Annotated in this window: 812 protein-coding genes, 13 tRNA genes, 1 other RNA gene and 6 pseudogenes (1 of these 832 only partly in view); 386 read left to right on the top strand and 446 right to left on the bottom strand. The window is 65.8% G+C overall.

All coding sequences use genetic code 11. The annotated features are described in order from the left end of the window. From F7R26_RS07690 to F7R26_RS07675, 4 genes are all read right to left on the bottom strand, one after another. Nucleotides 1-130, bottom strand: partial view of an MFS transporter gene (locus tag F7R26_RS07690; protein ID WP_416351325.1) — the start only. Its footprint begins 1190 nt before the window's first position; only the first 130 of its 1320 coding nucleotides appear in the window; it begins with the start codon at nucleotides 128-130; its stop codon lies beyond the left edge, outside the window. 93 nt (nucleotides 131-223) lie between these two features. Continuing rightward, on the bottom strand, nucleotides 224-1558 hold the full coding sequence (locus F7R26_RS07685; RefSeq protein WP_150990588.1) for an amidase: 1335 nt from the start codon (nucleotides 1556-1558) through the stop codon (nucleotides 224-226). Then, nucleotides 1555-2232, bottom strand: a complete 678-nt coding sequence (locus tag F7R26_RS07680; protein WP_150990590.1) for a DUF2848 domain-containing protein — start codon at nucleotides 2230-2232, stop codon at nucleotides 1555-1557. The genes F7R26_RS07685 and F7R26_RS07680 overlap by 4 nt, the downstream gene beginning before the upstream one ends. Before the next feature lie 38 nt (nucleotides 2233-2270). Further along, nucleotides 2271-2969 (bottom strand): GntR family transcriptional regulator, encoded by a 699-nt coding sequence (locus tag F7R26_RS07675; protein ID WP_150990592.1) that lies wholly within the window; start codon nucleotides 2967-2969, stop codon nucleotides 2271-2273. A gap of 399 nt (nucleotides 2970-3368) precedes the next feature. On the opposite strand from F7R26_RS07675, the gene F7R26_RS07670 reads away from it, so the two are divergent. Beyond that, nucleotides 3369-4220, top strand: a complete 852-nt coding sequence (locus F7R26_RS07670; RefSeq protein ID WP_277820355.1) for an IclR family transcriptional regulator — start codon at nucleotides 3369-3371, stop codon at nucleotides 4218-4220. 14 nt (nucleotides 4221-4234) lie between these two features. On the opposite strand, the gene F7R26_RS07665 is transcribed toward F7R26_RS07670, so the two are convergent. Beyond that, on the bottom strand, nucleotides 4235-5482 hold the full coding sequence (locus F7R26_RS07665; protein ID WP_150990594.1) for a Zn-dependent hydrolase: 1248 nt from the start codon (nucleotides 5480-5482) through the stop codon (nucleotides 4235-4237). Between the two features lie 290 nt (nucleotides 5483-5772). Here F7R26_RS07665 and F7R26_RS07660 point away from each other — a divergent pair, with 290 nt between their 5' ends. The 7 genes from F7R26_RS07660 (at nucleotide 5773) to F7R26_RS07630 (ending at nucleotide 13266) form a co-directional block, all read left to right on the top strand. Next, a complete protein-coding gene (locus tag F7R26_RS07660) occupies nucleotides 5773-7350 on the top strand; it encodes an ABC transporter substrate-binding protein (protein WP_241754505.1) in 1578 nt (525 codons plus the stop codon). Nucleotides 7351-7497: 147 nt separating this feature from the next. Further along, on the top strand, nucleotides 7498-8448 hold the full coding sequence (locus F7R26_RS07655) for an ABC transporter permease (RefSeq protein WP_150990598.1): 951 nt from the start codon (nucleotides 7498-7500) through the stop codon (nucleotides 8446-8448). Nucleotides 8449-8475: 27 nt separating this feature from the next. Next, nucleotides 8476-9363 (top strand): ABC transporter permease, encoded by an 888-nt coding sequence (locus tag F7R26_RS07650; RefSeq protein WP_150990600.1) that lies wholly within the window; start codon nucleotides 8476-8478, stop codon nucleotides 9361-9363. A 7-nt stretch (nucleotides 9364-9370) separates the two neighbouring features. After that, nucleotides 9371-10453, top strand: a complete 1083-nt coding sequence (locus F7R26_RS07645) for an ABC transporter ATP-binding protein (RefSeq protein ID WP_416351324.1) — start codon at nucleotides 9371-9373, stop codon at nucleotides 10451-10453. 46 nt (nucleotides 10454-10499) lie between these two features. Next, nucleotides 10500-11528, top strand: a complete 1029-nt coding sequence (locus tag F7R26_RS07640; protein WP_150990604.1) for an ABC transporter ATP-binding protein — start codon at nucleotides 10500-10502, stop codon at nucleotides 11526-11528. 104 nt (nucleotides 11529-11632) lie between these two features. Beyond that, entirely contained in the window at nucleotides 11633-12823 is a 1191-nt protein-coding gene (locus F7R26_RS07635) for an amidase (protein WP_150990606.1), read from the top strand. A 32-nt stretch (nucleotides 12824-12855) separates the two neighbouring features. Further along, the gene (locus F7R26_RS07630; RefSeq protein WP_150990608.1) at nucleotides 12856-13266 is read left to right on the top strand and encodes a DUF3830 family protein; all 411 of its coding nucleotides are present in this window, start codon (nucleotides 12856-12858) and stop codon (nucleotides 13264-13266) included. A 52-nt stretch (nucleotides 13267-13318) separates the two neighbouring features. Here F7R26_RS07630 and F7R26_RS07625 read toward each other — a convergent pair whose 3' ends face one another. Together F7R26_RS07625 and F7R26_RS07620 are read right to left on the bottom strand one after the other, a co-directional pair. Further along, nucleotides 13319-16426, bottom strand: a complete 3108-nt coding sequence (locus F7R26_RS07625; RefSeq protein WP_150990610.1) for an efflux RND transporter permease subunit — start codon at nucleotides 16424-16426, stop codon at nucleotides 13319-13321. A gap of 8 nt (nucleotides 16427-16434) precedes the next feature. After that, the gene (locus tag F7R26_RS07620; RefSeq protein ID WP_241754504.1) at nucleotides 16435-17538 is read right to left on the bottom strand and encodes an efflux RND transporter periplasmic adaptor subunit; all 1104 of its coding nucleotides are present in this window, start codon (nucleotides 17536-17538) and stop codon (nucleotides 16435-16437) included. Between the two features lie 615 nt (nucleotides 17539-18153). Between F7R26_RS07620 and hpnD the strand changes: the two genes are divergently transcribed. The 3 genes from hpnD to F7R26_RS07605 all read left to right on the top strand — a co-directional run bounded on the left by hpnD (nucleotide 18154) and on the right by F7R26_RS07605 (nucleotide 21334). After that, complete coding sequence (hpnD, locus tag F7R26_RS07615) at nucleotides 18154-18990, top strand: presqualene diphosphate synthase HpnD (RefSeq protein ID WP_150990614.1); 837 nt, start codon at nucleotides 18154-18156, stop codon at nucleotides 18988-18990. 79 nt (nucleotides 18991-19069) lie between these two features. Further along, nucleotides 19070-20344: a Zn-dependent hydrolase gene (locus F7R26_RS07610; RefSeq protein ID WP_150990616.1), complete on the top strand. Its 1275-nt coding sequence runs from the start codon at nucleotides 19070-19072 to the stop codon at nucleotides 20342-20344. Nucleotides 20345-20437: 93 nt separating this feature from the next. Next, nucleotides 20438-21334, top strand: coding sequence for an SMP-30/gluconolactonase/LRE family protein (locus tag F7R26_RS07605; RefSeq protein WP_150990618.1), 897 nt, complete (start codon nucleotides 20438-20440; stop codon nucleotides 21332-21334). A 118-nt stretch (nucleotides 21335-21452) separates the two neighbouring features. Here F7R26_RS07605 and F7R26_RS07600 read toward each other — a convergent pair whose 3' ends face one another. Next, nucleotides 21453-21794 carry a hypothetical protein gene (locus tag F7R26_RS07600; protein ID WP_241754449.1) on the bottom strand — a complete coding sequence of 114 codons (342 nt, stop codon included), beginning with the start codon at nucleotides 21792-21794 and terminating at the stop codon, nucleotides 21453-21455. 255 nt (nucleotides 21795-22049) lie between these two features. Between F7R26_RS07600 and ompR the strand changes: the two genes are divergently transcribed. The 7 genes from ompR to F7R26_RS07565 all read left to right on the top strand — a co-directional run bounded on the left by ompR (nucleotide 22050) and on the right by F7R26_RS07565 (nucleotide 30427). Beyond that, a complete protein-coding gene (gene ompR, locus F7R26_RS07595) occupies nucleotides 22050-22772 on the top strand; it encodes an osmolarity response regulator transcription factor OmpR (RefSeq protein WP_006576352.1) in 723 nt (240 codons plus the stop codon). A 13-nt stretch (nucleotides 22773-22785) separates the two neighbouring features. Beyond that, nucleotides 22786-24135 carry a sensor histidine kinase gene (locus F7R26_RS07590; RefSeq protein ID WP_150990620.1) on the top strand — a complete coding sequence of 450 codons (1350 nt, stop codon included), beginning with the start codon at nucleotides 22786-22788 and terminating at the stop codon, nucleotides 24133-24135. A gap of 184 nt (nucleotides 24136-24319) precedes the next feature. After that, a protein-coding gene (locus tag F7R26_RS07585) for an IS3 family transposase (RefSeq protein ID WP_241754329.1) occupies nucleotides 24320-25869 on the top strand; the annotation gives its coding sequence in 2 pieces (ribosomal slippage) (nucleotides 24320-24806 and nucleotides 24806-25869; 1551 coding nt in all). A 925-nt stretch (nucleotides 25870-26794) separates the two neighbouring features. Next, nucleotides 26795-28096, top strand: a complete 1302-nt coding sequence (gene tcuC, locus F7R26_RS07580; RefSeq protein ID WP_150987629.1) for an MFS transporter — start codon at nucleotides 26795-26797, stop codon at nucleotides 28094-28096. A gap of 299 nt (nucleotides 28097-28395) precedes the next feature. Then, nucleotides 28396-28944: a peroxiredoxin gene (locus F7R26_RS07575; RefSeq protein ID WP_150987631.1), complete on the top strand. Its 549-nt coding sequence runs from the start codon at nucleotides 28396-28398 to the stop codon at nucleotides 28942-28944. Nucleotides 28945-29085: 141 nt separating this feature from the next. Beyond that, entirely contained in the window at nucleotides 29086-29607 is a 522-nt protein-coding gene (locus F7R26_RS07570; RefSeq protein WP_006155913.1) for a carboxymuconolactone decarboxylase family protein, read from the top strand. Nucleotides 29608-29845: 238 nt separating this feature from the next. Then, nucleotides 29846-30427 carry a GNAT family N-acetyltransferase gene (locus F7R26_RS07565; RefSeq protein WP_150987633.1) on the top strand — a complete coding sequence of 194 codons (582 nt, stop codon included), beginning with the start codon at nucleotides 29846-29848 and terminating at the stop codon, nucleotides 30425-30427. 27 nt (nucleotides 30428-30454) lie between these two features. Here F7R26_RS07565 and ispF read toward each other — a convergent pair whose 3' ends face one another. Beyond that, nucleotides 30455-30964: a 2-C-methyl-D-erythritol 2,4-cyclodiphosphate synthase gene (ispF, locus tag F7R26_RS07560; RefSeq protein WP_150987634.1), complete on the bottom strand. Its 510-nt coding sequence runs from the start codon at nucleotides 30962-30964 to the stop codon at nucleotides 30455-30457. 80 nt (nucleotides 30965-31044) lie between these two features. Further along, complete coding sequence (gene ispD / locus F7R26_RS07555) at nucleotides 31045-31845, bottom strand: 2-C-methyl-D-erythritol 4-phosphate cytidylyltransferase (protein WP_170301926.1); 801 nt, start codon at nucleotides 31843-31845, stop codon at nucleotides 31045-31047. Between the two features lie 264 nt (nucleotides 31846-32109). On the opposite strand from ispD, the gene mfd reads away from it, so the two are divergent. The 4 genes from mfd to F7R26_RS07535 all read left to right on the top strand — a co-directional run bounded on the left by mfd (nucleotide 32110) and on the right by F7R26_RS07535 (nucleotide 39791). Then, nucleotides 32110-35571: a transcription-repair coupling factor gene (gene mfd / locus F7R26_RS07550; RefSeq protein WP_150987636.1), complete on the top strand. Its 3462-nt coding sequence runs from the start codon at nucleotides 32110-32112 to the stop codon at nucleotides 35569-35571. A gap of 166 nt (nucleotides 35572-35737) precedes the next feature. After that, nucleotides 35738-36943, top strand: coding sequence for an acetylornithine deacetylase (argE, locus tag F7R26_RS07545; protein WP_150987638.1), 1206 nt, complete (start codon nucleotides 35738-35740; stop codon nucleotides 36941-36943). Nucleotides 36944-37048: 105 nt separating this feature from the next. Continuing rightward, nucleotides 37049-38353: an MFS transporter gene (locus tag F7R26_RS07540; protein WP_241754448.1), complete on the top strand. Its 1305-nt coding sequence runs from the start codon at nucleotides 37049-37051 to the stop codon at nucleotides 38351-38353. Between the two features lie 61 nt (nucleotides 38354-38414). Beyond that, a complete protein-coding gene (locus F7R26_RS07535) occupies nucleotides 38415-39791 on the top strand; it encodes an amidohydrolase (RefSeq protein ID WP_150987640.1) in 1377 nt (458 codons plus the stop codon). Nucleotides 39792-40078: 287 nt separating this feature from the next. Here F7R26_RS07535 and F7R26_RS07530 read toward each other — a convergent pair whose 3' ends face one another. Beyond that, the gene (locus F7R26_RS07530) at nucleotides 40079-40900 is read right to left on the bottom strand and encodes an IclR family transcriptional regulator (protein WP_150987641.1); all 822 of its coding nucleotides are present in this window, start codon (nucleotides 40898-40900) and stop codon (nucleotides 40079-40081) included. Between the two features lie 188 nt (nucleotides 40901-41088). Here F7R26_RS07530 and F7R26_RS07525 point away from each other — a divergent pair, with 188 nt between their 5' ends. From F7R26_RS07525 to F7R26_RS07515, 3 genes are all read left to right on the top strand, one after another. Further along, nucleotides 41089-41934 (top strand): sugar phosphate isomerase/epimerase family protein, encoded by an 846-nt coding sequence (locus F7R26_RS07525; protein WP_150987643.1) that lies wholly within the window; start codon nucleotides 41089-41091, stop codon nucleotides 41932-41934. A 58-nt stretch (nucleotides 41935-41992) separates the two neighbouring features. Then, nucleotides 41993-43342: an MFS transporter gene (locus F7R26_RS07520; protein WP_150987645.1), complete on the top strand. Its 1350-nt coding sequence runs from the start codon at nucleotides 41993-41995 to the stop codon at nucleotides 43340-43342. A 93-nt stretch (nucleotides 43343-43435) separates the two neighbouring features. Beyond that, nucleotides 43436-44269, top strand: a complete 834-nt coding sequence (locus tag F7R26_RS07515) for a shikimate dehydrogenase family protein (protein ID WP_150987646.1) — start codon at nucleotides 43436-43438, stop codon at nucleotides 44267-44269. A gap of 619 nt (nucleotides 44270-44888) precedes the next feature. Here F7R26_RS07515 and F7R26_RS07510 read toward each other — a convergent pair. Continuing rightward, nucleotides 44889-45797, bottom strand: coding sequence for a LysR family transcriptional regulator (locus tag F7R26_RS07510; RefSeq protein WP_150987647.1), 909 nt, complete (start codon nucleotides 45795-45797; stop codon nucleotides 44889-44891). Nucleotides 45798-45936: 139 nt separating this feature from the next. On the opposite strand from F7R26_RS07510, the gene F7R26_RS07505 reads away from it, so the two are divergent. Both F7R26_RS07505 and F7R26_RS07500 read left to right on the top strand, forming a co-directional pair. Beyond that, nucleotides 45937-47127, top strand: coding sequence for a M20 aminoacylase family protein (locus F7R26_RS07505; RefSeq protein WP_150987649.1), 1191 nt, complete (start codon nucleotides 45937-45939; stop codon nucleotides 47125-47127). A 24-nt stretch (nucleotides 47128-47151) separates the two neighbouring features. After that, entirely contained in the window at nucleotides 47152-48159 is a 1008-nt protein-coding gene (locus F7R26_RS07500) for a Bug family tripartite tricarboxylate transporter substrate binding protein (RefSeq protein ID WP_150987651.1), read from the top strand. A gap of 187 nt (nucleotides 48160-48346) precedes the next feature. Here F7R26_RS07500 and pdxR (F7R26_RS07495) read toward each other — a convergent pair whose 3' ends face one another. Further along, nucleotides 48347-49873 carry a MocR-like pyridoxine biosynthesis transcription factor PdxR gene (gene pdxR, locus F7R26_RS07495; protein ID WP_150987654.1) on the bottom strand — a complete coding sequence of 509 codons (1527 nt, stop codon included), beginning with the start codon at nucleotides 49871-49873 and terminating at the stop codon, nucleotides 48347-48349. A gap of 136 nt (nucleotides 49874-50009) precedes the next feature. Between pdxR (F7R26_RS07495) and F7R26_RS07490 the strand changes: the two genes are divergently transcribed. Together F7R26_RS07490 and F7R26_RS07485 are read left to right on the top strand one after the other, a co-directional pair. After that, on the top strand, nucleotides 50010-50747 hold the full coding sequence (locus F7R26_RS07490) for an NAD-dependent epimerase/dehydratase family protein (RefSeq protein ID WP_150987656.1): 738 nt from the start codon (nucleotides 50010-50012) through the stop codon (nucleotides 50745-50747). Further along, nucleotides 50744-51280, top strand: a complete 537-nt coding sequence (locus F7R26_RS07485; protein WP_241754447.1) for a cupin domain-containing protein — start codon at nucleotides 50744-50746, stop codon at nucleotides 51278-51280. Before F7R26_RS07490 ends, F7R26_RS07485 begins: the two co-directional genes overlap by 4 nt. A gap of 170 nt (nucleotides 51281-51450) precedes the next feature. Here the strand turns inward: F7R26_RS07485 and F7R26_RS07480 are convergent, their stop codons facing one another. The 5 genes from F7R26_RS07480 to F7R26_RS07460 form a co-directional block, all read right to left on the bottom strand. After that, entirely contained in the window at nucleotides 51451-52053 is a 603-nt protein-coding gene (locus F7R26_RS07480) for an antibiotic biosynthesis monooxygenase (RefSeq protein ID WP_241754446.1), read from the bottom strand. Next, nucleotides 52050-52676, bottom strand: coding sequence for a hydrolase (locus F7R26_RS07475; protein WP_150987658.1), 627 nt, complete (start codon nucleotides 52674-52676; stop codon nucleotides 52050-52052). The genes F7R26_RS07480 and F7R26_RS07475 overlap by 4 nt, the downstream gene beginning before the upstream one ends. A 41-nt stretch (nucleotides 52677-52717) precedes the next feature. Next, complete coding sequence (locus F7R26_RS07470) at nucleotides 52718-53020, bottom strand: UBP-type zinc finger domain-containing protein (protein WP_150987660.1); 303 nt, start codon at nucleotides 53018-53020, stop codon at nucleotides 52718-52720. Then, nucleotides 53017-54675, bottom strand: coding sequence for an FAD-dependent oxidoreductase (locus tag F7R26_RS07465; RefSeq protein ID WP_150987662.1), 1659 nt, complete (start codon nucleotides 54673-54675; stop codon nucleotides 53017-53019). Before F7R26_RS07465 ends, F7R26_RS07470 begins: the two co-directional genes overlap by 4 nt. A gap of 79 nt (nucleotides 54676-54754) precedes the next feature. Then, complete coding sequence (locus F7R26_RS07460; RefSeq protein ID WP_150987664.1) at nucleotides 54755-55135, bottom strand: OsmC family protein; 381 nt, start codon at nucleotides 55133-55135, stop codon at nucleotides 54755-54757. A gap of 198 nt (nucleotides 55136-55333) precedes the next feature. On the opposite strand from F7R26_RS07460, the gene F7R26_RS07455 reads away from it, so the two are divergent. The 3 genes from F7R26_RS07455 to F7R26_RS07445 are packed head-to-tail and all read left to right on the top strand — an operon-like array spanning nucleotide 55334 to nucleotide 57694. Beyond that, nucleotides 55334-56455, top strand: coding sequence for an alcohol dehydrogenase catalytic domain-containing protein (locus F7R26_RS07455; protein ID WP_150987666.1), 1122 nt, complete (start codon nucleotides 55334-55336; stop codon nucleotides 56453-56455). Nucleotides 56456-56465: 10 nt separating this feature from the next. Then, the gene (locus F7R26_RS07450; RefSeq protein WP_150987668.1) at nucleotides 56466-56762 is read left to right on the top strand and encodes a YciI family protein; all 297 of its coding nucleotides are present in this window, start codon (nucleotides 56466-56468) and stop codon (nucleotides 56760-56762) included. 20 nt (nucleotides 56763-56782) lie between these two features. Next, nucleotides 56783-57694, top strand: a complete 912-nt coding sequence (locus F7R26_RS07445; RefSeq protein WP_150987670.1) for a LysR family transcriptional regulator — start codon at nucleotides 56783-56785, stop codon at nucleotides 57692-57694. Nucleotides 57695-57940: 246 nt separating this feature from the next. Here the strand turns inward: F7R26_RS07445 and F7R26_RS40840 are convergent. Beyond that, a pseudogene (locus tag F7R26_RS40840) lies at nucleotides 57941-58087 on the bottom strand (serine hydrolase); the annotation flags it as partial. 39 nt (nucleotides 58088-58126) lie between these two features. Here F7R26_RS40840 and F7R26_RS07440 point away from each other — a divergent pair. Next, a complete protein-coding gene (locus F7R26_RS07440) occupies nucleotides 58127-58486 on the top strand; it encodes a hypothetical protein (protein WP_170301925.1) in 360 nt (119 codons plus the stop codon). A gap of 208 nt (nucleotides 58487-58694) precedes the next feature. Here the strand turns inward: F7R26_RS07440 and F7R26_RS07435 are convergent, their stop codons facing one another. Further along, nucleotides 58695-59600, bottom strand: coding sequence for a LysR family transcriptional regulator (locus F7R26_RS07435; RefSeq protein WP_170301927.1), 906 nt, complete (start codon nucleotides 59598-59600; stop codon nucleotides 58695-58697). A 125-nt stretch (nucleotides 59601-59725) separates the two neighbouring features. On the opposite strand from F7R26_RS07435, the gene F7R26_RS07430 reads away from it, so the two are divergent. Continuing rightward, nucleotides 59726-60742: a DMT family transporter gene (locus F7R26_RS07430; RefSeq protein WP_241754445.1), complete on the top strand. Its 1017-nt coding sequence runs from the start codon at nucleotides 59726-59728 to the stop codon at nucleotides 60740-60742. A gap of 304 nt (nucleotides 60743-61046) precedes the next feature. On the opposite strand, the gene F7R26_RS07425 is transcribed toward F7R26_RS07430, so the two are convergent. Next, nucleotides 61047-62555: an aminotransferase class V-fold PLP-dependent enzyme gene (locus F7R26_RS07425; protein ID WP_150987676.1), complete on the bottom strand. Its 1509-nt coding sequence runs from the start codon at nucleotides 62553-62555 to the stop codon at nucleotides 61047-61049. 350 nt (nucleotides 62556-62905) lie between these two features. Between F7R26_RS07425 and F7R26_RS07420 the strand changes: the two are divergent. Next, nucleotides 62906-64321, top strand: a pseudogene (locus F7R26_RS07420) (IS1182 family transposase). A gap of 220 nt (nucleotides 64322-64541) precedes the next feature. Here F7R26_RS07420 and F7R26_RS07415 read toward each other — a convergent pair. Then, nucleotides 64542-65441 carry a LysR family transcriptional regulator gene (locus tag F7R26_RS07415; RefSeq protein WP_150987678.1) on the bottom strand — a complete coding sequence of 300 codons (900 nt, stop codon included), beginning with the start codon at nucleotides 65439-65441 and terminating at the stop codon, nucleotides 64542-64544. Nucleotides 65442-65621: 180 nt separating this feature from the next. On the opposite strand from F7R26_RS07415, the gene F7R26_RS07410 reads away from it, so the two are divergent. The 5 genes from F7R26_RS07410 (at nucleotide 65622) to F7R26_RS07390 (ending at nucleotide 70587) form a co-directional block, all read left to right on the top strand. Further along, on the top strand, nucleotides 65622-66458 hold the full coding sequence (locus F7R26_RS07410; RefSeq protein ID WP_150987680.1) for an alpha/beta fold hydrolase: 837 nt from the start codon (nucleotides 65622-65624) through the stop codon (nucleotides 66456-66458). Between the two features lie 56 nt (nucleotides 66459-66514). Then, nucleotides 66515-67861, top strand: a complete 1347-nt coding sequence (locus tag F7R26_RS07405) for an LLM class flavin-dependent oxidoreductase (RefSeq protein WP_150987682.1) — start codon at nucleotides 66515-66517, stop codon at nucleotides 67859-67861. Between the two features lie 27 nt (nucleotides 67862-67888). Continuing rightward, nucleotides 67889-68878: a zinc-dependent alcohol dehydrogenase family protein gene (locus F7R26_RS07400; protein ID WP_150987684.1), complete on the top strand. Its 990-nt coding sequence runs from the start codon at nucleotides 67889-67891 to the stop codon at nucleotides 68876-68878. A 122-nt stretch (nucleotides 68879-69000) separates the two neighbouring features. Continuing rightward, the gene (locus F7R26_RS07395; RefSeq protein ID WP_150987686.1) at nucleotides 69001-69747 is read left to right on the top strand and encodes an SDR family NAD(P)-dependent oxidoreductase; all 747 of its coding nucleotides are present in this window, start codon (nucleotides 69001-69003) and stop codon (nucleotides 69745-69747) included. 90 nt (nucleotides 69748-69837) lie between these two features. After that, the gene (locus tag F7R26_RS07390; RefSeq protein WP_150987688.1) at nucleotides 69838-70587 is read left to right on the top strand and encodes an SDR family NAD(P)-dependent oxidoreductase; all 750 of its coding nucleotides are present in this window, start codon (nucleotides 69838-69840) and stop codon (nucleotides 70585-70587) included. 390 nt (nucleotides 70588-70977) lie between these two features. On the opposite strand, the gene F7R26_RS07385 is transcribed toward F7R26_RS07390, so the two are convergent. Further along, nucleotides 70978-71916 carry a LysR family transcriptional regulator gene (locus F7R26_RS07385; RefSeq protein ID WP_150987690.1) on the bottom strand — a complete coding sequence of 313 codons (939 nt, stop codon included), beginning with the start codon at nucleotides 71914-71916 and terminating at the stop codon, nucleotides 70978-70980. A 126-nt stretch (nucleotides 71917-72042) separates the two neighbouring features. Here F7R26_RS07385 and F7R26_RS07380 point away from each other — a divergent pair, with 126 nt between their 5' ends. From F7R26_RS07380 to serB, 5 genes are all read left to right on the top strand, one after another. Continuing rightward, the gene (locus F7R26_RS07380) at nucleotides 72043-72300 is read left to right on the top strand and encodes a Rossmann-fold NAD(P)-binding domain-containing protein (RefSeq protein WP_150987692.1); all 258 of its coding nucleotides are present in this window, start codon (nucleotides 72043-72045) and stop codon (nucleotides 72298-72300) included. After that, nucleotides 72297-72506: a hypothetical protein gene (locus F7R26_RS07375; RefSeq protein WP_150987694.1), complete on the top strand. Its 210-nt coding sequence runs from the start codon at nucleotides 72297-72299 to the stop codon at nucleotides 72504-72506. The genes F7R26_RS07380 and F7R26_RS07375 overlap by 4 nt, the downstream gene beginning before the upstream one ends. A 240-nt stretch (nucleotides 72507-72746) precedes the next feature. Beyond that, complete coding sequence (locus tag F7R26_RS07370; RefSeq protein WP_150987696.1) at nucleotides 72747-73214, top strand: hypothetical protein; 468 nt, start codon at nucleotides 72747-72749, stop codon at nucleotides 73212-73214. Nucleotides 73215-73476: 262 nt separating this feature from the next. Next, nucleotides 73477-73773, top strand: coding sequence for a hypothetical protein (locus tag F7R26_RS07365; RefSeq protein ID WP_150987698.1), 297 nt, complete (start codon nucleotides 73477-73479; stop codon nucleotides 73771-73773). A 226-nt stretch (nucleotides 73774-73999) separates the two neighbouring features. Continuing rightward, nucleotides 74000-74854, top strand: a complete 855-nt coding sequence (gene serB / locus F7R26_RS07360) for a phosphoserine phosphatase SerB (protein ID WP_150987700.1) — start codon at nucleotides 74000-74002, stop codon at nucleotides 74852-74854. Nucleotides 74855-74906: 52 nt separating this feature from the next. On the opposite strand, the gene F7R26_RS07355 is transcribed toward serB, so the two are convergent. The 9 genes from F7R26_RS07355 to phaC all read right to left on the bottom strand — a co-directional run bounded on the left by F7R26_RS07355 (nucleotide 74907) and on the right by phaC (nucleotide 85928). Beyond that, nucleotides 74907-76133, bottom strand: coding sequence for a cystathionine beta-lyase (locus F7R26_RS07355; protein WP_150987702.1), 1227 nt, complete (start codon nucleotides 76131-76133; stop codon nucleotides 74907-74909). 106 nt (nucleotides 76134-76239) lie between these two features. Further along, the gene (locus F7R26_RS07350; RefSeq protein WP_150987704.1) at nucleotides 76240-76881 is read right to left on the bottom strand and encodes a hypothetical protein; all 642 of its coding nucleotides are present in this window, start codon (nucleotides 76879-76881) and stop codon (nucleotides 76240-76242) included. Between the two features lie 49 nt (nucleotides 76882-76930). After that, a complete protein-coding gene (gene bktB / locus F7R26_RS07345; RefSeq protein ID WP_150987706.1) occupies nucleotides 76931-78115 on the bottom strand; it encodes a beta-ketothiolase BktB in 1185 nt (394 codons plus the stop codon). A gap of 103 nt (nucleotides 78116-78218) precedes the next feature. Then, nucleotides 78219-79598: a 30S ribosomal protein S12 methylthiotransferase RimO gene (gene rimO, locus F7R26_RS07340; RefSeq protein WP_150987708.1), complete on the bottom strand. Its 1380-nt coding sequence runs from the start codon at nucleotides 79596-79598 to the stop codon at nucleotides 78219-78221. A 132-nt stretch (nucleotides 79599-79730) separates the two neighbouring features. Further along, complete coding sequence (locus F7R26_RS07335; protein ID WP_150987710.1) at nucleotides 79731-80711, bottom strand: tRNA dihydrouridine synthase; 981 nt, start codon at nucleotides 80709-80711, stop codon at nucleotides 79731-79733. A 361-nt stretch (nucleotides 80712-81072) separates the two neighbouring features. Further along, the gene (gene phaR / locus F7R26_RS07330) at nucleotides 81073-81624 is read right to left on the bottom strand and encodes a polyhydroxyalkanoate synthesis repressor PhaR (RefSeq protein ID WP_006155938.1); all 552 of its coding nucleotides are present in this window, start codon (nucleotides 81622-81624) and stop codon (nucleotides 81073-81075) included. 399 nt (nucleotides 81625-82023) lie between these two features. After that, nucleotides 82024-82764 (bottom strand): 3-ketoacyl-ACP reductase, encoded by a 741-nt coding sequence (locus F7R26_RS07325; RefSeq protein WP_150987712.1) that lies wholly within the window; start codon nucleotides 82762-82764, stop codon nucleotides 82024-82026. 112 nt (nucleotides 82765-82876) lie between these two features. Beyond that, a complete protein-coding gene (locus F7R26_RS07320) occupies nucleotides 82877-84058 on the bottom strand; it encodes an acetyl-CoA C-acetyltransferase (protein ID WP_150987714.1) in 1182 nt (393 codons plus the stop codon). Nucleotides 84059-84134: 76 nt separating this feature from the next. Continuing rightward, nucleotides 84135-85928 carry a class I poly(R)-hydroxyalkanoic acid synthase gene (phaC, locus tag F7R26_RS07315; protein WP_150987716.1) on the bottom strand — a complete coding sequence of 598 codons (1794 nt, stop codon included), beginning with the start codon at nucleotides 85926-85928 and terminating at the stop codon, nucleotides 84135-84137. A 372-nt stretch (nucleotides 85929-86300) separates the two neighbouring features. On the opposite strand from phaC, the gene F7R26_RS07310 reads away from it, so the two are divergent. Then, the gene (locus tag F7R26_RS07310; RefSeq protein ID WP_150987718.1) at nucleotides 86301-86561 is read left to right on the top strand and encodes a hypothetical protein; all 261 of its coding nucleotides are present in this window, start codon (nucleotides 86301-86303) and stop codon (nucleotides 86559-86561) included. A gap of 13 nt (nucleotides 86562-86574) precedes the next feature. On the opposite strand, the gene pgeF is transcribed toward F7R26_RS07310, so the two are convergent. Further along, nucleotides 86575-87366, bottom strand: a complete 792-nt coding sequence (gene pgeF, locus F7R26_RS07305; protein WP_150987720.1) for a peptidoglycan editing factor PgeF — start codon at nucleotides 87364-87366, stop codon at nucleotides 86575-86577. Beyond that, the gene (locus F7R26_RS07300) at nucleotides 87356-88666 is read right to left on the bottom strand and encodes an RluA family pseudouridine synthase (protein ID WP_370563911.1); all 1311 of its coding nucleotides are present in this window, start codon (nucleotides 88664-88666) and stop codon (nucleotides 87356-87358) included. Before F7R26_RS07300 ends, pgeF begins: the two co-directional genes overlap by 11 nt. Here F7R26_RS07300 and F7R26_RS07295 point away from each other — a divergent pair. Further along, nucleotides 88590-89423: an outer membrane protein assembly factor BamD gene (locus F7R26_RS07295; protein WP_150987724.1), complete on the top strand. Its 834-nt coding sequence runs from the start codon at nucleotides 88590-88592 to the stop codon at nucleotides 89421-89423. The genes F7R26_RS07300 and F7R26_RS07295 overlap by 77 nt on opposite strands. Nucleotides 89424-89515: 92 nt before the next feature. Here F7R26_RS07295 and F7R26_RS07290 read toward each other — a convergent pair whose 3' ends face one another. The 3 genes from F7R26_RS07290 to F7R26_RS07280 all read right to left on the bottom strand — a co-directional run bounded on the left by F7R26_RS07290 (nucleotide 89516) and on the right by F7R26_RS07280 (nucleotide 92940). Then, on the bottom strand, nucleotides 89516-91702 hold the full coding sequence (locus tag F7R26_RS07290) for an ATP-dependent DNA helicase (protein ID WP_150987826.1): 2187 nt from the start codon (nucleotides 91700-91702) through the stop codon (nucleotides 89516-89518). Between the two features lie 76 nt (nucleotides 91703-91778). Beyond that, a complete protein-coding gene (locus tag F7R26_RS07285; protein ID WP_150987726.1) occupies nucleotides 91779-91982 on the bottom strand; it encodes a DUF465 domain-containing protein in 204 nt (67 codons plus the stop codon). Between the two features lie 145 nt (nucleotides 91983-92127). Beyond that, nucleotides 92128-92940: a hypothetical protein gene (locus F7R26_RS07280; protein ID WP_150987728.1), complete on the bottom strand. Its 813-nt coding sequence runs from the start codon at nucleotides 92938-92940 to the stop codon at nucleotides 92128-92130. A 199-nt stretch (nucleotides 92941-93139) separates the two neighbouring features. On the opposite strand from F7R26_RS07280, the gene F7R26_RS07275 reads away from it, so the two are divergent. Beyond that, entirely contained in the window at nucleotides 93140-95509 is a 2370-nt protein-coding gene (locus F7R26_RS07275; protein WP_150987730.1) for a Tex family protein, read from the top strand. A 120-nt stretch (nucleotides 95510-95629) separates the two neighbouring features. Here the strand turns inward: F7R26_RS07275 and F7R26_RS07270 are convergent, their stop codons facing one another. The 8 genes from F7R26_RS07270 to F7R26_RS07235 form a co-directional block, all read right to left on the bottom strand. After that, entirely contained in the window at nucleotides 95630-97528 is a 1899-nt protein-coding gene (locus tag F7R26_RS07270) for a potassium transporter Kup (protein ID WP_150987732.1), read from the bottom strand. Between the two features lie 330 nt (nucleotides 97529-97858). Continuing rightward, complete coding sequence (locus F7R26_RS07265) at nucleotides 97859-98578, bottom strand: ABC transporter ATP-binding protein (protein WP_150987733.1); 720 nt, start codon at nucleotides 98576-98578, stop codon at nucleotides 97859-97861. Next, nucleotides 98575-99405 (bottom strand): ABC transporter ATP-binding protein, encoded by an 831-nt coding sequence (locus tag F7R26_RS07260; protein ID WP_150987735.1) that lies wholly within the window; start codon nucleotides 99403-99405, stop codon nucleotides 98575-98577. Before F7R26_RS07260 ends, F7R26_RS07265 begins: the two co-directional genes overlap by 4 nt. Beyond that, the gene (locus F7R26_RS07255; RefSeq protein WP_241754502.1) at nucleotides 99402-100373 is read right to left on the bottom strand and encodes a branched-chain amino acid ABC transporter permease; all 972 of its coding nucleotides are present in this window, start codon (nucleotides 100371-100373) and stop codon (nucleotides 99402-99404) included. Before F7R26_RS07255 ends, F7R26_RS07260 begins: the two co-directional genes overlap by 4 nt. Before the next feature lie 58 nt (nucleotides 100374-100431). Next, nucleotides 100432-101298, bottom strand: coding sequence for a branched-chain amino acid ABC transporter permease (locus tag F7R26_RS07250; protein WP_150987739.1), 867 nt, complete (start codon nucleotides 101296-101298; stop codon nucleotides 100432-100434). A gap of 110 nt (nucleotides 101299-101408) precedes the next feature. Then, nucleotides 101409-102590, bottom strand: a complete 1182-nt coding sequence (locus F7R26_RS07245) for an ABC transporter substrate-binding protein (protein WP_150987741.1) — start codon at nucleotides 102588-102590, stop codon at nucleotides 101409-101411. 144 nt (nucleotides 102591-102734) lie between these two features. Beyond that, entirely contained in the window at nucleotides 102735-103550 is an 816-nt protein-coding gene (locus F7R26_RS07240; RefSeq protein WP_150987829.1) for an alpha/beta fold hydrolase, read from the bottom strand. Nucleotides 103551-103564: 14 nt separating this feature from the next. Further along, nucleotides 103565-105253 (bottom strand): benzoate-CoA ligase family protein, encoded by a 1689-nt coding sequence (locus F7R26_RS07235; protein WP_150987743.1) that lies wholly within the window; start codon nucleotides 105251-105253, stop codon nucleotides 103565-103567. A 233-nt stretch (nucleotides 105254-105486) separates the two neighbouring features. Here F7R26_RS07235 and F7R26_RS07230 point away from each other — a divergent pair, with 233 nt between their 5' ends. From F7R26_RS07230 to F7R26_RS07160, 15 genes are all read left to right on the top strand, one after another. Next, nucleotides 105487-106425 (top strand): helix-turn-helix transcriptional regulator, encoded by a 939-nt coding sequence (locus F7R26_RS07230; protein WP_150987744.1) that lies wholly within the window; start codon nucleotides 105487-105489, stop codon nucleotides 106423-106425. A gap of 111 nt (nucleotides 106426-106536) precedes the next feature. Further along, a complete protein-coding gene (boxC, locus tag F7R26_RS07225; protein WP_150987746.1) occupies nucleotides 106537-108231 on the top strand; it encodes a 2,3-epoxybenzoyl-CoA dihydrolase in 1695 nt (564 codons plus the stop codon). A gap of 62 nt (nucleotides 108232-108293) precedes the next feature. Next, entirely contained in the window at nucleotides 108294-109718 is a 1425-nt protein-coding gene (gene boxB, locus F7R26_RS07220; protein WP_150987748.1) for a benzoyl-CoA 2,3-epoxidase subunit BoxB, read from the top strand. An 84-nt stretch (nucleotides 109719-109802) separates the two neighbouring features. Continuing rightward, the gene (gene boxA / locus F7R26_RS07215) at nucleotides 109803-111038 is read left to right on the top strand and encodes a benzoyl-CoA 2,3-epoxidase subunit BoxA (RefSeq protein ID WP_150987751.1); all 1236 of its coding nucleotides are present in this window, start codon (nucleotides 109803-109805) and stop codon (nucleotides 111036-111038) included. A 246-nt stretch (nucleotides 111039-111284) separates the two neighbouring features. Next, nucleotides 111285-111674: an MbcA/ParS/Xre antitoxin family protein gene (locus F7R26_RS07210; RefSeq protein ID WP_043345277.1), complete on the top strand. Its 390-nt coding sequence runs from the start codon at nucleotides 111285-111287 to the stop codon at nucleotides 111672-111674. Further along, nucleotides 111634-112386, top strand: a complete 753-nt coding sequence (locus F7R26_RS07205; RefSeq protein WP_193692137.1) for an RES family NAD+ phosphorylase — start codon at nucleotides 111634-111636, stop codon at nucleotides 112384-112386. The genes F7R26_RS07210 and F7R26_RS07205 overlap by 41 nt, the downstream gene beginning before the upstream one ends. A gap of 123 nt (nucleotides 112387-112509) precedes the next feature. After that, a tRNA-Met gene (locus F7R26_RS07200) sits at nucleotides 112510-112585 on the top strand. A 203-nt stretch (nucleotides 112586-112788) separates the two neighbouring features. Next, complete coding sequence (locus F7R26_RS07195) at nucleotides 112789-113373, top strand: NUDIX hydrolase (protein ID WP_043345274.1); 585 nt, start codon at nucleotides 112789-112791, stop codon at nucleotides 113371-113373. A gap of 28 nt (nucleotides 113374-113401) precedes the next feature. Further along, nucleotides 113402-114142, top strand: a complete 741-nt coding sequence (aat, locus tag F7R26_RS07190) for a leucyl/phenylalanyl-tRNA--protein transferase (protein WP_150987752.1) — start codon at nucleotides 113402-113404, stop codon at nucleotides 114140-114142. A gap of 91 nt (nucleotides 114143-114233) precedes the next feature. After that, the gene (locus F7R26_RS07185; RefSeq protein WP_150987755.1) at nucleotides 114234-115079 is read left to right on the top strand and encodes an arginyltransferase; all 846 of its coding nucleotides are present in this window, start codon (nucleotides 114234-114236) and stop codon (nucleotides 115077-115079) included. A 101-nt stretch (nucleotides 115080-115180) separates the two neighbouring features. Continuing rightward, nucleotides 115181-116215, top strand: coding sequence for a quinone-dependent dihydroorotate dehydrogenase (locus F7R26_RS07180; RefSeq protein ID WP_150987758.1), 1035 nt, complete (start codon nucleotides 115181-115183; stop codon nucleotides 116213-116215). 58 nt (nucleotides 116216-116273) lie between these two features. Then, nucleotides 116274-117332 (top strand): aldo/keto reductase, encoded by a 1059-nt coding sequence (locus F7R26_RS07175; RefSeq protein ID WP_150987761.1) that lies wholly within the window; start codon nucleotides 116274-116276, stop codon nucleotides 117330-117332. Nucleotides 117333-117655: 323 nt separating this feature from the next. After that, on the top strand, nucleotides 117656-118627 hold the full coding sequence (locus F7R26_RS07170; RefSeq protein WP_043345265.1) for an ABC transporter substrate-binding protein: 972 nt from the start codon (nucleotides 117656-117658) through the stop codon (nucleotides 118625-118627). A gap of 153 nt (nucleotides 118628-118780) precedes the next feature. Further along, nucleotides 118781-119677 carry an ABC transporter permease gene (locus tag F7R26_RS07165; protein WP_150987764.1) on the top strand — a complete coding sequence of 299 codons (897 nt, stop codon included), beginning with the start codon at nucleotides 118781-118783 and terminating at the stop codon, nucleotides 119675-119677. A 1-nt stretch (nucleotide 119678) separates the two neighbouring features. Next, complete coding sequence (locus F7R26_RS07160; protein ID WP_150987767.1) at nucleotides 119679-120473, top strand: ABC transporter ATP-binding protein; 795 nt, start codon at nucleotides 119679-119681, stop codon at nucleotides 120471-120473. Nucleotides 120474-120564: 91 nt separating this feature from the next. Here F7R26_RS07160 and F7R26_RS07155 read toward each other — a convergent pair whose 3' ends face one another. The 3 genes from F7R26_RS07155 to F7R26_RS07145 are packed head-to-tail and all read right to left on the bottom strand — an operon-like array spanning nucleotide 120565 to nucleotide 123016. Next, on the bottom strand, nucleotides 120565-120840 hold the full coding sequence (locus F7R26_RS07155; protein ID WP_043345256.1) for a hypothetical protein: 276 nt from the start codon (nucleotides 120838-120840) through the stop codon (nucleotides 120565-120567). Beyond that, a complete protein-coding gene (locus F7R26_RS07150) occupies nucleotides 120840-122249 on the bottom strand; it encodes a LutB/LldF family L-lactate oxidation iron-sulfur protein (RefSeq protein WP_150987770.1) in 1410 nt (469 codons plus the stop codon). Before F7R26_RS07150 ends, F7R26_RS07155 begins: the two co-directional genes overlap by 1 nt. 41 nt (nucleotides 122250-122290) lie before the next feature. Then, the gene (locus F7R26_RS07145) at nucleotides 122291-123016 is read right to left on the bottom strand and encodes a (Fe-S)-binding protein (RefSeq protein WP_150987773.1); all 726 of its coding nucleotides are present in this window, start codon (nucleotides 123014-123016) and stop codon (nucleotides 122291-122293) included. Between the two features lie 237 nt (nucleotides 123017-123253). Here F7R26_RS07145 and F7R26_RS07140 point away from each other — a divergent pair, with 237 nt between their 5' ends. The 3 genes from F7R26_RS07140 (at nucleotide 123254) to F7R26_RS07130 (ending at nucleotide 126402) form a co-directional block, all read left to right on the top strand. Further along, complete coding sequence (locus F7R26_RS07140) at nucleotides 123254-124039, top strand: IclR family transcriptional regulator (RefSeq protein ID WP_150987776.1); 786 nt, start codon at nucleotides 123254-123256, stop codon at nucleotides 124037-124039. Nucleotides 124040-124212: 173 nt separating this feature from the next. Then, nucleotides 124213-124959, top strand: a complete 747-nt coding sequence (locus tag F7R26_RS07135) for a FadR/GntR family transcriptional regulator (protein WP_150987779.1) — start codon at nucleotides 124213-124215, stop codon at nucleotides 124957-124959. A 30-nt stretch (nucleotides 124960-124989) separates the two neighbouring features. After that, a complete protein-coding gene (locus F7R26_RS07130) occupies nucleotides 124990-126402 on the top strand; it encodes an FAD-binding oxidoreductase (RefSeq protein WP_150987782.1) in 1413 nt (470 codons plus the stop codon). A 94-nt stretch (nucleotides 126403-126496) separates the two neighbouring features. Here F7R26_RS07130 and pbpG read toward each other — a convergent pair whose 3' ends face one another. From pbpG to F7R26_RS07105, 5 genes are all read right to left on the bottom strand, one after another. Next, a complete protein-coding gene (gene pbpG, locus F7R26_RS07125) occupies nucleotides 126497-127642 on the bottom strand; it encodes a D-alanyl-D-alanine endopeptidase (protein ID WP_416351312.1) in 1146 nt (381 codons plus the stop codon). A gap of 361 nt (nucleotides 127643-128003) precedes the next feature. Further along, on the bottom strand, nucleotides 128004-128705 hold the full coding sequence (locus F7R26_RS07120; protein ID WP_150987789.1) for a nitroreductase: 702 nt from the start codon (nucleotides 128703-128705) through the stop codon (nucleotides 128004-128006). A 28-nt stretch (nucleotides 128706-128733) separates the two neighbouring features. Continuing rightward, nucleotides 128734-129186, bottom strand: coding sequence for an acyl-CoA thioesterase (locus F7R26_RS07115; protein WP_150987792.1), 453 nt, complete (start codon nucleotides 129184-129186; stop codon nucleotides 128734-128736). 21 nt (nucleotides 129187-129207) lie between these two features. Then, on the bottom strand, nucleotides 129208-130113 hold the full coding sequence (locus F7R26_RS07110) for a DMT family transporter (RefSeq protein WP_150987796.1): 906 nt from the start codon (nucleotides 130111-130113) through the stop codon (nucleotides 129208-129210). Beyond that, entirely contained in the window at nucleotides 130110-131084 is a 975-nt protein-coding gene (locus F7R26_RS07105) for a histone deacetylase family protein (protein WP_150987799.1), read from the bottom strand. The genes F7R26_RS07110 and F7R26_RS07105 overlap by 4 nt, the downstream gene beginning before the upstream one ends. A 468-nt stretch (nucleotides 131085-131552) precedes the next feature. Here F7R26_RS07105 and phaP1 point away from each other — a divergent pair, with 468 nt between their 5' ends. Then, nucleotides 131553-132131: a TIGR01841 family phasin PhaP1 gene (gene phaP1 / locus F7R26_RS07100; RefSeq protein WP_150987801.1), complete on the top strand. Its 579-nt coding sequence runs from the start codon at nucleotides 131553-131555 to the stop codon at nucleotides 132129-132131. A gap of 382 nt (nucleotides 132132-132513) precedes the next feature. Here phaP1 and lpdA read toward each other — a convergent pair whose 3' ends face one another. The 4 genes from lpdA to aceE all read right to left on the bottom strand — a co-directional run bounded on the left by lpdA (nucleotide 132514) and on the right by aceE (nucleotide 139556). Then, on the bottom strand, nucleotides 132514-134298 hold the full coding sequence (gene lpdA / locus F7R26_RS07095; protein ID WP_150987804.1) for a dihydrolipoyl dehydrogenase: 1785 nt from the start codon (nucleotides 134296-134298) through the stop codon (nucleotides 132514-132516). Nucleotides 134299-134326: 28 nt separating this feature from the next. Then, on the bottom strand, nucleotides 134327-134944 hold the full coding sequence (locus F7R26_RS07090) for an Ntn hydrolase family protein (RefSeq protein WP_150987807.1): 618 nt from the start codon (nucleotides 134942-134944) through the stop codon (nucleotides 134327-134329). An 88-nt stretch (nucleotides 134945-135032) separates the two neighbouring features. Beyond that, nucleotides 135033-136703: a dihydrolipoyllysine-residue acetyltransferase gene (gene aceF, locus F7R26_RS07085; RefSeq protein ID WP_193692136.1), complete on the bottom strand. Its 1671-nt coding sequence runs from the start codon at nucleotides 136701-136703 to the stop codon at nucleotides 135033-135035. A gap of 165 nt (nucleotides 136704-136868) precedes the next feature. Then, nucleotides 136869-139556 carry a pyruvate dehydrogenase (acetyl-transferring), homodimeric type gene (gene aceE, locus F7R26_RS07080; RefSeq protein ID WP_150993062.1) on the bottom strand — a complete coding sequence of 896 codons (2688 nt, stop codon included), beginning with the start codon at nucleotides 139554-139556 and terminating at the stop codon, nucleotides 136869-136871. Nucleotides 139557-139986: 430 nt separating this feature from the next. On the opposite strand from aceE, the gene F7R26_RS07075 reads away from it, so the two are divergent. Both F7R26_RS07075 and F7R26_RS07070 read left to right on the top strand, forming a co-directional pair. After that, nucleotides 139987-142575, top strand: coding sequence for a PAS domain S-box protein (locus tag F7R26_RS07075; protein ID WP_150993060.1), 2589 nt, complete (start codon nucleotides 139987-139989; stop codon nucleotides 142573-142575). Nucleotides 142576-142709: 134 nt separating this feature from the next. Then, a complete protein-coding gene (locus F7R26_RS07070; RefSeq protein ID WP_150993058.1) occupies nucleotides 142710-143342 on the top strand; it encodes a response regulator transcription factor in 633 nt (210 codons plus the stop codon). 61 nt (nucleotides 143343-143403) lie between these two features. On the opposite strand, the gene F7R26_RS07065 is transcribed toward F7R26_RS07070, so the two are convergent. Further along, nucleotides 143404-144096, bottom strand: coding sequence for a hypothetical protein (locus F7R26_RS07065; protein ID WP_150993056.1), 693 nt, complete (start codon nucleotides 144094-144096; stop codon nucleotides 143404-143406). A 98-nt stretch (nucleotides 144097-144194) separates the two neighbouring features. On the opposite strand from F7R26_RS07065, the gene folD reads away from it, so the two are divergent. Together folD and F7R26_RS07055 are read left to right on the top strand one after the other, a co-directional pair. After that, nucleotides 144195-145046 (top strand): bifunctional methylenetetrahydrofolate dehydrogenase/methenyltetrahydrofolate cyclohydrolase FolD, encoded by an 852-nt coding sequence (gene folD / locus F7R26_RS07060; RefSeq protein ID WP_150993054.1) that lies wholly within the window; start codon nucleotides 144195-144197, stop codon nucleotides 145044-145046. Nucleotides 145047-145174: 128 nt separating this feature from the next. Beyond that, a complete protein-coding gene (locus tag F7R26_RS07055; RefSeq protein ID WP_150993052.1) occupies nucleotides 145175-147289 on the top strand; it encodes a M3 family metallopeptidase in 2115 nt (704 codons plus the stop codon). A 33-nt stretch (nucleotides 147290-147322) separates the two neighbouring features. Here the strand turns inward: F7R26_RS07055 and F7R26_RS07050 are convergent, their stop codons facing one another. Continuing rightward, on the bottom strand, nucleotides 147323-148552 hold the full coding sequence (locus F7R26_RS07050; RefSeq protein WP_150993051.1) for an MFS transporter: 1230 nt from the start codon (nucleotides 148550-148552) through the stop codon (nucleotides 147323-147325). A gap of 276 nt (nucleotides 148553-148828) precedes the next feature. Here F7R26_RS07050 and hutC point away from each other — a divergent pair, with 276 nt between their 5' ends. The 4 genes from hutC to F7R26_RS07030 all read left to right on the top strand — a co-directional run bounded on the left by hutC (nucleotide 148829) and on the right by F7R26_RS07030 (nucleotide 152936). Next, complete coding sequence (gene hutC, locus F7R26_RS07045) at nucleotides 148829-149542, top strand: histidine utilization repressor (protein WP_150993049.1); 714 nt, start codon at nucleotides 148829-148831, stop codon at nucleotides 149540-149542. Between the two features lie 238 nt (nucleotides 149543-149780). Then, entirely contained in the window at nucleotides 149781-150578 is a 798-nt protein-coding gene (xth, locus tag F7R26_RS07040; RefSeq protein ID WP_150993047.1) for an exodeoxyribonuclease III, read from the top strand. Nucleotides 150579-150675: 97 nt separating this feature from the next. Next, nucleotides 150676-151125 carry a homoprotocatechuate degradation operon regulator HpaR gene (gene hpaR / locus F7R26_RS07035; protein WP_150993045.1) on the top strand — a complete coding sequence of 150 codons (450 nt, stop codon included), beginning with the start codon at nucleotides 150676-150678 and terminating at the stop codon, nucleotides 151123-151125. Continuing rightward, complete coding sequence (locus F7R26_RS07030; protein WP_416351311.1) at nucleotides 151122-152936, top strand: SulP family inorganic anion transporter; 1815 nt, start codon at nucleotides 151122-151124, stop codon at nucleotides 152934-152936. The genes hpaR and F7R26_RS07030 overlap by 4 nt, the downstream gene beginning before the upstream one ends. Before the next feature lie 172 nt (nucleotides 152937-153108). Here F7R26_RS07030 and F7R26_RS07025 read toward each other — a convergent pair whose 3' ends face one another. Next, on the bottom strand, nucleotides 153109-153372 hold the full coding sequence (locus F7R26_RS07025) for a DUF1488 family protein (RefSeq protein WP_006159541.1): 264 nt from the start codon (nucleotides 153370-153372) through the stop codon (nucleotides 153109-153111). 288 nt (nucleotides 153373-153660) lie between these two features. Between F7R26_RS07025 and F7R26_RS07020 the strand changes: the two genes are divergently transcribed. Continuing rightward, nucleotides 153661-153736 (top strand) — tRNA-Lys (locus F7R26_RS07020). Nucleotides 153737-153991: 255 nt separating this feature from the next. On the opposite strand, the gene F7R26_RS07015 is transcribed toward F7R26_RS07020, so the two are convergent. Both F7R26_RS07015 and F7R26_RS07010 read right to left on the bottom strand, forming a co-directional pair. After that, nucleotides 153992-155377 carry an 8-oxoguanine deaminase gene (locus tag F7R26_RS07015; RefSeq protein ID WP_150983944.1) on the bottom strand — a complete coding sequence of 462 codons (1386 nt, stop codon included), beginning with the start codon at nucleotides 155375-155377 and terminating at the stop codon, nucleotides 153992-153994. A gap of 143 nt (nucleotides 155378-155520) precedes the next feature. Beyond that, nucleotides 155521-156429 (bottom strand): LysR substrate-binding domain-containing protein, encoded by a 909-nt coding sequence (locus tag F7R26_RS07010; RefSeq protein WP_150983943.1) that lies wholly within the window; start codon nucleotides 156427-156429, stop codon nucleotides 155521-155523. Between the two features lie 210 nt (nucleotides 156430-156639). Here F7R26_RS07010 and F7R26_RS07005 point away from each other — a divergent pair, with 210 nt between their 5' ends. From F7R26_RS07005 to F7R26_RS06990, 4 genes are all read left to right on the top strand, one after another. Next, nucleotides 156640-157914: a DUF2252 family protein gene (locus F7R26_RS07005; protein WP_150983942.1), complete on the top strand. Its 1275-nt coding sequence runs from the start codon at nucleotides 156640-156642 to the stop codon at nucleotides 157912-157914. A 63-nt stretch (nucleotides 157915-157977) separates the two neighbouring features. Further along, nucleotides 157978-158053: transfer RNA gene (locus F7R26_RS07000), tRNA-Lys, on the top strand. Between the two features lie 305 nt (nucleotides 158054-158358). Continuing rightward, nucleotides 158359-159333 carry a Bug family tripartite tricarboxylate transporter substrate binding protein gene (locus tag F7R26_RS06995; protein ID WP_150983941.1) on the top strand — a complete coding sequence of 325 codons (975 nt, stop codon included), beginning with the start codon at nucleotides 158359-158361 and terminating at the stop codon, nucleotides 159331-159333. Between the two features lie 306 nt (nucleotides 159334-159639). Then, nucleotides 159640-160023, top strand: coding sequence for a hypothetical protein (locus F7R26_RS06990; protein ID WP_150983940.1), 384 nt, complete (start codon nucleotides 159640-159642; stop codon nucleotides 160021-160023). A 423-nt stretch (nucleotides 160024-160446) separates the two neighbouring features. Here the strand turns inward: F7R26_RS06990 and F7R26_RS06985 are convergent, their stop codons facing one another. After that, the gene (locus F7R26_RS06985) at nucleotides 160447-161961 is read right to left on the bottom strand and encodes an acetyl-CoA hydrolase/transferase family protein (RefSeq protein WP_150983939.1); all 1515 of its coding nucleotides are present in this window, start codon (nucleotides 161959-161961) and stop codon (nucleotides 160447-160449) included. A gap of 367 nt (nucleotides 161962-162328) precedes the next feature. On the opposite strand from F7R26_RS06985, the gene F7R26_RS06980 reads away from it, so the two are divergent. Both F7R26_RS06980 and F7R26_RS06975 read left to right on the top strand, forming a co-directional pair. Further along, nucleotides 162329-167209: an NAD-glutamate dehydrogenase gene (locus F7R26_RS06980; protein WP_150983938.1), complete on the top strand. Its 4881-nt coding sequence runs from the start codon at nucleotides 162329-162331 to the stop codon at nucleotides 167207-167209. A 63-nt stretch (nucleotides 167210-167272) separates the two neighbouring features. Next, nucleotides 167273-167863, top strand: a complete 591-nt coding sequence (locus F7R26_RS06975; RefSeq protein ID WP_150983937.1) for a DUF2939 domain-containing protein — start codon at nucleotides 167273-167275, stop codon at nucleotides 167861-167863. A 69-nt stretch (nucleotides 167864-167932) separates the two neighbouring features. On the opposite strand, the gene F7R26_RS06970 is transcribed toward F7R26_RS06975, so the two are convergent. From F7R26_RS06970 to F7R26_RS06875, 20 genes are all read right to left on the bottom strand, one after another. Continuing rightward, on the bottom strand, nucleotides 167933-168187 hold the full coding sequence (locus F7R26_RS06970; protein ID WP_150983936.1) for a hypothetical protein: 255 nt from the start codon (nucleotides 168185-168187) through the stop codon (nucleotides 167933-167935). Nucleotides 168188-168395: 208 nt separating this feature from the next. After that, nucleotides 168396-168764, bottom strand: coding sequence for a hypothetical protein (locus F7R26_RS06965; RefSeq protein WP_150983935.1), 369 nt, complete (start codon nucleotides 168762-168764; stop codon nucleotides 168396-168398). Between the two features lie 107 nt (nucleotides 168765-168871). Beyond that, nucleotides 168872-169123 (bottom strand): hypothetical protein, encoded by a 252-nt coding sequence (locus F7R26_RS06960; RefSeq protein ID WP_150983934.1) that lies wholly within the window; start codon nucleotides 169121-169123, stop codon nucleotides 168872-168874. Between the two features lie 75 nt (nucleotides 169124-169198). Beyond that, a complete protein-coding gene (locus tag F7R26_RS06955) occupies nucleotides 169199-169441 on the bottom strand; it encodes a hypothetical protein (protein WP_150983933.1) in 243 nt (80 codons plus the stop codon). Between the two features lie 20 nt (nucleotides 169442-169461). Next, nucleotides 169462-169752, bottom strand: coding sequence for a hypothetical protein (locus F7R26_RS06950; RefSeq protein WP_150983932.1), 291 nt, complete (start codon nucleotides 169750-169752; stop codon nucleotides 169462-169464). A gap of 188 nt (nucleotides 169753-169940) precedes the next feature. After that, nucleotides 169941-170195 (bottom strand): hypothetical protein, encoded by a 255-nt coding sequence (locus tag F7R26_RS06945; protein WP_150983931.1) that lies wholly within the window; start codon nucleotides 170193-170195, stop codon nucleotides 169941-169943. Between the two features lie 538 nt (nucleotides 170196-170733). Then, a tRNA-Pro gene (locus tag F7R26_RS06940) sits at nucleotides 170734-170810 on the bottom strand. Between the two features lie 56 nt (nucleotides 170811-170866). Continuing rightward, the gene (locus F7R26_RS06935; RefSeq protein ID WP_150983930.1) at nucleotides 170867-171298 is read right to left on the bottom strand and encodes a MerR family transcriptional regulator; all 432 of its coding nucleotides are present in this window, start codon (nucleotides 171296-171298) and stop codon (nucleotides 170867-170869) included. A 124-nt stretch (nucleotides 171299-171422) separates the two neighbouring features. Then, the gene (locus tag F7R26_RS06930; RefSeq protein ID WP_150983929.1) at nucleotides 171423-171839 is read right to left on the bottom strand and encodes an integration host factor subunit alpha; all 417 of its coding nucleotides are present in this window, start codon (nucleotides 171837-171839) and stop codon (nucleotides 171423-171425) included. 69 nt (nucleotides 171840-171908) lie between these two features. After that, nucleotides 171909-174356, bottom strand: a complete 2448-nt coding sequence (gene pheT / locus F7R26_RS06925; RefSeq protein ID WP_150983928.1) for a phenylalanine--tRNA ligase subunit beta — start codon at nucleotides 174354-174356, stop codon at nucleotides 171909-171911. Nucleotides 174357-174427: 71 nt separating this feature from the next. Then, nucleotides 174428-175459, bottom strand: a complete 1032-nt coding sequence (gene pheS, locus F7R26_RS06920) for a phenylalanine--tRNA ligase subunit alpha (protein ID WP_043345035.1) — start codon at nucleotides 175457-175459, stop codon at nucleotides 174428-174430. Between the two features lie 336 nt (nucleotides 175460-175795). Then, nucleotides 175796-176152 carry a 50S ribosomal protein L20 gene (gene rplT, locus F7R26_RS06915; RefSeq protein ID WP_006163216.1) on the bottom strand — a complete coding sequence of 119 codons (357 nt, stop codon included), beginning with the start codon at nucleotides 176150-176152 and terminating at the stop codon, nucleotides 175796-175798. Between the two features lie 27 nt (nucleotides 176153-176179). After that, entirely contained in the window at nucleotides 176180-176377 is a 198-nt protein-coding gene (gene rpmI, locus F7R26_RS06910) for a 50S ribosomal protein L35 (protein WP_006575466.1), read from the bottom strand. Nucleotides 176378-176547: 170 nt separating this feature from the next. Next, on the bottom strand, nucleotides 176548-177069 hold the full coding sequence (gene infC, locus F7R26_RS06905) for a translation initiation factor IF-3 (protein ID WP_081488948.1): 522 nt from the start codon (nucleotides 177067-177069) through the stop codon (nucleotides 176548-176550). Nucleotides 177070-177114: 45 nt separating this feature from the next. Further along, nucleotides 177115-179022: a threonine--tRNA ligase gene (gene thrS, locus F7R26_RS06900; protein ID WP_043345032.1), complete on the bottom strand. Its 1908-nt coding sequence runs from the start codon at nucleotides 179020-179022 to the stop codon at nucleotides 177115-177117. A gap of 367 nt (nucleotides 179023-179389) precedes the next feature. After that, nucleotides 179390-179466: transfer RNA gene (locus F7R26_RS06895), tRNA-Val, on the bottom strand. 69 nt (nucleotides 179467-179535) lie between these two features. Continuing rightward, a tRNA-Val gene (locus F7R26_RS06890) sits at nucleotides 179536-179612 on the bottom strand. Between the two features lie 21 nt (nucleotides 179613-179633). After that, a complete protein-coding gene (locus F7R26_RS06885; RefSeq protein WP_150983927.1) occupies nucleotides 179634-181856 on the bottom strand; it encodes a RelA/SpoT family protein in 2223 nt (740 codons plus the stop codon). 15 nt (nucleotides 181857-181871) lie between these two features. Then, nucleotides 181872-182234: a RidA family protein gene (locus tag F7R26_RS06880; protein ID WP_150983926.1), complete on the bottom strand. Its 363-nt coding sequence runs from the start codon at nucleotides 182232-182234 to the stop codon at nucleotides 181872-181874. Nucleotides 182235-182296: 62 nt separating this feature from the next. Continuing rightward, the gene (locus tag F7R26_RS06875) at nucleotides 182297-183184 is read right to left on the bottom strand and encodes an alpha/beta fold hydrolase (RefSeq protein WP_150983925.1); all 888 of its coding nucleotides are present in this window, start codon (nucleotides 183182-183184) and stop codon (nucleotides 182297-182299) included. Between the two features lie 202 nt (nucleotides 183185-183386). Between F7R26_RS06875 and F7R26_RS06870 the strand changes: the two genes are divergently transcribed. Together F7R26_RS06870 and F7R26_RS06865 are read left to right on the top strand one after the other, a co-directional pair. Then, entirely contained in the window at nucleotides 183387-184163 is a 777-nt protein-coding gene (locus F7R26_RS06870; protein WP_150983924.1) for a 3-hydroxybutyrate dehydrogenase, read from the top strand. A 35-nt stretch (nucleotides 184164-184198) separates the two neighbouring features. Next, entirely contained in the window at nucleotides 184199-184672 is a 474-nt protein-coding gene (locus F7R26_RS06865) for a DUF411 domain-containing protein (protein ID WP_150983923.1), read from the top strand. A gap of 73 nt (nucleotides 184673-184745) precedes the next feature. On the opposite strand, the gene F7R26_RS06860 is transcribed toward F7R26_RS06865, so the two are convergent. Further along, nucleotides 184746-185384 carry a CoA transferase subunit B gene (locus F7R26_RS06860; RefSeq protein ID WP_150983922.1) on the bottom strand — a complete coding sequence of 213 codons (639 nt, stop codon included), beginning with the start codon at nucleotides 185382-185384 and terminating at the stop codon, nucleotides 184746-184748. A gap of 11 nt (nucleotides 185385-185395) precedes the next feature. Next, nucleotides 185396-186097, bottom strand: a complete 702-nt coding sequence (locus tag F7R26_RS06855) for a CoA transferase subunit A (protein WP_043345022.1) — start codon at nucleotides 186095-186097, stop codon at nucleotides 185396-185398. Nucleotides 186098-186270: 173 nt separating this feature from the next. Here F7R26_RS06855 and F7R26_RS06850 point away from each other — a divergent pair, with 173 nt between their 5' ends. After that, on the top strand, nucleotides 186271-186816 hold the full coding sequence (locus F7R26_RS06850; protein ID WP_043345020.1) for a PAS and helix-turn-helix domain-containing protein: 546 nt from the start codon (nucleotides 186271-186273) through the stop codon (nucleotides 186814-186816). Nucleotides 186817-186826: 10 nt separating this feature from the next. Here the strand turns inward: F7R26_RS06850 and F7R26_RS06845 are convergent, their stop codons facing one another. The 6 genes from F7R26_RS06845 to F7R26_RS06820 all read right to left on the bottom strand — a co-directional run bounded on the left by F7R26_RS06845 (nucleotide 186827) and on the right by F7R26_RS06820 (nucleotide 192581). Then, a complete protein-coding gene (locus F7R26_RS06845) occupies nucleotides 186827-187225 on the bottom strand; it encodes an acyl-CoA thioesterase (RefSeq protein ID WP_150983921.1) in 399 nt (132 codons plus the stop codon). Between the two features lie 210 nt (nucleotides 187226-187435). Continuing rightward, nucleotides 187436-188140 carry a DUF2968 domain-containing protein gene (locus tag F7R26_RS06840; protein WP_150983920.1) on the bottom strand — a complete coding sequence of 235 codons (705 nt, stop codon included), beginning with the start codon at nucleotides 188138-188140 and terminating at the stop codon, nucleotides 187436-187438. 236 nt (nucleotides 188141-188376) lie between these two features. After that, a complete protein-coding gene (locus F7R26_RS06835) occupies nucleotides 188377-189405 on the bottom strand; it encodes a DctP family TRAP transporter solute-binding subunit (protein ID WP_150983919.1) in 1029 nt (342 codons plus the stop codon). A 114-nt stretch (nucleotides 189406-189519) separates the two neighbouring features. After that, entirely contained in the window at nucleotides 189520-190824 is a 1305-nt protein-coding gene (locus F7R26_RS06830) for a TRAP transporter large permease (protein WP_150983918.1), read from the bottom strand. Then, nucleotides 190821-191429 carry a TRAP transporter small permease gene (locus tag F7R26_RS06825; RefSeq protein ID WP_150983917.1) on the bottom strand — a complete coding sequence of 203 codons (609 nt, stop codon included), beginning with the start codon at nucleotides 191427-191429 and terminating at the stop codon, nucleotides 190821-190823. Before F7R26_RS06825 ends, F7R26_RS06830 begins: the two co-directional genes overlap by 4 nt. A 366-nt stretch (nucleotides 191430-191795) precedes the next feature. Further along, entirely contained in the window at nucleotides 191796-192581 is a 786-nt protein-coding gene (locus tag F7R26_RS06820; protein WP_043345010.1) for an SDR family oxidoreductase, read from the bottom strand. Between the two features lie 347 nt (nucleotides 192582-192928). Between F7R26_RS06820 and F7R26_RS06815 the strand changes: the two genes are divergently transcribed. Continuing rightward, the gene (locus tag F7R26_RS06815) at nucleotides 192929-194614 is read left to right on the top strand and encodes an electron transfer flavoprotein-ubiquinone oxidoreductase (RefSeq protein ID WP_150983916.1); all 1686 of its coding nucleotides are present in this window, start codon (nucleotides 192929-192931) and stop codon (nucleotides 194612-194614) included. A 55-nt stretch (nucleotides 194615-194669) separates the two neighbouring features. On the opposite strand, the gene F7R26_RS06810 is transcribed toward F7R26_RS06815, so the two are convergent. Next, complete coding sequence (locus tag F7R26_RS06810; protein ID WP_150983915.1) at nucleotides 194670-195125, bottom strand: hypothetical protein; 456 nt, start codon at nucleotides 195123-195125, stop codon at nucleotides 194670-194672. A gap of 148 nt (nucleotides 195126-195273) precedes the next feature. Beyond that, nucleotides 195274-196164 carry a flagellar brake protein gene (locus F7R26_RS06805; protein ID WP_150983914.1) on the bottom strand — a complete coding sequence of 297 codons (891 nt, stop codon included), beginning with the start codon at nucleotides 196162-196164 and terminating at the stop codon, nucleotides 195274-195276. Between the two features lie 266 nt (nucleotides 196165-196430). Here F7R26_RS06805 and F7R26_RS06800 point away from each other — a divergent pair, with 266 nt between their 5' ends. Together F7R26_RS06800 and F7R26_RS06795 are read left to right on the top strand one after the other, a co-directional pair. Continuing rightward, the gene (locus tag F7R26_RS06800; protein ID WP_150983913.1) at nucleotides 196431-197129 is read left to right on the top strand and encodes a FadR/GntR family transcriptional regulator; all 699 of its coding nucleotides are present in this window, start codon (nucleotides 196431-196433) and stop codon (nucleotides 197127-197129) included. 108 nt (nucleotides 197130-197237) lie between these two features. Then, nucleotides 197238-198344, top strand: a complete 1107-nt coding sequence (locus F7R26_RS06795; RefSeq protein WP_150983912.1) for an NAD(P)/FAD-dependent oxidoreductase — start codon at nucleotides 197238-197240, stop codon at nucleotides 198342-198344. Between the two features lie 30 nt (nucleotides 198345-198374). Here the strand turns inward: F7R26_RS06795 and F7R26_RS06790 are convergent, their stop codons facing one another. The 5 genes from F7R26_RS06790 to F7R26_RS06770 form a co-directional block, all read right to left on the bottom strand. Next, nucleotides 198375-199601 (bottom strand): MFS transporter, encoded by a 1227-nt coding sequence (locus F7R26_RS06790; protein ID WP_241754444.1) that lies wholly within the window; start codon nucleotides 199599-199601, stop codon nucleotides 198375-198377. A 1-nt stretch (nucleotide 199602) separates the two neighbouring features. After that, nucleotides 199603-200721 (bottom strand): chorismate synthase, encoded by a 1119-nt coding sequence (aroC, locus tag F7R26_RS06785; protein ID WP_150983911.1) that lies wholly within the window; start codon nucleotides 200719-200721, stop codon nucleotides 199603-199605. An 87-nt stretch (nucleotides 200722-200808) separates the two neighbouring features. Then, complete coding sequence (locus F7R26_RS06780; protein WP_150983910.1) at nucleotides 200809-201528, bottom strand: glutathione S-transferase C-terminal domain-containing protein; 720 nt, start codon at nucleotides 201526-201528, stop codon at nucleotides 200809-200811. Between the two features lie 22 nt (nucleotides 201529-201550). Then, nucleotides 201551-203449, bottom strand: a complete 1899-nt coding sequence (locus F7R26_RS06775) for an MFS transporter (protein ID WP_150983909.1) — start codon at nucleotides 203447-203449, stop codon at nucleotides 201551-201553. Between the two features lie 161 nt (nucleotides 203450-203610). Then, a complete protein-coding gene (locus tag F7R26_RS06770; RefSeq protein WP_006163173.1) occupies nucleotides 203611-204057 on the bottom strand; it encodes a CBS domain-containing protein in 447 nt (148 codons plus the stop codon). Nucleotides 204058-204259: 202 nt separating this feature from the next. Between F7R26_RS06770 and F7R26_RS06765 the strand changes: the two genes are divergently transcribed. The 3 genes from F7R26_RS06765 (at nucleotide 204260) to F7R26_RS06755 (ending at nucleotide 207050) form a co-directional block, all read left to right on the top strand. Then, nucleotides 204260-205570 carry an O-acetylhomoserine aminocarboxypropyltransferase gene (locus F7R26_RS06765; protein ID WP_150983908.1) on the top strand — a complete coding sequence of 437 codons (1311 nt, stop codon included), beginning with the start codon at nucleotides 204260-204262 and terminating at the stop codon, nucleotides 205568-205570. Next, nucleotides 205570-206394 carry an alpha/beta fold hydrolase gene (locus F7R26_RS06760; RefSeq protein WP_150983907.1) on the top strand — a complete coding sequence of 275 codons (825 nt, stop codon included), beginning with the start codon at nucleotides 205570-205572 and terminating at the stop codon, nucleotides 206392-206394. Before F7R26_RS06765 ends, F7R26_RS06760 begins: the two co-directional genes overlap by 1 nt. Before the next feature lie 338 nt (nucleotides 206395-206732). After that, nucleotides 206733-207050: an Mpo1-like protein gene (locus F7R26_RS06755; protein WP_150983906.1), complete on the top strand. Its 318-nt coding sequence runs from the start codon at nucleotides 206733-206735 to the stop codon at nucleotides 207048-207050. Nucleotides 207051-207063: 13 nt separating this feature from the next. Here F7R26_RS06755 and F7R26_RS06750 read toward each other — a convergent pair whose 3' ends face one another. Continuing rightward, entirely contained in the window at nucleotides 207064-208428 is a 1365-nt protein-coding gene (locus F7R26_RS06750) for a YihY family inner membrane protein (protein ID WP_150983905.1), read from the bottom strand. Between the two features lie 158 nt (nucleotides 208429-208586). Between F7R26_RS06750 and wrbA the strand changes: the two genes are divergently transcribed. From wrbA to F7R26_RS06735, 3 genes are all read left to right on the top strand, one after another. Beyond that, the gene (gene wrbA, locus F7R26_RS06745) at nucleotides 208587-209192 is read left to right on the top strand and encodes an NAD(P)H:quinone oxidoreductase (RefSeq protein ID WP_150983904.1); all 606 of its coding nucleotides are present in this window, start codon (nucleotides 208587-208589) and stop codon (nucleotides 209190-209192) included. Beyond that, nucleotides 209189-209614: a DUF2069 domain-containing protein gene (locus F7R26_RS06740; RefSeq protein ID WP_150983903.1), complete on the top strand. Its 426-nt coding sequence runs from the start codon at nucleotides 209189-209191 to the stop codon at nucleotides 209612-209614. The genes wrbA and F7R26_RS06740 overlap by 4 nt, the downstream gene beginning before the upstream one ends. 86 nt (nucleotides 209615-209700) lie before the next feature. Beyond that, the gene (locus tag F7R26_RS06735) at nucleotides 209701-211122 is read left to right on the top strand and encodes an FAD-binding oxidoreductase (protein WP_150983902.1); all 1422 of its coding nucleotides are present in this window, start codon (nucleotides 209701-209703) and stop codon (nucleotides 211120-211122) included. Between the two features lie 21 nt (nucleotides 211123-211143). Here the strand turns inward: F7R26_RS06735 and F7R26_RS06730 are convergent, their stop codons facing one another. From F7R26_RS06730 to F7R26_RS06715, 4 genes are all read right to left on the bottom strand, one after another. Next, on the bottom strand, nucleotides 211144-211959 hold the full coding sequence (locus tag F7R26_RS06730) for a DUF2145 domain-containing protein (RefSeq protein ID WP_150983901.1): 816 nt from the start codon (nucleotides 211957-211959) through the stop codon (nucleotides 211144-211146). An 11-nt stretch (nucleotides 211960-211970) separates the two neighbouring features. Beyond that, entirely contained in the window at nucleotides 211971-212471 is a 501-nt protein-coding gene (locus tag F7R26_RS06725) for a hypothetical protein (protein ID WP_150983900.1), read from the bottom strand. 62 nt (nucleotides 212472-212533) lie between these two features. Further along, the gene (locus tag F7R26_RS06720; protein WP_150983899.1) at nucleotides 212534-213076 is read right to left on the bottom strand and encodes a gamma carbonic anhydrase family protein; all 543 of its coding nucleotides are present in this window, start codon (nucleotides 213074-213076) and stop codon (nucleotides 212534-212536) included. 186 nt (nucleotides 213077-213262) lie between these two features. Further along, nucleotides 213263-213913, bottom strand: a complete 651-nt coding sequence (locus F7R26_RS06715) for a DsbA family oxidoreductase (protein ID WP_150983898.1) — start codon at nucleotides 213911-213913, stop codon at nucleotides 213263-213265. A gap of 227 nt (nucleotides 213914-214140) precedes the next feature. On the opposite strand from F7R26_RS06715, the gene F7R26_RS06710 reads away from it, so the two are divergent. The 12 genes from F7R26_RS06710 (at nucleotide 214141) to F7R26_RS06655 (ending at nucleotide 227818) form a co-directional block, all read left to right on the top strand. Next, on the top strand, nucleotides 214141-215298 hold the full coding sequence (locus F7R26_RS06710) for an FAD binding domain-containing protein (protein WP_150983897.1): 1158 nt from the start codon (nucleotides 214141-214143) through the stop codon (nucleotides 215296-215298). A 153-nt stretch (nucleotides 215299-215451) separates the two neighbouring features. Continuing rightward, nucleotides 215452-215940 carry a VOC family protein gene (locus F7R26_RS06705; protein ID WP_150983896.1) on the top strand — a complete coding sequence of 163 codons (489 nt, stop codon included), beginning with the start codon at nucleotides 215452-215454 and terminating at the stop codon, nucleotides 215938-215940. Between the two features lie 2 nt (nucleotides 215941-215942). Beyond that, entirely contained in the window at nucleotides 215943-217166 is a 1224-nt protein-coding gene (locus tag F7R26_RS06700; protein WP_150983895.1) for an FAD binding domain-containing protein, read from the top strand. Between the two features lie 52 nt (nucleotides 217167-217218). Then, nucleotides 217219-217581: a DUF485 domain-containing protein gene (locus tag F7R26_RS06695; RefSeq protein ID WP_150983894.1), complete on the top strand. Its 363-nt coding sequence runs from the start codon at nucleotides 217219-217221 to the stop codon at nucleotides 217579-217581. Beyond that, nucleotides 217578-219218 carry a cation/acetate symporter ActP gene (gene actP, locus F7R26_RS06690; protein ID WP_150983893.1) on the top strand — a complete coding sequence of 547 codons (1641 nt, stop codon included), beginning with the start codon at nucleotides 217578-217580 and terminating at the stop codon, nucleotides 219216-219218. Before F7R26_RS06695 ends, actP begins: the two co-directional genes overlap by 4 nt. Nucleotides 219219-219425: 207 nt before the next feature. Then, entirely contained in the window at nucleotides 219426-220022 is a 597-nt protein-coding gene (locus F7R26_RS06685) for a TetR/AcrR family transcriptional regulator (RefSeq protein ID WP_150983963.1), read from the top strand. Nucleotides 220023-220067: 45 nt separating this feature from the next. Further along, entirely contained in the window at nucleotides 220068-220991 is a 924-nt protein-coding gene (locus tag F7R26_RS06680; RefSeq protein ID WP_150983892.1) for a LysR family transcriptional regulator, read from the top strand. 194 nt (nucleotides 220992-221185) lie between these two features. Continuing rightward, complete coding sequence (locus tag F7R26_RS06675) at nucleotides 221186-222298, top strand: alkene reductase (RefSeq protein WP_150983891.1); 1113 nt, start codon at nucleotides 221186-221188, stop codon at nucleotides 222296-222298. A 247-nt stretch (nucleotides 222299-222545) separates the two neighbouring features. Next, the gene (locus F7R26_RS06670; RefSeq protein ID WP_150983890.1) at nucleotides 222546-223826 is read left to right on the top strand and encodes a cytochrome c; all 1281 of its coding nucleotides are present in this window, start codon (nucleotides 222546-222548) and stop codon (nucleotides 223824-223826) included. Then, a complete protein-coding gene (locus F7R26_RS06665; protein WP_150983889.1) occupies nucleotides 223823-224332 on the top strand; it encodes a (2Fe-2S)-binding protein in 510 nt (169 codons plus the stop codon). The genes F7R26_RS06670 and F7R26_RS06665 overlap by 4 nt, the downstream gene beginning before the upstream one ends. Next, nucleotides 224329-226593, top strand: a complete 2265-nt coding sequence (locus F7R26_RS06660; RefSeq protein ID WP_150983888.1) for a xanthine dehydrogenase family protein molybdopterin-binding subunit — start codon at nucleotides 224329-224331, stop codon at nucleotides 226591-226593. The genes F7R26_RS06665 and F7R26_RS06660 overlap by 4 nt, the downstream gene beginning before the upstream one ends. 79 nt (nucleotides 226594-226672) lie before the next feature. Continuing rightward, nucleotides 226673-227818: an FAD binding domain-containing protein gene (locus tag F7R26_RS06655; RefSeq protein WP_241754442.1), complete on the top strand. Its 1146-nt coding sequence runs from the start codon at nucleotides 226673-226675 to the stop codon at nucleotides 227816-227818. Between the two features lie 195 nt (nucleotides 227819-228013). Here F7R26_RS06655 and F7R26_RS06650 read toward each other — a convergent pair. The 6 genes from F7R26_RS06650 to cysS form a co-directional block, all read right to left on the bottom strand. Continuing rightward, nucleotides 228014-228107: transfer RNA gene (locus F7R26_RS06650), tRNA-Ser, on the bottom strand. 150 nt (nucleotides 228108-228257) lie between these two features. Beyond that, nucleotides 228258-229508 carry an aspartate kinase gene (locus F7R26_RS06645; RefSeq protein ID WP_150983886.1) on the bottom strand — a complete coding sequence of 417 codons (1251 nt, stop codon included), beginning with the start codon at nucleotides 229506-229508 and terminating at the stop codon, nucleotides 228258-228260. A 141-nt stretch (nucleotides 229509-229649) separates the two neighbouring features. Further along, complete coding sequence (gene tilS, locus F7R26_RS06640; RefSeq protein ID WP_416351310.1) at nucleotides 229650-231116, bottom strand: tRNA lysidine(34) synthetase TilS; 1467 nt, start codon at nucleotides 231114-231116, stop codon at nucleotides 229650-229652. Continuing rightward, a complete protein-coding gene (locus tag F7R26_RS06635) occupies nucleotides 231082-232053 on the bottom strand; it encodes an acetyl-CoA carboxylase carboxyltransferase subunit alpha (protein ID WP_150983885.1) in 972 nt (323 codons plus the stop codon). Before F7R26_RS06635 ends, tilS begins: the two co-directional genes overlap by 35 nt. A gap of 114 nt (nucleotides 232054-232167) precedes the next feature. Further along, complete coding sequence (locus F7R26_RS06630; RefSeq protein ID WP_170301736.1) at nucleotides 232168-233112, bottom strand: DNA-3-methyladenine glycosylase family protein; 945 nt, start codon at nucleotides 233110-233112, stop codon at nucleotides 232168-232170. Beyond that, nucleotides 233097-234485: a cysteine--tRNA ligase gene (gene cysS, locus F7R26_RS06625; RefSeq protein ID WP_150983884.1), complete on the bottom strand. Its 1389-nt coding sequence runs from the start codon at nucleotides 234483-234485 to the stop codon at nucleotides 233097-233099. The genes F7R26_RS06630 and cysS overlap by 16 nt, the downstream gene beginning before the upstream one ends. A 254-nt stretch (nucleotides 234486-234739) precedes the next feature. On the opposite strand from cysS, the gene F7R26_RS06620 reads away from it, so the two are divergent. The 4 genes from F7R26_RS06620 to F7R26_RS06605 all read left to right on the top strand — a co-directional run bounded on the left by F7R26_RS06620 (nucleotide 234740) and on the right by F7R26_RS06605 (nucleotide 237505). Then, nucleotides 234740-235438, top strand: a complete 699-nt coding sequence (locus F7R26_RS06620) for a tetratricopeptide repeat protein (RefSeq protein ID WP_150983883.1) — start codon at nucleotides 234740-234742, stop codon at nucleotides 235436-235438. Between the two features lie 77 nt (nucleotides 235439-235515). After that, nucleotides 235516-236100, top strand: coding sequence for a peptidylprolyl isomerase (locus F7R26_RS06615; protein WP_006163145.1), 585 nt, complete (start codon nucleotides 235516-235518; stop codon nucleotides 236098-236100). Nucleotides 236101-236132: 32 nt separating this feature from the next. After that, nucleotides 236133-236633 (top strand): peptidylprolyl isomerase, encoded by a 501-nt coding sequence (locus F7R26_RS06610; RefSeq protein ID WP_150983882.1) that lies wholly within the window; start codon nucleotides 236133-236135, stop codon nucleotides 236631-236633. An 83-nt stretch (nucleotides 236634-236716) separates the two neighbouring features. After that, nucleotides 236717-237505 carry a UDP-2,3-diacylglucosamine diphosphatase gene (locus F7R26_RS06605; RefSeq protein WP_150983881.1) on the top strand — a complete coding sequence of 263 codons (789 nt, stop codon included), beginning with the start codon at nucleotides 236717-236719 and terminating at the stop codon, nucleotides 237503-237505. A 69-nt stretch (nucleotides 237506-237574) separates the two neighbouring features. Here F7R26_RS06605 and cysE read toward each other — a convergent pair whose 3' ends face one another. From cysE to F7R26_RS06590, 3 genes are all read right to left on the bottom strand, one after another. Then, nucleotides 237575-238318: a serine O-acetyltransferase gene (cysE, locus tag F7R26_RS06600; RefSeq protein WP_006163142.1), complete on the bottom strand. Its 744-nt coding sequence runs from the start codon at nucleotides 238316-238318 to the stop codon at nucleotides 237575-237577. A 212-nt stretch (nucleotides 238319-238530) separates the two neighbouring features. Then, nucleotides 238531-239106 (bottom strand): PrpF domain-containing protein, encoded by a 576-nt coding sequence (locus F7R26_RS06595; RefSeq protein ID WP_206702503.1) that lies wholly within the window; start codon nucleotides 239104-239106, stop codon nucleotides 238531-238533. A gap of 4 nt (nucleotides 239107-239110) precedes the next feature. Continuing rightward, a complete protein-coding gene (locus F7R26_RS06590; RefSeq protein WP_150983959.1) occupies nucleotides 239111-239941 on the bottom strand; it encodes an RNA methyltransferase in 831 nt (276 codons plus the stop codon). A gap of 309 nt (nucleotides 239942-240250) precedes the next feature. On the opposite strand from F7R26_RS06590, the gene F7R26_RS06585 reads away from it, so the two are divergent. Continuing rightward, nucleotides 240251-241072 (top strand): inositol monophosphatase family protein, encoded by an 822-nt coding sequence (locus tag F7R26_RS06585; RefSeq protein WP_150983880.1) that lies wholly within the window; start codon nucleotides 240251-240253, stop codon nucleotides 241070-241072. Between the two features lie 39 nt (nucleotides 241073-241111). On the opposite strand, the gene F7R26_RS06580 is transcribed toward F7R26_RS06585, so the two are convergent. Further along, nucleotides 241112-241834, bottom strand: coding sequence for a pyridoxamine 5'-phosphate oxidase family protein (locus F7R26_RS06580; RefSeq protein ID WP_150983879.1), 723 nt, complete (start codon nucleotides 241832-241834; stop codon nucleotides 241112-241114). 175 nt (nucleotides 241835-242009) lie between these two features. On the opposite strand from F7R26_RS06580, the gene pdxR (F7R26_RS06575) reads away from it, so the two are divergent. After that, the gene (pdxR, locus tag F7R26_RS06575) at nucleotides 242010-243485 is read left to right on the top strand and encodes a MocR-like pyridoxine biosynthesis transcription factor PdxR (RefSeq protein WP_150983878.1); all 1476 of its coding nucleotides are present in this window, start codon (nucleotides 242010-242012) and stop codon (nucleotides 243483-243485) included. A 166-nt stretch (nucleotides 243486-243651) separates the two neighbouring features. After that, complete coding sequence (locus F7R26_RS06570; RefSeq protein ID WP_150983877.1) at nucleotides 243652-245619, top strand: APC family permease; 1968 nt, start codon at nucleotides 243652-243654, stop codon at nucleotides 245617-245619. Nucleotides 245620-245628: 9 nt separating this feature from the next. On the opposite strand, the gene F7R26_RS06565 is transcribed toward F7R26_RS06570, so the two are convergent. After that, nucleotides 245629-246054 (bottom strand): universal stress protein, encoded by a 426-nt coding sequence (locus F7R26_RS06565; RefSeq protein ID WP_150983876.1) that lies wholly within the window; start codon nucleotides 246052-246054, stop codon nucleotides 245629-245631. Between the two features lie 506 nt (nucleotides 246055-246560). Here F7R26_RS06565 and mutS point away from each other — a divergent pair. After that, nucleotides 246561-249194: a DNA mismatch repair protein MutS gene (gene mutS / locus F7R26_RS06560; RefSeq protein WP_193692161.1), complete on the top strand. Its 2634-nt coding sequence runs from the start codon at nucleotides 246561-246563 to the stop codon at nucleotides 249192-249194. Then, nucleotides 249191-250246, top strand: a complete 1056-nt coding sequence (locus F7R26_RS06555) for a hypothetical protein (protein ID WP_241754441.1) — start codon at nucleotides 249191-249193, stop codon at nucleotides 250244-250246. The genes mutS and F7R26_RS06555 overlap by 4 nt, the downstream gene beginning before the upstream one ends. Nucleotides 250247-250341: 95 nt before the next feature. Here the strand turns inward: F7R26_RS06555 and F7R26_RS06550 are convergent, their stop codons facing one another. Beyond that, nucleotides 250342-250875 carry an FKBP-type peptidyl-prolyl cis-trans isomerase gene (locus F7R26_RS06550; RefSeq protein WP_043344946.1) on the bottom strand — a complete coding sequence of 178 codons (534 nt, stop codon included), beginning with the start codon at nucleotides 250873-250875 and terminating at the stop codon, nucleotides 250342-250344. Between the two features lie 11 nt (nucleotides 250876-250886). Here F7R26_RS06550 and F7R26_RS06545 point away from each other — a divergent pair, with 11 nt between their 5' ends. Together F7R26_RS06545 and F7R26_RS40835 are read left to right on the top strand one after the other, a co-directional pair. Then, complete coding sequence (locus tag F7R26_RS06545; protein WP_193692135.1) at nucleotides 250887-252095, top strand: cupin domain-containing protein; 1209 nt, start codon at nucleotides 250887-250889, stop codon at nucleotides 252093-252095. Nucleotides 252096-252294: 199 nt separating this feature from the next. Further along, nucleotides 252295-252528, top strand: a complete 234-nt coding sequence (locus tag F7R26_RS40835) for a hypothetical protein (RefSeq protein WP_082054812.1) — start codon at nucleotides 252295-252297, stop codon at nucleotides 252526-252528. Between the two features lie 98 nt (nucleotides 252529-252626). On the opposite strand, the gene F7R26_RS06535 is transcribed toward F7R26_RS40835, so the two are convergent. The 8 genes from F7R26_RS06535 to F7R26_RS06500 form a co-directional block, all read right to left on the bottom strand. After that, nucleotides 252627-253415, bottom strand: a complete 789-nt coding sequence (locus F7R26_RS06535) for an MBL fold metallo-hydrolase (protein WP_150983872.1) — start codon at nucleotides 253413-253415, stop codon at nucleotides 252627-252629. Between the two features lie 79 nt (nucleotides 253416-253494). After that, nucleotides 253495-254703 (bottom strand): outer membrane protein assembly factor BamC, encoded by a 1209-nt coding sequence (gene bamC, locus F7R26_RS06530; RefSeq protein ID WP_150983871.1) that lies wholly within the window; start codon nucleotides 254701-254703, stop codon nucleotides 253495-253497. Between the two features lie 45 nt (nucleotides 254704-254748). Continuing rightward, nucleotides 254749-255633 carry a 4-hydroxy-tetrahydrodipicolinate synthase gene (gene dapA, locus F7R26_RS06525; protein ID WP_150983870.1) on the bottom strand — a complete coding sequence of 295 codons (885 nt, stop codon included), beginning with the start codon at nucleotides 255631-255633 and terminating at the stop codon, nucleotides 254749-254751. A gap of 150 nt (nucleotides 255634-255783) precedes the next feature. Then, complete coding sequence (locus F7R26_RS06520) at nucleotides 255784-256380, bottom strand: class I SAM-dependent methyltransferase (protein WP_150983869.1); 597 nt, start codon at nucleotides 256378-256380, stop codon at nucleotides 255784-255786. Beyond that, nucleotides 256377-257579 carry a tryptophan--tRNA ligase gene (locus F7R26_RS06515; RefSeq protein WP_150983868.1) on the bottom strand — a complete coding sequence of 401 codons (1203 nt, stop codon included), beginning with the start codon at nucleotides 257577-257579 and terminating at the stop codon, nucleotides 256377-256379. The genes F7R26_RS06520 and F7R26_RS06515 overlap by 4 nt, the downstream gene beginning before the upstream one ends. Before the next feature lie 83 nt (nucleotides 257580-257662). Further along, entirely contained in the window at nucleotides 257663-258328 is a 666-nt protein-coding gene (locus F7R26_RS06510; RefSeq protein ID WP_150983867.1) for a site-2 protease family protein, read from the bottom strand. 48 nt (nucleotides 258329-258376) lie between these two features. Then, nucleotides 258377-259000, bottom strand: coding sequence for an L-threonylcarbamoyladenylate synthase (locus tag F7R26_RS06505; protein WP_150983866.1), 624 nt, complete (start codon nucleotides 258998-259000; stop codon nucleotides 258377-258379). Nucleotides 259001-259141: 141 nt separating this feature from the next. After that, a complete protein-coding gene (locus F7R26_RS06500) occupies nucleotides 259142-259987 on the bottom strand; it encodes a 3',5'-nucleoside bisphosphate phosphatase (protein ID WP_150983865.1) in 846 nt (281 codons plus the stop codon). A gap of 214 nt (nucleotides 259988-260201) precedes the next feature. On the opposite strand from F7R26_RS06500, the gene F7R26_RS06495 reads away from it, so the two are divergent. After that, complete coding sequence (locus tag F7R26_RS06495; RefSeq protein ID WP_241754440.1) at nucleotides 260202-261314, top strand: NAD(P)/FAD-dependent oxidoreductase; 1113 nt, start codon at nucleotides 260202-260204, stop codon at nucleotides 261312-261314. Between the two features lie 27 nt (nucleotides 261315-261341). Here the strand turns inward: F7R26_RS06495 and F7R26_RS06490 are convergent, their stop codons facing one another. Next, nucleotides 261342-262235 carry an alpha/beta fold hydrolase gene (locus tag F7R26_RS06490; RefSeq protein WP_150983864.1) on the bottom strand — a complete coding sequence of 298 codons (894 nt, stop codon included), beginning with the start codon at nucleotides 262233-262235 and terminating at the stop codon, nucleotides 261342-261344. 150 nt (nucleotides 262236-262385) lie between these two features. Between F7R26_RS06490 and F7R26_RS06485 the strand changes: the two genes are divergently transcribed. Both F7R26_RS06485 and F7R26_RS06480 read left to right on the top strand, forming a co-directional pair. Continuing rightward, nucleotides 262386-264119, top strand: a complete 1734-nt coding sequence (locus F7R26_RS06485; RefSeq protein WP_150983863.1) for an acyl-CoA synthetase — start codon at nucleotides 262386-262388, stop codon at nucleotides 264117-264119. Between the two features lie 554 nt (nucleotides 264120-264673). After that, on the top strand, nucleotides 264674-265030 hold the full coding sequence (locus F7R26_RS06480) for a hypothetical protein (protein ID WP_150983862.1): 357 nt from the start codon (nucleotides 264674-264676) through the stop codon (nucleotides 265028-265030). Here F7R26_RS06480 and F7R26_RS06475 read toward each other — a convergent pair. Beyond that, the gene (locus tag F7R26_RS06475; RefSeq protein WP_241754439.1) at nucleotides 265003-265923 is read right to left on the bottom strand and encodes a ferritin-like domain-containing protein; all 921 of its coding nucleotides are present in this window, start codon (nucleotides 265921-265923) and stop codon (nucleotides 265003-265005) included. The genes F7R26_RS06480 and F7R26_RS06475 overlap by 28 nt on opposite strands. Nucleotides 265924-266054: 131 nt before the next feature. Here F7R26_RS06475 and F7R26_RS06470 point away from each other — a divergent pair, with 131 nt between their 5' ends. From F7R26_RS06470 to F7R26_RS06460, 3 genes are all read left to right on the top strand, one after another. Beyond that, complete coding sequence (locus F7R26_RS06470) at nucleotides 266055-266579, top strand: gamma carbonic anhydrase family protein (RefSeq protein WP_006160208.1); 525 nt, start codon at nucleotides 266055-266057, stop codon at nucleotides 266577-266579. A 47-nt stretch (nucleotides 266580-266626) separates the two neighbouring features. Continuing rightward, a complete protein-coding gene (gene hslO / locus F7R26_RS06465; RefSeq protein ID WP_150983861.1) occupies nucleotides 266627-267655 on the top strand; it encodes an Hsp33 family molecular chaperone HslO in 1029 nt (342 codons plus the stop codon). Nucleotides 267656-267781: 126 nt separating this feature from the next. Beyond that, nucleotides 267782-268183 (top strand): hypothetical protein, encoded by a 402-nt coding sequence (locus F7R26_RS06460; RefSeq protein ID WP_150983860.1) that lies wholly within the window; start codon nucleotides 267782-267784, stop codon nucleotides 268181-268183. 145 nt (nucleotides 268184-268328) lie between these two features. Here the strand turns inward: F7R26_RS06460 and ftsB are convergent, their stop codons facing one another. The 12 genes from ftsB to edd all read right to left on the bottom strand — a co-directional run bounded on the left by ftsB (nucleotide 268329) and on the right by edd (nucleotide 281271). Then, entirely contained in the window at nucleotides 268329-268667 is a 339-nt protein-coding gene (gene ftsB / locus F7R26_RS06455) for a cell division protein FtsB (protein WP_150983859.1), read from the bottom strand. An 83-nt stretch (nucleotides 268668-268750) separates the two neighbouring features. Then, the gene (eno, locus tag F7R26_RS06450) at nucleotides 268751-270040 is read right to left on the bottom strand and encodes a phosphopyruvate hydratase (RefSeq protein ID WP_150983858.1); all 1290 of its coding nucleotides are present in this window, start codon (nucleotides 270038-270040) and stop codon (nucleotides 268751-268753) included. 104 nt (nucleotides 270041-270144) lie between these two features. Then, nucleotides 270145-270435, bottom strand: coding sequence for a DUF1330 domain-containing protein (locus F7R26_RS06445; RefSeq protein WP_150983857.1), 291 nt, complete (start codon nucleotides 270433-270435; stop codon nucleotides 270145-270147). Between the two features lie 90 nt (nucleotides 270436-270525). After that, on the bottom strand, nucleotides 270526-271398 hold the full coding sequence (gene kdsA, locus F7R26_RS06440) for a 3-deoxy-8-phosphooctulonate synthase (protein WP_150983856.1): 873 nt from the start codon (nucleotides 271396-271398) through the stop codon (nucleotides 270526-270528). 29 nt (nucleotides 271399-271427) lie between these two features. Next, on the bottom strand, nucleotides 271428-273080 hold the full coding sequence (locus F7R26_RS06435; protein WP_043344927.1) for a CTP synthase: 1653 nt from the start codon (nucleotides 273078-273080) through the stop codon (nucleotides 271428-271430). Between the two features lie 149 nt (nucleotides 273081-273229). Continuing rightward, nucleotides 273230-274051 (bottom strand): alpha/beta fold hydrolase, encoded by an 822-nt coding sequence (locus tag F7R26_RS06430; protein WP_150983855.1) that lies wholly within the window; start codon nucleotides 274049-274051, stop codon nucleotides 273230-273232. Between the two features lie 21 nt (nucleotides 274052-274072). Continuing rightward, a complete protein-coding gene (locus F7R26_RS06425; protein ID WP_193692133.1) occupies nucleotides 274073-274894 on the bottom strand; it encodes a proteasome-type protease in 822 nt (273 codons plus the stop codon). 142 nt (nucleotides 274895-275036) lie between these two features. Next, the gene (locus F7R26_RS06420; RefSeq protein ID WP_150983854.1) at nucleotides 275037-275861 is read right to left on the bottom strand and encodes a transglutaminase family protein; all 825 of its coding nucleotides are present in this window, start codon (nucleotides 275859-275861) and stop codon (nucleotides 275037-275039) included. A gap of 40 nt (nucleotides 275862-275901) precedes the next feature. Continuing rightward, nucleotides 275902-276855 (bottom strand): alpha-E domain-containing protein, encoded by a 954-nt coding sequence (locus F7R26_RS06415; protein ID WP_150983853.1) that lies wholly within the window; start codon nucleotides 276853-276855, stop codon nucleotides 275902-275904. Nucleotides 276856-276950: 95 nt separating this feature from the next. Continuing rightward, the gene (locus tag F7R26_RS06410; protein ID WP_043344922.1) at nucleotides 276951-278423 is read right to left on the bottom strand and encodes a circularly permuted type 2 ATP-grasp protein; all 1473 of its coding nucleotides are present in this window, start codon (nucleotides 278421-278423) and stop codon (nucleotides 276951-276953) included. Between the two features lie 263 nt (nucleotides 278424-278686). Continuing rightward, the gene (locus F7R26_RS06405; protein ID WP_150983954.1) at nucleotides 278687-279196 is read right to left on the bottom strand and encodes a gluconokinase; all 510 of its coding nucleotides are present in this window, start codon (nucleotides 279194-279196) and stop codon (nucleotides 278687-278689) included. Nucleotides 279197-279384: 188 nt separating this feature from the next. Further along, nucleotides 279385-281271, bottom strand: a complete 1887-nt coding sequence (edd, locus tag F7R26_RS06400; RefSeq protein WP_150983852.1) for a phosphogluconate dehydratase — start codon at nucleotides 281269-281271, stop codon at nucleotides 279385-279387. Between the two features lie 326 nt (nucleotides 281272-281597). Between edd and F7R26_RS06395 the strand changes: the two genes are divergently transcribed. Continuing rightward, nucleotides 281598-282536, top strand: a complete 939-nt coding sequence (locus F7R26_RS06395; protein WP_150983851.1) for a MurR/RpiR family transcriptional regulator — start codon at nucleotides 281598-281600, stop codon at nucleotides 282534-282536. Here the strand turns inward: F7R26_RS06395 and F7R26_RS06390 are convergent. The 4 genes from F7R26_RS06390 to F7R26_RS06375 all read right to left on the bottom strand — a co-directional run bounded on the left by F7R26_RS06390 (nucleotide 282448) and on the right by F7R26_RS06375 (nucleotide 287862). Next, a complete protein-coding gene (locus F7R26_RS06390; protein ID WP_150983850.1) occupies nucleotides 282448-284886 on the bottom strand; it encodes a DNA internalization-related competence protein ComEC/Rec2 in 2439 nt (812 codons plus the stop codon). The two genes, F7R26_RS06395 and F7R26_RS06390, sit on opposite strands and share 89 nt — an antisense overlap. 73 nt (nucleotides 284887-284959) lie before the next feature. After that, entirely contained in the window at nucleotides 284960-285841 is an 882-nt protein-coding gene (locus tag F7R26_RS06385) for a TatD family hydrolase (RefSeq protein WP_150983849.1), read from the bottom strand. 28 nt (nucleotides 285842-285869) lie between these two features. Further along, entirely contained in the window at nucleotides 285870-286619 is a 750-nt protein-coding gene (gene lolD / locus F7R26_RS06380; protein WP_150983848.1) for a lipoprotein-releasing ABC transporter ATP-binding protein LolD, read from the bottom strand. After that, complete coding sequence (locus tag F7R26_RS06375; protein ID WP_150983847.1) at nucleotides 286612-287862, bottom strand: lipoprotein-releasing ABC transporter permease subunit; 1251 nt, start codon at nucleotides 287860-287862, stop codon at nucleotides 286612-286614. The genes lolD and F7R26_RS06375 overlap by 8 nt, the downstream gene beginning before the upstream one ends. Before the next feature lie 160 nt (nucleotides 287863-288022). Between F7R26_RS06375 and F7R26_RS06370 the strand changes: the two genes are divergently transcribed. Both F7R26_RS06370 and recJ read left to right on the top strand, forming a co-directional pair. Then, complete coding sequence (locus F7R26_RS06370) at nucleotides 288023-289147, top strand: hypothetical protein (protein WP_150983846.1); 1125 nt, start codon at nucleotides 288023-288025, stop codon at nucleotides 289145-289147. A 26-nt stretch (nucleotides 289148-289173) separates the two neighbouring features. Then, nucleotides 289174-290871 (top strand): single-stranded-DNA-specific exonuclease RecJ, encoded by a 1698-nt coding sequence (gene recJ, locus F7R26_RS06365; protein ID WP_150983845.1) that lies wholly within the window; start codon nucleotides 289174-289176, stop codon nucleotides 290869-290871. A 21-nt stretch (nucleotides 290872-290892) separates the two neighbouring features. Here recJ and F7R26_RS06360 read toward each other — a convergent pair whose 3' ends face one another. Further along, on the bottom strand, nucleotides 290893-291612 hold the full coding sequence (locus tag F7R26_RS06360; RefSeq protein WP_150983844.1) for a peptidoglycan DD-metalloendopeptidase family protein: 720 nt from the start codon (nucleotides 291610-291612) through the stop codon (nucleotides 290893-290895). Between the two features lie 211 nt (nucleotides 291613-291823). Here F7R26_RS06360 and prfB point away from each other — a divergent pair. The 4 genes from prfB (at nucleotide 291824) to F7R26_RS06340 (ending at nucleotide 296410) form a co-directional block, all read left to right on the top strand. Further along, nucleotides 291824-292928, top strand: a protein-coding gene (gene prfB, locus F7R26_RS06355; RefSeq protein ID WP_144409746.1) for a peptide chain release factor 2 whose coding sequence is annotated in 2 segments (ribosomal slippage) — nucleotides 291824-291904 and nucleotides 291906-292928 — 1104 coding nt in all. Because the reading frame shifts where the segments join, the coding sequence is not laid out codon by codon here. 98 nt (nucleotides 292929-293026) lie between these two features. After that, entirely contained in the window at nucleotides 293027-293797 is a 771-nt protein-coding gene (locus F7R26_RS06350) for an SDR family oxidoreductase (RefSeq protein WP_150983843.1), read from the top strand. 40 nt (nucleotides 293798-293837) lie between these two features. Then, entirely contained in the window at nucleotides 293838-295376 is a 1539-nt protein-coding gene (gene lysS, locus F7R26_RS06345; protein ID WP_150983842.1) for a lysine--tRNA ligase, read from the top strand. Between the two features lie 272 nt (nucleotides 295377-295648). Next, nucleotides 295649-296410 (top strand): glycine zipper 2TM domain-containing protein, encoded by a 762-nt coding sequence (locus F7R26_RS06340; protein WP_150983841.1) that lies wholly within the window; start codon nucleotides 295649-295651, stop codon nucleotides 296408-296410. A 60-nt stretch (nucleotides 296411-296470) separates the two neighbouring features. Here F7R26_RS06340 and iscX read toward each other — a convergent pair whose 3' ends face one another. The 11 genes from iscX to F7R26_RS06285 form a co-directional block, all read right to left on the bottom strand. Further along, complete coding sequence (gene iscX, locus F7R26_RS06335) at nucleotides 296471-296665, bottom strand: Fe-S cluster assembly protein IscX (protein ID WP_150983840.1); 195 nt, start codon at nucleotides 296663-296665, stop codon at nucleotides 296471-296473. Between the two features lie 66 nt (nucleotides 296666-296731). Next, nucleotides 296732-297070 (bottom strand): ISC system 2Fe-2S type ferredoxin, encoded by a 339-nt coding sequence (fdx, locus tag F7R26_RS06330; RefSeq protein WP_150983839.1) that lies wholly within the window; start codon nucleotides 297068-297070, stop codon nucleotides 296732-296734. Nucleotides 297071-297112: 42 nt separating this feature from the next. After that, nucleotides 297113-298975: a Fe-S protein assembly chaperone HscA gene (hscA, locus tag F7R26_RS06325; RefSeq protein ID WP_150983838.1), complete on the bottom strand. Its 1863-nt coding sequence runs from the start codon at nucleotides 298973-298975 to the stop codon at nucleotides 297113-297115. Nucleotides 298976-299098: 123 nt separating this feature from the next. Further along, nucleotides 299099-299617 carry a Fe-S protein assembly co-chaperone HscB gene (hscB, locus tag F7R26_RS06320; protein WP_150983837.1) on the bottom strand — a complete coding sequence of 173 codons (519 nt, stop codon included), beginning with the start codon at nucleotides 299615-299617 and terminating at the stop codon, nucleotides 299099-299101. Nucleotides 299618-299729: 112 nt separating this feature from the next. Next, complete coding sequence (locus tag F7R26_RS06315) at nucleotides 299730-299963, bottom strand: DUF3565 domain-containing protein (protein ID WP_150983836.1); 234 nt, start codon at nucleotides 299961-299963, stop codon at nucleotides 299730-299732. Nucleotides 299964-299991: 28 nt separating this feature from the next. Then, nucleotides 299992-300312, bottom strand: coding sequence for an iron-sulfur cluster assembly protein IscA (gene iscA, locus F7R26_RS06310; RefSeq protein ID WP_017229301.1), 321 nt, complete (start codon nucleotides 300310-300312; stop codon nucleotides 299992-299994). Between the two features lie 31 nt (nucleotides 300313-300343). Then, complete coding sequence (gene iscU, locus F7R26_RS06305; RefSeq protein ID WP_006160178.1) at nucleotides 300344-300745, bottom strand: Fe-S cluster assembly scaffold IscU; 402 nt, start codon at nucleotides 300743-300745, stop codon at nucleotides 300344-300346. A 62-nt stretch (nucleotides 300746-300807) separates the two neighbouring features. Next, nucleotides 300808-302031 carry an IscS subfamily cysteine desulfurase gene (locus F7R26_RS06300; protein WP_276288603.1) on the bottom strand — a complete coding sequence of 408 codons (1224 nt, stop codon included), beginning with the start codon at nucleotides 302029-302031 and terminating at the stop codon, nucleotides 300808-300810. Between the two features lie 62 nt (nucleotides 302032-302093). After that, nucleotides 302094-302648, bottom strand: coding sequence for a Fe-S cluster assembly transcriptional regulator IscR (gene iscR / locus F7R26_RS06295; protein WP_150983835.1), 555 nt, complete (start codon nucleotides 302646-302648; stop codon nucleotides 302094-302096). An 80-nt stretch (nucleotides 302649-302728) separates the two neighbouring features. Beyond that, nucleotides 302729-304819, bottom strand: coding sequence for a site-specific recombinase (locus F7R26_RS06290; protein WP_150983834.1), 2091 nt, complete (start codon nucleotides 304817-304819; stop codon nucleotides 302729-302731). A gap of 48 nt (nucleotides 304820-304867) precedes the next feature. Beyond that, nucleotides 304868-305359, bottom strand: a complete 492-nt coding sequence (locus tag F7R26_RS06285) for a low molecular weight protein-tyrosine-phosphatase (protein ID WP_150983833.1) — start codon at nucleotides 305357-305359, stop codon at nucleotides 304868-304870. A gap of 214 nt (nucleotides 305360-305573) precedes the next feature. Here F7R26_RS06285 and F7R26_RS06280 point away from each other — a divergent pair, with 214 nt between their 5' ends. Next, a complete protein-coding gene (locus tag F7R26_RS06280; RefSeq protein WP_150983832.1) occupies nucleotides 305574-305915 on the top strand; it encodes a hypothetical protein in 342 nt (113 codons plus the stop codon). A gap of 13 nt (nucleotides 305916-305928) precedes the next feature. Here F7R26_RS06280 and F7R26_RS06275 read toward each other — a convergent pair whose 3' ends face one another. Continuing rightward, nucleotides 305929-306228, bottom strand: a complete 300-nt coding sequence (locus F7R26_RS06275) for a putative quinol monooxygenase (protein ID WP_150983831.1) — start codon at nucleotides 306226-306228, stop codon at nucleotides 305929-305931. Between the two features lie 97 nt (nucleotides 306229-306325). Further along, entirely contained in the window at nucleotides 306326-308428 is a 2103-nt protein-coding gene (gene uvrB, locus F7R26_RS06270) for an excinuclease ABC subunit UvrB (RefSeq protein WP_150983830.1), read from the bottom strand. Between the two features lie 157 nt (nucleotides 308429-308585). On the opposite strand from uvrB, the gene F7R26_RS06265 reads away from it, so the two are divergent. Together F7R26_RS06265 and F7R26_RS06260 are read left to right on the top strand one after the other, a co-directional pair. Continuing rightward, a complete protein-coding gene (locus F7R26_RS06265; protein WP_043344875.1) occupies nucleotides 308586-309782 on the top strand; it encodes an amino acid aminotransferase in 1197 nt (398 codons plus the stop codon). Nucleotides 309783-310056: 274 nt separating this feature from the next. After that, on the top strand, nucleotides 310057-311298 hold the full coding sequence (locus F7R26_RS06260; RefSeq protein WP_150983829.1) for a polyhydroxyalkanoate depolymerase: 1242 nt from the start codon (nucleotides 310057-310059) through the stop codon (nucleotides 311296-311298). A gap of 82 nt (nucleotides 311299-311380) precedes the next feature. On the opposite strand, the gene F7R26_RS06255 is transcribed toward F7R26_RS06260, so the two are convergent. Then, a complete protein-coding gene (locus tag F7R26_RS06255) occupies nucleotides 311381-312016 on the bottom strand; it encodes a TetR/AcrR family transcriptional regulator (protein WP_043344870.1) in 636 nt (211 codons plus the stop codon). 189 nt (nucleotides 312017-312205) lie between these two features. Between F7R26_RS06255 and rsxB the strand changes: the two genes are divergently transcribed. After that, nucleotides 312206-313030: an electron transport complex subunit RsxB gene (gene rsxB, locus F7R26_RS06250; protein WP_150983828.1), complete on the top strand. Its 825-nt coding sequence runs from the start codon at nucleotides 312206-312208 to the stop codon at nucleotides 313028-313030. After that, complete coding sequence (gene nth, locus F7R26_RS06245; protein ID WP_150983827.1) at nucleotides 313027-313671, top strand: endonuclease III; 645 nt, start codon at nucleotides 313027-313029, stop codon at nucleotides 313669-313671. The genes rsxB and nth overlap by 4 nt, the downstream gene beginning before the upstream one ends. Before the next feature lie 72 nt (nucleotides 313672-313743). On the opposite strand, the gene F7R26_RS06240 is transcribed toward nth, so the two are convergent. Both F7R26_RS06240 and F7R26_RS06235 read right to left on the bottom strand, forming a co-directional pair. Next, on the bottom strand, nucleotides 313744-314331 hold the full coding sequence (locus F7R26_RS06240) for a malonic semialdehyde reductase (protein ID WP_150983826.1): 588 nt from the start codon (nucleotides 314329-314331) through the stop codon (nucleotides 313744-313746). Nucleotides 314332-314415: 84 nt separating this feature from the next. After that, on the bottom strand, nucleotides 314416-315360 hold the full coding sequence (locus F7R26_RS06235; RefSeq protein WP_150983825.1) for a DMT family transporter: 945 nt from the start codon (nucleotides 315358-315360) through the stop codon (nucleotides 314416-314418). Nucleotides 315361-315504: 144 nt separating this feature from the next. Between F7R26_RS06235 and F7R26_RS06230 the strand changes: the two genes are divergently transcribed. Further along, nucleotides 315505-315936, top strand: coding sequence for a DUF1841 family protein (locus tag F7R26_RS06230; RefSeq protein WP_150983824.1), 432 nt, complete (start codon nucleotides 315505-315507; stop codon nucleotides 315934-315936). A gap of 144 nt (nucleotides 315937-316080) precedes the next feature. After that, nucleotides 316081-317370 (top strand): phospholipase A, encoded by a 1290-nt coding sequence (locus tag F7R26_RS06225; RefSeq protein ID WP_150983823.1) that lies wholly within the window; start codon nucleotides 316081-316083, stop codon nucleotides 317368-317370. A gap of 14 nt (nucleotides 317371-317384) precedes the next feature. Here F7R26_RS06225 and F7R26_RS06220 read toward each other — a convergent pair whose 3' ends face one another. Beyond that, on the bottom strand, nucleotides 317385-317825 hold the full coding sequence (locus F7R26_RS06220; protein WP_150983822.1) for a thioredoxin family protein: 441 nt from the start codon (nucleotides 317823-317825) through the stop codon (nucleotides 317385-317387). Nucleotides 317826-317914: 89 nt separating this feature from the next. Next, nucleotides 317915-318472, bottom strand: a complete 558-nt coding sequence (gene grpE, locus F7R26_RS06215; RefSeq protein WP_150983821.1) for a nucleotide exchange factor GrpE — start codon at nucleotides 318470-318472, stop codon at nucleotides 317915-317917. Nucleotides 318473-318746: 274 nt separating this feature from the next. Here grpE and F7R26_RS06210 point away from each other — a divergent pair, with 274 nt between their 5' ends. Then, nucleotides 318747-318902: a hypothetical protein gene (locus F7R26_RS06210; RefSeq protein ID WP_006160162.1), complete on the top strand. Its 156-nt coding sequence runs from the start codon at nucleotides 318747-318749 to the stop codon at nucleotides 318900-318902. Nucleotides 318903-318943: 41 nt separating this feature from the next. Here F7R26_RS06210 and F7R26_RS06205 read toward each other — a convergent pair whose 3' ends face one another. The 3 genes from F7R26_RS06205 to hrcA form a co-directional block, all read right to left on the bottom strand. Then, complete coding sequence (locus F7R26_RS06205) at nucleotides 318944-319339, bottom strand: RNA-binding S4 domain-containing protein (protein ID WP_150983820.1); 396 nt, start codon at nucleotides 319337-319339, stop codon at nucleotides 318944-318946. 33 nt (nucleotides 319340-319372) lie between these two features. Beyond that, entirely contained in the window at nucleotides 319373-320488 is a 1116-nt protein-coding gene (gene hemH / locus F7R26_RS06200; RefSeq protein ID WP_150983819.1) for a ferrochelatase, read from the bottom strand. Nucleotides 320489-320600: 112 nt separating this feature from the next. Next, nucleotides 320601-321638: a heat-inducible transcriptional repressor HrcA gene (gene hrcA / locus F7R26_RS06195; RefSeq protein WP_150983818.1), complete on the bottom strand. Its 1038-nt coding sequence runs from the start codon at nucleotides 321636-321638 to the stop codon at nucleotides 320601-320603. Nucleotides 321639-321752: 114 nt separating this feature from the next. Here hrcA and F7R26_RS06190 point away from each other — a divergent pair, with 114 nt between their 5' ends. From F7R26_RS06190 to F7R26_RS06175, 4 genes are all read left to right on the top strand, one after another. After that, nucleotides 321753-322670, top strand: coding sequence for an NAD kinase (locus tag F7R26_RS06190; RefSeq protein ID WP_150983817.1), 918 nt, complete (start codon nucleotides 321753-321755; stop codon nucleotides 322668-322670). Between the two features lie 72 nt (nucleotides 322671-322742). Then, a complete protein-coding gene (recN, locus tag F7R26_RS06185) occupies nucleotides 322743-324467 on the top strand; it encodes a DNA repair protein RecN (protein WP_150983816.1) in 1725 nt (574 codons plus the stop codon). A 39-nt stretch (nucleotides 324468-324506) separates the two neighbouring features. Beyond that, nucleotides 324507-324944 (top strand): hypothetical protein, encoded by a 438-nt coding sequence (locus tag F7R26_RS06180; protein ID WP_193692132.1) that lies wholly within the window; start codon nucleotides 324507-324509, stop codon nucleotides 324942-324944. 129 nt (nucleotides 324945-325073) lie between these two features. After that, nucleotides 325074-326777, top strand: a complete 1704-nt coding sequence (locus F7R26_RS06175; protein WP_150983815.1) for a S8 family peptidase — start codon at nucleotides 325074-325076, stop codon at nucleotides 326775-326777. A gap of 76 nt (nucleotides 326778-326853) precedes the next feature. Here F7R26_RS06175 and rrtA read toward each other — a convergent pair whose 3' ends face one another. Together rrtA and glnE are read right to left on the bottom strand one after the other, a co-directional pair. Next, a complete protein-coding gene (rrtA, locus tag F7R26_RS06170) occupies nucleotides 326854-327489 on the bottom strand; it encodes a rhombosortase (RefSeq protein ID WP_150983814.1) in 636 nt (211 codons plus the stop codon). After that, nucleotides 327486-330326 (bottom strand): bifunctional [glutamate--ammonia ligase]-adenylyl-L-tyrosine phosphorylase/[glutamate--ammonia-ligase] adenylyltransferase, encoded by a 2841-nt coding sequence (gene glnE, locus F7R26_RS06165; protein WP_416351323.1) that lies wholly within the window; start codon nucleotides 330324-330326, stop codon nucleotides 327486-327488. Before glnE ends, rrtA begins: the two co-directional genes overlap by 4 nt. A 228-nt stretch (nucleotides 330327-330554) precedes the next feature. On the opposite strand from glnE, the gene F7R26_RS06160 reads away from it, so the two are divergent. The 3 genes from F7R26_RS06160 to tldD all read left to right on the top strand — a co-directional run bounded on the left by F7R26_RS06160 (nucleotide 330555) and on the right by tldD (nucleotide 337383). Further along, nucleotides 330555-334886, top strand: a complete 4332-nt coding sequence (locus F7R26_RS06160; RefSeq protein ID WP_150983812.1) for a YhdP family protein — start codon at nucleotides 330555-330557, stop codon at nucleotides 334884-334886. 66 nt (nucleotides 334887-334952) lie between these two features. After that, entirely contained in the window at nucleotides 334953-335810 is an 858-nt protein-coding gene (locus F7R26_RS06155) for a carbon-nitrogen hydrolase family protein (RefSeq protein WP_150983811.1), read from the top strand. A 112-nt stretch (nucleotides 335811-335922) separates the two neighbouring features. Beyond that, the gene (tldD, locus tag F7R26_RS06150) at nucleotides 335923-337383 is read left to right on the top strand and encodes a metalloprotease TldD (RefSeq protein ID WP_150983810.1); all 1461 of its coding nucleotides are present in this window, start codon (nucleotides 335923-335925) and stop codon (nucleotides 337381-337383) included. Between the two features lie 45 nt (nucleotides 337384-337428). On the opposite strand, the gene F7R26_RS06145 is transcribed toward tldD, so the two are convergent. Next, nucleotides 337429-338484, bottom strand: a complete 1056-nt coding sequence (locus F7R26_RS06145; protein WP_150983809.1) for a class I SAM-dependent methyltransferase — start codon at nucleotides 338482-338484, stop codon at nucleotides 337429-337431. Nucleotides 338485-338734: 250 nt separating this feature from the next. Here F7R26_RS06145 and F7R26_RS06140 point away from each other — a divergent pair, with 250 nt between their 5' ends. Both F7R26_RS06140 and aroG read left to right on the top strand, forming a co-directional pair. Continuing rightward, complete coding sequence (locus F7R26_RS06140) at nucleotides 338735-338992, top strand: helix-turn-helix domain-containing protein (protein WP_338404698.1); 258 nt, start codon at nucleotides 338735-338737, stop codon at nucleotides 338990-338992. 326 nt (nucleotides 338993-339318) lie between these two features. Further along, a complete protein-coding gene (gene aroG / locus F7R26_RS06135; RefSeq protein WP_150983807.1) occupies nucleotides 339319-340398 on the top strand; it encodes a 3-deoxy-7-phosphoheptulonate synthase AroG in 1080 nt (359 codons plus the stop codon). Nucleotides 340399-340518: 120 nt separating this feature from the next. Here aroG and F7R26_RS06130 read toward each other — a convergent pair whose 3' ends face one another. Together F7R26_RS06130 and F7R26_RS06125 are read right to left on the bottom strand one after the other, a co-directional pair. Continuing rightward, nucleotides 340519-340917: a c-type cytochrome gene (locus tag F7R26_RS06130; protein WP_150983806.1), complete on the bottom strand. Its 399-nt coding sequence runs from the start codon at nucleotides 340915-340917 to the stop codon at nucleotides 340519-340521. Between the two features lie 12 nt (nucleotides 340918-340929). Next, nucleotides 340930-341277 (bottom strand): c-type cytochrome, encoded by a 348-nt coding sequence (locus F7R26_RS06125; RefSeq protein ID WP_043344837.1) that lies wholly within the window; start codon nucleotides 341275-341277, stop codon nucleotides 340930-340932. Nucleotides 341278-341685: 408 nt separating this feature from the next. On the opposite strand from F7R26_RS06125, the gene F7R26_RS06120 reads away from it, so the two are divergent. From F7R26_RS06120 to F7R26_RS06110, 3 genes are read left to right on the top strand one after another with little or no spacing between them, the layout of a single operon-like run. Further along, nucleotides 341686-342564, top strand: a complete 879-nt coding sequence (locus F7R26_RS06120) for an AAA family ATPase (RefSeq protein ID WP_043344836.1) — start codon at nucleotides 341686-341688, stop codon at nucleotides 342562-342564. Nucleotides 342565-342574: 10 nt separating this feature from the next. Then, complete coding sequence (locus F7R26_RS06115; RefSeq protein ID WP_150983805.1) at nucleotides 342575-343189, top strand: GNAT family N-acetyltransferase; 615 nt, start codon at nucleotides 342575-342577, stop codon at nucleotides 343187-343189. Nucleotides 343190-343241: 52 nt separating this feature from the next. After that, a complete protein-coding gene (locus tag F7R26_RS06110) occupies nucleotides 343242-344417 on the top strand; it encodes a vWA domain-containing protein (RefSeq protein WP_006156773.1) in 1176 nt (391 codons plus the stop codon). A 32-nt stretch (nucleotides 344418-344449) separates the two neighbouring features. On the opposite strand, the gene F7R26_RS06105 is transcribed toward F7R26_RS06110, so the two are convergent. The 7 genes from F7R26_RS06105 to gcvA form a co-directional block, all read right to left on the bottom strand. Next, complete coding sequence (locus tag F7R26_RS06105) at nucleotides 344450-345622, bottom strand: DUF1501 domain-containing protein (protein ID WP_241754438.1); 1173 nt, start codon at nucleotides 345620-345622, stop codon at nucleotides 344450-344452. Between the two features lie 5 nt (nucleotides 345623-345627). Then, the gene (locus F7R26_RS06100; protein ID WP_150983804.1) at nucleotides 345628-347013 is read right to left on the bottom strand and encodes a DUF1800 domain-containing protein; all 1386 of its coding nucleotides are present in this window, start codon (nucleotides 347011-347013) and stop codon (nucleotides 345628-345630) included. A 96-nt stretch (nucleotides 347014-347109) separates the two neighbouring features. Beyond that, entirely contained in the window at nucleotides 347110-347595 is a 486-nt protein-coding gene (locus tag F7R26_RS06095) for a periplasmic heavy metal sensor (protein ID WP_150983803.1), read from the bottom strand. Continuing rightward, nucleotides 347592-347990, bottom strand: a complete 399-nt coding sequence (locus tag F7R26_RS06090; RefSeq protein ID WP_150983802.1) for a hypothetical protein — start codon at nucleotides 347988-347990, stop codon at nucleotides 347592-347594. The genes F7R26_RS06095 and F7R26_RS06090 overlap by 4 nt, the downstream gene beginning before the upstream one ends. Beyond that, complete coding sequence (locus tag F7R26_RS06085; RefSeq protein ID WP_241754437.1) at nucleotides 347987-348547, bottom strand: RNA polymerase sigma factor; 561 nt, start codon at nucleotides 348545-348547, stop codon at nucleotides 347987-347989. The genes F7R26_RS06090 and F7R26_RS06085 overlap by 4 nt, the downstream gene beginning before the upstream one ends. A 239-nt stretch (nucleotides 348548-348786) precedes the next feature. Beyond that, on the bottom strand, nucleotides 348787-349092 hold the full coding sequence (locus tag F7R26_RS06080) for a YXWGXW repeat-containing protein (RefSeq protein ID WP_150983800.1): 306 nt from the start codon (nucleotides 349090-349092) through the stop codon (nucleotides 348787-348789). Nucleotides 349093-349247: 155 nt separating this feature from the next. Beyond that, nucleotides 349248-350150, bottom strand: a complete 903-nt coding sequence (gene gcvA, locus F7R26_RS06075) for a transcriptional regulator GcvA (protein WP_150983799.1) — start codon at nucleotides 350148-350150, stop codon at nucleotides 349248-349250. Nucleotides 350151-350329: 179 nt separating this feature from the next. On the opposite strand from gcvA, the gene F7R26_RS06070 reads away from it, so the two are divergent. The 3 genes from F7R26_RS06070 (at nucleotide 350330) to F7R26_RS06060 (ending at nucleotide 353358) form a co-directional block, all read left to right on the top strand. After that, on the top strand, nucleotides 350330-351316 hold the full coding sequence (locus tag F7R26_RS06070; RefSeq protein ID WP_150983798.1) for a tripartite tricarboxylate transporter substrate binding protein BugE: 987 nt from the start codon (nucleotides 350330-350332) through the stop codon (nucleotides 351314-351316). A 12-nt stretch (nucleotides 351317-351328) separates the two neighbouring features. Beyond that, complete coding sequence (locus F7R26_RS06065) at nucleotides 351329-352201, top strand: N-formylglutamate amidohydrolase (RefSeq protein WP_150983797.1); 873 nt, start codon at nucleotides 351329-351331, stop codon at nucleotides 352199-352201. 323 nt (nucleotides 352202-352524) lie between these two features. Continuing rightward, nucleotides 352525-353358: a BspC domain-containing protein gene (locus F7R26_RS06060; RefSeq protein ID WP_416351309.1), complete on the top strand. Its 834-nt coding sequence runs from the start codon at nucleotides 352525-352527 to the stop codon at nucleotides 353356-353358. Nucleotides 353359-353427: 69 nt separating this feature from the next. Here the strand turns inward: F7R26_RS06060 and F7R26_RS06055 are convergent, their stop codons facing one another. Beyond that, nucleotides 353428-354570, bottom strand: a complete 1143-nt coding sequence (locus tag F7R26_RS06055) for a M14 family metallopeptidase (protein WP_150983796.1) — start codon at nucleotides 354568-354570, stop codon at nucleotides 353428-353430. Between the two features lie 91 nt (nucleotides 354571-354661). Then, nucleotides 354662-355447 carry a peroxide stress protein YaaA gene (gene yaaA / locus F7R26_RS06050; RefSeq protein WP_150983795.1) on the bottom strand — a complete coding sequence of 262 codons (786 nt, stop codon included), beginning with the start codon at nucleotides 355445-355447 and terminating at the stop codon, nucleotides 354662-354664. A 39-nt stretch (nucleotides 355448-355486) separates the two neighbouring features. Between yaaA and F7R26_RS06045 the strand changes: the two genes are divergently transcribed. Next, entirely contained in the window at nucleotides 355487-356041 is a 555-nt protein-coding gene (locus tag F7R26_RS06045; protein WP_416351308.1) for a putative toxin-antitoxin system toxin component, PIN family, read from the top strand. A 54-nt stretch (nucleotides 356042-356095) separates the two neighbouring features. Then, nucleotides 356096-357283 (top strand): pyridoxal phosphate-dependent aminotransferase, encoded by a 1188-nt coding sequence (locus F7R26_RS06040; RefSeq protein WP_150983794.1) that lies wholly within the window; start codon nucleotides 356096-356098, stop codon nucleotides 357281-357283. Nucleotides 357284-357602: 319 nt separating this feature from the next. On the opposite strand, the gene F7R26_RS06035 is transcribed toward F7R26_RS06040, so the two are convergent. Further along, nucleotides 357603-358244: a glutathione S-transferase gene (locus tag F7R26_RS06035; protein ID WP_150983793.1), complete on the bottom strand. Its 642-nt coding sequence runs from the start codon at nucleotides 358242-358244 to the stop codon at nucleotides 357603-357605. A 240-nt stretch (nucleotides 358245-358484) separates the two neighbouring features. On the opposite strand from F7R26_RS06035, the gene F7R26_RS06030 reads away from it, so the two are divergent. The 8 genes from F7R26_RS06030 (at nucleotide 358485) to F7R26_RS05995 (ending at nucleotide 368254) form a co-directional block, all read left to right on the top strand. Further along, nucleotides 358485-360008, top strand: coding sequence for a 3-hydroxyacyl-CoA dehydrogenase (locus F7R26_RS06030; protein WP_150983792.1), 1524 nt, complete (start codon nucleotides 358485-358487; stop codon nucleotides 360006-360008). Between the two features lie 91 nt (nucleotides 360009-360099). Further along, nucleotides 360100-360879: an oxepin-CoA hydrolase, alternative type gene (locus tag F7R26_RS06025; protein ID WP_150983791.1), complete on the top strand. Its 780-nt coding sequence runs from the start codon at nucleotides 360100-360102 to the stop codon at nucleotides 360877-360879. 105 nt (nucleotides 360880-360984) lie between these two features. Beyond that, a complete protein-coding gene (locus F7R26_RS06020; protein WP_150983790.1) occupies nucleotides 360985-361719 on the top strand; it encodes a histidine phosphatase family protein in 735 nt (244 codons plus the stop codon). 99 nt (nucleotides 361720-361818) lie between these two features. Next, nucleotides 361819-362895, top strand: a complete 1077-nt coding sequence (locus tag F7R26_RS06015; protein ID WP_150983789.1) for a phosphotransferase — start codon at nucleotides 361819-361821, stop codon at nucleotides 362893-362895. A gap of 259 nt (nucleotides 362896-363154) precedes the next feature. Beyond that, complete coding sequence (locus tag F7R26_RS06010) at nucleotides 363155-364162, top strand: Bug family tripartite tricarboxylate transporter substrate binding protein (protein ID WP_150983788.1); 1008 nt, start codon at nucleotides 363155-363157, stop codon at nucleotides 364160-364162. A 128-nt stretch (nucleotides 364163-364290) separates the two neighbouring features. Then, nucleotides 364291-366093, top strand: coding sequence for a vWA domain-containing protein (locus F7R26_RS06005; protein ID WP_150983787.1), 1803 nt, complete (start codon nucleotides 364291-364293; stop codon nucleotides 366091-366093). Between the two features lie 98 nt (nucleotides 366094-366191). Continuing rightward, nucleotides 366192-366812 (top strand): RNA polymerase sigma factor, encoded by a 621-nt coding sequence (locus F7R26_RS06000; protein ID WP_150983786.1) that lies wholly within the window; start codon nucleotides 366192-366194, stop codon nucleotides 366810-366812. Beyond that, nucleotides 366809-368254 (top strand): hypothetical protein, encoded by a 1446-nt coding sequence (locus F7R26_RS05995; RefSeq protein WP_150983785.1) that lies wholly within the window; start codon nucleotides 366809-366811, stop codon nucleotides 368252-368254. Before F7R26_RS06000 ends, F7R26_RS05995 begins: the two co-directional genes overlap by 4 nt. A 25-nt stretch (nucleotides 368255-368279) precedes the next feature. Here the strand turns inward: F7R26_RS05995 and F7R26_RS05990 are convergent, their stop codons facing one another. Beyond that, nucleotides 368280-369215, bottom strand: coding sequence for a LysR family transcriptional regulator (locus F7R26_RS05990; protein ID WP_150983784.1), 936 nt, complete (start codon nucleotides 369213-369215; stop codon nucleotides 368280-368282). A 193-nt stretch (nucleotides 369216-369408) separates the two neighbouring features. Between F7R26_RS05990 and F7R26_RS05985 the strand changes: the two genes are divergently transcribed. Both F7R26_RS05985 and F7R26_RS05980 read left to right on the top strand, forming a co-directional pair. Next, entirely contained in the window at nucleotides 369409-370671 is a 1263-nt protein-coding gene (locus tag F7R26_RS05985) for an acyl-CoA dehydrogenase family protein (protein ID WP_150983783.1), read from the top strand. A gap of 166 nt (nucleotides 370672-370837) precedes the next feature. Beyond that, nucleotides 370838-371530, top strand: a complete 693-nt coding sequence (locus tag F7R26_RS05980) for a glutathione binding-like protein (protein WP_150983782.1) — start codon at nucleotides 370838-370840, stop codon at nucleotides 371528-371530. Nucleotides 371531-371563: 33 nt separating this feature from the next. Here the strand turns inward: F7R26_RS05980 and F7R26_RS05975 are convergent, their stop codons facing one another. Continuing rightward, nucleotides 371564-372325 carry a hypothetical protein gene (locus F7R26_RS05975; RefSeq protein ID WP_150983781.1) on the bottom strand — a complete coding sequence of 254 codons (762 nt, stop codon included), beginning with the start codon at nucleotides 372323-372325 and terminating at the stop codon, nucleotides 371564-371566. A gap of 419 nt (nucleotides 372326-372744) precedes the next feature. Between F7R26_RS05975 and F7R26_RS05970 the strand changes: the two genes are divergently transcribed. Next, nucleotides 372745-373134: a helix-turn-helix domain-containing protein gene (locus tag F7R26_RS05970; RefSeq protein WP_150983780.1), complete on the top strand. Its 390-nt coding sequence runs from the start codon at nucleotides 372745-372747 to the stop codon at nucleotides 373132-373134. 11 nt (nucleotides 373135-373145) lie between these two features. On the opposite strand, the gene F7R26_RS05965 is transcribed toward F7R26_RS05970, so the two are convergent. From F7R26_RS05965 to urtA, 15 genes are all read right to left on the bottom strand, one after another. Then, on the bottom strand, nucleotides 373146-374165 hold the full coding sequence (locus F7R26_RS05965) for a threonine/serine dehydratase (RefSeq protein WP_150983779.1): 1020 nt from the start codon (nucleotides 374163-374165) through the stop codon (nucleotides 373146-373148). Between the two features lie 399 nt (nucleotides 374166-374564). After that, complete coding sequence (locus F7R26_RS05960) at nucleotides 374565-376232, bottom strand: histidine-type phosphatase (RefSeq protein ID WP_416351322.1); 1668 nt, start codon at nucleotides 376230-376232, stop codon at nucleotides 374565-374567. Nucleotides 376233-376841: 609 nt separating this feature from the next. Further along, nucleotides 376842-377471 (bottom strand): urease accessory protein UreG, encoded by a 630-nt coding sequence (ureG, locus tag F7R26_RS05955; protein WP_150983949.1) that lies wholly within the window; start codon nucleotides 377469-377471, stop codon nucleotides 376842-376844. A gap of 49 nt (nucleotides 377472-377520) precedes the next feature. Continuing rightward, nucleotides 377521-378213 (bottom strand): urease accessory protein UreF, encoded by a 693-nt coding sequence (locus F7R26_RS05950; RefSeq protein WP_150983778.1) that lies wholly within the window; start codon nucleotides 378211-378213, stop codon nucleotides 377521-377523. 22 nt (nucleotides 378214-378235) lie between these two features. Further along, on the bottom strand, nucleotides 378236-378859 hold the full coding sequence (ureE, locus tag F7R26_RS05945) for an urease accessory protein UreE (protein WP_150983777.1): 624 nt from the start codon (nucleotides 378857-378859) through the stop codon (nucleotides 378236-378238). A 9-nt stretch (nucleotides 378860-378868) separates the two neighbouring features. Next, nucleotides 378869-380587: an urease subunit alpha gene (ureC, locus tag F7R26_RS05940; RefSeq protein ID WP_150983776.1), complete on the bottom strand. Its 1719-nt coding sequence runs from the start codon at nucleotides 380585-380587 to the stop codon at nucleotides 378869-378871. Then, complete coding sequence (locus F7R26_RS05935; protein WP_150983775.1) at nucleotides 380587-380892, bottom strand: urease subunit beta; 306 nt, start codon at nucleotides 380890-380892, stop codon at nucleotides 380587-380589. The genes ureC and F7R26_RS05935 overlap by 1 nt, the downstream gene beginning before the upstream one ends. Before the next feature lie 28 nt (nucleotides 380893-380920). Beyond that, nucleotides 380921-381544 carry a HupE/UreJ family protein gene (locus F7R26_RS05930; protein WP_150983774.1) on the bottom strand — a complete coding sequence of 208 codons (624 nt, stop codon included), beginning with the start codon at nucleotides 381542-381544 and terminating at the stop codon, nucleotides 380921-380923. A 44-nt stretch (nucleotides 381545-381588) separates the two neighbouring features. Further along, nucleotides 381589-381891, bottom strand: coding sequence for an urease subunit gamma (locus tag F7R26_RS05925; RefSeq protein ID WP_043351444.1), 303 nt, complete (start codon nucleotides 381889-381891; stop codon nucleotides 381589-381591). A 67-nt stretch (nucleotides 381892-381958) separates the two neighbouring features. Next, nucleotides 381959-382831: an urease accessory protein UreD gene (locus tag F7R26_RS05920; RefSeq protein WP_150983773.1), complete on the bottom strand. Its 873-nt coding sequence runs from the start codon at nucleotides 382829-382831 to the stop codon at nucleotides 381959-381961. Nucleotides 382832-383060: 229 nt separating this feature from the next. Beyond that, nucleotides 383061-383753 carry an urea ABC transporter ATP-binding subunit UrtE gene (gene urtE, locus F7R26_RS05915; RefSeq protein WP_150983772.1) on the bottom strand — a complete coding sequence of 231 codons (693 nt, stop codon included), beginning with the start codon at nucleotides 383751-383753 and terminating at the stop codon, nucleotides 383061-383063. A 32-nt stretch (nucleotides 383754-383785) separates the two neighbouring features. After that, the gene (gene urtD / locus F7R26_RS05910) at nucleotides 383786-384634 is read right to left on the bottom strand and encodes an urea ABC transporter ATP-binding protein UrtD (RefSeq protein ID WP_150983771.1); all 849 of its coding nucleotides are present in this window, start codon (nucleotides 384632-384634) and stop codon (nucleotides 383786-383788) included. Beyond that, the gene (gene urtC / locus F7R26_RS05905; protein ID WP_150983770.1) at nucleotides 384631-385836 is read right to left on the bottom strand and encodes an urea ABC transporter permease subunit UrtC; all 1206 of its coding nucleotides are present in this window, start codon (nucleotides 385834-385836) and stop codon (nucleotides 384631-384633) included. Before urtC ends, urtD begins: the two co-directional genes overlap by 4 nt. Beyond that, complete coding sequence (gene urtB, locus F7R26_RS05900; protein WP_150983769.1) at nucleotides 385836-387473, bottom strand: urea ABC transporter permease subunit UrtB; 1638 nt, start codon at nucleotides 387471-387473, stop codon at nucleotides 385836-385838. Before urtB ends, urtC begins: the two co-directional genes overlap by 1 nt. 183 nt (nucleotides 387474-387656) lie before the next feature. After that, nucleotides 387657-388922 carry an urea ABC transporter substrate-binding protein gene (urtA, locus tag F7R26_RS05895; RefSeq protein WP_150983768.1) on the bottom strand — a complete coding sequence of 422 codons (1266 nt, stop codon included), beginning with the start codon at nucleotides 388920-388922 and terminating at the stop codon, nucleotides 387657-387659. A gap of 578 nt (nucleotides 388923-389500) precedes the next feature. Here urtA and F7R26_RS05890 point away from each other — a divergent pair. Together F7R26_RS05890 and F7R26_RS05885 are read left to right on the top strand one after the other, a co-directional pair. Further along, nucleotides 389501-390337, top strand: coding sequence for an alpha/beta fold hydrolase (locus F7R26_RS05890; protein WP_241754436.1), 837 nt, complete (start codon nucleotides 389501-389503; stop codon nucleotides 390335-390337). A 9-nt stretch (nucleotides 390338-390346) separates the two neighbouring features. Continuing rightward, entirely contained in the window at nucleotides 390347-391648 is a 1302-nt protein-coding gene (locus F7R26_RS05885) for an MFS transporter (RefSeq protein WP_150983767.1), read from the top strand. A gap of 59 nt (nucleotides 391649-391707) precedes the next feature. Here the strand turns inward: F7R26_RS05885 and F7R26_RS05880 are convergent, their stop codons facing one another. The 5 genes from F7R26_RS05880 to F7R26_RS05860 form a co-directional block, all read right to left on the bottom strand. Continuing rightward, the gene (locus F7R26_RS05880; protein ID WP_150983766.1) at nucleotides 391708-392187 is read right to left on the bottom strand and encodes a MaoC family dehydratase; all 480 of its coding nucleotides are present in this window, start codon (nucleotides 392185-392187) and stop codon (nucleotides 391708-391710) included. An 83-nt stretch (nucleotides 392188-392270) separates the two neighbouring features. Beyond that, nucleotides 392271-392720 carry a MaoC family dehydratase gene (locus F7R26_RS05875; protein WP_150983765.1) on the bottom strand — a complete coding sequence of 150 codons (450 nt, stop codon included), beginning with the start codon at nucleotides 392718-392720 and terminating at the stop codon, nucleotides 392271-392273. A gap of 181 nt (nucleotides 392721-392901) precedes the next feature. Beyond that, complete coding sequence (locus F7R26_RS05870) at nucleotides 392902-394020, bottom strand: acyl-CoA dehydrogenase family protein (protein WP_150983763.1); 1119 nt, start codon at nucleotides 394018-394020, stop codon at nucleotides 392902-392904. A 13-nt stretch (nucleotides 394021-394033) separates the two neighbouring features. After that, nucleotides 394034-395236: an acyl-CoA dehydrogenase family protein gene (locus tag F7R26_RS05865; protein WP_150983762.1), complete on the bottom strand. Its 1203-nt coding sequence runs from the start codon at nucleotides 395234-395236 to the stop codon at nucleotides 394034-394036. A 95-nt stretch (nucleotides 395237-395331) separates the two neighbouring features. Further along, nucleotides 395332-395781, bottom strand: a complete 450-nt coding sequence (locus F7R26_RS05860; protein WP_150983760.1) for a DUF1178 family protein — start codon at nucleotides 395779-395781, stop codon at nucleotides 395332-395334. A gap of 192 nt (nucleotides 395782-395973) precedes the next feature. Here F7R26_RS05860 and F7R26_RS05855 point away from each other — a divergent pair, with 192 nt between their 5' ends. Next, entirely contained in the window at nucleotides 395974-396159 is a 186-nt protein-coding gene (locus F7R26_RS05855; protein WP_150983758.1) for a hypothetical protein, read from the top strand. Between the two features lie 786 nt (nucleotides 396160-396945). On the opposite strand, the gene F7R26_RS05850 is transcribed toward F7R26_RS05855, so the two are convergent. From F7R26_RS05850 to F7R26_RS05740, 23 genes are all read right to left on the bottom strand, one after another. Further along, nucleotides 396946-397569: an NUDIX domain-containing protein gene (locus F7R26_RS05850; RefSeq protein ID WP_150983757.1), complete on the bottom strand. Its 624-nt coding sequence runs from the start codon at nucleotides 397567-397569 to the stop codon at nucleotides 396946-396948. A 52-nt stretch (nucleotides 397570-397621) separates the two neighbouring features. After that, nucleotides 397622-397930: a DUF2818 family protein gene (locus F7R26_RS05845; protein WP_043344755.1), complete on the bottom strand. Its 309-nt coding sequence runs from the start codon at nucleotides 397928-397930 to the stop codon at nucleotides 397622-397624. A 22-nt stretch (nucleotides 397931-397952) separates the two neighbouring features. Continuing rightward, on the bottom strand, nucleotides 397953-399428 hold the full coding sequence (gene nuoN, locus F7R26_RS05840; protein ID WP_150983756.1) for an NADH-quinone oxidoreductase subunit NuoN: 1476 nt from the start codon (nucleotides 399426-399428) through the stop codon (nucleotides 397953-397955). Between the two features lie 18 nt (nucleotides 399429-399446). Then, entirely contained in the window at nucleotides 399447-400913 is a 1467-nt protein-coding gene (locus F7R26_RS05835) for an NADH-quinone oxidoreductase subunit M (RefSeq protein WP_150983754.1), read from the bottom strand. Between the two features lie 13 nt (nucleotides 400914-400926). Then, on the bottom strand, nucleotides 400927-403026 hold the full coding sequence (gene nuoL, locus F7R26_RS05830; RefSeq protein WP_150983753.1) for an NADH-quinone oxidoreductase subunit L: 2100 nt from the start codon (nucleotides 403024-403026) through the stop codon (nucleotides 400927-400929). 59 nt (nucleotides 403027-403085) lie between these two features. Beyond that, a complete protein-coding gene (gene nuoK, locus F7R26_RS05825) occupies nucleotides 403086-403391 on the bottom strand; it encodes an NADH-quinone oxidoreductase subunit NuoK (RefSeq protein WP_006156828.1) in 306 nt (101 codons plus the stop codon). A gap of 16 nt (nucleotides 403392-403407) precedes the next feature. Further along, on the bottom strand, nucleotides 403408-404058 hold the full coding sequence (locus F7R26_RS05820) for an NADH-quinone oxidoreductase subunit J (RefSeq protein WP_150983751.1): 651 nt from the start codon (nucleotides 404056-404058) through the stop codon (nucleotides 403408-403410). A gap of 143 nt (nucleotides 404059-404201) precedes the next feature. Next, complete coding sequence (gene nuoI / locus F7R26_RS05815) at nucleotides 404202-404693, bottom strand: NADH-quinone oxidoreductase subunit NuoI (protein ID WP_006156830.1); 492 nt, start codon at nucleotides 404691-404693, stop codon at nucleotides 404202-404204. 65 nt (nucleotides 404694-404758) lie between these two features. Beyond that, nucleotides 404759-405823 (bottom strand): NADH-quinone oxidoreductase subunit NuoH, encoded by a 1065-nt coding sequence (nuoH, locus tag F7R26_RS05810; RefSeq protein WP_043344744.1) that lies wholly within the window; start codon nucleotides 405821-405823, stop codon nucleotides 404759-404761. A gap of 18 nt (nucleotides 405824-405841) precedes the next feature. Beyond that, nucleotides 405842-408220 carry an NADH-quinone oxidoreductase subunit NuoG gene (nuoG, locus tag F7R26_RS05805; RefSeq protein ID WP_150983749.1) on the bottom strand — a complete coding sequence of 793 codons (2379 nt, stop codon included), beginning with the start codon at nucleotides 408218-408220 and terminating at the stop codon, nucleotides 405842-405844. A 12-nt stretch (nucleotides 408221-408232) separates the two neighbouring features. Then, the gene (nuoF, locus tag F7R26_RS05800) at nucleotides 408233-409528 is read right to left on the bottom strand and encodes an NADH-quinone oxidoreductase subunit NuoF (RefSeq protein ID WP_150983748.1); all 1296 of its coding nucleotides are present in this window, start codon (nucleotides 409526-409528) and stop codon (nucleotides 408233-408235) included. A 1-nt stretch (nucleotide 409529) separates the two neighbouring features. Continuing rightward, a complete protein-coding gene (gene nuoE, locus F7R26_RS05795) occupies nucleotides 409530-410036 on the bottom strand; it encodes an NADH-quinone oxidoreductase subunit NuoE (RefSeq protein WP_150983747.1) in 507 nt (168 codons plus the stop codon). 212 nt (nucleotides 410037-410248) lie between these two features. Next, nucleotides 410249-411502 carry an NADH-quinone oxidoreductase subunit D gene (locus F7R26_RS05790; protein ID WP_006156835.1) on the bottom strand — a complete coding sequence of 418 codons (1254 nt, stop codon included), beginning with the start codon at nucleotides 411500-411502 and terminating at the stop codon, nucleotides 410249-410251. Nucleotides 411503-411511: 9 nt separating this feature from the next. After that, nucleotides 411512-412111 (bottom strand): NADH-quinone oxidoreductase subunit C, encoded by a 600-nt coding sequence (locus tag F7R26_RS05785; RefSeq protein ID WP_150983746.1) that lies wholly within the window; start codon nucleotides 412109-412111, stop codon nucleotides 411512-411514. A gap of 1 nt (nucleotide 412112) precedes the next feature. Beyond that, nucleotides 412113-412595, bottom strand: coding sequence for a NuoB/complex I 20 kDa subunit family protein (locus tag F7R26_RS05780; protein WP_006156837.1), 483 nt, complete (start codon nucleotides 412593-412595; stop codon nucleotides 412113-412115). Nucleotides 412596-412601: 6 nt separating this feature from the next. Then, nucleotides 412602-412961, bottom strand: a complete 360-nt coding sequence (locus tag F7R26_RS05775; RefSeq protein WP_006156838.1) for an NADH-quinone oxidoreductase subunit A — start codon at nucleotides 412959-412961, stop codon at nucleotides 412602-412604. A 164-nt stretch (nucleotides 412962-413125) separates the two neighbouring features. Beyond that, nucleotides 413126-413210: transfer RNA gene (locus tag F7R26_RS05770), tRNA-Leu, on the bottom strand. A 208-nt stretch (nucleotides 413211-413418) separates the two neighbouring features. Continuing rightward, nucleotides 413419-413787 (bottom strand): preprotein translocase subunit SecG, encoded by a 369-nt coding sequence (secG, locus tag F7R26_RS05765; RefSeq protein WP_150983745.1) that lies wholly within the window; start codon nucleotides 413785-413787, stop codon nucleotides 413419-413421. A 46-nt stretch (nucleotides 413788-413833) separates the two neighbouring features. Next, on the bottom strand, nucleotides 413834-414571 hold the full coding sequence (tpiA, locus tag F7R26_RS05760) for a triose-phosphate isomerase (RefSeq protein WP_150983744.1): 738 nt from the start codon (nucleotides 414569-414571) through the stop codon (nucleotides 413834-413836). Between the two features lie 140 nt (nucleotides 414572-414711). Next, complete coding sequence (locus F7R26_RS05755) at nucleotides 414712-415716, bottom strand: NAD(P)H-quinone oxidoreductase (protein ID WP_150983743.1); 1005 nt, start codon at nucleotides 415714-415716, stop codon at nucleotides 414712-414714. 209 nt (nucleotides 415717-415925) lie between these two features. Then, entirely contained in the window at nucleotides 415926-418121 is a 2196-nt protein-coding gene (gene pnp, locus F7R26_RS05750) for a polyribonucleotide nucleotidyltransferase (RefSeq protein WP_150983742.1), read from the bottom strand. Between the two features lie 503 nt (nucleotides 418122-418624). After that, entirely contained in the window at nucleotides 418625-418897 is a 273-nt protein-coding gene (gene rpsO / locus F7R26_RS05745) for a 30S ribosomal protein S15 (protein ID WP_006156843.1), read from the bottom strand. 190 nt (nucleotides 418898-419087) lie between these two features. Next, complete coding sequence (locus tag F7R26_RS05740) at nucleotides 419088-420332, bottom strand: branched-chain amino acid ABC transporter substrate-binding protein (RefSeq protein ID WP_150983741.1); 1245 nt, start codon at nucleotides 420330-420332, stop codon at nucleotides 419088-419090. A gap of 218 nt (nucleotides 420333-420550) precedes the next feature. Between F7R26_RS05740 and F7R26_RS05735 the strand changes: the two genes are divergently transcribed. After that, nucleotides 420551-421081: a hypothetical protein gene (locus F7R26_RS05735; protein ID WP_150983740.1), complete on the top strand. Its 531-nt coding sequence runs from the start codon at nucleotides 420551-420553 to the stop codon at nucleotides 421079-421081. 104 nt (nucleotides 421082-421185) lie between these two features. Here the strand turns inward: F7R26_RS05735 and F7R26_RS05730 are convergent, their stop codons facing one another. The 7 genes from F7R26_RS05730 to F7R26_RS05700 all read right to left on the bottom strand — a co-directional run bounded on the left by F7R26_RS05730 (nucleotide 421186) and on the right by F7R26_RS05700 (nucleotide 428880). Continuing rightward, nucleotides 421186-422724 carry a 2-isopropylmalate synthase gene (locus F7R26_RS05730; RefSeq protein ID WP_150983739.1) on the bottom strand — a complete coding sequence of 513 codons (1539 nt, stop codon included), beginning with the start codon at nucleotides 422722-422724 and terminating at the stop codon, nucleotides 421186-421188. A 391-nt stretch (nucleotides 422725-423115) separates the two neighbouring features. Continuing rightward, on the bottom strand, nucleotides 423116-423625 hold the full coding sequence (gene lysM / locus F7R26_RS05725) for a peptidoglycan-binding protein LysM (RefSeq protein WP_150983738.1): 510 nt from the start codon (nucleotides 423623-423625) through the stop codon (nucleotides 423116-423118). A 145-nt stretch (nucleotides 423626-423770) separates the two neighbouring features. Further along, nucleotides 423771-424673: a CDP-diacylglycerol--serine O-phosphatidyltransferase gene (gene pssA / locus F7R26_RS05720; RefSeq protein ID WP_150983737.1), complete on the bottom strand. Its 903-nt coding sequence runs from the start codon at nucleotides 424671-424673 to the stop codon at nucleotides 423771-423773. 42 nt (nucleotides 424674-424715) lie between these two features. After that, nucleotides 424716-425360 carry a phosphatidylserine decarboxylase gene (locus F7R26_RS05715; protein WP_150983736.1) on the bottom strand — a complete coding sequence of 215 codons (645 nt, stop codon included), beginning with the start codon at nucleotides 425358-425360 and terminating at the stop codon, nucleotides 424716-424718. A gap of 154 nt (nucleotides 425361-425514) precedes the next feature. Continuing rightward, nucleotides 425515-426531, bottom strand: a complete 1017-nt coding sequence (gene ilvC / locus F7R26_RS05710) for a ketol-acid reductoisomerase (protein ID WP_043344720.1) — start codon at nucleotides 426529-426531, stop codon at nucleotides 425515-425517. A gap of 97 nt (nucleotides 426532-426628) precedes the next feature. Next, nucleotides 426629-427120, bottom strand: coding sequence for an acetolactate synthase small subunit (gene ilvN / locus F7R26_RS05705; protein WP_006156850.1), 492 nt, complete (start codon nucleotides 427118-427120; stop codon nucleotides 426629-426631). Beyond that, on the bottom strand, nucleotides 427120-428880 hold the full coding sequence (locus F7R26_RS05700; RefSeq protein WP_150983735.1) for an acetolactate synthase 3 catalytic subunit: 1761 nt from the start codon (nucleotides 428878-428880) through the stop codon (nucleotides 427120-427122). The genes ilvN and F7R26_RS05700 overlap by 1 nt, the downstream gene beginning before the upstream one ends. A 368-nt stretch (nucleotides 428881-429248) precedes the next feature. On the opposite strand from F7R26_RS05700, the gene F7R26_RS05695 reads away from it, so the two are divergent. From F7R26_RS05695 to F7R26_RS05650, 10 genes are all read left to right on the top strand, one after another. Further along, nucleotides 429249-429815 carry an RNA polymerase sigma factor gene (locus tag F7R26_RS05695; RefSeq protein WP_006156852.1) on the top strand — a complete coding sequence of 189 codons (567 nt, stop codon included), beginning with the start codon at nucleotides 429249-429251 and terminating at the stop codon, nucleotides 429813-429815. Further along, complete coding sequence (locus F7R26_RS05690; protein ID WP_150983734.1) at nucleotides 429812-430246, top strand: DUF3619 family protein; 435 nt, start codon at nucleotides 429812-429814, stop codon at nucleotides 430244-430246. Before F7R26_RS05695 ends, F7R26_RS05690 begins: the two co-directional genes overlap by 4 nt. Nucleotides 430247-430248: 2 nt before the next feature. After that, on the top strand, nucleotides 430249-431028 hold the full coding sequence (locus F7R26_RS05685; protein ID WP_150983733.1) for a DUF3106 domain-containing protein: 780 nt from the start codon (nucleotides 430249-430251) through the stop codon (nucleotides 431026-431028). 206 nt (nucleotides 431029-431234) lie between these two features. Next, nucleotides 431235-431801, top strand: coding sequence for an RDD family protein (locus tag F7R26_RS05680; protein WP_150983732.1), 567 nt, complete (start codon nucleotides 431235-431237; stop codon nucleotides 431799-431801). Beyond that, entirely contained in the window at nucleotides 431798-432775 is a 978-nt protein-coding gene (locus tag F7R26_RS05675) for an esterase/lipase family protein (protein ID WP_150983731.1), read from the top strand. The genes F7R26_RS05680 and F7R26_RS05675 overlap by 4 nt, the downstream gene beginning before the upstream one ends. Nucleotides 432776-432852: 77 nt before the next feature. Beyond that, a complete protein-coding gene (locus F7R26_RS05670) occupies nucleotides 432853-433914 on the top strand; it encodes a UDP-2,3-diacylglucosamine diphosphatase (RefSeq protein ID WP_416351307.1) in 1062 nt (353 codons plus the stop codon). A 107-nt stretch (nucleotides 433915-434021) separates the two neighbouring features. Next, nucleotides 434022-435188: a glycosyltransferase family 4 protein gene (locus F7R26_RS05665; RefSeq protein ID WP_150983729.1), complete on the top strand. Its 1167-nt coding sequence runs from the start codon at nucleotides 434022-434024 to the stop codon at nucleotides 435186-435188. Further along, entirely contained in the window at nucleotides 435076-435588 is a 513-nt protein-coding gene (locus F7R26_RS05660) for a diacylglycerol kinase (protein ID WP_150983728.1), read from the top strand. Before F7R26_RS05665 ends, F7R26_RS05660 begins: the two co-directional genes overlap by 113 nt. 147 nt (nucleotides 435589-435735) lie before the next feature. After that, nucleotides 435736-436434 (top strand): TetR/AcrR family transcriptional regulator, encoded by a 699-nt coding sequence (locus tag F7R26_RS05655; protein WP_150983727.1) that lies wholly within the window; start codon nucleotides 435736-435738, stop codon nucleotides 436432-436434. Then, nucleotides 436431-437015, top strand: a complete 585-nt coding sequence (locus tag F7R26_RS05650) for an LOG family protein (protein WP_150983726.1) — start codon at nucleotides 436431-436433, stop codon at nucleotides 437013-437015. Before F7R26_RS05655 ends, F7R26_RS05650 begins: the two co-directional genes overlap by 4 nt. Nucleotides 437016-437079: 64 nt before the next feature. On the opposite strand, the gene F7R26_RS05645 is transcribed toward F7R26_RS05650, so the two are convergent. From F7R26_RS05645 to F7R26_RS05625, 5 genes are all read right to left on the bottom strand, one after another. Next, the gene (locus F7R26_RS05645) at nucleotides 437080-437697 is read right to left on the bottom strand and encodes a DUF924 family protein (protein WP_150983725.1); all 618 of its coding nucleotides are present in this window, start codon (nucleotides 437695-437697) and stop codon (nucleotides 437080-437082) included. A gap of 38 nt (nucleotides 437698-437735) precedes the next feature. Then, nucleotides 437736-438173 (bottom strand): group II truncated hemoglobin, encoded by a 438-nt coding sequence (locus F7R26_RS05640; protein WP_150983724.1) that lies wholly within the window; start codon nucleotides 438171-438173, stop codon nucleotides 437736-437738. 58 nt (nucleotides 438174-438231) lie between these two features. After that, on the bottom strand, nucleotides 438232-440892 hold the full coding sequence (locus F7R26_RS05635; protein ID WP_150983723.1) for an ABC transporter permease: 2661 nt from the start codon (nucleotides 440890-440892) through the stop codon (nucleotides 438232-438234). Between the two features lie 162 nt (nucleotides 440893-441054). After that, nucleotides 441055-441672: a DUF4126 domain-containing protein gene (locus tag F7R26_RS05630; protein ID WP_150983722.1), complete on the bottom strand. Its 618-nt coding sequence runs from the start codon at nucleotides 441670-441672 to the stop codon at nucleotides 441055-441057. Nucleotides 441673-441780: 108 nt separating this feature from the next. After that, nucleotides 441781-442878, bottom strand: coding sequence for a substrate-binding domain-containing protein (locus F7R26_RS05625; protein WP_150983721.1), 1098 nt, complete (start codon nucleotides 442876-442878; stop codon nucleotides 441781-441783). A gap of 193 nt (nucleotides 442879-443071) precedes the next feature. On the opposite strand from F7R26_RS05625, the gene F7R26_RS05620 reads away from it, so the two are divergent. After that, complete coding sequence (locus F7R26_RS05620) at nucleotides 443072-443884, top strand: ABC transporter substrate-binding protein (RefSeq protein WP_241754498.1); 813 nt, start codon at nucleotides 443072-443074, stop codon at nucleotides 443882-443884. 1058 nt (nucleotides 443885-444942) lie between these two features. On the opposite strand, the gene F7R26_RS05615 is transcribed toward F7R26_RS05620, so the two are convergent. Continuing rightward, nucleotides 444943-445893: a LysR substrate-binding domain-containing protein gene (locus F7R26_RS05615; protein WP_150983719.1), complete on the bottom strand. Its 951-nt coding sequence runs from the start codon at nucleotides 445891-445893 to the stop codon at nucleotides 444943-444945. Nucleotides 445894-446114: 221 nt separating this feature from the next. Here F7R26_RS05615 and xdhA point away from each other — a divergent pair, with 221 nt between their 5' ends. The 7 genes from xdhA (at nucleotide 446115) to F7R26_RS05580 (ending at nucleotide 455501) form a co-directional block, all read left to right on the top strand. Continuing rightward, nucleotides 446115-447635: a xanthine dehydrogenase small subunit gene (gene xdhA / locus F7R26_RS05610; RefSeq protein ID WP_150983718.1), complete on the top strand. Its 1521-nt coding sequence runs from the start codon at nucleotides 446115-446117 to the stop codon at nucleotides 447633-447635. A gap of 12 nt (nucleotides 447636-447647) precedes the next feature. Continuing rightward, nucleotides 447648-449999, top strand: coding sequence for a xanthine dehydrogenase molybdopterin binding subunit (xdhB, locus tag F7R26_RS05605; RefSeq protein WP_150983717.1), 2352 nt, complete (start codon nucleotides 447648-447650; stop codon nucleotides 449997-449999). Between the two features lie 97 nt (nucleotides 450000-450096). Then, nucleotides 450097-451131, top strand: coding sequence for a xanthine dehydrogenase accessory protein XdhC (gene xdhC / locus F7R26_RS05600; protein ID WP_150983716.1), 1035 nt, complete (start codon nucleotides 450097-450099; stop codon nucleotides 451129-451131). Further along, complete coding sequence (locus F7R26_RS05595) at nucleotides 451128-452174, top strand: adenosine deaminase (RefSeq protein ID WP_150983715.1); 1047 nt, start codon at nucleotides 451128-451130, stop codon at nucleotides 452172-452174. The genes xdhC and F7R26_RS05595 overlap by 4 nt, the downstream gene beginning before the upstream one ends. 63 nt (nucleotides 452175-452237) lie before the next feature. Further along, nucleotides 452238-453569 carry a guanine deaminase gene (guaD, locus tag F7R26_RS05590; protein WP_150983714.1) on the top strand — a complete coding sequence of 444 codons (1332 nt, stop codon included), beginning with the start codon at nucleotides 452238-452240 and terminating at the stop codon, nucleotides 453567-453569. Nucleotides 453570-453739: 170 nt separating this feature from the next. Further along, a complete protein-coding gene (locus F7R26_RS05585) occupies nucleotides 453740-454840 on the top strand; it encodes a fatty acid desaturase (protein WP_150983713.1) in 1101 nt (366 codons plus the stop codon). Nucleotides 454841-455072: 232 nt separating this feature from the next. Further along, complete coding sequence (locus F7R26_RS05580) at nucleotides 455073-455501, top strand: YXWGXW repeat-containing protein (protein ID WP_150983712.1); 429 nt, start codon at nucleotides 455073-455075, stop codon at nucleotides 455499-455501. A gap of 93 nt (nucleotides 455502-455594) precedes the next feature. Here the strand turns inward: F7R26_RS05580 and F7R26_RS05575 are convergent, their stop codons facing one another. Further along, nucleotides 455595-456386, bottom strand: coding sequence for an NADPH-dependent F420 reductase (locus F7R26_RS05575; RefSeq protein ID WP_150983711.1), 792 nt, complete (start codon nucleotides 456384-456386; stop codon nucleotides 455595-455597). A gap of 255 nt (nucleotides 456387-456641) precedes the next feature. On the opposite strand from F7R26_RS05575, the gene F7R26_RS05570 reads away from it, so the two are divergent. Both F7R26_RS05570 and F7R26_RS05565 read left to right on the top strand, forming a co-directional pair. Next, entirely contained in the window at nucleotides 456642-458996 is a 2355-nt protein-coding gene (locus F7R26_RS05570; RefSeq protein WP_150983710.1) for a TonB-dependent receptor, read from the top strand. Nucleotides 458997-459114: 118 nt separating this feature from the next. Beyond that, a complete protein-coding gene (locus F7R26_RS05565; RefSeq protein ID WP_241754435.1) occupies nucleotides 459115-460167 on the top strand; it encodes a beta-propeller fold lactonase family protein in 1053 nt (350 codons plus the stop codon). Between the two features lie 11 nt (nucleotides 460168-460178). Here F7R26_RS05565 and F7R26_RS05560 read toward each other — a convergent pair whose 3' ends face one another. Further along, a complete protein-coding gene (locus F7R26_RS05560; protein ID WP_241754434.1) occupies nucleotides 460179-461816 on the bottom strand; it encodes a tetratricopeptide repeat protein in 1638 nt (545 codons plus the stop codon). A 408-nt stretch (nucleotides 461817-462224) separates the two neighbouring features. Here F7R26_RS05560 and F7R26_RS05555 point away from each other — a divergent pair, with 408 nt between their 5' ends. Continuing rightward, complete coding sequence (locus tag F7R26_RS05555) at nucleotides 462225-463274, top strand: amino acid ABC transporter substrate-binding protein (protein WP_150983709.1); 1050 nt, start codon at nucleotides 462225-462227, stop codon at nucleotides 463272-463274. Nucleotides 463275-463335: 61 nt separating this feature from the next. Continuing rightward, nucleotides 463336-464676, top strand: coding sequence for an ArsB/NhaD family transporter (locus F7R26_RS05550; RefSeq protein ID WP_150983708.1), 1341 nt, complete (start codon nucleotides 463336-463338; stop codon nucleotides 464674-464676). 4 nt (nucleotides 464677-464680) lie between these two features. Here the strand turns inward: F7R26_RS05550 and F7R26_RS05545 are convergent, their stop codons facing one another. Further along, nucleotides 464681-465421, bottom strand: coding sequence for an acetoacetate decarboxylase (locus F7R26_RS05545; RefSeq protein ID WP_150983707.1), 741 nt, complete (start codon nucleotides 465419-465421; stop codon nucleotides 464681-464683). A gap of 36 nt (nucleotides 465422-465457) precedes the next feature. Beyond that, the gene (locus F7R26_RS05540; RefSeq protein WP_150983706.1) at nucleotides 465458-466603 is read right to left on the bottom strand and encodes a patatin-like phospholipase family protein; all 1146 of its coding nucleotides are present in this window, start codon (nucleotides 466601-466603) and stop codon (nucleotides 465458-465460) included. A gap of 555 nt (nucleotides 466604-467158) precedes the next feature. On the opposite strand from F7R26_RS05540, the gene F7R26_RS05535 reads away from it, so the two are divergent. Both F7R26_RS05535 and F7R26_RS05530 read left to right on the top strand, forming a co-directional pair. After that, a complete protein-coding gene (locus tag F7R26_RS05535) occupies nucleotides 467159-468583 on the top strand; it encodes a two-component system sensor histidine kinase NtrB (protein WP_241754433.1) in 1425 nt (474 codons plus the stop codon). Further along, nucleotides 468580-469245, top strand: coding sequence for a response regulator transcription factor (locus F7R26_RS05530; RefSeq protein WP_150983705.1), 666 nt, complete (start codon nucleotides 468580-468582; stop codon nucleotides 469243-469245). Before F7R26_RS05535 ends, F7R26_RS05530 begins: the two co-directional genes overlap by 4 nt. A 36-nt stretch (nucleotides 469246-469281) precedes the next feature. Here F7R26_RS05530 and F7R26_RS05525 read toward each other — a convergent pair whose 3' ends face one another. The 12 genes from F7R26_RS05525 to F7R26_RS05470 form a co-directional block, all read right to left on the bottom strand. Then, nucleotides 469282-469566 (bottom strand): hypothetical protein, encoded by a 285-nt coding sequence (locus tag F7R26_RS05525; protein ID WP_150983704.1) that lies wholly within the window; start codon nucleotides 469564-469566, stop codon nucleotides 469282-469284. A 96-nt stretch (nucleotides 469567-469662) separates the two neighbouring features. Next, a complete protein-coding gene (locus tag F7R26_RS05520) occupies nucleotides 469663-470424 on the bottom strand; it encodes a bestrophin-like domain (protein ID WP_150983703.1) in 762 nt (253 codons plus the stop codon). Nucleotides 470425-470485: 61 nt separating this feature from the next. After that, on the bottom strand, nucleotides 470486-471082 hold the full coding sequence (locus F7R26_RS05515; protein ID WP_150983702.1) for a PqiC family protein: 597 nt from the start codon (nucleotides 471080-471082) through the stop codon (nucleotides 470486-470488). Further along, complete coding sequence (locus F7R26_RS05510) at nucleotides 471082-472710, bottom strand: PqiB family protein (protein WP_150983701.1); 1629 nt, start codon at nucleotides 472708-472710, stop codon at nucleotides 471082-471084. Before F7R26_RS05510 ends, F7R26_RS05515 begins: the two co-directional genes overlap by 1 nt. Then, complete coding sequence (locus tag F7R26_RS05505; RefSeq protein WP_150983700.1) at nucleotides 472703-473965, bottom strand: paraquat-inducible protein A; 1263 nt, start codon at nucleotides 473963-473965, stop codon at nucleotides 472703-472705. The genes F7R26_RS05510 and F7R26_RS05505 overlap by 8 nt, the downstream gene beginning before the upstream one ends. Next, nucleotides 473962-475440 (bottom strand): efflux transporter outer membrane subunit, encoded by a 1479-nt coding sequence (locus tag F7R26_RS05500; protein WP_150983699.1) that lies wholly within the window; start codon nucleotides 475438-475440, stop codon nucleotides 473962-473964. Before F7R26_RS05500 ends, F7R26_RS05505 begins: the two co-directional genes overlap by 4 nt. A 1-nt stretch (nucleotide 475441) precedes the next feature. Further along, a complete protein-coding gene (locus tag F7R26_RS05495; RefSeq protein ID WP_150983698.1) occupies nucleotides 475442-478678 on the bottom strand; it encodes an efflux RND transporter permease subunit in 3237 nt (1078 codons plus the stop codon). A gap of 13 nt (nucleotides 478679-478691) precedes the next feature. Continuing rightward, on the bottom strand, nucleotides 478692-479948 hold the full coding sequence (locus F7R26_RS05490; RefSeq protein ID WP_150983697.1) for an efflux RND transporter periplasmic adaptor subunit: 1257 nt from the start codon (nucleotides 479946-479948) through the stop codon (nucleotides 478692-478694). A 49-nt stretch (nucleotides 479949-479997) separates the two neighbouring features. Continuing rightward, nucleotides 479998-480471: a YMGG-like glycine zipper-containing protein gene (locus F7R26_RS05485; protein ID WP_193692130.1), complete on the bottom strand. Its 474-nt coding sequence runs from the start codon at nucleotides 480469-480471 to the stop codon at nucleotides 479998-480000. A gap of 14 nt (nucleotides 480472-480485) precedes the next feature. Continuing rightward, nucleotides 480486-481046: a lipid-binding SYLF domain-containing protein gene (locus F7R26_RS05480; RefSeq protein WP_150986216.1), complete on the bottom strand. Its 561-nt coding sequence runs from the start codon at nucleotides 481044-481046 to the stop codon at nucleotides 480486-480488. Nucleotides 481047-481209: 163 nt separating this feature from the next. Further along, nucleotides 481210-481590, bottom strand: a complete 381-nt coding sequence (locus tag F7R26_RS05475; protein ID WP_150986217.1) for a response regulator transcription factor — start codon at nucleotides 481588-481590, stop codon at nucleotides 481210-481212. A 170-nt stretch (nucleotides 481591-481760) separates the two neighbouring features. Then, nucleotides 481761-482429, bottom strand: coding sequence for an ankyrin repeat domain-containing protein (locus tag F7R26_RS05470; RefSeq protein WP_150986218.1), 669 nt, complete (start codon nucleotides 482427-482429; stop codon nucleotides 481761-481763). Between the two features lie 287 nt (nucleotides 482430-482716). Between F7R26_RS05470 and F7R26_RS05465 the strand changes: the two genes are divergently transcribed. Together F7R26_RS05465 and F7R26_RS05460 are read left to right on the top strand one after the other, a co-directional pair. Further along, nucleotides 482717-484465 carry a pyrroloquinoline quinone-dependent dehydrogenase gene (locus F7R26_RS05465; protein ID WP_150986219.1) on the top strand — a complete coding sequence of 583 codons (1749 nt, stop codon included), beginning with the start codon at nucleotides 482717-482719 and terminating at the stop codon, nucleotides 484463-484465. A gap of 10 nt (nucleotides 484466-484475) precedes the next feature. Then, nucleotides 484476-485093: a c-type cytochrome gene (locus F7R26_RS05460; RefSeq protein WP_150986220.1), complete on the top strand. Its 618-nt coding sequence runs from the start codon at nucleotides 484476-484478 to the stop codon at nucleotides 485091-485093. Between the two features lie 1112 nt (nucleotides 485094-486205). Here the strand turns inward: F7R26_RS05460 and F7R26_RS05455 are convergent. Together F7R26_RS05455 and uraH are read right to left on the bottom strand one after the other, a co-directional pair. Beyond that, nucleotides 486206-487411 carry a urate hydroxylase PuuD gene (locus tag F7R26_RS05455; protein ID WP_150986221.1) on the bottom strand — a complete coding sequence of 402 codons (1206 nt, stop codon included), beginning with the start codon at nucleotides 487409-487411 and terminating at the stop codon, nucleotides 486206-486208. 31 nt (nucleotides 487412-487442) lie between these two features. Then, on the bottom strand, nucleotides 487443-487796 hold the full coding sequence (gene uraH / locus F7R26_RS05450) for a hydroxyisourate hydrolase (RefSeq protein WP_150986222.1): 354 nt from the start codon (nucleotides 487794-487796) through the stop codon (nucleotides 487443-487445). Nucleotides 487797-488109: 313 nt separating this feature from the next. On the opposite strand from uraH, the gene F7R26_RS05445 reads away from it, so the two are divergent. The 5 genes from F7R26_RS05445 to F7R26_RS05425 all read left to right on the top strand — a co-directional run bounded on the left by F7R26_RS05445 (nucleotide 488110) and on the right by F7R26_RS05425 (nucleotide 493289). Next, entirely contained in the window at nucleotides 488110-488853 is a 744-nt protein-coding gene (locus F7R26_RS05445; protein WP_150986223.1) for a GntR family transcriptional regulator, read from the top strand. Between the two features lie 150 nt (nucleotides 488854-489003). Next, nucleotides 489004-490410: a nucleobase:cation symporter-2 family protein gene (locus tag F7R26_RS05440; RefSeq protein ID WP_043344656.1), complete on the top strand. Its 1407-nt coding sequence runs from the start codon at nucleotides 489004-489006 to the stop codon at nucleotides 490408-490410. A 48-nt stretch (nucleotides 490411-490458) separates the two neighbouring features. Next, nucleotides 490459-491421 (top strand): allantoinase PuuE, encoded by a 963-nt coding sequence (puuE, locus tag F7R26_RS05435; protein ID WP_150986328.1) that lies wholly within the window; start codon nucleotides 490459-490461, stop codon nucleotides 491419-491421. Nucleotides 491422-491441: 20 nt separating this feature from the next. Further along, nucleotides 491442-491960 (top strand): 2-oxo-4-hydroxy-4-carboxy-5-ureidoimidazoline decarboxylase, encoded by a 519-nt coding sequence (uraD, locus tag F7R26_RS05430; protein ID WP_150986224.1) that lies wholly within the window; start codon nucleotides 491442-491444, stop codon nucleotides 491958-491960. Between the two features lie 243 nt (nucleotides 491961-492203). After that, nucleotides 492204-493289 carry a porin gene (locus tag F7R26_RS05425; RefSeq protein ID WP_150986225.1) on the top strand — a complete coding sequence of 362 codons (1086 nt, stop codon included), beginning with the start codon at nucleotides 492204-492206 and terminating at the stop codon, nucleotides 493287-493289. Between the two features lie 102 nt (nucleotides 493290-493391). Here the strand turns inward: F7R26_RS05425 and F7R26_RS05420 are convergent, their stop codons facing one another. Continuing rightward, nucleotides 493392-494285 carry a LysR family transcriptional regulator gene (locus F7R26_RS05420; protein WP_150986226.1) on the bottom strand — a complete coding sequence of 298 codons (894 nt, stop codon included), beginning with the start codon at nucleotides 494283-494285 and terminating at the stop codon, nucleotides 493392-493394. A gap of 178 nt (nucleotides 494286-494463) precedes the next feature. Here F7R26_RS05420 and F7R26_RS05415 point away from each other — a divergent pair, with 178 nt between their 5' ends. Further along, on the top strand, nucleotides 494464-495660 hold the full coding sequence (locus tag F7R26_RS05415; protein ID WP_241754432.1) for an MFS transporter: 1197 nt from the start codon (nucleotides 494464-494466) through the stop codon (nucleotides 495658-495660). 18 nt (nucleotides 495661-495678) lie between these two features. On the opposite strand, the gene F7R26_RS05410 is transcribed toward F7R26_RS05415, so the two are convergent. Then, entirely contained in the window at nucleotides 495679-496560 is an 882-nt protein-coding gene (locus F7R26_RS05410; protein ID WP_150986227.1) for a LysR family transcriptional regulator, read from the bottom strand. A 180-nt stretch (nucleotides 496561-496740) separates the two neighbouring features. On the opposite strand from F7R26_RS05410, the gene F7R26_RS05405 reads away from it, so the two are divergent. Next, nucleotides 496741-498270 (top strand): MFS transporter, encoded by a 1530-nt coding sequence (locus tag F7R26_RS05405; RefSeq protein ID WP_338404697.1) that lies wholly within the window; start codon nucleotides 496741-496743, stop codon nucleotides 498268-498270. Nucleotides 498271-498328: 58 nt separating this feature from the next. On the opposite strand, the gene F7R26_RS05400 is transcribed toward F7R26_RS05405, so the two are convergent. Further along, a complete protein-coding gene (locus F7R26_RS05400) occupies nucleotides 498329-499441 on the bottom strand; it encodes an aromatic ring-hydroxylating dioxygenase subunit alpha (RefSeq protein ID WP_150986229.1) in 1113 nt (370 codons plus the stop codon). Nucleotides 499442-499716: 275 nt separating this feature from the next. On the opposite strand from F7R26_RS05400, the gene F7R26_RS05395 reads away from it, so the two are divergent. Beyond that, the gene (locus tag F7R26_RS05395; RefSeq protein ID WP_043344643.1) at nucleotides 499717-499962 is read left to right on the top strand and encodes a hypothetical protein; all 246 of its coding nucleotides are present in this window, start codon (nucleotides 499717-499719) and stop codon (nucleotides 499960-499962) included. A gap of 150 nt (nucleotides 499963-500112) precedes the next feature. Here F7R26_RS05395 and F7R26_RS05390 read toward each other — a convergent pair whose 3' ends face one another. Beyond that, complete coding sequence (locus F7R26_RS05390; protein ID WP_150986230.1) at nucleotides 500113-502434, bottom strand: NADP-dependent malic enzyme; 2322 nt, start codon at nucleotides 502432-502434, stop codon at nucleotides 500113-500115. Nucleotides 502435-502719: 285 nt separating this feature from the next. Next, nucleotides 502720-503346, bottom strand: coding sequence for a DUF4136 domain-containing protein (locus F7R26_RS05385; protein WP_150986330.1), 627 nt, complete (start codon nucleotides 503344-503346; stop codon nucleotides 502720-502722). Between the two features lie 330 nt (nucleotides 503347-503676). On the opposite strand from F7R26_RS05385, the gene pepN reads away from it, so the two are divergent. Both pepN and F7R26_RS05375 read left to right on the top strand, forming a co-directional pair. Continuing rightward, nucleotides 503677-506376 (top strand): aminopeptidase N, encoded by a 2700-nt coding sequence (pepN, locus tag F7R26_RS05380; RefSeq protein ID WP_150986231.1) that lies wholly within the window; start codon nucleotides 503677-503679, stop codon nucleotides 506374-506376. Between the two features lie 135 nt (nucleotides 506377-506511). After that, a complete protein-coding gene (locus F7R26_RS05375; protein ID WP_150986232.1) occupies nucleotides 506512-507528 on the top strand; it encodes a class 1 fructose-bisphosphatase in 1017 nt (338 codons plus the stop codon). Between the two features lie 72 nt (nucleotides 507529-507600). Here the strand turns inward: F7R26_RS05375 and F7R26_RS05370 are convergent, their stop codons facing one another. Both F7R26_RS05370 and F7R26_RS05365 read right to left on the bottom strand, forming a co-directional pair. Next, nucleotides 507601-509442, bottom strand: a complete 1842-nt coding sequence (locus tag F7R26_RS05370) for an LVIVD repeat-containing protein (RefSeq protein WP_241754431.1) — start codon at nucleotides 509440-509442, stop codon at nucleotides 507601-507603. A gap of 89 nt (nucleotides 509443-509531) precedes the next feature. Further along, a complete protein-coding gene (locus tag F7R26_RS05365) occupies nucleotides 509532-510599 on the bottom strand; it encodes a porin (RefSeq protein ID WP_241754430.1) in 1068 nt (355 codons plus the stop codon). A 610-nt stretch (nucleotides 510600-511209) separates the two neighbouring features. Between F7R26_RS05365 and F7R26_RS05360 the strand changes: the two genes are divergently transcribed. Then, nucleotides 511210-512349: a porin gene (locus F7R26_RS05360; protein ID WP_150986233.1), complete on the top strand. Its 1140-nt coding sequence runs from the start codon at nucleotides 511210-511212 to the stop codon at nucleotides 512347-512349. Between the two features lie 90 nt (nucleotides 512350-512439). Here the strand turns inward: F7R26_RS05360 and F7R26_RS05355 are convergent, their stop codons facing one another. Beyond that, on the bottom strand, nucleotides 512440-513108 hold the full coding sequence (locus F7R26_RS05355) for a GntR family transcriptional regulator (protein ID WP_241754429.1): 669 nt from the start codon (nucleotides 513106-513108) through the stop codon (nucleotides 512440-512442). 248 nt (nucleotides 513109-513356) lie between these two features. On the opposite strand from F7R26_RS05355, the gene F7R26_RS05350 reads away from it, so the two are divergent. Continuing rightward, nucleotides 513357-513830, top strand: a complete 474-nt coding sequence (locus tag F7R26_RS05350) for a VOC family protein (RefSeq protein ID WP_150986235.1) — start codon at nucleotides 513357-513359, stop codon at nucleotides 513828-513830. A 51-nt stretch (nucleotides 513831-513881) separates the two neighbouring features. Here F7R26_RS05350 and F7R26_RS05345 read toward each other — a convergent pair whose 3' ends face one another. Continuing rightward, a complete protein-coding gene (locus tag F7R26_RS05345; RefSeq protein ID WP_150986236.1) occupies nucleotides 513882-514832 on the bottom strand; it encodes an NAD(P)-dependent oxidoreductase in 951 nt (316 codons plus the stop codon). A 180-nt stretch (nucleotides 514833-515012) separates the two neighbouring features. On the opposite strand from F7R26_RS05345, the gene F7R26_RS05340 reads away from it, so the two are divergent. From F7R26_RS05340 to F7R26_RS05240, 21 genes are all read left to right on the top strand, one after another. After that, entirely contained in the window at nucleotides 515013-515951 is a 939-nt protein-coding gene (locus tag F7R26_RS05340; protein WP_150986237.1) for a fumarylacetoacetate hydrolase family protein, read from the top strand. Between the two features lie 82 nt (nucleotides 515952-516033). Next, a complete protein-coding gene (locus F7R26_RS05335) occupies nucleotides 516034-516627 on the top strand; it encodes a VOC family protein (protein ID WP_150986238.1) in 594 nt (197 codons plus the stop codon). Next, the gene (locus F7R26_RS05330) at nucleotides 516624-517583 is read left to right on the top strand and encodes an alpha/beta hydrolase (RefSeq protein WP_150986239.1); all 960 of its coding nucleotides are present in this window, start codon (nucleotides 516624-516626) and stop codon (nucleotides 517581-517583) included. The genes F7R26_RS05335 and F7R26_RS05330 overlap by 4 nt, the downstream gene beginning before the upstream one ends. Nucleotides 517584-517609: 26 nt before the next feature. Further along, entirely contained in the window at nucleotides 517610-518524 is a 915-nt protein-coding gene (locus F7R26_RS05325; protein ID WP_150986240.1) for a dihydrodipicolinate synthase family protein, read from the top strand. Next, the gene (locus tag F7R26_RS05320) at nucleotides 518521-518934 is read left to right on the top strand and encodes a RidA family protein (protein WP_150986241.1); all 414 of its coding nucleotides are present in this window, start codon (nucleotides 518521-518523) and stop codon (nucleotides 518932-518934) included. Before F7R26_RS05325 ends, F7R26_RS05320 begins: the two co-directional genes overlap by 4 nt. Continuing rightward, a complete protein-coding gene (locus F7R26_RS05315) occupies nucleotides 518931-519515 on the top strand; it encodes a malonic semialdehyde reductase (RefSeq protein ID WP_150986242.1) in 585 nt (194 codons plus the stop codon). The genes F7R26_RS05320 and F7R26_RS05315 overlap by 4 nt, the downstream gene beginning before the upstream one ends. Nucleotides 519516-519584: 69 nt before the next feature. Continuing rightward, nucleotides 519585-520673, top strand: coding sequence for a Bug family tripartite tricarboxylate transporter substrate binding protein (locus F7R26_RS05310; protein ID WP_241754428.1), 1089 nt, complete (start codon nucleotides 519585-519587; stop codon nucleotides 520671-520673). A 137-nt stretch (nucleotides 520674-520810) separates the two neighbouring features. Then, nucleotides 520811-521779: a LysR substrate-binding domain-containing protein gene (locus F7R26_RS05305; RefSeq protein ID WP_150986243.1), complete on the top strand. Its 969-nt coding sequence runs from the start codon at nucleotides 520811-520813 to the stop codon at nucleotides 521777-521779. 153 nt (nucleotides 521780-521932) lie between these two features. Further along, a complete protein-coding gene (locus F7R26_RS05300; RefSeq protein WP_150986244.1) occupies nucleotides 521933-523402 on the top strand; it encodes a 2-hydroxymuconic semialdehyde dehydrogenase in 1470 nt (489 codons plus the stop codon). Nucleotides 523403-523405: 3 nt separating this feature from the next. Beyond that, nucleotides 523406-524239 carry a 2-keto-4-pentenoate hydratase gene (locus F7R26_RS05295; RefSeq protein ID WP_150986245.1) on the top strand — a complete coding sequence of 278 codons (834 nt, stop codon included), beginning with the start codon at nucleotides 523406-523408 and terminating at the stop codon, nucleotides 524237-524239. 2 nt (nucleotides 524240-524241) lie between these two features. Further along, a complete protein-coding gene (locus F7R26_RS05290) occupies nucleotides 524242-525207 on the top strand; it encodes an acetaldehyde dehydrogenase (acetylating) (RefSeq protein WP_150986246.1) in 966 nt (321 codons plus the stop codon). Continuing rightward, nucleotides 525204-526322, top strand: a complete 1119-nt coding sequence (gene dmpG, locus F7R26_RS05285) for a 4-hydroxy-2-oxovalerate aldolase (RefSeq protein WP_150986247.1) — start codon at nucleotides 525204-525206, stop codon at nucleotides 526320-526322. The genes F7R26_RS05290 and dmpG overlap by 4 nt, the downstream gene beginning before the upstream one ends. Beyond that, complete coding sequence (locus F7R26_RS05280; RefSeq protein ID WP_150986248.1) at nucleotides 526319-527089, top strand: 2-keto-4-pentenoate hydratase; 771 nt, start codon at nucleotides 526319-526321, stop codon at nucleotides 527087-527089. Before dmpG ends, F7R26_RS05280 begins: the two co-directional genes overlap by 4 nt. Before the next feature lie 16 nt (nucleotides 527090-527105). Further along, the gene (locus F7R26_RS05275) at nucleotides 527106-527528 is read left to right on the top strand and encodes a RidA family protein (protein WP_150986249.1); all 423 of its coding nucleotides are present in this window, start codon (nucleotides 527106-527108) and stop codon (nucleotides 527526-527528) included. 81 nt (nucleotides 527529-527609) lie between these two features. Next, nucleotides 527610-528158, top strand: a complete 549-nt coding sequence (locus F7R26_RS05270) for a 3-hydroxyanthranilate 3,4-dioxygenase (protein ID WP_150986250.1) — start codon at nucleotides 527610-527612, stop codon at nucleotides 528156-528158. Then, entirely contained in the window at nucleotides 528155-529168 is a 1014-nt protein-coding gene (locus tag F7R26_RS05265) for an amidohydrolase family protein (RefSeq protein WP_150986251.1), read from the top strand. Before F7R26_RS05270 ends, F7R26_RS05265 begins: the two co-directional genes overlap by 4 nt. Before the next feature lie 112 nt (nucleotides 529169-529280). Continuing rightward, entirely contained in the window at nucleotides 529281-530729 is a 1449-nt protein-coding gene (locus F7R26_RS05260) for an amino acid permease (RefSeq protein WP_150986252.1), read from the top strand. Nucleotides 530730-530855: 126 nt separating this feature from the next. Next, nucleotides 530856-530931, top strand: a tRNA-Thr gene (locus F7R26_RS05255). 452 nt (nucleotides 530932-531383) lie between these two features. Continuing rightward, nucleotides 531384-531818, top strand: a complete 435-nt coding sequence (locus tag F7R26_RS05250) for a hypothetical protein (protein ID WP_150986253.1) — start codon at nucleotides 531384-531386, stop codon at nucleotides 531816-531818. Between the two features lie 460 nt (nucleotides 531819-532278). Continuing rightward, nucleotides 532279-533148, top strand: coding sequence for a transcriptional regulator (locus tag F7R26_RS05245; protein WP_150986254.1), 870 nt, complete (start codon nucleotides 532279-532281; stop codon nucleotides 533146-533148). A gap of 468 nt (nucleotides 533149-533616) precedes the next feature. Beyond that, nucleotides 533617-534186: a hypothetical protein gene (locus F7R26_RS05240; protein ID WP_150986255.1), complete on the top strand. Its 570-nt coding sequence runs from the start codon at nucleotides 533617-533619 to the stop codon at nucleotides 534184-534186. A gap of 248 nt (nucleotides 534187-534434) precedes the next feature. Here the strand turns inward: F7R26_RS05240 and F7R26_RS05235 are convergent, their stop codons facing one another. From F7R26_RS05235 to F7R26_RS05225, 3 genes are all read right to left on the bottom strand, one after another. Then, on the bottom strand, nucleotides 534435-536498 hold the full coding sequence (locus F7R26_RS05235) for a gamma-glutamyltransferase family protein (protein ID WP_416351306.1): 2064 nt from the start codon (nucleotides 536496-536498) through the stop codon (nucleotides 534435-534437). Nucleotides 536499-536758: 260 nt separating this feature from the next. Continuing rightward, nucleotides 536759-537268 carry a response regulator gene (locus F7R26_RS05230; RefSeq protein ID WP_241754427.1) on the bottom strand — a complete coding sequence of 170 codons (510 nt, stop codon included), beginning with the start codon at nucleotides 537266-537268 and terminating at the stop codon, nucleotides 536759-536761. A gap of 291 nt (nucleotides 537269-537559) precedes the next feature. After that, nucleotides 537560-539251, bottom strand: a complete 1692-nt coding sequence (locus F7R26_RS05225; protein ID WP_241754426.1) for a DUF342 domain-containing protein — start codon at nucleotides 539249-539251, stop codon at nucleotides 537560-537562. A 299-nt stretch (nucleotides 539252-539550) separates the two neighbouring features. Here F7R26_RS05225 and F7R26_RS05220 point away from each other — a divergent pair, with 299 nt between their 5' ends. Beyond that, nucleotides 539551-540504: a bestrophin family protein gene (locus tag F7R26_RS05220; protein WP_150986256.1), complete on the top strand. Its 954-nt coding sequence runs from the start codon at nucleotides 539551-539553 to the stop codon at nucleotides 540502-540504. A 187-nt stretch (nucleotides 540505-540691) separates the two neighbouring features. Then, complete coding sequence (locus tag F7R26_RS05215) at nucleotides 540692-541579, top strand: class I SAM-dependent methyltransferase (RefSeq protein WP_150986257.1); 888 nt, start codon at nucleotides 540692-540694, stop codon at nucleotides 541577-541579. A 72-nt stretch (nucleotides 541580-541651) separates the two neighbouring features. Here the strand turns inward: F7R26_RS05215 and F7R26_RS05210 are convergent, their stop codons facing one another. Both F7R26_RS05210 and F7R26_RS05205 read right to left on the bottom strand, forming a co-directional pair. Then, on the bottom strand, nucleotides 541652-542218 hold the full coding sequence (locus tag F7R26_RS05210) for a DUF1415 domain-containing protein (protein WP_150986258.1): 567 nt from the start codon (nucleotides 542216-542218) through the stop codon (nucleotides 541652-541654). Nucleotides 542219-542297: 79 nt separating this feature from the next. Further along, on the bottom strand, nucleotides 542298-542699 hold the full coding sequence (locus tag F7R26_RS05205) for a hypothetical protein (RefSeq protein ID WP_150986259.1): 402 nt from the start codon (nucleotides 542697-542699) through the stop codon (nucleotides 542298-542300). A gap of 133 nt (nucleotides 542700-542832) precedes the next feature. On the opposite strand from F7R26_RS05205, the gene F7R26_RS05200 reads away from it, so the two are divergent. Beyond that, entirely contained in the window at nucleotides 542833-544101 is a 1269-nt protein-coding gene (locus tag F7R26_RS05200; protein ID WP_150986260.1) for a TIGR03862 family flavoprotein, read from the top strand. Between the two features lie 16 nt (nucleotides 544102-544117). Here the strand turns inward: F7R26_RS05200 and F7R26_RS05195 are convergent, their stop codons facing one another. Next, on the bottom strand, nucleotides 544118-545740 hold the full coding sequence (locus F7R26_RS05195) for an NAD(P)/FAD-dependent oxidoreductase (RefSeq protein ID WP_150986261.1): 1623 nt from the start codon (nucleotides 545738-545740) through the stop codon (nucleotides 544118-544120). Nucleotides 545741-545927: 187 nt separating this feature from the next. On the opposite strand from F7R26_RS05195, the gene F7R26_RS05190 reads away from it, so the two are divergent. Beyond that, nucleotides 545928-546233 carry a single-stranded DNA-binding protein gene (locus tag F7R26_RS05190; protein WP_150986262.1) on the top strand — a complete coding sequence of 102 codons (306 nt, stop codon included), beginning with the start codon at nucleotides 545928-545930 and terminating at the stop codon, nucleotides 546231-546233. Between the two features lie 34 nt (nucleotides 546234-546267). Here F7R26_RS05190 and F7R26_RS05185 read toward each other — a convergent pair whose 3' ends face one another. Beyond that, entirely contained in the window at nucleotides 546268-546624 is a 357-nt protein-coding gene (locus tag F7R26_RS05185) for a hypothetical protein (protein WP_150986263.1), read from the bottom strand. A gap of 174 nt (nucleotides 546625-546798) precedes the next feature. Here F7R26_RS05185 and F7R26_RS05180 point away from each other — a divergent pair, with 174 nt between their 5' ends. From F7R26_RS05180 to F7R26_RS05170, 3 genes are all read left to right on the top strand, one after another. Then, nucleotides 546799-548241: an aminotransferase-like domain-containing protein gene (locus F7R26_RS05180; RefSeq protein ID WP_150986264.1), complete on the top strand. Its 1443-nt coding sequence runs from the start codon at nucleotides 546799-546801 to the stop codon at nucleotides 548239-548241. A 174-nt stretch (nucleotides 548242-548415) separates the two neighbouring features. Then, nucleotides 548416-548817 carry a hypothetical protein gene (locus F7R26_RS05175; RefSeq protein ID WP_150986265.1) on the top strand — a complete coding sequence of 134 codons (402 nt, stop codon included), beginning with the start codon at nucleotides 548416-548418 and terminating at the stop codon, nucleotides 548815-548817. Between the two features lie 206 nt (nucleotides 548818-549023). Next, a complete protein-coding gene (locus F7R26_RS05170; protein WP_150986266.1) occupies nucleotides 549024-550499 on the top strand; it encodes a sensor domain-containing diguanylate cyclase in 1476 nt (491 codons plus the stop codon). A gap of 90 nt (nucleotides 550500-550589) precedes the next feature. On the opposite strand, the gene lpxO is transcribed toward F7R26_RS05170, so the two are convergent. Both lpxO and F7R26_RS05160 read right to left on the bottom strand, forming a co-directional pair. Next, nucleotides 550590-551492 carry a lipid A hydroxylase LpxO gene (gene lpxO / locus F7R26_RS05165; RefSeq protein WP_150986267.1) on the bottom strand — a complete coding sequence of 301 codons (903 nt, stop codon included), beginning with the start codon at nucleotides 551490-551492 and terminating at the stop codon, nucleotides 550590-550592. Between the two features lie 206 nt (nucleotides 551493-551698). Next, nucleotides 551699-552010, bottom strand: a complete 312-nt coding sequence (locus tag F7R26_RS05160) for a hypothetical protein (protein WP_150986268.1) — start codon at nucleotides 552008-552010, stop codon at nucleotides 551699-551701. Nucleotides 552011-552280: 270 nt separating this feature from the next. On the opposite strand from F7R26_RS05160, the gene F7R26_RS05155 reads away from it, so the two are divergent. After that, nucleotides 552281-552583 (top strand): hypothetical protein, encoded by a 303-nt coding sequence (locus tag F7R26_RS05155; RefSeq protein ID WP_082054800.1) that lies wholly within the window; start codon nucleotides 552281-552283, stop codon nucleotides 552581-552583. A gap of 158 nt (nucleotides 552584-552741) precedes the next feature. On the opposite strand, the gene F7R26_RS05150 is transcribed toward F7R26_RS05155, so the two are convergent. Further along, complete coding sequence (locus F7R26_RS05150) at nucleotides 552742-553425, bottom strand: Fe2+-dependent dioxygenase (protein ID WP_150986269.1); 684 nt, start codon at nucleotides 553423-553425, stop codon at nucleotides 552742-552744. 239 nt (nucleotides 553426-553664) lie between these two features. Here F7R26_RS05150 and F7R26_RS05145 point away from each other — a divergent pair, with 239 nt between their 5' ends. Next, entirely contained in the window at nucleotides 553665-553952 is a 288-nt protein-coding gene (locus tag F7R26_RS05145; protein WP_150986270.1) for a hypothetical protein, read from the top strand. Nucleotides 553953-554075: 123 nt separating this feature from the next. Next, entirely contained in the window at nucleotides 554076-554531 is a 456-nt protein-coding gene (locus F7R26_RS05140; RefSeq protein WP_241754425.1) for a hypothetical protein, read from the top strand. Nucleotides 554532-554660: 129 nt separating this feature from the next. On the opposite strand, the gene F7R26_RS05135 is transcribed toward F7R26_RS05140, so the two are convergent. From F7R26_RS05135 to F7R26_RS05115, 5 genes are all read right to left on the bottom strand, one after another. Continuing rightward, nucleotides 554661-554736: transfer RNA gene (locus tag F7R26_RS05135), tRNA-Met, on the bottom strand. A gap of 87 nt (nucleotides 554737-554823) precedes the next feature. Then, nucleotides 554824-555063, bottom strand: a complete 240-nt coding sequence (locus F7R26_RS05130; RefSeq protein ID WP_150986271.1) for a hypothetical protein — start codon at nucleotides 555061-555063, stop codon at nucleotides 554824-554826. Between the two features lie 238 nt (nucleotides 555064-555301). Next, entirely contained in the window at nucleotides 555302-555583 is a 282-nt protein-coding gene (locus tag F7R26_RS05125) for a hypothetical protein (RefSeq protein ID WP_150986272.1), read from the bottom strand. Nucleotides 555584-555697: 114 nt separating this feature from the next. Next, the gene (locus F7R26_RS05120; protein ID WP_150986273.1) at nucleotides 555698-556543 is read right to left on the bottom strand and encodes a DUF1266 domain-containing protein; all 846 of its coding nucleotides are present in this window, start codon (nucleotides 556541-556543) and stop codon (nucleotides 555698-555700) included. Between the two features lie 274 nt (nucleotides 556544-556817). Further along, nucleotides 556818-556894: transfer RNA gene (locus F7R26_RS05115), tRNA-Arg, on the bottom strand. A gap of 124 nt (nucleotides 556895-557018) precedes the next feature. On the opposite strand from F7R26_RS05115, the gene greB reads away from it, so the two are divergent. Beyond that, nucleotides 557019-557615, top strand: coding sequence for a transcription elongation factor GreB (gene greB, locus F7R26_RS05110; protein WP_150986274.1), 597 nt, complete (start codon nucleotides 557019-557021; stop codon nucleotides 557613-557615). A 44-nt stretch (nucleotides 557616-557659) separates the two neighbouring features. On the opposite strand, the gene F7R26_RS05105 is transcribed toward greB, so the two are convergent. From F7R26_RS05105 to F7R26_RS05090, 4 genes are all read right to left on the bottom strand, one after another. Next, nucleotides 557660-560077, bottom strand: a complete 2418-nt coding sequence (locus F7R26_RS05105; protein ID WP_150986338.1) for a RelA/SpoT family protein — start codon at nucleotides 560075-560077, stop codon at nucleotides 557660-557662. A 257-nt stretch (nucleotides 560078-560334) separates the two neighbouring features. Then, complete coding sequence (gene rpoZ / locus F7R26_RS05100; protein WP_006162413.1) at nucleotides 560335-560538, bottom strand: DNA-directed RNA polymerase subunit omega; 204 nt, start codon at nucleotides 560536-560538, stop codon at nucleotides 560335-560337. Nucleotides 560539-560622: 84 nt separating this feature from the next. Beyond that, entirely contained in the window at nucleotides 560623-561276 is a 654-nt protein-coding gene (gene gmk, locus F7R26_RS05095) for a guanylate kinase (RefSeq protein WP_043344606.1), read from the bottom strand. Between the two features lie 5 nt (nucleotides 561277-561281). Further along, nucleotides 561282-562223 carry a YicC/YloC family endoribonuclease gene (locus tag F7R26_RS05090; protein ID WP_150986275.1) on the bottom strand — a complete coding sequence of 314 codons (942 nt, stop codon included), beginning with the start codon at nucleotides 562221-562223 and terminating at the stop codon, nucleotides 561282-561284. A gap of 179 nt (nucleotides 562224-562402) precedes the next feature. Between F7R26_RS05090 and F7R26_RS05085 the strand changes: the two genes are divergently transcribed. The 5 genes from F7R26_RS05085 to hemW all read left to right on the top strand — a co-directional run bounded on the left by F7R26_RS05085 (nucleotide 562403) and on the right by hemW (nucleotide 567277). Beyond that, nucleotides 562403-563455, top strand: coding sequence for a serine/threonine protein kinase (locus F7R26_RS05085; protein WP_150986276.1), 1053 nt, complete (start codon nucleotides 562403-562405; stop codon nucleotides 563453-563455). Between the two features lie 169 nt (nucleotides 563456-563624). Beyond that, a complete protein-coding gene (locus F7R26_RS05080; protein WP_150986277.1) occupies nucleotides 563625-564539 on the top strand; it encodes a PP2C family protein-serine/threonine phosphatase in 915 nt (304 codons plus the stop codon). A 140-nt stretch (nucleotides 564540-564679) separates the two neighbouring features. Continuing rightward, nucleotides 564680-565399: a ribonuclease PH gene (gene rph, locus F7R26_RS05075; protein WP_150986278.1), complete on the top strand. Its 720-nt coding sequence runs from the start codon at nucleotides 564680-564682 to the stop codon at nucleotides 565397-565399. A gap of 13 nt (nucleotides 565400-565412) precedes the next feature. Further along, entirely contained in the window at nucleotides 565413-566030 is a 618-nt protein-coding gene (gene rdgB / locus F7R26_RS05070) for an RdgB/HAM1 family non-canonical purine NTP pyrophosphatase (protein ID WP_150986279.1), read from the top strand. Beyond that, complete coding sequence (gene hemW, locus F7R26_RS05065) at nucleotides 566027-567277, top strand: radical SAM family heme chaperone HemW (RefSeq protein WP_150986280.1); 1251 nt, start codon at nucleotides 566027-566029, stop codon at nucleotides 567275-567277. Before rdgB ends, hemW begins: the two co-directional genes overlap by 4 nt. Before the next feature lie 74 nt (nucleotides 567278-567351). On the opposite strand, the gene F7R26_RS05060 is transcribed toward hemW, so the two are convergent. Next, nucleotides 567352-567876, bottom strand: coding sequence for an outer membrane lipoprotein (locus F7R26_RS05060; RefSeq protein WP_150986281.1), 525 nt, complete (start codon nucleotides 567874-567876; stop codon nucleotides 567352-567354). 272 nt (nucleotides 567877-568148) lie between these two features. On the opposite strand from F7R26_RS05060, the gene F7R26_RS05055 reads away from it, so the two are divergent. Together F7R26_RS05055 and F7R26_RS05050 are read left to right on the top strand one after the other, a co-directional pair. Further along, nucleotides 568149-568238: transfer RNA gene (locus F7R26_RS05055), tRNA-Ser, on the top strand. 210 nt (nucleotides 568239-568448) lie between these two features. Then, a complete protein-coding gene (locus tag F7R26_RS05050; RefSeq protein ID WP_241754424.1) occupies nucleotides 568449-568730 on the top strand; it encodes a hypothetical protein in 282 nt (93 codons plus the stop codon). A 26-nt stretch (nucleotides 568731-568756) separates the two neighbouring features. On the opposite strand, the gene F7R26_RS05045 is transcribed toward F7R26_RS05050, so the two are convergent. The 4 genes from F7R26_RS05045 to gudD form a co-directional block, all read right to left on the bottom strand. Next, nucleotides 568757-571678, bottom strand: coding sequence for an HD domain-containing phosphohydrolase (locus F7R26_RS05045; protein WP_150986283.1), 2922 nt, complete (start codon nucleotides 571676-571678; stop codon nucleotides 568757-568759). Between the two features lie 266 nt (nucleotides 571679-571944). Further along, nucleotides 571945-572334 carry a hypothetical protein gene (locus tag F7R26_RS05040; protein ID WP_150986284.1) on the bottom strand — a complete coding sequence of 130 codons (390 nt, stop codon included), beginning with the start codon at nucleotides 572332-572334 and terminating at the stop codon, nucleotides 571945-571947. A gap of 147 nt (nucleotides 572335-572481) precedes the next feature. After that, entirely contained in the window at nucleotides 572482-573432 is a 951-nt protein-coding gene (locus tag F7R26_RS05035; protein ID WP_241754496.1) for a Bug family tripartite tricarboxylate transporter substrate binding protein, read from the bottom strand. 154 nt (nucleotides 573433-573586) lie between these two features. Continuing rightward, nucleotides 573587-574945 (bottom strand): glucarate dehydratase, encoded by a 1359-nt coding sequence (gene gudD / locus F7R26_RS05030; protein ID WP_150986285.1) that lies wholly within the window; start codon nucleotides 574943-574945, stop codon nucleotides 573587-573589. A gap of 228 nt (nucleotides 574946-575173) precedes the next feature. On the opposite strand from gudD, the gene F7R26_RS05025 reads away from it, so the two are divergent. Beyond that, the gene (locus tag F7R26_RS05025) at nucleotides 575174-575920 is read left to right on the top strand and encodes a FadR/GntR family transcriptional regulator (protein ID WP_150986286.1); all 747 of its coding nucleotides are present in this window, start codon (nucleotides 575174-575176) and stop codon (nucleotides 575918-575920) included. A gap of 211 nt (nucleotides 575921-576131) precedes the next feature. Next, nucleotides 576132-577709, top strand: a complete 1578-nt coding sequence (locus F7R26_RS05020; RefSeq protein ID WP_150986287.1) for an aldehyde dehydrogenase (NADP(+)) — start codon at nucleotides 576132-576134, stop codon at nucleotides 577707-577709. Nucleotides 577710-577774: 65 nt separating this feature from the next. Here the strand turns inward: F7R26_RS05020 and F7R26_RS05015 are convergent, their stop codons facing one another. The 4 genes from F7R26_RS05015 to F7R26_RS05000 are packed head-to-tail and all read right to left on the bottom strand — an operon-like array spanning nucleotide 577775 to nucleotide 581309. After that, complete coding sequence (locus F7R26_RS05015; RefSeq protein ID WP_150986288.1) at nucleotides 577775-578950, bottom strand: osmoprotectant ABC transporter ATP-binding protein OsmV; 1176 nt, start codon at nucleotides 578948-578950, stop codon at nucleotides 577775-577777. A gap of 2 nt (nucleotides 578951-578952) precedes the next feature. Then, the gene (locus F7R26_RS05010; RefSeq protein ID WP_006162433.1) at nucleotides 578953-579600 is read right to left on the bottom strand and encodes an ABC transporter permease; all 648 of its coding nucleotides are present in this window, start codon (nucleotides 579598-579600) and stop codon (nucleotides 578953-578955) included. A gap of 10 nt (nucleotides 579601-579610) precedes the next feature. Further along, nucleotides 579611-580555 (bottom strand): glycine betaine ABC transporter substrate-binding protein, encoded by a 945-nt coding sequence (locus tag F7R26_RS05005; RefSeq protein ID WP_150986289.1) that lies wholly within the window; start codon nucleotides 580553-580555, stop codon nucleotides 579611-579613. Nucleotides 580556-580592: 37 nt separating this feature from the next. After that, nucleotides 580593-581309 carry an ABC transporter permease gene (locus tag F7R26_RS05000; RefSeq protein WP_150986290.1) on the bottom strand — a complete coding sequence of 239 codons (717 nt, stop codon included), beginning with the start codon at nucleotides 581307-581309 and terminating at the stop codon, nucleotides 580593-580595. 695 nt (nucleotides 581310-582004) lie between these two features. On the opposite strand from F7R26_RS05000, the gene F7R26_RS04995 reads away from it, so the two are divergent. The 6 genes from F7R26_RS04995 (at nucleotide 582005) to F7R26_RS04970 (ending at nucleotide 588858) form a co-directional block, all read left to right on the top strand. Next, the gene (locus F7R26_RS04995; protein ID WP_150986291.1) at nucleotides 582005-582943 is read left to right on the top strand and encodes a pirin family protein; all 939 of its coding nucleotides are present in this window, start codon (nucleotides 582005-582007) and stop codon (nucleotides 582941-582943) included. A gap of 426 nt (nucleotides 582944-583369) precedes the next feature. Next, on the top strand, nucleotides 583370-584959 hold the full coding sequence (locus F7R26_RS04990) for an ABC transporter ATP-binding protein (protein ID WP_150986292.1): 1590 nt from the start codon (nucleotides 583370-583372) through the stop codon (nucleotides 584957-584959). Next, on the top strand, nucleotides 584952-586052 hold the full coding sequence (locus F7R26_RS04985) for an ABC transporter permease (protein WP_150986293.1): 1101 nt from the start codon (nucleotides 584952-584954) through the stop codon (nucleotides 586050-586052). Before F7R26_RS04990 ends, F7R26_RS04985 begins: the two co-directional genes overlap by 8 nt. Before the next feature lie 16 nt (nucleotides 586053-586068). After that, nucleotides 586069-586989, top strand: a complete 921-nt coding sequence (locus F7R26_RS04980) for an ABC transporter permease (protein WP_150986294.1) — start codon at nucleotides 586069-586071, stop codon at nucleotides 586987-586989. A gap of 172 nt (nucleotides 586990-587161) precedes the next feature. Next, a complete protein-coding gene (locus tag F7R26_RS04975) occupies nucleotides 587162-588307 on the top strand; it encodes a BMP family ABC transporter substrate-binding protein (RefSeq protein WP_150986295.1) in 1146 nt (381 codons plus the stop codon). A 257-nt stretch (nucleotides 588308-588564) separates the two neighbouring features. Further along, complete coding sequence (locus F7R26_RS04970) at nucleotides 588565-588858, top strand: YkvA family protein (protein WP_043344566.1); 294 nt, start codon at nucleotides 588565-588567, stop codon at nucleotides 588856-588858. 31 nt (nucleotides 588859-588889) lie between these two features. On the opposite strand, the gene F7R26_RS04965 is transcribed toward F7R26_RS04970, so the two are convergent. From F7R26_RS04965 to F7R26_RS04950, 4 genes are all read right to left on the bottom strand, one after another. Continuing rightward, nucleotides 588890-589864: a quinone oxidoreductase family protein gene (locus F7R26_RS04965; RefSeq protein ID WP_150986296.1), complete on the bottom strand. Its 975-nt coding sequence runs from the start codon at nucleotides 589862-589864 to the stop codon at nucleotides 588890-588892. 104 nt (nucleotides 589865-589968) lie between these two features. Beyond that, on the bottom strand, nucleotides 589969-590370 hold the full coding sequence (locus F7R26_RS04960; protein WP_150986297.1) for a methylglyoxal synthase: 402 nt from the start codon (nucleotides 590368-590370) through the stop codon (nucleotides 589969-589971). 72 nt (nucleotides 590371-590442) lie between these two features. Continuing rightward, complete coding sequence (locus F7R26_RS04955; RefSeq protein WP_150986298.1) at nucleotides 590443-591231, bottom strand: SDR family oxidoreductase; 789 nt, start codon at nucleotides 591229-591231, stop codon at nucleotides 590443-590445. Between the two features lies 1 nt (nucleotide 591232). Continuing rightward, on the bottom strand, nucleotides 591233-592243 hold the full coding sequence (locus F7R26_RS04950) for a DMT family transporter (protein ID WP_338404704.1): 1011 nt from the start codon (nucleotides 592241-592243) through the stop codon (nucleotides 591233-591235). Between the two features lie 185 nt (nucleotides 592244-592428). On the opposite strand from F7R26_RS04950, the gene F7R26_RS04945 reads away from it, so the two are divergent. From F7R26_RS04945 to F7R26_RS04925, 5 genes are all read left to right on the top strand, one after another. Beyond that, nucleotides 592429-592995 carry a DUF3455 domain-containing protein gene (locus F7R26_RS04945; RefSeq protein WP_150986299.1) on the top strand — a complete coding sequence of 189 codons (567 nt, stop codon included), beginning with the start codon at nucleotides 592429-592431 and terminating at the stop codon, nucleotides 592993-592995. Between the two features lie 179 nt (nucleotides 592996-593174). Next, nucleotides 593175-594329, top strand: coding sequence for an acyltransferase family protein (locus tag F7R26_RS04940; protein ID WP_170301876.1), 1155 nt, complete (start codon nucleotides 593175-593177; stop codon nucleotides 594327-594329). 225 nt (nucleotides 594330-594554) lie between these two features. Next, on the top strand, nucleotides 594555-595493 hold the full coding sequence (locus F7R26_RS04935) for a Bug family tripartite tricarboxylate transporter substrate binding protein (RefSeq protein WP_150986340.1): 939 nt from the start codon (nucleotides 594555-594557) through the stop codon (nucleotides 595491-595493). A 114-nt stretch (nucleotides 595494-595607) separates the two neighbouring features. After that, nucleotides 595608-596258: a uracil phosphoribosyltransferase gene (gene upp, locus F7R26_RS04930; RefSeq protein ID WP_043344561.1), complete on the top strand. Its 651-nt coding sequence runs from the start codon at nucleotides 595608-595610 to the stop codon at nucleotides 596256-596258. Nucleotides 596259-596429: 171 nt separating this feature from the next. Continuing rightward, nucleotides 596430-596576 carry a DUF3149 domain-containing protein gene (locus tag F7R26_RS04925; protein ID WP_006158366.1) on the top strand — a complete coding sequence of 49 codons (147 nt, stop codon included), beginning with the start codon at nucleotides 596430-596432 and terminating at the stop codon, nucleotides 596574-596576. Nucleotides 596577-596638: 62 nt separating this feature from the next. On the opposite strand, the gene F7R26_RS04920 is transcribed toward F7R26_RS04925, so the two are convergent. Beyond that, the gene (locus F7R26_RS04920) at nucleotides 596639-598192 is read right to left on the bottom strand and encodes a helicase HerA-like C-terminal domain-containing protein (RefSeq protein ID WP_150986301.1); all 1554 of its coding nucleotides are present in this window, start codon (nucleotides 598190-598192) and stop codon (nucleotides 596639-596641) included. Nucleotides 598193-598450: 258 nt separating this feature from the next. Between F7R26_RS04920 and F7R26_RS04915 the strand changes: the two genes are divergently transcribed. The 8 genes from F7R26_RS04915 (at nucleotide 598451) to rng (ending at nucleotide 606082) form a co-directional block, all read left to right on the top strand. Next, nucleotides 598451-599176 carry a YebC/PmpR family DNA-binding transcriptional regulator gene (locus F7R26_RS04915; RefSeq protein ID WP_150986302.1) on the top strand — a complete coding sequence of 242 codons (726 nt, stop codon included), beginning with the start codon at nucleotides 598451-598453 and terminating at the stop codon, nucleotides 599174-599176. A 105-nt stretch (nucleotides 599177-599281) separates the two neighbouring features. Beyond that, the gene (purD, locus tag F7R26_RS04910; protein ID WP_150986303.1) at nucleotides 599282-600550 is read left to right on the top strand and encodes a phosphoribosylamine--glycine ligase; all 1269 of its coding nucleotides are present in this window, start codon (nucleotides 599282-599284) and stop codon (nucleotides 600548-600550) included. A gap of 241 nt (nucleotides 600551-600791) precedes the next feature. Next, on the top strand, nucleotides 600792-601703 hold the full coding sequence (gene hemF / locus F7R26_RS04905; protein WP_150986304.1) for an oxygen-dependent coproporphyrinogen oxidase: 912 nt from the start codon (nucleotides 600792-600794) through the stop codon (nucleotides 601701-601703). 10 nt (nucleotides 601704-601713) lie between these two features. Further along, on the top strand, nucleotides 601714-602493 hold the full coding sequence (locus F7R26_RS04900) for a nicotinate-nucleotide adenylyltransferase (RefSeq protein WP_241754422.1): 780 nt from the start codon (nucleotides 601714-601716) through the stop codon (nucleotides 602491-602493). 16 nt (nucleotides 602494-602509) lie between these two features. Beyond that, on the top strand, nucleotides 602510-603268 hold the full coding sequence (gene rsfS / locus F7R26_RS04895; protein ID WP_150986305.1) for a ribosome silencing factor: 759 nt from the start codon (nucleotides 602510-602512) through the stop codon (nucleotides 603266-603268). A gap of 23 nt (nucleotides 603269-603291) precedes the next feature. Further along, nucleotides 603292-603762 (top strand): 23S rRNA (pseudouridine(1915)-N(3))-methyltransferase RlmH, encoded by a 471-nt coding sequence (gene rlmH, locus F7R26_RS04890; RefSeq protein ID WP_043344552.1) that lies wholly within the window; start codon nucleotides 603292-603294, stop codon nucleotides 603760-603762. Between the two features lie 115 nt (nucleotides 603763-603877). After that, nucleotides 603878-604483 carry a Maf family protein gene (locus F7R26_RS04885; protein ID WP_150986342.1) on the top strand — a complete coding sequence of 202 codons (606 nt, stop codon included), beginning with the start codon at nucleotides 603878-603880 and terminating at the stop codon, nucleotides 604481-604483. Between the two features lie 132 nt (nucleotides 604484-604615). Further along, nucleotides 604616-606082 carry a ribonuclease G gene (gene rng, locus F7R26_RS04880; RefSeq protein WP_150986306.1) on the top strand — a complete coding sequence of 489 codons (1467 nt, stop codon included), beginning with the start codon at nucleotides 604616-604618 and terminating at the stop codon, nucleotides 606080-606082. Between the two features lie 12 nt (nucleotides 606083-606094). Here rng and F7R26_RS04875 read toward each other — a convergent pair whose 3' ends face one another. Further along, entirely contained in the window at nucleotides 606095-606757 is a 663-nt protein-coding gene (locus tag F7R26_RS04875; protein ID WP_150986307.1) for a TetR/AcrR family transcriptional regulator, read from the bottom strand. An 89-nt stretch (nucleotides 606758-606846) separates the two neighbouring features. Here F7R26_RS04875 and F7R26_RS04870 point away from each other — a divergent pair, with 89 nt between their 5' ends. Beyond that, complete coding sequence (locus F7R26_RS04870) at nucleotides 606847-607767, top strand: sterol desaturase family protein (RefSeq protein WP_150986308.1); 921 nt, start codon at nucleotides 606847-606849, stop codon at nucleotides 607765-607767. A 118-nt stretch (nucleotides 607768-607885) separates the two neighbouring features. After that, complete coding sequence (locus F7R26_RS04865) at nucleotides 607886-608395, top strand: hypothetical protein (protein ID WP_150986309.1); 510 nt, start codon at nucleotides 607886-607888, stop codon at nucleotides 608393-608395. Between the two features lie 30 nt (nucleotides 608396-608425). Here the strand turns inward: F7R26_RS04865 and F7R26_RS04860 are convergent, their stop codons facing one another. The 4 genes from F7R26_RS04860 to F7R26_RS04845 all read right to left on the bottom strand — a co-directional run bounded on the left by F7R26_RS04860 (nucleotide 608426) and on the right by F7R26_RS04845 (nucleotide 613417). After that, nucleotides 608426-609640 (bottom strand): cation:proton antiporter, encoded by a 1215-nt coding sequence (locus tag F7R26_RS04860; protein WP_150986310.1) that lies wholly within the window; start codon nucleotides 609638-609640, stop codon nucleotides 608426-608428. A 76-nt stretch (nucleotides 609641-609716) separates the two neighbouring features. Continuing rightward, complete coding sequence (locus F7R26_RS04855; protein ID WP_150986311.1) at nucleotides 609717-610304, bottom strand: peroxidase-related enzyme; 588 nt, start codon at nucleotides 610302-610304, stop codon at nucleotides 609717-609719. A 96-nt stretch (nucleotides 610305-610400) separates the two neighbouring features. Beyond that, nucleotides 610401-612170, bottom strand: coding sequence for a lipid A export permease/ATP-binding protein MsbA (gene msbA, locus F7R26_RS04850; protein ID WP_150986312.1), 1770 nt, complete (start codon nucleotides 612168-612170; stop codon nucleotides 610401-610403). Continuing rightward, nucleotides 612167-613417 (bottom strand): O-antigen ligase family protein, encoded by a 1251-nt coding sequence (locus tag F7R26_RS04845; RefSeq protein WP_170301879.1) that lies wholly within the window; start codon nucleotides 613415-613417, stop codon nucleotides 612167-612169. Before F7R26_RS04845 ends, msbA begins: the two co-directional genes overlap by 4 nt. A gap of 11 nt (nucleotides 613418-613428) precedes the next feature. Here F7R26_RS04845 and F7R26_RS04840 point away from each other — a divergent pair, with 11 nt between their 5' ends. Next, on the top strand, nucleotides 613429-614196 hold the full coding sequence (locus tag F7R26_RS04840) for a glycosyltransferase family 2 protein (RefSeq protein WP_150986313.1): 768 nt from the start codon (nucleotides 613429-613431) through the stop codon (nucleotides 614194-614196). Here the strand turns inward: F7R26_RS04840 and F7R26_RS04835 are convergent. Together F7R26_RS04835 and dnaE are read right to left on the bottom strand one after the other, a co-directional pair. After that, a complete protein-coding gene (locus F7R26_RS04835) occupies nucleotides 614144-615400 on the bottom strand; it encodes a glycosyltransferase (protein WP_150986314.1) in 1257 nt (418 codons plus the stop codon). The two genes, F7R26_RS04840 and F7R26_RS04835, sit on opposite strands and share 53 nt — an antisense overlap. Before the next feature lie 94 nt (nucleotides 615401-615494). Next, nucleotides 615495-619007 (bottom strand): DNA polymerase III subunit alpha, encoded by a 3513-nt coding sequence (dnaE, locus tag F7R26_RS04830; RefSeq protein WP_150986315.1) that lies wholly within the window; start codon nucleotides 619005-619007, stop codon nucleotides 615495-615497. Between the two features lie 182 nt (nucleotides 619008-619189). Here dnaE and F7R26_RS04825 point away from each other — a divergent pair, with 182 nt between their 5' ends. Next, a complete protein-coding gene (locus F7R26_RS04825) occupies nucleotides 619190-620047 on the top strand; it encodes a sulfurtransferase (RefSeq protein WP_150986316.1) in 858 nt (285 codons plus the stop codon). Between the two features lie 21 nt (nucleotides 620048-620068). On the opposite strand, the gene F7R26_RS04820 is transcribed toward F7R26_RS04825, so the two are convergent. From F7R26_RS04820 to rpsP, 5 genes are all read right to left on the bottom strand, one after another. After that, entirely contained in the window at nucleotides 620069-620749 is a 681-nt protein-coding gene (locus F7R26_RS04820) for an NUDIX hydrolase (protein ID WP_150986344.1), read from the bottom strand. Between the two features lie 143 nt (nucleotides 620750-620892). Continuing rightward, nucleotides 620893-621300 (bottom strand): 50S ribosomal protein L19, encoded by a 408-nt coding sequence (gene rplS, locus F7R26_RS04815; RefSeq protein ID WP_150986317.1) that lies wholly within the window; start codon nucleotides 621298-621300, stop codon nucleotides 620893-620895. Between the two features lie 75 nt (nucleotides 621301-621375). After that, nucleotides 621376-622194, bottom strand: a complete 819-nt coding sequence (gene trmD, locus F7R26_RS04810; protein ID WP_150986318.1) for a tRNA (guanosine(37)-N1)-methyltransferase TrmD — start codon at nucleotides 622192-622194, stop codon at nucleotides 621376-621378. Nucleotides 622195-622275: 81 nt separating this feature from the next. Further along, complete coding sequence (rimM, locus tag F7R26_RS04805) at nucleotides 622276-622863, bottom strand: ribosome maturation factor RimM (RefSeq protein WP_241754494.1); 588 nt, start codon at nucleotides 622861-622863, stop codon at nucleotides 622276-622278. 160 nt (nucleotides 622864-623023) lie between these two features. After that, nucleotides 623024-623278 carry a 30S ribosomal protein S16 gene (gene rpsP / locus F7R26_RS04800; RefSeq protein ID WP_150986320.1) on the bottom strand — a complete coding sequence of 85 codons (255 nt, stop codon included), beginning with the start codon at nucleotides 623276-623278 and terminating at the stop codon, nucleotides 623024-623026. A gap of 145 nt (nucleotides 623279-623423) precedes the next feature. Here rpsP and F7R26_RS04795 point away from each other — a divergent pair, with 145 nt between their 5' ends. The 5 genes from F7R26_RS04795 to F7R26_RS04775 all read left to right on the top strand — a co-directional run bounded on the left by F7R26_RS04795 (nucleotide 623424) and on the right by F7R26_RS04775 (nucleotide 627999). Then, nucleotides 623424-624557: a PQQ-dependent sugar dehydrogenase gene (locus tag F7R26_RS04795; protein WP_150986321.1), complete on the top strand. Its 1134-nt coding sequence runs from the start codon at nucleotides 623424-623426 to the stop codon at nucleotides 624555-624557. A gap of 159 nt (nucleotides 624558-624716) precedes the next feature. Beyond that, entirely contained in the window at nucleotides 624717-625124 is a 408-nt protein-coding gene (locus tag F7R26_RS40830; protein WP_150986322.1) for a hypothetical protein, read from the top strand. A 272-nt stretch (nucleotides 625125-625396) separates the two neighbouring features. Further along, on the top strand, nucleotides 625397-625882 hold the full coding sequence (locus tag F7R26_RS04785) for a TM2 domain-containing protein (RefSeq protein ID WP_150986323.1): 486 nt from the start codon (nucleotides 625397-625399) through the stop codon (nucleotides 625880-625882). Nucleotides 625883-625907: 25 nt separating this feature from the next. Further along, complete coding sequence (locus tag F7R26_RS04780; protein WP_150986324.1) at nucleotides 625908-626831, top strand: LysR family transcriptional regulator; 924 nt, start codon at nucleotides 625908-625910, stop codon at nucleotides 626829-626831. 85 nt (nucleotides 626832-626916) lie between these two features. After that, on the top strand, nucleotides 626917-627999 hold the full coding sequence (locus F7R26_RS04775) for a PA0069 family radical SAM protein (RefSeq protein WP_150986325.1): 1083 nt from the start codon (nucleotides 626917-626919) through the stop codon (nucleotides 627997-627999). 25 nt (nucleotides 628000-628024) lie between these two features. On the opposite strand, the gene F7R26_RS04770 is transcribed toward F7R26_RS04775, so the two are convergent. Then, complete coding sequence (locus F7R26_RS04770; protein WP_006158394.1) at nucleotides 628025-628528, bottom strand: Lrp/AsnC ligand binding domain-containing protein; 504 nt, start codon at nucleotides 628526-628528, stop codon at nucleotides 628025-628027. Nucleotides 628529-628637: 109 nt separating this feature from the next. Between F7R26_RS04770 and F7R26_RS04765 the strand changes: the two genes are divergently transcribed. Continuing rightward, the gene (locus tag F7R26_RS04765; RefSeq protein WP_150986326.1) at nucleotides 628638-629942 is read left to right on the top strand and encodes a D-amino acid dehydrogenase; all 1305 of its coding nucleotides are present in this window, start codon (nucleotides 628638-628640) and stop codon (nucleotides 629940-629942) included. A 74-nt stretch (nucleotides 629943-630016) separates the two neighbouring features. Here F7R26_RS04765 and F7R26_RS04760 read toward each other — a convergent pair whose 3' ends face one another. The 8 genes from F7R26_RS04760 to F7R26_RS04725 all read right to left on the bottom strand — a co-directional run bounded on the left by F7R26_RS04760 (nucleotide 630017) and on the right by F7R26_RS04725 (nucleotide 638268). Next, nucleotides 630017-631801: an acyl-CoA dehydrogenase gene (locus F7R26_RS04760; protein WP_193692129.1), complete on the bottom strand. Its 1785-nt coding sequence runs from the start codon at nucleotides 631799-631801 to the stop codon at nucleotides 630017-630019. 105 nt (nucleotides 631802-631906) lie between these two features. After that, nucleotides 631907-632842 (bottom strand): electron transfer flavoprotein subunit alpha/FixB family protein, encoded by a 936-nt coding sequence (locus tag F7R26_RS04755; RefSeq protein ID WP_150992161.1) that lies wholly within the window; start codon nucleotides 632840-632842, stop codon nucleotides 631907-631909. Nucleotides 632843-632861: 19 nt separating this feature from the next. Next, nucleotides 632862-633611, bottom strand: a complete 750-nt coding sequence (locus F7R26_RS04750) for an electron transfer flavoprotein subunit beta/FixA family protein (protein WP_006158397.1) — start codon at nucleotides 633609-633611, stop codon at nucleotides 632862-632864. A 204-nt stretch (nucleotides 633612-633815) separates the two neighbouring features. Further along, a complete protein-coding gene (locus F7R26_RS04745; RefSeq protein WP_043344507.1) occupies nucleotides 633816-634613 on the bottom strand; it encodes a MetQ/NlpA family ABC transporter substrate-binding protein in 798 nt (265 codons plus the stop codon). A 68-nt stretch (nucleotides 634614-634681) separates the two neighbouring features. Further along, a complete protein-coding gene (locus F7R26_RS04740) occupies nucleotides 634682-635335 on the bottom strand; it encodes a methionine ABC transporter permease (RefSeq protein WP_043344505.1) in 654 nt (217 codons plus the stop codon). Next, complete coding sequence (locus F7R26_RS04735) at nucleotides 635325-636359, bottom strand: methionine ABC transporter ATP-binding protein (protein WP_150992163.1); 1035 nt, start codon at nucleotides 636357-636359, stop codon at nucleotides 635325-635327. The genes F7R26_RS04740 and F7R26_RS04735 overlap by 11 nt, the downstream gene beginning before the upstream one ends. A gap of 170 nt (nucleotides 636360-636529) precedes the next feature. After that, a complete protein-coding gene (locus F7R26_RS04730) occupies nucleotides 636530-637333 on the bottom strand; it encodes an enoyl-CoA hydratase (RefSeq protein WP_150992165.1) in 804 nt (267 codons plus the stop codon). Nucleotides 637334-637344: 11 nt separating this feature from the next. Beyond that, nucleotides 637345-638268 carry a histone deacetylase family protein gene (locus tag F7R26_RS04725; protein ID WP_150992167.1) on the bottom strand — a complete coding sequence of 308 codons (924 nt, stop codon included), beginning with the start codon at nucleotides 638266-638268 and terminating at the stop codon, nucleotides 637345-637347. Nucleotides 638269-638386: 118 nt separating this feature from the next. Here F7R26_RS04725 and mltB point away from each other — a divergent pair, with 118 nt between their 5' ends. Further along, nucleotides 638387-639493, top strand: a complete 1107-nt coding sequence (gene mltB, locus F7R26_RS04720) for a lytic murein transglycosylase B (RefSeq protein ID WP_150992168.1) — start codon at nucleotides 638387-638389, stop codon at nucleotides 639491-639493. A gap of 84 nt (nucleotides 639494-639577) precedes the next feature. Here mltB and cysM read toward each other — a convergent pair whose 3' ends face one another. The 11 genes from cysM to cmk form a co-directional block, all read right to left on the bottom strand. Further along, nucleotides 639578-640480 (bottom strand): cysteine synthase CysM, encoded by a 903-nt coding sequence (cysM, locus tag F7R26_RS04715; RefSeq protein WP_150992214.1) that lies wholly within the window; start codon nucleotides 640478-640480, stop codon nucleotides 639578-639580. 70 nt (nucleotides 640481-640550) lie between these two features. Further along, the gene (locus F7R26_RS04710; RefSeq protein WP_150992170.1) at nucleotides 640551-641867 is read right to left on the bottom strand and encodes a solute carrier family 23 protein; all 1317 of its coding nucleotides are present in this window, start codon (nucleotides 641865-641867) and stop codon (nucleotides 640551-640553) included. Nucleotides 641868-642145: 278 nt separating this feature from the next. After that, nucleotides 642146-642535: a ComEA family DNA-binding protein gene (locus F7R26_RS04705; RefSeq protein WP_150992172.1), complete on the bottom strand. Its 390-nt coding sequence runs from the start codon at nucleotides 642533-642535 to the stop codon at nucleotides 642146-642148. Nucleotides 642536-642720: 185 nt separating this feature from the next. Continuing rightward, nucleotides 642721-643716: an ADP-glyceromanno-heptose 6-epimerase gene (rfaD, locus tag F7R26_RS04700; protein ID WP_150992174.1), complete on the bottom strand. Its 996-nt coding sequence runs from the start codon at nucleotides 643714-643716 to the stop codon at nucleotides 642721-642723. A 40-nt stretch (nucleotides 643717-643756) separates the two neighbouring features. Further along, nucleotides 643757-644704 carry a D-glycero-beta-D-manno-heptose-7-phosphate kinase gene (gene rfaE1 / locus F7R26_RS04695; protein ID WP_150992176.1) on the bottom strand — a complete coding sequence of 316 codons (948 nt, stop codon included), beginning with the start codon at nucleotides 644702-644704 and terminating at the stop codon, nucleotides 643757-643759. Between the two features lie 70 nt (nucleotides 644705-644774). Continuing rightward, entirely contained in the window at nucleotides 644775-646148 is a 1374-nt protein-coding gene (locus F7R26_RS04690; RefSeq protein ID WP_150992178.1) for a UDP-glucose dehydrogenase family protein, read from the bottom strand. Between the two features lie 66 nt (nucleotides 646149-646214). Next, nucleotides 646215-647453, bottom strand: coding sequence for a lipopolysaccharide assembly protein LapB (lapB, locus tag F7R26_RS04685; protein WP_150992180.1), 1239 nt, complete (start codon nucleotides 647451-647453; stop codon nucleotides 646215-646217). A gap of 3 nt (nucleotides 647454-647456) precedes the next feature. Then, nucleotides 647457-647786: a lipopolysaccharide assembly protein LapA domain-containing protein gene (locus F7R26_RS04680; RefSeq protein WP_150992182.1), complete on the bottom strand. Its 330-nt coding sequence runs from the start codon at nucleotides 647784-647786 to the stop codon at nucleotides 647457-647459. A gap of 206 nt (nucleotides 647787-647992) precedes the next feature. Further along, a complete protein-coding gene (locus F7R26_RS04675; RefSeq protein ID WP_150992184.1) occupies nucleotides 647993-648490 on the bottom strand; it encodes an integration host factor subunit beta in 498 nt (165 codons plus the stop codon). A 32-nt stretch (nucleotides 648491-648522) separates the two neighbouring features. Continuing rightward, nucleotides 648523-650217, bottom strand: a complete 1695-nt coding sequence (gene rpsA / locus F7R26_RS04670) for a 30S ribosomal protein S1 (protein ID WP_006158411.1) — start codon at nucleotides 650215-650217, stop codon at nucleotides 648523-648525. 152 nt (nucleotides 650218-650369) lie between these two features. After that, nucleotides 650370-651032, bottom strand: a complete 663-nt coding sequence (gene cmk, locus F7R26_RS04665; protein WP_150992186.1) for a (d)CMP kinase — start codon at nucleotides 651030-651032, stop codon at nucleotides 650370-650372. A gap of 135 nt (nucleotides 651033-651167) precedes the next feature. Here cmk and F7R26_RS04660 point away from each other — a divergent pair, with 135 nt between their 5' ends. Beyond that, nucleotides 651168-651401, top strand: a complete 234-nt coding sequence (locus tag F7R26_RS04660; RefSeq protein ID WP_150992188.1) for a DUF2061 domain-containing protein — start codon at nucleotides 651168-651170, stop codon at nucleotides 651399-651401. Here the strand turns inward: F7R26_RS04660 and aroA are convergent, their stop codons facing one another. The 7 genes from aroA to gyrA all read right to left on the bottom strand — a co-directional run bounded on the left by aroA (nucleotide 651402) and on the right by gyrA (nucleotide 660913). Further along, entirely contained in the window at nucleotides 651402-652712 is a 1311-nt protein-coding gene (gene aroA / locus F7R26_RS04655; RefSeq protein WP_150992216.1) for a 3-phosphoshikimate 1-carboxyvinyltransferase, read from the bottom strand. Between the two features lie 93 nt (nucleotides 652713-652805). Next, nucleotides 652806-653714: a prephenate dehydrogenase gene (locus tag F7R26_RS04650; protein WP_150992190.1), complete on the bottom strand. Its 909-nt coding sequence runs from the start codon at nucleotides 653712-653714 to the stop codon at nucleotides 652806-652808. 140 nt (nucleotides 653715-653854) lie between these two features. Next, nucleotides 653855-654970, bottom strand: coding sequence for a histidinol-phosphate transaminase (gene hisC, locus F7R26_RS04645; RefSeq protein ID WP_150992218.1), 1116 nt, complete (start codon nucleotides 654968-654970; stop codon nucleotides 653855-653857). A gap of 44 nt (nucleotides 654971-655014) precedes the next feature. Continuing rightward, the gene (gene pheA / locus F7R26_RS04640; RefSeq protein WP_043344480.1) at nucleotides 655015-656154 is read right to left on the bottom strand and encodes a prephenate dehydratase; all 1140 of its coding nucleotides are present in this window, start codon (nucleotides 656152-656154) and stop codon (nucleotides 655015-655017) included. A gap of 117 nt (nucleotides 656155-656271) precedes the next feature. Beyond that, nucleotides 656272-657432 (bottom strand): 3-phosphoserine/phosphohydroxythreonine transaminase, encoded by a 1161-nt coding sequence (gene serC, locus F7R26_RS04635; protein ID WP_150992191.1) that lies wholly within the window; start codon nucleotides 657430-657432, stop codon nucleotides 656272-656274. A 121-nt stretch (nucleotides 657433-657553) separates the two neighbouring features. Continuing rightward, entirely contained in the window at nucleotides 657554-658117 is a 564-nt protein-coding gene (locus F7R26_RS04630) for a DUF2059 domain-containing protein (protein WP_150992193.1), read from the bottom strand. Nucleotides 658118-658198: 81 nt separating this feature from the next. Next, entirely contained in the window at nucleotides 658199-660913 is a 2715-nt protein-coding gene (gene gyrA, locus F7R26_RS04625) for a DNA gyrase subunit A (protein ID WP_150992196.1), read from the bottom strand. Nucleotides 660914-661371: 458 nt separating this feature from the next. On the opposite strand from gyrA, the gene ompA reads away from it, so the two are divergent. From ompA to ssrA, 4 genes are all read left to right on the top strand, one after another. Next, a complete protein-coding gene (gene ompA, locus F7R26_RS04620; protein WP_150992197.1) occupies nucleotides 661372-662031 on the top strand; it encodes an outer membrane protein OmpA in 660 nt (219 codons plus the stop codon). Between the two features lie 111 nt (nucleotides 662032-662142). Beyond that, the gene (gene ubiG / locus F7R26_RS04615) at nucleotides 662143-662892 is read left to right on the top strand and encodes a bifunctional 2-polyprenyl-6-hydroxyphenol methylase/3-demethylubiquinol 3-O-methyltransferase UbiG (RefSeq protein ID WP_150992199.1); all 750 of its coding nucleotides are present in this window, start codon (nucleotides 662143-662145) and stop codon (nucleotides 662890-662892) included. 2 nt (nucleotides 662893-662894) lie between these two features. Beyond that, complete coding sequence (gph, locus tag F7R26_RS04610) at nucleotides 662895-663566, top strand: phosphoglycolate phosphatase (protein WP_150992201.1); 672 nt, start codon at nucleotides 662895-662897, stop codon at nucleotides 663564-663566. Nucleotides 663567-663654: 88 nt separating this feature from the next. Next, nucleotides 663655-664013, top strand: a transfer-messenger RNA (tmRNA) gene (ssrA, locus tag F7R26_RS04605). 320 nt (nucleotides 664014-664333) lie between these two features. Here the strand turns inward: ssrA and F7R26_RS04600 are convergent. Beyond that, complete coding sequence (locus F7R26_RS04600; protein WP_170302007.1) at nucleotides 664334-664471, bottom strand: hypothetical protein; 138 nt, start codon at nucleotides 664469-664471, stop codon at nucleotides 664334-664336. Nucleotides 664472-664616: 145 nt separating this feature from the next. On the opposite strand from F7R26_RS04600, the gene F7R26_RS04595 reads away from it, so the two are divergent. Next, on the top strand, nucleotides 664617-665339 hold the full coding sequence (locus F7R26_RS04595; protein WP_241754421.1) for a hypothetical protein: 723 nt from the start codon (nucleotides 664617-664619) through the stop codon (nucleotides 665337-665339). Nucleotides 665340-665347: 8 nt separating this feature from the next. On the opposite strand, the gene F7R26_RS04590 is transcribed toward F7R26_RS04595, so the two are convergent. Next, entirely contained in the window at nucleotides 665348-665818 is a 471-nt protein-coding gene (locus F7R26_RS04590) for a cyanophycin metabolism-associated DUF1854 family protein (RefSeq protein WP_150992205.1), read from the bottom strand. Between the two features lie 17 nt (nucleotides 665819-665835). After that, on the bottom strand, nucleotides 665836-668121 hold the full coding sequence (locus tag F7R26_RS04585) for a cyanophycin metabolism-associated ABC transporter (RefSeq protein WP_150992207.1): 2286 nt from the start codon (nucleotides 668119-668121) through the stop codon (nucleotides 665836-665838). 240 nt (nucleotides 668122-668361) lie between these two features. On the opposite strand from F7R26_RS04585, the gene cphA (F7R26_RS04580) reads away from it, so the two are divergent. Together cphA (F7R26_RS04580) and cphA (F7R26_RS04575) are read left to right on the top strand one after the other, a co-directional pair. Then, nucleotides 668362-670998: a cyanophycin synthetase gene (gene cphA / locus F7R26_RS04580; RefSeq protein ID WP_150992209.1), complete on the top strand. Its 2637-nt coding sequence runs from the start codon at nucleotides 668362-668364 to the stop codon at nucleotides 670996-670998. Nucleotides 670999-671018: 20 nt separating this feature from the next. After that, nucleotides 671019-673589, top strand: coding sequence for a cyanophycin synthetase (gene cphA / locus F7R26_RS04575; protein WP_150992211.1), 2571 nt, complete (start codon nucleotides 671019-671021; stop codon nucleotides 673587-673589). Nucleotides 673590-674415: 826 nt separating this feature from the next. Here the strand turns inward: cphA (F7R26_RS04575) and F7R26_RS04570 are convergent. The 5 genes from F7R26_RS04570 to F7R26_RS04550 form a co-directional block, all read right to left on the bottom strand. Next, a complete protein-coding gene (locus tag F7R26_RS04570; protein ID WP_193692081.1) occupies nucleotides 674416-675561 on the bottom strand; it encodes an IS481 family transposase in 1146 nt (381 codons plus the stop codon). Nucleotides 675562-675808: 247 nt separating this feature from the next. Then, nucleotides 675809-676468: an amino acid ABC transporter permease gene (locus F7R26_RS04565; RefSeq protein WP_150992593.1), complete on the bottom strand. Its 660-nt coding sequence runs from the start codon at nucleotides 676466-676468 to the stop codon at nucleotides 675809-675811. 30 nt (nucleotides 676469-676498) lie between these two features. Beyond that, the gene (locus tag F7R26_RS04560; RefSeq protein ID WP_150992595.1) at nucleotides 676499-677296 is read right to left on the bottom strand and encodes a transporter substrate-binding domain-containing protein; all 798 of its coding nucleotides are present in this window, start codon (nucleotides 677294-677296) and stop codon (nucleotides 676499-676501) included. A 153-nt stretch (nucleotides 677297-677449) separates the two neighbouring features. Continuing rightward, nucleotides 677450-678370: a glutamate/aspartate ABC transporter substrate-binding protein gene (locus tag F7R26_RS04555; RefSeq protein WP_150992597.1), complete on the bottom strand. Its 921-nt coding sequence runs from the start codon at nucleotides 678368-678370 to the stop codon at nucleotides 677450-677452. A 104-nt stretch (nucleotides 678371-678474) separates the two neighbouring features. Continuing rightward, a complete protein-coding gene (locus tag F7R26_RS04550; protein WP_150992599.1) occupies nucleotides 678475-679737 on the bottom strand; it encodes a D-amino acid dehydrogenase in 1263 nt (420 codons plus the stop codon). 137 nt (nucleotides 679738-679874) lie between these two features. On the opposite strand from F7R26_RS04550, the gene F7R26_RS04545 reads away from it, so the two are divergent. Then, nucleotides 679875-680828 (top strand): LysR family transcriptional regulator, encoded by a 954-nt coding sequence (locus F7R26_RS04545; protein WP_150992601.1) that lies wholly within the window; start codon nucleotides 679875-679877, stop codon nucleotides 680826-680828. A gap of 85 nt (nucleotides 680829-680913) precedes the next feature. Continuing rightward, entirely contained in the window at nucleotides 680914-682227 is a 1314-nt protein-coding gene (paeA, locus tag F7R26_RS04540; protein ID WP_150992602.1) for a polyamine export protein PaeA, read from the top strand. Between the two features lie 157 nt (nucleotides 682228-682384). On the opposite strand, the pseudogene F7R26_RS41580 reads toward paeA, so the two are convergent. The 8 genes and pseudogenes from F7R26_RS41580 to F7R26_RS04500 form a co-directional block, all read right to left on the bottom strand. Then, nucleotides 682385-682798, bottom strand: a pseudogene (locus tag F7R26_RS41580) (phosphatase PAP2 family protein); the annotation flags it as partial. A gap of 430 nt (nucleotides 682799-683228) precedes the next feature. Next, on the bottom strand, nucleotides 683229-684098 hold the full coding sequence (locus F7R26_RS04530; RefSeq protein WP_150992604.1) for a DUF1653 domain-containing protein: 870 nt from the start codon (nucleotides 684096-684098) through the stop codon (nucleotides 683229-683231). A gap of 116 nt (nucleotides 684099-684214) precedes the next feature. Next, complete coding sequence (locus tag F7R26_RS04525) at nucleotides 684215-684370, bottom strand: hypothetical protein (RefSeq protein ID WP_174423244.1); 156 nt, start codon at nucleotides 684368-684370, stop codon at nucleotides 684215-684217. A 472-nt stretch (nucleotides 684371-684842) separates the two neighbouring features. Next, nucleotides 684843-684932, bottom strand: a tRNA-Ser gene (locus F7R26_RS04520). Nucleotides 684933-685010: 78 nt separating this feature from the next. Further along, nucleotides 685011-686324, bottom strand: coding sequence for a serine--tRNA ligase (gene serS, locus F7R26_RS04515; RefSeq protein ID WP_043351360.1), 1314 nt, complete (start codon nucleotides 686322-686324; stop codon nucleotides 685011-685013). A 157-nt stretch (nucleotides 686325-686481) separates the two neighbouring features. Next, nucleotides 686482-687849, bottom strand: coding sequence for a replication-associated recombination protein A (locus F7R26_RS04510; protein WP_150992606.1), 1368 nt, complete (start codon nucleotides 687847-687849; stop codon nucleotides 686482-686484). Nucleotides 687850-687966: 117 nt separating this feature from the next. Further along, nucleotides 687967-689013: a TRAP transporter substrate-binding protein gene (locus F7R26_RS04505; protein WP_150992608.1), complete on the bottom strand. Its 1047-nt coding sequence runs from the start codon at nucleotides 689011-689013 to the stop codon at nucleotides 687967-687969. A 109-nt stretch (nucleotides 689014-689122) separates the two neighbouring features. After that, nucleotides 689123-690184 (bottom strand): ABC transporter ATP-binding protein, encoded by a 1062-nt coding sequence (locus tag F7R26_RS04500; RefSeq protein WP_170302013.1) that lies wholly within the window; start codon nucleotides 690182-690184, stop codon nucleotides 689123-689125. A 198-nt stretch (nucleotides 690185-690382) separates the two neighbouring features. Here F7R26_RS04500 and F7R26_RS04495 point away from each other — a divergent pair, with 198 nt between their 5' ends. Further along, entirely contained in the window at nucleotides 690383-692035 is a 1653-nt protein-coding gene (locus tag F7R26_RS04495; protein WP_150992612.1) for an ABC transporter permease, read from the top strand. Nucleotides 692036-692241: 206 nt separating this feature from the next. Continuing rightward, nucleotides 692242-692922 carry a hypothetical protein gene (locus tag F7R26_RS04490; protein ID WP_150992614.1) on the top strand — a complete coding sequence of 227 codons (681 nt, stop codon included), beginning with the start codon at nucleotides 692242-692244 and terminating at the stop codon, nucleotides 692920-692922. Nucleotides 692923-693010: 88 nt separating this feature from the next. Here F7R26_RS04490 and F7R26_RS04485 read toward each other — a convergent pair whose 3' ends face one another. From F7R26_RS04485 to F7R26_RS04470, 4 genes are all read right to left on the bottom strand, one after another. Further along, nucleotides 693011-694054: a Fe(3+) ABC transporter substrate-binding protein gene (locus tag F7R26_RS04485; protein WP_150992616.1), complete on the bottom strand. Its 1044-nt coding sequence runs from the start codon at nucleotides 694052-694054 to the stop codon at nucleotides 693011-693013. A gap of 243 nt (nucleotides 694055-694297) precedes the next feature. Then, nucleotides 694298-694717, bottom strand: coding sequence for a hypothetical protein (locus F7R26_RS04480; RefSeq protein ID WP_150992618.1), 420 nt, complete (start codon nucleotides 694715-694717; stop codon nucleotides 694298-694300). An 8-nt stretch (nucleotides 694718-694725) separates the two neighbouring features. Next, on the bottom strand, nucleotides 694726-695364 hold the full coding sequence (lolA, locus tag F7R26_RS04475) for an outer membrane lipoprotein chaperone LolA (RefSeq protein ID WP_043351351.1): 639 nt from the start codon (nucleotides 695362-695364) through the stop codon (nucleotides 694726-694728). 133 nt (nucleotides 695365-695497) lie between these two features. Next, nucleotides 695498-697822: a DNA translocase FtsK gene (locus F7R26_RS04470; protein WP_150992619.1), complete on the bottom strand. Its 2325-nt coding sequence runs from the start codon at nucleotides 697820-697822 to the stop codon at nucleotides 695498-695500. Nucleotides 697823-697992: 170 nt separating this feature from the next. On the opposite strand from F7R26_RS04470, the gene trxB reads away from it, so the two are divergent. The 3 genes from trxB (at nucleotide 697993) to F7R26_RS04455 (ending at nucleotide 700406) form a co-directional block, all read left to right on the top strand. Beyond that, on the top strand, nucleotides 697993-698940 hold the full coding sequence (gene trxB / locus F7R26_RS04465) for a thioredoxin-disulfide reductase (protein WP_043344442.1): 948 nt from the start codon (nucleotides 697993-697995) through the stop codon (nucleotides 698938-698940). 115 nt (nucleotides 698941-699055) lie between these two features. Further along, entirely contained in the window at nucleotides 699056-699751 is a 696-nt protein-coding gene (locus F7R26_RS04460; RefSeq protein WP_150992621.1) for a Smr/MutS family protein, read from the top strand. Nucleotides 699752-699764: 13 nt separating this feature from the next. After that, a complete protein-coding gene (locus F7R26_RS04455) occupies nucleotides 699765-700406 on the top strand; it encodes a trimeric intracellular cation channel family protein (protein WP_150992623.1) in 642 nt (213 codons plus the stop codon). 98 nt (nucleotides 700407-700504) lie between these two features. Here F7R26_RS04455 and glnK read toward each other — a convergent pair whose 3' ends face one another. Beyond that, entirely contained in the window at nucleotides 700505-700843 is a 339-nt protein-coding gene (glnK, locus tag F7R26_RS04450) for a P-II family nitrogen regulator (protein ID WP_006162803.1), read from the bottom strand. Between the two features lie 239 nt (nucleotides 700844-701082). On the opposite strand from glnK, the gene F7R26_RS04445 reads away from it, so the two are divergent. Next, complete coding sequence (locus F7R26_RS04445; protein ID WP_150992625.1) at nucleotides 701083-702342, top strand: GNAT family N-acetyltransferase; 1260 nt, start codon at nucleotides 701083-701085, stop codon at nucleotides 702340-702342. A gap of 21 nt (nucleotides 702343-702363) precedes the next feature. On the opposite strand, the gene F7R26_RS04440 is transcribed toward F7R26_RS04445, so the two are convergent. Both F7R26_RS04440 and ppa read right to left on the bottom strand, forming a co-directional pair. After that, nucleotides 702364-702918, bottom strand: a complete 555-nt coding sequence (locus tag F7R26_RS04440; protein WP_150992627.1) for a cytochrome b — start codon at nucleotides 702916-702918, stop codon at nucleotides 702364-702366. Between the two features lie 179 nt (nucleotides 702919-703097). Further along, a complete protein-coding gene (gene ppa / locus F7R26_RS04435; protein ID WP_043344428.1) occupies nucleotides 703098-703625 on the bottom strand; it encodes an inorganic diphosphatase in 528 nt (175 codons plus the stop codon). 188 nt (nucleotides 703626-703813) lie between these two features. Between ppa and F7R26_RS04430 the strand changes: the two genes are divergently transcribed. The 4 genes from F7R26_RS04430 (at nucleotide 703814) to F7R26_RS04415 (ending at nucleotide 708091) form a co-directional block, all read left to right on the top strand. Then, complete coding sequence (locus F7R26_RS04430; RefSeq protein ID WP_150992629.1) at nucleotides 703814-705250, top strand: aldehyde dehydrogenase family protein; 1437 nt, start codon at nucleotides 703814-703816, stop codon at nucleotides 705248-705250. Next, nucleotides 705243-705485, top strand: a complete 243-nt coding sequence (locus F7R26_RS04425; protein WP_035859752.1) for a hypothetical protein — start codon at nucleotides 705243-705245, stop codon at nucleotides 705483-705485. The genes F7R26_RS04430 and F7R26_RS04425 overlap by 8 nt, the downstream gene beginning before the upstream one ends. Before the next feature lie 125 nt (nucleotides 705486-705610). Further along, complete coding sequence (locus F7R26_RS04420) at nucleotides 705611-706915, top strand: MFS transporter (protein ID WP_150992631.1); 1305 nt, start codon at nucleotides 705611-705613, stop codon at nucleotides 706913-706915. A gap of 225 nt (nucleotides 706916-707140) precedes the next feature. Further along, complete coding sequence (locus tag F7R26_RS04415; protein ID WP_193692084.1) at nucleotides 707141-708091, top strand: IS110 family transposase; 951 nt, start codon at nucleotides 707141-707143, stop codon at nucleotides 708089-708091. A 407-nt stretch (nucleotides 708092-708498) separates the two neighbouring features. Here the strand turns inward: F7R26_RS04415 and F7R26_RS04410 are convergent, their stop codons facing one another. The 6 genes from F7R26_RS04410 to F7R26_RS04385 form a co-directional block, all read right to left on the bottom strand. Then, on the bottom strand, nucleotides 708499-714516 hold the full coding sequence (locus F7R26_RS04410) for a hybrid sensor histidine kinase/response regulator (protein ID WP_150988557.1): 6018 nt from the start codon (nucleotides 714514-714516) through the stop codon (nucleotides 708499-708501). Between the two features lie 85 nt (nucleotides 714517-714601). After that, a complete protein-coding gene (locus F7R26_RS04405) occupies nucleotides 714602-716770 on the bottom strand; it encodes a methyl-accepting chemotaxis protein (protein WP_150988555.1) in 2169 nt (722 codons plus the stop codon). 86 nt (nucleotides 716771-716856) lie between these two features. Beyond that, on the bottom strand, nucleotides 716857-717426 hold the full coding sequence (locus tag F7R26_RS04400; protein ID WP_150988552.1) for a chemotaxis protein CheW: 570 nt from the start codon (nucleotides 717424-717426) through the stop codon (nucleotides 716857-716859). Nucleotides 717427-717492: 66 nt separating this feature from the next. Next, complete coding sequence (locus F7R26_RS04395; RefSeq protein WP_043344417.1) at nucleotides 717493-717861, bottom strand: response regulator; 369 nt, start codon at nucleotides 717859-717861, stop codon at nucleotides 717493-717495. A 26-nt stretch (nucleotides 717862-717887) separates the two neighbouring features. After that, a complete protein-coding gene (locus F7R26_RS04390) occupies nucleotides 717888-718382 on the bottom strand; it encodes a response regulator (protein WP_150988549.1) in 495 nt (164 codons plus the stop codon). A 446-nt stretch (nucleotides 718383-718828) separates the two neighbouring features. Further along, on the bottom strand, nucleotides 718829-718999 hold the full coding sequence (locus F7R26_RS04385; RefSeq protein ID WP_150988546.1) for a rubredoxin: 171 nt from the start codon (nucleotides 718997-718999) through the stop codon (nucleotides 718829-718831). Nucleotides 719000-719214: 215 nt separating this feature from the next. Between F7R26_RS04385 and hemL the strand changes: the two genes are divergently transcribed. Beyond that, nucleotides 719215-720504: a glutamate-1-semialdehyde 2,1-aminomutase gene (hemL, locus tag F7R26_RS04380; RefSeq protein WP_150988543.1), complete on the top strand. Its 1290-nt coding sequence runs from the start codon at nucleotides 719215-719217 to the stop codon at nucleotides 720502-720504. A 218-nt stretch (nucleotides 720505-720722) separates the two neighbouring features. On the opposite strand, the gene dapA (F7R26_RS04375) is transcribed toward hemL, so the two are convergent. Beyond that, on the bottom strand, nucleotides 720723-721673 hold the full coding sequence (dapA, locus tag F7R26_RS04375) for a 4-hydroxy-tetrahydrodipicolinate synthase (protein ID WP_150988540.1): 951 nt from the start codon (nucleotides 721671-721673) through the stop codon (nucleotides 720723-720725). Nucleotides 721674-722102: 429 nt separating this feature from the next. Here dapA (F7R26_RS04375) and F7R26_RS04370 point away from each other — a divergent pair, with 429 nt between their 5' ends. From F7R26_RS04370 to F7R26_RS04360, 3 genes are read left to right on the top strand one after another with little or no spacing between them, the layout of a single operon-like run. Further along, nucleotides 722103-722723 (top strand): LemA family protein, encoded by a 621-nt coding sequence (locus F7R26_RS04370; protein ID WP_150988537.1) that lies wholly within the window; start codon nucleotides 722103-722105, stop codon nucleotides 722721-722723. Nucleotides 722724-722737: 14 nt separating this feature from the next. Beyond that, nucleotides 722738-723598 carry a TPM domain-containing protein gene (locus F7R26_RS04365; protein ID WP_241754420.1) on the top strand — a complete coding sequence of 287 codons (861 nt, stop codon included), beginning with the start codon at nucleotides 722738-722740 and terminating at the stop codon, nucleotides 723596-723598. A 6-nt stretch (nucleotides 723599-723604) separates the two neighbouring features. Then, complete coding sequence (locus F7R26_RS04360; protein ID WP_150988534.1) at nucleotides 723605-724108, top strand: TPM domain-containing protein; 504 nt, start codon at nucleotides 723605-723607, stop codon at nucleotides 724106-724108. Here the strand turns inward: F7R26_RS04360 and F7R26_RS04355 are convergent. Continuing rightward, nucleotides 724098-725387, bottom strand: a complete 1290-nt coding sequence (locus F7R26_RS04355) for an MFS transporter (RefSeq protein ID WP_150988531.1) — start codon at nucleotides 725385-725387, stop codon at nucleotides 724098-724100. The genes F7R26_RS04360 and F7R26_RS04355 overlap by 11 nt on opposite strands. Nucleotides 725388-725464: 77 nt before the next feature. Here F7R26_RS04355 and F7R26_RS04350 point away from each other — a divergent pair, with 77 nt between their 5' ends. Then, nucleotides 725465-726514, top strand: coding sequence for a LysR substrate-binding domain-containing protein (locus F7R26_RS04350; RefSeq protein ID WP_241754419.1), 1050 nt, complete (start codon nucleotides 725465-725467; stop codon nucleotides 726512-726514). Between the two features lie 3 nt (nucleotides 726515-726517). On the opposite strand, the gene F7R26_RS04345 is transcribed toward F7R26_RS04350, so the two are convergent. The 3 genes from F7R26_RS04345 to F7R26_RS04335 all read right to left on the bottom strand — a co-directional run bounded on the left by F7R26_RS04345 (nucleotide 726518) and on the right by F7R26_RS04335 (nucleotide 730814). Beyond that, nucleotides 726518-727687: a M48 family metallopeptidase gene (locus tag F7R26_RS04345; RefSeq protein WP_150988528.1), complete on the bottom strand. Its 1170-nt coding sequence runs from the start codon at nucleotides 727685-727687 to the stop codon at nucleotides 726518-726520. A gap of 69 nt (nucleotides 727688-727756) precedes the next feature. Further along, nucleotides 727757-728854 (bottom strand): YjgN family protein, encoded by a 1098-nt coding sequence (locus tag F7R26_RS04340; protein ID WP_150988525.1) that lies wholly within the window; start codon nucleotides 728852-728854, stop codon nucleotides 727757-727759. 1000 nt (nucleotides 728855-729854) lie between these two features. After that, complete coding sequence (locus tag F7R26_RS04335; RefSeq protein WP_150988522.1) at nucleotides 729855-730814, bottom strand: phosphatase PAP2 family protein; 960 nt, start codon at nucleotides 730812-730814, stop codon at nucleotides 729855-729857. A gap of 1431 nt (nucleotides 730815-732245) precedes the next feature. Here F7R26_RS04335 and F7R26_RS04330 point away from each other — a divergent pair. Genes F7R26_RS04330 through F7R26_RS04320 form a run of 3 tightly spaced genes read left to right on the top strand, consistent with a single transcriptional unit; the run spans nucleotide 732246 to nucleotide 734778 of the window. Then, the gene (locus tag F7R26_RS04330) at nucleotides 732246-733622 is read left to right on the top strand and encodes a sigma-54 dependent transcriptional regulator (RefSeq protein WP_150988519.1); all 1377 of its coding nucleotides are present in this window, start codon (nucleotides 732246-732248) and stop codon (nucleotides 733620-733622) included. Between the two features lie 38 nt (nucleotides 733623-733660). Next, nucleotides 733661-734395 carry a class I SAM-dependent methyltransferase gene (locus tag F7R26_RS04325; RefSeq protein WP_150988516.1) on the top strand — a complete coding sequence of 245 codons (735 nt, stop codon included), beginning with the start codon at nucleotides 733661-733663 and terminating at the stop codon, nucleotides 734393-734395. A gap of 35 nt (nucleotides 734396-734430) precedes the next feature. Further along, the gene (locus F7R26_RS04320) at nucleotides 734431-734778 is read left to right on the top strand and encodes a GtrA family protein (RefSeq protein WP_150988513.1); all 348 of its coding nucleotides are present in this window, start codon (nucleotides 734431-734433) and stop codon (nucleotides 734776-734778) included. A 20-nt stretch (nucleotides 734779-734798) separates the two neighbouring features. Here the strand turns inward: F7R26_RS04320 and F7R26_RS04315 are convergent, their stop codons facing one another. Genes F7R26_RS04315 through F7R26_RS04305 form a run of 3 tightly spaced genes read right to left on the bottom strand, consistent with a single transcriptional unit; the run spans nucleotide 734799 to nucleotide 738356 of the window. Next, a complete protein-coding gene (locus F7R26_RS04315) occupies nucleotides 734799-735824 on the bottom strand; it encodes a glycosyltransferase family 2 protein (RefSeq protein ID WP_150988510.1) in 1026 nt (341 codons plus the stop codon). Next, entirely contained in the window at nucleotides 735817-737097 is a 1281-nt protein-coding gene (locus F7R26_RS04310; protein WP_241754418.1) for a glycosyltransferase family 87 protein, read from the bottom strand. The genes F7R26_RS04315 and F7R26_RS04310 overlap by 8 nt, the downstream gene beginning before the upstream one ends. Then, nucleotides 737088-738356, bottom strand: a complete 1269-nt coding sequence (locus F7R26_RS04305) for a glycosyltransferase family 87 protein (RefSeq protein ID WP_241754417.1) — start codon at nucleotides 738354-738356, stop codon at nucleotides 737088-737090. Before F7R26_RS04305 ends, F7R26_RS04310 begins: the two co-directional genes overlap by 10 nt. A 1070-nt stretch (nucleotides 738357-739426) precedes the next feature. Here F7R26_RS04305 and F7R26_RS04300 point away from each other — a divergent pair. The 15 genes from F7R26_RS04300 to F7R26_RS04230 all read left to right on the top strand — a co-directional run bounded on the left by F7R26_RS04300 (nucleotide 739427) and on the right by F7R26_RS04230 (nucleotide 753193). Next, a complete protein-coding gene (locus F7R26_RS04300) occupies nucleotides 739427-739612 on the top strand; it encodes a Flp family type IVb pilin (protein WP_043344388.1) in 186 nt (61 codons plus the stop codon). Nucleotides 739613-739672: 60 nt separating this feature from the next. After that, nucleotides 739673-739930: a Flp family type IVb pilin gene (locus F7R26_RS04295; protein ID WP_338404696.1), complete on the top strand. Its 258-nt coding sequence runs from the start codon at nucleotides 739673-739675 to the stop codon at nucleotides 739928-739930. A gap of 65 nt (nucleotides 739931-739995) precedes the next feature. Further along, complete coding sequence (locus F7R26_RS04290; protein ID WP_150988507.1) at nucleotides 739996-740544, top strand: A24 family peptidase; 549 nt, start codon at nucleotides 739996-739998, stop codon at nucleotides 740542-740544. Nucleotides 740545-740718: 174 nt separating this feature from the next. Continuing rightward, nucleotides 740719-742044 carry an ATP-binding protein gene (locus F7R26_RS04285; protein WP_150988571.1) on the top strand — a complete coding sequence of 442 codons (1326 nt, stop codon included), beginning with the start codon at nucleotides 740719-740721 and terminating at the stop codon, nucleotides 742042-742044. A 43-nt stretch (nucleotides 742045-742087) separates the two neighbouring features. After that, nucleotides 742088-742936: a Flp pilus assembly protein CpaB gene (cpaB, locus tag F7R26_RS04280; RefSeq protein WP_150988504.1), complete on the top strand. Its 849-nt coding sequence runs from the start codon at nucleotides 742088-742090 to the stop codon at nucleotides 742934-742936. Between the two features lie 79 nt (nucleotides 742937-743015). Then, nucleotides 743016-744863, top strand: a complete 1848-nt coding sequence (locus F7R26_RS04275) for a type II and III secretion system protein family protein (protein ID WP_150988501.1) — start codon at nucleotides 743016-743018, stop codon at nucleotides 744861-744863. Between the two features lie 34 nt (nucleotides 744864-744897). After that, a complete protein-coding gene (locus F7R26_RS04270) occupies nucleotides 744898-745239 on the top strand; it encodes a hypothetical protein (protein ID WP_150988498.1) in 342 nt (113 codons plus the stop codon). A 26-nt stretch (nucleotides 745240-745265) separates the two neighbouring features. Further along, the gene (locus F7R26_RS04265) at nucleotides 745266-746558 is read left to right on the top strand and encodes a pilus assembly protein TadG-related protein (RefSeq protein WP_150988494.1); all 1293 of its coding nucleotides are present in this window, start codon (nucleotides 745266-745268) and stop codon (nucleotides 746556-746558) included. A gap of 9 nt (nucleotides 746559-746567) precedes the next feature. Continuing rightward, complete coding sequence (locus tag F7R26_RS04260) at nucleotides 746568-747077, top strand: TadE/TadG family type IV pilus assembly protein (RefSeq protein WP_043344371.1); 510 nt, start codon at nucleotides 746568-746570, stop codon at nucleotides 747075-747077. Next, on the top strand, nucleotides 747074-747532 hold the full coding sequence (locus F7R26_RS04255; protein ID WP_150988492.1) for a TadE family protein: 459 nt from the start codon (nucleotides 747074-747076) through the stop codon (nucleotides 747530-747532). The genes F7R26_RS04260 and F7R26_RS04255 overlap by 4 nt, the downstream gene beginning before the upstream one ends. 25 nt (nucleotides 747533-747557) lie before the next feature. Further along, nucleotides 747558-748751: an AAA family ATPase gene (locus F7R26_RS04250; RefSeq protein WP_150988489.1), complete on the top strand. Its 1194-nt coding sequence runs from the start codon at nucleotides 747558-747560 to the stop codon at nucleotides 748749-748751. Between the two features lie 36 nt (nucleotides 748752-748787). Further along, nucleotides 748788-750149 carry a CpaF family protein gene (locus F7R26_RS04245; protein WP_150988486.1) on the top strand — a complete coding sequence of 454 codons (1362 nt, stop codon included), beginning with the start codon at nucleotides 748788-748790 and terminating at the stop codon, nucleotides 750147-750149. 36 nt (nucleotides 750150-750185) lie between these two features. Continuing rightward, nucleotides 750186-751163, top strand: coding sequence for a type II secretion system F family protein (locus F7R26_RS04240; RefSeq protein ID WP_193692128.1), 978 nt, complete (start codon nucleotides 750186-750188; stop codon nucleotides 751161-751163). 78 nt (nucleotides 751164-751241) lie between these two features. Beyond that, nucleotides 751242-752162: a type II secretion system F family protein gene (locus F7R26_RS04235; protein ID WP_416047788.1), complete on the top strand. Its 921-nt coding sequence runs from the start codon at nucleotides 751242-751244 to the stop codon at nucleotides 752160-752162. Between the two features lie 242 nt (nucleotides 752163-752404). Further along, complete coding sequence (locus tag F7R26_RS04230) at nucleotides 752405-753193, top strand: metallophosphoesterase (RefSeq protein WP_150988479.1); 789 nt, start codon at nucleotides 752405-752407, stop codon at nucleotides 753191-753193. Between the two features lie 138 nt (nucleotides 753194-753331). On the opposite strand, the gene groL is transcribed toward F7R26_RS04230, so the two are convergent. Both groL and F7R26_RS04220 read right to left on the bottom strand, forming a co-directional pair. Further along, complete coding sequence (gene groL, locus F7R26_RS04225) at nucleotides 753332-754975, bottom strand: chaperonin GroEL (RefSeq protein WP_150988476.1); 1644 nt, start codon at nucleotides 754973-754975, stop codon at nucleotides 753332-753334. Between the two features lie 40 nt (nucleotides 754976-755015). Next, nucleotides 755016-755306 (bottom strand): co-chaperone GroES, encoded by a 291-nt coding sequence (locus F7R26_RS04220; RefSeq protein ID WP_150988474.1) that lies wholly within the window; start codon nucleotides 755304-755306, stop codon nucleotides 755016-755018. Between the two features lie 529 nt (nucleotides 755307-755835). Between F7R26_RS04220 and F7R26_RS04215 the strand changes: the two genes are divergently transcribed. After that, nucleotides 755836-756840: a zinc-dependent alcohol dehydrogenase family protein gene (locus F7R26_RS04215; protein ID WP_150988471.1), complete on the top strand. Its 1005-nt coding sequence runs from the start codon at nucleotides 755836-755838 to the stop codon at nucleotides 756838-756840. On the opposite strand, the gene F7R26_RS04210 is transcribed toward F7R26_RS04215, so the two are convergent. The 6 genes from F7R26_RS04210 to F7R26_RS04185 all read right to left on the bottom strand — a co-directional run bounded on the left by F7R26_RS04210 (nucleotide 756837) and on the right by F7R26_RS04185 (nucleotide 761167). Further along, nucleotides 756837-757700 (bottom strand): LysR family transcriptional regulator, encoded by an 864-nt coding sequence (locus tag F7R26_RS04210; protein WP_150988468.1) that lies wholly within the window; start codon nucleotides 757698-757700, stop codon nucleotides 756837-756839. The two genes, F7R26_RS04215 and F7R26_RS04210, sit on opposite strands and share 4 nt — an antisense overlap. Nucleotides 757701-757852: 152 nt before the next feature. Then, nucleotides 757853-758068 (bottom strand): hypothetical protein, encoded by a 216-nt coding sequence (locus F7R26_RS04205; RefSeq protein ID WP_150988465.1) that lies wholly within the window; start codon nucleotides 758066-758068, stop codon nucleotides 757853-757855. A 582-nt stretch (nucleotides 758069-758650) separates the two neighbouring features. Then, nucleotides 758651-759103 (bottom strand): hypothetical protein, encoded by a 453-nt coding sequence (locus tag F7R26_RS04200; protein ID WP_150988462.1) that lies wholly within the window; start codon nucleotides 759101-759103, stop codon nucleotides 758651-758653. Nucleotides 759104-759358: 255 nt separating this feature from the next. Then, nucleotides 759359-760081 carry a Crp/Fnr family transcriptional regulator gene (locus F7R26_RS04195; RefSeq protein ID WP_150988459.1) on the bottom strand — a complete coding sequence of 241 codons (723 nt, stop codon included), beginning with the start codon at nucleotides 760079-760081 and terminating at the stop codon, nucleotides 759359-759361. Between the two features lie 66 nt (nucleotides 760082-760147). Next, nucleotides 760148-760756 (bottom strand): 2OG-Fe(II) oxygenase, encoded by a 609-nt coding sequence (locus F7R26_RS04190; RefSeq protein WP_150988456.1) that lies wholly within the window; start codon nucleotides 760754-760756, stop codon nucleotides 760148-760150. A 123-nt stretch (nucleotides 760757-760879) separates the two neighbouring features. Next, complete coding sequence (locus F7R26_RS04185; RefSeq protein ID WP_150988453.1) at nucleotides 760880-761167, bottom strand: winged helix-turn-helix domain-containing protein; 288 nt, start codon at nucleotides 761165-761167, stop codon at nucleotides 760880-760882. Nucleotides 761168-761753: 586 nt separating this feature from the next. On the opposite strand from F7R26_RS04185, the gene F7R26_RS04180 reads away from it, so the two are divergent. The 5 genes from F7R26_RS04180 to F7R26_RS04165 all read left to right on the top strand — a co-directional run bounded on the left by F7R26_RS04180 (nucleotide 761754) and on the right by F7R26_RS04165 (nucleotide 768668). Then, nucleotides 761754-763202, top strand: a complete 1449-nt coding sequence (locus F7R26_RS04180; protein ID WP_416351305.1) for an efflux transporter outer membrane subunit — start codon at nucleotides 761754-761756, stop codon at nucleotides 763200-763202. Between the two features lie 88 nt (nucleotides 763203-763290). Next, entirely contained in the window at nucleotides 763291-764523 is a 1233-nt protein-coding gene (locus F7R26_RS04175; RefSeq protein WP_150988451.1) for an efflux RND transporter periplasmic adaptor subunit, read from the top strand. Next, nucleotides 764520-767723 (top strand): efflux RND transporter permease subunit, encoded by a 3204-nt coding sequence (locus F7R26_RS04170; RefSeq protein WP_150988448.1) that lies wholly within the window; start codon nucleotides 764520-764522, stop codon nucleotides 767721-767723. The genes F7R26_RS04175 and F7R26_RS04170 overlap by 4 nt, the downstream gene beginning before the upstream one ends. A 445-nt stretch (nucleotides 767724-768168) precedes the next feature. After that, on the top strand, nucleotides 768169-768303 hold the full coding sequence (locus F7R26_RS41685; RefSeq protein WP_416351304.1) for a DUF6402 family protein: 135 nt from the start codon (nucleotides 768169-768171) through the stop codon (nucleotides 768301-768303). Next, entirely contained in the window at nucleotides 768300-768668 is a 369-nt protein-coding gene (locus F7R26_RS04165; protein ID WP_150988445.1) for a hypothetical protein, read from the top strand. The genes F7R26_RS41685 and F7R26_RS04165 overlap by 4 nt, the downstream gene beginning before the upstream one ends. 468 nt (nucleotides 768669-769136) lie before the next feature. Here F7R26_RS04165 and F7R26_RS04160 read toward each other — a convergent pair whose 3' ends face one another. Further along, nucleotides 769137-769511, bottom strand: coding sequence for a cupredoxin domain-containing protein (locus F7R26_RS04160; RefSeq protein WP_043344319.1), 375 nt, complete (start codon nucleotides 769509-769511; stop codon nucleotides 769137-769139). Nucleotides 769512-769576: 65 nt separating this feature from the next. Next, on the bottom strand, nucleotides 769577-770458 hold the full coding sequence (locus F7R26_RS04155) for a metallophosphoesterase family protein (RefSeq protein ID WP_150988440.1): 882 nt from the start codon (nucleotides 770456-770458) through the stop codon (nucleotides 769577-769579). Nucleotides 770459-770698: 240 nt separating this feature from the next. Here F7R26_RS04155 and F7R26_RS04150 point away from each other — a divergent pair, with 240 nt between their 5' ends. Together F7R26_RS04150 and F7R26_RS04145 are read left to right on the top strand one after the other, a co-directional pair. Beyond that, entirely contained in the window at nucleotides 770699-771397 is a 699-nt protein-coding gene (locus tag F7R26_RS04150; RefSeq protein WP_150988437.1) for an RNA polymerase sigma factor, read from the top strand. After that, nucleotides 771384-772265, top strand: coding sequence for an anti-sigma factor family protein (locus F7R26_RS04145; RefSeq protein WP_150988434.1), 882 nt, complete (start codon nucleotides 771384-771386; stop codon nucleotides 772263-772265). Before F7R26_RS04150 ends, F7R26_RS04145 begins: the two co-directional genes overlap by 14 nt. 15 nt (nucleotides 772266-772280) lie before the next feature. Here F7R26_RS04145 and F7R26_RS04140 read toward each other — a convergent pair whose 3' ends face one another. Both F7R26_RS04140 and F7R26_RS04135 read right to left on the bottom strand, forming a co-directional pair. Continuing rightward, nucleotides 772281-774524, bottom strand: coding sequence for a xanthine dehydrogenase family protein molybdopterin-binding subunit (locus tag F7R26_RS04140; protein ID WP_150988431.1), 2244 nt, complete (start codon nucleotides 774522-774524; stop codon nucleotides 772281-772283). 12 nt (nucleotides 774525-774536) lie between these two features. Beyond that, on the bottom strand, nucleotides 774537-774995 hold the full coding sequence (locus F7R26_RS04135; protein ID WP_150988428.1) for a (2Fe-2S)-binding protein: 459 nt from the start codon (nucleotides 774993-774995) through the stop codon (nucleotides 774537-774539). Between the two features lie 603 nt (nucleotides 774996-775598). Here F7R26_RS04135 and F7R26_RS04130 point away from each other — a divergent pair. From F7R26_RS04130 to F7R26_RS04100, 7 genes are all read left to right on the top strand, one after another. Continuing rightward, entirely contained in the window at nucleotides 775599-778982 is a 3384-nt protein-coding gene (locus F7R26_RS04130) for a diguanylate cyclase (protein WP_150988425.1), read from the top strand. Between the two features lie 570 nt (nucleotides 778983-779552). Further along, entirely contained in the window at nucleotides 779553-780863 is a 1311-nt protein-coding gene (locus F7R26_RS04125; RefSeq protein WP_150988422.1) for a dicarboxylate/amino acid:cation symporter, read from the top strand. A gap of 354 nt (nucleotides 780864-781217) precedes the next feature. Continuing rightward, a complete protein-coding gene (locus F7R26_RS04120) occupies nucleotides 781218-783041 on the top strand; it encodes a sensor histidine kinase (RefSeq protein WP_150988566.1) in 1824 nt (607 codons plus the stop codon). After that, on the top strand, nucleotides 783031-784392 hold the full coding sequence (locus tag F7R26_RS04115) for a sigma-54-dependent transcriptional regulator (protein WP_150988419.1): 1362 nt from the start codon (nucleotides 783031-783033) through the stop codon (nucleotides 784390-784392). Before F7R26_RS04120 ends, F7R26_RS04115 begins: the two co-directional genes overlap by 11 nt. 403 nt (nucleotides 784393-784795) lie before the next feature. Continuing rightward, the gene (locus F7R26_RS04110; protein WP_150988416.1) at nucleotides 784796-785362 is read left to right on the top strand and encodes an LbetaH domain-containing protein; all 567 of its coding nucleotides are present in this window, start codon (nucleotides 784796-784798) and stop codon (nucleotides 785360-785362) included. Further along, complete coding sequence (locus F7R26_RS04105) at nucleotides 785343-786365, top strand: glycosyltransferase family 2 protein (protein ID WP_241754416.1); 1023 nt, start codon at nucleotides 785343-785345, stop codon at nucleotides 786363-786365. Before F7R26_RS04110 ends, F7R26_RS04105 begins: the two co-directional genes overlap by 20 nt. Nucleotides 786366-786883: 518 nt before the next feature. Continuing rightward, complete coding sequence (locus tag F7R26_RS04100; RefSeq protein WP_006160260.1) at nucleotides 786884-787486, top strand: helix-turn-helix domain-containing protein; 603 nt, start codon at nucleotides 786884-786886, stop codon at nucleotides 787484-787486. Nucleotides 787487-787673: 187 nt separating this feature from the next. On the opposite strand, the gene F7R26_RS04095 is transcribed toward F7R26_RS04100, so the two are convergent. Together F7R26_RS04095 and F7R26_RS04090 are read right to left on the bottom strand one after the other, a co-directional pair. Further along, nucleotides 787674-788750, bottom strand: coding sequence for an ornithine cyclodeaminase (locus F7R26_RS04095; protein ID WP_150988413.1), 1077 nt, complete (start codon nucleotides 788748-788750; stop codon nucleotides 787674-787676). 49 nt (nucleotides 788751-788799) lie between these two features. Next, nucleotides 788800-789699, bottom strand: coding sequence for a dimethylarginine dimethylaminohydrolase family protein (locus F7R26_RS04090; RefSeq protein ID WP_150988410.1), 900 nt, complete (start codon nucleotides 789697-789699; stop codon nucleotides 788800-788802). 205 nt (nucleotides 789700-789904) lie between these two features. Between F7R26_RS04090 and F7R26_RS04085 the strand changes: the two genes are divergently transcribed. Both F7R26_RS04085 and F7R26_RS04080 read left to right on the top strand, forming a co-directional pair. Then, nucleotides 789905-790327: an Lrp/AsnC family transcriptional regulator gene (locus F7R26_RS04085; protein ID WP_006160263.1), complete on the top strand. Its 423-nt coding sequence runs from the start codon at nucleotides 789905-789907 to the stop codon at nucleotides 790325-790327. A gap of 262 nt (nucleotides 790328-790589) precedes the next feature. Next, complete coding sequence (locus F7R26_RS04080) at nucleotides 790590-791759, top strand: HPP family protein (RefSeq protein WP_150988407.1); 1170 nt, start codon at nucleotides 790590-790592, stop codon at nucleotides 791757-791759. Nucleotides 791760-791771: 12 nt separating this feature from the next. Here F7R26_RS04080 and F7R26_RS04075 read toward each other — a convergent pair whose 3' ends face one another. From F7R26_RS04075 to F7R26_RS04050, 6 genes are all read right to left on the bottom strand, one after another. After that, nucleotides 791772-793139, bottom strand: a complete 1368-nt coding sequence (locus F7R26_RS04075; RefSeq protein ID WP_150988404.1) for a nucleobase:cation symporter-2 family protein — start codon at nucleotides 793137-793139, stop codon at nucleotides 791772-791774. Between the two features lie 126 nt (nucleotides 793140-793265). Continuing rightward, complete coding sequence (locus F7R26_RS04070; protein WP_150988401.1) at nucleotides 793266-794282, bottom strand: aromatic ring-hydroxylating dioxygenase subunit alpha; 1017 nt, start codon at nucleotides 794280-794282, stop codon at nucleotides 793266-793268. Between the two features lie 83 nt (nucleotides 794283-794365). Beyond that, a complete protein-coding gene (locus F7R26_RS04065; protein ID WP_150988397.1) occupies nucleotides 794366-795580 on the bottom strand; it encodes an NAD(P)/FAD-dependent oxidoreductase in 1215 nt (404 codons plus the stop codon). Between the two features lie 3 nt (nucleotides 795581-795583). Next, on the bottom strand, nucleotides 795584-795760 hold the full coding sequence (locus tag F7R26_RS04060; RefSeq protein ID WP_170301936.1) for a rubredoxin: 177 nt from the start codon (nucleotides 795758-795760) through the stop codon (nucleotides 795584-795586). A gap of 60 nt (nucleotides 795761-795820) precedes the next feature. Next, nucleotides 795821-798103: a xanthine dehydrogenase family protein molybdopterin-binding subunit gene (locus F7R26_RS04055; protein WP_150988394.1), complete on the bottom strand. Its 2283-nt coding sequence runs from the start codon at nucleotides 798101-798103 to the stop codon at nucleotides 795821-795823. Further along, the gene (locus tag F7R26_RS04050; RefSeq protein ID WP_150988391.1) at nucleotides 798100-798573 is read right to left on the bottom strand and encodes a (2Fe-2S)-binding protein; all 474 of its coding nucleotides are present in this window, start codon (nucleotides 798571-798573) and stop codon (nucleotides 798100-798102) included. The genes F7R26_RS04055 and F7R26_RS04050 overlap by 4 nt, the downstream gene beginning before the upstream one ends. A 160-nt stretch (nucleotides 798574-798733) precedes the next feature. Here F7R26_RS04050 and F7R26_RS04045 point away from each other — a divergent pair, with 160 nt between their 5' ends. The 6 genes from F7R26_RS04045 to F7R26_RS04020 all read left to right on the top strand — a co-directional run bounded on the left by F7R26_RS04045 (nucleotide 798734) and on the right by F7R26_RS04020 (nucleotide 804555). Beyond that, nucleotides 798734-799651 carry a LysR substrate-binding domain-containing protein gene (locus F7R26_RS04045; protein WP_043344266.1) on the top strand — a complete coding sequence of 306 codons (918 nt, stop codon included), beginning with the start codon at nucleotides 798734-798736 and terminating at the stop codon, nucleotides 799649-799651. A gap of 124 nt (nucleotides 799652-799775) precedes the next feature. Then, nucleotides 799776-800900 (top strand): AI-2E family transporter, encoded by a 1125-nt coding sequence (locus F7R26_RS04040; RefSeq protein WP_150988388.1) that lies wholly within the window; start codon nucleotides 799776-799778, stop codon nucleotides 800898-800900. Next, nucleotides 800897-801562, top strand: a complete 666-nt coding sequence (locus F7R26_RS04035) for a paraquat-inducible protein A (protein ID WP_150988385.1) — start codon at nucleotides 800897-800899, stop codon at nucleotides 801560-801562. The genes F7R26_RS04040 and F7R26_RS04035 overlap by 4 nt, the downstream gene beginning before the upstream one ends. Next, nucleotides 801559-802293 carry a paraquat-inducible protein A gene (locus tag F7R26_RS04030; RefSeq protein WP_150988381.1) on the top strand — a complete coding sequence of 245 codons (735 nt, stop codon included), beginning with the start codon at nucleotides 801559-801561 and terminating at the stop codon, nucleotides 802291-802293. Before F7R26_RS04035 ends, F7R26_RS04030 begins: the two co-directional genes overlap by 4 nt. Continuing rightward, nucleotides 802286-803917: a PqiB family protein gene (locus F7R26_RS04025; RefSeq protein WP_150988378.1), complete on the top strand. Its 1632-nt coding sequence runs from the start codon at nucleotides 802286-802288 to the stop codon at nucleotides 803915-803917. The genes F7R26_RS04030 and F7R26_RS04025 overlap by 8 nt, the downstream gene beginning before the upstream one ends. Beyond that, nucleotides 803917-804555, top strand: coding sequence for a PqiC family protein (locus F7R26_RS04020; protein ID WP_150988375.1), 639 nt, complete (start codon nucleotides 803917-803919; stop codon nucleotides 804553-804555). The genes F7R26_RS04025 and F7R26_RS04020 overlap by 1 nt, the downstream gene beginning before the upstream one ends. Nucleotides 804556-804613: 58 nt before the next feature. Here the strand turns inward: F7R26_RS04020 and F7R26_RS04015 are convergent, their stop codons facing one another. The 4 genes from F7R26_RS04015 to F7R26_RS04000 form a co-directional block, all read right to left on the bottom strand. After that, nucleotides 804614-805162, bottom strand: a complete 549-nt coding sequence (locus F7R26_RS04015; RefSeq protein WP_150988372.1) for a nucleoside 2-deoxyribosyltransferase — start codon at nucleotides 805160-805162, stop codon at nucleotides 804614-804616. Between the two features lie 164 nt (nucleotides 805163-805326). Beyond that, nucleotides 805327-805521 carry a DUF1059 domain-containing protein gene (locus F7R26_RS04010; protein WP_006160277.1) on the bottom strand — a complete coding sequence of 65 codons (195 nt, stop codon included), beginning with the start codon at nucleotides 805519-805521 and terminating at the stop codon, nucleotides 805327-805329. A gap of 112 nt (nucleotides 805522-805633) precedes the next feature. After that, nucleotides 805634-806575 carry a 2-hydroxyacid dehydrogenase gene (locus F7R26_RS04005; RefSeq protein WP_150988369.1) on the bottom strand — a complete coding sequence of 314 codons (942 nt, stop codon included), beginning with the start codon at nucleotides 806573-806575 and terminating at the stop codon, nucleotides 805634-805636. 93 nt (nucleotides 806576-806668) lie between these two features. Continuing rightward, nucleotides 806669-807793: a LacI family DNA-binding transcriptional regulator gene (locus F7R26_RS04000; protein WP_241754415.1), complete on the bottom strand. Its 1125-nt coding sequence runs from the start codon at nucleotides 807791-807793 to the stop codon at nucleotides 806669-806671. 200 nt (nucleotides 807794-807993) lie between these two features. Here F7R26_RS04000 and araD point away from each other — a divergent pair, with 200 nt between their 5' ends. Together araD and F7R26_RS03990 are read left to right on the top strand one after the other, a co-directional pair. After that, on the top strand, nucleotides 807994-809760 hold the full coding sequence (gene araD / locus F7R26_RS03995) for an L-arabinonate dehydratase (protein WP_150988363.1): 1767 nt from the start codon (nucleotides 807994-807996) through the stop codon (nucleotides 809758-809760). 96 nt (nucleotides 809761-809856) lie between these two features. Further along, nucleotides 809857-810840, top strand: a complete 984-nt coding sequence (locus F7R26_RS03990; protein ID WP_150988360.1) for a Bug family tripartite tricarboxylate transporter substrate binding protein — start codon at nucleotides 809857-809859, stop codon at nucleotides 810838-810840. 173 nt (nucleotides 810841-811013) lie between these two features. Here F7R26_RS03990 and F7R26_RS03985 read toward each other — a convergent pair. The 3 genes and pseudogenes from F7R26_RS03985 to F7R26_RS03975 all read right to left on the bottom strand — a co-directional run bounded on the left by F7R26_RS03985 (nucleotide 811014) and on the right by F7R26_RS03975 (nucleotide 816354). After that, nucleotides 811014-812561, bottom strand: a pseudogene (locus F7R26_RS03985) (IS3 family transposase). Between the two features lie 795 nt (nucleotides 812562-813356). Then, entirely contained in the window at nucleotides 813357-814172 is an 816-nt protein-coding gene (locus F7R26_RS03980) for a tetratricopeptide repeat protein (protein ID WP_193692127.1), read from the bottom strand. 55 nt (nucleotides 814173-814227) lie between these two features. Further along, a complete protein-coding gene (locus F7R26_RS03975; RefSeq protein WP_241754414.1) occupies nucleotides 814228-816354 on the bottom strand; it encodes a bifunctional 2',3'-cyclic-nucleotide 2'-phosphodiesterase/3'-nucleotidase in 2127 nt (708 codons plus the stop codon). Between the two features lie 282 nt (nucleotides 816355-816636). Here F7R26_RS03975 and modA point away from each other — a divergent pair, with 282 nt between their 5' ends. The 3 genes from modA (at nucleotide 816637) to F7R26_RS03960 (ending at nucleotide 818970) form a co-directional block, all read left to right on the top strand. After that, nucleotides 816637-817449, top strand: a complete 813-nt coding sequence (gene modA / locus F7R26_RS03970; protein WP_416351321.1) for a molybdate ABC transporter substrate-binding protein — start codon at nucleotides 816637-816639, stop codon at nucleotides 817447-817449. Between the two features lie 120 nt (nucleotides 817450-817569). Next, complete coding sequence (modB, locus tag F7R26_RS03965; protein ID WP_150988813.1) at nucleotides 817570-818241, top strand: molybdate ABC transporter permease subunit; 672 nt, start codon at nucleotides 817570-817572, stop codon at nucleotides 818239-818241. Between the two features lie 6 nt (nucleotides 818242-818247). Next, on the top strand, nucleotides 818248-818970 hold the full coding sequence (locus F7R26_RS03960) for an ATP-binding cassette domain-containing protein (RefSeq protein WP_150988591.1): 723 nt from the start codon (nucleotides 818248-818250) through the stop codon (nucleotides 818968-818970). 35 nt (nucleotides 818971-819005) lie between these two features. Here F7R26_RS03960 and F7R26_RS41400 read toward each other — a convergent pair whose 3' ends face one another. From F7R26_RS41400 to F7R26_RS03940, 5 genes are all read right to left on the bottom strand, one after another. Continuing rightward, nucleotides 819006-819140 (bottom strand): hypothetical protein, encoded by a 135-nt coding sequence (locus F7R26_RS41400; RefSeq protein WP_277820353.1) that lies wholly within the window; start codon nucleotides 819138-819140, stop codon nucleotides 819006-819008. A gap of 100 nt (nucleotides 819141-819240) precedes the next feature. Further along, nucleotides 819241-820044 (bottom strand): TOBE domain-containing protein, encoded by an 804-nt coding sequence (locus F7R26_RS03955; RefSeq protein WP_150988594.1) that lies wholly within the window; start codon nucleotides 820042-820044, stop codon nucleotides 819241-819243. 110 nt (nucleotides 820045-820154) lie between these two features. Beyond that, nucleotides 820155-820397: an RNA recognition motif domain-containing protein gene (locus F7R26_RS03950; RefSeq protein ID WP_150988598.1), complete on the bottom strand. Its 243-nt coding sequence runs from the start codon at nucleotides 820395-820397 to the stop codon at nucleotides 820155-820157. Nucleotides 820398-820515: 118 nt separating this feature from the next. Continuing rightward, nucleotides 820516-821295: an enoyl-ACP reductase FabI gene (fabI, locus tag F7R26_RS03945; protein WP_150988601.1), complete on the bottom strand. Its 780-nt coding sequence runs from the start codon at nucleotides 821293-821295 to the stop codon at nucleotides 820516-820518. Nucleotides 821296-821346: 51 nt separating this feature from the next. Continuing rightward, the gene (locus F7R26_RS03940) at nucleotides 821347-823680 is read right to left on the bottom strand and encodes a DUF3141 domain-containing protein (protein WP_241754493.1); all 2334 of its coding nucleotides are present in this window, start codon (nucleotides 823678-823680) and stop codon (nucleotides 821347-821349) included. Nucleotides 823681-824000: 320 nt separating this feature from the next. Here F7R26_RS03940 and F7R26_RS03935 point away from each other — a divergent pair, with 320 nt between their 5' ends. Then, entirely contained in the window at nucleotides 824001-824942 is a 942-nt protein-coding gene (locus F7R26_RS03935) for a phosphate acetyltransferase (RefSeq protein WP_150988604.1), read from the top strand. An 85-nt stretch (nucleotides 824943-825027) separates the two neighbouring features. Next, entirely contained in the window at nucleotides 825028-826254 is a 1227-nt protein-coding gene (locus F7R26_RS03930) for an acetate/propionate family kinase (protein WP_150988607.1), read from the top strand. 269 nt (nucleotides 826255-826523) lie between these two features. On the opposite strand, the gene F7R26_RS03925 is transcribed toward F7R26_RS03930, so the two are convergent. The 4 genes from F7R26_RS03925 to F7R26_RS03910 all read right to left on the bottom strand — a co-directional run bounded on the left by F7R26_RS03925 (nucleotide 826524) and on the right by F7R26_RS03910 (nucleotide 836098). Then, the gene (locus tag F7R26_RS03925; RefSeq protein ID WP_193692126.1) at nucleotides 826524-832994 is read right to left on the bottom strand and encodes a filamentous hemagglutinin N-terminal domain-containing protein; all 6471 of its coding nucleotides are present in this window, start codon (nucleotides 832992-832994) and stop codon (nucleotides 826524-826526) included. A 19-nt stretch (nucleotides 832995-833013) separates the two neighbouring features. Next, nucleotides 833014-834741, bottom strand: coding sequence for a ShlB/FhaC/HecB family hemolysin secretion/activation protein (locus tag F7R26_RS03920; RefSeq protein ID WP_241754412.1), 1728 nt, complete (start codon nucleotides 834739-834741; stop codon nucleotides 833014-833016). Between the two features lie 246 nt (nucleotides 834742-834987). Further along, nucleotides 834988-835779: a tyrosine-protein phosphatase gene (locus F7R26_RS03915; protein WP_170301937.1), complete on the bottom strand. Its 792-nt coding sequence runs from the start codon at nucleotides 835777-835779 to the stop codon at nucleotides 834988-834990. A gap of 64 nt (nucleotides 835780-835843) precedes the next feature. After that, nucleotides 835844-836098 (bottom strand): RNA-binding protein, encoded by a 255-nt coding sequence (locus F7R26_RS03910; RefSeq protein WP_150988613.1) that lies wholly within the window; start codon nucleotides 836096-836098, stop codon nucleotides 835844-835846. Between the two features lie 401 nt (nucleotides 836099-836499). Here F7R26_RS03910 and F7R26_RS03905 point away from each other — a divergent pair, with 401 nt between their 5' ends. From F7R26_RS03905 to F7R26_RS03895, 3 genes are read left to right on the top strand one after another with little or no spacing between them, the layout of a single operon-like run. Further along, nucleotides 836500-838041 (top strand): DASS family sodium-coupled anion symporter, encoded by a 1542-nt coding sequence (locus F7R26_RS03905; RefSeq protein WP_150988616.1) that lies wholly within the window; start codon nucleotides 836500-836502, stop codon nucleotides 838039-838041. A 25-nt stretch (nucleotides 838042-838066) separates the two neighbouring features. Further along, a complete protein-coding gene (locus tag F7R26_RS03900; protein WP_150988619.1) occupies nucleotides 838067-839116 on the top strand; it encodes an Ldh family oxidoreductase in 1050 nt (349 codons plus the stop codon). Nucleotides 839117-839169: 53 nt separating this feature from the next. After that, the gene (locus F7R26_RS03895; protein ID WP_150988623.1) at nucleotides 839170-839865 is read left to right on the top strand and encodes a transglycosylase domain-containing protein; all 696 of its coding nucleotides are present in this window, start codon (nucleotides 839170-839172) and stop codon (nucleotides 839863-839865) included. Between the two features lie 905 nt (nucleotides 839866-840770). Here F7R26_RS03895 and F7R26_RS03890 read toward each other — a convergent pair. The 5 genes from F7R26_RS03890 to F7R26_RS03870 all read right to left on the bottom strand — a co-directional run bounded on the left by F7R26_RS03890 (nucleotide 840771) and on the right by F7R26_RS03870 (nucleotide 846843). Beyond that, nucleotides 840771-840995: a formate dehydrogenase subunit delta gene (locus tag F7R26_RS03890; protein ID WP_150988629.1), complete on the bottom strand. Its 225-nt coding sequence runs from the start codon at nucleotides 840993-840995 to the stop codon at nucleotides 840771-840773. Next, a complete protein-coding gene (fdhD, locus tag F7R26_RS03885) occupies nucleotides 840992-841837 on the bottom strand; it encodes a formate dehydrogenase accessory sulfurtransferase FdhD (protein ID WP_150988632.1) in 846 nt (281 codons plus the stop codon). Before fdhD ends, F7R26_RS03890 begins: the two co-directional genes overlap by 4 nt. Further along, on the bottom strand, nucleotides 841834-844689 hold the full coding sequence (gene fdhF / locus F7R26_RS03880; protein WP_150988635.1) for a formate dehydrogenase subunit alpha: 2856 nt from the start codon (nucleotides 844687-844689) through the stop codon (nucleotides 841834-841836). The genes fdhD and fdhF overlap by 4 nt, the downstream gene beginning before the upstream one ends. Nucleotides 844690-844777: 88 nt before the next feature. Beyond that, nucleotides 844778-846331, bottom strand: a complete 1554-nt coding sequence (locus F7R26_RS03875; protein WP_150988639.1) for a formate dehydrogenase beta subunit — start codon at nucleotides 846329-846331, stop codon at nucleotides 844778-844780. Then, nucleotides 846328-846843, bottom strand: a complete 516-nt coding sequence (locus F7R26_RS03870; RefSeq protein ID WP_150988642.1) for a formate dehydrogenase subunit gamma — start codon at nucleotides 846841-846843, stop codon at nucleotides 846328-846330. Before F7R26_RS03870 ends, F7R26_RS03875 begins: the two co-directional genes overlap by 4 nt. 288 nt (nucleotides 846844-847131) lie before the next feature. Between F7R26_RS03870 and F7R26_RS03865 the strand changes: the two genes are divergently transcribed. Next, a complete protein-coding gene (locus F7R26_RS03865) occupies nucleotides 847132-848229 on the top strand; it encodes a substrate-binding domain-containing protein (RefSeq protein ID WP_150988645.1) in 1098 nt (365 codons plus the stop codon). A 31-nt stretch (nucleotides 848230-848260) separates the two neighbouring features. Here the strand turns inward: F7R26_RS03865 and F7R26_RS03860 are convergent, their stop codons facing one another. Next, nucleotides 848261-848584 (bottom strand): hypothetical protein, encoded by a 324-nt coding sequence (locus F7R26_RS03860; protein WP_150988648.1) that lies wholly within the window; start codon nucleotides 848582-848584, stop codon nucleotides 848261-848263. A 98-nt stretch (nucleotides 848585-848682) separates the two neighbouring features. Further along, entirely contained in the window at nucleotides 848683-850332 is a 1650-nt protein-coding gene (locus F7R26_RS03855; RefSeq protein ID WP_338404695.1) for a M30 family zinc metallopeptidase, read from the bottom strand. A gap of 233 nt (nucleotides 850333-850565) precedes the next feature. On the opposite strand from F7R26_RS03855, the gene F7R26_RS03850 reads away from it, so the two are divergent. After that, nucleotides 850566-851450, top strand: coding sequence for an alpha/beta hydrolase (locus tag F7R26_RS03850; RefSeq protein ID WP_150988651.1), 885 nt, complete (start codon nucleotides 850566-850568; stop codon nucleotides 851448-851450). Nucleotides 851451-851546: 96 nt separating this feature from the next. Here the strand turns inward: F7R26_RS03850 and ppk2 are convergent, their stop codons facing one another. From ppk2 to hisN, 4 genes are all read right to left on the bottom strand, one after another. Next, a complete protein-coding gene (gene ppk2 / locus F7R26_RS03845; RefSeq protein WP_150988654.1) occupies nucleotides 851547-852464 on the bottom strand; it encodes a polyphosphate kinase 2 in 918 nt (305 codons plus the stop codon). Nucleotides 852465-852546: 82 nt separating this feature from the next. Next, a complete protein-coding gene (locus F7R26_RS03840; protein WP_150988657.1) occupies nucleotides 852547-853566 on the bottom strand; it encodes a transporter in 1020 nt (339 codons plus the stop codon). Between the two features lie 495 nt (nucleotides 853567-854061). Further along, entirely contained in the window at nucleotides 854062-855315 is a 1254-nt protein-coding gene (locus F7R26_RS03835; protein ID WP_043344176.1) for an Hsp70 family protein, read from the bottom strand. A 135-nt stretch (nucleotides 855316-855450) separates the two neighbouring features. After that, complete coding sequence (hisN, locus tag F7R26_RS03830; protein ID WP_150988660.1) at nucleotides 855451-856242, bottom strand: histidinol-phosphatase; 792 nt, start codon at nucleotides 856240-856242, stop codon at nucleotides 855451-855453. A gap of 393 nt (nucleotides 856243-856635) precedes the next feature. Between hisN and F7R26_RS03825 the strand changes: the two genes are divergently transcribed. From F7R26_RS03825 to F7R26_RS03810, 4 genes are all read left to right on the top strand, one after another. Then, nucleotides 856636-857274 carry a cytochrome b/b6 domain-containing protein gene (locus F7R26_RS03825; RefSeq protein WP_150988663.1) on the top strand — a complete coding sequence of 213 codons (639 nt, stop codon included), beginning with the start codon at nucleotides 856636-856638 and terminating at the stop codon, nucleotides 857272-857274. Nucleotides 857275-857343: 69 nt separating this feature from the next. Beyond that, on the top strand, nucleotides 857344-858117 hold the full coding sequence (locus tag F7R26_RS03820; protein WP_150988666.1) for a molybdopterin-dependent oxidoreductase: 774 nt from the start codon (nucleotides 857344-857346) through the stop codon (nucleotides 858115-858117). Nucleotides 858118-858178: 61 nt separating this feature from the next. Continuing rightward, complete coding sequence (locus F7R26_RS03815) at nucleotides 858179-858454, top strand: pentapeptide MXKDX repeat protein (protein ID WP_150988669.1); 276 nt, start codon at nucleotides 858179-858181, stop codon at nucleotides 858452-858454. Nucleotides 858455-858837: 383 nt separating this feature from the next. Continuing rightward, on the top strand, nucleotides 858838-860340 hold the full coding sequence (locus F7R26_RS03810; protein ID WP_150988672.1) for a tripartite tricarboxylate transporter permease: 1503 nt from the start codon (nucleotides 858838-858840) through the stop codon (nucleotides 860338-860340). Nucleotides 860341-860709: 369 nt separating this feature from the next. Here F7R26_RS03810 and F7R26_RS03805 read toward each other — a convergent pair whose 3' ends face one another. Both F7R26_RS03805 and F7R26_RS03800 read right to left on the bottom strand, forming a co-directional pair. Continuing rightward, the gene (locus tag F7R26_RS03805) at nucleotides 860710-860931 is read right to left on the bottom strand and encodes a hypothetical protein (protein ID WP_043344159.1); all 222 of its coding nucleotides are present in this window, start codon (nucleotides 860929-860931) and stop codon (nucleotides 860710-860712) included. A 56-nt stretch (nucleotides 860932-860987) separates the two neighbouring features. Beyond that, nucleotides 860988-861125 carry a hypothetical protein gene (locus F7R26_RS03800; protein WP_006157962.1) on the bottom strand — a complete coding sequence of 46 codons (138 nt, stop codon included), beginning with the start codon at nucleotides 861123-861125 and terminating at the stop codon, nucleotides 860988-860990. A 223-nt stretch (nucleotides 861126-861348) separates the two neighbouring features. Between F7R26_RS03800 and F7R26_RS03795 the strand changes: the two genes are divergently transcribed. Continuing rightward, a complete protein-coding gene (locus tag F7R26_RS03795) occupies nucleotides 861349-861618 on the top strand; it encodes a GTP cyclohydrolase (protein ID WP_150988675.1) in 270 nt (89 codons plus the stop codon). 110 nt (nucleotides 861619-861728) lie between these two features. Then, complete coding sequence (locus F7R26_RS03790; RefSeq protein WP_150988678.1) at nucleotides 861729-861971, top strand: hypothetical protein; 243 nt, start codon at nucleotides 861729-861731, stop codon at nucleotides 861969-861971. A 40-nt stretch (nucleotides 861972-862011) separates the two neighbouring features. Here the strand turns inward: F7R26_RS03790 and F7R26_RS03785 are convergent, their stop codons facing one another. Then, nucleotides 862012-862212: a hypothetical protein gene (locus tag F7R26_RS03785; RefSeq protein WP_150988681.1), complete on the bottom strand. Its 201-nt coding sequence runs from the start codon at nucleotides 862210-862212 to the stop codon at nucleotides 862012-862014. Nucleotides 862213-862744: 532 nt separating this feature from the next. On the opposite strand from F7R26_RS03785, the gene F7R26_RS03780 reads away from it, so the two are divergent. The 3 genes from F7R26_RS03780 (at nucleotide 862745) to F7R26_RS03770 (ending at nucleotide 863633) form a co-directional block, all read left to right on the top strand. After that, nucleotides 862745-863002, top strand: coding sequence for an isochorismatase (locus F7R26_RS03780; RefSeq protein ID WP_416351303.1), 258 nt, complete (start codon nucleotides 862745-862747; stop codon nucleotides 863000-863002). Between the two features lie 74 nt (nucleotides 863003-863076). Beyond that, the gene (infA, locus tag F7R26_RS03775) at nucleotides 863077-863298 is read left to right on the top strand and encodes a translation initiation factor IF-1 (protein WP_006157957.1); all 222 of its coding nucleotides are present in this window, start codon (nucleotides 863077-863079) and stop codon (nucleotides 863296-863298) included. 80 nt (nucleotides 863299-863378) lie between these two features. Further along, nucleotides 863379-863633, top strand: coding sequence for a translation initiation factor 1 (locus F7R26_RS03770; RefSeq protein WP_150988684.1), 255 nt, complete (start codon nucleotides 863379-863381; stop codon nucleotides 863631-863633). 72 nt (nucleotides 863634-863705) lie between these two features. Here the strand turns inward: F7R26_RS03770 and F7R26_RS03765 are convergent, their stop codons facing one another. The 6 genes from F7R26_RS03765 to F7R26_RS03740 all read right to left on the bottom strand — a co-directional run bounded on the left by F7R26_RS03765 (nucleotide 863706) and on the right by F7R26_RS03740 (nucleotide 866759). Then, nucleotides 863706-864080 carry a hypothetical protein gene (locus F7R26_RS03765; protein ID WP_150988687.1) on the bottom strand — a complete coding sequence of 125 codons (375 nt, stop codon included), beginning with the start codon at nucleotides 864078-864080 and terminating at the stop codon, nucleotides 863706-863708. A 212-nt stretch (nucleotides 864081-864292) separates the two neighbouring features. Further along, nucleotides 864293-864577, bottom strand: coding sequence for a hypothetical protein (locus tag F7R26_RS03760; RefSeq protein WP_150988690.1), 285 nt, complete (start codon nucleotides 864575-864577; stop codon nucleotides 864293-864295). Nucleotides 864578-864672: 95 nt separating this feature from the next. Then, nucleotides 864673-864996, bottom strand: a complete 324-nt coding sequence (locus F7R26_RS03755) for a hypothetical protein (protein ID WP_150988694.1) — start codon at nucleotides 864994-864996, stop codon at nucleotides 864673-864675. A gap of 192 nt (nucleotides 864997-865188) precedes the next feature. Then, on the bottom strand, nucleotides 865189-865473 hold the full coding sequence (locus F7R26_RS03750) for a hypothetical protein (protein WP_043344135.1): 285 nt from the start codon (nucleotides 865471-865473) through the stop codon (nucleotides 865189-865191). 61 nt (nucleotides 865474-865534) lie between these two features. Beyond that, a complete protein-coding gene (locus F7R26_RS03745; protein WP_338404694.1) occupies nucleotides 865535-866458 on the bottom strand; it encodes a S1 family peptidase in 924 nt (307 codons plus the stop codon). 97 nt (nucleotides 866459-866555) lie between these two features. After that, nucleotides 866556-866759 carry a cold-shock protein gene (locus F7R26_RS03740; RefSeq protein ID WP_006157950.1) on the bottom strand — a complete coding sequence of 68 codons (204 nt, stop codon included), beginning with the start codon at nucleotides 866757-866759 and terminating at the stop codon, nucleotides 866556-866558. Between the two features lie 345 nt (nucleotides 866760-867104). Between F7R26_RS03740 and F7R26_RS03735 the strand changes: the two genes are divergently transcribed. Both F7R26_RS03735 and F7R26_RS03730 read left to right on the top strand, forming a co-directional pair. Beyond that, nucleotides 867105-867332 carry a hypothetical protein gene (locus tag F7R26_RS03735; protein WP_150988697.1) on the top strand — a complete coding sequence of 76 codons (228 nt, stop codon included), beginning with the start codon at nucleotides 867105-867107 and terminating at the stop codon, nucleotides 867330-867332. A 175-nt stretch (nucleotides 867333-867507) separates the two neighbouring features. Next, nucleotides 867508-868386: a lipid A biosynthesis lauroyl acyltransferase gene (locus tag F7R26_RS03730; RefSeq protein WP_150988700.1), complete on the top strand. Its 879-nt coding sequence runs from the start codon at nucleotides 867508-867510 to the stop codon at nucleotides 868384-868386. 39 nt (nucleotides 868387-868425) lie between these two features. On the opposite strand, the gene F7R26_RS03725 is transcribed toward F7R26_RS03730, so the two are convergent. The 5 genes from F7R26_RS03725 to F7R26_RS03705 all read right to left on the bottom strand — a co-directional run bounded on the left by F7R26_RS03725 (nucleotide 868426) and on the right by F7R26_RS03705 (nucleotide 872374). Next, the gene (locus F7R26_RS03725) at nucleotides 868426-868620 is read right to left on the bottom strand and encodes a hypothetical protein (protein ID WP_043344120.1); all 195 of its coding nucleotides are present in this window, start codon (nucleotides 868618-868620) and stop codon (nucleotides 868426-868428) included. A gap of 90 nt (nucleotides 868621-868710) precedes the next feature. Further along, on the bottom strand, nucleotides 868711-869211 hold the full coding sequence (locus F7R26_RS03720; RefSeq protein WP_150988704.1) for a hypothetical protein: 501 nt from the start codon (nucleotides 869209-869211) through the stop codon (nucleotides 868711-868713). Nucleotides 869212-869307: 96 nt separating this feature from the next. Further along, entirely contained in the window at nucleotides 869308-870342 is a 1035-nt protein-coding gene (locus F7R26_RS03715) for an alpha/beta fold hydrolase (RefSeq protein WP_150988708.1), read from the bottom strand. A 43-nt stretch (nucleotides 870343-870385) separates the two neighbouring features. Beyond that, nucleotides 870386-871369 (bottom strand): glutathione S-transferase family protein, encoded by a 984-nt coding sequence (locus tag F7R26_RS03710; protein ID WP_150988711.1) that lies wholly within the window; start codon nucleotides 871367-871369, stop codon nucleotides 870386-870388. 39 nt (nucleotides 871370-871408) lie between these two features. Next, nucleotides 871409-872374, bottom strand: coding sequence for an alpha/beta fold hydrolase (locus tag F7R26_RS03705; RefSeq protein WP_150988714.1), 966 nt, complete (start codon nucleotides 872372-872374; stop codon nucleotides 871409-871411). A 166-nt stretch (nucleotides 872375-872540) separates the two neighbouring features. Here F7R26_RS03705 and F7R26_RS03700 point away from each other — a divergent pair. After that, nucleotides 872541-873137, top strand: a pseudogene (locus F7R26_RS03700) (LysR family transcriptional regulator); the annotation flags it as partial. A 527-nt stretch (nucleotides 873138-873664) separates the two neighbouring features. Here the strand turns inward: F7R26_RS03700 and F7R26_RS41930 are convergent. The 6 genes and pseudogenes from F7R26_RS41930 to tssH all read right to left on the bottom strand — a co-directional run. Next, a pseudogene (locus F7R26_RS41930) lies at nucleotides 873665-874573 on the bottom strand (T6SS effector phospholipase Tle3 domain-containing protein); the annotation flags it as partial. Between the two features lie 267 nt (nucleotides 874574-874840). Next, nucleotides 874841-877480: a type VI secretion system Vgr family protein gene (locus F7R26_RS03690; RefSeq protein ID WP_150988720.1), complete on the bottom strand. Its 2640-nt coding sequence runs from the start codon at nucleotides 877478-877480 to the stop codon at nucleotides 874841-874843. Nucleotides 877481-877538: 58 nt separating this feature from the next. Next, nucleotides 877539-878024, bottom strand: a complete 486-nt coding sequence (locus F7R26_RS03685) for an Hcp family type VI secretion system effector (protein ID WP_043344077.1) — start codon at nucleotides 878022-878024, stop codon at nucleotides 877539-877541. Between the two features lie 128 nt (nucleotides 878025-878152). Continuing rightward, complete coding sequence (tssC, locus tag F7R26_RS03680) at nucleotides 878153-879646, bottom strand: type VI secretion system contractile sheath large subunit (RefSeq protein ID WP_150988723.1); 1494 nt, start codon at nucleotides 879644-879646, stop codon at nucleotides 878153-878155. Nucleotides 879647-879695: 49 nt separating this feature from the next. Further along, the gene (gene tssB, locus F7R26_RS03675) at nucleotides 879696-880229 is read right to left on the bottom strand and encodes a type VI secretion system contractile sheath small subunit (RefSeq protein ID WP_150988725.1); all 534 of its coding nucleotides are present in this window, start codon (nucleotides 880227-880229) and stop codon (nucleotides 879696-879698) included. Nucleotides 880230-880280: 51 nt separating this feature from the next. Next, nucleotides 880281-883025: a type VI secretion system ATPase TssH gene (gene tssH, locus F7R26_RS03670; protein WP_150988728.1), complete on the bottom strand. Its 2745-nt coding sequence runs from the start codon at nucleotides 883023-883025 to the stop codon at nucleotides 880281-880283. A gap of 531 nt (nucleotides 883026-883556) precedes the next feature. Here tssH and F7R26_RS03665 point away from each other — a divergent pair. Genes F7R26_RS03665 through F7R26_RS03640 form a run of 6 tightly spaced genes read left to right on the top strand, consistent with a single transcriptional unit; the run spans nucleotide 883557 to nucleotide 889494 of the window. Next, nucleotides 883557-884177: a TagK domain-containing protein gene (locus F7R26_RS03665; protein WP_150988731.1), complete on the top strand. Its 621-nt coding sequence runs from the start codon at nucleotides 883557-883559 to the stop codon at nucleotides 884175-884177. Beyond that, nucleotides 884167-885003 (top strand): type VI secretion system accessory protein TagJ, encoded by an 837-nt coding sequence (locus tag F7R26_RS03660; RefSeq protein WP_150988734.1) that lies wholly within the window; start codon nucleotides 884167-884169, stop codon nucleotides 885001-885003. The genes F7R26_RS03665 and F7R26_RS03660 overlap by 11 nt, the downstream gene beginning before the upstream one ends. Beyond that, nucleotides 884996-885526, top strand: a complete 531-nt coding sequence (gene tssE, locus F7R26_RS03655; RefSeq protein WP_150988737.1) for a type VI secretion system baseplate subunit TssE — start codon at nucleotides 884996-884998, stop codon at nucleotides 885524-885526. Before F7R26_RS03660 ends, tssE begins: the two co-directional genes overlap by 8 nt. A gap of 4 nt (nucleotides 885527-885530) precedes the next feature. Further along, a complete protein-coding gene (tssF, locus tag F7R26_RS03650; RefSeq protein WP_150988740.1) occupies nucleotides 885531-887411 on the top strand; it encodes a type VI secretion system baseplate subunit TssF in 1881 nt (626 codons plus the stop codon). A gap of 2 nt (nucleotides 887412-887413) precedes the next feature. Next, the gene (gene tssG / locus F7R26_RS03645; RefSeq protein ID WP_150988743.1) at nucleotides 887414-888454 is read left to right on the top strand and encodes a type VI secretion system baseplate subunit TssG; all 1041 of its coding nucleotides are present in this window, start codon (nucleotides 887414-887416) and stop codon (nucleotides 888452-888454) included. 2 nt (nucleotides 888455-888456) lie between these two features. Next, on the top strand, nucleotides 888457-889494 hold the full coding sequence (locus F7R26_RS03640; protein WP_150988746.1) for a type VI secretion system protein TssA: 1038 nt from the start codon (nucleotides 888457-888459) through the stop codon (nucleotides 889492-889494). Nucleotides 889495-889699: 205 nt separating this feature from the next. Here F7R26_RS03640 and sodB read toward each other — a convergent pair whose 3' ends face one another. Together sodB and xseA are read right to left on the bottom strand one after the other, a co-directional pair. Further along, nucleotides 889700-890281 (bottom strand): superoxide dismutase [Fe], encoded by a 582-nt coding sequence (gene sodB, locus F7R26_RS03635; RefSeq protein WP_006157940.1) that lies wholly within the window; start codon nucleotides 890279-890281, stop codon nucleotides 889700-889702. Between the two features lie 153 nt (nucleotides 890282-890434). Next, nucleotides 890435-891820: an exodeoxyribonuclease VII large subunit gene (gene xseA, locus F7R26_RS03630; protein WP_150988749.1), complete on the bottom strand. Its 1386-nt coding sequence runs from the start codon at nucleotides 891818-891820 to the stop codon at nucleotides 890435-890437. 1064 nt (nucleotides 891821-892884) lie between these two features. On the opposite strand from xseA, the gene F7R26_RS03625 reads away from it, so the two are divergent. From F7R26_RS03625 to F7R26_RS03595, 7 genes are all read left to right on the top strand, one after another. After that, nucleotides 892885-893505: a MotA/TolQ/ExbB proton channel family protein gene (locus F7R26_RS03625; RefSeq protein WP_006157938.1), complete on the top strand. Its 621-nt coding sequence runs from the start codon at nucleotides 892885-892887 to the stop codon at nucleotides 893503-893505. A gap of 6 nt (nucleotides 893506-893511) precedes the next feature. Continuing rightward, on the top strand, nucleotides 893512-893940 hold the full coding sequence (locus tag F7R26_RS03620; protein WP_043344052.1) for an ExbD/TolR family protein: 429 nt from the start codon (nucleotides 893512-893514) through the stop codon (nucleotides 893938-893940). A gap of 224 nt (nucleotides 893941-894164) precedes the next feature. Then, nucleotides 894165-895274 carry a tetraacyldisaccharide 4'-kinase gene (gene lpxK / locus F7R26_RS03615; RefSeq protein ID WP_150988752.1) on the top strand — a complete coding sequence of 370 codons (1110 nt, stop codon included), beginning with the start codon at nucleotides 894165-894167 and terminating at the stop codon, nucleotides 895272-895274. Beyond that, nucleotides 895255-895443 (top strand): Trm112 family protein, encoded by a 189-nt coding sequence (locus F7R26_RS03610; RefSeq protein ID WP_150988755.1) that lies wholly within the window; start codon nucleotides 895255-895257, stop codon nucleotides 895441-895443. Before lpxK ends, F7R26_RS03610 begins: the two co-directional genes overlap by 20 nt. A gap of 12 nt (nucleotides 895444-895455) precedes the next feature. Then, on the top strand, nucleotides 895456-896265 hold the full coding sequence (gene kdsB, locus F7R26_RS03605; protein ID WP_150988758.1) for a 3-deoxy-manno-octulosonate cytidylyltransferase: 810 nt from the start codon (nucleotides 895456-895458) through the stop codon (nucleotides 896263-896265). Between the two features lie 359 nt (nucleotides 896266-896624). Further along, entirely contained in the window at nucleotides 896625-897290 is a 666-nt protein-coding gene (adk, locus tag F7R26_RS03600) for an adenylate kinase (protein ID WP_150988761.1), read from the top strand. 179 nt (nucleotides 897291-897469) lie between these two features. Continuing rightward, entirely contained in the window at nucleotides 897470-898228 is a 759-nt protein-coding gene (locus tag F7R26_RS03595; protein WP_150988764.1) for a 3-hydroxyacyl-CoA dehydrogenase, read from the top strand. A 27-nt stretch (nucleotides 898229-898255) separates the two neighbouring features. Here F7R26_RS03595 and F7R26_RS03590 read toward each other — a convergent pair whose 3' ends face one another. After that, the gene (locus F7R26_RS03590) at nucleotides 898256-899065 is read right to left on the bottom strand and encodes a helix-turn-helix transcriptional regulator (protein ID WP_150988767.1); all 810 of its coding nucleotides are present in this window, start codon (nucleotides 899063-899065) and stop codon (nucleotides 898256-898258) included. 210 nt (nucleotides 899066-899275) lie between these two features. On the opposite strand from F7R26_RS03590, the gene F7R26_RS03585 reads away from it, so the two are divergent. Continuing rightward, nucleotides 899276-900034: a class I SAM-dependent methyltransferase gene (locus F7R26_RS03585; RefSeq protein WP_150988770.1), complete on the top strand. Its 759-nt coding sequence runs from the start codon at nucleotides 899276-899278 to the stop codon at nucleotides 900032-900034. A gap of 40 nt (nucleotides 900035-900074) precedes the next feature. Here F7R26_RS03585 and F7R26_RS03580 read toward each other — a convergent pair whose 3' ends face one another. After that, nucleotides 900075-900983, bottom strand: a complete 909-nt coding sequence (locus F7R26_RS03580) for a LysR family transcriptional regulator (protein WP_150988773.1) — start codon at nucleotides 900981-900983, stop codon at nucleotides 900075-900077. Between the two features lie 95 nt (nucleotides 900984-901078). Here F7R26_RS03580 and F7R26_RS03575 point away from each other — a divergent pair, with 95 nt between their 5' ends. Continuing rightward, the gene (locus F7R26_RS03575; RefSeq protein WP_150988776.1) at nucleotides 901079-902101 is read left to right on the top strand and encodes a bile acid:sodium symporter family protein; all 1023 of its coding nucleotides are present in this window, start codon (nucleotides 901079-901081) and stop codon (nucleotides 902099-902101) included. Nucleotides 902102-902178: 77 nt separating this feature from the next. On the opposite strand, the gene F7R26_RS03570 is transcribed toward F7R26_RS03575, so the two are convergent. Next, complete coding sequence (locus F7R26_RS03570; RefSeq protein WP_150988779.1) at nucleotides 902179-903684, bottom strand: N-acetylmuramoyl-L-alanine amidase; 1506 nt, start codon at nucleotides 903682-903684, stop codon at nucleotides 902179-902181. Next, on the bottom strand, nucleotides 903678-904190 hold the full coding sequence (gene tsaE / locus F7R26_RS03565) for a tRNA (adenosine(37)-N6)-threonylcarbamoyltransferase complex ATPase subunit type 1 TsaE (protein ID WP_150988782.1): 513 nt from the start codon (nucleotides 904188-904190) through the stop codon (nucleotides 903678-903680). The genes F7R26_RS03570 and tsaE overlap by 7 nt, the downstream gene beginning before the upstream one ends. Nucleotides 904191-904206: 16 nt before the next feature. Here tsaE and queG point away from each other — a divergent pair, with 16 nt between their 5' ends. Further along, the gene (gene queG / locus F7R26_RS03560) at nucleotides 904207-905427 is read left to right on the top strand and encodes a tRNA epoxyqueuosine(34) reductase QueG (protein WP_150988785.1); all 1221 of its coding nucleotides are present in this window, start codon (nucleotides 904207-904209) and stop codon (nucleotides 905425-905427) included. Here queG and F7R26_RS03555 read toward each other — a convergent pair. Further along, entirely contained in the window at nucleotides 905420-906313 is an 894-nt protein-coding gene (locus tag F7R26_RS03555) for an AEC family transporter (RefSeq protein WP_150988788.1), read from the bottom strand. The genes queG and F7R26_RS03555 overlap by 8 nt on opposite strands. 122 nt (nucleotides 906314-906435) lie before the next feature. Here F7R26_RS03555 and F7R26_RS03550 point away from each other — a divergent pair, with 122 nt between their 5' ends. Further along, nucleotides 906436-907062 carry a chalcone isomerase family protein gene (locus F7R26_RS03550; RefSeq protein ID WP_373887627.1) on the top strand — a complete coding sequence of 209 codons (627 nt, stop codon included), beginning with the start codon at nucleotides 906436-906438 and terminating at the stop codon, nucleotides 907060-907062. The last annotated feature ends 15 nt before the right edge of the window (nucleotides 907063-907077 follow it).

The raw sequence follows: 907077 nt of genomic DNA, 5'->3' as shown, positions 1-907077 counted from the left end.
GGTCGATCCAGGCGAGCACGAACAGGAAAACCAGGAAGGGAATCAGCCGCACCGCGATCTTGCGATAGGCCTCATTGCGCTCTGCCGGGGTGTGGGCCGGGCTTTCCAGGGCGCCAGGGGCGCCGGTCATCACGGAAGACATCGGTGGTACTCCTTGGGTGTTGATTGACGGGGCCGCGCTGCCTGGTCGCGGCCCTTGGTCTTTTCTGCTGGCGACTACGCGTTACTGCAGCGCGGCTTCGATGGCGCCGGCCACCTGCAGCACGCGCGCATCGCGCCCGTTCAGGCCGCCGACGCTCAGCCCCATGCCCTGCTCCGCCGCCGGCATGGGCAGCGATACGGCGCAGCCGTCGAGGAAGTTGAGCACGCTGGGGTTGCGCAGCACGAGGCCGTTGGTGGCGAAGAAGGCTTCGTCGCTTTGCAGGGCATCGAGCCTTGGCGGGCGCACGGCAACCGTGGGCATCAGCCAGGCGTCGGCTTCGCGCAGCAGGTCGGCGGCGCGCGCCTGCATGGCGCGGCGCTCGGCCAGCAGTTCGATGTAGTCGGCGGCGCCGAGTTGCTCGCCGCGGCGGATGCGCATGGCAACGCGCTGGTCGTAGGCTTCGCCGTGTTTGGCCAGCAACTGCTTGTGCCAGTGCCAGGCTTCGGCTGCCGTGAGGCCGCCGGCGGCGTTGATCTGCGGCAGGCGCTTGAGCTCGGGAAAATCGAACGGGATGATCCGCGCGCCGAGCCGCGAGAGCGTGACGAGCGTGGCGTCAAAGGCCTGGGCGACTTCGGCGTCGAGGCCGTCGCACACGAAATCGCGGGTCACCAGCAGACGCAGCCCGGCCAGTGGCGCGGGGCGGCTGTCCAGCGTTTCGCCGCTGACGATGGCGTCGAACGCGGCGCAGCAGGCAACCGTGCGCGCCAGCGGGCCGGCGGAGTCGAGCGAGGTCGACAGTGGCACGGCGCCGGTCAGCGGCACGCGGCTTGCGGTGGGCTTGAAGCCGGTCAGGCCGCAGAACGCGCTGGGGATGCGGATGGAGCCGCCGGTGTCGGTGCCGAGCGCCGCGACGGCCATATCGAGCGCCACGCTCACCGCACCGCCGGAGGTGGAGCCACCCGCGATGCGTGCGTCGTCGAAGGGCGTGCGGGGCGTGCCGTAGTGCGGGTTCAGGCCGAGGCCGGAGAACGCGAACTCGCTCATGTTGGTGCGCCCGATCAGCACGGCGCCGGCGGCGCGCAGGCGCGCCACCACGGGCGCGTCGGCGCTGGCGGGCTCGCCCGTGAGCGCCTTCGACCCGGCGCGGGTCACCTGCCCTTTTACGTCGAACAGGTCCTTGATGGAGACCGGCAGCCCGGCCAGCGGCGATGCCACCAGCCCTGCAGCCCGTGCCTGGTCAGCGGCGCGGGCTGCGGCCAGCGCGCCGTCGCCGTCGACTTCCAGGAAGGCGGTGCCGCCAGCGTTACGGTGGCCGTCGATGCGATCCAGTGCCTGCTCGGTCAGCGCAACGCTGGTGGTGCGCCCGGTGGCCAGGTCGGCAGCGAGCGCGGCGATGGTGGGCAGCGCGGTGCTCATGGTGCGACCGCCAGGCATGCCACACGATAGGCATGGCGCAGCGTGCGCTTGCGCACCGGATCGTGGAGTTCGACTTCAAAGGCTTCGCCGCTGCCCAGTTCGCCAATCACGGCTTGCGTGCCGCAGAACATGGCGGTGCCCACCGGCAGCTTGTCTTCGCCGGTGAGGCGCTGGATCAGGTCGCGCGGGTCCAGCAGACGCGTGACAAGCCCTTCCTGATAGAGCTCGCGCTGACCGTTGCGGGTGCGCCAGCAGCGCATCTGCAACTGGTCCCAGTGCGCGGCCACATCGTCGAAGCGCCAGACTTCGGTGCCCAGGGGCTTGGCGCACATCTGCTTGGAGACGGTGACGTCATAGGCTTCGACCTTGCGGTCGGTGTGGTCGGAGCCCACGCCGATGTACATCGCCTCCTTGCCCGCCAGCAGCACGAACTCGATTTCGCCGGAGGAGTCTTCGCGCGGCACTTCGAGCAGCGTGTCGGTGGTCAGCAGCGAGGCGGCCAGCGGGTAGAAGCACGGCACGGTGGTCGGCGGCTTGACGCCGATTTCTTCGAGCTCGCGGATGTGGTGGTTGACGGCGTCGGCGTCGCGGCCGGTCCAGCCGGCGATGATGAGGCGCTGGATATCGAGGACGAGTTCACCCTCGCCGGCTACGTGGAATTGAAGTGTCGGCATTGCTCACTACCTGTTGCGGATGTTGCGGAGAAAAACGGTCAGATGGTCCGGATGATGTTCTTCCGGAATTCGTCAATGTGTTCGCGGATGGCCTCGCGCACCGCCGGCACGTCGCGCCGCTCCAGGGCATCGATGATCACCCTGTGCTCCTGGTAGACGTTCTCCAGGTGCTGCGGGTCGGACAGCGAGAGGAACCAGAAGCGCGCCTGCTTCTCGTGCAAGCCGCGCAGCAGGTCGGCCAGCACGCGATTGCGCGAGGCGGCCGACATGGCGGTATGGAACTTGAGGTCGAGCGCGGCCAGGCCGGTGATGTCGCGCCGCGCGATCAGGTCGGGCGAGCGGTCGACGATCTCGCGCATGGCCTTGAGATCGCTCTCGTGGGCGCGCTCGCAGGCCAGCGTGGCGCACAGCACTTCGTTGGTGGCGCGCACTTCGATCATGTCGAGCACTTCGTTGAGCGATAGCGGCGAGACCAGCACGCCCTTGCGCGGCAGGATCGACACCAGCCCTTCCACTTCCAGCCGGTGCAGCGCCTGGTGCACGGGGGTGCGGCCAATGCCGAGCAAGGCCGCGACCTGGGCTTCGTTGAGCGGCTCGCCAGGACGAAATTCGCAGGAAATGATGCGCCGCTTGATCTCGGCATAGGCCTGCTCGCGCAACGCGGCGCCAGTGGCAGCGCGCGAAGCTGGCTCGGGGGTGTGATCGGCGCCGCCGACCAGCCGGATCGGGTTCGACATGGTGATTCCCTCAACGTTGAAGTTGTTGTGATACTAGTCTGATATTTCACTGATCGTCAACAAATCAGGAATGCGGGTAAACACTGAAGAGGAACGCATCGACGGCATTGCACTGTCGCGCACGCGCTGCATTTCTCGCCGGCCTGCAGCCAGGAAAGCTCCCCGGAAGCCTTATAAAACAAGGCATTCAACCGACAAGAGAAGGATCGCACTGCAAAATCGGCGGGCCGGCTGCATGGCCGCTATTCCCAAAGATAGACGGCCCGAATATCATGGACGGAAACCAAACGAATCGATAATCGATTCAGTCGTATATTGGTGCAATATGCATTCATCGTGGTGCAGGTCTTCCCTGCGATGGTGCCCGTCACCTGTACGAAGACTCGGCGGAACGCGAACATGAACCGGCAGGACCAACACGAAAACGGCGGCGAAGCGCCGGTCAGCGGCACGGATAGCGACACGGAAAGCGACGAAAAATCCGCTCGCCCTGACCCGCTTTTCAATCAGTCGCTGGAGAAAGGGCTGGAAGTGCTGCGGGCTTTCAGCGCAGTCCATCGCACCCTCACGCTGGCCGAACTGGCGGGGCTGACCGGCATGACCAAAAGCTCCGCGCAACGCACCGTGCATACGCTGGAAACGCTGGGCTATATGGCCAAGCACCCGCAGACGCGGCGCTTCCGGCTGACGCCCAAGGTGATGGAGATCGGCTACAACTACCTGTCCGCCGACGCGCTGATCCAGGTCGCCAGCCCTTACCTGTCGCAGCTCGCCAATGCCAGCGGCGAGACCGCCAACCTGACCGAGCCGGTGGGGCTGGAAATGGTCTACGTGGCGCAGTTGATGACGTCGAAGTACATCCCGGTGCTGACGCCCGTTGGCATGCGCATCCCGATGTACTGCACCAGCAGCGGCCGCGCGTACCTGAGCACATTGCCCGACGATCAGGTGATGGCCATGCTCGAGGACTCGGCCCGGGTGGCGCGCACGCCGGCCACGCTGACCGATGTAGCGACGATCTTCGAGACGGTGCTGGCTTGCCGGAAGGTGGGCTACGCCTGCAACAACGAGGAGTTGTTCCTGGGCGATATGGGCGTGGGCGCGGCCATCGTCAACAGCCAGGGGCAGGCGGTGGGCGCGGTGCATGTGTCGCCTCCGGCCAGCCGCTGGAGCATGGCCGAGGCGCAGAAAAAGCTGGCGCCGATGGTGATCGAATGCGCGTGGGCGATCTCGCGCTCGATCGCCCACTGAGAAGTTAATTCGCCTTAGCGCGCGTGCTCCAGCATCGCTTGCAGCAGCACATTGGCGCCGGCCTCGATATGTTCGGGCAGCGCGTCTTCCAGCTCGTTGTGGCTGATGCCGTCCTTGCACGGCACGAAGATCATGCCGGTGGGCGCGCGCTGCGCCACGTACACGGCGTCGTGCCCGGCGCCGCTGACCACGTCCATGTGCGGCAGCCCCAGCGCGGCCGCGGCGCGGCGCACGCTGTCCACGCATGCCGGCGCGAACACGCAGGGCTCGAACTTCACCACCTGGCTGATCGACACTTCCACCGCGCCACGTTGCGCAATCTGCGCGAACGAGGCGCGCATGGCGGCGTCCATGCGGTCCAGCCCTGCCTGCGAGAGATTGCGCAGGTCCACGGAAAAGTCCACACGGCCCGGAATCACGTTGCGTGAGTTGGGCGTGACCTGCACGTAGCCTACCGTGCCGCGCCCGTGCGGGGCCTCATCCACGGCGATGCGATTGACTTCATCGATCATGCGGGCGGCCGCCAGCATGGCGTCGTGGCGCAGCGTCAGCGGCGTGGGGCCGGCGTGGGCGTCCATGCCGGTCACGGTCACGTCGTACCATTGCTGGCCGAGCGCGCCCGAGACCACGCCGATCGGCAGCCCGGCGGCTTCCAGCACCGGCCCCTGCTCGATATGCGCCTCGAAATAGGCCGCGAACATGCCGCCCGGCACTTCGCCCACGGGCTGCGCGCCGCGATAGCCGATCTGCTCCAGCGCCTCGCCCACGCTGATGCCGTCAAGGTCGCGCTGGGCGCGGATAAACTCCGCCTCGAACACACCGGCGAAGGCACCCGAGCCCATCATCACCGGCGTAAAGCGGGTGCCCTCCTCGTTGGTCCAGAACGCCAGCTCCAGCGGCGCGCGGGTGACGATGCCCAGGTCGTTGAGCGTGCGCATCACCTCCAGGCCAGCCAGCACGCCGAAATTGCCGTCGAACTTGCCGCCCGAGGGCTGGGTGTCGATGTGGCTGCCGGTGGCCACCGCAGCCGCATGGGGATCGCTGCCGGCACGGCGCGCGAACACGTTGCCTACCTCGTCGGTGCGCACATCGAGCCCGGCCGCGCGGCACCAGCCGACCACCAGGTCGCGGCCCTGGCGGTCCAGCTCGGTCAGCGCGATGCGGCACACGCCACCCTTGGGCGTGGCGCCGATCTGCGCGAGGTCCATCAGCGATTGCCACAGGCGTGCTGCGTTGATGCGGGGAAGGTGTTGCTGATCCATGTCGGGAAGCCGGTTGGTTGGGAGTCAGACGGGGAAGTCAGCAAAAAACAGGCCATGGCAGGAACGCCAGCGGAACAAAGCTGGGGCACAGGCTCGGGTACAGGCTCAGGCATAGGCACTGGCATATGACTTGCTTAACTGGTTCCGTCTCCCCTTCCCCCCACCCAGGAGCTTTGCCCGTGACCGTTTTCTCTTCCGACTCCGTAAGAAGCGTGAAACCCGGCCTGAAGTCCATCGCCGCCGCTGCCGCGATCACAGCCGTCTCGATCCTCGCCTTGCCGGGCACCGCGATGGCCGAGAAGGTACTGCGCATCGGCATGACCGCCGCCGACATCCCGCGCACGCTGGGCCAGCCCGACCAGGGTTTCGAAGGCAACCGCTTCACCGGTATCCCGATGTATGACGGGCTGACCCAGTGGGACCTGTCCAAGGCCAACGGCCCCAGCCTGCTGATTGCCGACCTGGCCACGGAGTGGAAGGTCGATGCCAAGGACAAGACCAGGTGGATCTTCAAGCTGCGCCCCGGCGTGAAATTCCACGACGGCTCGCCGTTCAACGCCGACGCCGTGGTGTGGAACGTGGGCAAGGTGCTCGACAAGACCGCCAGGCAGTTCGATCCCAGCCAGGTTGGCGTGACCGCCTCGCGCATGCCGACACTGCGCTCGGCCAAGAAGATCGACGACCTCACGGTGGAGCTGGTCACGTCGGAGCCAGACTCCTTCCTGCCCTACAACCTGAGCAACCTGTTCATGGCTTCGCCCACGCAGTGGGACAAGAAGCTGGCCGCCGTGCCGGCCTCGGTGACCGATCCGGCCGAGCGCTCCAAGCAAGCCTGGGTGGCCTTTGCCGCCGATGCTTCCGGCACCGGTCCCTTCAAGATGAGCCGCTTCGTGCCGCGCGAGCGCCTGGAGATGGTGAAGAACGCGCAGTACTGGGACGCCAAGCGCGTGCCCAAGATCGACAAGGTGGTGATGCAGCCGATGCCGGAGGCCAATGCCCGCACCGCCGCGCTGCTGTCGGGCCAGGTCGACTGGATCGAGGCACCGGCACCGGATGCCGTGGCGCAGATCAAGAGCCGCGGCTTTGAGGTCTACGCCAATGCCCAGCCGCATATGTGGCCGTGGCAGCTGTCGTTCGCGCCCGGGTCTCCCTGGCTCGACAAGCGCGTGCGCCAGGCGGCCAACCTGTGCGTGAACCGCGAGGGCCTGAAGACCTTGCTGGGCGGCTACATGGCCGAATCCAAGGGCATCGTCGAAAAGGGCAACCCGTGGTGGGGCAACCCCACGTTCGATATCAAGTACGACGCCAACGCCGCGCGCAAGCTGATGCAGGAAGCCGGCTACTCGGCCGCCAAGCCGATGAAGGTGAAGGTGCAGGTCTCCGCCTCGGGCTCCGGCCAGATGCAGCCGCTGCCGATGAACGAGTATGTGCAGCAGAACCTGAAGGCGTGCTTCATCGACGTCGACTTCGACGTGGTCGAGTGGAACACGCTGTTTACCAACTGGCGCATCGGCGCCAAGGACCCGAGCGCGCATGGCGCCAACGCCATCAACGTGAGCTTTGCGGCGATGGACCCGTTCTTCGCCATGGTCCGTTTTGTCAGCACCAAGACGCAGCCGCCGGTCTCGAACAACTGGGGCTACTTCGGCAACGCGGAGTTCGACAAGCTGATCGAAACGGCGCGCACGTCGTTCGACGAGAAGGCGCGCGACACGGCGCTGGCCAAGCTGCATGCCCGCATCGTGGAAGAAGCGCCTTTCGTGCTGATCGCGCATGACGTAGGCCCGCGCGCGATCTCCAGGAAGGTCAAGGGTGTGGTGCAGCCGCAGAGCTGGTTTATCGACATCGCCACCATGTCGATGGACTGAGCCGTGCACTAAGCGGCCAGCGCGCGTGGCCGGTCCCGGGCCGGCCACGCGCAGCGCAATCCAGAAGATGCCAGGCCGGCATGCATCGGCCGGGCTCCCCCGAGAAACCACGGCAGGCAACGCTCGCCTTCCTTCCCGGCTACGAACATGCTCTACCTGCTCCGCCGCATCGTCTACGCGATCCCCATCCTGCTCGGGGTCGCCCTGCTCTGCTTCTCGCTGGTCCATATCGCGCCGGGCGACCCGCTGGTGTCGGTACTGCCGCCCGACGCCTCCGAGGACCTTCGCCGCCAGCTCACCGCGCTCTACGGCTTCGATAAGCCCTTTATCGAACAATTCCTGCACTGGCTCACCCGCGCGCTGCACGGCGACCTGGGCACCTCCATCGCCACCAACCGCCCGGTGATGAGCGAGGTGATGACGGCGGTGATCAACTCGGTCCGGCTGGCCGCGGTGGCCACGCTGATCGGCTTTACCTTCGGCTGCCTGTTCGGCTTCGTGGCGGGTTACTTCCGCGATTCCGCGGCGGACCGCACGGCCTCCTTCCTGTCGGTCTTCGGCGTGAGCATGCCGCACTACTGGCTGGGCATGGTGCTGGTGATCGTGTTCTCCGTGTTCCTCGGCTGGCTGCCCGCCACCGGCGCCGGCCCCGGTGGCTCCGGCGACTGGACATGGGACTGGGAGCATATCCAGTACATGGTGCTGCCGGCGGTGACGATGTCGGTGATCCCGATGGGCATCGTGGCACGCACCATCCGCGCGCTCGTGGCCGAGATCCTCGCGAACGAATTCATCGTCGGCCTCAAGGCACGCGGCCTGTCGGAGCTGGCGGTGTTCCGCCATGTGCTGAAGAACGTGGCGCCCACCGCGCTGTCGGTGATGGGCCTGCAGCTCGGCTACCTGCTGGGCGGCTCGATCCTGATCGAGACGGTGTTCTCCTGGCCCGGCACGGGTTTCCTGCTCAACTCGGCGATCTTCCAGCGCGACTTTCCGCTGCTGCAGGGGACCATCCTTGTGCTTGCCGTGTTCTTCGTATTGCTGAACCTGCTGGTCGATGCGCTGCAGACCTTGTTCGACCCGCGCATCCAGCGCAACTGACGCCATCAAGGAAACCCGGGAGCCCCCATGGAAATGACTCTGAAAAAGCCCGCCCTTGTGCCCGTCGTGCAGCGCTCGCCCGGCTACTGGGCCACGGTGGGCAAACGCCTGCTGCGCAACAAGCTGGCCATGCTGGCCGCGCTGATCCTGCTGGCGCTGGTGCTGATGGCGATCTTCGCGCCCGTGCTGATGCCGGCCGATCCGTATGCGGCCTCGATCATGAAACGCCTCAAGCCGATCGGCACGGAGCACTACCTGCTTGGCACCGACGAGCTGGGGCGCGACCTGCTGTCGCGCCTGATGCTGGGCGCGCGGCTGTCGCTGTTCATGGGCATCACGCCGGTGCTGATCGCCTTTGTGATCGGCAGCGCGCTGGGCATCGTCGCGGGCTATGCCGGCGGCTGGACCAATACCGTGATCATGCGGCTGGTTGACATCCTGTACGCCTTCCCCTCGGTGCTGCTGGCCATCGCGCTGTCGGGCACGCTGGGCGCGGGCGTGGGCAATGCGCTGCTGTCGCTCACCATCGTGTTCGTGCCGCAGATCGTGCGCGTGGCGGAGAGCGTGACCACGCAGGTGCGCAACCGCGAGTTCGTCGATGCGGCGCGCGCCTCGGGTGCGTCATCGCTCACCATCGTGCGCGCCCACGTGCTCAACAATGTGCTGGGGCCGATCTTTGTCTACGCCACCAGCCTGATCTCGGTGTCGATGATCCTGGCCTCCGGCCTGTCGTTCCTCGGCCTCGGCGTCAAGCCGCCCGAGCCGGAATGGGGCCTGATGCTCAACACGCTGCGCACGGCGATCTATACGCAGCCGCTGGTTGCCGCCCTGCCCGGCGCCATGATCTTCCTGACCTCGATCTCCTTCAACCTGCTCGCCGATGGCATTCGCTCGGCGATGGAAATCAAGGACTGACGCCATGATGGAAACCTTGCAAGACACGGTACCTGATGCATTGGCCAACACCGACGTCGGCGGCCCCGCGCAACCGCTGGTGATCGCGCGCGACCTGATCAAGCACTTCCCGCTCAAGGCGAAACTGCCCTGGCGCAGCGGTGGCGAAGTCCGCGCCGTCGACGGCGTCAGCTTCGAAGTGAGAAAGGGCGAAACGCTGGGCGTGGTCGGCGAATCCGGCTGCGGCAAGTCCACCACCGCGCGGCTGCTGATGCAGTTGATCGAGCAAAACAGCGGCGAGCTGATTTTCGATGCGCTGGGCGTGGGATCGGCCCAGTTGCCGATGAAGCGCTACCGCAGCCAGGTGCAGATGGTGTTCCAGGACAGCTACTCCTCGCTCAATCCGCGCCTGACCATCGAGGAATCCATCGCCTTTACCGCGCGCGTGCACGGCATCGACGCGGCCGAAGCCAGCGCGCGCGCACGTGCCCTGCTGGATCGCGTGGGCCTGGAGCCAATGCGCTTTGCCGGGCGCTATCCGCACGAGCTCTCCGGCGGGCAGCGCCAGCGGGTGAATATCGCGCGGGCGCTGGTGCTGCGCCCGCGCCTGGTGATTCTCGATGAAGCGGTGTCGGCGCTGGACAAATCGGTGGAGGCGCAGGTGCTGAACCTGCTGCTCGACCTCAAGGCCGAGTTCGACCTTACCTACGTCTTCATCAGCCACGACCTGAACGTGATCCGCTACCTGTGCGACCGCGTGATGGTGATGTACCTGGGCAAGGTCGTGGAGGTGGGCGACACCGAAACGCTCTACGCCAACCCCGCGCACCCCTACACGCGTGCGCTGCTGGCCTCGATGCCGGCGATGGACCCGGATCACCGCACCCAGGTTGCGCCGCTGGCGGGAGACCCGCCCAACCCGATCAACCCGCCATCCGGCTGCAGCTTCCATCCGCGCTGCGCCATGGCGGAGGACGTTTGCGCGCGCCGTGCGCCGCAGTTGTCCGAAGCGCTGGCGGGGCATCCGGTGGCCTGCCTGATGGCGAACGCGGACGGCGGCCACAGCCGGCAGATGCCCGCGGCCGCAAGCCCGCTTGTTGCAGCACCTTGAGGGCCAACTCATGAATGCACCCGTGACCGTACCCGCGAACGTACCCATGACCGCACCCAAGCACAGCTCGGAACCCCAGGCAGCCGCCCCCATGGTGTCGGTGCGCGACCTGCGCGTGACCTTCTCCGGCGGCGGCAAGACCATTCGCGCCGTCAGCGGCGTGTCGCTTGCGGTGGCGCCTGGCGAGACGCTCGCCCTGATCGGCGAATCTGGCTCCGGCAAGAGCGTGACGCTGCGCGCGCTGATGCGCCTGCATCCGCCGCGCCGCACCCGCATGGAAGGCGAGATCCGCATCGATGGCACCGACGTCACCGCCCTCGATGGCCGTGGCCTCGCCCGCCTGCGCGGCGGCAAGGTGGCGATGGTGTTCCAGGAACCGTTGCTGGCGCTGGACCCGGTCTATACGATCGGCCAGCAGATCATCGAATGCATCCGCACCCACGCCCGCGTGTCTGCGGCCGAGGCGCGCCAGCGCGCGCTGCGCGCGCTGGAGTCCGTGCGCATTCCCAGCCCGGAGCGGCGCCTGGCGGCTTATCCGCACGAGATGTCCGGCGGCATGCGCCAGCGCGCCATGATCGCACTGGCGCTGTCGGCCAACCCCAAGGTCCTGCTGGCCGACGAGCCAACCACCGCGCTGGACGCCACCGTGCAGATCCAGGTGCTGATCCTGCTGCGCGAGCTGCAACGCGAGCTTGGCCTGTCGATCGTGTTCGTCACCCATGACATCGGCGCGGCCGTGGAAATCGCCGATCGCGTCGCCGTGATGTACGGCGGGCGCATCGTCGAGGAAGGCCCGATCCGCACCATCCTGCGCGCCGCGCGCCATCCTTATACGCAGGCGCTGCTGCAAAGCCGCCAGCACGGCATGGACCGCGGCCAGCGGCTGCAGACCATCGCCGGCTCGCCACCCGATCTGTCGGCCCTGCCGCCGGGCTGCAGCTTTGCCCCGCGCTGCCCGCACGCGCGCGCGCAATGCCTGGAGGCGGTGCCGCCGGCTACCGCGCTGGGTGATGGGCATAGCGTGAGCTGCGTGCTGGCCAGTGAGCCTGTCGCCCGTGCCGAGGCCCTGGCGTAGGCTCCGTCAATCGTTCGTGATAGCACGGCATGCCGTGCTATCTGTGCCAATATCGCCTTTACTGATTGCTACCCTAGCCTTCACTTTCACCGCTACCCGCATCCATGACCCTGGCCAGCCATCCCTCCCACGCCTTCCTCCCCTACCCTGACGCACCCGTCGCCAATGCGGCCAGCGGCCCCCTCGCCGGCCTGACCTTCGCCGCCAAGGACCTGTTCGACGTAGCCGGCTACCCAACCGGCGGCGGTAATCCCCATGTGCTGGCCATGTCAGGCATCAAGACCACCACCGCGCCCACCGTGCAGCGGCTGCTGGATGCCGGCGCGGCCTTCGTCGGCAAGACCCATACGGATGAGCTGGCGTTCTCGATGAACGGCAAGAATGCCCACTATGGCGCCCCGGTGAACGGCGCGGCGCCGGGGCGCATCACGGGCGGCTCGTCGTCCGGCTCGGCCTCGGCGGTGTCCAACAAGCTCTGCGACTTCGCGCTCGGCACCGACACCGGCGGCTCGGTGCGCGCGCCGGCCAGCCACTGCGGGCTGTTCGGCATCCGCCCCACCTTTGGCCGGATCTCGCTGGCGCAAACCCTGGCGCTGTGCGACAGCTTTGATACCTGCGGCTTCTTCGCGCGCGACGTCGGCACCTTCGCCCGCGTGGCCGACGTACTGCTCGGCAGCGACCCCCGGCCCCTGCCCGCCGGCCCGCGCCTGCTGCTGGCCGAAGACCTGTTCCGCATGCCCACCGCCCCCGCGCTGGACGCACTGCTGCCGGTGGTCGGCGGCATCGAGGCCGCCTTCGGCAAGGCCACGCCCGTCACCGTGGCGGACCGCCCGCTGGAAGACATCTGGTGGGCCTTCCGCTATGTGCAGGGCTGGGAAGCCTGGCAGACCGACGGCGCCATGATCGAGCAATACGGCCTGCAGCTCGGCCCCGACGTGGCCGCGCGCTTTGCATTCTCCAAGGGCGTCACCGAAGCCCGACTCGAAGCCTCCAGCGCGATTCGCCGCGCCTTTACCGCGCATCTGGCGGCGCTGCTTGGCGACGATGGCATCCTGATCCTGCCGACCATGCCCGACATCGCCCCGCTGTCCGACGCCGCCGGCGAGGAACTTGAGACCTACCGCAACCTGTCAGCACAAACGCTGTGCCTGGCACCGCTGTCCGGCTTCCCGCAACTGAGCCTGCCACTGGCCAGCCGCGCTGGCGCACCGCTGGGCATTTCGCTGATGGGCCCGGCCGGCAGCGACCGCAGCCTGATTGCATTTGCCGAAAAGCTGGTCGCCGCGCTAAGCTGAGCGACCACCCCGATTTCCCCAGGAGAGCCTGAATGGCCCAGATCCGCATTACCGCCGGCGGCTACCAGTTCGTCGCCGAAACCCATCCCGACGCCCCCCTCACCGTGGCGGCCTTCACCAAGCTGCTGCCCTACCGCCAAAAGCTGATCCATGTGCGCTGGAGCGGCGAAGGCTGCTGGATCCCGCTGGGCGAGTTCAAGCTGGGCGTGGATTTCGAGAACCACACCAGCCACCCCTCGGTCGGCGACATCCTGTTCTATCCCGGCGGCTACAGCGAGACCGAGATCATCCTGGCGTATGGCAGCTGCTGCTTCGCCAGCAAGATGGGCCAGCTGGCGGGCAACCATTTCCTGACGATCGTGGAGGGCAAGGAGAACCTGCGCGCGCTGGGCACCAAGGTGCTGTGGGAAGGCGCGCAGGACGTCAGCTTCGAGTTGATGTGAGATAGGGAGCGTGCTCGGCGGTTCTGCCGCCGGAGCACGCCCGGGCGCGCGCTCAGCGTGCCGGCACCGCCCCGCCCGGCGCCTTGACCCTGAACCACGCCGCATACAGCGCCGGCAGGAACAGCAGCGTCAACGCCGTGGCAATCACCAGCCCGCCCATGATGGCGACCGCCATCGGCCCCCAGAACACGGAGCGCGACAGCGGGATCATGGCCAGCACGGCCGCTGCCGCGGTCAGGATAATGGGGCGGCAGCGCCGCACGGCGGATTCGACGATGGCATCCCACACCGTCTCGCCGGCACGGATGTCCTGCTCGATCTGGTCGACCAGGATCACCGAGTTGCGGATGATCATGCCGAGCAGCGCGGTGATGCCAAGCTGCGCGACAAAGCCCATCGGTGCGTTGAGCAGCAGCAGCGTGGCGGCCGCGCCAATCAGGCCAAGCGGCCCGGTCAGGAACACCATCAGCGAGCGCGAGAAGCTGTGCAGCTGCAGCATCAGCAGCGTGAAGATCAGGAAGATGCACAGCGGCAGCTGCGCGGCAATCGACGCGCCGGCCTTGCCGCTTTCTTCTTCCGCTCCGGCCACCGTAATGCGGTAGCCCGCCGGCAGCTGCGCGCGCAGCGTATCCAGCTTGGGATTGATCTGCGCCGTCACGGTAGGGCCCTGGATGCCTTCGACCACGTCGGCCTGCACGGTCACGCCAAAGTCGCGGTTCTCGCGCCAGATCACGCCCGGCTCGGAGCGAAAGGCGATGCGCGCGACCTGGGTCAGCGGCACCACGCGGCCGCTGGCGGTGGGCACCTGCACGTTCTGCAGGTCGGACATGGCGTCGCGCTCGTTGCGCGGCGCGCGCATCAGGATATCGATCAGCTTGTCGCCATCACGGTATTGCCCCACCGCCACGCCGGTCAGCACCGTCTGGGTCACCCGCGCAATCGCGGTGGTGCTGACGCCGAGCGCGCGCGCGCGGTCCTGGTCGATGTCCAGGCGCAGCACCTTGACGCTCTCGTTCCAGTTGTCGTTGACCCCCACGGTGTTGGGGTTGGCGCTCATCACCGCCCTGACCTCGTCAGCCAGCTTGCGCACGCCGGCGGCGTCCGGCCCGATCACGCGAAACTGCACCGGATAGGGCACGGGCGGGCCATTCGGCAGCAGCTTGACGCGGCCGCGCAGCTGCGGGAAATCGCGCGCCAGCAGGTCCACCACGCGTTGGCGCACCCGGTCGCGCAGCGCGACTTCGGCCGGCATCACGATCACCTGCGCCACATTGGTCTGCGGGAAGATCTGGTCCAGCGGCAGGTAGAAGCGCGGCGCGCCGCTGCCGACGAACGTGGTCAGGCTGGCAATCTCGCGGTCCCCGCGCAGCGCGGCCTCGAAGCGCTTGGCCTCGGCCTCGGTCTGCGCAAAGCTGGTGCCCTCCGGCAGCCACAGCTCGACCATCAGCTCCGGCCGGCTTGAGTCCGGGAAGAACTGCTTCTCCACAAACTTGAAGGCGTAGAGGCCGAGGCCAAAGGCCACCAGCGTGATGGCGATCACCGTCTTGCGCCACGTCACGCACCAGTGCACCAGGCGGCGAAAGCGGTTGTAGAACGGCGTATCGAACACCTCGTGCTGCTCGCCCTCGCCGGCGGGCCGCGCCTTGAGCAGCAGGTAGCCCAGGTAGGGCGTGAAGTAGACCGCGGCCAGCCACGACAGCACCAGCGCCATCGCGGTCACGGCGAAAATGGCGAAGGTGTACTCGCCCACGGTGGAGCGCGCCAGCCCCACCGGCAGGAAGCCCGCGGCGGTGATCAGCGTGCCGGTCAGCATCGGCATGGCGGTGGAGCTGTAGGCGAAGGTGGCGGCTTCCATCTTGGAGAAGCCCTCCTCCAGCTTGCGCACCATCATCTCCACGGCGATGATGGCATCGTCGACCAGCAGCCCCAGCGCCACGATCAGCGCCCCGAGCGATATCTTGTGCAGGCCGATGCCAAAGATGTTCATGAACAGGAACGTGACGGCGAGCACCAGCGGAATGGTCAGCGCCACCACCAGGCCCGGGCGCACGTCGATGCGCAGCGGCTTGGTATGCAGCCCGAGCGAGACAAAGCTCACGCCCAGCACGATCACCACGGCCTCGATCAGCACGTGCACGAACTCGCCCACCGACCGCTCCACGGCCTCGGGCTGGTTTTGCACCTGGTCCAGCTCGATGCCGACCGGCAACTGCCCGCGCAAGCCGTCCATCGCGGCACGCAGGTTCTTGCCCATGGCGATGATGTCGCCGCCGCGCTCCATCGAGATGCCCAGCCCGATCACCTCCTTGCCCTGGAAGCGCATCTTGCTGGCCGGCGGGTCGACATAGCCGCGGTACACATGGGCGATATCGCCCAGGCGGATATTGGCAATGCCATTGGGGCCGCGCAGCACCAGGTTTTCCAGGTCGGCCACGTTGGCGAACTGGCCCGACAAGCGCACCTGCAGATTGTCCCCCGGGGTCACCAGCACGCCGCTGGCGGTCATGCTGTTTTGCTGCGAGATCTGGTCGGCGATCGCGTTGATGTCCAGCCCGAGCTGGGCAAAGCGCGCCTGGTTGAATTCGATGTAGACCTTCTCGTCCTGCAGCCCGATCAACGACACCTTGGCGACGGCCGGCACACGCAGCAGTTGCTGGCGCACGAGGTCGGCGTACTCGCGCAGCTCCTTGTAGTTGAAGCCGTCGGCCGAGAGCGCGTAGATGGAGCCATACACGTCGCCGAACTCGTCATTGAAGAACGGCCCGCGCACGCCCGGCGGCAGCGTCTGCGCGATGTCGCCGACCTTCTTGCGCACGGTGTACCAGATCTGCGCGGTATCCTTGGCCGGCGCGGTGTCCTTGAGCTGGAAGATCACCGTGGTCTCGCCGGGCTTGGAGAAGCTGCGGATCTTGTCGGCGTAGGGGACTTCCTGCAGCTGGCGCTCGATCTTGTCGGTGACCTGCACCGCGATCTGCTCGGCGGTGGCGCCGGGCCAGAAGGCCTGCACCACCATCACCCGGAAGGTGAACGGCGGGTCTTCGTCCTGACCGAGCTGGAAAAAAGCAAAGAGCCCGCCCAGCAACAGCACCACCAGCAGGTAACGGGTCAGCGGCTGGTGCTCCAGGGCCCAGCGGGACAGGTTGAAACGGGAATGATCCATGCCGCGCCCTAGTTGCGCACGGCCGGCGCGGGCACCACGGCCTGCAGCGGCTTGACCTTCTGCCCGGGCTTGAGCAGGTGCACGCCCGCGGTGACAATGGTCTGGCCGGGCGACAGCCCCTGCCTGACCTGGATCTCGTTGCCCTGAAGCTCGCCCAATGTCACGTTGACCGGCTGCACGGCGCCCGTTGCCGCGTCATACACCCAGACCTGGTTGCTGCCCTGCTTTTGCAGCAGCGCGGAGAGCGGCACCCGCAGCGCGGCGGCGTCGCCGGTACGGGTGAAGGTGACCACGGCGGTCATGCCGAACTTGAAGTCGGCCGGTGGATTGGGCACGCTGATGCGCGCCGCGTAAGTGCGCGTCACCGGGTCGGCCATTGGCGAAATCTCGCGCACGCGGCCCGGCAGCGGCCGGCCGGGCTCGGCCCACGTGCGCACGGTAACGTCGGAGATGCCGCGCAGGCGCTCGACCTGATCCTCCGGCAGGCCAACCGCGACCTCCTTCTCCGCGGTTTGCGCCACCCGCACGACCGACTGGCCGGCCGCCACCACCTGGCCGACTTCGGCCTCGATCAGCGTCACCACGCCATCGGCGTCGGCGGCGAGCACGCCGTAGCCGGTCTGATTGGATTGGTTGCGCAGCCCCGCCTCGGCCTGGCGCAGGCGGGAGGCGGCGGAGTCAAAGGTGGCCTGGCGGCGTTGTTGCTCGGCCGCGCTGATGAACTTCTTGGCGAACAGCTCGTTGTAGCGCTTCAGATCGGCCTCGGCGAGGTCGCGGTCAGTCTTGGCCGCGTCGTACTGGGCCCGCGAGCCGGCTTCCGCCAGGCTGAGGTCGGTGGGGTCGAGGCGGGCAAGCGGCTGGCCCTTGCGCACGGTGGCGCCCACGTCGACCAGGCGCGCGGCAATCTTGCCGCCCACGCGAAAGCCCAGCCGCGACTCGATCCGGGGCCGCACATCGCCCGAGAACTCGACCTCTGTCTTGCCCGCCCCCGGCTGCAACTGCATCAGGCGCACCGGGCGGATCTCTGGCGTCTTTTCTGCCTGACGGCTGCAACCCGCCAGCGCTACCCCGGCAAGCAGCAGCAGGCTCACCAACGCGCCACGACCGCGCATGCGCAAGCCGGCCGCGAATGCATTCGCGCCGGAAAGCGTGGAAAAAGACACTTCGATGGCCACAACTTCCGGCCCGGGACAAGGCACTGGCATGAGTTAAGCGTTAGATCGGTGGCACTGTTGGGGTGGCACTGCTGGCACTGTTGGCACTGCGGCAGGCACGGCGTGGAGCGGGGCGATTAATAACTCGCCGGTCAGTAATGTAACGGCGTGAAGCCGAAAGCGTCAAATGGCGCGCGCAGGGGAATGCCGGAAACGCACTTTTCAAACACGGGGCCCACCGTGAGTCCCAAGGCGGGCGCAGGAATCGCGCCGGGCGCGGCCAAATGCCGCAGCGCAGGATATCCGCGCGGGCCGAAGTGCACGACGGCGCCCTCGCCCCTGGCCGTTGCCGCCGGGAGGGCGATGCTACAATCCGGCCCGTCGCCCGCGCTGCCTTGCCCCCGTCGTGGAATGGCTTGACGACTGGAAATCGCGGCTCTTGGCACGGCCCCTTGGCTGGCGGCGCATCGCGCCAACTCGCCACACCGGCTGCCGCGCGCCGGCCAGGTTGCCGCGGCGACAGCGCAGGCATAAAGCCCCCATAGCCCCCCATTTCACCGACCCGAGCCCGGCGTGACGCCCGATCAGTATTGCCAAGAGAAAGCCGCGCAGAGCGGCTCCAGCTTCTATTACAGCTTCCTGTTCCTGGCGCCCGAGCGGCGGCAGGCCATTACCGCCCTCTATGCCTGGTGCCGGGAGGTCGACGATGTCGTGGACGACACGCAAGACGCCAGCGTGGCCTATCAAAAACTGGCCTGGTGGCGCAACGAGCTCGCCCAGATGTTCAATGGCGCGCCAACCCATCCCGTGACCAAGGCGCTGCAGCCGCACGCGCAAGCCTATGGGCTGACCCAGGCGATGTTCAACGAAGTGCTCGAAGGCATGGAGATGGACCTCAACCAGTCGCGCTACCTGGATGACATTGCGCTCGCGCGCTATTGCCATTGCGTGGCCGGCGTGGTCGGCACCATGAGCGCCCGGATCCTAGGCCACACGGATCCGCGCACGCTCGAATACGCCGAAAAGATGGGCTTGTCGCTGCAGATGGTCAATATCCTGCGCGATGTGGGCGAGGATGCCCGGCGCGGCCGGATCTACCTGCCGGTCAACACCCTGCAGCGCTTCCAGGTGCCGGTCTCCGAGGTCAACCAGGCCACGCACTCCGATCGCTTCGTCACGCTGATGCGCCACCAGGCCGAGCAGGCCCGCACGCTGTACCGCGAGGCGCTGGCGCTGCTGCCCGCTGCCGACCGCCGCGCCCAGCGCGCTGGCCTGGTCATGGGCGCGATCTACCAGACGCTGCTCGACGAGCTGGAGGCGAGCGAGTTCCAGGTGCTGAACCAGCGCATCTCGCTCACGCCCATGCGCAAGCTGTGGGTTGCGTGGAAAACGTGGATGCGCAACCGCTGAACGCCACGTCCTGCCTTTTGCACCGCTACCTGCTTTCACTGCCTTCACTGCCTTCGCTGCCTTCTCTGCCCGAGCTGCCATGACCCAATCCGCCTCCTCCCTCCTCCCGCTAGGCCAGACCATTCTCGACCAGGCCGCGGCGCTGGCCCGCTTCTCGGATATGGAAGGCGGCCTGACCTGCGCCTACCTGACCCCGGCCCACCGCGCCGCGCAGGCCCAGCTGGCGGCATGGATGGAGGCGGCGGGCATGCAGGTCCGCATCGACGCCATCGGCAACGTGATCGGCCGCTACGCCGCCGATCCTGCCGTGGGCGAAGGCGCGCGCGTGTTGATGACCGGCTCGCACTTCGACACCGTGCGCAACGGCGGGCGCTATGACGGCCGGCTTGGCATCCTGCTGCCCGTGGCGGTGGTTGGGGCGCTCAACGCGGCGGGCATCCGCCTGCCCTATCACTTCGAGGTCGTGGGCTTTGCCGAGGAAGAAGGCCTGCGCTTCAAGACCAGCTTCCTGGCCAGCAGCGTGCTGGCCGGCCGCTTCGACCCGGCCCTGCTGGACCGTGCGGACACCGACGGCGTGACGCTGCGCGAAGCCCTGGCCGCCTCCGGCCTGCCGGGCGCGGGCGGCGTCGATGCGCTGCGCGCCGCGGCGGTAGACCCCGCCACCCTGCATGGCTTTGTCGAAGTCCATATCGAGCAAGGCCCGGTCCTGCTGCACCACGGCCTGCCGCTTGGCGTGGTCACGCAGATTGCCGGCAGCAGCCGCTTCCAGGTCCGCGTCGAGGGCCTGGCCAGCCATGCCGGCACCACGCCCATGACCCTGCGCAAGGATGCCGCCGCGGCGGCGGCCGAGATGGTGCTGCTGGTGGAGCAGCGCTGCGGGCAAGTGCCGACGCTGGTAGGCACGGTGGGCCAGCTGCAGGTGCCCAACGGGTCGAGCAACGTCATCCCCGCCGAATGCGTGTTCTCGATGGACATCCGTGCCGGCGAAGACAGCATCCGCGAAGCCGCCATTGCCGACATCGTGGCCGGCATCCAGGCCATCGCCGAGCGTCGCGGCCTTAGCGCCGGCGTGGAACGGGTGACCCCGGTCAACAACGCGCCCTGCGCGCGCTGGCTGATGGACCAGTTCGGCGCGGTGCTCAAGAAGCGCGGGCTGGACGCGTTCGAGCTGCCCTCTGGCGCCGGCCACGACGCCATGATGATGCAGCGCATGACCGATGTGGCGATGCTGTTCGTGCGCTGCGGCAACGGCGGCATCAGCCACAACCCGCTGGAAACCATCACGGCCGACGACGCCCAGCTCGCGGCCGAGGTCTTCGTCGACTTCCTGCGGCATTTCCAGCCCCGCGCCTGACCCCCACCGCGGCGCGCTTGCGGTCCCGGCACAAATCGTATTGGATGTAGGCACACCAATCACAAGATCGAAAGATCACAACGGAGACACTGCATGGCGCACCGCGAACTATCGGTCCTGACCGAGGGGCACACCTTTCTGGAAGGACTGCGCTGGCACGATGGCCGGCTCTGGCTGTCGGATTTCTACACCCACCGGGTGATGGCGGTGAGCCTGGATGGCGCCGTCGAACAGATCGCCGAAGTGCCGCAGCAGCCATCCGGCATGGGATGGCTGCCGGACGGGCGCCTGCTGATCGTCTCCATGCGCGACCGCAAACTGCTGCGCCGCGAGCCGGACGGCAGCCTCGTGGTACATGCCGACCTGTCCGGCGTGGCCAGCGGGCACGTCAACGACATGGTGGTGGACCAGCACGGCCGCGCCTATGTGGGTAATTTCGGTTTCGACCTGATGGCCGGCGCCCCGATGCGCACCGCGAGCCTGGCGCGGGTCGACCCGGATGGCTCGGTGAGCGTGGTGGCCGATGGCCTGTTTTTCCCCAACGGCTCGGTCATCACGCCGGACGGCAAGTCCCTGGTGGTAGGCGAGACCCTGGGCAATCGCATCTCGGCCTTCGATCTGCACGCCGATGGCTCGCTGGGCCCGCGCCGTGACTGGGCCCTCTTCGGCAGCCAGCCCGCCGGATCGGATCTCGGCCAGGTGCTGGGCGGCGCGAAGGTGGCGCCGGACGGGTGCGCCCAGGATGCGCAAGGTGCGCTCTGGGTGGCTGATGCCATCGGCAATCGCGTATTGCGGGTGATGCCGGGCGGGCGCATCGATGAGGAGATTGCCTGCGGGACGGGCATTTTCGCCGCCGCCCTGGGTGGGCCGCGTGGCACCACGTTGTTCCTGGCCGCCGCGCCGAATTTCGACGAGGCGCAGCGGCGCGCTTCGCGCCTGGGCCATATCCTGATGACGGAAGTCGAAGTGCCACACGCCGGCCTGCCATGAGGCTATGCGGCTGCGAGGCTATAAGGCGATGGGGCTACGGCGCTGAAGTAGGACGGACGCCGATATCGCGCTCGCCGCGCCGCGTGTCAAGCTGCACGCATGTGCGCCTGCCTGGTCCCTAGCCGCCCTGGTACATCTCCCGCCCGAGTTCGTACAGGTTCTGGCGCAGCTTGCGCCGCTCGTCGGGTGAGAGCTTGTCGTTCGGGGAAGCGTGGGGCAGGCGCTCGTTCATGTCACGCTCGGCGCGGTACTTTCCGGCGCGCGCTCGCGCCTCGTCCTGGCTGTAGCGCTCGCGCTCGTTGCGCGGGGCAGCCTCGCGGGGTGCCGGCTTGCCAGCGCCCGGGAACAAGTGCGCCATGCCGGGTGATTGCGGGTACCCCGCACTAGCGGCAAGCAGCAGCGCAACCGTCGCGCCGGCGCGGGAAAGGGTATGCCCGGCGCGCTTGCAGGTGACTTTCATTGATAATGGCGGTTTGGGCTTCGGAAACGGTGGTTACAGGACCGCCGGAAGCCGGACATCCAGTAGCCCCGCCTCGCCACGTCATGGCAGTGAACTACACGGCGGACGCCCACGAAATCCCCGCGGGACTGGCTACGGAAACGGTATGCGGCAGTTTAAACGCAGGGTGGATGCGTGCCTTCATACCTCGGGGTAAAGTATGTAACCTTTTGTTAAGCCATTTTGACCGAAAGCGTTTGTCGCTAAGATACCGCCATGGAAAATACCAGTCACAAGATTCTCGTCGTAGACGACGACCCCCGTCTGCGCGACCTGCTGCGCCGTTACCTTGGCGAACAGGGCTTCACCGTACTGGTAGCTGAGAACGCCACCGCGATGAACAAGCTCTGGTTGCGCGAGCGTTTCGACCTGCTAGTGCTCGACCTGATGATGCCCGGTGAAGACGGCCTGTCGATCTGCCGGCGCCTGCGCGGCGCCAACGACCAGACGCCCATCATCATGCTCACCGCCAAGGGCGAGGACGTCGACCGCATCGTCGGCCTGGAAATGGGCGCCGACGACTACCTGCCGAAGCCCTTCAACCCGCGCGAACTGATCGCGCGGATCCACGCCGTGCTGCGCCGCAAGGGCCCCGCCGAAGTCCCCGGCGCGCCGTCGGAAACCCCGGAAACCTTCGCCTTTGGCGATTTCGTGCTGAACCTCGCTACCCGCACGCTGACCAAAAATGATGAGGAGATCACCCTGACCACCGGCGAATTCTCGGTGCTCAAGGTCTTCGCCCGGCATCCGCGCCAGCCGCTGTCGCGCGAGAAACTCATGGAAATGGCGCGCGGCCGCGAGTACGAGGTATTCGACCGCAGCCTGGACGTGCAGATCTCACGGCTGCGCAAGCTGATCGAGCCTGATCCGGGCAACCCGCGTTTCATCCAGACGGTCTGGGGTCTGGGCTACGTCTTCATCCCAGATGGCGTGAAGTAAGGCGCCGCGCATCGTGGCGACTGTCATCAGCCGCACGGCTACGCGCCTGTTCGGTTCGCTGTTCTGGCGAACCTTCATGCTGATCGCCCTGTTGCTGGCGATCTCGCTGGGTATCTGGTTCCAGAGCTATCGGCTCTTCGAACGCGCGCCGCGCGCCCAGCAGATCGCCATGCAAGTGGTCAGCGTGGTCAAGCTCACGCGCGCCGCCCTGCTCTATTCCGATCCCGCGCGGCGGCGTTTCCTGCTGCTCGACCTGGTGCAAAACGAGGGCATCAAGGTCTACCCGCGCGAGAAAGACGACGATTTCTCCGTGCCCACGACGAACCCCTTCCTGACCCAGCTGGTGCAGCAGGAGATTCGCAGCCGGCTCGGCGAAGGGACCGTGATCGCCACCACCGTGAACGACATTCCCGGCGTATGGGTGAGTTTCGAGATCGAGGGCGACGATTACTGGGTAGCGATCAGCCCCGAACGGTTCGAGCGCGTGCCCGGCATCCAGTGGCTCTGGTGGAGCATCGCCGCGCTATTGCTGTCGATCATCGGCGCAGCCTTTATCACGTCGCTGGTCAACCACCCGCTCAAGCGGCTGGCCAACGCGGCACGCGCCATCGGCGGCGGCGGCGACCCGCCCACCCTGCCTGAGCACGGCGCCAGCGAAGTGGCGCAGGCCAACCACAGCTTCAACCAGATGGTGCGCGACCTTCGCCAGCTCGACGACGACCGCGTCGTCATGCTGGCCGGCATCTCGCACGACCTGCGCACGCCGCTGACGCGCCTGCGGCTGGAAACCGAGATGTCCCCCGTGGATAACACCACGCGCGAAGCCATGATCGCCGACATCGAACAGATGGACGCCATCATCGGCCAGTTCCTCAACTACGCCCGCCCCGCGCTGGAAACGGTCGAACCCGTCGACCTGTCCGCACTTGTGCAAGACGCCGTCGGCGTCTATGGCGCGCACGACGACGTACGCGTCCATGTCCGCGCCGGCGACCCGGTCATGGCTGTCGCCAACCGCATGGAAGTCCAGCGGATCCTGGACAACCTGGTCGAAAACGCCCGCCGCTACGCCAAGGACGAAGACAACGGCGTAGCCGTGGTCGAGATCAGCACCCGCATCGAAGACAAGGAAGCCGTGCTGACCGTGGCCGACCATGGCAGCGGCGTGCCGGAAGCGCAATTGCCCTTGCTGACCCGGCCCTTCTACCGGCTCGATGGCGCACGCAGCGAAGCCAAGGGCGCCGGGCTGGGGATGTCGATCGTTAATCGGATCTTGCAGCGAAATGGGGGGAGGTTGATGTTGGCGAATCGGCCGCCGCCGGCGACGGGGTTGGTGGTTAGTGCGTTTTTCAGGCGGGCGTAGGTTGATGGGCTGGCTGCAATGGCTTAGCTGCTTAGCTGCTTAACTGCTTGACTGCAAAGTCAAAGGCAGTTTCACCGCCCCTGCGGGGCGGCGACCTACTTTTTTGTCTTGCCCTCCATGTCAGGATACTTGTCGTCTCCGTCTCCTTGGTGAAGCAAAATGGAGGGCGGTGTGCGAATAGGTGATGACACGATATGCAATCGAGCATCGGGAATGGGTGGTGGAGCAGATGATGCCGCCGCTGAACCGGTCGATAGTGGAGTTGGCCAAGGCCACAGGGATCACGACAGTGACCTTGCGGACTTGGCGCAGGATGGCGAGAGAAGCAGGAAGAATTGTGCCGGGTGACGGAAAGCAGAGTGATCAATGGTCCAGCGCGGACAAGTTTCGCGTTGTGTTGGAGACAGCGCCGCTAAGCGAAGCGGAGCTGTCGGAGTACTGCCGCGCAAAGGGCATCCGGGCGGAGCAGATTCAGCAATGGCGTGAGGCGTGCGAGCAGGCCAATGCGGCTACCCCCGTCAAGCGAACGTTGGCGCAGCGGCGGGAAGACGAAGCGGCGCGTGGGCGAGTGCGTGAGCTGGAACGCGAGCTCAAGCGCAAGAATGCGGCGCTGGCGGAGACGGCGGCACTGCTGGTCTTGCAAAAAAAAGCCGCAGCGATCTGGGGACGGGACGAGGAAGACTGATCAGCACCCCGGATCGCTTGGAAGCCATAGAGTTGATCGATGAAGCCGTAGGCGCCGGGGCCCGTCAGGCGAAGGCGTGCGAGGCGCTTGGTTTGACCGAGCGGACCATGCAGCGCTGGCGGCATGCCCCCGCCGACGGGCGGCTTGAAGCGCGTCGTGATGCACCGGCCAACAAGTTCAGCGAATCAGAACGGCAGGCGGTGCTGAGGGCGGCGAACCAGCCAGGTTATGCGAGCCTGACGCCGCACCAGATCGTGCCAAAGCTGGCGGATGAGGGCATCTACGTGGGATCGGTATCGACGATCTACCGGGTGCTGCATGAAGCGGGACAAAGCCGTCGGCGTGGCCGCAGCAAGGCCCCGTGCACGCGCCCGCTGACGACGCACCGGGCCACGGGTCCGAATCAGGTGTGGTGTTGGGACATCACCTGGCTGCCGACTACGGTCAAGGGCAAGTTCTTCTACTGGTACATGATGAAGGACATCTACAGCCGCAAGCTGGTAGCCAACGAGGTGCATGAGAGCCAGACGGCTGAGCACGCCAGCCGCCTGCTGATGCACGGCTGTTTGCGGGAGCAGACAGCGGGTCGTCCGCTGGTGCTGCACTCGGACAACGGCAAGGCCATGAAAGGGGCCACCATGCTGGCAGCAATGTATGACCTAGGGGTGGTGCCATCCTACAGCCGGCCCAGGGTGAGTAACGACAATGCCTATGCCGAAGCGCTGTTCCGCACGGCGAAGTACTGCCCGATGTGGCCGGAACGCCCGTTCGATAGCCTGGAACAAGCGCGTGACTGGGTGCTGCGCTTCGTGCGCTGGTACAACGACGAGCACCGACACAGCAGCCTGAAATACGTCACGCCCAACCAGCGGCATCAGGGCACAGCCACCGCTCTGTTGGCGCAGAGAACGGCACTGTATGAAGTTGTGCGCGCCCGGAATCCGCAGCGTTGGACCACGGGCATCCGCAACTGGGAACTACCAGATGCTGTGTACCTGAACCCGGAGCGAGCGCAGCAAAACGGACAGAATTACAAGCAAGCAGCGTAACGGCTGAGGCGACAACTACCTTGACACACGCCGCTTGCCAAAAAAGTAGGCAAAAAAGGCGCGCCGGATGGGGCGACACCCCCTCGGGATTTCACGAAAAGAGCGGCCGGGACCCAAACTCGCATCGCCTTAAGGCGATACTCAGACATGGGTCCCTCTTCTCCGCTCTTTTCGTGAAATCCCGAGGCGGCCCATACGGCCTTGGTACACCTCCACGGCTCGCTTCGCATCGCGCTCCTGTGTTTCCCGCCCCCAGGCGGGAAACACGGCAGAACCAGTGGTCGTGGGGATCAAATCACCATTCGGTGTAGCCGTGATTGCCGCCCCCCAGGCGGCAATCACCCGCCCGCGATGCGCAGCGAGCCGTCTGGGTTTTCATCTCCCGTTATGGGGCGCCTCGTCGGCAGGCAAAAAGAGCGGAAACGAGGGGGCCATGTCTGAGCATCGCCCTAAGGCGATGTGAGTTTGGCCCCCGGCCGCTCTTTTTGCCTGTCGACGAGGAGGTTTTCGCCCCATCCGGGTCGCTTCTTTGCCTACTTTCTTGGCGAGACAAGAAAGTAGGTCGCCTCCCCGCAGGGGAGGTGAAACGGCAGTTGAAGTTGACGTTAAGCCGTTGCACATAAAGTCGCACTCACAGCACCCCCAAGTTACCGCAAAATCACCCCACCCCCGTACTAACCCTAATCCCCCATCCCCCCTTCATCTCACTGACAGGCTTTCGACAGCGTTTGATATCAAACTGAAAGCCATTTGACAGCGTAATGACAGCCCCCCCGGCGCAAACTTGCCGCCGTTAGCAGCACCCCCAAAGACCAAGCCCAGACAAGGCCATTTCCCGGAAAAAGGGAAGCCGCCCCCCTCTGGCGCCCGATCAAAATCAAGCCACCGGAACCAACCGGCGGCAACTGCGAGAGACACCAGCAACATGTCAAGCTCCCCCTCCCAGCAACACGGGTTCCGCACCGTGTTCCGCGTTGTCAGCGGCAACTTCCTGGAAATGTACGACTTCATGGTGTACGGCTTCTACGCCGCCGCCATCGCCAAGACGTTCTTCCCCAGCGGCAACGAGTTCGCCTCGCTGATGCTCTCGCTCGCGACCTTCGGCGCGGGCTTCCTGATGCGTCCGCTTGGCGCCATCATCCTGGGCGCGTACATCGATCACCACGGCCGCCGCAAGGGCCTGATCATGACGCTGGTCCTGATGGCGCTCGGCACCCTCCTGATCGCCTGCGTGCCGGGCTATGCGTCGATCGGCGTGGCCGCACCGTTGCTGGTGCTGGCGGGCCGGCTGCTGCAGGGCTTCTCGGCCGGCGTTGAGCTGGGCGGTGTGTCGGTGTACCTGGCGGAAATCGCCAAGCCCGGCAAGAAGGGCTTCTACGTGGCGTGGCAATCGGCCAGCCAGCAGGTGGCGGTGATCTTTGCTGGCCTGCTCGGCGTGGTGCTGCACTCGATGCTGTCGCCCGAGGAAATGGGCGAATGGGGCTGGCGCATTCCGTTCCTGATCGGCTGCCTGATCGTGCCGTTCCTCTTCCTGATCCGCCGCTCGCTGGAAGAAACCGAAGAGTTCAAGACCCGCAAGCATCGCCCCAGCATCAGCGAGATCTATCGCTCGATGCTGGAGAACTGGCGCATCATCGTGGCCGGTTGCATGATGGTTGTGATGACTACGGTGTCGTTCTACATGATCACCGCGTACACGCCGACCTTCGGCAAGACCGTGCTCAAGCTCGATGACGTCGACAACCTGATCGTCACCATGTGCGTGGGGCTGTCCAACTTCATCTGGCTGCCGCTGATGGGCGCCTTGTCGGACCGCGTGGGGCGCAAGCCGCTGCTGGTGATCTTCACCATCCTCACATTGCTGACGGCCTATCCGGCGGTGTCCTGGCTGGTGGCGGAGCCGTCGTTCAGCCGCCTGCTGATGGTCGAGCTGTGGCTGTCTTTCCTGTACGGCAGCTACAACGGCGCGATGGTGGTGACCCTGACCGAAGTGATGCCGCCCGCGGTGCGCACGGCGGGCTTCTCGCTGGCGTATAGCCTGGCCACGGCCCTGTTCGGCGGCTTCACGCCGGCCATCTCGACGTACCTGATCCACAGCACCGGCAACAAGGCCGCGCCTGGCCTGTGGCTGATGTTTGCCGCAGCATGCGGGCTGATCGCCACGCTGGTGATCTTCCGCGGCGGACGGCAGCATGCCTACGTCGAGCCCGCGGCCAAAACCGCCTGAGGTTCACGAGGGCGGCCCTGCTGGGGTAGACTCGCAACTCCGGCAGGGCAGCTGCGAACACCGCGGCTGACATCGCGCGGCAATATGACGGCGCCAACATCACTAACCGGCGCCCGCGCGCCGCCGGCAACGCGGCTCCCCGCGCTTGGCTATCGGGCTCTTTGAGAATTTCAATTAGCCCCGCCCTCCGGGGATGACGCATAATCCATGTTCGTTGCGCGGCAGCCTGGCCTTATCCGCTGGTGATGGCCCGGCTTGCGGCGCGAGCGTCTCTCTTCAACCGTATCCAGGAGCAGTCTATGAAGACCGTTGGTGACAAGATCGAAGCCTTCCACGTCGTCGGTGTCAAGCCGGGTTTCAACAACCACGAAGAGAACGGCCAGTCGGCCTTTGAAGACATCACCGAAAAGTCGTTCGAAGGCAAGTGGAAGATCATTTACTTCTACCCGAAGGACTTCACCTTCGTGTGCCCGACCGAAATCGTTGCTTTCGCCAAGCTCAACGGCGACTTCGCCGACCGCGACGCGATCGTGCTGGGCGGCTCGACCGACAACGAATTCGTGAAGCTGGCATGGCGCCGTGAGCACAAGGACCTGAACAAGCTGGACCAATGGCAATTCGCCGACGTGACCGGCTCGCTGATCGACCAGCTGGGCGTGCGTGACCAGGTTGCCGGCGTCGCACTGCGCGCCACCTTCGTCGTCGATCCGGACAATGTCATCCAGCACGTGTCGGTAAACAACCTGAACGTCGGCCGTAACCCGGACGAAGTGCTGCGTATCCTCGACGGCCTGCAAACCGACGAGCTGTGCCCGTGCAACCGCGCTGTTGGCGGTGCCACGCTGTAAGCTGTCGACCAGCTGACATGCTGCACAAACTGCCGGTGAGAGATTGCCGGCGCTTTGTGACGATCTGCGCGCCGGGCTTTGGCCCGCGCCTCAAAACCCGCCATGGCGGGTTTTTTGAGACCTTACCGATAGGAGATTTGTATGGAATTCCTCAGCACGATTAAAGGCCTTATTCCTGACTACGCCAAGGATATCCGCCTGAACCTCGACGGCACCATCGCGCGCTCCTCGCTCGAGGGCAACGATGCGGTGGCCGTGGCGCTGGCCGCGGCGTTTGCCGCCAAGAGCCGCGTGATCGTCGACGCGATCCGCAACGCGGGCGTGCTCTCGCCCGAGGAAACCAATGCCGTGCTCACCGCCTCCGCACTGATGGGCATGAACAACGTCTGGTATCCGTTCGTGGAAATGGCAGACGACCAGGATCTCGCGACGCAGCCGGCCGGCCTGCGCATGAATGCGTACGCCACGCACGGCGGCGTGGACAAGCGCCGCTTCGAGATGTACGCGCTGGCCGCGTCCATCGTCGGCAAATGCCATTTCTGCATCAAGTCGCACTATGCGCTGCTCAAGAACGAGCAAGGCATGACCGCGCAGCAACTGCGCGACGTGGGCCGCATTGCCGCCGTGGTCGTGGCGGCTGCCAACGTCATCGCGGCGGAATAAGGCAGTATCAGGCCGTATCGAGGGCTTGCAGGCGGCATGCGCCGGCCCGGCACGGCCTGCATGGTGCTTCCGGTACTTCCCCGAAAGCCCCGCCGCGCAAGGCCGGCGGGGCTTGCCCAGCATGCCGCGAGCGTCAGCGCAAGCCTGTTGCCAACGCGCCAAGTCGGTAATTCACTGACTGCATTTGTGCACCGAAGGGCCTACAATCCAGCAAGGTCACAGCCTTCGCCCCCCTGCCATGAGCACCCTTCCTTCGCATACCTCCCCCCGCTTTCACTACCGCCTCGCCACCGTGCAGGACTGGGGTGACATTGCCGCCGTGACCCAGCAAGCCTATGGCCAATATGAGCTGGAGATCATGGAGGACTGCCGCGAGTCCTTCCAGCAAGGCATGAAAGCCGTGCTGGCCGCGTCGACTTCGGAAATGGAATGGTGGGTGGCGGAAACCGATCACGGCATCAGCGGCGCGGTGTTGTTCTGCCATCCCGGCGCCACGTTGCAGGCGCTGGACGGCAGCACCATCACGCTCGCCTTGCCGGAAGCCCGCTTGCTGGCCGTCAGCCCGCAGGCACGCGGACTGGGGCTTGGCCGCACGCTGATGCAGGTCTGCATACAGCGCGCGCGCGATATCGGCGCCAGCGCGCTGCTGGTGCGCACCATGCCGGAAATGAAATCCGCCAACCAGTTGTGCCAGCAGATGGGTTTTGTCAAACGCACCGAAGCCGGTGCGCGCTCGGGCCCGATGGCCCGGCTGATCGACTACCTCTACGCGCTCCCGCCCGAACACGCTGGCACAACCGGAACGGCCGCCAGGAGCTGAGCGCCTGCCGCGCCCAGCTCCCCCGCATCAATCCTGAGGGGAGACGATCGTGCCGCGCCAGATCAGCACCACGGCTTGCGCAACGATACCTTCCTGACGCCCCTCGAAGCCCAGCTTCTCATTGGTCTTGGCCTTGACGTTGCAACTGGCGGCGGCCAAGCCCAGGTCCTCCGCCAGGTTCGCCACCATGGCGCCGATATGCGGCGCCAGCTTCGGCGCCTGCGCGATCACGGTCGCATCCACGTTACCGATTTCATAGCCTGCCTCGCGCACACGCCGCGCGGCCTCGCGCAGCAGGACGCGGCTGTCCGCGCCGGCGAAGCGCGGATCGGTGTCAGGAAAGTGACGGCCAATGTCGCCCAGGCCAGCCGCGCCGAACAGCGCATCGGTGATGGCGTGGAGCAGCGCGTCCGCATCGGAATGGCCCAGCAGGCCGCGGTCGTGGGGAATGTCCACGCCGCCCAGGATGAGCTTGCGGCCCGGCACCAGCGCGTGCACGTCATAGCCTTGGCCGACGCGGATATCGAATGGGGTCATGGGAGCAATTCTCCTTCAGGATCGGAACGGGGGATGAATAGGGATGGGCGGGGATCGCTGGTCATGCGCGAGGATGACGCTCAGGGCTTGCCAGCACCCTCGCCCAGCAGCAACTCGGCCAGCGCGAAATCCTCGGGGTAGGTCACTTTGAAATTGCGCAGCGAGCCATTGACCAGGCGCGGATGCAGGCCCAGCCGCTCGATCGCGCTGGCCTCATCGGTCACCACGGCGCCCGCAGCGAGCGCTTCCTGCAGCGCCTGGCGCAAAACACCCAGGCGAAACATCTGCGGAGTCTGCGCCTGCCACAAGCCCTCGCGCGAGACCGTGGCGCCGATGCGCACCGCCGCAGCCGGCTGCCCGCCGGGGGGCGCATCGGCGCGCTTGAGCGTATCGGGCACCGGCACCGCCAGGATGCCGCCGATGGCTGCGTCGGGGCCGTCTTCGTCCGCGCCGTCGCCCTCCACCGCGCGCACCAGCGCGTGGATCATGGCGGGCGTCAGGCCCGGGCGGGCCGCATCATGCACCAGCACCCAGTCGCGGTCCGTGGCGCCAAGTTGCGCCAGGTGATGCAGGCCAGCCAGCACCGAGGCATGGCGCGTATCGCCGCCCACGAAGGCAGTATCAAAGCGCAGGCCGGCAAATGCCGCCGCGCCGAAGCGGGACTCCAGCGGCATATCGTCGGGCGCCAGCACCAGCGCGGTGGCGCTGATGGCATCGCAGGCGGCAAAAGCGGCAAGCGCGTACCAAATCATCGGCCGGCCGGCCACGGTCTGGTATTGCTTGGGCAGGCTGCCGCCCGCGCGGCTGCCGGTACCGGCACAGGGAATCAGGGCAAATCGGCGATCAGACACGGATAGCGTGAGGGACAAGGTGAGCGCCATGCCAGGAGCATGGCGCAAGGCTTCGGGGCCCCTGCCATGGCAGGGGAGCGGGAAGCGCGGCATTGAAAACGCGGATTCGGAGCGCATTCTATAATACGGCCTTCGCTCGCGGACATGCGGGCGTCGATCAGCGCGAGCGCCCGCCGGGCGCCGCATGCTTCGCCCACTCCCCGCCCGCGATGCCGGCGGGGTGTCGCTGTTGCATCGCCGCGCTCTTTTAGCCCCGCAACGCCTGAAAGCCGTCAACAAGCCAGCCCGTACCCGATGCCTGAAGCCAATCGCCCCGCCCCCTTCGCCAACCTCCCCTTGGTCAAGGCCGGCCAGCGCTATACCGTGTCCGGCCTGCCCGGCTCCGCCGACGCCCTGGCGCTGGCCGCCTACGCCAGCCAGCACCGCGAGCGTGTGCCGATGCTGGCAGTGGTGTGCGCCAACGCGGTCGACGCGCAGCGGCTGGCCGAGGAAATCCCCTGGTTCGCGCCGGGCCTGCGGGTGCGCTTGCTGCCCGACTGGGAAACCTTGCCCTACGACAGCTTCTCGCCGCACCAGGATCTGGTCTCGGAGCGGCTCGCCACGCTGCACGACATCCAGGGCGGCCAGTGCGACATCATGCTGGTGCCGGCGCAGACTGCGCTCTACCGGCTGGCGCCGCCCGCCTTCCTCGCGGCCTACACCTTCTTCTTCAAGCAGGGCGAGAAGCTGGACGAAGCCGCGCTCAAGGCGCAGTTCACGCTGGCCGGCTATGAGCATGTCAGCGCCGTGATGCGGCCCGGCGAGTACAGCGTGCGTGGCGGCCTGATCGACCTGTTCCCGATGGGCTCGCCGCTGCCGTACCGGATCGACCTGTTCGGCGACGAGATCGAAACCATCCGCGCCTTCGATCCCGACACGCAGCGCAGCCTGTACCCGGTGAAGGAAGTGCGCTTGCTGCCGGGCCGCGAGTTCCCGCTCGACGACGCCGCGCGCACCGCGTTTCGCGGCCGCTGGCGCGAACTGTTCGAGGGCGACCCGAGCAAATCGACGATCTACAAGGACATCGGCAATGGCGTGCCGTCGGCCGGCATCGAGTACTACCTGCCATTGTTCTTTGAAAGCTCGGCCACCGTCTTCGATTACCTGCCCGCCAACAGCCAGCTCGCCTTTGCCGGCGATGTGCCTGACGCCATCCGCCGCTTCTGGGCCGACACCACGCAGCGCTACAACTTCATGCGCCATGACCGCGAGCGGCCGCTGCTGCCGCCCGCCGCGCTGTTCCTGTCGGAAGAGCAGTTCTTCACTAGCGCAAAGCCGCTGGCGCGGCTCGTGCTGCAAGGCACCGCCACCGGCGACACCGTGCCGCTGGCTGAGTCCCTGCCCGATGTCTCGGTCAACCGGCGCGCGGAAGATCCGCTAGTCAACCTGGAAGCGTTGCTGCTGAAAAAAGACCGGCGCGTGCTGATGTGCGCGGATTCCGCCGGCCGGCGCGAAACGCTGCTGCAACTGTTCGGCGAAAGCGGGCTGCGCCCGCAGCCGATCGATGATTACGCCGCCTTCCTGGCGGGAGATTCGCATTTCTCCATCGTGGTGGCGCCGCTGCAAAGCGGCTTTGCCGTGCCCGGCGCGCAAGGCATCGAGCCGCTGGCCTTTGTCACCGAGGCCGAGCTGTATGCCGGCACCGCGCGCCGTACGGGCCGGCGCAAGCAGGAACAGGCCAGCGCCGTGGACTCGATGGTGCGCGACCTGGCCGAGCTCAAGATCGGCGATCCGGTCGTGCACAGCGAGCACGGTATTGGCCGCTACCAGGGCCTGGTCTCGCTGGACCTGGGCCAGGGCGAGGAGGAATTCCTGCACCTGGACTACGAGAAAGGCAGCAAGCTGTATGTGCCGGTGCATCAGTTGCACGTGATCTCGCGCTACTCCGGCGCCGATCCGGACACCGCGCCGCTGCACTCGCTGGGCTCCGGCCAATGGGACCGCGCGAAACGCAAAGCTGCGCAGCAGATCCGCGATACGGCCGCCGAACTGCTCAACCTGTACGCGCGCCGCGCCTTGCGCCAGGGCCATGCTTTCGAGCTCACGCCCAGGGACTACGAGAAGTTTGCCGAGAGCTTCGGCTTCGAGGAAACGCCGGACCAGGCCGCGGCCATCGCCGCCGTGATCGCCGACATGACCTCGGGCAAGCCGATGGACCGGCTGGTGTGCGGCGATGTGGGCTTCGGCAAGACCGAAGTCGCATTGCGCGCTGCCTTCGTCGCGGTCATGGGCGGCAAACAGGTGGCCATCCTGGCGCCCACCACGCTGCTGGCCGAGCAGCATTTCCAGAATCTGTCCGACCGCTTCGCCGAATGGCCGGTGCGCATCGTGGAGCTGTCGCGCTTCAAGACCAAGAAGGAGATCGACGGCGCCATCAAGCAGATCAACGACGGCACCGCCGACATCGTGATCGGCACCCACAAGATGCTATCGGACGACGTCAAGTTCCAGCGCCTGGGGCTGGTCGTCATCGATGAGGAACACCGCTTTGGCGTGCGCCAGAAGGAAATGCTCAAGACCCTGCGCGCCGAGGTCGACGTGCTCACGCTGACCGCCACGCCGATTCCCCGCACGCTGGGCATGGCGCTCGAAGGCCTGCGCGACTTCTCCGTGATTGCCACCGCGCCGCAAAAGCGCCTGGCCATCAAGACCTTCGTGCGCCGCGAGGAAGACGGCGTGGTGCGCGAAGCCATCCTGCGCGAGCTCAAGCGCGGCGGACAGGTCTACTTCCTGCACAACGAGGTCGACACCATCGAGAACAAGCGCGCCAAGCTGGCCGAGCTGGTGCCCGAAGCGCGCATTGCGGTGGCGCACGGGCAGATGCACGAGCGCGAGCTGGAGCGCGTGATGCGTGACTTCGTGGCACGCCGCGACAACATCCTGCTGTGCACCACCATCATCGAGACCGGCATCGACGTGCCGACCGCCAACACCATCCTGATCCACCGCTCCGACAAATTCGGCCTGGCGCAGCTGCACCAGCTGCGCGGCCGCGTCGGGCGCTCGCACCACCAGGCCTATGCCTACATGCTGGTGCACGATGTCGAAGGCCTGAGCAAGCTGGCGCAGCGCCGGCTCGAAGCCATCCAGCAGATGGAAGAACTGGGCTCGGGCTTCTACCTGGCCATGCACGACCTGGAAATCCGCGGCGCGGGCGAAGTGCTGGGCGACAAGCAATCGGGCGAGATCCATGAGATCGGCTTCCAGCTCTACACCGACATGCTCAATGCCGCCGTCAAGTCGCTCAAGGCCGGCAAGGAACCGGACCTGATGGCGCCGCTGGCCGTGACCACCGAAATCAACCTGGGCACCCCGGCCCTGCTGCCCAGCGACTATTGCACCGACGTGCACGAGCGCCTCTCGCTGTACAAGCGCCTGGCCAATTGCGAGACGGCCGAGCGCGTGGACGATATCCAGGAAGAGCTGATCGACCGCTTCGGCCGCCTGCCGCCGCAGGCGCAAGCGCTGATAGAGACGCACCGCCTGCGCATTGCCGCGGTGCCGCTGGGCGTGCGCAAGATCGACGCCAGCGACGCAGCCATCAGCATGCAGTTCCTGCCCAACCCGCCGATCGACGCCATGAAGATCATCGAGCTGGTGCAGAAGAACCGCCATATCAAGCTGGCAGGGCAGGACAAGCTGCGCATCGAGGCCAAGATGCCGGATGTGGCAGTGCGCGCGCAGACCATCAAGCACACCCTGCGCCAACTGGCCTGAATGACCTGAATGACCTGAATGACCTGACTGGCCTGATCATTGCTCCACAGTACCCGTTCGCGGCGCGCCGCCGCCGCGGCGGGCCACGATGGTGCACCGTGCATGGACCGACGAGCCAGCACGGTGTAGCATCATTTGCTTAACACGTTACCCAAAGCCAACCGCCATGCAAGCCGATACCCTCAGCAAGCCTGCCGATGCCGCAAGCCGCGGCAGCGCGCTCGACTGGACCCAGCGCCTGGTCAGCTACGACACCACCAGCCGCCACTCCAACCTCGGCCTGATCGAAGCCGTGCGCGATCATTTCCTGGCCAAGGGCCTGCGCCCCCACCTGAGCTACAACCCGCAGGGCGACAAGGCCAACCTGTTCGTCACCGTGCCCGCCGCCGATGGCAGCACCGATGGCGGCATCGTGCTGTCGGGCCATACCGACGTGGTGCCGGTGGACGGCCAGAACTGGACCACCGACCCGTTCAAGCCGGTGATCCGCGATGGCCGCCTGTACGGGCGCGGCACCTGCGACATGAAGGGCTTCATCGGCACCAGCCTGGCGCTGCTGCCCACGCTGCTTGAGGCCCGGCTGCGTGAGCCGGTGCACTATGCGCTGTCCTTCGACGAAGAGATCGGCTGCATGGGCGCCCCCTACCTGCTGGCGGAACTGCGCGAACGCGGCGTGACCCCGGGTGGCTGCATCGTCGGCGAGCCCACCAGCATGCGCGTGATCGTCGCGCACAAGGGCATCAACGCCTACCGCTGCTGCGTCAAGGGCCAGGCCGCGCATTCGTCGCTCACGCCCAAGGGCGTCAACGCCATCGAGTACGCCGCCCGCCTGATCTGCCATATCCGCGACATCGCCGACGAGTTCAAGGCCAACGGCCCTTACGACCGCGACTTCGACGTGCCCTTCACCACGGCCCAGACCGGCACCATCCACGGCGGCATCGCGCTCAACACCATTCCGGCGCTGTGCGAGTTCGTGTTCGAATTCCGCAACCTGCCGGGCGTCGATCCGGAGGCCATCTTTGCCCGCATCCAGGGCTACGCCAACGACGTGCTGCTGCCGAAAATGCGCGCCGAGCATGCCGACGCGGGCCTGACCATCAGCAAGATCGCCGCCGCGCCCTCGCTGGACGTGGCCGAGCAGGCCGCCATCACGCAACTGGTGCGCGCGCTGACCGCCGACCGCGACGTCAACAAGGTCGCCTACGGCACCGAGGCCGGCCTGTTCCAGCGCGCCGGCATCCCGGCCGTGGTGTGTGGCCCCGGCGATATCGAGCAGGCCCACAAGCCCGACGAGTTCGTCGCGCTGGACCAGCTAGCCGCCTGCGAGGCCTTCCTGCACAAGGTGGTCGACAGCCTGCGCGTGAACTAAACCGTTTTTCTCGTTTTCCTCGTTTTTCTCGTTTTCCGTTGTAGCCGGCCCGCCAAAGCTGCGGGCCGGTGGTTGCGTCATGTCCAAAAATAACCCGGAGACACCATGACAGCAGTATCGGCAAGCGGCAGCAGCAACAGCGGCGCGGCAGCATCGGCAGCGCCCGCCTCGCGCCATCCCTGGCGCGCGGTGATCTCAGCCTCGATCGGCAACGCGCTGGAGTGGTTCGACCTGGTCGTCTACGGTTTTTTTGCCGTCACCATCTCCGCGCTGTTCTTTCCCAACCACGATGAGAACACCTCGCTGCTGCTGACGCTCGGCACCTTCGGCGTGTCGTTCTTCATGCGGCCGCTGGGCGCGGTCGTGATCGGCGTCTATGCCGACCGCAAAGGCCGGCGCGCCGCGCTGACGCTCTCCATCCTGCTGATGATGGTGGGCACGCTGATCATCGCGCTGCTGCCCACCTATGCCGCGATCGGCGTCATGGCGCCCATCGGCATCGTGGCAGCGCGCATGATCCAGGGCTTCTCGGCTGGCGGCGAATTCGGCAGCGCCACCGCCTTCCTGGCCGAGCACGCACCCAGCCGGCGCGGTTTCTACTCCAGCTTCCAGGTCGCCAGCCAAGGCCTGACCACCCTGCTTGCCGCGGGCTTTGGCGCGGTGCTCACCACCACGCTCACGCCCGACCAGATGCAATCCTGGGGCTGGCGCGTGCCCTTCCTCTTTGGCCTGCTGATCGGCCCGGTGGCGTACTACATCCGCCGCCACGTCGATGAAACCCCCGAGTTCCTCCAGGCCGAGACCACCGAGACGCCGCTGCGCGACACGCTCAGCCACCAGAAGGAGCGCCTGCTGCTGGCCATGGGCGTGGTCATCGTCGCCACAGTATCGACCTACCTGGTGCTGTACATGCCCACCTATGCGGTCAAGCAGCTCGGCCTGCCGCCCTCGGCGGCGTTTGCCGCCACGCTGGCCACGGGCGTGGTGCAGATGCTGTTCGCCCCGCTGGTCGGGCACTGGTCGGATCGCTATGGCCGCATCCCGCCCATGCGCCTCGCCGCGCTGCTGTTGCTGCTGTCGATCTGGCCGCTGTTCTGGCTGCTCAGCCACTATCCCGGCTTCGGCGTGATGCTGGCGGTGCAGGTGGTGCTGGGACTGATGATGACGCTGTACTTCGGCGCGCTGCCCGCGCTGGCGTCGGAGATCTTCCCGGTCAAGACACGCACCACGGGACTCTCGCTCTCGTACAACATCGCGGTGACGCTGTTCGGCGGGTTCGCGCCCTTCATCCTGACCTGGCTGATCGGTGCCACCGGCAGCAAGCTGGCGCCGAGCTTCTACCTGATGGCCTGCGCGGCGATCAGTCTGGTGGCGCTGGCCCAGACGCGCACGCGCCTGGGCATCCGCTAGCCGCGCTTGCTTTAGTTTCTGCATCCTGTTCCATCACGAAGAAATAAAAAAAGGAGTCTTCATGGCAGCACGCCAAGCCCGTTCCCCTGCCGCGCTACGCGCCGGCGTTTCCGCCCTCACGCTGGCCGCCGGCCTGCTGTGCCTGGCACCCGCCGCCGCGCAGGCGCAAGCCACCGGCAGCGAAAGCCTGCAGGCGCAGATCGAGACGCGCGCCAAGGCCGTCGAAGCCCAGCTGATCGCCTGGCGCCGCGACATCCACCAGCATCCAGAGCTTGGCAACTATGAAGTCCGTACCGCCAAGCTGGTGGCGGACCATCTGCGCAAGCTCGGCATGGAAGTAACGACGGGAGTCGCCAAGACTGGCGTGGTGGGCGTGCTCAAGGGCGGCAAGCCGGGCCCCGTGGTAGCGCTGCGCGCTGACATGGATGCGTTGCCGGTGAAGGAGCGCGTGGACGTGCCCTTCGCCTCCAAGGCCAAAGGACAATATCTGGGCAAGGAAGTGGACGTGATGCACGCCTGCGGGCACGACACCCACGTCGCGATCCTGATGGCCACGGCCGAGGTGCTGGCCGGCATGAAGGACCAGTTGCCCGGCACGGTCAAGTTCATCTTCCAGCCGGCCGAGGAAAGCCCGGCGGATTTCGAGCCCAATGGCAGCAATATGTGGGGCGCCAAGCAGATGGTGGCTGAGGGCGTGCTGGACAATCCCAAGGTGGATGCCATCTTCGGCCTGCATGTGAGCAGCGGCATCGAGTCGGGCAAGCTGGCCTGGCGCAGCGGCCCGTCGATGGCCGCCGCCGACCAGTTCTGGATCGACGTCAAGGGCCGCCAGACCCATGGCGCGCGCCCCTGGGGCGGCATCGACCCGATCGTGGTGGCCTCGCAGATCGTCATGGGCCTGCAGACCATCCAGAGCCGCCAGGTCAATGCCATGCTGGAGCCTTCGGTGATCACGGTCGGCACCATCCACGGCGGCAACCGCATGAACATCGTGCCGGAGAAAGTCGAAATGATGGGCACGGTGCGCACCTATGACGAAGGCATGAAAAAGGACATCCATGCCCGCATGAAGCGCACCACCGAAGCCATCGCCAGCAGCGCCGGCGCCGAGGCCACCTTCAAGGTCGTGGAGCTTTACAACGCCACCGTCAACCAGCCCGCGCTGACCGACAAGATGGCGCCCACGCTCAAGCGTGTGGCCGGCGATGGCAACTGGATGATCGCGCCCAAGGCCACGGCGTCGGAGGATTTCTCCTTCTATCAGGAGAAGGTGCCGGGGTTGTTCTTCAACCTGGGCGTCACGCCCAAGGGCGTGGACGTGGCCAAGGCGGCATCCAACCACTCGCCGGAGTTCTATGTGGATGAGGCCGCGCTGGTGAATGGAGTCAGGGCGCTAGCTGGCCTGACGGTCGACTATATGACGATGGCGCAGCGATAAGAAGAATGCCGGGCAGACGATGATCGGAGGTGATCTCGTCTGTCTGGACCGCAGTTATGGGACATGACGGCCTCGGCCAGTCATGGCCATCCAGCGATGCATGGCTGGATGGCTGAACTGGCGGCCTCTCCGGCCATCCACGCTTGCATGGGCGAACTGCCGAAGCGGCCCGACAACGGTCATCCTGTGCCAACAATCGGCAAGCAGTTGCGGAAATCGTCCTGAAGCCGGCGGCCGGGATCCCCATCTTCTCCGGCATCTTCTCCGGCATATGCCGAACTGCAGCTCTAGTGGGAACCTGGTTGGGTATGGCCTCCCTGCTTAGCGTCGTGCCGAGCAAACATGGGTGAACTGACGCTTGCCAGTGCCAATGCACTGGCGCACTCCTGAACAAGGGGAGCCAGTGCCTCCATGCGCTCCTTGGTCATTCGCACCGATGGGCCGGCAATGCTAACGGTGCCGATAGCCTCGCCACCGTTCTGTCTCCGGACTACCGCCGCCAAAGCGCTGGTGCCAGCTTCGTAGGCGTCGAAGACGACCGCATAACCTCGTTGGCGCGTCTGCTCCACCTGCTCCATGAGCGCGCGCAAGGTCTGCGGTGCGCTCGGACCCATCTCTCGAGCGCGCTCCATACCCTGTAGGGCAACCAACTCCAGTGCGCGCTCCTCACTCACGGCCGCAAGCCACGCCAATCCGTTCGCGGTAGCAGGCAGATACACGTCCAGACCAGCATCCGGGTCGTAACGAAGACCGGAATGCGAGCCTTGGGCCTTCGCGACCCAAATCAGCTGACTGTCTTCGATAACGGCGAGCCGCGCCAACTCCCCGCTGGCTTCGGCGAGATCGTCCAGCAGGGGCTGCGCGACATCGGCAATGCCGGTGGCAGCCAGATAGCCGAGGCCCAGCGACGCGAGCTTGACCGTCAGCATGTATTGAGACTTGCTCTGGTCGTGTTTCACGTAACCCATCTCCTTGAGCTCACCCAGCAGACGGTGCGTCGCCGTCCGCGGGATGCCCAGGCGGTCGGCAATCTCAAACATCGGCAGCCCGTGCACATGGCGGGCGAGTAGTTCGAGGATGGATAGAGCGCGGTCGCGGACTGAGGCCATAAGCGTTTCCTTGGGGGATGGACGAATTGGTGAAATGCTAACCCAACTGGGATCCAACTCCATCCCGCACCATCGCGCACCATCCGAAGAGTAAGGGTAAACACCTTTTTTGGAACAAACATCCATTTGGTATCCTATTCCAAATAAGACCGCTGCGGTACTGCCGTCGAATCTTCCAGGGATACGCCATGAAACTTGCCATCGACTCCTATTGCTTTCACCGATACTTCGGCGAGGTTTACCCTGGCATCGAAGAGGATCCCGGTTCACGCATGACCATGCGGGGCTTTCTTGCGCGGGCAAGCAGCCTCGGCGTGGACGGCGTATCGCTTGAATCCTGCTTCCTGCCAAGCCCGACTCCCGAGGCCGTGAGCCAGTTGCGCGAGGACCTGGACGAGCGCGGACTGGAGCGGGTGTGGGCTTGGGGCCACCCGAGTGGGCTCCAATCGGGCGATGCGCCGGAAGAAGTTGAGGATCTCAAGCGTCACACCGAGATCGCTGCGGCGATCGGTGCCAAGGTGATGCGTATCTGCTGTGGCGGCCGTCGCACGCGACCGGCCGAATGGGGCACGCACAAGGGCAAATTGGTCCCATTGCTGCGCAACGCGATAGCGCATGCCGAGCAGCACGGTGTCGTGCTCGCCATCGAGAACCACATCGACTTTCTGGCCGACGAACTGGTCGAGTTGATCCAAACCATCGACTCCCCCTGGCTGGGCGTTTGCCTGGACACCGCCAACAACCTGCGCATGTTGGAAGACCCGATGGTCGCGATTGAGAAACTGGCCCCCTATGCACGCGCCACGCATGTGAAAGATGTCGCTGCCAGAAGTGGCAATCCCCGAGAGTTCGCCTTTTGGCCGAGCGTTCCCGTCGGCAAGGGCCTCATCGACATTCCGAGAACTTTCGACGTGCTGCGCAAGCACGGATACACCGGCCTGCTCGCGCTGGAAATCGACTATCTGCATCCCGCCTTTGGCGGCGACGAACAGGCCATCGCCGACAGCCTCGACTACATGCGCGGCTTGCTCTAGACGTCGCCCCGCCGGGCGCATTGGAAACGTTGCCCTCTACAAAATAACGGAGATATTCATGAAAGCGCCCAGTCAGATCAACGTCCAGGAGTTTTTGGACTCCAGGCCATTCGGCTCTTTTCACTGGAAGATCCTTCTGCTGTGCTTAACCATCCTGATCCTCGACGGATTCGACATCGTGGCAATGGGCTTTATTGCGCCCGCCCTCGTCGCGGACTGGAAGATTCCGCGCGAGGCGCTTGGACCGGTACTGAGCATGGGGCTGTTCGGGCTGGCGATTGGCGCGCTGACGGGGGGCCCGCTAGCGGACCGCTTCGGCCGGCGCAAGGTCATTATTGGCGCGGTCTTCTTCTTCGGCCTCATGAGCCTGGCATCTGCGTGGTCCCCAAACATCGCGGTGCTGTCGGTCCTGCGATTCCTGACCGGTCTGGGCCTCGGCGCATCGCAACCAAATGCTGCGACGCTGGTCTCCGAATACGCCCCGAAGAAGTACCGTTCACTGATGGTGACAGTCGTCTACTGCGGCTTCACGCTTGGCGCCGCAGGTGGTGGCTTCCTTGCCAACTATCTGATCACGACACATGGCTGGGCGTCGATCCTCGTCGTAGGTGGTGTGGTGCCGATCGCCTTCGCGCTGTTGCTCTGCTTCCTTCTGCCCGAGTCCGTGAAGTTTTTGGCTGTCAAGCATGGCGGTCATGGCGAACTGCTGCACATTGTCAACGCGATTGCTCCTGAGACGGCCGACCCGGCGACCGAGTTCGTGACGCCTGAACGTGAACATGCGGGCAAGAGTGCAATCAAGCTCATCGTCTCCAAACCGCATGCGGCAGTGACCCTCGCCCTGTGGGCCGGGCTATTCATGAATCTCTTGACCGTCTACTTCCTCAACAGTTGGCTGCCGATCATGGTCAAGGACGACGGCTTCACGCTGGCCGACGCGGCCCTTGTCGGCGCCATGCTCCAAGTCGGCGGCACGCTCGGCAACATTGTCATAGGCTGGGAAATGGATCGATTCAACCCGCACAAGGTCATGATCGGGACGCTGCTCGGCGCAGCATTGTTCACGGTGGCGATTGGCTCTCAGCATCATAGTGTCGATATGCTGATGGGGCTGGTCTTCCTGCTTGGCTTTTGCATCAACTCGGCCAACACGGGCTGGACTGCAATGGCTGCGGGCTACTACCCGACGGAAATGCGTGCGACGGGGACCAGTTGGATGACGGGCATCGGCCGGTTCGGTGCGATCTCCGGCGCGTCCCTCGGCGCAGTACTACTGGCCCTGAGATGGGACTTCGGCCAACTCTTCATGGCCCTGACCTTTCCGATTGGTATCGCGATTGCGGCGGCCTACATCAAGGGGCGGCACAACGCCACGAACAGGATCGCACGCAAAGCGCCTGCAATGTGAGCCGGCACTTGCCTCGCCCGCCAGGGTCTTCGACCGAGGCTTCTCACATGTCAGCCAAATCTTCTACACGGCCCGATCGCCGGAGACTGAGTCATGACGCAATCTCTTTTGATTCCCAGCCCACAAGGCTCAACACGCCTATTCGCGGTGTTGGGCGATCCCGTTGGGCAGGTCCAGGCCCCCGTGCTACTGAACCGCCTCTTCCTGGAACTTGACGCGGACGCGGTCACGATTCCCGTGCACGTCAGAACGGGACAGTTGAAGACCGTGGTCGAAGGGCTCAAGCGCATGGAGAACCTCGACGGGATTGTGGTCACTATCCCGCACAAGTTCGCCATCTGCTCGCACGCCGATCGGGTCAGTACGACGGTCGGGTTGGCAGGCTCCGCCAACGTCCTGCGGCGCGATCCCGACGGCAGTTGGTTCGCTGAGAACTTGGATGGCTTGGGATTCGTGCAGGGCCTGCGCGCGCAGGCGCACGAACCAGCCGGCAAACTCGTCGCACTTTTCGGCGCTGGAGGGGCGGGGGCAGCAATTGCCACAGCGCTCGTTCAAGCGGGCGTCAGACGCGTGATGCTGACCGACACATTGGCGAGCAGGGCCGACGATCTGGCCGACCGCTTGAATGCATACAAGCCAGAGGTAGCGATTTCTTTGGCGAACCCGACTTTGAATGACGTGGACATGGCGATCAATGCGAGTCCGGTCGGACTGAATGCGCACGATCCCATTCCGTTCCCTATCGATGATCTGCCGCAGCATGCGATCGTTACCGACATCATCATGAAACCGGCCGAAACCCGACTGCTCAAGTGTGCGGTCAAACGCGGGCTCAAGACGCACCCCGGCATTCACATGCTAACGCCGCAAATCCAACTGTATGCCGAGTTCTTCGGTGTCACGAGACCCGTTCACGGCAATTGTTGATTCGAATGGCGGCCCGTCGCGGTACTTCGCGGCCTTCCTGAAGCGGGTGCGGCGCATCGGTACCGATGCCAGCGGAAACGCGTTGCCCTCCACGCGGATGAGACACAGATAAGCATTCCCAGGTCTGAAGACACCGTCATCAGGGTTGCCATACAGCCTGAAGTGAAGGTCTGTTAGCTGTCCGGAGTCTCCCTTGACTATCTCTATCACCTCGTACTTAAGGTGCACGACGCCGATCGGATACGCCAACGCTTCACGATACCCAGGCCACGCGTCCCCGAAAGACAACAACGCAACCCGGCCCTGCTCCGCGCACGCATGACGACACGCGCAAACGCGCGATGCGCAGCCTGGGCGCCGCCGCTGCGCGCCAGGTACGCACTGATCGACCGGACGTATCACATCGGTGCTCAGGTAGCCGGAAAACCTGGAACATGCCGCCGCCCGGTCCGCGCCACACATGGCCTTCCCGCGCGGTAAGCCATGCACCGTGACCACAATCACCCTGGCTCGCGGTGGCGGATCGAACGCGGCGCGCAATGGCGGGGCGTTGTCTGCCTTCTCTGCAATTCGCAGGCGGACTGTGGCTTGCCGCCGCCGCGCTTGCCAGCTTGGTTAGTCAGAGTTTCGGAAACGCCTTGACCACGTGCCGCAACAGGCTGGTGGCGACTGGCGAGAGCGGCCGTCCGGCTCGCGAGACGACGTGGATCCGGCTGTTGTTCAGGATTGGATTGGCAAGCGGCAGCGATACCAGGTCGGCGAACTGCGCGCCCTTCAGCGGAATCGAGCGCGGCGTCATGATGTAGCCCAGCCCCATCGCTGCAAATTCCCACAGCACCTTGAACGAGTTGGTGACGAGCATCGGCTTCAGGGTGATGTGCTCGTCCAGTTCCGCTGCCTGCACATGCTTGCGCACGCCGAACGACTCGACCAGCGCCGCGCCCTGGTGCGGCGCCAGTTCCGCCAAGGTCAGCGCGCGGCGGTGGTGCGCCAGGGGGTGGTCCTTGCTCACGTGAACGCGGATCGGGGCCAGCCGCGAATAGTGCGAGCGCAGGCGCGCGTCGTTGGGTGGCTGGAACACCAGGCCAATGTGCGCCATGTCTTCCACGATGCAGCGGACCGTTTCCTCGGTCCCGGCCACCCGGACGTTGTAGGTCACGTCGGGATGCCCGACCAGGAAGTCGCGCAGCACCGGCTCGAGCACCATGTCGATGAAGCCCTCGCCTAATATCAGCTCGATGTGCCCGCGCTGGGCGTTCTTCAGGCTGTTGACCTCGGCGAGGAATGTGTCGTGCAGGTCCTGCTGGCGACGGGCGAACAGGGCGAGCATGTGCCCGGCGTCGGTGACGACGACGCCCCGCCCGCGCCGCTCCAGCAGTGTCAGGCCCGTGTCCTGCTCCAGTTTGGCCACGGCGCGACTCACCATCGACGGGTCCACCGAGAGCACATCCGCCGCGCCACGCACCGACCCCGTCTCGATGATCTGGAGCAGGCACAGCGCCCGCTTCCGATCCAGCACGTCTTCCATCCGTTCTTCCATTGCGCCGACATCTCAAAGTGGTGGTTCGAATGTTGTCATTTATACAACAATTCATCCCTTCAGCTGTCATGGATGCGATGGACACATCTGCCGATAATGGCGTGAATCACCTTGATCGACGACAACCATGACCGAATCCGCCCGCGCCCACCTGAGACGATCCATCGAGGCCATCGAGGCCATCGCGCCAGAGTTCGTCGCGATCCGCCGCCAGATCCACGCGCATCCCGAGCTGGCGTTCGAAGAGCGACGCACCAGTGACCTCGTCGCGGAACTGTTGACAGCCTGGGGCTACGAGGTCCATCGCGGCCTGGGTACGACCGGCGTGGTAGGCAGGCTAAGCAAGGGCCAGGGAACGCGGACGTTGGGCATCCGCGCCGATATGGATGCGCTGCCTATCCAGGAGAAGACGGGGCTGGACTATGCCAGCACCCAGCCCGGAAAAATGCACGCCTGCGGGCACGACGGCCACACGGCCATCCTGCTGTGCGCCGCGCGGTATCTGGCCGAGTCCGTCGACTTCAACGGGACGCTGAACCTGATCTTCCAGCCTGCCGAGGAAAACGAAGGCGGCGCGCTGCGCATGCTGGAGGACGGTCTGTTCGAGCGCTTCCCCTGCGATGAGATCTACGCCCTGCACAATGCCCCCGGCCTGCCGGTCGGTCAGATCGGCCTCATCGCCGGTCCGGCCATGGCCTCGTTCGACCGTGCCACGGTGACGTTGACCGGCCGCTCGGCCCATGGTGCCATGCCACACCATGGCATCGACGTGATGCAGGGCGTGGCCAGCATGGTGCTCGGGCTGCAGTCCATCGTCAGCCGCGAGATCGACGCGCTGAAGTCGGCGGTCATCACCGTGGGTTCCATCCAGGCGGGCGCAACCTACAACGTGGTGCCTGAGAGCGCGACGATCAAGATCGGGGTGAGAGCGCTCGACCCCAAGGTGCGCACCCACCTCGAAACGCGCCTGCGGGACTTCGTGGCGGCTCAGGCCCAAAGCTTCCAGCTTCAGGCCGAGGTCGTCTATGAACGCAAGTATCCGGTGCTGGTCAATCACGACCGCCAGACGGAGCGCGCGCGGGAAGTGGCGGTCCGGCTGCTGGGCGAGGACAACGTCGTGTCCCGCGGACCCGTGATGGGCAGCGAGGATTTTGCCTACATGCTGGAGCAGCGCCCCGGCGCCTACATCCGGCTCGGCAACGGCCTCGGCCAGGATGGCGGCTGCATGGTCCACAACCCCTTGTACGACTTCAACGACAGGGCCCTGCCGGTCGGCGCAGCGTTCTGGACCAGCCTGACGCAAAGCTACCTCGCCTGACAAATTCAATAACGGGAGACAACCATGACCACACAGACGCGCCGCTGCTTCCTCCAATACGCTGGCCTGACCGCAGGCTCGACGGTACTCGCCGGCCTGCCCGCCTTAGCGGAGCAAACCTACCCCAGCCGGCCGCTGTCGCTGGTGGTTCCCTACCCCGCTGGTGGTGCCAGCGATACGTCCGCGCGCATCTTCGGGGAATCCATCAGCAAGAGCGTGAGGCAGCAGGTGGTTGTCGAGAACTACGGAGGCGGCACCGGGCTGATCGGTGCCAATAAGGTGCTGGCCGCGCCGGCTGACGGGTACACCTTCTTCCACGGCTCGATCAACGAAGTGTTCCTTTCCCCGCTGCTGAATCCGGCGGCCCGCTACAAGCCTCAGGACTTCATGCTTGCCGCCCCGATTAGCGACGCCAGCATCGTGCTCCTCATCCGCAGCGGCATCCCGGCCGACTCGCTGGACAAATTCCTGGACGTGGCAAGACAGAACAAAAGCAAGCCGCTGACCTACGCGACCGTCGGCATCGACTCGATCTATCACCTGATGGGCGACGCACTTGGCGCCCGCATCGGCGCGCCCTTCCTGCACGTGCCCTACAAGGGCGCGGCCCCAGCACTGCAGGGCCTTGCCGGCGGTGAGGTGGACTTTGCCATCCTGCCCTACCAATCGAGCTTTGACAGCATGCAGGAACAGGGCCGGCTCAAGGTGCTGACAAGCTTCTCCAGGTCGCTGCCCGCGCCGCTCAAGCATATTCCGCTGATCTCGCAAAGCCGGCAGGTCCCCGACTTCGAATACGCGATCAGCGGGGGCTACTTCGTCAAGCAGGGCACACCGGCCGACCGGGTCGCCGTACTGCGCAAAGCGATCGGCGACGCGCTGGCCAAGCCTGAGATCCGGTCCAAGCTGGAAGCCGAGGGCCGCACCGTCGCGCAGCCCATCGACAATCAGGCGCAGGCGAACCAGCTCTTCGACCAGTACATGGGTCGTGTTTCGCAGCTCATCCGCAACGTGGGGCGCAAGACTGCCGCCTGAATTCCGGCTGAGTGGCACCGGCGCTCTTGCCGCACATGGGGCAATCCCTCGAAGGCGGCAACAACCGACTGATCGACGAAATCCCAAACGCGAAACGCATCGTGCCGAAGCGGATGCGTCGTGATCCTCTCGAAGGCAACCGATCCGGCCCGGCCCACTTCCCAAAGACGACAACGGTGCGGAACAACTAACGCGCCAGCACACGCGCGAGAGCAATCATCCCCGACTCAATTGCGTCGCTGCCGACAGATGCAAAACCCAACACCAGCCCCGACGGCGCCGCACGGTCAATCGCGTAGAGCGACAACGGTCGTGTCTCGATGCCCTCGCGCGCCAAGCGGTGCGCCACGTCGGCATCATCGATGCCGGGTGGCAAGAAGGCCGGCGCGTCGAGTCCCGCAACGATTCGAGGCACATGCAGCAGTCCGGAAAGACGCCGGTCGGCAATGCTTTTCAGCGCTTCGGCACGCTCGCCGTACAGCATGCGCATGCGCCGGATGTGGCGCCCGAAATGGCCGTCCGCGATGAATGCATGCAGTACCGACTGCTGATCCAGTGGGACATGCCGCGCTGTCAACGACAACGCGGCCACGAACGGATCGACAAACCGGTCAGGCAAGATCGCATACGCGGTCCGTAACCCAGGAAACAGCAATTTGCTGAATGTGCCGCAGTAGATCACGTGTCCGTGGTGGTCAAGGCTCTTCAATGCGGCCAGCGGATTGCCTTCGAAGCGGTATTCGCTGTCGTAGTCGTCTTCGATGATGACGGCGTCTCGATCCCGAGCCCATTCGAGCAGCGACAATCGCCGCTCAAGCACGAGCGGCGGTCCGAGCGGCGCTTGCCGCCCTGCCGTGACGTAGGCTAGACGCGCGTCGGGCGCGTGCTGTCGTGCCCATTCCACGTCGATGCCCCCCGCATCGACAGGCACACCGACAACCCGGGCGCCCGCGGCCTCGAGCACGAAGCGCGCGCCCGGATAGCCTGGATCTTCGATCCACGCGGCGTCGCCCGGATCGAGCAGCAGACGCGCGCTCAAATCGATAGCCTGCTGGACGCTGCCGAGCACCACGACGTTATCTGCCGTGCAAGTCATACCTCGCGACATGCCCACGTACTCGGCAATCGCTGCGCGCAGCGGCCGATATCCTTGCGCCTCACCGTCGCCAAGCAGATCTCGTTGAGTCCGGCGCGTGCGTTTCGCTGCCAGACGCGCCCACAGGTCGAACGGAAACGCATCGAGATCGGGCTGGCTGGCACGAAAAGCCCGAGCGGGACTCGTGCGGCCGCTCACCTGAAAGGCGGTTCGCGCAAGCAGACGGCCGCGGGCCGAGAGCGCAATGGCGCGTGGTCGCGCGTCGTCAACGTGATCGCCATGGCGGTCATGCGCGCCTGACCGTCCGCCGCGCGTCCTGATCGACGGCCGATCGCTGCTGTCGATACGTCGATCGGGCAATTCGGACGTGACGAAACTGCCTCGTCCGACAGCACCCGTCAGATACCCCTCGGCCGTGAGTTGTGAATACACGCCTAGTACCGTGCCGCGAGATAACGCAAAACGTGCCGCGAGATCGCGCGACGAAGGTAGACGCGCCCCTGACGACAGCCGGCCCATCAGAATGGCAGTGCGCAGTTCGTCATATAGCCAGCGTTGCAATGGCATCCCGTCGGGTCGCGGCGCAAGTGCAAGTTCGATCTGTTCGGCTCGGCGCATCGTTGCCTTTCCATATTGGCTCAGTCAAATTCTCAATAATGGACCTTTTTTTCGACCATTAACAACCCTATCCTGCTCTTCATCAAAAATGCGACATACCGTTGCATCGTTCGCAATCGCAAACAGGAGAAGAGAGATGACGCACAGGGTTTTGGTGGCCGGAGCCAGCGGCGCCATTGGCACCGCACTGGTGCCCCAGCTAATCGCGGCGGGCTATACGGTGTTCGGCAGCACCCGGCGCCCCGACCGGGCGAAAAACCTCGAAGACGCTGGTGTCACGCCGGTCGTCGTGGACGTATTCGATGTGGTCGCGCTACGCGACGCGTTGGGTCGCATCGCGCCACATAGCGTGATTCACCAATTGACTGATTTGCCCTACGGGCTGGACCCCGCCCGCATGGCTCAGGCGGTGACCACCAACGCCCGGATTCGCGACGAAGGAACGCGTAACCTGGTTGCAGCGGCCATTTCAGCCGGTAGCAAGCGGATGATTGCGCAAAGCATCGCCTGGGCGTATCGACCAGGCGGGACGCCCTACGATGAAAGCTGCGCACTCGATATCGATGCGCATGGCCCGCGCGGCACTAGCGTGCGGGGCGTCGCGGCACTGGAGCGCCATGTGTTGGAAACGGCGCCGCTGACTGGGACCGTACTCAGGTATGGACAGATTTACGGGCCCGGCACGGGTTGCGATGTCCCCGCCGGCTCAAGCCCGCTGCACGTCGAAGCCGCTGCGTTTGCGGCTTTGCTAGCGCTCGAACGGGGCACATCGGGGATATACAACATTGCGCAGGACGACGCCGAGGTCACCAGTGCAAAGGCGAAGCGCGAGCTGGGATGGTCGCAGGACCTGCGATCGGGGGCGCATGTATGAACCCGCGTGCTCTGCCGCTTCTCGCGCACTTGCCGCGGCTGCCGGGCAATCCCACGATGCTTGCGGCAATAGCAGTGGCATTGCTGCTGCCGGGTCCGGCGACGCCCCGCTCGGCGATCGACTGGTTCGCCGTCATTTGTGGCAGCGGTGGCGATCCGCTGCTGTCCAGCGCATCGCCGGCTGCCAGCGCGACGGGCCGTCCCGCTTCGACCGTAAAAATTCTGTCGTGCGAAGCCCTGCCTGACGCGCCGGGCAAGTCGGTGACGACAGCCATCGTCGACTTTCCGCCGCTCGGCTTTACGCCCGCGCATCGTCACCCGGGTTCGGTGACGGCAGTCGTGCTCGAAGGGACGATCCGCTCTCAATTGGCGGGAGGACCACCCATCGATTATGTCAGTGGACAAACATGGTTCGAGCCGCCACGCACACTTCACCTGTTCGCCGAGAACCCCGATCCGACGCACCCGGCGAGATTTCTTGCGACCTTCGTCGCCGATACCGGTTGCGGGGCATTGGTGCTACCGCCTGACTAGATTTCACGGCAAGGCCGCAATGCGGCCGTCTGCTTCGAAGAAAAATGAGTGGCTGTTGTGGGTCGTGGATTCAACGGTCGACTACCGAAGTTCGGAGCTGGGTCGGAGCGATCGCGTGCTGCCCCGCAAGCATACGTTGACGCCAATCCATGCAGAAAGGTACGCAATGATCATTTGAACAGCCAGTGTGCAACGAGCCGCGTATAGCGCGGCATCACCACGTAGACCATCAGGAACACCATTGCCGCCGTCACGGCTGCCTTGCCGATCAACGAGTCATGGGCGAAGCCAAGGCGCGCAAGCACCGGCACGACACCCCATGGCACCACGATGCTGAGCGGCAGGATGGCGCTCCACGTGATGAGCCACTGCTTCCACGCGGTTGGGATCTTGACCTTTGCGTTCTTTGGCGTGAACCAGAAATCGAGGCCAGTCCTGATCTCGTATCGGTCACCTTGCCGCAGCGATGACCGCATTCTCTCGATATGCTGGCGGCGCACATCGGATTCCATCCAGGCGTTGAGGCTTTTGAAGTCGGCGAAGCGGACGATGGTCGCATACTCGCGGCTCGTGCCGACCGGACGTATCACATCGGTGCTTAGGTAGCCGGAAAACCTGGAACAGGCGGCGCGGATGTCCGCGAGCCACGTTTCGTACTGCTCAGCGGCATCTGGCTCGACCTCGTGAACAATGATGCTCGTCACGATTTCCTGCGGATTGAAGGTAGTCGGGTTCATCGCGCTCCCGGTGGCGCCCGCATCGAGGACGTTCATGTCGGCTTGATCATGTCACGCGCATAGGCCAGGCCCGTGCCATACCCGCCACCATGCTCGACCACGATCGAGCGAGCCTTCTCATAGGTGTCATGACGGGTCCAATCTCTCTGGAATTCGAGAAGGACCTGGAGCCAGGAAGTCATGACTGCGCCAGCGCAAGCCATCCGTCGCAACGCAAGATCATGGCTTGTTGGTGTCAGCCCGCCGCAAGCATCGGCCGCGACATAGACCTGATATCCCTCGGACAGCGCGGAAAGCACCGGGAAGCTCACGCAAGCCTCCGTCAGCATGCCCGCGATGATCAGCGTACGCTTTCCGGTAGCCGTAATCGCGCCGCGCACGGCATCGTCTTCCCAGAGGTTCATGTTGCGGCGCTCGATCGGCGTGACGTTTGGCAGCACGTCTCTAAACGCCGGCATCAATGGGCCGCTGTACACCTTCGAGGCTGAAGTGGAGACCACAACCGGCAAGTCGAAGGCGACTGCCGTCTTGGCCAGCGCAAGGCCATTGCTGCGCAGAATCTGGGGGTCTTGAGAACCCGCAGCAAACGCAAGGCCTGCCTGTTCATCAACAAGGATCAATGCGCAATCGGCGGGGTCGAGCAACGGTAGTTTTGACATGGGAGTTCTCCTTTTCATTCAAGAGCCCGATTGGCACGCCGTCAGACGAACCGTGGGATGGGTCCTCGCTGCGGCGTCTGGTCCGGCAGCGCGATCTCTTCACGATCGATGTAGCACCACCCCCATCCCTCAGGGGGGTCATATCCTTCAATGATGGGATGCCCGGTCTTCTCGAAATGCGCGCGGGCATGCTTGAGCGGAGAGTTATCACAACAGCCAACGTGACCGCAGGTCCGGCACAGCCGAAGATGCACCCACGGGCTGCCCACCTTGAGGCACTCTTCGCAACCCAGAGCGCTTGGCACGACATCATGGATCGTATCTGTATGGTCACAGGTCTTCATGCCACTTCCTTTGACAGTCTGCTGAGGTAACCGTGGATTTGAGAGATGGCAGCGGCGCCATCGCCGACTGCAGCAGCAACTCGCTTGGTCGAGCCCGCGCGGACATCGCCGATTGCATAGACGCCAGGCATGCTGGTTTCGAGCGATGCGCCCGATGCCCCAGCCCCAGTAAGAATGAAACCCTTGTCGTCCGTCGCCACCGATCCATTGAGCCAGCGGGTATGCGGCGTCGCGCCGATGAACAGGAACAGGTGGCAGATCCCGTAGCATGTCAAGGTGCCGCTGGCGCGATCGCGAACAGTAGCACTGGCGAGCCTGTCGCCACTGGAGGCAAGTTCGGTCAGCTCCGTACCGACATGAATCTCCACGTTGGACAGTGCCGAGATGCGGTCGATGAGGTAGCGGGACATGGTCGCCGACAGGTCTCGCCTGACAAACACGTGAAGTCGCTTCACGTGTGGCGCGAGAAACACGATTGCCTGCCCCGCCGAGTTGCCGCCGCCGACGAGAGCGATTTCCTTGCCGGCACACAAGCGGGCTTCGATCGGGGACGCCCAATAGGAAACGCCAGAGCCCTCGAGTTGCGCGAGACCGGCAATGTCGGGGTGTCGGTAGGCGGCGCCTGAGGCAATCACGACAGTACGCGCTGCCACTGTCGAGTCGTCGGAGAGCTTGAGGGTCAGCCGATCCTCGTCGTGATCGAGCCGCACCACGCTCACTGGGATGGCCACCTCGGCACCGAACTTGAGGGCCTGGGTGAATGCCCGGCCAGCGAGCGCCTGCCCGGAGATGCCGGTAGGAAAGCCAAGATAGTTTTCGATTCGCGCCGACGCGCCGGCCTGCCCGCCCATGGCGCGCTCGTCCAGAACCACCACCGAGAGGCCTTCCGACGCGCCATAGACCGCTGCGGCCAGCCCGGCCGGTCCCGCGCCGACAATGGCGACGTCGTAGGTCTTGTGCTGCCCGAGCTTGGGCATGATGCCGAGACAGGCCGCCAGCTCCCGCTCATCGGGCCGCTTCAGCACGCTGCCGCCAGGGCAGACCACCAGCGGCAGGTCGCTGGGGAGCAGCGCCATCCGCTCAACCAAGCTGCGGCCCCCACCATCGACCTCGGGATCCATGACGTGGTTGGGATAGCCGCTGCGCGTCAGGAAGCCTTGGAGGCGCAGAAGATGCGCATCGTCTGGCGCACCAATCAGGATCGTGCCCGAGCCGCCATGTTCGATCAGCCTGACACGGCGCAAGATCAGCGCGCGCATGACGATCTCACCGACCTCTGCCGATCCGATCATCAGCGCTCGCAGATACGGCGGATCGAACGGAATCAGGGTAGCGCCGTCACGACCGGCTCGCGCCGAGGCGAGCGACGCACGGCCGTCAATCTGGCTGACTTCTCCGGTGAACTGCCCTGCGCGATGGGTGGTGATTGGCGCCTCCTCGTCAAGGCCATCCCGGCGCAGAACGTCGATCGAGCCATCCAGCACGAGCCAGACGGGCACATTCCTGTCCGCCGTGGCGAAGACCATCTCACCCGCCGCAAAATACCGCGGCGGACCGCTTGCGAAGCGGCGTGCCGCCTCAACCTGGCTTGGCGTCAGGACGGGGAACATCTGGTGCCTGCGCTCTCCGACATCGTCTGCGTGCTGCTCGCTCATATGAGCGTTCTCCTCTCGAGAGCGGCGGCGGGTGGATGCATGGCCAACCGCCGTCGGCTTCGTGTAAACCCGGTCGGCGTCACGCCAGGCGAGTTTCGATCGGCAACCCGGGGCTCAACGTTTTCGTGACGGGCGTGCGCTCGGCAATTTCCGCCAGACGCGCTTTCTGGCTATCCTCCAGGCCCTTGATCACCAGCGTCCGCTCGATGCGCCACTCGTCCGTCCCGACTAGCCGCAGCGAGACATCGAGCGACTCAAGGGCCCAGCCTTTGCGTTCGGCATACATTTTGAGCGTGATGGCGGTGCACGCTCCCAGGCTAGCAAGCAATAAATCGTAAGGGGCCGGTCCGTCCCCTTGCCCGCCGCGAGCGCGGGGTTCATCGGCCGTGATTGCGTGGCCGGATACGACGATATTCGTGCGATAGGGCGTCGATCCAATCCGGGCGGTGCCGTGTGTCATGGTTCCTGCCTCCGCTGCACGATGTGGGATGTTGGATGAGCTGGCTTTGCTGGAGTATCTTCGCAAAGCGTCTGATATACCAATCATCCTTTGGTATGGTCGATCGGCTCGGCGGCACGCCGTCCACATGGCCGAAAACGGATGCCGACGTGATCTGGCTCGATAGGCGAGGTTCGTTCGGCATGACCCGAGCGACTTTTGCGCACGATCGAATTCTCTTCTGCAGCCGATCCACTTTTTACCCGGGAAGGCGCGCCGTACAGTGACTCCGCTGTCTCATCACCACAGATCGGAGTGCAAATGAAAGCGGTACAAATCCAGAAGCATGGCCCGGCAGAATCTCTTGCCATCGTCGATGTCGACACGCCGGCCCCGGGGCCGGACGACCTCATCATTCGGGTCCATGCGGTCGGCGTCAATCGCCTCGATCTTCTCCTGCGCGAAGGAAGCGTATTCCAAGTACCCTTGCCGCGCATTCCCGGCACGGATTTCGCCGGAGACATCGTGGACGTCGGCGTCAACGTCGATAGCAATCGCATCGGCGAGCGCGTGTTCGCGGCCCCTATCCTGTCATGCGGCCAGTGCGAACACTGTCTGCGTGGCGAAGACAACCTCTGCAGCAAGTTTGGCACGGTCGGCTCGACCATTGACGGCGGATACGCGCAGTTTGTCCGCGTCCCTGCCCGCAATGCCATGGCATTGCCGGAGCAGATAGACTACGTCCGCGGCGCGAGCTTTGCCCTCACCTACGCTACGGCCGCATCGATGCTGCGGCGTGGCCGGCTGGCACCAGGCGAATGGGTGATGATCCTGGGCGCCAACGGTGGACTTGGCTACGCCGCTGTAGAGCTGGCCAGTGCCATGGGCGCTCGCGTGATTGCGATCGGCCGCACAGCCGATACAGACGAAGCGTTGCGCAACGCTGGTGCTACCGCGGTGGTGCTGGCAGGACCGCACATGGCAGAGCAGGTGCGCGCGCTGACGGGCGGCCGTGGCGTGGATCTCGTTTTTGAACACGTGGGTGCGGTCACTTTCGCGCAATCGGTCGCTTCACTTGCCATGGACGGCCGGCTGGTACTAGGCGGCGTGACGACTGGCACGGAGGCGCCGATGGATCTGAAGGCACTGTTTACTCGCCGCCTGGAGATCCTGGGTTGCCGGGGCAGCGGTCGCAGGGACCTTGAGCATGTCCGGGATCTCCTGATGCGGGACCTTGTCAGGCCCCAGGTCCAACAGGTGATGCGCCTCGAGCAGGCGGCACAGGCGCATCGGCATCTCGAATCCGGCATGAGTCTCGGCAAGATCATCCTGACTGTTTGAGGAGGGCATCATGTTCATCGTACTTCTGCACTACATCCAGCCCCTGCCGGCAATCGACCCGCACATGCAGCAACATCGCGACTTTCTCGACCGGCACTATCGCGCCGGTCATTTTGTGGTGTCGGGCCCCCAAATGCCGCGCATCGGCGGTGTTATTCTGGCGCGAAACCTGGATCGCCTGCAGCTGGATGCGGTGCTGGCAGAAGACCCCTTCTACCGCGAACGGCTGGCGCGATACGAGATCATCGAGTTCAATCCCAGCAAATTTGCTGACGGTGCCGAACACCTGTTCGCGCCGGCCAACTAACAGCCAACGGAAACACAAGCATGGACATGCTGGCAGCAATGCGCGTCTTCCAGAAGGTGGCCTCGACCCTGAGCTTCACCGACGCCAGCGAGCTATTGGGTATCGCTGCTTCCAGCGTGTCCCGGCAGGTCGATTCGCTCGAGGCCCATCTGGGCGTCAAGCTCTTGACCCGCACGACCCGCCGGTTGACGTTGACGGAGCCCGGCCATACCTACAAGGAACAGTTGGACACCTTGTTGGCTGAACTGGATGCCGTCAACGAGAGCATGGCATCGTTCGCCGATACACCTCGCGGGCGGCTTAAGGTCAGTTCGCCCCGCGTCTTCGGCAAACGCCTGCTGACGCCACTTATTCCGTCGTTTCTCGAGGCATTCCCGAAGGTCACGCTGGAACTGTCACTTACCGATGACTACGTCGACCTGGTCGAGACCGACACTGACCTGGCCATACGAATAGGAGCGCTTGGCGACTCCAGTCTTGTCAGCAGACCGCTTGGGCGTTATCGGCGGCTGCTTGTGTGTCACCCTGACTTTTTGCGGGGGCGGACGGTACCACAATTGCCTGCGGACCTGCTTGATCACAATTGCTTGCGCTACCGTCGCTCCGGAGAGCGGGTTGCCTGGACCTTTGCGAAGCCCGACGGCGAAGGATGTATCGAAGTGGTGCCACAAGGCGATCTGGTAGCCAACGACGTGGAGGTATTGCTGGAGAGCGCCCTGGCCGGATTGGGCATCGCGCTTCTACCCTACTGGCTGGTTCGCGATGCGCTGGCCGCCGGGCGGCTGGTTCAGTTGCTACCGGACTTCCCATTGATGAGCACACTGCAGGACGCGGGGATTCACTTCGTCTACGCAATCAATCGACGGCAGTCCCGCAAGGTGCATGCATTCATCGAATGCGTGATGCGTCATACGGCGACATTGCTTATCTGACAAGTGAAGAGCCAGTTCCCGTCGGGCTCCTATGGCGCCAACTTCCATGTGCACTGCTATGTGAAATATCCGGGCTAGTGTCTCGCCAGACCGAGCGTTCTCGACGGATACTCCCCGAACCGCTGACGATACCTCGCCGCACACCCATCGGCGGCGGCTCCGGCAGCACGAGAGTACCCGTAGCGCATCCAGCTCGGGCATATAGATTCCCGCGTTGTCGGACAGATTGAACCTCCCTTCTTCCACCAGCTGCATGACGCAGGTGCCAGCGAGCGCCTTCGTGGTGGAGAAGATGGCGAACACGGAGTCCGTGGCCATCGGGTCGTCACCACCAAGCCGGCGCACGCCGGCAGCCCCCCCCTCGTAGAAGTTCGCATTGCGGTCGGTGGCCATGGCCACCACGCCGGGAACGCCGCCAGGGCGGCTCACCGTTTGCTGAAGCACGCCATTCAGGGCAGTTTTGAGCGTTGGATCGGTCATCGATGTCTCCTCTGGATTATGGTTGTCGCTTGCATGGTCTACCGCATGAACGGAAGCGATCCCAGCGTCGTCAATTTAGGGGAGACGGGCCACATGGCGTGTGCGATTCCGGCATCAGCCTGTTCGGATCTGGCAGATATCTGCGGGCTGCAATATGCCGCTGCCCGGTCCGCGCCACACGCGGCCTTCCTGCGCGGCAAGCCATGCACCGTGACCACAATCACTTTGGCTTGCGGTGACGGATCGAACGCGGCGTGGATTGGCGGGGGCGTTGGCATGGCCAAAGTGGGCCGGATGGCAATTCCGTCCTGATGGCTTATGTGCCGGCCCATTGTGCGGGAGCCGATAGACGGCAGGTTTTTCTCGTACAGAGCAAACGGCCGGTTTTCGACCTTGGCCGGCGTCCGGCACCGCCGAGTCGGACGGCCGAGTAGGGGCTGAAGGGACCTTGGTTCTTGGTTGCCCGGTTGTCGCTTCCCGGCCACAAGCGGCCCCTTGCCGCACTTCCGTGAATGGCTGCTTAACGCACGGTACCTGACTGATCGCTGGAAGAAGCTCGCCAGCTTTCTCGAATAGTCTCTCGCAGTGCCGCAGCGGCCGGGCTGGCGTTGGTCGCGCCCTGTATCCAGGACAGCCAGCTCTTTCCGATCCAATGTGGCCAGATTGCCAATTCTCCAGCTAGAGTGCCGGCCGTCGCCTCGGTGCGACGAAGAATGCCAGCACCAACCCCGCTGCTGATCATGCTGCGCAAAACGCCGTCGCTGTCAGCCACGTATCGCGCGTCGGGCACGTGCCCCGCATCCCGAAACAGATCGAGTGCGGCGGAGTGGAGCGCGCACTCGGGGACGCTCACGATCCATGGCAGGCGCGCAATATCCGCCAAGCCCAAGTCATAGGCTTGCGATGTGAACCTTGGTGGCAGCGCGACGACCAGATCGATTTCGCTCAATCGGTCAACCGACAGAGCGGTAGCGGAAACGTCGGCCAGCGTGAAACCGCCGTCCAGCTTCCCGCTACGGACGCGTTCCACCACGTCGCCCGACACCGCCTGGTGAAGCGTCACCCGGATGTTCGGATGACGCAATCCGAGCGCGAGTAGTGCATCACCGACTCGCAACGGTACCGAGTCGCTCAAAGTCCCGACCTTGAGTTCGGCCGACAATTGCCCTCGCTCTTCAGCAGCGACGCGTTTCACCCGGCTGGCCGCTTGGAGAGTTTGCTCGGCTTCGGCCAGCAGCTTGCGGCCGGCTGCGGTGACGAACATCCCCTTGGTTGTTCGCTCGAACAATTGGATTCCAAGCTCCTCCTCAAGGGCTTTGATCTGCGCGCTCGCGGCGGGAATGCTGAGATAGAGTCGCTCGGCCGCCCTAGTCAGGCTACCTTCTTGCGAGACGGCGACAAACGCCTTGAGTTGATATAGCTCCATGACGTGATTCTGCATCAAGCGGTTGCAGTTGCGTTACTGAAAATCCGAAAACGGGCCTCCGAACAAGTGAATGGACGGTGAATAAGCGCTGCCATCAGAATCCGTCTTAATCAACTACGAGATAAATGGATTTGAAGATGAGCGCAGAGACCACGGTACAGGCGACGGCGGAAGCTGGTTTCGGGAAAGGGGTGATCTTGTGCCTTCTCGCCACGGTGTCATGGGGTAGCCTCTTCCCCGTCATGACAGAAGCCCTACACATTCTCGACCCTTTCACCTTCACGACCCTGCGATTCGGCATTGCAGCTGTGTTTTTTGCCGCCCTTCTCTGGCGACGCGAGGGTAGGCAAGTCTTTTCGGTGGAAGGGCGCGGCCTGCTCACGTGGCTCATGGGAACGCTCGGATTCGCCGGATTCGGTTTGCTGGTGTTCATCGGCCAACAAATGGCTGGCGTTGAAGGAGCGCTGATTGCCTCCGTGATGATGGCGACTCAGCCGATGCTGAGCTTGCTCGCGAACTGGGCAATCAGACGCATTCCACCCCGTCCACTCTCGTTTTGTTTCATTCTCCTGTCGTTTACGGGCGTTTCGCTGGTCGTGACAAAGGGAGCCATCAGCGACGCGGCAAAGTCTGCGGAGCACCTTGCAGCAGCGTTGATTATCGTTGGAGGCGCGTTGTGCTGGGTGATATACACGATTGGCAGCACGTTCTTCAACGGCTGGTCCCCCTATCGCTATACGGCGCTCACGACGCTTTTTGGCATGATCAGCCTGCTAGCCATTAACGGAATCCTCTTCGCCACCCGGAGCGTTGCGCCACCCGATGTGTCACAGCTAGAACGGGTGTTGCCGTATCTTCTGTACACCGCGTGTATTCCGGGGTTTATCGGCGTCTTGTGCTGGAATCTGGGTGTGAGAATCGTGACGCCCGTCCATGGCGTTCTGTTTATGGACGTCATACCGGTAACGGCCTTCGCCATTTCCGCGTGTCAGGGCGTCGTGCCCGTGCAAGCACAAATCGTTGGCGTCGCTTGTACGGCGTCGGCCATTGTGCTAAACAATCTTTACCTGCGCTCACATACGCGCCGTGAGCGGCGGCTACTCACAGCGCACTCGAAGGCAAAGCGAATGCTCGAAGATTGACCAAAAGCGGACGGTCGTGCCGCAACGGCCAATGCCCGGGAAGGGTCGAGCGGAGACCCTCGAATGCCCTCCGGACAGCCACCGACGACTTGCGGTCCAGGCGGTACTTCGTCACCGACTGAATACCAACATGCTGCGGGCGCTTGTGTCGCGCCAGCGCCGGGTTGATGTCCTATCCAGATTCGGCGGGCGAGAAGGCCTATGGGTTTTGCTTACCCTCCGCAGGATCGTAGGCCCAACGCCGAGGATTGAACGTCAGCCCGCGCACGCCCCGTCGCGTAGTTCTTCAGTGCCGACCGCCCCGTCAGCCTTGCCTGGTGCATGCCATATTCCACAGCGTCTCCGAACGGGTTCCCGTACGGCAGTACGCAAGTATGGGCTTCGGCAGCTCCGCCATGAGTAAACCGAAGGCTGCAGCAGCTTCGACGGTGACACCCCCCGGTTTTACGGGAAGGTAGTGCGCGGCCATGCCAAGCGAACTGGCCACCTCCGCGATTTTCGCGAACTGGACCTGGCCGGCAGCCTCTCCATCGTGCCGGTTGCAGACGATGGAAAGGAACCCGGCCGCATGCGCCGCCCGTACGTCGGCTCCGCTTAACTGTGGCGCCACGCTCAAGTCGTTCGAGAGCTGCTTGATCAGCATGTCCTGTCGGCCCGTGCCCACTTCCATACAGCGCTCTATGGCTTTGCGGAAGCAGTCGACTGCAAAATCCACATCTGCCAACGTTGTAAAGCGTCCAAGGCTCAGACGGACTGTGCGCTTGGCGGAAGCTTCATCCAGGCCGACGCAAGTCAGCACGTGAGACGGTTTGCCGGCCGCCGAATTGCAGGCAGACGTTGAGGAGATGGCCAGATCGTCGGTCAACATGGACGGGAGGAAATTGGGCAGTTCCACGGTCAGACTAAGTGTGTGCGGAATGCGGGCCGCGGAACTGGCGTTCTGCGTGACGGTGCCTGACGCGCGCACACCACTCAGCAAGCGCTCGCTCAGTTGCGCGATACGCTCGTTGTCCGACGCCATTTCAGTACGCGCCAGTTCGCAAGCCGTTCCCATGCCGACAATCTGGTGCGTGGCAAGGGTGCCAGATCGCAGCCCCTGCTCATGTCCGCCGCCGTGCATCTGGCAGGCAATACGCGGCGCCACTTCGCGACTCACATAGAGCGCGCCGATGCCTTTCGGGCCATAGAACTTGTGTGCCGACATCGACAGCAGGTCTATACCCATCGCCTTTACGTCAATCGCGGCCTTGCCAGCAGCCTGCGCCGCGTCCACGTGAAGCAGAGCGCCAGCGGCGTGAACAATCTGCGAGATCTCAGCAATATTGGTGAGGGTGCCGATCTCGTTGTTCACCATCATCAACGAAACGAGGCCCGTCTGATTGCTGCAGGCCGCTTTAACAGCGGCCGGCGAAATCTCGCCAGCCGGATTCGGCAAGAGGTAGGAAACGGAAACGTCAAGTCGCTCAAGGTGCGACGCGGTGTCCAGAATTGCCTTGTGCTCAAGCTTGCTGGTAACCAAATGGCGGCGCGTCGGCTCGTGGTCGAAAAAACCCTTGAGCGCTAGGTTGTTCGACTCTGTCGCACCGGACGTCCAGACAATCTCGGATGGCTCTGCACCAATGAGAGCGGCTACCTGGGCGCGAGCCTCCTCGACCACATCCCTTGCCTTCAGCCCTGCAGCGTGGGAGTTCGACGCAGGGTTTCCGAAGACGCCGGCAGCCCCCAAGCAGCCGAACATCGCCTCCATGACACGAGGGTCCGCCGGTGTGGTTGCCGCGTAATCGAAGTACCGCAGAGTGTCCGTGCTCATCATTCATCCTTCAGAAGGGTAGAAATGCTACGACGAACGCACTGAAAGTTGCTTCCAAAATCCATAACCGAGAGGGGAATGTGTAGCATTCAATGCTACTGAATGAGCGCTATGTAGAATATTTTCTCGCATGCGGCCTGGCCGCACGGGCTGACTTAATAACCGTAGCGGGCAAGACCGGCCATTCGCAGTGAGGCCGCCGACTGACTCGGAAGGATCGCAAGTCGCCTCTGGCGTCGGCAAGGCTCCGCCTAGATTGCTAAGGACCGAGCCCGGCCGATTCTGTTGAAAAACTCGGCATCACGGAACGTCGGCACCTACCCTTGAGATCATCGTTCGACGAGGGTTTCGCCATGATGGGTCAACAAGTTGGATCGCAGGATATGCTCTTCTACTCGTTCAACCTTGATGACCATGTGCCCCGTAGCCACCTCTTGCGTGGCATTGATCGGTTCTTCGATCTTGGCGATCTTCGCCAACACCTCGCGCCTTACTACAGCCACACCGGGCGCCCCTCGATTGATCCCGAGCTGATGGTTCGCATGCTCATCGTGGGCTACTGTTTTGGCATTCGGTCAGAGCGCCGCCTCTGCGAATAGATTCATCTGAACCTGGCTTATCGCTGGTTCTGTCGGCTTAGTCTCGAAGATCCAATTCCCGATCACTCAACGTTCTCCAAGAATCGCCATGGCCGCTTCCGCGAAAGCGGCGCGCTGCGTCACGTGTTCGAGATGGTCCTTCGCCGTTGTATGGCGGAAGGGCTGGTTCAAGGCGAAGGCTTTGCTGTCGACGCGAGCATCATCAAGGCAGACGCAAATCGCTCCCGAGGCGTGGCGGGAACGGAGGTCATCGATTGGAATCAAGGCGAAGGCCCTAGCCGCGCCGTTCGCGAATACCTTGCTGCGCTGGATGAGGTCAATAAAATCAAGGACGACGCAGCGTCCGAGGCAGAGCCTACGATCCCGCCGAAGAGCATCTCGTTGACTGATCCGGCATCGCGCCGGACCGTGGCACCCGGTGGCCCTGCCTTCTTTGCTTACTCGACCAACTACCTGATCGACCTGCACGCGGGAATCATCCTGGACGTCGAGGCCACCCCCGCGCATCGAACCGCGGAGGAGGAGTCAACGAAGACGATGATCAACAGAGTCGAAGAACGCTTTGCTCTTAAACCTCAGCGTCTTGCCGGCGATACCGCCTATGGGACCACGCCAATGCTCGGGTGGATGGTCGAAGAGAAAGCGATCGCGCCTCATGTTCCAGTCTGGGACAAGACCCGTCGCGACGATGGCACGTTTCCGAGAGAGGACTTCCGTTGGGACGAGCAAGCCAATGAGTACCGCTGCCCTGGTGACAAGGCTCTGCGCAGCGATTGGCGTGCATATACGAACTAACGCACTCACATCACGAAGGCCGACACCGTCATCTATCGATCCAGCCAGCATGACTGTGGTGGGTGCGCGATGAAGAAACAATGCTGCCCAAACATGCCATTCCGCAAGATCGCACGCAGCGTCCACGAGAACGCGCGTGACGTGGCACGGAAGCTCTCGGCAACACCGGAGTTCAAGCGGTCGCGCAGGGAGCGAAAGAAGGTCGAAATGCTATTTGCTCATCTAAAACGAATCCTGAAACTGGATCGCTTGCGGCTACGAGGGCTAACTGGGGCGCAGGACGAGTTCCTACTAGCAGCAACAGCGCAAAATCTGCGACGAATGGCAAAGCGGTTGATGCCGTTCGGTGAAGATATGAATGCGATAGCGGCTTAGCCGCGATGCACTAGGTCGGAAGACCCTCGAAGCTCGGGCGCCGCAGATCAACGCGAGCCCCACCGGGAGCGAACGCCTATCCCGATCGATATCCAAACCGAGTTTTTCAACAGAATCGGCCGTAAGGAGACACCCGGAAGCCTCCCGCGAATGGCTGTTAGCGAGAAACGAACCGTCACCCATCGACACACGGCAAACGCATGGTTGAAATGCTGCGACATCATCCAGCGCGTGTTACGTCGACGCTTTCGCTAAACTCGTCCAGCAGGAAATTGATGAAGGCGCGGGCCGCCGTCCGGGTCGCGCGACCGAGGGGGAAATACGCATGTACCTTGGTGCCGACCATCGACCAGTCGGAGAGGATCGGCACGAGCGATCCTTCCTCAAGCTCCCTGCGGCACGCCCAGTATCCTATCGAGGTGATACCCAAGCCGGCCTTCGCGGCCGCAACCGCGCCTTCGTTGTCGCTGAACGATATATTGGGCTCTATCGGCACATCGCTGGTTATTCCGTTGTGCGTGAACGTCCAGGCGGTGCTGACAGTGGCCGCGGGTCCATAGACGATCCGGTGACCGACGAGCGCGTCCGGTGACAGGGGCGTGCCGCATCGGGCGAGATATGCCGGGGAGGCGACGATCAGTCGTGCGTAGCTGGTGAGCAGACGCGCCGTCGCATTGGAGTCTGGCAGGGTGCCTATCCGGATGGCGACATCGACCGCGTCCCGGACAAGGTCCTGGCGACGGTCGTCGAGCACCACGTCGATCCGCAGCCGCGGATGACGTTCAGCAAAACGGGGAAGTCGGGGGATGATCTCCCGCACCCCGGCACTCGTCGGCATCCCGACGCGCAGCGTTCCGCGAAGTTCGTCCTGCCGGACGCTCTGTCCGGCATCGTCAAGCTGGTCGAGCACGGCTTCGACGCGGATGAGGTAGTCGGCGCCTGCCTCCGTCGGAATCACGGCGCGCGTCGTCCGCGCCAATAGAAGCGTGCCCAACTCGGCCTCGATGTCCGACACGGCGCGCGATGCCTGCGATTGCGAGATGGACAGCTCCCGCGCAGCGGCCGAAAAACTTTGCAGTCGGGCGACCCGGCAGAAAATCCGCAACGCGTTGATGTCCATCGTTTTCCTCCATGCGTCCTACGTTCGATCTATGCACATTCAGGATAGGTCATAACCGCGTTTCATGGCTAGTGCATGGCGAGTCCGCCTTCTATATTGACACCATAGCAGCACGAAACCGTCAATTCCGACAGGCCGCCACCTTCCTGGTTAGCGTGTTGGAGCATAGAGGATTAAACCATGAACAGCATCAATCACGATACGGCACCGACCCAATTCGTCGAGGCCAACGGCATCCGTTTCGCCTACCGCCGGTTCGGCAAGCAGGGCGGCGTGCCGCTTGTCTTCAATCAGCACTACACCGGCACCCTCGACCACTGGGATCCGGCGGTAACCGATGGTTTTGCAAAGGATCGCGAGGTGATCCTGTTCAACAATGCCGGCGTCGCCAGCTCCTCGGGCGAGACCCCGACGAGTTTCCAGGAGATGGGGGCCAATGCGATCGCCTTCATTCGCGCGCTGGGCCTGACCCAGGTCGACGTGCTCGGCATTTCGATCGGGGGCTTCGTGGCCCAGGAGATCGCGCTGCAGGGCGGCGACCTGGTCCGCAAGATCATCCTCGTCGGCACCGGGCATCGTTCACAGGACATGTCGGAAAGCCGCTCCGCGGAAATCTTCGCCGGCAGCTACGACCCGCCCGAACATCTGTGGCTTGCTGTCCATTTCGGACCTTCCGAAGCCAGCCAGAAGGCCGGCCTCGCCTTTCTCGAGCGCAAGCTGCGTCGTCAGGATCGCGATCCGCAAGTGAGCGAGCAAACCATTGCCGCTCAGGGCGAGGCGATCGGCAAATGGCACGTGCCGAACGATAGCGCGTTGGCGTATCTGAAAGAGATCCGGCAGCCCGTGCTGATCGTCCAGGGCAGCAACGACGTCATCATTCCGACGAGGCATTCGTTCACGCTCCAGCAGCATCTGCCGAACGCGCAACTGATCGTCTATCCGGACTCCAATCACGGGTCGATTTATCAGTATCCGGAGACGTTCGTCGCCCATGCGACGACCTTCCTCGACGCCTGAAGCCCGCCGCTGACTCGTCAATCGAGCCGGCGGCACCTGACGCGACGGAGCACCAGATGACCAGACATCGCCAACTCCACCTCGGCGCATTCATGCGGCCGGCGGCCATCCACACGGGTGCATGGCGCTATCCGGGCGCCGATCCGCATGCGAATTTCAGCCTCGACCAGATGCGTCGCTCGATCCGGCGACTGGAAGAGGCGAAGTTCGATGCCTTCTTCATGGCCGACCATCTGGCGTTATTGAACATGCCGACGGCGGCGCTGATGAGGAGCCACACGGTGACGTCATTCGAACCTTTCACGCTGCTCTCGGCGCTGTCGGCGGTGACCGAGCGGATCGGGCTGATCGCAACAGCCTCGACAACCTTCGATGCGCCGTACCACATTGCCAGGCGGTTTGCGTCGCTGGACCACATCAGCGGCGGTCGGGCCGGCTGGAACGTGGTGACAACGGCGAACCCCGACGCGGCCCTCAACTTCGGCTACGAGTCCCAGATGGGGCATGACGATCGCTACGAGCTTGCACGGGAGTTTGTCGATGTCGTCACCGGTCTATGGGACAGCTTCGCCGATGACGCCTTCGTCAGGAACACCGAAAGCGGGGTCTTCGTCGATCCCGCACGAATTCATGCGATCAGTCACACGGGCCCCTCGCTGAAAGTGCGCGGCCCGCTCAACATCGCACGGCCTCCGCAGGGCTGGCCTGTGATCGTGCAGGCCGGTGCGTCGCCGGCAGGGCGGCAGTTCGCGGCGGAAACCGCCGAGGTCATTTTCGGCGCCCCGCCGACGATAGAGGCCGCACGCAGCTTCAACGCCGATGTGCGTACCCGCATGGCAGCGATCGGGCGCGCCCCCGACGCGCTGCGTTACCTGCCAGGCGCGTTCGTGGTCGTGGCCGACAGCAAGGATGAGGCGCTCGAGCGCCGCGCGACGCTCGACAGCCTCATCCACTACGACAGTGGCATCGGCTCTCTGAACGCGATGCTCGGATTCGACGTCTCTGGCCATGATCCCGATGGACCACTACCGGAGATCCCGGAGACTGAAGCTGGCCGCTCGCAGCGCGAGCGCATGGTCAATCTCGCGCGGGAGAAGGGTCTGACGATCCGGGAACTGGCGCGAGCCGCCGGCAGCTATTCGGGCTTCGCCTTCGTCGGCACCGCAACATCGATCGCCGACGAGATGCAGGAGTGGTTGGAGACTGAAGCCGCCGATGGCTTCAACGTCATGTTTCCCTGGATTCCAGGCGGCCTCGACGAGGTGGTCGACAAGCTCGTCCCGGAGCTCCAGCAGCGCGGTTTGTTCAGACGCGAATATGAAGGGCGCACATTGCGCGAGCATCTCGGCCTTCCACGGCCATCCAACCGTTTCTTTCCGCGCGAGCCCAGCGCGGCCGCCTGATTGCATTTTCCGATAAAGGATTTCACCATGGCACGTATCGTCACATTTGCTGAATATGGCGCACCCGATGTCCTGAAGATCGAGGACGTCGCATTGCCGGAACCGGGACCGGATGAGATTCGCATCGCCGTCAAGGCGATCGGCTTGAACCGCGCGGAATCGATGTGGCGCACCGGCGTCTATGTTGAACCGGTCAATCTTCCCGGCCGGCTGGGCTATGAGTCCGCAGGCGTTGTCGAGGCCGTCGGAGAAAACGTCACGCACCTCGCGGTGGGCGATGAAGTTTCCACCATGCCGGCCTTCTCCATGAACGATTACGGCCTGTATGGCGACCATGTGTTGGCGCCAGCAAGTGCCGCGGTGAAGAAGCCATCGTCAATCTCGTTCGAAGAAGCGGTTTCAATCTGGAATCCCTTCATCACGCCGTGGGGAGCGTTCATCGAAAGCGGCATCGTGACGCATAGCGATACGGTGATCATCACTGCCGGTTCGAGCAGCGTGGGCATCGGTGCGATCCAGGTTGCGAAGCTTGCAGGGGCGAAGGTCATCGCAACGACGCGCACCAGGGAAAAGGTCGCGCCAATCAGAGCGGCCGGTGCGGACCATGTCGTCGTCACCGACGACGAGGATCTGGTGGTCGAGGTCGAACGGATAACCCAAGGCGCGGGTGCAACCGTCGCGTTCGACCCGGTCGATGGTCCCGCTTTCCCCAAGCTTGTCGACGCCCTGGCGCCGGGCGGCACGGTCATGATCTATGGCGCATTGAGCGACGAAGTGACACCGCTCCCGATGCTCCGGACGCTCGCAAAGGAGGTCGTGATCCGGGGCTATAACCTGTTCTCGATTACGACCACCCCGGCCCGTCGGGCCAAGGTAGCCAGATTCGTTTATGAAAATCTCGAAGCGGGCAAGCTGAAGGCAACCATCTCGAAGTACTTCCCCTTCGAACAAATCGTCGAAGCGCATCGCGAGCTGGAGAAGAACCAGCATCTCGGCAGAATCGTAATCACGCTGTAATTTGCGGCAGTCGTCCGCAGCGAACTTCCGCGCAACGCTTTTTCAACTCGTCTTTGCAGCGTTTGCAAAGCATCGGGCGCTTGATATGCGCGTGACTCACCCTCTACTCAATGGACAGCATCATGGCAAATACGCTTCAAGGAAAGATCGCTCTTGTGACGGGCGGCTCACGCGGTATCGGCGCCGCAACCGCCATCCAGCTCGCTGCGGAAGGCGCGACCGTAGCGCTAAGTTATTCCAGCAGCGAGACCGCGGCCAGAGAGGTCATTGCAACGATCGAAGCGTCCGGTGGCAAGGCTATTGCCCTGAAGGCCGACCAGGCGGACGCAACGGCGGTTAAAGCATTGCTTGCGGACGTTGTCGAGCGGTTGGGACGGATCGACATTCTGGTCAACAACGCCGCCGTTTTCGTGACGGGCACGGTGGCCGAGACCACCGACACATCGGGCTTTGAGCGACAACAGAAGATCAATTACGAAGCCGTGGTAACCGCAATTCGGGAAGCATCGCGGGTAATGGATAGCGGCGGCAGGATTATCTCGATTTCGTCGGCCCTCGCGTGGCGATCGACCTGGCCGGGCCTTGCTGATTACAGCGCAACAAAGCGCGCGATTGAGGGCTACAGCAAAGGTGCTGCGCGGGATCTGGGCCCGAAGGGCATTACCGTGAACGTTATCGGAACCGGTTCGACGAATACCGAGATGAATCCTGACAACAGTCCCTTTGCCGAGGCGCAGGCAGCCGCCACTGCGCTTGGACGCTTTGGCCGGCCGGAAGAGATCGCTTCCGTGGTCGCCTTCGTCGCCAGCCCGGCGGCGAGCTTCATTACCGGCGCAATCATTCCCGTTGACGGGGGCTACAGCGCGTAACGCAATACGAGCCATGTGACGCGATGGTCGCGTTTCGTGGCTCGGATAACTTTGATTTTTTTCGTAACGGGTTACCGAAGGAGTCTGAACATGAGTCATTCGCCAGTAGTACTTGTGACGGGAGCGCTTTCTGGAATTGGTCGCGCGACAGCAATTGCCTTCGCTAAAGAGAAAGCGCGGCTCGTGATTTCGGGCCGTCGGCTCGAAGAAGGCAGGAAGTTCGCAGAGCAACTGCGTTCGTCTGGTGCCGATGTGGAATTTGTGCAGGCAGACGTGCGTTTCGAGGACCAGGTCCAAGGCTTGGTCGACCGCGTCATTTCCCGTTTTGGTCGTCTGGATATTGCGGTGAACAGCGCCGGTTACGAGGGCGACCCGGCACCGATCGTCGAGCAGAACGTCGATCAATATGCGTTCGTTTTCGATACGAATGTTCTCGGCACGTGGCTGGCGCTCAAGCACGAAATCCGCGTGATGACGGCCCAGGGCAGTGGAAGCATTGTCAATATATCGTCAACGATGGGTATTCGCGGCGCCCCCCGTAACGCACTTTATGTCGCCAGCAAGCATGCGGTCGAGGGCCTGACGAAATCCGCCGCACTCGAGACGGCGGCGCACAATATTCGAGTCAACGCGGTGGCTCCGGGGCCCATACAGACCGAAATGCTTGACCGCATAACGGGTTCCGAATCGGGCAAGGCCGCGATGCTCGCCACCGTGCCACTTAAACGTGCGGGAACGCCCGAGGAGATTGCAGATGCCATCGTTTTTGTGGCGTCGGATAAAGCGAGTTTTATGACCGGAGAAGTGCTTCGGGTCAACGGGGGACGCACTGCTGCGTGAGACTTGTGCACAGCCCACTCGTGATTTCATGACCTCGCTGCCCGCGCTGCAGGCTCGAGATTTTAGATCGATTCGGGGGCAGAAAGCCCGCCCCCGATCCGCCACGACTGACAACGCGCTCCTGACGGCCTGATCTCCACGGGCGCCCTCCTGCAAGGGCGGTTTTTGAGTAACACTCTGGCATTTCGATACATCAGCTGGCAGGCCGCTTCGGGTCGAGGGTGTGTGGAAACGTCTCTCGAATCAGGCATGAGGCGCCACTGACCTCCGATCACTCGATCGTTCGAATGTCGGCGTCAGCCACCCTGACGAACCGTCGTCTCCGGCGGCAACAAACGCATCTTCGGCACTTTTGATGGGTAAGCTCAGCCGCGCCGCCTGCGCATGTACTCAAGACGGAGGGGTCGAGACTCTCCGATAGCCTTGGGCGGTACTGGCTGCGGCGATCGCGGCCGGTACCTGCTGCCTCAGCCAAGCGTGCGCCGGGTCGGCCGAGTGACGCGGATGCCAAGCCATGACCACGGTCTCGCCACGCGGCAGGAACGGCAGAGGCACCACCACAAGGCCTAGGCCGGGCGCCATCGCCCGCCCCTGTCGCTCGCTGAGAGTAGCGACGAAGTCGCCGCGCGCGGCGATCACAGGAGCCGCGCTGGCGTGTGCCACGGTGAGCACGACGCGCCGCGCCAACCCGTGCGTGGCTAGCGCCTCGTCGACTGCCGACGGCGCACCAGGACGTCGCTGCACGTCAATGTGCAACTGTGCTGCGTAGCGACGCGCGGTCGCGGGGCGGGCGGCGAAGGGATGACCGGCGCGCACGACTGCGATCAAAGCCTGGGGGAACAACTCGGCGACCTCGATCTCTGGTTCGTGCGGCCTGAACGTCCCGATGTCGAGATCGACGCGACCGTCGCGCAGCGCGCCGTCGTCGTCTTGTGTCTCGGTCACAAAGCGAAGCTGGGCGCGCGGCATGTCTACTGCCAGCGCGGCGCCGAGGGCACCGCCGAACGCAATTGCGAAGCCGTCCGGCGCACGTACGACGAAGCTCCTTTCAGTGCCTGCCAAGTCGTCCACGCGTGGAGGCTTGACCAGCGCTGCAGCCTGCGCAATCCACTGCGCCACTGGTTCGCGCAGCGCCAGCGCGCGCGGCGTAGGCACCAGGCGCCGGCCAGCGCGCACAAGGAGCGGATCGCCGGTGAGTTCGCGCAGGCGCGCGAGCGCGTGGCTGGTGGCCGGCACGCTCAGGTGGAGCCGCTCGGCGGCACCGGTGACGCTGCCGGCGGCCAGCAATGCGTCAAGGGTGCGCAGGAGGTTCAGGTCGTATGTTTTCATACCGTGCAATATTGACTTCAGAACATTGCACTGGTCAAGTGGGTCCGGCAGCTCCAGACTAGCCGCCATCCCACTCGCAACCCCACCCCATCCCCTTCATCACAATCTGATTCCCAAGAAAAAGTCATGACCACCCATTCAGGACACGATTCCCCCATCCTCGTGACCGGCGCCGCGGGCACGGTCGGCGCAATCGGGCGCAGCGTCACCGAGATGCTGCTGGCCCGGGGCCATAAGGTGCGCGCCATGGTGCGACGAGAGGATGCGCGAGTTCGTGAAGGCGCACGCAGCGGAATTCACACGGCCCGCGATGACGGTCTGAAAGAGGCCCTCCATCCAAAGTCTCTTGCAAGTTCCCCACCCAAACAGGGCATTCCAGAATGATCCGTACACGCATGCTAGTACTGGCGGTCACAACGGCCGCTTTCGCCTCCGCCGTCACCCGTCCCTTGGCTACGGTCAATATCCACGCCGGCCGGCCGCCCGTCTGCGCAGTTCAGCCGAACGGCATTACCCCCAGCGAACTAGCGGGCGACCCGCTGGATAATGCGCGCGAAGCCGACGGCACGATCTACGGGTATCGCGTCTAAGACAAGCGTGTCCGGACCGCCGTTGAGGCGGCGAAAACGCAAATGGCGCAAATGTGTCGGGTTCCGCCCGTCACCTCGGATTTCCCAGCCGGCCTGGGCAATCGGCCTCGGTCGGGAAGAGCCGCTGACGACCTGGCTCACGCAGTGCGCCTGCCAGCCACTAGCGGTCATCCAACTGCAACGTGGTTATGCCCGTGGCCCAGCTTGTATGCGCTGTCTCGAAACCCTAGAGGTGCCTCGATGGAAGACCCGGTGAGATTCGTTATCTGGGCAAAGCCGACCGAGCAAGAACGCCGTAAGGCGCTAGATGTTCTGTTGGAACAGGGTCCATACGCGTCCGAACTAGCGCTTCGAACGCAGCTTGCGGCGGCTATCCGGGAGCACGCATGGCTGAAGCTCTCAGCCTCTGTCGCCTTTAGCCACGCCCAGAGATTGAGCGCAGACATCCAACAATTTACGGCGGACGTGGCCGTCTGTCAGGAGGGATGGGAGCCGGGCGAAAAAAGCCATCATTGCGACGAGCACGATCTCTACTACGGCGGGAGTCGTGGCTGTCACATATGTAGCGGTTTTTACATTAGCCAGGTTGGCTCATCGCTGCTCGAACGGCGGGAATGGGTTGCGGCATATCAAGCAGCGATGACGTTCAGCCGCTTCTTGACTCATTGGCTCACGCGGCTTGGCGCAATGAACTACCGACCTATCTGAGAGCAGTTACCGACCACACCTACACAAAGCCCCACTCGACCATCTCCCGCTATACTCTCTCTCGTCGCTGCAACCACGGCGACCGGGATTGGAAGCCCGAACAAAGGCGGACCGCGCCGCCGCCTGGCGTTTTCATTGACTGGAGACCGCACCATGCGCCTCTTTGCATTCGACCATTCCGGCTTCCCACCCGCATGCTCAGCGTTACCCCTTTCCATCACCGTCCTCCGTAAAGCGCAAGCGAAGCACAAGGAGGCGCCCAATGGATAACCCCCGCCAACACACCCGTCACGGCCTCACCGCCGAATACCGCAACGCGGACATCCACCTGAGTTCACGGGTGCTCTGCGAAACCCCGTTGAGCCTGGCCGTCGAGAAATCGGCCCAGCTCTGTGCCCTGCTCTTCCTGGCCTGTGACAACGCCGAATCCGGCGTCTTCGGCGACCTGAACCCGGAGATCCAGAGCCGGGTGCTGTCGCTGGCCGCCGGGCTGGCGCATGAGACGCTGGTGTTGAGCGAACTGGCCGCGCAGTGCGAGGCTAACGGGCAAGTAGCGTAGTGCGATGTAGTGCGATGAGGGCTGGCCTGCGGGCCGGCCCCAGACCTCGACGAGCACGATAGAACACATCCGCCCGCACGGATTGCGCCGTGCAGCGGCTAGCGCCATCGGGCGGCGGCTGCGCCGCATGCGCGCGGGCATATACAATAGCGGTCTTCGCCGCCGCTGCGGCTCGCATCCCGCATTTACCGCCATCGGCCGCCCGGCCCGGCCCTGCATTCGCGCCATGTCCCTGATTCTGCAAAGTCCCGCCCCGCTGTCCACCAACGATATCGACGCCATCCGCGCCATCGCCCAGGCTCCCACGCTCGCGCTGCGCGCCGAGACCGTGGCTGCCGCCGATGCCAGCGCCGCGCTGACGCCCGCCCTGCGCGAGGCGCTGGACGCCTACTGCGGCCCGCGCAGCATCGACTGGGCCATCGTGCCCGCCGGCCGCAAGCTGTCGGACTTCAAGCTGGTGGCGATGGATATGGACTCCACGCTGATCACCATCGAGTGCATCGACGAGATCGCAGACTTCTGCGGCCTCAAGGCGGAGGTTTCGGCGATTACCGAGGCCGCCATGCGCGGCGAGATCACTGATTTCAACGAAAGCCTGCGCCGCCGCGTGGCCCTGCTCAAGGGGCTGGACGCCAGTGTGCTGGACCGCGTGTATGAAGAGCGCCTGCGCCTGTCGCCCGGCGCGGAGAACATGCTGCAGACCGTGCAGGCCCTGGGCATGCGCACCCTGCTGGTTTCAGGCGGTTTCGTGCATTTCACCGATAAACTCAAGCCCCGCCTGAAGCTCGACGTAACCCGCGCCAATACGCTGGAGATCGTCGATGGCAAGCTCACCGGCCAGGTGCTGGGCGAGATCGTCAATGCCGACGTCAAGGCCCGCACGGTACAGGAAGTGTGTGCGCAGATCGGCGCGGACCCGTCCCAGGCCATCGTCATGGGCGATGGCTCCAACGACCTGAAGATGATGGCCGTGGCCGGTCTGTCGGTGGCCTTCCGGGCCAAGCCGGTGGTGCGTGCGCAGGCCAGCGTGGCGTTCAACCACGTTGGGCTGGATGGCTTGCTGCAACTGTTTGCGCACTGACGCCCAGCCGAAAAAGGGCCGCCCCGGACGGTGTCCGGGGCGGCCTTTTTTTTTATGCCACCAGCTGCGATTCCATCGCACCGCGCAGGTCGGCGATCAGGTCTCGGGTGTCTTCCAGCCCGATATAGAGGCGTACCAGCTCGCCGGCGTTCTCCCAGCCAACGGGCGGCCAGCTGCCTTGAGGCCGCATGGTCTGGACGTGGTACGGCAACGCCAGGCTATGCGCGCCACCCCAGGACCAGCCGATCGCGAACAGGCGCAGCGCCTCGACAAAGGCATCGACCTGGGCGCGCGTGTAGCGTGCATGCAGCACGATCGAGAACAGGCCGGTGGCGCCGCTGAAATCGCGCCGCCAGAAGTCGTGGCCGGGGCAGTCCGGCAGCGCCGGGTGCAAGACCTTGACCACTTCCGGGCGCTGGGTCAGCCATTCGGCCACCTCGCGCGCAGCGCGGTCGTGCGCCGCCAGCCTGACCGGCATGCTGGGCAGCGAGCGCAGCACCAGGTAGCAATCGTCGGCCGACACGCCCCAGCCCATCAGCATGCGGGCGCGCTTGATGCGGTCATGGAGTTTGTCGTCGGTGGTCAGCACAGCGCCCATCAGCACATCGCTGCCGCCCGACTGGTACTTGGTGAGCGCCTGCACCGAGATGTCGATGCCCTTGTCGAACGGCCGGAAATACACGCCGGCGGACCAGGTGTTATCGATGGCGGTGAGCACCCCGCGCGCCTTTGCCGCGGCTACGATGGCCATGGTGTCGGGCACTTCCATGGTCACCGAGCCCGGCGACTCCATCCAGATCAGGCGGGTGTTGGGGCGGATCAGCCCGGCAATGCCCGCGCCGATCATGGGGTCGTAATAACGGACGGAGACGCCGAAATCCCTTGCCAGCCATTCGCCGTGCTCGCGGTTGGGGCCGTAGACGTTATCCGGGACGAGCACGTCGTCGCCCGACTTGACCAAGGCGAAGTAGACCTGCGAGATCGCGGCCAGCCCTGACGGCAGCAGCAGCGTATGGCGCGCGCCTTCGATCAGCGCGAGGTGCTGGCACAGCGCCTCGCTGGTGGGCGTGGCATGCAGGCCATAGCGCCAGTAGGTGGTGGCGCCGTCGCCATGCGCGCGCAGCTCCGCCAGGTTGCGGAACACCACGGTGGAGCCACGATGGGTGGCTTGGGAAAACGAGGCGAAGCCCGGCGCGATATCCAGCTCTGGCTGGACGGCCACGGTCGCCAGGTAGGCGGGTTGGGAAGCGGGCTGCTCGGGTGGCTGGCGGTCGGACACGGCGATTCCTTGTCTGGCGATAACTCGATGAACGTTCGAGCTTACCAGCATTCGGGTGCGCGTTGGCCTACCTGGCGGGCCTGCCCCTGTCCACCCCGGCTTGACCCTAGCGGCCGGAAATCGAGGACTTCGGCGCGGGCGGGGCGTAGGTAATGCCGCTGTTGGGAGCCATGTCGAAGGGCGGGATCACCAGCACGCCCAGTGGCCGGATCATGAAGGGGAGCACGATGGCCGGGTTGGCCGGGTCGGTCCAGTTGCCATGCACGATGCCGGCACCGTCGATGGTGCCTTCCCAGTTGCCCGTGACGTGCGTGCCGTCATTGGACTCCTCCATCAGGAAGGCGCCGTTCTCGAATTCGCCGGCCAGCAACCGCACGCCGCCAGCACGGCCAACACTGTACTCGCCGTGCACGCTGTCGCGCTCGTCGGGCTTGGGCCCCAGGCGCAGGCGCACCGGCTGGTCGCCGAGCGTGCCCACGTAGACCGGCAGCGAAGCATACTCCGGCCGCGGCGCGAGCGCCTTGGGCGCGGGCCCGGTTGAAAGCTGCGCACCGCGCCGCGCCTCGCCCTCGCGAATGGCCTGGTTGATCCCGAAACCCTGTACCTGGCTGGCATCGCTGGCGGCATTGGCGGTGCCGGGCGTGTCCGTGGACAGCTCGGTGGCGCCGGCGGCCAGCGCGGCGCCGGCCAGCGTTGCCGCGGCCAGCCCGGCTGCCAGAGACAGGGAGACGGGAAGTGACAAGGACATGGACAAAGGCAAAGACAGAGTCGCTACGCGCCGCAAGGCAGCCTCAGGTTCAGAGTCGTTCGAAAATCGCCGCGATGCCCTGGCCACCGCCAATGCACATGGTCACCAGTGCATAGCGGCCTTGCACGCGTTGCAGCTCGTACAGGGCCTTGACGGTGATCAGCGCGCCGGTGGCGCCGATCGGGTGGCCCAGGGAGATGCCCGAGCCGTTCGGGTTGACCTTGGCCGGATCAAGACCAAGCGCCTTGGTGACCGCGCAGGCTTGCGCGGCAAAGGCTTCATTGGCTTCGATCACGTCGAGGTCGGCCACGGTCAGGCCAGCGCGTTCCAGCGCCTTCTTGGTGGCCGGCACGGGGCCGATGCCCATGGTCTTGGGATCCACGCCGGCGTGCGCATAGGAGACCAGGCGCGCCATCGGCTTGAGGCCGCGCTTCTCAGCCTCGGCACGCTCCATCAGCACCACTGCGGCGGCGGCATCGTTCAAGCCCGAGGCGTTGCCCGCGGTTACCGTGCCGTTTTCCTTGACGAAAACCGGCTTGAGCTTGGTCATGTCTTCCATGACCGCGTCGTGGCGCACGTGCTCGTCGGTGTCGAAGGTCACGTCGCCCTTGCGGCCCTTCAGCGTGACCGGCAGGATCTGGTCCTTGAAGTGGCCGTTGCGGATCGCCGCCGATGCGCGACGGTGCGACTCCAGCGCGGCTTCGTCCTGCTGGACGCGGGAGATGTCGTATTCCTTGGCCACATTCTCGGCGGTGACGCCCATGTGGATGCCGTGGAACGGGTCGTGCAGCGCACCCAGCATCATGTCGATCATCTTGGCGTCGCCCATGCGTGCGCCCCAGCGGGCCGACTGCGCCAGGTACGGTGCGCGGCTCATGCTCTCCGCGCCGCCGCCGATGGCCACGTCGGCATCGCCCAGCAGGATGCTCTGCGCGGCGCTGACGATGGCCTGCAGGCCCGAGCCGCACAGGCGGTTGACGGTCAGGGCCGGCGCGTCGATGGTGACACCGCCCTCCACTGCCGCCACCCGGCCAAGGTACATGTCCCGGGGCTCGGTCTGGATGACGTTGCCGAACACCACATGGCCGACGTCATCGCCGCTGACCTGCGCACGGGCCAGCGCTTCGCGCACGACCATGGCGCCCATCTGGGTCGGGGAAAGATCCTTCAGGCTGCCGCCAAAGGTACCGATCGCGGTCCGAACGCCGCTCACCACCACCACTTCACGTGTCATTTTGTGTCTCCTGAGCTGATGTTGCAGCGCACAGTATAGCGGCGCGCACGCCAAAACGAACGATCGTACTTTTACCTATCCGGACCTATGGCGGCGACCAGCCTCAGACTTCGCCCCACAGGTCGTGGCCATCCGCGCCGGTGATCTTCACCGAGACGAATTCGCCGACCTTGTAGCGCGGCGCGCCCTGCGCCGGCGGGTCGATATAGACCAGGCCGTCGATCTCCGGCGCATCGGCCGACGAGCGGCCAATGCCGCCGTCCTGGTTGATCTCGTCGACCAGCACGCGCAGGGTCTGGCCGACCTTGCGCTGCAGGCGCCGGGCGGACACTTCCTCGGCCACTTCCATGAAGCGGGCGCGGCGCTCTTCGCGGACTTCGTCGGGCAACGCGCCCGGCAGGTCGTTGGCCGTGGCGCCGTCCACCGGCGAATAGGCGAAGCAGCCCACGTGGTCCAGTTCCGCTTCGGCGATGAAGTCCAGCAGCGTCTGGAACTCTTCCTCGGTCTCGCCGGGGAAGCCCGCGATAAAGGTGCTGCGGATGGTCAGCTCGGGGCAGATCTTGCGCCAGGCCCGGATGCGGTCCATGGTCTTCTCGGCGTTGGCCGGGCGCTTCATGCGCTTGAGCACGTCCGGGTGGGCGTGCTGCAGCGGCACGTCCAGGTAAGGCAGCACGTGCCCTTGCGACATCAGCGGAATGATCTCGTCGACGTGCGGGTACGGGTACACGTAGTGCAGGCGCACCCAGGCGCCGTACTTGGCGGCCAGTTCACCCAGCGCGCCGACCAGCTCGGTCATGCGCGTCTTGAGCGGGCGGCCGTCCCAGAAACCGGTGCGGTACTTCACGTCCACGCCGTAGGCGCTGGTGTCCTGTGAGATCACCAGCAGTTCCTTGACGCCCGACTTGAACAGGTTCTCGGCCTCCAGCATGACTTCCGCCACAGGGCGCGAGACCAGGTCGCCGCGCATCGAGGGGATGATGCAGAACGAGCAGCGATGGTTGCAGCCCTCGGAGATCTTCAGGTAGGCGTAGTGCTTGGGCGTGAGCTTGATGCCGGCGGCCGGCACCAGGTCCATGAACGGGTCATGCGGCTTGGGCAGGTGCGTGTGCACGGCCTGCATCACCTCGCCCAGCGCGTGCGGGCCGGTCACGGCCAGCACCTTCGGGTGCACCGACGTGATGATGTCCTCACCCGCGGCGTTTTTCTTGGCGCCCAGGCAGCCGGTGACGATCACCTTGCCGTTCTCGGCCAGTGCCTCGCCGATCGCATCCAGGCTTTCCTGCACGGCTTCGTCGATAAAACCGCAGGTATTGACGACCACCAGGTCGGCGCCGTCATAGGTGCCGCTGATGGCATAGCCCTCGGCGCGCAGCTGGGTAATGATCTGCTCGGAATCCACAAGTGCCTTTGGACACCCAAGGCTTACGAATCCCACATTTGGAATATGGTCTTTCTTGATCGTTGATTCTGAAGGGTTTTTCACGGTTACTTCCAAATGTGGGGCGAGCGGGGCGGGACATGGCCGCCCGGCGGTTCAAAGCCAATCGCGCATTTTAACCGCTCGCCCAAGTTTCTCGGCGCCTGATCCCCGACATGCCGCCATAAAGCTATCGCCTTATCGCAACGAGGATGACGTCCCTGGCATGCCCGCCAGGGCGGTCTCAATCACCGCCTGGATCGCCGGCGCATCATGCAGGCGCCGGATGGCCGCATGCAGTTCGGCGGCCTGGGGCCAGGTCCGCTTCAGATAGCTGAGCCACAGCTTGACGCGCCCGTGCTCATGAAGGCATCCGGCATTGGCCTGCAGTTTCTTCAGGTAATCGGCGATATGACGGAGCACGGCCGGCCATTCCTCGCCGGATGCCGACCTGTCCATCAGCCCGCGTATGCGCAAGGCCAGGAACGGATCGGACACGGCGCCCCGCCCGATCATCACGTCGGCACAGCCGCTGACAGCCCGGCATCGCTCCCAGTCGGCAACCGTCCAGACTTCGCCGTTGGCAACCACGGGCACGTCCACTGCGGCATCGATCCGCGCGATCCACTCCCAGTGCGCGGGAGGCCGGTAGCCATGATCGCGCGTCCTGGCATGCACGACGAGCGAGGCCGCGCCGCCTTCCGCCAGCGCCGTGGCGCAGTCGATCGCCAGTGCGGTATCGGACACGCCCAGCCGCATTTTGGCTGTCACGGCAATGTTCGCGGGCACAGCGGCCCGGACGGACAACACGATCCGGTTCAGCAGTTCCGGGTCCGCCAGCAGCATGGCCCCGCCACCGTGCCGGTTGACGACTTTGGCGGGACAGCCGAAATTCAGGTCGATGCCATGCGGCGACACGGTGGCTGCCTGGGCCGCATTGACCGCCAGCCATTCAGGATCGCTCCCGAGCAGCTGGATCACCATCGGTGTGCCGCCTGGAGTATGGCCGCCGTGGAGGATTTCGGGTGTGTCCCTCTCGTAGACGCGCTCGGGCAGCAAAGAGCCCGTCACCCTGACGAACTCGGACACGCACCCGTCGTACGCGCCCGCGGCGGTCAGCACGTCGCGCAACACGTAGTCGGCAAGCCCCTCCATGGGGGCAAGAAACAGGCGGCTCATACGAAGGCTGGCATCGATGCCGGAAAACGAGGAAACGCCAAACCCACCGTCGGCGCGGGCGTGGCCTCGGCGGCAAGCGCCTGGCGAATGTCTTGGATTGCGGAGGGCATTGGGATTCGCGCTATGCAGGCGAGTCCGCAGTATGAATCGCCACATTTGACAGGGGTAGCAATCGCGGTGATTCCGCGCGTTACCCGAATCTGCGTGATTTTAACCGATTGCCCCGATCAGCGAAGGAAGGTCATGCATGCGCTGGGGACTCGCCCCACGCCAGCCCGGCCAGATCGCCGGCGCCGCGAGGGTTCCATGCGTTCCCGGGGGGATTGGGAACGCGCAACAGGCTGGCGCGGCGTGCGCCGGCTTACTTCTTGTCCGGCTGATTGAACGGGAACGTGCCAAACATGTTCTTGGCCTGGCTTTGCATCTGCTCCTGCATCTGCACGAACAGGTTCTTGCTCTGCTCGATGTAGTTGCTCATCATCCCTTGCATCATCGGGCCCTGCATGTTCATGAACTGGGACCACATGTCGGGGCTGAACGGCTCGCCCGAGTACAGGCCCTTGGAGTTCTCGGCCAGCTTGCTCTGGATGTCAATGAAGGCCTGGATGTTCTTTTCCAGGTAGGTGCCCATCATGCCCTGCATCGCATGGCCGTAGTAGCGGATGATCTGCGACAGCATGGAGCTTGAGAACATCGGCACGCCGCCCGTCTCTTCTTCGAGAATGATCTGCAGGAGGATGCTGCGCGTGAGCTCGTCGCCGGACTTGGCGTCGATCACCTTGAAGTCTTCGGTATCCATCACGAGCTGCTTGACGTCGGCTAGCGTGATGTAGGTGCTGGTCTGCGTGTCGTAGAGCCGGCGGTTTGGATACTTCTTGATCAGTCGCTCTGCGCCTTTCTTGGTGGTAGCCATCGTGCTCTATCCTTTTATCGTCGCTGTTGCATGCTGCTGCTGCACCGCATGCTGTGCGGTGCGCAAATTGGGACCGCCAGCGGGGGATACAACGTGTTGACCTGCAACGCATGATCTATTTTGGTGCGGGCTAGCCGCTGCCCTGATTCTATGCCCAACAAGGCACTATTGAAAGCCGGACCCGTTAAGGAAAACCCGCACGGGGCAAAGGATTGCGGGTGTTTTGGGGCCTGCTATCCCGTGCCGCGCCGGCACTCTGGTGCGGTGCGGTGTGTGCGATGCAATATTGTTGCGGGGAAAGAGGCTTGCCGAAAGCCCTCAGAATGAAAAAAGGTCCTCCGCGGAGGACCTTCCCAAGACAAAGAGCCATCCACAAGAACCGGGATGGCTCGCTGTCCGTTACCCCATGTGCAAGCCGCCGTTCAGCGAGAAATCCGCGCCCGTCGCGAAACCCGACTCCTCGGACGCCAGCCACGCGCAGATCGAGGCAATTTCTTCCGGCGCGCCCAGGCGCTTGACCGGAATCGTGCCGACGATCTTGTCCAGGACGTCCTGGCGGATCGACTTGACCATATCGGTAGCGATATAGCCCGGCGACACCGTGTTCACGGTCACGCCCTTGGTCGCCACTTCCTGCGCCAACGCCATGGTGAAGCCGTGCAGGCCAGCCTTGGCGGTGGAGTAGTTGGTCTGGCCGAACTGGCCCTTCTGGCCGTTGACCGACGAGATGTTGACGATGCGGCCAAAGCCACGATCCGCCATGCCGTCGATGACCTGCTTGGTCACGTTGAACAGCGAGGTCAGGTTGGTGTCGATCACGGCATCCCAGTCGGCGCGCGTCATCTTGCGGAACACCACGTCGCGCGTGATGCCGGCGTTGTTGATCAGGATATCGACCTCGCCCACTTCGGCCTTGACCTTGTCGAACGCGGCCTTGGTCGAATCCCAGTCGGCAACATTGCCTTCCGAGGCGACAAAATCGAAGCCCAGGGCCTTCTGCTGCTCGAGCCATTTTTCGCGGCGCGGCGAGTTGGGGCCGCAACCGGCCACGACCTTGTAGCCTTCCTTGGCCAGACGCTGGCAGATGGCCGTTCCGATGCCACCCATGCCACCGGTTACGTATGCAATGCGCTGAGTCATATCTACTCCTTGATGGCTAGTTTTTATTGACGCCGGCTGCGGGAAGCCCCCCGCGCCGGCACACCCCTCAGACCGGCCTGCGCTTGTTCGCTGCGGCAAGCCCGGCAAATCGTCACTTGCGTTCCACAGCCAGCGCCACACCCATGCCGCCGCCGATGCACAGCGAGGCCAGGCCCTTGTGGGCGTCGCGGCGCTTCATTTCATGCAGCAGCGTGACCAGGATGCGGCAGCCCGACGCGCCGATCGGGTGGCCGATCGCGATGGCGCCGCCGTTGACGTTGACCTTGGACGTATCCCAGCCCATCTGCTTGTGCACGGCCAGGGCCTGGGCAGCGAAGGCTTCGTTGATTTCCATCAGGTCGAGCTCTTCCACGCTCCAGCCAGCGCGCGACAGGCAGCGCTTGGACGCGGGCACCGGGCCCATGCCCATCACCTTGGGATCGACACCGGCGGTGCCGTAGGCGCGGATCGTGGCCAGCGGGGTGAGGCCGAGTTCCTTGGCCTTGGCTGCCGACATGACCACCACCGCGGCGGCGCCGTCGTTCAGGCCCGAGGCATTGGCGGCGGTCACGGAGCCGGCCTTGTCGAAGGCTGGCTTGAGGCCAGCCAGCGCTTCCTGCGTGACGCCGTGGCGCACGAACTCATCGGTGGCGAACAGCACCGGGTCGCCCTTGCGCTGGGGAATCGGCACCGGCACGATTTCCTCGTCGAACTTGCCGGCCTTCTGCGCGGCTTCTGCCTTGTTCTGCGAACCGGTCGCGAACGCGTCCTGGGCTTCGCGCGTGATGCCGTATTCCTTGGCCACGTTCTCGGCGGTGACGCCCATGTGGTACTGGTTGTAGACGTCCCACAGGCCGTCCACGATCATGCTGTCGATCAGCTTGGCGTCGCCCATGCGGAAGCCATCGCGCGAGCCCGGCAGCACGTGCGGCGCGGCGCTCATGTTTTCCTGGCCACCGGCCACCACGATCTCGGCATCGCCCGCGGCAATCGCGTTGGCGGCCAGCATCACGGCTTTCAGGCCGGAGCCGCAGACCTTGTTGATGGTCATGGCCGGCACCATCACGGGCAGGCCAGCCTTCAGCGCCGCCTGGCGCGCCGGGTTCTGGCCGGAGCCGGCCGTCAGCACCTGGCCCATGATCACTTCGCTGACCTGCTCGGGCTTGATGCCGGCACGCTCAAGCGCAGCCTTGATGACGATGGCGCCCAGCTCGGGCGCGGGAATCTTGGCGAGCGAGCCGCCGAACTTGCCCACCGCGGTACGGGCAGCGGATACGATGACAATGTCAGTCATTGGGAGGTCCTCTCGAGTTGGATGCAAATAAGGGGGGAAAGAGGCCGGCCCCGCAGGGCGCCGGCCCGGACAAATCCTATGCCTTCGCCTTGACGTAGCGGCCCGGTGCCGGCTCGATCGCGCGGTAGTCCTTATTGCCGTAGTCGGTGGGGGCCGCCTTGCGCGCGCCGGCGTGCTTGGCCAGCCAGGCCGCCCAGTCCGGCCACCAGCTGCCGGCATGCTCGGTGGCGCCATCGAACCACTCCTGCGCCGAAGCCGGGAGCTTGTCGTTGGTCCAGTGGCTGCGCTTCTTCTTGGCCGGCGGGTTGATCACGCCGGCGATATGGCCCGACGCGCCCAGCACGAAACGCAGCTTGTTCTTGAGCAACGCGGTAGAGGCGTAGGCCGACATCCAGGGCACGATGTGGTCTTCACGCGAGCCGTAGATGTAAGTTGGCACGTCGATGCTGCCCAGGTCCACCGGCGCGTTGCACACGGTCAGCTTGCCCGGCACCTTGAGCTCATTCTGCAGGTAGGTATGGCGCAGATACCAGCAATACCAGGGGCCCGGCAGGTTGGTGGCGTCGCCGTTCCAGAACAGCAGGTCGAACGGGACCGGCGTATTGCCCTTCAGGTAGTTGTCGACGACATAGTTCCAGACCAGGTCATTGGGACGCAGGAAGGAGAACGTGTTGGCCAGTTCCACGCCACGCAGCAGCGCGCAGGGCGTGCCCGCCGCACCACCCAGGGTGGTTTCGCGCAGCTTGACGTGGGCTTCGTCGACGAACACATCGAGCACGCCGGTATCGGCAAAATCGAGCAGCGTGGTCAGCAGCGTCAAACTGGCGGCGGGACGCTCGCCGCGCTTGGCCAGCACCGCCAGCGCGGTGGAGACGATGGTGCCGCCCACGCAGAAGCCCAGCACGTTGATCTGGTCCTGGCCACTGATCTCGCGCGTGACTTCGATGGCGCGGATGGCGGCATGCTCGATGTAGTCATCCCAGCTGAGCTCGGCCATCGAGGCATCCGGATTGCGCCAGGAAACCATGTAGACGGTGTGGCCCTGCTCCACCATGTAGTTCACCAGCGAGGTCTGCGGCTGCAGGTCGAGGATGTAGTACTTGTTGATGCAAGGCGGCACCAGCAGCAACGGGCGCGCAAACACCTTGTCGGTGACGGGCTTGTACTGCAGCAACTGGAAGTAGGCGTTCTCGTAGACCACCGCGCCTTCGGTCACGGCCACGTTGCGGCCGACTTCGAAGGCGGATTCGTCGGTCTGCGAGATCTTGCCGCGGCCAAGGTCGTCGAGCATGTTGCGCACACCGGCCCGCAGCGATTCGCCGCCGGAGTCGATCAGCTTTTTCTGCGCTTCCGGGTTGGTGGCGAGGAAATTGGCCGGCGACATGGCGTCGACCCATTGCGAGATCGCAAAACGGATGCGCTGGCGGGTCTTGGCATCGGCTTCGACCGCGCCCGCCAGCTCATTCATGGCGCGCGCATTGATCAGGTAGAAAGCGGCGGCGTAGTGAAACGCCGCGCTGCTGCGCCAGGCATCGCCGGAAAAGCGGCGATCGGCCAGGGCCGTGGCGGGATTGGCGCCGCCCTCGGCCATGCTTTGCCAGAGCGCGGTGAAGTCCTTCATGTAGCGTTGCTGGATGTCGGCCAGTTGATCGGGCGCGATTTTCACGCCCGCCATGGCGGAACCCTTCAATGCCTCGAAACCGGGGATAAATGGCATGCCAGGCATGCCCTGCTGGGTCGTCGCACCGTTAGCCTGTGCCTGACGGGACCATTCCAGCCATGTCGCTGGATCAAATGGCCCCGAAGCAAATGAAAACGGTTGGGACTTGTCTTCCTTGGTGGAAGCTGCCGCACCTTTGCCGGTTGCCATGATGTTTCGTCTCTCTGCCGTCACTTATTTGAAAGCTGGCTGGGCGGCGTACCACCACCGCGGGGCTCTCCCCCGCCGCCAGCCTCGGAACCGGCCCGCGCTGACGCCCTCGGCTGGTGACGTCATGCGGTATGCTTGCCGGACACGCCGCGCCGCGGATCTGAACGTCCCGGCGGAGCCTGCGAATGCCTGCCAGCACACAGCCTTGCAGTGCATTCGAGGCCATTGTTGCCTTGCAATGTTATGCCTGTCAATGCGGAAAAATGCGCGGACCGGCGCTAACGGCAAAATGCGCTCAGCGCGAACCTGCGAGCCTCCCTTTGGCGCCACTGCGGCCACGGGGCTAGCTTGCCCGAGAAGGATGACTTTCTGATGTACATCGTTGCAATCGGTTGGCTGTATGTGGTCCTGATGATGGCCATTACCGAGCATACCGTGGTCGCGGGACTGGCCACGTTCGTCTTTTACGGCCTGTTCCCGGTGGCGATCCTGGTGTACATCATGGGCACCCCGGGGCGCCTGCGCCGGCGCAAGGCAGAGGAAGCCAGGCAGGCGAAGAGCGCGCAAGCGCCCTCCGCCTCCGTGGCACCTGCAGAATCCGCGGGGCCGGAACAGCCGCCTGCCCGGGATTGACGCCGGGAAAGTTTCAGGCGGCCAGCCAGACCAGGCTGGCCATGCGCCCAGTGACGCCGTCGCGCCGGTAGGAGTAGAAGCGCTGTGCATCGCCAACGGTGCAGGCATCGCCGCCGTACACCGCGGTGCAGCCGGCGCGGGCCAGGCGGATGCGGGCCAGCGCGTAGATATCGGCGAAGTACTTGCCGCCCGCGCCGGCGCGAAAGGCAAGCTCCACCTGCGCCGTCTCGTCAGGCCGCGCCTGGGCCAGGAACGCCTGCCGGACTTCGGCGCCAACCTCGAAGGCATCCGGGCCGATGGCCGGCCCGAGCCAGGCCAGCCATTGCGCCGGCTCGCCAACCTGCTTGCGCATGCGAGCCAGGGTTGCCTCGATCACGCCGCCGCACAGCCCGCGCCAGCCGGCGTGCGCGGCGCCAACCACCGTGCCGGCACGGTCGCACAGCAGCACGGGCAGGCAGTCAGCGGTCATCACGGCGCAGACCCGGCCAGCGGTGGTGGCAATGCTGGCGTCCGCCTGCGGAACCACGCCATCGGCGGCAAACTGGTCCTCGGTGGCAATCGCGCAGCCATGCACCTGATCCAGCCAGCCCGGTGCGGCCGGCAGCCGCGCCGCCAGCCGTGCGCGGTTGGCCGCGACCGCGGCGGCATCGTCGCCCACGTGGGTGCCAAGGTTCAGCCCGCCCGGGCTGCCGTCAGCCAGGCCGTAGGGGGCCTCGCTGACGCCACCCTGGCGGGTGGTGGACAACGCGCGCACCCGCGCCGGCGCCGGCCAGTCGGGGACCAGCCAGGGCGCCTCAGTCGTCATCGCCGTATTCCCATGCACCGTCCTCGCCTTCCGTCCAGCCGTCGTCCTCGTCTTCGTCGCCGGCACGGTCAAAGTCGAGCGCTTCAATCAGCGCCTGCAAGTCATCGGGCGGCTGCGCTTCCCAGGATACGAGCTTGCCGGTGGCCGGGTGCACCAGCCCAAGCCGGAAGGCGTGGAGCGCCTGGCGCGCCAGCGGCACCGGCAGCGGTGCCTTGATGGCCGGACGTTGGCCGCGCTGGGTGGCGGCGCGGTGATAGACCGGATCGCCCACCATCGGATGGCCGATCGACTCGAAGTGGACGCGAATCTGGTGGGTGCGACCGGTTTCGAGCTGGCACATCACCATGGACACGTGGCCGCGCCCGAGCGGCACCGTGCCAAGGGTGCGGAAATGGGTGCGCGAGGGCTTGCCGCTGTTGGTGAGCACGATCGCCATGCGGATGCGCTCGCGCGGATCACGGCCGATCGGCGCATCGATGGTGCCGGACTCGGGCGTCACGCCCCACACCAGCGCCAGGTAGCTGCGCTTGACGGTACGCGCCTGCAGCTGGCGCACCAGGTCAGTCTGGGCGGTCAGCGTGCGGGCCACCACCATCAGCCCCGATGTTTCCTTGTCGAGCCGGTGGACGATGCCCGCGCGCGGCAGGCTTGCAGCCTCCGGGTAGCGGTGCAGCAGGCCGTTTAGCACCGTGCCGCCCCAGTTGCCGGCGGCAGGATGCACCACCAGGCCGGCGGGCTTGTCGATGACCAGCAGCGTGGCGTCCTCGTACACGACGTTGAGCGGCACGTCTTCGGCCACGAAGGCGCGCGATTCTGCCGCCGCCTGCGGACGAACCACGACGCGCTCGCCCATCTGCACGGAGGACTTGGAGCGGCGCACCTCGCCGTCGACCAGCACCGCCCCGTTCTCGATCCATTGCTGCAGGCGGCTGCGCGAGAAGCCGCTGAGGTGGCGTGCCAGCAACTTGTCGAGGCGTTCGCCGTGTGACGCCCCATCGACTTCGATCTCTACCGGCTGCATCTCCAATTCGATTGGAGATGCCTCCGCTCCTGCCTCCAGGCCGCCTAGCGCGGCCACATCGGTCAGGTCTTCCAGGTCCTCCACCTCGTTCAAGATGTCGGTTGAATCGGCAGCTTGCTGCTCGATGCCCTTGGCGGCGGTTTCCGACAAGGGGCTTGGGCTATAATGCTTGACGCTATTTTTCATCCGGGATACGTTGCCCATGCAATTGATGAGCATGAAGCGCGCCAGCTGGCGCGCAAGAATTGGAGCGATTCTGCTCGCAGGCGGCTGCGTCATGCTATCGGCGTGCGGCCTGCTGTCGGATCAACCAGACGAAACTGCCGGCTGGTCGGCTAACAAATTATATTCGGAAGCCAAGGACGCACTAGATTCCGGCGACTTTACCCGAGCTGTGAAGCTGTACGAGAAGCTTGAGGGACGTTATCCCTTCGGCCGTTTCGCCCAGCAGGCACAGATCGATACCGCCTACGCCAACTACAAGGACGGCGAAACCGCCGCCGCGCTTGCCTCGGTCGACCGCTTCATCCAGTTGCATCCGAATCACCCGAACGTGGATTATGCCTATTACCTGAAGGGCCTGATCAACTTCAATGACAATTTGGGCTGGCTTGGCCGTTTTTCCGGCCAGGACCTGAGCGAGCGTGACCCCAAGGCCGCGCGCGCAGCTTATGACGCCTTCAACACGCTGGTCACGCGCTTCCCGGACAGCAAGTACACGACGGATGCTGCCGCGCGCATGCAATACATCGTGAACTCGCTGGCCCAGCACGAGGTCCATGCGGCACGTTACTACTACCGCCGTGGCGCCTACCTGGCCGCCGCAAACCGCGCCCAGCAGGCGCTCAAGGACTATGACGGCGCGCCGGCCAACGAGGAAGCGCTGTACATCATGATCCGCTCGTACGATTCGCTGGGCATGAAGGACTTGCGCGACGATACCGCCCGCGTGATGGAAAAGAACTTCCCCAACAGCGATTACATCAAGTACGGGGAACGCCGCAAGGACAAGAAGTCCTGGTGGGAAGTGTTCTGAACGTCAGGCACGGCGCTTGAGTGCGCTGGCAACAAAAAACCCGATCGGAAGATCGGGTTTTTTGTTTGTCGGCCACCGCCCGCGCCAGGCGGTCAATCGGGCGCGGCTTGCCCCGCGGCGTCGTCAGCCGCCGGCGCGCTTTCCCCATTGCGCAGCGACTCCAGGAAGTGGACCACCGTCTCGGCCTCGCGCGTGCGCTTGAAGGGCGGCAGGCTCTGCCAGATCTGGCGGCCATAGGGTTTCTCCACCAGCCTGGTATCGCAGATCACCAACACGCCACGATCGGATTCCGAGCGGATCAGCCGCCCCGCGCCCTGCTTGAGCGTGATCACGGCATGCGGCAACTGATGCACGGCGAACGGGCTCAGGCCCTTCTTTTGCAGCACTTCCATGCGCGCCGCCAGCACGGGGTCGTCGGGCGGGGCGAACGGCAGCTTGTCGATGATGACCAGCGAGAGCGCCTCGCCGCGCACGTCGACGCCTTCCCAGAAGCTCTGGCTGCCCACCAGCACCGCATTGCCAAGCTCGCGGAAGCGATCCAGCAATTCGGTTCGGCTGGCCTGGCCCTGCACCAGCAAGGGCAGCTCCAGGCCGCGTTCGGCAAAGGCCTCGTAAAGCAGGTCGGAGGCACGCTGCACGGCCCGCAGCGTGGTGCACAGCAGGAAAGCGCGGCCACCGGCGGCCTCGATCAGCGGCAGCGCGGTCTGCACCACGGCGTCGGTGAACTGCGGCGACTGCGGTGCCGGCAGGTCACGCGGCACATAAAGCAGGCCCTGGGTGGCGTAGTCGAACGGGCTGGGCAACGTCAGCGACTTGTCCTTGTCCAGGCCAAGCTGGGCCGCGTAGTGCGTGAAATTGCCCTTCACGGATAGCGTAGCCGAGGTGAAGATCCAGGCGCGCGGGTGCCCTTCGCGCTGGCGCGTGAAGATCGGCGCGATCGACAAGGGCGTGCGGTGCAACTGCACGGTCTGGGAGAACACCTCGACCCAGCGCACGGTTTCCGGACCAAAGGCCGCGCTGGCCGGGGCTTTTTCATCGCCTTCTGCAGCGGCGGGCGGTGACACCGCCTTGGCATCGTTGCGCCAGGCGGCCAGGCGCTGGTCGAGCTCCACCGCGCGGCGATGGCACTGCTCCAAGGACTCGGCACGTTCGGCCTGGCTTTCCAGCAGGGTCACGAATTCCGACAGCGCGGTTTCGAGCGCGTCCAGCGTCTCGAAGAATGGCTTGCCGATGCGGGGGTCCGCCTCGATCTGGCTCACCGCCAGGCGGGAATTGTCCCGAGTGAAGGCCAGACGCAGGTCCCGCGCGGCACGCTCCAGGGGGGCCGCGATCCGCACCCAGTCGGCGGCGTCCCGCGCGTGCGAGAGACCCTCGGCCACGGTGTCCCGCGCCAGCTCCAGCAGCTGGCTGGTAGACAGGCTTTCACCGAAGAACAGGGTCGCCGTATCGGGCAACTGGTGCGCTTCGTCGAAGATCACCGTATTGGCAGCCGGCAGCAGCTCGGCCATGCCCGTGTCACGCAGCACCACGTCGGCAAAGAACAGGTGGTGGTTGACCACCACGATGTCCGCCTGCTGCGCTTCCTTGCGAGCCCGCATCACAAAGCACTCTTTGTAGCTCGGGCACTCCGTGCCCATGCAGTTGTCGCGGGTCGAGGTGACCAGCTGCCAGACCGGCGCGTTTTCCGGCACCGAGGCCAGCTCGCCCTTGTCGCCCGACGACGTGACTTTGGCAAAGCGGGCGATCTCGCGAAGCCAGGCGGCATCCTGGCGCGAAGCCAGGCGGCCCTGGATCTCGGCCCGCTCCAGGTGGTAATGGCAGAGGTAGTTGGCCCGCCCCTTGAGCAGCGCCACCGACACCGGCACATTGAGCGCTTTGCGCACCGTGGGAATATCGCGAAGGAAAAGCTGGTCCTGCAGGTTCTTGGTGCCGGTGGAGAGGATCACCTTGCCGCCCCAAAGCATGGCCGGAACCAGGTAGGCAAAGGTCTTGCCCGTGCCCGTGCCAGCCTCGACGATGACCGTGTCTGCGCGCTCGATCGCCCCTGCCACGGCGGCGGCCATCTGCTCTTGCGCCGCGCGCGGGCGATAGCCTTCGATGCCGGTGGCCAGGGTCCCGGTCTCGGCAAAGATGGTGGCCAGTTGGGCGGCGTGCGAAACCGCCGTACCGGCCGGCCCGGCAGCGCCGGCCGCCGGTGCTTCGAGCGAGTCAGGCGTGTCGGGCGTGTCGGGCGTAGCGGTGCGATCAGACGGATCTGACGTTACGGTGGCGGCGGGCAGGTCTTCGGAATCGGGCAAGGCGAGGCTTTTTGGCGAGCCGCTTCAAGAGCGGCCCGGGGCAAGGGGAATCGGGGAATCAGGCGGGCACGTCCGGCTCGAGCTGAAGCTGCAGCAAGGTAATCGCATCCTTGAGCTTGAGGCGGCGCTTTTTCAGGCGGCGCAGTTGCAGCTCATCGTGCGCGGCATCAGCCGCCATGCGGTCGATCAGGTAATCGAGATCGCGATGCTCGATCTGCAATTCCATGATCTGTCGCGATAATGTATTCAGGTTGCGGTCCATGGGCTCCCCCGCTCAAAACCGGCGCTGGGCGCCGGCGGGCCGGTACGGCAAATGACGTGGGCGCGGCCAGATGCGTCGCGCCGACGTCCGGCACCGGCTATTGTCGCCGGTATTGCCCCCGGCTGTGGGCGCGGCGCTTAGCCGCTCAGAAACCGAAGGGACGTGGCGCGGACGCCTGACCCTGCTGCTCCTTGGCCTTGGCACGGCGCTCGTCGACGTCTTTCTGCCGTTGCTCGGCGTCACGCTGCTTTTGCTCGTAAGCCTTTACATTTTCCTGCCGCTGCTTGGCTTGCTGCGCGCCCTGCTCCTGAGCGGCCTTGACGCGGGCATCGAAGTCGGCCTGCTTCTTGTCGTAGGCCTGGGCATTGGCGGCGCGCTGCGGCGCATCGGCCTCGTGCTGCGCATCGCGCAGTTTCTGCTCCTGCTGCTTGCGCTCGTAGCTTTCGCGGCTGGCGCGCTCGTTGGCGTCGCGGCTGGGCTGCTCCGCTTCGTACTGGGCGCGTTGGATCGCCTGTTGCCGGTCACGCTCGGCTGCCTTGAATGCGCGCTCGGCGTCACCGACCTCGAGCTCGCGCTTGCGCAACACCTGCAACTCGGCGCGCTGCGCGTCCTTGGCCTTGTCGATGCAATGCGTGACAAAGAACTTGTTGTAGCAATCGTGCTCGGCCTGGCCATAGCGATAGGTGGTCCAGGCGCGCGAGTCGCTGATGGCCTTGCGCTCCGCGGCGAAATCCCGGGGCGGCGTTTGCGGCGCGCCAGCAGCGGCAGGAGGCTGCGAGGCACCGGATGCCGCCTGCGCTAGGCCAAGCGTTGGCAGGAACAACGCCGCCAGGCCAGTAGCAAGCACGGCGAGCCGCAACTGCGCGGGCAGCAAGCGGGCCGCGCGGAGCACAGCCGGCGTGGCGAGGCGGTCGGGGAACGCGGCCGCAAGGGCGGTCGGATGTGGCTTGACGATCATGCTTGGATTCTAACATCCGCCTGTCGGTTGCCGCGCTTGTTGCCACGCTTGTTGACATACGGGCAGGCGGCCATCCCGGCGCGGCGCCACCGCCCCTGCGGGCACCCCGGGTCACGCGGGCCGCCCCGTCCCCGAGCGCCTCGCCGCGTGGCGGCAAGCTTGTGGCAAAATGCCCCGCTTTCGACCGACTGTTTTCCTGATGTCCACTCTGCCAGCTTCCGTCATGCAAAAGATCGTGTCGCTCATCGCGGCCGAACTGTCCGTCCAACCCCGCCAGGTGGCGGCGGCCGTAGAACTGCTCGACGAAGGCGCGACCGTGCCGTTCATTGCGCGCTACCGTAAGGAAGTGACCGGCAACCTGGACGACACGCATCTGCGTAATCTGGAAGAACGCCTGCTCTATCTGCGCGAGATGGAAGAGCGCCGCGCCACCATCCTCGCCTCGATCGAGGAACAGGGCAAGCTGACGCCCGAGCTGCGCGCAGCCGTCGAAGGTGCGGAAACCAAGCAGGTCCTGGAAGACCTTTACCTGCCCTACAAGCCCAAACGCCGCACCCGCGCCCAGATCGCGCGCGAATGCGGGCTGGAACCGCTGGCGCTGGCGCTGCTGGCCGATCCCACGCTGGACCCGCAGGCGGAGGCCGCCAAGTACGTCAACGGCAACCCCACCGCCGACGGCGGCGTGCCGGACGTCAAGGCCGCGCTGGATGGCGCGCGCGACATCCTGTCGGAACAGTTTGGCGAAACCGCCGAGCTGCTTGGCAAAGTACGCGAGCACCTGTGGAGCAACGGCGTGGTCACCTCCTCGGTGATGGAAGGCAAGGAAGGCGCGGAAGAAGAGAAATTCCGCGATTACTACGAATACAGCGAAACCATCCGCACCATTCCGTCCCACCGCGCGCTGGCGCTGTTCCGCGGCCGCAATGCGGGCGTGCTGATGGTCAAGCTCGGCCTGGGCGAGGAACAGGACGCGATGGTGCCGCACCCGTGCGAAGGCATGATCGCGCGCCATGTCGGCATCCAGAACCAGAACCGCCCGGCCGACAAGTGGCTGGCCGATGTCTGCCGCTGGTGCTGGCGCGTCAAGGTGCAGCCGCACCTGGAAACCGAGCTGCTGACGCAGCTGCGCGAAACCGCGGAAAGTGAAGCCATCAAGGTGTTCGGCCGCAACCTGCACGAACTGCTGTTGGCCGCGCCGGCGGGTCCGAAGTCCGTGATGGGCATCGACCCGGGCATCCGCACCGGCTGCAAGGTGGCCGTGGTCGACGCCACCGGCAAGCTGATCGACACCGCCACCATCTACCCGCACGAGCCGCGCCGCGACTGGAACGGCTCGCTCGCCACGCTGGCGCGCATGGCCAAGCAGCACAATGTCATGCTGGTCTCGATCGGCAACGGCACCGCCAGCCGCGAAACCGACAAGCTGGTGCTGGACCTGATGAAGGCATTGCCTGAGGCCAAGCTGACCAAGATCGTGGTCAGCGAAGCCGGCGCATCGGTGTACTCGGCATCGGAGCTGGCCGCCAAGGAATTCCCGGACCTCGACGTGTCGATCCGCGGCGCGGTCTCGATTGCGCGGCGCCTGCAAGACCCGCTGGCGGAACTCGTCAAGATCGATCCCAAGTCGATCGGCGTGGGCCAGTACCAGCATGACGTGAACCAGCGCGAACTGGCCCGCGCGCTGGACGCCGTGGTGGAGGATTGCGTGAACGCCGTGGGCGTGGACGTGAATACCGCCTCTGCCCCGCTGCTGGCCCGTGTGTCCGGCCTGAACACGGTGCTGGCGCGCAATATCGTCGAGTACCGCGATGCCAACGGGGCCTTCCCCAATCGCGCCGCGCTGAAGAAGGTGCCGCGACTGGGTGACAAGACGTTCGAGCAGGCCGCTGGCTTCCTGCGTGTCAACGATGGCGACAATCCGCTGGATCGCTCCTCGGTCCACCCGGAAGCCTACCCGGTGGTCAAGCGGATCCTCGACCAGATCAAGAAGAGCCTGCCGGAAGTGATGGGCAATCGCGAAGCGCTGCGCGGCCTGTCGCCGACATCCTTCACGGATGAAACCTTCGGCCTGCCGACCGTGCGCGACATCCTGTCCGAGCTGGAAAAGCCCGGCCGCGACCCGCGCCCCGAGTTCAAGACCGCCACCTTCCAGGACGGCGTGGAAGACATCAAGCACCTGCAGCCGGGCATGGTGCTCGAAGGCGTGGTCACCAACGTTGCCGCCTTTGGCGCGTTCGTCGATATCGGCGTGCATCAGGACGGACTGGTCCACATTTCCGCCCTGTCCACCAAGTTCATCAAGGATGCGCACGAGGCGGTCAAGGCTGGCCAGATCGTCAAGGTCAAGGTGATGGAGGTGGACGTCAAGCGCAACCGCATTGGCCTGACCATGCGCCTTGACGACGAGCCTGGCCAGGGCCCGGTCCGCGCGGGCCAGACCGACCGCGGCAACGCGCCGCGCCAGGGTCAGGGCCAGCGGCCCGGCCAGGGCAAGGGGTTCGGCGGCAATCAGCGCCGCGATGAACCGTCGGGCGCCATGGCGGCAGCCTTCGCCAAGCTCAAGCGCTGAGCCTGGCGGTACTGAAGTAAAAAAAGCCCCTGTGCCATGTGCACAGGGGCTTTTTTCTTTCTGCGGGCCAGTGAGGCTGGCCCGGCCGCTACTGCGGCATGCGAACCGCGGGGGCTGCCGTCAGATCTCCACCTTGGTGCCCAACTCAACCACACGGTTGGCCGGAATCTGGAAGAAGTCCGAGGGCTTGGCACCGTTCTGATGCATCCACGCGAACAGGCTTTCGCGCCACATCGACATGCCCGGCAGCTTCGAGGGAATCACCGATTCACGGGCGATGAAGAACGAAGTTTCCATCAGCTCGAAGTGCATGTTGAGCTTGCGCTGGGCCAGATCCAGCACCCGCTGCACATCCGGCGTTTCCTTGAAGCCGTACTCGGACTTGAGGATAAATACGCCGCCGCCCAGATCCTTGCAGGTCAGGCGATGGTCATCGTCCACATAGGGCACGTCGCGCGTGACAAAGCTCAGGAACACCACGCGCTCATGCAGCACGCGGTTGTGCTTGAGGTTGTGAAGCAGCGAAACCGGTACCGACTCGGTGTTGCCGGTCAGGAACACAGCCGTCCCTTCGACCCGATGCGGCGGGTGCGCCAGCAGGCCACCGATAAACGGCTCGAGCGGAATGCCATCTTCCAGGCTGCGCGCGCGCAGCAGCTTGCGCCCGCTGTGCCAGGTCATCAGCAGGAAGAAGGCGGTGCCGCCCATCAGCAGCGGGAACCAGCCGCCCTCGGCGATCTTGAGCAGGTTGGCCGAGAAGAACGCCAGGTCGACCAGCAGGAAGGTCGAACCGATCAGGGTCACCAGGACCGGGTTCCACTTCCACACGTTGCGCATGACCACGGCGGCCAGGAACGTGGTGATCACCATGGTGGTGGTGACCGCGATGCCGTAGGCGGCCGCCAGGTTGTCGGATTTCTTGAAGGCCACCACCACGATCACCACCAGCACCAGCAGGAGCCAGTTGATGACCGGCAGGTAGATCTGGCCGATTTCAGCGTCCGACGTATAGCGGATGCGCATGCGCGGCACGAAGCCCAGCTGGATGGCCTGGCTGGTCAGCGAGAATGCGCCCGAGATGACGGCCTGCGAGGCGATCACCGTGGCGCACGTGGCCAGCAGCACCATGGGGATCAGCAGGGGCTGCGGCACCATCAGGTAGAACGGATTGCTGATGGCTTCGGGGTTCTGCAGCAGCATCGCGCCCTGGCCGAAGTAGTTCAGCATCAGGCAAGGCATCACCACCGCGAACCAGCCCATGCGGATCGGCCGGATGCCAAAGTGGCCCATATCGGCGTACAGCGCTTCCGCGCCGGTCAGCACCAGGAACACCGAGCCAAGCACCACGAAGGCCTGCAGCGAGTGCTCCATCAGGAAGATAACCGCGTAGTACGGGTTGACCGCCATCAGGATCGAGGGCACATGCATCATGTGGTATGCGCCCAGGGCACCTAGCGCGGCGAACCACACCATCATGATGGGCCCGAACAGCTTGCCCACCGCGGCGGTGCCGCTGCGCTGAATCATGAACAAGGCCGCCAGGATCACCAGCGTGATCGGTATGACAAAGTGCGACAGCCCGGGCGCGGCGATTTCCAGGCCCTCCACCGCGGACAGGACCGAGATCGCCGGTGTGATCACCGCGTCGCCATAGAACATGCAGGCGCCAAAGATGCCGAACATCATCAGCAGCTTTGCCATGCGCGAGCGCGGCGCCGCTGTGCGCAGCGCCAGCGCCATCAGGGCCAGGATGCCGCCCTCGCCGTCGTTGTCGGCGCGCATGACGAACATCACGTACTTGAGCGAAACCACGATGATCATCGCCCAGAACAACATGGAGATGATCCCCATGACGGCGGCGTCGCTAAAGGGAATGCCGTGCTCGGTGCTAAAGCATTCCTTCAGGGCGTACAACGGGCTGGTACCGATATCGCCGAAGACGACGCCGATCGCCCCGATCACCAGCGCACGCTTGCTGGGACTTTCGACGAAATAATGACTGGTTGCGGGCTGGGTCATGGATAAGGGTAAGGTTGAAAGGCTCGCGCAACGGCATCGGCGCACGGATATGTGCGCCCGAGATGGCGCAACGGCACCGTGCCGCTATTGCATTGCACAAACGCGCGCCATTCTAGATGAAGTGCCGGGTAACGACCACTAGGGAGCATCCCGCCTTGAGGAACCTGCTTCGTGCTGGTGACGTGGCAAGCATGCGAGGGAAGTCCCGCCCGGTCAAGCGCTTGCGCGGGGTGGACCACCAAATCGCCCACGAATAGGGGGATACGCACGTTGCTGCACCGCCACAAATTGCGCACAATTAGTCACAATTAAGTATGGGGCGTGTGCGGATCAAACGCCAAGATAGCGATCCAGCAAGCCGGGTTGCACCGCCAGTTCGGCCGCAGGCCCGTTCATGACGACCATGCCCTTCTCCAGCACCACCACGCGATCGGCATTGGCCAGCACCGTGCGGTAGTTGCGATCCACCACCACGGACGCAATGCCGGTGGCGCGCACGGTGGCAATGACCTGCCAGATCTCGGCGACAATGCGTGGCGCCAGGCCTTCGGTCGCCTCATCGAGGATCAGGCAGTCCGGGTTGGTCATCAGGGCTCGTCCGATCGACAGCATCTGCTGCTCGCCGCCGGACAGTTGCTGGCCGCCGTGGCCAAGGCGCTCCTTGAGGCGCGGGAACAGGTCCAGCACCCTTGCCTCGTCCCAGTCCATCCGGCCAGACGGCCCTTTGCGCGCCGCCATCAAGAGGTTCTCGCGCACGGAGAGATTGGGGAAGATGCCCCGCCCTTCGGGCACATAGGCCACGCCCAGGCGTGCCACTTCATACGGTTGCGCACGGGAGACATCGCGCCCGCCGGCGAGGATGGTGCCCTCACGCTGGCGCACATGGCCCAGGAGAGTACGCAGCAGCGTGCTCTTGCCCATGCCGTTGCGCCCCAGCAAGCCCACGGTCTCGCCCGTGCCGACGCTGAAATCGACCCCGCGCAGGACGTGGCTGCTGCCATACCAGGCATGCACGCCGCGTGCCGCAATCATCTCGCTTGGCGCGCTCATGCTGCCTGCTCCCTATGCCGGGCCGCCTGTTGGGAGGCCGCCCCCTCCTCGTCCTCCTCAACCTCCTCGCCAAGGTAAGCCTGCTGGACTTCGCGATTGACGCGGATCGCTTCGGGATCGCCAGAGGCGATCACTGTGCCGTTGACCATCACCGTGATCCGGTCCGCCACGGAGAACACCGCCTCCATGTCATGCTCGACCAGCAGCACCGCGTGGCCATCGCGCAGCGAACGCAGCAGCGCAAGCATGCGTGCCGACTCCTCCGCGCCCATGCCGGCCAAAGGCTCATCCAGCAACAGGACGGTGGGCTGGGTGGCCAGGCACATCGCCACCTCAAGCTGGCGCTTCTGGCCATGCGACAGCGCCGTGGCAACGGTATCCGCGCAGCCGGCCAGGCCGGCGCACTCCAGGGCTTCGTCGCCCAGCGCGCGACTGGTGCGGCAACGCTGCGCGCCCTCCCACAACCGCCAGGCCCGCTGCGCGCGCGACTGCGCCGCCAGGCGGCAGTTCTCGCGCACCGTCAGCGGCAGGAAGATATTGTTGCGCTGGTAGCTGCGGCCCACGCCTTCGCGCGCCAGGCGCGGCTGCGACCAGCCGGTCACGTCGCGCCCCTGCAATTGCAACGCGCCAGACGATGCCGGCAACTCGCCCGACAACATATTGATCAGCGTGGACTTGCCCGCGCCATTGGTGCCGATCACCGCGTGGATCTCATGCAAGGCGAGATCCAGGTCCACGTCGCCCACCGCCGTGAGGCCGCCAAAGCGGCGAGTCAGCTTGCGGGCCGACAAGACCGGCGCGGGTACTACAGGTGCAGGTGCGTTCATCGTGATCCTCCTTGGCGCCGGCGCGCGGCACCACGGGCCAGGCTGATCAGCCCATGCGGCAGCAAAGCCACCGCCAGGATGACAAAGCCGCCCATCAGCAACTGCCAGTGCTTGGTCAGCGTGCTGAACCACTCCGCGAGCAAGACGAAGGAGAAGGCCCCCAGCACCGCGCCCGCCAGGCTGCCGGCCCCGCCCAGGATCACCATCAGCATGGCGTTGCCGGACTGGTGCCAGGATGCGATCTCCGGATTGACGAAGCCGTACTGGATGGCATACAGGTAGCCGGCCAGGCCGGCAAAGGTGCCAGCCACCACGAAGGCGCCAAGCTGGTAGCGATAGGTGGCATAGCCGGCAGCGCGCATGCGCTGCTCGTTATGCTTGATGCCCACCAGCGCATGCCCGAAGCGCGAGCGCAGCACCACCGCCAGCCCGGCCACCGTGAGCACCAGCGCGCCAAGCACCAGCCAGTAGAAATGCGTGACGTCGTTGACGTCGAACGGGTGCGCCCCCAACAAGCCGAACTCCGGCCGGAAATAGATATAGGTACCGTCGCTGCCGCCCGCGATCTTGGTGTCGTGGAAGACGAAATACACCATCTGCGCGAAGGCCAGCGTGACCATGATGAAATAGATGCCACGCGTGCGCAGCACCAGCGCGCCCACTACCAGCGCCAGCAGCGCGGCCGCGCCAAGCGCGCCCAACAGCAAAAGCCAGCCATTGCCCGGACCGGCCTGCGGCGCCATCATCGCGGTGGCGTAGGCGGCCATGGCAAAGTAAGCCGCATGGCCCAGGCTGACCAGCCCGGTGTAGCCGATCAGCAACTGCAGCGACAGCGCGAAGATGGCCATGATCATGACCTTGCTGACCAGCTCGATGTAAAAACGCTGCCCATCCGCATTCAGCAGTAACGGCAGCACCGCCAGCACAGCAAACGCGGCCAGCCAGCCCAGGCCGCCCAGCCAGGGCATGGGCTGGCTGCGCGCGCGCACCGGCCCCTCCAATGCATTGGTATCGCTTGGCATATCCCTACCCCGCCTTGAACAAGCCCTGGGGTTTCCAGAGCAGGATGAGTGCCATCAGCAGGTAGACCAGCACGCCGGAGGCCTCCTGCCAGAACACCTTGCCGAACGTATCGACGAAACCCAGCAGCAGCGAGGCCACCATGGCCCCCTTGACCGAGCCGATGCCGCCGATCACCACCACCACGAAGCACACGATCAGCACCTGGCTACCCATGCCCGGATAGACCGAGGACACCGGCGCGGCGATCATGCCGGCCAGCACCGCCAAGGCCACGCCCAGCGCAAACACGAAGCGGTACAGCACCGTGACGTTGATGCCCAGCGACTGCACCATCTCGCGATTGGTGGCGCCGGCACGAATCATCATGCCAAGGCGCGTGCGGCGGATAACCAGGTACATGGCCGCGGCCACCAGCAGGCAGATCGCGGAGATAAACAGGCGATAGACCGGATAGGTCATGTCATTGCCGATCGGCAGAGCCCAGTCGAGCATGGCCGGCACGGTCACGCCATGTACGTCGTCGTCCACCAGGATGCTGCGCAGCTCCTCGAACACAAGGATCAGCCCGTAGGTCATCAGCACCTGCTGCAGATGCTCGCGCTCGTAGAGATAGCTGAAGAACACCCACTCCAGCACGTAGCCGAACGCCACCGCGAGCACGATGCCCAGCGGAATGGCGATTAGCAGGCTGCCGGTCAGCCCGGCTAGCGTGAAAGCCAGGTAGGCGCCCAGCATGTAGAAGCTGCCGTGGGCGAGGTTGATCACGCCCATGATGCCGAAGATCAGCGTCAGGCCGCTCGCGACAAGAAAGAGCAGCAGGCCGTACTGGATGCTATTGAGGCACTGAATGAAGAAGGAAACGATATCCATGGATATCCATGCGGCAAAGCGGCAACTCGATTGCGGTATGCGGCCCGGCTGGCGCCGGGCCGGACTTCGGCACGGCGCCTTGGCGGCGGCGGGCCACGGTGATTACCCGCTCAGAGCCGGCAGCCGCGCGCCGGATCGGCCAACGCCTTCACCGCGACGGCGCCCAGTTTGTTCTCCCGGCCATCGACTTTGCGCAGGTAGAAATCCTGCACCGGATTGTGGGCCTTCGAGAGCGTGAACGTCCCCCGCGGGCTATCGACCTTGGTCTGCTCCATCGCCTTGATGACCTCGGCCTTCCTGCTCATGTCGCCCTTGACCGCGCCGGCGCCTGCGGCCAGCAACTGCGCGGCGTCGTAGCCCTGCACGGCGTACACGTCGGGCTGCAGCTTGTAGGCCTTGGCGTATTCCAGGCGGAAGCTCTTGTCGCGCGGGTTGGGCAGGCCATCGGCATAGTGCAGCGTGGTTTCGATGCCTTGCGCAGCGGCACCCTGTGCTTCCAGCGTGCCGTCGGTGAGGAAGCCCGACGCGTAGAGCGGAATCTTGTCCTTGAGGCCCGCCGCGGCCCAGTCCTTGACGAATTTCACGGCGCCGCCGCCCGCGAAGAACACGAAGACCGCATCGGGCTTGATCGATGCGACCTCGGTGATCAGCGCCTGGAATTCCACGTTGGGGAACGGCAGGCTCAACTCCTTCACCACCTTGCCGCCCTTGGCCTCGAAGGCTTCCTTGAAGCCCTTGACCGACTGCTCGCCGGCTGCGTATTTCCACGTCAGCGTGACCACCTTCTTCATGCCGCGCTCGGCCAGCACATGGCCCATGGCGTAGCCCGGCTGCCAGTTCGAAAACGAGGAGCGGAAGATATTGGGGCCGCACAGCGGACCGGTGGCTTCATCCACGCCCGCATTGGGAATGATCAGCAGCGTATTGTTTTCCTTGGCCACCTTGACGATGCCCATCTGCACGCCCGAGTGCACCGTGCCCACCACCACGTCGACCTGGTCGCGCTTGATCAGCTTGGTGGCGTTCTCCGGCGACTTGGCCGGATCGGACTCGTCGTCCACCTTGAAGTACTCGATCTCACGCCCGCCCAGCTTGCCGCCCTGCTCCTGCACGTACATCTTGAAGCCATTCTCGATGGCGTTGCCCAGCGACGCATAGGTGCCCGTGTAAGGCAGCATGAAGCCAACCTTGATCTTGCCGGTGCCCTGGGCATTGGCGCCCGCGGCAAAGGCAAGGGATGCAGCGATGGCTAGGCATGCGGGGGCCAGCCCGCGCGATGTGAAGCGATGCATGGATGTCTCCTGGTGGTCAAGCCGACTTCCGTCGCCTGGCCCTGCATCGCCAGCCTGCGGGACTCCCATCCGTGCGCGGCATTCGCGGACCTCGCGAGCTGCCGGACGGCGGGAACTGCAGGCCAACGCGCAGGGGGCGCGGAATTATTTTAGGTATGAAGTATGTGTCGTTATAAACCTGACTGCCGCGTCCGTCAACGGCCTGGGCTGGTCGCGGTGAGGCGAGTGGCCGCATCGCGGGAGTTTAAGCAGGACGGTTTGTGGCGCATATCGATGGATACCCTCAATCTGCGCCATGGTGCCGTATTCGTCGTCCTCGCCTTGCACCGCCAGCACGGGACATTGGATCTGCGACAGCAGCGGATGCAGGTCGAAGGCGCGGAACGCGGGATCGAGCCAGATATCGTTCCACCCCCAAAAGGCGGAATCCACATCGTCGTGATGGCGCGCCAGCTTGCTGCGCAGGTCCGCCTGCAGATAGGCCTCGCGGGCGGCCCGGATGCTGCTCACCGAGATATCCTCCGCCAGGATGTGCGGCGCCAGCACGGTGATGCCATCGACCGCCCGCGGGAAACTCGCGGCATGTATCAACGCGATCGAGCCGCCGTCGCTGTGACCGAACAACCAGGGCTTGCCACGTTTGCGTCCCGGCCCGATCTCGAGCGTCTCGAACAGTGCCGGCAGTGCCTCGCGCGCCTGGCGATGCATGTAGTCGACGCCCCACTTTTCCGGGGCGGGACGCGGGGTGGAGCGCCCATAGCCATAACGCGACAGCACCAGCCCGCGAAAGTCCCCAGCCTCGCACAGCGCGGCGGGATAGTCGCGCCACATGCTGATCGAACCCAGCCCCTCGTGCAGGAAGACCACCAGCGGGCGCTCCTGGCGCTGCGGCCGCAGCCACTGGATCTCGATCTGGATACGGCGGCCGTCGAACGGAATTTCCACCAATTCGCTTTGCATGCCCTTGCCCTTCATCATCGGTCTGTCGTCGCTGGCACGATTGCCGGCGCCGGAGCCGCGCCATCGGCAGCCGCATGCGCAGCCTGCTCACGCTGACGCAGCCGGAAGCGCTGGATCTTGCCGGTGGCCGTCTTCGGCAGTTCGGCCACGCACTCGATCTGGCGCGGGTACTTATACGGGGCCAGCCGCGACTTGACGAACGCCTGCAGCTCGGCCGCCATGCCATCATGCCAGGACTGCCCGGGGCGCAGCACCACGAAGGCTTTCGGCTTGACCAGTTCGTCGGCATCGGCCACGCCGATCACCGCTGCCTCCAGCACGGCCGGATGCAAGGCCAGCACGGCCTCGACCTCGAATGGCGATACATAGATGCCGCCCACCTTGAGCATATCGTCGCTGCGCCCGGCGTAGATGAAATAGCCATCCGCATCCTGCTGGTACTTGTCGCCGCTGCGGGTCCATTCGCCCACGAAGGTGTCGCGGGTCTTGTCGCGGTTGCCCCAGTACATCAGCGCGGCGCTCGGGCCCTTGATAAAGAGGTCGCCAATCTCGCCCGGCGCGCAGGGCTGGCCCGCTTCATCCAGCAGCCGCAGCGCGTAGCCGGGCACCGGCTTGCCGGTGGTGCCGTAGCGCACGTCGCCTGGACGGTTCGACAGGAAGATGTGCAACATCTCGGTGGAGCCAATGCCGTCGAGGATGTCGCAGCCAAAATGCGCGCGGAAACGATCGCCGATATCCTTGGGCAGCGCCTCGCCCGCCGAGGTGCAAACGCGCAGCGCAACGTCCGGCCGAGCCGGCAGGTCGCTCGCGGCCAGCATGCCGGCATATAACGTGGGCACGCCGCAGAAAACCGTCGGGCGCTGCTCGCGCAGCCGGCGGAACACCGCTTGCGGCGTGGGACGTTCGGCCATCAACACGGTGGTGGCGCCAACGGCAAGCGGAAACGTCAGCGCATTGCCCAGGCCGTAGGCGAAGAACAGCTTCGCCGCGGAAAAAACCACGTCGTCCTCACGCAGGCCAAGCACTTGGCGCGCATAGAGATCGGCGGTATGGAACAGGTTGCCATGCGTGTGCACGGTGCCCTTTGGACGCCCCGTTGAGCCGGACGAATACAGCCAGAAGGCGATATCGTCCGGCCGCGTGGCGGCAGCGCCTTCCAGCGGCATGCCCTGCCCGGCCATCTCGGCCACGCTCGGCCCCTGGCCGGCACTACCGGCATCCGGTGCGGCAAGGATCAGCGCGGGCGCGGTGCCGGCTTTGCCGATGGCGTCGCGCATGACGCTTGCCAGCGGCGCCGAGACCACGGCCGCGCGCGCGCCGCTGTGGTCCAGCATGTAGGCGTAGTCGTCGACCGTCAGCAGCGTGTTGACGGCCACGGGCACCACGCCGGCCAGCAGGCAGCCGAGGAACACCGTGGGGAAATCGACGGTGTCCAGCGCGCACAGCAGCAGGCGCTCCTCGGGGCGGATCCCTGCATGCAGCAGGGCGGCGGCGAAGCGCCGGCAGCGCTGGTCCAGCGCGGCGAAGCTGAGCAGGCCGGCATCGTCCACATAGGCGATCTTGTCGGCGCGGCCTGCCGCCAGGTTGCGCGACAGCAAGTCGGCGGCGGCGTTGTAGCGGGCTGGCAGTACGGAAATGGCCGCCGCTGTAGCGGCTTGAGTCGCATCGGCCGCCGGGGACGGGGATGCAATGGGGGGGGTCATGTCTCCACTCCTCGATGCCGTCCCCGGGGTCGCACTTCGCCACGGGAACGGATTCAGGTTTGTCGTGATTTTTTGTTTTTCTTCTTGACCTGCATTTGTTGATGCATTTTATTGCATATCACCTATTATGCAAGCAGAGAAATGCACTATATGACACGAGGGTCGCGTCCCTTATAATCGCACCCCCGATCCTGGCCCCAACCGCTCCCCTTCCCTATCCAAACCCGCCCGCCATGCGCCGCGACCCAGACCCACTGCTGGCCCCCGACTCCGCCGACGCCCGCCCTGCCGGCGAGCGCGATCCCTACCTGACGCAACTCGGCGAGCGCATCCGCTCGCTGCGCGCGGCGCGCGGCATGTCGCGCAAGGACCTCGCACGCGGGGCGGAGGTGTCCGAGCGCTACCTCGCCAACCTGGAGACCGGCACCGGCAATGCGTCCGTGTTGCTGCTGCGCCAGGTGGCGCGCGCGCTGGATGTGCCGCTGCCGGTGGTGCTGGCGGAGATGGAGACCCAGCACGCTGCTGGTGGCCAGCCTGCCTCGGAGTTCTCGCAGCTGGTGCAGTGGCTGGCGCAACTGCCCGCGGCCGACCTGTCACGCGTGCGCGAGGCTTGCCACCATGCCCTGGCGCCTTCCGCCTCCCATGACGCGCGCCATCGCCGCATTGCGCTGATCGGGCTGCGCGGCGCCGGCAAATCCACGCTCGGGCGGGCGCTGGCCGCAGCCATGGAAGTGCCCTTCGTCGAGCTCAACGGCGTCATCGAGCAGGAGGCCGGCGCCAGCCTGGCCGAAATCCACTCGCTCTATGGGCAGGCCGCCTACCGCCGCTACGAGATGCGTGCACTTGAACGCGTGCTGCGCGAGAACGACCGCATGGTGCTGGCCACGCCCGGGAGCCTGGTCTCGGAGCCCTCCACCTTCAACCTCCTGCTGGCACGCTGCTACACGGTCTGGGTACAGACCTCGCCCGAGGAACACATGGCACGGGTGGTGGCGCAGGGCGACATGCGCCCGATGGAAGGCAACCGTGAAGCCATGGACGATTTGCGCCGGATCCTGCTGGCGCGCAGCCCGCTCTACTCCCGCGCGGACGTGACGATCGACACCAGCGGCCAGGACCCCACCACCTCCCTGCAGGCCTTGCGCGCCCATCTTCGAATCATCGGCGCGTGACTGGTACCGGGTTGGCGCCCTAGCATCGCGCAAGGATTGCGCCGGCGGGATTTGTGCACTATATTTCATCGCAAGGGATGATCGACAATATAATGCATAAAGGAGACCACGATGTCCGCCCCGGCCACTCCCACCACCACAGCCACCACCACTGAGCAAGCCCCTGTCACCTTTGAGCGCGACCCCGCGCAGTACCGCCACTGGAAACTGACGTTCGCGGGCCCGGTGGCCACGCTGTCCATGGATGTCGACGAAGACGGCGGACTGCGCCCCGGCTACGCCCTCAAGCTGAACTCCTACGACCTCGGCGTGGACATCGAGCTGCATGATGCCGTGCAGCGCATCCGCTTCGAGCACCCGGAAGTGCGCACCGTGGTCCTCACCAGCGCCAAGGACCGCATTTTCTGCTCAGGCGCCAACATTTTCATGCTCGGCAAGTCATCGCACGCCTGGAAGGTGAACTTCTGCAAGTTCACCAACGAGACCCGCAACGGCATCGAGGACGCTAGCCGCCACTCTGGCCTGAAGTTCATCGCGGCCTGCAACGGCACCACCGCCGGCGGCGGCTATGAGCTGGCCCTGGCCTGTGACGAGATCGTGCTGGTCGACGATCGCTCCTCGGCCGTCAGCCTGCCCGAAGTGCCGCTGCTGGGCGTGCTGCCCGGCACCGGCGGGCTCACGCGCATCACCGACAAGCGCCGGGTGCGGCGCGACCACGCCGACATCTTCTGCACCACCACCGAGGGCGTGCGCGGGCAGCGGGCGCACGACTGGAAGCTGGTCGATGCCGTGGTCAAGCCGGCGCGCTTCGCAGAGCATGTGCAACAGCGCGCGCTCGCGCTGGCCGCGCAGAGCGACCGCCCCGCCGGCCACGATGGCGTGAAGCTCACACCGCTGTCGCGCCGCCAGGAGGCGCACGGCTACCGCTATGACACGGTCCAGCTGCATATCGACCCACATGCCCGCAAGGCCACGCTGACGGTCTTCGGTCCGGCCAAGCACCAGCCGCAGGCGCTGGCCGCGATCCTTGCCGCCGGCGCCGACTGGTGGCCGCTGAAGATGGCGCGCGAGCTCGACGACGCCATCCTCACGCTGCGCGCCAACCATCTCGATATCGGCATGTGGATCCTCAAGACCGAGGGAGACCCCCATCAGGTGCTGGCCACCGATGCGCTGCTGGATGCGCATGCCGGCCACTGGTTCGTGCGCGAAACCATCGGCATGCTGCGCCGCACGCTGGCGCGCCTGGAGGTGTCGTCGCGCACGCTGTTTGCGCTGATCGAGCCGGACTCCTGCTTTGCCGGCACGTTGCTGGAGCTGGCCCTGGCCGCCGACCGCAGCTACATGCTGCATCTGCCCGACGCGCCGGACGATGCACCGCGCGTGTTCGCCAGCACCGCCAACTTCGGCCGCTATCCGGCCGTCAACGGACTGACCCGGCTGGCCGCGCGCTTCTACCAGGACGAGGTGGCAATCCAGGCCGTGCAGGACCATATCTGCGCGCCGCTCGACGCCATCAACGCCGCCTCGCTCGGCCTCGTCACCGCCACGCCCGACGACATCGACTGGGAAGACGAGATCCGCATTGCCATCGAGGAGCGCGCCAGCCTGTCGCCGGACGCCTTGACGGGACTCGAGGCCAACCTGCGCTTCGGGCCGGTGGAAACCATGGAGACCCGCATCTTCGGCCGCCTCACCGCCTGGCAGAACTGGATCTTCAACCGGCCCAACGCGGTGGGCGAGCAAGGCGCGCTCAAGGTGTTCGGCTCGGGCAACAAGGCCCGCTTCGACTGGGACCGCGTCTGAGCCCGTTTGCCCATCTGGGCCAGCCGTCCACGCAACAAAAAACAAGACAAGGAGACAACCCCGTGAGCATCGACTACAGCCAGAAGATCCCGAACAACGTCAACCTGTCCGACGACCGCGCGCTGCAGCGCGCGCTCGAGCACTGGCAGCCCGCCTTTCTCGACTGGTGGCGCGACATGGGGCCCGAAGGCTCGCACCAGCACGATGTCTACCTGCGCACGGCGGTCTCGGTCGATCCTTCCGGCTGGGCGCACTTCGACCACGTCAAGATGCCCGACTATCGCTGGGGCATCTTCCTCCAGCCCGCCGACCCGGCGCGCCGCATTCATTTCGGCGAGCACAAGGGCGAAGCGGCCTGGCAGGAAGTACCGGGCGAGCATCGCGCCAACCTGCGGCGCATCATCGTCACCCAGGGCGACACCGAGCCGGCCTCGGTGGAGCAGCAACGTCACCTGGGCATGACCTGCCCCTCGCTCTACGACCTGCGCAACCTGTTCCAGGTCAATGTGGAAGAAGGCCGCCACTTGTGGGCCATGGTGTACCTGCTGCATCGCCATTTTGGGCGCGACGGGCGGGAAGAGGCCGAGGCGCTGCTGGGGCGGCGCTCCGGCGACGAGGACAACCCGCGCATCCTGGGCGCCTTCAACGAGCGCACGCCCGACTGGCTGGCCTTCTTCATGTTCACCCACTTCACCGACCGCGACGGCAAGTTCCAGCTCTGCGCGCTGGCCGAATCCAGCTTCGACCCGCTGGCGCGCACCACGCGCTTCATGCTGACCGAAGAAGCGCACCATATGTTCGTTGGCGAGTCCGGCATCTCCCGCGTGATCCAGCGCACCTGCGAAGTCATGCGCGAGCGCGACATACAGGATCCCGCGGACGTGCGCGCCGCAGGCGTGATCGATCTCGATACCATCCAGCGCTACCTCAACTTCCACTACAGCGTGACCATCGACCTGTTCGGCGCCGACCAGTCGTCCAACGCCGCCACCTTCTACAGCGCCGGGCTCAAGGGCCGCTTCGAGGAAGGCAAGCGTGGCGACGACCACGTGCTCAAGAGCGACGTGTACCGCATCCTCGACGTCACCGACGGCCGCCTGGGCGAGCGCGAGGTGCCCATGCTCAACGCGCTCAACGAAGTGCTGCGCGACGACTACGTGAAGGACACGCTCGGCGGCGTGGCGCGCTGGAACAAGGTAATCGAAAAGCACGGCATCGCGTTCCGCATGACGGTGCCGCACAAGGCGTTCAACCGCAAGATCGGCAGCCTGGCCAATGTTCATGTCTCGCCGGCCGGCGAGCTGCTCACCGAAGCGCAATGGCAGGCCGGCGAGCGCGAGTGGCTGGCAACCGACGAGGACCGCGCCTTCGTGGCCTCGCTGATGGGCCGGGTCACCGAGCCCGGCAAGTACGCCAACTGGATCGCTCCGCCGGTGGTGGGCATCAACCGCCAGCCGATGGATTTCGAGTACGTGCGCTTCAACTGACCCTGACCAGCCCGGACTGACCCACGGGCAACATGCGGCGCAGCGCCGGCGACAGACCGGCCGCGCGCCAAGGAGACCAAAGAGATGGGCGCCCCCGACATCATCAAGCAGCACCTGATCGACCCCGAGATCTGCATCCGCTGCAACACCTGCGAAGACACCTGCCCGATCGACGCGATCACCCATGACGACCGCAACTACGTGGTCAGGGCCGACGTGTGCAATGGCTGCGGCGCCTGCCTGGGCCCGTGCCCCACCGGCGCGATCGACAACTGGCGCACGATGCTCAAAAGCGAGGCCTATCCGATCGAGGCGCAGTTGCTATGGGACGAGCTCCCCGCCGCCCTGCCCTTGCCGGCGGACGCGGGGGTCGATAGCGCGCCGGATCCGGCTTCGCCACAGACCGGGCAGGAGCCGCAAACCCAGCAGGTGGAAACCAGCCGGCATACCTCGCCCAAGGCACCGTGGTCGGCGGCGCATCCATATGTCAACCTGCACGGCGTGCGCACCCCCGTCACCGCCACCGTGGCCGGCAACTACCGCCTGACCGCCGACGACGCATCGAGCGATGTGCATCACATCGTGCTGGATTTCGGGCAGCACTTTTTCCCGGTGCTGGAAGGCCAGGCCATCGGCATCGTGCCGCCCGGCACCGATGCCAATGGCAAGCCGCACTACATCCGCATGTACTCGATCGCCAGCCCGCGTGACGGCGAGCGGCCGGGCTACAACAACCTGGCGCTCACCGTGAAGCGCGTCGAGCAGGATCATCAAGGACAGCCGGTGCGCGGCGTGGCATCCAACTTCCTGTGCGATCTCGCGCGCGGCGACGAAGTGCGCGTGGTCGGCCCGTTCGGCACCACCTTCCTGATGCCCAACCACCGCGAAGCCAGCGTGATGATGATCTGCACCGGCACCGGCTCGGCCCCGATGCGCGCCATGACGGAGCACATGCGGCGCAACGTCGAGCAATTCGACGGACAGCGCCTGTTGTTCTTCGGCGCCCGCAACGCGCGGGAACTGCCCTACTTCGGCCCGTTGATGAAGCTGCCGCCGAGCTTCCTCGATATCCATCTCGCCTTCTCGCGCGATCCCGGCCAGCCCCGGCGCTATGTGCAGGACGCCATCCGCGAAGCCGGCGCCCGCGTGGCGGCGCTGCTCAACGATCCCCACGGCCATGTCTACATCTGCGGCCTCAAGGGAATGGAAGACGGGGTGCTGGCTGCGTTCGCAGAGGTCTGCGCCAGCGCCGGGCTGGCCTGGGGTGAACTGGAAGCGGCCATGAAGACAGAGGGACGGCTGCACATCGAGACGTACTGAGGCTTGCGGACGTACTGATCGGGCGGAAGGCCGCGCTACGTTGCGCCCCACGCCCTCGCAACGCAGAGCGCCGCAGAAGGTCGTATACAGGACAAGTGCGAGGACAAGTGCGAGGACAAGTGCGAGGACAAGTGCGCATTCTGCAGTGGGCGAGGCCACCAAGCCATGCGGATAAAGATGGCGTTTTCCTGCTTCCCTTACGAAACGAGCCGCCTATAATGTTTCTGAAGAAACAGGAGCGAGGCGATGCAACCCAAGCAAGTCCCGGAGCATCTTCCTGCCGGCAGTCCGGACCCCGGCACTACCCTCACCAAGGCGGTCATGCGTGCAGCCGGCTTCCTTGGCATCAGCCAGGCAGGCGTGGCCAACGTGCTGGGCATCAGCACTGCCTCGGTGTCCCGAATGGCTTCCGGGGGCTATGTGCTCGATGCGCATCGCAAGGAATGGGAGTTCGGCGTGCTGTTCGTGCGCCTGTTCCGCTCGCTCGACGCCATCCTCGGCCACAGCGACCAGGCCCGCCTCTGGCTGGCCAACGAAAACCTGGCGTTGGGTGGCAAGCCGCTCGACCTGATCCGCACAACAGAGGGCCTGGTACGTGTCGTTCACTATCTGGATGCCACCCGCGGTCGCGTCTGAGCGCAAGCCGTTTGCGCTCACGCTCTGGCGCGCGGTTGAGGCTCAGCATGTGGTGTCGACGATGCCGCTGGTCGACAGCCTGGAGGAGCAGGCCGTGCTGGAAGCCGTGCTGGACGCCGGCAAGCCCGCGGTGCCCGCCGACGCACGCCACCTGCACTATCTTCTGTTCACGCCCTTTCGCTACCCGCCCTCGCCCTGGGGCTCGCGCTTTCGCGCCGAGCAGGATCCTGGCGTGTTCTACGGCGCGGACGATATTCGCACCGCCTGCGCGGAACTGGGCTACTGGCGCTGGCGCTTCCTGCTCGACAGCCCGGCGCTGCCCCGCATCGACGCCCGGCCCCACACCTTGTTCCAGGTCAGCGTGCGCACCGACGGCATCGCGCTCGACGCGCCGCCCTTTGCCGAAGACGCCGCGAAGTGGACCGATCCCGACCACTATGACGCTTGCCAGGCCCTGGCCCGTACGGCCCGCGAAGCTGGCCTCGGCATGATCCGCTACACCTCGGTGCGCGACCCTGAGCACGGCGCCTGCGCCGCACTGCTGACTCCGCGCGCCTTCGCTGAACCGCAGCCACGCGTCACCACCACCTGGATGCTGACCGTGCGGCCTGACCGCGTCATCTGGCAACGCGACGACCTGCTGCAGCGGGACAGCTTCCAGTTTGCCGCCAGCGTCTGGCAGCGCAGCGAGGCCAGCCACGGCCCCGCCTGAGCGCCGGCGCGCCATTGCGGCAGTGGCCCTTATCGGGGCAAGTTCTTGCGCCCTTCACCAATCCGGCGCAATTGGTTGTTGCACTGCGCCAGGATTTGTCTTACAATCTTTTTCTTCGACGGACGCGGGGTGGAGCAGTTGGCAGCTCGTCGGGCTCATAACCCGAAGGTCGCAGGTTCAAGTCCTGCCCCCGCAACCAAACGCCTGCATGCCAATGCAGTCACGGTCGAAACAAAGCAAACCAACGCCTCAACGCCCAATTCAGGGCGTTTTTTGTTTTGTGCGCCGCACGCTCGACTTCGGTGCGGTCCCGCGCGCTAGCCCACCCCCAAACTAGCATCCCACCCCCGGCAGCCCCCATCGGCGGTGATACACTTTCGCCATTCCTCCCGGACGCCCCTCATGAAATTCTGCTCGAACTGCGGCCATGCGGTCGTGCTGCGCATCCCTGAAGGCGACTCGCGCCTGCGTTCAGTGTGCGACAACTGCAGCACTATCCACTACGTCAACCCGCGCAATGTGGTCGGCACCATTCCCGTGTGGGAGGACAAGGTCCTGCTGTGCAAGCGCGCCATCGAGCCGCGCTACGGCTTCTGGACGCTGCCGGCCGGCTTCATGGAGATCGGCGAGACCACCGCGCAGGGCGCCGCGCGCGAGACGCTGGAGGAAGCCGGCGCACGGGTGCAGATCGGTGAGCTCTTCTCGATCCTGAATGTGCCGCATGTGCATCAGGTGCATATGTTCTACCTGGCAACGCTGGAAGACCTGGACATCTCGGCGGGCGAGGAAAGCCTGGAGGTAAAGCTGGTCGAGGAAGCTGACGTACCCTGGGACGAACTGGCCTTCCCCACCGTGATCCATTCGTTGCGCTGCTTCTTCGCGGATCGCGCGGCGGGACGGCTAGCCGACGGCACGTTCCGCCTGCACAGCCTGGATATCGACAAGCCGATGCGCCCGCTGACCACCCGGGCCACGGTCGAACCCTGAACCCGGGCACGTTGCCCGCACTGCACGCATGATCACCTGGCTGGATCCGCATGATCCGTTCCCGCCGGTCGAGCGTGCGCTCGGCCCGGGCTCCGACGCGCCCGGCCTGCTTGCGGCCAGCCGCGAGCTGTCGGCCCAGCGCCTGCTGCTGGCTTACCGGCAAGGCATCTTTCCCTGGTATGCCGAAGGCCAGCCGGTGCTGTGGTGGAGCACCGATCCCCGCATGGTGCTGCCGCCGCAGGCGCTGCGCGTTTCCAGCACCTTTCGCAAGACCCTCAAGCGCGTGCTGCGCGACCCCGACTGGGAAGTCCGCGTCGACGTTGACTTTATCGCCGTGATGCAGGCCTGCGCCGAAACCCCGCGCGATGGCCAGCATGGCACCTGGATCACCGAGGACATCATCGCCGCCTATGGCGCACTCCACCGCAATGGCCTGGCCCATTGCGTGGAGACCTGGTACCAGGGCGAGCGCGCGGGCGGCCTGTACGGCGTGGCGCTCGGGCGGATGTTCTATGGCGAATCGATGTTCGCGCGGCGCACCGATGCCTCCAAGATCGCCCTGGCCGCGCTGTGCGCGTTCCTCGGCAACCACGGCGTGGCGATGATAGACTGCCAGCAGGAAACCGATCACCTGGCTTCGCTCGGGGCGAGTCCCATCCCGCGTGCGGAGTTCGCGGCCCATATCCGCATTGCCACCCGCCAGCCGGACATCGTGCCGTGGGGTTTTGACAAGACGGTGCTGCAGAGATGGACTCAGGTACAGCCGTAGGACGCACCGCATTGGCCACTTGCCGCAAGGCCCGGTCGCCGCGCCATCGGCTTTCCCGCGTTGCTGTTTCATCCCTGGCCGTTGCAGACACATGAGCAAGCTAAAGGAACTCCCCCTTTCCGCGTTGCAGTTCTACGCTACGGCACCCTACGCTTGCAGCTACCTCGATGGCCGCATGGCGCGCTCTCAGGTCGCCACGCCCGCGCACCTGATCAATGCCGATGTCTATTCGCGGCTGGTGCGTGCCGGCTTCCGGCGCAGCGGCATCTTTACCTACCGCCCCTATTGCGATGAATGCCACGCCTGCACGCCGTGCCGCGTGGTGGTCGACCAGTTCCGCCCTGACCGCAGCCAGCGCCGGGCCTGGCGCCAGCACGGCAGCCTGCAGGCACTGGTGGCGCCTCTGACCTACGTGGAAGAGCATTATTCGCTCTACCTGCTGTACCAGTCGATGCGCCACGCCGGCGGCGGCATGGACCAGGACAGCCGCGACCAGTACGAGCAGTTCCTGCTGCAAAGCCGGGTCAACTCGCGGCTGGTGGAATTCCGCGAGCCGCCGGGCTCGCCCGAGGCCGGGCGGCTGCGCATGGTCAGCATGATCGATGTGCTCGACGATGGCCTGTCCTCGGTCTACACCTTCTACGACCCGCTGGAGGTGCACGCCAGCTACGGCACCTACAACATCCTGTGGCAGATCCAGCAGGCCCGCGAACTCGCCCTGCCCCACCTGTACCTGGGCTACTGGATCGCCGATAGCCGAAAAATGGCCTACAAGGCGCGCTACCAGCCGCTGCAGGTGCTGACCGCAAACCAGTGGCGCGCGTTCGATGCGGCGCCGGCGTCGCTGCGGGATGCGGCGCCCGCCGTGGCATCGCCCACTGCCGTGCCGGTCGTGCCGCCGCAGCCCGGCGACGAAGCCCCGGAAAACAGCCTGTAGCGGACAGCCTGCGCAAGTCATGCCTGCGCCAGCGGCGCAGCACCCGCTCTGGCCCAACCGTTACAATGCCGCCTTGGTCCCGACTTCCAAGCTGATTCCCTGTGCTGAACGCGCTCTACCCCTTGTTTCGCCCCGCCCTGTTCTCGATGGATGCGGAGGACGCTCATCATTTCACCCTCAACAACCTGCTCCGCGCCAAGCGCATGGGGCTGGCGGGCTGCATCGGCAATACCATCGCCGATGACCCGCGCACGGTGATGGGTGTGCGCTTCCCCAACCCGGTTGGCCTGGCCGCCGGGCTCGACAAGGATGGCGCCTACATCGACGGGCTGGCCGCCTTCGGCTTCGGCTTTATCGAGGTGGGCACGGTCACGCCGCGCCCGCAGGCGGGCAACCCGCGGCCGCGCATGTTCCGCCTGCCGCAGGCGGATGCGCTGATCAACCGCATGGGCTTCAACAACGGCGGCGTGGATGCCTTTATCGCCAATGTGAACGCGTCGCGCTGGAAGGCTGAAGGCGGCGTGCTGGGCCTGAACATCGGAAAGAACGCCGATACGCCGATCGAGCGCGCGGTGGACGATTACCTGCACTGCCTGGAACGGGTCTACCCGCACGCCAGCTACGTCACCGTCAATATCTCCTCGCCGAACACCAAGAACCTGCGCCAGCTCCAGGGTGCCAGCGAGCTCGACCACCTGCTCTCCACGCTCAAGGGCGCGCAGCAGCGCCTGGCCGACAAGTACAAGCGCTACGTGCCGCTCGCGCTGAAGATCGCGCCGGACCTCGATGCCGACCAGATCGGCAATATCGGCGATGCGCTGGTCCGCCACCGGATCGACGGCGTGATCGCCACCAACACCACGATCGCCCGCGACGCCGTCAAGGGCCTGCCGCACGGCGAGGAAGCCGGCGGCCTGTCGGGCCGGCCGGTGTTCGAATCCTCCACCCGCGTGGTCAAGAGCCTGCGCGCGGTGGTTGGGGACGCGGTGCCCATCGTCGGCGTGGGCGGCATCTTCAGCGGTGCGGATGCGCAAGCCAAGATCGCGGCCGGCGCGCAACTGGTGCAGGTGTACAGCGGGCTGATCTACCGCGGCCCGGTGCTGGTCAAGGAATGCGCCGCCGCGCTGCGCGCCTGACGGCCGCGACCCAAACCCGCTTTTTGCGCCTTATCACCCCAGCCTCACAAGGATAGCCATGGAAACCACCCGTCTTGGCCGCAGCGACCTGCAGGTTTCGCGCATCTGCCTGGGCACCATGACCTTCGGCGAGCAGAACACCGAAGCCGAAGGCCACAGCCAGCTCGACTACGCGGTGTCGCGCGGCATCAACTTCATTGACACCGCAGAGATGTACCCGGTCAAGCCGCGTGCCGAAACCTATGGCAGCACCGAGCGCATCGTTGGCACCTGGCTCAAGCGCCAGCAGCGTGAGCGCATCGTGCTGGCCACCAAGGTGGCGGGCCCGGCGCGCATGCCGTGGATCCGCAATGGCGGCGACCTGACCCCGGACAGCATCCGCGCGGCGGTGGACGCCTCGCTCGCACGCCTGCAGACCGATTACATCGACCTGTACCAGATCCACTGGCCCGCGCGCAACGCGCCCATCTTCGGGCAAAAGCAGTTCGATCCGGCCAATGAGCGCGAGTGCGCCTCGATCCAGGCGCAGCTCGAAGCCATGGGCGAGCTGGTGCGCGCGGGCAAGATCCGCTATGTCGGCGTGTCCAACGAAACGCCGTGGGGCGTGGCCGAGTTCGTCAAGCAGGCGGAGCTGCACGGCTTGCCGCGCATCGCCACCATCCAGAACCCGTACAACCTGCTCAACCGCAGCTTCGAACAGGGCCTGGACGAGGCGTGCTTTCGCACCGACGTGAGCCTGCTGGTATACAGCCCGCTGGCCTTTGGCCAGCTCACCGGCAAGTACCTCGGCGGCGACCTCGCCCACCCCGTGTTTGACACGCAGGCCAAGGGCCGCCTGACCCGCTTCCCGCCCGACTGGAGCCCGCGCTACCTGCGCCCGGAAAGCCTGGCCGCGGCCGCCCGCTACGTGACGCTGGCACGCGAGCACGGCCTCTCGCCGGCAACGCTGGCGCTGGCCTGGAGCTACTCGCGCTGGTTCGCGGCAAGCACCATCATCGGCGCCACGTCGCTGGAACAACTGCGCGAAAACATCGATGCCTGGCAAACGCCGCTGCCCGAGGCGGTGACCGCAGCCATTGCCCGCATCCACGCCGAAATCCACAACCCGGCGCAGTAACGTTACCGCCTTCCAGGCACCGGCGACGGTGCGCCGCCCGGAGCCGCCCATCGCGTGCTCCGGGCCTGCCGTTTTCCCCTACTGACGCGCTGGAACAAGGCAAAACAGGGCAAATTCCGCCTCGAAAATGGTATCCTCGCAGGCTTATCGCCGTCGTATCCGCTGTACAAGAGCGTCCCCCAGCCTGCCGCCTGGTGTATCGCCCACACAATGGACCGGCCGGTTGGCGCAGCGCGCCCCCGGGCAAGACGGCGGACCAGTTCTTATCGAGAACGAAACGCGGCTCATCACCCAGAACCCATATCCGGGGGAGATTAAAAATTATGAAGTGTCTCAAGACATCGACCAAGACCATCCTGGGCAGCGCCGTCGCCCTCGCGCTGCTGTACGGCGGCGCCGTGCAGGCCCAGACCGTCAAGGTGCTCTCGATCGTCGACCATCCCGCGCTGGACGCCATCCGTGACGGCGTGCGCGACGAGCTGAAGACCGCCGGCTTTGACGCCGACAAGAACCTGAAGTGGGAATACCAGAGCGCACAGGGCAATACCGGCACTGCCGCGCAGATCGCCCGCAAGTTCGTCGGCGACCAGCCCAACGTGATCGTGGCCATCGCCACGCCGTCGGCCCAGGCCGTGGTGGCCGCCACCAAGTCGGTGCCGGTGGTGTACTCCGGCGTGACCGATCCGGTCGCCGCCCAGCTGGTCAAGAGCTGGAGCGCATCGGGCACCAATGTGACCGGCGTGTCGGACAAGCTGCCGCTGGACCGCCAGGTTGCCCTGATCAAGCGCGTGGTGCCCAAGGCCAAGACGGTCGGCATGGTCTACAACCCCGGTGAAGCCAACTCGGTGGTGGTGGTCAAGGAGCTGAAGGCGATGCTGGCCAAGGAAGGCATGACGCTGAAGGAAGCCGCCGCACCGCGCACGGTCGACATCGGCGCCGCCGCCAAGAGCCTGATCGGCAAGGTCGATGTGATCTACACCAACACCGACAACAACGTGGTGTCGGCGTACGAAGCCCTGGTCAAGGTCGCCAACGAGTCCAAGATCCCGCTGGTGGCTGCCGATACCGACAGCGTCAAGCGTGGCGCCATTGCCGCGCTGGGCATCAACTACGGCGACCTCGGCCATCAGACCGGCAAGGTGGTGGTGCGTATCCTGAAGGGCGAGAAGCCCGGCGCGATCGCTTCGGAAACCAGCGACAAGCTGGAGCTGTTCGTGAACACCGGCGCGGCCGAGAAGCAAGGCGTGACGCTGTCGCCCGAACTGATCAAGGAAGCAAAGACCGTCATCAAGTAATCACGGCACGCTGACCCTGCGCGTTCGCGCGCAGGTGGCTCTATCCGGGCCCGCCCCCGGAAACGCCTGCGCCGCGCCGCCTGACCCGGGCAGCGCGCCAGGCGTTTTCAGATTCGGCCTCCCGTGCCGGACACAAGCAACTGGATTTCCCCCATGTCCCTCTTTTCCCTGCTGGGCGCCCTGGAGATCGGCCTGATCTTCAGCCTCGTCGCCCTGGGGGTGCTGATCTCCTTCCGCATCCTCAACTTTCCCGATCTGACCGTCGATGGCAGCTTCCCGCTGGGTGGCGCCGTGGCGGCCACGCTGATCGCCTCGGGCCAGGATCCGTTCATCGCCACCGCGCTGGCGATTGTTGCGGGCGCCTTTGCCGGCTTCGTCACCGGCTGGCTCAACGTGCGCCTCAAGATCATGGACCTGCTGGCCAGTATCCTGATGATGATCGCGCTGTACTCGATCAACCTGCGCATCATGGGCAAGCCCAATGTGCCGCTGATCACCGAGTCGACCATCTTCACCATCCTGCAGCCGGACTGGCTGCCCGACTACATGCTGCGCCCCGCGCTGCTGCTGATCGTGGTGGTCGTGGCCAAGCTTGGCCTGGACTGGTTTTTCTCCTCGCAGCTCGGCCTGGCCATGCGAGCCACCGGCGCCAATCCTCGCATGGCGCGCTCCCAGGGCATCGCCACCGGCCGCGCCACGCTGGCGGGCATGGCGCTGTCCAACGGACTTGTAGCCCTCGCGGGCGCGCTGTTCGCGCAGACCCAGGGCGGCTCCGATATCTCCATGGGCATCGGCACCATCGTGATCGGCCTGGCCGCGGTGATCATCGGCGAGAGCATCCTGCCGGCGCGCCGGCTGGTGTACACCACGCTGGCCGTGGTGCTGGGCGCCATCCTCTACCGCTTCTTCATTGCGCTGGCCCTGAACAGCGAGTTCATCGGCCTCAAGGCACAAGACCTGAACCTGGTAACCGCCGTGCTGGTGACCGGTGCCCTGGTGTTGCCCGGGACCCGCAAGAAGCTGTTCGGCCGCAAGAACGGAGGTGCCTGAAATGCTGCGCGCACAAGACCTGAAACTCACCTTCAATCCCGGCACCCCGATCGAGACGCGCGCGCTGCGCGGCCTCAGCCTGGATATCCCGACGGGCCAGTTCGTTGCCGTGATCGGCTCCAACGGCGCCGGTAAATCCACCTTCCTCAATGCCATCAGCGGCGATCAGATGGTGGACACCGGCCGCATCACGATCGACGACGTCGACGTCACGCGCAAGCCCGCCTGGGACCGCGCCCCGCTGGTGGCGCGTGTCTTCCAGGACCCGATGGCGGGCACCTGCGAGGCACTGACGATTGAAGAAAACATGGCGCTGGCCATGGCGCGCGGCAGCCGCCGGGGCTTTCGCGCGGCGCTGAACAAGCCCTCGCGCGAGCTATTCCGCGACAAGCTGCGCCTGCTCAACCTCGGCCTGGAAAACCGCCTGACCGACCGCATCGGCCTGCTGTCGGGCGGCCAGCGCCAGGCCGTGAGCTTGCTGATGGCCTCGCTGCAGCCCTCGCGCATCCTGCTGCTGGACGAGCACACCGCTGCGCTGGACCCGAAGACCGCCGCCTTCGTGCTGGAGCTGACCGCCAAGATCGTGGAGGAAGCCAAGCTCACCACGATGATGGTCACGCACAGCATGCGCCAGGCGCTGGACTACGGGCAACGCACCGTGATGCTGCACCAGGGTCAGGTGGTGCTGGACGTGTCGGGCGACCAGCGCGCCGGACTGGACGTGCCGGACCTGCTGCGCATGTTCGAGCAGACGCGGCATGAGCAGCTGGATGACGATGCCCTGCTGCTGGGCTGAGCCTCGCGCTGCGCTCGCTTAGCCACGCACCCATGCAAAAGGCCCCCGCGCAAGCGGGGGCCTTTTGCATTCGGGCACAGTGTGTGGCTGCTCAGGCTGTGGCCGCCTTGTCCAGCCAGCGCTTTAGCTGGTCGGTGACGGCGGTGCTCGAGAACGAGCAGCTATCCTGCGCAAATACCGCCGCCATCTCCAGCCGGCGCAGCAGTTCTTCCATCGCCTGGCCGAACATCGGCGGCAGCACCAGGCCGGGAGCTGCCTCGCGCCAGCTGCGCACCAGGCCATCGGCCGCGAGCTGGCCGCCGATGTGTTGTTCAAGTGCGGCGCGCATGGTTGCCAGCGCCGGTGCATTGTTCGTGGTCGTGGCCATCAACGCGCCCTCCTTTCTTTGTAAAGTTCGCGGAACGTGCGTCCGCTCGGTGCCGGCAGGTCGCGGGTCTCGGTCCAGCCGCGGCCAGCCATCGGCAAGCTGGCAATCAGCTTGCTGCTGCCGCCCATGCGTGAGAGCAAGCGCGCGCCGATGCGGGTGGCGAAGGCGTATAGTCCCGGTCGGCGTGCCACGTAGCCCCACACTTGCAGCCCGAGCCGCTCCTGCCAGGGACGCAGGCCACGCTCCATCTGCTTCTCGCGCAGCTTGCGCAGCAGGTCCGACAGCGGGATCGAAGCCGGGCACACGCGGTTGCATTCCCCGCACAGCGTGGCCGCCTGCGGCAGGTCCAGCGCGTTGGCGATGCCGACATAGCTCGGCGTCAGCACGCTGCCCATCGGGCCCGGATAGACCCAGCCATAGGCATGGCCACCGATCTTCTGGTACACCGGGCAATGGTTCATGCAAGCGCCGCAGCGGATGCAGCGCAGCATGTCCTGGAAGTCGCCGCCGATCAGGCCGCTGCGCCCGCCGTCGACCAGCACGAAATACATATGCTCCGGGCCGTCGCGCTCACCCTCGGCGCGCGGGCCGGTCAGCAGCGAGAAATAATTCGAGATGGCCTGCCCGGTGGCCGAGCGCGGCAGCAGCCGCATCACGGTAGCCAGGTCTTCCAGCGTTGGCAGCACCTTCTCGATGCCGGTCACGGCCACATGCACACGCGGCATCACCGTGCACATGCCTTCGTTGCCTTCATTGGTCACCACCGCCACCGAGCCTGTTTCGGCAATGATGAAATTGCCGCCGGTCACACCCATGTCGGCCGACAGGAATTCCGGCCGCAGCACTTCACGCGCCTCGCGCGTCATCTCCGGGATATCGGTCAGGCGTGGTTTGTGGTGGACCTTGGCGAAGAGATCGGCGATCTCTTCCTTGTCCTTGTGCACTACCGGGGCGATGATGTGCGACGGCGGCTCGGCATCGTTGATCTGCAGGATGTACTCGCCCAGGTCTGTCTCGATGCTCTGCACGCCCATCTCGCCCAGCACCTGGTTCAGGCGCATTTCCTCGGTCACCATCGATTTGCTCTTGATGACCTTCTTCACACCGTGCTTGTGCGCAATCTCGGCTACCAGCCGCGCGGCGTCGGCCGTGGTCTCGGCAAACAGCACGGTGGCGCCGCGGCGCGTGGCGTTTTCCTCGAAGGTGGCGAGCCAGACGTCGAGGTTCTGCAGCGCGCGGTCGCGGCGCTCCTTGAGTGCCTCGCGGGTGGCATCGAAGTCGAGGTCGCGCATGGCGTCGGCGCGCGCCGTGACGAATTTGGTGGAGAGCTTCTTGAGGTTCTGCTGCAGGCGCTGGTCGGCCAGCTTCTGGCCCGCGCGCGCCTTGAACTCCATGCTGCGAACTTGCATAGCGGGGATCTCGCTAAGGTTTGTTTTTCAGCTGGCCGGGATCAGGCATCACCGGCGAGCACTTGCGCGATATGCAGCACCTGGGTACGCGTGTCGCCAGTCCTGCGCAGGCGCCCCTCGATATTGAGCATGCAGCCGAGGTCGCCCAGCACCACGGCATCGGCACCGCTGGCCTTGATGTTGGCGCACTTCTCATCGACGATGGCCGTGGAAATATTGCCGTACTTGACCGAGAAGGTACCGCCGAATCCGCAGCAAGCCTCGCAGTCCTTCATCTCGCTGAGCTGCACACCGGGCAATTGCGCCAGCAGAGCGCGGGGCTGGCTCTTGACGCCCAGTTCGCGCAAGCCGGAGCAAGAGTCATGGTAGGTAATGCGGCCCGTGAACTTTGAGTCGAACTCGCCCAGCTTGGCCACGTTGACCAGGAAATCGGTCAGTTCGAACACGCGCGAGCGCAGGCCTTCGTAACGGCCATTCAACTCGGGATCGTCGCCGAGCAGGTCCGCATAGTGGTGCAGCACCATGCCGCCGCAGGATCCGGACGGAATCACCACGTAGTCGAACATTTCGAACTCGCGCAGGAATTTTTCCGCCAGGTCGCGCGATGCCGTGCGCTCGCCCGAGTTGTAGGCAGGTTGCCCGCAACAGGTCTGGGCTTCGGGCACCATCACCTCGAAGCCAGCTTTCTCCAGCAACTTGAGCACCGAGAAGCCGATTTCCGGACGCATGAGGTCCACCAGGCAGGTGGCGAACAGACCAACTCGCATTGTTTCCCTTTTCCAGACCCCGAAACCCCGCAATTATGCGCCCTTGCGCACCGGCCGGCATACAAAAGCGTGCACGGCAGGGGTGAATTCGCCGCATTTTCGCATGCCTTTCTCTACACATTCGCCATCAGCAAAATCAGAAGATTCTTTCGGCGATGCCATTTCACCTATTGAAATTTTCACAATGCGAGATAGAATCAGGCAACCGCTTAATTTGCCGCACGGCAACATTTCCCCATGGCAGAAGCAGACAAAGCCCCCGGCAAGACATCCATCCAGGTCATCGAACGCATGATGACCCTGCTGGATGCACTCGCCCAGCACGCTGATCCGGTCAGCCTCAAGGAGCTGTCGCTGACCACCGGGCTGCACCCTTCCACAGCGCACCGTATCCTCAATGACATGGTGGCCTGCCGCTTTGTGGACCGCTCCGATCCGGGCAGCTACCGGCTTGGCATGCGGCTGCTGGAGCTCGGCAACCTGGTCAAGGCCCGGCTGTCGGTACGCGACGCCGCGCTGGCACCGATGCGGGCCCTGCACCGCGTGACGGGCCAGACGGTGAACCTGTCGGTGCGGCAAGGCGACGAGATCGTCTACATCGAGCGCGCCTATAGCGAGCGCTCCGGCATGCAGGTGGTGCGCGCCATTGGCGGCCGCGCCCCGCTGCACCTGACTTCGGTCGGCAAGCTGTTCCTGGCCGCCGATGAAGTGGCGCGCGTTCGCAACTACGCCACCCGCACCGGGCTGGCCGGCCACACCCGCACCTCGATCACCGACCTGATCAAGCTCGAGCGCGAACTCAACTGGGTACGCACCAACGGCTATGCGCGCGACAACGAAGAGCTGGAACTCGGCGTGCGTTGCATCGCCGCCGGCATCTACGATGACTCGCGCCGTCTGGTGGCCGGATTGTCGCTCTCGGCCCCGGCCGACCGCCTGCAGGACAGCTGGCTGCAAAACCTGAAGGACACCGCGTTGCAGATCTCGCGCGGCATGGGCTACGCGACTGACGTCGCAGCCTGAGTACGGCGGGGTCGACGGCGCAGGGAGCCACGCTCCCTTCGCGCCGAACCCTTGCCTCGCCCGCTTCCCCTTTCCTTTCCCCCTCTCGCCCTCCCACTCCGCATAGCCTCAACCAAATACTAGGTATATACCCTTAGTTTTCAGATAACCTGAATAGCTATATCCTGCTGGGCATGCGGACCAAAGCCATCACCCTCACCGAACAGGTAACCCAGCAGTTGCGCGCCGAGATCGCCAGCGGCACCTACCCCGTTGGCGCCCGGCTGCCGACCGGCAAGCAGCTTGCCGAGCAATACGGTGTCAGCCCCGCCGTCATCCGCGAGGTGACCGAGCACCTGCGCTCCCAAGGCCTGGTTGAAAGCCGCCAGGGCGTGGGCAGCACGGTGCGCTCGCGCGTGGGCAATGCCGGCTTCCAGCTGCCGCAGGAGATCGGCATCGATCGCGACGAACTGGCCAGCATCTACGAGCTGCGGCTCGACCTGGAGAGCGCCGCCGCCGCGCTGGCGGCGCTGCGGCGCACCGCGCAGGATGTCGCCGGCATGCAGGCGCTGCTGGACCGGCTCGCGGCGCAATTGCACGACCCGCACCACAGCGCTGAGGCGGACACCGCGTTCCATGTGGCGATCGCCACCGCCACCCACAACAAGTACTACCTGCAGCTGCTGCAGTACCTGAACCTGCAACTGCACCAGACCGTGCATGTGGCGCGGCTCAATACCCGCCAGCAGGAGGGCCTGTCCGAACAGGTCCACCAGGAACACCTGGCCATCTTCCACGCGATTCGCGCGGGCGACCCTGAACAAGCACGGGCCGCGGCGGTAGCCCACCTGCGCGGCGCGGCGGCGCGCCTGGGCCTGCAAATGGCAGCGCGCGGCACGCCCCGCACCAGCGGCCAGGACCCCACTCATTCCGCGGCCTGAAGCCGCATTGCCACTCCGGATAGACCCATCATGCAAAACTCAGCTTTCCTGCCCCGCCTGATCGAAGCGCTAGGCCCCGACGTGGTCGCCACCGAGCCAGACCAGGTTGCGCCGTGGCTCGCCGACTGGCGCGGCCTTTACCGAGGCAATGCGCAGGCCGTGGTGCGCCCGCGCTCGGTGGATGAAGTGGCACGTTGCCTGGCCTTGTGCCAGCAAGCCGCGGTCCCGGTGGTGCCGCGTGGTGGCAACACCGGCCTGTGCGGCGGTGCCGCGCCGGACAGCAGCCCCGCCAACGTGGTGCTGAGCATGGACCGGATGAACGCGATCCGCTCGATCGATACCATCGCCAACACACTCGTCGCCGAAGCGGGCTGCATCCTGGGCAACCTGCGGCGCGCCGCGCAGGAGGCGCATCGCCTGCTGCCGCTCAGCCTGGCCGCCGAGGACTCCTGCCAGATCGGCGGCAATCTCGCGACCAACGCGGGCGGGGTCAATGTGGTGCGCTACGGCATGACCCGCGAGCTGGTGCTGGGCGTGGAAGCCGTACTGCCCAACGGCGAGATCTTTCACGGCCTGCGCGCCTTGCGCAAGGACAACACCGGCTACGATCTCAAGCAATTGCTGATCGGCTCCGAAGGCACGCTGGGCGTCATTACCGCGGCAGCGCTGCGCCTGTTTCCGCGCACCGACGCACGCTCGGTGGTGCTTGCGGCAGTGGCCTCCCCGCTGCAGGCGCTGGAGCTCTTCGAGCTGCTCTTCGCGCAGTGCGGCGCTCGCCTGCAAGCCTTCGAATTCTTCACCGGCGATTGCGTCGACCTCGTGCTCAAGCACGCGGAAGGCGTGCAGGAGCCCTTCAGCCAACGCTACCCCGCCTATGTGCTGGTGGAGCTGGCTGACACCACCGACGAAGCCGCCCTCAACGTGCTGCTGGAGCGCGTGATTGGCGAGGCGCTGGAGCGCGAGCTGTGCCTGGACGCCGCCGTCTCTGCGTCGCTGTCACAACTGCAGAGCCTGTGGAAGCTGCGCGAGGAAATCTCCGAAGCCCAGCGCGCCGACGGGCCACACCTGAAGCACGATGTGTCGCTGCCGATCGAGCAGATCCCGGCCTTCATGGTGTCGATGGAGGCGCGCCTCAAGGCCATCAGCCCCAGCATCCGCCCGTTTATCTTCGGGCATTTCGGCGACGGCAACCTGCATTACAACCTGTCGCGCCCCGCGGGCGCGGAGCGCGACTGGACCGCGCAGCATGGCAAGGCGCTGACCGCCGAAGTGCTGGATGAGGTGGCGCGCTACGGCGGCAGCATCAGCGCCGAGCATGGCATCGGCCAGCTCAAACGCGACGATTTCCTGCGCCTCAAGGACCCGCTCGAGCTGCGCATGATGCAGGGCATCAAGCAGTTGCTGGATCCGGCCGGCATCATGAATCCGGGCAAGCTGCTCTAAGCGCGCCGCCCACGCCCCAAAGAAAAACGCGCCGGTGACGGCGCGTTTTTCTTGACTACAAGCAGCAGGCGGCCAGATCACTCCGGCGCCGCCATCAGATGCCGCGAGGCTGCTGGGCGGTCAGGATTGCCTGGGGGCTAGTGGGGCTGCCAGGCCCCTGCGTCAGGTTTGGGGACGTCGGAAAAGGGCGGCCAGGCCCGGTCTGCACGTGTTCCAGCCAGTCCCTGACGCGATTGGCATCGGCAAAGCGGGACAGCTTGCCAACGGAATCCAGGAACACCATCACCACATTGCGGCCATTGACGCGTGCCTGCATCACCAGGCACTGGCCAGCCTCGGAGATAAAGCCTGTTTTCTGCAGGCCGATCTCCCAGTTGCCGCCGCGAACCAGGCGGTTGGTGCTGACGTAGTGCTGGGTACGTCCCAGTACATTGATCTCATGCTCGGTCTGCGTCGAAAACTCGCGGATGGTGGGATTGCGGTACGCCGCGTTGACCATGCGCACGAGGTCCATCGCGCTCGAGACATTGCTGCTCGACAAGCCGTTCGAATCGACAAAGTGGCTGTCGTTCATGCCGAGCTCGCGTGCCTTGCGGTTCATGGCTTGCACAAAGGCCGGCAGGCCGCCCGGGTAGCTGCGGCCCAGCACCGATGCCGCACGATTCTCCGAGGACATCAGCGCCAGCAGCAGCGCCTCCTGACGGGAGAGCTGCGCGCCAAAGCGCAGGCGCGAACTGCTGTGCTTTTCGTTGTCGCGGTCTTCCTCGGTGATGGTGAGCACCTCGTCCATCGGCTGGCGCGCGTCCATCACAACCAGGGCGGTCATCAGCTTGGTGATCGAGGCGATCGGCAGGACCGCGGCGGCGTTCTTCTGGAACAGCACTTCGTTGGAGTTCTGATCCATCACCAGCGCCACGCTGGAGCGTAGCGCGAGCGCGTCTTCGGTGTCACGCAGGCCGAGCGCCTCGCCCAGCGAGGGTTTCGCGGGGATGAACGCCGCGCGAACCGGCACCGCCTGGCGCTGCGCGACGACGGTGCGCTTGCCGTTCTTCAGTACCACGACCTTGCGCGTCGTGGCGCGCTCGGCCTTGCCGCTGGTCGCGACCTGCTTGGATTTTGCGGATTTAGAGGGAGAGCTTGCCGACTTTTTCTCGGACTTGGCGACTTTTGCCGACTTTTTGCTGGTTTTGGCGGTGTCCGACGTTTTCGTCGCGGCATCGGCCACAGGGGCGGCCAGCATGGAAACGGTCAACAGCACAGAGGCCGCAACCGAAGTAAGAGGGGTAGAGCCGAAGAATCGCAAAAATAGGGGGGAATCAGACCGGAACATGATTCATTCAGCGCGCAACTAGGATTGCGCCAGTTTAGGAAAAAAAGAAATTGTTAGCAAGATTAAAGACTTACGAAGCCTCTTTAAAGTTCGATTTGCAAACAATTCCACATTACGGAAAATGCGGTGCAATAATCACATGACACGTGCATTAAGACCGACGTCGACTGTGGTAATTCCACACCGTTTCATCTTTCTCACCCGCCCGTCGGGTTGCCCCGAGCCAACAGGCAGCGACGGATCAAAGCGGGCCTTCGCCGCCGACAACGTCTTAAGATAAGAAACGCGCGAACCCGCTTACCGGTTCACGCTCGGTACTAAGGGTATTCTCTATGGCGGCGGGGTCGGCATGGCCCAGGGCCATACCGCACACCACCATTTCATCCGCCGGCAGGCGCAGGTGATTGCTGATGACCGCGTGGAACTGGGTGAACGCCGCCTGCGGACAGGTATCCAGCCCGCGCGCCCGCGCCGCCACCATGATGCTTTGCAGGAACATGCCATAGTCCAGCCAGCTGCCCAGTTCCAGGATGCGGTCGATCGTGAAGATCATGCCCACCGGGGCGCCGAAGAACGTGAAGTTGCGCGCGTGCTGCGCATGCATGCGCGCCTTGTCCTCGCGGCTGATCTGCAGCAGGCTGTACAGGTCCCAACCTACCTTGCGGCGGCGGTCAATGTACGGCGCCACCCACTCGCGTGGATAGTAGGGATACTCCTCGCGATACTTGCTGTCGCGCTGCGGATCGTCGTAAGCGGCCAGCACGTCGGCCGACAGCTTCACCTTGGCATCGCCAGTCAGGACATAGACCCGCCATGGCTGGGCGTTGGTGCCCGACGGCGCCCGGCTGGCCACGGCCAGGATCTCGTTGACCACATCGCGCGGCACCGGCGTATCGAGAAACGCGCGCACCGAGCGGCGGGTGATGATGGCCTGATCGATCAGGGCGACGCTCCGTTTCTGCAGCGAATCCATGGTTGTTAACTCCTTTGCGCGGGCCGGATCATGCACCGGCATCCGCGGGCTCGCACACCAGGGCCTGCAGCGCATCGCGCAGTGCGGGCGGCAGCGGCACCGGGCGGCGCGTGGCGCGATCCACATAGACGTGAACAAAATGGCCCTGCGCCGCAGCTACGTCTTCGTCGTTGCGGAACAGGCCCACTTCGTAGCGCACGCTCGAATTGCCCAGCCGCGCCACGCGCAGCCCCGCCACCACCGTGTCGGGAAAACTCAGCGCGGCAAAATAATTGCATTGTGTCTCGATCACCAGCCCGATGGTGTCGCCGGACTCGATATCCAGCACGCCCTCCCGGATCAGGTAGGTGTTCACCACGGTATCGAAATAACTGTAGTAGATGACGTTGTTGACGTGGCCATAGACGTCGTTATCCATCCAGCGCGTGGTGATGGGCTGGAAATGACGATAGGCGCTGCGGGTATCTGCGGTCGGTTTCATCGAAAGCGCGAAAAGGGAAAATTAGCGGCGGATCACCAGTGCAACGCCACCGGCGGCCAGGGCCATGCCAAGCGCGGCCAGCGGCGGGAAGCTCTCGCCGAACAACAGCCACGCCATGGCGGCAGTGGTCGGCGGGGTGAGATACATGAGGCTGGATACCTTGGTGGCCGCGCCTTGTCGGATCAACAGGAACAGCAGCGAGATGGCCCCGATGGACAACGCGACCACCGACCAGGCGAGCGCGCCAACCATCTCGGCATTCCACTCAACGTGACGGGTTTCGGTCAGGAACATGAACGGCAGGCAGGCCAGCGCCGCCGCCGCGAACTGGATCACCGAGCCCATGCGCAGGTCGAACATCGGGCAATGGCGTTTCTGGTACAGCGTGCCGAAGGTGATCGAAAACAAGGCGCCCAGCGCCAGCAGCAGGCTTGGTGCGGACAGCCCGCTGGCCGACAGTTTGTTTGCCACCACCAGGCCCACGCCAAGGATGCCGAGCAGCAGCCCCAGCCACTGGCGCCGCCCGATGGTCTCGCCCATGCGCGAGGCCGCGAGTGCAGTCAGGATCGGCTGCATGCCGACGATCAGTGCGGAGACGCCCGCCGGCATGCCGAGCTTGACCGCTGCCCACACGCCACCCAGGTAGCCCGCCTGCAGGAACAGCCCTGCCAGCGCGATGTGCCCGACCATGCGCCAGTCGGTCGCCCCGGCGCGCTGCGGCAGCGGGACGCGCGCCATCAACACGAAGGGCACCATCAGCACCAGCACGCCGACAAAGCGCAGAAACAAGAAGGTCATCGGCTCCGCGTGCGGCATGCCGTACTTGGCGACGATGAATCCCGTGCTCCAGATCACGACGAACAGCCACGGCATGGCAGCCATCCACAAGGTGCCGCGCGCTGCGTGGGCCTGGCTGGTTGCACTCATCGTTGTGCCTTCTCCATATCGCCGGTGGGCAGGATCGCACCTGCACCCGCTGCGTCCGGCTTGCCGCGCCGGGCATAGCGTTCGTGATATTGCGCGGCAAGCGCGATGGTCTGCGCATGCACCGCGACGGTGTTCTCGATCTGGTTGCCGTAGCCGCCGGCCATGGTCACGGCAATGGGCAGGCCGCGTTCCAGGGCCGCGTCGAACACCAGGCAGTCCCGCCGGGCCAGGCCGGCCAGCGTCAGTTTCAGGCGTCCAAGCCGGTCGCCCTCATGCGGATCGGCCCCGGCTAGATAAATGAGCAGGTCGGGAGCGAAACGCGCGAACAGCGTATCGAGTGCGCCCTGCAGCGCTTGGGCGTAAGTCTCGTCGTCGCAGCCGTCGGGCAGGCCTACGTCGAGATCGCTGGCCTCCTTACGGAAGGGATAGTTTTTCTCGCCATGCAGGGACAGCGTGAAGACGAAGGGATCGTCACGCAGGATGGAGGCGGTGCCGTTGCCCTGGTGCACGTCGAGGTCGACCACGGCCACGCGCACCACCCGGCCATCGCCACGCAATTGGCGCGCGGAGATGGCCGCATCGTTGAAGACGCAGAAGCCACCGCCCTTATCGGCATAGGCATGGTGCGTGCCACCCGCCAGGTTGACCGAGATGCCCTCACGCAGCGCTACGCGGCAGGCCTCGATGGTGGCACCAGCGGAGCGTCGCGAGCGCTCGACCATGGCGTCCGACCAGGGAAAGCCGATCTCGCGCTGGCGCGCCGGGTCCAGTTCGCCCCGGGAGACGCTCGCGACATATGCAGGCGTGTGCGCCAGCAGCAAGGCATCGTCCCCGGCCCGCGGCGCCTCGACCAGCACCAGCCCCGGCACATCGCGCTCGACCGTCTCCCTCAACATGCTGTACTTGCGCATCGGGAAGCGGTGGCCCTCAGGCAGGGGCAGGACAAAATGATCGGCGTAAAAAGCGAGCATGAGGGCAAACATAGGCGGGCAGGCTGACCGGCGGCGGCCGGTCGCGGCGACTTGGCCGTGGCGCATCGGCCGGCGGGTCGGGCCCTTGGGAGACGGCGATTCCGGCAGACCGCGATGGTAGCACTGTGCGGGTCCCGGGGTGCGCCACCCCTCCCCTTCCTCCCCCCGCAAGGTGCCGGGCGTGGCACGCCTGCCGAAGCTACGCAGCCAAAATGTGACAGTGCACCGACTTCAACAACAGTTATTTGTGCGATGCACAAGAAGCCCTTGACACCGATTTTCTTTTCCCTACAATTGGAATTGTTGCGGCGCACCATCGATTTTGCAGAGCAAGCGGAGCGCGCCGATAACCCCCTTACGCCTGGGGCTGGCTGACGAGAAATCAGGTTCAACCCTTATTTCGTCATGGCTTTGACATCTGGGCGGCCTAATTTTGCATGACCTTGAACTTCATTATTGGAGACCAGCATGAGCTTCACCCCGGAACAAGTCGCCGCAGCGCAAAAAGCCAACCTCGAAACCCTGTTTGGCCTGACCACCAAAGCTTTTGAAGGCATCGAAAAGCTGGTCGAGCTGAACCTGCAAGTCGTCAAGGCCACGTTCGCTGAAAACGTGGACAACGCCAAGAAGGCCCTCTCGGCCAAGGACGCCCAGGAATTCCTGGCTCTCCAGACCTCGCTGGTCCAGCCGGTTGCCGAAAAGGCCCTGGCGTACAGCCGCCACGTGTACGAAATCGCCTCGGAAACCCAGGCTGAATTCACCAAGGTCGCCGAAGCCCAACTGGCCGAGAACTCGAAGAAGGTGCAAACCCTGGTCGAGAACCTCGCCAAGAACGCCCCGGCCGGCTCCGAGTCGACCGTTGCCATCGTGAAGTCCGCGATCAGCGCCGCCAACAACGCTTACGAGTCGGTCCAGAAGGCCACCAAGCAAGCTGTTGAAATCGCTGAGACCAACTTCCAGGCAGCCGCCAGCGCCGCCACCAAGGCCGCACAGCAAGCCAGCGCCACGGCTCGCACCGCGACCAAGAAGGCCACCACCGCCGCCTGATCCGCGACGGCAGGAAACGGACCGGCTTCGGCCGGTTCGTTGGCAAAGCGCGCCTGGCCTGGCCAGCGCATTTTGCGAACGAAGGCAGCACGGAAGGCTACCCAAGCCGCCCTGCCCTCCTACGGTGTCTCCTCGGTATCTGGTTTCCATGTATTCCAATATCGATTCATTCCCGGCCATGCGCCGGGATTTTTTTTGCCTGCGACACATTGGCAAGCAGGTACTCGGACACAAGGACACACGCCCTCCCCGCTGCGGGCAAGCTTTGGCCGGCGCAGCCGCAAGCGTATGTGGCAAAAAGTATGGCGGTTAATTGCGAATCAAGACGTAAAAAGGCCCGCCATACGGCGGGCCTCACTCTCGTGTCGCTAACGTCCGGTGCTTAGCGCTTGCGCGGCGGCGGGACGTCGGTGCAGACACCTTCGTAGATCTCGGCTGCCATGCCGATGGATTCGCCCAGCGTCGGGTGCGGGTGGATGGTCTTGCCGATATCCACTGCATCGGCACCCATCTCGATTGCCAGGCAGACTTCGCTGATCAGGTCGCCTGCATGCATGCCGACGATGCCGCCACCGATGATCCGGTGGGTTTCCTCGTCGAAGATCAGCTTGGTAAAGCCTTCGTCGCGGCCATTGGCAATGGCACGGCCCGATGCTGCCCACGGGAACACGCTCTTGCCGTACTTGATCCCCTGCGCCTTGCACTGGTCTTCGGTCACGCCCGCCCAGGCCACCTCCGGATCGGTGTAGGCCACTGACGGGATCTGCTTGACGTCAAAGTAAGCCTTCTCGCCGTGCGCGGCTTCCGCTGCCACGTGCGCTTCGTGCACCGCCTTGTGGGCCAGCATGGGCTGGCCGACGATGTCGCCGATAGCGAAGATGTGCGGCACATTGGTGCGCATCTGCTTGTCGACGTCGATAAAGCCGCGATCCGTGACCGCCACCCCCGCCTTCTCCGCGCCGATGCGCTTGCCGTTGGGCACGCGGCCCACCGACACCAGCACCAGGTCGTAGCGTTGCGGCTCGGCCGGCGCCTGCTCGCCTTCGAACTTGACGTAGATGCCGTCCGGCTTCGCTTCCACGCCGACCGTCTTGGTCTTGAGCATGACCTTGTCGAAGCGCTTCTTGTTCATCTTGTCCCAGACCTTGACCAGGTCGCGGTCGGCACCCTGCATCAGGCCATCAAGCATTTCCACCACGTCGATGCTGGCGCCCAGCGTGCTGTACACGGTGGCCATTTCCAGCCCGATGATGCCGCCGCCAATGACCAGCATCTTGTTGGGCACTTCCGGCAGTTCCAGCGCACCGGTGGAGTCGACGATGCGCGGGTCCTCGGGGATGAAAGGCAACTTGACCGCCTGGCTGCCGGCGGCGATGACGGCTTTTTCGAAGCGGATCACCGTCTTCTTGCCTGTCGTCGCCTTGGCGTCACCTTCGGTTTCCTGCACCTCGAGGTGATGCGGATCGAGGAAGGTGCCGATACCGCGCACGACCTGTACCTTGCGCGCCTTGGCCATGCCGGCCAGGCCGCCGGTCAGCTTGCCGACCACGGTTTCCTTGTAGTGGCGCAGCCCGTCGAGGTCGATCTTGGCCTCCCCGAACAGGATGCCGTGGGCCGCCAGGGCCTTGGCTTCGTCGATCACGGCGGCGTTGTGCAGCAGCGCCTTGGAGGGGATGCAGCCCACGTTCAGGCAGACGCCGCCGAGCGTGCTGTAGCGTTCGACCAGCACGGTGTTCATGCCGAGATCGGCGCTGCGGAAGGCGGCCGAGTAGCCACCAGGGCCGGCGCCGAGCACCAGCATGTCGCAGGTAATATCCGCGCTGCCTGCATGCGCGGCGGCCACGGGAGCCGGAGCCGCGGCCGCGACAGGCGCCGATACCTGCGCAGGCGCGGGCGCAGGGACCGGCGCGGCGGCCGGCTTGGCTGCGGCTTCGCTCTCCAGCGTGCAGATGACGGCACCCTTGGCAACCTTGTCGCCCACCTTGATGCGCACCTCCACCACCTTGCCGGCGGCGGACGACGGCACATCCATGCTGGCCTTGTCGGACTCGAGCACGATCAGCGATTGCTCCTGCTCGACCGTATCGCCAGCCTTGACCAGCACCTCGATGACTTCCACCGCGTCGAAATCGCCGATATCCGGCACCTGGACTTCGATCACACTCATGTTTTGCTCCTCAAGAACGCGCTCCGCTTCAGATGCGGGGCGCGCCATCGTTATTGGTTGCTCCGTCGCCAGCCATGTCAGCCAGTTGCACCACCTGCACCTCGACCGGGCCTGCCGAACTTTTGTCGAACTCCACCCCTGCATCCACCCCGATGCGCGCAATCTCGCGGGCGGCCAGGCCCGGCTGGTCGTAGACCGCGTGCATGGCGCCCAACGCGTAGTTGCGCCCCGAGCCAATGCCCCAGAAGCGATCGAACGAGAAGACTTCGCGGTACGAATACACGCCGAAAATGCCGGCCGGATTGGCAATCAGGCAGACGATCTGCGAGGACTCGTAAGGATCGTCCTCGTCCTCCTTGGTGTTGATGAAATACTCGTTCTTGAGTTTTTCATGCACCTTGAGGAAGGTCCGGAAGACGTCATCGCGCGAACCCAGCCGGCAATCCTCGCCCAGCCCCGCCAACAGGCTGCGCATGACCGGGAAGTGCGCGGTGGTGCCGGCAAGCGCCACGAAGCTGTCACCCACCGGGAACACCTTCTGGTTGCGCTCGTAGGCGCGCGTGAGCCGGGTGTCGCCAAACGTCACCAGCGCGTCGGCGGCAATCGCCACTTCGCCGGCCTTCTTGACGACAACGCAGGTAGTCATGGGCTCGCTTCCTGTTTGCAGGTTGCAGGTTGCAGACGTTGCAGGTAAGGGCGCGCATGGCCGCGAGGCCCGGCGCGCCCTGCCCGCCTTACAGCAGGATGCGGCGGAAATCGGCCAGCAACTGACCGAAATAGGTGTTGAAGCGAGCCGCTTCCGCACCGTCGATGACGCGGTGATCCCACGACAGCGACAGCGGCAGCGTCAGCCGTGGCACGAACTGCTTACCATCCCACACCGGCTTCTGGTACGACTTGCACACGCCCATGATGGCCACTTCCGGCGCGTTGATGATCGGCGTGAAATACGTGCCGCCGATGCCGCCCAGCGAGGAGATCGAGAAGCAGCCGCCTTGCATCTGGTCCGGCTTGAGCTTGCCGTCGCGCGCCAGCTTGGCCAGTTCGTTCATTTCCTGGCCGATCTCGATCACGCCCTTCTTGTCGGCGTTCTTGATCACCGGCACAACCAGGCCGTTCGGCGTGTCAGCGGCGAAACCAATGTTGAAATACTGCTTCAGCACCAGGTTCTCGCCATCGAGCGAAGCGTTGAAATTCGGGAATTTCTTCAGCGCGGCGACGGCGGCCTTGATCATGAAGGCCAGCATGGTGACCTTGACGCCTTGCTTCTCGTATTCCTTGTTGAGCTGCACGCGGAAGGCTTCCAGCTCGGTGATGTCGGCCTCGTCGTGATTGGTGACGTGGGGAATCATCACCCAGTTGCGATGCAGGTTCGCGCCCGAGAGCTTCTTGATGCGCGACAGTGGCTTGCTTTCGATCTCGCCGAAACGGGTGAAGTCCACCTTCGGCCACGGCAGCAGGTTCAGTTCGCCACCACCAGCCGGGGCAGCGGCAGCCTTTGCCGGCGCTGCGGCATGACCGCTCATCACGCCCTTGACGTAGGCCTGCACGTCGTCCTGGGTGATCCGTCCCTTGGGGCCGGTGCCCGGCACGCGCGACACATCCACACCCAGTTCGCGCGCGAACTTGCGCACGGAGGGGCTGGCATGGGCAGCGGTGCCGGTCACGCCGGCTACCGGAGCAGCCGCGGCGGGCGCGGCTGCGGGGACCGGAGCCGGGGCGCTGGCTACAGGTGCGGGAGCCGGAGCGGCAGCGGCAGCCGGGGCAGCAGCCGGTGCGGCAGCGGCAGGCGCGCTGGCCGGAGCACCGGCGGCGCCTTCGAGAATCAGGATCAGCGTGCCTTCGGCGACGTTGTCACCGACCTTGATCCGGACTTCCTTGACCACGCCGGCGGCCGGCGACGGCACGTCCATGGTGGCCTTGTCGGACTCCAGCGTCACGAGCGCGTCTTCGGCGTTGATGGTGTCGCCCGGCTTGACGTGGACTTCGATCACCGGGACCGAGTCGTAGTCACCGATGTCCGGCACCTTGACCTCGACCGGGCCGGCTGCAGCGGCCGGCGCGGGAGCGCTGGCTGCCGCCGGGGCCGGAGCCGGCGTCGGGGCGGGGGCCGGCGCGGCAGCCGGTGCGGCTGCGGCCGGGGCGGGCGCGGAGGCAGCCTGGCCGGCGGGCTCCAGCATCACCAGCACGGTGCCTTCGGCGACGTTGTCGCCAATCTTGATCCTGACTTCCTTGACGGTGCCGCCCTGGGGCGAAGGCACGTCCATCGTGGCCTTGTCCGATTCCAGCGTCACCAGCGCGTCTTCCGCGTTGATGGTGTCGCCCGGTTTCACGTGCACTTCGATGACGGGAACGGCGTCGTAATCGCCGATATCCGGCACCTTGATTTCAATCGCTTGACTCATTCAGTGTCTCCTGGGCAGGCCGGCGCGCACGACAAACACGAGCGTGTGAGGTTACCCTCACCGCCGTGATCTGTCACGCCGCCGCGCCGCAAGGCGCCGGGAATCAGCCCGGCGCCCGCGCACGCGGCATTGCCGCTCCTGCGGGGGTTCGTGCAGTCGGCCTGTTTAGACCGACATCGGGTTCGGCTTGTTGGGGTCGAGGTTGTACTTCTTGATGGCTTCGGCCACCTTGTCGCGACCGATGGCACCTTCGTCTGCCAGCGCCTTCAGTGCTGCCAGCGTCACCCAGTGACGATCCACCTCAAAGAAGTGACGCAGCTTCTCGCGGGTGTCCGAGCGGCCAAAACCATCGGTGCCCAGCACCACGAAACGGCGCGGCACGAAGGGACGGATCTGGTCGACAAAGGCGCGCACATAGTCGGTCGAGGCGATCACCGGGCCGCGCACCGACTTGAGGCTCTTGGTCACGTGCGACTCGCGTTGCGGCTCGGTCGGGTGCAGCAGGTTCCAACGCTCCACGTCGTGGCCTTCGCGGGCCAGTTCGGTAAAGCTCGGGCAGCCCCACAGGTCCGACTCCACGCCCCAGTCCTTCTTGAGCAGGTCGGCAGCGGCGATCACCTCGCGGAAGATCGTGCCCGAACCCAGCAGTTGCACGCGCGGCGCATTGCTGTTTTCCACGCCCTTCCTGAACTGGTACATGCCCTTGACGATGTCGCCCTCTACGCCAGCCGGCATTTCCGGATGCTCGTAGTTCTCGTTCATCACCGTCAGGTAGTAGTAGACGTCTTCCTGCTCGGCGTACATGCGGCGCAGGCCGTCCTGCATGATCACCGCCAGCTCGTACTGGAAGGTCGGGTCATACGAGATGCAGTTCGGGATCACGGCATGGAACACATGCGAGTGGCCGTCTTCGTGCTGCAGGCCTTCGCCGTTGAGCGTGGTGCGGCCCGAGGTGCCGCCCAGCAGGAAGCCGCGCGAGCGCATGTCGGCGGCCGCCCAGCACAGGTCGCCGATACGCTGGATGCCGAACATCGAGTAATAGATGTAGAACGGGATCATCTGGATGCCGTGCGTCGAGTACGACGTGGCGGCGGCGATCCAGTCGCACATGGCGCCGGCTTCATTGATGCCTTCCTGCAGCACCTGGCCAGTCTGCGATTCCTTGTAGAACATCAGCTGGTCGTGGTCTTCCGGCACGTACTTCTGGCCTTGCTGGTTCCAGATGCCGATCTGGCGGAACAGGCCTTCCATGCCGAAGGTGCGCGACTCGTCGGGCACGATGGGCACCACGTGCTTGCCGATCTGCTTGTCCTTGAGCAGCGTGTTCAGGATCCGTACGAAGGCCATGGTGGTGGACACTTCACGGCCTTCGCTGGTGGCCTTGAGCAGCGCGTCGAAGGCGGACAGCTCAGGCACCTTCAGGGCTTCTGCCTTCTGGCGGCGGGCCGGCAGGTAGCCGCCCAGCTCCATGCGGCGGGCGCGCATGTATTCCAGTTCCTTCGAGCCTTCCTCGAAGGTGATGTACGGCACTTCCTCGATCTTGTCGTCGGAGACCGGGATGTTGAACTGGTCGCGGAAGCGGCGGATCGCGTCCACCGGCATCTTCTTTTGCTGGTGGCTGATGTTCATGGCCTGGCCGGCGTCGCCCATGCCATAGCCCTTGATGGTCTTGGCCAGGATCAGCGTGGGCTGACCCTTATGCTCGTTGGCGGCGCTGTAGGCGGCATAGATCTTGTGCGGGTCATGGCCGCCGCGGTTCAGGCGCCAGATGTCCTCGTCGGACCAGTCGGCCACCATCGCCTTGAGCTCAGGGGTATTGAAGAAATGCTCGCGCACGTAGGCGCCATCCTTGGCCTTGAAGGTCTGGTACTCGCCGTCCACGCAATCCATCATGCGCTTCATCAGCAGGCCCTTGTGGTCGCGTGCCAGCAGCTGGTCCCAGCGGCTGCCCCACACCACCTTGATCACGTTCCAGCCGGCGCCGCGGAACTCGGATTCGAGTTCCTGGATGATCTTGCCGTTGCCGCGCACCGGGCCATCCAGGCGCTGCAGGTTGCAGTTGATCACGAACACCAGGTTGTCCAGCTTCTCGCGCCCGGCCATGCCGATCGCGCCCAGCGATTCCGGCTCGTCGGTCTCGCCGTCGCCCAGGAAGGCCCAGACCTTGCGGCCTTCGGTCTGCACCAGGCCGCGGCTATGCAGGTACTTCATGAAGCGGGCCTGGTAGATCGCCATGATCGGGCCCAGGCCCATCGACACCGTCGGGAACTGCCAGAAGTCCGGCATCAGCCACGGGTGCGGATAGGACGAGATGCCCTTGCCGTCGACTTCCTGGCGGAAGCTGTCGAGCTGTTCCTTGCTCAGGCGGCCGAGCAGGAAGGCGCGCGAATACACGCCCGGGGCCGAGTGGCCCTGCACGAACACCAGGTCGCCGCCGTGTTTCTCGGACGGGGCGTGCCAGAAGTGGTTGTAGCCGACGTCATACAGCGTGGCCGCCGAGGCAAACGAGGAAATATGGCCGCCAACGTTGGTGTGCTTGTTGGCGCGCAGCACCATCGCCATGGCGTTCCAGCGGGTGTACGAGCGGATGCGGTGCTCGATGTCCTGGTCGCCGGGAATGCGGGCCTGCTGCTCCACCGGGATGGTGTTGATGTACTGCGTTTCAGCGTGGAACGGCTGGGTGACGCCGTTCACGCGTGCGTATTCGATCTGCTTGTCGATCAGGAAGGCGGCCCTGTCGGTGCCTTCGGCGGCGATCACGCCCTGCAGGGCATCAAGCCACTCGTGGGTTTCCTGGGGATCGGCGTCGTTGGCGCTGCTTGCGCCGAGGATCTGCTCTGGTACAGCTGACATGACTGTCTCCTGGTGAATTCCTGCCTCGGTGCCCCCTGATTCTTGTGGTGGGAGCCCCGGCCTGACGGTGTGACTACGGTACGGCGCGCCGGCCGCGAGTGTCTTCGCACGGTCCTTCGCTAGCGCTTCGCCCGGGCTTGCCAGCGAGGCTGGCAGGACCGGACGCAGCACTGCCGTCCGCACTTTTCGGTCGGACCGATTCTATGGAAGCACATTGGGCAAGACAAGCCCAATTTTCAAATTGCGATATGGTTTCTTACAATATGAAATATTGCGGCAGCGCACCACAACACTGCGCCAGCCCTTGCCGCCAAACGCCATTCACCCGCCGCGCCTTCGGCAGGAATGCCGCAGCGCCGCATTGGCGCTTACCCCAAGCGACGGGGCGCCGCAATCCCGCTACACTGCTCGGTCAGTCGTCAATCCCACCATGCCGTCCCTCAAAGATTTCTTTTCCCACCTCCGCGCCGCAGTCGTCCCTCCCTCCGCTTCCGGCTCCGCCAAGGCGAGCGGCAGCGACCCTACGCTGGTCGCCCCGCCCAACCCGCTGACGCCCCTCGATACGCTTGGCCACGTGGACGAGCCCGCCGCCGTCAACGGGCCGCCGCGCGGATTGTGGTGGCTGCGCTGGCGCAACCTGGTGGCAACCAGCTGGTTCATGTTCATCCCGCTGGTGGCAATCGTGCTGTTCACGGTGGCAATGGGCGTGATCCTGTGGTCGCTTCATGAAACCGAGCGCCAGCAGCAACGCGACGCGCTTTATCGCGACGCGGCCTGGGCCCAGCAGCGCGTGCGCCTGTCCCTGCTGAGCAACCAGGACCAGCTGGCCTCGCTGGCGCGCGACATCGCCGCCGCCCAGCTGGACCAGGGCGCCTACCGCACCGCCGCGCAGGAAATCCTGCGCGAGAACCCGGAAATCGTCTTCGTCAACTGGCTGGACGCGACCCGGCGCGGGCGCTGGTCGCTGCCGTCCACCTCCGAATTCGCCAGCCGGCTGCGCGAAACCCAGGACCAGCCGCTGGAGCCCGAGGTGCTCGATACCTTCGACTCCGCCCGCGAAACCCAGCGCGTGGTGTACTCGCGCCCGCTGGTCAACGACCGCGGCGACAGCTTCATGCTGATGGAGGTGCCGATCGTGCGGGACAACGAGTTCCTCGGCACCCTGGGCGCGCTCTACTCCATCAACGGCATCCTGACCCACCTGCTGCCGCCGGAGCTGACCGAGCGCTACCGCTTCTCGCTGATCGACAAGAACAACCAGATCCGCGCCAGCACTTCGTTGCGGCCGGTGCCGGGCAACGCGCTGTCCTACGAGGTGTTGCTGGACCCGCCGGGGCACTCGCTGTCGCTGCGCGCCGACGCCTACCCGCCCGCCTCCAACCTGCCCAACAACATGCTGCTGTGGCTGGTGGTGGGGCTGTCGTGCTTCCTCTTGTGGAGCCTGTGGAGCATGTGGCGCCACACCAGCCGGCGCTCCGAGGCGCAGCGCGCCCTGCTGGCCGAGACGTCATTTCGCCGCGCGATGGAAAACTCGATGCTGATCGGGTTGCGTGCGCTCGACCTGAACGGCCGCATCACCTACGTCAATCCCGCCTTCTGCCGCATGACCGGCTGGCAGGACAGCGACCTGGTCGGCCGCGTTCCGCCCTTCCCCTACTGGCCGCCCAACGACCATCAGGAGATGCAAAAGCAGATCGACCTGACGCTACAGGGCAAGTCCCCGGCCAGCGGCTATGAGATGCGCGCCATGCGGCGCGACGGCAGCAGCTTCTACGCCCGCATGTATGTCTCGCCGCTGGTGGACAGCCGCGGCAGGCACACCGGCTGGATGGCCTCGATGACGGACATCACCGAGCCCAAGCGCGCCCGCGAGGAACTCGCCGCCGCCCACGACCGCTTCACCACGGTGCTGGAAAGCCTGGACGCCGCGGTGTCCGTGCTGGCCACCGACAAGCCCGAATTGCTGTTCGCCAACCGCTACTACCGTCAGTTGTTCGGCTGGGAAGCCGAGGGCCACCTGAAGCTGGCCGGCGGCGAGGTCGACAAGGAGCAGGTCTCCAGCGACGCCACCGACTTCGTCGACGCCTACGCCGGCCTGCCTGCCTCGGAGCTGATGCCCTACTCCTCGGACGCGCGGGAAGTCTTCGTGCCCGACATGCAGAAATGGTTCGAAGTGCGCCGCCGCTACATTCAGTGGGTCGACGGCCACCTGGCGCAGATGCAGATCGCCACCGATATCACGGTGCGCAAGGCCGCCGAGGAAATGGCGCGCCAGCATGAGGAACGGCTGCAGTTCACCAGCCGCCTGACCACCATGGGCGAGATGGCGTCGTCGCTCGCGCATGAGCTGAACCAGCCGCTGGCGGCCATCAACAACTACTGCATGGGCGCGGTGGCCCGGCTGCGCTCCGGGCGCAGCACCGCCGAGGACCTGATCCCGATCCTGGAAAAGACCTCGGCGCAGGCGGTGCGCGCCGGCACCATCATCAGCCGCATCCGGGGCTTCGTGAAACGCAGCCAGCCCCAGCGCCGCGAAGCCGCGCTGCACGACATCGTGGCCGACGCGGTCGGGCTGGCCGACCTGGAGGCCACCCGCCGCCGCGTCACCATCCTGACCCGGCTGCCGCCGCCGCCAGTGGTGCTGTTCGTCGATCCGGTGCTGATCGAGCAGGTGCTGGTCAACCTGCTCAAGAATGCCGTCGAGGCCATGGCCGGGCTGCCCGCGCTGCGCGCCACCGGCGTGGTGCGCCTGCACGCGCGCATCGAGCCGGGCGAGATCGGCCCGAATATGCGCATCGACGTGATCGACCAGGGTCCTGGCGTTGACGAGGCCACGAAGGAACGCCTGTTTGAACCGTTCTTCAGCACCAAGTCCGACGGCATGGGCATGGGGCTGAATATCTGCCGCTCCATCATCGAGTCCCACCAGGGGCGCCTGTGGGTGGAGAACAATGCCGACGGCATCGGCTGCACGTTCAAGATCATGCTGCCGCTGCAGCCGGCGCTGATCGACCAATAATCGGCCAACAAGACGCCGGGCGGGCCGCGCGGCATTGACAAGACAGGATCAGGCGCGCCAGGGCCGCCCCTGTCGCTTGCCGCCCGGCCCGGTTACACTTGGCGGCAAATGACTTTGATGTCCCAGGAGACTTCATGACTGTAACGCCAAACCCCACCTCCCACCGCGGCGAGACCGTCTTCATCGTCGACGACGATGAAGCCATGCGCGACTCGCTGACCTGGCTGCTGGAGGGCAATGGCTACCAGGTTCGCAGCTTTACCAGCGCCGAACAGTTCCTTTCCGCCTACGACTCGGGCCAGGTCTCCTGCCTGATCCTGGACGTGCGGATGCCGGGCATGAGCGGGCCCGAGCTGCAGGAACGCATGATCGCGGAAAACATCAATATCCCGATCGTCTTCATCACCGGCCACGGCGATGTGCCGATGGCAGTCTCCACCATGAAGAAGGGCGCAATCGACTTCATCGAAAAGCCGTTCGATGAGTCCGAACTGCGATCGCTGGTGGAGCGCATGCTGCAAAAGGCCCGCACCGACCATTCCGCCGCCCGCGAGCAGCGCGCCGCCAAGGACCTGCTGGGCAAGCTCACCACGCGCGAGCAGCAGGTGCTGGAGCGCATCGTAGCCGGCCGGCTGAACAAGCAGATTGCCGACGACCTGGGCATTTCCATCAAGACCGTGGAGGCGCACCGCGCCAACATCATGGAAAAGCTCAACGTCAACACCGTGGCCGACCTGCTTCGCCTGGCCCTGTCCAAGAGCAGTTGAGCCCGCGCCAGAAAGAAGAAAGGCAGTCCGCCCCCGCCTGGCCGGCGGACGGGCTGCCCGCTCAACGCCGGAGATATTCCTCGTCGCGAAAGGTCACGACCCATTGCGGTTTGTAGACCACGAACACCGCCACCAGCATGCCGGTAAGAAACGCCTCGCCAAACGCCAGGATCAGCACGGCGGTCAGCGTATCGGGCAGCGAGAGCACGCCGTCGCCCACGCTGTAGCTACGCCAGACCGCGCGCGCCGCCCCCGCGCCCAAGGCGGCCAGCCCGGCGGCAAAGTAGCCATGGCCGAGGATGAACACGAAGGGATGACGCGGCAGCAGCCGGCGCATCGCCCCCTGCAGCGCGGCCGACAACAAGGCCGGCAAGAGCCCCATCCAGACATAGCGCGGCCATGGCGCCGCCCAGTCCAGCCGGGCCCAGGTGTCGCCAGCCAGGTAGCCCAGCCCCAGGAACGACACCAGATCCACCACGAACAACGACAGCAGGGCCAGCGGCAGCCCGAACAGGGTCACCATCAGGGTGGCGCCAAACAGCTGGATCGCCAGCCCGCCCGGCAACGTCGCGCGGACCGTCCATAGCAGCGCCAGCAACACCAGCGCGCCCAGCCAGCCATGCTGCAAATCGTCGCGCCGCAGCAGTTGCCAAGGCCGGCGGCTCAGCGCCCAAGCCATGGCGGCCACGCTGAGCACGATGAGGACGGCATGTTCGGCCGCCGCGGCCGTGGCAAAAGGGTTCAGGGCATCCATGGGGCCATGCTACCAGCGCCCTACTCTCCCGCGCCCCGGGTTGCGTCAACCTTTATAATTCCGCTTTGACCACCTCCAGCTCTCCAGCGCCCATCCCCATGCCAGCCCAACTCATCGACGGCAACGCCCTTGCCAAGCAACTCCGCACCGAAGCCGCCCAGCGCGCCGCCCGCCTGACCGAACGCGGCCACCGGCCCGGCCTGGCCGTGGTCCTGGTGGGCGAAGACCCGGCAAGCCAGGTCTATGTGCGTAACAAGGTCAAGGCCTGCGACGACAATGGCTTTCATTCCTCGCTCGACCGCTACCCCGCCGACCTGTCCGAGGCCGACCTGCTGGCCCGCATCGATGCCCTGAACCGCGACCCGCACATCCACGGCATCCTGGTGCAGTTGCCGCTGCCCAAGCATATCGACAGCCACAAAGTGCTCGAAGCGATCGCCCCGGAAAAAGACGTGGACGGCTTCCACGTGGCCAATGCCGGCGCCCTGATGACCGGCGCCCCGCTGTTCCGTCCGTGCACGCCTTATGGCTGCATGAAAATGCTGGAATCGGTCGATTTCCCGCTGCGCGGCGCCCGCGCGGTGGTGGTCGGCGCCTCCAACATCGTCGGCAAGCCGATGGCGATGCTGCTGCTGCAGGCCGGCGCCACCGTCACCATCTGCAACAGCAAGACGCGCGACCTGAGCGCCCATACCCGCGACGCGGACGTGATCGTGGCCGCCGTGGGCCGGCGCAACATCATCACCGCTGACATGGTCAAGCCCGGTGCAGCCGTGATCGACGTGGGCATGAACCGCGACGACAATGGCAAGCTGTGCGGCGATGTCGACTTCAACGGCGTCAAGGAAGTCGCCGGCTACATCACCCCTGTGCCGGGCGGCGTTGGCCCGATGACCATTACGATGCTGCTGATCAATACGCTGGAAGCCGCCGAGCGCGCAGCCGGCTGAACGTCGTATCGGCCTGCCACGGACAGCGCCGGCGCCTTGCGCGCCGGGGCTGCCTGGCACTGGAAATCCTGCCGCCCCGCCCCAATGTGCGGGGCATTGCCCTTACGGGCCCTGCCAAGAGAGACGTCATGGATCAAGCCGCCAACCAAGCCAACGCTGCAAATCACGCAAACGGCGACAATCCGCTGCTGGATTTCACCGACCTGCCGCGTTTCTCCGAGATCCGCCCCGAGCACATCGGCCCGGCGCTGGACGTGCTGCTGGCGACCGCGCAAGCCGCCGTCGACCGCGCCGAGGACCCGGCCACCGAAGCCACCTGGGCCAATGCCGTGGAAGCGCTGGAAGCCGCCACCGAGCCGCTGGGACGCGCCTGGGGCGTGGTGGGCCACCTGAGCGCGGTGGCGGATACGCCGCCCTTGCGCCAGGCGCATAGCGACAACCTGCCGCGCATGACCGAGTTCTGGTCGTCGCTGGGCCAGAGCCTGGCGCTCTATGACAAGTACAAGGCCATCGCCGCGAGCCCCGAATTCGCCACCATGAGCACGGCTCGGCGCCAACTGATGGAAAACGAGTTGCGCGGTTTCCGCCTGGGCGGCGCCGAACTGCCCGAAGACAAGAAGCCCCGCTTTGCCGCGATCCAGGAGCAGCAGGCCCAGTTGTCCAAGGCCTTCTCCGACCACGTGCTCGATGCCACCAATGCCTACGCGCTGCTGATCGAGGACGAAAGCCGCCTGAGCGGCATCCCGGAAGACGCGCTGGAGGCCGCGCGCCATGCCGCTGAAAAAGACGGCAAGCCGGGCTGGAAATTCACCCTGCACTTCCCCTCCTACTTCCCGGTGCTGCAATACGCGGACGACCGCGCGTTGCGCCAGACCATGTACGAAGCCAGCGTCACCCGCGCCTCGGAACTGGCCGAGCAGTACGGCCAGGGCAAGGCCGAGTGGGACAACACGGCCAATATGCGCGAGCAGCTCGCGCTGCGCCGCGAAGAAGCGCAGTTGCTCGGCTACGCCACTTTCGGCGAGGTCTCGCTGGTGCCCAAGATGGCGGAATCCCCGGCCGAAGTGCTGCGCTTCCTGGACGAACTGGCCGCCAAGGCGCGTCCGTACGCCGAGAAGGACTGGGCAGAGCTAAAGGCATTCGCCGCAAGCGAGCTGGGCCTGAGCGACCTCTCGCCCTGGGACGTAGCCTACGCGTCGGAAAAGCTGCGCGAGCAGCGCTACGCCTTCTCCGAGCAGGAGGTAAAGCAATACTTCCCCGAGCCGCAGGTGCTCAAGGGCTTGTTCGGCGTGGTGGAGAAGCTGTTCTCGGTGCGCATCGAAGCCGACCAGGCCCAGACGTGGCACGAAGACGCGCGCTTCTTCCGCGTCGTTTCACCCGAGGGCGAGCTGCTGGCGCAGTTCTACATCGACCTTTACGCCCGCGAAGGCAAGCGCGGCGGCGCGTGGATGGATGACGCCCGGGGCCGCAAGCTGCTGGACGGCGGCCGCGTGCAAACCCCGGTGGCCTACCTGACCTGCAACTTCACGGCGCCGGTGGGTGGCAAGCCCGCGGTCTTCACCCACGACGAAGTGATTACGCTGTTCCACGAATTCGGCCACGGCCTGCACCATATGCTCACCCAGGTCGGCGAGCTCGGCGTGTCCGGCATCAATGGCGTGGAATGGGATGCCGTTGAGCTGCCCTCGCAGTTCATGGAGAACTTCTGCTGGGAGTATGAGGTGCTGGCCGACATGACCGCGCACGTCGACACCGGCGAGCCGCTTCCGCGCGAGCTGTTCGAGCGCATGCTGGCCGCGAAGAACTTCCAGAACGGCATGATGACGCTGCGCCAGATCGTGTTCTCGTCCTTCGACATGCACCTGCACACCAGCTTCGACCCCGCGGGCGAGAAGTCCGTGCTGGCGCTGTCCAGGGAGATCAACGATCGCACCCATGTGGTGCCGCAGCACCCGCTGTCGCGCTGGCCGAACACCTTCAGCCATATCTTTGCCGGCGGCTATGCGGCGGGCTACTACAGCTACAAGTGGGCCGAAGTGCTGTCCGCCGACGTCTACGCGGCGTTCGAGGAAGCCGCGAAGCTCTCCGGCACCGTGCTCGACGCCGAGACCGGCGCACGCTACCGCAGGGAAATCCTGTCGGTGGGCGGCAGCCGGCCGGCCATGGAATCGTTCACCGCGTTCCGCGGCCGCGCGCCACAGATCGACGCACTGCTGCGGCATGGCGGCATGGCGGTGGCTTAACGCAGCACGTTGTTAATCGAAGAATGGAAGAGGTTAGGCGGCTCGGTCTGAGCCGCTTTTTTCATGGCGGCTCGCGCGTGCAATGCAGGCGGTCGACAGCAACGCGCAGCCCGCGCTCACCGCAATCGCCACCGAATAATTGCCGTAGGCATCGAAGAGCCAGCCAGCCAGGCTGCCGCCCGCCATCGCCGCAATGCCCACCGCGACATACAGCGCACCCAGGATCGCCCCGAGGTTGGCCGTGCCGAACCATGTCGCGGCCAGCGCCGGGTACAAGGAAATGCAACCGCCGTTAGCCGCGCCAAACAGGACGGCAAACAGCGCCAGCGCCGGGAAGCTCGTGGCCCCAAGCCACACGCCGTTGAGCAGCGCGAGCATCAGCGTCAGGCACATAAGCAGCCGCCCTGGACCCAGCCTGTCGCCGAGCCCGCCCAGCAACAGGCGCCCCAGGATATTGCCGGCACCCACCAGCCCGATCAGCAGATTCCCGGCCGTGGACGACAAACCGTGCTGCCGCGCGTACGGATGGATATGGACCAGCGCGGCGAACAGGCCAACCGAGCCCAGCAGGATGGCGCCGAAGTACCACCAGAATCGCCCGCCGCGCACGGCCTGCGCCAGGCTGAGCCCGGATGGCGGGGGCAAATGGGCTGCGCCAGGCGCCGCAGGCGCGCCATCGGGATACAGGCCGGCCTCTTCCGGGCGCCCCTTTAGCAGCATTGCCATTGCCAGCCCGACCACGGCGATGGCCAGCGCGAAGCAGCGCATTGTCGCCTGCCAGCTCATATGCTCCATCAGCAGGCCCGCCGCCACCGGTCCGATGAACGTGCCAAGCCCGGTGCCCGCCAGCGCAAGGCCCGACGCCCGGCTGCGGTGCCTGACGAACCAGCGCTGCACCGCCGTCACCGCCGGCACGTAGACCAGGCCAACGCCCAGGCCCACCAGCGAGCAGAAGGCAACCAGGAACCCCGCCAGCGAATCCGAGACGATGCTGGCGATGGCAAATCCCAGCGCCAGCGACACAATGCCCATCGCGATGACCCGGCGGGTGGAAATCCGGTCGGCCAGGGACCCGGAGAATACGCCCACCACGTAGTAAATCAGCGCGGTAAACGAGAACACGGAAGCCGCCGACGAACTCCCCACCCCGAAGCCTTCCTGGATGCTCGCGAAAAATGCGCCAAACGAGTATGCGGCGCCAAATATCAGCGCCAGCAGCACGTGTGTCGCGCCCACCACATACCAGCCCGGGAATATGTTCATCCCCGCATTTGCCCTTGCGCTCACCTTTGCCATGTTGTCTCCGGTCACCCTCTCGCCTGTCCACACACGCTTCCAGCATCCTGGAATCGTCGATTGCGACACATAGTCTTGTATATACAAGATAAGACAACAAATCAACGAGTCGGGATTACCCTGAGCAGAGCCAAACCCAAAGCCAAAACCCGCCCCTTTCTCCTGGCGCGTGCCGACCTCGAACTGGACAATCGCTGCCAATGGAAATTGGCTAGACAAGCGCGGTCAAGTAAACTGCGTGCCATGACCTACCTGCCACCCGCCGCCGCCTACGCGCACATCAAGAACTACCTGAAGGACGGACTCAGCGCCGGACGCTGGCCACCCGGCACGCTGATGCCATCGGAATCCGAGCTGGTCACCCAGTTCCGCGTCAGCCGCATGACCGCCAACCGGGCGGTGCGGGAACTGCAGGCCGAAGGCCTGGTGGAGCGTGTGCAGGGCGTTGGCACGTTCGCCACCCAGCCCTATCGCGCATCGTCCACGCTGACCATCCGCGACCTGCACGACGAGATCACGGAGCGAGGCCACCGCCACCGCTCCGACGTGCACATGGCGCGCGCCGAAGTCGTCACCGAGGCATTGGCGCCGCGCCTCGGGTTGCCCGTCGGCAGCAAGGTCTTCCACACCTTGATCGTGCATAGCGAGAACGGCGTGCCGCTGCTGTGCGAGGATCGCTACGTCAACCCGGCCCGTGCGCCTGACTATCTCGACGTGGATTTCACCAAGACCACGCCCACCAATTACCTGCTGACCGTGGCACCGCTATGGGAGGCGCAATACTCCATCGAGGCGCAGTTGCCCACCGAGCAAGAGGCCGAGCTGCTGGGCATCAAGCCAAGCGAGCCCTGCCTGATCGTGATCCGCCGCACCGAAAGCCAGGGCTCGCCGATCACGCTGGCGCGGCTGGTGCATCCGGGATCGCGTTATGCCATCGAGGGCTCGTTCAAGCCGTAGGGCCGCCCGGTGCGCTTGGCGAGCGATGCCACGGTCTACCGGATCGTGGCCGCTGGTACACTGCGCCTCGTAAAGATCGGCCCACGCTCGGGCGGCATCACTGCACAAAGCTTCGAGGCGCTCCTGCAGGGGTCGAAAGGCTAGCAGAATGAAGTTGGGTAGCTAGATGGGTAACCAGAGGATTCTTTCCAGAAACAACTACCCGGAAGGCCTTACCCACCATAGATCACGAGAAATAATGAGAATCGCAACCTGGAACGTCAACTCGCTCAAGGTCCGGCTACCGCAGGTACTGGACTGGTTGAGCGAGCAGGAAAAGGCCGATACGCCGATCGATGCCCTGTGCCTGCAGGAGCTGAAGATGCCGGACGACAAGTACCCGCTGGCCGAACTGGAAAGCGCTGGCTTCCACAGCGTGTTCACCGGCCAGAAGACATACAACGGCGTGGCGATCCTGGCGCGCAATGCCACCATGGCGACGCCCACCGACGTGGTGCGCAATATCCCTGGCTTCGACGACCCCCAGCAGCGCGTGGTGGCGGCGACCTATGGCGACGTGCGCCTGGTGTGCGCGTACTTCCCCAACGGGCAGGCGCCGGACTCGGACAAGTTCACCTACAAGCTCGGCTGGCTGCAGGCGATCACCGCGTGGCTGCAGGAGGAAATGGTGAAGTACCCGAAGCTTGCGCTGCTGGGTGACTTCAATATCGCGCCCGAAGACCGGGACGTGCACGACCCGAAGAAGTGGGAGGGGCAGAACCTGGTGTCGCCGCCGGAGCGCGATGCGTTCCGGGCGCTGGAGGCACTTGGGCTGACCGACGCATTCCGCCTGTTCGAGCAGCCGGAGAAGAGCTTCTCCTGGTGGGACTACCGCATGTTTGCGTTCCGCCGCAACGCCGGCCTGCGCATCGACCACATCCTGCTGTCGCCGGCCCTGCGCGAGGCGTGCAGCGCCTGCGTGATCGATCGCGTGCCGCGCACCTGGGAGCAGCCTTCGGACCACACGCCGGTGGTGGCCACGCTCGACCTGGGCTGAGGTATTGCGCCAAGGCGCCCGCCACCAAGCCGGCGGCCGGCATATCCGGGTAGCCACCGGCTCGCGTCCGGGCGTCTGCAAGGCTACACTTGCGGGCATGAAACCGGCTACCTTTCGCCACCGCAACCTCCCCCACTTGCTGCTGCAAGCCCGCGAAACGCTGATGGCCGGCTTCCGGCCCATCCTGCGCCAGCACGGCATGACCGAGCAGCAATGGCGGGTAGTGCGCACCCTCAACGAGCAAGGCGAGATGGAGCCTAACCAGCTCGCCGATGCCTGCCTGATCCTGAGCCCGAGCCTTACCCGCATGCTGTCGAGCATGGAGGAAGCCGGCCTGATCCTGCGCTCGCGCTCCACCACGGACCAGCGCCGCCAGTTGATCTCGCTGACCGACAAATGTCGTGCCTTGATCGCCGAGATGGAGCCGCTGATCGACCGCCGTTATGAGCAACTCGAGCAGATGATCGGCGCCGAGCGGCTGGGCAAGGTCTATGGCGCGATCGACGAATTGCTGGTAAGCCTCAGCGAACGAGACCCGCAAGCATGACCGCCCCGGCTGTGCAGGGCACGACCGGCCGGATGCTCGGGCGCCTGTTGCCGGCATGGCGTCACCGCGTGAGCCGCGCCTCCTTGCGTGCGGACCTGGTTGCGGGCCTGCTTGGCGCGGTGCTGGTGCTGCCGCAGGGCGTGGCCTTTGCCACGCTTGCCGGCTTGCCGCCGCAATACGGTATCTACGCGGCCGTGATTCCCTGCATCGTGGCGGCCTTGTTCGGTTCCAGCTGGCATGTGATGTCCGGCCCGACCAACGCCAACTCGCTGGCGCTGTTCGCCATGCTGAGCCCGGTGGCATTTGCCGGCAGTCCCGAATACATCAATCTGGCGCTCGCCGTCACCATCATGGTTGGCTTGCTGCAGCTTGCCGTGGGCACCTTGCGCCTTGGCACGCTGGCCAACTTCATCTCACCCTCGGTGCTGCTTGGCTTCACCTGCGGCGCGGCGACACTGATCGGCCTCTATGCGCTCAAGGACCTGTTTGGGCTGGCCGTGCCGACGGGCACGAGCGCCTTCGGCGTGGTGCGCTTTCTGCTGGACAATGCCGACGGCATCAACTGGAGCGCGTTCACGGTAGCGGCGATCACGCTGGCGGTGACCGTAGCGGTGAAACGCGTCTCGCGCCGCCTGCCCTTCATGCTGATCGGCCTGCTGGCGGGCTATGGCGTTGCCCTGCCGCTCAATGCGCCGGGCTGGAGCGCGGGCGCGCACCACGTCAACGTGGTCGGGCCGATCCCGTCGGCCATCCCGCCCTTCCACCTGCCGAATGTTTCCTGGCAGGCGATCCCCGACCTGCTTGGCATCGCCGCCGCGCTGACCATCGTGGCACTCGGCCAGTCGATCTCGATCGCCAAGGCGGTGGCGCTGCGCTCGGGCCAGCATATCGACGCCAACCGCGAGTTCATCGGGCAGGGCTTGTCGAACATCGCAGGTGGCTTGTTCTCCGCCTATATCTCCTGCGGCTCGCTGAACCGCTCCATGCCTAACTACGAGGCCGGCGCGCAGACGCCGCTGGCCAGCATTTTCTCGGCCTTGCTGCTGGTGGTGCTGGTCACGGCCAGCGCCTCGCTGCTGGCGCAGATCCCGCTGGCCTCCATCTCCGCGATGTTGCTGCTGGTGGCCTGGGGCCTGTTCGATTTCGGCCGGCTGCGACGCATCGCCAGCCTGAGCCGCACGGAATTCGCCATCGCCATCAGCACCTTTGTCGCCACGCTGGCCATCCGCCTGGAGATGGCGGTCTTGCTCGGCACGATCCTGTCACTGGTGGCCTATCTCTATCGCACCTCGCGGCCAGCGGTGCGCAGCCTGGTGCCAGACGCCGACGACCCCGACCGGCGCTTTACGCCGCTCGACGAACTGCAGCGCCCGCAACCGGAATGCCCCCAGCTCAAGCTGCTGCGCATGGAAGGCGCGATCTACTTCGGCGCGGTCCAGTACGTGACGGACCGCTTGCACGAGGCACGCAACGCCCATCCCGGCCAGATCCATCTACTGGCCATGACCAAGAGCATGAACTTCATTGACCTGGCCGGCGCGGAGATGTGGGAAAGCGAACTGAGCGAGCGGCGCGCCACCGGCGGCGACCTGTATTTCCATCGTCCGCGCACACAGGTGCTGCAGACGTGGGACCAGACCGGCTTCGCGCTGAAGCTGGGCGAGGGGCACATCTTTTCCACCAAGCGGCAGGCGCTGCACACCATCATTGCGCGCCTCGATCCCGCGGGCTGCGCGCAATGCCAGGCACGCATCTTCGAAGAATGCGCTAGCCGCCCTGGCGGGCCGGGCTACCCGGCAAAACCGGCTTGAGCGCGATCAACGTGAGCGGCACGATCGGCGCGATCGGGAAGATCAGTGATGAGCGCGGGGAATGAAAAAGAGAAACGCCGGCGGGAAACCGGCGTCAGGCGGCGAGAAGCCGCAATGACCTGAAGCGGTAGCCCGGGATCGGACCGATGACCGGCCCGGACTGGAATCCGCTTCAGAGCGGCGCCACATGGGCGCGCTTGACTACCACTGGCTGGGCGGCGCCCTGCTCGATCAGCACCACCGCAGCACGCTCGATGGTTTCACGTCCGGCGCGGAATGCTTCTTCCAGCGACAACACCTGGTCGGCACTGAAGCCTTCCCACAGCGCTTCACGGGTCACCACGCAAGTGACTGGTTGGCCGTCGACAACGGCGTGAAATAGCAAGCCTTCATTATTGATATCGTAACGCTCTTGCTCTTGGAACTTGATATCCATCGGTACAGCCCTCCATTGCAAGTGAAGAATCATCCTAACATGGGTCGGCCCGACTCGTCCGCAAAGGCCTACGCCTCGCTCACCCCAAGCAAGACTGCCGAAACCCCGGGCGAGTTCCCGCCATCGTGAGTGCCTGGGCTCGGTGCAAGGAGAAGGAACAAGGCTGCCTGGGCATTGCACGCACGACGGCGAAATCGCACATGGCATTTCCAGAGCACCCTCATGCAGGAAAAATTACGCAGGGTGTTTGACAAACTCAAAAACCATGGTACAATCTTTTTCTTCGTTGGGGCGTTAGCTCAGTTGGTAGAGCAGCGGACTCTTAATCCGTAGGTCGAGTGTTCGAGTCACTCACGCCCCACCAGCGAATTCTAAAAGCCGGAAGCAGCAATGCTTCCGGCTTTTTCCATTGGCGCTCCACGCCTGGCACCGCCCTCGCGATGGCTGCGGCGATTCATCCCTCGAAAAACACGCGCAAAAAAAAGCCCGCGATCAATGGCGGGCTGGGGAAGGGTCAAGGGCGTTCAGGGAACGACCCGGGGCCTAGTGTGAATACATTGCAGACATGACGCGACCCCTCTCCAGAGGGGTCGCACGCGCAGCACATTCCATTGTTGCCTCAGGCCTGCCTGGCGCGCTCGAACAGTTCACGCGCGAGCCCGCGATGCTGCGCAAGAACGCGCGGCAACTCCACCGTCTGCAACTCGCCATCGCGCACCACCACCTTGCCGTTGATCACGCTGGTGGCGACATTGCCCGGCGTGCAGAACACCAGCGCGGCCACCGGGTCGTGGCCTGCGCCGGCGTAGCCCACCTGCGCCATGTCGAAGGACACGAAATCGGCCGACATGCCAGGCGCCAGCGCGCCGATATCGTCGCGGCCCAGCACGCGCGCGCCGCCCAGCGTGGCGATCTCCAGCGCTTCGCGCGCGCTCATGGCGGCGGGCCCGTAGCCTACGCGCTGCAGCAGCATGGCCTGCCGCACCTCCCCCAGCATATGCGCGCCATCGTTCGACGCGCTGCCATCCACACCCAGCCCGACCGGCACGCCGGCATCGCGCATTGTGCGCACCGGCGCAATGCCTGACGCCAGGCGCATGTTCGAACAAGGGCAATGGGCAACGCCGGTGCCCGTGCGCGCGAACAGCGCAATGCCTTCATCATCGAGCTTGACGCAGTGGGCATGCCACACATCGGGGCCGACCCAGCCGAGTTCTTCGGCGTACTGGGCCGGCGTGAGGCCGAACTTCTCGCGCGAGTAGGCGATGTCGTTATCGTTCTCGGCCAGGTGGGTGTGCATCGACACGCCATAGTTGCGCGCCAGCAGCGCCGACTCGCGCATCAGGTCGCGCGAGACGGAGAACGGCGAACACGGCGCCACCACCACCCGCAGCATCGCGTGGCGCGAAGCGTCGTGGTACCGCTCAATCAGCCGCTGGCTGTCCTTCAGGATGGCGTGCTCCTCTTCCACCACCGAATCGGGCGGCAGGCCACCCTTGCTGCGGCCCACGCTCATCGATCCGCGCGCGGCATGAAAGCGCATGCCCATTGCCGCCGCGGCTTCAATGGAATCGTCCAGGCGCGAGCCATTGGGATACAGGTACAAGTGATCGCTGGTGGTAGTGCAGCCGGACAGCATCAACTCGGCCATCGCGGTACGGGTCGACACGTCGATCATTTCCGGCGTCAGGTGCGACCACAACATATAGAGGTTGGTAAGCCAGGTGAACAGCTCGGCGTCCTGCGCCGCCGGCACGGCGCGGGTCAGGCTCTGGTACATGTGGTGGTGCGTGTTGACCAGCCCGGGGATCACCACCTTGCCACGCATATCGATCACCTCGGCGCCCCCTTCGTCGATCAGCCGGCGGTATTGCGGCGGCAGCTCGGCGGTGGCGCCCACCCATTCGATCACCGGGCCCTGCGCCACCAGTGCGCCCCCCGGGATCTCGCGGCGTTGCGCATCCATGGTCACCAGGATGTCGGCATTGATAAGGATGAGGGGCATGGCAGGGTCTTCAGGTTGGTGGCGAAAATACCCGGCACGTCATGCGGCCAGGCCCACACAGTCTAAGACGCCGGCAGGCCTTGGCAAAGCATCGATTTCCACCGACGGTGTGCGCAAAAACAGCACAGCCAGGCGCAGCTCCGTTAGCGCACGCCAGCAAACAACGCCACCAGGCCCTCGCCAATCCGCTCGGCCATCAGTTCCGCCGCGGCGCTCAGCGGATTGCGCGCGCGCGCAACCAGCCGCAGCGTCTGGCACGGCAGCTGGCCGTCGCGCAGCGGCACCCAGGCCAGCGCCCCGCGCTCCCGCTCCTCCAGCACGTCGAGCGGATTCAGGAAGGCGATGCCGGCGCCAAGCATGACCAGGCGGCGCATCAGCGCGGTCGAAGTGGTCTCGGTAACCGGCGATACCGCAACCGCGGCTCGTGCGAAGGCCTCATCGAGGATGGCGCGAATCGACATCGACGGCGCGGGCAGGATCAGCGGACAGGCCAGGCATTCGCTGAGCAGCGTCGACGGCTGCGCGGCCAGCGCATGCCCGGGCGCCACCACCGCGCCGATATGCCAGTCGTTGCTGGCCAGGATGCGGAAGGCGGCGATATCGGGCAGGTCATAGGCAAGGCCGAGATCGGCATCGCCGCGCTCGACAGCGCTGACAATGTCGGCCACGGGCAGATCCAGCAGGCGCACGAGTATGCCCGGGTACTGCTGGCGAAACGCGTGCACCAGTGACGGCATCAGCGAGCCGGCGAGGCCGGCCGTGGTCGCCACGGTGACTTCACCCTGGCGCACGCCCTTCACGGCTTCGATTCGGCTGCGCAGCAATTCGTGCTCGCGCAGCGTCTGGCGCACGTGCGCCAGCACCATCTCGCCTAGCGGGGTCAGGCGCAGGCGTTTGTTGATGCGCTCGAACAAGGGCGCGCCCAGATCCGCCTCCAGGTCCAGGATCTGCCGGTTGATCGCGCTCGGCGCCACGTGCAGTTGCAGCGCGGCCTGGCGGATCGATCCGCGGCTGACTACCTCGTCGAGGTAGCGCAGGACTCTGGCATGCATGACGGGCTCCGGATTCGGGCGTTGGATTCAGCGCGGCAGCGACATTCCGCGCCTGGGAAGACGAGCGCATTGTAGCCGCTGGCCAGGCGCACGAAATCCGTGTTGCGCTGACAGTCTTTTCAGGCGGCATGGAGTACGCTGGCATCAGTTGCCGGCCGATGGCGACCGGCCCACCTCGATATCTTGCCAGCGCCCGGCGCTCCAACCTCCATGGCCACGAAGACAAGCAGCAAGAAGCCCGTCACGAAGCGCGGCGCAAAGCATGGCGCCGAACCCCGCCCGCCCGGCCCGGCAAAGCGCCAGGAAGCGCTGATGCGGTGCCGGAACCTGAAGATGGCGCGCTCCGCCCACGCGTACGTGCGCGGCAACACGCGCAAGTTCTACGAATGGCTGGAGGCCAAGCAACCGCACACCCTGCCCGAGGGCCCGGCGATCTGGATCTGCGGCGACTGTCATGTGGGCAACCTTGGTCCGATCGCCGATATCCAGGGCCGCGTCGACATCCAGATCCGCGACCTTGACCAGACCGTGATCGGCAACCCGGCGCACGACCTGATCCGCCTCGCGCTGTCGCTGGCCACCGCAGCGCGTGGCTCGGACTTGCCCGGCGTGATTACCGCGCGCATGCTGGAAAGCCTGATGGTGGGCTATCAAAGCGCTTTCGACAATCCCGATGCCGCGGCCGGCCTGACTTCGCGCCGGCCTGCCGCGGTACGTACCGTGATGCGCCAGGCCCTGGGGCGCAAATGGAAGCATCTCGCCCATGAGCGGCTGCAGGACACCACGCCCTCCATCCCACTCGGCAAACGGTTCTGGCGCCTCGCCGCGGACGAGCGGCGCGCAATCGGTGCCCTCTTCGAGCGGCGCGAGATCGCCCACCTCGCCACGCTGCTGACCTCCCGCGACGAAGGCGCGCGCGTGGAGGTGATGGACGCCGCCTACTGGGTCAAGGGCTGCAGCTCGCTGGGACGATTGCGTTTCGCCGTATTGCTGTCCGTTGGCAGCAATGACAGCCCCAATCCCGAAATCTGCCTGATCGATATCAAAGAGGCGGTGAACGCTGCGGCACCGAGCTACCCCAAGGTGAACATGCCTCGCGGCAATGCCGAGCGGGTCGTGGAGGGCGCCCGGCATCTCTCGCCGGCACTGGGCGATCGCATTCTTTCCGCGCAACTGCTCGACAAAGCGGTCTTCATCCGCGAGTTGCTGCCGCAGGACCTGAAGCTGGAGATCGATACGCTGCCACAGGAAGAAGCCAGCCGCGTCGCGAGGTACCTGGGTGAGGTGCTCGGCAACGCCCACGCGCGCCAGATAGACCTGGCCACCCAGCGCAGCTGGCTGGCCGAGCTGGCGCGCAATCGCTCAAAGCAGCTGGATGCGCCGTCCTGGCTATGGGCCAGCGTGCTGGACCTGATCGCCAGCCATGAGGTCGGCTACCTCGAGCACTGCCGCAAATTCGCGCTCGGGCCGGAGGCACATATCTAAAAGTAAAGCGCAAAACAGCTATTGCAAAGTCAAAAATCGTCCTCTATAATCTTGGACTTCGTTGGGGCGTTAGCTCAGTTGGTAGAGCAGCGGACTCTTAATCCGTAGGTCGAGTGTTCGAGTCACTCACGCCCCACCAGCGAATTCTAAAAGCCGGAAGCAGCAATGCTTCCGGCTTTTTCCATTGGCCCGCCAACCCTGAGCCAACCCCGCCCACGCCGCGACGCATACGCGGGTTGATACCAATTCCGCCGGCTACGCTTTCACGGTTGAATTGCGCCTGGAGCACAATGCGGAACACGGTTCCGCATCACGGAACCCATCCGACATCTCCAGCGTCCCGCGGCAAGCAGGAACGAGGGCAACGGCGCGACGCAGATCGCCGTGCCCCAACCCCGTGCCCGCCCGGGCCGTCATTAGACCTAGAACCCTCGGGAGCCTCTCTTGAAAGCAGTATTGAATGTCGGCAGCGCAGCTTGCCTGGCCCTTCTTGGCCTGTGCCACAGCGCCTTTGCACAAACCTACCCGACCAAGCCAATCCGCCTGATCGTGCCGTTTGCCGCGGGTGGCACCACGGACATCGTGGGCCGCGCGGTGGCCGACGGCATCGGCCGTGAGCTTGGCCAGGTCGTGGTGGTGGAGAACCGCGGCGGCGGTGGCGGTGCGATCGGCGCCGACGCGCTGGCCAAGTCCGCGCCCGATGGCTACACGCTGGGCATTGCGACGGTCAGCACCATGGCGACCAACCCCGCCACCAACGCCCGCAACCCCTACGACCCGATCAAGGACTTCACGCCCATTACCAATCTGGTCAATGTGCCGAACGTGCTGACGATCAACCCCAAGGTGCCGGCCAAGAACCTGCAGGAGTTCATCGCGCTGGTCAAGGCCAACCCCGGCAAGTACAGCTATGCGTCGGCAGGCAAAGGCAGCATCTCCCACCTCGACGGCGAACTGTTCAAGTTCCTGACCAAGACCGACATGGTCCACATTCCCTACCGTGGATCGGGCCCCGCCCTGAACGACACGCTGGCAGGCCAGGTCAGCGGCCAGTTCGACAACCTGCCCTCGTCCATGCCGCACATCCAGGCCGGCAAGCTGCGCGCCCTCGCAGTGGCGGCGCCCAAGCGCGTGGACGGCTTGCCCGATGTGCCGACCTTTGCCGAAGCCGGCATGAAGGACATGAACAACATGGCCTGGTACGGCCTGGTGGCTCCCGCCGGCACGCCAGCCGCGATCATCGCCAAGGTGCATGACGCTGCCGTGAAGACCTTGCAGGACCCGAACGTGAAACGCCGCCTGGCGGAAAGCGGCGCCTACCCTGACGGCAATACGCCGCAGCAATACGCCGCGCAGATCAAGCGCGAGCTGGAAATGCGCAAGAAGATCGCACGCGACCAGAACATTACCCTCGAGTAACCGGTAACCGGTAACGTCGCAACGGCCTGGCTGCCTGCAGCCGGGCCTTGCCAGGGCTCGCGCCTTCGGCAAACCCGCCTCGCCCCCCTTCCCTTTCCGCCCCCCCCTGAAAACAACGCTTGCCTTGATCTGGCGCATAGCCGGTCAGGCCAATAAGCGGTTCAATACAGTGGGAAGAAAGATTAACTTCGCAGGGTCATCCCAAGTCGGTAGAGTCACCCTGGTCTGACGACCATTTTTGCGGCCATGCCCCCTGCCCGTGGCCATTGCTCTCGAACTACCCTAGCTTTACTCACGAGGATGAAAATGCGCAACAAGACCGTACCCGCCCTGATGATCGCCGCCCTCACCGCCTTTGGCGGCGTGCAGTTGGCGCACGCCCAGAAAAACTACACGGATGGCGGCGACCTTTATGGCGGCGCCCATACCAACAAGACGGACCCGAACAAGAGCGCCGCCAAGGCCGGCAAGTTCGATCCGTACACGGATGGCGCGAAGAAATCGACCAAGTCGAACCTGAACGCTTCCGGCACCAAGAAGAAGGCCGATCCCTATACGGACGGGGCCAAGGCTGGCAAGCCCGATCCGTACACGGACGGCGCCAAGGCCGGCAAGTTCGATCCGTACACGGACGGGGCCAAGGCCGGCAAGTTCGACCCCTATACCGACGGGGCCAAGGCCAAGCAGTAAGCCGCGACGGAAGCAGCAGGCAGTAAGCCGCGACGGAAGCAGCAGGCAGCAAGCAGCCCGTCTCGCCGGATGGTGCGCCAGCGCACCATCCGGGCCGCAGGGAACAGGCAAGATCAGCCAGCGGGATCGCCTCGGCAATGCCCAACGCCCGCTTGAAACGCCATCTGAGCCAGATGGCGCCGCATGTGGAAATGTGAGAAATATCCGAGAATGCATCCGGAAGGCCGCCTACGGCATGAACCGTAGCGCAGCCTTACCCTTTCGCGATCCCGGACCTCTCCTTTTCGGAGACCATCATGCTAGACCTGCTGCTCCTAATGGCTTCTTCCTTGGTGCTGGCCGTGCTCATCTTCAAGGGATAAGGGATACCGACGAAGGAATGAAGGCCGCAAAGCAACAAGGAAGGCCAAAGCGCAAGCCGCTTCAAGCTGCGGCCAGGGCCGCCTTCGTGCCGCCCATCGTGCCTTCCTCGCGCAAGCGCACGTGCCAGGCCAGCGCCTCCTCGATGAGGTGCGGCGTATGCCCGCCACGGCGCGTGGCGCGCGTCACGTAATCACGCAGCAAGTCCCGATACAACGGATCCGCGCAGTTGGCGATGATCTGCTGCGCGCGCTCGCGTGGCGCCAGGCCGCGCAGATCGGCCAGGCCGTGCTCGGTCACAATGATGTCGACATCATGCTCGGTGTGGTCCACGTGGGACACCATCGGCACGATGCTGGAGATGGCGCCAGCCTTTGCCATCGACTTGGTGACGAACACCGACAAATGCGCATTGCGCGCGAAGTCTCCCGACCCGCCGATGCCGTTCATCATATGCGTGCCGCCCACGTGCGTGGAGTTCACGTTGCCGTAGATATCGCACTCCAGCGCCGTGTTGATGGTGATCAGCCCGAGCCGGCGCAGCAGTTCCGGATGGTTGCTGATCTCCTGCGGGCGCAGGATCACGCGCGCTTTGTATCGCTCCAGGTCTGCCAGGAAGCGCGCGTAGACGGCGCTGGTCAACGTCACCGATGACGCAGAGGCAAAGCGCAGCCGCCCGGCGTCCAGCAGCTCGATCGTGCTGTCTTGCAGCACCTCCGAATACATCGTGAGATCGCGGAACGGGGAATCGACCAGGCCATGCAGCACGGCGTTGGCGATCGTGCCGATGCCGGCTTGCAGCGGCTGCAGCGACGGCGCCAGCCGGCCTGAGCGCACTTCATGCGACAGGAAATCGTTCAGGTGCCCGGCGATCTGGCGCGTTTCCTGGTCGGGCGGCAGCGCATTGGACGGGCTATCGTCCTTTTGCGTGATCACGATGGCGGCGATCTTCGCGGGGTCCACAGGAATAGCGGGCGAGCCGATGCGCTGGTCCACCGAGACCAGCGGAATGGGCTGGCGATGTGGCCGCGCCGTCGGCAGGTAGATGTCGTGCAGGCCTTCGAGGCCGGCCGGCATGCTGAGGTTGATCTCGACGATCACCTTCTGCGCCAGCATCGCGAAGCTGGCGGAGTTGCCGACCGAAGTCGACGGCACGATGCCGCCGGATTCGGTGATCGCGACCGCCTCCACCACTGCCACGTCCACCGGCGCGATCTGGTGCCCGCGCAGTTGCTCCACGGTTTCGGACAGGTGCTGGTCGATGAACATCACCTCGCCCGCGTTGATCTTGCGCCGCAAGGTGGCATCCACCTGGAACGGCAGGCGCCGCGCCAGCACATTGGCCTCGGCCAGCATCTTGTCGGTGTCGTTGCCCAGCGAAGCGCCTGTCATCAGCGTGATGCGCAGCGGCTCGTGCGCCGCGCGCCTGGCCAGCGCTTGCGGCACCGCCTTGCAGTCGCCGGCGCGGGTGAAGCCGCTCATGCCTACGGTCATGCCGTCCCGGATCATCGCCGCCGCGGCCTCGGCCGGCATGACCTTGTCGAGCAGGCTGGCCAGCCGGATACGTTCCTTGTACATCTTATGTCTCCATGATGCCCGTCCCGGCCAGTAAGGCCGCGCCGCGCGCCGTGGCAAGGCCAGGTGCCCAGCTCGGCTCGCGCTTCCTACCGGCGGGTAAGGCGCAGACAGGCAGTGTAGCCACGGCAGGCACATTCCTGCGGCGATATAAAATCATGAAAATCAGTCGCAAATCTCATACATCCCAACGCCCGCGCCAGCCCGGAGCGCGCAAAGGCAGCCCGCGCACATTGTGCGCGGTGCCGCCCTTTATGCTCTACAGTAGTTAGCACGGTCATGCTGCCAGGATGCAGGCAACACACGACGCGCGTCGCGCGGTGCCTGTGCCGGCAACGGACTGCCAAAACAGCCGTCTGGGGGAGACACCATGCTGGCGGAAAGCGAAGCGCGACAGGCCCAGTTGCTGGCCGACCTGATGCAGTTCGCCCAGGGCCGCCTGCCCGGCGACGTGTTCGTCCAGGCCGAGCCATTCCTGCGGCACTACTACGACCTGGCCGACGCCGAGGACCTGCTCAAGCGCAACGTGGCCGATCTCTATGGCGCGGTCATGGCGCACTGGCAGACCGCCCAGCGCTTTGTCCCGGGCAATGCGCGGCTGCGCGTCTACAACCCCAACCTCGAGCAGCACGGCTGGCACTCCGACCACTCGGTGGTGGAGATCGTCAACGACGACATGCCGTTCCTGGTCGACTCCGTCACCATGGAGATCAACCGGCTGGGGCTGGCCCTGCATTCCGCGATCCACCCGGTCTTCCGGGTCTGGCGCAACGCGGATGGCACCATCGCCAAGGTGGGCCTGGGTGGCGAGGGCGACACCACTGCGAGCGACCCCGCCGGCGGTCCCCGGCTCGAATCCTTCATCCATTTCGAAGTGGACCGCTGCGGCGACACCGCCACGCAGGAGGCCTTGCGCAACGGCATTGCCCGCGTGCTGGGCGACGTGCGTGCCGCGGTGCAAGACTGGCCGGCGATGACCGCCATCACCCGCGCCACCATCGACAAGCTGGCGCAGGGCCCGGATGGCAACCAGCCCGACACACAGGAAGCCTGCGCCTTCCTGCAGTGGATGCTGGACGAGCATTTCACCTTCCTCGGCCAGCGCGACTATGAACTGGTCGCCCAGGACGACCGCTACTACCTGCGCGGCGTGCCCGGCTCCGGCACCGGCATCCTGAGCGAAATCCTGCACCCGCCCGAGCAGAACACACTGACCGAGCTGCCCGCGGCGGCCACCTCGGTCATCGAAGACAGGTCACCGATCTTCGTGACCAAAGCCAATTCGCGCTCTACCGTACACCGGCCCGGCTACCTGGACTACGTCGGCATCAAACTGACGGACGCCAACGGCAAGCTCTTTGGAGAGCGGCGCTTCGTGGGCCTCTACACGTCCACCACCTACATGATGTCGTGCGAGGACATCCCGCTGGTGCGGCGCAAGTTCGGCAACATCCTGGCGCGCGCGGGCTTCCTGACCAAGGGCCATCTCTACAAATCGCTGGTGACCATCGTCGAGCAATACCCGCGCGACGAACTGTTCCAGGCCGAGGAAGACGAACTGTTCCACATCACGCTGGGCATCCTGCGCCTGCAGGAGCATCAGCGCATCCGCCTGTTCGTGCGGCGCGACCGCTTCGACCGCTTCGTCTCCTGCCTGGTGTTCGTGCCGCGCGACAAGTACAACACGGATCTGCGCCAGCGCATCCAGAAGCTGCTGATGACCGCTTTTTGCGGCAACAGCTGCGAGTTCACGCCGCAACTCTCCGAGTCGCCGCTCGCGCGCATCCAGCTGATCGTGCGCGGCGAGCCCGGCACCATGCCCGAGGTCAACCCGGACGAGCTGGAAGAGCGCATTGTGCAAGCCGCCCGCCGCTGGCAGGACGACCTTGCCGCCGCCCTGCTCGACAGCACCGGCGAGGAGCAAGGCAACCGGCTGCTGCGCCGCTACGGCGACTCCTTCCCCGCCGGCTACCGGGAGGACTACCCGGCCCGCATCGCCGTGCGCGACATCGAACTGATGGAGGCGGCACAGGCCACCGGCGGCATCGCCATGAACCTGTACCGTCCCATCGAAGCCGCGCCCGGCGCATTCCGCTTCAAGGTCTACCGCGCCCGCGAGCCCATTGCGCTGTCGCTCAGCCTGCCGATGCTGGAGCACCTTGGCGTGCGCGTGGACGAAGAGCGCCCCTACCTGATCGAGCCCAACGGCTCGGCACCGGTGTGGGTCCATGATTTCGGACTGGAAATGGCCGATGGGATTGCGGCCGGCATCGATCTTGGCGCCGATATCGCGCGCATCAAGGCACTGTTCGAGGACGCCTTCGCGCGCGCCTGGAGCGGCGAGATCGAGAACGACGACTTCAACCGCCTGGTGCTGCGCGCCGAGCTCGCCGCGCGCGACGTGACCATCCTGCGCGCCTATGCCCGCTACCTTCGCCAGGTCGGGTCGACCTTCAGCGATGCCTATATCGAGCGGGCGCTGACCGGCAACCCGGCTATCGCCTCGCGCTTCGTGGAACTGTTCGTCGCGCGCTTCGACCCCGCCACGGAAAGCGCCCGCGCCGCGCGCTGCGAGCGCCTGCAGCAAGCCATCGGCACGGAGCTGGACCAGGTGCCCAACCTTGACGAAGACCGCATCCTGCGCCTGTTCCTGGGCGTGATCAACGCCACGGTGCGCACCAACTATTTCCGCCACGGCCCCGACGGCGGGCCCCGCCCTTACCTGTCGTTCAAGTTCAACCCCGCGCTGGTGCCCGGCCTGCCCGAGCCGCGCCCGATGTTCGAGATCTGGGTCTACTCCCCGCGCGTGGAAGGCGTACACCTGCGCGGCGGCCCGGTGGCGCGTGGCGGCCTGCGCTGGTCCGACCGGCGCGAGGATTTCCGCACCGAGGTGCTGGGGCTGATGAAGGCCCAGATGGTGAAGAACACGGTGATCGTGCCGGTGGGCAGCAAGGGCGGGTTCGTGGTCAAGCGCCCGCCGCCAGCGAACGACCGCGACGCCTTCCTGCAGGAAGGCATAGCCTGCTACCAGACCTTCCTGCGCGGCCTGCTCGATGTCACCGACAACCGCGTCGCCGGCACCTTGGTGCCGCCGCCGGAAGTGGTGCGCGAAGATGGCGACGACCCCTATCTGGTGGTCGCCGCCGACAAGGGCACGGCCAGCTTCTCCGACTACGCCAACGCGATCTCCGCCGAGTACGGCTTCTGGCTCAGCGACGCGTTTGCCTCGGGCGGCTCGGTCGGCTATGACCACAAGAAAATGGCCATCACGGCGCGCGGTGCCTGGGAATCGGTCAAGCGCCATTTCCGCGAGATGGGCGTCGACATCCAGTCCACGGACTTCACCGTCGCCGGCATCGGCGACATGTCGGGCGACGTGTTCGGCAACGGCATGCTGCTGTCGCCCCATATCAAGCTGGTGGCCGCGTTCGACCATCGCCATATCTTCCTGGACCCCAACCCCGACCCCGCCGCCAGCTTGCGCGAGCGCCAGCGCCTGTTCGCGTTGCCGCGCTCGAGCTGGGCGGACTACGACATGGCCCTGGTCTCCGCCGGTGGCGGGCTGTTTGCGCGCACCGCCAAGACCATTGCGATCACGCCAGAGGTGCAGGCGAGCCTCGGCATCAGCGCGAGCGTGCTCTCACCCGCCGAACTAGTCCACGCGATCCTGTTGGCGCCAGTCGACCTGCTCTATAACGGCGGCATCGGCACCTATGTCAAATCCAGCCGCGAGAGCCATCTGCAAGTGGGCGATCGCGCCAACGACGCGGTGCGCGTCAACGGCGCCGAGCTGCGCTGCAAGGTGGTGGGCGAAGGCGGCAACCTCGGCTTCACGCAGCTTGGCCGCATCGAGTTCGCACTCAATGGCGGGCGGATCAACACCGATGCGATCGACAACTCTGCCGGCGTCGATTGCTCCGACCATGAGGTCAATATCAAGATCCTCCTGGGGCTGGTGGTGGCGGATGGCGAAATGACCGAGAAGCAACGCAACAAGCTGCTCGCGGAGATGACTGACGAAGTCGGCTTGCTGGTGCTCGAGGACAACTACTACCAAAGCCAGGCGCTGTCGGTTGCCGGGCGCAACGCCGCCGCGCTGCTCGATGCGGAGGGGCGGCTGATCCGGTGGCTGGAGCGCGCCGGCCGCCTCAAGCGCGCGTTGGAATTCCTCCCGACCGAGGACGAGTTGGGTGAGCGCAAGGCCGCCGGGCTGGGCCTCACCTCGCCCGAACGCGCGGTGCTGCTGGCCTACAGCAAGATGTGGCTGTATGACGAGTTGCTCACGTCTGCGCTGCCTGAGGACCCGCTGGTGGCCGGCCTTCTGCCCGCCTATTTTCCGCAGCCGCTGCGCGAGCGGCACGCCGACACCATGCTGCGCCATCCGCTGCGCCGGGAGATCCTCGCCACGCACCTCACCAACACGCTGGTCAACCGCATCGGCGCCACCTTTGTCCACCGCATGCAGGAAGAAACCGATGCGCGGCCCGCGGACATCGTACGCGCCTGCCTGATTGCGCGCGACGTGTTCGGCCTGGACCCGCTCTGGCTGCGCATCGACGCGCTGGACAACCAGGTCGACGATGCCGTGCAGGCACGCATGTTTGTCGCCGTGGGACGGCTGCTGGACCATGCCAGCCTGTGGTTCCTGCGGCATCCGCACGCGGGCGGCCCCACCGATGGCGACAGCGCGCGCTACGCCGAAGCCGCGGCCTGGCTCACGCCACAGCTACCCACGCTGCTGGCCGGTCCAGAGGCCACCGCGCTGGCGCAATGGCGGCAGGACCTGAGGCAGTCCGGCGTGGACGATGAACTGGCCCTGCGCGTGGCTGCGGGGGAAAGCTCCGCGGCGGCACTGGACATCGCCGATGTGGCAGCGGCCACGCAGCGCAGCCTGGCGCTGGTGGCGGGCGTCTATTTCGCGCTCGATACGGAGTTCAGTTTTAGCTGGCTGCGCGAACGCGCCCTGGCGTTGCCAGCCGACAGCCATTGGGACCTGCTGGCGCGCACCACGACGCTCGAAGACCTCGACCGCCTCAAGCGCGCGCTCACGGTCAGCGTGCTGGCGCAGCCACAGGAACTGGATACGCCAGCAAAACTGATCGAGGCATGGCGCGGCGGGCGCCAGGCACAGATCGAACGCTTCTCGCGCATGCTGGCGGATCAGCGCGCATCGGGCGCGGCCGGCCTGTCGATGCTGTCGGTGGCGGTACGGGAAATCGGCGCGCTGGAACGCAGCCAGCAAGCCCGGTAGACGCAGGCGCGGCCGATTGGCGACAATGGGGGCCTTAGCCAGCGCGCTTGCACCGGACCCCCGATGAACAAACCCGTCAAAGCCGCGATTGCTGCGGCGATCGTCGTCGCTGCCACCAGCTACGCCAGCCCCTACTGGGCGCTCTACCAGATGCGCACCGCCATCGAGACGCGCGATGCCGACAAGTTCTCCCGCTACGTCGACTATCCGGCCCTGCGGGAAAGCCTGAAGGCGCAGTTGACGTTGTCCCTGCAGAAAAAGCTCGGCACGCCCGCCTTGCAGAACACGCCCTTTGCCGGCATCGGGCAGGCAATCGGCGTGGCAGTCATCAACACCATGATCGACACCATGGTGTCGCCCGCCGGCGTCATGGCGCTCATGGCCGGCGAGAAGCCCGCCGCGGCGCCACAGCCAGCACCCCCCGCACGCCCAGCCCCCGCACCCGCGGAAAACAAGGGCGAACCCGCCGGCCACGCCAAGGACGAAGCTGCCAAGGACGCGCTGAAATACAGTTTGTCCTATCGGGCGCTGAATACCGTGGAAGCTTCGGCCACCAAGGACAATGGCGAGCGCATTCTCATTGGCCTGACGCGCCAAGGCATATGGACATGGAAATGGAGCAGCATCGTGCTGCCGGAGCTTTCCAAGCCTTAGGCCATATTTAGCCTAAGGTCTCTTTTGGACCTTAGGCCCGTGTTGGACCTCAGGCTTTGATACCAGGATTCACCGGCCCCATTTCGCCTCGAGCAGCACCGCCGCCTTGATGGCATCGATGGTCTCCTCCTCGGTCCTGAAATCGCCCAGCAGCCGCTTGGACTTGCCGCTGAGCACTGCGGCCTGGAGCGCCTTGCCGGATGCCTCCGACGTACCCGGACTCCAGCAATAGCGCGCCGTCCATGTGCCATCCTGCAAACGCTCGGCTACCCAGATGACGCGAAAATCCTCGAACACTACCCCGAAAGGCTCGTCTTCGTTCATTGCAACCTCCACAACACGCGATCGCTCCCCTCGAACACCACGGCCGTGCGCGCGCGTGCCGTGTCAGCAACATCGCCCGGCCGGGATCGGCATCTGTCCGGGCGACACGTCGCCGTCAGGGCGGCGATCTGGTTGATCGCGAGATGCTAGCACGCAGCCTCGCCGCCGTGCCCACCATGGCGCACTACTGCTCTGATCGTGGTGGTATCTAGTCGGCAGGGATCTCGTGGCTGCCGTGCGCCAGGAGGCTCCCCGGGATGTCGCCGAGCATGCGCGGCCTGCGCGGCTGCAACTCCAGGCCCAGGCGGATTAGCAGCTCGAACGCATCTGCCAGCAGATGCTGCTGGCGCGGCAACAAGCTGGCATAGGGCATGTCGTAGATGGACTGGTGCGCGCCACGCGCACCTTTGAGGCCGCGATCGCGGGCCATGTCGGACAACAGCGCGGCAAAGCCGCTCAGGTCCTCGGCGGCCAGGGCGGTGTTGAGCACCGCGGCCAGCACATGGGGCGGTGACGAACCCCACCCCATGGCATCGGCATTTGCGGCGGATTCTTCGGAAGCGTCGAATGAGTTCATACCCGGATTAACGACAGCGATCCCCCGCCATGTAGGCCGGCCGGCGAAACTTCTGTTCGAGCCAATGCATGGCCAGGAAGGCCTGAGAGGCCACCAGGATCAATCAGTCAGCCCGCGGCATAGGCAACATGGTCCACCGTCGCATCGATCAGCCGGCAAGCGCGCGCCTGCGCCCGGTCAGCGACTTCCATGAGTTCGCCCTGCTCATGCCCCACCCACGACTGCAGCGGCGACGGATTGCGCACCGCGCCTTTGGCCTCCTGGACGATCGAGGCACTCACCAGGCATCCGCGCTCATGCTGCTGTACCGAGATCAAAATCACGTAGCCTCGGTAATGCTGTGTTCTGGATTCATTCATTGCGTCTCCCTTTGGCGGCCATCGTAGCATGCCGCAGCGCAGCGTCCAGCTAGCCGCGGCAAGGGGTTGCCTGGCCTAGGTCCGGTCCTGCGGGCGATCCTGTGGGCGGCGCCCCATGCGCCAGACATTGGGCGGCTCCCCGTGGGCGGCATTCTGGAACATCCAGGCGCCGCAGACCGTGCAGCGCCAAGGCCGGTCCACCCAGCGCGAGTTGATGTCCATGCCAAGCGCGCCCGCACCCGATGCGGCCAGGTTCTCATGCGGCTCCACCGTGGTCGGCGCACCAACGAGAAGATGGCAGAGATCGCAAGCGTGCATGCCTTACTCCAACGAAACGCTCACTCCGGCGAGGGCGGAGTGCCAAAGGGATCAGCGCTCTGCTGGCCCGGCACCTCGGTCAGGTCGAACTCGTCACGCGCCTTGTCCACCACGGCCCGGATACTCCTCTCATAACCCGCGGCATTGCCGAAGGCCTTCATATCCCAGTTGCGCCCGCGCGCATCGCGCGCATGCGCTTGCGGCGCCGGCACCCGGATCTTCGCGCCGTCCTCCACAACGTCATCAAGACGCTGGATGCGCCGGCTCACCTCGTCCTGCAAGGCCCTGGCTGCGCGCTCGCGTTTGGCCATCCCTTACTCCTATCGTATGCGTTGCACGCGGTAAACGGCATCCGGCCAAACCAGTGCCCCGGGACCCTGCGCACAGCAAACGTCTGCCTGCAAAGACATGCACGTCACACGGTCCATGGATTGATTGTAGAGTCCGCGGCCCCTTCGCGACAAACCTGATTAGCCTGATGGATCGGCAAAGGGCTTCCCTAGCCCGCCACGTCATTGGTCACCGCAACCGCAACGGGCGGGTGCACCTCACCGAACACGGACAAGCGGATAGGCATGCCAGCCAGTATGTTGGCAATGTCCTGCTCCGTGGGTTGCCAGAAAGAATGCATCACGCCACGCGCCGCATCGAGGTGCACCGGCAGCCCCGAGAATTCCCCGTCCCTGGCGGCATCCCAGCCCAGGGGCTCGCCGACCACGAGGTTGGTGTGCTTGGTTTTCACGGGTGGCATCATGGCGCTCTCCACTGTGGAGCAAACTCCGTGATGTAGGGAGCTGCTCAGACCCCGGTGGGATCGCCAACGGCGGCCATCATCCAATAATGAGACATTTCGTCAGCAACGGCATCGGACAGATGCATTAGGCCGTTTAGCGCGGCTTCGCCCAACTCCGGGTGTAGCCAATGCCTTGACTACAGCGTCAGCAATCTGTGCACCGAGAAAAGCTGGAAATTCACCCGTTCTGACTCGCCGGATGGCCTGGACGCCGCCACGTCAGCACAGGCCACGGACGGCCTGGCCGGACGCCAAGAGCCAAGCCAGGCTGTACGTCATCGGGCATCGACACCGCCACACTCAAGGCCCTGCCCCGTCCCATCGACAGCCTGTGAGCGAGCATGATGGACCGTGTCAGCGGTGGCTGCGTCGACGCTAAAAGATTAAGGCGAATTCGATGAGGCTCGTTGCCGCGTGTTTTGGCCGGGCCAAATGCCGGCATTTTGAACAGGCAACAAAAAACCCGCACAACAATCGCTGTGCGGGTTCTTCTTAATACTGGTCGGGGCGAGAGGATTTGAACCTCCGACCACCTGCACCCCATGCAGGTACGCTACCAGGCTGCGCTACGCCCCGAAAGAAAAAGATTATATCAGAAGCTTTTTAAAAATGGCTAGTCATTAGTGCACTTTTTATTCGCGCTTCGCGATCTGTTGAAGTTGCGCGAGCAGGTGCTGCACATCCACCAGTTCGTTGCGCAGGTTGTTGAGGTCGAGCGCGAAAACCGGCGCTTCACCGGCGGCGTCCGCTGCCAGCGCTTGTTCGTCCTCGGCAGCGGCATGGCTGTGCTGCCGCCCTTCGTCGAGGCGATTGCGGGCGCCATTGATCGTGAAGCCCTGTTCGTACAGCAGGTCGCGGATGCGCCGGATCAGCAGGACCTCATGATGCTGGTAGTAACGCCGGTTGCCGCGTCGCTTGACGGGCTTGAGTTGCGTGAACTCCTGCTCCCAGTAGCGCAGCACATGCGGCTTGACGGCGCAAAGCTCGCTGACTTCCCCAATGGTGAAGTAGCGTTTGGCGGGAATCGGCGGCAACAAGATGCGTTCGCTGGATCGTTCCGACATACGGTGAATGGGCGGGCTTCAGGCCGTGCCGGGAGAGGTTGTGGTACTCGCGCGGGCTAGCGCGCAAACAAGCGTGATACAGGGATTCAGCAGGATAACGAGTCGTCGTGCTGCTGGCAAACGATCAGCCGGGCACCGGCACCAGGCCAGCACGCTCTTCCACCAGGCCCTTGAGCTTCTGGCTGGCATGGAACGTCACCACGCGTCGTGCCGTGATAGGAATGATCTCGCCCGTCTTGGGATTGCGGCCGGGACGTTGCGGCTTGTCGCGCAGCTGGAAATTGCCGAAGCCGGAGAGCTTGACGCTGTCACCCTGTTCCAGCGCTTCGCGAATCACGTCGAAGAAAGCTTCGACCATGTCCTTGGACTCGCGCTTGTTGAGACCAACCTGGTCGAACAGCATTTCAGCGAGCTCGGCCTTGGTGAGGGTCGGCACTTCGGCAACGCGAGCGTCGGAAGTATCGTCGTCGAGCGAGGCTGCCTGGCGGTCGCCCGCTTCACCCACTGCAGAGGCCATGAGATACGCGTGTCGATCGTTCATTGTCATTCGGTGTGGCGATCCGCCCGGATGCGGAAGTCCGGGCGCTCCATTGTCATGTCAGCTGGTGGATCAGCCGCGCAACCGCGCCTGGAATGCAGCGCCGGCGGCCTCGACCATGCAACGCACCGCGCTGTCGACGGTTTCGTCCTGGAGGGTCGACCCAGTATCTTGCAAGGTCAAGCGGAACGCAAGGCTTTTCTCGTCCGCACCAATGGCCGCCGAAGCCGCCTTTGGACGGAACTCGTCGAACAGCACCAGGCTCTGGCAATAGCGGGCGGAGCCCTGTTTTTCCAGGGCTTCGCGCATGGCGTCGAGCAGGTCCTGCACGCGCACCGACTGCTTTACCACCAGTGCCAGGTCGCGTACGGCGGCCGGGAACTTGGAGATTTCGGTGTAGCTGGGCAGGCCCACTTCACGCAGTGCCTGCAGGTCCAGTTCGAACACGACCGGCGCTTGCGTCAGTTCGTACTCCTGCAGCCAGCGCGGATGCAGTTCGCCGATCACGCCCGCCACCTTGCCGTCGATCACCACCTGCGCGGCACGGCCTGGATGCAGCGCGGGATGCGATACCGGCTCGAAGCGCGCGACACGCGGGAACAGCAACGCCTCGACATCGCCCTTGACGTCGAAGAAGTCCACCGGGCGGGTGGCGATGCCCCACTGCTCCTCGAAGGCCGGGCCGTAGGCAATGCCGCCTGCAACCATCGGCTGGCGATAGCCGGCTACCGTCAGGCCGCCATCGGCAACCGAGGCGTCGCGATGGAACACGCGGCCCACTTCAAACATCCGCACACGCGATGCCTTGCGGTTGAGGTTGTAGCGCACCTTGTCGAGCAGGCCACCGATCAGCGTGGAACGCATCACCGCCAGTTGGCTGGCGATCGGGTTCAGCAGGCGGATCGGGTTGTCGTTGCCGGCGAAGTCGCGCTCCCACTTCTCTTCGACGAAGGCGAAGTTGATCACCTCCTGGTAGTCGCGCGCGGCAATCGCGTGGCGCACCGCATGGGTCGAGCGGCGGGCTTCGTCGGTCGGGCGCATCTCGCTTTCGGCGATCGGCGGGCGTGCCGGGATACGCTCGAAGCCATAGATGCGGGCCACTTCCTCGATCAGGTCTTCCTCGATCTCGATATCGAAGCGATAGCTCGGCGGCGTGACCACGAACACTTCGCCGTCCGCGCCTTGCTCGCGGGTGAACGGCAACTGCAGGCGCTGAAACACGTCGGCGATGACCGCAGGCGACAGCTCGATGCCAAGCACGCGCTCGGCACGCGCCACGCGCAGCCGCACCGGCTTGCGTTGCGGCAGGTTGACAATCTGGTCGTCGACCGGGCCGGCCTGGCCGCCGCAGATCTCGAGGATCAGCGCGCTGATGCGCTCGATATGCTCAACCGTGGTGGCGTAGTCCACGCCACGTTCGAAGCGATGTCCGGCATCGGTCGAGAAGTTGAAGCGGCGCGAGCGGCCCTGGATGGCTTGCGGCCACCAGAAGGCGGCTTCAAGGTAGATGTTGGTGGTGTCGAGCGTCACGGCGGTGCTGTCTCCGCCCATGATGCCGGCCAGGCTCTCGATCTCCTTGTCGTCGGCGATCACGCCGACCTGCTCGTCGAGCTCCACGGTATTGCCGTTGAGCAGCTTGAGTTGCTCGCCCTTGCGGCCCCAGCGCACATCCAGCCCGCCGTGGATCTTGTCCAGGTCGAAGACGTGCGAGGGGCGGCCGAGCTCGAGCATCACGTAGTTGGAGATGTCGACCAGCGCGGAGATGCTGCGCTGCCCTGCCCGCTCCAGGCGCTGCACCATCCATGCCGGCGTGGCCGCGTGCGCGTTCACGCCGCGGATGACACGGCCCGAGAAACGGCCGCACAGGTCAGGGGCGGAAATCTTCACCGGCAGCTTGTCGGCCAGCGTCACGGCAACCGGCTTCATCTCCGGCAGGCGCAGCGCGGCACCGGTCAGCGCGGCGACTTCGCGCGCCACGCCGTGAATCGACAGGCAGTCGGCCTTGTTGGGGGTGAGCTTGATGACGAAGACCTGGTCATCCAGGTCCAGGTACTCGCGAATGTCCATGCCGATCTTGGCATCCTCGGGCAGGAGCATCAGGCCGCCGTGGTCCTCCGACAGCTTGAGCTCGCGCGCCGAGCAGAGCATGCCGAAGCTGTCCACACCGCGCAGCTTGCCCACCTTGATCTCGAACGGCTTGCCGCCCGCCTCGGACGGCGGCAGCACCGCGCCGACCAGCGCGCAAGGCACCAGGATGCCGGGTGCCACATTGGGCGCGCCGCAAACGATCTGCAGGGTCTCGCCGGTGCCGGCATCGACCTGGCAAACGTTGAGACGGTCCGCGTTGGGATGGCGCTCGGTGGAAAGCACGCGCGCCACCACCACCTTGTTGAAAGGCGGCGCGACCGGGCCGACCTCTTCCACTTCCAGCCCGGCCATGGTCAGGCTGTGCGAGAGCGCATCGGTGGAAATCTTGTCGGGATTGACGAAACTGCGAAGCCAGGATTCCGAGAATTGCATGGCGCTTCTGATCCGGTAAGTATTCTGTTCTGGGGTGTCGGTGACGATGTGCTCTGGCGCGGATACGCGCCTCAGGCGAACTGGCGCAGGAAACGCGCGTCGCCTTCGAAGAACAGGCGCAGATCGTTGATGCCGTAGCGGAGCATGGTCAGGCGTTCAAGGCCGGAACCGAAGGCAAAGCCGATATAGCGCTCGGGGTCCAGGCCCATATTGCGCAGCACATTGGGGTGCACCTGGCCCGAGCCGGAAATCTCCAGCCACTTGCCATTGCCGAAAGCCATGTCGATTTCCGCCGACGGTTCGGTGAACGGGAAGTACGAGGGGCGGAAACGCACCTGGATGTCATCGCGCTCGAAGAACTTGCGCAGGAAGTCCGTGTACACGCCCTTGAGGTCGGCAAAGCTCACGTCATCGCCGATCCACAGGCCTTCAACCTGGTTGAACATCGGCGAGTGCGTGGCGTCGCTGTCGACGCGGTAAGTACGGCCGGGGCAGATCACCTTGATCGGCGGCATCTCGCGGCCCTTGTACTTCTCCACGTGCATGCGCGCATAGCGCACCTGCATCGGGCTGGTGTGGGTACGCAGCAGCAGCAGCTTGCCGTCGCTGTCGCGCCCGTCCACATAGAAGGTGTCCTGCATCGAACGGGCCGGATGATTGTCCGGGTTGTTCAATGCGGTGAAGTTCATCCAGTCCGTTTCGATTTCGGGGCCATCGGCCACATCGAAGCCCACCGAGCCGAAGATCTGCTCGACGCGCTCCCAGGTGCGCATCACCGGGTGCAGGCTGCCACGGGCAACCGCGCGGCCCGGCAGCGTGACGTCGATGGCTTCGGCGGCCAGCCGCGCGTTCATCAGCGCATCGGCCAACGCCTGGCGGCGTGCCTGCAGCGCAGCCTCGACCTGCTGCTTGGCCTGGTTGATGCGCGCGCCTTCGCTCTTGCGCGTTTCCGGGTCGAGCTTGCCGAGGCTCTTGAGCAGCTCGGTGAGCGCACCGGTCTTGCCGAGAAAGCGGGCTTTTTCGTTTTCCAGCGTGGCGTTGTCGTTGGCTGCAGCGAAGGCGGCCTGGGCGTCGGCGACGATTTGATCCGGATCCAGAGACATGGCGGCGGTCGGCGATAAATTTGGCGTCCGGGTCACGCTGGGCCCGGGCGTGGGTTGGCACTAAGTGCGATGTGGGTGCAGAGTCCGCGCGGCACCGGGGGCGGCGCGGGCTTCGTTTCGGATGTCGTCTTGCATCGAACCGGGAACGGCGCGCGAAACGGTATCCGAAATGAAAACGGGGCTCGGTGAGGAGCCCCGTTTCTGCAGGTCCGGCCGAACCGCCATCACGGCGACAAGCGCTGCTCAGGCAAATTCGGCGGAAATGCTGTCGACCTTGCGGTCGGTGCTTGCCCGGGCTGCCACACTAGACACTAGCGTGGCAGCCCGGAGCCGGCATCAGGCAACGGTGGCTTTCACCTGGTTGACGATGGCGGCAAAGGCAGGCTTGTCATGAATAGCCATGTCCGACAGCACCTTGCGGTCCAGCTCAATCGAAGCCCGCTTCAGGCCGTTCATGAACACGCTGTAGGTCATGCCATGCTCACGCGAAGCAGCATTGATACGCGCAATCCAGAGAGCGCGGAACACGCGCTTCTTGTTGCGGCGATCGCGGTATGCGTACTGGCCAGCACGCATGACCGCCTGCTTGGCGATACGGTAGACGTTATTACGGCGGCCGCGGAAACCCTTGGCGGCGACGATGACTTTCTTATGGCGGGCCCGTGCAGTGACCCCACGTTTTACTCGAGGCATGTAATGCTCCTTTCGTTTTCGTTAGGGTTATGCGTAAGGCATCATTGCGCGAACGGACTTCAGGTTCGTCTCATGGACGTCCTGGGTGCCGCGCAACTGGCGCTTATTCTTGGTGGTCTTCTTGGTCAAGATGTGACGCTTGAAGGCCTGGCCACGCTTGAACGAACCATTCGGACGCGCAGTAAAGCGCTTGGAGGCGCTTTTCTTGGTCTTCATCTTCGGCATGAAATACTCCAGCTTCTATGACATGCATGCAGGTGGCCAGCTAACGCCGACACTTGCAAAACCCGCATCCACTTATTGTTGCGCTAAAGCCGCGTGCGGCCTCTGCGCTGCTTTCGCACGACGCCGCGCCCGGAGGGATTCCCCTCCGGGCCGCAGCGACGCGCAAAATCTTACTTCTTCTTCTTGGGAGACAGCACCATCACCATCTGGCGGCCTTCCATCTTCGGCATCTGCTCGACCTGGCCAACTTCTTCCAGATCCGCCTTCAGGCGTTCGAGCACACGCGCGCCGATTTCCTGGTGCGCCATCTCACGGCCGCGGAAACGCAGCGTGATCTTGGTCTTGTCGCCGTCCTCGAGGAAGCGCTTCAGGTTGCGCAGCTTGACGTTGTAGTCGCCATCATCCGTACCCGGCCGGAACTTGACTTCCTTGACCTGGATGATCTTCTGCTTCAGCTTGGCGTCGTGCGCGCGCTTGGCTTCCTCGTACTTGAACTTGCCGTAATCCATGATACGGGCAACCGGCGGCACCGCTGTAGGAGCGATTTCCACCAAGTCCAAGTCCTTATCCTCAGCCAGGCGGAGCGCGTCCATGAACTTGACGATGCCGAGCTGCTCGTTATCAACCCCGACCAGGCGCAATTCGGGTGCGCTGATTTCGCGATTGATGCGATGACCTTTGTCTGTAGCGATGTTGCGTTACCTCAAGAAGACAAAAAACAAGCCGTGCTCATCCCATCAGGCTTTGCTGGCAACGTCCTGTTGCAGACGCTCCACAAACGCGGAAACGGACATCACGCCCAGATCCACGTTGCCACGGGCACGCACGGCCACTTGACTGGCATCCCGCTCTTTGTCGCCCACTACCAGGAGGTAGGGGATCTTCTGAAGGGAATGCTCGCGGATTTTATACGTAATTTTCTCGTTACGCAAATCCGCCTTAGCCCTAAATCCTTGTTTTTGCAGCAGTTGCACGACGTTTTCGGCATATTCCGCCTGCGAGTCGGCAATATTCAGGACCAGGACCTGCTCCGGCGCCAGCCAGGCAGGCAGCGCGCCGGCGTGGTTTTCCAGCAAGATGCCCAGGAAGCGCTCGAAAGACCCCAGGATGGCCCGGTGCAGCATGACCGGGCGCTTGCGCGAGTTGTCTTCGGAGACGTATTCGGCATCCAGGCGCTCCGGCAGCACCAGGTCCAGCTGCAGCGTGCCACATTGCCAGGACCGGCCGATGGCGTCCTTGATATGGTATTCCACCTTCGGGCCGTAGAAGGCGCCCTCGCCCGGCAGCTCTTCCCACTCCACGCCGCAGGCACGCAGCGCCAGGCGCAGGCCTTCCTCGGCGTGATCCCAGACTTCGTCCGAACCGGCGCGCTGATCCGGGCGCAGCGACAACTTGACCGCGATGTCCTTGAAGCCGAAATCGTCGTACACGGAGAACGCCAGCTCGTTGAACGCCTTGGCCTCCGCGACGATCTGCTCTTCCGTGCAGAAGATGTGCGCATCATCCTGCACAAAGCCACGCACGCGCATCAGCCCGTGCAGCGCGCCGGAGGGCTCGTTGCGATGGCAAGCACCGAACTCGGCCAGGCGCAGCGGCAAGTCGCGGTAGGAGCGCAGGCCGTGATTGAAAATCTGCACATGGCCGGGGCAGTTCATCGGCTTGATCGCGTAGTCGCGCTTCTCCGACTCCGTGACGAACATGTTCTCCTTGTAGTTCTGCCAGTGACCTGACTTCTCCCACAGCGAACGATCCATCACTTGCGGCGTGCGCACCTCTTCATAGCCGGCCTGCGTCAGGCGGCCGCGCATGTACTGCTCCACCGCTTGCCACACCTGCCAGCCCTTCGGGTGCCAGAACACCATGCCCGGCGCCTCTTCCTGCAGGTGGAACAGGTCGAGCAGCTTGCCCAGCTTGCGGTGGTCGCGCTTCTCGGCCTCTTCCAGCATATGCAGGTAAGCTTCCTGGTCTTCCTTCTTGGCCCAGGCCGTGCCGTAGATGCGCTGAAGCATCTCGTTCTTGGCGTCGCCGCGCCAGTAGGCACCCGCCACCTTCATCAGCTTGAAGACCTTGAGCTTGCCCGTGGACGGCACGTGCGGGCCACGGCAGAGGTCGACGAACTCGCCCTCGCGATACAGGCCGATCTCCTGGTCCTGCGGGATCGAGGCGATGATCTCGGCCTTGTACTTCTCGCCCATCGACTCGAACAGCTTCACGGCTTCGTCGCGGCTCCAGACTTCGCGCGTTACCTTCTCGTCCTTCTTGGCGAGCTCGGCCATCTTCTTCTCGATGGCAACCAGGTCCTCGGGCGTGAAAGGGCGCTTGTACGCGAAGTCGTAGTAGAAGCCGTTCTCGATCACCGGGCCGATCGTCACCTGCGCCTCGGGATACAGCGCCTTGACAGCATAGGCCAGCAAGTGCGCCGTCGAGTGACGGATCACATCAACGCCATCGGCATCCTTGTCCGTGACGATGGCGAGAGCCGCATCGCGCTCGATGAGGAAGCTGGTGTCGACCATCTGCCCGTCCACCTTGCCCGCCAGGGCAGCCTTGGCCAGGCCCGAGCCAATGCTCTGCGCCACTTCGGCCACCGTTACCGGGCCGGGGAATTCGCGTCGGGAACCATCCGGCAGCGTGATTGCGATCATCTTGCACCTCATCAGAAATCCACCCGCCGGCGCCGTGCGGCCGGCAAGCGAATAAAAAGCATCTTGTAGCGCCAGGCTCATGCCACTTCATGTAACCAGCATGAGCCAGGCAGCGGGGACTTCGCTCGGATCCACCCACGGGCGACCGAGCAGGATAGCAGGGAGCCAACAAGCGACAGACGAAAAAAAACGCAGCCAAGGCTGCGTTGTTTTTCGATTTAACCCCAATCCACCGGGTCCGAAGGCGCACCTCGACTACTGTCGCTAATTAGCGGTAGTAGTTCGCTGTGTCTTGAACATGGCGCCTTTTCCGTTCCAGGTTATCGGGATCAACCGGACTGCTTCGGTACTTCTTACTGCTATGCGTTGGTAGGCTCGATTGGACTCGAACCAACGACCCCCACCATGTCAAGGTGGTGCTCTAACCAGCTGAGCTACGAGCCTATGGTACTGCTTGAAACTAACCGCTGTATGCGCTTGCTGCACTGCGCCTACGTCTTACTGCTTGTTCGTTGGTAGGCTCGATTGGACTCGAACCAACGACCCCCACCATGTCAAGGTGGTGCTCTAACCAGCTGAGCTACGAGCCTACGGAGAACGAAAGTATAGCATCACTTTCTTTTCGCTTGCAAGACCCCCACCACATCTTCGATCAAACCGAGTGCGCGCTGCAGCTGCGTGGCCTCGGAAACCTCGGCGGTGAACTGCATCCGCGCGACGCCTTTGCTCGACAGCGTCTTCACGCCGGTGACGTTAATCTTCTCACGCGACAGCACTTCGGAGATGTCGCGCAGCAGCCCTTGCCGGTCGATCGCCTCCACGTGGATATCCACGGGATAGACGGCATCGCTGCGTTTGCCCCACTCGGTTTGGATCACGCGCTCCGGCGCACGCGCCGAGAGTTGCCCGAAGGTGTGGCAAGTGCGGCGATGGATCGAGACGCCGCGCCCGCGCGTAACGAAGCCCACGATCTCGTCCGGCGGCGCCGGCTTGCAGCATTTGGACATCTGCGTGAGCAGCGAATCCACGCCCACCACCAGCACACCGCTCTTGGCGCCGCGCGCCACGCTGGTAGCGCGGCTCTTCTTGGTGACGGCCTCTTCCTCGCTCTGCACCACCGCGGCTTCGCCCTCGGGGTGCCGCAGCGCCTGCTCCACATGGCGCAGGCTGAACTCATCCTTGGCGACCGCGGCGAACAGGTCGTCCGGCGTCTTGAAGCCCAGCCGCGCGGCAAGGTCATCCAGGTTGACGGCAGTCTTGCCCTCGCGCTGCAAGGTCTTGTCGATCAGCGCGCGGCCTTGCGACATGGTCTCTTGCGAATCCAGCGCGTTGAACCAGGCGCGCACCTTGGCGCGCGCGCGCGGGCTGGCCAGGTAGCCAAGTTCTGCGTTGAGCCAGTCGCGTGACGGGCCGCCCTGCTTGACGGCGATAATATCCACCGTCTGCCCGTTCTTGAGCGGCGTGTTCAGCGGCACCATGGTGCCATCCACGCGCGCGCCGCGGCAGCGATGGCCCAGGTCCGTATGCAGGTAGTATGCGAAATCCACCGGCGTAGCGCCTTGCGGCAACGCGACCACGCGCGCCTGCGGCGTCAGCACATAGATGTGGTCGTCGATGGCCGCGTGCTTGAGCTGCTCCCACGGCGACTCGTCGTGCGCAACCGAATGATCGGCGTCGTCCTTCCACGCCAGCAACTGGCGCAGCCACGCGATCTTCTCGTCGTAGCGCTCGCTGGCGGAGAACTGGCCGCTATAGCCCTTGCTGCCCGCTTCCTTGTAGCGCCAGTGCGCGGCCACGCCGTACTCGGCGAAGTGATGCATCTCCTGGGTGCGGATCTGCACCTCGAAGGCGCGCCCGTCGTCGCCGATCACCACCGTGTGCAGCGACTTGTAGCCATTCGACTTCGGCCGGGAAATATAGTCGTCGAACTCGCGCGGGATCGGCTGCCAGATATGGTGCACGATGCCCAGCACGGTGTAGCAATCCTTGATGTCGTCGACAATCACGCGGAAGGCGCGCACATCGTAGAGATCGGCAAAGTCGAGCTCCTTGCCGCGCATCTTCTTCCAGATGCTGTAGATATGCTTGGGCCGCCCGCTCACCTCGGCGCGGATGCCGGCCGATGCCAGCTCGGACTGCAGCCGCGCGATGGCGCTGGCGATATAGCCTTCGCGCTCGATGCGTTTTTCGTCGAGCAATCGTGCGATGCGCTTGTAGGTATCGGGCTGCTCGAAGCGGAACGCCAGGTCCTCCAGCTCCCACTTCATCTGCCAGATGCCCAGCCGGTTGGCCAGCGGCGCGTAGATGTCCAGCGTTTCGCGCGCAACGCCTGGCAACGGCTGCGCCTTGACCTGCGCCAGCCAGCGCAGCGTCTGCAGGCGCGAGGCGAGGCGCACCAGCACCACGCGGATGTCCTGCGCGAAGGCCAGCAGCATCTTGCGCAGCGCCTCCACCTGCTCCTGGCGCGCGGCGATTTCGTCCTTGGTGGTTTCGGGCGCGCCACTGTGGCCCACCGCGATCGCGCCGATGCGCAACAATTGCCGCACACCCTTGACCAGCCCCGCTACTTCTTCGCCGAAGAGCGGCTCGATTTCCACCTCGCTGCCAGGCACGAACGCAGCCAGCGCGAACAGGCAGGCCGCCGCGCGCGCGGCATCGTCGACGCGCAGTCCATCGAGAATGCGCAGCATGCCTTCGGCATGCGAGAGCACGGTTTCGCCGGTGGGCAGCAAGGCGGTGCTGCCGCGCTCGCGCACGAACGCCAGGGCGCGCTCCACCAGCCCGGCATCGGGCGTGCCGGCAATCTGCCCGGTCAGGTCAGTCGACGTCACCATCTCGCTGCCCCAGCCTCACTTGAGCGCGGCGGTGACCACCACTTCGATCAGGTACTGCGGATTGGCCAGGCGAGCCTCCACGGTGGCGCGCGGGGGCGTATGGCCCTGCACCACCCACGCGTCCCAGACTTCGTTCATGATGCCGATCTGGTCGACGTCGGTGAGGAAGATCTGGCACGAGAGAATCCGGCTCTTGTCGCTGCCTGCTTCATTCAAGAGGCGCTCGATATGGCCCAGCACCTCGGCGGTCTGACCGCGCAGGTCCGCGCCGGGATTGACTTCCGGCACCTGGCCGGCAAGGTAGACCACGCCGTTGTAGATCGCGTATTCGGACAGGCGCTTGCCCACATGGGCGCGCTTCAGTTCATTGGTACTCATGGCAATACTTTAGTCATCGGGTAAAACATCAAAATCATCGGGACCGGGCAGCGCGTCTCGCTTCAGGCCGCGCCCAGGAAAAACTGCTTGGCGATGGCCACTTGCGCGGGATCGATGAACGTCGGGGCATGCCCCACATCCGGCACTTCCACGGAAGTCACGTTGCGCCCGCGCGCCACCATCTCCGCCACCGTCTCGCGTGTGAGCAAGTCGGACTGCGCGCCACGCACCACCAGCGTGGGTGCCTGGATGGCCTCGAACATCTGCCACAGCGCAACTTCGCCCGCGCTCACCTGCTCGGGCGTGGTCTCGCGGAACGGTAGCGCCATCGCCGGATCGTAATGCAAGCCCCATTCCAGCCCTTCCGCACCCTGCACAGGCTTGAGGATGGCGCCGTTGAGCTCGCGCCATTGCTCGGGCGTGTGCCGTCCAAAAGACGCGCTGATGGTCTGCAGGTAGGCCAGGCCTTCCTCGAAGGTCTTGAAGCGCACCGGCAGGCCCAGGTAGGCACCGATCCGCTCCACCGCCGAGGCGGCGATGCGCGGGCCCACGTCGTTGAGCAGCAGCTTGCGCACCGGCGACTTGGGCAGGCCAGCCAGCCCTATGCCGATCAGGCCGCCCATCGAGGTGCCGAACCAGTCGACCTGCTCGACATTAAGCCGGGCGATCAGGGTGACCATATCGGACACGTACTGCGGCACCACGTAGCGGCGCGGGTCCGCGAGCCAGTCCGAGCGGCCACGCCCGGCCACGTCGGGGCACACCACGCGATACTCGCCGCACAAGGCGGCGGCTACCGTGTCAAAGTCACGGCCGGTGCGCGTCAGGCCATGCACGCACATCAGCACCCGGGGATTGGTGGGATCGCCCCATTCGTGATAGGCCATGCGGTGAAGGCCCGCCGGGCTGATGCACTGGACGAAGCCGAGGCGCGGACTGACTGACGACATCTGAACTCCCTGGCAATACGGTAGCAAGAACGGCGCCGCCGGCATGGTGGCGCCCGGGTTGGGCAAAGCTGGATTGTACGCTGCAGCAGTTACAATGCCACAGCATCGGGGTTCTCGCCGCCATGCCTTTGCCGCTGGCGCGCGACGGGTCCCTCGCGCAGTCCAACTCCAACGTGCAAAGCACTCCGACGAAAGGGCAAACATGCTTAAAGGCAAGACGGCACTGGTCACGGGTTCCACCAGCGGTATCGGGCTCGGCATCGCACAGGCACTGGCCGCCCAGGGCGCCAACATCATCGTCAACGGCTTCGGCGATGCAGAGGCCGCCGAGCGCGAGATCGCGCAGGCCGGCGCGGGCATTCGCGTGGGCTACCACGGCGCGGACATGAGCAAGTCCGCCGAGATCGAAGACATGATGCGCTACGCCGACGCGGAATTCGGCGGCGCCGATATCCTCGTCAACAATGCCGGCATCCAGTACGTGGCGAATATCGAGGACTTCCCGCCCGAGCGCTGGGACGCGATCATCGCCATCAACCTGACCTCCGCCTTCCACACCACCCGCCTCGCCCTGCCCGGCATGAAGCGCAAGGACTGGGGCCGCATCATCAATATCGCCTCCGCCCACGGGCTGGTGGCCTCCGCGCAGAAATCCGCCTACGTAGCCGCCAAGCACGGTATCGTCGGCCTGACCAAGGTCACCGCGCTGGAAACCGCCCAGACCGGCGTGACCGCCAATGCGATCTGCCCGGGCTGGGTGCTGACGCCGCTGGTGCAAAAGCAGGTGGAAGCGCGCGCGCAGAAGGACGGCATTCCCGTGGAGCAAGCCAAGCACGAGCTGGTGATCGAGAAGCAGCCTTCCGGCCAGTTCGTCACGCCCGACGAGCTTGGCGCGCTGGCCGTGTTCCTGGCCAGCGACGCGGCCCGCCAGGTGCGCGGCGTGGCCTGGAACATGGATGGCGGTTGGGTGGCGCAATGAGCGCAATGAGCGCAATGAACACAAAGGCACAGAGCATGCAGCGACGCCACGTTCTGCGCGCCCTGGCCCTGGGCGCCGTCGCCTCGCTGGGGCTGCGCGCCGGTGCCAGCGCCGCTGCTGCCCCGCTCGCCATTGAGGTGTACAAGAGCCCGCAATGCGGCTGCTGCAAGGGCTGGGTCGAGCACCTGCGCGCGAACGGCGTTGCCGTGACCGTGCGCGACGTGGAAGACACCGGCGTCTATCGCGCCCGCTTCGGCATGCCAGAGCGCTTCGGCTCCTGCCATACCGGCCGCATCGCAGGCTATGCGATCGAGGGCCATGTGCCGGCCGCCGACATCAAGCGCCTGGTAGCCAGCAAGCCCAAGGCGGTGGGCCTGGCGGTGCCTGCCATGCCGGTTGGCTCGCCAGGCATGGAACAGGGCACGCGCAAGGACCCGTTCGATGTCCTGCTGGTCCGCGCGGATGGCGGCGCATCGGTCTTCGCCAGCTACAACAAGCGCAGCACCTGAAGCACCTGGCGCCGAGAATAAAAAACCCCGCGAACGCAAGCTCGCGGGGTTTTTTTCATTCCGACAGCGCGTATCAGAGCAGCGGAGCGCCCGTCTTGCTCTGGATCTCTTCGCGGCTCACGCCCGGCGCGGTCTCCACCAGCTTCAGGCCGGCTTCGGTCACGTCGATCACGCCAAGGTCCGTGATGATGCGATTGACCACGCCCACGCCGGTCAGCGGCAGCGCGCACGACGCCAGGATCTTGATGTCCTCGCTGCCGTCCTTCTTCTTGGCGGTGTGTTCCATCAGGACCACCACGCGGCCGACACCTGCCACCAGGTCCATCGCACCGCCCATGCCCTTGACCATCTTGCCCGGGATCATCCAGTTGGCCAGGTCGCCCTTCTCGCTGACCTGCATGGCGCCGAGGATAGCCAGGTTGATATGGCCGCCGCGAATCATCGCGAAGGAATCCGCCGAGGAGAAGATCGACGAGCCCGGCAGGGTCGTCACGGTCTGCTTGCCGGCGTTGATCATGTCAGCGTCGACCTCGGCCTCGGTCGGGAACGGGCCGATGCCCAGCAGGCCATTCTCGGATTGCAGCCAGACTTCCATGCCTTGCGGCACGTGGTTGGCCACCAGCGTCGGCAGGCCGATGCCCAGGTTCACATAGAAGCCGTCCTGCAGTTCGCTCGCGGCGCGCGCCGCCATTTCGTCACGTGTCCATGCCATGATGATTCTCCTTAGCCCGCGGCACGCACGGTGCGCTGCTCGATGCGTTTCTCGGGGTTGGCGTTCAGCACGATGCGCTGCACGAAGATGCCCGGGGTGTGGACCTCATCCGGATCCAGCGTGCCGGTATCGACCAGGTGCTCGACCTCGACGATGGTGACCTTGCCGGCCATCGCGCACATCGGGTTGAAGTTGCGCGCGGTGCGGCGGAACACCAGGTTGCCGGCGCGGTCCGCCTTGTACGCCTTGACCAGGGCCACGTCAGCGGTCAGCGCGCGTTCCATCACGTACTGCTGGCCATCGAACTCGCGGATTTCCTTGCCGTCAGCCACGATGGTGCCCACGCCGGTCTTGGTGAAGAAGGCCGGGATGCCCGAGCCGCCGGCGCGCAGCTTCTCGGCCAGCGTGCCCTGCGGGGTGAATTCCAGCTCGAGTTCGCCGGCCAGGTACTGGCGCTCGAACTCCTTGTTTTCACCGACGTACGACGAGATCATCTTCTTGATCTGGCGCGTGGCGAGCAGCAGGCCCAGGCCGAAACCGTCAACGCCAGCGTTATTCGAGATGCAGGTGAGTTGCTTGGCGCCGCTGTCGCGCAGCGCGGCAATCAGCGCCTCCGGGATGCCGCACAGACCGAAACCGCCAACCGCGATCGTCTGGCCGTCGCGAACGACGCCCGCGAGCGCCTCCGCGGCGCTGGCGTAGACCTTGTTCATGTTTGCTCCTTCCTCGGTGATTTCCTGTCATTGCGCCCGCCTCCAGGTGATGCTGGCGAGTCACGCAGGGAAATTGTAACGGTACAATCGGACGGAGATCGTCCAGTTGCCAACCGTCCGACAGCATACGCAAGCGTCGCATCCCGCGCCAATACGTACAATTACATAAGCAAATGCCCGCCATCGACTACCAGACCGCCTTCCAGCTCGCCCCAGTCGGCCTCGTGCTGTCGCGCGAGCGCATGATCGAGGACTGCAATGACGAGCTCTGCCGCATCTTTGGCACCACCCGGGCCGCCATGATCGGCGAATCGTTCCAGGTACTCTACCCCACCGCTGACGAGTTCGAGCGTACCGGCGCGCGCATCGTGCCGATCATGAACGCCAAAGGCACCTACTCCGACGAGCGCATCATGAAGCGCGCAGGGGGCGACCTGTTCTGGTGCCACGTCACCGGGCGCTCGCTGGACCGCCAGCAGCCCTTGGGCGCCGGTATCTGGACCTTCGAAGACCTCTCGCAGAAGCGCCCGGTCACCGCCGAGCTGACGGCGCGCGAACGCGATATCGCCGCGCAGCTGGTTGATGGCAAGACCAGCAAGCAGATCGGCAAGCTGCTCTCCATCAGCCCCCGCACGGTGGACATCTACCGGGCCAGGCTGATGAAGAAGTACAGCGCACATACCTCGGTCGACCTGGTGCAACGCCTGCTCAACCACTAAGGGCGGCGCCCTATTCCATCAGCGCCCGGATTGCCGGCGGCACGGGCACGGATTTTTCGGCCTCGTAGTCGCACCAGACCACCTTGGCGCCGCCTTGCGCGTACACCACGTCCGGCTGGTCGATGCGGCGGATCTCCATGCGGGTCTCGAAGCTGGTGCGCCCCAGGTCGCCCGCAAACATCCGGCACTCGATATCCCCGGGATAACGCAGCTGCTTCAGGAAACTCATGTGGGCGTTGATGATGACTGGCCCGCAACCGCTGGCGTCCTTGCCGCCATGTCCCAGCGACTCGAACCAGGCGATGCGGGCCTGCTCCAGGTAGCGGAAGTAGACCGTGTTGTTGACATGGCCCATGGCGTCCATGTCGCCCCAGCGGATGGGCATGAGCAGAGTGAATACGGGTTTCATCCGCGTGAGCGTAACACCGGGAGCCTGTCGCTTCCATCGGCGGAAACGACGGTTTACGCATCGGCACGCCTGGAGGGCGGCAGCCCTGGCCTTTGATCAGCCGGGCCAGCTCAACTCGGGCCAATCCGATTCTGCAATCAGAATTTCCGGCGAGCGCCAGCCGGCGACGGACGCCGCCGGCCCGGCAGGCAAATACAGAAAAACGATGGCTTAGCGGCGCGCCGGGCGGTCGCTGCCCGGCGCACCGGGCATGGCAAGGCCGGAATCCGTCAGGGACGATTCCATGCGGCGGATCTGCTCCTGCAGCTGCTCCAGGCGGATACGGGAGGCACGGCTCTCGATTTCCGCGCTCTGCACCTCGATGCGCGCCGCCTTCTGCTCTTCGGCGATGCGCTGGCGCTGCGCCTGCATCACGCGCACGTCTTCATTCAGCGCATTGGCACGCGCCTCGGTTTCCTGCAGTGCCTTGTCAAACGCGCGTTTTTGCGATGCCAGCACCTGGCGGCGGATATCGTCATCCGCCCAGATCGCGCTCTGCTGCGTTACCTGGCGGTAAGCCTGTTCCGCCGCCCCGATCGATTCGAAGCGGAAAACCCGCCAGAGATTCTTCTGGTAGAACAGCGCCACGTAGCAAATCACCTGATCGTCCGCAAGCATCAGCGTGGTGCCGTAGTCGCCGTTGTAGCTGGTGCGCAGCTCGCGCACCGACCTGTCGCGCAGGCGCTTCTGCAGCTCCGACACCAACCCCAGGGAAGCCGGCGAGGCCTGCGGCATGCTGCCCGAAGCGGTCAGCGGCGCCGGGGCCACCGACATCGGCACGGGCTCGGCTGCCGCCACGACACCGGAGGCGGACAGCGACAACGCCAGGCCGATCAGGCTGGCTAGCAAAGGGGCGCGGCAGGAATTATTCAACATGGCGTTCCGGCTGGGACGGGGACGAAATACGGTTCAGGAAATCGGGGTGCATCATGCGGCACTGCCCGGCGGCAATGATGCGCAACGCGCACCCCACCGACCGCGGATTGTAACAAGCTTCCCAGCAAGGACCGCGTTTTGTCACCATGACGGGATTGGCGGTGCCATTCCCGCAACAGCCCCACCGGCGTGGGGGAGCGTTAGCGCCACCCCACGCATTGGCGATTGCCGGCCGCTTAGCGCTTGGCGATCGAGGATTCCGCCTTGCTCACCAGTTCCACGCCAATCTGCTTCTTCCACTTGTCATAGACCTTGGCCGTGGCCTTGCGGAAGGCATCGTGCTCGGCCGGCGTCAGTTGCGCCACCTTCACACCGTGGGCCTCCATATCCTTCCAGGCCGGTGCGCCCGCTTCGACCAGGCCCTTGCGGGCCAGCGCCGTTTCCTGCTTGCCGGCGTCGATGGCGGCTTGCTTGACGATCTCGCGGTCGGCCGGCGTCCAGCTTTCCCAGATCTGCTTGTTGACCACGAAGATCAGCGGGTCAGCCACGTAGCCCCAGGTGGTCACGTACTTCTGGCCGACCGTGTAGAGCTTGGCGGCGGCGAACACCGATTGCGGGTTTTCCTGGCCATCCACCGCGCCCGAGGCCATGGCCGGCTGCGCGTCGGCCCAGCTCATCTGGGTCGGGTTGGCACCGAGCGCATTGAAGGTCTCGATGTACAGCGGCGAGCCCACCACACGCAGCTTCATGCCCTTCAGGTCTTCCGGCTTGCGGATTTCGCGCTTGGAGTTGGAGACTTCACGAAAGCCGTTCTCGCCCCAGGCCAGCGGCACCACACCGGACTTGTCCAGGGTCGCGAAGATCGACTTGCCGACTTCGCCTTGCGTGAGGGCGTCCAGTGCCTTGTAGTCAGGCATCAGGAACGGCAGCGAGAACAGGTTCAGTTCCTTGACCTGCGGCGACCAGTTGATGGTCGAGCCAACCGCCATGTCGATCACGCCCTGGCGGATCGCCGAGAACTCGCGGGTCTGGTCGCCGGCCACCAGCGAGGTGCCCGGGTACAGCTTGATGTTGATGCGGCCGCTGGTGCGCTGGCGCACCAGGTCGGCCCAGATCTCGCCGCCCTTGCCCCACGGGAAGGCCGGGCCGAGCACCAGCGACATCTTGTACTCGGCTTTGTAGCTCTGCGCCATGGCGCCAGCGGGCGCGAGGGCGGCAGCGGCGATGGTGGCTGCCAGCGACAGCATCAGGGCACGACGTTTCATGCGTTCTCTCCTCTCAGGATCTGTTGTGTGTTTCTTATGGGCAATCAGAATTTCAATACCTCAAGTACCTCAAGTACCTCAAGTAGCTCAAGTACCTCGAGCACCTCAAATACCTCAATAACCCAGGTAGTCGGGCAGCCAGGTCGCCAGCGGCGGGAAGGCCAGCACCAGCAGCATGGCGACGAACATCGCCAGCAGCATCCACACCACCCAGGGCACGGTCTCTTCCATGCGCACGCGCGCGATCCGGCACGAGACCATCAAGTTCACCGCCAGCGGCGGCGTGAACTGGCCAAGCGCGACCTTGAGCGTAAGCACCACGCCGAACCACACCGGGTTCCAGTGGAAAGCATTGGCGATCGGCAGCAGCAGCGGCACGAAGATCAGGAAAATCGAGATGCCGTCGAGGAACATCCCCACCGTCATCAACAAGGCCACGATCAGCGCCAGCACGCCGTATTCGCCCAGCCCGGAATGCGCAATGGCATTGGCCAGCGGATCGATCACGCCCAGCGTGGACAGCGCGTAGGCAAAGATGCCGGCCAGCGCCACCACCAGCAGGATCACCGCGGAAGTCTCCGCCGCCTCCTGGAAGATCACGAACAGGTCGCGCATGCCAATGCTGCGGTAGATCACCATGCCGACGAACAGGCCGTACACCACCGCCACCACGGCGGCTTCGGTCGGCGTGAACCAGCCCGCGCGCATGCCGCCCAGGATCAGGAACGGCGCGACCAGGCCCCAGGCCGCTTCGCGCAGGCTCTTCCAGAACGGCGGACGCGGCAGGCCGGCCTCGATGGCGCCCATATTGTGCTTGCGCGCCAGCCAGACGGCCGGCACGATCAGCGCCACGCCGGCCAGGATGCCGGGGATCATGCCGGCGGCGAACAGCGCCGGCACCGAGGCGCCAGGCACCAGCACGCTGTAGATGATGAAAGCAACGGACGGCGGGATCAGGATGTCGGTCGCGGCGGCAGCGCCGACCACGGCCGCGCTGTACGCGCCGGGATAGCCGGCCCGCGACATCGCAGCGATCATCACCCCGCCCACCGCGGCCGCATTGGCCGGGCCGGAGCCGGAGATGCCACCCAGGAACATGGCGACCAGGATGGCCACCAGCGGCAACATGCCCGGACCGCGCCCGACGATGGCGATGGCGAAGGTCACCAGGCGCTGCGCCACGCCGGAACGGTCGAAAATCGAGCCGACCAGCACGAACATCGGGATCGCAAGCAGCGGGTACTTGCCCAGGCCGGCGTAGAAATTCTGCGGCACGGCCAGCAGGCCGAACATCTGCGTGTCCAGGTTGGACAGGCCGATCGCCACCAGGCCGCCAAGTCCCAGCGACACGCCGATCGGCACGCCCAGCATCATCAAGCCCAAGAACACTACGAACAGGATAATGGCAATGAGGGTCATGGCGTGGACTCCGAAGCGGCTGCGCCATCGACGCGCTCGGCATGCAGGGCCTTGAGCGCGCGCAGGTTGCGCACCGCTACGCCGAGCGCCCGCAGCGCGATGGCGGCGGACAGCACCGGCAGCCAGATGGAGTACCACCAGCTCGGCACGCCAATGCCCGGCGAGGTTTCTCCAAACGTGTATTCGTCCCACGCCACGCGAGCGCCCAGCACCGCCAGCGCGATGAACATGACCGCAACGGCTACCGCCGACAGCACCGCCAGGCGCCGCTGCCGCGCCGCACTGCCACGATCGAAGAAGAATTCAATGCGGATATTGCGGTCGCGCGCCACGGCTGCGCTGCCTGCCACCAGGGCCAGCACGATCATCAGGAAGACCGAGAATTCCTCGGTCCAGGCAAACGATTCATCGGTGAAATAACGGACCACCACGTTGGCGAAGGTGATGCACACCAGCAGCACCATGACGATCACGCCAACCCAGTCTTCAATTCGCGGCGATACCTTGAAGCCGCTGTCCCCTTGCTGGCTGGCGCCAGTCTCGTCCGGCATGGCCGTGACGTGTTTTGGGTCGGCATCGCGCCGCCCCTCCCGATCTGCTTGCATCTCCCCGGCCTCCGGTCCGGTCCGCGCGGCGCCGCTGGCTACGCACGGATTTTCTCTTTGAATTATGTAAAGACTTAATCTCAAGACTTGGCGGATTATGCCAAGACTTGCTGCGCGCGCGGGAACTTTTGCTCCGTGCCACGCATGGCTCCTGCTGGACAGGGGCACCCGTGCGCCCCACGCTGGCTCGCGCCAGCAGGCAGCCTTCTGGCCGTGGGAATCCGGCAGGCCATCGATTCCGCAGGGTGCCCAAGGGGACCGGATAAGCCCAGGGACCGTGAATCGCACGCCCGGCCGCTGCTTTTGGCGCGGGCCAGGGCCAACCTGCCGGCAAGCGCACGCGAGCGCGCGCCGCCCTTCTGACGGCTACACCATGCCGTCGTCGGCGGTAATGATCGCGCCGTTGATGAATGCCGACTGGTCGGACGCCAGCAGCAACAACAGGCCGTCCAGGTCCTCGGGCTTGCCCACGCGCTTGCGGGGCAGCATTTGGACCAGTTTCTGGCCGGCGTCGGTGTCCCAATGGTGGTGGTTGATATCGGTGTCGATATAACCGGGGCAGATGGCGTTGACGTTGATGCCATGGCGCGCCCACTCCAGCGCCATGGACTTGGTCATGTGCACCACCGCGGCCTTGCTCATGCAGTACACGCCGATCTGCGAGAGCACCTTGAGCCCGGCGACCGACGCGATATTGACGATGCGCGACTGCGGCAGCGGATTGCCGTTCTTCTCGGCGCCCTTGGCGCGCGCAATCATGCGCTTGGCCACTTCCTGCGCCACGAAGAAAGCGCCCCGGGTATTGGTGTCGAAGACGAAATCGAAGTCGTCGGGGGTCACGTCGGTCAGGCGCTGGGTGGTGGAGACGCCCGAGTTATTGACCAGGATGTCGATCGCCCCGGCCTCGGTCTCGGCATGGGCCACCGCGGAGCGCACGCTGTCGTGGTCGGTCACGTCGAGCTGCACCACGTGCGCGCTGCCGCCCTCGGCCTCGATCGCGGCACGCAGCTCCTTGAGCCGCTCGGTACGCCGCGACGCCAGGATGACCTTGGCGCCGGCACTCGCCAGGACATGGGCAAACCGCGTGCCCAGACCGCTTGAAGCGCCTGTCACCAGCGCGACCTTGCCTTCCAGATTGATCGACAAACCCATAATGGCCTCTATGTTCGGGAGCCCCCGGCGCCGCCTGCCATGGCCACGGCCAACGGGGGCTCCTCGCGAAATCTGCCTGCTGAAACCGAAGGCAGCATATCAAAAAAAAGAACGGTCGTTCCAAAAAAAATCTTGCCTGACCATGGCGAGTCCCGGACAATGCCGGAGATTCTAAGAACTCGGGCCACAAAGGGAAAGAGGAAAAACGCGCATGGCCGCTACGATCTGGCGAGTGCGCTGCCCCGCCCCTGCCCCAAGTTCCCCCCGATCATCGCATCCCCGGTACCACCGAACACGGCATTTCCCACAATTGCGCGCAAGTTGCCAAGAATAGAGGGTTAGAGACAATGAATCAGCAACAGCTCCTGGAGCAGTACGGCCCCCGCGAGGCCATGGAATACGACGTCGTCATCGTTGGCGGCGGCCCCGCCGGCCTGGCGACCGCCATCCGCCTGAAGCAGCTCGCCCAGGAGAAAGGCACCGAGGTCAATGTCTGCGTGCTGGAAAAAGGCTCCGAGCCGGGCGCCCACATCCTGTCCGGCGCCATCATGGACCCGGTTGCGCTCAATGAGCTGATCCCCAACTGGAAGGAGCTCGGCGCCCCGCTGAACCAGCCGGTCGCCGAAGACAAGTTCCTCTTCCTCAACGAAACCGGCTCCAAGGCCACGCCGTCCGCGCTGCTGCCGGAGTGCTTCCACAACCACGGCAACTACATCGTCAGCCTGTCCAACTTCACGCGCTGGCTGGGGCAACAGGCCGAGGGCCTGGGCGTCGAGATCTTCCCGGGCTTCCCGGCCGCCGAGGTGCTCTACAACGACGACGGCTCGGTCAAGGGCGTCGCCACCGGCAACATGGGCATCAACAAGGAAGGCGAGCCGACCGAGAACTTCCAGCTCGGCATGGAGCTGCACGCCAAGTACACCATCTTCGCCGAAGGCTCGCGCGGCCACCTGGGCAAGCAGCTGATCGCCAAGTACAAGCTCGACGCCGGCAAGGATCCGCAGAGCTACGGCATCGGCCTGAAGGAGCTATGGGAGATCGATCCCGCCAAGCACCAGCCAGGCCTGGTCGTGCACACCGCCGGCTGGCCGCTGGACCCGGCCACCTACGGCGGCTCCTTCCTGTACCACATGGAAGACAACAAGGTCGCCGTGGGCTTTGTGGTGGGCCTGGACTACACCAACCCCTGGCTCTCGCCGTTCGAGGAGTTCCAGCGCTTCAAGACACACCCGGAAATCCGCACGTATTTCGAAGGCGGCAAGCGCATCAGCTACGGCGCGCGCGCCATTACCGCCGGCGGCCTGCTGTCGCTGCCCAAGACCGTATTCCCGGGTGGCGCCCTGGTCGGCTGCGACGCCGGTTACCTGAACGCCTCGCGCATCAAGGGCAGCCACGCTGCCATCAAGACCGGCATGATGGCCGCCGAAGCCGCCTACGATGCGCTGCAGGCCAACCGCCAGCACGACGAACTGACGGCCTACCCGACCGCCTTCGAGAACAGCTGGCTGCACAAGGAACTGCTGCAGGCAAAGAACTTCAAGCAGTGGTTCAAGAAGGGCCGCACCACCGCCACGCTGATGACCGGCATCGAGCAATGGCTGCTGCCCAAGCTGGGCATCCGCAACCCGCCCTGGACCATCCACCGCGAGAAGCCGGACCACGTCTACCTCAAGCCAGCCGCCGAGTGCCAGCAGATCGTCTATCCGAAGCCGGACGGCAAGCTCACCTTCGACCGCCTCAGCTCGGTGTTCATCAGCAACACCAACCATGAGGAAAACCAGCCGGCCCACTTGACGCTCAAGGACGCAAGCGTTCCCGTCAATGTCAACTGGGACAAGTTTGCCGGCCCCGAAAGCCGCTACTGCCCGGCCGGCGTGTACGAGTTCGTGCAGAACGACGACGGCAAGGAACGCCTGCAGATCAATGCGCAGAACTGCGTGCACTGCAAGACCTGCGACATCAAGGATCCCACCCAGAATATCGTATGGGTGACGCCGGAAGGCGGCGGCGGCCCGAACTACGTGGGCATGTAAGTTCGCCGCAGGGCAAGCAAAACGGCACCGGATTCGGTGCCGTTTTCTTTGGGGCTCAGCCTTGGGGGCTCGACGTCGCGGGCGACGTCAGTGAGTCCTGGTAGAGCGGCTTGTCGTCGGCCACGCTCTGATACCAGCCAATCACATCGGCCACGCCAGCAATCAGCGTGATGAGTGCCGGGCCGGCGAGCGGCACCTGCCCGATCCCATCGATCAGGGCCAGCACCGCGTCCGTCATGCCACCAGCCTCGCGCGGCTTGCCGAGGGCTGTGGCCGAGGCCACGTCCAGGGGCGACATCCCGACCAGCAGGCGCGCACCGTCAGCACCGGCGCCGGCTGGCCTGGTTCCGCTCGAAAGAGCTTCCAGTCCCAGCGCGCGCTCGTCCATCGACAAAGCACGCGCCTGGCTGCCGCCCTGCGCAATATTGGCCATGGCTGGCATGGCAACGGCTAGCAGCGCCGCCAGGATGGGCGCGCGCAAGGGCGCGCCAAAGCGGGATATGTGCTTCATGATGTCTCCTTGCGGCAGGGATCGGGATATCGGCCCGCCGCAATGCCAGCATGCGATGCCCGATTTTCTTGTAGGGGACAGTAGAAACGAGAAGCGTGATTCGGGCAAGAATCCGTGTTAGCAGGATGACTCCAAACGCCGCCCCCTGTCACGCGGCGGTGACCTGCATGCTGGCATTTGCCAGCAACTGCTCATAGATAAAGCACTGGAGCAGCGTCAGCTCGCGCTCGCCGAGGGCTTCGAACACAACGCCGAACGTGGGAAACTCCGCATCGCCCTCGGCAGGCAACGCGTTGCGCACCACTCCGTCGACCATGATCTCGCTGTCCAGCGCGGCGGTGCGCAGATGGAAGCACAATCGCACCGCCGCACCGGATGCCGGCACTGCACCGGCGATCTGGATCTGCGCGCCGCCAGTGCTCAGGTCGGTCAGCAACACCAGACGGGCAGGCCGGTGCTGTGACGCGGCCTCATCGTCCGCGCTGCCGGGATCCACCAGGTAAGCCGCCAGCCGCGTCGGCACGCGGGTCGCCGCGCGCACCGGCATCTGTTGCGGCTCGACCGGCGCCGACAAGACCAGGTAACGGAAGGGACTGCGGCAGATGGCCGTCACCGTCGACTCGAAACTGAGGATGGCGTGACCGGAAAAGCCGCGCAGCAACACCGACTCGCCGGGCTTGAGCTGTAGTTCCTTCCCGCCGAGCTGCGGCCAGGTCACGAACAGGCCCTGCTCGACAAATCCGATCAGCCGGCTGGCCGCGGCGCGCCCGGTCTGCCCCGCCGACTTGACCTGCAGCAGCGTGCCTACCTGCAAGCCAAGCGGGCCCGCACTGGCCTGCCGCCCGCCGTCCAACGGCTCGCCCGCTTCACCCAGTTCGTCCTCTGGCCGGCACACCGTGCCATGGCGGAACACCAGGGCGACGTCGCGGTCCTCGGGAATCACGCTGCCGCTGCCGAGCACGAGATTGCCTGCCTCGTCCAGCAAGGACCAAGGCAAGGGCTGGCCGACGGGAAGATCGTCAGGGGTGAGTGCAATCATGGTTAGCACCGGTGAACGCCCGGGCAGGGGGCGTGGCAGATCCAACAGTGGCCACGGGAACGCAGGAACGGTCGTCCCGGCCACCACCTAGCGAGGCGCCGCGATGTACCAAGTGAATAGCGCAACTCATCCAGTTTGCTATCGGCGCTTTCCTGGAAAACCTTGAGAAAAATCCGACCACCAAGACGGCAGGCACGCCTTGACGCCGCCCCGCTTTCCTTGCAGAATCGCACCACAATCTGTCTGACAGCCTTACATATTAATCGATGACCGTCCTGAGCCGCCCCGCCTCGCTTGCCGCGCGTATCGCCGACGCCCTGCGCGCCGACATCGCGGCCGGCCGCTTTGCCGCCGGTGCCCGGCTCCCGGCTGAAGCCGCCCTTGGCGAGACCTTTGGCGTGAGCCGCCCCATCGTCCGTGAGGCCATCGCACAACTGAAGGCAGACGGGCTGCTGGTAACGCGCAAAGGCTCTGGCGCCTATGTATCGGACACGCCCGGCGGCCAGGTGTGGCGCATGCCCCCCGAACTGCAAGGCGGCCCGACCCCGGCCCAGCTATTCGAGTTGCGCATGGTGGTGGAATGCGCCTGCGCCGAAATGGCCGCGCAGCGCCGCACCGACGAAGACCTGCAAGCCATCCGCGCCGCGCTGGCCGCGATGCGCGAGCACGCCAAGGACTTCACCAGCGCCGCAGCCGCCGACGTAGCGTTCCACCACGCCATCGCGCAGGCCGCGCACAACCCCTGCTTTACCGGCCTGACGGATTTTGTCGGCCAGCACATGCTGGCGGCGCGGCAAACCGCCTGGGAAAACGCCGCCCGCTTTCGCGGCGGCTCGCAGGGCGCCGACAGCGAGCACACCGCGCTGGTGGAGGCCATTGCCGCCGGCAACGCCAGCGCGGCGCGGCAGGCCGCACGCAGGCACCTCGGCGCGGCAGCCAAGCGCATGGGGCTGACTTTGCGTTAAGCCCTGGCGCGCAGAGCGCAGGGCCTATCTATCCACGGCACAACACGATCCAGGGACCCGCGGCACGCACCGCCTGACAGGCGCCGGCCGCATCAGCAGAGAACGACAATGGAACAAGTAGATTGCGTGGTAATCGGCGCGGGCGTAGTGGGCCTGGCCGTGGCGAGACAACTGGCCATGCAGGGCCGCGAAGTCATCATCCTGGAAGCCGAGAACGCCTTCGGCACCATCACCAGCGCGCGCAACAGCGAAGTGATCCACGCCGGCATCTACTATCCGGCCGGCTCGCTCAAGGCCACGATGTGCGTGCGCGGCAAGGCCATGCTGTACGAGTACTGCGCCTCGCACCACATCCAGCACCAGCGCTGCGGCAAGCTGATCGTAGCCACCACCGAGGCTCAGGTCGCCACGCTGGAAGGCATCCGGGCCAAGGCCGCGGCCAATGGCGTGCATGACCTGCAGTTGCTCAGCCAGGCCGAGGCGCAGGCGCTGGAGCCGAACCTGCAATGCCGCGCCGCCCTGCTCTCCGCGTCCACCGGCATCGTCGACAGCCATGGCCTGATGCTGGCCTTGCTGGGTGACGCTGAGAACGCCGGCGCCATGCTGGCGGTGCAGTCGCCCGTGGCCGGCGGCGCCGTAATGCCGGATGGCATCCGCCTCGACGTGGGCGGCCAGGACGACGCGGCGGGTACCACGCTACTGGCCCGCACCGTGATCAATTCGGCCGGCCTGACCGCGCCAGCGCTGGCGCGCAGCATCAAAGGCATGCCTGCCGCACATGTTCCACCGCAGTACTACGCCAAAGGCTGCTACTTCACGCTGGCCGGGCGCGCCCCCTTCTCGCGCCTGATCTACCCGGTGCCGGAGGCCGCCGGCCTGGGCGTGCACCTGACGATCGACCTGGGCGGCCAGGCGCGCTTCGGCCCCAATGTGCGCTGGATCGACGAGATCGAGTACGGCGTGGACCCGGCCGATGCCGACAGCTTTTACGGTGAAGTGCGGAATTACTGGCCGGGACTGGCCGATGGCGCGCTGCAGCCGGGCTATGCCGGCATCCGCCCCAAGATCAGCGGTCCGGGCGAGCCCGCGGCGGATTTCCGCATCGATGGCCCGGCCACCCATGGCGTGCCCGGGCTGGTCAACCTGTTCGGCATCGAGTCGCCCGGGCTGACCTCGTCGCTGGCGCTGGCCGAGCACGTGGCAAGCCTGCTGTGAAACCCTGAACGATCCGAACGCCGGCGCCCGTCAGCGCCCGGCCGCGGCGGCTTGCGCCCTGGCGTCGGAAGCCGCTTCCGTACGGAAGGTCATGAACGCGCACAGGGCGCCGCCTGCCGCCGCCAGTGCCGCCAGCCCGAACGTGTGAGCGGGCCCGAGTGCCTTCCACGTCCACCCCATCGCCAGCCCGCCGCAGGTGCCGCCAAGGCCGTAGGAAAGGCCGGTGTAAAGGGCCTGGCCACGCCCCTGCAAGGGACCCGCGAACCAGCGCTGCAGGCGCTTCAGGCTAGCGCTATGGTGCGCGCCGAAGGTGGCCGCGTGCAGCACCTGCACCAGCGCCATCAGCCATGACAACTGGGCAAAATAGCCGGTCAGGCCAAAGCGGATCGCGGCCAGCACGAAGGTGCCGGCCAGGATGGTACGCAACGGTACGCTTGCGAACAACCGCCCCTGGTAAAAGAAGAAAACGATCTCGGCCACCACGCCGATGGTCCACATCACGCCGATAGCAAACTTGCTGTAGCCAAGCTGCTCCAGGTACAGGGAATAGAACACGTACAGCGCGGCGTGCGCGAACATCATCAGGAATGCCGAGCCGAAGAACCAGCTCACATCCGGACGGCGCAGCAGCGGCAGCGCCGGCGGCGGCTTGACGCGCGGCCCGTCGTCGGGCGCGTCGCGCATGCCGAACACCACCACCAGGAACAGCGCCAGCATGGTGCTCGCCAGCCACGGGAACACCTCCATGCCGTAGCGCTCGAACAGCGCCCCGCCCAGCAGCACGGCCGCGATAAAGCCGGCCGAGCCGAACATGCGGATGCGCCCGTAGCGGTAATCGAAGGCGCCGTAGCGGCGCAGCGTGGAGATGGTGAGCGCGTCGCCCAGTGGAGACATGGCGCTGGTGATCAGGTTCAGCCCGATCATCATCGCCATCATGCCGCCATAGCTGGTGACGCCGGGCACCATCAGGAACGCCAGCAAGGATGTCACAGCGGCCAGGCGCAGCAGGCGCACGCGGGTGTGCATCACGTCGGACAGCCAGCCCCAGAAATACGGGCCGACGATGCGGCTGACCTGGAAGCAGGCCATCAGCACGCCGATCTGCACCGGGGAAAAACCGCGCCCGGCGAAGAACAGGCTCACATAGGGGGAGATGACGCCGACGTAGCCATAATAGCCAAGATAAAACAGGCCAAAGCGCGTCTCGGAGACGCGCCCGGCACCCGCGGCGCGGTCGTGTTGTTCCGCCTGCGCCAACTCAGCGCGACTGGCCGGACTGCGGCGACTGGGCGGGAATGCGCGGGGTATCGACCTTGACGTCGCCGCACTGGGCGCGGTGGCGCAGTGCATGGTCCATCAGCACCAGCGCCAGCATGGCTTCGGCGATGGGGGTGGCGCGGATCCCCACGCAGGGATCGTGGCGGCCGAAGGTTTCCACCGTGGCGGGCTGGCCTGCCTTGTCGATGGATTCGCGCGGGGTGCGGATGCTAGAGGTGGGCTTGATTGCCAGCGAGACGGTAATGTCCTGGCCGGTCGAGATGCCGCCAAGCACGCCGCCGGCGTTATTGCCACGGAAGCCTTCTGCGCTGAGCGAGTCGCCATGCACGCTGCCGCGCTGGCTCACGCTCTCGAACCCCGCGCCGATCTCCACGCCCTTGACGGCGTTGATGCCCATCATGGCATGCGCGATGTCGGCATCGAGCTTGTCGAACAGCGGCTCACCCAGGCCCACCGGCACATGGCTCGCCACCACCTCGATGCGCGCGCCGACGGAGTCGCCGTCGCGGCGCAGCGCGTCCATATAGGTTTCCAGCTCCGGCACGATCTCCGCATTGGGGGCAAAGAAGGGATTCTGCGGCACTTCCGCCCAGTCCACGAACGGCACGCGGACTTCGCCCAGCTGCGACATATAGCCCCGGATCTCGGTGCCGTACTGCTCGCGCAGCCACTTCCTGGCCACGGCCGCCGCCGCCACCACCGGCGCCGTCAGGCGGGCCGACGAGCGGCCGCCGCCGCGATAGTCGCGGATGCCGTACTTCTGCCAATACGTGTAGTCGGCGTGGCCCGGGCGGAAGGTCTCGACGATATTGCCGTAGTCCTTGCTGCGCTGGTCGGTGTTGCGAATCAGCAGGCAGATTGGCGTGCCGGTGGTCTTGCCCTCGAACACGCCGGAGAGGATCTCGACCTGGTCGGGCTCCTGGCGCTGCGTGACATGGCGCGAGGTGCCGGGCTTGCGGCGATCCAGGTCGATCTGGATATCGGCTTCGGTCAGTTCCATGCCCGGGGGGCAGCCATCCACCACCGCGCCGATGGCCGGCCCGTGCGATTCGCCGAAAGTGGTGACAGTGAAGAGCAGGCCGAGAGTATTGCCGGACATGATGGAAGGCCGCGCAGGGCGTGAGAATTGGGGAACGGGCTACATTGTAAGGCTTTTGCCGCCCTTCCGGCCCGCCCCGGCTATCGCTCAGGGCGCGGGCACCGCCTGCAAGTCCGGATAGAAGCGCTCCCGCATCCGCGCCACGTAGGCCACCAGGCTGGGGTGGGATTCGGCGGCGGTGCGGATCGGCGTGTCGAACAGCGGGCACAGCGCGCCGGCCATGAAGGCGAAGACAGTGGCATCGGCACCGCAAGGCTTGTCGCCCATCAGGTAGGGCTGGCTGCCCAGCACGTCGGCCACGGCCGCCACATCGCGGCCGGCGATCGCAGCCAGATCGGCCGGGCTATGGCGCCCAAGCCCCTGCGCCCACAGGATGCGGCGGATCTTCGAGCGCACAAAACGCATCGCCAGCCCGCGCACCGGCCACGGCACGGCGCGAAAGAACGTCGCCGGGCCCCGGGCAAAATTGGCATCGTGGTTCCAGCGCGCGTCGGCCACCGCCCAGTAGAAGTTATCTTCCAGCATCTTCTCGACCGCCCAGGCCGTGCCACGCTGGGACTGCGTCAGCCCTTCATCGAAGTCGATGTGGTAGGTCTTCTCCAGGTGCCAGCGGATCAGCGTGGAGTCCGCCACCACGCGGCCCTCGTCGTCAAGATAGGGCAGCTTGCCCTTGGGTGCGCGCCGCAGGCCGCCCTGCGCAGCGCGGTACGGCAGCCCCGCGAGCTTGAGCAACATGTCGGCCTTGGTGACAAAAGGGCTGGGGTCTGGCAGGCCGAAGGCCGGCCCGAAGGTGTAAAGCGTGATCATGGTTGCCGCCTCCCGCTTGCCGTTAGCGCCACTCGCCGCGCAAGCCCTGCACCACCTGCTGCAGGCACTCCGGCGTGGCCAGTTCCGGCGCGATCGGGTCGCCCACGACCAGTTCCAGCCGGTTCAGGATGCCGCGCCGGAATGGCCGGGACATGGCGTTGCCACCCTTGCGGGAGAAAAAGCTGCCCCACAGCCCGCGCAGCGCCATCGGCACGACCGGCACGGGGGTGCGCCGGATGATCTGCTGCACGCCCTGCTTGAAGGGATTGAGCTCGCCGGTGGCCGTGATCTTGCCCTCCGGGAAGATGCAGACCAAGTCGCCGCCGGCCAGCGCCCGCGCGACTTCGTCGTAGGCGCGCTCGAGCATGACCGGGTCCTCGTGCGCCGGCGCGATCGGGATCGCCTTGGCCTGGCGGAAGAACCACGACATCAGCGGCACCTTGAAGATGCGGTGATCCATCAGGAAGCGCACCGGCCGCGGGCTGGCGGCCATCAGCACCACCGCATCGGCAAAGCTGACGTGGTTGCACACCAGCACCGCCGCGCCCTCGGCCGGGATGTGCTCGGCATTGACGCGCTTCAGGCGATACACCGTATGCACCAGGATCCAGGCAATGAAGCGCAGCAGGAATTCCGGCACCAGCGAGTAGATGTAGATGGCAACCACCGCGTTGAGCAGCCCCACCACCAGGAACAGCTGCGGAATGCTGAATCCGGCCTGGGTCAGCACCACCGCCAGCAGCGAGGAGCCGATCATGAAGAAGCTGTTGAGGATGTTGTTGGCGGCGATGATGCGGGCCCGGTGCGTCGGCGCGCAGCGGCTCTGGATCAGCGCATACAGCGGCACACTGTAGAAGCCACCGAACATCGCCAGCAGGAACAGGTCGATCAGCACGCGCCAGTGGCGCGGGTCGGCGGCAAAGCCGGCCAGCCCGGACAGCTCGCTGTGCCGCTCGCCGTTGCTGGCGAAGAACAGGTCGACAGCGAACACCGTCATGCCAATCGAGCCGAACGGCACCAGGCCGATCTCGACATGCCGCCCGGAGAGCCGCTCGCACAGCAGCGAGCCGGTGCCGATGCCCAGCGAGAACACCGCCAGCAGCAGCGTCACCACATTCTGGTCGCCGCCCAGCACGTCCTTGGCAAAGCTGAAAAACGAGGTGAGGAAGGTCGCGCCCAAAAACCAGAGCCAGGAAATCCCCAGCAAGCTCAGGAACACCGTGCGGTCGGTGCGCGCCAGCTTGAGGTTGCGCCAAGTCTCGGTAAACGGGTTCCAGTTGATGCGCAGATCAGGTTGCGGCGCCGGCGAGTCCGGCACGCGCGCGGACACCATGCGGCCGGCCAGCGCCAGCAACACGCAGGCTGCGCCGACATAGAACGGGCCCACGATCTTTTCGCCATGGGTCAGCCCGGCCAGTTCGCCGCCAAGCAGGGTGCCGAGCAGGATGGCCACGAAGGTGCCCATCTCCACCAGGCCGTTGCCGCCCACCAGCTCAGTCTCGTCCAGGTGCTGCGGCAGGTAAGCAAACTTGACCGGGCCAAACAGCGTCGAGTGCAACCCCATCAGGAAGGTGCCCGTGTAGAGCAAGGGCGCGCTATGCATGGCAAAACCCGCCAGCCCCAGCAGCATGATGGCGATTTCCAGCGTCTTCACCAGCCGGATCAGCCGGGACTTCTCGATCTTGTCGGCGATCTGGCCGCTGGTGGCCGAGAACAGCACGAACGGTGCGATAAAGATGGCCGAGATCAGGAATGCCGCGCTCTTGGCGTCAACACCGTCGAACAGGGCCGTATGGTAGGTGACCAGCGAGGTGAAGGCGACCTTGAACAGGTTGTCGTTCATCGCGCCCAGGAACTGGGTCCAGAAGAACGGCGCGAAACGGCGCGTGCGGAGCAGACGGAATTGGTTTTGTTGGCTCATGTAGCGCTCATGTAGCGGTCGGCTCAAAAAGATGCCGCGTCGATGCGCGGCATTTACCACTTAGTTGGACTACGGGCGCGCCCCAGGGGGGCGCAGCCCGTAGCGCCTCGATCGGCACAACCCGGCCGCCGCTACGTTGCGCCTCTCGCGCCAAGGGCGGCTCAATCGGTCTTTTCTTCCGGCCAGTCGCGGATGTAGGCCTTGAGCATGCGGTTCTCGAAGCTCTGCTCTTCCACCACGGCCTTGGCCACATCGTAAAACGAAATCACGCCCATCAGCGTCCGGTTGTCCAGCACCGGCAGGTAACGGGTGTGGCGCTCCAGCATCATGCGGCGGACTTCATTGACGTCCGTCTCCATGGTGCAGGTCAGCGGCGCGTCGTCCATGACCTTGCGCAGGCTGGTGGTGCCGACGTTGCCGCCGTTGGCGGAGAGCGTCTTGATGATCTCGCGGAAGGTCAGCATGCCGACCAGGTCGCCGTATTCCATCACCACCAGCGAGCCGATATCGTGCTCTGCCATGATGTTGACCGCCAGCAGCAATGACGTTTCCGGCTTCACGGTATAGAGCGTGTTGCCCTTGATCTGCAGGATGTCGCTGACTTTCATGATGGTCTCCGCTTCTCTGAATCTGCTGTTTTGCTGTTTATTACCTGCCGCTGCCGGCATGGCCTGATGCGCCGATCCTAGCCGAAACCAGCGGCCCAAGTAAAGCACGGGCCGCCACCGGGGCCGCCGAGGCTATTTGCCGTGCCCCCGGCGGCAGCGGATGCTACGATGCGATCCGGAGACAACTCTAGCCCTTGAAGCCATGTCCGGTACCCGTTTCGACACCCTGGCGCTGCATGCTGGCGCCGCCCCCGACCCCGCCACGGGGGCGCGGGCCACGCCCATCCACCTGACGACATCCTTCGTCTTCAAGGACAGCGAGCACGCCGCCTCGCTGTTCAATATGGAACGCGCTGGCCACGTCTACTCCCGCATCTCCAATCCAACGGTCGCCGTCTTCGAGGAGCGCATCGCCGCCCTGGAGAACGGCGCCGGCGCGATCGGCGTGGCTTCGGGCCAGGCCGCGCTGCATCTGGCGGTGGCGACGCTGATGGGCGCGGGCTCGCACATCGTGGCGTCCAGCGCCCTGTATGGCGGCTCGCACAACCTGCTGCACTACACGCTGCGCCGCTTCGGCATCGAGACCACCTTCGTGCAGGCGCGCGACATCGACGCCTGGCGCGCGGCCATCCGGCCCGAGACCAAGCTGCTGTTCGGCGAGACCCTGGGCAACCCCGGGCTGGACGTGCTCGACATCCCGACCCTGGCGCAGCTCGGCCAGGACAACGGTATCCCGCTGCTGGTCGACTCCACCTTCACCACGCCCTATCTGCTCAAACCCTTCGACCTTGGCGCCGGCCTGCTCTATCACTCGGCCACCAAGTTCCTGGGCGGCCATGGCACCACCATCGGCGGCGTGCTGGCGGAAGGCGGCACCTTCGACTTCGAAGCCTCCGGGCGCTTCCCGGAGCTGTCGGAGCCCTACGCTGGCTTCCACAACATGGTCTTCACCGAGGAGAGCACGGTGGCGCCGTTCCTGCTGCGCGCGCGCCGCGAAGGCCTTCGCGACTTCGGCGCCTGCCTGAGTCCGATGGCCGCCTGGCAACTGCTCCAGGGCATCGAGACGCTGCCGCTGCGCATGGCCCGCCATGTGGACAATGCGCGCCGCGTGGTGCAGTTCCTGGTGTCGCACCCGATGGTCGAGTCGGTCGCCTATCCGGAGCTGGAATCCCACCCGGACTACGAACTCGCCAAGCGCCTGCTGCCGCGCGGCGCGGGCGCCGTGTTCAGCTTCAACCTCAAGGGCAACCGGGCCGCGGGCCAGCGCTTCATCGAAAACCTGGCGCTGTTCTCGCACCTGGCCAATGTGGGCGATGCCCGCTCGCTGGTGATCCACCCGGCCTCCACTACCCACTTCCGCATGGACGCCGCGGCACTGCAGGCGGCTGGCATCAGCGAAGGCACCATCCGTCTGTCGGTCGGACTGGAAGACCCGGACGACCTCATCGACGACCTCAAGCGCGGCCTCAAGGCAGCCGAGAAAGCCATGAGCGCCAAGGGAGGGCAAGCCTGATGGAACTGACGATCGCAGGCCACAAGGCCTACGCCTACACCGGCGGCAAACCCTTCGACCCCACGCTGCCCTGTGCCGTGTTCGTGCACGGCGCGCAGAACGACCACAGCGTCTGGGCCCTGCAGACGCGCTGGTTCGCCAACCACGGCTTCAGCGTGCTGGCGGTGGACCTGCCTGGCCACAACCGCAGCGAAGGCATGCCCCTCAAGACGGTCGAGGCGATGGCCGACTGGGTGATCGAGCTGGTGCGCGCAGCCGGCGTCAGCGCCCCCGCGCTGGTCTTCGGGCACAGCATGGGCTCGCTGATCGCTCTGGAAACGGCCGCCCGCCACCCTGACGCGGTGCGCGGCATCGCCCTGCTTGCCACGGCCTACCCGATGAAAGTCGCCGACGCCCTGCTCGACGCCTCGCTCAACCGCGTGGACCAGGCCATCGCCATGGTCAACGCGTGGTCGCACTCCAGCCTCGCCAACAAACCCTCCTCCCCGGGACCGGGCTCGTGGATGCAAGGCGGCAGCCAGCGCCTGATGGAACGCGTGGCACAACGCAACCCCGAAGGCCACGTCTTCCACAACGACTTCTCGGCCTGCAACGCCTACGCCAACGGCGACGCCGCGGTGGCCGCCGTGCGCTGCCCCGCCCTGTTCATCAGCGGCAGCAAGGACATGATGACCTCGCCCAAGGCCGCCCAGGCGCTCGCCGCCAGGATGGCATCGGCCAGCACGGTCACGGTGCCCTGCGGGCACGCGCTGATGGGGGAAAGGCCGGATGAGGTACTGGACGCGCTGGCAGCGTTCGCGCGCAAGGTGGTAGCGGCAGGGTGAAGGCCGAAGCATAGCGAGCGCCCGCCCTCTCCCCCGGCCCCTCCCACAAGTGGGAGAGGGGAGCCAACCAGCGGCAAGATCAACCAACTGTGGTAACCGTGTTTCCCGCCCGAAAGGGCGGAAAACACACACGCGCGATGCGAAGCGAGCCGTCAAGGTTCACCTAGGCCGTATGGGGCGCCTTCTTTGCCTACTTTCTTGGCAAGACAAGAAAGTAGGTCGCCGCCCCGCAGGGGTGGTGAAACTGCAGTTGAAGTTGCCCTTGACATTAAACAATTGCAGTTACAGTCACCCCCCACCTAAACTAAAAATCCCCGAACACCCCACAGGCCCCCGCCATGCCCCAGGCCCACCCCCGTGAGTTCGAGAATTTCGCCGCCTTCTACCCCTTCTACCTGAACGAGCACCGCAATCCCACCTGCCGCCGCCTGCATTTCGCCGGCTCCAGCGTGGCATTGCTGTGCCTGCTTGCACTGCTGCTCAGCGGCAACTGGTGGTGGCTGGCAGCGGCCGCCGTGTCCGGCTATGCCTTCGCCTGGGTCGGCCATTTCGGCTTCGAGAAAAACCGGCCCGCCACCTTCCGCCATCCCATCTACAGCCTGATGGGCGACTGGGTGATGTACGGCGATATCTGGCGCGGCAGGATTCCCTTCTAGGCCTGCGCGGCCATCAGACCTGGCCGTGCCAGCCGGGCGGCACCACCTCCAGGGTGCGCCGCGCGGAATCGGCGGGGCGTTCCTGGGCGGCCGTCCCGGTCTGCGCTTGCGCCTGCTGGTCCTGTTGCTGGCGCCGGAACACGGCCTCCAGCGGCTGGTCCAGACGCGGGTTGTCCAGCACCTGCTTGAGCGCATCGGCGCCCTGCAACTGCTGCGCCAGCGCCGTGCGCGGCAGGCGCGGCAGGTTCAGCACCAGCCGGTCGTGCAGCGTGCGCAGCGTCACCTGGCCCGGATCGCACAGCAGCGCCCAGTGCGCCTGGCCGCGATCCTGCGCCAGCCTGCCGATCAGATGCATGCCCTTGAGCTTGCCGAGCAGGCCAGCCAGGTAGTCCGCCTCCACCCGCAGCTTGCGCCCCAGGTCGAGCTCGCCGACGCTGCGCGGCACTTCGTCCCGCGCCCGATAGAGCAGGTAGAGCACGCCCAGCGCGTCGAAGAACTCGCTGCCGGCAAAGGTGCGGCGGCGCCAGTAGCCCTGCCGGATCACCGGCAGGTTGGCAGCGATGGTGGCGCCCAGCAGCGTCACCAGCCAGCTCAGGTAGATCCACAACAGGAAGATCGGCAGCGCGGCAAAGGTGCCGTAGACCGCGGTGTAGGTCGGGATATGGGTGACGAAGTAGCCGAAGCCGCGTTTGGCCAGCTCGAAGGCCAGCGCTGCCACCAGCCCGGCGGCGATCGCGTCGCGCCACTCCACGTTGGCGTTGGGCACGGCCGTGTAGAGGAAGGCAAAAGCGAGCGCCGACAGCAGTACCGGCGTCAGGCCGACCACCAGCCCCAGCCCGAATGGCATGGTGCCGACATAACCAGCCGAGACCGAAATCAGGTAGGAGCTGATCGACAGGCTGGCGCCGATCAGCACGGGGCCCAGTGTCAGCACGGCCCAGAACACCAGCACGCGCTGCGCCAGCGGGCGGCGTTGCTTGACGCGCCAGATCGCGTTGAGCGCGTCCTCCACCGTCAGCATGGTGAGCACCGAAGTCACCATCAGGCCACCCAGGCCCACCGCCGTCAGGCCCTTGGCATTCTTGGCGAACTGGCCAAGGTAGCTGGTGATGGAATTGCTGACGTTGCCAGGAATCAGGTTCTGGAACAGAAAGGATTCGGTCGCGCTGCGAAACTCCCGGAACACCGGGAAGGCCGCCAGCAAGGCGAAGGCCACCGTCAGCACAGGCACCACCGCCAGTACCGTGGTGAATGTCAGGCTGGCCGCGACCTGCGGCAAGCGGCCTTCGCCGGCGCGGCGCAGTGCGTAGCGCGTGAGCGCGCGTAGTCTTTGCAGATTCCATTCCCTGCGCAGGCGAACGATGCGGGCGGCAAACATGCGGGGGCAAACTCCTTACCGGATTCCGTGGCGAGGCCGCAACTATAATACGCGCATTGCCCTCGCGCGCCGCGCAAGGCACAAACCTGGCCTGCCTCCCGGGACCGCTCCATCCTGGCGCCACCCCGGTTACACCGTCAGGCGCCATAGCCCCGTCCATGACCGAACTCCTAGTCCTCTACTACAGCCGCCACGGCAGCACCCGCAAGCTGGCCGAACTCATCGCCACCGGCATCGACAGCGTGCCCGGCGCCCAGGCGCGCCTGCGCACGGTGCCGCCGGTCTCGACGGTGAGCGAAGCCACCGCTCCGGATATCCCCCCGCAAGGCCCGCCGTACGCCGAACTGCGCGACCTCGAGGAATGCGCGGGCCTGGCCCTGGGCAGCCCCACGCGTTTCGGCAACATGGCCGCGCCGATGAAGTACTTCCTCGACGGCACGGTGGCCCAGTGGCTGTCCGGCGCCCTCACCGGCAAGCCCGCCTGCGTGTTCACCGCCACCGGCAGCCTGCACGGGGGCCAGGAAACCACCTTGCTGTCCATGATGCTGCCCCTGCTACATCACGGCATGCTGGTCATGGGCCTGCCTTATTCGGAAAGCGCGCTGATGACCACCACCAGTGGCGGCACGCCCTACGGCCCGAGCCACCACGCACGCGTGGACAACAGCGCGCCAGTATCCGAGGAGGAAGCCGCGCTCGCGCGCGCCATGGGCAGGCGCCTGGCCGAGACCGCGCTGCGCCTGGCCGGCGGGAGCCGCGCATGAGCGCGGCCCCGAATGTCCCGTCCGCCGCCAACGCCAGCGACGGCGCGCTGCACAATGCCGCCCTGTGGCGCCTGAGCGCCGGCAGCCTGATTGCGCTGATCGTGCTATGCATCGCCTGGGAATGGTTCCTCGCGCCGCTGCGTCCGGGCGGCTCCTGGCTGATCCTCAAGTTCCTGCCTCTGCTGCTGCCGCTGCGCGGCGTGCTGACCCGCAACCGCTACACCATGCAGTGGTCGTCGATGCTGATCCTGCTGTTCTTCACCGAAGGCATCGTGCGCGCCACCAGCGACCGTGCGCCATCTTCCACGCTGGCGTGGACCGAGGTGGCGCTGACGCTGCTGTTCTTCTTCGGCACCATCCTCTACCTGCGCCCTTACAAGCGCCGCGCCAAGGCCTTGCAGCCGGCCAAGCCCGGCAAATGACCACGCCGGCGAGCTCGCCGTCAGCTCGCACCGATCCACCTCAGCGCGGCCGCCCTCACAGCGGCCGCCCTCCCGGACCCACCGCCATGAACGCCTCGCACCTCGATTCCTTCCTTGCCCTGTGCCGCGCCGCGCTCGGCGAGCAGCACGTGCTGACCGACGCCGCCGATCAGGCCCCCTACCTGACCGACTGGCGCAAGCGCTACACGGGCGAGGCAGTGGCGGTGCTGCGGCCGGGCTCGGCGGAGGAGGTCGCCGCCGCCGTGCACGCCTGCCACGCGCACAAGCTCGCCGTGGTGCCGCAAGGCGGCAATACGGGGCTATGCGGCGGCGCCACGCCGCAGGCGGACCAGGCTTCGGTGGTGATTTCGCTGCAACGCCTGAACCGCGTGCGGCAGGTGGACCCGCTCAACAACACCATCACCGTGGAAGCCGGCGTGATCCTGCAGCAGTTGCAGGACACCGCGCGCGAGCACGGGCGGCTGTTCCCGCTGAGCCTGGCCGCGGAAGGCAGTTGCACCATCGGCGGCAACCTTTCCACCAACGCCGGCGGCACGGCAGTGCTGCGCTATGGCAATACGCGCGAGCTTTGCCTGGGGCTGGAGGTGGTCACGCCTGCCGGCGAGATCTGGGACGGCCTGCGCGGCCTGCGCAAGGACAACACCGGCTATGACCTGCGCGACCTGTTCATCGGGGCGGAAGGCACGCTCGGCATCATCACCGCCGCCGTGATGAAGCTCTACCCGCTGCCGCGCGCTCGCGTCACCGCGCTGGCAGCCGTGGCCAACCCACGCGCTGCGCTGGCCCTGCTGGCCATCGCCCAGCAGCGCGCGGGCGCCATGCTGACCGGCTTCGAGCTGATGTCCGAGCGCTGCCTGTCGCTGGTCACCACGCATTACCCGCAACTGCGCTATCCGTTCGACCGCCCGCACCCCCAAGTCGTGCTGCTGGAACTGTCCGACAATGAAAGCGAAGACCATGCGCGCGCCATCTTCGAAGCGCTGATGGAAACTGCCTTCGAAGCCGGCGTGGTGCAAGACGCGGTCGTCGCCGAATCCGTGCAGCAGTCACGCGACTTCTGGAACCTGCGCGAACATATCCCGCTCGCCCAGGTCGACGATGGCAAGAACATCAAGCACGACATCGCGGTTCCGATCTCGCGCATCGCCGACTTCATCGACACCACCGACGCCCTGATCCAGCAAGCCTTCCCTGGCGCGCGCATGGTCACCTTCGGCCATCTCGGCGACGGTAACCTGCACTACAACGTGTCGCCGCCCGTGGGCGTAAGCCACGATGCCTTCCTCGGCAACTCGCAAGCCATCAACCTGATCGTGCATGACAGCGTGCACGCCCACCGCGGCTCGATCTCCGCCGAGCACGGGCTGGGCCAGCTCAAGCGCGAGGAAAACCGCCGCTACAAGAGCGGCGTGGAGCTGGCGATGATGCGGGCGATCAAGCAGGCGCTGGATCCGCAGGGGTTGATGAACCCGGGCAAGGTGATCTGACAGGAAACGCCCGCCGGTGGCTTAGCGCGCTGCCGGAATTTCCACGACCTGCCAGCCCTCGTTGCGGTCCGCCAGGAATCGCATCACGGAATCGACGGTGACGGTCCGGATGCGGTCGGAGAAGCGCAGCTCAGTGGGATGATCGTCAAAGGCCACGTTGGCCTTGAACACGCGGCCACCCAGGCGCTTGAACGTACCGATCTTCATCTCGGACGGCTGGTAGCCGGCCAGCTTGAGCCAGGCCTGCGCCTGTTCGCGGTTGACGATCTTGGCGTCCCTGGCTTCCACGGCTGCCAGCGTTTCCAGCACCCAGGTGTTGGAGTTCTGGTACTGCGTGGAGAATGGGTACGATACCAGGCTGTAGTTGACGTCGTGAACCGAGCGCAGGGCTGCGCCATCCTGCAGGCGCGGCAGCAGGCGATCGGCGATCTGCCTGGGAGGGACGATCAGGACGGCATCGTACGAGAACATGTCGTCCAGGAAGAAATTGCCGACGCCCTCGTACCACAGATCCGACTGCGCGGTGCCACAGCTATTGAGCAAATGGGCAATGCGCCAGCGCGCGTCCCCCGGGTTGCGGTAGATGATGCCGACGTGACTGTATTTCAGGCCGTAGCTGGACAGGTCCTGCCCCACCCGTCCCACCAGCGCCACGTTGTCCTGGCGCCGTTCCATCTCCGCCGTCACCTTTTGCGCCGTGGCCATGGCCTGGCGCAGCGTCTGCGTGCTGAGCGGCGTGTCTTCGCAACTCTGCCCCGCCGACGCCAGCAGCGGAACCAGCAGCAGGGCGAGCAAGGCGCCGGTGCGGCCCGTGCGGCCCATCCGGTTCAAGTTCATGGCGCGCCCCGTCACGGCTTCGCGGCCGTGGGAACCCGCTCGCGATAAAGCAACGCCTCACCGATCGTATTGGGAATAAAGGCGAGCACCTTGCCTGACACCACCAGCACGGTGCCGGTCGAATCAGCCACGGCATTCACGGTGGCGCCCACCGAGACGCCCAGCTTCTCGAACCCGCTCTTGGCGACCTTGACCGAAGCCTTGCCCGCGGTGCTGACCGAGTCGAGGATCACCTCGACGGTATCCTTCCCGCCCTGCGCAATGCCGGAAACGACAAAGGCGCTGCCCATGCCCGCCAGCAAGGAACCCTCCACCGGGCCCGCGCCACCGGTGCTGCCGGCCACGCTGACGACAGGCGCGGCGAGGATCGACAGCGTGCCAACGGAGACCTGCTCCGACCCGCCCATATTCCTGGACTGCGCACTGGCCGGCGCTACACAGAGCGACGCGCCAAGCATGACCAGCCATGCAGAAATCGTTCGCACCGAAACCTTGCCTTGATAGAAGCTCATTGTTCTTTTTTCTCGAAAATGTGATCTTCTATTGTAAAGGCAAAGCCTTCGCGGGCAGCCTGTCAACCGCCCTTCAACTCCGCCACGTGCTGGTCCTTCAGCTTGACGTAATTGGCCGCCGTATAACGGAAGAAGCCAAGCTCCTTCTCCGTGAGCGCCCTCGCCTCTTTCGCCGGGCTGCCGACATAGAGATGCCCGCTCTTGAGCACCTTGCCGGGAGGCACCAGGCTGCCGGCGCCGAGGATCACTTCATCCTCGATCACCGCGCCGTCCATCACGATGGTGCCCATGCCGATCAGGATGCGGCTGCCTACCGTGCAGCCATGCAGCAGCGCCTTGTGGCCGATCGTCACGTCGTCGCCGATGGTGAGCGCAAAGCCATCGGGATTGAACGGCCCGGCGTGCGTGATGTGCAGCACGCTGCCGTCCTGCACGCTGGTACGCGCGCCGATGCGAATGCGGTGCATGTCGCCACGGATGGTCACCAGCGGCCAGACGGAGCTGTCCGCGCCGATCACGACGTCGCCGATCACGACGGCACTGGGGTCGACGAACGCGCGGTCGCCGAGTTGGGGGGCCTTGCCCTGGAAGCTGCGAATGGTCACGATGAAAGCCTGGATACGGAAAGTCGCCAATCAAGCGCGCGCTGCGGCGCCCGGATGGCGCCGGGTCAGCGTGGAGCGCGCCGGTGCGAGCATTCTAAACCGCCGGCTGGCTGCCATGCAGCGCAGCGCTTGTGTTCACCAGATTCTCTGCGGCAGCCGCCCGGTGCACGTGCGGCGCGCTCACTATCAAATGGCCTCGGCCACTCCCGCCTGCAACGCCTTCTCCATGATCGAAGGTGGCTGCGCGCCAGCGATGACGGCATTGCCGATCCGGATCGTGGGCACGGACCGGACCCCCTCGCGCAACGCCTTAGCCTGCGCCGCCACGATCTGCGCTTCGCCGTCGGTGCCAGACAAGTGATCGCGCACGGCTTGCGCATCGAAGCCGGCCGATACGGCCAGCGGCACGAGTACATCGATCAGGCCGATATGCTCGCCGCGGGAGAAGTACGCCGCGAAGATGGCATCGAACAACGCCTCCGCCATGGCTGCGTCGCCGGTCTGTTGGGCGAATGCCATCAGCCGGTGCGCAAGCCGGGTATTGGGCGTGACCGTGATCAGGTCATAGTTGAAATCCAGCCCGGCGCGTCGGCCCATCATCGCCACCTCTGCGTCCATGGCCTGCGAACGAGCCCAACTGCCGAATTTCGCCGTGCGGTAGGCCTTGCGGTCGGCGCCTTCCACCGGCATGTCCGGGTTGAGTTCGTAGGGCACATAGGAAATCGCGGGGGCGGCCTCGGTCGACATGCGCCCGATGGCGGCCTTCAGGTTGCGATGGCCGATCCAGCACCACGGGCAAATGAAGTCATAGGTAATCTGGGTGTCGATGGGTTTCATGACGGCTCCTTGCGTGAGTGATGCAGCCAGCGTAGACGGCGGCCCGCATCAGCGGAATGGCATGCCAGCGCAAACCTGCGTTGCCGGCGTCGCAACGCAGGTTTGTGTGGGCGACTGCGCTTTCCCCGTTGCCGCCCAAGCAACGCTGCTTTGCCCCGGCCATGCATTCCCTGCGGACCCGGACGCTTCTACGATGCAACGCATCCACTCGCACTCTGGAGCCACACATGAACACCAACGACGCATCCTCCGTCGGCCCGCGCAGGGCCCTGGTCATAGGCGGCTCGCTGGGCGGCCTGTTTACGGCCACCGCGCTGCGTGCCGTGGGCTGGCAGGTCGACGTGTTCGAGCGTTCGGCATCGGACCTCGACAGCCGTGGCGGCGGCATTGTCCTGCAGCCAGAGGTGCTGCGGGCGTTCTCGTTCGCCGGCATCGCCGCGCACGGCGCGCTGGGTGTGCGCTCGCACGACCGGCTGTTCCTGGACCAAGGCGGCCACGTGCTCTACCGCCAGCGCATGCCGCAGACACAGACCTCGTGGAACACGCTGTATTCCACCCTGCTCGATCATTTCCCGGCGGCGCACTATCATCGCGGTGCCGCGCTCACCGCTATCGCGCAGCACGAGCACGGCGTTTGCGCCACGTTTGCCGATGGACGCCAGGCGTGCGGCGAGCTGCTGGTCGGTGCCGACGGCGCCGGCTCTACCGTGCGCGGGATCGTGCTGCCCGGCGTCGCCCCCACCTATGCCGGCTATGTCGTCTGGCGTGGCCTCGTCGACGAGGGCCTTCTGCCCGAATCGGCCAGGCCGCTGCTGCATGAGAACTTCGTGTTCCAGCAAGACCGCGACTCGATGATGCTGCAGTACATGGTGCCCGGTGCCGACGGCGCCACGGCGCCCGGACGGCGCCGCTTCAACTGGCTCTGGTACCTGAAGGCCGAGCCCGGCGCTGCGCTCGATGCCGTGCTCACCGATCGCGACGGAAAACGCCGCGGCCATTCGATCCCTCCAGGCATGCTGTCGGCCGAGCAAGAGCGTTGGTTTCGCCAGACCGCGGCCGCGCGCGCCAACCCCGCGTTCCGCGCGCTGATCGACAACACCGATCAGATCTTTGTCCAGGCCATCCAGGACTTGCAGGTGCCACGCATGGTGTTCGGCCGCGTGCTGCTGACCGGCGATGCCGCCTTCATTCCCCGCCCCCATACCGCCGGCAGCACCGCCAAGGCCGCGGCCAATGCCGTGGCGCTGGCCAAGGCGCTTGACGGCGCGGCCGACCCGGACCGGGCGCTGCAGCGCTGGCAACAGGGCGAACACGCACAAGGCGAGCAGATGACCCAGTGGGGCATCCGCATGGGCAACCGCATCATGGGGATCGCACTGCACTAAGGCACAGGGCTGCGCCGCGAAGAAGTGGCGCAGCCGGCATACACTCCGCCGATCAGGGTAAGTACTCCCCTTTTTTGCTCTTGGCCGTTCCACGCAGCCGACCTACAATTTATCACACGATCACTAATCGACCGATCAATAGCAGAGGCAACCATGACCATCCGCAAGCTCGCGCACTTCTCGATCCGCACCACGGACCTCGAGCAATCCTGCGCCTTCTACGAACGCATCCTCGGATTCAGGCGAGGCTATCGCCCGCCCTTCGATTTCCCCGGCGCCTGGCTGTACATGGGCGGGGACGAAGGTGACTTCGGCACAGTCCACATCATCGGCGCCGACCCCGGCAACCCCGGCGGGCTGTCCGCCTACCTCGGCGAGCGCGCCCCCTCGGCGGCGGGCACTGGCACCCTCGACCACATTGCGTTCCTGGCCACCGGCGTGGCGCAGATGTGGGCGAAGCTGGAAGCCGAAGGCATCCCGTGGCGCGACCGCACCGTCCCCAGCCTGGGCCTGCACCAGGTGTTCATCGAGGACCCTTCCGGCGTCACCATCGAACTGAACTACCCCGCTGCCGAGGTGGCGGGCCTTGAAATCCCGGGCAACGGCGCGCGCGCGCCTCACCCCGAAGTGGCAGGAGACTGATCATGACAACCCTATCGACTCGGCCGAAGGCCATCATCGTGGGCGGCTCGCTGGGCGGGTTGTTCGCGGCCAACCTGCTCGCCCGCGCCGGGTGGGAAGTGGAGGTATGCGAGCGCGTTCCCGAAGCCCTCGCCGGGCGCGGCGCGGGCATCGTCACGCATCCGGAATTGTTCGAGGCTCTGGCCGCCGCCGGGGTCGAGGTGGACGACTCCATCGGCGTGCAGGTGAAGTCCCGGCTGACGCTGGGCCAGGACGGCAGCGTGCTGTCGCAACGTGAGCTGCCGCAAACGCTGACGGCATGGGGCAAGATGTACCACGTGCTGCGCTCCGCCTTTACCGGGGGCACGTACCGCACGGGCGCCAATGTGGTATCGGTGCGCAGCGAGCCCGGCCGCGCCGTGGTGATGCTGGACGACGGCTCGATCCATCACGCCGATCTCGTCATCGCCGCGGACGGCTTCCGTTCCGCGTTGCGCGAGTGCCTGTTGCCCGAGGCCCGGCTCCAGTACGCTGGGTACATCGCCTGGCGCGGCCTGGTGGACGAAACGAGCCTGAGCGAAGCCACGCGCGACATGCTGTTCGAGAAGTTCGCCTTCTGCCTGCCCCCGCGCGAACAGATCCTCGGCTACCCGGTGGCGGGCCAGGGCAACAGCACCCGGGTTGGCGAGCGCCGCTACAACTTCGTGTGGTATCGCGCCACCAGCGAAGACGTGGACCTGCCCGACCTGCTGACCGATGCCAGCGGCAAGCGCTGGTCCGGCGGCATCCCGCCGGGACTGATCCGCCCGGACGTGCTTGCCAGCATGGAGGAAGCCGCGCTGGCCAACCTGGCGCCCCAGTTCGGCGAGGTCGTGACCAAGGCCGCGCAGCCACTGTTCCAGCCCATCTTCGACCTTGAGGTGCCGCGCATGGCCTTCGACCGCGTGGCGCTGCTCGGCGACGCCGCCTTCGTGGCGCGCCCGCACTGCGGCATGGGTGTGACCAAGGCCGCGGGCGACGCCATCTCGCTGGTCAAGGCTCTGCAAGCGCATGACAGTGTCAGTGCCGCACTGGAGACCTACAGCGCCGAGCGCGTGCAGGTGGGCGCGGCCATCGTCCAGCACGCGCGCCACCTCGGCGCCTATATGCAGGCGCAGCTCAAGAACGAGACCGACCGCCAGATGGCCGAGCGCTATCGCACGCCGGAAGCCGTGATGCGCGAGACGGCGGTATCGACGCGCTTCTGAGCGCGCCGCCGCACTCCCGCCAGACCAACCGCCCCCCCCAACGGAGACAACCTTGGAACACACCGCCCCCACCTTTGCCGCAGCCGCCCGCGAAAGCGCCGCGCTCGCTGCGCCCCCACCGAATCCCCTGCTCGCCGATCCTGCATTCCAGTCCCTGGTGCGCGCGCGCCGCAGGTTCGCGTGGGCGCTGACCGCCATCATGCTGGCGGTGTACTTCGGCTACATCCTCACGCTCGCCTTCCGGCCCGCGCTGCTGGGCCGCCAGCTGACCCTGGGCCAGCCCATGAGCGTGGGCATTCCCGTGGGCTTCGGCATGTTCGCGCTGACCTTCCTGCTGGTGGCGGTGTACGTGCATCGCACCAACACCGTGTACGACCAGCGGATCAGCGAAATCAAGCAAGGGGCAACAAAATGAAGCAAGCCAACCTCCGCGCCATCGGCGCGGCCCTGTTGCTCACCGCCTTGCCAGCCTTTGCGGCGTCGAGCTCGGTGGGCCAGGGCATGAACGTCATCGCCATCGCCATGTTCCTGATGTTCGTGGCCGCCACGCTCGTGGTCACGCGCTGGGCGGCCAGGAGCAACCACAGCGTGGCCGACCACTATGCAGCCGGCGGCAAGATCACTGCCCTGCAGAACGGCTGGGCCATTGCCGGCGACTACATGTCGGCGGCCTCGCTGCTGGGCATCTCCGCGCTGGTCTTCACCAGCGGCTACGATGGCCTGATCTACTCCATCGGCTTTCTCGCCAGCTGGCCGATCATCCTGTTCCTGATCGCCGAGCCACTGCGCAACCTGGGCCGCTTCACGCTGGCGGACGTGGTCTCATACCGCCTGCAGCAGCGCCCCATCCGCGCGTTCTCCGCGTCCAGCTCCATCGTCATCGTGCTGCTGTACCTGGTGTCGCAGATGGTGGGGGCCGGCAAGCTGGTGGAGCTGCTGTTCGGCTTCAGCTACACGGCGGCGGTGGTGCTGGTCGGCGTGCTGATGGTGGTCTATGTGTTCTTCGGCGGCATGCTGGCCACCACCTGGATCCAGATCATCAAGGCAGTGCTGCTGCTGGCGGGCGCCGCCTTCATGGCGTTCATGGTGATGAGCCGCTTCGGCTTCAGCATGAATGCGCTGTTCGCGCAGGCCATCGAGGCCCACGGCAAGCATGCGGCCATCATGCGCCCGGGCGGCCTGGTCTCCGATCCCGTCTCCGCGGTATCGCTCGGCCTGGCGCTGATCTTCGGCACCGCGGGCCTGCCGCATATCCTGATGCGCTTCTTCACCGTCGGCGACGTCAAGGCGGCACGCAAGAGCATCCTGTATGCCACCGGCATCGTCGGCATCGGCTACGCGCTGATCATCATCATCGGCTTCGGCACCATCGCGCTGGTCGCCAGCGATCCGGCCTACCACACGCCTGCCGGCGCGGTGATCGGCGGCGTCAACATGGTGGCCGTGCACCTGGCCCATGCCGTCGGCGGCAACCTCTTCCTCGGCTTCATCTGCGCGGTGGCGTTCTCGACCATCCTGGCCGTGGTGGCGGGGCTGACGCTGGCAGGTTCCTCCGCCATCTCGCACGACCTCTATGCCAAGGTCCTGCGCCAGGGCAACGCCACCGACAAGGAGGAGATGCGCGTCTCCCGGATGACCACGCTGGTGCTGGGCGTACTGTCCATCCTGCTGGGCATCCTGTTCGAGAAGCAGACCATTGCCTTTATCGTCAGCCTGACCTTTTCGATCGCCGCCAGCTCGAATTTCCCGGTGCTGCTGCTGTCGATCTACTGGCGCGGACTGACCACGCGGGGTGCTGTGGTGGGCGGCTCTCTTGGCTTGCTGAGCGCGGTGGTGCTGACGGTGCTGAGCCCGACCGTGTGGGTGCAGGTGCTTGGCCATGCGAGCGCCATCTACCCCTACGAGTACCCGGCGCTGTTCTCCATGCTGGTGGCCTTTGCCGGCATTTACGTGTTCTCGGTCACCGACCGGTCCGCGCGCGGTGCGCGCGAACGCGGCGCCTTCAACAATCAGCTGGTCGATTGCGAGCTGGGGCTGGTCAAGCCGCAGTAGGTCCCGTGTCCTGTGCTGCCGGCCCCACGCCGGCAGCCCGGCCGTGCGTCACAATTTATCACCCGATTGGTACAATGCCGCAAACGCTCCGCACGGGACGTGCCTGTCACAGGTGAACGAATGAAACGAGACGCAACGCCGCTGGAAACCCCTGCCCCGGCCAAGACCGCAAAACGGCTGCTCCCCGAAGAGCGGGAGCAGCAGATCGTGCAGAAGGCCATCGAGCACTTCACGCGCAACGGATTCTCCGGCAGCACGCGCGATCTCGCCAAGCAGATTGGCGTCACCCAGCCCTTGCTGTACCGCTACTTCTCCAGCAAGGAGGCGCTGATCGACCGGGTCTACAGCGAAGTGTTTCAATGGCGGCCCGACTGGGAACGCCAGATCGCCGATCGCGCCACGCCGCTGACCGAACGGCTGTATGCGTTCTACCTCGACTATGCGTCCGTGATCCTGCGCGAGGAATGGATCCGGGTCTTCATCTTTGCCGGCCTCACGCGCGAAGGCATCAACAACAAGTACCTCAACAAGCTGCGCAGCAAGGTCTTCCTGCCCGTGCTGGCCGAGGTGCGCGCCGCGTACGGCATCCCGGAGCCGCGCAATGCGGCCGAGCTGGAAGCCGAGGTCGAGATGATCTGGGGCCTGCACGCGGCCATCTTCTATCTCGGCGTGCGCAAATGGGTCTATGGCCTCAAGGTGCCCTCGGACATCGATGCCGTGATCCGCCGCAAGGTAGACATGTTTCTCCACGGCGCGCCTGCCGTCATGCGTTCCCTGCGTGCCCCCGACAAGCCCGGCAACTGAGCCCCTGCAGGGATAGACGACACTCTTACCGCTGGAGTCTTACCTATGGACAAGCTGCTGGCTTTGAAGCTGTTCGTCGAGACCGTCGACGCCAAGGGGTTCTCCTCCGCCGCGCGGCGGGTCAACCTGGCCACGTCATCGGTGACCCGCATGATGGACGGCCTGGAGGAGGAGCTGGGCACCGTGCTGCTGAACCGGTCGACACGGCAGGTAACGGTGTCCGAGGCCGGCGCGGCCTATTACCAGCGGGCACGCAAGATCCTCGACGCGGTGGCGGAAGCCGATGCGCTGATCGCCGACCGTGGCGATACGCCGGTGGGCCAGCTTCGCGTGTCGCTGCCGGTGGCGTTCGGGCGCCGCTGCATCGCGCCCTTCCTCGGCAGCCTGATCGCGCAGTATCCGAAGCTGGAACTGGAGGTCACGCTGACCGACGAGATTGTCGACCTGCTCGGCGAACGCATCGATCTATCGATCCGCCTGGGCAGCGCCGCGTCGCTCGATGAAGTGGTGGCGCGTCAGATCGGCACGTTCCGGCGCAGGGTGGTGGCAAGTCCTGGCTATCTGCAGCAGCGCGGCATCCCCACCGCGCCGGCGGAACTGGCCGGGCATGCGTGCCTGCGCTTCACGTACGGCGCGGGCACGCAGATGTGGACCTTGCTGCGCGGCACAGAGGAAGTCCAGGTGCCCGTTCCGGGCACCTTCAAGAGCAACAACGCCGAAGTGCTGCGCGAGCTGGCGCTGGCCGACGCCGGCATCGCCCTGCTGCCCGACTGGCTGGTCGACGACGATATCCAGAGCGGGCGCCTGACCGCGCTCCTGGACGACTGGACCGTCAACCCCAACCGCGCCAGCTCGGCCATCACCGCGCTCTACCTGCCCAACCAGCGCGGCTCGCGGCGCATCGCCGCCTTCCTCGGCTTTCTCTCGCGGATTCCCGGGCCGACCGGCCGGAACGAAGCGGGCGCCTGACGCCCCTACCGCTTTCCCGCTCTCCCTCCCCCTCCCCCTTGCCGCCAGCGCAACGCAACGTTGCGCGGTGGCCCGATTCTCCGGCGACGGGTTAGCACCTAACCTTGAGGTCATCTCTTTCCGAGACAACCAGCGCGGCGCGAAGGCAAGCCTGCTGCCGCCGACCGACCCATCGCACCTGACGGAGAACCACCGTGACCCACCATCTCTTCACCCCCGTTCGCCTCGGCAGCCATACCTTGCCGCATCGCGTTGCCATGGCGCCGCTGACGCGCTCGCGCGCCGGCCAGCCCGGCAACGTGCCCACCGACCTGAATGTCGAGTACTACCGGCAGCGTGCCGGCGCGGCGCTGATCGTCACCGAAGCCACGCAGATCTCGCAACAGGGGCAGGGCTACGCCTGGACACCGGGCATCCATAGCGAGGCACAGATCCAGGGATGGCAGGCGGTCAGCGACGCCGTGCATGGGCAAGGCGGCATCATCTTCATGCAACTGTGGCACGTCGGCCGCGTCTCGCACCCGGTGTTCCAGCCCGGCGGCGCGCTGCCGGTGGCGCCCAGCGCCCTGCCCGTCCCCGGCAAGACCTTCATTATCGACGCGCAGGGCAACGGCGCCTGGGGCGACGTGCCTGTGCCACAGGCGCTGACCGTGGCCGGCATCCACGACATCGTGTCCGACTACCGGCACGCCGCCCGCAACGCCATGGCCGCGGGCATGGATGGCGTGGAGATCCACGCCGGCAACGGCTACCTGCTTGACCAGTTCATCAACTCCAACAGCAACCAACGCGACGACGCCTATGGCGGCAGCATCGAGAACCGGGCACGGCTGCTGCTGGAGGTGGTGGACGCGATCGCGGCGGAGGTTGGGCCCGCGCGCGTTGCCGTGCGGCTGACGCCCATGGGGCGCTTCATGGGCATGGGAGACGCATCGCCTGAAGAGACCTTCGGCTACATCGTGCGCCAGCTCGACACCCGGGGCCTGGCCTACCTGCACCTGGTTGAGCCGGCCATGGTCGGCACCGTCAAGGAAGAGCACGCCGATCCCCGCTGGGACGCGATCATCCAGCAACTGCGCGCGGCCTTCCGCGGCGTGCTGATGCTGGCGGGCGGCTACGGCCGCGACAGCGCCGAACACGCCCTCGCCAGCGGCCGCGCCGACATCATCGCCTTCGGCCGCCCATTCATCGCCAATCCCGATCTGCCCGCCCGGCTGCGTGGCGGCCTGCCCTTGAACGCGCCAGATGCCACGTCATTCTTCGGCGGCGGTGCCGGAGGCTACACCGATTATCCGGTCGCGGCGTGAATGCGGGTAGCCGGCAGGCGATCGGCGTGCTCGGCCGGGTCGAGCACCGCCCGCCCTCTCATACTTTGGTTTGGGCGCCACAGACCACTCGTCTGATTGTTGCCGGTCGACACGGCTCCTACCATGCAAGTTGAGCCGCGCCTTCCCGCCGCTGCCAAAGGTCCCGATGCAAGCAATGCGCGCCGCGGGCCTCTATCGATACAAGGATTCCCGCAATGAACCGGCATCGACTCTCGGCAGGCCAGGCATGAAACGCCGGCCCATCCTTCTCGCGGCGGCAGGGGCGGCGGCGGTTGCCCTGCTAGCTGCCGCCGGCATCATGTGGGAGCCAGCCATCGCGCCGGTCGCCACGCCCGCGCCTGCCTCCGTCGACCGCGCACTGACACTGGAGGGCGCCCGCGTGGTGGCGCTCGGCGACTGCGCGGTATGCCATACGGCCAAGGGCGGCCAGCCCTTCGCTGGCGGCCTGCCGCTGGTCACGCCGTTCGGCACGATCTACTCGACCAACATCACGCCCGATGTGCAAACCGGCATCGGCAACTGGTCGCTGGACGCCTTCACGCGTGCCATGCGGCGCGGCATCGCGCGCGACGGCCACCAGCTCTATCCGGCCTTTCCGTACATCCACTTCACCAGGATGTCGGACCGCGAGATCGAGGCGGCCTATGCCTACCTGATGCGGCGCGAGCCCGTAACGGCCAGGCCGCCTACCAATGCGCTGATCTTCCCGCTCAACTTCCGGCCCCTGGTCGCCTTCTGGAACGTGCTGTTCCTGCGACCCGGCGAAGCGCAACACGATCCCGCGCAGGATGAGGCCTGGCACCGCGGCCGCCTGCTGGTGGACGGACTTGGCCACTGCGCCGCCTGCCACTCGCCGCTCAATGCCATCGGCGGGGAAAAGCCGGGCCGCGCCTTCGACGGCGGCGTGGTGGACAACTGGGAAGCGCCGCCGCTGAACCGCCTGGCGAGCGGGCCCGTGCCCTGGACCAGGGCGCAGCTAAGCACATACCTGCGCACCGGCATCTCCGCGGCGCATGGCGCGGCAGCCGGGCCGATGCTGCCGGTCACGCTCGAACTGGCCACCGTGCCAGAGGCGGACGTCGATGCCATTGCGAGCTATCTGATGTCGCTGCAAAAGCCGGCACCCGCGCCCGCCGTGGTGCCGGTCTCGGCGGCCGTGACCGACCAGTCCGCCATCGCGCGCGGCGCGACGCTCTTCACCGGCGCTTGCGCCGCCTGCCATGGCACCGGTTCGCCAATGCAGAGCGTGGGTGGCCGCCCCAGCCTCGCCACCAGTTCCGCGGTCAACGCGAGCACGCCGCGCAACACCATCCAGATGATGCTGCAAGGCGTGGCGTGGAACGGCGAGAACGCGATGCACTACATGCCAGCGTTCGCACAAGCCTTCGACGACCAGCAGCTTGCCGACCTGGCGGCCTACCTGCGCGCCACCTACACCCGGCAGCCGCCGTGGACCGGCGTGCAGGACACCATCGCTAAACTCAGGAAAGAGGACGAATCGAGATGATCAAGCTCACCGTCAACGGCGCCAGCCACGCGCTGGACATCGATCCGTCCACGCCGCTGCTCTATGCCCTGCGCGGCGAGCTGCACCTGCACGGCGCCAAGTTCGGCTGCGGCCTGGGCCAGTGCGGCGCCTGCACCGTCATCGTCGGCGACCGCGCGGTGTTTTCGTGCCTGATGCCGGTGGCATCGGTCGGTGCCCGGCCGGTGCGCACCATCGAGAGCCTGGGCACCGCCGACAGGCCGGGGCCCTTGCAGAAGGCCTTCATCGACCACCAGGCGGCGCAATGCGGCTACTGCATCGCAGGCATGATCATGCGCGCGCAGGCCCTGCTGGAGGTCAACGCGCATCCCACCGAGGCCGAGCTACGCGCGCACATGGAACCCAACCTGTGCCGGTGCGGCACCCATATGCGCATCCTGGCGGCCATCCGCGCCGTGGCCGGCATGCCCGGCGCCGTGCGCCCGGGCATGGTCAAGGCCGAGGGCGGCAAGGAGGGGGCGCGATGAGCGGCCATGACGACCACATCGACCTGGGCCGCCGCGCCATCCTGGTCTCGGGCTCGCTGGTGGTGGGCTTCACGCTGCTGCCGGGCCGCAAGGCCATGGCGCAGCTGGTGCTGGCCGACGAGGGTGCCGCCGTGCAGGTCGCGCGGCAGTACGGCGCATTGGCGGGCAGCCTGAAGACCAATCCCTATCTCGACGCCTGGATCAGGATCGCCCCCGACAACCAGGTCACGGTGTACACCGGCAAGGTCGAGCTAGGCACTGGTGTGCGCACCGCGCTGCTGCAGGTGGCAGCGGAAGAACTGCAGATGGCGCCCGCGCTGATTACCTTCCTGAGCGCCGATACCGGCCGTTCGCCGGACGAAGGGCTGACCGCCGGCAGCCACACCATGGCCGACAGCGGCAGCGCCCTGCTCAACGCGGCGGCCCAGGTGCGCGGGCTGCTGACCGACGCCGCCGCGCGGCAGCTGCGTGTCGATGCCGCGTCGCTGTCGGTCGGCAATGCGCGCATCACGGCCCCCGACGGGCGCTCGCTGTCGTTCGGCGAACTGCTGCCCGCTGTGAACCTGCACCGCGCGGCAACACCCGCCTCGCCGCTGCGCGACCCCAAATCGTTCTACGTGATCGGCACGCCGATGGCTCGGCTGGACATTCCCGGCAAGGTCACCGGCAAGCCGAGCTATGTCCAGGACCTGGCCATGCCGGGCATGGTGCATGCGCGCGTGGTGTTGCCGCCTGCCTATGACGCTGCCCTGCTGTCGGTCGACGAGACCGCGGTCAAGTCCATGCCCGGCGTGATCGCCGTCGTGCGCGACGGCAACCTGCTCGCCGTGGTGGCCACGGGGGAATGGCAGGCAGTACTGGCTCAGCGCGCGCTCGGCGCCGCCTGCCGCTGGAGCAAGGGGCGTGCGTTGCCCCGCCCCGCCGACGTGATAGCGCAGCTCAAGCCGCTTTGCACGCAGCACATCGAGATCGCCAACACGCGGGGCGCTGTGCCGGCAGGCACCAGGACGCTGGCCGCCAGCTATACCAAGCACTACCTGATGCACGGATCGATCGGCCCCTCGTGCGCCGTCGCGCAGATGCAGGACGGCGTGCTGACCGTCTGGACCCACTCCCAGGGCGTCTACCCGCTGCGCGACGGCCTTGCCGAGATGCTGTCGATGCCCAAGGACAAGCTGCGCTGCATCCACGTGGAAGGCTCGGGCTGCTACGGGCACAACGGCGCTGACGACGCCGCCGCGCACGCCGCCTATCTGGCCCGCGCGCTGCCGGGAAAGCCGGTGCGCGTGCAATGGATGCGTGACCAGGAGAACCTGTGGGACCACTTCACGCCGGCCATGGTCACCGAGGTCAAGGCCTCGCTCGACGCCGGTGGCCATATCGTCGACTGGGACTACGCGCTGTGGAGCAGCTCGCATAACGAGCGCGTGGTCAACGCGGGCCGGCTACTGCCCGCCACCCAGCTGGCCAGGCCCTTCGTCCCCGCGCCCTCGGTCCCGATGCTGCAGCCCGAGGGCGGCGGCGACCGCAATGCGATTCCGCTCTACAAGCTCCCGGCCTCGCACATCGTCAACCACTTCTCGCCGACCATGCCGCTGCGCACCTCGGCGATGCGCTCGCTGGGCGCGCACATGAACGTCTTCTCGATCGAGAGCTTCATGGACGAACTGGCCGCCGCGGCCAACACCGATCCCGTGGCGTTCCGGCTGCGGCATCTGGAAGACCCGCGCGCGCGCGACGTGATCCAGCTTGCCGCCGCCAGGTTCGGCTGGCCCCGGCGCGGCCGCAAGCCCGGCCACGGCGTCGGCTTCGCGTTCGCCAGGTACAAGAACCTGATGGGCTATATGGCGATCGCACTGGAGATCTCCGTGGTACGCGACACGGGACTGGTGCGCCTGGAGCATGCGGAGGTGGCCGTCGATTGCGGGCAGATCGTCAATCCGGATGGCGTGCGCAACCAGATCGAGGGCGGTGTCCTGCAGGCTGCGAGCTGGACGCTGTACGAGCAGCTGCGCTTTGACACCGGCGGCATCGGCAGTTTCGACTGGAGCGCCTATCCGATCATGCGCTTCTCCGCCGTGCCGACCACCGTCAACGTGCACCTGATCGACCGCCCCGGCACGCCGTTCCTCGGCGTGGCCGAAGCCGCCATGGGGCCCACCGCGGGCGCCATCGGCAACGCCCTGTTCGATGCCACCGGCAAGCGCCTGCGCGACATGCCGCTGGGCGGCGAGCAGCTGCGCAGGGAAATCGCGCCGTAGCGCGCAGCATGCCATGCCCCCTGGCGCTGACCGGCGCCCGCCCCCTGAACCTCTCAACCCCATGACCATCATGCCCACCATGCCCACGTCCAGACCTTACCGCGCCATCGTGATCGGCGGCTCGCTCGGCGGGCTCTTTACCGCAATCTGCCTGCGCGCCATCGGCTGGGATGTCGATGTCTTCGAGCGCTCGCCGCAGCAGCTCGACAGCCGCGGCGGCGGGCTCGTGCTGCAGCCCGGCGTGCTCGACGCGCTGGCCTTCGCCGGGGTCGCGCACCCGCCAGAGTTCGGCGTGCCGTCAAAGGACCGCATCTTCCTGGACCGCGAGGGTGTGGTGCGCCGCATCGACATGCCGCAGACGCAAATCGCCTGGAACGGACTCTATGCGCTGATGAAAGGCGCACTTGATCCGCGCATGATCCATGCGGGCGAGGAACTGGTCACGCTGGACCGCGAGGCCGATCATGTGACGGCCCGCTTCGCGTCGGGCCGCACCGAGCACGCGGATCTGCTGGTCGGCGCCGACGGACCACTGTCCACCGTGCGGCAGCAACTACTGCCCGGCGATGCACCCGCCTATGCCGGCTATGTCGCCTGGCGCGGCGTGCTGCCCGAGGCAGCGCTGGGCGAGCAGGCCAGGTCGCTGCTGGTCGATGCTTTCGCCTTCCAGGACGAGCCGGGACATCAGATGCTGACCTACCTGATTCCCGGCGAGGACGGATCGGCCCGGCGCAACGAACGGCGCCTGAACTGGGTCTGGTACCGCGCGCTGCCCGCGGGAGAACCGCTGGCGGCCGTGCTGCTGGACCGCCATGGCCGCCAGCACACGCATTCGCTGCCCCCGGGCGCGCTCAAGGATGCCGATGCCCAGGCGCTGCGGCTTGCCGCGGCGGACAGCCTCGCACCCGTGTTCGCGGCACTGGTCGCATCGACCCGCGATCCCTTCCTGCAGCTGATCCAGGATTACGCAGCGCCGCGCATGCGCTTTGGCCGCGCGGTGCTGCTAGGCGATGCCGCCTTCGTGGCGCGTCCGCATACCGGCGCGGGCGCGGGCAAGGCGGCAGCCAATGCCGTGGCCCTGGCGCGCGCGCTGCAGGCCGGCGGGGAGCGCATCGACGACGCACTCGCGGCGTGGGATCGAAGCCAGTGGGCCGAGGACAAGCGCCTGGCCCAGTGGGGTATCTCGCTCGGCCGGCGCATCATGGGTGTCATGAAGCCTGACTGAGCGGCACGGCAGCGCGCTTGCACAGGTAGTAGATGCCGTCTCGGCGGGTGAGGTACATGCTGGCTCCCGGTCAGTCTGTGTCAGGCACACACGCGGGGGCAGCAATGAAAAGGTGAGCAGTGAAACGGGGAGCACAAAAAACAAAACCCCGGAAGACCGCAATCTTCCGGGGTTCTGCCGCCAATACTGATGTAGTGGCGGAGACGGAGGGATTCGAACCCTCGATCCAGGTTTTGGCCCGGATGCTCCCTTAGCAGGGGAGTGCCTTCGACCTCTCGGCCACGTCTCCCAAATCTGCCGTTGTGTGAGGGAGGCCACACAACGAAGCGCGTATTCTATCGGTCAGATTTCAATTGGTCAACGGTGATTCGATGACTAATTGAAAAAACTTTCACAGCCCGTTAGAAGCGCAGGCCGCACGCGGCCTGCCTTGCATGGATCACGCCTGATCCAGCTCGAACACCTTATGCAGCGCGCGCACGGCGAGCTCCATGTACTTCTCGTCGATCAGCACCGAGATCTTGATTTCCGACGTGGAGATCATCTGGATGTTGATGCCTTCTTCGGACAGCGTGCGGAACATCTTGCTGGCGATGCCGACGTGCGAGCGCATGCCCACGCCGACTACCGAGACCTTCGATACCTTCGGGTCGCCCGATACGCTGGCGGCGCCGATATGTGCCTTCACGCCGTCGTTGAGGATGGCAAGCGCGCGCTGGTATTCGCCGCGCGGCACGGTGAAGGTGAAGTCGGTCTTGCCGTCGACGGACTGGTTCTGGATGATCATGTCGACGTCGATGTTGGCGTCGGCTACCGGGCCCAGGATCTGGTATGCGATGCCGGGCTTGTCGGGCACGCCCAGGACGGTGATCTTCGCCTCGTCACGGGCAAAGGCGATGCCGGAGATGACGGCTGCTTCCATTTCAGAATTTTCCTCAAAAGTGATCAGCGTGCCCGAGTGCATTTCTTGCTCGAGGGGCATCAGGGGGTCGGTGAGCGACGACAGCACGCGGGTCTTCACGCGGTACTTGCCGGCGAATTCCACCGAACGGATCTGCAGCACCTTGGAGCCCAGGCTGGCCATTTCCAGCATTTCCTCGAAGGTGATCTGGTCCAGGCGGCGAGCGTCTTCGACCACGCGCGGATCGGTGGTGTAGACCCCGTCCACGTCGGTGTAGATCAGGCATTCCTCAGCCTCGATGGCGGCGGCGATCGCCACGGCCGAGGTGTCGGAACCACCGCGGCCAAGCGTGGTGATGTTGCCGTTGTCGTCGATGCCCTGGAAGCCCGTGACCACCACCACGCGCCCGGCGTCGAGATCGGCCAGGATGCGCTCGTCATCGATGGACTCGATGCGGGCCTTGGTATAGGACGAGTCGGTCTTCACCGGCACTTGCCAGCCGGTGTAGCTGATCGCGTCGACGCCCTCGCCTTGCAGCGCAATCGCGAGCAACGCGGAACTGGCTTGCTCGCCGGTGGCGGCCAGCATATCCAGCTCGCGCGGGCTCGGCTGCGCCGAAATTTCCTTGGCAAGGCCAAGCAGGCGATTGGTCTCGCCTGACATGGCCGAAGGCACCACGACTACGCGGTGACCTGCACGATGCCATTTGGCAACGCGCTTGGCGACATTCTTGATGCGTTCCGGAGAACCCATCGAAGTGCCACCGTATTTGTGAACGATGAGAGCCATCTGTTTGTCGACACCAGCGATTGTGCAAACCCTTGAAAATACACGAAGGGGAGTCCCAAGGCAAGGTGTGGGCGGCTCGGACGACGGCCACGGCAAGTGGCGCGCGAGGAATATCGCGGGTGGTAAGCGGCCTGCCGAGGCTTATTCGATGGCCGCGCCGTGCCCGGGCGATGCAACCGGCTCGACCCACTCGACCCATTCGACACGCCAGCGCGGCGCGGCCGGTGCATCTGGCCAGCGCCGATGCATGCCCAGGCCCGCCGCGAACACGAGCTGATCGCCCGACCACAGCAGCGGCAGCCGCGCGCGCCGCGCCATCGGCACGCCAGCCTCCTGGTAGGCCTGCTTGAGCGCGCGCGCGGGTCCACCCGGACGCAGCACGATGCGCTCGCCGCCCTGGCGCGCGGCGAGGCGCAGGGGCCGGCGCAGCGCTGCCTCCGGCAGGCCAAAGGTATCGTCGCGCGCAAAGCGCAGCTCACCATGCCACGCAGGCACGGCCAGGCGTGGCTCGCCCTGCCAGTGCAGCGCCAGGTCTTCAGACTCGATGGCTGGCCCCGCGCGGCGGGCCAGCACGCGCCCCCGGAAACGATGCAACATCAGGGTCTCGTGCTGGATGGCAGGCTCGCCGCCTTCATGCTCGATCAGTTGCGCGCGCATGGCGGACAGCCGCGCGGTGGACGGGGCCTGCGTGCCAAGCTCGCGCAGCCACAGCCGCAGCACGGCGTCGGCCTCGGCCGGCGGCAGCGCGCGCAGCCCGGCAAGATCGAGTTCAGCCAGCGTGCTGGCATCGCGTGGCGTGCGCACCAGCCCCGCCATCCATTGCGTAGCCAGCGCATCAAGCAATTCGCCTGCCTGTGCCAGGTGGGCGGCGGCTTGCGCCACGTTGGCGCGCAATGCGGGAAACGCCGCGGCCAGCGCGGGCATGTGCTGCCTCAGCGCGTTGCGGGCGAATCGGGAATCGTCATTGGAAGGATCATCGATCCAAGGCAGCGCATTCACGGCGCAGTACGCATCGATATCATCACGGCCGACCTCGAGCCACGGACGCAGCAAGACAATCTGCTGCCTTGCCCCGAGCCGGCGCAGGCGCGGCATGCCGCCAAGCCCGGCCAGCCCGGCGCCACGGAACAAGCGCAGCAGCACCGTCTCGACCTGGTCGTCCAGGTGATGGGCAAACAGCAGCAACTCCGCCCCGGCCTCGTCGCACATGGCTTCGAGCGCAGCGTAGCGCGCGCGGCGCGCCGCCGCCTCCAGCCCTTCGCCCTGCCCCTGGCTGACCGAGACACGCCGGCTGTAGAACGGCAGTTGCCAGTCGGCGCATAGCGTCGCGCAGAACACGTCCCACTGGTCCGCCTCGGCCTGCAGGCCATGATGCACATGCAGCGCCACCACGCGCAGCGGCAGCGACGACGCCACCACTGCTGCACGCAGCGCGTGCAGCAGCGCGACCGAATCGCGTCCGCCGGAGAGTGCCACCGCCACCGTGCCTGCCCGTGTGCCGTCGCCAGAAACAACAAAGGCCGCACCGGCCTGAAGCGCCTGTGCGACCTTGTCGATCAAGCCGGCGGACGGGTCAGCCCGGTGCGCCGGTTTCCTTGAACTTGCCATAGGCCAGCAGACGCTCGTTGCGACGCGCCTGCAGCTCCTTCACGCTCATGCCCTGGAACTGGCGCAGCGAATCCGCCAGCGAACGCTTGAGCATGGCGGCCATGCCCTTGACGTCGCGGTGCGCGCCGCCCAGCGGCTCGCTGACGATCTTGTCGATCAGGCCGAGTGCCTTGAGGCGGTGCGCGGTCAGGCCGAGGGCTTCGGCAGCTTCCGGCGCCTTCTCGGCGGTCTTCCACAGGATGGAAGCGCAGCCTTCCGGCGAGATCACGGCGTAGGTGGCAAATTGCAGCATCTGCACCACGTCGCCCACGGCAATCGCCAGCGCGCCGCCGGAGCCGCCTTCGCCGATGATGGTGGCGATCAGGGGCACCTTGAGGCCGGCCATCACGTAGAGATTGTGACCGATGGCTTCGGACTGGCCGCGCTCTTCCGCGTCGATGCCGGGGAATGCACCCGGCGTGTCAACAAAAGTGAAGATCGGCAGGCCGAACTTGTCGGCGAGTTCCATCAGGCGCTTGGCCTTGCGGTAGCCCTCGGGCTTGGGCATGCCAAAGTTGCGCATCGCGCGCTCTTTGGTGTCGCGTCCCTTCTGGTGACCGATCACCATGCATGCCTGCCCGTTGAAGCGGGCCAGGCCGCCCACGATCGACAGATCGTCGGCAAAGGAGCGGTCGCCGTGCAGCTCGTGGAAGTCGGTGAAGATCTCCCGCACATAGTCCAGCGTGTACGGACGTTGCGGATGCCGGGCGATCTGTGCCACCTGCCATGGGGTCAGGTTGGCGTAGATGTCCTTGGTAAGCTGCTGGCTTTTGCCGGCCAGCCGCGAAATCTCTTCGGAGATATCGACAGCCGAATCGTCCTGCACAAATCGCAGTTCTTCGATCTTTGCCTCGAGTTCGGCAATCGGCTGCTCAAAATCTAGGAAGGTGGTTTTCATGAGACTCGCGTACCTGTCTGTGAAGGAGCGCATTCTACCGGAATTCGCCCACTAAACCGCAAGTCTGCGGATGCAGTCTTGCGCACTTCCATGCAAATTCTGCTGCCTTCCAGCCTAATACGTCACAGGCAGCGGATCAAGACTGCGCCACATGTACCAGGTGGCGACGGTGCGCCAGGGCTCCCAGTTGGCCGCCACCTCGCGCGCCTCACTGCGCGTGACGGGCTCGCCACTGAAATAATTTGCCGAGATGGCGTTGATCAGGCCGACGTCATCGAGCGGCAGCACATTGGGCCGCATCAGGTTGAACATCAGGAACATTTCGGCGGTCCAGCGGCCAATGCCGCGGATCTGCGTCAGCTCCGCGATGACGGCTTCGTCATCCATCTCGGTCCAGCTATTCACATGCACGCGCCCCGCCTTGAAATGCTCGGCAAGGTCGACGATGTATTCCGCCTTGCGGCGCGACAGCCCGCAGGCGGCCAGGTTGTCGTGCCCCGCCTTGAGCATCTGCGCCGGCGTGAGCTTGGGACAAACCGCCACCAGCCGCTCCCACACCGTCTGCGCGGCCTTCACCGAGATCTGCTGGCCCACCACGGAGCGGGCCAGCGTGATGAACGGGTCGCCGCGCGAAATCAGGTGCGCGGGGCCGTAGGTGGGGATCATCTTGCGCAGGATGCGGTCGCGCTTCATCAGGTCGGCGCAGGCCTCGTCCCAATAAGCCGGACGCACGGCATCCACCACCGTTTCGACCGGCAGGGGCAACGCCTCGGCTTCCGGCAGCACGGGCGCCTTGGCCGCGCGCGCGCCGGTCTTGGGGGCGGGCTTGCCGTCCGCCTTGAGCACCGGGCCGGATGACTTGCCGGCAGCCTTGGTGGCCGCTTTCACAGGCCTGGCAACGTTCGCCGCCGGGCTTGCCTTCTGCGGCTTTGACGGCTTTGGCGGCTTTGCAGGCAGCTTCGCGGGCGCCGGCGGCTTGGCCTTGGTGGTCGCAGCAGTCTTGGACGGCGCCGCGGGCGTCGCCGTCTTGCGCACGGCAGCGTTCAAGCGCGCCTCCACTCGGTAGCACCGCCGGGCTTGTCCTCGAGAACCACGCCGCCCGCCAGCAGCTCGGCACGGATGCGGTCGGCTTCGGCAAAATTGCGCTCGGCCTTGGCCTGCTTGCGCGCCGCGATCAGCCCCTCGATCTGCTCCGGCTCCAGGCCATCGGCCGGCTTGCCGCCTTGCAGGAACGCATGGGCGTCGCGCCCCAGCAAGCCCAGCGTGGCGGCCAGGCCCTTGAGCTGGCGCGCCATCGCGCCGGAGCCGGTGCGATTGACTTCGCCGGCCAGGTCGAACAGCACGGCCATGGCGATCGGCGTATTGAAGTCATCGCCCATTGCGTCGACAAAGCGCCGCGCATGCGCCTCTTCCCAGTCCAGCGGCAGGGCATCGGGCTGCACGTCCTTGAGCGCCGTGTACAGGCGCGTCAGCGAGTGACGAGCGTCTTCCAGGTGGACGTTGCTGTAGTGCAGCGGGCTGCGGTAGTGCGCGCGCAGGATGAAGAAGCGCACCACCTCGGCGTCGTACTCCTTGAGCACATCGCGGATGGTGAAGAAGTTGCCGAGCGACTTCGACATCTTCTCGTCGTTGATGCGCACGAAGCCGTTGTGCATCCACAGGTTGACGAACGTCTTGCCACTGGCGCCCTCGGACTGCGCGATCTCGTTCTCGTGGTGCGGGAACTGCAGGTCGGCGCCACCGCCGTGGATGTCGAAATGCTCGCCCAGCAAGGCGCAGCTCATCGCCGAGCACTCGATATGCCAGCCCGGGCGGCCCGAGCCCCACTTCGAATCCCACTTGCTTTCGGCGGGTTCGCTTTCCTTGGCGGACTTCCACAGGACGAAATCGAGCGGATCGTGCTTGGCTTCGTTGGTGGCCACGCGCTCGCCGGCGCGCAGGTCCTCCAGCGACTTGCCCGACAGGCGGCCGTAGTTGGGAAACTTGCGCACGGCGTAGTTCACGTCGCCATCGCTGGCGTGGTAGGCCAGGCCGCGGGCTTCGAGCTTGCTGATGATGTCGAGCATCTGCGGCACGTAGTCGGTGGCGCGCGGCTCATGGTCCGGGCGCTGGATGCCGAGTGCGTCGGCGTCTTCGTGCATGTAGCGGATGAAGCGGTCGGTCAGCGCGCCGATGGTCTCGCCATTCTCCGCGGCGCGGCGAATGATCTTGTCATCGATGTCGGTGATGTTCTGTACATACGTCACGTCGTAGCCGGCGGTGCGCAGCCAGCGCTGCACCATGTCGAATACCACCATCACGCGCGCATGGCCGACGTGGCAATAGTCGTACACCGTCATGCCGCAGACATACATGCGTACACGGCCGGGTTCGATTGGCACGAAAGGCTGCTTTTCACGCGCGAGCGTGTTGTAGATATTCAGAGGATGCATGAAACGAGGTGAATGGATGAGGGATTGGCGCCATTGTCGCGCCATTCGCGAGACCGGCAACTTGCGCCAGCGCAAAGCCTGGCGCGCCCCATATCTTACCGGAAGCGCCCGAGCCCGGCAGGTCGTCGCCCGCCTTGCACCGCATCACGGACAAGCCGGTTCGGGCCGAGCCAGCGCAGGCCGGCGCGCCGATACCCGGGCCGGCATGGCCGCGCTTTGCTAGAATGCCGCGGAGTATAACGGACCGCCCATACATGAGCCTGTTCCTGCCCACCATAGCAACCGTGTCATCCCAGCCCGCGCGCCAACGCATTGCGGCCGCCTCATTCGCCCTGGCGGCGATCCTGGCCGGCCTCCTTGCCGTAGCGGGGCCTGCGCGCGCGCAGAACGGTCCGCTATCGCTCGCGGTGCCGGCCACGACGCCAGGCGGCGTGCGCTCGGCCGACCCTGGCATGGCGGACGCCGAGAAGGCGGCAGCGCAGAAGAAATATGGCGAGGCCATCGACCGCTTCGACCGCGTGCTGGCCACCAACCCGCGCAATGCCCAGGCCCGCTTCGAGCGGGCATGGGCCCTGGCCCAGGCCGGGCGCGAAGACGAGGCCATCGCGGCGCTGCAATCCATGGCCCAGGACTTCCCTGAGTTGCCCGAGCCGCATAACAACCTGGCGCTGCTGTACGCCAAGCGCGGGGACTTGAAGCGCGCCGAAGCGGAATTGCTGATCGCGATCGATGTCAAACCTGATTTCGCCGTGGGCTATGCCAACCTTGGCGACGTCTACCGCCGCCTGGCCGAGAATGCCTACCGCAACGCACTGCGGCGCAACCCCAAGGATGCGGGCGCTGCTGCCGGCCTCAAGCAATTGCAGCCTGTCGCGGCCGTCCAGCCGCCGGCCGACGGCACCCGAAAGCCTGGCGCGGCGGCCAGCGAGCCGGCTACGGCGCCCAAGCCTTAATGACTTAATTACCTTGCCCAACGGCCGGGCCGCTACCCTGCCCGGCCCCATCGTTCCCCCGATCCACGGAGTCAAGCATGATCTTTTCGCGTCGCCTAGTCCTTGCCGGCATCGCCGCCGCCGCGATGGCGCTCTCGCCGCTGGCCGCCCAGGCACAGCAGACGAAAACCGAACGGGTGCAGTTCGTCACCAGCGCCGGCAAGTTCACGCTCGAGGTCTATCCGGACGCCGCACCCAAGACTGTCGCGAACTTCATGGAGTACGTGAAGAGCGGCTTCTATAGCGGCACCATCTTCCACCGCGTGATCAATGGCTTCATGGTGCAAGGCGGCGGCTTCGACCGCGACATGAAGCAAAAGCCCACGCGCGCGGCGATCCCGCTGGAAGCCCAGAACGGGCTGAAGAACAAGGCCGGCACGGTGGCCATGGCGCGCACCAGCGATCCGAACTCCGCCACCGCCCAGTTCTTCATCAATGTGGTAGATAATTCCAGTCTCGACTATCCGTCGCCGGACGGTAACGGCTACGCCGTGTTCGGCAAGGTGGTGGAAGGCATGGATACCGTCGACAAGATGAAGAACGCGCCCACCACCTCGTATGGCCCGATGCGTAATGTGCCGGCCACGCCGATCGTGATCGAGTCGGCCACTGTCGTCAAATAACCGCCGAACAAACACCGAACAAAGGAACGCAAATGTCCAAGGTAGAACTCCACACCAACCAGGGTGTCATCACCATCGAACTCGACGCTGAAAAGGCACCGAAGTCGGTTGAGAACTTCCTGTCGTATGTGCGCAAGGGTCACTACGACAACACCATTTTTCACCGCGTGATCAAGAATTTCATGATCCAGGGCGGCGGCTTCGAACCCGGCATGAAGCAAAAGGGCACCGATGCCCCGATCGAGAACGAAGCCGGCAACGGCCTGAAGAACGATCGCTACACGGTTGCCATGGCGCGTACCAACGCACCGCACTCGGCCACCGCGCAGTTCTTCATCAACGCGGTCGACAATGACTTCCTGAACTTCACCTCGCCGACCCCGCAAGGCTTCGGCTACGCCGTGTTCGGCAAGGTGACCGACGGCACCGACGTGGTCGAGAAGATCAAGGGCGTGCGTACCGGCAGCGCTGGCTTCCACCAGGACGTGCCGCTCGAGGACGTGGTCATCGAAAAGGCCGTGGTGGTCGAATAAGCCACGGGCCATCACCGGGACACGCCCCACCGGGCCCCGCGGGGTCGCACCATGACGTCAGGCCAGCTTCTCTTTCCAACCGCATGACCGTGACCCCATCCACGCCGGCCGCCGGCGCCCTCGCGGTGCCGGCGCCGGCGTGGTTCATTTCCGACCTGCATCTCACCCCCGGCATGCCGCGCACGCTGGCGTCCTTCGAGCACGTGCTCGAACGCGCGGCGCAAGAGGCGCGCGCCCTGTTCATCCTGGGTGATTTTTTCGAATTCTGGGTTGGCGACGAAGAAACCGACAGCCCCTTCGCGGCGCAGGTGGCCGCCAGGCTGCGCGAGCTTGCCGGACGCGGCGTCCAGGTCTACCTGATGCACGGCAACCGCGACTTCCTGCTGGGCCAGCGCTTTGCGCGCGCCGCGGGCGCCACCTTGCTGCCCGACCCCACCGTGATCGACTGCGCCGGCCAGCGCGTGGTGCTCAGCCATGGTGACATGCTGTGCACCGACGATGAGCGCTATATGCGGTTTCGCCACTGGACCCGCAAGCGCTGGGTGCAGCGGGTATTCCTGTCGCTGCCGTTGACGCTGCGGCTGCGCGTGGCGCGCCGCCTGCGCGCCGATAGCGAAGCGGGCCGCACGCAGGCCCGCCGCGACGCGCCGCCAGACTATGGCGACACCACGCCGCAAGCCGTGGCCGCGCTATTGCGTGCCAGCCAGGCGCCGGCCCTGGTGCACGGCCATACGCACCGCCCCGCCCGGCACGAGAGCCCGGAAGGCGTGCGCTGGGTGCTGACCGACTGGGACCTCGACGGCAAGCGGCCGCGCGCCGCCGTGCTGCAACTCGACGCAGGCGGATTCAGCGTGCTGCCGCAAGTTAGCTGACGCCGAATCCCCCTTCCGCGCTTCATCGACCTTCTTCATCGACCTACGTCATCGACCTACGTCATCAGACTACTTCATCAGCTTGCGCAGCTCGCTAGCATCGAAGCGGTCGTTCGGCGTGTTCTCGAGATGCTCGCCAAGCCGATCCAGCGCGGCCATCACGGTCTCCAGCCGCTCGTGCTGCTGCGCCGCGTTGTCGATCAGGCTCTTGAGCGCCAGCGAGACCGGGTCGTCCGCGTTCGGCGTGATGCCATAGGCCGAGAACTCCTGCTTGGCGCCCTGCTGCCCGCTGGGTGCGTCCGGCAGGATGATGCGCGCCGGGATGCCGACCGCGGTGGCGCCCGGCGGCACCGGCTTGAGCACCACGGCGTTGGAGCCGATGCGCGCGCCGTCGCCGATGGTGTAGCCGCCGAGCACCTTGGCCCCGGCGCTCACCACCACGTTCGCACCTAGCGTGGGATGGCGCTTCACTCCCTTGTAGAGCGAGGTCCCGCCCAGGGTCACGCCCTGGTAGATGGTGCAGTCGTCGCCGATCTCGGCAGTCTCGCCCACCACCACGCCCATGCCGTGGTCAATGAACACACGCCGCCCCACCTTGGCGCCGGGGTGAATCTCGATACCGGTGAAAAAGCGGGCCCAGTGCGAGATCCAGCGGCCCAGCCAGTGAAACCCTGCATTCCAGCAGGCGTGCGCGAAGCGATGGAACACCACGGCGTGAAAGCCGGGATAGCAGGTCAGTACCTCCAGACGGCTGCGTGCGGCGGGGTCGCGCCGCATGATGGCGTCGATATCTTCCTTCAGGCGAGTGAACATCTTGGTCGTGTCGTGTTGCCACGCCGTGCGCCGCGCGCCCTGGGCCAGGGCTGGCGCGATCGCCGGCATGGTCATTGGCCGGTGAAAACGGGATCAGGGAGTGTAAGAGATTTGCTGCCCTGCTGCCGCCATGGACATTGGCTGCAATGACGCCGGCCGCCCCGCGGAACATGTCGGACATGCCGGATCCGAAGGACGGGCAGCGCCTGCCATCAACATCGCTCGGGCACGTGCACCAGGCCGGTCATCAGGCGGCGCGCGCTGGTGGGGGGCAACGACCTACTGGCCGGCGCGAGGTAGTCGAGCACGATCCCGTCCGCCGCGAACGGCAGGCCGTCCTCGGCAAAATCGCCATCCTCGAGCGGATGGCCATTGCGGCAAGGCACGCGGGCAACGACAGCCTGGCCCGCGTCGCGCAGCCAGATGCGCACCGTGGTGACGCTGTCGCGCGCCGGCACGAAACCGCGCCAGATCGCGAACGGCGCTGCCGCCGCCAGCAGCTCGCCGCCATCGCCGGCCCAGTCGATCCGCGGCTCGCCGATGGCGACCGCGCCGAACAGGCAGTCCACATCGCAATCGGGACGCTGCGAGGGGCGCACCAGCACAACATGGCTGGTGCTGGCGGTGGCGCCACCCATGCCATCGCTCTGCCGGCCATGCGGATCGGGCGAGCCGATCACGCGCAGCAGCACGGCATCGCGCTCGCCCGGATCGGAGGGCAAGTCGTCAGCCAGGAAGAAGACCCCTTTGCTGGTGCCGCCACGCATGTAGTAGGCCGGAATCTCCACCTGCTCACTTCTCCTGTTTGCTTGGCGCCCGAGCGCCTTGGCCTTGCGTGGCTGCCAGCATGTGCTTGGCAATGCCCCGCAGGATATTGACTTCCTCGCGCTCCAGCCCGCTGCGCGCGAGCAGCCGGCGCAAGCGCGGCATCAGCTTCTTCGGGCTGGCCGGATCAAGGAAGCCGATGGCTTCCAGCCCCGACTGCAGGTGGCCGAACATGGCCTCGATCTGCTCGGCCGTGGCCGGTTCGCCAGCATAGCCGATCTCGGCGAGCGGCGTCGCCCTCACCTCCAGCAGTGCCAGGCGCATCTCGTAGGCCACCAGCTGCACGGCCTGGGCAAGATTGAGCGAGGTGTAGGCGGGATTGGCGGGAATGTGGGTGACTGCCGAGCAGCGGTCGACCACCTCGTTGGGCAGGCCGAAGCGCTCATTGCCGAACACGAAGGCAATGTGGGCGCCGGCGGCTTGCGCGCCTTGCGGGGTGGCTTGCAGGGCGGCAATGCGGGCGCCGGCCTGCGCCACTGCGTCGCGAGGCAGCAAACGGGGCGGCCCGAACTCGCGCTGGCGTGCAGTGAGCGCCACTGCGTAGGCGGTGCCGGCCAGCGCGGCCTCGATGTTGTCGACGATCACCGCGCCTGCCAGTACGTCGTCGGCGCCGCTGGCCATGGCGATGGCATCCGGATGCTCGCGCACCGCCGGCTCACGTGGCGAAACCAGCACCAGGCTGCCCGGCACTGCGCCGAAGCCCATGGTCTTCATGGCCCGCGCGACGGCGCCGACATTGCCGGGATGGCTGGTCTCGACCAGCACGAAACGCACCGCGGCAAACGCGGCGGGGGCCATCAGGGCCGCATCGGCTGCAGCCTGCGGAGCGGCAGCGGAAACGCCCTGGCAAGGCGCGCCAGATGGGGGATCAAGGTCCGAGCCGGCCTGGGTGGCGGAGGCTGCGGCGGGGGCGCCGTTGGCGTCGGCGCTCGTCTGGTTCTGCGGGTTCATATACAATTCAGGCTTCATCTTCGGTGCGCCGCTGCGTTTCATGCGATAGCGACGCGCCCGTTCTTCTACAATCCGTTGTGTTGTCAGCCGCCCCAAAGGGCAGCGCGCCGGCCTTTTGCGCCAGGCCGCGCACCCTTGGCCGGCCTGGAGAGATTCATGCATCCGATGCTAAATATTGCCGTCAAGGCAGCCCGCAAGGCAGGTTCCGTCATCAACCGCGCGTCGATGGACATCGACCGGGTTCAGGTCTCGCGCAAGCAGCACAACGATTTCGTCACCGAAGTCGACCGCGCCGCCGAGGCCGCGATCGTCGAGATCATCCGCACGGCCTATCCGGATCACGCCATTCTAGCGGAAGAGTCCGGCCAGTCCTGGGCCGAGGGCGAAGAACCCACCAGCGAATACGTCTGGGTCATCGACCCGCTCGACGGCACCACCAACTTCATCCACGGCTTTCCCCAGTACGCGGTCTCGATCGCCCAGCTGCACAAGGGCGTGCCGGCGCAAGCTGTCGTCTACGACCCGTCGCGTGACGAACTCTTCACCGCCAGCAAGGGCGCCGGCGCGTTCCTGAACAACCGCCGCATCCGCGTGTCGCGCCGCGACAAGCTGGCCGACTGCCTGATCGGCACTGGCTTCCCCTACCGCGACATGGAAGGCCTGGACCAGTACATGGAACTGTTCGCGCTGATGACGCAAAGCTGCGCCGGCCTGCGCCGCCCGGGTGCCGCGGCGCTCGATCTGGCCTACGTGGCCTGCGGCCGCACCGATGGTTTCTTCGAGCAGGGCCTGCATCCGTGGGACATGGCCGCCGGCATGCTGCTGGTGACCGAGGCCGGTGGGCTGGTGGGCAATTACGCCGGCGAAGCGCGCCAGCTCGAACAAGGCGAAGTGCTGGCCGGCAACCCCAAGGCGTTCGCGCAGATGGTGCGCCTGCTGTCCCCGTTCTCGGTGGACAACGCCAAGCCGGCCCGCTAAGGACCCCGGCAACAACGCAGCGCGGCCGCCTGGCCGCGCTCAGCGTGACGGGCGCGGCGGCGCCCCGGCGCCCGGCATCGTCTCGCCGGCCGCCTCTGCCAGCGCCTCGGTACCAACACCCTGCCCCCAGCTTCGCACATAGTCCGGCAGGCTCGGCTGCGCGCCATCCGGCACCGGCCGCTGCCCCTGGAGGCGCAGCGGCAGCACGCCCGCCCATACCGGCAGCGCCATATCGGCCTCGTCATCCTTGGGCCCGCCGCTGCGGATCTTGGTGGCGGCTTCCTCCAGCGCGATGCGCAACACCGTGGTCGCTGCCAGCTCATTGGCATCCCCTGGCCTTGCCTGGCGCGAACGTCCCACCGCAATGCGCTCCAGGAAGGCATCCATCGCCGCCGCCTTCGCTGCGCCGGCCACCACTTCAAAACTACCGTAGATCACCGCCGAGCGGTAGTTCATCGAATGATGAAACGCGGAGCGCGCCATCACCAGGCCGTCGAGGTGCGTCACGGTCACGCAGACCTGGCTGCCTGTCGCGGCCAGCTTCAGCATGCGGCTGCCATTGGAGCCATGGATGTAAAGATGCTCGCCCTCGCGCCAGCACGCGGTGGGAATGCAGTGGGTGCCGTGATCGTCGGTGAAGGCCATGTGACACAGGTAAGCCTCGTCGAGGATCGCATGCAGCGTCGCGCGATCGTAGTGGCCGCGATCGGCAACGCGCCGCACGCGGGTACGTTCGCTCGGCGGCATGGGTTTCTGGCTCATGGTGGCTCCTTGTCTTGAGGGCGCTGGGGGTTGTGGGTGCCGGGCGGCAATCTCGTTGCGTTACGGCGATGCCGCCAAGATAGGGATTTCGTGGCACCATGGCTAGACCCAGCCAACGCATGGTTTTTAGAACCACGGAAACCACAGAATCCACAAAAACCACGGAAGCGACGACATGGACTACGGCCTGCTGGTCTCGGCCTTCAAGCGCCAGCTCGATGGCCGCAAGCTCACCCAGCAGCGGCTCTTGTACGAGTGCTTGCGCGGCGCCATCCTCGACGGGCGAATCGCCCAGGGCAGCCTGCTGATCGCCACGCGCACGCTGGCGGCGGAGCTCGGCATGGCACGCAACTCCGTGATCTACGCCTACGAGAGCCTGGCGGCGGAAGGCTTCGTGGTGCCGACGCGGCACGGCACCACGGTGGCGCGCGTGGGCCTGGCGCGGGCCGGCCACAGCGAGGGGGCCGTCAAGCGCGTCGCCGAGTTGTCGCGCCGCGTGCGCGGGCTGCCGCGCGATGCCGACGGCATGCACGACCTGTTGCCGTTCGTGCCCGGCGTGCCCGACCTCGATGGCTTTCCGCTGGCCGCGTGGCGGCGCTGCATCGAACGCGCCTGGCGCCAGCTCGGCCCCCGCCACCTTGGCTACGGCAAGGTCGAGGGGCAGCCCGCGCTGCGCCACGCCATCGCCGAGTACCTGAAGGTCTCGCGCGGGGTGCGCTGCGACATGGACCAGGTCTTCATCACCGATGGCACGCAGACCAGCCTGGACTTGTGCGCGCGCATCCTGGCCGATGCCGGCGACACGGCCTGGATCGAGAATCCCGGCTACGGCGGCGCGCGGGCCGCCTTCCAGTCGGCCGGCCTCATGCTCGAGCCCGTGGCGGTGGATGCGGACGGCCTGGCGCCCCGCCCGGAGCAGTGGCGCGACGCGCCGCCCCGGCTGATCTACATCACGCCATCCCATCAGTATCCGCTGGGCTCCATTCTCAGCCTGGAACGGCGCCTCAAGCTCATCGAAGATGCCAGCGCCGCCGGGGCCTGGATTGTCGAGGACGACTACGACAGCGAGTTCCGCCGCGGCGGCGTGCCGCTCTCGGCCGTGCAGGGGCTGAGCGAGGATGCGCCGGTGATCTACCTGGGCACGTTCAGCAAGACCATGTTCCCGGCGCTGCGCCTGGGCTTCATGGTGGTGCCGCGCTACCTGGCCGCGACCATCGCCGGCACGCTTGGCGAAATCACCCGGCGCGGCCATGTGGCCGAGCAGATCGCGCTGGCCGACTTCATCGACAGCGGCCAGTTCGCCCGCCACCTGCGCCGCATGCGCCAGCGCTACGGGCAGCGCCGCGACGCGCTGGAGGCGGCACTGGCGAGGCACCTGCGCGGCCGCGTGACGGTATCGGCCAGCGCTGGCGGCATGCACCTGTCCGCCCGCCTGGAACTGCCGCTTGCGGATACCGTGGTCACCCGCGCGGCGCGGGCGCAGGGACTGATCGTGCGGCCGCTGAGCACCTACCGCTTGCCCGGCACGCCGCTGGCGCAATACAACGGCTTCGTGTTCGGCTACGCGGGCGTACCGGCCGGCGCCATCGACGGGCTGATCGCGCGGCTGGCACAGGTGATTGACGCGCTGCTGCGAGAGCCGGCGCCGTAGCGCGGCGTTAAGCCCGTCCTTGCGAATCGGCCCACTTGCCGCCTACATTACTTCCATGGGAGTGCCGAGCTCCCGGTGCTGGCGCGCGGGTAGAGGCGCCGCAAGCTGCAATTTCCGGCTCCGCGCTTTCGTGCGCTGCGCCGCAATCGCGTCCAGGATGGCGAACATGGCGGCATGGTCGAAGTGGTGGAGGCACCTGGCCGGCAAACCGCTCGACCCGCTCGCCCCGGAAACCCGCCACGCGATCGCCGTGGTGCCGGTGCTGGCCTGGGTGGGATTAGGTGCCGACGGACTTTCCTCTTCGTGCTATGGGCCTGAGGAGGCTTTCCTGGCGCTTGGCACCCATACGCCGCTGGCGCTCTTCCTTGCCCTGGCCACCGCCTGCACGGTATTCATCATCGCGGTCGGCTACAACCAGGTCATCGAGCTGTTCCCCACCGGCGGCGGCGGCTACCGCGTGGCCACGGCCTTGCTGGGGCCGCGCCCCGGACTGGTGTCGGGCGCGGCGTTGCTGGTCGATTACGTGCTGACCGTCGCGACGTCGCTGGCCAGTGGCGTCGACGCGTTCTTCAGCCTGCTGCCGGTAGAAGCCCAAGCCTTCAAGCTGGCCACCGAGCTGGTGATCGTGATCATGATGACCGGGCTCAATTTCCGCGGCATGAAGGAGTCGATCCTGGTGCTGATGCCCATCTTCCTGGCTTTCGTGGTTTTGCATCTCGGGCTGATCGTCTATGGCGTTGCAGCGCACGGCGACCATCTCGGCGCAGTCGTGCCCAATGCCATCGGCGAGGCCTCCGGCATGTCCCAGGCGATGGGTCCGATCGTAGTGGCGGCGCTGCTGATGCGCGCGTTCTCGCTGGGTGGCGGTACCTACACCGGGCTGGAGGCGGTCTCGAACAACGTGAACATGCTGGCCGAGCCGCGGGTGTCGAACGGCAAGTGGACGATGTTCTACATGGCGACCTCGCTGGCCTTCACGGCGGGCGGGATCATCCTGCTGTATATGCTGTGGAACGCGGCGCCGGTGGAAGGCAAGACGCTGAACGCCGTGGTCTTCGACCGCATCATCGACCATCTTGGCTTCGGCTCGGCCTGGTCCCGCCATGCGCTGCTCGCGGCGCTGTTGGCTTCCGAGGCCGGGCTGCTGCTGGTGGGCGCGCAGACCGGCTTCCTGGACGGCCCGGCGGTGCTGTCGAACATGGCGGCGGACTACTGGGTGCCGCGGCATTTCCGCGATCTCTCCGCCCGGCTGGTGCGGCAGAACGGCGTCATCGTCATGGGCCTGGCCAGCTTGCTGATCCTGTTGTGGACGCACGGCCAGGTCGCGGTGCTGGTGGTGCTGTACAGCATCAATGTCTTCCTGACCTTCAGCCTGTCCTTGCTTGGCCTGTGCATCTACTGGTGGCGCCATCGCGGCGAGCCGCGCTGGATCGTGCGCTTCGCCCTGTCCCTGCTGGGCTTGTCGGTCACCGCCACCGTCCTGGTGATCACGCTGGTGGAGAAGTTCACCGATGGCGGCTGGCTGACCGTGCTGGTAACAGGCCTAGTGGTTGCGCTGTGTGTCTTCATCAAGCGGCATTACACGACAACGCGTGCCGAGCTGGCCCGGGCGGATGCCCTCTTCGCCGGCAGCCCTCCGCTGGTCGATGCGAGCCGCGTGCGACCACTCGACCGCAGCCTGCCAACCGCGATCGTCCTGGTGGGCAAGCACCGCGGCGCCAGCATGCATGCGCTGCTCTGGGTCGAGCGCCTGTTTCCCGGACACTTCAAGAATATGATCTTCCTGGCCGTGGGAGAGGTCGATGCGCAGAGCTACGAGGGCCAGGAAACGCTGCACCGCCTTCAACAGACGATTGGTGAGTCACTGCGCTATTACGTCGCCAATTGCCAGCGCCACGGCCTGGCGGCCGATTCGCGCGCGGCATTCGGCACGAACCCGGTGCTTGAGTTCATGACGCTGGTCGATGCGGTGACGGCCGAGTACCCGAACAGCGTCTGCTTTGCCAGCAAGCTGATCTTCCGGCACGTCAATTTCCTGACAGCTTGGCTGCATAACCAGACGCCCGGCGAGTTGCAGGAGCGGCTACACCTGCAAGGCAAGCAAATGGTGCTGCTGCCGATGAACGTAGCGTGATGGCGCAGCCTACTTGACCAGCGTCACCGGCACGCGCGACATGCGTATCAGCTTGTTGGTCAGCCTGCCAGCCAATAGCGCGCCAACCGCCGTGCGCCCGGCCGTGCCCATCACGATGGCATCGCAGTCGTTCGCGGCCGCTGCCTGCGCAATCGTCTGCGCCACGTCGCCCACCTTGATCTGCGCCACATAGCTGGCCCCGGCGTCGTCCAGGATGCTGCGTGCATCGCGCAGCGCGGCCTCGCCGCTCGCCTCCTCCAGCTTGCGCAGCGCGGCCAGCGAGTGAAAGGCCGAGGCGCGGCCAAATTCCAGCGGCGGCTGGACATTGAGCAGGACCACCTCGGACACACATCGGTCCCGGAACATGAAGGCAGCGTGACGCACCGCATCCAGCGCGTGCGCGGAGCCGTTGACGGGTACCAGAACTCTTAACATGTCGAACCCCTTCCGTTGTTTCGATCCTCGATCGTTTCGCCGCCGGCGTGTATCTGCCGGTCATCACGATTCCATATAAGTTCGAATCCCGCAAAGATGCTGTAAAGAGACGGATGGCCGCGTATTTTTTTTGTAAACGTCCGTCACGGTCGAACGGGCTGCGGCGCGGCGCATGGCGGCAATGTCGACACCTGAGCACAGCACGGCCCGCAACGGGCAAAAGCCGAAAAACTGCCGTGGCGGCCTGCCCGGCCGTTCCCGCGCCATCCACCCTTCCTGCCCCCTTCTGCCCCCTTCGGTGCCCGGCTCGCAGTAAAATGCCGGTTTTATCCGCGCCCGCCCATCCACGGCGCCTGCCGCGCACGCCGCGCCAGGCCCGCGGGCCGCCGGAGTACCCGAAAACAGGCGGCTTCGCCAGAGCCGCCCGAGAGGATTGCATGTCCGTAGAACCCCGACAGTCCGCCAAGACCGAGCCCAAGGCCGGCAGCGCGGAAAAGCACACGCCCATGATGGCGCAGTACCTCGGCCTGAAAGCCGACCATCCGGACACCTTGCTGTTCTACCGGATGGGCGACTTCTACGAGCTCTTCCACGACGATGCCGAAAAGGCTTCGCGCCTGCTCGACATCACCCTGACGTCGCGCGGCAGCTCCAACGGCGTGCCGATCCGCATGGCCGGGATCCCTTTCCATTCGGTGGACCAATACCTCGCGCGGCTGGTCAAGCTGGGGGAATCGGTGGCGATCTGCGAGCAGATCGGCGACCCGGCCACCAGCAAGGGGCCGGTGGAGCGCAAGGTGGTGCGCATCGTCACGCCGGGCACGCTGACCGACGCGGCACTGCTGCCGGACAAGGTCGATACCTACCTGATGGCGGTGCACCAGCAAACCACGCGCCGCGGCGTGAGCAAGACCGGGCTGGCCTGGCTCAACCTGGCTAGCGGCGAGCTGCGCCTGATGGAGTGCGAGGTGGCGCAGCTCGGCCGCGAACTGGAGCGGATCCGCCCGGCGGAGCTGCTGTATGCCGATGGCATCGAGCTGCCTGCGCTGGAGTGCGCACGTACGCGGCTGCCGGAATGGCATTTCGACCAGGAAGCCGGCACCCGCCGCCTGCGCGAGCAGCTCGGCGTGGCCAGCCTCGATCCGTTTGGCTGTGCCGGGCTGGGTGCAGCGCTCGGCGCGGCCGGTGCGCTGCTGAACTACGCGGCTTCCACTCAGGGGCAGTCGCTGCGCCACGTGAAGGGCGTGACGGTCGAGCGCGAATCCGAATTCGTCGGCCTGGACACCGCCACGCGGCGCAACCTGGAACTGACCGAGACCCTGCGCGGCGGCGAGTCGCCGACGCTGTTCTCGCTGCTGGACACCTGCGCCACCGCCATGGGCAGCCGCCTGCTGCGCCACTGGCTGCACCATCCGCTGCGCGACAGCGCCATCCCGCAGGCGCGCCAGCAGGCCATCGGCGCGCTGATCGGCCAGGGCACCGACGCGCTGCGCTCGGCGCTGCGCCGGCTGTCCGACGTGGAACGCATTACCGCACGCCTGGCCCTGATGAATGCGCGCCCGCGCGACCTGTCCTCGCTGCGCGACACGCTGGCCGCCCTGCCCGACGTGCAGGCCTGCCTGCGCGCTGACGATGCCGCGCCGTTGCTCAACCAGACGCTGACGGAGCTGGCGGTGCCCTGGGAATGCCATGCCCTGCTGGCCAGCGCGGTGGCGCCGGAGCCGGCCACCGTGATCCGCGACGGCGGCGTGATCGCCCGTGGCTACGATGCCACGCTCGACGAGCTGCGCGATATCTCGGAGAACTGCGGCCAGTTCCTGGTCGACCTGGAAGCCCGCGAGCGCACCCGCACCGGCATCGCCAACCTGCGCGTGGAATACAACCGCGTGCATGGCTTCTATATCGAGGTGACCAACGGCCAGGCCGACAAGGTCCCCGACGACTACCGCCGCCGCCAGACGCTGAAGAACGCCGAGCGCTACATCACGCCCGAGCTCAAGGTCTTCGAGGACAAGGCCCTGTCCGCGCAAGACCGCGCACTGGTGCGCGAGAAGCAGCTGTACGAGGCGTTGCTCCAGCAGTTGCTGCCGCATATCGGCGAGTTGCAGCGGGTTGCCGGCGCGCTCGCGCGCCTGGACGTCCTCGCGGCGCTGGCCGAGCGCGCGCAGACGCTGGACTGGACCCAGCCCGAGCGCGTCGCGGAGAACGTGATCGACCTGACCCAGGGCCGCCATCCGGTCGTGGAGGGCCAGCTCGCCGCGGAATCCGTGCCCTTCATCGCCAATGATTGCCAGTTGACGGAAGCACGCAAGCTGCTACTGATCACCGGCCCGAACATGGGCGGTAAATCGACCTTCATGCGCCAGACCGCACTGATCGTGCTGCTGGCTTGCGTGGGCGCCTATGTACCGGCGCGGCGCGCGGTGATCGGCCCGATCGATCGCATCTTCACCCGCATCGGCGCGGCCGACGACCTCGCGGGCGGGCGCTCCACCTTCATGGTGGAAATGACCGAGGCCGCCAGCATCCTGCACAACGCCACGCCGGCCAGCCTGGTCCTGATGGACGAGATCGGCCGTGGCACGTCGACCTTCGACGGCCTCGCGCTGGCGTGGGCGATCGCGCGTCACCTGCTGGCGCATAACCGCAGCCATACGCTGTTCGCCACCCATTATTTCGAACTGACGCAACTGCCGCAGGAGTTCACGCAGGCAGCCAATGTCCACCTGTCCGCGGTCGAGCATGGCGATGGCATCGTCTTCCTGCATGCGGTGCAGGACGGCCCCGCCAGCCAGAGCTACGGCCTGCAGGTGGCGCAGCTGGCGGGTGTGCCGCAGCCGGTGATCCGCGCCGCGCGCAAGCACCTCGCCTGGCTGGAGCAACAGTCGGCAGACGCCACGCCCACGCCGCAGCTGGACCTGTTCGCCGCGCCGCCCTCGCCCCCGGACGATGACAACGACGACCTGGAACAAAACGAAGGCGAAGGCAATGACCGGCCCGTCAACGCGATTTCCGTGCAGCAAGCCGCCTTGCTAGACGCGGTGGCCGAGCTCGACCCGGACAGCCTGACGCCGCGCGACGCGCTCGACGCGCTCTATCGGCTGCGTGCGCTCGCCAAGGAAGCCGTAGCCACCGCATGACGCCAACCGGGATCGTGCGCGAGCGCTGGCAGCGCCTGGCCGGACTGGCCATGCTGGGCGTGCTGCTGGCGCTGCCTGCGCCGCCGGGCCAGGCGGCGAACCGTGCCCGGGCTCCGGTTCCGGCACCGGCCGCCGAAACGACACGAGTGGCCCTGATCGCCGACCAGCCGCAGTGGCCGGCCGCAGAAGCCGGCACCGCCCGCCTGCTCGATTTCCTGGCCGCGCGCCGGCTGGAGTTTGTCGTCCATCTGGGCGGCATCAAGGGCGATACCGAATCCTGCGGCGACACCCTGCTTTCCGCTCGCCAGCGTCTGCTCGACCAGTCGCCGCTGCCGCTCGTCTACCTGCCTGGCGAAACCGACTGGGCGGAATGCGCTCGCGCCGCCAACGGGCGCTTCGATGCGGTGGAGCGGCTGAACCGCCTGCGCGAGCTGTTCTATCCGGCCGATACCACGCTAGGCCAGCGGGTGCTGCCGCTGATGCGGCAATCCGAACAGGCTACCTTTCGCAGCTATCGGGAAAATGTGCGCTGGCACGCCGGGCGCGTCATGCTGGTGGGGTTGAACCTGCCGGGCGACAACAATCACTATCGCTCGGAAGGCGGGCGCAACGGCGAGTTCGAGGATCGCCGCGAGGCCAACCGCCAATGGCTAGCGCGCGCGTTCTCGCTGGCGCAGCAGCAGAACCTGCCCGGCATCGTGCTGCTCATGCATGCCGACCCGCAGTTCGGCAACGGCTGGGAGCAGCGTGGCAAGCCATCACTGTTTGATGGCTTCCTGCGCCGGCGCACGCGCGATGGCTTCCTGGAGTTCAAGCGCCAGTTGCGCGAGCTGGCCGGGCGCTACCGGGGCCAGGTCCTGCTGGTGCATACCGGCTTGGGCGGCTTCGGCATCGACACGCCACTGAAAGATGCCAGCGGCAAGACGCTGCGCAACGTCTCCCGCGTGGTGTTGCCAAGCGGCGCGCCTGGCCAGTACACCGAACTGGTGATCACGCCGGGGTCGCCGTCTCTGTTCGAGGTCACGCTCAAGGATGGCCCCGAGGCGGAATGAATGGCGTCAGCCCGACCCCGCAAGCACAAAGAAAAAGCCGGCGATGCCGGCTTTATTCGTGGGACCTTCCGCGAGGGCGCGCGCGCGTGGCGCACTCAGTGCAGCGTGCGGCTGCTGTCGCCTTCGTCGTCCTCATCTTCGTCCACGACTTCGATGCCCGAGGCGCCATGCGCGTGGCCGTGCTGTACTTCGTCGCCGGTGGCTTCGCGGACTTCCGCTACCTGCAGCCAGAAACGCAGCGCCATGCCGGCCAGCGGGTGGTTGCCATCCAGCACCACCTTGTCTTCGGCCACATCGGTCACGGTGTAGATGATCGAGTCTTCGTCGTCGCCGTCCTCAGGCACGCCTTCGAACTGCATGCCGACTTCCAGCGGCTCGGGGAAACGGTCGCGCGGCTCTACCTTGACCATATCGGCGTCGTAATCGCCGAAGGCTTCCTCGGGCTCGAGCTGCAACTGGGTCTCAAAGCCGGCTTCATGGCCTTCGAGCGCTTCCTCGATCTTGGGGAACGTGCCATCATATCCGCCGTGCAAGTAAACCATCGGCTCATCCGACTCCTCGATCAGATTGCCCTGCGCATCCGACAGCTTGTACACCACGGATACCACCGTGTTCTTAGCGATTTTCAATTCTTGACTCCATGAACGATTCCGCATTATACGCGCAGGCCTTGCCCCCCGGCCCCGTCGATCCTGACGCGCCGCTCACCCTCCTGGGTGGCATGACGCCAGCTGCTTTCATGCGCGATATCTGGCACCGCAAACCCCTGCTGATTCGACAAGCCGTACCGGGAATCGTGCCGCCGGTATCGCGCGAGTCGCTTTTCCAACTGGCCGACCGTGACGATGTCGAGTCGCGCCTGGTGTCGCACTTTCGCAACCGCTGGAAGCTCGAACAAGGTCCCTTCGCCGCCGATAACCTGCCCTCTCTGAAAGCCCGTCAATGGTCGCTGCTGGTGCAGGGCGTTAACCTCCACGATAGTGCAGCCGCGGACTTGCTGGGGCAATTCCGTTTCGTCCCGGATGCGCGCCTGGACGACCTGATGGTCAGCTACGCCACCGACGGCGGCGGCGTGGGCCCGCACTTCGATTCCTACGACGTTTTTCTGTTGCAAGTATCGGGCCGGCGCCGCTGGCGCATCTCGTCCCAGACCAAGCTCGACCTGGTCCCGGACCTGCCGCTCAAGATCCTGGCGGACTTCACGGCCGAGGAAGAATGGGTGCTGGAGCCCGGCGATATGCTTTACCTGCCACCTCAGTACGCCCACGACGGCGTGGCCGACGGCGAGTGCATGACGTATTCGATCGGTTTTCGCGCACCGGCCTACCGCGAACTGGCGGGGCACTTCCTGGCCTGGCTATCGGAAACGGTCGAGGACAACGAGGATTTGAGCGGGCGCTACGCGGATGCCGGTGAGCCGGCAACGGCACATCCGGCTCAACTGCCGGCCCAGATGGTGCGCGCGGTGACCGAGAAACTGAGTGCCCTCCGTTGGTCGGGTAGCATGGTCTCGGAGTTTCTGGGCACGCATCTCTCCGAGCCCAAGCCAAGCGTGGAGTTTGCGGAAATATCCGAAATCACGCTGAAGAAATACAACAAACTCGCCCTGTCTCACGGCGTCGTGCTTGCGCCGGGATCGATTGCGTTGTATGACCGCACCCATTTCTTTATCAATGGCGAAGCTTACGAGCCGCCTTCGGCGCTGGCGCGCTGGCTGCGCCTGCTGGCGGACCAGCGCTGCCTGAGCGCCGCAGAAGTGGCTGCCTGCGCGGATCTGCCGGATCTGATGGAGACTTTCCATCACTGGGCGCTGGAGGGCTGGCTGCAATTCGGACCCGCTTCGCTGTAATAATCCGTAACAACGAAAAACAGGAAAAGACAGCGCTACACAAGCCGGGAAAACGCGGATATAATCACCGGCTGGCTAGTACTGTGTACCACTGCATTTGTCGGCACCCGGGAGAGCCTCTATTTTGCAGTTCAAGAGCGATAATTACCGGTAATTATTCATCGCCTGTTTTTCTGTTATTAAAGTTAAAGGACGAACAATGAAGAAGTCTCTCCTGATCGCATCGCTGCTCGCCGCCGTTGCTCTCGCCGCTTGCGGCAAGAAAGAAGAAGCCGCTGCTCCGGCACCGGAAGCTTCGGCTCCGGCTGCTGCCGCTCCGGCTGAAGCATCGGCTCCGGCTGCTGCTCCCGCTGCTGACGCATCGGCTCCGGCTGCTGCCGCTGACGCATCGGCACCGGCTGCTGACGCATCGGCTCCGGCTGCTAAGCAGTAATCGGTCTCGACCGATAAAAAAGCCGACCTTCGGGTCGGCTTTTTTACGTCTGTCGCTTTTACGTCTGCAGGCTTCGCCCGCGGATTGTCCGCCCCGCCTCAGGCCCTGACCGGCTGCCAGCCCAGTCCTTCGTGCTGGTCCGCCACCAGGATTTCGTCTGAGGACACGCCCAGCACCGTGGCCAATGCCTGGGTGGCCAGCTCCCGGGTGTTGTTCTGCTGGCTCAGGTGCGCGGCCACCACGCGCTGCAGCCCCGCATGCGCCACTCGCTCCAGGATACCGGCCGCCACTTCATTGGCAAGGTGGCCAAAATCGCCGCCAATGCGCTGCTTCAGCGAATACGGGTAGGCGGAATTGCGCAGCATCTCCCGATCGTGGTTACATTCCAGCACCAGGGCATGCACCCCCGCCAGCCGCGCGGTGACGTAAGGCGTCTCCATGCCGGCATCGGTCAGCACGCCCAGGCGGGCGTCGCCGTCACTTAGCACGAACTGCAACGGCTCACGCGCATCGTGCGGCACGGTGTATGGGAGGATGTGGAGGTTGCCGATCACCAACGGATGGTCGGCACCACACACGCGCACGTCGGCCTTGTCCGCCCCGCGCATGTGCGAGGTGGCAAGCCAGGTGCCATGGCTGGTATGTACCGGCAGGTCGTGACGGGAAGCAAAGGCGTAGGCCGAGCCGACATGATCGCCGTGCTCGTGGGTAACCAGCACGGCATCGAGCTGATCCGGCGTGACGCCGAGCCGCTCCAGCCGCCGCGCGGTTTCGCGAATGCCGAAGCCGCAATCGAGCAACACCCTGGTCGTGGTGGTGCCCTCTTGCGACTCGATCAACAGGGAATTGCCCTCGCTGCCGCTACCGAGGAAGGCAAAGCGCATCATGCGCCTGCCTCCCCTGGCAGCCCGGCGAGCCACCTCGCGGCCGGGCGCCGCGGGGTGGTTTGCGTGACCCGCATGCCGGTCAGCGCAGTTGCTCGTCGAGCAGCGAAAGAATGCGTTTGCCGACTTCGGTGCCTTCCGGCTGGCCCGCGTCGTTCTGCACCGTCACGATCGTGCCGGTGCCATCACCCTTCAGTGCCACGCGATACTTCTTCGCCTTCTTGCTGTCCTCGGTGCCGGTCTTGGTGAACAGCTTGGAGAAGAAACCGCGATTGTCCACGGTGTCGCGCGGGTCGACATAGCGCACGTAGTACAGGCCTTGCGCACGGTCCCGGTCTTCCACCGTAAAGTTCACGCGGTCCAGCGCCAGGCCGACCGAGCGCCAGGCACGGTCGAACGGCTCGGACAACTGCAGTGCCTGGCTGCCATTGACCTGGGTCAGGTTGGCATTGGCGCTAGGCGCTGCACCCTTTGCGGCAGTGGCACCCGCAGCGGCGGCGGCCGGCGAAGCGGGATTCTTGGCCATGCGGTCAGCCTGCTCCTTCTGCACGCCCAGGCGCTGCGCGAAGCGCGAAAGGAATTCGGCCTCCAGCTCAGGATCGGAGGGGCGCGGCGTCCAGGTCGTGGTCGACTTGTCGAGGCCGGTCAGTTGCTCCTGCGCACCACGGTGGCTGATGAAGACTTCCAGGTTGCCGTTCTGCGAGCGCTCCAGGCGCGTACGGAACTTGTCGCGCTCGGATGTCGAGTACAGCCCGTCGAAGACCTTGCCGATCGTGTTGCGGATGAAATCCTGCGGGATCTTGGCGCGGTTCTCGGCCCAGTCAGTTTCCATGATGCCGGTCTCTGGCGAGTCCTGCACCAGCAGGAAACCGCTCTCCTGCCAGAATTCACGCATCGACTGCCACAGCTTGTCCGCCGGCATGCCGTTGCTGATCACCAGCCAGCGCTGGTTGCCGTCGCGCTCCATGCGGATGCCTTGCGTGGAGGGCAGCACGTTCTCGGTGCCCACCTGCTGCTGCACGACCTTGTTCGACTGGTTGTAGGTCGACAAGGTGGACGTGCCGTTCTGGTCCGGCACGGAGTAGCGGCGGTCGCCTTCGATCTTGGTCAGGTCCGGCGGCACGTCCAGCGTGGAGGTGCGCTTGGCGGCGGACTTGTAGTCGATCTTGTCGGGCGCCATCGCGTCGTTGATGCTGCTGCAACCGGACAACGCGCTTGCCACTAGCACGGGCAAGACCAGGGCGGCACGGCCAACTTGCGTTGCACCGTGGCGGTTAAGCTTGAGTTTCATTGACACGCAATCCTAGTTGAGGGATGACGGCAAAACACCGTGCGATCAGCCGAGCAGGCCGGCCGCCGACAGCGCCTTGCGCACCACATCGTGGTATTCCGGTGACAGCGGAGTAAGCGGGAGGCGGATGCCACCCTGCATTCTGCCCATTTGCTGGAGCGCCCACTTGACGGGAATCGGGTTGGCCTCGACGAACATCGCCTTGTTCAGCGCAACCAGTTCCATATGGATGCGACGCGCGGTAATCGCGTCGCCCTTCAGGGCAGCCACGCACAATTCGTGCATCTTGCGCGGCGCCACGTTGGCCGTGACGGAGATATTGCCATGGCCGCCCAGCAGCATCAGGGCAATCGCCGTGGGATCGTCGCCACTGTAGATGGAGAAGCCCTGCGGCGCATCCTTGATCAGTTGCGCGGCACGGTCGATATTGCCGGTCGCTTCCTTGACACCGATGATGCCCGGCACCTGCGCCAGGCGCAGGATGGTGTCGTTCTGCATGTCGGCCACGGTACGGCCCGGCACGTTGTACAGCACGACAGGCAGCTCCACCGCTTCCGCGATCGTGCGGAAATGGCGATACATGCCTTCCTGGGTGGGCTTGTTGTAGTAGGGCACCACCTGCAGCGACGCATCGGCGCCGACCTGCTTGGCAAACGCGGTCAGCTCGATCGCTTCCTTGGTCGAGTTGCCGCCGGTGCCGGCAATGATCGGGATGCGCTTGTCGGCCTGCTCCACGGCGACGCGGATCAGCTCGCAATGCTCATCCACGTTCACCGTGGGCGACTCGCCGGTGGTGCCGACGATCACGATGCCATCGGTGCCCTCGGCCACGTGCCAGTCGACCAGGGCGCGCAGCGCGGGGAAATCCAGGCTGCCATCTTCCTGCATCGGCGTCACGATTGCGACGATGCTGCCGTTAATCTGTGTCATAACGTTTGAGAATTCGAGAAACGAATACCGCGATTGTACCGGATACCCAAGGCCTTCCGACCGCACCTTCGACCGGGGAAAACCCAAGGCAGTTCAACGCGTGAAGCCCAGGTCTCGCCGACCGGGCACGCAAATAACCGGGGCCGCACTTCAGCCCGGCAAAGGATACCGCGGCGGCGCTCCGCCGCCCGTTTTGCCCATATCTTCGCGAATCGCGCAAATACGCTGTACAAAGGCAGCTTTAGGCACTTCCAACACACCATCTTCGTAAGCAATCACCCGCAAGATGCCGTGCACGGCATCCAGCAACTCGCCTGGCTGCAACAGGAAATCCGGGTTCGAAGGCTTGCCCACGGTCTCGTTGCCAACCGCGAAGGTTTCGTAAAGAAACACGCCGCCCGGCGCCAGCGCGGCGAACAAATGCGCCCAAAGCGGCCTGTGCAGGTAATTGGTGACCACGATCGCGTCGAAGCCCGGCTCATCCGCCAGCGGCCACGTGCCCTGCTCCAGGTCAGCTGCGCGCGTGGCGACGCCTTCGGGCAAAGCCGCCAGCGCGGCCAATGCCGTCGCATCGCGATCGACGCCCAGCACCGCATGGCCCCGGCGCGCGAGCCAGATGGCATGCCGGCCATTGCCGCAGGCCAGGTCGAGCACGCGGCCGCCCGGGCGCACCAGATGCGCCCAACGCGCCACCCACGGCGACGGTGCACCCAGCGGCGCGTGGGGGATGCCCGCCGCCGTGCTCACCGGTACCCCAGGCCCATGGCGGCGCGCACATCGCGCATCGTCTCGCGCGCCACCTGGCTGGCCTGGTCGCAGCCGTGGTCGACAATGGCGCGCAGCAGCGCGGGATCGTCCATGTATTTTTGCGCCCGCTCCAGCATGGGCTGCTGTTCGCGCAGGATGCCCTCGATCACCGGCTGCTTGCATTCGATGCAGCCGATGCCAGCGCTGCGGCAGCCCTTCTCGACCCACTCGCGGGTGGGCGCGTCGGTATAGACCTGGTGCAGTTGCCACACCGGGCACCGCGCCGGGTCGCCGGCATCGGTGCGGCGCACGCGTGCCGGATCGGTCGGCATGGTACGTACCTTCTTCTCCACCGACGCCTTGTCCTCGCGCATGCGGATGGTGTTGCCATAGGACTTCGACATCTTCTGGCCGTCCAGCCCGGGCATGCGCGACGCCGCGGTCAGCAGCGCCTGCGGCTCGACCAGGATGGTCTTGCGCGAGCCGCCGAGGTAGCCCAGCAGCAACTCGCGGTCTTCGGCGGCCAGGCTCTGCGACTGGGCCACCAGCGCGCCGCCCTCCTCGAGCGCCTCTGCCTTGCCCTGCTCCTGATAGGCGCGGCGCAGCTCCAGATAAGCCTTGGTGCGCTTGCCGCCCAGCTTTTTGGCGCTTTCCTGCGCCTGCGCCTCGAAGTCCGGCTGGCGCCCGTACAGATAGTTGAAGCGGCGCGCGATCTCGCGCGTGATCTCCACGTGCGGCACCTGGTCCTCGCCCACCGGCACGCGGCCGGCACGGTAGATCAGGATGTCGGCGGCCTGCAGCAGCGGATAGCCGAGAAAGCCGTAGGTGGAGAGATCCTTGTCCTTGAGCTTCTCGATCTGGTCCTTGTAGGTCGGCACCCGCTCCAGCCAGCCCAGCGGCGTGCCCATCGACAGCAGCAGGAACAGCTCGGCATGCTCGGGCACGCGGCTCTGGATGAACAGCGTGGCGCGCTCGGGATCGACACCGGCGGCGAGCCAGTCGATCAGCATCTCCCACACGGATTCGCCGATCACCTCCGGCGATTCATAGTGCGTGGTGAGCGCATGCCAGTCTGCCACGAAGAAGAAACAGGGATATTCGGCCTGGAGCTGGACCCAGTTCTTGAGTACGCCGTGATAGTGGCCCAGGTGCAGCGCGCCGGTAGGCCGCATGCCGGAAAGAACGCGATCGGGAAACATGTCTATCTGTATTTGTGGGAATCGGTGCAGGTACGGGTACGCGTATTCGAGGTCTGCGCCAGCATGGGCGCCGGCGCCGCGGCTTACTGCACCAGCGCCAGGATGGGCTGCAGCATCAGCAACACCAGGCTCCTGAGCGCCCCCATCACCGGCTGCATCCACACTTTGGTGATCACGCCAGCCGCCACCAGCGCCAGCACCACGAAGATGCCATAGGGCTCGATGCGCGACACCGCATGCGCGATCCGCTGCGGCAACAACGCGGTCAGGACGCGGCCGCCGTCGAGCGGCGGCACGGGGAACAGGTTAAACGCAGCCATCACCAGGTTGACCAGCACGCCGGCCTGCGCCATCTGGGTGAAGAACGGCTCCTGCACCCTGGCCACCACCAGGCCAACCGCCACCAGCGCCCACAGGAAGGCCTGCAGCACATTGCTGCCCGGGCCAGCCAGCGCCACCCACATGCCATGCCAGCGCGGATTGCGCAGGTGGTCGAAGGCGACCGGCACCGGCTTGGCGTAGCCGAAGACAAACTGCCCGCTGGTCATGAAATAGAGCAGCAGCGGCACCGCGATGGTGCCGATGGGATCGATATGGCGCGCCGGGTTCAGGCTGACGCGGCCCATCGAATAGGCGGTATTGTCGCCAAACATCTTGGCCACATAGCCGTGCGCGGCTTCATGCAGCGTGATGGCAAACAGGACCGGCAGGGCGTAGACCGCTAGGGTCTGAATCAGAGAGGAATCCATGGGTCACTATTGTACCGGGGCTGCGGCAAAGCGACTGTTCGGTGGCAATCACAGTCCAAAACGCTCGATATCGCCGCGACCTTGGCGCACCAGCTCGGGCTCGCCGGCGGTCAGGTCGATCACCGTGGTTGGCTGCGCGGGCGCGGCGCCGCCGCAGATCACCAGTTCCAGCTGTTTTTCCAGCCGGGCGCGGATCACCTCCGGCTCGTTGAGCGGGGCTTCGTCGCCCGGCAGCTGCAGGGTAGCCGAAATCAGCGGCTCACCCACTTCGGCCAGCAGCGCCAGCGGAATGGGATGGTCGGGCACCCGCACGCCAATGGTCTTGCGGGCGGGATGCGAGAGCCGGCGCGGCACTTCCTTGGTGGCCTCGAGGATAAAGACGTAGGGCCCGGGCGTGGCGCCCTTGAGCCAGCGGTACTGCCGGTTGTCAACCCGCGCGAAGTTGCCAAGCTCCGACAAATCGCTGCACATCAGGGTCAGATGGTGCTTGTCGTCGATCCCGCGCAAGCGGCGCAGCCGCTCCACCGCAGCCTTGTCGTCGAGCCGGCAGGCCAATGCGTAGCTGGAGTCGGTGGGCAAGGCAATCAGCCCGCCCTGCCCGATGATCTGCGCGGCCTGCTTGATCAGGCGGGATTGCGGGTTGAGCGGATGGATCTCGAAGTATTGGGACATGTGCGGGCCTGGGGCGACCGGCCGCGGGATGGGCGCAAACGCCGCGCGCATGCCTGGCCAGTTCTGCGATGGGGAGAAGCGAAGGGAACGCATGGCGGGTTCGGGAGGGCCGGGCGCGGGACGGCCGTTGGCCGGCGCGGCTTACCAGTCATGCCAGACCGGGGTGACGGACGACGGCAGCGGCGGGAGCGAGCCCAGCTCGATCCGTCCCTCGCCCGGCCCGTGGAAGTCCGAGCCGCGCGAGCCCAGCAGGCCATAGTGATGCGCGACATTGGCATATTGGCGGTACTGTTCCGGCGTATGGCTGCCGGTGACCACCTCGACCGCGGCCCCGCCGAGCTGCTTGAACTCGTCAAACAGCGCATCGTGCTGGAGTTGCGTGTAGTTGTAGCGGCCCGGGTGCGCCATCACCGGAATGCCGCCGGCGGCCTGGATCCAGCCCACCGCATCGGCCAGTTTGGCCCAGCGGTGCCCGACGTAGCCCGGGCAACCTTCGCCGAGGTAGTCGTCAAACACTTCGCTGATGGTCTTGCACCGCCCTTCTTCCACCAGCCAGCGCGCGAAATGGGTGCGCGAGATCAGGTCGGGATTGCCGACGTGGCGCAGCGCGCCCTCATAGGCGCCCTCGATGCCGATCGCGGCCAGCGCTTCGCCAATGTCCTGCGCCCTGGCGGCCCGCCCGGAGCGCGTGGCTGCCAGGCCATTGACCAGTACCTGGCTGTCGGGGTCGATCTGCAAGCCAACGATATGCACGGTCTGCCCGGCCCACGTCACCGAGATCTCCACCCCGGGCACGTAGCGCATGCCGAGCGCCTCGGCCGCGGCCCGCGCCCTGGCCTGGCCCTTGACCTCGTCATGGTCCGTCAGCGCCCAGAACGCCACGCCGCCGGCATGCGCGCGCGCGGCCACGTCCTCGGGGGACAACATGCCGTCGGACACCGTGGAATGGCAATGCAGATCTGCGTTGATTGCGTGTGAATTTTGCATGCGTCTATTCTACTCTCGCGATAATTCCGCGTTAATCCAACTTCAATCCGACTTTAATACCGTGCCAATGCGCGCCGCGTGGGCTGGCCCACACATCCGCACCGATAGCCCTGCCGCCAACGCTGGCGTAGGGGGCGGGGCCGGCCCCGCGCGGTATAGTTGGGGCCTGACGACCCTCCTGCCGGACGCCGCCACGCGCGCCGCCCGCCAAGCCATGCCGACCCGAACCCCTGCTTGCGCCACGCCTGATTCCCGCACCCCAACCGTCCCTGCCGACGTGATCCGCACCGATGTGCTGATCGTCGGTGCCGGCCCGGTCGGCCTGTTTGCCGCCTTCCAGGCTGGCGTGCTGGGGCTGAAGTGCGAGCTCATCGACGTGCTGGACCGCGCCGGCGGACAGTGCACCGAGCTCTACCCGGAAAAGCCGATCTACGACATCCCCGCGGTGCCGGGCTGCCTGGCGCAGGACCTGGTCGACCGCCTGCTCGAGCAATGCGCGCCGTTCGCCTTTCCCATGCATTTCAACGAGCGCGCCAACGGCTTGGCCGAGGTCCCGCCCGAACCTCACGCCACAGCCGGCCATGAGCACCCGCACCGCCTGCTGGTCACAACCGACACCGGCAAGCGCTTCGACGTGGCCGCGGTGCTGATCTGCGCCGGCGCTGGCGCCTTCGCCCCGCAACGCGTGGCGCTGCCCGAGGCCGCGGCGCTGGAAGACCGCCACCTGCACTACGCTGTGCGCGACACCGCGCGTTTCGCCGGCAAGCGCGTGGTGGTGGCCGGCGGCGGAGATTCCGCGCTGGACTGGGCGCTGGCGCTGCGCAAGACCGCGGCGCGCGTTACGTTGCTGCACCGCCGGGAAGGTTTTCGCGCGGCCGACGGTACGGTGGCCGAAATGCGCGCGGCCGTGGCCGCCGGCGAGATGGACTTCGTGGTAGGCATGCTGGGCGCGCTCAAGACCGAGGGTGGCTCCCTGGCCGGGGTCGACATTCGTACCCGGGAAGACACGATCAGCCTGCCTGCCGACGAACTCGTCGCGCTGTACGGCCTCGTCTCCGAGCCCGGCCCGATCGCCCAGTGGGACCTCGACATGCGCGCCGGGCGCATCGTGGTGGATACCACCACCTACGAATCGTCCCGCCGCGGCATTTTCGCCGCGGGCGACATCGCCTTCTATCCCAACAAGCAAAAGCTCATCCTCTCGGGCTTCCACGAGGCAGCCCTGGCCCTGCGGCGCGCTTATCACTATGCCTTCCCGGAAAAGGCGCTGGTCCATGTGCACACCAGCAACAACGCCACGCTCAAGGAAAAGCTGACGCACGCCTGAGCGCGACAGCCTGCACGGCCCACGGCGTCAGACGCAGAAAGACTCGACCAGCCCGGCCACCACCCGCGGCTGGTCGTGATGCAGCATATGGCCGGCGTCATCGACGATGGCCTCGCGGAAATCGCGAAACGCCTTGAAGCGCTGCTTGAACTCCGCCAGCGGCTGGTCCTTTGCAATGTGGCTGAGCGTTTGCGAATTGCGCGCTTCCACGTGCAGCACCGGCGCGGTGGCCTGCGCCCAGATCGCCATCACCTCGTCGAGCCGGTACAGCACCGGATTGACCATCTTGTGCGCGGCATCGCCCAGGATCTCCCAGCGGCCTTGCGCATTGCGCGCTGACCAGTGCTCGGCCAGGAAGGCGGCGCGGTCATCGGGCAGGCGCGGATTGGTCTTCTGCAGCCGTGCCGCCACCGCCCCCACGCTGTCATAGGAGCGCAACGGCTGGCGCTCGCGCAACTCGTCGAGCCAGCGCGCATAGCGCCCGGGTGCTTGCTCGGCGCGCGTCCCGGTCATGCCAAACCCCTCCAGGTCAACCACACGGCGCACCCGCTCCGGGCGGATGCCGGCGTAGAAACAGGCCACGTTCGCGCCCATGCTGTGCCCCACCAGGTTCACCGGCGCGTCCGGCTGGTAGTGGTCGAGCACGGCCTCGAGATCGGCAACGTAGTCGGGAAACCAGTAGGACTCGGTGCCGGGATAGCGCGTCGGCCAGTCGGTCTGGCCAAAGCCACGCCAGTCCGGGGCGATCACGTGCCAATCGCGTTCCAGCGCGTCCACCATGAACTGGAACGAGGCGGCCACGTCCATCCAGCCATGCAGCAGGAACAAGGTGGGCGCACCGGGCTCGCCCCAGTGGCGCACGTGCATATTGAGGCCGCGCAACGTGATAAATTCCGAGCGCGAGGTTTCTCTTATTGTCATGGTGTCTCCCCGGGGGCCTTTTCCCTGATCGTGGCGGACGCTTTCACCCGCGGCAACGGGGAAGCCAAAAAATAGAACGATCGTTCGTTTGCGGATTATAGCGGCAAGCCGGCCCGGCCCGCATCCCGGACGCAACCCAGGAGACCCAGCATGGCCGCACCCGCCCTGCCAGCCAGCCGGCGCGACGACTATCCCGCGCTACATTCGCAATTCCACTGGCATGTGCCCGAGTTTTTCAACCTGGCCGACGCGTGCTGCGCGCGCTGGGCGCGCGACCCGGCCACGATGGATCGCATCGCGGTCCACACCGAGCACGAAGACGGGCGCCGCGCCAGCTACAGCTATGCCTTCATCCAGGCCGAGGCCGATCGCCTCTCCCGGGCGCTGCGCACGCTGGGTGTGACGCGGGGCGACCGCGTGAGCATCGTCATGCCGCAGCGCATCGAGACGGTGATTGCGCATATGGCGATCTACCAGCTCGGCGCCATCGCCATGCCGTTGTCGATGCTGTTCGGCCCGGAAGCCCTGGCGTACCGCCTCCAGCACAGCGAGGCGTGCCTGGCGATTGCCGACGAATCCTCGATCGACAACGTGCTGGCAGCGCGCGCGGAGTGCCCGGCACTGGCCACGGTGATCGGCGTCGGTGCCGCCGTGGGCCGCGCGGAGCACGACTGGGATGCGCTGCTGGCCGCCGAGTTGCCGACGTTCACCGCGGTCGTGACCAAGGCCGACGAGGCGGCGGTGCTGATCTACACCAGCGGCACCACCGGCCCGCCCAAGGGCGCCCTGATCCCGCACCGCGCGCTGATAGGCAACCTACCCGGCTTCGTCTGTTCGCAAAACTGGTTTCCCCAAGCCGACGACGTGTTCTGGAGCCCGGCGGACTGGGCCTGGACCGGCGGGCTGTGGGATGCGCTGATGCCCACGCTGTATTTCGGCAAGACCATCGTAGGCTACCAGGGCAGGTTCTCCGCGCAAACCGCCTTCGAGCTGATGGCGCGCTATCGCGTCACCAATACCTTCCTGTTTCCCACCGCGCTCAAGCAGATGATGAAAACCTGCCCCGCGCCGAGCGAGCACTACCAGTTGCACCTGCGCGCGCTGATGAGCGCGGGCGAAGCCGTGGGGGAAACCGTGTTCGCCTGGTGCCGCGACGCGCTCGGCGTGGTCGTCAACGAAATGTTCGGCCAGACCGAGATCAACTACATCGTGGGCAACTGCACCGCGCAGAACAACGATGGCCAGCTAGGCTGGCCGGCGCGCCCGGGCTCCATGGGCAGGCCCTATCCTGGCCACCGCATCGCCGTGGTCGACGATGAAGGCAGGCCCTGCGCGGTGGGCGAGGACGGCGAGGTGGCCGTGTGCAGCACCGACGTCCACGGCCATCCCGACCCCGTGTTCTTCCTTGGCTACTGGCGCAATGAGGAGGCCACCGCCGGCAAGTACCTGGAGCACGACGGCCTGCGCTGGTGCCGCACGGGCGACCTGGCGCGCATCGACGAAGACGGCTACCTTTGGTACCAGGGGCGCGCCGATGATGTCTTCAAATCCTCCGGCTACCGCATTGGCCCGAGCGAGATCGAGAATTGCCTGCTCAAGCATCCCGCCGTGTCGAATTGCGCGGTGGTGCCCTCGCCGGACCCGGAGCGCGGCGCGGTGGTCAAGGCGTTCATCGTGCTGGTGCCATCGATCGTGCGTTCGGCGCAGGCCGACGCCGCGCTGGTCGCCGAGCTGCAGCAGCATGTGCGCGGCCAGCTTGCACCCTACGAGTATCCCAAGGCCATCGAGTTCATCGCGCAGTTGCCGATGACCACCACCGGCAAGATCCAGCGGCGCGTGCTGCGCGAGATCGAAGCCCGGCGCGCTGCGCCAGCGCACCCGTAGCACTGGCAGGCGGGCGCGGCCGCAAGGCTCTCGCCCGCCCCTGCCCCTGGCACTCAAACCCGCCCCCCAAGCCCCGCCTCCCAGCGTCCGGCCGGCACAACCTGCCGCGCGACCGACAAGCGAACGCGCGCATCGATATGCGCCGCCCTCCCGGCAGTCAAGTTTTCGCCGAATCTGACGTTAGCAAGGACATGCGGAGCGCATCGCCATGGCGCATCGCATTCGGCAGATCAGACCACACGTTCCAGTCGCGGAGGGGGCATCCATGCCAGCTCATTTTTTCCGAAGAATTTATAAGATTATTCGTATAAATGCCAATCGGAACCATTCCATTTTCGCCCTTTTAACAAGGGCAATTCCTATACCCCTGAGTAGCATCAATACGCTGGATAGCGGTGAATTCCGCAACCTGACCTAACAGATTAGTGCAAAAAAAGGGTTGGGAAAACTCGGTTTATCTTGATTGTATTTCCCAATCTCGGGAAATAAAGTTCCCAACGAGCACGCAGAAATTTCCCAATGTGCTTCAAGTTAATGACGAACAGGAGATCACGATGAGCACGTTTGCAAGCACCGGCCGCGCCGCCTCCCACCGCTTCGCGCTCCGGCTGCCGTTGGCCCTGGCGAGTGCTTTGCTTTCGGTATCCGCGTGGGCCGCGGATGGCGTGATCTACTTCCGGGGGGCCATCGTCGCGCCCCCCTGCAATACGCAAATCAGCACGAGCGGGACCGCCTCGATCAGTTGCCCGGCGAACGGCGCCCATTCCGCGGAGTCTGCCTCCCTGCCGCTGCTGCCTGGCCGGGCCGTCCAGCTGGCGACCGCGCGCGCCTTTGTCGTGCCCGTGCAATTCACGGCAGGCCCCGGTGGCGGCAACAAGCAGGGCTATGTCGTAGTGACGGAATACAACTGAGCGGCCTGTCCCTCGAGCCACGCCAGCTCATCCTCGTCGAAACCCGCCGCGCGGCGCGCCGCCAGGTTGAAGGGCGGCCGCAGGCGCGGTGCCTGGTAGCGCGCGGCCAGCTCGGCGTAGGTGGCGACGGGGTCCAGGCCACGGCAGGCGCATAGCCAGCGGTACCAGCGGTTGCCGATGGCTACGTGACCCACCTCGTCGCGCAGGATGATGTCGATGATGGCAGCGGCCTCATGATCGCCCGCGGCCGCGAGCTTGGCGCGCACCGGCGGCGAGGCATCCAGCCCGCGCGCCTCCAGCGTGCGCGGCACCAGCGCCATGCGCGCCAGCACATCGCCGGCGGTCTTGTCCGCCATCTCCCACAGGCTGTTGTGCGCCGGAAAATCGCCGTAGCGCGCATCCAGCGTGGCCAGGTGCTGCGCGAGCAGGCTGAAATGCAGCGCCTCCTCGTCGGCCACGCGCAGCCAGTCCAGGTAGAAGGCTACCGGCATCGCGTCGAATCGCCAGATGGCATCCAGCGCCAGGTTGATCGCGTTGAACTCGATATGCGCGAGCGCGTGGATCAGCGCCGCGCGGCCGGCGGGCGTATGGATGGACCGCCGCCGCTCCACCCGCTGCGGCGCCACCAGTTCGGGCAGCGGCGGCCGGCCGGGCAGCGGCAGTTCGGCCGCGATCGCCTCGCCGATGCCCAAGGCCTCCGGCGCCATGGCTTCGGCCGCCAGCCGCATCCGGCGCGTGGCCGCGGCCTTCTCGTGCGCGTCGCTCAGGCACAGGATGGCAAGCGCCTGGCGGCGCAGGGACGGCGCCGCCACGCCGGATAAAGCGCCGGGCGCGGCACCGCGATCGGGGTCAGGGGCGCCAGGAGACGCGGCATCGGGTAGGTTTGCTGGCATAAGCGTAAAATCCGGTTTGCCGCCATTGTAGGGCCCGGCAGTTGGCATCCTATGCCCGCAGGCCCGCCCACGACCCTTTAAAGCCCGGCGGCAAACCCCATATACCCATACGAACTTGTGCAGGAGACCTCATGGCGCTTTACCAGCTCGGCGACGTAGCCCCCACCATCGATCCGGATGCCTACGTGGCGCCGGAAGCCACCATCATCGGTAACGTGACGCTCAAGGCACGTGCCAGCGTGTGGCCAGGCGTGGTGATCCGAGGCGACAACGAGCCGATCGTGGTTGGCGAGTCCAGCAACGTGCAGGAAGGCACCGTGCTCCACACCGACCCCGGCTGCCCGCTGACCATCGGCGACAAGGTCTCGATCGGCCACCAGGCCATGCTGCACGGCTGCACCGTGGGCGAGGGCTCGCTGATCGGCATCCAGGCGGTGATCCTGAACCGTGCGGTGATCGGCAAGGAGTGCCTTGTCGGCGCCGGCGCCGTGGTCACCGAAGGCAAGGTGTTCCCGGACCGCTCGCTGATCCTCGGCGCGCCGGCAAAGGTGGTGCGAGAGCTCACCGAGCAGGACGTGGCCAACCTGTATCGCAATGCCGAGACCTACGCCACCCGCCAGGCCATGTACAAGACACAACTCAAACGCATCGACTAAGCGACCAAGGCGCCGCGCCAGCGGCTCCGAATTACCGACGGATCATCGTGACTGACACCACCACCCCTGACACCCTGCAGAAATTCCTGTTCGACGCGGCCCCCGTGCGCGGCGAGCTGGTACGCATGCAGGCCACCTGGCAAGAAGTGCTGCGCCGCAATCATTACCCCACCCCGGTGCGCCGGCTGCTGGGTGAAATGATGTCGGCCGCCGCCCTGCTTTCGGCCAACCTGAAGTTCAACGGCGCGCTGGTGATGCAAGTGCACGGCGATGGCCCGGTGCGCATGCTGGTGGTGGAGTGCCTGTCCGACCTGTCGATGCGAGCAACGGCCAAGCTGGCCGAAGGCGCGACGCTGGCCGACGACGCCACGCTGGCGGATCTCGTCAACGTCAGCGGCCGCGGCCGCTTTGCCATCACGCTGGACCCGCAGGACAAGCTGCCCGGGCAGCAGCCATACCAGAGCATCGTGCCGCTGGCCGACGAGCATGGCCCGATGACATCCATGACCGCCGTGCTCGAGCACTATATGCAGACGTCCGAGCAGCTCGACACGCGGCTATGGCTGGCCGCCGACGACAAGGTCGCCGCAGGCATGCTGCTGCAAAAGCTGCCCTCCTACGGCGGCACGCTGGAAGGACACGCCGAGCGTGAGCCCGCGCAAGTGGGCGAAACCGGCGCGCCGCTGGCGGACACCGCCCGCGCGCAGGACCTCGACACCTGGGACCGTGCCTGCCAGCTCGGCGCCACGCTGAAGGACGCCGAACTGCTGGCCGAGACGCCGGACACCTTGCTGCGCCGCCTGTTCTGGGAAGACCTGGAAGCCACCGGCCTGCGCGTGTTCGAGCCGCTGACGCCCCATTTCCAATGCTCGTGCTCGCGCGCCAAGGTGGCGGGCATGCTGCAGAACCTGGGCCGCGTGGAGATTGAAGACATCCTGGTGGAACGCGGCGAAGTGGAAATCCAATGCGATTTCTGCGGCCAGCAGTACCACTTCGACCCGGTCGATTGCGCGCAGCTGTTCACGCCGGTCCCCGTGGCTACCGGCGCCGGCGACGGCGCGGGCCAGCAGCACTGAGCGGCAGCGCGCGGGACAGCAATGCGAACGACGGTGCGAGCCATGATGGGAAGCGCGACGGCAGGAACCTTTCTGCCCCGCGCCGGGGTCCAAGCGTCAGCGCCCCACCAGAATCAGGGAGTCATCATGTCCGCTTTGTCCTCTCACCCGTGCGCCACGATCAGCGCCGTGCTGCTCGGCGTCGTGCTGGCCTGCGGCGGCTGCGCCCAGTTGCCGCGCGACCTCAACGGCTCGCCGCCGACTGCCCGCCTGGCGCCCAACGGCGTGCCGCCGCCGCCCGTCACCGCGGAAGACATCCAGAAGATCGGCGAGCTGAACCGCCAGGTACTGCGCGAGCAGGATGCCGCGATTGCCCGCCAGCAGCAGGCGGAAGCCATGGCGCGGGCGGCAAGCTACTATGCGTATCCCTCGCCTAGCTGGAACCTGTACTACGGCGGCTGGGGCGGTGGGCACTGGGGCGGCGGAGTCGGATTCAGCAGCCCGGGATACCGGGGCTGGGGCTACGGTGGCTATCCGTACTGGTGGTGAGCAGCGGTAAGCAGCGATAGGCAGCCGACGAAACTGGTCCAGCAAGCGACCAAGGACGCGAGCATGCTTCATCCATGCCGTCGCGGCGCAACGGCGGCAGGCGCTACGAGACAGAAACGAGACAGAAAACGGGAAAGACGCCAGCTTAGTGGCGATTGAATGCCGGGGAGTTCGCCGGTGGCGGCAGCGGCGGCGTGGCGCTGACCTTGGGGGCCGGTGCCACGAACTGCACGAACACCTCGCCATCCTTGACCATGCCCAGCTCATAGCGGGCACGCTCCTCAATGGCGCCGGTGCCATCCTGCAGGTCCTTCACTTCCCCTTCCAGCTTGGCATTGCGCAGCTTGAGCGCCTGGTTGTGCGCGCTCTGTTCCTGCACCTGCTTGTCCATCTCCCACACACGCAGCCAGCCGCCCTTGCCCAGCCATAGTGGATACTGAATGGCGAGCAACAGCACAAACAACAGCAACGAGATCAGGCGCATGGATTCTGGCGCTTAAGCAAAAGAAGGGAAGTTGCGTCATGCGCCGGCCGCGGCATGGTGCGCGGCCGGCGCATGGCACGAGCTTAGCGCAGATTGTAGAACGCGCTCTTGCCCGGGTAGCTGGCGATATCACCGAGATCTTCCTCGATGCGCAGCAGCTGGTTGTACTTCGAGATACGGTCCGAACGCGACAGCGAGCCGGTCTTGATCTGGCCGGCGTTGGTGCCCACCGCGATATCGGCGATGGTGCTGTCCTCGGTCTCGCCCGAACGGTGCGAGATCACGGCCGTGTAGCCGGCGCGCTTGGCCATTTCGATGGCGGCGAAGGTTTCGGTCAGGGTGCCGATCTGGTTGATCTTGATCAGGATCGAGTTGCCGATGCCCTTTTCAATGCCTTCCTTCAGGATCTTGGTGTTGGTGACGAACAGGTCGTCGCCCACCAGCTGCACGCGCTTGCCCAGCTTGTCGGTCAGCACCTTCCAGCCTTCCCAGTCGCCTTCGCCCATGCCGTCCTCGATCGACACGATCGGGAACTTGTCGCACAGGTTGGCCAGGTAGTCGGCGAACTGGGTCGAGGTCAGCTTCAGGCCTTCGCCATCCAGGTGGTACTGGCCTTCGGCTTCGTGATAGAACTCGGTCGCCGCGCAGTCCAGCGCCAGCAGCACGTCTTCGCCAGCACGATAGCCAGCCTTCTCGATGGCCAGCAGGATGGTGTTCAGGCACTCTTCGTTGGAAGCGAAGTTGGGGGCAAAGCCGCCCTCGTCGCCAACCGCCGTCGACATGCCCTTGTCGGACAGGATCTTCTTCAGTGCGTGGAACACTTCAGCGCCGCAACGCAGGGCTTCGCGGAAGCTCGTTTGCGACACCGGCATGATCATGAATTCCTGGATGTCCAGGCTGTTGTTGGCATGCGCGCCACCGTTGACGATGTTCATCATCGGCACCGGCATCTGCATCGCGCCCGACCCGCCAAAGTAGCGGTACAGCGGCAGGCCGGCTTCTTCGGCGGCGGCGCGGGCCACGGCCATCGACACGGCCAGCGTGGCGTTGGCGCCAAGGCGGGCCTTGTTGTCGGTGCCGTCGAGGTCGATCAGGGTGCGGTCCAGGAAGGCTTGCTCGGAAGCGTCCAGGCCCATGATGGCTTCGGAGATTTCGGTATTGATATGCTCGACCGCCTTCAGCACGCCCTTGCCGAGGTAGCGCGACTTGTCGCCGTCACGCAGCTCGATGGCTTCGCGCGAGCCGGTGGATGCGCCCGACGGCACTGCCGCGCGGCCCATCACGCCGGATTCGAGCAGGACGTCGCACTCGACCGTCGGGTTACCGCGCGAGTCGAGAACTTCGCGACCGATGATATCTACGATTGCACTCATGGATTCCTCTTGGACTGTTGATGCTTGATGACTTCTTACTACACGGGCGCCATGCCCTGGACTACCGCTGGCTACAGCTGACCGAGCTGCCTGACGCTTAAGCCTTAAACGCCTTCCACCACGATCATGTTCATGCGCGCGGCATGCTCGCGCGACTTGCGCGCGGCGCGGTATTCCTCGCTGTCGTGGAACGACTTAGCCGCGTCATAGCTGGGAAACTTCAGCACGACCACGCGCGTCGGGGCCCAGTCGCCCTCGAGCTTCTCGGTCTTGCCGCCGCGCACCAGTACCTCGGCGCCATGCACCTTCATGGCATGGCTGGAGAGCACTTTGTACTCTTCATACTGCTGGGGATCGGTGACATCGACGTGGGCAATGATATAGCCGCTGGCCATGGCGCATCTCCGTGAGTTCTTATGATGTTGATTCTACTTGGCTGATCATGGCCGCCTGATGACGGCCATGACCGCGGTGGCACGGCAAGCTCAGGCGCAAGCCGCCGGCCAGCCGAAATTGTCTTCCAGGAAGCCGGTGCGCTTGACCAGGGTGTCCAGGTCCTTGAGCACCGACAGCAGTTCCTTCATGCGCGACAGCGGCACGGCATTGGGGCCGTCCGACATGGCCTTGCTCGGATCCGGATGGGTTTCCATGAACAGGCCCGCCACGCCAACCGCCACCGCGGCGCGGGCCAGCACTGGCACGAACTCGCGCTGGCCGCCAGAGCTGGTGCCCTGGCCACCCGGCAGCTGCACCGAGTGGGTGGCGTCGAACACCACTGGCGCGCCAGTCTCGCGCATGATCGCCAGCGAGCGCATGTCCGAGACCAGGTTGTTGTAGCCGAAGGAAACGCCACGTTCGCAGGCCATGAAGCTGTCTTCCGGCAGCCCGGCCTCGCGCGCGGCATCGCGCGCCTTGTCGATGACATTCTTCATGTCATGCGGCGCGAGGAACTGCCCCTTCTTGATATTGACGGGGCGGCCGCTCTGGGCGCAGGCACGGATGAAGTCGGTCTGCCGGCACAGGAAGGCCGGCGTCTGCAGCACGTCGACCACGGCCGCCACCGGCTTGACCTCGTCGATCTCGTGGATGTCGGTCAGCACCGGCACGCCGATCTCGCGCTTGACGGTGGCGAGGATCTCGAGGCCCTTCTCCATGCCCAGGCCACGGAAGGTCCGGCCCGACGAGCGGTTGGCCTTGTCGAACGAGGACTTGTAGATAAAGGGAATGCCGAGCTCGCTGGTGATCGCCTTGAGCTCACCGGCCGTATCCAGCGCCATCTGCTCGGACTCGATCACGCACGGGCCGGCGATCAGGAAGAAGGGCCGGTCCAGGCCGACGTCAAATCCACAGAGTTTCATCGCTAATCTCCTGCTTGCGGTGCCGGGGCTTAGCCCGCCTTCTTCTGCTGGCTGGCCAGCGCCGCTTCCACGTAGGCCTTGAACAGCGGATGGCCATCGCGCGGGGTGGAGGTGAATTCCGGGTGGAACTGCACGCCAACGAACCACGGGTGCAGGCTTTCCGGCAGTTCCATCATCTCGGGCAGGTCTTCGGTCGGCGTACGTGCCGAGATCACCATGCCCGCCTTTTCCAGCGTCGGCACGTAGTGATTGTTGACCTCGTAGCGATGGCGATGGCGCTCGTTGACTTCCGGACCATAGATCTGGCTGGCCTTGGTCCCGGCCTTGACCGGCACGCGCTGCGCGCCAAGGCGCATGGTGCCGCCCAGGTCGGACTCGGCGGAGCGCTGCTCAACCTTGCCTTCGCGATCCACCCACTCGGTGATCAGCGCGACCACCGGATGTTCGGTTTCCAGGTTGAACTCAGTCGAGTTGGCATCAGCCATCGCCGCCACGTGGCGAGCGAACTCGATCACGGCCAGCTGCATGCCCAGGCAGATGCCCAGGTACGGCACCTTGTTCTCGCGAGCGTACTGGATCGCGCGGATCTTGCCTTCCGTGCCACGCTTGCCGAAGCCGCCGGGGACCAGGATGGCGTCCAGCGGCTTGAGCACTTCGAGGTGACCGGATTCGAGTTCTTCCGAATCGATGTACTCGATGTTCACGCGGGTGGCGGTGTGCATGCCGGCGTGGCGCAGCGCTTCGATCAGCGACTTGTAGGATTCGGTCAGGTCGACATACTTGCCCACCATGCCGATGGTGACCTCGTGCTGCGGGTTTTCCTGGGCATTGACCAGGCGCTGCCACATGGAAAGATCGGCCGGTTTGGGATCGATACGCAGTTCCTCGCAGATCAGGCGGTCGAGGCCTTGCTCGTTGAGCATCTGCGGGATCTTGTAGATGCTGTCCACATCCCACACCGAGATCACGGCTTCTTGCGGGATATTGGAGAACAGCGAAATCTTGGCGCGCTCTTCGTCCGGAATCGGGCGGTCGGCGCGGCACAGCAGCGCGGTCGGCGAGATGCCGATTTCACGCAGCTTCTGCACCGAGTGCTGGGTCGGCTTGGTCTTGAGCTCGCCGGCGCTGGCAATGAACGGCACCAGCGTCAGGTGCACGAAGGCAGCGTGGTTGCGGCCCATGCGCAGGCTCATCTGGCGCGCGGCTTCCAGGAAGGGCAGCGACTCGATGTCACCCACCGTGCCGCCGATTTCCACCAGCGCGACGTCCGCCTTGCCACCGTGCGACGCAGCCGCGCCGCGCTCGATGAAGGCCTGGATTTCGTTGGTGATGTGCGGGATCACCTGCACCGTCTTGCCGAGGTACTCGCCGCGGCGTTCCTTGCGGATCACCGATTCGTAGATCTGGCCCGTGGTGAAGTTGTTCGACTTGCGCATCTTGGCCGAGACGAAGCGCTCATAGTGGCCAAGATCGAGGTCGGTTTCCGCGCCGTCTTCCGTGACGAACACTTCGCCATGCTGGAAGGGGCTCATCGTGCCGGGATCGACGTTGATGTAGGGATCTAGCTTGAGGAGGGTGACTTTGAGGCCGCGCGACTCGAGAATGGCCGCGAGCGAAGCAGCAGCGATGCCCTTGCCGAGAGAAGAGACGACACCACCGGTGACGAAGACGAATTTGGTCATAAACCGAGCTTGCCGGGGAAATCGGGATTATACATGAGAGGCCGCCTGCTGCAGCGCCGCATTTGCGACAAGTCGCCTTGCCCGGCAGCCGCTGAGACGCTTTCGCCGCTTCGCACTCGCGTCCCCGCCCTCGCCCTATCCTGCCCCGGCTACGGACGCGCGCAGGCAGCGCCATCGCCCCGCATCTGCCCGACCAGATCGCGGATCAGCCCGGCGGTCTGCTCGGGCCGCTCCATCGGATACAGGTGCCCGCCCTCGATAAAGCGCAGGCGCTCGCCCACCAGCTTGCGCGTGGCGCCGAGCCCGCATTGCCGGACTTCGCGCGAGCGCGTGCCGGCGACAAAGCTGACCGGCACCGGCGCGCCGCGCGCCACGCGCGCGCCCAGGCTGGTGGGCAGCGTGCGGTAGATCTGGTACTCGATCTCGCGCTCGAAGCGCAGGCGGCGCTCGGCGTCGTTGCCGGTCGGCTCCGTGCCATGCATCGCATAGTCGCGCAGCACTTCCTCGTCCCACGACGCGAACACCGGCTTGGAGCGGAAATGCTCCCACACCGCCTCGGCATCCGGCCAGTGCGTGCGCCGCCGCCGGGTCGCGGCGGCCGGGCTGGGCCGCTCATCCAGGCCGAAGCGCTGACCGGCCTTGAGCAAGGCGGCGCGCCACCCGGCAATCACGGGCGAATCCAGCATCACCACGCCGCGCACCCACTGCGGGCGGCGCAGCGCGGCCATCAGCGACAGGAAACCACCCAGCGAATGCCCCACCAGCCACACCGGCTCGCGGTACTTCTGCTCGATCGAATCCAGCAGCTCATCGACCAGGTGCGGCCACTCGCGCGTGACCGGGAATTTCGGGTCGTGGCCATAACGGTCCACGGCGCGGATCTCGAAATCGTCTTCCAGCATTCCGAACAGCTTGCGGTAGGTGCTGACCGGAAAGCCATTGGCGTGCGAAAAATGCAGAATGTCGCGCATCGGGGTATTCGCAGTGCGCCCTCAGTCCTGCGTGCCGGCACGTTCGCGCGTGGCGCGCACAGGCTGGCCCCAGCGGTCGCCCGCGCCCTGGCGCGCCAGCGGAAACTCGGCCGGCGCGTTGGCATCCCACTCGGGATCGTTGATCTCACCGAAGACCTGGCGCAAGCGTTGCCCCCAGGTATCGCGGATCATGCGGAAGTAGGCATTCTTCTCGTCGATATTGACAAAGCGCGTCACACGCAGCGAATCGCCTTCGTAGACCAGCAGGTCCAGCGGCAGGCCCACCGAGATATTCGACTTCAACGTGGAATCCATCGAGATCAGCGCACACTTGGCGGCCTCGCCCAGCGGCAGCGTCGGCTCGACCACGCGATCGATGATGGGCTTGCCGTACTTGGCCTCGCCGATCTGGAAATAGCAGTTCTCGGGGGTGGCCTCGACGAAATTCCCGGCAGCGTACACATGGAACAGGCGCACGCGTTCGCCGCGGATCTGGCCGCCGAAGATCAGGCTCACATTGAACTCGATGCCGGCCTCGCGCAGCGCGTGGGCGTCATGCTTGTGCACCTGGCGCACCGCGTCGCCAACGATGGCGGCCGCCTCGAACATATCGCGCGCCGTCCATAGCGAGCGCTTCTCGTCGCGGCCCTCCGCCAGTATCTGGCGCACCGCCTGGCTGATCGCCAGGTTGCCCGCGGTCAGCAAGACCATCACGCGGTCGCCCGGCTCCTCGAACACGGTCATCTTGCGAGCGGTAGAGATCGCATCGACGCCCGCATTGGTGCGCGAATCGGAAAGGAACACCAGCCCGGCATCCAGCCGCATGGCTACACAGTACGTCATGATCTTGTCTTGTTATGGTGCACATTCACGCCTGGCGCATCGCCAAGCCAGTGGCCCGGGCCAAGGCCGCATTCTAGCGCCGCGCCGGTGCGCCCGGAACCTTGCGGCGCGCCCGTTTCTGGTGCACGGCGCACCACTTCATTCACTGCAACGGCGCAATGGCGATCTCGACCGCCAGCCGCTCGCCGCTGCCACCTTCGCGAACCCCGCGCACCGGTGCAGCCATGCGATAGTCGCGCCCGACCGCCAGCCGGATATGGCGCGCGTCGCTCAGGCAGCCGTGGGTCACGTCGATGCTGCACCACAACTCCTTGCCGGCATCCACGCAGACATCGGCCCAGGCGTGGCTGGCCAGTTCCGACGCGGCCGGGTCATAGAAATAGCCGCTGACGTAACGCGCCGGCACGCCCAGGGCCCGGCAGCATGCCACCATCACTTGCGCCTGGTCCTGGCAAACCCCGCTGCCGAGCGCGAACGCGTCGCTGGCCGAGGTGTCCACATCGGTGCTATCTGACTGGTAGCGCACCCGCCCGGCGATGCCATTGGCCAGCGCCAGCAGCGCGGGCACCGTCGCCCCCGCCGCCAGGTAGGGCGCGGCAAAACGCACCATCTCCGGCTTGGCGGCGGTCAGCGGCGTGCCGCCAAGGTAATACAGCGGCGACACACGCGCCTCGCCAGCCGGCGGCGCATCGCAGAAAAACGGCCCGTCCGCATCGATTGGCGGCGTGACATCGACCACGCCGCTGGCCTCGATCACCAGCGTATGTGCTGGCCCGGCCACGGTGAAGCTGTGCACGATATTGCCGAAACCGTCACGCGCCTCGGACAGGTTGCCGGGAACGGACAATTGCCATTCCTGCACGGCCTGCAGCGGGCCCGAGCGGGGCGCGAGCCGCAGTTCGTGCACGCTGCGCAGGACCGGCTCGGCGTAGCGGTAGACCGTCTTGTGGTGAATCTTGTATTTCATGATGTGGCGAGGCCGGCACAACCTCCCCACTTCTGATAGGTCAGGCAGCGAGCAGCGGCACGAGGAAATCCCGGCTGATGCCGTTGCCGAGGTCGCCGATGCGCTCCAGGAAACTGGTCAGGTAAGCATGCAGCCCGACGGCGAAGATGTCGTCGATGCGCGCATATTTCAAATCTGCGTGGAGTTTACCAGCCTGACGCTCGGTCTCCGAAGAAAGGTGGTTGCGCACCAGCGCCAGGATCGACACCACCTCGTCCATGCTGGACACCAGCGAGCGCGGCATATCAGGGCGCAGCACCAGCAGTTCGGCCACGCGCTCGGGCGTGATCACGGTGCGATACACCTTGCGGTACACCTCGAACCCCGACACCGAGCGCAAGACAGCCGCCCAGTGATAGAAATCGTTGGCGTCGCGATTGGGATCGCTCTCGTCGACCGTGCTGGCCTGGAACTTCACGTCCAGGATCCGCGCGGTATTGTCGGCGCGTTCCAGGAACGTGCCCAGGCGCATGAAGTGGAAGGCGTCGTCCTTGAGCATGGTGCCGAACTGCACGCCACGGGCCAGGTGGGAGCGGAACTTCACCCACTCGAAGAACTGCGAAGGATCCTCGCGCAGCACGCCGTCGGCGATCATGCGCTGCACGTCGAGCCAGGTGGTGTTGATGGTCTCCCAGACCTCGGTGGTCAGCGAGCCGCGCACCGCGCGGGCGTTCTCGCGGGCCGCGCGCAGGCAGCTCATGATGGACGAGACATTGGTCATGTCGCGCACCATGAAGTCGATCACGTCGTCGCGCGTGAGCAGGCCGTACTTCTCGTCGAACACCTTGGTCAGCTCGGAGATATCGAGCATGGCCCACCAGCCTTGCTCGGCCACTTCCGCGGATTGCGGCAGCAGCGAGGTCTGGTAGTTCACGTCCAGCATGCGCGCGGTGTTCTCCGCGCGTTCGGTATAGCGCGCCATCCAGAACAGATGGTCGGCGGTGCGGCTAAGCATGGTCAGTCCCCTCGTACAGCGCTGTTCGCCCGCGCGCCGCCGGCAACGCGGCGGCCAGCGCGGGAATCACAAACTATCCTTGCGTGCGCCGCGCGTCAGCGCTCCAGCACCCAGGTGTCCTTGGTGCCCCCGCCCTGCGAGGAGTTGACCACCAGCGAGCCTTCGCGCAGCGCAACGCGGGTCAGCCCGCCCGGCACCATGCGCACATCCTTGCCGGACAGCACGAACGGACGCAGGTCGATATGGCGCGGCGCGATCCCCGACTCGACATACGTCGGGCAGGTGGAAAGCGCCAGCGTGGGCTGCGCGATGTACTGCTCGGGACGCGCGCGCACGACCTCGCGAAACGTATCGATCTCCGCGCGCGTAGCGGCAGGCCCCACCAGCATGCCGTAGCCGCCGGCCCCGTGGGTTTCCTTGACCACCAGTTCGCTCATGTGGTCCAGCACGTACTGCAGGTCGTCCGGGCGGCGGCACATGTACGTCGGCACGTTGTTGAGGATCGCTTCCTCGCCAAGGTAGAAGCGGATCATGTCGGGCACGTAGGGATAGATCGACTTGTCGTCGGCCACGCCCGTGCCAATGGCGTTGCAGATGGTGACATTGCCCGCGCGGTAGACCGAGAGCAGCCCTGCCGCGCCCAGCGTGGAATCCGAGCGGAACACCAGCGGGTCGAGGAAGTCGTCGTCGACCCGGCGGTAAATCACGTCGATGCGCTGCGGCCCCTGGGTGGTACGCATGTAGAGGTGCTCGTCCTGCACGAACAGGTCGCTGCCCTCGACCAGTTCCACGCCCATTTGCTGCGCCAGGAAGGCATGCTCGAAGTAGGCGGAGTTGTACATGCCGGGCGTGAGCACCACCACCGTGGGATCAGCGATGTTCTGCGGCGAGACGCCGCGCAGCATGTCGAGCAGCAGGTCGGGATAGTGCGCCACCGGCGCCACGCGATTGCGCGCGAACAGGTCCGGGAACAAGCGCATCATCATCTTGCGGTTCTCCAGCATGTAGGACACGCCGGAGGGCACGCGCAGGTTGTCTTCCAGCACGTAGAACTCGCCCTCGCCAGCGCGCACTACGTCGATGCCCGCCACGTGGGCGTAGATGTCGCGGGGCACGTCGATGCCGAGCATCTCGGGGCGGTACTGCGCGTTGTTGTAGATCTGGTCAGGCGGGATCACGCCGGCGCGGATGATGTCCTGCCCGTGATAGATATCGTGGATGAAGCGGTTCAGCGCCGACACCCGCTGGCGCAGGCCGCGCTCGAGCGTTGCCCACTCGCTGGCGGGGAAGATGCGGGGAATGACGTCGAACGGGATGGTCCGCTCGGTACCGCTGTTCGACTCGTCTTTTTCGCCGTAAACGGCGAACGTGATGCCCACGCGCCGGAAGATCAGGTCAGCCTCGGCGCGCTTGTTGCCCATGGTGCCTTCGGACTGGCGCGCCAACCAATCCGCGAACTGCTTGTAATGCCCCCGCACGGCACCTGCCGGCAGGGACTCGCCCGCGTGGATTGCTGCTGCCACGCCATCTTGCCAATCGAGCATCTCGTCGAAAAACCGCGCCGCCATGATGGCCGTTCCCCCATGATTTGGGTGCCGCCGAAACTGCCGGCTATCCCGTTTTGATTGGCTTGTTGTTCCCGGCACAGCGCCTTGAGATCACCACCCGAGGCCCGGCGGCTTGACCGCGGACCGTCTCGTCATGCTTCGAAGTGCTGTCCCTATAGGATACCTATGACCACGAAAGCCGCAAGCGGCGGGCATTCGCGCCATCAAACATGGATAAGCAAGATGTCTGCCAGCCTTGGCTTCGAGCCAGCTTTGGCGTCGGTTCAGCGGGCAATCGCCGCGCCTTTTTCTGCCTGCACTCCGGCCAGGATGCGCTGCACCAGCGCCTCCGGCGTCTGGCGGATATCGAGCACCAGGGCGTCACTCGGCTCCTCCAGGGTATCGAACTGGCTCTGCAACAGGGCAGGATTGAAGAAGTGCTCGCTGCGCTCGGCCAGGCGGCCGCCAATGACCGCGGCATCGCCCTTCATGTAGACAAAGGTCACGCCGCCGTCAGCGGGCGTCAGGCGGTCGCGGTAGGTCTGCCGCAGCGCGGAACAGGTAAAGACGTGGGTGCGCCCCTCGGCGCGGGCCGCATCGATCGCCGCGCGCATCGCGGCCAGCCAGGGCCAGCGGTCGTCGTCAGTCAGCGGGATGCCGTTGTGCATCTTCGCCTTGTTGGCGGCGCTGTGGAATTCGTCGGCATCGTGGAAGCCGCATTGCAAGGTCTTGGCCAGCAACTGGCCGACCGTGGTCTTTCCGCTGCCGGAAACGCCCATCAGGATGTAGATCATGTCTGCTCCAATGATCATGTTCGGATGGTTTTCCCATCCTTGTCGGTAGTCCCCGAGCCGGTGGCCGGTCGGCTCCGCAAGCGTTCAGCCATGAAGCCATGATAGGACCCGCATGGGCCGGCTCGGGGTCGTCTCCGCCAGCCATCGGCTGCCGGGGACACAAATGACACAAATTTAGGGGGCGTCGCCTATTGTGCGACGGCCGCGCCCGTTTGGACAGCGCCGGGCGCGTCGGCCTCGGAGAGGTCCAGCGCGCTGCCGCCCTCTTCCGCGATCCGCGCGTTGCGGCGGAACAGCCCGAACAGGCCTCGGCCAACGCTGAAGTTCGTGAAGGCGTCGTCCGGCAGCACGGCAGAAGCGCGCGTCGCCAGGTCGCCGTCGCCATCGGCGGCGCCGAGCCATTCCAGCGTGCCAGCCACGGCGTCCACGCGGATCCGGTCGCCGTCACGCACGCGCGCCAGCGGGCCGCCGGCAAGCGCCTCAGGCCCCACATGAATGACCGCCGGCACCTTGCCGGAAGCGCCGGACATGCGGCCATCGGTCACCAGCGCAACCTTGTGGCCGGCGTCCTGCAGCGAACCCAGCACCGGGGTGAGACGGTGCAGTTCTGGCATGCCGTTGGCGTTGGGTCCCTGGAAACGCACGACCGCGATCATGTCGCCGGTGAACTCGCCGGCTTCGAACGCGGCTTGCAATTGCTCCTGCGAGTCAAAGACGCGGGCCGGTGCTTCGACCACCCGATGCTCGTCCGCCACCGCCGACACCTTGATCATGCCGCGGCCAAGATTGCCTTGCAGCAGGCGCAAGCCGCCCTCGGCGGAGAACGGCTCGGCCGCGGTGGCCAGCACCGTGGCATCACCGCTGACGGCGGCGCCGTCGCGCCACTGCAGCACGCCGTCGATCATCACGGGCTCTTGCGTGTAACGGGCCAGGCCACGCCCGGCCACGGTTTCCACGTCCTCGTGCAGCAACCCGGCGCCGAGCAGCTGGCGAATCACGTAGGCCACGCCGCCCGCGGCGTGGAAGTGATTCACGTCGGCCGAGCCGTTGGGGTAGACCCGCGCCAGCAGCGGCGTGATGCGCGAAAGACGGTCGAAATCGTCCCAGTCGATCAGGATGCCCGCCGCGCGTGCCATCGCCACCAGGTGGATGGTGTGGTTGGTCGAGCCACCCGTGGCCAGCAGGCCGACCACGGCGTTGATCACCGCGCGCTCGTCCACGATGCGCGCCAGCGGCAGATAGTCGCCGCCCCGCGCTGTCAGGGCCAGCGCACGTTGGGCCGCGGCGGCGGTGAGCGCGTCGCGCAGGCCGCTGTCCGGATGCACGAAGGCCGCGCCCGGCATATGCAGGCCCATGATTTCCATCAGGAACTGGTTGCTGTTGGCGGTGCCGTAGAAGGTGCACGTGCCGGCCCCGTGATAGGCCTCGCACTCGGCCTCCAGCAAGGCTTCGCGGCCAACCTGGCCGGTTGCGTAAAGCTGGCGCACGCGCGCCTTTTCCTTGTTGGACAAGCCCGTCGACATCGGCCCGGCCGGCACGAACACCACCGGCAGGTGGCCAAACTGCAGCGCACCCATCAGCAGGCCCGGCACGATCTTGTCGCACACGCCCAGCATGACCGCGGCATCGAAGGTGTTGTGCGACAGCGAGACCGCCGTGGCCATCGCAATGGCATCGCGCGAAAACAGCGACAGTTCCATGCCGGCATTGCCCTGCGTGATGCCATCGCACATCGCCGGCACGCCGCCCGCCACCTGCGCCACCGCGCCAACGGCACGCGCGGCCTCCCGGATCACGCCGGGATAGCGCTCATACGGCTGGTGGGCCGACAGCATGTCGTTGTACGCGGTGACGATGCCGAGGTTGGCGGCATGCTCGACCCGCAGCTTGAGCTTGTCATGCGCGGGCAGCGCGGCCAGGCCGTGGGCGAGGTTGGCACAAGACAGCCCGCGCAAGGGGCCCAGCTCCTGCTGGGCGCGTTCGCAGCGGGCGAGATAGGCGGCGCGGCTGCGCTGGCTGCGCGCGATCACGCGCTCGGTGACGGCGTGGACTTCGGCGTGGAGGGCTTTTGACATTGGGGAGTTCCTGGTCGTGATGCCTGATCGTATCCGGGAGGACTGGGGGGACTAGCGGGCGCTGGCCGGCGCTATTGTTTGTAGATTTTCTACATTATATCGAAGGGCAATGCGAAAGCACCATGCACACACGTCACAAAGCGCTTTATTCATGGCATATTTAGCGCACATAGGTGAAATCCCTACCTGGCCGCCACGCTGAAGCCGGGATGGCCCCGCCTCTGATTATGTAGAATATCTACATATCGCTCGATCCGTCGAGCCACGGATTCCGGGGCCAAAGCCAGAACAATTCCCCGGCACAGACAGCCCACTCCTGCCCTACCATGCGCGACCGAATTCTTGCCGTCTACGACACGCTTCGCCCCTCCGAACGCCGCCTTGCCGACTATGTTGCCCGCCACGGCGCTAGCGTGATCCGCTTGTCGATGCCCGAACTGGCCGAGCGCGCGGGCGTGTCCCAGCCCACCATTGCGCGCTTTTGCGCGGCGCTGGGCTACGACGGCTTTCGCGAGTTCAAGCTCCAGTTCGCCCAGAACGTGGGCGGTGGCACGCCCTTCGTGCACCAGGACGTCAAAGCCGAGGACCGCCCCGCCGATATCGCCGGCAAGGTGTTCGACCGCACCATCGCCACCCTGATGACCGTGCGCAATGCACTGTCGGCAGACCAGATCGAACATGGCATCCAGCTGCTCGCCGCAGCCAGGCGCATCGAGTTCTATGGCTGCGGCAACTCTGGCATCGTCGCCCTGGATATCCAGCACAAGTTCTTCCGCCTCGGCATGCCCACGGTGGCCTATTCGGACTCGCACGTCTTCAGCATGTCGGCGGCGCTGCTCGGACCCGGCGACGTGGCCGTGCTGGTCTCCAACAGCGGGCGCACGTGGGACATGCTGGCCGCCGCCACGCTCGCCCGCGCCAGCGGTGCCAGCGTGCTGGCGCTGACCCACAGCGGCTCGCCGCTGGCCGCCCTGGCGGACGTCTGCGTGTTCTCGGACGTGGAGGAAGACAGCGAGGTCTACACGCCGATGACCTCCCGCATCTGCCACCTGGTGCTGGGCGACGTGCTGGCAGCGGGCGTCGCCCTGGAGCGCGCCGACACCGTCTCTGCCGGCCTGCAGCGCGCCAAGGCGCACCTGCGCGAGCGCCGCATCGCGCAAGCCGAGCCCGCGCATCTCAGCGAGGCGCAGGCGGCGCCGCGCGCCAGTAGCGCCGCGCGTGCTGGCGGTAAGCCTGCAGCGCGTAAGACTCGCCGCGCGTCGTAAGCTGGACCGCGCCGGTCTCGTCGCTGCGATAGCGGGCGATCTCGTGCGAGCCGTAGCGGTCCCAGATCTCGGGCCGGGGATGCCGGTGGCGGTTGCGGTAGCCCACCTGGAACAGCGCGACCTCCGGCGCCACCACGGCCAGGAACGCCCCGCTTGATGAGGTGTTGCTGCCGTGATGCGGCACCTGCAGGAAGTCCGCGCGCAAGTCTTGCGTGGACAGGCGTGCCAGCAGCGCCGCCTCGTCGCGCCGGCCGATATCGCCGGTCAGCAGCAGGCTGCGCGCGCTGCCCGCCACCTTGAGCACGCAACTGCGCGCATTGCTGTCGATGGCGGCATTCTGCGCGATGCCCGGCAAGGGATGCAGCACGGCAAAGCGCACGCCATCCCACTCCCACTGCTGCCCCGCCTCGCAGGGCCGCGCCTCCAGGTACGCAGCGCTCGCCGGCGGCACCAGCAGCCGATGTCCCGCCGGCGCGCCCGATAGCAGGCTGTCCACCGGCAGTGCCGCCATGATGTCGCGCGCACCGCCAGCGTGGTCCGCGTCTTCATGGCTGATCACCAGCGTGTCCAGCCTGCGCACGCCAGCGCCGCGCAGGAACGGCACGATGTCCCGCGCGCCGGCGCTGTTGCCCGATTCGCCACGCGCGGCGCCCCAGCCGTAAGCCGGCCCGGCATCGTAGAGCAGCACACGCGAACGCGTTTCCACCAGTACCGCGGTGCCCTGCCCGATATCGATCGCGGTGGCGCGAAACTCCCCGTGCGCCACTGGCTGCCGCCCCGCCAGCACCATCGGCAACAGCAGTACCGCGCCATGCAGGCGCGCGCGCAAGCCACAGGGCACGGGGGCCAGCAACAGCAGCGAGCCGAGCACCGCCAGCGCCAGCGCTACCGGCCCGGCGCGCGCGGCCTGCCACACCGCCCACGGCGGCGCCGACAGCCACTCCAGGCCCAGCACCAGCCAGTGCAGCAGCAGATGCGCGGGGCCAAGCAGCCAGCCCGCCAGCGGCGCGGGCACAGCCGCCGCCAGCAAGGCCATGGGCGTCACCAGCAGGCTGATCAGCGGGATCGCCGCGGCATTGGCCAGCGGCGAAATCACCGAGACCTGCTGGAACAGCAGCAAGGTCAGCGGCACCAGCCCGACCGTGACGGACCACTGCGTGCGCGCCGCCTGCGCAAGGCTGGCGCGAACACGCTGCCAACGCGTCGGCGCGGACTGGTTGGCCGGTTGCGACGCGGCCAGGAAGATCACGCCCACCGCGCCGAACGAAAGCCAGAACCCGGGCGACAGCACCGCCCAGGGGTCGAGCCCGATCGCCACGAACGCCGCCCAGGCCAGCACCAGCGAGCCCGGCGGCGTGCGCCCGCTCCAGAGTGCCAGCGCCGCCACCACCAGCATCGACACGGTGCGCAGCGCCGGCACCTGCATGCCCGCCAGCAGGCCGTAGACGAGGGCCGCGATCACCGCGCCCACCAGCGCCGCGCGCCGCGCCGGCCACCACAGCGGCAAAGGCCGCGACAGCCATCGCCCGAGCCCGAACGAATGCCGCCACAGCCAATAGACGAAGCTGGAGAACAGGCCGGAAATCATGGTGATATGCAGGCCGGAAATGCTGATCAGGTGGCCGATGCCGGTGCGCGTGAACAAGGTCCAGTCGCGCGACTGGATGCCGTGCTGATCGCCCACCACCAGGGCCGCCAGCACCGGGGCGAAGCGGGCATCGGGTGGCAGGCTTTGCAAGACATGATCACGCACCTGCGCCCGCCATCGCGCGATCCGCCACGCGAGCCGTTCGCCGACAGCGTCCTGCGGCTCGCCGATGGCATCGCGCACGTAGCCAGTGGCGCCAAGCCCGGCCGCCATCAGCCAGAATTCGTAATCGAAGCCATGCGGGTTGGCCAGGCCATGGGGCTGCCGCAAGCGCACGGTGAAGACGTAGCGCTCGCCCGGCCGCAAGCCGGCCGGGGCATCCTCCCAGCCCAGCAAGACGCGGGGCGGCATGCCCGCCGCATCGTCAAGCGCGAACACAAAGCGCAGGCCGCGCGCGGCCTGCGCCGGCAGCCCAGCCACCACGCCACTCACCTGCAGGTCGGCCCCTTCCAGCCCAGGCGCCAGCCGCTCTGCCAGACGAGCCTCGGCGCGCCACGCCGAATAGCCGAAACCAGCCAGCAGCGACAACACGATCCAGGCCACCCGCGCCCATCCAGGCCGGCGCGTGCGCAGGCACAGCGCGAGCGCGGCCGTCAGCAGCCCGGCAGCCACCAACACCCACACCGCGCCGCCACGCGGCAGCGAGCCTTGCTGCTGCAGCCACCAGCAGCCCGCCACGAAGGCGAGCAAAAACAGACGCATGCGGACTCCCCCAACGGGTAGACGGGATATCGGATGCGTCTGCTTATACGGCCGTCACCAGCCGCCAGACTTGTCAGGATGAAACGGGTTGGTTGCCGATTGTTTCGGCCGGGGCCAATGCAGGCAATGCCGGGGGGAACATGGTTGACGCGAACGCGCCCAGCCGCGGCAAGGCCGCCACGGAGTTGCGCCACATCGCCTGCGCCAGCGGCGCGGCATCCAGCCCGCGCAGCTCGCCCAGCACGCGCGCCACGCCGGCCACTTCGGCGGGCGTGTTGCGCGCCTTGTGCTGCTCGCCGAACTGGTCGTCGGACAGCCAGGCGGGCGCGATGTCGGGTGCGTCGGTTTCCAGCACGATGGCGTCGAGCGGCAGCGCCGCCGCCAGGCGCCGGATCTGGTTGGCGCGGCTGAAGGTCAGGTTGCCGCCGAAGCCCAGCTTGAGGCCCTGGTCGATAAATCCGCGCGCCTGCTGCACGCTGCCGTTGAAAGCATGGGCAATGCCCTGGCGCACGCCGATGCGGCGCAACTGGGCCGCCACCTGGTCCTGCGACTTGCGCACATGCAGCAGCACCGGCAAGTCCAGCTCGCGCGCAATCTTGAGTTGCTCGGCATAGATCCAGGCCTGGTGCGCGGCATCGAGGCCGGGCACGAAGAAATCGAGCCCGATCTCGCCGATGCCAATGAAGCGCGGATCGGCCAGCGAGGCTTGCGCCTCGCTGCGCAACGCATCGAGGTCGGCCTGCCCCGCGCCCGGCGTGCACAGCGGATGGATCCCCAGCGCGTAGACGCAGCTAGCGTGGCGATGCGCAAGCGCCCGCACCGCGGCAAAATTCGACACGGCCACCGCCGGCAGCACGATGCCCGTCACCCCCGCCGTGGCAGCGGCGGCGGCAACGGTGTCACGGTCGGCATCGAATTCGCCGGCGTCGAGGTGGCAATGCGTATCGATCCACATGGCAGGTTCCGCTGGCGCCCGGGCGCGCTCAGCGCTCGCGATGGATATGACCATCGCGCAGCCGCAGCACGCGATCGCAGCGGCTGGCCAGGTCGAGGTCGTGGGTCACGATGACAAAACTGGTGCCCAGCGTGCGCGACAGCTCCAGCATCAGGTCGTAGACCCCGCCCGCGGTGTGGTCGTCCAGGTTGCCGGTGGGCTCGTCGGCCAGCACGCAGGCCGGGCCGCCCACCAGCGCGCGGGCGATCGCCACCCGCTGGCGCTCGCCGCCGGACAGCTCGCCGGGCCGGTGCTGTGCCCGGTCGCCCAGGCCCACGCGCTCAAGCACCGTCATCGCCGCCGCGCGCGCCTCGGGCTGGCGCAGCCCGCGGATGCGCATCGGCATGGCCACGTTATCCAGCGCGGTGAACTCGGGCAGCAGATGGTGGAACTGGTAGATGAAGCCCAGCTCGCGGTTGCGCACGATATTGCGCTCACTCTCGCGCAGCGCGGTAAAAGGCCGGCCCTTCAAGGCGACCCGCCCGCTGTCCGGGTTGTCTAGCCCGCCCAGCACATGCAGCAGCGTGCTCTTGCCGGAACCGGAAGCGCCCACGATGGCGACTTTCTCGCCCGCATCCACCCGGACATCCACGCCCTTGAGCACGGTCACGTCCAGGCCGCCCTGGCGGAAGCGCTTGGTCAGGCCTTCGGCCAGCAGCACCGGCATATCCGGGCCGGCCTTGCCGGCTGCGTGCGCGGCATTGCCGGCCGGTGCGGCGTGCATCAGGGTTTCACTCATAGCGCAGCGCCTCCGCCGGGTTGACGCGGGCAGCACGCCAGCTGGGGTAGAGCGTGGCCAGGATGGACAGCACAAAGGAGACGATACCGATGGTCGCAATGTCGTTCACGCGGGGATCCGAGGGCAGTTCGCTGATGAAATAGATGTCGCGCGGCAGGAACTGCACATGCAGCAGCCGCTCGATAAAGGGCACGATCACATCGATGTTGAAGGCGATCAAGGCGCCGCCGGCAACCCCCGCCAGCGTGCCGATAAAGCCGATGGCAACGCCCTGCACGATGAAGATCTTGGTGATCGAGCTCGGCTGGGCGCCCATGGTGCGCAGGATGGCGATGTCAGCCTGCTTGTCCGTCACGGTCATGACCAGCGTGGACACCAGGTTGAAGGCCGCCACCGCGATGATCAGCGTCAGGATGATGAACATCATGCGCTTCTCGGTCTGCACAGCGGCAAACCAGTTGCGGTTCTGCTTGGACCAGTCCCGCAGGTAGAGCTCGCCCGAGAGCGTGCCGGCCAGTTCGTCGGCCACCTGGGGGGCGCGCTGCATGTCCGTCAGTTTCAAGCGTACGCCGGTGGGCCCGGCGAGGCGGAACATGGCTTCGGCGTCGCGGATATTGATCAGCGCCAGCGCGTTGTCGAACTCGAAATGGCCGGACGAGAACACGCCCACCACCGTGAACTGCTTGAGCCTCGGCAGCACGCCGGCCGGCGTGATGGTGCCCTGCGGCACCACCAGCGTGACCTTGTCGCCCACCTGCACGCCCATCGCGTTGGCCAGCTCATTGCCCAGGGCGATGCCGAACTCGCCCGGAAGCAGGCGCTCCATGCTGCCGCCCCGGAACTGCTTGCCGATGTCGGACACCTTGGGCTCTTCCGAAGGCTCGACCCCGCGCAGCAGCACGCCGCGCACGGCGTCCTCGCGGGTCAGCATGGCCTGCGCGGCCACATAGGGCGCGGCACCGATCACTTCCTTGTTGCGCATCGCCTCGGCGGCGGTCTTCTGCCAGTCGGGCAGCGCCCCAGGGCCGACCACCTCGATGTGCGACAGCACGGAGAGCATGCGATCGCGCACTTCTTTCTGGAAACCGTTCATCACCGACAGCACCACGATCAGCGCCGCCACGCCCAGCGCAATGCCGAGCATGGAAATCATCGAGATAAAGGAAATAAAGGTGTTGCGGCTGGCGCGCTTGCTTGCGCGGGTGTATCGCCAACCGATCTGCCACTCGTAAGGAAAGTTCAAGAGGGTTCCTGTTGTTAAGGAGAAACGCCGGCGCCACACCGCCGACGCCGCTGATGACTTGCTGGCCGCTCACCCGGGGCGCCGCTCGCGCCACTGTCGCAGCCGGGCCGGGGACGATATTTCCGCCGCCAGCCAGCCGCAAGTTTACAATCTCGGCACCATGATGACGCACCTGACCCTGATTGTGCCCTTTTCTGTCCCGCCCGGCGCCGCGATCGACGCCGACGGTGGGGGCAACGACGCCATGCTCGAAGCCCTGCTGCGGCAGTTGGAGTTGCCGGCGCTGGGAAAGTTGCTCACGCGCGCCAGCCCCGGCCCGCGCGAGCGACACGACGACCCCTTCCTGCGTGCGCTGCCGCATGAGCGCTGGCTGGCCGGGCGCGCCGGGCTGGACACAGCCCGTGTGCCCAGCGCCCCGTACATGCGCCTGGCCGACACGACCGCCGCCGGCAACGGTGCCACGGCGGACGATGGACAGGCCTGGGCCTGCCTGCAGCCGGTGCATATCCATGCCGCGCGCGACCACCTGGTGCTGATGGACCCGGCTCAGCTGCATATCCGGGCCGAGGAGTCCGCCGCCCTGCACGCCGCGGTGGCAGCGCTGCTGCAGGAATCCGGCATTGTGCTTGAAACACCGCACCCGGCGCGCTGGTACATCCCGCAAGCCGTGTTCGGGCCACTTGTGGCCGCCAGCCCGCTGCGGGCCACCGGCCGCAATATCGATGTGTGGATGCAGGCCGGCGAGCGCGCCCGCGACTGGCGCCGGATCCAGAACGAAATCCAGATGACCTGGTACGACCACCCGGTGAACCAGGCCAGGGAAGCCGCGGGAGAGTTCTCCATCAATTCGGTCTGGCTCCATGGCGGCGGCACCCTGCAGCCGGTGCCGCGCCTGGCGGACACGGTACTGACCGGCGACGCCTTCCTGCGCGGCCTGGCGCTGGCCGGTGGCGCGGCATGCCAGCCCCAGCCGCCGCGCTTCAAGGCAATCCAGGCGATGCAGGGCAGCGCCATGGTTCTGCTGGACGACGCCATCGAGTCCCATATCGCCCAGGACTGGGGCTTGTGGATCGAGCGCATGCACACGCTCGACGCCGAATGGTTCGCGCCCGCCCTGGCCGCCCTCGAAGCCGGGCAGTTGCAGGCGGTCACGCTCATGCTGTCCGGCGACAACCACTACGCCGAGTTCACCGTGCGCCGCGCCGACCTGCGCAAGTTCTGGCGCGGCCTGGGCCAGCGCGGCGACTGGCGCGCGCTGTTGTCCGACCTCGCCTATGCCGCCTGACCCCTGGTTTTCCGCAAGACCCCGCAATGACAAAAATCGCTGTTCGCTCTTTTTCCACCGAGCACGCTGGCAAGCTGGCAGGGTTCGGCCTGCATCCCACGCTGGCACGCATCCTCTCGGCACGCGGCGTGCGCGAGCCGGCAGAGCTCGCCACCGAGCTGCCCGGCCTGGTGCCGCCGGCGGCCATGAAAGGCATCGACCACGCGGCCACCTACCTTGCCGACGCCATCGCCGCGGGCCGGCGCCTGCTGATCGTGGCGGACTATGACTGCGACGGCGCCACCGCCTGCGCGGTGGGCGTGCGCGGGTTGCGCATGCTGGGAGCACGCATCGACTACATCGTGCCCAACCGCTTCGAGTACGGCTACGGCCTGACCCCGGAGATCGTGGCGCTGGCCGCCAGGCAGCAGCCGGATGTGATCGTGACGGTGGACAACGGCATCGCCAGCGTCGACGGCGTGGCGGCAGCCAATGCGCTCGGCATCGACGTGGTGGTGACCGACCACCACTTGCCCGGCGACCAGTTGCCCGACGCGGCGGTGATCGTCAACCCCAACCAGCCCGGCTGCGAGTTCCCCAGCAAGAACCTGGCGGGCGTGGGCGTGATGTTCTACGTGCTGCTGGCCTTGCGTGCCGAACTGCGCCGCCGCGGCGTGTTCGACGCGCAGACCCAGCCGCGCCTGGACACCCTGCTGGACCTGGTTGCGCTAGGCACGGTCGCCGACGTGGTCAAGCTCGACAGCAACAACCGCATCCTGGTGGCGCAGGGCCTCAAGCGCATGCGCGCCGGCCGCATGCACGCCGGTGTGGCCGCCCTCTTCCGCGCCGCCGGGCGCGAGGCCACGCGCGCCAACACCTTCGACCTGGGCTTTGGCGTGGGTCCGCGCCTGAACGCCGCAGGGCGGCTGGCCGACATGTCGCTAGGCATCGAGTGCCTGCTGACCGACGACGCCAACCGCGCCTGGGAGATCGCCCAGGAACTTGACGGCATGAACCGCGAGCGGCGCGATATCGAAGCCGGCATGCAGCAGGAAGCCTTGCAGATCCTGGAAGGCCCGCTAGGCGCGCTGGATCCGGCCGCGCGCTTTACCGTCAGCGTGTTCAACGACACCTGGCACCAGGGCGTGATCGGCATCGTGGCCTCGCGGCTCAAGGAAAAATACCACCGCCCCACCATCACCTTCGCCCCGGGCGACGAAGACACGATCAAGGGATCGGGCCGCTCCATCCCGGGCTTTCACCTGCGCGATGCGCTGGACCTGGTGTCCAAGCGCCATCCCGGCCTGCTCAAGAAGTTTGGCGGCCACGCCATGGCGGCGGGCCTGACCCTCAGCGCCGACAGCTTCGAGCAGTTCATGGAAGCGTTCGAGGCGGTGGGGCGCGAATGGCTGAGCGACGAGCAGCTGGCGCGGGTGATCGAGACCGATGGCGACATCGAGGATGCCTGCTTCAGCCCGGAATTCGTCTCGCTGCTGGAGCAGCAGGTCTGGGGCCAGGGCTTCCCGGCACCCACCTTCTGCGGCGAATTCGACGTGCTGCGCCAGAGCGTGCTCAAGGGCAAGCACCTGAAGCTGCAGCTAGGGCGCGGCAGCCAGCGCTTCGACGCGATCTGGTTCAACCATGCGGAGTCGCTGGGCGCCAGCGCGCTGGTGGCCTACCGGCTCGACAACAACACCTTCAACGGCATCACACGGGTACAGATGGTGATCGAGCACGCGCAGTAGCGCGCTCGGCCAGCGGGTGGCTTAGCCACGCGACGGCAGCAGCCCCGCCGGATCCACCGGCTTGCCGTTGTTGCGCACTTCGAAATGCAGCTCGCTGTCGGCCGTGCCCATGCGCCCGACCTCCTGCCCGCTGGCTACCTGCGCGCCCTCGCTGACCGAGGGCTTGTCCAGGTTGCCATACACCGTCAGCCAGTTGTCGTCGTGCTTGACGATCACCAGCATGCCGTAGCCGCGCAGGTCGCCGACGTGGATGGCCTTGCCGGCGGCGGCCGCGCGCACCACGCTGCCGGGCGCGGTGTTGATGCGCAGGCCCTTGCTGGCAGGCGGCCCGTAGCCGGCGGTCACGCGGCCGTCGGCCGGCCATTGCAGGCGGATGCTGGTGGCGGGCGCACGCGACGGCGCGCTGTTGTCCACCCGCGGGGTGTCCCCGACCGCCACCGGGCCGTTGCCGGCAGCCGTGCCGGCGCTGGCGCCAGCCGGCGGGCGGACCCGCAGCAGTTGCCCGACTTCGATCCGGTCCGCACTGGGCAGCTGGTTCCAGCGCACCAGGTCGCGCACCGAGCGCTTGTGCCGCCGGGCCACGGTGTACAAGGTGTCGCCGCTCTGCACCCGGTAGTAACCGTCGGGCGCGGGTTCGCTGGCCAGGGTGCCGCAGCCGGCGGCCAGGCACGCCGCGGCGGCGGCCAGCAGGCCAAGCGCGCGGCGCCGCGCGCTCGTCTTGTCGTGGTTGCTTTGCTTCATCACGTACTTATCGTCCCTCCCTGTCCTTAACTTGAAGCCTGCCGGATGCCCGGCCCTGGGCCGGCGGCGCGTTCGAGTCTGCCATGACGCACCCGCAACTGTAGACCCTCCAGGGGGCAAACCGTTCGAAATCGCGCAACAGACGCGATCAGAGCCGGGGCAAAAGCCCCCGATCCGCTATAATTCAAGGTTTTGAAAGCGCAGGAACATCATGGAAGCAGAACGCCTCAACGCCATCTCCGGTGCCATCTCTGATCTCCGTTCGCGAACGGAAGATCTACGGGGGTATCTTTGACTACGATGTCAAAGTAGGACGACTCGACGAAGTCAACGGCGAACTCGAGGACCCCGAGGTCTGGAACAACCCCAAGCGGGCCCAGGATCTCGGCAAGGAAAAGAAAATGCTGGAGGGCGTGGTCGGCGTGCTCAGCAAGCTCACGGACGACCTTAGCGGTGCCGACGAGCTGTTCGAGCTCGCCCGCGAAGAAGGCGACGACGACACGCTGGAAGCCATCGAAACCGACGTTTCCGGCTTCGAGGCCATCGTCGCCGACATGGAATTCCGCCGCATGTTCTCCGGCGAAATGGACCAGGCCAACGCCTTTATCGACATCCAGGCCGGCGCCGGTGGCACCGAAGCCTGCGACTGGGCGTCGATGCTGCTGCGCCAGTACCTGAAATATTGCGAGCGCAAGGGCTTCAAGGCCGAAGTGCTGGAAGAGTCGGAAGGCGACGTGGCGGGCATCAAGAGCGCCACGATCAAGGTCGAGGGCGAGTACGCGTTCGGCTACCTGCGCACGGAAACCGGCGTGCACCGCCTGGTGCGCAAGTCGCCGTTCGATTCGTCAGGCGGCCGCCACACGTCGTTCTCGTCGGTCTTCGTCTACCCCGAGGTCGACGAATCGTTCGAGGTCGACGTCAATCCGGCGGACCTGCGCGTGGACACCTACCGTGCCTCCGGCGCGGGCGGCCAGCACATCAACAAGACCGATTCGGCCGTGCGGATCACGCACATCCCGACCGGCATTGTGGTGCAGTGCCAGAACGACCGCTCGCAGCACCGCAACCGCGCCGAAGCCATGTCGATGCTGAAGTCGCGGCTGTATGAGCACGAAATGCGCAAGCGCCAGGCCGAAGCCGACAAGCTGGAGTCGTCCAAGACCGATGTGGGCTGGGGCCACCAGATCCGCTCGTACGTGCTGGACCAGAGCCGCATCAAGGATCTGCGCACCAACGTGGAAATGTCCAACACGCAGAAGGTGCTGGACGGCGACCTGGATCCCTTCATCGTAGCCAGCCTGAAGCAAGGGCTGTAACCACGCAGCGGCGCCACGCCGCCACCACGCGCCCCCGGCAAGGATCGGCGTGTGGCGGCGGCAGGTGCGGCCACTCACCTGCCGGGACAATCCTGACCATGACCGCAGCATCGACCGCAGCAACGCATCTGATCATCATCACGGGCACCTCGCGCGGGCTCGGTGCCTCGCTGACGCAGGCATTGCTCAAACCGGGCAACCGCCTGGTATGCGTGTCCCGCAGCCGCAATCCCGAGCTGGAACGGGCGGCGTCCGCCAGCGGCGTCAAGGTAGCCTGGCACTTGCAAGACCTCTCCCAAGCCGGCCCGTCGGCAACCTGGCTTGGCAGCGTCCTCGACGTCGTCGACGAAACGCTTGCCAGCGCCACGCTGATCCTGAACGCGGGCATGATCGATCCGATCGGCCCCATCGCCAACCTGCGCGAACCGGCGCTGGTGCAGCATCTGCTGACCAACCTGGCCACGCCGATGACCATGACCGCGGCCTTCCTCTCGCACACCGAGCGCTTTGGCTGCCCGCGCAAGATCCTGGCGATCTCCTCCGGCGCGGCGCGCCGCCCGGTCGAGGGCTGGAGCGCCTATTGCGCCGGCAAGGCGGGCCTGGACATGTTCGTGCGCTCCATCAACGCCGAATACGCGCAGGCGCCGGCGGAACGCGCCGTGCGCGCGGTCGCGCTGGCGCCGGGCGTGGTCGATACCGGCATGCAGGCCACCATCCGCAACGCCGACTTTGCGCAGGTGCAGCGCTTCCGCGACCTCAAGGACAACGATCAGCTGGCCTCGCCCGACGATACCGCGCAGCGTATCGCTGCGTACCTGGAGCGGCCTGACTTCGGCAGCACCGAGCTCGACGACATCCGCAATACATGAACCTCGCGCGGGCCTGGCCCGGGCGACTCACCAAGACATCATGACCGAATCCAACCGCGCTCCCGCCGAGACCAACGTCCCGGCCGCAGCCGACGAAAACAAGATCATCGCGGAACGGCGCGAGAAGCTCCAGGCCCTGCGTCAGCAAGGCCCGGCCTTCCCCAACGACTTCCGCCCGACCCACCAGGCCGCCGCGCTGCACACGCAGTACAGCGAGACCGAGCAGGCCGCGCTCGAAGCCACCCCGGTGGAAGTCGCCATCGCCGGGCGCATGATGCTCAAGCGCGTGATGGGCAAGGCCAGCTTTGCCACCGTGCAGGACGGCTCGGGCCGCATCCAGTTCTACATCAGCCGCGATGCGATTGGTGAAGACGTGTACGCCGCCTTCAAGAAATGGGACCTGGGCGATATCGTGGCCGCCCGCGGCACGCTGATGAAGACCAAGACCGGCGAGCTGTCGGTGGCGGTGACCGAGTTGCGCCTGCTGTCCAAGAGCCTGCGCCCCCTGCCCGGTGATTACTATGGCCTGGCCGACCAGGAACAGAAATACCGCCAGCGCTATGTGGACCTGATCGTGTCGCCGGAAACGCGCGCCACCTTCCGCGCCCGCACCAACGCCATCAGCTCGCTGCGCCGGCACATGGCCAGCAACGACTTCATGGAAGTCGAAACGCCGATGCTGCACCCGATCCCGGGCGGCGCCACGGCCAAGCCGTTCATCACCCACCACAACGCGCTGGACATGCAGATGTTCCTGCGCATCGCGCCCGAGCTGTACCTGAAGCGCCTGGTAGTGGGCGGTTTCGAGCGCGTGTTCGAGATCAACCGCAACTTCCGCAACGAGGGGGTGAGCCCGCGCCACAACCCTGAGTTCACCATGATGGAGTTCTACGCGGCCTACACGGACTACCGCTGGCTGATGGACTTCACCGAGGACCTGATCCGCCAGGCCGCGATCGACGCGCGCGGCAGCGCCGTGCTGACCTACCAGGACCGCGAGCTGGACCTGTCCAAGCCGTTCCATCGCCTCACCATCACGCAGGCCATCCAGAAGTTCGCGCCGCAATATACCGACGCGCAACTGGCCGATACGGAATTCCTGCGCGCCGAGCTGAAGAAGTTCGGCATCAACACCGGCGCCCCGCAATTCCTCAACGCGGGCCTGGGCACGCTGCAACTGGTGCTGTTCGAGGAAACCGCCGAAAGCCAGCTGTGGGAGCCGACGTTCATCATCGACTACCCGGTGGAAGTCTCGCCGCTGGCGCGCGCCTCGGATACCCAGCCGGGCATCACCGAGCGCTTCGAGCTGTTCATCACCGGCCGCGAGATTGCCAACGGTTTCTCCGAGCTGAACGACGCCGAAGACCAGGCCGAGCGCTTCCGCAAGCAGGTCGACCAGAAGGATGCGGGCGACGAAGAAGCGATGTACTTCGACGCCGACTACATCCGTGCGCTGGAATACGGCATGCCCCCGACGGGCGGCTGCGGCATCGGCATCGACCGCCTGGTGATGTTGCTGACCGACAGCCCGAACATCCGCGACGTCATCTTGTTCCCGCATCTGCGCCGCGAGGACTGACGCGGCGCGACGGCCTCGCCGGGCCGCCGCGCACAGCAAAAAGCCCCACCGATTTTTGGTGGGGCTTTTTGCTTGTGGCAGCGAGTTTGTTACAAACACAGGCCGAGAAGGCCATGCATTTTTGCAGCCAAGCTCATGATTTAAAAGAAGATTTCAGCCTACAGAAACTTACAAATTCAAACGGAAAATGGCAGTGAATTGGGCCAAACTAGGTCCATCGAATCGCTAGCCATCAGTACCCCTGACCGGCTGCGTTTTGCGAGGAAAACAATATGTCGAATCCGACCTTGCACCAATCCAACGAGCCTGCCATGCCCGCTTCCCTGCCCACCCAACGCCGGCTGCATCCGCTGGTCGGCGCCGCCGCGGTAGCCATCGTGATCGCCAGCCTGACAGCGGTCGCCGCCATGACCGGCGTGCTGCCTACCAGCAAGGCCATGCAGGGATCGCAGCCGTCCCTGACCGCGCCTGTCGCCGCCAATGGCGCCGACACCGCGCAACTGCCGGCGCCGGGCAGCACCACGCGGCCGCCCGATGCCGCGAACCTGGCGCAGGCGCCCGTTGCCCCGGCCGCACCGGCACCGGCACCCGCTGCACGCCGCGCCCAGGAGCGCAGCAGCGCCAGCCGCGATGCAGGCTATGGCCCCGCGGCCAGCCGCAATGACAACGGCGCCTATGCCGAACGCCAGCCGGCGCAAGGCAGTGCGTATGCCGGCCGCGTCGTCGCCATCACCCCGATCGAAGCGCCCAAGCCGGCCACTGGCCTGGGCGCGGTAGGCGGCGCGGTCATCGGCGGCCTGCTCGGCAACCAGATCGGCAAGGGCAATGGCCGTATCCTGGGCACCGTGGCCGGTGCCGTGGGCGGCGGCTTTGCCGGCAACCAGATCGAGAAGACCGTGCGCAAGGACACCAGCTACCAGGTCCGCGTGCAGATGGACAACGGCAGCCACCGCACCTTCACGTATCAAGCCGATCCGGGCGTGCAGATCGGGGAACGTGTGCACATGCAGGATGGCCAGCTGGTCGCTGGCTGAACCGGCATCCGCAACGGCGAAAAAAAACCGCGTTTCCGCGGTTTTTTTTCGTTCCGGCCCTTATTCCGCTTCTTCAATCCAGGCGGATTGAATCGCTTCCAGAATCTTCTCGCCCGAGCGATCGGCCGCATCGGCAAAGCCGTCCAGCTCCATGACCCAGCGGTGCAGGTCGGTGAAGCGGATGGTGGTGGGATCCACGTCCGGGTACTTGTCGTACAGGGCGGCGGCGATCTCGTAGGTGTCGGTCCACTTCATGGGTATTCTCTCCGGTCAGTTCTGGTCAACTCTGGTCAGGCGAGCAAGCCGGCAAGCGCGCCGCGCTTAATGCTCTTCCTTGGCATGGTTGATCGTGTACTTGGGGATCTGCACGGTGAGGTCGCTGTCGGCCACCAGGGCCTGGCAGGACAGGCGCGAGTTGGGCTCCAGGCCCCAGGCCTTGTCGAGCAGGTCTTCCTCTTTCTCTTCGGCCTCTTCCAGCGAGTTGAAGCCCTCGCGCACCACCACGTGGCAGGTGGTGCACGCGCAGGACTTCTCGCAGGCGTGCTCGATCTCGATGCCGTTGCTGAGCAACGCGTCGCAAATGCTGGTACCGGCTTTGGCCTCGAACACAGCCCCTTCGGGGCAGAGTTCGACGTGGGGCAATACGATGATCTGTGGCATGGAATGTCCTGGATATAAATAGGGTGCGATTGGCCTCGGGGATCAGCCCAGGTCCTGCACCTTGCGACCGGCCAGCGCGCTCTTGATCGAGCGGTCCATCCGGCGGGCGGCGAATTCGTCGGTGCCGCGGGACAGCGCTTCCACCGCTGTCTTGATGGCGTGGTGATCTTCGCCTGCGGCAATGTCGCTCGCGGCCGTGATCAGGCGCTCCACGTCGGCACGTTCCTCGGCCGAGAGCAGGTCGCCATCGAGTTCCAGCGCGCGGCGCGTGGCTTCGATGAGGCGCGCGGCGTCCACGCGTTCCTCCGCCAGCGCACGGCTCTTCATGTCGTGCTCGGCTTCACGGAAGCTGTCCTGTAGCATGCGGGCGATCTCGTCGTCGGCGAGGCCGTAGGACGGCTTGACGGTGATGGTCGCCTCCACACCGGATTGCGTCTCGCGCGCGAAGACCGACAGCAGCCCGTCGGCATCAACCTGGTACGTCACGCGAATGCGTGCGGCGCCGGCCACCATCGGCGGGATGCCGCGCAACTCGAAGCGCGCCAGCGAGCGGCAATCGCTCGCCAGTTCGCGCTCGCCTTGCAGCACGTGGATGGCGATGGCCGTCTGGCCGTCCTTGAACGTGGTGAATTCCTGCGCGCGGGCGACTGGGATGGTGCTGTTGCGCGGAATGATCTTCTCGACCAGGCCACCCATGGTTTCCACGCCCAGTGATAGCGGGATCACGTCCAGCAGCAGCCAGTCCTCGCCGGGGGCGCCGTTGCCGGCCAGCAGGTTGGCCTGCATGGCCGCGCCCAGGGCCACGACCTTGTCCGGGTCGAGGTTGGTCAGCGGCGGCTGGCCGAAGAAATCTCCCACCGCCTTGCGGATGGAAGGAATGCGGGTTGCGCCGCCAACCAGCACGACGCCCTTGACCTCGTCCGCCGCGACGCCGGCATCGCGCAGCGCCTTGCGCACAGGCGACAGGGTCTTTTGCACCAGCGGCGCGGTCAGCTCGACAAAGGTCGAGGCCGGCAGCGTCAGGTGCACGATCTCGCCGCTGTTCAGCACGGCATCGATCACGGTCGAATCAGCCGACGACAACGCTTCCTTGGCCGCGCGGGAGCGCACCATCAGCAGGCGCATATCTTCGGCAGACAGCGGTTGCAGGCCAGCCTGCTCGACGATCCAGCACATCAGGCGCTGGTCGAAATCGTCGCCGCCCAGTGCGGAATCGCCGCCGGTGGCCAGCACTTCGAACACGCCCCGGCTGAGCTTGAGGATGGAGATATCGAAGGTGCCGCCGCCGAGGTCGTACACCGCGTAGATGCCCTCGGAAGCGTTGTCCAGGCCATAGGCGATGGCTGCCGCGGTCGGCTCGTTGAGCAGGCGCAGCACTTCAAGGCCGGCGAGCTGCGCGGCATCCTTGGTGGCCTGGCGCTGGGCGTCGTCAAAATAGGCGGGCACCGTAATCACCGCGCCGACGAGCTCGTCGCCAAGCGAATCCTCGGCACGCTGGCGCAGCGTGGCCAGGATTTCCGCCGAGACTTCCACCGGACTTTTCACGCCGGCCGCGGTCTTGATCTGCACCATCCCGGGCGCGTCGACGAAATCGTAGGGGCTGTGCTCGATATGTGCGACGTCGCGCAGGCCGCGCCCCATGAAGCGCTTGACCGAGACGATGGTGTTCTTGGGGTCGTGCACCGCTTCTTCCTGCGCGCGGTAGCCGATCTGCGTACCCTTGGGCAGGTAGCGCACGACCGAAGGCAGCAGCGCGCGGCCGCTTTCGTCGGTCAGGACTTCGGGAATGCTGTTGCGAACCGCTGCCACCAGCGAATTGGTGGTGCCAAGGTCGATGCCGACCGCGAGCCGCTTCTGGTGGGGTGCCGGCGACATGCCGGGTTCGGAGATCTGGAGCAGTGCCATGATGAATCTTCTATATTGTGCGGTGGCAAAAACGGCCCGTCGCACAGGCCGGCTTTGCGCCGGGGCGCCATTGTGGCATGGCTGGGGCGAACTTGCCTGGCGGCGCTGGAGTCCCTCGGGACCCTAGCCTTCCAGGCGGTCGATCGCCTCGCTGGTGTCGTGCTCGATTTTCTCGATGAACATCAATTGCCTGGCCGCGCTGCCGGCACCCGCGTTATCGCCGGCATCGAGCAGCGCACCCAGCGCCGCGTGGCGCTCGCGCTTCTCGCCACGCAACTCACGCAGCAGCGCATCGAGGCGCGCGACATCCTTCTCTTCAACTGCTTCCTGCAGGGCCTCGCGCCATTCCATCTGCTGCATCAGGAAGGCGGGCGCCATGGCAGTATTGCTCTCAGCCTGGATGTCCACACCACGCAGCGTCAGCAGGTAGATCGCGCGCTTGAGCGGCTGGCGCAGCGTGCGGTACGCCTCGTTGGCATGCGCGGCCCATTGCATGGCCACGCGCCGCTCGGCATCGCCGGCATTGGCGAAGCGATCCGGGTGCGCCTGCGATTGCACGGTCAGGTAGGCGGCGTCCAGCGCCGCCTCGTCGACTGCATATCCGACCGGCAGGCCGAACAGCGCGAAATAATCGTCTTTCAACACCTTCCCCAACAAAAAGGAGCGGCTGCGCCGCCCCTTTGAACTTCCTTCAGCGTGAAAGCGGCGCGCTGACCGCGCGGCACAGGCCGCAGCAATGTGGCGGCCGATCCGGTCAGGCAGCGCGCTTTGCGCCGCTGCCCGCCCAATCAGCCGGCGGCTCCGCCCGATCGCATTTCAGGCAGTTCACCAGCTCGCCCATCCTGGCCGCACGCCCCTGCGGCGTCAGCGTCCACGGACGCATCTGCCAGGGCGGATCATGGCGCATATGCTGGCCATGCCCGCAATCGAGTTCCGCCACCCAGTGGCTTTCCTCGTCCTGGTGAAAGCCGACAATGCTGCGTTTCATCGTATCCGGCGTGCTGATGCCAGCACGCTCAAACCCGGAACGACTCTCCGCAACCGCACTCATCCTTGACGTTGGGGTTGTTGAAGCGGAACCCCTCGTTCAGGCCTTCACGCGCGAAATCGAGCTCGGTGCCATCGATATACGGCAAGCTCTTGGGATCGACGATCACCTTGATGCCGTGCGACTCGAACACGCTGTCTTCCGGCAACAGGTCGTCGACGTACTCCAGCTTGTAGGCCAGGCCCGAGCAGCCGGTGGTCTTGACGCCAAGGCGCAGGCCAACGCCCTTGCCCCGGCGGTCCAGGTAGCGCGCCACATGCTTGGCGGCCTTCTCGGTAAGCGTGATCATCGCTGCTTCATCCCTTGATTGAACGCGCAAATCAGGCGGCCTTCTGTTCGGCGCCTTCGTGCTTCTTCTTGTAGTCCTCGACCGCTGCCTTGATGGCATCTTCGGCCAGGATGGAGCAGTGGATCTTCACCGGCGGCAACGCCAGTTCTTCGGCGATGTGCGTGTTCTTGATTTCCAGTGCCTGATCCACGGTCTTGCCCTTGACCCATTCGGTCACGAGCGAGGAGGACGCGATGGCCGAGCCGCAGCCATAGGTCTTGAACTTGGCGTCTTCGATCACGCCAGCTTCGTTGACCTTGATCTGCAGCTTCATGACGTCGCCGCAAGCGGGCGCGCCAACCATGCCGGTGCCCACGGCATCGTCGTTCTTGTCGAACGAGCCAACGTTGCGGGGGTTTTCATAGTGGTCGAGAACCTTGGTGCTGTATGACATTTTGGCTACCTCTTGGCGTATCGGTATTTATGGGGTCTTGCGTGGGTCTTGGCGCCTGGTGCTTAGTGCGCAGCCCACTGGATGGAATTCAGGTCCACACCGTCCTTGAACATTTCCCACAGCGGCGACAAATCGCGCAGCTTGGCGATCTTGCTCTTGAGCAGTTCCACGGTGTAATCGACTTCTTCCTCGGTGGTGAAACGGCCCACCGTGAAGCGGATGGAACTGTGCGCGAGTTCGTCGTTGCGGCCCAGGGCGCGCAGCACGTACGAAGGCTCCAGCGACGCCGAGGTGCAAGCCGAGCCCGACGACACCGCCACGTCCTTGATCGCCATGATCAGCGATTCGCCTTCGACGAAGTTGAAGCTGACATTGAGGTTATGCGGCACGCGTTGTTCCAGGTCGCCGTTCAGGTAGACCTCTTCCATGCCCGACAGGCCACGCCACAGGCGATCGCGCAACATGCGGATACGTTCGTTTTCCGTGGCCATTTCCTCACGGGCGATGCGGAAGGCTTCGCCCATGCCCACGATCTGATGCGTGGCCAGCGTGCCCGAACGCATGCCGCGCTCGTGACCGCCGCCGTGCATCTGCGCTTCCAGGCGCACGCGCGGCTTGCGGCGTACGTACAGCGCGCCCACGCCCTTCGGGCCGTAGGTCTTGTGTGCCGAGAACGACATCAGGTCGCACTTCAGCGTGTTCAGGTCGATCGCCACCTTGCCGGTGGCCTGGGCCGCGTCGCAATGGAAGATGATGCCCTTGGCGCGGCAGATCTCGCCGATCTGCGCCACGTCCTGGATCACCCCGATCTCGTTGTTGACCAGCATCACCGACACCAGGATCGTGTCAGGGCGGATCGCCGCCTTGAGCACTTCGATGTCGACCAGGCCGTTTTCCTGCACGTCGAGGTAGGTCACCTCGAAGCCCTGGCGCTCCAGCTCACGAGTGGTGTCGAGCACAGCCTTGTGCTCGGTCTTCACCGTGATCAGGTGCTTGCCCTTGCCCGAATAGAAATTGGCCGCGCCCTTGATGGCGAGGTTGTTGGACTCGGTTGCGCCCGATGTCCACACAATCTCGCGCGGATCGGCGCCCACCAGTGCCGCCACCTGCTCACGCGCTTCTTCCACCGCGCGCTCGGCATCCCAGCCGTAGGCGTGGCTGCGCGAAGCCGGGTTGCCGAACTGTTCACGCAAGTACGGAATCATCTTGTCCGCCACGCGCGGGTCTACCGGCGTGGTGGCTGAGTAATCCATGTAGATGGGGAAATGTGGGGTGCTCATCGTTATGACTGCCTTTTAGGGACCGCTATGCTTGACGTTGCTCTCTGTTCTCTTGCCGGCTGCCCGTCTTACGACTGAGCCAGGCTGAAAACCGAATTCACCACCCGCGCACGCGCGGGCTTTTCCTGCTTGTCCGCCTTGCCGATCGGCGCGGCCACGGTTTGCGCAGCAGACTCCTCGCGCATGTCGTGCAACACCGCGGGACATTTGGCGCGCTGCTGGTCGACCAGGTTCTTCAGGGAGACGGAATCGAGATACTCGACCATTTTCTGGTTCAGCGTGGCCCACAGTTCGTGGGTCATGCAGCGACCGGTTCCCTCATCTCCGTTACAATTACCCTTTCCGCCGCATTGCGTGGCGTCGAGCGGCTCATCGACCGCGATGATGATGTCGGCGACCGTCACGTTTTCCGCCTTGCGGGCAAGACTGTAGCCGCCGCCCGGGCCGCGCACGCTTTCCACGATCTCGTGGCGGCGCAGCTTACCGAAGAGCTGCTCGAGGTAAGAGAGGGATATTTTCTGGCGCTGGCTGATGCCCGCTAGCGTAACGGGGCCCTGATCCTGGCGCATGGCCAGGTCAATCATGGCGGTTACCGCGAAGCGGCCTTTGGTCGTCAGTCTCATGATGCTGGGGAGTACTTGATCATTTTGGTCAAGTATAAAAGAAGTCGACTAATTCAGTCAAGTACCCCTGCCGCATCGCATCAAACCTGCCCCTGCTCCGCCGAGGCCGCGCCAACGGGCGCGCGCGGCGGCACGATCAGCGACCAGGGGTGTTTCAGTATGCGCCGCCGCACGGCTGAACTCAGCGCCCGGCGATCCACCCGGCGCAGGCTGCGCGAGCGCAACGCCATATTGAAGGCCAGCGCGAAGCTCACCGCGACGTTCAGCAGCCCCATCAGCGCAATGCCCGCCACCGCCAGCCAGAACGAGGGCATCTTCAGCACGGCAAAGCCCAGCACGCCGATCGCGGCGCCCACCGAGCCGGTCGACAATGTGACGTGCCGCACTTCCATGTGGGGGCCGAAGAAGCTGAGGATCTCCGGTCCCAGCCCGAGCAGCAGCCCCAGCGACACATTGGCAGCGATCCCCGACATATTGCGTTTCCAGAAGTCCGCCATCCGCGTGGCGCCCTGCGCGCCCAGCACATAGCGCAGGCGGCGGTTGTACGCCATTACGTCATGCACCTTGTGCAGCGCGAACCAGTTGTCGGCCCAGCCCGCCACGAGGCTGGACAGCCACAAGAGTACCCCCGTGAAGATCGCGTAGATCGGCGTGGGGCCAAGAATGGAAAACGACTCGATGGTGGCAATCGCCTTGGCGGGTGTGATCAGGTTGGCGCCCAGGAGGCGGTTGGCGAGCCACTGGACGCCCATCGCCACCGGGAACACCACCGCCAGGTTGCCGAAAATCGCCGCGGCGTTTGAGCGGATCATGGCGATGGTGTCATCAACGAAGATCTCCCGCCCCTCCGGCTTGCCGACCGCATCGAGCCGGTGCGCCAGCGCCGGGCCGGTCATCGCCGGCTGCTTGGTGGCCAGCGTGAAATGCGCGAAGTGGATCACCAGGAAGCTGCCCGCATAGTTGAGCGAGGCCAGCAGGCCCTCGATGAACTTGTCCAGGTGCAGCCCATAGATCAGGAACTTGAGATAGACCGTGCCGACGGTGATCAAGCCGCCGCCGGCAGCGGCCTGCATCAGCTCGCGATACTCGCGGCGATCGCGCGTGATGTAGTGCTCGCCGGTCTCGGCCGAGCGCTCGACCACCTTGCGCGCCAGTTGCGAAAACGAAGTGCCCGCCAGGTGCCCGATGCTGCGCCGCGCCTGGGTGGAGCGGATCAGCGCCGCGATCAGGTGGGCATGCCGGCCACGCCGCTGCGGCTCGACCCAGGTGGCCAGCAACAGCTCGATGCGCGCGAGCCGGACCTTCATGCGCTCGATCTGGAACACCACCTCCACCGAGACGCCGTTCTCCTCCAGGTCGTCGTACACGCGCTGAGCCGCCTGGTGGCAGCCATCGAGCAGCGCGCGGAAATAGTTGAGCCGGTGCGCAAAAGCCTCGTCGCCACGCGGCGCTTCCTCCTCTTCGCACAGGGCTTGCACGGCGCTGTCCAGGCGGAAAAACGGCGTGTCCTGCACCTTGCCCTTGAGGCGCGAGCGAATCGCCTGACTCAGCCCGGTAGCACGCACCTGGCTGACCAGCACCTGGATGCTGGTGGCCAGCGTGCGGTCGAAACGATCCCATTCGGGCGGCGCGGCAGCGTCATCCGGCGCCTGCGGGTCGTCGGTGCGCAGCACGGCAGCCAGCCGCTCGAGCAGGTCGCCATCGAGCGCCTCGACCCAGTCGGCATCGTTGTCATCGATAAACAGCAGCGCGAACAGGCCCGCCATATCGCTAAGGTTGGGCGGCGGCGGCAGGAACCGCGCCTGCAGCCGGTTCAGCACCTCGCTCCAGAAGCCCGGGTGGGAAGCCACGCCGGTGTCGCAGAGCAACGTGACCGGATCGTTATCGCGCACGATGGAACGCACCATGTGGGCAAAGCGCCCCGCCACTTCCGGATTGCGGCCAAGCACCTGCAGCAGGTAGCGCAGCCGCACGTGCTCCCGGCGGCTCTTGTCGGCCGCCACGCCTTCGGCGCCTGGCAGCCCGTCGCGCCGGATCCAGTAGCCCAGCTCGATCAGCCAGCCGTTACGGTCCGCCAGCGGCGCCTCCGGGTCCGCTGCCGCCAGGATTGCGTCGAGTTGCAGGCTGGCATTGCGCGACTCGCGCCATTTGCGGAACAGGGAACGAAACATGAATTCTCGTGAAAATAATGGAAAGGCTGCAAGGACGGGCGAGCGCGATCAGGTGACGCCGCCAAAGCCCTTGGCATGCAGCATGGCGATCACGCCATCGCAGGCGTCCTCAACATAGTCGAGCACGCGCTCGAAACCATCACCCTCTCCGTAGTAGGGGTCCGGCACTTCGTCCGCGGCGTGCCGGCTGGCGAAACTCATCAGCAGGCGCAGCTTGTCCTGGCTGCCAGGCGGACAGATGGCGCGCAGCGCCGCGAGGTTGTCCTGGTCCATGGCCAGCAGCAGGTCGAAACGGGCGAAATCCTGCACAGTGGCCTGGCGCGCGCGTTGCGCGGACAGGTCATAGCCACGGGCCAGCGCATGACGCTGGGAGCGCGCATCCGGCGCGCGCCCGATGTGATAGCCATGCGTGCCGGCGGAATCCAGCTCGACCAGATCTGCCAGGCCGACTGCCTCCAGCTTGGCGCGCAGCACGCCCTCCGCGGTCGGAGAACGGCAAATATTGCCCATGCAACACATCAGAATGGCGTATTTCTTCATAGGGGTGTGGCGCTATCCAGCGCCGAAAGCAAGACGACAAAACGCGGCACGCGCGATGGCCTTGCAGCCAGCGCACCGGGCGCGGCTGCCACAACGAAGCCGGATTCTACAGCCCTGCCCGCAGCGCCGCGCTCACGCGTGCGCCAGCACGCCGGTTGTCGCCGCCTGGCAAAAAAAAAAGCCGCAAAGGTGCCACCCACCGCATAATCGCGCGGTGAACCTCCGCCTCAGCCCACTCCTCCTGGCGCCTCTTCTGCTTTGCGCAAGCCTGGCCGACGCCGCCGAACCGTCCGCGGACGCCGCCTCCGGCGCAGGCTGCGAAAGCCTGCTCACCGTGGTCCGGCGTAGCCTGGAGAAAGAAATCGATGCCACCTGCGCTGTCCCGGCCCCCGCCCCTGCTTCGACACCGGCGCCGGCCAACGCATGCGCCGCGCAACGCGAACCGCTGCGCGCCATCGTGGACTTCATCAACGAGCGCGAGGCCGCCAGCGCCGACCAGTGCGACACCTTGCTGGAGGTCAACGAGCGTTTGCGCTCGCTGCCTCCGAAGGGCTAGCAGGCAAATCGGCTCAGGGCAGCTTGGCCGCCAGCACATCCAGCTTTTCGATGGAAGGCGGCTTGGCGAACAGGTCTGGCGCCTTGGCCATCAAGGCCTCGGCCACCTTGCCGGAGAGATGGGCGTTGCGCCCCGCCTCATCGGGAAACGCATCGAAGATGCCGAACATGGATGGCCCGAGCCGCAGCGCAAACCATGCCGTGGTGCCGGCTTCGGCCTGCACCAGCGGCAAGCCGGCGAGCAGGAACTCTTCGACTTCCTTTTCCTTGCCGGGCTTCGCATGCAGCGGAACCCACAGAGCGAACTTGACCATGGACCATCTCCTCACCACTGTCAGGAACTCCAACTATAGGCGGTAGCCAGGCTACGCGCCCGCATCCCGCAGGCGTGCCGAGGCAGCGCCCACACCCTCAGGACGCGGCCGCGGCAGGCGGCGGCAGGTGCTCCCCATCGCCGCTGGCGCCAAAGATCTGGCGCTTGAGCTTGGCCAGCTGATCGCGCACCTGCCCGGCCTTCTCGAACTCGAGATTCTTGGCGTGCTCGAACATCTGCTTCTCCAGCCGCTTGATCTCCTTCGCAACCTGCTTCTCGCTCATGTCCTCGTACTTGGCGCGCTCCTCCGCGGCCAGCAGCTCGGCCTTGACCTCACCCGGGTCGTAGACCCCGTCGATGATGTCCTTGATGCGCTTGACCACGCCGCGCGGCACGATCCCATTGGCTTCATTGAACGCGATCTGCTTGGCGCGGCGGCGCTCCGTCTCGCCGATCGCCCGCTTCATCGAATCGGTCATCCGGTCCGCGTACAGGATGGCGGTGCCGTTGACGTTACGGGCCGCGCGGCCGATGGTCTGGATCAGCGAACGCTCGGCGCGCAGAAAGCCTTCCTTGTCGGCATCCAGAATTGCCACCAGCGAGACTTCCGGAATATCCAGGCCCTCGCGCAGCAGATTGATGCCGACCAGCACGTCGAAGGTACCCAGGCGGAGGTCGCGAATGATCTCCACACGCTCCACCGTATCGATGTCCGAGTGCAGGTAACGCACCTTGACGCCGTTCTCGGTCAGGAACTCCGTGAGCTGCTCGGACATGCGCTTGGTCAGCGTGGTCACCAGCACGCGCTCGCCGACGGAGACCTTCTGGTGGATCTCTGACAGCAAGTCGTCAACCTGCGTGGTCGCGGGACGCACGTGGATGATCGGATCGACCAGGCCGGTGGGCCGCACCACCTGCTCCACCACTTGGCCCGCATGCTCGTTCTCGTAGTTGGACGGCGTGGCGGAGACAAACATCACCTGCCGCATCTTGCCCTCGAACTCCGAGAACTTGAGGGGGCGGTTGTCCAAAGCGGACGGCAGCCGGAAGCCATAGTCGACCAAGGTCGTCTTGCGCGCCTTGTCGCCGTTGTACATGCCATTGAACTGCCCCATCAGCACGTGCGACTCGTCCAGGAACATCAACGCGTCCTGCGGCAGGTAGTCGACCAGCGTGGGCGGCGGATCGCCCGGCTTGGCGCCCGACAGGTGGCGCGAGTAATTCTCGATGCCCTTGCAGAAGCCGAGCTCGGAGAGCATTTCCAGGTCGAAGCGGGAGCGCTGCTCCAGCCGCTGCGCCTCCACCAGCTTGTTCTCCTTATAGAAGAAGTCCAGGCGCTCGCGCAGCTCTACCTTGATGTCTTCGATCGCCCGCAGCACGGTCTCGCGCGGGGTCACGTAGTGGCTCGACGGATAGACCGTGAAGCGCGGGATCTTCTGCCGCACCCGCCCGGTGAGCGGGTCGAAGAACTGCAGCGAATCGATCTCGTCGTCGAACATGTCGACGCGCACCGCCAGCTCGGCATGCTCGGCCGGGAAGATATCCAGCGTATCGCCGCGCACGCGGAAGGTGCCGCGCTGGAAATCGGTCTCGTTGCGGGTGTATTGCATGGCGATCAGGCGCGCGATCACATCGCGCTGGCTGATCTTGTCGCCGGTGCGCAGCGTCAGGATCATCTTGTGGTACTCGGACGGATTGCCGATACCGTAGATGGCCGAGACGCTGGCCACGATGATGGTGTCGCGCCGCTCCAGCAGGCTCTTGGTGGCCGACAGCCGCATCTGCTCGATATGCTCGTTGATCGAGGAATCCTTCTCGATGAACAGGTCGCGCTGCGGCACGTACGCTTCGGGCTGGTAGTAGTCGTAATAGCTGACGAAGTACTCCACGGCATTGCGCGGGAAGAACTCGCGGAACTCGGAATACAGCTGCGCGGCCAGCGTCTTGTTGGGCGCGAACACGATGGCCGGACGGCCCAGGCGGGCAATCACGTTGGCCATGGTGAAGGTCTTGCCCGAACCGGTCACCCCCAGCAGGGTCTGGTAAGACAGGCCGTCCTCCACGCCCTCGACCAGCTGGCGGATCGCCTCGGGCTGATCGCCCGCCGGCAGATAGGGCTGGTAAAGCTGGAACGGCGAGCCGGGAAAGGTCGCGAACTTCTCTTCATCCAGCGCGGGCGCGACTTCAACGAGATTCGACATAGGCTGGTAGGGGAAAACCTCAGGAAAACGGGCAGATACGCTAGAATCTTGGGGTTGGCGGCCAGGTATCAAGATGGGGGTCGCCCGCACTCCCGAGCGCAGTCCGGAGCATTCTACGCCTTCCCGTTTTGTTACATAGCTGACCACGAGATCCCAAATGAGTTTGTTTTCTGCCGTCGAGATGGCCCCGCGCGACCCGATCCTGGGCCTGAATGAAGCCTTCAATGCCGATACCCGTGCCACCAAGGTCAATCTGGGTGTTGGCGTGTACTTCACCGACGAAGGGAAAATCCCTCTGCTGCGCGCCGTGCAGGAAGCCGAGAAGGCCCGCCTGACCACCGCCACCCCGCGTGGCTACCTGCCGATCGAAGGCATCGCCGCCTATGACCAGGCCGTGCAGACCCTGCTGTTCGGCAAGGAATCGCCGCTGATCACCGAAGGCCGCGTTGTGACCGCCCAGGCACTCGGCGGCACCGGCGCGCTGAAGATCGGCGCCGACTTCCTCAAGCGCCTGTACCCGGACGCCAAGGTCGCCATCAGCGACCCGAGCTGGGAAAACCACCGCGCCCTGTTCGAGGCGGCCGGTTTCCCCGTGATCAACTACGCCTACTACGATGCTGCCAGCCACGGCCTGAATTTCGCCGGCATGGTGGAGTCGCTCAAGTCGTACGCCGCCAACACCATCGTGGTGCTGCACGCCTGCTGCCACAACCCGACGGGCGTTGACCTGTCGGCCGAGCAGTGGAAGCAGGTCGTGGAACTGATCAAGGAACGCAACCTGATCCCGTTCCTCGACATGGCCTACCAGGGCTTCGCGGAAGGCATCGAGCCGGACGGCGCCGCCGTGCGCCTGTTCGCCGAATCCGGCCTGCCGTTCTTCGTGTCGAGCTCGTTCTCGAAGAGTTTCTCGCTGTACGGCGAGCGCGTGGGCGCGCTGTCGATCGTCACCACGGGCAAGGAAGAAGCCCAGCGCGTGATGTCCCAGGTCAAGCGCGTCATCCGCACCAACTACTCCAACCCGCCGACCCACGGCGGCACCGTGGTCGCCACCGTGCTGAACAGCCCGGAGCTGCGCGCCATGTGGGAGCAGGAACTGGGCGAGATGCGCGACCGCATCAAGCTGATGCGCCATGCGCTGGTGGACAAGCTGGCCGCAAAGGGCGTGCCGGGTGACTTCTCCTTCGTCAAGTCCCAGCGCGGCATGTTCTCGTACTCGGGCCTGAACTCGGCCCAGGTCGATGTGCTGCGTAACGAGCACGGCATCTACGCCGTGGGCACCGGCCGCATCTGCGTGGCCGCGCTGAACAGCCGCAACATCGACGCGGTGGTCAACGCCATCGCCGCCGTGCTGTAACGCAAAACACGTAAAAGTGCACAAAAAGGCGACTTCGGTCGCCTTTTTCGTGTCTCGTGACAATTTTTCACGTTCTTTTGCATTTGTCATCGAGAAGTACAGTGTTTGTCCTATTGTCTTTTTCCGATGCGAGCGTACCTTAGGGTATATGCTGCATCGCACGATCGTTCGATTACGAGCATAATCGGTAACACATTAGCAACTGTGTTTGTTGTATTTGTATTGTCCAGGCGTTGAATTCCAGCTTCGCCCCCAGCCTGATAGGGACCACGTCATGCTTTACCAGCTGCATGAATTCCAGCGCTCGATGCTGCACCCGCTTACCGCATGGGCGCAGGCTACGGCCAAGACCTTCACCAATCCCCTGAGCCCGATGTCCCTGGTGCCCGGCGCCACGCGACTGGCCGCCGGCTACGAGTTGCTGTACCGACTCGGCAAGGAATACGAAAAACCCGAATTCGATATCAAATCGGTACGCTCCAACGGCCGGGACATCCCGATCGTCGAACAGACGATCATCGAAAAGCCCTTCTGCAAGCTGGTGCGCTTCAAGCGCTATGCCGACGATCCGGAGACCATCAAGCTGCTCAAGGATGAGCCGGTGGTGCTGGTATGCGCCCCCCTGTCGGGCCACCATGCCACCCTGCTGCGCGATACCGTGAGGACCTTGCTGCAGGACCACAAGGTCTACGTGACCGACTGGATCGATGCCCGCATGGTCCCGATCGAGGAAGGCCGTTTCCGCCTGGCGGACTACATCCACTACATCCAGGACTTCATCCGCCATATCGGCGCTGAGAACCTGCATGTGATCTCCGTGTGCCAGCCTACGGTCCCGGTGCTCGCAGCCATCTCCCTGCTGGCATCCGCCGGCGAGAAGACGCCAAAGACCATGACCATGATGGGTGGCCCGATCGACGCACGGCGCAGCCCGACGGCCGTGAATTCGCTCGCGACCAACAAGTCGTTCGAGTGGTTCGAGAACAATGTGATCTATACGGTACCGGCGAATTACCCGGGCCATGGCCGCAAGGTGTATCCGGGCTTCCTGCAGCACGCCGGCTTCGTGGCGATGAACCCCGACCGCCACCTGTCCTCGCACTACGATTACTACCTGAACCTGGTCGAGGGCGATGCCGACGACGCGGAAGCCCACGTGCGCTTCTACGACGAGTACAACGCCGTGCTCGACATGGACGCCGAGTACTACCTCGACACCATCCGCGAAGTGTTCCAGGAATTCCGGCTTGCCAACGGCACCTGGGAGATCGATGGCCAGCCGGTGCGCCCGCAGGACATCAAGGGCACCGCGCTACTGACGATCGAGGGCGAACTGGACGATATCTCGGGCGCCGGCCAGACCGCAGCGGCGCATGAGCTCTGCGCGGGTATTCCCAAAACGCGCAAGCAACACATCACCGCGGCCAAGTGCGGCCACTACGGGATCTTCTCCGGCCGCCGCTGGCGCCAGGAGATTTACCCGGAGCTGCGCGAATTCGTGCTCAAGCATCGTTGAGCCACGGCGCTTAAGCGGCACGCCGCACCCATAAAAAACGCCCGCAAGCTGCGGGCGTTTTTTTATGGGGCCGCAAGCTGCCTCAGCGGCGCTCCAGGTAAGCCAGCAGCATATCGGTGTGCAACTCGGCAAAGCGCTCGTGCTCATCCTGCGCCGCCACGTCGCGCCCGATCACCGCGCTGATGGTGTAACGGTTGGACAGCACGTAGTAGCCAAGCGCGGAGATCGTCAGGTATAGCTGCGAGACATCGACGTTGTCGCGGAACACCCCCTGGCGCTGGCCCCGCTTGACGATATCCGCGAGCACGTTAACCACCGGGTTGATCAACTGGTGCAGCTGGGTGGACTTCTTCAGGTGGCGCGCCTCGTGCAGGTTCTCGCTGTTGACAAGGCGGATGAACTCGGGATTGCGGTAATACCAGTCCCAGACAAAGCGAGCCAGCGTGCGGACCGCCGCAACGGGATCCTCCTCGACGATGTGCAACTGCTCCTCGGCGGCGCGAAACTCCGCATATTGTTTTTCAAGGACGGCCAGGAACAGGCCCTCCTTGCTGCCATAGTAGTAATACAGCATGCGCTCGTTGGTTTCGGCGCGGCGCGCGATCTGGTCGACGCGTGCCCCTGCCAGGCCACCCTTGGCAAATTCTTCGGTGGCCGCATCAAGGATGCGGCGGCGTGTTCCCTCGGGGTCCCGCTTGGTTCTGGTTTCGTTTCGCATGCGACGGCTGGTGAATCGTTGCGCGGATTATGGCACAGGGCAACTTGCGCGCAGTGGCCCGGCAAAGGGCGCATCATCGCGCGTTTCTGCACTGCGGCGAAATCGGGGATAATCCCTGCCGCGTGCCCGTTCCGGCCAGGAAAAAAGAGAACGGCATCCGCGCCGTACCCGCAAACCCCAAAAGCTGTCGTGACCGCCATTTCCCAGACCCTCGCCGATCGCCTCGAAGCCCTGCTGCCACAGACCCAATGCACCAAGTGCGGCTTCGACGGCTGCCGTCCCTATGCCGAAGCCATGGCAACGGGCGAAGCAGCCAGCAATCGCTGCCCGCCGGGCGGAGAAGAGGGCATTCGCCGCCTGTCAGCACTGCTGGGCACGCCGCCGCAGCCGCTGGACCCGGAGCGGGGCGCGGAGCAGGCGCGCGCGGTGGCGGTGATCGACGAAGCGCTGTGCATCGGCTGCACGCTGTGCATCCAGGCTTGCCCGGTCGACGCCATCGTTGGCGCGCCCAAGCAGATGCATACCGTGCTGGCGGACTGGTGCACGGGTTGCGACCTCTGCGTGGCCCCCTGCCCCGTCGACTGCATTGCCATGGTTCCCGTCACCGCACAGCGCACCGGCTGGGCCGCCTGGTCGCAGGCGCAAGCGGACCAGGCCCGCGCGCGCTACCTCGCCCGCCGCTCGCGGCTCGTGCGCGAGCGCGAGGAGAACGATGCGCGCTTGGCGGCCAAGGCCGCCGCCAAACTGCAGGCGCTGCAAGCCGAAGCCCCGCAAAGTGAAGAGGAACGGGTGGCGCAGGCACGCAAGCAGGCCATCATCCAGGCCGCCATCGAGCGGGCGCGCCTGAAGCAACAAGCGGTACAGCCGCGCAATACCGAGAACGTCTCGCCTGCCGTGCAGGCACAGATCGACGCCGCCGAGGCTCGCCGCGCCAGGGCCGGCCTCACCGCCACACCAGGCCAGGCCGATCCGGATGCCACGCCTGGCGCCAACCCAGCCCCCAAGGACTCATGAACGCTGCCAAGTGCCGCGCCTTGTTCGAGACACTGCGCGAAGTCAACCCGACCCCGGTCACCGAGCTGGAATACAGCTCGCCGTTCGAGCTGCTGATTGCCGTGCTGCTGTCCGCGCAGGCCACTGACGTGGGCGTGAACAAGGCCACGCGCAAGCTCTACCCCGTGGCGCACAGCCCGGAGCAGATGCTGGCGCTGGGCGAGGACGGGCTGATCGAGTACATCAAGACCATCGGCCTGTACAAGACCAAGGCCAAGCATGTCATAGCGACCTGCCGCATCCTGGTCGAGCAGCACGGCGGGCAGGTGCCGCGCGACCGGGCCGCGCTGGAGGCCCTGCCGGGCGTGGGCCGCAAGACGGCCAACGTGGTACTGAATACCGCGTTCGGCGAGGCCACCATTGCCGTCGACACGCATATCTTCCGGGTAGCCAACCGCACCGGCCTGGCGCCCGGCAAGAACGTGCAAGTGGTGGAGCAGAAGCTGCTCAAGGCCGTGCCGCAGGAGTTCATGCATGATGCGCACCACTGGCTGATCCTGCATGGGCGCTATGTCTGCAAGGCGCGCAAGCCCGAGTGCTGGCACTGCGCAATCGAGCCGCTGTGCGAATACCGCGAGAAGACCGAGGCGCCACGCATCTGAGCGCAAGCGCAACGGACAGGCAAAAAAAGACCCGCGCGAGGCGGGTCTTTAACTATCTGGCAGCGCTTGCGCTCAGACGATGCGGCAGGCTTCGTCGAACGACAGGCGCGGGCTGCGCGGGAACAGTTTGTCGGCCTCGCCATAGCCCAGGTTCACGAGGAAATTGACCGACCACTTGCCATTGGCGAAGAAGGCGGCATTCACCTTGCCAGCATCGAAACCGCCCATCGGGCCGCAATCCAGGCCGAGGGCCCGGGCGGCCAGGATGAAATAGCCACCTTGCAGCGAGCTGTTCATCAGCGCGTCGCGGGCGATCTTTTCCGGCTGGCCGGCGTACCACGAACGCGCATCGGCGTGCGGGAACAGCTTGGGCAGCTGGTCGTGGAAGGCGTTGTCGAATGCGACGATGGCAGTGACCGGTGCCGAGCGGGTCTTCTCGACGTTGCCTGCTGACACGCACTCGACCAGGCGAGCCTTTTCCGCTGCGCTCTTGACGAACACGATGCGGGCCGGCGAACCGTTGGCAGCCGTCGGGCCAAACTTCATCGCGTCGTAGATCTGGTGCAGCACGGCATCGTCCACTTGCCGGTCTTGCCACACGTTGTGCGTACGCGCTTCGGTAAACAGCTGGGCGATTGCAACCTGATCGATCGGTTTCATGCGGTCGGTTCCTGAACAAAAAGTGAGAACCGGATTGTATCTAAGACGCCGCGCCTCGCCACGCAAGCGATTTGAGCAAGGGGTTCAATTCTGTTGCACATCCTGCGCGCCGGAACCCTTGCTGGTCAGCCAAAGCACGCCCGCCAGGATCAAGCCGCCGCCCAGCGCCTGCGTCATCCCGACATGCTCCCCGAGCAAAAGTGCCGCCAACACCACCGTCACCACCGGCTCCAGGGTGGACAACATCGAAGCCCGCGCCGCGCCAAGCCGTTGCAAGCCGGCGAAGAAGGTTAGGATCGCCAGGACCGTGGACAGCAGCGCGATCGCCAGCAGCGCCAGCCAGCCAGCGGCGCCCTGCGGGAATTGCGGCGGCACGCCAGCGCCCGTGCGCAACACCCCCGCCACGACATAGACCAATGCGGCCGCACTGCATACCACGGTGGTGGTGGCCAGAGGATTGACACCCGCCGTCACGCGCGCGCCCACGATGATGTAGACCGAGTAGATCGCGGCCGAGGCCAGGCCAAGCCCGATGCCCAGCGCCGAGCCCTGGCCACCACCGACCGTTAGCCCCGCCCCTACCGAGCACAGCACGAGCGCGATCACGGACGCGGTGCCGAGCCGTTCCTTGAGGAAAACGGCGGCGAGGATGGTAACAAAGAGCGGATACAGGTAAAGCAGCAAGGCCACCAGGCTGGCCTGGGCATGATTGAGCGCGGTGAAAAAGCAGAAAGACTGGCCAACATAGCCGACGCCGCCCATGGCGGCCAGCGCCAGCACCTTGCGCCAGCCCGGCAGGCCGACGCCGCGCAGGCGCATCGCCAGCGCCAGCGCGCCCGCGGCCAGCACGAAACGCACAGCCAGCAGGCCGTAGACATCGGTGCCCGCGTCGTAAGCAAAGCGCGCGAAGATCGCCATGGCGCCAAAGGCGCTGGCCGACAAGGCGATCAGCAACACGCCCGCGAGCTGCTCGCGGGCATGGCGCAGGGGCTGCCGGACACGGGCGGCGGAAGAACGGGGAGCGGACATGGTGGCGCGCTGGCAGGAAATGGACCCGGCGACGCCGGGCAACGCCGCATTTTAGTGGCTGGCAAGCCGATTCGGTCAGCTCGCAGCGAGGCCGGTTTGCGCTGCGCTGCAGCGGTGGAAGAGCTCGTTTACAATAGCGCCATCATGTTCAATCCCTCCCGCGAAGAAGTCCGCCGTTTTTTCTGCGAAGCCTGGCAGAAGCAACGCGCAGGCAGCGTCCTCACCCCCCTCGAAGTCATTGCCGTCGACTGGATCGGCGAGCATCCCGAGTATCACAGCCTGCTCACCGACACGGAGGGCGCGCTGACTCAGGACTACACGCCTGAAGGTGGCCAGACCAATCCCTTCCTGCACCTGGCCATGCACCTGTCGATTTCCGAGCAGGTTTCCATCGACCAGCCTCCCGGCATCCGCCGCGCCTACGAATCCCTCGCGCAGCGCCTGGACTCACCGCACGAAGCGCAGCATCAGGTCATGGAATGCCTCGGCGAAATGCTCTGGCAGGCGCAACGCACCGGCATGCCGCCGGATGGCGAGCAATACATTGCTGCGATCCAGCGCCGCGCCACCCGCTAGGTGACGCGCCAGCCCCTACCTGGCTGGGTACAAATCATCACAAAGTTCTGGCGCATGGCGTGATAAGCACGTGATAGGCTGTGCCGCGTCACAATCTCCTGCCGCGTGCGCATCCCTCTTCACGAGGATGCGCTGCCACCTCCCATGCTCAGCACGCTCAAGCCCGAGATCTGCCGCGCCACGGCCATGCCCCCTGCGCTCCTGCTCGCACTCGCCCTGGTGGCCGCCGGGCCGCTATCCAGCCACGCCGCCGTGGCGTTGCTGCAGCCGCCGAAGGTGGTCGACGGCACCAAGCCCCTGACCTTGACCTTGTTGCTGAGCGCTGACGGCGCGAGCCGCAGCTTCCTGGTCCCCCAGGCGATCGACGTCACGGCTTCGGCCGATCTGCAGGCCCCTGTCAGGCTCAGCATGCAGCGCGCCACTGCGGGCCCCTCGACGATCAAGCTGCGCAAGGGCGAGCACCGCACCGTCGAGTACAGTGCGCCATTGCCGCCCAACCTGCGCGGCGTGATCCGACTCGATCCCGTGGACATCGACGCCGCGCCTGTGCTGGTCACGCTCAACCGCGCGCCGCGCGCCGACGATCCGCCATCGGCCCAGGTCGCGGCAAACCCGGCACCCGCCACAAGCGCCGAAGGAAGCACCCCTGCAGCGCCGGTTGTGCCCGTCATTCCCGTGGCAGCCGCCAGCCAGGCGTCGCCCGTCCCGGCAGACCTGCGTGACCAGGGGCGGCTGACCTTCAACGACCCGATGTACTTCCTGGTCGGAGCGCATGGCGGGGCCAACGCCAAGTTCCAGTTCAGCTTCAAGTTCCGCATCTACCAAGGCGAGAATCCGGCTTCGCACGGCTTGCTTGAGAACCTGTACTTCGGCTACACGCAGTTCTCCCTGTGGGATCTGTCGAGCGACTCACGGCCCTTCCGCGACACCAACTATCGCCCTAGCCTGTTCTATTACCTGTCGGATACCGGCGTGCAGAACCGCGTGATCAGCCGGCTTTCGCTCGCGGCTGGCCTGGAGCATGAATCGAATGGCCGCGATGGTGCCCAGTCGCGCAGCATCAATACGGTGTTCGTCAAACCCACGTTTTACCTGGGGGACATGAGCAACTGGCACTGGAGTGTGTCGCCCAAGCTGTACTACTACGTCGAGAAGAACGACAACTCGGACATTGCCAGCTATCGCGGCTACATGGACCTGAAGCTGGCCTACGGCAAGCCGGACTCATGGGAGTTCGCCACCACCCTGCGCAAAGGCACGCAGAAGTACTACGGCAGTGTCGACGCATCGGTGACGTATCCGCTGGCCAGACTGATCCCCGGCACGGCGGGTTACCTGATGGCAGGCTATTTCATCGGCTATGGCGAGAGCTTGCTGGATTACAACCGCAAGCTGCCTTGGCAATTCCGGCTGGGATATGCGCTGTCACGCTGACGCGCTTTGCGCGCCTAACCAGCCAGCGGCTTGCCACTAGCCTTCAGCCGCGCGTTGGCCACCGCCGCGGCAAACTGGCCCTGCCCATGCCAGCCGGTGGCCCGCCCCAGCTTCTTGCCCTTGTGGAAGAACATGAAGACCGGAATGCCGTGCAGGCCGAATCGCTTGCCCATATCCGGGTGCGCATAGACGTTGGCGTGCAGCCAGTGCAACTCCAGTGCCCGCACCGGGTCTGGATTGGCCAGCATGGCTTTCTTGGCCATCTCGCAATTGAAGCAGTCTACGCCCCAGAAAAACACGCAGACCAGTGCATCGCCCGCGGCGGCGATAGCGGCATCGATGCCGGCGCCGTCCACCTCGCGCATGCCGAAGGCGTCGAAGGCACGATGGTCGAGGTGCGCCGCCGGATCCACGGTGGTGTCAGGCGTGGCGGCATTGTCTGGCTTTGAGGACATAGAAGTCTCCAGCAATGAAAAACGCCCGGGCCAGCGGCACCGGGCGTTGCTTGTGCCAGCCCGCCGGACGGACCGCAAAGCGGTGGCGCTTACTTGGGCGCGGCCACCGTGACCAGCGCCGGGCGCAGCACGCGATCGGCGATGGTGTAGCCGCGCTGCAGCACCGTGACCACGGTGTTGGGTTCCTGCGGCGCCGGCACCATCGAAATGGCCTGGTGGCGGTGCGGGTCGAACTTTTCGCCAACCGGGTTCAGCTCGACGATCTTGCCCTTCTCAAAGGCGCTGACGAGCTGGCGGGCGGTCAGTTCGACCCCTTCGCGCAGCTTGGCGATATCGCCCGATCCGTCGGCCAGTGCCGCCTGCAGGCTGTCCATCACGGGCAGCAGGTAGTCGGCAAAGGTCTCGATGGCGAATTTATGGGCCTTGGCGACATCTTCCTGGGCGCGGCGGCGGATGTTCTCGCCTTCCGCAGTAGCCCGCAGGAACATGTCGTAGTTCTCCTTGGCCTTGGCTTCAAGCGCGGCCAACTGGGCCGCCACGTCCACGGTGGCGGCGTTATCGGCCTGGCCGGCCGGGGCGGTGTTCAGCTCCTCGCTGGCGGGCGTGAGCGGCGGCGTGGTGGATGGCGTCTGCTTCTGTTCTTCCATGTCGATCCGTATCAAACAAAGGCGCGGCCTGCCTGGTGCAGGCCGCCGGGTGGTCAATCGGCAAATGTAGCCTGCAGTTGGTGGCAGGCCCCCGGATTTTCAAGAGCGCACCGCGACGGTGCACTGAAACACAAGGTTACAAAGCGGGGTCTACGGAAATAGGGGTCATATTGCTTTGCTGCAGCGCACCCCCTAAGATGAAACCGTATAAAAATGACAAAAATAACGGGGTCGAAGATGCAACTCAAGTGGGGCCACTCTCGAAAGGTTAGCCATGCATAAGCTGCCTGTTCTGACGGTCTTCCTTCTCGCCGCATTATCGGTGATGACAGTCTTCATCTGCCTCTCCGGCGCCTTCACGCCGCGAGACACCGAATACGGCAGTGGCAAGGCGGTATTCAAACACTACATCATTCCCTACGTTCGCTGACCCAGCCGGGTGAGTCCGTACAGCCTGGATCGCCGTGCGCCTCACCCCCTGACACCGTCGATCTGGCGGCGATCGCGCTTGGTCGGGCGCCCCTGCAGTTGCGATGCGGGCTCCACGTTAAGCCGCCGGTTCTCGGCATCCTGCCGCCGGCGCGCCTCGCTGGCCTCGGTTTCCGCATAAAGCGTCTGGGCTACCGTGGCCGGGCCGCGTAACCCCGCAATCCCCTTCACCACGACTTCCCAGCGTTGCTGGTGCGCCTCCAGGACGACGGTGTCGCCCGGCTTGACCTCGCGCGAATTCTTGCACGCCTGGCCGTTGACCTGCACCTTGCCACGGTCCACCGCCTCGGCAGCCAGCGAGCGAGTCTTGAAGAAGCGCGCGCACCACAGCCATTTGTCGATGCGCAGGCGGGCATCGACCTCGAAAGATACGCTCATCTCGTCACCTCCATCCGTTGGGCAGCGCCGCGCTCATGCTGCGGCGCCGCGCGTCTGCGCATGCGTGCGGCGGGCCTCCAGCTCATGCGGATGCGGCAGCCGCAGCGGCCAGCCCTGCAAGTGCTGCAAGCCGATCTCCGCCAGCCCGGCAATCCAGCTTTCCGCATCGTTGAGGCAAGGAATGTAGTGGAACACCTTGCCGCCAGCCACGTGGAACCCGGAGCGCCCTTCCATGGCGATCTCTTCCAGCGTCTCCAGGCAATCAGCCGGAAAACCCGGGCAAAACACGTCTACCCGGCCGGTGCCGACCTTGCCGAGCTCCTGCAAGGTGGGCGCAGTATAGGGCTGCAGCCATTCCGCCTTGCCAAAGCGCGACTGAAAGGTGACCTGGTACTGCCCGGGCTGCAGGCCCAGTGCCTCGCCCAGCAGGCGCCCGGTCTTGAGGCACTCGCAATGATAGGGATCGCCTAGCTCCAGCGTGCGGCGCGGCACGCCGTGAAACGACAGGATCAGCTTGTCGCCCCGCGCGAATTCCGGCGTGCCATGCTGCGCCCAGTATGCCCCCACCTGCTGGTGCAAGGCGGCAATATAGGCCGGATGGTCGTGGAAATGCTTGACCAGCCGCAACTCCGGCTGGTTTCGCCACTGCTTGAGTACCCGGAACACCTCGTCGAAGCCCGTCGCCGTGGTGGTCCCGGAGTATTGCGGATACAGCGGCAGCAGCAGGATGCGCTCGGTCCCCTGGCGGCGCAGCGCTTCCAGCACCGAGCCGATCGAGGGATTGCCGTACCGCATGGCACACGCCACCGTCACCTCATGGCCCTGCTGGTTCAGGAGCAGTTGCAAGGCGTGAGCCTGGCGTTCGGTGTGCACCAGCAGCGGGGAACCGGTCATATGCGCCTCCCGCAGCCAGATCGACTCATACTTCATCGCCGAGGCGCGCGAGCGCAGCGGCACGATGATGCCGTAAAGCAGCGGCAGCCACGCCGCACGTGGGATCTCCACGACGCGCGGGTCGGACAGGAACTGCTTGAGGTAGCTGCCGACCGCCTTCGGCGTCGGCGCATCCGGGGTGCCAAGGTTGATCAGCAGGATGGCCGTGCGCGGCGCCTGGCCATGCTGGTAGGCCGGTTCAGGGGTGAGCGTCATGTAATTTCCGGTGTGGCGGGGCGGCGCGGGCACAGGGCGCGCGGCCGCCAGGTCTCGCCGAGCTTACAGGATGAGGGGAACAGGCAGTTTGTGAGACCGGGCCGGGCCAACACTAGTTCTGGCTGAGCGCGCTGGATAACAAGCGCGCGGTGATGTCGACGATCGGGATCACCCGCTCGTAGGCCATGCGGGTCGGCCCGATCACCCCGAGCGTGCCGACGATCTGGCCGTCGACTTCGTAGGGCGCGGTAATGACCGCCATGTCTTCGAGCGGCACCAGCTTGCTCTCGCCGCCGATGAAGATCTGCACGCCCTGGGCATGGCTGGAGACATCGAGCAGCTTGAGCAGGCCGGTCTTGTGCTCGAACACGTCGAACAGGCGGCGCAGCTTTTCCATGCTGGAGGACAGGTCTTCCACCTCCAGCAGCTTGCGCTCGCCCGAGATGAAGACGTGGTCGTCTTCCCCCTCGGCCATGGCACTGCTTCCCGCCTCCACCGCGGCCTGCATCAGCTGCGACATATCCATGCGCAGCGCCTGCAGCTCGCCGCGCAGGTGGTCGCGCACATTATCGAAGCTCATGCCGGCAAAGTGCGAATTGATGAAATTGGCCGCTTCGACCAGCTGCGACGGGGAATACGGCAGCTCGGTCTGGATGATGCGGTTCTGCACGTCGCCCTCGGGGGTGACGATGATCAGCAGGATGCGCTTGTCCGAAAGCCGCATGAACTCGACCTGCCGGAACGCCTGGGCGCGCCTTGGGGTCATCACCACGCCGGCGAACTGCGACAGGTTGGACAGGGTGTGCGCCGCCGACGTGATCATCCGCTGCGGCCCGAGTTGCTGGCCGTGCAGCTGGCCCCGGATCTTGCCGGTCAGCTCGGCCAGGTTGAGCGCGCCATCCAGCGGCTGGGCGGTCAGCATGGTGTCCACGAACAGCCGGTAGCCGCGCGGCGTGGGGATACGCCCGGCCGAGGTATGCGGGCTGGCAATGAACCCCATTTCCTCCAGGTCGGACATCACATTGCGGATGGTGGCCGGAGACAGGTCGAGACCCGAGTACTTCGACAAGGTCCGTGAGCCCACGGGCTGCCCCTCGGCGATATAGCGCTCGATGAGGGTTTTGAGAAGCGTTTTCGCACGTTCATCCATGATGCTCCTGATTTTACGCAAGTTTTCACCATTCGGGCGGCTCATCGGCGATCCGGCCCGCTGCCGAGCGCCCTCCTGCTGACAATGGTCACGGCGGTATGGTCTAATCCCGGCATGTCTTCGCTCCCCAAGTCCGGCGCCGCGCGCGCCCCATTTCGCACCGTCGCCTTGATCGGCAGGTACGCCACAGCCGGCATCGAGGGTCCGCTGGAAGAGCTGGCCGCCTGTATCCTCAGGAACGGCCAGGATGTGGTGTTCGAGCGAGACACGGCCCTGGCCACCGGGCTGACCGACTATCCGGCACTGGCGCCAGACGAGATCGGCAAGCATGCCGATGTGGCGGTGGTGCTCGGCGGCGACGGCACCCTGCTGGGCCTGGCGCGCCAGCTGGCCGGCTACCCGGTGCCGCTGATCGGCGTGAACCACGGGCGCCTTGGCTTTATGACCGACATCCCGTTGCAGGACGTGCATTCGGTGCTGCCCGACATGCTGGCGGGCCGCTACGAGTCCGAGACCCGCATGCTGCTGGAGTCCCAGGTGGTGCGCGACGATGGCGTGATCTTCTCCGCGCTGGCCTTCAACGACGTCGTGGTCAACCGTTCCGGCATTTCGGGCATGGTCGAGCTGGCCGTGTCGGTGGACGGCCACTTCATGTACAACCAGCGCTCCGATGGCCTGATCGTCTCCACGCCGACCGGCTCGACCGCCTATGCGCTGTCGGCGGGCGGCCCGATCCTGCACCCGACCCTGTCGGGCCTGGTGCTGGTGCCGATTGCCCCGCATGCGCTGTCCAACCGCCCGATCGTCCTGCCGCACGACGCCGAAGTGTCGATCGAGGTCGCCACGGCGCGTGACGCCAGCGTGAACTTCGACATGCAGTCGCTGACCTCGCTCTTGCCCGGCGACCGCATCGTGGTGCGGCGCTCGGCCAAGACCGTCAACCTGCTGCACCCGATCGGCTACAACTATTACGCCACGCTGCGCAAGAAGCTGCACTGGCATGAGTACCCAAGCGAAGACAACCGGCTCTGATCCGCCCCGGCCCGCACCGATCCGGCCCAGATCCGCCTCCTGACATCACCCAGCCCCGACCCGTCGACCACGATGCTGCGCAGCCTGTCCATCCGCGATTTCGTCATTGTCGATACCCTCGACCTCGACTTCTCCCCGGGCTTCACCGTCTTCACCGGCGAGACCGGCGCCGGCAAGTCGATCCTGATCGACGCGCTGGCGCTGGTGCTGGGTGAGCGCGCCGACGCCGGCGTGGTCCGCGAAGGCGCCGCCCGGGCCAGCATCAGCGCCACCTTTTCCACCCCGGCCGGGCTCGACGCCTGGCTGGCCGAACACGAGCTCACCGGCGACGAAGGCACGGTACTGCTGCGCCGCACGGTCGACGCCAGCGGGCGCGGCAAGGCTTTCATCAATGGCGCAGCCGCCACGCTGGGCCAGCTGCGCGACATTGGCGACCGCCTGGTCGATATCCACGGCCAGCATGCCCATCAGCTGCTGCTGCGCCCGGACGCCCAGCGCCTGCTGCTCGATGCCCATGCCGGGCTTACCGCGCAGGCCGGCGCGGTGGCCGAAGCCTGGCGCTCGTGGCGCGCGTGCGTGCGCCAGCGCGAAACCGTCGAGCACCGCTCGCGCGAGATGCAGCTGGAACGCGAGCGGCTCGAATGGCAGGTCGGCGAGCTCGAGAAGCTGGCGCCGCAACCGGGCGAATGGGAAGACATCCAGGCCGAGTACAACCGGCTGTCGCACGCCGCCGGGCTGATCGAGGGCAGCCGCGCCGCGCTCGAGGCGTTGTCCGAGGCCGATGGCTCGGTGCTGTCCGGGCTGAACAGCGTGGTGCAGCGCCTGCGGCAGATGGCTGACGTCGACCCCGCGCTGGGCGACGTACTGGCGGCGCTGGACCCGGCGCTGGTCCAGGTCGAGGAGGCCGCGCACTCGCTCAACCGCTACGTCGACCGCATCGACCTGGACCCTGAACGCTTGCAGGTGGTGGAGGCACGCATGCAGGCGCTGCACACCACCGCGCGCAAGTACCGGATGCCGCCCGAGCAACTGCCGGACGAACTGATGGCGCGCCGCCAGCAACTGGACGATCTCCAGTCTGCCCAGGACCTGAACAAGGCGATGGCGCGCGAAGCCGCGGCCCGTGCCGCCTACCTCACCATCGCCCAGCACCTCGGCGCTGCCCGCAAGGTGGCGGCCGAAAGCCTGTCGGCCGCCGTGACGGATGCCATGCAGGGCCTGTCCATGGCGGGCGGCAGTTTCGCGGTGGCGCTGCACCCGCTCGACGAAGGGCAGAGCCACGGCCTGGAACAAGTCGAATTCCTGGTGGCAGGCCATGCCGGCGTCAGCGCGCGCCCCTTGGCCAAAGTGGCGTCGGGCGGCGAGCTGGCCCGGATCAGCCTGGCGATTTCCGTCATTACCAGCGAGGCCGCGCCCACCCCCACCCTGATCTTCGACGAAGTCGACACCGGCATCGGCGGCGCGGTGGCCGAGGTGGTGGGCCGCCGCCTGCAGGAACTCGGCCGCGCCCGCCAGGTGTTGTGCGTGACCCACCTGCCGCAGGTGGCCGCCCAGGCCGGCGCCCACCTGCTGGTCAGCAAGGAGACCAGCCAGCGCGACGGCACGGGCTCGGTCACCCGCTCGCGCATCCGCGCCCTCGACCCCGCCGGCCGCGTGGTCGAAACCGCACGCATGCTGGGCGGGACCACCGTGACGCCCACCACAGTGCAACACGCCGAGGAGATGCTCGCGCAAGGCCTGCGCGGCACCACCGGCACGGCCCGGGAGGCGCGCCGCTCGCGGCGCAGCGCAGGCTGACAGCCTGCACCCTGGCCCGTAACCAATCAGGAGTTTCCCATGTCACTCGGCAAACAGCCGCACTCCCGCTCACTGGCTCGCCCGCTGCGGATCACCGCCGCCTGCGGGCTTCTGGCCTTGCTGGCCCTGACCGCCTGCCAGGCGCAACAGCGCCCGTCTGCGCCACCGCCCAACAGCATCAGCGCCGATCGCGCCGTAGGCGATATCATGGTGCGGTTCTCCGCGCCGCCCGTCACCGTGTCCGAAGACGCCGATCGCTTGCTGGCCTCGATTGCCGGGCCGATCCGCTTCGTTGTCAAGCGGCCCATGTCGGGCGGCGTGTGGCTGGTCACCGCGATCTCCGCGTCGGCCGATGCCACGATCGACCAGGCGCTTGCCACGCTGCGCGGCACCCCGCGCATCGAGCTGGCCGAACCTGACCGCGTGCTAAAGCCGAACCGCACCCAGCCCGTCGGCCGCGACATGCCGGCGAGCTGAATCTGGCAGCGGCCCGATTCCTGTCGTCGGAATGCATGGCTCGGACGTTGAAGGCTGAAAGCTGAAAGCTGAAGATTGAATGCTGTAACCGCGGTCAGTCCGAAGCGGGCTCAACGGGAGAACGTAGACATGCAGGAACCGCTTCCATTTCGATCTGGCGAAACGCGGCGCGTGGCGTCCCATGCCGCACTGCTGCTGGCGCTGGGCGCCGCCCTCTGGCTGGGTGCGCCGGCCGCAGCCAGCGCAGCCCCCGACCCCGCCGCGCGCCCCGCACCGCACTACACCGGCAACTTCATCGTGCGCTGGCGTGACGGCAGCACAAGCTCGGCTGCGACGCTCAGCGCCGCCAGCAACGCCAGCGCGGCAAAATCCGCAGGCGGCGCTAGCGACGCCGCCGCAATCGATGCCGACCGCATGCTCGGCATCCGCCAGAACACCGGCGTCTCGGTGGCGGTCAAGCGCCAGATGGGTGGCAACCTGCAATTGCTCAGTGCCAGTCCCGGCGACGCGGCCGACCCCGAAGCTACCGCCGCTCGCTTGCGCCAGGACCCTCGCATCGCCGATGCCGTGCCGGACCGCTGGCTGCGGCTGCACGACACCGTGCCCAACGATCCCGAGTTCGCGCTCAACCAGCCCTACCTCGGCACCCCTGCCCAGGTGGTGGGCGGCGTGAACCTGCCACCCGCATGGGACCGCACGCGCGGCAGTAGCAGCCTGGTGATCGCCGTGGTCGATACCGGCTACCTGCCGCACCCTGATCTCGCCAGCCGCATTGTGCCCGGCTATGACTTCATTACCGATCCGTCCATCGCCAACGACGGTGATGGACGGGACGCCGATGCCACCGACGCCGGCGACGGCGTGCCGGCGGGCTTCACCTGCCCAGGCACCACCACGCCGACCACGACCGCAACCAGCAATAGCTGGCACGGCACCCGCGTGGCAGGCACGCTTGGCGCGCTGACCAATAACGGGGTGAACATCGCCGGCGTGGACTGGAACGCCCGCATCCAGCCGGTGCGTGTCTCCGGCCGCTGCGGCGCGCTGCTCTCGGACACCGTGGATGGCATGCGCTGGGCCGGCGGCCTCTCCGTGCCCAATGTGCCGGCCAACCCCACCCCGGCGCGCGTGATCAACGTGAGCCTGGGCGGCGGAACCTGCTCCAGCATCGAGCAGCAAGCCGTGACCGACCTCGCCGCGAATGGCGTGGTTGTGGTTGCCGCCACGGGCAACAGCGCCGGCGCGGTCGAGGCGCCAGCCGACTGCACCGGCGTGGTCGCCGTAACGGCACATGCCAATGACGGCGAGAACGCCAGCTATGCCAATGTGGGACCGCAGGTTACGCTGAGCGCACCGGGCGGCGGCTGCGGCAACTCCAAGGTGTCGGGCGGCAAATGCTCGGTGGCGGAGTCGTTCATCCGGACCCTGTCGAATGACGGCACCACCTCGCTTGGCAATTACAACGTCATCAATTCGCAAGGCACCAGCTTTGCCGCGCCGCTGGTATCGGGCGTGGTGTCCTTGATGCTCGCCGCCAACCCGGCGCTCACGCCCGCCCAGGTGCTTGCCACCTTGAAGAGTTCGGCACGGCCGCATCCGGCTGGCACGTATTGCACGGCCCCCGCCAATGCCGGCATCTGTGGCGCGGGCCTGCTCGACGCCAATGCTGCCGTAGCGGCCGGCACGCAGGTGGTCCAGCCGGCGCCCGCCGCGCCACCCACCTCCTCGGGCGGCGGCGGCGGCGGCGCGATTTCGTGGCCGCTCGCGCTCGGGCTGGGCGCGCTTGGCTTGCTGTTGAACTGGGTCGGACGCCGCCGGAGCCCGGCGCGGTAGCGCTGAAACCGCGCTGAATTCGCGGCGACCGAGGGGCAGCGGCCGGCCTGGGCCGGCCCCTCCCCTAGCAGCACGCTTATGCGGGTGGCTGGCCGTGGCGGCGCTGCCACCACTCCTGCACCAGCCATAGCCCCAGGCCGGCCAGCGCGCCGGCCGCGTGCGAGATGCGCACGACCCCGAACCCCCACTGCGCGTCGAACACCACGGGCGCGAGCCACGACTGCTCAAGCCAGGTCTTGACCAACACGCCAAGGCAGAGCGCCACGCCGAGCACGCGCGACACACCGCTGCCATAGAGCAGCCGCAGCCCGCCCCACAGGGCCAACCCGTGCAACGCGCCGGACAATCCGCCGTACCAGCCCACCGACGGCACCCGGCACAACGCCAGTTGCACGGCTACACCGCAGGCGAACAGGACCGCCAGCATCGCGCCGGCGCGCGCCTCGCGGCCAATCAGCAGGAACAGGCCGGCGGCGGCCAGCAGGTCCGCCAGCCAGTGCCGCCAGCCAAGGTGGACCCACATTGCCGTCAGCAGGCGCCACCACTGGCCCGCCACGCCATGGCCCATGACCGCATCGCGCAGATAGAGCCCGTGCGCATGCAGCCACGGAATAAAGGTAAAAGCGGCACCCAGGGCGGCCGTGAGCGCCAGTACGGCCAGCATGCCGGGCCATCCCGGCCGGCGCGCCGCGCCAGCCGCCTGCACGTTCATTTGCCGCCGGCGGCAACCGGCTCGCCGAACACCGCTTGCCAGAGGGTGCGCACGTGTTCCGCCTGCTGCGCCACCACGGTCGGCGCAACCCGTGCGTGAACCTGCCCGTCCAGGCGCAACTGGTGCTGGCGAGCACGGAACAGGCGATAGGCGTCGCCCACTTCGCGCGCCAGCGTGGCATCGATCAGGCCGATTTCACCTGCCGTGCGCAGCAGCGCGATATTGCCGGCATTGCGCGTGAGCGCGGGATGCTCGTGGCTGTGCAGCAGCACGAGGTATTGCACCGTGAACTCGATGTCGACCATGCCGCCGCGATCATGCTTGAGGTCGAACAATCCGCTTGGGTTGGGATGGCCATCGGCCACCTTGTGGCGCATGGCGACGATCTCGCCGCGCAGCGTGGCGGCGTCGCGCGGCTGGCGCAGGATCTCGTCGCGCAGGCTCTCGAAATGCGCGCCGATCCCGGGGTCGCCCGCGCAAAAACGCGCACGGGTAAGGGCCTGGTGCTCCCACACCCACGCGGTGTTGTCGCCCTCGCGCTGCTGGTAGCGGCGAAAGCCCTCGAAGCTGGTCACCAGCAGCCCGGCCTCGCCGTTGGGGCGCAGGCGCGTGTCGACATCGAACAGCGTGCCGGCGGCAGTATGGCTGGTCAGCCAGGTGATCAGGCGGCGCGCGTAGGCGGCATAGACATCCGGGGCGCGCTCGTGCTCGTCCTCGTAGAGGAAGATGATGTCGAGGTCGGAGGCATAGCCCAGCTCCTTGCCGCCCAGCTTGCCGTAGGCAATCACGGCGAAACGCGGCTGCTCGGCATGGCGGGTCGCCAGCTGGCGCCAGACGGCCTGCAGGGTCACCTCGAGCATGGCATCGGCCAGGTCCGACAGCCGGTCGGCGATCTGCTCCACGGTCAGCATGCCTTGCAGATCCTGCAACAGGATGCGGAAGGTCTCGGCGTGGTGCTCCCGGCGCAGGATGTCCATCTGCGCTTCGATCTGCCCTTCGGCTGCGTCCAGGCGCGCGGCCAGGCGGGTGCGAAAGCCAGCCCAGTCGGGCGCGCCCGCCAGGGCGTCGCTGTCGAGCAGTTCGTCGAGCAGTTGCGGGTGGCGGGTCAGGTAGGCGGCGGCCCAGCTTGATGCGTGCAGCGTGTCGGCCACGCGCGCCATCGCCTGCGGGTACTCCGAAAGCAGCGACAGGTAGGACGCGCGGCGGCTGATGGCATCCAGGAAATCGACAAAGCGGGCGATGGTGCGGTCGGCATCTTCCTGGCGCGAGGCCAGGTCAAGCGCGCGGTTGACCAGCAGGTCAAAGCGCACCCGGCTGGGCTCGGACAGCGCGCGGTAACGCAGCGAGCCGCCGATGGCGCGCAGGCGGTCGAGCAGCCCGGTGCAATCGCTGAAGCCGGCTGAGGCAAGGCGTTCGCACGGCGGTTCATCCTGTTCTTCCTGGACCAGCGCCGGCCACAACGCCTCGCACGGCGCGTGCGCTTCATCGGGGTCCGAGAAGGTGGCCTCGAACTGTTGCGCCACCGGATCCTGCAGCGATGCCAGCCGCTCGAGCAGGGCCGGCCAGTCGGCGCAGCCCATCATCTTCGCCACCGCCAGCTGCTCCTCTTCCGAGGTTGGCAGGTGGTGCGTCTGGGCATCGTCGCGATACTGCAGGCGGTGCTCTAGCTGGCGCAGGAAGCGGTAGGCGTGCGCCAGTTGCTCGGCCTGGCCCGCAGGCAACAGCCCATGCTCGACCGCCACCGTCAACACCTCCAGCGTGGGCCGGATGCGCAGCGCCGGGTCCTGGCCGCCGCGGATCAGCTGGAAGACCTGGGCCATGAACTCGATCTCGCGGATGCCGCCGCGGCCGAGCTTGATATTGAAGGCACGCTGGTTGACGCGCTGGCCGCCGCCTGGCGCCGCCAGCCCGCCGCTGCGCTTGGCCGCCTCGGCGCGGATCTGCGCATGCAGCGAGCGGATCGCCGCAATCACGCCGTAGTCGAGATAGCGGCGGAAGACGAAGGGCGTGGTCAGGCTGGCCAGCTGCGCGGCGGTACGCTGCGCATGCGGGGTATCCAGCGCCGACACCACCCTACCCTTGATCCAGGCGTAGCGCTCCCACTCGCGCCCCTGCACCATCAGGTATTGCTCCAGCATGCCGAAGCTGCAGGCCAGCGGCCCGGCGTCGCCGTTGGGGCGCAGGCGCATGTCGACGCGGAACACGTAGCCGTCTCCGGTCACGTCGGCCAGCAGGTTGATCAGGCGCCGTCCCAGGCGGATGAAGTATTCGTGATTGGACAGGCTGCGTTGCCCGCCACGCGTGTCGCCGTCTTCGTCGTACAGGAAGATCAGGTCGATATCGGACGACACATTGAGCTCGCGGCCACCCAGCTTGCCCATGCCGACCACCACCAGCTCCTGGACTTCCCCACTGCTCTGCCCGACCGGACGGCCGTAGGTCGGGGCGAGGTCCGCTTCCAGCATGGCCAGGCCGTACTGGATGCCGAGTTCGGCCAGATCCGTCATCGCGCCGGTGACTTCGCCCAGCGTCGACTGCCCGCGCAGATCGCGCTCGATCACCACGCACATCACTTCCGCGCGCAAGCGGCGCAGCGCGCGCTTGATGGCGTCGTCCACATCGGCGGACGGCTCATGCAGGACCTTGAGCCGTGCCTCCATCCAGGCGCGCGTGAGGGGCTGGTCGCGCGCGAGCGCGACGATTTCGGCCAGCTCGGGACGGGCCTGCACCATGCGGCGGGTGTAATGGGAATAGGCGGGCGAGTACAATGCCATGCCGGCGCAATCGACCGGCACGAGTTCAACGGCGGCCACCACCGAGAACGGGCCGGTGGCCATGTCGGCAACAGCCTGCCTGGCAGCGCTGGAAGTGTTGCCGGGCGCATGTTCGCCGGCAGCGCCATCGGTTGCAGCAGTATCGGGCGCGGCTGCGGAACTCGTCGGATCAGTGGAAGTCATTCCTGTTACTTGGTAGCGCGTGAGCCGGCCCTGGGCCGGCGCGCGCGTTATGCACGGCCGGTCAGGCACCGAATTGGAGAGCGCCTAGTATTGTCGGATAATCTGCGCATGTCCAGCCGCGCCACCCCACCTGCCGACTCCTCCGCCGCCACCGCCGGCGGCACGCCGGCACGCGAAGGGGCCGCCGGTGCAGGCTCATCACCCCCAACGCAGCAAGGCAACCTGCGCGCACTTGCGTTTGCGCGTGCTTGCGGCCGCGCCCTGCTCGCAGGCTTGCGCCATCCCATCTGGCGCGGCCTGGGACGCGTGCTGGTGCGCCTGGCACTGGCGCTGGTGCTGCTGGCGCTGCTCGCCGGGCTCCTGATCCGCTTCGTCCTCTGGCCGCAGGCCTCCGCCGCGCGCACCTGGCTCGAGCAGCGCGGCTCGGTGGCGCTCGCGGCCCATTTGAGCATCGGCCAGCTGGATACCTACTGGGATGGCTGGCACCCCGCTTTCCATGCCCGCGACGTCAAGGCCGTCGACGCCGAGCAGCGCGTGCTGCTGGCGGCGGGCGAGCTTGACGGCAAGCTGTCATGGCGCTCCCTGTTCAGCATGGACGTGCTGTTCCAGCGGATCTCCGCCAGCCGGACCGACCTGCTGATCCGCCGCTCCGCCGACGGCAAGCTCAAGGTGGCCGGCATGGCCGTGGATACCACCGGTGCCCAGCCGCAGGACAACCGGCTGTTCGACTGGCTGCTGGCCCAGGGCAAGGTCGAGCTGACCGACGGCAAGCTGCGCTGGCTCGACGACAAGAACAAACTGCCGCAACTGGACGTGGGCGATATCCAGCTCAGCGTGCAGCGCCACGGCTCGCGCCACACGTTCAAGCTCGAAGCGCAATCGGCCACGCTTGCGCCACGCCCGCTGGTGGTGCAGGCGGACTTCCGCCATGAATACCTGCACCGCACCGGCGACTGGCACAACTGGTACGGGCAAGCCAGCTGGGACCTTGGCCGGCTGGAGCTCCCGGTGCTGCAGCGCTATCTCGCGATCTTCGACCGGGTCACGCGCGGCACCTTCAGCACCGACGGCACCATCGAGTTTCGCGGCGGCCAGATCACCCGCAGCCAAGCCCGGCTGCGCGCCAGCAGCGTGGACCTGAAGCTCTCCGGCGCGCCCGAAGCGCTCAAGCTCGCCAGTGCCCAGGCCTTTGTCCTGCACCGCGCGGGGCGCGACCGCGACCACATCCTCACCATCGACACCCTGCTGTGGCAGCCCGAGCCGGCGGAAGGGCCGGCCGTGCCACAGGCACAGCAAGCGCAGGCGGCTTCCGCGGCAGCGGCCTCCCCCGGCGCCGCCAGCGCGGCCGCCGGCCTGGCCAGCGGCGAAGGCGCCTGGCGCGAAGGCATGCGCAAGGTAGTGGTCGGCTGGGCCACCGACAACAAGGGCGCGTTGCGCAAGTTCACGCTCAAGGCACCCACCTTCGACCTGAACACCGTGCGCGCGCTGGCCACCTCGCTGCCGCTCGACACCGCTTTGTCGCGCCAGCTGCGCGCGCTCCAGCCCTCCGGCCATGTCGACAACCTGGACGTGAACTGGACCCGGGATCGCCAGGGCATGCTGAGCCGCCGCGATGGCCAGCGCCACTTCAACGTGCAGGGCACGCTGCGCAGCGTCTCGGTGCTTGGCCAGCCCGCCAACCCGCCCGTCGGCGCGAATGGCAAGCCCCACCTGGGCGTGCCGGGCTTTTCGCGGATCTCCGGCAGCTTCAGTTTCGACGAGCGCCAGGGCAGCGCCCGTTTTGAAGGCAACAATGCCGCGCTGATGCTGCCGGGCATGTTCGAGGATCCGCGCCTGTCGTTCGACCAGATCAACGGCGAGGTGCGCTGGACCAATGACAATGGCAAGCTGGCGGTGCGCACCGACGGCGTGCAGTTCGCCAACGCGGATACCGCCGGCAGCGTACGCGGCACATGGCACGCCGGTGGCGACGGGCACGGCGGCATTGCCGACCTGACCGGCGAGCTGACCCGCGCCCAGGTCAGCCGTGTGCCGCGCTACCTGCCCATGGGCATACCCGCCTCCACGCGCCAGTACCTGGCTGGCGCCCTGGTCGGCGGCGAAGCCAGCGACGTCAAGTTCCTGGTCAAGGGCGACCTGGAGCACTTCCCCTTCCACAGTCCGTTCGAGGGTGCCGGCGACTTCCGGGTCGAGGTGCCGATCCAGCATGTCAGCTACCAGATCGCGCCCCATGTGAGCGCGCCGGCGGGCAGCGTCGCCAGCGCCAGCAATGGCGGCAAGGCCTGGCCGAACTTCACCGACATCAGCGGCCACTTGCTGTTCGAGCGCGGCGGCCTGTCGTTCGTCGCGCAGCGCGCCGGCGTGCAAGGCGCCACCGGCGTCACGCTGCAGGACGTCAATGGCCGCATCGCAGACCTCGGCGAGCATGGCCGCCTGGTGCTGGACGGCAGCGCCAGCGGGTCGATGGCAGGCTTCCTGCGCTTCGTCGCCGCCAGCCCGGTGCGCGACTGGACCGGCCAGGTGCTGACGGATATGCGCGCCCAGGGCAACGGCGAGCTTCGGCTCAAGCTTGACCTGCCGCTGACCGAGGCGCACGCGACCAAGGTCGACGGCCAGTTCCGGCTGCCCGGCAACGAGGTGGTGCTGATCCCGCAATTGCCGGTACTGGCCGGCACCACCGGCGTGGTCGCCTTCAACGAGCACGGCTTCCAGCTCAACGACCTGCGCGCCCGCTTCCTGGGCGGCGAGATTCGCGCCGGCGGGGGCAGCCAGCCCGACGGCACGATCCGGGTCAATGCCGGTGGCAGCCTCACCGCCCAGGGCATCCGCGAGGCGTTTGGCGCCTCGCCCGCGGCCGCGCTGGTACAGAAGCTGGAAGGCAGCACCGCCTACAGCGCCGTGATCGGCGTGCGCGATCACCAGCCCCAGATCACGGTCGCATCGGAGCTGGCCGGGCTGGCGGTGAACCTGCCTGCCCCCATGGCCAAGAGCGCGGCGCAGCCCGTGCCAATGCGCTTTGAGCTGCGCCCGGCAGCCGCCCGCGCCGGCATCGAGGAGATGCTGGTGCAGTATGGCAACGTGCTCAATGCACGCTACCTGCTGCGCCGAAATGGCGACGCCGTGGAAGTGCAAGCCGGCGGGATCGGCATCGAGCAGCCGGCGCCGCAGCCCGCCAGCGGCGTCACCGCGGCGCTCACGGCCAGCCGCTTCGACCTGGACGCGTGGCGCGCCCTGCTGGCGGAGTCCGGCAAGGCCAGCGCAGGCAATGCCGCACCGGTGTCCGCCTATCTGCCTGAACGCATTTCCTTGCGCACGCGCACACTGCACGCCTTTGGCCGCGAGTTTGACGATGCCGTGCTCGAGGCCACGCGCGAGAGCGCTGGCTGGGGCATGCAGATCGAGTCCCGCCAGGTGGCGGGGAACCTGCGCTGGCGCAGCGATGCAGCCACCCCCGCAGGCGCGCTCACGCTGCGCCTGTCGCACCTGAGCATTCCCGACACCGGCGACGCCGCCAGCGCCGGTGATCCGCTCGACGGCAGCACCAGCGACCTGCCAGCGCTGGACCTGGTCGCCGATCGGTTCGAACTGCACGGCCGCGACTTCGGCAAGCTGGAGGTCAAGGCGCGCTCCAGCGAAGACGGCGGCGAGCCCGTATGGACGCTGGACCGGCTGGTCATCGAGCAACCGGGCGCCACCTTTACCGGCAGCGGCAGCTGGCGCTTGCCGCGCCGGGTGCGCGAGGGCGCTGCCGCCGAGCGCCGCACGCTGCTCGACTTCAAGCTCGACGTGCGCAACGGCGGCCAGGTGCTCGAACGCATGGGCCTGCCCCACATGCTGGCTGATGGGCACGGCACCTTCGAAGGCCGGGTCGGATGGCGCGGCTCGCCGCTGGCGATCGACTACCCGACCTTGTCGGGCCGGATGAAGCTGCAGCTGGAGAACGGCCAGATCCTCAGCGTGGACCCGGGCGCGGCCAAGCTGCTGGGCGTGCTTAGCCTGCAAGGCCTGATGCGGCTGGCCACCTTCGACTTCCGCGGCGTGGCGGGCCAGGGCATGGTGTTTGACGAGATCACCGGCATCGGCACGATCGAGAACGGCGTGGCCAGCACCAAGGACTTCGCGCTCAAGGGCGGGCAACTGCGCGCCTCGATGACCGGCAGCGCGAACATCCCGCGCGAAACGCAGGACCTGGACGTGACGGTCGTGCCGCGCATCAACGCCACCTCCGCCTCGGTAGCGGCGGCGTTCATCAATCCCGCGCTCGGCATCGGCACACTGGCGGCGCAGTTGCTGTTCGCTGACGAATTCTCCAAGGCCTTCAGCCGCCGCTACCATATCAGCGGTGGCTGGGCGAACCCGCAGATCATCAAAGTGGGGGAGAATAAGACCGATTCGCCGCCCGTGCAGGGTTTGTTCAATCGTGTCTACCCGGCGCCATAACCGTAGCGACTGGCCCTGCCGCCCGAGCCCCGCCGCGCAGCCGCCGCAAGCCAAGGAAACCGCTTCATGACCGCAAACGCCTCCGCATCAGCACCCAGCGCGGCCCACGGCGCGACCCCTTTTCGCGTCGCTGCCATCCAGACCGTCAGCGGGGTTTCGCCCGAGGCCAACCTGGCCCGCGCCGACGCGCTGATCGCGCAGGCCGCCAAGGGCGGCGCCGAGCTGGTGCTGCTGCCTGAGTACTTCTGCTTGATGGGCCTGCGCGAAGGCGACAAGGTCGCCATCCGCGAGCGCGACGGCGACGGGCCGATCCAGTCATTCCTGGCCGATGCCGCGCGGCGCCACCGGATCTGGCTGGTCGGCGGCACCCTGCCCCTGTGGTGCGAGGACGAGGCCCGCGTCTACAACACGTCGCTCGTCTACGACCCGCGCGGCGAACGGGTGGCGCGCTACGACAAGATCCACCTGTTCGGCTTCACCCGCGGCAGCGAAAGCTACGACGAATCGCGTACCATCCTGGCCGGCCAGGCTCCGGTCAGCTTCGAGGCGCCCTGTGGGCGGGTCGCCATGTCGGTCTGCTACGACCTGCGCTTTCCGGAGCTCTACCGACAGCTCGCGGCAGGCGGCGGCACCAGCTTGATTTTGATGCCGGCCGCCTTCACCTACACCACCGGCCAGGCGCACTGGGAGATCCTGCTGCGCGCCCGCGCCATCGAAAACCAGTGCTATGTGCTGGCCGCCGCACAGGGCGGCAAGCACGAGAACGGACGGCGCACCTGGGGCCACTCGATGCTGATCGACCCCTGGGGCGAAGTGATGGCGGTGCTGCCGGAAGGCGAAGGCGTGGTGAGCGGGCTGATCGACCCCGCGCGCCTGGACGAGGTGCGTCAGAACCTGCCTGCGCTGCGCCATCGGGTGCTGTAGCATGTACAAGCCATGACCTGGCCGATTCCCGGATTCCCCGGAATCGCCAGCATCCCAGATTTTTACGCGGCGGCGTCATTTCGCCACCGCGGCACGACGATAAAGGACAACCATGAACGCCGGCGACCTCGGAATCCGCAACCTCGCCACCGCCCAGCAATTGCTGCTGGCGCCCTACGGCCTGGACGAAACCAACCTGCAGCGCGTGCTGGCCGACATCTTCACGCATAAGGTCAATTACGCCGATCTCTACTTCCAGTACACCCGCAACGAGGCGTGGAGCCTGGAAGAAGGCATCGTCAAGTCGGGCAGCTTCAGCATCGACCAGGGCGTTGGCGTGCGCGCCGTGTCCGGCGACAAGACCGCCTTTGCCTACTCCGACGACATCAGCCTGGACGCCTTGTTCAAGGCCGGCGCCGCAACCCGCACCATCGGCCGCGCCGGCAGCGGCCGCGTCAAGGTGGCGAGCAAGATGGCCTCCCAGGGCGGGCGCAACCTGTACTCGCCCAATGACCCGCTGGACTCCATGGACGCCGCCGAAAAGGTGGCGCTGCTCGAACGCGTGGAACGCATGGCCCGCGCCAAGGACCCGCGCGTGGTGCAGGTGATGGCAGGCCTGGCCGGCGAATACGATGTGGTGCTGGTGGCGCGCAGCGACGGCGTCATCGCCGCCGACGTGCGCCCGCTGGTGCGGGTCTCCGTCACGGTGATCGCCGAGCAGAACGGGCGCCGCGAGATCGGCTCCTCCGGCGGCGGCGGGCGCTATGCCTACGGCTATTTCACCGATGAGCTGCTGCGCCAGTACGTGGACGAGGCCGTGGCCTCGGCGCTCGTCAACCTCGAGGCGCGTCCGGCGCCGGCCGGTGCGATGACCGTCGTGCTCGGCCCGGGCTGGCCCGGCGTGCTGCTGCACGAGGCCATCGGCCATGGCCTGGAAGGCGACTTCAACCGCAAGGGCTCGTCGGCCTTCGCCGGGCGCATGGGCGAGCGCGTGGCGGCCAAGGGCGTGACGGTGGTGGACGACGGCACGCTGGCCAACCGCCGCGGCTCGCTCAACCTCGACGACGAGGGCAACCCGACCCAGTGCACCACGCTGATCGAGGACGGCATCCTCAAGGGCTATATCCAGGACACGCTCAACGCGCGCCTGATGAAGATGCCGGTAACCGGCAACGCGCGCCGCGAGAGCTACGCCGCGCTGCCGATGCCGCGCATGACCAACACTTACATGCTCAACGGCAACCGCGACCCGCAGGAGATCATCGCGAGCGTCAAGCGCGGCCTCTACGCGGTCAACTTCGGCGGCGGCCAGGTCGACATCACCAACGGCAAGTTCGTGTTCTCCGCCAGCGAGGCCTACCTGATCGAGGACGGCAAGATCACTGCCCCGGTCAAGGGCGCCACGCTGGTCGGCAATGGCCCGGAATCGCTCAAGGACGTCACCATGATCGGCAACGACATGCGCCTGGACTCGGGCGTGGGCGTGTGCGGCAAGGAAGGCCAGAGCGTGCCGGTGGGCGTGGGCCAGCCGACCCTGCGCATCGAGAACATGACGGTGGGCGGCACGGCCTGATTGCCGTCCCGCAGGTCAGGCAGGTCGGGCGCGGTCCCTTGCCGTTCAGGGCCGCGCCTCGTAGATCAGGTTGAACGGCGTTTGCGCCGCCCGGCGAAAACGCGAAAAACCGCCCTGCTGCACCACCGAGCGCATGCGTGCCTCGCCCGACTGGGCGCCCAGGCACAGCCCCACCTCCTGCGAGCGCGACGCTGGCGTGCAGATGAAGGTCGAGGCCGAGTAGAACACCCGCCCGACCGGGTTCAGGTTGTCTTCGAGCCGGTCGTTGGCGAAAGGCTCGACGATCATCCAGGTGCCGTCCGGACGCAAGGTCTCGCGCACATGCGCTGCGGCGCCAACCGGATCGCCCATATCGTGCAGGCAGTCGAACACGGCCACCAGGTCGTAATCCTTGCCGCCATACTCCTTGGCTTTTGCCACCTCGAAATGCGCGCGGTCCTGCACGCCGGCGCGCACCGCCGCCTCGGTCGCGAAGCGGATCGACGGCTCGTGGTAGTCAAAGCCGTAGAACTCCGATGCCGGATACGCCTGCGCCATGATGATGGTGGAAGCGCCATGCCCGCAGCCCACGTCGGCCACGCGAGCGCCAGCCTGCAGCTTGGCCTGCACACCGTCCAGCGCGGGAATCCATTCCGCGGTCAGGTGCGCCGCATAACCCGGACGGAAAAACCGCTCGGTGCCGTGAAACAGTGACGGATCATGTTCATGCCAGCCCAGCCCGCGCCCGTTGCGAAAGGCGTCCACGATCTTGGGAATCGCCTTGAACTGCGCGACGGCGATCTGGAAGGCGCCGGGAATAAAGGCGGGGCTGCCCTCCTGGGCCAGCGCGAAGGCCTGCTCCTCGGTCAGGCTGAACAGATCGGTGGCCGGGTCGTACGCGACATAACCGCTGGCCGCCTGCGCGGACAGCCACTCGAGCAGATAGCGCGCATCGGTATGGGTTTTCTCGGCCAGCACCTGCACTGTCATTGGTTTCTCGGCCAAGGCTTTGTACAAGCCAAGCGTATCGCCGACCACGATGGTGGCGGCATGCATCACCGCGCCCAGATCCTGGACGAACTGCCCCATGAAGGCGTTTAGCCTCCCCTCATCGATCGCCATGATGTTCCCTCCCCCTTAGCCCCGCGCGCCTGAGCTGCCTGGCACGCCGCGTTCGCCTGTCTTCCCCCGGGCAAACCGGTGCAGGCGCCGCCGCCGCACTGCGGTGCGCGCTGGCGACGCCTATACTGGCCTCATTCATGTTGGTTCACGCACGGGAAGGCGCCAATACGCAGCATTGCGTACCGGCGCGCAGCCCAAAGCCGCCGCAATGCTCACATCCAGCCGCTGCCAGGATGACCAGGCGCTCTCCATGCTCGCCAGGCTGACCGCGCGCGAGCAGCAGGTGCTACGCTGGCTGGCGCACGGCAAGACGGACCGTGAAATCGCCGGCATGCTTGGCATCAGCGCCCGCACGGTGCAAAAACACCTTCAGCATGTGTATGTGAAGCTGGGCGTGGAGAACCGCACCGCCGCCGTGATGCGTGGGCTGGAACTGGATCCGGGACCCGCCATCGGACGGACGGAAATTGTGGCTGGGTCAATGCCGGACGCTTGCCAAGCCCCTTAAAACGCGCTATAAAGATGCTTCGTTACCCGATGGTCAACGGTCTTCGCCGGAAAAACTGGCAGGGTCGGCGCAATTTTCTGCCATCTCGTGACGCGTTGCCGCAAATAACCAACGCCATTTGAGCCGCATCCCATCCATGTCCGCTAAGTTTTATTTTTACTTTTTTAGCGATCTCGCACCGCTGGCGGATGGAGAGGGACGATCGTAAGTGCCTCCAGAATTCAAAAAAAGCCGCCAGCGAACCTGGCGGCTTTTTTTATACCGGCCCGCACCCAGCTCTAGCCCAGACACCCCAAACACACGACCCTACAAAATCCGGAGCCATCATGCTGAAGAACACCGACGACCTGCGTATTCGCGAACTCAAGGAATTGTTGCCCCCGGCGCACCTGATCCGCGAGTTCGGCTGCTCCGAAAAGGCGTCCGACGTGATCTACGGCGCGCGCCAGGCCATGCACCGGATCCTGCACGGCATGGATGACCGCCTGATCGTGATCATCGGCCCCTGCTCCATCCACGACACCCGCGCCGCGCTCGAGTACGCCAAGCTGCTCAAGGTCCAGCGCGACCGGTTCGCCGGGGAACTGGAGGTCGTGATGCGGGTGTATTTCGAAAAGCCGCGCACCACCGTGGGCTGGAAGGGGCTGATCAACGACCCGCACATGGACGGCAGCTTCAAGATCAACGATGGCTTGCGCACCGCGCGCGAACTGCTGCTGAACATCAGCGAGCTGGGCGTGCCGACCGGTACTGAATACCTCGACATGATCAGCCCGCAATACATCGCCGACCTGGTCAGCTGGGGCGCCATCGGCGCGCGCACCACCGAAAGCCAGGTGCACCGGGAGCTCGCCTCCGGACTGTCGTGCCCGGTCGGATTCAAGAACGGCACCGATGGCAACGTCAAGATCGCGGTCGATGCGATCAAGGCCGCCTCGCAGCCCCACCATTTCCTGTCGGTGACCAAGGGCGGGCACTCCGCCATCGTGTCGACCTCGGGCAATGAGGATTGCCACATCATCCTGCGCGGCGGCAAGACCCCCAACTACGATGCCGCCAGCGTGCAGGAAGCCTGCGAAGCAATCTCCAAGGCAGGCCTGGCCGCGCGCCTGATGATCGATGCCTCGCACGCCAACAGCAGCAAGAAGCACGAGAACCAGATCCCGGTCTGCGAGGACATCGGCCGGCAGATGGCCGCGGGCGACGAACGCATCGTCGGCGTGATGGTGGAATCCCACCTGGTGGGCGGCCGCCAGGACCACGTCCAGGGCACGCCAGTGGAAGACCTCACCTACGGCCAGTCGGTCACCGATGCCTGCATCGGATGGGACGATTCGGTAAAGGTGCTCGAAACCCTGGCCAGCGCCGTCAAGGCACGCCGCCTGGCCAAGGGCACCGGCAACTGAGCCGCCTGACGCGGCCCGGGGCGCTTGCGCACCGGGCGCGCGGGCAAAGAAAAAGCCGCTGGGACCAGCGGCTTTTTCTTGTTCCGGAAGCGCGCGCGGCCTGGGCCGGCGCCGTCTGGCTTACTTCTTCAGGACCAGGCCGCCCGGCAACGATTCGATGTAGGCGGCGATATCCTTGAGTTCATCCCGGGTGAAGGGACGCGGCTTGCCATCCTTGCCCGTCACGCCGGGGTTGGCGTTGACCTGGCCAGCCATGATGGCGTTGGAGCGGCCCACCTGCGGGTTGGTGGTGATCTGGTAGGCGGCCAGCGCGTGGTACAGGTAGTCGGCGTGCTGGCCGGCCAGCTTCGGGTAATCCGGGGTGATCGGGGCATTCATGCCGGCGCCGTGGCAGGCCGCGCAGTTGCCCTTCTCCACCAGCGCCTTGCCGCGCGCGAGGTCGGCGGCCGAGGCAGTGATGGCCGAGGCGCCCAGCACGAGTGCGCCGATCGCGAGCGAAAGCGTCTTAAGCGTATTCATGGGTGGGTCCTCTTACTTCTGGGTGTTGTTTTGCGTGCTGGAAGACTGCTGCGCGTAGTAGGCAGCCACGTCGGCGATGTCCTGGTCGGTCAGGGTCGCGGCAATGCCACGCATGGTCGGGTGCTTGCGGTCGCCCTTCTGGTATTCCTTGAGCGCATTCTCGATGTACTTGGCGTTCTGGCCGCCGAGCAGGGGCACCTGGTACACCTCGGGGAAGGAGGCGCGATAGCCGGGAATCCCATGGCAACCAATACACATCGCGACCTTGTTTTTGGCGGCGTCCACATTGCCCTTGACTTCCTGGGCTTGCGCAGCGGTTGCGGCCGCACCCAGCACCACCATCGTGAGGAGCTTTTTCATTGTCGTAGCTGATTGGAAGTGTTAAACCCTGCGTGACCTGCCCAACCGGTCGGAAATGGCTTCAGAATGCGTCCGGCCGGACCGTATCTGCCCGCGGGTAGATGCGGTGCTGCCAGCATGCCGGATACCCGCGCGCCGTGGTAAGCGCTGCCGGTGCATCTCGGCGTTGTCTCCGCCTCATTCTGTAACCATCTCTTGTCATCGCCGCCTCCCGGCAAGGGCCGCGGGAGTGACAAGGCGGACAAAGCGAGGGGGGTGGAGTCTTGGACGTGGGGGGCGCGTCAAACCGCCGCATTGTACAGCACGCTGCACGTGGCAGTCCAGCATGGCACGGCGAGCCACACGCGAACCGAAAAGCTCTTTTATACTGGCCAATTCCGACACGCACAAACCCCTTCAGGTTGCCCCATGTCCAACACCACCAACGCCAGCCAGAACCAGCAAAACCGTTTCGAAGGCACGCAGCAATACGTCGCCACCGATGACCTCAAGCTGGCCGTGAATGCCGCCCGCGCCCTGCAGCGCCCGCTCCTGATCAAGGGCGAGCCCGGCACCGGCAAGACCATGCTGGCCGAGGAGGTGGCCGCGGCGCTCGGCATGCCGCTGCTGCAGTGGCACATCAAGTCCACCACCAAAGCGCAGCAGGGGCTGTATGAATACGACGCAGTGTCGCGCCTGCGCGATTCGCAACTCGGCGACGACCGCGTCCACGACATCCGCAACTACATCATCAAGGGCGTGCTTTGGCAGGCCTTCGAGGCCGACCAGCAGGTGGTGCTGCTGATCGACGAGATCGACAAGGCCGACATCGAATTCCCGAACGACCTGCTGCGTGAAATCGACCGCATGGAGTTCTATGTGTACGAGACGCGCGAGCTGGTCAAGGCGCGCCACCGCCCGCTGGTGATCATCACCTCGAACAACGAGAAGGAGCTGCCCGACGCCTTCCTGCGCCGCTGCTTCTTCCACTACATCAAGTTCCCGGATGCGGAGACCATGCAGCGCATCGTCGACGTGCACTATCCCGGCATCAAGCGCGAGCTGGTAGCCGCGGCGCTCGAGTCGTTCTACGAGATGCGCAACCTGCCGGGCCTGAAGAAGAAGCCCTCCACCTCGGAACTGATCGACTGGCTCAAGCTGCTGATGGCCGAGGACATCCCGCCCGAAGCGCTCAAGAGCCCGGACAAGAAGGCCGCGATCCCGCCGCTGCATGGCGCGCTGCTGAAGAACGAGCAGGACGTGCACCTGTTCGAGCGTCTCGTCTTCATGAACCGCGCCAACCGCTGAGCGCCACGCCATGGCACGCTTCATCGAACCCGTCACCCTGCGCGGCCAGCACGCCCTGCTGGAGCCGCTGCGCCCGGAGCATGAGGCCGAGGTACAGGCCGCCGTCGCCGATGGTGAGCTGTGGAAGCTCTGGTACACCTCGGTGCCGGCGCCGGACCAGGTGCGCGCATGGACCGACACCGCGCTGCAGATGCGCGAGCAGCAGGGCGCGATGCCGTTCGTGATCCGCGAGGTCCGCGATGGCGTGCCGGGCGCGGTAGTGGGCGCGACGCGTTACTTCAATATCGACGGTGCCAACCGGCGCCTGGAGATCGGCCATACCTGGCATGCGCAGCGCGTGCAGCGCAGCGCCGTGAACACCGAATGCAAGCTGATGCTGCTCACGCACGCGTTCGAGCAGCTGGCATGCATCGCCGTGGAGTTCCGCACGCACTGGATGAACCACCAGAGCCGCACCGCCATCGCCCGGCTTGGCGCCAAGCAGGACGGCGTGCTGCGCAACCACCAGCGCATGCCCGACGGTTCGCTGCGCGATACCGTGGTGTTCTCCATCATCGCCAGCGAATGGCCGACGGTGAAGCGCCACCTGCAATACCGCCTGGACCTGCCGGGGCGCGCCTCGTGAACCGGCACGCAAACCGCCGCACCCGTTGCGGGAAACTCTAAGCGAGCCCACCATGCTGATCGATTTTTTCTTCTCGCTGCGCCACGCCAAGCTGCCCGTCTCGGTCAAGGAATACCTGACCATGCTGGAAGCGCTCAAGGCCGAGGTGATCACGCCGTCGATCGACGAGTTCTACTACTTGTCGCGCATGACGCTGGTCAAGGACGAGAAGCACTTCGACAAGTTCGACCAGACCTTTGCCGCCTACTTCAAGGGCATCGAAAGCCTGGTCGACTGGAAATCCGACATCCCCCTGGACTGGCTGCAAAAGACGCTGGAGCGCGAGCTCTCGGCCGAGGAAAAGGCCAAGATCGAAGCCATGGGGGGCCTCGACAAGCTGATGGAGCGGCTCAAGCAGCTACTCGACGAGCAAAAGGAAAAACACGAGGGCGGCAACAAGTGGATCGGCACCGGCGGCACCTCGCCGTTCGGCCACGGCGGCTATAACCCGGAAGGCATCCGCATCGGCGGCCCGTCCAAGGGCAACCGCACCGCCATCAAGGTGTGGGAAACCCGCGCCTACAAGGACTACGACGACCAGGTCGAGCTCGGCACGCGCAATATCAAGGTGGCGCTGCGCCGCCTGCGCCGTTTCGCGCGCGAAGGCGCGGAAACCGAGCTGGACCTGGACGACACCATCCACTCCACCGCCGCCAATGCCGGCCTGCTCGACATCAAGCTGCGCCCGGAGCGCCACAACAAGGTCAAGGTGCTGATGCTGATGGACGTCGGCGGCTCGATGGACGACCACATCAAGCGCGTGGAGGAATTGTTCTCGGCCACCAAGACCGAGTTCAAGCACCTGGAGTACTACTACTTCCATAACTGCGTGTACGACTACGTGTGGAAGAACAATCGCCGCCGCCATGCGGAGAAGATCGCCACGTGGGACCTGATCCACAAGTACACGCCGGACTACAAGGTGATCTTTGTCGGCGATGCCACCATGAGCCCATACGAGATCCTGCAGCCCGGGGGCTCGGTGGAGTACAACAACCCCGAAGCCGGGGCGGTATGGCTCAACCGCCTGATCGAGCAGTTCCCGCGCTTCGTCTGGCTCAACCCCGAGCCCGAAGGCCTGTGGCAATACCGGCAGTCGGTGACGGTGATCAACCAGATCATGAAGTCGCGCATGTATCCGGTCACGCTCGGCGGACTGGAGCAGGCGATGCGTCTGCTCTCCAAGTAACGCCACCGGGTCTGGACTGCTGCCCCTGTGTTTCAGGCGCGCAGCAGTCCGCCCAGCATTCCCCCCTGCCCACCCTCGTCCCCCCGCCCGTCCCCCCGCCCGCGCCCGAACAGCGTGCGCGCCACGCGCTCGCTATCCAGCCCGAAGCTCTGTGCCGCTGCCGCGGCGATCAACCCATCCAGTTCCGTGGTCGGCGCCAGGTCGCGCCCCTGGTAAAGCGATCCCTGCGCCAGCCCCGGCCAGTCGGCCAGCACGCGCCCGCCTTTGACCCCGCCGCCCAGCAATATCGCCGCCGCGCCGGTGCCGTGATCGGTGCCGCCGGTGCCGTTGGCAGCGGCGGTGCGCCCGAACTCCGTGGCCACCAGCACGGTGGTGCGCTCCCATGACGGGCCCAGCCCGTCGCGCAGTGCTGCCAGCATGGTGTCCAGGGCCTTGAGGCGAGCCGCCAGGCGTGGCGCTTGCGCGCTGTGCGTATCCCAGCCGCCGGTCTCGATCATGGCAATGCGCGGCCCGTCCGCGCGCGCCAGGAAGCCGGCGGCGAGACGGCCGAGGCTTGCGGGGTCCTGGCGCGCACCGGCGTCGCCCGCCAGCCCGCGTGCCTGCATGGCTGCGTTCCAGAGCGGATGCAATTGCGGGTCCATCTCGTAGAGCTGCCCGACGCGCGCGAGCAGGTCATCAGGCGCTGACGGCAGTGCCGATGGCGCATAGGAGCCGACCTCCACCGGCCCGCGCAGCGCCGCCGGCACCGTGGGCGCGAAGGCGATGGCATTCTCGGGCCGCTTGGGCAGCAGGCTCAGCAGCCGGTTCATCCAGCCATCTTTCACCTGGTAAGGCGCGGCGCCGCCGGTCTCCAGCACGTTCTGGCCATCGAAGTGCGAACGCTCGCGGTATGGCGATGCCACCGCCTGCACGAACAGCGCCTGCCCGGCCGCGTACATCCGTGCCGTTTCCGTGAGCGCGGGATGCAGCGCGAACGTGCCATCGAGCTTGGTGGCTTGCGCCGCGTCGATGGCCAGTGCGCCACGCAGGCGGGCGTAACCAGGATCGGCGTAGGGAATGACCGTGTTCAGGCCATCGGCGGCGCCGCGCTGGATGACGAAGACGAAACGGCGATCGGAGTCGACGCTGGCGAGCGTGAGGCGCGGCAACGCAAGCATGGCGGCGGCACCGCCCGTCGCGCGAAGGAAATCTCGGCGGGAAAACATGGCAATCACCTCCGTTGAAAATCGGGCGACACCAGCAGCAAGGCCAGTGCGGTCTGCGCGCTTTCGGCACGCGCGATGGCGGCAGCGGTTGGTGCCGACAACGTGCCCGCAAGCAGCTTGGGGCCGAGCTCGCGCGCGTCGACCCGGTCGCCGACGCGCGCAGCCAGCCGCTGCGCCAGCTCAACCCGGCGCACCAGCGCATCGGGCGCGGCCCAGCTTGCGGCAATGTCGTCGTAGCCCGCTGGCGAGCCCGGCCGCCATACCGGCTGTCCGAGCTGGGTCAGCATAGGCGCGAAGTGCTGTGCGCCCGCCTCGCGCAAACCCAACCCGCGCAGGGAGGAAAGGGTCCACTCCCACGGCGTCTTGAATTTTGCCGGCTCGCTGGCCCAGGCCTCGGGCGACTGCACCAGCGCGCGGTACATCTCAGGCAGCGCGCCACCACTACGCAGGTACGCCTGCGACAAGCGCGCCACCAGCGCGGGCGGCGGCGCATCGGCAACGAAGTGGCGCACCAGCTTGGTGGCCAGGTGATTGGCCGTGGCCTCGCTCTGCGCAAGATCATGCAGCACGGCCAGCGCCTGCGCCTCGCCCTGCTGCGGGTAGCTGCGGCCGAGGATAGTGCGGGTGCCAGGCTCATGCACGCGCGCGCGGAACTGGAAGCGCCCGGGCTCGCCGTCGTCGCGCGCGCCCAGGCCGCCGATGCTCCAGCCGGTCAGCGCGCGTGCGAACTCGGTCACGTCGGCTTGCTGGTAGCCACTGCGCACGCCAAGCGTATGCAGTTCCATGATTTCGCGCGCGAGGTTTTCGTTCAATCCGAGCTGGCGCTCGGGTGCGCGCTGCGCAGCCACCCGCGCGGCCATGCTGTCGGGGCCGATCGAGCGGACCTGGTCCAGGAAGACCTGCATGGCGGGATGGCGCTCCACCGCGACCAGCATGTCCTCGAAGCGTCCGAGCACATGGGGACGGATCGCCTCGGCCTCGAAAGCGCCGGCCAGCGCTGCGACGGCCGGCTTCTCCACCGACACCGCAAAGTGGTTGGACCAGAAATGCACCAGCCGCTCGACGAACGGCGCTTGCGTGACCAGTGCACTGGTCACGCGCGCGTCGACGGCATCTCGATAGGCCTCGCGCGTCTCGCGCTGCAATTGCTGGCGCGCCGCGGTCTTGGCGTCGGCCTGCGCCTGGCGCACCTCGCGCTGCTGGGCGCCGAACTCGCCGGCCAGCGCGGCCGTGTCCGGCTGCGCGCTCCAGGCCGCCGGCCTGGCCTCGTAGTGCTCGAACTGGCCCAGCAGCCAGCCACGCGGATCGGCTGGCAGCGGCTCGTCCGGGCGCGCGCCCAGCCCGAACCGGTTGACCGCGACAGCCGCGGCCGTCATGGCGGTGTTTGTCATGCGTTGCTCCCCTGGGAAGTGCCTGCTGGCTTTATCGCTATCACTTTGTCGCTATCACTATCGCTATCGCCACTGTCATCGTGGTCGATCGCCGCATCATTGCGCCGCCTTCGCGGGCCGCGCCTGGCCGGTGCGCAGCGGGCCGCGCTGGACCAGTGCATCGGCCAGCGTCTGCCTATCCTCGGGCGACAGCGTGGCGGCGAAATCCACCACGCTGCTTTCCAGGCGGGCACGCACCGCGGCATCGGCCTCGCGCGTGCGGGCCAATGCCTCCGCCAGCGCGTCGCGCTCGAACTGCGGCTGCCTCAGCAATTGCTCCACCTGGTGGCGACCGTCGCGCGCGGCGTCCACATCGGCCCCCGCGGCACGGCGCGCCGCGCGCAAGCCTTGCAGGAATTGCCTGCGCTGCTCGGCCTCCAGCCCGTCGGCGGCAAAACGCAGGCCGCGCGGCTGCGCGGCCGCCTGGCGCTCCAGGGCGTACCAGCGATAGCCGCCACCGCCAATCGCGCCCAGCAGGAACACGTTGACCAGCACGGAGACCGCCAGCGCTACCTTGAGCCGCTTCGGCGTACGCTCGTTCATTCCTCGCTCCCGTTATGCGCCATGCCACCAAAGCCGGTCGGGGCATAGGGCAGATCGATAGCGGCCGGCGCCGGCACCGTGGCCAGCACGGCCGAGACCACCAACGCGCCCGCCAAGGTGCCGGCCAGGCCGACGCCGGCCAACCCTAGCCCGGACCACCACCACGGCGCGCGCGGCGCGGGCGCGCTCTGCGCAATGCGGCGCTGCAACGCCATCTCCGGGGCGGCCACCTGATGCGCGGCCAGCAAGCGGTCGAGCGCAGCGGCTTCGGCCAGCGCGCCAAGTTGCCCGGGCGCGGCAGCCATGGCCTGGCCCGCGGCTCGCTCCCGTTCGGGCCAGCGTGCCGGATCGGCACCATAGCTCTCGGTCAGTGCGCGAAATCTCTCGGGTGTCATCGCAAATCCTCATGATGGCCGTCTTGCATGAGCAAATCGCGCAGGTTGCGGCGTGCGCGAGCGAGCAAGCTTTCCAGCGCCTCGATGCTGATGCCCATCAGCGCGGCAGCCTCGCCATTAGGCAACTCCTGGTAATACTGCAGCACCAGCGCCTCGCGCTGGCGCGCGGGCAGCTTTGCCAGCGCCGCGCCTACGCGCGCGCCCTGCGCCACCGCATCCAGCGCTTGCTCGGGCCCGGCCCCGGGCTCCGCCTGCTCGGGCACCGGCTCCATGGCCTGCTCGCGCGTGCCGCGCAAGCGGTCGTAGCAAAGGTTCAGCGCCACACGATGCAGCCAGGTGTCAAAGCGCGCCCGCCCGGGTTGCCAGCGCGCGGCCTGCTTCCACAACCGCACGAAGACTTCCTGCGCCACGTCTTCCGCTTCGCCGCGGTCGCCCAGCATGCGCGTAGCCAGTGCCAGCACGCGCGGCAGCTTGCGCGAAACCATCTCGCGCACCGCGGCTGCATCATGCCTGCCGACCCGCGCCAGCAGGGCATCGTCCGGATCTGTGTCGCTCAATGGGTGTGGTTCCGCGTTGCCGGTTCGTCCTTCTCGCAAGCCGCGTCTTCGCTGGGGCCGGCGCGGCTTGCCCCGTCAGTAAACAAAAACCGGCGCGCGATAGTGATAGTAAGCGGGCCGGGCCGGCACAATCACACAGCCAGACAACGTGACGGCGACAAGCGCCGCGATCAGAAGGCTTTTCATCGGTTACCCCTTGCTGTGGTGACTGCCATCACACTTTACGAATGCCATGCCGCTCATGGCGCCCAATGCCCTTCGACCCAGCGCCATTGCGGGCCACGCGCCACCCAGTGCCCCGGCACCCAGCGATAGCCCGCCCTGGCCGGGCGCCAATGGCCGCCCACCCAGACGTAGGCGCCATTGCGCCATTGCCAGTGGCCCGGATCCCACACATAGCCGCCGCGCGCGGGCGGCAGGACCTCCTGGCGCATCGGCGGGGGCGCCGTGGGTGCGATCACGATGGTTTGAGCGAATGCCGGCGCCAGCGCGAACGCCGCCGTCACGGCAACGCCCAGGCGGGCAAGGCTAGATGAGAGGGGCATTGATCTGCGCATGAGAAGCTCCAGTCCACAATCCACAGCCTGGCGCGGTTTGCGCGCAGGCTTATCATGTTTGTCTGTCTGTCTCTTAAACGCAGGCGGGCGGAAAAAACCGTCGCGGAAAAGCGTAAGTTTTGATTACAGCGGCGGCGCGCGGCTCACGCCACCACGTCGACGCCTTCCATCACCCACTGGCGAAAGGTCTGCAGCGCCGGCAGATGCTGTTTCTGCTCGGGATAGCAGAGGTAGTAGCCCTTCTTGCTCAGCACCCGCGCCGGATGTGCCACTACCAGCACGCCGGTGGCGAGCTCCTCCTCGATCAGGCAGCGCGGGATCAGCGCGATGCCGAGCCCCGACATCGCCGCCTGCGTCAGCAGCGAGAACTGGTCGAAGCGCGCGCCGCTCCAGGCCTTGCGTGTCGCCACGCCAAGCTCGGCGAACCAGTCGGGCCAGGCTTCGGGTACGGTGGTGTGATGCAGCAGGGGAAAACGCAGCAGCGCCGAGGGCACGCGCGCCATGCCTTCCGGCTCGCCGGCCAGCAGGGCCGGGCGGCACACGGGCAGCACTTCGCGGCCAGTCATGTAGTCGGCAAGGCTGCCAGGCCACATGCCGTCACCGAAGCGGATGGCAGCATCGAGGTCGGGCTGGGAAAAATCGTAGCCCTGCGCGTGCGGCACGAATTCAAGGCTGACGTCGGGATGCTTCTCGAAGAATTGCGGCAAGCGCGGGATCAGCCACTTGGCACCCAGCGTGGGCATGCTGGCAATATGCAGGGTACCGCCGCGGCCCTGCCTGGCGATCAGTTCCACCGTGGCAGCCTCGATCTCGGTCAGGCTCGGGCGGATGCGGTCCAGGTAGCGCTGGCCGGCATCGGTCAGCATCAGGCGCTGTCGCACGCGCTCGAACAGTTCCACGCCCAGGAAGGCCTCCAGGCTGCGCACCTGCTTGCTCACGGCACCCTGGGTGACGTGAAGCTCCCGCGCCGCGGTGGTGAAGCTGTTGTAGCGTGCGGCTGCCTCGAAGGCCTGCAATTCAGTCAGCGACGGACATAAGCGTCGCATAGATAACCCCTTACTTCACTACCAAACGGAATGATCGCACGATTTTATTTCGTTTGCGGTGTGCCTGCACGAACAAGCAGAATCAGGGAAGCCTTTCTTTTCCGCGCTTTCACCGCTTTCACAGCTTTCACAGCTTTAATCGCTTTCCTTCTCTCCCCCCTCCATTCAGGAACCGAACCATGCAACGCCGTAACATGCTCCGCCTCCTTGCCGCCGCCACCGGCGCCGCCGCCGCCGGCCTGTCGCTGTCGGCCGCTGCCCAGGGCACGTACCCGACCAAGCCGATCTCGCTGGTTGTGCCGTTCCCGGCAGGTGGCACCACCGACATCGTGGCGCGCATCGTGGCCGACAAGCTCGGCCAGCAACTGGGCCAGACCGTGGTGGTGGACAACCGCGGCGGCGCCGGCGGCAGCATCGGTACCGGTTACCTGGCCAAGGCCGCGCCGGACGGCTACACCCTGGGCATCGCTACCGCGTCCACGCACGGCATCAACCCGGCCGTGTACCCGCGCCTGTCGTACGACGCCACCAAGGACTTCACCACCATCACCAACCTGGCTTCGGTGCCCAACGTGATGAGCATCAACCCGGCGGTGAAGGCCAACGACATGAAGGCCTTCATCGCGCTGGCCAAGGCCCAGCCGAACAAGATGGCCTACGGCTCGGCCGGCAACGGCAGCGTCTCGCACATGATGGGCGAACTGTTCAAGATGAGCAGCAAGACCGAACTGCTGCACGTGCCGTACAAGGGCGTGGGCCCGGCGCTCAACGATGCGCTGGCCAACCAGGTGCAGGTGCTGTTCGACAACCTGCCGTCCTCGCTGCCGTTCATCGAAGGCGGCAAGCTGCGCGCCCTGGCCGTGGCCTCGCCCAAGCGCGTGCCGGCCCTGCCCAATGTGCCGACGTTTGCCGAACTCGGCCTGCCTGAAGTCAACGACGCCGCCTGGTTTGGCCTGATCGCGCCGGCCAACCTGCCCGCCGACGTGCAAGCCAAGCTGCACGACGCCACCGTCAAGGTACTGGCGCTGCCCGAAGTAAAGGCTAAGCTGGAAAAGCTGGGCGCGGTGCCGGTTGGCAACACCCCGGCGCAATTCGCCGCGCAGATCAAGTCCGAAGTGGCGAAGAACAAGCGCATCGCCGCCGCAGCCAAGATCACCCTGGATTAAACGACGCACATCATGACGGAAGCAGACCGAAAGACCGGGCTCAGCCCTTACCTCCTGCAACTGCCGCAAGGCGAGAGCAGCCCGCTCTTTCTCGATTCGCCGCATAGCGCCACCAGCTACCCGGCCGATTTCCGGCCGGCGGCCGGCTTGCCCCTGCCGCTGCTGCGCCAGGCCGAAGACACCTTTGTCGACGAGCTGTACGCCGATGCTCCCGCACGCGGCATTGCGCTGCTGTGCGCGGGCTTCCCGCGCAGCTACCTCGATGCCAACCGCGGCATCGAGGAAATCGACGAAGCCCTGCTCGACGCGCCCTGGCCCGGCCCGCGCCAGGAAACCTCCAAGACCCGTCTTGGCAAGGGCCTGGTGTGGCGCGTGCTGGATACCGGCGAGGCCATCTACGACCGCAAGCTGAGCGTGGCCGAGGTGCAGGCGCGCATTGCGCAGTACTACCTGCCCTACTATGCGCAACTGCAAAAGCTGGCCGACCAGGCCATCGCCACGCACGGCAGCGCCTGGCACATCAACTGCCACTCGATGCCCAGCCAGGCGGCGCAGTACGCCACCGAGCATCCCGGGCTGCAGCATCCGGACTTCGTGGTGGGCGACCGCGACGGCACCACCTGCGACACGCGCTTCACGGACCGCGTGGAAGGCGTGCTCAAGGACATGGGCTACGACGTCTGGCGCAACCACCCCTACAAGGGCGTGGAAATCGTGCGCGTGGTGGGCCAGCCGGCGCAAAAGCGCCACAGCCTGCAGCTTGAGATCAACCGCAAGCTGTACATGGACGAAGTCGGCCTGGTGCACAACGCGGGCTTCGGCAAGTTGAAGGCAGACCTCAACGCGCTGCTGGACGACCTCAAGGCCTTCGTCAAGACGATCTGAGCGGGTTCAGCGTTTTCGCATTCGAAGGCGTTGAACACCGTGAGGCCCGCCGCGCATTGCGTGGCGGGCCCAACCGGCACCCGCGCCGGGCTCACTCGTGCCGCACTCGAGTATCACCCCTCGCGCCGTCATCCCCGGGCGGCCCGTGCAGCAGGGCAAAACACTGCCCTGTGCTGCCCTACGCTGCACTCTGCTGCACATCCCGCATGCATTCCCTTCGGGTAGAACCCTTATGTGGGGAGATTTCGGAACTTTGCCGCATGGGTTTCCTCTATCATGGCAGACCTTTGCCAACCCCTTACGCTCCAAAGCAAGACGATCCCGTGATCCGACGAATCTCTGACCTCCTCAGCAGCCGGCTGTGTGCGTTCGCTGCTGCAGTGGCAGGTGCGATCGCCCTGGTGGGCTGCGCCGATACCCCGCTCAATGATCGCGACGCCGTGGTGTCTCCCGGCATCGCCACCCCGGCAGCCGCTGCCAACTCCGCATCCACCCGCCCCGCGCCGACCCCGCCCGCCACCCCCGCACCGCCCACTAAGACCGTGACCCTGCCCGCGCAAGGCCGCGTGAGCCTGGCCGAGTACCGTGCGCAGATGCGCGAGCAACTGATGCAGACCGAGAACGCCAGCGCGGATGTGGCCGATTGCGCCGCGCACGCCAGCTGGGTCGTGCCGCGCTCGGCCACCTACGACGCATTGAAGATCCCCACCGGCGCGCTCGGCGCCGGCCAGGCCACCGTCGAGCCATGGGACGGCCGCTTCTCGCAAGGCAAGCAAGCGGTGCCGGTCAGCTCGGTGGTGACATTTTCCGCGACCGCGCACAAGCGCCGCGCCGAAGCCCAGTGGGAACCGGTCAAGGTGCGCTGCGGCTATGCCGACGGCATGATGCTGGCCTATGAATTGCTCGATGGCAGCGGCACCGTCATCAGCGAGCCGGCGGCAGCGCCCGCGGTGCGCAGCAGCGGCGGCAGCAATACGCGCCAGGCCACCAGCAGCAAGGGCCACAAGGGCAGCAAGGCAAGCAAGTCCGGCTCCGGCAAGGCCACCAAGTCGACCTCCTCGTCCAGGTCGAGCAGCAGCAAATCGACGGCCAAGAGCAGCAGCGCCAAGACCAGCAAGGCCACCGCCAGCAAGTCGACCACCAAGAAGCCGCACTGAGGCCCGCCCAGGCGCTTCGGCCCCGCACCTGGCCCGTCCGACGGCGGCCAGGTGCCTGGGGTCACATCCTCAGCCCAGTTGCGCCAGCACCGCCTGCAGCATCGCAGCGCCCAGCAGGGCGCTGCGCGCGCCATTCCATCCCACCGCCGGGTCGGGCTGGTCGGCATTGTCCTTGAACGGCATCTCCAGCGTCAGCGACAGGCAGCCAAAGGTATGGCCGATGTACTTCGAGGCCAGCTTGAGTGCGTCCTGGTTGTACTTGCTGGCAGCGTAGCCGTGCACGTCCTGGAAGTCCGGCGTGGCGCGCTTGAACGCGTCGATGAAACGCAGTTGCTCGGCCTTCTGCACCTCGGTAAAGCCGGGCAGCATCTCGCTGCCCGCGACGAAGTTATACGGCAGGCCCTCGTCGCCATGGATGTCGAAGAACATGTCGCAGCCGGTGGCCTCGATGGCACGGCGCACGTGATACACCTCCGGGCTGGTCTGCTCGCTGGGGGCCATCCATTCGCGATTGAGGTTGGCGCCCGCCGCATTGGTGCGCAGGTTGCCACGCGCCGAGCCGTCCGGGTTCATGTTCGGCACGATGTGGAACACGGCGCGCTCCAGCAGGCGGCGCGCCACCGGGTCGCCGGCCCACATGCCAGTGCCCGTCAGGCGCTGCAGCACGCCCTCGCAGAACCATTCCGCCATGGATTCGCCGGGATGCTGGCGCGCGATCATCCAGATGGCCTTCTTGCCGTCGCCAGGCGTGCCGACCGTGACCGCGGTCATGTCGCGGCCGTCCACCGTGCTGCCCAGGTGTGAGAGCCGCGCCAGCGGCGAACGCTGGCAGGTGGCCAGCAGGGACAGGTGGCGGTCCTCGGAGTAGGGCTCGAAGTAGGCCAGCCACACGCTGTCATGCTCGGGCGTGAAGGCCACCGTCATGGTGCTGCCATCGAAGCTGGTCGGCACGCGGAACCAGTGCGCGCGGTCATAGGAGGCCACGGCCTGGTAGCCACGCCAGCCGTCGGGGTAGGTGCAGTCGCCGGCATTGAGGAACTGCAGGCGGCACGCCTGGCCGGCCGCGCCCTGCAGCCGGAAATGGAACCACTGGCGGAACTCTGCATGCGAGTCTGCCCGGATGCGCAGGCGGATGTCGCTCGCCTGCGCAAGCGATTCGACTTCAATGGCGCCCGAATCGAAGCTGGCGGAAATATGCAGGGCTGAACTCATGATGTGGCGTCTCGCAAGGTTCGGGCTGGGATGCCTGTAGGCCATCCCTGGCGCTGGGTTCGGGGGCGATCGGGCGTATCCGGGGCGTGCGTCAGTCTTCGAGGCGGCGGCGGAAGACCCAGCGGGCGTCGTCGGATGCCGCGGCATCGAAGGCGTAGCCATGCTCGGCGAAACGCTTGAGCTTGGCCGGCTCGGTGATGCGATGCGTCACCGCGTAGCGGGCCATGAAGCCGCGCGCCCGCTTGGCGTGGAAGGAAATGATCTTGTAGCGGCCGCCCTTCCAGTCCTCGAACACCGGCGTGACGATCCTGGCGCCAAGCACCTTGGGACGCACCACCTTGAAGTATTCCTCGGAGGCCAGGTTGACCAGGGCCGGGCTGCCTTCTGCCTTCAGTGCCTTGAAGTCATCGTTGAGCAACTGCGTGACGTCATCGCCCCAGAACGCATAGAGATCCTTGCCTGCCACGTTGTCCAGGCGCGTGCCCATCTCCAGCCGGTAGGGCTGCATCCAGTCGAGCGGGCGCAGCACGCCGTAGAGGCCGGACAGGATGCGCACATGCTTCTGCGCGAAGCCAACGTCATCGTCCGACAGGCTGGACGCGTCGAACCCCTCGTACACATCGCCGTTGAAGGCGAGCACGGCCTGCTTGCTGTTGGCCGCGGTAAATTCCGGCGACCAGTCGCCGTAGCGGGTGGCGTTGAGCACCGCGAGCTTGTCGGAGATGTCCATCAGCGCCCCGATATCCTGCGGCGCGAGCTTGCGCAGACGCTCGATCAGCACCGCCGAACGGTCGATAAAACGGGGCAGCGTATGGGTCTTCAGACGCGGGGGCGTCTCGTAGTCGAGCGACTTGGCAGGGGACAAGACGATGAGCATGGCAAAATCGCGGCAAACACAAAGGCCTGATTGTAACGAATGCACCCCGACTCCACCGCAGCACCCCTCAATTCCCCGCCGGCCCCACAGGCCATTCCCGTCCCCGGCCCGCTGGCACCGCGGGTCGTGCTCGACTCCAACATCTGGGTCGACCTGCTGGTCTTTGCGGATCCGCACGTCGAGCCGATCCGGGCCGCGCTGGACACCGGCGCCATTGCGGCGGTGATCCGCGCCGATTGCCGCGAGGAGTTGCGCCGAGTGCTGGCTTATCCGCAATTTGCCCATTTTGGTGTCGATATTCCCGCCGCCATGGCCACAGTCGACCGGCTGACCACCCGCATCGCCATCCCGGAAGAAGCCGACATCGCAGCGGCCCGCCTGCCGCGCTGCCGCGATACCGACGACCAGAAGTTCATCGAGCTGGCGCACTTTGCCCAGGCCGCCTGCCTGGTCTCCAAGGACAAGGCCGTGCTCAAGCTCAAAGGCCGCCTGCGCCGCCAGAGCGGCGTGGACATCCTGCTGCCCCAGGCCTTCGCCAGCTGGCTGACGGCGCGCGAGGAGGCCGCGGCACAGGCGCCGGCCGATCCCCGCTAGAATGCCAGCATCGTTTTCCGACCATCCCGACCGCCCAGCCTGACGCAGCTTCCCATGCCCACGAATCTCTCCGCCCAGCCCGGCACCCTTGCTCCCCTCACGCCGCCGGCTTCGCGCCTGCCCAAGGTCGGCACCACCATCTTTACCGTGATGTCGGCGCTGGCCGCCGAGCGCAATGCCGTCAACCTCGGCCAGGGCTTCCCGGATTTCGACTGCGCCCCGAAGATCGTCGATGCCGTCGCGCAAGCCATGCGCGCTGGCCTGAACCAGTACCCGCCGATGGCGGGCGTGCCCAAGCTGCGCCAGGCCATCGCCGGCAAGATCGGCAAGCTGTACGGCCATGCCTACGACTGGGACAGCGAGATCACGGTCACGGCGGGCGCCACCCAGGGCATCCTGACCACTATCCTGTGCGCCGTGCATCCGGGCGATGAAGTGATCGTGCTGGAACCCTGCTACGACAGCTACATCCCCGCGATCGAAATGGCCGGTGGCAAGGTCGTGTCGGTGGCCCTTGACGCGCCGCACTTCCACATCCCCTTTGACCGCCTCGCCGCCGCGATCACGCCGCGCACGCGGATGCTGCTGATCAACACGCCGCACAACCCCACCGGCACCATCTGGCGCGCCGGCGACATGGATCGCCTGGCCGGACTGCTGGCGGGCACCGACATCCTGCTGCTGTCAGACGAGGTGTACGAGCACATGGTGTTCGACGGCCAGCAGCACCAGTCGGTATCGCGTCACCCGGAGCTGGCACGCCGCAGCTTCGTGGTATCGAGCTTCGGCAAGACCTACCACGTGACTGGCTGGAAAGTGGGCTATGTGGCCGCGCCGGCCGCGCTCTCGGCCGAGTTCCGCAAGGTGCACCAGTTCAATGTGTTCACGGTGAACACCCCGGTGCAGCATGGCCTGGCCGACTACATGGCGGACCCGGCGCCCTACCTGGACCTGGCGGGCTTCTACCAGGCCAAGCGCGATTTCTTCCGCGCCGGGCTGGCCGGCACGCGCTTCAAGCTGCTGCCGTCAGACGGCACCTACTTCCAGTGCGTGGACTACTCCGCCATCTCGGACATGAGCGAGGCGGACTTCTCGATGTGGCTCACGCGCGAGATCGGCGTGGCGGCGATTCCGGTTTCGGCGTTTTACTCGCAGCCGCGGGAGTCTGGGGTGGTGCGGTTCTGTTTTGCCAAGAAGGAAGAGACGCTGGCGCTGGCGTTGGAGAGATTGAAGCGGCTGTAAGTGGGATGACGGTTTGACTGTAACTGCAACTGCAACTGCTTAAATTCAAGGACAAAGTCAAAAGCAGTTTCACCTCCCCTGCGGGGAGGCGACCTCCTTTATTGTCTCGCCAAGAAAGGAGGCAAAGAAGGCGACCCGGATGGGGCGAAAGACTCCTCGTCGTCAGGCCAAAAGAGCGGCCGGAGGCCAAACTCGCATCGCCTTAGGGCGATACTCAAACATGGCCTCCTCTTTTCCGCTCTTTTGGCCTGACGACGAGGCGCCCCATAACGGGAGATCACACCTTCACGGCTCGCTTCGCATCGCGCGGCGTCTCGCCTTACTTCCGGCCGCTCAGCATCAGCTCGGTATTCGCCTTGCGATCCTCATTCACCTTTTGCACCGTCGGGCGCTCCGACATGCGCTTGAGGTACGCCTTGACCGGCAGGTCGGCCAGCATGTCCGTACCGTAGATGATCTTGGTGCAAGACGAGATCAGCGGAAAGTGCACCACCGCGGCGCAGTCCGCCAGCGTAAAGGTGTCGCCCGCCAGGTAGGGCGAGAACTTCGCCAGCTTGGCGAAGGCGGGGATATAGCGTTCCAGCAGCTTTTTCTGGCGTTCCTTGACGCCATCGCTGACCTTGCCGCCGAAAAACGCTTCAGCGTAAAGCTCGCGCGCGGTCAGCTCCAGGTACAGCTCCAGGAAGGTCACCAGTTCGCGCACCTTGGCCGCCTCGTAGGGGCTGGCGGGCAGCAGCGGCGCTTGCGGGTAGGTCGCCTCGATATAGGCGTCCAGTACTTCGGACTCGCATAGCGGGCCGTGATCGGTGATCATGTAGGGCACCTTGCCCAGCGGCGAGGCTTCGAGATCGGTCTTGCCGATCCAGGCCAGCTCCTCCTCGAACGGCAGGTTCTTTTCCAGCAAGGCCAGCTTGACCTTGTTGTAGTAGTTGCTGGCGGCAAAACCACAGAGTTTCAGCATGTCGTCTCTCTCCTCGTTATGGCGTGATTGGCGTGATTGGCAACCCACCGGGTGGATCGCGATGAAATCAGGGGCTAAGGTAACCTGCCCACACACAGGCAAGCAGGCATTGTGTGCCATGACAGACTCTGGCGGTCCGCGTTGGCCGATCAGCGCACGCCGCCTGCATCGCCCCACTGTCGCGGATGATGCAAAAAACGTACGATCGTGCTAATTTAACCACACTTTTCTGGACGCACTATGAGCACTTTCACCATTGACTCGCTGGGCATCGTCGGCACCGGCGCCATGGGCCGGGGCATTGCCCAGATCGCCGCGCAGGCCGGGCTGACCGTCAGCCTGTACGACACCAACCCGCAAGCCGTGGCCGCCGCCCGGCAATACCTGCAGGATACGTTCGCCAAGCTGGCCGAAAAGGGCAAGATGAGCGCCGAGGACGGCGCCGCCGCGCTGGCCCGCGTGCTGCCCTGCAATGCCCTGGAAGACCTGGCGGGCTGCGACATGGTGCTCGAGGCCATCGTCGAAAAGCTCGAAGTCAAGCGTGACCTGGTGGCCAAGCTCGAAGCCATCCTGCGTGCGGATGCCGTGATTGCCTCCAACACGTCGTCGCTGTCGATCACCGCGATCGCGGTGGGCGCCAAGCAACCTGGCCGCATCGCCGGCTATCACTTCTTCAACCCGGTGCCGCTGATGAAGGTGGTCGAGGTGATCGACGGCCTGTCCGGCGACCCCGCCGTGGGTGACGCGCTGATGGCCCTGTCGCGCCGCCTGGGCCATACCCCGGTGCGCTGCAAGGACATGCCCGGCTTTATCGTCAACCATGCCGGGCGCGGCATGAACATCGAAGGCCTGAAGGTCGCGCAGGAAGGCGTGGCCGGGTTCGCCGACATCGACGCCATCATGCGCGAGCAGGCGGGCTTTCGCATGGGCCCGTTCGAGCTGATGGACCTGACCGGGCTGGACGTGTCGCACCCGGTGATGGAATCCATCTACAACCAGTTCTACCAGGAACCGCGCTACCGCCCGTCGCCCATCACGGCGATCCGCTCGGTGGGCGGCCTGATCGGCCGCAAGGCCGGCGCCGGTTTCTACCGCTATGCCGACGGCCAGAAGCAGCTGCCCGCCACCGCCGCCGTGCCCACCGCGCGCCCGGCCAGCGTCTGGGTCAGCCTTGCCGACGAACGCGGCCACGGCATGGCGGTCAAGCTGCTGCTCTCGCTGGGCATCACGCCCGAAGCCGGCAACCGGCCCTCGGACGACGCCCTGATCGTGGTCACGCCGCTGGGGCTGGACGCCACCACCTGCGCCCTGCATGAGGGCCTGGACCCCACCCGCGTGGTCGCCATCGACACGCTGCTGCCGTTCGAAGCCACCAAGCGCCGCACGCTGATGACCACGCCGGCCACGTCAGCCGCCATGCGCGAGGCCGCGCACGGCGTGTTCGGCAGCGACGGCGTGCCCGTGACCGTGATCCGCGACTCGGCCGGCTTCGTGGCCCAGCGCATCATCAGCTGCATCGTGAACATCGCCAGCGACATCGCGCAACAGCGCATTGCCACGCCGGTGGACATCGACCTCGCCGTCAACCTGGGCCTGGGCTACCCCAAGGGCCCGCTGGCGCTGGGCGACGTGATCGGCCCGCATCTGGTGCTGACCGTGCTGCGCAACCTGGAACGCCTGACCGGCGACATGCGCTACCGCCCCAGCCCGTGGCTGTGGCGCCGCGCCGGCCTCGGGCTGTCGCTGCTGGCCGAAGAGCAGTAAGAACCGCGACCGCAGGCTTGTTTTGGCCTGCGGTCGTTTCGTATCCGACACCGCGTTGCATCGTTGCATTCGCGCATCCGCACAGGCCGCCATGACCGCACAGCTGTTATCCGAACGCGTCGACACCACCCTGGTGCTGACCATCTCGAACCCCGAGGCACGCAACGCGCTGCATCCGGACATCTACGCGGCCTCGCAGGAAGCGCTTGAGCTGGCCTCGCGCGACGACGAAATCCGCGCGGTGGTGATCACCGGCGCGGATGGCGTGTTCTGCGCCGGCGGCAACCTCAACCGCCTGCTTGGCAACCGCGCCAAGCCGCGCGAGGTGCAAGCCGAGAGCATCGAAGTCCTGAACCACTGGATCGAAACGCTGCACGCCTTCCCCAAGCCGATCATCGCTGCCGTGGAAGGCCCCGCCGCGGGCGCCGGCTTCTCGCTGGTGCTCGCCTGCGATTTCGTGGTGGCCGCCAGCGACGCCAAGTTCGTGATGGCCTACGTCAACGTTGGCCTCACGCCTGACGGCGGCGGCTCGTACGAGCTGGCCCGTGCCCTGCCCCGGCAGCTCGCCTCCGAACTGATCATGGAAGGCAAGCCCGTGGATGCCGCGCGCCTGGCCCATTTCGGGCTGGTCAACCGCGTGGTGCCGCCCGGCCAGGCGCTGACCGAAGCGCTGCGCCTGGGCGAATCGCTGGCCACGCGCTCGCCGCACGCCATGGGCCGCATCAAGGGCCTGATCAACCACGCCGCCACCGCCAGCCTGACCGAGCACCTGGCGCAAGAGCGCGACAACTTCGTGGCCGCGCTGCATCACAAGGATGGCGGCGAAGGCATCAGCGCCTTCCTGGAAAAGCGCAAGCCGAACTACCGCTGAGCCGCCCTGCCCGCCGGGTTCGCCAACGCGCGCACCCGGCCTCGCAATGCCACGCCAACGATGCCCGCGCAGACGGGTACAGCAGCACAAGCACCGGAGACTTGCATGGAATTGCCGCCCTCGCCCCGCCGCCGCATCTACCTGATGCGCCATGGCGCGGTGACCTACTTCGACGAGACCGGGCGCCCTGCGCTGCCCGAGCTGGTGCCGCTCAACGATACCGGGCGCGAACAGGCCAGCGCGGCTGGCCGTGCGTTTGCCGCCGAGAACATCCGCTTCGACCGCATCATCGTCAGCGGGCTGCCGCGCACGGTGGAAACCGCCGAGCGCGTGCTGGCGGAGTTGCCCGGCATGGCCGATGCCGCGATGGAAACCTGGCCCGAGCTGCAGGAAATCCGCGGTGGCAAGCTGCAAGGCATCAGCGACGACAAGCTGCGCGACGCCTTTATCGGTGCCTTTGAAGGCGAAGTGCCCGAAGACAAGCGCTTCCTCGATGGCGAAAGCGTGGGCGAATTCCTCGACCGCGTGCTGCCCGCCCTGCGCCGCCTGCGCGACGACCCGAACTGGGACACCGCCCTGCTGGTCCTGCATGGCGGCACCAACCGCGCCATCCTCTCCCACGCCATCACCTGCGGGCGCCGCGTGTTCTTCGGCAGCCTGATGCAAACCGCCGGCTGCATCAATGTGCTCGACGTGGGCGACGAGCCACTGGACTGGGTGGTGCGCATGATGAATTACTCGCCGCCCACGCCCGTGCACAGCGGTACGCGCCACACCACCATGGAAGTGTTGCTGCATCAATACCTGCGCTTTCGCGACCTGCGCGGGCCGGCCAGCTAGCCACGCCGCACAGAGATAAAGATAAAACGGACAAGACGGACAAGACAGACGTATTCGAATCTCGGAAAACCCGGAACATACCGAAAACACGGAGACAGCATGAGCACCAACGTTTCGAATTTCGAAGGCACCCGCGAGGTAGCCGAGCAGCAACGCTTTGACCTGGCCGCGCTGGAAGCCTGGATGCGCGAGCATGTTGCCGGCTTTGCCGGCCCGCTCTCCATCGAGCAGTTCAAGGGCGGGCAGTCCAACCCCACGTTCAAGCTGATCACACCTGGCCAGACCTACGTGATGCGCGCCAAGCCGGGCCCCAAGTCCAAGCTGCTGCCTTCGGCCCACGCCATCGAGCGCGAATACCGCGTGATGGCCGCGCTGGCCGGCACCGATGTGCCGGTGGCCAGGATGTATGCGCTGTGCGAAGACGAAGCCGTGATCGGCCGCGCCTTCTACATCATGGAATTCGTCGCCGGCCGCGTGCTGTGGGACCAGTCGCTGCCCGACATGACACCGGCCGAGCGCGCCGCCATCTACGACGAGATGAACCGCGTCATCTCCGCGCTGCACACCGTCGACTACAAGGCCATCGGCCTGGGCGACTACGGCAAGCCGGGCAACTACTTCTCGCGCCAGATCGAGCGCTGGACCAAGCAATACAAGCTGTCCGAGACCGAGAGCATCCCGGCCATGGACTCGCTGATGGCCTGGCTGCCCGAGCATATCCCGCAGGAAGACGCCGATCTCACGTCCATCGTGCATGGCGACTACCGGCTCGATAACCTCATGTTCCACCCCACCGAGCCGCGCGTGCTGGCCGTGCTCGACTGGGAACTGTCCACGCTGGGGCACCCGATGGCCGACTTCGGCTATCACTGCATGAGCTGGCACATTGCCCCGGGACAGTTCCGCGGCATCGCTGGCCTGGACCATGCCGGGCTCGGCATCCCTGACGAGGCCGCGTACCGCCGCACCTACGAGCAACGCACTGGCCGGCCGATCACCGGCGACTGGAATTTCTACCTGGCGTTCAGCATGTTCCGGATTGCCGGCATCCTGCAGGGGATCATGAAGCGCGTGGTGGACGGGACGGCTTCCTCCGCGCAGGCCGCGGATGCAGGAAAGCGTGCCCGGCCGATGGCGGAAATGGGCTGGGAGTACGCAAAAAAGGCCAAGCAATAACAATCTGCCGCTTCGCCGGGATCATCAGGAAACCTCTTCCCCCAGCGCGGGGAAGAGGTTTTTTTACGACGCAAGTTATCGTATCAGAGGATGTGTAGCCCTTGTTTCGGCAACAAACTCATCGCGACTCTCACCAGGTTCGCCATCCTTCACGCCTGAAATCCCGTTAAAAGAATACCCTGGACCTGCCCCCGAACTTCCGGCTATGATCCTACATATACGACAACATACAACTAAGACAAAGCCGGAGACAACGCCAATGCCAAGCAGCCGCCGCACCTTCCTGACCCAACTCTCGACCCTGGGCGCAACCGCCACGCTGGGCAGCCTCGGCGCAGCCGGCACGCTGCTGTCGTCCCCGGCGAAAGCCGCCGACTGGCCTACCCGACCGATCCGGCTGGTTGTGCCCTATCCCGCCGGCGGTTCCTCCGACATCATTGCCCGCCTGATCAGCCGCCAGCTTGGCGAGGCCCTCGGCCAGCCCATCGTGGTGGATAACCGCCCGGGCGCCAACGGCAATATCGGCGCCGCCATGGTCGCGCAGGCCGGCACCGACAATCACACATTGCTGCTGTGCGACGTTGGCGCGCTGGCCATCAGCCCGTCGGTCTACACCAAACTCACGTTCGATCCGGGCAAGGACCTGAAGGGCGTGTCCATGCTGGCGTACTCGCCGCATTTGCTGGTGGTCCATCCTTCGGTGCAGGTCAGCAACCTCAAGGAACTGGTGGACCTGTCCAAGCGCACCCAGCTCAACTTTGCCGTGACCGCCATCGGCAGCGCGCCGCACCTGGCGGGCGTGGCGGTGGCGCAGGCTACCGGCGCGAAGTGGCAATACGTGCCATACAAAGGCGGTGCGCAGGCGGTGGCCGATACCGTGGGCGGCACCGCCCAGGTGCTGATGAACGGCATGCTGGCGACGCTGCCCCAGGTGCAGGCCGGCAAGCTGAAGGTGATCGCGGTATCCAAGAAGACCCGCATGCCGCTGGTGGGCCAGGTGCCGACCATTGCCGAGCAAGGGGTGCCAGGCTTCGAGTCGGGCACCTGGCAAGGCGTGATGGCGCCGGCGGGCATGCCCGATACGCTGGTGGCACGCATCAGCAGCGAACTGATCCGCATCATCCGCTTGCCGGAAGTGCGCGCGCAGCTCGCTGGCCAGGGTGCGGAAGTGGTGACCATGACGCCGGCGGAGACAAACAAGTTCTTCGTCGCCGAGCGTGCGCGCTGGGCCACCGTGGTGAAGCAGGCCGACATCCGGCTCGACTGACCCGCGCCGGATCTTGGCGCGTTCTGACTTTTTTTGATCGCGCTTAACCCCTTGCGCCAGGCTGCCTCGTTTCACTGACAGCGCCCTGCCGCCGGCATCGCCGGCGCGGCCCTTCAGGAGAAAAGAACATGCTTAAGCGCTTGGGAGCCTTGGCCATTGCCTTTGCGGTGGCCGCTTGCGGTGGTCCGTCCACCACTGCCCCTACCCCGCCGGATCTGCCCGCGCGCGCCGGCAACGCGCCACCGGCCACGCAGCCGGTGGCAACGCCCCCGGTTGCCCCGGCCGCTCCCGTGCAGTCCGTGCCCACCGTGCCCAAGGCAGAGGCCCGCGACACCGCGCCTGCCGCCAAGCAGGCTGTCGCCGGCGCCGTGGCCAATGCCTACGCGCCTGCCATGCGCGCCATGCCTGCGGCGCCCATGACCCTGCTGGCACGCCCCATGCCCTACCCGCAGCCACAGCCCGGGCCAGACCGCGAGCGCTATGGCGCCATCGACGAGAACGGCGTGCAACAGGTAGCGCAAGCGCCTGTCTCCACCTTCAGCATCGACGTCGACACCGGCAGCTACAGCAATGTGCGCCGCCTGCTCAATGCCGGCCGGCTGCCACCGGCCGATGCGGTGCGCGTGGAGGAAATGGTCAACTACTTCCCGTACGACTACGCGCAGCCGCGCGACGGCCGCCCCTTTGTCGTGCACGCTGACGCCGCGCCCGCGCCATGGCAAGCGCGCAACGTGCTGCTGCGCATCGGCATCAAGGCGGCCGACGCGGCGCGTGACAGCCTGCCGCCGGCCAACCTGGTCTTCCTGGTCGATGTGTCGGGGTCGATGTATTCGCCCGACAAGCTGCCGCTGCTGAAGTCCTCGCTCAAGCTGCTGACCAACGCGCTGCGCGCGCAGGACCGCATCACGCTGGTGACCTACGCCAGTGGCACGCGCGTGGTACTGCCGCCGACGTCGGGCAGCGACAAGGCTACCATCTCGTCGGCCATCGATTCGCTGGTAGCGGGCGGCTCGACTTCCGGCGCGAGCGGCATCGCGCTGGCCTACCAGGCAGCGCAGCAGAGCTTTATCGCGGGCGGAATCAACCGCGTGCTGTTAGCCACCGATGGCGACTTCAACGTGGGCATCACCGACTTCCGCCAGCTCAAGGCCCTGGTCGCAGAGAAGCGCAAGTCCGGCGTTTCGCTGTCCACGCTGGGCTTTGGCACCGGCAACTACAACGACCAGCTGATGGAGCAACTGGCCGACGCGGGTGACGGCGCCTACTCGTACATCGACAACCTGATGGAAGGCCAGAAGGTGCTGGCCGAAGAGTTCAGCTCCACGCTGGCGACGGTGGCGCGCGACGTCAAGATCCAGGTCGAGTTCAACCCCGCCACGGTCAAGGAATACCGCCTGATCGGCTATGAAAACCGCGCGCTCAAGCGCGAGGATTTCAACAACGACCAGGTCGACGCCGGCGACATCGGCGCCGGCCACACCGTGACAGCCCTCTATGAGCTGACGCTGGCGGGCCAGCCCGGCCTGATCGACCCACTGCGCTACCAGCCGGCCAGCCCCTTGGCCCAGCCGGGCAAGGGCGCCGCTGGCGAGCTGGCCCACATCAAGCTGCGCTACAAGCTGCCGCAGGCGCAAGCCAGCGAGCTGATCGACCTGGCCGTGCAGGACAGCGCGGTGCGGCCGCTGGCGCAGGCCGACGACGCCATGCGCTTCGCCGTGGCGGTAGCCGGCTTCGGCCAGGTACTGCGTGGCGGCAATCATGTCAACGGCTGGACCTACGCCGACGCGCGCACCCTGGCGCTCGGCGCGCGCGGCACCGACCGCTTTGGCTACCGTGGCGAATTCATCAAGCTGGTCGACCTGGCGCAGGCCCTGTCGACGCGCGCACCGCTGGCACAAGGCGGCGAGCCTGCCAGGGAGCCGCCACGCTGAAGCCGCCTTGCCCGCCATCCGCCGGGTTGCCCGCGCGCAGGCACCCGGCACGGACAGCCCCTCGCAGCGGCGCGCGGGGCTGTCATATACTCCCGCGCATGCATGCCTCCTCACCTGGCGCCCCGCCCTCCCCATCCTCTGCCGGACTGTCCGCGCTGCCGGATGCCGACCTGATGCTGCTGGTCGCCAACGGCCTGATCGAGCAGCCGGTGGCCGAGCTGTTCCGCCGCCACAACGCGGCGCTGTACAACTACGTGGCCTGGCTTTGCCAGGGCAACACCGGCGAGGCCGAGGACGTGACCCAGAAGACCTGGGTCAAGCTGATGACCCGCTGCGCGGACTACCAGCCCAGCGCGGCCCTGCGCACCTTCCTGTTCCAGATCGCGCGCAATACCTGGCTGGACCAGTTGCGCGGCGCCTACGAGCGCCAGCGCGACACGCTCGACGAGACGCACCTCGCCATGCCTGCCGACGACCTCAGCCCCGAGGCCGAGGCGCAGTTGCGCCAGAACCTGCAGGGCGTGCGGCAAGCGCTGCTGGCACTGCCGGCAGCGCAGCGCGAGGTGATCGTGCTGCGCTTCTTCAGCGAGATGAGCGTGGAGGACATCGCCCTGACGCTGGGCGAGAAGTTCGAGACCATCAAGAGCCGGCTGCGCTACGCCTTTGCGCGGCTGCGCGAGAACCTGGTGGCTACGCCATCGCAGGAGCGGCTGCCATGAGCGCGGACGAACGCTTCATCGCCGGCGAGGACCGGCTCGCGGCATTGCTGCGCGAGTTGCCCGCCTTTGCACCGCCCGCCTCGCTGGAGGCCTCGGTGATGGCTGCGGCGCGTGCGGAGCAGGCCGCGCGCAACGCGCCAGCGCCGCTGCCGCCAGCCTCGCTGCCGGCCAGGGTCCGGGCCTACGCCGAACAAGCCGAGGCACCCGCCGACGATGACGAACTGGATTTCACGCCGCCGGCGGGATTGCAGGCAGCGGTCATGGCGCAAGCCGCGCGGATGCAGGCGGCGCAGGCCACGCGCCGCGATGCCGTGCTTGAGGAAGTCCGGCGCGGCGACGCGCCGCAAAGCGTGCTTGGCGCGCCTGTCAGCGAGGCGGCGCAGGCGTGGCTGCGTGAGCAGGCGCTGTCCGCACGACCGGCCGCCGGCGCAGAGCCAACTGCCAAGCCGCCCCGTGCCCGCCGCGCACGGCGCTGGTGGCCCGCGCTGGGCGCGCTCGCCGCCACCCTCGGCATAGGCGTTTTGTCGCTGCAGATCGTCATGCGCCAGCTTGACCTGCGCCACGGCGAAATCACGTTACCCGCCCAAGCCCCGGCCCCCGCGGCGGACACGGCGGCAAACAAGACGGCAAAGCAGGCGGAGCCCGCCAAGCCGGTGGCACAAGCGGCGGTGCAGCCAGCGGCCCCAGCTCCAGCTCAGCAAGCAGAATCAGCGGGACAGCCGGCATCGCCGCGCGCGGATGCGCCAGTGCCTCCGCCCGCCACTCAAGCTGCTCAAGCCGTACAGCCTGCGCCTGCACCGGCCAGCCCGCCCACCGAAGCACAGGCCAAGGCCGCGCCGCGCGAGCCGGACCGGCTAGCGCAACAGCATGCCCCTGAACCCAGGGAAAGCGCAGCAGGCATGGCAGGCTCGCTGTCTGCCGGAGCGCCTCCCGCCGCGGCGGCAGCGCCTGCGGTACGTGCCCCGGCACCCATGGCATCCATGGCGCCGATCGCGCCGATGGCGGCCATGGCGCTGCCAGCCCCGATCACCCCCATCGCCCCCATCGCCCCACCGGCGCCAGCACCCGCCATCGATGCACCCAGGCTGGCACTGCGCGCCAGCCCGTCGCAGCAGGCCGATGCGGCACGCGCACCCGCGCCTGCCGCCCGCGGGCAAAGAGCGGGAACGTTGACGATGAGCTTGCGGGAAGAACCTCAGCTAGCCGTGGAGCGCTTGCTGTCCGCCCCCTCGGGGGCGGAGCCCGCCGCCGGGGCGCAGCTGGCGCTGCGTGTCACGGCGTCGGCGCCGGGCAGCCCCGAGGTCAGGGCGTGGGTCGAGCGGCTATGGCAGGCGGTGCCGGCGCAATACCGGCCGCCGCTGCCCTATGCGGTGCAGGCCGACAGCACGTTGCCGCCAGCCACCGTGCGCATCGAGCGCCAGGCCGACAGCGCACCCTGGTAGGCACAGGGGACGAAGCTCGGCGCGCTCAGTCCTGCGCCATCTCGCCCACGCCACCACCGAGCGAGTTGATCACTGCCAGCAACTGCTCACGCAGCCAGCGATTGGCGCCATCGTTCTCGCCGCCGGCATGCCAGTAAAGGTGCAGTTCCAGCGTAGGCACCTTGAAGGGCAGCGAGAGCAGGCGGTTGGCATACGGCTCGTTGGCGATGCGCGCGTAGCGCAGTGGCAGCGTGGCCAGCAAGTCGGTGCAGCTCACCACCCGGCAGGCCGCGGCGTAATGCTGGCAGCGCAAGCGCACCCGGCGCGTCAGGCCCATGCGGTGCAGCGCCTGGTCTTCCAGGCCGGCCCCGCGCCGGCGGGACGACACATGCACATGCTCGGCGGCCAGGTAGCGCTCCAGCGTCAGCTCCTTCTTCATCAGCGGATGATCGCGGCGGGCCAGCACCACCATCGGGTCGGCCATGAAGGGCGTGTGATGGATGGCCGGCGACACCGGCAGCAGGATATCGATGGCGGCGTCGAGCGTGCCGGCCAGCAGTTCCGACTCCATCTCGCGCCGGTCGAAGCGAATCGCCGCGATCTCCACCTGCGGCGCCATCGCGGTCACGCGTGCCATCAGGGGCGGCAGCAGGGTGGACTCCAGCGCATCGCGCATGCCGATGGTGAAGCGGCGCACCGTGGCCGCCGGATCGAAATGCGGCGTGTCCTGCAAGGTGCGGGCAAAGGATTGCAGGGCCGTGCGCACCTCGGCGGCCAGCGAGCGCGCCAGCGGCGTGGGCGCCATGCCCTGCCCCCGCCGCTCGAATAGCGGGTCGTCAAACAAGAGGCGCATGCGCCCCAGCGCGTGGCTGACCGCAGGCTGGGTCAGGTTAAGCTGGCGGGCGGCGGCCGTGATGCTGCCTTCGCTATAGATAGCGTCGAACACCACGAAGAGATTCAGGTCGATGCGGGATAGCTGCATGACGGGCATTCTGGCATGGAATGCACAGCATTGATACTGGCAAATCCAGAAAATTCATTTTTCTAATTACCTGGATTGCGGTACAGTCCTCTCCAGTCGGCGCAAACCGCGCACCGCCGGTGCCGGAAACGGCCCACCGCAACCCGCGGCGGCCCAACCGATCCCGGCCTCATTCAGAGGTGGAGGAGACAACATGCAATTCGAGTACACCCCCAAGGTCAAGGAAATGCAGGCTCGCCTGCTGGCCTTCTTCGACAAGCACATCTATCCGAACGAGAAGCGCTTCTACGCGGAGATCCAGGCCAACCGCCAGGCCGGCAACGCCTGGGTCCCGACCAAGGTGATCGAGGAACTCAAGCCGCTGGCGCGCGAAGCCGGCCTGTGGAACCTGTTCCTGCCCCATTCCAAGCGTGCCCCGGAAGGCCTGTCCAACCTGGAATACGCACCGCTGTGCGAGATCATGGGCCGGGTGCCCTGGTCGGCCGAAGTCTTCAACTGCGCGGCGCCCGATACCGGCAACATGGAGACGCTGGAGCGCTACGCGTCGGAAGAACTCAAGGACAGGTGGCTTGAGCCGCTGCTGCGCGGCGAGATCCGCTCGGCCTTCCTGATGACCGAGCCGGCCGTAGCCTCGTCGGACGCCACCAATATCTGCTGCAGCATCCGCCGCGATGGCGACGAATATGTGATCAACGGCACCAAGTGGTGGTCGTCGGGCGCGGGCGACCCCCGTTGCGAGGTCTATATCGTGATGGGCAAGACCGACCCGGAAGCGGGCCGTCATGAACAGCAATCGATGATCGTGGTGCCGGCCGATACCGCGGGCATCACCATCAAGCGCTTCCTGCCGGTGTTCGGCTACGACGACGCGCCGCACGGCCACATGGAGATCGAACTCAAGGACGTGCGCGTGCCGGCAGCCAACATCCTGCTGGGCGAAGGCCGCGGCTTCGAGATCGCCCAGGGCCGCCTCGGCCCGGGCCGCATCCACCACTGCATGCGCAGCATCGGCGTGGCCGAGCGCGCGCTGGAACTGCTGTGCAAGCGCGCCCTGTCGCGCGTCGCCTTCGGCAAGCCGGTGGCCGCCCAGGGCGTGACGCGCGAGCGCATCGCCGAAGCCCGCTGCGAAATCGAAATGGCGCGCCTGCTGACGCTCAAGGCCGCCTACATGATGGACACCGCCGGCAACAAGGTGGCCAAGGCCGAGATCGCCATGATCAAGGTCGTCGCCCCCAACATGGCGCTGAAGGTAATCGACTGGGCCATCCAGGTACACGGCGCCGCTGGCGTCTCGGACGAATTCCCGCTGGCCAACTGGTGGGCGCACCAGCGCACCCTGCGCCTGGCCGACGGTCCGGACGAGGTGCACCGCAACGCCATCGCCAAGCTGGAGCTGGCCAAGCACATGGGCGTGAGCTCGGACGACATCAGCATGCCGGTGGCACGCGGCTTCTGAGCCGCAACGATCCGCAAGCCGCCACCACCGGCCCTGCTGGCAACATGGAAAACGCGCAGCCAGTCTGCGCGTTTTTTTCTTCTGTGCTTAAATCGCGCGGTTCGCCACGCAAGTGGTTGATGTGGCGATTCACCGTTTGCACGATCGCAGCCAGGAGCCCTTCCCGATGATCGACGTCTACAGCTGGCCCACGCCCAACGGCCACAAAATCCACATCATGCTCGAGGAGTGCGGCCTCGCGTACAAGGTCCACCCCATCAATATTGGCGCCGGCGACCAGTTCGGCGAGGACTTCCTCAAGATCAGCCCGAACAACAAGATCCCGGCAATCGTCGACCCCGACGGCCCGGACGGCAAACCCATCTCGCTGTTCGAGTCCGGCGCGATCCTGCTCTACCTCGCCGGCAAGACGGGCAAGTTCCTGCCCGAGGACGTGCGCGGCAAGTACGACGCGCTGCAATGGCTGATGTTCCAGATGGGCGGCGTCGGCCCGATGCTTGGCCAGGCGCATCATTTCCGCATGTATGCGCCACAGCAGATCGAGTACGCCATCAACCGCTACACCAACGAGGCCAAGCGCTTGTACGGCGTCATCGACAAGCAATTGTCGGAACATGCCTGGCTGGCCGGCAGCGAATACTCCGTGGCGGATATCGCAACCTTCCCGTGGCTGCGCAGCTGGCAGAACCAGGGGGTGGAGCTGGACGACTACCCGCACCTCAAGCGCTGGTTCCTTGAGATCGCCGGGCGGCCCGCCGTGCAGCGCGGCGTCGCGGTGCTGGCGCAGGAACGCAAGCCGCTGAGCGGCGACAAGGAGCGGGAAATCCTGTTCGGCGCCACGCAGTACCAGCGCCGCTGAGCAGCCCGCCGGCGCGGCCATGGCGCCGGGCGGTCAATGCAGGGAAACCACCTGCATCTCGCCAGCGCCGGCCACGCGCGCCGGCGCCTGCAGGCAGCACAGCAGGCTCGCCACGGGATGCAGCGCCTCGATCCGGTACGCCTCATCGGGATCCGGCGCGAAGACCATGCCGGGCTGCAGGTACGCCACCTGCCGCTCGATATGTGGCCATGGCGAATGCCACTGCAGGCATAGCGTGCCCGCATGGCAGGCCGCCCAGTTCAGACCGGCCGCGCGCAGGCGCAGCGCCCATTCGGGCTCGCCCTCGCCCAGCGAGACAAAGGCCGCATTGGCGCGCGGCACGCCATCCGCACCGTGCCGTGCGCCATCGGCCTGCCAGAGATCCGCCTGGCCCGCGGCAAAGGCATCGTAGCTGCTGGTCATGCCCGCGCCCACCAAACCGACGGCATTCGGGTCCAGGATCGCACGCATCAATACCGTGTCCTGCAGCACCGCCAGATGCACGCGCTCGGCCTGGCGCAGCGCATACACGCCACCCACCGACACCAGCACCGGCTCGCCGCCTACCGGGGTCAGCTTGATCGTGCCGTGCAGGCAAGCCCACCACTCGGCGCGCGTGGTGACAATGCCGGACTGCATTGCGCCTTGCCGCAAAAAGATGTAGTCCCCACTGCTGCCCAGGCCGGCAGCTTCCGGCACCACCCTCACCTGCAGGCCCACGCGCAAGTGCGACGCGGTTCCGCCTGGCAGGATTTCGCCGCGCATCTGCGCGTCGAACAACGAAAAAATACGCATGGCACCCACTCTCCACGTCATGGAAAAATACAGCGCCGCGCTTCCCCGGGGATTGGAGTACCCCTATACCAAGGTCGTGATCTGTTCTTTGGCCAGGTGCCTCGCCGCCTTGACAAGATGCCGAGGCGGGCCGCCTCGGTCCTTGTGGCAGCTGCAAAACCCATTCGTAACACTTGGACAAGGTTTTACCCTTTGCCCGCGGGCATCATCCGCAGGTTGTCGGCAACGTGTTGGCGCCGCGTGTCGTCTGGCACGCAACGATGTGCGCAGACGTGCGGATATTTGCGCCTACCTGCGCCTACCTGCTACTACCTGCGGTGAGTGCCAGGCCAGTGACCTATAGTGCGTACTACTATAAGGCGTCGCTACAAAGAGGTCAAACCCTTAGCCTCGATCCGTTCTCAATCACGTACAGAGCCATGGTCGCCGATCCCCTCAAGCTCTTCGGGCTGCACCTTGCCGAGCTGCGCAAACAGCGCGGCTGGTCACAGGAAAAGCTCGCGCTCGAAAGCGGCATGGCGCGCTCCTACCTCAGCGGTATCGAGCGCGGCGTGCGCAATGTCTCCTTGATCAATATCTGTGCGCTGGCCGGCACGCTGGGCGTGGACGCCAGCGAGATGCTCAACTTCAGCGAGGCCGACAGCGGCGGCCGCGGCGGCGCGCTCGTGCTGGAACAACGCTGCGCCGAGTTCAACATCACGCCGGCACAGCGTGTCACGGTGCGCCATATGGCCTTGATGACCGAGGCGGAGCAGGACGTGATCGCATCGGTGGCGCGCACAATCGCCGTCAGAGCCGTGCAGGCCTGACGGCAGCGGATTCAACTGGCGCAGGCGGGCTCGTCCACTGCCAGCAGTTCGGCAAAGCGCGCTGCGTCGAGATTGGACCCGCACACGATCAGCGCCACCTTCTTGCCCGCCAGCGTCCGGCGCAGCGGCCCCAGCAGCGCGGCAGTGGACACCGCGGTAGCCGGCTCCGTGGCCAGCTTCATGTCGCGATAGAGGATGCGCATGGCCGCGCGTATCGCCTCGTCGGAGACGCGCACCATGCCGTCGACAAACTGGCGGCACACGCCGTAGCTGTAGTCCAGCGCGTAAGGCGCGCCCAGGCTGTCGGCCACCGTCGTGACGCGCTCCAGCGTTTGCGGCCGCCCGGCCTCGAAGCTGCGGTTCATGGCATCGGCGCCCTCCGGCTCGACCCCATAGACCCGGCAAGCCGGATTGATCTGCTTGACCGCCGCGGCGATACCGCCGCACAGGCCGCCACCGCCCACCGGCACCACCACCGCATCGAGCCCAGCCACCTGGCGCATCAGCTCAAGCCCGACCGTTGCGGTGCCCTGCGCGATCAGCGGGCCGTCGTAGGGGTGCACCATGGTGCGGCCTTCGTCAGCCACCAACTGCAGCGCGTGGTCAAAAGCGGCATGCACGTCCGGCAGCAACAACACCTCGGCACCCGCCTCGCGGCAGGCCGCCACGCGCGCGGGGCTGGCGGTGGCCGGCATGGCCAGCTTGGCGCCGACGCCGGCCACCTTGGCCGCATAGGCCACCGCCATGGCATGGTTGCCGGCGCTGGCCGCCACCACGCCGCGCGCCCGCGCAGAGGCATCCATATGCTCGATGCTGTTGAGCGCGCCACGTACCTTGAAGGTGCCAGTGATCTGGAACAGTTCCAGCTTGAGCCAGACCTGCGTGCCGGCATCGAGTTGCAGGGCCGCCCCGGTCTGCCAGCGCCACACGGGTGTCTCCAGCACCTTGCCTTGCAGGCGCCGCGCGGTGCTCTGGATTTCGGTCAGCAAGGGATAGCGGGCATGCGCGCGCAGGTCGGAAAGATCGGACATCGGGTGTTCTCCATCGAATCGGTTGGTCGCGTGCAGGCCCCTATGGCCGTGCACGGCAAGGGAGGGAACACGGGCCACCGAGCACCAGCCAAAGCCGCAGCTCAGCGACCCCGGATAATTCGAATAATGGAGAACGAGAAGGAAATCGACGACGCGCCGGACGTCGAGGCAAGCCCCGCCGGCAGCTCGGCGCCCACGCATGCAGCGGCCGCACCGGTATCGGTGCCACGGCAAAGCGAAGAAGGGGCGAGCGAAGTCAACGTCATGGACGGGCTAGTATGCCACAGCCACAGGCGCTGGCAAATACCACGACGGGCGCCCGCAGGGCGCGCAAGGGGATCGCAGCGCATCGCGGCCGCCTCGCCGCGATACGCCACCTTGCTGCGCGGACGATGCCCCTCAGGGCGCGGCAACGTGCTGGTAGCAGGCCTTGAGCTTCGTGTAGTCGTAGAAGTGCCTGGTGCCGCTGGCCCGGGCGCCGTCGCAGTCCGCCTTGAAGTCGGTCTCGGCCTCGTTGTAGAGCATCTTCACCAGCAACCGGCCTTCGCTGTTGCGATACACGTCCCACTGCATATTAGCCGCCATCGGCGACACGTAGTCGCCGCGCCAGGGGTTGCTCTCATAGCTGTACGTCGAAGCTTTCGGCACCTGCTGGAGCACGTTCTTCAGCCCCATGCGCGAGGCGAAGGGAATCACGATCTCGGCGTGGGCAAAGCGCAGCTTGGCGGCATGGCTCAGGTCCCCGCGCGCGATCGCATCGACCTCGTTGAACATGTCGTCGACCAGGATCTGCGCCATCTTGTAGGTCACGTCGCCCTTCTCGGTCATGCCGGGCCCCTTGTCGTAGAAATCCGAGCCGTCATTGAGCCGGGCGAACAGCTTTGCCTGCGCCACCGGCATATAGGGCGCGAAGTCCACGCCCGCTTCTGCCTTCATCGCGGGCGCGATCACGTAGAGCTCATACAGCAGCGAACCCGCGTCGGCCGTCGAGCCGATGGCCGTCTTGCCGTCACCGGCCAGCGTCGAGGTGAACTTGCCGTCCGCGCTGGCAAACGTGAAGCTGCCGGTATTGGCGAAGCTGTAGGTTCCGTTCTCGATCTTGTCGACGAAGGCCTGCGTGAACAGGCGCAGCAGCACGGCGCGGCCCGCCGCCCTGGCCTCGGCCGTGCCCTGCAGCGCGGCTTGCTTGGCCAGCAGGTCGGCGTCGGAGGACTTGTACTTCTGGTAGGCCTGGCTGTCCTGGTAGGTCTGGTAAAGCGGGTCGTTGGTGTTGCTCACCAGGTCCGTCGCCTTGACCAGCTTGTGAAAATACAGCAGGAAGCGATTGGTGCCGGCCGGCTGCGGTACGGCGGTGCCGGTGTCCGTGTAAGGCGACGGCGCGGCCGGGTAGGCCACCAGCCCGGACAGCGCAGGCTGTGCCGCCTTCAGCGCTTGCACGAAGAAATTGCCGCTGTCCACGGCGCGGTCGACGCCGGAGGTCACGGTGACGATCTGGCGCGGCGTGGTGGCCGCTGTATCGCCCACCTGCTTCCAGTAGGCGGCCTGTCGCGCCAGCATGCGCACGGCTAGCTGCTGGTGCTCGGCAATGCCGGCCTGGGTCTCGTTGCCATAGCCGGGCGTCGAGATGCCCTGCACGCCGTAGCCGAGCAGGAAGTTGGCCTTCATGATGGCCAGCACATCCGGGCCGAGCCTGGCGCCCAGCGGGGTCAGCGCGCCATCGTCCTGGGCCTTCTTCCACATGTTGTAGACGGCCAGGTCGTACTTGAGGCTCGACAGGCCACGCGAGCCGTGGCGCGCGATCATTTCCGTATAGACAGCACTGAAGCCCGCCGGCGGCGCTTCGTAGGACGCCGGGTCCTGCTGCGGGCGGTAGGGTGCCTTGGTCTGGTAATAGCGGTCGGTCAGCGCGGCGACGGCCAGCGCCTGCCGCGGGTCGCCGCTCTCGCCGGCTTCCGCCAGGGCGGCGCGGATGCGCGCCAGCCCTTCGTCGGACGCCGACGCCAGCGCGGCACGCACGGTGGCATCGGCCTCGCTGTTGAAATCGCCCAGCAGCTTCGCCGCCGGCACGCCCACGGCAATCGCCACCTTGCGCACGGCAGCATCGAAGCCGAGCCCGCCGGCTTCCATTTCCGCGACCACCGAGGTGGAATGCAGCGAGATCACGCCGTTCGCTTCCCGGGGCGCGCGCAGCACCATGCGCGAGGCCACGGCAGCCTCGACCCTGGTCGCGGGATCGTATTCGCGCGCATCCGTGCCAATCTCCGCCACCAACGCGCCGGCACCGCCGGCCAGCGAGAAGCGGCCGTTGTTGTCACTGCGCGCGCTTACCTCGCCATCGTCGCAACGGACGTTGCCGTTGGCGTCGAGGCAGACCTTGGCGTTACGGAAGTAGCTGCCGACCACGACGCCGCTGGTCGTGGCCTTGGCCGGCGCCTCGGGATTGGACGCCAGCGGCGTTCCGGTGCTGTCGTTGCCACCGCCGCAGCCGGCGAGCAGCGCTGCCAGCAAAGCGGAAAACGCCACGCTGGCGATGGGCGTGTAAGAAAGAGAAACCCGCATGTCCGGAGCCCCGTGGTGCGTCGTTGAAAAGACGCGTAGGGTAAGCACGCTCCATGACATGTCGATGAAAAGGCACATGGCCGGCAACAACTTCCACCGGCCGGCCGTTGCCTGCGGTTACACCCCCAGCATGCCCTGGCGCTCGATGAATGCGATCACCTCATCCAGCCCCTGCCCCGACTTCACGCTGCCCATCACGAACGGGCGCGCGCCACGCATCTTGCGCGCATCGCTTTCCATCACTTCCAGGTTGGCGCCAACATAAGGGGCCAGGTCGGTCTTGTTGATCACCAGCAGGTCCGACTTGGTGATGCCTGGCCCCCCCTTGCGCGGGATCTTCTCGCCGCCGGCCACGTCGATCACATAGATGGTCAGGTCCGACAGCTCCGGGCTGAAGGTGGCCGCCAGGTTGTCGCCGCCGGACTCGATGAAGACGATGTCGGCATCGGGAAACTTGCCCAGCATGCGGTCGACGGCTTCCAGGTTGATCGAGGCATCCTCGCGGATCGCGGTGTGCGGGCAGCCGCCGGTTTCCACGCCCATGATGCGCTCCGCCGGCAAGGCGCCGGAGATGGTCAGCAAGCGCTGGTCTTCCTTGGTGTAGATATCGTTGGTGATGGCGACCAGGTCATAGCGCTCGCGCATGGCCTTGCACAGCATCTCCAGCAAGGTGGTCTTGCCGGAGCCGACGGGGCCGCCCACGCCGACGCGCAACGGAGGATTCTTCTTGGTACGAGCCTGGGTCATGGTGGACATCTTGTCTTGGGGAATCGTTTGCATGCTGCCGTGGTTCGCTTCAGGAACGGAACAGCCGCGAGTACTGCGTCTCATGGCGCGCGGACAGCAGCCCCAGCATCGGGGAAAAAGTGGACAACAGCGGCGGCTCGGCATCGGCGCGCCGCACGGCTTCATCGACGGTCTCCAGCACCGCGGGATGCAGCCTGCGCAGGATGTGCTGCCCGGCCACCTGCCCCAGCGGCACCGCCTTGAGCGCAGCCGACACCTGGTTCTCCGCCCAGCTGAAGCAATAGGCTGCCAGGCCGTCGCGCTCACTCACGTCCAGCGCCACGCAAGCCGCGGCAAACGCAGTAGGCAGGCACACCGGCGACAACGCCGCCAGCTGCGCGCGCAGCGCGGCATCGCCCCACGCCATCTGCGCCACCAGCCGCGCCAGCGACCAGCCCATCTGCTCCGTCTCCAGCCGCAACTCGGCGCTTTCGCGCGTGGCGTGGAACCAGTCGTTCCATTCGGCCAGGCGCGTTGCGTCCAGCGCGCGCCAATGGCGATACAGCAGCAGCCACACGGGCGCTTCGCACTGCGCCTGCACGTCCAGCAGGTTGCTGCGCACCCACTGCTCCGCGCTGCCGGCATCGCGCACCATGCCGCACTCGATGGCAGCCTCCAGCCCTTGCGAATAGCTGAAGCCACCGATCGGCAGCGCGGGCGAGGCGAGGTGCAGCAGGGAGATGAGTTGAGCGAGCTGGGTCATGGGACGGCTTTAGCGCAAAGCCTCAGTGCTTGTGCCCACAGTTCTCGTCATGCACATGTGGCGCGTGGTCATGGCCATGTTTGTGGCCGTGGTCATGACTGTGCGCATGGCCATGATCGAGATCATGCCCATGATGCTCATGGAACACGGCCTGCGCCGCGGCATAGTCCTCGGCAAACGTCGCATCGTGCCCATGCTTGTGCCCGCCGCCGTAGGCGCCGGCTTCCGGCTCGAACGGCAGTTCCGCGCGTTCGGCCTGCACGCCGAGGCGGGCCAGCATGTCCGCGAGCACCGGGTCGAATTCCAGGCGCAGGTAGTCGCGGCCCACTTCCACCGGCGTGTGGCGATTCCCGAGGTGGTAGGCCGCGCGCATCAGTGCTTGCGGATCGCTGGCGCCGACTTGCAGTACGGATTCCGCCGCGGCCTGCACTTCGACAAAGACGCCGCCTTCGGTGACCAGCAGGTCGCCGCCGCGCAGCACGGTGCCGCGCGCAAGAAACAGCGCCACTTCTTCGCCGTTGTCGAGCGTGGCGCGCAGGCGGCTTTTGCTGCGTTCGGAAAAAGGCAGCACCAGCTTGGGCGCGCGGCGCACCAGCACGGCGGCGATGCCATGCGGGGCGGCGAGATGTTTGTCGATCTTTTGCAAAGCGACCCTTCAGAAGAGGAAATAACGCTGCGCCATCGGCAGTACGGTAGCCGGCTCGCAGATCAGCAACTGGCCGTCGGCCACCACCTGGTAGGTCTCGGGATCCACCGTGACGTTCGGCTGCCAGTCATTGTGCACCATGTCGCGCTTGCCCACGGTGCGCGTGCCTTGTACTGCGGACAGCACCTTGTTCAGGCCATAGCGCCCGCCCACATCGGCGGCCAGCGCCGCTTGTGAAACGAAGGTCAGCGATGACTTGTGCAGGGCGCGCCCGGCGGCGCCGAACATCGGGCGGTAGTGCACCGGCTGCGGCGTGGGGATCGATGCGTTGGGGTCGCCCATCGCTGCCGCGGCGATCATCCCGCCCTTCAAGATCAGGCTCGGCTTGACGCCGAAGAAGGCCGGCTTCCACAGCACCAGGTCGGCCCACTTGCCGACTTCGACCGAGCCCACCTCGTGCGCGATGCCGTGCGTGAGCGCCGGGTTGATCGTGTACTTGGCGATGTAGCGCTTGACGCGGAAATTGTCATGCCCGCCGCGCGCATCGTTGGGGTCGCCGGGCAGCTTGCCGCGCTGCGCAGCCATCTTGTGCGCGGTCTGCCAGGTGCGGATGATGACCTCGCCAACCCGGCCCATGGCCTGCGAATCGCTGGAGATCATCGAGAACGCGCCGAGGTCGTGCAGGATGTCCTCGGCGGCAATGGTCTCGCGCCGGATGCGGCTCTCGGCGAAGGCGATGTCCTCGGCGATCGACGGGTCCAGGTGGTGGCAGACCATCAGCATGTCGAGGTGTTCGTCGAGCGTATTGACGGTGTACGGCCGCGTCGGGTTGGTCGACGACGGCAGCACGTTGGGCTCGCCGCACACCTTGATGATGTCGGGCGCATGGCCGCCGCCGGCGCCTTCGGTGTGATACGTATGGATGGTGCGGCCCTTGAACGCGGCCACGGTGGCTTCGACAAAGCCGGCCTCGTTGAGCGTATCGGTGTGGATCGCCACCTGCGTGTCGGTGGCATCCGCCACGCTCAGGCAGTTGTCGATGGCCGCGGGCGTGGTGCCCCAGTCTTCGTGCAGCTTGAGGCCGATCGCGCCAGCCTCGACCTGCTCCATCAGCGGCCCCGGCAGGCTGGCGTTGCCCTTGCCGAGCAGGCCGATATTCATCGGGTAGGCTTCCACCGCCTGCAGCATGCGCTCCATGAACCAGGGGCCGGGTGTGACGGTGGTGGCAAAGGTGCCGGTGGCCGGCCCGGTGCCGCCGCCGATCATGGTGGTGACGCCGCTCATCAGCGCCTCTTCGATCTGCTGCGGGCAGATAAAGTGGATGTGGCTGTCGATGCCGCCAGCGGTGACGATCATGCCCTCGCCCGCGATCACCTCGGTGCCCGGCCCGACGACGATGGTCACGCCCGGCTGGATGTCCGGGTTGCCGGCCTTGCCGATGGAGGCAATGCGCCCGTCCTTGAGGCCGATGTCGGCCTTGACGATGCCCCAGTGATCGACGATCAGCGCATTGGTGATGACCGTGTCGACGCAGTCCTTGGCCATGCGCTGGCTCTGCCCCATGCCGTCGCGGATCACCTTGCCGCCGCCGAACTTCACTTCCTCGCCATAGACGGTGAAATCCTTCTCCACCTCGATGATGAGCCCGGTATCGGCCAGCCGCAGGCGGTCGCCGGTGGTGGGGCCGAACATCTCGGCATAGGCCTGCCTGGAGATTTTCACGCTCATCACAGCGCTCCCATGATCTTGCCGTTGAAGCCGTAGACGATGCGCGCGCCAGCAAGCGCCACCAGTTCCACCGTGCGGCTCTGGCCCGGCTCGAAGCGCACGGCGGTGCCGGCGGCGATATTCAGGCGGAAGCCGCGCGTGGCCTCGCGGTCAAAATCCAGCGCGGGGTTGGTCTCGTAGAAATGGAAATGGGAGCCGACCTGGACCGGGCGGTCGCCGGTGTTGGCCACCGCCACGCTGACCGTGGCACGGCCAGCGTTCAGTTCGATCTCGCCCTGCGCGGGCATCAGTTCACCGGGGATCATGATGGGTTCCTTGTCGAGGTCAGTGCGCTCAGGCAACCATCAGGCCGACGCCATACAGCGCCACGCCTGCACCGGCGAGCCGCGCCAGCCAGCCCGCGTGGCGGCGCAGCGCGCCGCCCAGGCCGATGCCCGCCGCGTGCAGCACCATCGTGGCCACGCTGAAGCCGCCCACATAGGCCGCTACCGCGGGCAAGGCGCCGGCCGTGGCCGGCAACTCGGATCCGTGCGCATAGCCGTGGAAGACGGCGAAGCCGCCCACGATGGCCATCCCCGCCCATGCCGGCAGTTTGGCGCGCATTGCCACCAGCAAGCCGATCACCAGCAGCGACGCGGCAATCATCGGCTCCACCAGCGGCAGGCTCATGCCGGCGAGGCCAAGCGCCGCGCCGGCCAGCATCAAGGCCACGAAGGCAAAGGGCATGCGCAAGGCTTCGCGCGGCGAGCGCGCGCCCAGCGCGCTCCACACGCCCACGCCCACCATGGCGAGCAAGTGATCCATGCCAGTGAAGGGATGCAGCAAGCCGGCAAACAGGCTGGCGCCAACGGTGGTGGCGTCATGGCCCGGATGCGCGACGGCGGCGGCACTGGCAAGCGCAAGCGAAGCGCCCACGGTGGCGAGCCTCACGGCGCGCGAGCGGTTGAAGTGGTTCATGTCTTGACCTCGTGTCTTGTTCAAACTCTTGTTCAAACTCTTGTTCAAACGATGGGATGGTGCACGGTGACCAGCTTGGTGCCGTCGGGGAAAGTCGCTTCCACCTGAATATCCGGGATCATCTCGGCCACGCCGTCCATCACGTCCTCGCGCGAGAGCACGGTCGTGCCCTCATGCATCAGCTCCGCCACGGAGCGGCCGTCGCGCGCGCCTTCCATGATGGCGGCGGTGATCAAGGCCACCGCCTCCGGATAGTTGAGCTTGAGCCCGCGCGCGCGGCGGCGCTCGGCCAGCAGCGCTGCGGTGAAGATCAACAGCTTGTCCTTCTCTCGCGGAGTGAGTTCCATCTTGGGTTTCCCGTTGTTTTTTTGTGTTGTCCGTGCGGTGCGCGATGAACCATGCCTGCGTCGGCACCTACGTCGCCCACAGCCTCAGAGGCCTGGCCGGCACACCGTGGATCGGTTCGCGCAGCGCGCTCCATGCCGTCACCATCAAGTGCCTGACCGCTTCCATCTGCGCGCCCAGCACGCGCAGCAGCAACATCGACTGGCCGTCCTGCGCGAGCCGCGTCACGCCAGCGCGCAGGTCCGCCCGATACGGCAGCTGCTCGGCCAGCGTCTCGGCGAGTTCCTGCGTGGCACCGTCACCTACCGCCCACAGCGTGCCCATGACATTGAGCCCGTCCAGCCCGGCCACCGCCTGGCGCAGCGCAGACGCCGCGTCAAGCTGCGCGCTCTCGATCCACAGCGCGCGCTTGCCGCCGCCCTGCACCCGGGTCTCCATGCCCAGCCAGCCGCGGCGCCAGGTCTCGCCGCTGGCCTGCCGGCCCAGCACGATTGCATCCCAGCCGATCGCGCTGGCACCGGGCGCCACTGTCACGGTAGTGGCAAGGCGCGCGCGCGCGTCGTCGAAAACGATGTTCTCCTGCGGCAGCCAGTCCACCCGCGCGCCGGCTTCCAGCGTCAGCGTGACGCGCTGCGCGGCCTCCCGGCCGAGCGACTTGTACCACTTGGTGGCGCCGGGCGTCGCCAGCACCGCATGCGCGCCAGCGCCCACCGTCACGCCGATGTCCAGGCTGTCGCCGCCGGCCACGCCCGCGGGCGGATGCAGGATCACCACATGGCAGATAGGCCCCTCCGGATAGAGTGGCTTTTGCACCAGCAACGGCCCATGGTGGCGGCGCTCGACCAGCGCGCTGCGCTCGGCGCGCGCGGCAAAACGCAGTCGCAGGCTGGCCTCCCATGCGGGTGGCACGGCGAGGGTCGAAGGAAAGTCTGGATGACGCATGAATGTTGGAATGGCGGAGGCAGCCGGCAACGCATCGCGCGCTGGATGCGGGCATCATAGCGCGCGGCCGGGGGCACTGGAAGTGGTATTCGAGGCGGCGTTCGATGCCACGCTCGACGCCACATTCGGGACGGCGCTCGATCGGCCGCCGGCCAGCGTCCGTCCTCTCCCGCGCCGCGGGAGAGGGGGAACACACCAGCACTACGATCATGCGGCACCGCGTGTCGCATCACACCGCGATGAGCTCCCGCACGCCCTCCTCTTCCATCTTCGCGCCCTCGCCCCTTGCCACCACTTCGCCGCGGCTCATCACCACGTAGTGATCCGCCAGGTGCCGGGCGAATTCGTAGTATTGCTCCACCAGCAGCACCGTCATGCCGAACTCATCCACCAGCAGGCGCAGCGCGCGCCCGATGTCCTGGATGATCGAGGGCTGGATGCCTTCGGTCGGCTCGTCCAGGATCAGCAGCTCCGGCTCGCTCATCAGCGCGCGGCCGATCGCCAGTTGCTGCTGCTGGCCTCCGGAGAGATCGCCGCCACGGCGCTGGCGCATGCTGCGCAACACCGGGAACAACTGGTAGATGCGGTCCGGCACGCCCGACGGGCTCTTCAGGCTGGCCGCGCCGATCAGCAGGTTCTCTTCCACCGTCAGGCGCGGGAAGATCTCGCGGCCCTGCGGCACGTAGGCCAGCCCCGCCGCCACGCGCTCGTACGGCGGCTTTTTCTCCAGCGCCTGCCCGCCCCAGCTGATGCTGCCGCTCTTGGTCGGCACCACGCCCATCAGGCATTTGAGCAGGGTGCTCTTGCCCACGCCGTTGCGGCCGAGCAGGGTCGTCAGCTTGCCTTGCGGCACCTCGAAGGTGACGTTGCGCAGGATGTGGCTGCCGCCGTAGAACTGGTTGAGTGCATTGACCTGCAACATAGTCTCGTTCCTTTTTCGATCCGGCACTGCGCCTAGCGGCCGAGATAGGATTCGATCACGCGCTCCTCGCGCTTGACGGCGTCGAGCGTGCCTTCGGCCAGCACGCTGCCCTCGGCCAGCACCGTCACCTTGCCCTCATCGCCGGCCAGTGCGGCGACGAACTCCATGTCGTGCTCCACCACCATCATCGAGCAGGTGCCGCGCAGGCTGTTGAGCAGCTTGGCCAGCTGCATGGTTTCTTCATCGGTCATGCCGGCCACCGGCTCGTCCAGCAGCAGCAACTGCGGCTGCTGCATCAGCAGCATGCCGATTTCCAGCCGCTGCTTCTGCCCGTGCGACAGCAAGCCGGCCGGACGATAGGCCTCGTCCTCCAGCCCCGTCAGCGCCAGCGTTTCCTCGATGCGGCGATGCCCCTCGGCACCCAGGCGCGCGCGCAATGAAGTGAACCAGCGCTTGTCGCCCTTCGTCGCCAGCTCCAGGTTCTCCCACACTTCGTGCTGCTCGAACACGGTGGGCTTCTGGAACTTGCGGCCAATGCCGGTCTGCGCGATCTTGGGCTCGGTCATGCGCATCAGGTCGATGCTCTGGCCGAGGAACACGCGACCGCTCACGTTGGCGTTGCGCGGCCCGGTCTTGCCGGTGATCACGTCCATCATGGTGGTCTTGCCCGCGCCATTGGGCCCGATCACGCAGCGCAGCTCGCCGTGGTCGATCGACAGCGTGAGCTTGTTCAGCGCGCGAAAGCCGTCGAACTGCACGGTCACGTCTTCCAGGTAAAGGATGGGGCCGTGCGAGACGTCGATGACGCCCGGCTCCATGATGCGGCCAAGGCCCGTGGTGCCGCCGCTTTCGGCCTGTTGTGCTCCCAGTGCTGCGTTCATGCTTCCCCTCCGCTGCGGGTGGCGGCAGCCGGCGCATTCGCGCCGTTGCCCGCCGCGGCCTGCGGGCTTGCGCGCATGGCGCGCGCGCGCTTGAGCAGGCCGATCACGCCGTCCGGCATGTATAGCGTCACCAGCACGAACATCGCGCCCAGCAGGAACAGCCAGTACTCCGCGAAGTAAGCCGTGAACATGGTCTTGGCGCCGTTGACGATAAAGGCGCCGATGATCGGGCCGATCAGCGTGCCGCGCCCACCCACGGCCACCCATACCGCCATCTCGATGGAGTTGGCCGGGGACATCTCGCCCGGGTTGATGATGCCCACCTGCGGCACATAGAGCGCGCCGGCGATGCCGCACAGCACGGCCGAGAAGGTCCACACGAACAGCTTGTAGCCAAGCGGGTTATAGCCCGAGAACATCACGCGCATCTCGGCATCGCGAATCGCGGTCACGACCCGGCCAAGCTTGGACGTCACGATGTAGCGGCAGGCGATGAAGCCCGCCAGCAGGGCAAGGAACGTCAGCACGAACAGCGCCGTGCGGGTCTGCGGCGCGGCCACGGCAAAGCCGGCGATGCGCTTGAAATCGGTAAAGCCGTTGTTGCCGCCAAAGCCCGTCTCGTTACGGAAGAACAGCAGCATGGCGGCGTACGTCATGGCCTGCGTGATGATGGACAGGTACACGCCCTTGATGCGCGAGCGGAAAGCGAAGAAGCCGAACAGCCACGCCAGCACGCCCGGCACCAGCACCACCAGCAGCATCGCGTAACCGAGATGCTCGGTGCCGTGCCAGAACCACGGCATCTCCTTCCAGTCGAGGAACACCATGAAGTCTGGCAGGTCGCTCTTGTAGACGCCTTCGCGGCCGATGCTGCGCATCAGGTACATGCCCATGGCATAGCCGCCAAGCGCGAAGAACAAGCCGTGGCCGAGGCTGAGAATGCCGCAGTAGCCCCACACCAGGTCCAGCGCGATCGCGGCCAGCGCGAAGCACATGATCTTGCCGATCAGCGTCAGCGCATAGGCCGACAGATGCATGGGATGGCCTTCGGGCACCAGCAGCGCGCACACCGGCACGCCGATGCCCACCACCAATGCGATTACCAGCAACGCCGTCCAGCTGCGTGCGGAAAACAGCGGCTGGCGTTCCGGCACGGCCAGCCGGAAACCCGCCGTGGATGGATTCGGGAGTGAAGTCTTCATCATGCCTCCGCGCTGCGCCCTTTGAGCGCGAACAGTCCCTGCGGGCGCTTCTGGATGAAGAGCACGATCAGCACCAGGACAAAGATCTTGGCCAGCACCGCGCCATAGAACGGCTCGATGAACTTGTTGATCAGGCCCAGCCCGAAAGCACCGATGATGGTGCCCGCGAGCTGCCCCACGCCGCCCAGCACCACCACCATGAAGGAGTCGATGATGTAGGCTTGGCCGAGGTCAGGGCCGACATTGCCGATCTGCGACAGCGCGCAGCCGCCCAGCCCGGCAATGCCCGCGCCAAAGGCAAAGGCGTAGCTATCCACCTTCCAGGTGCGCACGCCCACGCAAGCCGCCATGGTGCGGTTCTGCGTGGTAGCGCGCACGAACAGGCCCAGGCGGGTGCGGTTGAGCACCGCCCAGGCCACCGCCACCACCGCCAGCGCAAACAGGATGATGACCATGCGGTTGTACGGCAGCACCATGCCGGGCAGCCATTCGATGCCGCCGCTCATCCAGGATGGATTGGCCACTTCCACGTTCTGCGCGCCAAACAGCGTGCGCACCGCCTGCATCAGCAGCAGGCTCACGCCGAAGGTGGCCAGCAGCGTTTCCAGCGGACGGCCGTAGAGATGGCGCAGCACCAGCCGCTCCAGCACGAAGCCAACCACGGCGGAGGCGAGGAACGATGCGGGCAGCGCGAACAGCAGGTACCAGTCGAACGCGCTGGCGAAGTGCGCGCGGAACACGCCCTGCACCATGTACGTGGCGTACGCACCGATCATCAGGAATTCGCCGTGCGCCATATTGATGACGCCGATCAGGCCATAGGTGATGGCCAGCCCCAGCGCGGCGAGCAGCAGCACGCTGCCCAGGCTCAGGCCGGCAAAGAGGTTGCCGATCAGCTCGGCGCGGCGCTGGTCGCCGCGCAGGGCGTCGAGCGCCTGCTGTGCGGCGCCGCGCAGCTCGGCGTCGGGCTCGCGAAAATTGCCGGCTGCGTCCTTTTCCAGCAGCGGCTGCAACTTCTGGCGGCTCTGCGGATTGCTGTCGCGGCCGAGGATGCGGATGGCTTCGAGGCGATCGTCGCGGCTGCCCTCGGCCAGCACGATATTGGCCCAGATCACATCGAGCTTGGTGCGCAGGCCGGCATCGGCCTCGGCCTTGCGCGCGGCCTCCACTACCGGGCGCGATGCGCTGCCCGGCTGGTCCAGCAGCGTATTGACGGCCTGCGTGCGCACCGCCGCATCGGGCGATTGCAGCAGCGTGCTGCTGGCGGCACTATCCACCATCGCGCGCAGGCTGTTGTTCAGGGTGAGCGCTTCGAGCGCGTCGGGCTTGACCGTGACCGGCGCGCCGCTGATCGCGTCCACCAGCTTGTCGCCGTCCTGGCGCACCATGCCGACGCCGGGCGCGTATTGCAGCGTATCGTCCTGCAAGGCCTTGAGGATAGGGCCGGCCTGCGCCACCGGCGCCTTGGTCAGTGCGGTGATCGCGGCGGTCTTGGCGTCGAAGTCGTCTTCGGCCAGCGGCTTCAGATCGGCCTGCGTGAGCGGCGCGGCCCACAGCGGGCACGCGGCCAGCAGGAGCAGCGCGGCCAGCATGGCGCGCAACCGTGAAGCGAGAGAGAGCGCTAAGGGTCGGTGCATAAGGTTTGCGAGTCGCGCGCGGCGAAGCGCGCGCGTCACCTTGATCGGCATGACGATTTGCCGCCACCGCACCGAAGCGGCGGACAGCATGCGAGGAGGCTAAGACACTGCCTGGCGCCCTCCCCTCCCTCACCCGCCGCGAGGCAAGCGGGAGGGCAGGAGAGCGCCAGGCGGGAGCCCTGCTTACATCACCTTGTCCGGCTTGCCTTCGTTACCGGCGATGAACGGGCTCCACGGCTGCGCACGCACGGCCTTGGGCGTCTTCCACACCACCGTGAACTGGCCATCGCCCTTGATCTCGCCGATCATCACCGGCTTGTACAGGTGATGGTTCTCGCCCATGGTCAGGGTGAAGCCGTCCGGCGCCTTGAAGGTCTGGCCATACATCGCGGCACGCACCTTGTCGGGATCGGTCGTGCCGGCCTTCTTGACGGCTTGCGCCCACATATGGATGCCCACGTAGGTGGCTTCCATCGGGTCGTTGGTCACGCGCTTGTCGCCGCCCGGCAGGTTGTTCGCCTTGACCCACGCTGCCCATTGCTTCTTGAAGGCTTCGTTTTCCGGGTTCTTGACCGACATGAAGTAGTTCCATGCGGCCAGGTGGCCCACCAGCGGCTTGGTGTCGATGCCGCGCAGTTCTTCCTCGCCCACCGAGAACGCCACCACCGGCACGTCCTTGGCCTTCAGGCCGGCATTGCCCAGTTCCTTGTAGAAGGGCACGTTGGAGTCGCCGTTGATGGTGGAGATCACGGCGGTCTTGCCGCCTTGCGAGAACTTCTTGATGTTGGCGACGATGGTCTGGTAGTCGCTGTGTCCGAACGGCGTGTAGACCTCTTCGATATCCTTGTCCGCCACGCCCTTGCTCTTCAGGAAGGCGCGCAGGATCTTGTTGGTGGTGCGCGGGTAGACGTAGTCGGTGCCCAGCAGGAAGAAGCGCTTGGCGCCGCCGCCCTCCTTGCTCATCAGGTATTCCACCGCGGGAATGGCCTGCTGGTTGGGCGCCGCGCCGGTGTAGAAGACGTTCTTGGACATCTCCTCGCCTTCGTACTGCACCGGATAGAACAGCAGCGAGTTCAGCTCTTCATAAACGGGCAGCACCGACTTGCGCGACACCGAGGTCCAGCAGCCGAACGTGACGGCGACCTTATCCTTGGTGATGAGCTGGCGCGCCTTCTCGGCGAACAACGGCCAGTTGGAAGCGGGATCGACCACGACCGGCTCAAGCTTGCGGCCAAGCACGCCGCCGCTCTTGTTGATCTCGTCGATGGTCATCAGCGCCACGTCCTTGAGCGAAGTCTCGGAAATGGCCATGGTGCCGGACAGCGAATGCAGGATACCGACCTTGATCGGTTCCTTGGACTGCGCCAATGCCAGCGGGCTCACGCCTGCCGTTGCAAACAAGGCCGCGGCGGCTACCGCCGACAGCTTCAGCATGTCACGTCTTTTCATTGCAGCTCCCAGATTGTCGTGTTGGATAAAGGAACAACGCACCCCGGGTACTTCTTCTGCAACTAGCATGCCATGGCATACAAGCTTGTATACAAGGCTGTGCACACGGCCCGGCGAGCCTCCGGAGGCCGCCAGGCCACCCATCGCACCACGATAGTGCGCAAGCGTCACGCACCAAGCCTGTGCGCCGCTGCCGGCTGATTCAGATTGGGGCACATGGCGGCACGCATGTTGCGCCGTGCCTTGCCCGAATCCGCAATCGGCTCTAAGGTGGCCTCTCGATTGCGCGCCACGGCGTTGCCGCATGCGCCGCGACTACCCATAAAAAGCACGACGGAGACAACCCATTGAAAGCGTCAACGACGCCCGGCGCGGACCAGATCGTCTCCCTCATTTTCATACTCGCGTGCCAGGCGCGGCCGCCTGGCCACGCCAGAGGCAATCGTCGGCGTGTTCCTGCTGCTGGCCAGCGACGAAGGCCGCTACATCACCGGCTCGCAGTCCAGGTCGATGGCGGCATCACCGCCCAGTAAGCCAGTCTCCACGCTGCCCGCCAAGCGCACCCAAGGGAGTTCCACATGCAACGCCTGGAAATCGCGTCGGCGCCTATCCGAACCAGCCTGATCGAGGCCGGCACCGGACGGCCGACTCTTCTCGTGCACGGCACCAGTTCCAGCGCGGAAACCAACTGGGCCGCGCTGCTGCCCGGGCTCGCGCAGCGCAGGCGCTGCCTGGCGCTGGACCTTGCGGGCTCTGGTGAAACCCGTGACGACGGCGCGCCGCTGACGCTCGATGCGCTGGTCGGACAGGTGCGCGACTGCATGGCGCTGGCGGGCGACCTGCCCGTGGACCTGGTCGGTTACTCGCTAGGCGGCGTGGTGGCCGCCGCCGCGGCCGCGCTGATGCCTGAGCGCGTGCGGCGCCTGGTCTTGTTTGGCGCCTGGGCGCGGACCGATAGCCGCATGCGCCTGCTGTTTACGCTGTGGCAGTCGCTGGCGCGGTCGGACCGCCATCAACTGGCGCGCATGGTCCTGCTCAATGGCGTATCGGAGCGGTTCATCGCGTGCATGGACGACGCCACCGTGGAGGGCATGCTGCGGCGCTTCGGCGCAAGCCTGGCGCCCGGCAGCGACCGCCAGGCCGGGCTCGACGCCATCATCGACATCACGCCGCTGTTGCCCCGCATCCGCGCCGCCACGCTCGTGATCGGCATGCGCCACGACCAGATGGTGCCGCCGGCGCATTGCCAGGCGCTCGCCGCGGCGATCGGCGGCGCCAGCTACGCGGAGATCGACAGCGGGCACCTGGTGATGCTGGAACAACCCGAGCGCCTGCTCGCACTGATCGAGCAGCACCTGGATTGCGCGACCACCAGGGAAAACGAGCGCCAAGCCAACACGTTGAACCGATCCTGAGGCTGACCGATGAATACACTTGCGTCCTACCAACCACGCAGCGCCTGGGCCATGGCCTCGATGCTGACCTGGCTTTCGCTGATCAACTTTCTCGACAAGATCGTGCTGGGCATGGTCGCCGTGCCGCTGATGGCAGACCTGAAGCTGCCGCCGGCCGAGTTCGGCCTGATCGCCAGCAGCTTCTTCTGGCTGTTCTCGCTATCCACCGTGCTGGTCGGCTTTCTGTCCAATCGCGTGGCCGCGCGCTGGCTGCTGCTGGCGATGGGCTTGTCGTGGGCGGTGCTGCAGGTCCCGCTGGCGCTGGCGGGATCGGCCATGACCATCCTGGTGTGCCGCATGCTGCTTGGCGCGGCCGAAGGGCCGGCCTTCCCGATCTCCGTGCACGCGCTGTTCAAATGGTTTCCGGACCACAAGCGCAACCTGCCGGTGGCGATGATCAACCAGGGGGCCACCGTCGGCCTGCTGCTGGCGGGACTGCTGATCCCGCTGGTGACGCTGCGATGGGGCTGGCGCGCCAATTTCATGATCCTGGCCGGCATCGGCATGGCGTGGAGCGCAATGTGGCTCTGCGTGGGACGCGAGGGCCCGATCACACAGGCAAGCGCATCACACGCCGGCACCGCGGCCACGCCCGTGCGCCTGCCCTATCTGCGCATCTTCCGCGACCCGACCGTGCTGGCCTGCCTGGCCATTGGCTTCTGTGCATACTGGGCGCTGGCGCTGGGGCTGACCTGGCTGCCCGCCTACCTGGAAAAGGGCCTGGGCTTCGACCCGGTCACCACCGGGCGCTGGTATGCGGCCATCGTGGCCTCGGCCATGCCCGTCACGCTGATCCTTAGCTGGTTGTCGCAGCGCATGCTGCGTGCCGGCGCATCGTCGCGGCTTGCGCGTGGCGTGCTCATCTCGGTGGCCGCGCTGGCAGGCGGCGGCGTGTACCTGGCGATCGCGTCGATCACGCTGGCGCCGGTGCCCAAGACCTTGCTGATTGCCGTGGCGGCATGCCTGCCGCCCGTGGCGTTCGCCCTGACGCCGGCCATGCTCGCGCAGATCGTGCCGGAGGGCCAGCGCGGCAGCGTGTTGTCGATCCACACGGCGCTGACCACGCTGGCCGGCATCCTGGCGCCAGCGGTGGTGGGGCAACTGGTGCAGCGCCATGGCATGAATGGCGGCTTTGACATGGGCTTCACGATCAACGCCCTGCTGCTGCTGGCAAGTGGCGTGATTGGCTTGTGCTGGATCAATCCCGAGCGTTCTGCAAAGGCGCTGTCAGCCTCGCCGCGAGACATGGCGGCCGCGCGTTCGCCGGCCTGAGCTGCACCCTGGCAGGACAGCCGCCACCAGGCCGAGACGGCGGTGGCGGCCTGCCAGGCTTACGAGTAACGGCGGCTGATGGATTCCGCCACGCACACCGGGCGCTCGCTGCCCTCGCGCTCTACCGTGACTTCCCAGTTGGACTGGGCGCCGACCAGCGCGGGCGCGTTCGGCAGCGGCTCCAGGCGCTCCACCGAGAGCAGCTTCACGCGCGCGCGCAGGCGGCTGCCGACCGGCACCGGCGCGGTAAAGCGCACGCGGTTCAGACCATAGTTGACGCCCATCTTCACGCCCGGCATATCGAGCGCGTTGTGCATGAACGCCGGCAGCAGCGACAACGTCAGGAAGCCATGCGCCACCGGCCCGCCGAAGGGCGATTCGCGGCGGGCGCGCTCCACGTCGACGTGAATCCATTGGTGATCACCAGTGGCTTCGGCGAACTGGTTGACCTGCTGCTGGGTGATCTCGATCCAGTCGCTGACGGCCACTTCCTGGCCTTGCAGGCTTTCCAGTTCTTCGAGCGAAGCGATGGTACGCATGGTGTCTCCTTGTTGTACGTGTTGTACGTGTTGTACTTGTTGTCTTAAGTGGCCGGGATGGCCGGGATGAGGCTCGAGCAACGTCAGGCGGGCCGCCGTCCGTACATGCCCATGCCCTTGACGGTGCAGACCAGTTCGCCGCGCTGGTTGGTGGCTTCCCACTGGGTATGCACCACGCCGCGGTCCGGCTTGGACGAGGAAGCGCGCGCATCCAGCACCACCAGCGACACGCTTAGCGTATCGCCCGCATAGACCGGCTTGAGCCAGCGGATTTCATCCACGCCGGGCGAGCCCATGCTGGCGGCCTTGGAGGTCATGTTGTCCACCAGCAGCCGCATCATGATCGAGCAGGTCATCCAGCCGCTGGAGATCAGGTTCTTGTAGATGCTTTTCTGCGCGGCTTCCTTGTCGATGTGGAAAGGCTGGGGATCATACTGGCGGGCGAAGGCCAGGATCTCCTCTTCCGTCACCAGGTGGGACCCGAGGTCGCGCTTGCTGCCGACGGCGAAATCTTCGAAATACAGGGTGGACATGAATCGCTCCGTCAACGATGAATGCGAGATACGAGATACGAGATACGAGATACGAGATACGAGATACGAGATACGAGATACGAGATACGAGGCGCGAGAATCGCGGCAGAAAATACGAGATCAATTCATAACAAAAAACCGCGCCTGGGACAACCGGCGCGGTTTTTTGATTCAACCTGGATCAGACCGTTTCCAGGAAGCCCGGCTGTGTCGCAAAGCGCGACAGGTGGTGATCGACATCCCCGAAGGTGGTGTTGATCAGCGTCAGGCGCTTGAACATGTGCGCCGCCGGCAGTTCGTCGGTGACGCCCATGCCGCCGTGGATCTGCACGGCCTCCTGGCCGACCGAGCGAGCCGCCTGGCCCACGCGCGCCTTGGCCGCCGAGGCAAAGCGACGGCGTTCTTCCGGGCTGGCCTCGTCGAACTTGGCGGCAGCCAGCAGCGTGATGGAACGCGATTGCTCGGCGTGGATGAACATCTCCACCATGCGGTGCTGCAGCGCCTGGAAGCGCGCGATCGGCACGCCGAACTGCTGGCGGGTCTTGGCGTATTCCAGCGTGGCGGCGTTAAGCGTGTCCATCACGCCAACGGCCTCTGCGCACAGCAGCACGGCGGCGTAGTCGGCCACCTGCTCGATCAACGCAAACGCCGCGCCTTCGGTGCCCAGCAGTTCGCCCTGTGCGTCCTTGAAGGTGATATCGGCCGCGCGCAGGTTGTCGATGGTGCGGTAGTCGGTGATGCTGACACCGGCCGCCTTCGGGTCCACCAGGAACAGCGAAATGCCATTGGTGTCGGCATCGGCGCCGCTGGTGCGGGCCGAGACGACCAGCTTGCCGGCTTGCGCGCCGTGAATGGTCACGACCTTGCGGCCATTGAGCTTGCCGCCCTTGGCCGTCACGCGCACGTCGTTGAGCGCATAGCGGGCATGCGGCTCGTTGAAGGCGGTGGCCAGCTTCAGCTCGCCGCCGGCAACCTGCTCCAGCAGCGCATCCTGGCCGCCGGCCAGCTTGAGCGCGTAGGCGGCAACCACGGTGGCGAAGTACGGCTCGACCACCAGGCCGCGGCCCAGCTCCTGCATCACCACCATCATGTCGATGGGCGTGCCCGAGAAGCCGCCCTGCGCTTCCGGCACCGGCAGCGCGGTCAGGCCAAGCTCGACCAGCGCGCCCCAGGCAGCATCGCTATGGCCAGCTTCGGCCTTGATGCCCTTCTTGCGGGTCTCGAAATCGTAGTCTTTGTCGATGAAGCGGTGGACGGCGTCAGCCAGTTGCTTCTGTTCGTCGCTGAGATTGAAGTTCATATCGCGTGTCTCCTCACAGCCCCAGGATCATCTGGCTGATGATGTTCTTCTGAATTTCGTTGGACCCGCCGTAGATGGAGGTCTTGCGATAGTTGAAGTAGTAAGCGGCCAGCGGCGCGGCATCGTCGTAGCCGGTCACCGCGTGTTCGTGCTCGCATTCCAGGTAGGCGGTGTCGAACGGCTGGGCGTAGGGGCCGACGGCCTCCACCATCAGCTCGGTCAGCATCTGCTGGATCTCGGTGCCCTTGATCTTGAGCATCGATGCCTCGGGGCCGGGGCCCTTGCCAGCGCTCTCGCTGGACACCACGCGCAACACGGTCAGCTCCAGCGCCATCAGCTCGATTTCCAGCGCGGCAACCTTGGCGCCGAACAGCGGGTCTTCCAGCAGCGGACGGCCGTTCTTCTGCTGTTGCTTGGCCACGCGCTTGAGGAAGCCCAGCTCGCGCTTGGAGTTGCCCACGCGGGCGATGCCGGTGCGCTCATGGCCGAGCAGGTACTTGGCGTAGGTCCAGCCGCGGTTTTCCTCGCCCACGCGGTTTTCCACCGGCACCTGGACGTTGTCGAAGAACACTTCGTTCACTTCATGCTCTTCGTCGAGCATGATGATCGGGCGCACGGTGATGCCCGGGGTCTTCATGTCGATCAGCAGGAAGGAGATGCCCTCTTGCTTCTTGGCTTCGGGATCGGTGCGGACCAGGCAGAAGATCATGTCGGCGTGCTGGCCGAGCGTGGTCCAGGTCTTCTGGCCGTTGACGATGTAGTGCTTGCCGTCCGAGGTCAGCTCGGCGCGGGTCTTCAGCGACGCCAGGTCGGAACCCGAGCCCGGCTCGGAGTAACCCTGGCACCACCAGTCGGTGCAATCCAGGATGCGCGGGAGGTAATACGACTTCTGCGCCTCGCTGCCGTACTTCATGATCACGGGCGCGACCATGGCCACGCCGAAGGGCAGCACGCCGGGCGCGCCGACGCGGGCATTTTCCTCGTCCCAGATGTGGCGCTGCGTGGCGTTCCAGCCCGTGCCGCCATACTGCACCGGCCAGTGCGGCGCGGACCAGCCGCGGCCCGCCAGCAGCTTGTGCCAGCGCACCAGGTCGTCGCGGTTGGGGCGGCGGTGGTTCAGAATCTTGCTGCTGATTTCCGCCGGCAGGTTGGCCTCCAGCCAGCCGCGCACTTCGGCGCGGAAAGCATCGTCGGACGCCGAATAGTTGAGATCCATGCCCGTCTCCAGTGATGCCGGTGTGAGACCGGCAGTTTGTTCTAGCTAGCGCGTCATGCGCCGGCAAGAACACTGCCTTGGGCACAGGACGCTATTCAGTGAGCCGTCTGCTTGAGCGCATCCGGCACCACGAGCTGGAAAGTATCGATGCCTTCTTCGGCCAGGGCCTGCACTTCGTCCGGCGACGCCGTGCCGCGGATCCCGCGTTCCGGCGCTTCGTCGTAATGCATGCGCCTGGCCTCTTCGGCAAAGCGTTCGCCCACATCCTCGGTCCGCGCCAGCACCTGCTTTACCGCCTTCAGGTAAAGCGACTGCAGTGTCGCCGGCGCCGCAGGGGCCTTCGCCCCGGCCGGCTTACCCGCCGGCGCGGCGGCCGCTCCCGAGAGATTCAGGCGCGGCGCGCTGGGCAGCCGGGTGATGGCATGGTCTTCGCAGACCGGACATTGGACGAGATTTCGCGAAATCTGCGATTGCGCGTCGTCCTCCGAAGCAAACCAGCCCTCGAAACGATGGTCTTGCGCGCAGCGCAGGTCGAGCACCTTCATGATGTTTCCAGCCCGTCGAAAGCTATAGTATCCGCGAAACGGAATTTTGTGAACGGTCGTGCTAATTTTTTTGCAGCCATGATGTGTGCCCTTGGCGGGGAGCCTTGTACAAAGGGTGATGAGGTATGGCTGCGATCACACGGCTAAGTGGGATTTTACGCTGTTGGGGCGGAGATGGTTTTTGGATCCTATGTGGCGTACGACATTGCCCTTGCTTGGTTGGTTGCTGTTTCTTTGAGCGGTGTTGGTTTTTGCACCCAAGTGCCGTACGACATTGCCCTTGCGGGGTTGGTCGCTGTTTATTTCATCGGTGTTGGTTTTTGCACCCAAAAGCCATACGACATCCCCCTGCGGGGGCTGCCGGTCACTTTTCTTTGACCGGCAAAGAAAACTAACGAAAAGAAAGCCGCCCTGCCGGGGGCAGAGCAATAAGGCTGTTTTTGCCACTGTGGTTGCGTCGTACGGCCCGGAGTGTTGGCTGGCGTATCCTGCCAGCCCCAAGGACATCATTTTTGCATGACCCATGGGTTACGTCGTGCAGCCCCTGACCTCGCTTGCGGTGACTGTTCCCACATCTGCCGTTCGCGGGGCGAAGTGCTGCGCCGTTTCGAGTGTGGCTGGTTTCGTGGTTTTGTCTCGGAGGGCGAGCGTCGTGGGTGTGAGCACGGCCCTCGCGCACGGGCCACGGTGCCCACCACGAAACCAGAGGGGGATGAAGCAAGGTGCCACTCGCGCCGGTACGGCAGGGCATCAAATGGCCGGGCGCCCACCGTCAGAGACAAAACCACGAAACCACCAGGGCAGGCAGGATCGTGGTGCTGCGCACCGCGAACGGCAGATGCCCGAACGCTCACCGAGCAAAGCGATCAGGGGCACCACCACGTGACCATTGGGTCATGCTGTAGCGATGCCCTTTGGGCCGGTAGGATCTGCCAGCCAACACTCCGGGCCGTACGACGAAACCACAGTGGCCGAACAGCCTTATTGCTCTGCTCCCGGCAGGGCGGCTTTCTTTTCGTTAGTTTTCTTTGCCGGTCAAAGAAAAGTGACCGGCAGCCCCCGCAGGGGGATGTCGTATGGCCCTTGGGTCCAAAGGCCAACACCGCACAAAACAACAGCGACCAAGACAACAAGAGCCAACGGTTCTACCCTTCCCGCCCCCCTTTATCCCGGCAACACCTGCTCCCCCGCCCCCCATACCCCCGACACCACCTTCTCCAGCCAAAACGCCCCAATAATCGTCTTCACATCGGTAATCCGCCCCGAACGCACCCAATCGATCACCTGCCCCGCCGGCACGATAAACGTCTCGAGGAATTCGCCTTCGTCGAGTTGCGCCGGCCCGGCGGTCAGGTCCCGCGCCAGGAAAATATCGATAAACTCGGTGGAATACGAAATGACGGGATGGATGCGCGTGAGGTAATCCCAACGCCGCGCGCTGTAGCCGGTTTCCTCCCGCAGCTCGCGCTCGCCGCAGCGCTGCGCGCCTTCCTGGGGATCCAGCTTGCCGGCAGGAAACTCCAGCATCACTTCGCCAACCGGATAGCGGTACTGCCGCTCCAGCAGCACGGTGCCATCGTCGAACAGCGGGATCATCATCACCGCGCCGGGATGCAGCACGTATTCCCGCCCGGCATGCTTGCCGTCGGGCAGCTTGACGATATCTTGCTTGAGAGTGAGGAATTTGCCTGTGTGCAGCGTGGCGGACGCCACGCACACTTCCTTCAGGCCTTGATCGCCGCCAGCGGCGATCTCGCTAGCGTCCAGCGTGTCAATCTTGTCGCTCATGAAAGCTCCGGGTCCGGACGCGGCCGGCCCGGGCGCCTTCGCTACCCGGCTGTCAAGCCGCGCGATGTTTGACGAGGTACTGCCAGGTGAAGCCCGGGAAGGCGAACACCAGCATCATGCAGGCGGTAATGGCGTAGAACTGCCAGCCCTGCGGGAAGGCGTTGCCAAGCCCCGCCTCCACGGCGAAGCCGGCCAGGCCTGCCGCCACATACCAGGTGATCAACTCAGCCAGCCTCATCCACAGCGGCTTCCTGGCCAAGCGCAGCGGAATCAGCGCGAACAGCCGCTGGTTGATGAACGGCAGGTTGGCACAGACCAATGCCAACAAGATGACAAACCAGCCCGCCGCAGATGAACTCATATCGCTACGCCGCCGTGGTGCTTCAGGACGCCAGCGTGGCGCGGATCGCCTGGTAGCACAGGTTCATCAGCGCCGCGGGGAACAGCCCCAGGGCAATGATGACCGCGCCGTTCAGCGTCAGCATCGAACGCAGGCCAAAGCTGGACTCCAGCTTGCGCTCGTCGGCCGGCGCATCGAAGTACATCAGCTTGACGATGCGCAGGTAGTAGAACGCGCCGATCAGCGAGAACAGCACGGCCACCACGGCCAGCCAGGTCATGCCGCTCTTGACCACCGCTTCGAGCACCGCCAGCTTGGCGTAGAAGCCCATGGTCGGCGGAATGCCGGCCAGCGAGAACATCATCACCAGCATCAGCAGCGCGTACCAGGGGTTCTTGCGCGACAGGCCCTTGAGGTCGTCCAGGGTCTCGGCTTCGAAATCCTTGCCGGCGCGCAGCAGCACGATGCCGAAGGTGCCCAGCGTGGTCAGCACGTAGGTCACGGCATAGAACATCGACGAACCGTAGGCGCTGGCGGCGCCGTCGGCCTTGCCGTCGGCCACGCCGGACAGCAGGCCCAGCAGCAGGAAGCCCATGTGCGAGATGGTGGAGTAAGCCAGCATCCGCTTCAGGTTGGTCTGCACGATGGCGGTCAGGTTGCCGATGGCGAGGGACGCCACGGCCAGCACCACCAGCATGACTTGCCAGTCCACCGCCAGCGGCAGCAGGCCTTCCACCAGCAGGCGCAGCGCCATGGCAAACGCGGCCAGCTTGGGCGCGCCAGCGATCAGCAGCGTCACCGCGGTCGGCGAGCCCTGGTAGATGTCCGGGATCCACATGTGGAACGGAGCGGCGCCCATCTTGAACGCAATGCCGGCCACGATGAAGACCACGCCGAAGGCCAGCATGGTGGTGTTGACGCGACCCGATTCCACCACGCGGAACACTTCCGCGAGGCTCAGCGAGCCGGTGGCACCGTACAGCATGGACATGCCATACAGCAGGAAGCCCGAGGCCAGTGCGCCCAGCACGAAGTACTTGATGGCGGATTCGGAGGTCACGCGGTTGTCGCGGCGCAGGGCCACCAGCGCGTAGGATGCCAGCGACAGCAGTTCCAGGCCCAGGTACAGGGTCAGGAAGTTGTTGCCGGTGATCATCACGATCTGCCCGCCGAGCGTGAACAGCGCGAGCATGTAGAACTCGCCGCTGAACATGTCGCGGTCGGCCAGGTAGCTACGGGTGTAGACCAGCGTGACGAACAGCGCCGCCGAAGCGAAAGCCGACAGCAGGTTGGCCATCGGGTCCACCACCACCAGGTTGGCGAAGGCGTAATGGGTCTCGCCGGCCACGCCGTTGATGCCGAACCACACGGTCAGCACCAGCGTGATCAGCAGCGACAGCGGATAGGCCACGCTGGTGCGGTTCTTGCCACGGGCAAGGTCGATCCAGTTGACCGCGGCGATCGCGATCGCCAGGAAAATGATTGGCGCCACAGGTGCCAATGTCGAGGACGGTTGCATGTTTGTTTCTCTCCCCGATTACAGCTTCGACTGCGCCACGTGCGACAGCAGGTTCACCACGGAAGCGTGCATCACATCGGTGAAGGGTTTCGGATACAGGCCCATATACAGGGTCATGATCGCCAGCAGGCCGAGCATGAAGAACTCGCGCTTGTTCAGGTCGACCAGCTCGGCCACGTGCTTGTGCACCACGTCGCCAAAGATCACGCGCTTGACCATCCACAGCGAATAGGCGGCGCCCAGGATCAGTGCCGTAGCTGCCAGCAGGCCGATCCAGAAATTGAACTTGACCGCGCCCAGGATGACCATGAACTCACCGACGAAACCCGAAGTAGCCGGCAGGCCGCAGTTGGCCATGGCGAAGAACACCGACAGCGCCGCGAACTTCGGCATGGTGTTCACCACACCGCCGTAATCGGCGATCTGGCGCGAGTGCACCCGGTCATACAGCACGCCGATGCAAAGGAACATGGCGCCCGAGATAAAGCCGTGGGAGATCATCTGGATGATGCCGCCCTCGATGCCGATCTCGTTGAAGATGAAGAAGCCCAGCGTGACGAAGCCCATGTGGGCGATCGACGAGTACGCCACCAGTTTCTTCATGTCGGCCTGCACCAGCGCGACCAGACCGATGTAGATGACGGCGATCAGCGAGATCGCGATGATGAAGCCTGACAGGCTATGGCTGGCGTCGGGTGCGATCGGCAGCGAGAAGCGCAGGAAACCGTAGGCGCCCAGCTTCAGCATGATGGCAGCCAGCACCACCGAGCCGCCGGTCGGCGCTTCCACGTGGGCATCAGGCAGCCAGGTGTGGACGGGCCACATCGGCACCTTCACGGCGAAGGCCATGAAGAAGGCAATGAACAGCGCGATCTGCTCGTTCATCGACAGCTTGGCCTGGTGCCATTCGAGGATCTCGAAAGTGCCGGTCTTGCTGTACAGGTACAGCAGCGCAACCAGCGTCAGCAGCGAGCCGAGCAGCGTGTACAGGAAGAACTTGAAGGCCGCGTAGACGCGGTTCGGGCCGCCCCAGACACCGATGATGATGTACATCGGGATCAGCGTGGCTTCGAAGAACACGTAGAACAGCATGCCGTCGAGCGCGCAGAACACGCCGACCATCACGCCCGACAAGATCAGGAACGAGGCCATGTACTCGGCCACGCGTTCGGTGATCACCTCCCAGGCGGCGATCACCACGATCACCGTGATGAAGGCAGTCAGCACCACGAACCACATCGAGATGCCGTCGACACCCAGGTGGTAGTTGATGTTGAAGCGCTCGATCCAGCTCGACTTCTCGACGAACTGCATGGCCGCCGTGGAGCGGTCGAAGTGAAACACCAGAGGCAGCGTGACGATGAAGCTGGCGATGGAGCCGAACAGCGACATCCAGCGCACATAGCCGCGACTGCGGTCGGAACCCGAGGCTAGTATCAGCAGGCCAAAAAAGATCGGCAGCCAGATAGCGAAAGACAGAACCATTTTCTTGTTTTCCTTACTTGGTGCCCACTGTGGCGAACGAGGTGCCGAACACCGTCATCGTCAGCAGTACCAGCATGCCCAGGATCATGGCGAATGCGTAATGGTAGATATAGCCGGACTGCAGGTAGCGGCTCACCGAAGCGAACCAGCCGACCACACGTGCGGCACCGTTGACCACCAGGCCATCGATCAGCCCCTGGTCGCCGCCCTTCCACAGGCCGGTGCCAAGCAGACGTGCACCGCGGGCAAACACGGCCTCGTTGATGGCGTCCATGTAGTACTTGTTGTCGAGCAGCGTGTACAGGCCCGAGCAGCGTTGCTTGATCGCGGCAGGGATATCCGGGCGCTTCATGTAGAAGAACCAGGACAGCACCACACCCGAGATGGCCAGCCACAGCACCGGCGTGGTCAGCGAATGCAGGCCCATCGCCACCCAGCCGTGGAAGGCTTCGGCCAGCTCCGCCATCGCGTGGTGGTTCTCGCCCACGTAGATCACGTTCTTGAAGGCCACGCCATGCTTGAAGAAGTCGCCGAACAGCATCGGGCCGATCGCGATCGCACCGATCACCACCGACGGGATGGCCAGCAGCACCAGCGGCAGCGTGACGACCCACGGCGACTCGTGCGGCTTCTCGCCCGGGGCCAGGCCGTGATGATGGTCGGCCGTTGCCTCCTCATCGTCATGGTTGCCCGCGTGATGTGCGTGGTGGTCTTCCTTGCCGAAACGCTCTTCGCCGTGGAACACCAGGAAGTACATGCGGAACGAGTAGAACGCCGTGACGAACACGCCGGCCAGCACGGCGAAGTAAGCGAAGCCCGAACCCGGGATATGCGACTCGGCCACGGCCTCGATGATCGAGTCCTTGGAGTAGAAGCCCGCAAAGAACGGCGTGCCGATCAGGGCCAGCGAGCCCACCAGCGAGGTGATCCAGGTAATCGGCATGTACTTGCGCAGGCCACCCATGTTGCGGATGTCCTGATCGTGGTGCATGCCGATGATGACCGAACCCGCGGCAAGGAACAGCAGTGCCTTGAAGAATGCGTGGGTCATCAGGTGGAACACGGCCACCGAGTAAGCCGAGGCGCCCAGGGCGACGGTCATGTAGCCCAGCTGCGACAGCGTGGAGTAAGCCACCACGCGCTTGATGTCGTTCTGGATGATGCCCAGGAAGCCCATGAACAGCGCGGTAATGGCGCCGATCACCAGCACGAACGACAGCGCGGTGTCCGACAGCTCGAACAGCGGCGACATGCGCGCGACCATGAAGATGCCGGCCGTCACCATGGTGGCGGCGTGGATCAGCGCGGAGATCGGGGTCGGGCCTTCCATCGAGTCGGGCAGCCACACGTGCAGCGGGAACTGCGCCGACTTGCCCATGGCGCCGATGAACAGGCAGATGCAGGCGACCGTGATCATCAACCAGTCGGTGCCCGGGAAGATCACCGTGGCGAGCTGGTCGCGCGCGGCGAAGACTTCGGTGTAGTTCATGCTGCCGCTGTAGGCCAGCAGCAGGCCGATGCCGAGGATGAAGCCGAAGTCACCCACGCGGTTGACCAGGAACGCCTTCAGGTTGGCGAAGATGGCGGTCGGGCGGGTGTACCAGAAGCCGATCAGCAGGTACGACACCAGGCCCACAGCTTCCCAGCCGAAGAACAGCTGCAGGAAGTTGTTGCTCATCACCAGCATCAGCATCGAGAAGGTGAACAGCGAGATGTAGGCGAAGAAGCGGTTGTAGCCGGGGTCTTCGCTCATGTAGCCGACGGTGTAGATGTGCACCATCAGCGAGACGAAGGTCACCACCACCATCATCATCGCGGTCAGCGAGTCGACCAGGAAGCCCACTTCCATCTTCAGGTCGCCGATCTTCATCCACTCGTACACGGTGGCGTTGAAGCTCGCGCCGTTCATGACGTCCATCAGCACGATGATCGACAGCAGGCAGGAAATCGCCACGCCGAGAATCGTCACGGTGTGGGCCAGCGTGCGGCCGGCGCGTGTCTCCGAGGAGAACGTGCTGAAGAACTTGGTGCCGAACAGGCCGGCGATGGCTGCACCGGCGAGCGGTGCGAGCGGAATCGCCAGTAGCAGGTTGGGGTCGAGCGTGGTTGCCATAGGACGCTTAGTGGTGTGCGGTCGGAGAACGGTCTTGATTCATAACGTAGCGGCGCGGATCAACCCTTGAGGGTGTCCATGTCGTCCACGTTGATCGTGTCCAGGTTGCGGAACAGCACGACCAGGATTGCAAGGCCGATTGCCGATTCGGCCGCAGCCACCGTGAGGATAAAGAAAACGAAAACCTGTCCTGCCAGGTCGCCCAGATAGTGCGAGAAGGCGACGAAGTTCATATTGACCGCAAGCAGCATCAGCTCGATCGCCATCAGCAGCACGATCACGTTCTTGCGGTTCAGGAAAATACCAACGATGCTGATGGCGAACAGGATCGCACCGAGCACGAGGAAATGGGCGAGAGAGAGCACAGCGTTTCTCCGGGCTTTAGTTCTTGTTGGCGGCAGCCGCGGCATCCGGGCTGGCTTGGGTGCCGGCACGGGCTTCGCTGGGCATCGAGACCAGGCGCACGCGGTCCTGGCGGCGGGTACGCAACTGCTCGCCCACGTCTTGCGACTTGTTGTCCTTGCGGCGGCGCAGCGTCAGCGCCACGGCGGCGATGATCGCCACCAGCAGGATGATGCCCGCCACTTCAAACGCGTAGATGTAGTCGGTGTAGATCAGCTTGCCGAGCGCGGCGGTGTTGGAGTAGTCCGGGCCCTGCGCCACGTTGTTCAGCGGCACCGTGGTGCCGATGAAGTTACGCACCAGCACGGTGGCCATCTCGCCGATGATCAGCGCGCCGACCACCGAGGCCAGCGGCACGTAGGTCCAGAAGTCCCGTCGCAGGTGCTCGATGTCGATATCAATCATCATCACCACGAACAGGAACAGCACCATCACGGCGCCCACATACACCAGCACCAGCAGGATGGCGAGGAATTCGGCCTTCAGCAGCATCCAGATCGCGGCTGCCGTAAAAAACGACAGCACGAGGAACAGTGCGGAGTGCACCGGGTTCTTCGCGGTGATGACTTTCAGTGCGGAGAGCACCAGCACCAGCGCAAAGACATAGAAGATGGTGGTCGTGAGTTCCATGGTCCTCGTCGAGCCTTCCGGCACAAGCCACCCCCGGTGGCCTGCCCTTGCGGCATCCTTTTCGTTAGCCCCACACGGGGCCCGATTCACAATGCATTGGCAACGCCCGCCAGGTTCGGCGGGCATGCCCTGTAATGCGCTTATCAGCGGTACTTGGCGTCCGCGGCCTTGGCCGCGGCAATCTGCGGCTCGTAGCGGTCGCCCACTGCCAGCAGCATGTCCTTGGTGAAGTACAGGTCGCCGCGCTTCTCGCCGTGGTACTCGAGAATATGCGTCTCGACGATGGCGTCGACCGGGCAGGCTTCTTCGCAGAAGCCGCAGAAAATGCACTTTGTCAGGTCGATGTCATAGCGCGTGGTGCGGCGGGTGCCATCGGCGCGGGCATCGGACTCGATGGAAATGGCCACAGCCGGGCAAACCGCTTCGCACAGCTTGCAGGCGATGCAGCGCTCTTCCCCGTTGGGGTAGCGGCGCAGCGCGTGCAGCCCGCGAAAACGCGGCGACATCGGCGTTTTCTCTTCGGGGAACTGGACCGTGATCTTGCGGGCGAAGAGATAGCGCCCGGTCAGAGCCATGCCCTTGAAGAGTTCCTTCAGGAGCAGGCTGTTGAAGAAGTCCTTGATGGCGAGCAGCATGACGATTGCTTCCTAATGATTCCGCAGGGCGCCGCCTGTCGTGGCAGCACCCCTGCTTTGGCCGTTCAATGCCAGATATTCCAGGGCGACCGGATCCAGATCGCGACGATGACCAGCCAGCCCACCGTCAGCGGGATGAAGATCTTCCAGCCCAGGCGCATGATCTGGTCATAGCGGTAACGCGGAAACGAAGCACGAATCCAGATAAACACCGACAGCAGCAAAAATACCTTGATCACCAGCCAGAAGAAGCCCGGGACCGCATTGGTGATGAAGCTCTCGAACGGCGGCGCCCAGCCTCCCAGGAACATCAGCGCGGTCATCGTCGAGATGACGATCATGTTGATGTACTCAGCCAGGAAGAACAGCGCGAAGCCCATGCCCGAGTACTCGATCATGTGGCCGGCAACGATTTCCGACTCGCCTTCCACCACGTCGAACGGGTGGCGGTTGGTTTCGGCCACGCCGGAGATGAAGTACACGCCGAACATGGGCAGCAGCGGCAGCCAGTTCCACGACAGTACGTTGATCCCCATGTTGGCGAAATAGCCGGTGTTCTGCGAGTTGACGATGGCCGACAGGTTCAGGCTGCCCGACACCATCAGCACCGTCACCAGGGCAAAGCCCATGGCGATTTCATACGAGACCATCTGCGCCGCGGCGCGCATGGCGCCGATGAAGGCGTACTTGGAGTTGGAGGCCCAGCCGGCCAGGATCACGCCGTAGACGCCGACCGAGCTGATCGCCATCACGTACAGAAGGCCGGCATTGACGTTGGCCATCACCACTTCGGCCTGGAACGGAATCACCGCCCAGATCGCCACAGCGGGCATCAGCACCATCAGCGGGGCAACCAGGTACATGCCCCGGCTGACCTGCGTGGGCATCATCACTTCCTTGAGCAGCAGCTTGAGCACGTCGGCGATCGGCTGCAGCAGGCCCAGCGGCCCGACCCGGTTCGGGCCGATACGCACGTGCATCCAGCCAATCAGCTTGCGCTCCCACAGGATCAGGTAGGCCACGCACAACAGCAGCGGCACCACAATGACCACGGCGCGAATCAGGATCCACAGCGGCGTCCAGGCGCCGCCGAAGAGATTCTGTCCTTGCGAGGTAATCCAATCGATCATGTTTCTTTCTCGCTCTTCTTATGCCGTGGCCGCCGGCTCGGCCGCGCCCTTCGCGGTGGCGGCCAGGTCGATGGCTTTCTCTACGGTGACGGTGCCAAACGCTGCACCCAGCGTGGTCGCGGCAACGGTGCCGGCGGACACGCGCACGGTGCCGGCAGGCAACGCGGCTTCCAGTGCGGCCGGCAGCACCACGCTGCCCTGCCCTTGCGTCACGCGCACCGGGTCGCCAGCCTGCACGCCCAGCGAGGCGAACAGGTCGGCCGACAGGCCGGCTTGCATGGCGCGGCGCGCGGCTGCGGACAGTTGCAGCGAATCGGCACGGCGCACGATCGGGTCGGCGTGGTAGATCGGCACATCGGCAATGCGTTCGATCCCACCTGCTACCTGGGCGGTGACGCGGATGGCCGCGTCGGTGCCGTTGTTCAGTTGCGGTGCGACCGGCTTGGCCAGTACTTCGTCGCGCACGCTTTCGGCGGTCTCGAAGTCGAAGCCAGGCACGTCCAGCAGGTTGCCCAGCACGCGCAGCACCTTCCAGCCCGGACGCGCATCGCCCAGCGCGCGCACGACGCCGTTGAAGCTTTGCGGCAGGCCTTCGCAGTTCACGAACGTGCCTGCGGTTTCGGTGAACGGGGTCACCGGCAGGATCACGTCAGCATATTGCAGCGCAGCGTCCGAGCGGAACGCGGACAGCACCACCACGGTGCCTGCCTGGGCCAGCGCGGCCAGTGCCTGGGTCGGGTTGGCGGCATCGAACTCGGGCTCCGTGTTCAACAGCACGTAGGCACGGCGCGGCGTGTCGAACATGGCCTGCGCATTGGCGCCGCCGTTCTGCGGCAGCGCGCCGGCGATATAGCCACCGACGGTGTTCGCGGCCTCGGTCAGGAAGCCCAGCGTGGCACCGGTTTCCGTGGCGATCCACTGTGCCAGCGCATGCAGCGTGGCGAATTGCGGGTGACGCACGGCCTCGTTGCCGAGGAACACCGCGCGGCGCTCGCCCGACAGCAGCGCGTCAGCCACGAGCTTGGCCTTGTCGTCGCCATCGAAGCCATCGGTGCCCGCCGGAGCGGCCACGCCCTTGGCGGCGGCAACGGCACGGGCCACGCCGGCCAGGGCTGCGGTCCAGCCGGACGGCGCCACGTCAATGCGTGCGGCCAGCGGCATCAGCAGGTCCTCGGCGCTGGCGCCGAGCACCGCCACGCGGGCGCCCTTCTTGCCAGCCTGGCGCAGACGCGCGGCCAGCAGCGGATGATCCTTGCGCAGGGCGGAACCGATCACCAGCACGCGTTGCAGCGTGGAGACGTCGGCGATCGGCAGGCCGAGCCACGGCGCGCCCTTGATGGCGGCCGAGAAATCGGTCTGGCGCTGGCGGAAGTCGACGTTGTCGCTGCCCAGGCCACGCACCAGCTTGCCCAGCAGGTGGAGTTCTTCCAGCGTGCTGTGCGGGCTGGCCAGCGCGGCGATCTGGTCGGCGCCATGGTCGCGCTTGATGCTCGCGAGGCCATTGGCCACGTATTCCAGCGCGGTCTGCCAGTCGGTTTCCATCCACTCGCCGCCCTGCTTGACGAGCGGCTTGGTGAGACGGTCGGGGCTGTTGAGGCCTTCGTACGAGAAGCGGTCCTTGTCGGACAGCCAGCATTCGTTGACGGCTTCGTTGTCCAGCGGCAGCACGCGCATCACGCGCTGGTTCTTGGTCTGCACCACCAGGTTCGCGCCCAGGCCATCGTGCGGCGACACCGACTTGCGGCGTGCCAGTTCCCAGGTACGTGCCGAGTAGCGGAACGGCTTGCTGGTCAGCGCGCCGACCGGGCAGAGGTCGATCATGTTGCCGGACAGTTCCGAATCCACGGTCTGGCCGACGAAGGTCGTGATCTCGGAGTGCTCGCCACGGCCCAGCATGCCCAGCTCCATCACGCCGGCCACTTCCTGGCCAAAGCGCACGCAGCGGGTGCAGTGGATGCAGCGGCTCATCTCTTCCATGGAGATCAGCGGGCCCACGTTCTTGTGGAATACGACGCGCTTTTCTTCCTTGTAGCGCGATTCCGATGCACCGTAGCCCACGGCCAGATCCTGCAACTGGCACTCGCCGCCCTGATCGCAGATCGGGCAATCCAGCGGGTGGTTGATCAGCAGGAATTCCATCACCGACTTCTGCGCCTTGACTGCCTTCTCCGAATTGGTGAAGACCTTCATGCCAGGGGTGACCGGCGTGGCGCAGGCGGGCAGCGCCTTGGGCGCTTTCTCAACCTCAACCAGGCACATGCGGCAGTTCGCCGCGATGGACAATTTACGGTGGTAGCAGAAGTGCGGGATGTAGGTGCCCAACTGGCGGGCGGCTTCCATCACCAGGCTGCCTTCAGCAACCTCAACCTTCTTGCCGTCGATCTCGAGTTCAACCATGTTCTGCCACGCTTAAGAGTAGGCCGGAACCATGCACTGCTTGTGTTCGACGTGATATTCGAACTCTTTCCAGTAGTGCTTGAGCATGCCGCGGACCGGCATCGCTGCCGCATCACCAAGCGCGCAGATAGTGCGGCCCATGATGTTTTCAGCGACGTTATTGAGCAGGTCCAGATCTTCCTGGCGCCCTTCTCCGTGTTCGATACGATTCACCATGCGGTAGAGCCAGCCGGTGCCTTCACGGCACGGCGTGCACTGGCCGCACGATTCTTCAAAGTAGAAATACGACAGACGCAGCAGCGAGCGAACCATGCAGCGCGTCTCGTCCATCACGATCACCGCGCCCGAGCCCAGCATCGAGCCGGCCTTGGCGATCGAGTCATAGTCCATGTCGGACGCCATCATCATGTCGCCCGGCACCACCGGCGCGGACGAGCCGCCCGGGATCACTGCCTTGATGCGCTTGCCGCCGCGCATGCCGCCGGCGAGTTCCAGCAGGGTCGCGAACGGCGTGCCCAGCGGGATCTCGTAGTTGCCGGGGCGCTCGACGTCGCCGGAGATCGAGAAGATCTTGGAGCCGCCGTTGTTCGGCTTGCCCATCTTCAGGTAGTTCTCCGGCCCGATCGCCAACAGGAACGGCACCGCGGCAAACGTTTCCGTGTTGTTGATGGTGGTCGGCTTGCCGTACAGGCCGAAGCTGGCCGGGAACGGCGGCTTGAAGCGCGGCTGGCCTTTCTTGCCTTCCAGCGATTCGAGCAGCGCGGTTTCCTCGCCACAGATATAGGCGCCGTAGCCGTGGTGGGCGTGCAGCTGGAAGTCGAAGCCCGAGCCCAGGATGTTGTCACCCAGGAAGCCGGCGGCACGCGCCTCTTCGAGCGCTTGCTCGAAGATCTTGTACTCGTTCCAGATTTCGCCGTGGATGTAGTTGTAGCCCACGGTGATGCCCATCGCGTACGCACCGATGGCCATGCCTTCGATCAGCGCATGCGGGTTGTAGCGGATGATGTCGCGGTCCTTGAAGGTACCGGGCTCGCCCTCGTCGGTGTTGCAGACCAGGTATTTCTGGCCGGGGAACTGACGCGGCATGAAGCTCCACTTCAGGCCGGTGGGAAAGCCTGCGCCGCCACGGCCGCGCAGGCCGGAGGCCTTGACGTCCGCGATCACCTGCTCGGGCGTGATCTTTTCGGTCAGGATGCGCTTGAGCTGCTGGTAGCCACCGCGCTTGACGTAGTCGTCGAGGTGCCAGTTGCTGCCATCGAGGCCAGCCAGGATCAGCGGCTTGATATGACGGTCGTGCAGAGAGGTCATGTTACTTGTCTCCCTTGGCTGCAGTGCTGCCGGCGGCCTTGAGCTCGTCGACGAGCGCGTCCAGCTTGGCGTCGCTCATATGGCTGCACATGCGGGTATTGTTGACGATCATCACCGGTGCGTCGCCGCAGGCACCCATGCACTCGCCTTCCTTGAGGGTGAAGGTGCCGCACGGGGTGGTTTCGTTGTAGCCGATCCCCAGCTTTTGCTTGAGGTAGTCGCCAGCACGTTCGCCGCCGGAGAGTGCGCACGGCAGGTTGGTGCAGACGGTCAGCTTGTACCTGCCGACCGGCTTGGTGTCGTACATGTTGTAGAAGGTTGCAACCTCCTCGACCCATACCGGCGGCATGTCGAGGTAGCTGGCAACAAACTGCATGACTTCCGGGGAGACCCAGCCCACTTCGCCCTGCGCCACGGCCAACGCCGCCATCACGGCCGACTGCTTCTGGTCAGCCGGATACTTGGCGATCGCGCGATCGATTTCCTTGAGAGCTTCTGCTGATAGCATGGTCGTTGCTGTAATACGCCGTGTCATTTGTGGATCTGCGCCGCCACATGGCGCGCATCCCACAGGTTTGCAGCCGTCGCTGCCGTTGCAGCCCGCATGTCAAAGGCATGCCGGGCTCACCGCGGGTTTCCCGTGACCGGACACGATCTTTTGTGGGTCCGTGCCAGGGGCGCCCGGATCGTCGTCCGGGGCCGGCGGCTCTTGTTAGCTCGTCAGCGGTCGATTTCGCCGAAGACGATGTCTTGCGTACCGATGATCGTTACCGCATCCGCAATCATGTGGCCCTTGGCCATTTCATCCAGTGCGGCCAGATGAGCAAAGCCCGGGGCACGGATCTTCAGGCGATACGGCTTGTTCGCACCGTCGGAGATGGCATAGATGCCGAACTCGCCCTTCGGGTGCTCCACCGCCGCATAAGTCTCGCCTTCGGGCACGTGAATGCCTTCGGTGAAGAGCTTGAAGTGGTGGATCAGCTCTTCCATGTTCGACTTCATGTCCACGCGCGACGGCGGTGCAACCTTATGGTTGTCGCTCATCACCGGGCCCGGATTACGGCGCAGCCAGTCGATGCACTGCTTGATGATGTTGTTGGACTGGCGCATTTCTTCCACGCGCACCAGGTAGCGGGAGTAGCAATCGCCGCCCACGCCCACCGGCACCTGGAAGTCCATGCGGTCGTACACTTCGTAGGGCTGCTTCTTGCGCAGGTCCCACTCGATGCCGGAGCCGCGCAGCATCGGGCCGGTAAAGCCCATCTGCAGCGCACGTTCGGGGCTCACCACGCCGATGCCGACCAGGCGTTGCTTCCAGATCCGGTTGTCCGTCAGCAGCGTTTCGTATTCGTCGACGTACTTCGGGAAGCGGTTGGTGAAGTCCTCGATGAAGTCCAGCAGCGAGCCCGAACGCGCTTCGTTCATGGCCTTGATGGCGCGCTCGTTGTGGATCTTGGACGCCTTGTATTGCGGCATCGTGTCCGGCAGGTCGCGGTACACGCCACCCGGACGGTAGTAGGCCGCGTGCATGCGCGCCCCCGACACCGCCTCGTACATGTCGAACATGTCTTCGCGTTCGCGGAAGGCGTACAGGAACACCGCCATCGCGCCCACGTCGAGCGCGTGCGAGCCGATCCACATCAGGTGGTTCAGCAAGCGCGTGATTTCGTCGAACATCACGCGGATGTATTGCGCACGAATCGGCACCTCGAGACCCAGCATCTTCTCGATGGCCATCACGTAGGCGTGCTCGTTGACCATCATCGACACGTAGTCGAGGCGGTCCATGTACGGCACGCTCTGGATCCAGGTCTTCTGCTCGGCCAGCTTTTCGGTGGCACGGTGCAGCAGGCCGATATGGGGGTCGGCACGCTGGATGACTTCGCCGTCCAGCTCCAGCACAAGGCGCAGCACGCCGTGTGCCGCAGGGTGCTGCGGACCGAAGTTAAGGGTGTAATTCTTGATGTCTGCCATTGCGCGTTCTCAGTGCTGCAAGCCGCCGTAATTCTCTTCGCGGATCACGCGGGGCGTGACCTCGCGCGGCTCGATCGTGACGGGCTGATAGATCACCCGCTTTTGCTCGGGGTCGTAGCGCATCTCGACGTAGCCCGAGACCGGGAAATCCTTGCGGAACGGGTGGCCGACGAAACCGTAGTCGGTCAGCAGGCGGCGCAGGTCGTTGTGGCCTTCGAACACGATGCCGTAGAAGTCGAACGCTTCGCGCTCGAACCAGTTCGCCGAGTTCCAGACGTCGGTCAGCGAGGGCACCACGGGCACGTCGTCGTCCGGCGCGAACACGCGTACGCGCAGGCGCCAGTTGTGCTTGATCGAGATCAGGTGCGTCACGACCGCGAAACGGGCGCCGTCCCAGGCACCGTCGCCATAAGTGGAATAGTCGACGCCGCACACATCGAGCAGTTGCTCAAAATGCAGTGAGGGATCGTCGCGCAGCATCAGCGCGCTTTCCAGGTAGTCATCGGCCTTGACGATAAGGGTAATCTCGCCTAGCGCCTCTACCAGTTTCTGGATACGCTTGCCCAGTACCTTTTCGAGCGCGGCCTTCAGAGTATCGAGGTTCGACATGTCAGCCCTTGCGCGCGATGGTGTTGGTGCGACGGATCTTGTTCTGCAGCTGGATGATGCCGTAGATCAGCGCTTCCGCCGTCGGAGGGCAGCCAGGCACATAGATATCCACCGGCACGATCCGGTCGCAACCACGCACCACCGAATACGAGTAGTGATAGTAGCCACCGCCATTCGCGCAGGAACCCATCGAGATCACCCAACGCGGCTCTGCCATCTGGTCATAGACCTTGCGCAGCGCGGGGGCCATCTTGTTGCACAGCGTGCCGGCCACGATCATCACGTCCGACTGGCGCGGCGACGGGCGGAAAATCACGCCGAAGCGGTCCATGTCGTAGCGCGCGGCGCCAGCATGCATCATTTCCACAGCGCAGCACGCCAGGCCAAAGGTCATCGGCCAGAGCGACCCGGTGCGGGTCCAGTTGATCAGCTTGTCAGCGGTAGTCGTGACGAAGCCTTCATTGAGAACGCCTTCGATTGCCATATCACATCACTCCCAATCGAGCGCGCCCTTTTTCCAGATGTAGACGAAGCCCACGATGAATTCCAGCAGAAACACGCCCATGGCGAAGAAACCCGGCCAGCCGATATCCCGCAGGGCTACACCCCAGGGAAACAGGAAGGCGGTCTCGAGATCGAACAGGATAAAAAGAATAGCGATGAGGTAGTAGCGCACGTCGAACTTCATGCGCGCGTCCTCGAACGCTTCGAAGCCGCACTCGTACGGAGAGAGCTTCGCGGGATCAGGTTTGTTTGGACCGAGAATTCGGCCGATCGACATCAGTGCAATGCCGAGCACGACACCGAAGATGATGAAGATGAGGACGGGGAAGTAGGCTTCGAGATTCAAGGTACGGCCAGCCTTATCTGGAATGTTGTCAACAGCACCAGCGGTAAGCGGCGTCCTGTTGCCCACCCCAAGCGCCATTCCGTAGAAATTACGACGCCGCCTTGCGGACTGGCCGGGGCATGCATCCGGGATGGTTTCCGGATGCATGCCCCGATCAAGTTGTTTGGTGCCGACGGCGAGACTCGAACTCGCACAGCTTTCGCCACTACCCCCTCAAGATAGCGTGTCTACCAATTTCACCACGTCGGCTGGGGGAGAAACAATATTGCCTCGCGCCGGGCTTTTCAGGGCCCTGGGTTTTCACACCCTTCGGAACTCTGGCTGGGATGCTACTTTATCCTGGCTGGAGCCCCGTCGCTGGGGGATCGTTTCAAGCCTTGTATTCTAACCTAGGATTCTTGTTTTGTTCAATGCACAACAGCAAAAATCTTCAAGAATAAGTCACAAGGCTCGTTGATTATTTCGGTACAGCAGGCGCAGAAGGATTCGAGGCCGCGGCAGCCGATGCAGCAGCAGGCGCCGAGGCCCCCGCCACCGCCGGTGCCACCGCGGGCGCGGAGCCCATCACACCCAGCGAAGCTGCCGGCCGATAGTTGCCCATCAGCGTCAGGCTCAGCGTGCAGATGAAGAACAGCGTCGCCAGCACGGCGGTGGTACGCGACAGGAAGTTGGCCGAGCCGGTGGCGCCGAACAGGCTGCCCGAGGCCCCCGAGCCGAACGCCGCACCGACATCGGCGCCCTTGCCGTGCTGCAGCAGCACCAGGCCAATCACGCCAAGCGCGGACAGTACCTGCGCCACTACCAACAAAGTTTTGAAAATTGCCATTTGGTTCGATTCGCTTGCCTGATCAGACCCTATGAGCGGCCGGCATTCAGGCGTTGCCGATCGCGAGGAAATCGTCCGACTTCAGCGAGGCGCCTCCGATAAGGCCCCCGTCGATGTCGGGCATGGAAAATAGTTCTGCCGCATTGTCCGGCTTCACGCTGCCGCCGTACAACATGGCCATGCGAGCAGCCACGCCTGCGTCGCGCGCAGCCACCTGGGCGCGCAGGAAAGCGTGCACGGCCTGCGCCTGCTCGCTGCTTGCGGTCTTGCCCGTGCCAATCGCCCACACCGGCTCATAGGCCAGCACGATGCGGCCGAGCTGCTCAAGCGACAGGGCCTCGAGCACGGCGCCGAGCTGACGGCCTACCACGGCCTCGGTCTCGCCTGCCTCGCGCTGCGCCAGGCTCTCGCCCACGCACACCACCGGCACAATGCCGAACTCCAGCGCGCGCACCGCCTTGGCCGCTACCGTGGCATCCGTCTCGCCATGGTAGCTGCGTCGCTCCGAATGCCCCACCAGGACATACGAAACACCGAACTCAGCCAGCATGGAGGCCGCGACTTCGCCCGTGAAGGCACCGCGCGCCTCGGCGGACACGTCCTGCGCACCCCAGGCCACCGCGGACCCGGCCAACAACGCCTGGCACTGCGCAAGATACGGGAACGGCGCGCATACTGCCAGGCGAGCGCTTGCGGGCGCCGCCTTGATCGCTTCCAGCAAGGTTACATTGGCAGCCAGGCTGCCGTGCATCTTCCAGTTGCCGATAACGAGCTTTTGTCTCACAGGGCGCCCCTCTCAATCAAACCGGCTATTGTAGCGCGGGCCAAGGCCCTACGCCACAGAAGGGCCCCGAAATCGGCCCGGGGCGCGAGGCCCCGGCCGCACCCGGCCATCAGCCCGCCAACGGGCCGCCAGCAGCGGCATTACCAGGTCAGGACGATCTTGCCGATGTGCTCGCTGGACTCCATCAGGCGATGCGCATCGGCGGCCTGGGCGGCCGGGAAGGTCTGGTGGATCACCGGCTTGATCTTGCCCGCCGCCAGCAGCGGCCACACGTGCTGGTGCAGCGCCTGCGCGATCTCGCCCTTGAACGCCACCGGGCGGGGACGCAGCGTGGAGCCTGTCACGGTGATACGGCGGCGCAGGATATCGCCCAGCGGGATCTCGGCCTTGGCGCCGCCCAGCAACGCGATGATCACAATGCGACCGTCGTCGGCGACGCAGGACAGTTCGCGCGCCAGATACGGGCCAGCCACCATGTCCAGGATGACATCCGCGCCACGGCCGCCGGTCAGGGCTTTCACCTCGGCGACAAAGTCCTCGGTCTTGTAGTTGATGGCACGGTCGGCGCCCAGTTCCTCGCAGGCACGGCACTTGTCAGCGCTGCCGGCGGTGACAAAGACTTTATGGCCCAGGGCCTTGGCGATCTGGATGGCAGTCGTGCCGATGCCGCTCGAGCCGCCCTGGATCAGCAGGGTCTCGTCCTTGCCCAGCGGGCCGCGGCCCAGGTAGCCGCGATCGAATACGTTGCTCCACACCGTGAAGAACGTCTCCGGCAATGCAGCCGCCTCGACATCCGACAGGCTCTCCGGCACCGGCAGGCATTGCGCCGCGGGGGCCACGCACAACTCGGCGTAACCGCCGCCCTGCACCAGCGCGCACACGCGATCGCCCAGCTTCAGGCCGAAGCGGTTGTCGGGGTGCGCCAGGTCGCCGCCAGCCACCACGCCGGCCACTTCCAGGCCCGGCAGGTCAGACGCGCCGGGTGGCACCGGGTAGTTGCCGGTACGTTGGAATACGTCGGGACGGTTGATGCCGGCCGCGGCCACGCGGATCAGGATCTCGCCGGCCTTGGGCACCGGGTCGGGGCGTTGCGCCAGTTGCAGGACTTCGGGGGCGCCGTACTCGCGGATTTCGATGGCTTGCATTGCTGCTCCTTGCGGTTAGGGACCTCGCGCATGCGGCGGGCTCGCGCACGCATGGCGGGGAGATCAATCTGGGCACCCGCCATGCAGCGGGCCGAACAGCCGGGCCGCATGGGTTGGGACTGGCGGGAGTGTAAACAAAAAAGCGGCTGGACATCGCCAGCCGCTTTTTCCGCTACGGGTACCGTCGTGCTGACGGCACCGTAAAACGCTTACTGCTGTTGCTGATCAGCCGAAGGCGTCGTCGGCGCAGCCGGTGCTGCCGGGGCAGCCGGTGCTTCGCTGGTGTTGGCGATCGGGCTGATGCTGCCGCCCTCTTCGGCCAGCGCGGCCTTCAGGGACAGGCGCAGGCGGCCCTTCTCGTCAGCCTGGATCAGCTTGACGCGCACGTGTTGGCCTTCCTTGAGCCAGTCCTTGATGTCCTTGACGCGTTCGTTGACGATCTCGGAGATATGCAGCAGGCCATCTTTGCCCGGCAGGATGTTGACGATGGCGCCAAAGTCCAGCAGCTTGAGCACGGTGCCGGCGTAGATCTTGCCCACTTCGGCTTCGGCGGTGATGCCTTCGATGCGGCGCTTGGCTTCGGCCATGCCTTCGGTCGAGGTCGAGGCGATGGTGATGGTGCCGTCTTCCTGGATGTCGATGGTGGTGCCGGTTTCCTTGGTCAGGGCCTGGATGGTCGAGCCGCCCTTGCCGATCACTTCGCGGATCTTGTCCGGATGGATCTTCATGGTGATCATGCGCGGTGCGTGCTCCGACAGCTCGGTGCGCGCATGGCCCATCGCGTCCTGCATCTTGCCCAGGATATGCAGGCGGCCTTCCTTGGCTTGCGCCAGCGCGACCTGCATGATTTCCTTGGTGATGCCCTGGACCTTGATGTCCATCTGCAGCGCGGTGATGCCGGTATCGGTACCCGCGACCTTGAAGTCCATGTCGCCGAGGTGGTCCTCGTCGCCCAGGATGTCGGTCAGCACGGCGAACTTGTTGCCTTCCAGGATCAGGCCCATGGCCACGCCGGCCACGTGCGCCTTGATCGGAACGCCCGCGTCCATCAGTGCCAGGCAGCCGCCGCACACCGATGCCATCGACGACGAGCCGTTGGATTCGGTGATTTCGGACACCAGGCGGATGGTGTAGGCGAATTCGTCATCCTTCGGCAGGACCGGGATCAGCGCGCGCTTGGCCAGGCGACCGTGGCCGATTTCGCGGCGCTTGGGGCTGCCCACGCGGCCGGTTTCGCCGGTGGCGAACGGAGGCATGTTGTAGTGGAGCATGAAGCGGTCGCGGTATTCGCCGGCGAGCGCGTCGATGATCTGCTCATCGCCCTTGGTGCCCAGCGTGGCAACCACCAGCGCCTGGGTTTCGCCACGGGTGAAGATGGCCGAGCCGTGAGCGCGCGGCAGCACCGACGAGCGGATCTCGATCGGGCGCACGGTGCGGGTGTCGCGGCCGTCGATGCGCGGCTCGCCCGACAGCACCTGGCTGCGCACGATCTTGGCTTCGATGTCGAACAGCACGTTGCCCACTTCGACCTTGTCGGCTTCCACGCCGGCTTCGGCCAGCTTGGCCGCCACGGTGGCGTAGACTTCCTTGAGCTTTTGGCTGCGAGCCGACTTCTGGCGCAGCTGGTAGACGTCCTGCAGCAGCGGCAGGGCGATCTCGCCGACCTTGGCGATCAGCGCTTCGTTCTTCGGTGCCGCGGTCCAGTCCCACTCCGGCTTGCCGCCGTCGCGCACCAGGTCATGGATGGCATTGATGGCCGTCTGCATCTGCTCGTGGCCGTAGACCACGGCGCCCAGCATCACCTCTTCCGACAGCTGGCGGGCTTCCGATTCCACCATCAGCACGGCGCGCTCGGTACCGGCAACCACCAGGTCCAGTTCCGAAGCGGCGATCTGCGAACGGGTCGGGTTCAGCAGGTACTGGCCGTCCTTGTAGCCAACGCGCGCCGCGCCGACCGGGCCGCTGAACGGAATGCCCGACACTGCCAGGGCAGCCGAGGCGCCGATCAGGGCGGGGATGTCAGCCGGGACTTCCGGGTTCAGCGACAGCACGTGGATGACCACTTGCACTTCGTTGTAGAAGCCTTCCGGGAACAGCGGGCGCAGCGGGCGGTCGATCAGGCGCGAGGTCAGCGTCTCGTTTTCCGACGGACGGCCTTCACGCTTGAAGAAGCCACCGGGGATCTTGCCGGCAGCGTAGGTCTTTTCGATGTAGTCGACGGTCAGCGGGAAGAAATCCTGGCCGGCCTTGGGCGACTTGGCAGCGACAACGGTGGCGAGCACCACGGTGTCTTCAATGTCGACGATCACGGCACCGCCAGCCTGGCGGGCAACCTCGCCGGTTTCCAGGCGCACCTTGTGCTGGCCCCACTGGAATTCCTTGACGATCTTGTTGAACATGGTCATGAGCGTTCCTTTTGTTCGTGCTTGCACGCTTGTGCAACGCCCGCGTTAGCAGCCGCGGGCGAACTGCCGGATCAGCGTCGGCCTCAGTCACAGGGAAGTGCTATGCCATTCCAGCGCGATACCTGATAGGTAGCATCTAGGTAGCATCTGCCTGGGCAGATACCGCGCTGGAATGACACAAAGCCCCGCTTCCTTGCCCGACTCCGGTATGGATTAACGGTAAAAAAGCTAAAAAAAGCTAAAGAACACAGTAACTTACTCCGTTGCACGTCTTGGCGCAACGTGTGCCAGCCCCCGGGGCCATGGCACCATCAAGTAGAGCGAAAATCACTTGCAGCAATGCTGGACATCGACAGGACTGCGACCGGACAACGACCGGACCTGCGGCATTTCATCCGCAAAAACAAAATGCCTGCATCAGCGAGGCTGACGCAGGCATTAGTGGCTCACGCGAAGGCGTGCAGTGCATCCATTCGTGCTGCCATCCGGACGATCCTGGCTGCTTACTTACGCAGGCCGAGCTTCTCGATCAGCGAACGATAACGGTCGGCATCGTTGGCCTTGAGGTAGTCCAGCAGGCGACGACGACGGCTCACCATGCGCAGCAGACCGCGGCGGCTGTGGTGATCCTTCATGTTGGCCTTGAAGTGGGGGGTCAGTTCGTTGATGCGGGTGGTCAGCAGAGCGACCTGGACTTCGGGGCTACCCGTGTCGTTGGCGGCACGTGCGAACTGCTTGATGACTTCGGTTTTGCTGCTGATTTGGGCTTCTGCCATGATAATTTCCTTTTCACTTGCGAACGCTACAGCACGAAATGTGCCGCATGCGTCGTGCCTTGTGCGTGTCCTACATACAGGCAACTGTCTCGCCGGACCGGGTTTTGACAACCGGCTGGCTACGACAGCGGGCGATTATAACGGAAAACGGGCCGGCGATGGCGTTTGCGGCAACGCCGGCCTGGAACCGCTAGAACCGCTCCATCTTGCAGGTCGTGGGCAACATGGTCTGTGCCGACTTCAGCTTCCTCACCGTGCGAAAGCCATATCCCGACCCTTCATTGTCAAAGCGCACATCGCCGCCCTGCTTCTCCATCACCGACACGTAGAGCGGCTGCAGCACCTGGTGGTCGTCGGCGCGGATTGTCGCATCATGGAAATCGTTGACGTAGCGCATGCCTTCCAGCGCACGCGCCACCTTGACGGCGTCGGTCGAGCCGGCCTGCTCGATGGCCCGGGCGAGCATCTCCACCATCATCTGCATGCGCAGGTGAACGTAGTCGTCCTTGGGCTCGGGGTAACGGGCACGGAACGCCTGATAGAACGCGTCCGAGGCCGCGCCGCCCACATTGGGGTGCCATTCCGCCACCGCAAGCACGCGCCCTACCCCGGCGTCGCCCATGGCCGCCGGCGCGCCCAGCCCGTTGCCGTAGAAGGTGTAGAACTTGGCATTCAGCCCGGCCTCGCGCGCGGCCTTGATCATCAGGGTGAGGTCGTTGCCCCAGTTGCCCGTGATCACCGCATCCGCGCCGCTGGCCTTGATCTTGGCGATATACGGGGCGAAGTCCTTGATCTTGCCGATCGGGTGGAACTCATCGCCCACGATGCGCAGCTCGGGCCGTTTGGCCGCCAGCATCTCGCGCGCCGAACGCGACACCTGATGGCCGAAACTGTAGTCCTGGTCGATCAGGTAGACGCGCCGCACGCCGGTATCGGCACGAATGACTTCGGTCAGGGCCTGCATGCGCATGTCGGCGCTGGCATCGAAGCGGAAGTGCCAGAAGCTGCACCCCTCATTGGTCAGCGTGGGATCGACCGCCGAGTAATTCAGGAAGAGCACGCGGGCATCGGGCTGCCGGCTGTTATGGCGGTTGATGGCGCTAACCAGCGCGCCAGCCACCGCCGAGCTGTTGCCTTGCAGGACAAAGGGAATCCGCTTGTCCACCAGCGCGCGCAACTGGATCAGGCTCTCGTCGACATTGCCTTTGCTATCGAAGGTAACCAGCTCAAGGGGCCGCGCGCCCTCCGCGGTCTTCACGCCACCGCGTGCATTGACGCGGTCGATGGCGATCCGCAGGTTGCGCACCACGGCGTCGCCCGCGTTGGCAAAGGGGCCGGACAAACCTTCGATCATGCCGAGACGAATCGGCTCCTGCGCGCCGGCGCTCGCCGCCACCGCCAGCAAACAGCCCGCCAGCCATCGTTTAGCCCACATCGAGTGATCTCCCGCCAAAGCGCTGCATGGTAAGCCAGGGACCCAGCCTAGGCAAATCGCATCGCGTTCGCGGCAAAACGGGAAATTGGGCGAGGATGGCAGTGCCATGGCAGCGTTTGCCCTCAAAAAGCCGCGCATGCCACATGCGGCGCACACAACTTTTGCGCGCCGCTACACTCTTAATGCATATCATCACGAATTTTAATAAGAGGACTGCCATGAACGCCTCATCGTCGCGCCGTGCCGCCCGGTGGCTCGTGCTAGCCACAGCAGCAACCATCCTGCCGGCCTGCTCGGTGCTGCAACCGGTCAAAGTCGGCCAGGACATGGTGGGCGCGCCAGAAGCCGCCGTACAAGCCCGCTTCGGCACGCCGACCGATACCTACCAGCTAGCCGACGGCACACAGCGATGGATCTACTCCAAGCAGCCCTTCGGGCAGCAATCCTACGCGGCCGACTTCGACCGCGACGGCCACCTGAGCAACTTCCGCCAGATGCTGCAGACCAGCGAGCTCTACAAGGCGAAAGTCGATGTGTGGACCAAGCTGGACGTGGAACAGCACTTCGGCAAGCCCCGCGAGCCCAAGCAGTACTACCCGCTGATGAAGCGCGAAGTATGGTCTTACCGTTTCAGGCATGAGGACACCTGGCCGTCGATGTTCAATTTCTATTTCGACGACGCCGGCGTGCTGCGCCAGACCCAGATCACGCCAGACCCGCTCGCGGAGGGGCGCGGCCGACGCCGCTGAGGGCGGGAAAATGCAAAAAGCCCGCCGTCATCCTCATGGGAATGCGGCGGGCCGATTCAAGCCCCGCGGCCGGATAGGCCACGGGCTTACCGGTCAGATCGGGATCAGATCTGCGGGTTGATCTTCTGCACGGCCTTGTCGTGCAGCTTGTTCAGCGCGGCCAGGTAGGCCTTGGCCGAGGCGGCCACGATATCGGGATCGGTGCCCACGCCGTTGACGATGCGCCCGCCCTTGGACAAGCGGACCGTCACTTCGCCCTGGGCCTGCGTGCCGGCGGTGATGGCATTGACCGAATACAGCACCAGCTCGGCGCCGCTGGCGACCTTGCCCTCGATGGCGTGCAGCGTGGCGTCGACGGGGCCATTGCCCTCGCCTTCACCCGTCACCTCGTTGCCGTCCATGTTGAACACCACGCGCGCATGCGGGCGCTCGCCGGTCTCGGAGTGCTGCGACAGGGAGATAAAGCGGAAGTGTTCGTTGACGTCGTGCGCCTCGTCGGAAACGATGGCCATGATGTCTTCGTCGAAGATCTCGGACTTCTGGTCGGCCAGTTCCTTGAAGCGGGTGAACGCGGCATTGACCTCGCCCTCGCTCTCCAGTTCGATGCCGAGTTCCTGCAGGCGTTGCTTGAACGCATTGCGGCCCGAGAGCTTGCCCAGCACGATCTTGTTGGCGGTCCAGCCCACGTCCTCCGCGCGCATGATCTCGTAGGTATCGCGCGCCTTCAGCACGCCATCCTGATGGATACCCGATGCATGCGCGAAGGCGTTTGCGCCCACCACGGCCTTGTTGGGCTGCACCACGAAGCCGGTGATCTGCGACACCAGCTTGGAAGCCGGCACGATCTGCGTGGTGTCCACGCCGACGTCCATGTCGAAGTAGTCGCGGCGCGTCTTGACCGCCATCACGACTTCTTCCAGGCTGGTATTGCCGGCACGCTCGCCGAGGCCGTTGATGGTGCACTCGACCTGGCGCGCGCCGCCGAGCTTGACCGCCGCCAGCGAATTGGCCACGGCCATGCCGAGGTCGTTGTGGCAATGCACGGACCAGATGGCCTTGTCGGAATTGGGGATGCGTTCGCGCACCGAGCGGATCAGGCCCGCGTAGCCTTCCGGCACGGCGTAGCCCACCGTGTCCGGCAGGTTGATGGTGGTAGCGCCTTCCTTGATCACGCCTTCCAGCACGCGGCACAGGAAATCCATGTCCGAGCGGCTACCGTCTTCGGGCGAAAATTCGATGTCGTCGGTGAACTGGCGCGCAAAGCGCACCGCCTGGATGGCTTGCTCGAACACCTGGTCCGGCGTCATGCGCAGCTTCTTTTCCATATGCAGCGCCGAAGTGGCGATGAAGGTATGGATGCGGAAGGAGTTGGCCGGCTTGAGCGCCTCCGCGGCGCGAGCGATATCGCGGTCGTTGGCGCGGGCCAGCGAGCAGATGGTCGAATCCTTGACGACCTGGGCGATGGAGCGGATCGCTTCGAAGTCGCCGTTGGAGCTGGCGGCAAAGCCCGCTTCGATCACGTCGACCTTCAGGCGCTCCAGCTGGCGCGCGATGCGGATCTTTTCCTCGCGGGTCATGGAGGCGCCGGGCGACTGCTCGCCATCGCGCAAGGTGGTGTCGAAAATAATGAGTTTGTCGGACATGGTTGGGGCTCCTGGGCTGACTTTTGTATACGGCGAATCGGGTGGATGTCTCGGCATTCGCCGTTTCGTCTTGCTGTGCTGCTGTATTCGTGCTGAATGCAAAACGCCCCGGCGTGCAGTGATGCAGGCCGGGGCGTTTGTAAATCCTGTGTGACTTTACGCGAGGGGCTTGGCTTCCCTCAGCGCGAACGCGTCCCGACCTGACGGCCTAGTAGGCCACCTAGAATGGTGCGGGCGAGTAGGGCTTGGCGCGAAATCATGTGAGCGACTATAGCCGAGAAGCCGGGTGTGTGCAATATGGATGCCTCAATCAGGCCAGCATCAGGCCGACAGCGGAAAAGGCACGCCAGGGAGACGCCATGCCCCCTGGCGTGCCGGCCTGCTTGGGTCGTCAGGCCTTGGGCGGGATGCGCAGCTTCTGGCCGGGGTAGATCTTGTCCGGATGTGTCAACATCGGCTCGTTGGCCTCGAAGATCGCGGTGTACAGCGCGCCGTTGCCGTAGGCCGTCTGGGAGATCGCCCACAGGGTGTCGCCCTTGACCACGGTATGCCAGGTCGATTCGGTGGAGTCGACATTGACCGACATCTTGTCGTCGACCTTGTCCACGCCTTGCACATTGCCGCAGCACAGGATGATCTTCTCGCGGGTGGCCTGGTCCGGCGCCACGCCGAACACCGTCACCAGCCCCTGCGAGCCGTCCACTTGCACCATCAGCCCGGTGGCGTCGAGGTTCATCTGCTTGATATAGCCTTCGATGGCATCGCCGGCGGCGCGGTTGGCCGCATCGGCATCGGCATCCGCCGCCGGCGCATCGGCCGGAGCCGCCGCGGGCGCGGCTTGCGCTGCGCTGCCGCCAAACAGTTTCTCTCCTGCTTCCTTGATGAAGTCGAGCATGCCCATGAGAACCTCCAGTGATAAGTGGACAACGAGGGGGACTACAGTACAACCGAGGCTACAGTGAACCACGGCAAACGCCACGGCAATGCGACAGCCTGGAAAACAAATGTAAAAAAAGGCGCCGTAGCGCCTTTTTACCAACTTGCGTTCAGGAACGATCGTTCCCGCCGTCCCGCACCTTGCGGATTTCGGGCGGCTTGCCGTGCAGCGCATGCCAGCCCCACAGCAGGTAGCCGGAGATGGCGTAGGCGACAAACAGGCCGAACAACGCCACCGGCGGATCTGTCGAGACCACCACGAACAAGACCAGCACCAGCACCATCATGCCGAAGGGCACGCGATAGCGCACATCGAGCGCCTTGCCACTATAGAACGGCGCATTGGAGACCATCGACAGCCCGGCGTACAGCGTGATGCCGAACGCCACCCACGGCATCCACAGGTCCTTGACCGGCAGCTTGTTGTCGATCACCAGCCAGACAAAGCCGGCCACCAGCGCTGCCGCCGCCGGGCTGGGCAGCCCCTGGAAGAAGCGCTTGTCGACCACGCCGATATTGGCATTGAAGCGCGCCAGGCGCAGCGCGGCGCAGGTGCAATAGACAAAGGCGGCAATCCAGCCCCACTTGCCCAGGTCGTGCAGGATCCACTCATACATCACCAGCGCCGGCGCCACACCGAACGAGGTCATGTCCGACAACGAATCGTACTGCTCGCCAAACGCGCTCTGCGTGTTGGTGATGCGTGCGACGCGCCCGTCCATGCCGTCCAGCACCATCGCGGCGAAGATGGCGATGGCCGCGCTGTCAAAGCGCATGTTCATGGCCTGCACGATGGCAAAGAAGCCGGCGAACAGCGCCGCCGTGGTGAACGCGTTGGGCAGCAGGTAAATGCCGCGACGACGCGGGCGCACGTACTCGATGTCGTGATCGTCCCCGGCTTCGTCGTCGAAATTGCCGGACTCGTTGCCACGCAGCTGGTTGTGGCGGAAAGGACGCAAGTTGGTCACGTTGCCATTGGTAACGCGCTTGTTGCGTCGGTTGAAAGCACCCATGCCTGTTCTCCAGTGGGTCTGATCTGTTCCGGCGTCGCCGGATTAATCCAGCTCAGCCAGGATGGTCGACGAGGCCGACACCTTCTCGCCGATGGTCACGCGCGGGCGCGCGTCCACCGGCAGGTAGACGTCGACACGCGAGCCAAAGCGGATGAAGCCATAGCGCTGGCCGCGTGACAGCGTCTCGCCGACGCGGGTGTAGCAGAGGATGCGGCGGGCCACCAGGCCGGCCACCTGTACCAGGGTCACCACCTTGCCGTCTGCGGCACGGCGGATGACCACGGCGTTGCGTTCGTTCTCGAGCGAAGCCTTGTCGAGGTCGGCGTTGACGAACTTGCCGGGGAAATACTCGACCTTCTCGACCTTGCCGTCCACGGACACCCGGTTGGAGTGTACGTTGAACACGTTCATGAAGACGCTGATCTTCAGCGCCTCGCGGCCCGCGTACGGGTCCATGGTCTTCTCGACCACCACGATGCGGCCATCGGCGGGCGCCAGGACAGCGTTCGGCTGGGTGGGAACGGAGCGCGGCGGATCACGGAAAAACTGCAGCACGAACAGTGTAATGATCCACAGCGGCAAGGCCCACCAGAAGCCGGCGCTGACCTGCACCAGCAGCGAGATGACAAAGGCGCCAGCCAGGAACGGCCAGCCTTCACGGGCGATCAGCGGATGAGGATAGTTCATGCAATGCTTACTTGGTGGATAAAGTCTGACAAGGATAACAAAAAGCCGTTCAGTCCCCGCCTGAATAACCCCTCGATAGGGGGAAATGTGCGGATGACTGAACGGCTGCGGCCCGCGCCGTCAGCAGCGGCGGGCCGTCGGGCTGTAGTACAGCTTAGTTCTTCGACTGGTCGACCAGCTTGTTCTTTGCGATCCAGGGCATCATCGCGCGCAGCTTGGCACCCACTTCTTCGATCTGGTGCTCAGCGGTCAGGCGGCGGCGCGAGATCAGGGTCGGGGCGCCGGCCTTGTTCTCGAGCAGGAAGCTCTTGGCGTACTCGCCGGTCTGGATGTCGGTCAGGCATTGCTTCATGGCCTTCTTGGTCTCCTCGGTCACGACGCGCGGGCCGGTGACGTATTCGCCGTATTCGGCGTTGTTGGAGATCGAGTAGTTCATGTTGGCGATGCCGCCTTCATAGATCAGGTCGACGATCAGCTTGAGTTCGTGCAGGCACTCGAAGTAAGCCATTTCCGGCGCGTAGCCAGCTTCCACCAGCGTTTCGAAGCCAGCCTTGATCAGCTCGACGGTACCGCCGCACAGCACGGCTTGCTCGCCGAACAGGTCGGTTTCGGTTTCTTCGCGGAAGTTGGTTTCGATGATGCCGGCGCGGCCACCGCCGTTGGCGGTAGCGTACGACAGGGCGATGTCACGGGCGGCGCCGGACTTGTCCTGGTGCACGGCGATCAGGTGGGGCACGCCGCCGCCTTGGGCGTAGGTCGAGCGCACGGTGTGGCCCGGAGCCTTCGGGGCGATCATGATGACGTCGAGGTCGGCGCGCGGGATCACGGCACCGTAGTGCACGTTGAAGCCGTGGGCGAAGGCCAGTGCGGCGCCTTGCTTGATGTTGTCGTGCACTTCGTTCTTGTACACGTCGGCGATCTGCTCGTCCGGCAGCAGGATCATGACCACGTCGGCGTCCTTGACGGCGTCAGCCACTTCCTTGACCTGCAGGCCGGCGTTGACTGCCTTGTTCCACGATGCGCCGCTCTTGCGCAGGCCGACGGTGACCTTGACGCCGGAGTCGTTCAGGTTCTGCGCGTGGGCGTGGCCTTGCGAGCCGTAGCCGATGATGGTGACGTTCTTGCCCTTGATCAGGGAGAGGTCGGCGTCCTTGTCGTAAAACACTTTCATGATGGTTCCTTCAGTCTTTCGTTTTCGTGTGTCGGGTTGGCGGCCACCGCCCGGCTAGTGCCGGCACCGGCGCCGCCCTTGGATACTGCAATCAGGCTCAGACCTTCAGGATGCGCTCGCCGCGGCCAATGCCCGATCCGCCGGTACGGACGGTCTCGAGGATGGCGGCACGGTCGATGGCGTCCAGGAAGGCATCCAGCTTGCCGCCGTTGCCGGTCAGCTCGATGGTGTAGGTCTTCTCGGTGACGTCGATGATGCGGCCGCGGAAGATGTCGGCGGTGCGCTTCATTTCCTCGCGCTCCTTGCCGACCGCGCGCACCTTCACGAGCATCAGCTCGCGCTCGATGTGCGCGCCCTCGGTCAGGTCCACCACCTTGACCACTTCCACCAGGCGGTTCAGGTGCTTGGTGATCTGCTCGATGATGTCGTCCGAACCGCTGGTGACGATCGTCATGCGCGACAGCGAGGCGTCTTCGGTGGGGGCCACCGTCAGCGTCTCGATGTTGTAGCCGCGCGCCGAGAACAGGCCCACCACGCGCGACAGCGCGCCCGGTTCATTTTCCAGCAGGACCGAAATGATATGTCGCATTACAGGTCCTCCGCGCCGAGCAGCATCTCGGAGATGCCCTTGCCGGCCTGGACCATCGGCCACACGTTTTCAGTCGGGTCGGTCTGGAAATCGAGGAACACGGTACGGTCCTTCAGGCGGAAGGCTTCGCGCAGGGCGGGCTCGACGTCGGCCGTCTTTTCGATGCGCATGCCGATATGGCCATAGGCCTCGGCCAGCTTGACGAAGTCGGGCAACGCGTCCATGTAGGAATGCGAGTAGCGGTTGTCGTACTCGATTTCCTGCCACTGGCGCACCATGCCGAGGTAGCGGTTGTTGAGCGCGCAGATCTTCACCGGGGTGTCGTACTGCAGGCAGGTCGACAGTTCCTGGATGTTCATCTGGATCGAGCCTTCGCCGGTGATGGTCACCACTTCCTTCTCGGGGAAGGCTTTCTTGATGCCCATCGCGTACGGCAGGCCCACGCCCATCGTGCCCAGGCCACCGGAATTGATCCAGCGGCGCGGCTCGTTGAACTTGTAGAACTGCGCGGCCCACATCTGGTGCTGGCCCACGTCCGAGCAGACGAAGGCATCGCCGTGCGTCAGTTCCCAGATCTTTTCCACCACATACTGCGGCTTGATGATCTCGGAGTTGCGGTCGTACTTGAGGCAGTCCACCGAACGCCATTGCTCGATCTGTTCCCACCACTTGGCCAGGGCCTCGCGCTTGGGCTTGACGTCGCTGGCCTGCAGCTGGGAGATCAGCTCCTGCAGCACATCCTTGACGTGGCCCACGATGGGAATGTCGACCTTGACCCGCTTCGAGATGGAAGACGGATCGATGTCGATATGGATGATCTTGCGCGGCTGCGAGGTGAAGTGCGCCGGGTTGCCGATCACGCGATCGTCGAAACGCGCCCCGATGGCAATCAGCACGTCGCAGTTCTGCATGGCCATGTTGGCTTCATACGTGCCGTGCATGCCGAGCATGCCGACGAACTGCTTGCTGGTACCGGGGAACGAGCCGAGGCCCATCAGCGTGTTGGTGACCGGATGGCCGGTCAGCGCGGCAAGCTGGCGCAGCTCCTCGCTGGCATTGGCCAGCACCACACCGCCGCCTGCGTAGATGAACGGCCGTTCGGCGCCCTGCAACAGCGCGAGCGCCTTGCGGATCTGGCCCGAATGGCCCTTGTTCACCGGGTTGTACGAGCGCATGTCGATCGACTTGGGATACTCGTACTTGCAGGCATTGCGCGAGACGTCCTTGGGAATATCGACGACAACGGGGCCGGGACGGCCGGTTGCGGCAATATAGAACGCCTTCTTGATGGTCGCGGCGAGATCGCGGACGTCCTTGACCAGGAAGTTGTGCTTGACGATGGGGCGGGTGATGCCGACCGTGTCGCATTCCTGGAAAGCGTCCTGGCCGATAGCGTGCGTCGGCACGTTACCGGTGATGATCACCATCGGGATCGAGTCCAGGTAGGCGGTGGCAATGCCCGTCACCGCATTGGTGACGCCGGGACCAGAGGTCACCAGGGCGCAGCCCACCTTGCCGGTCGCACGCGCATAGCCGTCTGCGGCATGAACCGCGGCCTGCTCGTGGCGCACCAGGATGTGCTCGATCTTCTTTTGCTTGTAGAACTCGTCGTAGATATACAGCACTGCGCCGCCGGGGTAGCCCCAGACGTACTCGACGCCTTCTTCGGCAAGTGCGTGAACGAGAATCTCCGCCCCGATCATTTCGGGTGCGGCGGATGAATTGCTGTCTGCGTGGAATTCCGCGCTGGGCATGTTCATTTTAGTCCTTTGCAATTTTCGGCAAAAAATTGTTCGGATGCTCTCTGCCGGGCTTGTGGCACGGGTTCAAGCGGTGCGCGTCTGCATGATAGACCGCCTCATAAGCGGCCGAATGAGACAACCACTGATGTCGTGTGAACCCGCGACGATACTGGATTGATTCGGGCTTGTCTACGGGCTTTTTCGCACGAGGGGGCATCCCGCCGTCCTCCGGACACCCCACCACGCCCTGAGCCTGAATGACCACAAAAGAGAACAAGGATGGTCACCGGGGGGGTTATTTGCTAGCATCCCACCATTTTGGATGTGCAAGAAGCCCTACCCTGCACTTCCACCGGCCAAGGCCCCACCGTCTGTACCCCGCCTGCATGGCAACCGATCAGGAACTATCCGACTTTCTCGCCAGCGTCGAGCGGCGCGCCTTCAAACAGGCCGTGTTTGCGGTGCGCGACGACGAAGCCGCCCTGGACATCGTCCAGGACGCGATGATCAAGCTCGCCGAAAAATACGGCGACAAGAGCGCCGCCGAACTCGCGCCGCTGTTCCAGCGCATACTGCAGAACACGATTCATGACTGGTTCCGCCGCCAGAAAGTACGCAATACCTGGGTCACCCTGTTTTCCAACCTGCGCGACGACCGCGAAGGCGAGGATAATGACCTGCTCGACACTTTCGAGGCCGAAATCGGCTCCGAATCCGCGGAAAGCAGCGCCGACAAGGTGGAACGCGCCCAGACCATGCACATCATCGAACAGGAGATCCAGCGCCTGCCGACACGTCAACGCGAAGCCTTCCTGATGCGTTACTGGGAGGATATGGACGTCGCGGAAACGGCTGCCGTCATGGGATGCTCCGAAGGCAGCGTCAAGACGCACTGTTCCCGTGCCACGCACACACTGGCGCAGGCATTGCGAGCGCGGGGGGTCCGACTATGAGCACCAGAAACGAAAAAGAAATCAACGAACGCCGCCTGGCACACGATATCCGCACGGCACTTGATGCCTCTGCGAATGCGTTGCCGGACAATGTGACCGATCGGCTTGCCGCCGCGCGGCGGATTGCGCTGTCTCGCAAGAAAGCACAAGCCGCCGTCGCCGTGCCGCAACTGGCCTCGGCCGGGATGCCCACGCTCTCTTTCGACGAGGACGACTCGGCACTCCACCGCGCAGGTTCGTGGCTGCGCCGCCTTGGGCTGGTATGGACGCTGGTGGCACTGGCCGCCGGGCTGGCGGGCATCTACCACTGGCAGCAGCAAAAGCGCGTCGATGAGCTCGCGGATGTGGACGCGGCGATGCTGCTCGACGACCTCCCGCCAACGGCCTACGCGGATCAGGGCTTCCACGTGTTCCTGAAGCGCGGTCAGTAGGCATGGCCAGCGCTGACTTCATCCCCGACGCACCGCGCCGGCGGCTGGCGGCCTTGCTGCTGGCCGGCCTGGCCGCCGCCGCCACGATCTGGTCCCTGGTTCCGGCCACTTGCCAGGCTCAGGGCGGCCACCCGGGCGGCGCGCCCGCGGCCAGCATCGCCAATGCGCACCCGAGCTGGAACGAGCTCAACGCCGTCCAGCAGCGCGTGCTCGCGCCGCTGGAAGGCGAGTGGAACAATTTTCCCGAGCTCAACCGGCGCAAATGGCTGCAAATCGCCGAGCGATACGAGAAGTTCTCGCCCGCAGAACAGGCGCGGCTGCAGACCCGCATGACCGAATGGGTCAAGATGACGCCCCAGCAGCGCCGCCTGGCGCGCGAAAACTACCAGATCACGCGTTCGCTGCCCGCCCAGAAGAAGGCCGAGGCCTGGAACAAGTACCAGCAACTGCCGGAAGAGCAAAAGAAGAACCTGGCGGCTGCCGAGAAGGTGCCGCGCCGCCCCGGCGCGGTCAGCGCCCTGCCCTCCGGCAAGCGCCTGCCAGCCGAAACCACCCGGCAGCTGCACCTGGAAAAGAAGGCACCCGCCAACGCCGCCTCGGCCGCCGCGCGTGCCCGCACGCCCGATACCGGCACGCCGGCGGCGGAGTCCCATGCCGCCATGCCAGGCACCGCTGCCGGCGCGCCTGTGCCGACCGTGGACACGCCGCGCGAGGCCGCCACCGAGGCCACGGCCAGCAGCACCAGCGCTACCGCCACGCCCGACGAGCCGGTGCGCCGCTGAACCGCTACGCGGTTGTGCGGTGCCGTTGTGCGGCCGGCTCGCCCCCGCGCCCTCCCACGCAAGCTACCCGCCCCACCCGCGCTTTGGCATAATGCCGCTTGCGCCGGCCCGGCCGTGCTCGCTGGCTGCCTCACGGCCCGGCCCTCGCTGCCCGGCCTCGCCTTCCTCCGGCCTGATGGCCCTACCGCCCTTTCGCCATACCCGCCATGCCCGCCGTGACCACGCCCAAACCCAACGCCAAGCCAGCCGCATCGGCTGCTCCGGCCAGTCCCGTGCGCCCGGCCGAGGCACCGACGATCCGCCGCCGCATCGCCTGCATGCTGTACGAAGGCGTATTGCTGTTCGGCGTGCTAAGCGCCTCGACGGGGGTCTACCTGCTGGCGCGCCCGGCGCTGCAGCAACTCGGACTGGACGGCCCGTTCACGATGCAGTGCTGGAGCTTCCTGGTGCTGGGCTGCTACTTCGTCTGGTTCTGGCAGCGCAACGGGCAGACGCTCGCCATGCAGACGTGGCGCATGCGGGTCGAGACGACCGCTGGCGTGCCCCCGCGCTGGCCGCAGGCCACGCTGCGCTACCTGCTGGCATGGCTGTGGCTGCCGCCTTCGGCGGCGCTCGGGCACGCGCTCGGCCTGGTCAAGGGCCCGTTCGTCGGCGTGCTGTGCGCCGGCCTGCTGGCCTGGATCCTGCTGGCCCTGCTCGACCCCAGGCGGCAGTTCCTGCATGACCGCCTGGCCCGTACGCGCCTGACCGACCTGCGCCCGCCCAAGCCATGAACCTGTCGGCCGCCGCCTTGCGCCGCATCGCGGTGGCATTGCAGGCCGCCGTGGCGCTAGGCTGCGCCGCCGAACTGAATGCCCTGCATGGGTGGCCCCTCGCCACCGGCCTGCTGGCCGGCATCGGCGTGGTGCTGGCGATACTGGGGCTGTCTGTTGCCGGCGCCTTTGCCTTTACCCTGTGCGGCCTGGGCGAGCCCGAGGCGACGCGCCCCCCGATTCCTCCCGCCCTGCAGGCCATGCGGCCAGCGCGGCTGACGCCATGGCAGGCGCTGGCCTGCTACCTGCGCGAATACGCCGCCGTGTTCCGGATGTTCAACTGGCTGCAGCCCTTCTGCTCGCACCGCCGCTTGCGCCCGGCCAAAGCCCCGGGCTCGCGCCCGCCGCTGCTGCTGGTGCACGGCTACGGCTGCAACCACGCCGTCTGGCTCGACATGCAGCCCGCCCTGGCGGCGGCCGGCTACCATTGCGAGGCGATCGACCTGGACCCGGTGTTTGGCGACATCGACCAATACGCCCTAGAAGTCCGAGCCGCCATCGCGCGCATCGCCGCCACCACCGGCCAGCCGCCGCTGGTGCTCTGCCACAGCATGGGCGGCCTGGCCGCGCGCGCCGCGCTGGCCGGACGCGGCAAGCCCCCGCCCTGCCGCGGCATTGTCACGCTGGGCACGCCGCATCACGGCTGTGTGCTGGCCCGCTACGGCAGGGGCTTCAATTCCCGCCAGATGCGCTGCGCCAGCGCCTGGCTGCGCGCGCTGGCAGCGCGCGAAACATCACGCCAGCGCGCTGCCCTGGTGTCGATTTTCAGCTGGCACGATTCGATTGCCGGGCCGGTGGGGACCTCCTGGATGGAGGGCGCGCATCATGTGGCGCTTAGCGGCATCGGGCATGTCAGCTTGCTGCGGCATCCGGGGGCTACGCAGGCTGTATTGCGGGCGCTGGCGCAGTTATCAGCGGTGGCGCCAGCGGCCTGATGTGACGGCGCCAGCGACTGGAAGCCCCCGTCCACACAACAGTCATATGACATTCATGTTTCCTTAACAGCTTCGTCATGCGCCGCTGGCCCAATGCAGCCATCGTCGCTACCGAGGCCGCCATGGTTCAAGCTCTTCGTTCTGCCCGCGGACATCTGGCCAAGGCCACGCAACTGCTGCGCAGCCGCACCGCCGAGTCGCAATCCCTGCCGCGGCCCATGTCATTGCCTGCCGCGCTGGCCGCCTTCATGCCAGCGGCCAGCGACTTGCAGCAAGGGCCTCCCGGGCGTTGCGCCACCTCTCCCGCCAGCGCCCCGCCCCCTGAAGCCACCACCCAGCCCCCGCATCCGTCCCATCCCACCCGCCACTACCGCGCCATCTGGCTGTCCGACATCCACCTCGGCACGGCCGGCTGCCAGGCCGATTACCTGCTCGACTTCCTCAAGCACAATGAATCGGACCAGCTCTACCTGGTCGGCGACATCATCGATGGCTGGCAGTTGCGCCGCGGCTGGTACTGGCCGCAGAGCCACAACGATGTGGTGCAGAAGCTGCTGCGCAAGGCGCGCAAGGGCACCGAGGTGATCTACGTGCCGGGCAACCACGATGAGGTGGCGCGCCAGTTCGACGGCCTCGCCTTCGGCGATATCACGGTGCGCGAAGATGCCGTCCACGTCACCGCCGCGGGCAAGCGCCTGTGGGTGGTGCACGGCGACCTGTTCGACGGCGTGGTGCAGCACGCGCGCTGGCTGGCTTACCTGGGCGACTCGCTCTACACCCTGATCCTGGCCGTCAACCGGCACTTCAACCGCATCCGCGCGCGCCTGGGCTTTCCCTACTGGTCGCTGTCGCAATACCTGAAGCACCAGGTCAAGAACGCGGTCAACTACATCAACTCGTTCGAGCAGGCGATGGTGGATGAGGCGCGCCGGCGCGGCTGCGATGGCGTGATCTGCGGCCATATCCACAAGGCCGAGATCCGCGAGGTCGACGGCCAGCTCTACTGCAACGACGGCGACTGGGTGGAGAGCCTCTCCGCCCTGGTGGAGACGCAGGACGGCGAATTGCAGATCGTCTACTGGACCACCCTGCTCGATGCGCCGGCCACGGCCGGGCGCCGCGCCGTCGCCACGGCCTGACCAGACTTGAGCGCGGCACCCGCCTCACACGCCGCCATCCGTACCACGGTATGGCCGTGGCCTCGCCGAGGCCGGCCACCCACGCGGCCTGGCCGCAAGGAGCAGCTATGAAGATCCTGATCGTCACCGATGCCTGGGAGCCGCAGGTCAATGGCGTGGTGCGCACGCTCAAGTCCACCCGCCGCGAGCTGATCGCGATGGGGCACACGGTGGAGCTGATCACGCCGCAGGAATTCACCACCATTCCCTGCCCGACCTATCCGGAGATCGCGCTGTCCCTGTTCGCCGGCGCCAAGGTCCGCGCGCGCATCCGCGCCTTCGCGCCGGACGCGCTGCATATCGCCACGGAAGGCCCGCTCGGGCTGGCTGCGCGCCGCTATGCGATCCGCGAGCAGTTGCCGTTTACCACCGCCTACCACACGCGCTTTCCGGAGTACGTGCAGGCGCGCTTCGGCATTCCGCTTGCCTGGACCTACCGCTTCCTGCGCTGGTTCCACGGCCCGGCGCGCGCCGTGATGGCGCCGACGCCGGTGGTGCTGCATGACCTGCATCAGTTCGGCATCACCCACGGCGTGCTGTGGACCCGCGGCGTCGACCTTGATGTCTTCACCGCCCAGCAGGCGAACGTGCTCAACACGGCGCACCCGATCTTTCTCTACGTAGGGCGCGTCGCCGTGGAAAAAAACGTGGAGGCCTTCCTTGCGCTGGACCTGCCCGGCTCCAAGTGGGTGGTGGGCGACGGCCCGGCGCTGGCGTCGCTGCGCGCGCGCTATCCGGCGGCTAACTACCTGGGCGTGCTGACCCAGCCGGAGCTGGCCAAGGTGTATGCTTCGGCCGACGTCTTCGTATTCCCCAGCCGCACCGATACGTTCGGGCTGGTGCTGCTCGAAGCCCTGGCCAGCGGGCTGCCGGTGGCGGCCTATCCGGTAACCGGGCCGATCGATGTGCTCGGCCACAGCGACGCCGGGGTGATGCACGAAGATTTGCGTGAAGCTTGCCTGGAAGCGCTGCGCATTGACCGCGCCACCGCTCGCGCCCATGCCGAACGGTTCTCGTGGCGCGCCGCCTCCGAGCAGTTCCTGACTCACCTGCAGCCGCTGCCGGCCGTACGCGCGACCCCCAACGGCACGACCGGCACCACTGCCCGCCCCTCTTCCGAACATGCCGACTCCGCATCGCCCACCGTCCGAACCGCACCGCCCGCCGGCGCCACAGACCGCCACGTCAGCACCGGCACCGCCCCCGGACTCGCCGAACAGCGACTACACGATTGAGCAGAACCCCCACAAGGGCAACCGCGGCCTGGCGCGGGCCTGGCATGCCGGCATCAACTCGGTGTCCGGCCTGCGCTACGCGGTGCTGGAAGAAAGCGCGTTTCGCCAGGAGCTGACACTGGTGGTGATCCTGACGCCCTGCGCCTTGCTGCTGCCGGTCGGCATTGTCGAGCGCATCCTGCTGCTGGGCACCCTGCTGCTGGTGCTGATCGTGGAATTGCTCAACTCCAGCGTGGAAGCCGCGGTCGACCGGATCTCGCTGGAGCGCCACAGCCTGTCCAAGCGCGCCAAGGACTTCGGCAGCGCGGCGGTCATGCTGGCGCTGGTGCTCTGCGGCGGCACCTGGCTGGCCATTGCGGGGCCGATCGTGATGGACTGGCTGCGCGCGCTGGCGGCCTGAGGGGCTGGCGGCACGGGCCCGGCGCAAGCCCGGTACAGCGGGCGCGCGCACGGCGCCAAAGGCGCTTGCGCCGTCGCGGGGTTGCGGCAAACGGCGATTGCTTATAATCGCCTTCAACTTACCGAATTGCCGCTCGCCCGGTCGCCTATGGAACCCAAACAGCAAACCGGTCCCCGCCGCACCCGGGACCGCATCCTGGACGTCTCGCTCCGCCTGTTCAACGAGGTGGGCGAGCCCAACGTCACCACCACCACCATTGCGGAAGCCATGGAGATCAGCCCCGGCAATCTCTACTATCACTTCCGCAACAAGGACGACATCATCAACTCCATCTTCGTGCTGTTCGAGCAGGAGATGGAGCGCCGCCTGAAGTTGCCCGACGATCACAAAGCCACGCTGGACGAAAGCTGGTGCTACCTGCAGTACATGGCGGAGTTCCTGTGGAACTACCGCTTCCTGTATCGCGACATCAATGACCTGCTGGCGCGCAACCGCATGCTTGAAACCAATTTCAAGCGCATCGTCGAGCAGAAGAAGCGATTTGCGATGGAGATCTGCCGGCAGTTCCAGGAAGACGGCGAGATGGAGGCCACGCCCGAGCAGGTCGAGGCCATCTGCACCAATATCGTGGTGATCGCCACGTACTGGCTGTCGTTCCAGTTCGTTCAGCATCCGCGCCAGTACAACGACCCCGAGCTGATCCGCGGCTACCTGCACGGCGCCAGCTACCATATCTTCTCGATCCTGGCCCCTTACCTGCGCGGCAAGGCGCGCCAGGCGTTCGACAAGCAAGCCCAGGAATATGCCGCCGCCAAGGCGGCGCAAACTGAAAAGGAAAAAAAGTGAAGTCCGTTTGCATCTATTGCGGCTCCAGCCCCGGCAATCGCCCCGAGTACGCCGCAGCGGCGCGCGCCATGGGCAAGACCCTGGCCGAGCGCGGCCTTGCGCTGGTGTACGGCGGAGGCAAGGTCGGGCTGATGGGCACCGTGGCCGACGCCGTGCTGGCCAACGGCGGCACCGCCATCGGCATCATTCCCGATGCGCTGATGCAAAAGGAAGTGGGCCATCGCGGCCTGACCGAGCTGCACGTGGTGCGCAACATGCACGAGCGCAAGCAGATGATGGCCGACCGCGCCGATGCCTTCATCGCCATGCCGGGCGGCGTCGGCACCTTCGAGGAACTGTTCGAGACCTTCACCTGGCTGCAGCTGGGCTATCACGCCAAGCCGGTGGGACTGCTCAATGTGGAAGGCTTCTACGACAGCATGCTGGGCTTCATGCAGCACGCCGTGGACGAGGGCTTCCTGAAGCAGGTCCACAACGACCTGCTGCATGTGGCGCCTACGCCCGAAGGCATCCTCGACAAGCTCGCCAACGCGCCGCGCCTGCTGGTGGACAAGTGGCAGGAGAAGCGCGAGCAGACCTGATGGTGCTCCCCGCCACCATACCCGCCACCACGCCGCGTTAGCCGCTGCGCTACGCAGGGCCCGCTCAGAACGACGAGCCGGGTTCCCGCAGGAAGGCGCTCTCCTGCGCCGTATCCCTGCGCCCCAGCATGGCGTTGCGATGCGGGAAGCGCCCGAAACGCTCGATCACCGCGCGGTGCTTGAGCGCCCAGTCCACCACGTCCACCTGACCCTGGCTTTGGTCGCGCAGCGCCGTCATCAGCTGCACGGCCGTGTTCTGGTCGGCAAGCACTTCGGAATGCTCTAACGGCATGTAGCAGAACATGCGGTGCCATGCCGTGGGCAGCATACGGTCGGCGCCGCTCGCCACCATCTGCCGGGCCGTTGCCAGCGCCTGCGCATCGGAGGCGAAGCTGCGCGGGTCGTCGCGAAAGACGTTGCGCGGCACCTGGTCGAGCAACACGATGCGTGCGCAAGCGGATTCGGGGCTTTGCGCCCAGCCCGCATTCGCGCCCGCGAGCGTGGCTTCCCACAGTGGCAGGAAGGCAGCGCGAACCGTGGCGTCGAAGTCAGCGGACTTGGTGAACCACACCGAGCGTGTGGTGTTCCATGCCGGCGAGCCAGGCACGCCGAACCAGAAATCGAGCACGCGCCGGGCGTCGGCAGGCAGGTCCGTCGCGGCTTCGGGATGCGTGTCAGCCATGGTGCCGGGATCCATGGCGGGTCGGGTGGCCTTGGCCATCAACGCGGCACATTGCGCATCCAGTCGGCGGTGCCGAAAAAGGCCTGCATCAGGCGCAGCTGCAGGTCTTCGGGCAGGCCGACGTCCTGCATGGCCAGCGCCATGCAGCGCATCCACTGGTCGCGCTCGCTGGTGCCAATCTCGAACGGCATGTGGCGAGCGCGCAGGCGCGGGTGGCCAAAGCGCTCGATGAAGTGGTTGGGGCCGCCCAGCCAGCCGCACAGGAACCAGAACAGCTTGTCGCGCGAGCCGTCGAGCGAGGCGGGATGCAGCGCGCGCAGGCCCTTGAACTCGTCCTCCAGATCCATCAGGTCGTAGAAACGGTCGACCAGTTCGCGCACGCGCGCCTCGCCGCCGATCAGTGCATAGGCGGTGACTTCGGGGGCGGCATCGGATGCCGTGGATGCCGCATTTTCAGGCTTGGAATCGGTACTCATAAACACTCAAGGATGGTTCAGGCTGCAGTGGTTCAGGCTCAGGTACACGCATTACGCATTACGCATCACGCAGCGTGGCCAGCGCGGGCTGCCGCAGCACCTCGCGCAAGCCCAGCCAGCCGCCCGCGAAAGCGCACAGCATGCCAGAAAGCACACCAGCCGGCACGATCCAGCCGTTGAAGCGGTAGGGGAAATCGAACACGAACTGCGACAAGCCCCAGCCCACCGCGATCGCGCCCAGGCTGGCTAGCAGGCCCGCCAGCCCGCCCACCACCAGGAACTCCGCGTACTGGGTCTGCCGCACCACCGCGGCGGACGCGCCCAGCGCCTTGAGCAGCCCGGCATCGCGCTTGCGCTCGTCGCGCGCGCCGGACAACGCCGCATAGAGCACGGTGACGCCGGCCGCGAGCGTGAACACGAACAGGAACTCGACCGCGGCGATGACCTGGTCGAGCACGTCCTGGATCTGGCGCAGGATCATGTCGGTGTTGACCACCGTGATGTTCGGGAAGGCCGCCACCATGCGGTTGCCCAGCGCGGCTTGCGCGGCCGGCAGGTGGAAGGCCGTGATATAGGTCTGCGGCAAGCCTTGCATGGCGGAGGGCGGCAGGATGACGAAGAAGTTGACCCGCATCGAGCCCCAGTCCAGCTTGCGCAGCGAGGTGACCGGCGCCTCCACCGACTGCCCCGCCACATCGAAGCGCAAGGTGTCCCCGAGCCGGATCCCCAGCGTCTTGGCGATGCCCTCCTCCACCGAGGCCCCGGCCCCGCCCTTGCCGGCGCCGAGCCAGTTGCCCGCCACCACGCGGTTGCCGGCCGGCAGCGCGTCGGTATAGGACAGGTTGAACTCGCGCTCGACCAGGTTGCGGGCGCGGCCATCGGCAAAGCGCTCGGCGCGCACCGGCTGGCCGGCGATATGTGTCAGGCGGCCGCGCACCATCGGGTACAGCAGGTCGGCGATGCCGGCGTGCTGCAGCATGCTGGCAAGCGGCGCGCGCTGGTCCGGCTGGATATTGATGACGAAGCGGTTGGGCGCGTCCGCCGGCGTGGCGTTGCGCCAGGAGGCGATCAGGTCGTTGCGGGTCATGCCGAGCAGCAGCAGCGCCATCAGGCCCACCGCCAGCGCCACCGTCTGCAGCACCGTCACGCCGCGGCGGCGCTCCAGCACCGCCAGCGCAAAGCGCCAGCCCACGCTGCCGCGCGCCAGGCGCCCACCGCGCATCAGCCGTGACAGCAGGCTTAGCAGGCCCAGGGCCAGCAGCGCGAACACCACGCCGGCGGCGACAAAGCCGCCCGCGGTGGTCAGCCCCAGCTTGAGATCACGCGCGGCCACCAGCAGCAGCGCCACAAAAGCCCCCAGGCCGAGTCCGTAGGCGATCCAGGTCGAGACCGGCGGCGCGCCGACGTCACGCCGCAGCACGCGCAGCGGCGGCACCCGGGTCAGCGCCAGCAGCGGCGGCAAGGCAAAACCCGCCAGCAGGACGACGCCCGCCAGCACCCCAACCACGGCCGGCAGGACGGACGGCTGCGGCAGCGTCACGGTCAGCAGGTTACCCAGCGAGAGCAGCAGGCCGTAGTGCGCCAGGTAGCCGAGCGCCACGCCAGCCGCCGCGCCGCCCACGCCCAGCAGCAGGAACTCCAGCCCGAACGCCAGCAGGATCTCGCGGCGCGACAGGCCCATGCACTTGTAGACAGCGCAGGCATCGGTGTGGCGCTGCATATAGCGGCGCGCCGACATGGCGATGGCCACCGCGGCAATCATCGACGACAGCACCGCCACCAGCGACAGGAAACGCTCGGCGCGGTCCAGCGTGGCGCGCATCTGCGGCTGGCCGGATTCCAGCGACTCGACCCGGGTGTTGCGCAGCGCAAGCTTGTCGATCTCGGCCTCGGCCCACTTCTGGTAGGCCTGCGCGGCGGCATCGGGGCCGGCCACCAGCAGGCGGTAGGAGACCCGGCTGCCCCAGCCCACCAGCCCGGTGGCGGCCAGGTCAGACAGCGGCAACATCACGCGCGGCGCGAAATTCATGAAGCCGGCGCCGCGATCCAGTTCCTGCGTGAGGATGCGGTCGATGCGAAAGGCGCGGCTGCCCAGCTGGATGGTGTCGCCCATGCCGACGCCGAGCGAGTCCAGCAAGGCCTCGTCCACCCAGACGGTGCCCTCGGCGGGGATGCCGGTGGCGGCAGTTTCCGGCGCCCCGGGCCCGGCCGCCACCTTGAGCTGCCCGCGCAGCGGATAGCCGGGGCCGACCGCCTTGAGCGCGGCCAGTTGCGAAGGGGCATCGGCCCGAGCCCCGCTAGCCGCCCCTTGCCCTTGCGTCGTGGCGGCCTTGCCCGGCGCGTGCGCGCTCGCCATGCTCGGGAAGGTGACCGTCTGCGTGGTGGCCAGGCCCGCTTGCGCGGCGTGGCTGGCGAAGACGGCATCGAACGGCTGGTCGGACACGATCAGCACATCGGAGGCGATCATCTGGCGCGCGTCGCGCTCCAGCCCCAGGCGCATGCGGTCAGCCAGAAAGCCCACGCTGCTGAGCGCCGCCACGGCCAGCACCAGCGCGAACAGCAACAGGCTCAGCTCGCCGGCGCGCCAATCGCGCCGCGCCATGCGCAGCGCCTGGCGCCAGGGCGAGAAGCGCGTCGGGCGGGCGCCGGACGATGCGGCGATGGTAGTGGTTGCTGCGGTGGCTGCGGGAACGTGCTGGGAGGCGGGTTCTGAAGACATTGATCTCTTATCTCTAATCTCTTGTCCGTGCACATGCATGGTGGCGGCCAGCCGGGTTATTGGCACGACGGCAGGACACCAGCGGGAGGATCCCGGCGCGCATCCGCCGGACCAGGACCAGATTATGGCCGGATTGGGCAAAGCGAGGGTCGAACCCGCCACTCAGCGCCGGGTCTGACGCCCCGCCGGCGAGGCCGCCGGAGCACGCTTGGCCAACGCGTCGCGCAAATGGCGCAAGCCGCGCCACAGCTTGGGCAGCAGCCACGCCGCCACCAGCAGCAGCACGGCCAGCACCACCAGGAACACCACGGGCAGGAAAAAAGCCAGCAGCAGCCCGCTGCTGGCGGCAACGTCCTCGCTCAGTGAGGCAGCCCAATTCGAAAACGGTTCCGGCGAGACGTTGATCAGGGCGCGGGTGCTGGCCTTGGCGGCATGGGCAGTGCCGGCCAGTGTGCCCCCGACCAGCCCGGCGGCGACCATCCATTGCGGATCGAGCTGCCCGAAAGCGGCGGCTGCCAGGATCGCGCCGGCGGGAATGCGGATAAAGGTCTGGATGCTGTCCCAGAAGGAATCGAAACCCGGCACCTTGTCGGCCACGAATTCGGCCAGCGCCAGCAGCGCGGCCAGCGCGATCACCCACCACGATTCCAGCACCTGCAGGCCGGGCGGCAGGTGCAGCCAGCCCAGGCGGCCCAGTGCGCCAGCCGTGAACACGGCGAGGTAAAGGCGGAATCCGCTGGTCCAGGACAAGCCCGCGGCCAACGCGGCCGTTTCTAGCATGGCGCTCCTTGCTGGATCTGTCTGGCGGGCATGCCGCCCCGCCTATGCAACCAGTGTAATACGCGCGCGCTCAAACAGCCGGGTTCCCGCCCTCCCCGGTGGACGGCGTCAGCCGCCCTCCTTGCCGTCGGGGCCGTACCAGGGGAGTGCCTCCTGCGGCGTCAGGATGCCATCGGGCTCAGCCATGGCATAGCCGGGGAGCGCCTCGATGCGGCGCCGGAAGGCCGGGTCAGCCAGATGCGAAAGCAAGCCATGCGCCCAGGGCGTGATCTGGTCGTTCTTGCGCAGCGCCAGATAGTAGGCCTCGCGGGTCAGCGGCACAAAGGCCAGCCCATGGGCTTCGGCATTCATGCGCAGGCCGAACCCCACCTCGGCATGGCCGTCGTGCACCGCTTGCGCCACCCTCTCGTTGCTGAACTCGGGGGTTTCGTAGCCGACGATCTGGTCCGGGAAGAGTCCCTCGGTGGCCAGCAACTGGTCGAACAGCATGCGCGTGCCAGAACTGCGCTGGCGGTTGACAAAGCGGGCGCGGGTACGGGCCAGGTCACGCAGGTCGTGGATCTCCCCCGCGAGCTCGCGCGCGACGATCAGGCCCTGCTCGCGCCAGGCCAGCCGGATCAAGCGCACGGCGGTCGGACGCAGCCATTTGCGCAGCGTCACGTGGGCCACGGAGCCAGCCTTCTGGATCGGCGAGACGTAGAAGCCGGCCAGCTCGGACTGCCGCTCCTGCAGGCAGATCAGGCCCTCCACGCTGCCGCAGAACACGGTGTCGAGCTGCAGGCCGCCCGGCGCGTCGTGCAGCGCCCCCGCCAGGACCTCCATGGCCGGATCATGGCTGCCGGAGAAACGGATGCGGGTCTGCGGCTGGGCCGCGTCGTCCAGGTCCGCCAGGAAATCGACCATGGCCTTCTGCACGACCGGGTCGATCGAATCGCGCAAGCGCCCCTCCGCACGCAGCAAGCGCTCGCCGAACAGCGTCAGCGACGCCCCCCGGCCGCGCTCCATGTCGAGCATGCTGCGCCCAAGCATCTCCTCCCAAGACCGCATCACGCCCCAGGCGTGCCGGTACGACAAGCCGATCTCGCGCGCCGCGCGATGCAGGGAACCCGTCTCGCGCACGGCCTTGAGCAGCTGGAACACCTTGCCGTTGGAGCGAGGATTGTCATCCGCGGCGACAACCGGGAACAGGTCAAAGCGAAATGTCATATGAAACGCTTTTCATATTTACTTTAGAGATGTGGTTCACCGAGAATGCAATGCGCTGATTTCCACGTATTTTGCTGCATTCTCACCGATCCCATGAGTTTGTGGCAATTGTGTTTCTGAAAACATAAGACAAGGAGAATCCATGCAAGCGGTCAGCAAGCAAGGCCTTTTACGCCATATTTCGAACCGCGCCATGTGCGTTATCGGACTGGTTTGCCTGGTTGGCGTGGCCGGCGCCACCATCGCCACCAGCGCCTTGGCCGGCGAACTCAAGCTGGCCACGACCACCAGCACGGAGAACTCCGGCTTGCTGAAATTCCTGCTGCCCAGGTTCGAGCAAAAGAGCGGCGTCACCGTCAAAGTGATCGCCGTAGGCTCGGGCAAGGCGATGAAGATGGGCGAGATGGGTGACGTCGATGTGTTGCTGGTGCACGCCCGCAAGATGGAAGACGAATTCATGGCGGCAGGCTACGGCGTGAACCGCCGCGACGTCATGTACAACGACTTCATCGTGGTCGGCCCGGCCAGCGACCCGGCCAGGCTGAAAGGCGGCAAGGACGTGCTGGCCGGCTTCAGGAAAATCGCCGCCGGCGGCACCAGGTTCATCTCGCGCGGGGACAACTCCGGGACCGACGTGATGGAGAAGGATTACTGGAAGCAGGCGGGGATCGAGCCCAAGGGGCAGCCGTGGTATGTGAATGCCGGGCTGGGGATGGGCGAGGTGCTGACCATGGCTGCGCAGATGCCGGGCTATACGTTATCTGATCGGGCCACTTATGGCGCGTATCGCGCCAAGACCGGATTGGCGATCCTGCTGGAGGGCGATCCCAGGATGTTCAATCCATATGGCGTGATCGCTGTGAATCCGGCCAAGCATCCTGGTACCAATTACGTGGATGCGATGAAGTTGGTGGAGTGGATTACCTCTAAGGATGGGCAGGATACGATTGCGGCTTATCGGGTGGAAGGCGAGCAGTTGTTTTTTCCTAGTTATAGGGGGAAGTGAAGGGGGTGTTTGTGCGCAAGGGCAGAACCGTTGGCGCTTGTTGCCTTGGTCGCTGTTTTTTTGTGCGGCGTTGGTTTTTGGACCCAACAGCCATGCAACATTGCCCTTTTGGGTTGGTCGCTTTTTTTTGTGCGGCGTTGGTTTTTGGACCCAAGGGCCATACGACATCCCCCTGCGGGGGCTGCCGGTCACTTTTCTTTGACCGGCAAAGAAAACTAACGAAAAGAAAGCCGCCCTGCCGGGAGCAGAGCAATCAGGCTTATGTGGGGCAGTGGTTTCGTTGTACGGCCCGGAGTGTTGGCTAGCGTATCCTACCGGCCCAGAGGACATCGCTACGGCATGACCCTATGGTCACGTGGCGGTGCCCCTGATCGCTTTGCTCGGTGCGCGTTCGGGCATCTGCCGTTCGCGGGGCGTAGCGCCACGATCCTGCCTGCCTCGGTGGTTTCGTGGTTTTGTCTCTGGCGGCGAGCGCCCGGCCAGTTGATGCCCTGCCGTACCGGCGCGAGCGGCACCTTACTCTCGGCTTCCCAAGTTTCGTGGTGGGCACCGTGGCCCGTCCGCTAGGGCCGCGCTCACAGCCGCGGCGCTCGTCCTCCGAGACAAAACCACGAAACCAGCCACACCCGAAACGGCGCAGCACTTCGCACCGCGAACGGCAGATGTGTGAATGGTCACCGCAAGCGAGGTCAGGGGCTGCACGACGTAACCCAAGGGTCATGCAAAAATGATGTCCTTTGGGCCGGTAGGATCGGCTAGCCAACACTCCGGGCCGTACAACGAAACCACCGCCCCACATAAGCCTTATTGCTCTGCTCCCGGCAGGGCGGCTTTCTTTTCGTTAGTTTTCTTTGCCGGTCAAAGAAAAGTGACCGGCAGCCCCCGCAGGGGGATGTCGTATGGCCCTTGGGTCCAAAAACCATCGCCGCACAAAGAAACAGCAACCAACCAAGCAAGGGCGATGCCGTACGGCACTTGGGTCCAAAAACCAACGCCGCACAAAAAAACAGCGACCAAGGCAACAAGCGCCAACGGTTCTGCCCTCGCCCCCCCCCAACTCACCCCTCCCCCATCCTCACCAAAACAGGCAAAACCGGCAACTCCCCCGCCACCTCCGCAATCATCCTGCGCATCCACATCACGTCCGGCGCAGCATGGCACCGCTCATGCCAAAGCTGATAAAACCGCATCCGCGGAAACGCCACCGGCGAGGGCACCATCTTCAACGGCAGGTACTGCGCGTAATGCGCGGCAAACTGCCGCCCCGTGGTGAACACCATATCGGTCTTCATCAACACATACGGCACCAGCCCGAAATACGGCAAGGTGACCTGGATATTGCGCTTGTACCCCTGCTCGGCCAGCGCCTGGTCGATCATGCTGCGCTGCATCGAGGCATAGGGCGCCGGCGCCAGGTGCGGCATTTCCAGGTAGTGCTTGAGGGTCAGCCCCTTGCGCGCCAGCGGATGCTGCGCCCCCAGCATGCACACCACCTCATCGTCGAACAGCGGCGAAATATGCAGATGCTCTGGTGGCGACAGCCAGTTGCCGACCACGATGTCGAGCTGCCCTTGTTCCAGGCTGTCGAGGAAGTCGCTCGATGACGTCATCGGGTGCACGAACAGCTTGGCGTTGGGCGCCAGCCGGCGCACGCGCTCGACGATGTTGGGCAGGAAGAAGGCGTCCAGGTAGTCCGGCGCGCCCAGGTGGAAGGTACGGGTCGTGGTGGCCGGGTCGAAATGCTGGGGCGGCCGGGCGATGCGGTCCATGGCCGCCAGGCTCTGTTCGGCCAGTTGCAGCAGCTCGCGGCCGCGCTCGGTCGGCACCATGCCGCTCTTGCCGCGCACCAGGATGGCGTCCCCCGTGATTTCCCTTAGCCGCTTGAGCGTATTGCTGATGGCAGGCTGCGACTGGCCAAGGCGGACCGCGGTGCGGGTCACGCTCTGCTCGGTGAGCAGGGTGTGCAGCACCCGCAGCAAATAGGTGTCGAGATGGTCGCGTCCGTGCATGGCGAGGGGGCGCCTGGCGCGCTTTGCGGCCGGTGGCGTGGGGAATGGGAACGGCGCATAGTGTATGTCACGCACCCCGTCATTGGTCAAATCCGGTGGCCGCCGCCCTCGCCGGCCGCCGGAACGCTCTCCCCGCTTGATGGGGCATATCACCTGGGCCGAATATTGCATCATCGGCGTCAGTGCTATGTTTGGCCCCATCCACAAAGAGAGAAGACACCATGGAGACGCAAACCATCCGCTTTTACCACCGGGGCAAGGTCACGGAGGTCGCAGACGCCCCCGTTACCCGCACCGTGCTGCAGTACCTGCGCGAGGACGCGCGCTGCACGGGCACCAAGGAAGGCTGCGCCGAAGGCGATTGCGGGGCATGCACCGTGGTGCTGGGCGAGCTGGGCGAAGACGGCCGGGTCGAGTTCAAGGCGGTCAATGCCTGCATCCAGTTCCTGCCCACGCTGGACGGCCGCGCGCTGATCACCGTGGAAGACCTGCGCCAGGCCGACGGCGCGCTGCACCCGGTGCAGCAGGCGATGGTGGAGTGCCATGGCTCCCAGTGCGGTTTCTGTACCCCCGGCTTTGTGATGTCGCTGTGGGCGCTGTACCAGCAAAAGTCCGAGGACGCCGGCACTGGCCGCGCCCCGGCGCGCGAGGCCATCTGCGACGCCCTGACCGGCAACCTGTGCCGCTGCACCGGCTACCGCCCCATCATCGAGGCCGGCCAGCGCATGATGGCGCTGCCGGCGCCGCAGGCCAGCAAGCTGGACCCGCGCCAGATCGCCGACACGCTGCGCGCGCTGCAGCGCGACGACACCTTCCACTACAGCGCCGAAGGCCAGCACTTCTACGCGCCCCGCACCGCCTCGGCTTTTGCCGCCATCAAGGCCGCCGAGCCCGGCGTGCGCATCCTGGCCGGCAGCACCGACGTGGGGCTGTGGGTGACCAAGCAGTTCCGCGAACTGGGCAACCTGCTGTACGTGGGCCAGGTGGCTGACCTGAACGGCATCCGCGAAATCGATGGCGCCCTGGAAATCGGCGCGGCAGTCTCGCTGGAGCGCGCCTACGCCGCGCTGAACGACGTCCATCCCGAGCTGGAGGAATTGTGGAAGCGTTTTGCCTCCCTGCCGATCCGCAATGCCGGCACGCTGGGCGGCAATATCGCCAACGGCTCGCCGATCGGCGACTCCATGCCCGCGCTGATCGCGCTTGGCACCGAAGTGGTGCTGCAGCGCGGCGACGTGCGCCGCAACCTTGCGCTGGAAGACCTCTACCTGGCCTACCAGAAGACCGCCATGGCCGAAGGCGAGTTCGTCGCGGCGCTGCGCGTGCCGCTGGCCGGACCGGAGCACTTCCGTACCTACAAGCTGTCAAAACGCTTTGACGAAGACATTTCCGCTGTCTGCGCGGCCTTTGCGCTGACGCTGGAGAGCGGCGTGATCCGCCATGCGCGCGTGGCCTTCGGCGGCATGGCTGCCACGCCCAAGCGCGGCGCGCACGCCGAAGCCGCGCTGCTTGGCCAGCCCTGGACCGAAGCCACCGCCCGCGCCGCCATGAGCGCGCTGGCGCAGGACTTCACGCCGTTGTCCGATATGCGCGCCACCGCCGCGTACCGCAGCCGCGGCGCCGCCAACCTGCTGTACCGCTTCTGGCTGGAAACGCGCGCCGACGCGCTGCCTGCCGCCGCCGTCAATGTCCGCGCCATCGGTGCGGGCGCGGCCACCGCTACCACTACCGCCAACGCGTAAGGAGAGATCGGCATGAACAAGCAAACCGAACCCTTCCTGCTCGACGCCGCCAGCGAAGCCAGGACCGCCATTTCGACGCCGCAAGTGGGCGTCTCGCGCCCGCACGAATCGGCCCACCTGCACGTGGCCGGCACGGCCACCTACACCGACGACATCCCCGAACTGGCAGGCACGCTGCATGCCGCGCTCGGCATGAGCACGCGCGCCCATGCCCGCGTCAGGTCGATCTCGCTCGACAAGGTGCGCGCCGCGCCGGGCGTGGTGGCGGTGCTGACCGCAGAGGACATTCCCGCTGCCAACGAATGCGGCCCGATCATCCACGACGACCCAATCCTGGCCAACGGCCTGGTCCAGTTCATCGGCCAGCCGATCTTCGTGGTGGTGGCCACCTCGCACGACGCCGCGCGCCGCGCCGCGCGCCTGGGTGCGATCGAGTATGAAGACCTGGCGCCGGTGCTGTCGCCCGAGGCGGCGCACCAGGCCGGCAGCTATGTGCTGCCGCCGATGCACCTCACGCGCGGCGAGCCGGCCAGCCATATCGCCGCCGCCGTGCATCGGGACAAGGGCCACATCCGCCTGGGCGGCCAGGAGCAGTTCTACCTCGAAGGCCAGATCGCCTACGCCGCGCCCAAGGAAAACGACGGCATGCATGTGTGGTGCTCGACCCAGCATCCCACCGAAATGCAGCATGCCGTGGCGCATATGCTGGGCTGGCACGCGCACCAGGTGCTGGTGGAGTGCCGCCGCATGGGCGGCGGCTTCGGCGGCAAGGAATCGCAATCGGCCATGTTCGCCTGCTGCGCCGCGCTGGCTGCCTGGAAGCTGCTGTGCCCGGTCAAGCTGCGCCCGGACCGCGATGACGACATGATGATCACCGGCAAGCGCCACGACTTCGTCTTCGACTACGAAGTCGGCCACGATGCCGACGGCCGCGTCGAAGGCGTGTCGGTGGAAATGGTTTCGCGCGCCGGCTTCTCGGCCGACCTGTCCGGCCCGGTGATGACCCGCGCCATCTGCCACTTCGACAACGCCTACTGGCTGCCGAACGTGCAGATCGACGGTTACTGCGGCAAGACCAACACGCAGAGCAACACCGCCTTTCGCGGCTTCGGCGGCCCGCAGGGTGCCTTTGCCATGGAGTACATCCTCGACAACGTGGCACGCACCGTGGGCCGCGATGCGCTCGACGTGCGCCTCGCCAACCTGTACGGCAAGACCGAGCGCAACGTCACGCCTTACGGCCAGACCGTGGAAGACAACGTCATCCACGAACTGCTCGACGAACTCGAGGCGACCAGCGCCTACCGCGCGCGCCGCGAGGCCACGCGCGCGTTCAACGCCACCAGCCCGGTGCTCAAGAAGGGCATCGCCATCACCCCGGTGAAGTTCGGCATTTCCTTCAACGTGGCCCACTTCAACCAGGCCGGCGCGCTGGTGCATGTGTACAACGACGGCTCGGTGCTGGTGAACCACGGCGGCACCGAGATGGGCCAGGGCCTGAACACCAAGGTGGCGATGGTGGTGGCGCATGAGCTTGGCATCCGGCTCGAACGCGTGCGCGTGACCGCGACCGATACCAGCAAGGTGGCCAACACCTCGGCCACGGCCGCCTCCACCGGCACCGACCTGAACGGCAAGGCCGCGCAGGACGCCGCGCGGCAGATCCGCGAGCGGCTGGCGGCGTTTGCCGCGCGCCAGGCCGGCGTGGACGCCAACAGCGTGCAGTTCGGCGACGACCTGGTGGTCGCGGGCGAACTCCGCCTGGACTTCAGCGACCTGGCACGGCAAGCCTACGTGGCACGGGTGCAACTGTGGTCCGATGGCTTCTACACCACGCCCAAGCTGTACTGGGACCAGTCCAAGCTGCAAGGCCGGCCGTTCTATTACTTCGCCTATGGCGCGGCGTGCTCGGAAGTGCTGGTGGACACGCTCACCGGCGAATGGCGCCTGCTGCGCGCCGACGTGCTGCACGACGCCGGCCGCTCGCTCAACCCGGCCATCGACATCGGCCAGGTGGAGGGTGGGTTTATCCAGGGCATGGGCTGGCTGACCACCGAGGAGCTGTGGTGGAACAAGGACGGCAAGCTGATGACGCATGCGCCCTCCACCTACAAGATCCCGACCGTCAACGACTGCCCGGAAGCGTTCTACGTGCGGCTGTTCGAGAACGACAATGCGGAGGACAGCATCCATCGTTCCAAGGCCGTGGGCGAGCCGCCGCTGCTGCTGCCGTTCTCGGTGTTCTTCGCGATCCGCGACGCGGTGGCCAGCGTGGGGGACTACAAGGTGAACCCGCCGCTGGTGGCGCCCGCGACCAGCGAGGCAATCCTGGATGCGGTGGACGCCGTGCGGGTGGCGCAGTAGGAGACAGCGGCTTGCAGATGCGCCCGCCCTCTCCCACAGGCCATCTTCGCTGAAGACCGCAACGAAGTAACGAGCATCAACTAAAAAAGGCATCACCATGCAGGACGCGCCCCTCAAACCCTTCCGCTTCGCCGACGCCACCCGCTGGGTGCGCGCCGGCGTGCCGGTGGTGATGGTCACCATCGCCGAGGTCAAAGGCTCCGCCCCGCGCGAGGCGGGCGTGCGCATGCTGGTGACCGCCAACGAGCTGGTCGGCACCATCGGCGGCGGCCATCTCGAGTGGCGCGGCATGGAGATCGCCCGCACCATGCTGGCCGAGCGCGACGCGATGCGGCAGATCGTGCGCATCCCGCTGGGCCCGGCGCTGGGCCAATGCTGCGGCGGCGTGGTGCTGCTCGCCTTCGAGGTGTTGGGCGAGGCCGACCTGCCGTGGCTGGACGCGGTGCAGGCCGCGTTCGGCACCGGACGCGCACTGACGCGCACGGTGCCGCGCACCGGCGCGGTGCAACACGCCGCGGCACCGGCGCTGCTGCCCTCGGTGGCCTTGCAGGCGGACGGCGGCTGGACCGACACCCTGGTGCCGGACGAGTTGCACGTGGTGCTGTTCGGCGCCGGCCACGTGGGCCATGCGCTGGTCAAGGTGCTGGCCAACCTGCCGTGCCAGGTGCACTGGGTGGATGAGCGCGATACCTTGTTTCCCGCCGACCTGCCCGACAACGTCACCCCGGAAGCCAGCGACATCCCCGAGGCGGTGGTCGACCACGCGCCCGCCGGCAGCTACTTCCTGGTGATGACGCACAGCCACGCGCTGGACCAGACGCTGTGCGAGCGCATCCTGCGGCGCGACGACTTCGCCTACTTCGGCCTGATCGGTTCCAAGACCAAGCGCGCGCGCTTCGAGCACCGCATGGCGGAGCACGGAATTGACCCTTCCCGCTTCGCGGAAATGACGTGCCCGATGGGCGTCTGCGGCATCACGGACAAGGCTCCGGCTATGATTGCGGTTGCCATCGTCGCCCAGTTGCTGCAGGTTCGCGACCAGCGCCTCGCCCATCTGGGTGCGCTCGTCGCCAGCCGCAGCGGCAAAGCGACGAGCACGACGCAAACCAAGACCGCAAAAGGAACCCCATGACGCTCGATGCCGCGCTCGCAGACCGTATCCGCCAGACGCCCAAGGCGGAACTGCACGTCCACATTGAAGGCACGCTCGAGCCTGAGCTGATCTTCCGGCTGGCCCAGCACAACAAGGTCAAGTTGCCATACGCCAGCGTGGAAGCCCTGCGCAAGGCCTACGCCTTCACCGACCTGCAATCCTTCCTCGATATCTATTACGCCGGCGCCAGCGTGCTGCTGACCGAGGACGATTTCTTCGACATGACGATGGCCTACGTGCAGCGTGCCGTCGCCGACAACGTGCGCCACGCCGAGATCTTCTTCGACCCGCAGACCCATACCGCGCGCGGCGTGCCGATCCATGTGGTGATCGACGGCATTTCCGACGCGCTCGCCCAGGCCCGCACGCAGTACGACTTCTCCAGCAGCCTGATCCTCTGCTTCCTGCGCCACCTCTCCGAGGAAGACGCTTTCGCCACGCTGGAAGCCGCGCTGCCCTACCGCGACCGCTTTGTCGGCATCGGGCTGGATTCCTCCGAGCAGGGCAACCCGCCGGAGAAGTTCGCCCGCGTGTTTGCCCGCGCCCGCGAGCTCGGCCTGCACCTGGTGGCGCATGCCGGCGAGGAAGGCCCGGCGCAATACGTGACCGACGCGCTCGACATCCTCAAGGTGGAGCGCATCGACCACGGCGTGCGCGCCATCGACGACCCGGCACTGGTCGAGCGGCTGGCCCGCGAGCGCGTGGCGCTCACGGTATGCCCGCTGTCCAACCAGAAGCTCAAGGTCTACCCGGACCTGCGCGACCACTCCCTGCACCGCCTGCTCGAAGCCGGCGTGCTGGTCACGCTGCACTCGGACGACCCCGCCTATTTCGGCGGCTATATGAACGCGAACTGGGAAGCCACTTTCGAAGCCTTGCCGCTGACCGCGGCCGATGGCCACAAGCTGGCGCGCAACAGTTTCGAGGCGTCGTTCCTGCCCGCCTCGCAAAAGACTGCCTTCCTCGCCGAAGTCGACCACTTCTGGCAATCCCCCCTGCCCGCCGCGGCCTCCACGGCCTGAAGCGCGGCTCACCCCAAGATGCCGGCGCGCCATGCGCGCGCCGGCGCATGACGAGACATCGATATGACGACCACGCCCCCCACCCAGTCCATCACCCGCGCCATCCGTGGCCGCGTGCTGCACTTCCTGCGCGACCCCCAGTTTCATGACGACGCGTATCAGTATTGGGAAGACGGGGTGCTGATCGTTACCGCCGGGCATGTCGCCGCGGTGGGCAGCCATGCCGACCTGGCCGACCAGATCCCGGCCGGCGCCGAAGTGATCGACCGCCGCGGCAAGCTGATCGTGCCGGGCTTTATCGACACGCACGTGCACTACCCGCAGACCGACATCATCGCCTCGCCCTCGCCCGGCCTGCTGCACTGGCTGGAGACCTATACCTTCCCCGAGGAGCGCCGCTTTGCCGAGCCGGAATACGCGGCGGCCGTGGCTGGCTTTTTCGCCGACGAGCTGTTGCGCAACGGCACCACCAGCGCCGTGGCCTGGAGCACCGTGCATACGGCGTCGGCCGATGCGCTGTTTGCCGAAGCCGACCGCCGCAACCTGCGCCTGGTCACCGGCAAGGTGATGATGGACCGCAACTGCCCCGAATTCCTGCGCGACACCGCCGAGTCCGGCGCGCGCGATTCGGCCGACCTGATCTCGCGCTGGCACGGCAAGAACCGCCTGTCGTACGCCATTACGCCGCGCTTCGCGCCCACCTCCAGCGAAGCGCAGTTGCAAGCCTGCGGCGAGTTGGCCAAGGCCTACCCGGACGCCTTCATCCAGACCCACGTGGCGGAGAACCGCGACGAAGTGAAATGGGTGGCCGAGCTGTTCCCGCAAGCCCGCAGCTATCTGGACATCTACGATCACTACGGCCTGCTGCGCCCGGGCGCGCTGTACGGCCACGCCATCTACCTCGACCAGGACGACCGCAAGCGGCTGGCCGACAGCGGCGCGGCGGTGGCGCACTGCCCCACCTCCAACCTGTTCCTGGGCAGCGGCTTCTATGACTTCCACCAGTCGGATGCGCACCGCCTCAACGTGACGCTGGCCACCGACGTGGGCGGGGGCACTTCATTCTCGATGCTGCGCACCATGAACGCCGCCCACAAGGTGGCGCGCATGGGCGGCTACCACCTGACCGCGCTGCGCATGTTCTACCTGGCCACCCGTGCCGCCGCCGATGCACTGGGCTGGAGCGAGCGCGTGGGCAGCTTCACCCCCGGCTGCGAGGCCGACTTCATCGTGCTCGACCCGCAGGCCACGCCGCTGATCGCGCGCCGCAGCGAGCGCTCGGAAACGCTGGAAGAGCAGTTGTTCGCCTTCGCCATGCTGGGTGACGACCGCGTCATCGGCGAGGTGTATGTGATGGGCGAGCCGGCGAGCGCGCCGGCCTGCGCCGCGCACTAATCGTCACTTCCCGCTGTGTAACACCGGGTCCGGCCTTGCTGGCTTGACCCGGATCAACACCCCTGTCACGCAATCCTTCTAAGCTGTCACACCATCGGCCTGTCCCGTGGCCGCGCATCGCCAGTCTCGGGCCCAGCCCGACCCCGCGTTCGACAACTGAAGGTTTTTGCATGATTGCCACGCAGCAAGCTTCCTTTCCGGAGCCGATTTCCCCTGACGTCCCCCTGCCCTCGCGCAAGATCATCCGCGGCTGGCTGATCCCGCTTGCCGCGCGCAGCACGCCGCGCGCGCTGGCGCTGTTCGCGCTGGACACCGCGCTGTTCCTGGCCGCGCTGGCCGGGGTGGTGCTGTTCTCCCACTGGCTCGCCAAGCTGGCCGCCAGCGTGGCAACGGGGCTGATCATCGCCCGCCTGTTCATCATCGGCCACGATGCCTGCCACCAGAGCCTGACGCCCCGGCGCGGCCTGAACAAATGGCTGGGCCGGCTGACCTTCCTGCCGTCGCTCACGCCTTACAGCCTGTGGGAAGTGGGCCATAACGTGGTCCACCACGGTTACTCCAACCTCAAGGGCTTCGACTTCGTCTGGCAGCCTTACTCGCTCGAGGAATTCCAGGCCCTGCCGCGCTGGCGCCGCGCGCTGGAGCGGGTCTACCGCACCGGCTTTGGCGCGGGCCTGTACTACCTGGTCGAGATCTGGTGGTTCAAGATGTTCTTCCCCAGCCGCCGCCAGATGCCCACGCGCCGCGCCGTCTTCATGTGGGACTGCACGCTGGTGGCGCTCTTCGGCGTGGCCTGGATCGGTGCGCTGGCGTGGCTGGCCATCGCCACGGGGCAGTCGGTGGCGCTGCTGGTCGGGCTGGGCTTCGTGCTGCCGTTCCTGGTCTGGAATTTCACGGTGGGCTTCGTGCTCTACGTGCACCACACCCACACCAGCGTGGCCTGGTACGACACCAAGGCCATGTGGGCGCGCGCCCAGCCCTTCGTCTCCACCACCGTGCACCTGCGCTTTCGCTATGGCATCGGCGCGGCGCTGCACCACATCATGGAGCACACCGCGCACCACGTGGACATGAGCGTGCCGCTGTACCGCCTCAAGCGCGCCCAGGCGCTGCTGGAGCATGCGCTGCCGGGCCGCATCATCATCCAGAACTTCACCTGGCGCTGGTATTTCGATACCGCGCGCCGCTGCAAGCTGTACGACTTCAAGGCGCTCTGCTGGACGGACTTCCGCGGCCGCCAGACCAGCGCCAACGCGCCAGTGCCGGCATAACCCACCATCCTCCCCCCCACCCCCTGCCGCAGCCGCCCTGGCTGCGCTTTGTCTTTTGGGGCGCGTAATACTCAATTACAAAATCTTTCCGCGCGCTTGTCCCGCGCAGCGGCGCTTGCCTCGTTAAGCAAGGTATCGGTCCCAGGGTCATTGCACATCCCGACCCGGGGCCGCCCCTTGGACAACGCCCGAGCGCAAATCAGCGCCGACAGGACAAACAGGACAAAGACAAATGGCAATCAGCAAACCCCATGCGCCCGCACGCCGCCGCCTGCTCCGCGCCGCCCTGCCGGCGCTCGCCTCGCTGGCGGTGCTTGGCAGCCTGGCCGGTTGCGTGACCGAGCGCGTGGTAGTACGCCAGCCGGCGCCTGCGCCACCCCACCAGGTGGTCCGCAACATGCCACCGCCGGTGCACGAAGACCGCGGCCCCGCGCCTGCCTACGGCTGGAACTGGGTGCCGGGCCACTGGAAGTGGGAAGGCAACGACTGGTTCTGGGTGCACGGCCGCTGGGTCCAGCAGCCGGTGCCGGTGATGCCGCCCGTGATCGTGGAACAGATCACCGTCGCCCCCGCAGCACACGCCTACTGGGTGCCCGGACACTGGGTCTGGCGTTTCGAGGGCGGCGGCTGGGTCTGGATGAAGGGCGCCTGGCACGGCTAAGCGGCCACTCAGACAGATTCTGGCGTCGTTGCTCGGCCTTGGCCGTACCACGCGTACGGCCAAGGCCGCGCACCTGGCCAGAACCGCTTCCCTTCATTTAGGCGTCTCCACCATCTTGCCGCCCTGCTCCGCCATGCGCGCGCGCATGGCGTCGGCCGAGCCGATCTGATGGAACAGCGGCCCGCCCGGGGCGAAGCTATCGGCCGTGGCAAGCCGGCCGACCACCACCGGCTCGAAGCCGGCATCGCGCACCAGTTGCTCGCCGATGCGCAGGGCCTTGGGATCGTCGGCGGCGATCGGCACCGCGATCAGGCCCTCGGCCCGGTGGTTCTGACTGGCGAAGTTGGTGGCGCCCATGAAATTGAAGGCGCGCACGATACGCGCGCCGTGCAGGTACTTTGCCGTGGTGATGCCGATGCCCTTGCGCATCGCCTCTTCGGCGATGGCGCCATCGCGCGTAAGCACGGCGTTGGTCGCATCCACCACCACTTTGCCGGCAAAGGCCTTGCCATACTCCGCCGATATCTCAGGCAAGGCCTTGTAAGGAACGGCAAGAAAAATCACATTGGAAAACGCCAGCGCCTCGGCCACCGTGCCCGCGCGGGCAAGCGGGCCAAGTTTCTCGACCAGCGGCTTGAGTTCATCCGGGTGACGCGAGGAGAACAGGACGGGATGGCCTGCCTTCACCCACAGCCCGCCCAACGTGCCGCCGATGCGGCCCGACCCGATCACGCCGATGGGCATGGGAGTGCCTTCCCGGCTAGCCTGCGCGCGCAGGCGCGAGGGGGAGATCCCCAGCCACATCGCCAGCAAGGCCAGGCTCACGCTGCCGCTGAGCAGGCGGCGCTGCCGGTCGATGGTTTCGATGCGCTCTGGAAACGGCATGGCGGACTCCTCGATCCGATGAACATCAGACATCGTGATGCTGCAATACAGCAACACAGCAACACGGCAAGCGGGTGCGGTGCGCTTGGCACGCCTTCAAACTCTAGGCGAAAAATGCAGCGCGCGCCGCCACCCCGCTGCCCCGCTGCTGCCGCGTGATCGATTTGGCGCTTGCCACCCTGTGCACTACAGTAAGTAGCACTTGCATCACCCGCGATCCTCCGCCCTTGCGTCCTTGTCCCCACGGAATCGGTCATGGCCTCCGCCCTCCCCTGTCCGCGCCGCTCAAGGCTCGCGCCCGCCGCGCAACGTAGGGCAGCCGCATGGGCGCAGGTGGCGAGGGTGGCCCTGGCGGCGCTGGCTGCGGGCGCAGCGGCAGGCGTGGCCGCCCAGGCGCCGCCCGCCGCGCCTGGCGACGAGGTCCACAACCTGCGCGAGGTCACCGTGGTCGCGCCCGCGCCGCTGCCGTCGTTCTCCATCCCGCGCGAGGCGTTTGCCGGCAATGTGCAAACCGCGACGGACGCCGACATGGAGCGCGCCAAGTCCGGCAACCTGTCCTCGTTCCTGGGCGAGACCATGGACAGCGTGGTGATCAACGACGTACAGGGCAACCCGTTCCAGAAGGACATTCTCTATCGCGGCTACCGCCTGTCCTCCACCCTGGGCGCGGCGCAGGGCATCGCGCTCTACCTGGACGGGGTGCGCCAGAATGGCGCGCTGGGCGATGTGGTCGACTGGACGGCGATCCCCGAGGCTGCCATCAGCACCATCACGCTGGTGCCCGGCAGCAACCCGCTCTACGGCCTCAACGCGCTCGGCGGCGCGCTGGCGCTGACCACCAAGTCCGGCGAGACGCATCCCGGCGTGGAGGCCGACCTGAGCCTCGGCAGCCACGGCCGCGCGCGGCTCGACGTGAGCGGGGGAAAGCTGCTTGGCGATGGCTGGCACGCCTTCGTGGCGGGCACGGGCTTTCGCGAGGACGGCTGGCGCCAGCTGTCCGGCAGCAGCCTGGGCAACCTGTTCGCCAAGGTCGGCCGCTCGACCACCGATACGCAATGGAGCGTGAGCGTGGCGGGCAGCAGCAGCAGCCTGTCCGGCAATGGCCTGCTGCCAGACAGCATCTACGGCAGCCAGCGCAATGCCATCTACACCGCGCCCGACCTCACCCGCACGCGCTCGCTGCAGGTCACGCTCAACGGCACGCACCAGCTCAACGCCGAGGACCAGATCGCGCTGACGGCTTATGCTCGCCTGGGGCACGCAAAGGCCAGCACCGGGGATGTCAGCGACGACTACCTCGGCACCTTGCTTGGCTGCCAGGGCAATGCCGGCAACGCGGGTTGCGAGCCCGGCGCCGCGCCGGCCAGCGCGGTGTTCAACACCTCGACCGTCAACACGCATGACTACGGGCTGTCCGGGCAGTGGTCCCATACGGGCGACATCCACAGCGCAGTACTGGGCGCCGCCTTTGCGCTAAGCCGCGCATCGTATCGCCAGGACACGCAGCCCGCCAGCTTCAGCGACGATCGCGTGGCGGTGGCGGACCCCGGCGCCACGCCCGGCACCAACGCCTCGCTCGATGGACGCACCAGCACCGTCAGCCTGTATGCCTCCGATACCGTCAAGCTCTTGCCGCACAGCTACCTCACCGCGAGCGCGCGCTGGAACACCTCGAGCACGCACACGGTGCTGACCTTGCCGAATGCATCCGACGAACGCTTCACGTTCTCGAAGCTCAATCCTTCGCTTGGGCTCTCGCACCAGTTGCGCAGCGGCCTCACGGTCTTTGCCTCGGCCTCGCAAGGCACGCGCATGCCGACCGCCATCGAGCTGGGCTGCGCGGATCCGGCCAACGCCTGCCAGCTGCCCACCGGCCTGCAGGCGGATCCGTACCTGCGCCAGGTGGTAGCGCGCACGGTGGAGTTCGGCGGGCGCTGGAAGGCCGCTGATGCCACCGAGCTCACGCTCGCGCTGTACCGCAGCGACAACCGCGACGACATCCTGTTCCAGCGCTCGCCGGTCAGCCCGCTTGGCTACTTCACCAACTTCCCCAAGACCCGCAGCCAGGGGCTGGAACTTGGGCTGCGCCAGCGGCTGGGGCGGGTGATGCTGCGCGTCAGCTACAGCTACCTGCAAGCCACCTACCAGGCAGACGGCCAGATCCAGACGCCGTTCGCGGCGCCCGTCAATGTGCGCCCCGGCACGCGCATGGCGGGCGTGCCGCTGCACAGCTTCAAGCTCAGCGGTGACTGGCGTGCCACCGAGTCGGTCACGCTCGGCGGCGCCATGGTCGTATCGTCGTCGCGCCCGGTGGCCGGCAATGAGGACGGCGCGCTGAGCGCGCAGGATCCGCGCCTGGCGCGCACCGCCGGCTTCGTGCTGTTCAACCTGCGGGCGAGCTGGCAGGTCGATGCGCGCTGGCAGCTCTACGCGCGCATCGACAATGTGTTCGACCGCCGATATGAAACCTATGGGCAGGCGGGCCTCAACGTGTTTCCCGGCGGCACCCTGCTGCAGCCCGGCGCGGCCGTGCCGATCGAGCGCTTCGTCGCACCGGGCGCGCCGCGCCTTTTTCTGGTGGGCGTGCGCTATGAATGGGGCGGGCGCTAGCGGCGGCAGGCATGTGGGAAATCCTTGGCAGTTGCCGCGCCGTCGCCAAGAATGAAAGGCAGCCGGATGGGATCGGGCCGGGAACAACGGCAAGCAACGCAAAAAACGGGAGGCGTGCATGGCGACGAGACAGGGCAATGGCCAATCTGGCCGGATCATGCTGGCGCTATGCGCCGCGCTGGCCTGCGCCGCTTGCGCGCCAGGCGCGGCGCCGCGAGGCGCTCAGGCGGCCAAGGCCTATGTGTCGAGCGAGAGCGGCGGCATCGCGGTGATCGACCTCGACCGGCTCGACATCACAAGCACGCTCGACACCGGCGGCAAGGGCCCGCGCGGCATCGCCATCAGTACGGATGGACGATACCTGCTGGCCGCCAACAAGGGAACCGGCGACCTTACCGTCATCGACACACGCGATGGCCAACTGGCCAGGCGCATCCCGATCGGCAAGAACCCGGAATTCGTGCGCGTGTCCGGCGGGCAGGCTTTCGTCACCTATGAGCCCGGCGAGCCGGGCAAGGCTGGCGACGACGCACCGGTCCCGGCGCAGATCGCCGTGATCGACCTCAAGGACTGGCGCGTCACGCGCGCGATCCCTAGCGGCCTGGAGACCGAAGGCATCGAATTCTCGCCGGACGCGCGCCTGCTGCTGGTCACCAACGAGGGCGACGATACGGTGTCGGTCTACGAGCGCGCCAGCGGCCGCCGCCTCAACCTGATCAAGACACCGCCCGGGTCGCGGCCGCGCGGCATCAAGGTGAGCCCCGACGGACAGCGCTATATCGTCACGCTGGAGTCAGCCAGTGCGTTCCTGGTGCTCGATGCGGCCGACTACCACATCCTGCGCACGGTGCCGACGCGCAGCGGGCCCTACGGAGCCGCCTTCGACCGTGCCGGCAAACGCCTGTTCGTGGCCGCGTCGCGGGCGGACACCATCCAGGTATTCGATGCCGGCAGCTATGAGAACATCGCCAACATCGCCACCGGCAAACGCTGCTGGCACTTCAGCTTCACCCCCGACGACGCGCGGCTGCTGATCGCCTGCGGCCGCTCGAACGCCGTCTATGTGGTGGACGCGCGGACCTACCAGCCGCTGCGCGAAGTGGCCGGCGTGGCGCTGAGCTGGGGCATTGTCACCTACCCGAAGAGCCCCGGGACGCTCGATGCGCCTTGACAATACGATCCTTACGGTTTCGCGTTGTCGCGATAGCCTCTGGCCTCCTGGATCTCGGTCCTGGTGGCATCGGCATTGGCCGTCAGCAAGACCAGCCTTTTGAAGTAGTTGGCCGCCTTCGCATCGTCGTGCAGCATCTGCGCTGACTTTGCCGCGCCATACAGTCCTCGCAGCCGGTTCGGGGTGGACTTCAGGGAAGTCTCATATTCCTGCAATGCAGCGCCAGGCTGGTGCAGTCCCAGCAGCATATCGCCCAGGAGCTCGCGCATCGGATACAGACGGTTTTCCATGGCCACATCCTTCTCGCTCGCGTCTTCGAGCTTGGCCGCCTGCCGCATATGGCTCACGGCTTCCTCATTCCTGCCCATGTCCAGCTCGACCCAGGCGCTTGCAGCGAGGATTTGCGCGTCGCCCTGCTCGACCCAGTAGGCTTGCCTTGACTTCTCGAGGTTCGCGCGCAGTTCGCGCAGCTTCTCGATGTCGGCCTGCGCGGCTTGCGGATCGCCGCTGCGTGCGGCGCCAAGTGCCCGCGTGAAATACGTGATCGCCTCGGCCTGCGCATAGCTGCTGCCGCGCGGTTGCAGCGCCGCGGCCTCCTGCCATGCACCGCGCTCCAGCGCATAGCGCGCAGGGATGGCGGCAAGCGCCGTGTATAGCGCGGGCCGCTCAAAGGGGAACTTCCGTGCCGCCTCTGCCTGATCCCGCACGCTGGAAGCGCGCCGATCCATTCCCATCTGCAGGTACGCGTACTCCATGAAGTCCCACGAGTGCGGGGCGTTTGGATGTGTCGCCCCGGGCCAGGCTCTGGCGGCATCCCCAACCATGACAATCAGGGCGGCCTCGTTCGATTTGACGGACTCCGGCCACATCCCCAGCATCGAATAGGTATGCGAAGGCATGTGGAGCGCGTGGGGCGCGTCGGGAGCAATCGACGCATACTTCTCGGCGAAGGGCAGGCCGCGCTGCGCAAGCGCTGAACAGTCGTAGCTGTGAATCAGGTAGTGGGCAACCCCTGGATGGTCTGGTTGCGCGTGATAGATCCTCTCCAGAATGGCGCCTGCCTTAAGCTGCCTGGCGTAAGTTTTATCACTGTGCGATGCAGCCTCGTTCAGGGCGAGCGCGTAGAAAATGGCGGCCTCGGTATCTCGTGGATATTTGGCGGAGAGCTTCGCCATCGCTTGCTCGTACGCCAGCGTGCGCTGCTGCTGGCTGACCGTGCGGTAGTCCTTGTAGAACAGATCAATCGCGCGCAGCCAGTCGGCTTCCCGTTCCGTCTTCGGACCAAGCGCCAGGCCCCTTTGCGACGCTTCCAGCCCGTTTTTCAGGCTGGTCTCGTCAAAGGGTGTCAGCAATGGATTGGGACGTTGGCTCATCGCAATGCCCCAATAGGCAATGGCGCATTGTGGATCGTCCTCAAGTACGGATTTGAATGCCGAAACGGTATTTGGATAGTAAAAGGAGTGCAGCATTGCCAGCGCGTGCTCGAACTGCCGCTGGGCCGCCGGGTTGCACGAGGTCGGAAAATGAACCGTGCCGAATTTCTCGTTGCCCTGGGTAGCCTGGACTGCCTGCGCATTTGCAAAGGACGGCAGAGCCAGCACGGCCATCAGCGCGCCGAGGCGAGAAAACTGTCCGATTGCTTTCATCATTGGCGTCTCCTTGGGCCGGGCCAGGCGGTACTGCCTGTCATTTGCCGCCATCCGTGGTGGATGGCTCGCCGCCGCCGGCATGGCGGACCACAGCGCAGATCAGACGAGCGTAGGTCGAAGGTTTGCGAATTCTCGGGGGACACCTAATAGCGTAGCCGCCCTTTTGGTCCACGCAAGACAGAAAAGGCGCTCGGACCCGTCCCGATCGCGTTCCTCAGCAGCAGGCATGTCGGTGATCGTCAAGCGCCTCATTGCAAGTCTCCCATATTGCATATTGGCCGGACGTGGTGTCCCCCACCCTCTCCCTTGCCCGTACGACGAAAGGCCAATTGACGCCCCAGGAGATCGCTGCCAGAGTGAATCTGTCGGCAGCCGCGGCGCGCTGCCGCGCCTGGCTTGGGGGCAAGCATGATCCACCTTCGGCATATCGTCCGGCGCATCGTCAAACGACTGTGGCTGGGAACGTTGCCGTTGCTCGCCGCCGCCGGCTTGCCGGCCCATGCCGCGGATGGCGATACGCTGGCGCAGGCCAGGTCGCGCGGCACGCTGCGCTGCGGTGTCAGCGAGGGCATTGCGGGGTTTTCGGCGAAGGACGCGGCGGGCCGCTGGTCTGGCCTTGACGTCGATTTCTGTCGCGCCGTGGCGGCGGCGGCGCTGGGCAGGGCTGACAAGGTCACCTTCGTCGCGCTGAAGGCTTCAGCCAGGTTTCCGGCCCTGCGCACCGGCGTGGTGGACCTGATCAGCCGCAACACCACGTGGACCCTCGCGCGTGAGAGCACGCTGGGCGTGCAGTTTGCCGGCATCCTCTTTTATGATGGCCAGGCCTTCATGGTGCCGCAGCGAGGCGCGCCGAAGTCGATTGCCGCGCTTGACCGCGCCACCGTCTGCGTCGAGAAAGGGACATCGAGCGAAGAACATCTGGCCGCCTATTTCGCGGCGAAGCGGTTGAGCATGAGCCCGCTCGCCGTGGACTCCGCAACCGAAGTGGCCGACGCCTTCTTTGCGGGCCGCTGCCTCGCCTACACCGCGGATGCCTCGCATCTCGCAGCCGTGCGCCTGCGGGGCCGGGAGGGATCGCAAGCCTACGTCATCCTGCCGGAGCGGATCTCCAAGGAGCCGCTCGGACCGGTCGTGCGCAACGACGACCAGCAGTGGCTGACACTGGTCCGCTGGGTACTTTTCTCGCTCATTGCCGCCGAAGAGAACGGGATCACGCAATCCAACGTGCGCGAGCGCATGCGCGATCCGTTGCCTGGCGCCGCCCTCGAGCCCGGCGACGACGCCAGCAAGGCGCTTGGCGTAGACCCGGGCTGGGCCGTGCGCGCGGTGCAAAGCGTGGGCAACTACGGCGAGATGTTCGAGCGCAATCTTGGCGCGCAAAGCCCGCTCAAGCTGGAGCGCGGCCTCAACCGGCCGTGGACGCAGGGCGGACTGATGTACGCGCCGCCCATGCGGTAGGGACGATGGCGGGATCGGTGAGATAGGTGAGATAGGTGCAACGGGCCGCGGAGGTCGCCGCATGAGTGATCTGCAGATCTATATCGTCCTTGGCGTCTTCGGGGCCGTGATCCTGGTCATCGCCTTGAACCTGATGGACATGGCGGTGGCAGCCCTGATCGGCGTGTGCGTGCTGATCGCGCTGGGGATCCTCAACGAACAGGATCTGCTGAGCGCCACCCGCACCTCCGGCGGCCCCATCAGCTTGCTGTTTGGTGGCATGGTGGTGGCGCGCATCCTGTCCACCACGGGCCTGTTCGACCGCCTCGGCGACGTGTACCTGAGCGCCACGGGTGGCAGCGGCAAGCGTTTCCTGTTGTTGCTGATCGCCATGGTTGCGCCCTTGTGTGCCTTCTTGCCGAACGCGACCACGGTGATCCTGATCGCCCCCATCATCATCCGTGTGGCCATGGCCCTGGAGGTGGACTTTGTCGGGCCGATGGTGCTGACCGCCATCGTGAGCAATTCCGCCGGCCTGCTCACGCTGGTCGGCGACCCGGCGACCTTCCTCGTCGGCAGCGCGATCGGCATGACATTCGGCGAGTACCTGCGCCGCGTCAGCCTGGGCGGCGTGATCGCCCTGCTCGTCATCGTTCCGCTGTTGCCGCTGCTGATGCCGGACCTGTGGCGGATGCGGCGTGCCTTGCCGCAGCGCCGGCCACACAAACGGCTCGAGCGCCCCGTCTATGCGGGGCTCTCGCTCGCCGTCCTGCTGACGATGGTGGCGCTGTTCATTTTCGGCGAGCACCTGCCCACCCGGCTGGTGCCGCCCATGGTCGCGCTGATCGCCAGCGCCCTGGCGCTGCTGGTCGGGTACGAAGCCCGCTTCGAGCCAACCGACGACGTGCTGCGGGACGTCGACTGGAAGACGCTGTTGTTCCTGGGGTGCATCTTCTGCCTCGTGCAGGCGGTGACCAAGACCGGGCTGCTGCAGGTCATGGCGCTGAAGCTGTACGCGTTGTTCGGCACCCAGCTGACGCTCGTTGCCCTGGTGATGATTGCCGTCATCGGCCTGCTCTCCAGCCTGCTGGCTAACGTCCCGGTGGCGGCCGCGTCGATCCTGATGATCAAGGGCTACCTGGTGGCGGCGGAGGTCGTGCCCGATGCCGCGCTTGGCGCGCTGTTCACCCAGTGGCCCGCAGCCACGATACCGGTGTTCGTCGGCATGATGTTCGGCGCAACGCTCGGTGGCAACGCCACCCTCATCGGCGCATCAGCCAACATCGTGTCCGCCGGCATCTGCGCGCGCCACGGCAAGCCCGTTACGTTCGCCACGTTCATGCGCTTTGGACTGCCGGTCACCGTGGCCCAGCTCACCGCGTCGGCGATCTATGTCATCGTGCTTTCGCGTTGGATGCGCTGAGGGCTCACGCAGCCAGATAGTCATGGACAACCGTCCCCAGGCCCAGCGTCAGGTCGGTGAGGATATGCACGCCCGAAATCACCTCGAGCACCGGCAGCGCCGCGACCGGCGCGAGCGCGTGATGAAACAGCTCGAGCCCCGCCGGCCCCTCCCAGGCGCCTTTCACGGTGATGTCTTCGCAGAAGTAGCGCACCAGTTCGCAGATGCGCGCCGTCCCGTCCACGTGCGGAATGATCTTGAGCAGGAAGTTGGGCGCGCATAGCGATGCCAGGATCTTGTCGTGGGCAAGCGTCTTGTGCTTGTAGCCCATCGTCGCCACGGCGATCGGGACCGGACCGTAGCGCAGCACGCCGCCGATCGTGTCCTTCTCGATGCGTAGCTGCGGCGAGGCCAGCTTCTTGGGAAAGCCCCAGATTTCGCGGCCCGCCGCGATCGGCGAGCCATCGTCGAGAAACATGGCGTGCACGTAGCCGCCGTGCTCGCCCTTGAATCGCACCGGAATGACCTGGCCGCTTTCCGTGTAGTCGCCGAAGCCGGTTGAATCGGGCATGCGGATGAACTCGAACTTGACGATCGGCTCGGTCATCTCCAGCGGCGCGGGTATCACGGCTGCCAGTGCGTCGGGGTCGGTGCGGTAGGTGATGATCAGGAACTCGCGATTGACAAAGCGATAGGGGCCGCACGGGAATGCCGGACTCGTGAGCGGCATCGCGAACGCGTGCGCCTTTATGTCAGCTTCAGTCATGGCGTGGGCTCCTGTTTTTTTGCGCGTCAACGGATGTCAACGGATAGTCATGTCGTAAATGCCGATCCCGCTCGCCAGCGCCATCGCTTCCTGCCATTTCGGGCTGGCAACGGCGCGGCGTGCGTCTTCCAGGCCGCCATTCCACAGATCGGTCACGGTAGCCCGCGAGAACTCGTAGTCCTTGAAGTTGGCGGAATGCGTGTTGTGCCGGTTGATGAAGTGCAGCAGCGCCACGGCGCCGCGCGTGCTGACCGCGGTGAGCTGGCGCACATCCGGGTCGGACTTGAGCGCCGCCGGCAGCTTGGCGATGACGCGGTGCAGCGCGCCGCGAAGTTCTTCGATCTCCCGGATCCGGGTCGAGTTGAAACGCGTCTTGCTTGCATACTGGATGTCCTTGACCCGCTCCTGGGCCTCGCGCAGGTTCTGCGGCATCTCGCCCGCGCCGCTGAATACGTCGACCTGCAGGACCAGCGCATTCATCCGGTAGCCCTCGTCGACGACGTACCACAGCGGGGTGTTCGAGACGATCCCGCCATCCCAGTACAGCTCCCCGCCCACCTCCACCGGCGGGAATCCCGGCGGCAGCGCGCCGCTGGCCATCACGTGCTCCGGGCCGAGCCGCATCTGCGTGTTGTCGAAATACACCGAGTTCCCGGAGCGCACATTGACCGCGCCCAGCGAGAGCCGGACGTCCTTCCGGCTGATCAGGTCGAAGTCCACCAGCTGCTCAAGCGTGTCCCTGAGCGGGCGCGTATCGTAGAAGCTCAGCGCCTCGATGCTGCCGTCGGGCGACAGGAAGGGCGGCGGCACCCGTGGCGAGAAGAAGCCCGGCACGCCGAACGTGACTGCGGATGCCGCGCTGAAGGCATTCATCATCGGGCGCAGATGCTCCAGGTAGGCGGGCGGCATGAAAGGGGTATGCGCGGATATGCGGTCCCAGAACTCGCCCAGGCGTTCCACGCGGCGCTCTGGTGGATTGCCGGCGATCAGCGCAGCGTTGATCGCCCCGATGGATACCCCTGCAATCCAGTCCGGGGCAATGCCGGCGTCCGCGAGACCGGCGTAGATGCCGGCCTGGTAGGCGCCCAGTGCGCCCCCGCCCTGCAGGACGAGCACCGTATGGTCGAACTTCGCCCCGTGCGCCGCCGCATTGGAAGGTGTCGCTTTGCGTGGCTGCGCCATGATGGCTCCCTGGGGGATCTTTCCCGATCAGCATCGGGCCACATCGGATCCATTGCGTGAATCCGGAATGCGAACTTGCGGCTTGCAGCCGCGCGGCGGCGCTCAGCGCTGCCCGACGCCGCTCAACTAAAGGAATAGCCCGCGCACCGGCCACCGGCAATGGGACCTTGGTCCCATTTCCATCACGGGATCGCGCCGCCGGCGAGGCGACGCGCCGTGCGCGAATCCGCGCATGGTAAGTTCCACAATCGCGACTTATGTCTTTTACAAAGCAACGCCAGCGCCTACACTTTTTTTGCTCCATGCCACATGATCGTGGGGCCGCCTGCCCCGCCAGTGACGTTTCACCCACCTGGGCGCGGGGGCGCGAGGAAGCATTTAAGACGGGTCCGCTGATCAGCCCAGCGCAGGTATGCGATGGGGAGCAACGCGCTGCCATGGCGCAGTTGCCCAATGCCGGCGCATGCACGCTGAATGGCTCAATCGCTCGCCGGCTTGCCGACGGCGCCGGGTTCGCATGCGTGCGTGCGAACCACTGACAGGGAGCACGGCGCCATGACCATCATCCGCACTGCTGCCTTCCTGGAGGCAGCGTTCATCGCGCTGCTGTTGTTGCTGCTGCTGCTGCAATTCCGGCGCGCGCGGGCCAATGATGCAGCGTGGCGCTACCCGGCGGCGGACGCCCCCGCAGCACAGCCACACCCTGCCAGGGGGCCGAGATTTCGCCAGTCCTGGCGTCAGGGCTGGCGCCCCATTGGCGCACGCCTTGGCATGCTCTCCCCTGGCCTCGTCCAGCGCACCGCCATGCGCCCGGAGCCACGGGATGGGCCTCTGGCCCCCCGCGGCGATACCCCCGACGGAGTCCCCGGCTCCGCGCGGGCATTGCAGCATGATGAAAGCGTGCGCGGCATGCTGGCCTTGTTGCCGTTTGCCATTCTGTTGACGAATCCGCGCGGCCAGATCCTCTTGGCCAATGCTGGCGCGGAGAAGCTCTTCGGCTACCGCCAGGATGAACTGATCGGCGCATCTGCCGACGCGCTCATACCAGGATGGCAGGGCGACACCAGGGCCGTGCGCTTGTGCAGGCCGGCAGGCGGCACGCATGACCAGTTTGCGCGCCGCAAGGACGGCACCGAGTTCCCGGCGGAAATCACCGCTAAGGACGCTTCGTTCGACGGGGCGCCGCTCATGCTGACCGTCGTCATCGACCGGACCGAGCGCTACGAGCTACAGCGTAACCGGCAGGAGCTTGCCCATCTGACGCGTGTCTCCACGCTGGGCGAGCTGGCGAGCTCACTCGCGCACGAGTTGAATCAGCCGCTGACGGCGATCTTGAGCAACGCGCAGGCCGCTCAACGCTTCATGTCGACGCAGCCTGTCAACCTGGCCGAAGTGCGTGAGATCCTGCAGGATATCGTCGAGGACAACCACCGCGCGAGCGAAGTGATCCGCAGGATTCGCAGGCTGGTCAAGAAGGGCGACCTCGAAGCCGCGCCCCTCAGTCTTGAGCGCGTCATCGGCGACGTGGCGCTCCTGGTCCACAGCGACGCGATCGTACGCGGCATCCGCGTGGTCCAGCACACCGAACCCACGCTGCCCACCGCGCAGGGCGATAGCGTCCAGGTGCAGCAAGTCGTGCTGAATCTGCTGCTTAACGCCTTCCACGCAGTCGAGTCCCGCCCGGCGCGGGACCGCGTGGTCATGGTTGACGCCACGCGCGAAGGCGCCGGCATGGTGCGCGTGGCGGTGCGGGACCGTGGCCCCGGCCTGAGCGCGGACAACCTCGACCAGATCTTCAAGCCATTCTTCACCTCAAAGCGCGAAGGGCTTGGCCTCGGGCTGTCCATCAGCCGCTCCATCGTGGAAATGCACGGCGGACGCATATGGGCCGAGAACAATAGCGACCAAGGTGCCACTTTCTATTTCACGTTGCCGGTCGCAGCGAACACAGAGCCCGCACATTCGGGGGAACACCCATGAACAACCCCACACCAACCGTCTTCGTGGTGGATGATGACGACGCGGTACGCCAGGCGCTGATGCGCCTGATCCGCGGCGCCGGCTACCTTGTTGAGGGATTCGGCTGCGCGCGCGCGTTCCTCGACAGCGGCTCGCCTGCCGAGTGCAACGCCTGCCTGGTGCTCGACTTGCAACTCCCCGATCTGAACGGATTGGAATTGCAACGTGAGCTCAATGGAGCAGGCAGGCCGCTGCCGATCGTCTTCATTACCGGACATGGCGATATCCCCGCCAGCGTGCGCGCCATGAAAGCCGGCGCGACGGACTTCCTGGTCAAGCCGGTCAGTGAGAGCGATCTGCTGAACGCGATCGAAGCCGCATTGGGGCGGGCGTCGCAAGCACGCGCGAGCCGCATCGAGATCGAAGCGATCTACAGCCGCATAGACCGCCTCACACCGCGCGAGCGCGAAGTGCTCACGCTGGTCGTCGAAGGCCGCCTGAACAAGCAGATGGCTTGTGAACTGGGCACGGCGGAAAAGACCATCAAAGTCCACCGCGCCCGCGTGATGAGAAAGATGGAGGCTCACTCCCTGGCCGAACTGGTGCGCATCACCGACAAGGCCGGCATCGCTCATCCGCTCCTTCACCCCGGTCCGGGCGCACCCGCTGCCACGGCACCATGACCTGGCCTGGGCGTGCCTGAAGCCAGCCGCCGCGCTTCAGTTGCAGCCCTGATGGCGGGCTGTCCTGGCGCAGGTCTTTCCGCTCGGGCTCGTATAGACCCCCTTGCCATCCTTGGTCTTGGCCTCCCCGCCCTTGGTGGTCTGCGTCGTCGTCACGCCGTTCTGGTTTTTCTCCGACGTAAAGCCGTTACCCGTGTTCCGGTTGTACCCGGCGGCCGATTCTCCGTTGTTGCAAACCACAGCCCCGCGCGCGTTGGTGGTGCATTCGGCATACGCGTTCGCGCACAGCATGACGCATGCCAAACTGGCTAGGATCTTCATCACGACTCCTTGTTGTGGCCGGCACAAACACCTCACGCCGGCGCGTGCCCTGCTCAAGAGTAGGTCAGCATGGCGCCGAGCGCGGCGCCTTGTGCGCTACCGGCCAAGATGGGCAAACGCGTCGTGCATGGGTGCAAGCGACACGCTGACCAGCCCATAGAGTGGCGTGCTCATTTCCTCGATCAGGAAGATGGCCCCGGAAGTCGACAAGGCGCACATCATCAACGCGGCGACGATGGTCCCGTTGCGCTCGGCGAACAGCCCGAACGTGCCGAATACGATGGACAGCCACAGCACCAGCACGATCAGCAAGGAGATCGGGATCGAGGATTTTGTCTGCAGCAACGCGAGCCAGCGCGCCGCGAACACGCTCTCGACAATCTGCATGGCCTTCGCCTTCAGTTGAACGTGCTCGTCGTCGCGCGGCGCAAGCGACTCCAGCTTGCGCTGAAAGGCTTCCAGTTGGCTGACAGATTCGGCATTGCCGAGCTTTGCCATCTGCGCCTCGTCCCCGGAGTCGAGTATCTGGATCTTTTCGGCGTAGACACGCTTGAGCAAAACGCGAACCTGCTGCGCGTCCGGGCCATATTTGGCCAGTACCCGATCGAGCTGGATGACGCTGGCGGAATTCTGCACAAGCTCGCTGCTCACGGTGTCGAACGTGCCTTTGGCCGACGACACCAGCAACCCGAGCACCAACGCCGCCATCGTGGCGATCAGGCCCGTCGCCATCTTGACCACGCCGATGGACTGATCGCTGAGGTGGTGTTCAGGCAGCATGGCGCGCGCCCACATGCCAAGCAGTGAACTGCCGAAAACACAGGCGAACACGATCAAGGCGATGACGAGGTGGTTCATGTCTCACCCCCTGTTGCCGCGATACGGCGGCGCCAGCCTCCACCCCGGCCGCGCTGCGCCGTCACTGTGGACGTGCCGTGCCTGCCGCACGTATCGCGCCGGCAATGTCGCGGCTGACAGCCGCCAGCGCCCGGCTGTGCGCATCGACGAGCGCGTCATACCCCGCAGCGCCGGCGGGCTCCCGCACGTCGCTGCGCCCGCTCACCAGTGGCCCCTGCTTTGGCGGCCGTACGGACCACACTACCGAGATGACGGCCGCGTCGCCGGGGGCCGAGTCGAACGTCTGGACGTCGACCGACACCAGGTACGCCGTCCCCGGATCGGCCCACTGCGGATAGCTGGACACGAGCGCCCCCGGGAAGAACTGGGCCAGGTCCGCACTGAGCACGGCCGGGATCTGCCGCTTCAGCGGCTCTGCCCAGCGGGCGAACTCGTCGAGCCTGACCTGGGTCGCGCTAACGCGCAGCACCAGTTGCGGGCGGTCGACCATCTCCGGCACCGCCACCGGCCCGATCGCGATGGCCGCCGGCACATCGGCGTGGGTGCGTTCCTGCGCCCGCGCGGAGGTCAGCGTATAGAAAGTCGGCTGGGGCGAGCTCGCGCAGCCGCCAAGCACTGCCAACCCAAGCACCGCGGCCATCGAACGAATGGGGCGCATCACTTTTTCTCCTCCGTCTTGCCGCGAAGCAGCGCTTCAGGATGGCTCTCGAGGTAGTCCGCAAGCGCCCTGAGCGATGCCGCCGTGCGCGACAGCTCGCGCATCGTCTCCGCCGTGCTTTGCGTCAGCGTGGAGTCCGGCGCCAGCGCGTTGTTGGCCGAGTCGAGCGCCGCGCGCGCGGAGACCATGGCGGCGCGCGCCTCCGGCGCCACGTCGGTGTTGAGTGTCTTGAGCAACCCATCCGCTTGCTGCAGGGACTTGCGCAGATCATCGCCAATCCCCTCGAACGGCACCTTGTTGAGCTTGGCAACCAAGGCCGTCACCGAGTCTTGCAGCGATTGCAGGCCGCCCGGCACGGTCGGGAATTCGGGCGGCTTCGCGTCCCAGTCCACCTTGGCCTTGGGCGCCCCCGGGAAAAAATCCAGGGCGACGTAGAGCTGCCCGGTCAGCAGGTTGCCGGTTCTCAGCTGGCCGCGGAATCCGTGATCGAACAAGAACACGGCAAGCTCGTGCGGGTTGTCCGACAGTCTGCCTCCCTTCTTTCCCGTCTCGTAGCGCGAGGTAAAGCGCTCAGGATAAACGCGCACTTCGACCGGAATGTTGAACTCCTTCTTGGCCCGGTCGAAACGCGTATAGATCGCCGTGACCTCCCCGACCACGATGCCGCGAAAATCAACCGGCGCCCCGACTGTTAGCCCGCGCACGGATTCCTTGAAGATCAGCACGTAGGTATCGGCAATACGGTCATGGCGCCTCATCGCCTCCGCACGGTCGTGGAACAGATCGAACTCGGCGTTGGCCTGCGCCGGCGCGCCCCCCGGCGACTCCGGGGGCGATTGAAATGCGATGCCACCAATCAGGATGGCCACCATCGATTGCGTATTGACCTTCACGCCAGTCGTGTCCAGCGACACATCCACGCCGCTGGCATGCCAGAAGCGCGTATCGGCCCGCACATACTTGTCGTAGGGTGCATTGATGAAGACGCGCAGCGTGACCCCATTGCCATCCGCGTCGAGGGTGTATGCCGTAATCTGGCCGACCTGCAAGCGCCTGAAGAAGACGGGCGTTCCCACATCGAGCGAGCCCATGTCCTCGCTCTTGAGCACGAACTCCCGCCCGGGGACGTCCTTGGCGACGGCGGGAGGAGTCTCAAGGCCGACGAAGTCACGCCGCTCCTTGGCCTGCGTGCCGACATCCGTGCCTATGAACGAGCCGGACAGCAGCGTGCCGAGCCCGGATACGGTGCCGCCGGACACGCGCGGGCGCACCACCCAGAAGCGGGTGTCGTCGACCAGCAGGGAGGTGGCGTCCTTGGCCAGTTCGGCGCTGGCAATCACGCCGCGGTGGTCCTTGGACAGCACCACGCTCCTGACCACGCCGATGTCCACGTCCTTGTACTTGATCTTGGTCTTGCCGGCCTCGATCCCCTCGCCCGTCTTGAAGCTGATGGTGATGGTCGGGCCTTTTTGCAGGACCGCCTGCACCGCAAGCCAGCCGCCGATCAGCACCGCGATCAGCGGCACCAGCCAGACCAGTTGCAGGCGCCAGCGCGAGCGCGGCTTGACCACCGCTTCGGGAAAATCAGGCGAACCCGGCTCGTCGCGCCGTTCGGGCGGCTCAACCATGATCTTTCTCCGTGGCGTCCCAGATCAAGCGCGGATCGAACGACATCGCGGCGAACATCGTCAGCACAACGACCGCGCCGAACGCCACCGCGGCCGGGCCGGCCTTGATCGTCGCCAGCGCGCTGAACTGCACAAGTGCCACCAGGAGCGTGATGACGTAGATGTCCAGCATCGACCAGCGCCCCACCAGCTCCACCAGGCGATAGATGCGCGTCTTTTTCTCATGCAGCCACGGCGAGTGGAACTGGGCCGAGATGACGAGAAACAGCAGCGCGATGATCTTGAGCATCGGCACCGCGATGCTGGCAATGAACACGACGGCGGCCAACAGCTTGGCGTCCGAGGTCCAGAGATAGACCACGCCGCTCAGGATCGTGTCCTGCTGCGCGCCGAACAGCGAGCTGGTGTCCATGACGGGCAGCATATTGGCCGGGATATACAGGATCATCGCGGCAATCAGGAACGCCCAGGTGCGCGCGATGCTGGCTGGCTTGCGAAAGTGCAGGTGCGCACCACAGCGCGGGCAGCTGCCTTCGTGGGCATGCGGCGCGGGCCGGGACAGCATCCCGCAACCATGGCATACGAGCAGGCCCGCCCTGGCCGCCGTGGCGGCCGATGCCGTGGTCACGCCGGCCTGCGCGCCCACGGGCGACGCCGCTTCGATCCGGGCCCACAGGTCGCGCGGATCGAATGCGGCGGCGGCGCCGGCAAGCAGCAGCATCACGCCCCCGAACGCCCAAAGCGCGACGCCGGGCACCACGGTAGCGATATGCGAGAGCTTGACGAGTGCGACCAGCATGCCGAGGATCAGGACTTCTGTCATGCCCCACGGCGCCGCGATGTCCAGGACGCGAAACGCCTGGTCGGGCCAGCGCGGGAGCCTTTGCAGCCGCAGCGGCAGCAACAGGTACGCCATCGCCGCCATTCTCAGCAGCGGCATCATGAGCGTGGTGACGAACACCAGGCCGGCCAGTGGCCACATGCCGTCGCGATACAGTATCCGGACCGCGCCGAACAGCGTGCTCTGGACAAGGTCGCCGTTCACCGACAACCCCACCACCGGGTACGCATTCGCCACGCCAAACATGACCATGGCCGCAAACGTGAACGCCAGCGCGCGATCCAGGCTCTGCGGCCGGCTCCGGTAGAGCTCCGCGTCACAGCGCCGGCAGCGCGCTACGCCGCCAGCCGGCAGCGCCGCTTCGCGCTGCAGCAGGTCGCACTCGTGGCAGGCGATCAGGCGCGCGGTCGTCATGGCTGCGGCTGGGCGGATCTGGCGGCGGGCTCCCCTGGCGGCAAGGGCGCACCGCCATCGCCGTACGCTACCGCGGTCATGCGCTCGGCGTCGACCACCCAGCCGCCCCCCATCGCCTTGTAGAGCGCAACGCTGGAGGCGAACACCGTCCCCTGCGCCTGCGCATAGCTGAGCTGCGCGTTGAACAGGCTGCGCTCGGCATCCAGCACTTCGATGTAGCTGGTGTATCCACCCTCGTAGCGCAGCCGCGCGAGCCGCGCGTAGGTCCGCAGCGCTTCGACCTGGCGGCCCTGCACGACAAGCTTCTCGCGCGTCTTCTGCAGCGACACCAGCGCGTCCTCGACCTCCTGGAACGCGACCTGAATCGCCTTCTGGTAAGCGAACAGCGCCTGCTGCTGCTGCGCCTCGGCCTGCCTGACCTGCCCGCTGATGTTACCCGCGGTGAAGATCGGCACCGTCACTGCGCCGGCGTATGACCATAGCCGGGCCGGGCCGGTGAAGAGCGACGAGAACTGGCCGCTTGCCGTGCCGAACACGCCGGTCAGGGAGATCGACGGGAAGTAGAGCGCGCGCGCCGCGCCGATCAGCGCGTTGGCGGCGATCAGGTCCTGCTCGGCCTGGCGCAGGTCCGGGCGGCGCGTGAGCAATTCGGAGGGCAGGCCAGCCGGCACCATGGGCAAGGCCAGGTCGTCCAGTCCGCGGCCACGCAGGATCGGCTGGGGATTCTGCCCCAGCAGGATCGACAGCGCGTCCTCCTGTTGCGCGATCTGGAGCTCGATCTGCGGAATGGTCGCCAGCGAGGACTCGTACTCAGACTGGCTCTGCGCCAGCTCCATCTGCGACACCTCCCCGCCGCTATAGCGCAGCTGGAATACGTGTACCGAGTCTGCCCGGCTGGCCACGGTGGCCTTGGCGATTTCCATTTGCCGGTCTAGAGACAGCAGGTTCACATACGACGAAGCAACGGAAGCCACCAGCGTCAGGATGGTCGCGCGCCGGCCCTCCTCGCTCGCCAGCAAGCTTGCACGCGCGGATTCCGTCTGGCGGCGCACCTTGCCGAAGACATCAAGCTCCCACGATGCCGAGAGTGTCGCCTGGTACTGGTTGATGACCGGCCCGACCCCGGGCGGCAACAGCGCTGAGCCGACGGGCACGCGCTCACGCTGGGCGTTGGCGAGCGCGGAAACCTGCGGGAACAACTGCGAGCGGGTGCTCTGGAACTGCCCGAGGAACTGGTCCACGCGCGCCGCCGCGATCTTCACGTCCTTGTTCTCGGCCAGCGCGATCGTGATCAGGTCGTTGAGCACGGGATCCTGGAACTGTACCCACCACGTCGTATTGACGACATCCTTGGCCTGCGCGTCGGAAAAACGGAAGGCCGGCGGCGTGTCGACGGCGGGCCGCTGGTAGTTGGGTCCGAGCAGGCAGCCGCTGAGCGTCAGCAAGGCGATGAGCGAGAGCGCAGAAGTCCGCATGTCAGTCGCCCTCGTGCCTGGCGGACGGCGTAGCCGCCGGGGTCCCCGGTCCCACGCCGGTGGGGCCCGACGGCGGCGCGCCGGGCGCACCGCCCTGCGGGCCCGGGGTCTTCTTGCCCCCGCCGGAGCGCTCCGACATCGACTCGAGCGCGTAGTAGAACATCGGGATGAAGAACACCGCGATCGCCGTCGCGCCAAGCATGCCGCCAATGACGCCGGTGCCGATCGAGTGCCGGCTGTTGGCCGACGCGCCAAGCGCAATGGCCAGCGGCACGCAGCCGAGGATGAAGGCCAGCGAAGTCATCACGATCGGGCGCAGCCGCTCGGCCGCCGCCGTGACGGCGGAGTCGTAGACCGACGCACCCGCCTCGCGGTTGAGCACCGCGAACTCGAAGATCAGGATGGCGTTCTTGGCGGCCAGCGCGACCAGCATCGTCAGGCCGATCTGGAAGTAGACATCGTTCTCGAGGCCGCGCAGCAGGATGGCCAGCAATGCGCCAAACAGCGCGAACGGCACCGCCATCAGCACACCGACCGGCAAGCTCCACTTCTCGTATTGCGCGGCAAGGATCAGGAACACCATGATCAGGCCAAACACGAACACCAGCCCCGACGTACTGCCAGCCTGCCTGGCTTCGTAGGCTTCGCCGCTCCACCCCACGCCGTAGTCAGGCGGCATCACCTCGTCGGCCACCGATTCCAGCGTGGACAGGACCTGTCCGGAGCTGTAGCCCGGCGCGGCGTTAGCGGTAATCTTGACCGCCGGGAAGTTGTTGAAGCGCGTCACCAGGTCCGGACCGGTGACGAACTTGGTGCTCACCACGGCCTTGAGCGGGACCATGCTGTTGGTCCTGCTGCGCACGAAGATCTGGTCGAGGTCCCCGGGCTTGAGCCGGTACGAAGGCTCCGCTTGCAGGATGACCTGCCACAGCCGGCTCGAGCGGTTGAACTGCGACACGTACAGCGAGCCGAACATGGTCTGCATGGCGCTGTACACCTCCTCGATCGGCACGCCCAGGGTCTCCGCCTTGTCGCGGTCCACGCTGACCAGCAATTGCTGGGACGCCGCATTGAAGGTCGAGGTCACGCGAGCAAGCTCGGGCCGCAGCTTGGCCTTGGCCATGAAGTCGTTCACCACGCCCGCGAGTTGGGGAATGCTGGCATCTCCCTTGCTCTGGATCCACATCTCGGTGCCGCCAGTCGTGCCGAGCCCCGGGATCGACGGCGGATTGACCGGCAGGATGATCCCCTCCTTGACCTGGGACAGGTTCTCGTACGCACCGATCAGCACGGCACGGGCGTTCTGCGTCTTGATATTGGCGAATTTATAGCGCTCGTCGAAGCTCTTGAAGCCGATAAAGAACGCCCCGGCGTTGTTCTTGTTCTGGCTATCGAGCAAGCTGAAGCCGTCGACTACCGTGACGCTGCTCACCGCCGGCTGCTTCATGAAGTAGTCGGTCACATGCTGGGAAACCGCGCCGGTGCGATCCAGGCTGGCCGCGTCCGGCATGATCACCGCGCCGAGCAGGTAACCCTGGTCCTCCGGCGGCAGGAACGAGGTCGGGATCGAGCGCATCATGAACACCGCAAGCACGATCATGCCGGCGAACAGCAGCAGCGCCACCACGAAGCGCTTGATGATCAGCTTCACCATGCGCGTATAGCCAGCGGTCATCCGCGCGAACGCATTTTCGAACCACTTGAAGAAGCCTTTCTTTTCGTGGTGCCCGGGCTTGAGCAACAATGCCGCCAGCGCTGGCGACAGGGTCAGCGCGACCAGCCCGGAGAACACCACCGAGATGGCAATGGTGATGGCGAACTGCTTGTACAGTTGCCCGGTGATGCCGCCAAGGAAGGCGACCGGCACGAACACCGCGCACATGACCAGCACGATCGCCACCACCGGCCCCGAGACCTCGTCCATGGCCCGTTTGGCGGCATCCTTCGGGCTCAGCTTGTGGACGTTCATGTTTCGCTCGACGTTCTCGATCACGACAATGGCATCGTCCACCACGATGCCGATGGCCAGCACCATGCCGAACAGCGTCAGCATGTTGATCGAGAATCCGAGCAAGAGCATGCCCATGAACGTGCCGACGATCGACACCGGCACCGCCAGCACCGGGATCAACGTGGCACGCAGGCTCTGCAGGAAGACAAAGACCACGATCACGACCAGCACGAGGGCTTCGAAGAACGTGTGGATGACGTCCGAGATCGACGCGCGCGTGAACTCGGTCGTGTCCATCGCGATGCTGTATTCAAGGCCTTCGGGAAACGATTTCTTCATCTCCGCCAGCGTCTTGCGCACCTGGTTCGACACGTCGAGCGCATTGGCGCCCGGCTGCTGGTAGACGGCGATGACCGTTGCCGGCTTGCCCTGGAACTTGCTGCGGATCGAGTAGTCCTTGCGGCCGAGTTCGGCACGGCCGATGTCCTTGAGGCGCACGATCGCCGCCTCACCGTTTGCCGCGCGCAGGATGATGTTCTCGAACTCGGCCGGATCGCTCAGGCGGCCGGTGGTGGTGACGGCAAAGGATTGCTCGACCGCCGCGCCGGTTGGCGACTGGCCGATGCTGCCGACCGCGAACTGCTGGTTCTGGTTGGCGACGGCCTTCTGCACGTCGGAGGCCGTGATGCCGAGCTGCGCCATGCGGTCAGGCTTGAGCCAGATGCGCATGGCGTAGTCCGGGTTGCCGAAGATGCTGGACTGGTTCGCGCCGGGCACGCGCTTGAGCGCATCGAGCACGTAGATATTGGCGTAGTTGGCGATGTAGGTCGAGTCGTAGCGATCGTTGGGCGAATAGATGGCGATGACCATCATGAACGCCGATGATTTCTTCTGCACCTGGATGCCCTGCGCCTGCACCGACGACGGCAGTTGCGGCAGCGCCAGGTTCACGCGGTTCTGCACATCGACCTGCGCAAGCTCCGGGTTGGTGCCGATCTGGAAGAAGACATTGAGCGTGAAGTTGCCGGTCGATGAACTCGATGAGTTCATATAGATCATGTTGTCCGCGCCATTGACCTGCTGCTCGATCGGCGCGGCGACATTGTTGGCGACCACGTCGCCGGTGGCGCCCGGGTATGTCGCCGAAATCGTGATCTGCGGTGGCGTGATGTCCGGATACTGCGCGATGGGCAGGCTTAGCATGGCCAGCGCGCCGCCAAGCGTGATCACGATCGAGATGACCGACGCGAAGATCGGCCGTTCAATGCAGAAGTGGGAGATATTCATGTGGCCTGCCCGGTCAGTTCGTCGCGCCAGGGGCAGACTGCCGCTGCGAGAGGCTCTGCGCTTCGCTGCGCGGCTGCGCGGCGTCGGCACTCTTGGCCGGCGCCTGGGTGATCTTCAGCGGCGTATCGGCAACCACGCGAATGGCGCCGTCGACGACGATCCGCTCCCCGGGCTTGAGGCCCTCGGTGATGAACCAGTCATCGCCGTGCCACTCTCCGACTTCGACCACCCGCTGATGGCCTTTCGCATCCTTGTCGACGGTCCAGACGAAGTGGCTTTTCGATCCCTGCAATACCGCGCGGCGCGGCACCAAAACCGCATTCGGGCGCACCGCGCCAGAAACCCGCGCGCGCACGAACTGTCCGGGGCGCAGGGTGCCTTGCGGGTTGGCGAACGAGGCCCGCACGAGGAAGGTGCCGGTCTGCGTGTTGAACGCAGGGTTGGTGAAGTTGATATGCCCGCGGCCCGGGAACACATTGCCGTCGGCAAGCACGACCGCCACCTCGAAATCGTTATTCGCCGGAAACCGCAACTGGCCTTTCTCCACCTGGTCCCGGTAGGTCAGCAACTCATTCTCGGAGATGCTGAAGTTCACCCACATGGGGTCAAGCTGGTAGATATAGGTCAGCAAGCCCGTTGCCGCCGCGGTCACGTAGCTGCCGTCCTGCTGCCGTGCAAAGCTCGACAAGCCGGTGAGCGGGGACTTGATCGTGGTGTAGCTCAGGTTGAGCTCGGCGGTCCGGACCTGGCCCTTGGCCGCGATCACGGCGGCCTCCGCCTCCTTCTCGTTGCCCGTTGCGTTATCGAGATCCTTCTGGCTGAGTGCGTTCTGGGCGGCGAGCGGAATCACGCGGGCAAGATTGGCCTTGGTCACGGTGAGCCTGGCCTCCTGCTGTGCAAGCTGGCCCTTGGCCGACTGCAGCGCCGCTTCGAACGGCGCGGTGTCCATCACGAAGAGCACCTGCCCGGCATGCACCAGTTGCCCCTCGGTATAGACGCGCTTGTCCAGGAAGCCGTCGACGCGAGCACGAATCTCGACCTCGCGCGAGCTTTGCGTCTGGGCGGTGAATTCGAAGTCGACCGGGGTGTCGCGCTGCGACACGGTCATGACCGTCACCTCGGTGGTCGCACGCGGCAACTCGTTCGCCGGTTTGTGGCAAGCGGCAAGCAGCAACAACGCTGCACCGGCAAACGCGAACGGCAACCAGGCGCGGCTGCGCACGCGCCCGACGGCTGCAATCCGCAGAGGTGAAATCAGTTTCGTTGCCATCTCTGGATCCCCAGCTGACCGCGCCCTTCTTCTACATCTGCTGCGTTCTCTACTGAACGGTGTATCCGCGTCCGGTCATGCACGCCCCCACCGCCCGGTTGAATGTCGCCATTTCCTGGGAGACCTGTTGCTGCCCCGCCTGCTGCTGCTCGGCCGCGGCCTCGTTCTTGCGGCGCTGGCGCACGCCGCCGGCGGCCGTGCCGGTGACCGCCCCGATCGCGGCGCCCTTGCCTGCATCGCCGGCAATCGCGCCAATCGCCGCGCCGGCCGCTGCGCCACCGGCCGCGCCCCTGACGCGTCCGCCTTGCTGCGGCGGCGCGGCAGGCTGGCCGGATTGCTGCGCGATGGCCACCGGATCCACACCCGTGGTCTGCTTGGCCCACTGCTGGCACGCGGCGGTGTCCGAACTCTGCTTCTGCGGGCTCTGCCCCTTGGCGGGATAGATGATGGGTTGCTGCGCGCCGGCGGCTGACGCCAGGGCGCATATCATCAGGCCAAGTGCGATTCGCTGCGTGCGTTGCATGGTCGTCTGCCAGGTCAGCGGCTGAGCTTGGAGATCTTCTGGCCTTGCACGCCAAGACCGGCCATCAAGCCCTGCTGCCCGTAGATAAAGACGTAGAGATCCGATGTGAGCTGCGAGCTGGTCATGGATTTGCCAATGCCCTCATCCACCACAACCACGCTCGGCCCGACACCGACCGACAGCCCGTCGCTATCGTTGAGATCCCGCAAGGCCGAGTCGCTCATGAAGAACATCGCCTCCGAGAAGGTCTGGGCGCCCGCCTGCAGGCCATACGACACCGCCGACGCGTTGTAGTAGCCCAGCACCGTGCCATCCGGGCCGAACATCACCCCATTGCCGCCTTGCGCGCCCACGAGAAAGCCCGCTTTCATGATGTCCGGGAACACGAGAACCCCCTTGGAACGCGCCTGGAGATCCTTGGTCTTGGGATTCGTGTCATTGAGCTTTTGCAGAGCACTGCGCGCACTCGCTTCGAGCTCCGGACTGTTCCCCACGGTGGACGTCTGCTCGGTCGAACAAGCCACCGCGACCAGCAGCAGGGGAATCGCGAGAATAAGCCGAAGGATCTTGATCATGGTGCATGCTCCAGGCATGAGAATTAACGACACTGACGACACGGTGTAAAGCGCAGGCCCACCGAGCATTCTTCCGGGGTCTGATCCATAGTGATATCCGGAACCGGCTAAAACAATGGGACCTTGGTCCAATAGCCGCCAGACCGCCGCGGTGGCTGCCGCGCTACGGAGGTGGATGGATGGCCGCACGCACGACCCGGATGAGAATCTCGTCGTCGAACGGCTTGCGCAGATAGGCCGCCGCGCCGGCGGCCAAGGCCTGTTCGCGAATGCCGATCTCGTCGTGTGCCGTGATGAAGATCACGGGAATGCCGCTGCCCGCGAGCCGGCGTTGCACCTCAAGCCCGTTCAGGCCCGGCATCTGGATATCGAGCACGATGCAGTCCGGACGATATGCCGGTATCGCGTCGAACATGTCCAGGAACTCATCCCCGCTCTTGAACGTGTCCGCTGACAAGCCGACGGAGCGCAGGAGCCGTTTGATGGCGCGGCGCACCGATTCGTCGTCATCTACCACTGCGACGAACGGCTTGACTTTGCTCATGGCGACATTCCCCACACAGGCAGCGCGGCACCCAGCCTGATTCGACGCTAGGTTGAGCGTATGACAGTTGCCTGACCGCAGATATGGGACTTTGGTCTAACAAGCGGGGAGAGGGGGACAGGGAACAACGCGGCAACAGCGTGTGCCGTTGCAGCCGCAATCCGCGGTCTTCAATGCTGTACGCTCAGCAAGCCGGCCACCGTCTTCGCGCCGGCCTGATCGGCGATCTCCTGCGCGCTCAGCCCGCGGTTGTCGCGCAGTTCGGGCCGGGCGCCCCTGGACAGCAGCAGGCGCACCGTATCGACCTTGTCGTAGCCCGCCGCCCACATCAGCGCGGTGAGCCCGTTGGCGTAGACGGTGTTGACGTCCACGCCGGCGTCCAGCAGTTGCCGCACCACGCCGGCATGGCCCTCGCCGGCCGCGTAGATCATGGCGGTCTTGTCGACCCGATCCGTGGCGGCCAGCTCCGCATGGCGCGCCAGCAGCATGGCCACAATCTCGTCAAAGCCGCCGAAGGCCGCGGCCATCAGCGGCGTCACGCCCTGCACGTTGGCCTGGCTGACGTCGGCGCCATGCTCGACCAGCGTGCGCGCCATCTCGGTCAGCCCGCGCTTGGCTGCGGTGAGCAGCGCCGTATCGCCGATGCGGTTGCGCGCATTCACAGCCGCGCCCTGCTGCAGCGCTGCGCTCACCGCCGCCGCGTCGCCGGCCCGGGCGGCCGCAAGCAGGCGGGCATTGAGGCTGATGTCGTCGTCGGCCCTGGCCGGCAGGCACAGCATTCCCATGCCACATAACAACGCAGCGGCAAGCCCCGCGCGCCATCCAGTCCGTCCGTTCATGTCCGTCCCCCACCCGCTGCCGTTGACTACGTTGCCAGTCTCGCCGCGACCACTTCGCTGGCTAAATCTGGAGCTAAGTGTGGAGGGTAAGACGCGCAATTTCAAGGCGCGTCGGCGGGCATGCTGCGGCGCGGCGAACACCGATCTGACACGCGCCGCGATGCGGGTTGTTTTGCCGGCACTCTTGCCTATACTGCTTGTGACCCGGGCCGCCACAGTGTGCGACAAGCTCACCCTTTCGCCCTGGGAAAGCCGGGGCACGAAAAAATTCAAGAAAGGAGCTTCCCATGCTCTCATCCCGCAGCCATGTCCGGGCTACCCTCCCCTTGCTGTTGCTTGCACTGGCCGCCGCGGCAGCCGCGCTGATTCCCGCAGCCTTCGGCGCGGACGAAATCCAGGGCGGCGCCACCACCCCGGGCGCGGCCATGACGCGGCCCCTCCCGCCGGTGACGCAGGCACAGCTCGACGCGGCCGGCAACAACGCGAACGACTGGGTGCATTCGAATGGCTCCTACTTGCAGACGCGCTACTACCCGGGCAGCCAGATCAACACCAAGAATGTGGCAAAGCTCAAACCCGCGTTCCTGTTCCAGACCGCCGTGCTCGAGTCCATGGAGACCGCGCCGATCGTGGTCAACGGCGTGATGTTCCTGACCACGTCCTATAACCACGTCTATGCCATCGATGCGGTGACCGGCAAGGAGTTCTGGCACTACAAGCACAAGATGGGGCCGATCACGACCTTCTGCTGCGGCCCGAACAACCGTGGCGTGGCCGTCTCCGGCGACCGCCTCTTCATGGGCACGCTCGACGCCAAGCTGGTCGCGCTGGACGCCAGGACCGGCAAGCTGCTATGGGAAACGCAGATCGCCGATCCCGAGCTGGGCTACTCGGAAACCATGGCGCCGGTGGTGGTCGACGACAAGATCCTGATCGGCACCAATGGCGGCGAATACGGCATCCGAGGCTTTCTCAAGGCGTATAGCGCCACCGACGGCAAGCTGCTGTGGACCTTCTACACCATCCCCGAAAAGGGCCATGAAGGCGTGTGGGCCACCAAGGACGCCACCGGGCGCGACATGAAGCGCGATATCGCGGCGGAGAAAAAGCAGCTTGCGGACAAGGGCGGCGATTTCTATAAGGCGCTCGGCGGCGGCGTGTGGATGCCACCGGCAATCGACCGCAAGAACAAGATGGCGATCTTCGTGGTGGGCAATCCCTCGCCCGACTTGTATGGCGCCATCCGCCCAGGAGACAACCTCTATACGGACTCGATGGTCGCGGTGGACCTGGATACCGGCGCCTACAAATGGCACTCGCAGTACATCGCCCATGACGTCTGGGACCTGGACGCCGTGAGCCCGCCGATCCTGGTCGACGTGCGCGACAAGAACGGCCAGATGATCCCCGGCGTGATCCACGGCGGCAAGACCGGCCACGTCTATGTGCATGACCGCCGCGACGGCCGGCTTATCCGCTTCTCGCAAGCCATGATCCCGCAGGAAGACATGTGGACCCTGCCCACGGCCAATGGCGCGCGCATGCTGCCAGGCGCCAACGGCGGCGTGGAATGGTCACCGATGGCCTTCAACCCGAAGACGCGGATGGCCTATGCCGCCAACCTGCACCAGCCCATGACGTACCAGGTGGAAGCCTCCCCCTACCCGGGCGGCAAGCTCTGGCTAGGCGGCGCCTTCAAGACCATCCCGGCGGAGGCGCAGTGGGGCAAGCTCTCCGCGGTGAACATCGACACCGGCAAGGTGGTGTGGGACTACAAGACCGACCAGCCGCTGATCGGCGGCGTGCTCGCGACAGCCGGCGGGCTGGTCTTCAATGGTGAAGGCAACGGCCTGTTCCGCGCCTTCGACGCCGCCACCGGCAAGAAGCTGTGGGAGTACCAGTGCGGCGCGGGCGTGAATGCGCCGGCGGTGTCCTACATGGTCGGCGGCAAGCAGTACATCGCGGTGGCAGCCGGCGGCAACACGCAACTGGACTTCAAGCGCGGCAACAGCGTGCTGGTGTTCGCGGTGCAATAGGGCAATAGGGATGCGTATTCCGTCCTATCTGGCCCGGCCCCGGCGGCAAGCGCTGCCGGGGCCGGCGCTTCTGGCGGGCCTACTGCTGGCAGCCGTCGCCAGCAGCGTGCACGCCGATCCCGACGCCGGCAAGCGCAAGGCCGAATCGTGCGTCGCCTGCCATGGCCCGATGGGCAACGCCAGCAATCCACTCTATCCGGTGCTGGCCGGCCAGACCGCGCGCTACATCTACCTGGAACTGAAGGATTTCAAGGAAGGCCGGCGCAGCGACCCGATGATGACGCCGATGGCGGCGCCGCTGTCGCGCGAGGACATGCTCGACCTGGGCGAGTACTTTGCCGCGCAAAAACCCATCGCCTCGCAGTTCAAGGCCGACGGGCAAAAAGTGGAAGCCGGCAGGAAGAAGGCAGAGGAAGTGCTATGCACCATGTGCCATCTCGGCGGCTTTACCGGGCAGAATGAAATTCCCCGCGTGGCGGGGCAGCAGTATGCGTATATCGTCAAGCAGCTTGAAGACTTTCGCTCGCGCAAGCGGACGAATGATGCGGGGAGCATGACTAGCGTGGCGCGCGGGCTGTCGGATGCGGATATTCAGAATCTTGCTAGTTATATTGCTAATTTGCAGTAGGTTTTTTTTGGGGGGCTGGGGGGGCATTGCTATGCGGGGGTGGTCGGTGTTTGTTTGAGCGCTGTTGGCTCTTGCACCCAACAGCCGTACGACATCCCCCTGCGGGGGCTGCCGGTCACTCTTCTTTGCGTCGGCAAAGAAGACTAACGAGAAGAAAGCCGACCCTGCCGGGGGCAGAGCAATAAGGCTTATGTGGGGCGGTGGTTGCGTCGTGCGGCCCGGAGTGTTGGCTAGCCGATCCTACCGGCCCAAAGGGCATCATTTTTGCATGACCCGTGGGTTACGTCGTGCAGCCCCTGATCGCTTTGCTCGGTGCGCGTTCGGGCATCTGCCGTTCGCGGTGCTTAGCGCCACGATCCTGCCTGCCTCGGTGGTTTCGTGGTTTTGTCTCTGGCGGCGGGCGCTCGGGTATTTGATGCCCTGCCGTACCGGCGCGAGCGGCACCTTGCTTCACCCCCCTCTGGTTTCGCGGTGGGCACCGTGGCCCGTCCGCAAGGTCCGCGCTTGCACCCTCTCACCGCGCTCGTCCTCTGAGACAAAACCACGAAACCAGTAACGCCCGAAACGGCGCAGCACTTCGCCCCGCGAACGGCAGATGTGGGAATGGTCACCGCACACGAGGTCAGGGGCCGCACCACGTAACCCGTAGGTCATGCAAGTACGATGTCCTTTGGACCGGTAGGATCCGCCAGCCAACACTCCGGGCCGTACGACGCAACCACAGAGGCAAAAACAGCCTGATTGCTCTGCCCCCGGCAGGGCGGCTTTCTTTTCGTTAGTTTTCTTTGCCGGTCAAAGAAAAGTGACCGGCAGCCCCCGCAGGGGGATGTCGTATGGCCCTTGGGTCCAAAAACCAACGCCGCTCAAAAAAATAGCGACCAACCCAAAAGGGCAATGTCGTATGGCCTTTGGGTGCAATAACCAACGCCGATGAAATAAACAGCGCCCCCCAAAAATTACCAATTCTCAAATAAAAAAACGGGACTTGCGCCCCGTTCAAACCCTCGTCGGTCCGGACCTCCGGCCATCAACAACATAGCCACCGGACCGCCGATCACCGATGCTCGGTAACAGGCCGGCCTCCCGGCCGGGCCCGATTGATCTCTATCAACTCAGTTGGTCGTCTTGGCGCCTGCCTCGAACCACTGGCCCAGCAGCGCGCGCTCGTCATCCGTGATCTGCGTGACATTGCCAAGCGGCATGGCCTTTTGCTGCACCGCCTGCTGGTAGATCATCTGCGCATGCGCCTTGATCTCGTCGGCGGTATCGAGCTTGATGCCCTTGGCGGCGCTCGGCATCATCTTTGGCGCCGCGGCATGGCACTGGATGCAGCGCGAATTGATGACTTCCTGCACCTGGGTGAAGCTCACCTGCGCGGGCGCCGCACCGTCCTTGCTGGCGACCACCTCGCGCGGCACCGGCGCGATCATCACCGCGACCACCGCCAGCACGGCCACGCCGGCAGCCGGCCATGCGACGTTGATCTTGCCCTTGTGCTTGAGGATGAAGAACTGGCGAATCAGCACGCCGGCCAGCATGATCAGCACCAGCACGGCCCAGTTGTACTTGTAGCTGTAGGTCATGCTGTAGTGGTTCGACAGCATGGCGAACAGCACCGGCAGCGTGAAGTACGTGTTGTGCACGCTGCGCTGCTTGGCGTTCTTGCCATGCACCGGATCCACCGGGTCGCCCGCGCGCAGCGCGGCAACCACCTTGCGCTGCCCCGGGATGATCCACACCAGCACGTTGGCGCTCATGATGGTCGCGATCATCGCGCCGGTCAGCAGGAATGCCGCGCGGCCCGAGAACACGTGGCAGGCCACGAACGCGGCCGCCGCCACGTAGATCGCCACCAGGATGCCGACGGTGCGGTCGCTCTTGCCGAACAAGCGGCAGATGCAGTCGTACACCACCCAGCCCACGCCAAGATACGACAGCGCAAACCCGATCGCTGCGCCCGGCGACATGTCCATCACGTTCTTGTCGATCAGGAACGTGCTGGCGTTGAACAGGTACAGCACCACCAGCAGGCCGAAGCCGGTCATCCAGGTGGAATAGGACTCCCAGTAGAACCAGTGCAGGTTCTCCGGCAGCGTCTTGGGCGCGCTCAGGTATTTCTGCGGGTTGTAGAACCCGCCGCCGTGCACCGCCCACAGTTCGCCGCCCACGCCCTTCTCCTGCAGGTCGGGGTCGTCGGGACGGGTCAGGCTGTTGTCCAGCCAGACGAAATAGAACGAGGAACCGATCCACGCGATCGCCGTGATGACGTGCACCCAGCGCAGCAGCAGATTGGCCCAGTCGAGGATATAGCCTTCCATGTCTTGTCTCCTTTATTGCCCGTTGCCGTGCTTAGCTGCCACGGTAGGTCGAGTACGACCAGGGGGAGACCAGCAGCGGCACGTGGTAATGCGCGCTGGTGTCGGCAATGCCGAAACGCAGCGTCACCACGTCGAGGAAAGCCGGCTCGGGCACCTTGGTGCCCTGGGTGCGGAAATAATCGCCGGCGCCGAATTCGAGCTCGTACACCCCGACCGCCATGGTGTCGCCATCCAGCAGGGGCTGGTCGCAACGGCCATCGTGGTTGGTGACGACTGTCTTCAGCGTCTCCTTACGATTGTCGACAATTTTATGCAGGGTAATCGACATACCGGCGCCGGGCGTGCCGGCTGCGGTGTCGAGTACATGTGTGGTCAAGCGTCCCATCCTGTTATTCCTTAGGGCTTTGGGTTGTGAGAGGCGCCGCTGCCTTCACTAGCACCATTTGTGGGAATGGTGCCCGCTCGGTACGTATTTCTAACGCATCCCGGCGCTGGACTGGTGCATGGCGACAATGCTTCGCACCACTCCGGATGGCAACTCAGGAATTACCCTGACTTGTCGAAAACCTAGCTCGGTTTTGTTGACAATATTGCCGTGCCAACCAAATAATTGTCAACAATTTTTGGGGCGCGCCACCCTGCTTCACCCCGCTGACACGGCGCGCTGCTCCCCTCCTCACCGATACGCTGGTGCCAAGATGTCCAAGAGTCTCAAGCTGATCGCCGGTGCCGATGACACCGCCGCCCCGACCGAAATCAAGCCCGCCCGCAAGGGTTCCGTCGAGGAGCGCATGTATCACGAGATCTATGACGCGATCATGGAGCACCGTCTGCCCCCGCGCACCAAGCTGACCGAGCACTCGCTGTGCGAAATCTATGCCACCGCGCGCCACACGGTGCGCAAGGTGCTGGCGCACCTGGCCGCCGACGGCATGGTGGACCTGGAGCCTAACCGCGGCGCCTTCATCGCCAGCCCCTCCACCGACGAGGCGCACGACATGTTCGAGCTGCGCCAGATGCTGGAGCGTGCGGTACTGGAGAAGCTCGCCGGCATGCGCGACGTCAAGCGCGTGATCGCGCCGCTGCGCAAGATGGTGCAGGCCGAGCGCCAGGCCTTTCTCACCAATGAGCGGCCCAAGTGGATCCGCCTGTCGGCCGAGTTCCATACCGCGCTGGCCGAGCTTTCGGGCAACGCGCTGCTGGTCACCATGATGCGCCGGCTGGTGTCGCGCACCACGCTGATGATCGCCAGCGTCGAGGCGCCGGGCAATAACGCCTGCTCCTTCGACGAACACGAAGAGATCCTCGACGCACTGGAACAGGGCGATGCCGCCCTGGCCCAGAGCCGCATGGCGCACCATCTCGGCGCTTGCGCCGACCGTGTGCAGCCCGATGAACCGGGCAATTTCGATCTTCGCAGCGTGCTGGGTCACTCCACCTAGCAGGTTGTTCCCGCTGCCAACCTGCGGCCAAGGCCCGATTCCTGCTCATGAGAAACGCGTCCCCGACGATGCGCGAAGCCGGAGTCACATACCGAGAGCCACCCCGCCCGGCAGCGTTCCCATCAAATCCAAAGGAGAGGAGACACATCCATGACTAGCGCTAGCACCACGGTCACAACGGACCAAACCAACGAGCGGCTGCCTTCGGGCCGGCTGCTTGCGCTCGGCCTGCAGCACGTGCTGGTGATGTATGCCGGTACCGTCGCGGTGCCGCTGATCATCGGCGGCGCGCTCAAGCTGCCCAAGGATCAGCTCGCCTTCCTGATCAATGCCGACCTGTTCGCGGCGGGCCTGGCCACGCTGATCCAGGCGTTCGGCTTCTGGAAGTTCGGTATCCGCATGCCGGTCATGATGGGGGTGACCTTTGCCTCGGTGGCGCCGATGATCGCCATCGGCTCCGACCCCAACGTGGGCCTGCTGGGCATCTACGGCGCGGTGATTGCCGCCGGGGTGTTCGGCATCCTGGTGGCGCCGCTGATGGGACGCATGCTGGGCCTGTTCCCGCCTGTCGTCACCGGCACGGTGATCACGCTGATCGGGGTGTCGCTGATGCGGGTGGGCATCAACTGGGCGGCCGGCGGCCAGCCCACCACCCGTGCCGTGATCGACGGCGTGGTCAAGGATGTGCCGAACCTCGCCTATGGCGACCTGGGCAACCTGGGCATCGCGGCGCTGGTGCTGGTGGCGATCCTGTTGCTGAGCAAGTATGGCCGCGGCCTGATCTCCAACTGCGCGGTGCTGCTTGGCATCGTGATCGGCACCCTGGTGGCGATGGCGCTGGGCAAGGTTTCCTTCGAAGGCCTTAGCGACGCCAGCGCGATCGCGCTGATCACGCCGCTGCACTTCGGCATCCCGACCTTCGACCTTCCGGCCATCCTGTCGATGTGCGTGGTGATGCTGATCACGCTGGTGGAATCCACCGGCATGTTCCTCGCGCTGGCCGACATCACCGGCAAGCGCCTGTCCAACGAGGACCTGACCCGCGGCCTGCGCGCGGACGGCCTTGGCACCGTGATCGGCGGCGTGTTCAATACCTTCCCCTACACCTCGTTCTCGCAGAACGTGGGCCTGGTGACGGTGACCGGCGTGCGCTCGCGCTATGTGGCGGTGGCCGGCGGCATCATCCTGATCGGCCTGGGCCTGTTCCCGAAGATGGCGCACATCGTGGCCTCGGTGCCGCAGTTCGTGCTCGGCGGCGCGGGCATCGTGATGTTCGGCATGGTGGCCGCCACCGGCATCCGCATCCTGGGCTCGTGCGATTTCAACCGCAACCGTTTCAACCTGTTCATCGTCGCCATCTCGATCGGCTTTGGCATGATCCCGACGCTGGCGCCGACCTTCTTCCAGTACCTGCCCAAGTGGACCGACCCGTTCACCCACAGCGGCATCGTGCTGGGCACCATCGTGGCAGTCGTGCTCAATGTCTTCTTCAACGGCATCCAGTCGCGTGAAGAAGCCATGCGCAACGCCGCGGCCAACTCGCACGGCACGGAATAAGTCCAGCCGGCGGCGGCCGGCACAGTTTCCTGAAGAACCATGACCCTGATGACAAGCCACAACTATCCACGCGATCTGATCGGTTACGGCAGCCAGCCGCCGCACGCCCGCTGGCCGGGCGGCGCGCGCATTGCGCTGCAGTTCGTCCTCAACTACGAAGAGGGCGGCGAAAACAACGTGCTGCACGGCGATGCCGGCTCCGAGCAGTTCCTCTCCGAGATCATCGGCGCGGCGGCTTACCCCGACCGCCACATGAGCATGGAGGGCGTGTACGAGTACGGCTCGCGCGCCGGCGTCTGGCGCATCCTGCGCGAGTTCGAGCAGCGCGGGCTGCCGCTGACGATCTTTGGCGTGTCAATGGCATTGCAGCGCCATCCGGAGCTGACCCGCGCGTTCGTCGAGCTTGGCCATGAGATCGCCTGCCACGGCTGGCGCTGGATCCATTACCAGGGCGTGGATGAAGCCACCGAGCGCGAGCACATGCGCATCGGCGTGCAGATCATCAAGGAGCTGACCGGATCGCTGCCGCTGGGCTGGTACACCGGCCGCGACAGCCCCAACACGCGCCGCCTGGTGGTGGAGCACGGCGGCCTGCTGTACGACTCTGACTACTACGGCGACGACCTGCCCTTCTGGACCGAGGTGGAAGTCACCGGCGGCGAGAAGAAGCCTCACCTGGTGGTGCCCTATACGCTCGACTCCAACGACATGCGCTTTGCCACGCCGCAAGGCTTCAACACCGGCGAGCAGTTCTTCCAGTACCTCAAGGACGCCTTCGACGTGCTCTACGCCGAGGGCGATCCGCAGGGGCTGGACCGCCCCAAGATGCTGTCGGTGGGCATGCATTGCCGCCTGCTGGGCCGCCCGGGCCGCATGCGCGGGCTGCAGCGCTTTCTCGACTACGTGCAGGGACACGACAAGGTCTGGATCTGCCGGCGCGTGGATATCGCGCGCCACTGGGCCGAAACCCATCCCTACTCCGCACAGAACCACGCCCAAGCCGAACGATAAGCCAAACGATAAGCCGAACCATGAGCCAGACCTACACCCTCGACCAACTCAATGCCATGCCGGCCGCCGACTTCATCCAGGCGCTCGGCGGCATCTATGAACACTCCGCGTGGGTGGCGCAAGCCGCCGCCGCGCAGCGCCCCTTCGCCCATGCTGCCGCGCTGGCCGACGCCATGCGCGCCATCGTGGACGGCGCGGGCGATGCCGCCCAGATCAAGCTGGTGCGCGCCCACCCGGAGCTGGCCGGCAAGGCGGCCGTGCGCGGCGAGCTGACCGCCGAATCCACCCGCGAGCAAAGCGGCGCCGGCCTGGACCAGTGCTCCGCGGCGCAGTTCGAGCAACTGCAGTCGCTCAACCGCCAGTACAACGAGAAATTCGGCTTCCCCTTCATCCTGGCGGTGCGCGGCTACGACCGCGCCGGCATCATCGACGAGTTCGCAAGGCGCGTGAACAACGAACCGGCCACAGAGTTGCAAACTTGCATCAACCAGATCCACCGCATTGCGCAATTCCGCCTGAACGACTTAGTATCCGGCTGAGCCAAAAAAGCAGCGGGTTCGTTAGCCCTGCGTTACCTCTGTCGTACCACCGCTTTACCACCGATTGACCACTGATTAACCGCTGACTTACCCATGCTGCTGTAACGGGCAGAGGCCGGACCGAGCCCAGGTCCGGCGCCTGCCTGGCACCAAATCAAGCGCGTAGCGCGAAGAAAGCTAATAGAACCCGTCAGGGACCCAGTACACAAAGAACGCAACGGATCAACCACGGAGAAACCCACAATGCATAAGCAGATCAAGCCGGCCCTCAAGCTGGCAGCGATGGCGGCAGCCCTTTTCAGCGGCGCGGCCATGGCGCAATCCAGCGTCACGCTGTACGGCCAGGCCGACATGTTCGTCGGCGGTGTCAAGAACGTCGGCGCCGCCAACCGCGCCTATGTCGCCAATTCGGGCGGCATGCAGACCTCGTACTGGGGCATCAAGGGCACCGAAGACCTGGGTGGCGGCACCAAGGCCATCTTCGACCTGAACGGCTTCTTCCGCACCGACAGTGGCTCCTCGGGCCGCTTCAACGGTGACTCGATGTTCAGCCGCAATGCATTCGTGGGCCTGCAGAACGACAAGCTGGGCACCATCAAGCTGGGCCGCAACACCACGCCTTACTTCGTGTCGACCATCCTGTTCAACCCGCTGATCGACTCCTACGTGTTCTCGCCGATGGTGTTCCACACCTATTTCGGCGCCTCCACGGCCCGCGTGAACGACCCGGGCATCATCGGCGATTCGGGCTGGAACAACTCGCTGCTGTACTCCACGCCGAACTTCGGCGGCCTGACCGCCAACGTGATCTATTCGTTTGGCGAGAAAGCTGGCGCAACCGGCCAGAACAAGTGGGGCGGCAACCTGATGTACTTCAACGGCCCGTTCGCTGCCACGCTGGCCTTCCAGCAGGTCAAGTTCGACAGCACGCCGGGTGACGTGACCGCGTCGACCAGCCCGCTGCTGGTCGGCTTCAGCAAGCAAAATGCCGTGCAGGGCGGCGTGAGCTACGACTTCAAGATCGTCAAGCTGTTCGCGCAAGGCCAGTACATCAAGTCGGACATCAACAACAACGTCAACGGCGACATCAAACACACCAACGGCCAGGTCGGCGTTTCGGTGCCGGTCGGCAATGGCAATATCCTGGCGTCCTACGCCTACGACAAGACCAAGAACTCGGTCGCGGACTTCAAGCGCAACACGGTGGCGGTCGCTTACGACTACAACCTGTCCAAGCGCACCGACGTCTACGCCGCTTACTTCTACGACAAGATCACCGACCTGTCGCACGGCGACACCTTCGGTGTGGGCCTGCGCCACAAGTTCTGACGCTTTCCCCTTGTCAGCGGGGAGCGGCTATCCGCCCTCCCGCCCGACCCGCCCAACCCGCCCTTCTGGCGGGTTTTTTCATGTCCCGCCAACTCGCCGTGCTCAGGCGGCAAGCGGGCTCCCGGCGATGAAGTCCACAAAGGCCCGGAGCTTGGGTGACAGCTGGCGGCTGGACGGCCACAGCACCCGCAGCATCGTGCGGTCCTGGTTGTAGTCGTCCAGCACGCTGACAAGCGTGCCATCGTCGAGCTGGCGCCGGATGGAAATATCCGGCACGCAGGCGATGCCCAGGCCCTGCTCGGCGAAGCACACCTGCGGCTCCAGCGTGTTGGTCACCATGCTGGCCTGCCGCTCGGCCCCGATCCCGGCCGGCTGGCCATCGCGGCACAGCGGCCACGGCTGCAGCTTGCCGGTGTTGGGGTAGCGATACAGCAGGCGGTCATGGCCGGCGAGATCCTCGGGCTCGCGCGGCAGCCCCGCTCGCCGGAAATAGTCCGGCGAGCCGACCATCACCAGCCGGAACGAGCCGATGGTGCGCGACATCAAGCGGGAATCGTTGGGCTCTCCCGTGCGGATCACCGCATCGAAGCCTTCCTCGATCACCTCCACCAGCCGGTCCGTGCAATCGATCTCCAGTTCGACCTCGGGATAGCGCCGCTTGAACTCGGCGAGCCGGTTCATGAACGGGGTGCCGATCGACGGCAGGCTGATCCTCAGCTTGCCGCGCGGCGCGCTCTGCGTCTGCGAGAGCTCCATCTCCGCCGCCTCGACCTCGCCAAGGATGCGCCGGCAGCGCTCGAGAAACAGCGCGCCCTCCGGGGTCAGGCTGACGTTACGGGTGGAGCGATGGAACAGCCGCACGCCAAGGCGCGCCTCCAGCCGCACGATTGCCTTGCTGACCGCCGAGGACGAGATGCCCAGTTGCTGGCCCGCCACGGTGAAGCTGCGGGCTTCCCCAGCCCTGACGAACACGCCAAGCGAACCCAGGCTATCCATTGCCGACCTCCCGATGATGGCTTCGATGACTTCGAAAACTTCGACGGCTGACAGACTTGATTGCTGACTGATCTGTCAGATATGTTTGGAACTATAGCCCATTGTTCATTAGTCCCGCACAGACAATACTCGCCCCATTCTGTTGCCCGGGAAATGGGAAGAAATGAGAAGAACCAACATGCTGACAATGAACAACACCGCGGTGGCAGGCACAGACCGCCTGCCGCTGCCGGCCCTGCTTGCGCTTGCCATGGCGGGCTTCCTGACGCTGCTCACGGAGACCATCCCCGCCGGCATGCTCTCCCGCATCAGCGAGGGGATGGGGGTATCCGAGGCGCTCGCGGGCCAGTTCGTGAGCCTCTATGCCATCGGCTCGCTGGTGGCGGCCATCCCGCTCACGGCGGCCACGCAAGGCTGGCGCCGCCGGCCGTTGCTGCTGGCCGCGCTGGCCGGGCTGCTGGCCTTCAATACGCTCACCGCGCTGGCGCCCGGCTACGCGGTGGCGCTGGTGGCGCGCTTCCTGGCGGGCATGGCGGGCGGCCTGATCTGGGGCATGCTCGCAGGCTATGCGCGGCGCATGGTGCCGGATCACCTCAAGGGCCGCGCACTGGCCGTGGCCGGCGTCGGCGCGCCGCTGGCGATGTGCCTGGGCATGCCGTTCGGCACGCTGCTGGGCAACACGCTGGGCTGGCGCGCCGCGTTTGGCGCGATGTCGGTCCTGGCGCTGGCCGTGATGGCGTGGGTCGCGCTGAGAGCGCCGGATTACCCTGGCCAGGCGGCGGGCAAGCACATGCCGGTGCGCCGGGTATTCTCGACCCCGGGCGTGCGGCCAGTCCTGGCGGTACTGGCCTTGTGGGTAATGGCCCACAACATTCTCTACACCTATGTCATGCCCTTTCTTGTGCCAGCCGGGCTGGCCGGGCAGGTGGATATCGTGCTGCTGGTGTTCGGCGTGGCATCGCTGGGCGGCGTATGGGTCAGCGGCCTGCTGATCGACCGCATGCTGCGCGTGCTGGTGCTGGCAAGCCTTGGGCTATTCGCCATGGCCTCGCTGGCGCTCGCCATCGGCGGCAGCCATCCGGTCGTGGTCTATCTGGCCGTCGTGACCTGGGGCCTGACCTTCGGCGGCGCCCCCGCCTTGCTGCAGACCGCATCCGCCGAGGCGGCAGGGCCCGGCGCGGATGTCGCGCAATCGATGCTCGTCACCACCTGGAACCTCGCCATTGCGGCCGGCGGCATCGTCGGCGGCGTCCTGCTGGAGACGCACGGCGCCGGCGCGTTCCCGTGGGCGCTGCTTGCGTTGCTGGTTGTGGGGCTGTTGATTGCGTGGGGCTCGCGCGGGCATGGGTTCCCGGCGCGGCCCGGCGTAGCCTAGCGCGCCGCGCCGCGAGCGCTAGGGATTCTTGAGCCGTCGCCCGGGCTTTGGCGGCGGCGCCTGCAGGCTCACCAGCAACCGCCCGAACTCGCGCGCGGCCGGCGTCTTCTCGCCGTCGCTCCAGATCAGCGCAAAATCCGCTGCCGGCAGCGCCGGCAAGCCGTACTGGCCATCGACCACCTTCATCCCTGGCTTCAGGTCGCCGCGGATCTGCACCGAGGCGCCGAGCCCCGCCAGTACCGCGGTGCGGATGCCCTCCTGGCTTGGCGACGTAAACGCCACGTGCCACGGTATGGCGGTGCCCTCCAGCGCCGCCATGCCCACCTGCCGGTTGACGCACGGCGAGGGCGACAACGCAAGCGGCAACGACGCACCCGGTGCGACCTCGAAGGCCTGGGCGGCGGCCCACACGAACTGCGTGTGCTGCAACACCGTGCCGCCCTCCCCGCCTGGCGCCGACAACACCACGGCCAGATCCAGTTCGCCGGCCTTGATCATCGCGCGCAAGTCCAGGTACGTGCCCACGTTCACATCGAGACGCACCGCGGGGAATGCCCGGGCGAAGCGCGACAGCAGTTGCGGCAGCCGCTCGCCCAGGAAGGTTTCCGGCACGCCGAAGCGCACCACGCCGCAAACGGGAGAGGGCTGGAACCGGCGCGAAAGTGCATCGAGCGAGGCCAGGATCTGCTCCGCGTGCTGCAGAAAATCGTTGCCGTCCTCGGTCAGGGTCAGGGTGCGCGTCGTGCGGTACAGCAGCGGCCGGCCCACCTGCTCTTCGAGCCGCCGGATCTGATGGCTGACCGCGGACTGCGTCAGGTGCAGCCGCTGCGCCGCGCGCGTGAAGCCGCCGGTTTCCTTGACGGCGACAAAGGCCCGCAGCAGTGTCGGATCGAAATCCATGGTCCCTTATTGATGATGAGCGCTAATGAATTGGAAGAAATTAGATCATTTCTATCATAGCGAGGACTCGCCCACAATGTGCGCCAGGACCGGCGTCGAGCACGACGCCATCCATTCCCCGCAACCGGCTTCGCCTGGAAGGCACCCTCGATGCACCTCACTCATTCCCGTAAAAACCAAATGGCATTGGCCGCCGTCTGCCTGGCCGCGCTGATGTTCGGCCTGGAGATCTCCAGTGTGCCGGTCATTCTGCCCACCCTTGAGCACGTCCTGCACGGCGGCTTCGAGGACATGCAATGGATCATGAATGCCTACACCATCGCCTGCACCACGGTGCTGATGGCGGCCGGCACGCTGGCCGACCGCTTTGGCCGCAAGCGCATGTTCATCCTCGGCATTGCCTTGTTCGGCATCGCCTCCCTGATCTGCGGCCTGGCGCAAAGCGCCGCCGTGCTGATTGCCAGCCGGTTCCTCCAGGGCATGGCCGGCGGCGCGATGCTGATCTGCCTGGTGGCGATCCTGTCGCATCAGTTCCAGGAAGGCAAGGAGCGCAGCAAAGCCTTTGGCGCATGGGGCATCGTGTTCGGGATCGGCCTGGGTTTCGGGCCCATCGTGGGCGGCATGATCGTTGCCGTATCCAGCTGGCAATGGGTGTTCCTGGTGCACGTCCTGCTGGCCATCCTGACCTTGGCGCTGGTCATCGCGGGCGTGGAAGAGTCGCGCGATCCGCAGGCGGGCAAGCTCGATATGGCGGGCATCGTCACGCTGTCGCTGGCCGTTTTCGGCCTGGCCTACCTGATCACGCAGGGCCCGGAGGCCGGCGTCTCACGCGCCGCCGCGATCGGCATGACGGCCGCGACGGCGGCCAGCTTCGTGGCTTTCCTGCTCGCGGAAAAACTCAATCCGCATCCGATGTTCGATGTTTCTGTGTTCCGCAGCCGCAACTTCTCGGGCGCGCTGCTTGGCTCCATGGGCATGAACTTCAGCTTCTGGCCGTTCATGATTTACCTGCCGCTTTATTTCCACGGCGCGCTGGGCTACGGCAGCGTGGCCGCCGGGTTGTCCTTGCTGGCTTACACACTGCCCACGCTGTTGTTTCCGCCGCTGGGAGAGCGGCTTGCGCTGCGCTACGGCGCCGGCAGGGTCATTCCCCTGGGCTTGTTCACGATCGGGCTGGGCTTCATGCTGATGAAGCTCGGCAGCAGCCTGGCGCAGGCAAGCTGGCTGACCCTGCTCCCGGGCGCGCTGCTGGCCGGCATCGGCCTGGGCATCACCAACACGCCGGTGACCAACACCACCACCGGCTCGGTCCCCAGCAGCCGCGCGGGCATGGCGTCGGGCATCGACATGAGCGCGCGGATGATCTCGCTGGCGGTCAATATCGCGCTGATGGGATTCATCCTGGTCGCAGGGATCTCTGCGTATCTGAAGCGTGCCTTTCCGGGGGCATTCGATGCGTTGCAGCTGCGCGCGCTGGCGCAGCGCATTGCCGCCGGCAACCTGGATGCGCCCGGTGACGCCTTCGCGCAACTGCCCGCCCTGGACGCGTCCGGCGCCGCGCTGCATGGGGCGCTGGTCCATGGCTTTGGCTGGGTGATGCTGTATGGCGGAATTGGCGCCTGGGTGCTCGCCTTGCTCAGCCTGATGATGTTCGCTCCCGGCAAACGAGGGCGCCAGGCGGCGGCCGACCCCGCGGGCCGCTGCGCCTAGAAGTCCCCCTGCAAGTCCACCTGCAGCGACTACCTGACGCAGGGGATGCCCGGTACGCTCAGCCGCCTCCCCGGGTCGGCACGCCGGCAATGGCCCAGGCCGACGATTCACGCCGCGCCGGGCATGGAATCGCGCACGCCTTGCGCCCCGCGAACTCGCTGGCCATGCGGGCCAGGTCGATTTCCCAGCCGCGCGATTGGAGCGCCTTGAGCGTCTTGCGAAAGGCGATCTGCAAGCCGTCCGAGCGCACCGACACTTCCTCCTGCCAGTCGTCGGGCGTGTGCTGGGGGCAAACCCGGGACAGCACGGCATGGTCCTGCTCGAAGATGCGCAGGTTGCTGCGGCGGGTGCGCGCGTCAAGCAGCGCGCTCTTCATGAAGGTACGTCCCATCATCCACAGGGTGCGCGTGCGTTTGGCGTCGACCGGCAGGTGCGCCGAGACGATGCGGATCTCCCAGCCGGGACGGGGCTCGAGCCGCAACGTGGTGCACGGCCCGGAGAAGTGGTAGCCCGGCGTGGTGTAGACCGGCACCCGGCCATCCGCTGCCCCGCGCGCGAGCCACGCCGGCCAGGAACGGCGCCGCGGGCGGTACATGCGCATGCGCGCTTCGCCCTGCCACTCGCCTGCCTCTACCGTGAAGTCGTCGATCTCGGGATGCGCCGGGTCGCCGAAGGCCGTGCCATGCACGAATGGCGCGTGGGCAAAATCCAGGCCGTTCTCCATCACGCGGTCCCAGCTGGCATCCCAGTCGAAATGCCCGCGCACCAGCCGGAAACGGGGATCCTCGGCCCAGGACAGATCCGGCAGCGGTGGCCGCTGCGCCGGCGGCAGGTCGCCCAGGAAGGCCCAGACCCAGCCAAAGCGTTCCACCGTCGGGTAGGCGTCCACGCGCGCCCGGGCGGGCACCCGCAGCCCCGGCTGGGCCGGGATATGCGTGCAGATGCCGTTGCCGTCGTAGCGCCAGCCGTGGTACGGGCACGCCACCTCACCGCCCACCATGCGGCCATGGCTGAGCGAGCCGCCCCGGTGCGCGCAAACGTCGGACAGCACGCAGGCCAGGCCGGCGCTATCGCGAAACAGCACCAGCTTCTGGCCAAGCGCGGTCACCATGACAGGCTCGGCACGCACATCCGTTGAATGGCCCAGCACATACCAGAGATTCTTTAGCATCGGGACTGCCTTGAGGATGGTATTGACGCTGACGCCGAGGGGAGCCTCGCCGCCGGATCGCGGCGCGCCGCGCCATGGCGGTTCGACCGGATCGGGCGCCGCGGGTTTCGGCAGTGCCGCGACGCAGCATGGATTTGTTGCAGTGCGATAGAGACAAACTACCGGAATTCGGGATCGAAAGCCGCCGCTTAATAGGGCGATTCAATTGGCGGGCTTGCGCCTGCGTGCCTAGATTTAGGTTCCAGGCAACAAGACGGCAGCGGACGAGGTGACTCATGCGGCGTGATGCAAAGACCCGGTCGGAGTTGATGGCCATCCTGAACCAGTTCCTCAACAACAATCCGGAGTGCGGCGAGTGCGAACTGCATGCCATGCGCGTTCACCAGCCTGACCACACCGGCTGCAACTGGAGCGCGGAAGTCGATTTCCCGCGCGAGGAGGAGGACCATTTGCCAACCCGGCTGGCCGCGGCCAAGTCCATCATCGTCGTGATGCGCGAACAGTACAACATGCTGCAATAGCGGCAATAGCAGCGATAGCGGCAACGGGATCAGGGCAGGACAGGTTTTCCGGGCCGGCGGAACTGCTTCACAAGCCGGTCAAAAAAACGGGGCTCCAGAGGAGCCCCGTTCTCATTGGGCGGCGGCCGGCAAGCCGGCCGCGCCGCCGGATCAGCGCACCGCGTTGGCTTCGGCCACCGCTACCGCCGTCATGTTGACGATGCGGCGGGTGGTCGCTTGCGGATTGAGAATGTGCACCGGCTTGGCCGCGCCCAGCAGGATCGGGCCAATGGTGACGCCTTGCCCGCCCGTGATCTTGAGCAGGTTGAAGGCGATATTGGCCGCATCCAGCGTCGGCATGACCAGCAGGTTGGCGCTGCCGGCCAGCTTGGTGCCCGGCAGGAAGTGACGGCGCACGTCCTCGACCAGGGCGGCGTCGCCCTGCATCTCGCCTTCCACTTCCAGGTGCGGCGCCTCACGGACCAGGATCTCATGGGCCGCGCGCATCTTCTTGGCCGACGGGCGGTCCGACGAGCCGAACATCGAGTGCGACATCAGCGCCACCTTCGGATGCTGGCCAAAACGCGCGATTTCCTCGGCGGCCAGCTGCGTGATGGCAGCGAGTTCCTCGGCGGTGGGATCGTCGTTGACGAAGGTGTCGGTGATGAACAGCGTGTACTTCTCGAGCATCAGCGCGTTCATCGCGGCGAACACCTTGGCGCCCGGCGCCAGGCCGATCACGTCCCGCACATGCTCCAGGTGGGCTTCGAAGCGGCCCACGGTGCCGCACAGCATGGCGTCGGCGTCACCCATATGCATCAGCATGGTGCCGATCAGCGTATTGGAGCGGCGCAGCATCACCTTGGCCACGTCCGGCGTGACGCCGTCGCGGCCGCGCAGGGCGTGGTAGGCCTCGTGGTAGGCACGGTAGCGCGGGTCGTCTTCCGGGTTGATCAGCTCGAAGTCCGTGCCGGCCTTCAGGCGCAGGCCGGCCTTGTCGATGCGCATCTGGATCACGTGCGGGCGGCCGATCAGGATCGGACGGGCCAGGCCTTCGTCCACCACGGTCTGCACCGCGCGCAGCACGCGCTCTTCTTCGCCCTCGGCATAGACCACGCGCTTGGGCGCGGCCTTGGCTGCCGTGAACACCGGCTTCATGATCAGGCCGGTGTGGTAGACGTACTGGGTGAGCTGCTGGCGGTAGGCTTCCAGGTCCTTGATCGGACGGGTGGCCACGCCGGACTCCTCGGCGGCCTTGGCCACCGCCGGCGCGATCTTCTCGATCAGGCGCTGGTCGAACGGCGTCGGGATGATGTAGTCCGGACCGAACTTCAGTTCCTGGCCACCGTAGGCGGCGGCAACGGCGTCGTTCAGCTCGGCTTCGGCCAGGTCGGCGATGGCCTTGACGCAGGCCAGCTTCATGGCTTCCGTGATCTTGGTGGCGCCGCAATCCAGCGCGCCACGGAAGATGTACGGGAAGCACAGCACGTTGTTGACCTGGTTCGGGTAATCCGAGCGGCCGGTGGCGATGATGCAGTCCGGACGCGCGGCCTTGGCCACTTCCGGGCGGATTTCCGGCTCGGGGTTGGCCAGCGCCAGGATGATGGGCTTGTCGGCCATGGTCTTGACCATCTCCGCGGTCAGCACGCCGGCGGTCGAGCAGCCCAGGAACACGTCGGCGCCATTGACGATATCGGCCAGGGTACGGTTCGAGGTGTCTTGCGCGTAGCGCGCCTTGTTGGGCTCCATGTTGGCGTCGCGGCCCACATAGATCACGCCCTTGGAGTCCACCACCGAGATGTTCGAGCGGGTCACGCCCAGGCTCACCATGGTGTCCAGGCAGGCGATGGCCGCGGCGCCGGCGCCGGAGACCGCCAGCTTGACCTTGGCGATATCCTTGCCGACCACCTTCAGGCCGTTGAGCAGCGCCGCGCCCGAGATGATGGCGGTGCCGTGCTGGTCATCGTGGAAGACGGGGATGTTCATGCGCTCGCGCAGCTTCTTCTCGATGTAGAAGCACTCGGGCGCCTTGATGTCTTCGAGGTTCACGCCGCCGATCGTCGGCTCCAGCGCGGCCACGATCTCGACGATCTTGTCCGGGTCGTGCGCATCGAGCTCGATGTCGAACACGTCGATGCCGGCGAACTTCTTGAACAGGCAGCCCTTGCCCTCCATCACCGGCTTGCCGGCCAGAGGACCGATGTCGCCCATGCCGAGCACGGCGGTACCGTTGGTGATCACTGCCACCAGGTTGCCACGCGAGGTGTACTCGGCGGCCATCGCGGGATCCTTGGCGATCTCCTCGCAGGCGTAGGCCACGCCCGGGGAGTAGGCCAGGGACAAGTCGCGCTGGTTGGACAGCGCCTTGGTCGCGTTTACCTGGATCTTGCCCTTGGTCGGGCTGCGGTGGTATTCCAGCGCGGCCAGGCGCAATTGCGCTTCAGGACTGTTGGGGGCATGTTGCGGTGCATCACCGCCGGTCTTGCTGGTCATTATGCTCGTCCAGGAAGTGGCCCTGCCAGTGCCCGCCGAGGCTGCGCCGGTCGTATCCGGCGTGGCTTGCCGGAATCTTCCATTGCAGCATTCAAAGACGGGCTCCGGCGGCTCGGGCCGAAAAATCGAGCCGTCATTCTAGCTCACCCAAGCCCGGCGCGAAGCCCCTCCCACTGGGGCATCCAGGGATTTGAGGCTTTTCGCCGGGCAATTCAGTTTTTACCGCCGCACAGGCAATGCCTTGCTTGTTGCCTTGCTTGTTGCCTGCTTGTTGCCTGCCACCTGCTACTTGTCATTCGGGTCCAGTGGCAATGTCACCCGCCTTGGCCGGCCGCTCTCCGCCGGGAACTGCACGAAGGCGCTGCGGATCAGGTAAGGCATCGCCGCCTGCAGGGACGACCCCTCCGCGCGGTGGTTCGCCGTGACCTGGTAGACCCGGCGGCCGCTGGCGGCATCCTTGAAGAACACGCGCAGCGTGGACTGGGTGACCGGCACATCGCGCACCGTGGTCACCGGCGGCCAGTAGCCCGGGCCACCCCAGCCGTACGGGCCCCAGGGGCGGTAGTAAGGCCCCCAGTAAGGGCCGGGATAAAAGCCGGGGCCCCACGGGTCGACGTAGTTGGTCTCCTGGATCCGCATCAGCCGCGAGTTGCTGTCGTATTCCATGCTGACCAGGTAATGCGCCTGTGGCCGGGCCACCTGCTCGAAGCCGACTCCGGAGAGCGCCTGCGCCAGCCACTGCTCATAGGTCTGGTCCTCGAGCTGCGTCTCCTGGCCGCCAGTGCGATCGAAGGCATAGGTGCGCGGCGGATCGTTCTGCCAGTCGCCCTGGCGGAAGGCCGTCACCTCGGTGGTGACGGTGCTGGCGCAGCCCGACAGCAGCGCCACGCCGAGCAGCGCCGCGCCCGCCATCAGGCGGCTGCCACGCCAGCCTTCGCCGGCTTTCCGGCCCCAATCCTTGCCAAGCTTCACCAGCTTCCCGAGCGTTGCCAGCCATCGTTTCGGCATCATGCCCCTCATCGATTCGTTGTCCATTGTGTGACTCTGACCGTGCCGGGCCGGCGGAATTCCATCCCGATCGGCCACCAGCGCCGCGCGCCCGAGCCGGGGCGCCCGCGCTTGGCTACAATGGGTTCTTCAGTGCCATGGCATGCGGCCCGGCAGCGGCTCCCACCCTGCCCGCCTGCCGTGACCATGGCGACCACGCCGCCCCAAGTGGCCCTCAGAGGACAGGATTCCTTCATGCTGCGCACCGACACGCCCGTTACCGTCCATCGCAAAGACTATACTCCGCCGGCCTTCGCTTTTGAGCACGTGGACCTCACCCTCGAGCTCGACCCGGCGCGCACGGTGGTCACCAATATCCTGCGCTTCACGCGCCAGGCACCCGGCCCGCTGGTGCTGGCCGGCGAGGCACTGGAACTCGTCGGGGTCCGCCTCGACGGCAAGCCCCTGGAAGGCGCGCAGCAGACGCCCGACAGCCTGACGCTGCCCGAGCTGCCCGCGCAAGGCACGCTGGAAATCGTCACCGCCTGCCAGCCGGCCGCCAACACGTCGCTGTCCGGCCTCTACGTTTCCAACGGCAACTTCTTTACCCAGTGCGAAGCCGAGGGCTTCCGCAAGATTACCTATTACCTGGACCGCCCCGACGTGATGTCGACCTTCCGGGTCACGTTGCGCGCGCAGCGCGCGGCCTACCCGGTGCTGCTGTCCAACGGCAACCTGATCAGCGAGCGCGAGCTGCCCGACGGCCGCTTTGAGGCCATCTGGGAAGACCCGTTCAAGAAGCCCGCCTACCTGTTCGCACTGGTGGCCAGCAAGCTGGAATGCATCGAGGAGCGGATCCTGTCCGCTTCCGGCAAGGAGAAATTGCTGCAGGTCTGGGTGGAGCCGCAAGACCTGCCCAAGACCCGCCATGCCATGGATTCGCTGATCCACTCGATCCGCTGGGACGAGCAGCGCTTTGGCCTGGAGCTGGACCTCGACCGCTTCATGATCGTCGCCGTGGGCGACTTCAACATGGGCGCGATGGAGAACAAGGGCCTCAACATCTTCAACACCAAGTACGTGCTGGCCAACGCCGAGACCGCCACCGATGCCGATTTCGGCAATATCGAATCCGTGGTCGGGCATGAGTACTTCCACAACTGGACCGGCAACCGCGTGACCTGCCGCGACTGGTTCCAGCTCTCGCTCAAGGAAGGCCTGACGGTGTTCCGCGACCAGGAATTCTCGGCCGACATGATGGGCTCCGAATCCGGGCGCGCGGTCAAGCGCATCGAGGACGTGCGCATGCTGCGCCAGGTGCAGTTCCCCGAGGATGCCGGCCCCATGGCGCATCCGGTGCGCCCCGACAGCTACGAGGAAATCAACAACTTCTACACGGTGACGGTGTACGAGAAAGGCGCCGAGGTCGTGCGCATGTACCAGACCCTGCTAGGCCGCGACGGTTTCCGCAAGGGCATGGACCTGTACTTCCAGCGCCACGACGGCCAGGCCGTGACCTGCGACGACTTCCGCGCCGCCATGGCCGACGCCAATGGCCGCGACCTGACGCAGTTCGGCCGCTGGTACAGCCAGGCCGGCACGCCGGTGGTCGCCGTGCGCACCGCGTGGGATGCGGCCACCGGCACCCTGGCGCTGACGCTGTCGCAAACGTGTCCCAAAGTCGGCATCGAGACGCGCCCCGGCACGCCGGACAAGCTGCCCTTCCATATCCCCTTCGCACTGGGCCTGATCGACGCCAGCGGCGCCGACCTTGCGCTGCAGCTCGAGGGGGAAAGCCAGCCCGGCGCCACCACGCGCGTGCTGGATTTCACCGAGGCCGAGCAGACCTTCCGCTTCATCAACCTGCCGCGCGCAGCCGAGCCGCCGCTGGCGTCGCTGCTGCGCGACTTCTCCGCGCCGGTCATCATCGATGCCGAGTACAGCGAGGCGCAGCTGACCTTCCTGCTCGCGCACGACAGCGATCCGTTCAACCGCTGGGAGGCCGGCCAGCGCCTGACCACGCGCGCGCTGCTGCAACTGGTGGCCCAGAGCCAGGCCGGCCGCGAGCTCCAGCTCGACCCGGCGCTGGTGGCCGCGCTGCGCACCGTGCTCAACGACCAGCAGCTCAGCCCCGCCTTCCGCGAACAAGCCCTGACGCTGCCGGCCGAGGCCTACCTCGCCGAGCGCATGGGCGTGGCCGATCCGGCCGCCATCCATCGCGCCCGCCAGTTCATGCGCGAGGCGCTGGCGCGCGCGCTCAAGGCCGACTGGCTGGCCGCGTTCGAAGCCAACGCCACGCCGGGTGCCTACAGCCCCGATGCGGTGTCCGCCGGCAAGCGCGCGCTGCGCAACCTGGCGCTGGGCTACCTGGCCGACAGCGGCGACGCCGCCATGCAGGCGCTGGCCGAAGCGCAATACAATGCCGCCGACAACATGACGGACCGCTTCGCCGCGCTCAGCGCCATGGTCAACACCTTTGCCCCCGGCCGCGAGGCCGCGCTGGCCGATTTCTACCAGCGCTTCGAGCAAGACCCGCTGGTGATCGACAAATGGTTCTCGCTGCAAGGCACGCAGCGCGGCACCGTGGGGCCGCAAAGCGCCGGCCACAAAGGCAAGCACACCATCGACACGGTGCGCGCGCTGATGCAGCATCCCGCCTTCAACCTGCGCAACCCCAACCGCGCGCGCTCGCTGATCTTCAGCTTCTGCGCGGCCAACCCGGCCCAATTCCATGCCGAGGATGGCTCGGGCTACGCCTTCTGGGCCGAGCAGGTGCTGGCGCTGGACGCCATCAACCCGCAAGTGGCGTCCCGCCTGGCGCGGGTGATGGATCGCTGGCAGAAGTACGCCCTGCCGCTGCGCGACCGCATGCGCGCTGCGCTGGAACAGGTGGCGGCGGCCAGCGAGCTGTCCCGCGACGTGCGCGAGATCGTGAGCAAGGCGCTGGCGCCGTAAGGCAGCGCCGGGCTGGCCGGAGCGCGGCTGGCAGCACCCGTGCCCCGGCCGGCCCGAGCGTACCCCACAGGCCGGTGGCATTGGCCTGGCGGGCTGGCGCCCATGTAGAATTGCGGCCATTCAAGGAGAATCCCCATGAGTCGCATCAGCCTCACCCGCTACCTGGTCGAGGAGCAGCGCAAGCACAACACGATCGAGCCCGAACTGCGGCTCCTGATCGAAGTGGTGGCGCGCGCCTGCAAGGCCATTTCCAACTCCGTCAGCAAGGGCGCCCTCGCCGGCATCCTCGGCTCGGCAGGCACCGGCAACGTGCAAGGCGAGACCCAGCAAAAGCTGGACGTGATCGCCAACGAAGTCCTGCTCGACGCCAATGAGTGGGGCGGCCACCTCGCCGCCATGGCGTCCGAGGAAATGGACAGCTTCTACGAGATCCCGAACCGCTATCCCAAGGGCGAATACCTGCTGCTGTTCGATCCGCTCGACGGCTCGTCCAACATCGACGTGAACGTGTCGATCGGCACCATCTTCTCGGTGCTGCACATGCCCAAGCCGGGCCAGACCGTGACCGAGGCCGACTTCATGCAGGCCGGCAGCCGCCAGGTCGCCGCCGGCTACGCCGTGTACGGCCCGCAGACCACGCTGGTGCTGACGGTCGGCAACGGCGTGCACATGTTCACGCTGGACCGCGAAGCCGGCAGCTTTGTGCTGACGCAATCCGACGTGATGATCCCGGAAGACACCAAGGAATTCGCGATCAACATGTCCAACATGCGCCACTGGGCCCCGCCCGTGCGCCGCTATATCGACGAATGCCTGGCCGGCGACGAAGGCCCGCGCGGCAAGAACTTCAACATGCGCTGGATCGCCTCGATGGTGGCCGACGTACACCGCATCCTCACGCGCGGCGGCATCTTCATGTACCCGTGGGATAAGCGCGAGCCGGAAAAACCCGGCAAGCTGCGCCTGATGTACGAAGCCAATCCCATGGCGATGCTGGTCGAGCAAGCCGGCGGCGCGGCCACCAACGGCCATGAGCGCATTCTCGACATCCAGCCGGAAAAGCTGCACCAGCGCGTGTCGGTGATCCTTGGCTCGAAGAACGAAGTGGAACGCGCAACCCGCTACCACCAGGAAGAGAAAGCGGCCGGCTGATCGCGGGCGGCTTCATCGATCCGACGAAAAAGGGACGCCGCGGCGTCCCTTTTTCCATTGCGCCTATTACATCTATTGCGCCCGTGCGGCAACTTTGCGCGATGGCCAGGGCGTAGCGGACGCGCCCAGGACCGGCTTGCCAAGCAGGGGCGTCGACAACGCGTAGGCGCCGTTCTCGGTGAAGGCCCAGATGATATTGCGGTCGTACTCGGTGTAGATCGCGAACACGCCTTTGCCGAGCGTGTAGTTCGGCAACTCCGTCTCGTCCGCCAGCGCAGGCACGAAATAGCCGGCGATCGTCGCCTTTTCCGGATGGCTGACGTCAAAAATCTGCACGCCGGCATTGTAGAAAGAATAGGGAACGATGCCTTGACGCCATTGGCCGGGCTGGCCGATGGAGTTCGCGCGCTTCGGGCCGAAATTGCCGCCACGCTGGCAGAAGCTCGTGAATGACGCCCCCTGCGGCACCTCCGGCTGCGGCAGCTTTCCGGCCACCTTCAAGTGCGACGGATCGCGCGCGTCGATGACGAAAATATCCTTGTATGGCTCATAGCAATCGCGGTTCATCGGATAGCCGCCGGTCAGGACATAGCCCGTGCGCGCGTACTGGCTGACATCGGCGTTGTCGTACTCGGTACCGGCGAAGCTGGGCGGCGTATTGACGTTGCCGAGCACCTTGGGCTTTGCCGGGTCGGAAAGGTCGAACGAATAGAGACCGAGGCCACCCATCGCGCCGAAGCCGATCTTGCCACCGTCCTCCAATGGCTTGGGCAGGAAGATGGGAATGCGCGCGCCCATCCACGAGGTACGGTTGCCGGCCCGTTGATTCATCAGGTAAGCCTGCTCATGGGCTTCGTTGCCGAGGATCTGCCCCGGCACCGAGATCTGCGAAACAAAGGTCGGATTCGCGGGATCGGACATGTCCCAGACCTGATAACCGGGCGAGTAAAGATAATTGGGATACTCGGTCAGGCCATACGTGTCATCCGGCGCCGACGCCAGGATCATGTACTTGCCGCCATGGTATTCAGGCGAATCCAGCGACCCGGACCCCTGCTGTTGCCCGATCGGCGCATCGGGGTGCTTGTAGTCGGTGGTGCGGGTTGCCAGCAGCCGCCACTGGCTTGGCAGCGGACCATCCATGGCGAAGACCTTGAACCCCTTCAGCGAATTGTAGCGACGCTGCGCCGCGACCTGGTCCGGCTGCTGGGTCTTGTCCGTCATCAGGCCATAGCGCCCGATTTCAAACGACGCGACGAGCACCGGCTTGCCCAGTGTCTTGCTCCAGGCAATGGTCGCGCCGCCCAGGTAGTCGTCGACGTTGCGCGGATCGTATTTCTCGCTCGACCCTTTCGGTCCCCAGACACCGCCCTTGGAATAGACCACCTTGCCATGGGCGGGATCGGTGATGTCCATGATCCGCAGATAGTCCCGGTCATGAATGTAGAGGTAGCGGCGCCCCTCGAAGTCGGCAATGTTGTTCCAGGCATGGAAGGGTGAGCCAACGGCAGGATAGAAGGCCAGGACCTCCACGTTCTTGGCAAAGCTCTTCTTGTCCCAAGTGGTCATTTCACCGGGGAAGCGCTGGCCCTGGTGCACTTCGGGCGTGGCTTTCGGCCAGACGAACTGTCCGGTGGCCGGATCCATCCCGTAGTCGACACCGGGCTTGAGGGGCGCGGGCGAGCGATCGGGTGTCAGCCGCAGCCAGGCGGCGAGATAGGGATCCTGAACATTGGGCGTGCCCGGTGTTGCCGGCGTTCCCTGCGTTGCGGGGGCCCCAGGCGCCGCCGTGGCCGGCACGGTGTCCGCGTTTGCGCAGGCCATCATCAATATGGCCGCCGAAGCTGCACCTGTTGCCAGGACTGATCTGAACGTTCTGATTCGAAGCATGGCTTCCTCCTTTTGTCTCAACAATGTCGTCGCCCGCCGCGGTCTGCGCGCATCGCAGGGCGCACCCCGGCGGACAGCGGTACGGTCCTGGCCACCCTGTCCGGGCCGGGCGCTCAAAACGCGTGGCGAATGCCGATGGCCACGCCGGACGGGTTCTGCTGGCTGGTGGGCGAGGCGGAGAACGTGACCGGATAGCGGATCGGGCTGTCATGCTTGTGCTGCACGTGGGCGTACGTGGCGTAGATCTCGCTGCGCTTGGACAGGCTGTAGATGTAGCCCAGCACGAAGCCGTTGGCGTCCGACAGCTTGGTGTTGTTGTCGTCCTTGCGATGGACGAAGCTGGCGTAGAAACGGTTCGATGGATTGAGCCTGTAGCGCGCGCCGATCTGGATATCCCAGCCCTTGGACTGGAAGTCCGCATAGGGCGGATACGCGTAGTAGCCGTTGTAGGTGTGGTAAACCAGCGTTGGCTCGAAATCGCCGAACTTGTAGGCCAGCGAGGCGTAGTTGTCGCGCGCCGAAGGCACGCTGCCGGCGTTGTTGATATTGCGCGTATAGCGCAGGTCGCTGACGAAGCCCGCGTAGAGCTTGTCGTCGCGGTACTCGATGCCGGTACTGAGGTAGCGGCCGGCGCGCGTGGTGTCCTCCAGGCCGGTGGTCACCATGAAGCGTCCCATGAAGCCATAGAAGCGCGGCGTGTTGTACTGGATCGCATTGTCCACACGGTAGGCCGCGTAGAAGAACTGCATGTTGCTGACCATGCTGTAATCGGCCGAGAAGCTCGGGTCTGCATAGCCGGCGATCCAGTATGACGGCGTGTTCTGGCGACCCATGGTCAGTACGCCGAAATTGTTGCTGTGCAGCCCGACAAACGACTGGCGCGCCTGCGCCGCCGCCGTGCCGGTATCGGCCGAGAATTGCGGCTCGTAGGTGAAGATGGCCTTCAGGTCGCTGCTGAGCACTTCCTGCCCGCTGAAGTTGATCCGCGACGAACTCAGTTGGCCGCTGGACACGCGATACACCGAGCCCCCCTTGCCCGACTGCGCGAGGCGCTCCACGCTGATGTCGACGAAGCCTGAGAGCCGGACCCAGGACTCCTCGGCACAGACCTGCGCGCCCCCCATCGCCAGCGCGCAGGACACCATGGCCCGGGCATACGACACCTTGTCAGCTCTTCTCATTTCCTCTCCTCTTCCTCTTTTGTGGTTGGCCGTCGCGCTGCACTTGCCTATGGGCATGCGTGCATGGGCGCTGGCTGCACCGGCTGGCTCTTGCCGGTGCCCTGGTCATGCGCGACCCGCTTGTTTGGGGCCTTTCTTGCGCAGTGTTCAGCCGCAGTATGGAGAGGGCTGGCATGCGGCGAAAATGAAATATTCCGCCTCCGGGATGCCTTTAATTTATGGCCGGAAACTGCGGAACGAGCGCCTCCGCACCGCCCTCATGCGATGAGAAAACAGCCTCGTTTACGCTGAAAAAACGACGTTGCGCCGGCACGCTCCGGCGAGTGCGAATGACACTCGCCCGGGTCCGGCGCAAACGCTGATCTGCCGGCTTGCTCCCCTGCTTGCTTCGCCCTCTCCTTTCTCTTTCCGCGCTTTCTTTTCTCTTCTTACGTGCCACAGCCCTGCCCACAGCCATGCCGCCGTCATCGCGTCGATAGCGCTACGCGCGAACCATGCGCCTCACGGCACACTTTTATCTCTTTTGCACTCACTTTCCACTAAGTGTATACACATATTACAGTATGTTTACAAACGGATAGTATTTGTACTTCAACAATAAGGAGACACCATGACCACGCCCTGCCCTGGCCGGCGCGCCGCGCGCGCCATCTCTCGTTTCGCCGCCCTGCCCGCGCTGGCCGCCCTTGCCGGTGCGTTTCCCGAGCTCGCCCGGGCACAGAGCGACAGCGTGCAGATCTACGGCTTCATCAAGGAAAACGTGGAACAGGTGCGGCTCTCGGGCAACGGCCGTACCGCTTCGGTGTCGCGCCTGTCGAACGATCTGTCAGTGCTGGGTTTTCGCGGCCGCGAGTCGCTTGGCGGCGGGCTGGAGGCCTTCTTCCAGATCGAGACCAACCTGCGCATGGATGGCACCGGCACGTCGCAGATCGGTGACCGCAATACCGGCGTAGGCTTGCGCAGCCCCTGGGGCCAGATCCTGATGGGGCAGTGGGAAATGCCGCTGCGCTATGTCTCCGTGTACAAGGTGGACCCGTTTACCGCGGGCATCTTTGCCTCGAACTCCATCATGGGCAACGGTTTCACCACGGGCGCCAACGGTGCCGCGCCGGAATCGTTCGACCGTCGCCAGAAAAACCTGGTGCAATACAGCACGCCGCACTGGGGCGGCGTCTCTGGACGGCTGGCCCTGTCGATGCCCGAGGACCGCACCCCCACCACCAACCCGATCGCCTGGTCCGGCCTGCTGTCCTATGAGGATAAGAGCTGGTACGTGGCGTGGGGGCACGAGTATCACGGCGACTACTTCTACAACGGCTCGCGCGACCATGCGGACCGGCTCGGCGTGGTGTACGCCTTTGGCGGCACCAAGCTGCGCGGCGCCTACGAACGGCTCTCCTACGAACCGGCGCCGGGCCAATCGGTGCGGCGCGATGCGTGGCAGGTCGCGGCAACGCATGCCATCGGCGCGCATGAGTTCCGCGCGTCGTACACCTCGGGCGGCAACGCCCACGGCAGCAGCACGGCGGCGGTAGGCGGCATCGGCCTGCCGGGCACGGATTCCGGCGCCTGGCAGGTTTCGCTGGGCTACGGGTACACGCTGTCGAAGCGGACCGAACTGTGGGCGGCATGGACGCGCCTGGTGAACCACGCGACGGCGCGCTACAACCTCTCCGGCAATTCCGTGCCCGGCCTGAAACCGGGCGACTCCGCCACCGGCGTGGGGCTGGGGATCACGCATAAGTTCTGAAGCAAGGCCGCGCGCGGCCGTCTTGCATAAAGAAAGGGCGCACGATGCGGTGCGCCCTTTCTGCTGCCTGTGGTGCTGGCCTGGCTGTGCCTAGTTGCGCTTGGCCGCACCGTCGGCGCGCTGCGCCTCGATCAGCTCCATCACATTGAGCGTGAGGCGCGTCGTGTGGCTGCGCATCGCCAGGTAGGCCTCCTCAGGCTGGCCCGCGAGAATCGCCTCGACGATCTTCTGGTGCTCCCGGTGCGAGGTCTCGAAGCGGCGCTCCACGCCGGACTGCGCCGCACGGAACGGTGCCAGCCGGTCGCGCAGGTTCTCGACCGCGGCCATCAGCGTCTCGTTCTGCGTGCCCTGGCAGATCAGTTGGTGGAAGCGGTGGTTGAGCTCCAGATACGCCTGCGCATCGCGGCGCTCGCCCACCGCCTCGGTCTGCTCGTGCAGCAGTTCCAGCTGGCGGCGCTGCATGGCGCTCATGCGCTGCGTGGCGATGCGGCAGCACAGCGACTCCAGCTCGCACAGCGCCTCCAGCATATCGGCCAGCTGCGCGGCGCCCACATTGGCCACCACGCCGCCGCGCCGCGGCACGAGCTCGATCAGCCCGCGCGCGTCCAGCAGGCGCAGCGCCTCGCGCACCGGCGTGCGCGACACCTGGAAGCGCTCCGCCAGCGCGGGTTCCTCGAGCCTCTCGCCGGGAGGCAAGGTGCCAGCGATGATTTCATCGGCAAGCTTCTGGCTGATTTGGGCGGCAATGGTGGTGGTCACTGTTGTCCTTGTGTCCTGGTCCTTGATCGAAGCGCTCGGCATGGCAAGCCCCCGGTTTGGGGCGTCGCAAAGCAGCCGTTGCCCGGGATATGGGCGCAATTATACGCGGCGCACCCTTGACCTTATCAAGACGCACCAAAAATGTTCCTGATAACATCTATTGAATACACTTTGCATTGCGTGTATACATATAGACTAACGGCAATGACGCCGTGCCGATAATCAATCGCCAAACGAGGAGCACAAACATGACCAGCAAACTGCGCCACATCGCCCTGTCCGTCCCCGATCCCTGGGCCGCGGCCGAGTTCTACCAAAAGGCGTTCGGCTTTCGCAAAGTCGGCGAGACCGACTCCTCGCTCGCGCGCGGCGTCTACCTGACGGACGGGACCATGAGCATTGCGCTGTTGAACTACAAAAGCGACGAGGCGGCCGGAGAGGAGCGTGGCAAGGACTTCGTCGGCCTGCACCATATCGGCGTGTGGGTCGACGACATCGCCGAGGCGCGCAAGACCGTGGAAGAAGCAGGTGGCCGCTATTACATGGGCGAAGTGCCGGTCAAGGGCAACATCTTCTACGAGGTGAAGTACCGCGACCCGCATGACATCATCATCGACCTGACCGATCACGGCTGGGGCGGCGCGTCCAAGGAAGGCAGCGGCGGCGACGCCGGCCCGGCGCTGCGCAACCCGGACCTCAAGGCGGATCGCGAAGGCCTGTAAGCGCTTCGCCGCAACCTTGGACGTTTGCGTCCCCGCGCCGCGGGGACGCGTTCAGGCTGGCAATGCCACCGGATGCGCCGGCTCGCCGCGCAGGAACCATCCATCCAGATTGCCCGCCAGCGCCGTGTGCTGCGCCACCCGTGTTTCGGGGGAGCGGCCGGCCAGGTGCGGTGTCAGAATGACCTGGTCCATCTCGCGCAAGGCCGCCGGCACCAATGGCTCCGTCTCGATGACATCGAGCGCGGCACCGGCGATTTCCCCGCGCGCCAGCGCGTCGACCAGCGCTGCCGTATCCACCACGCTGCCACGCGCCACGTTCACCAGCAGGCCGCGCGGCCCCAGCGCGCGCAGCACCGCCGCATCGACCAGATGATGCGTGGCCGCGCCGCCAGGACAGGTCAGCGCGAGCACATCGCTTGCGGCCGCCAGCGCGATCGGATCGGCATACGGCGTGTAGTGCCCTGCGGCCGGCGCGCTGCGCCGCAGGTAGGCCACCTGCATGCCCATGGCCTGCGCCAGCACGGCCAGCTTGCCGCCGATATTGCCCAGCCCGACGATGCCCAGCGTCTTGCCGCGCACGCCCGGGCGCGGCGCGCGCAGGCTTTCCCACTGGCCTGACTTGACGCCACGATCGAGCGCGGCAATCCCGCGCGACAGCGCCAGCATCAGGGTGAGCGCGTGGTCGGCCACTACCTGGCTATTGGTGTCGGGGGCGTGGCACACGCGCACGCCGCGCGCCCTTGCCGCGGCCAGGTCGATGTTCTCGTAGCCAGCACCGAAACTCGCCACCAGCTCCAGCGCCGGCAGCGCCGCCAGCTCCGCGGCCGACAAGCCGGTCGAGCCATTGGTCAGCACGGCGCGCGCGCCGGCACGCGCACCATCGTCGGCCTCGCTCCACGCCATGAAGCGATAGCGCGGCGCCTGCGCCGCCAGCCACGCGGCGTCCAGCGCCAGTCGCGTCAACACCAGTACCTGCTGTTTGCCATGCAATCCGCCAGCCATCTTCCTTTCTCCTCCGTCATCGAATCCGCCTGGAAGCGGTGTTGAACAAAATTATCACGAAGGCGTTGACGTGTATACACGTAACACTTAAAGTATTCACATAGACGAAATTGCATGGCAATGAAAAACGATGCATTCCATGCACTCCGTCACCCTGAACACAAATGACAAGGAGACAAGGTGAACTGGCACAGCCTCGCAACCTATGAACTCGCCGGCGACAAGCGCGCCGGCCTGGTAGTCGCAGATACCCTGTATGACCTGGCCGCGCTCGGACGTGCGTGCGAGATCGATCCCGCCAGCCTGCCCCGCGACATGAACCAGGTGTTTGCCCAGTGGGTCCAACACGCACCCTTGCTGGCCGACATGGCCGGCCGCGCGGCACAACTGGCAACCCGCGGCAAGCTCGCCGCCGTGGATGCGGCCGCCACCTACGCCGTGCCCTACCAGCCGGGCCGCATCTTTGGCGTGGCGTCGAACTTCTACGACCACGCCGATGAGATGGGCACCAAGCTGGCAGCGCGCAGCGAGAGCCAGCCTTATGCCTTCATGAAGGCGGAAACCAGCGTGATCCCCACCGGCGCGACCGTGCTGATGCCGCCGGAAACCGCCAAGCTCGACTGGGAAGTGGAACTTGGCGTGGTGATCGGCCAGCGCTGCCGCCACGTTTCGGTGGAAGACGCGCTATCGGTCATTGCCGGCTATACCGTGTTCAACGACATCAGCGCGCGCGACCTCAACCGCCGCACCGACTATCCCTTCACCCACGACTGGTTCCGCGGCAAAAGCTTCGATACCTTCGGCCCCATGGGCCCGTGGGTGGTGCCGGCGGGCTGCATCGCCGACCCGCAGAACCTGCGCATGTCGCTAACCGTGAACGGTGAAACCATGCAGGACGGCAATACCTCGCAAATGATCTTCTCCGTGGCCGAGCAGATCGCCTACCTGTCGCGCATCCTGACGCTGCAGCCGGGCGACCTGATCGCCACCGGCACGCCGGATGGCGTCGGCATGGGACGCGGCGTGTTCCTGAAACCCGGCGACAACATGGTGGCCTGGGTCGAAGGCATTGGCTCGATCAAGAACGCAGTGGCGCTAGAGGCGCTGGCGGCGCGTTGAACACCACCGCCGTGGCAATGCGCGCGCGGCGCAGGCACACTGCGCCCACACGCATCGCCACGGCGACCTGGAGGAGACTGGCATGAACCCGATACGTACCCGCAAGCTGGGCCACCTGGTGCTGATGGTGCGCGACCTGGAACGATCCACCCGCTTCTATACGGAAGTGATGGGCCTCAAGGTCTCGGACCGCATCGCCGACCAGATGGTGTTCCTGCGCGCCGGCGAGGACCACCACGACCTGGCACTCTCGCGCCTGCCCGAGGACAGCGCCGAGCGCGACGACCTGCCGCGCTACACGCGCCCGGGCCTGGAGCATTTCTCTTACTACGTGGAGTCTCTGGACGAGATGAAGCGCGCGGTGGACGTGGCGCGCAGCCACGGCGTGGTGATCGAGCGCGGCATCGGCCAGCATGGGCCGGGCGGCAACTGGTTCCTGGTGTTCAAGGACCCGGACGGCAACAACGTCGAGATCTACACCGACATGGAGCGCATCGCCACCGATACCGAGCACGAGCCGCAAACCTGGGAACGCAACCTCGAATCCTTCGACCGCCATCGCCTGGCGCACTTCGTCGTGACCCCACCCGCCGCCATGCTCGCCGCCAAGCATGGCAAGCAGCCGGCCAAGGACGAAGACCAGCCCGCGGACCCGCAAGCCGGAGATGCGGCATGAGCCAGGGTGCCAGCCCGCCAGGTGGCCAGCGCCTGCCAGGCCTGTCGCCCGCGCAGCGCGATGCCATGCGCGCGCTGGGGCGTGACTGGGCGCGCGATATCCAGGGCAACCGCAAGCAGGTCTGCGAGATCTATGACGCCGTTCACGCGGCGCTGCCCGCCGATGGCGTGCGGCGCGTGGACGGCCTGGCCTACGGCGGCGATCCGCGCCAGCTGCTCGATCTTTACCTGCCGCCCGATGCCACGCCGGCCAGCACGCTGCCCGTGGTGGTGTTCGTGCACGGCGGCGCCTTCCTGCGTGGCAACAAGGACGCCAGCCCCTACATCTACGCCAACGTGCCGCGCCTGTTCGCACGGCTGGGCTATGTCGGCGTGAACCTGGAATACCGGCTTGCGCCGCAGGCGCCCTATCCCGCCGGCGCGCAGGATGTGGTGGCGGCGCTGGCATGGCTGCGCGCGTCGGTGGGCGCCTACGGCGGTGACGCGCGGCGTATCGTGCTCATCGGCCATTCGGCCGGCGGCAGCCACGTGGCCAGCGCATTGAGCGATCCGCTGTTCGATGGCAAGGCCGCGGGCGTGGCTGGCGCGGTGCTGGTCAGCGCGCGCCTGCAGGCCGACACGTTGCCGGACAATCCCAACGCCGGCGGCGTCATCGCCTACTACGGCGCGGACAGCGCGCAGCAGCAGCAACGTGCGCCGATGGCGTTTGCGCAGCGGCTGACGGTGCCGCTGATGGTGGTGTTCGCCGAGCATGAGAACCCCTACCTCGACCTCTACGCCCTGCAGTACGCCGCGCGCGTCGCCGAGGCGCAGCGGCGCGCGCCGCGCGTGGTCCAGGTGCCGCACCACAACCATACCTCCGTGGTGGCGCATCTCGGCAGCGCGGATACCGCGCTGGCCGATGCGCTGAGCGACTTCATCGGTACCGTCGTCACGCAACGCGCCGCCTCGAAATAACCAACAACAAGACAGGAGACTTTCCCATGGCAGCAGACAAACTGCGCGGCGTGTTCGCGCCCGTGGTCACGCCTTTCAATGACGATCTCTCGATCAACCTGCCGGCCTTCGTCGCGCACTGCCAGCGCCTCGTGGCCGACGGCGCCGGCGTGGCGATTTCCGGCACCAATAGCGAAGCCTGCTCGGAGACCTTCGAGGAGCGCATGGCGCTGGTCGATGCCGTGATCGATGCCGGCATCCCGGGTGAGCGCGTGCTGGTCGGCACCGGCTGCTGCGCCATTGGCGACGCCGTGGCGTTGACCCGCCATGCCATCGACCGCGGCTGCGCGGGCGTGCTGGTGCTGCCGCCGTTCTTCTTCAAGAACGTGCAGGAGGACGGCGTGTTCGCCTACTACCGCGAACTGATCGAGCGCGTGGACGATCCCGCGCTGCGCGTCGTGCTGTATCACATTCCCGCCATGTCGGGCGTGCCCATCACCTTGCCCTTGATCGAGCGGCTGGTGGCGGCCTTTCCCGCGCAGATCGCCGGCGTGAAGGACAGCAGCGGCGACTGGGACAACGTGGTGGCGATGCTGGAGCGCTTCCCCACCCTGTCGATCTTCCCCGCCTCGGAAATCCTGATGCTGCGCAGCCTGGCGCTGGGCGCCGCCGGCTGCATCTCCGCCACCAACAACATCAACGCGCGCGATATCGCGCTGGCCTATGGCTCAGTGACCGAGGCCGCGCGCCTGAACGACAGCATCACCGCCGTGCGCAAGGCCGCGGAGCGCTTCCCGATGGTGGCTGCCGTCAAGCACACCTTGTCGCTGCTGGCGGGCGATGCGGGCTGGCGCCACGTGCGCCCGCCGCTGGTGCCGCTCGCGGCCGATGCCGCCCTGCAGCTCTCGCAAGCCATGGCCACCGCCATGCCGGCACTGCGCGGCGTGGCGCTGCCAGCATGAGCGCGCCGGTGCAGCAGGACCCGCCACCGCTGGCGCGCTACACGGCCAGCCGCCGCGCCGGGCGGCATGTGCATGTCAGCGGCATGAGCGCGCGCACGGCCGATGGCTGCGCCGGCGTCAGCATGGCCGCCGACGGCACGCGCGTGTACGACGTTGCCGCGCAGACCGACTGCGTGCTGGGCAAGATCGAGCGTGCGCTCGCCAGCGAGGGCATGGGCCTGGCCGATTGCGTGGCCATGACCTGCTACCTCATCGACATGGCCGACTACGACACCTTCAACGCCGCCTACGCGCGCCACTTCCCCGCCGCCGTGCCCACGCGCACATGCCTGGCGGTGGCCGCGCTGCCCCACCCCGACATGCGCGTGGAGATCACCGCCACCGCATGGCGCGAGGAGGAGGCCGCATGATCGACACCGCCACGCTCGACACCCTGTTCATGGCGGCCCGCAGCCACAACGGCTGGCTTGAGGACAGCATCGACGACGCCACGCTGGAGCGCCTGTACGCGCTCGTACGCCAAGGCCCGACCAGCGCCAACTGCTGCCCGATGCGGCTGGTGTTCGCGCGCTCGCCCGAGGCCAAGGCCAAGCTCTTGCCGGCGCTCGCGCCCGCCAATGTGGACAAGGTCATGCAGGCGCCGGTCACCGCCATCGTTGCCTACGACACGCAGTTCCATGCGCTGGCCGAGGCCCTGTTCCCGCACCGCCCGGCGATGTACGAGATGTTCGCCGCCAACGCGGCCTTGGCGCAGGAGACCGCGATGCGCAACAGCTCCATGCAGGGCGGCTACCTGATCCTGGCCGCCCGCGCGCTGGGGCTCGACTGCGGGCCGCTCTCGGGCTTCGACGCCGGGGCCGTCAACCAGGCCTTCTTCCCCGATGGCCGCTGGCGCGTCAACTTCCTGTGCAACCTCGGCCGCGGCGACCCTGCGCGCCTGTTCCCACGGCTGCCCCGGCTCGCGTTTGGGCAGGCCTGCCGCATCGAGTAGATTTCCGAACACAATGCGCGCGGCGCTTCCCCCAGCGAAGAACGCCGGCAATCACCACGGAGGAGACACATGATGAAGACACACAGCGTCCACCGCACATGGACGCAAAAGGCAGCGGGCGCGCTGCCGATCGCGCAGCCAACGCCAACCGCCAGCACGGCGAAAACGTGCAAGCGCATCGCTGGCAAACTCGGCGGCCGCCTTGCCGCAAGCCTGGCACTCGCCTTCGCGGCCGCGCTGCCCGCGCTGGTCCACGCGCAGGAACCCTGGCCCGCGCGTCCGGTCACCATCGTGGTCCCGTTTGCCCCCGGCGGCAACACCGACATGATTGCGCGCTTGCTGGCGGAGCGCCTGGGCAGGACCTTTGGCAAGCCCTTCGTGGTGGACAACCGCGGTGGCGCCGGTGGCCTGATCGCAGCGGAGTATGTCGCGCGCGCACCGGCCGACGGCTATGTGCTGTTCATGTCGACGATGACGCAGATCGTCACCGCCCCGATGACCAACAAGATCCGCTACGACCCGGTGCGAGACTTCGTGCCTATCGTCAACGTCGGCGGCAACCCCTTCATCCTTGCCGCCAGCACCCGGCACAACTTCAAGACCGTGGCGGACCTGGTGCGCTATGGCAAGGAGAACCCCGGCAAGCTCAACGTAGGCCACGCCGGCAACGGCGGCCTGACCCAGCTCTCCGCGCTGCTGTTCCTGAGCCGCGCCGGCGTGCAAGCCACCATGGTGCCGTACCGCGGCGGCGCGCCGGCGCTGGCCGATGTGCTGGCCGGCCAGATCGACCTGTACAGCGCCAGCGTGTCCGAGGTGATGCCGTACGCGGGCACCGGCAAGCTCAGCCTGCTCGCCGTATCCAGCGACAAGCGGCTGCCGCAGCTGCCGTCGCTGCCCACCATCGCCGAGAGCTATCCCGGCCACCAGGTGGATACGTGGAACGGCCTGGTCGGCCCGTCGAAGATGCCGCCGGAGATCGTGGACAAGATTGGCGCCGAGGCGAAGAAGATCATCGCCGAGCCGGATTTCCGCGCGCACCTGGAGAAGGCCGGCATCATCCCGCTGGGTGAGACGCGCGAGGCATTCGCGCAGCGCATCAAGCAGGACCAGAAGAAGTGGAAGCCGGTGATCGAAGCGGCCGGCATCCAGCCGGAGTAAGCGACCAGCGGTGACAGGCACACCGGCGCGGCCCCCGAGCCGCGCCGGCGGTAAACCTCAATATGGCGGCACCGGCGCCCCCCCTATAATCGGCGCATGGTCTTCCGCCCCACCAGGCGGTCAAAGCAATGTGCCTCATGTCCAGCCGTCCCACCGTTACCTTGAGCGACGTGATGCTGCGCCGCCTCAAGCTCAAGCCCCTGCTGATCTTCGATCGCGTGCTGCAGTCCGGCTCCATCGTGCGGGCGGCGCGTGAGCTGAGCCTGACCCAGCCCGCCGTCACCAAGGCGATCCAGGAACTGGAAGAAGACCTCGAAGTCCCCTTGTTCGAGCGCACCAACCGCGGCGTGGTGCCCACCAGCTACGGCCTGCTGCTGGGCGAGCGCGTGAAGTCCGTCATCGCCGAGCTGCGCTACCTCACCGACGAGCTCAACAGCTTCCGCTCGGGCGACACCGGCAACGTCATCGTCGGCACGCTGATCTCCGCCTCGGCGCGGCTGCTGCCGCGCACCATCGCGCTGATGAAGACGCGCCGCCCTGGCATCCTGGTGACGGTGCGCGAAGCCCCCACCGACCGCCTCTTCCCCGCCCTTGCCACCGGCGAGCTGGATCTGGTCATCGGCCGCCTGCCGGAGAGCGACCTGCCGCTTGCCCGCATGTTCGCGCTCACGCACACCGCGCTGTACGACACCGCGATGTGCGTGGTGGTGGCCCGCGACAACCCGCTGGCCACCAGCGCAGGCCTGCGCCTGGCCGAACTGGCCACGCATCCGTGGATCCTCCCGCTGAACGAATCTCCCGCGCGCCTGGCAGCCGAGCGCATGTTCCTCGACGCCGGCCTGCAGGTGCCCGCCAACCTGGTGGAGTCGCTCTCGCTGCTGACCAATATCGGGCTGATGCAGGATCTCGGTGCCATCGGCCTGATGGCGCGCGACGTGGCCGATCATTTTGTGCGCCTCGGGCTGCTGGCCATCCTCGACCTGGGCGATATCGGGCGCTTTGGCACCATCGGCTATTCGGTGCGCACGGACCGCGCGCCGGCACCCGCCGCCGCGCACTTCATCGCCTGCCTGCGCGAAGCCGCCGCACTGTCGCAAGAGCGCTGAGCGCCCCGAAGCCGGCCACCCTGGCCCCTTCCTGACATGCCATTTTGGAATACCTGGGGCCGTCTTCTTCATTATGCAAGGCCGGGGGGCGCTCCATATACTGGTCCTCGCTGCGCACCCTTCCCCCACCCCGCGCAGCACGGAGACCAACCCGTGCCCAAGCAAAACATTCCACTCATCCGGCACTATATCGACGGCGAGTTCGTCGCCAGCGCCGGCACTTTTCCCGACACCTGCCCGGTCGATGGCCACCTTGTCGCCAACGTGTGCGAAGCCGATGCGGCGCTCGTGGACCGCGCCGTGCAAGCCGCGCGGCGCGCGCTGCACGGCCCCTGGGGACAACTCGACGTACAACAGCGCGCCGCGCTGCTGCACCGCATCGCCGACGGCATCGAAGCCCGCTTCGACGCCTTCGTGGCCGCCGAGGTGGAAGACACCGGCCGCCCCGAGCACCAGGCCCGCACGCTGGACGTAGCGCGCGCCGTCACCAACTTCCGCACCTTCGCCGACCTCGCCAAGACCGCCGGCAACGAACTGTACGAGACGCCCACGGCGGACGGCGCGGGCGCGCTCAACTACACCGTGCGCAAGCCCGTGGGCGTGGTCGGCATCATCTCGCCGTGGAACCTGCCGCTGCTGCTGCTGACCTGGAAGGTGGCGCCCGCGCTCGCGTGCGGCAACACCGTGGTGGCCAAGCCCTCGGAAGAGACCCCGGCCTCCGCCGCGCTGCTGGCCGAGGTCATCCACGAGGCCGGCGTGCCGCCTGGCGTGTTCAACCTGCTGCACGGCTTCGGCGGCGGCTCCACCGGCGAGTTCCTCACCCGCCACGACGGCATCGACGCCATCACGTTCACGGGCGAGTCCAGGACTGGCAGCACCATCATGCGAGCGGTGGCCGACGGCGTGAAGGAAATCTCCTTCGAGCTCGGCGGCAAGAACGCCGCGGTTGTGTTCGCCGACGCCGATTTCGACGCCGCGGTGGCGGGCGTGCTGCGCTCGTCCTTTACCAACGCCGGCCAGGTTTGCCTGTGCTCCGAGCGCGTATTTGTCGAGCGGCCGATCTTCGATGCCTTCGTGGCGGCGCTCAAGGCGCGCACGCAAGCGCTCAAGCTCGGCTACCCCGGCGATGATGGCGTGGACATGGGCCCGTTGATCTCGCGCGGCCACCGCGACAAGGTGGAGTCGTATTTCCGCCTCGCGGTGGAAGAAGGCGCCACCGTGGTCTGCGGCGGCAAGGTGCCGGTGTTCGGCGATGCGCGCGACGAAGGCGCATACGTGACACCCACCATCTGGACCGGCCTGCCCGACAGCGCGCGCTGCGTCACCGAGGAAATCTTCGGCCCGGTCTGCCATATCGCGCCGTTCGACAGCGAAGCCGAAGTCGTGGCCCGCGTCAACGACAGCGCCTACGGCCTGGCCTGCGCGCTGTGGACCACCAACCTGACACGCGCCCACCGCGTAGCGCGCCAGGTGCGCGTGGGCCTGACCTGGGTCAACACCTGGTACCTGCGTGACCTGCGCACGCCCTTCGGCGGCGTCGGCCTCTCGGGCCTGGGCCGCGAAGGCGGCCGCCACTCGCTCGACTTCTATTCGGAAGTGGCGAACATCTGCATCAAGCTCTGAGCCATGACGAACGAGACCCGACAACCATCCAACGCCGGCGCCGCCATCCGCACGGCCGCCGACCTGCTGTGGCAGGCGCATGCCGGCCATGCGCCGTGCGCGCCGGTGCGCACGCTGATCGGCGAAACCGATCCACAGGCCGCCTATCAGGTGCAGGAGATCAACACGCAGCGCTGGCTCGCCGCAGGCCGCCGCCTGGTGGGCCGCAAGATCGGCCTGACCTCGCGCGCCGTGCAACAGCAGCTGGGCGTGGGCGAGCCGGATTTCGGCATGCTGTTCGCCGACATGGCCGTGGCCGAGGGCGAGGAGATCGACCTGCGCCGCGTGCTGCAGCCCAAGATCGAAGCCGAGATCGCGCTGGTGCTGGCGCATCCGCTTGCGCATGAGCGCCACACCATCGCCGACCTGATCCGCGCTACCGCCTACGCCCTGCCCGCTGCGGAGATCGTCGGCAGCCGCGTGGCCAACTGGGATATCCGCCTGGCCGACACGATTGCCGACAACGCATCCAGCGGCCTGTTCGCGCTCGGCTCGCGCCCCGTCAAGCTGGCGGACCTGGACCTCATCGGCTGCGGCATGGTGATGGAGCGCCGTGGCGAACAGCTCTCGCTCGGCACCGGCGCCGCCTGCCTGGGCAATCCGTTGCACGCCGCATTGTGGCTGGCCGACACCATGGTGCGCGTGGGCCGTCCGCTGCAAGCCGGCGACATCGTCATGACCGGCGCGCTGGGCCCGATGGTGCCGGTTGTCGCCGGTGACGTCTTCGACCTGGAGATCGAAGGGCTGGGACGCCTGTCCACCCGCTTCGCCCCGGCCAGCAAGGAGCCCTGCGCATGAGCATGAGCAAGCCATCCCGCACGCGCCTGCGCGCAGCCATCATCGGCTCCGGCAATATCGGCACCGACCTGATGATCAAGATCCTGCGCCACGGCCGGCATCTGGAAGTTGGCGCCATGGTCGGCATCGACGCCGCCTCCGACGGCCTCGCCCGCGCGCAGCGCCTCGGCGTGCCCACCACGCATGAAGGTATCGAAGGGCTGCTCGGCATGCCCGGCTTCGCGGACATCCGCGTGGCCTTCGATGCCACTTCGGCCGGCGCCCATATGCATCACAACGCCGTGCTGCAGAAGCACGGCATCCAGGTAATCGACCTCACCCCGGCGGCAATCGGCCCCTATGTGGTGCCGGTGGTCAACCTGGACGCCCACCTCAACGCGCCCAACCTCAATATGGTCACCTGCGGCGGGCAGGCCACGATTCCCATCGTGCGCGCCGTGTCGCAAGTGGCGCCGGTGCGCTACGCCGAAATTGTCGCGTCCATCGCCAGCCGCTCGGCCGGCCCGGGCACGCGTGCCAATATCGACGAGTTCACCGAGACCACCGCCAACGCGATCGTGGAAGTGGGCGGCGCCGCGCACGGCAAGGCCATCATCGTGCTGAACCCGGCGGAGCCCCCGCTGCTGATGCGCGACACGGTGTTCTGCCTGACCGCGGGCGATGCCGACCAGGACGCCATCCGCGCCGCGGTCGAGCGCATGGTGGCGCAGGTGGCCGCCTATGTGCCCGGTTACCGGCTCAAGCAGCAAGTCCAGTTCGAGCGCATCGACCCGGCGCACCCGCTCACGCTGCCGGGCATCGGCGGCCTGGCCGGCCTCAAGGTCTCGGTGTTCCTGGAGGTGGAAGGCGCCGCGCACTACCTGCCCGCCTACGCAGGCAATCTCGACATCATGACGTCCGCCGCGCTGGCCGCCGCCGAGCGCGTGGCCGAGCACAAGCTGGCCCGTGCGCAAGGAGCAACCCAATGACAGCAGCACCACATCCCGCAGGCAAGACCGTGAAGAAAGTCCATGTGTCGGACGTGACGCTGCGCGACGGCATGCACGCCATCCGCCATCAATACAGCCTGCCGCAAGCCGTGGCCATTGCCCGCGCGCTGGACGCCGCACGCGTGGACAGCATCGAGGTGGCCCACGGCGACGGCCTCAACGGCTCGAGCTTCAACTACGGCTTTGGCGCGCACACCGATCTCGAATGGATCGCCGCGGTGGCGGCGGAACTCAAGCACGCACGCGTGGCCACGCTGCTGCTGCCCGGCATCGGCACCATCCACGACCTGCGCGCGGCCTACGACGCCGGCGCGCGTACCGTGCGCGTCGCCACCCACTGCACCGAGGCCGACATCTCGCGCCAGCATATCGAGTACGCGCGCAAGCTCGGCATGGATACCGTGGGCTTCCTGATGATGTCGCACATGACCACGCCGGCGGCGCTGGCGCAGCAAGCCAGGCTGATGGAATCCTACGGCGCGCAGTGCGTGTACGTGGTGGACTCCGGCGGCGCGCTGTCGATGCGCGACGTGGCCGAGCGCTTCGATGCGTTCAAGCAAGTGCTCGATCCCGCCACCGAGACCGGCATGCACGCTCACCACAACCTGTCGCTTGGCGTGGCCAATTCCATGGTGGCGCTGGAGCACGGCTGCGACCGCGTGGACGCCTCGCTCGCCGGCATGGGCGCGGGGGCGGGCAACGCGCCGCTGGAGGTCTTCATCGCGGCGATCGACCGCGCGGGCATTGCGCACGGCACCGACCTCTACGCGCTGATGGACGCGGCGGACGACCTGGTTCGCCCGCTGCAGGACCGCCCCGTGCGCGTCGATCGCGAAACGCTGGCGCTTGGCTATGCCGGTGTGTACTCCAGCTTCCTGCGCCACGCCGAGGCTGCCTCCGCGCGCTACGGCATCGCCACCGTCGACATCCTGGTCGAGCTCGGACGCCGCCGCATGGTCGGCGGACAGGAAGACATGATCGTGGACGTGGCGCTGGACCTGTTGCGCCAGCGCGATCCCGCGCATCCCGGCGCCCATCCCGGCGCCCATCCCACCGCCGCCCCCACCAACAACCCGATCGCGAGTGCCGCATGATTGCCGATCAGATTACCCGGTACGCCACCCGCCTCGACGGCGCCGCGCGCCAGCGTGAAGCCATCGACCCGCTGGGCGGCGCCACGCCCTTTTCCATCGATGACGCCTACGCCATCCAGGCCGGCGCCATCGCGCTGCGCCACGCGCGCGGCGAGCAACCGCTCGGCATCAAGCTCGGCTTCACCAGCCGCGCCAAGATGGTCCAGATGGGCGTGGACAGCCTCATCTGGGGCCAGCTCACCGATGCCATGCTGTGCGAGGAAGGCGCCGCGCTCGCGCTCGATGCCTTTATCCATCCGCGCATCGAGCCCGAGGTGTGCTTCCTGACATCGCGCGATATCGCCGGCCCGCTCACCTTGCTCGATACCGGCGGCTACATCGAGGCGGTGGCCCCGGCCATGGAGATCATCGACTCGCGTTATCGCAACTTCAAGTTCTCGCTGGCCGACGTCGTCGCCGACAACTGCTCGTCCGCCGCGCTGGTGGTGGGACCGTGGTCGCGCCCGGACTGCGCGCTGGCCAACCGCGGCGTGCAGCTCGAGATCGACGGCCGCCCGGCGCAGCTCGGCACTACCGCGGCCATCCTCGGCAACCCGCTGCGCGCGCTGGTGCAGGCCTCGCAACTGCTGGCGCAGGCCGGCATGGTGCTGCCGGCCGGCTCGCTGATCATGGCCGGCGCTGCCACCGCGGCCGAGCCGCTGCGTCCCGGCTGCCACGTACGCACCCGCGTGAGCGGGCTGGGGCAAGTCGAACTGAGCACACGCTGACCACCGGAGACCACGCATGACTACGCTTTCCAAAGTCCTGACCGACAAGGCCACCCCGCGCGGCCGCTTCCCGCACGTGAAGCGGGCCGGCGACTTCCTGTTCGTCTCGGGCACCAGCTCGCGCCGCGCGGACAACAGCTTCGCCGGCGCCAGCGCCGACGCCATGGGCGTGACCGCGCTCGACATCCGCGAGCAGACCCGCGCCGTGATCCTCAATATCCGCGAGATCCTGCAAAGCGTCGGCTGCGATCTGTCCGACCTGGTGGAGATCACCACCTTTCTCGTCAACATGAACGATTTCGGCGGCTACAACGAGGTCTACGGCGAGTACTTCGACTACGACGGCCCGACCCGCACCACCGTGGCCGTGCATCAGCTGCCGCACCCGCATCTGCTCATCGAGATCAAGGCCGTGGCCTACCGGCCGCTGCCGCGCTGATGCACTGATGCATTGATGCACTGATGCGCCGACACGCCCGACATCGCAATCGCAACCTCACCCGCACAAGAGACTCGCGCCATGTTCACCTACGGCATGCCCCTCAACTTCCCGCGCTGGCTGGACGAGCACGCGCACTTGCTCAAGCCGCCTGTGGGCAACCAGCAGGTCTGGCAGGACGCCGACACCATCGTCACGGTGGTGGGCGGGCCAAACCAGCGCACGGATTTCCATGACGATCCGCTCGAAGAGTTCTTCTATCAGTTCAAGGGCAATGCCTGGCTGGACATCATGGACCGCGGCAAGCGCGAGCGGGTGGACCTCAAGGAGGGCGACATTTTCCTGCTGCCCGCGCACGTGCGGCATTCCCCGCAACGCCCCGAGGCCGACAGCCGCTGCCTGGTGATCGAGCGCCAGCGCCCCGAAGGCGTGGTGGACGGCTTCGAGTGGTATTGCCCCACATGCAGCGCGCTGGTGCACCGCGTGGAGGTGCAGCTCAAGAGCATCGTCACCGACCTGCCGCCGCTGTTTGCCGGCTTTTACGACAACGCAGCGCTGCGCCGCTGCGGGCAATGCGGCACGGTGCATCCGGGCCGTGCTTCGGCACCGGCCAGCAAGGACCCTGAATGAGCACCAACCGCGTAGTGGATATCCACAGCCACTTCTTCCCGCCCATCACCCGCCAGGAGGCCGCGGCGCTTGACCCCGTCGCCGCGCCCTGGCTGCAGACCAATGGCACGGACACGGCCATGATCATGACCGGCGACCAGCCATTCCGCCCGGTCTACTCCGCGCTGTGGGACCCCGCGCGCCGCATCGAGGAAATGGACCGCTGCGGCGTCGACATCCAGCTCATGTGCGCCACGCCCGTGATGTTCGGCTACCGCTATCCGGCAGACGTCGCGGTGCCCTGGTCGCAGCGCATGAACGACTACGCGCTGGAACTCTGCGCGCACCGCCCCGCGCGGCTCAAGGCGCTGGCCCAGGTGCCGCTGCAGGATATCGACGCGGCCTGCCGCGAAGCCTCGCGCGCCAAGGCTGGAGGCCATGTCGGCGTGCAGATCGGCAACCACCTCGGCGACCGCGACCTCGACGACGAAGGCCTGATCACCTTCCTCATCCACTGCGCCGACGAAGGCATTGCCGTACTGGTGCACCCGTGGGACATGATGGGCGCGCCACGCATGAAAAAGTGGATGCTGCCGTGGCTGGTGTCGATGCCGGCGGAAACGCAGCTCGGCATCCTGTCGCTGATCCTGTCCGGCGCGTTCGAGCGCATCCCGGCCTCGCTCAAGCTGTGCTTCGCGCATGGCGGCGGCAGCTTCGCCTTCCTGCTTGGCCGCGTCGACAACGCCTGGCGCCATCGCGACATTGTGCGCGAGGACTGCCCGCACCCGCCCTCGTCGTATGTCAACCGCTTCTTCGTGGACTCCGCTGTGTTCGACCCGCGCGCGCTCAAGCTGCTGGTCGACGTGATGGGCGAGGACCGCGTGATGCTCGGTTCGGACTACCCCTATCCGCTTGGCGAGCAACAGGTCGGCGCGCTGATCCGCGCGACCGATCTTGCCGACGCGGCGCGCCGCAAGCTGCTGGGCGCCAACGCGGCGGCATTCTTCGGGCTCGGGGATAGCAAGTCATAAGCGACGAACAACAAACGACAAGCCACGAACGGACAAGCAACAAACGACAAGCCAAAAATGACGCCGCTCGTGCCCGACAAGGCACGGGCGGTGGGCAAACCAAGGAGGAGACATGGAACAAGGAAACGGGCAACGCCACGCAAGCGGAGGCTTCCAGCAAATCGTCCAGCGCGAGCAAGGCCTGCACCGCAGCCTCAAACCCGCGCAGCTCGCCATGATCGCCATTGGCGGCGCCATCGGCACCGGCCTGTTCATGGGCAGCGGCTTTGCCATCGGCTTCGCCGGCCCCGGCGTGCTGCTCAGCTACGCCATCGGTGCACTGGTCACGCTGCTGCTGATGGGCTGCCTGGCCGAGATGACGGTAGCCCACCCCACCTCCGGCTCCTTCGGCGCCTATGCCGAGCACTATGTCAGCCCGCTCGCCGGCTTCCTGGTGCGCTACGCCTACTGGGCCTCGATCGTGCTCGCGGTCGGCACCGAAGTCACCGCCGTGGCGCTCTACATGGGGTACTGGTTCCCGCAGGTGCCCGCCTGGTTCTGGATCGTCTCGTTCTCCGCCGCGCTGATCCTGATCAACCTGGTGGGCGTAGGCATCTTCGGCGCCGTCGAGTACCTGTTCTCGATGGTCAAGATCATCGCCATCGTCGCCTTTATCCTGGTGGCCGCCTACATCGTCTTCGGCGCGCCCGGCAGCACCGGCAGCGGCGCGGCCGGCGCCGGCTTCCATCACTACACGGCGCACGGCGGCTTCCTGCCAAACGGTTTGTGGGGCATGTGGGTCGCGGTGATCGTATCGATCTTCAGCTACCTCAGCATCGAGATGATCGCGGTCGCCGCCGGCGAAGCCCAGGACCCCGAGCGCGCCGTGCTGCAAGCCTTCCGCTCCACCATGATCCGGCTCGGCCTGTTCTATCTGCTCACGCTCGCGCTGATGCTCGCCATCGTCCCCTGGAACCAGGCCGGCGCGCAGAAAAGCCCCTTCGTCCAGGTGATGGAAGCCGTCCACGTGCCGGGCGCCGCCGCCATCATCAACTTCGTCGTGCTGATCGCCGCGCTGTCCGCCATGAACAGCCAGCTCTACATCACCACCCGCACCATGTTCAGCCTGGCACGCGCCGGGCAGGCGCCGCGCAGCTTCGGCGCAGTCAGCAAGCGCGGCATCCCCGTGCGCGCGCTGCTGCTCTCCAGCATCGGCATCGCGCTGGCCACCGGCCTCAACGTCTTCTACCCCGGCGATGCCTTCCTGCTGATGATGGCCATTTCCATGTTCGGCGCCCTCTTCACCTGGTTCATGATCTTCGTCACCCACTACCGCTTCCGCCGCCAATGGGCCGCCGCCGGCAACCGCCCCCTGGCCTTCCGCATGCGCGGCTTCCCCGTGCTCACGCTGCTAGGTGCCGGCATGCTGCTGGCCATCATGCTGACCACCCTGTTTACCGACGCCTTCCGCATGACGCTGCTCACAGGCATCCCCTTCCTGGCAGTGCTCAGCGTGGCCTACCTGCTCCGGTTCCGCCATCGTGCCGGGCCCGCGCCACTGCCCGCCAACGACGCCGCCTGAATGACCGCGCCGCCACCCGGCGGCGTGCCTGCAGGGACTCCCGGCAAAAAATTTGCTCCTGGACTTCACAGCAAAAAAAAACGCTGCTATGATTGCGGGCTTCATCCAGTTGTTGACGGATGGTGGGCCGAAGTAGCTCAGTCGGTAGAGCAGCTCATTCGTAATGAGAAGGTCGGGGGTTCGATTCCTCTCTTCGGCACCATTAATTAGATCTAAGCCCTTGAATTTCAAGGGCTTTTTTCTTTTCTGGCGTCACTTTGCCGCCTCGACTTCAGCCCCGGGCCATGGAGACGACTCAGCGCCTCGCGAGCACGGCGTCTGCCTGCTCGGTTCGGCGCAGGCCTCCCTGCAATCGACATGCGTGATGGTGCCCGCCTTCCAACGGCGCCGCACCGGGCGGCCCGATGGTTTAGCAGCGCCTTCTCGGCCGCGTCGAATTCACCCATCCGCTTCTTGCAGGCAGCCAGGCCGCCGCCGCCAAGACTCGTCAGCACCCTCTCCATGCCCTAGCGGTTACCGTCCTTGGCGTAGACAACGGGTAGCGCGGATAGGCACGATTTGGCACGGCACGTTTAGCAACGGCCTACTGTTGCGTTAGTGGCTCGTTAAAGGCGGGAGCCCGCAGAAGTAGAGCCACCCCACGAAGCTACTACATTGGAGAAGCAGCAATCGTGGAAGAATCCGGCGATGCTCAATTTCCGACTGCGGGCGCTGGCAGCGCTCCAACTCACTGCGATCAAAATGGTCAGAAAAACAACCCTCATAACCCTTGGCCTCCTCCTTTGCCTCACCAGGCCAGCACATGCGCTAGATGACAAAACCACCACTGCCTTAGCAGCTGGCAGCGCCGCAATCAGTGCGGCAATCAGCTACTGCCATGGGAAATACGGCAAGGTCTATGAAGGTGGCCCAGGCGCCGCGTGCTTTGAACGGGCGAAGGCCGCGCTCAGCCCATACAACTTCGAGGTCATCGGCCAGCGAATGCTTGCAAAATGCGGCCCGGCAGGATTGAAGAGCAGATGCCTGACCACGGAAATCTCAGACATGGTTGCCGCGTTCTTGCTAGTCTTCGACGCGAATAAGGTCTAGATGCCCGCCGGACCTTCTGTGGGCGGCTAGGCCTGCCGGCCTTGGGGGCCGGCGCTGCGTGCGGCGGTTCGCCGACTGCCTCACAGCGGGGCAGGTCTGCTCAAAAGGCGCAGTACGCTAGCTACCCTCCGCGTTCCCCCACACCGCCCACGTTACGTAACGCGTAACACCGCCGCGCCATCCGCCCGCGTGGCGGCCCATGGCATCCGCCCCCTCCCCGTCATCGGCAGATCGCCCGCAATCCCTTATCTGGCGCGGCTTCCAGCCTGCCCCCATTCGCCTCGCACCACCACCGCACCACGTCAGCAAGCGCCGTCGGCCAGATGGCACGGTGATTGCGCTTGTCCTTGTCATTCACGCGCGAGCGCGCAGCGCCATGCCGCCGCTACTCGGGGAGCCCTGTCGCGCGCCGCGCATCGACAGGGACTTGCATGACGGGCCACGAAGAATGAGAGAGCAAATGACATCAGTTTTCAGCAGCGAGGAGTTGGACGCGTATTTCTCTTCGTACGCCGGCATGGAGGGGGGGAACATCGGCGCGGCGGTCTGGATATGCGATAAGGAGCCCCACCTGCTTGCGTCTACGCCGGGTGCCTCGCTGGCGCCGGTGCATGAGCCGCCCGCCTGGGACAGCGCATTCCGCGAGCGCCACCGGCATGACATGCCGCGCTGGCAAACGCACCAGCGCCTCGCCCGCATCATGGCGGCGACGCGCGCGGCAACGCTGCGTGAAACCATGCCGGGGCTGGACTGGCGCGGCTACTTCGACCAGTACCTCTACGCGCCGCGCGGCTGGGAGTTCAAGATCAATCTCTACCCTCTGCCCAAGCCGCAGCAGATGGACCTGTCGCAGATCGAGACCTTTCGCCGCAACCCGTGCCTCAGCCCGAACTGGCGCTATGTGGAATTCTGCCGCCAGGGTGGGCGCTTCCGCTTTATCGCGGAGCAGCGCCGGCGCATGCGTCCCAAGGTGATTCTCTGCACGGGGCAGGCCGAGGAAGAGGAATTCCTGCTGGCGTTTGGCTTCCAGGGCGTGCCCTGCTCGGAGCATCACCTGCAGCCGGCAGACCTGGTCAAGACGCTGCGCGTGTATTCGCACGAGGGCACGCAACTGGTCATCTGCCCGAAGGTGGGCGGGCCGACCGGCATCAACTCGGACACGCTGCTCGACGCGATGGGCGCCTTCCTGTCGGTCTGGCTCGACGCAGCGGATTTTCCGGATGTGCGCGCGCAAGCCATGCGTGCGGAGCCGCCCGCCGGCACCGCGCACCTGGCCTGGCGCACGATGGCGCACAGCCAGGCCGGTTCCGCCAGCGCGTCTGCCGCATGACCTGACCCAAGCGCGCATCGTCAAACGCGTGTTTGCCTGATTGCGCCATGCCCTGGCGCTGCCGCATGGCAGCCGCCAGCGGCATAGCAACCCTCCCCCGCCTGCCTGCGCAAGCTCGCGGAACGTGCCGTATTACCGGCACGTTGACATCCGCTTGCCCTCCAATCCCCTCCATAGGCTTACGGCATTCGATTGATTGAATCCCTCGCGCCGAAGCACCAGACTGGTAACACGATAAATACAAGACCGGCCCGCCGATCCAATTGGCCGCCGGGACTGATGACGAAGCGGCCGCACAGCACGCGGTACGCGTTCGCACTTGCCACGCAACCGGGGAACATCATGCACACCGCCGCCACCTAGGGCCGCCGGCGCCACGCCGGACTCGCGCAGGATGGCTGCGCCCGCACGCCGATTCGCGTCGCGTCCAGCCAGCTCCCAGCCAAGACAATCGACAAGGAAGCGGCCATGGATGCTTATCCAGTTCCTGGCGCGGCGAGGTATCGCCTTTTTCCGCGCAAGCTCCTGATGGTGATGGTGTTTGCGCTAGGCGCATCTCTGTGGGCGGCCGCCGCCCGCGCGGATGACAGCACGCCGCCAGACCCCCCGGCAGATCCGGCACAGGCTACGCCGGCGCCCGCGTTCAGCCCCCAGGTCTGGCTAAACGCCGGGTTTCTCTCTTACCACTTCAATCATGCGGCGCACTACAACGCGGCCAACTGGGGCATCGGCGCGGATGTCCGCATCACCGAGGATTTCACCTTGTCGGCCGGCGAGTACCGCAACAGCATGCGCGATCACTCCACCTATGCGACCGTCACCTGGCAACCTCTGCATCTTGGCCCGGTACGGATCGGTGCCACGGCGGGCGCGGTGCGCGGATATCCGGATGTCAATCACGGTGGCTGGTCGCCAATGGCGGCGCCCGTCATCAGCATCGAGTATGGGCGCGTGGGAGCGAACCTGATCTACGTGCCGACGATGCGGGGGAAGGTGGATGGCTGCATCTCGCTGCAACTCAAGATCCGGGTCTGGTAGGCGACTCCGTGGTGGGAAGGCAGAGGGAAAGGTAAGGGGGAAGGCGGAAAAAAAAGCGCCGCATGCAAGAGCATGCAGCGCCACGGAAGGAGGGCCAAGGGATTAGGCCCTCTCGGGAAAACCACCCCCGGGGAGAGAGCGGTAAGTGACTACTTTAGCGAGCGGAGCCGCATCAACCAATCAGCCACTTCCCAATGCATGCGGAGAAATTTCCGCAAACCCTTCCGTTCCGGCTTATAGCAAATGGCTTATGGCTTGAACGTATCGCCCAGCACCACGCCCTCACGACGCGGATCGGCCCCGCCGACCAGTGCCGTCGACCCGCCCACGGTGGTGCGGATGATGGCGCTCAAGCCGCTCGACTGCGCCGTCACGTTGACCACGTGGCCGAGCCCGCGCAGGCCCTTGACCAGCGGATCGTTGTCGCCGGCCAGGCCGCCGGCCGGCTTGGTGGCGTCCACGTTGGGATGCTCGCCGCCGACCATCATGCCGCTGGTGGCGCTGTTTGAGCCACCGAAGTCGATCATCGACACAGCCTGCTGCGCGTCCATCTTCCAGTCCAGCACGCCCACCAGGGTCTTGGCTACGTACTGGATGATGCTGGCGCCGCCCGGCGAACCGGTGGTCATGTAGAAGTCGCCGCGCGAGCCGTCGGCATTGCGCTTGAACACCAGCGTGGGCGCCATCGAGCTGCGCGGGCGTTTGCCCGGCTGCACGCGGTTGGCGATCGGCACGCCGCCGGCATCGGCGGGCGCCGCGTTGAAGTCGGTCAGCTGGTTATTGAGCAGGAAGCCGTTGGTGAAGTGATACGAGCCGAGGCCGGCCTCGATGGTGGTGGTCATCGAGACCACGTTGCCGTACTTGTCGGTCAGCGACAGGTGCGTGGTGCCGTGCTCGTTGATGACCGACGGGGCCAGCGGCACGGCGCCGAGGTCGCCCGCGGCGACCGGCAGCGTCATGGAGCCCACCGTGCTGATCAGGTCTGCCCGCTTGCGCAGGTAAGGCTTGTTCAGCATGCTTTCCCAACTACCGCCCGGCAGGCCGACGAAGTCGGTATCCGCCACATACTTGTTGCGGTCGGCATAGGCCAGGTTGCCTGCCTCGGCCATCAGGTGGACGCCGAGCACGTTCGGGCGGCCGCCGTTCTTGTCCATGTTCGACGGCGCATAGCGCGACATCTCGTAGTTCTCGACGATGCCCATGATCTGCGCCACCGCGATGCCACCGGAGGACGGCGGCGGCATGCCGCAAATCTCGTACTCGCGATAGGTGGTGCAAACCGCCGTGCGTTTCTTGGCGACGTAGTTCTCGAGGTCGGCCAGCGTGGTCAGGCCTGGCGTGGCGGTGCCGCCGTAAGTGTTCTGGATCTTGGCGACGATCGCCTGGGCAATCGGGCCGTTCTTGTAGAACGCATCCGCGCCGCCGCTGGCGACCGAGCTGAACACATTGGCCAGTGCCGGGTTCTTGATGATGGTGTTGACCGCGCGCGGGGTGCCGTCGGCATTGAGGAAATATCCGGCCATCTCGGCGTCGCGCTTGATGCTGGCGGCCGTCACCGGGTTGCTGACCGCCGAGGCGATCGCGGCAGCCATGCGCGGCGGAATCGCGAAGCCATCGGTCGCCAGCTTGATGGCGGGAGAGAACAAGTCCTTCCAGGCCAGCTTGCCGTGCTCGCCGTGCGCCAGCTCCAGCACGCGCAACGTGCCGGGCGTGCCGATGGAGCGGCCGCTGTGCGTCGCGTTAGGTGCCGGCGGAGTCTGGTCGGCGGCGGACTTCCATTGGATATAGTTGCCGTCGGCGGCGGCCGGCGCCATCTCGCGCCCGTCGTAGGCGGTGACCTGCTTGGTGGCCGCGTCGTAGTACATGATGAAGGAGCCGCCGCCGATACCGGAGGATTGCGGCTCGACCAGGTTGAGCACCATCTGCGCCGCTACCGCGGCGTCCACTGCCGTGCCGCCGTTCTTCAGCACGTCGCAGGCGGCCTTGGTCGAGACCGGGTTGTTGGTCACCGCCATATAGGTCTTGGCGTAGACCGTATTCTTGGGCGCATAGCCGGTGGCGATCTCCGGCGCGTTGGGGTCGCCCGGCAACACCACGGCTTCGCCGCCGGTGGTGCCGTTCAGTTCGCAGCCCGCGACCACCGTCGGGGTGGTCGAAGCCGGGGCTGTGGTTGCAACGGGATCGTCGCCGCCGCAGGCACCCAGGGTCAGCGCCAGGCAGGCTAGCGCGATGGCGCTGATCCGGGTCGGCGTGAATCGGGGGCCCGCCGGATCCATAGGCGAGGTCACCGCTTCGTGAGCAGTTTTTGGCATGTTCTTCCTGTCTTATGTTGAGGCTTCAGAAAATCGACGCTTCCCTCGTCGATCGCCGCAACCGCTGCTGATGGGGGAGCGGTTGTGACGAAGGATCAACATAGACCTGCCATTCACGATTCTGAATAGCTACATGTCTGGATTTACAGACATGTGAACGTGGTTCATACTTGGGAGTGCTGCAAGATGCGCATCAGGCTGTCGGCGGCATGGACACGTTGACGCCCTGCCCCCTCGCCCCCCCTGGATTGAAGCGCGGCTCAGGCGGCCAGCACTTCGGCCTCGAGCATGCTGCTGATGGCGGCTTCCAGGGTCACAAGGGCTGCGGTCTTGGGCAGGCAGCAGCAGATGCCGTAGCCCATCTCCGGCGGCGGCATGTGCAGCCACATATTGTCCGACAGCAGCAGCACGCGCTGGGCGGGCAGCATGCTCCGCAGCTTGCGCAGCAGGCGCCAGCCGCTGGTCACGTCCTGCGGCATGCCAAACACGAGCAAGCCGGCCTCGCGGATCGTGGCCCCGTGCATGGAGAGGTCGTCGGGATCCACGCCGTCCACCTGCGCCACGCCTGGCATGCTCTCCAGCATGCGGGCCAGGCCGAGGCGCAGCAGCGCGCATTCGTCGATCACCACCGCCCTGAGCGGCGCCGTGCCGTGCGACGCTAGCGGCAGCCTGGCAACCTGCCGCGCCGACATGGCCGATGGCACGCCCGGCGAGACGCCTCGCGCGGTGATGCTGTCTACGCCTGCCCGGCTGGTGAGTGCCATGTCCATGATTCCTCCTTTTGCTTTTTTTCTGGAACGGCGCCAGCGGGGACGCCTGACAGGGTACGGTGCAAGGCACGTGCCAGCCGCCAACGCGGGTTCCCGCGCGCGGCTGGGCAGGCCGCCAGGCCTTGCGGCGCAAGGGATTGCCGCTTGCGCGGGCGGCGCGCGGCGCGGCCCGGGCGGGGCCGGGGCATGTTACGCGTCACGTAACGTGTTCCGCATATTGTTCCGCACGGCACAAGCAAAACCGCCGCGCAAGAGCGCGGCGGCCGGCGTGCTACGGGAAGCGAGGGTGACTCAGACCAGCGCGATGCGGTCCTCCACCAGCCGGATATGGCCGCCCGGCTTGTCCTCCATGATCTTCATCGACTTCTGCCCGATATGCAGGCTGCACCCCCCGTGGATGCGCCGGCTCACCTCGATCACCGCCTCGGGAGACGGGCGAAGCTGCTCGGCAAGCTTGGCCAGCCTGGCGTCGAGCGCAATCGAGTCGCGGGTGAGCTTGAACAGTGTGGCGCGCGCCTTTTCGCGCAGGTCGCCCACCGCTTTCTCGGGATTCTTGGCGAAGAAGCTGACCAGCTGCTGCACCTTGGCCTGCTCCGCCTCCAGCTGGCGGCGCTGGGCCTCGAGCTCGGCCTTCTCGGCTTCGGCGTAGGGGTTGGTGCCCACCTGCACGGTGGTGGCGGTGCCCGCGGAGGCGCCAAGGGTGGCGGTGCGCACAGCCAGTTGCGCACGGCAGCGCCCGCCGGTGATGTTGCCCTGGCCACCCTTGGGGCTGCCGGCAATGATGCTGCGCCCGGCGCAGACGTCGCTCTGGCGGATGCCGCTTTCCACCTTGACCTCGGTGCCAGCCTCGACCACCGCGCTTTCGATGAAGCGCGCATGCAGCGAGCCCTTGCAGGTCACCCGCGCCAGCGCGACGCCCTCGGCGCCCTGTTGTGTGCCTTGATGGATGCCTTGATGCGTGCCCTCGGCCTTGCCGATGATGCCGCCCTTCACCACCACATTGCCGCCCGCCTCCACGTGGGCAGCCTCGATGGTGCCGGTGACGATCACATCGCCGGTCACGCGCACGGTCATCCCGGTCCTGATATCGCCGTTGACGCGCAGCGTGCCGTCGAAAGTGACGTTGCCGGAATGCATGTCCACTGCTTCCACATCGACCACCGGGCTCACCGATGCGCCCTGTGCCAACAAGGACGGCGAGCCCGAGATCGCCGCCACTAGTACCTCCGGATCGGCGGGATCCGGCGCCACGCCGCTCAAGCCGTCCGCAAATGGCGGATCGGCGGCCGGCACGGCGGGCACCACCTTGCCGAAGACATCGATGCCGTCGCTGCCCTGGCGTGCCGGGATGCGCCGCATCAACGGCGTGCCGGGATTGACCAGCAACAGCGTGCCCAGGTCACGCAGGTCGATGCGGCCGCTTTCGTCCTCGGCAACCAGCGGCTTGGGCGGGGCCAGCAGGCTCTCGAAGCGCGCCGGCATGCCGGGCAGCGGCGCGCGTCCCGTGGCAATCTCGAGCCCGTCGCAATAGCCCGCCTCGACCGCGCCACGCAGGGCGGCGCTGTCCGGCTCGGCCTTGATGCCGCGCTCGGCCAGCGCGGCACGGATCTCGTCGCGTGACACCTCGCGCCCGCCTTGCGGCGGCAGCAGGTTGAGCCGCACGCTCAAGTTGTCGCTGCTGACGCTGAGATCGAAGTAGCCGTCGGTCAGCTCGCCGATCAGCGCCTCCACGGGCGTCCCCTCGGTGGCGCGCTGGCATTGCGCGAGAAAGGTGCCGATTGCGGCGGTGTCCAGTTTCGCCTGCGCCCAGCCGCCCCTGGCCAGCGCCTCTTGCAGCGCGGCGCGGTCCGGCGCCATGCGGCCCGGCATGGCGGCATACGCCGCGCGCAGCTGCCGCGCGCTGTCGTCCAGGCTAACCCGTAAGCCGCCGTCCCCTGTGTCTTGTCCCCGGTTTTCCATTCGGTTGTTCCATTGATGGATCATGTCCGGACGGCTCCGCCCCGTCCTCGGGGTCGTCCGCAATCCCGGCCTTGGCAGTGCCGCGCCGCCGCTGCGCCATGGCGCGGCCGCCCGGTGCCCGTGGCCTGCCAGGCAGGCCTTTGAAGCCGGGGATGTCATTGATGCGCCGCGGGATCTTGGTCCCTTTCCGACGCACACAACACCATCGGCCGTTTCGCCGGAAACTTGAGCCGCGGCGCAGCCCGCACCCCACCGCCCGAGGCGAAAAATGTACACTTCTGCCCATCGACGGAATGCCGTGCCGCAATGCCAGGGGATCACAGATGATTGTGCGAGACCGCCCATCGGGACCGAGGTTGTTCCTGGTCCTGCGAGGCTCGATCCTGTCGCGCATCTGGCGCGTGCTGCTGGTGAACTTGCTGGTAGCGGTTGCCGTCACGCTCAGCCACGGCGCGTTCTTCCAGCACAAGATCACGCTCACCGCCATCCCCTTCACGCTGATCGGCCTGCCGCTGGCCATCTTCCTGGGCTTTCGCAATACCGCCGCCTACGATCGCTTCTGGGAAGGGCGCAAGCTGTGGGGAGAGCTGGTGGTGCGCAGCCACAACCTGGCACGGCAATGCCTCAGCCTGATCGCCGACAACGTGCCGGACAGCGCCGGCCATAAGCCGGCGGGCCTGAACGACGCGCGCGTGCGCATGATCTCCCGCACGATTGCCTACGCGTACGCGCTGCGCAACCGCTTACGCGGCGCCAGCGCCGCCACCGGCCTGGACCCCGCGTGGCTGCGCCCGGCAGAGCTCGCCGACCTGCAGCGCACCACCAATGCGCCCGCCTTGCTGATGATGCGCATGGGCGAAGACCTGGGCCAGTGCGTGCGGCAGCACCGCGTCGAGCCCTGCCTCGCCGCCGGCATCGACGACACCTTGTCGGCCATGATGGCCACGGCGGTGGCGTGCGACCGCATCCACAACACGCCCATCCCGTTCTCGTACACGCTGCTGCTGCACCGTACCGCCTACCTCTATTGTTTTTTGCTGCCGTTCGGGCTGGTGGATACCATCGGCTTCGTCACGCCCGTGGTGGTGGCCATCGTGGCCTACACCTTCTTCGGCCTGGATGCGCTGGGCGATGAGCTGGAAGAACCGTTCGGCAGCAGCGCCAACGACCTGCCGCTCGATGCGCTCTGCCGCGCCATCGAGATCGGCATGAAGGAAGCGCTGGGCGAGACCGAGCTGCCGCCACCGCTCGTCCCCGTGGATTACTGCCTGCTATAGCGGGCCTGTTCAGGGGGCTTGTTTAGGGGCCTTTCCGGGGGCGCCTGGCAAGGCGGGGCCGGCATGCGCCGGTTGCACCACTCGCCCGGGCAAGCGCGACTTTCGGTAAACTGCCGCTGTACCGGCGCAGCGTCGTCCGGCTTTGGCGCACGCCTCACCGCTTTTCCCCAGGTTCCAGACATCCCAGATGGCCCAGAAGTCCCCGGCGTCCAAGACGCCCGCCGCACCGGCGCCCAGCCCCCACGAAATCCGCCCCGGCCAGTCCATCGAACTGCTCAAGGCGCTGCATATCCTCACGCGCGACGGCAAGATGAACCAGGACAGCCGCCGCAAGCTCAAGCAGGTCTACCACCTGTTCCAGTTCATCGAGCCGCTGCTGCAAGACCTCAAGCAGGATCACCCGGACGTGACGCTGGTCGACCACGGCGCCGGCAAGTCCTACCTCGGCTTCATCCTGTATGACCTGTTCTTCAAGGCGCAGCTCGACCAGTCGCACATCTACGGCATCGAGACGCGCGAAGAACTCGTGCGCAGCTCGCAGGAACTCGCCAGCCGGCTAGGCTTCAAGGGCATGTCGTTCCTGAACCTGTCGGTGGCGGATTCAATCACCTCCGATCAGCTTCCGCCCACCATCGACATCGTCACCGCGCTGCACGCCTGCAACACAGCCACGGACGATGCGATCCGTTTCGCGCTGGAAAAGCGCGCCAAGTACATCGTGGTGGTGCCGTGCTGCCAGGCCGAGGTGGCGGGCGTGCTGCGCAAGAACAAGGGCAAGCTGCTGGCCGGCAATCCGCTGACCGAGATCTGGCGCCACCCGCTGCATACGCGCGAGTTCGGCAGCCAGGTGACCAACGTGCTGCGTTGCCTGCAGCTCGAGGCGCATGGCTACCAGGTCAGCGTGACCGAGCTGGTGGGCTGGGAGCACTCGATGAAGAACGAGCTCATCATCGCGCAGTACAAGGACCTGCCGCGCCGCCGCCCGGCCGAGCGGCTGAACGAAGTGCTGCGCACGCTGGGACTGGAAGAGATGGAAGCGCGCTTCTATACGCAGGAGCCGGCTGCTGCCGGCTGAAGCTGGCTCGCGCCAAGCCAATGGCGCGCGGCTGTCCGCAAATGGAAACGCGCCGCTTCGACGGCGCGTTTTTTATGTCCCGCTGGCCTCGGTCATCAGCTTGCGCCAGCCGTCGTGGCCGAGCCGGCGCATGGTTTCCTGGTTGCGCTCGTAGATCTCCGACGCATCGGGAAAAGCCGCCACGGCGCGCGCGATGCTGTCCTCGCGCAGCAGGTGCAGGATGGGGTAAGGCGCGCGGTTGGTGTAGTTCTCGATGTCGTCCGGCTCGCTGCCGCCGAACTCGTAGTGCGGATGGAAGCTGGCGATCTGCAGGATGCCCGCCAGGCGCAGGCTCTTGAGCAAGCGCTCGGCGAAATAGAGGAAATCGTTGTAGTCGAGAAACTCGGCCAGCGCGTGCGGCACGATCAGCAGGGTCGTGTCGATCTCGGCGGGGTCGGCTTCGGCGAGCGTGCGCAACTCGGTTTCGAGATTGGCGAGCACGCCCTCGGTATCGGTGGCATCGCTCACCGTGTAGCGGATCTGCCGCTTCACGTGCACGGCCTTGGCGAAAGGGCACAGGTTGAGGCCGATCACTGCGCGTTCCAGCCATTGCTGGGTGGCGTCTACGATGAACTGGCGGGATGGCGAAGCGATGGGCATGGCGATGCGTGACGCAGGGAACGGCGCTAAACGCGCTAAACCGCTATTTTAGCCTCCCGCCCAAGCAGGCCGAAGGCGCTCAGCGCCGCGGCCCGTAGATCTGCCTGGCCAGCGCGTCCGCCTGGCGCATGGCCGCATCGCGCTCGGCCGTGCTCAGCTTTGCGCAGACGTAATCCAGGTTGGCGGTGTCCAGGTCGGTGACATGGCGCTCGCCGGACAGCACGATCACCTTGCGCCACATGCAGGCCTTGACGCGGTCACGCTCCAGCCCGAGGCAACCGGACTGCAGGCAGTACGAGAGGTTGCGCTGGGACAGGAAATCGCCTTTCATCGCCTTTTCCTGCAACCCCTGCGCGGTTTCCTGCGCGAGCGCCGGGTGCACGCCGGCTACAAGACCCAGCAAGCCCAACAAGCCCAGCAAGACCGGGACGAAGGCCCGCGCGGCGGGAAGAGGCAACGACAAGCGGAACGGCAAGGGCATGGCAGGCGCGGGAGACCCGTGGCACAAGGGAAGGCGCGATATTAGCAGCTGCCCCTGCCCTATATAATCCGATCCGCCGCCCCCTGCCTTGCGCCCCTTTGCGCGATCGACCGCCTTGCCCCGGATCCAACCCATGTCTGCACCCACCGCCTCCCTCCCTGCTGCCAGCGTCGCCGTGATCGGCGGCGGCCCCGCGGGCCTGATGGCGGCGGAGGTGCTGGCCGCGCGCGGCTTTCGCGTGGACGTGTATGACGCCATGCCCTCGGTTGGCCGGAAGTTCCTGATGGCCGGGCGCGGCGGCATGAACCTCACGCATTCCGAAGCGGCGCAGCCCTTCCTCGGGCGCTATGGCAAGCGCAGCGCGCAAATCGCGCCGCTGCTGGCGGGCTTCGATCCGCAAGCGCTGCGAGGCTGGGTGCACGGCCTGGGCATCGAGACCTTCGTCGGCAGCTCGGGCCGCGTCTTCCCCACCGACATGAAAGCCGCGCCGATGCTGCGTGCGTGGCTGCACCGCCTGCGCGAGGCCGGCGTGCGGTTCCATATGCGCCATCGCTGGCTGGGCTGGGACGATGCATCGGGCCAGCTGCGCTTTGCCACGCCGGATGGCGAGTTGCTGGTCCAGGCCGATGCCACAGTGCTGGCGCTTGGCGGCGGCAGCTGGGCACGCCTGGGTTCCGACGGCGCATGGGTACCGCTGCTGGCCGCGCGTGGCGTGGACATCGCCCCTTTGCGCCCCGCCAACTGCGGCTTCGACGTAGCCTGGAGCGAGCACTTCCGCACGCGTTTTGCCGGCCACCCGCTCAAGGCCGTGGCCATCGGGCTGCGCGATCGCGATGGCGTGGAGCACTATCGCCAGGGCGAGTTCGTCATCACGGCCGGCGGCATCGAGGGGAGCCTGGTCTATGCGCTGAGCGCGCCAATGCGCGACCTGCTCGAAGCCACGGGCGAGGCCACGATCCATCTCGACCTTGCGCCGGGCCTGCCGGCCGAACGCGTGGCCGAAGCGGTGCGGCGCCCGCGCGGCGCGCGCTCGCTATCGAGCCACCTGCAGAGCAAGCTGGGCATCACCGGCGTCAAGGCCGGCTTGCTGCGCGAGTGCTTGTCAAAGGAAGAATTTGCCGACCCCGCGCGGCTGGCGGCGGCGCTCAAGGCGCTGCCCGTGCGCCTGCTGCGCGCGCGCCCGATCGATGAAGTGATCAGCAGCGCGGGCGGCGTCGCGTTCGAGGCGATGGACGCGCAATTGATGCTGCGCGCCGTGCCGGGCGTGTTCTGCGCCGGCGAGATGCTGGACTGGGAAGCGCCCACCGGCGGCTACCTGCTGACCGCCTGCCTTGCCAGCGGGCGCGCGGCCGGGCTGGGGGCCTCGGCCTGGCTGGAAGCGGCCGGGGCTGCCGGGCGCTAAGCCAGCCTGGGCTCGCTCAGACCGCCTTGCCGTTGACGATGCTCAACGCCACGGCCTCGGCCACTTCGATGCCATCGATGGCAGCGGAGTAAATGCCGCCCGCATAGCCGGCGCCTTCGCCGGCCGGGTACAGCCCTTCCACGTTCATGCTCTGGTAGTTGTCCTTGCGGCGGATGCGCAGCGGCGACGACGTGCGCGTTTCCACGCCGGTCAGCACCGCGTCATGCATGGCAAAGCCGGCGATCTTCTTGTCCAGTTCCGGCAGCGCTTCGCGGATGGCTTCGATGATGTAGTCGGGCAGCGCGGTGGACAGGTCCGTCGGCGTGACACCCGGCTTGTAGGAGGGCTCGACCGCGCCCATCGCCGTGGACGGCCGGCGCGCGATGAAGTCGCCCACCAACTGCGCCGGCGCGTTGTAGTTGCGCCCGCCAAGTTCGAAGGCGCGCTCTTCCCAATGGCGCTGGAAGGCAATGCCGGCCAGCGGGCCGCCGGGGAAATCCTCCGGCGTGATGCCCACCACGATGCCGGCATTGGCATTGCGCTCGGCGCGGATGTACTGGCTCATGCCGTTGGTCACCACGCGGCCCGGCTCCGAGGCCGCGGCCACCACCGTGCCGCCCGGGCACATGCAGAAGCTGTAGACCGCGCGCCCGTTGCTGGCGTGGTGCACCACCTTGTAGTCCGCCGCGCCCAGCAGCTTGTTGCCGGCGAACTTGCCAAAGCGGCTGCTGTTGATCATGCCCTGCGGATGCTCGATGCGAAAACCCAGCGAGAACGGCTTGGCCTCCATGAACACGCCGCGCTCATGCAGCATCTCGAAGGTGTCGCGCGCGCTGTGACCCACCGCCAGGATAACGTGGTCGGCCTGCAGGTACTCGCCGTTGGACAGCTTGAGGCCGCGCATCTTGCCGCCCTCGATATCCACGTCCTCGACGCGGGTCTCGAAGCGGACCTCGCCACCCAGCGCGAAAATCTCGGCGCGCATCTTCTCCACCATGCTGACCAGGCGGAAGGTGCCGATGTGCGGGCGCGCGAGGTAGAGGATGTCCTCCGGCGCGCCGGCCTTGACGAACTCGTCGAGCACCTTGCGGCCGTAGTGCTTCGGGTCCTTGATCTGGCTGTAGAGCTTGCCGTCGGAGAATGTGCCCGCCCCGCCCTCGCCGAACTGCACGTTCGACTCGGGGTTCAGCACGCTCTTGCGCCACAGGCCGAAGGTGTCCTTGGTGCGCTCGCGCACTTCCTTGCCGCGCTCCAGGATGATGGGCTTGAAGCCCATCTGCGCCAGGATCAGGCCGGCGAGCAAACCGCACGGGCCCATGCCGATCACCACCGGGCGCAGCGAGGTGCCCGGTGCGGGTGCCTGGGCGACGAAACGGTAGGCCATGTCCGGCGTCACGCTCCAGTTCGGCTTGCCGGCCATGCGCTGGATCGCCGCGGCTTCGTCCTTCACCGCGATATCGAGGATATAGGTGAGCTTGATATCGGAGCGCTTGCGGGCATCGTGCGCGCGGCGGTACACGGTGAACCCGGTCAGGCCATCGGCCTTGACGCCGAGCTCGGCGAGGCGGGCGAGGACCACGGCCTTGAGATCGCTCTCGGCGTGGTCGAGCGGGAGTTTGACTTCACATAGACGTAGCATGGGAACCTGGAATTCTGCGGCCGGTGGGTCGGCCCTGTAAGGGGCGCGGACTGCACTCTGGTTGAGCGTCGGGCTGGCCGGACCGCAATTTTATCGTTTTTAGCGCCAGGGTCCGCATTCTCTGCCACGAGCGTGCGAAATTGTGAGATCTTCCGCACCCCGGCAAGATAACCAGCAAGGAAGAAAGATGATCGATGCACTAGTCAGCGGCAGGCTCCACGGCCACGCCAGCGAACGTTCCGGCCAGGGCGGCAGCCAGTACGTGACCGCCAAGCTCAAGGCAGCGATCAACGATGGCGACACCGTCATCGTCAATGTGATCGCGTTTGCCGACAAGGTGCGCGCAGGGCTGCTGGCGCTGGAGGACGGCGAATCGGTCGCGCTGTCAGGCAGCCTCACGCCCAAGGTCTGGACCGACAAGAACGGCGACACGCGGCCCGCCCTGGACCTGGTGGCCCATGCCATGCTGAGCGCGCACGGCCAGCAGGACTGACCGCCCCAGGGCGGCCGTCCCGGCCAGGGGCGCGTCAGGCCTGCGCCGGCCGCAGCCAGCGGGTCCACCAAGGCCCGGCCGCGGGTGCCTGCAGCCGCAGCGTGGCCGCCTGCCGGGCCAGCACTTCCACCCAGCCGGGCGACAGCGCCACCACGCTGCCGGCAGGCAGGCGGCGCGGCTGCCGCCACACGGTGCCGGCCAGCCAGCGCGGCGCCTCGGTGAGTTCGATTTCGCCCTCCAGCACGCACAGGGTAGTGCCGGCCATGGCATGGAAACGCAGCACGCGGCTGCTTTCGAGGTCGATTGCCTGCGCTTGCGGCTTGGCGCCAGCTGGCGTGGGCTGCACGGGCTGGACAGTGGGGATGATCGGGTCTGAACGATAGCTTTGCATGATGCCGGCTCCCTGGCTTTGACAGGATTCCAGACTACCGATGCGGGCCGGACCAAAACAGGCACACGCCTGTGGCTTGTGAACCGTAACAGAGGCATAACAGAGCATCTGTTACGATACAGAAGACCCAGATCTGTATCTGTTGCGCTGGCCGCCGCCGCGCCACCATGCCGCATGGAATCCGCCCCCCTCTACCGCCAGATTGCCCAGCACTACCTGCACGCCATTGAGACGGGCGTTTTGAAGCCGGGGGACCGCGTGCCCTCCGTGCGCACGCTGATGGAGCTGCACGGCGTGAGCGTGTCGACCGCGCTGCAAGCCTGCCGGCAGATGGAAAGCGATGGCCTGCTCGAGGCCAGGCCGCGCTCGGGCTACTTCGTGCGGCACCGCCGGCACAAGCCGCTGGCGCCGATCGAAGAGCCTGCCGCCACGCTGCCGGACCCCGCTCAATATGTGGGCATCCATGAGCGCATCTCCGCCATCACCGCGCGCGGGCGCCAGCAACCGGTCGCGGTGAACTTTGCCGGCGCCTGCGCCGCGCCCGCGCTGTACCCGGCACAAGACCTGCGCAATGCGGCGGCGCGCGCGCTGCGCCTGCACCCGCAGCTGTTCGGCAGCGCGGCCGATTCCGGCGGCCATCCAGCCTTTCGCGCCGTGCTGGCGCGCAACGCGCTGCTCTCGCGCGTCACGGTTGCGCCGGAAGAGATCCTGGTGACCCACGGCTGCACCGAGGCGCTCAACCTCGCCCTGCGCGCGGTGGCACAGCCGGGCGACGTGATTGCCGTGGAGTCGCCCACCTACTACGGCCTGCTGCAGATCCTGGAGAGCCTGGGCATGCGCGCGCTGGAGATTCCCAGCAGCCCGCAGACCGGCATCTCGCTCGATGCGCTGGAACTGGCGGCGCAGACCTACGACAACATCCGCGCGGTGGTGGTGGTCCCGAACCTGCAGAATCCGCTGGGCAGCATCATGCCGGATGCCAACAAGGCGCAGTTGGTGGCCTGGTGCGATGCGCGCGCCATCGCGCTGATCGAGGACGACTGCTTCTCCGCCCTGGCGGACGGGGACGCGCCGCTGGCCGCCCTCAAGGCCTGGGACCGCAGCGGCGGTGTGATCCATTGCGCCTCGCTGCACAAGATCCTGGCTCCCGGCATGCGGCTGGGATGGATCGCCGCGGGCAAGTGGCAGGCACGCGTGGAAATGCTCAAGTACAGCCAGTCGCGGCCCAACGAGTTGCTGGCGCAGATGGCGGCGGCCGAGTTCATGGGTTCCGGCGCGTTCGAGCGGCACCTGCGGCGCCTGCGCGAGCAATTGCGCAGCCAGCGCGCGCAGGTGGCGCAGGCGATCGCCGCCGAGTTTCCTGCCGGCACGCGTGCCTCCAACCCGAACGGCGGCCTGCACCTGTGGGTCGAGCTGCCGGGCTCGGTCCCGTCCGAGGCCGTGTTCGACCAGGCCATGGCGGCCGGCATCCGGGTCGTGCCCGGGGTGATGTTCTCCAACTCCAACCGCTTCGACCATTTCCTGCGGCTCAATTGCGGCACGCCGTTCACGCCGGAGATCGAGCGCGCGTTGCGCACGCTCGCCGCGGTGGTGGCGCGCCTGGCGGACCAGCCGTAGCGGCCGATGGCGGATGGCAGGCGATGGGCATGGCGCGCCACATCCGTCAGCGCGCGCCACCATTCGCTCCCGGCATCGTGCCGTTCATCGCAGCGCGCTAGGCGGCGGCGGACCGGCCCGGCATCCTTGCGAACATTGCCGAAACCGGCAGGCCGCGCTCCCAAGGAGAACCAGATGCCGCACCCCTCCCTTTCGCTCGCCATCGAGACCGTGGGCTCCGCCCCGCGCCTTTGCACCGCCCGCCGCGCCGACCCGGCGCATCGGCCGGTCCGCGCCGATGCCAGGGCTGGCCAGGACACAAAAGACAACACCGCGCGCACGGAGCATGACCACGGACAAAGCAGCCCCCCCAGGCTTGCCGATACCATCGGCCGGGTTCCTGTCCAGACCTTGACTGAGATGACTCATGCCAACTCCGCTGCCAGCGGCAAGCTCGATGAACTGCGCACCCTGGCCTCGCACCTGACCGCCGGATCGCTGCTGCAGGCGGCCACGCTGCAATTGATCGCCGAGCAAGAGAACACGCAGCACCGGTATGCCCCGGCGCGCATCGCCGAGCTGTCCCGCCAGGGCTGACGCGCCGGCGGGCGTCATGTGTGGGTTTTTACGCCACACACTACCCATTTCCTCCCCTGCTGCCCTATGCTATCGCTCGTAGCGAGCATGGCGGCGGCCCCGGCAGATCCGAGGCGGCGCAAAGCCAGCCGTGCCACACGCGTGCCAGCGCTGGCCCGCGCCGAACGGGATTGGGATGGGGATCGGGATTGGGAAAAGACGCATTGATGGCAACGACCGAAACGTCGCGGATCGACAACGAGTACAAGGCATTGTTCCAGCTGGCGCCGGTCTCGCTGTGGCTGGAAGACTTCAGCGCCGTGCGCGAGCACTTCCAGGCCCTGCGCGCGCAGGGCGTGACCGACCTGCGCAGCCACCTGCGCGCCAATCCCGAGGAAGTCGCGCATTGCTCGGCACGGATCCGCGTGCTGGACGTGAACCAGCGCACGCTGGACCTCTTCCGCGCCGCCGACCTCGCCGACCTCGTCAATAACCTCGATACTGTCTTTCGCGACGAAATGTTCGACCAGCACGTCGAGGAACTCGGCCAGCTGTGGGACGGCGGGTTGCGCTTTTCAAGCCAGACCGTCAACTACACGCTGGAAGGCAAGCGGCTGGACATCCGCCTGGATGCCACCGTCATGCCCGGCCATGAGGCCACCTGGGAACGCGTGCTGCTGTCGATCGAGGACATCACTGCGCGCGTGGCCACCGAACGCGAGCTGCGCCGCAGCGAGCAGTACGCGCTGGGCCTGTTCGAGCATTCGCCGGTCTCGCTGTGGGTCGAGGATTTCAGCGCGGTCAAGGTGCTGCTCGATGAAGTCCGCGGCGCGGGCATCTCGGATTTCCGCACCTTCCTCAACGTGCATCCGGATTTCATTTCGCGCTGCATGCAGGAGATCCGCGTGCTCGACGTCAACCAGCAAACCCTGCTGATGTTCAGCGCGTCGACCAAGGAGGAGCTGCTCTCGCGCCTGGGCGACGTGTTCCGCGACAATATGCGCATCCAGTTCGCCGAGCAGTTGATCGACCTCTGGAACGAGAAACTCTGGCAGCAGCGCGAAGTCATCAACTACGCGCTGGATGGCCGGGCCGTGGACGTATTCATGCAGTGGTCGGTGTTTCCCGGCCGCGAGGCGGAATGGGACCAGGTGCTGGTGTCGCTGACCGATATCACCGCGCGCAAGAAGGCCGAGGCCTATGTCGAATTCCTCGGCAAGCACGATGTGCTGACCAAGCTCTACAACCGCGCCTACTACGAAGACGAACTCGCGCGGCTGGGCCGCAAGGGCCCGTGGCCGGTCAGCGTGATCGCGGTCGACCTCAACGGCCTGAAGCAGGTCAACGACCAGCTCGGCCACGGTGACGGCGATGCGCTCCTGCGCCGCACCGGCGAGGCGCTGAAGAAGGCCGTGGGCGACCAGGCCTGCGTGGCGCGGGTCGGGGGCGACGAGTTCATGGTGCTGCTGCCGGCGCGCGACGAACGCAGCGCGGCCACGGTGGTCGAGCAGATCCACCAGGTGGTGGAGCTCAACAACCAGTTCTATCCGGGCACCGCGCTCAGCCTGTCGATCGGTACCGCAAGCTGTAGCGCAACGGAGCGCCTGAGCGACGCCGTCAAGCTGGCCGACGCCCGCATGTACCAGGCCAAGCGCGCCCACTATGAGGCGCTCGATGACGAGCGCGAGCGGCGGCGCCGATAGGCAACCGCCGATGGGCAAAAGAAAGGGCCGGCATCAGCCGGCCCTTTCTTCTTGCGTATTCATGCTTTCCAGCAATCGCGCTTTCGAGCGTTACAGGTACACGATCAGCGCCACGCCGGCGGCGATCAGGCCAAACTTGACCACGTAGTAAGCTGGCCGGCTCCACGCCTTGAATCGCCGGCGATACTGGCCGCAAATCCACACAAAGCGGAACAGGCGGTTGATCATGCCGGTCTGGTCGGAGTCGTCGTTGGGCGAGCTCGCCGCGGTCATGACCTTGCGGCCCAGCCAGCGGTTGATCTTGCCAGCCCAGCCAAAACGCATCGGACGCTCGATGTCGCAGAACAGGATCAGCCGGTTGCTGTCGCTCTTGTTCTCCGCCCAGTGCAGGTAGGTCTCGTCGAACACCACGCCCTCGCCGTCACGCCAGCTATGGCGCTCGCCGTCGACCTCGATAAAGCAGCGGTCGTCGTTTGGCGTGGCCAGTCCCAGGTGATAGCGCAGCGAACCCGCGAACGGGTCGCGGTGCGGGTTCAGCTTGCCGCCAGGCGGCAGCTCGGCGAACATCGCCGCCTTCACGCTCGGCAGGCCGCGCAGCAGCTCCACCGTGCGCGGGCACAGGACCTCGGCCGACGGATGGCGGGCTTCATACCATTTCAGGTAGAAACGCTTCCAGCCGTACTTGAAGAATGAGTTGAAACCGGCATCGTTGTTCTTGTCGGCGGCCTTGATCTTGCGCATGGCAGTCAGGGCCAGGCCTTCGTCGCGAATCTCCGGCCATGCGGCGCGGATCTTCTCCAGCTCGGGAAAACGCTCGACGGGGATGTAGGGCGTGCGCGGCACGCCGGAAAATAGGTACATGAAGCAGTTGACCGGGGCCACCAGGGCCGAATGGTCGAGCAACTGGCGCCAGATGCGCAGCCTCACCTTGCCGCGGAAATGCACGTACAGGATCGCTCCCAGGTACGTCGCGACGATTATCCACTTGATCACCCGAAATCCTCCCTATCAGCAGTACCGCGCGCAGTTGCATACGCGTAGCAACGCGACGGTGTCGGGGGCGAAAACCCGTAGTGTATCGAAATGGGACGCGCCCTGCTGAATGATAGCGATACGCCACACGCCGATCCGTCGCTCAGGATCGGCGGCGCAAGCGGCCCGAGTGGCCCAAGAGGCCCAAGAGGCCGGAAGGCCTCGCCTCAGGGCGTGCCGCGGGATTGCCGGGCGATGCGCTCGATCAGCGCGTTGGCGTCGTCCGGCAGCCCCTGCAGCGTCAGCAAGCGCGCGTTGAGTACCATGTTCTCCAGCACCAGCTTGGCGGTGGAAGCCCACATGGTCGCCAGCAACGCGTCCACCGGCATGCCGGCCGTCTCCATGGCGCTGGAGCGCTGCGCCACCAGACGGCACACCAACGCGCGCAGCGTGGCGTCGTCGAAGGGCAGGTCGGCATAGTCGATGGGGTCTTCCTTCTCGACTTCCACCATCAGTTGCAGCAGCATGTCTTCGGTCATCGGCAAGCTCCCAGGAAGCCCTCAAGGGTCGGATCGTCCTGTTGATGACGCTAATCCTCGGCCCTTGCCTTGTCAATGTGGTGGCCGACCCGCACTAGCGCGTTGACGCAATGACAACAGGCACGGGGCCCGGCACCCGCGGCAGGGACAGGGGCAGGAAAGGGACATCCGATGACTCAGGGTAAGCGATAGACAGGTCCCATCAATCCGCACTGAACAAAGCGTGTAAGCTCCGGTCTGATCTTTACTTCCAACCAAACACCAGAGTTCATGACCGAGCGTTTGTTGTCAGCCATGCGTCAATACGCATGGTTCAGTGGTGTCAAGCACCACGTGGTCCAAGGTGTCGAAGCGCTGGCCACCTTGCTCAAATCTCCCGCAGTCGCAGCCCGCGCAGTGGCTGCCATCGTTGCAGAAACCGAACAGGGCGTGCAGGTGTGGGTGTCCTACTTCGGCAAGCCGATGGATCCGCATACCCAATACGTTTTCTGGCCAATGCAGCGCGCGCTCAAGCCCGCGCGACGACGCGTAGCCATGGTCCCGTTACCGCCGCAGCACCGGGATCGCCGTTAGCCTCGTTGCGCCATGCATCGCGAATGGCCGGCCGATGCCGGCGATTCGCGAGTATCAAACCGATGCATCAAGCCAGAGCATCAACCAAAGCATCAAACCGAAGCATCCCCTCCCCCGCTTCGCTCCCTCCCCCCTTCCCTTATTTCCCACGCCGCCGCTCAGGCGTCGGCCCAGCGCCGCAGCAGGTTGTGATACACGCCGGTCAGCCCCACCACGGCCGCGTCCTTGTGCCCCAGAGCCTGGCCGACCCGCTGGATCTGCGTATCGAGTTCAAACAATACCGAGCGCTGGCCCTCGTCACGCACCATGCTTTGAATCCAGAAGAATGACGACACGCGCGCGCCGCGCGTAACCGGGCTGACGTGGTGCAGGCTGGTGGCCGGGTACAGCACCATATGCCCCGCTGGCAGCTTCACGCGTTGCTGCCCGTAGGTATCCTCCACCACCAGCTCGCCGCCGTCGTAGTCTTGCGGCTCCGTCAGGAACAGTGTTGCCGAGAGGTCGCTGCGCACGCGGAAGTTGGTGCCGCGCAGGTGGCGGATCGCGTTGTCGATATGGTTGTCGAACGCGTGCCCGCCCTCGTAGCGGTTGAACAAGGGCGGATAGACCTTGAGCGGCAGCGCGGCCGAGATGAAGAGCGGATTGGCACCCAGCGCATCCTGGATCAGGTCGCCAACCTGGCGCGCTACCGGCGAGCCTTCGGGCAGCTGGAGGTTGCGCTTGGCCAACGCCGACTGATGCCCGGAAGTGGCGTTGCCGTCGGTCCACTCCGTTGCGTCCATCCAGGCGCGGCATTGGGCAACCTGCGCCTTTGTCAGCACATCCGGAATCTGCAGCATCATGATTTCAATTACCTCGGCAAGACGGTTGGCCCGGGCACCTTGCCGTGCCCCAGACGAGCGCCGATTGTAAGAGAAAGCCGCTGATCACACAAATGGGAATCATTATCAGTAACAACTGACCTTGACCTGGCGCAAGCCCCGCGCAGGAGAGCGGGCCTGTAGGCCTTGTGCCGACATGCGCCGGGCATGCGGCCTCCTACAATGAATAGCACCCAGTCCATATTGCAAAGGAGACGGAAATGCCCGAACCGGTACACGACGAAGCGTTGGTCAACCTCTACCTCGAGCAGATTTCCGCCCTGTCGATCAGCGCCTTCGATGGCGCGGATGTCAACGAGGAACTCGGACAGGTAGTGCGAGAGGCCGTCGATCAGTGCAGCGCGAGCAAGACCGCCCCGCAGGGCAATAACCTGAGCGTGCTGATCGAGCGATTGACGGCCCGGTCCGAGGCAGCGGCGCGTGAAGGCCAGCCGCAAGTGCGAGACACGTTTTCGCGCGCGGCCGAATTAGCCCGGGCGCCCGCCTGAATCCCTGGCAGGCGCTGTGCGGGCGCAAACCAGCGCGACACTGAACCTCTCGGCGGATCAGAGCCTCTAATTGTTATCGCCCGGCGCCCGCCGGGCGCGATCCGTTGGCGAACCCGAAACCCCATGCACCGCGCCTTGCTCCGCTTGTTGTTGGCAGTGACGGTGCTGTGCGTGGGCGCATGCGCCGGCTACCCTTACTACGACCCTTACGACAGCTACAACCCCTACAACCCCTACAACCCCTACGATCCCTACGGGTTCTACGAGGGTGGCGTAGCCTATCCCCTTGGTACCTACGCCTACGGATATGGGTACGACTACGCGCTGCCCTACTATGGCGGGTTCTACGGCCCGGCCTTCTACTACGGTTACGGCGGCTATTACAGCTATCACGGCTATCACGGCTATCGCGCCTATGGCTACTATCGCGGCCCCGGCTACCACGCGGGCGGGGCGCGATACTACGGCGGCTATCACTATGACTCAGGCATGGCGCACGGCTACTACCGTGGCGGCGGCTGGGGAGGTATGGGAGGCGCGCGAGGCGGACGCAGCGGAGGCGGCCGCGGGCGGCACTGATCAGCGCGAACTCATGGCGCATGCAATGCAAACCGATCGCGCGCAACGCTCGGTTTTCGTATCTTTGGGAATTTGCAGAACTTGGCCAGGACGGCCCGGAGACTAGCTTCGGAGGCCAGAAAAGGTCTTTGGTTGCGGGGGCAGGACTTGAACCTGCGACCTTCGGGTTATGAGCCCGACGAGCTGCCAACTGCTCCACCCCGCGTCCGAGAGGCCGGATTATGGTGGATCCCGCCGCGCATTGCAATCGCTTTGTGACGTCATCGTGAAAAACCCGCAATCGGGCGCGCCATCAAGCGCGCCGCGCTGCGCGGGCCTCATCATCTTTCAGCTCCAGCATGTCCTTCAGGTAACGGTTCACCCGGTCCAGCGCTTCGAGCTTGGTATCGAAGGACTGGTGCGGAAACGGGTTGTGGCGTTTCGCGATCAGCGCACCATCCCGTGTGCGCATGATCTCGATGACGATTGCCCATTTGCCCTTGGGCAGGGACTGGACCTCATAGAGGATCTTGTAGCCGTTGAACTCCAACATGATGCACCTCCTTGCTGCGCGCGCACCAGACAGGCTGCGCGCTTCAGTTTCAGAGTAGATCCGCAGGACATTCAACGCCGTGATCACGATCAAAGATGGACGAAGAAGACATATCACGGCGTGATATGCGACGTTTCGCATTTCGCAACAACCTGCAAAGCGGCGCATTCGCCAGCACGCGGCAGCACGCACAACGGCGCACTCCCGCATCGCCCGCTCGGCAAGGACGCTGTGCCCGCTAGTCCGTCACCGGGCCCACGAGCTTATCCACAAGCTGGTAGGCCGCGGCGAACGCAGCGACCTCGGCAGCGTGCCGGGTAGCAAACTGCGCGCCATCGCCCGACAAGCGCTCGATGTCGCCGGCATCGGAGGGATCCGCACCCTCCTGGCAGACGCGCACCTCGTACCCCCACTGGGCAACCTTGCCCAAAGCCGGAATGCCGCCGTCACGCGGCTTCGATACGAGGACATAGACGTCCATGCCCCGATACGCCTCCACCCGCCAGTCCGCATTGCTCATTGGCTCCTCCCAGGGTTTTTGCCGCAAGCAAGAAGCATAGCGCCTGGCGCCCGCCCCAACACGCTCCTGAACCAGCCTACGCCGCCAGCACCGGCCCGGCAAGACGGCGCGCGCCTATACACCATGGCGCGCAGCGTGATAGCGCACCCCGCGCATAGGACTATGGGAATCGTCGAGGCAGTGCCGGACAAATGCCAGCTGCCGCTGCAAACCGGCGCCAGGCCCGGCCCACATTGCCCGGCCCAGCAGGTAGCTCACCGCAACCTCCTGCCAGGACGCCATCTGCGCGAAGACCTGCGACGCAGCCTGCTCGATCACGGCCCAGGCCTGCGCCTCGGTTTGCATGCCACAGTCGTAGGCGGCCCGCGCGACATGTATCGCCCGGCTCATGTCCCAGGCCAGCACACCACGCGCAAGATCGACCCGCGAGCCGAGCAGGCGACTCGCGCGCAGGTCCGGCATGGCGCGTTCGAGATTGTCAATGCAATGGGCAAGGCGCACCGGATCGAAGCTATCATTGAGCAGCACGATCTCACGCTCGCGCGCCGTGCGTGGCACCGAGAACAGGATCCGGCAGACCTGCGGATACAGCGCGCGGTGCCCCTCCTCCAGCAGCCACGCCAGTGTGCCCCGCGCCTCGCCGGCCGTACGGATATGCCAGTCGGCAGCCAGCACGCCCGCCTGCGTGTGCGGATCCACACCGGTGGCAAGGGTGCTGACGTTAAGGGTCGGCCGCGCATCATGCAAGAACCCCACCAGCAAACTGCACGTGCGCTCGCCGATGGCCGACGCAGCCTTGCCCTCGATCGCCTGGCTACAGACGTGGCCTTGCAAGCCCGGCCCGTGCTTCGCCGCTGGCGGCAACGCGGTTGGCGGCACGCCCGGCTTACGCCAACGGCATGCGGCACTGGCCACAACGGCGAGCACGCCGGCACAGACGAACCACGGCAACGATCGCATCGCGAGACGCTCCAGAGGAAAGCGCGATCGCTAGGCCCGGCAGCGCGGGAAGCAGCAGCAAGAGAGCGATCCGGTTATGAACGCGCAAGGATGCGCACCGGAATAGAGATTAGCGAGAAGAAGCTCGGCGCACGATGAGACAAGTCTCAATCGCGGCGATTACCGTCGACGCACGGCGGAACGCCGTAGAATGGCCAGAGCAGGAACCGAGAGCGATGGCAGAAGCCAAAATGAAAAAAGAGCTTCCGTTTCTGGAAGCTCTTTTCGCAATGAGTGGTGCGGCTGGCAGGATTCGAACCCACGACCCCTTGGTTCGTAGCCAAGTACTCTATCCAACTGAGCTACAGCCGCACTCGAGAAAGAAATTATAACGTACTTTTGAAATTTGGGAACCCCCCCTGCCCCACTTTTTTTGCTTTTCCCTCCGGCAGGCCGCCGCTTCCTATAATGACAGCCCCGCAGATGTGATCGGATCATGAACAAGGCATTTGTCAAAGAGTCGTCCGGCGACGAGGACGACGACCTTCCTGAAGGCGCTACCCCGCTGCCACCCGGCACCAAGAACTACATCTCGGCGCAAGGCTACCAGCGCTTGCGCGATGAACTGATGCACCTGATCGACACGGCTCGCCCGGAGGTGGTCCAGATCGTTTCGTGGGCCGCATCCAATGGCGATCGTTCCGAGAACGGCGATTATCACTACGGCAAGAAGCGCCTGCGCGAGATCGACCGCCGCATCCGCTTCCTGACCAAGCGCCTGGAGAAGGCCGAGGTGGTGGACCCCTCCCTGCAGGGCGACAACGACCAGATCTTTTTCGGCGCCACCGTCACCTATGCCGACCAGGCTGGCGAGGAGACCACGGTGACGATTGTCGGCACCGACGAGGTGGACCTCGACAGCAACCACGTGAGCTGGATCTCGCCGATCGCGCGCGCACTGCTCAAGGCGCGCGAAGGCGATACGGTCCCGCTGCGCACGCCGGCCGGGGTGGAGCAGATCGATATCCTGAAAGTCAGCTATCCCGGCAAGCAGGCGGGACCGATCGCCGCCGCGCAGCCGGAAAAGCACTGAGCCCGGCTCGGCCGGGCTCAGTGCTTGCGTGCGGGAAGACCGCGTCAGCCGTCGTTGCGGTCGCGGAAGATGCGGATCACGTCGGGGTTGCGCCGCAGCGCCCGCATCACGTTGGCAAGATGCAGGCGGTTCTGCACCTGGATGATGAACTGCATGTAGGTGGCTTCCTGATGGCCGCCCTCCTGCTGCTCCATCGCCACGTGCGCGACGTTGGCGTCGGCTGAAGTCAGGTCGGCCGCCACACGGGCGACGATGCCCTTGACGTTGCGCACCATCACCTTGATCGATACATCGAAGGAGCGCGTGGTCTTCTTCGCCCACATCACGTCGATCCAGTGCTCCGGATCCTTGCTATGCAGGCGCTTGGCTATCTTGCAATCCTGGACGTGAATCTGCAAACCCTCGCCCTTGCCCAGGTAGCCGACGATGGAATCGCCGGGAATCGGCCGGCAGCATGACGAGAAGATCATCGACATGCCTTCATCGCCGGTGATCGGCACAGCGGGGGCTTCTTCGCCAGCGAACGTCTGCACGGCCGCCAGCAGCGCGCTGTCGACATCGCCGGATAGCTCCTGCAGCAGGATCTCCATGCGCTTGGCCACCACGGCCGGCACGCGCCGCCCCAGCGCCAGGTCGGCGAAGATGTCTTCCTTGTGCTTGTTGCCGGTCCACTGCACCATGCGGTCCCACACCGACTGCGGCAGCGCCTTGAGCTCGATGCCGAGCTGTCGCGCCGACTGCTCCAGCAGGCGTTCGCCAAGCTGGATGGCTTCGTCGAGCCGGGTGGTCTTGAGATAGTGCCGGATGGCCGCGCGTGCCTTGCCGGTGCGCACGAACGCCAGCCATGCCGGATTGGGCTTGGAGTACGGCGCCGTCACCACCTCGACGATATCGCCGCTCTTGAGCTCCGTGCGCAGCGGCAGCAGCTCGTTGTTGATCTTGACCGCCACGCACTGGTTGCCGAGATCGCTATGCACGGCATAGGCGAAATCGAGCGCGGTGGCACCGCGCGGCAGCGCGCGGATATGCCCCTTGGGCGTGAACACATAGACCGCATCCGGGAACAGGTCGATCTTGACGTGCTCGAGGAATTCCTGCGAATCACCGGTCTGGCTCTGGATATCGAGCAGCGACTGCAGCCACTGGTGCGCCTGCTGCTGGATATCGTTGGCCTGGTCGGCCTGATGCTTGTACATCCAGTGCGCGGCCACGCCGGCTTCCGCGATCTGGTGCATGTCGCGGGTGCGGATCTGGAACTCCACCGGCGTGCCGAACGGGCCCACCAGCGTGGTATGCAAAGACTGGTAGCCGTTGATCTTGGGAATGGCGATGTAGTCCTTGAACTTGCCCGGCATGGGCTTGTACAGCCCGTGCAGTGCGCCCATCGCCATATAGGTGTGCATCTGGGTTTCCACGACCACGCGGAAACCATACACATCGAGCACCTGCGAGAACGACAGCTGCTTGTCGTGCATCTTGCGGTAGATGCTGTAGAGCGTCTTTTCACGCCCCGACAGTTCCGCCACGATGCCGGCGTCGCCCAGCGCCTTCTGCGCCGTTTCGAGGATGCGCTTGACCACCTCGCGCCGGTTGCCGCGCGCGGCCTTGACTGCTTTTTCCAGCGTGGCGTAGCGGAACGGCGAACCAACCTTGAAGGACAGTTCCTGCAGTTCGCGGTACGTGGTGTTGAGACCGAGCCGATGCGCGATCGGCGCGTAGATCTCCATGGTCTCGAGCGCGATCCGGCGCCGCTTTTCCGGCGGCACGAAATCGAGCGTGCGCATGTTGTGGGTGCGGTCGGCCAGCTTGACCAGGATCACCCGCACATCGCGCGCCATCGCCAGCAGCATCTTGCGAAAGCTCTCCGCCTGTGCCTGCTCGCGGCTCTGGAATTCGAGCTTGTCCAGCTTGGTCAGGCCATCGACCAGCTCGGACACCTTGGGGCCGAATTTCTCCGCCAGCTCGCTCTTGGTGATGCCCTGGTCTTCCATCACATCGTGCAGCAACGCCGCCATGATGGATTGGACATCCAGCTTCCAGTCAGCGCACAGTTCCGCCACCGCTACCGGATGCGTGATGTAGGGCTCGCCGCTCTGGCGATACTGGCCAAGGTGAGCCTCGTCCGAGAACTGGAAGGCTTCGCGCACGTGCGCCTGGTCCGCCGGCTTGAGATAAGCGAGCTTCTCCATCAGCCGGGTGATCGAGATCACCTGCTGGCGCGGGGGCACTGCGGGTTGCGAGGTCGGGCCGAAGAAGTGACGATAGGACTGCGCCAGCACCGCGTCGATGAAGAGCGCATCGCCCGGCGCGGCACCCTGCTGCGCCTCGCTCAGCTCACTTTCGGCGGCGGCCTGGGCGGCCCGTGCCTTGCCTGCCCCCAATGCGGGGGCCGCGGCACGCTCGCCAACGACATCGTTGCCAAGCGGATCGGGAAGATTGGGAGCGCCGGTACGCGCCGTCACGGTCGACTGACCGGGCACGGCGCGCTTGCGCTGGACGGGTGGCACTGCATCGCCACTCGCGTCACCAGTGGCTTCTCCGCGCGATCGCGCCGGCGTGGCCGTTGGGCTGGCCGTCGCGACAGGGGAGGAAGGCTGGGAGGAAGACATGTGGGCGGCTTCTGTAATCTGGCTGGTTAAGCAAGTACGCGAACAAGTACGTTAGCAGAGTCTCAATGCAAAGGTACGCGTTGCTAGGACAGGCCACCGCCGCCCGAAAATCAGGTCGGTACCTTCTTGAGCATCTCGATGCCGATCTGGCCCGAGGCGATCTCGCGCAGCGCCACGACCGTGGGCTTGTCCTTGGCCTCGACCTTGGGAGTGTGACCCTGCACCAGCTGACGGGCCCGGTACGTTGCCGCGAGCGCGAGCTCGAAGCGATTCGGGATGTGTTTCAGACAATCTTCGACGGTAATACGCGCCATATGTAATCCACCTCGGGACAAAACCTTATGCGATGCCGGCTATTTTACAGCACGCGGCAAGAAACGTTCCCGCCGCGCTCCGGATCAATGAATACCGAGCTCGATGAAGAGGTCGGCGTGACGCGCCTTTTGCGACGAAAACCGCAGACGGGTAGCGCGAATGACGCTGCGAAGCTGTTCGAGCGCCTGCTCGAAAACCTCGTTGATGATGACATAGTCCGACTCGGACGCGTGGGCCATCTCGCTGCCGGCTGCCAGCAGGCGGCGCACGATCACGTTCGGCTCGTCCTGGCCGCGCTTGTTCAGGCGCTCTTCAAGCGCTTGCAGCGACGGCGGCAGGATGAAGATCTCCATGGCGTTGGAAAAACGCTGGTGCACCTGCTGCGCGCCCTGCCAGTCGATTTCCAGCAGCACATCGTTGCCCTGGGCCATCTGTTGCTCGATCCACACCCGCGAGGTGGCGTAGTAGTTGCCGTGCACTTCCGCCCACTCGAGGAATTCACCGCGATCGCGCGCCGCGCGGAACGCATCCACGGTAGTGAAGTGGTATTCGCGGCCGTCCTGCTCGCCGGGACGCGGCGCGCGCGTGGTGTGCGAGATGGACAGGCGAATGGCCTGGTCCTGCGCCAGCAGCGCGTTGACCAGGGTGGACTTGCCGGCGCCGGAAGGCGCCACCACCATGAACAGGTTGCCGGGGTAGGCGGTGTCGATGGCGACGTGGGACGAGGTTTCACTCATGATGATTATTCTAGGTTCTGAATCTGTTCTCGCATCTGCTCGATCAGCAGTTTGAGTTCCATGGCGGCATCGGCCAGTTCCTTGGCCGCTGATTTGGAGCCCAGCGTGTTCGCTTCGCGGTTGAGCTCCTGCATCATGAAATCGAGCCGCTTGCCAACCTGCCCACCCTTCTTGAGGATATGGCGGGTTTCGTTCAGGTGGGCCTGCAGGCGCGACAGCTCTTCGGCGATGTCGATGCGAATGCCGTAGACCGTGGCCTCCTGGCGGATGCGCTCGCCGATTTCGTCCCGGCTCATCGAGGGCATGCCGCCGGGCGCTACCAGGTTGAAGGCCTCCTGCAGGCGCTCGGTGAGCTTGTCCTGGTGGTGGGCAATCAGTTGCGGGATGGTGGGCGTGAGGCGCTCGACGATGGCCAGCATGGCTTCGATGCGCTCGTCCAGCGTGGCCTTGAGCGCGTCGCCCTCGCGGCGGCGCGCTTCGAGCAACTGGCCCAGCGCTTCCTTGGCTGCGCCCGTCACGGCCTCGCGCAGGGCATCCTGCGACAACTCGGGTTCCACCAGCACGCCGGGCCAGCGCAGGATCTCGCCCATGCGCAGCGAGCCGGCTTGCGTGAAGGTAGCTGCTACCGTGGCCTCGATCGAGCGGATCTGCGCCAGCAAGGCATCGTTGAGCGCCAGCGTGGTGCCGCCAGCGCCGGCATCGGCGCGCTGCAGGTTGATGCGGCATTCCAGCTTGCCGCGCGACAACTTCGCCATGAGCATTTCCCGCAGCGCCGGCTCGAAGGCGCGGCACTCTTCGGGAGCCCGGAAAAACAGGTCGAGGAATCGCGAATTGACTGTGCGGAACTCCACCGAAACGGATGCGGTCCTGCCGGTGGGCGCGCCTTGCGCGTCCGTCAGCGGCGCCTGGCGCGTCGCCAGGCCGTAGCCTGTCATGCTGTGGATCATTGAATAGTCTCGCGAAATGGCCATCTGGCCGCATGGGTTCAAACAGCCCCGGGGAGCCGGCAGCCCCGCAACCGCGCTGGTTGAACGCCGAAAAGAGAGGCCAAAATGGCCGCTATTGTGTTCTTTACAAGTCTTCGATTAGTCAGGACAATCCGGAGGCATTCAAGGTCCCGAATCCTATGACAGAGCCAAAGGGCGCATCACCTCCGAAGAGCGCACCGCTGCCCATCGGCACGCTGCTGTCCAACTATCGTATTGTAAAGAAGTTGGCCAGCGGGGGGTTCAGTTTCGTCTACCTGGCCACCGACGAGACCGGCTCGCCTGTCGCGATCAAGGAGTACCTGCCGTCGTCGCTGGCACGCCGCCAGCCGGGCGAGCTGATCCCGGTGGTGCCCGAGGAAAGCGCGGCGTCCTTCCGGCTGGGGCTCAAGTATTTCTTCGAGGAAGGCCGCTCGCTGGCGAAGATTTCGCATCCCAGCGTGGTGCGCGTGGTGAATTTCTTCCGCGAGAATTCCACCGTCTACATGGTGATGAACTACGAGCTGGGCAAAACGCTGCAGGAACACATCCTGCACGCGCGCCAGCAAGGCCGCGCCAAGGTGCTGCGCGAACACTTCATCCGCAAGGTCTTCCATGACCTGATGAGCGGCCTGCGCGAAGTGCATATCCACAAGCTGCTGCACCTGGACATCAAGCCCGGCAATATCTACCTGCGCGAAGACGAATCGCCCATCCTGCTCGATTTTGGCGCCGCCCGCCAGATCCTGACCATGGAAGCGGCGCGCTTTCAGCCCATGTACACGCCGGGCTTTGCCGCGCCGGAGCTGTACGGCAAGCATTCCGAGCTGGGCCCGTGGACCGACATCTACAGCCTTGGCGCCACGCTCTATGCCTGCATGGCCGGCATGCCACCCCAGGAGGCCAACCAGCGCGAGAAGGACGACCGCATGGCGGACTCCATCACGCGGCTGCGCGCCAGCTATACCGACGGCCTGGTGGACCTGGTCGAATGGTGCCTGCGCCTGCCCCCTTCCGAGCGGCCGCAGAGCGTGTTCCGGCTGCAGAAGGAGTTGCGCGAACAAACCAATGCCCTAGGCGAGCAGGCGGCCACGCCCGCAGCCGCGGCCGCCACCGAGCGCCCCCTGGCAAGCCGGTTCCTGACGCTGCTGCGCAAACGCGAGGAGCCAGCCGCCGCAACCCAGGCCAAGGAGGCCGGCGCGAGCGGCGAATAACGCACTAAATGGCGCCATCCCCGCGCCGTGCGCAGCCCCATCTCCCTCCGCCCCCTCTGCTATCAATAACAACTATGATGAGAACCGTCGCCTCGCGGCCCGCCCGCACGCTGTGCCGGTGGAGCGCGCAGACGCCGCCGTCTCTCAAGAACTGACTCCTACAGCCACCATGCGATTCTCCGTCTACCAGGAAAGCAGAAAAGGCGGCCGCCGCATCAACCAGGACCGCATGGGCTATTGCTTCACGCGCGATGCCTTGCTGATGGTGCTGGCCGATGGCCTGGGCGGCCACGCGCTGGGCGAAGTCGCCGCGCAGCAAGCCCTGCAGACCCTGGCACGCCAGTTCCAGGCCCAGGCCCGGCCCTCGATCCGCAATCCTGCCGATTTCCTGCAGGACACGATCATGCTGGCCCACCGGGAAATTCATCGCTACGCTGAAGCCAACCAGCTCGCGGACGTCCCGCGTACCACCGTGGTCTGCTGCCTGGTCCAGAACGGCCAGATCCACTGGGCCCATGCCGGCGACTCGCGCCTCTACCTGGTCCGCAAGGGCAACCTTCTGACCCGCACGCGCGACCACTCCAAGATCGAGAACTTGCTGCAGCAGGAGCGCGTGCTGCCGATTGACGTGGCCAACCACCCCGAGCGCAACAAGCTCTACAACTGCCTGGGCTCGCCCAACCTGCCGCTGATCGATATCGGCGGCCCGCTGCGGCTGGAGCCGGGCGACGTAGCGCTGCTGTGCTCCGACGGGCTGTGGGGCAGCATCGAAGAGCAACTTCTGGTCGAGAAGGTCACCAACTTGTCCGTGGTGCATGCCATCCCGGACCTGATCGAGCAGGCGCTGCACAACGCCGGCGACGGCGCCGACAACACGACAGCCATCGCCATGATGTGGGAACTCGACGCCCACCTGTCCAACGAGGACTCGGTCGCCACCGAAACCCTGCCGCTCAACACGTTCACCACCTCGATCCTGGAGAACAACGGCGGCGATACCGACCTGCTCTCCGAGGAGGAGATCGAACGCTCCATCGCCGAGATCCGCGCGGCGATCGACAAGACCAGCAATTTCATGCGCTGAGCCCCGGCTAAAGTACCGCCCGCGCCGCAATGGCGCGGGAATTCGCACGCTCCCGCAGGGGGAGTTGGCGCAGGACGCGCACGCGCAGCCCGGCGGCGTTAAAATCCGGGTCCTGAATCGATTTCCGAGAAAACTCCCACATGCGACCCAGCGGACGCGCAGCCGATGCGCTGCGCCCTATTGCTCTGACCCGCCACTACACCCGCCACGCCGAAGGTGCTGTCCTGAGTGCCTTTGGCGACACCAAGGTGCTGTGCACCGCCAGCGTGCTGGCCAAGGTGCCTCCCCACAAGAAGGGCAGTGGCGAAGGCTGGGTCACCGCCGAGTACGGCATGCTGCCGCGCGCCACCCACACACGCTCGGACCGTGAAGCCGCCCGCGGCAAGCAGACCGGGCGCACCCAGGAAATCCAGCGCCTGATCGGCCGCGCGATGCGCTCGGTGTTCGATCTGTCGGCGCTGGGCGAATTCACCATCCACCTGGACTGCGATGTGCTGCAGGCCGATGGCGGCACCCGCACCGCGGCCATCACCGGCGCCTTCGTGGCCGCCCATGACGCGGTTTCCGCCATGCTGCGCGACGGCCAGATCAAGGCCAGCCCGATCCGCGACTTCGTTGCCGCCGTGTCGGTTGGCATGGTGGATGGCGTGGCCGTGCTCGACCTGGATTATGCCGAGGACAGCAACTGCGACACCGACATGAACGTGGTGATGACCGGCAGCGGCGGCTTTGTCGAAGTGCAAGGCACCGCCGAGGGCGTGCCGTTCAGCCGCGCCGATCTCGATGCGATGACGCGCATCGCCGAGCAAGGCATTGCCGAACTGGTGGCGCACCAGCGCCGCGCGCTGGGCCTGGCCTGATACGGTGAACGCCATGCAACGCCTGGTCCTCGCCTCCAACAACCCCGGCAAGCTCGGCGAGTTTGGCGCACTGCTGGCGCCGCTCGGCTTCGAGGTGATCCCGCAGGGGCAGCTCGGCATTGCCGAGGCCGAGGAGCCCTACGCCACCTTCGTCGAGAATGCCCTCACCAAGGCGCGCCACGCCAGCCGCCTGGCCGGCCTGCCCGCGCTGGCGGATGACTCCGGCATCTGCGTCGACGCGCTGGATGGCGCGCCGGGCGTCTACTCGGCGCGTTATGCGCAACTCGTGGGCAAACCCAAGTCCGATGCCGCCAACAACGCGCACCTCATCTCGCAGCTGGCCGGCAAGCTCAACCGCCACGCCTACTACTACTGCGTGCTGGTATTGGTGCGCCATGCCGAGGATCCACGGCCGCTGATCGCCGAGGGCGTGTGGGCCGGCGAGGTGGTCGACACGCCGCGCGGCAACGCCGGCTTTGGCTACGATCCGCACTTCCTGCTGCCGCACCTGGGCAAGACCGCGGCCGAACTGAGCGCCGAGGAAAAAAACGCCATCAGCCACCGCGCGCTTGCGCTCAAGGCGCTGACCGAGCGCCTGCGGGCCGACGGCCCCAGAACGGGCTGCCCATGATCCCGATCATTCCCCTGGCGTCCACGGGCGCCAGCGCCGGCGCCCCCGCCGATACCAAGTCATTGTGGCTGCAGCCGGGCCAGCTTGCGCTGCCAGGCTCCCCGCCGCTGTCGCTCTACGTGCATATCCCGTGGTGCGTGCGCAAGTGCCCGTACTGCGATTTCAACTCGCATGCCGTGCCCGGTGCGGCGGACAGCCACGACATCCCGGAAGACGCCTACCTGGACGCGCTGCGCGCCGACCTGGAGCAATCGCTGCCGCTGGTATGGGGCCGCCAGGTGCACACGGTCTTCATTGGCGGCGGCACGCCCAGCCTGCTGTCGGCCGCCGGCATGGACCGGCTGTTGTCGGATATCCGCGCGCTGTTGCCGCTGGACGCCGACGCCGAGATCACGATGGAGGCCAACCCCGGCACGTTCGAGGCGGAGCGCTTCGCCAGCTATCGCGCCAGCGGCATCAACCGCTTGTCCATCGGCATCCAGAGTTTCAACGACCGCCATCTGGCTGCGCTTGGGCGCATCCACGGCGGCGCCGAAGCCCGCGCGGCGATCGGCATCGCGCTGAACAACTTCGACAACGTCAACCTCGACCTGATGTACGCGCTGCCTGGCCAGACGATGGCGGAATGCGCCGAGGACCTGGAGACGGCACTCTCCTTCAACACCGCGCACCTGTCGCTCTATCACCTGACGCTGGAGCCCAACACGCTGTTCGCCAAGTTCCCGCCGGCGCTGCCGGATGACGACAGCGCATATGAAATGCAGGACCTGATCGAAGCGCGTACCGCGCAGGCAGGCTACGTCCACTACGAAACCTCGGCCTACGCCCGGCCGCACCGGCAGGCGCGCCACAACCTGAACTACTGGCGCTTTGGCGACTACCTGGGCATCGGGGCCGGCGCGCACGGCAAGCTGTCGTTCCCGCACCGGGTGCTGCGCCAGATGCGCCACAAGCATCCCGCCACGTATATGGCGCAGGCCATGGCAGGCAACGCGGTGCAGGAGCAGCACGATGTCGGCGCCGCCGACCTTCCCTTCGAGTTCATGCTCAACGCGCTGCGCCTCACCGACGGCGTGCCGGCCAGCACGTTTTTCGACCACACCGGGCTGCCGCTGCACACCATCAGCCGCGACCTGGCCGCCGCCGAAAAGAAGGGCCTTCTGGAAGCGGACCTGGCCACCATCAAGCCCACCGAGCTTGGGCGGCGCTTCCTGAACGACCTGCAGGAGATGTTCCTGAAAGGTTGATCGCCACGCCACGCCGCGATCAGTGAAACGGCCACCCGAGGGTGGCCGTTTCACTGATCGCCCAGCCATGCCGGTCAGTACGGTGTTGCCATATCGTTGGCCACCTGGGCGCGGGCACCGATGCGCAGATTGCTGACGTTGCGCTGCGTCACGGTAGCCATGCGGCCATCGTCCAGCCGCACGTTGACGCGATACACGGTATCGGTGCTGCTGCCCGCGCGCTTCTCGATCTGGTTGCCCGCCACGCCACCCGCCACCGCACCGCCGATGGTGGCGATGGTATTGCCGGTGCCCCCGCCGATCTGGTGGCCCAGCAAGCCGCCGGCCACGCCGCCGATCACCGTGCCGAGCAAGCCCGAGCTGCTTTGCTGAGTCGTCACCGGCTCGATCGATTCCACCCGGCCATAAAACACCGAATTCGCGGGTGCCTGGTAGGTATTGGTGCCCGGGGGCGGGGGCGGTGCCTGGTACGCCGCTTGCTGCGGCGCGCCGTAGCCACCGCCATAGCCGCCGCCATAGCCACCACCGGGCGCCGCGCAACCCGCCAAGCCAACCACCGCAGCGGCCGCCACCACGCTCAACAGAGTCTTGCCGTTCATCAGTTGTTCTCCTCAAGTGATTGCAAATGCGTGGAACGAGGGGGAGCATCGGCATGCGTCCCCTCAAGCATATTAGGATCAGTCGGACGAAACGAAGGTTCCGTCTTGTCCGACGAACACCGACAAAACAACTTTGCACGCCGCATCCTGCCGTGCGTCCCCCGCACTTGCTATAATGCGCGGCGCTGGCCGTCGTGCTGGCGTCAAAGGCAGCATGCCGCTCGGGCCGGGACCTCCCCGCTTCGCGCTACAATGCCTGCCATTCCTTTTCCGGAAGCGTGGCCGAGTGGTTTAAGGCAGCAGTCTTGAAAACTGCCGATGGGGTGACCCATCCGTGAGTTCGAATCTCACCGCTTCCGCCAGATTTCCTCGCCGCATGAAGATCTGCGGGTTACGTGCTTCCGCTGCCCGCCCCCCACCGTACACGAGCGCAAGATGCACCCCGCGTCCCTCGAAGGAATCACTGGAGATCGCAATTGAAATCCACGATGGCGTTGGCGGCAGTAGCCTGCCTCGCAGCGGCAGCATGCGCCACGCCGGCGCCGGCTCCGGCGCCCCACGCTGGCCTGCAAATGTCCACGTATGACACGGACACCGAGTACACCACCACCTACACCGCGGATGGCTTCACGCTCTTGGTCAATTATCGCTACGAGCAGTTCACCGTGCGCTCCAGCACGGCCGCGGCGCAGTGCAAGGCAGCGCTTGCCAGCGTGGCCAACAGCCTGGCCGAGCGCCGGCAGCGGCAGATCGAACCCGTGACCGAGCAAAGCATCCATCTCACGACCAGCAAGACCTGGTACGGCAAGGTGACAGCCTGCTCGATCACCGCGCCGATCACCTGGAAACGCTGATACCGGGTTCAGCACGTCAATTCGATTCAGATTGCAGATTGCACATAGCGCCCGATATCCACGTGATCGATCTGCTCCTTGTTCATGAACTGCGCGGCATAGTCACGATAGACGCCGGATACCAGAAACAACTCGAACAGCGCCGGATCGATGTGCTGGTCCCGCTTCATGCATGACATGATGTGGATGGACTCGGACAGCGTCTTGGCTTTCTTGTAGGGACGATCCGGCGCGGTCAGCGCCTCGAAGATGTCCGCAATCGCCATCATCCTTGCCAGGGGACTCATCTCCTCGCCCTTCAAGCGCTTCGGGTAACCCGTCCCATCCATTTTCTCGTGGTGCCCGCCCGCGATCTCGGGCACCTGGCGCAAATGCTTGGGAAACGGTAACTGCGACAGCATGACCAGCGTCTGCATGATGTGCTCGTTGATCTTGAACCGCTCCTCCTCGGATAAGGTGCCACGTGCAACCGACAGGTTGTGCAGTTCACCCCGGTCGTACAGGCATTCGGGAACGGCCATGCGAAAGCCCCAGGGGTTGCCCTCGGCGAACCTGTCCTGCCCGCTGCGCGCGATGCGGTGCTCCTGCTTGTCCGCAAGCAATGGTTCGACGGCCGGCAGGTCGGCCGCGGGCATGCGGTCCTTGCGCGCTTTCTCGTCCCGTGAAAGGCCCACACGATCGTTCAGCGTGCGCAGCCACGTTCGCGCCGCAATCCGGTGCAGTCGATCGACATGGGCCGGCTCCATGAACTCGCCGCCTTCATTGCAGGCGGCGACAAAGGCGAAATCGTCGTCGAGTTGCCGGCATTCGGCATCGCGACGCGCTTGCGCACTGGCAGCTTCCTCCCCACGTGCCACGGCCTGGAGGCAGGCGATCTCCGCGTCTCGCTTGAGCACTTCGAAGCGCATGCGGATTTCATGGATGCGGTCGTAGATGGTTTCGAGTTTGGTCGCCTTGTCGACGACATACTCGGGCGTCGTGACCTTGCCGCAATCGTGCAGCCAGGCGGCCACATGCAGGGCCTCCCATTCCTGCTCGCCCAGCTGGAATGCCTGGTACGGCCCGCTGGTGGCCTCGCAAGCGGCTTTCGCGAGCATCTTGGTCAGCGCCGGCACACGAGCGCAGTGCCCGCCGGTGTACGGGCTCTTGGTGTCGATGGCGCCCGCGATCAGTTGAATCAGCGCTTCGAACATATCGCGTTGCGCCTTGATCAGCTCCCGCGTTTCCAGCGCACTTGCAGCCACGCCGGCGAGCGCCTTGACAAAGGAGAGCTGAGCGTCTTCCATGGCCGTGGCGCGCAGCAGCAGGAACACCCCCACGAGCTGGCGCTGGCGGTTCAGCAAGGGCACGGCCACGCCATGCTGCCCATGCTCCGGCGATAGCGCACTCAGCCCCGCCCGGCGGATGTCCTCTGCCGTCAGTTGGCCAGTGTGGGCCAGGCCATTGCGGATGGCCTCCTGGATCATTGTAAGCGCATTGACCTGAGGGATCTTCTCGAGCGCAGCGGTTACGTCCGACAGGCTTTGGCTCCTCGCCGAGGCCGGCTGCAGGACATCCTCGTCGACCAGGTACAGGACGCCCGAATCGGCGTCGGCGGCAGCCAGCGTTTCATTGAGCAACATCGGCAGGAGCCTGTCAAAGCTGGGTTCGGCCGCCAGCGCCTGGATGATGTCGAGAAACCGCTGGATGGTCCGCTTCATGCTGTCCAGCGCCGTGGCAAGTTTCTCGACCTCGCTGATGCGCGATTCGACGTTGAACGGCTGGGCGAATTCGAAACGCTGGACGGCTTGCGCTCCGTTGGCCAGGGACTGCAGGGGCTTTGAGATCAGGCGGGCAGCCAGCCAGACGATGGGTAGCGCGACCAGGATAATCAGGATCGTGATCATCACGCCGGTATCGCGCAGCCGGTTGGCCGTGCGCAGGACCTCGTGCTGGGGCGTGGCCGACACGAGGTACAGGGGCTCCTCGTCTCCAGAGCTCAGGCGGTCGATCGAGGTGTACCAGGATTCGCCGTCCACGGTCATGGTGTCGTGCAGGTTCGGTGTCCCGTCCAGCGCCGGGATCAGGCCGGACAGGCGGGTGAGTACCGGATTGCCCAGCTCGCGCACCTGCCTGAGCCTGGGCTCCTGGTTTGTGCCCACCGCGGCAACGTCGCTCGCGGCCACGCTGTCACTTGCGATCAGCTGGCCGCTGGGACTCACCAAAGCAAGTGCCGTGCCCTTTGTGCTGCGCAGGCGTGACAGCGTCTGCCCCAGCGCATCGAGCGTGATGTCTCCGCCAATGGCTGCGCGCCCGCCCCTGGCGGCGATCGCCAGCGTCGTGCCGGTTTTCCCGCTGGAATAGAACGCATAGGGTGCCGTGCTGACCAGCCCGCCATTGGCGAGCGCCCGCTGATACCAAAGCCGCGCGCGCGGATCGAAGCTCGCCGCATACTCGGGATGCATGGCTTCCTTGAGGACCTTCAGGGAAGTGTCGACATACAGGTAGCGGCCTTCCGCGCCGGATGGCTTGTGCTCGATGCTCTGGACAATGAATTGCGTTCCCGGGGGGGCGCCGACCGCCTGCCGCTCCGCTTCATCTGGCAGATGCCGGACAAAGAAGAAATCGCCATTGGCATAACCGACATACAGCGCACTCAATGCCGGAGACGCCTGGATGGCGGCGCGCAGCATGTCGAGCCCGGCGAGCCGGTCCCGCAGCGTGGCGGCATCCGGCAAGGCACTGCGGCCAATCAGCTTGATGGCCATCTCCGCCGGCTCCATCAGCTTCTGGACTTCGCCCAGTGTTTCACGGCTCATGCGCTGCGTCATGGCGGAGGATTCGCTCTCCAGCATTTCCTTCGACAGCGTATAGCCGACCCCGCTGATCAGTCCCCCGACGACAAGAAGCAGCGTGACGAACAGTGTCGAAATATGAATATGCAGCGGGAAATGCCTGCGCGTTGCCATTGACCCCTCCGAAATCCCACACCTTCACCAGATGATTTTCCAGAGACGTGACTTCAGCAGGCGCGCCCAAGGGCAGCGCTGTCCCGGAAAGCAGATGCTCGTCGTTATTCTTTTATTCTTATCGGTCTTCTATCTTGCCGGATGACGGGCAGACGCCGGCCAGCGTTTTCCATCCGCATAATATGCGAATTGAACGGCCATGCGTACTGGGCAGAGCACAGTGCATGCCCCTGCCAACCCTTGCTTGCGGCAAAATCGCCGGCGAGTCAGGTTTCTTCCGAGATTGCAGGCCCGTCCCGCGCTGTCAGAAGGCGATACGCCTGCTCCTGCGAAATATCCAGCCGATAGTGCCGCGCCAGCATGCGTGCGAAATGATGCGCGGCGCCGGGCTCGCAATGCCTGAGCTGCTCGCGGTAGGCCTCCAGCTCGAAACGCAGGCGCCAGCGCGGGCTCGCCAGGTAGAGCACGCCCATCAGGCCGCCTGAGCGCCAGAATTGCCGCACATGCACCTTTTCATGCTCGATCAGCGCCTGGCTCACGCCCGGCCGCACCAGGATCAGCGGCCCCGGCGCGAATCCGTCGAAGCCGCGCGGAATCAGCCATCGTGACTTTGTTTCTATCAGCAGACAAGGAGGCGATTTGCAGAAGCGGATCATGGAAGGCGTCGGCGGTGCAGCCGCGCAAGGCGTGCGTGGGACTAGCCTATCAGGTCGCGCCGGCCCGCGTCTGAACCCGCTCGCGCCAATAAAAACGCCCCGCGCACAGGCGGGGCAAAGCGCAATGCTTGCGCTGATGCCGCGGACTTAATCGATGCTGATCTTGCCCGCCTCGATCACGCCCTTCCAGCGCTGGAGTTCCTGCTTCTCGAACTGCTCGAACTGCTCCGGCGTATTGGCGACCACCTCGAAGCCGTTCTCGGCCAGCTTCTGGCGCATCTGCGGCTCGTTGAGCGAGCCGACCAGCGCGGCATGCAGTCTCGCCTTGACGTCCTTCGGCAGCCCGCGCGGCGCGGCCACGGCTTGCCAGGAATACACGTCCACGTCCTTCACCCCGCCCTCCGCCATGGTCGGCACGTTCGGCAGCACCGCCGAGCGCTTGTCGCCGGTCACCGCCAGCGCCTTGAGCTTGCCGCTGCGGATATGCTGCAGCACCGCGTTGACGTTCTGGAACGAGACGTCCACCTGGCCGGCGAGCAGGTCGGAGATGGCCGGCGCCCCACCCTTATAAGGAACGTGGAGGCCGTCGGTGCCGGATTTTTGCCAGAACAGCGCGGCTGTCAGATGGTCCGACGAACCGGCCCCGGAGCTGGCGAACGCCACCTTGCCCGGATTCTTCTTCATGTACGCGACCAGTTCCTGCAAGTTCTTCGCAGGGAAATCCGGCTTGGTGACCAGCACGTTGGGGGCGCGCACGGCCACCGTCAGCAGGTCGAAGTCCTTGGCCGGGTCATAGCCCAGGTTCTTTTGCAGGAACGGGTTCACCGCATAGACGCCGATCGACGCCACCAGCAAGGTGTAGCCATCGGCGGGCGCGCGCTTGACCATGGTCGCGCCGATGGCCCCGGTAGCGCCGGGGCGATTGTCGATCACGAACGGCTGGCCCAGCTTTTCATTGAGCGGCACCGCCAGCATGCGCGCGATGGTATCGGTGGAGCCGCCCGCAGGGAACGGCACCACCACGGATACGGCCTTCTGGGGCCATGCCGGCGAGGCGGCCGCGGGACTGGTCACGCCTGCGGTGGCCAGTGCCGCCATGGCAGCGAGGGTGGCCGCGGCAAGCCGGCCGAACTTGCGCCGCGCGGGTGCGGCGAGCATGCCCGCCGCTGCCGGCCGGCCATCGAATTTGTTCATGGTTGTCTCCTGGTTCTTGGTGGTTTTGTTGTATTCGTGCGGGGGCCGCGGATGCGGCTCACCGGACCATGCAGGGTGCCTTGTTGTTGAAGGTCCAGCCCGGGATCAGGAATTGCATGGCCACGGCGTCGTCGCGCGCACCCAGCCCCATGCTCTTGTAGCGTTCGTGCGCGAGCGCGAGTTGCGCCATATCGAGCTCCACGCCCAGGCCCGGCTCCGTCGGCACGGCCACCTTGCCGTTCTCGATCTTCAGCGGCGCCTTGGTCAGGCGCTCGCCGTCCTGCCAGATCCAGTGGGTGTCGATCGCGGTGACGCGGCCCGGCGCGGCGGCGGCCACGTGGGTGAACATCGCCAGCGAAATATCGAAGTGATTGTTCGAGTGCGAGCCCCAGGTCAGGCCCCATTCGGCGCACATCTGCGCCACCCGCACCGAGCCCTGCATGGTCCAGAAATGCGGATCGGCCAGCGGGATGTCCACCGATTGCAGGCGCACCGCGTGGCCCATCTGGCGCCAGTCGGTCGCGACCATGTTGGTGGCGGTGGGCAGGCCGGTGGCGGTACGGAACTCGGCCATGACCTCGCGGCCCGAGTAGCCCTCCTCCGCGCCGCAAGGATCTTCGGCATAGGCCAGCACGCCATGCTTGTCGCGGCACAGGCGCACGGCTTCGGCCAGCGACCATGCGCCGTTGGGGTCCAGCGTGATGCGCGCCTTGGGGAAGCGCTCGGCGAGCGCCAGGATGGCTTCCATCTCTTCGTCGCCGCGCAGCACGCCGCCCTTGAGCTTGAAATCGTTGAAGCCATAGCGCTCATAGGCAGCCTGCGCCAGCCGTACCACGCCCTCGGCATTCATCGCGGCTTCATTGCGCAGGCGGAACCAGTCGTTGTCCGCTTCGGGTTCGCTGCGATAGGCGAGCGTGGTGCGGTTGCGGTCCCCGATATAGAACAGGTAGCCCAGCATCTCCACGGCATCGCGCTGCTGGCCTTCGCCCAACAGCGCGGCCACCGGCACGCCCAGATGCTTGCCCAGCAGGTCGAGCAGCGCGGCCTCGAGCGCGGTGACCGCATGGATGGCGATGCGCAGGTCGAAGGTCTGCAGGCCACGCCCGCCCGCGTCGCGGCTGGCAAAAGCGGTGCGCACGCGATTGAGCAGCGCCTGGTGGTTGCCGATCGACTGGCCGGCGAGGAGTTCGCGCGCATCCTCCAGCGTCTGGCGGATCGCTTCGCCGCCCGGCACCTCGCCGACGCCCGTATTGCCCGCGCTGTCTTTCAGGATGACGATATTGCGGGTGAAGAACGGACCGTGCGCGCCGGACAGGTTCATCAGCATGCTGTCGTGGCCGGCCACCGGCACGACCGTCAGCTCGGTGATCACGGGCGTGCCTGCCATGGGCGCGGCGCAAAGGGATGATTGGGTCATGTTGAACTCCAGCGGGAAGAGCGGCTCGCCGCGTTGGCGGCCGGCCCTTGCGGGTTGTCTCGGGTTGGATGCGCCGGCTGCTGCCGGATCCTTGTGTGCGGTGCTTGCCAGGTCCCAAAGCGGCTGCTATAGCCAATGCGACGGGAGACACCTGTTATCGGTCGTCATATAACTTACGACGCAGTATAATGAGGCCATTGCGATCCGGTCAAGTCCCAGCCCATCACCATGTCAAACCCGATGTTTGCCTCCACTCCCCCGCTGCGGCGCCGCGGCCGTACGCTTGCCGAAGAGGCGGTGAGCAACCTGAGCGAGCGCATCCAGCAAGGCCAGCTCAAGCCGGGCGACAAGCTGCCGACCGAGTCCGAGATCATGGCCGCGCTCGGCGTCAGCCGCACCGTGGTGCGTGAAGCGCTGTCGCGGCTGCAGGCTAGCGGGCTGGTGGAAACCCGCCACGGCATCGGCACCTTCGTGCTGGCGCGCAGCGCCGAGAACGGCTCGCCCTTTCGCATCGATCCCGCCACCATGGGCACTGCCATGGACGTGCTGGCCATGCTGGAATTCCGCGTCAGCCTGGAAGCCGAGGCAGCCAGCCTGGCAGCATCGCGGCGCAGCGATGAGCAACTGACGGCAATGCGTGGCGCGCTCGACGAGCTCAAGCGCACGGCGGCGGGCGGCGAGGATTCCGTCAGTGCCGATTTCGAGTTCCACCTGCTGATCGCGCGCGCCACCGGCAACCGCTACTTCACGGACATCATGGGCCACCTCGGCACCATGGTGATCCCGCGCAGCCGGCTGCATGTCAGCGCGCAGGAGCGCGAACAGTACCTCGAGCGCGTCAATATCGAGCACGAGAACATCTTTGACGCCATCGAGCGGCGCGACCCCGAAGGCGCCAAGGCCGCCATGCGCATGCACCTGACCAACAGCCGCGAACGCCTGCGCAAGGCGTCGGCGGCGGTGGAAGCCGGCTAGGGCCTGGCGGCTGGCGCATCCCGGCGGGAACCGGGATTTCCTGCTTGCCCGGCGAGCGTCGCTTGTTGTAGGATGTCTTACAATAAAACGCGGCGGTGCTGTATCCCCATTGACGCGCCCCGCGTGTTAGCCCAGGGCCACATCCACGCCGCCTCAAGCGCAAGCTACGGCACGCTCCCACTTGATTGCAGTTGAATAGCAGGAAACGCGAATGACCATTACCGGCGAAATGCTGATCGGCGCCAGCGCAGTGCGCGGCACCACCAAGATTCTCCATGCCACCAACCCGGCCACGGGTGAAGTCCTGGCACCGGAATTCCATGGCGGCGGCGCCGCCGAGGCTGAGCGTGCCTGCGCACTGGCCGAAGCCGCGTTCGACACCTACCGCAACACCTCGCCGGAAACCCGCGCCAGGTTCCTGGAGTCGATCGCCAGCGGCCTGGAAGCCCTGGGCGATACGCTGATCGAGCGCGCCCACGCGGAGAGCGCATTGCCTGTTGCACGTCTGCAGGGCGAGCGTGCCCGCACCGCCGGCCAGCTGCGCCTGTTCGCCAGCGTGCTGCGCGATGGCCGCTGGCAATCCGCCACGCTCGACTCCGCCCTGCCGGAGCGCACGCCGCCGCGCCCCGACCTGCGCTTGCAGAAGATCGCGGTCGGCCCGGTGGCGGTGTTCGGCGCCAGCAATTTCCCGCTCGCGTTTTCGGTAGCGGGCGGCGATACCGCATCCGCGCTGGCGGCCGGATGCCCGGTCGTCGTCAAGGCGCACTCGGCCCACCTCGGCACCTCCGAGCTGGTCGGGCGCGTGATCCAGAAAGCCGTGGCCGATGCCGGCCTGCCCGAAGGCGTGTTCTCGCTGCTGGTGGGCGCGGGCGTTGCCGTGGGTACGGCCCTGGTCGCGCATCCGTCGATTCAGGCCGTGGGCTTCACCGGCTCGCGCAGCGGCGGCCTGGCGCTGGTGCAAACGGCCAACAACCGTCCCCAGCCGATCCCCGTCTATGCGGAAATGAGCAGCATCAACCCCGTGTTTCTGCTGCCGGCAGCTCTCGCCGCGCGCGGCGCGGAGATCGCGCGCAATCTGGTGGATTCTCTGGTGATGGGCGTGGGCCAGTTCTGCACCAACCCGGGCCTGCTGCTGGCGGTGGAAAGCCCGGCGCTGGACGTGTTCCGCCAGGGCGCGGTTGCGGCGCTGGCGGAAAAGGCGGCGGCGACCATGCTGACGCCCGGAATCAGCCAGGCTTACGACAACGGCGTGGCCCAGCTCAGCGATATCGAAGGGCTGCGCCGCATCGGCAGCGGCCAGGCCGCCAGCGGCCCCAACCAGGCCCGCCCCGCGCTGTTCGAAACCACGGCGGAGCGTTTTCTGGCGGACCACCGCATGGAAGCCGAAGTGTTTGGCCCATCCTCGGTGCTGGTCGTATGCCGCGACCACGAGGAGATGCTGGCGGTGGCGCGCCGCCTGGAAGGCCAGCTGACCGCCACCGTGCAAGCGGATGCGGGGGATCGTGCCGAAGCCGGCAGCCTGCTGACCGTGCTCGAGCGCAAGGCCGGGCGCGTGCTGTTCAACGGCTATCCGACGGGCGTGGAAGTGTCGTACGCCATGGTGCACGGCGGGCCGTTCCCGGCTACGTCCGACACGCGCGCCACCTCGGTGGGCGCATCGGCCATTGAGCGCTTCCTGCGCCCGGTGTGCTACCAGAACGTGCCGGCGGAACTGCTGCCGCCCGCGCTGCAGGATGGCAACCCGCTGAACGTGTGGCGCCTCACCGACGGGCAACTGGCCCGCGACTGACCCCGCGCGCACCCATGGAAAAGGGCCGGAGATTCCGGCCCTTTTTCTATCGCGCTAGCTGAGCATTACGCAGCAATGCGCTCGATGGCAGCCGGCGCCTGCGGCGGCTGGATCACCGGCGCATTCCCGCGCGAGCGGCCCGAGCTGAGATAGTCGGCGATCGACTCCTGCGTGACTTCGCCCAGGTAGACGCCATCGGCATCGACCACCGGCAGCCAGCTGGTGTTGTGCTGGTACATGCGCGAGAGCACGATGCGCAGGTGCTCGTCGAACGCGGCGGTCGCCATGAACGGCCGCATCGCATCCGCGCACATGCCCTGCCCCGCACGCGCATCGCGCCGCGTGACGTAGCCCAACGCGCGCTGCGCATCATCCACCACCGGCAGGTGGCGCACGTCGGCCTCGTCCATGATGGCGAACGCCTGCGCCAGCGGCATGCCGGGGCTGCAGGTCTGCGCCATGGTGGCGGCATCGCCGGCGCGCACCAGCAGCAGGCGCTTGAGCGTGTTGTCGTGACCGATGAACGCTTGCACGAAATCGTCGGCCGGACGCGCCAGCAGTGCGTCCGGATGGTCGAACTGCACCAGCTTGCCGCCGCGGAACACGGCCACGCGGTCGCCCAGCTTGATGGCCTCGTCGATGTCGTGCGAGACCATGATCACGGTCTTGCCGAGCTGGCGCTGCATCAGGAAGAACTCGTTCTGGATGCTCTCGCGGTTGATCGGGTCCACCGCGCCGAACGGCTCGTCCATCAGCAGCACGGGCGCATCCGCCGCCAGCGCGCGGATCACGCCGATGCGCTGCTGCTGCCCGCCCGAGAGCTCGCGCGGATAGCGCGTGAGCATCTTGCCGGGGTCGAGCTGCACCATCGACATCAGCTCGCGCGCGCGCTCGCGGCTGCGCTTCTTGTCCCAGCCCAGCAGCCGCGGCACCACCATGATGTTCTCCTCGATGGTCATGTTGGGGAACAGGCCGATCTGCTGGATCACGTAGCCGATCTTGCGGCGCAGCGTGACTTCGTCCACGCGGGAGGTGTCCTCACCGTCGATCAGCACGCGGCCGGAGCTGGGCTGAATCAGGCGGTTGATCATCTTGAGCGTGGTGGTCTTGCCGCAGCCCGAGGGGCCGAGGAAGACGCAGATCTCGCCCTTGGGCACAGTGAGCGATACGGCGTCGACGGCGCGCACTTCGGCGCCATCTTTCTGCTTGAAGGTCTTGGTGAGTTGGTCGAGTTCGATCATGTTCAGCGAATTCCTTTCGGTGTCAGCGCCCGCTGCAACCACTGCAGGCAGGCATCGGCCACGATGGCGAGCACGCTGACCAGCACCGCGCCGATCGCCAGCTTGCTCATGTTGCTCTGGCTGATCGCTTGCAGGATCAGCACCCCGAGGCCACCCGCGCCAATGATGGCGGCAATGGTGGCCACGCCGATGTTCATCACCACGGCGGTACGCACGCCGCCGAGGATGACCGGCACGGCTAGCGGCAGGTCCACCAGCCGCATGCGCTGCCAGGTGGTCATGCCAATGCCGCGCCCGGCTTCCTGGATGCCGTCGTCGACATTGGCGAGCGCCACGCAGGTATTGCGCATGATCGGCAGCAGCGAATACAGGAACACCGCGGTCACCGCCGGCACGTAGCCCAGCGCGTGGCCGAAACGCGCGAAGATCGGGATCATCAGCCCGAACAGCGCGATCGAGGGCAAGGTCAGCACGATGGTGGCCAGCGTCAGCAGCGGCGTGGCGAGAAAGCGGAAGCGCGCGCACAGGATGCCCAGCGGCACGCCGACGACGATCGCCAGGCCCACCGCGGACCCCACCAGCGCCAGGTGCTGGCCGGTGAGCTTGAGCAGCGTCGGCCAGCTGTGTTGGAGGTAAGTCAGCAAGTCCATGCGGCCCTCTTCAGATCAGGCCGTGGCCACGCAGGAATTCCTGCGCCACCTTGTCGACCGGCTGCTGGTCGATATCGACCTGGTAGTTCATCTCGGTCATGGCCGCGTTGTCGAGCTGGGCCGCCAGCGCGTTGAGCAGGCCCGCGAGCTCGGGATGCGCGTCCAGCGTTGCCTTGCGCACCACGGGCACCGCGTTATAGGCGGGGAAGAAGTGCTGGTCGTCTTCCAGCAGCACCAGGTCGAAGCCCTTGACACGGCCATCGGTGGTGTAGACGAGACCCAGTTCGACCTGGTCGTTCTTCAGCGCGGTGTAGACCAGCCCGGGATCGAGCTGGATCACGTCGCGGCGCGAGAACGGCAGCTTGTAGAGCCCCTTGAGCGGCTCCAGCCCGTCGGGGCGCGCGGCGAACTCCATGTCGACCGCGAACGGATGGGCGGTGCCCTCGCCGGCGGCGCGCATCGTTTCGGCAAAGGCCGACAACGTGGTCACGCCAGCGGCTTCGGCACGCTTTCGCGGCATCGCCAGCGCATAGGTGTTGTTGATGCCGGAGGCGTCGAGCCATATCAGGCCGCGCGCGGCGTCGAGCGTCTTGACGCGTTCGTAGCTCTCGCCGGCGCCGAGCTTTTCCTCAACCTTGTTGAACACGATCAGCGCCGTGCCGGTGTAGTCCCACACCACGTCGAGCTGGCCGCTTTCCATGGCCTGGCGCATCAGCGTGCTGCCCAGGCCGGCGGTGAGCTCGGTGGTGAAGCCTTTGGCCTGCAGGTACTGCGTGGTCATCGACGACAGGATCAGCTGCTCGGTAAAGTTCTTGCCGCCTACGCGAACGGTGTCGGCGTGCGCCGGCAGCGCCATGGCTGCCACGGCGGCAAGCACGGCGACACTCGCCAGCAGGCGTGCCTGGCCACGGGCCGCGCGGCCCGCGCGGGCCAGCGCGCTTGTGATGAAATGCATCGGTTTCTCCTTCATGTTCGGTGCGCCCCTGCGCGCCTTAGCGCGCCAGCCCGCGGCGGCGCAGGTAGCAATAACCGGCGGCGGCAAACAGGCCATCGAGGGCGAGTGCCAGCAGCGCGGTGGCCGCAGCGCCCAGCAGCAGCAGGGGCTGGTTGTTCAGGTAGATGCCGGGGAAAATCAATTCGCCCAGGCTGTTGGCGCCGATCAGGAAGGACAGCGGCACCGTGCCGACATTGATCACCAGGCTGATGCGCACGCCCGCCAGGATCACCGGCAGCGCGTTGGGCAGCTCGACCCGGAACAGGCGCTGCATGGCGGTCATGCCAAGGCCGCGCGCGGCCTCGGTCAGTGCCGGGGAAACGCCGAGCAGGCCCTCGCAGGTATTGCGCACGATCGGCAGCAGCGAGGCCAGCCACAGCGCCAGGATGGCGGGCCGCTCGCCAATGCCGAGCACGGCCAGGGCCAGCGCCAGCACCGCCAGCGACGGCACGGTGTTGCCGATATTGAAGACCTGCATCAGGCGGTCGGCCCAGCGGCGCATGCATGGACGGCTCAGGCCGATGCCAGCCGGGATGCCGGTGACCAGCGCCAGCCCCATCGACCACGCCACCAGACGCAGGTGGTCGGCAACGTCGTACCACAGGCGGTCCCGATATTGCAGGATGACATCCACGCCGATCCAGGTGACCAGAGCGGCCAGCGCAGCGAGCGTGAGACATCCCCAGGCCAGCGCCTGTACGGATTGCTTGGACATATTCCCCTCTGTCCGCATGCCAGATGTGGGCACGAGAAACCACATCCGGATTGACGGACGAACAAAGTGGGCTCAGGCGGGTGCAAATGGGGGCCCGCCGGCCCTGACTAGATTGCCTTGCCCGCCATGACCGGCAGATGAGCCGGTGGACGGGCGCCGGGCTTCACGCTGGAGAGCGGAAAACCCAATTGAAAGGACACCGTGCCGGTAAGGGCGGGAGTCCCGGGAGCGGCGCAACCCGCTGCGAGATGCAGGAACGGGAGGCCAGTGGCAGCGCAAATTTGGTGGTTCCGACGCGCCGCCGGATCAATCGGCCGGTGCCACGCTTGGGCAGGCAAGGGGTTGGGGCGGCACGCAAAAACGCCTGCCCGGACCCTGCCAGCCCGACTTGATTACGCAGCATCGGATGACAACGAGAGCGCTATTATACCCAACTACAGCGATCTTGTCATCATTACGCCATCTCGGCGCTTTCGCACCACTTTCTGGCCGTATTTATCAGGCTTCGCCTGGCATCCCGGCGCCACTCGCGTTGTTCCAGAATTGAAGCATCACAAGGGATCGGCCGTACCATGGGCAGAACAATCTTTTGCCCGGATGGCCTCTACCGGTTCTGGCCCAAACCCTTAAATTACGGGGGTAGCCTTTGGGGCCGCGCGCCATTGCCGCCATCCCCAGCCAACAGGAGATCGATCATGGAACAACGCACTGCCACCCCTACCGCCCCCACCGTGCCGGCCACCGCCACGGAAACCGTGCAGCGCTCGCGCGCGGTCGACCGCGTGGTGCGCGGCATCGCCACCTCGGACGGCGCCGGCGTCAAGCTCACCCGCGTGCTCACGCAGAACCTGCAGCGCCGCCTGGACCCGTTCCTGATGCTGGACGCGTTTGGGACCGATAGCCGCGACGACTATATCGGCGGTTTCCCCGACCACCCGCACCGCGGCTTCGAGACCATCACCTATATGCTGGCCGGCCGCATGCGCCATCGCGACAGCGCCGGCAACGAGGGCCTGCTGGAAAATGGTGGTGCCCAGTGGATGGTGGCCGGCGCCGGCGTGGTGCACTCGGAGATGCCCGAGCAGGAAGACGGCCGCATGGAAGGCTTCCAGCTGTGGCTGAACCTGCCCGCCGCGGACAAGATGACGGCGCCCTGGTACCGCGACCTGCCGGCCGCCGCCGTGCCCACGGTCGCGCTGCCGGGCGGCGCCACGGTGCGCGTGCTGGCGGGCGCCTCGCACGGGGTGGCTGGCGCGGTCACGCGCCCGGTCACGGAGCCGCTCTACCTGGACGTCTCGCTGCCGGCGGGGCAGAGCTTCTCGCAAGCGCTGCCGCAAGGGCATAACGCCTTCCTGTACACCTATCGCGGCGAGATCGCGGTCGGCGCGGGCAGCAACGCCGCGGTGCTGGAAGCGCAGCGCATGGGCGTGCTGGACAACGCCGCCGGCGCTGACGGGGTCACCGTGACGGCCACGGCGGATGCACGCTTCCTGCTGATCGCGGGCAAGCCGCTGGGCGAGCCGATCGCCCAATATGGGCCGTTCGTGATGAACACCCAGGAGGAGATCTACCAGACCCTGGCCGATTTCCGCGAAGGCCGCTTCAACCAGATCGCGGTCAGCAACGGCGCCTGACACGCTGTGACCCATCGGGGGCGGCATCGCGCCGCTCCCGTTCCGGCATTGGCCGGGGCGCCCGGCCCCGGCCCCCGTCCTCTCCCTGCGCTACTCCCCACGCTTTTCGCAAACTGCACGCCAGTTTCGCGCCAACCGGCCATGCTGGCCGCCCTCGGCGGCCCGGCCTCCCACGCACCCGCCCAACATGCCCGGCATGCGACTTGCAACCTGCTTGTATCCGTTGTGGGGCCGAGAAAACTGGCCTGATCAGGTCGTCCGAACCCCACACACTTATATAATCCACGGTTAATAAACGGCATCACCACCCAGTGATGGTTGCTGCAATGCGTAACGGCGATCCTGCCCCACGCACTGCCGCCGGTGCTGCCCGATACATAACGAACATTGATCCACGTTGCTGCCATAACAACTCGAGCCGCCTCAGTGACCTTAAGCACAACCCCAAGGCTGGCGCTTGCCCATATCAGCAAGCGCTACCCCGGCGTGACCGCCAACGACGACGTGTCCCTCGTTGTCGCCCCCGGCGAAATCCACGCCGTGCTCGGCGAGAACGGCGCCGGCAAGTCCACCCTGATGAAAATCATCTTCGGCGCGGTCAAGCCGGACGCCGGCGACATGCACTTCAACGGTGCGCGCGCCGCGATCCACAACCCGCACGATGCACGAAACCTGGGCATCGCGATGGTGTTCCAGCACTTTTCGCTGTTCGATACGCTGACAGTGACCGAGAACATCGCCCTTGGCCTGCCCCGGAGCAGCAAGACGGCAGCCGGCAGCCCGCATGCGGGCACCAATATGAAGCAGCTGGCCGACCAGATCCGCGAGACCGCCCAGCGCTATGGCCTGCCGCTGGAGCCGAACCGCCATGTGCACACCTTGTCGGTCGGCGAGCGCCAGCGCGTGGAAATCGTGCGGGCCCTGCTGGCCAAGCCGCAGCTGCTGATCCTGGACGAGCCGACTTCCGTGCTGACGCCGCAAGCGGTGCAAACCCTCTTCATCACGCTGCGCCAGCTCGCGGCGGAAGGCACCAGCATCCTCTACATCAGCCACAAGCTCGACGAGATCCGCGAGCTTTGCCATAGCGCCACCGTGATGCGCATGGGCCGTGTCACCGGCGTGTGCGATCCGCGCCAGGAAAGCGCGGCCTCGCTGTCGCGCCTGATGATCGGCGGCGAGCCGCCGCGCGAGGCGCGCGTGCAGACCGAGCCCGGCGCCTGCCGGCTGGCGGTGCGCGAACTCTCGCTGCCGCGCTCGCATGCGTTCGCGACGGAACTTGCCGGCATCTCGCTGGACCTGCGCGCCGGCGAGATCGTTGGCATTGCCGGCGTGTCCGGCAACGGCCAGCAGGAATTGCTGGCGGCGCTGTCGGGCGAGGATGTGCGCGCCGCACGCGATGCCATCACGCTGGACAACAAACCGGTGGGCAAGCTGGACGCGCGCCAGCGGCGCCGTGCCGGGCTGGCCTTCGTGCCCGAGGAACGCCTCGGCCGTGGCGCCGTGCCGGGCATGAGCCTGGCCGCGAATATCCTGCTTTCGCACCAGTCCGCGCCCTATGTGCAGCGCGGCATGATTTCGCCCAGGGCCGCCGCCGGCCTCGCGCAGGCCGTGATCGGCCGCTTCCGCGTGAAGGCCAGCGGGCCCGACGCGCTGGCCAAGAGCCTGTCGGGCGGCAACCTGCAGAAATTCATCGTCGGCCGCGAGATCGAAAGCGGCCCGAAGGTACTGATCGTGGCCCAGCCGACCTGGGGCGTGGATGTGGGCGCCGCGGCGCAGATCCACAACGAGCTGCTGGCGCTCAAGGCCACCGGCTGCGCGTTGCTGGTGGTGTCGGAAGAACTGGACGAACTGTTCGCCATCTGCGATCGCCTGCACGTGATCGCCAAGGGCCGGTTGTCGCCGTCGATTCCGACCCAGGACGCCACCCGAGAGCAGGTGGGCCTGTGGATGAGCGGTCTTTGGGAAGGTGGGCCAGGCGGCCGGCGCGAACAAGAGGAGGCCGTGCACCATGGCTGATTTCTTCCTTCGCTCACCGCTGTCGCTGGCACCGCGCGGGCTGCCCTCGCGCCGCATGGCCTATGCCTCGCCCTTCATCGCGCTGGCCTTGACGCTGGCCTTCGGCGCGCTGCTGTTCCTGCTGCTCGGCAAGGATCCGGTGGCCGCGCTCAAGGTGTTCCTGGTCGACCCGCTCAAGGACCGCCGCGCCATCGGCGAGGTGCTGCTCAAGACCGTGCCGCTGGTACTGTGCGCGCTCGGGCTTTCGGTGTGCTATCGCGCCAATATCTGGAACATCGGCGCGGATGGCCAGCTCATTGTCGGCGGCATCTTCGCCGGCGCCACCGTGTTGTACTTCGATGTGCCTGGCAATGGCGTGAACGGCACCGTGGTGCTGGTGCTGGCCTCGCTGGCCGGCGTGGTCGGCGGCATGTTCTGGGCGTCGCTCACCGCCGCGCTCAAGGACAAGTTCAACGCCAACGAGATCCTGGTGTCGCTGATGCTGACCTATATCGCGCAGCAGTTGATGCTGTATGTGGTCAACGGGCCGCTGAAGGATCCCAACGGCATGAACTTCCCGCAGTCCAAGGTATTCTCCTCCGAGTTCCTGCTGCCCAACCTGATGTCGGGCTCGCGCCTGCATGCGGGCTTTGTGGTGATGCTGGTGCTGGTGGTGCTGATGACCGTCTTCATCTTCCGCAGCTTTGCGGGCTACCGCCTGCAGGTGGGCGGCACCGCCCCGGCGGCGGCACGCTATGCCGGCTTCTCGGCGCGCCGTTCGCTGTGGAGCGCGCTGATGATCTCCGGGGGCACCGCCGGCCTGGCGGGCGCGTTCGAAGTCACGGGCCCGATCGGCCAGTTGCTGCCCTCGATCTCCCCCGGCTACGGCTTCACCGCGATCATCGTGGCCTTCGTGGGCCGCCTGCATCCGGTGGGCACCGTGTTCGGCGGCATCGTCATGTCGCTGTTCTATATCGGCGGCGAAATGGCTCAGTCGCGCCTGGGCCTGCCTTCTGCGCTGGGCTCGGTGTTCCAGGGCATGCTGCTGTTCTTCCTGCTGGCCAGCGATACGCTGATCGACAACCGCCTGCGCTGGCGCGCCAAGGCCGCCTGAGCGGAACCCCCAAGACATGGAACAACTCGCCCCTCTTATCGCCACCGCGATCAACGCCGGCACGCCGTTGCTGCTGGCGGCGCTTGGCTTGCTCATCAACGAACGCGCCGGCGTGCTCAACCTGGGTGCCGAAGGCATGATGCTGGTCGCCGCCGCGTTCGGCTTCATGGTCGGCTACCAGACCCAGTCGCCGCTGATCGGTTTTGCCGCCGGTGCGCTGGCCGGCATGCTGATGGCCACGCTGTTCTCATGGCTGGCGCTGGTGCTGGCCACCAACCAGGTCGCCACCGGCCTGGCGCTGTCGATCTTCGGCACCGGGCTGTCGGCATTCATGGGCCAGCGCTTTGTCGGCTTTGCCATGCCGTCGCAGGCCAAGTCGATTCCCTGGCTGGCCGATATTCCGTTCTTCGGGCCGGCCTTCTTCCAGCAGCACTGGATGGTGTATTTCAGCCTGTTCCTGTGCTGCGCCATCATGTGGTTCCTGTTTCGCACGCGCGCCGGGCTGACACTGCGCGCGATCGGCGAATCGCCGGAATCCGCGCATGCGCTGGGCTATCCGGTGCGCCTGATCCGCTTTGGCGCGCTGCTGTTCGGCGGCGCCTGCTGCGGGCTGGCCGGCGCCTACCTGTCGCTGGTGTACACGCCGATGTGGGTGGAAAACCTGGTGGCCGGCCGTGGCTGGATCGCGCTGGCGCTGACCACCTTCGCCACCTGGCGCCCGGGCCGCGTCTGGGCGGGCGCCTGGCTGTTCGGCGGCGTCACCATCCTGCAGTTCTACCTGCAGGGCATTGGTGTCTCGGTGCCGTCGCAGATCCTGTCGATGCTGCCCTATGCCGCGACCATCGTCGTGCTGGCGCTGATCTCGCGCAACCCGGCGTGGATCCGCCTGAACATGCCGGCCTCGCTGGGCAAGCCGTTCCGCCCTGGTGCCGCCTGACCGATCCCGCCGCCGCGCCTCTCCCGGCGCTGCGCCGTGTTTTCTGTTTTTGTTTTGCTTTTATAAAGTCCGTCAGAGACTTCAGGCTTAAAGCCCTCGTTGTTCAGAGCCACAGTTGCAACCTTAATCAAAACATCGGTACTCAGTACCCCGGTCATAACAAGGAGAAATCATGATCGTCACGCGCAGGAAAACCCTTGCCGCCCTGGCTGCCACCGCCGTGCTGGCTCTCGCGGGCTGCGGCAAGAAAGAAGCCGAAAAGCCGGCGGAAAGCGCGGCTCCGGCCTCCGCTCCCGCCGCCGAGCAAAAGGCCGAACCGCTCAAGGTCGCCTTCGTCTACATCGGCCCGGTCGGCGATGCAGGCTGGACCTACGCCCATGATGCCGGGCGCAAGGCCGTGGAAGAAAAATACGGCGACAAGGTGAAGACGTCCTTCGTCGAGAACGTGCCCGAATCGGCCGCCGATGCAGAACGCGTGTTCCGCGATCTCGCCGCGCAAGGCAACAAGGTCATCTTCGGCACCAGCTTCGGTTACATGGAATCGATGCTCAAGGTCGCCAAGGAATTCCCGGACGTGAAGTTCGAGCACGCCACCGGCTTCAAGACCGCCGACAACCTGGCCCAGTACGACGTGCGCACCTATGAAGGCGCTTACCTGGCTGGTGTCGTCGCCGGCAAGATGAGCAAGACCGGCAAGATGGGCGTGGTGGCATCGGTGCCCATCCCCGAGGTGATCCGCAACATCGACTCGTTCACCATCGGCGCGCGCAGCGTCAACCCCAAGGCCACCGTCAAGGTGGTGTGGGTGAACAAGTGGTTCGATCCGGGCAAGGAGCGTGAAGCCGCCACCACGCTGATCGGCCAGGGTGTTGACATGCTGATGCAGAACACCGACTCCGCCGCCGTGGTGCAGACCGCGCAGGAAAAGGGCGTGTACGCATTCGGCTGGGACAGCGACATGAGCAAGTTCGGCGAGAAGGCCCACCTGGCCGCCTCGGTGATCTCGTGGGGCGTGTACTACAACAAGGTGGTCGGCGACGTGCTGGCTAACCAGTGGAAGAACGGCACCACGTGGTGGGGCGTCAAGGAAGGCATGATCGACCTGAAGGGCTTTAACGCCGTGGTGCCGGATGACGTCAAGGCGCTGGTGGAAGAGCGCAAGAAGGGCATCGCCGACGGCTCGGCTCCGATCTGGAAGGGTCCGATCAAGGACAACACCGGCAAGGAACAACTGGCCAAGGACCAGGTAGCCGACGACGGCTTCCTGCACGGCGTCAAGTTCTACGTCGAAGGCGTGGAAGGCAAGATCCCGGGCTGATCGCCAGCGCCGGTTTAGCGGTTGCCGGCAGCCTGCGCTCGCAGCGCTGCCGGCACGGTGGCGTGGTGCTTCCCGCGCCCCGCCACCTGCCCTGCACGCCCGTCACTGGATGTTCGTCACTGGATGTCCTTCGGGTCACCTCTCCCCCACCTGAACGCCCCGCGGAACTTGAAGCGCCGAGGATTGGCCCAAGCTATCTGCAAGTGGCGCAATCGGCCATGCCGCTTGGCGCTTGTGGAAAGTGAAGGAGACCTCTCATGTGGAAACGATTTTCGGCACTGTGGACCCTGGTGCGCCGCGACGGCCGCCTGCTGTGGTACGCGCTGCGCCATCCCGACGCCCCGCGCTGGTTGAAGCCGGCCGCGCTGGGCCTGGTGCTGTACGCCATTTCGCCCATTGACCTGATCCCCGACTTCATCCCTGGCCTGGGCCTGATGGACGATGTGGTGCTGATCCCGCTGGCGGTGCACTTCATCCTCAGGCGCCTGCCCGCGCACGTGTTGCGGCAGGCCGAGGCGCGTGCCGGCGCCCAGACGGTGCGAGCGCGCTAACGGGCCCAGCGGCTCGCACCAGGCTTGCGCTTCAGGGCAGCAGGACAGTCGTGCCGGTGGTCTTGCGGCCTTCCAGGTCGCGATGCGCCTGCGCCACATCCGCCAGCGCGTAGCGTTGGCGGACTTCGATCTTCACCCGGCCACTGGTCACCATCTCGAATAGCTCGGCAGCCATCGGCTCCAGCAGTTCGCGATGCACCACATAGGTCATCAGCGTTGGCCGCGTGATGCGCAGCGAGCCCTTGTTGCCCAGCACGGACAGATCGAACGGCGGCACCGGGCCGGATGCATTGCCAAACACCACCATGGTGCCGCGCGGCTTCAGGCAATCCAGCGAGCCGTTGAAGGTGTCCTTGCCGACCGAGTCGTAGACCGCGGCGACGCCCTTGCCGCCGGTAATCTCCTTGACCTTGTCGACGAAGGATTCACGCGTGTAGACGATGGTGTGGTCGCACCCATGCGCGCGCGCCAGCGCGGCTTTTTCATCGCTGCCGGCGGTGCCGATCACGGTCGCGCCCAGTGCCTTGAGCCACTGGCTGGCAATCAGGCCAACGCCGCCCGCGGCGGCGTGCAGCAGCACGGTGTCGCCTGCCTGGACGCGGTAGCTGTCGCGCAGCAGGTACTGCGTGGTCAGGCCCTGCAACATCATCGCCGCGCCCTGCTCGAACGAGATGGCGTCCGGCAGGCGCACCACGATATCGGCCAGCATGACCCGCACCTGCGCATAGGCGCCCGTGGGACGGCCGGCATAAGCAACACGGTCGCCCACGCTCAGGTGCCCCACGCCGGCGCCAACCGCCTCCACCACGCCGGCGCCTTCCATGCCGAGGCCACCCGGCAGCGGCTGCTTGTACAGCCCGGTACGGAAATACACATCGATGTAGTTGAGGCCGACCGCCTCGTGCCGCACACGCACCTCGCCGGGGCCGGGATCCCCCACCTCGACGTCAACCCACTGCATCACCTCCGGGCCGCCGGTCTCGAAAATGCGGATGGCCTTGCTCATGTCTCGCTCCTTTTCCAGTTGCTGCGTGTTGGTGCGTGTTGGTGCGTGTTGGTGCGTGTTGGTACGCGTTGGTAAGCATTGGTAAGCGTTGATGCCGAAGTACATCAGGCCGACTCGGCTGACTCCGGGTACATCCGCCGCAGTTCCGCGATCAGCAGATCCGCGGTGGCCACGTTGGTGGCACAGGGCACGTTGTGCACGTCGCAGGCGCGCACCAGGGCATTGATATCGGGTTCGTGCGGTTGCGGCGTCATGGGGTCGCGCAGGAAAATCACCACGCCCACGCGGCCTTCGGCCAGTTGCGCGCCGATCTGCAGGTCGCCGCCCCAGGGGCCGGAGAGCATGCGTGTCACCGTCAGGCCGATTTCGTCGCTCAGGCGGCCACCCGTGGTACCGGTGGCGAGCAGTTCGCAACGTGACAGGAAATCGCGATGGCGGCCAGCAAAAGCCACGATGTCATCTTTCTTGTGGTCGTGCGCAATCAGCGCAATACGCGGGGGAGTCATCGGCATCATCCTGGCCAGTCAGGGAAAAGCCGGGCTGGCATGGCCCGGCCGGAAAACGCCCACGGCAGTCGCTTAGAACGTACCGGGGTAGGCACCGCCGTCGAGGAGCACATTCTGCCCGGTCATGTACGCGGCGTGGCGGCTGCACAGGAAAGCGCAGGTGGCGCCAAACTCGGCCGGCTCGCCAAAGCGGCGGCTCGGGTTCTGCGCGGCGCGGCGCTTGGAGACTTCCTCGATCGACAGGCCGGCCTGCCTGGCGCCGCCCTCCATGGTCTTGTAGAGGCGATCCGTATTGAACGGGCCGGGCAGCAGGTTGTTCACGGTCACGCCGTGCTGCGCCACTTCGCGCGCCAGGCCGGCGACAAAGCCGGTCAGGCCCGAGCGCGCGCCGTTGGACAGGCCGAGCACATCGATCGGCGCCTTCACGGCGCCGCTGGTGATGTTGACGATGCGGCCCCATTTGCGCGCGATCATGCCGTCCACCGTGGCCTTGATCAGCTCGATCGGGGTCAGCATGTTGGCGTCGATCGCGGCCAGCCAGGTGTCGCGGTCCCAGTCGCGGAAATTGCCCGGAGGCGGGCCGCCGGCATTGTTGACCAGGATGTCCAGGTCGCCCAGCTTGGCGACGGCTTCCAGCGCCAGCTTTCGCCCCGCCGGAGTCGTGATGTCGGTGGCGACCGCCATCACGCGCCGGCCGTGGCGCGCGCGCAGGTCCGCCGCGGCTTTTTCCAGCGCCTCGGCGCCGCGCGCCACGATCACCACATCCACGCCTTCGGCGGCCAGCGCGTCGGCGCAGGCAAAACCGAGGCCCTTGCTGGCGCCACACACCAGCGCATGCTTGCCGCGCAATCCTAGATCCATCTCATCGACTCCTTGTGTCATCGAGGCGGCCACCCGCCTGCTTGTTATCCTGCATTTCCATTGCCTTGCCGCCGCGACGAGCAGCCTGGGCCTTGCCCGCGGCCCCGCTCTTGCCCACCTTGCGCGCCGACAGCAAATATATCCCGCCCATCACCAGCGCGCTGCCGGCGAGCTGCACGCCGGTGATCGGCTCGCCCAGCAGCCAGAAGCCCAGGAACAGGGTGGATACCGGTCCGAGCATACCCGCCTGCGAAGCCATCGGCGCGCCGATGCGCGCCACCGCCACCATCGTCAGCGACACCGGCAGCACCGTGCAAAACACAGAATTGACCAGCGAAAGCCACATCACGGGGGCCGGCTGCAGCAGCTCGGCCAGCGGGCGGCGCAGCACCAGATATTGCACCACGCAGCACGCGGTGGAAACGCACATCGCATAGGCTACCAGCCGCAGCGAACCAATGCGCTGCACCAATTCGCCGGACGCGATCAGGTAAATGCCGTAGGTCAGTGCGCTGCCGAGCACCAGCGCGGCGCCAAGCCACACCTGGCCGCCGCTCACGTTGAGATCATGCGCGAAAACCAGCACGATGCCTATATAGGCCAGCGCCAGGGACAGCCACTGCCGCAAGCTGATGCGCCGCTTGAACAGCACCGCGCTGGCCAGCAGCACGAAGGACGGCGTGAGGAACAGGATCAGCCGCTCAAGCCCGGCCGTGATGTATTGCAGGCCGAGAAAGTCGAGGAAGCTGGACAGGTAGTAGCCGATGATGCCGAGGAACACGATGCGGCCGCGATCGGCCCAGGACAGCGCCGGCAGGCGCCGCGACTGCCACCAGCCGATCGCCATGAACAGCGGCACGGCAAACAGCATGCGCAGGCTGATGACCATGACCGCATCGACCTGGTAGCGGTACATCAGCTTGGCGACGATCGCCTTGCCGGAAAAGAGGATGGCGCCAACGGCAGCCACGGCCAGGCCGGCGCGCTGCGATGCCGGCTCGGCGGCAGGCACGGTGCGGGAAAGTTGGGATGCAGACAAGGGAGAAGCCGGATAGTGGGGCCACGCGCCGCTGGACGCGGGCGGCCCGCCAGGAACGCGAGCCATTGTATTCGAAAAGAGGCAACTGCATCCGATGCTCATTGTGCTGCGTACAGGTGTTGGGCGATGTGCCCCAACCTTCCCTTTGAGGAACCATCATGCAACGCACCCTCCGCTCTCTTGCTGCCCCCCTTGCTGCGATCTCCGCCCTTGTCCTGGCCGCCTGCGCCGGCACCATGCCGGCCATGCAGGCCAGTGTGGACAACACTCCCCTGCCCGAACCGGTGCGCGCCCCGGCCGGGCACAAGGTCTCGATGGTCACCACCGGCGCCGGTGAAATCACCTACGAATGCCGCGAGAAGAAAGACACGGCCGGCCAGTTCGAATGGGCCTTCGTGGGACCGGTGGCCACGCTGGCCGACCGCTCCGGCAAGATCGTCGGCAAATACTATGGCGGCCCCACCTGGGAAGCCGCCGACGGCTCCAAGGTCGGCGGCAAGCAAGTGGCGGTCGCGCCCAACGGCAGCGGCAACATCCCGCTGCAGCTGGTCAAGGCCGATCCTGCCATGGGTGCCGGCGCCATGAACGGTGTCACGTATATCCAGCGCCTGAAAACCGAGGGCGGCGTCGCCCCCGCCGCGGCCTGCAATGTCGCCAGCCGCGGCAGCAAGCAGCAAGTGCCCTACCGTGCCGACTACGTCTTCTATACCGTGGCATCCATGTAGTCCCGACGATGGCGGCGCCGGCGTGGCGCCGCCCGCTTCCCTTGCCCCGGCCTGCGCTATGTGGGACGGCGCACCTTCACGCCGTAACCGCCCGGCTAAGCTCTGCCAAGGAGAGTCCCGCGCTGCGTGCCGCCTTGTGCCAACCGCAGCCCTGGCGAGCCGGCACCGGGAGACTGGTCGTGGATGGCACGGACCGAAGCAAGCAATACGATGTACTGGACCTGATCCGGGCGCTGGCCGCGGGCCTGGTCTGCCTTGGCCATGTCCGGGCGCTGGTCATCGTCGACTACGCGGCGACCGGGCCGCATGGCGGCGCGGCTGGCGTGGCGCTGCAGTTGTTCTATGCGCTATGCAGCGTCGGACACGAATGCGTGATCGTGTTCTTCCTGCTCTCGGGCTATCTGGTAGGCGGCACCGTGCGCCGAAAGATGACGCGTGGCGACTGGTCCTGGCGCAGTTATCTGGCCGACCGCATGACGCGGCTATGGATCGTGCTGCTGCCCGCGCTGCTGCTCGGGCTGTTCTGGGACAGTGCCGGGATCCACCTGGCATGGGGGCCGTTCTACCAGGGCACCGAGGGCAACGCGGCCCAGCAGATCGATATCTCGCATAACCTCGGCGTCGCGGGATTGGTTTGCAACGCGGCGTTCCTGCAAACCCTTGCCTGCCAGACCTATGGCTCCAACGGGCCGTTGTGGAGCCTGGCCAACGAATTCTGGTACTACCTCTGGTTCCCTGCGCTATACGGCGCCTGGCACCTGCGCCGCACGCCGCAGGTGTTGCTGTGCGTATTGGCGGCGCTGGTCACGATGGGCCTGTTCCACGGCCTGGTCGAAGGCTTCTTGTTCTGGCTGCTGGGCGTGCTGGCGCAAGCCCTGGAAGCGCGGCTGGCGCAGATCGCGCCAATCGCGCGGCGCAAGTGGCTGGTGCTGCCAGCGCTGCTGGTGTTCCTGGCCGCCATTGCACTGACCAAGCACAAGCCGTACGCCGATGCCGCTGTCGCGCTGGGCTTCTTCGTGCTGTTGCTGACCGTGCTATCGACCCGCATCCGCATCGGCCACGCTGGCTTGTCGCGCCTGGCTACGTTGGCGTCCGGGTTTTCGTACTCGCTCTACCTGACGCATTTCCCGCTGGCGCTGTTCATCGCCGCGGCCCTGGTCAAGGCCCGCCTGCCTGTCAGCGCCGCCAGCCTGGCCCTGGCCGCGCTGATCCTGCTGGGCTGCTATGCCTATGCCTTTGCCGTCTACTGGGTGTTCGAGCGCAATACCCAGCGCGTGCGCGGCCTGCTCGGGCGCGCGGCGCTGCCGGCGGCGCAGCGCGGGCAGAATATCTAGCCGCCATGCCGTTGCCTGGCTAGCCAGCCTGCCTGGATGGCACCCCTGGCAGCCAGCCTGAAACTGCCGTAAGCTCGCCGGTCGGCGCGTCAAACGCGCGCCGCATAAGAAAAACCAGGAGCATTCATGACGGCAGCACCCCTCGCTAATCTTTCCTCGCGCATTCCCGTTCCGGTCAAAAAGCAAACCGCCGCCCGCCCGCTGCTGATCGCCGCCGCGACTGCCATGCTCGCAAGCGGCTGGCTGCCCTCGGCCGCCCGCGCGGCCGATTACCCCGTCAAGCCAATCCGCTTCATCGTGCCTTACGCCGCTGGCGGCACCACCGACCTCGTGGCGCGCACGGTCGGCCAGAAGGTGGCGGAGAAACTCGGCCAGCCCGTGGTCGTGGAGAACCGCCCGGGCGCCGGTGGCAATATCGGCATGGAGGCGGTCGCCAAGGCCGCGCCGGACGGCTACACCATTGGCTTCGGCGCCATCTCGACCAATGCGTTGAACCCGCATATCTACAAGCACGTGCCGTTCGACCCGCGCAAGGATTTCACCGCGGTCAGCCTGCTTGGCACCTCGACCATCGTGCTGGAAGTCAGCAACAGCCTGCCGGTGAAGAATGTGGCCGAACTGATCAGCTACGCCAAGGCCCATCCCGGCCTGACCTACGCCACCGCGGGCACCGGCACGTCCATGCACCTGGCGGGCGCGATGTTCTCGCAAATGACGCAAACGGGCCTGACCCATGTCCCGTACAAGGGCAGCAGCCCGGCCATCAACGACATGCTGGGCGGCCACGTGCAGGTGATGTTCGACAACCTGCCCGCCTCGCTGCCGCACATCCAGGGCGGCAAGCTGCGCGCGCTGGCGGTGGCCGGCAAGAGCCGCTCGCCAGCGCTGCCGAACGTGCCTACGCTGACCGAGGCCGGCCTGGCGGGCTACGCCGTCGAGCCGTGGTTCGGCGTGTACGGCCCGGCAGGGCTGCCCGCGCCGGTGGTGCAGGCACTCAATGCCGCCTTCACAGCGGCGCTGGGCAATGCGGACGTGAAGGACAAACTCGGGCAGGCGGGCTTCAACCCCAAGGGCTCGAGCGCGGCTGACCTGCAGTCGCTGACGCTGTCCGAGTACGAGAAATTCGGCAAGGTCGCCAAGAGCGCCAGCATCTCGGTGGATTGAGCGCAGGCGGGGCTGCGCGCTTGCGGCGGGACGATCGCCGGGGGCGCGCGGCTCCGCATCCATTACAATCCGGCTGCAACGGGCCCCCGCGCCCACTCCCGCCGACTACCCGCCATGAAGCAAGATCCGCGTTTCCCCAAGCTGTATATCCTCGATCACCCGCTGATCCAGCACAAGCTCTCCCATATGCGCGACAAGGACACCTCCACGCGCACGTTCCGCGAGCTGCTGCGGGAGATCACGCTGCTGATGGGCTATGAAATCACGCGCGACCTGCCGCTGACCACGCGCCGCATCGAGACGCCCCTGGTGGAGCTGGACGCGCCGGTGATCGCCGGCAAGAAACTCACCATCGTGCCGGTGCTGCGCGCCGGCGTGGGCATGAGCGACGGCCTGGTCGAGCTGATTCCCTCGGCCCGCATCGGCCATATCGGCGTCTACCGCGACGACCAGCACCGCCCGGTAGAATACCTGGTGCGCCTGCCAGACGTGGAAGACCGCAGCTTTATCCTGTGCGACCCGATGGTCGCCACCGGCTACTCCGCCGCGCATGCGGTGGATGTGCTCAAGCGCCGCGGCGTCAAGGATGATGCGATTACGTTCGTGGCGCTGGTAGCAGCGCCGGAAGGCGTGGAGGTGTTTCAGAAGGCACATCCGGGCGTCAAGCTGTTCGTGGCCTCCCTGGACAGCCACCTGGACGAGCACGCCTACATCATCCCCGGCCTCGGCGATGCGGGCGACCGGCTGTTCGGCACCAAGAACTGAGTTTTACTGCCCGCCCCGGGGCCAATCCCAGGATCCGGGACCAATGCGGGATCAATACGGACGCTGTCTGCGCCCGGCTTGACCGGCCTCAATCTCCCTGGCCCCAGCGCTCCCTAGACTATCTGCAGAGGCACACCGGACGGTGTGCCGCACCTGACCTGGGAGACCCACATGGCAGCCTTGAAGATCCTGTTTTCGACCCCCACCGGGCTGATGAGCCTGGCCGTCATCGCCTTCATCATCGGCATGGGCTGGTTCTTCACCCGGCTGTTCCTGCGCAAGATGCGGGAAGACGAGGCAGCGGCGCAACGCCGCTAAGAGACAAGTCGCGCCCGTCTCGCCGGGTGTGGCACACCGGCGCGACCTAGGGGCAGCGCCGCCTACTTCTTCTTGCCCGAGCCCAGCAAGCTGCCCAGCACGCCGCGAATCAGCTCGCGCCCGACCTGCGAGCCGACCGTGCGCGCGGCCGACTTGGCCATCGACTCCAGGATGGAATCGCCGCGCCCGGTCTTGCCCGTGCCCTTGGTCAGCCCGCCGAAGATCTCGCCCGCCTGTTCCAGCCAGCCGCCGCCCTGCGCGGGCGGGGCTTCGGGCTGGCCGGCCGTGGGCACGGGCGCGGGTGCGCCGCTGCCGCCAGCGGCGGGAGCAGACCCAGGCGTGGCGGCACGGCCCTTGAGCTTCTCGTAGGCCGACTCGCGATCGATGGTCTGCTCATAGGTGCCAGCCACCAGCGAGTTCGCCAGCAACTGTTTGCGCTCGTCGTCGGTGATCGGGCCGATCCGGCTGCCAGGCGCCAGCACCCAGGCGCGCTCCGTGACGCCGGGGATGCCCTTGGCGTCCAGCAAAGACACCAGCGCCTCGCCCACGCCGAGTTCCCCGATGGCCTTCTCCAGGTCCAGCCCCGGCTTGGCCCGCATGGTGGTGGCCGCCACCTTGACGGCTTTCTGGTCACGCGGCGTGAAGGCGCGCAGCGCGTGCTGCACGCGGTTGCCGAGCTGGCCCAGGACGGTATCGGGGATGTCGACAGGATTCTGCGTCACGAAATACACGCCAACGCCCTTGGAGCGGATCAGCCGCACCACCTGCTCGATCTTGTCGAGCAGGGCCTTGGGCGCGTCGTTGAACAGCAGGTGCGCCTCGTCGAAAAAGAACACCAGCTTGGGCTTGTCGAGATCGCCCGCCTCGGGCAGTTTCTCGAACAGCTCCGACAACAGCCAGAGCAGGAAAGTGGCGTAGAGCTTGGGCGAATTCAGCAGCTTGTCGGCGGCCAGGATATTCACCACGCCCTGCCCGTTCTCGGTCTGGATGAAGTCGTCCAGGTTGAGCATGGGTTCGCCGAAGAACACGTCGGCGCCTTGCGACTCCAGCGCCATCAGCCCGCGCTGGATGGCCCCGATCGAGGCCGCGGAGATATTGCCGTATTCGGTGGTGAACTGCCCGGCGTTGTCGCCCACGTACTGCAGCATGGCGCGCAGGTCCTTGGCGTCGAGCAGCAGCAGCCCGTTGGCGTCGGCGATGCGGAAAACCAGGTTGAGCACGCCTTGCTGGGTGTCGTTGAGTTCCAGCATGCGCGACAGCAGCAGCGGCCCCATATGGGAGACCGTGGCGCGCACGGGATGACCCTTTTGCCCGAACACGTCCCACAGGGTGGTGGGGCAGGCGCCCCACACCGGCTCGGGCAAGCCGAGCTCGGCCAGGCGGGCCTTGAGCTTGTCGGAGAGCTTGCCCGGCTGGGAAATGCCGGTCAGGTCACCTTTGACGTCGGCCATGAAGACCGGCACGCCCAGCCGGGAGAAACCCTGGGCCAGGCTTTGCAGGGTCACGGTCTTGCCGGTGCCGGTGGCGCCGGTGATCAGGCCGTGCCGGTTGCCCATCTCGGGCAGCAGGGCAAGTTCCAGCTCGGCGTTCTTGGCGATGATGATGGGTTCGGCCATGGTCTCTCTGGTTGGCAAGCCACGCGGCGCTTTCGCCGCGACCGTCCCCGCCCTTCCCGGCGGCCCCCGTGATCGGCAGGCCAGCGGCGGCGGGACCGCGTGATAAAATGCTGGGCTGATTATGCCAGCCCCCAAGGCCGGCTCACAGACACATAAACCACCCGGCGCGCCGCCAGCGAGCACCCTTTGCCCGCCCGGCACAGCCGGCGCGCAAAGCCAAGGCGCGCGCGTCAAACATTTTCCGCTTCGGAGAGAATCATGGCCGGTCACTCAAAATGGGCCAATATCAAACACAAGAAGGCCGCGGCTGACTCCAAGCGCGGCAAGGTCTGGACCCGCCTGATCAAGGAAATCACCGTCGCCGCGAAGCTCGGCGGCGCTGATCCCGACTCCAACCCGCGCCTGCGCCTGTCCATGGACAAGGCAATGGATGCGAACATGCCCAAGGACAACATCCAGCGCGCCATCCAGCGCGGCGTGGGTGGCCTGGAAGGCGTCAACTACGAAGAAATCCGCTACGAGGGCTACGGCCTTGCCGGTGCGGCGATCATCGTCGACTGCCTGACCGACAACCGTACCCGTACCGTCGCCGAAGTGCGCCATGCCTTTTCCAAGAACGGCGGCAACATGGGCGCGGAAGGCTCGGTGGCGTTCATGTTCACCCATTGCGGCCAGTTCCTGTTTGCCCCCGGCACGCCCGAGGACAAGCTGATGGAAGCCGCGCTGGAAGCCGGCGCCGACGACGTGGTCACCAACGACGACGGCTCGATCGAAGTGCTGTGCCCGCCCAATGATTTCGGCACGGTCAAGGCCGCGCTGGAAGCCGCGGGCTTCAAGGCCGAGATGGCCGACGTCACGATGAAGCCGCAGAATGAAGTCAGCTTTGCCGGCGACGACGCCATCAAGATGCAAAAGCTGCTCGACGCCCTGGAAAACCTGGACGACGTGCAGGAAGTCTTCACCAACGCGGTGATCGAGGAGTAAGGCGCGGATCGGGCAAGACCTCGCCTCACGGCGGCAGCGCGGTTCGATGAGCCATGGCTGCCGCTTTTCGCATTTCGCATGCGTCATTTTTTCTGGCAGTAGATCATGAAAGTATTGGTTGTCGGCTCGGGTGGTCGTGAACACGCGATGGCCTGGAAATTGGCCCAGTCGCCCAAGGTGCAGGTGGTGTACGTGGCGCCGGGCAATGGCGGCACCGCGCTCGACAAGCGGCTGCAGAACGTTCCCCTGACCGATCCGGAAGTGCTCGCTGCCTTCGCCGAGCGCGAAGGCGTGAGCTTCACGGTGGTCGGCCCCGAGGCGCCGCTGGCGGCCGGCATCGTCGATATCTTCCGTGCCAAGGGCCTGCGCATCTTCGGCCCGACGCAGGCGGCAGCCCAGCTGGAATCCTCCAAGGATTTCGCCAAGGCCTTCATGCAGCGCCACGGCATTCCGACCGCCGCCTACCAGACCTTCAACGACGCAGCCGCCGCGCACGCGTATATCGATGCGCAAGGCGCGCCGATCGTGATCAAGGCCGACGGCCTGGCCGCCGGCAAGGGCGTGGTGGTTGCGGCCACGCTGGAAGAAGCGCACGCCGCGGTCGACATGATGCTGGCCGACAACCGCCTTGGCGATGCCGGCGCACGCGTGGTGATCGAGGAATTCCTCGAGGGCGAGGAGGCCAGCTTCATTGTGCTGGTGGACGGCAAGAACGTCCTGGCACTCGCCACCAGCCAGGACCACAAGCGCCTGCTAGACCACGACGCCGGCCCCAATACCGGCGGCATGGGCGCGTACTCGCCGGCCCCGGTGGTCACGCCCGCGCTGCATGCCCGCGCGCTGCGCGAGATCATCATGCCGACCGTGCGCGGCATGGAAAAGGACGGCATCACCTACACCGGCTTCCTCTACGCCGGCCTGATGATCGACGCCGACGGCAACCTGAAGACGCTGGAGTTCAACTGCCGCATGGGCGACCCGGAGACCCAGCCGATCCTGGCGCGCCTGAAAACCGACCTGGTCGATGTGATGGAGCACGCCGTCAACGGCAAGCTCGACGAGATCGAACTGGACTGGGACCGCCGCACCGCGCTGGGCGTGGTGATGGCCGCCTTCGGCTACCCCGATGCGCCGCGCAAGGGCGACGCCATTACCGGCATCCCGGCCGAGACCGACGACAGCGTGACCTTCCACGCCGGCACCACGCTCACGGACGGCACGCTGCTGACCACGGGCGGACGCGTATTGTGCGTGGTCGGGCTGGCCGATACCGTCAAGGCGGCACAGCGCGCGGCTTATGGCGCGGCCGAGAAGATCCACTTCGACGGCATGCAGTACCGCACCGACATCGGCTACCGCGCCATCAAGCGGTAAGGGACCGCGCGGCCCATGGCCCGCCCTGTGGCGCTAGCCGTACCCATGTACGGCTGCGCTTCCCGGACCCGCCATGGGACGCTCGCTCCGGTTTCTTCGCCTTTTAAGACGGTTCGTGCTGAATTAGCCGAATCCGGCCAGGCGTTGCCTCAGCCAGTACAATCATGACATCGCCATGACGGCCGGGCAGGTTGACTGACCTGCCCGGCCGTCACCGCTCCGGCTCACCCGCCCGCATACCATGATCGATTCCCAGGCAGTCCGTGCCTATCTGCTCGGTCTGCAAGACCGTATCACCGACGCTGTCGCCGCCATCGACGGCAAGGCGTTTTCGACCGATGCCTGGGAGAAGCCGCCCACCGAGCGCCTGCGCGGCAGCGGCCGCACCCGTATCCTGGAGGGCGGCGCCGTGATGGAGCGGGCCGGCGTGGGCTTCTCGCATGTGCGGGGCGATGCGCTGCCGCCGTCGGCGAGCGCCAACCGGCCGGAGCTGGCCGGGCGGGGCTTCGAGGCAATGGGCGTGTCGCTGGTGTTCCACCCGCGCAACCCCTTTGTCCCCACCGTGCATATGAACGTGCGCTGCCTGATGGCGGTGAAAGAGGGCGCCGAGCCGGTGTGGTGGTTCGGCGGCGGCATGGACCTGACGCCGTACTACGGCAACGCTGGCGACTGCGCACACTTCCACGCCACCTGCCGCGACGCCCTCGCCCCGTACGGCGATGACCTCTACCCGCGTTTCAAGCAATGGTGCGACGAGTATTTCTTCCTCAAGCACCGCGGCGAGGCGCGCGGCATTGGCGGCATCTTCTTCGATGACTTCTCCGCGCTCGGCTTCGAGCGCAGCTTTGCCATGATGCAATCGGTAGGCGACGCCTTCCTGGACGCCTACCTGCCGATCCTGCAGGCGCGCAAGGACACGGCCTACGGCGAGCGCGAGCGCGAGTTCCAGGCCTACCGGCGCGGCCGCTATGTCGAGTTCAACCTGGTGTTCGACCGCGGCACGCACTTCGGGCTGCAATCGGGCGGCCGCAGCGAGTCGATCCTGATGTCGATGCCGCCGCTGGCCAGCTGGCGCTACGACTGGCAACCGGAACCGGGCAGCGCGGAGGCCGCGCTGTACACGGACTTCCTGCCCGTGCGCGAGTGGGCCTGACGGCAACCCCATGGCACACAACATCGCACGATCGCTCACCGCCAACGCGGCAGACGCAGCAGACCCAGCAGGCTTGACCAAGAGCCACCGCCCCTACCGCCTTGGCATTCTCGGCGGCACCTTCGATCCGCCCCACATCGGCCACGTGGCACTCGCCCGCCTCTGCATCGAACATCTCGAGCTCGACGAGCTGGTTTGGATCCCGACCGGCCAATCGTGGCAAAAAGGCGACGACGTCACCCCTGCCGCCGACCGCCTCGCCATGACCGAACTGGCCGCGCAGGCATTGTCCGACACGCGCGCGCTGGTGCATGCCAGCCGCATGGAAGTCGACCGCGCCGGCCCCAGCTACACCGTCGATACCGTGCATGAGCTGCGCGAGCACTATGGCCCCGATGCCTCGCTGGCGTGGCTCATGGGCGCCGACCAGTTGCTGCGCCTGCACACCTGGCATGGCTGGCAAGAACTGTTTGCGCACGTCCATCTTTGCGTGGCGACGCGGCCCGGTTTCGACCTCGCGGAACTGGACGGTCCGGTGCGCCAGGAGCTCGCGCAACGGCGTGCGTCCACCGACCTGATACAATCCATGCCCTCCGGCCGCATGTGGATCGACCAGACGCTCGCCGTCGACCTCTCCTCCACCGCCCTACGCCAACGCCTGGCTGCCGGACAACCGGCAGATGACCAGCTGCCGTCCGGCGTGGCACACTACATCGCGAGCCGCGGCCTGTATCGGCCGACGCAGTCGGATCTGCCCATCCCGGCCCGCCCCCAAACCGATCTCAGCTGAACTGAAAAAAAGCACCATGGATATTCGCAAACTGCAACGCGCCATCGTCGACGGCCTCGAAGATGTCAAAGCGCAGGACATCAAGGTGTACGACACCACCCACCTGACCGAGCTGTTCGACCGGGTGGTGATCGCCAGCGGGAGCTCGAACCGCCAGACCAAGGCGCTGGCCGCCTCGGTCCGCGATACCGTCAAGGAAGCCGGCGGCCATATCGTTGCGGTGGAAGGGCTGGAAACGGGCGAATGGGTGCTGGTCGACTGCGGCGACGCCGTCGTCCACATCATGCAGCCGCAGCTGCGCATGTACTACAACCTGGAAGAACTCTGGGGTGACAAGCCGGTGCGCCTGAAGCTGTCCACGGCCAAGAAGGGCCTGGCCAAGGCCAGCGAGCCGATCGACGGCGAAGATGAAGACGACGCTCCGGTCGTGCGCACTGCCCGCCGCGCCACCGGCCTGCGCCCGGCGCTGGCCCGTCTGCCGGAAGGCATGAAAGAGCCTTCGCCGCCGCTTGGCCACGAAGATACGGACCCGGACGCCATCGCCACCAACCGCGCCCCGACCGTGCAAAAACGCCTGACCAGCGCGCTGGGCTCGGCACCGGCGCGCAAGGCACCGGCCAAGACGGCCGCGCCGCGCAAGACCGCGGCCGGCACCGGCGTGGCACGCAAGACCGCCACCAAGACGGCTGCGACCAAGACTGCCGCCAAGGCGCCGGCCAAGACGGCGGCCGCCAAGGCACCGGTGGCGCGCAAGCGCACCACCCGCCCGGCCTGAGCCGGACCGGTCCGCTTCCCGCCATGCAATTGCTGATCGTGGCCGTTGGCCACAAGATGCCCGGCTGGATCGAAACCGGATTCGCGGAGTACGCGAAGCGCATGCCGCCCGAGCTGCGCATCGAGCTGCGCGAGATCAAGCCCGAGACACGCTCGTCGAGCAATAACGCCACCACCGTGATGCAACGCGAAGCGGCCCGCATCGAGGCGGCGCTGCCCAAGCAATGCCGCATCGTGGCGCTGGACGAGCGCGGGCGCGACCTCACCACGGTGCAGCTCGCCGCCCAGCTGGGCGACTGGCAGCGCGAAGGCGGCGATGTTGCCTTCCTGATCGGCGGCGCCGACGGCCTCGACCCTGCCCTGAAGGCCCGCGCGCAAACCCTGCTGCGCCTGTCCAGCCTGACCATGCCGCACGGCATGGTGCGCGTGCTGCTGGCTGAGCAGCTCTACCGCGCCTGGTCGGTCACGCAGAACCACCCCTACCACCGCGCCTGAAACCAGGCGCGCCCGTGTCGCGCGCCGGGCGAGGCCGAGGGTACAATGCGGCCGAAGCGGCGCATGCGCTGCAGCTGCAGCCGCATCTGGCTTGCCCTACCCCCACTGCCCTGCCGTGACCCATACCTTCCTCTATCTCGCCTCCCAGAGCCCGCGCCGGCGCGAACTGTTGACCCAGCTTGGCGTTGCCTACGAACTGCTGCTGGCCGACGACGACGAAGACGCCGAGGCGCTGGAAGTCGTATTGCCAGGTGAAAGCCCGGACGACTATGTGCAGCGCGTATGCGCGCTCAAGGCCGAAGCCGCACTGCGCCGGCGCGAGCGGCGCGCCCTGCCCGACGCCCCCATCCTGACCTCGGACACCACCGTCTGCCTGGGCGGCGAAATCCTCGGCAAGCCCGCCGACGATGCCGATGCCGCCCGCATGCTGGCCGCCCTGTCCGGGCGCACCCACCGCGTGCTGACCGCGGTAACCGTGGTTTCCGCGCTCGGCCAGCGCCACGCGCTGTCGGTTTCCGAGGTGAGCTTTCGCATCATGACCGCCGACGAGATTGCCGCCTACGTTGCCAGTGGTGAACCAGCCGGCAAGGCCGGTGCCTATGGCATCCAGGGCCGCGCCGCCGAGTTCGTCGCGCGAATCGACGGCAGCTATTCGGGTATCATGGGTTTGCCCCTGTTCGAGACGGCTTCGCTGCTCAGACAGGCCCATCTGCGGTTCTGAAAACCCCGCCGCCGCCCATCCGTTCGCGCTTCAAGCTGCTGCCACCCTGGCCACGGCAGCGTCCGCGGGCAGCATGGCAGCACACTGCGGACAACCACCTGGCCGGTCAGCCGGCGACGAGTTTCATCCACTATGACTGAAGACATCCTCGTCAACATCACACCGCAGGAAACACGCGTGGCCATCGTGCAGCAGGCCGCCGTGCAGGAACTCCACGTCGAGCGCACGCTGTCGCGCGGGCTCGTCGGCAATATCTACCTTGGCAAGGTCGTGCGCGTGCTGCCCGGCATGCAGTCCGCCTTCATCGATATCGGACTGGAGCGCGCCGCCTTCCTCCACGTCGCCGACATCTGGCACCCGCGCGATCCGGACAAGAACGCCAACGCCGCGCAGCTGGCCATCGAGAAGACACTCTACGAAGGCCAGGCCCTGATGGTCCAAGTCATCAAGGACCCGATCGGCACCAAGGGCGCGCGGCTGTCCACGCAGGTCAGCATTGCCGGGCGCACCCTGGTCTACCTGCCGCAGGACCCGCACATCGGCATCTCCCAGCGCATCGAGGGCGAGGTCGACCGCGAAGCCCTGCGCGCCCGCGTGCAGGGACTGGTGCCGGCAGATGAGCGCGGCGGCTTCATCGTGCGCACCATCGCCGAGGAATCCAGCAACGAAGAACTCGGCAACGACATTGCCTACCTGCGCAAGATCTGGGCTTCGATCCGCCAGAACGCCACTACGCTGCCCGCGCCCAACCTGCTTTACCAGGACCTCAACCTGGCCCAGCGCGTGCTGCGCGACTTCGTCAACGACGCCACCAACGTGATCCAGGTGGACTCGCGCGAGAACTTCCAGAAGCTGGTCGAGTTCGCCCAGGAGTACACCCCCGCGGTGCTGCCACGCCTGTCGCACTACACCGGCGAGCGCCCGGTCTTCGACCTCTTCAATATCGACGCCGAGATCGAGAAGGCGCTGTCGCGCCGGGTCGACCTGAAGTCCGGCGGCTACCTGATGATCGACCAGACGGAGGCCATGACCACCATCGACGTCAACACCGGTGGCTACGTCGGCGCGCGCAACTTCGACGACACGATCTTCAAGACCAACCTGGAAGCGGCGCATACCATTGCGCGCCAGCTGCGGCTGCGCAACCTGGGCGGCATCATCATCATCGATTTCATCGATATGGAAAACACCGAGCACCGCGACCAGGTGCTCTCGGAACTCAAGCGCGCGCTGTCGCGCGACCGCACCCGCATCACCGTCAACAGCTTCTCGCAGCTCGGGCTGGTGGAGATGACCCGCAAACGCACGCGCGAGTCTCTCGCGCACGTGCTATGCGAGCAGTGCCCGGTATGCACGGGCAAGGGCCAGGTCAAGACGCCGCGCACGGTCTGCTACGACATCCTGCGCGAGATCATGCGCGAATCGCGCCAGTTCAACCCGCGCGAGTTCCGCATCCTTGGCTCGCAGCATGTGATCGATTTGTTCCTGGAGGAAGAAAGCCAGCATCTGGCCATGCTCGGCGACTTCATCGGCAAGCCAATCTCGCTGCAGGTGGAATCGACGTTCCACCAGGAACAGTACGACATTATTTTGATGTGATCAGGAACGGCATCAGGCGCCCCTCGCGGCTGCCTGATGCTGCGCGGCACCCTCATTCAGGAATCCCCGGATCAAGCGCACCAGGTTGTCCTCCAGTTCAGGATCGGCCAGCAGGGTTTCGTCCGCCGCCAGCGCGCTGCGCATCACACCCATGACGGCCTGCGTCAGGACGAAGGCGGCCATCGGCCGCATGACAAGCGCGCGGTTCTCGGCGTCCACGGCGTGGCCCGAACTGAGCCACTGCGCGACCTGCGCCGCGGAGCCTTCCAGCGCCTGCCTGCTACCCGAGGCCAGCGCTACCTCCAGCAAGAGCTTGCGCACGCGGTGACGGCCGCCAAATGCACTTAGCAATGCACGCACCAATAGCCTGGCGCGCGCCGTGGGGTCGGGCGTGCCGGGCGTGCTGAGCAAGAGGCCCAGGCGCCCCATCACGCTCTCGATCTCCCTGCGCCCCAGTGCTTCCATCACTTCCTGCTTGTTCGAGAAATACTGGTAGAGCGTGCCGATGCTGATGCCGGCCACCTCGGCGATCCGGTTGGTGCTCAAACCCTCCAGTCCCTCCTTGTCCAGGAGGCGGATGGTCGACTCAAATATGAGTTCCAGCTTCTCCAGGGACCGCGCTTGCATCGGCCGGCGCCGCTTCGGGCCGTTGTCTTCAGGGGTTTGCAGGGTCATGGCATGGGCTCCGGAACGCGAGTAAGCAAACCTGATATTAGCTCATATAATCATCCGCATACTATCCCCTTCATGCTCCGGGAGCGGTCATGACCCGTCTGGAAATCCTTCAGCTCTATGCCTTGCCGGTAGTAGTCGGCGCGTCCCTGTTGGAAGCGCTGGTGCTGCACTGGCGCAAGCCCGGCACGTTCGACTGGCACGAGGCGTGGCTGTCGCTGGTAGACCTGGCCGGGCGCAAGATCCTGGTCTTCCTGCCCTTGTCACTGGCGGCACCCGTGTTCGCGCTAGCCTGGGAACACCGCCTGCAAACCATCGTGCTCAACAGCTGGCTGCTGGGCGTGGCCTTGTTCGTCGGCCAGGAGTTCTGCTACTACTGGTACCATCGCGCGGCGCACCGCGTGCGCTTCTTCTGGGCCACGCATGCCGTCCATCACTCGCCCAACCAGCTCACCTTGTCGACGGCTTACCGCCTTGGCTGGACCGGCAAGCTGACAGGCACCACGCTGTTCTTCACGCCCCTGGTGTGGCTGGGCTTTCCGCCCGAGGTGGTGATCGCGACCTTGTCGCTGAACCTGCTCTATCAATTCTGGATTCACGCGACCTGGATCCCGCGGCTCGGCTGGCTGGAATATGTCCTGAATACGCCGTCCGCGCATCGGGTTCATCACGCCGCCAATATCGAATACCTGGATGCCAACTTCGGCGGCGTGCTGATCGTCTTCGACAGGCTCTTCGGCACCTACGTGGCAGAGCGCGACGACGTGCCGTGCCGCTATGGGCTGGTCACCCCGATGCGCTCGCGCAATCCGCTGCGTGTCGAGTTCCAGCAGTGGCTCGACCTTGGACGGGACTTGGCGCAAGCACGCAGCCTGGGCGCGATGCTCGGCTTTCTCTTCCTGCCGCCCGGCTGGCGCCCCGACGGACAGGGCCACACCACGGAAGCGCTTCGCCGTCAGCGCGCGCTTGCCGGCTCCCTTGCCTCGGAGGGCAGCGGCGCCGCGCCGAAGTAGCGACAGCGGTGCGCGTCCGCACGCTTTCCTCTCGCCTTCCTTGCCCCATCCTCTATAAATATGGAGACAGGTGCCCGCATTCAGATTGCCTCGCGGGCACCGGGCGCAAGGAGTCACCATGAAGAAGAAGCGCTTGCTGCTGTGGCCGTTAGCTGCCGCATTGGCGGCATGCACGGTGACATTGCCTCCCCCCTCCCCACCGGCTGCGCGCTTACCCGAGACACAAAAGGCCCCCGCCCCCGTGGCGCGGGAACGCGCCACGCCTATTCCCCCGCACGACATCGATATCGCCGCCGATTGCCAGCGCACGGAAGAGGACGGCTTTCGCGAGGATGCCCATATGCGGGTGGCCAGCAACGATGTGCGCAGCCTGAGCTGGAAGCTGTGGGTGGGCCGGCATGGCTCCTGCCACTTTGATCTCACCGAATTCCGCCAGGTGCGCAAGACCCCGCACATCGAACTGCAGGCGATCGATGGCAGCGGCTGCACGCTGATGGTCTGGCAGGACCCGCGGCGCGTCACGCTGGCGCATGCGCATTGCGAGCAGCATTGCACCCCGGGTATCTACGAGCAGGCGTGGCCGGTGCTGTTCGATCCGCGCAGCGGCACCTGCGCGCAGATCCGCTAGCGCTGCCGGGATGTTGACGGCAAGCGCGGCTCAGCGCTCGCGCAGGCGCGCGGCCGCGCGCGTCAGCGGCTTGGCCAGCACGGTGGTGGCCAGCGCCATCAGCAGCAGGCCGGAGAAGGCCGTCATGCCGATCAGCCCGGCTTCGAACAAGATTCCCAGCACGACCACCTCCATCAGCCCCTTGGTCTGGACCAGCGCGCCCAGCATCCAGGCCTCGCGCCGCGGCAGGCCGGCCAGGCGCGCCGGCAATGCAGTTCCAACCACCTTGCCGGCCACCGCGACCATGGTGCTCAGGCCGAACACCAAAAGCGTCGCCTGACCGCCGATGGCGATGTCGGTACGCAGCCCGGTCATCAGGAAGAAGAACGGCATCAGGACCACCACGGTGGCGGGCTCGAGCTGGCGCCGGAGTTCGCCCGCCGCATCGCGCGGCAGCACGACGCCCGCGAGGAAGCCGCCAAGGATATAGTGCAGGCCGATCGACTCGGAAATCAGCGCCGAGCCGAAGATCAGCACCGCGACCAGCGCCAGGCGCGCGTCGTTGGCGGCCATCCGCGGCAGCATGCGCGCCAGCAGCGGGCGTACCAGCCACAGCATCGCACCGACGTAGGCAAGGCCCAGGCAAGCCAGCCGCAGGAAGTCATAGGTAGAGGAACGGCCCGCGCTGGCGAGGATGGCCGACAGCACCACCCAGATGGCCGCATCGCTGAAGGCGGCGCAGCCGAGCGCCAGCTGGCCGGGCACGGAGTCGGACAGCTTCATTTCCCGCAGGATGGCCCCCAGCACCGGCAGCGCCGTCACCGCCATGGAAACCCCCACGGCGAAAGCAAATTGCCAGGCGGATGCCGCATGCCCCACGGCACCCGGCGTGGCATAGGCCAGCCAGGCGCCGGCTGCCGTGCCGAGCGCGAACGGCACCAGCACGCTGCCCAGCGCGGCCGCCATCGCTATGCGCCGTATCCCTGGCTGCTGTGCGCTGCCGATGTGCAAGCCGGAGAGAAAGGCAAACAGCACCACCGCCAGCCATTGCAGCCCGGAGAGCGCGGATAGCTGCGCCGGGCCGAACAGGGCCTGCCAGCCTTGCGGCCACAGTGCGCCAAGCAGGGACGGCCCAAGCAGGATGCCGCCCACGATCTGCATGGCCACCAGCGGCACGATGCTGCCGATGCGCAGCCCGCGCCACAGGATGAACGGTGTACCGACCACCAGGCAGGCCTGGGCAAAAAAGAGCGAGACGGGATTCAAGGCGACGGGCGGATCGAGAGAAGTGGAACAAGGAGGTGGGCGCTCCGGGCGCCCACCGGGCGAGCGTCCAGCGGCGCTACTTAGCCTTCGGCACTCGTCCCATCAGGTAGAACTCCTCGTTCGGCCGCATGCTGATGGTGTTCGCCATGCGGTTGGACAGGCCGAAGAAGGCGGTGATGGCCGCGATATCCCAGGCGTCCTCGTGGCTGAACCCATGCTTGGCCAACGCCGCGAAATCGGCATCGCCAACCTCGGCCGAGGCCTCGCAGACCTTGAGGGCGAAGTCGAGCATGGCGCGCTGGCGCGGCGTGATGTCGGCCTTGCGGTAGTTGACGGCCACCTGGTCGGCCAGCGTCGGCTTTTTCTCGTAGATGCGCAGGATGGCGCCGTGCGCCACCACGCAATACAGGCACTGGTTGGCGCCCGAAGTGGCCACCACGATCATCTCGCGCTCGCCCTTGGAGAGGCCGCCCTCCTTGAGCATCAGCGCATCGTGGTAGGCAAAGAAGGCGCGGAATTCATCCGGCCGGTGGGCCAGCGTCAGGAACACGTTCGGCACGAAGCCGGCCTTGTCCTGGACTTCCAGGATGCGAGCCCGGATGTCCTCGGGCAGCTCAGCGATGGCGGGAACCGGGTAACGGCTCAGTGGCGGCGATGCGGTCATGGTGGTCTCCTTCGGGGGTACACCCCTCTTTGCACTGCGCATGAACCGCCCGCGCTAGCTGCCGCGGGCAGCGGGAATCTGGCCGGCCGTGCCAGCCTACTGGGTGGCGAACTGGATCTTGTGCAGCCCGGCGTAGAGTCCCTCGGCCAAGAGCAGTTCGTCGTGGGTGCCATGCTCCGCCACCCGTCCGTGGTCGAGCACCACGATGCGATCGGCGTTCTCGATGGTGGACAGGCGGTGCGCGATGACCAGCGTGGTTCGGCCAACCATCAGGGCTTCCAGCGCGGCCTGCACCTGGCGCTCCGATTCGGAGTCGAGCGCCGAGGTGGCCTCGTCGAGAATCAGGATCGGCGCGTCCTTGTACAGCGCGCGCGCGATCGCCATGCGCTGGCGCTGGCCGCCGGACAGCTTCATGCCGTTGTCGCCGATATTGGTCTCGAGCCCTTGCGGCAGGCCCTTGATCACATCGGTCAGGTAAGCGGCTGCCAGCGCGCGCTCGACGCGCGCCATGTCGATTTCGGCCGCCGGATGCACGCCATAGGCCACGTTGGCAGCAACCGTGTCGTTGAACAGCACCACGTCCTGGCTGACAAAGGCGATCTGGCGACGCAGGTCATGCAGCGAGAACGCGTCGATGGTCTTTCCGTCCAGCAGGATGCGGCCCTCGGTCGGGTCGAAGAAGCGCGGCACCAGATTGACCAGCGTGGTCTTGCCACTGCCCGACGGCCCCACCAGCGCCACGACTTCACCGGCGCTGACGTTGAAGTTGATGTTGTCCAATGCCGGGCGGGCGCCCTCGCCGTAGCGAAAGCCCACCTTCTCGAATACCAGTTCGCCACGCGCGCGCTCGAGCGGCAGGCCGCCGTCCTGCGGCTCGATCGGCTCGTCGATCAGGCCGAAGATCATCTCGGCCGCGGTAAGGCCGCGCTGCAGCGGCTGGTTCAGGTCGGTCAGGTGCTTGAGCGGCGAGACCAGCAGCAGCATCGCCATCACAAAGCCGGTGAAGCTGCCCACCGTGGTGTGGTTGGTCTGCGACTGGATCATCGCGATGGTCAGGATGACAGACAGCGCCAGCGCCGCCAGGAATGCCGTGACAGGCTGGTTCAGCCCGCCTGCCACCGCCATGCGCATGGAATAGCCACGCAGGCGCTCGGCCATGGCCGCGAAACGCGACGTCTCGTAAGCCTCGCCGCCATGCAGCTTGACCACCTTGTAGCCACCCGCCGCCTCCTCGACCACGTAGGCCGCGGTGTTGGTCAGCGCCTGATGATCGCGATTAAGGCGCCGCAGGCGGCGATTGACCTTGGCCATGACGAAACCGATCACCGGCAGGATCACCGCCACCACCAGCGTCAGGCTCCAGTTGGTATAGAACAGGTAGACCAGCAGCGCGAGCACGGTGAGCGAATCGCGCACCAGGGTGATCAGCACGCCGGTCAGGATCTGCATGACCTGGTTGACCTCGAAGATCACCGCATTGATCAGCGAGGCCGCGGTATTGCGGTGGTAGAACAGCGCGGGCGCATGCAGCATGCGCGCGAACATCTGCATGCGCATCTTCAGCAGCACCCGGTTGGAGATCAGGGCGAGCAGGTAGCCGGAAGCGAACTGCGCCACCCCACGTATCAGTGCCACGCCAATCAGCAAGGCCGGCACATGCCAGAGCTTGCCGGCATATGCGCCGCCGAAACCGTTGTCGAGCAGGTCATTGACGACCTTGGGCATGATCCCTTCGGCGCCAGCCACAGCCGCCATCGCGATAATGGCAACGATGAAGACGCGCATTTCCGGACGCAGGTAGGACCAGACTCGCTTCAGGGTGTCGGCTTCCTGTGCCGGGGGCGCATTTTGTTCTTGGACTTTCACGTTTTCTCCACCCCGTCGGCGCGGGGATACTTTGCTTGTACCGCGGCCAGCCCGAGCAACAGCCCGATGATGCCGGCATAAAAAACAATATTTGCCTGGTGCGCCATCGTCACCTGGGTCAGGCCGCTGATCAGGCTGGCCATGACGACGCCCAGGCCGGCACCACTGAGGCTGAGGCCAAGCCCGTTGGCATTGCGGCTGCATTGGCGCAGCATCCGCCAGAACATGGCAGCGGGAACCAGAAATAGTCCCAGCAGCGCCAGCACCCCTGGAACGCCGGTGGTCGAAGCAGCCTCCAGGACGTCGTTGTGTGCGTGCTCGAGAACGCACGCGGGAGAGTCGTTCTGCCGGCAAAATGCGGACGACTGTGTAATGCGGGCAAACTGGCCAATACCGACGCCCATCCAGGGATGCAGACGGATCGAGTGCACGGCGAGCTGCCAGATTTCCAGACGCGAACCGATGGACGTTTCCGTATCCCCGGCCTCGAACCGGTCGATTTCGTGGCGCACTTGGTCAATCCGCTTCGCCACCGGACTGCCAGGAATGAGATACGAGCCAGTCCCCAACAAGGCAAACAATGCAAGCGCGATGCAGAATCTTGCCGGCCTCAACCCGCGATACCGGACAAATAGCAGCGGCAGCATCGTAATCAACATGGCAAGCATTGCGCCTCGCGTGCCGTTCAACGCCAGTATCATTGCGGCCAACGCCAGGTTTGTCCAAGCAAGCGCGTGCGCGCGACGGCTGGTTCCCGGCCTGACAAAGCCGATCAAGCCAAGCGCGGCTACCATATTGGCGAAGGCGATAGGCTGGGTCCATGCAGCGGGCCTGGTGTCGCCAAGCGCCACATACTGGTAAGCCACCAGCACGAGGCTGGCCGCCAGTGCGATCGAAATGCCAAGCCACATCGCCCGAGGATCGGGCGCGCTATGCAGGACCACCAGTAAGGTCAACAGGGCAAGCAGAATTCTCGAAGGATTATCGAGCACGTTCCACGGCACGTCGAAGTAAAGCTTCGACGCTAGACAAACGATCACCAGGGCTAGAATAGCGAGCCCCAGGGGGTTCAGCAGGTTGCGGTATGCGCCCCATGTCTTGCGCATGCCGTCGCTAGCGATAAGCGCCAGGAACACAACGCCTGCCAGGAATATCCCTGCCCCCCTCGGTATGCATAGCAACAGGATCGGAAACGCCAGGACAAGGGCGCTTGCGATCGAAGTCAGTTTTGCCGCACGAAGTACCATAAACAAGCTCTATGAAAATCTCAGTCGTACTGATTACAAAAAACGAGGCACACAACATCCGGGAGTGCCTGGAAAGCGTGTCCTGGTGCGACCGCGCGATTATAGTGGATTCAGGTAGCCGGGACGGCACGGTCGAGCTGGCCCGCAGCCTGGGCGCGGAGGTCTTCGAAACCGAGCACTGGCCTGGCTTCGGCGCCCAGAAAAACCTGGCGGTATCCAAGGCCGACGGCGACTGGATCTTCTCCATCGACGCGGACGAACGGGTCACCCCCGAGCTGCGCGACGAGATTCTCGCCGCAGTGGCGTCTGGCCAGTCCGATGCGTACGAGGTACCTAGGCTGTCGCGCTTTTGCGGCCGCTTCATCCGTCACGGCGGCTGGTACCCCGATTACGTCACACGACTGTTCCGCCGTGGCCACGCCCGCTTCACCGACGATCTCGTGCACGAGCGCGTGGTAGCCGATACACCAGTCGGCAGGCTCAATTCAGCATTGCTGCATTACACCTACGACGATTTCTCGCAGGTGCTGCAAAAGATCGACAAATATTCCAGCCTCGGCGCCCAGCAGGGCTTCGCGCGCGGCAAGACAGCGTCGCCCGCCGGCGCCGTGCTGCATGGCGCCTGGGCCTTCCTGCGCACCTACCTGCTGCGCCGCGGATTCCTGGACGGCGCGCAGGGGCTCGGTGTGGCGCTGATGAATGGCCAGGCCAGCTACTACAAGTACATCAAGCTATGGTACCTGCAGCAGAAGAGCGAGCAGCAGGTGCCCCCACGGTAGGGGCTGCCGCCCCTGTTTGAGGCGCGCCCAGCAAGTCCTCGACGCAAGCACTGAAGGCCGCCGAGGTGGGGCCAAAGCCCATCTGCTCGATGTGGACCGCCGCATAGGCCAGCAGCCGGGCGCGCAGCGGCACCTCCTCGAGCCCGCGGCGGATCGCCTCCGCCAGCGCGGGCACATCGCCAACCGGCGTCAGCAGGCCGGCCTTGCCCTCGGCCAGGATCTCGCGCGGACCCACCGGGCAATCGGTGCTCACCACCAACTGGCCCAGCGCCATGCCTTCAAGCAGCACATTGGGCAGTCCCTCCATCTTGGAGCTGAACGCCATCAGCCGCGCATGCTGGATCCATGCATAGGGATTGGCCTGGAAACCGGCAAAGCTGACACGCTCGCTGATGCCGAGCTCGCGCGCGAGCGCTTCGAGCCGGCCGCGCGAAGCGCCGTCGCCCACCAGCACCAGCCGCTCGCACAAGCCCGTGCCCCTGACCAGCGCCGCGTAGGCCCGCAGCAGCGTGGTGAAATCCTTCTGGCTTTCTTCCAGCCGCCCCACCGAAACAATGTAGGGATGCGCCGGTGGCGTGAAAGGCGCCTTGCCAAGCGCGCGGATGCGATCGAGGTCGGTGGCGTTGTACAGGCGGATGAATTTGTCGGCGGCCTCGGGAATCAGCGCCCGCGCGTCGGCCAGCATGCTGTCGTTGAGCACCACGATGCGGTCATAGTGCTCCCGGCACTGGCGTCGCAGCTTGCGCAGCTTGCGGCGGTTCTCGCGCTCCAGGTGTGCCACGCTGAAATGCTGGTAGCCGATCATCGGCACCGGCAGGCGACCGGTCAGCCGCGACAGCGACATGTCGTAGTCGATCACCAGGTCATAGTCCCGCGCGATGCCACGAAAGCGCCGGTTGACCAGCGGCTTGCGCAGCGGCGGCAACAGCACTTCTTCATAGATCTTGCCCAACGGCCCCAGCTTGCCGGCTTTTTTCAGCTGCCGGCAACGGGAGAGCCAGGCCTCCGGCGCAAGGATATGGATCTTGACGTCCGGCGGCAGCATGGCGCGGAAATGCGTCTCCAGCGCTTCGGTCGGATAGGTCAGCGTCAGGCCGATCTCAAAGCGCTCTCGATCCAGCGAAGCCAGCAGCGACACCAGCGAGGTCTCGATGCCGCCACGCAGGAAGTGGGTGAGGTGGAAGAGGATGCGTTGCTTGGCCATGCGGGGCTTGTGTAATCCATGAAAAGACGGGATGGACGGCAGCAGTGCCGGTCGGGGCGGCGCCATGCCGGGCCGCCCTGCCGGCAAGCCCGGGTCAGCCGTAGAGCATGCGGACATTCTCGCCCGACAGGGCCGCGCGGAAGCTTGCCAGGGCATCGTCAGATGGCGTGACCAGCCACTGCCGGCCCAACTCCGCCTCGCAGCGCGCGCCGGTGGTGGCGTAGCTCACGCGCACCGGCACGCCTGGCGCATTGGTCACACTCGCCAGGTAGGGCGTGAGCAACTCGCGCAGCAGTTCCGTGGAGGCATTGCCGTTGAACGCCAGGCCGACCGCCTCGGCGTACTTGGCGCGCGCCGCCACCAGGTCCATCACCGATTCAGCGGTGAAGCGCACGCCACCGGTAAAGGTATCGTGACGGGCATTGCCTTGCACGATCACCATCTCGTCCTCGCGGAACATGTGGCGGTTGGCATCGAACAATTCGTTGAACACCGTCATCTCGACCTGCCCGGTGCCGTCATCAAGCAAGACGATCAGCATCTTGCCGCGCTGCGTCATCTGGGTGCGCATGCCGGTGATGACACCGGCGATGACCTTGCCACGCACGTCGCGGCCGTAGCCGCCGCCATTGCCTTGCACTTCCTTTTCCAGGCCGGCCAACGTGCCCTTGATGAAGCGCCCGACTTCGTCCCGGTAGGCGTCGAACAGGTGACCGGAGAAGTAATAACCCAGCGCCTGCTTTTCTTCCTGCAGCATGCGCTTGGGCGCCCAGGCTGGTTCGTCGACCAGCGAGGGGCGGTGCGATTCGCCGGCGTCAGCCATCAGGTCGAACAGCGACACCTGGTTGGCCGACTCGGCCTTCTGCTCGGCGGCTTCCATCGCGCGCGACACCGAGGCCAGCAGTTGGCCGCGATTGGCGTTGAGGCTGTCGAAGGCGCCGGCGCGAATCAGCGCCTCGATGGTGCGGCGGTTGACCTGTCGGCGGTCGACGCGCTCGCAGAAATCGAACAGGTCGACGAAGGGCTTTTCCTCGCGGGCGCGCAGGATGTCCTCGATGGCGCCCTGCCCCGAGCCCTTGATGCCGCCAAGGCCGTAGCGGATGGTCTTGGCATCGGTCGGCGCGAAGCGGTATTCGCTGGCGTTGACATCGGGCGGCAGCACCTGGAGCTTGTTGAGCTTGCAATCGTCAAAGAGGATCTTGACCTTGTCGGTGTCGTCCATGGCGAGCGACATATTCGCTGCCATGAACGCGGCTGGATGGTGCGCCTTGAGCCAGGCCGTGTAGTAGGCCAGCAATGCATAAGCGGCCGCGTGAGATTTGTTGAAGCCGTAGCCCGCGAACTTTTCCATCAGGTCGAAGGTCTCGTCCGCCTTCTCGGCGGTCAGGCCGTTCTTGGCCGCACCCTCGCGGAACAGTTCGCGGTGCTGGGCCATTTCCTCGGCCTTCTTCTTGCCCATGGCGCGGCGCAGCAAGTCGGCGCCGCCCAGCGAGTAGCCGCCGATGATCTGCGCCATCTGCATCACCTGCTCCTGGTAGACCATGATGCCGTAGGTCTCCTTGAGCACCGGCTCGACACGCGGGTCCGGGTACTCCACCTTCTCGCGGCCGTGCTTGCGGGCGCAGAAGCTGGGGATCAGGTCCATCGGGCCCGGGCGGTAGAGTGCCACCAGCGCGATGATGTCCTCAAAGCGGTCAGGCTTGGCGTCCTTCAGCATGCCCTGCATGCCGCGGCTTTCCAGCTGGAACACGGCGACCGTGTTGGCCGTCTTGAGGATGTCGAATGCCTTGCTGTCGTCGAGCGGGATATGGCTGCAGTTCCAGTCCGCCATGGACGGATCGAGCCTGCGGATATAGCGCTCGGCCCAGTCCAGGATGGTCAGCGTGGTCAGTCCCAAGAAGTCGAACTTGACCAGGCCGGCGGCTTCCACGTCGTCCTTGTCGTACTGGCTGACCACGCCGCTCATGCCGTCGTTCTGCGCGCCCTGGGTGTAGAGCGGGCAGAAATCCGTCAGCTTGCCCGGGGCGATCAGCACGCCGCCGGCGTGCATGCCGACGTTACGTGTCATGCCTTCCACGCGCTGGGCCAGCTCCAGCAGCTGGCGCACTTCTTCTTCGTTCTTCTCGCGCTCGGTCAGGAGCGGCTCTTCCTTCTTGGCTTCCTCGATGGTGACGAGCTTGCCCGGCTTGAAAGGAATCAGCTTGGCGATGCCGTCGACAAAGCCATAGCCCAGATCGAGCACGCGGCCCACGTCGCGCACCGCGGCCTTGGCGGCCATGGTGCCGAAGGTGGCGATCTGCGATACCGCGGCGTGGCCGTACTTCTCCTTCACGTACGTGATAACGCGATCGCGTCCCTGCTGGCAGAAGTCGATGTCGAAGTCGGGCATCGAAACCCGTTCCGGGTTCAGGAACCGCTCGAACAGCAGCGCGTACTTGAGCGGGTCCAGATCGGTAATGCCGAGCGCATAGGCCACCAGCGAACCCGCGCCGGAACCCCGTCCCGGCCCGACCGGCACGCCGTTGTTCTTAGCCCAGTTGATAAAGTCCGCCACGATCAGGAAGTAGCCGGGGAAGCCCATCTTGATGATGGTGCCGGTCTCGAACTCCAGCCTCGCGTAGTACTCGGGGCGCTTGGCCTCGCGCACGGCTTCGTCGGGGAACAGCACCGCCATGCGCTTTTCCAGGCCTTCCTTGGCCAGGTGCACGAGGTAGTCGTCGAGCGACATGCCGTCGGGCGTCGGAAACAGCGGCAGGCGCGGCTTGCCCAGTTCTAGCGTGAGGTTGCAACGGCGCGCGATCTGCACCGCGTTTTCCAGCGCGGACGGGATGTCGGCGAACAGCGCGCACATCTCGTCCTGGGTCTTGAAATACTGGTCGGTGGTGAAGCGCCGCACGCGGCGGGGGTTGGCCAGCAACTCCCCTTCGGCGATGCAGGTGCGAGCCTCGTGCGCGGTGAAATCGTCGGGCGTCATGAACTGCACCGGGTGCGTCGCCACCACCGGCAAGCCCATCCTGGCCGCAAGCTGCACCGCTTGCTGCACATAGGCATCGGTGCCGGGCAGGCCTGCGCGCTGCAGCTCGATGTAGAAGCGCTGCGGAAACACCTTCGCCCAATGCGCGGCGGCCTGCGCCGCGGCCGCATCGTTGCCATTGGCCAGCGCCATGCCGATGTCGCCGCCCATCGCGCCAGACAGCGCAATCAAGCCGGTGGCCAGCGGCTGGCCCTCTTCGCCGGCTTCGTCGAACCAGGCAGGGTCGATCTCGGCGCGGCCGCGGTACTGGTTGGAAAGCCACGCGCGCGACAGCAGCACGCAGAGATTGAGGTAGCCAATCCGATCCCGGACCAGCAGCAGCAAGCGCGTCGGCTTGTCGCGATCGTCGGCGTTGGTCAGCCAGACGTCGGCGCCGACCACGGGCTTGACGCCGCCGCCGCGCGCTTCCTTGTAGAAGCGGATCAGGCCGAAGGCATTGGCCAGGTCGGTCAGGGCGAGCGCGCCCATGCCATCGGCGGCCGCGGCCTTGACGGCATCGTCCAGGCGCACGATGCCGTCGACGACGGAGTATTCGGAATGAAGACGGAGATGAACGAAGCGAGGTGCAGACATGGCCGTAATTGTACCGGCTCGGCATATCCGCGCCTGCCTTCTTTGCGCTACGTGCCCGATGGCAAGATTGAGCCAGGCGCTCGGAAAAGCCCGGCAGGAAGCCTGCGAGGCGCTATAATTTCGCCTTTCCAATCAGGCAGTTACCGCGTGCTCGCAAGGCGCGGTCCCGTCGCGCGCCACCTATGCAGATCGTAAACATCTCCGCTTACAAGTTCGTCTCGCTGGACGACATCCCGGTCTTGCGCCCGGAAATGCGCGCGCGCTGCGAAGCACACGGGCTCAAGGGCACGATCCTGCTCGCGCCGGAAGGCATCAACCTGTTCCTCGCCGGCGTGCGCGAGGCCATCGACGGCTTCCTCGGCTGGCTGCATGCCGACCCGCGCTTTGCCGATATCGCGCCCAAGGAAAGCCTGTCGGAAAGCCAGCCCTTCAAGCGCATGCTGGTGCGCGAGAAGAAGGAAATCATCACCATGAAGATGCCGCTGATCCGCCCCGAAGCCGGTCGGGCGCCGGCGGTGACGCCAGTCGAGCTCAAGCGCTGGCTGGATCAGGGCCACGACGATACCGGCCGCCCTGTGGTGATGCTGGATACACGCAATGCCTTTGAGGTCGCCGTCGGCACATTCGAGCAGGCGGTCGACTACGACATCGCCAAGTTCAGCGATTTCCCGCCGGCCATTGCCGCGCACAAGGCGGAATTCGAGGGCAAGACCATCGTGTCGTTCTGCACCGGCGGCATTCGCTGCGAGAAGGCCGCCATTCACATGCAGGAAGCCGGCATCGAGCACGTCTACCAGCTGGAAGGGGGCATCCTGAAGTATTTCGAGGAAGTGGGTGGCAGCCACTACCAGGGCGACTGCTTCGTCTTCGACTACCGCACCGCGCTGAACCCCAACCTGGAGCCGGCTGGCCCCAAGCAGTGTTTTGCCTGCCGCGCCGTGGTCACCGCCGAAGAGCAGCAAAGCCCGCACTACGTAGTGGGCCAGAGCTGCCCGCACTGCATCGGGGACGGCGCCGGGACGGCGGCGGCTGCCGCCTGAGAGCGCTGGCGGCCCTCAGGCTCAGGCTGCCAGCAAGTGGTAGAGGTTGCGCAGCATGCCGGCGGTGGCGCCCCAGATAAACCGGTGGCCGCCATCCTCGCGAGGGAACGGCATGGCGTAGAACAGCCGCTCGCCGTCCACCCAGCGGAACAGGCGCTGCTCGTGATGCGACGGGTCCATCAGGAAACCTAGCGGCACTTCAAACACATCGGCAACCTCGCGCGCATCGGGCCGCAGCGTGAATCCGTCGCGGACCAGGCCCACTACCGGGCTCACATGGAAGCCGGTGCCGGTGATGTAGTCGGGCAAGCTACCCAGCACTTCCACATACTCGCGCGCCAGCCCCACCTCTTCCTCGGTTTCGCGCAGCGCCGTCGCCGTCCGGTCGATATCGAACGCTTCGTGACGGCCGCCAGGGAAACTGATTTGCCCGGCATGCGCGCTCAGGTTGGCGTTGCGCTCAGTCAGCAGCACGGTCAGCCCATCCTCGCGCTCCACCAACGGTACCAGCACAGCGGCATCGCGCAGCTTCAGGCTGCGGTCATAGACGCGCGACTCATCAGTCAGCTCGGGGTCCCAGGCAGGCGGTGACTGGAGCCGATGGCGGATGAAGTGCGGGCGCAGGCGCGCGCCGGCCAGCGGCGGGTGCCGGGTATCGGTGGCGACGATGGGGAGGGATTCGGGATCAAAGGCAGGACGCATAATCATTGCGAGTATGACAGAAGCCGGCCAAACCGTTTGTGCTGCGACGCGGCAAAGCTGGCGCGCGGAGATGCAAAAAGGGCACCCGAAGGTGCCCTTTTTGCGCAGCCCCGACCGGCAAGCCGATCGAGGCGACTGGCGGCTTACTGAGCAGCAGCAGCCTTGGCAGCAGCCTTGGCCGGTGCCGACTTGTATGCCAGCTTTTCCTTGATCCGCGCGGACTTGCCCGAACGCTGACGCAGGTAGTACAGCTTGGCGCGGCGGACGTCACCACGGCGCTTCACTTCGATCGCTGCGATCAGCGGCGAGTACAGCTGGAACGTACGTTCCACGCCTTCACCCGACGAAATCTTGCGCACGATGAAGGACGAATTCAGGCCACGATTGCGCTTGGCAATCACGACGCCTTCATAAGCCTGGACGCGCTTGCGGTTACCTTCCACCACGTTCACGCTGACGATCACGGTGTCGCCGGGTGCGAATGCGGGGATGGTCTTGTTCGCGGTCAGACGCGCGATTTCGTCTTTCTCGATCAGCTCGATGATGTTCATCGTTTCTTCTCCTTGTCCATCATGCCGACGTTGTATGCCCCAGGCATGGCCTGGGCCCCGGCAGAGGATGGGGTTTCACTTGGCGGGAGCGAGCTCCCGCCCTTCTTTCGCCAGCCATGTCGACAGGAATTTCTCGTCGACCCGGCTCAGCAACCCTTGACTGCGCGCTGCCTCGATCAGATCGGGGCGCTTCTTCGCAGTATTTGCCAGCGCCTGCTGGCGCCGCCACTTCTCGATCTCGGCATGATGGCCCCCGAGCAAGATATCGGGCACCCGCACACCTTCGTATTCTTCCGGCCGCGTGTAGTGCGGACAATCCAGCAGCCCGTTGACGAAGCTGTCCTGAACTGCCGACTGGGCATCGCCCAACACACCCGGCAAATGCCTGACCACCGCGTCGATCACGGCCATGGCAGGCAACTCGCCACCGGACAGCACGAAATCGCCGAGGCTGATTTCCTCATCGACCCGCCGCTCGATCAACCGCTGGTCAATCGCTTCGTAACGCCCACACAGCATCACCAGGCCGGGACGCTGCGCCAGTGACATCACTTTTTGATGCGTCAGCGGCGCGCCTTGCGGCGACATCAGCACCACGTGCGGCCTCACCGGCTCCCTTACCGACTCCTCCTGGCCCTCCGGCCTGGCCTGCGCCGCCTGCTGGGCGGAACACGCCGCGTCGATGGCATCTTCCAGCGGCTTGGCCAGCATCACCATGCCAGGGCCGCCGCCGTAGGGACGGTCGTCGATGGTACGGTAGTTGTCGCTGGTGAAGTCGCGTGGATTCCAGGTGCGCAGCGTGTAGCGCTGCTGCTTTGCCGCCCGGCTGGTAATGCCCCAGTCGGTCAGCGCGCGAAACATCTCGGGAAACAGCGTGATCACGTCGAACTGCATCCGCCTCTCCCTTTACTTGCCCACCACTTGCCCACCGGCTATCGCCGGCCAAGCCCCCTTGCCTTTAGCTGCTCGGGCCGCTCAGTAATCCAGGCCCCAGTCCACCACCACGCGCCGGGCCGAGATATCGACCGAGCGCAGGAATGCGTCGACAAAGGGAATCAGGCGCTCACCCGCCTTGCCATCGGGCAAGGCATGCGCCACCTGCAGGATCTGGTGCGCACCGTTGTCGATCAGCCCGGACACTTCGCCCAGCGACTCGCCCTGCTCATTGAACACGGCGCAGCCAATCAGATCGACCCAGTAGAATTCGTTCTCATCCGGCGCGGGGAAATCCTCGCGCCGAATCCAGACACGGCGTCCCTTGAGCGCCTCCGAGTGGTTGCGCTCGGACACGCCGCTCGCCTGGGCCACTACGGTACCGCTGTGCTCGCGGGACTGCACGATCTTCACGCACAAGGCCTCGGAGGCCACGGCATCTGCCGCGCCAACCAAGCCGGTTGGCGGCGGTTTGAGCAGCCACCAGCGGCGCGCGTGCAACAGCGCGCTTGCATCGTCGGCATGCGGCTGGACCTTGATCCAGCCCCGTATGCCATAAGCCGCACCGATATAACCGACCTCGATCAGGTCGTCCGGCAGCTTATCGGTATACGCCAGCGCAGCCGGCAACCCGGTTGCACCGCGCTTGAGACTGGGCTTTTCCTGCTCACCGGCCTCGCGCCGGGCCGAGGGCTCGAGCGGCACATTGAGTGGCCGCCGCGCCGGGGCGCCTTGCTTGCGTTCTGTCACGTGTCGTTTGCCACGCGTCGCGAAACGCGCGTCACAACAATCAGACTGCAGCCTTGGCGGCGTTCTGCTTGACCAGACGGGCAACCGTCGGCGACAGCTGGGCGCCAACGCCGGTCCAGTACGTCAGACGGTCTTGCACCAGACGCAGGCCTTCTTCGCTTGCCGAAGCCAGGGGGTTGTAGAAACCAATACGCTCGATGAAACGGCCATCGCGACGATTACGCGAGTCAGCAGCGACGATATTGAAGAAGGGGCGCTTCTTGCTGCCACCGCGAGCCAGACGGATTACGACCATGGGTTTGATTCCTCAGAAAACTTGATGTTCGAACACGAAACGCAAGAGTATAGACCAAATTCCGAGGCCAAACAAACACTTAGAGCGATTGACGCGACACCCGGCCACAGGCATCGTGGTGAAAACCCCGACAGGAGAGCTCGCCATGCGGTTTCACCTTCACATTCGCAGCTTCCGGACCCTGCTCGCGAGCACTTTCTCGGCGTTCGCAGCCGCGATCTGGTTCAGCCCCAATGCCAACGCCGCCCTGCCGCTGGATCAGATCCAGCTGCCGCCAGGCTTTCGCATCGAATTGCTGAGCGCGGAGGTACCGGAAGCGCGTGGCATGACCCTGTCGCCGGAAGGCACGCTCTTCATCGGCACCCGCGGCGAGGGCAAGGTGTATGCGATCCGCAACCCGCTGGCGCCCGCCCCGAAGGTCAGGGTCGTCGCCACCGGCCTGAACATGCCGGTGGGCGTAGCCTTCCGCGATGGCGCACTGTACGCCTCCTCGACCTCGCAGATCGTCCGGCTGGATGATATCGATGCCCGCCTGGACAACCCACCCAAACCCGTCGTGGTAAGTGATCGCTTTCCCTCCGAGACGCATCACGGGTGGAAGTTTATCGCCTTTGGCCCGGATGGCTATCTGTATGTGCCGGTCGGCGCGCCCTGCAATATCTGCGCGCCCGATGAAAACCGTTACGCCAACATCATGAAGATGAAGCCGGACGGCACCGACTTGCAGGTCGTGGCCAAGGGGGTGCGTAATTCGGTGGGCTTTGACTGGCACCCGGCCACCCGCCAGCTCTGGTTCACCGACAACGGGCGCGACATGCTGGGCGATGATGTGCCCGACGACGAGCTCAACCGGCTGACCCGGGCGGGCCAGCATTTCGGCTACCCTTACTGCCACGCCGGCAGCGTCGCCGACCCCGAGTTTGGCAAGCAGCGCGCCTGCTCCGAGTTCGAGCCACCGGCGGCAAAGCTGGGCGCTCACGTCGCCGCGCTCGGCATGCGCTTTTATACCGGCACGCAATTTCCCGCCGAATACCGCAACAGCATTTTCATTGCCGAGCACGGCAGCTGGAACCGGACCAAGCCGGTCGGCTACCGCGTCGTCCGGGTGGTGCTGAACGAGCGCGGCCAGGCGGTGCGCCAGGAGGTGTTCGCGCAAGGCTGGCTGCAGGGCGATAAACCCTGGGGCCGGCCCGCCGATGTCCAGGTTGCCCCGGACGGTTCACTACTGGTCAGCGACGATATGGCGGGCGCGGTCTATCGCATCCGCTACGCACCCTGATCCCTTGCCGCACGCCGGATGCAGCCCGGCTCCCGGGACAGTGGAGAAACAATCCGTTACACCGGTAACGGCTTTAGCATAGGCGCGCCGAAGACGCGTGCGTACCATGGACCCATATCTCGAACAACCTCACCACGCGACAGGATACTGGGATTCCGCATGCTCCCCCGCACCCTCCTGCGCGACTCGGTGGCTGGCATCCTGTTGGCCGTTTCCCTGCTCGGCCTCAATGCTGTCAGCCATGCTCAGGTCGCGTTTTGGCAACATAGCCGGCCCGAAGGCCGGATTGTGAGCAATGCGCATGGCCAGCCCGGCCAGGGCGCATGGGAAATGGCGAGTGTGCGCGCGGAACGGCAAGACCATGTGCGCGCCCAGATCGAACGAATGGAAGCCCGCGCGCGCGCCGATGACCGCCTGAATGGCCGCCCCCTGCCGCCTCAGGAACGCGACGATGAACGCAACCGGCAGTCGGATCGCAATATGCAAGGAGACAACGGGCGCGGCGAGCAGCGCGGTTCCGGCATGGGCCCGGGCTGGCAAGCGCGCGGACGAGACGGCGGCCGCTAGCCTCCCCCGCCTCCTTACTGCGTTCCCAGGCTGATTGCCGTGCCCGCGGCAATCACGCTCAATTTTCTACTTGCCCCCTCCTCGACGATGTGCCGCGAAAGGAACTCTCGCGGGCATTCTCGCCAGACCCGCGGAGCTTCCTGCCCTGCTCCGGCGGTGTTCGCCCGCGGTTGATGCCAGCGTACAATGAGCGCCGGCGCCAGCCCGGCTGGCACTTACCTGATTTGCGCCTGCCGGCCGCCCCTGCCGGCCATTAACCTAGCTGTCGCCCCATGCCCGCCGCTACCCAAGTTTCAGCCACCGCTGCCCCCAAAGCGCTTCAGGGCAAATCCAAACTGATCACGGTCGCACTGGCCTTCCTGTTCGGCACGGTGGGCCTGCATCGCTTCTACCTGGGTGGCTTGCGCGATAAATTTGCCTGGGCGCACCTGCTGGCGGCACTCGCCGGGGTCATCGGCGTCATGTCGATGCAGACGGGCGCCGGCTCGCCCGCCCTGAACTGGACCTTTGCCATTGCCGGCGGCACGTCGGTGACCAGCGCCTTCCTGGCGGCCATCGTGTATGGCCTGCGCCCCGACGACAAGTGGGATGCCCGCTTCAACCCGCATGGCACGCCTACCCGTTCGGGCTGGCCCGTCGTGATCCTGGTGATCCTGTCGCTGCTGATCGGCACCGGCCTGTTGATGGCGGGCCTGGCCATCAGTTTCCAGACATTCTTCGAATCCCAGGTCGAAGCCGCGCGCGCCTTGTCGCAGTAAGCCCCAGGTCCCAGGCCCGGCGCCGATGCACTTCGACCTGCTGGACATCGCCGTGTTCGTGCGCGCAGCGTCGCTGGGCAACCTCTCGGCCGCGGCGCGCGATCTCGGGTTATCCACCTCCTCGGCCAGCAGCCGCCTGGCGCAGCTCGAGCAGCAGCTAGGCACGCGGCTGCTGCACCGGACCACGCGCCGCATCTCCCTGACCGGCGAAGGCGAGCGTTTCCTCGAACATGCCGCGCAATTGCTCGACACGGCCGGCCAGGCCGCGCAATCGGTGGGGCGCGGCGCGCAGGCGCCCCAAGGGCAGCTGCGGGTCACGGTGCCCGCCTCTTTCGGCCGCCAGCACGTCTCGCCAGCCATCCCCGCCTTTCTCGCCGCCTACCCAGGCCTGACGCTGGACCTGCGCCTGACCGATCAGGTGATCGGCCTGGTCGAGGCCGGCGTCGATGTCGCATTACGCATGGGGGCGTTGCCGGACTCATCCCTGGTGGCGCGCCCCCTGTGCCCCAGCCATCGCGCCGTTTGCGCTTCGCCGGGCTATCTTGCCGCGCACGGCACCCCCCGGCATCCGGATGAGTTGCGCAACCACAATTGCATCGTGCTGGGAGACCAGTCATCCTGGCAGTTCGACACGGCGCTGGGCAAGACAGCGGTAGCGGTCACCGGCAACCTGCGCACGGACAACGGCGAAGTCATCCGGGATGCAATCCTGGCTGGCATGGGGCTGGCGCTCAAATCGACCTGGGACGTTGGCCCTTACTTGCGCAGCGGCGCGCTGGTCCGCGTGCTGCCCGATTACCCGGTGCTGCCGGTCGTGTCGATCTGGGCGGTCTATCCCAGCCGCCACCAGGTGCCCGCGAAGACACACGCCTTTATCGATTTCTTTGCTGCGCGCTTCGGCTCCCCGCCCTACTGGGATAGCCCCGATGCCGCGCCTCCCGCCCAATAAAGACACCGCTATAAACACCGCTTGGCTGCCTACTCAAAGTACTGTATAAATATACAGTATCAACTGTAGCCGCAGGACCGCCAACGTGCCAACCCGACCACCCTCCTCCAGCCCGCTGAAAGGCCGGGCGGCGCGTTCGAACGACGTCAGCCGGTTCGACGCCTGGACCCGCGAACGGGTCGCCGACGAGTCCCAAGCCTTCGATGAGCCAGAGACACCCCAAATCCAGACCATTGTCTTCACGGAGAAGGCCAAACGCATCGTCTCGCGCAACCAGTCGCCAGACCTGCCGTTCGACGCGTCCATCAACCCGTACCGCGGGTGCGAGCATGGCTGCATCTATTGCTATGCCCGGCCCAGCCACGCCTATCTGGGGCTTTCGCCAGGCCTCGACTTCGAAACCCGTCTGTACGCAAAAGACAATGCCGCCGCCTTGCTCGAGGCCGAACTGGCTCACCGCAACTATGTACCGACGGTGATCGCGCTGGGGGCCAATACGGATCCTTACCAGCCCATCGAGCGGGATCTCAAGATCACGCGCGGCATCCTGGAAGTGCTGGAGCGATTCAACCACCCGGTGGCCATCACGACGAAGTCGGGCGTGGTCACGCGCGACATCGACATCCTGCAGCGCATGGCGGCCAAGAACCTGGTCCGGGTCCATATGTCGGTGACGTCGCTCAAGAACGAGATCGCCCGCACGCTGGAGCCCCGCGCAAGCGCGCCGGCGCGCCGCCTTGCCGCCATCGCTTCCCTGAGCGAGGCCGGCATACCGGTGGGGGTGATGGTGGCGCCGGTCATTCCGAGCCTGACCGATCCGGAAATGGAGTCCATCCTTGAGGCCGGCGCCAGGGCCGGCGCGAAAACCGCGGCGTATATCCTGCTGCGCCTGCCGCGCGAGGTGGAGCAGCTGTTCTCAGAGTGGCTGGCCACCTACCATCCGCTGCGCGCCCGGCACGTCGAAAGCCTGGTCGCGCAAATGCGCGGGGGCCAGGCCTACGACTCACGGTTCGGCACGCGCATGACCGGCACGGGCATCTTTGCCGAACTGCTGCGCAAGCGCTTCAAGCTGGCCTGCCAGCGCTTCGGGCTCAATGCCGAGCGCCACCCGCTCACCATCGAACATTTCTCCCAGGCGAGCGCCGCGCCGCAGATGTCGCTGTTCTAGGCCGGATGCGCAGGACAGCACGGCTTCACGCGTGCGGCGCCTTCTCGTCGACCGCGATCGCCAGCGTTTCCTTGATCTCTTCCATCACCACGTAGCTCTTGGACTGAGCGGCGCCCGGCAGCTGCAACAGGATATCGCCCAGCAAACGGCGGTACTCGCCGATCTCGCGGATGCGCGCCTTGATCAGGTAGTCGAAATCGCCCGAGACCAGATGGCACTCCAGCACTTCCGGAATGCGCGACACCTCGCGGCGGAACTGCTCGAACATATTGCCGGACTTGTTGCCCAGCGAGATCTCGACAAACACCAGCAAGCCGCTGCCGAGCAGCGCGGGATTCAGGCGCGCGTAGTAGCCCATGATCACGCCGTCACGCTCCATGCGCTTGACCCGCTCGATGCATGGCGTGATGGTCAGGCCAACCGCTTCCGCCAGTTCCTTCATCGACATACGCCCGTCCGCCTGGAGCAAGGCCAGGATCTTCCGATCCAGCCGGTCCAGGCTGCGCACGGGCTGACGACTCGTTCTCATTAGTTATTCCTGTTTCCCTGAAAATTACGATAACTATGACTGCTCATATTTAAATAGTATAGATGTAAATACTTTATCCACTCTATTTCTTGGTTGCGAGCCCCCGACTATGCGCGTTCTCGTTCTTGGCAGTGGCGTAATTGGCGTTACCAGCGCCTGGTACCTGGCCCGTGCCGGCCATGAGGTCACCGTGATCGACCGGGAGGCCGCACCCGCGCTGGGGACCAGTTTCGCCAACGCCGGCCAGATCTCCCCGGGGTATGCATCGCCCTGGGCCGCACCCGGCGTGCCGCTCAAAGCCATCAAGTGGATGTTCCAGGAGCACGCACCGCTGTCCATCAAACCGGACGGCACGCTGTTCCAGCTGCAATGGATGTGGCAGATGCTGATGAACTGCAGCGCTGAGCGCTATGCCGTCAACAAGGAACGCATGGTGCGCCTGGCCGAGTACAGCCGCGACTGCATCGTCGCCCTGCGCGCCGATACCGGCATCGCCTACGAGGGCCGCCAGCAAGGCACGCTGCAACTCTTCCGCACCGCCGAGCAGCTCGACGGCGCCGCCAAGGACATTGCCGTGCTGGAGCAAGCCGGCGTGCCCTACCAGTTGCTATCGCGCGAGGAACTCGCCGCCAGCGAACCGGCCCTGGCCGCCGTCAGCCACAAGCTGACCGGCGGCCTGCGGCTACCCAACGATGAAACCGGCGACTGCCAGCTGTTCACCCGGCAACTCGCCGCCATGGCCGAAGGCCTGGGCGTGCAGTTCCAATACAACCGCTCCATCGACGGGCTGCTGACCAAGGGTGATGCCGTTACCGGCGCCGTGGTGGGCGGCGAGCCTGTCATGGCCGACGTGGTCGTGGTAGCGTTGGGCAGCTGGTCGACACCGTTCGTGAAAAACTTCCTGCCGGGCCTGTCGAACCTGCCGGTGTACCCACTTAAGGGATTTTCGCTCACGGTGCCGATGACCAATGCCGATCGCAGCCCCGTTTCCACGGTGCTCGACGAAACCTTCAAGGTGGCAATCACCCGCTTCGACGATCGCATCCGCGTGGGCGGCATGGCGCAGATCGTGGGTTATGACCGCACGCTCGACCCGGCCAAGCGCCGCACCCTGGAGCATGTGGTCACAGACCTGTTCCCGGGCGCGGGCGATGTCAGCCGTGCCAGCTTCTGGACCGGACTGCGCCCGATGACGCCGGATGGCACGCCCATCGTCGGCCCCACGAAGGTCAAGGGCCTGTGGCTCAATACCGGCCATGGCACGCTGGGCTGGACCATGGCCTGCGGCTCGGGCAAGCTGCTGTCGGACCTGGTGTCCGGCACCTCGCCGGCGATCCGCGCGGACGACCTCTCGGTGGCTCGCTATCTCAAGCCAGCGAGAACGCACGCCGCCCCGCGCCACGCGGCGGCCTGATCCGCACATCGGTTTCGAGGAAGTAAAAAAGGCGACCCGCGGGTCGCCTTTTTCTTGCCTGGACCAGGAAGACCTCAGAACTGCGCTTCGCTCAACGCATTGACCGGCACCGCGCCTGCCACGATGGCATCGCGCAAACCCGATGCCTGCGACAGGATGTGTTCCGCGTAGAAATGCGCCGTCGAGATCTTGGCGTCGTGGAAGGACGGATCCTCGCCACGCTTCGCATCCGCCGCGAGCATCGCGCGGCCAAGCTGCCAGCCTGAAAACACGATGCCGCAGAGCTTCAGGTAAGGCACGCTGCCGGCAAACACGGCATTCGGGTCCGACTTGGCATTGGCCACGACGAACGCCACGACGGTCTCCAGCGCGGCGCGCCCCTTGGCCAGTTGCGCCTGCACCGCGGTGAATGCCGCGCCACCATGCTTGCCCAGCGCCGCCTCGGTCTCGGCGATCTGCGCGCAGATCGCACGGGCCACCGCGCCACCGTCGCGCAGCGTCTTACGGCCGACGAGGTCGTTCGCCTGGATCGCGGTCGTGCCTTCGTAGATCGGCAGGATGCGGGCATCGCGATAATGCTGGGCCGCGCCGGTCTCCTCGATGAAGCCCATGCCGCCGTGTACCTGCACGCCCAGGCTGGTCACATCGATCGACAACTCGGTGCTCCAGCCCTTGACGATGGGCACCATGAACTCGTAGAACGCCTGGCTTTGCTTGCGCACCGCGTCGTCGGCATGCTGGTGCGCCGTGTCGCACATGGCCGCGGCCACATACGCTACCGCGCGCGCGCCTTCGATCAGCGAGCGCATGGTCATCAGCATGCGCTTGACGTCCGGGTGATGAATGATGGTCACGGCCTCGCGTGCGGAACCATCGACCGGACGGCTTTGCACGCGCTCGCGGGCAAAATTCACAGCCTGCTGGTAGGCCCGCTCCGACACGGCGATGCCTTGCATGCCGACGGAGAAACGCGCCGAGTTCATCATGATGAACATGTATTCCAGGCCGCGGTTCTCCTCGCCGACCAGCGTGCCGATGGCGCCACCGTGATCGCCGAACTGCAGCACGGCCGTGGGGCTGGCCTTGATGCCCAGCTTGTGCTCGATCGACACGCAGTGCGCATCATTGCGCGCGCCCAGCGAACCGTCCTCATTCACCAGGAACTTGGGCACGATGAACAGCGAGATGCCCTTGACGCCCTCGGGTGCCGTGGGCGTGCGCGCAAGAACGAGATGGACGATGTTCTGCGCCATATCGTGCTCACCGTAGGTGATGAAGATCTTGGTGCCGAACACCTTGTAGGTACCGTCACCCTGCGGCTCGGCGCGCGTGCGCACGGCCGCCAGGTCCGAGCCGGCCTGCGGCTCGGTCAGGTTCATGGTGCCGGTCCACTCGCCGGAGATCAGCTTGGGCAGGAAGGTGGCCTTTTGCGCGTCGCTGCCCGCCGTCAGCAGGGCTTCGATGGCGCCGTCCGTCAGCAGCGGGCACAGCGCGAACGACAGGTTCGCCGTGTTCAGCATCTCGTTGCAGGCGGTGGCGATCAACTTGGGCAAGCCCTGGCCGCCAAATTCCTGCGGATGCAGCACGCCCTGCCAGCCACCCTCGCCAAACTGGCGGAACGCGTCCTTGAAACCGGGCGTGGTGGTAACCACGCCGTCCTTCCAGCTGCTGGGATTGGTGTCACCGATGCGGTTGAGCGGCGCCACCACTTGTTCGTTGAATTTGGCCGCCTCGTCGAGCACCGCCTGCGCCGTCTCCGGCGTGGCGTCCTCGAAGCCGGGCAGCTTGCTGACTGCGTCAAGATCGGCCAGTTCGTTCATCACGAACAGCATGTCCTTGAGCGGGGCACGGTAGGTCATCGATGTCTCCGGTAGGTATAAAAAAGCCGTTCTCGGGCGGGCCCGGAACGGCTAGTACTTGCTGATCGAGCCCGGCGCCTCAAACGCCGTGCCGGACGGTGGGGATCAGCCCAGCGCGGCCACCAGTTCGGGCACGACGGTGTTCAGATCGCCAACCAGGCCGTAGTCGGCCACCGAGAAGATCGGGGCTTCGGCATCCTTGTTGATCGCCACGATCACCTTGGAGTCCTTCATGCCGGCCAGATGCTGGATCGCACCGGAGATGCCGACGGCGATATACAGCTGCGGCGCGACGATCTTGCCGGTCTGGCCGACCTGGTAATCGTTGGGCACGAAGCCGGCATCGACAGCAGCGCGGGACGCGCCCATCGCGGCGTTCAGCTTGTCGGCCAGCGGCGTCAGCACCTTGGTGTAGTTCTCGCCGGAACCCACGCCACGGCCACCGGACACGATGATCTTGGCGGCGGTCAGCTCGGGGCGGTCGCTCTTGGTGACTTCGCGCGAAACGAATTGCGAGATGCCAGCGTCGGCCACGGCGGGCAGGTTTTCCACGGCGGCCGAACCACCTTCGGCTGCGGCAGCGTCAAAGCCGGTACCGCGCACGGTGATGATCTTGACCTTGTCCGACGATTGCACGATCGAGATCGCGTTGCCGGCGTAGATCGGGCGCTCGAACGTGTCCGGGCTGTCGACCTTGGTGATATCCGACAGCTGGGCTACGTCCAGCTTGGCCGCGACGCGCGGCAGGATGTTCTTGCCGTAGGCCGATGCGGGCGCCAGGATGTGGCTGTAGTCGCTGGCGATGGCCAGCACTTGCTCGGCCACGTTTTCGGCCAGGCCGTCGGCGAACTGCGGCGCGTCGGCCAGCAGTACCTTGGACACGCCGGCGATCTTCGCAGCGGCAGCAGCGGCGGCTGCGGCATTGGCGCCGGCCACCAGCACGTGGACATCGCCACCGCACTGGGCGGCTGCCGTCACGGTGTTCAGCGTGGCGGCCTTGATGGATTGGTTGTCGTGTTCAGAAATGACGAGTGCAGTCATGTTTTATCTCCTGGCGCGCTTAGATGACCTTGGCTTCGTTCTTCAGCTTTTGCACCAGCGTCGCAACGTCCGGCACCATCACACCCGCGCTACGCTTGGGCGGCTCAACGACCTTGACGGTCTTCAGACGCGGCGCCACGTCCACGCCGAGATCTTCCGGCTTGACGATGTCGAGCGGCTTCTTCTTGGCCTTCATGATGTTCGGCAGCGTGACATAACGCGGCTCGTTCAGGCGCAGGTCGGTGGTCACCACCGCCGGCAGCTTGAGCGACAGGGTCTCCAGGCCGCCATCCACTTCACGCGTCACCGATGCACGGCCATCGGCCACCACCACCTTCGAGGCGAAGGTAGCTTGCGGCAGGCCCGCCAGCGCAGCCAGCATCTGGCCAGTCTGGTTGGAGTCGTCGTCAATGGCCTGCTTGCCCAGGATCACCAGTTGCGGCTGTTCCTTGTCGACCAGGGCCTTGAGCAGCTTGGCCACGGCCAGCGGCTGCAGGTCTTCGTTCGATTCCACCAGGATGCCGCGGTCGGCACCGATGGCCATCGCCGTACGCAGGGTTTCCTGGCACTGGGTCACGCCGCAGGACACGGCGATCACCTCGGTGACCACCCCGGCTTCCCGCAGGCGCACCGCTTCTTCCACGGCGATTTCGTCAAACGGGTTCATGCTCATCTTGACGTTAGCCAGATCCACGCCCGTGCCGTCCGACTTCACCCGGACCTTGACGTTGTAATCCACCACGCGCTTGACTGCGACGAGTACTTTCATGCGCTCACTCCACTGATAGTCGATAGTCAGAAATTTGGTTCGCCCGCCATTATAACCACCGCGTGGGTGGCACTCTTATTTTTCGAACGGTCGTACTATTTTATCGGCAAAGAATTGCCGGGCATAGCCCGGCAATGTGAAAACCTCGCCGTATTGTGCCGCAGGATGCCCTGCGGCACACGGTTTTTGAGGGTTTTTTCAAACTTACCAGGCGGTAATCACCGAATCCTTGAAGGTGCTCTGGACGTACTGCTTGATCTCCGGCGAATGATAGGCCTTGACCAGCTTGGCTACCCAGGGCTTGTTCTTGTCGGCTTCGCGGATGGCGATCAGGTTGGCATAGGGACCCTTGGGGCCTTCCATGGCAATCGCGTCCTTGGTAGGCGACAGGCCAGCCGATTCAGCGTAGTTACCGTTAATGGCGGCGGCGTCGAGGTCATCCAGCGAACGCGGCAGCTGCGCGGCGTCCAGTTCGACGATTCGGATCTTCTTCGGGTTGGAGACGATGTCCAGCGGCGTGGCCTTCAGGCCAGCATCCGGGCGCAGCTTGATCAGGCCCTTGCTTTGCAGCAACAGCAAGCCACGGCCGCCATTGGTGGGGTCGTTCGGCACGCCAACGCGCGCGCCGTCCTTGAGCTGGTCGAGCGACTTGATCTTCTTGGAGTACACGCCCATCGGGAAGGTCACGGTGAAGGCGATGTGGGTGAACTTGTAGCCACGGTCCTTGATCTGCGCTTCCAGGTACGGCAGGTGCTGGTAGCTGTTGGCGTCCAGGTCGCCAGCGGCCAGCGCGGCGTTCGGCTGGACATAGTCACTGAACTCCACCAGCTGGATATTCAGGCCGTCCTTGGCCGCGACCTTCTTCACCTGCTCCATGATCTGGGCGTGCGGGCCGCCGGTGACGCCGATCTTGATCGGCTTTTCCTGCGCCATGGCGCCAGTGGCCAGGGTGGCGCCCAGGGCGGCGCCGACAATCCATTGCAGCAAGTTACGACGTTGCATGTTGACTTCCTTTTTCTCGATGGCTCTATGTCTTTGCAGATAGCCGGGCGGATCGCCGGGCTAACTTGTTACTTGTGGCTGATGCGCCGCACCAGCCAGTCGCCGAAGCTTTGCACCGCTTGCACGAAGACGATCAGGATCAGCACCACCGCCACCATCACCTCGGTGATGTAGCGCTGGTAACCGTAGCGGATGCCGAGGTCGCCCAGGCCGCCGCCGCCGATGGCGCCTGCCATGGCCGAGTAGCCCACGAGGCTGACAAAGGTGATGGTCAGGCCGGCCACGATGCCGGGCATGGCCTCGGGCAGCAGCACCTTCATCACGATCTGGCCGGTGCTCGCGCCCATCGACTGGGCGGCCTCTACCAGGCCTTTGTCGACTTCGCGCAGCGCGCTTTCCACCAGCCGTGCGATAAACGGGATCGCGGCGATGGTCAGCGGCACCACGGCCGCGGTCGTGCCGATCGACGAGCCCACGATAAAGCGCGTGAACGGAATCACCACCACCAGCAGGATGATGAAGGGGATCGAGCGCACGGCGTTGACCACCACGCCGATGGTGCGGTTGAACAGCGGGTGCGACAGCACGCCGCCGCGGTTGGTCAGGTGCAGCAGCACGCCCAGCGGCACGCCAAACAGCGCGCCGACCACGCCCGAGATGCTCACCATCAGCAGCGTCTCGTTGAACGAGGTCAGGAACAGGTCAAACATTTCAGACCACATGCTCGATCTCCTCCACCACCACGCCTTCTTGTTGCAGATACTCCATTGCCGCCTTCACGTCGGCCAGGTCGCCGGTGGCCATGATGGCCAGCGAGCCGAAGGCCTGGCCCTGGATTTCGTCGATATGCCCGTGCAGGATGTTGAAGTCCAGCCCGTAGCGGCGAATCGCCTGGGCCAGCACCGGCTGGTCCACGCCCGCACCGGTGAAGGCCAGGCGATAGACGTGGTCGCGCCCGTTGCCGAGGCGGCTCTCCACGCGCTTGAGCACGCTTTGCGGCAGTTCCTGCGCAATCACGTCGCCGATCATGGCGCGCGTGACCGCATGCTGCGGACGCAGGAAGACGTCGATCACCCGGCCGGTTTCCACCACCTGGCCAGCTTCAAGCACGGCCACGCGGTCGCAGACCTGCTTGATCACTTCCATCTGGTGCGTGATCATGACGATGGTCAGGCCCAGCTCGCGATTGATCTGCTTGAGCAGTTCCAGGATGGAGCGCGTGGTCTCCGGATCGAGGGCGGAAGTGGCCTCGTCCGACAGCAGCACCTTGGGCTTGCTGGCCAGCGCCCGTGCAATCCCCACGCGCTGCTTCTGCCCGCCGCTGATCTGGGCGGGATAGCGATCCTTGAGTGCCGTCAGGCCAACCAGCTCCAGCAGCGGCAGCACCGTGTCGGAGATCTCACTGCGGGATTTGCCAGCCAGCTCCAGCGGCAGCGCCACATTGTCAAAGACGGTGCGCGACGACAGCAGGTTGAAATGCTGGAAGATCATGCCGATGTCGCGACGTGCCCGGCGCAACGCGCCGCTGTCGAGCGCGGTCAGATCCTGGCCGGCGACGAAGACGCGGCCGGCGCTGGGGCGGTTAAGCAGATTGATGGCGCGCACCAGCGTGCTCTTGCCAGCGCCGCTGCGGCCGATGATGCCGAAGACCTCACCTGCCGCAATCGACAGGTTGACGTCCCGCAGCGCATGCACCTCACCCGACCCGCCGGGGAAGCGCTGCGAAAGACCTTGCAGTTCGATCATGTGAAAAGAAAACGGCAACAGGCGAGTTTGTCTCTAGCACTGTTGCCGCATTTTATTTTTTTGGGCGAAGCGCGCATTTTAAGCGATCCGCTTCATACCAGAAACGACTTTTTGCCGATGTCTTTATGCACTGAGGGCATATAGCCCAACAAAAACCACAAAAAAAGTACTTACAAGACACTCCACGAAGGTGGGCGCTTGTCGAGGAAGGCCTGCACGCCTTCGAGCGCCGTCGGATCCATCATATTGCAGGCCATGGTCTGCCCGGCGAGCTGGTAGGCCGCTTCGATGCCCATCTCCAGCTGGCGGTAGAACAGGCCCTTGCCGGCGGCCACGGCGGCGGCCGGCTTGGCGCAGATGCTGGCCGCCAGGCGTGCAACCTCGGCATCGAGGGCATCGGCGGGCACCACGCGGTTGACCAGCCCGCGGTCGCGGGCTTGCAGCGCGTCGATCATGTCGCCGGTCAGCAGCATCTCCATGGCGTGCTTGCGCGACAGGTTGCGCGACAGCGCCACGCCTGGCGTGGCGCAGAACAGGCCAAGGTTGACGCCCGATACCGCAAAGCGAGCCACATCGGCGGCCACCGCCAGATCGCACATCGCCACCAGCTGGCAGCCGGCCGCCGTGGCAATGCCCTGCACGCGGGCAATCACCGGCTGCGGCATCTTCTGCATCGCCATCATCATGCGGGTGCAGCGGTCGAACAGGCGGCGGTAGTAGTCGTGCGACGGGCTGGCGCGCATTTCGCGCAGATCATGTCCCGCGCAGAACGCGCGGCCGGCGGCGGCCAGCACCACGACGCGGACCGAGGCATCGGCGCCGGCGCGGGCAAACGCCGCGCACAGCGCATCCAGCAGGTCCTCCGACAGCGCGTTGAACGCCTCCGGGCGGTTCATCGTCAGGCGCAGCACGCCCGGGGCGTCGAGGCTTTCGCTCACCAGCGGGGTCACGGCGCGGTTATCGGTTTCAGCCATGCAAGGGCCTCCTATCGTTCGAGCAGCACCTTGAGGTGCACATACACGCTACGGCTCAGCGCGCTCAGGTTATAGCCGCCTTCCAGGCAACTGACGATGCGCCCCTTTGCATGGGCGCGGGCGACGTCGACCAGTTGGGCGGTGATCCAGGCATAGTCTTGCTCGATCAGCCCCATCTGCCCGAGGTCATCCTCTCGATGGGCGTCGAAGCCAGCCGAGATAAACAACATCTGCGGCTTGAACTCATTCAGGCGCGGCAGCCAGATCGTCTCCACCACTTCGCGCACCGCCAGGCCGTTGGTATAGGCCGGCAGCGGGATGTTCGACATATTGGTGGCAATGTGCTCGGTGCCGCTGTAGGGATAAAACGGATGCTGGAAGAAGCTGCACATCAGCACCTGGGCGTCGCCACGGAATGCGGCTTCGGTGCCATTGCCGTGATGCACGTCGAAATCGACGATGGCCACGCGCTCCAGCCCGTGCGCGGCGAGCGCATGACGCGCGGCGATCGCCACATTGTTGTAGAAGCAGAAACCCATTGCCCGGTCCGGCTCGGCATGGTGGCCCGGCGGGCGCACGCAGCAGAACGCATTCTCGATCTCGCCCGCCATCACCGCATCGGTAGCAGCCACCGCGGCGCCCGCCGCATGGGTGGCGGCGGCGAGCGTGTGCGGGTTCATCAGGGTGTCGGGATCGATCGGGTGGTAGCCGCTTGCCGGGCTGGCCGCGGCCAGCGAGGCGATGTACTGCGGAAGATGCACGCGCCCGATCTGCTCGGCGGTGGCGGCGCTCGCCTCGCGCCGGTCAAGCAGGCCATCCATGCCGTGCGAAATCAGGTGATCCTCAATGGCCTGCAGGCGCTCAGGGCACTCCGGATGGAATGGCCCCATCTCGTGCAGCAGGAACTCGGGATGCGTGTAATAGCCTGTGGGCATGTCTTATTGCTTTAATCGTGGTCTCCATTCGTTACGTTAGCACATGCCGCGCCAGCCACCCAGCGAGCTGCCGCGCGGGCACCATCCGCTATACTCGCAGCGACTTGCAAAGGACACCATGACCGACTCCCAGCGCTCCCTGCGCCGCCCGTTTCTGGGCGCTGCACTTTCCGCTGCCGCATTGAGCTTGTGCGGCGTCTCCCCCGCCCTGCTTGCAGCCGGCAAGCGCCGCGTGAGCATGCGCGAAGAAGAAATCGAGCCGGGCCGCTACCGTGACAATCCCAAGAGCCGTGCCTTCATCGACGAGATGGTGGCGCGCCACGGCTTTGCCCGCCAGACGCTGGAAGGCTGGTTCGGCCAGGCCGTGTATTCATCCACGGTGGTGCGCCTGATCATGCCGCCCGCCACGCCGGGACGCAAAAGCTGGCGCACCTACCGCTCGCGCTTTATCGAGCCGATCCGCATCAACGCGGGCGTGCGCTTCTGGCAGCAAAATCGCGAAACACTGCGCCGCGCGGAAGCCGAGTTCGGCGTGCCGGCCTCGGTGATCGTCGGCATCATCGGTGTCGAGACCATCTATGGCCGCGACATGGGTACCTTCCGCGTGATCGACTCGCTTTCCACGCTGGCCTTTGACTATCCGGACGTGCCTAACCGCGAAGCGCGCACCACGCTGTTCCGCAACCAGCTGACCGACTACCTGCTGTGGTGCCGCGACACCAACACCGATGTGTTCTCGGTGCTGGGCTCCTTCGCGGGTGCCGTGGGCATTCCGCAGTTCATGCCCACAAGCCTGCGCGAATACGCCATCGACTACGACGGCGACGGTCGCATCGACCTGCGCAGCAGCGCCACCGACGCGATCGGCAGCGTGGCGCGTTTCCTGCAACTGCACGGCTGGGAACCGGGCCGCCCGGTGGTCTGGCGCATCGCCGCCGACGAGGGCAGCCGCGGCATCGCCGCCGCGGCTGCGGATGGCGAGCCATGGCCCACCCGCACGCTCAACCAGTTGCTCAAGGCCGGCCTGCGCGTGGACGAGCCGATCGACCCGGCACGCGAAGGCGAAACCGGCGTGCTGGTGGTGGACCTGCCCACGCCCGGCGAAACCACCGACTACATGCTCGGCCTGCGCAACTTTTATGTGCTGACGCGCTACAACCGCAGCTTCTTCTACGCGCTGGCCGTGTACCAGCTGGGCGAGGCAGTCAAGGCGGCGATGGGCTGATCTGGTATCCGCTGCGCGATAAGCAAAAAGCCCCCGCAAGACTAAACTCGCGGGGGCTTTTTCAATGCGCGGTGCAAGGCAGCATCAGGCCGGGAACACCCCGGTCGAAAGGTAGCGATCACCGCGATCGCACACCACGAACACGATGGTGGCATTCTCCACTTCCTCGGCGATACGCAGCGCGACACACAGCGCACCGGCAGCCGAGATGCCGCAGAAGATCCCTTCCTCGCGCGCCATGCGACGCGCCATGTGCTCGGCATCGCCCTGGCTGACAGGCTCGGTACGGTCAATGAATTTCGGATCGTAGATCTTCGGCATGTACGCCTCGGGCCACTTGCGGATGCCGGGAATACGCGAGCCTTCGGCCGGCTGCGCACCCACGATCTGGATCCCTGCGTTCTGTTCCTTCAGGTAGCGCGAGACACCGGTGATGGTGCCCGTGGTGCCCATGGCAGAGACGAAGTGAGTAATGCGCCCTTCGGTGTCGCGCCAGATCTCCGGGCCGGTGGTCTCGTAGTGCGCCAGCGGATTGTCCGGGTTGGCGAACTGGTCCAGGATCACGCCGCGGCCGTCGCGCTCCATGGAGTCCGCGAGGTCACGCGCGTATTCCATGCCGCCCTTGACCGGTGTCAGGATGATCTCCGCGCCGTAGGCAGCCATGCTCTGGCGGCGCTCCATGCTCAGGTCTTCCGGCATGATCAGCACCATCTTGTAGCCGCGGATGGCGGCTGCCATGGCCAGCGCGATGCCGGTATTGCCCGAGGTAGCCTCGATCAGCGTATCGCCCGGCTTGATGCGCCCGCGCGACTCGGCGCGGGCAATCATCGAGACCGCCGGCCGGTCCTTGACCGAGCCCGCCGGGTTGTTGCCCTCGAGCTTGCCGAGGATTACGTTGCCGCGCGGAGTGCCGGCGGCGCCGGGGATGCGCTGCAGTTGCACCAGCGGCGTATTGCCGATGGTGTCTTCAATCGTCTTGTAGGCCATGGTGAGCGGGATTCCAATGTCGGCGGACATTGTAATCCAGTCGCAAAGCCTGCGTTGCCGGCGTGGCGTGTCAGGCTTCGGCCTCGATTCCGGCGTCAGCCTTGCGGCTGCCCAGCAGGTGATACAGCAAGATCGCGCCAAAAGTGGCGGTACCGATGCCGCCCAGCGTCATGCCGCCCAGCTTCAGCGTCAGGTCGCCAGCCGCCACGGTCAGCGTGGCGCCGACCGTGATCAGGTTGCGCGAACTGGAGAAATCGACCTTGTTCTGCACCCAGATACGCCCGGCAGTGGCGGCGATCAGGCCGAACACCACAATGGTCAGGCCACCGATCACCGGGCCCGGGATGGTCAGGATCAGCGCACCGAACTTGGGCGAAAAGCCCAGCACCAGCGCCACCACCGCCGCCACCACGAAGATCAGCGTGGAGTAGATCTTGGTCACCGCCATCACGCCCATGTTCTCGGCGTAAGTGGTCACGCCCGTGCCGCCGCCGCCGGCGGAAATGATGGTGGCAATGCCGTCGCCGATGAAGGCGCGACCGATATATGGATCGAGATTGCGGCCGGTCATCACGCTGATGGCCTTGATGTGCCCGAGGTTTTCCGCCACCAGCACGATGGCCACCGGCGCGATCAGCAGCATGGCGCTGGCCTGGAACACCGGCGTGGAGAAGACCGGCAGCCCGAACCAGGCCGCGGCGGCCACGCCGGAGAAGTCGATGCCTTTGCCCATGCCCAGCCCGTTGGTGCAAACGTAGTACAGCACGTAGCCGAACAGCCCGCCTACCAGTACCGGCAGCCGACGCAGCATGCCCGGCGCGTGCACCGCCACCACGCCCACTGCCAGCACGGTCGCCAGGCCCACCCAGGTATCCAACGGCGCGCCGCTCACGGCCTTGACCGCCACCGGCGCGAGGTTCAGGCCGATGGCCGCGACGATGGCGCCCGTCACCACCGGCGGCATCAGCCGCTCCACCCAGCGATACCCCACCGCCTGCACCACCAGCCCGATCAGCAGGTACAACACGCCTGCGGCGATGATGCCGCCAAGCGCCACCGGGATATTCGGGTTGGGGCCGCTGCCGGCGTAGCCGGTCGCCGCGATCACCACCGCGATGAAGGCAAAGCTGGAGCCCAGGTAGCTCGGCACCCTGCCGCGCACGCACAGGAAGAAAATCAGCGTGCCGATGCCGGAAAACAGGATGGCGATATTGGGATTGAAGCCCATCAGGATCGGCGCGATCGCGGTCGAGCCAAACATCGCAACCACGTGCTGGATACCTGCCAGCAGGGTCTGGCCGGCGGGCAGGCGCTCATCGGGCGCAATCACGCCGTGCGTCTTTAGCCGCCACTTGGGCAGGAATCCCGCGTCCTCGTTATTTCCCATTGTCCAGCTCCCTTTTTTATTGGCCTGGCCGCCCCGTATGCGGGCAGGTCCGGCGCGATCTTGGATTTTGTTGGCCGCGCGGCCGGCTCGGGCCGCAACAGCGTCCGCATGATACCGCGCGGCCGCATTCGTGATAAGCCACACGGCACTAGCACGAGCCATACCAGCGCCGGATCCTCGTGCTGGTGCACGAGCAGCAAAAAGCCCCGGGCTCGGCCGGGGCTTCGACGATCGGATAGCGCTGGATGCGGGCGCCGCGCCGCACGCCCGCGGCAACGTTAGCGAACGGCCTTGGCCGGCGGCTTCTCCGTCTTGACGTCCTTCTTGACCGGGGCCGGGGCCGGGGCCGCAGCCACCGCGGCCTTCGGCGCCGCGGCGCCACCTGCGCCGATGGTCATGCCGGCCTCCTGCAGGCGCACGACAGATTTCTGCCCCAGGCCCTTGACCCGATCGGCGAGATCCGCGGCATCCTTGAAGGGGCCACCCCGGCTGCGTTCGCTGACAATGGTGCTGGCCGTGGCCGGCCCGATGCCCTTGAGCGACACCAGCGCGGCCTCATCGGCGGTATTCACATCGACCGCCGCAAACGCGGCACCCGATAGCGAGAACCAGACGGCGGCGGCCAGCAGGACCTGCCTGGACACGCGCGTCAAAGTTGGCTTGAACATGGGAGTTTCTCCTATCCATTGATGAAGGTCGCTTCGCCCTGGCTGGACGAAGCAACACGCAGGATAGGAGCGCGCAAGCGGCTTGGCGCACCTCGCAACAAAAGTTCACCCCAACGCTACCGAGGTGTCTCCACAGCGCGCGCAAGGTGCGCAAAAGGCGCCTTTGCGCGCGTGTCTTTGCGACTTCAGCCCTTGTTCTGCAGCAGCCAGCGGCAGTAGCGCGACACGCCTTCTTCCACGGTGTAGAACGCATCCTTGTACCCAGCGCTACGCAGGCGCGAGACATCGGACTGGGTGTAGCACTGGTACTTGCCGCGCAGCGCGTCGGGGAACTTGATGTATTCCACCAGTCCCTCCTGCACCATCTCGTCGAGCGTCAGCTGGGGGCGGCCATCGGCCTCGCGCAGCGTGTTGACCACCGTCGCGGCGATGTCGTTGAACGGTTGCGCGCGGCCGGTGCCGAGATTGAAGATGCCCGACTTGTCCGGATGCTCCAGGAAGAACAGGTTGACCTTCACCACGTCCTCCACCGAGATGAAGTCGCGGGTGTGGCCACCCGGCACATAGCCGCCATACTCGCCAAACAGCTTGACCGTGCCATCGGCGCGGAACTGGTTGAAATTGTGGAACGCCACCGAGGCCATGCGGCCCTTGTGCGCTTCGCGCGGGCCATACACGTTGAAGTAGCGAAAGCCCACGATCTGCGACAACGCGGACGGCAACGTGCGCCGCACCACCTGGTCGAACAGGAACTTCGAGTAGCCGTAGACGTTCAGCGGCTTCTCGTATTGGCGCTCTTCCTTGAACACCTGCGAGGCGCCATAGGTGGCTGCCGAAGAGGCGTAGAGGAACTGCGTGCCCTGCTCCAGGCAGGCATCCATCAACGCCTGGGTGTAGCGGAAATTGTTCTCCATCATATAGCGGCCGTCGGTCTCCATGGTGTCGGAGCAAGCTCCCTCATGGAACACCGCGCGTACCTTGCCGAACTCACCGCGCTTGAAACGCTCGAGAAACTCGCTCTTGTCGAGGTAGTCGCGGATCTCGCAGTCGACGAGGTTGTGGAACTTGTCGGCGCGCGTCAGGTTGTCGACGGCGACGACATTGTCTTCGCCGCGCTCGTTCAGGCCCTTGACGAGGTTGCTGCCGATAAAGCCGGCAGCGCCGGTTACGATGATGGTCATGGTCGTATGGGCTCAATAGAGCCAGGAGGCAGCGCGGCCATTACGCCGGCATGCCGAACAATTCAGGATAGGTGACGACTGCGGTGCCCAGCTTGCCCACCACGATGCTGCCAGCGCGATTGGCGTGTTGCACGGCTTCCTTCAGCGGCACGCCCGCGCCCAGCATGGTCGCCAGTGTGGCGATCACGGTGTCGCCGGCACCGGACACGTCGTAGACTTCGCGCGCCTGCGCTGACACGTGCAGCACCTCGGCTTCGGTGTAGAGCGTCATGCCTTCTTCCGAGCGCGTCAGCAGCAGCGCTTCGAGTTGCAGCTCGCGCCGCAGGTTCTGGGCCCGGATGGTGAGATCGGACTCGGTCTTCCAGGCGCCCACCACGTGCCGCATTTCGGCGCGGTTGGGGGTGATCAGCGTGGCGCCGCGATAGCGTGAGTAATCGTCGCCCTTGGGGTCGACCAGCACCAGGCGGCCCGCGGCGCGGCCCGCCTCGACCATGCGGCCCACGTGGGCCAGGCCGCCCTTGCCGTAGTCGGAGAGCACCAGGACCTTGTACTCCTTGACCAGGGCCAGGAAACGATCCTGCACCGCGGCCAGCACTTCATGTCCCGGGGCATTCTCGAAGTCCACGCGCAGCAACTGCTGCTGGTGCGCCACCACGCGCAGCTTGATGGTGGTGTTGACGCTGGGGTCGCGATGCAGGTAGGGCTGCACGTGGCTGGCGCTGAGCAGCGCCTCCAGCGTGCGGCCGGGCTCGTCATCGCCGACCACGCCCAGCATGCCCACCTGCGCGCCCAGCGCGGCGGCATTGCGCGCCACGTTGGCAGCGCCGCCAAGGCGTTCGTCGCTGCGCTTGATCTGCACCACCGGCACCGGGGCTTCCGGGGAGATGCGCTCGACATCGCCGAACCAATAGCGGTCGAGCATCATGTCGCCCGCCACCAGGATGCGCGATTGATTGATCTGTTGCTGCGGAATATGGTTCTTGCTCATGGACATCCTTGGCAACACAGCCCGGTCCGTCAGCCGGGGCGTTGGCTTGTCGTTCCCGTTGGGTTGCGTTTCAGCGCGTCGTGGTCGGCCGCCCGATCGCATGATATTCGATGCCCGCTTCCTGCATGGCTTCGGGCTCGTACAAATTGCGTCCATCGAAGATGACGGGTGCCTTCAGGCGGCGCTTGATCTGGTTGAAATCCGGGCTGCGGAACACCTTCCATTCCGTGACGATGACCAGGGCATCGGCGCCGTCGAGCGTGTCCATCTGCGTGTCGCTGAAATGCACGCGTGCAAAACCATCATCGATGTGTGCGAGATCGAGGGCCAGCGCATGCTTGGCCTCGGCCATCGAGATCGGATCATGCACGCGCAGCGAGGCGCCGCGCGACACCAGCGCTTGCGCCAGCACCCGTGACGGCGCTTCGCGCATGTCGTCGGTATTGGGCTTGAAGGCCAGGCCCCAGATCGCAAAGGTGCGCCCGGTGAGATCCTCGCCAAAGCGGCGCACGACCTTGTCGGCCAGCACCTGCTTTTGCGCGTCGTTGACCGCTTCCACCGCCTCCAGCACGCGCATGGGCTTGCCATGCGCGCTGGCGGTGCGCATCAGCGCCTGCACATCCTTGGGGAAGCACGAGCCGCCGTAGCCGGCACCGGCGTACAGGAAGCTATAGCCGATGCGCGGATCGGACCCGATGCCCATGCGGACCAGCTCGATATCGGCACCGACTTCATCGGCCAGGTTCGCCAGCTCGTTCATGAACGAGATGCGCGTGGCCAGCATCGAGTTGGCGGCGTACTTGGTGAACTCGGCCGAGCGCACGTCCATATAGAACGTACGCTCGTGATTGCGGTTGAAGGGCGCGTAGAGCTGGCGCATGATCGCCTTGGCATGCCGGCCTGCCACGTCGGCATTGCAGCCCAGCACGATACGGTCGGGACGCATGAAGTCCTCTACCGCGGCGCCTTCCTTCAGGAATTCCGGATTCGAGACCACCGAGAACTGCAAGTCTTCGAGGCCGCGCGCGGCCAGCTCTTCACGAATGGCTTCGGCGACACGATCGCCGGTGCCAACCGGCACGGTGGACTTGTCCACCACTACCTTGAAGCCGGTCATGTACTTGCCGATATTGCGGGCCGCCGCCAGCACATATTGCAGGTCGGCGGAGCCATCCTCATCGGGCGGCGTGCCAACAGCGATGAACTGCACGTCGGCATGCTCCACGCTGGCCGCCACATCGGTGGAAAAAGTCAGCCGGCCAGCCTCGCGGTTACGCTGGATCAGCTCTTTCAAGCCCGGTTCGTAGATTGGCACGCCGCCTGCATTGAGCATCGCGATCTTGCGTTCGTCGACGTCCAGGCAAAACACGTCGTTGCCCAGTTCAGCCAGGCAGGCCCCGGTCACTAGACCGACGTAGCCGCTGCCGATAATGGTGACTTTCATAACTTGTACTCCAGATAGGGATTGGCGCGCGATGCTAAAGCAACAACATCAGCATCGGCGCCAGCATCAGCCGAGCGCCTCGGAACGGCGCGGTGCGTAGGTTTCCCAGCGGTTGCAGCCAGGGCACTGCCAATAGAACAACCGGGCGCGGAAACCGCACTCGCGGCAGGTATAGCGCGCCAGGTTACGCGTGCGGTGCTGCAGCAGGTCGCGAATCGCCGACACCTCCTGCTCATGCTCGATATCGTGGGCGGAGCCTGCCGGCTCGCCGTCAGCCGCATCAGCGGCATCGGCCGTGACAGCCACGCTGGCTTGCGCGACCTCGGCGGCCTGCGCCTCAAAATACTTGGTCAGGGCCTGCAACGACGGCTGCCGGCGCAGTTGCTCGCGCATCAGCACGGCCGCGGCATGCGCGCCGTGCTGCTCCAGCTCGGCGCGATAGGCACTATCAAGCAACTCGGCAGCCAGGTTCGTCTTCAGCAGGCCACGCAGCCACTCCAGCGCCCGGCCATCGTCGCCGAGCTGGCGGTACGCCTTGACCACGCGATCCGCCACCAGCGGCAGGTAAGACGCATCCTGCTTCTCGATGCCCAGCCAGTGGCCAAGCGCGCCTTGCGCGTCGCCCGCGGCCATGGCCACATCGCCCAGCAGCATCGGCGCACGCACATTGGCGGGGTTTTCCTTGGCAGCCTGCTGCAGCCAGCCGATGGCGTCATCGGGCTGCTTGCGCTGCAGCGCGTCCTGCGCGAGTTCGCAGCAGAACTGCGCGATCTGCACGCTGTAGTCCTTCTGCTCCAGCGGCTGCAGCTCGCGGGCCGCGTCGATGGCTTTCTTCCACTCTTTCTCGACTTCGTATAGTTCCAGAAGCACATGCTTGGCCGGGGCCGCGTACGGCCCCGACATCAGCCGGCGCAGCGATTCCTCCGCGCGGTCAAGCAGGCCGGCGCGCAGGAAATCCTGGCCCAGCTCATAGAGTGCGTGCTCGCGCTCGGCATCGGGAAGATCCTGGCGGCTAGCCAGGTTCTGGTGCACGCGGATGGCACGTTCGGTTTCCCCACGCCGGCGAAACAAAGCGCCGAGCGCAAAGTGCAACTCGGTGGTCTCGGGGTCCAGGCGCACCACCTCGATGAACGCGTCGATGGCTTGGTCGGGCTGCTCGTTGAGCAGGAAATTCAGCCCCTTGAAATAGGAGCGCGGCAGCGCGCCCTGCTCGCTCATCAGCTGGCGCGCATCGAAGCGGGCAGCCATCCAGCCGAGGCCGAAAATGAGCGGCAGCGCCAGCAGCCACCAGGTTTCAAAAATCATGGGTCAGACTTTCGGGCCAACTACGTTGTAAGGAATACCGGAACCTGCCGAGGCCTGTGGGTCGCGCGCACTTTCCGCCGACTGGCTGCGCGCCTCGCCCAGCGCACGCCGCAGCCGGCCCGCCTCCATGCGCTGGCGCATCAGCACGGGCGCCAGTGCCGCGAGCGCGGCGAGGATGCCCAGCCCGAACGCGGCCAGCAAGATCAGGATCAGCGGCGCGCGCCAGACTGCATCAAAAAAGAGCTGCAGCGAGACGTCGCCGGTATTGCGCAGCGCCAGCACGAACAGCAGCGCGAACAGGACGATGCGGATGATCCAGGCGACAAGTTTCATGCGGGTTTCATGCGGCAGATGGGATGAATCGGACTCCGGTGATGCGGACGTCGGCGGGCGGCGCCCCCCTCGGTGGATTCCCGGCATTGTAGCGGAATCGCCTCGCGCCAACGGTAACGTCTTGTATGCTCGCAAAATGAAAAAGCGCCCCGATAAGGGGCGCTTTTTTGACTATCCAGGCACATCACGAGCCAAACGCAGCGGATTCAGGACTGGGCCAGCTTCAGCCCGCCATCATCATGCAAGGCGTTGCCAGCAGCGGCTGCCGGCAACGCCGGGCCAGGCGCGGTCACATGACCCGCACCAGCCGTAGCGCCATGGCCATTACTGGCGCCATGGGTGCTGCCATTCGCATTGCCGTTGCCAACGTGACTTCCATTGGCATTGGCACCGGTGCCGCCGCTACCTGCCTGCGGCAGCGCCGGGCTGCGATCGACTCGTTCACGCAACTCCTTGCCCGCCTTGAAGTGCGGCACCCGTTTCTCGGGCACCAGCACACGTTCGCCGGACTTGGGGTTGCGTCCCACGCGCGGCGGACGCCGGTTCAGACCAAAACTGCCAAATCCGCGAATCTCGATGCGGTGGCCATCAGCCAGCGCTTCGGACATCGCGTCGAGGATCGTCTTCACCGAGATGTCCGCATCCCGCAGCAACAGCTGCGGGAACCGGGCAGCCAGTTTTTCGACAAGCTCGGACTTGGTCATGGGCATCCGCTAGCAGGCGTAAGAACCAATGCTTACTGGTTGTCCTGGCCGAGCTTCGCCTTCAGCAGCGCGCCCAGGTTGGTCGTGCCAGCCGTGCCGGTGTCGGCAGCGAACTTTTGCATGGCTTCTTGCTGCTCGACGTTGTCCTTGGCCTTGATCGACAGGTTGATGTTGCGCGACTTGCGGTCGACGTTCACAACCAGGGCTGTGATTTGTTCGCCTTCCTTCAGCACGTTGCGAGCATCTTCCACGCGGTCAGCCGAGATTTCGGATGCGCGCAGGTAGCCTTCGACGTCATCAGCCAGTTGCACGACAGCGCCCTTGGCATCAACAGTCTTGATCGTGCCGTTGACCAGGGAACCCTTGTCGTTAGCCGAGATGAAGTTGTTGAACGGGTCGCCCGACAGCTGCTTGATACCCAGCGAGATGCGTTCCTTGTCGACGTCGATGCCCAGAACCACTGCTTCCACTTCGTCGCCCTTCTTGTACTTGCGCACGGCTTCTTCGCCGGTTTCTTGCCAGGACAGGTCGGACAGGTGCACCAGGCCGTCGATGCCACCGGGCAGGCCGATGAACACGCCGAAGTCGGTGATCGACTTGATCTGGCCGCCCAGCTTGTCGCCCTTCTTGTGGTTACGGCTGAAATCGTCCCACGGATTGGCCTTGCATTGCTTCATGCCCAGGCTGATACGACGCTTGTCTTCGTCGATATCCAGAACCATGACTTCGACTTCGTCGCCCAGCTGGACAACCTTCGACGGAGCGACGTTCTTGTTGGTCCAGTCCATTTCGGAAACGTGGACCAGGCCTTCGATGCCGGCTTCGATTTCAACGAATGCGCCGTAGTCGGTCAGGTTGGTCACCTTGCCGAACAGGCGGGTGCTTTGCGGGTAACGACGCGAGATGCCGACCCACGGATCTTCGCCCAGTTGCTTCACGCCCAGCGAGACGCGGTTCTTCTCTTGGTCGAACTTGAGGATCTTGGCGGTGATTTCCTGGCCAACCGACAGCACTTCGCTCGGGTGACGCACACGACGCCATGCCAGGTCGGTGATGTGCAGCAGGCCGTCGATGCCACCCAGGTCCACGAATGCGCCGTAGTCCGTGATGTTCTTGACGATACCGTTGACGATGGCGCCTTCCTTCAGGGTTTCCATCAGCTTCTGGCGCTCTTCGCCCAGGGTCGCTTCCACAACGGCGCGGCGCGACAGCACCACGTTGTTGCGCTTGCGGTCCAGCTTGATGACCTTGAATTCCAGGGTCTTGCCTTCGTACGGCGTGGTGTCCTTGATCGGACGCACGTCGACCAGCGAGCCCGGCAGGAACGCGCGGATGCCGTTGACCATGACGGTCAGGCCGCCCTTGACCTTGCCCGTGACCGTGCCCGAGATGATTTCGCCGTCTTCCAGCGCCTTCTCGAGGTTCAGCCACGATGCCAGGCGCTTGGCCTTGTCGCGGGACAGAATCGTGTCGCCATAGCCGTTCTCGAGCGCGTCGATGGCCACGGAGACGTAGTCGCCGGCCTGCACTTCGAGTTCGCCCTGGTCGTTCAGGAACTCCTCCACCGGCACAAAGGCTTCCGATTTGAGGCCGGCGTTGACGACCACGAAATTGTGGTCGATGCGCACGACTTCAGCGGAAATCACTTCGCCAGCCTTCATATTGGAGCGGGCGACGGATTCCTCGAACAGTGCGGCAAAGGATTCGTTAGTTTGCAGGTCGGACATAAACTTGAGTATCAATCCGCAGTACTCGGGCCGGCGCGTGGATCGCGCTCAGTCTGCACCGGGCAGCGGGGTCAGGTTGAACAATACCGGCGGAATCTGCGCTTGCAGGCTCTGCCGGCACTTCGGTGTTGCAGCGGCTGGACCAGCGCGGGTCAGGAACCCGGCGCGCCATACCATTGCAGCACCTGCGCCACCGCCTGATCCACCGTCATGTCGGAGGTATCGAGCAAGTGCGCATCCTCTGCGGGACGCAGCGGCGCGGCCGCGCGGGAACGATCCCGCTGGTCGCGCGACTCAAGGTCTCGCAAAAGGTCTTCGATATTAGCAGAAATTCCCTTATCAATCAATTGTTTATAGCGCCTGCGAGCGCGCGCTTCGACACTTGCCGTCAGGAACACCTTCAGCCGGGCATCCGGGAAAATCACGGTGCCCATGTCGCGGCCGTCGGCAACCAGGCCGGGCAGCTTGCGAAAACCGCGCTGCAGCGCCGTCAGGGCGTCACGCACCGGCTGGTGGACGGCGATCGAAGAGGCCCGGTTGCCGGTGGCTTCCGCGCGGATGGCCAGGCTGACCTCCTCGCCGCGCAGCCAGACACGGTCAGGCCCGAACTTCACATCGAGGCGGGCAGCCAGGCTGGCCAGCCCCTCCACATCCTGCATGTCGATGCCCGCACGCTCGCTGGCGAGCGCCACCAGGCGGTACAACGCCCCGCTGTCCAGCAAATGGAAGCTGAGCGCGTCGGCCACCTTGTGCGCTACGGTGCCCTTTCCCGATGCGGTGGGCCCGTCGATGGTGATGACGTCGACGATAGTCATTGTTTATTAAGACAGAACAAAATATTGATTTCTTAAATCAATTGAGAATCATTAGCATGTAGTTCATGACAGGCACCCGACAAAAATCGCGGGCCTATGCAGCAAACAACGGACATCTTCGCGAGGCAATCTACCATGGCTAAGACCCTGTCATTCGGCATCATGCACGTTGTGATTGCCTTTGGCGTCACTTATGCGCTGACCGGCAATCTGGCGGTCAGCGGCGCCGTGACGTTCATCGAGCCGGCAGTCAACACTGTCGCGCATTACTTCTTCGACCGCTACTGGGAACGGCGCGAACCCGGGGCGAAGCACAAGACCCTGCCCCAGACCGGGCGCGGCGGCGATGACCTGCCACTGGCCGCGTGATCAGCGCGCCACCGCGCCAAACACCTCGAAGTAATCCGGGAACGTCTTTGCAACGCAGCCTGGCTCGTTGATGCGCACCGGCAGCGGACCGAACGCCGCCAGCGAAAAGCACATCGCCATGCGGTGGTCATCGTAAGTATCGATGCCGGCGGCCGGGGTCTGCCAGGCGGATTGGGCCGGTGGCGTCACCTTCAGGTAATCCGCACCCTCCTCCACTTCGACGCCCAGCTTGCGCAACTCGGTGGCCATGGCGCTGATGCGGTCGGTTTCCTTGACCCGCCAGCTGGCGATATTGGTTAGCGTGGTAGGCCCCTCGGCGAACAGCGCCGCCACCGCCAGGGTCATGGCAGCGTCCGGAATATGGTTGCAGTCCAGCTCGATGCCGTTCAAGCGGCCATCGTCGCGCTCGGTGCCGCGGACCTCGATCCAGTTGGCGCCGGCCATCACGTTGGCGCCCATGCGGTTAAGCGCCTCGGCAAACTTGACGTCGCCCTGGATACTGGCCATGCCCACGCCCTCGACCCGCAGCGGGCCACCGCCGATGGCGCCCGCAGCCAGGAAATAGGAGGCCGATGACGCGTCTCCCTCGACAAAAATCTCACCTGGTGAGCGGTATGCCGCGCGGGCCGGCAGGATGAAGCGCGACCAGCCCTCGCGCCGGATCTCGATGCCAAAACGCGCCAGCAGGTTGAGCGTGATCTCCACATAGGGCTTGGAAATCAGCTCGCCCACCACTTCGATCTCGATGGTGTCGCCAGGTGCATCGGCCAGCGGCAAGGCCATCAGCAACGCGGTCAGGAACTGGCTGGATACGTCGCCACGCACGCGGATCGGCGCATCGATGCGAATCCGTGCGGGAGAAATCTGCAGGGGCGGATAGCCCTCGGTGCCGAGGTAGGCGACGCTCGCGCCAATCTGGCGCAGACCATCGACCAGATCGCCAATCGGCCGCTCATGCATGCGCGGCACGCCGGACAGCTTGTAGCTCCCGCCCTGCAGCGCCAGCGCCGCGGTCAGCGGGCGAATGGCCGTACCCGCATTGCCCATGAACAGCTCGGCAGCCTTGTTGGGGAATTTGCCGCCCACGCCGCGCACCACGCAAGCGCCTTCCTCCTGGCGCCACTCCACGCCCAGCGTGCGTAGCGCCTGCAGCATCACGCGCGTGTCATCCGAGTCGAGCAGGTCGCACACACGGGTCTCGCCCTCGGCCAGCGCCGCCAGCAGCAGCACCCGGTTCGAGATGCTCTTGGAACCCGGCAGGCGAACCGTGCCCGAAGCGCGAGTGAAGGGACCGAGCGTGAGATGTTCCATGGTTTCCATGTTAGTTGGCGGGCGGCTTTCGATGAAAGGCGCGCCGCTTTCGTTGGCGACGTGGCGTTCGTGTAGCGCCGGATTGCGTGGCGATCAGGGCTCGGCGTTGACAGCCGGCGCACGCTGCGCGCCCCATTGCTGCCGCACCTGGCTGGCGCGCTGGAAAATACGTTCCAGGCCCTCGCCATTGCTGTTTTCGATCAGGGTCTTCAGATGCGCCAGCATGGCCTGGTAGGTGCTGAGCTCGCTCAACATCGCCTCGCGGTTGCCAACGCAGATATCGCGCCACATCTCCGGCGACGACGCCGCGATCCGGGTGAAATCCCGGAAGCCGCCACCCGCGAAATCGAGCTTGAGCGCCGCGTCTTCAGCGTTGGCCACCTGGGCCACGAGCGCATAGGACAGCAGGTGCGGCAAATGGCTGACGGCGGCAAACACGGCATCGTGCTGCACGGCCGACATCACGCTGCACTGGGCGCCCGCGGTCTCCCACATGGCGCGCACGGCGGCCACATCAATGCGGGTATTCTCCTGCAGCGGGCACAGCACGACTTTCTTGCCAACATAGAGATCGTCCAGCGCCGCTTCCACGCCATGCAGCTCGCGCCCGGCAATCGGATGCGCCGGCACGAACTGGGCCGCCTTGTCGCCCAGCGCGGTCTTGGCCGCCATGATGACGTCGGACTTGGTGCTGCCGGCATCCGTGATGATCGTCGCTGGCTCAAGATGCGGCTCAAGTGCATGGAGCAGCGCAAAGGTCTGCGCCACCGGCGCGCACAGCACGATCATGCTGGCACCCTTGGCGGCGTCTTCCAGCGTGGCCGCCTCGTCGATCACGCCCAGCTTGAGCGCACGCTCGAGCGAAGCTTGCGAGCGGCCGACGCCGACCACCGTGCCGACCGCACCCGCGCGCTTGAGCGCGAGTGCCAGCGAGCCGCCGATCAGGCCGACGCCGACAATGACGACACGGGAAAAAAATGGAGCGGACGCGGGAACGGTCACGGGGATACGCTGCCAGGCAAGGAAGTTCGGGAATCCGATATTGTAACTTCTCCGCCGCGAGGCGGCGCCGCCATTGCGCCGTTGCACGCGCTTGCATGGCCCCGGCCCGCCGAGGGCCGGGGCGTTGCTTGCAACAGCGCTTACTTGAGGGCCTTTTCCAGCGCCGCGATAAACGCCGCGTTTTCCTCGGGCAGGCCGATGGTGATACGCAGCCATTGCGGCAGGTTGTAATTGCCCACCGGCCGTACGATCACGCCCTGCTTGAGCAGCGCCAGGTTGACGCGCGCGCCGGCGCCATCGTCCTGGCCCACGCGCACCAGCACGAAATTGCCCGAGGACGGCACGTACTGCAGGCCAAGCCGGTCGAACGCCGCCACCAGTTGCGCCTTGCCGGCACGATTGAGCTCGGCGCTGCGCTGCAGGAAGGCCGTATCGCCCAGCGCCGCCACCGCCGCTGCCTGGGCCAGGCTGTTGACATTGAAGGGTTGGCGAATGCGGTTGAGCAGATCGGTCAGCGCAGGCTGCGCCACGGCGTAGCCAATGCGCAGCCCGGCCAGGCCATACGCCTTGGAGAAGGTGCGCGACACCAGCAGGTTGGGATACTTGCGAACCCAGGCGATCGAATCGTACTGCTGCGCGTCGTCCAGGTATTCGTTGTAGGCCTCGTCCAGCACCACCACCACATCGGCCGGAACCTTGGCCAGGAAGGCCTCGATCTCGGCGGCCGGCAGAAAGGTGCCGGTCGGGTTGTTGGGATTGGCGACAAAGACCAGGCGCGTGTCCGGGGCAATGGCCCCGGCCATGGCGTCGAGATCGTGGCCGTAGTCGCGCGCCTTGACCTCGATGGCACGCGCGCCGACTTCCTGCGTGGCCAGCGCGTACACCGCGAAAGAATGCTCGGCATAGACGATCGACTCGCCCGGCTTGACCAGCGCATGCGCCGCGATTTCCAGGATATCGTTGCTGCCGTTGCCCAGCGTGAGCCAGTCGGCCGGCACGTCGAAGCGGGCCGACAGCGCGCCCTTCAAGGCGAAGCCGTTCGCGTCCGGGTATCGGCCCAGGTCGGCCACGGCGGCAGCGATGGCGGTCCGGGCCGATTCGGGCATGCCGAGCGGATTCTCGTTCGAGGCCAGCTTGACGATGGTGGACTCGTCCAGGCCAAATTCGCGTGCCACTTCGGAAATCGGCTTGCCCGCCACGTACGGGGAAATCGCCCGCACATACTCGGGACCGAACTGCTTGCCCTGCTCCGCCATGTTCATTCCTTCTCTGAGATGTTGTTCACGGATCGCCGATCCTGTTACCGGCTGGACGGATACGAACCCAGCACCTTGAAATAAGCCGCGTTGCGGCGCAGCTCTTCCAGCGCCCGCGCCACTGAAGCATCGTGCTGGTGGCCTTCGACGTCGACGTAGAAGTAGTACTCCCACGCGCCGCTGCGCGCGGGGCGCGACTCGAACCGGCACATCGACACGCCGTTGTCGGCCAGCGGCGCAAGCAGCTGGTAGACCGCACCGGCCTTGTTGGGCACCGAGAGGATCATCGAGGTCTGGTCGCTGCCGGAGGGCTCGGTCTCGTAGCGGCCGATCACGGCGAAGCGCGTGCGGTTATGCGGATCATCCTGGATGTGCGTGCGCACCAGATGCAGGTGGTAGCGATTGGCCGCCGACTCGCCGGCGATGGCCGCCACGGTGGGATCCTCGCTGGCCATGCGTGCCGCTTCCGCATTGCTCGACACCGCCTGGCGCTCCAGGTGCGGGTAGTTGGCCGTGAGCCAGTGCTGGCACTGCGCCAGCGCCTGCGCATGCGCGCGCACCACGGTCACGCCCTTCATATCGGGCGACGACGCCATCAGGTTGTGGTGCACTTTCAGCGCGATCTCGCCGCTGATCTTCAGCGAAGTCTGCAGGAACAGGTCCAGCGTGCGCGAGACCGCGCCCTCGGTGGAATTCTCCACCGGCACCACGCCGTACTCAACGGTGCCGGCTTCCACCGCGCGGAACACCTCATCGATGCTGGGGCAAGGTACGCCGCTGACCTCGTGGCCAAAGTGCGCGTACAGCGCCTGCTCGGAGAAGGTGCCTGCCGGGCCGAGGAATGCCACCTCGAGCGGCTTCTCCAGCCCGCGGCAGGCCGACATCACTTCACGCCAGATTGCCGCCACGCTGTCGTCCAGCAGGGGGCCGGGGTTGGCCCCCTGCACCTTGCGAATCACCTGTAGCTCGCGCTCGGGGCGGAACACCGGCGCGCCGTACTTTTTCTTGACCTCGCCCACATCGAGGGCAAGTTGCGCGCGGCGGTTCAGCATCGCCAGCAACTCGCGGTCGAGCGTGTCGATCTGCTCGCGCAGCGGCGTCAGCTCAACGCCCAGCGCTTTCTCGGCCGCGCCATTGTCCTGCTGCGCCTCCCCCTGCGCGCCTTGCTTGTCTTGATTTGTCATTGTATGAATCCGCTACGCCACGCCATTGCGCAGTGCCAATGGCAGTGAAATGGCCCTGGAAAAAAACGAATCGGCACCGCTGCGGCATCGCCACGCGATGCCGCAGCGAACAAAGGCTCAGGCCGCGGTCCGCTCGAACTCGCGCATGTACTCGATCAGGGCGGCGACACCCTCGATCGGCATGGCGTTGTAGAGGCTGGCGCGCATGCCGCCGACCGACTTATGGCCCTTCAACTGCACCAGGCCATTGGCACGCGCGCCTGCCAGGAAGGCGTCGTTGCGGGATTCGTCGGCCAGGAAGAACGGCACGTTCATGCGCGAGCGGCTGCCAGGATCGATCTCGTTGCGGTAAAACGCGCTCTGGTCGAGGAACTCGTACAGCGCGTGCGACTTGGCGATATTGCGTTGCTCGATGGCGTCTACGCCGCCCTGTGCCTTGAGCCACTTGAAGACCAGCCCGGCAATATAGATGGCGTAGGTCGGCGGCGTGTTGTACATCGAGTCATGCTCGGCCACCAGGCGCCAGTTGAAGGCGGATGGGCACAGGGGATGCGCATGGCCCAGCAGGTCTTCGCGCACGATCACGATGGTCAGGCCGGCCGGCCCGATGTTCTTCTGCGCGCCGCCGTAGGCTACCTGCACGCGTGACCAGTCGACCGGGCGCGACAGGATGTGGCTGGAAACGTCGGCGACCACGACCGGCCCGCCGTCGCGGTGCTGGCCGATGTCCGGCACGTCCTGGAACTCCACGCCAACGATGGTTTCGTTGGTGCACAGGTGCACGTAGGCAGCATCGTCCGACAGCTTCCAGTCAGCCACATCCGGGATGCGGGCGAACTTTTGCGCGGTGCTGGTGGCAGCGATATTCACCTCGCCGTAGCGGCGCGCTTCCTGCTCGGACTTGACAGACCAGGTGCCGGTGACGACGAAATCCGCCTTGGGACGATCCGCGTTCACGCGGCGCATCAGGTTCAGCGGCACGATGCCGTTCTCGCCAATGGCACCGCCCTGCAGGAACAGGATGCGGAAGTTCTTCGGCACCTGCAGCAGCTCGCGCAGGTTAGCCAGCGCCTCGGCCTGGATGCTCTCGAACTCGCGGCTGCGGTGGCTCATTTCCATCACCGACACGCCGGATCCGTGCCACGACAGCATCTCGTCGGCTGCCTGCAGCAGCACTTCGGTCGGCAGGGCCGCCGGACCCGGCGAGAAGTTATAGACACGCTCGGCCACGGCGCGCTGCATCATGGCGGCAAGTGCTGGATTCTGGGGTTCGTTCATGGATCGGGATGGAAATGAAAAATGGCTGCCGGATTACCCAAGCAGCCATTATCCATCAAACCCGCGCCGGATTGGGGAGGCGAGGACAGCGCCCCGCCCGCCCAGCCTGGCCGCCGGCGAATTACTTCGCCGCGGCGGCGATTTCCTTCTCGGCGGCGTCGCGCATCGACTTGCCGACTTGCGGGCCGTACTTTTGCATCATCGAGCCCCAGATTTCCTGGGTCGCCTTGCCCTGGTTAGCCATGAACTTCTGGCCGGTCGGCGACTTCAGGAACGTGGTCAGGTCCTTGATTTCCTGGACGCTGTAGTACTTGCCGAAGGCGTCGTAGTGGGCCTTCATGGCATCGGTCTTGAAGCCATCGGTGGTGAACGCCGTGCCGGCGCCATCAACCATGCGCTGCACCGCGCCGTTCTTCTTGAGCTTCTCGACAGCAGCTTGCTTTTGCTTGTCGTTGAGCGTCTTGTTCTCGACCAGTACCTGCTCCAGGACCATGGGCGCTTCCTGCTTGGCGCCTTGCTGCCAGTTCTCGGCCTGGCCCTTGACGGCCTGGTCGGCTTGCATCACGGTCAGGAGTTCCTTGATGGCAGCGGTCTTGTCGGCGTCCTGGGCATGCGCAGCGTTGGCCAGCATCATGGCCGGCACGAAGGCAGCCAGAACAGCGATACGTCGATAGGTTTTGAGCATTGTGACTCCCTTGTAAATATGTTCGTTTTAGTCCCGCAGCCGGCAATCGAGTTCCGGATAACGAGTCAATGTTGCAACAACTTACGAATTTGATCCTGTGTCAGGCGTGCCGGCGTCGGTGCCGTCCTGCGCACCTGCCTGCTCACCGTCGGCAGCCGGAGCCGCCGCATCCACCACGTCGGCCCCTTCCTCGAGTTCGTCGCCCGCCACACCGTTGTCGGCATCGCTTTCGACGATTCGCTGCAGGCCGGACAGCTTGGTGCCCTCGTCCACATTGATCAGGGTCACGCCTTGCGTGGCACGCCCCATCTCGCGGATTTCAGACACACGTGTGCGGATCAGCACGCCGCCGGTCGTGATCAGCATGATCTCGTCCTCCGGCGACACCAGCGCGGCAGCCACTACCCGGCCGTTGCGCTCGCTCGTCTGGATCGCAATCATGCCCTTGGTGCCACGGCCGTGTCGAGTGTACTCGGCGATCGGGGTGCGCTTGCCGTAACCGTTTTCGGTGGCGGTCAGCACACTGCCCACTGCGACGGCCTGCTCGCTGGTCTCGGCCGGGGCCACCAGCATGGCGATCACCGTCTGGCTTTCTTCCAGATTCATGCCGCGCACGCCGCGGGCCTGGCGGCCCATCGGACGCACGTCGTTCTCGTCGAAGCGCACGGCCTTGCCGGAATCCGAGAACAGCATCACGTCGTGCTGGCCATCGGTGACGGCAGCGCCGATCAGGTAGTCGCCCTCATCGAGGTCGACAGCGATGATGCCGGCCTTGCGCGGGTTCGAGAACTCGGTCAGCGCCGTCTTCTTGACGGTGCCGCGCGCGGTGCTCATGAAGATGAAGTGTTCGGCGTCGAACTGGCGCACCGGCAGGATGACGTTGATCTTCTCGCCATCGGACAGCGGGAACATATTGACGATCGGCCTGCCGCGCGAGTTGCGCGACCCCTGTGGCACCTCGTACACCTTCAGCCAGTACAGCCGGCCGCGGTTCGAGAAACACAGGATGTAGTCGTGCGTGTTGGCGACGAACAGCGTGTCGATCCAGTCGTCTTCCTTGGTGGTGGTCGCCAGCTTGCCGCGGCCGCCGCGCTTTTGCGCGCGGTACTCGGAAATCGGCTGGCTCTTCATATAGCCACTATGCGACAGGGTTACCACCATGTCCTGCGGGGTGATCAGGTCCTCGGTATCAAGCTCGGTCGCGTTGAGCTCGATATGCGAGCGGCGCAGGTCGCCGAACTCGGCGCGGATGGCGGTCAGCTCGTCGGTGATGATGGTGTTGATGCGCTCCGGGCGCGACAGGATGTCGAGCAGGTCGGAGATGATCGCCATGACATCGCGGTATTCCTGGACGATCTTGTCCTGCTCCAGGCCCGTGAGGCGCTGCAGGCGCATCTGCAGGATTTCCTGGGCTTGCGAGTCGGACAGGCGGTACAGCCCGTCGGCTTGCATGCCGAAGATGGCCGGCAGGCCGTCCGGGCGGTAGGACGCCCGGCCGCCGGCGGTGTCGCCTTCAGCGCGAGCCAGCATTTCGCGCACCAGGCTGGAATCCCAGGCCTTGGCCATCAGCCCTTGCTTGGCGATGGGGGGCGTAGGCGCCGCCTTGATGATGGCGATGAACTCATCGATGTTGGCGAGAGCCACCGCCAGGCCCTCCAGCACGTGGCCGCGCTCGCGCGCCTTGCGCAGCTCGAACACGGTGCGGCGGGTGACGACCTCGCGCCGGTGCGACAGGAAGCAATCCAGCATCTGGCGCAGGTTCAGCAGGCGCGGCTGGCCATCGACCAGCGCCACCATGTTCATGCCGAAGGTGTCCTGCAGCTGGGTGTGCTTATATAGATTGTTAAGCACCACTTCCGGCACTTCGTTGCGCTTGAGCTCGATCACCACGCGCATGCCGGATTTGTCGGACTCGTCGCGGATATCGGAGATGCCCTCGACCTTCTTGTCCGTCACCAGCTCGGCGATGCGCTCGAGCAGGGTGCGCTTGTTGACCTGGTAGGGCAGCTCGTCGACGATGATCGCCTGGCGCTGGCCACGGTCGATATCCTCGAAGTGCGTCTTGGCGCGCATGACGACGCGGCCGCGGCCAGTGCGGTAGCCCTCGCGCACGCCCTGGATGCCATAGATAATGCCGGCGGTCGGGAAGTCCGGCGCCGGAATCAGCTCGATCAGCTCGTCAATCGTAGCTTGCGGATTCCGCAGCAGATGCAGGCAGCCATCGACCACTTCGTTAAGGTTATGCGGCGGGATATTGGTAGCCATACCCACCGCGATACCCGACGAACCATTAATCAGCAGATTCGGGATACGTGCCGGCAGAATCAGCGGCTCATGTTCAGAGCCGTCATAATTCGGCCCGAAATCGACAGTTTCCTTATCGATATCGAGCAGCATCTCGTGGGCAATCTTGGACAGGCGGATTTCGGTATAACGCATGGCTGCCGCGTTATCCCCGTCCACCGAACCGAAGTTACCCTGGCCATCGACCAGCATGTAGCGCAGCGAGAAATTCTGCGCCATCCGCACGATCGTATCGTATACAGCAGTGTCGCCGTGGGGGTGATACTTACCAATCACATCCCCTACGATACGGGCCGATTTCTTGTACGGCCGGTTCCAGTCGTTGTTAAGCTCATGCATCGCATAGAGCACACGCCGGTGTACCGGCTTCAAGCCATCCCGCACATCGGGAAGCGCGCGCCCGACGATCACGCTCATGGCGTAATCGAGATAGGAACGGCGCATTTCCTCTTCGAGGGAGACCGGAAGGGTTTCTTTGGCGAATTGATCCATTGCGGCGTGGGTTATCCGGCGAATTTAAACAGAAGGCACCCAGGTGAATCGCCATTCGCCAAAGCGGCGTCTGACAGGTGGGCAACGTGACATTCTAACATGCGCGGCTGCCCTCTCCCGCAGCCGCGGCGGCCCCCTTGACAGGGGCTTCGGCAGCGCCCGGAAAGCACGCGCAAGGCCGGGTCGAAAATCCTGCAAGCACGGCCTGACAAGGGTTTGCGGGCATCGCAAGGGCCATGTTGCACAAACACCACAGGCCTAAAACCCATTGATGGAATCGAATATATTTACTTCTTAGGAAACGACCCTTGTGGCACAATTCCCCAGCGAAGAGCCAGACATTGTTCGAAGTGGAGCATACACCGCATCGAGAATGTTATACTCCGAAGAATGTATGACTTGTTTCCGTCCATTTGCTCGCAGTAACCCTGCGGTGATCTCATCCTGAGAGGAGAAATATGAAAAAATTTGCCAAGCTCGCGCTCGTTGCAGCTACCGCAGTAATGGCTGCATCCGCTCAAGCCCAGTCCGTCCCCTACGAAAAGAAGGCTGTGAACGATAACTGGGGCAACGGTACGAGCGAGTACGTGTGGAAGAACGGCACGAACGAGCTCTGCTGGCGCGACAGCTCGTGGACCCCGGCCACCGCCAACGCCCTGTGCGACGGCGCCCTGGCTCCGGCGGCCGCTCCGGTGGTAACGCAACCCCCGGCAGCTGTTCCCCCGGTTGTTTCCAGCGAAAAGGTCACTTTCGCTGCTGACACCCTGTTCGATTTCGACAAGGCTGTGCTGAAGCCGGAAGGCAAGGCAAAGCTGGACGACCTGTCCTCCAAGCTGTCGGGCATCACCCTGGAAGTGATTATCGCAGTTGGCCACACCGACTCGTTCGGTTCGGACAAGTACAACGATCGCCTGTCGATCCGTCGTGCTGAAGCCGTCAAGGCTTATCTGGTCAGCAAGGGCGTGGAAGCCAACCGTGTCTACACGGAAGGCAAGGGCAAGCGCCAGCTGAAGGTTGACCCGAAGTCGTGCAAGGGCAATCGCAAGGCACAAATCGCCTGCCAGCAGCCGAATCGCCGCGTGGAAGTCGAAGTGGTCGGCACCCGCAGCGCACGTTAATCGGAACCTTTCCGATGAAAGAAAGCCCAGCGCAAGCTGGGCTTTTTTTTTGATACAGTCGCGGCATACCCTCCGCCTTCACGCTGCCGCACTGGTGGCGCGCCAAACTCCATGACGCAGATATCCTCCCCGCTCCATCCGACCGTTGAAACCACCTTGATCGGCAAGAACGCCGACGCGCGCGAAATCGACAAGTTCAGCGAGCTGGCGCATCGCTGGTGGGATCCGGAAAGCGAGTTCAAGCCGTTGCACGAGCTCAATCCCCTGCGGCTCGGCTGGATCGACGGCATCGCCAGCCTCAAGGGCAAGGACGTGGTCGACATCGGCTGCGGCGGCGGCATCCTGGCGGAGAGCATGGCGCGCACCGGCGCCACGGTGCGCGGCATCGACCTGTCCACCAAGGCACTGAAGGTCGCCGACCTGCACAGCCTGGAATCCGGCGTGACAGTGACCTACGAAGAAATCGCTGCCGAAGCGCTGGCGGCGCGCATGCCCGCCAGCGTCGACGTGGTGACTTGCATGGAAATGCTGGAGCACGTGCCCGACCCGCAATCTGTCCTGCGCGCCTGCGCCACGCTGGTACGCCCAGGCGGCTATGTGTTCTGCTCCACGATCAACCGCAACCTCAAGGCCTATCTGCTGGCCGTGGTCGGCGCCGAATACGTGCTCAAGATGCTCCCGCGCGGCACGCATGACTACGACAAGTTCATCACGCCGTCCGAGCTCGCCCGCTACGCCCGCAACACCGGGCTCGAGCTGGTCGAGATGCGCGGCATGACGTACAACCCGCTGACCCAGGTCTACTCGCTGGGCCGGGACACCGATGTGAACTATATGATGGCATTTCGCCGGCCCGCCTGAACATGCGCACCTACGACGCAGTCTTCTTCGATCTCGACGGCACGCTTGCCGACACCGCCCCCGACCTGGCCGCGGCCGCGAACCGGCTCGTCACCGAGCATGGCCGTCCGCCCGTGGACTACGAAAAACTCCGCCCGGTGGCTTCGCACGGCGCGCGCGGGCTGATTGGCGCCGCCTTCGGCAAGAGCCCGGCCGACCCTGAGTTCCCCGCCCTGCGCGACACCTTCCTCGATTACTACGAGGCCGACATCGCGGTGCATACGCGCCTGTTCGATGGCATGGCCGAGGTGCTTGACGCGCTGGAAACCGCCGGCATCCGCTGGGGTATCGTCACCAACAAGATCACGCGCTTCACTGCGCCGCTGGTCGCCGCCATCGGGCTGGCGCCGCGCGCCTCGGCCGTGGTCAGCGGCGACACCACGGCGCATGCCAAGCCCCACCCCGCACCGCTGCTGCATGCTGCCGAAGTCAGCGGCGTGGCGCCCGGGCGCTGCGTGTACGTTGGCGACGACGTGCGCGACATCCAGGCCGGCAAGGCCGCCGGCATGATCACCATCACCGCTGCCTACGGCTACTGCGGCGACGGAGAACCGCCCGAGGCATGGGGCGCCGACTACCTCGTGCGCCATCCCGGCGAACTGATCGCGCTGCTGGCCCCTGGCGCAAAGCGCTGATGCGGGAGGCGGCGCGACAGGCATTTACACCTGAAGGCGCCAACGGAGTACAATCTCACTTCTTGACACTGTTCACACAGTTCACGCAGGGGCCGACCTGGTTTCGACGTGGGTTACAAAGCAGTGGAGGGCATACCGAGGACCCGTCACCTCGTTAATCAATGGGAATGCAATAACTGCTAACGACGAACGTTACGCACTGGCCGCTTAATTGCGGCCGTCCTCGCACTGGCTCGCTGGCGGGCTAGAGTCGCAAGACTACGCGAGGTCATTCACGCCAGATAAGCCCTGAGTTTGTCACGGACCTAGGGACGAAAATTTAGTGACTCGCCGTTGTAGAGCGTGTCCGTCCGCGATGCACCGGTTAAATCAAATGACAGGACTAAGTATGTAGAACTCTCTGTGGAGGGCTTGCGGACGCGGGTTCGATTCCCGCCGGCTCCACCAATATTCAGCCCCGGTTATTTCCGGGACTACCGAAACCCCGAGGATTAGCATCCCCGGGGTTTTCTTTTTTCCGGCTTTGATAATGCGGGCGCCGCGAAGTCCCCCCACTACCCCCAAAAAATTGCTGGAAAAGTGGGCAATTTACGCCGAATTAAGATTTGTCCGATTCACATGACACCCCCAAGCCTGCATCATCTGACAAGCTGCCTCTGCAGAGGCAGACTTCCGGACGCTAGCCTTCGTAGCTTCCCGTCTGGAGTTGCCCTCCAGCGCCCGCCCAGTCCTGTGCGGGCGTCTTTTTTTTGCGCGCTCGAACAGGCTCAGCCCGGCCACAGACGCGAGGTCATCAGCGAATTGTAATCATCTGTTACAGTCGAGATTTTTTCGGCAACCAGAAAAGGGGCGCCAGAGGCGCTCATCTGCACCAGAACGGGCAAAGTACAAATGAAGAAACTCATTGGGGCTGCAAGCATAGCGCTGGCCCTCGCAGGCTGTGGCGGATCGGGCGACAACAGTGACGGACTGGCGATTGTGCGCACGCCTCCCGCCGCCACACCCACGACACCTACAACACCTACGACACCGACAACCCCGACGACCCCGGTGATCCCGGCAGCACCCGACACCATCGCGCTCGGCTCCGGCTTCTACATCGGCAACTCTGCCGCAGGCGAGCGGTTCAACATCCTGGTGTTGGACGAGAACGTCTATTACGCCTTCTACGCGACGGCGGGCATACCGGACGTATCGGAGGGAGTCCTGACCGGCAACTACAGCTCGGGCAGCGGCGCGCTCACCACCAATAACAACGGCCTGGATTTCAATCAGGAGGCGGCGGGCTACAGCCTGACCGCAGCGAACCTGATGGCAGCCTACGTGCCGGGCAAGTCGATCCAGGCGCAGGTCACCTACCGCAACGGCAAGAGCACGGTCGTCAATGCCACCTACAGCACCGACTACAACTTCATCGCGACCACCGACGGCCTGAAGGGGACTTACTACGGCACGTCGAACGTCATCGACACGACCGGAATCAAGGCGGGTGCGGTAAGGCTTTCCATCGACGCCAGCGGCAACCTCACGCTAGACGGCAGCAGCTCGGGCTGCAGCTTTACCGGGACCGCTACGCCGCGGCGCCAGGGCAAGGTCTACAACGTCGCCCTGCAGCTGACTGGGCCGAGTTGCACTTACGCGAACACACCCATGAGCGGCATCGCTTACTACGACCCCACCACCACGCATAGCTTGCCCACGCCCGGCCAGATCTACCTGTTTGCGATGCGCCCCGACCGCCAGGTCGGGGTGATCTTCACTGGCAAGCTCTGAAGCGCAGCTTAGAGAAAGCGATCAAGGATCTTGCGGCTGCCCTTGTCCAGGCTAGCCAGGTTGCGCACCAGGTAATGGATGCCATGGCTGTCGGAGATCAGCAGCTTGGAGCCGGCGAGGCGGCGAATGTCTTCCTCGCCGCGCAGCACCAGCGACGTGAGGCCACGATCCGTCTCCACCTCCCAGGTGCTGGGGGTGGCGTAGGTCGACACCGACCGGATGCGGCGGATCTCCGGCATGAATTCACGGCTGGCCAGTTCGGCCTCGATCATCTCGCGCACCGGGGCGGGCAAGGTATCCAGGCGAGGCAGCCAGGCCAGCTCGCGGCCATCGGCGCTGACGAGGCCGACACCATCGTCGGGCGCGGCGATGGGGAAGGCGCGCACGGGAACGACACCATCATGCACGACACCATCCGCCGTGGTCATCGCCAGGCGGCCAAGGGCATTGCGGGAGAGCTTGAAATCGACTTGCTGCATGTGGGCTCCCATCCTTATTACACGTTGACCGCATCGGCGGAGGTAAGATCCGCGTCGGCATCGACATTGCGGGCCTGCGCCTGGTAGAGCTTGTAGTAGGCGCCTTCGCGCGCCAGCAACTCATCGTGGTTGCCAACCTCCACGATCCGTCCGCGATCCATTACCACCAGTCGGTCTGCCTTGCGCAGCGTGGACAGGCGGTGGGCGATGGCGATGGTGGTGCGGCCTTGCACCAGGTTATCCAGCGCCTTCTGGATTTCCTTCTCCGTCGTCGTATCCACCGACGAGGTGGCCTCGTCCATGATCAGGATGCGCGGGTTGATCAGCAGCGCGCGAGCGATGGAGATACGCTGGCGCTCGCCGCCGGACAGCGCCTGCCCGCGCTCGCCCACGAGAGAGTCGTAGCCGTGCGGCAGGCGCAGGATGAACTCGTGCGCATGGGCGGCGCGCGCCGCGGCGATGATCTCTTCGCGCGAAGCACCCGGCTTGCCGTAGGCAATGTTCTCGGCAATCGTGCCAAAGAACAGGAACGGTTCCTGCAGCACCAGCCCGATATGGCTGCGGAACTCCGAGACCGGCAGCGAGCGGATATCGACGCCGTCCAGCCGGATCGCGCCTTCGGAGACGTCGTAGAAGCGGCAGATCAGGTTGACCAGCGTGCTCTTGCCCGACCCGCTGTGCCCCACCAGGCCAATCATCTCGCCCGGCGCGATCGACAGGTTGAGCCCGCGGATCACGGCACGGTTGCCATAGCGGAAGCCCAGGTCGCGCAGCTCGATGGCGCCCTCGACACGCTCCAGGTGCACCGGCCGCGTGGGTTCCGGCACGCTCGAGACGTGATCGAGGATATCGAAGATGCGCTTGGCGCCCGCGGCGGCCTTCTGCGTGACAGAGACGATGCGGCTCATCGAATCCAGGCGTGTATAGAAGCGGCTGATATAGGTGAGGAAGGCCACCAGTACGCCGACCGTGATCGCGTTGTGCGAGACCTGCCAGATACCGAAGATCCACACCACCAGCAAGCCGATCTCGGTCAGCAGCGTGACGGTCGGGGTGAAGAGCGACCACACCGCGTTGACCCGGTCATTGATCGCCAGGTTGTGCCGGTTAGCTTCGCGGAAGCGCTCCACTTCGCGCTTTTCCTGCGCGAAGGCCTTGACCACGCGGATGCCCGGGATGGTATCGGCCAGCACGTTGGTGATCTCCGACCAGATCCGGTCGATCTTCTCGAAGCCGTGGCGCAGCCGGTCGCGCACCAGGTGAATCATCCATGCGATGAACGGCAGCGGCACCAGGGTCACCAGCGCCAGCCACGGGTTGATCGAAATCAGGATGGCCGCCGTCATGACGATCATCAGCACGTCGGTAGCGAAATCCAGTAGATGTAGCGACAGAAACACGCAGATGCGATCACTTTCCGAGCCGATACGGGCCATCAGGTCGCCCGTGCGCTTGCCGCCGAAGTACTCCAGCGACAGGCGCAGCAGGTGCTCGTAGGTGGTCGTGCGCAGGTCCGCGCCGATGCGCTCGGACACCCGCGCCAGCAGATAGGTGCGAGCCCAGCCAAGGCTCCATGCCACCAGCGCCGCACCCAGCAGCCCGGCCAGGTACAGCTTGACCCGGTCGTAATCGATGGGCAGCCCGTTCTGGTAGGGAATCAGCACGTTGTCCATCAACGGCATGGTCAGGTACGGCGGCACCAGCGTCGCGGCGGTGGACAGCAGCGTCAGCAGGAAACCGGCCAGCAACTGGAAGCGGTACGGCCGGGCAAACCGCCACAGGCGCAATAGTGCCCAGGTCGACGGCGGCGTTTCCAGGTCACGGCTGCATTGTGGGCACTGGTCGTCGTCCGGGGGCAGCGGGGCCTTGCAGGTCGGGCAGACCGCTTCGGCATCCAGATCCAGCTGGCCGGCCCGGCCCGAGGCCGACAGGTCGCGCTGCGCGTGGAACTGGTCGATCAGGCGCAACGCGGCCGGATTGTGGCCCAGCGTATAGCGCCAACTGGCCAGCAATCGCCCGTTGTCTTGCAACTCCAGCGTGCCAACCCCCGCATGATCGGCGTGATGCAGCGATAATCCGGGCTGGATCGCCCATTCCTGCCAGTCTTTTTGCCCCGGCATGCGCGCCAGCAAGCGACGATCCGTCACAAGTACCCAGCCTTGGGTAAAATGCAGCTTTGCGTCAAGGTCGACTTCGAGCCAGGCAAGCACGGCTTCGCCAGCTTGCAGGCGGGTGCCGAGTTCGTTACGCCACGGCTCGTTGTGGGCGTCGCTGTCAATCACGGGCAAGGAAGGTTGGGTCATCGTTGATACGGCATGCTGCGTCCTTGGGCTATGGACATAACTTGAAACAATTTAGCGCGGGCGCGCCCTGGCGGCCCGCCGATTTGCCCGCAGTATACATAAGGCCAAACACACGGGCGTCCCTGATGCACTGCACAATCGCTTTTTAATCAAGAAAGTCAACCGGCTGACCGTTGTAACGTTACTGAAAGGTTAGGCTTCTATTTCTCGGGCACTCGCCCACTGCCTCAAGCTAAATCAATGAAAAAGAAGGACATTGAGATTTTCGATGTCATGTCGCTGCGCGGCCCGAATATGTGGACATATCGGCCTGTGCTGGAGGCGTGGGTCGATATCGGGGAACTGGAGGATTTTCCCTCCAACAAGATTCCGGGGTTCTACGAGCGCCTGTCGGCATGGCTGCCCTCGCTGGTCGAGCATCGCTGCAGTATCGGCGAGCGCGGCGGCTTCCTGCAGCGGCTCAAGGACGGCACGTGGCCTGGCCACATCCTGGAACACGTCACGCTTGAGCTGCAGAACCTCGCGGGCATGCCCGGCGGCTTCGGCAAGGCGCGCGAGACCCCGATCCGGGGTGTCTACAAGGTGATCGTGCGGGCCTGGCACGAGGATGTCACCCGTGCCGCCCTGTTCGCCGCCCGCGACCTGGTGATGGCCGCCATCGAAGACCGCCCCTATGACGTCCAGGAGACGGTGGATCACCTTCGCCGCCTGGTGGACAAGCACTGCCTGGGCCCGAGCACTGCCTGCATCGTCGACGCAGCCGACGACCGCGACATCCCGGCGCTGCGCCTGTCCGAGGGCAACCTGGTGCAACTCGGCTATGGCAGCCGCCAGCGCCGCATCTGGACCGCAGAGACCGACCGCACCGCCGCCATTGCCGAGAGCATCTCGCGCGACAAGGACCTGACCAAGAGCCTGCTGGAATCCTGCGGCGTGCCCGTGCCCGAAGGCCGGCTGGTGGAAAGCGCCGCCGACGCCTGGGACGCCGCCGAGGACATCGGCCTGCCGGTGGTGGTCAAGCCCTACGACGGCAACCACGGCCGCGGCGTGTTCACCAACCTGACCACGCGCGAAGAAGTCGAGACCGCCTACGGCGTCGCCATCGATGAAGGCAGCGGCGTCATCGTCGAGCGCTTTGTGCTGGGCAATGAACACCGCCTGCTGGTGGTGGGCGGCCGCCTGGTGGCCGCCGCCATGGGCGAAACCGCCAGCGTGACCGGCGACGGCAAGTCAACCATCGACGAGCTGATCGAATCGCAGATCAATTCCGACCCGCGCCGCGGCAGCACCGAAGACCACCCGCTCAACAAGGTAAGGCTGGATTCGGCCGCGCGCCTGGAACTCAAGCGCCAGGGCTTTGACGCCACTTCCGTACCGCCCGAGGGCAAGCATGTGCTGATCCAGCGCAACGGCAATGTGGCCTTCGACGTGACCGACCGCGTGCACCCGAGCGTGGCCGCGCATGCCTCGCTGGCCGCCCGCATCGTGGGCCTGGACATCGCCGGCGTCGACCTGGTGGCGCAGGACATTTCGCGCCCGCTCGCCGAGCAGCGCGGCGCCATTGTCGAGGTCAATGCCGGCCCCGGCCTGCTGATGCACCTGAAGCCCTCCAACGGTGAAGCCCGCCCGGTGGGCCGTGCCGTGGTGGATCACCTGTTCCCGGCTGGCGAAGGCGACGACAACGGCCGCATACCCGTGGTCGGCATCACCGGCACCAACGGCAAGACCGTGGTGGCCAAGCTGGTCGCGCGCCTGCTGCAGCTCTCGGGCAAGCACACCGGCCTGGCTTGCAGCGACGGCCTCTACCTGGACCGCCGCCAGGTGCAGGGCGGCGACCGCGCCAACTGGGACGCAGCCCGCCGCATCCTGATGAATCGCGCGGTGGATGCCGCCGTGATCGAGAACGACAGCGGCGCAATCTTGTCCGAAGGCCTCGCCTACGACCGTTGCCAGGTCGGCGTAGTGACCAATATCGATGTACCCGACCACCTTGGCCAGTATTACGTCGAGGAAGTCGAGAAGATGTACAGCGTGCTGCGCACCCAGGTCGACGTGGTGCTGGACGGCGGCGTGGCGGTGCTCAACGCGCGCGACCCGCTGGTCGTGGAGATGGCGGAGCTGTGCGATGGCGACGTGATCTTCTTCGGCATGACGGCCGACCTGCCCGCCATTGCCGCGCATCGCGCGGCGGGCCGCCGCGCGGTCTACGTGCGCGACGGCAAGGTGGTGCTCGCCACCGGCAGCCGCGAGGTGCCGCTGGCCGATGTCGCCGCGATCCCCCTCACCTATGCGGGCCGCGTGGCCTTCCAGGTCGAGAACGTGCTGGCGGCCGTGGCCACCGGCTGGGCGCTGGGCATCTCCAACGACCTGATCCGTGCTGGCGTGGTGACATTCGATGTAGGCCAGGTGGATGTGCCAGGACGCTTCACGCTGTTCGAGCGCAACGGCGCCATCGTGGTGGTCGACGACGCCCACAATGCGCCCGCGCTGGAAGCGCTGGTGGCATCGCTGGAACGCTTCCCGAGCGAGCGTCGCGTGGTCGTGTACGGCGCCGGCGCGCCGCGCCGCGACGAAGACATGGTCAAGCAAGGCAAGGTGCTGGGCGCCGCGTTCGACCGCGTCTTCCTGTGCGAAGACACTTCCGTCAAGCGCGCGCTGCCGGACGCCGAGGCACGCGCGCTGCTCAAGCAGGGCCTGTATGAAGGCCGCCGCGTGACCAAGATCATCGACGAGGGCTCGCGCCGCCAGGCGATCGAGGCCGCGCTCGCGCAAGTGGTGGCCGGCGACCTGCTGGTCCTGCAATGCGATGAGGCAACGACCCTGCCGACGATCGACCTGGTGCACCAGTGGATGGGCCAACCGGGCCGCCGCGCCTGATCCGCAAGGAAACTGATTTCATGGAAGTCTCACGTATCCGGGCCCTGCGTGGCCCTAACCTGTGGTGCCGCCACACCGCCATCGAAGCCATCGTTTCTTGCTCCGACGAGGCCCACACGCTGGCACAGCTGCCCGGTTTTGAAGAGCGCCTGCGCGCGCGCTTTCCCGAGGTAGGCCCGCTGCGGCCCGATGACAACGAAGGCGTGGTGTCGCTGGCGCACGCGCTCGAATGCGCGGCCATGCGCCTGCAAGCGGAGGCCGGCTGCCCGGTCAGCTTCAGCCGCACCGCACCCACCGTCGAACCCGGCACCTACCAGGTGGTGGTGCAGTACAGCGAGGAAGAAGTCGGCAAGCTGGCGATGGAACTGGCCGCCGCGCTGTGCCGCGCCGCACGCGACGACATGCCGTTCGACCTGGCCGATGCGCTGCATCGCCTGCGCGAGTTCGACGAAGACGTGCGCCTGGGGCCGAGCACCGGCTCCATCGTCCATGCGGGCGTGGCGCGCGGCATTCCGTATCGCCGCCTGACGCAAGGCAGCATGGTCCAGTTCGGCTGGGGCAGCAAGCAACGCCGCATCCAGGCCGCCGAAACAGACATGACCAGCGCGGTCTCGGAATCGATCGCGCAAGACAAGGAACTCACCAAGAAGCTGCTGCACGCCGCCGGCGTGCCGGTGCCGATGGGCCGCTCCGTCTCGGACCCCGACGAAGCCTGGGCCGCCGCGCAGGAAATCGGTGCGCCGGTGGTGGTCAAGCCGCGCGACGGCAATCAGGGCAAAGGCGTGGCGGTGCGCATCCGCACCCGCGAGGAAGTCATCGCCGCCTATGAAGTCGCCGCCGAGATCAGCTCCGACGTGATCGTCGAGCGCTATATTCCCGGCCACGATTTCCGCCTGCTGGTGGTGGGCAACCACCTGGTCGCCGCGGCCCGACGCGATCCGCCCCAGGTCACCGGCGATGGCAAGCACACCGTGCGCCAACTGGTCGAGGAAGTGAATCGCGACCCGCGCCGCGGCGAGGGACACGCCACCTCGCTGACCAAGATCCGCTTTGACGATATCGCGCTGGCCACGCTGGCCAAGCAGAATCTCACCGCGGATGCGGTGCCGCCCAAGGGCACCCGCGTGGTGCTGCGCAATAACGCTAACCTGTCCACCGGTGGCAGCGCGACGGACGTCACCGACGATGTGCACCCGGACATGGCAGCCCGCGCCGTGGCGGCCGCGCGCATGGTTGGCCTGGACATCTGCGGCGTCGACGCGGTCTGCGAGACCGTGCTCAAGCCGTTCGAGGAACAAGCCGGCGGCATTGTCGAAGTCAATGCCGCACCGGGCCTGCGCATGCACCTGCAACCCTCCTACGGCAAGGGCCGTGCCGTGGGCGAGGCCATCATCTCCACGATGTTCGGCGACGGCGACGATGGCCGCATCCCCGTGGTGGCGGTATCCGGCACCAACGGCAAGACCACCACGGTCCGCCTGATTGCCCACCTGCTGGCCGGCAGCGGCCTGCGCATCGGCATGACCGGCACCGACGGTGTCTACGTCAAGGGCGAGCGCATCGATACCGGCGACTGCAGCGGCCCGCGCAGCGCCCGCAATGTGCTGATGCACCCCGACGTGGACGCCGCCGTGTTCGAGACCGCGCGCGGCGGCCTGCTGCGCGAAGGCCTGGCCTTCGACCGCTGCGACGTGGCGGTGGTCACCAATGTGGGCGAAGGCGATCACCTCGGGCTGTCCTTTATCAGCACTGTGGAAGACCTCGCCGTGCTGAAAAGCGTCATCGTGCAGAACGTGGCACCGCACGGCATGGCCGTGCTCAATGCCGCGGACCCCATGGTGGTACGCATGGCCGACGCCTGCCCGGGCGCCGTGACGTTCTTCGCGGCCGACCTCAACAACCCCGTGATGGCCACGCACTGCGCGCAGGGCAAGCGCGTGGTGTACGTCGAGGATGGCCATATCGTGGCCGCCGAAGGCGAGAACCAGGTGCGCATCGCGCTGTCGAGCATTCCGCTGACGCGCGGCGGCTCGATCGGCTTCCAGGTCGAGAACGCCATGTCCGCCACCGCGGCAGCGTGGGCGCTGGGCATCGACTGGGAAGTGATCCGCCGCGGCCTGGCGACCTTCGTCAACGATGCAGCCACCGCCCCCGGCCGCTTCAACGTGTTCGACTACAAGGGCGCGACGCTGATCGCCGACTACGGCCACAACCCGGATGCGATCCAGGCGCTGTGCAACGCCATCGAGAGCATGCCGGCCGAGCGCCGTTCGGTGGTGATCAGCGGCGCCGGCGACCGCCGCGACGTCGATATCCGCCGCCAGACGGAGATCCTTGGCGATGTGTTCGACGAAGTGATCCTGTATCAGGACCAGTGCCAGCGCGGACGCGAGGACGGCGAAGTGCTGGCCCTGCTGCGCGAAGGCCTGGAGGGCGCGAAGCGCGCCAGCGCGGTGGAAGAGATCCGTGGGGAGTTCCTTGCTATCGATACCGCGTTGTCGCATTTGCAGCCGGGGGATCTTTGCTTGATTTTGGTGGATCAGGTGGAGGAGGCGCTGGCGCATATTGAGCAGAGGATTGCTCAGGGGTGAGTTGGGTAGCCTTGCGGTAAACAAGAAAGCCAGCCTCATCGGCTGGCTTTCTTGCTTTCGGATTTTGATTGGCGTTGATGTCTTGTACCCAAGAACCGTACGACATCGCTGTGCGGGGTTGGTCGCTGTTTCTTTAAGCGGCGTTGGTTTTTGGACCCAAGGGCCATACGACATCCCCCTACGGGGGATGCCGGTCACTCTTCTTTGCGTCGGCAAAGAAGACTAACGAGAAGAAAGCCGACCCTGCCGGGAGCAGAGCAATCAGGCTTATGTGGGGCTGTGGTTGCGTCGTACGGCCCGGAGTGTTGGCTGGCCTTTGCCATACCGGCGCAAAGGTCATCGTAATTACATGACACTATGGTCACGTGGCGGTGCCCCTGATCGCTTTGCTCGGTGAGCATTCGACCATCTGCCGTTACCGGCACAGACCATCACGACACATCGCCCGTCAATGGTTTCGTGGTGGGGCGGGCGCGGTGGTGAAGGTCTTGGGCATATCAATCCGGTGCCACCGCGCCCACGACGGAACCGGTGCGCTTGCAATTTCGTGGCCGGCCACGCCGCGAGCGACAGACGGCTTGAAGCAAGTGATGTCCGCTACCGGGGGGCTCACCACGTATCCCGGAGGCTGGCAGCGTCGTGGCCGGTCAAACCGGTACCGGCAGATGCGTGCAGAACCGCTGGCCCTACGACGAAACCAGCGCCCTGCGCACCCGCGATTGCTCTGCCCCCGGCAGGGTCGGCTTTCTTCTCGTTAGTCTTCTTTGCCGACGTGTATAGACCGGGGACATGGGTGACACATGTGCGAGGACATGGTTGACACATTTTAAGCGGCATTCGGGTCGTTTAGGTCGATGCTTCCGAAGCGATGATGTGCGAAGTAAAGGGCGTATTTGCCGCTGTGTCTGGCGTCAGGCCGCAGCGCCACGTGCAGCTTGGCTAGGGCATTCGAAACCTTGAAGCGACGTCCCTGGAAACAGAGCTCGCCGTGCCATTTGACCTGCACTACGGTGTCGTCAGGGCCGTATTCGATGGGCGGCAACTGCTCCGGATATGGCCTCGGGCTGGGCCGATACCGCGTGACGGGCGTCGCCAGGCCAAGGGCTTCGTGAGGTCGCTGCTGGTTGTAGACATCGCGCCAGCGATCGAATGCGCGCTGCGCATAACGGCAGGAAGCAAAGTCGTTGCCGGTGAGCACCTCGGCCTTAAAGGTGCGGTGGAACCGCTCATCCTTGCCATTGGTTTGTGGGTGCGCGGGGCGGCTATGGCTCAGGCGTACGCCCAGGCGAATCAACCAGATCGCCAGGGCCGTGAGCTGGCCGGGTTGGGAAGGGCTGCCCCAGGGCGCACCGTTGTCGGCGTTGATGCGCAGCGGCAGCCCATAACGACGGAAAGCCTCGCGCAGATGGCGCTGCACCACTGCAGTCTGGGTTCTGGTGCAGGCCGTGAGCAGGATATTGAAGCGGGAATGGTCGTCCAGCACTGTCAGCGGGTAACACGGCACGCCGTCTCGGGTGGCAAACCAGCCTTTGTAGTCCATTTGCCAGAGATGGTTGGGCTCGGGATGCTCGAAACGCTGCCATGCCACCGATTTGGCGGAGGCCTCCGGGGTAATTAGCCCGTGGCGATGCAGGATCGAGGTGACAGTGCTGGGAGCCGGCGCCTCGGTATGCCCCAGGTCCTGCAAGCGGCGGCTGATCTTGCGCCCGCCCCAGGCAGGATGCTGCTGGCGAAGCGCGATCACGGCCTGTTCAAGGTCGGCGTGGGTCTGTTCCGGGCTGCGACTGGGCCGCCGAGAGCGGTCGACCAGACCGGCCTCGCCTTGCTCGGCATAGCGCGCGAGCCATTTGTAGGCGGTCTGGGGACTGATGCTGAAACGCCGGCATAACTCGCGGCGATTGCTGCCCTCTTGCTGGGCCAGAAGGATGAATTCTTGACGAAGGCTCATGGTGTCGCGCGTGCTCCAAGGCATGGTCGGATTCCGGGCAGATTCATTGCCCGAAAGTGTCAACCATGTCCTCGCACACCCGTCACCTATGTCCCCGGTCTATACACCGACGCAAAGAAGAGTGACCGGCAGCCCCCGCAGGGGGATGTCGTATGGCTTTTGGGTGCAAGCGCCATCACCGCTCAAACAAACAGCGACCAACCCCGCAGGGGGATGTCGTACGGCATTTGGGTCCAAAAACCACCGCCGCCCAAATCCCCCCCTCCCCCCCCTAATGCCTCCCCGGCAACGACAGCCTCCTCTCCAACAACCGCTGCACATGCGCCAGCGCCGTACTAAGCATCCAATAAATAGCAGCCACGGCAAGATAAAGCGGCAACGGCTGGTAGGTCGCGGCAATCACCTCCTGCGCCGTGCGCAGCAGCTCGGTCACCGTGATCACAGACACCAGCGAGGTGTCCTTGATCAGGCTGATCAGGCTGTTCGACAGGCTCGGCACCGCCAGCCGCAGCGCCTGGGGGCCGACCACGTAGCGCAAGGTCTGGCCTTGCGTCAGGCCCAGGCTGTAAGCCGCCAGCCACTGCCCGCGCGGGATGCCGAGGATGGCGCCGCGCATGCTCTCCGAGAGATACGCCCCTACGTTCAGGCTCAGCGTCAACACGCCCGCCGGGGTGGGTTCCAGCGCGATGCCGATGCCGGGCAAGCCGTAATACACCACGAAGATCTGCACCAGCAGCGGCGTGCCGCGCATGATGCTGACGTAGGTCCGCGCGATGGCCTTCGGCACGGCCTGGTGGCTGATGCCCATCAACGCCACCACGGTGCCGATCACCAGCCCGAAGATCATCGACAGCAGCGCGAACTTGATGGTCAGCAGCATGCCCTGCAGCAGCACGGGCAGCGATGCGGCAACGAGTTGGAGAGCGGACATGGAAAGCCCTGGCGAAAGGCGTGCCCGCGCTTATCTGGCCGGCTTGGTCACGTCGCTGCCAAACCACTTCGCCGAAAGCTTGCCGAGGCTGCCGTCCTTGCGCATCTCGTCGAGCGCGCGGTCGATGGCCTGTGCAAACTTCGGATTGTCCTTGCGAAAGGGGATCGCCACCTCGGAATTGCCGCCTTCCACAATCGCGCCGGGCCGCAGCGGCAGGTTTGACGTCTTGATCAGGTAACCGATCATCAGGCGGTCGTTCAGCGCGGCATCCACCCGCTGCGCTGCCAGGTCGCGCAGATATTCGGGCGCACCCGGATAGGTCTTGACGTCGATGCCGGCGACCGACTTGGCCAGTTCGTTGTAGTTGCTACCCAGGCTCACGCCGAGCTTCTTGCCTTTCAGGTCCTCGAGGGACTTGAACTGCCGGTTGTCATCCTTGCGCTGGATCAGCTGCGCCGCCGAATACACGTAAGGCGTGGAGAAATCCAGCACCTGCTTGCGTTGCGGCGTTACCGCGACCTGGTTGACGATCATGTCGAACTTGCCGGCCTGCAGCCCGGCAATGATGCCGCTCCACTCGGTGGTGACAAACTCCGGCTTGACACCCAGCTTGGCCGCCACGCCCTTGGCCACATCGACGTCGAAGCCTTCCAGCTGGTTATTGCTGCCCCGGTAGTTGAACGGCGGATAGGTGCCTTCCAGCCCGATCTTGAGCACGCCGGCCTGCTTTACGGTGTCGAGCAGGTCGGCGGCCTGCGCGGCGGCACCGGCCGCCAGCAGCGAAACGGCGAACAGGGCGTTGAGACAGCCAGTACGAAGCGATCGCATATGTTCTCCAGTCAGCACAGCCGACGCGGACGGCGTCCGCAACGGTCCGGCAAGCGTCAACCCGGCGTTGGTCCGCCAAGCGAGCAAGCCGGCTTTTAGCCTAGCGCAATTTCGCGTCGAACAGCAATAACGATTCGCCCTGCCCTGCCCGGCTTACTGGAACGCCTTGTCGTTGGGATGGGCGTAGAGATCTTTCATGTCGGCCGACAGCGGATAGTTCAGGTTGATGTTGCGCGGCGGAATCGGCGACTGGAACCACTTCTTGTACAACTGCTCGGCACGGCCGCTGGTCATCAGGTCGGCGATCACGCCGTCGGCCAGTGCCTTGAACGACGGATCGTCCTTGCGGAACATGCAGGCGTAGTTCTCGGTCTGCAGCGGCGTGCCGACCACGGTCCAGTCATTGGCGCTCTTGGCCTTGGTCAGTTCGCCGTAGAGCAACGGCTCGTCCATCACGAAGGCCACCGCGCGCCCTGTCTCCAGGATCAGGAAGGACTGCCCGTGGTCCTTGGCGCTGATCAGGTTCATGTTCATGGCCTTCTCGCCATTCATCTTGACCAGCAGGCGCTCATCCGTGGTGCCAGCGGTGGTCACCACGTTGCGGTCCTTGAGATCCGGGAAGTCTTTCACGCCCGAATCCTTCCTGGTCAGCATGCGCAGCCCGTAGACGAACAGGCTGTTGGAAAACGCTACCTGCTTTTGCCGCTCCAGGTTGTTGGTGGTGGTGCCGCACTCGATGTCGATGGTGCCGTTCTGCATCAGCGAAATGCGATTCTGCGACGTGATCGGCACCAGCTTGATCTCGAGCTTGGGGTTTTGCACTTGCGCCTTCACCTTGTCGACGATCTGCAGCAGGATCTCGTGCGAGTAGCCCATCACATCGCGTCCGTTGGTATAGGAGAACGGGATGGAGGACTCGCGATAGCCCAGCGAGATCACGCCGGTTTCCTTGATCTTGCGCAGCGTATCGCCGTCGGCAGCGTGCGCGTTGCTGACAGTGCCCGCGGTGCCAGCCAGCATGGCAACCGCCAGCAGGCAGCGGGAAAATCGGTTGGAGTGGACCTGCGATTTCATATCGTTTTCTCCTTGGGTGGAAATGGCTCGAAGTACTGCCTGGTCGTGAAGCGGTGTTTCTCAGCGGTAATGCAAACGAAAAAACTGCCCCGTAACGCTGCCTATCAAGCCAGCATCGCGGCGAAATCCGTGTCATCGATGGCCGGCTTGCGCCCGGCCAGGCCATCGGCCAGCAAGCCCGCGCTGCCCATGGCCAGCGTGAAGCCAAGCGCGCCGTGGCCGATGTTGAGCCACAAGCCGCGCAAGCTCGACCGGCCCACCATCGGCAGGCCGGTCGGCGTGGCCGGGCGCAGGCCCGCCCAGGGCTGCAACTGCTCCGGCGCCATGCCCGGCGCCATGTCGCCAAACAGTGCGCGGGTCTCAAAGGCCAGCGTGGCGATGCGAGCACGGTCGACGACGGTATCCGCGCGCACCAGGTCGGCCATCCCCGCCACGCGCAAGGTGTTGCCGATGCGGGCATAGACGATCTTGCGCGCGAAATCGGTGACGCTGATGTGCGGCGCGCTCTCGCCATCGCTAATCGGCACCGTGATGCTGTAGCCCTTGAGCGGCCACAGCGGTGCCCGCACGCCCAGGGGCTTGAGCAAGGCCACGCTGCCGATGCCGCCTGCCACCACCACGGCATCCGCCCGCTCGATGCCGGCATCGGTACGCACGCCGGTCACGCGATCGCCTGCGCGCTCGATGCCTATCACGCCGGTGCCAAAGCGCAGCGACACGCCAGGACGGTCATGCAGCAACTGTGCCAACGCCAGGCAGAAACGATGGCAATCGGCCACTTCCTCGCTCGGCGTGTGAATCGCCCCGGCAATCTCGCCGCGGATGCCGGCCAACGCCGGCTCCAGCGCCACGCACGCGTCGCCGTCCAGCGCCTGCTGCTCGCAGCCCAGGCTGGCCTGGTAATCGAGCAGGCGGCAAGCGGCATCGAAACTGGCCGCGTCGCGGTGCACAATCAGCTTGCCGCGCCGGGCAAAGCCGAAGTCCACCGGCTGGCTGTCGACAAAGGCCTGCATCAGGTCGCGGGAGTAGAAGGCCAGCCGCAGCAGCTTGCGCGTGGTGGCCTCGCTGGCGGAGGCATTGCAAGCCCGTGCAAACGCTGCCAGCCAGCGCCACTGCGCCGGGTCACCCGATGGGCGGAAGCGCATCGGCGAATCGGAGCGCAGCAGCCACCCGGGTACCTTGGCCAGCACGCCCGGCCCGGCGAGCGGCGCCACATAGCTATAGCTGAGCTGCCCGCCGTTGGCGAAGCTGGTTTCCTCGCCCGGGCCGTCGCGCCGCTCCAGCACGGTCACCTCGTGCCCGTCGCCCGCCAGCCGCCACGCCGTGCTCATCCCGATCACGCCCGCCCCCACGATCACAACCTTCATTACCCGCCTCGTTGATCCGCTCTCTTTCGACCCGACACAGGGTAGACCACGCAGCGCGCCTTGCCCAATGCGAATACGTGCAAGAATATGTCTTTAGGCTATGGGTGCCGCTTTGCTGCGGCGCCCTCCCTTGCCACATGCGATTGCGTCAGATCGAAGTCTTTCGCGCTGTCATGCTGACCGGCACCGTCAGCGAGGCCGCGCGCCTGCTGCACGTCTCCCAGCCGGTGGTCACGCGCGTGCTGCAGCATGCCGAGGCCACGCTCGGCTTCCGTTTGTTCGACCGGGTAAAAGGCAGGCTGCAGGCCACGCCGGAGGCCGGCGCGCTGTACGGCGATGTCGAGCGGCTATATGGCGAGATCGAGCGGGTGCGCCGAGTCTCCGAAAGCCTGCGCCACAAAGGCGCCGGCCGCCTGCGCGTGGCGGCCACGCCCAGCCTGGCCAATCCGCTGCTGGTGCCAGCCGTACGCCGCTTTTGCGCGCGCCATCCCGACACCCAGGTGCAGGTACTGACCCACCACACCGACGAGATCGTGCAAGGGCTGCTGGCTAACCAGATCGACCTGGGCTTCGCCTTCTCGCCGCCGCGCCACGAAGCCATCACCAGCGAACCGGTAGCTGGCGGCCAGATGCTGCTGGCGGTACCGCGCGGCGAGCCGCTGGCGGCCCGCGGCCGGCGGGCCGACGTGCCGATGCACAAGCTGGTTGAGCGTCCCTTCATCGCCTACGACGACAACAGCTCGCTTGGGCTGCTGGTACGCCAGACGCTGGCGCGCAATGCGCTCGAGCCGCGCTCCACGCTGGAAGTCCAGACCTATTCGCTGGCGCTGGCCCTGGTCGATGCCGGCCTGGGCCTTACCTTGCTCGACCAGTACACCGCGCTGGGCGCAAACCCGGAGCGTGTTTCGTTGCACGAGGTCAAGCCCGCATTGCCTTTCGAGATCCAGCTGCTGCGCGCCAGCCACCGTGGCAGTTCCAGCCTGGCCGACGCGATGCGCGAACAGTTTGCCGCCGCCGCACGGGAGCTGGCGGCTGCGCTGCCGCAGCGGCTGGAAGCGCCGGCGGTCAGTTTTGAGCATGCACCTAGATGAAACGTCCCGCAGCCCTTGCAGAATTTGACAGTACCGTGCGCCGTGCACCATCATCAAAGCGCCTGAACGGTGCTTTCACCAACCTATGTTCGCCCTAATCCTGCTTCTCCTCATCCTGATCAGCGCCTTCTTCTCGATTTCCGAGATCGCGCTGACCGCATCGCGCCGCACCAAGCTGCAGACACTGTCCGAGCGTGGCGACCGCCGCGCCACCAAGATCATGCTGCTCAAGGAGGAGCCGGGCAACTTCTTCACCATCGTGCAGATCGGCGTCAACAGCGTGGCCATCCTGGCCGGTATCGTCGGCGAGAAGCATGTCTCCGACCTGATGCAGACGGCGCTGCTGCCCTACCTGGACGTGGTCACCACCCAGCGCATCGCCAATGTCGGCTCCTTCCTGATCGTCACCCTGCTCTTTATCCAGTTCGCCGACCTGATCCCCAAGCGCATCGCCATGACGTTTCCCGAAGCCTGCGCGCTGGCGGTGATCGGGCCGATGCTCACGCTCATCAAGATCTTCAAGCCACTGGTCTACGTCTTCAACGGTGCCGCCAATGCCACGCTGCATCTGTTCGGCGTGCCTACCAAGCACATCGACCAGATCACCTCCGAGGACATCGCCGCCATGGTCGATGCCGGGGCGGAGGCCGGCGTGCTCCACAAGCACGAGATCCACCTGATCGAAAACGTGTTCGAGCTGGACGCGAAAAGCGTCACCGCGGTGATGACCCCGCGCGACGACGTGGTCTACATCGGCCTGGACGAATCACCCGACAGCCTGCGGCGCAAGCTGGTCAACTATCCACACGCGCAATATCCGGTGTGCGGGCACAACCTCGACGACGTGCTGGGCTACATCGATTCGAAGGACATCCTGCAGCTGTTCCTTGCCGACGATTCCACCGGCGTGATCGGCAACATCGGCAATATCGGCAAGCACCACGACAAGAACGTGCTGGTGATCCCGGACACGCTGACGCTCACCGAATCGCTCACGCGCTTTCGCGAGATGCACCAGAACTTTGCGGTGGTCATGAACGAGTACGGGCTGGTAGTGGGCATCGTCACGCTGGACGATATCGTCGGCGCGCTGATGGGCAACATCATTTACTCCAACGAGGATGAACAGATCGTGCGGCGCGACGAAAGCTCGTGGCTGGTCGACGGCGTCACGCCGCTAGTGGACCTGAAGAAGGCGCTGGAGCTCGACGAGCTGCCCGGCGAGGATTACGTCGACACCGCCGCCGGGCTCGTCATCTACACGCTCAAGCGGATCCCGAAGAAATCGGAAGCGATCGAGGCTGCGGGATTCCGCTTTGAAGTGCTGGACATCGACCATCACAAGATCGATCAGTTGCTGGTTTCGCGGCTGCCGTCGGCGCAGCCATTCCAGCCGTGAGCGCGCGGCGATACCGCTCAACCGTGCCGGGCAGCTGGAACACCACGATCCACGTGCCAACCACCACCACCGCTGCGGCGGCAACCGCGCCCAGGCGCAGCGGCGCCAGGCGTTCCGGTGCATGCAAGGTGGCATAGGCGGTGCCCAGCAGCACGATCCAGGCAAAGCCGAGCGCGCAGCCCGCCAGCACGTCGGACAGCCAGTGCATGCCAAGGTAGAGCCGCGACAGGCAGATCAGCGTCACCACCACCGCCGTCAGCGCCACCACCGGCATCCGTACCCGCCAAGGCTGGCGCAGGCACAGCAGGAAGGCCAGGAAGCCATAGGTCACCATGCTGCTGGTGGCGTGGCCACTGGGAAACGAGAACGACTCCAGGCCGCCGTAGATGCTGGCCGGCCGGCTGCGCTCAAGGGCAAGCTTGAGTACCATCACGCAGGCGCGCGCCCCAACCAGCGCCCCCACCCAGTAAGCTGCCGCCACCCAGGCACGGCGCCACGCCAGCCAGGCAAAGACCGCCACGCCCACCGCCACGGACACCCGCGCGCCGCCCAGCTCGGTCAGCGCCACCATGGCCGTATCCAGCCAGCCATGCTGCCACGCGCGAAGCTGCGCGAACACCGCCTGATCCACCTGCACCAGCGGCGCGCCTTCGGCGATGGATTCACCCAGCCACAGCAACACGGCCGCGCAAGCCAGCAACAACACACCGCCTGCCGCCAGCAAGAGCAGCTCGACGATGTCGCGCTCCAGCATGCTGGCCACGCGCGGCCACGGCTGCGTGTCGCGCGCACGCAGCGCATCGCGGCCACGCAAGCGCGCGGCATCGAGCCTGCGCACCAGCGGGCGGATCACCAGCAGCAAGCCGCGCACCACACAGAGCAGCAACAACACGAACAAAGCGAGAAGGCCCACCACGCCCAGCGCGGTTGCCGGTGTGAGCCAGGACGCGCCAGCCGGCTGAACGGCCGCGAGCGCTTGAACGGGAGCAGCCACCATCGGCTCAGCCCCCCGCCGCCATGCGCGCGATATTGGCGCGCGCCGGCGCTTCGCAATCGGCAAAGGCTGGCGTGAGGAACAAGTGTGGCCGCTGCGCCATTGCCTGCAGGAACGCGATCCGCCGCTGCATGAATGCCGCGTACAGAACATCGCCAGACAGGCCAGTGCGATTGGCCAGCAGCGCCTTGTTCTCTTCGAACACAGCGACAGTCCAGGCGTCGAATTCCGCGTCCGGCGCAGCCAGCCGGGACAGATCCAGATCCAGCACCACTTCGGACTCCGGCACCGATGCACGATGCCCACAGGTATCCATCACGATGCGCGCGGCCAGCGCTGTCACCGCCGCATCGACCCCGCTCACCATGGTCTCGATCAACGCGGCCGACGCCGCTTCGTTGTGCTCGCAGCCCGGCACGTAGACCGCATCGTGGAACAACACGGCAAGCGCCTGCGCGGGCATGAGCGCAATGCCGCGCGCCTGCGCCAGCGCGAACATCTCCAGCACATGGCGGCGATCGTGGTAATGCCGGTAAGGCGCGTCGTAGCAGGCCAGCACCTGCAACACCGTCGCGCGCGGCAAGAAGTCCAGGCAAGCCAGCGCGGCCGGCCAATCCGGCGCGAAACGCGCTTGCGTGCCCTGCGGCGTATCCACGCTTTCGCCAAACACATTCAGCGGACGCACCCACAACCGGGAGCGGTCCCGCATCGACTCGTACACCACCACCTGCGACAGGTCAGACTCGATCACGCCGAGGCCAACGATGGCATAGGCGCCGCCCTTGTAATGGCGATAGGGCATGCCGTGGAGATAGTCGGAGGACCCCTCTGCGCCGGGCAAGGCGTGCGGGGAAGGCGGGCAAGAAGACTGTGTCATGAGCGGCTGTTCAAATCGGAGCAGCGTCATGATAGTGCATTGGCCACGCGGGGCCGCTTGCGGGCCCCGCGCGGTTGCGCAGGGTTGACTGCGTGGTTGGCTACGCGTTGGCTACATTACTTGCGATGCGTGCGCTGACGCATCGCGCCAGGTTCAGCCATCTTCGGGTCCTTGAGAGACATCTCCTGCACCTCGCTCTCCTTGCTGTGCCGTTTCTCAATGCGGATGTTCGGGGATGGCCGCTTCGAATTGGAGTGAGCGTTCCGGCTCATGCCTTACCTCCATTCTGGTCGACGTGGCGGTTGCCACTTAACCAATATAGAGGTCTGGCGGCAGGTTGCCATGCCCGGCGCGCTTCGCAGGCGCCACCATCGTCATTGATTGCGCCGCTCGCCCCGATCCCGCATCTCGACACCGGTCGGGATGGGCAGGTGGGCGGGCGCAAGGCAAGGTTGGCGTACCGGCGAAAAGGATCCGGCGAGCCCGAAGGCTCCCTGCCCAGGCCCGCCCAATGAAAGCAGGCAGAGGCATAACGGAAGTAAAAAATCGCCCGATGGCGACTGTCCGCCTTTTCGTTCGGGACGCCAATCCCGGCCTCTGTGGTTGCGGCGATGAGCAGAGTATATCTGCGTGGACTGGCAGGCTCGGCGCGCAACTTGCCAGCCATAGCGCCGGCAACACGAACGCACCCCAAAAGCAAAAGCCCCACGGCTCTGTGAAGAATCGTGGGGCTTTGCGTACTGCTGGCGGAGAGGGTGGGATTCGAACCCACGGTAGGCTCGCACCTACGCCTGATTTCGAGTCAGGTACATTCGACCACTCTGCCACCTCTCCGGTAACTGGGTCGCTTGTCGCGAAGAACAAGATTATAGAGGAAATCTTGTTTCCACTGCAAGCCCCTCGCGTGAAAATTTACGCCTCGGGCTCCAGGCGCGTCAGGCCGCCCAGATACGGCTGCAATGCGGCGGGCACCGTCAGCGAGCCGTCAGCGTTCTGGTAGTTCTCCAGGATCGCCACCAGCGTGCGGCCAACCGCCAGGCCGGAGCCATTGAGCGTATGCAGCAGTTCCGGCTTGCCCTGGCCTGCGCGGAAGCGGGCCTGCATGCGGCGGGCCTGGAAGTCGCCCATGTTCGAGCAGGAGCTGATCTCGCGGTAAGTGCCCTGCGCGGGGATCCACACTTCGAGGTCATAGGTCTTGGTGCTGCCGAAGCCCATGTCGCCAGTGCATAGCACCATGGTGCGGAACGGCAGGTCCAGCTTCTTCAGGATGGCTTCGGCGTGGCCGGTGAGCTGCTCGAGCGCGTCGAACGAATGCTCGGGCTGCACCACCTGGACGAGTTCGACCTTGTCGAACTGATGCTGGCGGATCATGCCGCGCGTGTCGCGGCCGTAGGAGCCGGCTTCCGAGCGGAAGCAAGGCGTGTGGGCAACGAAGCGCAGCGGCAGCTTGTCGCCGGCCACGATGGCGTCGCGCACGATGTTGGTCAGCGGCACTTCGGCCGTGGGGATCAGGTAGAAGTTCTCGGTGCGCTCGCCACCCTCGCTGTTCTCGCCACCGACCTTGCGCGGCACCTTGAACAGGTCTTCCTCGAACTTGGGCAGTTGGCCGGTGCCGCGCATCGAGGCGGCATTGACGATGTAAGGCACGTACATCTCGGTGTAGCCGTGCTCGATCGTGTGGGTGTCCAGCATCAGTTGCACCAGCGCGCGATGCATGCGTGCGATGCCACCGCGCAGCATGGCGAAGCGCGAGCCCGTGACCTTGCTCGCGGTATCGAAATCCAGCCCGAGCCGCTCGCCCACGTCGACGTGGTCCTTGACCTCGAAGTCGAAGCTGCGCGGCGTGCCGACGCGGCGCACCTCCACATTGCCGGTCTCGTCCCGGCCCACCGGCACGCTTTCGTGCGGCAGGTTGGGGATGGCTTCCATGATCTCGGCGAGCTGGGCCTGGATTTCTTCCAGGCGCGCGGCCGAGGCCTTGAGCGCGTCGCCGATGCCGCCGACTTCGGCCATCACCGCCGAGGCGTCTTCGCCCTTGCCCTTGAGCATGCCGATCTGCTTGGAGAGGCTGTTGCGGCGCGCCTGCAACTCCTCGGTCCGGGTCTGCAGTTGCTTGCGCTCGGCTTCGAGTGCCTGGAAGGCCGCTACGTCGAGTTGGAATCCGCGCGTGGCAAGGCGTTGCGCCACGGCGTCGATGTCTTTGCGGAACAGCTGGATGTCTAGCATGTTGCGTGTGAGGGCAGGTGCATTGGCCAGCGACATGCTGGCGGATCTGGCATTTTACTGTACTGGCCCGGGCCCACGCCGATCCGCCGGCTGGAGAACAGGCTGGTGGATCGCCCGCTGTTCGCGGGGACACGCCCCCGGACTGGGGCGATGCGCGTTATTGCGCTGCGCCGCCCTCGCCGCCGCCTTCGTCCCGGCCCTTGCCTTTGCCCTGCTGCCGGAGCCACTGCGCGTCAAGATCGCGCAGGTGGCGCAGCTTTTCGCTGATCTTGCCTTCCAGCCCGCGCGGCGTGGGCTTGTACCAGCCCGGGCGCTTGAGGTCGTCGGGGAAGTAGTGCTCGCCGGCGGCATAGGCTTCGGGCTCGTCGTGCGCGTAGCGGTAGGCGTGGCCGTAGCCCAGCTCTTTCATCAGCTTGGTCGGCGCGTTGCGCAGGTGCACCGGCACGCCGCGTGACTTGTCCTTGGCCACGAAGGCGCGCGCGGTGTTGTAGGCGTTGTAGCCGGCATTGGACTTGGGCGCCACGGCCAGGTAGATCAGGGCTTGCGCCAGCGCCAGCTCGCCTTCCGGCGAGCCCAGCCGCTCGTAGGTCTCGGCGGCATCCAGCGTGATGCGGGCGGCACGCGGATCGGCCAGGCCGATGTCCTCCCACGCCATGCGCACGATGCGGCGTGCCAGGTAGCGCGGATCGGCGCCGCCGTCGATCATGCGGCAGAACCAGTACAGAGTGGCATCGGGATCGGAGCCGCGCACGGATTTATGCAGCGCGCTGATCTGATCGTAGAACGCATCGCCACCCTTGTCGAAGCGGCGCAGGTTCTCCGACAAGGCGCTGCCAAGCAGCGCGTTGTCGATGACCGGCGCGCCGGCACTGCGCGCGGCGCGCGCCACGATCTCGATATTGTTGAGCAGCTTGCGGCCATCGCCATCGGCCGAGGCCACGATCAGCTGCAGCGCCTCGTCCTCCCACTGCAGGCCGCCAAGCTCTTCGCTGGCGCGCCGCGCCAGCTGCGTCAGCTCGGCGTCGTCCAGGCTCTTGAGCACGTAGACAGCGGCGCGCGACAGCAAGGCGCCGTTGACCTCGAAGGACGGGTTCTCGGTGGTGGCGCCGATAAAGGTGAACAGCCCGCTTTCCACGTGCGGCAGGAAGGCATCCTGCTGGCTCTTGTTGAAGCGGTGCACCTCGTCCACGAACACCAGCGTGCGCCGTCCGTGGGCACGGTATTGCTCGGCGCGCTCGACCGCCTCGCGGATGTCCTTGACGCCGGACAGCACCGCCGACAGCGCGATGAACTCGGCGTCGAAGGCGGTGGCCATCAGCCGCGCCAGCGTGGTCTTGCCCACGCCGGGCGGGCCCCACAGGATCATGGAGTGCGGCTCGCCGGACGCGAACGCCACCCGCAGCGGCTTGCCGGCGCCAAGCAGGTGTTGCTGGCCGATCACCTCATCGATATTGCGCGGGCGCAGGCGCTCGGCCAGGGGTTGTTGGGAACGATCGGGAGCTTCGGAAAACAGCGTGTCCGCCACGGTATTCAGGCCTTTAAGTCAGGTCAGGCGCGCACGGTGCGTGCCCGCTGCGCCTAGGAACCTGACAGTGTAGACCATCGCGCGCGGCCAGCCGCGCGGCCCGCTACGGCTGGCGAATCAGCGCGCGGTGCGCTCACTGCGCGTAAAGGCATCGAGCACGCCAGCGCGCTCGCTGCCCACGCGCGTGCGCCAGGCCGCCACCGCGCCCGCGCCGGCATCGCGCAGCGCCTGCTGCACCGCCGGGGCGGGATTGTCCTGGATGGTCACGCCGTTGGCGCGCATGCGCGTGGTGTTTTCTTCCAGCCGTGTGCCCAGGCGCGCCCACTGCTTTTGCTCGGTCGCCTGCGCGGCTGCGTCTACCGAGGCGCGCAAAGCGGGCGGCAAGGCAGCGTACGCGGCCGCGTTGACCGTGGTGAACGACAACGGCATTGCATAGCCGATGGCCGTGAAGTTGGGCAGGTAGTCCCACAGCTTGCGGCCAGCGCCGCCGTCGCCGGAGGACAGCACCGCGTTGACCGAGCCATCCTTCAGGCGCGGCATCGCGTCGGCAAACGACAGGTTGGTCGGCTGCGCGCCGGCAGCACGCATGACTTCGGTGGATGTCTCGTCATAGGTGCGCACCGACAGCGCTCGCAGGTCCGTCAGCGTGGCAACAGCGTTGCGCGACCACAAGCCGGTGGGCGGCCAGGGCGTGACGTAGAGCAGGTGCTGCCCCTGCGCCTCGAAGGCGCGCGCGTAGTCGGCGCGGGCCAGTTCGGCCAGCCGCCTGGCCGAATCCACCGAGGTGGCGACGAACGGCAGCGACGACAGCAGGAAGAGCGGATCCACCGCGCCCAGCGCGCCGCCGAAGGCATCGCCGCCCTCCAGCCGCCCTTCTTTCACCGCCGCTGGCATCTGCGCGGACTTGACGCCCGCGCTGGCGTCAAAGCTGGGCTTGACGTCGATCGCGCCTGCAGTGCGCGCCTTGACCTCATCGGCGAAGGTCGCCAGCCCTTCACCCGGCATGGCGCTGGCCGGGTATTCGGTGGCCATCCTCCAGGTGGCCGCAGCAGCTGGCTGGGCCCAGGCCAGGTTTGCGCCGCAGGCCAGCAAGGCTAGCAGCAGGCCGCAGCGCAGGCATTGGCGGCGCAGCAGTTGGGATGCGCACTTCGGGGAAGCAAACATGATGAGAGTCCTGGAATCTTGAAGTAATGAAGCCGTGGAGCCGTGGAGCTATAAAGCCGGCGGGGAAAAACAAATAAGCAAGTAGCCCGCCAGGACCCTGGCGGTGCGCTCAGCCGCGCCGGAAGGCCACCACGTCGTCCACCTCCACGCGAATGCCGATGTGCTCGCCGAGCGCATGGTCGTGATGCGACGGCACCAGCGACAACACCTGGCCGCCGCCGGCCAGGCGTAGCGTGTACAGGATCTCGGCACCGCGAAAGGCCTTGTGCAGGATCTTCGCGCGCAGCGGGCTGTCATCGTCGTGCACGATATCGTCGGGGCGGATCAGCACATCGACCTCCGCCGTTGCAGGGGGTACGCCCAACGGCTCGCTGCTATGCAGCGTGCCGAGTTCCAGCGTGACCGAGTGCGGGCTGGCAAGCAGGCCCGGCATCAGCACGCCCTGCCCGATGAAGTCCGCGACCACGCGCGTGGCCGGCCGGTGATAGAGGTTGTGCGCGCTGTCCCACTGCTCGATGGCGCCGGCGTGCATCACGCCGATCTCGTCGGCCATGGCAAAGGCTTCGTACTGGTCGTGGGTGACCAGAATGGCGGTGGCGCCCTGGGCCTTGAGGATGTCGCGCACCTCCAGGCTCAGGCGCTCGCGCAGGTCGATGTCGAGATTGGAGAACGGCTCGTCAAGCAGCAGCAGCTCCGGCTTCGGCGCCAGTGCGCGCGCCAGCGCCACACGCTGCTGCTGGCCGCCCGAGAGCTCGTGCGGGAACTTGCCGCCGGAACCGGCCAGGCCCACCAGCGTGAGCATTTCCTCGACCCGCGCCGCGCGTTCGCCGCGGCGCACGGCATGCAGCCCGAAGGCGACGTTGTCCGCCACGCTCAGGTGCGGGAACAAGGCGTAATCCTGGAACACCATGCCGATGCGCCGGTGCTCGGGCGCCACGGCAAACCCCGGCGACGACATCACCTGCCCTTGCAGCAGGATGCGGCCTTCGCGCAGCGGCTCGAATCCGGCGATGGCGCGCAGCACCGTGGTCTTGCCGCAGCCGCTGGGACCGAGCAGGCAGGCGATGCTGCCGCGCGCGAGGGTAAAGGACAGGTCGTTGACAACGCGCTGGCTGCCGAAGCCATGGTGGATGCGATCGACCTCGATCACGACATCGGATCGTGCTGGCATGGATGAATTGGATTGCGGGTGGCCTGGCATGCCGAGCATTATATGGACGCAGGCCCTGGATGTCTGTCACATGCGGATGCGTCGCCCGGCGTATCCGCATTGCTAGAATGCAGGGCTTGCCCCAAGGCCTGCCGACCGCGCCCCGCCGCCGGGCCTCACCCTGTCCCGCACCAATACCGACACCCACGCCGCTGCCGCATGAGCCTGCTTCGCCCTAGCAGTACCCGCCGCCTGCACCCGTTAGCCTTGGTTGCCGCCCTGGCCGCGCTGCTGATCGCGCTGCCGATCGCGCAGGTGGCTGGCAGCCTGCTCGAGCCCAGCGGCGACACCTGGCGGCATCTGGCCGACACGGTCCTGGCCGAGTACGTCGGCAATACGCTGTGGCTGCTGGCCGGCGTCTGCGCCGGCGTGCTGCTGGTGGGTGTGCCTACCGCGTGGCTGGTCAGCACCTACCGCTTCGCCGGGCGTGCCTGGCTGGAATGGGCACTGGTGCTGCCGCTGGCGATGCCGGCCTATGTCATCGCCTACGCCTATACCGATGCCCTGCAGTTCGCCGGCCCGGTGCAAAGCTGGCTGCGCGAGCTGACCGGCTGGCGCGCGCGCGAGTACTGGTTCCCGGATATCCGCTCGCTGGGCGGCGCCATCGTGTTGTTCACGCTGGTGCTCTACCCCTACGTCTACCTCACCGCGCGCGCGGCCTTCCTGCAGCAAACCCTGAACACGCTGGAAGCAGCAAGGCTGCTTGGCCATGGCACCTGGGGCAGCGTCTGGCGCGTGATGCTGCCACTGGCGCGCCCCGGCATCGTGGCCGGCACGGCACTGGCGCTGATGGAGACGCTGGCCGATTTCGGCACCGTGGCCTACTTCGGTATCCCGACCTTCTCCACGGGCATCTACCGCGCCTGGTTCTCGCTGGGCGACAAGAACGCGGCGGCGCAGTTGTCCGCCTGCATGTTGCTGTTCGTGATCGGTATCCTGCTGGCCGAGCGTGCCAGCCGGGGCCGCGCCCGCGTGCACGGCGGCCAGCGCCGCGCGCCGGCTTACCGGCTGCATGGCTGGCGCGCGGCGCTGGCGCTGCTGGTATGCGTGGTGCCGGTGCTGCTGGGCTTTGCCATCCCGGCGCTGATGCTGTGCAAGATGGCGCTGGCCGAAGGCGACGCGCAGTTCGGCCCGCGCTTTATCGGCCTGGTGCGCAACAGCTTCCTGCTGGCCAGCGTGACCGCGCTGATCGCGGTGCTGGCCGCGCTGGTGATCGGCTATGCCGGGCGCGGCATGGCTGCCGGCCGGGGCTGGCTGCTGCGCGCGCTGACGCGGGTGTGCGGCATGGGCTACGCGCTGCCCGGCTCGGTGGTGGCGGTCGGCGTGCTGGTGCCGGTGGCGCGGCTGGACAATGCCATGTCGGCGTGGGTGCAGCAGCATCTGGGATGGTCGGCCGGGCTCCTGCTGACGGGCGGCATTGCCGCACTGGTCTATGCCTACCTGGTGCGCTTTCTGGGCGTGGCGCTGCAAACCGTCAACGCCGGCCTGGTCAAGATCACGCCGGGCATGGACGCGGCGGCGCGCAGCCTGGGCCATGGCCCAGGCGCCACGCTGCGGCGCGTGCACCTGCCGATGCTGCGCGGCAGCCTGCTGACCGCGGCGCTGATCGTCTTTGTCGACGTCATGAAAGAGCTGCCCGCCACCTTCGTGATGCGGCCGTTCAATTTCGACACGCTGGCCGTGCAGGCCTACAACCTGGCCTCCGACGAGCGGCTGGCCGAGGCCGCCACCGCCTCGCTGGTGATCGTGGCAGTGGGCCTGCTGCCGGTGATCCTGCTGTCGCGCTCGATACGGCGGGATGCGCGGGAATAGGCCGGCCAAGTCGCCCACGCATTTTCCTAAAGTTCTTCAACGTCTTGCCGATATTCCCCTAGTCCGAAGCTGCGCCCCGGCCTGCCGCACCCTTTCTGGCGAGCCAGGCGGTCCGCCCCCACCGCTGGCGTGCTTCGCGCCGCACCATGACTGTGCCGGTGGCAATCCTTGCCCGGCATCTGTTCGCAGCGTTTTCAGGGAGTGTTATGCAGCTTCGTTACCGCATGCTCGTGTTCAAGCTGAACCGGGTGACCCGGCATGACCGGATCAGTGCCGTCGAGGAAATCGCCCTGGCGGGCCAACTGGCTGAGCAACTGGAAAAACCGGGCATGGTCGAACGCCTGGTGGCGGACCTGTTCGATCACGAGAACTCCCATGTCAGGCGCATCGCGCTCAACGCGGTGCGGCGCGCGCATGGCTACCGCCAGGCAGATATCTCGCTTGCCCTGCTGCGCAAGCTTGGCGACCCGGAGCCGTGGCTGCGCCATGACGCGGCATGGGTGCTCCATGAGGCCGGGCTGGACAGCCCGCACATCCGTGCTGCGCTGCGCCAGCTTGCCGGGCCGGTCATGTTGCCTTACGACTTGAACCGCGCCAAGGCCAATCCTACGGACGCGCTGCTGCACGCCCAGGTACGCGCGCGGCAAGCGCTGGACGTGCTCCTGGCGCGCCAGACCGCGGGCAAGGCGGTGGCCAAGCTGCCATACGCGGCAGGCACGTTGGGCCACTCGCACAAGAAGCGGCGCGAGCAGTTGAAGGTGACCTTCGAGAAGCACAGGGAGCGCGGCGCAAAGCTGAACTTCCGCCGCCTTGAACCTGGCGAAGGCGGCGAGAGCAACGCCGCCAAGCGGCCAGGGTCCAAAGCCGGGCCCGTGCCCAAGCCGTAGACATGGGAAATGGCGGCTAGCGCCGCCATCCCCGTCCCGCCAGCCAGGCCGTGCAGGCGTCTTCTTGCTTTCTGACTTTCTTACTTTCTTACTTGTAGCCGGCCTTGTCCGCCAGCTTTTGCGCTTGCGGCTGGTGCTTGCCCAGTTCGGCAACGCTGATCTTGTCCGCCTTGAAGCTGCCCAGTGCTTCCAGCGCCGGATTGCTGATCTTCACGCTTTCCACCACCGGCCACTCATTGTTGCCATCGGCAAAATAGCGCTGCGCGTCATCGCTGGCCAGGTACTCCAAGAACGCGCGCGCGGACGCCTTGTTGGGCGCATGCTTGAGCATGCCGCCGCCGGAGATGTTCATGTGCACACCCTGGCTGGCCTGGTTGGGCCACAGCACGCCGAGCTTGTCCGCCACGGCCTTGTCCTCGGGCTTGGCCGACTTGAGGATGCGGGCGATGTAGTAGGTGTTGGCCACCGCGATATCGCACTCTCCCGCTGCCACGGCCTTGAGCTGGTCGGTGTCGCCGCCCTTGGGCGCGCGGGCCAGGTTGGCCACCACGCCGCGCGTCCATTGCTCGGTCTTGGCCTCGCCGTCATGGGCGATCAGGCTGGACATCAGCGACAGGTTGTACACGTGGCCGCTGGAGCGGATGCACAGCTTGCCCTTCCACTTGGGATCGGCGAGATCTTCGTAGTTCTTGATGTCGCCGGGCTTGACCGCAGCCTTGTTATAGGCGATTACGCGGGCCCGGGCCGAGAAACCGAACCAGTCGCCGTTCGGGTCGCGGTAGTTGGCGGGGATGCGCGACTCCAGCACGCTCGATTTGAGCGGCGCGAACACGCCCGCCTGCTGGGCCCGCCACAGCCGGCCGATGTCGACGGTGATGAACACATCGGCCGGGCTGTTGGCACCCTCGCTCTTGATGCGCTCCAGCAGCGGGTCTTCCTGGCCTTCGATGCGGTTGATCTTGATGCCGGTCTGCTTGGTGAAGTTGGCGTAGAGCGCTTCGTCGGTCTGGTAGTGGCGCGCGGTGTAAAGGTTCAGCACCTTTTCCTGTGCGTGCGCGGCGGGCGGCAGTGCCAGAACAGCGAGCGCGGCAAGCGCTGTGGCGCGTGGCAGCAAGCGGCGGAATACGGTCATGACTCTCCCCTTCGATCTTCGATGATTGTTGTATGCCGTCCTGACGATGCCATGCATGCATCCTGGACAAGACAAGCAAGAAACAATAATCATTCCCGTTTTGGAGGTCAAGTTACAACGTTGTCATTTTTCTCGCGGCAAGCCTGGGAAGAAAAAAGTGCGGATTGAAACGCAGAAGCGCGAACCGGAATGACAGATACCGCCGGGTCTTCGATTGCGCCCGGCGTTACCCATGAATCACATTCAGGTGCTGGCGCGTTCCACCAATGCCTTCATGGCATCGGCAGGCAGCGGCCCATGGCAGGTCCGCTCGCCGCCGGTCTTGCTGACCACCAGCCACACCTTGGCCGGGGCGCCAGCCGGATGCAGCAGCCAGGCGGGCCCATGTCCACTGCCGGTGGGCGGCACCCCTTCCAGCACGCCGCTGTTGACCGACTGCAGCAGCGCGGCGCAATCGTTGGCGCTGGCCTGCGTGGCGGAGAGAAAATCCGGGTTGGCAAGCACTTCCGGCAGCGCCGTATCGGAGGCACGCAGGAAGGCATCCACGTCGAACTGCTTGCTGGCGCCAGGGCTGGCGCAGGCGGCCAGCAACGCAGCGGCGGCAAGGCCGGCAATGCCACCGCAACGGCGCCAGGCCGGACGGGTCAGGAATGCTGGGATCATGGCGCGCCTCATTGCTTGAGCACGTCGGCGCCCTTGGGCACCGCAAACCGGAAGGTGTCGGCCGGCAGCACGGGGTTCTTCTGCATCGCGCTGAAGGTCAGGAGCGTCGTGTTGCCAAAGGCATCGCGCAGCTCCATCGCTTCCAGGTTGCCGCTCTTGAAGCCGATGCCGATGCGCTCGAACTGTGTGTCCTTGGCTCTGGGCGTGAGTTCAAGCCACTCCACGCCGTCGCGCGTGGGGCCGTTCTTCACGACAAAGTTCTTTTCCAGGTCATTGCTGCCAAACAGGATCGCGGCGGGGCTGGACCCCAGGGCGCCATCGAGCTTGCGCTCGGTGACCTGGTTGAGGTCCTTGTCGTAGATGTAGAGCGTCTGGCCGTCGGCCTGCAGTAACTGGTCGTACGGCTTGACGTAGCGCCAGGTGAACTTGCCCGGGCGCGAAAAAGCGAAGGTGCCGCTGGAGGTGCCTGCCACCTTGAGGCTGTCGCCCTGCCCCTTGACCTGGCGCTGGGTAAATTCGCCCTTGGCGCTCTTCACGCCCGCCACGAAGGCCTGGAGCTGGTCGGTGCCGGCCGCCATGGCCGCCGTCGCTGTCAGCGACAGCATGGCCGCCGCGGCGCATGCCGACGCGAGAATGCGGATTCGCATGGTGTTGTCCTTGCTGGGTTGGAGGGTACGCACCGCCGGGGCGGTTGCACTGCCTGTCCGGTTAGAGCGGCGCGTGGGCGCCGGATTTCGCAACGATGTGCTTCGCACGTAACAGCATGTTACGCGCGGCGGCTTATTCTTCCTCGCGGGCGGTGCCTGCCGGGGCCAGGATGTCCCGATTCCCGTTGCCCGACATGGCGGAGACCAGGCCAGCCTTTTCCATGTCCTCCAGCAGCCGCGCGGCACGGTTGTAGCCGATGCGCAGGTGGCGCTGCACCAGGGAAATCGAGGCGCGGCGGTTCTTCAGCACCACGTCGACAGCCTGGTCGTAGAGCGGATCGGCCTCGCCGCCGCCGCCAATGCCCGCGCCACCGCCCATGCCATCGCCGCCCAGGTCGCCCTCGGCCACGCCGCCTTCGAGGATGCCCTCGATGTAGTTGGTTTCGCCGCCTTCCTTGAGCTTTTCGACCACGCGGTGCACTTCATCGTCGGAGACAAAGGCGCCGTGGACGCGGATCGGCACACCGGTGCCCGGCGCCAGGTAGAGCATGTCGCCCATGCCGAGCAACGCTTCCGCGCCCTGCTGATCAAGAATGGTGCGCGAATCGATCTTGCTGCTGACCTGGAAGGCGATGCGGGTCGGCACGTTAGCCTTGATCAGGCCGGTGATCACATCGACTGACGGACGCTGCGTGGCCAGCACCAGGTGGATGCCGGCGGCGCGGGCCTTCTGCGCGATGCGCGCGATCAGCTCTTCCACCTTCTTGCCCACCACCATCATCAGGTCGGCCAGCTCGTCGATCACGATCACGATCATCGGCAGCTTCTCAAGCGGCTCGGGTGCGTCCGGGGTCAGGCTGAACGGGTTGGGAAGCTTCTCCTCGCGCGAGGCGGCTTCGTCGATCTTCTTGTTGTAGCCGGCCAGGTTGCGCACGCCCAGCTTGCTCATCAGCTTGTAGCGCCGCTCCATCTCGCCGACCGCCCAGTTCAGGGCGTTGCCGGCCTGGCGCATGTCGGTCACCACCGGGCACAGCAGATGCGGGATACCTTCGTAGACGCTCATCTCCAGCATCTTGGGGTCGATCAGGATCAGCCGCACCTGCTCGGCCTTGGCCTTGTAGAGCAGCGACAGGATCATGGCGTTGATGCCGACCGACTTGCCGGAGCCGGTGGTGCCCGCCACCATGCAGTGCGGCATCTTGGCCAGATCGGCAACCATGGGCTTGCCGGCGATGTCCTTGCCCAGCGCCATCGTGAGGTTGGACGCGCTCTCGTTGTAGACCTGCGAGCCGAGGATCTCGGACAGCCGCACCGTCTGGCGCTTGGGGTTGGGCAGCTCCAGCCCCATGTAGATCTTGCCGGGGATGGTTTCCACCACCCGGATGGAAACCAGCGACAGCGAACGCGCCAGGTCGCGCGCCAGGTTGACCACCTGGCTGCCCTTGACGCCGGTGGCCGGCTCGATTTCGTAGCGGGTGATGACCGGGCCCGGATAGGCCGCCACCACCTTGACCTCGACACCGAAATCCTTGAGCTTCTTCTCGATCAGGCGCGAGGTGAATTCCAGCGTTTCGGCGCTGACGGTTTCCTGGTGCGTGGGGATGGGGTCCAGCAGCGCCAGCGGCGGCAGGTCGGAGTCCTGGATATCGGCGAACAGCGGCTGCTGCTTCTCGCGCTCCACGCGTTCGTGCTTGGGCACCGCCTGGGGCCGCACGATCTGCACCGGCGCGGCCTCCTCGATCTTGACCCGCTGCACTTCCACGGTTTCGGTGCGCACGACCTTGGCCGCCTCGCCGATGATGCGGTCCTGCTTGCTTTCGCGGCGCGCCTTGAAGCCGAGGAAAAGCGTCTCGACGAAGCCGCCCACGTGCTCGGCCACCGACAGCCACGAGAAATGGAAGAACAGCGACAAGCCGATGGCCAGCGTCAGCAAGAGCAGCAGCGTGGCGCCGGTGAAGCCCAGCGCCATCTGCATCCAGCCACCGAGCAGGTCGCCCAGCACGCCACCCGGGGCGCGCGGCAGCGCAGCCCGCAGCGGATACATGCGGATGGCCTCCAGGCCCATGCTGGCGGTCAGCGTCAGGCCAAAGCCGATCCAGCTCACCACCAGGCCCTGCCGGGCCTCGCCGTTGCGCTCGGGCAGCTCGGCGGTCAGCGCACGCCAGCCGCGCCAGCAGCGGCGCACCAGCAACACGGCCCACCAGTAGGCGGAGAAGCCGAAGATAAAGAACAGCACATCGGCCATCCAGGCGCCCACGCGGCCGCCGAGGTTGTGGATGTCGGCCACCTGGTTGGCGTGCGACCAGCCAGGGTCAGCCTTGCTGTAGCTGGCCAGGATGCAGACGAAGGCCAATGTGACCGCCAGCAACAGGAACCAGCGCACTTCGCCCAGCAGCTTGCCGATGCGCGAGGGCAGCGCGGAAGGATCGGTACGTGTTGTGGTAGTAGCTCGGGCCATGCCTGGATCTGGGTTGCCAACTGAAGAGGGTGGTGCCGGCCATTTTAACCTTGGCCAGGGCTATCGCTCCCATTGGAATTTGCAACAGTGAGCAAACGCCGGTCCACTTATAATGCTGGTTTCGATTCACGCTAGTGCGCATCAAGGCGCACCAGCCATAGGAAAGCATCATGGCCAAACACGCAAAAGTGCTGATTCTCGGTTCCGGCCCCGCCGGCTATACCGCCGCCGTCTACGCGGCCCGTGCCAACCTGCAGCCGGTGCTGATCACCGGGCTGGCCCAGGGTGGCCAGCTGATGACCACCACTGACGTGGAAAACTGGCCCGCCGACGCCAACGGCGTGCAAGGCCCGGAACTGATGCAGCGCTTCCTGGAGCATGCCGAACGCTTCAACACCGAAATCATCTTCGATCACATCCACACCGCCAAGCTGACCGAACGCCCGATCCGCCTGGTGGGCGATGCCGGTGAATACACCTGCGATTCGCTGATCATCGCCACCGGCGCCTCGGCCCAGTACCTCGGCCTGCCGTCGGAAGAGCTGTTCATGGGCCGCGGCGTGTCGGCCTGCGCCACCTGCGACGGTTTCTTCTACAAGAACCAGGAAGTGGCCGTGGTCGGCGGCGGCAACACCGCCGTGGAGGAAGCCCTCTACCTGTCCCAGATCGCCAGCAAGGTGACCGTGCTGCATCGCCGCGACAAGTTCCGCGCCGAGCCGATCCTGGTCGACCGCCTGCTGCAGCGCGAGAAGGAAGGCCGCGTGGAAATCCGCTGGAACTCCGTGCTGGAAGAAGTGACCGGCGACGACTCCGGCGTGACGGGCCTGAAGGTGCGCAACGTGAACACCGGCACGGTCGAAGACCTCAAGCTGGCGGGCGTGTTCGTGGCCATCGGGCACAAGCCGAACACCGAACTGTTCGAAGGCCAGCTCGAGATGCACAACGGCTATATCGTCACCAAGAGCGGCCTGGCCGGCGATGCCACGGCCACCAGCATCCCGGGCGTGTTCGCAGCCGGCGACGTGCAGGACCACATCTATCGCCAGGCGATCACCAGCGCCGGCACGGGCTGCATGGCAGCCCTGGATGCACAGCGCTACGTGGAAGCCCTGCAGTAAAGAGACAAAGACGGAAGGCTCAGGCCGGGCTTGCCCGGCCTTTGTCTTTTTCAAGCCGGTGATGCCGTCCCGCCCTGCCACCCTATAATCACGCCGAGCACCCCGGAGACTCGCCATGACGCACGGCGCCAGAAAGCCCACCAAACCCGCCAACCCCGCCGCCAGCCCGCCCAAGCGTTTCGGCCTGACCGACCTGGCCGGCTTGCGCGACTCCCTCAAGGCCGACACCGAGCGGCGCGAAGCCGAGCGCCGCGCGGCGGACGAAGCCGCGCAGCGCGCCCGCGAAGAAGCCGACGTATTCCGCAGCAGCGTAGGCAACGTCAACACCCTGCGCGACCGCAACCGCGTCACTCCCGCGCCCCGCCATCCGGCACCCGTGCCGGTACAAACCCAGCTGGACGACAAAGCCGTGCTGGCCGCGTCGCTTTCCGACGAGTTCGACGTCGAGAACCTGCTCGATACCGACGAAACCCTGTCGTTCCGCCGCCCCGGCATCGGCATGGACGTGGTCAAGAAGCTGCGCCGCGGCGAATGGGTGCCCCAGGACAAGATCGACCTGCACGGCCTGCGCAGCGAAGAAGCGCGCGAGGCACTGGCCGAGTTCGTGCGGCGCTCGGTCAAGCGTGGCGTGCGCTGCGTGCGCGTGATCCACGGCAAGGGCAATGGCTCGCCGGACAAGACGCCCGTGCTCAAGGGCAAGGTGCGCAGTTGGCTGGTACAGAAGGAAGAAGTGCTGGCCTTCGTGCAGGCACGCGGCGCCGAGGGTGGCGCCGGCGCGCTGATGGTGCTGCTGCGCCAGCCGCACGCCTGAGACAGCGCGCACGATGCATCTGCCGCTCGATCTCCTGATGGGGCGGTTGCCCCTGATCCTGCATGTCATGGAAGTGGTGGGCGTGCTCGCCTTTGCCGTCTCCGGCGTGGTCGATGCGCGCAAGCAGCGCTTCGATGCCGTGGGCACTTTCGTGGTGGCGTTCGCCACCGCTTTCGGCGGCGGCACGGTGCGCGACGTGTTGCTGGACCGCCGCCCCTTCTACTGGGTCGACCACGAAGGCTATGTGATTCTGATCTTCGTGATGTCGCTCGGCGCGTCGTTCGTGCTGCGGGTGGTCAGCCGGGTGGCGTCCGAGCGCACCATGATCACGGCCGATGCGATCGGCCTGGGGCTGTTTTCGGTCACCGGCACATCGCTCGCGCTGGTGGCGCAGATGACCCCGACCGTAGCGGTCATGATGGGCATCATCTCTTCGGTGTTCGGTGGCGTGGTACGCGACGTGTTGTGCAACGAGGTGCCGATGATCCTGCGTGACCGCTCGCCCTATGCCACCTGTGCCTTCGTCGGCTGCTGTGTCTATGTTGGCCTGACCTGGCTGCAGGCCGAGCAGGAACTGGCCTTGCTGGCGGGCGCCATCACCATCACGGCGGCGCGCCTGCTGTGCGTGCGCTTCGGCTGGAAGTTGCCGAGCTAGGCGACGACAACGGCGGCAATCCAGGCGCCCCCTCCCGTGGGATCGCCAGGATTGTCCGCCGATGCTTGAACGCTGAAAAGACTTGCGCGCCCGAATGCTTAAACGGCGGCTTCGTCCTGCTCGCCGGTGCGGATGCGGATCACGCGCTCGATCTCGGTCACGAAGATCTTGCCGTCGCCGATCTTGCCGGTGTGCGCTGCCTTGACGATGGCGTCCAGCACGGTGTCGAGCTGGTTCTCGGCAACCACGACCTCGATCTTGATCTTGGGCAGGAAGTCGACCACATACTCAGCGCCGCGATACAGCTCGGTATGTCCCTTCTGGCGGCCAAAGCCCTTCACCTCGGTTACCGTCAGGCCGGTCACGCCGACGTCAGCCAGCGCCTCGCGCACTTCGTCCAGCTTGAACGGTTTGATGATGGCGGTAATCTGCTTCATATTGGCCCCTTATATAGTCGTTGGTTAGTGAGAGATTTTAGCCTGCCAGCCGGCAACAGGATGTGCCCTGCCGCACCGCGCCATTTCCGGTAGACTCAACCGTCGCTGCGCCCGCATCTGCGCGGGCGCGGCGTGATCAGCCATAAGCCGCGATAAGCAGCCATAAGCAGCGATAAGCAGCCATGCCGGAACAAGGGCGCCGCCCTAAGGCAGCGCCGATGATGAGCAAATCTAGCGCAATGCAGTCTGAATCTTTCAAGCCCGGCTCCGGCCAGCCTGACGCGGCCACCCCGGGGGCGGCCGCGGCACAAGCCCAGCAGGAACACGAGCGGATGGAGAATTATCGCACGCAGATCGTTTTCGATCTGTCCGAGCTGCCCGAGGCCGAGTGGGACACCCTGGTGGCGGCCCAGCCCGGGGCCACGCCGTTCCTGCGCCACGCCTTCCTGCACGCCATGCATGCCAGCGGCAGCGCCTGCGACGAGACCGGCTGGAGCCCGCGCTACCTGACGCTATGGGCGCCGCGCGCCGAGGGGGGCGAGCGCCTGGCGGCGGCCATGCCGCTGTACGCGAAGTCGCACTCTTATGGGGAATACGTGTTCGACTGGGCCTGGGCCGACGCCTACGCGCAGCATCGCCTGCCCTACTACCCCAAGCTGCTGTCCGCGATTCCCTTCACGCCCGTGCAAGGCGCGCGGCTGCTGGCCGAGGACGAAGACGCGCGCCGCTGCCTGCTGCAATGTGCGCTGGCGGTGGCGGAACAAAGCCAGCTGTCCTCCCTGCACGTGCTGTTTCCCGACGAGCACGAGGCCACGCTGATGGAAGACGCCGGCATGCTGATGCGCCACGGCGTGCAGTTCCACTGGACCAACCCGGGCTACGAGAGCTTCGAAGCGTTCCTGGCCACGCTCTCGCAAAAGAAACGCAAGAATATCCGCGCCGAACGCCGCCGCGTGGCCGACGCCGGCATCACCTTCCGCCAGTTGCGCGGGCCCGAGATCGACGAGGCGCACTGGCGCTTTTTCAACCGCTGCTACCGGCAAACGTACCGCGAGCATCATTCCACGCCCTACCTGAACCTGGATTTCTTCCAGCGCATCGGCGCCGCCATGCCGGAGAACCTGCTGCTGGTGGTCGCCGAGCGTGCCGGCCAGCCGATTGCCGCGTCCCTGGTGGTCTATGACGGCGACCCGGCGCGCAGCACCCTGTTCGGGCGCTACTGGGGCGCGCTCGAGCACCACCCCTGCCTGCATTTCGAGACGGCTTACTACCAGCCGCTGGAGTTTTGCATAGCCCAGGGCATCCGCACCTTCGAAGGCGGCGCCCAGGGCGAGCACAAGATGGCGCGGGGCTTTCTGCCAGTGGCGACCCGCTCCGCGCACTGGCTGGCGCACCCGGCCTTTGCCGATGCCGTGGAGCGTTTCCTGGTGCGCGAGCGCCAGGGCATCGATGCCTACCTGGACGAGCTCAACGACCGCACGCCGTTCGCACGCAGCTAGGGCGGCTTGCCCGGCGCGTGTCTAGCGCCACATGCGCCGCAGCGTGTTGTCGCCCAGCATGTAGTGGTGGAACAGCGCCGCGATGGCGTGCAGCCCGATCACCGTGTAGAAGGCGGTGCCCAGTGTGCCGTGGACATCCTCGAGGATCTCTTTCAGGTCCTTGCTTTGCGCCACCAGCGCGGGCAGCTCGATGCCAAGGCCTGGCACCGTCAGCAGGTGGCCGCCGGCGTTGAGGGCCAGCAGGCCCAGCACGGGCTGCACGAAGATGAACAGATAGAGCACAAGGTGCATGGCGCTGCCGAGCAGCTGCATCCAGCGCGGACCAGGCTCGGGTGCCGGCGCGCCGCGCACCAGGCGCCACAGCAGACGCGGCACTGCCAGGACGAGCACCAGCGCGCCAGCCCATGTGTGCACCGACATCGACAACGCCCGGGAAGCGCTGCCCTTGGGCAGAAAGCCCTTGAGCTCGATCGCGGCGTACGCGGTGGCGATCAGCAGGAACACTGCCCAGTGGAAGAACACCGCCGGGCCGGAATACCGTGCCAGGCTGGACGGCGTCGAAAAGGTAGCGGACATGGGGAATTGGCAGTTTGCCTGCCGGGTTGTTCTGTGATTGAAGCTTAACCCACCGGCTTTATGGCGTCTTTGGTTTCCATCAAGCCTGGCGCAACAAAAAACCCCGCCGCAGCGGGGTTTTTCAGCATCGGTTCAGCCACGCCCCGGAATCTGGCACGACTGACCGTGGATGCCGCTGCTTACTTGGTGTAGTTCGCCACGCCGTCGGTGATTTCCTTGTGGGCTTCTTCAATGCCGGCCCAGCCTTCCACCTTGACCCACTTGCCCGCTTCGAGTGCCTTGTAGTTCTCAAAGAAGTGCTTGATCTGGTCCAGCAGGTTCTGCGGCACGTCCGACAAGCCCTTCATGAAGGCGGTGGCGGGCGACAGCTTGTCCAGCGGCACGGCGACCAGCTTGGCATCCACGCCCGACTCGTCGGTCATCTTGAGCATGCCCAGCGCGCGGCAGCGCACCACTGCACCGGCCAGGATCGGGAACGGCGAGAGCACCAGCACGTCGACGGGGTCGCCGTCGCCCGACAGGGTCTGGGGAATGAAGCCGTAGTTGGCCGGGTAGCGCATGCCGGTGCCGATGAAACGGTCGACGAAGAGCAGGCCGGTTTCCTTGTCGGCTTCGTACTTCACCGGGTCGCTCTGGGCGGAGATTTCGATGATGACGTTGAAATCGTTCGGGATGTCCTTGCCGGGGGAAACGAGGTTGAAGCTCATGCTTGCTCTCCAGATGCCTGTGTTTGAGGATGGCGGGCATTATAGCGTTTCGAAGCTGACCCAGGCCTGACGCGCGCGTGCCTTGCGCGTCTCGCGCCGTGAGTGATAATGGCGGATTGTCCGCAAGCCGCATCGACAGGCGCACTGCCAGCCAAAACCTGGCAGTCGCATCCAGCCGGAGCCATCCAATGCACGCCCAGCACTTCGTTGCCAACCGCCTGATCGCGCCGGACTCCGGCTTGCGCATCAAGGTATTCGACCCATCCAGCGGCGAGCCTTTCGCCGAAATCGCCCGCGGCAACGCGGTCGACATCAACGTGGCCGTGCACGCCGCGCGCCAGGCCGCCGACGGCGCCTGGGGCGCGATGGCGCCCGCCGAGCGCTCCCGCCTGCTCAACCGCGTGGCGCTGACGCTGATCGAGCACGAGGCCGAGCTCGCCGCGCTGGAAGCACGCGATACCGGCAAACCCCTGCGCCAGGCCACCGCCGACGCGCGCGCCGTGGCGCGCTACTTCGAGTTCTACGCCGGCGCGGTCGACAAGCTGCACGGCCAGACCATCCCCTACCAGCCCGGCTTTACCGTGCTGACCGTGCGCGAGCCGCATGGCGTGACCGGCCACATCATCCCGTGGAACTACCCGCTGCAGATCTTCGGGCGCAGCGTGGGCGCGGCGCTGGCCACGGGCAATGCCTGCGTGGTCAAGCCCGCCGAAGACGCCTGCCTGTCGCTGCTGCGCGTGGCGGAACTGGCGGCCGAAGCCGGCCTGCCCGAGGGCGCGCTGAACATCGTCACCGGCTACGGCCATGAAGCCGGCGCCGCGCTGGCGCGCCACAGCGGCATCAACCACATTTCCTTCACCGGCTCGCCGCAGACCGGCAAGCTGATCGCGCAGATGGCGGCCGAAAACCACGTGCCGGTCACGCTGGAGCTCGGCGGCAAATCACCCCAGATCGTCTTTGCCGATGCCGACATCGACGCGCTGGTGCCGGTCATCGTCAACGGCATCGTGCAAAACGCGGGCCAGACCTGCTCGGCCGGCAGCCGCGTGCTGGTGGAACGCCCGCTTTACAACGCCGTGCTCGACCGCCTGGCCACGGTGTTCGAGTCCTTGCGCGTCGGGCCGTCGGAGCTGGACCTGGAATGCGGCCCGCTGATCAACCGCAAGCAGCAGCAGCGCGTCTGGGATTTCGTCTCCGATGCGCAGCACGCCGGCATTACCGCCATGGCGCAAGGCCAGATCGTGGCGCAAGCGCCGGAGTCCGGCTATTACCAGGTGCCGATGCTGTTCCGCGACGTGCCGCCCACGCACCGGCTGGCGCAAGAGGAAGTGTTTGGCCCACTGCTGGCCGCCACGCCGTTCGACACCGAAGCCGAAGCCATCGCGCTCGCCAACGGCACGCCCTATGGCCTGGTCGCCGGCATCTGGACCCGCGATGGCGCGCGCCAGCTGCGCCTGGCGCACAAGCTGCGCGCGGGCCAGGTCTTTATCAACAACTACGGTGCCGGCGGCGGGGTAGAGCTACCTTTTGGCGGCAGCGGGCAGTCCGGCTACGGCCGCGAGAAGGGCTTCGAAGCCCTGTACGGATTCACCACACTGAAAACCATCGCAATTCAACATGGGTAATATCAACTTCCTCTCCGTCGCCTTCGCCATTTTCTTCTTCTGGATGGCGTGGCACGTCAGAAACAAACGCGCCACCAACCCTTCGGCCATGCCGCGCCTGCAAGTCTTCAAGCGCAAATGGGGCGACACCGTGGGGGACCGCGTGCACTGGTGCCTCTACGTGGCGCTGCCTTTCCTGCTCGCGCTGATGATGGTCGCCAACGCGCTGCGCGGCCGCGGCCCGTTCGCGCACTAAGGCATTCGCCCAGACGTGGTAGACGTGCTTTCCGGCGCCGCATGCGGCCAGCGGCGCCACCCCGGCGGTATCGTGCAACCAGAAAAATAGATCCATGTAGATCTACAGATCCAAGAGGAGACAGCATGACAACAACCGCAGTACATTCCGGCGCCGCCGACCCCGCGTTCGAGGACGCCACCTACCGCAAGGTGACCTTGCGCCTGGTGCCGTTTCTTTTACTTTGCTATGTGGTGGCGTACCTGGACCGCGTCAACGTCGGCTTCGCCAAGCTGCAGATGCTGGGCGACCTGAAGTTCAGCGAGACCATCTACGGCCTCGGCGCGGGCATCTTCTTCATCGGCTACTTCCTGTTTGAAGTGCCCAGCAACGTGATCCTGCACAAGGTCGGCGCACGCATCTGGATCGCGCGGATCATGATCACCTGGGGCGTGATCTCGGCGGCGATGATGTTCGTCACCACGCCGACCATGTTCTACGTGCTGCGCTTCCTGCTGGGGATCGCCGAAGCCGGCTTCTTCCCCGGCATCATCCTCTACCTGACCTACTGGTACCCGTCGCACCGGCGCGGGCGCACCACCACCTACTTCATGACCGCGATCGCGCTCTCCGGCGTGATCGGCGGGCCGCTGTCGGGCTGGATGATGCAATCGTTCGACGGCCGCAACGGCTGGTCCGGCTGGCAATGGATGTTCCTGCTCGAAGGCATCCCGTCGGTGCTGGTAGGGCTGGTGGTGCTGGCCTACCTGGACGACCGCATCGTCCACGCCAAGTGGCTGAGCAACGAAGAAAAGGCCCTGCTCCAGCGCAATATCGCCGCCGAGGACATGCACAAGGAAGACGCGCCGATCGGCAAGGTGCTGTCCAGCCCGCGCGTGTGGCTGATGAGCGCGATCTACTTCAGCTTCGTGATGGGCCTGTACGGCGTCAGCTTCTGGCTGCCCACCATCATCAAGCAGACCGGCGTGAAGAGCCCGCTGGACATCGGCCTGCTCACCGCCATCCCCTACGGCTGCGCGGTGGTCGGCATGGTGCTGGTGGCCTACAGCGCCGACCGCACCCGCGAACGCCGCTGGCATATCGCCGTTCCCGCGCTGCTGGGCGCAGTCGGCCTGGTGCTGTCGGTGCAATGGCACAACAATACCGTGCTGGCACTGCTCGGCCTGACGCTGGCCACCATCGGCATCCTGACCACCCTGCCGCTCTTCTGGAGCCTGCCGACGGCCTTCCTGGCTGGCACAGGCGCAGCCGCGGGGATCGCGCTAATCAACTCGCTCGGGAATCTGGCCGGGTTCATCAGCCCGTATGCGGTGGGCTGGTTGAAGGACATGACGCAGAGCACGGACTCCGGGATGTACCTGCTGGCGGCGTGTCTGGTGGTGGGTGCGGCGCTGACGCTGTCGGTGCCGGCGCGGATGGTGAACAAGTAGGAGATCAAGGGCCGGCGCCACAAGGTACGCCCGCCCTCTCCCCCGGCCCCTTGTATGTCGGAAAATATGTCCTGGAAGCCTCAGATCGATGGCCCCATGCCCTGGGCGAAAGCCCAAGTTCGAGGGAGAGCGAGGATCGAGGCTTCCATTTTTGATAGCGTTTAGCCTAAGCCCGAACGGTTGGATGGCAGCACGCCGAATGGTCACAAGGATGGGATAAGCCAAATGGATATCAAGGTTGTAGGAATCGACGTTAGCAAGAACACGCTGGATCTGGACTCTTTGCCTGACAGCGCGAGCTTGCAGTTCATCAATGACGAAGCGGGTATCGCTTCGCTGTTGGCATACCTGGCCGAGCACAACGACGAAGGTCAAATCGATCGCATCGTGCTTGAGGCGACAGGCGGTTATGAAACCAGCGTCAGTATCGCGCTGGCTGGTGCCGGATTGCCGGTCGCAGTTGTCAACCCCAAGCAGGTGCGCGACTTCGCCAAAGCTTGCGGGATTCTGGCCAAGACCGACCGGCTCGACGCGCGCGTGCTGGCGCGTTTTGCCCAGCAGATCCGGCCGCCAGTGCGTCCGTTGCCCGACGAGGCGCAGCGCGAATTTGCTGACCTGTTGGACCGGCGCAGCCAGCTCGTGGTCATGCGGGCGCAAGAGAAGGCTCGAGTCGCCACTGCGCCGCCGCTTGCCATCAAGAGCCTGAAAGAGCATATCGAATGGTTGGACGCCCGTATCAAGTCGCTCGATATCGATATGACCCACAAGCTGCGCACCAGTGACGTATGGAAGCACAAAGTGGAATTGCTTAGCAGTGTGCCGGGCATTGGCAAAGTCAGCGTGTTCACCCTGCTGGGGCGACTGCCCGAGTTGGGTAAGCTCAACCGCCAGCAGATCGCAGCGCTGGTCGGCGTGGCGCCGTTTAACGACGACAGTGGCAAGCGCCGGGGACAACGCTACATCCGCGGCGGTCGAGCCGAGGTGCGCAATGTGCTGTACATGGCGACGGTAACTGCGATTCGTCATAACCCTGCCATCCGTAGTTTCTATGAGCGCTTGAGTCTTACCGGTAAGCCATTCAAGCTCGCCGTGACTGCCTGCATGCGCAAGCTGCTGACAGTCCTCAATACCATGGCGAAGACCGGTCAGCCGTGGGAAAACAAACTGCCCGCTTGACACGGTTGCTCTCCCACAAGTGGGAGAGGGGAGCCAACCAGCGGCAAGATCAACCACTGTGGTAGCCGTGATTCCCGCCCGAAGGGGCGGGAATCACCCACGGCGATGCGAAGCGAGCCGTGGAGGTGTGCCAAGGCCGTATGGGGCGCCTCGGGATTCGGCGAAAAGAGCGGAAAAGAGGGACCCATGTCTGAGTATCGCCCTAAGGCGATGCGAGTTTGGGTCCCGGCCGCTCTTTTCGCCGAAGCCCGAGGAGGTAGTCGCCCCATCCGGCGCGCCTTCTTTGCCTACTTTCTTGGCAAGACAAGAAAGTAGGTCGCCGCCCCGCAGGGGTGGTGAAACCGCAGTTGCTTTTGACGTCAGGCAGTCGCAGTTAAGCAGTTGCAGTCAACCACCCACCACCACCATCAATTCCCCGCATCCTCCCCCAGCATCTGCGCCACCGACCCCGCCATCCCAACCGCCCGCTCACCCAGCAAATGCTGCAACGTGGTGAGCAGCTCATCCTCGTTATACGGCTTACCCAAATAAACATTCACCCCGATCTCGGCCGCATAACGCCGATGCTTCTCCGCCGTGCGCGAAGTGATCATCACCAACGGCATATGCGCGGTCCGGCTATCCGCCCGCACATTGCGCGTCAGGTCAAAGCCATCCATATGCGGCATCTCGATGTCGACCAGCATCGCGTCAGGCATCACCTCCTGCAACTGCCGCAACGCGTCCACGCCGTCGCGCGCCAGCACCACCTGGTAGCCGGCCCGGGTCAGCAAGCGATGCGTGACCTTGCGCACGGTCAGTGAGTCGTCAACCACCATGACGGTCGGCTGCGTGGCCAGCCCTTGCACCGGAGCCGCACCGCCTTGCGAGAACTCGGCCACCGCGCCCAGCGCCGGCTGCTGCGCCGGCTGGGGCAGATGTGGCAGAGCGGCAAGCTGCGGACGGGCCAGCTCGCCGCGCTCGCGCACGAAGCGCTGCGCCAGCACCACCGGGTTGTAGATCAGCACGATCTCGCCGTCGCCAAGCGTGGTCGCGCCGGCAATGCCCTCGAGGCGTGCCAGGTGCGGGCCGATGTGCTTGACCACGACTTCGCGGTTGCCAATCACTTCGTCCACGTGCACGGCGATGCGCTCGGCGCCGCTGCGCACCACCACCACCGGCGAGTACTTCTTGCCTGCGGCTACCGCCGGCGTTTCTTCCAGCAGCGTGCCGAGGTAGTGGAACGGCACGGCACCGCCGGGCGTGTCGAGGCTGCCTTGGTTGTAAGCTTCGAGCAGGCCTTGCGAGCGCAGTTGCTGAACCTGGTCGATCATGCCGCTGGGGATGGCGAAGGGCCGCCCGCCCAGCGTGACGAGCAGCACTTGCGTAATGGCTGTCGTCAGCGGCAGGTGCACGGTAAAGCGGGTGCCCTGCCCGGCTTGCGTGGCCAGCGCGATGCGCCCGCCCAGCGCCACCGTTTCGGCGCGCACCACGTCCATGCCGACACCGCGCCCCGCCAGCTCTGACACCGTATCCGCGGTGCTGAAGCCTGGGGCGAAGATCATCTCGGTGAGGCGGGCATCGCCCGCGTCATCGTCCGGCGCCAGCAGCTCACGCTCGATGGCGCGCGCGCGGATGCGTGCAAGGTCCAGGCCACCGCCATCGTCGACGAAGTGCAGCACCACCTCATTGCCTTCTTGCTGCACTTCCAGCGTGAGCGCGCCGGTGGTGGGCTTGCCTGCCGCGCGGCGCGCGTCGGCGGACTCGATGCCGTGCACCACCGCATTGCGGATCAGGTGCTCGATCGGGCCGGCCATGCGGTCCAGCACGGAGCGGTCAACCTCCACGGTGCCGCCCTTGATCAGCAGGCGCACTTCCTTGCCGGTCTCGCTGGCGGCCTGGCGCGCCACGCGATACAAACGCTCGGCCAGCGCATCGAACTGCACCATGCGCGCCTGCATCAGGCTGCGCTGCAGGCCGCGCGTGAGGCGGGCCTGCGCGTCAAGGTCGCCGGCGGCGCGGTCGAAGCCGCGCTGCAGGTTTTGCTCGACGGTGGCCACGTCGTTGACCGACTCGGCCATCATCCGCGTCAGCTCCTGGAAACGCGTGAAGCGATCGAACTCGAGCGGATCGAACTCGACCGTGTGCTGGGCATCGGCGGTGCGCGAAGCCATCTGCGACTCAGCCTGGATCTCGATCTCGCGCAACTGCCCGCGCAAGCGCGCCACATTGTCGTTGAGCTCGCCCAGGTAGCTGCGCATCGCGTCGAGCTCGCTCTCCAGCCGCGCACGCGTCGCGCCGACTTCGCCGGCATCGGTGATCAGCGTATCGAGGGTGCGGGCCTGCACCCGCACGAGCGCACGCTGGCGTTCGGCGGCATCGGCGGCGGGGGCCAGCGCGGCGCCCATTGCGGGCATCGGCAGGGGTGCCCCGACCGGCTGCATGGGCGCGCTGGGCAGCCACGGCTGTACCGTGGCGCCCGGCGGCACGTCTTGCGCAAGCGCGGGTGCGGGTGCGAGTGAGGGCGCAGCCGGAACCGGCGCCTCGTCCGGCGCGCTGTTCTGCCCGGTCATGGTGTTGATCAGCTCGGGATCGTCCACCGGCAGCAGGCGGCCGGCCTGCAGCGCCTCGCTATGCGCGAGGATACGGTCGTACCAGGCGTACAGGCGCACGAACAGGAGCGGCCCGACGCGATCGGCGCGCACGGCGGCATCGAGCAGGGTTTCCATTTCGTGGGCGGCCTGGCCCAGCGCCATGGCGCCGGCCATCCGGGCACTGCCCTTGAGCGTGTGCAGCGCGCGCAGGATCAGGCCGGCGTGGCTGGCATGCTGGCCATCGCCGCTGGCGGTCTCCCAGCCACGCAGCAGCTTGCCCAGCTCCGGCAGGCTGCCGTGCGCTTCTTCCAGGAAAATCTCGACGAGCGCCGGATCGGGGGCTTGCTCGGCAACCTCGGCGGCTTGCTCGTCCGGCGTATCCGTGACAGCCGGAGCAGCCGGGCCAACTTGTGCTTGCACCGCATGCAGCGGCGTGACGGTGGCATCGTGCAGCTTGCCGGCATTGGCCGCGCCGGGCGGCTTGCCGAACAGCATCGCAACCGGCGCGTCCTCGGCCTCGGCCAGCAGCTCCACCGCCGGCAGCGCCAGGCGCGGGCGCACCATGGCGCGCTCGCCAAGCTCCAGCAGGCTGCGGCAGAGCGTGTCATCGGCGGCAGGCCAGATGCCCGCGGCAAACTGGTGCAGCATGCCACGCACGCGCTCCACCGCCTGCTCCAGCAAGCGGAAGTCGCCCGGGTGCATCGCCACCGGGTGCGCGCCGAGCTGCAGCATCAGGCGCTCAAGCGCCTCGGCAATGGCGCGTACCGGCTCCAGGCCGACCGTGGAAGCGCTGCCTTGCAAGGTATGCGCGACACGCAGCGCCAGCTCGCTCGGGCAGGGACGGCCCTCGTGGCGCCACTCGGAAAGATCGGTGGCGAACTGGCGGATGAGGTCGTCGGCTTCCTGCAGGTAGACGTTGTAAAGCGGCAGGCTGATGCGCACCGGGCCGATCAGCTTGAAGTGGTCGTTTTCCTCGGCCGGCGTGCTGGCAAAGCGGAAAGGAATGACCTTGGCATCCCCCGCCGCGGTGTCGTCTGCGTTGGCTTCGGCCTCGGCCGGGTGCCCTGAATCCTGCACCGGCTCGTCCTCGGGCTGCGTCACCACCAGCTCAAGCCCGGCCGCGTGCACAGGCGCGGTCGCCCCTTCGGCGCTGTGCTCCGGCCCGGGCTGCTCGCCCGCGCGCACAGACTGCGCCGCGGCCAGCAGGCCCGTGGCGTCGTGCGCGGCATGCGCATCGCCGCGTAGTGCGGTCACCCAGCCGGACAGCTCATCGTGGGCACGCAGCAGCAAGTCCAGCAGGCCCTGCGCCGGGGCGCGGGCCTCGGCAATCCAGAGGTTCATCACCTGCTCGATTGCCCAGGCCGCTTCGCCATAGCGATGCAGGCCGACCATGCGGCTGGATCCCTTGAGCGTATGAAAAGCGCGGCGCAGGCGGCTGATGGTATCGGCATCCGCCAGCGCGGCGAGGCCGCCGGCGAGATCGCTAGCGACCTCGCCCAGCACCTCGACCGCTTCGGTCAGGAAGATATCCAGCAGTTCAGCATCGATGGCGGCGGTGTCTGCCGCGGCGGGCATGGCTGCTGCGGGCGCGGGCGTGCCGGGCGCACTGGCCGGCAGCGCCTCGGCCAGCGCCACAACCAGGCGTTCGGCCGCGCCATGGGAGCCGGCGAGCCAGGCATTGAGCTGCGTAGTGGCTTCGCCGGCCTGGCGGCGCAGGCCGGCTGCGTCGTCGATGGCGGCCTGCTCGTTCATCGCCTGCAATGCCGCGCGCAGCGCCTTCACTTCGGGCGCGTCGGCGGCGGCCGGATGGCGAATCGCATCATTGGCCGCCGCGCGCGCCCTGGCGAGCAGCGTCGCGTGGGAAACCGCGCCGCTCTGCTCGTCTTGCGCGGCAACGTCGACAGCGTCGGCATGCGTGTCCGCCGATACGGCACGGCCAAATGCCAGCGCATCGATAAAGGCATGCACGACACCCAGCTCGCCGGCAATCGCGGCAAGGCGGCCGGAACGCTCGCTCACCGCGTCGGCAGCGCCGGCAGTGTCGCCTGCAACCTGCGTGGCGCGGGCGCCGGCAAGCCATTCCAGCGCTGGCATCACGCGCTCCAGCGCCGCCGCTACCGCAAGCGCGTCGGCCTGCAGTGCTTCGGGCAGCGCACCGGCCTCGCGCAAGCCAGCCAGCGTGCTGGCGAGCGCCGCGAACGCGCGTTCGGCGTCGCGCAGGTGCGCGCCGGCTTCGGCGCGGGCGGCATCGCGGTCATAGGCATCGAGCCAGGATTCACCGCTGTCGAGGTGGCCGCGCAGTTGCGCGACTGCCGCCTCGCGCAGGCGCTGGGTGCGCGCCTGGTCGACCATCTGCGCGAGCCAGCGCGGCGCTTGCGCAGCGGGCTCGCGCTCATGCGCGCCAAGGTACAAGGTCAGTTCATCGCAACGCCGCGCGAACTCGGCCGCCGCCGCATGCCCGGTGCTGCCATGCACGCGCCATGGCAGCGCCAGTGCCCGCCCCAGGAACAAGGCAATGGCGCTGGCGCCAAAGGGATCATCGGCACCGGGTCGGACCTGCAGCGCGGCATCCAGGCAGCGCAGCAGCGCCGGCTGGGCCAGCGGCTGCGCGGCTTCGGCCAGCGCGGCGAGCGCGTTATGCCATTCACCATGATCCGGGCCAGCGGCAGCGGCCCGCTCGAGCGCGGTGGCCGCCTGCTGCAGGTTTCGCGTGTCGATCGGGTCGAGCCAGCCGTAATAGCGCACGCGGAAGTCGGCATGCACGGTGGCATGCGCCGCATCGATGCGGAAGGCTTGCAGGCATTCGCGAATGGCGGAGCGCAGCACCAGCACGGGCGCGCTCTGCGGTTCGTCCGCGGGCGGCGTGCCGCTGGTGGTGACCAGCAGGTACACGGCGTCGTTGAGCAAGGCTTGCGGCACCCGCACCTGGCCTTGCAGGTACTGGCGCAGCAGCAGATGGGCACGCCCCGCCAGCCGCTTGGCCAGCAGGTCCGAGGGCAGCAGGCCGTGGGCCAGCGCGCCGAACACCAACGCCAGCACATGCCACACGCCGCGGTCCGGATGGTCGGTGGCGCGGCGCAGTTCCTGCTCGCTCGCGCGTACGTCTTCCAGTGCGGACTCCAGCGGCAGATAGGCCTCGTGCAACAGGCTCGGCTCGGCGCACGGCACCGGCAGGCGCAGCGCCTTGAGCAACGCCGCCTCGAAGCGCTGGCGCGCGCGCGTGACCGTGGAGGCCATGCGCATCGGCAGCAGGATGCCAGGCAGCATCTGCAGCTCGTCCACCCACAGGTCGGCGGGGTGCACGCGGTCTTCGCCAAGGCGGCCCAGCACGTCGGCATAGGAACAGAACAGCCGCACCGGATCTTCGTCGTCGCCAACCATCAGGTCGTCGACGTACTCGGCCAGCGCTTGCACGCCCAGGCGGAACGCGGCCAGCGTGCGGGCGTCGGCGGGCACGGCGCCGCCATCGATGCCTTCGAGCAGGCGGCGCAGCGCCTGGCAATACGGATCGACCCCGCGCAGGCCAACGATGTGCACCGCGCCGGCGGCCTGGTGCAGGTGCTGGCCGGCCAGGCGCAGCGAAGTGGTGTCGCGCGCGCCCAGCGCCTCGGGTGCCTGCTGCACTTCATCGACGTAATGGCCCAGCTCGGCCGCGGCGTCATCCAGCGCGGCGCGCAGGCTCGGCGCCAGCCAGGCCAGCACGGAAAGATCACGGGCGACCGGCGCCGCAGGCTTGCTGGCCGGGGCGGCCAGCTCGGCGGACAGGTCCGGCGAAGGGATCGGCGCCAGCGGATCCTGCACGGCCGGATCGGTGCCGGCGGCCTCGCGCGAGACAGGGAAATTCAATGACATGACTGCTTCCAATGCGTCCAATGCGGTGGCGCCGGTCCGTGGCCCGCATCCGCGCGGGCTCGCGTTGAACACCAATGCTGACTCGTCAGGCGATCTTGAATCGCAGCACCGAATTGCGCAGCTCTTCGGTCAGCAAGGTCAGCTGGCGCACCGAGAGTGCCGTCTGGCGCGTGCCGGACGAGGTCTGCTCGGTCACCTGCAAGATCCCTTCGATATTGCGCGCCACCGCGGTAGCCAGCCCCGCCTCATGCGAGGTGGTCTGGGAGATCTGCTCGATCAGCTCGGCGAGCTGGCGCGACACGCGGCCGATCTCCACCAGCGCGGCGCCGGCGTTGTCCGACAGCTTGGCCCCTTCCACCACGCCCTGCGTGCTGCGCTCCATGGCGTGCACCGCGTCCTGGGTGTCGGTCTGGATGGTGCGGATCAGCGCGCCGATCTGCTTGGTTGCCTCGCCGGAGCGCTCTGCCAGCCGCTGCACTTCTTCGGCCACCACCGAGAAGCCGCGCCCGGCTTCACCGGCCGATGCGGCCTGGATGGCGGCGTTCAGCGCCAGCACGTTGGTCTGCTCGGTAATGTCGGAAATCAGTTCGACGATTTCACCGATTTCCTGCGAGGATTCGCCCAGGCGCTTGATGCGCTTGGAGGTGTCCTGGATCTGCTCGCGGATGTCGTTCATGCCGACGATGGCGTTCTGCACCGCGTGCTGGCCCTGCTCGGCCGCGGCCAGCGAGGCACGCGCCACGTTGGCGGATTCCGCCGCGCCGCGCGAGACCTGCGTGATGCGGTCCGCCATCTCCACCACCGATTCGCCGGTCTGGCGGATCCGGCGCGATTGCTCTTCCGAGGCGGCGACCAGCTCGGTCGAGGTGTCCTGCACCTGCCCCGATGCCTGCGTCACCTCGCCGGCAGTCTGCTGCACCCGGCCGACCAGTTCGCGCAGTTCTTCCACGGTGTAGTTCACCGAGTCGGCGATGGCGCCGGTGATGTCCTCGGTCACGGTGGCTTGTTTGGTCAGGTCACCGTCGGCGATGTCCTGCAGCTCGTTCATCAACTGCAAGATCGCCTTCTGGGTCGCGTCGTTGTTGCGCTTTTCATCCAGGCGGCGAGCTTCCGCCTCGCGCTCGCGGGCCTCGGCTTCGAGGGTACGGGCGCGCGAGTCGCGCAGGTACAGCGCGGCCAGGCCGGCCAGGAACAGCAGCGTGAGCAAGGCCGAGACGATGGTGGCGCCCAGCGTCAGCGGGCGCATGCGCGCGCCTTGCGCATAAGCGGCCTGCAGCGCGGACAGCTCGCCGCGCAGTGCCTCGTTGTCGTTGAAGATCTGCTGCTGCGCGCGCTTGGCGGCGATCAGGCCGGGCAGGTTCTGCAGGATGGTCTGGGTGGTCTTCTGCACCGCGTCGAAACGTTGCGACAGCTGCTGCAGGTAGCCGCGGGTTTCGGCATCTCCCGCCGCCGACAGCCGCAGCGCTTCGCTGCCGTTGATCAGGCCGTCCAGGGTTTCGCGGAAGGTATTGGTGTCCTTGCCGAGCAGGAACGCGGTTTCCGGGTTGACGCCTTCGCCCGCCAGGAACTCGTTGAGGTTCTTACCCAGTCGCTGCGTCAGCATCACCAGCTGCGCGGAGGCAGCCACCTCTCGCGCATTGGCGCCGCTTTGCAGCTTGATTGCCGCCACCTGCTCCGCGCTTTCCAGCAGTTCGGGGTTGGAGGCGTTGAAGATCTGCAGCGTCTGGCCGATGGTGGTCAGGGTGGGCTGCTGGGCCAGCACGTCACCGGCGCTCTTCTCGGTGCGCTGCCAGGACTCCATGGCTTTTTCCAGCAGCGGCGCGGCGGCCGCGCCGGTCGCGCGCACGTGCTTCGCATCGCTGCCGTTTTGCAGCGCCTGCAAGTCGCCCGCGAGCTCGCTCTTGGACTGGCGCAGCTGCGTGAACGCCTGCGCATTGCCCAGCAGCGCCACCGGCACGGCCTTGGCCAGGCGCTGCGAGTGCATCAGCATGTCGCCGGCGATCTCGATCTGCGCCGCGCCGTTGTTGGCTTCGCGATTATCGAAATACACCGATGCCAGCAGCGCCGCCAGTGACACCACCACGCCGGTGGTCAGCGCGCGCTGCTGGCTGGCAAACGGGATGCGGGACAGCCGGCCCGAGAGCGTCTCGGCCGGGGTGCTTCGCTTGCTGGGCGCGGCTGCGGCGTCTGCCGCCAGTTCGGCGGCACCGGCCGCCGGCGCCTGGCGACCCAGGCTGAACATCTTGAAACCCATAGCACCCTCTGTCCGTTATTTTTTGAATTTGATTTGTCGCCGCACCATTGTGTCGCCGCGACCTTGCAAGCAGCGCCGCGCGGCGTTCAGGCAGCCTGCCGGCCCACCTGCAGGAAGGCCGGCGACGCCAGCAACCTGCGCACATCGAGCACCTGCCAGTCGCGCCCGTCGCGATCGGCAAAACGTGCGCCCTCCCAGTCCTGCGCCGCCTCCGGCCCCGCCGGCGGCGCGTTCGCCGCTTCCACCGGCAACGACAGGTCGCCGGCATGGCGCAGCCCGATCACGCGCGTGGCCAGGATGCCGCAGGCACGCTCCACCTGGCGCGACAGCACCACGATCTTGCTGCCCGGCTGCAGCGCGGTGGCTCCCTCGCCGCAGAACAAGCCGAAATCGATCACGCCCAGCAGGCTGCCGCGCGCGTTCACCAGCCCGGTGTACCAGGACTGCGTGAGCGGCACGCGGCTGGGCTGGCGCATCTCCAGCACCTCGCCCGTCTCCGGCAACGGCAGCAGCCAGTGCCGCTGTCCCACCTGCAGGCCCAGGAAGCTGTCCACCGCCGGCAGGCTGCGCGCCTCGCGCAGCCGGCGGGCCAGCATGGCCTGGTAGTCCTGCAGCCGGGTCTGGCGGGCACGAAGATCCTGGCGCGGCGCGGTCATGATCGGATTCCGGTGAGAAGGCAAGGATGGGTTCGGATGCGAGCGGGCAGGTAACCGGCGCGCGGCTCAGTGCGCCAGCGCAGCGATCTTGGTCAGCAGTTCTTCGCCGTCGACCGGCTTGACGACATAGTCGGCCGCGCCCTGGCGCATGCCCCAGATGCGGTCGGTGTCCAGGCCCTTGCTGGTGCACATGATCACGGGGATGTCCTTGAAGCGGTCGTCGCGCTTGATCGCGCGGGTCGCCTGGTAGCCGTTCTGGCCGGGCATCACCACGTCCATCAGGATCAGGTCGAAGGGTTCCTTCTCGAGCCGGGCGAAGGCCTGTTCGCTATTGCCGGCCACCGAGACCTTGAAGCCCTTCTTGCCGAGCAGGTCGGACATGAACAGGGCTTCGGTGGGGGAGTCGTCGACGATAAGGATTTTGCTGATAGTCATGATGATTGGGATTCCTTGGATTGCGCTCAAGCCGGCAAGGGGCTGGCCACGGCAACGGCACGTGGCACGCAGGCGTCTACCGCCTGCAGCAGCGACTCACGGGTAAAAGGCTTGGCGAGATGGTCTTGCGCGCCGACCAGGCGGCCGCGCGAACGGTCGAACACGCCGTCGCGGGAGGACAGCATGATCACCGGGATGGCATGGAACCGGGGGCTTTTCTTGATGAGGGCGCAGGTCTGGTAACCGTCCAGGCGCGGCATCAGGATGTCGCAGAAGATCAGGTCCGGATGCATGTCGCCGACCTTGGCGAGTGCCTCGAAGCCGTCTTCGGCCAGCAGTACCTGGCAGCCGGCCTGGGACAGAAATATCTCGGCGGTGCGGCGGATGGTGCTGGAATCGTCAATGACGAGCACCTTGCGGCGCGCAGGCGCAGCAGCGCCGCTAGCGCCGGCGCCAGCTTCGACCGCGCCGCTGACCTCGGCGTTGATCCGAATACTTTCTTGTAGATGAGCGACCCGCATCTCGTTCCCGCGACCGGCGTGCTTCCCTGACGGAAACGCCGGCATTCACTTGAGAACTTCCGCGCAAGGCAGCCTGGCCGCCCCGACGGACCCCCGAAACAAAACGTTTTAATTCCCGAAAACACGCCGGCCGGATAGCCCCGGTGCCCGGCAAACGGCGGCGCGTGGTACCCGCGCCTGCCGCGGTCCACCCCCCAAAGGGTGGATTTTCAAATTTGAAACAGAGTGTGACAAGTCGCCGTGGGGCCGTCAATCCGGAATCTCGGGCGGCCCCTGGCGATCTGTCGCATCGACGCGACGCGCCACGCCGGGCCAAGGCCCGAAGCGGTGCCGTCACGGTCGCGTCATGGTGACGCATGGCCAGATCACGCCATCCAGCCGGTGCTGGCTGGCGACGCGGCAATGCTAGCGTTGCTGTTCAGCAACTCCAGCCATCCTGGAGCATGTCAGAGCGCCACCATCTCGAAATCTTCCTTGCGCGCGCCACATTCCGGGCAGGTCCAGTTGATGGGCACGTCTTCCCATTTGGTGCCGGCGGCAATGCCGTCTTCGGGCGCGCCGGTAGCTTCGTCGTAAATCCAGCCGCAGATCAGGCACATCCAGGTCTTGTATTCCATAACGGTCCAGTCACTCTCCATTAAAATTCAGGGCCAGATGGTACCGAATCGGCGCCGCCGGCGCCAGCCGGGCAAGCAGGATTCGGGCCAAATACGCCGTGTTCGCGCACGTTACCGCGTAAATGCCTCGCATTTGAGCCTTTTTGCCGGCATCTTCAAGGTAACTTGCTGCCTGTTAGAACGCGTTTCTCCCGCTTTTGATTTCACGCAAAGCCATGTCTCGTAACCAGCAGCTCTTCGACCGCGCACAGCAAACCATTCCGGGCGGCGTCAATTCGCCCGTGCGCGCCTTCCGCTCGGTGGGCGGCACGCCCCGCTTCATCACGCGCGCCGAAGGCGCTTACATGTGGGACGCCGACGGCCAGCGCTATATCGACTATATCGGCTCCTGGGGCCCGATGATCGTCGGCCATGCCCACCCCGAAGTGGTGCGCGCGGTGCAGGAGACCTCGGCCCACAGCTTCTCGTTCGGCGCGCCGACCGAGGCCGAGATCGAGATGGCCGAGGAAATCTGCAAGCTGGTGCCGTCGATCGAGCAGGTGCGCCTGGTTTCCTCCGGCACCGAGGCCACCATGAGCGCGCTGCGCCTGGCGCGCGGCTTCACCAAGCGCGACCTGATCGTGAAGTTCGAGGGCTGCTACCACGGCCACGCCGACAGCCTGCTGGTCAAGGCGGGTTCCGGCCTGCTGACCTTTGCCGACACCACCAAGAACGCGCCCTCCTCGGCCGGCGTGCCCGCCGACGTGACCAAGCACACCATGGTGCTGGAGTACAACAACGTCGAGCAGCTCGAGCAAGCCTTTATCAAGCACGCCGGTGAGATCGCCGCGGTGATCGTGGAGCCGGTGGCCGGCAACATGAACCTGGTGCGCGCAAGCGATACGTTCCTGCAAGCCATGCGCTCGCTGTGCACCAAGCATGGCGCCGTGCTGATCTTCGACGAGGTGATGACCGGCTTTCGCGTGGCGCTGGGCGGCGCGCAGGCGCATTACGGCATCACGCCGGACCTGACCTGCCTGGGCAAGGTGATCGGCGGCGGCATGCCGGCGGCGGCCTTTGGCGGGCGGCGCGACATCATGGCCTGCCTGGCGCCGCTGGGCGCCGTGTACCAGGCCGGCACGCTGTCGGGCAACCCGCTGGCGGTGGCGGCCGGGCTGACCACCCTCAAGCTGATCCAGGCACCGGGCTTCCATGACCGCCTCGCCGCGCAAACCCGCAAGCTGGCCGACGGCCTGGCCGCGGCCGCGGCTGATGCCGGCGTGCCATTCGCGGCGGATGCCATCGGCGGCATGTTCGGCCTGTACTTCCGCGAGGGCGTGCCGGGCAGCTTTGCTGAAGTCACGCAGTGCGATACCGCGCGCTTTAACCGCTTCTTCCACGCCATGCTGGATGCCGGTGTCTACCTGGCGCCGTCCGCCTTTGAGGCGGGCTTCGTCTCGGCGCAGCACGACGACGCGATCGTCGCCACTACGATCGAAGCCGCACGCAAGGCTTTCGGGGCATGAGGGGCATGAGGGTCTGAGGGCCTGAGGGTCTGTGTTGTTGGTCTTTGAACTGCAGCTGCAACGGCTTAACTGCCACTTCAAGGTCAAAAGCTGAAGGGCAACGGCAGTTTCACCTCCCCGCAGGGGCGGTGAAACCGCAGTTGAAGTTGAAGTTGAAGTCAAGCAGCCGCCCTTAGCGCCAAGAGCACAAAGACTCGATAACTCAAACGCCCGCCGGGTCAGTCGAGCAACTCCGGAACAGCCGCCCCAAGCCGCTCGCAGGCCCGCGCCAGCGCTACCTCCAAAGCGGCGCTGGCGGGCGTCATCGGCGCGCGCAGCTCGTTGCGCAACCATCCCTCGCGCGCCAGCATGGCCTTGAGCGGACCCGGATTGGGCTCGGCGAACAGCAGCTTGATCATCGGCATCACGGCATGGAAAATCCGGCGCGCATGCTCGAGCCGCTGCCCCGTCACCGCCCGCGCGAGCGCCACGAACAGCGCCGGATACAAATGGGCAGAAGCGATGATCGCGCCCGTGCCGCCCAGGCACAGCGTGCCCAGCAACTGGTGATCCTCTCCCGCCAGCACGCTCAAGCGTCCGTCGGCAATGACGGCCTGCGTGCCGTGGTAGTCGCCGCCGCAATCCTTGATGGCGCGGATATTCGGATGCGCGGCCAGCGCCAGGATGGTTTCCGTCTCCAGCTTCACGCCGGTCCGGTAGGGAATGTCGTACAGCACCAGCGGCGCGGGGGCGCTGTCGGCCAGCATGCGGAAATAATCCAGCAGGCCGGCCTGCGACGGACGGACGTAATAAGGCGCGGGCGCCAGCAGCCCGGCCAGCGGTCGCCCGGCCAGCCGGCGCACGCACGCCTGCACCTGCTTCACCTGGCTGCCCGCCACGCCCATCATCACCGGCAAGCTGCCGGCGCTGGCCAGCACCGTATCCAGAACGGCCAGTTGCTCGGCCTCATCGAGCGCGGCCGCCTCACCGGTGCTGCCGCACACCACGATCCCGGCGATGCCGCTGCCGGCGTAGTGCACCACCAGGCGTGCCAGCTCGGGAAAATCGACCGAACCGTCGGCAAATGGCGTCACCAATGGCAGCCAGATTCCTGAAAAGACGTGTTGTGCCTGCGAATCCTGCTGGGCAGGTTGGGCTTGTTGGGCTTGGGCTTGATCTACGGCTTGCATCGAATCACTCCTGTACGACCGGTCAATAAAAACCGTGCAGAAGCGCGCCGGGTGGCAGATGAGCCCGCGTGGGGCAGTGGGAGAGCCTGAACCGTCAAACCTGGCCTGGCCTCGCCCCTGTACGCTGGTACGCAGGTGCCGCTCCGTCGCTCATCTGACGGAAGCAGCGCCCCGGTCAGATGAGCGGCTGTTTTTTGGCTTTGGCGCGCGCCGGCACCTGCCGCTGCGAGGCAGGGCAAACAAGTGCGGAAATCGACGAAACAGCGCGCATGGCAGGTTGGTGCTGAATGGGAGCATACCGTGGCAACCACGGCAGAAACGACAATCTACCGGGCTGGCCGGCCTGCCGTCAACCGCACCCGCGGCGATTCGCTTGCGCCGGCCAGCCCCTGCGCTACACTGGGGATTCCATGAATTCCGGAGTCTTCGATGCGCGCATCCCCTTCCCTGTCACTGTCCTGCGGACGCTCTGCGCTGCGCTGGCTCATGCTGGCCCTGTGCGCAAGCCTGCTGTCCGCCTGCGGGTACAACGACTTCCAGTCCAAGGACGAGGCTGTGAAAGCGGCCTGGGGCGAGGTGATCAACCAGTACCAGCGCCGCGCCGACCTGATCCCCAACCTGGTCAATACCGTCAAGGGCTATGCCACGCATGAGCGCGAGACGCTGGAAGCCGTGACCAAGGCCCGCGCCGCGGCCACCAGCATCCAGGTCTCGCCCGAGACCCTCAACGACCCCGAAGCCTTCAAGCGCTTCCAGCAAGCCCAGGGCGAGCTGAGCGGCGCGTTGTCGCGCCTGCTGGCGGTGTCGGAAAACTATCCGCAACTCAAGGCCGATGCATCGTTCCGCGACCTGCAATCGCAACTCGAAGGCACCGAGAACCGCATCACGGTGGCACGCCAGCGCTATATCACCGCGGTGCGCGACTACAACATCCTGGCGCGCAGCTTCCCCACCAACCTGACCGCCATGATCTTCAAGTACCCGGTCAAGCCGTCGTTCACGGTGGAGAACGAGAAGGCCATCTCGGCACCGCCCACGGTGAAGTTCTGACCCCGGACATACCGATGCGCAATCCCTCTGAGCGCAGTGGCTGGACAGCCGCCATGCTGGCGCTGCTGCTGTGGCTCGGCGCGCTGCTGGCGTTCCCGGCCATGGCCGCCGGCGACGGCTTTGTCGCGGTGCCGCCGCTCACGCAGCGGGTCACCGACCTCACCGGCACGCTCAGCGCCAGCCAGCGCGGCGCGCTGGAAAACGTGCTGGCAGAGTACGAGCAGCAGCGCGGCAGCCAGATCTTCGTGCTGATGGTGCCGACCACCGATCCCGAGCCCATCGACGCCTACAGCATCCGCGTGGCCGACGCCTGGCGCGCCGGGCGCAAGGGCATCGACGACGGCGTGATCCTGCTGATCGCCAAGGACAACCCGCCCGGCCTGCGCAAGATGCGCCTGGAAGTGGGGCGCGGCGTGCAAGGCTCGCTGACCGACGCCATGTCCAAGCGCATCCTGCAGGACGTGATGGCGCCGCACTTCCGCCAGAATGATTTCTATGGCGGCATCGCGGCCGGCGTCTCGGCAATCCAGGCGACCATCGACAAGGAGGCCCTGCCCGGCCCGCAGGCCGGCGCCAAGGCCGCCCAGAGCAGCTCGTGGACCGACTGGCTGCCGGTGCTGTTCCCGCTCGCCATCATCCTGTTCTTCTTCATCTCCGCGGCCCGCCGCTCGGGCGGCTCGCGGATCGTGACGCGCGGGCGCGGCTGGGACGCGGCTGCCGGCGGTCTGGGCGGCACCCTTGGCGGTCTCGGAGGTGGCGGCTGGGGACGTGGCGGCGGCGGTGGCTTCGGAGGAGGCGGTGGTGGTGGCGGCGGCGGCTTCGGTGGCGGCGGCGGCGGTGGCTTCGACGGAGGCGGCGCCTCCGGCAACTGGTAACGACACATGCCACACTTCAAACGCGCCCTGCGCCATCTCGGCACGCGCCCCGGCGCCGCCAGCAAACTTTTCCCCGCCGATGCCCAGCAGCAACTGCAGCAGGCGGTGCGCGCCGGCGAGCAGCGGCATCACGGCGAAGTCCGGGTCGTGATCGAGTCCAGCCTGCCCCTGGCGCTGGCCTTCTCCGGCACCAGCCCGCGCGCCCGTGCCCGGGCCCTGTTCGGCGCGCTGGAGGTGTGGAACACCGAAGGCCACACCGGGGTACTGCTTTATATCAACCTGGCGGATCACGCGGTGGAGCTGCTGGCCGACCGTGGCATCGATGCCCGCGTGGCCCCGGAAACCTGGCGCGCCATCTGTAGCGAACTCGCTAGCGGGCTGGCCCGGGAGCTATCGGTCAAGCCCGTGCTGGCGGCAGTGGAAAAGATCCACCATCAGCTGGCCACCCATTTCCCCTCGGGCGACCGGCCCAATCCAAACGAACTCGACGACCGCCCGGTCATGCTGTAGCGCCGCTTGCGCGACGCGCCCCCAGCATGTACCACAGCGCGGCCAGTACCTGCAGCGCCACCAGGCCGCCCCACACGGTCAGGTGCGCCGCCTTCGGGTAGCGGCCCGCATCGGCGGGCCAGAGGTCCAGCACCAGCCCGATGCCGACCTGGCAGGCAAAGGTGGACAGGAACACCGTCAAGGTCAGCGCCGTGGTGGCACGCCCGATCAGCGCATCGGGGAAGCTGCGCGCCAGCACGGCATAGGCCAGGATGCCGCTGGAGCCGAACACGCCGTAGGCCGCCCACAGCAGCGTCGACGGCAGCGGCACACCCGCCATGATCAGGCACTGGATCACGATGAACCCGCTCATGCCCAAGCCGGCGAAGGTGTAAAGGCTCACGCCGGCACGCTCCAGATGGCGCGCGGCCCAGCCAGCGCACACGCAGCCGCCCATCATGGCAAAGCCGATCACCGACACCAGGCGAGCGCCCTGCTCTGGCGAATAGCCGGCCACATCCCGCAGGAAGGCACCGACCCACAGCGTCTGCACCGCCAGGAACACACCTTGATTGAGCAGGGCCAGCGGCACCACGCGCAAAAAGCGCGCATTGCGAAAGACTTGCCAGGTGCCGCGCAGCTGCTCGGCAAGGCGCTGCTTGCCAGCGCGGCTGGTCTCGGGGGCGCCGAGCCACAGCAGCGCCGCCATGGCCAGCGTCAGCCCGGCCAGCCCATAGCTGACGGTGCGCCAGTCGGTCCATGACAGCAGCCAGCCCAGCGGCGCGCCCACCACCACGGCGCCCAGCCCGCCGATCGCCATCACCACCCCATTGAGCAAGGGCATGCGCGACAGGGGGAACCAGATCGACAGGGCCTGGATGGCAGCCCCCAGGCAAACCGACACGCCCACGCCGATCATCAGGCGCCCTGCCGCCAGCGCGGCCATGCTGGTGGCCGAGGCGAATACCAGTGCGCCAGCCACCGCCACCAGCAGCAATGCCGCCTCGGTGCGGCGCGGGCCAAAGCGGTCGAGCATCAGCCCGGCCGGTAACTGGGCGCAGGCAAACCCCAGGAAGTAAAAGCTGGTCAGCAGCCCCAGGTCGGCGGCACCCAGCCCCATCTCGCGGATCAGATGCGGCGCGAAGCCCAGGTTGACGCCCCGGAAGATATAGGAAACCAGGAAACCCAGCGAAAAGATGCAAAGCACGCGCCAGCGGGCAGCGGCCAGCGCAGGATCGCCAGCCCGGGAAGCAGGAGACGGCGCCGCGGCGGCAGGGGTGGATACATTGGCAGAATTCATGCCTGCATTGTCGTCAGTCGCCGCGTGCAACACCAACGAAAGATACCCGCCGCAATTGTGAGTAGAATTTGACGGCAATGACCTCCCGACACCCCAAACCGATCAAGCCTGGCCCGTCCGGCCAGCCCGGCTTGCCCGCCCGCCCGCCTGAACCGGCCCCGCCGCCCGAGCCGCTGCGCTTGCAGCGCGCGCCCCACCTGCCCGCGCTGCAGGCACTGCGGGCGCTCGAGGCCGCTGCCCGCCACCGCAGCTTTTCCCGCGCGGCGGAGGAGCTGGCGCTGACCCACAGCGCCATCAGCCACCATCTGCGCGCGCTGGAGGACAAGCTGGGCACCAAGCTGTTCCAGCGCACCGGCCACCTGATGATGCCGACCAATGTGGGCGCGCGGCTGGCCGAGCGGATTCGCGACGGGCTGGCGGAACTGGAAGACGGCCTGCGCGAGGCCAGCAACGGTGGTGCCCCGCAGGTGGTGCGGCTGGAAGTCAGCGTCATGGCCGACCTGGCCAACGCGTGGCTGATCCGCCGCCTGCCGAGCCTGCACGCGGCCCTGCCGGGGCTGGACTTGCACCTTCGGCTACACGCCGAGATCACGCCGCCCGACCCGTACTCGGTGGACGTGGGGATCTGGCACCAGCGCGTGGACCTGCCCGGCTTCGCCTGCCACAACCTGATCGAAGACCATGTCATCGCGGTGGCCAGCCCGGCACTGCTCGCGCGCTACCCCGGCTTCACGCTGGCCGACCTGCCGCGCCTGCCAATGCTGCGCTTCGCGCTGCGGCCGTGGCGCGACTGGCTGGAAAGCGCCGGCCTGCCCGGCACGGAACCCGAGCGCGGGCCGATCTTCCAGGACGCCGGCATGATGCTGCAATCGGCCGTGGCAGGGCTTGGCGTGGCCACCGCGCGCCTGCAACTCGCCAGCGACTACCTTGCCAGCGGCGAACTGGTGCAGATCGGCACCACCCGCATCCCGTCCAGCTTGCATTACTGGGTGACCTGGCGCGAAGGCAACCCGCGTGAGAAGGCCATCCTGCAGTTCCATAGCTGGCTGCAAAGCCAGGTGGCGGCCGCCGCCCTGCGCGCGCCGCTTGATGCAACGCAGCCAGACGCACCGCAGCCGGGCGCCTGAGACCTAGCGTCCGGCCGCCCGCAGCGCCTCGATGCGCTCGCGCGTGAGCGGATGGGTAGAGAAGAAACTGTCGGCATCGTCGCCATCCCCGTCGTTGCCGCCATCCTCCGCGGCACGCCGGCTGCGGCGCTCCCGCTTGGTTTCGCGCTCGCCGGAGGCGGCTGGCGCGCTGGCCTCGCTCCCACCGTCGGCCTTGGCCGCCTGGACTTCCGCCTGCCGGGCGTGAGCGTCCTCCAGCGCCTGCAGGACATCGGCAAACGCCGACACCGGCAAGTGGTTGCGCTGCATGACCTCCACCGCATACGCATCCGCCGCGCGCTCATGGTCGCGCGAGTAGCGCAGGGTCAGGATCGCGGCGGGCACGCCCGCCAGCACGGTGGAATAGTCACCAAAGAAATAGGCCGCCAGCGCGCCCACCGCCGAGGCCTGGAGAATCTGCTGCAGGCCATGGCGCTCGGCCACGTGGCCGGCCTCGTGGGCGAGCACACCCATGAGGCCCGGCCCCACGCCGGTCAACTTGACGAGTTCATCGGTCACCACGATGGTGCCGCCTGGCAGGGCCAGCGCATTGGGCCCGAGCTTGCCACCGTGGCGGAACACGATCTTGTACTCGTGGCCCGGATCGGCCGGGCGCTCCAGCGCGGCGAAGTCGGCGCGAATCCGCTGCTGCTGCGCCTGCGGCAACGCCGAAGGCATGAGCAGGCCCTGATCGATGCTGGTAAGCGTGGCCTCGCCGAGGCGGGCTTCCAGCGCCGGCGGCACGCTGCGCGCCACCATGCCGGCGCCCCAGGGCAAGACGTAGAAATATCCCAGCAGCAGCGCAGCGGCCAGGCCCAGCACGGACAGCAGCGCCAGCCGCCAGCTGTTCTGCGCACGCACCACCCAGCCCTCGCGGTGGCCGCTGGCGCCCAGCAAGGCGGCAAAGGCGGCGTGGTCAGTGACCTCGCAGAAGGCACCGTCGGCAAACGTGACCAGGCGCGGCGCGCGCTTGACCCGCTCGGAGACGCGCAGCGACGCCAGCGGCGCGCGGCGCAGCACCGTGCCAAGTGCATCGCGCAACACCGCATCGCGCCCTTCGATGGACAGCATCACTCGATGGGCACGCGACGAGCGGCCATCGAAGTAAGTGGCGGCTACCGGGGCGGTGGCCGTGGCGTCGGGGATATCCTGCATCAGGGCCTTGGTATCGAAGTGAACGAGGCTGGCACGGCGATGACTACGATGACTGTGGTCACAGCGCGGTCACAACGCGATGTCGATGTCGTACCAGTCCACCGCGGCGTCGCCCAGCGCGCCCACCTGCTGCGTCTCGCCGGCCACGAAGGCGTCCAGCGGACCCGCCGCCAGCATGGTCATGCTCTCGATACGGTAGCGCATCGAACGCACGCGCGCGAACGGCAGGAACAGGCCCAGCGTCAGTGCATTGGCGATCATGTTGGTGGCGAAGATAAACAACAGGCGGCCCGCCTTGACCTCGCTGCGAAACGCGTGCGGCGCCAGCGTGGTGTGATTCCATACCAGGTTCTGCAGCCGCGCCATAAAGAAGGGCCCGACCGCCATCATCGCCACGAAAAAGCCAATGACAGCCATGATCCCCGCCACCGCCGGCGCGCCGATGCCCGCCCCCATGCCTGCGCCAATCCCGGCGCCGATGCCCCTGCCCAGCATGCCGCCGACCACGCTCATCCCCACCACGACCGCCACCATCATGCCGAATGCACGCAGGTAGACGCCATAGAAGCCGCCCGCGCTCGCGCTGATGCCGAAAGGCGCGGTGCCGAAACGGGTGTTGTCATGCTGGTACTGCTTGAAGCGCTGGTGCGCCAGCGGCGCCAGCGCATAGAGGCTGAGCGCCGTGAGCACGGGCCAGAGCAGGAACACCTTGTAGGCCTGGGCATCGCTCCCGGTGAAGGCGAAGCGCAGGCCGCGGTAGCTGGAGTTCGCCATGCGAAAACGCAGGGACCGTACCAGCAGCAGCGGAAACACCACCGCCACAGCCAGGCCCAGCGCCAATGCCAGGAACGGGGAAATGTGGCTGGCAAGCTGGAACACCATCGCCAGGCCAAACACAATGGCTCGGCCCTTGAGGATGGCCGAGGCACGGCCGTGGTAGTCGAAGCTCGCGCCGTCCAGCCGCGTGTTGCGGTAGAAGTACTGCATCGTGCGGACCTTGGCCCAGGCCGAATAAATGCCCAGCGTGACAATGGTCAGCAGGGTATTGACGATCCAGATGCGGAAAAACTCGGAGCCCGAGCCGATGAACTCGAACCGCAGAGGACGCACCGTGGCGGCCGGCTGCTCATAGGCCGGCGCGTGGAACGCGTTGTTGTCTAGCTGCATCCTGCTTTCTCCCGTGAATTGTGCAATTTGGCGATGCGCAGGCTGACCGCGGTGCCCGCACGCCGCGCGACGATATCTCTTATCCCGGCATAGCGGCCAGCAATGTATCAGGAATGCAACCAAATCGATCGTATTCGCCGAACGTGGTAGGAAGTTCCCTCCTCATCCAACAAGGCGAGGAACAGCCCGGGCCAATGTGAGTCAGCCCACATTCGTCACCCTGTCCGGCTACATCTTTTGTCGCCGGCGCATGCTTTTGGCGCGTGCGATACGCCGCTAGCCCTCCCCTCCGGCAGTCGGTGGGCACCATTGTGCACAGCCTATTTGCGCGGGGTTGTATCACCACTGCAACGATTCGCACGTTCGTGCGGCGACTGCTCCACCACCCGAATACGTTCTCACGAATACCCTTTGGATTGTTCCCGGGCGACGCAGCAAAGTACACCTCGCCCCTCCCTTTCGCCACTTATGGTGATCTGAGAGAAGACAGAGCGTCGCTTTTTGCCATGCCTGCCGTGCTGCGGCGCACACAACGGCCCCGAAAGCAGTAACGACAGGGAAACACTTTGTTACAAGAAACGCAAAATGTAACAAGCTCGTAAATTGCATTCTTAAAAAAATCAGTAACTTACAAACCATGGCACGTTCGTCGCTCTTGTCTTCGTTACAAAGAGCAGAGCGACCGAAAAGATAGTCGATGTCAGCAAATACGGTACGCCAGGGATGCCAGCGACAAGGCGGTGCAAAACCACCAGCCGCGGCATCACGATAATCAAACTTGAACGGGGAGTGGAGCAGTGGCCGTGACAGGGCTTGCTTCGCGGGGAGGTTGAGCGCCGGGCCAGCGCAGTTTTCAGAATCCATGGCCCACGCCGCACACGGCAGCAGAAACGCTGCCGGTGCGGCGATTTCTATCTGCTTTGCAGTTCTTTCAGGCGCGGGCTCGGTTCCAGCGGGACGGCGGAACCGGCCCGCCGCACTATCTCGCGGCTCCGGAAGGTCAGAGAGGCTGCGGCTGGGCGACGTGTTGGTCGAGCACTTGTGGTTTGGCCGCTCTGCATACGCGCAGCAAGCCTGCCGTAAGGGCCCACAATCCCACGCCAGCCACGACGTCCACGAGGTAATGCCCCCCCTCCGTCGGCGTCGACAGGATCATCGCCAGGTTCAACAGGCATGCGACCACGAACCCGGTGCGGGTCCAGCGCATCGTTTGCACAAAGATCAGCGCCATGGCGGTGTGATAGGACGGAATGGACACCAGCCCCTGTACGTGCGCGAGATCGAATACCTGCATCGCTCCGGCACGTAATACGTTGAAGTGTGAAACGCTGGCCATCTCGGCGGCGCTTGCTACGCCGAACGAGACGTAAGCCCCGGCGGCTGGCCAAGGGGCGGCAATCAGCAACAGCAGCGTGCACGAGAGAATCATGTTTGACATGAACTCACGCAAATGTTCGGCCCGCCCCGCCAGACCGGTCAGCATGGGAACCAGGAGCAGCTGAGCCAGGCCGCTGGCGTAAGCCAACTGCAGAAAGAGAGTCACTGCGGGCCGCGCCCTGACCCATTTGTAGACCTGCGGCCAGTCAAAACCCAACAGCTTATCCAACTCGGCCAGCCTGGCATCCACCAGAGGCGGGGCCAGCGTGATCATCAAATAAGACATCACGCTCATGATATTGGTGAAGGCCACCAGCAGAGCGCCACATTGCGCCACTAACGCCAGCCGCCGATAGTGCAGCCCGCGCGATGTTGCTGTCACGCGCGGCATGCCCGCGATCAAGCTGAGAATCAGCGCAATGGCGGCAAGCATCGCCACGGCCCTGCAGATGGCAACGAAGCTGGCATGGGCCACGGAACGCCCGCTTACCGCGAGCCAGATCGAATCCAGAACCAGAAACCCGAGCACGATCATCCATCTGATCGCGTCACCGCGCGTGAAGACCCTGTCGCCAATTTTCATTTTGCAGCCCCTCCCCGGACTCATCCAGCTGCGCGCCCCGCTCGCTCGTCTCAGGCGAGGTACTGGATGCAAGATAGCTTAGTCGGGCTGCGTCCGGCATCGACTCTACGTGGGACTACCAAAGTACTAGGCGCCCAAGTATCGCTCCCTGACCGCCGGTTGCCTGGGGCAATTCCGCCGAGGCACCGTGCCTTTGCAGATCCGGGCCCGTTTTCACAAATGCAACCGATCCGCGTGATACCGGCGATTTATGTAAGGCATGCGCAACTCATCCATACAGATGAGTCCGGCCCGCGTTCTGGCTTGTGAAAAGTACGTCGCGCGCTATATCGTCCACCCTTCGGACTACGATCTTTGTCGTTAGTAAGAATCTCTCGTACTTCCGTTCTCATCGGTACGTGCCACTGCTAGTTCTTTCCAGCCCTCGCACCGAGTACCGCCGGAGATACGCATTTTCAGAAATGCAACCATTTGACCCGCTGATGCCGGGATAGCGCTACCGCAGGCCACGTGCCGGCAATGGGAGAGCACGCATCCGGGACGGAAGCACGAGCTTGGAAATGCGAAGCAGCCGTTCCATCCAACAAGCTCAAGGTGCTAGAACTTCGCATTTCACGGTCGGGGGCATACTGAAGCACAAGATTCGCAGGCCGATGCGCAGTAACACGGGAGAAACATTCTGTTACACACTTGCGTTGGCAAGCAACGCGCTCATTACCGGCCCTGTTAGTGAAATCAATGACTTAGCAGCGTTGGCACGTTCGTCGCATTTATGCTTCGCAGAACATCTGATCGGACTAAAGCCGCAAGCCAGACCACAACAACCGGCACCGCCTTGCAACCACCAAGTCCGACAACAAGGTTATAAAAAACCCCGCAAGCCCAGGCGGGATCAGGGGAGGGGCTCAGGCGCAGGGCCGCGCCAGATAACTACACGGCCCAGGCAGGACAGGCATGCGCAAACGTGCCTGCCCGATGATAGGCAGTTGCAGTCATTTCAGGCGCGGGTCGATCCGTCAATGGTCAGGATCGACCCGCGGCAGCTGCGCAAGGCGCGATGCACAGTCCGTGACGTGCCGGGTGCGGGTGCTCCGGCGGGCTTTGCCCGTTGGCAGGGTTCCTGAAGTCAGGTGGGGACGGGAGGTCCACCATGCGAGTCGGGTCCGGGGAGCTTGTCGGCATTATGCCGACGTTCAATTTTCACCCTCGTTCGTGACAAGCTGGCATTCGTGCTTAGCCAGGTGCGGTGATCGAGCCGGGCCCGATGTGGTCCGGCCCCCGAGAGCCACGCAGCTGGCAAACTGAAGACCCTCCATTCCCGAAGCCGCGATGCGCTGGATCAGGCATCGCCCTTCAAGAAGACCGCGAACTAGAACAAGTCCGGAACGGACACTAGCTCGCAACAAGAAGAAGAGATCGGGGGAGGGTTATATGACCGCGTACGTCAATCGTCCGCTGCTGTATCTGTCGCAGCATCACGACGCCATGCGTTGCAGGTTCCTGGCGCAACAAGGCTGGAAGCTGATCTTCGCGTCAAACCAGCGAGAGCTCGACGCACTCGCCCAGGACACGCAGCCCATCAGCGGGCTCCTCGATATACACAGTGGATTCAGTGACGCCGAACTCGAGTCGTTCGAGCCTTGGCTCGCTCAGCCGAACATGAGTTGGGTCGCCACTGTCACGAGCAAGGAAGCGCTCTCGGATTCAGCGCGCCGTTTGCTCGGGCTGCACTTCGTCGACTACTACAGAGATCCTTGCGATATGTCGGCGCTGGCCCATTCCCTGGGCCACGCGGTCGGCATGGTGCAGCTGCGCCTGGAGGCCTCGCATCCACCGATCCCGGCGAGCGGCCTCGACGGCATGATCGGCAATTGCGCTGCCATGCAAAGCCTGTTTCGCGGCGTAGAGAAAGTCTCCAGATGGGATACGCCGGTACTCATCGCCGGCGAATCGGGCACGGGCAAGGAGCTAGCCGCCCAGGCGATCCACCGCGCCTCCCGGCGCGCCGGGCAGCCTTTCGTGGCAGTCAACTGCGCGGCAATCCCCCCCACCCTGCTCATGTCGGAACTGTTCGGCTACGAGCGCGGCGCCTTCACCGGAGCCCTCAAGCGCAAGCCCGGGCGCATCGAGATGGCACACGGAGGCACCCTCTTCCTCGACGAGATCGGGGATATGCCGCTCGAAAGCCAGGCCAGCCTGCTGCGCTTTCTGGAAACCGGCCGCATAGAAAGGCTGGGCAGCACCGAGTCGATCACGGTCGATGCGCGCATTGTGTCTGCTACGCACGTCGATCTCGACGCGGCAGTTGCGGCAGAACGCTTCCGCGGCGACCTCTATCACCGCCTGTGCGTGCTGCGCGTGAAGCAGCCGCCGTTGCGCGAACGGGAAGGCGATATCACGCTGCTGGCCGAGCATATCCTGAACAATATCCGCTCGCATTCCCCGGATCATATCAAGGGCTTCTCGCCAGCGGCGCTGCGCGCCCTCAGTGCGCATGACTGGCCCGGAAACGTCCGCGAGCTGATCAACCGTATCCGGCATGCGGCAGCCATGTGCGAGAACGGCGTCATCACACCGTGCGACCTGGACCTGCAACCACCTCCCGAGACCCGCCCCCAGACACTGGCGGAAGTGCGCGAGGCGGCGGAGCTGAATGCCGTCAAGGAGGCCTTGCAGCGGCACCACGAGCGGCTTATCGACGTGGCCGCCGAACTAGGGATCTCGCGAGTCACACTGTTCCGGATGATGCGCGAGCACAGGCTTCAGGTGAGAAAGGGCGGGTTGGGCATGGTTTGCCTGCAAGGCTAGTCCAATGCCAGAAAGCGCGTTAGTACAGGAGCAAAGCCATGTCGCCCAATGCCTATCTTGAAATGGCGCAAACCGAAGCCGCTCACTGGTGGTTCCGCGGCCGCCGGGATATCGTCGCAGCCATGATCAAGCGCCTGCGCTTGCCGGCCGACGCGTCCATCCTCGAAGTGGGGGCCGGCACGGGCGGCAATCTCGCCATGCTTTCCCGCTTTGGCAAGGTGAGCGCCGTCGAAATGGATGCCACCGCGCGGCAAATCGCCGAACAGAAGACGGCGGGCCAATTCGATATCCGCGGCGGCAGGTGGCCCGACGATATCCCATTTTCCGCGCAGGGCTTCGACCTCATCTGCTTTCTGGACTGCCTTGAGCATATCGCCGAGGATACGGCCTCGCTTGTGAGCGCACGACGCATTCTGAAGCCAGGCGGCGCGGTGCTGATCACCGTGCCAGCCTATCAGTGGCTCTGGAGCCAGCACGACGAATTCCTGCACCACCAGCGGCGTTACAGCCGGCAGGCGTTGCGCGCAACCGTCAGCGCCGCGGGCCTGGAACTCGAGCGGATATCGCACTTCAACGCGCTGCTGTGCCCGTTTGCCATTGCCGCACGCCTCAAGGACCGGCTCAGCGGCAGCCTTGCCTCGACGGGCAGCGCGGTGCCCGCAGCACCGCTCAATGCCCTGCTGCACCGGATATTCTCCGCGGAACGGCATTGGCTCTCGATGTCACCTCTGCCCTTCGGCATCTCCCTGCTGGCTGTTGCCCGGCTGCCGTGAGCGCACGGATCGATCGCGCCGGTACAACCCGGCTTATGCGCTTCGCCTTGTCAGGTGTCGCAGCGACCCTGCTGCATGTGACAACGGCCTCGACACTCATCGCCTGGGGCTCGGCGTCACCCATGCTGGCCAACGGTGTTGCCTTCATCATGGCAACGGGCTGCTCCTACCTGCTCAATACACTGTGGAGCTTCTCGAGCCGGCTGCGCCGCAAGAACCTCGCGCGCTTTCTTGTTGTATCCGCGCTCGCGCTGATCCTCACGGTGCTCATCTCCTGGGCCGTCCAGGCAACGGGGGGCAGCTACTGGATCGGTTTGCTGGTGATCGTCATGGTGGTGACGCCCTTCAGCTTCCTGATGCATAAGATCTGGACCTACCGATAAGCTGCCCCCAGCAACATGCATCACCGCTCCTGGGATACTCGCCGCACGCTGGCCAGGTTGACCACCCGCTTGCCGGCGGCAAGCTGCCCCGTCTGGCGCCGTTCCTGATAGCGACGGCGCACCAGGTAGATGGGCCGCCCCTTGGCTTCGTAGTAGATGCGGCCGACATACTCCCCTACCACACCGATGCCGATGAGCTGAACTCCGCCAAAGAACAGCAGCACCGAAAGCAAGGAGGCATAGCCGGGCACCTCCACGCCAAGCACAATCGTGCGCGCAATAATAAAGATGCCGTACCAGAAAGCGATGGAGGCGATCAGGAACCCCAGATACGTCCATACGCGCAACGGCAGCGTGCTGAAGCTGGTAATGCCCTCCAGGGCGAGATTCCACAAACGCCAGCCGGAAAACTTGGAATGCCCGGCGTTACGCGCCTCACGCTCGTAGGGCACAATCACGGTCCGATAGCCCACCCAGGCGAACAAGCCTTTCATGAATCTCCTGCGCTCCGGCAACTGCTTGAGCGCATTGACGACCACGCGGTCCATCAGCCGGAAATCGCCGACGTTCTCCGGCAGCTTCAGTTCCGACAGATAGTTATGCACCCGGTAGTAGGCCAGCGCCGCCGTGCGCTTGAGAAACGAATCGCACGAGCGGCTCGCGCGTTGTGCGAGGACGACCTCGGCCCCCTCCCGCCAGCGCGCAACCAGGACGGGAATCAGGCTTGGCGGATCCTGCAGGTCCGCATCGATCGGGATGACCGCATCGCCAAGCGCCTCATCGATCCCCGCGGTAAGCGCGGCTTCCTTGCCAAAATTCCGCGTCAGGTCGATCACCCGCACGCGAGCGTCCCGCCGCGAGATCTCAAGCAGCCTTTCCAGCGTGCCGTCGTTGCTGCCATCATTAACGCAGACGATCTCGAACGTGGCCGCCTCGATCGATTCGAGTACTGGCACAACGGATTTGAAGAACCCTGGAATAGCATCGCGCTCATTGAAAAATGGCACTACCAGAGAGATCTGTTTGCTATCGTATTGATCAATCATGACCCACCTCCCCCACCCGCGTTTCATTGTTGTGGCACGGCTCCGGGTTCTGAACTCGCTCCGTGCGGATTCGACGGACTACATGAAACAACGTTGCCAGGATCGCAAGCGGCATGAACTGGAATCCGATCGCCTGGACAACAAGCAACCCGAGCAGTGGCGTGAGCCAAAGGACGAGTAGCAACTCCTTCTCCCAGCGCATCCATCCGCGCTCAATGGCATAACCGGTAAGCCAGAGAATCACGAAACCGAGAAATGCGAGGTCGTAGTCGTAGAGATAAGGACTGAGCATCAGCGTGGCCGCCATCAAAGCGCTCGCCCGCAGCGGGAAACTGGCCGGCCTGCACCACGCATAGATCACGACGCCGGCGGCAAGGGCCGCCACCATGGCATGGATGCCATAGGAGAGCGCAAGATTGCCGCCCAGCAATCTCATCAAGGCAAACACTGTCGGCATCCGGACGAGCTTTGCCTCGCCGCCCTCCACCGCGAGGCGTGCCATATCCGCATTGGCGAGGAATGAGAAAAAGGTCTCCGTGCCGAACACCAAAGCGCTCAAAGCCAGCAGCGCGGCTGAAGAAGCCACCATGGCTGCCAGCGCCTTCCAGGCCCGGGCACAAACCAGTGCAAGCGGGAACAGCAACGCCAGGTGCGGCTTGATGGTCAGGATTCCCATCACCAGCCCGGCAGCAACCGGGTGACGCCGCACCATCGTCAGCGAGAGCGCGGCCAGACCGGCAGTGAGCAGGGCATTCTGCCCCGTCGCGCACACCACGGCGATACCGGGGAAGGCCATGCCTGGCAGCCATGCGCCGCGCCAGGAAGCAATGCGGCTCCCCGCCCACAGGTAGAGCGCACCGGTCATCCCGATAAAAGCCCCGTACGCTGCGCCGAATGAAAGCAGCGCCAACGGACAGACCAGCAGCAGGAAGCTAGGCGGATATAGCCACGGAAGCGTGCCCCCGGCGGAGGCAAGGGCCGGCATCGCGGCGATCTCGACCAGCCGCAAGGTGGCATCATCGTAGGCACCCGTCGGGTTTCCGTTCAGGGCAAGCTGGGCAGCGCTCCAGAACGCGACAAAGTCGCCACCGAACAGGCTCGCATCACCTTGCCTCGACAGACAGGCACGCCAGATCCAGATCGAGAAGAAGAGAACGTAGGCGACGAGCGCCACGGCTGAGTACAGGCGCACCCGCTCGGGGTTCAGCCAGTGCTCGTCCGGCACCTGGTCGCCATCGACTGCGGCAGCGGCAGCGGCTCTCATCATGCGCATGTCACGCTCCACGCCACCTGGATGCCCGCCCGCCGCAGGATTGCGCCGGCCACCAGGATCAGGATCACGGGACCGATCTGCGGGAGCTTCATGAAGGGATTGAGAAGTTCATACAAGGGCAAGAGCCACACGGCTACCAGCAATTGCTGCTCGCCGCGCAGCCATCCTCGCCTAAGGCAGTCGCTCACCATGCCGACGATGGCAAGCCCCATCCAGGTCAGCTCATAGCCATGAAGATATGGGGTCGTCAGCATGGTGGCCGTGGCGAGCATGGCGACGCGAAGCCCTGTGGGAGTCTGCCGCAACCAGACATGGAGCAGGCCACAGATCGAAAACAAGGCAACCAGGCCCTGGGCCAGATAAGCCTGGGCGATGCTGCCGCCGGACAGGCGCACCGCCGCAAACGCTGTTGGCGAAATGAGCCACCCCTGCGGGCTATGCTCGATCAGCTGCACCCGCGCCAGTTCGGCAGCGCCAAGAAAGGCCGGGATGGTCTCCCAGCCAAACGCCACCAGGCTGGCGCCAAGCAACGCGAGTGCGGTCAGGGCCGCGGCGGCGAGGGCCCTCCACGCCCGTGCCGCGATCAAGGCAATGGGAAACAAGAGGCCGAGCTGCGGCTTGATACAGAGCAGGCCAATACAAATGCCGGCGAGCACCGGGCGCCGCTGCAGCCAGCACATCGAGAGTGCCGCTAAGCTGGCTGTCAGCATGGAATTCTGCCCCAGCAAGAGGGTCAGCAAAACCCCAGGAAACGCGACGATCGGCAGCCAATTCCCAGACCTCCAGCTCGTTGCGGAACCAAGCAACCTTAGCAGGGACGTTACATAGAGATACGCCGTGCCGGCTGAGAAGAGGAAATAACTGACCGGGAACGGCAGCAGCGCCAATGGCAGCACAGCCAGCAGGAATGTCGGCGGATAGAGCCAGGGCATAAAGAAATCGCCGCCTGAGGCCTGCGAGCCGAACGCCGCCATTACCGGGGCCAGCGACTCAAACACATAGGCATCCTGCGCAGCCCCTTGCAGCGCTAGATAGGAAGCGCTCCAGAATACGGAAAAATCCACCCCGGGACGCGCCGCACGGCCGCTCATGAAGCCGTTGCTGGCCCATCCCCAAGCGACGACAAATAGACCGAAGAACACCAGCACGACAATGCTGTAGAAGCGAACCCGGTCGAGGCCGAGCGCGCCGGACTGCGGGGATTCCTTGCCTTCGCGCGTTCTGGCCCTCACAATTCGCTCCTGTTCATGTCCTCGCAATGGCGCTTTTCTCGTGCGTTGAAAAAGGCGCTGCGCGATGCCGGTTTGCCTCTGGCTTTCGACGCACTATTTGCCGAGCATCTTTAGCTGCTTCCTGGCACGCACTCTCAGTTTCTCTTCGGGTGCCGTGGTTTTAGTCTTGTCTGAATCCCAAGATTAAACAAGCGCGCCCCCTGCCGGAAAACACCGCGTTTTACGGCTTTCCAGGGCGATAAAGGCCCAACGTTTCAGCCTTGAATCGCAAGCGAATAGCTCCCAGAGCCAGGCCTGGCGCCGAGGACGTGCCAGATCTCCGTAAGACGGGCTGCCATTTGACGTTTCTCGCCGGAAACATGCCACTTGGCGTCAGCCTCGCCGCCGTCACCTCAACCATTCGGCGGATCTGCCGGGCCTCGCGTCCGCGTGCAGAGGCTGTGCACGCCCTTTGCAATGCCCATTTGCGGAAAGTCATCCTTCCTTCCTAGCGACTTAGGACTAGGCGGATCGGTCACGGCTCATCCATAGGCCGCCGTAACGCGTCGGTCGCCGCGCCGCACGTTTCCATGCAGCAACGACGATGCCGACGCAGACCCTGGCTGGCACGCTCTCTGCGCGCCCGCCCTCCCGGAGACCCTTTGAATTCAACGAATCGCGGTGGGGTGGCCCAGCTTTTGCCTATGGTCTGGCATACGGCCCCAGGACAGCTCCAGCTGGATGCCGAGGAAGCGGAGGCACGCATCAACGGCGCCGAAGCCCGACAACGAATCAGCTAAATGAACTTACGCCATGACTGCTGACCGCCAACACGCCGTGCCCGCTGTCCATCCGGAAGCCGCAAGGACTATCTGGAGGGACGGCACACCGAATCGCCTGCCAGGACTACCCTCGCAGGCGCTGGTGAAGGGCATGCTGGACGGGATCCGGATTGCCGCCACGCATAGCGCCGCCATCTCTCGGCTTTGTCGCGAACACAAGGGTGGTAAGTGGCCGTTCCACGCCTTCGCAATCTGCGGCCCTCCGCAACGAACAACCCTCGCCCGTAGTTGATTTTCATTGCATCAAGTTTTTTCCCGACACCGAAGGAGATTGCCATGAATACCCTGATCAACAACATCAAGCGCTTCGCCAACGATGAAGATGGCGTCACCGCCATTGAGTACGGCCTGATCGCAGCACTGATCGCCGTCGTGATCATTGGTGCGGTCACGATCGTCGGCACGCAGCTCGCGACCACCTTCAACAAGATTGGCACTTCGCTCACGTCGGCTAACGGCTAAAGCGACGCGGACGGGCTCTTCAGCCCGTCCGCACCCCGCCTTGGCCGAGGCGGAATCACGATGGCACACGGTGGAAAGGGGGGCTTCACGACACGAGCCATCCTGCCCAATCCAACGATCCACGACGACACGGCGGACACCATGCCAAAGCTAAGACAAATGCTCAGGGAACTACATCGTGATCAATCCGGGGTGACTTCCATCGAGTACGCGTTGCTGGGTCTCCTGATCGCCGTCGCCATACTCTTCTCGGTCACGTCGGTTGGCACCAGCGTGTTTGACCTTTACCAGAAGATCGCTTCCGCAGTCACCGCTTGAGCAGGAATGCCAGGTCCGAATAACGGGCCGGCACAGACAGAACAAAAAAAAGTAGAGGGAACATCATGCTAGCCCAGTCCGCCTTACCGCAATGCGTCGGTCCATTGGTGATCGTGCTGGTCCTGACCGCAGCAGCCATCGATGCCCAGCAACGTCGCATTCCCAACTGGCTGACCTTCGGGGCGTGGCTGCTCGCGCTGCCTGTGCAGATCATCATGCACGGCTGGAGCGCCGGAGCTCTGACCTGGGCAAGTGGCTGGCTCACCGGGTTCGCCCTGTTCCTGCCCCTCTACCTTCTGCGCGGCATGGCAGCCGGCGATGTCAAATTGATGGCCGCGGTGGGTGCCTGGCTGGGCGCGCCGATGGCGTTCGAGATTGCGCTGGCTACCTTCGTGGCCGGTGGGGTGTGGGCGCTGTCACTGACGTTGTGGCGTGGCAGCCTTGGTCAGTTGCGCCACAACCTTGCCTTGATGCTGACGTCGCTCGGTCGGATCAGGCCTGCGCTCACCCAGGACAGCAGTGCCAGCAACGAATCGTCATGGTCGGTCGGGTCGCTGCCCTACGGCGTGGCCATTGCCGCGGGCACGATCAGCGTGCTGTTCGCCTCCGTGTAACGACAGCCATTCGCCATGACTCACCTGAACAAGAAACTGAAATTGGACTTGTAAGGCCGTACCAGCCAATAGACGGGGGGAGCAATGATCGAACACAAAACATCGGGAACTGCGCAGCGGGCACCCACGCCAGGCATCGAAGCCGATAGCCCGGACGATGCCAGGCGCGAACAGATGCATCCGTGGCATCCCGCGCCGAGGACGGTCGCCGACACCGGCATCGACGTCACACTGTTGGTGGGACTATTGATGAAGGCGGCCTACCTGCATCGCAGCGCCATGCTCGCCCAGTTGGCCGACACCCTCAAGTTGCCCGCCATGGTGACCCACGAGATCGCCAGCATCGCGGTGCAAGAGCGCATGCTAGAGGTGGCGCGCCGCGGCACAAGCGACCTTGACGTACGCTTCCGCCTGACCGATGCGGGGTATGCCAGGGCCGCCGAACTGGTTGCGCGCAGCAGCTATGTCGGCGCAGCGCCGGTCACCCTCGACGCGTATCTCGCTGCCGTCCAGCGTCACTCCGTGCGCCAGGCATCGGTATCAAGGGACGATATGACTGCGGCCTTCGGCGACCTGGTCATCCCTTCTCACCTGCTCGACGAGGTGGGCATGGCAGTCAATACCGGCCGGGCGCTGATGCTGTATGGCCCCGCCGGCAGCGGCAAGACTTACCTGGCACAGCGCCTTGGCAAGCTCCTGCCAGGTGCCGTGCCGGTACCGCACGCGATTACCGTCGCCGGCGAGATCATCCAGGTCTTTGACCCGCTCGTGCATGTCCCTTTCGATACCGCCGACGCAGCGCTGCAGCAGCGCTCGACCGATCGCCGCTGGACCATCTGCCACCGCCCCGCCGTATTGTCGGGGGGCGAGTTGACGCTGTCCATGCTGGACCTGCGCTACGACGCCATGTCGGGCTTCTACCAGGCGCCACCGCATATGAAAGCCAACAATGGCATCTACATCGTCGATGACCTTGGGCGCCAACTGGTAGGCGTGAGCGAGTTGCTCAACCGCTGGATTGTGCCCCTGGACCGCGGCGTCGACATGTTCTCGCTGCAGACCGGCGTGCGATTCACGGTGCCGTTCGATGTGTGGCCGGTGTTCTCGACGAACCTGGATCCCCAGCAGCTGGGCGACGAGGCATTCCTGCGGCGGCTCGGCAGCAAGCTCTTCATCGGCCCCTTGTCGAGCGATGACTACCGCGAGGTGTACCTGCGCGCCACCAGCGACGTCGGACTGGAAAGTACCGAAGCGGCATTCGACTTCCTGTTGGAGGGACTGCACTTCCCCAGCAGGACACCGCTCCTGGCCTGCATTCCACGTGACCTGCTTGTGCTGGTGGCGTCCAGCGTGCTCTACCACCGCGGTCCGCCGCAGGTGACGCAGGACGCGCTGCGCGGCGCCTGGAAGTGCTATTTCGGTGCGCAGGCAGTACCCGAATCCACGCGTCCCTGCGGCATGGGGATCGCATGGCAGGCCGCGCCTCAGGCCGCCAGTTGAGTGCAGGCATGCTGTCTAACGAACAACGGTAAGGGGAGTCATCATGAAAAACGCTCGAGCAATTCTGATGCTGTTCATCGCCCTGGTCGCGGGGGTCGCGGCGGTCGTCTCCGCCTCGCGATGGCTGGTGCAACAATCTTCCAGCTCTCTCAAACAGGTCGTAGTGGCAACCGGCGACCTGAATCTCGGACAACCGCTCACCAATGCGCAACTTAGCCTGGTGAGCTGGCCAGCTGGAAGCGTGCCGCCTGGCGCGTTTGAGGACCTCAAATCCCTCGAGGGGCGCGTGGTTCGTACCAGTGTCCAACGCGGAGAGCCGATTCTCGACGCCAAGCTCGCTCCGCTGGGCACCAAAGGTGGACTCTCTGCCGTGATTGGCCAGGGCAGGCGCGCCATCACCGTACGCGTCAATGATGTGGTCGGGGTGGCGGGCTTTGCCCTGCCAGGCAATCACGTCGACGTGATTGTCAACACGAACGAGACCGAGGCCAAGGGCGCGGGCAATGGCAGCATCTCCAAGATCGTGCTGGAAAAAATCCTGGTGCTGGCGGTAGCCCAGCAAGTCAGCCGCGACGACACCCAGCCGAAAGTCGTCAATGCCGTCACGCTCGAAGTCACGCCCGAGCAGGCAGAGAAGCTCGACGTCGCCCGCAGTGTGGGCACCCTGTCGCTCGTCCTGCGCAACCAGGTCGACGTCGCCGCGGTCAGCACCGGTGGCGCCACCAAGATCACATTGCTCGGCACGCCGCCGACGGAACAGCCCGTCAAGGTGGTCACGGTCAATGCGCCGCACGCGCCGGCAAGACCGTGCCCGCTCGTAGCGACACCGGCCAGGCCAGGCCATTGCATCGGTGTGCTGGCCGGCATCCAGGGCAGTGTTGAATGTTTCTGATGGCCAGGGCGGCCGCCCAGCCAGATTCTATTTGGCAACTCTAGGCGCGATGTACAGCCTCTCCGGGGGGAGACACGAAATGAACAACGTCAATACGGAAGTCCTGAGTGGTGCCCGAGCCATTGCGCTCGCGAGCGTCGCGGGTGCAATCTTGTGCGTACCGTTGGGTGCAGCTGCCCAGGTGGCGCTCGAAGCCGGCGCCATCGCCAAATCTACCACCGCGGCGCCTGCCAAGGCGGCCATGGGCGCGCCTGCCGGCGGCCCGGTGCAGATGACCATCAGCATGGCGCCCGCGCCGGCTGCCGCCGTGCCCGCGGACAGCCGTGGGCCGAACTGCACCGGCGCGATCCGCAACGAGAGCAATATCATCGTGCCGGTCGGCAAGTCATCGCTGATCCCCCTGCCAGAGCCGGTACGCAACCGCACGCTCGGCAACCCCAATGTAGTCCAGGCCACCATGGTGTCGCCGCAAACCCTTTACGTGCTTGGCCGCAGCGTCGGCACCACGAACATGATCGTGCAAGGACGCAGTGGCGGCTGCAGCATCATCAACGTGGTGGTCAATGCAGACGCCGGCGGCCTCCAGACCTCGCTGGCGCAACTGATGCCCGGCGAATCGCAGATCCGCGTGCTGACAGCCGCTGACAACCTGGTGCTCTCAGGAAGCGTTTCGAATGCGCAGGCCGCGCAACAGGCCATGGAGATCGCCTATGCGTACGCCGCGGCGGCGCAGGGCGAAGGCAACAAGAAAGGCGGCGTCCTCAACATGCTGTCTGTTGACACGCCACAGCAGGTCATGCTCGAGGTCAAGGTGGCCGAAGTGTCGAAGACGTTGCTGAATCAACTCGGTTCGGCGGTCAACCTCCAGGGCGGCTTCGGCTCCTGGAGCGGTGGCCTGGTGACCTCGCTGCTGAGCGGCGCGTCCGGGGCCATCTTCGCCAACAAGGCGAACAACCGGCCCTTCAACGTGGCCGTCGATGCGCAGAAGAATGACAGTCTGGTGAAGATCCTGGCCGAGCCGAACCTGGTCACCATCAGCGGCCAGGAAGCAAGCTTCCTCGCTGGCGGCAAGATCTATATCCCGGTGGCGCAAAGCAATGCCCTCGGTGGTGCATCCACCATCACCCTGCAACAGGAGGAGTTTGGCGTTGGCCTGAAGTTCACGCCGACCGTACTGGCAAATGGGCACATCAATCTCAGGGTGGCGCCCGAGGTCTCCGAGCTCTCGCCCACCGGCGCCACGGTCAGCGGCAGCAGCCTGACGGGACAGACCATCCTGCCTTTGATCACCACCCGCCGCGCTTCCACCACCGTGCAGATGCGGGACGGAGAGAGCTTTGCCATTGGCGGCCTGCTGCAAAACAGCGCACGCGGCTCGCTAAAGGCATTGCCGGGCGCCGGCGAGGTTCCCGTGCTGGGCACGCTGTTTCGCAGCACGTCTTTCCAGCAGGACCTGACCGAACTGGTGTTCATCATCACCCCGCACCTGGTCCAACCCATGCAAAGCGCATCCTATCCGCTGCCAACCGACAGCTTCTCGACACCGAACCCGCTCGCGCTCTACCTGATGGGCAATATGGAAGGCTCCGGCAAGAAGACTGACGCACCGAGCCCGACGCCCTCGCAGCCAGCCCCGGCAGCTCCCGCGCCGGCAGCGGTCCCGGCAGCGCCCGCTCCGCAGGCACCAAAGGCTCCGCTGAGCATGGTTCCGGCAGCCAAGCCGCTGGATGACGTGCCCGTCATCTCCCCGCCCGCGCCCCGGGCGAGTGCTGCGGGCGTTCCGCCGGCAGACGCTGCCGCGGCGCGCATCGCGCGCATCGAAGCCACCGCGGCACGGCTGGCGCAGGCGCGCGCCGCTACCACTGCCAGCCCCGGCGGCCTGGCGCCGGACAAAGCCCGCCCGGCCGAAACACCAAGCGCCAACTGAGCTGCCGAAGCGTCCGTCCACGAGGAGAACCACCATGAACAAGAACCTGAAGTACGCGCGCCGCGCCGCTGTCACGCTGGCAGTGCTTGGCAATCTGACCCTGTCCGCCTGCATGACTTCGACGCCAAACTGGGACAAGCATTTTGGCGAGGCCGTTACCACCGTGACGCGCTCCCAGATCATCAACCCCGACGCGCCCGCTGGACTGCCATCGCTGACGGGCACCGATGGCAAGACCGCCGTGGCCGCAATGACCAACTACGAGCGGTCGCTGATACGCCTGCGCCCCGCCGGCACCGGCGCTGCAGGTGGCATGGATTTCGGTGCGGGGGGCTACGGCGGCATCGGCATGGCGGGCGGTGCGGGAACGCGCTGAAATCGGTTTGCTCGGGGAGACTCATCATGTCCAAATCAATGCTTCGCAGGACCGCGCTGTCGAGCCATCGCGCCCGGCAGCGCGGGGCGGTAGCGATCATCGTTGCGATCGCACTGGTCATGCTGGTGGGCTTCCTCGGCCTGGCGCTCGACCTGGGCAAACTCTACGTCGCCAAGAGCGAACTGCAGAACGGCGCGGATGCCTGCGCGCTGGCTGCCGCTCGCGACCTGACGGGAGCGACTCCGCTCACCGTCTCGGAAGCAGCGGGCATTACCGCCGGCCTACGTAACATGGCATTGTTCCAGAGCGAGTCGGTACAGCTTGTCGCCAACCAAAGCGTGACATACAGCGACGCATTGGCCGACCCCTTCCTGGACAAGAACAGCGTCACCTACCCGCTCGCCAGCATCAAGTACGTCAAATGCTCTGTCAGCCGCGCCGGCATTGCCAACTGGTTCGCCCAGGTGCTCAACTTCCTGCCGGGTGTGAGCATCGGGCCCACAACCGTCGCCTCGTTCGCGGTGGCGACCACCGGCTCGGCACAGACGACCTGCGCCATCCCCGTCTTTGTCTGCAAACCCAGCACCATCAGCCCGCCACAGTCCCCCTATACCACCGGGCAGTGGCTGGTGACCAAGCTCGACTCCAGCAACAAGGGCACCTACGGGGGCGGCAACTTTGGCTGGGCGGACCTGAGCGGAGGCAACAGCGCCAGCCAGATTGCTAAGCAACTCGACGGCGCGGGACAGTGCAACCTGCCAGCCCAAGGGACATTGATCGGATCTGCCGGCAACAAGGCATCCCTGGCGGATGACTGGAACAGCCGCTTCGGCATCGTCAAAGGTTCGAAAGTGCTGGGCGTGACCGACTTTACGGGATTCACGTACAACGACACCACCTGGACGGCAAAGAGCAGCGCTTACGACGGCAGCTCCGTGGATACATCGGGCAAGACCCAGCCGAACTTCCTTGCCGCGCGCAAGGCCTATCGTGCCTATCAGGGCGACTCCGTTACCGGGCTGAGCACACAGGGCAATCCCGCCCCCGCCGCTTCGTACCAGAGCGGCGCGGATCGTCGCCTCGTGCTCGCACCGATTGTGGACTGCTCCGGTTTCGCAAACCCCGGCAACCATAGCGCACCGGTGCAAAGCTGGGCCTGCCTGCTGATGATCGAGCCCATGCAAACCGGCGGAAACATCGACTCCGTACGGCTCGAGTACCGGGGCGACTCAAGCGCGCCAGGCAGCCCCTGCGCGACGCAAGGCATCCCTGGAGCAGGTACTGGCGTAGGACCGCTAGTGCCGGTTCTCGTGCAATAGGAGGAGATCATGAAGACAAGAAAAATGCTCCTGGCGCGCCATCGCGGCGTGGCGGCCGTCGAGTTCGGCATTCTCCTGGTCCCCATGCTGCTTATGGTCTGTGGCGTGGCGGAATTCGGGCGCGCCATCTACCAGTTCGACACCCTGACCAAAGGCACGCGCTCCGCCGCCCGCTACCTGTCGCAGTTCTCCCCGCTGGATATCAGCTATCCGACGGGGCCGGCGAAATGCCTGGCCGTCTACGGCAATACCAGCTGCTCGGGCTCAGCGCTCTCGACCGGCCTCACTACATCGATGGTAGTGATCTGCGATCGGGTCGACGCATCAGGCTGCCCCGGCATGTCATTCGCCGACGTGAGCACCTACGACAACAGCGCGGGCACTGGCACGCCGGCCGGCACGATCAACCTCGTCACGGTAAAGATCACCGGATATACGTACTCGCCCATCCAGACCTTCATCAATGCAAGCGGATTGACCTTCACCGACATCGCTACCGTCATGAGGCAGGTACTATGAAAACGCGAACCCACTTCCTCCGGCCCGCGCGGCAGCGCGGCGCGACTGCTGTCGAGTTCGCCTTGATAGCCGGCATCTTCTTCCCCCTGCTGATTGGCATCGTGGAGTTCTCCCGCGTGCTGTTTTACTGGAACTCCGCAGCCGAGGCCACACGGCTTGGCGCGCGCATGGCCATCGTCTGCGACGCCGACGACGCGATCATCAAGACCAAGATGCGCTCACTGTTGCCGCTGCTCAGCGCCTCCAACATCCAGCTCAACTATCTGCCAACGGGATGCGACTCCGATGCGGTCACCGCGCGGGGCACCTGCCAGAGCGCAACCGTCAGCATATCCAACGTCTCGGTACGCACGTTCATCCCCTTGCTTCCGATCACGCTGACCATGCCACCCTTCACATCCACGCTGTCCCGAGAGAGCATGAACTCGTCAAGCGGTGGATCGGTTTGCAGCTAGATTGCCCGAGATTGGAGAACGCACCATGTTGAAGATCCTGATCGCATCGGAAGATGCCCAAAAACTTGACGAGATTTCCCGCCTGAGCGCAGGGATCGGGAACTTCCAGACCATGTCGCTCCTGGAAGGACCGGCCCGCTTTCCGTTCCATGGCAGCCAGATGCAGCTGGCCGATCTCCTCATCATCGAGCAAACCGTCGTCGGGGCATCGCAGATGCATAGCATCGAAGCCTTGCGCGAGCAGCACCCCGAACTGCCTTGCATTCTTGTCACGCCCAACCCGAGCTCCGACTGCCTGATCAAGGCCCTGCGCGCGGGTGTGCGCGACGTCCTCGCGTGGCCGCTGGACAGGACGCAACTGGCGGAGGCGTTGCGGCGGGTGGAGGCCAGCCATGTGCCCAGGAATCGCGAGTTGGCGCAAGTGATCTCGTTCATTTCATGCAAGGGCGGCGCGGGCACCAGCTTCCTCGCCAGCAATCTCGGGTATGCGCTTGGCGCCCAGTTGGGAAAGCGCGTCCTGGTAATCGACCTGAACCGGCAGTTCGGAGACTTGACCTACCTTGTCAGCGACAAGCCACCGCCCTCCACCCTCCCGGAAATCTGCAGTCAGATCGAGCGGATGGATGCGGCGTTCCTGGATGCCTGCCTGACGCATGTCGAGAGCAATTTCGACATCCTGGCCGGCGCCACCGACCCGATCAAGGCAAGCCAGATTCAGAAAGAGAAACTCGAGTGGATACTCTCAGTGGTCCAGCCGGTCTACGACTTTGTGATCGTGGACATCGGACAGGCGCTCGACCCTCTGTCCATCGGCCTGCTGGATCGCAGCGATCGCATCTGCGTCGTCGTCGAACCAACCATTGCCTTTGCCCGCCCGGGACGCCGCCTGCTTGATATCCTGCGCGCCCTGCACTACTCGGCCGACAAGGTCCACATCTTGCTCAATCGCGAGGGCCGCCGCAATGCGCTGGCTCGCTCGGCCCTGGGCGACGTGTTTGGCATGAAGATCTTCCACGCGCTGCCCGACGATTCCTCGGCTGTCGACGAGGCAATCAGCCACGGAGAGCCGGTCGCAAAATCCCACAAACGCAGCGCCATCGCCAAGGCGATCCTGGCACTGGGTACGCAGTTCGTTGCCGCAACCGGAGCCGAGCGCCGTGCGCAACAAGACAGCGTGTCGCCGTTGCGCAAGCTGATGCTGCGCACGCGCGCAACCTGAGCCACCGAGTTCCTGATTCCCTTACCGGAGATCATCATGTCAATCCGCGATCAACTGTCGAGCCCCAGCCAGCCTGCCTTCATCGCCAATGGCCATGGGGCAATCCAGTTCCCGCCGACTCCGGCGAACTACCGCTCGTTCAAGCGGGCCATCCATGAGACGGTGCTGGACCGTGTGGAGCTGGAACGGCTGGCACGCTTCCCCCAGGAGCAGGTCCGGCAGGAAATCAACATGCTGGTGAGCAGCATCATCGAGGAAGAGAAGATCCTGCTCAATGACGCCGAGCGCAGGCTGCTCACTTCGGAGGTCTACGACGAGATGTTCGGCTTCGGGCCGCTTGAGCCACTGCTGCAAGACCCTACGGTTTCCGACATCCTGGTCAACACGGCGAAACAGACCTTCGTGGAGCGGCGCGGCAAGCTGGAGCTCACCGATGTCACGTTCTACGACGATGCACACCTGATGAAAGTCATCGAGAAGATCGTTTCGCGGGTCGGCAGGCGCATTGACGAAACCAGTCCGATGGTGGACGCGCGGCTGCCGGACGGCTCGCGCGTCAATGCGATCATTCCCCCCTCTGCCATCGATGGTCCCTTGCTATCGATCCGGCGGTTCGCCGTCAATCCCCTGCAGGTAGCCAACCTGGTCGAACTCAAGAGCCTCACGCCGCCGATGGCGCAACTCCTGCAAGCGCTAGCGCACGCCAAGGTGAACGTGCTGGTGTCAGGCGGAACCGGCAGCGGCAAGACCACGCTGCTGAACATCCTGTCGGGCTTCATTCCCGAGAGCGAGCGCGTCGTCACCATCGAGGATGCAGCAGAACTCCAGTTGCGCCAGCCGCACGTGCTGCGACTGGAAACCCGGCCACCGAATATCGAAGGCAAGGGTGAGATCACGCAGCGCGCCCTGGTACGCAACGCGCTGCGCATGCGTCCTGACCGCATCATCCTGGGCGAGGTGCGAGGTGGTGAGGCGCTGGACATGCTCAATGCAATGAATACCGGCCATGAGGGTTCGCTGACCACCATCCACGCCAATACACCGCGCGATGCGCTTACGCGTCTGGAGAACATGGTCAGCATGGCCGGCCTCAATCTTCCACCGAAGGCAATCCGGCAACAGATATCCTCGGCAATCACCGTCATTGTGCAGGCGTCACGGCTGACTGACGGGCGCAGGAAGATAGTCAGCATCCAGGAGATCACCGGCATGGAGGGCGAGATCATCAACATGCAGGAGATCTTTACCTTCCAGCGTACCGGTGTAGCCCAGGATGGCACGGTCAACGGGCACTTCCGCGCCACAGGCGTGTACCCGAAGTTTGCCGAACGCCTGCGCGTGTTCGGCGTGGGCTTGCCCGACGAAACCTATGACCCGGCAAAGCGCTTCGACGTCTGAACCGGCCAGCGGCACAGAGAATGTGGGGAGAAGAAAATGAGCTTCATATTTTATGCCTTCATCATCTTGTTGTTCGCTGCGGTGGTGCTTTGCATCGAAGGCGCCTACCTTTGGTGGAACAATTACCACGGCCCGGCGGCGAAGCGGATCGAGGCCAGGCTGCGGTCGCTGTCGGCCGGCGGGCAGGTGAGCGCGGAGACCCTGTCGATCCTGAAGGGGCGCATGCTGAGCAACACGCCGTTGCTGCAGCGCTGGCTGCTGATGCTGCCTCGCGTCGGCGGGCTCGACCGATGGCTCGAGCAATCCGGGAGCACGTGGTCGGTTGCGCAGCTACTCGGATATTGCGGGCTGGTCGCGCTGTGCACGCTGGCGCTCGTGCCGCTGCTGCCCGTGCCACCAGGACTGGTGGTACTGGGCGCGTTACTGGTTGGCTCATTGCCTGTCTGGCATGTCATCGCACTTCGGCATAAACGCCTCAAGCAACTGGAGACGCAATTGCCCGATGCTGTCGACATGATCAGCCGCGCGCTACGTGCGGGGCACTCCTTCTCGGGTGCGCTGGGGATGGTGGGGCAGGAGGTAAAAGACCCGATCGGCCGCGAATTCCGGACTACCTTTGAGGAGATCAATTACGGAGTCGCTCTCGACGAGGCAATGACAAACATGGCAATGCGAGTGCCGATCAACGACTTGCGCTACTTCGTGATCGCGGTACTGATACAGCGCGAGAGCGGCGGCAACCTTGCCGAAATTCTCGACACGATCGGCAACCTGGTGCGTGAACGCCTGAAGCTGTTCGACAAGATCAAGGTGCTCTCGGCAGAGGGGCGCCTATCGGCCTGGATACTGGGCCTGCTCCCGTTCGCCACCGCGGGACTGATTCTCGTGGTGAATCCGGATTTCATGACAGTGCTATGGCAAGACCCGATAGGCCTCAAGATGGTCGGGATGGCGCTGGGAGGAATGACGCTCGGCGTCGTCTGGATGCGCCGGATCATCCGTATCCGGGTCTGAATGTACGCGACCCAGAAGCAGGCAGAATTCTCGATTCCGGAGGCGATCATGCAAGGTGTCCATACAGAGCAGGTCCTGATGCTGGTTCTCATTTTCGTGGCGGCGTTCGGCGCGGTGTTCGGTCTGCTGCTGACATTCACGCCAAGCCGGGCACGCGAGAGGCTGGGGCAGATAGTCGGTACGGCCACGGGAGCCGGCACGGGGCAGGACAATGCCTGGCTCGACAACCTGGTGCGGTGGGCCAGGCCCGTGTCCCGCCTGTCGTTGCCCAAGGAGGGTTGGGAAGGCTCGCAGATGCGCGTGCGCTTCATGAACGCCGGCTGGCGCAGCAGCGCTGCGCCGCATCTCTACTTCGCCGCCAAGACGGTGCTGGCCATCGGGCTTCCCATGCTGGCGTTGGTAGCGGTGAGCGGCATGCCGGCGTTCCAGGGGCAGTACAAGACCGTGGCGCTCCTGGCAGTACTAGGTGCGATTGGCTACTACCTGCCCAATGCCGTGCTATCGCGCAAGGTGGATAACCGCAAGCGCGCGGTGTTCGAGGAGTTTCCGGACGTGATTGATCTGCTCACGGTTTGCGTGGAGGCCGGGCTCGGGCTCGACGCGGCGCTGATGCGCGTGGCGGATGAACTTGCGCTGCGCTGCCCGGTGCTGGCCGACGAGCTGCAATTGATGCTGCTGGAACTGCGCTCTGGCTTCGCCAAGGACAAGGCGCTGACCAACCTGGCGCTGCGCACCGGTGTGGATGACGTGGACAAATTCGCATCCATGCTGAACCAGGCCGATCGCTTCGGCACGAGCCTGGGGGAGTCGCTGCGGGTGCTGTCCGACATGCTGCGAACCAAGCGCCGCATGCGTGCTGAGGAACAGGCCGCGAAGATTGCGCTGAAACTACTGTTCCCCTTGATCTTCATGATCTTCCCGACACTGCTGCTGGTGTTGCTTGGACCCGCATTCATCCAGATTTATCGGGTCTTGCTGCCGACCATGTCCGGCCAGTGAGTTAGCTAGCCTCGCCTGACTGAACGTCGCTCCCTCGATTGTCTCCCGGTGCAATGCCAGGGAGCCAGTCTTGCCCGGACTTTGTCCGGGCATTTTTGCTGGTGGCACTAATAGCCAGTATGCCCGCCGGCGGGAGGTGAACGGCGCGACGCGCCCATGACGCTTGACCAGGTCTTCGCTCGCATGAAGAATACAGGCAGGCCCCTTGCCGTCGGCGCGTCGGCATTTCGCATGGAGACCCCATGAAGATCCGCATCCTCAGCGATCTGCACCTCGAACACGACATACCGGCGGCGATACCCGACTGCCCCGCCGACCTGGTGGTGCTGGCCGGCGATATCGCCAATGGCCGTGCCGGCGTCGACTGGGCCGCGCGCACCTTTTCGGGGCCGGTGGTCTATGTGCCGGGTAATCACGAGTACTACGAGAGCGCCTTCGAGCAAGTGGACGCGGAGATGGCGGAGGCTGCCGGGGCGGCGCCGCATGTGCGCGTGCTCAATGACGCGGTGGCTTGTTTTGACAACCTGGCAGGCGAGCCGGTGCGCGTGATCGGCACCACCTGGTGGACCGACTACGCGCTGTTTGGCACCGGCCGGCGCGAGGAGTCGATGCTGGCTTGCGCTGGCGTGATGGTGGACCACCGCCTGATCGAGGTGGCGGATGGCGACGGCCAGCGGCGCCGCTTCACCACGGCCGACGCGCTGGCGCGGCACGAAGCGGCCAGCGCCTGGCTGGCGGCGCAGCTCGCCGCGCCCTTTGCCGGCAAGACGGTGGTGGTGACCCACCATGCGCCAGATCTCGGCAGCCTCGACCCGCGCTTCTCCCACGACCTGGTTTCCGCCGGCTTTATCTCGCGCAGGCCGGACCTGGTTGCGCAGGCCGACCTGTGGGTGCACGGCCATACGCATACCGGCTTCGATTACCGCCTTGAGAACGCACGCGTGGTGTGCAACCCGCGCGGCTATATCCGCCGCAAGACCGGCGAACCGGAGAATCCGGCCTTCGACTGGTGCTACACGGTGGAGCTGTAAGCCTTTCCCGCGACGGCGCCCCTTCGGCCGGTACTGTCGCCCCATAAACAAAAACCCCCGCCGGCTCGCGCCAGCGGGGGTTTTTGCTACTATGGGTAATGCGGGTACAGCAGGCTGCCGTTTGGCAGGCCGGCAGATTTACATCATGCCGTCCATGCCGCCCATGCCCCCCATGCCGCCCGGCATTGCCGGAGCCGACTCATCCTTCGGCAGTTCTGCCACGGCGCAATCCGTGGTCAGCATCAGCGAAGCGACCGAAGCAGCGTTCTGCAGCGCGGTGCGGGTCACCTTGGTCGGGTCCAGCACGCCCATTTCCACCAGGTCACCGTACTCGCCGGTGGCGGCGTTGTAGCCGTAGTTGCCCTTGCCTTCGATGACCTTGGCCACGACGACCGAAGCTTCTTCGCCAGCGTTCAGCACGATCTGGCGCAGCGGCTCTTCCATGGCGCGCAGCACGATCTTGATGCCAGCGTTCTGGTCAGCATTGTCGCCGGTCAGGTTAGCGATGGCAGCACGAGCGCGCAGCAGGGCCACACCGCCGCCGGGGACAATGCCTTCTTCCACGGCTGCACGGGTTGCGTGCAGTGCATCTTCCACACGTGCCTTCTTTTCCTTCATTTCGACTTCGGTGGCTGCGCCAACCTTGATCACTGCAACGCCGCCGGCCAGCTTGGCCACGCGTTCTTGCAGCTTTTCACGGTCGTAGTCCGAGGTCGCTTCTTCGATCTGGGCACGGATTTGCTTCACGCGTGCTTCGATCGAGGCTGCGTCGCCGGCGCCGTCGATGATGATGGTGTTTTCCTTGCCGATTTCGATGCGCTTGGCTTGACCCAGTTCTTGCAGGGTTGCCTTTTCCAGCGTCAGGCCGATTTCTTCAGCGATCACTGCACCGCCGGTCAGGATGGCGATGTCTTCCAGCATGGCCTTGCGGCGGTCGCCGAAGCCCGGAGCCTTGACAGCGGCGGTCTTCAGGATGCCACGGATGTTGTTCACCACCAGGGTCGCCAGGGCTTCGCCTTCGACGTCTTCAGCGATGATCAGCAGCGGGCGGCCCGACTTTGCCACTTGTTCCAGCACCGGCAGCAGGTCGCGGATGTTCGAGATCTTCTTGTCGAACAGCAGGACGAACGGGTTGTCGAGGGCGACAACTTGCTTTTCCGGGTTGTTGATGAAGTACGGCGACAGGTAGCCGCGGTCGAACTGCATGCCTTCCACGACTTCCAGCTCGTCGGCCAGCGACTTGCCGTCTTCCACGGTGATCACGCCTTCCTTGCCGACCTTGTCCATCGCTTCAGCGATCAGCTTGCCGATCACTTCGTCGCTGTTGGCGGAGATCGAGCCGACTTGCGCGATTTCCTTGCTGGTGGTGGTGGTCTTGGTCAGCTTCTTCAGCTCTTCAACCGCGTTCACCACAGCCTTGTCGATGCCGCGCTTCAGGTCCATCGGGTTCATGCCGGCGGCAACATACTTCATGCCTTCGCGCACGATCGACTGGGCCAGCACGGTTGCGGTGGTGGTACCGTCACCGGCGTTGTCGCTGGTCTTGGAAGCCACTTCCTTGACCATTTGCGCGCCCATGTTCTGCAGCTTGTCCTTCAGCTCGATTTCCTTGGCCACGGACACGCCGTCCTTGGTCACGGTCGGGCCGCCGAAGCTGCGCTCCAGCACCACGTTACGACCCTTGGGGCCCAGGGTAACCTTGACTGCGTTGGCGAGAATATTCACGCCTTCGACCATCTTGGCACGGGCGGCATCGCCGAATACTACGTCTTTAGCTGCCATGTTCTGAATCTCCTAAATCTGTACGAATGGGGTGCGTGGATTACTTGTTCACCACGGCCATGATGTCTTCTTCGCGCATGACCAGCAGTTCCTGGCCATCCACCTTCACGGCCTGGCCGGCATACTTGCCGAACAGCACGCGGTCACCCACCTTGACGTCGAGGACGATCGAAACGCCCTTGTCGTCCTTCTTGCCGGGGCCCACGGCGAGCACTTCACCTTGATCAGGCTTTTCGGCAGCGTTGTCGGGAATCACGATGCCGGAAGCGGTCTTGGTTTCATTGTCCAGACGCTTCACGATCACGCGGTCGTGCAAAGGACGCAGATTCATACGGACTCCTTGGTACAAAAAGTGATTTCAGGTTCACAAAAATGACCGCCAGCACTGACGGCCAGCAGAATTAGTACGCTGGGAGAGGTCTGTTAGCACTCGTCCCCAGCGAGTGCTAATTATAGGGACGGGGGATAGCGTTTTCAAGTCGACGACTTGATACGTGTTTACCCTGAAATTGTGAAAATCGTGATGGGGCCTGGCCGCGCGGCGGGATCTTTATTCGCGTCCCACTGGAATTCGGGCAGATTTCGCCGAAAGAAAAGTTGCCCATGGATCACTAACCCAATGCCTCGGCGGCGGATCGCCACATGCCACCCGTGGTGTTGCCGGCGGCACGTTCGCCGGCTGCGCTATCCTCAACGTCACCCACGTCCACGGCGACATAACAAGAAGCCAGCCCATTCAAAACTGCATGGCAAGAGTACAGAAGCGTTGATTTACGAGCGCGCCGGCCTGGCCAAGAATGGTCACACCAACCCTTCGCCACCCCTTCGCTAGTTCATCGCCAACTTATCCGGAGCGCATCATGTCCCAAGCCGCCATGCAGGCCCTCATCGTCGAATCCGCGGGCGCGCCGTTCACGGCCGTCCAGCTTCCCAGGCCAGTGGCCGGCCCCGGCCAGGTGCTGGTGCGCATCCTGGCCAGCGGCGTCAACCCGCTCGACACCAAGATCCGCGCCGGCCAGGCGGGGCACGCCCGCCACCCCTTGCCCGCCGTGCTTGGACTGGACCTGGCCGGCGTGGTCGAAGCCGTGGGCGCGGGCGTGACGGCTTTCGCGCCCGGCGACGAGGTCTATGGCATGACCGGTGGCGTGGGCGGCCTGCAAGGATCGCTAGCGCAGTACGCGGCAGTCGATGCCGACCTGCTCGCGCGCAAGCCCGCCGCGCTGTCGATGCGCGAAGCCGCCGCATTGCCGCTGGTGTTCATCACCGCGTGGGAAGGCCTGGTCGACCGCGCGCGCGTGCAGCCTGGCCAGAAGGTGCTGGTGCATGGCGGCGCCGGCGGCGTGGGGCATATCGCGGTGCAGATCGCCCGCGCGCTCGGGGCGCAGGTGTATGCCACGGGCTCGGCCGCGCAGAAGGCGATCATCGAAGGCTATGGCGCCACCGCGATCGACCACGCCACGACATCGGTCGCGCAGTATGTCGACCAATACACCGCGGGCGAGGGCTTCGACGTGGTCTACGACACGGTGGGCGGCACGGTGCTGGACGATTCGTTCCTCGCGGCGCGCACCTATGGCGGCCATGTGGTGAGCTGCCTGGGCTGGGGCGTGCACGCGCTGGCGCCGCTATCGTTTCGCGCGGCCACGTATTCGGGCGTATTCACGCTGCTGCCATTGCTCACCGGCAAGGGCCGCGCGCACCACGGCGAGATCCTGCGCGAAGCGGCGCGGCTGGCCGATGCGGGCAAGCTCTGCGTGCGGCTCGACGCGCGGCACTTCACGCTCGGCAGCGCCATCGACGCGCATCGCGCCATCGAGACGGGCACAGCCAAGGGCAAGCTAGTGGTGGAGATTGCCGGGAATTAAGCGTCTGCGCGATTGCCCAGGCGCTCGATGGTCGCATCCAGGAAGGCGCGCAGCCGCCCCAGGCGGCGCAGGTCGCGGTGATAGCCCACCCAGACGTCGCGCCCCGGTGGCGCCTCGCCCATGTCGATGGCCTGCAGCCCGCCCAGGCGCTCGGCCAGCGCGCAGGGCAGAACAGCCAGCCCCGCGCCGGCCGCGCACAGCTTGGCCTGCGCCTCGCGGCTGTTGCTGCCGAATGCCACCCGGGCGTTCGGCAGCAGCTTGCGCATCCAGGCCACGTCGGGCAAATCCGCGAAGCCCGCATCCAGCGTCAGCAGGGCATGGCCCTCGCCATCACCCGCGCGCGGCGGTGCCACGCCGGGCGCCGAGTAGAGCGCGTAGTCCATGTGCATCAGCTTGCGCTGCACGATATCGGCCTCGTCGAACGCGCGGATGCGAAAGACCAGGTCCGCCTCGCGTCGTGCCAGGCTGAGCAAGCGCGCATCGGTGACCAGTTCCACCGCGACGCGTGGATGGGCGCGGATAAAATCCGCGATCACCGGCGTCAGCATGTGCACGCCAAACCAGTCGGACGACGATATCCGCAGCATGCCGTCCAGTTCCCGTGCCTGGCCGGACAGCTGGCGCTCGAAAGCAATCGCCTCTGCCTCGATACGCTCCGCGTGGGCGAGCACGGCAGCCCCTTCATCGGTCAGCACATAACCGTCGCTGGTGCGCTGGAACAAGGCATGCCCGACGGCATCCTCCAGCGCCTTCAGCCTGCGGCCCATGGTCGGCTGCGTCTGCCCGATCGCGCGCGCGGCGCCGCCCAGGGTGCCGGCGCGGGCGATCGCCAGGAAGATCTTGATATCGCTCCAATCCATCCGGGGAATTTGCTGACGTAGCTGACGTTATGTTTGGGAGATGTCGGATTCGGCGCAGCCAGGCAAGTCGCAGGCGGCTGCGCGATGATGGCACGCCAGTGTGGCGGCAACAATAGCGCGTTCGCCTGCGGCGGGCCGGCATCCCGTCAACGTCAGGCGGAAGGCGCCCGCCCCTCCAAGGCCCAGTAGTCAGGCACTTCCCGGCTGGGACTGCGCAGCACCAGCGTGCAGCCGCACTGGCGGCAGCGGTAGGCATAGGCGGCGCCGTCCCGGACCCGCGCATTGGCGCGCGCGGCCACAAGATCCTCGTGCGGCGGCAGGTGTCCTGGCCTGCCGGCCTGGCGCTTGCATCGCTCACACGGCGACATGGATTTACCTCAGGTTGACAGGGGGCATGGTTCCATCCGGCACAGCAGGATGGCAACAGGAAAATTGGTGCAATGCACCATGATTATAGGCGCTTTGCGAGCCTTTTCCAGATAGATAGCGGGCCATGAGTTGCCTTGCGGCGCAACGAAACGATGCCTCGCCAGGGCAGCTGCGGCCAGGCTAGCGGACCGCAGGCGTGGGCACCGTGAGGAGGTCTCGCCGCGCATCGGGATTCGCTTCACGGCGCGCGGACGTATCGCCCGGAGGCCGTTCCCGCGGTGGCTCGGCCAGCGGCACCGTGACGACGGCGAACACGGAAAACGGGCACCAGAAAGATGGCCTGAAGAGACTCATTCTGCGGATGACGATGGCGCCGGCAAGAAACGGTGAAGGCTTTGAAAAGCGGCGGACCGGCAAGGCAGCGCCTGGTCGGTCCGGCTTCAGGATTGGTAAGCCCTGCCCATCTTAACGACCGAATCGGCGGATGGTTGAGGCTGTCATCAACTATTCATGAAACCCGCAAAATACGGCGCGCACCTGGACGGAATCCATCCTGGTGCCACGCAATGTACGCCGCGGCTTTACTGCCCGGAAGCCGCGTCGCGCGCCTTGCGCTTGGCGGGCCGGCCCGTCTTGACGGTCTCGACCTGGGCCACAACGGCCAGCAACTGCCGCTCCGGCAGCGACTCCAGCATCTTGAGCCCGGCGCGTAGCAACTCGCTCTTCTTCACGTGCGCGCCGCCGTTCAGGCAGCGCCGCTTAAGTTCCGCCAGCTTGGCATAGTCCCACTCCGGCATGGTGAAGCTGTCGCGCACGACCTTGGCCTTGGCAGGCTTCTGTGCCTTCTCAACCTTCTCTGCTTTCCCGACCTTCGGTGCGGCAGGCACGGTCTTGACCGCTTCAGCCTTGGCCGCCTTGCCTGCCCTCTGCGCCTTACCGGCGTGCGTGACCGGCGGCTTCACTGCGGCGGCTGCCTTTTTCTGCGCCGCGGCGGGCGCGGGCGCACGCGTGCGCCCATTCGAAACCGTTGCCATGCATCCTCCTGTTTTGATCGCAGTGGTATCAAAACAGTATATATCGTTAATATCGTTGATTTTCGCCGGCGGCGCGAAAGGGACAAAAGGAGGAAAGGCAGGAAGCAGCCATCGCCGTCAAGCGGGACGGGGCCATGCAGACACGGATTTCGTCAAAAAACCTGCCATCCCCGCGAAGGGAGAAGTATCCGCCGGCCCCGCCACGATCATAGCCGCCGGTTATTTCATTCTTGCGACGAAGCGCAAGCTGCCACGCTACGTGCCAGGCGCGGACTCGCTGGCGATGGCCTGCAGCGCCGCCTTGTCGGATAACGTCAGGCGCCCGTATTCCAGGCGCAGCACGCCCTGCTTCTCCCAGTCCTTGAGCTGCCGGTTGACGCTCTGGCGGGACACGCCAAGCATATGGCCCAGGTCTTCCTGGGAGAGCTTGAGCGCGGCGGGAGCGCCGGATGCCCGCACACCCGGCATGCCACGGGTGGACAGCGCGTGCGCATGCTCGACGGCAAGCAGGCGCCGCGCCAGCCGCACCGGGAACGGCATCAGGATCACCTCGTCGATCCACTCCAGTGCGCTGCGGTAGCGCCGGCAGATCAGTTGCGTGAACTCCATCAGCCAGCGCGGCTCGCGCGCGACAAGCGCATGGAAGGTGGCGGCGGGAATCACCAACAGTTCGCTAGCCTGTGCGGCGCGCGTGTCGTACACGCGATGTGCGTCGATGAAGAGCGAGACCTCCCCGAACCACTGACCGGGCTCCAACAGGCTGACCACGGCCTCGCGCCCGTTCTGCGCCGTGCTGCTGACCTTGATGGCGCCGCGCTCGACGCAGAAGAGCGCGTCCGGGTTGGAGCCGTAGGTAAACAGCACCTCACCCTTGACCAGTTGCCGCCGCATGGCATGCGACCGGAGCAGTGCTTCGAGCTCGGCCGAAAACTGTCCAGCGGCGGTGTCGTCTTCGTGCGGCTGCGGTCGTGTGCTCATGCCTTTTCCCCGGGTTGCTGGTTACGCTGCTGATGCCGCTCAGGCGGCTCAGGGGGTTCAGGAGGTTCAGGCCTGATCGGTACGGAACCAGCCGGTGAGTGCCCAGCGCGTCTTGTGGCAGGGCAATACTTCATGCGGAACGAGGTCGCTGCGAAACACGGCCAGCCGCGCGCGCTGCGGCAGCACGCGGTGCAACTCGGTGGCGCCGTCGTCCTGCCCGTAGAGCGCAAGTTCGCCGCCATCACGCTCGCTCCATTCAGGATTGAGGTAGAGCACCAGCGAAATCTTGCGATGCAGGGTCGCGCGATGCTGGTCCACGTGCTTCTTGTAGGCGGTGCCGACCGGATAGTGCGAGAAGTGGAATTCCTCACGCTTCAAGCCCAGGAAGTAGCGCTCGTTCAAGGCCTCGCGCAAGCCCGCGGCCCAGGCCTGGAAATCCGCCCTGGCCGCGCCGGCGGGCGCGTCGTCGAGCCACAGGATCGAATCGCCGCGAATGCCCGCGTCGCGGGCGGTGGCTTCGCCCCGCCCGATGCGGGCCGGATGGAACAGGCCGGCCTCCCACGCCGCGCGGCTCTCGGCATGCAGCCGCGCCGCCAGCGTGGTGTCGATGAGGTCGTCGGACACTGCCCAACCGTGCTCTTCCAGGGCAACAAACAAACGTTCCAGGGCTGACATGGGTGGGAGATTTCTTGCTGGGGAACCGTCAAAACGAAAAGGGCCACCCGGACAACAGGAGGCCCTTGGCGCGCAGGCGCGCATTTTAACAGCCCCGGCGCGGCAGCCATGCCGGCCGGCGGCCTACAACAACCCGCTGCTGTCGAGATACTCCAGCGCCAGGCTCACCGCGCGGCGGGCCTTGAGCACATAGATCACCTGCCGGTCGCGCACGACCAGGGCCAGCACATCGGCCTGCATCAGTTCATTGAAATGGTGGCTGGCGCGCGGCAGGCTCAGCCCGGCGACGCCAGCCAGGTCGAACGCCGGCATGCCAGCTTCGCCCGCCTCCAGCAGCGCGCGGCAGATGGCGGCACGCGCTGGCACTGTCAGCAGCGCGTACGTCAGGGTGCTTTCTTGATCGGTCTCCATGGCCACGCCTTCCCGCTCGTCGTCCAGATGTCATGTCGTTATATGCGTCGATATGCGTCGGCCGGCCGTACGAATTGCCGCAGCCCTTCCGCCGCGACCGCCTGACACCTACTTTCTACGCGGCAGGCGCAGCAAATGCAACCCGCCGGGGCTCGCTGGCGCACAATTACACAAGATTACAACAGGCTGCGGCAGCCCGCCCGTGGCGGCTCACGCGGCGCCGGGGTGCGCACTGCGGCGCTGGCGTTCACTCGCCCTTTGACGCGCCGCACAACGCCGCATCCACCCCCTGCAAGATACCGTAACAGGCACGCGCGCCCGCCGGATGCCGCATCCGCGGATGTATGACGCGCTCCACTTGCCGGCGCAAACCATCGGGTCACCCACCGCACCGGCGTAAGCAACTGAAATATTCAGTAATGCGCAGCGCGTTTCACACATTCCCGCGCCGCACTATCCTTGCCATATGAGCCGCCTGCGCGACGCCGCGCGCCCGGCGTGCATACGTGCGGAAACCAACCCGGCAGCCCGGGCAGGAAACGACAAACAACGGCATTGCCCCACAAAAGTCTGTCATGACTATCGCTTGCTTCTCGCCTTCATGAACGCCGCGCGTTTGCTCTCGCCGCGCCTGCTCTGCCTCGCCCTGGTGTCTGCCTGGATGGGTGGCTGCGCGGTCGGGCCGGACTATCAGCGCGCCCCGGTCGAGACCCCCGCCGCGTATCGCGAGGCCGTGCCGGACGATCATCAATGGAAGATCGCCGAGCCTCGCCCGGTGGATCTGACCCAGGCCTGGTGGGTGGGCTTCGACGATGCCCGCCTGAATGAGCTGGTGGGGCAAGCCAATGCAGCCAACCAGAGCCTGCGCCAGGCCGAGGCCCAGTACCGGCAATCCCGCGCGCTGGCGCAGGCGGCGCGCTCCGCCTTGTTTCCCACGCTCGGCGCCGGCGTGGGCGTGGGGCGTGCGCGCACCAACACGCTGGGCATTCAGGCGGTGTCCAACACCCATGTGGCCAACCTCGATGCCAGCTGGGAGATCGACCTGTGGGGCCAGGTGCGACGCAGCATCGAAGCGGCCCGCGACAACGCGCAGGCCAGTGCCGCCGACCTTGCCGCCGCGCGCCTGACGATCCAGGGCGAGCTGGTGCAGGACTATATCCAGTTGCGTGTCACCGATGTGCTCAAGGCGCTGTATGCCCGCACCCTGGCCGCGTATGAAGAATCGCTCAAACTGACCCAGAGCCAGTTCCGCGCAGGCGTGGCTACCTCGGCCGACGTGGCGCTGGCGCAGGTCACGCTGAATGCGGCGCAAGCGCAGGCGATCGACCTGGACGTGCAGCGCAACCAGCTGGAGCATGCCATCGCCGTGCTGCTGGGGCGCGCCCCAGCCGAGTTCACGCTGGCGCCAGAGGCATTTTCGATGCGCCCGCTGGCGGTGCCGCCGGGGCTGCCTTCAGCGCTGCTCGAGCGCCGCCCCGACATCTCGGCGGCCGAGCGCCGCATGGCGGCGGCCAATGCCAATATCGGCGTGGCGCGCGCTGCGTACTTCCCGTCGCTGGTGCTCTCCGCGGTGGGCGGCGCCAGCAGCGGCAGCCTGGCCAACTGGTTCGGGCCGCCCGGCCGGGTGTGGTCGCTGGGCGCGGCGCTGGCCGGCACCATCTTCGACGGCGGGTTGCGCAACGCGCAAAACGACCAGGCCGTGGCGGCCTACGACGGGGCGGTGGCGGCGTACCGGCAAACCGTGCTCAGCGGCATGCAGGAGGTGGAAGACAACCTCTCGGCGCTGCGCGTGCTCGACCAGGAAGTGGTGGTGCAGGACCAGGCGGTGGACGCCGCCCGCGTGGCCGAGCGCGTGAGCCTGGCGCAATACCGCGCTGGCACGGCTTCCTACCTCTCGGTGGTAACGGCACAGGCCCTTTCCTTGTCTAACGAACGGACCGCGATCCAGTTGCGTGGCCGGGAGCTTGCCGCCAGCGTGGCGCTGGTCAAGGCGATCGGCGGCGGCTGGCAAAGCGATGCGCTGGCGCAACCGTGATCTCTTGATCCCCGGATCCCCGGATCCCCGGATCCCCCAATTCCCCGATAGCCCGATCCACATCGGCACACCACTTCCAAGGCAATCCATGGCGACTCAGTCCTCCCGCCGCAATCCCGTCCTGATCGGCCTGGCCGTGCTCACGCTGGCAGCCGTGGTGTGGTTCGCAGTCGGCCCGCTCAAGCGCATGGTGGCGCCGCGCCGGGCGGCGCCGCCGGCGCCGGCTGTCTCGGTAACCAGCGCGCAGGTCAAGCGCGAAGACGTGCCGATCGGCCTGTCCGGCGTCGGCACGGTGCAGGCCATGGCCACGGTGACGGTCAAGCCACGCGTGGACGGCCAGCTCGACCGCGTCGGCTTTGTCGAAGGCCAGGACGTCAAGGCCGGGCAGTTGCTGGCGCAGATCGACCCGCGCACGTTCCAGGCGCAGCTGCAGCAGGCCATGGCGCAAAAGGCGCGTGACGAAGCGCAGCTCGCCAATGCGCGCCTCGACCTGCAGCGCTACGAGGGCCTCATCAAGGAAAACGCCACCACGCAGCAGACGCTGGATACCCAGCGCGCGCAGGTGGCGCAACTGGCCGCCGCGGTGAAGACCGACGAAGCGCTGGTCAACGTTGCCCGCGTGCAGCTCGACTACACCACCATCACCGCGCCGCTGTCCGGGCGCGTTGGCGCGCGCCTGGTCGACCCGGGCAATATCGTCCACGCCGCCGACGCCAACGGCCTGGTGGTGATCCGCCAGATCGACCCCATCGACGTGGTGTTCACGCTGCCCGACGGCGAATTCCAGCGCATCAACGGCGCCATGCAGGCCAGCGGCGCGCCGCTCGTGGTGCAGGCCAGCGAACGCGCCAGCGGCCAGTTGCTGGGACAAGGCAAGCTGATCCTGCTCAATAACACCATCGACACCACCTCCGGCACCATCCAGCTGAAAGGGCGCTTTCCCAATCCGTCGCACACGCTGTGGCCAGGCCAGTACGTCAATGCGCGGCTGGTGCTCGGCGAGCGCAACCAGGCGCTGACCATCCCTGCCGCCGCCGTACAACGCGGCCAGAGCGGCACCTATGTCTATGTGGTGCAGGCGGACCATACGGTTGCGTCCCGCGCGATCGAGGTGGCGGAGACCCAGGACGCCAAGGCCGTCGTGGCTAAGGGGCTGGCGGTCGACGAGCGGGTCGTGGTGGACGGGCAGTACAAGCTCAAGCCCGGCACTCGCGTCAACGAGACGGCCGCGGCCACCACCATCGCGGATGCCGGCGCAGCGCCCGCCTCCGCGCCAGCCGCCGGTGCCCCGGCCAACCGCGCCGGGAACGCACGGCCATGAGCATTTCCGCGATCTTCATCAAGCGCCCGATCGGCACCTCGCTACTGGCCCTGGCCGTGCTGCTGGTCGGCGTGGCCGCATGGCCGCTGCTGCCTATCGCACCGCTGCCGCAGGTGGATTTCCCCACCATCCAGGTGTCGGCGAACTTGCCCGGCGCCAGCCCGGAGACCATGGCGTCAAACGTGGCCCAGCCGCTGGAGCGCCAGTTCTCGCTGATCGGCGGGCTTACGCAAATGACGTCGACCAGCGCGCAGGGCAACGCCCAGATCACGCTGCAGTTCGACCTCAACCGCAGCATCGATGCCGCCGCCGTGGACGTGCAGGCCGCCATCAATGCCGCCAGCGGGCAATTGCCCGGCAACCTCCCCACGCCCCCGACCTTCCGCAAGATCAACCCGGCCGACTCGCCGATCCTGGTGCTGGCGGTGCAGTCCGACACGTTGCCGCTGACCGAGGTCAACGACTTCGCCGACAATGTGCTGGCGCAGCAGATCTCGCAGATCTCCGGCGTCGGGCTGGTCAATATTGGCGGCCAGCAAAAGCCGTCGGTGCGCATCCAGGTAGATCCGCAGAAACTCTCGGCCATGGGCATGAGCCTGGAGGACCTGCGCGGCGTGATTGCCGCCACCACGGTGAACCAGCCCACCGGCAGCACCGATGGCGCCACCAAGGCCTTCAACGTCTACACCAACGACCAGGTCACCAAGGCGGCAGCGTGGAACGACATGGTGCTGGCCTACCGCAACGGCGCGCCGGTGCGCGTGCGCGATGTCGGCGTGGCGGTGGACGGGCCCGAAAACGCCAAGCTGGCGGGCTGGGGCTTTGCCGGCGCCGCCGCGCCGGCGGACAACACCTTCCACAACGGGCGCGCCATCATCCTGGCCATCACCAAGCAGCCGGGCGCCAACGTGATCGAGACGGTGGACCGCATCCGCGCCGCGCTGCCGCACCTGCAGGCCGCGATCCCCCCCACCGTCAACGTCAACACGCTGGCCGACCGCACCCAGACCATCCGCGCCTCGGTGGCCGATGTGGAGTTCACGCTGGTGCTCACCATCGCGCTGGTGGTGATGATCATCTTCGTGTTCCTGCGCAACGTGGCCGCCACGGTGATTCCGAGCGTGACCGTGCCGCTGGCGCTGATGGGCACCGCCGGCGGCATGTACCTGCTGGGCTACAGCCGCGACAACCTGTCGCTGATGGCACTCACCATCGCGGTGGGGTTCGTGGTGGACGATGCCATCGTGATGCTGGAGAACATTTATCGCCACGTCGAAGACGGCATGGCGCCGATGGACGCCGCGCTCAAGGGCGCCGCGGAAATCAGCTTCACCATCGTGTCGATCTCGGTCTCGCTGGTGGCGGTGTTCATCCCGCTGCTGCTGATGGGCGGCATCGTGGGGCGGCTGTTCCGCGAGTTCGCCGTGACCGTCACGCTCACCATCGTGGTATCGGTGCTGGTCTCGCTGACGCTCACGCCGATGCTGTGCTCGCGCTACCTGACCCCGCCGCGCGGCCATCATCACGGCCGCATCTACCAGTGGTTCGAGCACGGCTTCGACGCCATGCTGGCGAGCTACAAGCGCGGGCTGGACGTGGTGATGCGCCACCAGTTCTTCACCCTGTGCGTGTTCATCGCCACGGTCGCCACCACGGTGGCGCTGTTCATCTACATACCCAAGGGCTTCTTCCCGCAGCAGGACACCGGCTTCATGTTTGGCATCGCCGAGTCCGCGCAGGACGCCTCGTTCAAGTCGATGAACGCGCGCATGGTGCAGCTTGCCGATATCGTGCGCGCCGACCCCGATGTCGCCGCGGTGGGCATGACCGGCGGGCAGAATACGCTCAACACAGGCAACTTCTTCATCAGCCTGAAACCCAAGGACGAGGGCCGCACCGCCAGCGCCGACGAAGTGATCGCGCGGCTGCGGCCCAAGCTGGCGCAGGTGCAGGGCGCCAACCTGTTCCTGCAGGCCGGGCAGGACATCAACGTGGGCGGGCGGCTGTCGCGCACGCAATACCAGTACACGCTGATGGACTCCAACCTGGATGAGCTCAACCAGTGGGCGCCGCGCATCCTGGAGCGCCTGCGCGCCCTGCCCCAGCTCGCCGACGTGGCGTCCGACCAGCAGAACGCCGCCGCCGCCGCGCGCCTGTCCATCGACCGCGCGCGCGCCTCGAGCTTCGGCATCACGCCGGCGCTGATCGACTCCACGCTGTACGACGCGATCGGGCAGCGCCAGGTCGCGCAGTACTTCACCCAGATCAACAGCTACCACGTGATCCTGGAAGCCACGCCAGCGCTGCAGGACGACCCGCGCTTGTTCAGCAAGCTGTACGTGACCTCGCCGCTGACCGGCGAGCAAGTGCCGCTGTCCACCTTCGTCAAGATCGACACCGACAGCACCGCCTACCTGTCAATCAGCCACCAGGGGCAGTTCCCCGCCGTCACGATTTCGTTCAACCTGGCCAAGGGCGTGGCACTGGGTGACGCCGTCAAGGCCATCAACAGCACGCTGTCCGGCATGGGACGCCCGCAGACGCTCTCCGGCTCGTTCCAGGGCACGGCACAGGCCTTTGGCGCCTCGCTTGCCTCCCAGCCCTACCTGATCGCCGCCGCGCTGATCGCCGTGTATATCGTGCTGGGGCTGCTGTACGAAAGCTACATCCATCCGCTCACCATCCTCTCCACCCTGCCTTCCGCCGGCGTGGGCGCGCTGCTGATCCTGCTGGCCGGCGGCTATGACCTCAGCGTGATCGCGCTGATCGGCATCATCCTGCTGATCGGCATCGTCAAGAAAAACGGCATCATGATGGTCGACTTCGCGCTCACCGCCGAGCGCGACCACGGCATGAAACCGGAGGAAGCCATCTACCAGGCGTGCCTGCTGCGATTCCGGCCGATCATGATGACCACCATGTGCGCGCTGTTGTCCGGACTGCCGCTGATGCTCGGGCATGGCGCTGGCTCCGAGTTGCGGCGGCCATTGGGCTTTGCGATGGTGGGCGGGCTGGTGCTGTCGCAAGCGCTGACGCTGTTCACCACGCCCGTGGTGTATCTCTACCTGGATCGCGCGCACTATTGGTATGTGAACCGCAAGGAACGGCGGCAGGCCCGGCGCGAGGGACGTGAGCACGCGAGCAGCGCGCAGGGCGAACGCGAGCGCCAGCGCGTGCTGGCTGCCGGGGAAGGAGACTGAGGGCCGGTCAATGCGACCCCCGGTTCTTGCAAGCGCCTGCCCTCTCCCCCGGCCCCGCCCCCCTTTCCCGCAAGCGGGGACGGGAACCCGGAAAATCGAACCTTCATAAGGTAAACCGCCAACCAAGCGATTGTTTTATCGGCGTTTACGTGCGCGGCTGAGTGCAACCGTGTGTCAAGCACCGCTGACTTTCGGCGACTCGGAAAAGGCTGGTTTGCCTCTCGGTGTTCGTGCGATGCCGGGGGCCTCTCTCGTTGCTACACCACGCTCCCGCACTCCGACGCTTCTGTCGATTGCAAGAATTTGCAAGCGTCGAGGATGAATTCGGATTTGTCTGATTGATTCCCTATGCGGTTTTCGGCTCAATGTTGAACTGGCTACCAAACGGGGCGATGACTGGTTGTTGCATCCGATAGCAGGGAACGGACGACTAACGAAAGGCAATGTGTTCCACCCGGTACAGAACAAAGACTTCAGGAAATGGCAGGCAGAACACAAACAAGGCGGTGACCTGCTGCTGTTTTCCAACAGGAGGATTATCAAGTTGGATCGTCCGATTGTGATGGAGTTTGAGATATGAGAGTCACCAGAATAATGCGCTGGACTATCTATGTCGTGCTACTCGTTCTTCTTGTCTGCTACATACAAAATGCGAGATTGCGAGCGACCGCCAACCACTGCACCCGTCACGAGTCGGACAACAGCACCTATGTCGCGGAGCAATGCGTCATTGACTACTGGAAGGGACTTGTCACAGTGCGTCTACGGATTTTTCGAAACGGCGAGGACACCGTGCTCGCCGAGCGCACCTATACAGCAGACGAAAAGATTCTTGACTGGGACCTGAACGGCAAGGCTGTCTACTACGGCATCGAGGCATCAGATGGTGATTCGATTGCCTTGCCGCCGTCCCGCTTGGATCGCCTGCGCGCCGTGCTGCCGTGAAGGCCAACCACGCACATAGCATTTACCCAATCACCGGCGGTGGTAGCCCTCACACTAAGGTAAACACAGAGCCAACCAACGACAAGATCAACCAACTGGTGTAGCCGTGATTCCCGCCCGAAAGGGCGGGAATCACCCACGGCGATGCGAAGCGAGCCGTCAAGGTTCACCTAGGCCGTATGGGGCGCCTCGGGCTTCGGTGAAAAGAGCGGAAAAGAGGGACCCATGTCTGAGTATCGCCTTAAGGCGATGCGAGTTTGGGTCCCGGCCGCTCTTTTCGCCGAAGCCCGAGGGGGTAGTCGCCCCATCCGGCGCGCCTTCTTTGCCTACTTTCTTGGCAAGACAAGAAAGTAGGTCGCCGCCCCGCAGGGGCGGTGAAACTGCAGTTGCAGTTGCAGCTGCAGCTGCAGTTGCAGTCGCAGTCGCAGCCGCAACCGCAGCCGCAGTCGCAGCCGCAGTCGCAACAACCTAACTCACCTCAATCACCCCATTCATCGTCTCATGCCCGGACCCACAAAAAATATCGCACAAGAACCCAAAGCTGCCAGCCGCCTTAGGCAAAGCCGAAACCCGCACCACCTTGCCGGGCGGCAAATCCTCCCGAATGCCGAGATCCGGCACGCTAAACCCCATGATCACATCCTGCGCGGTCAGCTCGAACACCACCGGCTCCCCGACCCGCAGCGCAATCCGGTTCGGCGTAAAGACAAACTTGCGCGCATGCACCTTGATCACCCTTGGCGCGGCGGCCGCGCTGCGCAGCAGCGGCGTCCCACCCGCCAGCGCCAGCAAGCAGCACAGCGCTCGCCTGCGGCTGATTCCTTCCCGTCCGATGACTGACATGACCAACTCCTGATAGCGAGTTCAAAGCAACCCAAAGCAGCTCAAAGCGGCGTGGCACGATCCGCTCAACCATTGACAGGCTTCTCCTCGATCCCGAAATCCCCCGATGCCCTGCCCGCTTCCACTTCCCGCCAGCCCAATCCCCGATAGGGCTGCGCCGGATCCCACGGCACCGGCAAGCGCTGCGGCTGCGACCCCGCCGCCGGCAACGGGAACATCAGCGAGCGCGCCGCATGGTGCGCGATATGCCCGGTCATGTGGTGATGCTCCTGGTGGATGTGCCCATAGAACACTGTCACGTTGGGATGCGGCATCAGCCGCTCGATGACCTGCGCGCCGTCCCGGGTGGCCCAGTCCCACTGCGGATACAGATCGAACAGCGGACGGTGCGTGAACACCACGATGCGCGCCGACTGCGGCTGCTGCGCAAGATCCGCGGCGAGCCAGTCGAGCTGCGCCGCGCCCACCCGCCCGGCAGGATCGGACACGTTGTCCAGCACGATGAAGTGCACGCCCTTGTGGTCGAACACATAGTGCGTGGGCCCGAACAGTTCGCGGTAGGCCTCGCCCTGGTCCAGGCTGGCGTCGTGCTCGCCCGGCATCAGGTGCACGACCGGCACCTTGAGCGCGGCGATGATCGACTGGAACTCGCGCATGCGCCTGCGGCGCTCGGCGGGGTCATCGGTGGTGTGGGTAAGGTCGCCGGTGAACATCAGGAAATCCGGCGGCTCGGCTAGTGCGTTGACCGCCGCCACCGCCTTGGGCAAGGTCCCGCGCGCGTCGGGATTGGGGGGGCCCTGGAACCCCCAGTGCGCGTCCGAGAGTTGGACAAAATAGAACGCTTCGTCGCGTCCGGCGGCCCATCCGGGCAATGCCGACACAAACACCGCGCCGCCGGCGCACGCGGCAAGCCCGAGAAAATCGCGCCGCTTCCATGCTCGCTGCATATTGAGCTCCATCTGTTGATCGGATTGATCGGATTGATCGGATTGATCAGGTTGCTGGGGACCTGCCTGTCATACCGGCGCGCCGGCGTGTTTATTCCCGTTGCCGGCGAAGTTTTTTTTACGTGGTGGCAGTGAGATTCGGGAATAAACTCAATGCATCCCCGGTATACGCGGCAGAGACGGAATGAACGGGGACGGCGCGCGATGCGTCCAACCCGGGCACCGAGCCAAAGGAGTGACGTGAACGCTGCCGACCAGCGCCGCCGTTTCGACGATCTGGTGCTCCCGCACCTCGACGCCGCCTACAACCTGGCCCGCTGGCTATCGGGCAGCCCCGTGGAGGCCGATGACGTGGTGCAGGAAGCCTGCCTGCGGGCTTTCTGCTTTTTTGACAGCTTCCGGGGCGACCAGCCACGCGCGTGGCTGCTGGCGATCGTGCGCAACACGTGGTTCACCGCCTGGCGCAAGCGGCATCAGCCGGGCCAGGCCGAGAGCGCGGGCTACGACGACGCGCATTTCGATGGCGAGCCGCTGCCCGGCTGGCAGGATGGCCACGGCGACAGCCCTGAGCAATGGCTGTTGCGCGCCGAGGATGTCCGGCTGCTGCATGTGGCGCTGGAGCGCCTGCCGCTGGCCTTTCGGGAAGTCCTGGTGCTGCGTGAACTGGAGGATCTGCCCTATCGCGATATCGCCGTCATTGCGGATATCCCGCTGGGCACCGTGATGTCGCGGCTGGCACGCGCGCGCAAGCTGCTGGCGGCGGCGGTGCTCGCCTTGCGCGCGGAAGGCTCGCGCGGCGCCGGCAACCAGGGCGGCGCCGACCTTGGCGCCGCAGGCACCCTGTCCACCGCACCGGCAACGGGCAGGGCCGCCGCGGCAACCACCATCCGCGCCACGCCGGCGCAACCTGCCGGGGAGACAGGCCATGAACTGCAATGACGCCCGCCTGCTGCTGCAGGCCAGTGCTGACGGTGAGCTCGGCGCGGGCGACGCCTTGCGCCTTGAGCAGCACCTGGCGCAATGCACGGCCTGCACCGCGCAACTCGCCCACCTGCGCGAACTGCGTGCGGTGTTGCGCGCGCATGCGCCTTACCACCGCGCGGGGCCGGCCCTGCGCGCGCGGGTGACAGCGGCGCTGGACGCAGCCCAGGCCACGCCAGCGCCACAGGCGACTGGCTCCAGCGCTGCGGCGGCGCCCTCCGGCAACGGTGGCGCATGGTGGCAACGGATGCGGCGCTATTTCGAATGGGGTCCCGCCGCCAATGCCGCCATGGCCGCGCTGACGGTGGCGACGCTGGGCATCGGCATGGTCCAGTACGCGCTGAGCGATGGCTCCGGGCCGACGGTGGAAGGCGAGATGGTTAGCAGCCACGTGCGCGCGCTGATCTCGGGGCACACGATCGATGTCGCCTCGTCGGACCGCCACACCGTCAAACCCTGGTTCAATGGCCGGATCGACTATGCACCGTCGGTACGGGAACTCGCGCCGCAAGGGTTCCCGCTGGTCGGCGGACGGCTCGATTACGTGCATGGGCGGCCAGTGGCGGTGCTGGTCTACCGCCGCAACCAGCACCCCATCGATGTGTTCGTGCTGCCATTGCGCACGACGGACAAGCCGGACAGCAAGCCAGCCGCCAGCCCCGGCCGCAGCCAGGCACCGCCGCAGATCGAGGCGCGCCAAGGCTACCAGCTGGCGATCTGGGAGTCGGACGGCATGCGCTACGCGGCCATCACCGATGCCTCGGCCGACGACCTGCTGCGCTTCACGCAGGCCTGGCGCGCGGCCGGCGACAACCGCGCGCCCTGAGCCCGGCGCCCGGGCTCAGGCGAGCACGAACGGCAACTGCCGCTGGCGCTTGCCGGTGAGCGTGAACAGCGCATTGGCCACCGCTGGCGCAATGGCTGGCACGCCCGGCTCGCCCAGCCCGGTGGGCGGATCCTCGGAGGGCACGAAGAACACATCCACCACCGGCGCATCGGTGATGCGCGGCGGCGGATAGTCGGGGAAATTGCTGTTCTTCACCGCGCCGTTTTCGATCTCGATGGCAAAGCCCGGCCGCGTCATCGCCAGCCCGAACACGCATGCGCCCTGCACCTGCGCCTCGGCCGTCATGGGATTGACCACGCGGTTGGCATGCACCCCGGCCGTCACGCGATGCACATGGGGCTCGTTTTTCACCAGCGACACCTCCACCACATAGGCCACCACCGTGCCGAAGGACTCGTGCACCGCCACGCCCCAGGCCTGGCCCTTGGGCAGCTTGCGCTTGCCGTAGCCGGACTTGTCCACCGCCAGCTGCAGCGCCGCGCGATGGCGCGCGTGCTTGCCCGCGTCCAGCCGCGCAAGGCGGTACGCCACCGGATCCTGCCTGGCATTGACGGCCACTTCGTCGACCAGCGTTTCCTTGACGAAGGCGGTGTGCGTGTTGCCAACCGAGCGCCACCACAGCACCGGCACCGCCACCTGCGGGTGATGCACCGATAGTTGCAGCGGGAAGCCGTAGTCGTTCTCCACCAGGCCTTCGACCATGGTCGAGTCCACGCCGCCCTTGACCATGAATGCCTCGAACGGCGTGCCGGAGAGGATGGACTGCCCGACCGCGGTATGCTGCCAGCCGAGCACCTGCCCCTTCGCATCGGTGCCGATGCGCGCGCGGTGCACATGCAGCGGCCGGTAGTAGCCGCCGCGGATATCGTCCTCGCGGCTCCACATCACCTTGAGCGGTTCGTCATGCCCGCTCTTGACCCAGGCCAGCAGCACGTTGGCCGCTTCGACCAGGTAGTCGGAGGTGGGCACGGCACGCCGGCCGAACCCGCCGCCCGCCATCATGGTGTTGAGCGTGACCTTGGCCGGCGGCAGCCCGAGCACGCGCCCGATGGCGGCCTGGTCCACGGTCTGGAACTGCGAGCCCACCCATACTTTCACGCTCTGCACCGCCTTGCCCGACACCTCGGCCTGCAGGGTGCAGTTCAGCGGCTCCATCGGCGCATGCGCAAGATAGGGAAACTCGTAGTCCGCCGAGATGGTGCGCGCGGCGCCGGACATGGCGCCCATGTCAGCCTGCAGCGCCACCGTGCCGGGTTGCGCGGCCAGCGCCCTGTACTGCGCGAACAGGTCCTTGGTGGAGACGCTGGAGCCGCTGTCTTCCCACACGATCTCCAGCGCGTCGCGCGCCTGCTTGGCCGGCCAGTAGCCATTGGCCACCACCGCCACGCCGGTGCCGCCGCGATCCACCGGCACCAGCATCACGTCGGCCACGCCCTTGATCGCGCGCGCCTTGTCGGCGTTGAAGGATTTCACCTTGCCGCCAAAGCGCGGCGGGCGTGCCACCACGGCCACCACCATGTTCTTGAGATGCACGTCGATGCCGAAGGCGGTGGTGGCCTCCAGCTTGCCGCGCGCGTCCAGCCGGCGCGTGGGCTTGCCGATGAGCTTGAACTGCGCCGGGTTCTTGAGCGTGACCTGCTGCGGCACCGGCAGCGCCATGGCGGCCTGCGCCAGCTCGCCAAAGGTGGCGCGATGGCTGCCGGAGGTGACCACGCCCAGCGCCACCTGGCAGCTCGACGGGTCGACCTGCCACTGCGTGGCCGCGGCGGATACCAGCATGGCGCGGGCGCGCGCGCCCAGCTCGCGGTACTGCTGGAAGGAGTGATTGAGCGCGGTGGAGCCGCCGGTCATCTGCATGCCGAAGGCGGGGTCCTTGTACGCATCGCCGGCGGGCGCCAGCGTGGCGCGCACGTTGCGCCAGTCCACGTCGAGCTCTTCCGCCAGCGCCATGGGCAGCGCCGTATGCACGCCCTGGCCGAATTCGAGCCGGTTGACCGCCACCGTGACGGTGTTGTCCGGCGCGATCAGCACGAACGCCTGCGGCGGCGAAGGCGGGGCCTTGGGCGCCGCGCCTTCCTGCGCCAGCGCGGCCTGGGCTGGCAGGATGCCGAGCGCCAGCCCGCCGCCGGCAAAGCCGGTCAGCTTGAGAAAACTGCGGCGGTCCAGCGCGGCGACGCCGCCGGCGTCCGCTGGCCCGCGGTTGCCGCCGGCCAGCGCTTCGAGGTATCTGATTCGCATGATGTCGTCCCCTTAAGCCAGCGCGCGCGCCGCGTCCTTGATGGCCGCGCGGATGCGCTGGTAGGTGCCGCAGCGGCACAGGTTGCCGGCCATGGCCTGGTCGATGTCGGCGTCGCTCGGGTGCTTCTTGCTGCGCAACAGCCCGACGGCGCTCATCACCTGGCCGTTCTGGCAGTAGCCGCACTGCGCCACGTCGTGCTTGATCCAGGCGTCGAGCACAGCACGGCCAACCTTGTCGCCGGTGACGCCTTCGATGGTAGTGATGCGCGCGCCTTGCGCCGCCGAGACCGGCGTCACGCAACTGCGCGTGGCCTGGCCGTTTACATGCACGGTGCACGCACCGCATGCCGCCATGCCGCAGCCGAACTTGGTGCCGGTCATGCCAAGGCTGTCGCGTAACGCCCACAGCAGGGGCGTGGAAGGATCAACGTCTACCTGCAACGGCTTGCCGTTGATATCTAGCGTGGTCATGGGGGGAGCTCCTTGGGTCTGTTTGCCCTGGTCCGCCCCCGGCATGGCGCAGCGGTTCGATCCGCCGCGCCGCGCCGCCGGCGGCCGGTCAGCGGCGTGCGCCCCAGCCGCGGTGCGCACGCCATACAACCTTGTGAGGATAGTGCAAAATGGGCAGTCGCGTGCGGTGCCATCCACCGCGCCCGGGCGGCCTCAGGCCATGCCTTCCGGCGCGAGGTCATCGCCGTCGCCTCATCACCGACCGCCCAAGGGCCGCCATGGCTGGCGAGGCGGGCGCGCTTCGCGCTGGTCCGATATCCGCGCCAATACCCCTCATTGGCGGGGCAATGCCGGAAACGCCTGTATGACTGGAACGGCAGCGCGCCAGTCCGCCATGGCAGCAGACTGGCCGCCGGGGCCGGTTCCGGCTCGCGGCCGGCCACTCTCTTACCCCAAAACGGCGTCCGGCGCTAGTCCGAATAGCGGGAACACACCGGGGCTTATCGCCTCGTGCTTCCGACGCATCGCCGCTATATTGATCCATTAAGCTGGGCCGTGCGTGCAACCTGCCCGACGCCCGCCCATCGCCTCAATTTCGAGAACGCAGCTTCAGGCTGACGCCACATGACGCCAGATTTGGATGTCCGCCCCTTGCCCACCATCTACCCGCGCTGGCAGCGCGTGTCGCTAGCCGCCATCGCCTTCTTCCTGCTGGCCCTGGCCGGGCTGGCCGTGTCGCGCTACCCGGGAAACGTGGCCATGCTCTGGCTGGCCAATGCCTTCGGCCTCGGCATCTTGCTGCACCAGCGCAGCGGCGATGCGCTCTGGCAGCTGGCGGGGATGCTGGTGGCGGGCCTGGCGGCCAACGCGGCCATGGGCGATAGCCCCGTCATTGCGCTGGCGCTGGCGCTGGGCAACGTCGCCGAGATTGCCTTTTCGGCGTGGCTGGTGCGCGCCATGACCGGCGGCGCCACGCTATCGCGCCCGGGACCGCTGGCGCGCTTCGCCCTGACGCTGGGCGCGGCCAGCACGCTGGGACCAGCGGTGGGCGCGACCATCGGCGCTGCCACCATCAGCACCGCCTACCACAGTGGCTTTGGCGCGGTCTGGTGGACCTGGTGGACGGCGGACTCGATGGGCATCGTCATGTTGCTGCCGCTGATGGTATCGATCACCCGCGAGCGTTTCGCGGACACCTTCCGCCGCGCGCAGTTGCCCCGTTTTGCCGGACTGCTCCTGCTGAGCCTGGCGGTGGGCGGTGTGGCGCTGTACAAGAGCAACGAGCCGTTCGTGGTGATGGCGCTGCCGCTGGTGCTGGCGGCGCTGCTGACCAATCCCTTTGCCACTGCCCTGCTGACGTTGCTGGCCATCTGCGGCGCGGTGGCGCTGGGCCTGGTCACCGCATCGCTCGGCGTGGGCGCGAACGAGCCGTTCCTGCTGCAGTCGGTGCAGTTGTCGACCGCGCTGATCATGGTGTTCCCGATCTGCATCGCCTTCTTGCTGGAGCAGAACCGGCGCGACCGCAGCGAGCTGCGCGGCAGCGAGCGGCGCTTTCGCCAGGCCATGGAGCATTCGGCCATCGGCATGGCGCTGGTGGGACTGGACGGCCGCTGGCTGCAGGTCAACCGCGCCATCTGCGACCTGTTCGGCTATGATGCCGCCGAGCTGGCGGAGCTGCCTTTCCCGACCATCACCCACCCGGACGATCTCGCCCCGGACCTGCACCAGGTCGAGCGCCTGCTGGCCGGCGAGATCGAGTCGTACCGGATAGAAAAGCGCTTCCGCCACAAGGACGGCCACTATCGCTGGACCTTGCTGGCCGTCTCCCTGGTGCACGACGAGAAAACGGGCAAGCCGCTGCATTTCATCTCGCAGGTAGAAGACATCGACGAGCGCAAGGCCGCGCTGGAAAAGCTCGAAGCGCTGTCGCGCCGGACCCAGCTGGCGGTGGAAGCCGGCGGCGTAGGCATCTGGGAATGGGACATTGCCAGCGGCGCGATCGAGTGGGACGCGCGCATGCATGCGCTGCACGGCGTCGATCCCGCCCTGGGCGCGCCGGACATCAAGCGCTGGACAGCCATGGTGCACCCCGAGGATGTCGAGCAGGCAAGCACCGAGATGCGCGAGGCGGTGCGCGGCACGCGCACCTTCGATACCGAATACCGCATCCAGCGCCCCGACGGCGCGGTGCGCCACATCCGGGCCATGGCAATGGTGCTGCGCCAGGACGATGGCACCGCAGTGTCCATGATCGGCACCAACTGGGACATCACCGAACAGCGCCGCCTCACGGAGGCGCTGTTCGAGGAGAAGGAACGCCTGCATATCACGCTGCGCTCCATCGGCGATGCGGTGATCTGCACCGACGCCACCATGGGCGTCACCTTCATGAACCCGATCGCCGAGCAGCTCACCGGCTGGACCATGCAGGCGGCTGCCGGCCAGCCGCTCGAATCCATCTTCCGCATCGTCGACGAGCATACCAACGCGCCGATCCCCAGCCCGGTGGAACAGTGCCTGCTGAGCTTGCGCCCGGTCTACCTGCAGGACGGCGCGGTGCTGCAAAGCCTGACCGGCGACCGCCATGACGTGCAGGACTCCGCCGCGCCGGTGCGCACGGCGACCGGCGAGGTCATCGGCGCGGTGCTGGTGTTCCAGGACATCACCGGCGCCCGCGCGCTGCAGCGCGAGCTGGCCCATTCGGCCTCGCACGATGCGCTTACCGGCCTGCCCAACCGCATCTGGTTCGAGAAGCGGCTGCGCGAGGCCTGCGAGGCGGCGCGCATGCAGCAACAGCATCACGCGCTGTGCTTCATCGACCTGGACCGCTTCAAGATCGTCAACGACACGGCCGGGCATGCCGCGGGCGACGTACTGCTGCGCGAGCTTGGCCACGTGATCCGCTACCACGTGCGCCCGGACGACCTGCTCGCCCGCCTGGGCGGCGACGAGTTCGCGCTGCTGCTCATGGACTGCACGGTGGACCACGCCGAGCGTGTGTGCCAGAAGATCATCGATGCCATCCGCGGCCAGCGCTTCCCGTGGGAAGGGCGGGTCTACGATGTGGGCGCGAGCATCGGCATTACCGCCATCGACCACGAAACGCCGCCGATGGGCGAGCTGATGAGCCGCGCCGACGTAGCCTGCTACGCCGCCAAGGCGGCCGGGCGCAGCCGCGTCTCGGTGTACCGGCGCGACGAAAGCGATGCGCAGCGCCACCACCAGGAGCTGCAGGTCGCCGCCGGCATCCACTCGGCGCTGGATGCGAACCGCTTCCGCCTGTTCGCCCAGGAGATCCGCGCGCTGCAGAAGCACAACCAGGCCGAGCGCCATATCGAGATCCTGGTGCGCATGGTCGACGAGCAAGGCAAGCTGGTGATGCCGGGCGCGTTCATCCCCGCCGCCGAGCGCTATGACCTGATGGGCCACGTGGACCGCTGGGTGATCCACCATGTGCTGCATGAATTCGGCGAGCGCCTGACCGCGGTGCCCAGGCTCACGGTCGCCATCAACCTGTCGGCCAATTCGCTGGGCGAGCCGTTCCTGCTGCCGTTCCTGCACGCCGAGCTGCACGAGTCCGTGCTGCCCGCCAGCCGCATCCAGCTGGAGATCACCGAGACCGCGCTGATCAACAACATGGCGGCGGCCAATCGCCTGGTGACCGAAATGCGCAGCGCTGGCTGCACCGTGGCGCTCGACGATTTCGGGGCCGGCTTGTCGTCGTTCTCGTATCTCAAGCAGTTTCCGGTGGACTATCTCAAGATCGACGGGAGCTTTATCCGCCACCTGGCCGGCAACGCGGTGGACCGCGAGATCGTCAGCTCGATCAACGATATCGGCCATCGCCTGGGCATGCTGACGGTGGCCGAATCCGTGGAGGACGAGGAAACGCTGCAGGCCTTGCGCTCGCTCGGCGTGGACTATGCCCAGGGCTATGTGATCGGGCGGCCGATGCCGCTGGAATTGTTCCTGGAGAGTTGCCCGACCCAACCGGTGGACAACGCCTGAGTCACCTGGCGTGCGTGGCTGGCGGTAGCGTGTGCCGGCCGTGCCATGCCCCTTGCATCACTCGCTGGCGCCCACACGGGCGCCAGTTCCACTTTCCGCCCCACCGCCCGTTCGGAAAACCGAACGCCCCGCCGCCCCGCCCGCACGGAAATCCGAACCGTGCGCCGAGCGCACATTAATTTCCCCTTGTTTTTCAGTGGCTTAGGCGGCTTCGGCATGGCCGTTGGCCTGGCACGCCTCGTGCAATGTATGCGCCGGCCCCAAGCGGCCATACAGGTCGACGGCTGGCTCCCCCCGCGCCGGCCCGGACCCAAAACAATGGAGGAAACAATGATCGACCCCGCCTTGCCGACCTTGCCCACCACACCGGTGGGCGCCGGGCACACGCTGCCCGTTCGGCATGGATCAACGCATTGATCCGGAATGATTCCGGATTGAACAGGCATTGATCTTCCCGGCTGAGGCCGCATGGCGCTGTCCCCACGACGGCAACGCCATGCCAGAAGGCTGCCAGCCCCCCCTGCAAAACAGCCGTCCGGCCATTGGCCGGGCGCATCGGCCCGACTTCTGATGAAACTGAACCGACTGCCCACCCTGATTTTCATTGCGATGCTGCTTGGCGTGCTGGCCGGCACGGCCGCACACCACTACGCGCCGGACCCCGCCGCAGCCAAGTCCATCGCCGACCACCTGTCCATCCTGACCGATGTGTTCCTGCGCATGATCAAGATGATCATCGGGCCGCTGGTGTTCGCCACCCTGGTCAGCGGCATCGCCAGCATGGGCGACGGCAAGGCCGTTGGCCGTATCGGCATGAAGGCGATGGCATGGTTCATCGCCGCGTCCATCACCTCGCTGCTGCTGGGGCTGGTGATGGCCAACCTGCTGCGCCCGGGCGAAGGCATGAACCTGGCGCTGCCGGCGGCGGACGCAGCCTCCAACCTGAAGACCGGGGCGCTGAACCTGCGCGATTTCATAGCGCACATGTTCCCCAAGAGCTTCGTCGAAGCCATGGCCACCAATGAAATCCTGCAGATCGTGGTGTTCTCGCTGTTCTTCGGTTTTGCGCTGGGCACGCTCAAGGACGGCATCGGCAAACCCGTGCTGGCCGGCATCGAAGGCCTGTCGCACGTGATGCTGAAGATCACCAACTATGTGATGGCCTTCGCGCCGGTCGGCGTGTTCGGTGCGGTCGCCGCGGTGATCACCGCCGAAGGCCTGGGCGTGCTGGTCGTGTACGCCAAGCTGCTGGGCGCTGTCTACCTGTCGCTGGCGCTGCTGTGGGTGGCGCTGATCGCCGGTGGCTACTTCTTCCTCGGCCGCGATGTGTTCCGCCTGCTCAAGATGGTGCGCGCCCCGCTGATGATCGGCTTCGCCACCGCCAGCAGCGAGTCGGCTTACCCCAAGGTGATCGAGCAGCTCGGCCGCTTTGGCGTCAAGGAACGCATCACGGGCTTCGTGCTGCCGCTGGGCTACTCGTTCAACCTGGACGGCTCGATCATGTACACGTCCTTCGCCGCGCTGTTCGTGGCACAGGTGTACGGCATCCACCTGTCGCTCTCGCAGCAGGTGACCATGCTGCTGGTGCTGCTGGTCACCAGCAAGGGCATCGCCGGCGTGCCGCGTGCCTCGCTGGTGGTGGTGGCCGCGGTGCTGCCGATGTTTGGCCTGCCCGAGGCCGGCATCCTGCTGGTGCTGGGGATCGACCACGTGCTGGACATGGGCCGTACCGTGACCAATGTGCTTGGCAACGCCATTGCCACAACCGTCGTCGCCAAAAGCGAAGGCGCCATCGGCGCGCCGGTGCCCGAAGAAGCGGATGACCCCGCTGCCGACGGCAACCGCGGCCTGACACCCGTTCAGGTCCTGGCCGGCAAGTAACACTGCCAGCGCGCCAAGGCCCGGCCACCGATCAGGTGGCCGGGCCTTTTTTGTTTCCGGGGGCCGGAAAACCATGATGTGGTAAAAGACGGGGTCGCAGCAGGTGCCGCCATCGCGCAATGTGCACATTGGCGCTCCTACCCCTACTCTTACCCCTTTATACGATGCACTTTTGCTGGCGCCTGCAGTCTTAACCCGTCGGGCTCGCTGCCCGCGACCGAGTTCCTTCGCCTTCGCTTCCTGCGCATTCCGCCCGCTCCCATGACCGGCCCGCTCCCTTCACACGCTACCCCGCAAGGCGCCACGCACGATACCTCCGCGCGTGCCGCGCGCCTGCGTCCGTGGGTGCCCCTCATGGCCATGCTGGCACTGGCGACGCTGATCGGACTGGCTGGCGCCATAGGCTACCGGTATAGCTACGACAACGCGCTGGCGCGCCAGGGCGAGCGCGGCCAAGTGCAGCTGCGCCTGTACGGGCAGGCCCTGTCGAGCGAGCTGGCGCGCTATGACTACGTGCCCAGCCTGCTCTCGCTGGACGACAAGATCGCTGCCCTGCTGGCGCACCCGGACGATCCGGCACGCGTCGAGGCCGCCAACCAGTACCTGGCCGCGGTCAATGCCCGCGCCGGCACCCGCGTGGTGTTCGTGCTTGATGCCCGCGGCCATGTGCTCGCCACCAGCAACTGGCAGCGCCCCGACAGCTACCTGGGCGAAGACCTGAGCTTCCGCCCCTATTTCAGCGACGCCGCGGACGGCCAGCTGGGCCGCTTCTATGGCGTGGGCACCACCCGCAGCGAGCCTGGCTACTACCTCTCGGCGCCGCTGGGCGATCGCCACAAGCCAAGCGGCGTAGCGGTCGTCAAGGTGGGGCTGGAACCCCTGGAGAACCGCTGGCAGGGCGCCGATACCCAGATGCTGCTGACGGACGAGAACGGCGTGGTGATCCTCGCCTCCGACCCGTCCCTGAAACTGGGCGCGCTCAAGCCGCTGGCCCCCGAGCTGCGCGAGCGGCTGCAACGCAACCTGCAATACAACCGCGCCGCGCTCCCGCAGCTGGAACTCACGCCGGTGCGCAAGCTATCCGACAGCGACGCCCTGGTCCGCCTGCGCAGCGGCCCGCCCATGCTGGCGCAGAACGCCGAGCTGGTTGGCACCGACTGGCACCTGACGCTGCTCACCAATACCTCGCAGGCCCGCGTGGCTGCGCTCATCACCGCCGCGCTGGCCGGCGTGCTGACCGCCTTCCTGTTACTGCTGGCGGCGGCCTGGAACGTGCGCCGGCGCATCGCCAGCGAGCGCATGGCTGCGCGCGCCGCGCTGGAGGCCGCCAACGGCGAACTGGAGCGCAAGGTGGCGGAGCGCACCGCGGACCTGTCCGCCGCCAACCAGCACCTGCAGGCGGAAGTTGCCGAACGCATCCGTACCGAGGCGACCTTGCGCCAGGCCCAGGATGGCCTGCTGCAGGCCGGCAAGCTGGCCGCGGTAGGCCAGATGTCCACCGGCATCGCCCACGAGCTCAACCAGCCCCTTGCCGCCCTGCGCACGCTCTCGGGCAATACCCAGAAATTCCTCGAGCGCGGCGACAACGCCACCGCGCAGGCCAACCTCGGCACCATCATCGGCCTGGTCGAGCGCATGGGGCGCATCACCGGCGCGCTCAAGTCATTCGCGCGCAAGCCTGGCAATGGCGGCACCGCCGCCCGTCTGGCGGCGCTGGACGATGCGGTGGACAACGCCCTGTTCCTGCTCGATACGCGCCTGCAGGCGGTACGCCCGACGCTGGTCCGGGAGATCGAGCCGGACCTGATGGTGACGTGCGATCCCAACCGGCTGGAACAGGTGCTGGTCAACCTGATCGGCAACGCGCTCGACGCGCTGGCGGGCACCCCTGAGCCCCGGCTGGAGCTGCGCAGCCACCTGGCGGGCAGCAAGCTGCGCCTGACCATCCGCGACAACGGCCCCGGCCTGTCCGAGGAAGCCTTCGCGCGGCTGTTCGAGCCGTTCTTTACCACCAAGCCGGCAGGACAGGGACTGGGCCTGGGCCTGACGCTGTCGGCCGGCATCCTGGACGAGGTCGGCGGCAGCCTGGAGGCCAGCAATCACCCCGACGGCGGCGCGTGCTTCACGCTGGTGCTGCCGCTGGCCAGGCTTGACCCGGAGAGCCGCCATGGCAACTGACGCGAACCACGCCGATTCCCCCGACGCGATCGACCCCGCGCCGCTGACCGTGCTGATCGTCGAAGACGACCCCGACGTGCGCCTGGGCTGCGAGCAGGCACTGCGGCTCGAAGGCATTGCCACGCGTGCCGTGGCGAGCGCCGAAGCCGCCCTGCGCGAGGTCGGCAGCCATTTTCCCGGCGTGGTGGTGAGCGACATCCGCCTGCCCGGCATCGACGGCATGGCGCTGCTGCATGAGCTGCGCTCGCGCGACGATGCGCTGCCGGTGGTGATGGTCACGGGCCACGGCGACGTCAGCCTGGCCGTGCAGGCCATGAAGGCCGGCGCCTACCATTTCCTGGAAAAACCGTTCTCGCCCGAGCGCCTGGTCGAAGTCACGCAGCGCGCGCTGGAAAAGCGCCGGCTGGTGCTCGAAGTGGCCGAGCTGCGCAGGAAGCTGGCCGGGCGCGATACCTTGCAGGCGCGGCTGATCGGCCATTCGCCATCCATCGAACGGCTGCGCAAGCTGATCGCCGACCTGGCCGACACCGCCGCCAACGTGCTCATCCACGGCGAGACCGGCACCGGCAAGGAACTGGTCGCCCGCTGCCTGCACGAAGCAAGCTCGCGCCGCGCGCGGCACTTCGTGCCGATCAATTGCGGCGGCCTGCCCGAGCAGCTGTTTGAAAGCGAGATCTTCGGCCATGAGGCCGGCTCGTTTACCGGCGCGGCACGGCGGCGCATCGGCAAGATCGAGCACGCCGAGGGCGGCACGCTGTTCCTCGACGAGATCGAGAGCATGCCGATGCAGATGCAGATCAAGCTGCTGCGGGTGCTGCAGGAGCGCGTGGTGGAGCGGCTTGGCTCCAATACGCCGGTGCCGGTCAACACCCGCGTGGTCGCGGCCACCAAGGCAGACCTGAAGGCGCTCTCGGCGGCCGGCCAGTTCCGCACCGACCTCTACTACCGGCTCAACGTGGTGACGCTGGAGCTGCCGCCGCTGCGCGAGCGGCGCGAAGACGTGCCGCCGCTGTTCGAGCATTTTGTCGCGCAGGCGGCGCTGCGCTTCGAGCGCGAGGCGCAGCCCGCCACGCCGGCGGAGCTCGCTGCGCTGATGGCCTATCCGTGGCCAGGCAATGTGCGCGAGCTGCGCAACCTGGCCGAGCGCCATGTGCTGGGACTGGGGTGCAATCCCGGGCAAGGCACCGCCGAGCCGGCAGCGCTGCCGCTGGCGCAGGCCGTGGAGCAGTTCGAGCGGGCCATGATTGCCGACGCCATGCGCAGGCATGAGGGGAACCTCAGCCGCGCGAGCGAGGCGCTGGGCATTGCCAAGACCACCTTGTTCGACAAGGTCAGGAAATACCGGCTTTGAGATGACAGGCCTTGAGGTTTGCCGGGCGGCGGCGCTAGCTGCCACCGGCTGAACCGTAACGGCTTGCGCACAGCTAGCGTTGCGGCTTGCCTTGCAGCGTCGGCTGCCGCTGCCACCTCCCCACGCGTCCCCCTTCTCTCCCGCTCCCTCCCCCGCTTCCTTCCTGCTTCGTTTTTCCTTGTGTGAGGTGCCGCACCGAAGCGGCGCGCACGCCGCGCCACTATGGTTTCACCCCTTCCCGCGCGCTTTGCACCTTGCCGTGCCTGGCGCGGCCGGTGCGGGGCAAAGCCTGGCTTCGGCCGGGTTCGGCGACCGCGGTGCTGGCCCGCACCGTGGTCGCCTCCATGGCTGCCGGGCCTTGCCGCGTATTGAGAAGCCGCCAACCAGCAGGAGCGGACCGACGATGATCCTTCAAGGAAACGACCCGACTACCGGCGCTTCGTTTTCGCTGGGCAACCGGATTCAGCGCCAGCTCTGGCACTGGGCCTGGTTGTGCCTGTTCAGGCCAAGCCCGCGCCCGCTGCATGCATGGCGCGCGGCGCTGCTGAGGTTGTTCGGGGCGCAACTGGGCGTGCATGTGCATATCTATCCGGGCGTGAAGATCTGGGCGCCGTGGAACCTGCGCGTGGGCAGCCATGTCGGCGTGGCCGATGGCGTCACGCTGTACAACATGGCGCCGATCGACATCGGCGATTTCTGCGTGGTCTCGCAGGGCGCGCACCTGTGCACCGGCACGCACGACTACAACAGCACCAACTTCCAGCTGGTAGCCCATCCCATCGTGCTTGCGGCGCACGTGTGGATCTGCGCCGAAGCCTTTGTCTCGCCCGGCGTGACGCTGGCCGAGGGCGCGGTGATCGCGCCGCGCGCGGTGGTCAGCAAAAGCCTGCGCACGCCATGGACCGTCTACGCGGGCATCCCGGCCCGCGCCATCAGCACGAGAGTCAGACATGCCAAGTCTCCAGCCTAGCCAGCCCATGCAAGCGCCGGGCATCTCCGTGCTGATCCTGACCCGCAACGAGGAGCAGGACCTGCCGGGCTGCCTGCAAAGCGTGGCCTGGTCGGACGACATTCACGTGTACGACTCGATGAGCACCGACGCCACGGTGGCGATCGCGCAGCGCTTTGGCGCGCATGTCACGCAGCGTGTCTTCGACAACTGGGCGAGCCACCAGAACTGGGGCCTGCAGCACATCCGCTTCCGCCATCCCTGGGTGTTCTACATCGACGCCGACGAGCGCATGACGCCCGAACTCGTGGCGCAAGCCCGGGCCGCAGTGCGCGCGCCGCGCGACGAGGTCGCGTTCCGGGTGCAACGGCGCGACTTTTTCCTCGGCACCTGGTTGCGCCATGTACAGACATCTCCCTTCTACCTGCGCTTGTTCCGCCCGGAGCGGATGCGCTACGAGCGTCTGGTAAACCCGGTGTCGATTCCCGACGGCCCGGCCGGCGAACTGACGGGCTACCTCGATCACTACCCGTTCAGCAAAGGCGTGACCCACTGGATCACCCGCCACAACAATTACAGCGGGCTGGAAGCGATGCAGATCATCGAGAACCGGCGCGCCGAGGCAGCGTTCAGCCTGGCCGAAGCCCTGTTCGCGACGGATTTCCACCGGCGCCGCGCGCACCAGAAGGAACTGTTCTTCCGCCTGCCGTTGCGCCCCCTCGTCAAGTTCGCGATCCTGTACCTGGGCAAGCGCGGCTTTCTCGATGGACGGGCCGGGCTCACCTACGCCATGCTGCAGTCGATCTACGAATACTTCATCGTGCTCAAGACACGCGAACTGGAAAGGTCCATGGCGCTGCCCGCGCCAGATCCCGAGTCCGTGTGCCCGGAAAGCGCGCCGGCGCCCGTGCACCAATCCCTCCCGATGCCGGGTATGGCTGCAGACGGGGAAGGTGAATTCGGCAACCTGCCAGTCGCATCGGCCCGGCAAACGGTGGCAGTGGCTGGCGGGCGAAATCCCTGACGGCTGGCGAAATTGCTGCCCGCGCCCTCTTTATCATTCCTTCGCCGCGCGGCCGCGTGGCCATGTGCGCTATACGTTTCGACGCTCGGCGCGCGTGGCGGAAGCACTTCAGATGTATGCAATGTTTGCGATAAATTCCCGCTCGCCCGTGTCTGCCAAAACGCGGCAATATGCGTTTAAACCCAGAAGTGGGAGCGTTCAGTGCGATTTCGAAATATTTGGCATGCCGTCTGGTCGCTTATGTTCGATACCGCATATGATTCGAGGCTGGCATTCTTCCGTTGGGAGAATCAGGCACCAGTGACATAGATCATGCCGTTGCAAGACCATGGGAGCACCTTCGCTCCCGCCGCCCCAGATGCGAGGGCAGGTTACGCAAGAGGCCTAATGGTGCCAGCATGCAACCGTCTTCATGGCTAGCGTTGCCTTGCGTTGCCAAGCCCAAACCAGCGCGGAAGGCTCGCGCTGTCACTGCTGTTTCTCTCGCAGTGCGGTGTATTTAGTTAACGGGTGAACGGATGAAACTGGATTCAGAACTGGCTGAAAAGCCTTACTACAGTACGCGTACCGCCGCGAAGCTGCTCAATGTGTCATTGGGGACAGTGCAGAAAATGGTGGAACGTGGCGAACTCGGGGCGTGGAAGACCAACGGCGGCCACCGGCGCATACATAAGGAGACCGTGCATCGCCTGCTGGCCACGCGCGTGGGGCAGGAACTTCCGTCAGTGCATGAACTCGACCTGGTGGTGTTTCACCCGAACCACCAGGAAGCCCAACGCATCCACGCACAATTGGGCAAATGGGGCTTGCCCCTGAAAAGCGTGGTGGTGGAGGACGTGGTGGATACCATCATTACTTCGGTCAGCTCGCATCCGCGAGTGGTGCTGTACTACGTGGAAGAACTCACTGACGCCGAGTCGGCCACCATCGAGAAGCTGCAGAACTTCTTTGCGCGCCAGAACGTCATCTTCGCCGTGATCACCAACCGCCAGGCCTATGACGGCGTGGCCGATGCACTGCAGCAATGGGGCATCATGGTGTTCCTCAAAACGCCCTCGCTGGAAGAAGTCAAAGGCTTCCTGCGCGCGCAACTGATGATGACCCGGGGCGCAGCCGGCTGATCGGCCGGCACATCGCCAAGACCCGTGTCCAGGACGTTTCACCGGCAGCTATCTGCACGGCCGTCACCCGGCCGCCCGGCTTGCCTTGCCCGTTACCCGTGGGCGTGGCACTCGCTATAGACCGCACGCCACAACGCCGCAGTCTCGTGACCCGCACGACTGCGGCGTTGTCGCATGAGCCGCCGCTTCAGGCCAGCGCCGCCAGCGGCTCACGCACGGGCTGCGGCACGCCGGCGTCCATCATCCAGCCATAGAGATCGCGGGGATCCGGCGGCGTCGCCACCAGCTCCACGTGGCTGCCGCGATGCTGCGCGTGGGCCGCGGCATGAAGCCAGCGCAGCGCGGAGTAATCCTCCAGCGCAAATCCCACCGAGTCGAACACCGTCACCTGCCCCGTTTCGGTGCGCCCGGCCACCCGGCCGGACAAGATCTCCCACAACTCCGTCACCGGCGTATCCGGCGGCAATTGCTGGATCTCGCCTTCGATGCGGGTCTGCGGCGCGTACTCGACCACAATGCGCGCCTGGCGCAGGATCTGCGGATGCAGTTCGGTCTTGCCCGGGCAATCGCCGCCTACCGCATTGATATGCACGCCGGGCACGACCAGGTCAGGCGTGAGGATGGTGGCCCGCGTCTTGTCGGCGGTGACGGTGCTGATGATGTCGGCGCCCTGCACGGCTGCGCGCACCGAGTCCACAGCCACCACCTTCAGCCCCGGCACGCCGTGCAGGTTGCGCGCGAGCCGCGCCGTTGCGGCGGGATCGATATCGTAGGCGCGGATCTCCCGGATGCCCACCATGGCATGGAAAGCCAGCGCCTGGAACTCCGCCTGCGCGCCGTTGCCGATCAGCGCCAGCGTGGCGGCGCCGGGCCGCGCCATCACCTGCGCGGCGAGTGCCGACGTGGCGGCAGTGCGCAACGCGGTAGCCAGCGTGAGATCGCAAAGCAGCAGCGGAAAGCCGCTTGCCACTTCCGCCAGCACGCCAAACGCCATCACCGTCGGCATGGCGTTCTGCGCGTTGCGCGGATGGCCGTTGACGTACTTGAACGCATATTGCACGGCGTCGCTCACCGGCATCAGCTCGATCACCCCGTCGACGGAATGCGTCGCCAGCCGCGCGGATTTATCGAAGGCGTCCCAGCGCACGAAATCCTGGCGAATGTGATGCGCCATCTGCGCGATGGCGTTGGCGACGCCCGTGGCGCGCACCAGCGCCGCCACATCGGCAGCGTCCAGAAAGCGGGTCATGGCGATCTCCTTCATGGTGTTCTCCCTTGCTGGCTCGGTCTTGGCTTTTGCTCGCCCTTCGCGCTCATGCCGCCACCGCGGCGCCGTCGGCCGCGGCGCTCGCCAGGGCCGGCCCGCTGGTGCGGTCCAGGCGCAGCGTCATGCAGTAGGCGCCGCCGCCGGACAGCATGTACGGCGACAGGTCCACCTCGCGCAACTGGTAGCCGCGCTGGCCCAGTTCGGCGCGCAGGTGCGGCGTGGTGCGCGTCATCACCACCTGGTCATGCAGGTTGACCGCATTGACGCTGAAGTGGCGCAGGTCGTCCTCGCTCGCTTCGATGCGCAGGCTGGCCGGCACGCGCTCGCGCAAGATGCGCAGGGCGTCCTGCGTAAAGGCGGGCGGGTAGTAGAGAATCTCGCCGCCGGACAGCGGGCAGAAGCACACGTCAAGGTGATAGCTCTGCGCCGTGGCAAGCTCCAGCGCGACAACCTCGCGGCCGAAATGGCTGGCCATGGCATCGGCCGCGGCACGCGAGGAGCGCGGGCCAAAGCCGGCCCAGAAATGGCCGCGCACGGCATCCCAGATGCAGTCGCCAGCGCCTTCCTGGTAGCAGCCTTCAGGCAGCAGGCTGACGGAGTCGATCAGGCCGCGTTCGCGCAGGCCCTCGAAGATCCGCGCAAAGGGCGCTTCCTCGCCGGCCCGTTGGGGATAGCGAAAGCGCGCCAGCACGGCGTGGCCGTCCAGCACCACGGCGGCATTGGCGGGGAACACCATGTCGGGCAGGCCGGGCGCGCCGGGCGCGGTTTCCACCGTGAAGCCGGCCGCCTGCAGGGCCGCATGCAGGGATTCGAAGGATGCCACCGCATTGCGATGCATGCCGCGCGGGTCGCTGGCCCAGAGGCCGGGGTCCATCCACGGGTTGATGCTGTACGACACATCGTAATGGGTGGGCTCGACAAGCAAGATGGTGGGCTGGTGGATCACGCTGGCTCCTTTGGGTGATGGGTGGCGGGGGTCAGTCAATGCCCTGGCATGCCTGCATTCTGGTGCACTGCCCCGCTAACTAAAAGCCAGCAAGTTGCGCAATTTGCGTGTGTCGTATTGCAAAACGCCAGCTAGAATTGGCGAATCGCCAGTCACGATGATCGTGCAGGCAAAAGCACCCCTCGCCCCCCCAACAGGAGCCACCATGGACGACACCGACCGCCAGTTGCTGGCCCTGCTGCGCGACAACGCGCGCACGCCGGCCACCGCCCTGGCCAAGGCGCTGCGCGTCTCGCGCGCCACCGTGCAGAACCGCATCGACAAGCTGGAAAAGGAAGGCCTGATCGTGGGCTACACGGTGCGGCTGAAGCCCGAAGCCGAGGCGCACCGCATCCGTGCCTGGATGACCATCGCGGTGGAAGGCAACAAGGCGCGCGCGGTGCTGCAGGCACTACGTGGCGAGCCCAATGTGCAGGCCATGCACACCACCAACGGGCGCTGGGACATCATCGCCGAGCTGCGCGCGGATTCGCTGGAAGCCTTCGACCGCACGCTGGACCGCATCCGGCTGATCGACGGCATTGCCGCCACGGAGACCAGCATCCTGCTGTCCAGCTACAAGCTTTAGGCGACGCGAGCGCGCTTACGCCAGCGCTGCCAGCAGGAGCGGCCGGCGGTCGACGGCGTAGTCGCGTTTTTCGAAGTGCATGGCCAGGATCGGGAAAGCCGGCGGAGGACGGGTCGCGGATCGCGGGCTGATTGCGCTACGCGAAAAACGAAATGTATCACGTCGTGATATATTTGCGCGCTGGATTTCCGGAGCACGATGCCAAGGCGATCCAGGTGCGCTATTGCGCGCATTCGCCCGCGCAACCAAAGAAAAGAGACCCATGCCGCCATCCCAGGCCCCCTCCTTAGCCGACTTCCCGCCAGGCCGGGCACGTGCGTGGCTGCGCGCGTTTGCCCCCACCCCCATCGCCGCCGGCCGCCGCGAACGCCTCAAGAGCTGCCTGGGCGCGCTGGTCGGCCTGCTGCTCACCGAATGGATCAGCCGTCACCTGCTGGGTGGCTTCAACCCCTGGTTCATCGCCCCGATGGGTGCCTGCGCGGTGTTGTTGTTCGCCGTGCCGGCGAGCCCGCTGGCGCAGCCCTGGTCCATCATCGGCGGCAACCTGGTGGCGGCGCTGATCGGCGTGGCCTGCGCGCGCTGGATCCCCGAGCCTGGGCTGGCCGCCTCGGTGGCCGTGGCGCTGGCCATCGTCGCCATGTTCCAGTTGCGCTGCGTGCACCCGCCCAGCGGCGCGGTGGCGATTACCGCGGTGTTCGGCGGCCACGCCGTGACCCAGCTTGGCTTTGGCTTCGTGGTGATGCCGGTCGCGGTCAACTCGATGTTGCTGCTGCTGGTAGCGCTGGTGTTCAACAACCTGATGCGCCGGCGCTATCCGCACCGCCCCGTCGAACACGCCAACCCGCACCGCACCACCGATCCGCTGCCGAGCGAGCGGGTGGGATTCAACCGCAGCGATCTGGACGAAGTGCTCAAGGCGCGCGGCGAGTTCCTGGACATCGAGCAAGACGACCTGGAAGACATCCTGGTAGCCGCGCAGCTACGGGCGTATCGCCGGCACTTTGGCGATGTGCGGTGCGTGGACATCATGTCGCGGGACGTGGTGACGGTGCAGTCCGGGCAGAGTGGCCTGGAGGCACACGCCCTGTTGTCCAAGCATGGGATCCAGGCGCTGCCGGTGGTGGATGCGCAGCGGCGGCTGCTTGGCATGCTTGGCCTGGCGGATCTGCTTGCCGTGCGCAGCGGCGCCGGGGGGCAGGTCCGTGCGGGAACGGCCAAGGACCTGATGCACACGGGCATGGCTACGGCCCGGGCGGAGCAACCCATGGTGGAGCTGGCGCGGGCGTTTTCCAATGGCGGCCTGCATCAGGTGCCGGTGGTGGATGCCCAGCGGCGGCTGCTGGGCATCGTCACGCAATCGGACCTGATCGCCGCGCTGCTCGAACAAGGCCCGCCGGCAAAACCGGAACCGGATGCGCAACCGGCAGGCTGACCCGCACGGGCGCTAACGGCTCGCCTGCAACCCGCCCGCCGCCGGCATGGCGTGCGCATCGGCACGCGCCATGCCATTGAACAACAGGTTCAATGCCACCGACATCACGCAAGCCAGCAGGATGCTGCTGTGCATGATGGGCTGCAGCCAGCCTGGCAGTTGATTGAACAGCGTGCCCGAGAACGTGGGCAGCAGCGAGATGGCCAGGGTGGCGGCAACGATATACACGTTGTGCCGCGTGCCCTCGAAATCCACCCGCGCCAGCGTGCGCACGCCCGCCGAGGTCACCACCCCGAACATGAACAGCCCTGCCCCGCCCAGCGCCGGCAGCGGGATGGAAGCCACGACCGTGGCCAGCTTGGGAAACAAGCCCAGCGCGCACAGGATCACGCCCGCCGCCACCACGACCCAGCGGCTCTTGACACCTGTCACCACCAGCAGGCCGATGTTCTGGCTATAGATGGTGTAGGGAAAGCCATTGAGCGCCCCGCCGATCACGCTGGCCAGCCCGTTGGCCCGCAGGCCATCCGTCATCTCGCCCGCGCTCAGCGGCTTGTTCACGACATCGCCGATCGCCAGGAACAAGCCCATCGACTCGATCATGATGATGATCATCACCACCACGATCGTCAGCGTGGCCACCACGTCGAACACCGGCCAGCCGAAATAGAAGGGATGGATCACGTCGACCATCGGCGCCTCGGCCACGCCATGGAAGTCCACCACGCCAAAGGGGATCGCCACCAGCATGCCGGCCGCCAGCGCCAGCAGCACGGAGACGTTGGACCAGAAGCCCTTGAGCCACTTGTTGATGACCAGGATCAGCGCGAACACGAAGCCCGCCAGCGCCAGGTGATGCGGCGCGCCGAAATCCGGCGCGCCGCGCCCGCCGCCCACCCAGTTCACGCCGACCGGGAACAGCGACAGCCCCACCACCATCACGATGGACCCGCCAACGATGGGCGGAAAGAAGCGCAGCAGCTTGCCGAACACCGGCGCCAGCAGCATGGTGATGACGCCGCCCGCCATCACCGCACCGATGACGGCCGGCAAGCCAAGCGCAGGATTGGTGGCGATGACAAGGATCGGCGGGATGGCGCTGAAGGCCACGCCCTGCATCACCGGCATGCGCACGCCGAAGCGCCAGAAGCCCGCGGCCTGCAGGATGGTGGCGATGCCACAGGTGAAGAGGTCGGCATTGATCAGGACCGCCACCGCCTCCTTCGGCAGCTTGAGCGCGCTGGCGATGATCATCGGCACCGCAATGGCGCCGACATACATCACCAGCACGTGCTGGAAGCCCAGCATCACCAGCGGCCCGGGGGCGGGCACCTGGTCAACTGCGGCCGGCCTGTCGCCGGTCAGGTCTTGGGTGTTCATGGGGTTGTCTCCTCTTGTGCCGTTACGTGCGATGACGCGACATCTCTGGGAATACGGGCGCGCAAAAAAGAAAGCCCCGGAACCTGGCTAGCGCCCAGCAGGCGCCGGGGCAAGATCAAGCAAGCATTACAGGTGCACCTCCTTCTCGCCGTGCGCCTGCAGCAGCGCCATCAGCTTCTTGCGCATCACCAGCCCGGGCTTGTCGGACGGCATGTGGAACTCCATGCGCCGCGTGGTATCGATGGGGGCGTCGTAATCCGTGGCTTCCAGGATCTCCTTGTCCTCGCGCGTGACCGCATGGTCGAACTTGACCAGTTCCTCGGCCGGGGCCTGCTGCTCCGTGTCGTTGCGGTATAGCCACTGGACCATCATCGTGCTCTTGTCGTCGATGGGCGTGGCGCAGTTGACGATGGTGTGCACCAGGCCATTCGGATAGGTGCAGCCGAAGCGGCGCGAGAACGGCATGTACCAGTTGTCATGCAGGTGGCGGATGGTCTCCGGCTCCTTGCTGCCGGTGAGCAGCCAGCTATCGGGCGGGTTCATGATCGGCACCGAGCGGCGCGATTCGAACCCCCACGCGTTCTCGATGATCTCGATGTCTGCCGGCTTCGGGCTGGCGAACTTGCCGAAGGTGTTCTTGTGCACGAAGCTGAAATGCGCGTTGTCGAACGAGTTCTCCATGAAGCGCAGGCCGCTGCATGCCCAGCGCTCGTAGAACTGCGGGATGCGGCGCAGCGAAGGATCGTTGCCTTCGGGGATGTCCGGGATATCGGTCAGCGGGTCTTCCAGCGCCACCCACACGTAGCCGTAGCGCAGCTTGCAGTGGTAGTTCGCCACGCGTGCGTTGGCGGGGATCATGTTCTGCGGCATCTGCGGAATACGCACGCACTTGCCGCTGCAGTCGTAGGACCAGCCGTGATAGCCGCAGCACAGCAGGCCGTCCGCATCCACATAGCCCTTGGAGAGCTTGGCGGTGCGATGGCAGCAGCGGTCGCGCACGGCCGCGGGCGTGCCGTCGGCGCCGCGCCAGATCACGATGTCCTCGCCCAGCAGCGTGAACGGCTGCGGGCCAAGGTCGAGCCTGGATTCGGGAATGACCGCGTACCAGAAGCGACGCAGGACCGGTTGTTGAGTGACAAGCATTGGGAAGTCTCCTCTCGTATTGTCGAGTGTGGGTTGTGCAGGCGTGCAGTGCGTGCAGGAGTACGGCGCGTTGTGTTCTTGTTTCAGGCCGGTGCGGCTTGCACCGGCAGCCAGTCGCTGATCTGCCTGGCAAGCGCGCCCTTCTCCGCCACGGCCTTGCCCAGCAGCGCGAAGCCGGTCAGAGCGCCTTGCGTATCGCGGAACAACGCGCGCAGGCCCGCGCCGGCTTGCCCGGCCGCCGCCTGGGACTCGATCTCCCAGTTGCCCGCGCCGGCCAGCGCGGGCGACACCACGGCCGGCAGCACAGGCGTTTTCACCACCACCGGCATGGCGGCGTAGCTCAGCGGCGTCGGCGTGCCGGCCAGCGTGCGGGCCAGTGCGCGCGCAGCCTGCATCAGCGGCATCACGTAAGGCAGCACCAGGCCGTCGACCTCGGCGCAGTCGCCCAGCGCGTAGACCGACGGCGCGCTGGTGCGCAGCAGGCGGTCCACCACGATGCCGCGCGCAGTGGCAATGCCGGCGTCCTGCGCCAGCGCCACGCGCGGCAGCAGCCCGGTGGCGGAGAGCACCACATCGGCAGCGATCTCAACGCCGCTGGCCAGTTGCACCGCGAGCGCGCCATCGCGGCGATGCACCGCGACCGGCATCTCGCCAAGGTGCAGCCGCACGCCGAGGCCGCGCAGCGCGCCGGCCATCAGCTCGCCCGCCTCGCCCGGCAGCAGCCGGCCGAGCGGCCATGCGGCGGGATCAACCAGCTCGACGGCGAAGCCACCCGCGTGCAGGTCGTTGGCGAACTCGCAGCCGATCAGGCCCGCGCCGAGGATGGCCACGCGCTTCTTGCCTTGCAGCGAGGCGTGAAAGCGCGTGTAGTCGGCAAGATCGTTGACGGTCTGCACCGCATCGGCGCCATCGCCTTGCAAGCCTGGCGCACGCGCTTGCGCGCCCAGCGCCAGCACCAGTTGTCCGTAGCGCAGCGGTTGCCCGTCGACCAGCACGGTGCCTGCGGCGGTATCGATGGCCGACGCATCGGCATGCGTCATCACGCGCGCGTTGAGCTGCGCGGCCATCTGCTGCACGCTGGCGATGGCCAGTGCGGCGGGTGCCTTGTTGCCGGCCAGCGCATTGGACAGCATCGGCTTGGAGTACGACTCGCCGGCGTCGCGCGTGACGATGACCAGCGGCGTCGCGCTGTCGAGCTTGCGGAACTCGCGCGCCAGCGTGTAGCCCGCCAGGCCGGTACCGAGGATGACCAGCGGCAGCGCTTGCTGCGCTTTCGCGGTGATGGCGTCGTTCGTCATGGCTCAGGCCACCACTTCCATCTCGAACTCGGCCTTGCTCACGCCGCAGTCCGGGCACAGCCATTCGTCGGGGATATCCTCCCAGCGCGTGCCGGCGGGAAAGCCGTGTTCGGGCATGCCGAGCGTTTCGTCGTATTCAAAGCCGCATACCATGCATTTCCATTTCGTCGCTGTCGTCATTTCGGGTCCTTTCGTCGGGTTCGGGTTGTTACGGGCTTGCGTGCCGGTGGGATGGCTGGTCTACGCCAGCGCAGCCAGCGCAAATGGCGTGGCGCGCAAGCGCTTGCCGGTGGCCGCAAAGATGGCGTTGCCGATCGCCGGCACCACCGGCGGGTTGGACAGTTCGCCGACGCCACCGGGCTGCCTGCCGGAGGGCGGCATCACCACGATCTCCAGCGCCGGGGCGTCGCTCATGCGCACCACCGGGTAGTCGTGGAAGTTGCTTTGCTTCACGCCGCCGTTCTCGATATGCACCGCGTTCATCAGCGCGGTGGACACGCCCCAGTAGATGCCGCCAGCCAGTTGCTGGCGCACCGAGCTGGGATCGACGGCAAGCCCGCAGTCCACCACGCAAATGATCTTGTGCACGGTGATGGCGCCGTTGCTGACGCTGACATCGGCCACGATGGCGATATAGCTCTTGTAGCCTTCGTAGGTGGCCACGCCCAGGCCACGGCCATTGCCGCCCTTGCCCGGCTTCGCGCCGGCTTTCCAGCCCGCCAGCGCGGCGGCGCGGTCGAGCACCGCCACATGCTCGGGCTTGCCTTGCAGCAGCTTCCTGCGCAACGCCACCGGGTCCTGCGCGCAGGCATGCGCGGCTTCGTCGATCAGGCTTTCGATGGCGAAGATATTCGGCACGTAGCTCACCGCGCGCCACCACCACACCGGGAAGCCCGGCTCGTGGCGCACCCAGGCGAGGTCGAGCGCGGGCACCTGGTAGTAGAAATCGTCGCGCATGCCCTCGGTGCAGCTCGGGTCGACCGGCACCTTGGCCAGGAAGCCGGGATCGTCGGGCTCCTTGATCGACGGCACCACGGCGCGCAGGCTGAAGGCCTGCACATTGCCGGCCGCGTCCAGCGCGGCGCGCGCCTTGTGCACGCTGGCGCTCTGGTAATAGAACGCGTGCATGTCGTCTTCGCGGCTGTAGAGCAGCTTGACGGGGCGGCCCATGCGCTTGGCGATATAGGTCGCCTCCAGGATGATGTGCAGCCCTTCGCGGGCGCCGAAGCTGCCACCGGCTTCGGTCAGATGGATCTTCACCTTGTCGCGCGAGATGCCGGCAATGGTCTCGGCTGCCTGCGCGCAGCGCGAGGGCACCTGCACGCCGCCCCAGTACTCCACCGCGTCCGGCCGCACCCACGCCACGATGCTGAGCGGCTCCATCTGCGCATGCGCCTTGTAGGGCATGGTGTAGACCGCTTCCACCACCTTGGCAGCGCCCTGGAAGACGGCATCGGCATCGCCCTTGACCTTGGACTTCTTGCCAGGCTCGTCCACGCGCGCGGCCATGGCGCGGATGGCGGCCTCGGCGCTGAAGTCCTGCATGGCGCTGTCGCCCCACACCACCTTGAGCACCTGGCGCGCGCGCTGCGCGGCCCAGAAATGATCGGCCACGATGGCCACGCCGGGCTGGCTGGCGCCGTTGATGGGGCGCGCGGCCGGCGCGTCGGGGCGGAAATGCACGATCGTTTCCGGGATCTCGGTGGCGAACACATCGCGCACGCCGGGCAACGCCTTGACCTCGGCGGCGTTGAACGACACCACCCGCGCGTTGACCACCGGCGCGTGCACCACGATGGCGCTCAGCATGTCCGGCAGCTTGATGTCGATGGCATAGCGCGCGCGGCCGGTGAGCTTGTCGGCCACGCGGTAGCTGCTGCGCTCCTTGCCGATCAGCACAAACTCGTCTGGCCGCTTGAGCGTGACCTCGGCCGGCACCGGCAAGCGTGCCGCGCCTTCGGCCAGCTCGCCGTAGGTGAAGCGCTGTCCGCTGGCCACGTGGATCACGGCGCCAGCGGCTGTCTTGCAAGCCGCCGGCTCGACCGCCCAGCGCCGCGCCGCTTGCGCCACCAGCATGGCGCGCGCGGTGGCACCTGCGCGGCGCAGCGTGTTCCACTCCAGCGGCACGCTGGTGCTGCCGCCGGTGGCGTGCATGCCCCACAGCGGATGCAGGTAGGCCTTGGCAAGCGGATCGTCGGGCTGGATCACCTGCACGGTGGCCCAGTCGGCATCCAGCTCTTCGGCCAGCATCAGGCCCAGCGCATTCTTCACGCCGGTGCCGCTGTCGTATTTGTGGACCACCAGCAGCACGCGGTTGTCGGGGGTGACGCGCACCCAGGCATTGGGGGCGAAGTTGCCGGCCGCGCTGTCGGTGATGGGCGCGGCGGCGGCGTTGCGGATGCACTGGCCGCCGCTGCCGATTTCCAGCAGCAGGCCGCCGGCGAGCGCCGCGCCAGCTTGCAGGAAGCGGCGGCGCCCGCCATTGGCCGGGGTGGCATCGATCAGGTTGAGCTCGCGCGTCATGCTGGCTTGCCTCCACGCAGTTCGGCGGCGGCGCGATGGATCGCGCGGCGGATGCGGTCGTAGGTGCCGCAGCGGCAGATGTTGCCGGCCATGGCAGCGTCGATATCGCTATCGGTGGGGTTGCGCTTGCTGGCCAGCAGCGCGGCGGCCGACATCAGCTGGCCGGACTGGCAGTAGCCGCATTGGGGCACGTCTTCGGCTTGCCAGGCTTTCTGCACCGCATGCAGCGCATCGGGCTGGCCCAACCCCTCGATGGTGGTGACCCGCTTGCCGGCCACGGTGGAGACCGGCGTCTGGCAGGCCCGCACCGGGGCGCCATCCACATGCACCGTGCAGGCGCCGCACAGGCCCATGCCGCAGCCGTACTTGGTGCCGGTGAGATCGAGCTCGTCGCGCAGCACCCACAGCAAGGGGGTGTCGCCGGGAGCTTGCACGGCGCGCAGGGCGCCGTTGACTTTGATGGGGGTCATGTTTTTTTCTCCTTGCTCCGCCGTTTGTCGCTGCTTGGCGCTGTTCGGGCGCTGCTGATTGCTGTCTTTGGGGGCTGGCGGGCCGTGTTGAAGCAAAGACTAGCTGCGCCAAATCCATATGTGAAATATGATTTGAGAATCTTTTCCATACGATATTCATATGGATATCCGCCAGCTCCGCTATTTCATCGCCGTTGCCGAGGAGGGCAACTTCAGCCGTGCCGCCGAGCGCCTGCATATTTCCCAGCCGCCGCTGAGCCAGCAGATCAAGTCGCTGGAGGCGTCCCTTGGGGTCATCCTGTTCGAGCGCGGCCGCCTGGGCGCGCGCCTGACCCGGGCGGGCGAGGCACTGCTGACGCGGGCGCGCGACATCGTGGCCGACCTGGACTCGACCCGGAAAATGGTGCTGCGCGTGGCCGACGGGCTGGAGGGCTACCTGCGCATCGGCATCATCAATTCCGTGATGTACGGCCCCCTGCCCCGTACCATGCGGCTGTTCCAGGAGCGCAACCCGGCGGTGGAGTGGACCCTGCACGAGATGCTCCCCGACCAGCAGGGCGAGGCGCTGGTGCGTGGCCAGATCGACGTGGGCTTTGCCTCCAGCGCTACCGGGCGGGAGGAACTGCGGTCGATCCGCGTCTATCCGCAGCCGCTGATGGCCGCGGTGCCTGCAAGCCATCCGCTGGCGGCCAGCGGCCGGATCCGGCTGAAAGCGCTGGCGGCGGAACCTTTTGTGCTGCTTAATACCCAAAGCCCGGTGATCCGCAGCTTGCTGGCCGCCTGCGTGCGCAATGGCTTCCACCCGCGCGTGCTGCACGAGTCGGTGGATCCGCAGACGGTGCTCAGCCTGGTGGGCGCCGGCGTCGGGGTCAGCGCGCTGCCGCGCTCGCTGTCGGGCGCGCCGCGGGAGGACGTCGCCTTCCTCACGCTGGACGAGCCCGGGCTGGCCGCCGACCTTTACGCCACCGTGCGGCGCGACCACGGCCTGCCCGCGCTGGACCGCTTTCTCACGCTGCTAGAAGATGTCACCGAGGTATGGCATCGTGAGACGTTCGGGGAAGGCCTGCGTAGCACATAGCGCGCCCGGCGTCCCGCAATGCAACATTGCAGCCCCCGCGATGCCGCCCGCTTCCGGCGGGCTACGGGTTTTCCTATATATTGTTGCCGTTTACGTCACACCGGCAGTCCAGGAGAAGCACCCGATGAATTCCGGTCAACTGATTGAAAAACTCGCCGCCATCTTTGCGCTGATCGTGCTGATCGGCGGCTCGTTGCTGGTGCTCGCGCCCTTTACCACCGCGCTGTTGTGGGGCGCCATCCTCGCCTTCAGCTCGTGGTACCCCTATACGGTGCTGTCGCGCTGGATGGGCAACCGGCGCAGCGTGGCAGCCCTGATCTGCGTGCTGCTGGCCGCGGTCATCGTGCTCGGCCCCTTTGTCTACGCCGGCGCCAGCGTCTCCGCGCACATCGACGAGCTGTCCGGCCTGGTCGACCAGTTCTTCGATCACGGCGCGCCCGCGCTGCCCGGGTGGCTGACCGGCCTGCCCTATGTGGGCGACTACCTGCAAAGCTCCTGGGACAAGGTGATCCATGCCGACTCCGAGATGGTCGCCAACCTGCGCAAGCTGATCGCGCCCGTGGGCCATGTGTTGCTGGGCGCCGGGTTGTCGATCGGTGCCGGGCTGGGCCAGCTGGCGCTGTCGATCGTGCTGGCGTTCTTCTTCTATACCGGCGGCGAGTTCGCGGTGGCGTGGCTGCGCGCGGGCATGCGCCGCATTGCCGGCGAGCGCGCCGACCACCTGCTGGCGCTGGCCGGCAACACCGTCAAGGGCGTGGTCTACGGCGTGCTGGGCACGGCTTTCGTGCAGGCCTTGCTGGCCGGCATCGGCTTCTGGATCGCCGGCGTGCCCGGCGCCGCCATCCTCGGCTTCATCACCTTCTTCCTGTCCGTGATCCCGGTCGGCCCGCCGCTGGTATGGATTCCCGCCGCGCTCTGGCTTTACCACACCGGCTCGCTCGGCTGGGCCATCTTCATGGTGGTGTGGGGCGTGGGCGTGGTCAGCATGGCCGATAACGTCATCAAGCCGCTCCTCATCAGCAAGGGCACCGACATGCCGCTGATCTGGGTGATGCTGGGCGTGTTCGGCGGCGCGCTGGCCTTCGGCTTTCTCGGCGTCTTCATCGGCCCGACGCTGCTGGCGGTGGCCTACGCGCTGCTGCGCGACTGGACCATCGGCTCGCAGCACCTGGCTGACCCGCCGCCCGCGCTGGCGCAAGGCAAGCCTGTCACCACCGCCGAGGACGTGGCGGGTTCCGGCAAGGCATGAGCGAAACCAGCCGTCCCGAACCGCAGCCATTGGCACCACCGCCCACCCAGGCCGAGCTGGCCCGGATGGTAGCCTGCGAGTACTGCGATGCGGTCTACCAGCGCACCGAGCTGGAGCCGGGCGAGCGCGCGCTGTGCCTGCGCTGCGGCGGCCAGCTCTACCGCGATAGCGCGCGGGCCTATGCGCGGCTGCTGCCGTTGGTCATTGCCGCGCTGATCCTGTTCCTGGTGTCCAACGCCTATCCCATCGTCGAGATGGATCTCAAGGGCGTGCGCACCGAAACCACGCTATGGGGCGCGGTGCAGGCGCTCTACGCGGACAACATGACGCTGGTGGCCGTGCTGGTGTTCGCCACCACCATCCTGTTTCCCTTGTCCGAGATGCTGATGATGCTTTACCTGCTGGTGCCGATGGCGCGCCACCGGATGCCGCCGGGCTTCGAGCGCATCGTGCGCGGCATCCAGCAAACCCGGCCGTGGGGCATGATCGAAGTCTTCATGATTGGCGTGCTGGTCACGCTGGTCAAGCTCTCGACCATGGCGCAGGTGCTGCCGGGCGTGGCGCTGTGGTCGTTCGCCGCGCTGGTGATCGTGCTGGCCGCGATGCTGTCGTTCGATCCGCGCGATCTGTGGCAGCACCTGGACGAGGAGCCGCCCCGATGAGCGCCCCAACCCCCAAGCCCCCGGTGGGCGCCGCCGCGCTGGCGCGCTCGCGCCGCCTGGCCGCCAATGTGGTGGCGGAGCTGACCGACGATGACGAAACCAGGCCGCTGCCGCAGGTGCCTACGGCCACGTCGATGGGCCTGGTGTCCTGCCACGCCTGCGACGCGCTCAGCCCGCTCGCGATGCAAGGCGAGCCCTGCCCGCGCTGCGGCGCCACGCTGCATCACCGCAAGCCGAACAGCCTCGCGCGCACCTGGGCGTTCCTGTTGTCCGCCCTCATCCTTTATATTCCCGCCAACCTGCTGCCGGTCATGGTGACGCAGTCCATCCTGGGCACGCAGCGCGACACCATCTTCTCCGGCGTGGTCTACCTATGGTTGTCGGGCTCCAACATGCTGGCCATCGTGGTGCTGATCGCCAGCATCGTAGTGCCGCTGCTGAAGATGATCATCCTCGCGCTGCTGCTGCTGTCCGTGCATTTCCGCTCGCGCTGGCGGATTCGCCAGCAAACCCGGCTGTACGGGCTGGTGGAAATCATCGGCCGCTGGTCGATGCTGGATATTTTCGTGGTGGCGCTGCTGGCTTCGCTGGTGCGGGCCGGGGCACTCGCCACCATCATCCCTGGCGCCGGCGCCATGGCGTTCGGCTCCGTGGTGGTGCTCACCATGCTGGCTTCACTTAGTTTCGACCCGCGCCTGCTGTGGGATTCGATGGATAAAAACGATGCCTGACCTAGACCCGTCTCCTCCCTCTCCTTCCTCGCTGCCACCGGCGCCGGAGCGCCGCCGCCGGGCGCGCTGGCTGCCCTCGCTGGTCTGGCTGATCCCGATCGTGGCGGCAGTGGTTGGCCTGTCGCTGCTGATCCACACGCTCACCGAGCGCGGCCCGGAGATCACGGTCACGTTCCGCACCGCCGAGGGCCTGGTCCCGGGCAAGACGCCGGTACGCTACAAGGACGTGGACATCGGCCTGGTCAAGTCCGTGCGGCTGGCCGGCGACCATTCGCACGTGATCGCCAAGATCGACCTGACCCAGGATGCGGCGAGCTTCTCCACCAAGGACACGCGCTTCTGGGTGGTGCGCCCGCGCTTTGCCACCAGCGGCATCTCCGGGCTGGGAACCCTGCTGTCAGGCGCCTATATCGGCGTCGACGCGGGCAAGTCCGAGGAGCGCGTGCGCGACTTCACCGGGCTGGAAGTGCCGCCCGCCGTCACCACCGATGCCTCCGGCAAGCAGTTCGTGCTGCGCGCCACCGATCTCGGCTCGCTCGACATCGGCTCGCCGGTCTACTACCGCCGCGTCCAGGTCGGCCAGGTGGTGGCTTACCAGCTGGAGCCCAACGGGCGCGACCTGTCGCTGCGCGTGTTCATCAACAAGCCCTACGACAAGCTCGTCACGGCCGACTCGCGCTTCTGGCACGCCAGCGGCGTGGACATCAAGCTCGATGCCGGCGGCTTCAAGCTCAACACGCAATCGCTGGTGACGGTGCTGCTCGGCGGCGTGGCCTTCCAGGCCCCGGACGACTCCAAGGCGACGGATGCCGCCAACGAGAACACCCAGTTCCTGCTGGCCAGCGACCAGACCGAGGCGATGAAGGAGCCGGAAGAAATCGCGCCCTCACTCGCCGTGCTGAACTTCGACCAGTCCGTGCGCGGGCTCTCGCCCGGCGCACCGGTGGATTTCCGCGGCGTGGTCGTGGGCCAGGTGCGCTCGATCGGCATCGAGTACCAGGTCGAGAAGAAGGCTTTCCGCCTGCCCGTGGTGGTGGAACTGTACCCCTCGCGCATGGGCTTCAGGGCGCGCGACGTGGAGGACGTCAACCGTGCCCGCAATATCGTCCAGGCGCTGATCAAGCGTGGCATGCGCGCGCAGTTGCGCACCGGCAACCTGCTGACCGGCCAGCTCTATGTGGCGCTGGATTTCTTCCCCAAGGCACCGCCGGCCAGCGTCAACCTGGATGGCGCCATGCCTGAACTGGCCACCACGCCGGGCGCGTTCGACGAGCTGCAGGCCAAGCTGGGCGATATCGTCAACAAGATCGACAAGGTGCCGTTCGAGCAGATCGGCCAGGACCTGCGCACGTCGATGGCCACGCTCAACACCATGATGACCAGCGCCGACAAACTGGTCGCCCAGCTCAACGGCGATGTGGCGCCCCAGGTGCTGGCCGCGCTGCAGGACGCGCGCAAGACGCTGAGCGCGGCCAACGGCACGCTCGCCTCGGACGCCCCGCTGCAGCAAGACACGCGCCGCATGATGCAGGAGCTCACGCGCACCGCGGTGTCGCTGCGCACGCTGACCGAATACCTGGAACGCCACCCTGAAGCGCTGGTGCGCGGCAAGCCGGAGAAATGATGATGACCCGCATAGAGATGACCCGCCACCGCCTGTTGCTGCCCCTCTCGCTCGCCGCGGCGCTAGTGGCGGGCTGTGCCTCGCCCGATCCCCGCTATTACACGCTGGCCCAGGGTCCCGCCGCCGCTACGGCTACCGGTGCCGAAGGACGGGCCGCCGCGCCGGCGCAGCCGGTGTGGATCGAGGTTGCGCCGGTGCGCGTGCCTGAACGCCTCAACCGGCCGCAGCTGGTGGTGCGTGACGGCAAGGATGGCGACGCGCTCAAGCTGCTGGACCTGTCGCGCTGGTCCGCGCCGCTGCCGGATGAGCTGCGCGACGCGCTGTCGCAGCAACTGCAGGCCAGGCTAGGCGCGGTCGACACCTACCAGCAAGGCTTGTCGGAAGTGGAACCGGTGTTCCGCATCACCACCGAAGTGGTGCGACTGGACGCTGACGTGGGCCAGCGCGCCGGCGCCGTCATCAACTGGACCGTGCGCCGCCTGCCCGACGGCAAGGTCAAGGCTGGCCGCACGCAGGCCGAACTGGCCGCGCCGGGCGCGGTGGACGGCGTGGTGGCGGCTTACCGCCAGATCGTGGCAAGCACCGCGGACGATATCGCGGCCGGCGTGGAAACACTGCGCCGCGGCACGGCGAAGTAGCTTCGAAGTAGCGTGGAAGTAGCGGCGCGGCGGGATGCAGGTCCCGCACGCGCCGGAATCAATCCTCCGCCGGTGCCTGCGCGCCCCGGCAGCTGCGCCGCCGCTCCGACTCGGCCATGGCCGCCAGGCAGGCCTCGGCGTCCCCCGCCACCAGCTTGGCCGAGCAGGCCAGCATCAGGTTCTTGCTCAGGCCGAAATCCTCCACCACGAAGCCGCGCGCGTCGAGCCGTTCGCCCTTGCCATCCGTTTCATCGGCGGCAACGGCCACGCGGTCCAGCAACGTGCCGCGGTCGCTGCTGTAGCCCCATACCGGCTTTTGCAGCGCGATGGCGAATCCCACCTCGAATGCCGTGCCCGAGTCCGGTTCGCCCGGCCCGCGGAAGTCGTCCAGGTTGGCCATCACCATGTCGGCGCGGCGCAGCAGATTGATGTTCGCCTCGTAGATCCAGCGCGCGGTGTCGGGGCCGCAAAGGCCGGCCGGGGCGGCTTTGTCGAGGGGATAGAGGCCGAGGAAGCCGTAATGGGCGCAGCGGGCCTTGAGGGCCTCGCCGTAGGCGATGGCATCTTTGCGGAATACGTCGAAGCCGGCGAGGTAGATGGTTTTCATTGCGCGTGGCGGGGTGGCGGACGTTGACGCCAGTGAGGATAGCGCATGTGTTTGACGTGATGGCTACAGCGACCACTTCAAACCCAGCGTCAACCTGAGCCTGAACCTGAGCGGCAGGTCACCGCCCTCGCCAGGCGGCGGCCTGCGTTGCCACCCTCCCGTGCTCACGCGGGCGGCGAGCCATCCTTGAATGCCCCCTTGAGCATCTGCCGCAGTTCGGGGCCATCCTGGTGCTGGTGCACCTGCACCGCATGCTGGACCGCGACCTCGAGCAGTTCGTCTTCGGTGTCGGCGCTCAATGCCACCGTGCATTTCGACTCGCTCGGAAACTCGCGGCAATCGATATATTTGCGTCCCATCATTGCCTCCTGACGCGTGAGGGTGAGATGGCGCCGCCGGGGCGGCGGGCGCCTGATCCACCGCCTGATCCAGTATAGGACCGGCGCCGTGCGCGGGGGGCCCGCCAGCGCGTCAGAGTACCGGGGTAATCACCTTGCCGGTGCCGAGGAACGCGTCGAGGTTATCGAACACCAGCGCGGCCATGGCCGCGCGGGTTTCATGCGTGCCGCTGGCCACGTGCGGAGCCAGTACCACGTTGTCCAGCGCAAACAGCGCCTCGGGCACTTCCGGCTCGGCGCGGAATACGTCCAGCCCGGCGCCGCCCAGGCGGCCGTCGCGCAAGGCAGCGACCAATGCGTCTTCGTCCACCACGCTGCCGCGAGACACATTGACCAGGATGCCCTTGGGGCCCAGCGCCGCGATGATATCGGCCGATACCAGCCCTTCGGTCTCGGGGCCGCCCACGCAGGTCACGGCCAGGAAATCCGCCCAGCCGGCCAGCGCCTTCAGGTCAGGCTCGTGGCGCCACGGCGCGCCATCGCGCGCCCGGCGGTTGTGGTACGCGATGTCCATGCCGAAGCCGGTGGCGCGCTGCGCCACTTTCTCGCCGATGCGGCCCAGGCCCAGGATGCCGAGCTTCTTGCCGGAGACGCGGGTGGTCAGCGGGAAGTTGTCCTTGCCCCACTTGCCGGCGCGCACGAAGCGGTCGCCATGGGCAATGCCGCGGGCGGCGTCGAGCAGCAGGCCGAAAGCGAGGTCGGCCACGCAGTCGTTGAGCACGTCGGGCGTGTTGCTGACCTGGATGCCGCGCGCGCGGGCCGCGTCCAGCGCGATCGAGTCATAGCCGACGCCAAAGCTCACGATGGCTGCGAGCCTGGGCATGGCGGCGATGGCCTCGGCGGTGATGCCGTGGCGCGCCGATGTCACCGCCACGCGCGCCTGCTGTGCGTGCTCGCGCAGCCACGCCAGCGGCTCGGGCTGCTCCCACAGCGGCACAGCCTGGTACTGCTCGCGCAGGCGGGAATTGATCTGCGGCGCGAGAGGGCCGATCTGGATAAGCGTGGCTTGGGACATGGATGCGAGGCGAGGGAGAAATGCAACGTTGGATGGTAGCGCAATCATAACGCGTCCGGCGCCGCGCCGCAGGGCAGCGCCCAGGCGCGGGCGTCAGGCGCTCTCGCGCTGGATGACCTCGAACCCCAGGTCGATGATGCGCTCCCCCACTTCGCGCCCGTCGATGCGGGCCAGCAGGCATTCGGCGGCGGTGCGGCCGATGGCCGGGCCATCGATGCGCACCGTCGACAACGCCGGGTAGGTATGCGCGGCAAAGTTGAGGTCGCCAAAGCCCATCACCGCGAGCTGCTCCGGCACCTTCAGCCCGCGCGCGCGGGCTTCCGACAGCGCACCCTGCGCCAGCGTGTCCGAGCTGCAGAACACCACGTCCGGTCGCGCGCCGCCATCTAGCAGCCGCGCCAGCCCCTCGCGGCCAAGCCCCAGGCTGGACGGCGCTGGCACGATGCTGCTCGGCACTTCCGTGATGCCATGGCGGCCAAGCGCGTCGAGAAAGCCCAGGCGGCGCGACTCGGCGCGCTGGTCGCTGGCCGACAGGATGGCCGGCTTGCGATAGCCGCGCGCATGCAGGAACTCGGCCACTGTCTGGCCCACCTTCTCGTGCGAGAAACCCACCAGCATGTCGATCGGCGTAGGCGTGATGTCCCAGGTCTCCACCACCGGCACGCGCGCGGCCAGCAGGCGCCGGCGCGTATCGGCGGTGTGCGCGATGCCCGTCAGCACGATGCCGTCGGGGCGGCGCGAAAGGATGGCGGCCAGCAGGTCCTGCTCGCGCGTGGCGGCGTAGCCGGACAAGCCCAGCATCATCTGGTAGCCCGCTTGCGAGAAGCGATCGGTCAGCGCCTGGATGGTGTCCGCAAAGATCGAGTTGGCGATGGTCGGCACGATGGCCGCGATCAGCCGGCTGCGCCGCGAGGCCAGGCCGCCGGCCAGCAGGTTGGGCACGTAGCCGGTGCGCTGGATGGCCTCCTGCACGCGCGCCGCGGTGCCCGCCGAGACCACCCCGGGCTGGTTGACCACGCGCGACACGGTAATCGGCGAGACGCCCGCGATCTTGGCCACGTCAGCCAGCGTGACGCTGCCGGTGGCGCGGCCGGCAGGGGCTGGCGCGGACGCCGAACGAGGGGCGGTGCGAGAAGCCGCCGGCTTGCGGGATGAGGCCATGAATGTGGTGAAGGAAGCAAAAAAGCCGGCTGGGCGCAGCGCCGGCATGGGCGCCATGATAGCGCCCGCGCCGCGCCGCAGGCTGCGATGCAGCGGCGCGCGACGGGTTAACCCCGAGCACGCATGCGTTGTGGGCGACAAATGACAGCGCTATCATCTGCTGTCCTCGGCGCTGGGGCAGCAGGACGGCCGCCCGCCGGGGCCAGACAAAAAAGAGCAGACGTCGCCACGACGCTACCGATCAGAGGAGACAGCCCATGCCCGCAAACCCCGCTGGCAAGACGCCGCAAGACCGGCCCCGCAAGCAGCCCGAGGAGCTGCGCAGCCACCGCTGGTATGGCGCCAACGACCTGCGCGCCTTCGGCCACCGCTCGCGCACCGCGCAGATGGGCTACAGCCGCGCCGACTACGCCGGCAAGCCGGTTGTCGCCATCATCAACACCTGGAGCGACATCAACCCCTGCCACAGCCACTTCCGCCAGCGCGCCGAAGAGGTCAAGCGCGGCATCTGGCAGGCGGGCGGATTCCCGGTGGAAATGCCGGCGATGAGCCTGTCCGAGCCGTTCCAGAAGCCCACCACCATGCTCTACCGCAACCTGCTGGCGATGGAGACCGAGGAACTGCTGCGCTCCTACCCTGCCGATGGCTGCGTGCTGCTGGGCGGCTGCGACAAGACCACGCCTGCGCTGCTGATGGGTGCGCTGGCGATGGACCTGCCCACCCTCTTCGTGCCGGCCGGGCCGATGCTGCGTGGCAACTGGAACGGCGTGACGCTGGGCTCCGGCTCGGATACGTGGAAGTACTGGGCCGAGCTGCGCGCCGGCAATATCACCGAGCAGGACTGGCAGGGCATCGAAGACGGCATCGCGCGCTCGCCAGGGCATTGCATGACGATGGGCACGGCATCGACCATGACGGCCGTGGTGGAGGCCATCGGCATGTGCCTGTCCGGTGCCTCGTCGATCCCCGCGCCGGATTCGCGCCATGCGCAAATGGCCTCGCTGTCGGGCCGGCACATCGTCGAGATGGTGTGGCAGGACCTGAAGCCATCGGAGATCGTCACGCCCGCCGCCATCGACAACGGCGTGCGCACCGCGCTGGCGCTGTCCGGCTCCACCAACGCCATCGTCCACCTGATCGCGCTGGCGCGCCGCGCCGGCCATGCCCTATCGCTGGATCGCTACGACGAACTGGCGCGCAGCACGCCAGTGCTGGCCAATATCCGTCCGTCGGGGCAGTACCTGATGGAAGACTTCTACTACGCCGGCGGCCTGCGCGCGATGCTCGCGCAGATGGGCGACCTGCTCGATACCGGCACGCTCACCGTCGATGGCCGCACGCTGGGAGAGAACCTGGCAGGCGCGCGCGTGTTCAACGACGACGTGATCCGAGCGCGCGACAAGCCGCTGGTGGCCAGCGACGGGCTGGCCGTGCTGCGCGGCAACCTCGCCCCTGACGGCGCCGTGATCAAGCCCCCGGCCGCGCAGCAAGACCTGCTGCGCCACACCGGCCGCGCCGTGGTGTTCCGCGACTACAACGACATGGCGGCACGCATCGACGACCCGGCGCTGGACATCGATGCCACCTGCGTGATCGTGCTGCAGAACGCCGGCCCGCAAGGCGCGCCCGGCATGCCGGAATGGGGCCAGTTGCCGATTCCGCAGAAGCTGCTCAAGCAAGGCGTGCGCGACATGGTGCGCATCTCGGATGCGCGCATGAGCGGCACCAGCTACGGCGCGTGCGTGCTGCACGTGGCGCCGGAATCGTATGTGGGCGGCCCGCTCGCCTTCGTGCGCGACGGCGACCTGATCGAGCTGGACGTGCCGGCCCGCAAGCTCAACCTGCTGATCAGCGACGACGAGATGGCGCGCCGCCGCGCCGCCTGGGTCGCGCCCATGCCCAAGTTCGAGCGCGGCTACGGCAAGCTCTACCTGCGCCACGTCAGCCAGGCGGACAAGGGCTGCGACTTTGATTTCCTGGAACCGGTCGATGCCCGGGAGGACGGCGAGCCGGAGATCCACTAGCGCTTAACCATCACCTCACCATCACCTCACCATCGTCCCATCATCGCCCCGCCATCGCTTCACCATCCCAAAAAAGAACCGAGGAGACCCCACCCCATGAAACGCCAAGCCCTTGCGCTGCTGGCCACCGCGGCGACCCTGGCTGCCGCCGTCCTCCCGCTGAACGCATCCGCCCAGGCCAGCTGGCCCAGCAAGCCGATCACCTACGTGGTGCCGTTCCCGCCCGGGGGCACCACCGATACCCTGGCACGCCTGATCGGCCAGCGCCTGGGCCAGGCGCTCGGCACCACCGTGGTGGTGGAGAACCGCCCCGGCGCCGGCGGCAATATCGGCTCCGACTACGCCTCCAAGGCCGCGCCAGATGGCTACACCATCCTCGGCGGCACCATCAGCTCGCACGCGATCAATGCCAGCCTGTACCCGAAGATGCCGTACGACGTGGTCAAGTCCTTCGCCCCCATCACGCTGATCGGCACCAATGCCAATGTGCTGGTAGTCAGCGCCGGCAGCCCGTTCAAGACGGTGAAGGACATCGTGGCCGAAGCCAAGGCCAAGCCGGATACGCTCGCCTTCGCATCCGCCGGCAACGGCACCTCGCAGCACCTGGCCGGTGAATTGTTCAAGAGCCTGGCCGGCATCAAGATCACACACATTCCCTACAAGGGCAGCGGCCCGGCGATCCAGGACGTGATGGCGGGGCAGGTGCCCATGATGTTCGACACGACCGTGGTGGCCGCCCAGCATATCGACTCGGGCAAGCTGCGGGCGCTGGCGGTGACTTCCGCCAGGCGCATCAAGAGCATGCCGAATGTACCGACGATGGCCGAGGCCGGCGTCAGCGGCTACGAACTGGAATCCTGGCAAGCCATCTTCGCGCCGGCAAATACGCCCAAGCCGATCGTGGACCGCTTGTACAAGGAGATCTCGACGATCATCAAGACGCCGGACATGCAGGCGCGGCTGGAAAAGCTGGGCATGGAGCCGTCGGGAATGTCGCCCGGGGAGTTTGCGGAGTTCCAGCGTAGCGAGATCGTGAAGTGGGCGAAGGTGGTGAAGGCGGCGGATATCAGGATTGATTGATATCGGGCTCGATTGAATTGCTTGTAGCCCGCTGACGCGGGGGTGGCGCTTTTTGGCGAGTTTTATGGCTTCTAGCTGCTGGCGCGGCTGGGCGGTGTTGGCCGTTTTAGAACGTGTGAGATGTCACTTTTCTTTACTCGCGGCGTGTGTCAAGGTAGTTGTCGCCTCAGCCGTTACGCTGCTTGCTTGTAATTCTGTCCGTTTTGCTGCGCTCGCTCCGGGTTCAGGTACACAGCATCTGGTAGTTCCCAGTTGCGGATGCCCGTGGTCCAACGCTGCGGATTCCGGGCGCGCACAACTTCATACAGTGCCGTTCTCTGCGCCAACAGAGCGGTGGCTGTGCCCTGATGCCGCTGGTTGGGCGTGACGTATTTCAGGCTGCTGTGTCGGTGCTCGTCGTTGTACCAGCGCACGAAGCGCAGCACCCAGTCACGCGCTTGTTCCAGGCTATCGAACGGGCGTTCCGGCCACATCGGGCAGTACTTCGCCGTGCGGAACAGCGCTTCGGCATAGGCATTGTCGTTACTCACCCTGGGCCGGCTGTAGGATGGCACCACCCCTAGGTCATACATTGCTGCCAGCATGGTGGCCCCTTTCATGGCCTTGCCGTTGTCCGAGTGCAGCACCAGCGGACGACCCGCTGTCTGCTCCCGCAAACAGCCGTGCATCAGCAGGCGGCTGGCGTGCTCAGCCGTCTGGCTCTCATGCACCTCGTTGGCTACCAGCTTGCGGCTGTAGATGTCCTTCATCATGTACCAGTAGAAGAACTTGCCCTTGACCGTAGTCGGCAGCCAGGTGATGTCCCAACACCACACCTGATTCGGACCCGTGGCCCGGTGCGTCGTCAGCGGGCGCGTGCACGGGGCCTTGCTGCGGCCACGCCGACGGCTTTGTCCCGCTTCATGCAGCACCCGGTAGATCGTCGATACCGATCCCACGTAGATGCCCTCATCCGCCAGCTTTGGCACGATCTGGTGCGGCGTCAGGCTCGCATAACCTGGCTGGTTCGCCGCCCTCAGCACCGCCTGCCGTTCTGATTCGCTGAACTTGTTGGCCGGTGCATCACGACGCGCTTCGCCGCCCGTCGGCGGGGGCATGCCGCCAGCGCTGCATGGTCCGCTCGGTCAAACCAAGCGCCTCGCACGCCTTCGCCTGACGGGCCCCGGCGCCTACGGCTTCATCGATCAACTCTATGGCTTCCAAGCGATCCGGGGTGCTGATCAGTCTTCCTCGTCCCGTCCCCAGATCGCTGCGGCTTTTTTTTGCAAGACCAGCAGTGCCGCCGTCTCCGCCAGCGCCGCATTCTTGCGCTTGAGCTCGCGTTCCAGCTCACGCACTCGCCCACGCGCCGCTTCGTCTTCCCGCCGCTGCGCCAACGTTCGCTTGACGGGGGTAGCCGCATTGGCCTGCTCGCACGCCTCACGCCATTGCTGAATCTGCTCCGCCCGGATGCCCTTTGCGCGGCAGTACTCCGACAGCTCCGCTTCGCTTAGCGGCGCTGTCTCCAACACAACGCGAAACTTGTCCGCGCTGGACCATTGATCACTCTGCTTTCCGTCACCCGGCACAATTCTTCCTGCTTCTCTCGCCATCCTGCGCCAAGTCCGCAAGGTCACTGTCGTGATCCCTGTGGCCTTGGCCAACTCCACTATCGACCGGTTCAGCGGCGGCATCATCTGCTCCACCACCCATTCCCGATGCTCGATTGCATATCGTGTCATCACCTATTCGCACACCGCCCTCCATTTTGCTTCACCAAGGAGACGGAGACGACAAGTATCCTGACATGGAGGGCTCGTAAAGAAAAGTAACCAAAAGAAAGCGATCCTTGCAGGAGGCTGGCTTATTGGGATTGCGCAGCCCGGTGGTTTCGTCGTCAGGCCCCGGGTGCTAATGGCCTCGTGCCGTTACCGGTTTGAGTGGCCACGACCCTGCGGATGACGCTGGTTTCGTGGTGAGTCTGCTCGGTAGCGGCATCCCTGCGCATTCATCCATCTGCCGGTACCGGTGCAAGGCGTCACGATATATCACGCCGTGATGGATTCGTGGTGGGGTGGGCGCGGTGGTGAATCCCTCAGAACTGTTCTGGCGGTGCCACCGCGCCCACGACGGAAACGGGACGCTCGCAACTTCGTGGCCAGTCACTCCGCGAGCGACAGACGGCTTGAAATTCGTGGTGGTGGCTACCGGTGGGGGCCACCACGAAACCCTGGGCATCGGCAGGGTCGTGATGATCTAAACTGGTAACGGCACGAGTCCATTAGCACCCGGGGCCGTACGATGAAACCATTGGGATCCCCAATGACGCCACGCCAGCCTCCTGCAAGGATCGCTTTCTCTTGGTTACTTCTCTTTACGAGTAAAGAGAAGTGACATCTCACACGTTCTAAATCGGCCAACACCGCACAGCCGCGCCAGCAGCTAGAAGCCGTAAAACCCCGCCCACAAGCGACACCCCCGCGTCAGCGGGCTACAGCCCCCAACGCCCCAGCTCAAAGACTCAAAGACTCAAGAAATCAAGGACTCAAAGCCGGATGCTTCAACGCATGCGCTGTCTCCGCCAGATGCGCACGAAAGCTCCCCTCATCCCGCTTCAACCCCAACTCCCCATACCGATAGGCCATCGCCAGCGCCTGGATCGATTCCGGATGCTCGCGCTCGGCCGCGGCCTCGTACCACGCCACCGCGCGGGCCTCGTCGCGCGGCACGCCTGCCCCTTCACGATAGGCGTTGGCCAGCATGAACATCGCCTGCGGCACGCCGGCATCGGCGGCCAGCGCGAACCAGCGCGCGGCCGCGGCCGGGTCCGGCGCCCGGCCATAGCCGCCACGGTGCAGCAAGCCGAGGTAGTACGCGGCCCCGGTATTGCCCGCCGCGGCGGCCAGCTCGAAGTGGTGCCAGGCCGCCTCAGCGTCGGGCGTGCGCTGCGCATCGCCGAGGAAGGCCGCCTTGCCCAGCACGAAATGCGCGCGCGCATCTCCGGCCCCGGCGGCCTGCTTCAGCCAGTCACGGCCTTCGGCATGCGCCGCCGCATCCCCGCTTGCCCACAACGCTTCGCCAAGCGCGGCCTGGGCCGCGCCCTCCCCCGCCCGCGCCGCCTGGCGCAGCGCCGCGAGCGCCTCTTCGTCGCCGGCCGAGCCGGCCCGCGTCTGCCACTGCGCAAGCTGCGCGTGGCGCGCGCTGGCATGCTCGCGCCACGCCGATGCCCCGCCCACGCAGCCGGCCGCCACCGCGACCGCCACCAGCGCGGCAGCGATGACCGGATGCAGGCGGCGCTGACGGCCGTGGCGACGCGCAGGCGCACTGCATGCCGGCGCCGTCGCTCCCTTCATTGGCGTATTCGTTGCCGTGCTCGCTGTCGTGCTCATTGCCGTGGTCATTGCCGCCTTACTGGTTGAGGTCGACGCTGTATAGCGACAGGTTCTTGGTGGTGTCGTAGCTCGCCTGCTCCAGCGCGATATTGGCGAGGCCGGCGGCTTGCGCCTGCGCCAGCTGGCCTGGCGCGGACGCAAACACCACCTTGCCGGCCGTGGCTACCTTGGTGAAGCGCCAGCTGCGCGCGCCGCCGTTGGTCGCGCGCGTGATGGCACCGGCCTTCTTGATGTAGGCGATCAGCACATCGCGGCTGGCGTCCGGCGAGGCGTAGACCGTCTTGCTGCCGTCCAGGCCGGGAAAATTGCCGCCGCCACTGGCGCGGTAGTTGTTGGTGGCCACGATGAGCTGCTGGCTGGCGTCGAGCGGCACGCCCTTGTACGCGAGGTTCTTGATGCGGCTGCCCTCCGGCTGCGTCACGTCGATCTCGTACTGCAGGTCGGGCGAGGTGAACATGTCGAAGTTATAACCAGGGAAGCTGCTGATAAGCGGCTGGTCAGCGGTCTTGGCCGGATCGATCAGGTTGAAGCGCTTGGCGGCGGTCTCCAGCCAGGCCTTGACGTCGCTGCCGCTCACCTTCACCGCGTAAATGGTGTTGGGGTAGAGGTAGAGATCGGCTGCATTGTTGATGGCAAGGTTGCCGGACTGCACATCGGTGTAGTCGTTGCCGCCGCCAAAGCCACTCTTGAACGGCGCGGAGACGGACAGCACCGGCAGCGTGGCCAGCGCCGGCAGGTTGGCGGCAATGTAGTCCTTCACGTAGGCCGCCTGCGCCTGGTTGACGATCTGGATCGCACCGGGATCGCCCACATCGGCGAAGTACGTGCTCATGCGGTAGTCGGTGGTGCCGATCGGCGTCTTCACGTAGGCGATGGTGGCCTGGTGCTCCGCATCGATCGCGGCCGCCACGCTGGCATCGGCCGCCACATAGCTCTTGTCGGCATTCTGGATCGAGCGCGCCTGCACGATGGTGGCGCTCTTGTCGACCACCCAGCGATTGCCGTCATGCGCGAGCTGCAGCTTGATCACGCCGAGGCGGCGGCCCCAGTAGTCGGCCATCACGGTCGGCACGCCGTTGACCGTGCCGCGCACCTTGTCCACGCCCGGCAGGTTGAACTGCGCTACCGTGCTGGTGGCATCGGGGAAGACCTGGTGCGAGTGGCCGATCAGCATGGCATCCACGCCGGCCACCTTGGACAGGTGCCAGCTGCCGTTCTCCATGGTGGGCGAGTACGCGGAGGCATCGAGCCCGCCGTGCGAGATCACCACCACCAGGTCGGCACCCTTGGCGCGCATCTCCGGCACGAACTTCTCGGCGGTTTCCTTCACGCCCTCGGTGTAGACCTTGCCGTCGAGCCAGCGCTTGTCCCAGCTCATGATCGCGGGCGGCGTGAATCCGATGATGCCGACCTTGACCGGCACCGTGACGGTGTTGCCGTCGGGCCCGGTGGCGGTGATCTGGCGGGTGATGATGGTGTACGGCTGGAACAGCGGCGCGCGCGTGCGCACGCTGTACACGTTGGCCAGCACCTGCGGGAAGGCCGGCCCGGCGCACGGCGTCTGCACGGTCGGGTCGGGCAGGCCATCCACGTTGAAGCGGTTGCCCGTGACCTGGTTCAGATAGCCCAGGCCGTAGTTGAACTCGTGGTTGCCTATGCCACCGCCGTCGAACCTGGCCGCGTTCATCACCTTGTACATGGCCAGGGTCTCGCCGCACTTGAGCGGGTTGACCTGGGCCTGGTAGTCGGCCAGCGCGGTGCCCTGGATGGTGTCGCCGTTGTCCAGCAGCAGGGTGTTGGGAAACTCGGCGCGCGCCTGCTTGATCAGGGTTGCCACGCGCTCGAAGCCGAAGGATTTGTCCTCGGCCAGCTTGAAGTAATCGTAGCTGCGCACATTGGTGTGCAGGTCGGTGGTTTCCAGCAAGGCCAGCGTGGCCTTGGTGCCGGCCGAGACGCTATCGGCCTGCGGCGTGACACCCGTGCCCGTGCCAGCGCTGGCAGGGCTGTCATCGGAGCCGCAGGCGGCCAGCAGCACCGTGGCCACGATGGCGGCGCCCAGCGCGGCCACGGTGGGCACAGCGAGGATCGGGGACGAAGCGGGCGCGGCGCGCGCGGGTAGAACGGCGGTCGGACAGCGGTGCATTTGTGGCTCCCTTCTTTCTTGTTGTGCCTGGAGCCGGACATTGTCCCGAGCGCAAATGGCAGCAGAGTGACGCGTGCGTTACACCACCGTGACGGCCGGCGGCCGGCAGCAGGCGCACCCGCACGGCCCGCCGATATGCCCTGTCCCGACCCAATGTGCCATTGACGCCGCGTTATATACCGTCATATATTGCGCATTTGGCGGGCACATCTGGCGGGCACGTTCCGGCCCGGCCCGCCTGCTATCCAACCCGCTTCCGGCCACCCGCGCCCCGCCATGCCCATGCTCCCGATCTCCGCTCCGTTGCCTGCCCAGTCCCGCCAGCCGCGCGGCGCCCGACGCGCCTCGCTGGCGGCCGGCCTGCTGCTGTCCGCCACCCTGGCGCTGTCCGCCCCGGCCGCCTTCGGCGCAGACCTGGTGGTCTCCGCCGCGGCCAGCCTGACCAATGCCTTCAAGTCGCTCGCCGAATCCTACGAACGCGCGCACCCCCAGACCAAGGTGATCCTCAACTTCGGCGCCTCCGACGTGCTGATGCAGCAGATCGTCAACGGCGCGCCGGCCGATGTGTTTGCCTCGGCCGACCAGGACGCCATGAACAAGGCCGTGGCCGAGCGCGTGGTGCAGCCCGCGTCGCGCCGCGATTTTGCCGCCAACCAGCTCGCGCTGATCCTGCCGGCTGACAGCAAGCTGGAAGTGGGCAAGCTGCAGGACCTGACCCGCCCCGAGTTCAAGCGCGTGGCCTTCGGCAACCCGGCGTCGGTGCCGGTGGGCCGCTATACCAAAGGCGCGCTGGAAGCAGCAGGCGTGTGGGATGCGGTCTCGGCCAAGGGCGTGATGGCGCAAAACGTGCGCCAGAGCCTGGATTACGTGGCCCGTGGCGAAGTCGATGCCGGCTTTGTGTTCGCCACCGATGCGGCGATCATGCCGGACAAGGTCAAGGTGGCGCTGCGGGTACCGACGCGCCAGCCGGTCACGTATCCGATCGCCATCACCTCGCACTCCAGACAGCCCGAGCAAGCCGCGGCATTCCTCGGCTATGTGACGTCGCCGGAAGGGCAAGCGGTGCTGGCCAGGTATGGTTTTCTAAAACCGTAAGCCGTAAGCCATAATCCCTGACCCTTGCCCGCAGCCCCGGCGCCCCGGGCGCGCCGCCAACCTGAATCCACCTTGCCGCCTGCCTGGCTCCGCCGGCGGGCGTTTATGCTGATGACCTCCCTGGAAGCTGTCTGGGTCCCGCTGTCGCTGTCGCTCAAAGTGGCGGGCTGGGCCACCGTGCTCAACGCCGTGCTGGGCGTGGGCGCGGCCTTTGCGCTGTCGCGCTGGCAATCGGCCGCGCGCGACGTGGTCGACGCCCTGCTCACGCTGCCGCTGGTGCTGCCACCGACCGTGCTCGGCTACTACCTGCTGGTGCTGGTCGGGCGCCGCGGCGTGTTCGGCGAGTGGCTCGGCCGGCTCGGCATCGAACTGGTCTTTACCTGGCAAGGCGCAGTGCTGGCCTCCACCATCGTGGCCTTCCCGCTGGTGCTGAAGTCGGCCCGCGCCGCCTTCGAAGGGGTTGACTCGCAGCTTGAGGACGCCGCGCGCGTGCTCGGCACGTCCGAGGCCGGTATCTTCTTTCGCGTGACGCTGCCACTGGCGTCGCGCGGCATCATCGCCGGCGTGCTGCTGGCCTTTGCCCGCGCGCTGGGCGAGTTCGGCGCCACGCTGATGGTGGCGGGCAACCTGCCCGGGCGCACGCAAACGCTGTCGGTCGCCATCTACGAAGCCGTGCAGGCCGGCGACGACAACACCGCCAACGTGCTGGTGCTGGTCACCTCCCTCACCTGCGTGGTGCTGCTGGTAGCCGCCGGGCGGCTGGTGCCGCCCACCCGCAAAATGTACCGGTAGGCCGCCATGACCATGCAAGTCACCGTACGCAAGCAGCTCGGTTCCGCCGACCGCCGGTTCGGGCTGGATATCGCCTTCGACTCGGCAAGCAAGCGCATTGCGCTGTTTGGCCCCTCCGGCGCGGGCAAGAGCCTGACGCTGCGCGCCATCGCCGGATTGCTCACGCCGGACAGTGGCCGCATCGTGCTCAACGGCCGCACCCTGTTCGACAGCGAGGCGCGGGTCAACGTGCGCCCGCAGGAGCGGCGCGTGGCCTACCTGTTCCAGGACTACGCCCTGTTCCCGCATCTGACGGTCGCGCAGAACATCGCCTTCGGGCTTGAGCGGGGCTGGCGCAACCCGCGCCGCAACACGCACCACGCGGAAGCGCAGCGCTGGATCGATGCGTTTGGCCTTGGCGCGATCACCGGCAACTATCCCGGCGAGATCTCCGGCGGCCAGAAGCAACGCGCCGCGCTGGCGCGCGCGCTGGCGGCGCGGCCCGATATCGTGCTGCTGGACGAGCCGTTCTCCGCGCTGGACCCGGCGCTGCGCATACGCATGCGCGCCGAGCTGCGCGCGCTGCAAGCCAGCCTGGAAGTGCCCATGCTGGTGATCTCGCACGACCCCGACGACGTGGAAGCCCTCGGCGACCACGTGCTGGAAGTGCGCGAAGGCCGCATCTTTGGCGCCGCGCCCGTGAAGGGGCATCCGCAGGTGTACGCGCCCGCCTCGGCGCACGTGGTCTGAGGCTGGCTCAGTGAGGCCGGCTCAGTGAGGCCGGCTCAGTGGGGCCGGATCAGGGAGGCCAACTCAAGCCCCCGTTGCACGCCATGGCCGTCGGTAACTCGGGTACTCGGGTACTCGGAAAACAAGGCAAAGGCAATCAGCAGCTTGGCGGCAATCATCCACATGGTCATGCCGAAGACAGTCTCCAGCACGCGCCATGCCGATGGCTGGCGAACACCAGCCTGAGCGAGCCGCTGGTGCCCGCTGGTGCCCGGCTGACGCGCGCCAGGCTCAGCCCATGGTGCCCAGGATCACGCTCGACGCCTTGAAGATCGCCAGCGCGCGGCTGCCCTCGGCAAGCCCCAGCGCGCTCACGCTGTCGTTGGTGACGATGGCGACCACGGTGCCGCCGCCATCCAGTTCCAGCGCCACCTCGGCATTAACGGCGCCCGGCAGCACGCGGGCCACCTTGCCAGGCAACTGGTTGCGCGCCGAGAGCCGCAGCCCGGGATCGGGCAGCCCCAGCAGGACCGAGGAAGCCTTGATCAGCGCGAAGGCTTCGGCGCCAAGTGCAAGGCCCAGCGTCTCCACGCTTTCGTGGGTGATGGTGGCGACCACGTGCTGGCCACCCGCGAGCGACAGCGTGACCTCGTCGTTGACGGCGCCGCCGCGGATCGCGGCCACCTTGCCAAAGAGCTTGTTGCGCGCACTGGTCTTGATCATGAAACGCCGCATCAGGTGAAGGTCGTCCTGCGCCGTCTCGCTAACGTTGCCGAGGCTGGCAAGGTGTTCGATAAAGAGCCGATGCTCGTGCTCAAGCGTGCGGTAGGTGCGGATCAGGCTGGCGGCGCGCTCGGTCAGCACGGTGCCGCCGCCACCCTTGCCGCCGGCGGCGCGCACCACCAGCGGCTCGCCCGCGCTGTTGTTCATGGCGTCGATGGCATCCCAGGCGCCCTTGTAGCTCAGCCCGACCGCCTTGGCAGCGGCGGTGATCGAGCCGTGCTCGCCGATCGCGGCCAGCAGGGCGATGCGTTCGCGCCCGCCCCAGTCCTGGGAGCCTGAGCGAAACCAGATCGCACCATCGAGTTCTAGCATGCGGGAATGGCGCTACCGCATGGCAGCGCGGCAAAGTGGCAGAAGCCGCTTATCTTAATGCCAAAGCGCGCCGGCGCGCGGCAGGCGCCCGGTCTCAGCTTGCCAGCGCATCAGCCCTGGTGAGCCGGGATATACCAGCGCATCATGCTGCCGGCGAAGTACTGGCGATCCAGCTGGCGCAGCAGGCGCCACGCCTTGAAAGCATCGATATCCAGGTCGACCCAGGCCCAAGGGTGGTTCGGATCGCCCTCGCGCATCAGTTCCACGGACGTCACCGGTGCGTAGGTCGCCAGCTTGTCGCGCAGCATCTGTTCGGTCACATCGCGGTGCAGGCCCCGGATGAGTACCTTCATGTCTTGCTCCCGATATGAGGCAGCGCGCACGTGGCGGGTAGCGCGTGCCTGCGTTGTCTAGCTCATTGTAGGCGGCCCGACGCGGGCCGTGGGCCACGCATCGCGCCCTTGGCGGCAGTCAGCCCATGATGTGCACGCCGCCATCCACGTACACCGTGTTGCCGGAAATCCGGCGCGCGTAGGGCGTCGCCAGGTAGGCGGTGGCAAAACCGACATCCATGATGTCGACCAGCTCGCCCAGCGGGGCGCGGCCCGCGGCATCCGCCAGCAATTGCTCGAAATCCTTGAGCCCGGACGCCGCGCGGGTCTTGAGCGGCCCCGGCGAAATGGCGTGCACGCGGATGCCGCTCGGGCCGAGTTCGTACGCCAGGTAGCGGCAGGAGGCTTCCAGCGCCGCCTTGACCGGGCCCATCAGGTTGTAGTTCGGCACCACGCGGTTGGCGCCCTCGTAGCTCATGGCGAACAGGCTGCCGCCCTCGCGCATCAGCGGCACCGCGCGCCGCGCCAAGCGCACGAAGGAATGGCAGGACACGTCCATGGCCCGCGCGAAGCCGGCCGCCGATGCATGGAGCAGCCCGCCCTGCAAGTCGTCCTTGGGCGCGAAGGCCACCGAGTGCACCAGCACGTCGAGCCGGCCCCATTGCCGGGTGATCCGCTCGAACAGCGCCTGCTCCTGGCCCGCGTCCTCCACGTCGAGCGGCATCAGGATCGTCGCGCCCACCGATTCGGCCAGCGGCGCCACATGCGGGTAGGCCTTGTCGTTGAGATAGGTAATCGCCAGCTCGGCACCAAGCTCGCGGAAGGCCCGCGCGCAACCCCACGCGATGGACTCCGCGTTGGCCACGCCGACCACCAGCACGCGCGCGCCCAGCAATGGGGGATTGGGTACTTGCACCATGATGTCCCTCGCTTAATGAATGCGCGGCCCCGATGGCGGCGCCCGCCTGGTTCAGCTGCCTGTCTTGACGTTGCGCCGCGCTGAAGGCTTGCCCGTCTTGAGAGGCTTGGCCACCTTGCCGGCCACAGCCGTGCCTGCCTTGCGAACGCGTGCGCTGGCTTCGGGCGAAGCGGCTTTGCGCACCGTGCGCGGCGTTTCCACGGCTGCGAGCGCCGGGGGCGGCTCGGTGGCGGGCTGCGCAGTTTGCCGCGCCGTATGGTCGGTGCCCAGCACGCGCGCCACCTCGCGATAGCGCGCCAGGCGGGCGCCTTCGAGCGGCCCCACCACGGTCACGATGCGATGGATCGCCATCATGATGCGATGGCGCAGCGCGCTGTCCGGCACCAGCAGCGGCAGCGCGGCCACGGCCCGCGCGGCGTCCAGCCCGACGATCATGCTCTGCCGCCTGACCGCGGCCTTGACCGTGGCGATGTCCGGCTGCTGCTCCAGGTGCTCGCGCGCCATCTGCCGCATCAGGTTGAAGGGCCGCTCCTCGATGCTGGTGTTCTCGTCCGCCACAAAGCAAAGGATGCGCATGAAGGCATCGAGCGGCGTGCCCTGCTCGATCCCCGCCTCGGCCTCATGGATGCGCCGCGCGGCCAGTTCCTGGCGCAGCGCCGCGCTCAGCGGCGGCGGGCCGCGCTTTTCGGCGCCAGGCGAGAAGCCCATCAGCGCGGACAGCCATGGCGACTGGTACAACGCCTCGAAGAGCTGCTCCTGGAAGGCGTCGCGCTGGTCGCGCCACGCATCGAGCGTGCGCACGATGGTGTCGGACATCGCACGCTCCAGCGTGACGAAGGGATTGTCCGGCGCCACCGGCTGGCGCGCCTCGCGCACCGTCGGCGCCAGCGCGGCAATCCACGCCATCCACGGATTCGCGTCCGACGCCAGCGAGCGCTCCAGCCGGGCCGGATGCATCTGCCGCATCGTGTACGCGCTCAGCTCGTTGGATGCGGCCTGCACCGCCGGCGAGGCGAAGGTGTCGTACAGGCGCTGGTTGACTTCGGCCACGCGGCGCACCACCTCGAACGCACGCTCGTCGTCGCGGCCATCGTCCAGCGCGAGGATGTCGTCGATGGTCCTGCGCTCGAAGCGCATCAGGTAGCGGCCTTCGATCAGTTCCAGGTGCGAGGTGCCCGGCGCGATGTCTTCGATACGCGCCTCGTACAGCCCGGGCGGCAGCACGTCGATCAGGTCCAGCGCCGAGAACAGCTCGGTGTGCTCGCGATTGGCCACGCCGGCCGAGACGAAGATGCCAAGGTGCCCGACCTTTTCATGCAGGCAGTAGACGATGACCTGGTCGTTGGCGACGATCTCGTCGACGCTGGCGTAGAGATCGGGAATCCAGTTCAGCGCCTGCTGCGGCGGCGTGATGTTGTCGCCCCAGGAAGCAAAGACCACGATCGGCGAGCGCACATTGCGCAGGTCCACCGCGACGCTGCCATCCGCGCTGCGCACCTCGCCGGCGGTGAGGTGGTTGCCAACGAACAGGTTCTGCACAATCCAGTCGATCTCGGCGCGGTTGAGCAAGAAATGCCCGCCCCACCAGCGCTCGAACGCCAGGAAGCGCTCGCGCTCCGTATCCACCTGTGCATAGACGTCGTAGAGCTTCTTCCAGTACGTATTGGATGGATTGAGCTGCTCGAAATTCTGCACCAGCCAGGCCCCGTCAAAGCGGCCATTGCCGAGATCCGACGTAAAGGACGACAGCCACGAGCCGCCCAGCAGCCCGCCGCTGTAGCGCATCGGATTGCGCCCGCGCACGCCCGACCAGTAGGCCAGCGGCGAACCGGCCAGCAGGATGGGGCCGACCAGTTCCGGCGCGGCGGCTGCCAGCATCATCAGCGCCCAGCCGCCCTGGCAGTTGCCGATCACGAACGGCTTGCCCTGCGCTTGCGGATGACGCTCGGCCACGGTGAGCAGGAACAGCGCTTCGGCGCGCGCCACGCACTCGATGGTCTGGCCCGGGCAAGGCACCGGGAAAAAGGTGACGAAGTAGCAGGGATGGCCGCTGCGCAACGCGATGCCGATCTCGCTGTCGATCTTGAAGCCGCCGATGCCGGGGCCATGCCCGGCGCGCGGATCGATCACCACGAAGGGCCGCTTGGTGTCGTCGGTGACGATGCCGGGCGGCGGCAGGATGCGCAGCAGCGCGTAGTTGGCGGGTTGCGCCAGCGTGCGCGCGTCGATCACCACCTCGTGCTCGAAGATCAGCACCGGCGGCATGCCCTCGCGCTCGTGCTCGAAGGTCTGGTTGCCGCGCTCGCGCAGGATGTCGAGCAACAGGATGGCGCGCTGCCAGGCGTCATGCGCGTAGGACCACGCATCGGACAAAAGCGGTGGCATGCCGGCGGCGGTGCCGGCATGGATGACGGGATCACGTGCGTTCACTCGGCTTCCCCTTCTACGTTCTACGGTGTGGCGCCGAAGGCAGTCGTTTCCAGGCAATCGCACGGAATTGCTGCCCTGCAGCACAACGCAATCTACCAGCCTGCATCGCGCTTGACAACCCGCAGCATGGGCGGATCCGAGGCCGGGATGACCTGGCGCAAGGTACACGCCAATGTCATCGTGCCGAAGGAAACATCGCCTATACTGGCCTTTGTTTTTGCGCGACGCAGCATGTCCGCGCGGTCGCACCGCAACCCCGACGCACCGGAGCGCCGATGACCCACACGCCCGACAAATATTCCGTCCTGCTGGCGCGCTGCCAGGATTTGCCCGCCATTCCCACCGCGGTGGCGCATCCCTGCGATGCTTCCGCGCTCGGCGGCGCGCTGCAGGCGGCCAGCCTGGGCCTGATCGTGCCGCTGCTGATCGGGCCCGAGGCGCGCATCCGCCAGGTGGCCGACGCCAATGCGCTGGACCTTGGCGACAGCGTGCTGATCGACGCGCCGCACAGCCATGCCGCCGCCGCGCGCGCCGTCGCGGCAATCCGCGCGGGCGAGGCCGAGCTTTTGATGAAGGGCAGCCTGCACACCGATGAGCTGCTGCACGAAGTCACCGCGTCCGCCACTGGCCTGCGCACGGGGCGGCGCCTTTCGCATGTGTTTGCGATGGACGTGCCGAGCTACCACAAGCCGCTGTTCATCACCGACGCCGCCGTCAATATCTTTCCCACGCTCAACGACAAGGCCGATATCTGCCGCAACGCGATCGACCTGCTGCGCGTGCTGGGCATCGAGTGCCCCAAGGTGGCCATCCTCTCGGCGGTGGAAACCGTGACCGACAAGATCCCCTCCACCATCGACGCAGCCGCGCTGTGCATGATGAGCCGGCGCGGCCAGATCGAAGGCGGCATCCTCGACGGCCCGCTCGCGTTCGACAACGCGATCAGCCATGAAGCCGCGGTGACAAAGGGCATCGTCTCCGAGGTCGCGGGCGATCCCGATATCCTGCTCGTGCCCGACCTGGAAGCCGGCAACATGCTGGCCAAGCAGCTCACCTTCCTGGCCGGCGCCGAAGCCGCCGGCATCGTGCTGGGCGCGCGCGTGCCCATCATCCTCACCAGCCGCGCCGACAGCGTGCGCGCGCGCATCGGCAGTTGCGCGATTGCCGTGCTGCTGGCGCATGCGCGCCGAGCCGGCCAGGCACCCAGCAAGATCTGAACGCCCCGGCGTCCCGGTCGCCGTCCCAGTCGCCGTCACAGTCACAGTCACAGTCAACGTCACCGTCACAAGGAGGCTTGCCAGCGTGAGCGCCACCCATCCCACCATCCTCGTCGTCAATGCCGGCTCTTCCAGCGTCAAGGTCTCGGTGTACGCCGTGCCCGAGGCCGCGCACGCCAATGCCGACATCAACCCGGTGCTCAGCGCGCACGGGCAGATCGAAGGCATCGGCGTGTCGCCGCGCCTCACCGCCAGCATGGCGGACGGCCGCGTGGTCGCGGACGAACGCTTTCCGGTGGCGCAGGTGACGGATCACGACGCGGCCTTCCGCCTGATCCGGCTGGTGCTCAGCATCGGCCTGCGCGATGCGCCGCCGGTGGCGATCGGCCATCGCGTGGTGCATGGCGGCGCGGATTTCTCCGCTGCCGTGAAGATCGACGACGACGTCATTGCCAAGCTGGAAGCATTGATCCCGCTGGCGCCGCTGCACCAGCCGCACAACCTCACGGCAATCCGCGCGGTGCGCGCCGCCGCGCCGGCGCTGCTGCAGGTCGCCTGCTTCGACACCGCCTTTCACGCCGGGCACGACCCGCTGGCGCAACTGCTGGCACTGCCTTACGAATACTTCGAACGCGGCATCCGCCGCTACGGCTTTCACGGCCTGTCCTACGAATACATCGCGCGCCGCCTGCAGCAGATCGCGCCCGACCTGGCACAGGGCCGCGTGATCGTGGCGCACCTGGGCAACGGCGCCAGCCTGTGCGCCATGCGCGACGGGCGCAGCGTGGAATCCACCATGGGCCTGACGGCGCTCGACGGCCTGCCGATGGGCACGCGCTGTGGCGCCATCGATGCCGGCGCCATCCTGTGGCTGTCGCAGCAAGGCATGAGCACCAAGGATATCGAGACGATGCTGTACCAGGAGTCAGGGCTGAAGGGACTGTCCGGCCTCAGCAGCGACATGCGCGCCCTGCTGGCCAGCGACGCGCCGCGCGCGCGCCTGGCGATCGATTTCTACGCCTATCGCGCGGCGCAGGAAATTGGCAAGCTGGCGGCCACGCTGGGCGGCCTGGATGCGCTGGTATTTACTGCCGGCATCGGCGCCAACTCGCCGCCCGTGCGCGAGAAGATCTGCGCGCGGCTGGCGGAGCTGTTTGGCATCAGCCTGGACGCAGGCGCCAACAACGAAAACCGCCAGCGCATCAGCCGCGACAACAGCCGCGTGCCGGTCCTGGTACTGCCTACCGACGAGGAAGGCATGATCGCGCTGAATACCGCACGCATCATGATGGAGCAGAATGCGCTAGCGTAGTGCTACCGAGACGCTAGCGCTGGAACGCGAACGGCCTGCGTTTGACGCTTGCAATGCGGATTCGGCCCGCGTATCCAGTACGTTGCACTGGACAAGGCAGTGCAGGCCCATGCCGATCCTGGCACGACTGATCCGGATGCCAGCCCTTCGGCGACCACGCGTTCGCCGAAGGGCCGGTCGATGCGCAGGATCGGTCTGCGGGAGCAGGAAGGCCGCCAACTCGCGGCGCGCCCCGCTCCCGCATTGCTCTCCCCCTCCATCGACGTCATTTACTGGTTCCGCTCCGTGATGACGAGCGGGATGCGCACGTCGCCGACCGTCATGACCGCCTGCAGCGGCAGGGCCGAAGCCGGCAACGACGTGGCAGTGAACGCGCGCGCTGGCGACGCGAAGCGCAGCCATGCCGGCAAGGCCGTTCCGTCCATTTGCGTCACCCTCACCTCGGCACCATTCGCGGCGCCAGGAATTGCCTGCGCGGGCAACGCGAACCGGAAGTGACTACCCGGCCTGGCCATATCCTTCGGCACCGACACGGCGATAAGGTCCGACGGATTGCCGGTTGCCTTCAGGCTCACCGTGACCGTGATGCCATGCGGATCGTCGGCAGGCGCCCTCGAACCCGCGGCCGCGGTCGATGCGTCACCACCGGTGACATTACCGCCCGATGAGCCGCTGCCGCCGGACGACGAGGTGCCGCCGCTTGACGAGCTGGCGCCAGACGAACCGCTGCCGCCCGAAGATGAGGAACTGCCACTCGACGAGCTCGAACCGCCGTCCGACGTATCGCTACCGCTGGAGCTACCGCCAGACGAGCCACTACCACTCGACGACGAGGAGCTGCCGCCAGACGATCCGCTTCCACCCGACGACGAGGAGCTGCCGCCAGACGATCCGCTTCCACCCGACGACGAGGAGCTACCGCTCGACGAACCCGAACCACCGTTCGACGTATCGCCACCACTGGAGCTACCGCCCGACGAACCGCTACCACTCGACGAGCCCGATCCGCCGCTCGTGTTGCCGCCGGAGCTACCGCTGGACGAAGCATTGTTGCCGGACGAAGAACCGCTACCCGACGAGCCGCTACCGCTCGATGAGCCCGCGCCGTCGATCGTGTTGCCGCCGGAGCTACCACCGGACGAGCCGTTGTTGCCGCTCGATGAACCGCTACCCGACGAGCCACTGCCGCTCGATGAGCCCGCGCCGTCGATCGTGTTGCCGCCGGAGCTACCGCTGGACGAAGCATTGTTGCCGGACGAAGAACCGCTACCCGACGAGCCGCTACCGCTCGATGAGCCCGCGCCGTCGATCGTGTTGCCGCCGGAGCTACCACCGGACGAGCCGTTGTTGCCGCTCGATGAACCGCTACCCGACGAGCCACTGCCGCTCGATGAGCCCGCGCCGTCGATCGTGTTGCCGCCGGAGCTACCGCTGGACGAAGCATTGTTGCCGGACGAAGAGCCGCTACCCGACGAGCCGCCGCCGCTCGATGAGCCCGCGCCGTCGATCGTGTTGCCGCCGGAGCTACTGCTGGACGAACCGCTGTTGCCGGACGAAGAGCCGCTACCCGACGAGCCACTGCCGCTCGATGAGCCAGTGCCGTCGGTTGCGTTGCCGCCGGAGCTACCGCTGGACGAACCATTGTTGCCGGACGATGAACCGCTACCCGACGAGCCGCTACCACTCGATGAGCCCGTGCCATCGCTCGTGTTGCCGCCGGAGCTACCGCTGGACGAACCGCTGTTGCCGGACGAAGAGCCGCTACCCGACGATCCACTTCCGCTCGATGAGCCCGAGCTATCGCGCGTGTTACCGCCGGAGCTACCGCTGGACGAAGCATTGTTGCCGGACGAAGAGCCGCTACCCGACGAGCCGCTGCCGCTCGATGAGCCCGCGCCATCGCTCGTGTTGCCGCCGGAGCTACCGCCGGACGAACCATTGTTGCCGGACGAAGAACCGCTACCCGACGAGCCGCTACCACTCGATGAGCCCGTGCCATCGCTCGTGTTACCGCCGGAGCTACCGCTGGACGAACCACTGTTGCCGGACGAAGAACCGCTACCCGACGAGCCGCTACCACTCGATGAGCCCGTGCCATCGCTCGTGTTGCCGCCGGAGCTACCGCCGGACGAACCGCTGTTGCCGGACGAAGAGCCGCTACCCGACGAGCCGCTGCCGCTCGATGAGCCCGTGCCATCGCTCGTGTTGCCGCCGGAGCTACCGCCGGACGAACCGCTGTTGCCGGACGAAGAGCCGCTACCCGACGAGCCGCTGCCGCTCGATGAGCCCGCGCCATCGCTCGTGTTGCCGCCGGAGCTACCGCCGGACGAACCATTGTTGCCGGACGAAGAACCGCTACCCGACGAGCCACTTCCGCTCGATGAGCCAGTGCCATCGCTCGTGTTGCCGCCGGAGCTGCCGCTGGATGAACCATTGTTGCCGGACGAAGAGCCACTACCCGACGAGCCACTGCCGCTCGATGAGCCCGCGCCATCGCTCGTGTTGCCGCCGGAGCTACCGCCGGACGAACCATTGTTGCCGGACGAAGAACCGCTACCCGACGAGCCGCTACCACTCGATGAGCCCGTACCATCGCTCGTGTTACCGCCGGAGCTACCGCTGGACGAACCACTGTTGCCGGACGAAGAACCGCTACCCGACGAGCCGCTACCACTCGATGAACCAGTGCCATCGCGCGTGTTGCCGCCGGAGCTACCGCTGGACGAGCCACTACTGCCGGACGAAGAACCGCTACCCGACGAGCCACTGCCGCTCGATGAGCCCGTGCCATCGCTCGTGTTGCCGCCGGAGCTACCGCCGGACGAACCGCTGTTGCCGGACGAAGAGCCGCTACCCGACGAGCCGCTGCCGCTCGATGAGCCCGCGCCATCGCTCGTGTTGCCGCCGGAGCTACCGCTGGACGAAGCATTGTTGCCGGACGAAGAGCCGCTACCTGACGAGCCACTACCACTGGATGAGCCAGTGCCATCGCTCGTGTTGCCGCCGGAGCTACCGCTGGACGAACCATTGTTGCCGGACGAAGAACCGCTGCCCGACGAGCCACTGCCGCTCGATGAGCCCCGGCCATCGCGCGTGTTACCGCCGGAGCTACCGCTGGACGAACCACCACTGCCGGACGAAGAGCCGCTACCCGACGAGCCGCCGCCGCTCGATGAGCCCGGGCCGTCGCTCGTGTTGCCGCCGGAGCTACCGCTGGACGAAGCATTGTTGCCGGACGAAGAGCCACTACCCGACGAGCCACTGCCGCTTGAAGAGCCCGGGCCATCGCTCGTGATACCGCCGGAGCTACCGCTCGACGAACCATTGTTGCCGGACGAAGAGCCGCTACCCGACGATCCACTTCCGCTCGATGAGCCAGTGCCATCGCTCGTGTTGCCGCCGGAGCTGCCGCCGGATGAACCATTGTTGCCGGACGAAGAACCGCTACCCGACGAGCCGCTACCACTCGATGAGCCAGTGCCTTCGGTTACTTTGCCGCCGGAGCTACCGCTGGAAGAACCACTACTGCCGGACGAAGAACCGCTACCCGACGATCCACTTCCGCTCGATGAGCCCGTGCCATCGCTCGTGTTGCCGCCGGAGCTACTGCTGGACGAACCACTGCTCCCGGATGATGAACCGCTACCGCTCGACGAGCCCGCGTCATCGGGCTTGCCGCCGCTGGAACTGCCACTTGACGAACCGCCGCTGCCGCTCGAACTGCCGGAGGGCGGATCCAGAGGGGGTGGTGACGGCATCGGCACGGGAACGGGCGCTGGAGGCGGCGGAGGCGGTACCGGGATTCCACCCGACGATCCGGAGCCTCCCGACGAACCGCCGGATGATCCGCTACCACTAGAAGAACCCGAACCACTCGACGAGCCCGACCCACTCGACGAACCCGAACCACTCGACGAGCCCGAGCCGCTCGATGAACCCGAACCACCCGACGAGCCCGAGCCGCTCGATGAACCCGAACCACCCGACGAGCCCGAGCCGCTCGATGAACCCGAACTACTCGAAGGCGGATTCGGAGCATAGGCTGGATAGCTTGCGCTGGAGCAGCCGCCAAAGGCACACAGGATCGGGGCACCGTTATTGGTGCTTGGGTCCGATGAGAACCCCCACATCGCCATGATTCTGTATGGTGTCGACTGTGGCTTGAATCTCGCCGCCCAGTCCGGCAGCGTGGTCCAGGTAGACTGATCCGCCATCTTTGCCTGGGTAATACCCTTTCCAGTGCCAGCATAAAAGGTGTTGAATCCCACCGGACCCAGCGAGGCTCCCGATGCATCGGTATTCCAGAACACATTGCCCGTTGTGAGTTGCAGGCCTGTCCCAAGCAATGCGCCGGCCGTTCCTGCGACACCACCGCTCAGGAGACTGACGCCCCCCGCTACATACGCATTGGTGATGGATACCTGGTAGCCTCCGCCAGCCGTGCCAATAATGCCGCCCACGTAGCGCATGCCGCTGACCGATCCGTTCACGTAGGCGTCGCCGACGGACGCGCCGGCGATTGACTGCCCAACCAGCCCCCCCACGCCGTTGTTGCCGACAACCGACCCGGTGGAGAAGACCTGGGTCACATTGATGCGTGTGCTCCCGATCAGGCCGCCCACATAGTCGTTCCCGGTCACGGCACCCATTGCGTAGTCGAACATCTGCGAGGGGTATTGGCCCGGCCCCCCCGAGAGATATCCGATCAACCCGCCGACGGAGTTAGAGGTCGGCGAATTGACCGCCGCGCTGGCAAAGCTGTACGAAACAGTAGCGCTCCCCCCCACCGTGCCGATCAGCCCGCCGATATTGTTGCCTGTACCCGAAACGGCGCCGGTCCCGCTGACATAGCTGTTCGTCACGACGCCCACGTTGGTCAGCGTGCCGGCCAGGCCCCCGACGTTCGTGCCGCCAACGACTCCGGCGTCCCCGAGCACAACCCCTAGGTTGCGAACACCGAGGAACCCGTAATACTGGTTGCCGGGATTCCCACCGACTTGCGAGAACAGGCCAATATTGTTGCTTGATGGAAGATTGATCTCCAGCCCGGTGATCTTGTGTCCCAGCCCGTCGAGCGCGCCCGCGAATGATTGCCCCAAGCCGATGGGCGTGAACGGTCCGCTCAGCGCCACGTCGGTGCCCAGGAAGTAGCGGCCGAACATTGACATGTTCTGCAGGTCATCCTGCGTGCGGATCTGCGTATAGGTGTTGCCCTGGGAAATCAACTGACCGGTGGAGTTGAAATCCACCCGGCCCGTAAAGCCCGAGCCATCCGAGGGAAGACCCATCTTGGGCGTTCCGGACAAGGTGAGAGAGGCTGCGCCTGTCGCCGTCATCACGGCGTTGACGTTGATGTTGGCCGGCGCATTCAACGTCAGTGTATTGGCATCCCAGGCGACCGCATCGTTCACGAAGATGTTGCCGCCAGGGGACAGTGTGTACCCGCCCCCCTGGCCTGCGGCGATCGTCACGTTGCTGGTCGCCAGTCGCCCGCTCAGCACCGCGCCGGTCATGTCTCCACCCGACGCGGCAATCGTGAAATCATTCGGATCCAGCAACCACGAACCCGTCTTGCCCTGCGGCGCCCGGGTGTCCACCATCGCGCTGTCGCTGATCTTCAGTTGCGAAGCCGACGTCTCCACAAACCCGCCGTCCCCGCCCAGCTTGCCGCCGCGCGCGCTGATGGTGCCGTCCACCGTGGTCAGGCTGTTGGCATTGCCCAGGTCGGCGATCGCGATCACGCTGCCGCCCTTGCCCGCGCTCTGCGCGGCGGCGTCGGCGTTGATGCTGCCGCTTTGCTGGATGGCGTCGCTGGCCAGCAGGCGCACCGTGCCGCCGTCGCTGCTCAGGCCGGTGGCCTCCAGCGTGCCGGTGTTGCGCACCACGCCGCCCTGCAGGCGGTCTGCCGCCTGCGCCGACAGGATGATCAGCCCGCCCGGCGCGCGCACGGCGTTGCCGTTCTCCACCAGCGCGGCGATGGTCGCCGGCGTCACCAGGATATTGGCCAGCGTGCGATTGCCGCCGAACTGCAGTTCGTAGGCCTCGCCCGCGGCCAGCGCCACGGTGCCCAGTTGCGCGACGATGACGCCGTGGTTGCGCACCTCCGGTGCCAGCAGTGCGACGTAGCCACCCAGCGCGGCCGTGATCTGTCCGTCGTTGACGATGCTGCCGGTGGCGCCGTTGCGCGTGAAGCGGTAGTTGCCCGCCATGAAGTCGGCATTGGTGATGCCGTGCGTGGTCGCCACCAGGCCGCCCACGTTGACGCTGGCGGTCGGCCCGAAGTACATCCCCGCCGGGTTGACGAAGAACACCTGCCCCGGCGCGTTGATGCTGCCGTAGATCTGGCTGGGGTTGCTGTCCAGCACGCGGTTGAGGATGGCCGCGCCCGCCGAGGGCTGCTGGAAGTTGACCGTGGCCGCGCTGCCCACGTTGAAGCTCTGCCAGTTGACCACCGCGTTCTGCGAGGTCTGCGTGACGTTCGTCGTGTTGCCGCTGGTGCTGATGCTGGCCTGCCCCGCCGCCACCTGCCCGCCGGTGGGCAGCTGGTTCGGCGCCGGTGGCGCGGCATGCGCCAGGCCGATGCCGGCCAGCGCCGCCACCAGCGGCTTGATGGCAAGGCGGGCGCGCGTTGCGACGCTGCCCACGCTACGGCTGGCCTTGCCGCGGCCACGCGCGGTCTCTGCCACGACGACCCAGGCACGCACGAGCTCGCTCCAGATCAGGCGATAGATCTTGTTCATTGACGGACTTCCGGGAAACTTAGAACGACAGGCTGGCGGTCAGCCAGACGCGGTTTTTGATCAGGGAGCCGTCCTGGTCCTTGCCGGACGGCGTGGCGTTCGGATTGCCGCCGATGCGGTGCGCCCAGGTCGCGCCCAGGTTCACCCCGCGCCCGGGCTGCCACTGCACGGCCAGCCCCGCCCCTTGCAGGTGGTAGCTGTTGGCCAGCGGCGCGCCGGGGAAGTTGTTGTCGCGATTGACGGTGACGTGGCCCCAGTCGTAGAAGCCAGACAGCGACACGCCATACGGCAGGCGCCAGCGCAACTCCAGGTTGACCAGCTGGCCTTCGCTGCCGCCGCCCTCGCCGATCGGGTAGGCGCGCACGCCGCCCGGGCCACCCAGGTAGAACTTCTCCGACGAATCCAGGTTCTTGCTGGCCATCTGCCCGGACAGCATGGCCGTGGCCGACAGTGCATCGGTCAGCACCTGCTGGCGCGACATGCCGTAGCGCAGCTTCAGGAACTGGCCGGCGGTGCGCGCCGTCATGGCGTCGGCGGCCTGCGTGGGCGACTGGCCCAGGTTCAGGTTGCCGCCGGTGAAAATCGCGCTGGCGGCGTTGGCGCCGCCCCGGCCCAGGTTGTCGAACAGGTTGCCGCTCAGGCCCAGGCTCAGCGTGTTGTCGAAATATCGGCTGGTGGTGACCTGATTGGCCTCGTTGTCGTAGGTCTTATGGTCGTAATTGGCCACGAAGTACAGGTTGCGCTGGCGCGCGCGGATTAGCGGATAACTTGCCTCCAGGCCTACCGTGTTGGAGTTGCCGCGCGCGTTCAGCGCCTTGAAGTCATCCGCCACCAGCCGGTAGTCCAGCCGCGAGGCGTTGGCGCCGACGCGCCAGCCGTCATAGCCCACCGGCACCGTATAGCCTAGCCGCAGGTAGCGGTAGCCCTCGCTCAGCAGGCCGTTGGCCAGCATCTGGTCGCCCAATCCCGCCAGGCTGTTCACGCTGGCGTTGCCCACCAGCCGCGCCGCGCCGGTGGAGCGCGCGCCCTGGTTGTCCGCGGCCACATTGCCGGTCGCCAGCGGCGTTTCCACGAAATTCAACGCCAGGTCGGTTTCCTGCTCCTGCGCGCCGGGCTGCAGCCGCCCCACCAGCGAGACGCCCGGCAGGTCGTTGGCCAGCAGCAGCGCGCGGTCCAGCGTCTCGGTATTCAACGGCTGGCCCAGGGGCTGGTGGGCGGCGAAGCCGGCGATGATGCGCTCGCGGCTCACGCGCTGCGGGCCCTGGCCCTCGATGCGCACGCCGCCGAACACGCCTTCCACCACCTGGATGGTCACCACCCCCTCGCGCACGTCCTGCGCGGGCAGGTAGGCCCGCACCACCCAGCCCGCCGCGCGGTAGGCCTCGGCCACCGCGGCGGCGGCGGCCTGCAGCTCGCTGAAGTCCAGCGGACGGTTCAGGAAACCGGCCACCACCGGCGCGAGCAGGGCCTCGCTCATCTGCTTGTTGCCGGCAAAGCGAAAGGCCTTGACCGTCACCGTGGCCTCGCCGCGCTGGCGCATCGGCGGCGGCGGCGCCGCGCGGTCCGGCGCCACCGGACGCGGCAAGGCCGGCGGCAGCTCCGGCTCGATCTGCTGGCGCAACGCGCCGGCGTCAGGCGGCGTCTGGGCGAAGACAGGACCGGCCGCCAGGGCACTCAGGCACAGACCCACCAGTTGCCGCACACCGGCGGGCACCCGGCCGTAAGAACAGGAAATAGGACTACGCATTGGAGAATGGGATCAGAGACTTTTATATAGGCTCCGACTCTATCCAACGGCCAGCCTGAAAAGCTGACAAGTCCTGACATTGGCAAAAACAACCCCCACTTGCGACCGCGGCTGGGCTAAAGTCCCGCCGGCCGTCCGCCTCGCACGGCTACGATGGCCGGCGGTGCACTAACGGCGCTAGTGGTCCGTTGGGGGATGACGCGCCCGGGAGGACGCGCTCGCCAAGCACCTTGGAGACAAGGATCGCTAAGCGCGTACGAGATAGGCCTGGCGCAAGCGCTCGGCATCGACCTTGAGCACGTCGCCCAGGTAGGCATCGATGCCACCGTAGTCCTGCTCGATGGCATGCATCGAGGCTTCCAGGTAAGAGGCCTTCACCGCCAGCAGCGGCCACATCACCGCGGGATCGACACCGAACTGCGCCGCGCCGGCGCTCATCTTCTGGTTGAAAGCCTGGTTCCAGTGATTCGATTCCAGGTAGTTGGCCATGATGATGTCGCGCTCCACGCCTAGGCTGGCCAGCAGCAACATCGAGGCAAAGCCGGTACGGTCCTTGCCCGCGGTGCAGTGGTACAGCAGGTTGCCGCCCTGCTCCGCAGTCTTCAGGAAGCCGCCAAAGGCGGCCTGGTACTTGCGCGGGAAGTCACCATAAACCTCCAGCATGAAAGCTTCCATCTGCTGCGCGCTGCCGTCGCGCAAACGCGGCATCAGCTCGGCCATCGACATACTGCCTTCGAGCACCGGCGTGGCGACCCAGCGGAAGGCCTCGCCAAAAAGACTTTCCGCGGCGGTCTTCTCACCGGCCGAGCGGAAGTCGATCACCATGTCCAGCTGCAATGCGCGCAGCCGTTCCATGTCCGCCGCGCTGGCCAGGCCCGGGTTGCCGCTGCGAAACAGCTTGCCGGCTCGCACGCGGCGGCCGTCGCGCGTGGCGAGGCCGCCGAGGTCGCGCAGATTGACCACATTGTCCAGCGCAAGCGCTGCGTTGCCCGGCACGGCGGCGCCTTGTGATGGCGCATCGGCCATGTTTTCCTGCATCGTGTGTCCCTGCCCTGTCTCTGTCGTTCGGTGGCGCGCGCGCCGCACCGCACATGGCGGCGGTTCAGCGCGCGCGATAGGCCGGCACATGCCAGCGCATATGGCAGCCAGCAATATAACGGCGATCGAGCTTCGCCACCAGTTTCCACACGCTCATCGGGTCCACATCGTCCAGATCCAGGTCGACCCAGGCCCAGGGATGCGCACCGTCGCCCTCGCGGATCAGCTCGATGTCCTTGACCCGCACGTAGGCGGCCAGCGCCGTGCGCAGCGCCGATGCGTCGACTTCGGCACGTAGTCCTCTCACTAAAACCTTCATCTTGCACTCCAAAATTTTCAGATCACGTTCGCGCGGCTTGCCAGTGTGCGGGGCCGCGGTTGTTGCGCTCGCTGCGCAACGCCCGCAAGCCCTTGTATCGCAACGATCTGAAAGTCTGACCGCTTGGCGCATCGAAATTTCCCTGTGCGAGCCGGTTCTTTGATCCGCGTCATATGCGCCCGGATCCACCCTCGACAGGCACTGTTGGCCGGCACGATAATTTCCTCATGTCGAACGCGGCAGCCCGGCCGCAAGCCGGTCTCCCGCCTCCGCCAGGTCTTCACGGAACGCCGCCGAACGACGCCGCCACCCTGCCAGTCACAGGCTAGCCATCTGCCCCGCGCGTGACGTCCGCCTTCCCGTGTCGAACCAAGATCAACTAGACAAGAAAAGGGAAAGCGATGACAGACCCGCGCACTCCAACCCAAGCCGTCCGCGCAGCCGCCCCCACCGCTATCGGTGCGGCTGCCGCCGTGCCGCAAGCCGCGCCCGGCAAATCCACGCCGTGGGGCCTCTACGCCGCCGTCCTGGTACTGATCGGCATACTCGCCCTGCCCCTGCCCCCGGACCTGCCGGTGGCGGGACATCGCATGCTGGCGATCCTCGCCTTTGCCATCGTGGTGTGGATCACCGAGGCGGTCTCCTACGAGGCCAGCGCCATCATGATCACGTCGCTGATGGCCGCGCTGATCGGCTTTGCGCCCACGGTGGCGGACCCGGCCACGCAATACGGCACCTCCCGCGCACTCGGCATGGCGCTGGCAGGATTCTCCAACACCGCGCTGGCGCTGGTTGCCGCCGCCCTGTTCATCTCGGCGGCAATGACGGTGACCGGGCTCGACCGGCGCATCGCGCTGGTCACGCTGTCGGCCATCGGCACCAGCACGCGGCGCATCCTGATCGGCAGCATCGTGGTGACCATCGCACTGTCGCTGGTGGTGCCGAGCGCCACCGCGCGCAGCGCCTGCGTGGTGCCGATCATGATGGGCGTGATCGCGGCTTTCGGGGTCGACAAGAAATCCAATATCGCCGCCGGCATCATGATCACCGTGGCCATGGCCACCAGCATCTGGAACGTCGGCATCCAGACCGCCGCCGCGCAGAACCTGCTGACGGTGGGCTTCATGGACAAGCTGCTGGGCGAGCGCATCACCTGGTTGCAATGGCTGATCGCCGGCGCGCCGTGGGCCATCGTGATGTCGGTCGTGCTGTATTTCCTGGTGCGGTTCCTGTTGCCCGCCGAGACCGAGGCCATCCCCGGCGGCAAGGAGGCCGTGCAAAAGGAACTCGCCGGGCTGGGCCCGATGAGCGGCCCGCAGAAGCGGCTTGCCGCCGTGTCCATCGGGCTGCTGCTGTTCTGGGCGACCGAGGGCAAGCTGCACCAGTTCGACACCGCCACCGTGACCTTCGTCGGCCTGGTGATCCTGATGATGCCGCGCATTGGCGTGATGGACTGGAAGACCATGCAGCAACGCACGCCGTGGGGCACGCTGATCGTGTTCGGGGTAGGCATCAGCCTGGGTACCGCGCTGCTCACCACGCAGGCCGGCCAGTGGCTGGGCAAGTTCGTGGTGGCCAACTCCGGGCTCGCCACGCAAGGCCCGATCCTGGTGTTCGCCATCCTGGCCGCGTTCCTGATCCTGATCCACCTCGGCTTTGCCAGCGCCACCGCGCTCACCGCGGCGCTGCTGCCGATCCTGATCTCGGTGCTGCAGACGCTGCCCGGCGATATCAACCAGATCGGCCTCACGATGCTGCTCGGCTTCACCGTGAGCTTCGGCTTCATCCTGCCGATCAATGCACCGCAAAACATGGTTTGCCTGGGCACGGACACCTTCAACGGCAAGCAGTTCGCCAAGGTCGGCATCCCCGTGACGGTGATCGGCTACGCCCTGATGCTGCTGTTCGCCGCCACCTACTGGCGCTGGCTGGGATGGATCTAATCGCGCACCGGGACAAGGAACGAACATGAAGATTACGTTGCAATCTGCCACCCGGCTCGCCCGCGACCTGCTCGCCGCGCAAGGCGTGCCGGCCGACATCGCCAACGACGTGGCCGAGCACCTGGTCGAGGCCGACCGCTGCGGCTACACCAGCCACGGCCTGTCGATCCTGCCCAACTACCAGCGCTCGCTCGCAACCGGCAACGTCAACCCGGCGGGCCGCGCCGAATGCGTGCTCGACCGCGACAGCCTGCTGGTGTTCGACGGCAACGGCGGCTTCGGCCAGCACGTGGGCAAGCGCGTCATCGAGACCGCCATCGAGCGCGTGCGCCAGCACGGCCACTGCATCGTCACGCTGCGCCGCTCGCACCACCTGGGCCGCATGGGCCACTACGGCGAGATGGTGGCCAAGGAGCGCTTCGTGCTGCTGAGCTTTACCAATGTGATCAACCGCTCCCCGGTGGTGGCCCCCTACGGCGGCCGCACCGCGCGGCTGACCACCAACCCGCTGTGCTTCGCCGGGCCGATGCCCAACGGCCGGCCGCCCCTGGTGGTGGATATCGCCACCAGCGCCATTGCCATCAACAAAGCCCGCGTGCTGGCCGAGAAGGGCGAGCCCGCCCCGGACAACAGCATCATCGACAGCGACGGCAACCCCACCACGGATGCCGGGGCCATGTTCGGCGAACACCCGGGCGCGCTGCTGCCCTTCGGCGGCCACAAGGGCTATGCGCTCGGCGTGGTAGCCGAACTGCTCGCGGGCGTGCTGTCAGGCGGCGGCACCATCCAGCCGGAGAACCCGCGCGGCGGCGTGGCCACCAACAATATGTTCGCGGTGCTGATGAACCCGGAACTGGACCTGGGGCTGAGCTGGCAGAGCGCGGAGGTGGAAGCCTTCGTCAACTACCTGCACGACACCCCGCCCGCCCCGGGCTTTGACAGCGTGCAATACCCGGGAGAGTTCGAAGCCGCCAACCGCGCGCTCACGACCACCCACCTGGACGTGAACCCTGCGATCTGGCGCAACCTGGAAACGCTGGCCAAGGAGCTTGGCGTGGCGCTGCCGGCGGGCTGAACCGGCGCGGCGGCTTGGGCAGGGACATGGCCGGTGCTGGCACAATACGGCCCATGGAACGTCTCTGGTCGAATTTTCTCAAGCTGGTGCTGCTGCTCATCCTGGGCGCGGCCCTGCTCGGCACGCTCGCCGTGCTCGTCGCTCAGCGCCAGCTGCCCACGCTGGACGCACTCACCACGTTTCGCCAGTCGCCCGGCTACGTGCCCATCGGCGAGATACCGCCCAAGCTGACCCAGGCGGTGGTAGCCATCGAGGACGACCGCTTCTACCTGCATGACGGCATCGACTATGTCGGCGTGATCCGCGCCGGCGTGGCCAACCTGTCCGATGAACTGTCGCAGGGCGCCTCCACCATCACCATGCAGGTGGCCCGCAATTTCTTCCTCTCGCGCGAGAAGACCTATACCCGTAAGCTGTATGAGGTGCTGCTGGCTTACCGGATCGAACACGCGATGAGCAAGGACGAGATCCTCGAGCTCTACATGAACAAGGTCTACCTGGGGCAAGGAGCTTATGGTTTTGCCGAGGCGGCCGAGACGTATTTTGGCAAGCCGGTGGGCGAGCTGACTTTGGCGGAATGCGCGATGCTGGCCGGATTGCCCAAGGCGCCTTCGGCGAATAACCCGGTGGTGAATCCCCGGCGCGCCCGGCAGCGGCAGGCTTATATCTTGCTGCGGATGCTGGAGTTGGGGAGGATTGGGAGGGGGGAATATGATGCGGCGTTGTTGGAGCCGTTGAGGTTGAAGTAGGTTGCCCTGCGGGGTTGGTCGCTGTTTTTTTTGAGCGGCGATGGCATCTTGCACCCAACAGCTATACGACATCGCTCTGCTGGGGTTGGTCGCTGTTTCTTTTAGCGGCGTTGGTTTTTGCACCCAACAGCCATACGACATCCCCCTGCGGGGGCTGCCGGTCACTCTTCTTTGCGTCGGCAAAGAAGACTAACGAGAAGAAAGCCGACCCTGCCGGGAGCAGAGCAATAAGGCTCATGGGCCTCGGTGGTTGCGTCGTACGGCCCGGAGTGTTGGCTGGCCATTGCCATACCGGCTTTTAGGTCTTCTCTACGGCATGACCCAATGGTCACGTGGTGGTGCCCCTGATCGCTTTGCTCGGTGCGCGTTCGGGCATCTGCCGTTACCGGTGCGCGCCATCACGACACATCGCCTGCCAATGGTTTCGTGGTGGGGCGGGCGCGGTGGTCAAGGCCTTGGGCTAATCAAGGCGGTGCCACTGCGCCCACGACGGAACCGGTGCGCTTGCAACTTCGTGGCCGGCCACGCCGCGAGCGACAGACGGCTTGAAGCAAGTGATGTCTGCTACCGGGGGCCGCACCACGCATCCCGGAAGCTGGCAGGTTCGTGGCCGGTCAAGCCGGTACCGGCAGAAGCCCGCCGGCACTCCGGGCCATACGACGAAACCACCGATATTCGCGAGCCTTATTGCTCTGCTCCCGGCAGGGTCGGCTTTCTTCTCGTTAGTCTTCTTTGCCGACGCAAAGAAGAGTGACCGGCAGCCCCCGCAGGGGGATGTCGTATGGCTGTTGGGTCCAAAAACCAACACCGACGAAATAAACAGCGACCAACCCCAGCAGAGCGATGTCGTATGGCTGTTGGGTGCAAGCTGCCATCGCCGCTAAACGAAACAGCGACCAACCCCATCACTCCAACACCCCCCGATACCTAGTCACCGCCAACAACACAATCTCATCCAGCCCAGCATCTTCACTCCCATCCAGCCGCGCCAGCAAAGCACGCCGCATACGCGGCTCCCAGAAGCGCTTGATATGGCTGGCGATATCCGCCACCGCTTCTTCGCGGTCCGGCATGGCTTCGAAGAAGGTGCCGATCTGGTTCGCCATCTTGACGAGGTTGTCGGAGTTCATGCTTGTTCCGTCCTGCTGTGCAAACGTTGGGGGTGGGAGTAGACCACGTGCCGGCCGGCGCGTACAAAGCCGGCCAGCGTGACGCCGGCATCGGTCGCCAGGCGTACCGCGAGCGCGGTCGGGCCGGATACGGCTGCCAGCAGGCCGACGCCGGCGCTGGCGGTCTTCAGCACCATTTCGTAGCTGGCGCGGCTGGTCACCAGCACGGCGCCGCGCGAGCGGTCCTCGCCGGTGCGTGCCAGCGCGCCGATCAGTTTGTCGAGTGCGTTGTGGCGGCCCACGTCTTCGCGGACCAGCGCGACCTGGCCGTCGGCGCGCAGCCACGCGGCGGCATGTGTGGCGCCGGTGTGGCGCAGCAGTTCCTGGCGGGTCTGCAACTGCGCGAATGCGGCGTACATCGCCTCGTCGCTGAAGCTGGCACCGCTGCGCACGGGTGCCGGGGCGCGCATGACTTGCTGCAGCGATTCGGTGCCGCACAGGCCGCAGCCGGTTCGGCCCGCCATGGCGCGGCGGCGATCCTTGAGCGCGGCGAAGGCTTGCGCCGCGATGCGCAACCGTACCGCGATACCCTCGGGGCGGACCTCGGTCTCTATCTCATAAACATCGCGCGGGCTGGCCACCAGCCCTTCGCTCAGGCTGAAGCCCAGCGCGAAGTCTTCGAGATCGGCCGGCGAGGCCAGCATGACCGCATGCGAGATGCCGTTGTACTCGAGCGCAACCGGCACTTCCTCGGCAATCTCGTCGTCCTCCAGCGCCAGCTCGCCCAGGTGGCTGCGCCTGACCGCGAAGGTGCTGTGGGTGGCCGGTTCGGCGTCGGCCATGGCGGGTTCGCACAGTGTCATGCCGGCCCTGCCTCGGCGCTGGCCGCCTGCAGCAGCTGCATCTGCTGATCGTGGAAATCGCGGTACTGGCGTTGCCATTCGGACGGCTGCGCTACCGGCATGACCTGCACCGCGGTGACCTTGTACTCGGGGCAGTTGGTAGCCCAGTCCGAGTTGTCGGTGGTGATCACATTGGCGCCAGACTCGGGGAAGTGGAAGGTGGTGTAGACCACGCCCGGCTGCATGCGCTCGCTGACGATGGCGCGCAGCACCGTTTCGCCCGCACGGCTTTGCACGCCGACCCAGTCGCCGTCCTTGATGCCGCGTTCCTCGGCGTCGTGCGGATGGATCTCCAGGCGATCCTCGTCATGCCACATCACGTTCTCGGTGCGGCGTGTCTGCGCGCCGACGTTGTACTGCGACAGGATGCGGCCCGTGGTGAGGATCAGCGGGAACTTGCGGTTCACGCGCTCGTTGGTGGGCACGTAGCGGGTGATGATGAACTTGCCCTTGCCACGCACGAATGCGTCGATGTGCATGGTCGGCGTGCCCTCGGGCGCGGCGTCGTTGCACGGCCACTGGATGCTGCCGAGTTCTTCCAGGCGCTGGTAGCTGACGCCGCTGAAGGTGGGCGTGAGCCGCGCGATCTCGTCCATGATCTCGGAAGGATGCTTGTAGTCCATCGGATAGCCCAGCGCATTGGACAGCAGCACGGTGGCTTCCCAGTCGGCATAGCGCGCCTTGGGCGGCATCACTTTGCGCACGCGCGAGATACGGCGCTCGGCGTTGGTGAAGGTGCCGTCCTTCTCCAGGAAGGACGAGCCCGGCAGGAATACGTGCGCGTACTTGGCGGTCTCGTTGAGGAAGATGTCCTGCACCACGATGCATTCCATGGCCGACAGCGCGGCTGCCACGTGCTGCGTGTTCGGGTCGGACTGCACGATGTCTTCGCCCTGGCAGTACAGGCCCATGAAGCTCCCGGACAGGGCGGCCTCGAACATATTCGGAATGCGCAGGCCCGGCTCCGGGCAGATCTCTACATTCCATGCGGATTCGAACAGCTCGCGCGTGGTGGAATCCGACACATGGCGGTAGCCCGGCAGTTCATGCGGGAACGAGCCGATGTCGCACGAGCCCTGCACGTTGTTCTGTCCGCGCAGCGGGTTCACGCCCACGCCTTCGCGGCCGATATTGCCCGTGCACATGGCGAGGTTGGCGATGCCCATCACGGTGGTCGAGCCCTGCGCATGTTCGGTCACGCCCAGGCCGTAATAGATCGCGGCATTGCCACCGGTGGCGTACAGGCGTGCCGCGTCGCGCAGTTGCCCGGCGGGAATGCCGGTGATCTCGGCCATGGCTTCCGGCGAGTTCTCCGGCAGCATGACGAAGTCGCGCCATTGCTGGAACGCGCGGTCCTCGCAACGCTCGGCGATAAACGATTCGGCCATCAGGCCTTCGCCGACGATCACGTGGGCCATCGACGTCACCACCGCCACATTGGTGCCGGGACGCAATTGCAGGTGGAAGTCGGCGCGCACGTGCGGCGAATCGACCAGGTCGATGCGGCGCGGATCGATCACGATCAGCTTGGCGCCGGCGCGCAGGCGCTTTTTCATGCGCGAGGCAAACACAGGGTGGCCGTCGGTCGGGTTGGCGCCCATCACCATGATGACGTCCGCCTTCTCCACCGAGCGGAAGGTCTGCGTGCCGGCGGATTCGCCCAGCGTCTGCTTGAGGCCGTAGCCGGTGGGCGAGTGGCAAACCCGCGCGCAGGTATCGACGTTGTTGTTGCCGAAAGCGGCGCGCACCAGCTTCTGCACCAGGTAGCCTTCCTCGTTGGTACAGCGCGAGGACACGATGCCGCCGATGGCGTCGCGGCCATGCTTGGCCTGGATGCGCTTGAATTCGGAGGCCGCGTGGCTGATCGCTTCTTCCCACGACACTTCGCGCCACGGATCGGTGATCCTGGCGCGGATCATCGGGTTCAGGATGCGGTCCTTGTGGGTCGCATAGCCAAAGGCGAAGCGGCCCTTCACGCACGAGTGCCCCTCGTTGGCCTGGCCGTTCTTGTACGGCACCATGCGCACCACTTCATTGCCCTTCATCTCCGCCTTGAAGGCACAGCCCACGCCACAGTAAGCGCAAGTGGTGACCTTGCTGTGCTCCGGCTGCCCCATGCGGATGATGGAGGTCTCGGCCAGCGTGGCGGTGGGGCATGCCTGCACGCAGGCGCCGCACGACACGCAGTCGGAATCCATGAAGCTGTCGCCCTGCCCCGCCGTCACGCGCGAGTCAAAACCGCGGCCGCTGATGGTGAGCGCGAAGGTGCCCTGGGTTTCCTCGCAGGCGCGCACGCAGCGATTGCACACGATGCACTTGGAGGGATCGTAGGTGAAATACGGATTGGATTCGTCCTTGGCCTCTGCACGGTGGTTGGCGCCGTCGTAGCCGTAGCGCACTTCGCGCAGGCCGACCACGCCGGCCATATCCTGCAACTCGCAGTTGCCGTTGGTGGGGCAGGTCAGGCAGTCCAGCGGGTGGTCGGAGATATACAGCTCCATCACGCCGCGGCGCAGGTCGGCCAGCTTGTCGGTTTGCGTCTTCACCTTCATGCCGGCTTCGGCCGGCGTGGTGCACGAGGCGGGGAAGCCCCGCCGGCCTTCGATCTCGACCAGGCACAGGCGGCAGGAGCCGAAGGACTTGAGGCTATCGGTGGCGCACAGCTTGGGCACGTTCACGCCGGCTTGCACGGCGGCGCGCATCAGCGAGGTGCCGGCGGGCACGGTCACGTCGACGCCGTCGATCTCAAGGGTGACCTGTTGTTGTGAATCGCTGGCCGGCGTGCCAAAGTCGATTTCGTTGCGTGTGTTCAAGGCGGGCTCCCGCTGCGGCCTGGGCCGCATACTGGTGATTCAGGGTGGCGCAGTGGCAGCGCCGGTTCGATAGGCTGCGGTGCTACGCTCAGGCCGCTTTGGCTGGCACTGCCACGCCGAAGTCTTCCGGGAATGCGTCAAGCGCCGACAGCACCGGGTACGGCGTCATGCCGCCCATGGCGCACAGTGATCCGCCCAGCATGGTGTCGCACAGGTCGCGCACCAGCTTGACGTGCTTCACCGGCTGGTCGCCCGCGATGATCTTGTCAATCACCTCGACGCCGCGCGTGGAGCCGATCCGGCACGGCGTGCACTTGCCGCAGGATTCGATGGCGCAGAACTCCATCGCGTAGCGGGCTTGCCTGGCCATGTCGACGGTGTCGTCGAACACCACGATGCCGCCATGCCCCAGCACCGCGCCGAACGCGGCGAAGGCTTCGTAGTCCATCGGCGTATCCAGCCGCGACACCGGCAGGTACGCGCCCAGCGGGCCGCCCACCTGCACCGCGCGGATGGGCCGCGCGCTGCGCGTGCCCTGGCCGTAGCCCTCAAGCAGTTCGCGCAGGGTCACGCCGAAGGCTTTCTCCACCAGCCCACCCTGGCGCACATTGCCGGCGATCTGGAACGGCAGCGTGCCGCGCGAGCGGCCCATGCCAAAGTCGCGATAGAACTGTGCGCCGCGCGCGAGGATCACCGGCACGGTGGCCAGCGAGATCACGTTGTTGATGATGGTGGGCTTGCCGAACAGCCCTTCGATGGCCGGCAGCGGCGGCTTGGCGCGCACCACGCCGCGCTTGCCCTCCAGGCTTTCCAGCAGCGCGGTTTCCTCGCCGCAGACATAGGCACCGGCGCCCTTGCGCACTTCGAGCCGGAAGCGCCGGCCGCTGCCGCGGATATCGTCGCCCAGCCAGCCGGCCGCCTGCGCGATGCCGATGGCGGATTCCAGCACCGCGATGGCGTGCGGGTATTCCGAGCGCACGTAGATGTAGCCATGCTCCGCGCCGACGGCGAGGCCGGCGATGGTCATGCCTTCGATCAGCATGAACGGGTCGCCTTCCATCACCATGCGGTCTGAGAAGGTGCCGGAGTCGCCTTCATCGGCATTGCAGACCACGTACTTGATGGGCGACTGCGCGTTGCGCACCGTCTGCCACTTGATGCCCGTGGGAAACGCCGCGCCCCCGCGTCCGCGCAGGCCGGAATCGGTCACCTCCTGCACGATCTGCGCGCCGTCCAGCGCCAGCGCGCGGGTCAGGCCGGCATAGCCATCGTGTGCGATGTAGTCAGCGAGCGAGAGCGGATCGGTGATGCCCATGCGGGCAAAGGTCAAGCGCTCCTGCCCCTTGAGGAACGGGATTTCCTCGGTGAGCCCCAGCGCCAGCGCATGCGCGCCACCGGCCAGGAAGTCGGCATCGAACAGCGCGGCGACATCTTCGGGGGTAACCGGCCCGTAGGCCACGCGTCCGGCGGGGGTCTGCACTTCAACCAGCGGCTCCAGCCAGAACATGCCGCGCGAGCCGTTGCGCACCAGTTCGATGCTGGCGCCACGCGCCGCGGCCTCACGCGTGATGGCGCGAGCCACCGCATCGGCGCCCACGGCCAGCGCGCTGGAATCGCGGGGTACAAAAACGGTGATGCTCATGCTTGCACCTCCTGGTCCACCGCCACGTCCGCGCAGGCTTTGATCAGCGCATCGAAGCGCTGCGGCGTGACGCGGCCAGCCAGCTCCCCGTCGATCATCACGGCCGGGCCACAGGCGCACTGGCCGAGGCAATACACCGGCTCCAGCGTGAACCCGCCATCGGCGGTGGTTTCATGGAATCCGCAGCCCAGTGCGCGCTCGGCGTGCGCGGCAAGGGCCTCGCTGCCAACCGACTGGCACGCTTCCGCGCGGCAGACCTGGACCACGTGCCGGCCCGGCTTGCTGTCGCGAAAGTGGTGATAGAAGGTGACCACGCCATGGACCTCGGCGCGCGACAGGTTGAGCGCGCGGGCAATCTCGGGCAAGGCGCCGGCAGGCACGTAGCCTAGCGTGTCCTGGATCTCGTGGAGGATGGGCAGCAAGGCGCCCGGCATGTCGCGGCGCGCGGCCACGATGCGGGCAACCGGGTCGCGCACGGCGCCGGCGGCTGGCTTGGCAGCGGAATCAGACATCGAGTCTCCTGGTGGCGCAGCTCGGGCCGGCGCAAGCGCTCAAGCGCGGCGCCAGCGGCAGACGGTGTGGCGCATTGGCTTGCGCGTCTTGCCAGGATTGGCTGCGGGGCACGGCACACCGCGTTGCGGCGACCGCGTTATATGCTATTTTTTTCATATATTGAGGGGCTTTGAACGGGCATTCCCCATCTGGCCTGGCTGCTTAAGCGGGCTTTTATCGGGTGCTATGCCTCTTCGAGCGGACTATAGGCAGTTGGCCACGTTCGAGCAATATGCTATTTTTCTCATATGATTCGCATCTCGATCCTGCCCCACCTCCAAATCCGCGACGATAGCGACGCCGCCAGCGCCCCGCTTGACGTGTCCCGCCTGGTCACCTTGCTCGGGCATATCGAAAGCACCGGCAGCATCAGCCAGTCGGCGCAGGCGACCGGCCTGTCCTACCGCTACGCCTGGGGCATCCTGCGCGACGCGCAAACCCTGTTCGGCGGCGCGCTGATCGCCAAGACGCGCGGGCGCGGCAGCGCGCTGTCGCCGCTGGCGCAGCAACTGGTGTGGGCCAGCAAGCGCATTGCCGCGCGGCTGTCTCCCACGCTGGAGAGCCTGGCCTCGGAACTGGAGATCGAACTGAAGAAGCTGGTGGACCAACCCGGCCCCACGCTGCGCCTGCACGCCAGCCATGGCTTCGCGGTGGCGGCGCTGCATGATTTCCTGGATGCGCACCAGGTGCGCCACGACCTGAAATACTGCGGCAGTCTTGAGGCGGTTGCAGCGCTTGCGCAAGGCGCCTGCGATATTGCCGGCTTCCATGTGCCGATCGGCGAATTCGAGCGGGACATGCTGGCGAGCTTTGCCACATGGATTCGCCCCGAGACCCATTGCCTGATCCAGCTCGCGGTGCGCTCGCAAGGCATCTTCGTGCGCCCCGGCAACCCGAAGCAGGTCACCACGCTGCAAGATCTCTGCCGCGCCGACGTGCGCTTCGTCAACCGCCAGACCGGTTCCGGCACGCGGCTGCTGCTGGACCTGATGCTCAAGGCGCGCGGCATCGACAGCGGGCGCATCGAGGGTTACAGCAATGGCGAGTTCACCCATGCCGCGGTGGCCGCCTATATCGGCAGCGGCATGGCGGATGCGGGATTCGGCGTGGAGACGGCGGCGCGCCGCTTCGGGCTGGATTTCGTGCCGGTGCTCAAGGAACGGTACTTCTTTGTGATCGAGCGGGAGCGCCTGCAAAGCCCGGCACTGTCCGGCGCCGTGGCGGCACTCAGGAGCGCCGGTTTCCGGCAGGTGGTGGATGCCCTGCCCGGCTATGACGGCAGCCTGACCGGCACGGTATTGACGCTGGAAGAGGCGTTCCCCGACCGCGCGGGCCCGAGCGACTGACCAGGCTGGAGCCAGCTGGAACCAGCCGGATCTAGCGCGCGGGCGCGCCGTCCGGCACGGCCTCGATCCGCTCGACGCGGATGGCCGGCGCCCACGTGCCGGGCTGGTTTGCGCGCAGCACGGTGCCGCTCACGCCCACCTTCTGCCCACGCAACGCCTCGGCCTCGCCGACAGGGAATTTCTCCAGCACCCATGCCTCGCCATCGGCGGTGACCAGCACCGGCTGCTGGAACAGGGCGCTGCCCTTGACCATCACCGTGCCCGTCAAGGCGATGGACCGCCCGGCCGGCACCGCGTGCACACACGCGGCCAGCACGACGGACAGGGCGGCAATCAGGGGCAGGATTCGGCGCATGAGATTAGTTGGATTGACAAGTCCGGGCGGCGGACATCGCCGCCCGGGAGCCGCCGGCGCAAGCTCCGGCGAGCCTGCGCTTAGCGCGTTCAGTACAGTCAGTACACCACGACGGATAGCGTAGTGCCGGCAGGCACGCGCACGGTCTCGCTGAACGTCGCGCCCACATTGCTGCGAACCACCGGGAAACTACCGTACGGCTGCAGCGTGGCGGGCACGGCCACCGGCAGCTTGCGCGAGGCGCGGAACAGGTCCGGATCGATCAGCGGGAGCGTAAAGCCGCCATCGACACGGGCTGGGTAGCCGTAGCGCGCCGGCGACGTGGCGGCTGGCATCAGCGAATTGCTGGTGACGCTCCAGCGCAACAGTTCCTGGCTGAAGCCGGAGTCCGGGCGCGCGGCCTGGATGGCCTGGTCGAGCACGGTCTTGGAGTCCGCGCTGGAAGTCCGGCCCAGCAAGTCCTTGTAGAAGGCCAGGCCGAGTTGCCGGTCCAGGAAGCCGCCGAAGCTGCCCGACACCGAATAGCTCTCGCAGGTGGCGCCGAAACCCGTGAAATTCAGCATATTGCAGTTGAAGTTGCCGTTGCCGTAGCTCACGTAGTCCCGGAAACGCACGTCGCGGATCGCGTTGTAGGTGGGGTCGATGGTCTGGCTGGCGAAGTCCTCCATCATCATCGCGGACATCTCTTCCAGCCAGCTGTCGAATGCGTACTGCTGGCCGGCCTTGACACCGCGGCGATAGAAGTTCTGCATATGCATCCCCTCGTGCGCCATCGTCATCTTCATCGACTTCAGGCCTGCGGCGCCGCCCAGGTACAAGGTCTCGGAATCGAGATAGAGCGACAGCGACTCGTTGCTGCGCGGATCCGAGGTGGCCTTCAGGTTGTGCAGGCCCCAGAAATAGCCCACGGTGCCGAATGGCGTGTTGTTGTTGTCGAAGTTGAGCACGACGATATCCACCGGCTGGCCGCTGCCGGCGATCAGGTTGCTGTAGCTGTGCGCACCCCATAGCGGGCCGCCGACCGAGGTCAGCATGTCGTAGATGCCGCCGCCGCCGGCGAAGGCGGCAGCCAGCGTGTCGACGAGGGTGCCGGTGACCTTGCCGGGCGCCGACTCGGTGCTCTCCACCCAGATGTTGACGGTGGTGGCGTCTGCCGTGCTGACTTGCTTGACCAGCGTGGCCGCGCGGCGCGTGCCGTCGGTGTGATACCAGCTCTTGGTATCGTTGACCACGGAGGCGAGCGGCGGTGGCGGTGCGATTTCGGAAAGGCTGGCCACCTGCTTGCCGCCGGCCATTGCCGCCCAGCCGGCGCGGTTGAACTCGCCAATGTCGCGCAGCGTTTGTTCGTCCTGCCCCGTGGAGACCGACTGAATCGAGAGGTTGCCCAGCACGGATTGGATCACCGACAGCGACAGGCCGGCCGGCATGGCCTGTGCCGTGGCGCCGTTGGTGTACAGCAGCGTCACGGCCTTGCCGTTCACGCCGCCGATGGCAACGGGCACATCGGCTGGCGCACCGGTGGTGTTGGAGGCGGACCAGACGCCGACGCCGGAACCCGAGTAATCGTTGGCATCCACGGCACTGCAGCCGCCGCAGGCCGGCGCCAGCGTGGGCGGCACGGGGGCGCTGGCGACCGGCACGGAAGGACTCGCGGTTGCCGCAGCCGGCGCATCGCCGCCGCCGCCACCGCAGGCGGCGACCGACATCGCGGCCAGCAGGGCAGCGAGCAGGCCTGCGCGTTGGCGCAAGAGAGGACCCCTCATGTACTAAAGCTCCGATTCTTGTTCTGTGGATGCCGGCCTGGGCGCACGAGGCCTAAGCCAAAGAAATAACGGCATCCGGGACAGGAGCTTTAACGAGGGGGAAACTTTCTGTGCGTCCGTACCAGCCCCGGCGGGCAGGCCATGCCGCACTGCGCACGGGGACTATGCAAGAATGGCTGGCAGCGCTTGAAGAAACCACCGAAGAGGAAGCCTTGCCGATGCCCAGACCGCGCTTTCTTCCGCTCCTGCTGGCACTGCCGCTGGTCGGCCTTGGCGCCTGCTCCACGGCGGACGTGCTCAATGGTCTAACCCAAAGCAAAGCCTATGCCCTGAGCGCCAACGTGCCTTACGGCGACGGCGAACGCGCCAGGCTCGACATCTACGCGCCGCGCCAGCCGGTGTGCCCGGGCCAGGCGCCGGTCGTGGTGTTCTTCTATGGGGGCACCTGGAACAGCGGGGAAAAGGCCGACTACGCCTTCGTCGCGGCAGCGCTGGCCGCGCACGGCATCCTGACCGTGATCCCGGACTATCGCCTCTATCCCGAAGTCAGCTATCCGGATTTCCTGGTGGACAACGCGCGCGCGGTCGCGTGGACGCGCCGCGAGATCGCCAGCTACGGCGGCGACCCGCAACGGCTGTTCCTGATGGGACACAGCGCGGGTGGCTACAACGCCGCCATGCTCGCGCTCGATGCGCGCTGGCTCGGCCGCTTCGACATGAGCCCCGCCCTGCTGCGTGGCTGGATCGGGCTGGCAGGGGCCTACGATTTCCTGCCGATCGAGAACCGCCAGGCGCAGCCGGTGTTCCATCACCCTGACTACCCGCCTGGCTCCCAGCCCATCGACTACGCCGATGCACGCTCACCCGCAGCCTTCATCGGCGTGGACGACGGCGACCGCCTGATCGACCCGCTGCGCAACTCCGCGCAAATGGCAGCGCGGCTGGAACAGCGCGGCGTACCCGTGCGGTTCCGCAGTTATGCGCGGCTCTCCCACACGTTGCTGATTGGCGTGTTCGCCGACCCGCTGCATTGGCTGGCACCCGTGCGCGACGACGTGGCCGGCTTCATCCTGCAGCGCGCCGGTTGCGTGAGTACGCCATGAGTACGCCATGAGCGCGAAGTCTGCCTGCCTCAATATCAGCCGGCTCGACAGCGCCGCCGGCTACGGCATGGGCTGCCGGCGCGCGAAAAAGAAGGCTCAGTAGACTTCCGGCACGATCATGTTGTCCGGCACCGGCTGGCGCGAGTAGTCGTCATGCCGCTCGCGCTGCGGCAGCACCACGGGCGGCTGCACGCGCTCTTCATAAGGCATCTGCTGCAGCAGGTGATGGATGCAATTGAGGCGCGCCTTTTTCTTGTCGACCGCCTGCACCACCCACCACGGCGCCTCGTCGATATGCGTGCGCTCCAGCATGATTTCCTTGGCGCGGGTGTAATCCTCCCAGCGCCGGCGGGATTCGAGATCCATCGGGCTGAGCTTCCACTGCTTGAGCGGATCGTGGATGCGGGAGAGGAAGCGCAGATGCTGCTCTTCGTCCGAGATCGAGAACCAGTACTTGATCACCTGGATGCCGGAGCGCACCAGCATGCGTTCGAACTCCGGCACCGAGCGGAAAAACTCTTCGTACTGGTCGTCGGTGCAAAAGCCCATCACGTGCTCCACGCCAGCGCGGTTGTACCAGCTGCGGTCGAACAGCACGATCTCGCCCGCCGCGGGCAGGTGCGAGACATAGCGCTGGAAATACCACTGGGTGCGTTCGCGGTCGTTGGGCGCCGGCAGCGCCGCCACCCGGGCCACGCGCGGATTGAGCCGCTGGGTGATGCGCTTGATCACGCCGCCTTTGCCGGCCGCGTCGCGCCCTTCAAACAGGATCACGACCTTGTGGCCGGTCTCCACCACCCAGCTTTGCAGCTTGACCAGTTCGCCCTGCAGCCGGAACAGCTCGCGGAAGTAAAGCCGCCGCGCAGCCCGCTCGTCGTCGTCCAGGCCGCCGCCGGCTTCGCCGAACAGCGTATCGACATGGTGGTCTTCCAGCTCCAGTTCGAGTTCTTCGTCATAGTGATCGGCCACCTCGCGGTGGATGCGCCGAATCAGCTCATTCTCGTCTGGTCTCATCGCTAACTCCTGTTCGCAACAACGTCGTGACTGGCAGGCTAACCGGGAGATGTGACGGGCCCGTGACTCTTTACCCGCGTGCTCAGTAACTGCCCTGCTTGCGGAAGGCCCAGCGCCCGGCCAGCACGGTGAAGCTGGCCACCAGCACCACCAGCACCCAGAAACCATGCGGATGGTCCGCCAGCGGAATCCCGCCCACGTTCATGCCGAAGAAGCCGGCGACAATATTGATCGGCAACGCCAGCACGGTGACCAGCGTCAGCGTGAACAGCGTGCGGTTGGTCTGCTCGTTGAGCTTGGCCGCGATCTCTTCCTGCAGCAGCTTGATGCGCTCGACCAGCGCGGCCAGGTCGCTCAGCACCAGGGAGAACTCTTCGGTGGAGGAGCGCAGATCCTGGATGTCCTGGTCCTGCAGCCAGGCTGGCGGCCGGTTGAGCAGGCGGAACAGCGCGCCAGGCTCGGGCGCGAGCAGCCGCTGCAAGCGCACCAGGCCGCGGCGCATGGAGCCAAGCTCCGCGCGGTTGCCATGCAAACGATGCGAGAGCAGGCGGTCCTCGACCTGGTCCACGGTCACGCTGGTTTCGCGCACGATGCGCACCAGGACATCGGCCTGGTCGCGCAGCAAATGCACCAGCAGCGCCAGCGGCGTGTGGAACAACTCGCCCTGGCGCACCGAGGCGCGCAGCTGGTCGACCGAGCGCAACGGCTTCATGCGCGCTGTCACCAGGATGCGGCGGTCGGCACAGGCCCATAGCGTGGAGATATCGGTGGTGGCCACGCCAAAGTTGTAGATCACGTCGTTGACCACCGCAAGCAGCGCCGTGTCCAGGCGCTCGATGCGTGTGGAGCGCGAGCCCTCTCGCAGCGCCTCGAAGAATGCCTCGGGCAGGTCGAGCTGGCCCTTGAGCCAGCGCTCGCACGCGCTATGCGACAGATTGAAGTGCAGCCAAAGAAACTCGTCGCCCGGCGGGGGCTGCCCGAGCCACGCGGCCGCCCCGGCGGAATCGATGGGCTGGCCCGGCTCGCCGGGCAGGAAGCGAAAGCCGCTGACCAGGCCAACCGGATCGGAGCCGTAGCTGGCTTCGACGATACCCGCATGCATGTGGTGCCTCTTCGAAAACGCGAATTCGCGAAGATGGGACATTAGCATGCGGGGATGACGGACGGCACCCGGCCAGAAGCGGCGGTCTAGGGCATCTTGCTCTTGCCAGCGCCCGTCCGGCCCCTCCCATTGCGTGGGGGGAGCGAACCAGAGAGAGCAGAAAACGATATTCCGTGTAGCCGTGGAGGTTTGAATCTCCCGTTATGCGGCGCCTCGTCGTCAGGCCAAAAGAGCGGAAACGAGGGACCCATGTCTGAGCATCGCCTTAAGGCGATGTGAGTTTGGGTCCCGGCCGCTCTTTTGGTCTGGCGACGAGGAGTCTTTCGCCGCATCCGGGTCGCCTTCTTTGCCTACTTTCTTGGCGAGACAAGAAAGTAGGTCGCCGCCCCGCAGGGGTGGTGAAACTGCAGTTGCCCTTGACGTTAAGCAGTTGCAGTTGCAGTTGCAGTTGCAGTTGCAGTTGCAGTTGCAGTCAACCTACCCCACCCAATCCCCTCACCCGAACTTGCGCCGGGCATCCAGCGCCAGCCCGGAACCAATGCCGCCAAACAGATCGCCCTCGATCCGCTGCGCACCGGGGATCAGCTCGGACAGCCGCTCACGCAACAAAGGCACGCTGCTGGATCCGCCGGTAAACAATACGGTGTCGATCGCATCCGCCTGTACGCCCGCATCGCGCAACAACGCCTGCACCGTCACCTCGGTCTTGCCAACCAGCTTCGCAATGGACTGGTCAAAGTCAGCGCGGCTGATCGCCATGGTCTCGCCCGGGGCGATGCGCCCCAGGTCGAGCTGCGTCTGCGGCTCGCCCGACAAGGCGATCTTGGCGGCTTCCACCTGGATCGCGAGCCAGTGACCGGCGCGCTGCTTGATCAGGCTGATCAGGCGGTCCAGCTTGACCTTGTCGGCCGCATCGCGATAGTTGTCCATCACGTGCGACCACGCCTTGCGGGTGTAGACCAGGTTGATGGTGTGCCAGCTCGCCAGGTCGAAATACTGGCCCGAAGGCATCGCCTTGCCGTTGCGCAGCTCGCTGCCCAGGCCCAGGAACGGCATCACGCTCGCCAGGCTCAAGCTCTTGTCGAAGTCCGTGCCGCCGATGTGCACGCCGCCGTTGGCCAGGATGTCGCCACGCCGGTCGACCTTGCCGGCCCGCTCGGGTGACAGGCGCACCAGCGAGAAGTCGGAAGTGCCGCCGCCGATGTCGGCCACCAGCACCAGTTCCTCGCGCGCGATCGTGGCTTCATAGTCGAAGGCCGCGGCGATTGGCTCGTACTGGAACTCGATGTCCTTGAAGCCGGCATCCGCCGCGATCTCGCGCAGCGTCTGCTCGGCGAGCTGGTCGGCCTTGGGATCTTCGTCGATGAAGAACACCGGGCGGCCCAGCACGACCTTGTCGAAACTGGCGCCGGCCGAGGTCTCGGCGCGCTGCTTGAGCTCGCCGATGAAGTGCGAGAGCAGCTTGCGAAACGGCATGGCCTGCCCCATGACCTCGGTGCTGTCCTCCATCATCGAGGTGCCGAGCAGGCTCTTGAGCGAGCGCATCAGCCGGCCTTCATAGCCCGCCAGGTAATCGCCAAGCGCGGCGCGGCCGTAGCTGACTAGCGGATCCTCGGAATGGAAAAAGATCACGGAGGGCAGCGTGAGCTTGCCATCTTCCAGCGGCAACAGCGTGGGTTGTCCCGGCCGGCACCAGCCCACCGTGGAATTGGACGTGCCGAAATCTAGGCCGCAAGCGTTTGACATCATGTTTCTGGTTCTTTCCTACTGCATGGTTAAGTCCGGGCCGGATGACCGTGCTGGCGGGGCCGTCTTTTTTCCGCGCCGGACGTTGCGGCCAGCATGATAGCAAGCCCGGCCGGCGCCCACGGGCGACAGGAGTGCTCAAGCAGGCGCATTCAGCAGCGCGAGTATCTGCTGGTGCAGCCGCGGGTCGCCGCAGGCCACCACGGTGCCGCCCTGTTGCGCATCCCCGCCGGTCCAACTGGTCATGACGCCGCCGGCGCCTTGCACGATGGGAATCAGCGCCTGCACGTCGTAGGCCTTCAGGCCGGCCTCGACCACGGCATCCACATGCCCTGCCGCGACCATGCAGTAGGCGTAGCAATCGCCGCCGTAGCGCTGCATGCGCGCGGCGTCCGCCACGCGGCGGAAGGCGGCGAACTGCGCCGCGTCCTCGAACATCTCCGGCGTGGTGCACATCAGCTTGGCCTGCGCCAGGTCGGCGCACGGCCGGGTACGCAGGGGCTGACCGTTTAGCCATGCCTGGCTGCCATCGCCGCTGAACCGCTCGCGCGTGAACGGCTGGTCCATGATGCCGATCACCGGGCGCTGACCGTCATTGAGCGCGATCAGGGTGCCCCAGAGCGGCAGCCCGGTAATGAAGGCACGGGTGCCGTCGATGGGATCGAGCACCCAGGTCAGCGGCGAGGTGCCGGCCACGCGGTCTTCTTCTTCGCCCAGGATGCCGTGCTCCGGGTATTTCGCCAGGATCAGGTCGCGCATGGCGCGCTCGGCTGCCTTGTCGGCCGCGGTGACCGGGTCGAAGTGCCGGCCGCCCTTGTCCTCTACCGCCGGGGCGCTGCGGAAGTACGGCAGGCTGGCGTTGCCGGCGGCCTGCGCGAGGCCTGCGGCGAAGTCCATGTATTCGATAAGCTGCTCTGCGGTCAAAGGCATGCGGAGATCCTGGGGTCCGGGGATGGTGTCGGGGATGGTGTCGGGGCGGCGGCATGCGGCTCCGGGTAGGCCGGGCCGCGCGCGGTGGGACAGCGCTGGCCGCGCGGCCCGCCAGCATTGTAGCGGGCCGTGGGGGCGGGCATCGATCGCCTTTGGCGTCTCGCGGGCGGAGTGCTAATGTCAAGAGTGCGGGTAGCCGTCCATGCGTCGCCCAACAGTCCGCACCTTCTTCCGCCGAGCTCGTTGAGTGACTCCGGGGATACCCGTTGCCGACGTGCCCGCGTGCCAGAAAAATTTCTGTCCCGCGTGTAAGTTCGTGCCACCACCGTCGACAAAGGCACATAAACCGTAGCAGCCGCACCTGCGAGCGCCACGGCACATTGGAGAAAGACGGTGGATACAGCCTCCCAGCTATCGCGGCCAGCACACGGCCGCCGCGGACAAACGTCCGCCTCCATCCAGCCGGCATGGGTGCGCATCACCCATTGGCTCAATGCCATCGCCGTCATCATCATGGTGATGAGCGGCTGGCGCATCTATAACGCGTCGCCGCTGTTCGGCCTGCATTTCCCCAAGGGCATCACGCTCGGCGGATGGCTGGGCGGGGCGCTGCAGTGGCACTTCGCCGCCATGTGGCTGCTGGTCGCCAACGGGCTGTTTTACTTGCTGATGAACGCTCTCACCGGACGGTTCCGCCGCCGCTTCCTGCCGCTGTCGGTGCCCGCCGCGTTGCGCGATATCGCCGCGGCGCTGCGCGGCCGGCTGGCGCACCCGGACCTGGCTGAATACAACGCGGCCCAGAAGGCCATGTACCTGGGCGTGGTGGTAGTCATCGTGGTCACGGTGCTGTCCGGCCTGGCGATCTGGAAGTCGGTGCAATTCCCGCTGCTGCGCGAGCTGATGGGCGGCTATGACGCGGCGCGCTGGGTCCACTTCGTGTGCATGAGCGCCATCGTGCTGTTCATCGTGGTGCATGTGGCCATGGTGGCGCTGGTGCCGCGCACGCTGCTGATCATGCTGCGCGGCCGCTGATCGCCGGCCGTGTTCACGCAAACGCATCCACAGAACTGAATCCACAGAGCCGCATCGCGGAGAACCGCCATGAACAAGTCCAAACCCATCGCCACGCTTGACCGGCGCCTGATCCTGCGAGACGCCGTGCGCGAACTCGATATGCCGTCGCGCCGCCTGTTCGCCAAGCGCGCCGTCACGCTGGGCGGGCTGACGATGCTCACGGGTTGCAGCCTCACCGACGACGCCTCGGTGGAGCGCTTTCTCACTGCGGTATCGCGCTTCAACGATCGCGTGCAAGGCTGGCTGTTCGACCCCAAGCGGCTCGCGCCCACCTACGCGGAGTCCATGATCACGCGGCCCTTCCCGTTCAATGCCTTCTACGGCGAGGACGAAGTGCCCGAGGTCGATGGTGCCGATTTCCGGCTGGAAGTCGGCGGCATGGTGGCGCGCAAGGATCCGTGGACGCTCGAGCAGTTGTACGCGCTGCCGCAGACCTCGCAGGTCACGCGCCATATCTGCGTGGAAGGCTGGAGCGCCATCGGCAAGTGGGGCGGCACGCCCTTCTCGGAATTCCTGCATCGCGTGGGCGCCGACACCAGCGCAAAGTACGTAGGCTTTCGCTGCGCCGACGACTACTTCACCAGCATCGACATGCCTACCGCGCTGCATCCGCAGACGCTGCTGACCTTTACCTACGACGGGGAGAAGCTGCCGCCCAAGTACGGCTTCCCCATGAAACTGCGCATGCCGACCAAGCTTGGCTACAAGAACCCCAAGCACATCATGGCGCTGTACGTCACCAACACGTATCCCGGCGGTTACTGGGAAGACCAGGGATACAACTGGTTCGGCGGATCCTGATCCGCTTGAAATTGGCCGGCATGGTGCCGGCTTGCACACTGACCACCCCAAGGAGAACTTCATGAACAAACTTTTCGCAGCCACCCTGCTCTCGACCACGATGCTGTTCGCCGGTCATGCCTTTGCCCAGGACACCATGAAGAAGGATGCCATGGGCAATGACAGCAGCATGGCCAAGGACACCATGAGCAAGGACTCGATGAGCAAGGACAAGATGAGCAAGAGCCACGACAAGATGAGCAAGGACAAGATGGGCAAGGACAGCATGAGCAAAGACTCCATGAGCAAGGACTCGATGGGTAAGGACGCCATGGGCAAGGACACGATGAAGCAGTAAGCCTCGCACCTGCGTGCCTGCCAGGTTCGCGGCGGGCCATGTGACAGCGCCCCGGCTTTCGCCCGGGGCGTTGCTTTTTCAGGCTCGAGTATCGCCAGCGCCACTCCGGCGTATCGGGACATACCCGCAGCGGCGGTCACTGAAAGGCGGATGAAAGCACTCGCGCCTACTGTGCCTGGTAAGCCATTGGGGTGCGCCTAGGCGCGCGCGCCTGCTGTCGATGACGATCTGTGGCGGAAACCAGCGTGGCCTCGCGCCGCGCCAGCTTCCTCCGATTCGCGCGCAATTCCGCAAAAAAGATACCGCGCGTAGCCTGGACCGCCGTGCCTGCCTTGCCGCAGATGCGCGGCCCGGGTTTCACTGCAGGCGAGGGAGACAGCCTCATGGAACTATTCGAACACCTGGCCCTTGGGTTCTCCACGGCGCTGACACTGCAGAATGTTGGATACTGTTTTCTCGGCTGCGTGCTGGGAACGCTGATCGGCGTGCTGCCCGGCATCGGGCCGCTGGCGACCATCGCCATGCTGCTGCCGGTGACCTACACGCTGCCGCCGGTGGCCGCGCTGATCATGCTGGCCGGCATTTACTACGGCGCCCAGTACGGTGGCTCCACCACCGCCATCCTGGTTAACCTGCCGGGTGAGTCGTCGTCGGTGGTGACCACCATCGATGGCTACCAGATGGCACGGCGGGGACGAGCGGGCGTGGCGCTGGCCACCGCCGGCCTGGGATCGTTCTTCGCTGGCTGCGTGGCAACGCTGATCCTGGCCGCGTTTGCTACGCCGCTATCGGAACTGGCATTCAAGTTTGGGCCCGCCGAGTATTTCTCGCTGATGTGCCTGGGCCTGATCGGCGCCGTGGTGCTGGCTTCGGGCTCGCTGCCCAAGGCGGTTGCCATGATCGTGCTGGGGCTGCTGCTGGGCCTGGTCGGCACCGACGTGAACTCCGGCGCGGCGCGCTTCTCGTTCGACGTGCCGGAGCTGACCGATGGCGTCGACTTCGTCGCACTGGCCATGGGCATGTTCGGCTTTGCCGAGATCATCGCCAACCTGGAGCAGAAGGAAAACCGCGAAACCTTTACCGATCACGTCACCAACCTGTGGCCCTCAAAGACGGACTTCAAGCGCATGGCACCAGCGGTGCTGCGCGGCACCGCGCTCGGCTCCATCCTGGGGATCCTGCCCGGCGGCGGTGCGGCCCTGGCTTCCTTCGCGGCCTATTCGCTGGAGAAGAAGACTTCCAAGTACTCGCATGAATTCGGCAAGGGCGCCATCGAAGGCGTGGCAGGTCCGGAATCGGCCAACAACGCCGCGGCACAGACCTCCTTCATCCCGCTGCTGACGCTGGGCATTCCGCCCAACGCCGTGATGGCGCTGATGGTGGGCGCGATGACCATCCACAACATCCAGCCGGGCCCGCAGGTCATGACCAGCAACCCCGCGCTGTTCTGGGGCCTGATCGCCTCGATGTGGATCGGCAACCTGATGCTGATCATCCTGAACCTGCCGCTGATCGGCATCTGGGTCAAACTGCTGCAGGTGCCCTACCGCTACCTGTACCCGGCCATCCTGGTGTTCTGCTGCATCGGCGTGTTCTCGGTCAACAACCAGACCTTCGACGTCTTCACCGCGGCTGGCTTCGGCGTGATCGGCTACCTGTTCATCAAGCTCAAGTGCGAGCCGGCGCCGCTGCTGCTGGGCTTTGTGCTGGGTCCGATGATGGAAGAGAACTTCCGCCGCGCGCTCCTGCTGTCGCGGGGGACGTTCACTGTGTTCCTGACCCGTCCGTTGTCGCTTGGCCTGCTGATTGCGGCCGGGCTGCTGGTCTGCATCGTCGCCCTGCCGTCGATCAAGGCCAAGCGCGAGGAAGCATTCCAGGAGGAATGACGCCGGCATGGCGACGCCGCCGCGCAGGGGCGCCTCATCGGTAACAGCGTTAGGGAAAGGGCCGGCACAAGCCTACACTGGGAGAGTGCCGATTCGGCACGGACGGACATCGATGGGGGTATCGCATGAACTACAGTCCCAGGCAGCCTGGTCAGCAAACAGCGCCGACCACACCCTGGAAGACACACTTCCAGCAGCCCGGCGAAAAGCGCAGGACCTCCCAGCCCGGCCAGTTCGACCCGCAAGCGGTGCAGCCCGCCGACAAGAAATAGCGTGACAAAGCCCGTGCCGCCATGGCCACGGGCTTTGTACTTTATAGGGGGGGTTGGTTTGTCTGTGCGGCCGGGCTGGTGGCCGGCAGGATGCCTGCTAGGCCACGCTGCGCGCTTCCGCGCGGTCGTGGCCGGCCCAGGTCAGGCGCCACCCGGAGGTAGCGGTCTTGGCGACCAGGCCCGAATCCTGAAGCAGCAGCAAATGGTGGCTGAGCTTGGATGCATCGGCATTGCCCAGTGCCTTGGCGAGCTGGAGATCCGTCATCATCGCCTGGCTGTCAGCGCGCAGTGCCGTCAGCACGCGGTCCGCGAAGGACATGTCACGCCTCATCTTGCACTCCCGGTGTCTCGAACGCCCCGGCGTTCGCCCCTTGATTACTTCTTCTTGCCTGCTGCGCCATCATTGCCGACGCGCGACTGGACGGCACCGAACGGTGCTGCGGGTGCGACCGGCTTCTTGGGTTGCTTGGGCTTCTTGGTTTCGCGATTGCCGCGTAATTGACCTTTGGCCATGGTGTGTCTCCACGAGTGGGTTACTGCATTGCGTGCCGGGCGGCAGATCCAGCATACCCGCTTACTCCAACGTGCAGTGAAATATCGCGCGAGGTGCCTGCGCATGACCGAAGCGGGAAAATCGCCGTCGGCCGCCGGTTGAGAACCACCTGCCATTGCGCCGCCAAGTAAATCGGACGCCACCGGGCAAACAGCGTATGCTCGTTGAAGAAAGGAGATCAACATGTCTCAAAATCATGCGATCTACAAGGGGTTCAAGGTCTCGGCCAATGTACGCCGCTCGTTCGACGAAAGCGCCAACGACGAACTCGCACGGGCGAGCTTTCTGGCCACCGTGACCATCACGCAGGTCAGCGGCGACAGCGGCTCGCTCAGGCTGGTGCCGCCTTTGCTCGAACATGTCGCGCACACGCCGCACGATGCCATCGACCTGGCCGTGTCCTATGCCAGGACCGTCATCGACGACATGTCCACCTTCGTCAAGCGCAAGTAATCCCGCCCCCTCGATTCGCCCGGAATTGCAGTCCATCGCGCGGCCGCCCTGACCGGCCTGGCCGCAGCCACGCCCGGCAAGACTTCCCCACGAAAAAACAGGAGACGACCATGGACCGACAGATCAAGAACAAGGCGGAACTGCGCGCCATGATTCGCGCTGAGCAGCAGAAATTCGCGGAATGCAGCGGCGCCTGCTTCGGCGACGTTTGCTGGCATGCGCCCGACGCGGGCGGCTGCAACTGGAATCTGTCCACCATGGAAGGCGGCGACAGCGCGGCCTGCATCGAGAAGATCCGTCCGTTCACGGCCACACTGCAGGCGCAATACAACATTCCCGACGAGGGGAGGTAAGGCGGCAAGGCGCCTGGGCGCCTGGTACCACTTGGCTTGACTAGTGCCCCAGGCGCTCGATCCGGGCCTTTGCGTTCTCCAGGGCATCCGCCATGGCAAGCTCGCGCGAGCTGAACGCGTTGCCCTGGTTCTCAAAACGGCCATGCGTATCCAGCGTATAGACCCAGTTCCATTGGCCGAAGGTGCGCTGCGTCAGCTCCAGGTTGACGTAGTGGCCCTGATAGAAAAAACTCTCCGGCATCGATCACCTCGCTCAGTTGCGACCTGCCCGGCGTCGGGCACCGGCCTGCCCGGGACACGACGGGTAGCGTCTCGCTGCGCCCGCGCCACCAGGGGCGCTATGTGCAACACCGTGTCTATCGTACGCGCAAATCCGCGGGCGAGCGCCGATTGACGGAAAATGGTATCATTTGCAGTCTTGGCCGTTCGCCGACCCTCTTCTCGTCGGCCCAAACGTGCCGGCCGCCAGACATCATCAAAATATTAACGGCGGCCTGTCGGGCGTACACCCGATTCGTTCAGGGCGACAACCGCCCATCACCCTCCCGACCCGGCGGTATATCCGCTCCGTAACCTGTGCGCATGTACCTGGCGCATCAGCCTGCGCAAGCACGGTCCACTCATCACCAGCTACCTTTCTCGCGCAAACGCGCGAGACCTGCCGTTGCTGGACAACACAAACACGGCGACCGATCGCCAGAAGAGAGCACGCGGCGCACCAAGAGAAGCGCTTAACGTTGCCTCAGATCGTCCGCCCGCATAAGGGCAACACCTTGAATCAAAGCATCAATCGCACCAATAGCATTACCCGCGCCACCCGCGCCAATCCGTACACCGTGTCGGTCTACCCGATACAACAAGAGCCAGGCGTGTGGTTTGCGACCTACCTGATCGCCGAATACAGGAATGGCTCCGAATGCATCGTCGCCAACGTCTCGATGCGCCATGCCACGCATGGCACCGAAGCCCTGGCCAAACAGGCCGCCCGACGCGCGGCCGAGAGCGTCGCTGCCAATATGCGCCTGCAATAAGCCGGCCACACGAAAAGCAACCCGCATGCGTCTCAACCTACTGTGCAGCAGGTCTTGCTGCAAAAGGATCATCCTTGGCTAAAGAAGAACTAGTGGAATTTGGTGGACAAGTATCGGAAGTACTGCCGGACAACCGTTTTCGCGTCATCCTGGAAAATGGTTTCCAGGTATGGGCCTATTCGTCCGGCCGCCTGAAGAAGAACCGCATTCGTATCCTGGCCGGCGATCGCGTCACGCTGGAAATGTCGCCCTACGACCTGACCAAGGGCCGGATCAACTACCGCCACAAGTACTGATACTGGTTGGCCGGATACGCTGCCGCGCCGTCAAGCTGTCGACCCGCGGCCCCTCCCACCCTCTAACGAAAGGAAGAATCATGTCGATCAGCGAAGAATGGGAAGAAATGCACCTGACGCCAGGTGGCTGGGTAGGCGGAAGCTATCGCCACGTGCCGGGACCGGAAGTCACGGTGGAGCGCCCCGCGGATGAAGTGCTTACCGTGCGCAGGCATGTGTGCGCAACCTATTGCGGCCCGTCGCGCGCCACGGAAGACAGGACCCCGCAGACCGAAGACATGGCACTGATCGAATCGCTGCTGGCCCGCTTCGGCAGCCCGGCATTCGGCGTCTAGCCGGTCAGCCCGGACCAGCACGACCTCCCGGGTGCTCCCCGCGCCCGTGCCAGCGCCAGGAAACGCGATGGCTCAGCCAGGAAACCGCATGCGCGGCATGCTGACACCAACGCGCGAGCCAACCGGGCGCAACTCGCCCTCGAAAGGCTGCGCGCCCAGGTCCAGCACGTAGTCTCCTTCGCCAGCCTTGTCATATAGGTTGTCACGAATCGCTTGCCCGATCGCCAGCCGGCACAATGCCTCGAAGCTGTCGACCATTTCGCCCGCCAAGGCTGCCTCGTTGGCCTGAACCCCGAATGAACGCCTGCCGTCACCGACGAAACTGGTGAAGCGCACACCCGTCGGATGACTGGAGTCGAGAAAGCTGACGGCTACATGGTAGGCGATGCCCTTGCCTTGCCCCGGTAGCGTGCAGAGAAAGTTGGATGGTGTGGCAACCTTGTTCATGACGTATGCGCTCGCGGGCCGGCGCAACTGCGCACGGCAGGTTTTGACAGGTAGACCGGCGGGGCGGGCATTGCACGGCGCGGTCCCGTTTCCTCTTGCTTCCCAGTGCCTGACGGCGGCCGGGCCACCCCCACGATACCAGCTGGCAACACCAGCATCACGGCAAGCACGGGCAATGCCGCGCCACCCGGCCAGATTCTGCCGGCGCAGCGTTACAGCGTGGCGACAGACTCCCCGGGAATCAGTCCGTTAATGATATCTTCACCGAACTTCACGGCCCCCCTGCGCGCCGTGCCGATGTTCTCCCAAGGCGTGCTTTCCAGACGGAACACGCGCGTGCGTTCACTGCCGGGCCGATGGCCTTCGCGGCAGATCACCACGGACGCGTTGAAGCTGCGATCCGGCTTGGTCCTCGGCCAGGATTGCGCGGGCTGGATCTTGTACACCAGCGGATAGAGGTCGAAACCCTTGTAGCAGGCGGAAGGCGTATTGTTCATGTAGTGCTCCAGGCGGCTGGATGCCGCGGCTGGCCTTGTGCCGCATCGCTCGCAATGGCCAATGCCCAGGTCCAGTGCGCCAGCACGCGGGCAAGCTAGGGAGCCATCAGGCGATCGACGACAATCACGATCGCGTACCCTGGCTTGTCCTGCTTGCAATGGACGCCAAGGCGTGCGCGCAGATACCGGTCAAGGCTGCGTTGTAGTTGATATAAAGCGCTCTGGTCCGCGTTGCTCAATTGCTCCGCGACGTCGTGCGCCATCTCGATTTCAAGCGCCCTGGCTGGCCAGGTAGCGCTCGTGGCAACAGGGATCTGCCAGTTTGCCGTCACCACGCGTTGCCCTGCCGACCAGACCCTGACGTCTTGCCCGGTGATCTCGTCAAGGACGGGCTTCACGAAGGCAACGAGATCTAGCATGGCGACGCACCGGCGACCGACCGGCGCGCAGTCGGCCGGTCGAACAAGCAGGACATCCCGGGAATCTCGTCAACTGGCGACGAAGCAGCGGTGGCTGGCAGCTCGGCCAAGCCATGGACAAGCGAGGACATGGCAGGCGCGCCTGCGTCATCCTCGTGTAACGACGGACATTGCCGCATATCGCCCTGAGTGTCAGAGCGAGACGACGGATTGCCCGGGAATCGCGCCGTTGATGATGTCCTCGGCGTAACGAACGACACCACGGCGCGCGGCGCCGACGTTGTCCCACGGCACCGTGTCGAGGCGGAACGTGCGGGCCTGCGTGCCTTCGGGCTCGCCACCTTCGCGGCAGATCACGACGGCGGCGTCGAAGGTACGGTCCGGCCTGCGTTCCGGCCAGGTGCGCACCACGGCGTGCTTGTACACGAGAGGGTATAAGTCGAACCCTTTGTAGCTGGCAATCGGATTGACGTCCATGATGCACTCCACAGTTCCACTGAGCCCCACTCTACTCCTATTGAGAGCCGCTCCATGACCTTTATTTTGGCCGAGAGGGCGGGACTGGCGCGGGAGCGGTAGCGGTAGCAGCCTCCGGGACAACCGACGGCGTGGCAGCCGCATTGCCAACGGCCGCGGCGACAGCAACGGGGGACGTGGCGGCGGTGGGAGTAGCGGCGGGGGGAGTCGCGGCGGCGCCAGGCGCGGCCCGCGCGGGCTTTGCCGCCACGGGCTCGGTCAGGGTCAGCAGCATGTCCGCATACCAGGCAGAGTTCAGCCCAAGCACTTCATCCTCCGCCAGGTCGCGCGAGCCGACGTCGAAGCGAGCGGAGTGGATGCCGAGCAGCATCCACGGCAGGTCCAGCTCGTCGCCCCGGCCATCGCGCATGCGCGAGACCACAGGCGCGCCGCTGGTGCCGCGGTGCGTCCTGGCATCGGTCAGGAAAAAACCCTGGCCCTGAAAGCGCAATCCGTACGCGGACGCAACCACGGCCTGGCGCGCAACCGGTAGATGATGGAGCGCGTCATGAAAACCCAGCGGAAATCCGACGATCAACAGGGAGTCGCCCACCTCGACGCGATCGGAAGGCTGCGCCAGATGCTCCGGCGTGAAGGCCCGGTAAAGCAGCTTGGGCGGCAACGCCTTGCGCTCGATCTCCACCACGGCGACATCGACCGGGCCGCCACCGTCCTCGCCTTCGCGCCAGACGGCAAGCCCGTCACGGTACAGCGGAATCGAAAAGCCGATCGAGTCGGCCATGTTTTCCGGCTGGCTGTGCAGTTCGATCTCGATGCGGTCCGGGTGGTGCTTGCTTGGCTCGTCGAACACCACATGGCGGCTGGTCACCACGAAGAGCCGGCCATCGCGCTCGAAGAAGAATCCGCTCGCGTTGGTCAGCGGCTGCTGGCCCTCGAAGGACGAAACCCGGACGGCAGCCAGAAGGATGGATTCGACCATAGGCATGATGTTTTATGCGCTTGCGCACCTCGATGAGTCCCGGTCGGTAAAAAAAAAGCCCCGCTAAGCGGGGCTTTTTTCTAGGCGATTCGAATCGGCTCGATTAGATCGGCTCGATCTTGGTCGCTGCGGGGCCCTTTTGGCCAACGCCTGCGACGTAACGCACTTTCTGGCCTTCTTGCAGCGACTTGAAACCGCCGCCTTGAATTTCCGAGAAATGCGCGAACAGGTCGTTGCCGCCTGCGTCAGGGGTGATGAAGCCGAAGCCCTTGGAGTCGTTGAACCACTTGACGGTACCGGTTTCCATGCTGGATATCCTTTAAACCTTAAAAGTTCTGGATGAGCCTGATGCTCACCAGGCATGACGATCAAGGAAGGAACATGGAGCAAACGAATCGCCGCTTGGAGGTGACGATCCATAACATCTGAGTAACCGCTTGAAAGATCCTGCACCAACCTTTATACAGGCCTGGGATAGGCATGTCAACTTACCGAAGAAAAAAGTGCCTCATTGATGGCGGGCAAGGTCTTTTCCACACTTCGCGCCACACCTCGCGCGCGCTCACGTGCGCGAACAGATACAAGCTCTCGGCGGCGGTTTATAGCAGCATGAACGTGCTACAGTCACCCACCTCCCGCCGCCGGATTCCGCATGTCGCCTTGCCCAGCCTGCCTCGCCATCGACACCAACCGTGGTGGCTCGCCAGGCCATGCGTTGCTCAGGATCACCGACACGCAGCGCATCAAGGTGCCACGCAGCCCTGCGATGACAGTCAGTACCTTTGTGTGCCAGGCCTGCGGCACGGGCTGGACCTACCGCGACGGGAAGAACGTCGATGCGCAGGGCTGGCAGCAGGCGCCGGTGCCGGACCTTCAATGATGCAGGCACGCGCCCGCATCAACACGGCGCCATAGCACCACACCAACAAGGCGGGCGCAACAGGCCCCGCAAGCCCAGTAGCTGGCAATCACCACCACTGCCGCGTCGTTCACGCGAGACAGCGCCGCACTCCCGCGGCGCGCGTCACGCCACGCGGCAACCCTTCAGGAACAGGATGATCCAGCGTATCGGACTATTTTTCACCGTCAGCCTGCTGCGCTTGCTCGCCGCCCTGCCCTATGGCGTTTGCGCCCGCATCGGCATGGGCCTGGGCGCCCTGCTCTATCGCATTCCAAGCCGGCGCCGCAGCGTTGTGCAGACCAACCTGCGGCTTTGCTTTCCCGACCAGAGCGAAGCGCATCGACATGCCCTCGGGCAGGCGCATTTCAGCCACGTGATTCGAAGCTACCTGGAACGCGGCGTGCAATGGTATGGCTGCGCCGGCAAGCTCAATGACCTGGTCGAACTGGAGTCCGCCATCGAACTCGGCAACACCGAGGCCGGCCCGACCATCTTCCTGGGATTCCATTTCGTGGCGATCGAGGCCGGCTGCATGTTCTACTCGATCAAGCATCCGGTGGCCTCGCTCTACTCGAAGATGTCGAACCCGTTGCTGGAACTACTCGCCAAGCGGCAGCGCGGCAGGTTCGGCACCGAGATGATCCCGCGCAATGGCAGCGTGCGCCAGGCCTTGCGCGCGCTCAAGTCGGGCACGCCGCTGATGCTCGCGGCGGACATGGATTTTGGCTTGCGCGATTCGGTATTCGTGCCGTTTTTCAACGTCCCCGCTTGCACGCTCACTTCGGTGTCGCGTCTGGCCGCGCTCAGCGGCGCGCGCGTCGTGCCCTTCACCACCTCTGTCCTGCCTGGCTATCGCGGCTACAAGCTGAAGATATTCGACGCGCTGGCGGGCTACCCCTGCGGCGACGAGAAGGTCGACGCACTGCGCATGAACGCGTTCCTGGAGCAACAGGTCCGCGCCATGCCGGAGCAATACTACTGGGTGCATCGCCGCTTCAAGCACCGCCCCGAGGGCGAAGCCCCTGTCTACTGAGATGCCTGGCGCAGCGCGAGCGCGCCGCTCACTTTCCCTTCAGCCTTCGTAGCCATCCAGGCCCACGCGATAGAGCGTGGCGCCCACCGTCTCCAGCAGCGCACGCGCCGCGTCGGAAAACGGCTCGCTGGCAAGCAGCGCGGCCAGGCCGGCCACGGCGTCGTCCACTGATAGCTCCACCGTGTCGTCGTTGGCGATGCGCTCGAAGGTGCTGATCACTACTGTCGGATCCATCCAGATTCCCCTGCAAAAGTCGAACTCTGCCCCCGGGCCTGATGCCCGGGCTAGCAAGCTGCGCGCATGGTAGCACCCCGGCGCGGCCTCTCAGCGCTTTGGCGGCAAGGCACGCAGGCGGCGATTCACTTCCAGCAGCGTGTCGCAATCGTCGCCTCGGTTGGCGCTGCGCTCGCGGATATAGTCGGTGATGGCCAGCAGCGGACGCTTGCGTTCGTTGCATGTCGCCGGCGCAGGGTGAGCACAAGGCACTTCCACCTCCTTGACCAGGCTGTCGCGCACGATGGCGAGCAGATCCCCGCACTGCGCCACTTCGACCGCAGATGCCGCCTCCGTCTCCTCGGCAAAGGCATGGCCTGCCGGAAAGCCGAACGTCACCGCTGCAAACGCGACAAGACGAAGGCAAAAGTGCCTCCCGGCCACGCGCTTGTCGTGCGCGGCGGATCTACTGAGAATGATGGCGATAGCACTGCATTTTTTACAAAACGCGGCCCGCATGGGTCGGAGAAAGTACAAGATGGCGTGTTCGGCGGGTTCTTGTTCGGTAACGACAGGCCAGGGATCTGACCTGACGGCGTTCACCGCCAGCACGTGACGGCCACGGGCAAAACGGTCTTGCCCTGTCCCCCAAGCAGGATTCATTCCCTCAGCCGCCGCCGCCCGCCCCGCACGCCTTCGGCGTGCGTGCTACCGGCTTGCCGGCAACGCCGCCAGGCCATCCAGCAGCGCCTTGTGGAACGCCGTTGGATCCTGCATCTGCGGCGCGTGGCCCAACTCGGGAAACTCCACCAGCCTGGCGTTCGGCAGCGCCTTCAAGGTGCGCTGCGCCAGCACCGGATAGTTGCCGACCTTCGCGCGGACCTCCGGCGGTGCCGCGTCCTTGGCGATGGCCGTCGTGTCCTTGTCGCCGATCAGCAGCAGGGTTGGCGTCTTCAACGCGCCCAGCTCGTAGACGACCGGCTGCGTGAAGATCATGTCGTAGATCAGCGCGGAGTTCCAGGCCACCTGCTGCTTGCCCGGGCCGCGGTTCATGCCCGCCAGCATCTGCACCCAGGGCTCGTACTCGGGGCGCCATGTGCCGACATAGTAGGTAGCCTGTTCATAGCTGCGTATCTTGTCGGCAGTGGTGGCAAGCTCACGGGCATACCACTGATCCACCGACAAGGACGGCACGCCCAACGCCTTCCAGTCTTCCAGGCCGATCGGGTTGACGAGCGCGAGCCGCTCGGTTTGCTGCGGGTACATCAGCGCATAGCGCATCGCCAGCATGCCGCCCGTGGAATGCCCGATCACCGTCGCCTGCTGGACCCCGATGGATTCCAGCAAGGCGTGGGTGTTGCGCGCCAGTTGCTGGAAACTGTATTGATAGTGCGCCGGCTTGCTGGATTTGCAAAAGCCGATCTGGTCCGGCGCAATGACGCGATAGCCGGCCGCGCTGAGCACCTTGATCGTGTCCCCCCAGGTCGCCGCGCAGAAGTTCTTTCCATGCAGCAAGACCGCGGTGCGGCCGTTGGCGCGCTCCGGCTTGATGTCCATGTAAGCCATCTGCATCGCCTCGCCTTGCGAGGTGAACGCGAACTGCTGGACCGGCGCCGGATAGTGGAAGCCCTCCAGCTCGGGGCCATACGCAGGCCCATCGTCGGCGGCAGCCAGCGCGACGGGCGCGGTGGCAACGGCTGCCACTGTGAGCAAGGCAAGCAGGGATTGGCGATGAAACTTCATGACAGTGGTCTCAACTGGTAAATAGACAGGACGGAAGTCGGCCTCACGCCGCCAGCCGCGCGCGCTCCGGCGGCGCGGCAAAGTCCAGCACCGGCCCCACCGGCACCACGCCGCTCGGATTGATAGAGCGGTGGCTTTCATAGTAGTGCCGCTTGATATGGTCGATATTGACCGTCGCCGCAATCCCCGGCAACTGGTAGATGTCGCGCGTAAAGCCAGACAGGTTCGGATAGTCGGCAATGCGCCGCAGATTGCACTTGAAGTGCCCCACATAGACCGCGTCAAAGCGCACCAGCGTCGTGAACAGGCGGATGTCGGCCTCGGTAAGCGGATCGCCCAGCAGGAAGCGGCGCGTGGCGAGCCGCGCCTCGAGCCAGTCGAGCGTATCGAACAACGGCGTCACCGCCTCTTCATATGCGTCTTGCGTGGTGGCAAAGCCGGACTTGTAGACGCCGTTGTTGAGCGTGTCGTACACCCGCGCGTTGACGTCGTCGATTTCCGCGCGCAGCGCCGCCGGATAGTAGTCGCCCGCCCTGGCGCCAACATCGTCAAAGGCGGTGTTGAACATGCGGATGATCTCCGACGACTCGTTGCTGACGATGGTTCCCCGCTGCTTGTCCCACAGCACCGGCACGGTGACGCGCCCGGTGTAATCGGGATCGGCGCCAGTGTAGACCTGGTGCAGGAGCCGCGCGCCGTTGACCGTGTCCGGCACGACGCCCGGGCCCTCGGCGAACGTCCATCCCTCGCCGAGCATCAGCCAGTGCACCGTGGAGACGCTGATCATCCCCTCCAGCCCCTTGAGCGCGCGCATGATCAGCGTGCGGTGCGCCCACGGGCAGGCCAGGCTCACGTACAGGTGATAGCGCCCGGCCTCGGCCTTGAAGCCGCCGGTGCCGCTCTGGCCGGCGGCGCCGTCGGGCGTCACCCAGTTGCGAAAGGCCGCGTCCTTGCGAACGAAGCGGCCGCCGGTGGATGCCGTGTCGTACCAGCGGTCTTGCCATTTGCCGTTGACGAGCAGTCCCATGTCGATACTCCTTTTTTTGATGCGGTAAGGTAGGCGTCTTTAGTCGGCGCTTACGGGTTGCGACGGCGTGTTGATGAACTGAACGATAGCCGGAATGGCCTGCCCCGGCGCTTCTTCCATCAGCCAGTGCCCTGAGCCCTTGACGATCACGCCTTGCACATGGGTGGCGACGAGGCGTGCCTGGTCGATCAGGAAATTGCCCGAGGCCTTCTCGCCCGCCAGCACCAGCATGGGCATCGGCAGCGGGTGCTTTGCCAGCGCCGCGAAGTCTTCGGCATCCTGCGGGAACGCACGGAAGAACTCGAATCCCGCGCGCATCCGGCCCGGCCTGGCGTAGTTGGCAGCATAGATCCGGCGATCTGCCTCCGGCACCGAGTGCTTCGGGTCAGCGGCGAAATCGTTCCAGAAGTGTTCAAAGTAGGTACGCTCGCGGCCCTTTACCAGCTTTTCCGGCGTATCGCCATAGAAGTTGAAGTGCCACTTGTCGCGCAGCAGCCAGACCTTTTGCCAGTCGCCCACGCCGGGCAGGAACGCATCCATCAGCGTCACGCTTTCCACTTCGTCCGGGTATTGCGCAGCGTAAGCATAGGCGACCATCAAGCCGATATCGTGGCCGACAATATTGATCTTGCGGTAGCCCAGAGCCTGGACCATGGCGTGAATGTCCTGCGCCAGGTTCTTCTTTTCGTAGCCCGACGCCGTCATCGCCGAGTCGCCCGCGCCGCGCAGGTCCGGTGCGATCACGGTACGCTTGTCGCCAAGCTTCGCCATCAGCGGCAGCCACATATGGCTGGATTCCGCGTAGCCATGCAATAACACGACAGGCGTGCCGCCGCCGCGCCCGGATTGCAGGTAATGCAAGGCGATGCCGTTCGCCTTGATCGTATGAGAGACGACGGCAGCGGCAGCGCCCGCGGCTTCGGCGCGCGGCGCAAGCGAGGCGAGCGCGCCGAACACCAGCAATACGGCGCCGGCATACCTTGCGATGCGATGAATAAGAGCCATGACTTTTCTCCGATGACAGTGCCATGGCTGGACGCATTGTCCTGGCCGACGGCGCTTGCAAACAAAGGGGTTTCGGGAATCGGGTGATGCACTGTGACGAATATTGCGCCGGCACACATGTTTTGCCGTACGATCTTCCCGATGAACTCGTTCGACGGAGTTGAACATGTTGTCAGAAGACGAACTGGCCTTGCTGGAAGCCATCCGGGACAGCGGCAGCCTCTCGCGCGCCGCGGCACGCCTGGGCAAGGCGCCATCGACCGTCTCCCACGCCGCCCGGCAACTAGAGGGCCGCTTTGACGCCCTGCTGTTCGACCGCCGCCGCTACCGCCTGCAACTCACCCCCGCCGGCCACGTGCTGGCCGAAGAGGCCGCGCGCCTGATGCAGGACGTGTCGCGCATGACCCAGCGCGTGCGGCAGGTGGCCAGCGGCTGGGAAGATCGACTGTGGATCGTCACGGATGAAGTGCTCGAGTTCGAATTGCTGATGCCGGTGATCCGCAGCTTCGATGCGCTCAAATCCGGCGTGGCGCTGCGCCTGACCCACGAAGTCCTCAGCGGCACCTGGGAAGCGCTGCGCGACGGCCGCGCCGATGTGATCGTCGGCGCGACCAATGAGCCACCCACCATCCCCGGCCTGCGCTGGTTCGAGCTCGGCGTGGTCGAATGGGTCTTTGCGGTGGCGCCGCGCCACCCGCTTGCCAGCGCAGCCGAGCCGCTCACGCGCCAGCGCATCTCGGCGCACCGGGGCGTGGCCGTGGCCGTCTTGAGCCCGCTCGGAATTTCGCCTTCCCGTTTCTGTCCGTTCCCCCGCGCCAGGTAGAGCGCGCGGGGTTCGATGCCACCACTGGGTACCGCAGGCGCGTTGACCTCCACCGACCACTGCTTCTCCGGGTCTGCGTTGACATACGCCACCTTGCCTCCCGCGGCAGTGATGCCCTTGAGCACAAGATGCGCGAAGCCGCCAAGCAGAGTCACCCCGGCCTTGCCCAGCAAGCTGCCACGCGGGTCCTCCCAGATCTCCTGGATCTGGATGCCCAGCCGGTCGGCCTGGGGCTCCCAGAACTGGTTTTGCTCCAGCCGGGCCCCGATCGTATGTTTCCAGTAGTTGTAGCCGAAGCCGGAGCAGGCCCCCACCTTGAACGGCTCTCCGCCCGGCAGGACCGCCTGCGCCCAGACCCGCTGGTACAGCACGCCCTCGGCCTTGGTGGCCTTCACTTCATCCGGGCTCAGGCCCAGCCAGCCCATGCCCTGCACAGTCGACACCGAGATCACCCGGTCGTGCGGATTGCAGTAGAGAAAGACGCGCTTGCGCGTGGCGCGTGCCGTGCGGTCCTTGTCCGCCTTGCATGCCGCGTCGCCGTTGCGCGGGGCGCGGTTCATGACCTCGCGGTTGACTTCCTTGTCATCGGCATGCTTACCCGGCCCGTTGCGCACCATGTCGAAAAAGGCCGCCAGGCTCTGGACCCGCGCTTCATGCTTGACCCGTCCGCGCATGGTCGTCAGGTCGTACTGGGAAAAATTGTCGACCCTGATCTTCTGCAGGCTGTAGGGCGCGTTCGCCAGCACGTAGGTATCCGCCACGCCCAGCCCCCCGAGATCCGGGTGATTGGCCCCGAAAAATGCCGAGCCGATGCCGATCATATTGCCCTGGCTGTGGCAGACCACCGTGACCGGGCAGTCCTTGCCGTCGTACCGGGCGCGGTGCAGCTCGCGCACGCGCGCCACCAGCTTGGCCAGGCGCCAGGCGGCAAAGGCCTGGTAGTGGCGAGGCGGACAGTCATAGATCAGCCGGTCGCTGGGGTTCATATCCTGTAACGCCACGCCGAGAAACAGCCCGGTATCGACACCGCCGCCAAACATGTCGGGCAGTGCCGAGCAGCCGTTGGCGAACGGGCCGCCGCCCCAGGCGTCCGCCTCATCGAGCAGGATGTTTCCCCCCACCGTCGCCAGCTCCTCCTTGCTGGCCTTGTAGCCCCAGCGGAAGCGGATCACCGGGCTGTAGCCGGGTACCTGCACAAAGGTATCAGCGTTCATGTCACGGCGGATAAAGCCGTCGTCGGTCAGTTCCCCCTGATAGGTGGCCGGCTGCAATTGCCCGCTGCCCCTGACGCGAAACACCTGATCGGTGTTGCGTTGCAGCCGGGTGTTGAGGCCGGCGCACAGCCCGGCCTCGCTGTCGTCAAACCATTCGCCCATGGAGTTGACACCATGCACGTAGATCACCACGCCGGGCAGGCGCGCGGGATAGTCCACATCCTGCCGCGGGCTTCCGGGCAGGGTCAGTGATTCGGCACTGTAGTCGGCTTGTTGGATCATGTGTGGCTCACGATGCAATGGAAATGGTCATGGCGGCGACGGACGGAAACTGGCGGTGCGTCATGGCAGGGCTGAGCGGGAAACTTCTCGCGGTCAACATCGCGCAACCAGCCCTCGGAGACGTCCCGATCCGCGCCAGCTGAGAATCTATGCACGTTCAGTCCCCTCGCCGTTCGCCCCTGCCTGCGGCATTTGCACGGCAACCGGTCCGCCATCGCCGGACGGCCCTTTACCGAACGTTATCGAGAGCGCTTCCGCCGCGTCCGATGCGTAGAGATCCGTTTCGCCTTTGGCATTACTGACTCCCGTCACCACGCTGCCGTCTGCCTTCACGATCCGGTAAGGCATGTTCGCCACCGGCTGGTTGTCAAGCGGGCGCACCAGTCGGAACAAGCGGCCCGTATCGGCGGCTTCGAATCGCGGCAAGGCACCATGGATGCTCTGCGCGCCCGGCACGTCGAAGTCTCCGGTGTTAAGGTGCACGCGCGTCGGCCCGAAGACATCGACGCAGCCGTCGGCGATACGGATACCCGCATTGCCGCTCATGAAGGTGATGCTGGCCTTGGCGTTGAGCAGAATCGCGCCATGGGTGGCCGTCATCGTGATGTCGTTCAACGCATTGGTCATGACGCTGCCGCCCTGCGCTTGCGTCATGACATTGCCCTTGTGGGCAAGGGTGCGGATGTCACCGCTGTGCGCAAAGCTGCTGATCCCCTGACCCGCGTTGACGATGAACCGCTGCCCCGCCGTCAGGTGCTGGTTGAGCCTGGAGACGGTGTCGATATGCTTGCCGGCATAGGTAGTCAGCACCCTGGGCGTGGCGAACGCCATACCCGCCGGTGCATAGGCTCCGATCAGGGGCTGACCTCCCTCGCCTGGCGCATCTTGATGATTGTTGGCGCCAGCGTGCCATTCCTTGACGGCCTGCGTGAGCCTGGCCTGCGGCTCGGTGTCGGCGGCCAGTCCTTCATGCGCATGGCCATAGTCGCCCAACGACCTGGCCGCCTCCAACGCCGCTTCCATGCAGCGGATGAACTCGTCGCGCGACAGGTGCCCACCCACTGCGGCGGCCTGCCCTTCCGCGGTAAAGAACAAGCCCTTCCCGCCGCGTACGGCACCGTGGCCGTCGGTGCGCAGATCAAAGCCTTCGCCGCGCTTGTCTTTGCGCCCGGCATTGTCGGGCACCCCGGTCAGATAGCCCAGATTCAGCTGCGAGGCCTGGTGATCGGAGGACAGTTGCGCCTGTATCTGGTCCTGCGTGTCGTCCATCAACAGATGGTTGTGACGCTCGCCAAACAACTCCTTGCTTCGAATCCCTGACAGCGCATGCTGCCCCGGCAGCGCCCACGGCGGCATGTTGAGCTGGTTCGGTGCCCGCCCGACGATCAGCGGGCAGTCCGGATCGCCGTTGAGGAAGGCAACAATGACCTCCTGGCCGATACGCGGAATATGCATGGCGCCAAACTGCTCGCCGGACCAGCCGTTGACGACACGAATCCACGGTGAGGAGTTCTCGTCGTGCTTCCCATAGCGGTCCCATTCAAACTGGATGTTCACGCTCCCGTGCTCATCGCACCAGATTTCCTGGTTCTTCGGCCCGGTCACGACCGCCCGCTGCAGGCCGGCGACGCGCGGCTTGCCGACCGTACGCGGCGGACGGAAGACTTCGTCGGTGGGATGGCCTTCAAAAGCCACACGGCAGGCAAACCGCTGCCGGCTGCCGGACTCGCCGCCGACGTCCTCCAGGTCGAACGTCGTGCTGGTCACGAGGTACTCCCGGTTCAACGCGGGATTGCCGTGATTGCTCACCATGTAGGTGCAGCCCGGCGCCACGCCACGCAAGGCACCGACACCACGCACGCGCCGGCCCCGGGCACGGCGCTCTTCCATGCGAATCCTCGCCCGCATGTCGCCTACCGCCGGCTCGACATAGTCGCCCGGGTACTCGTAGCGCTCAAAGTCGGCAAAGCCGGTTTCGCGTGGCTGGCTGTTGTCGGTGGTCAGGTCCGCCCGCGGCTTGCGGAAGTCATAGTCTTTCAGCGTGACCTTGCCCGTGCGCAAGCGGTTGACCGGATCGAGGCGCACCAGGTGTTCCTGATCCACCTTGAATCCATGCGGATAGATGGGCAGCGTGTGATAGGCCTCACTGGGGAAACTGCGATACGCCCCCGTTTCGGAGGCCAGGATCAGCCGATGGTGCCCGCCGTCGTGCTCAAAGAAGTACGTGATGCCATATTCTTCGGTCAGGCGCTGGATGAAATGGGCATCGGTTTCGCCGCTCTGCACTTCCCAGACCAGCTTGGGGTAGATCGATACGTCAAGACGCTTCTCCACCGAGAACGGATAGTCCGCCAGGACCTCATCCAGGATCTCGATGACGGTCCTCTTCTGGAAGGGCTTGAAATCCGAAGTCTGTGTGGCGAGCCACAACCAGGGTCGCAGCGTGAACCGGTACAGGCGATTCTCCGCAGCGCCGCCAACCTGTTCGATCTCCGAGATGACACCCGTGATCTCCCGCTGCCCGGCACCAACACCGCCCAGCAGGCCCGTGCCCATGCCATCGAGCTCGATCGTCACCGTCATCTCGCGCCCGATCATGTCATCGGGGTCCGCCTCGGCGAGGAACTGCTTGGCCGCGGGCGAGACCGCTCGCAGATCCACCTTGTAAGTAAAGAGTTCGCTCAAGCCTTCATGGCCGGAGAGCCGCACAAATTCCAGCTGCGGCTGCCCGAGCAGGTCAGGGATGGCTGCACTGGAGACGCCGACTGTCCGGCGCCGTCTTGCCATGCGGTTCAGCGATCCCGCCGGCTACGTCAGGCGTGGCCGGCGGGCACTGTCATGACAATCAGGCTTCCTTGTTGCCCTTGATGTCGTAGCCCGCGGTCACGGCGCCGCCGCTGCCGCCCTGGGCGTTCTGCACCACGTACTCCTGCTTGATCTTGGAGAACGACAGCGATACCTTCTCGCGCATGCGCAACTCGTCATCCACCGAACCCTTCGGGCTCACCTTGGTGACGACCACGTCGGTCATGGTGAGCTTCAGGTATTCGAGCGGATTGCCGCCGGCCTTGCGCACGACCAGCACCGCTTCGTTGATGTGCTTGCCGGTCAGGCAGTACTTCATCAGGTTGGGCGAAGCGCGATCGATGAAGTGGTCGAAGGACAGGTCCGACACGGTGGCCTTGCCGGCGCCGCCGCCGCTGCCCGCGTGCATGGTGGACTGCTGCTCGATGCTCCAGTCCCAGGCCAGCACTTCGATTTCGTTCTTGTGCGAGGTGTCCTGCGACTCGCCGTCGATGCCGTTGATCTTCAGGAAAATGTCCTGTGCCATTGCAAAACTCCTTCACGTTAAGACAGGTACTGCAGACAAGAGCCACAACAAGGCCCCCGCCCCCAAGGGATCAGGGGCGGGGGTGCCTGATGCGGGACTACCGGTACATTTCAGGCTTCGGACGACGCTCAGGCGGCGTCCTTGACCGATGGCAGGCGCGCCACCAGTCGCAGCGACACCGTCAGGCCTTCGAGCTGGAAGTGCGGGCGCAGGAAGAACTTGGCGCTGTAGTAGCCGGGGTTGCCTTCCATTTCCTCGACGACCACTTCGGCGGCCGCGAGCGGACGGCGGGCCTTGGTCTCCTGCGAGGAGTTGGCCGGGTCGGCGTCAACGTAGTTCATGATCCATTCGTTGAGCCAGCGCTGCATGTCCTCGCGCTCCTTGAAAGCCCCGATCTTGTCGCGCACGATGCACTTCAGGTAGTGGGCGAAGCGCGAGCAGGCAAACAGGTAGGGCAGCCGTGCCGACAGGTTGGCGTTGGCCGTCGCGTCGGCGTCGTAATACTCGGCCGGCTTTTGCATCGACTGCGCGCCGATGAAGGCCGCATAGTCGGTGTTCTTGCGGTGGACCAGCGAGATAAAGCCGTTCTTCGACAACTCAGCTTCACGGCGATCTGAGATGGCGATCTCGGTCGGGCACTTCATGTCGAGGCCGCCATCGTCGGTCGGGAAGGTGTGGCACGGCAGGTTCTCCACCACACCACCGCTCTCCACGCCGCGGATCAGCGTGCACCAGCCGTACAGCTTGAACGAGCGGTTGATGTTCACCGCCATGGCGTAGGCGGCGTTGCTCCACACATACTTGCGGTGATCGGCGCCGTCGGTGTCTTCCTCGAAGTCGAATTCATCAACCGGGTTGGTCTTGATGCCGTATGGCAAGCGCGACAGGAAGCGCGGCATGGCCAGCCCCACGTAGCGTGCGTCTTCCGAGTTGCGCAGGCTGTTCCACGGCGCGTATTCCAGGTTCTGGAAGATCTTGGACAGGTCGCGCGGGTTGGCCAGCTCCTGCCACGAGTCCATCTGCAGCACGGACGGCGATGCGCCGGCGATGAACGGCGCATGGGCGGCCGCCGAGATCTTGGCGAGCGAACCCAGCAGCTCCACGTCGGGCGGGGTGTGGTCGAAGTAGTAGTCGGCGACCAGGCAGCCGTACGGTTCGCCGCCGAGCTGGCCGTATTCCTCTTCGTAGATGCGCTTGAAGAACGGGCTCTGGTCCCAGCCGATGCCCTTGTACCGGCGCAGCGTGCGACGCAGGTCGTCCTTGGACACATCCATCACGCGGATCCGCAGCTTGTCGTCGGTCTCGGTGTTCGAGACCAGGTGATGCAGGCCGCGCCAGGCCGACTCCAGCTTCTGGAATGCTTCGTGGTGCAGGATCAGGTTGATCTGCTCGGAGAGCTTCGTGTCGATGGCGCCGATGATGGCTTCGATGCTCTTGTACGCATCGTCGCTCATGGTGAACGAGCTGGCGAGCGCCTGCTCGGCCAGGGTCTTGACGGCGAGATCGACGGCTTCGCGGGCCTGGTCGGTCTTGGGCGAGAACTCGCGGCTGATCAGTGCCGCGAAGTCCGATTGCTCTACGGTCGCGAGGGCTTGCTGTTGCTTTTGTTGGGCGGAAGCCATGGAATCCTTGCTTGATAAGGTTGTTCAGGTAGGCAAGAAGCCGTTCCGGTCAGGCCTGGGACGCCTGGGCGTCGCCATCGGTAGCCTGGGGCTTGGGCGCCTTGGCGAGCGATTGCAGCAGCGCGGGGTCCTGCAGCAGCTGATTGATCAGCGATTCGGCACCCGACTTGCCATCCATGTACGTCTGCAGGTTCGCGAGTTGCGTGCGGGCCTCCAGCAATTGCCGCAGCGCATCGACCTTGCCGGCCACCGCCGCTGGCGAGAAGTCCTCGATGCTCTCGAAGGTCATGTCGACCATCAGCTGGCCGCCGCCGGCCAGCGTATTGGGAACCGCGAACGCAACACGAGGCTTCATCGCCTTCATGCGCTCGTCGAAGTTGTCGATATCGATCTCGAGGAACTTGCGGTCGGCGACCGGCGGCAGCGGCTCGGCGGGCTTGCCCGACAGGTCGGCCAGGACGCCCATCACGAAGGGCAACTCGATGCGCTTCTCCGAGCCATAGACCTCGACGTCGTACTCGATCTGCACACGCGGCGCGCGATTGCGCGCGATGAATTTCTGCGAACTGTTCACAACAGACATAGGTCTCCTCAACGGGTGACAAGAGGGGTTGCAAGGACGTGCCGCACGGCGTCAGGCCGCTTCGGCTTCGGGATATTCCGGCCCAACAGCGTCGTGGCCGGCACGGTACTCGGTGTGATAGGTCAGTACAGGCGCATCTGGCGGTTCTCCCGCCAGCCGGATGTCGATCGCGGCCAGCTGGCGCTTCTCCGATATCGCCGACAGCCACAGGCGAGCCAGTTGCGGCTGGACGACCTGCTCGATAAAGCTGATCAAACGGCGAGCTCCGGTTTCGCCAACCGGGCAGCGCGCCACGATGAACTCGACCACGGCGTCGCCATAGCTGAGCGCAATGCCGTGCTGGTCGTGCATGCGTGCCACGACGCGGCCCAGGTGCAGGCGCACGATGCGCCCGAGGTGTTCGGCGGCAAGCGGCAGGTAGGGCACGATCACCAGGCGGCCGAGGAACGCCGCCGGGAAGACTTTGCGCAGCTCCGGCATCAGCGCGTCGCGCAGCGCGGCGGGCTCCGGCATCAGCGCCGGGTCTTCGCAGAGATTCGCCAGGAGATCCGAGGCAGCGTTGCTGGTAAGCAGCAGGATGGTGTTCTTGAAGTCGATGTGGCGCCCTTCGCCGTCTTCCATGTAGCCCTTGTCGAACACCTGATAGAAGACTTCGTGGACGTCGGCATGCGCCTTCTCGACCTCGTCAAGCAGCACCACGCTGTAGGGCCGGCGGCGCACCGCTTCGGTCAGCACGCCCCCTTCGCCGTAGCCGACATAGCCCGGCGGTGCGCCCTTGAGGGTCGACACCGTGTGCGGCTCCTGGAATTCGGAGAGGTTGATGGTGATGAGGTTCTGCTCGCCGCCATAGAGGGCATCGGCCAGCGCCAGGGCCGTCTCGGTCTTGCCGACGCCGGAGGGGCCTACCAGCAGGAACACGCCGACCGGCTTGCCGGGATCGGTCAATTGCGCGCGGGCGGTCTGGACGCGCTCGCCAAGCTGGGCCAGCGCGTGGTCCTGGCCGATGACGCGAGTGCCAAGGGTCTGCGGCAACCGCATGACCGTGGCCACCTCGTCCGCGACCATGCGCCCGACCGGGATGCCCGTCCAGTCGGCGACAATGGCCGCGACCACGGCTTCGTCCACTTCCGTGTACACAAGCGGCGCTTCCCCTTGCGCCGCACGCAGGTCGGCTTCCAGCTCTGCCAGAGACTGCTGAGGCTGCGCCGTGATCGCCGGCTCGATCACCGGCTCGATCACCGGCTCGATCGCCGGGTGTTGGGCCAGCGCCTGCCGGCGTGCAACCAGGTCGCTCGCCAGGCTTCGTTCGCGCTCCCAGCGCGCTTCGGCCTGCGCCAGGTCGGCATCGATCTGCGCGCGCTGGGCATGCACGACGGCTATCCGCGCGGCATCTGCTTTGCCGAAGCCGGCTTCCTTGGCGAGCAGCGCACATTCGGCGTCGGCAGCGGCCAGTTGCTGGCGCAAGTGCTCGACTTCCGCCGGTGGGGCGTGCAGTGACAGCGCCACGCGGGCGCAAGCGGTGTCGAGCAGGCTGATGGCCTTGTCCGGCAACTGCCGGGAGGGGATATAACGATGCGAGAGCTTGACGGCGGCACGCACCGCTTCGTCGCGGATGAACACCCGGTGGTGCGCCTCGAAGGTGGCGACCAGCCCCCGCACCATGGCGACAGCCTTGGCTTCTTCCGGCTCCATCACCTGCAGGACCTGGAACCGGCGCGTGAGCGCCGGATCTTTCTCGATGTGGCGCTTGTATTCGCTCCAGGTGGTAGCACCAATCGTGCGCAGCGCGCCTCGCGCGAGCGCCGGCTTGAGCAGATTGGCAGCGTCGCCCGTGCCGGCCTGGCCGCCGGCGCCGACCAGCGTGTGGACTTCATCCACAAACAGGATCACCGGCGTCTGGGACCTGGCGGCTTCCTCCAGCACGCCTTTCAGCCGCGCCTCGAATTCACCTTTCATGCTGGCGCCGGCCAGCAGCGCCCCGACGTCGAGACTCAGGAGCCGGATATCCTTCAAGCTCGGCGGCACCGTGCCGGCAGCGATGGCCTGGGCGAGCCCCTCGATGACGGCGGTCTTGCCAACCCCAGCCTCTCCCGTCAAAAGCGGATTGTTCTGGCGGCGGCGCAGCAGGATATCCGTCATGGTGCGGATCTCGTGCTCACGGCCAATCACCGGATCCAGCCGGCCGGCGCGGGCCTCCTCGGTCAGGTCGAGGCAGTACTGGCCAAGGGCAGACTTGCCGGAACCCGTGGGCGCCATGGCGCCGCTGGCCTCGCCAGGCGTGGCCGGTGCGAGGCCACTGCCGTCGTAGGCCGCTTCCCGGCTTTCGGGCGACTGCGCGACCAACACGGGAACGGCTTCGACCAGGTCATCGGCACGTACCTTCGCGAACTGATTCGAGATGCCCAGCACCGTACGGCGCAGTTCCGGCGTCTTGAGCAGTGCGCTCAGCAGGTAGGCGCCGCGCACGTGGTCATCGGCGAAGGCAAGCGTCGCGTAGACCCACGCCCGCTCCATGGCGGACTCGATCTGGAACGAGAAGTCGCTGATCGACGTGGCGCCGGCTGGCAGCAAGCCCAGCGCGCGCGTCAGGTCGGCTTCCAGGGCGGGCAGGTCGGCGCCGGCATGGCGCAGGATCCGCTGAAAGTCGCCATCGGGGGCCTGCAGCAACTGGTGCAGCCAATGCACAAGCTCCACGTACGGGTTGCCGCGGAGTTTGCAGAAGGCGGTCGCGCTTTCGATCGCCTTGAATAGGGTGGGATTGAGTCGGCCGAACAGCGCCTGACGCGAAATGTCCATTTGATGCCTTGCTCTTTTTTTGAATGATCGACTGCGATCGACTGCGCTTGCCCGATGGAGTCCTTGCGATGGAGTCATTGATTAACCCCTTTTTAGGATATGGCAAAAACATTAGATGCGTAAACCCCTTCGGCAATCATCACAGAGCGGCTTGCGTGACCAGACAGGAAGCCAGATCGCCGTGGATTCGTGGCAGTCAAATAGCCAAAATTAACCAATACGCGCGCGTCTATCACGTCCACGCGCGCGTCTATCACGTCCAGCATGGAGGCACAGCAAGTTGCGACTATCACGGAACGAGACATGAAAAATTCGGAAATTTCCCAATATGGATTCCGAAAAAATTCGGCGCTTTATAGGACAATGTCGACGTTTTTATAGGACAAGTCCTAAAAATATTAGGACGATGTATCATTAATTCGAATCCACCTCGAAGACCGCAATTAATGACATCCGCTTGCATTTTGTCTAGCCGCGATTTTCGATTATCATCGGGCCCATTCCTGAACCTATCACTAGCGAGGCAAGGTCATGAGCGACTCGCAGACCCTCCCGGCAGGGACCGGCGCCACCGCCCCCGGATTCGACCGCGATAGCGATATGCCCTGGCCTTGGGATGCGCTCGGCGGGATGCACCCGGGCACTGCCGATCCGTTCTCGGTGCTGAGACCAGCCGCTGGCGAGCGCACAGCGCAAACAGCTGCCCCCGATCGGACTAACGTGCTCGAGCATCTCAAACGCGAAGCCGAGGCGGCGCTGCGCGATCCCGACTACGTGAGCGCCGACCTGGAGGCCAGCACTGGGGTGGCATCGGTTGTACCGGCGGAGATCGCGCGGAACCCGCTGCAGATGCTCGCACGCGAGGCCGACCCTACCCACAGCTTGATGGACATGCTTGCCACCGCCGGCCACATCAACGCCCTGATTGGCTCCCCGCAGACCCTGGATGCCCCCCCGCTCTTTGTGATCCCGCCCGCGCCGGACGTGCTCTGGCTCTTCGCAGGGGACATCGTGCCCACCAGGCGCCGTGACGTGGCCGCCCCCCTTACCCGCCGCGAACACCACCTCGTCTCGATGGATAGCGCCTACCGCCCTGCACAGGCACAACCGCAAAAGCCAACGCCAACGCCGGAGCCCGATCATGGCGCTTGATACGCAAGCCCCCGAAAGCACACGCGACGCCGGGCTATCGTCGGTCCTGCGCCGAACCGGTTCGGCCGCCGGCGCGCTCCGCGCAGCGGAAGGCCTGGTGCGCCTGCAGCCCGGCTCATTTGACTCCCGTTGGCAGCTATTCCAGTGGCTGTGCGTGGTTGGCGACTGGACGCGCGCGCTCCGGCAACTGCAGGTGGCCACGCAGCTCGCACCCGACTTTGCGCAAACCGCGCATGTCTACCGCGACTTGATCCGCGCGGAGGTGTTCCGGTGCGAGGTCTTCGCAGGCCGGCGCGCCCCCGGCTCCCTGCTACCGGCCCCGGCCTGGATGCCCGGGCTGCACGTCGCGCTGGTACAAACCAAAGCCGGTGACATCGCCGCCGCCGATAGCAGCCGCAACCTGGCACTGTCGGAGGTCCCGGCCTCGCCCGGCATGCACGACGGTGTGCGCTTCGCGTGGATCACCGACACCGACACGCGCCTGGGCCCGACCTGCGAAATCGTGGCGGCGGGCCGCTACGCCTGGCTGCCTTTTGCCCAGATGCAAAAGCTTGAGCTGGCCGAGCCTGCCGGCTTGCTCGATCTGCTGTGGCGCCCGGCCACCGTGACGCTCTCCGACGGTGTGGTCAGCCGTGGCTTCATGCCGGTGCGCTACCCTGACTCTGAGCAGGGCAGCGACGCCATCCGGCTCGCCCGCGAAACCAGCTGGGCCGAAGTAGGCGAAACCGGTGTCATCGGATTCGGCCAGAAGACCTGGATGACGGATGCGGGCGATGTGGCCATGCTCGATGTGGCGACCCTCACTCTGGTTACCGGGCATGGCTGACCACCGCCCGCCGCGGGTACCGCGCCGCCCGAATACGCAGCTGCTGCCGACGCTCTTTGACCGGCTGCACGACGACGCGCCCCAACGGCAGACCGAAAGCGCGAACGAATACACCGTCACACGCGCCCAGATGCGCGAGATCATCCAGCGCGATCTCACTTATCTGCTCAATACCACCAACCGCGAGGATGAGATCGATCGCCAGCGCTATCCCGCTGCCGCTGCATCGACGATCAACTATGGGGTACCACCGGTCGCCGGCAGTTACCTGTCCGAGCATAAGTGGAACGACATCGTCAACATCGTCAGGCGCGCCATCCTGGACTTCGAGCCCCGGCTCATTCCCGGCTCGCTGGACGTGAAGCCGCTTTTGAAGGAAGACGCGCCGCAGCGCTACAACACCCTGGTTTTCGAGATCAAGGGCCTGATCCATATGGACCCGTACCCGATGGCATTCACTGCCCAAAGCTCGCTCGACCTGGAAACCAGCCGGATGAGCGTCCAATCGATTCACACCACCTGACGCCATGGATCCGCAACTGCTCGACTATTACAACCGCGAGCTCGTCTACATGCGCGAGCTGGCCGCGGAATTCGCCAATCAGCACCCGAAGGTGGCGAGGCGCCTGGGCATGCATGGCACCGAGGTGGCCGATCCCTATGTGGAACGCCTGATCGAGGCGTTCTGCTTTCTGTCGGCGCGCACCCAGATCAAGCTCGATGCGGAGTTTCCGCGCTTTACGCAGCGGCTGCTGGAGGTGGTCTACCCGAACTACGTTGCGCCGACGCCGTCGATTGCTGTCGCACAGTTCCGCCCCAGCCGGATCGCGGGCAATCTTGCCCGCGGCGTGGCGGTGCCGCGCGGCGCGCAGCTCGATGCCGCGCCGGCGCCGGGCGAGAAGACGGCCTGCCAGTTCAGGACCACGCAACCGCTGACGCTGTGGCCGCTCGAAATCACCGAAGCCCGGCTCACTGGCATTCCACCGGACATTCGCGGGCTGGAACGCTACGTGCCTGCCCACCTGACGGTACAGGGAGCGCTGCGCCTACGCCTGCGCTGCACGCGCGAGGCCAACTTCGATCAATTGCCCGGCCTGGACCAGTTGCCAGTTTATCTGTGCGGGGACGACCAGATCGCCTCGCACCTGTTCGAACTCTTGCACAGCGCCGGCGTCGCCACGCTGATCGGGCAGCCCGGCGCCATGAGCGAACGCCCCTACGCGGTGACAGAGGATGCCGTCAGCTATGTGGGCATGGGTCCGGGCGAAGGCGCGCTGCCGTTGCCGTGGAACAACTTCTTTGGGCACAACCTGTTGCATGAGTATTTCGCGTGCCCGCAGCGCTTCTACTTCTTCGGCCTCAACAAGCTGGCACAAGGGCTCGGCCGGATCCGCGGCAAGGAAGCCGAGATCGTCGTGTTGCTGTCAAAGCCGCCTGGCAATCTGACCAGCCAGGTCGACCGGGATCAGTTCGCGCTCTTTTGCACCCCGGTGGTCAATCTGTTCCCGAAACGCACCGATCGCATCGAGATCACACCCGGGCGCACCGACTTCCATTTGGTCGCCGACCGACAGCATCCGCTCGACTACGAGATCTATGCCGTCAAGCAGCTCTCCGGGCAAAAGTCCGAGCACAGTGCCAGCATTGCCTTTCAGCCGCTCTTTGCCACGCTCAACAGTGACGAGGGCAATCACGGCCGCTACTTTTCCCTGCGGCGCGAGCGCCGGATGCTCTCGGAGCAGGCTCGCAAGTACGGCACTCGCACCGCATACGTCGGTACCGAGCTGTTCGTGTCGCTGGTGGACCAGCACGAGGCCCCTTACCCGGACACCTTGCGCTACCTGTCGGTGGAGTCACTGGTCACCAATCGCGACTTGCCCAATCTGGTACCGCGCGATGGCCTGCACGACCTGACCCCGGCGGCATCCATCCCCGTGGACGGGATCGGCCTGATCCGTGCGCCGTCGGCACCTCGGCCACCTTATGCGGACGGCGAAATGGCCTGGCGGCTGATTCGGCTATTGGGCTTCAACTACCTGTCGCTGACCGACCTGGAACATCGCTCGGGCGGCCAGGGTCTGCGTGACATGCTGCGGCTTTTCGTGGCGAGCGACGATCTGGCGCACCAGGCGCAGATCCAGAGCCTGATCGGCTCGAAGGTGGAGCCGGTCATGCGACGGCTGCCGGGCAACGGCCCGTTGATCTACGGCCGTGGCATCCAGTGCCAGCTTACCGTGGACGAAGGCGGCTTCTCCGGCATCAGCCCATACCTGTTTGGCGTGGTGCTGGAGCATTTCCTGGCGCGTCACGTGTCAGTCAACGTCTTCACGCAGACCGAACTGCACTCGATGCAACGCGGCCTGGTGCATCGTTGGCCCGTGCGCATGGGCGGCCGTAGCGCCGTGTAGCCATGTACAAAGGACACGACGACAACGCGCCGCCAGCGCTAACGGCCCCGGCGCCGCCAGGAAGCTACGCCGGCCAGGCGCCGTGGAAGCTGAGCTTTCTGGGGCTCCTGCGGCATCTGTCCGCCCGGCACCCTGACTTGCCCCCGATCGGGCAGGCCAGCCGGCCGCGCGACGAGCCATTCCGGGCTGGCCAGCAGGCCGCGCTCACATTCGCGCCCCGCGAGATCGCGCAGGTGCAGCCGCTGCCTGGCCGGCTCAAGGTGCAGTTGTTTGGCCTGGGCATGCTGGGGCCGAATGGGGCACTGCCGATCCACCTGACGGAAATCGTACGGGAGCGCAGTGAAACACACCGGGACAGCACCACCGCCGATTTTCTGGATCTGTTCCACCATCGCGCCTTCACGCAGTTCTACCGTGCCTGGGCAGGCTCGCAAGCCGCAGCGGGCCTCGATCGGCGCGACGACGAGGTGTTCTCCCGCTATATCGGCTGGCTGACGGGCAACGAAGCCGAAGAGATCGCGCGCAGTCCCCTGCCCCCGCACGCGCGGCTCGCCGCCGGTGCGCACCAGGTGCGCGAAGCACGCAATCCCGATGGCATTGCGGCCACGCTCTCGCACTTCTTCGGGGTATCCGTCAGGCTGGAGGAATATGTGCTGCACTGGATCGCCATCGATCCGGCCGAACACAGCCGCCTGGGGCATCCGGGCGCCCCCAGCGTCATGGGACAAGGCGCCATGCTTGGCGAGATGGTACCGGACCGGCAACACAAGTTCCGGCTGGTGATCGGTCCGCTCGGGCTGCAGCAGTACCTGAACTTTACGCCCAACGGCCGGGACCTTCCAACGCTCATTGAATGGGTGCGCGCCTTCGTGGGCCATGAATTCGTTTGGGAAGCCGAGCTGCAGGTGATCCCTGACTCGGCGCCACCCGCCATCCTGGGCTCGCAGGAACGCCTGGGCTGGTCTACGTGGCTGGGCGAACCGGATCGCAGCCGCGCCATCACCGGCATGGTGTTCGAGCCCGAACACTACGCGACACATTGACCATGAAAGCCAAAACCAAGTCCGTACCGGCGCCAAGACCTGAATTTCCCTTCCCGGAGCTGCTGGAACCGGTCTCTCCCGACAGGCCATGCGGCGATGACCTGGAGTACGACCCTGAATTCGTCGTGCTTCTGGCCAAGGCCGCTCCGAAGGCGGACGCACAGTACGGCGACTTCGTCAGTGAGCCGGAAGCCTGCAACTGGGCCGAGCTGGAGCGCGACTGCCAGCGCCTGCTCTTGCGAACGCGCGACATCCGCATTTTGGTGCTGCAGCTGCGGTGCCGTACTCGGCTAGCCCAGACGGCCGGGCTGAGAGACGGCCTCGCGGCGCTGGCGCAACTGCTGACGAAATGGCCGGATGCGATCCATCCGCAATTGATGGTCGATGGCGAAGCCGATCCTGCCATGCGCGCCAACGCACTGGCCGCACTGGCCGACCCGGACGGGCTGATGCGGGACGCGCGGGCGTTGACGATCACGGGCAATGCCGCGCTTCGGCTGCAGGTCCGGGACGTCGAGCGTTCGCTCGGTGTGCCACGGCCCGTGGACGCCCCGCCGCCGGAATCGGTGCGCCTGCAATTGCAGGATTTGCGCCAGCAGCACAGCCCCGCCCTCCTCGCATTGGACGAAGCCGCGGGATATGCCGCTGCCATCGACGACTGGGCAAAAGCCAACCTCCAGGACGACCGCCCCGACCTGAGCCCGCTGCTCAAGCTACTCGGCACGATGACGGGCAATGTCGCTGCCGCCGCCGCGCCGCGGCCCGATCTGAGCGTCGCGGCCCCGGCAGGCGACGGTGCCGCAGGTGGTCTTTCCCCTGGAGCGACCACCGAGCATGCAGCCACCGACATGCCGCGGGACCGCGATGGTGCCCTCGCCGACATCCGCTCCGCGCGTCAATGGTTCGAACTACATGAACCCAGCAGCCCCGTAGCGCTACTGCTCAGGCAAGCCGAGCGGCTGACCGGCAAACGCTTCGATGAAGTGTTCCAGGCCATCCCGGCCGAGCTGGTGGAGCGCTGGGCACAGGACAATTCGTGATCTTCCAACCGTTCGGGGAGTGCATCGTTCCATGCATCTTTAAGTAGGCTCGGAGACACCAGAACGTATTGTTTCGAGCGGCTGCCCCGGTCACCGGCGTGGGTCGCGCCACCAACGCTGACGCAGGTCCGCCATCAAGACAAAAAAAAAGCCCCTGAATCCCAGGGGCTTTTTCTCAACGTCTTGTGCAGCGGCAACCGCTAAATCAACCAGCGAAGTTCTTGCTGGCGAAGTCCCAGTTCACGACGTTCCAGAATGCCTCGACATACTTCGGGCGGGCATTGCGGTAGTCGATGTAGTAAGCGTGTTCCCACACGTCGCAGGTCAGCAGCGGCTTGGCGTCGGTGGTCAGCGGGGTAGCGGCGTTGGAGGTCGAGACCAGGTCCAGCGAGCCGTCGGCCTTCTTCACCAGCCAGGCCCAGCCCGAACCGAAGGTGCCGACTGCGGTCTTGGTGAATTCTTCCTTGAACTTGTCGAAGGAGCCGAACTTGGCGTTGATGGCATCAGCCAGCGCGCCGGTCGGTTGGCCGCCGCCGTTGGGCTTGAGCGAGTCCCAGTAGAAGGTGTGGTTCCACACCTGGGCGGCGTTGTTGAAGATGCCGCCGGAGGACTTCTTGACGATCTCTTCGAGCGTCGAGTTCTCGAACTCGGTGCCCTTGATCAGGTTGTTCAGGTTGGTGACGTAGGTCTGGTGGTGCTTGTCGTGGTGGAACTCCAGGGTCTCCTTGGAGATGTGCGGAGCGAGCGCATCATGAGCGTAAGGCAGCGGGGGGAGAGTATGTTCCATTGTTCTGTCTCTTTCTGTGGGGTTGAAGATCAGGAATTGTCGATTGTAGGGGACTTGCCATACCCGCGCAAACGCGGCAAACAAAGCCCCTTCGATCATATTAGTTTGATCGATATGCAAGCGCTGTCGGCGCCCCGCCGACGCGCGCCGGGCTTAGCGTTCCACCAGCCGGGGCTGAACGCTGGCGAGGCTGGCATCGGCCACGCCTTCGGCCAGATGGACTTCGATCACGGTGCCCGCGCGCAGCTCCGACGGTGAGCGCAAGGCACGTCCGCGCTGGTCCAGCAGCACAGCATAGCCGCGCTCCAGGGTGCGCTGCGGCGCCAGCACCTCGAGCGTGCCGGCGGCACGCTGCCAGCGCTGGCCGGCGCGCTCGACCTGACGCTGCGTGGCGTCGCGCAGGCGCAGCGCGGTGCGGCGCAGCTCGGCCTGGGCGAGGGCCAGGTCGGGGCGGCCGGCAGCCCAGCGCATGGCCAGCACCTGCTGGCGGTGCCGCTGGGCGGCCACGGTATCGCGCAGCGCAGAGCGCAGGTGACGCATGAGGTTGTCGACCTGCAGGCGGCGCTCCTGCAGCTGCGCTTGCGGGCTGCGCAGGCGGCGGGCCAGCCAGTCAAGGTTCTGGGCGCGGCGGTCGAGCTGGCGCTGCATGCACTGGGCCAGCGCGTCGCGCGCGCGGCTGGCTTGCAGCAGCATATGGCTGCGGTCCGGGCTGACCAGCTCGGCGGCGCCGGTGGGCGTGGGCGCGCGCACGTCGGCGACGAAGTCGGCGATGGTGAAATCGGTCTCGTGGCCCACGCCGGAGACCACCGGCACAGCGCAGCGCGCAATGGCCTGCGCCACGCTCTCCTCATTGAACGACCACAAGTCCTCGATGCTGCCGCCGCCGCGGCACAGGATCAACACATCGCATTCGTTGCGCTCGCTGGCGGTGTCGATCATGGCGGCGATCTTCGCCGCGGCGCCGGCGCCCTGTACCGGCACCGGGTAAACCACGACGGGCACATGCGGGGCACGCCGGCGCAGCGTGCTGATCACGTCGCGCAGGGCCGCCGCCTGCAGCGAGGTGATCACGCCAATGCTGCGGGCGTGGAACGGCAGCGGCCGCTTGCGCTCGGGCGCGAACAGCCCGGCCTGCGAGAGCTTTTCCTTCAGGCGCAGGAATGCCTCGTACAGATTGCCAAGGCCGGCGCGACGCATGCCCTCTACGCCGAGCTGCAGCTCGCCGCGCGCCTCATACATGGATACGAGCGCCCGCACCTCGACCGCCTCGCCCTCGCGCGGCGTGAAGTCGACATGCTGGTTGCGCCCGCGGAACATCACGCAGCGGATCTGGGCGCGCGCGTCCTTGAGCGAGAAATACCAGTGGCCGCTGGCGGCGCGTGTGAAATTTGAGATTTCGCCCCGGACCCAGGTCAGCGGGAAACTACGTTCCAGTACCTGGGCGATCGCGTGGTTCAGCTCTCCGACGGGAATCGCCTCACGCGCCCCGGGAGGGGCCATAGGCTGGGTTTCACGCGAAAAGTTCAGCGGGTCTGACATGGCGCACAGCCGGGCAAGCGGCGTGGAATTGACATGTCCACAGCATAACTGGTCTGTCAAGTCTCTTGGGGTGGGGGAGGCAATAACCCCGCAAAGCCGCATGACTTGACACAAGCCTTTGATTCTTATGCGCTTTCGGCTGTCTTATTTTTTAGGCAATGTAAGCAAACCCCTTATGCGTCAAACACTTACCGGCTGCGCCCCCGGCTTGTTCACAAAGTTATCCACAGGAACTCTGGACAACCTTGGGTAGAACGCGTTTTCTGTGGAAAACTATTTCCTGCCCGCCGGAAATGCCCATCCGGCGGCCAAAAGAGATCGCAAGGCCTCCTAACCGCGACATGGCGTGGCCATGTCCTGTGCATGAGCACGGAGACTGGAAAACACCGTGCAAATGGCCGTTGCCCATTTTTTAATCAGCATGTGTGAAGCGCTTTTCAATCAATGACTTAAGTGGCTTCTCAGATAGTTTTCCACAACCCGTCCACAAGACTGTCCCGGCGGAATGTGGAAAGGGGGAGACATGGCGGGATTTTTTCATTCACGAGGCGTCGGAGGCCCCCGCGAAGCCCATCTGGCGTGCCCTGCATATTATTTAGGCACCACGTATACCTGCCTTTCCAATCAATGACTTAGCTTTCTTTTCAGGCGTCTGTCCACAAACGGTCCACAGCACTGTCCTGTTTTAATGTGGATAGACCGGACTCCGGTTTTGGGCGTTTCGCGCCTCCCCGGAGGATGTCCGCGTCACCCGCCGCCTGCCCATTTTTTAAGCGAATCACAATTTTTCCTTATCAATCAGTGACTTGACCGCCTTGTCAGCCCTCTGTCCACAATTCATCCACAGCACTGTCCCTGTTCCATGTGGACATCCCGCCAGTCGCCGCCTCCGGCGGCTTGCGCGCACGATGCGCGGCAGACACACCGTGACGCTGCGTCTTGCCCCGCCCGGTGCTGCGGGTTAGAGTGGCGCCTGATTTTTTCGAACATTTTCGAACATAGCCAGCGCGCGCACGGCCGCGGCGCCTGGCATGAGCACACAAGCCGTTGACTCGGGGTTCCACGTGTTTTCCATCATTCAAGCTGCCGGCTGGCCGATCTGGCCCTTGTTGCTCGCCTCGGTCATCGCCCTGGCGCTGATTGTCGAGCGTTTCCTCAGCCTGAAGCGCAGCAAGGTGCTGCCGCCCAAGCTGTACGACGAAGCCCTGTCGGTGGCGCACCAGCGCCGCGCCACGCCGGAGGTGGTCAACACGCTGGAGCAGAACTCCCCGCTGGGCCGCGTGCTGGCCGCTGGCCTGCGCCATGTGGTGCTGCAGCCCCATACCTCCCGCGATGCCGCCAAGGAAGTGGTCGAGGAAGCCGGGCGCGCCGTGGCGCACGAGCTGGAGCGCTACCTGAACGCACTCGGCACGATCGCCTCGGTGGCGCCGCTGATGGGCCTGCTGGGCACCGTGATCGGCATGATCGAGATCTTCGGCAGCCAGGGTGGCGCCGGCGCCAGCCCCGAGCAGCTGGCACATGGCATCTCGGTGGCGCTCTATAACACCGCCTTCGGCCTGATCATCGCGATTCCGGCACTGATCTTCTGGCGCTACTTCCGCCGGCGCGTGGACGACTACGTGGCCGAGCTGGAATTCCGCGCCACCGCCTTCCTGGACGCCATCCTGCCGCAGCGCCGCGCCTGATACGCCATGCACTTCCGATCCCGCCAGCGGCGTGAAGAACCGGAGATCAACCTCATCCCGTTGATCGACGTCCTGCTCGTGATCCTGATCTTCCTGATGATCACGACCACGTACTCGCGCTATACCGAGCTGCAGATCCAGCTGCCGACCGCCGACGCCGAAAAGGCGCAGCAGCGCCCCGGCGAGATCGTGGTATCCGTATCCGCCAAGGGTGTCTATTCGATCAACAAGCAGGTCATGGACCAGCAGGACGTGACCAGCCTGGCCCAGCGCCTGCGCGAAGTAGCCGGCCCGGCCGATGGCCAGCCGCCCGTGCTGATCGTCAATGCGGACGCACAGGCCACGCACCAGTCCGTGATCAACGTCATGGAAGCCGCCCGCCTGGCCGGCCTGCCCCGCCTGACCTTCGCCACGCAGAGCTCGCAGGCGCGCTGAGCGGCCCGGCGCGGAGGATGCAATCCCCCGCGGCGAGCCGCACCTTGCGGCGGGCGCCGCAAGGTGCCCATAATGACTGGGTAGCTCGCTTGCGTTCCCCCGCCATGAGGCAATGAGGCGATGACGCAATGTCGCCATCGTGCCGGCGCGCCGAGCTACCGTGCCCGGCCCCACCCCTGTTCTTTTCAACGCAGCATTACCGCCCAGCCCTGCCTACCACGCCCATGCCCGCTCCCCGCAACGCCCTTGCCGACTTCGTGACCGCCCAGTGGCAACGCCGCGGCTGGTTCGCCTGGCTGATGCTGCCGCTGTCGTGGGTGTTCGGCCTGGTCAGCGGCTGGCGGCGCCTGGCATACCGGCGCGGCTGGTACAGCTCGACGCGCCTGCCGATGCCGGTGGTGGTGGTCGGCAATGTCACCGTGGGCGGCACCGGCAAGACCCCCGCGGTGATCGCGCTGGCCCATGCACTGGCCGAGTCCGGCCTGCGCCCGGGCGTGGTCTCGCGCGGCTACGGCGTCAAGCTCAAGCATCCGCGCCGGGTCAAGCCCACCTCGCAGGCCAAGGACGTGGGTGACGAGCCGCTCTTGATCGCGCGCGCCACCGACGTGCCGGTCTGGGTCTTCCCCGACCGGGCGCTGTGCGCGCAGACCATGCTGGTCTCGCATCCCGGCGTCAACGTGCTGCTGCTCGACGATGGCCTGCAGCACTACAAGCTGCAACGCGACTTCGAGATCGTGATGTTCGATTCGCGCATGGGCGGCAACGGCTTGCTGCTGCCGGCCGGCCCGCTGCGCGAATCGCTCTCGCGCCGTCGCGACGCCACCCTGATCAACGACCCGGACTTCCGCCCCAGCCCGGACCAGCCGGATGTCTATGGCATGCGCCTGGTGCTGGACGATGCCTGGCAACTGGCTGACCCGACCATGGCCAAGCCGTTGTCGGCGTTTGCCGGGCAGCGGGTGCTGGCTGCCGCCGGCATCGGCAACCCCGAGCGCTTCTTTGCCAGCCTGCGCGCAGCCGGCCTCGCGCCGGACACCATGCCCCTGCCGGACCACTACGACTTCGCCGAAGACCCGTTCGCCGGCGATCCTGTCGCGCAGGCGGCCGATGCGATCCTGATCACCGAGAAGGATGCCGTAAAATGCGAGCGCCTCAGTGACCCGCTGGACCCGCGGATCTGGGTCGTCCCCACCACGCCCGTGATCGACGCGGGCCTGATCGAAAAAATTCGCCGCGCCGTCGCCGCGCATGCCCAGGCCGCTCCCACGGCGCCGGGCGCCGCGACCGCCGCCGGCCACACCAAGGAAACCCGAGATGGACAACCGGCTGCTTGAAATCCTGGTCTGCCCGCTGTGCAAGAGCAAGCTGGAATATGACCGCGCCGCCCAGGAACTGATCTGCCAGGTCGACAAACTGGCCTATCCGATCCGCGATGGCATTCCCATCATGCTGGCCGATGAGGCACGCCAGACCGTGCCGGGCCGGCTGGTCACGCCGGAATAAGCGGCTCGCACCATGTCGCTGCCCGCTTTTACCGTCGTCATCCCTGCGCGCCTGGCTTCAACCCGGCTGCCCAACAAGCCGCTGGCCGATATCGGCGGCAAGCCCATGATCGTGCGCGTGGCCGAGCGCGCCCATGCCTCGTCGGCGCAGCGCACGGTGGTCGCCACCGACGCGCCCGAAGTGGCGGCAGCCTGCGCGGCGCACGGCATCGAAGCCGTGATCACGCGTGCCGACCACCCCTCGGGCACCGACCGCCTGGCCGAAGTGGCGACATGGCTAGGCCTGCCGGACGACGCCATTGTGGTCAATGTGCAGGGCGATGAGCCGCTGATCGAGCCCAGCCTGATCGACGAGGTGGCACTGCACCTGGCGCACCATGCCGATTGCGCCATCGCCACCGCCGCGCATCCGATCCGCGAAATTGCCGAGGTGTTCAACCCCAATGTGGTGAAAGTGGTGTGCGACGGCGCCGGCCGCGCGCTGTATTTCTCCCGCGCGCCGATCCCCTGGGCCCGCGACGCCTGGGCCGGCGTGCCGGCCGCGGCGGCGGCCACCGCCCAGGTGGCCTTGCCAGCCATGCCGGTATTGCGCCACATTGGCCTGTATGCTTACCGCGCCGGATTCCTGCGGCGCTTTCCCACGCTGGCGCTGTCGCCGGTGGAGCAGACCGAAGCGCTGGAGCAGTTGCGCGCGATGTGGCATGGCGAGCGCATCGGCGTGCTGGAAACAGCGGCTGTGCCCGCGCCGGGCGTTGACACGCAGGCCGACCTGGACCGCGTGCGTGCGCTGTGGGCGCAGGCCATGGCGCAGGAAGGCCCCTGAGCGCACTTGGCGCGGCCGCCGGCTGCGGCGGTCATCGCATGACCTACGACATAAGTCATGACAGATGTCACCGCAGCGGCAAGCCGATTTCGCGCCGCCTCATGGCATAATGCTTGACGATACAGAGCCGTCGGGCGCCCGGGCGTCCGGCCAAGGCTCGGTGGGGAGATGAAAAGTGAGCCCGATCGGTACCCGCCCGCCGCCAGCGGCAGAGGCGTCAGCGTGCCGGCCGTCAACAGACCAGACTCCGACCTGAGGCGCGCCGTCCCGACGGCGTTGGTAAGCCTCGCGTCAAGTTTCGGCGTTACCCTCCTTCCATTCCCCCTGCCATACAAGATTCAAAACTCTGAGGACCCGTAATGCGTTTGATCCTGTTGGGCGCGCCTGGCGCCGGCAAAGGCACGCAAGCCCAGTTCATCTGCGAGAAGTTCGGCATCCCCCAAATCTCCACCGGCGACATGCTGCGCGCCGCGGTGAAGGCTGGCACGCCGCTAGGCGTGGCCGCCAAGAAGGTGATGGACGCGGGTGGCCTGGTGTCGGACGACATCATCATCGGCCTGGTCAAGGACCGCCTGCAGGCGGCCGATTGCAAGGACGGCTATCTGTTCGATGGCTTCCCGCGCACCATTCCGCAGGCCGAGGCCATGAAGGAAGCCGGCGTGGCGATCGACTACGTGCTGGAAATCGACGTGCCCTTCGATGCCATCATCGAGCGCATGAGCGGGCGCCGCGTGCACGTGGCATCGGGCCGCACCTACCACGTCAAGTACAACCCGCCCAAGGTGGACGGCGTGGACGACATCACCGGCGAAGCACTTATCCAGCGCGACGACGACAAGGAAGAGACCGTCAAGAAGCGCCTCGACGTGTACTCCCAACAGACCCGCCCGCTGGTGGATTACTACTCCAAGTGGGCCGCCAATGGCGACGCCACCGCCAAGGTGGCACCGCCGCAGTACCGCAAGATCGCGGGCGTTGGCAGCGTGGAAGACATCACTTCGCGTGTGTTCGAAGCACTGAAGTAAGCCGCGCGCCTCCGGCGCCGCAGGTGGAAAAGGCGACCCTCGGGTCGCCTTTTTTATTGCCGCCGCCATCCGCGGAGATCGCATCGCCGAATTGACGTTTACGTAAACGTTATGCCAACATGCCGTACCTGCAGCGCCAGAAAACCAAAAGACCACACATCCAAGCGAGGAAGACAACGATGGAAATCCGCGACAACGTATTTATCGTCACCGGCGGCGCCTCCGGGCTCGGCGAGGGCAGCGCCCGCATGCTGGCCGCCGCGGGCGGCAAGGTGGTGATCGCCGACCTTAACGAAGCTGCCGGCACCGCGCTGGCCGCCGAACTGGGCGGGAAGTTCGTGCGCTGCGACGTCAGCAGCGAGGCCGACGGGCAAGCCACCGTGGCGGCAGCCACCGCGCTGGGCCGCCTGGCAGGGCTGGTCAATTGCGCCGGCATTGCCACCGCCAACAAGACGGTGGGCAAGAACGGCCCGCACCCGCTCGACGCCTGCGACAAGACCATCCGCGTCAACCTGATCGGCACCTTCAACATGATCCGGCTGGCTGCCGCGGCCATGGTGCAGAACACGCCCGACGCAGAAGGCGAGCGTGGCGTGATCATCAACACGGCATCGGTGGCGGCCTTCGACGGCCAGATCGGGCAGGCCGCCTACGCGGCCTCCAAGGGTGGCGTGGTCGCCATGACGCTGGCCATCGCGCGCGACCTGTCGCGCGACGGCGTGCGCTGCATGACGATTGCTCCGGGGCTGTTCGAGACGCCGATGCTGCTGGGCATGCCGCAGGAAGTGCAGGACGCGCTCGGCAAGATGGTGCCGTTCCCGCCGCGCCTGGGCCGCCCGGCCGAGTACGCGAAGCTGGTGGGCTCCATCATCACCAACCCCATGCTCAACGGCGAAGTGATCCGGCTCGACGGCGCCATCCGCATGCAGCCGAAGTAATGCCGTCCGGGCCGTTGCCGGCAGGTTTCACGCCGGCATCAGCATCACCAGCGTCAGGCCCGGCGCGGCGGCCGGCACCAGCGTGAGCTGCTCGAAATGCAAGAGCCCGCGCAATGGATGCTGAAAGCCGCGGCGCCCGCCCTGCCGCTCTTCCACATCCTGCGACAGCCAGTCGGCCCGGAACACCGGGCTCTGGGCAATGAGCCCCTCCACCAGCGCGCGCATCGGCGGATCGTCGGCATGGCGGATGCTGTGCGCGCGAAACTCCGACACCAGCCGCGCCGCCCGGTGCGGCCAGTCCTCCACCAAGGCCTGCAAACCCGGCGACAAAAACATGCTGCGCAACAGGTTGCGGTCTTCGCTGGCGGGATCGAGCCAGCCCACGAACAGGTCGGCGGCAGCGGCATTCCAAGCTAGCGCGCTCCATTGCCGGTCTAGCAGGTAGGCTGGGCCGTTGATGGCCTCCACGCTGGCGAGGACGGCTGCTGGCGCGTGTTCGTCCTGCGCCTGCATAGGGTCGCGCCGGCCCGCCAGCTCAAACAGGTAGGCCCGTTCCGCGCGCGACAGCCGCAGTGCGCCGGCCAGGCTGGCCAGCGCGCGGGCCGACAGCGCCACCGGCCTGCCCTGTTCCAGCCACGTCACCCAGGTGGCGCTAAGGCCGGCGAGCTGCGCCAGCTCCTCGCGGCGCAAGCCCGGCGTGCGCCGCCGCCGGCCGGGTGCCAGGCCAACTTCGGCCGGGGCCAGGCGCTCGCGGTGCGCCCGCAGGAAGCGGCCCAGCACGGCTTCGCGCGTGAGTTCATGTGGCTTGGCGGGATCGGGGGGCGCGTATTCTGTCATGGAGGGCTGAGCGGGCAATGCAGGTAGCCGGGCAAAAGCTCAAAAACTCAAAAGCTGGTGCGTTTTATACCAGGATAAAACCCTGACTTGTACCGGGAAAACAGGCTGCTACAGTACGTCGAACCCGTTACGCGGGCAAGCCCCCGTCACCAATCCCCCGGTCCCCGGTCACCAGAACCCACTAGCGGCCATTGCCGCCAGGAGAGCCATATGCAACAACAAGAACTCGTTGCCGCCCAGTTCGGCGCCACCGCCAGCGCCTATCTCACCAGCGCGGTCCACGCCCAGGGCGCGGACCTGCAGCAGCTTGCACAGGAACTGGCGGCGCTGCCCGCGGCGCAGGTGCTCGACCTGGGTTGCGGCGCGGGCCACGCCAGCTTTGCCGCAGCGGGGGTCGCAGCGCAAGTGACGGCTTACGATCTGTCGGCGGAAATGCTGGCGGTCGTGGAAGGCGCGGCGCGCGACAAGGGGCTGGCGAACATCCGCACCCGCCAGGGCGCCGCGGAATCGCTGCCCTTTGACGATGCTAGCTTCGACGCGGTGATCTCGCGCATGAGCGCGCACCACTGGCGCAAAGTGCCGGCGGCGCTGGCGGAGATGTACCGGGTGCTCAAGCCGGGCGGCAAGGTCGTGCTGATCGATATCGCCGGCTCGGACGACCCGCTGCCCGACACCTGGCTGCAATCGGTGGAGTTGCTGCGCGACCCGTCGCATATCCGTGACTACACCGCTACCGAGTGGAAAGCGATGCTGGAGGCTGCGGGCTTCACGGCCAGCGTTTCGCCGGCCTGGCGCATCGAGCTGGAGTTCGCCACCTGGGTGCAGCGCATGCGCACGCCGCCCGTGGCGGTAGCCGCCATCCAGCACCTGTGGCAACTGGCACCGGCGGAAGTACGCGACCACTACCTCGTCAAGGCCGACGGCAGCTTTGCGCTGGAAGCGGTGATGGTCACGGCAACGCGCGGTTAAGCCCGTAAGCTGCCAAGCAACCGAGCCAGGCGGGGGCCCATCATTGCGCCATGGCCGGCTCGGCCGGCAATGGCAGGCTCTGCACCATCTGCCACACGGCGGCGGCCGAAGGCGACAAGGAACGGTCCTCCCGGCAGACCATGACGATGCGCCGTTCCTCGCGCGGCGTGAGCGGCCGCCAGACCAGAGGAGACGCCGCCGGCAGCGGCAGCGAAAACGAGGGCAGGACAGAAGCGCCGATGCCGGCCTCGACCATGCCAAACACGCTGGCCGAATGCCCCAGCTCCTGCACCACGCTAGGCGCCACGCCATGGCTGGCGAAAATGCGGTCGATCAGGGGCCGGCTGCCCGAGGCGAAATCCAGCAGCACCAGCGGCATGCCGTCCAGTGCGGACCACGGCACCGAGTCGGCATTGGCCAGCGGGTGATCGCGCCGGCACACGAAGCAAAACGGATCGGTCGCCAGTGGCGCGATGGTCAAGCCTTCATGCGCCAAAGGATCGATCAAGACGCCAAAGTCCACGGCCCCCGCGCGGATCTGCTCGAGGCCATCGGCCTGCACGTTGTCGCGCACGCTGAGGCGGATATCCGGATACTGGCGCGCGCAGGTCGAGACATACAGCGGCATCAGCCGCGCGGAAATCGTGGGTGCACTGGCAATCACAACCCGGCCACGATAGCGCTCGCCAAGCTGGCGCGTTTCTTCCAGCGTATCGTCCAGCTGGCCAAGCAGGCGCTCGATGGCAGGCGCCAGGGCCTGGCCCGCGTCGGTCACCAGCACCTCCCGCGTGGTGCGGTCGAGCAAGCGCACGCCAAGTGCCTCTTCCAGCTCGGCAACGCCCCGGCTGACCGCGGGCTGCGTCAGGCCAACCGCGTCCGCGGCACGGCTGAAACTGCCATGCGCGACCACGGCGAGGAAGACCCGCAACTGGCGCAATGTGTAATTCATGCGTTTATGAGATGAATGGATGCGATAAATGAATTTGCATTCTAGGCTTCGGTGGCGTCCAATACCAGACGAAACCCTTATCCAACCTTGCTGTCATGCCCGCCATCCTCTCACCCTTCAAGAAAATCTACGACCTGATCGACGGGTTCGTATTGATCATGCTGAGCGCCATCGGCATTGCGCTGCTGGCCCCGCAAATCGGCGCCGGCGACGGCCCGCTGCACCTGGGCATGGTCACCAACCTGGGCGTGGCCCTGGTGTTCTTCCTGCATGGCGCCGCGCTGTCGCGCGACAAGCTGGTGGCCGGCGCGCGCCACTGGCGCCTGCATGCCTTCGTGCAGAGCTTCACCTACATCGTTTTCCCGGTGGTCGGGCTGGCGTTGATGTTCGGCCTGCGCAACATGCTGCCTGCCGAGCTGCTGCTGGGCGTGTTCTACCTGTGCGCGCTGCCGTCCACCGTGTCGTCGTCCGTGGCGATGACCTCGATGGCGCGCGGCAACGTGCCCGGCGCAATCTTCAATGCCACCATCTCGGGCCTGATCGGCATGGCCGTCACGCCGCTGCTGATGGGCCTGGTGATCAGCGCCAGCGGCGCCTCGATGCCGCTGGGCAAGGCGCTGACCGGCGTGGCGCTGCAACTGCTGCTGCCGTTCGCGCTCGGCCAGCTGGCCCGCCCGCTGATCGGCAGCTGGCTGGCCAAGAAAAAGCAGATCACCAACAAGATCGACCGCGGCGTGATCGTGCTGATCGTCTATTCGTCGTTCTGCGACGCCACCGCCGCCGGCCTGTGGCACAAGTACAGCTGGGAAACCATCGGTGCCGTGATGGCGCTCGCCGCCGTGCTGCTGGTGGTGATCCTGGCCACCACCACCTTCACCGCGCGCCGCCTCGGCTTCTCGGTGGAAGATGAGATCACCGCGGTGTTCTGCGGCTCCAAGAAGAGCCTGGCTAACGGCATCCCGATGGCCAAGATCCTGTTTGCCGGCCATCCGGCGCTGGGCCTGCTGGTGCTGCCGCTGATGGTCTACCACCAGTTGCAGCTGATCGTGTGCTCGGTGATTGCCTCGCGCTACGCCAGCCGCGACGCGCTGCCCGACGGGACTACCGCCCGCGCCTGAGTCTTGGCGCGCGGCACGGCAAACGAAAAACGGCCGGCAACGATGTTGCCGGCCGTTTTGCTTTCAGGCGCCGCCTCTTACACCGACGGATTCTTCGCCAGCGGCGGATTGCGCGCGAAGTAGTTCTTGATGCCACGCAGGATGGCGTTGGCCAGTTGCTCCTGGTGGCTCTCGTCGTTGAGCTTGCGCTCTTCCTCGGGATTGCTGATGAAAGCGGTCTCGACCAGGATCGACGGGATATCCGGCGCCTTCAGCACGGCAAAGCCCGCCTGCTCCACGCTGCCCTTGTGCAGCCGGTTGACGCCGCCGATCTCCGCCAGCACGGCCTTGCCCACCTGCAAGCTGTCGTTGATCTGGGCGGTCGTGGACAAGTCCAGCAGCACCCGCGCCACCTGCGCATCCTTGTTGCCCATGTTGGCGCCGCCGATCAGGTCGGAGGCGTTCTCCTTGTTGGCCATCCAGCGCGCGGCGGTGCTGGACGCGCCGCGCTCGGACAAGGCGAACACCGAGGCACCCTTGGCTTCCGGCGAGAGGAAGGCATCGGCGTGGATGGACACGAACAGGTCGGCCTGCACCCGGCGCGCCTTCTGCACGCGCACGTTGAGCGGCACGAAGAAGTCCGCGTCGCGCGTCATCATGGCGCGCATATTGGGCTGGGAGTCGATCTTGGCGCGCAGCCGCTGCGCGATCTGCAGCACCACGTCTTTCTCGCGCGAGCCGGACGCGCCGGTGGCGCCGGGATCCTCGCCACCATGGCCGGGATCGATCGCGACGGTCAGCAGGCGGCGCATCTTGAAGGAACGGTCCGCCGGCGGGTTGTTGGCAGGCAGGGCCGCAGGCGGGTTGTTCTGCGCCAGCGGCGGTGCCGACGGCACCGCTGGTGAGGAAGGTGCCGGCGGCCTGGGCTTGACGGCTGCCATCGGTGGCAGGGCCGGCACCGGGTTGGCGCCCTTGTCCTCGAACTTGCGCACCAGTGCGCCGATGGCGTCTTCCTCGCCGGAGGCAGGCGCGCCGGACACGCCGTCCGCGCCGGCCGGGGGCTGCGTGGCGGCAAACCTGCGCTGCTTGTCCTCGGTGTCGCGCACCAGCGTCCACAAGGGATCCGGCGGATTGACGGGGTACAGGTCAAACACCAGGCGGTTGCGGTAGCTGCCGATCGGCGCCAGCGTGAACACCTGCGGCGAGACGTTTTCCTTCAGGTCGAACACCAGCCGTACCACGCGCGGCCGGTTCTGGCCCACGCGCACGGTCTGGATATAGGGATCGTTGGAGGTGATCTTGGCCACCAGCTCGCGCAGGGTGGGCGAGAGATCGAGGCCATCGATGTCCACCACCAGCCGGTCGGGGCCGTGGATCATCTGGTGGACGGCGGCCAGCGGCTCATCGGATTCGATGGTGACGCGGGTGTATTCCTCGGCGGGCCAGACCCGCACCGCGACGATGCCGGCGCCAAAGGCGATCTGTGGCCCGGCCAGCGTGAGCACCACGCTGCCGGCGCCGGCCTTGAGGCACTGCGCCAGCCATTTGCGGCGGGCCAGCTGGATATCGTCGGGTCGGTCGGTGGCGAGTCGCTTGATCAGCATGCGCAAAGCAGGGTAAGTCCAGTCTGAGTATAGGCACGAAGCGTAACGATACGGCGTTCGGCCGCGTCGTCGGCGTCGCTGTTGTCCGATTGGAGCAACAAGTGAAGGTCCGGTTCCCCAAGCAAGCGCCCGGCTTTCTCCGGCCATTCCACCAGGTTCACGGCCGGTTCGGCAAAACAATCACGAAAACCGGCGTCGGCCCACTCCTCCGGATCGGCGAAGCGGTACAGGTCAAAGTGGTAGGCGGTCAGCGGCGAGCCATCGGCGCGCGTGACTGAATATGGCTCGCACAGCGTGTAGGTAGGGCTGCGCACCTTGCCCGCGTGGCCTAGCGCGCGCAGGATGGCGCGCGACAGCGTGGTCTTGCCGGCGCCAAGGTCACCCGAGAGCTGCAGGTGCACGGTCTGGGGCGGCAGCTTGCGCACGGCCTCGGCCAGCGCCGCGCCCAGCCGGGCGGTGGCCGCTTCGTCGGGCAGGTTGAGTGTGCGTTCTTGGAGCAGGGGCATTGCGTACAATTCGGGAATGATCGACCGAGCAGCCCAGACGCCAACCGCCTCGCCCCCTCCTGCCAGCAGCGCCGCCCACGGGGCAGCGCCTGGCCTTGCGCCGCCCCTGGCGTCGTCCGTTGTGCATGCAGGCACGGACGCCGCCGGGCTGGAGGCGCTGGTGGGCTCGATCCGGGCCTGGGGCACGGAGCTCGGCTTCGATGCGCTCAGCATTGCCGACGTGGATCTGAGCCGGGCTGAAGCAGGATTGTTGGCGTGGCTGGCGCAGGGCTACCACGGCGACATGGATTATATGGCGAACCACGGCTTGCGGCGCGCCCGTCCCGCCGAACTCGTGCCCGGCACGGTGCGCGCCATCGTGGCGCGCATGCCGTACCTGCCCGCCGCGCTCCCGCACGACTGGCGCGCCCATGAACTTGCCCGGCTCGACGACCCCGCCACCGCCGTGGTCTCGCTCTACGCGCGGGGCCGCGATTATCACAAGGTGCTGCGCAACCGCCTGCAGCAGCTCGCCAGCCGCATCGAAGCCGCCATCGGCCCGTTCGGCTATCGTGTGTTCACCGACTCGGCGCCGGTGATGGAGGTGGCGCTGGCCGCGCAGGGCGGGCTGGGCTGGCGTGGCAAGCACACGCTGCTGCTCGACCGCGATGGCGGCTCGATGTTCTTCCTCGGCGAGATCCTGGTCGATGTGCCCTTCCCCGCCGATGCGCCGGAACCCGGCCACTGCGGCAACTGCCGCCGCTGCATCGATATCTGCCCGACCCAGGCCATCCTGGAACCCTACCGGATCGACGCGCGCCGCTGCATCTCCTACCTGACCATCGAGCACAAGGGCGCCATCCCCGAGGCACTGCGCGCGCCAATGGGCAACCGCGTGTACGGCTGCGACGACTGCCAGCTGGCGTGCCCGTGGAACAAGTTCGCTCACCGCGCCACGCTGCCGGACTTCGACGTGCGCAATGGCTTCGACGCGCCCGACATGGCCGAGCTGTTCGGCTGGACGGAGGCGGAATTCAACCAGCGGCTGGAAGGCAGCCCGATCCGCCGCATCGGCCATGAACGCTGGCTGCGCAACCTGGCAGTGGGGCTGGGCAACAGCCTGCGCGCAGCGATGGCCAGCGGCGACACGGCGCTGGCCACGCGCATCCGCGCGGCGCTCGGCGCGCGCCAGGCCGAGGCGAGCCCGCTGGTACGCGAGCATATCGACTGGGCGCTGGCCCAGGCGCCCGCTAACTGACGAGAGACAGCCAGAACGGCGTGGTGACGATGGCCGCCACGGTCATCACCGAGATCGTCGCCGCCACCATCGGCCCGTTGCCGCCCATGCGCACGGCCAGGATATAGGCGCTCGACGCCGTCGGCAGCGAGGCAAACAGCACCGTGATCTGCAACTGCAGCTCGGTCAGCGGCAGCAAGCGCCCCACCGCCCAGGCAAAGCAGGGCATGGCCACCAGCTTGACGCCGCTCCACCACGCCACCGGGCCGAGCGCCCCTGTCACCCCGCTCATCTGCAGGCCCGCGCCGACCGTCATCAGCCCCAGCGCGGTGGACGCGGAACCCAGCCGGGCCAGCGTCATGCCCACCACCTCGGGCGGGTGCAGGCCCACCAGGTTGGTCAGCAAGCCCCCCGCGGTGGCGAGGATCAGCGGGTTGCGCGCCAGCTCGCGCCACAGGCGGGTCTCGCCGTGACGGGCCAGCGCCCATACCGCGGCCACATTGCACAGCGGCACCGTGCAGCCGACGATCACCGCCATCATGGCCAGCCCCTCGCTGCCGCCCAGGCGCGCGGCCAGCGCCAGCCCGATATAGGAATTGAAGCGGAATGCAGTCTGCAGGCCGGAAGCGAAATCGAGCGGCGCCAGCCGCATCGCCCATTTGACGGCATAGCCGCCCACCATGCCGAAGGCGGTGGTCAACAGCGCCAGGCCGAGCATGGCCGACGTGGAGGAAAAATCGAACCTGGCGCTGTTGGTGGACTGCAACAGCAGCGCGGGGAAGAGCACGAAATACACCAGGCGCTCCACCCCGGCCCAGAACGCGCGGTCGAACGGGGAATAGCGCACCAGCAGCCAGCCGATCAGGATCAGGCTGAAATCCGGCACCAACAGGAGAGCAGAAGACATCGGTTCGTTCTAGTTATTGTGATGGCCGCCGCGCACGCCAAGTGCAGCCTAGGGCAGATACCAATTGGTATTGTTTCAGAAATCGCGGACTATGACACGTTCCGTCGTACCGTCCAGCCTTTATGTTTTCCCGTCGTACCCCGTTCGCGTGCGAACCGCTCGTCCGCCGCGCCAGCCTGCTGGCGCTCACCCTCTGCGTGGGCGCCGCCCTGGCTATGGCGCCGGAGCCCGCGCGCGCCAACGAAATCGAGGGCATGCGGATCGACGACGCCACCCGGGTCGGCGGCAAGGAGCTGCAGCTCAACGGCACCGGCCTGCGCTCGATGTTCATCATCAAGGGCTATGTGGCCGCGCTTTACCTGCCGGAGAAGGCGCGCAACGCGACCGTCGTGCTGGGCGACCACGGCCCCAAGCGCCTGCAGATCCGGCCGCTGCGCGAGGTGCCATCCGATGCCTTTATCAAGGCCCTGAACGAAGGGATCCGCGAAAACCACAGCGAGGTCCAGTTCCAGCGGCTGTCCGAGCGCCTGTTCCAGCTGCGCCAGACCATGGAGCAGATGGGCACCGCCCGCAAGGGCGATGTGATCAATTTTGACTTTTCGCCCGATGGCGGCACCGTGGTCGCCATCAACGGCACGCCGCGCGGCAAGCCGATCCCGGGCGAAGATTTCTACCAGGCCGTGCTGCGCATCTTCCTTGGCGACCATCCGGTCGACCGGGATCTCAAGCGCGGGCTCCTGGGCGGTTAGCCCCCGGGCGGCCTC

The sequence above is a fragment of the Cupriavidus basilensis genome (assembly GCF_008801925.2).
GTDB lineage: Bacteria > Pseudomonadota > Gammaproteobacteria > Burkholderiales > Burkholderiaceae > Cupriavidus > Cupriavidus basilensis.
Note: the sequence above shows the minus strand (reverse complement) of the source record. Positions and strands in the feature narration are given on the sequence as shown.

What these genes read in the sequence shown, in the direction of transcription:
- F7R26_RS07685 (WP_150990588.1), bottom strand. Translation starts at nt 1,558, where the DNA reads ATGAGCACCGCGCTGCCCACCATCGCCGCGCTCGCTGCCGACCTGGCC.
- F7R26_RS07680 (WP_150990590.1), bottom strand. Translation starts at nt 2,232, where the DNA reads ATGCCGACACTTCAATTCCACGTAGCCGGCGAGGGTGAACTCGTCCTC.
- F7R26_RS07675 (WP_150990592.1), bottom strand. Translation starts at nt 2,969, where the DNA reads ATGTCGAACCCGATCCGGCTGGTCGGCGGCGCCGATCACACCCCCGAG.
- F7R26_RS07670 (WP_277820355.1), top strand. Translation starts at nt 3,369, where the DNA reads ATGAACCGGCAGGACCAACACGAAAACGGCGGCGAAGCGCCGGTCAGC.
- F7R26_RS07665 (WP_150990594.1), bottom strand. Translation starts at nt 5,482, where the DNA reads ATGGATCAGCAACACCTTCCCCGCATCAACGCAGCACGCCTGTGGCAA.
- F7R26_RS07660 (WP_241754505.1), top strand. Translation starts at nt 5,773, where the DNA reads ATGGCCGAGAAGGTACTGCGCATCGGCATGACCGCCGCCGACATCCCG.
- F7R26_RS07655 (WP_150990598.1), top strand. Translation starts at nt 7,498, where the DNA reads ATGCTCTACCTGCTCCGCCGCATCGTCTACGCGATCCCCATCCTGCTC.
- F7R26_RS07650 (WP_150990600.1), top strand. Translation starts at nt 8,476, where the DNA reads ATGGAAATGACTCTGAAAAAGCCCGCCCTTGTGCCCGTCGTGCAGCGC.
- F7R26_RS07645 (WP_416351324.1), top strand. Translation starts at nt 9,371, where the DNA reads ATGGAAACCTTGCAAGACACGGTACCTGATGCATTGGCCAACACCGAC.
- F7R26_RS07640 (WP_150990604.1), top strand. Translation starts at nt 10,500, where the DNA reads ATGACCGCACCCAAGCACAGCTCGGAACCCCAGGCAGCCGCCCCCATG.
- F7R26_RS07635 (WP_150990606.1), top strand. Translation starts at nt 11,633, where the DNA reads ATGACCCTGGCCAGCCATCCCTCCCACGCCTTCCTCCCCTACCCTGAC.
- F7R26_RS07630 (WP_150990608.1), top strand. Translation starts at nt 12,856, where the DNA reads ATGGCCCAGATCCGCATTACCGCCGGCGGCTACCAGTTCGTCGCCGAA.
- F7R26_RS07625 (WP_150990610.1), bottom strand. Translation starts at nt 16,426, where the DNA reads ATGGATCATTCCCGTTTCAACCTGTCCCGCTGGGCCCTGGAGCACCAG.
- F7R26_RS07620 (WP_241754504.1), bottom strand. Translation starts at nt 17,538, where the DNA reads ATGCGCGGTCGTGGCGCGTTGGTGAGCCTGCTGCTGCTTGCCGGGGTA.
- F7R26_RS07610 (WP_150990616.1), top strand. Translation starts at nt 19,070, where the DNA reads ATGACCCAATCCGCCTCCTCCCTCCTCCCGCTAGGCCAGACCATTCTC.
- F7R26_RS07605 (WP_150990618.1), top strand. Translation starts at nt 20,438, where the DNA reads ATGGCGCACCGCGAACTATCGGTCCTGACCGAGGGGCACACCTTTCTG.
- F7R26_RS07600 (WP_241754449.1), bottom strand. Translation starts at nt 21,794, where the DNA reads ATGAAAGTCACCTGCAAGCGCGCCGGGCATACCCTTTCCCGCGCCGGC.
- ompR (WP_006576352.1), top strand. Translation starts at nt 22,050, where the DNA reads ATGGAAAATACCAGTCACAAGATTCTCGTCGTAGACGACGACCCCCGT.
- tcuC (WP_150987629.1), top strand. Translation starts at nt 26,795, where the DNA reads ATGTCAAGCTCCCCCTCCCAGCAACACGGGTTCCGCACCGTGTTCCGC.
- F7R26_RS07575 (WP_150987631.1), top strand. Translation starts at nt 28,396, where the DNA reads ATGAAGACCGTTGGTGACAAGATCGAAGCCTTCCACGTCGTCGGTGTC.
- F7R26_RS07570 (WP_006155913.1), top strand. Translation starts at nt 29,086, where the DNA reads ATGGAATTCCTCAGCACGATTAAAGGCCTTATTCCTGACTACGCCAAG.
- F7R26_RS07565 (WP_150987633.1), top strand. Translation starts at nt 29,846, where the DNA reads ATGAGCACCCTTCCTTCGCATACCTCCCCCCGCTTTCACTACCGCCTC.
- ispF (WP_150987634.1), bottom strand. Translation starts at nt 30,964, where the DNA reads ATGACCCCATTCGATATCCGCGTCGGCCAAGGCTATGACGTGCACGCG.
- ispD (WP_170301926.1), bottom strand. Translation starts at nt 31,845, where the DNA reads ATGGCGCTCACCTTGTCCCTCACGCTATCCGTGTCTGATCGCCGATTT.
- mfd (WP_150987636.1), top strand. Translation starts at nt 32,110, where the DNA reads ATGCCTGAAGCCAATCGCCCCGCCCCCTTCGCCAACCTCCCCTTGGTC.
- argE (WP_150987638.1), top strand. Translation starts at nt 35,738, where the DNA reads ATGCAAGCCGATACCCTCAGCAAGCCTGCCGATGCCGCAAGCCGCGGC.
- F7R26_RS07540 (WP_241754448.1), top strand. Translation starts at nt 37,049, where the DNA reads ATGACAGCAGTATCGGCAAGCGGCAGCAGCAACAGCGGCGCGGCAGCA.
- F7R26_RS07535 (WP_150987640.1), top strand. Translation starts at nt 38,415, where the DNA reads ATGGCAGCACGCCAAGCCCGTTCCCCTGCCGCGCTACGCGCCGGCGTT.
- F7R26_RS07530 (WP_150987641.1), bottom strand. Translation starts at nt 40,900, where the DNA reads ATGGCCTCAGTCCGCGACCGCGCTCTATCCATCCTCGAACTACTCGCC.
- F7R26_RS07525 (WP_150987643.1), top strand. Translation starts at nt 41,089, where the DNA reads ATGAAACTTGCCATCGACTCCTATTGCTTTCACCGATACTTCGGCGAG.
- F7R26_RS07520 (WP_150987645.1), top strand. Translation starts at nt 41,993, where the DNA reads ATGAAAGCGCCCAGTCAGATCAACGTCCAGGAGTTTTTGGACTCCAGG.
- F7R26_RS07515 (WP_150987646.1), top strand. Translation starts at nt 43,436, where the DNA reads ATGACGCAATCTCTTTTGATTCCCAGCCCACAAGGCTCAACACGCCTA.
- F7R26_RS07510 (WP_150987647.1), bottom strand. Translation starts at nt 45,797, where the DNA reads ATGGAAGACGTGCTGGATCGGAAGCGGGCGCTGTGCCTGCTCCAGATC.
- F7R26_RS07505 (WP_150987649.1), top strand. Translation starts at nt 45,937, where the DNA reads ATGACCGAATCCGCCCGCGCCCACCTGAGACGATCCATCGAGGCCATC.
- F7R26_RS07500 (WP_150987651.1), top strand. Translation starts at nt 47,152, where the DNA reads ATGACCACACAGACGCGCCGCTGCTTCCTCCAATACGCTGGCCTGACC.
- pdxR (WP_150987654.1), bottom strand. Translation starts at nt 49,873, where the DNA reads ATGCGCCGAGCCGAACAGATCGAACTTGCACTTGCGCCGCGACCCGAC.
- F7R26_RS07490 (WP_150987656.1), top strand. Translation starts at nt 50,010, where the DNA reads ATGACGCACAGGGTTTTGGTGGCCGGAGCCAGCGGCGCCATTGGCACC.
- F7R26_RS07485 (WP_241754447.1), top strand. Translation starts at nt 50,744, where the DNA reads ATGAACCCGCGTGCTCTGCCGCTTCTCGCGCACTTGCCGCGGCTGCCG.
- F7R26_RS07480 (WP_241754446.1), bottom strand. Translation starts at nt 52,053, where the DNA reads ATGAACGTCCTCGATGCGGGCGCCACCGGGAGCGCGATGAACCCGACT.
- F7R26_RS07475 (WP_150987658.1), bottom strand. Translation starts at nt 52,676, where the DNA reads ATGTCAAAACTACCGTTGCTCGACCCCGCCGATTGCGCATTGATCCTT.
- F7R26_RS07470 (WP_150987660.1), bottom strand. Translation starts at nt 53,020, where the DNA reads ATGAAGACCTGTGACCATACAGATACGATCCATGATGTCGTGCCAAGC.
- F7R26_RS07465 (WP_150987662.1), bottom strand. Translation starts at nt 54,675, where the DNA reads ATGAGCGAGCAGCACGCAGACGATGTCGGAGAGCGCAGGCACCAGATG.
- F7R26_RS07460 (WP_150987664.1), bottom strand. Translation starts at nt 55,135, where the DNA reads ATGACACACGGCACCGCCCGGATTGGATCGACGCCCTATCGCACGAAT.
- F7R26_RS07450 (WP_150987668.1), top strand. Translation starts at nt 56,466, where the DNA reads ATGTTCATCGTACTTCTGCACTACATCCAGCCCCTGCCGGCAATCGAC.
- F7R26_RS07445 (WP_150987670.1), top strand. Translation starts at nt 56,783, where the DNA reads ATGGACATGCTGGCAGCAATGCGCGTCTTCCAGAAGGTGGCCTCGACC.
- F7R26_RS07435 (WP_170301927.1), bottom strand. Translation starts at nt 59,600, where the DNA reads ATGGAGCTATATCAACTCAAGGCGTTTGTCGCCGTCTCGCAAGAAGGT.
- F7R26_RS07430 (WP_241754445.1), top strand. Translation starts at nt 59,726, where the DNA reads ATGGATTTGAAGATGAGCGCAGAGACCACGGTACAGGCGACGGCGGAA.
- F7R26_RS07425 (WP_150987676.1), bottom strand. Translation starts at nt 62,555, where the DNA reads ATGATGAGCACGGACACTCTGCGGTACTTCGATTACGCGGCAACCACA.
- F7R26_RS07415 (WP_150987678.1), bottom strand. Translation starts at nt 65,441, where the DNA reads ATGGACATCAACGCGTTGCGGATTTTCTGCCGGGTCGCCCGACTGCAA.
- F7R26_RS07410 (WP_150987680.1), top strand. Translation starts at nt 65,622, where the DNA reads ATGAACAGCATCAATCACGATACGGCACCGACCCAATTCGTCGAGGCC.
- F7R26_RS07405 (WP_150987682.1), top strand. Translation starts at nt 66,515, where the DNA reads ATGACCAGACATCGCCAACTCCACCTCGGCGCATTCATGCGGCCGGCG.
- F7R26_RS07400 (WP_150987684.1), top strand. Translation starts at nt 67,889, where the DNA reads ATGGCACGTATCGTCACATTTGCTGAATATGGCGCACCCGATGTCCTG.
- F7R26_RS07395 (WP_150987686.1), top strand. Translation starts at nt 69,001, where the DNA reads ATGGCAAATACGCTTCAAGGAAAGATCGCTCTTGTGACGGGCGGCTCA.
- F7R26_RS07390 (WP_150987688.1), top strand. Translation starts at nt 69,838, where the DNA reads ATGAGTCATTCGCCAGTAGTACTTGTGACGGGAGCGCTTTCTGGAATT.
- F7R26_RS07385 (WP_150987690.1), bottom strand. Translation starts at nt 71,916, where the DNA reads ATGAAAACATACGACCTGAACCTCCTGCGCACCCTTGACGCATTGCTG.
- F7R26_RS07380 (WP_150987692.1), top strand. Translation starts at nt 72,043, where the DNA reads ATGACCACCCATTCAGGACACGATTCCCCCATCCTCGTGACCGGCGCC.
- F7R26_RS07375 (WP_150987694.1), top strand. Translation starts at nt 72,297, where the DNA reads ATGATCCGTACACGCATGCTAGTACTGGCGGTCACAACGGCCGCTTTC.
- F7R26_RS07370 (WP_150987696.1), top strand. Translation starts at nt 72,747, where the DNA reads ATGGAAGACCCGGTGAGATTCGTTATCTGGGCAAAGCCGACCGAGCAA.
- F7R26_RS07365 (WP_150987698.1), top strand. Translation starts at nt 73,477, where the DNA reads ATGGATAACCCCCGCCAACACACCCGTCACGGCCTCACCGCCGAATAC.
- serB (WP_150987700.1), top strand. Translation starts at nt 74,000, where the DNA reads ATGTCCCTGATTCTGCAAAGTCCCGCCCCGCTGTCCACCAACGATATC.
- F7R26_RS07350 (WP_150987704.1), bottom strand. Translation starts at nt 76,881, where the DNA reads ATGTCCTTGTCACTTCCCGTCTCCCTGTCTCTGGCAGCCGGGCTGGCC.
- bktB (WP_150987706.1), bottom strand. Translation starts at nt 78,115, where the DNA reads ATGACACGTGAAGTGGTGGTGGTGAGCGGCGTTCGGACCGCGATCGGT.
- F7R26_RS07335 (WP_150987710.1), bottom strand. Translation starts at nt 80,711, where the DNA reads ATGAGCCGCCTGTTTCTTGCCCCCATGGAGGGGCTTGCCGACTACGTG.
- phaR (WP_006155938.1), bottom strand. Translation starts at nt 81,624, where the DNA reads ATGGCTACCACCAAGAAAGGCGCAGAGCGACTGATCAAGAAGTATCCA.
- F7R26_RS07325 (WP_150987712.1), bottom strand. Translation starts at nt 82,764, where the DNA reads ATGACTCAGCGCATTGCATACGTAACCGGTGGCATGGGTGGCATCGGA.
- F7R26_RS07320 (WP_150987714.1), bottom strand. Translation starts at nt 84,058, where the DNA reads ATGACTGACATTGTCATCGTATCCGCTGCCCGTACCGCGGTGGGCAAG.
- phaC (WP_150987716.1), bottom strand. Translation starts at nt 85,928, where the DNA reads ATGGCAACCGGCAAAGGTGCGGCAGCTTCCACCAAGGAAGACAAGTCC.
- F7R26_RS07310 (WP_150987718.1), top strand. Translation starts at nt 86,301, where the DNA reads ATGTACATCGTTGCAATCGGTTGGCTGTATGTGGTCCTGATGATGGCC.
- pgeF (WP_150987720.1), bottom strand. Translation starts at nt 87,366, where the DNA reads ATGACGACTGAGGCGCCCTGGCTGGTCCCCGACTGGCCGGCGCCGGCG.
- F7R26_RS07295 (WP_150987724.1), top strand. Translation starts at nt 88,590, where the DNA reads ATGCAATTGATGAGCATGAAGCGCGCCAGCTGGCGCGCAAGAATTGGA.
- F7R26_RS07300 (WP_370563911.1), bottom strand. Translation starts at nt 88,666, where the DNA reads ATGACGCAGCCGCCTGCGAGCAGAATCGCTCCAATTCTTGCGCGCCAG.
- F7R26_RS07285 (WP_150987726.1), bottom strand. Translation starts at nt 91,982, where the DNA reads ATGGACCGCAACCTGAATACATTATCGCGACAGATCATGGAATTGCAG.
- F7R26_RS07280 (WP_150987728.1), bottom strand. Translation starts at nt 92,940, where the DNA reads ATGATCGTCAAGCCACATCCGACCGCCCTTGCGGCCGCGTTCCCCGAC.
- F7R26_RS07275 (WP_150987730.1), top strand. Translation starts at nt 93,140, where the DNA reads ATGTCCACTCTGCCAGCTTCCGTCATGCAAAAGATCGTGTCGCTCATC.
- F7R26_RS07270 (WP_150987732.1), bottom strand. Translation starts at nt 97,528, where the DNA reads ATGACCCAGCCCGCAACCAGTCATTATTTCGTCGAAAGTCCCAGCAAG.
- F7R26_RS07265 (WP_150987733.1), bottom strand. Translation starts at nt 98,578, where the DNA reads ATGAGCGCGCCAAGCGAGATGATTGCGGCACGCGGCGTGCATGCCTGG.
- F7R26_RS07260 (WP_150987735.1), bottom strand. Translation starts at nt 99,405, where the DNA reads ATGAACGCACCTGCACCTGTAGTACCCGCGCCGGTCTTGTCGGCCCGC.
- F7R26_RS07255 (WP_241754502.1), bottom strand. Translation starts at nt 100,373, where the DNA reads ATGCCCTGGCTGGGCGGCCTGGGCTGGCTGGCCGCGTTTGCTGTGCTG.
- F7R26_RS07250 (WP_150987739.1), bottom strand. Translation starts at nt 101,298, where the DNA reads ATGGATATCGTTTCCTTCTTCATTCAGTGCCTCAATAGCATCCAGTAC.
- F7R26_RS07245 (WP_150987741.1), bottom strand. Translation starts at nt 102,590, where the DNA reads ATGCATCGCTTCACATCGCGCGGGCTGGCCCCCGCATGCCTAGCCATC.
- F7R26_RS07240 (WP_150987829.1), bottom strand. Translation starts at nt 103,550, where the DNA reads ATGCAAAGCGAATTGGTGGAAATTCCGTTCGACGGCCGCCGTATCCAG.
- F7R26_RS07235 (WP_150987743.1), bottom strand. Translation starts at nt 105,253, where the DNA reads ATGACCCCCCCCATTGCATCCCCGTCCCCGGCGGCCGATGCGACTCAA.
- F7R26_RS07230 (WP_150987744.1), top strand. Translation starts at nt 105,487, where the DNA reads ATGCGCCGCGACCCAGACCCACTGCTGGCCCCCGACTCCGCCGACGCC.
- boxC (WP_150987746.1), top strand. Translation starts at nt 106,537, where the DNA reads ATGTCCGCCCCGGCCACTCCCACCACCACAGCCACCACCACTGAGCAA.
- boxA (WP_150987751.1), top strand. Translation starts at nt 109,803, where the DNA reads ATGGGCGCCCCCGACATCATCAAGCAGCACCTGATCGACCCCGAGATC.
- F7R26_RS07210 (WP_043345277.1), top strand. Translation starts at nt 111,285, where the DNA reads ATGCAACCCAAGCAAGTCCCGGAGCATCTTCCTGCCGGCAGTCCGGAC.
- F7R26_RS07195 (WP_043345274.1), top strand. Translation starts at nt 112,789, where the DNA reads ATGAAATTCTGCTCGAACTGCGGCCATGCGGTCGTGCTGCGCATCCCT.
- aat (WP_150987752.1), top strand. Translation starts at nt 113,402, where the DNA reads ATGATCACCTGGCTGGATCCGCATGATCCGTTCCCGCCGGTCGAGCGT.
- F7R26_RS07185 (WP_150987755.1), top strand. Translation starts at nt 114,234, where the DNA reads ATGAGCAAGCTAAAGGAACTCCCCCTTTCCGCGTTGCAGTTCTACGCT.
- F7R26_RS07175 (WP_150987761.1), top strand. Translation starts at nt 116,274, where the DNA reads ATGGAAACCACCCGTCTTGGCCGCAGCGACCTGCAGGTTTCGCGCATC.
- F7R26_RS07170 (WP_043345265.1), top strand. Translation starts at nt 117,656, where the DNA reads ATGAAGTGTCTCAAGACATCGACCAAGACCATCCTGGGCAGCGCCGTC.
- F7R26_RS07165 (WP_150987764.1), top strand. Translation starts at nt 118,781, where the DNA reads ATGTCCCTCTTTTCCCTGCTGGGCGCCCTGGAGATCGGCCTGATCTTC.
- F7R26_RS07160 (WP_150987767.1), top strand. Translation starts at nt 119,679, where the DNA reads ATGCTGCGCGCACAAGACCTGAAACTCACCTTCAATCCCGGCACCCCG.
- F7R26_RS07155 (WP_043345256.1), bottom strand. Translation starts at nt 120,840, where the DNA reads ATGGCCACGACCACGAACAATGCACCGGCGCTGGCAACCATGCGCGCC.
- F7R26_RS07150 (WP_150987770.1), bottom strand. Translation starts at nt 122,249, where the DNA reads ATGCAAGTTCGCAGCATGGAGTTCAAGGCGCGCGCGGGCCAGAAGCTG.
- F7R26_RS07145 (WP_150987773.1), bottom strand. Translation starts at nt 123,016, where the DNA reads ATGCGAGTTGGTCTGTTCGCCACCTGCCTGGTGGACCTCATGCGTCCG.
- F7R26_RS07140 (WP_150987776.1), top strand. Translation starts at nt 123,254, where the DNA reads ATGGCAGAAGCAGACAAAGCCCCCGGCAAGACATCCATCCAGGTCATC.
- F7R26_RS07135 (WP_150987779.1), top strand. Translation starts at nt 124,213, where the DNA reads ATGCGGACCAAAGCCATCACCCTCACCGAACAGGTAACCCAGCAGTTG.
- F7R26_RS07130 (WP_150987782.1), top strand. Translation starts at nt 124,990, where the DNA reads ATGCAAAACTCAGCTTTCCTGCCCCGCCTGATCGAAGCGCTAGGCCCC.
- pbpG (WP_416351312.1), bottom strand. Translation starts at nt 127,642, where the DNA reads ATGCTGGCCGCCCCTGTGGCCGATGCCGCGACGAAAACGTCGGACACC.
- F7R26_RS07120 (WP_150987789.1), bottom strand. Translation starts at nt 128,705, where the DNA reads ATGGATTCGCTGCAGAAACGGAGCGTCGCCCTGATCGATCAGGCCATC.
- F7R26_RS07115 (WP_150987792.1), bottom strand. Translation starts at nt 129,186, where the DNA reads ATGAAACCGACCGCAGATACCCGCAGCGCCTATCGTCATTTCCAGCCC.
- F7R26_RS07110 (WP_150987796.1), bottom strand. Translation starts at nt 130,113, where the DNA reads ATGAGTGCAACCAGCCAGGCCCACGCAGCGCGCGGCACCTTGTGGATG.
- F7R26_RS07105 (WP_150987799.1), bottom strand. Translation starts at nt 131,084, where the DNA reads ATGCTCGCTTTTTACGCCGATCATTTTGTCCTGCCCCTGCCTGAGGGC.
- phaP1 (WP_150987801.1), top strand. Translation starts at nt 131,553, where the DNA reads ATGAGCTTCACCCCGGAACAAGTCGCCGCAGCGCAAAAAGCCAACCTC.
- lpdA (WP_150987804.1), bottom strand. Translation starts at nt 134,298, where the DNA reads ATGAGTGTGATCGAAGTCCAGGTGCCGGATATCGGCGATTTCGACGCG.
- F7R26_RS07090 (WP_150987807.1), bottom strand. Translation starts at nt 134,944, where the DNA reads ATGACTACCTGCGTTGTCGTCAAGAAGGCCGGCGAAGTGGCGATTGCC.
- aceF (WP_193692136.1), bottom strand. Translation starts at nt 136,703, where the DNA reads ATGAGTCAAGCGATTGAAATCAAGGTGCCGGATATCGGCGATTACGAC.
- aceE (WP_150993062.1), bottom strand. Translation starts at nt 139,556, where the DNA reads ATGTCAGCTGTACCAGAGCAGATCCTCGGCGCAAGCAGCGCCAACGAC.
- F7R26_RS07075 (WP_150993060.1), top strand. Translation starts at nt 139,987, where the DNA reads ATGCCGTCCCTCAAAGATTTCTTTTCCCACCTCCGCGCCGCAGTCGTC.
- F7R26_RS07070 (WP_150993058.1), top strand. Translation starts at nt 142,710, where the DNA reads ATGACTGTAACGCCAAACCCCACCTCCCACCGCGGCGAGACCGTCTTC.
- F7R26_RS07065 (WP_150993056.1), bottom strand. Translation starts at nt 144,096, where the DNA reads ATGGATGCCCTGAACCCTTTTGCCACGGCCGCGGCGGCCGAACATGCC.
- folD (WP_150993054.1), top strand. Translation starts at nt 144,195, where the DNA reads ATGCCAGCCCAACTCATCGACGGCAACGCCCTTGCCAAGCAACTCCGC.
- F7R26_RS07055 (WP_150993052.1), top strand. Translation starts at nt 145,175, where the DNA reads ATGGATCAAGCCGCCAACCAAGCCAACGCTGCAAATCACGCAAACGGC.
- F7R26_RS07050 (WP_150993051.1), bottom strand. Translation starts at nt 148,552, where the DNA reads ATGAACATATTCCCGGGCTGGTATGTGGTGGGCGCGACACACGTGCTG.
- hutC (WP_150993049.1), top strand. Translation starts at nt 148,829, where the DNA reads ATGACCTACCTGCCACCCGCCGCCGCCTACGCGCACATCAAGAACTAC.
- xth (WP_150993047.1), top strand. Translation starts at nt 149,781, where the DNA reads ATGAGAATCGCAACCTGGAACGTCAACTCGCTCAAGGTCCGGCTACCG.
- hpaR (WP_150993045.1), top strand. Translation starts at nt 150,676, where the DNA reads ATGAAACCGGCTACCTTTCGCCACCGCAACCTCCCCCACTTGCTGCTG.
- F7R26_RS07030 (WP_416351311.1), top strand. Translation starts at nt 151,122, where the DNA reads ATGACCGCCCCGGCTGTGCAGGGCACGACCGGCCGGATGCTCGGGCGC.
- F7R26_RS07025 (WP_006159541.1), bottom strand. Translation starts at nt 153,372, where the DNA reads ATGGATATCAAGTTCCAAGAGCAAGAGCGTTACGATATCAATAATGAA.
- F7R26_RS07015 (WP_150983944.1), bottom strand. Translation starts at nt 155,377, where the DNA reads ATGCCCCTCATCCTTATCAATGCCGACATCCTGGTGACCATGGATGCG.
- F7R26_RS07010 (WP_150983943.1), bottom strand. Translation starts at nt 156,429, where the DNA reads ATGCATGCCAGAGTCCTGCGCTACCTCGACGAGGTAGTCAGCCGCGGA.
- F7R26_RS07005 (WP_150983942.1), top strand. Translation starts at nt 156,640, where the DNA reads ATGGCCACGAAGACAAGCAGCAAGAAGCCCGTCACGAAGCGCGGCGCA.
- F7R26_RS06990 (WP_150983940.1), top strand. Translation starts at nt 159,640, where the DNA reads ATGCGCAACAAGACCGTACCCGCCCTGATGATCGCCGCCCTCACCGCC.
- F7R26_RS06985 (WP_150983939.1), bottom strand. Translation starts at nt 161,961, where the DNA reads ATGTACAAGGAACGTATCCGGCTGGCCAGCCTGCTCGACAAGGTCATG.
- F7R26_RS06980 (WP_150983938.1), top strand. Translation starts at nt 162,329, where the DNA reads ATGCTGGCGGAAAGCGAAGCGCGACAGGCCCAGTTGCTGGCCGACCTG.
- F7R26_RS06975 (WP_150983937.1), top strand. Translation starts at nt 167,273, where the DNA reads ATGAACAAACCCGTCAAAGCCGCGATTGCTGCGGCGATCGTCGTCGCT.
- F7R26_RS06970 (WP_150983936.1), bottom strand. Translation starts at nt 168,187, where the DNA reads ATGAACGAAGACGAGCCTTTCGGGGTAGTGTTCGAGGATTTTCGCGTC.
- F7R26_RS06965 (WP_150983935.1), bottom strand. Translation starts at nt 168,764, where the DNA reads ATGAACTCATTCGACGCTTCCGAAGAATCCGCCGCAAATGCCGATGCC.
- F7R26_RS06960 (WP_150983934.1), bottom strand. Translation starts at nt 169,123, where the DNA reads ATGAATGAATCCAGAACACAGCATTACCGAGGCTACGTGATTTTGATC.
- F7R26_RS06955 (WP_150983933.1), bottom strand. Translation starts at nt 169,441, where the DNA reads ATGCACGCTTGCGATCTCTGCCATCTTCTCGTTGGTGCGCCGACCACG.
- F7R26_RS06950 (WP_150983932.1), bottom strand. Translation starts at nt 169,752, where the DNA reads ATGGCCAAACGCGAGCGCGCAGCCAGGGCCTTGCAGGACGAGGTGAGC.
- F7R26_RS06945 (WP_150983931.1), bottom strand. Translation starts at nt 170,195, where the DNA reads ATGATGCCACCCGTGAAAACCAAGCACACCAACCTCGTGGTCGGCGAG.
- F7R26_RS06935 (WP_150983930.1), bottom strand. Translation starts at nt 171,298, where the DNA reads ATGTCGGAACGATCCAGCGAACGCATCTTGTTGCCGCCGATTCCCGCC.
- F7R26_RS06930 (WP_150983929.1), bottom strand. Translation starts at nt 171,839, where the DNA reads ATGAACGATCGACACGCGTATCTCATGGCCTCTGCAGTGGGTGAAGCG.
- pheT (WP_150983928.1), bottom strand. Translation starts at nt 174,356, where the DNA reads ATGCAATTCTCGGAATCCTGGCTTCGCAGTTTCGTCAATCCCGACAAG.
- pheS (WP_043345035.1), bottom strand. Translation starts at nt 175,459, where the DNA reads ATGTCTCTGGATCCGGATCAAATCGTCGCCGACGCCCAGGCCGCCTTC.
- rplT (WP_006163216.1), bottom strand. Translation starts at nt 176,152, where the DNA reads ATGCCTCGAGTAAAACGTGGGGTCACTGCACGGGCCCGCCATAAGAAA.
- rpmI (WP_006575466.1), bottom strand. Translation starts at nt 176,377, where the DNA reads ATGCCGAAGATGAAGACCAAGAAAAGCGCCTCCAAGCGCTTTACTGCG.
- thrS (WP_043345032.1), bottom strand. Translation starts at nt 179,022, where the DNA reads ATGATCGCAATCACGCTGCCGGATGGTTCCCGACGCGAATTCCCCGGC.
- F7R26_RS06885 (WP_150983927.1), bottom strand. Translation starts at nt 181,856, where the DNA reads ATGGTGACGTCGACTGACCTGACCGGGCAGATTGCCGGCACGCCCGAT.
- F7R26_RS06880 (WP_150983926.1), bottom strand. Translation starts at nt 182,234, where the DNA reads ATGAGTACCAATGAACTGAAGCGCGCCCATGTGGGCAAGCGCCTGTCC.
- F7R26_RS06875 (WP_150983925.1), bottom strand. Translation starts at nt 183,184, where the DNA reads ATGTCGTCAGTCAGTCCGCGCCTCGGCTTCGTCCAGTGCATCAGCCCG.
- F7R26_RS06870 (WP_150983924.1), top strand. Translation starts at nt 183,387, where the DNA reads ATGCTTAAAGGCAAGACGGCACTGGTCACGGGTTCCACCAGCGGTATC.
- F7R26_RS06865 (WP_150983923.1), top strand. Translation starts at nt 184,199, where the DNA reads ATGCAGCGACGCCACGTTCTGCGCGCCCTGGCCCTGGGCGCCGTCGCC.
- F7R26_RS06860 (WP_150983922.1), bottom strand. Translation starts at nt 185,384, where the DNA reads ATGGCATGGACACGTGACGAAATGGCGGCGCGCGCCGCGAGCGAACTG.
- F7R26_RS06855 (WP_043345022.1), bottom strand. Translation starts at nt 186,097, where the DNA reads ATGAACAAGGTCTACGCCAGCGCCGCGGAGGCGCTCGCGGGCGTCGTT.
- F7R26_RS06850 (WP_043345020.1), top strand. Translation starts at nt 186,271, where the DNA reads ATGCCCGCCATCGACTACCAGACCGCCTTCCAGCTCGCCCCAGTCGGC.
- F7R26_RS06845 (WP_150983921.1), bottom strand. Translation starts at nt 187,225, where the DNA reads ATGAAACCCGTATTCACTCTGCTCATGCCCATCCGCTGGGGCGACATG.
- F7R26_RS06840 (WP_150983920.1), bottom strand. Translation starts at nt 188,140, where the DNA reads ATGTTGAATAATTCCTGCCGCGCCCCTTTGCTAGCCAGCCTGATCGGC.
- F7R26_RS06835 (WP_150983919.1), bottom strand. Translation starts at nt 189,405, where the DNA reads ATGAAACGTCGTGCCCTGATGCTGTCGCTGGCAGCCACCATCGCCGCT.
- F7R26_RS06830 (WP_150983918.1), bottom strand. Translation starts at nt 190,824, where the DNA reads ATGACCCTCATTGCCATTATCCTGTTCGTAGTGTTCTTGGGCTTGATG.
- F7R26_RS06825 (WP_150983917.1), bottom strand. Translation starts at nt 191,429, where the DNA reads ATGCAAGCAGATCGGGAGGGGCGGCGCGATGCCGACCCAAAACACGTC.
- F7R26_RS06820 (WP_043345010.1), bottom strand. Translation starts at nt 192,581, where the DNA reads ATGGGTTTGTCGATCAATCTGGAAGGCAAGGTCGCGCTGGTGACAGGC.
- F7R26_RS06815 (WP_150983916.1), top strand. Translation starts at nt 192,929, where the DNA reads ATGAATCAGCAACAGCTCCTGGAGCAGTACGGCCCCCGCGAGGCCATG.
- F7R26_RS06810 (WP_150983915.1), bottom strand. Translation starts at nt 195,125, where the DNA reads ATGAAGCACATATCCCGCTTTGGCGCGCCCTTGCGCGCGCCCATCCTG.
- F7R26_RS06805 (WP_150983914.1), bottom strand. Translation starts at nt 196,164, where the DNA reads ATGATTGCACTCACCCCTGACGATCTTCCCGTCGGCCAGCCCTTGCCT.
- F7R26_RS06800 (WP_150983913.1), top strand. Translation starts at nt 196,431, where the DNA reads ATGACCGTCCTGAGCCGCCCCGCCTCGCTTGCCGCGCGTATCGCCGAC.
- F7R26_RS06795 (WP_150983912.1), top strand. Translation starts at nt 197,238, where the DNA reads ATGGAACAAGTAGATTGCGTGGTAATCGGCGCGGGCGTAGTGGGCCTG.
- aroC (WP_150983911.1), bottom strand. Translation starts at nt 200,721, where the DNA reads ATGTCCGGCAATACTCTCGGCCTGCTCTTCACTGTCACCACTTTCGGC.
- F7R26_RS06780 (WP_150983910.1), bottom strand. Translation starts at nt 201,528, where the DNA reads ATGATCACGCTTTACACCTTCGGGCCGGCCTTCGGCCTGCCAGACCCC.
- F7R26_RS06775 (WP_150983909.1), bottom strand. Translation starts at nt 203,449, where the DNA reads ATGAGCCAACAAAACCAATTCCGTCTGCTCCGCACGCGCCGTTTCGCG.
- F7R26_RS06770 (WP_006163173.1), bottom strand. Translation starts at nt 204,057, where the DNA reads ATGAAAGTCAGCGACATCCTGCAGATCAAGGGCAACACGCTCTATACC.
- F7R26_RS06765 (WP_150983908.1), top strand. Translation starts at nt 204,260, where the DNA reads ATGTCCGGTACCCGTTTCGACACCCTGGCGCTGCATGCTGGCGCCGCC.
- F7R26_RS06760 (WP_150983907.1), top strand. Translation starts at nt 205,570, where the DNA reads ATGGAACTGACGATCGCAGGCCACAAGGCCTACGCCTACACCGGCGGC.
- F7R26_RS06755 (WP_150983906.1), top strand. Translation starts at nt 206,733, where the DNA reads ATGCCCCAGGCCCACCCCCGTGAGTTCGAGAATTTCGCCGCCTTCTAC.
- F7R26_RS06750 (WP_150983905.1), bottom strand. Translation starts at nt 208,428, where the DNA reads ATGTTTGCCGCCCGCATCGTTCGCCTGCGCAGGGAATGGAATCTGCAA.
- wrbA (WP_150983904.1), top strand. Translation starts at nt 208,587, where the DNA reads ATGACCGAACTCCTAGTCCTCTACTACAGCCGCCACGGCAGCACCCGC.
- F7R26_RS06740 (WP_150983903.1), top strand. Translation starts at nt 209,189, where the DNA reads ATGAGCGCGGCCCCGAATGTCCCGTCCGCCGCCAACGCCAGCGACGGC.
- F7R26_RS06735 (WP_150983902.1), top strand. Translation starts at nt 209,701, where the DNA reads ATGAACGCCTCGCACCTCGATTCCTTCCTTGCCCTGTGCCGCGCCGCG.
- F7R26_RS06730 (WP_150983901.1), bottom strand. Translation starts at nt 211,959, where the DNA reads ATGAACTTGAACCGGATGGGCCGCACGGGCCGCACCGGCGCCTTGCTC.
- F7R26_RS06725 (WP_150983900.1), bottom strand. Translation starts at nt 212,471, where the DNA reads ATGAGCTTCTATCAAGGCAAGGTTTCGGTGCGAACGATTTCTGCATGG.
- F7R26_RS06715 (WP_150983898.1), bottom strand. Translation starts at nt 213,913, where the DNA reads ATGAAACCCATCGACACCCAGATTACCTATGACTTCATTTGCCCGTGG.
- F7R26_RS06710 (WP_150983897.1), top strand. Translation starts at nt 214,141, where the DNA reads ATGAACACCAACGACGCATCCTCCGTCGGCCCGCGCAGGGCCCTGGTC.
- F7R26_RS06705 (WP_150983896.1), top strand. Translation starts at nt 215,452, where the DNA reads ATGACCATCCGCAAGCTCGCGCACTTCTCGATCCGCACCACGGACCTC.
- F7R26_RS06700 (WP_150983895.1), top strand. Translation starts at nt 215,943, where the DNA reads ATGACAACCCTATCGACTCGGCCGAAGGCCATCATCGTGGGCGGCTCG.
- actP (WP_150983893.1), top strand. Translation starts at nt 217,578, where the DNA reads ATGAAGCAAGCCAACCTCCGCGCCATCGGCGCGGCCCTGTTGCTCACC.
- F7R26_RS06680 (WP_150983892.1), top strand. Translation starts at nt 220,068, where the DNA reads ATGGACAAGCTGCTGGCTTTGAAGCTGTTCGTCGAGACCGTCGACGCC.
- F7R26_RS06670 (WP_150983890.1), top strand. Translation starts at nt 222,546, where the DNA reads ATGAAACGCCGGCCCATCCTTCTCGCGGCGGCAGGGGCGGCGGCGGTT.
- F7R26_RS06665 (WP_150983889.1), top strand. Translation starts at nt 223,823, where the DNA reads ATGATCAAGCTCACCGTCAACGGCGCCAGCCACGCGCTGGACATCGAT.
- F7R26_RS06660 (WP_150983888.1), top strand. Translation starts at nt 224,329, where the DNA reads ATGAGCGGCCATGACGACCACATCGACCTGGGCCGCCGCGCCATCCTG.
- F7R26_RS06655 (WP_241754442.1), top strand. Translation starts at nt 226,673, where the DNA reads ATGCCCACGTCCAGACCTTACCGCGCCATCGTGATCGGCGGCTCGCTC.
- F7R26_RS06645 (WP_150983886.1), bottom strand. Translation starts at nt 229,508, where the DNA reads ATGGCTCTCATCGTTCACAAATACGGTGGCACTTCGATGGGTTCTCCG.
- tilS (WP_416351310.1), bottom strand. Translation starts at nt 231,116, where the DNA reads ATGGCAAGTTCAAGGAAACCGGCGCACCGGGCTGACCCGTCCGCCGGC.
- F7R26_RS06635 (WP_150983885.1), bottom strand. Translation starts at nt 232,053, where the DNA reads ATGAAAACCACCTTCCTAGATTTTGAGCAGCCGATTGCCGAACTCGAG.
- cysS (WP_150983884.1), bottom strand. Translation starts at nt 234,485, where the DNA reads ATGCATCCTCTGAATATCTACAACACGCTCGCGCGTGAAAAGCAGCCT.
- F7R26_RS06620 (WP_150983883.1), top strand. Translation starts at nt 234,740, where the DNA reads ATGAGCCTGTTCCTGCCCACCATAGCAACCGTGTCATCCCAGCCCGCG.
- F7R26_RS06615 (WP_006163145.1), top strand. Translation starts at nt 235,516, where the DNA reads ATGATCTTTTCGCGTCGCCTAGTCCTTGCCGGCATCGCCGCCGCCGCG.
- F7R26_RS06610 (WP_150983882.1), top strand. Translation starts at nt 236,133, where the DNA reads ATGTCCAAGGTAGAACTCCACACCAACCAGGGTGTCATCACCATCGAA.
- F7R26_RS06605 (WP_150983881.1), top strand. Translation starts at nt 236,717, where the DNA reads ATGACCGTGACCCCATCCACGCCGGCCGCCGGCGCCCTCGCGGTGCCG.
- cysE (WP_006163142.1), bottom strand. Translation starts at nt 238,318, where the DNA reads ATGTTCACTCGCCTGAAGGAAGATATCGACGCCATCATGCGGCGCGAC.
- F7R26_RS06590 (WP_150983959.1), bottom strand. Translation starts at nt 239,941, where the DNA reads ATGGCCCCCGCCGCGTTTGCCGCGGTGCGTTTCGTGCTGGTCGAGACC.
- F7R26_RS06585 (WP_150983880.1), top strand. Translation starts at nt 240,251, where the DNA reads ATGCATCCGATGCTAAATATTGCCGTCAAGGCAGCCCGCAAGGCAGGT.
- F7R26_RS06580 (WP_150983879.1), bottom strand. Translation starts at nt 241,834, where the DNA reads ATGAGCCAGAAACCCATGCCGCCGAGCGAACGTACCCGCGTGCGGCGC.
- pdxR (WP_150983878.1), top strand. Translation starts at nt 242,010, where the DNA reads ATGGACTACGGCCTGCTGGTCTCGGCCTTCAAGCGCCAGCTCGATGGC.
- F7R26_RS06570 (WP_150983877.1), top strand. Translation starts at nt 243,652, where the DNA reads ATGGCGGCATGGTCGAAGTGGTGGAGGCACCTGGCCGGCAAACCGCTC.
- F7R26_RS06565 (WP_150983876.1), bottom strand. Translation starts at nt 246,054, where the DNA reads ATGTTAAGAGTTCTGGTACCCGTCAACGGCTCCGCGCACGCGCTGGAT.
- mutS (WP_193692161.1), top strand. Translation starts at nt 246,561, where the DNA reads ATGATGGCGCAGTACCTCGGCCTGAAAGCCGACCATCCGGACACCTTG.
- F7R26_RS06555 (WP_241754441.1), top strand. Translation starts at nt 249,191, where the DNA reads ATGACGCCAACCGGGATCGTGCGCGAGCGCTGGCAGCGCCTGGCCGGA.
- F7R26_RS06545 (WP_193692135.1), top strand. Translation starts at nt 250,887, where the DNA reads ATGAACGATTCCGCATTATACGCGCAGGCCTTGCCCCCCGGCCCCGTC.
- F7R26_RS40835 (WP_082054812.1), top strand. Translation starts at nt 252,295, where the DNA reads ATGAAGAAGTCTCTCCTGATCGCATCGCTGCTCGCCGCCGTTGCTCTC.
- F7R26_RS06535 (WP_150983872.1), bottom strand. Translation starts at nt 253,415, where the DNA reads ATGATGCGCTTTGCCTTCCTCGGTAGCGGCAGCGAGGGCAATTCCCTG.
- bamC (WP_150983871.1), bottom strand. Translation starts at nt 254,703, where the DNA reads ATGAAACTCAAGCTTAACCGCCACGGTGCAACGCAAGTTGGCCGTGCC.
- dapA (WP_150983870.1), bottom strand. Translation starts at nt 255,633, where the DNA reads ATGACACAGATTAACGGCAGCATCGTCGCAATCGTGACGCCGATGCAG.
- F7R26_RS06515 (WP_150983868.1), bottom strand. Translation starts at nt 257,579, where the DNA reads ATGTTTCCCGATCGCGTTCTTTCCGGCATGCGGCCTACCGGCGCGCTG.
- F7R26_RS06510 (WP_150983867.1), bottom strand. Translation starts at nt 258,328, where the DNA reads ATGGATTCCTCTCTGATTCAGACCCTAGCGGTCTACGCCCTGCCGGTC.
- F7R26_RS06505 (WP_150983866.1), bottom strand. Translation starts at nt 259,000, where the DNA reads ATGTCCCAATACTTCGAGATCCATCCGCTCAACCCGCAATCCCGCCTG.
- F7R26_RS06500 (WP_150983865.1), bottom strand. Translation starts at nt 259,987, where the DNA reads ATGCAAAATTCACACGCAATCAACGCAGATCTGCATTGCCATTCCACG.
- F7R26_RS06495 (WP_241754440.1), top strand. Translation starts at nt 260,202, where the DNA reads ATGCCGACCCGAACCCCTGCTTGCGCCACGCCTGATTCCCGCACCCCA.
- F7R26_RS06490 (WP_150983864.1), bottom strand. Translation starts at nt 262,235, where the DNA reads ATGACAATAAGAGAAACCTCGCGCTCGGAATTTATCACGTTGCGCGGC.
- F7R26_RS06485 (WP_150983863.1), top strand. Translation starts at nt 262,386, where the DNA reads ATGGCCGCACCCGCCCTGCCAGCCAGCCGGCGCGACGACTATCCCGCG.
- F7R26_RS06480 (WP_150983862.1), top strand. Translation starts at nt 264,674, where the DNA reads ATGAGCACGTTTGCAAGCACCGGCCGCGCCGCCTCCCACCGCTTCGCG.
- F7R26_RS06475 (WP_241754439.1), bottom strand. Translation starts at nt 265,923, where the DNA reads ATGCCAGCAAACCTACCCGATGCCGCGTCTCCTGGCGCCCCTGACCCC.
- F7R26_RS06470 (WP_006160208.1), top strand. Translation starts at nt 266,055, where the DNA reads ATGGCGCTTTACCAGCTCGGCGACGTAGCCCCCACCATCGATCCGGAT.
- F7R26_RS06460 (WP_150983860.1), top strand. Translation starts at nt 267,782, where the DNA reads ATGTCCGCTTTGTCCTCTCACCCGTGCGCCACGATCAGCGCCGTGCTG.
- ftsB (WP_150983859.1), bottom strand. Translation starts at nt 268,667, where the DNA reads ATGCGCCTGATCTCGTTGCTGTTGTTTGTGCTGTTGCTCGCCATTCAG.
- eno (WP_150983858.1), bottom strand. Translation starts at nt 270,040, where the DNA reads ATGAGTGCAATCGTAGATATCATCGGTCGCGAAGTTCTCGACTCGCGC.
- F7R26_RS06445 (WP_150983857.1), bottom strand. Translation starts at nt 270,435, where the DNA reads ATGGCCAGCGGCTATATCATTGCCCACGTCGATGTCACCGATCCCCAG.
- kdsA (WP_150983856.1), bottom strand. Translation starts at nt 271,398, where the DNA reads ATGAAACTCTGTGGATTTGACGTCGGCCTGGACCGGCCCTTCTTCCTG.
- F7R26_RS06435 (WP_043344927.1), bottom strand. Translation starts at nt 273,080, where the DNA reads ATGACCAAATTCGTCTTCGTCACCGGTGGTGTCGTCTCTTCTCTCGGC.
- F7R26_RS06430 (WP_150983855.1), bottom strand. Translation starts at nt 274,051, where the DNA reads ATGCGCGACATTCTGCATTTTTCGCACGCCAATGGCTTTCCGGTCAGC.
- F7R26_RS06425 (WP_193692133.1), bottom strand. Translation starts at nt 274,894, where the DNA reads ATGACGTACTGTGTAGCCATGCGGCTGGATGCCGGGCTGGTGTTCCTT.
- F7R26_RS06420 (WP_150983854.1), bottom strand. Translation starts at nt 275,861, where the DNA reads ATGAAATACAAGATTCACCACAAGACGGTCTACCGCTACGCCGAGCCG.
- F7R26_RS06415 (WP_150983853.1), bottom strand. Translation starts at nt 276,855, where the DNA reads ATGCTTAGCCGCACCGCCGACCATCTGTTCTGGATGGCGCGCTATACC.
- F7R26_RS06410 (WP_043344922.1), bottom strand. Translation starts at nt 278,423, where the DNA reads ATGGCGGCGCGGTTTTTCGACGAGATGCTCGATTGGCAAGATGGCGTG.
- F7R26_RS06405 (WP_150983954.1), bottom strand. Translation starts at nt 279,196, where the DNA reads ATGATCTACATCCTGATGGGCGTTTCCGGCAGCGGAAAGACCACGGTC.
- edd (WP_150983852.1), bottom strand. Translation starts at nt 281,271, where the DNA reads ATGTCAAAAGCCCTCCACGCCGAAGTCCACGCCGTCACCGAGCGCGTG.
- F7R26_RS06395 (WP_150983851.1), top strand. Translation starts at nt 281,598, where the DNA reads ATGCGCGACCGAATTCTTGCCGTCTACGACACGCTTCGCCCCTCCGAA.
- F7R26_RS06390 (WP_150983850.1), bottom strand. Translation starts at nt 284,886, where the DNA reads ATGCGTCTGTTTTTGCTCGCCTTCGTGGCGGGCTGCTGGTGGCTGCAG.
- F7R26_RS06385 (WP_150983849.1), bottom strand. Translation starts at nt 285,841, where the DNA reads ATGTGGATCGATACGCATTGCCACCTCGACGCCGGCGAATTCGATGCC.
- lolD (WP_150983848.1), bottom strand. Translation starts at nt 286,619, where the DNA reads ATGAGTGAAACCCTGATGCACGCCGCACCGGCCGGCAATGCCGCGCAC.
- F7R26_RS06370 (WP_150983846.1), top strand. Translation starts at nt 288,023, where the DNA reads ATGATGACGCACCTGACCCTGATTGTGCCCTTTTCTGTCCCGCCCGGC.
- recJ (WP_150983845.1), top strand. Translation starts at nt 289,174, where the DNA reads ATGACAAAAATCGCTGTTCGCTCTTTTTCCACCGAGCACGCTGGCAAG.
- F7R26_RS06360 (WP_150983844.1), bottom strand. Translation starts at nt 291,612, where the DNA reads ATGAAGCAAAGCAACCACGACAAGACGAGCGCGCGGCGCCGCGCGCTT.
- F7R26_RS06350 (WP_150983843.1), top strand. Translation starts at nt 293,027, where the DNA reads ATGACCGCAGCATCGACCGCAGCAACGCATCTGATCATCATCACGGGC.
- lysS (WP_150983842.1), top strand. Translation starts at nt 293,838, where the DNA reads ATGACCGAATCCAACCGCGCTCCCGCCGAGACCAACGTCCCGGCCGCA.
- F7R26_RS06340 (WP_150983841.1), top strand. Translation starts at nt 295,649, where the DNA reads ATGTCGAATCCGACCTTGCACCAATCCAACGAGCCTGCCATGCCCGCT.
- iscX (WP_150983840.1), bottom strand. Translation starts at nt 296,665, where the DNA reads ATGAAGTGGACCGACACCTACGAGATCGCCGCCGCCCTGTACGACAAG.
- fdx (WP_150983839.1), bottom strand. Translation starts at nt 297,070, where the DNA reads ATGCCACAGATCATCGTATTGCCCCACGTCGAACTCTGCCCCGAAGGG.
- hscA (WP_150983838.1), bottom strand. Translation starts at nt 298,975, where the DNA reads ATGGCACTGCTCCAGATCTCCGAACCCGGCATGTCGCCGGCACCCCAC.
- F7R26_RS06315 (WP_150983836.1), bottom strand. Translation starts at nt 299,963, where the DNA reads ATGAAACGCAGCATTGTCGGCTTTCACCAGGACGAGGAAAGCCACTGG.
- iscA (WP_017229301.1), bottom strand. Translation starts at nt 300,312, where the DNA reads ATGATCACGCTTACCGAGAAGGCCGCCAAGCATGTGGCGCGCTACCTG.
- iscU (WP_006160178.1), bottom strand. Translation starts at nt 300,745, where the DNA reads ATGTCATACAGCACCAAGGTTCTCGACCACTATGAAAACCCCCGCAAC.
- iscR (WP_150983835.1), bottom strand. Translation starts at nt 302,648, where the DNA reads ATGAGACTGACGACCAAAGGCCGCTTCGCGGTAACCGCCATGATTGAC.
- F7R26_RS06290 (WP_150983834.1), bottom strand. Translation starts at nt 304,819, where the DNA reads ATGTTTCGTTCCCTGTTCCGCAAATGGCGCGAGTCGCGCAATGCCAGC.
- F7R26_RS06285 (WP_150983833.1), bottom strand. Translation starts at nt 305,359, where the DNA reads ATGAAGAAATACGCCATTCTGATGTGTTGCATGGGCAATATTTGCCGT.
- F7R26_RS06275 (WP_150983831.1), bottom strand. Translation starts at nt 306,228, where the DNA reads ATGGTCAAGTTCGCTCTGTGGGTTCCGCTGCATGCGAAGCCCGGCAAG.
- uvrB (WP_150983830.1), bottom strand. Translation starts at nt 308,428, where the DNA reads ATGTCGAATCTCGTTGAAGTCGCGCCCGCGCTGGATGAAGAGAAGTTC.
- F7R26_RS06265 (WP_043344875.1), top strand. Translation starts at nt 308,586, where the DNA reads ATGAGTTTGTTTTCTGCCGTCGAGATGGCCCCGCGCGACCCGATCCTG.
- F7R26_RS06260 (WP_150983829.1), top strand. Translation starts at nt 310,057, where the DNA reads ATGCTTTACCAGCTGCATGAATTCCAGCGCTCGATGCTGCACCCGCTT.
- F7R26_RS06255 (WP_043344870.1), bottom strand. Translation starts at nt 312,016, where the DNA reads ATGCGAAACGAAACCAGAACCAAGCGGGACCCCGAGGGAACACGCCGC.
- nth (WP_150983827.1), top strand. Translation starts at nt 313,027, where the DNA reads ATGAACGCTGCCAAGTGCCGCGCCTTGTTCGAGACACTGCGCGAAGTC.
- F7R26_RS06240 (WP_150983826.1), bottom strand. Translation starts at nt 314,331, where the DNA reads ATGAAACCGATCGATCAGGTTGCAATCGCCCAGCTGTTTACCGAAGCG.
- F7R26_RS06235 (WP_150983825.1), bottom strand. Translation starts at nt 315,360, where the DNA reads ATGTCCGCTCCCCGTTCTTCCGCCGCCCGTGTCCGGCAGCCCCTGCGC.
- F7R26_RS06230 (WP_150983824.1), top strand. Translation starts at nt 315,505, where the DNA reads ATGTTCAATCCCTCCCGCGAAGAAGTCCGCCGTTTTTTCTGCGAAGCC.
- F7R26_RS06225 (WP_150983823.1), top strand. Translation starts at nt 316,081, where the DNA reads ATGCTCAGCACGCTCAAGCCCGAGATCTGCCGCGCCACGGCCATGCCC.
- F7R26_RS06220 (WP_150983822.1), bottom strand. Translation starts at nt 317,825, where the DNA reads ATGTCCTCAAAGCCAGACAATGCCGCCACGCCTGACACCACCGTGGAT.
- grpE (WP_150983821.1), bottom strand. Translation starts at nt 318,472, where the DNA reads ATGGAAGAACAGAAGCAGACGCCATCCACCACGCCGCCGCTCACGCCC.
- F7R26_RS06210 (WP_006160162.1), top strand. Translation starts at nt 318,747, where the DNA reads ATGCATAAGCTGCCTGTTCTGACGGTCTTCCTTCTCGCCGCATTATCG.
- F7R26_RS06205 (WP_150983820.1), bottom strand. Translation starts at nt 319,339, where the DNA reads ATGAGCGTATCTTTCGAGGTCGATGCCCGCCTGCGCATCGACAAATGG.
- hemH (WP_150983819.1), bottom strand. Translation starts at nt 320,488, where the DNA reads ATGACGCTCACCCCTGAACCGGCCTACCAGCATGGCCAGGCGCCGCGC.
- hrcA (WP_150983818.1), bottom strand. Translation starts at nt 321,638, where the DNA reads ATGGATGAACGTGCGAAAACGCTTCTCAAAACCCTCATCGAGCGCTAT.
- F7R26_RS06190 (WP_150983817.1), top strand. Translation starts at nt 321,753, where the DNA reads ATGTCTTCGCTCCCCAAGTCCGGCGCCGCGCGCGCCCCATTTCGCACC.
- recN (WP_150983816.1), top strand. Translation starts at nt 322,743, where the DNA reads ATGCTGCGCAGCCTGTCCATCCGCGATTTCGTCATTGTCGATACCCTC.
- F7R26_RS06180 (WP_193692132.1), top strand. Translation starts at nt 324,507, where the DNA reads ATGTCACTCGGCAAACAGCCGCACTCCCGCTCACTGGCTCGCCCGCTG.
- F7R26_RS06175 (WP_150983815.1), top strand. Translation starts at nt 325,074, where the DNA reads ATGCAGGAACCGCTTCCATTTCGATCTGGCGAAACGCGGCGCGTGGCG.
- rrtA (WP_150983814.1), bottom strand. Translation starts at nt 327,489, where the DNA reads ATGAACGTGCAGGCGGCTGGCGCGGCGCGCCGGCCGGGATGGCCCGGC.
- glnE (WP_416351323.1), bottom strand. Translation starts at nt 330,326, where the DNA reads ATGGCCACCGGCCCGTTCTCGGTGGTGGCCGCCGTTGAACTCGTGCCG.
- F7R26_RS06160 (WP_150983812.1), top strand. Translation starts at nt 330,555, where the DNA reads ATGTCCAGCCGCGCCACCCCACCTGCCGACTCCTCCGCCGCCACCGCC.
- F7R26_RS06155 (WP_150983811.1), top strand. Translation starts at nt 334,953, where the DNA reads ATGACCGCAAACGCCTCCGCATCAGCACCCAGCGCGGCCCACGGCGCG.
- tldD (WP_150983810.1), top strand. Translation starts at nt 335,923, where the DNA reads ATGAACGCCGGCGACCTCGGAATCCGCAACCTCGCCACCGCCCAGCAA.
- F7R26_RS06145 (WP_150983809.1), bottom strand. Translation starts at nt 338,484, where the DNA reads ATGGCGATCGATGAGGGGAGGCTAAACGCCTTCATGGGGCAGTTCGTC.
- F7R26_RS06140 (WP_338404698.1), top strand. Translation starts at nt 338,735, where the DNA reads ATGCTCGCCAGGCTGACCGCGCGCGAGCAGCAGGTGCTACGCTGGCTG.
- aroG (WP_150983807.1), top strand. Translation starts at nt 339,319, where the DNA reads ATGCTGAAGAACACCGACGACCTGCGTATTCGCGAACTCAAGGAATTG.
- F7R26_RS06130 (WP_150983806.1), bottom strand. Translation starts at nt 340,917, where the DNA reads ATGAATACGCTTAAGACGCTTTCGCTCGCGATCGGCGCACTCGTGCTG.
- F7R26_RS06125 (WP_043344837.1), bottom strand. Translation starts at nt 341,277, where the DNA reads ATGAAAAAGCTCCTCACGATGGTGGTGCTGGGTGCGGCCGCAACCGCT.
- F7R26_RS06120 (WP_043344836.1), top strand. Translation starts at nt 341,686, where the DNA reads ATGTCCAACACCACCAACGCCAGCCAGAACCAGCAAAACCGTTTCGAA.
- F7R26_RS06115 (WP_150983805.1), top strand. Translation starts at nt 342,575, where the DNA reads ATGGCACGCTTCATCGAACCCGTCACCCTGCGCGGCCAGCACGCCCTG.
- F7R26_RS06110 (WP_006156773.1), top strand. Translation starts at nt 343,242, where the DNA reads ATGCTGATCGATTTTTTCTTCTCGCTGCGCCACGCCAAGCTGCCCGTC.
- F7R26_RS06105 (WP_241754438.1), bottom strand. Translation starts at nt 345,622, where the DNA reads ATGTTTTCCCGCCGAGATTTCCTTCGCGCGACGGGCGGTGCCGCCGCC.
- F7R26_RS06100 (WP_150983804.1), bottom strand. Translation starts at nt 347,013, where the DNA reads ATGACAAACACCGCCATGACGGCCGCGGCTGTCGCGGTCAACCGGTTC.
- F7R26_RS06095 (WP_150983803.1), bottom strand. Translation starts at nt 347,595, where the DNA reads ATGAACGAGCGTACGCCGAAGCGGCTCAAGGTAGCGCTGGCGGTCTCC.
- F7R26_RS06090 (WP_150983802.1), bottom strand. Translation starts at nt 347,990, where the DNA reads ATGACACCCGAGAGATTTCGCGCACTGACCGAGAGCTATGGTGCCGAT.
- F7R26_RS06080 (WP_150983800.1), bottom strand. Translation starts at nt 349,092, where the DNA reads ATGCCCCTCTCATCTAGCCTTGCCCGCCTGGGCGTTGCCGTGACGGCG.
- gcvA (WP_150983799.1), bottom strand. Translation starts at nt 350,150, where the DNA reads ATGCGACGCTTATGTCCGTCGCTGACTGAATTGCAGGCCTTCGAGGCA.
- F7R26_RS06070 (WP_150983798.1), top strand. Translation starts at nt 350,330, where the DNA reads ATGCAACGCCGTAACATGCTCCGCCTCCTTGCCGCCGCCACCGGCGCC.
- F7R26_RS06065 (WP_150983797.1), top strand. Translation starts at nt 351,329, where the DNA reads ATGACGGAAGCAGACCGAAAGACCGGGCTCAGCCCTTACCTCCTGCAA.
- F7R26_RS06055 (WP_150983796.1), bottom strand. Translation starts at nt 354,570, where the DNA reads ATGAGTTCAGCCCTGCATATTTCCGCCAGCTTCGATTCGGGCGCCATT.
- yaaA (WP_150983795.1), bottom strand. Translation starts at nt 355,447, where the DNA reads ATGCTCATCGTCTTGTCCCCTGCCAAGTCGCTCGACTACGAGACGCCC.
- F7R26_RS06045 (WP_416351308.1), top strand. Translation starts at nt 355,487, where the DNA reads ATGCACCCCGACTCCACCGCAGCACCCCTCAATTCCCCGCCGGCCCCA.
- F7R26_RS06040 (WP_150983794.1), top strand. Translation starts at nt 356,096, where the DNA reads ATGCCCACGAATCTCTCCGCCCAGCCCGGCACCCTTGCTCCCCTCACG.
- F7R26_RS06035 (WP_150983793.1), bottom strand. Translation starts at nt 358,244, where the DNA reads ATGCTGAAACTCTGTGGTTTTGCCGCCAGCAACTACTACAACAAGGTC.
- F7R26_RS06030 (WP_150983792.1), top strand. Translation starts at nt 358,485, where the DNA reads ATGAGCACTTTCACCATTGACTCGCTGGGCATCGTCGGCACCGGCGCC.
- F7R26_RS06025 (WP_150983791.1), top strand. Translation starts at nt 360,100, where the DNA reads ATGACCGCACAGCTGTTATCCGAACGCGTCGACACCACCCTGGTGCTG.
- F7R26_RS06020 (WP_150983790.1), top strand. Translation starts at nt 360,985, where the DNA reads ATGGAATTGCCGCCCTCGCCCCGCCGCCGCATCTACCTGATGCGCCAT.
- F7R26_RS06015 (WP_150983789.1), top strand. Translation starts at nt 361,819, where the DNA reads ATGAGCACCAACGTTTCGAATTTCGAAGGCACCCGCGAGGTAGCCGAG.
- F7R26_RS06010 (WP_150983788.1), top strand. Translation starts at nt 363,155, where the DNA reads ATGCCAAGCAGCCGCCGCACCTTCCTGACCCAACTCTCGACCCTGGGC.
- F7R26_RS06005 (WP_150983787.1), top strand. Translation starts at nt 364,291, where the DNA reads ATGCTTAAGCGCTTGGGAGCCTTGGCCATTGCCTTTGCGGTGGCCGCT.
- F7R26_RS06000 (WP_150983786.1), top strand. Translation starts at nt 366,192, where the DNA reads ATGCATGCCTCCTCACCTGGCGCCCCGCCCTCCCCATCCTCTGCCGGA.
- F7R26_RS05995 (WP_150983785.1), top strand. Translation starts at nt 366,809, where the DNA reads ATGAGCGCGGACGAACGCTTCATCGCCGGCGAGGACCGGCTCGCGGCA.
- F7R26_RS05990 (WP_150983784.1), bottom strand. Translation starts at nt 369,215, where the DNA reads ATGCAGCTATCCCGCATCGACCTGAATCTCTTCGTGGTGTTCGACGCT.
- F7R26_RS05985 (WP_150983783.1), top strand. Translation starts at nt 369,409, where the DNA reads ATGCAATTCGAGTACACCCCCAAGGTCAAGGAAATGCAGGCTCGCCTG.
- F7R26_RS05980 (WP_150983782.1), top strand. Translation starts at nt 370,838, where the DNA reads ATGATCGACGTCTACAGCTGGCCCACGCCCAACGGCCACAAAATCCAC.
- F7R26_RS05975 (WP_150983781.1), bottom strand. Translation starts at nt 372,325, where the DNA reads ATGCGTATTTTTTCGTTGTTCGACGCGCAGATGCGCGGCGAAATCCTG.
- F7R26_RS05970 (WP_150983780.1), top strand. Translation starts at nt 372,745, where the DNA reads ATGGTCGCCGATCCCCTCAAGCTCTTCGGGCTGCACCTTGCCGAGCTG.
- F7R26_RS05965 (WP_150983779.1), bottom strand. Translation starts at nt 374,165, where the DNA reads ATGTCCGATCTTTCCGACCTGCGCGCGCATGCCCGCTATCCCTTGCTG.
- ureG (WP_150983949.1), bottom strand. Translation starts at nt 377,471, where the DNA reads ATGACCCAGGCTCGTACCAAGAAGAATCCTCCGTTGCGCGTCGGCGTG.
- F7R26_RS05950 (WP_150983778.1), bottom strand. Translation starts at nt 378,213, where the DNA reads ATGACCCAGCTCGCTCAACTCATCTCCCTGCTGCACCTCGCCTCGCCC.
- ureC (WP_150983776.1), bottom strand. Translation starts at nt 380,587, where the DNA reads ATGAGCGTGAAAATCTCCAGGCAGGCCTATGCCGAGATGTTCGGCCCC.
- F7R26_RS05935 (WP_150983775.1), bottom strand. Translation starts at nt 380,892, where the DNA reads ATGATCCCCGGTGAACTGATGCCCGCGCAGGGCGAGATCGAACTGAAC.
- F7R26_RS05930 (WP_150983774.1), bottom strand. Translation starts at nt 381,544, where the DNA reads ATGAACCACTTCAACCGCTCGCGCGCCGTGAGGCTCGCCACCGTGGGC.
- F7R26_RS05925 (WP_043351444.1), bottom strand. Translation starts at nt 381,891, where the DNA reads ATGGAACTCACTCCGCGAGAGAAGGACAAGCTGTTGATCTTCACCGCA.
- F7R26_RS05920 (WP_150983773.1), bottom strand. Translation starts at nt 382,831, where the DNA reads ATGCGTCATCCAGACTTTCCTTCGACCCTCGCCGTGCCACCCGCATGG.
- urtE (WP_150983772.1), bottom strand. Translation starts at nt 383,753, where the DNA reads ATGTTGCAGGTCAATGCACTCAACCAGTTCTACGGCGGCAGCCACATC.
- urtD (WP_150983771.1), bottom strand. Translation starts at nt 384,634, where the DNA reads ATGAACGCAGCACTGGGAGCACAACAGGCCGAAAGCGGCGGCACCACG.
- urtC (WP_150983770.1), bottom strand. Translation starts at nt 385,836, where the DNA reads ATGAAGACTTCACTCCCGAATCCATCCACGGCGGGTTTCCGGCTGGCC.
- urtB (WP_150983769.1), bottom strand. Translation starts at nt 387,473, where the DNA reads ATGCACCGACCCTTAGCGCTCTCTCTCGCTTCACGGTTGCGCGCCATG.
- urtA (WP_150983768.1), bottom strand. Translation starts at nt 388,922, where the DNA reads ATGAAAAGACGTGACATGCTGAAGCTGTCGGCGGTAGCCGCCGCGGCC.
- F7R26_RS05890 (WP_241754436.1), top strand. Translation starts at nt 389,501, where the DNA reads ATGCAACGCCTGGAAATCGCGTCGGCGCCTATCCGAACCAGCCTGATC.
- F7R26_RS05885 (WP_150983767.1), top strand. Translation starts at nt 390,347, where the DNA reads ATGAATACACTTGCGTCCTACCAACCACGCAGCGCCTGGGCCATGGCC.
- F7R26_RS05880 (WP_150983766.1), bottom strand. Translation starts at nt 392,187, where the DNA reads ATGCGTACCATCGCTTCGCTCGAAGAACTGGAAAGCCTGCAAGGCCAG.
- F7R26_RS05875 (WP_150983765.1), bottom strand. Translation starts at nt 392,720, where the DNA reads ATGTCCACCCTGTATTTCGAAGATTTCGCCGTCGGCAGCAAGCGCGAC.
- F7R26_RS05870 (WP_150983763.1), bottom strand. Translation starts at nt 394,020, where the DNA reads ATGAACTTCAATCTCAGCGACGAACAGAAGCAACTGGCTGACGCCGTC.
- F7R26_RS05865 (WP_150983762.1), bottom strand. Translation starts at nt 395,236, where the DNA reads ATGGATCTCAACTATTCGGCGTCCGACGATGCTTTCCGCGCCGAAGTG.
- F7R26_RS05860 (WP_150983760.1), bottom strand. Translation starts at nt 395,781, where the DNA reads ATGAAGGTGCTCGACCTGCGCTGCGCGCAAGACCATCGTTTCGAGGGC.
- F7R26_RS05850 (WP_150983757.1), bottom strand. Translation starts at nt 397,569, where the DNA reads ATGAGCGACAAGATTGACACGCTGGACGCTAGCGAGATCGCCGCTGGC.
- F7R26_RS05845 (WP_043344755.1), bottom strand. Translation starts at nt 397,930, where the DNA reads ATGAGTTCATCTGCGGCGGGCTGGTTTGTCATCTTGTTGGCATTGGTC.
- nuoN (WP_150983756.1), bottom strand. Translation starts at nt 399,428, where the DNA reads ATGCAACCGTCCTCGACATTGGCACCTGTGGCGCCAATCATTTTCCTG.
- F7R26_RS05835 (WP_150983754.1), bottom strand. Translation starts at nt 400,913, where the DNA reads ATGGTTCTGTCTTTCGCTATCTGGCTGCCGATCTTTTTTGGCCTGCTG.
- nuoL (WP_150983753.1), bottom strand. Translation starts at nt 403,026, where the DNA reads ATGGCAACCACGCTCGACCCCAACCTGCTACTGGCGATTCCGCTCGCA.
- F7R26_RS05820 (WP_150983751.1), bottom strand. Translation starts at nt 404,058, where the DNA reads ATGGAACTCACGACCACCATCTTCTATGTCTTTGCGCTGGTGCTGGTG.
- nuoI (WP_006156830.1), bottom strand. Translation starts at nt 404,693, where the DNA reads ATGCTGCTCGCCATCAAGGACTTCTTCAACAGCCTGCTCCTGAAGGAA.
- nuoH (WP_043344744.1), bottom strand. Translation starts at nt 405,823, where the DNA reads ATGATCGATTGGATTACCTCGCAAGGACAGAATCTCTTCGGCGGCGCC.
- nuoG (WP_150983749.1), bottom strand. Translation starts at nt 408,220, where the DNA reads ATGGTTGAACTCGAGATCGACGGCAAGAAGGTTGAGGTTGCTGAAGGC.
- nuoF (WP_150983748.1), bottom strand. Translation starts at nt 409,528, where the DNA reads ATGACCTCTCTGCACGACCGTCATATCAAGCCGCTGATCCTGGCTGGC.
- nuoE (WP_150983747.1), bottom strand. Translation starts at nt 410,036, where the DNA reads ATGCTATCAGCAGAAGCTCTCAAGGAAATCGATCGCGCGATCGCCAAG.
- F7R26_RS05790 (WP_006156835.1), bottom strand. Translation starts at nt 411,502, where the DNA reads ATGGCAGACATCAAGAATTACACCCTTAACTTCGGTCCGCAGCACCCT.
- F7R26_RS05785 (WP_150983746.1), bottom strand. Translation starts at nt 412,111, where the DNA reads ATGTCGAACCTCGATACTCTGAAGGCCGCGCTCGAAAAGGTACTGGGC.
- F7R26_RS05780 (WP_006156837.1), bottom strand. Translation starts at nt 412,595, where the DNA reads ATGGCAATCGAAGGCGTTCTCAATGAAGGCTTCGTCACGACTACCGCT.
- secG (WP_150983745.1), bottom strand. Translation starts at nt 413,787, where the DNA reads ATGGCAATTTTCAAAACTTTGTTGGTAGTGGCGCAGGTACTGTCCGCG.
- F7R26_RS05755 (WP_150983743.1), bottom strand. Translation starts at nt 415,716, where the DNA reads ATGCAAGCCATCGAAATCCGCGAGTACGGCGCCCCCGAAGTCCTGCAA.
- pnp (WP_150983742.1), bottom strand. Translation starts at nt 418,121, where the DNA reads ATGACCATGTTCAACAAGATCGTCAAGGAATTCCAGTGGGGCCAGCAC.
- rpsO (WP_006156843.1), bottom strand. Translation starts at nt 418,897, where the DNA reads ATGGCAGAAGCCCAAATCAGCAGCAAAACCGAAGTCATCAAGCAGTTC.
- F7R26_RS05740 (WP_150983741.1), bottom strand. Translation starts at nt 420,332, where the DNA reads ATGTGGGCTAAACGATGGCTGGCGGGCTGTTTGCTGGCGGTGGCGGCG.
- F7R26_RS05735 (WP_150983740.1), top strand. Translation starts at nt 420,551, where the DNA reads ATGAACGCCTCATCGTCGCGCCGTGCCGCCCGGTGGCTCGTGCTAGCC.
- F7R26_RS05730 (WP_150983739.1), bottom strand. Translation starts at nt 422,724, where the DNA reads ATGTCCGACAAACTCATTATTTTCGACACCACCTTGCGCGATGGCGAG.
- lysM (WP_150983738.1), bottom strand. Translation starts at nt 423,625, where the DNA reads ATGGGCATGCTCGACTTCATCAAGGAAGCAGGAGAGAAACTGTTTGGC.
- pssA (WP_150983737.1), bottom strand. Translation starts at nt 424,673, where the DNA reads ATGGGTGCTTTCAACCGACGCAACAAGCGCGTTACCAATGGCAACGTG.
- F7R26_RS05715 (WP_150983736.1), bottom strand. Translation starts at nt 425,360, where the DNA reads ATGAACTATCCTCATCCGCTGATCGCCCGTGAAGGCTGGCCGTTCCTG.
- ilvC (WP_043344720.1), bottom strand. Translation starts at nt 426,531, where the DNA reads ATGAAAGTGTTTTACGACAAGGACGCCGACCTCTCCCTGATCAAGGGC.
- ilvN (WP_006156850.1), bottom strand. Translation starts at nt 427,120, where the DNA reads ATGCGACATATCATTTCGGTCCTGCTGGAAAATGAACCGGGCGCGCTG.
- F7R26_RS05700 (WP_150983735.1), bottom strand. Translation starts at nt 428,880, where the DNA reads ATGAACATGCCCAGCGCGGAATTCCACGCAGACAGCAATTCATCCGCC.
- F7R26_RS05695 (WP_006156852.1), top strand. Translation starts at nt 429,249, where the DNA reads ATGGCAACCGATCAGGAACTATCCGACTTTCTCGCCAGCGTCGAGCGG.
- F7R26_RS05690 (WP_150983734.1), top strand. Translation starts at nt 429,812, where the DNA reads ATGAGCACCAGAAACGAAAAAGAAATCAACGAACGCCGCCTGGCACAC.
- F7R26_RS05685 (WP_150983733.1), top strand. Translation starts at nt 430,249, where the DNA reads ATGGCCAGCGCTGACTTCATCCCCGACGCACCGCGCCGGCGGCTGGCG.
- F7R26_RS05680 (WP_150983732.1), top strand. Translation starts at nt 431,235, where the DNA reads ATGCCCGCCGTGACCACGCCCAAACCCAACGCCAAGCCAGCCGCATCG.
- F7R26_RS05675 (WP_150983731.1), top strand. Translation starts at nt 431,798, where the DNA reads ATGAACCTGTCGGCCGCCGCCTTGCGCCGCATCGCGGTGGCATTGCAG.
- F7R26_RS05670 (WP_416351307.1), top strand. Translation starts at nt 432,853, where the DNA reads ATGCGCCGCTGGCCCAATGCAGCCATCGTCGCTACCGAGGCCGCCATG.
- F7R26_RS05665 (WP_150983729.1), top strand. Translation starts at nt 434,022, where the DNA reads ATGAAGATCCTGATCGTCACCGATGCCTGGGAGCCGCAGGTCAATGGC.
- F7R26_RS05660 (WP_150983728.1), top strand. Translation starts at nt 435,076, where the DNA reads ATGCCGACTCCGCATCGCCCACCGTCCGAACCGCACCGCCCGCCGGCG.
- F7R26_RS05655 (WP_150983727.1), top strand. Translation starts at nt 435,736, where the DNA reads ATGGAACCCAAACAGCAAACCGGTCCCCGCCGCACCCGGGACCGCATC.
- F7R26_RS05645 (WP_150983725.1), bottom strand. Translation starts at nt 437,697, where the DNA reads ATGGCTGACACGCATCCCGAAGCCGCGACGGACCTGCCTGCCGACGCC.
- F7R26_RS05640 (WP_150983724.1), bottom strand. Translation starts at nt 438,173, where the DNA reads ATGAGTACCGATTCCAAGCCTGAAAATGCGGCATCCACGGCATCCGAT.
- F7R26_RS05635 (WP_150983723.1), bottom strand. Translation starts at nt 440,892, where the DNA reads ATGTCTTCAGAACCCGCCTCCCAGCACGTTCCCGCAGCCACCGCAGCA.
- F7R26_RS05630 (WP_150983722.1), bottom strand. Translation starts at nt 441,672, where the DNA reads ATGCTAGAAACGGCCGCGTTGGCCGCGGGCTTGTCCTGGACCAGCGGA.
- F7R26_RS05625 (WP_150983721.1), bottom strand. Translation starts at nt 442,878, where the DNA reads ATGACATTTCGCTTTGACCTGTTCCCGGTTGTCGCCGCGGATGACAAT.
- F7R26_RS05620 (WP_241754498.1), top strand. Translation starts at nt 443,072, where the DNA reads ATGTGCGTTATCGGACTGGTTTGCCTGGTTGGCGTGGCCGGCGCCACC.
- F7R26_RS05615 (WP_150983719.1), bottom strand. Translation starts at nt 445,893, where the DNA reads ATGCACGGACGCGACCATCTCGACACCTATTTGCTGCGGGTGCTGCAC.
- xdhA (WP_150983718.1), top strand. Translation starts at nt 446,115, where the DNA reads ATGGAGACGCAAACCATCCGCTTTTACCACCGGGGCAAGGTCACGGAG.
- xdhB (WP_150983717.1), top strand. Translation starts at nt 447,648, where the DNA reads ATGAACAAGCAAACCGAACCCTTCCTGCTCGACGCCGCCAGCGAAGCC.
- xdhC (WP_150983716.1), top strand. Translation starts at nt 450,097, where the DNA reads ATGCAGGACGCGCCCCTCAAACCCTTCCGCTTCGCCGACGCCACCCGC.
- F7R26_RS05595 (WP_150983715.1), top strand. Translation starts at nt 451,128, where the DNA reads ATGACGCTCGATGCCGCGCTCGCAGACCGTATCCGCCAGACGCCCAAG.
- guaD (WP_150983714.1), top strand. Translation starts at nt 452,238, where the DNA reads ATGACGACCACGCCCCCCACCCAGTCCATCACCCGCGCCATCCGTGGC.
- F7R26_RS05585 (WP_150983713.1), top strand. Translation starts at nt 453,740, where the DNA reads ATGATTGCCACGCAGCAAGCTTCCTTTCCGGAGCCGATTTCCCCTGAC.
- F7R26_RS05580 (WP_150983712.1), top strand. Translation starts at nt 455,073, where the DNA reads ATGGCAATCAGCAAACCCCATGCGCCCGCACGCCGCCGCCTGCTCCGC.
- F7R26_RS05575 (WP_150983711.1), bottom strand. Translation starts at nt 456,386, where the DNA reads ATGCCGTTTCCAGAGCGCATCGAAACCATCGACCGGCAGCGCCGCCTG.
- F7R26_RS05570 (WP_150983710.1), top strand. Translation starts at nt 456,642, where the DNA reads ATGGCCTCCGCCCTCCCCTGTCCGCGCCGCTCAAGGCTCGCGCCCGCC.
- F7R26_RS05565 (WP_241754435.1), top strand. Translation starts at nt 459,115, where the DNA reads ATGGCGACGAGACAGGGCAATGGCCAATCTGGCCGGATCATGCTGGCG.
- F7R26_RS05560 (WP_241754434.1), bottom strand. Translation starts at nt 461,816, where the DNA reads ATGATGAAAGCAATCGGACAGTTTTCTCGCCTCGGCGCGCTGATGGCC.
- F7R26_RS05555 (WP_150983709.1), top strand. Translation starts at nt 462,225, where the DNA reads ATGATCCACCTTCGGCATATCGTCCGGCGCATCGTCAAACGACTGTGG.
- F7R26_RS05550 (WP_150983708.1), top strand. Translation starts at nt 463,336, where the DNA reads ATGAGTGATCTGCAGATCTATATCGTCCTTGGCGTCTTCGGGGCCGTG.
- F7R26_RS05545 (WP_150983707.1), bottom strand. Translation starts at nt 465,421, where the DNA reads ATGACTGAAGCTGACATAAAGGCGCACGCGTTCGCGATGCCGCTCACG.
- F7R26_RS05540 (WP_150983706.1), bottom strand. Translation starts at nt 466,603, where the DNA reads ATGGCGCAGCCACGCAAAGCGACACCTTCCAATGCGGCGGCGCACGGG.
- F7R26_RS05535 (WP_241754433.1), top strand. Translation starts at nt 467,159, where the DNA reads ATGACCATCATCCGCACTGCTGCCTTCCTGGAGGCAGCGTTCATCGCG.
- F7R26_RS05530 (WP_150983705.1), top strand. Translation starts at nt 468,580, where the DNA reads ATGAACAACCCCACACCAACCGTCTTCGTGGTGGATGATGACGACGCG.
- F7R26_RS05525 (WP_150983704.1), bottom strand. Translation starts at nt 469,566, where the DNA reads ATGAAGATCCTAGCCAGTTTGGCATGCGTCATGCTGTGCGCGAACGCG.
- F7R26_RS05520 (WP_150983703.1), bottom strand. Translation starts at nt 470,424, where the DNA reads ATGAACCACCTCGTCATCGCCTTGATCGTGTTCGCCTGTGTTTTCGGC.
- F7R26_RS05515 (WP_150983702.1), bottom strand. Translation starts at nt 471,082, where the DNA reads ATGCGCCCCATTCGTTCGATGGCCGCGGTGCTTGGGTTGGCAGTGCTT.
- F7R26_RS05510 (WP_150983701.1), bottom strand. Translation starts at nt 472,710, where the DNA reads ATGGTTGAGCCGCCCGAACGGCGCGACGAGCCGGGTTCGCCTGATTTT.
- F7R26_RS05505 (WP_150983700.1), bottom strand. Translation starts at nt 473,965, where the DNA reads ATGACGACCGCGCGCCTGATCGCCTGCCACGAGTGCGACCTGCTGCAG.
- F7R26_RS05500 (WP_150983699.1), bottom strand. Translation starts at nt 475,440, where the DNA reads ATGCGGACTTCTGCGCTCTCGCTCATCGCCTTGCTGACGCTCAGCGGC.
- F7R26_RS05495 (WP_150983698.1), bottom strand. Translation starts at nt 478,678, where the DNA reads ATGAATATCTCCCACTTCTGCATTGAACGGCCGATCTTCGCGTCGGTC.
- F7R26_RS05490 (WP_150983697.1), bottom strand. Translation starts at nt 479,948, where the DNA reads ATGGCAACGAAACTGATTTCACCTCTGCGGATTGCAGCCGTCGGGCGC.
- F7R26_RS05485 (WP_193692130.1), bottom strand. Translation starts at nt 480,471, where the DNA reads ATGCAACGCACGCAGCGAATCGCACTTGGCCTGATGATATGCGCCCTG.
- F7R26_RS05480 (WP_150986216.1), bottom strand. Translation starts at nt 481,046, where the DNA reads ATGATCAAGATCCTTCGGCTTATTCTCGCGATTCCCCTGCTGCTGGTC.
- F7R26_RS05475 (WP_150986217.1), bottom strand. Translation starts at nt 481,590, where the DNA reads ATGAGCAAAGTCAAGCCGTTCGTCGCAGTGGTAGATGACGACGAATCG.
- F7R26_RS05470 (WP_150986218.1), bottom strand. Translation starts at nt 482,429, where the DNA reads ATGAACGGACGGACTGGATGGCGCGCGGGGCTTGCCGCTGCGTTGTTA.
- F7R26_RS05465 (WP_150986219.1), top strand. Translation starts at nt 482,717, where the DNA reads ATGCTCTCATCCCGCAGCCATGTCCGGGCTACCCTCCCCTTGCTGTTG.
- F7R26_RS05460 (WP_150986220.1), top strand. Translation starts at nt 484,476, where the DNA reads ATGCGTATTCCGTCCTATCTGGCCCGGCCCCGGCGGCAAGCGCTGCCG.
- F7R26_RS05455 (WP_150986221.1), bottom strand. Translation starts at nt 487,411, where the DNA reads ATGGAAGGCTATATCCTCGACTGGGCCAATCTGCTGCTGCGCTGGGTG.
- uraH (WP_150986222.1), bottom strand. Translation starts at nt 487,796, where the DNA reads ATGGGACGCTTGACCACACATGTACTCGACACCGCAGCCGGCACGCCC.
- F7R26_RS05445 (WP_150986223.1), top strand. Translation starts at nt 488,110, where the DNA reads ATGTCCAAGAGTCTCAAGCTGATCGCCGGTGCCGATGACACCGCCGCC.
- F7R26_RS05440 (WP_043344656.1), top strand. Translation starts at nt 489,004, where the DNA reads ATGACTAGCGCTAGCACCACGGTCACAACGGACCAAACCAACGAGCGG.
- puuE (WP_150986328.1), top strand. Translation starts at nt 490,459, where the DNA reads ATGACAAGCCACAACTATCCACGCGATCTGATCGGTTACGGCAGCCAG.
- uraD (WP_150986224.1), top strand. Translation starts at nt 491,442, where the DNA reads ATGAGCCAGACCTACACCCTCGACCAACTCAATGCCATGCCGGCCGCC.
- F7R26_RS05425 (WP_150986225.1), top strand. Translation starts at nt 492,204, where the DNA reads ATGCATAAGCAGATCAAGCCGGCCCTCAAGCTGGCAGCGATGGCGGCA.
- F7R26_RS05420 (WP_150986226.1), bottom strand. Translation starts at nt 494,285, where the DNA reads ATGGATAGCCTGGGTTCGCTTGGCGTGTTCGTCAGGGCTGGGGAAGCC.
- F7R26_RS05415 (WP_241754432.1), top strand. Translation starts at nt 494,464, where the DNA reads ATGCTGACAATGAACAACACCGCGGTGGCAGGCACAGACCGCCTGCCG.
- F7R26_RS05410 (WP_150986227.1), bottom strand. Translation starts at nt 496,560, where the DNA reads ATGGATTTCGATCCGACACTGCTGCGGGCCTTTGTCGCCGTCAAGGAA.
- F7R26_RS05405 (WP_338404697.1), top strand. Translation starts at nt 496,741, where the DNA reads ATGGCATTGGCCGCCGTCTGCCTGGCCGCGCTGATGTTCGGCCTGGAG.
- F7R26_RS05400 (WP_150986229.1), bottom strand. Translation starts at nt 499,441, where the DNA reads ATGCTAAAGAATCTCTGGTATGTGCTGGGCCATTCAACGGATGTGCGT.
- F7R26_RS05395 (WP_043344643.1), top strand. Translation starts at nt 499,717, where the DNA reads ATGCGGCGTGATGCAAAGACCCGGTCGGAGTTGATGGCCATCCTGAAC.
- F7R26_RS05390 (WP_150986230.1), bottom strand. Translation starts at nt 502,434, where the DNA reads ATGACCAGCAAGACCGGCGGTGATGCACCGCAACATGCCCCCAACAGT.
- F7R26_RS05385 (WP_150986330.1), bottom strand. Translation starts at nt 503,346, where the DNA reads ATGGCGGGCGCGGCGCTGCTCGGCGTGGCGCTGCTGTCGGGCTGCGCC.
- pepN (WP_150986231.1), top strand. Translation starts at nt 503,677, where the DNA reads ATGCTGCGCACCGACACGCCCGTTACCGTCCATCGCAAAGACTATACT.
- F7R26_RS05375 (WP_150986232.1), top strand. Translation starts at nt 506,512, where the DNA reads ATGAGTCGCATCAGCCTCACCCGCTACCTGGTCGAGGAGCAGCGCAAG.
- F7R26_RS05365 (WP_241754430.1), bottom strand. Translation starts at nt 510,599, where the DNA reads ATGAGAAGAGCTGACAAGGTGTCGTATGCCCGGGCCATGGTGTCCTGC.
- F7R26_RS05360 (WP_150986233.1), top strand. Translation starts at nt 511,210, where the DNA reads ATGACCACGCCCTGCCCTGGCCGGCGCGCCGCGCGCGCCATCTCTCGT.
- F7R26_RS05350 (WP_150986235.1), top strand. Translation starts at nt 513,357, where the DNA reads ATGACCAGCAAACTGCGCCACATCGCCCTGTCCGTCCCCGATCCCTGG.
- F7R26_RS05345 (WP_150986236.1), bottom strand. Translation starts at nt 514,832, where the DNA reads ATGGCTGGCGGATTGCATGGCAAACAGCAGGTACTGGTGTTGACGCGA.
- F7R26_RS05335 (WP_150986238.1), top strand. Translation starts at nt 516,034, where the DNA reads ATGAACCCGATACGTACCCGCAAGCTGGGCCACCTGGTGCTGATGGTG.
- F7R26_RS05330 (WP_150986239.1), top strand. Translation starts at nt 516,624, where the DNA reads ATGAGCCAGGGTGCCAGCCCGCCAGGTGGCCAGCGCCTGCCAGGCCTG.
- F7R26_RS05325 (WP_150986240.1), top strand. Translation starts at nt 517,610, where the DNA reads ATGGCAGCAGACAAACTGCGCGGCGTGTTCGCGCCCGTGGTCACGCCT.
- F7R26_RS05320 (WP_150986241.1), top strand. Translation starts at nt 518,521, where the DNA reads ATGAGCGCGCCGGTGCAGCAGGACCCGCCACCGCTGGCGCGCTACACG.
- F7R26_RS05315 (WP_150986242.1), top strand. Translation starts at nt 518,931, where the DNA reads ATGATCGACACCGCCACGCTCGACACCCTGTTCATGGCGGCCCGCAGC.
- F7R26_RS05310 (WP_241754428.1), top strand. Translation starts at nt 519,585, where the DNA reads ATGATGAAGACACACAGCGTCCACCGCACATGGACGCAAAAGGCAGCG.
- F7R26_RS05305 (WP_150986243.1), top strand. Translation starts at nt 520,811, where the DNA reads ATGTCCAGCCGTCCCACCGTTACCTTGAGCGACGTGATGCTGCGCCGC.
- F7R26_RS05295 (WP_150986245.1), top strand. Translation starts at nt 523,406, where the DNA reads ATGACGAACGAGACCCGACAACCATCCAACGCCGGCGCCGCCATCCGC.
- F7R26_RS05290 (WP_150986246.1), top strand. Translation starts at nt 524,242, where the DNA reads ATGAGCAAGCCATCCCGCACGCGCCTGCGCGCAGCCATCATCGGCTCC.
- dmpG (WP_150986247.1), top strand. Translation starts at nt 525,204, where the DNA reads ATGACAGCAGCACCACATCCCGCAGGCAAGACCGTGAAGAAAGTCCAT.
- F7R26_RS05280 (WP_150986248.1), top strand. Translation starts at nt 526,319, where the DNA reads ATGATTGCCGATCAGATTACCCGGTACGCCACCCGCCTCGACGGCGCC.
- F7R26_RS05275 (WP_150986249.1), top strand. Translation starts at nt 527,106, where the DNA reads ATGACTACGCTTTCCAAAGTCCTGACCGACAAGGCCACCCCGCGCGGC.
- F7R26_RS05270 (WP_150986250.1), top strand. Translation starts at nt 527,610, where the DNA reads ATGTTCACCTACGGCATGCCCCTCAACTTCCCGCGCTGGCTGGACGAG.
- F7R26_RS05265 (WP_150986251.1), top strand. Translation starts at nt 528,155, where the DNA reads ATGAGCACCAACCGCGTAGTGGATATCCACAGCCACTTCTTCCCGCCC.
- F7R26_RS05260 (WP_150986252.1), top strand. Translation starts at nt 529,281, where the DNA reads ATGGAACAAGGAAACGGGCAACGCCACGCAAGCGGAGGCTTCCAGCAA.
- F7R26_RS05245 (WP_150986254.1), top strand. Translation starts at nt 532,279, where the DNA reads ATGACATCAGTTTTCAGCAGCGAGGAGTTGGACGCGTATTTCTCTTCG.
- F7R26_RS05240 (WP_150986255.1), top strand. Translation starts at nt 533,617, where the DNA reads ATGGATGCTTATCCAGTTCCTGGCGCGGCGAGGTATCGCCTTTTTCCG.
- F7R26_RS05235 (WP_416351306.1), bottom strand. Translation starts at nt 536,498, where the DNA reads ATGCCAAAAACTGCTCACGAAGCGGTGACCTCGCCTATGGATCCGGCG.
- F7R26_RS05230 (WP_241754427.1), bottom strand. Translation starts at nt 537,268, where the DNA reads ATGGACATGGCACTCACCAGCCGGGCAGGCGTAGACAGCATCACCGCG.
- F7R26_RS05225 (WP_241754426.1), bottom strand. Translation starts at nt 539,251, where the DNA reads ATGATCCATCAATGGAACAACCGAATGGAAAACCGGGGACAAGACACA.
- F7R26_RS05220 (WP_150986256.1), top strand. Translation starts at nt 539,551, where the DNA reads ATGATTGTGCGAGACCGCCCATCGGGACCGAGGTTGTTCCTGGTCCTG.
- F7R26_RS05215 (WP_150986257.1), top strand. Translation starts at nt 540,692, where the DNA reads ATGGCCCAGAAGTCCCCGGCGTCCAAGACGCCCGCCGCACCGGCGCCC.
- F7R26_RS05210 (WP_150986258.1), bottom strand. Translation starts at nt 542,218, where the DNA reads ATGCCCATCGCTTCGCCATCCCGCCAGTTCATCGTAGACGCCACCCAG.
- F7R26_RS05205 (WP_150986259.1), bottom strand. Translation starts at nt 542,699, where the DNA reads ATGCCCTTGCCGTTCCGCTTGTCGTTGCCTCTTCCCGCCGCGCGGGCC.
- F7R26_RS05200 (WP_150986260.1), top strand. Translation starts at nt 542,833, where the DNA reads ATGTCTGCACCCACCGCCTCCCTCCCTGCTGCCAGCGTCGCCGTGATC.
- F7R26_RS05195 (WP_150986261.1), bottom strand. Translation starts at nt 545,740, where the DNA reads ATGCTACGTCTATGTGAAGTCAAACTCCCGCTCGACCACGCCGAGAGC.
- F7R26_RS05190 (WP_150986262.1), top strand. Translation starts at nt 545,928, where the DNA reads ATGATCGATGCACTAGTCAGCGGCAGGCTCCACGGCCACGCCAGCGAA.
- F7R26_RS05185 (WP_150986263.1), bottom strand. Translation starts at nt 546,624, where the DNA reads ATGCAAAGCTATCGTTCAGACCCGATCATCCCCACTGTCCAGCCCGTG.
- F7R26_RS05180 (WP_150986264.1), top strand. Translation starts at nt 546,799, where the DNA reads ATGGAATCCGCCCCCCTCTACCGCCAGATTGCCCAGCACTACCTGCAC.
- F7R26_RS05175 (WP_150986265.1), top strand. Translation starts at nt 548,416, where the DNA reads ATGCCGCACCCCTCCCTTTCGCTCGCCATCGAGACCGTGGGCTCCGCC.
- F7R26_RS05170 (WP_150986266.1), top strand. Translation starts at nt 549,024, where the DNA reads ATGGCAACGACCGAAACGTCGCGGATCGACAACGAGTACAAGGCATTG.
- F7R26_RS05160 (WP_150986268.1), bottom strand. Translation starts at nt 552,010, where the DNA reads ATGACCGAAGACATGCTGCTGCAACTGATGGTGGAAGTCGAGAAGGAA.
- F7R26_RS05155 (WP_082054800.1), top strand. Translation starts at nt 552,281, where the DNA reads ATGACCGAGCGTTTGTTGTCAGCCATGCGTCAATACGCATGGTTCAGT.
- F7R26_RS05150 (WP_150986269.1), bottom strand. Translation starts at nt 553,425, where the DNA reads ATGATGCTGCAGATTCCGGATGTGCTGACAAAGGCGCAGGTTGCCCAA.
- F7R26_RS05145 (WP_150986270.1), top strand. Translation starts at nt 553,665, where the DNA reads ATGCCCGAACCGGTACACGACGAAGCGTTGGTCAACCTCTACCTCGAG.
- F7R26_RS05140 (WP_241754425.1), top strand. Translation starts at nt 554,076, where the DNA reads ATGCACCGCGCCTTGCTCCGCTTGTTGTTGGCAGTGACGGTGCTGTGC.
- F7R26_RS05130 (WP_150986271.1), bottom strand. Translation starts at nt 555,063, where the DNA reads ATGTTGGAGTTCAACGGCTACAAGATCCTCTATGAGGTCCAGTCCCTG.
- F7R26_RS05125 (WP_150986272.1), bottom strand. Translation starts at nt 555,583, where the DNA reads ATGAGCAATGCGGACTGGCGGGTGGAGGCGTATCGGGGCATGGACGTC.
- F7R26_RS05120 (WP_150986273.1), bottom strand. Translation starts at nt 556,543, where the DNA reads ATGCGATCGTTGCCGTGGTTCGTCTGTGCCGGCGTGCTCGCCGTTGTG.
- greB (WP_150986274.1), top strand. Translation starts at nt 557,019, where the DNA reads ATGAACAAGGCATTTGTCAAAGAGTCGTCCGGCGACGAGGACGACGAC.
- rpoZ (WP_006162413.1), bottom strand. Translation starts at nt 560,538, where the DNA reads ATGGCGCGTATTACCGTCGAAGATTGTCTGAAACACATCCCGAATCGC.
- gmk (WP_043344606.1), bottom strand. Translation starts at nt 561,276, where the DNA reads ATGAGTGAAACCTCGTCCCACGTCGCCATCGACACCGCCTACCCCGGC.
- F7R26_RS05090 (WP_150986275.1), bottom strand. Translation starts at nt 562,223, where the DNA reads ATGATCCACAGCATGACAGGCTACGGCCTGGCGACGCGCCAGGCGCCG.
- F7R26_RS05085 (WP_150986276.1), top strand. Translation starts at nt 562,403, where the DNA reads ATGACAGAGCCAAAGGGCGCATCACCTCCGAAGAGCGCACCGCTGCCC.
- F7R26_RS05080 (WP_150986277.1), top strand. Translation starts at nt 563,625, where the DNA reads ATGCGATTCTCCGTCTACCAGGAAAGCAGAAAAGGCGGCCGCCGCATC.
- rph (WP_150986278.1), top strand. Translation starts at nt 564,680, where the DNA reads ATGCGACCCAGCGGACGCGCAGCCGATGCGCTGCGCCCTATTGCTCTG.
- rdgB (WP_150986279.1), top strand. Translation starts at nt 565,413, where the DNA reads ATGCAACGCCTGGTCCTCGCCTCCAACAACCCCGGCAAGCTCGGCGAG.
- hemW (WP_150986280.1), top strand. Translation starts at nt 566,027, where the DNA reads ATGATCCCGATCATTCCCCTGGCGTCCACGGGCGCCAGCGCCGGCGCC.
- F7R26_RS05060 (WP_150986281.1), bottom strand. Translation starts at nt 567,876, where the DNA reads ATGAACGGCAAGACTCTGTTGAGCGTGGTGGCGGCCGCTGCGGTGGTT.
- F7R26_RS05050 (WP_241754424.1), top strand. Translation starts at nt 568,449, where the DNA reads ATGTCCACGTATGACACGGACACCGAGTACACCACCACCTACACCGCG.
- F7R26_RS05045 (WP_150986283.1), bottom strand. Translation starts at nt 571,678, where the DNA reads ATGGCAACGCGCAGGCATTTCCCGCTGCATATTCATATTTCGACACTG.
- F7R26_RS05040 (WP_150986284.1), bottom strand. Translation starts at nt 572,334, where the DNA reads ATGATCCGCTTCTGCAAATCGCCTCCTTGTCTGCTGATAGAAACAAAG.
- F7R26_RS05035 (WP_241754496.1), bottom strand. Translation starts at nt 573,432, where the DNA reads ATGGCGGCACTGGCCACCGCAGGCGTGACCAGTCCCGCGGCCGCCTCG.
- gudD (WP_150986285.1), bottom strand. Translation starts at nt 574,945, where the DNA reads ATGACCCAATCATCCCTTTGCGCCGCGCCCATGGCAGGCACGCCCGTG.
- F7R26_RS05025 (WP_150986286.1), top strand. Translation starts at nt 575,174, where the DNA reads ATGTCAAACCCGATGTTTGCCTCCACTCCCCCGCTGCGGCGCCGCGGC.
- F7R26_RS05020 (WP_150986287.1), top strand. Translation starts at nt 576,132, where the DNA reads ATGACCATTACCGGCGAAATGCTGATCGGCGCCAGCGCAGTGCGCGGC.
- F7R26_RS05015 (WP_150986288.1), bottom strand. Translation starts at nt 578,950, where the DNA reads ATGATCGAACTCGACCAACTCACCAAGACCTTCAAGCAGAAAGATGGC.
- F7R26_RS05010 (WP_006162433.1), bottom strand. Translation starts at nt 579,600, where the DNA reads ATGGACTTGCTGACTTACCTCCAACACAGCTGGCCGACGCTGCTCAAG.
- F7R26_RS05005 (WP_150986289.1), bottom strand. Translation starts at nt 580,555, where the DNA reads ATGCATTTCATCACAAGCGCGCTGGCCCGCGCGGGCCGCGCGGCCCGT.
- F7R26_RS05000 (WP_150986290.1), bottom strand. Translation starts at nt 581,309, where the DNA reads ATGTCCAAGCAATCCGTACAGGCGCTGGCCTGGGGATGTCTCACGCTC.
- F7R26_RS04995 (WP_150986291.1), top strand. Translation starts at nt 582,005, where the DNA reads ATGGAACAACGCACTGCCACCCCTACCGCCCCCACCGTGCCGGCCACC.
- F7R26_RS04985 (WP_150986293.1), top strand. Translation starts at nt 584,952, where the DNA reads ATGGCTGATTTCTTCCTTCGCTCACCGCTGTCGCTGGCACCGCGCGGG.
- F7R26_RS04980 (WP_150986294.1), top strand. Translation starts at nt 586,069, where the DNA reads ATGGAACAACTCGCCCCTCTTATCGCCACCGCGATCAACGCCGGCACG.
- F7R26_RS04975 (WP_150986295.1), top strand. Translation starts at nt 587,162, where the DNA reads ATGATCGTCACGCGCAGGAAAACCCTTGCCGCCCTGGCTGCCACCGCC.
- F7R26_RS04970 (WP_043344566.1), top strand. Translation starts at nt 588,565, where the DNA reads ATGTGGAAACGATTTTCGGCACTGTGGACCCTGGTGCGCCGCGACGGC.
- F7R26_RS04965 (WP_150986296.1), bottom strand. Translation starts at nt 589,864, where the DNA reads ATGAGCAAGGCCATCCGCATTTTCGAGACCGGCGGCCCGGAGGTGATG.
- F7R26_RS04960 (WP_150986297.1), bottom strand. Translation starts at nt 590,370, where the DNA reads ATGACTCCCCCGCGTATTGCGCTGATTGCGCACGACCACAAGAAAGAT.
- F7R26_RS04955 (WP_150986298.1), bottom strand. Translation starts at nt 591,231, where the DNA reads ATGGATCTAGGATTGCGCGGCAAGCATGCGCTGGTGTGTGGCGCCAGC.
- F7R26_RS04945 (WP_150986299.1), top strand. Translation starts at nt 592,429, where the DNA reads ATGCAACGCACCCTCCGCTCTCTTGCTGCCCCCCTTGCTGCGATCTCC.
- F7R26_RS04935 (WP_150986340.1), top strand. Translation starts at nt 594,555, where the DNA reads ATGCTCGCAAGCGGCTGGCTGCCCTCGGCCGCCCGCGCGGCCGATTAC.
- upp (WP_043344561.1), top strand. Translation starts at nt 595,608, where the DNA reads ATGAAGCAAGATCCGCGTTTCCCCAAGCTGTATATCCTCGATCACCCG.
- F7R26_RS04925 (WP_006158366.1), top strand. Translation starts at nt 596,430, where the DNA reads ATGGCAGCCTTGAAGATCCTGTTTTCGACCCCCACCGGGCTGATGAGC.
- F7R26_RS04920 (WP_150986301.1), bottom strand. Translation starts at nt 598,192, where the DNA reads ATGGCCGAACCCATCATCATCGCCAAGAACGCCGAGCTGGAACTTGCC.
- F7R26_RS04915 (WP_150986302.1), top strand. Translation starts at nt 598,451, where the DNA reads ATGGCCGGTCACTCAAAATGGGCCAATATCAAACACAAGAAGGCCGCG.
- purD (WP_150986303.1), top strand. Translation starts at nt 599,282, where the DNA reads ATGAAAGTATTGGTTGTCGGCTCGGGTGGTCGTGAACACGCGATGGCC.
- hemF (WP_150986304.1), top strand. Translation starts at nt 600,792, where the DNA reads ATGATCGATTCCCAGGCAGTCCGTGCCTATCTGCTCGGTCTGCAAGAC.
- F7R26_RS04900 (WP_241754422.1), top strand. Translation starts at nt 601,714, where the DNA reads ATGGCACACAACATCGCACGATCGCTCACCGCCAACGCGGCAGACGCA.
- rsfS (WP_150986305.1), top strand. Translation starts at nt 602,510, where the DNA reads ATGGATATTCGCAAACTGCAACGCGCCATCGTCGACGGCCTCGAAGAT.
- rlmH (WP_043344552.1), top strand. Translation starts at nt 603,292, where the DNA reads ATGCAATTGCTGATCGTGGCCGTTGGCCACAAGATGCCCGGCTGGATC.
- rng (WP_150986306.1), top strand. Translation starts at nt 604,616, where the DNA reads ATGACTGAAGACATCCTCGTCAACATCACACCGCAGGAAACACGCGTG.
- F7R26_RS04875 (WP_150986307.1), bottom strand. Translation starts at nt 606,757, where the DNA reads ATGACCCTGCAAACCCCTGAAGACAACGGCCCGAAGCGGCGCCGGCCG.
- F7R26_RS04870 (WP_150986308.1), top strand. Translation starts at nt 606,847, where the DNA reads ATGACCCGTCTGGAAATCCTTCAGCTCTATGCCTTGCCGGTAGTAGTC.
- F7R26_RS04865 (WP_150986309.1), top strand. Translation starts at nt 607,886, where the DNA reads ATGAAGAAGAAGCGCTTGCTGCTGTGGCCGTTAGCTGCCGCATTGGCG.
- F7R26_RS04855 (WP_150986311.1), bottom strand. Translation starts at nt 610,304, where the DNA reads ATGACCGCATCGCCGCCACTGAGCCGTTACCCGGTTCCCGCCATCGCT.
- F7R26_RS04845 (WP_170301879.1), bottom strand. Translation starts at nt 613,417, where the DNA reads ATGGTACTTCGTGCGGCAAAACTGACTTCGATCGCAAGCGCCCTTGTC.
- F7R26_RS04840 (WP_150986313.1), top strand. Translation starts at nt 613,429, where the DNA reads ATGAAAATCTCAGTCGTACTGATTACAAAAAACGAGGCACACAACATC.
- F7R26_RS04835 (WP_150986314.1), bottom strand. Translation starts at nt 615,400, where the DNA reads ATGGCCAAGCAACGCATCCTCTTCCACCTCACCCACTTCCTGCGTGGC.
- dnaE (WP_150986315.1), bottom strand. Translation starts at nt 619,007, where the DNA reads ATGTCTGCACCTCGCTTCGTTCATCTCCGTCTTCATTCCGAATACTCC.
- F7R26_RS04825 (WP_150986316.1), top strand. Translation starts at nt 619,190, where the DNA reads ATGCAGATCGTAAACATCTCCGCTTACAAGTTCGTCTCGCTGGACGAC.
- F7R26_RS04820 (WP_150986344.1), bottom strand. Translation starts at nt 620,749, where the DNA reads ATGCGTCCTGCCTTTGATCCCGAATCCCTCCCCATCGTCGCCACCGAT.
- rplS (WP_150986317.1), bottom strand. Translation starts at nt 621,300, where the DNA reads ATGAACATCATCGAGCTGATCGAGAAAGACGAAATCGCGCGTCTGACC.
- trmD (WP_150986318.1), bottom strand. Translation starts at nt 622,194, where the DNA reads ATGCAGTTCGACGTGATCACGCTGTTTCCCGAGATGTTTCGCGCGCTG.
- rpsP (WP_150986320.1), bottom strand. Translation starts at nt 623,278, where the DNA reads ATGGTCGTAATCCGTCTGGCTCGCGGTGGCAGCAAGAAGCGCCCCTTC.
- F7R26_RS04795 (WP_150986321.1), top strand. Translation starts at nt 623,424, where the DNA reads ATGCGGTTTCACCTTCACATTCGCAGCTTCCGGACCCTGCTCGCGAGC.
- F7R26_RS40830 (WP_150986322.1), top strand. Translation starts at nt 624,717, where the DNA reads ATGCTCCCCCGCACCCTCCTGCGCGACTCGGTGGCTGGCATCCTGTTG.
- F7R26_RS04785 (WP_150986323.1), top strand. Translation starts at nt 625,397, where the DNA reads ATGCCCGCCGCTACCCAAGTTTCAGCCACCGCTGCCCCCAAAGCGCTT.
- F7R26_RS04780 (WP_150986324.1), top strand. Translation starts at nt 625,908, where the DNA reads ATGCACTTCGACCTGCTGGACATCGCCGTGTTCGTGCGCGCAGCGTCG.
- F7R26_RS04770 (WP_006158394.1), bottom strand. Translation starts at nt 628,528, where the DNA reads ATGAGAACGAGTCGTCAGCCCGTGCGCAGCCTGGACCGGCTGGATCGG.
- F7R26_RS04765 (WP_150986326.1), top strand. Translation starts at nt 628,638, where the DNA reads ATGCGCGTTCTCGTTCTTGGCAGTGGCGTAATTGGCGTTACCAGCGCC.
- F7R26_RS04760 (WP_193692129.1), bottom strand. Translation starts at nt 631,801, where the DNA reads ATGACCTACCGTGCCCCGCTCAAGGACATGCTGTTCGTGATGAACGAA.
- F7R26_RS04755 (WP_150992161.1), bottom strand. Translation starts at nt 632,842, where the DNA reads ATGACTGCACTCGTCATTTCTGAACACGACAACCAATCCATCAAGGCC.
- F7R26_RS04750 (WP_006158397.1), bottom strand. Translation starts at nt 633,611, where the DNA reads ATGAAAGTACTCGTCGCAGTCAAGCGCGTGGTGGATTACAACGTCAAG.
- F7R26_RS04745 (WP_043344507.1), bottom strand. Translation starts at nt 634,613, where the DNA reads ATGCAACGTCGTAACTTGCTGCAATGGATTGTCGGCGCCGCCCTGGGC.
- F7R26_RS04740 (WP_043344505.1), bottom strand. Translation starts at nt 635,335, where the DNA reads ATGTGGTCTGAAATGTTTGACCTGTTCCTGACCTCGTTCAACGAGACG.
- F7R26_RS04735 (WP_150992163.1), bottom strand. Translation starts at nt 636,359, where the DNA reads ATGATCGAACTGCAAGGTCTTTCGCAGCGCTTCCCCGGCGGGTCGGGT.
- F7R26_RS04730 (WP_150992165.1), bottom strand. Translation starts at nt 637,333, where the DNA reads ATGGCTGAAACCGATAACCGCGCCGTGACCCCGCTGGTGAGCGAAAGC.
- F7R26_RS04725 (WP_150992167.1), bottom strand. Translation starts at nt 638,268, where the DNA reads ATGCCCACAGGCTATTACACGCATCCCGAGTTCCTGCTGCACGAGATG.
- mltB (WP_150992168.1), top strand. Translation starts at nt 638,387, where the DNA reads ATGACCGACTCCCAGCGCTCCCTGCGCCGCCCGTTTCTGGGCGCTGCA.
- cysM (WP_150992214.1), bottom strand. Translation starts at nt 640,480, where the DNA reads ATGGCCTACAAGACGATTGAAGACACCATCGGCAATACGCCGCTGGTG.
- F7R26_RS04710 (WP_150992170.1), bottom strand. Translation starts at nt 641,867, where the DNA reads ATGGGAAATAACGAGGACGCGGGATTCCTGCCCAAGTGGCGGCTAAAG.
- F7R26_RS04705 (WP_150992172.1), bottom strand. Translation starts at nt 642,535, where the DNA reads ATGTTCAAGCCAACTTTGACGCGCGTGTCCAGGCAGGTCCTGCTGGCC.
- rfaD (WP_150992174.1), bottom strand. Translation starts at nt 643,716, where the DNA reads ATGACCATCATCGTAACCGGCGCTGCCGGCTTTATCGGCAGCAACCTC.
- rfaE1 (WP_150992176.1), bottom strand. Translation starts at nt 644,704, where the DNA reads ATGAGCAAGAACCATATTCCGCAGCAACAGATCAATCAATCGCGCATC.
- F7R26_RS04690 (WP_150992178.1), bottom strand. Translation starts at nt 646,148, where the DNA reads ATGAAAGTCACCATTATCGGCAGCGGCTACGTCGGTCTAGTGACCGGG.
- lapB (WP_150992180.1), bottom strand. Translation starts at nt 647,453, where the DNA reads ATGATTTTTGAAACCTGGTGGCTGCTGGCGCTGCCGCTCATTTTCGGC.
- F7R26_RS04680 (WP_150992182.1), bottom strand. Translation starts at nt 647,786, where the DNA reads ATGAAACTTGTCGCCTGGATCATCCGCATCGTCCTGTTCGCGCTGCTG.
- F7R26_RS04675 (WP_150992184.1), bottom strand. Translation starts at nt 648,490, where the DNA reads ATGACCAAGTCCGAGCTTGTCGAAAAACTGGCTGCCCGGTTCCCGCAG.
- rpsA (WP_006158411.1), bottom strand. Translation starts at nt 650,217, where the DNA reads ATGTCCGACCTGCAAACTAACGAATCCTTTGCCGCACTGTTCGAGGAA.
- cmk (WP_150992186.1), bottom strand. Translation starts at nt 651,032, where the DNA reads ATGACTATCGTCGACGTCATCACCATCGACGGGCCCACCGCATCGGGA.
- F7R26_RS04660 (WP_150992188.1), top strand. Translation starts at nt 651,168, where the DNA reads ATGGCTAAGACCCTGTCATTCGGCATCATGCACGTTGTGATTGCCTTT.
- aroA (WP_150992216.1), bottom strand. Translation starts at nt 652,712, where the DNA reads ATGGAACATCTCACGCTCGGTCCCTTCACTCGCGCTTCGGGCACGGTT.
- hisC (WP_150992218.1), bottom strand. Translation starts at nt 654,970, where the DNA reads ATGGCGGAGCAGGGCAAGCAGTTCGGTCCCGAGTATGTGCGGGCGATT.
- pheA (WP_043344480.1), bottom strand. Translation starts at nt 656,154, where the DNA reads ATGACAAATCAAGACAAGCAAGGCGCGCAGGGGGAGGCGCAGCAGGAC.
- serC (WP_150992191.1), bottom strand. Translation starts at nt 657,432, where the DNA reads ATGAACGAACCCCAGAATCCAGCACTTGCCGCCATGATGCAGCGCGCC.
- F7R26_RS04630 (WP_150992193.1), bottom strand. Translation starts at nt 658,117, where the DNA reads ATGCTCAAAACCTATCGACGTATCGCTGTTCTGGCTGCCTTCGTGCCG.
- gyrA (WP_150992196.1), bottom strand. Translation starts at nt 660,913, where the DNA reads ATGGATCAATTCGCCAAAGAAACCCTTCCGGTCTCCCTCGAAGAGGAA.
- ompA (WP_150992197.1), top strand. Translation starts at nt 661,372, where the DNA reads ATGAAAAAATTTGCCAAGCTCGCGCTCGTTGCAGCTACCGCAGTAATG.
- ubiG (WP_150992199.1), top strand. Translation starts at nt 662,143, where the DNA reads ATGACGCAGATATCCTCCCCGCTCCATCCGACCGTTGAAACCACCTTG.
- gph (WP_150992201.1), top strand. Translation starts at nt 662,895, where the DNA reads ATGCGCACCTACGACGCAGTCTTCTTCGATCTCGACGGCACGCTTGCC.
- F7R26_RS04600 (WP_170302007.1), bottom strand. Translation starts at nt 664,471, where the DNA reads ATGAGTTTCTTCATTTGTACTTTGCCCGTTCTGGTGCAGATGAGCGCC.
- F7R26_RS04590 (WP_150992205.1), bottom strand. Translation starts at nt 665,818, where the DNA reads ATGCAGCAAGTCGATTTCAAGCTCTCCCGCAATGCCCTTGGCCGCCTG.
- F7R26_RS04585 (WP_150992207.1), bottom strand. Translation starts at nt 668,121, where the DNA reads ATGACCCAACCTTCCTTGCCCGTGATTGACAGCGACGCCCACAACGAG.
- cphA (WP_150992209.1), top strand. Translation starts at nt 668,362, where the DNA reads ATGAAAAAGAAGGACATTGAGATTTTCGATGTCATGTCGCTGCGCGGC.
- cphA (WP_150992211.1), top strand. Translation starts at nt 671,019, where the DNA reads ATGGAAGTCTCACGTATCCGGGCCCTGCGTGGCCCTAACCTGTGGTGC.
- F7R26_RS04570 (WP_193692081.1), bottom strand. Translation starts at nt 675,561, where the DNA reads ATGCCTTGGAGCACGCGCGACACCATGAGCCTTCGTCAAGAATTCATC.
- F7R26_RS04565 (WP_150992593.1), bottom strand. Translation starts at nt 676,468, where the DNA reads ATGTCCGCTCTCCAACTCGTTGCCGCATCGCTGCCCGTGCTGCTGCAG.
- F7R26_RS04560 (WP_150992595.1), bottom strand. Translation starts at nt 677,296, where the DNA reads ATGCGATCGCTTCGTACTGGCTGTCTCAACGCCCTGTTCGCCGTTTCG.
- F7R26_RS04555 (WP_150992597.1), bottom strand. Translation starts at nt 678,370, where the DNA reads ATGAAATCGCAGGTCCACTCCAACCGATTTTCCCGCTGCCTGCTGGCG.
- F7R26_RS04550 (WP_150992599.1), bottom strand. Translation starts at nt 679,737, where the DNA reads ATGAAGGTTGTGATCGTGGGGGCGGGCGTGATCGGGATGAGCACGGCG.
- F7R26_RS04545 (WP_150992601.1), top strand. Translation starts at nt 679,875, where the DNA reads ATGCGATTGCGTCAGATCGAAGTCTTTCGCGCTGTCATGCTGACCGGC.
- paeA (WP_150992602.1), top strand. Translation starts at nt 680,914, where the DNA reads ATGTTCGCCCTAATCCTGCTTCTCCTCATCCTGATCAGCGCCTTCTTC.
- F7R26_RS04530 (WP_150992604.1), bottom strand. Translation starts at nt 684,098, where the DNA reads ATGACACAGTCTTCTTGCCCGCCTTCCCCGCACGCCTTGCCCGGCGCA.
- F7R26_RS04525 (WP_174423244.1), bottom strand. Translation starts at nt 684,370, where the DNA reads ATGAGCCGGAACGCTCACTCCAATTCGAAGCGGCCATCCCCGAACATC.
- serS (WP_043351360.1), bottom strand. Translation starts at nt 686,324, where the DNA reads ATGCTAGACATCCAGCTGTTCCGCAAAGACATCGACGCCGTGGCGCAA.
- F7R26_RS04505 (WP_150992608.1), bottom strand. Translation starts at nt 689,013, where the DNA reads ATGTTTGCTTCCCCGAAGTGCGCATCCCAACTGCTGCGCCGCCAATGC.
- F7R26_RS04500 (WP_170302013.1), bottom strand. Translation starts at nt 690,184, where the DNA reads ATGCCAGCACGATCCGATGTCGTGATCGAGGTCGATCGCATCCACCAT.
- F7R26_RS04495 (WP_150992612.1), top strand. Translation starts at nt 690,383, where the DNA reads ATGAGCCTGCTTCGCCCTAGCAGTACCCGCCGCCTGCACCCGTTAGCC.
- F7R26_RS04490 (WP_150992614.1), top strand. Translation starts at nt 692,242, where the DNA reads ATGCAGCTTCGTTACCGCATGCTCGTGTTCAAGCTGAACCGGGTGACC.
- F7R26_RS04485 (WP_150992616.1), bottom strand. Translation starts at nt 694,054, where the DNA reads ATGACCGTATTCCGCCGCTTGCTGCCACGCGCCACAGCGCTTGCCGCG.
- F7R26_RS04480 (WP_150992618.1), bottom strand. Translation starts at nt 694,717, where the DNA reads ATGATCCCAGCATTCCTGACCCGTCCGGCCTGGCGCCGTTGCGGTGGC.
- lolA (WP_043351351.1), bottom strand. Translation starts at nt 695,364, where the DNA reads ATGCGAATCCGCATTCTCGCGTCGGCATGCGCCGCGGCGGCCATGCTG.
- F7R26_RS04470 (WP_150992619.1), bottom strand. Translation starts at nt 697,822, where the DNA reads ATGGCCCGAGCTACTACCACAACACGTACCGATCCTTCCGCGCTGCCC.
- trxB (WP_043344442.1), top strand. Translation starts at nt 697,993, where the DNA reads ATGGCCAAACACGCAAAAGTGCTGATTCTCGGTTCCGGCCCCGCCGGC.
- F7R26_RS04460 (WP_150992621.1), top strand. Translation starts at nt 699,056, where the DNA reads ATGACGCACGGCGCCAGAAAGCCCACCAAACCCGCCAACCCCGCCGCC.
- F7R26_RS04455 (WP_150992623.1), top strand. Translation starts at nt 699,765, where the DNA reads ATGCATCTGCCGCTCGATCTCCTGATGGGGCGGTTGCCCCTGATCCTG.
- glnK (WP_006162803.1), bottom strand. Translation starts at nt 700,843, where the DNA reads ATGAAGCAGATTACCGCCATCATCAAACCGTTCAAGCTGGACGAAGTG.
- F7R26_RS04445 (WP_150992625.1), top strand. Translation starts at nt 701,083, where the DNA reads ATGCAGTCTGAATCTTTCAAGCCCGGCTCCGGCCAGCCTGACGCGGCC.
- F7R26_RS04440 (WP_150992627.1), bottom strand. Translation starts at nt 702,918, where the DNA reads ATGTCCGCTACCTTTTCGACGCCGTCCAGCCTGGCACGGTATTCCGGC.
- ppa (WP_043344428.1), bottom strand. Translation starts at nt 703,625, where the DNA reads ATGAGCTTCAACCTCGTTTCCCCCGGCAAGGACATCCCGAACGATTTC.
- F7R26_RS04430 (WP_150992629.1), top strand. Translation starts at nt 703,814, where the DNA reads ATGCACGCCCAGCACTTCGTTGCCAACCGCCTGATCGCGCCGGACTCC.
- F7R26_RS04425 (WP_035859752.1), top strand. Translation starts at nt 705,243, where the DNA reads ATGGGTAATATCAACTTCCTCTCCGTCGCCTTCGCCATTTTCTTCTTC.
- F7R26_RS04420 (WP_150992631.1), top strand. Translation starts at nt 705,611, where the DNA reads ATGACAACAACCGCAGTACATTCCGGCGCCGCCGACCCCGCGTTCGAG.
- F7R26_RS04415 (WP_193692084.1), top strand. Translation starts at nt 707,141, where the DNA reads ATGGATATCAAGGTTGTAGGAATCGACGTTAGCAAGAACACGCTGGAT.
- F7R26_RS04410 (WP_150988557.1), bottom strand. Translation starts at nt 714,516, where the DNA reads ATGTCATTGAATTTCCCTGTCTCGCGCGAGGCCGCCGGCACCGATCCG.
- F7R26_RS04405 (WP_150988555.1), bottom strand. Translation starts at nt 716,770, where the DNA reads ATGGGTTTCAAGATGTTCAGCCTGGGTCGCCAGGCGCCGGCGGCCGGT.
- F7R26_RS04400 (WP_150988552.1), bottom strand. Translation starts at nt 717,426, where the DNA reads ATGACCGCGCCGCGCCAGGATCTTCGTGCCCGCCAGACCCGGCTGCAG.
- F7R26_RS04395 (WP_043344417.1), bottom strand. Translation starts at nt 717,861, where the DNA reads ATGACTATCAGCAAAATCCTTATCGTCGACGACTCCCCCACCGAAGCC.
- F7R26_RS04390 (WP_150988549.1), bottom strand. Translation starts at nt 718,382, where the DNA reads ATGCGGGTCGCTCATCTACAAGAAAGTATTCGGATCAACGCCGAGGTC.
- F7R26_RS04385 (WP_150988546.1), bottom strand. Translation starts at nt 718,999, where the DNA reads ATGGAATACAAGACCTGGATGTGCCTGATCTGCGGCTGGATTTACGAC.
- hemL (WP_150988543.1), top strand. Translation starts at nt 719,215, where the DNA reads ATGTCTCGTAACCAGCAGCTCTTCGACCGCGCACAGCAAACCATTCCG.
- dapA (WP_150988540.1), bottom strand. Translation starts at nt 721,673, where the DNA reads ATGCAAGCCGTAGATCAAGCCCAAGCCCAACAAGCCCAACCTGCCCAG.
- F7R26_RS04370 (WP_150988537.1), top strand. Translation starts at nt 722,103, where the DNA reads ATGCGCGCATCCCCTTCCCTGTCACTGTCCTGCGGACGCTCTGCGCTG.
- F7R26_RS04365 (WP_241754420.1), top strand. Translation starts at nt 722,738, where the DNA reads ATGCGCAATCCCTCTGAGCGCAGTGGCTGGACAGCCGCCATGCTGGCG.
- F7R26_RS04360 (WP_150988534.1), top strand. Translation starts at nt 723,605, where the DNA reads ATGCCACACTTCAAACGCGCCCTGCGCCATCTCGGCACGCGCCCCGGC.
- F7R26_RS04355 (WP_150988531.1), bottom strand. Translation starts at nt 725,387, where the DNA reads ATGAATTCTGCCAATGTATCCACCCCTGCCGCCGCGGCGCCGTCTCCT.
- F7R26_RS04350 (WP_241754419.1), top strand. Translation starts at nt 725,465, where the DNA reads ATGACCTCCCGACACCCCAAACCGATCAAGCCTGGCCCGTCCGGCCAG.
- F7R26_RS04345 (WP_150988528.1), bottom strand. Translation starts at nt 727,687, where the DNA reads ATGCAGGATATCCCCGACGCCACGGCCACCGCCCCGGTAGCCGCCACT.
- F7R26_RS04340 (WP_150988525.1), bottom strand. Translation starts at nt 728,854, where the DNA reads ATGCAGCTAGACAACAACGCGTTCCACGCGCCGGCCTATGAGCAGCCG.
- F7R26_RS04335 (WP_150988522.1), bottom strand. Translation starts at nt 730,814, where the DNA reads ATGAAAATTGGCGACAGGGTCTTCACGCGCGGTGACGCGATCAGATGG.
- F7R26_RS04330 (WP_150988519.1), top strand. Translation starts at nt 732,246, where the DNA reads ATGACCGCGTACGTCAATCGTCCGCTGCTGTATCTGTCGCAGCATCAC.
- F7R26_RS04325 (WP_150988516.1), top strand. Translation starts at nt 733,661, where the DNA reads ATGTCGCCCAATGCCTATCTTGAAATGGCGCAAACCGAAGCCGCTCAC.
- F7R26_RS04320 (WP_150988513.1), top strand. Translation starts at nt 734,431, where the DNA reads ATGCGCTTCGCCTTGTCAGGTGTCGCAGCGACCCTGCTGCATGTGACA.
- F7R26_RS04315 (WP_150988510.1), bottom strand. Translation starts at nt 735,824, where the DNA reads ATGATTGATCAATACGATAGCAAACAGATCTCTCTGGTAGTGCCATTT.
- F7R26_RS04310 (WP_241754418.1), bottom strand. Translation starts at nt 737,097, where the DNA reads ATGCGCATGATGAGAGCCGCTGCCGCTGCCGCAGTCGATGGCGACCAG.
- F7R26_RS04300 (WP_043344388.1), top strand. Translation starts at nt 739,427, where the DNA reads ATGAATACCCTGATCAACAACATCAAGCGCTTCGCCAACGATGAAGAT.
- F7R26_RS04295 (WP_338404696.1), top strand. Translation starts at nt 739,673, where the DNA reads ATGGCACACGGTGGAAAGGGGGGCTTCACGACACGAGCCATCCTGCCC.
- F7R26_RS04290 (WP_150988507.1), top strand. Translation starts at nt 739,996, where the DNA reads ATGCTAGCCCAGTCCGCCTTACCGCAATGCGTCGGTCCATTGGTGATC.
- F7R26_RS04285 (WP_150988571.1), top strand. Translation starts at nt 740,719, where the DNA reads ATGCATCCGTGGCATCCCGCGCCGAGGACGGTCGCCGACACCGGCATC.
- cpaB (WP_150988504.1), top strand. Translation starts at nt 742,088, where the DNA reads ATGAAAAACGCTCGAGCAATTCTGATGCTGTTCATCGCCCTGGTCGCG.
- F7R26_RS04275 (WP_150988501.1), top strand. Translation starts at nt 743,016, where the DNA reads ATGAACAACGTCAATACGGAAGTCCTGAGTGGTGCCCGAGCCATTGCG.
- F7R26_RS04270 (WP_150988498.1), top strand. Translation starts at nt 744,898, where the DNA reads ATGAACAAGAACCTGAAGTACGCGCGCCGCGCCGCTGTCACGCTGGCA.
- F7R26_RS04265 (WP_150988494.1), top strand. Translation starts at nt 745,266, where the DNA reads ATGTCCAAATCAATGCTTCGCAGGACCGCGCTGTCGAGCCATCGCGCC.
- F7R26_RS04260 (WP_043344371.1), top strand. Translation starts at nt 746,568, where the DNA reads ATGAAGACAAGAAAAATGCTCCTGGCGCGCCATCGCGGCGTGGCGGCC.
- F7R26_RS04255 (WP_150988492.1), top strand. Translation starts at nt 747,074, where the DNA reads ATGAAAACGCGAACCCACTTCCTCCGGCCCGCGCGGCAGCGCGGCGCG.
- F7R26_RS04250 (WP_150988489.1), top strand. Translation starts at nt 747,558, where the DNA reads ATGTTGAAGATCCTGATCGCATCGGAAGATGCCCAAAAACTTGACGAG.
- F7R26_RS04245 (WP_150988486.1), top strand. Translation starts at nt 748,788, where the DNA reads ATGTCAATCCGCGATCAACTGTCGAGCCCCAGCCAGCCTGCCTTCATC.
- F7R26_RS04240 (WP_193692128.1), top strand. Translation starts at nt 750,186, where the DNA reads ATGAGCTTCATATTTTATGCCTTCATCATCTTGTTGTTCGCTGCGGTG.
- F7R26_RS04235 (WP_416047788.1), top strand. Translation starts at nt 751,242, where the DNA reads ATGCTGGTTCTCATTTTCGTGGCGGCGTTCGGCGCGGTGTTCGGTCTG.
- F7R26_RS04230 (WP_150988479.1), top strand. Translation starts at nt 752,405, where the DNA reads ATGAAGATCCGCATCCTCAGCGATCTGCACCTCGAACACGACATACCG.
- groL (WP_150988476.1), bottom strand. Translation starts at nt 754,975, where the DNA reads ATGGCAGCTAAAGACGTAGTATTCGGCGATGCCGCCCGTGCCAAGATG.
- F7R26_RS04220 (WP_150988474.1), bottom strand. Translation starts at nt 755,306, where the DNA reads ATGAATCTGCGTCCTTTGCACGACCGCGTGATCGTGAAGCGTCTGGAC.
- F7R26_RS04215 (WP_150988471.1), top strand. Translation starts at nt 755,836, where the DNA reads ATGTCCCAAGCCGCCATGCAGGCCCTCATCGTCGAATCCGCGGGCGCG.
- F7R26_RS04210 (WP_150988468.1), bottom strand. Translation starts at nt 757,700, where the DNA reads ATGGATTGGAGCGATATCAAGATCTTCCTGGCGATCGCCCGCGCCGGC.
- F7R26_RS04205 (WP_150988465.1), bottom strand. Translation starts at nt 758,068, where the DNA reads ATGTCGCCGTGTGAGCGATGCAAGCGCCAGGCCGGCAGGCCAGGACAC.
- F7R26_RS04200 (WP_150988462.1), bottom strand. Translation starts at nt 759,103, where the DNA reads ATGGCAACGGTTTCGAATGGGCGCACGCGTGCGCCCGCGCCCGCCGCG.
- F7R26_RS04195 (WP_150988459.1), bottom strand. Translation starts at nt 760,081, where the DNA reads ATGAGCACACGACCGCAGCCGCACGAAGACGACACCGCCGCTGGACAG.
- F7R26_RS04190 (WP_150988456.1), bottom strand. Translation starts at nt 760,756, where the DNA reads ATGTCAGCCCTGGAACGTTTGTTTGTTGCCCTGGAAGAGCACGGTTGG.
- F7R26_RS04185 (WP_150988453.1), bottom strand. Translation starts at nt 761,167, where the DNA reads ATGGAGACCGATCAAGAAAGCACCCTGACGTACGCGCTGCTGACAGTG.
- F7R26_RS04175 (WP_150988451.1), top strand. Translation starts at nt 763,291, where the DNA reads ATGGCGACTCAGTCCTCCCGCCGCAATCCCGTCCTGATCGGCCTGGCC.
- F7R26_RS04170 (WP_150988448.1), top strand. Translation starts at nt 764,520, where the DNA reads ATGAGCATTTCCGCGATCTTCATCAAGCGCCCGATCGGCACCTCGCTA.
- F7R26_RS04165 (WP_150988445.1), top strand. Translation starts at nt 768,300, where the DNA reads ATGAGAGTCACCAGAATAATGCGCTGGACTATCTATGTCGTGCTACTC.
- F7R26_RS04160 (WP_043344319.1), bottom strand. Translation starts at nt 769,511, where the DNA reads ATGTCAGTCATCGGACGGGAAGGAATCAGCCGCAGGCGAGCGCTGTGC.
- F7R26_RS04155 (WP_150988440.1), bottom strand. Translation starts at nt 770,458, where the DNA reads ATGCAGCGAGCATGGAAGCGGCGCGATTTTCTCGGGCTTGCCGCGTGC.
- F7R26_RS04145 (WP_150988434.1), top strand. Translation starts at nt 771,384, where the DNA reads ATGAACTGCAATGACGCCCGCCTGCTGCTGCAGGCCAGTGCTGACGGT.
- F7R26_RS04140 (WP_150988431.1), bottom strand. Translation starts at nt 774,524, where the DNA reads ATGCGAATCAGATACCTCGAAGCGCTGGCCGGCGGCAACCGCGGGCCA.
- F7R26_RS04135 (WP_150988428.1), bottom strand. Translation starts at nt 774,995, where the DNA reads ATGACCACGCTAGATATCAACGGCAAGCCGTTGCAGGTAGACGTTGAT.
- F7R26_RS04130 (WP_150988425.1), top strand. Translation starts at nt 775,599, where the DNA reads ATGACGCCAGATTTGGATGTCCGCCCCTTGCCCACCATCTACCCGCGC.
- F7R26_RS04125 (WP_150988422.1), top strand. Translation starts at nt 779,553, where the DNA reads ATGAAACTGAACCGACTGCCCACCCTGATTTTCATTGCGATGCTGCTT.
- F7R26_RS04120 (WP_150988566.1), top strand. Translation starts at nt 781,218, where the DNA reads ATGGCCATGCTGGCACTGGCGACGCTGATCGGACTGGCTGGCGCCATA.
- F7R26_RS04115 (WP_150988419.1), top strand. Translation starts at nt 783,031, where the DNA reads ATGGCAACTGACGCGAACCACGCCGATTCCCCCGACGCGATCGACCCC.
- F7R26_RS04110 (WP_150988416.1), top strand. Translation starts at nt 784,796, where the DNA reads ATGATCCTTCAAGGAAACGACCCGACTACCGGCGCTTCGTTTTCGCTG.
- F7R26_RS04105 (WP_241754416.1), top strand. Translation starts at nt 785,343, where the DNA reads ATGCCAAGTCTCCAGCCTAGCCAGCCCATGCAAGCGCCGGGCATCTCC.
- F7R26_RS04100 (WP_006160260.1), top strand. Translation starts at nt 786,884, where the DNA reads ATGAAACTGGATTCAGAACTGGCTGAAAAGCCTTACTACAGTACGCGT.
- F7R26_RS04095 (WP_150988413.1), bottom strand. Translation starts at nt 788,750, where the DNA reads ATGAAGGAGATCGCCATGACCCGCTTTCTGGACGCTGCCGATGTGGCG.
- F7R26_RS04085 (WP_006160263.1), top strand. Translation starts at nt 789,905, where the DNA reads ATGGACGACACCGACCGCCAGTTGCTGGCCCTGCTGCGCGACAACGCG.
- F7R26_RS04080 (WP_150988407.1), top strand. Translation starts at nt 790,590, where the DNA reads ATGCCGCCATCCCAGGCCCCCTCCTTAGCCGACTTCCCGCCAGGCCGG.
- F7R26_RS04075 (WP_150988404.1), bottom strand. Translation starts at nt 793,139, where the DNA reads ATGAACACCCAAGACCTGACCGGCGACAGGCCGGCCGCAGTTGACCAG.
- F7R26_RS04070 (WP_150988401.1), bottom strand. Translation starts at nt 794,282, where the DNA reads ATGCTTGTCACTCAACAACCGGTCCTGCGTCGCTTCTGGTACGCGGTC.
- F7R26_RS04065 (WP_150988397.1), bottom strand. Translation starts at nt 795,580, where the DNA reads ATGACGAACGACGCCATCACCGCGAAAGCGCAGCAAGCGCTGCCGCTG.
- F7R26_RS04060 (WP_170301936.1), bottom strand. Translation starts at nt 795,760, where the DNA reads ATGACGACAGCGACGAAATGGAAATGCATGGTATGCGGCTTTGAATAC.
- F7R26_RS04055 (WP_150988394.1), bottom strand. Translation starts at nt 798,103, where the DNA reads ATGACGCGCGAGCTCAACCTGATCGATGCCACCCCGGCCAATGGCGGG.
- F7R26_RS04050 (WP_150988391.1), bottom strand. Translation starts at nt 798,573, where the DNA reads ATGACCCCCATCAAAGTCAACGGCGCCCTGCGCGCCGTGCAAGCTCCC.
- F7R26_RS04045 (WP_043344266.1), top strand. Translation starts at nt 798,734, where the DNA reads ATGGATATCCGCCAGCTCCGCTATTTCATCGCCGTTGCCGAGGAGGGC.
- F7R26_RS04040 (WP_150988388.1), top strand. Translation starts at nt 799,776, where the DNA reads ATGAATTCCGGTCAACTGATTGAAAAACTCGCCGCCATCTTTGCGCTG.
- F7R26_RS04035 (WP_150988385.1), top strand. Translation starts at nt 800,897, where the DNA reads ATGAGCGAAACCAGCCGTCCCGAACCGCAGCCATTGGCACCACCGCCC.
- F7R26_RS04030 (WP_150988381.1), top strand. Translation starts at nt 801,559, where the DNA reads ATGAGCGCCCCAACCCCCAAGCCCCCGGTGGGCGCCGCCGCGCTGGCG.
- F7R26_RS04025 (WP_150988378.1), top strand. Translation starts at nt 802,286, where the DNA reads ATGCCTGACCTAGACCCGTCTCCTCCCTCTCCTTCCTCGCTGCCACCG.
- F7R26_RS04020 (WP_150988375.1), top strand. Translation starts at nt 803,917, where the DNA reads ATGATGACCCGCATAGAGATGACCCGCCACCGCCTGTTGCTGCCCCTC.
- F7R26_RS04015 (WP_150988372.1), bottom strand. Translation starts at nt 805,162, where the DNA reads ATGAAAACCATCTACCTCGCCGGCTTCGACGTATTCCGCAAAGATGCC.
- F7R26_RS04010 (WP_006160277.1), bottom strand. Translation starts at nt 805,521, where the DNA reads ATGGGACGCAAATATATCGATTGCCGCGAGTTTCCGAGCGAGTCGAAA.
- F7R26_RS04005 (WP_150988369.1), bottom strand. Translation starts at nt 806,575, where the DNA reads ATGTCCCAAGCCACGCTTATCCAGATCGGCCCTCTCGCGCCGCAGATC.
- F7R26_RS04000 (WP_241754415.1), bottom strand. Translation starts at nt 807,793, where the DNA reads ATGGCGCCCATGCCGGCGCTGCGCCCAGCCGGCTTTTTTGCTTCCTTC.
- araD (WP_150988363.1), top strand. Translation starts at nt 807,994, where the DNA reads ATGCCCGCAAACCCCGCTGGCAAGACGCCGCAAGACCGGCCCCGCAAG.
- F7R26_RS03990 (WP_150988360.1), top strand. Translation starts at nt 809,857, where the DNA reads ATGAAACGCCAAGCCCTTGCGCTGCTGGCCACCGCGGCGACCCTGGCT.
- F7R26_RS03980 (WP_193692127.1), bottom strand. Translation starts at nt 814,172, where the DNA reads ATGAAGGGAGCGACGGCGCCGGCATGCAGTGCGCCTGCGCGTCGCCAC.
- F7R26_RS03975 (WP_241754414.1), bottom strand. Translation starts at nt 816,354, where the DNA reads ATGCACCGCTGTCCGACCGCCGTTCTACCCGCGCGCGCCGCGCCCGCT.
- modA (WP_416351321.1), top strand. Translation starts at nt 816,637, where the DNA reads ATGCTCCCGATCTCCGCTCCGTTGCCTGCCCAGTCCCGCCAGCCGCGC.
- F7R26_RS03960 (WP_150988591.1), top strand. Translation starts at nt 818,248, where the DNA reads ATGACCATGCAAGTCACCGTACGCAAGCAGCTCGGTTCCGCCGACCGC.
- F7R26_RS41400 (WP_277820353.1), bottom strand. Translation starts at nt 819,140, where the DNA reads ATGACCATGTGGATGATTGCCGCCAAGCTGCTGATTGCCTTTGCCTTG.
- F7R26_RS03955 (WP_150988594.1), bottom strand. Translation starts at nt 820,044, where the DNA reads ATGCTAGAACTCGATGGTGCGATCTGGTTTCGCTCAGGCTCCCAGGAC.
- F7R26_RS03950 (WP_150988598.1), bottom strand. Translation starts at nt 820,397, where the DNA reads ATGAAGGTACTCATCCGGGGCCTGCACCGCGATGTGACCGAACAGATG.
- fabI (WP_150988601.1), bottom strand. Translation starts at nt 821,295, where the DNA reads ATGGTGCAAGTACCCAATCCCCCATTGCTGGGCGCGCGCGTGCTGGTG.
- F7R26_RS03940 (WP_241754493.1), bottom strand. Translation starts at nt 823,680, where the DNA reads ATGCCACCGCTTTTGTCCGATGCGTGGTCCTACGCGCATGACGCCTGG.
- F7R26_RS03935 (WP_150988604.1), top strand. Translation starts at nt 824,001, where the DNA reads ATGACCCACACGCCCGACAAATATTCCGTCCTGCTGGCGCGCTGCCAG.
- F7R26_RS03925 (WP_193692126.1), bottom strand. Translation starts at nt 832,994, where the DNA reads ATGAACAAGATCTATCGCCTGATCTGGAGCGAGCTCGTGCGTGCCTGG.
- F7R26_RS03920 (WP_241754412.1), bottom strand. Translation starts at nt 834,741, where the DNA reads ATGCGTAGTCCTATTTCCTGTTCTTACGGCCGGGTGCCCGCCGGTGTG.
- F7R26_RS03915 (WP_170301937.1), bottom strand. Translation starts at nt 835,779, where the DNA reads ATGCAGGAAAACATGGCCGATGCGCCATCACAAGGCGCCGCCGTGCCG.
- F7R26_RS03910 (WP_150988613.1), bottom strand. Translation starts at nt 836,098, where the DNA reads ATGAAGGTTTTAGTGAGAGGACTACGTGCCGAAGTCGACGCATCGGCG.
- F7R26_RS03905 (WP_150988616.1), top strand. Translation starts at nt 836,500, where the DNA reads ATGACAGACCCGCGCACTCCAACCCAAGCCGTCCGCGCAGCCGCCCCC.
- F7R26_RS03900 (WP_150988619.1), top strand. Translation starts at nt 838,067, where the DNA reads ATGAAGATTACGTTGCAATCTGCCACCCGGCTCGCCCGCGACCTGCTC.
- F7R26_RS03895 (WP_150988623.1), top strand. Translation starts at nt 839,170, where the DNA reads ATGGAACGTCTCTGGTCGAATTTTCTCAAGCTGGTGCTGCTGCTCATC.
- F7R26_RS03890 (WP_150988629.1), bottom strand. Translation starts at nt 840,995, where the DNA reads ATGAACTCCGACAACCTCGTCAAGATGGCGAACCAGATCGGCACCTTC.
- fdhD (WP_150988632.1), bottom strand. Translation starts at nt 841,837, where the DNA reads ATGACACTGTGCGAACCCGCCATGGCCGACGCCGAACCGGCCACCCAC.
- F7R26_RS03875 (WP_150988639.1), bottom strand. Translation starts at nt 846,331, where the DNA reads ATGAGCATCACCGTTTTTGTACCCCGCGATTCCAGCGCGCTGGCCGTG.
- F7R26_RS03870 (WP_150988642.1), bottom strand. Translation starts at nt 846,843, where the DNA reads ATGTCTGATTCCGCTGCCAAGCCAGCCGCCGGCGCCGTGCGCGACCCG.
- F7R26_RS03865 (WP_150988645.1), top strand. Translation starts at nt 847,132, where the DNA reads ATGATTCGCATCTCGATCCTGCCCCACCTCCAAATCCGCGACGATAGC.
- F7R26_RS03860 (WP_150988648.1), bottom strand. Translation starts at nt 848,584, where the DNA reads ATGCGCCGAATCCTGCCCCTGATTGCCGCCCTGTCCGTCGTGCTGGCC.
- F7R26_RS03850 (WP_150988651.1), top strand. Translation starts at nt 850,566, where the DNA reads ATGCCCAGACCGCGCTTTCTTCCGCTCCTGCTGGCACTGCCGCTGGTC.
- ppk2 (WP_150988654.1), bottom strand. Translation starts at nt 852,464, where the DNA reads ATGAGACCAGACGAGAATGAGCTGATTCGGCGCATCCACCGCGAGGTG.
- F7R26_RS03840 (WP_150988657.1), bottom strand. Translation starts at nt 853,566, where the DNA reads ATGCATGCGGGTATCGTCGAAGCCAGCTACGGCTCCGATCCGGTTGGC.
- F7R26_RS03835 (WP_043344176.1), bottom strand. Translation starts at nt 855,315, where the DNA reads ATGATGTCAAACGCTTGCGGCCTAGATTTCGGCACGTCCAATTCCACG.
- hisN (WP_150988660.1), bottom strand. Translation starts at nt 856,242, where the DNA reads ATGCCTTTGACCGCAGAGCAGCTTATCGAATACATGGACTTCGCCGCA.
- F7R26_RS03820 (WP_150988666.1), top strand. Translation starts at nt 857,344, where the DNA reads ATGAACAAGTCCAAACCCATCGCCACGCTTGACCGGCGCCTGATCCTG.
- F7R26_RS03815 (WP_150988669.1), top strand. Translation starts at nt 858,179, where the DNA reads ATGAACAAACTTTTCGCAGCCACCCTGCTCTCGACCACGATGCTGTTC.
- F7R26_RS03810 (WP_150988672.1), top strand. Translation starts at nt 858,838, where the DNA reads ATGGAACTATTCGAACACCTGGCCCTTGGGTTCTCCACGGCGCTGACA.
- F7R26_RS03805 (WP_043344159.1), bottom strand. Translation starts at nt 860,931, where the DNA reads ATGTCCTTCGCGGACCGCGTGCTGACGGCACTGCGCGCTGACAGCCAG.
- F7R26_RS03800 (WP_006157962.1), bottom strand. Translation starts at nt 861,125, where the DNA reads ATGGCCAAAGGTCAATTACGCGGCAATCGCGAAACCAAGAAGCCCAAG.
- F7R26_RS03795 (WP_150988675.1), top strand. Translation starts at nt 861,349, where the DNA reads ATGTCTCAAAATCATGCGATCTACAAGGGGTTCAAGGTCTCGGCCAAT.
- F7R26_RS03790 (WP_150988678.1), top strand. Translation starts at nt 861,729, where the DNA reads ATGGACCGACAGATCAAGAACAAGGCGGAACTGCGCGCCATGATTCGC.
- F7R26_RS03785 (WP_150988681.1), bottom strand. Translation starts at nt 862,212, where the DNA reads ATGCCGGAGAGTTTTTTCTATCAGGGCCACTACGTCAACCTGGAGCTG.
- F7R26_RS03770 (WP_150988684.1), top strand. Translation starts at nt 863,379, where the DNA reads ATGTCGATCAGCGAAGAATGGGAAGAAATGCACCTGACGCCAGGTGGC.
- F7R26_RS03765 (WP_150988687.1), bottom strand. Translation starts at nt 864,080, where the DNA reads ATGAACAAGGTTGCCACACCATCCAACTTTCTCTGCACGCTACCGGGG.
- F7R26_RS03760 (WP_150988690.1), bottom strand. Translation starts at nt 864,577, where the DNA reads ATGAACAATACGCCTTCCGCCTGCTACAAGGGTTTCGACCTCTATCCG.
- F7R26_RS03755 (WP_150988694.1), bottom strand. Translation starts at nt 864,996, where the DNA reads ATGCTAGATCTCGTTGCCTTCGTGAAGCCCGTCCTTGACGAGATCACC.
- F7R26_RS03750 (WP_043344135.1), bottom strand. Translation starts at nt 865,473, where the DNA reads ATGGACGTCAATCCGATTGCCAGCTACAAAGGGTTCGACTTATACCCT.
- F7R26_RS03745 (WP_338404694.1), bottom strand. Translation starts at nt 866,458, where the DNA reads ATGCCTATGGTCGAATCCATCCTTCTGGCTGCCGTCCGGGTTTCGTCC.
- F7R26_RS03740 (WP_006157950.1), bottom strand. Translation starts at nt 866,759, where the DNA reads ATGGAAACCGGTACCGTCAAGTGGTTCAACGACTCCAAGGGCTTCGGC.
- F7R26_RS03735 (WP_150988697.1), top strand. Translation starts at nt 867,105, where the DNA reads ATGTCGCCTTGCCCAGCCTGCCTCGCCATCGACACCAACCGTGGTGGC.
- F7R26_RS03730 (WP_150988700.1), top strand. Translation starts at nt 867,508, where the DNA reads ATGATCCAGCGTATCGGACTATTTTTCACCGTCAGCCTGCTGCGCTTG.
- F7R26_RS03725 (WP_043344120.1), bottom strand. Translation starts at nt 868,620, where the DNA reads ATGGATCCGACAGTAGTGATCAGCACCTTCGAGCGCATCGCCAACGAC.
- F7R26_RS03715 (WP_150988708.1), bottom strand. Translation starts at nt 870,342, where the DNA reads ATGAAGTTTCATCGCCAATCCCTGCTTGCCTTGCTCACAGTGGCAGCC.
- F7R26_RS03710 (WP_150988711.1), bottom strand. Translation starts at nt 871,369, where the DNA reads ATGGGACTGCTCGTCAACGGCAAATGGCAAGACCGCTGGTACGACACG.
- F7R26_RS03705 (WP_150988714.1), bottom strand. Translation starts at nt 872,374, where the DNA reads ATGGCTCTTATTCATCGCATCGCAAGGTATGCCGGCGCCGTATTGCTG.
- F7R26_RS03690 (WP_150988720.1), bottom strand. Translation starts at nt 877,480, where the DNA reads ATGGCAAGACGGCGCCGGACAGTCGGCGTCTCCAGTGCAGCCATCCCT.
- F7R26_RS03685 (WP_043344077.1), bottom strand. Translation starts at nt 878,024, where the DNA reads ATGGCACAGGACATTTTCCTGAAGATCAACGGCATCGACGGCGAGTCG.
- tssC (WP_150988723.1), bottom strand. Translation starts at nt 879,646, where the DNA reads ATGGCTTCCGCCCAACAAAAGCAACAGCAAGCCCTCGCGACCGTAGAG.
- tssB (WP_150988725.1), bottom strand. Translation starts at nt 880,229, where the DNA reads ATGTCTGTTGTGAACAGTTCGCAGAAATTCATCGCGCGCAATCGCGCG.
- tssH (WP_150988728.1), bottom strand. Translation starts at nt 883,025, where the DNA reads ATGGACATTTCGCGTCAGGCGCTGTTCGGCCGACTCAATCCCACCCTA.
- F7R26_RS03665 (WP_150988731.1), top strand. Translation starts at nt 883,557, where the DNA reads ATGAGCGACTCGCAGACCCTCCCGGCAGGGACCGGCGCCACCGCCCCC.
- F7R26_RS03660 (WP_150988734.1), top strand. Translation starts at nt 884,167, where the DNA reads ATGGCGCTTGATACGCAAGCCCCCGAAAGCACACGCGACGCCGGGCTA.
- tssE (WP_150988737.1), top strand. Translation starts at nt 884,996, where the DNA reads ATGGCTGACCACCGCCCGCCGCGGGTACCGCGCCGCCCGAATACGCAG.
- tssF (WP_150988740.1), top strand. Translation starts at nt 885,531, where the DNA reads ATGGATCCGCAACTGCTCGACTATTACAACCGCGAGCTCGTCTACATG.
- tssG (WP_150988743.1), top strand. Translation starts at nt 887,414, where the DNA reads ATGTACAAAGGACACGACGACAACGCGCCGCCAGCGCTAACGGCCCCG.
- F7R26_RS03640 (WP_150988746.1), top strand. Translation starts at nt 888,457, where the DNA reads ATGAAAGCCAAAACCAAGTCCGTACCGGCGCCAAGACCTGAATTTCCC.
- sodB (WP_006157940.1), bottom strand. Translation starts at nt 890,281, where the DNA reads ATGGAACATACTCTCCCCCCGCTGCCTTACGCTCATGATGCGCTCGCT.
- xseA (WP_150988749.1), bottom strand. Translation starts at nt 891,820, where the DNA reads ATGTCAGACCCGCTGAACTTTTCGCGTGAAACCCAGCCTATGGCCCCT.
- F7R26_RS03620 (WP_043344052.1), top strand. Translation starts at nt 893,512, where the DNA reads ATGCACTTCCGATCCCGCCAGCGGCGTGAAGAACCGGAGATCAACCTC.
- lpxK (WP_150988752.1), top strand. Translation starts at nt 894,165, where the DNA reads ATGCCCGCTCCCCGCAACGCCCTTGCCGACTTCGTGACCGCCCAGTGG.
- F7R26_RS03610 (WP_150988755.1), top strand. Translation starts at nt 895,255, where the DNA reads ATGGACAACCGGCTGCTTGAAATCCTGGTCTGCCCGCTGTGCAAGAGC.
- kdsB (WP_150988758.1), top strand. Translation starts at nt 895,456, where the DNA reads ATGTCGCTGCCCGCTTTTACCGTCGTCATCCCTGCGCGCCTGGCTTCA.
- adk (WP_150988761.1), top strand. Translation starts at nt 896,625, where the DNA reads ATGCGTTTGATCCTGTTGGGCGCGCCTGGCGCCGGCAAAGGCACGCAA.
- F7R26_RS03595 (WP_150988764.1), top strand. Translation starts at nt 897,470, where the DNA reads ATGGAAATCCGCGACAACGTATTTATCGTCACCGGCGGCGCCTCCGGG.
- F7R26_RS03590 (WP_150988767.1), bottom strand. Translation starts at nt 899,065, where the DNA reads ATGACAGAATACGCGCCCCCCGATCCCGCCAAGCCACATGAACTCACG.
- F7R26_RS03585 (WP_150988770.1), top strand. Translation starts at nt 899,276, where the DNA reads ATGCAACAACAAGAACTCGTTGCCGCCCAGTTCGGCGCCACCGCCAGC.
- F7R26_RS03580 (WP_150988773.1), bottom strand. Translation starts at nt 900,983, where the DNA reads ATGAATTACACATTGCGCCAGTTGCGGGTCTTCCTCGCCGTGGTCGCG.
- F7R26_RS03575 (WP_150988776.1), top strand. Translation starts at nt 901,079, where the DNA reads ATGCCCGCCATCCTCTCACCCTTCAAGAAAATCTACGACCTGATCGAC.
- F7R26_RS03570 (WP_150988779.1), bottom strand. Translation starts at nt 903,684, where the DNA reads ATGCTGATCAAGCGACTCGCCACCGACCGACCCGACGATATCCAGCTG.
- tsaE (WP_150988782.1), bottom strand. Translation starts at nt 904,190, where the DNA reads ATGCCCCTGCTCCAAGAACGCACACTCAACCTGCCCGACGAAGCGGCC.
- queG (WP_150988785.1), top strand. Translation starts at nt 904,207, where the DNA reads ATGATCGACCGAGCAGCCCAGACGCCAACCGCCTCGCCCCCTCCTGCC.
- F7R26_RS03555 (WP_150988788.1), bottom strand. Translation starts at nt 906,313, where the DNA reads ATGTCTTCTGCTCTCCTGTTGGTGCCGGATTTCAGCCTGATCCTGATC.
- F7R26_RS03550 (WP_373887627.1), top strand. Translation starts at nt 906,436, where the DNA reads ATGTTTTCCCGTCGTACCCCGTTCGCGTGCGAACCGCTCGTCCGCCGC.